General features: G+C 52.5%; 832 protein-coding genes, 15 tRNA genes, 3 rRNA genes, 2 other RNA genes, 28 pseudogenes, 1 CRISPR repeat array, 2 riboswitches and 1 other annotated feature (2 of these 884 cut by a window edge). Of the genes and pseudogenes, 373 read left to right on the forward strand and 507 right to left on the reverse strand.

Translation table 11 applies throughout. The annotated features are described in order from the left end of the window. The 11 genes from GPJ68_RS15410 to GPJ68_RS15460 form a co-directional block, all read right to left on the reverse strand. On the reverse strand, positions 1 to 485 hold the 5' portion of the coding sequence (locus tag GPJ68_RS15410) for a GDP-L-fucose synthase (protein ID WP_172860503.1). It extends 481 nt beyond the left edge of the window; 485 of the gene's 966 nt are visible here — the first part of the coding sequence; it begins with the start codon at positions 483 to 485; its stop codon lies beyond the left edge, outside the window. A gap of 2 nt (positions 486 to 487) precedes the next feature. Further along, positions 488 to 1,609: a GDP-mannose 4,6-dehydratase gene (gene gmd, locus GPJ68_RS15415; protein ID WP_016156920.1), complete on the reverse strand. Its 1,122-nt coding sequence runs from the start codon at positions 1,607 to 1,609 to the stop codon at positions 488 to 490. 24 nt (positions 1,610 to 1,633) lie between these two features. Continuing rightward, positions 1,634 to 2,188, reverse strand: coding sequence for a colanic acid biosynthesis acetyltransferase WcaF (wcaF, locus tag GPJ68_RS15420; protein ID WP_016153587.1), 555 nt, complete (start codon positions 2,186 to 2,188; stop codon positions 1,634 to 1,636). 9 nt (positions 2,189 to 2,197) lie between these two features. Then, entirely contained in the window at positions 2,198 to 2,944 is a 747-nt protein-coding gene (gene wcaE, locus GPJ68_RS15425; RefSeq protein ID WP_019077134.1) for a colanic acid biosynthesis glycosyltransferase WcaE, read from the reverse strand. A 5-nt stretch (positions 2,945 to 2,949) separates the two neighbouring features. After that, the gene (gene wcaD / locus GPJ68_RS15430; protein ID WP_172860504.1) at positions 2,950 to 4,167 is read right to left on the reverse strand and encodes a colanic acid polymerase WcaD; all 1,218 of its coding nucleotides are present in this window, start codon (positions 4,165 to 4,167) and stop codon (positions 2,950 to 2,952) included. After that, positions 4,142 to 5,359 carry a colanic acid biosynthesis glycosyltransferase WcaC gene (gene wcaC, locus GPJ68_RS15435; protein WP_049281949.1) on the reverse strand — a complete coding sequence of 406 codons (1,218 nt, stop codon included), beginning with the start codon at positions 5,357 to 5,359 and terminating at the stop codon, positions 4,142 to 4,144. The genes wcaD and wcaC overlap by 26 nt, the downstream gene beginning before the upstream one ends. After that, complete coding sequence (gene wcaB, locus GPJ68_RS15440) at positions 5,356 to 5,844, reverse strand: colanic acid biosynthesis acetyltransferase WcaB (protein ID WP_016156923.1); 489 nt, start codon at positions 5,842 to 5,844, stop codon at positions 5,356 to 5,358. Before wcaB ends, wcaC begins: the two co-directional genes overlap by 4 nt. A 2-nt stretch (positions 5,845 to 5,846) precedes the next feature. Further along, complete coding sequence (gene wcaA, locus GPJ68_RS15445; protein WP_016153592.1) at positions 5,847 to 6,689, reverse strand: colanic acid biosynthesis glycosyltransferase WcaA; 843 nt, start codon at positions 6,687 to 6,689, stop codon at positions 5,847 to 5,849. A 120-nt stretch (positions 6,690 to 6,809) separates the two neighbouring features. Further along, positions 6,810 to 8,972 (reverse strand): tyrosine-protein kinase Wzc, encoded by a 2,163-nt coding sequence (wzc, locus tag GPJ68_RS15450; RefSeq protein ID WP_101700047.1) that lies wholly within the window; start codon positions 8,970 to 8,972, stop codon positions 6,810 to 6,812. Then, a complete protein-coding gene (gene wzb / locus GPJ68_RS15455; protein ID WP_016156925.1) occupies positions 8,969 to 9,418 on the reverse strand; it encodes a low molecular weight protein-tyrosine-phosphatase Wzb in 450 nt (149 codons plus the stop codon). The genes wzc and wzb overlap by 4 nt, the downstream gene beginning before the upstream one ends. Positions 9,419 to 9,423: 5 nt before the next feature. Then, entirely contained in the window at positions 9,424 to 10,563 is a 1,140-nt protein-coding gene (locus tag GPJ68_RS15460) for a polysaccharide export protein (protein WP_047499630.1), read from the reverse strand. Between the two features lie 654 nt (positions 10,564 to 11,217). On the opposite strand from GPJ68_RS15460, the gene GPJ68_RS15465 reads away from it, so the two are divergent. Then, entirely contained in the window at positions 11,218 to 12,801 is a 1,584-nt protein-coding gene (locus GPJ68_RS15465) for a TerC family protein (RefSeq protein ID WP_019077138.1), read from the forward strand. A gap of 44 nt (positions 12,802 to 12,845) precedes the next feature. On the opposite strand, the gene asmA is transcribed toward GPJ68_RS15465, so the two are convergent. The 3 genes from asmA to udk form a co-directional block, all read right to left on the reverse strand. Beyond that, the gene (gene asmA / locus GPJ68_RS15470) at positions 12,846 to 14,696 is read right to left on the reverse strand and encodes an outer membrane assembly protein AsmA (protein ID WP_104651469.1); all 1,851 of its coding nucleotides are present in this window, start codon (positions 14,694 to 14,696) and stop codon (positions 12,846 to 12,848) included. A 25-nt stretch (positions 14,697 to 14,721) separates the two neighbouring features. After that, positions 14,722 to 15,303 carry a dCTP deaminase gene (gene dcd, locus GPJ68_RS15475; protein ID WP_016153598.1) on the reverse strand — a complete coding sequence of 194 codons (582 nt, stop codon included), beginning with the start codon at positions 15,301 to 15,303 and terminating at the stop codon, positions 14,722 to 14,724. Positions 15,304 to 15,394: 91 nt separating this feature from the next. Continuing rightward, the gene (gene udk, locus GPJ68_RS15480) at positions 15,395 to 16,036 is read right to left on the reverse strand and encodes a uridine kinase (protein WP_003036776.1); all 642 of its coding nucleotides are present in this window, start codon (positions 16,034 to 16,036) and stop codon (positions 15,395 to 15,397) included. A 315-nt stretch (positions 16,037 to 16,351) separates the two neighbouring features. Here udk and GPJ68_RS15485 point away from each other — a divergent pair, with 315 nt between their 5' ends. After that, a complete protein-coding gene (locus tag GPJ68_RS15485) occupies positions 16,352 to 19,681 on the forward strand; it encodes a diguanylate cyclase (RefSeq protein WP_141895405.1) in 3,330 nt (1,109 codons plus the stop codon). On the opposite strand, the gene alkA is transcribed toward GPJ68_RS15485, so the two are convergent. Continuing rightward, on the reverse strand, positions 19,649 to 20,518 hold the full coding sequence (gene alkA, locus GPJ68_RS15490; RefSeq protein WP_104651468.1) for a DNA-3-methyladenine glycosylase 2: 870 nt from the start codon (positions 20,516 to 20,518) through the stop codon (positions 19,649 to 19,651). The two genes, GPJ68_RS15485 and alkA, sit on opposite strands and share 33 nt — an antisense overlap. Positions 20,519 to 20,654: 136 nt before the next feature. Between alkA and yegD the strand changes: the two genes are divergently transcribed. Next, entirely contained in the window at positions 20,655 to 22,007 is a 1,353-nt protein-coding gene (yegD, locus tag GPJ68_RS15495) for a molecular chaperone (RefSeq protein ID WP_104651467.1), read from the forward strand. Positions 22,008 to 22,106: 99 nt separating this feature from the next. Here yegD and GPJ68_RS15500 read toward each other — a convergent pair whose 3' ends face one another. Further along, positions 22,107 to 22,166 carry a type I toxin-antitoxin system Ibs family toxin gene (locus GPJ68_RS15500; RefSeq protein WP_109017525.1) on the reverse strand — a complete coding sequence of 20 codons (60 nt, stop codon included), beginning with the start codon at positions 22,164 to 22,166 and terminating at the stop codon, positions 22,107 to 22,109. A 279-nt stretch (positions 22,167 to 22,445) separates the two neighbouring features. On the opposite strand from GPJ68_RS15500, the gene GPJ68_RS15505 reads away from it, so the two are divergent. The 8 genes from GPJ68_RS15505 (at position 22,446) to yegQ (ending at position 35,416) form a co-directional block, all read left to right on the forward strand. Next, positions 22,446 to 23,693: an MdtA/MuxA family multidrug efflux RND transporter periplasmic adaptor subunit gene (locus tag GPJ68_RS15505; RefSeq protein ID WP_047414001.1), complete on the forward strand. Its 1,248-nt coding sequence runs from the start codon at positions 22,446 to 22,448 to the stop codon at positions 23,691 to 23,693. Continuing rightward, positions 23,693 to 26,815: an MdtB/MuxB family multidrug efflux RND transporter permease subunit gene (locus GPJ68_RS15510; protein WP_180836793.1), complete on the forward strand. Its 3,123-nt coding sequence runs from the start codon at positions 23,693 to 23,695 to the stop codon at positions 26,813 to 26,815. The genes GPJ68_RS15505 and GPJ68_RS15510 overlap by 1 nt, the downstream gene beginning before the upstream one ends. Beyond that, a complete protein-coding gene (mdtC, locus tag GPJ68_RS15515; RefSeq protein ID WP_172860507.1) occupies positions 26,816 to 29,896 on the forward strand; it encodes a multidrug efflux RND transporter permease subunit MdtC in 3,081 nt (1,026 codons plus the stop codon). Next, positions 29,893 to 31,305 (forward strand): MFS transporter, encoded by a 1,413-nt coding sequence (locus GPJ68_RS15520; RefSeq protein ID WP_049269016.1) that lies wholly within the window; start codon positions 29,893 to 29,895, stop codon positions 31,303 to 31,305. The genes mdtC and GPJ68_RS15520 overlap by 4 nt, the downstream gene beginning before the upstream one ends. Continuing rightward, entirely contained in the window at positions 31,305 to 32,708 is a 1,404-nt protein-coding gene (gene baeS, locus GPJ68_RS15525) for a two-component system sensor histidine kinase BaeS (RefSeq protein WP_016153606.1), read from the forward strand. Before GPJ68_RS15520 ends, baeS begins: the two co-directional genes overlap by 1 nt. After that, on the forward strand, positions 32,705 to 33,427 hold the full coding sequence (baeR, locus tag GPJ68_RS15530; protein WP_180836796.1) for a two-component system response regulator BaeR: 723 nt from the start codon (positions 32,705 to 32,707) through the stop codon (positions 33,425 to 33,427). The genes baeS and baeR overlap by 4 nt, the downstream gene beginning before the upstream one ends. A gap of 135 nt (positions 33,428 to 33,562) precedes the next feature. After that, positions 33,563 to 33,895 carry a YegP family protein gene (locus GPJ68_RS15535; RefSeq protein WP_016153608.1) on the forward strand — a complete coding sequence of 111 codons (333 nt, stop codon included), beginning with the start codon at positions 33,563 to 33,565 and terminating at the stop codon, positions 33,893 to 33,895. Between the two features lie 159 nt (positions 33,896 to 34,054). After that, positions 34,055 to 35,416 carry a tRNA 5-hydroxyuridine modification protein YegQ gene (gene yegQ, locus GPJ68_RS15540; protein ID WP_019077151.1) on the forward strand — a complete coding sequence of 454 codons (1,362 nt, stop codon included), beginning with the start codon at positions 34,055 to 34,057 and terminating at the stop codon, positions 35,414 to 35,416. A 269-nt stretch (positions 35,417 to 35,685) separates the two neighbouring features. Here yegQ and GPJ68_RS15545 read toward each other — a convergent pair whose 3' ends face one another. From GPJ68_RS15545 to GPJ68_RS15610, 14 genes and pseudogenes are all read right to left on the reverse strand, one after another. Further along, the gene (locus GPJ68_RS15545) at positions 35,686 to 35,907 is read right to left on the reverse strand and encodes a DNA-binding transcriptional regulator (protein WP_016153611.1); all 222 of its coding nucleotides are present in this window, start codon (positions 35,905 to 35,907) and stop codon (positions 35,686 to 35,688) included. A 75-nt stretch (positions 35,908 to 35,982) separates the two neighbouring features. Further along, positions 35,983 to 37,152: a phage late control D family protein gene (locus GPJ68_RS15550; protein ID WP_097743152.1), complete on the reverse strand. Its 1,170-nt coding sequence runs from the start codon at positions 37,150 to 37,152 to the stop codon at positions 35,983 to 35,985. Then, entirely contained in the window at positions 37,149 to 37,613 is a 465-nt protein-coding gene (locus tag GPJ68_RS15555; RefSeq protein WP_071684322.1) for a phage tail protein, read from the reverse strand. The genes GPJ68_RS15550 and GPJ68_RS15555 overlap by 4 nt, the downstream gene beginning before the upstream one ends. Before the next feature lie 13 nt (positions 37,614 to 37,626). Next, the gene (locus tag GPJ68_RS15560; protein WP_180836798.1) at positions 37,627 to 40,068 is read right to left on the reverse strand and encodes a phage tail tape measure protein; all 2,442 of its coding nucleotides are present in this window, start codon (positions 40,066 to 40,068) and stop codon (positions 37,627 to 37,629) included. Continuing rightward, on the reverse strand, positions 40,058 to 40,216 hold the full coding sequence (locus tag GPJ68_RS15565; protein ID WP_370461225.1) for a GpE family phage tail protein: 159 nt from the start codon (positions 40,214 to 40,216) through the stop codon (positions 40,058 to 40,060). Before GPJ68_RS15565 ends, GPJ68_RS15560 begins: the two co-directional genes overlap by 11 nt. Then, positions 40,213 to 40,527, reverse strand: coding sequence for a phage tail assembly protein (locus GPJ68_RS15570; protein ID WP_180836803.1), 315 nt, complete (start codon positions 40,525 to 40,527; stop codon positions 40,213 to 40,215). The genes GPJ68_RS15565 and GPJ68_RS15570 overlap by 4 nt, the downstream gene beginning before the upstream one ends. 53 nt (positions 40,528 to 40,580) lie before the next feature. Next, complete coding sequence (locus GPJ68_RS15575) at positions 40,581 to 41,099, reverse strand: phage major tail tube protein (RefSeq protein ID WP_041327772.1); 519 nt, start codon at positions 41,097 to 41,099, stop codon at positions 40,581 to 40,583. Between the two features lie 12 nt (positions 41,100 to 41,111). Then, positions 41,112 to 42,305 carry a phage tail sheath protein gene (locus GPJ68_RS15580; protein ID WP_180836805.1) on the reverse strand — a complete coding sequence of 398 codons (1,194 nt, stop codon included), beginning with the start codon at positions 42,303 to 42,305 and terminating at the stop codon, positions 41,112 to 41,114. 136 nt (positions 42,306 to 42,441) lie between these two features. Further along, positions 42,442 to 43,020, reverse strand: a complete 579-nt coding sequence (locus GPJ68_RS15585; RefSeq protein WP_180836807.1) for a tail fiber assembly protein — start codon at positions 43,018 to 43,020, stop codon at positions 42,442 to 42,444. Beyond that, the gene (locus GPJ68_RS15590) at positions 43,020 to 44,723 is read right to left on the reverse strand and encodes a phage tail protein (RefSeq protein WP_180836809.1); all 1,704 of its coding nucleotides are present in this window, start codon (positions 44,721 to 44,723) and stop codon (positions 43,020 to 43,022) included. Before GPJ68_RS15590 ends, GPJ68_RS15585 begins: the two co-directional genes overlap by 1 nt. 10 nt (positions 44,724 to 44,733) lie before the next feature. After that, a complete protein-coding gene (locus GPJ68_RS15595) occupies positions 44,734 to 45,264 on the reverse strand; it encodes a phage tail protein I (RefSeq protein WP_180836810.1) in 531 nt (176 codons plus the stop codon). Then, positions 45,257 to 46,164, reverse strand: a pseudogene (locus GPJ68_RS15600) (baseplate assembly protein). Before GPJ68_RS15600 ends, GPJ68_RS15595 begins: the two are co-directional and overlap by 8 nt. 5 nt (positions 46,165 to 46,169) lie before the next feature. Continuing rightward, complete coding sequence (locus GPJ68_RS15605; RefSeq protein WP_180836812.1) at positions 46,170 to 46,520, reverse strand: GPW/gp25 family protein; 351 nt, start codon at positions 46,518 to 46,520, stop codon at positions 46,170 to 46,172. After that, positions 46,517 to 47,158: a phage baseplate assembly protein V gene (locus tag GPJ68_RS15610; RefSeq protein WP_180836814.1), complete on the reverse strand. Its 642-nt coding sequence runs from the start codon at positions 47,156 to 47,158 to the stop codon at positions 46,517 to 46,519. The genes GPJ68_RS15605 and GPJ68_RS15610 overlap by 4 nt, the downstream gene beginning before the upstream one ends. Before the next feature lie 289 nt (positions 47,159 to 47,447). On the opposite strand from GPJ68_RS15610, the gene GPJ68_RS15615 reads away from it, so the two are divergent. Both GPJ68_RS15615 and GPJ68_RS15620 read left to right on the forward strand, forming a co-directional pair. Further along, positions 47,448 to 47,975 (forward strand): hypothetical protein, encoded by a 528-nt coding sequence (locus GPJ68_RS15615; RefSeq protein WP_180836816.1) that lies wholly within the window; start codon positions 47,448 to 47,450, stop codon positions 47,973 to 47,975. Between the two features lies 1 nt (position 47,976). After that, a complete protein-coding gene (locus GPJ68_RS15620) occupies positions 47,977 to 48,534 on the forward strand; it encodes a hypothetical protein (RefSeq protein ID WP_016153625.1) in 558 nt (185 codons plus the stop codon). Positions 48,535 to 48,630: 96 nt separating this feature from the next. Here GPJ68_RS15620 and GPJ68_RS15625 read toward each other — a convergent pair whose 3' ends face one another. From GPJ68_RS15625 to GPJ68_RS15680, 12 genes are all read right to left on the reverse strand, one after another. Beyond that, a complete protein-coding gene (locus GPJ68_RS15625) occupies positions 48,631 to 49,092 on the reverse strand; it encodes a phage virion morphogenesis protein (RefSeq protein WP_180836818.1) in 462 nt (153 codons plus the stop codon). Further along, the gene (locus GPJ68_RS15630) at positions 49,085 to 49,552 is read right to left on the reverse strand and encodes a phage tail protein (protein WP_180836820.1); all 468 of its coding nucleotides are present in this window, start codon (positions 49,550 to 49,552) and stop codon (positions 49,085 to 49,087) included. The genes GPJ68_RS15625 and GPJ68_RS15630 overlap by 8 nt, the downstream gene beginning before the upstream one ends. Beyond that, positions 49,515 to 49,760, reverse strand: coding sequence for an Rz1-like lysis system protein LysC (lysC, locus tag GPJ68_RS24990; protein WP_255489303.1), 246 nt, complete (start codon positions 49,758 to 49,760; stop codon positions 49,515 to 49,517). The genes GPJ68_RS15630 and lysC (GPJ68_RS24990) overlap by 38 nt, the downstream gene beginning before the upstream one ends. Continuing rightward, positions 49,648 to 50,076, reverse strand: coding sequence for an Rz-like lysis system protein LysB (gene lysB / locus GPJ68_RS25230; RefSeq protein WP_180836822.1), 429 nt, complete (start codon positions 50,074 to 50,076; stop codon positions 49,648 to 49,650). The genes lysC (GPJ68_RS24990) and lysB (GPJ68_RS25230) overlap by 113 nt, the downstream gene beginning before the upstream one ends. Then, positions 50,058 to 50,489 carry a DNZ54_00345 family protein gene (locus GPJ68_RS15645; protein WP_180836824.1) on the reverse strand — a complete coding sequence of 144 codons (432 nt, stop codon included), beginning with the start codon at positions 50,487 to 50,489 and terminating at the stop codon, positions 50,058 to 50,060. Before GPJ68_RS15645 ends, lysB (GPJ68_RS25230) begins: the two co-directional genes overlap by 19 nt. After that, positions 50,486 to 50,998: a lysozyme gene (locus GPJ68_RS15650; RefSeq protein ID WP_180836826.1), complete on the reverse strand. Its 513-nt coding sequence runs from the start codon at positions 50,996 to 50,998 to the stop codon at positions 50,486 to 50,488. Before GPJ68_RS15650 ends, GPJ68_RS15645 begins: the two co-directional genes overlap by 4 nt. Next, positions 50,982 to 51,203 carry an HP1 family phage holin gene (locus GPJ68_RS15655; RefSeq protein WP_019077171.1) on the reverse strand — a complete coding sequence of 74 codons (222 nt, stop codon included), beginning with the start codon at positions 51,201 to 51,203 and terminating at the stop codon, positions 50,982 to 50,984. The genes GPJ68_RS15650 and GPJ68_RS15655 overlap by 17 nt, the downstream gene beginning before the upstream one ends. After that, positions 51,194 to 51,397, reverse strand: a complete 204-nt coding sequence (locus tag GPJ68_RS15660) for a tail protein X (RefSeq protein ID WP_046276226.1) — start codon at positions 51,395 to 51,397, stop codon at positions 51,194 to 51,196. Before GPJ68_RS15660 ends, GPJ68_RS15655 begins: the two co-directional genes overlap by 10 nt. Next, entirely contained in the window at positions 51,397 to 51,903 is a 507-nt protein-coding gene (locus GPJ68_RS15665) for a head completion/stabilization protein (RefSeq protein WP_180836828.1), read from the reverse strand. Before GPJ68_RS15665 ends, GPJ68_RS15660 begins: the two co-directional genes overlap by 1 nt. A 99-nt stretch (positions 51,904 to 52,002) precedes the next feature. After that, a complete protein-coding gene (locus GPJ68_RS15670; protein ID WP_180836830.1) occupies positions 52,003 to 52,758 on the reverse strand; it encodes a terminase endonuclease subunit in 756 nt (251 codons plus the stop codon). 3 nt (positions 52,759 to 52,761) lie between these two features. Further along, complete coding sequence (locus tag GPJ68_RS15675) at positions 52,762 to 53,829, reverse strand: phage major capsid protein, P2 family (protein ID WP_180836832.1); 1,068 nt, start codon at positions 53,827 to 53,829, stop codon at positions 52,762 to 52,764. A gap of 62 nt (positions 53,830 to 53,891) precedes the next feature. Continuing rightward, positions 53,892 to 54,746: a GPO family capsid scaffolding protein gene (locus tag GPJ68_RS15680; protein ID WP_089075523.1), complete on the reverse strand. Its 855-nt coding sequence runs from the start codon at positions 54,744 to 54,746 to the stop codon at positions 53,892 to 53,894. Positions 54,747 to 54,912: 166 nt separating this feature from the next. Here GPJ68_RS15680 and GPJ68_RS15685 point away from each other — a divergent pair, with 166 nt between their 5' ends. Together GPJ68_RS15685 and GPJ68_RS15690 are read left to right on the forward strand one after the other, a co-directional pair. After that, complete coding sequence (locus GPJ68_RS15685) at positions 54,913 to 56,682, forward strand: terminase ATPase subunit family protein (RefSeq protein ID WP_089075522.1); 1,770 nt, start codon at positions 54,913 to 54,915, stop codon at positions 56,680 to 56,682. 1 nt (position 56,683) lies between these two features. Next, the gene (locus tag GPJ68_RS15690) at positions 56,684 to 57,700 is read left to right on the forward strand and encodes a phage portal protein (RefSeq protein WP_089075521.1); all 1,017 of its coding nucleotides are present in this window, start codon (positions 56,684 to 56,686) and stop codon (positions 57,698 to 57,700) included. Positions 57,701 to 58,046: 346 nt separating this feature from the next. Here GPJ68_RS15690 and GPJ68_RS15695 read toward each other — a convergent pair whose 3' ends face one another. From GPJ68_RS15695 to GPJ68_RS15730, 8 genes are all read right to left on the reverse strand, one after another. Next, on the reverse strand, positions 58,047 to 59,861 hold the full coding sequence (locus GPJ68_RS15695; protein ID WP_180836833.1) for an ATP-binding protein: 1,815 nt from the start codon (positions 59,859 to 59,861) through the stop codon (positions 58,047 to 58,049). After that, complete coding sequence (locus GPJ68_RS15700; protein ID WP_089075519.1) at positions 59,848 to 61,095, reverse strand: SIR2 family anti-phage-associated protein; 1,248 nt, start codon at positions 61,093 to 61,095, stop codon at positions 59,848 to 59,850. Before GPJ68_RS15700 ends, GPJ68_RS15695 begins: the two co-directional genes overlap by 14 nt. Positions 61,096 to 61,168: 73 nt before the next feature. Continuing rightward, positions 61,169 to 63,469, reverse strand: a complete 2,301-nt coding sequence (locus tag GPJ68_RS15705) for a replication endonuclease (protein ID WP_180836835.1) — start codon at positions 63,467 to 63,469, stop codon at positions 61,169 to 61,171. Then, positions 63,459 to 63,734 carry a DUF5405 family protein gene (locus GPJ68_RS15710; RefSeq protein ID WP_089075517.1) on the reverse strand — a complete coding sequence of 92 codons (276 nt, stop codon included), beginning with the start codon at positions 63,732 to 63,734 and terminating at the stop codon, positions 63,459 to 63,461. The genes GPJ68_RS15705 and GPJ68_RS15710 overlap by 11 nt, the downstream gene beginning before the upstream one ends. Next, positions 63,734 to 64,033: a DUF5405 family protein gene (locus GPJ68_RS15715; protein WP_041327821.1), complete on the reverse strand. Its 300-nt coding sequence runs from the start codon at positions 64,031 to 64,033 to the stop codon at positions 63,734 to 63,736. Before GPJ68_RS15715 ends, GPJ68_RS15710 begins: the two co-directional genes overlap by 1 nt. Beyond that, a complete protein-coding gene (locus GPJ68_RS15720) occupies positions 64,033 to 64,257 on the reverse strand; it encodes a DUF2732 family protein (protein ID WP_180836837.1) in 225 nt (74 codons plus the stop codon). The genes GPJ68_RS15715 and GPJ68_RS15720 overlap by 1 nt, the downstream gene beginning before the upstream one ends. Before the next feature lie 63 nt (positions 64,258 to 64,320). Then, entirely contained in the window at positions 64,321 to 64,821 is a 501-nt protein-coding gene (locus GPJ68_RS15725) for a replication protein B (RefSeq protein ID WP_180836839.1), read from the reverse strand. Then, the gene (locus GPJ68_RS15730) at positions 64,818 to 64,988 is read right to left on the reverse strand and encodes a hypothetical protein (RefSeq protein WP_168992280.1); all 171 of its coding nucleotides are present in this window, start codon (positions 64,986 to 64,988) and stop codon (positions 64,818 to 64,820) included. The genes GPJ68_RS15725 and GPJ68_RS15730 overlap by 4 nt, the downstream gene beginning before the upstream one ends. 99 nt (positions 64,989 to 65,087) lie before the next feature. Here GPJ68_RS15730 and GPJ68_RS15735 point away from each other — a divergent pair, with 99 nt between their 5' ends. Continuing rightward, the gene (locus tag GPJ68_RS15735) at positions 65,088 to 65,279 is read left to right on the forward strand and encodes a hypothetical protein (protein ID WP_089075515.1); all 192 of its coding nucleotides are present in this window, start codon (positions 65,088 to 65,090) and stop codon (positions 65,277 to 65,279) included. Here GPJ68_RS15735 and GPJ68_RS15740 read toward each other — a convergent pair. Further along, a complete protein-coding gene (locus GPJ68_RS15740) occupies positions 65,276 to 65,695 on the reverse strand; it encodes a hypothetical protein (protein ID WP_089075514.1) in 420 nt (139 codons plus the stop codon). The genes GPJ68_RS15735 and GPJ68_RS15740 overlap by 4 nt on opposite strands. A gap of 64 nt (positions 65,696 to 65,759) precedes the next feature. Then, positions 65,760 to 66,029: a regulatory phage cox family protein gene (locus GPJ68_RS15745; RefSeq protein WP_089075513.1), complete on the reverse strand. Its 270-nt coding sequence runs from the start codon at positions 66,027 to 66,029 to the stop codon at positions 65,760 to 65,762. A 119-nt stretch (positions 66,030 to 66,148) separates the two neighbouring features. Between GPJ68_RS15745 and GPJ68_RS15750 the strand changes: the two genes are divergently transcribed. Together GPJ68_RS15750 and GPJ68_RS15755 are read left to right on the forward strand one after the other, a co-directional pair. Next, positions 66,149 to 66,448: a helix-turn-helix transcriptional regulator gene (locus GPJ68_RS15750; protein WP_041327832.1), complete on the forward strand. Its 300-nt coding sequence runs from the start codon at positions 66,149 to 66,151 to the stop codon at positions 66,446 to 66,448. Positions 66,449 to 66,562: 114 nt separating this feature from the next. Next, positions 66,563 to 67,570 (forward strand): tyrosine-type recombinase/integrase, encoded by a 1,008-nt coding sequence (locus tag GPJ68_RS15755; protein WP_089075512.1) that lies wholly within the window; start codon positions 66,563 to 66,565, stop codon positions 67,568 to 67,570. Positions 67,571 to 67,764: 194 nt separating this feature from the next. Here the strand turns inward: GPJ68_RS15755 and clpA are convergent, their stop codons facing one another. Both clpA and clpS read right to left on the reverse strand, forming a co-directional pair. After that, on the reverse strand, positions 67,765 to 70,041 hold the full coding sequence (gene clpA, locus GPJ68_RS15760) for an ATP-dependent Clp protease ATP-binding subunit ClpA (RefSeq protein WP_016153651.1): 2,277 nt from the start codon (positions 70,039 to 70,041) through the stop codon (positions 67,765 to 67,767). Between the two features lie 30 nt (positions 70,042 to 70,071). Continuing rightward, positions 70,072 to 70,392, reverse strand: coding sequence for an ATP-dependent Clp protease adapter ClpS (gene clpS, locus GPJ68_RS15765; RefSeq protein WP_003036810.1), 321 nt, complete (start codon positions 70,390 to 70,392; stop codon positions 70,072 to 70,074). Between the two features lie 323 nt (positions 70,393 to 70,715). Here clpS and cspD point away from each other — a divergent pair, with 323 nt between their 5' ends. After that, positions 70,716 to 70,940, forward strand: coding sequence for a cold shock-like protein CspD (gene cspD / locus GPJ68_RS15770; RefSeq protein ID WP_180836841.1), 225 nt, complete (start codon positions 70,716 to 70,718; stop codon positions 70,938 to 70,940). A 74-nt stretch (positions 70,941 to 71,014) separates the two neighbouring features. Here cspD and macB read toward each other — a convergent pair whose 3' ends face one another. Together macB and macA are read right to left on the reverse strand one after the other, a co-directional pair. Next, positions 71,015 to 72,961, reverse strand: a complete 1,947-nt coding sequence (gene macB / locus GPJ68_RS15775) for a macrolide ABC transporter ATP-binding protein/permease MacB (RefSeq protein WP_016153652.1) — start codon at positions 72,959 to 72,961, stop codon at positions 71,015 to 71,017. Next, complete coding sequence (gene macA, locus GPJ68_RS15780) at positions 72,958 to 74,073, reverse strand: macrolide transporter subunit MacA (RefSeq protein WP_016156938.1); 1,116 nt, start codon at positions 74,071 to 74,073, stop codon at positions 72,958 to 72,960. The genes macB and macA overlap by 4 nt, the downstream gene beginning before the upstream one ends. Before the next feature lie 160 nt (positions 74,074 to 74,233). Between macA and GPJ68_RS15785 the strand changes: the two genes are divergently transcribed. After that, positions 74,234 to 75,184, forward strand: a complete 951-nt coding sequence (locus tag GPJ68_RS15785; protein ID WP_049042464.1) for a VirK/YbjX family protein — start codon at positions 74,234 to 74,236, stop codon at positions 75,182 to 75,184. Here the strand turns inward: GPJ68_RS15785 and GPJ68_RS15790 are convergent. Then, the gene (locus GPJ68_RS15790) at positions 75,181 to 76,839 is read right to left on the reverse strand and encodes an ATP-dependent endonuclease (protein WP_016153655.1); all 1,659 of its coding nucleotides are present in this window, start codon (positions 76,837 to 76,839) and stop codon (positions 75,181 to 75,183) included. The genes GPJ68_RS15785 and GPJ68_RS15790 overlap by 4 nt on opposite strands. A 372-nt stretch (positions 76,840 to 77,211) precedes the next feature. Between GPJ68_RS15790 and aqpZ the strand changes: the two genes are divergently transcribed. The 5 genes from aqpZ (at position 77,212) to GPJ68_RS15815 (ending at position 83,554) form a co-directional block, all read left to right on the forward strand. After that, positions 77,212 to 77,907, forward strand: a complete 696-nt coding sequence (gene aqpZ / locus GPJ68_RS15795) for an aquaporin Z (RefSeq protein ID WP_003840208.1) — start codon at positions 77,212 to 77,214, stop codon at positions 77,905 to 77,907. A gap of 142 nt (positions 77,908 to 78,049) precedes the next feature. Continuing rightward, entirely contained in the window at positions 78,050 to 78,949 is a 900-nt protein-coding gene (locus GPJ68_RS15800; protein ID WP_180836842.1) for a lysine exporter LysO family protein, read from the forward strand. Positions 78,950 to 79,104: 155 nt separating this feature from the next. Next, the gene (hcp, locus tag GPJ68_RS15805; RefSeq protein ID WP_016153657.1) at positions 79,105 to 80,757 is read left to right on the forward strand and encodes a hydroxylamine reductase; all 1,653 of its coding nucleotides are present in this window, start codon (positions 79,105 to 79,107) and stop codon (positions 80,755 to 80,757) included. 10 nt (positions 80,758 to 80,767) lie between these two features. Then, positions 80,768 to 81,736, forward strand: a complete 969-nt coding sequence (gene hcr, locus GPJ68_RS15810) for an NADH oxidoreductase (RefSeq protein WP_016153658.1) — start codon at positions 80,768 to 80,770, stop codon at positions 81,734 to 81,736. 201 nt (positions 81,737 to 81,937) lie between these two features. Then, positions 81,938 to 83,554 carry an FAD-NAD(P)-binding protein gene (locus GPJ68_RS15815; RefSeq protein ID WP_172860508.1) on the forward strand — a complete coding sequence of 539 codons (1,617 nt, stop codon included), beginning with the start codon at positions 81,938 to 81,940 and terminating at the stop codon, positions 83,552 to 83,554. A 72-nt stretch (positions 83,555 to 83,626) separates the two neighbouring features. Here GPJ68_RS15815 and GPJ68_RS15820 read toward each other — a convergent pair whose 3' ends face one another. After that, entirely contained in the window at positions 83,627 to 84,061 is a 435-nt protein-coding gene (locus GPJ68_RS15820; RefSeq protein WP_016156945.1) for a DoxX family protein, read from the reverse strand. 152 nt (positions 84,062 to 84,213) lie between these two features. Here GPJ68_RS15820 and poxB point away from each other — a divergent pair, with 152 nt between their 5' ends. The 4 genes from poxB (at position 84,214) to GPJ68_RS15840 (ending at position 89,522) form a co-directional block, all read left to right on the forward strand. Beyond that, positions 84,214 to 85,932, forward strand: coding sequence for a ubiquinone-dependent pyruvate dehydrogenase (poxB, locus tag GPJ68_RS15825; RefSeq protein WP_180836844.1), 1,719 nt, complete (start codon positions 84,214 to 84,216; stop codon positions 85,930 to 85,932). Between the two features lie 36 nt (positions 85,933 to 85,968). After that, complete coding sequence (ltaE, locus tag GPJ68_RS15830) at positions 85,969 to 86,970, forward strand: low-specificity L-threonine aldolase (RefSeq protein ID WP_104651460.1); 1,002 nt, start codon at positions 85,969 to 85,971, stop codon at positions 86,968 to 86,970. 10 nt (positions 86,971 to 86,980) lie between these two features. Further along, positions 86,981 to 88,414 (forward strand): SDR family oxidoreductase, encoded by a 1,434-nt coding sequence (locus GPJ68_RS15835; protein WP_016156947.1) that lies wholly within the window; start codon positions 86,981 to 86,983, stop codon positions 88,412 to 88,414. 94 nt (positions 88,415 to 88,508) lie between these two features. Further along, positions 88,509 to 89,522 carry an NAD(P)-dependent oxidoreductase gene (locus GPJ68_RS15840; RefSeq protein WP_104651459.1) on the forward strand — a complete coding sequence of 338 codons (1,014 nt, stop codon included), beginning with the start codon at positions 88,509 to 88,511 and terminating at the stop codon, positions 89,520 to 89,522. Here GPJ68_RS15840 and GPJ68_RS15845 read toward each other — a convergent pair. Next, complete coding sequence (locus GPJ68_RS15845) at positions 89,519 to 90,349, reverse strand: N-acetylmuramoyl-L-alanine amidase (protein WP_065554093.1); 831 nt, start codon at positions 90,347 to 90,349, stop codon at positions 89,519 to 89,521. The two genes, GPJ68_RS15840 and GPJ68_RS15845, sit on opposite strands and share 4 nt — an antisense overlap. Then, positions 90,346 to 90,669 carry a heavy metal-binding domain-containing protein gene (locus GPJ68_RS15850; RefSeq protein ID WP_001160725.1) on the reverse strand — a complete coding sequence of 108 codons (324 nt, stop codon included), beginning with the start codon at positions 90,667 to 90,669 and terminating at the stop codon, positions 90,346 to 90,348. The genes GPJ68_RS15845 and GPJ68_RS15850 overlap by 4 nt, the downstream gene beginning before the upstream one ends. 251 nt (positions 90,670 to 90,920) lie before the next feature. Here GPJ68_RS15850 and GPJ68_RS15855 point away from each other — a divergent pair, with 251 nt between their 5' ends. From GPJ68_RS15855 to yegS, 7 genes are all read left to right on the forward strand, one after another. Beyond that, on the forward strand, positions 90,921 to 91,436 hold the full coding sequence (locus tag GPJ68_RS15855; RefSeq protein WP_019077200.1) for a lipoprotein: 516 nt from the start codon (positions 90,921 to 90,923) through the stop codon (positions 91,434 to 91,436). 225 nt (positions 91,437 to 91,661) lie between these two features. Next, on the forward strand, positions 91,662 to 92,390 hold the full coding sequence (gene artP, locus GPJ68_RS15860) for an arginine ABC transporter ATP-binding protein ArtP (RefSeq protein WP_016156950.1): 729 nt from the start codon (positions 91,662 to 91,664) through the stop codon (positions 92,388 to 92,390). A gap of 16 nt (positions 92,391 to 92,406) precedes the next feature. Next, the gene (gene artI / locus GPJ68_RS15865; protein WP_003027298.1) at positions 92,407 to 93,138 is read left to right on the forward strand and encodes an arginine ABC transporter substrate-binding protein ArtI; all 732 of its coding nucleotides are present in this window, start codon (positions 92,407 to 92,409) and stop codon (positions 93,136 to 93,138) included. Positions 93,139 to 93,144: 6 nt separating this feature from the next. Further along, positions 93,145 to 93,861: an arginine ABC transporter permease ArtQ gene (gene artQ / locus GPJ68_RS15870; RefSeq protein ID WP_016153668.1), complete on the forward strand. Its 717-nt coding sequence runs from the start codon at positions 93,145 to 93,147 to the stop codon at positions 93,859 to 93,861. Then, a complete protein-coding gene (gene artM, locus GPJ68_RS15875) occupies positions 93,861 to 94,529 on the forward strand; it encodes an arginine ABC transporter permease ArtM (protein ID WP_016153669.1) in 669 nt (222 codons plus the stop codon). The genes artQ and artM overlap by 1 nt, the downstream gene beginning before the upstream one ends. A gap of 246 nt (positions 94,530 to 94,775) precedes the next feature. Beyond that, positions 94,776 to 95,507 (forward strand): arginine ABC transporter substrate-binding protein ArtJ, encoded by a 732-nt coding sequence (artJ, locus tag GPJ68_RS15880; RefSeq protein ID WP_049042452.1) that lies wholly within the window; start codon positions 94,776 to 94,778, stop codon positions 95,505 to 95,507. Positions 95,508 to 95,638: 131 nt separating this feature from the next. Continuing rightward, on the forward strand, positions 95,639 to 96,538 hold the full coding sequence (gene yegS / locus GPJ68_RS15885; RefSeq protein WP_046275436.1) for a lipid kinase YegS: 900 nt from the start codon (positions 95,639 to 95,641) through the stop codon (positions 96,536 to 96,538). 22 nt (positions 96,539 to 96,560) lie between these two features. Here the strand turns inward: yegS and fbaB are convergent, their stop codons facing one another. Further along, entirely contained in the window at positions 96,561 to 97,613 is a 1,053-nt protein-coding gene (gene fbaB / locus GPJ68_RS15890) for a class I fructose-bisphosphate aldolase (protein WP_016153672.1), read from the reverse strand. A 252-nt stretch (positions 97,614 to 97,865) separates the two neighbouring features. On the opposite strand from fbaB, the gene GPJ68_RS15895 reads away from it, so the two are divergent. Genes GPJ68_RS15895 through GPJ68_RS15905 form a run of 3 tightly spaced genes read left to right on the forward strand, consistent with a single transcriptional unit; the run spans position 97,866 to position 101,106 of the window. Further along, positions 97,866 to 99,143, forward strand: coding sequence for a nucleoside permease (locus GPJ68_RS15895; protein ID WP_016153674.1), 1,278 nt, complete (start codon positions 97,866 to 97,868; stop codon positions 99,141 to 99,143). Beyond that, on the forward strand, positions 99,140 to 100,144 hold the full coding sequence (locus tag GPJ68_RS15900) for an ADP-ribosylglycohydrolase family protein (RefSeq protein WP_049281967.1): 1,005 nt from the start codon (positions 99,140 to 99,142) through the stop codon (positions 100,142 to 100,144). The genes GPJ68_RS15895 and GPJ68_RS15900 overlap by 4 nt, the downstream gene beginning before the upstream one ends. Continuing rightward, on the forward strand, positions 100,141 to 101,106 hold the full coding sequence (locus tag GPJ68_RS15905) for a PfkB family carbohydrate kinase (RefSeq protein WP_104651457.1): 966 nt from the start codon (positions 100,141 to 100,143) through the stop codon (positions 101,104 to 101,106). The genes GPJ68_RS15900 and GPJ68_RS15905 overlap by 4 nt, the downstream gene beginning before the upstream one ends. On the opposite strand, the gene GPJ68_RS15910 is transcribed toward GPJ68_RS15905, so the two are convergent. From GPJ68_RS15910 to GPJ68_RS15925, 4 genes are all read right to left on the reverse strand, one after another. Further along, complete coding sequence (locus GPJ68_RS15910) at positions 101,080 to 101,826, reverse strand: GntR family transcriptional regulator (protein ID WP_104651456.1); 747 nt, start codon at positions 101,824 to 101,826, stop codon at positions 101,080 to 101,082. The two genes, GPJ68_RS15905 and GPJ68_RS15910, sit on opposite strands and share 27 nt — an antisense overlap. 41 nt (positions 101,827 to 101,867) lie before the next feature. After that, entirely contained in the window at positions 101,868 to 102,668 is an 801-nt protein-coding gene (gene thiD / locus GPJ68_RS15915) for a bifunctional hydroxymethylpyrimidine kinase/phosphomethylpyrimidine kinase (protein ID WP_104651455.1), read from the reverse strand. Further along, positions 102,665 to 103,453, reverse strand: a complete 789-nt coding sequence (gene thiM / locus GPJ68_RS15920) for a hydroxyethylthiazole kinase (RefSeq protein WP_104651454.1) — start codon at positions 103,451 to 103,453, stop codon at positions 102,665 to 102,667. Before thiM ends, thiD begins: the two co-directional genes overlap by 4 nt. 31 nt (positions 103,454 to 103,484) lie before the next feature. After that, positions 103,485 to 103,581, reverse strand: a riboswitch (TPP riboswitch). 277 nt (positions 103,582 to 103,858) lie between these two features. Next, positions 103,859 to 104,335, reverse strand: coding sequence for a helix-turn-helix domain-containing protein (locus GPJ68_RS15925; RefSeq protein WP_180836846.1), 477 nt, complete (start codon positions 104,333 to 104,335; stop codon positions 103,859 to 103,861). A 251-nt stretch (positions 104,336 to 104,586) separates the two neighbouring features. On the opposite strand from GPJ68_RS15925, the gene GPJ68_RS15930 reads away from it, so the two are divergent. Next, positions 104,587 to 105,738, forward strand: a complete 1,152-nt coding sequence (locus GPJ68_RS15930; protein WP_001254955.1) for an IS30-like element IS30H family transposase — start codon at positions 104,587 to 104,589, stop codon at positions 105,736 to 105,738. Here GPJ68_RS15930 and GPJ68_RS25235 read toward each other — a convergent pair. Beyond that, positions 105,658 to 106,542 carry a DEAD/DEAH box helicase family protein gene (locus GPJ68_RS25235; protein ID WP_255489306.1) on the reverse strand — a complete coding sequence of 295 codons (885 nt, stop codon included), beginning with the start codon at positions 106,540 to 106,542 and terminating at the stop codon, positions 105,658 to 105,660. The two genes, GPJ68_RS15930 and GPJ68_RS25235, sit on opposite strands and share 81 nt — an antisense overlap. Before the next feature lie 101 nt (positions 106,543 to 106,643). Further along, positions 106,644 to 106,850 (reverse strand): hypothetical protein, encoded by a 207-nt coding sequence (locus GPJ68_RS15940; protein WP_008324553.1) that lies wholly within the window; start codon positions 106,848 to 106,850, stop codon positions 106,644 to 106,646. Between the two features lie 259 nt (positions 106,851 to 107,109). Between GPJ68_RS15940 and GPJ68_RS15945 the strand changes: the two genes are divergently transcribed. After that, positions 107,110 to 107,613, forward strand: a complete 504-nt coding sequence (locus GPJ68_RS15945) for a hypothetical protein (protein ID WP_008324552.1) — start codon at positions 107,110 to 107,112, stop codon at positions 107,611 to 107,613. Positions 107,614 to 108,377: 764 nt separating this feature from the next. Here the strand turns inward: GPJ68_RS15945 and GPJ68_RS15950 are convergent. Beyond that, positions 108,378 to 108,584 (reverse strand): hypothetical protein, encoded by a 207-nt coding sequence (locus GPJ68_RS15950; protein ID WP_077265752.1) that lies wholly within the window; start codon positions 108,582 to 108,584, stop codon positions 108,378 to 108,380. A gap of 189 nt (positions 108,585 to 108,773) precedes the next feature. Between GPJ68_RS15950 and GPJ68_RS15955 the strand changes: the two genes are divergently transcribed. From GPJ68_RS15955 to GPJ68_RS15975, 5 genes are all read left to right on the forward strand, one after another. After that, a complete protein-coding gene (locus GPJ68_RS15955; RefSeq protein WP_008324549.1) occupies positions 108,774 to 109,121 on the forward strand; it encodes a hypothetical protein in 348 nt (115 codons plus the stop codon). Between the two features lie 9 nt (positions 109,122 to 109,130). Then, positions 109,131 to 109,445: a hypothetical protein gene (locus GPJ68_RS15960; RefSeq protein ID WP_180836848.1), complete on the forward strand. Its 315-nt coding sequence runs from the start codon at positions 109,131 to 109,133 to the stop codon at positions 109,443 to 109,445. Positions 109,446 to 109,660: 215 nt separating this feature from the next. After that, positions 109,661 to 110,233 carry a recombinase family protein gene (locus GPJ68_RS15965; RefSeq protein ID WP_180836850.1) on the forward strand — a complete coding sequence of 191 codons (573 nt, stop codon included), beginning with the start codon at positions 109,661 to 109,663 and terminating at the stop codon, positions 110,231 to 110,233. 238 nt (positions 110,234 to 110,471) lie between these two features. Then, positions 110,472 to 111,281: a DUF262 domain-containing protein gene (locus GPJ68_RS15970; protein ID WP_180836852.1), complete on the forward strand. Its 810-nt coding sequence runs from the start codon at positions 110,472 to 110,474 to the stop codon at positions 111,279 to 111,281. Positions 111,282 to 111,338: 57 nt separating this feature from the next. Next, positions 111,339 to 112,211, forward strand: a complete 873-nt coding sequence (locus GPJ68_RS15975; RefSeq protein ID WP_180836854.1) for an HNH endonuclease family protein — start codon at positions 111,339 to 111,341, stop codon at positions 112,209 to 112,211. A gap of 319 nt (positions 112,212 to 112,530) precedes the next feature. On the opposite strand, the gene GPJ68_RS15980 is transcribed toward GPJ68_RS15975, so the two are convergent. The 3 genes from GPJ68_RS15980 to GPJ68_RS15990 form a co-directional block, all read right to left on the reverse strand. Beyond that, the gene (locus GPJ68_RS15980; protein ID WP_180836856.1) at positions 112,531 to 113,346 is read right to left on the reverse strand and encodes a hypothetical protein; all 816 of its coding nucleotides are present in this window, start codon (positions 113,344 to 113,346) and stop codon (positions 112,531 to 112,533) included. Further along, on the reverse strand, positions 113,343 to 114,068 hold the full coding sequence (locus tag GPJ68_RS15985) for a hypothetical protein (RefSeq protein WP_180836858.1): 726 nt from the start codon (positions 114,066 to 114,068) through the stop codon (positions 113,343 to 113,345). The genes GPJ68_RS15980 and GPJ68_RS15985 overlap by 4 nt, the downstream gene beginning before the upstream one ends. Before the next feature lie 81 nt (positions 114,069 to 114,149). After that, the gene (locus tag GPJ68_RS15990) at positions 114,150 to 115,451 is read right to left on the reverse strand and encodes a tyrosine-type recombinase/integrase (RefSeq protein WP_180836860.1); all 1,302 of its coding nucleotides are present in this window, start codon (positions 115,449 to 115,451) and stop codon (positions 114,150 to 114,152) included. Positions 115,452 to 115,518: 67 nt separating this feature from the next. Further along, positions 115,519 to 115,614: riboswitch (TPP riboswitch) on the reverse strand. A 221-nt stretch (positions 115,615 to 115,835) separates the two neighbouring features. Here GPJ68_RS15990 and GPJ68_RS15995 point away from each other — a divergent pair. Further along, positions 115,836 to 116,168 (forward strand): RcnB family protein, encoded by a 333-nt coding sequence (locus GPJ68_RS15995; protein WP_019077205.1) that lies wholly within the window; start codon positions 115,836 to 115,838, stop codon positions 116,166 to 116,168. A 53-nt stretch (positions 116,169 to 116,221) separates the two neighbouring features. On the opposite strand, the gene GPJ68_RS16000 is transcribed toward GPJ68_RS15995, so the two are convergent. From GPJ68_RS16000 to apbC, 6 genes are all read right to left on the reverse strand, one after another. Then, complete coding sequence (locus tag GPJ68_RS16000) at positions 116,222 to 117,205, reverse strand: fimbrial protein (RefSeq protein WP_104651453.1); 984 nt, start codon at positions 117,203 to 117,205, stop codon at positions 116,222 to 116,224. 11 nt (positions 117,206 to 117,216) lie between these two features. After that, positions 117,217 to 119,703 carry a fimbrial biogenesis outer membrane usher protein gene (locus GPJ68_RS16005; protein WP_180836862.1) on the reverse strand — a complete coding sequence of 829 codons (2,487 nt, stop codon included), beginning with the start codon at positions 119,701 to 119,703 and terminating at the stop codon, positions 117,217 to 117,219. A gap of 13 nt (positions 119,704 to 119,716) precedes the next feature. Continuing rightward, positions 119,717 to 120,397 (reverse strand): fimbrial assembly chaperone, encoded by a 681-nt coding sequence (locus GPJ68_RS16010; RefSeq protein WP_049041084.1) that lies wholly within the window; start codon positions 120,395 to 120,397, stop codon positions 119,717 to 119,719. 63 nt (positions 120,398 to 120,460) lie between these two features. Beyond that, positions 120,461 to 121,000 (reverse strand): fimbrial protein YehD, encoded by a 540-nt coding sequence (gene yehD, locus GPJ68_RS16015; protein ID WP_016156961.1) that lies wholly within the window; start codon positions 120,998 to 121,000, stop codon positions 120,461 to 120,463. A 272-nt stretch (positions 121,001 to 121,272) separates the two neighbouring features. Further along, entirely contained in the window at positions 121,273 to 121,554 is a 282-nt protein-coding gene (locus GPJ68_RS16020) for a DUF2574 family protein (protein WP_016153685.1), read from the reverse strand. Positions 121,555 to 121,818: 264 nt separating this feature from the next. Continuing rightward, entirely contained in the window at positions 121,819 to 122,928 is a 1,110-nt protein-coding gene (gene apbC / locus GPJ68_RS16025) for an iron-sulfur cluster carrier protein ApbC (RefSeq protein ID WP_016153686.1), read from the reverse strand. A 164-nt stretch (positions 122,929 to 123,092) separates the two neighbouring features. Here apbC and metG point away from each other — a divergent pair, with 164 nt between their 5' ends. Both metG and GPJ68_RS16035 read left to right on the forward strand, forming a co-directional pair. Further along, positions 123,093 to 125,126, forward strand: coding sequence for a methionine--tRNA ligase (metG, locus tag GPJ68_RS16030; protein ID WP_016156963.1), 2,034 nt, complete (start codon positions 123,093 to 123,095; stop codon positions 125,124 to 125,126). Positions 125,127 to 125,333: 207 nt separating this feature from the next. Beyond that, on the forward strand, positions 125,334 to 125,792 hold the full coding sequence (locus GPJ68_RS16035; RefSeq protein ID WP_016156964.1) for a YehR family lipoprotein: 459 nt from the start codon (positions 125,334 to 125,336) through the stop codon (positions 125,790 to 125,792). A 42-nt stretch (positions 125,793 to 125,834) separates the two neighbouring features. Here GPJ68_RS16035 and GPJ68_RS16040 read toward each other — a convergent pair whose 3' ends face one another. From GPJ68_RS16040 to GPJ68_RS16050, 3 genes and pseudogenes are all read right to left on the reverse strand, one after another. Further along, positions 125,835 to 126,305 carry a DUF1456 family protein gene (locus GPJ68_RS16040; protein WP_104652183.1) on the reverse strand — a complete coding sequence of 157 codons (471 nt, stop codon included), beginning with the start codon at positions 126,303 to 126,305 and terminating at the stop codon, positions 125,835 to 125,837. 46 nt (positions 126,306 to 126,351) lie between these two features. Continuing rightward, positions 126,352 to 127,072: pseudogene (gene btsR, locus GPJ68_RS16045) on the reverse strand (two-component system response regulator BtsR). Beyond that, positions 127,069 to 128,754, reverse strand: a complete 1,686-nt coding sequence (locus tag GPJ68_RS16050) for a sensor histidine kinase (protein WP_016153691.1) — start codon at positions 128,752 to 128,754, stop codon at positions 127,069 to 127,071. The pseudogene btsR and the gene GPJ68_RS16050 overlap by 4 nt, the downstream one beginning before the upstream one ends. Positions 128,755 to 128,979: 225 nt before the next feature. Here GPJ68_RS16050 and mlrA point away from each other — a divergent pair, with 225 nt between their 5' ends. Both mlrA and GPJ68_RS16060 read left to right on the forward strand, forming a co-directional pair. Further along, the gene (gene mlrA / locus GPJ68_RS16055; RefSeq protein ID WP_016153692.1) at positions 128,980 to 129,711 is read left to right on the forward strand and encodes an HTH-type transcriptional regulator MlrA; all 732 of its coding nucleotides are present in this window, start codon (positions 128,980 to 128,982) and stop codon (positions 129,709 to 129,711) included. Positions 129,712 to 129,785: 74 nt separating this feature from the next. Continuing rightward, on the forward strand, positions 129,786 to 129,893 hold the full coding sequence (locus tag GPJ68_RS16060; protein WP_003027354.1) for a protein YohO: 108 nt from the start codon (positions 129,786 to 129,788) through the stop codon (positions 129,891 to 129,893). Here the strand turns inward: GPJ68_RS16060 and GPJ68_RS16065 are convergent. The 5 genes from GPJ68_RS16065 to bglX form a co-directional block, all read right to left on the reverse strand. After that, positions 129,874 to 130,605 (reverse strand): ABC transporter permease, encoded by a 732-nt coding sequence (locus GPJ68_RS16065; RefSeq protein WP_047416222.1) that lies wholly within the window; start codon positions 130,603 to 130,605, stop codon positions 129,874 to 129,876. The genes GPJ68_RS16060 and GPJ68_RS16065 overlap by 20 nt on opposite strands. Further along, entirely contained in the window at positions 130,589 to 131,536 is a 948-nt protein-coding gene (locus GPJ68_RS16070; protein ID WP_016153694.1) for an ABC transporter ATP-binding protein, read from the reverse strand. The genes GPJ68_RS16065 and GPJ68_RS16070 overlap by 17 nt, the downstream gene beginning before the upstream one ends. After that, complete coding sequence (locus GPJ68_RS16075) at positions 131,529 to 132,695, reverse strand: ABC transporter permease (protein WP_104652184.1); 1,167 nt, start codon at positions 132,693 to 132,695, stop codon at positions 131,529 to 131,531. Before GPJ68_RS16075 ends, GPJ68_RS16070 begins: the two co-directional genes overlap by 8 nt. A gap of 15 nt (positions 132,696 to 132,710) precedes the next feature. Continuing rightward, positions 132,711 to 133,628 (reverse strand): ABC transporter substrate-binding protein, encoded by a 918-nt coding sequence (locus tag GPJ68_RS16080; RefSeq protein ID WP_180836864.1) that lies wholly within the window; start codon positions 133,626 to 133,628, stop codon positions 132,711 to 132,713. 218 nt (positions 133,629 to 133,846) lie between these two features. Further along, the gene (bglX, locus tag GPJ68_RS16085; RefSeq protein ID WP_104652174.1) at positions 133,847 to 136,144 is read right to left on the reverse strand and encodes a beta-glucosidase BglX; all 2,298 of its coding nucleotides are present in this window, start codon (positions 136,142 to 136,144) and stop codon (positions 133,847 to 133,849) included. 232 nt (positions 136,145 to 136,376) lie between these two features. Here bglX and dld point away from each other — a divergent pair, with 232 nt between their 5' ends. Next, on the forward strand, positions 136,377 to 138,086 hold the full coding sequence (gene dld / locus GPJ68_RS16090) for a D-lactate dehydrogenase (protein WP_016153698.1): 1,710 nt from the start codon (positions 136,377 to 136,379) through the stop codon (positions 138,084 to 138,086). A 100-nt stretch (positions 138,087 to 138,186) separates the two neighbouring features. On the opposite strand, the gene pbpG is transcribed toward dld, so the two are convergent. Both pbpG and GPJ68_RS16100 read right to left on the reverse strand, forming a co-directional pair. Beyond that, complete coding sequence (pbpG, locus tag GPJ68_RS16095; protein ID WP_104652175.1) at positions 138,187 to 139,134, reverse strand: D-alanyl-D-alanine endopeptidase; 948 nt, start codon at positions 139,132 to 139,134, stop codon at positions 138,187 to 138,189. Positions 139,135 to 139,314: 180 nt separating this feature from the next. Beyond that, the gene (locus GPJ68_RS16100) at positions 139,315 to 139,902 is read right to left on the reverse strand and encodes a Yip1 family protein (RefSeq protein WP_094761991.1); all 588 of its coding nucleotides are present in this window, start codon (positions 139,900 to 139,902) and stop codon (positions 139,315 to 139,317) included. Positions 139,903 to 140,066: 164 nt separating this feature from the next. Here GPJ68_RS16100 and GPJ68_RS16105 point away from each other — a divergent pair, with 164 nt between their 5' ends. Then, on the forward strand, positions 140,067 to 140,639 hold the full coding sequence (locus GPJ68_RS16105; protein ID WP_016153701.1) for a DedA family protein: 573 nt from the start codon (positions 140,067 to 140,069) through the stop codon (positions 140,637 to 140,639). A gap of 24 nt (positions 140,640 to 140,663) precedes the next feature. Here the strand turns inward: GPJ68_RS16105 and mdtQ are convergent, their stop codons facing one another. Continuing rightward, positions 140,664 to 142,103: a multidrug resistance outer membrane protein MdtQ gene (gene mdtQ, locus GPJ68_RS16110; protein WP_104652176.1), complete on the reverse strand. Its 1,440-nt coding sequence runs from the start codon at positions 142,101 to 142,103 to the stop codon at positions 140,664 to 140,666. A gap of 216 nt (positions 142,104 to 142,319) precedes the next feature. On the opposite strand from mdtQ, the gene GPJ68_RS16115 reads away from it, so the two are divergent. Together GPJ68_RS16115 and GPJ68_RS16120 are read left to right on the forward strand one after the other, a co-directional pair. Next, a complete protein-coding gene (locus GPJ68_RS16115) occupies positions 142,320 to 143,300 on the forward strand; it encodes an IS5-like element ISKpn26 family transposase (RefSeq protein WP_180836783.1) in 981 nt (326 codons plus the stop codon). Between the two features lie 224 nt (positions 143,301 to 143,524). Then, the gene (locus tag GPJ68_RS16120) at positions 143,525 to 145,075 is read left to right on the forward strand and encodes a methyl-accepting chemotaxis protein (protein ID WP_049041500.1); all 1,551 of its coding nucleotides are present in this window, start codon (positions 143,525 to 143,527) and stop codon (positions 145,073 to 145,075) included. A gap of 371 nt (positions 145,076 to 145,446) precedes the next feature. Here GPJ68_RS16120 and GPJ68_RS16125 read toward each other — a convergent pair. Beyond that, positions 145,447 to 146,440 (reverse strand): annotated as a pseudogene (locus GPJ68_RS16125) (IS110 family transposase). 307 nt (positions 146,441 to 146,747) lie between these two features. Between GPJ68_RS16125 and arsR the strand changes: the two are divergent. From arsR to arsC (GPJ68_RS16150), 5 genes and pseudogenes are all read left to right on the forward strand, one after another. Next, positions 146,748 to 147,101 carry an As(III)-sensing metalloregulatory transcriptional repressor ArsR gene (gene arsR, locus GPJ68_RS16130; RefSeq protein WP_025376942.1) on the forward strand — a complete coding sequence of 118 codons (354 nt, stop codon included), beginning with the start codon at positions 146,748 to 146,750 and terminating at the stop codon, positions 147,099 to 147,101. Between the two features lie 47 nt (positions 147,102 to 147,148). Further along, positions 147,149 to 147,511 carry an arsenite efflux transporter metallochaperone ArsD gene (gene arsD / locus GPJ68_RS16135; RefSeq protein WP_049015829.1) on the forward strand — a complete coding sequence of 121 codons (363 nt, stop codon included), beginning with the start codon at positions 147,149 to 147,151 and terminating at the stop codon, positions 147,509 to 147,511. 16 nt (positions 147,512 to 147,527) lie between these two features. Beyond that, positions 147,528 to 149,278 (forward strand): annotated as a pseudogene (arsA, locus tag GPJ68_RS16140) (arsenical pump-driving ATPase). 46 nt (positions 149,279 to 149,324) lie between these two features. Beyond that, a complete protein-coding gene (locus GPJ68_RS16145; protein WP_031591992.1) occupies positions 149,325 to 150,614 on the forward strand; it encodes an arsenic transporter in 1,290 nt (429 codons plus the stop codon). A gap of 12 nt (positions 150,615 to 150,626) precedes the next feature. Further along, positions 150,627 to 151,052, forward strand: a complete 426-nt coding sequence (gene arsC, locus GPJ68_RS16150) for a glutaredoxin-dependent arsenate reductase (RefSeq protein WP_031591991.1) — start codon at positions 150,627 to 150,629, stop codon at positions 151,050 to 151,052. A gap of 159 nt (positions 151,053 to 151,211) precedes the next feature. Here the strand turns inward: arsC (GPJ68_RS16150) and GPJ68_RS16155 are convergent. Together GPJ68_RS16155 and tnpB (GPJ68_RS16160) are read right to left on the reverse strand one after the other, a co-directional pair. Next, positions 151,212 to 152,749, reverse strand: a pseudogene (locus GPJ68_RS16155) (IS66-like element ISKpn24 family transposase). Positions 152,750 to 152,797: 48 nt separating this feature from the next. Continuing rightward, positions 152,798 to 153,001, reverse strand: a pseudogene (gene tnpB, locus GPJ68_RS16160) (IS66 family insertion sequence element accessory protein TnpB); the annotation flags it as partial. 82 nt (positions 153,002 to 153,083) lie between these two features. Between tnpB (GPJ68_RS16160) and GPJ68_RS16165 the strand changes: the two are divergent. The 3 genes and pseudogenes from GPJ68_RS16165 (at position 153,084) to GPJ68_RS16175 (ending at position 155,418) form a co-directional block, all read left to right on the forward strand. After that, complete coding sequence (locus GPJ68_RS16165) at positions 153,084 to 153,488, forward strand: transposase (RefSeq protein ID WP_003031976.1); 405 nt, start codon at positions 153,084 to 153,086, stop codon at positions 153,486 to 153,488. Beyond that, entirely contained in the window at positions 153,485 to 153,832 is a 348-nt protein-coding gene (tnpB, locus tag GPJ68_RS16170; RefSeq protein WP_021563201.1) for an IS66 family insertion sequence element accessory protein TnpB, read from the forward strand. The genes GPJ68_RS16165 and tnpB (GPJ68_RS16170) overlap by 4 nt, the downstream gene beginning before the upstream one ends. A 48-nt stretch (positions 153,833 to 153,880) precedes the next feature. Then, positions 153,881 to 155,418, forward strand: a pseudogene (locus tag GPJ68_RS16175) (IS66-like element ISKpn24 family transposase). A 201-nt stretch (positions 155,419 to 155,619) separates the two neighbouring features. Here the strand turns inward: GPJ68_RS16175 and GPJ68_RS16180 are convergent. Further along, the gene (locus GPJ68_RS16180) at positions 155,620 to 155,850 is read right to left on the reverse strand and encodes an amidase family protein (RefSeq protein ID WP_024193449.1); all 231 of its coding nucleotides are present in this window, start codon (positions 155,848 to 155,850) and stop codon (positions 155,620 to 155,622) included. Positions 155,851 to 155,862: 12 nt separating this feature from the next. Between GPJ68_RS16180 and istA the strand changes: the two genes are divergently transcribed. The 10 genes and pseudogenes from istA to GPJ68_RS16230 form a co-directional block, all read left to right on the forward strand. Then, positions 155,863 to 156,987, forward strand: coding sequence for an IS21 family transposase (gene istA, locus GPJ68_RS16185; RefSeq protein ID WP_032237994.1), 1,125 nt, complete (start codon positions 155,863 to 155,865; stop codon positions 156,985 to 156,987). A gap of 475 nt (positions 156,988 to 157,462) precedes the next feature. Then, entirely contained in the window at positions 157,463 to 157,984 is a 522-nt protein-coding gene (gene fecI / locus GPJ68_RS16190) for an RNA polymerase sigma factor FecI (RefSeq protein ID WP_001572456.1), read from the forward strand. After that, positions 157,981 to 158,934 carry a ferric citrate uptake sigma factor regulator FecR gene (gene fecR, locus GPJ68_RS16195; RefSeq protein ID WP_017146590.1) on the forward strand — a complete coding sequence of 318 codons (954 nt, stop codon included), beginning with the start codon at positions 157,981 to 157,983 and terminating at the stop codon, positions 158,932 to 158,934. Before fecI ends, fecR begins: the two co-directional genes overlap by 4 nt. A gap of 86 nt (positions 158,935 to 159,020) precedes the next feature. Further along, positions 159,021 to 161,345, forward strand: coding sequence for a TonB-dependent Fe(3+) dicitrate receptor FecA (gene fecA, locus GPJ68_RS16200; RefSeq protein WP_045354824.1), 2,325 nt, complete (start codon positions 159,021 to 159,023; stop codon positions 161,343 to 161,345). A gap of 44 nt (positions 161,346 to 161,389) precedes the next feature. Beyond that, positions 161,390 to 162,292, forward strand: coding sequence for a Fe(3+) dicitrate ABC transporter substrate-binding protein FecB (gene fecB / locus GPJ68_RS16205; protein WP_004118241.1), 903 nt, complete (start codon positions 161,390 to 161,392; stop codon positions 162,290 to 162,292). Next, on the forward strand, positions 162,289 to 163,287 hold the full coding sequence (gene fecC / locus GPJ68_RS16210) for an iron-dicitrate ABC transporter permease FecC (protein WP_180836868.1): 999 nt from the start codon (positions 162,289 to 162,291) through the stop codon (positions 163,285 to 163,287). The genes fecB and fecC overlap by 4 nt, the downstream gene beginning before the upstream one ends. Beyond that, positions 163,284 to 164,240 carry a Fe(3+) dicitrate ABC transporter permease subunit FecD gene (gene fecD, locus GPJ68_RS16215; protein ID WP_004118246.1) on the forward strand — a complete coding sequence of 319 codons (957 nt, stop codon included), beginning with the start codon at positions 163,284 to 163,286 and terminating at the stop codon, positions 164,238 to 164,240. Before fecC ends, fecD begins: the two co-directional genes overlap by 4 nt. Further along, the gene (gene fecE / locus GPJ68_RS16220) at positions 164,241 to 165,008 is read left to right on the forward strand and encodes a Fe(3+) dicitrate ABC transporter ATP-binding protein FecE (RefSeq protein ID WP_004152282.1); all 768 of its coding nucleotides are present in this window, start codon (positions 164,241 to 164,243) and stop codon (positions 165,006 to 165,008) included. It abuts the gene before it with no gap. A gap of 53 nt (positions 165,009 to 165,061) precedes the next feature. Continuing rightward, on the forward strand, positions 165,062 to 165,400 hold the full coding sequence (tnpB, locus tag GPJ68_RS16225; protein WP_029497456.1) for an IS66 family insertion sequence element accessory protein TnpB: 339 nt from the start codon (positions 165,062 to 165,064) through the stop codon (positions 165,398 to 165,400). A 49-nt stretch (positions 165,401 to 165,449) separates the two neighbouring features. Continuing rightward, positions 165,450 to 165,707 (forward strand): annotated as a pseudogene (locus tag GPJ68_RS16230) (IS66 family transposase); the annotation flags it as partial. A gap of 22 nt (positions 165,708 to 165,729) precedes the next feature. Here GPJ68_RS16230 and GPJ68_RS16235 read toward each other — a convergent pair. Beyond that, a complete protein-coding gene (locus GPJ68_RS16235; RefSeq protein ID WP_072041631.1) occupies positions 165,730 to 165,942 on the reverse strand; it encodes an EAL domain-containing protein in 213 nt (70 codons plus the stop codon). Between the two features lie 238 nt (positions 165,943 to 166,180). On the opposite strand from GPJ68_RS16235, the gene lacI reads away from it, so the two are divergent. From lacI to GPJ68_RS16255, 4 genes and pseudogenes are all read left to right on the forward strand, one after another. Continuing rightward, the gene (gene lacI / locus GPJ68_RS16240; RefSeq protein WP_048998167.1) at positions 166,181 to 167,263 is read left to right on the forward strand and encodes a DNA-binding transcriptional repressor LacI; all 1,083 of its coding nucleotides are present in this window, start codon (positions 166,181 to 166,183) and stop codon (positions 167,261 to 167,263) included. Positions 167,264 to 167,385: 122 nt separating this feature from the next. Then, complete coding sequence (gene lacZ / locus GPJ68_RS16245) at positions 167,386 to 170,457, forward strand: beta-galactosidase (protein WP_180836870.1); 3,072 nt, start codon at positions 167,386 to 167,388, stop codon at positions 170,455 to 170,457. A gap of 51 nt (positions 170,458 to 170,508) precedes the next feature. After that, positions 170,509 to 171,762, forward strand: a complete 1,254-nt coding sequence (gene lacY / locus GPJ68_RS16250) for a lactose permease (protein WP_015572119.1) — start codon at positions 170,509 to 170,511, stop codon at positions 171,760 to 171,762. Positions 171,763 to 171,827: 65 nt separating this feature from the next. After that, positions 171,828 to 171,968: pseudogene (locus GPJ68_RS16255) on the forward strand (maltose acetyltransferase domain-containing protein); the annotation flags it as partial. 14 nt (positions 171,969 to 171,982) lie between these two features. Here GPJ68_RS16255 and GPJ68_RS25240 read toward each other — a convergent pair. Beyond that, a pseudogene (locus GPJ68_RS25240) lies at positions 171,983 to 172,484 on the reverse strand (IS1 family transposase). After that, on the reverse strand, positions 172,403 to 172,678 hold the full coding sequence (locus GPJ68_RS25245; RefSeq protein ID WP_000179213.1) for an IS1-like element transposase: 276 nt from the start codon (positions 172,676 to 172,678) through the stop codon (positions 172,403 to 172,405). The pseudogene GPJ68_RS25240 and the gene GPJ68_RS25245 overlap by 82 nt, the downstream one beginning before the upstream one ends. 92 nt (positions 172,679 to 172,770) lie before the next feature. On the opposite strand from GPJ68_RS25245, the pseudogene GPJ68_RS25405 reads away from it, so the two are divergent. Next, positions 172,771 to 172,896 (forward strand): annotated as a pseudogene (locus GPJ68_RS25405) (Tn3 family transposase); the annotation flags it as partial. Between the two features lie 489 nt (positions 172,897 to 173,385). Here the strand turns inward: GPJ68_RS25405 and GPJ68_RS16270 are convergent. Further along, positions 173,386 to 174,354 carry an IS5 family transposase gene (locus GPJ68_RS16270; protein WP_077483231.1) on the reverse strand — a complete coding sequence of 323 codons (969 nt, stop codon included), beginning with the start codon at positions 174,352 to 174,354 and terminating at the stop codon, positions 173,386 to 173,388. A 242-nt stretch (positions 174,355 to 174,596) separates the two neighbouring features. On the opposite strand from GPJ68_RS16270, the gene GPJ68_RS16275 reads away from it, so the two are divergent. From GPJ68_RS16275 to GPJ68_RS16285, 3 genes and pseudogenes are all read left to right on the forward strand, one after another. Then, positions 174,597 to 174,917: a FlxA-like family protein gene (locus GPJ68_RS16275; RefSeq protein WP_049040620.1), complete on the forward strand. Its 321-nt coding sequence runs from the start codon at positions 174,597 to 174,599 to the stop codon at positions 174,915 to 174,917. A gap of 266 nt (positions 174,918 to 175,183) precedes the next feature. Next, positions 175,184 to 176,163 (forward strand): IS5-like element ISKpn26 family transposase gene (locus GPJ68_RS16280; RefSeq protein WP_255489313.1). Its coding sequence is split into 2 segments (ribosomal slippage): positions 175,184 to 175,625 and positions 175,625 to 176,163, totalling 981 coding nucleotides; the frame shifts between segments, so codons are not numbered across the junction. A gap of 147 nt (positions 176,164 to 176,310) precedes the next feature. Then, positions 176,311 to 176,592: pseudogene (locus GPJ68_RS16285) on the forward strand (SAM-dependent methyltransferase); the annotation flags it as partial. Between the two features lie 184 nt (positions 176,593 to 176,776). On the opposite strand, the gene dusC reads toward GPJ68_RS16285, so the two are convergent. The 6 genes from dusC to GPJ68_RS16315 all read right to left on the reverse strand — a co-directional run bounded on the left by dusC (position 176,777) and on the right by GPJ68_RS16315 (position 182,774). Next, positions 176,777 to 177,727, reverse strand: coding sequence for a tRNA dihydrouridine(16) synthase DusC (gene dusC / locus GPJ68_RS16290; RefSeq protein WP_016153704.1), 951 nt, complete (start codon positions 177,725 to 177,727; stop codon positions 176,777 to 176,779). 61 nt (positions 177,728 to 177,788) lie between these two features. Then, positions 177,789 to 178,982 carry a 3-hydroxybenzoate 6-monooxygenase gene (locus tag GPJ68_RS16295; protein ID WP_047500993.1) on the reverse strand — a complete coding sequence of 398 codons (1,194 nt, stop codon included), beginning with the start codon at positions 178,980 to 178,982 and terminating at the stop codon, positions 177,789 to 177,791. Between the two features lie 14 nt (positions 178,983 to 178,996). After that, positions 178,997 to 179,641 (reverse strand): maleylacetoacetate isomerase, encoded by a 645-nt coding sequence (maiA, locus tag GPJ68_RS16300; RefSeq protein ID WP_049269046.1) that lies wholly within the window; start codon positions 179,639 to 179,641, stop codon positions 178,997 to 178,999. Between the two features lie 8 nt (positions 179,642 to 179,649). Continuing rightward, complete coding sequence (locus GPJ68_RS16305) at positions 179,650 to 180,351, reverse strand: fumarylacetoacetate hydrolase family protein (RefSeq protein ID WP_016153707.1); 702 nt, start codon at positions 180,349 to 180,351, stop codon at positions 179,650 to 179,652. Between the two features lie 15 nt (positions 180,352 to 180,366). After that, complete coding sequence (gtdA, locus tag GPJ68_RS16310; RefSeq protein ID WP_019077221.1) at positions 180,367 to 181,404, reverse strand: gentisate 1,2-dioxygenase; 1,038 nt, start codon at positions 181,402 to 181,404, stop codon at positions 180,367 to 180,369. Positions 181,405 to 181,415: 11 nt separating this feature from the next. Next, positions 181,416 to 182,774, reverse strand: coding sequence for an aromatic acid/H+ symport family MFS transporter (locus tag GPJ68_RS16315; protein ID WP_016153709.1), 1,359 nt, complete (start codon positions 182,772 to 182,774; stop codon positions 181,416 to 181,418). A gap of 126 nt (positions 182,775 to 182,900) precedes the next feature. On the opposite strand from GPJ68_RS16315, the gene GPJ68_RS16320 reads away from it, so the two are divergent. From GPJ68_RS16320 to preA, 8 genes are all read left to right on the forward strand, one after another. After that, positions 182,901 to 183,809 (forward strand): LysR substrate-binding domain-containing protein, encoded by a 909-nt coding sequence (locus GPJ68_RS16320; RefSeq protein ID WP_016153710.1) that lies wholly within the window; start codon positions 182,901 to 182,903, stop codon positions 183,807 to 183,809. A gap of 131 nt (positions 183,810 to 183,940) precedes the next feature. Continuing rightward, entirely contained in the window at positions 183,941 to 184,339 is a 399-nt protein-coding gene (locus GPJ68_RS16325; protein WP_016153711.1) for a CidA/LrgA family protein, read from the forward strand. Further along, positions 184,336 to 185,031: a CidB/LrgB family autolysis modulator gene (locus GPJ68_RS16330; protein ID WP_016153712.1), complete on the forward strand. Its 696-nt coding sequence runs from the start codon at positions 184,336 to 184,338 to the stop codon at positions 185,029 to 185,031. The genes GPJ68_RS16325 and GPJ68_RS16330 overlap by 4 nt, the downstream gene beginning before the upstream one ends. Before the next feature lie 148 nt (positions 185,032 to 185,179). Next, positions 185,180 to 186,064, forward strand: a complete 885-nt coding sequence (cdd, locus tag GPJ68_RS16335; RefSeq protein WP_016153713.1) for a cytidine deaminase — start codon at positions 185,180 to 185,182, stop codon at positions 186,062 to 186,064. 181 nt (positions 186,065 to 186,245) lie between these two features. Beyond that, a complete protein-coding gene (gene sanA / locus GPJ68_RS16340; RefSeq protein ID WP_016153714.1) occupies positions 186,246 to 186,965 on the forward strand; it encodes an outer membrane permeability protein SanA in 720 nt (239 codons plus the stop codon). A gap of 2 nt (positions 186,966 to 186,967) precedes the next feature. Next, positions 186,968 to 187,207, forward strand: coding sequence for a DUF2542 family protein (locus GPJ68_RS16345; protein WP_016153715.1), 240 nt, complete (start codon positions 186,968 to 186,970; stop codon positions 187,205 to 187,207). A gap of 232 nt (positions 187,208 to 187,439) precedes the next feature. Then, on the forward strand, positions 187,440 to 188,681 hold the full coding sequence (locus GPJ68_RS16350) for an NAD(P)-dependent oxidoreductase (protein WP_104652178.1): 1,242 nt from the start codon (positions 187,440 to 187,442) through the stop codon (positions 188,679 to 188,681). Continuing rightward, a complete protein-coding gene (preA, locus tag GPJ68_RS16355) occupies positions 188,675 to 189,910 on the forward strand; it encodes an NAD-dependent dihydropyrimidine dehydrogenase subunit PreA (protein WP_104652179.1) in 1,236 nt (411 codons plus the stop codon). The genes GPJ68_RS16350 and preA overlap by 7 nt, the downstream gene beginning before the upstream one ends. Positions 189,911 to 189,967: 57 nt before the next feature. Here preA and mglC read toward each other — a convergent pair whose 3' ends face one another. From mglC to folE, 6 genes are all read right to left on the reverse strand, one after another. Beyond that, a complete protein-coding gene (mglC, locus tag GPJ68_RS16360) occupies positions 189,968 to 190,978 on the reverse strand; it encodes a galactose/methyl galactoside ABC transporter permease MglC (RefSeq protein WP_003027393.1) in 1,011 nt (336 codons plus the stop codon). Positions 190,979 to 190,993: 15 nt separating this feature from the next. Next, positions 190,994 to 192,514, reverse strand: coding sequence for a galactose/methyl galactoside ABC transporter ATP-binding protein MglA (gene mglA / locus GPJ68_RS16365; protein ID WP_016153718.1), 1,521 nt, complete (start codon positions 192,512 to 192,514; stop codon positions 190,994 to 190,996). A gap of 71 nt (positions 192,515 to 192,585) precedes the next feature. Further along, positions 192,586 to 193,584 (reverse strand): galactose/glucose ABC transporter substrate-binding protein MglB, encoded by a 999-nt coding sequence (gene mglB, locus GPJ68_RS16370; protein ID WP_016153719.1) that lies wholly within the window; start codon positions 193,582 to 193,584, stop codon positions 192,586 to 192,588. Positions 193,585 to 193,877: 293 nt separating this feature from the next. Then, positions 193,878 to 194,903: an HTH-type transcriptional regulator GalS gene (gene galS, locus GPJ68_RS16375; protein ID WP_016153720.1), complete on the reverse strand. Its 1,026-nt coding sequence runs from the start codon at positions 194,901 to 194,903 to the stop codon at positions 193,878 to 193,880. Positions 194,904 to 195,047: 144 nt separating this feature from the next. Next, the gene (gene yeiB / locus GPJ68_RS16380) at positions 195,048 to 196,205 is read right to left on the reverse strand and encodes a DUF418 domain-containing protein YeiB (RefSeq protein WP_180836874.1); all 1,158 of its coding nucleotides are present in this window, start codon (positions 196,203 to 196,205) and stop codon (positions 195,048 to 195,050) included. Between the two features lie 14 nt (positions 196,206 to 196,219). Further along, the gene (folE, locus tag GPJ68_RS16385) at positions 196,220 to 196,888 is read right to left on the reverse strand and encodes a GTP cyclohydrolase I FolE (RefSeq protein ID WP_003027410.1); all 669 of its coding nucleotides are present in this window, start codon (positions 196,886 to 196,888) and stop codon (positions 196,220 to 196,222) included. A 322-nt stretch (positions 196,889 to 197,210) separates the two neighbouring features. On the opposite strand from folE, the gene fghA reads away from it, so the two are divergent. Continuing rightward, positions 197,211 to 198,047 carry an S-formylglutathione hydrolase gene (gene fghA / locus GPJ68_RS16390; RefSeq protein ID WP_016153722.1) on the forward strand — a complete coding sequence of 279 codons (837 nt, stop codon included), beginning with the start codon at positions 197,211 to 197,213 and terminating at the stop codon, positions 198,045 to 198,047. Between the two features lie 348 nt (positions 198,048 to 198,395). After that, entirely contained in the window at positions 198,396 to 200,381 is a 1,986-nt protein-coding gene (locus GPJ68_RS16395) for a ligand-gated channel protein (protein WP_016156980.1), read from the forward strand. 65 nt (positions 200,382 to 200,446) lie between these two features. On the opposite strand, the gene lysP is transcribed toward GPJ68_RS16395, so the two are convergent. Both lysP and yieE read right to left on the reverse strand, forming a co-directional pair. After that, entirely contained in the window at positions 200,447 to 201,916 is a 1,470-nt protein-coding gene (lysP, locus tag GPJ68_RS16400; RefSeq protein WP_047500979.1) for a lysine-specific permease, read from the reverse strand. Positions 201,917 to 202,119: 203 nt separating this feature from the next. After that, positions 202,120 to 202,992 (reverse strand): DNA-binding transcriptional regulator YeiE, encoded by an 873-nt coding sequence (yieE, locus tag GPJ68_RS16405; protein ID WP_016153725.1) that lies wholly within the window; start codon positions 202,990 to 202,992, stop codon positions 202,120 to 202,122. A gap of 244 nt (positions 202,993 to 203,236) precedes the next feature. On the opposite strand from yieE, the gene GPJ68_RS16410 reads away from it, so the two are divergent. The 3 genes from GPJ68_RS16410 to GPJ68_RS16420 all read left to right on the forward strand — a co-directional run bounded on the left by GPJ68_RS16410 (position 203,237) and on the right by GPJ68_RS16420 (position 206,306). After that, positions 203,237 to 204,286, forward strand: coding sequence for a YeiH family protein (locus GPJ68_RS16410; RefSeq protein ID WP_016153726.1), 1,050 nt, complete (start codon positions 203,237 to 203,239; stop codon positions 204,284 to 204,286). A 71-nt stretch (positions 204,287 to 204,357) separates the two neighbouring features. Next, positions 204,358 to 205,215, forward strand: coding sequence for a deoxyribonuclease IV (gene nfo, locus GPJ68_RS16415; RefSeq protein WP_104652181.1), 858 nt, complete (start codon positions 204,358 to 204,360; stop codon positions 205,213 to 205,215). Positions 205,216 to 205,217: 2 nt separating this feature from the next. Further along, positions 205,218 to 206,306 (forward strand): sugar kinase, encoded by a 1,089-nt coding sequence (locus tag GPJ68_RS16420; RefSeq protein ID WP_047359177.1) that lies wholly within the window; start codon positions 205,218 to 205,220, stop codon positions 206,304 to 206,306. Between the two features lie 43 nt (positions 206,307 to 206,349). Here GPJ68_RS16420 and GPJ68_RS16425 read toward each other — a convergent pair whose 3' ends face one another. The 4 genes from GPJ68_RS16425 to hypT form a co-directional block, all read right to left on the reverse strand. After that, on the reverse strand, positions 206,350 to 207,600 hold the full coding sequence (locus GPJ68_RS16425) for a NupC/NupG family nucleoside CNT transporter (RefSeq protein WP_047359178.1): 1,251 nt from the start codon (positions 207,598 to 207,600) through the stop codon (positions 206,350 to 206,352). 96 nt (positions 207,601 to 207,696) lie between these two features. Then, positions 207,697 to 208,632, reverse strand: a complete 936-nt coding sequence (locus tag GPJ68_RS16430; RefSeq protein ID WP_016156984.1) for a pseudouridine-5'-phosphate glycosidase — start codon at positions 208,630 to 208,632, stop codon at positions 207,697 to 207,699. Beyond that, complete coding sequence (locus GPJ68_RS16435; RefSeq protein ID WP_016153731.1) at positions 208,620 to 209,561, reverse strand: pseudouridine kinase; 942 nt, start codon at positions 209,559 to 209,561, stop codon at positions 208,620 to 208,622. Before GPJ68_RS16435 ends, GPJ68_RS16430 begins: the two co-directional genes overlap by 13 nt. Positions 209,562 to 209,864: 303 nt before the next feature. After that, entirely contained in the window at positions 209,865 to 210,782 is a 918-nt protein-coding gene (gene hypT, locus GPJ68_RS16440) for a hypochlorite stress DNA-binding transcriptional regulator HypT (protein ID WP_255489849.1), read from the reverse strand. Between the two features lie 347 nt (positions 210,783 to 211,129). On the opposite strand from hypT, the gene GPJ68_RS16445 reads away from it, so the two are divergent. Together GPJ68_RS16445 and GPJ68_RS16450 are read left to right on the forward strand one after the other, a co-directional pair. After that, positions 211,130 to 211,849 (forward strand): aspartate/glutamate racemase family protein, encoded by a 720-nt coding sequence (locus GPJ68_RS16445; RefSeq protein ID WP_016156986.1) that lies wholly within the window; start codon positions 211,130 to 211,132, stop codon positions 211,847 to 211,849. Between the two features lie 76 nt (positions 211,850 to 211,925). Beyond that, on the forward strand, positions 211,926 to 213,224 hold the full coding sequence (locus GPJ68_RS16450; protein WP_019077234.1) for an anaerobic C4-dicarboxylate transporter: 1,299 nt from the start codon (positions 211,926 to 211,928) through the stop codon (positions 213,222 to 213,224). A gap of 79 nt (positions 213,225 to 213,303) precedes the next feature. Here GPJ68_RS16450 and fruA read toward each other — a convergent pair whose 3' ends face one another. The 3 genes from fruA to fruB are packed head-to-tail and all read right to left on the reverse strand — an operon-like array spanning position 213,304 to position 217,077. Then, positions 213,304 to 214,992, reverse strand: coding sequence for a PTS fructose transporter subunit IIBC (fruA, locus tag GPJ68_RS16455; protein WP_016153736.1), 1,689 nt, complete (start codon positions 214,990 to 214,992; stop codon positions 213,304 to 213,306). A 16-nt stretch (positions 214,993 to 215,008) separates the two neighbouring features. Then, positions 215,009 to 215,947, reverse strand: coding sequence for a 1-phosphofructokinase (gene fruK, locus GPJ68_RS16460; RefSeq protein ID WP_003834544.1), 939 nt, complete (start codon positions 215,945 to 215,947; stop codon positions 215,009 to 215,011). Then, on the reverse strand, positions 215,947 to 217,077 hold the full coding sequence (gene fruB / locus GPJ68_RS16465; RefSeq protein ID WP_016156988.1) for a fused PTS fructose transporter subunit IIA/HPr protein: 1,131 nt from the start codon (positions 217,075 to 217,077) through the stop codon (positions 215,947 to 215,949). The genes fruK and fruB overlap by 1 nt, the downstream gene beginning before the upstream one ends. A gap of 368 nt (positions 217,078 to 217,445) precedes the next feature. Between fruB and setB the strand changes: the two genes are divergently transcribed. Then, positions 217,446 to 218,627 carry a sugar efflux transporter SetB gene (gene setB, locus GPJ68_RS16470; RefSeq protein WP_016153738.1) on the forward strand — a complete coding sequence of 394 codons (1,182 nt, stop codon included), beginning with the start codon at positions 217,446 to 217,448 and terminating at the stop codon, positions 218,625 to 218,627. Here setB and GPJ68_RS16475 read toward each other — a convergent pair. Then, positions 218,624 to 218,878, reverse strand: a complete 255-nt coding sequence (locus GPJ68_RS16475; protein ID WP_016153739.1) for a YkgJ family cysteine cluster protein — start codon at positions 218,876 to 218,878, stop codon at positions 218,624 to 218,626. The genes setB and GPJ68_RS16475 overlap by 4 nt on opposite strands. Positions 218,879 to 219,035: 157 nt before the next feature. On the opposite strand from GPJ68_RS16475, the gene yeiP reads away from it, so the two are divergent. Continuing rightward, entirely contained in the window at positions 219,036 to 219,608 is a 573-nt protein-coding gene (yeiP, locus tag GPJ68_RS16480) for an elongation factor P-like protein YeiP (protein WP_016153740.1), read from the forward strand. Positions 219,609 to 219,665: 57 nt separating this feature from the next. On the opposite strand, the gene torD is transcribed toward yeiP, so the two are convergent. From torD to torC, 3 genes are read right to left on the reverse strand one after another with little or no spacing between them, the layout of a single operon-like run. After that, positions 219,666 to 220,298: a molecular chaperone TorD gene (gene torD, locus GPJ68_RS16485; RefSeq protein WP_016156990.1), complete on the reverse strand. Its 633-nt coding sequence runs from the start codon at positions 220,296 to 220,298 to the stop codon at positions 219,666 to 219,668. Next, entirely contained in the window at positions 220,288 to 222,786 is a 2,499-nt protein-coding gene (gene torA, locus GPJ68_RS16490) for a trimethylamine-N-oxide reductase TorA (protein WP_104651228.1), read from the reverse strand. Before torA ends, torD begins: the two co-directional genes overlap by 11 nt. A 3-nt stretch (positions 222,787 to 222,789) precedes the next feature. Continuing rightward, complete coding sequence (gene torC / locus GPJ68_RS16495; RefSeq protein WP_104651227.1) at positions 222,790 to 223,929, reverse strand: pentaheme c-type cytochrome TorC; 1,140 nt, start codon at positions 223,927 to 223,929, stop codon at positions 222,790 to 222,792. Positions 223,930 to 224,094: 165 nt separating this feature from the next. Between torC and GPJ68_RS16500 the strand changes: the two genes are divergently transcribed. Next, positions 224,095 to 225,567: a PLP-dependent aminotransferase family protein gene (locus GPJ68_RS16500; protein ID WP_131346417.1), complete on the forward strand. Its 1,473-nt coding sequence runs from the start codon at positions 224,095 to 224,097 to the stop codon at positions 225,565 to 225,567. Positions 225,568 to 225,611: 44 nt separating this feature from the next. Here the strand turns inward: GPJ68_RS16500 and uxuA are convergent, their stop codons facing one another. Beyond that, the gene (gene uxuA / locus GPJ68_RS16505) at positions 225,612 to 226,802 is read right to left on the reverse strand and encodes a mannonate dehydratase (RefSeq protein ID WP_016156994.1); all 1,191 of its coding nucleotides are present in this window, start codon (positions 226,800 to 226,802) and stop codon (positions 225,612 to 225,614) included. A 202-nt stretch (positions 226,803 to 227,004) separates the two neighbouring features. Here uxuA and GPJ68_RS16510 point away from each other — a divergent pair, with 202 nt between their 5' ends. The 11 genes and pseudogenes from GPJ68_RS16510 (at position 227,005) to yejF (ending at position 239,443) form a co-directional block, all read left to right on the forward strand. Beyond that, positions 227,005 to 228,471 carry a mannitol dehydrogenase family protein gene (locus GPJ68_RS16510; RefSeq protein ID WP_104651226.1) on the forward strand — a complete coding sequence of 489 codons (1,467 nt, stop codon included), beginning with the start codon at positions 227,005 to 227,007 and terminating at the stop codon, positions 228,469 to 228,471. 119 nt (positions 228,472 to 228,590) lie between these two features. After that, on the forward strand, positions 228,591 to 229,577 hold the full coding sequence (locus tag GPJ68_RS16515; protein ID WP_104651225.1) for a GTP-binding protein: 987 nt from the start codon (positions 228,591 to 228,593) through the stop codon (positions 229,575 to 229,577). Positions 229,578 to 229,612: 35 nt separating this feature from the next. Beyond that, on the forward strand, positions 229,613 to 230,326 hold the full coding sequence (locus tag GPJ68_RS16520) for a phosphatase PAP2 family protein (protein ID WP_049042834.1): 714 nt from the start codon (positions 229,613 to 229,615) through the stop codon (positions 230,324 to 230,326). Positions 230,327 to 230,739: 413 nt separating this feature from the next. Then, the gene (gene mepS / locus GPJ68_RS16525; RefSeq protein ID WP_003027474.1) at positions 230,740 to 231,309 is read left to right on the forward strand and encodes a bifunctional murein DD-endopeptidase/murein LD-carboxypeptidase; all 570 of its coding nucleotides are present in this window, start codon (positions 230,740 to 230,742) and stop codon (positions 231,307 to 231,309) included. Between the two features lie 172 nt (positions 231,310 to 231,481). Next, positions 231,482 to 231,943 (forward strand): annotated as a pseudogene (locus GPJ68_RS16530) (CSS-motif domain-containing protein); the annotation flags it as partial. 65 nt (positions 231,944 to 232,008) lie between these two features. Then, positions 232,009 to 232,706, forward strand: a protein-coding gene (locus tag GPJ68_RS16535; protein WP_103215986.1) for an IS1-like element IS1A family transposase whose coding sequence is annotated in 2 segments (ribosomal slippage) — positions 232,009 to 232,258 and positions 232,258 to 232,706 — 699 coding nt in all. Because the reading frame shifts where the segments join, the coding sequence is not laid out codon by codon here. An 11-nt stretch (positions 232,707 to 232,717) separates the two neighbouring features. Continuing rightward, positions 232,718 to 233,818 (forward strand): annotated as a pseudogene (locus tag GPJ68_RS16540) (cyclic di-GMP phosphodiesterase); the annotation flags it as partial. Between the two features lie 99 nt (positions 233,819 to 233,917). Beyond that, positions 233,918 to 235,732 carry an extracellular solute-binding protein gene (locus tag GPJ68_RS16545; protein WP_047500957.1) on the forward strand — a complete coding sequence of 605 codons (1,815 nt, stop codon included), beginning with the start codon at positions 233,918 to 233,920 and terminating at the stop codon, positions 235,730 to 235,732. After that, positions 235,733 to 236,827, forward strand: coding sequence for a microcin C ABC transporter permease YejB (locus GPJ68_RS16550; protein WP_104651224.1), 1,095 nt, complete (start codon positions 235,733 to 235,735; stop codon positions 236,825 to 236,827). After that, on the forward strand, positions 236,827 to 237,852 hold the full coding sequence (locus GPJ68_RS16555) for an ABC transporter permease (protein WP_053389538.1): 1,026 nt from the start codon (positions 236,827 to 236,829) through the stop codon (positions 237,850 to 237,852). The genes GPJ68_RS16550 and GPJ68_RS16555 overlap by 1 nt, the downstream gene beginning before the upstream one ends. A 1-nt stretch (position 237,853) precedes the next feature. Then, positions 237,854 to 239,443 (forward strand): microcin C ABC transporter ATP-binding protein YejF, encoded by a 1,590-nt coding sequence (gene yejF / locus GPJ68_RS16560; RefSeq protein WP_047500955.1) that lies wholly within the window; start codon positions 237,854 to 237,856, stop codon positions 239,441 to 239,443. A 3-nt stretch (positions 239,444 to 239,446) separates the two neighbouring features. Here the strand turns inward: yejF and GPJ68_RS16565 are convergent, their stop codons facing one another. The 3 genes from GPJ68_RS16565 to rsuA form a co-directional block, all read right to left on the reverse strand. Continuing rightward, entirely contained in the window at positions 239,447 to 239,791 is a 345-nt protein-coding gene (locus GPJ68_RS16565) for a YejG family protein (protein ID WP_104651223.1), read from the reverse strand. A gap of 333 nt (positions 239,792 to 240,124) precedes the next feature. Next, positions 240,125 to 241,315, reverse strand: a complete 1,191-nt coding sequence (locus tag GPJ68_RS16570) for a Bcr/CflA family multidrug efflux MFS transporter (protein WP_016157000.1) — start codon at positions 241,313 to 241,315, stop codon at positions 240,125 to 240,127. Between the two features lie 15 nt (positions 241,316 to 241,330). Next, positions 241,331 to 242,038 (reverse strand): 16S rRNA pseudouridine(516) synthase RsuA, encoded by a 708-nt coding sequence (gene rsuA / locus GPJ68_RS16575; protein WP_104651222.1) that lies wholly within the window; start codon positions 242,036 to 242,038, stop codon positions 241,331 to 241,333. 150 nt (positions 242,039 to 242,188) lie between these two features. Here rsuA and GPJ68_RS16580 point away from each other — a divergent pair, with 150 nt between their 5' ends. Further along, positions 242,189 to 243,949 carry a DEAD/DEAH box helicase gene (locus tag GPJ68_RS16580; protein ID WP_019077249.1) on the forward strand — a complete coding sequence of 587 codons (1,761 nt, stop codon included), beginning with the start codon at positions 242,189 to 242,191 and terminating at the stop codon, positions 243,947 to 243,949. Positions 243,950 to 244,073: 124 nt separating this feature from the next. Continuing rightward, a complete protein-coding gene (gene rplY / locus GPJ68_RS16585; RefSeq protein ID WP_016153758.1) occupies positions 244,074 to 244,358 on the forward strand; it encodes a 50S ribosomal protein L25 in 285 nt (94 codons plus the stop codon). 120 nt (positions 244,359 to 244,478) lie between these two features. Here rplY and yejK read toward each other — a convergent pair whose 3' ends face one another. Continuing rightward, complete coding sequence (gene yejK, locus GPJ68_RS16590) at positions 244,479 to 245,486, reverse strand: nucleoid-associated protein YejK (RefSeq protein ID WP_104651221.1); 1,008 nt, start codon at positions 245,484 to 245,486, stop codon at positions 244,479 to 244,481. Positions 245,487 to 245,620: 134 nt separating this feature from the next. Between yejK and GPJ68_RS16595 the strand changes: the two genes are divergently transcribed. From GPJ68_RS16595 to narP, 4 genes are all read left to right on the forward strand, one after another. Beyond that, positions 245,621 to 245,848 carry a YejL family protein gene (locus GPJ68_RS16595; RefSeq protein ID WP_003027506.1) on the forward strand — a complete coding sequence of 76 codons (228 nt, stop codon included), beginning with the start codon at positions 245,621 to 245,623 and terminating at the stop codon, positions 245,846 to 245,848. A gap of 31 nt (positions 245,849 to 245,879) precedes the next feature. After that, positions 245,880 to 247,640, forward strand: coding sequence for an LPS biosynthesis-modulating metalloenzyme YejM (yejM, locus tag GPJ68_RS16600; RefSeq protein WP_065554077.1), 1,761 nt, complete (start codon positions 245,880 to 245,882; stop codon positions 247,638 to 247,640). A 74-nt stretch (positions 247,641 to 247,714) separates the two neighbouring features. Continuing rightward, positions 247,715 to 247,791, forward strand: a tRNA-Pro gene (locus tag GPJ68_RS16605). A 207-nt stretch (positions 247,792 to 247,998) separates the two neighbouring features. Continuing rightward, positions 247,999 to 248,646: a nitrate/nitrite response regulator protein NarP gene (gene narP / locus GPJ68_RS16610; protein ID WP_016153764.1), complete on the forward strand. Its 648-nt coding sequence runs from the start codon at positions 247,999 to 248,001 to the stop codon at positions 248,644 to 248,646. A 59-nt stretch (positions 248,647 to 248,705) separates the two neighbouring features. On the opposite strand, the gene GPJ68_RS16615 is transcribed toward narP, so the two are convergent. From GPJ68_RS16615 to napF, 15 genes are all read right to left on the reverse strand, one after another. Continuing rightward, positions 248,706 to 249,755: a cytochrome c-type biogenesis protein CcmH gene (locus GPJ68_RS16615; protein WP_047359193.1), complete on the reverse strand. Its 1,050-nt coding sequence runs from the start codon at positions 249,753 to 249,755 to the stop codon at positions 248,706 to 248,708. After that, entirely contained in the window at positions 249,752 to 250,309 is a 558-nt protein-coding gene (dsbE, locus tag GPJ68_RS16620; RefSeq protein ID WP_003834613.1) for a thiol:disulfide interchange protein DsbE, read from the reverse strand. Before dsbE ends, GPJ68_RS16615 begins: the two co-directional genes overlap by 4 nt. Next, a complete protein-coding gene (locus GPJ68_RS16625) occupies positions 250,306 to 252,261 on the reverse strand; it encodes a heme lyase CcmF/NrfE family subunit (RefSeq protein ID WP_047359194.1) in 1,956 nt (651 codons plus the stop codon). The genes dsbE and GPJ68_RS16625 overlap by 4 nt, the downstream gene beginning before the upstream one ends. Next, complete coding sequence (ccmE, locus tag GPJ68_RS16630) at positions 252,258 to 252,737, reverse strand: cytochrome c maturation protein CcmE (RefSeq protein ID WP_016153767.1); 480 nt, start codon at positions 252,735 to 252,737, stop codon at positions 252,258 to 252,260. Before ccmE ends, GPJ68_RS16625 begins: the two co-directional genes overlap by 4 nt. After that, the gene (gene ccmD, locus GPJ68_RS16635) at positions 252,734 to 252,946 is read right to left on the reverse strand and encodes a heme exporter protein CcmD (RefSeq protein WP_016153768.1); all 213 of its coding nucleotides are present in this window, start codon (positions 252,944 to 252,946) and stop codon (positions 252,734 to 252,736) included. The genes ccmE and ccmD overlap by 4 nt, the downstream gene beginning before the upstream one ends. Continuing rightward, positions 252,943 to 253,680, reverse strand: a complete 738-nt coding sequence (locus GPJ68_RS16640) for a heme ABC transporter permease (RefSeq protein WP_016153769.1) — start codon at positions 253,678 to 253,680, stop codon at positions 252,943 to 252,945. Before GPJ68_RS16640 ends, ccmD begins: the two co-directional genes overlap by 4 nt. 76 nt (positions 253,681 to 253,756) lie before the next feature. Beyond that, the gene (gene ccmB, locus GPJ68_RS16645; protein WP_003027542.1) at positions 253,757 to 254,416 is read right to left on the reverse strand and encodes a heme exporter protein CcmB; all 660 of its coding nucleotides are present in this window, start codon (positions 254,414 to 254,416) and stop codon (positions 253,757 to 253,759) included. Continuing rightward, positions 254,413 to 255,033, reverse strand: coding sequence for a cytochrome c biogenesis heme-transporting ATPase CcmA (gene ccmA / locus GPJ68_RS16650; RefSeq protein WP_016153771.1), 621 nt, complete (start codon positions 255,031 to 255,033; stop codon positions 254,413 to 254,415). Before ccmA ends, ccmB begins: the two co-directional genes overlap by 4 nt. 20 nt (positions 255,034 to 255,053) lie before the next feature. Beyond that, positions 255,054 to 255,656, reverse strand: a complete 603-nt coding sequence (napC, locus tag GPJ68_RS16655; protein WP_003027548.1) for a cytochrome c-type protein NapC — start codon at positions 255,654 to 255,656, stop codon at positions 255,054 to 255,056. A 9-nt stretch (positions 255,657 to 255,665) separates the two neighbouring features. Beyond that, entirely contained in the window at positions 255,666 to 256,115 is a 450-nt protein-coding gene (gene napB / locus GPJ68_RS16660; protein WP_016153772.1) for a nitrate reductase cytochrome c-type subunit, read from the reverse strand. Then, positions 256,112 to 256,975, reverse strand: coding sequence for a quinol dehydrogenase ferredoxin subunit NapH (napH, locus tag GPJ68_RS16665; RefSeq protein WP_016153773.1), 864 nt, complete (start codon positions 256,973 to 256,975; stop codon positions 256,112 to 256,114). The genes napB and napH overlap by 4 nt, the downstream gene beginning before the upstream one ends. Further along, positions 256,962 to 257,657 (reverse strand): ferredoxin-type protein NapG, encoded by a 696-nt coding sequence (napG, locus tag GPJ68_RS16670; RefSeq protein ID WP_016153774.1) that lies wholly within the window; start codon positions 257,655 to 257,657, stop codon positions 256,962 to 256,964. The genes napH and napG overlap by 14 nt, the downstream gene beginning before the upstream one ends. Before the next feature lie 6 nt (positions 257,658 to 257,663). Continuing rightward, a complete protein-coding gene (napA, locus tag GPJ68_RS16675) occupies positions 257,664 to 260,150 on the reverse strand; it encodes a nitrate reductase catalytic subunit NapA (protein ID WP_180836876.1) in 2,487 nt (828 codons plus the stop codon). Beyond that, the gene (gene napD, locus GPJ68_RS16680) at positions 260,147 to 260,410 is read right to left on the reverse strand and encodes a chaperone NapD (RefSeq protein WP_016153776.1); all 264 of its coding nucleotides are present in this window, start codon (positions 260,408 to 260,410) and stop codon (positions 260,147 to 260,149) included. The genes napA and napD overlap by 4 nt, the downstream gene beginning before the upstream one ends. Next, entirely contained in the window at positions 260,400 to 260,891 is a 492-nt protein-coding gene (gene napF, locus GPJ68_RS16685) for a ferredoxin-type protein NapF (RefSeq protein WP_016157008.1), read from the reverse strand. Before napF ends, napD begins: the two co-directional genes overlap by 11 nt. Before the next feature lie 413 nt (positions 260,892 to 261,304). Between napF and eco the strand changes: the two genes are divergently transcribed. Next, positions 261,305 to 261,802 (forward strand): serine protease inhibitor ecotin, encoded by a 498-nt coding sequence (gene eco, locus GPJ68_RS16690; RefSeq protein ID WP_029139607.1) that lies wholly within the window; start codon positions 261,305 to 261,307, stop codon positions 261,800 to 261,802. Positions 261,803 to 261,849: 47 nt separating this feature from the next. Here the strand turns inward: eco and mqo are convergent, their stop codons facing one another. Next, positions 261,850 to 263,511, reverse strand: a complete 1,662-nt coding sequence (mqo, locus tag GPJ68_RS16695; RefSeq protein ID WP_016153779.1) for a malate dehydrogenase (quinone) — start codon at positions 263,509 to 263,511, stop codon at positions 261,850 to 261,852. Positions 263,512 to 263,789: 278 nt separating this feature from the next. Between mqo and GPJ68_RS16700 the strand changes: the two genes are divergently transcribed. Continuing rightward, positions 263,790 to 265,037 (forward strand): SulP family inorganic anion transporter, encoded by a 1,248-nt coding sequence (locus GPJ68_RS16700; protein WP_049040860.1) that lies wholly within the window; start codon positions 263,790 to 263,792, stop codon positions 265,035 to 265,037. On the opposite strand, the gene mgtE is transcribed toward GPJ68_RS16700, so the two are convergent. The 7 genes from mgtE to GPJ68_RS16735 form a co-directional block, all read right to left on the reverse strand. Further along, positions 265,000 to 266,436 (reverse strand): magnesium transporter, encoded by a 1,437-nt coding sequence (mgtE, locus tag GPJ68_RS16705; RefSeq protein WP_016153782.1) that lies wholly within the window; start codon positions 266,434 to 266,436, stop codon positions 265,000 to 265,002. The genes GPJ68_RS16700 and mgtE overlap by 38 nt on opposite strands. 105 nt (positions 266,437 to 266,541) lie before the next feature. After that, positions 266,542 to 268,185: a multidrug ABC transporter permease/ATP-binding protein gene (locus tag GPJ68_RS16710; RefSeq protein ID WP_016157011.1), complete on the reverse strand. Its 1,644-nt coding sequence runs from the start codon at positions 268,183 to 268,185 to the stop codon at positions 266,542 to 266,544. Between the two features lie 75 nt (positions 268,186 to 268,260). Beyond that, positions 268,261 to 268,911, reverse strand: coding sequence for a DNA oxidative demethylase AlkB (gene alkB / locus GPJ68_RS16715; RefSeq protein ID WP_137367500.1), 651 nt, complete (start codon positions 268,909 to 268,911; stop codon positions 268,261 to 268,263). Continuing rightward, positions 268,911 to 269,975: a bifunctional DNA-binding transcriptional regulator/O6-methylguanine-DNA methyltransferase Ada gene (gene ada / locus GPJ68_RS16720; RefSeq protein WP_049040858.1), complete on the reverse strand. Its 1,065-nt coding sequence runs from the start codon at positions 269,973 to 269,975 to the stop codon at positions 268,911 to 268,913. The genes alkB and ada overlap by 1 nt, the downstream gene beginning before the upstream one ends. A gap of 79 nt (positions 269,976 to 270,054) precedes the next feature. Beyond that, a complete protein-coding gene (gene apbE, locus GPJ68_RS16725; protein WP_016153786.1) occupies positions 270,055 to 271,107 on the reverse strand; it encodes an FAD:protein FMN transferase ApbE in 1,053 nt (350 codons plus the stop codon). A gap of 115 nt (positions 271,108 to 271,222) precedes the next feature. Next, a complete protein-coding gene (locus tag GPJ68_RS16730; protein WP_016157015.1) occupies positions 271,223 to 272,347 on the reverse strand; it encodes a porin OmpC in 1,125 nt (374 codons plus the stop codon). Positions 272,348 to 272,439: 92 nt separating this feature from the next. Continuing rightward, a protein-coding gene (locus GPJ68_RS16735) for an IS1-like element IS1B family transposase (RefSeq protein WP_095033700.1) occupies positions 272,440 to 273,137 on the reverse strand; the annotation gives its coding sequence in 2 pieces (ribosomal slippage) (positions 272,440 to 272,888 and positions 272,888 to 273,137; 699 coding nt in all). Positions 273,138 to 273,861: 724 nt separating this feature from the next. Between GPJ68_RS16735 and rcsD the strand changes: the two genes are divergently transcribed. Both rcsD and rcsB read left to right on the forward strand, forming a co-directional pair. Then, a complete protein-coding gene (gene rcsD, locus GPJ68_RS16740) occupies positions 273,862 to 276,531 on the forward strand; it encodes a phosphotransferase RcsD (RefSeq protein WP_049040855.1) in 2,670 nt (889 codons plus the stop codon). 16 nt (positions 276,532 to 276,547) lie between these two features. Then, on the forward strand, positions 276,548 to 277,198 hold the full coding sequence (gene rcsB / locus GPJ68_RS16745) for a response regulator transcription factor RcsB (RefSeq protein WP_003027592.1): 651 nt from the start codon (positions 276,548 to 276,550) through the stop codon (positions 277,196 to 277,198). A gap of 111 nt (positions 277,199 to 277,309) precedes the next feature. On the opposite strand, the gene rcsC is transcribed toward rcsB, so the two are convergent. Next, positions 277,310 to 280,156: a two-component system sensor histidine kinase RcsC gene (gene rcsC / locus GPJ68_RS16750; RefSeq protein WP_016157017.1), complete on the reverse strand. Its 2,847-nt coding sequence runs from the start codon at positions 280,154 to 280,156 to the stop codon at positions 277,310 to 277,312. Between the two features lie 168 nt (positions 280,157 to 280,324). Here rcsC and atoS point away from each other — a divergent pair, with 168 nt between their 5' ends. From atoS to GPJ68_RS16780, 6 genes are all read left to right on the forward strand, one after another. Further along, positions 280,325 to 282,163 (forward strand): two-component system sensor histidine kinase AtoS, encoded by a 1,839-nt coding sequence (gene atoS / locus GPJ68_RS16755; RefSeq protein ID WP_104651230.1) that lies wholly within the window; start codon positions 280,325 to 280,327, stop codon positions 282,161 to 282,163. After that, complete coding sequence (gene atoC, locus GPJ68_RS16760; RefSeq protein WP_019077262.1) at positions 282,160 to 283,545, forward strand: acetoacetate metabolism transcriptional regulator AtoC; 1,386 nt, start codon at positions 282,160 to 282,162, stop codon at positions 283,543 to 283,545. The genes atoS and atoC overlap by 4 nt, the downstream gene beginning before the upstream one ends. Positions 283,546 to 283,744: 199 nt before the next feature. Continuing rightward, positions 283,745 to 284,404 (forward strand): acetate CoA-transferase subunit alpha, encoded by a 660-nt coding sequence (gene atoD / locus GPJ68_RS16765; protein WP_019077263.1) that lies wholly within the window; start codon positions 283,745 to 283,747, stop codon positions 284,402 to 284,404. A 2-nt stretch (positions 284,405 to 284,406) separates the two neighbouring features. Continuing rightward, positions 284,407 to 285,057 carry a 3-oxoacid CoA-transferase subunit B gene (locus tag GPJ68_RS16770; protein ID WP_016157021.1) on the forward strand — a complete coding sequence of 217 codons (651 nt, stop codon included), beginning with the start codon at positions 284,407 to 284,409 and terminating at the stop codon, positions 285,055 to 285,057. Then, positions 285,054 to 286,376 carry a TIGR00366 family protein gene (locus GPJ68_RS16775; RefSeq protein WP_016153794.1) on the forward strand — a complete coding sequence of 441 codons (1,323 nt, stop codon included), beginning with the start codon at positions 285,054 to 285,056 and terminating at the stop codon, positions 286,374 to 286,376. Before GPJ68_RS16770 ends, GPJ68_RS16775 begins: the two co-directional genes overlap by 4 nt. A 30-nt stretch (positions 286,377 to 286,406) precedes the next feature. Further along, positions 286,407 to 287,591, forward strand: a complete 1,185-nt coding sequence (locus GPJ68_RS16780) for an acetyl-CoA C-acetyltransferase (RefSeq protein WP_049040853.1) — start codon at positions 286,407 to 286,409, stop codon at positions 287,589 to 287,591. Between the two features lie 43 nt (positions 287,592 to 287,634). Here GPJ68_RS16780 and gyrA read toward each other — a convergent pair whose 3' ends face one another. Further along, on the reverse strand, positions 287,635 to 290,271 hold the full coding sequence (gyrA, locus tag GPJ68_RS16785; protein ID WP_049281471.1) for a DNA topoisomerase (ATP-hydrolyzing) subunit A: 2,637 nt from the start codon (positions 290,269 to 290,271) through the stop codon (positions 287,635 to 287,637). A 158-nt stretch (positions 290,272 to 290,429) separates the two neighbouring features. Between gyrA and ubiG the strand changes: the two genes are divergently transcribed. From ubiG to yfaE, 4 genes are all read left to right on the forward strand, one after another. Beyond that, a complete protein-coding gene (gene ubiG / locus GPJ68_RS16790) occupies positions 290,430 to 291,158 on the forward strand; it encodes a bifunctional 2-polyprenyl-6-hydroxyphenol methylase/3-demethylubiquinol 3-O-methyltransferase UbiG (protein ID WP_016157023.1) in 729 nt (242 codons plus the stop codon). A 443-nt stretch (positions 291,159 to 291,601) separates the two neighbouring features. Beyond that, positions 291,602 to 293,887: a class 1a ribonucleoside-diphosphate reductase subunit alpha gene (nrdA, locus tag GPJ68_RS16795; protein WP_016153798.1), complete on the forward strand. Its 2,286-nt coding sequence runs from the start codon at positions 291,602 to 291,604 to the stop codon at positions 293,885 to 293,887. Positions 293,888 to 293,999: 112 nt separating this feature from the next. Then, positions 294,000 to 295,130, forward strand: a complete 1,131-nt coding sequence (gene nrdB, locus GPJ68_RS16800) for a class Ia ribonucleoside-diphosphate reductase subunit beta (protein ID WP_104651215.1) — start codon at positions 294,000 to 294,002, stop codon at positions 295,128 to 295,130. Continuing rightward, a complete protein-coding gene (gene yfaE, locus GPJ68_RS16805; RefSeq protein ID WP_016153800.1) occupies positions 295,130 to 295,384 on the forward strand; it encodes a ferredoxin-like diferric-tyrosyl radical cofactor maintenance protein YfaE in 255 nt (84 codons plus the stop codon). The genes nrdB and yfaE overlap by 1 nt, the downstream gene beginning before the upstream one ends. A gap of 172 nt (positions 295,385 to 295,556) precedes the next feature. Here yfaE and glpQ read toward each other — a convergent pair whose 3' ends face one another. After that, positions 295,557 to 296,624 carry a glycerophosphodiester phosphodiesterase gene (glpQ, locus tag GPJ68_RS16810; protein ID WP_016153801.1) on the reverse strand — a complete coding sequence of 356 codons (1,068 nt, stop codon included), beginning with the start codon at positions 296,622 to 296,624 and terminating at the stop codon, positions 295,557 to 295,559. Positions 296,625 to 296,627: 3 nt separating this feature from the next. Further along, positions 296,628 to 297,986 (reverse strand): glycerol-3-phosphate transporter, encoded by a 1,359-nt coding sequence (gene glpT, locus GPJ68_RS16815; RefSeq protein ID WP_180836878.1) that lies wholly within the window; start codon positions 297,984 to 297,986, stop codon positions 296,628 to 296,630. Positions 297,987 to 298,256: 270 nt separating this feature from the next. Here glpT and glpA point away from each other — a divergent pair, with 270 nt between their 5' ends. The 5 genes from glpA to GPJ68_RS16840 all read left to right on the forward strand — a co-directional run bounded on the left by glpA (position 298,257) and on the right by GPJ68_RS16840 (position 303,307). Continuing rightward, a complete protein-coding gene (gene glpA / locus GPJ68_RS16820; protein ID WP_016157025.1) occupies positions 298,257 to 299,885 on the forward strand; it encodes an anaerobic glycerol-3-phosphate dehydrogenase subunit A in 1,629 nt (542 codons plus the stop codon). Beyond that, complete coding sequence (gene glpB / locus GPJ68_RS16825; protein ID WP_104651214.1) at positions 299,875 to 301,134, forward strand: glycerol-3-phosphate dehydrogenase subunit GlpB; 1,260 nt, start codon at positions 299,875 to 299,877, stop codon at positions 301,132 to 301,134. Before glpA ends, glpB begins: the two co-directional genes overlap by 11 nt. Continuing rightward, positions 301,131 to 302,321: an anaerobic glycerol-3-phosphate dehydrogenase subunit GlpC gene (gene glpC, locus GPJ68_RS16830; protein WP_016153805.1), complete on the forward strand. Its 1,191-nt coding sequence runs from the start codon at positions 301,131 to 301,133 to the stop codon at positions 302,319 to 302,321. The genes glpB and glpC overlap by 4 nt, the downstream gene beginning before the upstream one ends. Positions 302,322 to 302,715: 394 nt before the next feature. Next, positions 302,716 to 303,045: a type II toxin-antitoxin system RelE/ParE family toxin gene (locus GPJ68_RS16835; protein ID WP_019077271.1), complete on the forward strand. Its 330-nt coding sequence runs from the start codon at positions 302,716 to 302,718 to the stop codon at positions 303,043 to 303,045. After that, positions 303,026 to 303,307, forward strand: a complete 282-nt coding sequence (locus tag GPJ68_RS16840; protein ID WP_019077272.1) for a helix-turn-helix domain-containing protein — start codon at positions 303,026 to 303,028, stop codon at positions 303,305 to 303,307. Before GPJ68_RS16835 ends, GPJ68_RS16840 begins: the two co-directional genes overlap by 20 nt. 235 nt (positions 303,308 to 303,542) lie before the next feature. Here the strand turns inward: GPJ68_RS16840 and yfaU are convergent, their stop codons facing one another. The 6 genes from yfaU to GPJ68_RS16870 all read right to left on the reverse strand — a co-directional run bounded on the left by yfaU (position 303,543) and on the right by GPJ68_RS16870 (position 309,762). Beyond that, a complete protein-coding gene (gene yfaU, locus GPJ68_RS16845; protein WP_104651213.1) occupies positions 303,543 to 304,346 on the reverse strand; it encodes a 2-keto-3-deoxy-L-rhamnonate aldolase in 804 nt (267 codons plus the stop codon). Positions 304,347 to 304,371: 25 nt separating this feature from the next. Then, positions 304,372 to 305,661, reverse strand: coding sequence for an MFS transporter (locus tag GPJ68_RS16850; protein ID WP_019077274.1), 1,290 nt, complete (start codon positions 305,659 to 305,661; stop codon positions 304,372 to 304,374). Between the two features lie 56 nt (positions 305,662 to 305,717). Next, positions 305,718 to 306,923: an L-rhamnonate dehydratase gene (gene rhmD, locus GPJ68_RS16855; protein WP_104651212.1), complete on the reverse strand. Its 1,206-nt coding sequence runs from the start codon at positions 306,921 to 306,923 to the stop codon at positions 305,718 to 305,720. Between the two features lie 13 nt (positions 306,924 to 306,936). Further along, a complete protein-coding gene (locus GPJ68_RS16860; RefSeq protein ID WP_016153810.1) occupies positions 306,937 to 307,719 on the reverse strand; it encodes an IclR family transcriptional regulator in 783 nt (260 codons plus the stop codon). 218 nt (positions 307,720 to 307,937) lie between these two features. Further along, complete coding sequence (locus tag GPJ68_RS16865; RefSeq protein WP_049040846.1) at positions 307,938 to 309,140, reverse strand: nicotinamide mononucleotide deamidase-related protein YfaY; 1,203 nt, start codon at positions 309,138 to 309,140, stop codon at positions 307,938 to 307,940. A 79-nt stretch (positions 309,141 to 309,219) separates the two neighbouring features. Beyond that, complete coding sequence (locus GPJ68_RS16870) at positions 309,220 to 309,762, reverse strand: YfaZ family outer membrane protein (RefSeq protein ID WP_016153812.1); 543 nt, start codon at positions 309,760 to 309,762, stop codon at positions 309,220 to 309,222. A gap of 318 nt (positions 309,763 to 310,080) precedes the next feature. Between GPJ68_RS16870 and nudI the strand changes: the two genes are divergently transcribed. The 8 genes from nudI (at position 310,081) to arnF (ending at position 318,174) form a co-directional block, all read left to right on the forward strand. Beyond that, positions 310,081 to 310,506: a nucleoside triphosphatase NudI gene (gene nudI / locus GPJ68_RS16875; protein WP_016153813.1), complete on the forward strand. Its 426-nt coding sequence runs from the start codon at positions 310,081 to 310,083 to the stop codon at positions 310,504 to 310,506. 291 nt (positions 310,507 to 310,797) lie between these two features. Then, on the forward strand, positions 310,798 to 311,937 hold the full coding sequence (gene arnB / locus GPJ68_RS16880; RefSeq protein ID WP_047416290.1) for a UDP-4-amino-4-deoxy-L-arabinose aminotransferase: 1,140 nt from the start codon (positions 310,798 to 310,800) through the stop codon (positions 311,935 to 311,937). A gap of 2 nt (positions 311,938 to 311,939) precedes the next feature. Beyond that, a complete protein-coding gene (arnC, locus tag GPJ68_RS16885) occupies positions 311,940 to 312,923 on the forward strand; it encodes an undecaprenyl-phosphate 4-deoxy-4-formamido-L-arabinose transferase (protein ID WP_104651209.1) in 984 nt (327 codons plus the stop codon). Then, a complete protein-coding gene (arnA, locus tag GPJ68_RS16890) occupies positions 312,920 to 314,902 on the forward strand; it encodes a bifunctional UDP-4-amino-4-deoxy-L-arabinose formyltransferase/UDP-glucuronic acid oxidase ArnA (protein WP_104651208.1) in 1,983 nt (660 codons plus the stop codon). Before arnC ends, arnA begins: the two co-directional genes overlap by 4 nt. Then, the gene (gene arnD / locus GPJ68_RS16895) at positions 314,899 to 315,801 is read left to right on the forward strand and encodes a 4-deoxy-4-formamido-L-arabinose-phosphoundecaprenol deformylase (protein WP_103284038.1); all 903 of its coding nucleotides are present in this window, start codon (positions 314,899 to 314,901) and stop codon (positions 315,799 to 315,801) included. Before arnA ends, arnD begins: the two co-directional genes overlap by 4 nt. After that, complete coding sequence (gene arnT, locus GPJ68_RS16900) at positions 315,798 to 317,456, forward strand: lipid IV(A) 4-amino-4-deoxy-L-arabinosyltransferase (RefSeq protein WP_104651207.1); 1,659 nt, start codon at positions 315,798 to 315,800, stop codon at positions 317,454 to 317,456. Before arnD ends, arnT begins: the two co-directional genes overlap by 4 nt. Next, positions 317,453 to 317,788, forward strand: a complete 336-nt coding sequence (arnE, locus tag GPJ68_RS16905) for a 4-amino-4-deoxy-L-arabinose-phosphoundecaprenol flippase subunit ArnE (RefSeq protein ID WP_016153819.1) — start codon at positions 317,453 to 317,455, stop codon at positions 317,786 to 317,788. Before arnT ends, arnE begins: the two co-directional genes overlap by 4 nt. Further along, the gene (arnF, locus tag GPJ68_RS16910) at positions 317,788 to 318,174 is read left to right on the forward strand and encodes a 4-amino-4-deoxy-L-arabinose-phosphoundecaprenol flippase subunit ArnF (RefSeq protein ID WP_016153820.1); all 387 of its coding nucleotides are present in this window, start codon (positions 317,788 to 317,790) and stop codon (positions 318,172 to 318,174) included. Before arnE ends, arnF begins: the two co-directional genes overlap by 1 nt. Before the next feature lie 2 nt (positions 318,175 to 318,176). Here arnF and pmrD read toward each other — a convergent pair whose 3' ends face one another. The 9 genes from pmrD to GPJ68_RS16955 form a co-directional block, all read right to left on the reverse strand. Then, positions 318,177 to 318,440 (reverse strand): signal transduction protein PmrD, encoded by a 264-nt coding sequence (gene pmrD / locus GPJ68_RS16915; protein ID WP_104651206.1) that lies wholly within the window; start codon positions 318,438 to 318,440, stop codon positions 318,177 to 318,179. Positions 318,441 to 318,535: 95 nt separating this feature from the next. After that, positions 318,536 to 319,960 (reverse strand): o-succinylbenzoate--CoA ligase, encoded by a 1,425-nt coding sequence (gene menE / locus GPJ68_RS16920; RefSeq protein WP_180836880.1) that lies wholly within the window; start codon positions 319,958 to 319,960, stop codon positions 318,536 to 318,538. Next, complete coding sequence (gene menC / locus GPJ68_RS16925; protein ID WP_104651204.1) at positions 319,957 to 320,919, reverse strand: o-succinylbenzoate synthase; 963 nt, start codon at positions 320,917 to 320,919, stop codon at positions 319,957 to 319,959. The genes menE and menC overlap by 4 nt, the downstream gene beginning before the upstream one ends. Then, positions 320,919 to 321,776, reverse strand: coding sequence for a 1,4-dihydroxy-2-naphthoyl-CoA synthase (gene menB / locus GPJ68_RS16930; protein WP_003027671.1), 858 nt, complete (start codon positions 321,774 to 321,776; stop codon positions 320,919 to 320,921). Before menB ends, menC begins: the two co-directional genes overlap by 1 nt. 14 nt (positions 321,777 to 321,790) lie before the next feature. Next, on the reverse strand, positions 321,791 to 322,549 hold the full coding sequence (gene menH, locus GPJ68_RS16935; RefSeq protein WP_104651203.1) for a 2-succinyl-6-hydroxy-2,4-cyclohexadiene-1-carboxylate synthase: 759 nt from the start codon (positions 322,547 to 322,549) through the stop codon (positions 321,791 to 321,793). After that, entirely contained in the window at positions 322,546 to 324,216 is a 1,671-nt protein-coding gene (gene menD / locus GPJ68_RS16940; protein WP_047416302.1) for a 2-succinyl-5-enolpyruvyl-6-hydroxy-3-cyclohexene-1-carboxylic-acid synthase, read from the reverse strand. The genes menH and menD overlap by 4 nt, the downstream gene beginning before the upstream one ends. An 84-nt stretch (positions 324,217 to 324,300) precedes the next feature. After that, on the reverse strand, positions 324,301 to 325,599 hold the full coding sequence (gene menF / locus GPJ68_RS16945) for an isochorismate synthase MenF (RefSeq protein ID WP_080858936.1): 1,299 nt from the start codon (positions 325,597 to 325,599) through the stop codon (positions 324,301 to 324,303). A gap of 104 nt (positions 325,600 to 325,703) precedes the next feature. Next, a complete protein-coding gene (gene elaB, locus GPJ68_RS16950) occupies positions 325,704 to 326,009 on the reverse strand; it encodes a stress response protein ElaB (protein WP_003027683.1) in 306 nt (101 codons plus the stop codon). Positions 326,010 to 326,072: 63 nt separating this feature from the next. Beyond that, complete coding sequence (locus tag GPJ68_RS16955; RefSeq protein ID WP_104651202.1) at positions 326,073 to 326,534, reverse strand: GNAT family N-acetyltransferase; 462 nt, start codon at positions 326,532 to 326,534, stop codon at positions 326,073 to 326,075. A 67-nt stretch (positions 326,535 to 326,601) separates the two neighbouring features. On the opposite strand from GPJ68_RS16955, the gene rbn reads away from it, so the two are divergent. After that, complete coding sequence (gene rbn / locus GPJ68_RS16960; protein WP_016157040.1) at positions 326,602 to 327,519, forward strand: ribonuclease BN; 918 nt, start codon at positions 326,602 to 326,604, stop codon at positions 327,517 to 327,519. 64 nt (positions 327,520 to 327,583) lie between these two features. Then, positions 327,584 to 328,588, forward strand: a complete 1,005-nt coding sequence (locus GPJ68_RS16965) for a chemotaxis protein (RefSeq protein WP_016157041.1) — start codon at positions 327,584 to 327,586, stop codon at positions 328,586 to 328,588. Positions 328,589 to 328,680: 92 nt separating this feature from the next. On the opposite strand, the gene nuoN is transcribed toward GPJ68_RS16965, so the two are convergent. From nuoN to lrhA, 14 genes are all read right to left on the reverse strand, one after another. Continuing rightward, complete coding sequence (nuoN, locus tag GPJ68_RS16970) at positions 328,681 to 330,138, reverse strand: NADH-quinone oxidoreductase subunit NuoN (protein ID WP_016153830.1); 1,458 nt, start codon at positions 330,136 to 330,138, stop codon at positions 328,681 to 328,683. A gap of 6 nt (positions 330,139 to 330,144) precedes the next feature. Further along, on the reverse strand, positions 330,145 to 331,674 hold the full coding sequence (gene nuoM / locus GPJ68_RS16975) for an NADH-quinone oxidoreductase subunit M (RefSeq protein ID WP_016153831.1): 1,530 nt from the start codon (positions 331,672 to 331,674) through the stop codon (positions 330,145 to 330,147). A 76-nt stretch (positions 331,675 to 331,750) separates the two neighbouring features. Further along, positions 331,751 to 333,592 carry an NADH-quinone oxidoreductase subunit L gene (nuoL, locus tag GPJ68_RS16980; protein WP_016153832.1) on the reverse strand — a complete coding sequence of 614 codons (1,842 nt, stop codon included), beginning with the start codon at positions 333,590 to 333,592 and terminating at the stop codon, positions 331,751 to 331,753. Further along, a complete protein-coding gene (gene nuoK / locus GPJ68_RS16985) occupies positions 333,589 to 333,891 on the reverse strand; it encodes an NADH-quinone oxidoreductase subunit NuoK (RefSeq protein WP_006683663.1) in 303 nt (100 codons plus the stop codon). The genes nuoL and nuoK overlap by 4 nt, the downstream gene beginning before the upstream one ends. Next, positions 333,888 to 334,442: an NADH-quinone oxidoreductase subunit J gene (gene nuoJ / locus GPJ68_RS16990; protein WP_016153833.1), complete on the reverse strand. Its 555-nt coding sequence runs from the start codon at positions 334,440 to 334,442 to the stop codon at positions 333,888 to 333,890. Before nuoJ ends, nuoK begins: the two co-directional genes overlap by 4 nt. Positions 334,443 to 334,453: 11 nt before the next feature. Beyond that, positions 334,454 to 334,996 (reverse strand): NADH-quinone oxidoreductase subunit NuoI, encoded by a 543-nt coding sequence (gene nuoI, locus GPJ68_RS16995; protein WP_005129470.1) that lies wholly within the window; start codon positions 334,994 to 334,996, stop codon positions 334,454 to 334,456. Between the two features lie 14 nt (positions 334,997 to 335,010). Further along, entirely contained in the window at positions 335,011 to 335,988 is a 978-nt protein-coding gene (gene nuoH, locus GPJ68_RS17000; RefSeq protein ID WP_016153834.1) for an NADH-quinone oxidoreductase subunit NuoH, read from the reverse strand. Beyond that, on the reverse strand, positions 335,985 to 338,711 hold the full coding sequence (nuoG, locus tag GPJ68_RS17005) for an NADH-quinone oxidoreductase subunit NuoG (RefSeq protein WP_075847833.1): 2,727 nt from the start codon (positions 338,709 to 338,711) through the stop codon (positions 335,985 to 335,987). Before nuoG ends, nuoH begins: the two co-directional genes overlap by 4 nt. 80 nt (positions 338,712 to 338,791) lie before the next feature. Next, positions 338,792 to 340,129 carry an NADH-quinone oxidoreductase subunit NuoF gene (nuoF, locus tag GPJ68_RS17010; RefSeq protein ID WP_016153836.1) on the reverse strand — a complete coding sequence of 446 codons (1,338 nt, stop codon included), beginning with the start codon at positions 340,127 to 340,129 and terminating at the stop codon, positions 338,792 to 338,794. Continuing rightward, positions 340,126 to 340,626 (reverse strand): NADH-quinone oxidoreductase subunit NuoE, encoded by a 501-nt coding sequence (gene nuoE, locus GPJ68_RS17015; protein WP_003028069.1) that lies wholly within the window; start codon positions 340,624 to 340,626, stop codon positions 340,126 to 340,128. Before nuoE ends, nuoF begins: the two co-directional genes overlap by 4 nt. A gap of 2 nt (positions 340,627 to 340,628) precedes the next feature. Then, positions 340,629 to 342,431 (reverse strand): NADH-quinone oxidoreductase subunit C/D, encoded by a 1,803-nt coding sequence (nuoC, locus tag GPJ68_RS17020; protein WP_016153837.1) that lies wholly within the window; start codon positions 342,429 to 342,431, stop codon positions 340,629 to 340,631. An 85-nt stretch (positions 342,432 to 342,516) separates the two neighbouring features. Then, on the reverse strand, positions 342,517 to 343,179 hold the full coding sequence (gene nuoB / locus GPJ68_RS17025) for an NADH-quinone oxidoreductase subunit NuoB (protein WP_003028075.1): 663 nt from the start codon (positions 343,177 to 343,179) through the stop codon (positions 342,517 to 342,519). Between the two features lie 15 nt (positions 343,180 to 343,194). Then, entirely contained in the window at positions 343,195 to 343,638 is a 444-nt protein-coding gene (gene nuoA, locus GPJ68_RS17030) for an NADH-quinone oxidoreductase subunit NuoA (RefSeq protein WP_003028077.1), read from the reverse strand. A gap of 627 nt (positions 343,639 to 344,265) precedes the next feature. After that, on the reverse strand, positions 344,266 to 345,204 hold the full coding sequence (lrhA, locus tag GPJ68_RS17035; RefSeq protein WP_016153838.1) for a transcriptional regulator LrhA: 939 nt from the start codon (positions 345,202 to 345,204) through the stop codon (positions 344,266 to 344,268). A gap of 261 nt (positions 345,205 to 345,465) precedes the next feature. Between lrhA and GPJ68_RS17040 the strand changes: the two genes are divergently transcribed. From GPJ68_RS17040 to yfbR, 3 genes are all read left to right on the forward strand, one after another. Beyond that, a protein-coding gene (locus tag GPJ68_RS17040; RefSeq protein WP_235611130.1) for an IS1-like element IS1B family transposase occupies positions 345,466 to 346,163 on the forward strand; the annotation gives its coding sequence in 2 pieces (ribosomal slippage) (positions 345,466 to 345,715 and positions 345,715 to 346,163; 699 coding nt in all). A gap of 508 nt (positions 346,164 to 346,671) precedes the next feature. Beyond that, positions 346,672 to 347,889: an alanine transaminase AlaA gene (alaA, locus tag GPJ68_RS17045; protein ID WP_005129483.1), complete on the forward strand. Its 1,218-nt coding sequence runs from the start codon at positions 346,672 to 346,674 to the stop codon at positions 347,887 to 347,889. A 95-nt stretch (positions 347,890 to 347,984) separates the two neighbouring features. Continuing rightward, positions 347,985 to 348,584 (forward strand): 5'-deoxynucleotidase, encoded by a 600-nt coding sequence (gene yfbR, locus GPJ68_RS17050; RefSeq protein WP_003028083.1) that lies wholly within the window; start codon positions 347,985 to 347,987, stop codon positions 348,582 to 348,584. Positions 348,585 to 348,636: 52 nt separating this feature from the next. Here the strand turns inward: yfbR and GPJ68_RS17055 are convergent, their stop codons facing one another. The 4 genes from GPJ68_RS17055 to yfbV form a co-directional block, all read right to left on the reverse strand. Further along, positions 348,637 to 350,469 (reverse strand): SLC13 family permease, encoded by a 1,833-nt coding sequence (locus GPJ68_RS17055; protein ID WP_180836882.1) that lies wholly within the window; start codon positions 350,467 to 350,469, stop codon positions 348,637 to 348,639. 77 nt (positions 350,470 to 350,546) lie between these two features. Next, on the reverse strand, positions 350,547 to 351,224 hold the full coding sequence (locus GPJ68_RS17060; protein ID WP_085951065.1) for a sugar phosphatase: 678 nt from the start codon (positions 351,222 to 351,224) through the stop codon (positions 350,547 to 350,549). Next, positions 351,217 to 351,711, reverse strand: coding sequence for a YfbU family protein (locus tag GPJ68_RS17065; protein WP_016153841.1), 495 nt, complete (start codon positions 351,709 to 351,711; stop codon positions 351,217 to 351,219). The genes GPJ68_RS17060 and GPJ68_RS17065 overlap by 8 nt, the downstream gene beginning before the upstream one ends. An 83-nt stretch (positions 351,712 to 351,794) precedes the next feature. Further along, entirely contained in the window at positions 351,795 to 352,250 is a 456-nt protein-coding gene (gene yfbV / locus GPJ68_RS17070; RefSeq protein WP_016153842.1) for a terminus macrodomain insulation protein YfbV, read from the reverse strand. Positions 352,251 to 352,589: 339 nt separating this feature from the next. Here yfbV and ackA point away from each other — a divergent pair, with 339 nt between their 5' ends. From ackA to yfcC, 3 genes are all read left to right on the forward strand, one after another. Continuing rightward, positions 352,590 to 353,792, forward strand: a complete 1,203-nt coding sequence (gene ackA / locus GPJ68_RS17075; protein ID WP_016153843.1) for an acetate kinase — start codon at positions 352,590 to 352,592, stop codon at positions 353,790 to 353,792. 75 nt (positions 353,793 to 353,867) lie between these two features. Beyond that, positions 353,868 to 356,012: a phosphate acetyltransferase gene (gene pta, locus GPJ68_RS17080; protein WP_016153844.1), complete on the forward strand. Its 2,145-nt coding sequence runs from the start codon at positions 353,868 to 353,870 to the stop codon at positions 356,010 to 356,012. Between the two features lie 200 nt (positions 356,013 to 356,212). Then, positions 356,213 to 357,733, forward strand: a complete 1,521-nt coding sequence (gene yfcC / locus GPJ68_RS17085) for a putative basic amino acid antiporter YfcC (protein ID WP_180836884.1) — start codon at positions 356,213 to 356,215, stop codon at positions 357,731 to 357,733. A gap of 56 nt (positions 357,734 to 357,789) precedes the next feature. Here the strand turns inward: yfcC and yfcD are convergent, their stop codons facing one another. From yfcD to yfcF, 3 genes are read right to left on the reverse strand one after another with little or no spacing between them, the layout of a single operon-like run. After that, the gene (yfcD, locus tag GPJ68_RS17090; protein ID WP_006683645.1) at positions 357,790 to 358,344 is read right to left on the reverse strand and encodes an NUDIX hydrolase YfcD; all 555 of its coding nucleotides are present in this window, start codon (positions 358,342 to 358,344) and stop codon (positions 357,790 to 357,792) included. Positions 358,345 to 358,400: 56 nt separating this feature from the next. Then, a complete protein-coding gene (gene yfcE / locus GPJ68_RS17095) occupies positions 358,401 to 358,952 on the reverse strand; it encodes a phosphodiesterase (protein WP_016153846.1) in 552 nt (183 codons plus the stop codon). A 55-nt stretch (positions 358,953 to 359,007) separates the two neighbouring features. Next, on the reverse strand, positions 359,008 to 359,652 hold the full coding sequence (gene yfcF, locus GPJ68_RS17100) for a glutathione transferase (protein WP_016153847.1): 645 nt from the start codon (positions 359,650 to 359,652) through the stop codon (positions 359,008 to 359,010). A gap of 134 nt (positions 359,653 to 359,786) precedes the next feature. Between yfcF and yfcG the strand changes: the two genes are divergently transcribed. The 4 genes from yfcG to GPJ68_RS17120 all read left to right on the forward strand — a co-directional run bounded on the left by yfcG (position 359,787) and on the right by GPJ68_RS17120 (position 362,355). Then, a complete protein-coding gene (yfcG, locus tag GPJ68_RS17105; RefSeq protein WP_016153848.1) occupies positions 359,787 to 360,422 on the forward strand; it encodes a GSH-dependent disulfide bond oxidoreductase in 636 nt (211 codons plus the stop codon). Positions 360,423 to 360,476: 54 nt separating this feature from the next. Next, the gene (gene folX, locus GPJ68_RS17110) at positions 360,477 to 360,839 is read left to right on the forward strand and encodes a dihydroneopterin triphosphate 2'-epimerase (protein ID WP_016153849.1); all 363 of its coding nucleotides are present in this window, start codon (positions 360,477 to 360,479) and stop codon (positions 360,837 to 360,839) included. A 20-nt stretch (positions 360,840 to 360,859) separates the two neighbouring features. Beyond that, complete coding sequence (locus GPJ68_RS17115; RefSeq protein WP_046275572.1) at positions 360,860 to 361,753, forward strand: TIGR01777 family oxidoreductase; 894 nt, start codon at positions 360,860 to 360,862, stop codon at positions 361,751 to 361,753. A gap of 71 nt (positions 361,754 to 361,824) precedes the next feature. Then, positions 361,825 to 362,355 carry a GNAT family N-acetyltransferase gene (locus GPJ68_RS17120; protein WP_072050783.1) on the forward strand — a complete coding sequence of 177 codons (531 nt, stop codon included), beginning with the start codon at positions 361,825 to 361,827 and terminating at the stop codon, positions 362,353 to 362,355. Positions 362,356 to 362,373: 18 nt separating this feature from the next. Here GPJ68_RS17120 and hisP read toward each other — a convergent pair whose 3' ends face one another. From hisP to pdxB, 15 genes are all read right to left on the reverse strand, one after another. Further along, entirely contained in the window at positions 362,374 to 363,147 is a 774-nt protein-coding gene (gene hisP / locus GPJ68_RS17125; RefSeq protein ID WP_043017062.1) for a histidine ABC transporter ATP-binding protein HisP, read from the reverse strand. Positions 363,148 to 363,160: 13 nt separating this feature from the next. Continuing rightward, entirely contained in the window at positions 363,161 to 363,868 is a 708-nt protein-coding gene (hisM, locus tag GPJ68_RS17130; RefSeq protein ID WP_003028116.1) for a histidine ABC transporter permease HisM, read from the reverse strand. Next, complete coding sequence (locus GPJ68_RS17135) at positions 363,865 to 364,551, reverse strand: histidine ABC transporter permease HisQ (protein WP_016153853.1); 687 nt, start codon at positions 364,549 to 364,551, stop codon at positions 363,865 to 363,867. Before GPJ68_RS17135 ends, hisM begins: the two co-directional genes overlap by 4 nt. 186 nt (positions 364,552 to 364,737) lie before the next feature. After that, positions 364,738 to 365,520 carry a histidine ABC transporter substrate-binding protein HisJ gene (gene hisJ / locus GPJ68_RS17140; RefSeq protein ID WP_003028120.1) on the reverse strand — a complete coding sequence of 261 codons (783 nt, stop codon included), beginning with the start codon at positions 365,518 to 365,520 and terminating at the stop codon, positions 364,738 to 364,740. 247 nt (positions 365,521 to 365,767) lie between these two features. Beyond that, the gene (gene argT / locus GPJ68_RS17145) at positions 365,768 to 366,550 is read right to left on the reverse strand and encodes a lysine/arginine/ornithine ABC transporter substrate-binding protein ArgT (protein ID WP_006683634.1); all 783 of its coding nucleotides are present in this window, start codon (positions 366,548 to 366,550) and stop codon (positions 365,768 to 365,770) included. A gap of 288 nt (positions 366,551 to 366,838) precedes the next feature. Continuing rightward, positions 366,839 to 367,408: a UbiX family flavin prenyltransferase gene (locus tag GPJ68_RS17150; RefSeq protein WP_104651199.1), complete on the reverse strand. Its 570-nt coding sequence runs from the start codon at positions 367,406 to 367,408 to the stop codon at positions 366,839 to 366,841. A gap of 95 nt (positions 367,409 to 367,503) precedes the next feature. After that, positions 367,504 to 369,021: an amidophosphoribosyltransferase gene (gene purF / locus GPJ68_RS17155; RefSeq protein WP_005129677.1), complete on the reverse strand. Its 1,518-nt coding sequence runs from the start codon at positions 369,019 to 369,021 to the stop codon at positions 367,504 to 367,506. A 33-nt stretch (positions 369,022 to 369,054) separates the two neighbouring features. Beyond that, positions 369,055 to 369,543, reverse strand: coding sequence for a colicin V production protein (gene cvpA / locus GPJ68_RS17160; RefSeq protein ID WP_005129678.1), 489 nt, complete (start codon positions 369,541 to 369,543; stop codon positions 369,055 to 369,057). A 221-nt stretch (positions 369,544 to 369,764) separates the two neighbouring features. Beyond that, positions 369,765 to 370,427, reverse strand: a complete 663-nt coding sequence (dedD, locus tag GPJ68_RS17165; RefSeq protein ID WP_016153857.1) for a cell division protein DedD — start codon at positions 370,425 to 370,427, stop codon at positions 369,765 to 369,767. Beyond that, entirely contained in the window at positions 370,417 to 371,685 is a 1,269-nt protein-coding gene (gene folC, locus GPJ68_RS17170; protein ID WP_180836886.1) for a bifunctional tetrahydrofolate synthase/dihydrofolate synthase, read from the reverse strand. Before folC ends, dedD begins: the two co-directional genes overlap by 11 nt. A gap of 192 nt (positions 371,686 to 371,877) precedes the next feature. Beyond that, a complete protein-coding gene (gene accD / locus GPJ68_RS17175; RefSeq protein ID WP_016153859.1) occupies positions 371,878 to 372,792 on the reverse strand; it encodes an acetyl-CoA carboxylase, carboxyltransferase subunit beta in 915 nt (304 codons plus the stop codon). Between the two features lie 149 nt (positions 372,793 to 372,941). After that, on the reverse strand, positions 372,942 to 373,601 hold the full coding sequence (locus GPJ68_RS17180; RefSeq protein ID WP_016153860.1) for a DedA family protein: 660 nt from the start codon (positions 373,599 to 373,601) through the stop codon (positions 372,942 to 372,944). 24 nt (positions 373,602 to 373,625) lie between these two features. Then, complete coding sequence (truA, locus tag GPJ68_RS17185) at positions 373,626 to 374,438, reverse strand: tRNA pseudouridine(38-40) synthase TruA (RefSeq protein ID WP_016157050.1); 813 nt, start codon at positions 374,436 to 374,438, stop codon at positions 373,626 to 373,628. Beyond that, entirely contained in the window at positions 374,438 to 375,451 is a 1,014-nt protein-coding gene (locus tag GPJ68_RS17190; protein ID WP_016157051.1) for an aspartate-semialdehyde dehydrogenase, read from the reverse strand. The genes truA and GPJ68_RS17190 overlap by 1 nt, the downstream gene beginning before the upstream one ends. Positions 375,452 to 375,518: 67 nt before the next feature. Then, entirely contained in the window at positions 375,519 to 376,655 is a 1,137-nt protein-coding gene (gene pdxB, locus GPJ68_RS17195; RefSeq protein WP_016153863.1) for a 4-phosphoerythronate dehydrogenase PdxB, read from the reverse strand. A 108-nt stretch (positions 376,656 to 376,763) separates the two neighbouring features. Here pdxB and flk point away from each other — a divergent pair, with 108 nt between their 5' ends. After that, positions 376,764 to 377,765, forward strand: a complete 1,002-nt coding sequence (flk, locus tag GPJ68_RS17200; protein ID WP_016153864.1) for a flagella biosynthesis regulator Flk — start codon at positions 376,764 to 376,766, stop codon at positions 377,763 to 377,765. Here the strand turns inward: flk and GPJ68_RS17205 are convergent. Further along, on the reverse strand, positions 377,762 to 378,940 hold the full coding sequence (locus GPJ68_RS17205) for an MFS transporter (RefSeq protein WP_088583049.1): 1,179 nt from the start codon (positions 378,938 to 378,940) through the stop codon (positions 377,762 to 377,764). The genes flk and GPJ68_RS17205 overlap by 4 nt on opposite strands. Before the next feature lie 179 nt (positions 378,941 to 379,119). Continuing rightward, positions 379,120 to 379,497, reverse strand: coding sequence for a hypothetical protein (locus GPJ68_RS17210; RefSeq protein ID WP_016157053.1), 378 nt, complete (start codon positions 379,495 to 379,497; stop codon positions 379,120 to 379,122). A 173-nt stretch (positions 379,498 to 379,670) separates the two neighbouring features. On the opposite strand from GPJ68_RS17210, the gene GPJ68_RS17215 reads away from it, so the two are divergent. The 3 genes from GPJ68_RS17215 (at position 379,671) to GPJ68_RS17225 (ending at position 380,970) form a co-directional block, all read left to right on the forward strand. After that, positions 379,671 to 379,922, forward strand: coding sequence for a helix-turn-helix domain-containing protein (locus tag GPJ68_RS17215; protein ID WP_016153867.1), 252 nt, complete (start codon positions 379,671 to 379,673; stop codon positions 379,920 to 379,922). 155 nt (positions 379,923 to 380,077) lie between these two features. Continuing rightward, positions 380,078 to 380,446, forward strand: a complete 369-nt coding sequence (locus tag GPJ68_RS17220) for an NlpC/P60 family protein (protein WP_016153868.1) — start codon at positions 380,078 to 380,080, stop codon at positions 380,444 to 380,446. After that, positions 380,446 to 380,970, forward strand: a complete 525-nt coding sequence (locus GPJ68_RS17225) for a YbjP/YqhG family protein (protein ID WP_047416323.1) — start codon at positions 380,446 to 380,448, stop codon at positions 380,968 to 380,970. Before GPJ68_RS17220 ends, GPJ68_RS17225 begins: the two co-directional genes overlap by 1 nt. Before the next feature lie 53 nt (positions 380,971 to 381,023). On the opposite strand, the gene fabB is transcribed toward GPJ68_RS17225, so the two are convergent. Beyond that, the gene (fabB, locus tag GPJ68_RS17230; protein WP_016157055.1) at positions 381,024 to 382,244 is read right to left on the reverse strand and encodes a beta-ketoacyl-ACP synthase I; all 1,221 of its coding nucleotides are present in this window, start codon (positions 382,242 to 382,244) and stop codon (positions 381,024 to 381,026) included. A 159-nt stretch (positions 382,245 to 382,403) separates the two neighbouring features. On the opposite strand from fabB, the gene mnmC reads away from it, so the two are divergent. After that, positions 382,404 to 384,404: a bifunctional tRNA (5-methylaminomethyl-2-thiouridine)(34)-methyltransferase MnmD/FAD-dependent 5-carboxymethylaminomethyl-2-thiouridine(34) oxidoreductase MnmC gene (gene mnmC, locus GPJ68_RS17235; protein WP_180836888.1), complete on the forward strand. Its 2,001-nt coding sequence runs from the start codon at positions 382,404 to 382,406 to the stop codon at positions 384,402 to 384,404. Between the two features lie 103 nt (positions 384,405 to 384,507). Here the strand turns inward: mnmC and GPJ68_RS17240 are convergent, their stop codons facing one another. Genes GPJ68_RS17240 through prmB form a run of 6 tightly spaced genes read right to left on the reverse strand, consistent with a single transcriptional unit; the run spans position 384,508 to position 389,061 of the window. Further along, positions 384,508 to 384,786: a YfcL family protein gene (locus GPJ68_RS17240; protein ID WP_049042587.1), complete on the reverse strand. Its 279-nt coding sequence runs from the start codon at positions 384,784 to 384,786 to the stop codon at positions 384,508 to 384,510. A 32-nt stretch (positions 384,787 to 384,818) separates the two neighbouring features. Next, positions 384,819 to 385,367: an elongation factor P hydroxylase gene (locus GPJ68_RS17245; protein ID WP_016153873.1), complete on the reverse strand. Its 549-nt coding sequence runs from the start codon at positions 385,365 to 385,367 to the stop codon at positions 384,819 to 384,821. After that, positions 385,367 to 386,176, reverse strand: a complete 810-nt coding sequence (locus tag GPJ68_RS17250; RefSeq protein WP_016153874.1) for a sulfite exporter TauE/SafE family protein — start codon at positions 386,174 to 386,176, stop codon at positions 385,367 to 385,369. The genes GPJ68_RS17245 and GPJ68_RS17250 overlap by 1 nt, the downstream gene beginning before the upstream one ends. Further along, positions 386,176 to 387,000 (reverse strand): penicillin-insensitive murein endopeptidase, encoded by an 825-nt coding sequence (gene mepA, locus GPJ68_RS17255; protein ID WP_016153875.1) that lies wholly within the window; start codon positions 386,998 to 387,000, stop codon positions 386,176 to 386,178. Before mepA ends, GPJ68_RS17250 begins: the two co-directional genes overlap by 1 nt. Before the next feature lie 3 nt (positions 387,001 to 387,003). Continuing rightward, a complete protein-coding gene (gene aroC, locus GPJ68_RS17260) occupies positions 387,004 to 388,089 on the reverse strand; it encodes a chorismate synthase (RefSeq protein WP_003028170.1) in 1,086 nt (361 codons plus the stop codon). Positions 388,090 to 388,128: 39 nt separating this feature from the next. After that, positions 388,129 to 389,061 (reverse strand): 50S ribosomal protein L3 N(5)-glutamine methyltransferase, encoded by a 933-nt coding sequence (prmB, locus tag GPJ68_RS17265; protein WP_016157058.1) that lies wholly within the window; start codon positions 389,059 to 389,061, stop codon positions 388,129 to 388,131. Between the two features lie 166 nt (positions 389,062 to 389,227). Here prmB and smrB point away from each other — a divergent pair, with 166 nt between their 5' ends. Then, positions 389,228 to 389,779, forward strand: coding sequence for an endonuclease SmrB (smrB, locus tag GPJ68_RS17270; RefSeq protein ID WP_016157059.1), 552 nt, complete (start codon positions 389,228 to 389,230; stop codon positions 389,777 to 389,779). Positions 389,780 to 389,859: 80 nt separating this feature from the next. Here smrB and sixA read toward each other — a convergent pair whose 3' ends face one another. The 4 genes from sixA to GPJ68_RS17290 all read right to left on the reverse strand — a co-directional run bounded on the left by sixA (position 389,860) and on the right by GPJ68_RS17290 (position 394,472). Then, a complete protein-coding gene (gene sixA, locus GPJ68_RS17275; RefSeq protein ID WP_003028179.1) occupies positions 389,860 to 390,345 on the reverse strand; it encodes a phosphohistidine phosphatase SixA in 486 nt (161 codons plus the stop codon). Between the two features lie 208 nt (positions 390,346 to 390,553). Beyond that, positions 390,554 to 392,701, reverse strand: a complete 2,148-nt coding sequence (fadJ, locus tag GPJ68_RS17280; RefSeq protein WP_053389552.1) for a fatty acid oxidation complex subunit alpha FadJ — start codon at positions 392,699 to 392,701, stop codon at positions 390,554 to 390,556. After that, on the reverse strand, positions 392,701 to 394,011 hold the full coding sequence (gene fadI, locus GPJ68_RS17285; protein WP_016153879.1) for an acetyl-CoA C-acyltransferase FadI: 1,311 nt from the start codon (positions 394,009 to 394,011) through the stop codon (positions 392,701 to 392,703). The genes fadJ and fadI overlap by 1 nt, the downstream gene beginning before the upstream one ends. A 176-nt stretch (positions 394,012 to 394,187) precedes the next feature. Further along, on the reverse strand, positions 394,188 to 394,472 hold the full coding sequence (locus tag GPJ68_RS17290) for a YfcZ/YiiS family protein (protein ID WP_003834838.1): 285 nt from the start codon (positions 394,470 to 394,472) through the stop codon (positions 394,188 to 394,190). Positions 394,473 to 394,843: 371 nt separating this feature from the next. Here GPJ68_RS17290 and fadL point away from each other — a divergent pair, with 371 nt between their 5' ends. Continuing rightward, entirely contained in the window at positions 394,844 to 396,124 is a 1,281-nt protein-coding gene (gene fadL, locus GPJ68_RS17295) for a long-chain fatty acid transporter FadL (protein ID WP_016157062.1), read from the forward strand. Positions 396,125 to 396,183: 59 nt separating this feature from the next. On the opposite strand, the gene mlaA is transcribed toward fadL, so the two are convergent. Then, positions 396,184 to 396,939 (reverse strand): phospholipid-binding lipoprotein MlaA, encoded by a 756-nt coding sequence (gene mlaA / locus GPJ68_RS17300; RefSeq protein ID WP_003028190.1) that lies wholly within the window; start codon positions 396,937 to 396,939, stop codon positions 396,184 to 396,186. 297 nt (positions 396,940 to 397,236) lie between these two features. Here mlaA and GPJ68_RS17305 point away from each other — a divergent pair, with 297 nt between their 5' ends. Together GPJ68_RS17305 and GPJ68_RS17310 are read left to right on the forward strand one after the other, a co-directional pair. Next, positions 397,237 to 398,169: a formate/nitrite transporter family protein gene (locus tag GPJ68_RS17305; RefSeq protein ID WP_087121848.1), complete on the forward strand. Its 933-nt coding sequence runs from the start codon at positions 397,237 to 397,239 to the stop codon at positions 398,167 to 398,169. A 75-nt stretch (positions 398,170 to 398,244) separates the two neighbouring features. Further along, positions 398,245 to 398,316: transfer RNA gene (locus GPJ68_RS17310), tRNA-Arg, on the forward strand. Between the two features lie 53 nt (positions 398,317 to 398,369). On the opposite strand, the gene GPJ68_RS17315 is transcribed toward GPJ68_RS17310, so the two are convergent. Next, positions 398,370 to 398,996: a DNA-binding protein gene (locus tag GPJ68_RS17315; RefSeq protein WP_047416341.1), complete on the reverse strand. Its 627-nt coding sequence runs from the start codon at positions 398,994 to 398,996 to the stop codon at positions 398,370 to 398,372. Between the two features lie 560 nt (positions 398,997 to 399,556). On the opposite strand from GPJ68_RS17315, the gene GPJ68_RS17325 reads away from it, so the two are divergent. Beyond that, positions 399,557 to 400,165 (forward strand): DUF1062 domain-containing protein, encoded by a 609-nt coding sequence (locus GPJ68_RS17325; protein WP_016157065.1) that lies wholly within the window; start codon positions 399,557 to 399,559, stop codon positions 400,163 to 400,165. Positions 400,166 to 400,241: 76 nt separating this feature from the next. On the opposite strand, the gene GPJ68_RS17330 is transcribed toward GPJ68_RS17325, so the two are convergent. Then, complete coding sequence (locus tag GPJ68_RS17330; protein WP_016153885.1) at positions 400,242 to 402,140, reverse strand: methyl-accepting chemotaxis protein; 1,899 nt, start codon at positions 402,138 to 402,140, stop codon at positions 400,242 to 400,244. 374 nt (positions 402,141 to 402,514) lie between these two features. On the opposite strand from GPJ68_RS17330, the gene GPJ68_RS17335 reads away from it, so the two are divergent. Then, the gene (locus tag GPJ68_RS17335; RefSeq protein WP_016157066.1) at positions 402,515 to 403,054 is read left to right on the forward strand and encodes a DUF2058 domain-containing protein; all 540 of its coding nucleotides are present in this window, start codon (positions 402,515 to 402,517) and stop codon (positions 403,052 to 403,054) included. Between the two features lie 104 nt (positions 403,055 to 403,158). On the opposite strand, the gene pgtA is transcribed toward GPJ68_RS17335, so the two are convergent. The 3 genes from pgtA to pgtC are packed head-to-tail and all read right to left on the reverse strand — an operon-like array spanning position 403,159 to position 407,595. Continuing rightward, positions 403,159 to 404,406 (reverse strand): two-component system response regulator PgtA, encoded by a 1,248-nt coding sequence (gene pgtA / locus GPJ68_RS17340; protein ID WP_016157067.1) that lies wholly within the window; start codon positions 404,404 to 404,406, stop codon positions 403,159 to 403,161. Then, positions 404,396 to 406,390 (reverse strand): two-component system sensor histidine kinase PgtB, encoded by a 1,995-nt coding sequence (pgtB, locus tag GPJ68_RS17345; protein ID WP_172452809.1) that lies wholly within the window; start codon positions 406,388 to 406,390, stop codon positions 404,396 to 404,398. The genes pgtA and pgtB overlap by 11 nt, the downstream gene beginning before the upstream one ends. 11 nt (positions 406,391 to 406,401) lie before the next feature. Further along, positions 406,402 to 407,595: a phosphoglycerate transport regulator PgtC gene (gene pgtC / locus GPJ68_RS17350; protein WP_369707203.1), complete on the reverse strand. Its 1,194-nt coding sequence runs from the start codon at positions 407,593 to 407,595 to the stop codon at positions 406,402 to 406,404. A 421-nt stretch (positions 407,596 to 408,016) separates the two neighbouring features. Between pgtC and pgtP the strand changes: the two genes are divergently transcribed. Next, positions 408,017 to 409,408 (forward strand): phosphoglycerate transporter PgtP, encoded by a 1,392-nt coding sequence (pgtP, locus tag GPJ68_RS17355; RefSeq protein ID WP_016153890.1) that lies wholly within the window; start codon positions 408,017 to 408,019, stop codon positions 409,406 to 409,408. A gap of 83 nt (positions 409,409 to 409,491) precedes the next feature. Here the strand turns inward: pgtP and GPJ68_RS17360 are convergent, their stop codons facing one another. After that, a complete protein-coding gene (locus GPJ68_RS17360; protein WP_019077325.1) occupies positions 409,492 to 409,734 on the reverse strand; it encodes a DUF2545 family protein in 243 nt (80 codons plus the stop codon). 442 nt (positions 409,735 to 410,176) lie between these two features. Here GPJ68_RS17360 and lpxP point away from each other — a divergent pair, with 442 nt between their 5' ends. Further along, positions 410,177 to 411,097: a kdo(2)-lipid IV(A) palmitoleoyltransferase gene (gene lpxP / locus GPJ68_RS17365; protein WP_016157070.1), complete on the forward strand. Its 921-nt coding sequence runs from the start codon at positions 410,177 to 410,179 to the stop codon at positions 411,095 to 411,097. A 41-nt stretch (positions 411,098 to 411,138) separates the two neighbouring features. On the opposite strand, the gene GPJ68_RS17370 is transcribed toward lpxP, so the two are convergent. Beyond that, a complete protein-coding gene (locus GPJ68_RS17370) occupies positions 411,139 to 411,738 on the reverse strand; it encodes a lysozyme inhibitor LprI family protein (protein WP_180836890.1) in 600 nt (199 codons plus the stop codon). A gap of 55 nt (positions 411,739 to 411,793) precedes the next feature. Further along, positions 411,794 to 412,498: an IS6-like element IS26 family transposase gene (locus tag GPJ68_RS17375; RefSeq protein WP_001067855.1), complete on the reverse strand. Its 705-nt coding sequence runs from the start codon at positions 412,496 to 412,498 to the stop codon at positions 411,794 to 411,796. Positions 412,499 to 412,924: 426 nt separating this feature from the next. Here GPJ68_RS17375 and ypdK point away from each other — a divergent pair, with 426 nt between their 5' ends. Further along, complete coding sequence (gene ypdK / locus GPJ68_RS17380) at positions 412,925 to 412,996, forward strand: membrane protein YpdK (RefSeq protein ID WP_010723117.1); 72 nt, start codon at positions 412,925 to 412,927, stop codon at positions 412,994 to 412,996. A 65-nt stretch (positions 412,997 to 413,061) separates the two neighbouring features. Here ypdK and alaC read toward each other — a convergent pair whose 3' ends face one another. Next, complete coding sequence (gene alaC / locus GPJ68_RS17385) at positions 413,062 to 414,300, reverse strand: alanine transaminase (RefSeq protein ID WP_016153894.1); 1,239 nt, start codon at positions 414,298 to 414,300, stop codon at positions 413,062 to 413,064. Between the two features lie 386 nt (positions 414,301 to 414,686). On the opposite strand from alaC, the gene GPJ68_RS17390 reads away from it, so the two are divergent. From GPJ68_RS17390 to GPJ68_RS17405, 4 genes are all read left to right on the forward strand, one after another. Beyond that, the gene (locus tag GPJ68_RS17390; RefSeq protein ID WP_029139619.1) at positions 414,687 to 416,384 is read left to right on the forward strand and encodes a sensor histidine kinase; all 1,698 of its coding nucleotides are present in this window, start codon (positions 414,687 to 414,689) and stop codon (positions 416,382 to 416,384) included. A 14-nt stretch (positions 416,385 to 416,398) separates the two neighbouring features. Next, positions 416,399 to 417,133 carry a two-component system response regulator YpdB gene (ypdB, locus tag GPJ68_RS17395; protein WP_016153896.1) on the forward strand — a complete coding sequence of 245 codons (735 nt, stop codon included), beginning with the start codon at positions 416,399 to 416,401 and terminating at the stop codon, positions 417,131 to 417,133. Between the two features lie 15 nt (positions 417,134 to 417,148). After that, positions 417,149 to 418,012: an AraC family transcriptional regulator gene (locus GPJ68_RS17400; protein WP_049268945.1), complete on the forward strand. Its 864-nt coding sequence runs from the start codon at positions 417,149 to 417,151 to the stop codon at positions 418,010 to 418,012. Positions 418,013 to 418,111: 99 nt separating this feature from the next. Beyond that, a complete protein-coding gene (locus tag GPJ68_RS17405; protein ID WP_032931709.1) occupies positions 418,112 to 418,300 on the forward strand; it encodes a hypothetical protein in 189 nt (62 codons plus the stop codon). A 77-nt stretch (positions 418,301 to 418,377) separates the two neighbouring features. On the opposite strand, the gene ptsP is transcribed toward GPJ68_RS17405, so the two are convergent. The 6 genes from ptsP to glk all read right to left on the reverse strand — a co-directional run bounded on the left by ptsP (position 418,378) and on the right by glk (position 425,821). Further along, positions 418,378 to 420,873 carry a phosphoenolpyruvate--protein phosphotransferase gene (ptsP, locus tag GPJ68_RS17410; RefSeq protein ID WP_080859863.1) on the reverse strand — a complete coding sequence of 832 codons (2,496 nt, stop codon included), beginning with the start codon at positions 420,871 to 420,873 and terminating at the stop codon, positions 418,378 to 418,380. 23 nt (positions 420,874 to 420,896) lie between these two features. Continuing rightward, entirely contained in the window at positions 420,897 to 421,937 is a 1,041-nt protein-coding gene (gene ypdE, locus GPJ68_RS17415; RefSeq protein WP_172860635.1) for an aminopeptidase, read from the reverse strand. Then, a complete protein-coding gene (gene ypdF / locus GPJ68_RS17420; RefSeq protein WP_104651190.1) occupies positions 421,937 to 423,022 on the reverse strand; it encodes an aminopeptidase in 1,086 nt (361 codons plus the stop codon). The genes ypdE and ypdF overlap by 1 nt, the downstream gene beginning before the upstream one ends. A 17-nt stretch (positions 423,023 to 423,039) precedes the next feature. Next, on the reverse strand, positions 423,040 to 424,287 hold the full coding sequence (locus GPJ68_RS17425) for a PTS fructose transporter subunit IIC (RefSeq protein WP_016157076.1): 1,248 nt from the start codon (positions 424,285 to 424,287) through the stop codon (positions 423,040 to 423,042). Positions 424,288 to 424,307: 20 nt separating this feature from the next. Next, the gene (locus GPJ68_RS17430; protein WP_003028254.1) at positions 424,308 to 424,634 is read right to left on the reverse strand and encodes a PTS fructose transporter subunit IIB; all 327 of its coding nucleotides are present in this window, start codon (positions 424,632 to 424,634) and stop codon (positions 424,308 to 424,310) included. Between the two features lie 221 nt (positions 424,635 to 424,855). Beyond that, positions 424,856 to 425,821, reverse strand: a complete 966-nt coding sequence (gene glk, locus GPJ68_RS17435) for a glucokinase (RefSeq protein WP_104651189.1) — start codon at positions 425,819 to 425,821, stop codon at positions 424,856 to 424,858. Between the two features lie 204 nt (positions 425,822 to 426,025). On the opposite strand from glk, the gene GPJ68_RS17440 reads away from it, so the two are divergent. Continuing rightward, positions 426,026 to 427,261: an ion channel protein gene (locus GPJ68_RS17440; RefSeq protein WP_053389666.1), complete on the forward strand. Its 1,236-nt coding sequence runs from the start codon at positions 426,026 to 426,028 to the stop codon at positions 427,259 to 427,261. Here the strand turns inward: GPJ68_RS17440 and GPJ68_RS17445 are convergent, their stop codons facing one another. Beyond that, positions 427,262 to 428,914: an alpha-keto acid decarboxylase family protein gene (locus GPJ68_RS17445; protein ID WP_104651188.1), complete on the reverse strand. Its 1,653-nt coding sequence runs from the start codon at positions 428,912 to 428,914 to the stop codon at positions 427,262 to 427,264. It abuts the gene before it with no gap. A 182-nt stretch (positions 428,915 to 429,096) separates the two neighbouring features. Here GPJ68_RS17445 and mgrA point away from each other — a divergent pair, with 182 nt between their 5' ends. The 5 genes from mgrA to GPJ68_RS17470 all read left to right on the forward strand — a co-directional run bounded on the left by mgrA (position 429,097) and on the right by GPJ68_RS17470 (position 435,088). After that, positions 429,097 to 430,095, forward strand: a complete 999-nt coding sequence (gene mgrA, locus GPJ68_RS17450; protein WP_104651187.1) for an L-glyceraldehyde 3-phosphate reductase — start codon at positions 429,097 to 429,099, stop codon at positions 430,093 to 430,095. Between the two features lie 128 nt (positions 430,096 to 430,223). After that, positions 430,224 to 430,553 (forward strand): DUF2502 domain-containing protein YpeC, encoded by a 330-nt coding sequence (gene ypeC, locus GPJ68_RS17455; RefSeq protein ID WP_104651186.1) that lies wholly within the window; start codon positions 430,224 to 430,226, stop codon positions 430,551 to 430,553. A gap of 402 nt (positions 430,554 to 430,955) precedes the next feature. Further along, a complete protein-coding gene (locus GPJ68_RS17460; RefSeq protein ID WP_016153907.1) occupies positions 430,956 to 432,515 on the forward strand; it encodes a PTS transporter subunit EIIC in 1,560 nt (519 codons plus the stop codon). Positions 432,516 to 432,531: 16 nt separating this feature from the next. Beyond that, the gene (locus tag GPJ68_RS17465; RefSeq protein WP_049268933.1) at positions 432,532 to 433,884 is read left to right on the forward strand and encodes an adenylosuccinate lyase family protein; all 1,353 of its coding nucleotides are present in this window, start codon (positions 432,532 to 432,534) and stop codon (positions 433,882 to 433,884) included. Further along, the gene (locus GPJ68_RS17470; protein WP_103928437.1) at positions 433,877 to 435,088 is read left to right on the forward strand and encodes an N-acetylglucosamine-6-phosphate deacetylase; all 1,212 of its coding nucleotides are present in this window, start codon (positions 433,877 to 433,879) and stop codon (positions 435,086 to 435,088) included. The genes GPJ68_RS17465 and GPJ68_RS17470 overlap by 8 nt, the downstream gene beginning before the upstream one ends. On the opposite strand, the gene GPJ68_RS17475 is transcribed toward GPJ68_RS17470, so the two are convergent. After that, positions 435,081 to 436,628: a hypothetical protein gene (locus GPJ68_RS17475; RefSeq protein ID WP_180836892.1), complete on the reverse strand. Its 1,548-nt coding sequence runs from the start codon at positions 436,626 to 436,628 to the stop codon at positions 435,081 to 435,083. The two genes, GPJ68_RS17470 and GPJ68_RS17475, sit on opposite strands and share 8 nt — an antisense overlap. A gap of 83 nt (positions 436,629 to 436,711) precedes the next feature. Next, positions 436,712 to 437,950 carry an Nramp family divalent metal transporter gene (locus tag GPJ68_RS17480; protein WP_016153911.1) on the reverse strand — a complete coding sequence of 413 codons (1,239 nt, stop codon included), beginning with the start codon at positions 437,948 to 437,950 and terminating at the stop codon, positions 436,712 to 436,714. A gap of 344 nt (positions 437,951 to 438,294) precedes the next feature. On the opposite strand from GPJ68_RS17480, the gene nupC reads away from it, so the two are divergent. Beyond that, positions 438,295 to 439,497: a nucleoside permease NupC gene (gene nupC / locus GPJ68_RS17485; protein ID WP_016157084.1), complete on the forward strand. Its 1,203-nt coding sequence runs from the start codon at positions 438,295 to 438,297 to the stop codon at positions 439,495 to 439,497. A 153-nt stretch (positions 439,498 to 439,650) separates the two neighbouring features. Here nupC and GPJ68_RS17490 read toward each other — a convergent pair. Beyond that, positions 439,651 to 439,726, reverse strand: a tRNA-Ala gene (locus GPJ68_RS17490). A gap of 42 nt (positions 439,727 to 439,768) precedes the next feature. Further along, positions 439,769 to 439,844 (reverse strand) — tRNA-Ala (locus tag GPJ68_RS17495). A 221-nt stretch (positions 439,845 to 440,065) separates the two neighbouring features. On the opposite strand from GPJ68_RS17495, the gene GPJ68_RS17500 reads away from it, so the two are divergent. Then, positions 440,066 to 440,428, forward strand: coding sequence for a YfeC-like transcriptional regulator (locus tag GPJ68_RS17500; RefSeq protein WP_016153913.1), 363 nt, complete (start codon positions 440,066 to 440,068; stop codon positions 440,426 to 440,428). Position 440,429: 1 nt separating this feature from the next. Then, positions 440,430 to 440,822, forward strand: coding sequence for a YfeC-like transcriptional regulator (locus tag GPJ68_RS17505; RefSeq protein WP_016153914.1), 393 nt, complete (start codon positions 440,430 to 440,432; stop codon positions 440,820 to 440,822). A 55-nt stretch (positions 440,823 to 440,877) separates the two neighbouring features. Here GPJ68_RS17505 and gltX read toward each other — a convergent pair whose 3' ends face one another. Continuing rightward, positions 440,878 to 442,293: a glutamate--tRNA ligase gene (gene gltX, locus GPJ68_RS17510; RefSeq protein ID WP_005130009.1), complete on the reverse strand. Its 1,416-nt coding sequence runs from the start codon at positions 442,291 to 442,293 to the stop codon at positions 440,878 to 440,880. A gap of 258 nt (positions 442,294 to 442,551) precedes the next feature. Between gltX and GPJ68_RS17515 the strand changes: the two genes are divergently transcribed. The 6 genes from GPJ68_RS17515 to GPJ68_RS17540 all read left to right on the forward strand — a co-directional run bounded on the left by GPJ68_RS17515 (position 442,552) and on the right by GPJ68_RS17540 (position 443,227). Then, positions 442,552 to 442,627 (forward strand) — tRNA-Val (locus tag GPJ68_RS17515). A gap of 46 nt (positions 442,628 to 442,673) precedes the next feature. After that, positions 442,674 to 442,749 (forward strand) — tRNA-Val (locus GPJ68_RS17520). A gap of 46 nt (positions 442,750 to 442,795) precedes the next feature. Further along, positions 442,796 to 442,871 (forward strand) — tRNA-Val (locus tag GPJ68_RS17525). Between the two features lie 46 nt (positions 442,872 to 442,917). Then, a tRNA-Val gene (locus GPJ68_RS17530) sits at positions 442,918 to 442,993 on the forward strand. A gap of 4 nt (positions 442,994 to 442,997) precedes the next feature. Further along, positions 442,998 to 443,073 (forward strand) — tRNA-Lys (locus GPJ68_RS17535). A gap of 29 nt (positions 443,074 to 443,102) precedes the next feature. Next, positions 443,103 to 443,227: non-coding RNA, RtT sRNA (locus tag GPJ68_RS17540), on the forward strand. Between the two features lie 80 nt (positions 443,228 to 443,307). On the opposite strand, the gene GPJ68_RS17545 is transcribed toward GPJ68_RS17540, so the two are convergent. Next, positions 443,308 to 444,234, reverse strand: a complete 927-nt coding sequence (locus GPJ68_RS17545; RefSeq protein WP_104651184.1) for a LysR family transcriptional regulator — start codon at positions 444,232 to 444,234, stop codon at positions 443,308 to 443,310. A gap of 89 nt (positions 444,235 to 444,323) precedes the next feature. Between GPJ68_RS17545 and GPJ68_RS17550 the strand changes: the two genes are divergently transcribed. After that, the gene (locus tag GPJ68_RS17550) at positions 444,324 to 445,322 is read left to right on the forward strand and encodes a bile acid:sodium symporter family protein (protein WP_016153920.1); all 999 of its coding nucleotides are present in this window, start codon (positions 444,324 to 444,326) and stop codon (positions 445,320 to 445,322) included. Here GPJ68_RS17550 and GPJ68_RS17555 read toward each other — a convergent pair. The 3 genes from GPJ68_RS17555 to zipA form a co-directional block, all read right to left on the reverse strand. Then, positions 445,319 to 445,537, reverse strand: coding sequence for a DUF3820 family protein (locus GPJ68_RS17555; protein WP_016153921.1), 219 nt, complete (start codon positions 445,535 to 445,537; stop codon positions 445,319 to 445,321). The genes GPJ68_RS17550 and GPJ68_RS17555 overlap by 4 nt on opposite strands. A gap of 1 nt (position 445,538) precedes the next feature. Next, positions 445,539 to 447,554 (reverse strand): NAD-dependent DNA ligase LigA, encoded by a 2,016-nt coding sequence (ligA, locus tag GPJ68_RS17560; protein ID WP_104651182.1) that lies wholly within the window; start codon positions 447,552 to 447,554, stop codon positions 445,539 to 445,541. Positions 447,555 to 447,625: 71 nt separating this feature from the next. Beyond that, positions 447,626 to 448,615 (reverse strand): cell division protein ZipA, encoded by a 990-nt coding sequence (gene zipA, locus GPJ68_RS17565; protein WP_104651181.1) that lies wholly within the window; start codon positions 448,613 to 448,615, stop codon positions 447,626 to 447,628. Between the two features lie 230 nt (positions 448,616 to 448,845). On the opposite strand from zipA, the gene cysZ reads away from it, so the two are divergent. The 5 genes and pseudogenes from cysZ (at position 448,846) to crr (ending at position 453,707) form a co-directional block, all read left to right on the forward strand. Further along, a complete protein-coding gene (gene cysZ / locus GPJ68_RS17570; RefSeq protein WP_016153924.1) occupies positions 448,846 to 449,607 on the forward strand; it encodes a sulfate transporter CysZ in 762 nt (253 codons plus the stop codon). Positions 449,608 to 449,770: 163 nt separating this feature from the next. Then, positions 449,771 to 450,742 (forward strand): cysteine synthase A, encoded by a 972-nt coding sequence (gene cysK, locus GPJ68_RS17575; RefSeq protein WP_180836894.1) that lies wholly within the window; start codon positions 449,771 to 449,773, stop codon positions 450,740 to 450,742. 383 nt (positions 450,743 to 451,125) lie between these two features. Continuing rightward, positions 451,126 to 451,383 carry a phosphocarrier protein Hpr gene (gene ptsH, locus GPJ68_RS17580; RefSeq protein WP_002913505.1) on the forward strand — a complete coding sequence of 86 codons (258 nt, stop codon included), beginning with the start codon at positions 451,126 to 451,128 and terminating at the stop codon, positions 451,381 to 451,383. 45 nt (positions 451,384 to 451,428) lie between these two features. Next, a pseudogene (gene ptsI / locus GPJ68_RS17585) lies at positions 451,429 to 453,157 on the forward strand (phosphoenolpyruvate-protein phosphotransferase PtsI). Between the two features lie 40 nt (positions 453,158 to 453,197). Next, on the forward strand, positions 453,198 to 453,707 hold the full coding sequence (gene crr / locus GPJ68_RS17590; protein ID WP_000522253.1) for a PTS glucose transporter subunit IIA: 510 nt from the start codon (positions 453,198 to 453,200) through the stop codon (positions 453,705 to 453,707). A gap of 204 nt (positions 453,708 to 453,911) precedes the next feature. On the opposite strand, the gene GPJ68_RS17595 is transcribed toward crr, so the two are convergent. Together GPJ68_RS17595 and pdxK are read right to left on the reverse strand one after the other, a co-directional pair. After that, on the reverse strand, positions 453,912 to 454,151 hold the full coding sequence (locus tag GPJ68_RS17595; protein WP_016153926.1) for a hypothetical protein: 240 nt from the start codon (positions 454,149 to 454,151) through the stop codon (positions 453,912 to 453,914). Further along, the gene (gene pdxK / locus GPJ68_RS17600) at positions 454,148 to 455,014 is read right to left on the reverse strand and encodes a pyridoxine/pyridoxal/pyridoxamine kinase (RefSeq protein WP_016153927.1); all 867 of its coding nucleotides are present in this window, start codon (positions 455,012 to 455,014) and stop codon (positions 454,148 to 454,150) included. The genes GPJ68_RS17595 and pdxK overlap by 4 nt, the downstream gene beginning before the upstream one ends. A gap of 82 nt (positions 455,015 to 455,096) precedes the next feature. Here pdxK and ptsJ point away from each other — a divergent pair, with 82 nt between their 5' ends. Further along, complete coding sequence (gene ptsJ / locus GPJ68_RS17605; protein ID WP_104651180.1) at positions 455,097 to 456,389, forward strand: transcriptional regulator PtsJ; 1,293 nt, start codon at positions 455,097 to 455,099, stop codon at positions 456,387 to 456,389. A gap of 13 nt (positions 456,390 to 456,402) precedes the next feature. Next, positions 456,403 to 457,119, forward strand: a complete 717-nt coding sequence (locus tag GPJ68_RS17610) for a GMP synthase (RefSeq protein ID WP_016157091.1) — start codon at positions 456,403 to 456,405, stop codon at positions 457,117 to 457,119. 91 nt (positions 457,120 to 457,210) lie between these two features. On the opposite strand, the gene cysM is transcribed toward GPJ68_RS17610, so the two are convergent. The 7 genes from cysM to GPJ68_RS17645 form a co-directional block, all read right to left on the reverse strand. Beyond that, the gene (gene cysM / locus GPJ68_RS17615) at positions 457,211 to 458,122 is read right to left on the reverse strand and encodes a cysteine synthase CysM (protein ID WP_016153930.1); all 912 of its coding nucleotides are present in this window, start codon (positions 458,120 to 458,122) and stop codon (positions 457,211 to 457,213) included. A gap of 118 nt (positions 458,123 to 458,240) precedes the next feature. Continuing rightward, positions 458,241 to 459,338, reverse strand: a complete 1,098-nt coding sequence (cysA, locus tag GPJ68_RS17620) for a sulfate/thiosulfate ABC transporter ATP-binding protein CysA (protein ID WP_016153931.1) — start codon at positions 459,336 to 459,338, stop codon at positions 458,241 to 458,243. Next, entirely contained in the window at positions 459,328 to 460,203 is an 876-nt protein-coding gene (cysW, locus tag GPJ68_RS17625) for a sulfate/thiosulfate ABC transporter permease CysW (protein ID WP_016153932.1), read from the reverse strand. The genes cysA and cysW overlap by 11 nt, the downstream gene beginning before the upstream one ends. After that, positions 460,203 to 461,036, reverse strand: a complete 834-nt coding sequence (gene cysT / locus GPJ68_RS17630) for a sulfate/thiosulfate ABC transporter permease CysT (protein ID WP_104651178.1) — start codon at positions 461,034 to 461,036, stop codon at positions 460,203 to 460,205. The genes cysW and cysT overlap by 1 nt, the downstream gene beginning before the upstream one ends. Further along, on the reverse strand, positions 461,037 to 462,050 hold the full coding sequence (locus GPJ68_RS17635) for a sulfate ABC transporter substrate-binding protein (protein WP_104651177.1): 1,014 nt from the start codon (positions 462,048 to 462,050) through the stop codon (positions 461,037 to 461,039). It abuts the gene before it with no gap. 156 nt (positions 462,051 to 462,206) lie between these two features. After that, positions 462,207 to 462,998: an SDR family oxidoreductase UcpA gene (gene ucpA / locus GPJ68_RS17640; RefSeq protein WP_016153934.1), complete on the reverse strand. Its 792-nt coding sequence runs from the start codon at positions 462,996 to 462,998 to the stop codon at positions 462,207 to 462,209. Between the two features lie 174 nt (positions 462,999 to 463,172). Next, positions 463,173 to 463,829, reverse strand: coding sequence for a FadR/GntR family transcriptional regulator (locus GPJ68_RS17645; protein WP_104651176.1), 657 nt, complete (start codon positions 463,827 to 463,829; stop codon positions 463,173 to 463,175). Between the two features lie 144 nt (positions 463,830 to 463,973). Here GPJ68_RS17645 and GPJ68_RS17650 point away from each other — a divergent pair, with 144 nt between their 5' ends. Then, positions 463,974 to 465,290 (forward strand): anaerobic C4-dicarboxylate transporter family protein, encoded by a 1,317-nt coding sequence (locus GPJ68_RS17650; RefSeq protein WP_016153936.1) that lies wholly within the window; start codon positions 463,974 to 463,976, stop codon positions 465,288 to 465,290. A 121-nt stretch (positions 465,291 to 465,411) separates the two neighbouring features. On the opposite strand, the gene GPJ68_RS17655 is transcribed toward GPJ68_RS17650, so the two are convergent. The 6 genes from GPJ68_RS17655 to GPJ68_RS17680 all read right to left on the reverse strand — a co-directional run bounded on the left by GPJ68_RS17655 (position 465,412) and on the right by GPJ68_RS17680 (position 471,111). Further along, positions 465,412 to 466,728, reverse strand: coding sequence for an anaerobic C4-dicarboxylate transporter family protein (locus GPJ68_RS17655; protein ID WP_016153937.1), 1,317 nt, complete (start codon positions 466,726 to 466,728; stop codon positions 465,412 to 465,414). Between the two features lie 62 nt (positions 466,729 to 466,790). Beyond that, the gene (gene argH, locus GPJ68_RS17660) at positions 466,791 to 468,167 is read right to left on the reverse strand and encodes an argininosuccinate lyase (RefSeq protein ID WP_104651175.1); all 1,377 of its coding nucleotides are present in this window, start codon (positions 468,165 to 468,167) and stop codon (positions 466,791 to 466,793) included. A gap of 456 nt (positions 468,168 to 468,623) precedes the next feature. Beyond that, positions 468,624 to 469,523, reverse strand: coding sequence for a porphyrinogen peroxidase (gene yfeX, locus GPJ68_RS17665; protein WP_016153939.1), 900 nt, complete (start codon positions 469,521 to 469,523; stop codon positions 468,624 to 468,626). A 94-nt stretch (positions 469,524 to 469,617) separates the two neighbouring features. Continuing rightward, entirely contained in the window at positions 469,618 to 470,193 is a 576-nt protein-coding gene (locus GPJ68_RS17670) for an RpoE-regulated lipoprotein (protein ID WP_016157097.1), read from the reverse strand. 59 nt (positions 470,194 to 470,252) lie between these two features. Beyond that, complete coding sequence (locus GPJ68_RS17675; RefSeq protein WP_180836896.1) at positions 470,253 to 470,699, reverse strand: DUF2919 domain-containing protein; 447 nt, start codon at positions 470,697 to 470,699, stop codon at positions 470,253 to 470,255. After that, positions 470,686 to 471,111 carry a GNAT family acetyltransferase gene (locus GPJ68_RS17680; RefSeq protein WP_003038048.1) on the reverse strand — a complete coding sequence of 142 codons (426 nt, stop codon included), beginning with the start codon at positions 471,109 to 471,111 and terminating at the stop codon, positions 470,686 to 470,688. The genes GPJ68_RS17675 and GPJ68_RS17680 overlap by 14 nt, the downstream gene beginning before the upstream one ends. 211 nt (positions 471,112 to 471,322) lie before the next feature. Here GPJ68_RS17680 and amiA point away from each other — a divergent pair, with 211 nt between their 5' ends. Then, positions 471,323 to 472,192 carry an N-acetylmuramoyl-L-alanine amidase AmiA gene (gene amiA, locus GPJ68_RS17685; RefSeq protein ID WP_016153942.1) on the forward strand — a complete coding sequence of 290 codons (870 nt, stop codon included), beginning with the start codon at positions 471,323 to 471,325 and terminating at the stop codon, positions 472,190 to 472,192. Between the two features lie 2 nt (positions 472,193 to 472,194). Next, on the forward strand, positions 472,195 to 473,094 hold the full coding sequence (hemF, locus tag GPJ68_RS17690; protein WP_016157099.1) for an oxygen-dependent coproporphyrinogen oxidase: 900 nt from the start codon (positions 472,195 to 472,197) through the stop codon (positions 473,092 to 473,094). 67 nt (positions 473,095 to 473,161) lie between these two features. Here hemF and eutR read toward each other — a convergent pair whose 3' ends face one another. The 18 genes from eutR to maeB all read right to left on the reverse strand — a co-directional run bounded on the left by eutR (position 473,162) and on the right by maeB (position 490,375). Further along, positions 473,162 to 474,214, reverse strand: coding sequence for an HTH-type transcriptional regulator EutR (gene eutR / locus GPJ68_RS17695; protein ID WP_019077354.1), 1,053 nt, complete (start codon positions 474,212 to 474,214; stop codon positions 473,162 to 473,164). A 48-nt stretch (positions 474,215 to 474,262) separates the two neighbouring features. Further along, positions 474,263 to 474,793 carry an ethanolamine utilization microcompartment protein EutK gene (gene eutK, locus GPJ68_RS17700; RefSeq protein ID WP_016157100.1) on the reverse strand — a complete coding sequence of 177 codons (531 nt, stop codon included), beginning with the start codon at positions 474,791 to 474,793 and terminating at the stop codon, positions 474,263 to 474,265. Between the two features lie 11 nt (positions 474,794 to 474,804). Continuing rightward, the gene (gene eutL / locus GPJ68_RS17705) at positions 474,805 to 475,464 is read right to left on the reverse strand and encodes an ethanolamine utilization microcompartment protein EutL (protein WP_016153946.1); all 660 of its coding nucleotides are present in this window, start codon (positions 475,462 to 475,464) and stop codon (positions 474,805 to 474,807) included. Between the two features lie 9 nt (positions 475,465 to 475,473). Then, positions 475,474 to 476,370: an ethanolamine ammonia-lyase subunit EutC gene (gene eutC, locus GPJ68_RS17710; RefSeq protein WP_016153947.1), complete on the reverse strand. Its 897-nt coding sequence runs from the start codon at positions 476,368 to 476,370 to the stop codon at positions 475,474 to 475,476. A 20-nt stretch (positions 476,371 to 476,390) separates the two neighbouring features. Next, positions 476,391 to 477,752: an ethanolamine ammonia-lyase subunit alpha gene (eutB, locus tag GPJ68_RS17715; RefSeq protein WP_003038029.1), complete on the reverse strand. Its 1,362-nt coding sequence runs from the start codon at positions 477,750 to 477,752 to the stop codon at positions 476,391 to 476,393. A gap of 11 nt (positions 477,753 to 477,763) precedes the next feature. Continuing rightward, positions 477,764 to 479,167: an ethanolamine ammonia-lyase reactivating factor EutA gene (eutA, locus tag GPJ68_RS17720; protein ID WP_016153949.1), complete on the reverse strand. Its 1,404-nt coding sequence runs from the start codon at positions 479,165 to 479,167 to the stop codon at positions 477,764 to 477,766. Further along, positions 479,164 to 480,396, reverse strand: a complete 1,233-nt coding sequence (eutH, locus tag GPJ68_RS17725) for an ethanolamine utilization protein EutH (protein WP_016153950.1) — start codon at positions 480,394 to 480,396, stop codon at positions 479,164 to 479,166. The genes eutA and eutH overlap by 4 nt, the downstream gene beginning before the upstream one ends. Positions 480,397 to 480,423: 27 nt before the next feature. Continuing rightward, complete coding sequence (gene eutG, locus GPJ68_RS17730) at positions 480,424 to 481,611, reverse strand: ethanolamine utilization ethanol dehydrogenase EutG (protein WP_016153951.1); 1,188 nt, start codon at positions 481,609 to 481,611, stop codon at positions 480,424 to 480,426. Next, positions 481,601 to 482,440: an ethanolamine utilization protein EutJ gene (gene eutJ / locus GPJ68_RS17735; protein ID WP_016153952.1), complete on the reverse strand. Its 840-nt coding sequence runs from the start codon at positions 482,438 to 482,440 to the stop codon at positions 481,601 to 481,603. Before eutJ ends, eutG begins: the two co-directional genes overlap by 11 nt. 12 nt (positions 482,441 to 482,452) lie before the next feature. After that, entirely contained in the window at positions 482,453 to 483,856 is a 1,404-nt protein-coding gene (locus GPJ68_RS17740) for an aldehyde dehydrogenase family protein (RefSeq protein WP_016153953.1), read from the reverse strand. Between the two features lie 11 nt (positions 483,857 to 483,867). Beyond that, positions 483,868 to 484,155, reverse strand: a complete 288-nt coding sequence (gene eutN / locus GPJ68_RS17745) for an ethanolamine utilization microcompartment protein EutN (RefSeq protein ID WP_016153954.1) — start codon at positions 484,153 to 484,155, stop codon at positions 483,868 to 483,870. A gap of 114 nt (positions 484,156 to 484,269) precedes the next feature. Continuing rightward, on the reverse strand, positions 484,270 to 484,563 hold the full coding sequence (gene eutM, locus GPJ68_RS17750) for an ethanolamine utilization microcompartment protein EutM (protein ID WP_003835054.1): 294 nt from the start codon (positions 484,561 to 484,563) through the stop codon (positions 484,270 to 484,272). A gap of 36 nt (positions 484,564 to 484,599) precedes the next feature. Beyond that, positions 484,600 to 485,616 carry a phosphate acetyltransferase gene (pta, locus tag GPJ68_RS17755; RefSeq protein WP_016153955.1) on the reverse strand — a complete coding sequence of 339 codons (1,017 nt, stop codon included), beginning with the start codon at positions 485,614 to 485,616 and terminating at the stop codon, positions 484,600 to 484,602. Continuing rightward, the gene (gene eutT / locus GPJ68_RS17760) at positions 485,613 to 486,416 is read right to left on the reverse strand and encodes an ethanolamine utilization cob(I)yrinic acid a,c-diamide adenosyltransferase EutT (RefSeq protein WP_019077358.1); all 804 of its coding nucleotides are present in this window, start codon (positions 486,414 to 486,416) and stop codon (positions 485,613 to 485,615) included. The genes pta (GPJ68_RS17755) and eutT overlap by 4 nt, the downstream gene beginning before the upstream one ends. A 9-nt stretch (positions 486,417 to 486,425) precedes the next feature. Continuing rightward, positions 486,426 to 487,130 (reverse strand): ethanolamine utilization acetate kinase EutQ, encoded by a 705-nt coding sequence (gene eutQ, locus GPJ68_RS17765; protein ID WP_049270083.1) that lies wholly within the window; start codon positions 487,128 to 487,130, stop codon positions 486,426 to 486,428. Beyond that, positions 487,108 to 487,587, reverse strand: a complete 480-nt coding sequence (eutP, locus tag GPJ68_RS17770; protein WP_016153958.1) for an ethanolamine utilization acetate kinase EutP — start codon at positions 487,585 to 487,587, stop codon at positions 487,108 to 487,110. Before eutP ends, eutQ begins: the two co-directional genes overlap by 23 nt. 12 nt (positions 487,588 to 487,599) lie before the next feature. Further along, positions 487,600 to 487,935, reverse strand: a complete 336-nt coding sequence (eutS, locus tag GPJ68_RS17775) for an ethanolamine utilization microcompartment protein EutS (protein WP_003037995.1) — start codon at positions 487,933 to 487,935, stop codon at positions 487,600 to 487,602. A gap of 160 nt (positions 487,936 to 488,095) precedes the next feature. Then, the gene (gene maeB / locus GPJ68_RS17780; protein ID WP_016153959.1) at positions 488,096 to 490,375 is read right to left on the reverse strand and encodes an NADP-dependent oxaloacetate-decarboxylating malate dehydrogenase; all 2,280 of its coding nucleotides are present in this window, start codon (positions 490,373 to 490,375) and stop codon (positions 488,096 to 488,098) included. A gap of 280 nt (positions 490,376 to 490,655) precedes the next feature. On the opposite strand from maeB, the gene tkt reads away from it, so the two are divergent. Further along, positions 490,656 to 492,650 (forward strand): transketolase, encoded by a 1,995-nt coding sequence (tkt, locus tag GPJ68_RS17785; protein ID WP_104651173.1) that lies wholly within the window; start codon positions 490,656 to 490,658, stop codon positions 492,648 to 492,650. Here the strand turns inward: tkt and GPJ68_RS17790 are convergent. From GPJ68_RS17790 to aegA, 3 genes are all read right to left on the reverse strand, one after another. Then, positions 492,640 to 493,683 (reverse strand): DUF1176 domain-containing protein, encoded by a 1,044-nt coding sequence (locus GPJ68_RS17790; protein WP_029139621.1) that lies wholly within the window; start codon positions 493,681 to 493,683, stop codon positions 492,640 to 492,642. The two genes, tkt and GPJ68_RS17790, sit on opposite strands and share 11 nt — an antisense overlap. 123 nt (positions 493,684 to 493,806) lie before the next feature. After that, complete coding sequence (gene nudK / locus GPJ68_RS17795) at positions 493,807 to 494,382, reverse strand: GDP-mannose pyrophosphatase NudK (RefSeq protein ID WP_016157107.1); 576 nt, start codon at positions 494,380 to 494,382, stop codon at positions 493,807 to 493,809. Between the two features lie 157 nt (positions 494,383 to 494,539). Further along, on the reverse strand, positions 494,540 to 496,519 hold the full coding sequence (aegA, locus tag GPJ68_RS17800) for a formate-dependent uric acid utilization protein AegA (protein ID WP_172860642.1): 1,980 nt from the start codon (positions 496,517 to 496,519) through the stop codon (positions 494,540 to 494,542). Positions 496,520 to 496,782: 263 nt separating this feature from the next. Between aegA and narQ the strand changes: the two genes are divergently transcribed. Together narQ and acrD are read left to right on the forward strand one after the other, a co-directional pair. Further along, the gene (gene narQ / locus GPJ68_RS17805; protein ID WP_016157109.1) at positions 496,783 to 498,480 is read left to right on the forward strand and encodes a nitrate/nitrite two-component system sensor histidine kinase NarQ; all 1,698 of its coding nucleotides are present in this window, start codon (positions 496,783 to 496,785) and stop codon (positions 498,478 to 498,480) included. Between the two features lie 184 nt (positions 498,481 to 498,664). After that, on the forward strand, positions 498,665 to 501,778 hold the full coding sequence (gene acrD / locus GPJ68_RS17810; protein ID WP_016153965.1) for a multidrug efflux RND transporter permease AcrD: 3,114 nt from the start codon (positions 498,665 to 498,667) through the stop codon (positions 501,776 to 501,778). 75 nt (positions 501,779 to 501,853) lie between these two features. Here acrD and ypfM read toward each other — a convergent pair whose 3' ends face one another. Then, positions 501,854 to 501,913 carry a protein YpfM gene (ypfM, locus tag GPJ68_RS17815; RefSeq protein WP_001386977.1) on the reverse strand — a complete coding sequence of 20 codons (60 nt, stop codon included), beginning with the start codon at positions 501,911 to 501,913 and terminating at the stop codon, positions 501,854 to 501,856. Positions 501,914 to 502,302: 389 nt separating this feature from the next. On the opposite strand from ypfM, the gene GPJ68_RS17820 reads away from it, so the two are divergent. Genes GPJ68_RS17820 through GPJ68_RS17830 form a run of 3 tightly spaced genes read left to right on the forward strand, consistent with a single transcriptional unit; the run spans position 502,303 to position 504,018 of the window. Beyond that, the gene (locus GPJ68_RS17820) at positions 502,303 to 502,659 is read left to right on the forward strand and encodes an ArsC family reductase (RefSeq protein ID WP_016153966.1); all 357 of its coding nucleotides are present in this window, start codon (positions 502,303 to 502,305) and stop codon (positions 502,657 to 502,659) included. Between the two features lie 3 nt (positions 502,660 to 502,662). After that, positions 502,663 to 503,790, forward strand: coding sequence for a succinyl-diaminopimelate desuccinylase (gene dapE, locus GPJ68_RS17825; RefSeq protein WP_016153967.1), 1,128 nt, complete (start codon positions 502,663 to 502,665; stop codon positions 503,788 to 503,790). 27 nt (positions 503,791 to 503,817) lie between these two features. Then, a complete protein-coding gene (locus tag GPJ68_RS17830) occupies positions 503,818 to 504,018 on the forward strand; it encodes a YpfN family protein (protein ID WP_003835080.1) in 201 nt (66 codons plus the stop codon). 48 nt (positions 504,019 to 504,066) lie between these two features. Here GPJ68_RS17830 and ypfH read toward each other — a convergent pair whose 3' ends face one another. The 6 genes from ypfH to dapA all read right to left on the reverse strand — a co-directional run bounded on the left by ypfH (position 504,067) and on the right by dapA (position 510,619). Continuing rightward, positions 504,067 to 504,765, reverse strand: coding sequence for an esterase (gene ypfH, locus GPJ68_RS17835; RefSeq protein WP_016153968.1), 699 nt, complete (start codon positions 504,763 to 504,765; stop codon positions 504,067 to 504,069). A gap of 73 nt (positions 504,766 to 504,838) precedes the next feature. Beyond that, complete coding sequence (locus GPJ68_RS17840) at positions 504,839 to 506,854, reverse strand: tRNA(Met) cytidine acetyltransferase TmcA (protein WP_180836898.1); 2,016 nt, start codon at positions 506,852 to 506,854, stop codon at positions 504,839 to 504,841. A gap of 15 nt (positions 506,855 to 506,869) precedes the next feature. Continuing rightward, positions 506,870 to 507,736, reverse strand: a complete 867-nt coding sequence (locus tag GPJ68_RS17845; protein WP_104651170.1) for a neutral zinc metallopeptidase — start codon at positions 507,734 to 507,736, stop codon at positions 506,870 to 506,872. A gap of 128 nt (positions 507,737 to 507,864) precedes the next feature. Beyond that, the gene (gene purC, locus GPJ68_RS17850) at positions 507,865 to 508,578 is read right to left on the reverse strand and encodes a phosphoribosylaminoimidazolesuccinocarboxamide synthase (protein ID WP_003835086.1); all 714 of its coding nucleotides are present in this window, start codon (positions 508,576 to 508,578) and stop codon (positions 507,865 to 507,867) included. A gap of 111 nt (positions 508,579 to 508,689) precedes the next feature. After that, the gene (bamC, locus tag GPJ68_RS17855) at positions 508,690 to 509,724 is read right to left on the reverse strand and encodes an outer membrane protein assembly factor BamC (protein WP_016153971.1); all 1,035 of its coding nucleotides are present in this window, start codon (positions 509,722 to 509,724) and stop codon (positions 508,690 to 508,692) included. Between the two features lie 16 nt (positions 509,725 to 509,740). Further along, positions 509,741 to 510,619, reverse strand: a complete 879-nt coding sequence (gene dapA, locus GPJ68_RS17860) for a 4-hydroxy-tetrahydrodipicolinate synthase (RefSeq protein ID WP_016153972.1) — start codon at positions 510,617 to 510,619, stop codon at positions 509,741 to 509,743. Positions 510,620 to 510,764: 145 nt separating this feature from the next. Here dapA and GPJ68_RS17865 point away from each other — a divergent pair, with 145 nt between their 5' ends. Both GPJ68_RS17865 and bcp read left to right on the forward strand, forming a co-directional pair. Then, entirely contained in the window at positions 510,765 to 511,337 is a 573-nt protein-coding gene (locus tag GPJ68_RS17865) for a glycine cleavage system transcriptional repressor (RefSeq protein WP_019077363.1), read from the forward strand. Beyond that, positions 511,337 to 511,807, forward strand: a complete 471-nt coding sequence (gene bcp, locus GPJ68_RS17870) for a thioredoxin-dependent thiol peroxidase (RefSeq protein WP_003835095.1) — start codon at positions 511,337 to 511,339, stop codon at positions 511,805 to 511,807. The genes GPJ68_RS17865 and bcp overlap by 1 nt, the downstream gene beginning before the upstream one ends. 115 nt (positions 511,808 to 511,922) lie before the next feature. On the opposite strand, the gene iadA is transcribed toward bcp, so the two are convergent. The 4 genes from iadA to GPJ68_RS17890 all read right to left on the reverse strand — a co-directional run bounded on the left by iadA (position 511,923) and on the right by GPJ68_RS17890 (position 515,451). Next, positions 511,923 to 513,086: a beta-aspartyl-peptidase gene (iadA, locus tag GPJ68_RS17875; protein ID WP_104651169.1), complete on the reverse strand. Its 1,164-nt coding sequence runs from the start codon at positions 513,084 to 513,086 to the stop codon at positions 511,923 to 511,925. Positions 513,087 to 513,097: 11 nt separating this feature from the next. Then, positions 513,098 to 513,559 carry a YjiG family protein gene (locus GPJ68_RS17880; protein ID WP_003037948.1) on the reverse strand — a complete coding sequence of 154 codons (462 nt, stop codon included), beginning with the start codon at positions 513,557 to 513,559 and terminating at the stop codon, positions 513,098 to 513,100. A gap of 1 nt (position 513,560) precedes the next feature. Continuing rightward, on the reverse strand, positions 513,561 to 514,220 hold the full coding sequence (locus GPJ68_RS17885; protein WP_075847665.1) for a nucleoside recognition domain-containing protein: 660 nt from the start codon (positions 514,218 to 514,220) through the stop codon (positions 513,561 to 513,563). 166 nt (positions 514,221 to 514,386) lie between these two features. Further along, positions 514,387 to 515,451, reverse strand: coding sequence for an AI-2E family transporter (locus GPJ68_RS17890; protein WP_016153975.1), 1,065 nt, complete (start codon positions 515,449 to 515,451; stop codon positions 514,387 to 514,389). A gap of 226 nt (positions 515,452 to 515,677) precedes the next feature. On the opposite strand from GPJ68_RS17890, the gene bepA reads away from it, so the two are divergent. Together bepA and arsC (GPJ68_RS17900) are read left to right on the forward strand one after the other, a co-directional pair. Beyond that, positions 515,678 to 517,141: a beta-barrel assembly-enhancing protease gene (bepA, locus tag GPJ68_RS17895; RefSeq protein WP_016157117.1), complete on the forward strand. Its 1,464-nt coding sequence runs from the start codon at positions 515,678 to 515,680 to the stop codon at positions 517,139 to 517,141. Positions 517,142 to 517,228: 87 nt separating this feature from the next. Beyond that, positions 517,229 to 517,588, forward strand: a complete 360-nt coding sequence (gene arsC / locus GPJ68_RS17900) for an arsenate reductase (glutaredoxin) (protein WP_104651168.1) — start codon at positions 517,229 to 517,231, stop codon at positions 517,586 to 517,588. A 34-nt stretch (positions 517,589 to 517,622) separates the two neighbouring features. Here the strand turns inward: arsC (GPJ68_RS17900) and GPJ68_RS17905 are convergent, their stop codons facing one another. From GPJ68_RS17905 to GPJ68_RS17920, 4 genes are all read right to left on the reverse strand, one after another. Further along, positions 517,623 to 518,324, reverse strand: coding sequence for a DnaA inactivator Hda (locus GPJ68_RS17905; protein WP_200049399.1), 702 nt, complete (start codon positions 518,322 to 518,324; stop codon positions 517,623 to 517,625). 95 nt (positions 518,325 to 518,419) lie between these two features. Then, a complete protein-coding gene (uraA, locus tag GPJ68_RS17910) occupies positions 518,420 to 519,709 on the reverse strand; it encodes a uracil permease (RefSeq protein ID WP_016157119.1) in 1,290 nt (429 codons plus the stop codon). Between the two features lie 95 nt (positions 519,710 to 519,804). Further along, complete coding sequence (gene upp / locus GPJ68_RS17915; RefSeq protein ID WP_003835110.1) at positions 519,805 to 520,431, reverse strand: uracil phosphoribosyltransferase; 627 nt, start codon at positions 520,429 to 520,431, stop codon at positions 519,805 to 519,807. 183 nt (positions 520,432 to 520,614) lie between these two features. Continuing rightward, entirely contained in the window at positions 520,615 to 522,045 is a 1,431-nt protein-coding gene (locus GPJ68_RS17920; RefSeq protein ID WP_104651167.1) for a 6-phospho-beta-glucosidase, read from the reverse strand. A 295-nt stretch (positions 522,046 to 522,340) separates the two neighbouring features. Between GPJ68_RS17920 and purM the strand changes: the two genes are divergently transcribed. The 4 genes from purM to ppx all read left to right on the forward strand — a co-directional run bounded on the left by purM (position 522,341) and on the right by ppx (position 527,843). Beyond that, a complete protein-coding gene (gene purM, locus GPJ68_RS17925) occupies positions 522,341 to 523,378 on the forward strand; it encodes a phosphoribosylformylglycinamidine cyclo-ligase (RefSeq protein ID WP_016157121.1) in 1,038 nt (345 codons plus the stop codon). After that, the gene (purN, locus tag GPJ68_RS17930; protein ID WP_104651166.1) at positions 523,375 to 524,019 is read left to right on the forward strand and encodes a phosphoribosylglycinamide formyltransferase; all 645 of its coding nucleotides are present in this window, start codon (positions 523,375 to 523,377) and stop codon (positions 524,017 to 524,019) included. The genes purM and purN overlap by 4 nt, the downstream gene beginning before the upstream one ends. A gap of 211 nt (positions 524,020 to 524,230) precedes the next feature. Next, on the forward strand, positions 524,231 to 526,297 hold the full coding sequence (ppk1, locus tag GPJ68_RS17935; protein ID WP_180836900.1) for a polyphosphate kinase 1: 2,067 nt from the start codon (positions 524,231 to 524,233) through the stop codon (positions 526,295 to 526,297). A gap of 4 nt (positions 526,298 to 526,301) precedes the next feature. Further along, complete coding sequence (gene ppx, locus GPJ68_RS17940) at positions 526,302 to 527,843, forward strand: exopolyphosphatase (RefSeq protein WP_104651164.1); 1,542 nt, start codon at positions 526,302 to 526,304, stop codon at positions 527,841 to 527,843. Here ppx and GPJ68_RS17945 read toward each other — a convergent pair. Continuing rightward, positions 527,823 to 530,093 carry a sensor domain-containing phosphodiesterase gene (locus GPJ68_RS17945; protein WP_104651163.1) on the reverse strand — a complete coding sequence of 757 codons (2,271 nt, stop codon included), beginning with the start codon at positions 530,091 to 530,093 and terminating at the stop codon, positions 527,823 to 527,825. The two genes, ppx and GPJ68_RS17945, sit on opposite strands and share 21 nt — an antisense overlap. Positions 530,094 to 530,443: 350 nt before the next feature. Between GPJ68_RS17945 and GPJ68_RS17950 the strand changes: the two genes are divergently transcribed. Further along, on the forward strand, positions 530,444 to 530,647 hold the full coding sequence (locus GPJ68_RS17950) for a YfgG family protein (protein WP_075847655.1): 204 nt from the start codon (positions 530,444 to 530,446) through the stop codon (positions 530,645 to 530,647). A 555-nt stretch (positions 530,648 to 531,202) separates the two neighbouring features. Here GPJ68_RS17950 and guaA read toward each other — a convergent pair. Then, positions 531,203 to 532,780 carry a glutamine-hydrolyzing GMP synthase gene (guaA, locus tag GPJ68_RS17955; RefSeq protein ID WP_016153990.1) on the reverse strand — a complete coding sequence of 526 codons (1,578 nt, stop codon included), beginning with the start codon at positions 532,778 to 532,780 and terminating at the stop codon, positions 531,203 to 531,205. A gap of 63 nt (positions 532,781 to 532,843) precedes the next feature. Beyond that, positions 532,844 to 534,310 carry an IMP dehydrogenase gene (guaB, locus tag GPJ68_RS17960; protein ID WP_019077375.1) on the reverse strand — a complete coding sequence of 489 codons (1,467 nt, stop codon included), beginning with the start codon at positions 534,308 to 534,310 and terminating at the stop codon, positions 532,844 to 532,846. A gap of 160 nt (positions 534,311 to 534,470) precedes the next feature. Between guaB and xseA the strand changes: the two genes are divergently transcribed. Continuing rightward, positions 534,471 to 535,844: an exodeoxyribonuclease VII large subunit gene (gene xseA, locus GPJ68_RS17965; RefSeq protein ID WP_104651162.1), complete on the forward strand. Its 1,374-nt coding sequence runs from the start codon at positions 534,471 to 534,473 to the stop codon at positions 535,842 to 535,844. On the opposite strand, the gene GPJ68_RS17970 is transcribed toward xseA, so the two are convergent. From GPJ68_RS17970 to GPJ68_RS18030, 13 genes are all read right to left on the reverse strand, one after another. Further along, the gene (locus GPJ68_RS17970) at positions 535,841 to 536,056 is read right to left on the reverse strand and encodes a zinc ribbon domain-containing protein (RefSeq protein ID WP_016157125.1); all 216 of its coding nucleotides are present in this window, start codon (positions 536,054 to 536,056) and stop codon (positions 535,841 to 535,843) included. The two genes, xseA and GPJ68_RS17970, sit on opposite strands and share 4 nt — an antisense overlap. 51 nt (positions 536,057 to 536,107) lie before the next feature. After that, entirely contained in the window at positions 536,108 to 537,190 is a 1,083-nt protein-coding gene (locus tag GPJ68_RS17975; protein ID WP_049270043.1) for a Gfo/Idh/MocA family oxidoreductase, read from the reverse strand. A gap of 63 nt (positions 537,191 to 537,253) precedes the next feature. Continuing rightward, the gene (locus GPJ68_RS17980) at positions 537,254 to 538,795 is read right to left on the reverse strand and encodes a peptide MFS transporter (RefSeq protein WP_016157127.1); all 1,542 of its coding nucleotides are present in this window, start codon (positions 538,793 to 538,795) and stop codon (positions 537,254 to 537,256) included. Positions 538,796 to 539,095: 300 nt separating this feature from the next. Continuing rightward, positions 539,096 to 540,568, reverse strand: a complete 1,473-nt coding sequence (gene der / locus GPJ68_RS17985; protein WP_016153996.1) for a ribosome biogenesis GTPase Der — start codon at positions 540,566 to 540,568, stop codon at positions 539,096 to 539,098. Between the two features lie 118 nt (positions 540,569 to 540,686). Beyond that, on the reverse strand, positions 540,687 to 541,865 hold the full coding sequence (gene bamB / locus GPJ68_RS17990; RefSeq protein ID WP_016153997.1) for an outer membrane protein assembly factor BamB: 1,179 nt from the start codon (positions 541,863 to 541,865) through the stop codon (positions 540,687 to 540,689). Between the two features lie 10 nt (positions 541,866 to 541,875). Then, positions 541,876 to 542,496, reverse strand: a complete 621-nt coding sequence (locus GPJ68_RS17995) for a YfgM family protein (RefSeq protein ID WP_016157128.1) — start codon at positions 542,494 to 542,496, stop codon at positions 541,876 to 541,878. A 13-nt stretch (positions 542,497 to 542,509) separates the two neighbouring features. Then, positions 542,510 to 543,784 carry a histidine--tRNA ligase gene (gene hisS, locus GPJ68_RS18000; protein ID WP_016153999.1) on the reverse strand — a complete coding sequence of 425 codons (1,275 nt, stop codon included), beginning with the start codon at positions 543,782 to 543,784 and terminating at the stop codon, positions 542,510 to 542,512. Positions 543,785 to 543,894: 110 nt separating this feature from the next. Then, on the reverse strand, positions 543,895 to 545,013 hold the full coding sequence (gene ispG, locus GPJ68_RS18005; RefSeq protein WP_075847653.1) for a flavodoxin-dependent (E)-4-hydroxy-3-methylbut-2-enyl-diphosphate synthase: 1,119 nt from the start codon (positions 545,011 to 545,013) through the stop codon (positions 543,895 to 543,897). A 26-nt stretch (positions 545,014 to 545,039) separates the two neighbouring features. After that, the gene (rodZ, locus tag GPJ68_RS18010; protein ID WP_047358237.1) at positions 545,040 to 546,029 is read right to left on the reverse strand and encodes a cytoskeleton protein RodZ; all 990 of its coding nucleotides are present in this window, start codon (positions 546,027 to 546,029) and stop codon (positions 545,040 to 545,042) included. A gap of 284 nt (positions 546,030 to 546,313) precedes the next feature. Continuing rightward, positions 546,314 to 547,480, reverse strand: coding sequence for a bifunctional tRNA (adenosine(37)-C2)-methyltransferase TrmG/ribosomal RNA large subunit methyltransferase RlmN (locus tag GPJ68_RS18015; RefSeq protein ID WP_016154002.1), 1,167 nt, complete (start codon positions 547,478 to 547,480; stop codon positions 546,314 to 546,316). A 256-nt stretch (positions 547,481 to 547,736) separates the two neighbouring features. After that, positions 547,737 to 548,168 (reverse strand): nucleoside-diphosphate kinase, encoded by a 432-nt coding sequence (gene ndk / locus GPJ68_RS18020; RefSeq protein WP_003037710.1) that lies wholly within the window; start codon positions 548,166 to 548,168, stop codon positions 547,737 to 547,739. Positions 548,169 to 548,304: 136 nt separating this feature from the next. Continuing rightward, on the reverse strand, positions 548,305 to 550,617 hold the full coding sequence (gene pbpC / locus GPJ68_RS18025) for a peptidoglycan glycosyltransferase PbpC (RefSeq protein ID WP_104651160.1): 2,313 nt from the start codon (positions 550,615 to 550,617) through the stop codon (positions 548,305 to 548,307). Beyond that, positions 550,618 to 555,552 (reverse strand): alpha-2-macroglobulin, encoded by a 4,935-nt coding sequence (locus tag GPJ68_RS18030; RefSeq protein WP_104651159.1) that lies wholly within the window; start codon positions 555,550 to 555,552, stop codon positions 550,618 to 550,620. A gap of 207 nt (positions 555,553 to 555,759) precedes the next feature. Here GPJ68_RS18030 and sseA point away from each other — a divergent pair, with 207 nt between their 5' ends. The 4 genes from sseA (at position 555,760) to GPJ68_RS18050 (ending at position 560,596) form a co-directional block, all read left to right on the forward strand. Then, entirely contained in the window at positions 555,760 to 556,620 is an 861-nt protein-coding gene (gene sseA, locus GPJ68_RS18035) for a 3-mercaptopyruvate sulfurtransferase (RefSeq protein WP_172860648.1), read from the forward strand. Positions 556,621 to 556,783: 163 nt separating this feature from the next. Further along, complete coding sequence (locus tag GPJ68_RS18040; RefSeq protein ID WP_016157133.1) at positions 556,784 to 558,325, forward strand: PTS transporter subunit EIIC; 1,542 nt, start codon at positions 556,784 to 556,786, stop codon at positions 558,323 to 558,325. Between the two features lie 11 nt (positions 558,326 to 558,336). Then, on the forward strand, positions 558,337 to 559,698 hold the full coding sequence (locus GPJ68_RS18045) for a 6-phospho-alpha-glucosidase (protein WP_016157134.1): 1,362 nt from the start codon (positions 558,337 to 558,339) through the stop codon (positions 559,696 to 559,698). 127 nt (positions 559,699 to 559,825) lie between these two features. After that, a complete protein-coding gene (locus GPJ68_RS18050) occupies positions 559,826 to 560,596 on the forward strand; it encodes a MurR/RpiR family transcriptional regulator (RefSeq protein ID WP_104651157.1) in 771 nt (256 codons plus the stop codon). An 18-nt stretch (positions 560,597 to 560,614) separates the two neighbouring features. Here the strand turns inward: GPJ68_RS18050 and sseB are convergent, their stop codons facing one another. The 11 genes from sseB to trmJ all read right to left on the reverse strand — a co-directional run bounded on the left by sseB (position 560,615) and on the right by trmJ (position 569,424). Beyond that, positions 560,615 to 561,391 (reverse strand): enhanced serine sensitivity protein SseB, encoded by a 777-nt coding sequence (sseB, locus tag GPJ68_RS18055; RefSeq protein WP_104651156.1) that lies wholly within the window; start codon positions 561,389 to 561,391, stop codon positions 560,615 to 560,617. 70 nt (positions 561,392 to 561,461) lie between these two features. Further along, positions 561,462 to 562,745, reverse strand: coding sequence for an aminopeptidase PepB (pepB, locus tag GPJ68_RS18060; RefSeq protein WP_016157137.1), 1,284 nt, complete (start codon positions 562,743 to 562,745; stop codon positions 561,462 to 561,464). 60 nt (positions 562,746 to 562,805) lie between these two features. Beyond that, the gene (gene iscX / locus GPJ68_RS18065; RefSeq protein ID WP_003037694.1) at positions 562,806 to 563,006 is read right to left on the reverse strand and encodes a Fe-S cluster assembly protein IscX; all 201 of its coding nucleotides are present in this window, start codon (positions 563,004 to 563,006) and stop codon (positions 562,806 to 562,808) included. 11 nt (positions 563,007 to 563,017) lie between these two features. Then, complete coding sequence (gene fdx / locus GPJ68_RS18070) at positions 563,018 to 563,353, reverse strand: ISC system 2Fe-2S type ferredoxin (protein ID WP_003037690.1); 336 nt, start codon at positions 563,351 to 563,353, stop codon at positions 563,018 to 563,020. Position 563,354: 1 nt separating this feature from the next. After that, complete coding sequence (hscA, locus tag GPJ68_RS18075) at positions 563,355 to 565,205, reverse strand: Fe-S protein assembly chaperone HscA (RefSeq protein WP_016157138.1); 1,851 nt, start codon at positions 565,203 to 565,205, stop codon at positions 563,355 to 563,357. 15 nt (positions 565,206 to 565,220) lie between these two features. Next, positions 565,221 to 565,736 (reverse strand): co-chaperone HscB, encoded by a 516-nt coding sequence (hscB, locus tag GPJ68_RS18080; protein WP_016154008.1) that lies wholly within the window; start codon positions 565,734 to 565,736, stop codon positions 565,221 to 565,223. A gap of 108 nt (positions 565,737 to 565,844) precedes the next feature. Then, positions 565,845 to 566,168, reverse strand: coding sequence for an iron-sulfur cluster assembly protein IscA (iscA, locus tag GPJ68_RS18085; RefSeq protein WP_003835203.1), 324 nt, complete (start codon positions 566,166 to 566,168; stop codon positions 565,845 to 565,847). A gap of 20 nt (positions 566,169 to 566,188) precedes the next feature. Continuing rightward, positions 566,189 to 566,575 carry a Fe-S cluster assembly scaffold IscU gene (iscU, locus tag GPJ68_RS18090; RefSeq protein ID WP_002913991.1) on the reverse strand — a complete coding sequence of 129 codons (387 nt, stop codon included), beginning with the start codon at positions 566,573 to 566,575 and terminating at the stop codon, positions 566,189 to 566,191. Between the two features lie 26 nt (positions 566,576 to 566,601). Beyond that, on the reverse strand, positions 566,602 to 567,816 hold the full coding sequence (iscS, locus tag GPJ68_RS18095; RefSeq protein WP_003835233.1) for a cysteine desulfurase: 1,215 nt from the start codon (positions 567,814 to 567,816) through the stop codon (positions 566,602 to 566,604). A 167-nt stretch (positions 567,817 to 567,983) separates the two neighbouring features. Next, a complete protein-coding gene (gene iscR, locus GPJ68_RS18100) occupies positions 567,984 to 568,475 on the reverse strand; it encodes a Fe-S cluster assembly transcriptional regulator IscR (protein ID WP_005120405.1) in 492 nt (163 codons plus the stop codon). 217 nt (positions 568,476 to 568,692) lie between these two features. Beyond that, entirely contained in the window at positions 568,693 to 569,424 is a 732-nt protein-coding gene (gene trmJ, locus GPJ68_RS18105; protein WP_016157139.1) for a tRNA (cytosine(32)/uridine(32)-2'-O)-methyltransferase TrmJ, read from the reverse strand. Positions 569,425 to 569,542: 118 nt separating this feature from the next. Here trmJ and suhB point away from each other — a divergent pair, with 118 nt between their 5' ends. Further along, entirely contained in the window at positions 569,543 to 570,346 is an 804-nt protein-coding gene (gene suhB / locus GPJ68_RS18110) for an inositol-1-monophosphatase (protein ID WP_046275219.1), read from the forward strand. Between the two features lie 68 nt (positions 570,347 to 570,414). On the opposite strand, the gene GPJ68_RS18115 is transcribed toward suhB, so the two are convergent. Together GPJ68_RS18115 and GPJ68_RS18120 are read right to left on the reverse strand one after the other, a co-directional pair. After that, positions 570,415 to 571,395, reverse strand: coding sequence for a nickel/cobalt transporter (locus GPJ68_RS18115; protein ID WP_049041547.1), 981 nt, complete (start codon positions 571,393 to 571,395; stop codon positions 570,415 to 570,417). Next, positions 571,386 to 572,024 (reverse strand): DUF1007 family protein, encoded by a 639-nt coding sequence (locus GPJ68_RS18120; RefSeq protein ID WP_019077386.1) that lies wholly within the window; start codon positions 572,022 to 572,024, stop codon positions 571,386 to 571,388. Before GPJ68_RS18120 ends, GPJ68_RS18115 begins: the two co-directional genes overlap by 10 nt. 420 nt (positions 572,025 to 572,444) lie before the next feature. Between GPJ68_RS18120 and GPJ68_RS18125 the strand changes: the two genes are divergently transcribed. From GPJ68_RS18125 to csiE, 7 genes are all read left to right on the forward strand, one after another. Then, positions 572,445 to 573,428, forward strand: a complete 984-nt coding sequence (locus GPJ68_RS18125; RefSeq protein ID WP_003037665.1) for an autoinducer 2 ABC transporter substrate-binding protein — start codon at positions 572,445 to 572,447, stop codon at positions 573,426 to 573,428. A 103-nt stretch (positions 573,429 to 573,531) separates the two neighbouring features. Beyond that, positions 573,532 to 575,040 (forward strand): sugar ABC transporter ATP-binding protein, encoded by a 1,509-nt coding sequence (locus GPJ68_RS18130; protein ID WP_104651155.1) that lies wholly within the window; start codon positions 573,532 to 573,534, stop codon positions 575,038 to 575,040. After that, complete coding sequence (locus GPJ68_RS18135; RefSeq protein WP_008785467.1) at positions 575,033 to 576,022, forward strand: ABC transporter permease; 990 nt, start codon at positions 575,033 to 575,035, stop codon at positions 576,020 to 576,022. Before GPJ68_RS18130 ends, GPJ68_RS18135 begins: the two co-directional genes overlap by 8 nt. A gap of 1 nt (position 576,023) precedes the next feature. Next, positions 576,024 to 576,977, forward strand: coding sequence for an ABC transporter permease (locus tag GPJ68_RS18140; RefSeq protein WP_104651154.1), 954 nt, complete (start codon positions 576,024 to 576,026; stop codon positions 576,975 to 576,977). Between the two features lie 17 nt (positions 576,978 to 576,994). After that, positions 576,995 to 578,632, forward strand: coding sequence for an FGGY-family carbohydrate kinase (locus GPJ68_RS18145; protein WP_172860654.1), 1,638 nt, complete (start codon positions 576,995 to 576,997; stop codon positions 578,630 to 578,632). Next, positions 578,629 to 579,228, forward strand: coding sequence for an SIS domain-containing protein (locus GPJ68_RS18150; protein WP_047358248.1), 600 nt, complete (start codon positions 578,629 to 578,631; stop codon positions 579,226 to 579,228). The genes GPJ68_RS18145 and GPJ68_RS18150 overlap by 4 nt, the downstream gene beginning before the upstream one ends. A gap of 247 nt (positions 579,229 to 579,475) precedes the next feature. Further along, entirely contained in the window at positions 579,476 to 580,753 is a 1,278-nt protein-coding gene (gene csiE, locus GPJ68_RS18155) for a stationary phase inducible protein CsiE (protein WP_104651152.1), read from the forward strand. Here the strand turns inward: csiE and GPJ68_RS18160 are convergent. After that, on the reverse strand, positions 580,748 to 581,896 hold the full coding sequence (locus GPJ68_RS18160; RefSeq protein WP_019077391.1) for a 3-phenylpropionate MFS transporter: 1,149 nt from the start codon (positions 581,894 to 581,896) through the stop codon (positions 580,748 to 580,750). The two genes, csiE and GPJ68_RS18160, sit on opposite strands and share 6 nt — an antisense overlap. A gap of 489 nt (positions 581,897 to 582,385) precedes the next feature. Between GPJ68_RS18160 and GPJ68_RS18165 the strand changes: the two genes are divergently transcribed. The 4 genes from GPJ68_RS18165 to GPJ68_RS18180 all read left to right on the forward strand — a co-directional run bounded on the left by GPJ68_RS18165 (position 582,386) and on the right by GPJ68_RS18180 (position 587,357). Beyond that, entirely contained in the window at positions 582,386 to 582,958 is a 573-nt protein-coding gene (locus GPJ68_RS18165) for a fimbrial protein (protein WP_047416451.1), read from the forward strand. A gap of 76 nt (positions 582,959 to 583,034) precedes the next feature. Beyond that, entirely contained in the window at positions 583,035 to 583,727 is a 693-nt protein-coding gene (locus tag GPJ68_RS18170) for a molecular chaperone (RefSeq protein WP_016154019.1), read from the forward strand. A 52-nt stretch (positions 583,728 to 583,779) separates the two neighbouring features. Continuing rightward, the gene (locus GPJ68_RS18175) at positions 583,780 to 586,275 is read left to right on the forward strand and encodes a fimbria/pilus outer membrane usher protein (RefSeq protein WP_172860656.1); all 2,496 of its coding nucleotides are present in this window, start codon (positions 583,780 to 583,782) and stop codon (positions 586,273 to 586,275) included. Beyond that, positions 586,266 to 587,357: a fimbrial protein gene (locus GPJ68_RS18180; RefSeq protein WP_049041538.1), complete on the forward strand. Its 1,092-nt coding sequence runs from the start codon at positions 586,266 to 586,268 to the stop codon at positions 587,355 to 587,357. Before GPJ68_RS18175 ends, GPJ68_RS18180 begins: the two co-directional genes overlap by 10 nt. Before the next feature lie 4 nt (positions 587,358 to 587,361). On the opposite strand, the gene hcaR is transcribed toward GPJ68_RS18180, so the two are convergent. Next, positions 587,362 to 588,243 (reverse strand): DNA-binding transcriptional regulator HcaR, encoded by an 882-nt coding sequence (gene hcaR / locus GPJ68_RS18185; RefSeq protein ID WP_180836902.1) that lies wholly within the window; start codon positions 588,241 to 588,243, stop codon positions 587,362 to 587,364. A 135-nt stretch (positions 588,244 to 588,378) separates the two neighbouring features. Between hcaR and hcaE the strand changes: the two genes are divergently transcribed. The 5 genes from hcaE to hcaD are packed head-to-tail and all read left to right on the forward strand — an operon-like array spanning position 588,379 to position 592,596. Then, entirely contained in the window at positions 588,379 to 589,740 is a 1,362-nt protein-coding gene (hcaE, locus tag GPJ68_RS18190) for a 3-phenylpropionate/cinnamic acid dioxygenase subunit alpha (RefSeq protein WP_047416457.1), read from the forward strand. After that, positions 589,737 to 590,255 carry a 3-phenylpropionate/cinnamic acid dioxygenase subunit beta gene (gene hcaF, locus GPJ68_RS18195; protein WP_016154024.1) on the forward strand — a complete coding sequence of 173 codons (519 nt, stop codon included), beginning with the start codon at positions 589,737 to 589,739 and terminating at the stop codon, positions 590,253 to 590,255. Before hcaE ends, hcaF begins: the two co-directional genes overlap by 4 nt. Continuing rightward, a complete protein-coding gene (gene hcaC / locus GPJ68_RS18200; protein ID WP_016154025.1) occupies positions 590,255 to 590,575 on the forward strand; it encodes a 3-phenylpropionate/cinnamic acid dioxygenase ferredoxin subunit in 321 nt (106 codons plus the stop codon). The genes hcaF and hcaC overlap by 1 nt, the downstream gene beginning before the upstream one ends. Further along, entirely contained in the window at positions 590,572 to 591,384 is an 813-nt protein-coding gene (hcaB, locus tag GPJ68_RS18205) for a 3-phenylpropionate-dihydrodiol/cinnamic acid-dihydrodiol dehydrogenase (RefSeq protein WP_104651148.1), read from the forward strand. Before hcaC ends, hcaB begins: the two co-directional genes overlap by 4 nt. A gap of 9 nt (positions 591,385 to 591,393) precedes the next feature. Further along, positions 591,394 to 592,596 carry a phenylpropionate dioxygenase ferredoxin reductase subunit gene (hcaD, locus tag GPJ68_RS18210; protein ID WP_104651147.1) on the forward strand — a complete coding sequence of 401 codons (1,203 nt, stop codon included), beginning with the start codon at positions 591,394 to 591,396 and terminating at the stop codon, positions 592,594 to 592,596. 78 nt (positions 592,597 to 592,674) lie between these two features. Here hcaD and glyA read toward each other — a convergent pair whose 3' ends face one another. Further along, complete coding sequence (glyA, locus tag GPJ68_RS18215) at positions 592,675 to 593,928, reverse strand: serine hydroxymethyltransferase (protein ID WP_003835277.1); 1,254 nt, start codon at positions 593,926 to 593,928, stop codon at positions 592,675 to 592,677. 326 nt (positions 593,929 to 594,254) lie between these two features. Between glyA and hmpA the strand changes: the two genes are divergently transcribed. Together hmpA and GPJ68_RS25410 are read left to right on the forward strand one after the other, a co-directional pair. After that, the gene (hmpA, locus tag GPJ68_RS18220; protein WP_075847635.1) at positions 594,255 to 595,445 is read left to right on the forward strand and encodes an NO-inducible flavohemoprotein; all 1,191 of its coding nucleotides are present in this window, start codon (positions 594,255 to 594,257) and stop codon (positions 595,443 to 595,445) included. A gap of 4 nt (positions 595,446 to 595,449) precedes the next feature. Beyond that, positions 595,450 to 595,545 (forward strand): annotated as a pseudogene (locus GPJ68_RS25410) (hypothetical protein); the annotation flags it as partial. On the opposite strand, the gene glnB reads toward GPJ68_RS25410, so the two are convergent. The 5 genes from glnB to purL all read right to left on the reverse strand — a co-directional run bounded on the left by glnB (position 595,542) and on the right by purL (position 603,938). Then, on the reverse strand, positions 595,542 to 595,880 hold the full coding sequence (gene glnB / locus GPJ68_RS18225; protein WP_002914032.1) for a nitrogen regulatory protein P-II: 339 nt from the start codon (positions 595,878 to 595,880) through the stop codon (positions 595,542 to 595,544). The pseudogene GPJ68_RS25410 and the gene glnB sit on opposite strands and share 4 nt — an antisense overlap. Before the next feature lie 60 nt (positions 595,881 to 595,940). Next, positions 595,941 to 597,275, reverse strand: a complete 1,335-nt coding sequence (glrR, locus tag GPJ68_RS18230; RefSeq protein ID WP_304412487.1) for a two-component system response regulator GlrR — start codon at positions 597,273 to 597,275, stop codon at positions 595,941 to 595,943. Then, complete coding sequence (qseG, locus tag GPJ68_RS18235) at positions 597,275 to 598,018, reverse strand: two-component system QseEF-associated lipoprotein QseG (RefSeq protein ID WP_104651145.1); 744 nt, start codon at positions 598,016 to 598,018, stop codon at positions 597,275 to 597,277. Before qseG ends, glrR begins: the two co-directional genes overlap by 1 nt. A 22-nt stretch (positions 598,019 to 598,040) precedes the next feature. Further along, positions 598,041 to 599,471, reverse strand: a complete 1,431-nt coding sequence (gene qseE / locus GPJ68_RS18240) for a two component system sensor histidine kinase QseE/GlrK (RefSeq protein ID WP_049282310.1) — start codon at positions 599,469 to 599,471, stop codon at positions 598,041 to 598,043. A gap of 579 nt (positions 599,472 to 600,050) precedes the next feature. After that, a complete protein-coding gene (gene purL / locus GPJ68_RS18245) occupies positions 600,051 to 603,938 on the reverse strand; it encodes a phosphoribosylformylglycinamidine synthase (protein ID WP_172860658.1) in 3,888 nt (1,295 codons plus the stop codon). A gap of 257 nt (positions 603,939 to 604,195) precedes the next feature. On the opposite strand from purL, the gene mltF reads away from it, so the two are divergent. Beyond that, positions 604,196 to 605,746 (forward strand): membrane-bound lytic murein transglycosylase MltF, encoded by a 1,551-nt coding sequence (mltF, locus tag GPJ68_RS18250; protein ID WP_075847631.1) that lies wholly within the window; start codon positions 604,196 to 604,198, stop codon positions 605,744 to 605,746. 48 nt (positions 605,747 to 605,794) lie between these two features. Here mltF and tadA read toward each other — a convergent pair whose 3' ends face one another. Genes tadA through murQ form a run of 4 tightly spaced genes read right to left on the reverse strand, consistent with a single transcriptional unit; the run spans position 605,795 to position 609,255 of the window. Then, entirely contained in the window at positions 605,795 to 606,331 is a 537-nt protein-coding gene (tadA, locus tag GPJ68_RS18255; RefSeq protein ID WP_075847629.1) for a tRNA adenosine(34) deaminase TadA, read from the reverse strand. Between the two features lie 17 nt (positions 606,332 to 606,348). Continuing rightward, a complete protein-coding gene (yfhb, locus tag GPJ68_RS18260; RefSeq protein ID WP_016157167.1) occupies positions 606,349 to 606,984 on the reverse strand; it encodes a phosphatidylglycerophosphatase C in 636 nt (211 codons plus the stop codon). A gap of 3 nt (positions 606,985 to 606,987) precedes the next feature. After that, positions 606,988 to 608,352 carry a PTS transporter subunit EIIC gene (locus tag GPJ68_RS18265; protein WP_016157168.1) on the reverse strand — a complete coding sequence of 455 codons (1,365 nt, stop codon included), beginning with the start codon at positions 608,350 to 608,352 and terminating at the stop codon, positions 606,988 to 606,990. Positions 608,353 to 608,361: 9 nt separating this feature from the next. Beyond that, a complete protein-coding gene (murQ, locus tag GPJ68_RS18270; RefSeq protein WP_019077406.1) occupies positions 608,362 to 609,255 on the reverse strand; it encodes an N-acetylmuramic acid 6-phosphate etherase in 894 nt (297 codons plus the stop codon). A gap of 117 nt (positions 609,256 to 609,372) precedes the next feature. Here murQ and GPJ68_RS18275 point away from each other — a divergent pair, with 117 nt between their 5' ends. Both GPJ68_RS18275 and GPJ68_RS18280 read left to right on the forward strand, forming a co-directional pair. Continuing rightward, positions 609,373 to 610,221, forward strand: coding sequence for a MurR/RpiR family transcriptional regulator (locus tag GPJ68_RS18275; RefSeq protein ID WP_016154045.1), 849 nt, complete (start codon positions 609,373 to 609,375; stop codon positions 610,219 to 610,221). A gap of 55 nt (positions 610,222 to 610,276) precedes the next feature. After that, positions 610,277 to 610,537 carry a YfhL family 4Fe-4S dicluster ferredoxin gene (locus GPJ68_RS18280; RefSeq protein WP_003037590.1) on the forward strand — a complete coding sequence of 87 codons (261 nt, stop codon included), beginning with the start codon at positions 610,277 to 610,279 and terminating at the stop codon, positions 610,535 to 610,537. A gap of 40 nt (positions 610,538 to 610,577) precedes the next feature. Here GPJ68_RS18280 and acpS read toward each other — a convergent pair whose 3' ends face one another. The 12 genes from acpS to rseD all read right to left on the reverse strand — a co-directional run bounded on the left by acpS (position 610,578) and on the right by rseD (position 620,269). Further along, a complete protein-coding gene (gene acpS, locus GPJ68_RS18285; protein ID WP_003037588.1) occupies positions 610,578 to 610,958 on the reverse strand; it encodes a holo-ACP synthase in 381 nt (126 codons plus the stop codon). Beyond that, positions 610,958 to 611,689: a pyridoxine 5'-phosphate synthase gene (gene pdxJ / locus GPJ68_RS18290; protein ID WP_016157172.1), complete on the reverse strand. Its 732-nt coding sequence runs from the start codon at positions 611,687 to 611,689 to the stop codon at positions 610,958 to 610,960. The genes acpS and pdxJ overlap by 1 nt, the downstream gene beginning before the upstream one ends. A gap of 15 nt (positions 611,690 to 611,704) precedes the next feature. Continuing rightward, positions 611,705 to 612,433, reverse strand: a complete 729-nt coding sequence (gene recO / locus GPJ68_RS18295) for a DNA repair protein RecO (RefSeq protein WP_016154047.1) — start codon at positions 612,431 to 612,433, stop codon at positions 611,705 to 611,707. 132 nt (positions 612,434 to 612,565) lie between these two features. Then, entirely contained in the window at positions 612,566 to 613,471 is a 906-nt protein-coding gene (era, locus tag GPJ68_RS18300; protein WP_003037581.1) for a GTPase Era, read from the reverse strand. After that, a complete protein-coding gene (gene rnc / locus GPJ68_RS18305) occupies positions 613,468 to 614,148 on the reverse strand; it encodes a ribonuclease III (protein ID WP_003037579.1) in 681 nt (226 codons plus the stop codon). The genes era and rnc overlap by 4 nt, the downstream gene beginning before the upstream one ends. Positions 614,149 to 614,417: 269 nt before the next feature. Then, positions 614,418 to 615,392 (reverse strand): signal peptidase I, encoded by a 975-nt coding sequence (gene lepB / locus GPJ68_RS18310; protein ID WP_016154048.1) that lies wholly within the window; start codon positions 615,390 to 615,392, stop codon positions 614,418 to 614,420. Between the two features lie 15 nt (positions 615,393 to 615,407). Next, complete coding sequence (gene lepA / locus GPJ68_RS18315; RefSeq protein WP_003037577.1) at positions 615,408 to 617,207, reverse strand: translation elongation factor 4; 1,800 nt, start codon at positions 617,205 to 617,207, stop codon at positions 615,408 to 615,410. 226 nt (positions 617,208 to 617,433) lie between these two features. Further along, positions 617,434 to 617,898 carry a SoxR-reducing system protein RseC gene (gene rseC / locus GPJ68_RS18320; protein ID WP_016157173.1) on the reverse strand — a complete coding sequence of 155 codons (465 nt, stop codon included), beginning with the start codon at positions 617,896 to 617,898 and terminating at the stop codon, positions 617,434 to 617,436. Next, a complete protein-coding gene (gene rseB / locus GPJ68_RS18325) occupies positions 617,895 to 618,851 on the reverse strand; it encodes a sigma-E factor regulatory protein RseB (RefSeq protein ID WP_180836904.1) in 957 nt (318 codons plus the stop codon). Before rseB ends, rseC begins: the two co-directional genes overlap by 4 nt. Beyond that, positions 618,851 to 619,501, reverse strand: coding sequence for an anti-sigma-E factor RseA (gene rseA, locus GPJ68_RS18330; protein ID WP_019077408.1), 651 nt, complete (start codon positions 619,499 to 619,501; stop codon positions 618,851 to 618,853). Before rseA ends, rseB begins: the two co-directional genes overlap by 1 nt. 31 nt (positions 619,502 to 619,532) lie before the next feature. Beyond that, entirely contained in the window at positions 619,533 to 620,108 is a 576-nt protein-coding gene (rpoE, locus tag GPJ68_RS18335; RefSeq protein WP_003037573.1) for an RNA polymerase sigma factor RpoE, read from the reverse strand. Next, positions 620,105 to 620,269 carry a rpoE leader peptide RseD gene (gene rseD / locus GPJ68_RS18340; protein ID WP_049259737.1) on the reverse strand — a complete coding sequence of 55 codons (165 nt, stop codon included), beginning with the start codon at positions 620,267 to 620,269 and terminating at the stop codon, positions 620,105 to 620,107. The genes rpoE and rseD overlap by 4 nt, the downstream gene beginning before the upstream one ends. A gap of 263 nt (positions 620,270 to 620,532) precedes the next feature. Here rseD and nadB point away from each other — a divergent pair, with 263 nt between their 5' ends. Beyond that, a complete protein-coding gene (gene nadB, locus GPJ68_RS18345; protein WP_104651143.1) occupies positions 620,533 to 622,155 on the forward strand; it encodes an L-aspartate oxidase in 1,623 nt (540 codons plus the stop codon). On the opposite strand, the gene trmN is transcribed toward nadB, so the two are convergent. After that, on the reverse strand, positions 622,140 to 622,877 hold the full coding sequence (trmN, locus tag GPJ68_RS18350) for a tRNA(1)(Val) (adenine(37)-N(6))-methyltransferase TrmN (RefSeq protein WP_016154053.1): 738 nt from the start codon (positions 622,875 to 622,877) through the stop codon (positions 622,140 to 622,142). The genes nadB and trmN overlap by 16 nt on opposite strands. A 130-nt stretch (positions 622,878 to 623,007) precedes the next feature. Here trmN and srmB point away from each other — a divergent pair, with 130 nt between their 5' ends. Beyond that, entirely contained in the window at positions 623,008 to 624,336 is a 1,329-nt protein-coding gene (srmB, locus tag GPJ68_RS18355; RefSeq protein ID WP_016154054.1) for an ATP-dependent RNA helicase SrmB, read from the forward strand. A 112-nt stretch (positions 624,337 to 624,448) separates the two neighbouring features. On the opposite strand, the gene grcA is transcribed toward srmB, so the two are convergent. Then, the gene (gene grcA, locus GPJ68_RS18360) at positions 624,449 to 624,832 is read right to left on the reverse strand and encodes an autonomous glycyl radical cofactor GrcA (RefSeq protein ID WP_003037563.1); all 384 of its coding nucleotides are present in this window, start codon (positions 624,830 to 624,832) and stop codon (positions 624,449 to 624,451) included. A 317-nt stretch (positions 624,833 to 625,149) separates the two neighbouring features. Here grcA and ung point away from each other — a divergent pair, with 317 nt between their 5' ends. Further along, positions 625,150 to 625,839, forward strand: a complete 690-nt coding sequence (ung, locus tag GPJ68_RS18365) for a uracil-DNA glycosylase (protein WP_016154055.1) — start codon at positions 625,150 to 625,152, stop codon at positions 625,837 to 625,839. A 33-nt stretch (positions 625,840 to 625,872) separates the two neighbouring features. Here ung and GPJ68_RS18370 read toward each other — a convergent pair whose 3' ends face one another. After that, positions 625,873 to 626,952 (reverse strand): tRNA/rRNA methyltransferase, encoded by a 1,080-nt coding sequence (locus GPJ68_RS18370; RefSeq protein ID WP_046275240.1) that lies wholly within the window; start codon positions 626,950 to 626,952, stop codon positions 625,873 to 625,875. A gap of 207 nt (positions 626,953 to 627,159) precedes the next feature. On the opposite strand from GPJ68_RS18370, the gene trxC reads away from it, so the two are divergent. From trxC to GPJ68_RS18395, 5 genes are all read left to right on the forward strand, one after another. Then, positions 627,160 to 627,579 carry a thioredoxin TrxC gene (gene trxC / locus GPJ68_RS18375; protein ID WP_003037559.1) on the forward strand — a complete coding sequence of 140 codons (420 nt, stop codon included), beginning with the start codon at positions 627,160 to 627,162 and terminating at the stop codon, positions 627,577 to 627,579. Between the two features lie 69 nt (positions 627,580 to 627,648). Further along, the gene (gene tapT, locus GPJ68_RS18380; RefSeq protein ID WP_104651142.1) at positions 627,649 to 628,347 is read left to right on the forward strand and encodes a tRNA-uridine aminocarboxypropyltransferase; all 699 of its coding nucleotides are present in this window, start codon (positions 627,649 to 627,651) and stop codon (positions 628,345 to 628,347) included. A 36-nt stretch (positions 628,348 to 628,383) separates the two neighbouring features. After that, complete coding sequence (gene pat / locus GPJ68_RS18385) at positions 628,384 to 631,044, forward strand: protein lysine acetyltransferase (protein ID WP_180836906.1); 2,661 nt, start codon at positions 628,384 to 628,386, stop codon at positions 631,042 to 631,044. Between the two features lie 114 nt (positions 631,045 to 631,158). After that, positions 631,159 to 632,514: a CDP-diacylglycerol--serine O-phosphatidyltransferase gene (pssA, locus tag GPJ68_RS18390; RefSeq protein WP_003835350.1), complete on the forward strand. Its 1,356-nt coding sequence runs from the start codon at positions 631,159 to 631,161 to the stop codon at positions 632,512 to 632,514. Between the two features lie 32 nt (positions 632,515 to 632,546). Then, a complete protein-coding gene (locus GPJ68_RS18395; RefSeq protein ID WP_019077413.1) occupies positions 632,547 to 632,882 on the forward strand; it encodes a YfiM family lipoprotein in 336 nt (111 codons plus the stop codon). Here the strand turns inward: GPJ68_RS18395 and GPJ68_RS18400 are convergent. The 8 genes from GPJ68_RS18400 to rluD all read right to left on the reverse strand — a co-directional run bounded on the left by GPJ68_RS18400 (position 632,879) and on the right by rluD (position 644,333). Continuing rightward, positions 632,879 to 634,177 carry an MFS transporter gene (locus GPJ68_RS18400; RefSeq protein ID WP_180836908.1) on the reverse strand — a complete coding sequence of 433 codons (1,299 nt, stop codon included), beginning with the start codon at positions 634,175 to 634,177 and terminating at the stop codon, positions 632,879 to 632,881. The two genes, GPJ68_RS18395 and GPJ68_RS18400, sit on opposite strands and share 4 nt — an antisense overlap. A 284-nt stretch (positions 634,178 to 634,461) precedes the next feature. Beyond that, a 5S ribosomal RNA gene (rrf, locus tag GPJ68_RS18405) occupies positions 634,462 to 634,577 on the reverse strand. A 98-nt stretch (positions 634,578 to 634,675) separates the two neighbouring features. Then, positions 634,676 to 637,582 (reverse strand): 23S ribosomal RNA (locus GPJ68_RS18410). Positions 637,583 to 637,802: 220 nt separating this feature from the next. Next, positions 637,803 to 637,878, reverse strand: a tRNA-Glu gene (locus tag GPJ68_RS18415). A gap of 85 nt (positions 637,879 to 637,963) precedes the next feature. Continuing rightward, positions 637,964 to 639,505, reverse strand: a 16S ribosomal RNA gene (locus GPJ68_RS18420). The 16S, 23S and 5S rRNA genes sit together here with 1 tRNA gene alongside, the layout of an rRNA operon. A gap of 416 nt (positions 639,506 to 639,921) precedes the next feature. Further along, a complete protein-coding gene (clpB, locus tag GPJ68_RS18425; RefSeq protein WP_016154061.1) occupies positions 639,922 to 642,495 on the reverse strand; it encodes an ATP-dependent chaperone ClpB in 2,574 nt (857 codons plus the stop codon). Positions 642,496 to 642,624: 129 nt separating this feature from the next. Next, a complete protein-coding gene (gene yfiH, locus GPJ68_RS18430; protein WP_075847604.1) occupies positions 642,625 to 643,356 on the reverse strand; it encodes a purine nucleoside phosphorylase YfiH in 732 nt (243 codons plus the stop codon). Continuing rightward, positions 643,353 to 644,333 (reverse strand): 23S rRNA pseudouridine(1911/1915/1917) synthase RluD, encoded by a 981-nt coding sequence (gene rluD / locus GPJ68_RS18435; protein WP_016154063.1) that lies wholly within the window; start codon positions 644,331 to 644,333, stop codon positions 643,353 to 643,355. The genes yfiH and rluD overlap by 4 nt, the downstream gene beginning before the upstream one ends. 131 nt (positions 644,334 to 644,464) lie before the next feature. Between rluD and bamD the strand changes: the two genes are divergently transcribed. The 4 genes from bamD (at position 644,465) to pheA (ending at position 647,220) form a co-directional block, all read left to right on the forward strand. Next, a complete protein-coding gene (bamD, locus tag GPJ68_RS18440) occupies positions 644,465 to 645,202 on the forward strand; it encodes an outer membrane protein assembly factor BamD (protein ID WP_016154064.1) in 738 nt (245 codons plus the stop codon). A gap of 268 nt (positions 645,203 to 645,470) precedes the next feature. Further along, complete coding sequence (raiA, locus tag GPJ68_RS18445) at positions 645,471 to 645,809, forward strand: ribosome-associated translation inhibitor RaiA (RefSeq protein ID WP_003031244.1); 339 nt, start codon at positions 645,471 to 645,473, stop codon at positions 645,807 to 645,809. A gap of 102 nt (positions 645,810 to 645,911) precedes the next feature. Then, positions 645,912 to 646,037: a sequence feature (Phe leader region), on the forward strand. Continuing rightward, on the forward strand, positions 645,913 to 645,960 hold the full coding sequence (gene pheL, locus GPJ68_RS18450) for a pheA operon leader peptide PheL (RefSeq protein ID WP_100250063.1): 48 nt from the start codon (positions 645,913 to 645,915) through the stop codon (positions 645,958 to 645,960). Its footprint overlaps the feature before it by 48 nt. A gap of 22 nt (positions 646,038 to 646,059) precedes the next feature. After that, the gene (gene pheA, locus GPJ68_RS18455) at positions 646,060 to 647,220 is read left to right on the forward strand and encodes a bifunctional chorismate mutase/prephenate dehydratase (protein ID WP_104652037.1); all 1,161 of its coding nucleotides are present in this window, start codon (positions 646,060 to 646,062) and stop codon (positions 647,218 to 647,220) included. Positions 647,221 to 647,321: 101 nt separating this feature from the next. Here the strand turns inward: pheA and tyrA are convergent, their stop codons facing one another. After that, positions 647,322 to 648,443: a bifunctional chorismate mutase/prephenate dehydrogenase gene (gene tyrA, locus GPJ68_RS18460; protein ID WP_016154066.1), complete on the reverse strand. Its 1,122-nt coding sequence runs from the start codon at positions 648,441 to 648,443 to the stop codon at positions 647,322 to 647,324. A gap of 10 nt (positions 648,444 to 648,453) precedes the next feature. Beyond that, positions 648,454 to 649,524: a 3-deoxy-7-phosphoheptulonate synthase AroF gene (gene aroF, locus GPJ68_RS18465; protein ID WP_016154067.1), complete on the reverse strand. Its 1,071-nt coding sequence runs from the start codon at positions 649,522 to 649,524 to the stop codon at positions 648,454 to 648,456. A gap of 214 nt (positions 649,525 to 649,738) precedes the next feature. On the opposite strand from aroF, the gene GPJ68_RS18470 reads away from it, so the two are divergent. The 4 genes from GPJ68_RS18470 (at position 649,739) to GPJ68_RS18485 (ending at position 652,502) form a co-directional block, all read left to right on the forward strand. Then, positions 649,739 to 650,113, forward strand: coding sequence for a DUF2799 domain-containing protein (locus GPJ68_RS18470; protein ID WP_016157184.1), 375 nt, complete (start codon positions 649,739 to 649,741; stop codon positions 650,111 to 650,113). A 158-nt stretch (positions 650,114 to 650,271) separates the two neighbouring features. Next, positions 650,272 to 650,790: a YfiR family protein gene (locus GPJ68_RS18475; RefSeq protein WP_016157185.1), complete on the forward strand. Its 519-nt coding sequence runs from the start codon at positions 650,272 to 650,274 to the stop codon at positions 650,788 to 650,790. Continuing rightward, positions 650,783 to 652,009: a diguanylate cyclase DgcN gene (dgcN, locus tag GPJ68_RS18480; RefSeq protein WP_047414892.1), complete on the forward strand. Its 1,227-nt coding sequence runs from the start codon at positions 650,783 to 650,785 to the stop codon at positions 652,007 to 652,009. Before GPJ68_RS18475 ends, dgcN begins: the two co-directional genes overlap by 8 nt. Before the next feature lie 10 nt (positions 652,010 to 652,019). After that, positions 652,020 to 652,502 (forward strand): OmpA family protein, encoded by a 483-nt coding sequence (locus tag GPJ68_RS18485; protein ID WP_016154071.1) that lies wholly within the window; start codon positions 652,020 to 652,022, stop codon positions 652,500 to 652,502. Between the two features lie 127 nt (positions 652,503 to 652,629). On the opposite strand, the gene rplS is transcribed toward GPJ68_RS18485, so the two are convergent. The 5 genes from rplS to ffh form a co-directional block, all read right to left on the reverse strand. Next, on the reverse strand, positions 652,630 to 652,977 hold the full coding sequence (gene rplS, locus GPJ68_RS18490; RefSeq protein WP_002914145.1) for a 50S ribosomal protein L19: 348 nt from the start codon (positions 652,975 to 652,977) through the stop codon (positions 652,630 to 652,632). A gap of 41 nt (positions 652,978 to 653,018) precedes the next feature. Next, the gene (trmD, locus tag GPJ68_RS18495) at positions 653,019 to 653,786 is read right to left on the reverse strand and encodes a tRNA (guanosine(37)-N1)-methyltransferase TrmD (RefSeq protein ID WP_016157187.1); all 768 of its coding nucleotides are present in this window, start codon (positions 653,784 to 653,786) and stop codon (positions 653,019 to 653,021) included. Positions 653,787 to 653,830: 44 nt separating this feature from the next. Continuing rightward, positions 653,831 to 654,379: a ribosome maturation factor RimM gene (rimM, locus tag GPJ68_RS18500; protein ID WP_003031230.1), complete on the reverse strand. Its 549-nt coding sequence runs from the start codon at positions 654,377 to 654,379 to the stop codon at positions 653,831 to 653,833. A gap of 18 nt (positions 654,380 to 654,397) precedes the next feature. Further along, positions 654,398 to 654,646 (reverse strand): 30S ribosomal protein S16, encoded by a 249-nt coding sequence (gene rpsP, locus GPJ68_RS18505; protein WP_003031228.1) that lies wholly within the window; start codon positions 654,644 to 654,646, stop codon positions 654,398 to 654,400. Between the two features lie 253 nt (positions 654,647 to 654,899). Further along, positions 654,900 to 656,261, reverse strand: a complete 1,362-nt coding sequence (gene ffh, locus GPJ68_RS18510; protein ID WP_003031226.1) for a signal recognition particle protein — start codon at positions 656,259 to 656,261, stop codon at positions 654,900 to 654,902. A 165-nt stretch (positions 656,262 to 656,426) separates the two neighbouring features. Between ffh and GPJ68_RS18515 the strand changes: the two genes are divergently transcribed. Together GPJ68_RS18515 and GPJ68_RS18520 are read left to right on the forward strand one after the other, a co-directional pair. After that, the gene (locus GPJ68_RS18515; RefSeq protein ID WP_003031224.1) at positions 656,427 to 657,218 is read left to right on the forward strand and encodes an inner membrane protein YpjD; all 792 of its coding nucleotides are present in this window, start codon (positions 656,427 to 656,429) and stop codon (positions 657,216 to 657,218) included. 18 nt (positions 657,219 to 657,236) lie between these two features. Then, positions 657,237 to 658,526 (forward strand): HlyC/CorC family transporter, encoded by a 1,290-nt coding sequence (locus GPJ68_RS18520; protein WP_008324538.1) that lies wholly within the window; start codon positions 657,237 to 657,239, stop codon positions 658,524 to 658,526. A gap of 50 nt (positions 658,527 to 658,576) precedes the next feature. Here the strand turns inward: GPJ68_RS18520 and grpE are convergent, their stop codons facing one another. Beyond that, on the reverse strand, positions 658,577 to 659,170 hold the full coding sequence (gene grpE, locus GPJ68_RS18525; protein ID WP_003031221.1) for a nucleotide exchange factor GrpE: 594 nt from the start codon (positions 659,168 to 659,170) through the stop codon (positions 658,577 to 658,579). Positions 659,171 to 659,292: 122 nt separating this feature from the next. Here grpE and nadK point away from each other — a divergent pair, with 122 nt between their 5' ends. From nadK to bamE, 3 genes are all read left to right on the forward strand, one after another. Further along, entirely contained in the window at positions 659,293 to 660,171 is an 879-nt protein-coding gene (nadK, locus tag GPJ68_RS18530) for an NAD(+) kinase (protein WP_016154073.1), read from the forward strand. Positions 660,172 to 660,256: 85 nt separating this feature from the next. After that, positions 660,257 to 661,918: a DNA repair protein RecN gene (gene recN / locus GPJ68_RS18535; protein ID WP_016157188.1), complete on the forward strand. Its 1,662-nt coding sequence runs from the start codon at positions 660,257 to 660,259 to the stop codon at positions 661,916 to 661,918. A gap of 149 nt (positions 661,919 to 662,067) precedes the next feature. Continuing rightward, on the forward strand, positions 662,068 to 662,412 hold the full coding sequence (bamE, locus tag GPJ68_RS18540; RefSeq protein WP_003826401.1) for an outer membrane protein assembly factor BamE: 345 nt from the start codon (positions 662,068 to 662,070) through the stop codon (positions 662,410 to 662,412). Between the two features lie 50 nt (positions 662,413 to 662,462). Here bamE and GPJ68_RS18545 read toward each other — a convergent pair whose 3' ends face one another. Next, entirely contained in the window at positions 662,463 to 662,759 is a 297-nt protein-coding gene (locus tag GPJ68_RS18545; protein ID WP_003839823.1) for an RnfH family protein, read from the reverse strand. Then, a complete protein-coding gene (gene ratA, locus GPJ68_RS18550) occupies positions 662,743 to 663,186 on the reverse strand; it encodes a type II toxin-antitoxin system toxin RatA (RefSeq protein ID WP_003031213.1) in 444 nt (147 codons plus the stop codon). Before ratA ends, GPJ68_RS18545 begins: the two co-directional genes overlap by 17 nt. A gap of 154 nt (positions 663,187 to 663,340) precedes the next feature. Here ratA and smpB point away from each other — a divergent pair, with 154 nt between their 5' ends. The 7 genes and pseudogenes from smpB (at position 663,341) to GPJ68_RS18585 (ending at position 682,405) form a co-directional block, all read left to right on the forward strand. Then, positions 663,341 to 663,823, forward strand: coding sequence for an SsrA-binding protein SmpB (gene smpB, locus GPJ68_RS18555; RefSeq protein WP_003031211.1), 483 nt, complete (start codon positions 663,341 to 663,343; stop codon positions 663,821 to 663,823). Between the two features lie 581 nt (positions 663,824 to 664,404). Beyond that, a pseudogene (locus GPJ68_RS18560) lies at positions 664,405 to 675,659 on the forward strand (BapA/Bap/LapF family large adhesin). Positions 675,660 to 675,759: 100 nt separating this feature from the next. Continuing rightward, a complete protein-coding gene (locus GPJ68_RS18565) occupies positions 675,760 to 677,169 on the forward strand; it encodes a TolC family outer membrane protein (protein WP_104652035.1) in 1,410 nt (469 codons plus the stop codon). After that, entirely contained in the window at positions 677,166 to 679,352 is a 2,187-nt protein-coding gene (locus tag GPJ68_RS18570) for a type I secretion system permease/ATPase (protein WP_172860545.1), read from the forward strand. Before GPJ68_RS18565 ends, GPJ68_RS18570 begins: the two co-directional genes overlap by 4 nt. Positions 679,353 to 679,359: 7 nt before the next feature. Continuing rightward, entirely contained in the window at positions 679,360 to 680,523 is a 1,164-nt protein-coding gene (locus tag GPJ68_RS18575) for an HlyD family efflux transporter periplasmic adaptor subunit (protein WP_104652039.1), read from the forward strand. 72 nt (positions 680,524 to 680,595) lie between these two features. Continuing rightward, positions 680,596 to 680,959: a transfer-messenger RNA gene (ssrA, locus tag GPJ68_RS18580) on the forward strand. A 204-nt stretch (positions 680,960 to 681,163) separates the two neighbouring features. Further along, positions 681,164 to 682,405 carry an integrase gene (locus tag GPJ68_RS18585; RefSeq protein ID WP_033811201.1) on the forward strand — a complete coding sequence of 414 codons (1,242 nt, stop codon included), beginning with the start codon at positions 681,164 to 681,166 and terminating at the stop codon, positions 682,403 to 682,405. 447 nt (positions 682,406 to 682,852) lie between these two features. Here the strand turns inward: GPJ68_RS18585 and GPJ68_RS18590 are convergent, their stop codons facing one another. From GPJ68_RS18590 to GPJ68_RS18600, 3 genes are read right to left on the reverse strand one after another with little or no spacing between them, the layout of a single operon-like run. After that, positions 682,853 to 684,847, reverse strand: coding sequence for a DUF3732 domain-containing protein (locus GPJ68_RS18590; protein ID WP_033811202.1), 1,995 nt, complete (start codon positions 684,845 to 684,847; stop codon positions 682,853 to 682,855). Further along, positions 684,844 to 685,311, reverse strand: a complete 468-nt coding sequence (locus GPJ68_RS18595; RefSeq protein ID WP_033811203.1) for a three component ABC system middle component — start codon at positions 685,309 to 685,311, stop codon at positions 684,844 to 684,846. Before GPJ68_RS18595 ends, GPJ68_RS18590 begins: the two co-directional genes overlap by 4 nt. Beyond that, positions 685,302 to 686,471, reverse strand: a complete 1,170-nt coding sequence (locus GPJ68_RS18600) for a hypothetical protein (RefSeq protein WP_033811223.1) — start codon at positions 686,469 to 686,471, stop codon at positions 685,302 to 685,304. Before GPJ68_RS18600 ends, GPJ68_RS18595 begins: the two co-directional genes overlap by 10 nt. A 753-nt stretch (positions 686,472 to 687,224) precedes the next feature. On the opposite strand from GPJ68_RS18600, the gene GPJ68_RS18605 reads away from it, so the two are divergent. After that, positions 687,225 to 688,298: a hypothetical protein gene (locus tag GPJ68_RS18605; protein WP_033811204.1), complete on the forward strand. Its 1,074-nt coding sequence runs from the start codon at positions 687,225 to 687,227 to the stop codon at positions 688,296 to 688,298. 536 nt (positions 688,299 to 688,834) lie between these two features. On the opposite strand, the pseudogene GPJ68_RS18610 reads toward GPJ68_RS18605, so the two are convergent. Beyond that, positions 688,835 to 689,083 (reverse strand): annotated as a pseudogene (locus GPJ68_RS18610) (IS3 family transposase); the annotation flags it as partial. A 218-nt stretch (positions 689,084 to 689,301) separates the two neighbouring features. Here GPJ68_RS18610 and GPJ68_RS18615 point away from each other — a divergent pair. The 4 genes from GPJ68_RS18615 (at position 689,302) to GPJ68_RS18630 (ending at position 696,848) form a co-directional block, all read left to right on the forward strand. Next, on the forward strand, positions 689,302 to 691,950 hold the full coding sequence (locus tag GPJ68_RS18615; protein ID WP_077888866.1) for an AAA family ATPase: 2,649 nt from the start codon (positions 689,302 to 689,304) through the stop codon (positions 691,948 to 691,950). 64 nt (positions 691,951 to 692,014) lie between these two features. Beyond that, complete coding sequence (locus GPJ68_RS18620; protein ID WP_033811205.1) at positions 692,015 to 694,159, forward strand: CHAT domain-containing protein; 2,145 nt, start codon at positions 692,015 to 692,017, stop codon at positions 694,157 to 694,159. 110 nt (positions 694,160 to 694,269) lie between these two features. After that, positions 694,270 to 695,172, forward strand: a complete 903-nt coding sequence (locus GPJ68_RS18625) for a hypothetical protein (protein ID WP_052011700.1) — start codon at positions 694,270 to 694,272, stop codon at positions 695,170 to 695,172. Next, positions 695,169 to 696,848 (forward strand): hypothetical protein, encoded by a 1,680-nt coding sequence (locus GPJ68_RS18630; protein WP_033811206.1) that lies wholly within the window; start codon positions 695,169 to 695,171, stop codon positions 696,846 to 696,848. The genes GPJ68_RS18625 and GPJ68_RS18630 overlap by 4 nt, the downstream gene beginning before the upstream one ends. Positions 696,849 to 697,102: 254 nt before the next feature. On the opposite strand, the gene GPJ68_RS18635 is transcribed toward GPJ68_RS18630, so the two are convergent. Continuing rightward, on the reverse strand, positions 697,103 to 697,810 hold the full coding sequence (locus GPJ68_RS18635; protein WP_033811207.1) for a hypothetical protein: 708 nt from the start codon (positions 697,808 to 697,810) through the stop codon (positions 697,103 to 697,105). 135 nt (positions 697,811 to 697,945) lie between these two features. Between GPJ68_RS18635 and GPJ68_RS18640 the strand changes: the two genes are divergently transcribed. Both GPJ68_RS18640 and GPJ68_RS18645 read left to right on the forward strand, forming a co-directional pair. Beyond that, positions 697,946 to 698,158 carry an AlpA family transcriptional regulator gene (locus tag GPJ68_RS18640; protein WP_033811208.1) on the forward strand — a complete coding sequence of 71 codons (213 nt, stop codon included), beginning with the start codon at positions 697,946 to 697,948 and terminating at the stop codon, positions 698,156 to 698,158. 149 nt (positions 698,159 to 698,307) lie between these two features. After that, entirely contained in the window at positions 698,308 to 699,873 is a 1,566-nt protein-coding gene (locus GPJ68_RS18645; RefSeq protein ID WP_064757807.1) for a DUF3987 domain-containing protein, read from the forward strand. Between the two features lie 379 nt (positions 699,874 to 700,252). Here GPJ68_RS18645 and GPJ68_RS18650 read toward each other — a convergent pair whose 3' ends face one another. Further along, positions 700,253 to 700,888, reverse strand: a complete 636-nt coding sequence (locus tag GPJ68_RS18650; protein WP_052011701.1) for an inovirus Gp2 family protein — start codon at positions 700,886 to 700,888, stop codon at positions 700,253 to 700,255. Positions 700,889 to 701,470: 582 nt separating this feature from the next. Between GPJ68_RS18650 and GPJ68_RS18655 the strand changes: the two genes are divergently transcribed. From GPJ68_RS18655 to GPJ68_RS18680, 6 genes are all read left to right on the forward strand, one after another. Continuing rightward, the gene (locus tag GPJ68_RS18655; RefSeq protein ID WP_033811209.1) at positions 701,471 to 701,905 is read left to right on the forward strand and encodes a hypothetical protein; all 435 of its coding nucleotides are present in this window, start codon (positions 701,471 to 701,473) and stop codon (positions 701,903 to 701,905) included. A gap of 19 nt (positions 701,906 to 701,924) precedes the next feature. After that, the gene (locus tag GPJ68_RS18660) at positions 701,925 to 702,728 is read left to right on the forward strand and encodes a hypothetical protein (protein ID WP_033811210.1); all 804 of its coding nucleotides are present in this window, start codon (positions 701,925 to 701,927) and stop codon (positions 702,726 to 702,728) included. A 50-nt stretch (positions 702,729 to 702,778) separates the two neighbouring features. After that, a complete protein-coding gene (locus GPJ68_RS18665) occupies positions 702,779 to 702,958 on the forward strand; it encodes a hypothetical protein (protein WP_033811211.1) in 180 nt (59 codons plus the stop codon). 35 nt (positions 702,959 to 702,993) lie between these two features. Continuing rightward, on the forward strand, positions 702,994 to 703,422 hold the full coding sequence (locus tag GPJ68_RS18670) for a hypothetical protein (RefSeq protein ID WP_033811212.1): 429 nt from the start codon (positions 702,994 to 702,996) through the stop codon (positions 703,420 to 703,422). Between the two features lie 74 nt (positions 703,423 to 703,496). Continuing rightward, positions 703,497 to 704,318, forward strand: coding sequence for a DUF932 domain-containing protein (locus tag GPJ68_RS18675; protein ID WP_069904181.1), 822 nt, complete (start codon positions 703,497 to 703,499; stop codon positions 704,316 to 704,318). Between the two features lie 250 nt (positions 704,319 to 704,568). After that, a complete protein-coding gene (locus GPJ68_RS18680; protein ID WP_033811214.1) occupies positions 704,569 to 706,293 on the forward strand; it encodes a retron Ec67 family RNA-directed DNA polymerase/endonuclease in 1,725 nt (574 codons plus the stop codon). A gap of 605 nt (positions 706,294 to 706,898) precedes the next feature. Here the strand turns inward: GPJ68_RS18680 and GPJ68_RS18685 are convergent. The 8 genes from GPJ68_RS18685 to GPJ68_RS18720 all read right to left on the reverse strand — a co-directional run bounded on the left by GPJ68_RS18685 (position 706,899) and on the right by GPJ68_RS18720 (position 714,011). Then, positions 706,899 to 707,117 (reverse strand): ogr/Delta-like zinc finger family protein, encoded by a 219-nt coding sequence (locus tag GPJ68_RS18685; protein ID WP_000980498.1) that lies wholly within the window; start codon positions 707,115 to 707,117, stop codon positions 706,899 to 706,901. A 68-nt stretch (positions 707,118 to 707,185) separates the two neighbouring features. Further along, positions 707,186 to 708,286, reverse strand: coding sequence for a phage late control D family protein (locus GPJ68_RS18690; RefSeq protein WP_019077471.1), 1,101 nt, complete (start codon positions 708,284 to 708,286; stop codon positions 707,186 to 707,188). Next, the gene (locus GPJ68_RS18695) at positions 708,283 to 708,768 is read right to left on the reverse strand and encodes a phage tail protein (RefSeq protein ID WP_019077472.1); all 486 of its coding nucleotides are present in this window, start codon (positions 708,766 to 708,768) and stop codon (positions 708,283 to 708,285) included. Before GPJ68_RS18695 ends, GPJ68_RS18690 begins: the two co-directional genes overlap by 4 nt. Continuing rightward, positions 708,765 to 711,830, reverse strand: a complete 3,066-nt coding sequence (locus GPJ68_RS18700) for a phage tail tape measure protein (protein ID WP_019077473.1) — start codon at positions 711,828 to 711,830, stop codon at positions 708,765 to 708,767. The genes GPJ68_RS18695 and GPJ68_RS18700 overlap by 4 nt, the downstream gene beginning before the upstream one ends. Continuing rightward, complete coding sequence (locus GPJ68_RS18705) at positions 711,823 to 711,942, reverse strand: GpE family phage tail protein (RefSeq protein ID WP_001397628.1); 120 nt, start codon at positions 711,940 to 711,942, stop codon at positions 711,823 to 711,825. Before GPJ68_RS18705 ends, GPJ68_RS18700 begins: the two co-directional genes overlap by 8 nt. Before the next feature lie 14 nt (positions 711,943 to 711,956). Beyond that, the gene (locus GPJ68_RS18710) at positions 711,957 to 712,259 is read right to left on the reverse strand and encodes a phage tail assembly protein (protein ID WP_019077474.1); all 303 of its coding nucleotides are present in this window, start codon (positions 712,257 to 712,259) and stop codon (positions 711,957 to 711,959) included. A 54-nt stretch (positions 712,260 to 712,313) separates the two neighbouring features. After that, positions 712,314 to 712,829 carry a phage major tail tube protein gene (locus GPJ68_RS18715; protein WP_016150797.1) on the reverse strand — a complete coding sequence of 172 codons (516 nt, stop codon included), beginning with the start codon at positions 712,827 to 712,829 and terminating at the stop codon, positions 712,314 to 712,316. Positions 712,830 to 712,838: 9 nt separating this feature from the next. Next, on the reverse strand, positions 712,839 to 714,011 hold the full coding sequence (locus tag GPJ68_RS18720) for a phage tail sheath protein (RefSeq protein WP_075145808.1): 1,173 nt from the start codon (positions 714,009 to 714,011) through the stop codon (positions 712,839 to 712,841). A 306-nt stretch (positions 714,012 to 714,317) separates the two neighbouring features. Here GPJ68_RS18720 and GPJ68_RS18725 point away from each other — a divergent pair, with 306 nt between their 5' ends. Beyond that, positions 714,318 to 715,337, forward strand: coding sequence for an acyltransferase (locus tag GPJ68_RS18725; protein ID WP_019077476.1), 1,020 nt, complete (start codon positions 714,318 to 714,320; stop codon positions 715,335 to 715,337). A 65-nt stretch (positions 715,338 to 715,402) separates the two neighbouring features. On the opposite strand, the gene GPJ68_RS18730 is transcribed toward GPJ68_RS18725, so the two are convergent. The 18 genes and pseudogenes from GPJ68_RS18730 to GPJ68_RS18810 all read right to left on the reverse strand — a co-directional run bounded on the left by GPJ68_RS18730 (position 715,403) and on the right by GPJ68_RS18810 (position 725,065). Further along, positions 715,403 to 715,798, reverse strand: a complete 396-nt coding sequence (locus GPJ68_RS18730; protein WP_019077477.1) for a tail fiber assembly protein — start codon at positions 715,796 to 715,798, stop codon at positions 715,403 to 715,405. Between the two features lie 498 nt (positions 715,799 to 716,296). Continuing rightward, a pseudogene (locus GPJ68_RS18735) lies at positions 716,297 to 716,758 on the reverse strand (phage tail protein); the annotation flags it as partial. Continuing rightward, positions 716,755 to 717,360 carry a phage tail protein I gene (locus GPJ68_RS18740; RefSeq protein WP_019077479.1) on the reverse strand — a complete coding sequence of 202 codons (606 nt, stop codon included), beginning with the start codon at positions 717,358 to 717,360 and terminating at the stop codon, positions 716,755 to 716,757. The pseudogene GPJ68_RS18735 and the gene GPJ68_RS18740, both read right to left, overlap by 4 nt. Then, positions 717,353 to 718,261 (reverse strand): baseplate assembly protein, encoded by a 909-nt coding sequence (locus tag GPJ68_RS18745; protein WP_180836910.1) that lies wholly within the window; start codon positions 718,259 to 718,261, stop codon positions 717,353 to 717,355. Before GPJ68_RS18745 ends, GPJ68_RS18740 begins: the two co-directional genes overlap by 8 nt. Further along, positions 718,248 to 718,607, reverse strand: a complete 360-nt coding sequence (locus GPJ68_RS18750) for a GPW/gp25 family protein (protein ID WP_016150803.1) — start codon at positions 718,605 to 718,607, stop codon at positions 718,248 to 718,250. The genes GPJ68_RS18745 and GPJ68_RS18750 overlap by 14 nt, the downstream gene beginning before the upstream one ends. Beyond that, positions 718,604 to 719,182 carry a phage baseplate assembly protein V gene (locus GPJ68_RS18755; protein ID WP_019077481.1) on the reverse strand — a complete coding sequence of 193 codons (579 nt, stop codon included), beginning with the start codon at positions 719,180 to 719,182 and terminating at the stop codon, positions 718,604 to 718,606. Before GPJ68_RS18755 ends, GPJ68_RS18750 begins: the two co-directional genes overlap by 4 nt. 68 nt (positions 719,183 to 719,250) lie before the next feature. Next, positions 719,251 to 719,697 carry a phage virion morphogenesis protein gene (locus GPJ68_RS18760; RefSeq protein ID WP_019077482.1) on the reverse strand — a complete coding sequence of 149 codons (447 nt, stop codon included), beginning with the start codon at positions 719,695 to 719,697 and terminating at the stop codon, positions 719,251 to 719,253. Continuing rightward, positions 719,690 to 720,121 (reverse strand): phage tail protein, encoded by a 432-nt coding sequence (locus tag GPJ68_RS18765; RefSeq protein WP_001528539.1) that lies wholly within the window; start codon positions 720,119 to 720,121, stop codon positions 719,690 to 719,692. Before GPJ68_RS18765 ends, GPJ68_RS18760 begins: the two co-directional genes overlap by 8 nt. Next, on the reverse strand, positions 720,084 to 720,332 hold the full coding sequence (gene lysC / locus GPJ68_RS25005) for an Rz1-like lysis system protein LysC (RefSeq protein ID WP_223151184.1): 249 nt from the start codon (positions 720,330 to 720,332) through the stop codon (positions 720,084 to 720,086). Before lysC (GPJ68_RS25005) ends, GPJ68_RS18765 begins: the two co-directional genes overlap by 38 nt. Continuing rightward, positions 720,217 to 720,645, reverse strand: coding sequence for an Rz-like lysis system protein LysB (gene lysB / locus GPJ68_RS25255; RefSeq protein ID WP_029139631.1), 429 nt, complete (start codon positions 720,643 to 720,645; stop codon positions 720,217 to 720,219). The genes lysC (GPJ68_RS25005) and lysB (GPJ68_RS25255) overlap by 116 nt, the downstream gene beginning before the upstream one ends. Then, complete coding sequence (locus GPJ68_RS18775) at positions 720,642 to 721,019, reverse strand: DNZ54_00345 family protein (protein ID WP_126287303.1); 378 nt, start codon at positions 721,017 to 721,019, stop codon at positions 720,642 to 720,644. The genes lysB (GPJ68_RS25255) and GPJ68_RS18775 overlap by 4 nt, the downstream gene beginning before the upstream one ends. 4 nt (positions 721,020 to 721,023) lie before the next feature. Then, positions 721,024 to 721,533 (reverse strand): lysozyme, encoded by a 510-nt coding sequence (locus GPJ68_RS18780; protein WP_019077486.1) that lies wholly within the window; start codon positions 721,531 to 721,533, stop codon positions 721,024 to 721,026. Beyond that, positions 721,514 to 721,729 (reverse strand): HP1 family phage holin, encoded by a 216-nt coding sequence (locus GPJ68_RS18785; protein WP_000171565.1) that lies wholly within the window; start codon positions 721,727 to 721,729, stop codon positions 721,514 to 721,516. Before GPJ68_RS18785 ends, GPJ68_RS18780 begins: the two co-directional genes overlap by 20 nt. Before the next feature lie 3 nt (positions 721,730 to 721,732). Then, a complete protein-coding gene (locus GPJ68_RS18790; RefSeq protein WP_000868184.1) occupies positions 721,733 to 721,936 on the reverse strand; it encodes a tail protein X in 204 nt (67 codons plus the stop codon). Then, the gene (locus GPJ68_RS18795; RefSeq protein WP_019077487.1) at positions 721,936 to 722,400 is read right to left on the reverse strand and encodes a head completion/stabilization protein; all 465 of its coding nucleotides are present in this window, start codon (positions 722,398 to 722,400) and stop codon (positions 721,936 to 721,938) included. The genes GPJ68_RS18790 and GPJ68_RS18795 overlap by 1 nt, the downstream gene beginning before the upstream one ends. Positions 722,401 to 722,493: 93 nt before the next feature. Next, entirely contained in the window at positions 722,494 to 723,144 is a 651-nt protein-coding gene (locus GPJ68_RS18800) for a terminase endonuclease subunit (protein WP_019077488.1), read from the reverse strand. A 3-nt stretch (positions 723,145 to 723,147) separates the two neighbouring features. After that, a complete protein-coding gene (locus tag GPJ68_RS18805) occupies positions 723,148 to 724,215 on the reverse strand; it encodes a phage major capsid protein, P2 family (RefSeq protein WP_180836912.1) in 1,068 nt (355 codons plus the stop codon). 16 nt (positions 724,216 to 724,231) lie between these two features. Then, positions 724,232 to 725,065 carry a GPO family capsid scaffolding protein gene (locus tag GPJ68_RS18810; protein WP_019077489.1) on the reverse strand — a complete coding sequence of 278 codons (834 nt, stop codon included), beginning with the start codon at positions 725,063 to 725,065 and terminating at the stop codon, positions 724,232 to 724,234. A 142-nt stretch (positions 725,066 to 725,207) separates the two neighbouring features. On the opposite strand from GPJ68_RS18810, the gene GPJ68_RS18815 reads away from it, so the two are divergent. Beyond that, entirely contained in the window at positions 725,208 to 726,974 is a 1,767-nt protein-coding gene (locus GPJ68_RS18815; protein ID WP_019077490.1) for a terminase ATPase subunit family protein, read from the forward strand. Then, positions 726,974 to 728,014 carry a phage portal protein gene (locus GPJ68_RS18820; protein WP_019077491.1) on the forward strand — a complete coding sequence of 347 codons (1,041 nt, stop codon included), beginning with the start codon at positions 726,974 to 726,976 and terminating at the stop codon, positions 728,012 to 728,014. Before GPJ68_RS18815 ends, GPJ68_RS18820 begins: the two co-directional genes overlap by 1 nt. Positions 728,015 to 728,022: 8 nt before the next feature. Here the strand turns inward: GPJ68_RS18820 and GPJ68_RS18825 are convergent, their stop codons facing one another. The 14 genes from GPJ68_RS18825 to GPJ68_RS18890 all read right to left on the reverse strand — a co-directional run bounded on the left by GPJ68_RS18825 (position 728,023) and on the right by GPJ68_RS18890 (position 737,470). Continuing rightward, positions 728,023 to 728,721, reverse strand: a complete 699-nt coding sequence (locus tag GPJ68_RS18825) for a DUF4145 domain-containing protein (protein ID WP_019077492.1) — start codon at positions 728,719 to 728,721, stop codon at positions 728,023 to 728,025. A gap of 267 nt (positions 728,722 to 728,988) precedes the next feature. Beyond that, positions 728,989 to 730,107 (reverse strand): DUF2971 domain-containing protein, encoded by a 1,119-nt coding sequence (locus GPJ68_RS18830; protein ID WP_180836914.1) that lies wholly within the window; start codon positions 730,105 to 730,107, stop codon positions 728,989 to 728,991. Between the two features lie 177 nt (positions 730,108 to 730,284). Then, positions 730,285 to 730,545 carry a hypothetical protein gene (locus GPJ68_RS18835; RefSeq protein ID WP_126896364.1) on the reverse strand — a complete coding sequence of 87 codons (261 nt, stop codon included), beginning with the start codon at positions 730,543 to 730,545 and terminating at the stop codon, positions 730,285 to 730,287. 73 nt (positions 730,546 to 730,618) lie between these two features. Next, positions 730,619 to 730,852, reverse strand: coding sequence for a DinI family protein (locus GPJ68_RS18840; RefSeq protein WP_019077494.1), 234 nt, complete (start codon positions 730,850 to 730,852; stop codon positions 730,619 to 730,621). An 11-nt stretch (positions 730,853 to 730,863) separates the two neighbouring features. Then, positions 730,864 to 731,052: a hypothetical protein gene (locus tag GPJ68_RS18845; protein WP_001154444.1), complete on the reverse strand. Its 189-nt coding sequence runs from the start codon at positions 731,050 to 731,052 to the stop codon at positions 730,864 to 730,866. 158 nt (positions 731,053 to 731,210) lie between these two features. Then, positions 731,211 to 733,559: a replication endonuclease gene (locus GPJ68_RS18850; protein ID WP_180836916.1), complete on the reverse strand. Its 2,349-nt coding sequence runs from the start codon at positions 733,557 to 733,559 to the stop codon at positions 731,211 to 731,213. After that, positions 733,556 to 734,800, reverse strand: coding sequence for a phosphoadenosine phosphosulfate reductase family protein (locus GPJ68_RS18855; RefSeq protein ID WP_180836918.1), 1,245 nt, complete (start codon positions 734,798 to 734,800; stop codon positions 733,556 to 733,558). The genes GPJ68_RS18850 and GPJ68_RS18855 overlap by 4 nt, the downstream gene beginning before the upstream one ends. Further along, entirely contained in the window at positions 734,797 to 735,654 is an 858-nt protein-coding gene (locus tag GPJ68_RS18860) for a DNA adenine methylase (protein ID WP_180836920.1), read from the reverse strand. Before GPJ68_RS18860 ends, GPJ68_RS18855 begins: the two co-directional genes overlap by 4 nt. Beyond that, positions 735,651 to 735,878, reverse strand: a complete 228-nt coding sequence (locus GPJ68_RS18865; protein WP_180836922.1) for a TraR/DksA family transcriptional regulator — start codon at positions 735,876 to 735,878, stop codon at positions 735,651 to 735,653. Before GPJ68_RS18865 ends, GPJ68_RS18860 begins: the two co-directional genes overlap by 4 nt. Beyond that, positions 735,878 to 736,105, reverse strand: coding sequence for a DUF2732 family protein (locus GPJ68_RS18870; RefSeq protein ID WP_085017201.1), 228 nt, complete (start codon positions 736,103 to 736,105; stop codon positions 735,878 to 735,880). The genes GPJ68_RS18865 and GPJ68_RS18870 overlap by 1 nt, the downstream gene beginning before the upstream one ends. Positions 736,106 to 736,172: 67 nt before the next feature. After that, positions 736,173 to 736,514 carry a DUF5347 domain-containing protein gene (locus tag GPJ68_RS18875; RefSeq protein ID WP_180836924.1) on the reverse strand — a complete coding sequence of 114 codons (342 nt, stop codon included), beginning with the start codon at positions 736,512 to 736,514 and terminating at the stop codon, positions 736,173 to 736,175. Next, complete coding sequence (locus GPJ68_RS18880; RefSeq protein WP_180836925.1) at positions 736,478 to 736,678, reverse strand: phage filamentation protein Fil family protein; 201 nt, start codon at positions 736,676 to 736,678, stop codon at positions 736,478 to 736,480. The genes GPJ68_RS18875 and GPJ68_RS18880 overlap by 37 nt, the downstream gene beginning before the upstream one ends. A gap of 7 nt (positions 736,679 to 736,685) precedes the next feature. Beyond that, positions 736,686 to 737,195 carry a phage regulatory CII family protein gene (locus tag GPJ68_RS18885; RefSeq protein ID WP_180836927.1) on the reverse strand — a complete coding sequence of 170 codons (510 nt, stop codon included), beginning with the start codon at positions 737,193 to 737,195 and terminating at the stop codon, positions 736,686 to 736,688. 32 nt (positions 737,196 to 737,227) lie between these two features. Next, a complete protein-coding gene (locus GPJ68_RS18890; RefSeq protein ID WP_142431645.1) occupies positions 737,228 to 737,470 on the reverse strand; it encodes a Rha family transcriptional regulator in 243 nt (80 codons plus the stop codon). A gap of 119 nt (positions 737,471 to 737,589) precedes the next feature. Between GPJ68_RS18890 and GPJ68_RS18895 the strand changes: the two genes are divergently transcribed. Together GPJ68_RS18895 and GPJ68_RS18900 are read left to right on the forward strand one after the other, a co-directional pair. Next, the gene (locus tag GPJ68_RS18895) at positions 737,590 to 738,222 is read left to right on the forward strand and encodes a phage repressor protein CI (protein ID WP_180836929.1); all 633 of its coding nucleotides are present in this window, start codon (positions 737,590 to 737,592) and stop codon (positions 738,220 to 738,222) included. Between the two features lies 1 nt (position 738,223). Then, positions 738,224 to 739,249: a site-specific integrase gene (locus GPJ68_RS18900; protein WP_180836931.1), complete on the forward strand. Its 1,026-nt coding sequence runs from the start codon at positions 738,224 to 738,226 to the stop codon at positions 739,247 to 739,249. A gap of 263 nt (positions 739,250 to 739,512) precedes the next feature. On the opposite strand, the gene GPJ68_RS18905 is transcribed toward GPJ68_RS18900, so the two are convergent. After that, a protein-coding gene (locus GPJ68_RS18905; RefSeq protein WP_235611130.1) for an IS1-like element IS1B family transposase occupies positions 739,513 to 740,210 on the reverse strand; the annotation gives its coding sequence in 2 pieces (ribosomal slippage) (positions 739,513 to 739,961 and positions 739,961 to 740,210; 699 coding nt in all). A 49-nt stretch (positions 740,211 to 740,259) separates the two neighbouring features. Between GPJ68_RS18905 and nhaC the strand changes: the two genes are divergently transcribed. From nhaC to galE, 5 genes are all read left to right on the forward strand, one after another. Continuing rightward, positions 740,260 to 741,549 carry a Na+/H+ antiporter NhaC gene (nhaC, locus tag GPJ68_RS18910; RefSeq protein WP_255489860.1) on the forward strand — a complete coding sequence of 430 codons (1,290 nt, stop codon included), beginning with the start codon at positions 740,260 to 740,262 and terminating at the stop codon, positions 741,547 to 741,549. Positions 741,550 to 741,673: 124 nt separating this feature from the next. Then, positions 741,674 to 742,846: a MalY/PatB family protein gene (locus tag GPJ68_RS18915; protein WP_104652413.1), complete on the forward strand. Its 1,173-nt coding sequence runs from the start codon at positions 741,674 to 741,676 to the stop codon at positions 742,844 to 742,846. A 154-nt stretch (positions 742,847 to 743,000) separates the two neighbouring features. Next, positions 743,001 to 743,636, forward strand: coding sequence for a carbonic anhydrase (locus GPJ68_RS18920; RefSeq protein WP_016154107.1), 636 nt, complete (start codon positions 743,001 to 743,003; stop codon positions 743,634 to 743,636). 208 nt (positions 743,637 to 743,844) lie between these two features. Further along, a complete protein-coding gene (locus tag GPJ68_RS18925; RefSeq protein WP_172860523.1) occupies positions 743,845 to 744,783 on the forward strand; it encodes a hypothetical protein in 939 nt (312 codons plus the stop codon). Between the two features lie 66 nt (positions 744,784 to 744,849). Continuing rightward, positions 744,850 to 745,866, forward strand: coding sequence for a UDP-glucose 4-epimerase GalE (gene galE / locus GPJ68_RS18930; RefSeq protein ID WP_016154109.1), 1,017 nt, complete (start codon positions 744,850 to 744,852; stop codon positions 745,864 to 745,866). 40 nt (positions 745,867 to 745,906) lie between these two features. Here the strand turns inward: galE and GPJ68_RS18935 are convergent, their stop codons facing one another. The 13 genes and pseudogenes from GPJ68_RS18935 to GPJ68_RS18995 all read right to left on the reverse strand — a co-directional run bounded on the left by GPJ68_RS18935 (position 745,907) and on the right by GPJ68_RS18995 (position 760,352). Further along, positions 745,907 to 747,298, reverse strand: a complete 1,392-nt coding sequence (locus GPJ68_RS18935; protein WP_180836933.1) for a DUF4832 domain-containing protein — start codon at positions 747,296 to 747,298, stop codon at positions 745,907 to 745,909. Between the two features lie 31 nt (positions 747,299 to 747,329). Further along, positions 747,330 to 747,737, reverse strand: a complete 408-nt coding sequence (locus GPJ68_RS18940; protein WP_016154111.1) for a hypothetical protein — start codon at positions 747,735 to 747,737, stop codon at positions 747,330 to 747,332. A gap of 2 nt (positions 747,738 to 747,739) precedes the next feature. Then, complete coding sequence (locus GPJ68_RS18945; protein WP_172860522.1) at positions 747,740 to 748,852, reverse strand: glycosyltransferase family 4 protein; 1,113 nt, start codon at positions 748,850 to 748,852, stop codon at positions 747,740 to 747,742. A 1-nt stretch (position 748,853) separates the two neighbouring features. Beyond that, entirely contained in the window at positions 748,854 to 750,065 is a 1,212-nt protein-coding gene (locus GPJ68_RS18950; RefSeq protein WP_049270980.1) for a glycosyltransferase family 4 protein, read from the reverse strand. 14 nt (positions 750,066 to 750,079) lie between these two features. Beyond that, positions 750,080 to 751,069, reverse strand: a complete 990-nt coding sequence (locus GPJ68_RS18955) for a glycosyltransferase family 2 protein (RefSeq protein WP_180836935.1) — start codon at positions 751,067 to 751,069, stop codon at positions 750,080 to 750,082. Positions 751,070 to 751,073: 4 nt separating this feature from the next. Next, positions 751,074 to 752,444, reverse strand: a complete 1,371-nt coding sequence (locus GPJ68_RS18960) for a hypothetical protein (RefSeq protein ID WP_016154115.1) — start codon at positions 752,442 to 752,444, stop codon at positions 751,074 to 751,076. After that, positions 752,441 to 753,652, reverse strand: a complete 1,212-nt coding sequence (locus tag GPJ68_RS18965) for a lipopolysaccharide biosynthesis protein (protein WP_016157271.1) — start codon at positions 753,650 to 753,652, stop codon at positions 752,441 to 752,443. The genes GPJ68_RS18960 and GPJ68_RS18965 overlap by 4 nt, the downstream gene beginning before the upstream one ends. Further along, a complete protein-coding gene (locus tag GPJ68_RS18970; protein WP_016157272.1) occupies positions 753,649 to 755,778 on the reverse strand; it encodes a tyrosine-protein kinase domain-containing protein in 2,130 nt (709 codons plus the stop codon). Before GPJ68_RS18970 ends, GPJ68_RS18965 begins: the two co-directional genes overlap by 4 nt. Before the next feature lie 2 nt (positions 755,779 to 755,780). After that, positions 755,781 to 756,338: a polysaccharide biosynthesis/export family protein gene (locus GPJ68_RS18975; RefSeq protein ID WP_016154118.1), complete on the reverse strand. Its 558-nt coding sequence runs from the start codon at positions 756,336 to 756,338 to the stop codon at positions 755,781 to 755,783. A gap of 1 nt (position 756,339) precedes the next feature. Then, positions 756,340 to 757,335 (reverse strand): annotated as a pseudogene (locus GPJ68_RS18980) (outer membrane beta-barrel protein); the annotation flags it as partial. Positions 757,336 to 757,572: 237 nt separating this feature from the next. Next, positions 757,573 to 758,571 (reverse strand): annotated as a pseudogene (locus GPJ68_RS18985) (IS110 family transposase). A gap of 67 nt (positions 758,572 to 758,638) precedes the next feature. Beyond that, a pseudogene (locus GPJ68_RS18990) lies at positions 758,639 to 758,947 on the reverse strand (capsular biosynthesis protein); the annotation flags it as partial. Then, positions 758,937 to 760,352 (reverse strand): undecaprenyl-phosphate glucose phosphotransferase, encoded by a 1,416-nt coding sequence (locus GPJ68_RS18995; protein WP_047499487.1) that lies wholly within the window; start codon positions 760,350 to 760,352, stop codon positions 758,937 to 758,939. The pseudogene GPJ68_RS18990 and the gene GPJ68_RS18995, both read right to left, overlap by 11 nt. Positions 760,353 to 761,402: 1,050 nt before the next feature. Here GPJ68_RS18995 and GPJ68_RS19000 point away from each other — a divergent pair. The 4 genes from GPJ68_RS19000 to GPJ68_RS19015 are packed head-to-tail and all read left to right on the forward strand — an operon-like array spanning position 761,403 to position 766,360. Beyond that, entirely contained in the window at positions 761,403 to 761,975 is a 573-nt protein-coding gene (locus GPJ68_RS19000) for a fimbrial protein (RefSeq protein ID WP_019077514.1), read from the forward strand. A 54-nt stretch (positions 761,976 to 762,029) separates the two neighbouring features. Next, the gene (locus tag GPJ68_RS19005; protein WP_172860521.1) at positions 762,030 to 762,701 is read left to right on the forward strand and encodes a molecular chaperone; all 672 of its coding nucleotides are present in this window, start codon (positions 762,030 to 762,032) and stop codon (positions 762,699 to 762,701) included. Between the two features lie 13 nt (positions 762,702 to 762,714). After that, positions 762,715 to 765,267: a fimbria/pilus outer membrane usher protein gene (locus GPJ68_RS19010; RefSeq protein ID WP_180836937.1), complete on the forward strand. Its 2,553-nt coding sequence runs from the start codon at positions 762,715 to 762,717 to the stop codon at positions 765,265 to 765,267. A gap of 10 nt (positions 765,268 to 765,277) precedes the next feature. Beyond that, a complete protein-coding gene (locus GPJ68_RS19015; protein ID WP_019077517.1) occupies positions 765,278 to 766,360 on the forward strand; it encodes a fimbrial protein in 1,083 nt (360 codons plus the stop codon). Here the strand turns inward: GPJ68_RS19015 and GPJ68_RS19020 are convergent. Together GPJ68_RS19020 and tctD are read right to left on the reverse strand one after the other, a co-directional pair. Continuing rightward, on the reverse strand, positions 766,353 to 767,804 hold the full coding sequence (locus GPJ68_RS19020) for a sensor histidine kinase (RefSeq protein WP_047414801.1): 1,452 nt from the start codon (positions 767,802 to 767,804) through the stop codon (positions 766,353 to 766,355). The two genes, GPJ68_RS19015 and GPJ68_RS19020, sit on opposite strands and share 8 nt — an antisense overlap. Next, positions 767,791 to 768,465: a transcriptional regulator TctD gene (gene tctD, locus GPJ68_RS19025; RefSeq protein ID WP_053389465.1), complete on the reverse strand. Its 675-nt coding sequence runs from the start codon at positions 768,463 to 768,465 to the stop codon at positions 767,791 to 767,793. The genes GPJ68_RS19020 and tctD overlap by 14 nt, the downstream gene beginning before the upstream one ends. Positions 768,466 to 768,618: 153 nt before the next feature. Here tctD and GPJ68_RS19030 point away from each other — a divergent pair, with 153 nt between their 5' ends. From GPJ68_RS19030 to GPJ68_RS19040, 3 genes are read left to right on the forward strand one after another with little or no spacing between them, the layout of a single operon-like run. Further along, on the forward strand, positions 768,619 to 769,596 hold the full coding sequence (locus GPJ68_RS19030; RefSeq protein ID WP_016154127.1) for a tripartite tricarboxylate transporter substrate binding protein: 978 nt from the start codon (positions 768,619 to 768,621) through the stop codon (positions 769,594 to 769,596). Positions 769,597 to 769,610: 14 nt separating this feature from the next. Then, positions 769,611 to 770,045 (forward strand): tripartite tricarboxylate transporter TctB family protein, encoded by a 435-nt coding sequence (locus tag GPJ68_RS19035; protein WP_016154128.1) that lies wholly within the window; start codon positions 769,611 to 769,613, stop codon positions 770,043 to 770,045. A 10-nt stretch (positions 770,046 to 770,055) separates the two neighbouring features. Beyond that, positions 770,056 to 771,570 carry a tripartite tricarboxylate transporter permease gene (locus GPJ68_RS19040; protein ID WP_016154129.1) on the forward strand — a complete coding sequence of 505 codons (1,515 nt, stop codon included), beginning with the start codon at positions 770,056 to 770,058 and terminating at the stop codon, positions 771,568 to 771,570. Positions 771,571 to 771,613: 43 nt separating this feature from the next. Here GPJ68_RS19040 and GPJ68_RS19045 read toward each other — a convergent pair whose 3' ends face one another. After that, positions 771,614 to 772,504, reverse strand: coding sequence for a LysR family transcriptional regulator (locus GPJ68_RS19045; protein ID WP_172860519.1), 891 nt, complete (start codon positions 772,502 to 772,504; stop codon positions 771,614 to 771,616). Positions 772,505 to 772,602: 98 nt separating this feature from the next. On the opposite strand from GPJ68_RS19045, the gene GPJ68_RS19050 reads away from it, so the two are divergent. Continuing rightward, complete coding sequence (locus tag GPJ68_RS19050) at positions 772,603 to 773,205, forward strand: short chain dehydrogenase (RefSeq protein ID WP_047414795.1); 603 nt, start codon at positions 772,603 to 772,605, stop codon at positions 773,203 to 773,205. 51 nt (positions 773,206 to 773,256) lie between these two features. Here the strand turns inward: GPJ68_RS19050 and GPJ68_RS19055 are convergent, their stop codons facing one another. After that, positions 773,257 to 775,431, reverse strand: a complete 2,175-nt coding sequence (locus GPJ68_RS19055) for an extracellular solute-binding protein (protein WP_016157285.1) — start codon at positions 775,429 to 775,431, stop codon at positions 773,257 to 773,259. 336 nt (positions 775,432 to 775,767) lie between these two features. Between GPJ68_RS19055 and GPJ68_RS19060 the strand changes: the two genes are divergently transcribed. The 4 genes and pseudogenes from GPJ68_RS19060 to GPJ68_RS19075 form a co-directional block, all read left to right on the forward strand. Continuing rightward, complete coding sequence (locus tag GPJ68_RS19060; protein WP_180836939.1) at positions 775,768 to 776,613, forward strand: MBL fold metallo-hydrolase; 846 nt, start codon at positions 775,768 to 775,770, stop codon at positions 776,611 to 776,613. Between the two features lie 69 nt (positions 776,614 to 776,682). Beyond that, positions 776,683 to 777,891 (forward strand): IS4-like element ISVsa5 family transposase, encoded by a 1,209-nt coding sequence (locus GPJ68_RS19065; protein ID WP_001339197.1) that lies wholly within the window; start codon positions 776,683 to 776,685, stop codon positions 777,889 to 777,891. A 50-nt stretch (positions 777,892 to 777,941) separates the two neighbouring features. Beyond that, the gene (locus GPJ68_RS19070; RefSeq protein WP_016157287.1) at positions 777,942 to 779,177 is read left to right on the forward strand and encodes an MFS transporter; all 1,236 of its coding nucleotides are present in this window, start codon (positions 777,942 to 777,944) and stop codon (positions 779,175 to 779,177) included. 31 nt (positions 779,178 to 779,208) lie between these two features. Beyond that, positions 779,209 to 779,742 (forward strand): annotated as a pseudogene (locus GPJ68_RS19075) (MgtC/SapB family protein); the annotation flags it as partial. 4 nt (positions 779,743 to 779,746) lie between these two features. On the opposite strand, the gene GPJ68_RS19080 reads toward GPJ68_RS19075, so the two are convergent. Further along, the gene (locus GPJ68_RS19080) at positions 779,747 to 780,955 is read right to left on the reverse strand and encodes an IS4-like element ISVsa5 family transposase (RefSeq protein ID WP_001352368.1); all 1,209 of its coding nucleotides are present in this window, start codon (positions 780,953 to 780,955) and stop codon (positions 779,747 to 779,749) included. Between the two features lie 98 nt (positions 780,956 to 781,053). Here GPJ68_RS19080 and GPJ68_RS25260 point away from each other — a divergent pair. The 7 genes and pseudogenes from GPJ68_RS25260 to csiR all read left to right on the forward strand — a co-directional run. Next, positions 781,054 to 781,260, forward strand: a pseudogene (locus tag GPJ68_RS25260) (MgtC/SapB family protein); the annotation flags it as partial. A 241-nt stretch (positions 781,261 to 781,501) separates the two neighbouring features. Beyond that, the gene (glaH, locus tag GPJ68_RS19085; protein WP_104651282.1) at positions 781,502 to 782,479 is read left to right on the forward strand and encodes a glutarate dioxygenase GlaH; all 978 of its coding nucleotides are present in this window, start codon (positions 781,502 to 781,504) and stop codon (positions 782,477 to 782,479) included. A gap of 19 nt (positions 782,480 to 782,498) precedes the next feature. Further along, complete coding sequence (gene lhgO / locus GPJ68_RS19090; protein ID WP_016157289.1) at positions 782,499 to 783,767, forward strand: L-2-hydroxyglutarate oxidase; 1,269 nt, start codon at positions 782,499 to 782,501, stop codon at positions 783,765 to 783,767. A 23-nt stretch (positions 783,768 to 783,790) separates the two neighbouring features. Then, complete coding sequence (gene gabD, locus GPJ68_RS19095) at positions 783,791 to 785,239, forward strand: NADP-dependent succinate-semialdehyde dehydrogenase (RefSeq protein ID WP_016157290.1); 1,449 nt, start codon at positions 783,791 to 783,793, stop codon at positions 785,237 to 785,239. Positions 785,240 to 785,284: 45 nt separating this feature from the next. Then, the gene (gene gabT / locus GPJ68_RS19100; RefSeq protein WP_180836941.1) at positions 785,285 to 786,547 is read left to right on the forward strand and encodes a 4-aminobutyrate--2-oxoglutarate transaminase; all 1,263 of its coding nucleotides are present in this window, start codon (positions 785,285 to 785,287) and stop codon (positions 786,545 to 786,547) included. 146 nt (positions 786,548 to 786,693) lie between these two features. Then, on the forward strand, positions 786,694 to 788,094 hold the full coding sequence (gabP, locus tag GPJ68_RS19105; protein ID WP_049043321.1) for a GABA permease: 1,401 nt from the start codon (positions 786,694 to 786,696) through the stop codon (positions 788,092 to 788,094). Positions 788,095 to 788,139: 45 nt separating this feature from the next. Continuing rightward, positions 788,140 to 788,826: a DNA-binding transcriptional regulator CsiR gene (gene csiR, locus GPJ68_RS19110; RefSeq protein WP_049270954.1), complete on the forward strand. Its 687-nt coding sequence runs from the start codon at positions 788,140 to 788,142 to the stop codon at positions 788,824 to 788,826. Positions 788,827 to 788,838: 12 nt separating this feature from the next. Here the strand turns inward: csiR and lysM are convergent, their stop codons facing one another. Both lysM and GPJ68_RS19120 read right to left on the reverse strand, forming a co-directional pair. Beyond that, entirely contained in the window at positions 788,839 to 789,288 is a 450-nt protein-coding gene (lysM, locus tag GPJ68_RS19115) for a peptidoglycan-binding protein LysM (RefSeq protein ID WP_016154138.1), read from the reverse strand. A 96-nt stretch (positions 789,289 to 789,384) separates the two neighbouring features. Beyond that, positions 789,385 to 789,543, reverse strand: a complete 159-nt coding sequence (locus GPJ68_RS19120; RefSeq protein WP_049270951.1) for a YqaE/Pmp3 family membrane protein — start codon at positions 789,541 to 789,543, stop codon at positions 789,385 to 789,387. A 184-nt stretch (positions 789,544 to 789,727) separates the two neighbouring features. Between GPJ68_RS19120 and GPJ68_RS19125 the strand changes: the two genes are divergently transcribed. The 3 genes from GPJ68_RS19125 (at position 789,728) to GPJ68_RS19135 (ending at position 790,824) form a co-directional block, all read left to right on the forward strand. Beyond that, positions 789,728 to 790,027: a helix-turn-helix transcriptional regulator gene (locus GPJ68_RS19125; RefSeq protein WP_016154139.1), complete on the forward strand. Its 300-nt coding sequence runs from the start codon at positions 789,728 to 789,730 to the stop codon at positions 790,025 to 790,027. Between the two features lie 9 nt (positions 790,028 to 790,036). Then, positions 790,037 to 790,564 carry a rhodanese family protein gene (locus GPJ68_RS19130; protein WP_049270949.1) on the forward strand — a complete coding sequence of 176 codons (528 nt, stop codon included), beginning with the start codon at positions 790,037 to 790,039 and terminating at the stop codon, positions 790,562 to 790,564. Positions 790,565 to 790,644: 80 nt separating this feature from the next. Then, complete coding sequence (locus GPJ68_RS19135) at positions 790,645 to 790,824, forward strand: hypothetical protein (protein WP_049043318.1); 180 nt, start codon at positions 790,645 to 790,647, stop codon at positions 790,822 to 790,824. A gap of 36 nt (positions 790,825 to 790,860) precedes the next feature. Here GPJ68_RS19135 and stpA read toward each other — a convergent pair whose 3' ends face one another. Further along, positions 790,861 to 791,262: a DNA-binding protein StpA gene (gene stpA / locus GPJ68_RS19140; protein WP_019077523.1), complete on the reverse strand. Its 402-nt coding sequence runs from the start codon at positions 791,260 to 791,262 to the stop codon at positions 790,861 to 790,863. A 557-nt stretch (positions 791,263 to 791,819) separates the two neighbouring features. Between stpA and alaE the strand changes: the two genes are divergently transcribed. Beyond that, positions 791,820 to 792,269, forward strand: coding sequence for an L-alanine exporter AlaE (gene alaE, locus GPJ68_RS19145; protein ID WP_016154144.1), 450 nt, complete (start codon positions 791,820 to 791,822; stop codon positions 792,267 to 792,269). 36 nt (positions 792,270 to 792,305) lie between these two features. Here alaE and GPJ68_RS19150 read toward each other — a convergent pair whose 3' ends face one another. After that, the gene (locus GPJ68_RS19150) at positions 792,306 to 792,656 is read right to left on the reverse strand and encodes a DUF2002 family protein (protein ID WP_016154145.1); all 351 of its coding nucleotides are present in this window, start codon (positions 792,654 to 792,656) and stop codon (positions 792,306 to 792,308) included. A gap of 125 nt (positions 792,657 to 792,781) precedes the next feature. Further along, the gene (locus GPJ68_RS19155) at positions 792,782 to 794,116 is read right to left on the reverse strand and encodes a PLP-dependent aminotransferase family protein (protein ID WP_049043316.1); all 1,335 of its coding nucleotides are present in this window, start codon (positions 794,114 to 794,116) and stop codon (positions 792,782 to 792,784) included. A 90-nt stretch (positions 794,117 to 794,206) separates the two neighbouring features. On the opposite strand from GPJ68_RS19155, the gene GPJ68_RS19160 reads away from it, so the two are divergent. The 14 genes and pseudogenes from GPJ68_RS19160 (at position 794,207) to emrB (ending at position 807,891) form a co-directional block, all read left to right on the forward strand. Next, the gene (locus GPJ68_RS19160) at positions 794,207 to 794,638 is read left to right on the forward strand and encodes a carboxymuconolactone decarboxylase family protein (RefSeq protein WP_016154147.1); all 432 of its coding nucleotides are present in this window, start codon (positions 794,207 to 794,209) and stop codon (positions 794,636 to 794,638) included. Between the two features lie 225 nt (positions 794,639 to 794,863). Beyond that, positions 794,864 to 795,109, forward strand: coding sequence for a glutaredoxin-like protein NrdH (nrdH, locus tag GPJ68_RS19165; protein WP_016157297.1), 246 nt, complete (start codon positions 794,864 to 794,866; stop codon positions 795,107 to 795,109). Then, a complete protein-coding gene (gene nrdI, locus GPJ68_RS19170; RefSeq protein ID WP_104651280.1) occupies positions 795,106 to 795,516 on the forward strand; it encodes a class Ib ribonucleoside-diphosphate reductase assembly flavoprotein NrdI in 411 nt (136 codons plus the stop codon). Before nrdH ends, nrdI begins: the two co-directional genes overlap by 4 nt. Beyond that, positions 795,489 to 797,215: pseudogene (locus GPJ68_RS19175) on the forward strand (ribonucleotide reductase N-terminal alpha domain-containing protein). The gene nrdI and the pseudogene GPJ68_RS19175 overlap by 28 nt, the downstream one beginning before the upstream one ends. A gap of 10 nt (positions 797,216 to 797,225) precedes the next feature. After that, entirely contained in the window at positions 797,226 to 798,185 is a 960-nt protein-coding gene (gene nrdF / locus GPJ68_RS19180) for a class 1b ribonucleoside-diphosphate reductase subunit beta (protein ID WP_016157300.1), read from the forward strand. A gap of 354 nt (positions 798,186 to 798,539) precedes the next feature. Then, entirely contained in the window at positions 798,540 to 799,742 is a 1,203-nt protein-coding gene (gene proV / locus GPJ68_RS19185) for a glycine betaine/L-proline ABC transporter ATP-binding protein ProV (RefSeq protein WP_016157301.1), read from the forward strand. Beyond that, positions 799,735 to 800,799, forward strand: a complete 1,065-nt coding sequence (proW, locus tag GPJ68_RS19190) for a glycine betaine/L-proline ABC transporter permease ProW (protein ID WP_016157302.1) — start codon at positions 799,735 to 799,737, stop codon at positions 800,797 to 800,799. The genes proV and proW overlap by 8 nt, the downstream gene beginning before the upstream one ends. 68 nt (positions 800,800 to 800,867) lie before the next feature. Continuing rightward, positions 800,868 to 801,863, forward strand: coding sequence for a glycine betaine/L-proline ABC transporter substrate-binding protein ProX (gene proX, locus GPJ68_RS19195; protein ID WP_016154154.1), 996 nt, complete (start codon positions 800,868 to 800,870; stop codon positions 801,861 to 801,863). Between the two features lie 179 nt (positions 801,864 to 802,042). Beyond that, entirely contained in the window at positions 802,043 to 803,227 is a 1,185-nt protein-coding gene (locus GPJ68_RS19200) for an MFS transporter (protein WP_047358817.1), read from the forward strand. Positions 803,228 to 803,349: 122 nt separating this feature from the next. Further along, a complete protein-coding gene (locus tag GPJ68_RS19205) occupies positions 803,350 to 804,087 on the forward strand; it encodes an AzlC family ABC transporter permease (protein ID WP_049270944.1) in 738 nt (245 codons plus the stop codon). Continuing rightward, positions 804,077 to 804,412, forward strand: a complete 336-nt coding sequence (gene ygaH, locus GPJ68_RS19210) for an L-valine transporter subunit YgaH (RefSeq protein WP_016154157.1) — start codon at positions 804,077 to 804,079, stop codon at positions 804,410 to 804,412. The genes GPJ68_RS19205 and ygaH overlap by 11 nt, the downstream gene beginning before the upstream one ends. Positions 804,413 to 804,502: 90 nt before the next feature. Further along, on the forward strand, positions 804,503 to 805,033 hold the full coding sequence (emrR, locus tag GPJ68_RS19215; protein ID WP_003037300.1) for a multidrug efflux transporter EmrAB transcriptional repressor EmrR: 531 nt from the start codon (positions 804,503 to 804,505) through the stop codon (positions 805,031 to 805,033). 130 nt (positions 805,034 to 805,163) lie between these two features. Next, positions 805,164 to 806,336: a multidrug efflux MFS transporter periplasmic adaptor subunit EmrA gene (gene emrA / locus GPJ68_RS19220; RefSeq protein ID WP_049270942.1), complete on the forward strand. Its 1,173-nt coding sequence runs from the start codon at positions 805,164 to 805,166 to the stop codon at positions 806,334 to 806,336. A 16-nt stretch (positions 806,337 to 806,352) separates the two neighbouring features. Continuing rightward, positions 806,353 to 807,891 (forward strand): multidrug efflux MFS transporter permease subunit EmrB, encoded by a 1,539-nt coding sequence (gene emrB / locus GPJ68_RS19225; RefSeq protein WP_016154159.1) that lies wholly within the window; start codon positions 806,353 to 806,355, stop codon positions 807,889 to 807,891. Positions 807,892 to 808,032: 141 nt separating this feature from the next. Here the strand turns inward: emrB and luxS are convergent, their stop codons facing one another. From luxS to mltB, 15 genes are all read right to left on the reverse strand, one after another. After that, positions 808,033 to 808,548 (reverse strand): S-ribosylhomocysteine lyase, encoded by a 516-nt coding sequence (luxS, locus tag GPJ68_RS19230; RefSeq protein ID WP_016154160.1) that lies wholly within the window; start codon positions 808,546 to 808,548, stop codon positions 808,033 to 808,035. A 149-nt stretch (positions 808,549 to 808,697) separates the two neighbouring features. Beyond that, entirely contained in the window at positions 808,698 to 810,254 is a 1,557-nt protein-coding gene (gene gshA / locus GPJ68_RS19235; protein ID WP_016154161.1) for a glutamate--cysteine ligase, read from the reverse strand. A 77-nt stretch (positions 810,255 to 810,331) separates the two neighbouring features. Beyond that, positions 810,332 to 810,760 (reverse strand): YqaA family protein, encoded by a 429-nt coding sequence (locus tag GPJ68_RS19240; RefSeq protein ID WP_003825961.1) that lies wholly within the window; start codon positions 810,758 to 810,760, stop codon positions 810,332 to 810,334. Then, a complete protein-coding gene (gene yqaB / locus GPJ68_RS19245) occupies positions 810,757 to 811,323 on the reverse strand; it encodes a fructose-1-phosphate/6-phosphogluconate phosphatase (RefSeq protein ID WP_104651278.1) in 567 nt (188 codons plus the stop codon). Before yqaB ends, GPJ68_RS19240 begins: the two co-directional genes overlap by 4 nt. A 249-nt stretch (positions 811,324 to 811,572) precedes the next feature. Next, positions 811,573 to 811,649: transfer RNA gene (locus GPJ68_RS19250), tRNA-Arg, on the reverse strand. Between the two features lie 192 nt (positions 811,650 to 811,841). Continuing rightward, a tRNA-Arg gene (locus GPJ68_RS19255) sits at positions 811,842 to 811,918 on the reverse strand. A 192-nt stretch (positions 811,919 to 812,110) separates the two neighbouring features. Continuing rightward, positions 812,111 to 812,187, reverse strand: a tRNA-Arg gene (locus GPJ68_RS19260). Between the two features lie 91 nt (positions 812,188 to 812,278). After that, positions 812,279 to 812,355, reverse strand: a tRNA-Arg gene (locus GPJ68_RS19265). A 3-nt stretch (positions 812,356 to 812,358) separates the two neighbouring features. Then, positions 812,359 to 812,451: transfer RNA gene (locus GPJ68_RS19270), tRNA-Ser, on the reverse strand. Positions 812,452 to 812,787: 336 nt separating this feature from the next. Continuing rightward, complete coding sequence (csrA, locus tag GPJ68_RS19275; RefSeq protein ID WP_000906486.1) at positions 812,788 to 812,973, reverse strand: carbon storage regulator CsrA; 186 nt, start codon at positions 812,971 to 812,973, stop codon at positions 812,788 to 812,790. 238 nt (positions 812,974 to 813,211) lie between these two features. After that, entirely contained in the window at positions 813,212 to 815,839 is a 2,628-nt protein-coding gene (gene alaS / locus GPJ68_RS19280) for an alanine--tRNA ligase (protein ID WP_016157306.1), read from the reverse strand. 128 nt (positions 815,840 to 815,967) lie between these two features. After that, positions 815,968 to 816,468 (reverse strand): recombination regulator RecX, encoded by a 501-nt coding sequence (gene recX, locus GPJ68_RS19285; RefSeq protein WP_016157307.1) that lies wholly within the window; start codon positions 816,466 to 816,468, stop codon positions 815,968 to 815,970. 69 nt (positions 816,469 to 816,537) lie between these two features. After that, positions 816,538 to 817,602 (reverse strand): recombinase RecA, encoded by a 1,065-nt coding sequence (recA, locus tag GPJ68_RS19290; RefSeq protein ID WP_016154166.1) that lies wholly within the window; start codon positions 817,600 to 817,602, stop codon positions 816,538 to 816,540. Positions 817,603 to 817,694: 92 nt separating this feature from the next. Then, the gene (pncC, locus tag GPJ68_RS19295; protein ID WP_016154167.1) at positions 817,695 to 818,192 is read right to left on the reverse strand and encodes a nicotinamide-nucleotide amidase; all 498 of its coding nucleotides are present in this window, start codon (positions 818,190 to 818,192) and stop codon (positions 817,695 to 817,697) included. A gap of 191 nt (positions 818,193 to 818,383) precedes the next feature. Beyond that, positions 818,384 to 819,463: a lytic murein transglycosylase B gene (gene mltB, locus GPJ68_RS19300; protein WP_032947148.1), complete on the reverse strand. Its 1,080-nt coding sequence runs from the start codon at positions 819,461 to 819,463 to the stop codon at positions 818,384 to 818,386. 264 nt (positions 819,464 to 819,727) lie between these two features. On the opposite strand from mltB, the gene srlA reads away from it, so the two are divergent. The 7 genes from srlA to gutQ all read left to right on the forward strand — a co-directional run bounded on the left by srlA (position 819,728) and on the right by gutQ (position 824,692). Continuing rightward, positions 819,728 to 820,291, forward strand: a complete 564-nt coding sequence (gene srlA / locus GPJ68_RS19305) for a PTS glucitol/sorbitol transporter subunit IIC (RefSeq protein ID WP_016154169.1) — start codon at positions 819,728 to 819,730, stop codon at positions 820,289 to 820,291. Next, on the forward strand, positions 820,288 to 821,259 hold the full coding sequence (locus tag GPJ68_RS19310) for a PTS glucitol/sorbitol transporter subunit IIB (protein ID WP_016157309.1): 972 nt from the start codon (positions 820,288 to 820,290) through the stop codon (positions 821,257 to 821,259). Before srlA ends, GPJ68_RS19310 begins: the two co-directional genes overlap by 4 nt. Before the next feature lie 13 nt (positions 821,260 to 821,272). Continuing rightward, positions 821,273 to 821,635, forward strand: coding sequence for a PTS glucitol/sorbitol transporter subunit IIA (gene srlB / locus GPJ68_RS19315; protein WP_053389534.1), 363 nt, complete (start codon positions 821,273 to 821,275; stop codon positions 821,633 to 821,635). A gap of 17 nt (positions 821,636 to 821,652) precedes the next feature. After that, the gene (gene srlD, locus GPJ68_RS19320; RefSeq protein WP_003037345.1) at positions 821,653 to 822,432 is read left to right on the forward strand and encodes a sorbitol-6-phosphate dehydrogenase; all 780 of its coding nucleotides are present in this window, start codon (positions 821,653 to 821,655) and stop codon (positions 822,430 to 822,432) included. Positions 822,433 to 822,530: 98 nt separating this feature from the next. Next, entirely contained in the window at positions 822,531 to 822,890 is a 360-nt protein-coding gene (gutM, locus tag GPJ68_RS19325) for a transcriptional regulator GutM (protein WP_016154172.1), read from the forward strand. A 70-nt stretch (positions 822,891 to 822,960) separates the two neighbouring features. Continuing rightward, positions 822,961 to 823,734 (forward strand): DNA-binding transcriptional repressor, encoded by a 774-nt coding sequence (locus GPJ68_RS19330; RefSeq protein WP_003037350.1) that lies wholly within the window; start codon positions 822,961 to 822,963, stop codon positions 823,732 to 823,734. Continuing rightward, positions 823,727 to 824,692 carry an arabinose-5-phosphate isomerase GutQ gene (gutQ, locus tag GPJ68_RS19335; RefSeq protein ID WP_046274841.1) on the forward strand — a complete coding sequence of 322 codons (966 nt, stop codon included), beginning with the start codon at positions 823,727 to 823,729 and terminating at the stop codon, positions 824,690 to 824,692. Before GPJ68_RS19330 ends, gutQ begins: the two co-directional genes overlap by 8 nt. On the opposite strand, the gene norR is transcribed toward gutQ, so the two are convergent. Continuing rightward, complete coding sequence (gene norR / locus GPJ68_RS19340) at positions 824,689 to 826,206, reverse strand: nitric oxide reductase transcriptional regulator NorR (protein WP_104651277.1); 1,518 nt, start codon at positions 826,204 to 826,206, stop codon at positions 824,689 to 824,691. The two genes, gutQ and norR, sit on opposite strands and share 4 nt — an antisense overlap. A gap of 190 nt (positions 826,207 to 826,396) precedes the next feature. Here norR and norV point away from each other — a divergent pair, with 190 nt between their 5' ends. Both norV and norW read left to right on the forward strand, forming a co-directional pair. After that, a complete protein-coding gene (norV, locus tag GPJ68_RS19345; protein WP_016154175.1) occupies positions 826,397 to 827,845 on the forward strand; it encodes an anaerobic nitric oxide reductase flavorubredoxin in 1,449 nt (482 codons plus the stop codon). Further along, complete coding sequence (gene norW, locus GPJ68_RS19350; protein ID WP_016157314.1) at positions 827,842 to 828,975, forward strand: NADH:flavorubredoxin reductase NorW; 1,134 nt, start codon at positions 827,842 to 827,844, stop codon at positions 828,973 to 828,975. Before norV ends, norW begins: the two co-directional genes overlap by 4 nt. A gap of 110 nt (positions 828,976 to 829,085) precedes the next feature. Here norW and hypF read toward each other — a convergent pair whose 3' ends face one another. The 3 genes from hypF to GPJ68_RS19365 form a co-directional block, all read right to left on the reverse strand. Further along, positions 829,086 to 831,326, reverse strand: coding sequence for a carbamoyltransferase HypF (gene hypF, locus GPJ68_RS19355; protein WP_172860516.1), 2,241 nt, complete (start codon positions 831,324 to 831,326; stop codon positions 829,086 to 829,088). Positions 831,327 to 831,420: 94 nt separating this feature from the next. Next, positions 831,421 to 831,966 (reverse strand): electron transport protein HydN, encoded by a 546-nt coding sequence (gene hydN, locus GPJ68_RS19360; RefSeq protein ID WP_003037366.1) that lies wholly within the window; start codon positions 831,964 to 831,966, stop codon positions 831,421 to 831,423. A 145-nt stretch (positions 831,967 to 832,111) separates the two neighbouring features. Then, positions 832,112 to 833,125 carry a LacI family DNA-binding transcriptional regulator gene (locus tag GPJ68_RS19365; RefSeq protein WP_103284144.1) on the reverse strand — a complete coding sequence of 338 codons (1,014 nt, stop codon included), beginning with the start codon at positions 833,123 to 833,125 and terminating at the stop codon, positions 832,112 to 832,114. A 264-nt stretch (positions 833,126 to 833,389) separates the two neighbouring features. On the opposite strand from GPJ68_RS19365, the gene ascF reads away from it, so the two are divergent. Together ascF and GPJ68_RS19375 are read left to right on the forward strand one after the other, a co-directional pair. Further along, a complete protein-coding gene (gene ascF / locus GPJ68_RS19370) occupies positions 833,390 to 834,844 on the forward strand; it encodes a PTS cellobiose/arbutin/salicin transporter subunit IIBC (protein WP_046274835.1) in 1,455 nt (484 codons plus the stop codon). Positions 834,845 to 834,866: 22 nt separating this feature from the next. After that, the gene (locus GPJ68_RS19375) at positions 834,867 to 836,291 is read left to right on the forward strand and encodes a 6-phospho-beta-glucosidase (protein ID WP_172860515.1); all 1,425 of its coding nucleotides are present in this window, start codon (positions 834,867 to 834,869) and stop codon (positions 836,289 to 836,291) included. 83 nt (positions 836,292 to 836,374) lie between these two features. On the opposite strand, the gene GPJ68_RS19380 is transcribed toward GPJ68_RS19375, so the two are convergent. Continuing rightward, positions 836,375 to 836,839, reverse strand: a complete 465-nt coding sequence (locus GPJ68_RS19380; RefSeq protein WP_016157319.1) for an OB-fold putative lipoprotein — start codon at positions 836,837 to 836,839, stop codon at positions 836,375 to 836,377. A 271-nt stretch (positions 836,840 to 837,110) separates the two neighbouring features. On the opposite strand from GPJ68_RS19380, the gene GPJ68_RS19385 reads away from it, so the two are divergent. Then, complete coding sequence (locus tag GPJ68_RS19385) at positions 837,111 to 837,350, forward strand: SymE family type I addiction module toxin (protein WP_016154182.1); 240 nt, start codon at positions 837,111 to 837,113, stop codon at positions 837,348 to 837,350. 74 nt (positions 837,351 to 837,424) lie between these two features. On the opposite strand, the gene hycI is transcribed toward GPJ68_RS19385, so the two are convergent. The 9 genes from hycI to hycA form a co-directional block, all read right to left on the reverse strand. Then, entirely contained in the window at positions 837,425 to 837,895 is a 471-nt protein-coding gene (hycI, locus tag GPJ68_RS19390) for a hydrogenase maturation peptidase HycI (protein WP_016154183.1), read from the reverse strand. Further along, positions 837,888 to 838,298: a formate hydrogenlyase maturation HycH family protein gene (locus GPJ68_RS19395; RefSeq protein ID WP_003037385.1), complete on the reverse strand. Its 411-nt coding sequence runs from the start codon at positions 838,296 to 838,298 to the stop codon at positions 837,888 to 837,890. Before GPJ68_RS19395 ends, hycI begins: the two co-directional genes overlap by 8 nt. Continuing rightward, on the reverse strand, positions 838,295 to 839,062 hold the full coding sequence (hycG, locus tag GPJ68_RS19400) for a formate hydrogenlyase subunit HycG (protein WP_016154184.1): 768 nt from the start codon (positions 839,060 to 839,062) through the stop codon (positions 838,295 to 838,297). Before hycG ends, GPJ68_RS19395 begins: the two co-directional genes overlap by 4 nt. Beyond that, entirely contained in the window at positions 839,062 to 839,604 is a 543-nt protein-coding gene (gene hycF, locus GPJ68_RS19405) for a formate hydrogenlyase subunit HycF (protein WP_016154185.1), read from the reverse strand. Before hycF ends, hycG begins: the two co-directional genes overlap by 1 nt. Positions 839,605 to 839,613: 9 nt before the next feature. Continuing rightward, the gene (gene hycE / locus GPJ68_RS19410) at positions 839,614 to 841,323 is read right to left on the reverse strand and encodes a formate hydrogenlyase subunit HycE (protein WP_016154186.1); all 1,710 of its coding nucleotides are present in this window, start codon (positions 841,321 to 841,323) and stop codon (positions 839,614 to 839,616) included. A gap of 17 nt (positions 841,324 to 841,340) precedes the next feature. After that, positions 841,341 to 842,264 carry a respiratory chain complex I subunit 1 family protein gene (locus GPJ68_RS19415; RefSeq protein ID WP_046274832.1) on the reverse strand — a complete coding sequence of 308 codons (924 nt, stop codon included), beginning with the start codon at positions 842,262 to 842,264 and terminating at the stop codon, positions 841,341 to 841,343. Positions 842,265 to 842,266: 2 nt separating this feature from the next. Next, positions 842,267 to 844,093: a formate hydrogenlyase subunit 3 gene (hycC, locus tag GPJ68_RS19420; protein WP_149381269.1), complete on the reverse strand. Its 1,827-nt coding sequence runs from the start codon at positions 844,091 to 844,093 to the stop codon at positions 842,267 to 842,269. Continuing rightward, a complete protein-coding gene (hycB, locus tag GPJ68_RS19425; protein WP_016154189.1) occupies positions 844,090 to 844,701 on the reverse strand; it encodes a formate hydrogenlyase subunit HycB in 612 nt (203 codons plus the stop codon). Before hycB ends, hycC begins: the two co-directional genes overlap by 4 nt. 142 nt (positions 844,702 to 844,843) lie before the next feature. Beyond that, positions 844,844 to 845,302, reverse strand: a complete 459-nt coding sequence (gene hycA, locus GPJ68_RS19430; protein ID WP_016154190.1) for a formate hydrogenlyase regulator HycA — start codon at positions 845,300 to 845,302, stop codon at positions 844,844 to 844,846. Between the two features lie 198 nt (positions 845,303 to 845,500). Between hycA and hypA the strand changes: the two genes are divergently transcribed. The 6 genes from hypA (at position 845,501) to flhA (ending at position 851,473) form a co-directional block, all read left to right on the forward strand. Continuing rightward, a complete protein-coding gene (gene hypA / locus GPJ68_RS19435; protein WP_019077546.1) occupies positions 845,501 to 845,872 on the forward strand; it encodes a hydrogenase maturation nickel metallochaperone HypA in 372 nt (123 codons plus the stop codon). Positions 845,873 to 845,924: 52 nt separating this feature from the next. After that, the gene (gene hypB, locus GPJ68_RS19440; protein ID WP_016154192.1) at positions 845,925 to 846,797 is read left to right on the forward strand and encodes a hydrogenase nickel incorporation protein HypB; all 873 of its coding nucleotides are present in this window, start codon (positions 845,925 to 845,927) and stop codon (positions 846,795 to 846,797) included. Beyond that, positions 846,788 to 847,060 carry a hydrogenase 3 maturation protein HypC gene (hypC, locus tag GPJ68_RS19445; protein ID WP_003037411.1) on the forward strand — a complete coding sequence of 91 codons (273 nt, stop codon included), beginning with the start codon at positions 846,788 to 846,790 and terminating at the stop codon, positions 847,058 to 847,060. Before hypB ends, hypC begins: the two co-directional genes overlap by 10 nt. Further along, positions 847,060 to 848,181, forward strand: a complete 1,122-nt coding sequence (gene hypD, locus GPJ68_RS19450; protein ID WP_019077547.1) for a hydrogenase formation protein HypD — start codon at positions 847,060 to 847,062, stop codon at positions 848,179 to 848,181. Before hypC ends, hypD begins: the two co-directional genes overlap by 1 nt. Continuing rightward, entirely contained in the window at positions 848,178 to 849,188 is a 1,011-nt protein-coding gene (hypE, locus tag GPJ68_RS19455) for a hydrogenase maturation carbamoyl dehydratase HypE (RefSeq protein WP_016154194.1), read from the forward strand. Before hypD ends, hypE begins: the two co-directional genes overlap by 4 nt. A gap of 206 nt (positions 849,189 to 849,394) precedes the next feature. Beyond that, on the forward strand, positions 849,395 to 851,473 hold the full coding sequence (flhA, locus tag GPJ68_RS19460; protein WP_180836943.1) for a formate hydrogenlyase transcriptional activator FlhA: 2,079 nt from the start codon (positions 849,395 to 849,397) through the stop codon (positions 851,471 to 851,473). A 106-nt stretch (positions 851,474 to 851,579) separates the two neighbouring features. Here flhA and GPJ68_RS19465 read toward each other — a convergent pair whose 3' ends face one another. After that, entirely contained in the window at positions 851,580 to 851,924 is a 345-nt protein-coding gene (locus tag GPJ68_RS19465) for a nitrous oxide-stimulated promoter family protein (protein ID WP_003825888.1), read from the reverse strand. Between the two features lie 188 nt (positions 851,925 to 852,112). Here GPJ68_RS19465 and GPJ68_RS19470 point away from each other — a divergent pair, with 188 nt between their 5' ends. Genes GPJ68_RS19470 through sitD form a run of 4 tightly spaced genes read left to right on the forward strand, consistent with a single transcriptional unit; the run spans position 852,113 to position 855,550 of the window. Further along, positions 852,113 to 853,030, forward strand: a complete 918-nt coding sequence (locus GPJ68_RS19470) for a metal ABC transporter substrate-binding protein (RefSeq protein WP_019077550.1) — start codon at positions 852,113 to 852,115, stop codon at positions 853,028 to 853,030. Further along, positions 853,027 to 853,842 carry an iron/manganese ABC transporter ATP-binding protein SitB gene (gene sitB / locus GPJ68_RS19475; protein ID WP_019077551.1) on the forward strand — a complete coding sequence of 272 codons (816 nt, stop codon included), beginning with the start codon at positions 853,027 to 853,029 and terminating at the stop codon, positions 853,840 to 853,842. Before GPJ68_RS19470 ends, sitB begins: the two co-directional genes overlap by 4 nt. 2 nt (positions 853,843 to 853,844) lie before the next feature. Continuing rightward, positions 853,845 to 854,702: an iron/manganese ABC transporter permease subunit SitC gene (gene sitC / locus GPJ68_RS19480; RefSeq protein WP_016154199.1), complete on the forward strand. Its 858-nt coding sequence runs from the start codon at positions 853,845 to 853,847 to the stop codon at positions 854,700 to 854,702. Then, positions 854,699 to 855,550: an iron/manganese ABC transporter permease subunit SitD gene (gene sitD, locus GPJ68_RS19485; RefSeq protein ID WP_016154200.1), complete on the forward strand. Its 852-nt coding sequence runs from the start codon at positions 854,699 to 854,701 to the stop codon at positions 855,548 to 855,550. The genes sitC and sitD overlap by 4 nt, the downstream gene beginning before the upstream one ends. Before the next feature lie 108 nt (positions 855,551 to 855,658). Here the strand turns inward: sitD and GPJ68_RS19490 are convergent, their stop codons facing one another. Together GPJ68_RS19490 and GPJ68_RS19495 are read right to left on the reverse strand one after the other, a co-directional pair. Continuing rightward, positions 855,659 to 856,456, reverse strand: coding sequence for an EAL domain-containing protein (locus GPJ68_RS19490; RefSeq protein WP_104651272.1), 798 nt, complete (start codon positions 856,454 to 856,456; stop codon positions 855,659 to 855,661). Positions 856,457 to 856,684: 228 nt separating this feature from the next. After that, positions 856,685 to 857,287: a helix-turn-helix domain-containing protein gene (locus tag GPJ68_RS19495; protein WP_016154202.1), complete on the reverse strand. Its 603-nt coding sequence runs from the start codon at positions 857,285 to 857,287 to the stop codon at positions 856,685 to 856,687. 456 nt (positions 857,288 to 857,743) lie between these two features. Here GPJ68_RS19495 and GPJ68_RS19500 point away from each other — a divergent pair, with 456 nt between their 5' ends. The 5 genes from GPJ68_RS19500 (at position 857,744) to GPJ68_RS19520 (ending at position 861,741) form a co-directional block, all read left to right on the forward strand. Continuing rightward, positions 857,744 to 858,529 carry a winged helix-turn-helix domain-containing protein gene (locus GPJ68_RS19500; RefSeq protein ID WP_046274827.1) on the forward strand — a complete coding sequence of 262 codons (786 nt, stop codon included), beginning with the start codon at positions 857,744 to 857,746 and terminating at the stop codon, positions 858,527 to 858,529. Then, complete coding sequence (locus tag GPJ68_RS19505) at positions 858,529 to 859,041, forward strand: hypothetical protein (protein ID WP_016154204.1); 513 nt, start codon at positions 858,529 to 858,531, stop codon at positions 859,039 to 859,041. Before GPJ68_RS19500 ends, GPJ68_RS19505 begins: the two co-directional genes overlap by 1 nt. 916 nt (positions 859,042 to 859,957) lie before the next feature. Beyond that, on the forward strand, positions 859,958 to 860,518 hold the full coding sequence (locus GPJ68_RS19510; protein WP_047357877.1) for a fimbrial protein: 561 nt from the start codon (positions 859,958 to 859,960) through the stop codon (positions 860,516 to 860,518). Between the two features lie 83 nt (positions 860,519 to 860,601). After that, complete coding sequence (locus GPJ68_RS19515) at positions 860,602 to 861,267, forward strand: molecular chaperone (protein ID WP_223952813.1); 666 nt, start codon at positions 860,602 to 860,604, stop codon at positions 861,265 to 861,267. A 33-nt stretch (positions 861,268 to 861,300) separates the two neighbouring features. After that, positions 861,301 to 861,741, forward strand: a complete 441-nt coding sequence (locus GPJ68_RS19520; RefSeq protein ID WP_255489336.1) for a FimD/PapC N-terminal domain-containing protein — start codon at positions 861,301 to 861,303, stop codon at positions 861,739 to 861,741. 100 nt (positions 861,742 to 861,841) lie between these two features. On the opposite strand, the pseudogene GPJ68_RS19525 reads toward GPJ68_RS19520, so the two are convergent. Continuing rightward, positions 861,842 to 862,819, reverse strand: a pseudogene (locus tag GPJ68_RS19525) (IS5-like element ISKpn26 family transposase). 83 nt (positions 862,820 to 862,902) lie between these two features. On the opposite strand from GPJ68_RS19525, the gene GPJ68_RS19530 reads away from it, so the two are divergent. From GPJ68_RS19530 to mutS, 7 genes are all read left to right on the forward strand, one after another. Beyond that, positions 862,903 to 864,081, forward strand: coding sequence for a fimbrial protein (locus GPJ68_RS19530; RefSeq protein WP_047414273.1), 1,179 nt, complete (start codon positions 862,903 to 862,905; stop codon positions 864,079 to 864,081). A gap of 68 nt (positions 864,082 to 864,149) precedes the next feature. Further along, positions 864,150 to 865,337, forward strand: coding sequence for an HD-GYP domain-containing protein (locus tag GPJ68_RS19535; protein ID WP_047414275.1), 1,188 nt, complete (start codon positions 864,150 to 864,152; stop codon positions 865,335 to 865,337). Positions 865,338 to 865,406: 69 nt separating this feature from the next. Further along, positions 865,407 to 866,183, forward strand: a complete 777-nt coding sequence (locus GPJ68_RS19540; RefSeq protein WP_104651270.1) for a winged helix-turn-helix domain-containing protein — start codon at positions 865,407 to 865,409, stop codon at positions 866,181 to 866,183. Beyond that, the gene (locus tag GPJ68_RS19545; RefSeq protein ID WP_047414279.1) at positions 866,180 to 866,653 is read left to right on the forward strand and encodes a hypothetical protein; all 474 of its coding nucleotides are present in this window, start codon (positions 866,180 to 866,182) and stop codon (positions 866,651 to 866,653) included. Before GPJ68_RS19540 ends, GPJ68_RS19545 begins: the two co-directional genes overlap by 4 nt. A 108-nt stretch (positions 866,654 to 866,761) precedes the next feature. After that, positions 866,762 to 867,352, forward strand: a complete 591-nt coding sequence (locus GPJ68_RS19550) for a Crp/Fnr family transcriptional regulator (protein ID WP_230852523.1) — start codon at positions 866,762 to 866,764, stop codon at positions 867,350 to 867,352. Between the two features lie 137 nt (positions 867,353 to 867,489). Next, the gene (locus GPJ68_RS19555; protein ID WP_104651269.1) at positions 867,490 to 868,095 is read left to right on the forward strand and encodes a hypothetical protein; all 606 of its coding nucleotides are present in this window, start codon (positions 867,490 to 867,492) and stop codon (positions 868,093 to 868,095) included. Between the two features lie 409 nt (positions 868,096 to 868,504). Beyond that, on the forward strand, positions 868,505 to 871,066 hold the full coding sequence (gene mutS / locus GPJ68_RS19560) for a DNA mismatch repair protein MutS (RefSeq protein ID WP_047499414.1): 2,562 nt from the start codon (positions 868,505 to 868,507) through the stop codon (positions 871,064 to 871,066). Between the two features lie 79 nt (positions 871,067 to 871,145). Here mutS and rpoS read toward each other — a convergent pair whose 3' ends face one another. Both rpoS and nlpD read right to left on the reverse strand, forming a co-directional pair. Further along, positions 871,146 to 872,138 carry an RNA polymerase sigma factor RpoS gene (gene rpoS, locus GPJ68_RS19565; protein ID WP_000081498.1) on the reverse strand — a complete coding sequence of 331 codons (993 nt, stop codon included), beginning with the start codon at positions 872,136 to 872,138 and terminating at the stop codon, positions 871,146 to 871,148. A 62-nt stretch (positions 872,139 to 872,200) separates the two neighbouring features. Further along, positions 872,201 to 873,283 (reverse strand): murein hydrolase activator NlpD, encoded by a 1,083-nt coding sequence (nlpD, locus tag GPJ68_RS19570; protein ID WP_230330220.1) that lies wholly within the window; start codon positions 873,281 to 873,283, stop codon positions 872,201 to 872,203. Here nlpD and GPJ68_RS25265 point away from each other — a divergent pair. After that, entirely contained in the window at positions 873,186 to 873,413 is a 228-nt protein-coding gene (locus GPJ68_RS25265; protein ID WP_223870215.1) for a hypothetical protein, read from the forward strand. The two genes, nlpD and GPJ68_RS25265, sit on opposite strands and share 98 nt — an antisense overlap. Positions 873,414 to 873,445: 32 nt before the next feature. Here the strand turns inward: GPJ68_RS25265 and GPJ68_RS19575 are convergent, their stop codons facing one another. The 10 genes from GPJ68_RS19575 to cysD all read right to left on the reverse strand — a co-directional run bounded on the left by GPJ68_RS19575 (position 873,446) and on the right by cysD (position 880,910). After that, positions 873,446 to 874,072: a protein-L-isoaspartate(D-aspartate) O-methyltransferase gene (locus tag GPJ68_RS19575; RefSeq protein WP_003034172.1), complete on the reverse strand. Its 627-nt coding sequence runs from the start codon at positions 874,070 to 874,072 to the stop codon at positions 873,446 to 873,448. Beyond that, positions 874,066 to 874,827 (reverse strand): 5'/3'-nucleotidase SurE, encoded by a 762-nt coding sequence (surE, locus tag GPJ68_RS19580; protein ID WP_016157332.1) that lies wholly within the window; start codon positions 874,825 to 874,827, stop codon positions 874,066 to 874,068. The genes GPJ68_RS19575 and surE overlap by 7 nt, the downstream gene beginning before the upstream one ends. After that, positions 874,808 to 875,857 (reverse strand): tRNA pseudouridine(13) synthase TruD, encoded by a 1,050-nt coding sequence (truD, locus tag GPJ68_RS19585; protein ID WP_104651268.1) that lies wholly within the window; start codon positions 875,855 to 875,857, stop codon positions 874,808 to 874,810. The genes surE and truD overlap by 20 nt, the downstream gene beginning before the upstream one ends. Continuing rightward, entirely contained in the window at positions 875,854 to 876,333 is a 480-nt protein-coding gene (gene ispF / locus GPJ68_RS19590; protein ID WP_016154209.1) for a 2-C-methyl-D-erythritol 2,4-cyclodiphosphate synthase, read from the reverse strand. The genes truD and ispF overlap by 4 nt, the downstream gene beginning before the upstream one ends. Next, on the reverse strand, positions 876,333 to 877,043 hold the full coding sequence (ispD, locus tag GPJ68_RS19595; protein WP_016154210.1) for a 2-C-methyl-D-erythritol 4-phosphate cytidylyltransferase: 711 nt from the start codon (positions 877,041 to 877,043) through the stop codon (positions 876,333 to 876,335). The genes ispF and ispD overlap by 1 nt, the downstream gene beginning before the upstream one ends. 18 nt (positions 877,044 to 877,061) lie before the next feature. Continuing rightward, the gene (gene ftsB, locus GPJ68_RS19600) at positions 877,062 to 877,373 is read right to left on the reverse strand and encodes a cell division protein FtsB (RefSeq protein ID WP_003034163.1); all 312 of its coding nucleotides are present in this window, start codon (positions 877,371 to 877,373) and stop codon (positions 877,062 to 877,064) included. 215 nt (positions 877,374 to 877,588) lie between these two features. Beyond that, positions 877,589 to 877,912, reverse strand: a complete 324-nt coding sequence (locus GPJ68_RS19605; protein ID WP_016154211.1) for a DUF3561 family protein — start codon at positions 877,910 to 877,912, stop codon at positions 877,589 to 877,591. Positions 877,913 to 877,959: 47 nt separating this feature from the next. Continuing rightward, the gene (cysC, locus tag GPJ68_RS19610) at positions 877,960 to 878,565 is read right to left on the reverse strand and encodes an adenylyl-sulfate kinase (protein WP_104651267.1); all 606 of its coding nucleotides are present in this window, start codon (positions 878,563 to 878,565) and stop codon (positions 877,960 to 877,962) included. Further along, a complete protein-coding gene (gene cysN, locus GPJ68_RS19615; protein ID WP_046274805.1) occupies positions 878,565 to 879,992 on the reverse strand; it encodes a sulfate adenylyltransferase subunit CysN in 1,428 nt (475 codons plus the stop codon). The genes cysC and cysN overlap by 1 nt, the downstream gene beginning before the upstream one ends. Positions 879,993 to 880,001: 9 nt before the next feature. Continuing rightward, positions 880,002 to 880,910 (reverse strand): sulfate adenylyltransferase subunit CysD, encoded by a 909-nt coding sequence (cysD, locus tag GPJ68_RS19620; RefSeq protein WP_003034152.1) that lies wholly within the window; start codon positions 880,908 to 880,910, stop codon positions 880,002 to 880,004. A 254-nt stretch (positions 880,911 to 881,164) separates the two neighbouring features. Between cysD and GPJ68_RS19625 the strand changes: the two genes are divergently transcribed. After that, positions 881,165 to 882,211 carry an aminopeptidase gene (locus tag GPJ68_RS19625; protein ID WP_019077559.1) on the forward strand — a complete coding sequence of 349 codons (1,047 nt, stop codon included), beginning with the start codon at positions 881,165 to 881,167 and terminating at the stop codon, positions 882,209 to 882,211. A gap of 34 nt (positions 882,212 to 882,245) precedes the next feature. After that, a CRISPR array of direct repeats spans positions 882,246 to 884,287; the repeat unit is 29 nt; unit sequence CGGTTTATCCCCGCTGGCGCGGGGAACAC. Positions 884,288 to 884,380: 93 nt separating this feature from the next. Here the strand turns inward: GPJ68_RS19625 and cas2e are convergent. The 11 genes from cas2e to cysJ form a co-directional block, all read right to left on the reverse strand. Then, positions 884,381 to 884,665 (reverse strand): type I-E CRISPR-associated endoribonuclease Cas2e, encoded by a 285-nt coding sequence (gene cas2e, locus GPJ68_RS19630; protein ID WP_049268526.1) that lies wholly within the window; start codon positions 884,663 to 884,665, stop codon positions 884,381 to 884,383. Positions 884,666 to 884,668: 3 nt separating this feature from the next. Further along, the gene (cas1e, locus tag GPJ68_RS19635; protein ID WP_104651266.1) at positions 884,669 to 885,583 is read right to left on the reverse strand and encodes a type I-E CRISPR-associated endonuclease Cas1e; all 915 of its coding nucleotides are present in this window, start codon (positions 885,581 to 885,583) and stop codon (positions 884,669 to 884,671) included. Then, a complete protein-coding gene (gene cas6e / locus GPJ68_RS19640) occupies positions 885,580 to 886,239 on the reverse strand; it encodes a type I-E CRISPR-associated protein Cas6/Cse3/CasE (RefSeq protein ID WP_104651265.1) in 660 nt (219 codons plus the stop codon). The genes cas1e and cas6e overlap by 4 nt, the downstream gene beginning before the upstream one ends. Continuing rightward, complete coding sequence (cas5e, locus tag GPJ68_RS19645) at positions 886,239 to 886,958, reverse strand: type I-E CRISPR-associated protein Cas5/CasD (protein ID WP_104651264.1); 720 nt, start codon at positions 886,956 to 886,958, stop codon at positions 886,239 to 886,241. Before cas5e ends, cas6e begins: the two co-directional genes overlap by 1 nt. Before the next feature lie 9 nt (positions 886,959 to 886,967). Then, on the reverse strand, positions 886,968 to 888,026 hold the full coding sequence (cas7e, locus tag GPJ68_RS19650) for a type I-E CRISPR-associated protein Cas7/Cse4/CasC (protein ID WP_104651263.1): 1,059 nt from the start codon (positions 888,024 to 888,026) through the stop codon (positions 886,968 to 886,970). A 14-nt stretch (positions 888,027 to 888,040) separates the two neighbouring features. Continuing rightward, positions 888,041 to 888,646, reverse strand: coding sequence for a type I-E CRISPR-associated protein Cse2/CasB (gene casB / locus GPJ68_RS19655; protein ID WP_104651262.1), 606 nt, complete (start codon positions 888,644 to 888,646; stop codon positions 888,041 to 888,043). After that, on the reverse strand, positions 888,639 to 890,201 hold the full coding sequence (casA, locus tag GPJ68_RS19660) for a type I-E CRISPR-associated protein Cse1/CasA (protein WP_180836947.1): 1,563 nt from the start codon (positions 890,199 to 890,201) through the stop codon (positions 888,639 to 888,641). Before casA ends, casB begins: the two co-directional genes overlap by 8 nt. A gap of 18 nt (positions 890,202 to 890,219) precedes the next feature. After that, the gene (locus GPJ68_RS19665; RefSeq protein WP_104651260.1) at positions 890,220 to 892,907 is read right to left on the reverse strand and encodes a CRISPR-associated helicase/endonuclease Cas3; all 2,688 of its coding nucleotides are present in this window, start codon (positions 892,905 to 892,907) and stop codon (positions 890,220 to 890,222) included. A gap of 191 nt (positions 892,908 to 893,098) precedes the next feature. Further along, positions 893,099 to 893,833: a phosphoadenosine phosphosulfate reductase gene (gene cysH / locus GPJ68_RS19670; RefSeq protein WP_104651259.1), complete on the reverse strand. Its 735-nt coding sequence runs from the start codon at positions 893,831 to 893,833 to the stop codon at positions 893,099 to 893,101. A gap of 15 nt (positions 893,834 to 893,848) precedes the next feature. Continuing rightward, positions 893,849 to 895,561, reverse strand: a complete 1,713-nt coding sequence (gene cysI / locus GPJ68_RS19675; protein ID WP_104651258.1) for an assimilatory sulfite reductase (NADPH) hemoprotein subunit — start codon at positions 895,559 to 895,561, stop codon at positions 893,849 to 893,851. Further along, complete coding sequence (gene cysJ / locus GPJ68_RS19680) at positions 895,561 to 897,360, reverse strand: NADPH-dependent assimilatory sulfite reductase flavoprotein subunit (RefSeq protein WP_075847516.1); 1,800 nt, start codon at positions 897,358 to 897,360, stop codon at positions 895,561 to 895,563. The genes cysI and cysJ overlap by 1 nt, the downstream gene beginning before the upstream one ends. A gap of 305 nt (positions 897,361 to 897,665) precedes the next feature. Here cysJ and queD point away from each other — a divergent pair, with 305 nt between their 5' ends. The 4 genes from queD (at position 897,666) to GPJ68_RS19700 (ending at position 900,224) form a co-directional block, all read left to right on the forward strand. Then, positions 897,666 to 898,028: a 6-carboxytetrahydropterin synthase QueD gene (queD, locus tag GPJ68_RS19685; protein ID WP_016154218.1), complete on the forward strand. Its 363-nt coding sequence runs from the start codon at positions 897,666 to 897,668 to the stop codon at positions 898,026 to 898,028. 81 nt (positions 898,029 to 898,109) lie between these two features. After that, positions 898,110 to 899,381: an FAD-dependent oxidoreductase gene (locus GPJ68_RS19690; protein ID WP_104651257.1), complete on the forward strand. Its 1,272-nt coding sequence runs from the start codon at positions 898,110 to 898,112 to the stop codon at positions 899,379 to 899,381. Then, the gene (locus tag GPJ68_RS19695) at positions 899,372 to 899,632 is read left to right on the forward strand and encodes a ferredoxin family protein (protein WP_016154220.1); all 261 of its coding nucleotides are present in this window, start codon (positions 899,372 to 899,374) and stop codon (positions 899,630 to 899,632) included. Before GPJ68_RS19690 ends, GPJ68_RS19695 begins: the two co-directional genes overlap by 10 nt. Positions 899,633 to 899,648: 16 nt before the next feature. Continuing rightward, positions 899,649 to 900,224 (forward strand): glycerol-3-phosphate responsive antiterminator, encoded by a 576-nt coding sequence (locus GPJ68_RS19700; protein WP_016154221.1) that lies wholly within the window; start codon positions 899,649 to 899,651, stop codon positions 900,222 to 900,224. Between the two features lie 50 nt (positions 900,225 to 900,274). Here GPJ68_RS19700 and GPJ68_RS19705 read toward each other — a convergent pair whose 3' ends face one another. From GPJ68_RS19705 to GPJ68_RS19725, 5 genes and pseudogenes are all read right to left on the reverse strand, one after another. Further along, positions 900,275 to 901,129 carry an electron transfer flavoprotein subunit alpha/FixB family protein gene (locus GPJ68_RS19705; RefSeq protein ID WP_016157339.1) on the reverse strand — a complete coding sequence of 285 codons (855 nt, stop codon included), beginning with the start codon at positions 901,127 to 901,129 and terminating at the stop codon, positions 900,275 to 900,277. After that, positions 901,126 to 901,908 (reverse strand): electron transfer flavoprotein subunit beta/FixA family protein, encoded by a 783-nt coding sequence (locus GPJ68_RS19710; RefSeq protein WP_104651256.1) that lies wholly within the window; start codon positions 901,906 to 901,908, stop codon positions 901,126 to 901,128. Before GPJ68_RS19710 ends, GPJ68_RS19705 begins: the two co-directional genes overlap by 4 nt. Next, a pseudogene (locus tag GPJ68_RS19715) lies at positions 901,886 to 903,244 on the reverse strand (MFS transporter); the annotation flags it as partial. The pseudogene GPJ68_RS19715 and the gene GPJ68_RS19710, both read right to left, overlap by 23 nt. A 45-nt stretch (positions 903,245 to 903,289) precedes the next feature. Further along, positions 903,290 to 904,744, reverse strand: coding sequence for an FAD-binding oxidoreductase (locus GPJ68_RS19720; protein ID WP_172860687.1), 1,455 nt, complete (start codon positions 904,742 to 904,744; stop codon positions 903,290 to 903,292). A gap of 59 nt (positions 904,745 to 904,803) precedes the next feature. Further along, positions 904,804 to 905,589, reverse strand: a complete 786-nt coding sequence (locus tag GPJ68_RS19725; protein ID WP_016154226.1) for an SDR family oxidoreductase — start codon at positions 905,587 to 905,589, stop codon at positions 904,804 to 904,806. A 318-nt stretch (positions 905,590 to 905,907) separates the two neighbouring features. Between GPJ68_RS19725 and GPJ68_RS19730 the strand changes: the two genes are divergently transcribed. Both GPJ68_RS19730 and GPJ68_RS19735 read left to right on the forward strand, forming a co-directional pair. Further along, positions 905,908 to 907,206 carry a nitrate/nitrite transporter gene (locus GPJ68_RS19730; RefSeq protein ID WP_103284164.1) on the forward strand — a complete coding sequence of 433 codons (1,299 nt, stop codon included), beginning with the start codon at positions 905,908 to 905,910 and terminating at the stop codon, positions 907,204 to 907,206. Positions 907,207 to 907,232: 26 nt separating this feature from the next. Beyond that, positions 907,233 to 908,711 carry an FGGY-family carbohydrate kinase gene (locus tag GPJ68_RS19735; RefSeq protein ID WP_104651253.1) on the forward strand — a complete coding sequence of 493 codons (1,479 nt, stop codon included), beginning with the start codon at positions 907,233 to 907,235 and terminating at the stop codon, positions 908,709 to 908,711. A 52-nt stretch (positions 908,712 to 908,763) separates the two neighbouring features. Here the strand turns inward: GPJ68_RS19735 and queE are convergent, their stop codons facing one another. The 3 genes from queE to GPJ68_RS19750 all read right to left on the reverse strand — a co-directional run bounded on the left by queE (position 908,764) and on the right by GPJ68_RS19750 (position 911,752). After that, a complete protein-coding gene (gene queE, locus GPJ68_RS19740; RefSeq protein ID WP_016154229.1) occupies positions 908,764 to 909,435 on the reverse strand; it encodes a 7-carboxy-7-deazaguanine synthase QueE in 672 nt (223 codons plus the stop codon). A gap of 71 nt (positions 909,436 to 909,506) precedes the next feature. Next, complete coding sequence (locus GPJ68_RS19745) at positions 909,507 to 910,196, reverse strand: N-acetylmannosamine-6-phosphate 2-epimerase (protein ID WP_016154230.1); 690 nt, start codon at positions 910,194 to 910,196, stop codon at positions 909,507 to 909,509. Beyond that, positions 910,196 to 911,752, reverse strand: coding sequence for a maltose/glucose-specific PTS transporter subunit IIC (locus GPJ68_RS19750; RefSeq protein WP_104651252.1), 1,557 nt, complete (start codon positions 911,750 to 911,752; stop codon positions 910,196 to 910,198). Before GPJ68_RS19750 ends, GPJ68_RS19745 begins: the two co-directional genes overlap by 1 nt. A gap of 165 nt (positions 911,753 to 911,917) precedes the next feature. Here GPJ68_RS19750 and GPJ68_RS19755 point away from each other — a divergent pair, with 165 nt between their 5' ends. Beyond that, complete coding sequence (locus GPJ68_RS19755; RefSeq protein ID WP_049040365.1) at positions 911,918 to 912,742, forward strand: MurR/RpiR family transcriptional regulator; 825 nt, start codon at positions 911,918 to 911,920, stop codon at positions 912,740 to 912,742. Between the two features lie 60 nt (positions 912,743 to 912,802). Here GPJ68_RS19755 and eno read toward each other — a convergent pair whose 3' ends face one another. From eno to rlmD, 5 genes and pseudogenes are all read right to left on the reverse strand, one after another. Beyond that, complete coding sequence (gene eno, locus GPJ68_RS19760; protein WP_003034129.1) at positions 912,803 to 914,101, reverse strand: phosphopyruvate hydratase; 1,299 nt, start codon at positions 914,099 to 914,101, stop codon at positions 912,803 to 912,805. 87 nt (positions 914,102 to 914,188) lie between these two features. Further along, positions 914,189 to 915,826 carry a glutamine hydrolyzing CTP synthase gene (gene pyrG, locus GPJ68_RS19765; RefSeq protein WP_016154233.1) on the reverse strand — a complete coding sequence of 546 codons (1,638 nt, stop codon included), beginning with the start codon at positions 915,824 to 915,826 and terminating at the stop codon, positions 914,189 to 914,191. A gap of 224 nt (positions 915,827 to 916,050) precedes the next feature. Further along, a pseudogene (gene mazG, locus GPJ68_RS19770) lies at positions 916,051 to 916,839 on the reverse strand (nucleoside triphosphate pyrophosphohydrolase). Between the two features lie 130 nt (positions 916,840 to 916,969). Further along, a complete protein-coding gene (gene relA, locus GPJ68_RS19775) occupies positions 916,970 to 919,204 on the reverse strand; it encodes a GTP diphosphokinase (RefSeq protein WP_016154235.1) in 2,235 nt (744 codons plus the stop codon). A 100-nt stretch (positions 919,205 to 919,304) separates the two neighbouring features. After that, positions 919,305 to 920,603: a 23S rRNA (uracil(1939)-C(5))-methyltransferase RlmD gene (gene rlmD, locus GPJ68_RS19780; RefSeq protein ID WP_065554335.1), complete on the reverse strand. Its 1,299-nt coding sequence runs from the start codon at positions 920,601 to 920,603 to the stop codon at positions 919,305 to 919,307. Positions 920,604 to 920,660: 57 nt separating this feature from the next. On the opposite strand from rlmD, the gene barA reads away from it, so the two are divergent. Then, positions 920,661 to 922,746: the 5' portion of a two-component sensor histidine kinase BarA gene (gene barA / locus GPJ68_RS19785; protein ID WP_016154237.1), read on the forward strand. It continues 662 nt past the right edge of the window; 2,086 of the gene's 2,748 nt are visible here — the first part of the coding sequence; it begins with the start codon at positions 920,661 to 920,663; its stop codon lies off the right edge, out of view.

Here is a 922,746-nt window from a genome sequence, read left to right on the forward strand (position 1 = left end):
ATCACCGAGCGATAATCGCGGCCATACTGGCGGTTATACGATTCGCACAGCTTGATCCCGGCAATTTTGGCAATCGCATACGGCTCATTGGTCGGTTCCAGCTGCCCCTGCAACAGCTCGCTTTCGGCTATTGGCTGGGTGGCTTGTTTTGGATAAATACAGGATGATCCGAGGAACAGCAGTTTATTCACGTTATGCAAATGCGCAGCATGAATAATGTTGCTCTCAATCATCATGTTTTCATAAATAAAATCAGCAGGATAAGTATTATTCGCTATGATCCCGCCGACTTTAGCCGCCGCCAGATAAACCTGGTCAATACGTTCAGTGGCAAAGAACGCCTGCACCGCACTTGCGTCCAGCAGGTTAAGTTGGTCGCGGGTACGCAGCACCAGCTCGACATTATCTCGCTGCGACAATTGTCTGACGATGGCGGACCCCACCATCCCGCGATGGCCCGCCACAAAAATACGTTGTGTCTTCATCCTCAGTACTCCAGCGCGATGGCGACCTCGTAACCGTGCGACTTCAGCAGGGAATGCTTCTTCGCTGCTTCAAGATCGTTGGCAACCATTTCCGAGATCATCTGGCGCAACGTGATTTCCGGCTTCCAGCCCAGTTTTTCATGTGCTTTGGCCGGATCGCCCAGCAGCGTTTCCACCTCTGCCGGACGGAAATAGCGCGGATCGACGGCAATCATGACATCCCCAGGCTTCACACCCGGCGCGTCGTGTCCGGTTACGGAAACCACGATGCCTTTCTCATTCACGCCCTCGCCTTCAAAGCGCAATTTAATCCCCAACTGAGCGGCGGCCATTTCCACAAACTGGCGCACGGAATACTGCACGCCGGTGGCAATCACGAAATCTTCCGGCTTGTCCTGCTGCAGCATCATCCACTGCATCCTGACGTAATCTTTGGCATGCCCCCAGTCACGCAGCGAATCCATATTGCCCAGGTACAGGCAAGACTCCAGCCCCTGCGCGATGTTGGCGATCGCACGCGTAATTTTGCGCGTGACAAAGGTTTCGCCGCGGCGCGGAGATTCGTGGTTAAACAGAATGCCGTTACAGGCATACATACCGTAAGATTCGCGGTAGTTGACGGTTATCCAGTAGGCGTACAGCTTGGCAACGGCATACGGCGAGCGCGGGTAGAACGGCGTGCTCTCTTTCTGCGGAATTTCCTGTACCAGGCCGTACAGTTCAGAGGTGGAGGCCTGATAAAAACGGGTCTTCTTTTCCAGCCCGAGGAAGCGGATAGCTTCCAGCAAACGCAAGGTGCCGATTGCATCGACATCCGCGGTGTATTCCGGTGAATCAAACGACACTGCGACATGACTCATGGCGCCGAGGTTATAGACCTCATCCGGTTGCACTTCCTGTAAAATACGGGTCAGGTTGGAGGAGTCCGTCAAATCGCCATAGTGCAGATGGAATTTGGGATTGCCCGAATGCGGATCCTGATAGATGTGGTCCACTCGTTCGGTGTTGAATGATGAAGCGCGGCGCTTAATACCGTGTACTTCATACCCTTTTTCCAGCAGGAACTCTGCCAGGTAAGAACCATCCTGCCCGGTTACGCCAGTGATGAGAGCGACTTTTGACATGTTATTACCTCTTAAATGATCCCCTCAGGGAGTAACTTTCTCGACGCGTTCGCGTGTGACTATTGCGGGATTTCCCCGACAAACGACATTGGCTGGCAGCGATTTAAATACACTGCTGCGTGCTCCGACGACGGTGCCATCGCCAATCGTCACGCCAGGCGCGACAAAGACATCTGTCGCCAGCCAGCATTTATCACCAACTACAATTGGTGTGGCGTTAATATCAAAATGTTGACTGGCATAATCATGACTCCCGGTGCATAAATAACTTTTTTGCGAAATAACCGCGTGCGCACCAATCGTAATATCACCCAGCGTATATAAAACCGCGTCATCACCCACCCAGGAATAATCTCCCAGGGTTAATTTCCACGGATAAGTAATTTTTACTGAAGGTCGAATAACTACGTTTTTTCCTATTTTTGCGCCAAACATTCGCAATAAAAACGCACGCCAGCGATACATTACCTGTGGGGACCAGCGAAATAATGTGGCTTGCACTGCCCACCATAATTGCACTTTAATGGCACCGCCGCCGCGAAAACCTCCCGGCACGTTGAAGCCGCTTAAATCCTGCATAATGTACCCTTACGCTTTTCCATATAAGGTTTTTGTTTTACCGGTTGTGCGCAGACGTAAATATTCTGACAACCCGGTCCAAAAACCTGGCATGTGTAATATCTGGCGCTGTACCTTTTTTGCATCCCGGCACAATTCCAGATTATTCGTCGTTGACACCCCACCCATGGAAAACTCTGACACCAGCCCGCTCAGCTTTTTAAACGCGTAACCTGACTTGTATAATTTGGCTGCCAGCGCGTAATCAGACGATATCTTATATTGCAAATCATAGCGCCAGACATTCAGTCCAGAGAGAGGAAAGAAGATTGCCTGATGGCTGGCGGGAAGGCTGTGATAAATATACCAACCCGGCTTGGCCCGCCGCTTAATTTTGTTACCATTACCGAAATCCAGCAACGCATCGCCAATGACCATCGCTTTATCGCTCTGCGTTTTTAGCTGGCGGATAAAATGAGCCGCATCTGCATGCAGAATATCCCCGGAGTTGAGGAACAGCGCAAACCGCCCGCGCGCCATAGCGATACCTTTGTTCATTGCATCATAGATGCCCTTATCCGGCTCGCTGACAAACCGTAACCGGTGCTCTCCACTGAGTCCTTCAAGAAAGGCCGAGGTACCGTCAGAGGAGCCGCCATCAACAACAATCCACTCAAAACTGATATCACCCGCCTGCGCCAGATGAGCTAACGACGCGTGAGTTTTGACGATCCCTTCCAGATTACGAAAGGCGACGGTAATAATACTGAGCAGCATGCGTTCTACCTCGCTATATTCAGCGCCTTGCGCAAAATAAACGGACATACAATTAAAAATGCGTATTCCGGACTAAATACTGAACCTGTAAAAAACAGCGACAGCGGCGTAAAAAGATAAAGCTGCACCCGATAATTCTGATTATCACCAAACGCATTGATCATCATCTTCATGACTTTCCCCATGTACCACAGGGCTAATATCACCGCGAACCATGAAAAATAAATAATCAGCAGATACAAGCCATTGTCTATCGTTTTACCAACATCTGCACCGTTAAAAATTCCGAATGACGCAACATATTCATAAAGTGAGCCGAATCTCACTACCCCATCAACGTTAACTAACGAATAACCGACCATTACTAATGGTCCCACGATACGATAATACGATGATGAGCCTTCAGTTCCTAAATCTCCAAGCCGTGTCGCGATGTACGGAAACGCAAATATCACACCAACGACAAACACGCTTAATGAGATTATCGCCAGCGGCAACTTCTTTTTTATCGCATCTTTATTCAGATACTGGAACGCCCACTCCAGGAGGTAAAACAAAATAAATGTCATTACCCCTGAAAACGATCCTGATAATATTATCCCTGCCAGAATCATAGCATCGGACTTAGGCGTTTTGATACCAAACTGTTTGATACTGAGCCAAATTGAGATTAACGCCAGAGCGAAGAATGCCGGTTCGAAATAGAGTGCAGTGGTGCGCTTCCCGCCAAACTTAATAAAGTTCAGAACATAGCTATTACTGTAAATAAGATATTTCGAAATAACTTCCATTAAACTGCTGCCGCCACTAAGAATTATCTGCGCCATTTCCACCGCAGCTAACCCCACCACCAGGCCCACAACCAGCCAGAAAAAACGCAAGATCTTAATGTAGTTATGCGGCGAAATGGTTTTGAAGCGAATACTCCACACCATACCGATAATCACCACGGTATAGACAAACAGCATTGCGGACGTCACGTACTTGCTGGCATCCAGTGATTGTCCGAACAGATAGTTAAACGCCGTCAGTCCGCCCCCCACGCCCAGCGCAATCATTAATTTTTTAATATTGATGCGCTCGACAAACAGCAACAGCAGAACGGGCAAAAACGTGACGATAGTTATCGGGAAGCTCTCGCCAAGCTGGGCGAGTTTGACGTTAACCAGCAGATAAAGCAGCGGTAGCACCAGATAGCTACAGATTCTGATAGAACGAGACATACTCCTCCAGCATCTGTTGTCCACTGTATGCCACCCGGCTGCGCTGGCTGAACGCGGCAAGCGACGTGTCAAATACCGCCTGCGCAATGTCTGATCTTTTCAGTTGCACCAGGTGCAAAACGTCCGCTTCGCTGAACGTTTTGCCGCCCGATTTCGCCAGCACTTCCTGCGCGGCATCGCTATGCGTAGCAATAACCGGTACGCCGATGGAAAGCGCTTCACACAGAATCAGCGGGTAGTTATCAACGCGCGAGCTGAACACCAGCCCATCCATCTCGTTAAGCGCGCTCATCAACGTGCGCTTATCGCTCTCAAACCCGTGATTGATGACGTTATCCCCGACAAACGGAGAAAATTTGCCGAAGGTATGCAGCTCAATTTTGTCTCCGAGCGCAATCATCGCTCGCACCAGTTGCTGACTGGTTTTTCCGTCATAGCGCAGGTCATGGGCCACCACGGCGATTTTCGGTCTGCCGCTTTCCTCATGCTTAGCGGGAAGTTCGGCAAGAATGGCTTCCGTTACCACATCGATGCCGTTGTTAATAATGCGGCAACGACCGGCGCCATACAGACTGTTGAATGCATCGGCCACATGCTGACTGGGCGAGATGAACTGGCAGCCCAGCGCCAGCATGGCGCGAAACATCTGCCGTTTACCAGGCAACTGTTGATGGGCTTTATCGATTTTTACCGGCGGATAGTTACTGAGCGTTGGACATTTCTGACAGCCCGTTTTCCAGCTTTCGCAGCCATCGGTAAAGGCACAGCGCCCGGTCACGCTCCAGTGATCGTGCAGCGTCCAGACGAAGGTGATATCCGGTTTATGCGCCTTCACTTTTTGGCAAAAGGCAACCACCTCTTCCAGATTCAACCAGTAGCTGTGCAACACATGAAAATGCAGTACCAGCGGGCCGGAAGTGCGGGTAACCGGACGGTACAACTTGTCGAGATTGCCAAACATGTCGCGGTTCGCGAAACGAAACAGCGCAATGTTCGCCGCCGACGTCAGACGCGGCGTATGTTTGATAACCTGCGGGTAATTCGCATGGCTGACGCTTTTCTTACCGCCTTTGCCATAGCCGTAGACAAAACGCGATGACAGCCCTTTTTCCAACGCCCTCAGATGCAAATCTAACGCCACGCCTGCCGCCCCGCCTTCTGCGAGCCGCACATTAAACTGTAATATCTTCATTTTATTACCTTCACCCGTGCCTTCTCGCCCACGACCAACGTATTGTCCGGGATGCTATCCACGACGACGCTCCCGGCGCCAATCGTCACGTTATCGCCAATGGCAACGCCGCCAAGCAGAGTGACATTGGCCCCCAGCTCAACGCCGTTACCGATGACCGGACAGGACAGATCGTTGCCGCCAAGATTGCCGATGGTGACGCCATGGCGCAGGGTGAAATCATCCCCCGCCACCACGTGTTTATTGATCACCACCCCATAGCCATGATGGATGGTGAAACGACGACCAATAGATGCAGCGGCCTGGATTTCATAGCCAAACACGCATTCAGTGATAAGGCGATACATCACCAGCACCGGCGCCGCCCACAGGTTGTTCAAGACATTTTTTTTACGCCAGACGGAGCAAAAATGGGCAATCCGATAGGCCACCACCATGCAGCAGGGTCGCAGACTCCAGCCGTTCGCGCGTAAATCTTCCAGCATACTTAGCGTCCTCGCAGTCCGTCGGCCAGGCGCTTACTATTGCGAACAGAAAGCAGCGTCAGCAACGTGCGCCAGTTCATCCGTTTATTGCGGATCTGGTAGAGGGTAAACAGCTGATATTTCTTGCTGGCCCGGTCAAATTTGCCTTTGTGCTTACGGTAGAACTGAAAGTAGCCGGAGAATTTATGCGGGGATGAGGTAATACGCATTTCACCGTGATTCACATGCAGGATCTGCGTTGCCTCTTTTACCTTCCACGGTTTGCCATACGCCACCACCATGCGCAGGAAAATGTCATAATCCTGCGCCGCTTTCAGCGTGGTATCGAACAGGCATGCTTTGAACCGCCAGGCCCAGGTAAACACCTGATTACCAATAATATTGCGCTTGTAAAATTTACGGCGTGAATAAACGGCCTTCGGATAGAGCGGCAAACTGGTCGGCTGCGAATATACTTCGCCTTCACAGACATAGTCATTGGCATACAGAAACGCCCGCGTCACCAGATGATGGCGATAATTGAGAAATACGCTCAGGCGGTTCGGCGTCCATTCATCATCATCATCAATACCCGTAATATATTGCCCACTGGCCTGCATGATGGCCTGATTACGCACCGCACAGGCTCCGGAGTTAGTGGGATTACGCGTATACGACACACGCGGATCGTTGAGTTCTTCAACAAATTGCTGCAGTTGCTCATACGAGGAAGAGCAATCATCCACAATGATCATCTCCCAGTGAGGATAGTCCTGGCGCAGTACCGATTTAATCGCCCGGATGGCCAGTTGCTGACGGTTCCAGGTGGGCATATAAATTGAAATTAGCGGGTTGTCTGTCGTCATTTTCGTTTCCCAGATATCCCCGTCATACTTCAAGTTGCATCTGCGTTGGCTTTCCTGCAACTCGAGTTATTTAGGGTATAAATATGTTTTTGTGGGCCGCTATCCGGCAATGTTCGTTACCTATTTCGAATCCGAGGTGTACTCGTATTCGTAGTACCCGTAATCCTGATACCCGCTGGCGCGGCGGAAGATCGAGTTCAGGATCACCCCTTTCACCTGAATGCCGTTTTGCTCAAAGCGACTCAGGCTGGTTTCCACCTCTTTCAGCGTGTTGACCGCGTAACGCGCCACCATCAGCGTGGTTCCAGCGTGACGCCCCACGATAGCCGCATCGGTCACCGCCAGTATTGGCGGGGTATCGATCAGCACCAGGTCATAGTGCGAGCTGGCCCATGCAATCAGTTCGCCAAAGCGTTCACTCATCAGCAGCTCGGAGGGGTTGGGGGGAATTTGTCCGCGAGGGATCAGATCGAAATGTGGAATCGATGTCGGTTTCGCGCTGGATGAGATATCCCCCTTGCCGATGAGGATCTCAGACAGACCGTTAACGTTATTGGTCCCCAGCAGCTCGTGGGTATAGCCTTTGCGCATGTCGCAGTCGATCAACAGCACGCGTTTGTTGGTCTGACTAACGACCGCCGCCAGGTTGGCGCAGACAAACGTTTTACCAATTGACGGGCTGACGCCGGTCAGCATCAAGACGTTGTTGCGCGCCTGCATCATGGCAAAGTGCAGGCTGGTACGCAGGCTGCGGACCGCTTCTATCGCAAGATCCGTCGGATTCCCCACTGCCAGCAACTGGCTTTGCTTGTAGCGTTTCACGCCTTTAATGGTTTGCACGTTATCGCGAGCTTTTTGCCATTCTGATAGTGGAATGCTGGCATACACGCTGATGCCATGCTCTTCCAGCGCCTGTGGGCTTTCAATGCCGCGATTAAACAGGGAACGCAGCAGTACGCCCACCACTGAAAGCATCAAACCAAGAATGATGCTGCCGAGAATAATCAGCGTCGTTTTCGGCTTCAGCACGCCAGGCTGGGCAATCGCGGGATCGACGATGCGCACATCTCCGACCGTACTGGCCTCGGTAATCTTCAGCTCCTGCTGCTTGTTCAGCAACTGCATATAGACCTGCTGGCCGGACTCCACGTCACGCGTCAGGCGGACAATTTCCTGCTGCGTTTTCGGCATCGCCGTTACGCGCCCGTTCAGCTTGCTTTTCTCATCTTCCAGCGCCTGGCGTTTTTCCAGCAAGGTGCGGTACGCAGGGTGCGCTTTGGTGAACAGCTTGGAAATCTCCGCTTCTTTGAAGGTCAGCTCATTAAGTTGCGCATCAATATTCACCATGGAATCCAGCACCGCTTTGGCTTCCAGCGGCAAATCCACGGAGTCTTTGTCCTGACGAAAGGCATTCAGCTTGTTTTCGGCAACGTCCAGCCGGTTACGCACCTCGGGCAACTGCTTTGCCAGAAACGCCAGACTTTTGGCGGCCTCTTCAGATTTACGCTCCACGTTTTGTTGCAGGTAGTTGCGGGTAATACTGTCAAGGATCTGGCGGATTTGCTCGCGGTCTTCACCGGTAAAGGTCAGGCTCAGTACGCCAGTGTCTTTGCCGGTTTCCGTCACCATCAGATTATTTTGCAAGGTGTTGATCATGCCCAGCGTGGAGAATTTGCTGACGGTAAATTGGCTCTCAGGGCTGGCATGGATCGCCTCGACCAGCATCGTCACGCCGTCATGTTTCAGCACCTGCCCAACCTGCCCCTGGGCGCTAAAACCTCCGTCACTCACCAGCTGATAACTTTTGTCATTCAGCACGCTTAGCGTGAAGGTCTGTTCATTCATTGCCTTTGGCAGCGTGAAAGTCGTCACGTTAACCGTTTCGTTCTGGCGACCCATCAACCGATCCCAACCCGCGCCAAAAATGGGGAACGTATCTTTGGTAACCGCGATATCCAGGTTGAGATCGTCTACCGTTTTCCCCAATACCAGCCGTGACTGGATGAGCTGAATTTCCGCTTCAGAGGCCGGAGGTTTGTTCGACAACGCCGAGCCAATATCCTGCACCAGTGAATTTCCGGTATTTTGCTCAATTTGCACCAGCGCGTCCGCACTGTAGATCGGAGTGGCAAATAGCGTGTAGACCGCTGCGCATAATGCAAATGCCGCAGTAATACCAAGCACCCACCAGCGGGCTTCCACCACCGTTGCCACCAGACGACCAATATCGATTTCATCATTGCCCGTTACCGGCGCAGCAGACTGTTTTACTTTTTCTGTCATTGTTTTCCCTGCTCTGCGTTCAATGCCTGAGCCCATTGGCGGGCAGACCGTTCAAGTAATGCGTACACCGCGTCAAACGCATCACGGCTTTTACGATACGGATCGGGAATTTCGCGCTCGCTGTCCCAGTGACCAAACAGCATCACTTTGCCGCGCATCTCCGGCACCATTTCACACAGGGCAGAGATATGGCGTTTTTCCATGGTCAGGATCAGGTCATACTCCCGGCACATTCGTCCCGAGATCTGCCGGGCACAATGATTCTCCAGTGACAGGTTGTGCGCCTGCGCCACGCTGATGGCGCACGGGTCCGCGCCTTTGCCTACCAACGCCCCGAGACCGGCAGAAGAGACCGTCAGCGCCGGGTGAAATTGCCTTAACAAGCGCTCTGCCGTCGGAGAGCGGCAAATGTTCCCCACACAGACAACTAAGATTTTGTTAAACATGACGATTACCAGTTGTGAAGGTCGCTGGCCGTGTCCGTCATATAGCGAACACCGCTAATAGTCGGCAGCAACTGATTGATCAAACGGTTCCAGCGAGCAACCGGCGCGGTAGTGACGTACACCACATCGTATGGCTGGAGTCGGAATGACGTCGCCATCACCAGCGATGTCGCATCGGACATATCAAGCTGATAGATATTGGCAATCTTGCCGTTGTTCCCGCCCTCGCCTTTCAATGGACGAATAACGAAAATGCCGCTGGCGTTGGAGGTGGTCAGGTCAATACCTTCCGCGTTGCCGAGTGCTTCGGTGAGCGTCATGCCGCTGAAGTCCATTTTGAGGGTGCTCTGTTTTTTCACTTCCCCCATTACGAAGACTTTCAAATCGTCATTACGCGGAACAAACAGGATGTCGCCAGGATAGAGCAGACGGTTCTGGCTCAGGTCGCCATTTTGCATTAGCGCTTGCAGTGAAATACGTTGCTCCTGCCCTTTATGAGTCAGTACAACGTTGCGCCAGTCTGCCGCCTCGGTGAGACCGCCTGCGGCGTTAATGGCATCGAGAATGGTAAGCGGCACGTTGGTGATAGCCTGCTGGCCGGATTTATTCACCTGCCCGGAGACATAGGCCTTCTGCGAACGGAAAGCGGCGATATTAACGTCCACCTGCGGGTCAGCAATGTACTTCGCTAAGCGCCCGGTAATATCACTACGAATTTCGGCCAACGTTTTCCCTGACACGCTAACTTTGCCGATGTAGGGGTAAAACATGGTGCCATCAGGCTGCACCCAGTTGCCGGCATCACTTGAGCTACGATACTGTCCGGCCGGCGTGGTGAGTTCAGGATGATCCCAGACGGTGACATTCAGGACATCGCCCGGGCCGACCCGGTACTGATACCCGGAAATCTCCTGGTCGAGAGACATATTAGGCTGCGCAACATTTGGTCGGGGACGTAATTGTTCGACCAGTCGAGGGGTGAGTGGATAAACATTCACCATGCGATCGATATCAAAATCAGCGTCCTGCTGTTTAATCACATCTTTGCCCATCGTAGACATATTGCTGCCCGGAAGCACGGTACAACCGTTTATCAAGATTACCGATACCAATACAGGCATCAATTTAAGTTTGGATTTCATCATTGATTATTTATCACTTTGGCAGAGTAATTATCATGTGCGATCTAAATAGCGACTTCGCCTGTACGCATTTACCTTGCCGTTAATTGAAAAGGAATTTAACTGGCATCTATCCTAAAAAAAATGAATTCATCTGCGGTCTCTTGACAGAATAATTTAGGCTCGTCTCAGGCGACCAGACACGCTACCGCCCCTGGCTTCATTAGCTACCAATGCACTGATTAATATAAATTTTTATCTTCCCCTTTATTTTCATCACATTCACAACGGGAACGCATCAGGAATAGCGCCGCTGGTTGATAAGGAAATATTTATCTTTTGATTATTACCGGAGGAATTGTTGCAGCTAAGCGAATATCAGGCAAGGTAACAAGTTACCGACAACTTGCTTTTAAGATTAATATTAAGCGTTGAATTTCTATATTTTTAGGATTTTATTGATATTGACAACATTAATATATAAATATCCCACCTGCGATATTTCTTAAAGAGCTTTGGATTAATAATATTATTTCCTGTAGTTACATTAAGGCTAATATCCCGTACCTGGTTGTAATAGGCTACAGAGAAATCCCTCCTCGCCATTGCATTTTTCGCCAGTTTTACCCATGATCGAATTGTGACAATTGTCATACAACTATGGGTATAGCATTTACTATGGAATGGATTGCCGATCCGTCAATCTGGGCCGGACTCGTCACGCTAATCGTGATCGAACTTGTTCTTGGCATTGATAATCTTGTTTTTATTGCCATCCTCGCGGAGAAACTGCCTCCTGCCCAGCGGGATAAGGCGCGTATTACCGGGCTACTGCTGGCGATGGTCATGCGCCTGCTGCTGTTGGCATCAATATCATGGCTGGTAACGCTGACCACGCCGCTGTTCAGCATTCGCGGCCTGAGCTTCAGCGCGCGCGATCTGATCATGCTGTTCGGCGGTTTCTTCCTGCTGTTTAAAGCCACCATGGAGCTAAACGAACGGCTGGAAGGCAAAGACAGCGAGAACCCGACCCAGCGTAAAGGCGCTAAGTTCTGGGGCGTCGTCGCGCAAATAGTCGTGCTGGACGCTATCTTCTCCCTGGATTCCGTCATTACCGCCGTAGGGATGGTCGATCACCTGGCAGTAATGATGGCTGCGGTGATTATTGCCATCAGCCTGATGGTGCTTGCCAGCAAGTCGCTGACGCGCTTTGTCAACAGCCATCCAACTATCGTCATTCTGTGCCTGAGCTTCTTGCTGATGATTGGTTTCAGTCTGGTCGCCGATGGGTTTGGTTTCCATATTCCGAAAGGTTACCTGTACGCCGCCATCGGCTTCTCGGTCATGATAGAAGCATTGAACCAGTTGGCTATCTTTAACCGTCGTCGCTTCCTGTCAGCCAACCATACCCTGCGCCAGCGCACCGCCGAGGCGGTAATGCGACTGCTGAGCGGGCAAAAAGAAGACGCCGAACTGGATGCCGAAACCGCGGCCATGCTGGCAGACCATCATGAAGGCCAAATTTTTGCCCCTCAGGAACGGCGGATGATTGAACGTGTGCTGAACCTTAATCAGCGTACGGTCAGCAGCATCATGACCTCGCGCCATGATATTGAACACATCGACCTCAATGCGCCGGAAACAGAAATCCGCGCTTTGCTGGAAAAAAACCAGCATACGCGTCTGGTGGTCACCGGCGAAGATGAGCAGGAAGACTTGCTGGGCGTGGTGCATGTCATCGACCTGCTGCAGCAATCTCTTCGCGGCGAGCCGCTCGACTTACGCGTCTTGATTCGCCAGCCGTTGGTGTTCCCGGAAACTCTGCCGCTGCTTCCGGCGCTTGAGCAGTTCCGTAACGCCCGGACGCACTTCGCTTTTGTGGCGGATGAATTTGGGTCAGTTGAAGGGATTGTTACGCTCAGTGACGTGATGGAAACCATCGCCGGTAACCTGCCAAATGAGGTAGAGGAGATTGACGCCCGCCATGACATTCAGAAAAACGCGGATGGTTCATGGACCGCTAACGGACACATGCCGCTGGAAGATCTGGTGCAGTATGTGCCTATCCCGTTAGATGATAAGCGTGAATATCACACCATTGCCGGACTGTTAATGGAGTATTTGCAGCGCATCCCGAAAACCGGGGAGGAAGTTCAGGTCGGCGACTATCGACTAAAAACCCTGCAGGTGGAAAATCATCGCGTACAAAAAGTCCAACTGATACCGCTGCACAGTGAAGAAGAGATGGATTACGAGGTGTAAATCACGAGCCGGGGGCGGCATCAACCGCCATCCGGCAATATGAATCAGAGTTTATCCAGCAACTTTTTAACATCTTTACCGTTGCGGGAGTCTTTATTGCGATCGGCCCAGTCGTTAAGGCGACGTTTTGCTTCATCCTGCAAATGCTTACGCAAAATCTGGTCGACCTGCAGACTGTAGTTTAGCGCCTGCCACTGACCGTAGACTCTGAGAGGAACCGGGGTAGCCTTCAGGAAGTTAATCAGCTTACTTTCGCCATCCCAGCCGCCCAGCACGCGAATGTTAAACAGCGTGTCGCAATTCAGCTTCACCAGATCCAGCGTTCCCTTGCCGGTCAGCGCCAGCATCGCCGACTCACCCGCCATGTTATCCAGCGTAACCTCGCCGTCATCCAGCGTCATATCGGTTACGAAATGATCCAACCGGGTCACGTTATCCAGGTTTTGCTGAGCTTTAACATCCCCACCGCTACGTTCGACGGCCTGTTGTATCATCTGCTGGAAGTTCATTCCTTCCATTCGCGTATCGCTCATTTCGACATGGGCCTGCCCTTGCCAGCTATGACGAAACGCCTGGGCATCAATATCTGAGCCAGAGAAATCCCCTGCCAGTGACAGCTTACCGGTGAGGGCGATGGGGTAATCGAAGGCTTTCAGGATAGTACCAATTTCTACGCCTTCCAGGCGCGGATGGAAGACCGCTCGCGGCTGTCCTTTTCTGGCATCCAGCATACCAGGAAGCGACACCAGTCCGCCGTCACTTTTCCCCTGCAACTGCGTAACGTTCAATAAGCCGAACTGGTTGTCAATTTTTGCCGAGACATTGTCAAACGCCATTTTCCGCCACAGCACTTTGTCAGCTTGCAACGCGATGTCTGCCGAAAATCCCTTCAGTCCCTGATACGAAACGGCATCAACCTGGGAAGCAATGACGGGGCGCGCCAGCGTTGACTGACTCTGACCTTGCTGAACCTCACCGTTCGTCGTCACAACCTCACGTTGCACGAGCAGATTGTCCAGATTGAGCTGACCAAACTTCAGGTCGACAGCCCATTCTGGTTTTTCCAACAATGTCACATGAACTTGCCCGGCGAGAGAGCTGTCGTTAGCGGTCAAATGAATCTGGCTAAACGCGAGCTGTTTTTTCTCTTCCAGCCACTGCGCCTGAAACTGTCCCTGGCCTTTGATCCCCTGCGCCGGTAGATCGGCCCCCTGCAATTGCCAGCTTAGCTGCTCAATATTCGCGGATAAGTTATGCGGATAGTCGGAGGCATCAACGCTGCCGTTGAAGGATAACGCGAGGTCACGCTGATCGCGGTTAACGCGCCCGGAGAAATCAAACGTGCCGCGGTGCTGGTTATCCTGTTCCATGTCCAGACGAATATCGCGAACCGTGACCTGTTCATCGTCTTCATGCTGGAATACCAGAACGCTATCGGCAACACGCAGGCGGGCAATATCAAACGACCATCCTCTGTCTTCAGCCAGGTCGGGCAAGGTATTGTCTTTTGGGGCAACGGGCGCATCTTTGCCGCGCACCGCTTCAGTTTGCGGGGTCAGTTGAATCACCGCGCCTTTGAGCATCACCTGCTTCACACTGAGCTGGTGACTCAACAGCGGCCACAACGCGACGTCAAGACGCATATTGTCGGCACGAATCAGGGGTTCGCTGGCGCCTTCAGCCGTTAACACCATGCGCCCCGAGAGGATACTCAGCTGTGGCCATACGTGCCAACGCAGAGGGCCATCCAACTGCAGCTGATATCCGCTACGCGCAGCAACCTGCTTGACCATATATGCGCGGAAATCATTCGGATTCACCAACAGTACTAACGCAGAAAAACCGGCCACCAGCACGACCAGTAGGATCATCAGCGTCGTCAGAAATCGTCTCATGCTATCCCCAATGGACTGAAAATACTCAGTCTTTATCGATCCGGCTGGCAACGGCGCCCTGCTGATCGCGATACTTTGCATCCTGACGACGGTTGTAAGGTCGCGCCGCCGGACCGGAAAGCGGTTCGAAGCTTAATGCGCCAATCGGCATGCCAGGACGCAGGGCCAGCGGTAGTTTTCCGGAGTTGTAAAACTCCAGTACGATGCAGCCAGACCAGCCCGGATCGATACGGTGTGCGGTGACGTGTACCATCAGTCCCAGACGCGCCAGCGAAGAGCGGCCATCTAACCAACCCACAAGATCGGAAGGCAGCGTCACGGATTCGAACGTCACTGCCAGCGCCAGTTCGCCCGGATGCAGGAAAAATGCCTCGCCGTCTTTGAGGACGATTTCATCACTCATCACGCGATCCAGCGCGGCGCTGACTTCATCTTTCGGTCCGCTCAGATCGATATACGCTGCCGTATGCCCGCGGAACGTACGGAATTTGTTGCCAAGGCGCACATCTACCGTGGCGCCGTTGATTCGCTCGACAGGAGGGCGTGGATTGATCGACAGACGACCTTGATCCAACCAGGCTTCAATATCTCGGTCACATAAACGCATGGCACTTTCTCCTTTCGTGCTTCAACCCCTTAATGCCAGGTGCATTAAGGGTGAACCAGGTTATCACTGAACGGTACACAATTCGCTGAACTTATTCAAAGAACTGACTGATTTTAGCCTTCAGAATATCGATGGCGATGCGGTTTTTACCCCCGCGCGGCACAATGATGTCGGCGTACTGTTTTGAAGGCTCAATAAATTGCAGGAACATTGGACGGACGGTTTTCTGATATTGCGCCATCACTGAATCCATTGAACGACCACGTTCGTTCACATCGCGCTTGATACGGCGCATCAGGCAAATATCCAGCGGGGTATCAACAAAAATAGAGAAGTTCATCTCATCACGCAAACGCGCATCCGTCAGCAGCAAAATGCCTTCCAGGATGATGACTTTCTTGGGTTCGATATGAATAGTGTCTTGCGTGCGCGTGTGCTCAACGTAGCTGTACACTGGCAGCTCAATGGCACTACCGCGTTTCAGCGTTTGCAGATGTTGGAACAGCAGGCTGTGATCCATCGCGTTCGGATGGTCGTAGTTGGTTTTTACACGCTCTTCCATCGATAGATGGCTTTGATCTTTGTAATAGCTGTCTTCGGGAATAACGCCAATATGTTCGTCACCGACTTGTTCACGCAATTCGCGATAAAGAGTACTGGCAATAAGACTCTTGCCGGAAGCCGATGCGCCGGCAATGCCGATAATGACGCACTGATGGGACTGATCAGTCATAAATTTAGCGACCTGATTAACCTGGATGTTAGGAAGGGCGGCGCCGAAACGCCAAACGCGGCAATTATAGGGATTTCAGCGGCGCGACGCCAGCCCAGGCTGCACCAATGCCTTCCCTGTCGCAAATTAAAACGGTCATATTTAAAGCATGCGCTACATTTATTCGCCAGCCTTAGTAATTAATAGCTTGAGAGTGTTAATTTATGAGCAGCTGGCGTATAAATTGTAAATTATTTGTACTAGCATAAACCCAGATTAAATGTGATGCGTCCGGCATCTCTACTGGGCGACAACGGCTATTTGGGTAGAGTGGTAATGAGTAAACAATCCCAACATGTTTTAGTTACCTTACCTCATCCTCTACTGCGCCTGGCCAGTTTAGGTCTGGTGGCTTTCATCTTTACGCTGTTCTCGCTGGAACTGTCTCGTTTCGGGGCGCAACTGGCGCCGCTGTGGTTTCCGACCTCAATCATGATGGTGGCTTTTTACCGTCATGCGGGAAAAATGTGGCCGGGGATCGCGCTGGCGTGCTCATTGGGTAACATCGCGGGTTCTTTGCTCTTCTTCCCCGGAGAGTCGCTTAGCTTTACCTACACGGCCATCAACATTATTGAGGCTGTCGTGGGGGCAATGTTATTGCGCAAACTGCTGCCCTGGTACAATCCTTTACAAAATCTCAACGACTGGGCGCGCCTGGCATTCGGCAGCGCAGTGGTCCCTCCGCTGCTGGGCGGCGTATTACTCTGGTTATTATTACCGCAAGAAACGTCGTTAAATACCTTCCTCATTTGGGTGCTGTCAGAATCCATCGGCGCGCTGGCGCTGGTACCATTAGGTTTACTGTTTAAGCCACATTATCTGCTGCGCCACCGCAATCCGCGATTACTGCTTGAAACCCTGATTACGCTTCTGGTGACGTTAACGTTCAGTTGGCTGTCGATGATGTTCATTCCATGGCCGTTTACCTGCGTTATTGTCCTGTTGATGTGGAGCGCTGTCCGTCTGCCGCGTATGGAGGCGTTTTTAATTTTCCTCAGCACCGTGATGATGGTTTCGCTGATGTTGGCCGCTGACCCTTCGCTGCTCTACACCCCCAAACAGAACATGATGACCAGCATACCGTGGCTGCCGTTTTTGATGATCCTGTTGCCAGCCAATATGATGACCATGGTGATGTACGCGTTTCGGGCTGAACGCAAGCACATCTCAGAAAGCGAAGCGCGCTTTCGCAATGCTATGGAGTATTCCGCAATTGGCATGGCGCTGGTCGGGACCGAGGGGCAATGGCTACAGGCCAATAAAGCCTTGTGCCAGTTTCTGGGCTATAGCCAGGAGGAGCTACGTTCGCTCACCTTCCAGCAATTAACTTGGCCGGAAGATTTGAACAATGACCTCGAACAGTTAAACATGCTGGCGCGCGGGGAAATTAACAGCTATTCCATGGAGAAACGCTATTACACGCGCGCAGGCGAGGTGGTATGGGCTTTGCTGGCCGTTTCGCTGGTGCGCCATAGCGACAACACCCCACTCTACTTTATTGCGCAGATTGAGGACATTAACGATCTGAAGCACACCGAGTGGATGAACAAACGGCTGATGGAGCGCATTACGCTCGCTAATGAAGCCGGGGGGATCGGCATTTGGGAATGGGAACTGCAGCCTGATGTGATCAGTTGGGATAAGCGTATGTTCGATCTCTACGAAGTCCCGGCACATATCAAGCCCAGCTGGCAAGTCTGGTATGAATGCGTTGTGCCTGAAGATCGCGAACACGCCGAAAATGTGATTCGCGATTCGCTGGCCGCACGAGCCCCGTTTAAGCTTGAGTTTCGTATCGCAGTAAAAGGTGGCATACGGCATATCCGCTCGTTGGCCAACCGGGTACTGAATAAAGACGGTGAAGTTGAACGCTTACTTGGCATCAATATGGATATGACCGAGGTGAAGCAGCTCAACGAAGCGCTGTTTCAAGAAAAAGAGCGTTTGCATATTACGCTGGACTCCATCGGCGAGGCGGTGATTTGTATTGATGTCGACATGAATGTGACCTTTATGAATCCGGTCGCTGAGAAAATGAGCGGCTGGCAGCAGGAAAACGCAATTGGCATTCCGCTCCTGACAGTACTGCGTATTACTTTCGGCGATAACGGTCCGCTGATGGAAAATATCTACAGTGCCGACATGTCACGTAAGGCAATGGAGCAGGAAGTCGTCCTGCATTGTCGCAACGGCAACAGTTATGACATTCAGTACAGCATCACGCCCCTCAGCACCCTTGATGGCGGCAGCATTGGCTCGGTGCTGGTTATTCAGGATGTCACCGAGTCACGTAAGATGCTGCGCCAGCTTAGCTACAGCGCTTCGCATGACGACCTGACGCAGTTGGCCAATCGGGTCAGCTTTGAAAACCATCTCAAACAGTTGCTGCATACGGTGCACGACGCGCACCAGAGTCATGTGCTGGTTTTTATCGATCTTGATCGTTTTAAAGCGGTGAACGATAGCGCAGGGCATGCCGCAGGCGATGCCCTGCTGCGCGAACTCTCTTCACTGATGCTAAGCATGCTGCGGTCCAGCGATATGCTGGCGCGCCTTGGCGGCGACGAGTTTGGTCTGTTGCTGCCGGATTGTAATATCGAAAGCGCCCGCTTCATCTCAGGTCGCATCATCAGTGCTATTAACGATTACCACTTCATGTGGGATGGCCGCTTGCACCGCATTGGCGCCAGTGCGGGAATTACGCTGATTGATGACAAAAACCATGTTGCGACTGACGTCATGTCTCAGGCGGATATCGCCTGCTACGCGGCGAAAAACAGCGGACGTGGGCGTGTCTGCGTCTATGAACCCCAGCAAAGCCAGGCGCATGCCGCGCGTAGCCAACTGTCATTGGACGAACAAAAGCATACCATTATGCACAGCCCGATGCTGATGATCGCCAGAGGCGTGGCTTCTCCACGTATACCTGAGACGTTTAGCTTCTGGCTTATATCGCTACGCTTAGGGACCGCTGAAGGCGAAGTGATTGAAGAGCAGACATTCCGTACCGGGCTGGTCGATCCCACATTGAATCAAGCGCTCGACCGTCGGGTATTCAGCGAATTCTTCCAGAATTCTGCCCCGGCAGTCGCCAGCAAGGGCCTCAGTGTTGCGCTCCCCCTTTCCGCCGCCGGGCTGCTCAATTCAGAACTTGTTGATGAGCTGCTGGAGCAATTGCAACATAGCCCGTTACCGCCACGCCTGCTGCACCTGACCGTTCCGGCCAGCGTCATCAAAACGAATCCAACGCAGGCGATATCCGCCCTGCATCGGCTACGTCAGTTCGGTTGTCGAATTGTGTTAAGTCAGGTCGGTCGTGATTTAGAGCTTTTTGACAATCTGAAATACCACATTGTCGATTACCTGTTGCTTGACAGCGAGCTAAGCGCCAGCGCTCACGGAGACCTGATTGACGAGATGTGGGTGTCCATTATCCAGGGCCATGCCCAGCGTCTGGACATTAAAAGCATCGCCGGTCCGGTGCAGTTGCCGCTTATTATGGATGCGCTTTCCGGCATCGGTATTGATATGATTTATGGCGACATTATTGCCAACGCCCAACCGTTGGATCTGCTACTGAATACCAGTAATTTCGCCATCAACTGACGGTTGCCAGCCATCCGTGTACCAGATATGCAAGAGTGCATAGGAGCGCCAGGGTTTCCAACGCTCTGCATACCGCCGGATCTGGGCTGGCGTCATGCCGGGAAAACGCTGTTTAATCAGATAATCATCCGGCAGAAAAACATCCTTCGCCTGCCAACCACGCAGCGCAAAATAGTTGGCGGTCCAGCGCCCTATTCCGGGAAACGTTTGTAGTTGCTTAACGCCTTGCTCAATATCGTCAGGCGCTACTGTCGCAAGCGTTCCTTCAAGCGTTGCACGCGCAAGGTGAATCAACGCTTCAGCGCGTTTGAGCGGCATCCCTAACGCTTTCAGGTGCAGCGGTTCGGCGTCAGCAAGCGCTTCAGGCGTGGGAAAACAAACATACCCTGGCGCATCCTCCAGCGTGTCGCCATAAGCATGCGCGACTTTCGCCGTCAGTTTTGCCGCCATAGCCACGCTGACTAACTGCCCTAAAATCGCCCGTACCCCTTGCTCAAAAGCATCGACACATCCCGGCAGGCGCAGTCCCGGACGCGCCGCACCAAGGCTTCCCAGCGCGCTGACAATTTGCTGCGGGCAACAGGTAAGATCAAACAAGCGGGTTATTTTCGCCAGGCACTCGGGGGCGGCGGGTTGTAATCCCGAACTTAACGTCACGTGTAGCACATTGGCGTGCAAATCCGGTACGACGCGCACCAGCCCCCGATGCTCCCCTACGGACAGGCTTCTGGTATAACTCAGTTCCTCCACCGTTTCGACACCGTCAACCGCACGGGCGGCAAGAAATCCCAGCATCCAGGACCAGTCATAAGGCGGTTGCCAGCTCAGCGTGAACATTCAGTTTTCCTTTTTATGCAAACCTACAGCATAAACGGTATTCAATCGATGTGCCTTGCTTTCATATTCCAGTTGTCGGAGCGTCAACATTTCGTTAAAGTCACGCCCCTTCTTCACTGGCATGGGGATTTTTACGGTGTTTATTGGTTTTGACTACGGTACGGCAAACTGTTCAGTGGCCGTTATGCGTGACGGGCAGCCTCACCTGCTCAAAATGGAAAATAACAGCACGCTTCTGCCTTCAATGCTGTGCGCGCCAACGCGCGAAGCGGTCAGCGAGTGGCTGTATCGCCATCACGACATCCCAACCACCGACGACGAAACGCAGGCGCTGCTTCGCCGCGCGATGCGCTATAACCGCGAAGAAGACATCGACGTTAACGCCAACAGCGTGCAGTTCGGTCTGGCATCGCTGGGTCAATATATTGAAGACCCGGAAGAGGTGTACTTCGTTAAATCGCCAAAATCATTTTTGGGTGCCAGCGGTCTGAAGCCGCAGCAGGTTGCGCTGTTTGAAGATCTGGTCTGCGCGATGATGCTGCACATACGCAACCAGGCACAAAATCAGTTACCGGAAGCCATCACCCAGGCCGTTATTGGTCGTCCCATCAACTTCCAGGGGTTAGGGGGCGATGACGCCAACGCCCAGGCGCAGGGTATTCTTGAACGTGCGGCCAAACGCGCCGGTTTTCAGGATGTCGTCTTCCAGTACGAGCCGGTAGCGGCTGGTCTGGATTACGAAGCCACGCTGCAGGAAGAAAAACGCGTGCTGGTAGTGGATATTGGCGGGGGTACAACCGACTGTTCACTGCTGCTGATGGGGCCGCAATGGCATCAGCGCGCCGATCGCGAAAACAGCCTGCTGGGGCACAGCGGCTGCCGCGTTGGCGGGAACGATCTGGATATTGCGCTGGCGTTTAAACATCTGATGCCGCTGCTCGGTATGGGGGGAGAAACGGAAAAAGGGATCGCCTTACCTATTCTGCCCTGGTGGAACGCGGTCGCGATCAACGATGTTCCCGCGCAAAGTGACTTCTACAGTAGCGCCAACTGTCGCTTGCTCAACGATCTTGTCCGCGACGCGAAAGAAGCCGATAAAGTCGCCCTACTGCTTAAAGTCTGGCGCGAGCGTCTGAGCTATCGCCTGGTGCGCAGCGCAGAAGAGAGCAAAATCGCGCTCTCCGATCAGACCATTGTGACGGCGGCGATACCGTTTATCAGCAACACGCTGGCAACCGATATCAGTCAACACGGGCTGGAAGCTGCGCTCAATCAGCCCCTGGCGCGCATTCTGGAGCAGGTTCAACTGGCGCTTGAAAACGCGCAGGAAAAACCGGACGTGATTTACCTGACCGGCGGTAGCGCGCGTTCGCCGCTGATTAAAAAAGCCCTCGCCCAGCAACTTCCCGGGATTCCGATCGCGGGGGGCGATGATTTCGGTTCCGTTACTGCCGGACTGGCCCGCTGGGCTGACGTTGTTTTCCGCTAAGCGGCTCGCATGCTGAAAAGTACGCGTATTGACATCACCATTGCTGTGGCTTAATTTCAGGAGTGAGGGTTAGGGAGGGCTTCCCCTCCTCCTGGTGTCTTAGTAAGCCGGTAAGCTAATCACTAAGAGTATCACCAGTATGATGACCTGCTTCATCATAACCCTTTCCTTATTTTGGCCCCTTCCTCGGGAGGGGCTTTTCCGTTCCAGCGTCCCGCTGAAATCTCTGGCTTTCCTCCTTTTTGCCTTGTCAGCACTCTAACGCACAATCACGTATTCGCTATCTTCACCACCGATTGTTGCGTAACGCTTCGCAAAGCCGCATTAGCATTCAGACGAATCCCGACAGTGTTTCATAATTCCTCCATTTTTCTCCCTTGTTCGCTGGCTAAACTAGTATCATTCCGCGAATCGTTTCAGGATGAGAAACTTATAACAATGAAAGGCAGTAAAAAATCCCGCTGGGTGATAGCAATCGCGATCGTTGTGGCCACCGTCGCCGCCATCTGGTTCTGGCAAAGCCGTAACGACGCCCAGGAAAACGCACCGGGCGCTACCAAACCAGCGCAGCACACGCCAGGTTCGGGACGGCGTGGAATGCGCTCCGGGCCGTTGGCTCCCGTTCAGGCTGCCACCGCCGCCATGGAAGCCGTTCCGCGTTACCTGACAGGACTGGGTACCATTACTGCCGCAAATACCGCCACGGTACGTAGCCGGGTGGATGGTCAGCTCATTGCCTTACACTTCGAGGAAGGACAGCAGGTAAAAGCCGGCGACCTGCTGGCAGAGATAGATCCCAGCCAGTTCAAAGTTGCTCTGGCTCAGGCGCAAGGCCAACTGGCAAAAGATAAAGCCACGCTGGCAAATGCCCGTCGCGATCTTGCCCGCTATCAACAGTTGGTGAAAACTAATCTGGTCTCCCGCCAGGAGCTGGATGCCCAGCAGGCGCTGGTAAATGAAACGTTAGGGACAATCAAAGCCGATGAAGCCAGCGTCGCCAGCGCCCAATTGCAGCTTGACTGGAGCCGGATAACCGCGCCTGTAGAGGGGCGTGTCGGTCTGAAGCAGGTCGACGTCGGTAACCAAATTTCCAGCGGCGATACCACCGGAATCGTCGTCATTACGCAAACCCATCCTATCGACCTGATATTCACCTTGCCTGAAAACGACATTGCCACCGTGTTGCGGGCGCAAAAATCGGGGACTCCGTTAAAGGTCGAAGCCTGGGACCGAACCAATTCGCAAAAACTGAGCGAAGGCGTCCTGCTCAGTCTCGACAATCAGATTGATGCCACGACCGGAACCATCAAAGTTAAAGCCCGTTTTGACAATCAGGATGATGCTTTATTCCCTAACCAGTTCGTTAACGCCCGCATGCTGGTCGACACGGAACAAAACGCCGTGGTGATCCCAACGGCCGCCCTGCAGATGGGCAATGAGGGCCATTTTGTCTGGGTGCTGAACAGCGAGAATAAAGTGAGCAAACATCTGGTTAAACCAGGTATTCAGGATAGCCAAAAAGTAGTGATCGCCGCCGGGTTGTCCGCAGGCGATCGGGTCATAACCGACGGTATTGACCGCCTGACGGAAGGCGCAAAAGTAGAAGTCGTAGAGGCGCATGACGCCTCTGCTCAGGATGAGAAAACTGCGCCCCGCGGATACGGCAAAAAAGGAGCTAACTCCTGATGCAGGTGTTACCTCCGCACAACACAGGCGGGCCATCACGCCTGTTTATTCTGCGACCTGTCGCCACCACGCTGCTGATGGTCGCGATTTTGCTTGCCGGTATTATCGGTTATCGTTTCCTGCCGATCGCCGCCTTACCGGAAGTCGATTACCCCACGATTCAGGTCGTTACGCTGTACCCGGGCGCCAGCCCGGACGTCATGACCTCGGCGGTAACCGCGCCGCTTGAGCGTCAGTTCGGACAGATGTCCGGCTTAAAACAGATGTCCTCGCAAAGTTCCGGCGGCGCATCGGTCGTCACGTTGCAGTTTCAACTGACGCTCCCGCTGGATGTTGCCGAGCAGGAAGTTCAGGCTGCGATTAACGCCGCCACCAATTTATTACCGGGCGATCTGCCCAATCCGCCGGTCTACAGCAAGGTAAACCCGGCAGATCCACCGATCATGACGCTGGCGGTCACGTCCAACGCCATGCCGATGACGCAGGTGGAAGATATGGTCGAAACCCGCGTCGCGCAGAAAATCTCTCAGGTTTCCGGTGTCGGTCTGGTAACACTTTCCGGCGGGCAACGGCCGGCGGTCCGCGTGAAGCTTAACGCACAGGCTATTGCCGCACTCGGTCTGACCAGCGAAACCATCCGTACAGCCATTACCGGGGCTAACGTCAATTCGGCAAAAGGGAGTCTTGATGGCCCAACGCGTGCTGTCACCCTTTCCGCCAACGACCAGATGCAGTCCGCAGACGAATATCGCCAGCTCATCGTGGCCTATAAAAACGGTGCGCCGGTTCGTCTGGGCGATGTCGCCACCGTCGAACAAGGGGCAGAAAATAGCTGGCTGGGCGCATGGGCCAATAAGCAACAAGCCATTGTGATGAATGTTCAGCGCCAGCCTGGGGCGAACATCATCTCCACGGCAGACAGTATCCGTCAAATGCTGCCGCAGCTCACCGAAAGCCTGCCCAAATCAGTTAAGGTCAGCGTGCTTTCGGATCGTACGACCAATATTCGTGCGTCCGTTGCAGACACCCAGTTTGAGCTAATGCTGGCGATTGCGCTGGTGGTGATGATCATCTACCTGTTCCTGCGCAATATTCCGGCGACGATTATTCCTGCGGTCGCCGTTCCATTGTCGCTCATCGGCACCTTCGCGGTGATGGTATTTCTTGATTTCTCCATCAATAACCTGACCCTAATGGCGCTAACCATCGCGACAGGATTCGTAGTGGATGACGCTATCGTGGTTATCGAGAATATTTCTCGCTATATCGAAAAAGGCGAAAAACCGCTGACTGCCGCCCTGAAGGGGGCTGGTGAGATTGGTTTTACCATCATCTCTCTGACATTTTCGCTAATCGCCGTGCTGATCCCACTGTTGTTTATGGGTGATATCGTTGGCCGATTATTCCGCGAGTTTGCCGTTACGCTGGCCGTGGCAATTCTGATTTCCGCCGTCGTCTCGCTCACCCTCACGCCGATGATGTGCGCGCGCATGCTTAATCAGGCCTCGTTGCGTAAGCAAAACCGCTTTTCCCGTGCCTCGGAGCGAATGTTCGATCGCGTCATTGCCGGGTACGGTCACTGGCTGGCAAAAGTGCTGAACCATCCGTGGCTCACGCTGGGCGTGGCGCTCGGCACGCTGGCACTGAGCGTTATGTTATGGGTCTTTATCCCCAAAGGGTTCTTCCCAATCCAGGACAACGGCATCATCCAGGGTACGCTGCAGGCGCCGCAGTCCAGTTCATTTGCCAGCATGGCCCAGCGCCAGCGCCAGGTTTCCGATGTCATCCTTCGAGATCCGGCGGTAGAGAGCCTGACCGCTTTTGTCGGCGTGGATGGTACTAATCCGGCATTGAACAGCGCGCGTCTGCAAATCAACCTTAAGCCGCTGGACGATCGCGACGATCACGTGCAGAAAGTGATCGCACGCCTACAGGACGCGGTTGACAGAGTACCCGGCGTTGATCTCTATCTTCAGCCCACCCAGGACCTGACGATTGATACCCAGGTCAGCCGGACGCAATATCAGTTTACGCTGCAAGCAACGTCCCTTGACGCCCTCAGCACCTGGGTTCCACAGCTGTTAGAAAAACTACACCAGCTACCGCAACTGTCCGATGTCAGTAGCGACTGGCAGGACAAAGGGCTGGTGGCGTATGTGAACGTCAATCGCGATAGCGCCAGCCGTTTAGGCATCAGCATGGCGGATGTCGATAACGCCCTGTACAACGCCTTCGGCCAGCGACTGATTTCAACCATCTACACCCAGGCCAACCAGTATCGCATCGTGTTGGAACATGACACCAATAGTACGCCGGGGCTTGCTGCACTGGACACTATCCGTCTGACCAGCAGCGACGGCGGCGTGGTTCCGCTCAGCGCAATCGCCAGCATTGAACAGCGTTTCGCTCCGCTGTCGATTAACCACCTCGATCAGTTCCCGGTCACCACCATCTCGTTCAACGTACCGGACGATCATTCGCTGGGCGATGCGGTGCAGGCAATTCTGGATGCCGAAAAAACGCTCAATCTACCAGCAAATATTACCACCCAGTTCCAGGGCAGTACGCTCGCTTTCCAGGCCGCGCTGGGTAATACCATCTGGTTGATTGTGGCTGCGGTTGTCGCGATGTATATCGTCCTCGGCGTGCTGTATGAGAGCTTTATTCACCCGATTACCATTCTCTCCACGCTACCCACGGCGGGCGTCGGCGCCCTCCTGGCGTTAATGATTGCCGGCAGTGAACTGGACGTCATCGCGATTATCGGCATTATTTTGCTCATCGGTATCGTCAAGAAAAACGCCATCATGATGATCGACTTCGCCCTTGCCGCGGAGCGCGAACAGGGCATGACCCCACGCGACGCTATTTTCCAGGCCTGTCTGCTGCGTTTTCGCCCGATTCTGATGACTACGCTGGCGGCACTGCTCGGCGCGTTGCCGCTGATGTTAAGTACCGGCGTGGGGGCCGAATTACGTCGTCCATTAGGAATTGGTATGGTCGGCGGTCTGCTGGTAAGCCAGGTATTAACCCTGTTTACCACCCCGGTGATTTATCTGCTGTTTGACCGTCTGTCGCTGTACGTGAAAAGCCGCTTCCCGCGTCAGGAAGAGGAAGCGTAAATGAAATTTTTCGCGCTTTTCATTCATCGTCCGGTGGCGACCATTCTCATTTCGGTGGCCATCACCCTGTGCGGGATACTGGGCTTTCGTCTGCTGCCGGTAGCTCCGCTGCCGCAGGTGGATTTCCCGGTGATCATGGTCAGCGCATCATTACCCGGCGCTTCCCCTGAAACGATGGCGTCTTCGGTAGCCACCCCGCTGGAGCGCTCACTGGGGCGCATCGCGGGCGTGAACGAAATGACCTCGAGCAGTTCCCTTGGCAGTACGCGCATTATTCTTGAATTCAAATTCGACCGTGACATCAATGGCGCGGCGCGGGATGTTCAGGCCGCGATCAACGCAGCGCAAAGCCTGCTACCCAGCGGCATGCCAAGCCGCCCCACGTACCGCAAAGCCAACCCTTCCGATGCGCCAATCATGATCCTGACGCTCACGTCGGACACTTACTCGCAGGGTGAGCTGTACGATTTCGCATCAACCCAATTAGCACAGACCATCGCGCAAATCGACGGCGTGGGTGACGTCGACGTTGGGGGCAGCTCTCTGCCTGCCGTGCGCGTAGGGCTTAATCCGCAAGCGCTGTTTAATCAGGGCGTGTCGCTGGACGACGTGCGTAGCGCGATTGCTAACGCCAATGTGCGTAAGCCGCAGGGAGCTATCGAGAATGATACCCACCGCTGGCAGGTACAAACCAACGATGAGCTGAAAACCGCCGCCGAGTACCAGCCGATTATTATCCACTACAATAACGGCGCTGCGGTGCGGCTGGGCGATGTTGCGTCTGTGAGCGACTCGGTGCAGGACGTACGTAACGCGGGGATGACCAACGCAAAACCGGCTATCCTGCTGATGATCCGCAAGTTGCCAGAAGCCAATATTATTCAGACGGTAGACAGCATTCGGGCCAAATTACCGGAGTTACAAACGCTGGTCCCGGCCGCCATCGATCTACAAATTGCCCAGGATCGTTCACCGACCATTCGCGCCTCGCTGGAGGAAGTCGAACAGACGCTGATTATCTCCGTTGTGCTGGTTATCCTGGTGGTCTTTGTTTTCCTGCGCTCCGGGCGCGCGACCCTGATCCCTGCGGTAGCGGTTCCGGTCTCGCTGATCGGTACCTTTGCCGCCATGTATCTGTGCGGGTTCAGCCTGAACAACCTGTCATTAATGGCGTTGACCATTGCCACGGGATTTGTCGTTGATGACGCAATAGTGGTGCTGGAAAATATTGCCCGCCACCTGGAAGCGGGAATGAAGCCACTGCAGGCGGCGCTACAAGGTACGCGCGAAGTGGGATTCACGGTGCTCTCAATGAGCCTGTCGCTGGTAGCGGTGTTCCTCCCGCTGCTGTTAATGGGCGGATTGCCTGGGCGCTTGCTGCGCGAATTTGCCGTCACGCTGTCAGTTGCTATCGGTATCTCGCTGCTGGTGTCGCTGACATTAACGCCAATGATGTGTGGCTGGATGCTCAAATCCAGCGCCCCGCGTGAACAGTCTCGTAAACGAGGTTTTGGTCGTGTGCTGGTGGCACTGCAACAGAGTTACGGCACTTCGCTTAAATGGGTGCTGCGCCATACGCGACTGGTTGGCGTGGTGTTACTTGGCACCATTGCGCTGAATATCTGGCTTTATATTTCCATCCCCAAAACCTTCTTCCCGGAGCAAGATACGGGTGTGTTGATGGGGGGGATTCAGGCCGACCAGAGCATCTCTTTCCAGGCGATGCGCGGCAAACTGCAGGACTTTATGAAGATCATCCGCGACGACCCGGCGGTGAATAACGTCACCGGTTTTACCGGCGGTTCCCGGGTTAACAGCGGGATGATGTTTATCACCCTCAAGCCACGCGATGAGCGCGGTGAAACCGCTCAGCAGGTGATCGACCGCCTGCGCGTCGCGCTTGCAAAAGAGCCTGGCGCGAATCTGTTTCTGATGGCGGTGCAGGATATTCGCGTCGGCGGTCGCCAGGCCAATGCCAGCTATCAATACACATTGCTTTCTGACGATCTGGCGGCACTGCGCGAGTGGGAACCGAAGATCCGTAAGGCGCTTGCCGCCCTGCCCCAACTGGCGGATGTCAACTCAGATCAGCAGGACAATGGCGCGGAAATGAACCTGGTCTACGATCGCGACACCATGTCTCGTCTGGGGATCGACGTTGCAGCCGCTAACAGCCTGTTGAACAACGCTTTTGGACAACGGCAAATTTCAACTATTTATCAACCGATGAACCAGTACAAAGTGGTGATGGAGGTCGATCGACGTTACACCCAGGATATCAGTGCGCTGGATAAAATGTTCGTCATCAACAATGAAGGTAAGGCAATCCCGCTATCGTACTTTGCCAAATGGCAACCGGCGAATGCCCCGCTGTCGGTAAACCATCAGGGCTTGTCCGCTGCCTCAACCGTGTCGTTTAACCTGCCAACAGGTTCTTCACTGTCTGAGGCGACAGAGGCTATCAACAGAACCATGACCCAGCTCGGCGTCCCCTCCACGGTTCGCGGTAGCTTTGCCGGCACGGCACAGGTATTTCAGGACACCATGAACTCACAGGTGATCCTGATTATCGCCGCCATCGCCACGGTCTACATCGTTCTGGGTATGCTGTATGAAAGCTATGTTCATCCCCTAACCATTCTCTCCACGCTACCTTCAGCTGGCGTCGGGGCTTTGCTGGCGCTGGAGCTGTTCAATGCCCCGTTCAGCCTAATCGCCCTGATAGGGATAATGCTATTAATTGGTATTGTGAAGAAAAATGCCATCATGATGGTCGATTTTGCGCTGGAAGCGCAGAGAAACGGCAAGCTGCAGCCAGAAGAAGCCATTTTCCAGGCCTGCCTGCTGCGCTTTCGCCCAATCATGATGACCACGCTGGCGGCGTTGTTTGGCGCGCTGCCGCTGGTGTTATCCGCCGGGGATGGCTCCGAACTACGTCAACCGTTGGGGATAACCATTGTCGGCGGGCTGGTCGTGAGTCAACTCCTGACGCTGTACACCACGCCCGTGGTCTATCTCTTTTTCGACCGCCTGCGTCTGCGTTTTTCGCGTAAAAATAGCAAACCGGTAGCAGAGTTATGACAGAACTTGCCGACAGCACCCGCTGGCAACTTTGGATTGTGGCATTCGGCTTTTTTATGCAGTCGCTGGATACCACCATCGTGAATACTGCGCTTCCCTCGATGGCGGCAAGCCTCGGGGAAAGCCCGTTACACATGCATATGGTCATTGTGTCATATGTTTTAACCGTTGCCGTGATGCTGCCCGCCAGCGGATGGCTGGCGGACAAAGTTGGCGTGCGTAATATCTTCTTCACCGCCATCATCCTGTTTACGCTTGGCTCGCTGTTTTGCGCCGGGTCCAGCACACTCAACGAGCTGGTGATGGCGCGCGTCTTACAAGGCGTTGGCGGTGCGATGATGGTGCCGGTCGGCAGGCTAACGGTGATGAAAATCGTCCCGCGTGAGCAATATATGGCGGCGATGACGTTTGTCACATTGCCCGGTCAGATTGGCCCGCTACTGGGACCGGCATTAGGCGGTATTCTGGTTGAGTACGCCTCCTGGCACTGGATATTTTTGATTAACATTCCGGTTGGTATTGTCGGCGCGATAGCGACGTTAATGCTGATGCCCAACTACACCATGCAAACCCGACGCTTCGATCTCTCCGGATTTGCGATGCTGGCAGTCGGCATGGCGGTACTGACGCTGGCACTTGATGGCAGTAAAGGAACCGGCATCTCCAGTATCTCGCTGGCAGCGTTGGTTATCTGCGGAGTGCTGGCTATTGCGCTGTATCTGAAACACGCCCATCGTAATCCACGCGCGCTGTTCAGCCTGAATCTGTTTCGCACACCGACCTTCTCGCTGGGTCTTTTCGGCAGTTTTGCCGGACGCATCGGTAGCGGTATGCTGCCGTTTATGACGCCGGTGTTTTTACAAATAGGCCTCGGTTTTTCCCCCTTTCATGCCGGGCTGATGATGATCCCGATGGTGCTCGGCAGTATGGGCATGAAGCGCATTGTGGTGCAGGTCGTTAACCGCTTTGGCTACCGTCGCGTACTGGTCGTTACAACGCTTGGCCTGTCGCTGGTCAGTCTGCTGCTGATGAGCACCGCGCTGCTCGGCTGGTATTACGCCCTGCCCTTCGTACTGTTCTTACAGGGAATGGTCAACTCAACGCGCTTTTCATCCATGAACACCCTGACGTTAAAAGACCTGCCTGACGATCTCGCCAGCAGTGGTAACAGCCTGCTGTCAATGATCATGCAGCTGTCGATGAGTATCGGGGTGACAATCGCGGGACTGCTGCTAGGCATGTTCGGTCAGCAGCATAGCGTCATCGACAGCGGAAGTACGCATACCGTCTTTATGTATACCTGGCTGTGCATCGCATTCATTATCGCGCTGCCCGCCATTATTTTTGCCCGCGTGCCGAACGACACGCAAACCAACGCGGTGATTTCACGGCGCAAGAGGAGCACCTGATGAAGTTCTGGCGGCCCGGTATCACCGGCAAACTGTTTCTGGCGATTTTCGCCACCTGCATCGTATTGCTGATCAGCATGCACTGGGCCGTACGCATAAGCTTCGAACGCGGTTTTATTGACTATATCAAGCACGGTAACGAACAGCGGCTGCAAATGCTCAGCGACGCATTAAGCGAGCAGTATGAACAGCACGGCAACTGGCGATTCTTACGCAATAACGATCGGTTTGTTTTTCAGATCCTGCGCTCTTTTGAACACGACAACGACGATGATAAACCCGGCCCCGGCATGCCGCCGCACGGCTGGCGTACGCAGTTTTGGGTTGTCGACCAAAATGCCCGCGTGCTGGTCGGTCCGCGTGCTCCGGTCCCCCGTGACGGTATGCGCCATCCGATCCGCGTCAACGGTAGCGAAGTCGGTGCCGTGATTGCCTCTCCCGTGGAACGCTTAACGCGCAATACGGATATCAATTTCGACATGCAGCAAAGGCGTTCCAGTTGGCTCATCGTCGCGCTCTCCACGATCCTGGCGGCGCTGGCAACGTTTACGCTGGCGCGCAGCCTGCTGGCCCCGGTCAAGCGGTTGGTAGAAGGCACGCACAAACTGGCGGCTGGCGATTTCACCACTCGCGTTGCGCCGACCAGTACGGATGAGCTGGGCAAGCTGGCGCAGGACTTCAACCAGCTTGCCAGTACGCTGGAAAAAAACCAGCAGATGCGTCGTGACTTTATGGCCGATATTTCTCACGAACTGCGTACGCCGTTAGCGGTGTTGCGCGGTGAACTGGAGGCCATTCAGGATGGCGTACGCCAGTTCACCCCTGACTCCGTTGCCTCTTTGCAAGCTGAAGTGGGTACGCTCACCAAGCTGGTGGACGATCTGCATCAGCTCTCCATGTCCGATGAAGGCGCGCTGGCCTACCAGAAAACATCGCTGGATCTCATCCCCCTGTTGGAAGTGGCAAGTGGCGCATTTCGTGAACGCTTTGCCAGCCGTGGACTGACGATACAACTTTCACTCCCGGACAGCATGACGGTATTTGGCGACAGGGATCGTTTGATGCAGTTGTTCAACAATCTGCTGGAAAACAGTCTGCGCTACACCGACAGCGGCGGTGGGCTGCACATCAGCGCCGAACAACGCGAGCGTATGGTTTTATTAACCTTCGCTGATTCCGCTCCCGGCGTAAGTGACGACCAGTTACAGAAGCTGTTTGAACGCTTTTATCGCACCGAAGGCTCGCGTAACCGTGCCAGCGGTGGTTCCGGGCTGGGGCTGGCAATTTGCGTCAATATCGTACAGGCGCATAATGGTCTGATTCGCGCCGCCCATTCGCCTTTTGGCGGGGTTAGCATTACAGTAACATTACCGCTGGAACGCGATTTACAGAGAGATGTATGACTGAGTTACCCATTGATGAAAACACGCCGCGTATTCTGATCGTGGAAGACGAGCCCAAGCTGGGGCAACTGCTTATCGACTATCTGCGCGCGGCAAGCTACGCTCCTACGCTCATCAGCCACGGCGATCTGGTTCTTCCTTACGTGCGTCAGACGCCGCCCGATCTGATCTTGTTGGATCTGATGCTGCCTGGTACCGACGGCCTGACTCTGTGCCGGGAAATCCGCCGATTCTCTGAAGTCCCCATCATGATGGTAACCGCCAAGATAGAAGAAATTGATCGCCTGCTGGGGCTGGAGATCGGTGCGGATGATTATACTTGCAAACCCTACAGCCCGCGTGAAGTTGTTGCTCGCGTGAAGACGATTCTGCGCCGTTGCAAGCCGCAGCGCGAACTGCAACAGATGGATGCTGACAGCCCGTTGATCGTCGATGAAGGTCGTTTTCAGGCGTCCTGGCGTGGGAAAATGCTCGACTTAACGCCTGCTGAATTTCGCTTACTCAAAACGTTGTCGCATGAACCGGGAAAAGTGTTCTCCCGTGAACAGTTGCTCAATCATCTCTATGACGATTACCGTGTCGTTACCGACCGAACCATCGACAGCCATATCAAGAACCTGCGACGCAAGCTGGAATCGCTGGATGCGGAGCAGTCGTTTATCCGCGCGGTCTATGGCGTAGGGTATCGCTGGGAAGCCGACGCCTGTCGAATTGCGTAAACACTCCCGTCCTGCAGGACTCCGCGGCTTCGTGGAGTCCTGTTGACTAGCAACTCTCCAAATATCGCTCATACTCTTTGTGGCAACACTGTCGTCAATAACTGTTTGATATAAAACTTTAATCAAGGAGTTCATATGGCTGGTTGGTTTGAATTAAGCAAGAGTAGCGATGATCAGTACCGCTTTGTTCTTAAGGCTGGAAACGGGGAAACTATCCTTACCAGTGAGCTTTACACGACAAAAGGCGCGGCAGAAAAAGGGATCGCATCTGTCCAGGCTAACAGCCCTCTGGCCGAGCGTTACGAGAAAAAAACGGCAGCTAATGGCAAATTGCATTTCAATCTGAAAGCAGCAAACCACCAGATTATTGGTAGCAGTCAACTGTATGCGAATGAACAGTCGCGCGAGACCGGTATTGCTTCAGTTAAGACCAATGGTGTAAGTCAGACGATAAAAGATAAAACCTGATAATGACTCGCTCAGCCGGGTAACGCCACGCTGTCGCCCGGCGTTTTTCTTTACCTGTCTTCCCCACAGCGCTACAATGCCCGCCCTTAATATGGGGGCACTCCCCTAATCGCCTCATTGAGTGAGGCGAGTCTGACCTGTCATCAGAACGAGAAAATTATGTTTAAACCGGAACTCCTTTCCCCGGCGGGAACGCTGAAAAACATGCGTTACGCTTTCGCCTATGGCGCAGACGCTGTATATGCGGGCCAACCGCGTTACTCACTGCGCGTACGCAACAACGAATTCAATCACGAAAACCTGCAGCTAGGCATTAATGAAGCCCATGAACTGGGTAAAAAATTCTATGTGGTGGTTAATATTGCCCCGCATAACGCCAAGCTGAAGACCTTCATTCGTGACCTGAAACCGGTGGTGGAAATGGGACCGGATGCACTGATCATGTCCGACCCTGGTCTGATTATGTTGGTGCGCGAAAACTTCCCTGACATGGACATTCACCTTTCAGTACAGGCTAACGCCGTAAACTGGGCAACGGTGAAATTCTGGAAGCAGATGGGATTGACCCGTGTGATCCTGTCCCGCGAACTGTCGTTGGAAGAAATTGAAGAGATCCGCACCCAGGTGCCGGATATGGAAATTGAGATCTTTGTTCACGGCGCGCTGTGCATGGCTTACTCCGGCCGCTGCCTGCTCTCTGGCTACATCAACAAGCGTGACCCAAATCAGGGTACCTGTACCAATGCCTGCCGCTGGGAATACAACGTGCAGGAAGGCAAAGAAGACGTGGTGGGCAATATCGTGCATAAGTACGAGCCTATCCCGGTACAAAATGTTGAGCCGACGCTGGGTATTGGCGCGCCGACTGACAAAGTCTTTATGATCGAAGAAGCCCAGCGTCCGGGTGAGTACATGACCGCGTTTGAAGACGAACACGGCACTTACATCATGAACTCGAAGGATTTACGTGCCATTGCCCACGTTGAGCGCCTGACTCAGATGGGCGTGCATTCGCTGAAAATTGAAGGCCGTACTAAATCATACTATTACTGTGCACGTACCGCGCAGGTTTATCGCAAGGCCATTGATGATGCCGCTGCCGGTAAACCGTTCGACCCGCAACTGCTGGAAACGCTGGAAGGTCTGGCGCATCGCGGTTACACCGAGGGGTTCCTGCGCCGCCATACGCATGACGACTATCAGAACTACGAATACGGCTTCTCTGTTTCCGAGCGTCAGCAGTTTGTCGGCGAATTCACTGGCGAACGTAAAGGTGAACTGGCGGCTGTGCTGGTGAAAAATAAATTCACCGTCGGCGACAGCCTGGAGCTGATGACCCCACAGGGCAACATCAACTTTACCCTCGGACAGATGGAAAACGCGAAAGGCGAAGCGATGCCGGTTGCGCCGGGCGATGGTTACACCGTGTGGATGCCTGTACCGGAGGATATCGATCTGAATTATGCATTGTTGATGCGTAATTTTACCGGTGAGTCCACGCGCAACCCACATGCTAAGTAGTTAATTACGGTTATTTTTCAGCGTTCGGAAGATTCTTAGAAATCGATCACATACCGCTTCGTTCATTAAGGGTATTATCTCATCCGCTGAAAAACATAACCCATAAATGCTAGCTGTACCAGGAACCACCTCCTTAGCCTGCGTAATCTCCCTTACGCAGGCTTATTTTTTGCACGTAATATACTGAAATAAATGGATTTATTTCTTCCAATGTCCACACATTGACCACATCGATAAAAAACCCCGCATTTGCGGGGTTTCCTTTTGGCTCACAGCCAGGGCATTTGATGCTGACCGGTTATCGTCGGGTGCGGTGGAGCTGGTACGACTTCCCCCGGTGAAACAATGAAACGCTCAACGGTTTCTGTCGTGACAAAAGTACAACTGCAGTTGATGTTTGTGCACTGATGATACCGCTCTTTTGTGGTATCAGAAAAATAGCGACTCGTGCGGGCATGGGCGGCGTAATGGCATTTCGGGCAGTGAAACATGATGAGCACCTCTGAGCGTTTTCAATACAGCAATTTTACTCACTTTAACCTTATAAAACAAATACATATAGTAAATTACTGCGCTATTTCTTCGCTCTCATACTCCACATCAGAAACCTTAACCTCAAGCTCTAAGCCCGTCGTGAAGCCGCTCCCGTTAAGGCTGTGCACCACACGGCGGATAATCCATGCCTGCTCGTCTATCACGCGCTTAAAGCCTTTCACGGCCACCGGCGTTTCAGGAAATAAATCAGCCCGGCCAGTGGCAAGCGTAATGGAAAACTCCGCCACGCCCCGCTGTATCTTGTCCCACTTTGCCTGAGCCGCGCGCATAGCCTGCGCCTTTGTGGCATAAATGGTCGTGAGCTCAAGAACATTGTCAGATTCTCCGGCCATATACTCACCTTCCCGGGCTTCCTGCGCCTTTTTCTCTCTGACCTTTGTCGATGTTTTAGCGGCTTTCGGGTGCTGCAGCGCGCGCAGATGCTGTTCTTTGGGTTTACGTTTGAGCTTCACCTTTTGCCTTTGTGGCTTCGGGTCTCTGGTATGTAGCCATTTCGCCGTCACGCCGGTGTAAGCCTCCCGGTCTGCAATGGCGAACTGATGGCGGTCGCCGTCGCCACGCTCAACGGTCATTTGGGGGATCGGCTTACCACTGGCCGTCATCGCACTACCGGCTTTCAGGAATAATAATTTCCCGGCTTTCACCGACACGGATGCACCGTTACGCTCAGCAAGTCGGGACAAAAACGCCGCGTCGGATTCCTGCGTCTGGTCGATATGGGGAATGGCGATGGCTTTCAGGGAGTCAGCAACACTGGCCGTCAGCTTATTACGCTGCGCGATGGTCTCCACAATCACCCCGAGCGTGGTGTCGTGCCATGACTGTTCGCGTCTGGAGTTCAGCGTCCCACGAAAATCGGCGCTACGTCCCCGGATGGTCAGCGTATCAGGCGCGCCCCGGTGCTCGATTTCATCAACCGTGAAACTCCCCTTGTTGACCAGTGCGGAGCCCTGCCAGCCCAGCCACAGCGTCAGCGATGCCCCGCGCGGTGGCAGCTCGACCAGCCCGTCGGTATCATCGAGCGCAATATCGAGCTGGTCAGCCTCAAATCCGCGATTGTCGGTCATGGTCAGGCCGATAAGCCGGTCGCTGAAATTCTGCGTGATATCCTCCCCGTCCAGCGTGAGCATATACGCAGGGGCAACACGCGCCCCGGCCTGAATATTCATTCCCGTTATCATCCTGCCAGCCCTCCCGCCCATTCACTGGCAGACGTGACCAGATTATCCGCCTGCGTTTTCAGGTCGCCATACATGGCCGCGAGCGACTCGTCGACACGTTTCAGGGACAAAGTGAACTCGATTTTTCTCGCCGCGCCGTCGCTGAAAAGCTCGGTGTGGTTATGAGTCACTTTATCGATAACGTACATCCCGTGGATCATGCCGGTTCCGTCAATCAGCGGCCACGCGCGCCCCTCATCGGCCATCAGCTCAATGGCCTGCAGCGACAGACGCCCGCCGGTGATTTCAGGGTACAGCGTCCCCGACAGGGTGCGCGAGGTCTCCCCCTCCCCGAGAAACTGATAAGCCGGTCGCCTGCCGATACGGTCATTGGACACCCACCGGTAGTCCTTCGAATACTGCATCGACTGATGCGGCAGGGTGCGCCGTTCAAACACAAAAAAGCCCAGCACCATTAACATTTTGCCCCCTCTCTCAGTCGAGTCTCATGTTGGATCGCTGACGCGCGCGCTTTTCACGGTCAAGTTTATCGACGGCGTCGCGGAGCTGGCGGTCAAGGTCTCCACCCGGCGCAACGCCGCCCTGCAGAGTGATGTTGTATTCGCTTTTGCTCTGGTCGATATAAGAGCGGCCTGCAGGCGCAGTGACCGGCTGATACGCCTGATACCCGCCATAACCCGCTGTCGCAGGGATATACCCGCCACCCGGTGAAGCCTTATCCGCTTTGGCTGCAGTCTGGTCGAGGTCGGTCGATTCTTTTTTGATAACGCCGAGTTTCTCCAGCAGCCAGTCAACCTTGCCGCTCAGGCTGTTAAACAGGTTGAGCGGCGTCATCAGCGCATCAGCCAGCGCCTGACCAAACGCCACGCCGACATTTTTGCAACTGTCGAGCGTGTCCTGCGTGGCTTTCACCGGTGCAAGCAGGTCTTTAAACCACTGGCAGACAACGCCCAGCTTTTCCGCAATGGCATCAAACACCGGCTCGAGCGGGGAAAACATCGCCCCCACCGGGGCAAAGGCGGCTTTCAGCCCCGCCACCACCCCCGAGAAAAATGCGCCAATCGGCTCCCAGTATTTACGGATGAGCAGCGCACCGGCCACCACCGCTCCGGCAACCGCCAGCACCGGCAGGCTGATTGCGCCAATGCCCGTGACAATCGCGCCGCCGACCGTACTGAAAACCACCCCGAGCACGCCAGCCGCCGCTATGATGGCATTAATCCCCATCACCACCGGCCATGCGATAAGGCCAATCCCGCCCATCACCCCGATCAGCGCCAGCGCACCCCCGACTACCACGCCGATAGTGGTCGCCAGCCCCTTATTTTTCTGGATCCAGCCGTCAAGCCTGAGCACATACTGCGTGGCCGTCTGCGTCAGCTTACGCAGTGAGCCATCCTGCTGGTCAAACAGGTCAGTCCCGACCGCCTCATAGGCTGACTGAAATTCTTTGAAGTCGCCGCCGAGGTTATCCTGCATAACCTTAACCAGCTCCTCAGTCTTGCCGTCCGAGGCTTTAAACGCGGCGGTGAGCTTATCGAGCTTGCCGGTTAAGGCCGCCGTCATCAGCACGGCGGCCGCCGAGCTGGCCTCCTCCCCGAAAATGGTTTTCATGTATTCGGCGCGCTGACCCGTCCCGAGATTATTTTTTTCAAAACTGCGCTGCATTTCTTTCAGGATGGAAAATATCGGGCGCGTGTTGCCCTTGCTGTCGGAGGTTTTCACCCCGAGCTCTTTGATGGCGTCGTAGGCTTTGCCGGTCGGTGCCTGCAGGTGACTCATAACGGCACGGCTTCCCGTCCCCGCCATCGAGCCGGTGATTTTTGAATCGTGCAGCGCCCCCACCATCGCGGCGGTTTCCTCGATACTTACCCCGGCATTTTTCGCCACCGGCGCGGCATAGGTCAGCGCATCGCTCATCCCGTCAAAGTCGGCGGCGGTTTTGTTCATCGTCATCGAGAGAACATCGCCAATATGCGCGACCTTGTCATTTGAGAGCTGAAACGCTGATTTCATCCCGGTCAGCAGCGCGGCGTTCTCTTCCATCGTGCGCTTGTTGGACAGCGCCATATTCAGCGTCACCGGCGTCGCTGCCTGAATGGCCGCCGCATCCCCGCCACTTTTGGCGATAATAATCTGCGCCCCCGCCGCATCATCGGCAGAGGCCGCCGTATTGTCCCCGAGCTGGCGCGCCTGTTTGCGCAGCGCCTGCATTTCGGGTGACTGTTTATCGACACCGAGCACCGCCTGCAGCTCTGAGTTCTTCTGCGCAAACTCATAGCCCGGCGTCAGCAGCTTAACCCCGGCCATTGTTCCCGCCGTCGCAATACCGACACCGGCAGCGCCCGCCGCCGCCGCGTTACCGGCCAGTGATTTACCGCCCTGATACCGTTCTTTTACCCGGCTTAACTTCGCCTGCTGTGCGCTGACTTTCGCCAGTGCCTCGCGCTGACGGTTAAGCTGCACGGTAGTTTCAGCGATGCGGGATTTAAGCCCCCGCTCATCATTTGCCAGATTACGGGTATTAATTCCCGCCGCACCGAGCTCGCGCTGCTGGCGCTTTACCGACTCCGTGAGGCTGTTGTATTTCGTCTGCAGCCCTTCGGCGGCACGTTTCGCGGATTCAAGCACCTGCGCCTGCGCACGCGTCGGGCGCTCCGTATTTTTAAACTGCGTGGCAAGAGCTTCGGCTTCCTGTTTCGCTTTATCAAGCGCGTGACCGGTCACGGCAAGCTGTGCGCTGGCTTTTCGGAATCCGTCGATACGGGATGCCTGCGCATTCAGCTCGCGCAGGCTTTTCTGTGAGGTGCGGATGTCACCGGACAGGGATTTGCTGGCGTTCTGAATGGCTTTGAGCGGTCGGCTTGCCCGGTCGACGGCATTCAGCAGCACCTCGATTCTGACGTTATTGCTCATGATGGTTTCCGCTTCGTTGCAGCGCCCTGTCGCGCCATGTCAGGAGCTCGGTCACGCTCAGGGAATGTAACTCTGATGGCGGCCAGTGGAAGATCACCGCGATATCCGCCATCAGGTCATCGACCGACAGGTTTTTCGGAAAGGTCAGCGCCCCGAAGCAGGCGACAAAAAACCGACCACCTTCCCGGCCAGCGAAATCAGATCTGACGCATCGAGACGCGCGACCTCGTGCTCAGTCAGGGCGGGATACGTCATGCGCGGCAGCACTTTAATCAGCGCATCAACGTCGGAATTCGCCAGCGAGGCCAGCGACACCCCGCGCAGGGTTCCGGCATTCGGTTTGGTCAGCGTGACCTGTTCAATTTTCTGCTCACCGCGCATCAGCGGGGTATCAAACATCACCACATTCGGATTGACGGTTTCAGTGTCAGCAACGGCAGTTTCATTGATATTTTTCATGGGTATTCTCATCAGGAAAAGTGACCGGCCAGCCTCACTGACCGGGTATGGGACTACAGACCAATCGCCCGGCGGTGCTCCGCCAGACGGTCGACGCCGTCGACTTTCAGCACCATGTTAACGACGTCAATCTCGATGACTTCGCGGCCATCAATCGTGAGCTGGTAATAGGCGCACTCGGTCGACATTTTGGTCGTGCCGCTTTCGCCCTGCTTGTTCTCACCGCCGTCATATTCTTTGTGACGGCCACGCATCACCACCTCGACGGCAGAAATCGCGCCGGTGTCATCACGCTGGAAAGAGCCGGTAAAGCGCAGCGGCACACTGTCAGCCCCCGGCGAGGCATACTGCGCCCACAGCTCAACGTCGGGCAGACCGCCGAGCGTCCACTCCAGCGACAGCGCGTCGTCATCGAGCCCGAGGTCAATCGACACCGCGCCCGGCATCCCGCCACCGCGATATTTCTCCAGCTTGCGGGTCAGCTTTGGCAGGGTGACGGACTCAACGACGCCCATGTAGCTGAGGCCATCGTTGAACATATTCAGATATTTAAGTTTGCGGGGTAACGCCATGCTCTGAGCTCCTTAGCTGTTGACCGCATCCGACAGGTTCGCCAGATAGGTATCGGTGATGCGCTGGCGCAGGGTCAGGTTCTCCAGCGGCGGGACGGGGGTATAGTCGTAATCGATATACAGCTTCCCGACTTTGAGGGTCGCGGTCTCGTTCGACTCCGGGTCGTACCAGCAGGAGCCGTCAACGATATACCCGTTATTTTTCAGCTCGCGGAATTTGGCATTGATGCCCGACACGATGTCGCGAATCAGGGTCGGGGTGATGGGCTTATCCATCGCCCACGCGTGCGCCTCCGCCATCGTGTCGGCCAGTACCTGCGCGGTGCGGGTGTAGTTCTCATACAGGAAAAGCGGGTCATCTGAGCAGGTGCGGTTTCCCCAAAACTTGAAACCGTCATTGCGGATAAGCGTGGTAACACCGGCTTTGTTAAGCAGGTTGGCGTCGGTCGCGGGCTCCTGCAAATCCCACGACACCGAGGCGCTGACGCCGGTGACGCCATTCACGCCGACGTTTGACAGGGTTTTATGCCAGCCGACGGTCTGGTCAATTTTGGCACGCAGACCGAGCGCGCGCGCCGTTGCCCAGGCCGTCGCAGTCTCATTCGCCGTGGTGTCCCATGCCAGAAAATCCGGGAAGATAACCATCAGCTCACGCTGGCTGAAATTCTCGCGGTAGTTGATGGCATCAGAAATGGTTTTACAGCCCCACGCACTGACATAGCCAAACGCGCGCAGGCTCTGGCAGGTGGACGCGAGCGCCGTTGCCACTTCCTGCGGGTCAAGACCCGGCACACCGAGAATGCGCGGCTTCACGCCGGTGACGGTCTGCGCCGCCAGCAGCGCTTTCAGGCCGGTGTATTTGCCGTTTTCGTCGGTCGTGCCGATGATGTTGGAAATAGTTTGTTTCTTCCCGGCCTCCGGGTCATCCGGGTCTTCGACACCTTCGGCCACGCGCACGGCCACAATGACCGGTTTGCACTGGTCAGCGATGGCCTGCAGGGACGTCGACAGCGTCCCCTTTTTTCCCGCCTTGCCGATAGCACTTTGCACGTTGGTAATGAGCACCGGCTCATTGAGGGGAAATGTCTTTTCGTCAGCATCGCTGGCCGTGCAGACCATGCCGATGATGGCCGTTGAGACGGTGGAAATGGTGCGCACGCCATCGTTAATCTCGATGACCTCTACGCCATGATGAAAATCACTCATCCGTTTAACTCCGTGGTTAAGGGTGCGTGTATTTTCTGTTGTGTGGTGATGGCGGGCTATTTGTCAGGGTTGGATAAGGTCTGACACAACCGGGGAGCAGGAAAGCGCGGGCAACCGCCCGCCTGAGTGATGCCGGTTATGCGGGCAGTTCCGGCCATGTGATATCGGGGGCATCTTCTGGTTTGACCCTGTTGAGCATGACCCGATATTTTTTCCATTCATTAAGCGCGGCCGCTTCGTCTTCCGTTGCCATATCCAGATCAACGGCATCCTGCAGCGGGGCAATAGCCGATGTCGCAATCATCAGCAGGTTTGCTTTTTCCTGCGCCACCTGCCCCTGACGAAATGTTTTTTCCGCTTCGGCATCGTGGATCCACTTAGCGCCATCCCATTTTACATACTCCCCGTCAGGTGCAACCGACACAACGTTATCAGGCAGAGCGCCCAGCTTTTCAATAACAGCGGGCTTACCGGTGCTGATGTCATAAACGGTTGTCCCGCGGTGGTCTTCCACCCGCGACCATTTATTAGCCTGAGCATCGAAAACAGCCACAAAACCCGCCGTTACTTTTGGGGGTTCAATATCGGTGCTGTAGGCAGGCAAGCCCGTATTAGCAGGGATAAACCCATCAGATTTCCCAATAAATTCATTTGTATCTGAACGAAGGTTATAAAGAATAATTGTCCGGTTTTCTCCGGTCATTTCAAAAGCCATTATGCAAGCCTCACAATGTAGTTAAACGCAATATTTTTAACGGTGTTTTCTGTATTCCCGGTTGCATGAACGGTCGCTGTATGTCCGTGATACCCCATAACCACATAATGGTTATGCTCACCGATACCAACCCAGTGATCATGGGGACCAATCCACGTAACATGTGCATGATTACCACTCCCCTCAATGCGATCCCCGGCTGACCACGAAATATTCGACGAGTGCATCCCCAGCCCTGAGCCAGGAGTATCCCGGTATGCAGACGTAGCACAATAACGAAAGTTATGTACGTGCCATCCCCCCTCAGTGGAGGACTTATTGCCGTAGTCAAAACTGGTTGTTGGTTTTGAACCATAATCAAAAGAGCTGGTATATTTCGTTCCCAAATCGGTATCGGAAATACTGGCTGTGTGAGCGTGCGATTTAATACCGTCCTGTTCATACGAGAGTACCGCTCGTCCGTCCGGCTTGCCCTTTATCGTCTGACCACGCATATCCGGGATAACACCAGAGGGATACGCTACAGCAAGCAATGGATATGCAAATTTATCAAATGACTGTCCCTGCATTAAGGCGTAAGCGGGCGGGGCGATGTCAGATGGCCACGGAATCGGCGCCCCGACAGGAAAAGCATCATCGGGTGTCCACGTCGTCCATGGCTGCGTGGAATATTTGCTCCGCGAATAACTTCGCGAACCGCTGTACACGCGATAAACCTGCGTTATCCCTGCGCTTCTTAAAACCATCAAGGAACCGGCGTTATTTTCCGGGTAATGCAGAGCAGCACTGGTATTGGCATTTGCGGGCTGAAAATACAGACCCGGCGTCTGGTAATTATCCAGATCCTGACCCGGACCAATTTCAACACACTGACCGTCAAAAATATCCTGTGAGGTGACACTGATATCACCGGCCAGCGAATGTCCGTTAACTTTTCGCTCAGACGGGACGCGACCATTCACATTATCATTCACCGTCTTAACCGCTTTCGATGTCGCGGCGAGGGTTTCAGACGTGCTGTCGGTCGCGCTGCTGAGTCTCACCAGACCTTTCTGCGCCGTGCTCGCGTCCTGAGCCGTATATTTACCACTGGCAAGGTCATACGCCACCTTAACCGCTTTCGGCGTCGCGGCGAGCGTCTCAGACGTGCTGTCGGTCGCGCTGCTGAGCTGCACAAAACCTTTTTCTTTCAGCGTGGCGTCAGGATGCCTGCGGGACTGCTCATGCTCGGCCAGTTTGTCGTCGACATAATCCTGAGTCGCCATCACCGTTGTCGCGTCAATGGACAGCTCCACTGAGGCAATACTGCTGACGATAATCACCATGCGACAGGTCTGCGCACGCCCCGAGCCCTCCGCCAGCTCCGGCTTGTAGCTCTCCGCCATATTGGCAACGGCAATCAGCGTGCCTGCGTCATCATACAGACCCAGCTCACGCATCCAGAAGCCGCCCACCTCGGGAGGAATGACCAGCTCAGCCACGATATAGTTTTTATTTTTGTTGTCCTGGCTGATTTTATTCAGCGCATGACGCCAGACTTCATTGATGAGCTTTACCTGCCCGACGTTCGGCTCCGGCAGTACGCCGCCGCCATCCCCGACGGCCATCGCGGTAAGGTTCACCTTTTTACCACCCGGCACCGTGGCCGCCGCCAGTTTTGCAGCTCCGGTGGTGGTAATAATTGTTTTAAATTTCGTGCTCATTATTCCTCACTCATCCGGGATAAACCGTAATAATGTCGCCGTCATACACCACACCACCGACATACATATGACCGGGAATGTCCTGGATAATATTCAGGCCAATCAGATGACGGCTGGCGGGCTTCGCATCCGCAATCAGGCGCTCCATTTCAAAATACATTTCCTCAGAAATACCGCTTTCCAGCACACCGATATCAAGCCGGAATGTGCCGGGCGGGTCGCTGGTCTCCCACCACTCCGTGACGTTGATGATATAGCCGAGCGGCTCCACCACCCGACGAACGGCGCCGATAGTGCCTTTGTGGCAGTGAATAAAGTACGCATCACGGATGACGGCGCGCTTCGTTTCCTCTGGCCAGTTCTCATCCCAGCGGTCGACAGAAAACGCCCACGCCAGCCACGGCAGCAAATTAGCCGGGCAGGAGTCAGGACTCCACAGACGACGCAACGGGACGGGGGTGTTTTCGATATCCGCACATGCACGCGCCGCCGCCACTTCAAGCGGTGACGAGCCCACCGGCAGCAGACGGGTATCACTCATCCGAGCCCCCGATCACAATGCTGTAATCAGTGCAAAAATGACGCCTGTGCACTGCTGAGCACGAGGTCAGCCACCGGCGCGGCCAGCTCCACACGCTGGACACCTTCGACATGCAGCGCGGCATAAATGGCAGACAGGCGAATGTCACGCCCGAGGCGGTGCTGCGCACTGATATAGCCCTCCAGCTTTTTCACGGCAGCGGCGAATGGGTTCACTCTCGGGACCGGGATAGAGATAAAGCGAGGCGGTTATCTGGTAGTCAACAATGTCGGCTGACTGCACCGTCACACGGTCTGCGACCGGCCTGACATCTTCGGCATTAAGCGCATTACGGACAACAGTGAGCAGCTCATCAGAGGCGACGCCGTTGTTTTCACGCGACAGCACAGAAATCGTCACACAGGCGGGTGACGGGCTGGTTACTGAGATATCTGCGACCCGCCCGTCAGCGCTGCGGCCATGAAACTGATAAGCGCCGACAGACCCGGCCACGCTCATTCCTTCAAATGCCTGCTGAACGCGCAGACGGTAATCGGTGTCCGACTCCATAACGGCAGGTGTGGGCGGCAGCGTGGTCTCATCGGCAGGCGTGATAACAAGACGCCTGACGCTGAAATTTGCGCCGATATTATCGAGGTCATTACCGGCGGCATACGCCAGCATGACCGCGCGCGCCGATTCATTCACGCGCTGACGCCAGATAACCTCCCGGTAAGCGTTCTCCTGCAGTAACTTAACTATCGGCTCCGATTCGAGTGTCAGCGTGCGCGCAACCGCCTCCTGCTGTTCCTCCGGATACAGTGAGACAAGCGTCGCTTTTCGTTCTGCCAGAATGGTTTCATAGTCCAGCTCATCCACCACATCAGGCGCAGCGAGCAGGCTCAGGTCAACAATAGCCATAGTGTTTAACTCAGTGGAATGATGATAGAAAAAGGCTGGCCTGACGCTGACCGCGTGCCGGTGATATCGACATACATCGCGCCGTCATTCTCCCCGCGTTCAAAGGTGATGGTCGTCATGCTGACGCGCGGCTCCCACTTCTGGATCGCGGAATAGCACGCGGCCATAATCTGCAGGCGCAGTGCCGGGGTCTGCGGCTGGTCAACAAGCGCCGACAGCAGCGAGCCGTATTCACGACGCATGACACGCGAGCCAACCGGCGTGACCAGAATGTCGCGCACGCTCTGCCTGATATGCTCAACCTCAGAAATACTGAGCCCGGTATGACTGTTCATGCCCAGATAGCTCGTTGTCATTTTGTCCCCTGCGTCCAGTTATCCCCGCCTTTAACACCACCGTGGCCGTGGTCATCCACCTGCACACCGTTTGATTTAAACGTGCCGCCGCCGTGCTCGATGTTGCCGCTCATCTTCCCGCCCTTTTGCACCTCAAGCGTGGCCGTGGTCAGTTTGTTGGTGCAGACCACCTCGGGGGTATCGAGCGTGATACGGGTGGACGCTTTGACCAGTACCAGCGGCACAGTTGCGGTAATGGCGTCCGACGCGGTGACGTCAGCGGTTTTGATACCACTCACCGTGAGTGACCCGCTTTCGGGTTCGTACTCAATAACCGCCCCGTCAGGAAAGGAAACGTGAAAGGCATCAGGCGAGGCCGACGGCGCGGGATGGTCATCAGAGAAAATGCCGGGCAGCACAAAGGCGGTATCGAGCTCGCCGCCAATGGCAAGAATGAGCACCTGCTCACCAACCGAGGGAGCCCACCAGACGCGCGAGCGACCGGCGCGGCAGGTCAGCCAGTTTAACCAGGTGGTTTGTATCCCACCGGTCTGGACACGACAGAGCCCCTCATCGGGATTGACTGCAGTCACAATGCCGGTGCGGATAAGGTTTCGGATAGCGCGGGCGATATCCTGAATGGAATTTAAAGTATTCATGGGGAAAGGATGCCGCTGGGCAAGGCCAGCGGCAATCAGGCTGGGTTTTGTCGTGGGTGAAACAACAAACGTTAACAGTTAGTCTGAACATTAGATGAGTTTAACAGTGGTCGTGTTTGACTATGACATTTTGAAAAATAAGCGCCACCAGTACCATTCATGATACTTTCATGCGGCAGCCTATAAGTGCATAGTCAACAAAAAGATCCAATGAACCCCTTGATTTATCAGCAAGAAATAAATATAACGTCTTTCATAAAAGCAAGCCCCATTTAAAACGAGGGACAACATGAAGGATAGCGACATTATTGCAAGCATTGGTGCAATAGTTTCTTTCTTTGCATTGATTATTTCACTTAAAAGTTTCTTTGTGGCCAAAAAGTCACTAAACATAGCAGCGATTCAACACGACCAAAGAAGCTTAGGTATAAATTTATATTACATCGATGCTTACAAATGGAAAAAAGACAGAGAGACTTACATTTCCTTCGCTTTGAGGTTTACTAACCTGAGCACTCTAAACGATACCATTTCAAAGATAGAGTTGCATATTGAATTCCGGGATAAGAAGAATGCAACTGGGAAAGTGAAGATCGAACCCAACACATCAGTGACTCCAATTAATTTAAAAAATCACACCGATATTATCAAGCAACCACTAAATCTTTCCGAGAAATCTGCTAAATCCGGATGGATCACATTTAAGCTACCAGAATTAATAACAAATGAGCTGACGATAGATTTATATCGAGTTATAGCGGAATCGATTGATAAAAAAACGATATCCATCGAAACGCACATCATCAATGAGGTTTAGAATGAAAAACAAAATCGCAATAAGAAGAGATGATTACTTGAACCTTGTTGGAGATGGTGCCATCGCAAACGCCAAGACAGCCGATGGAAGACTAATACCCGTTATAATATTAGATACAAGAGAGAAAAAACAACTTGAATATTTAGTTAAAATGCACGAACAAATAGATACCGGCGATGTCAGTTCCATCTGGTCTATAACACGTTTTAATCATGAACAAGTGAACTTAGTTTTGTTTTTCAAAACCCCTATGGAGTTCAAAGTAGCCATTTCACTTCAATCATTGAAACACTCCCCCATCATTGAAGGGATACGTATATCTAAAGCTGTTTATATACAACCTGGCAAACCCGGAGACAGAGTTAGCGATGATATTAATGCACCTAAAATTCTAGTTGAAATCCCTGCAAAGACCACTTTCGAAAAATGGGATGAGATTTTTGAAAAAATGGTAATAAAAAAACTAAAAAAAGAGGGGCTTCGTGGTAAAAATTTAAAAGAGGCAGCGCGTGAACACATTTTATTAATAAAAGACATTTGGGGAAGAAGATTAAAATAGAAAATACAATCAGCAAAAGACTAGGTAAACACACCTAAGTTTACCTAGTCTTTTAAAATTAGACATTTAAAAATAAATAATTACTTGTAACTCATATCAATCCATAGCGACTCCATTTAAATGCTTAATGACCAGTTCCTCAACGAACTGTTTATCGTCCTGACTAAATCCAAGTAACTGACGTTCCGGGTATTGCACGTCCTGAACATGAAGGTTAGGCCGATCTTTGAGTCCGAGCTGATGAATCTGCGCAATACGTTGCACCTTGCCTGTAAACTCCACCACAGCAGCATCATTGCGACCACTGGCTTTCATGTAGCGACTCGTTCGCAGCTTCTGAAACATCGCCCGTTTTATTCGACCTTTTTTTGCCCTGAGCGGCTGACGCTTTCGCGCCTGATACGGCGTGCCATCAGGTGCTTTTTGTTGTTTGATACGTTGCTGTTGCGATCTGCGCAGCTCCTTCGCAATTTCAGCGGCCAGCTTACGACGAGACGCCGGTGCTAATGCTCCGATAAGCCCTGCCACTTGGTTATCAAAAGGCGTTAATTCACTCATTCCACTTACTCACCAGCTCACCATTGATATAGAGCTCGGTCGGACGGGGGACAGGCTCCGGCAGGGGTGGCTCCGGGGCATAGCTGACGTGTAATGCGCCGTTTTCCTCCCGGACAAGGGTGCGCTCCGTCAGTTGCAGACTGATACTGATATCAACATTGTCCCCGTCGTTTAAGTCCATCTGGAATCGATAACCCTTTTTGCGCCCCTCATCGAGCGTGCAGATATCCGGCTGGTTATCTCGCAGCCACGCCGCCACCGGCACAAAAATCAGGTCGGGGTCGCCGACAAAGTCACACACGATCACATTCAGCGTGTATTTCTTTTCATGGGACAGCGAAGCCGCGAGACGCGCATCGATATTCCCCTCATCGGCAAAGATACGCATCATCTCGGGGTTATTCATGAGCTGTGGGACGGCGTCATTCAGCGCTTTGCGCAGGCTTTTCATTTTCTGCATTGATTTTATCCTGACAGTCTTTGATGGTTTCGACCTTAATCGCACAGGCGGTGAGCGCGTGCTCCAGCCTGCGAATATCGGCACTCAGATCACCGTTATTGACGGGGTCGCTTCCCGGCATCGGGCAGAGGCTCACCTTCGGGCAGGCGTTGTAAACAACGGGCGGCGGAGGCGCAGCCTGTTCGGATGTGCAACCGGCGCACAGCATCAGGCAGCTTATCGCTGTACCAGCGGCGTAACTTCTCGTTTTCATTCATCAGCCTCGTTATGGTTTCTTCCCGTCTTGCCGCCTGCTCACCGGCAACGGCCAGCTCATCTCCGAGTCTGACCTGCGCGTCCTCATTCGCCCTGGCGATTCGCTGCGATACGGCAAGCTGATTTTTCAGCATGCCAATCGTCGTCTTTTGCGCACTGGCGACGCGATTCGCTTTCTCAAATGACCGTGATAAGTTCTCATTTTCATGTCGCAGCCACAGCAACCCGGCCAGCGCAGCAACCAGAAGGATCACAATGAATCTGGACACATTCCCTCCCCCTCGATGCGCTGACGGTAAGCAGTACGCACAGCGTTAAGCACCAGAACACAAATCAGATACAGCAGCGCTGTAAACACCCATCCCGCGCCGACCAGACAGGAAAAAACGCCAGCAAAAATAAGCAGCGACCAGAAGCGGCGCAGCGGGGGAGGTTTACGACAAAACACAAAACGGAAAATCTTCATCACCGCATCATTCAACGGGATACCCTTTTGCCGGTTTCCCTGCCAGTGTTCATAGGCAGCCACACCGGCGAGGCTGGCGGCAATGCAGACCAGACAGCCAAACAGCGCCCATACGGCAACGAAATTGACCGCCACGCCCTGCGGGTTCGTCAGTCCCATAAACAGCATCAGTGTCAGCAGGAAATCAAAAATCAGTGAGGTAATGTGTTGTTTCATTGAGTCACTCCTTTCATGCAATACGCCAGTTCCCGCGCGCGGCGGTTCTCCAGCCCTTTATTTTTTGTACCGTTGACATACACCCAGCGGGTGAGCTGGTCACACGCCTGCCACCACTGGTGACGCTTGATAAACGAGACCAGCGTCGACCGGCAGGCCGCGCCGGTTCCGACGTTAAACGCAAAACTGACCAGCGAGTCATAGACGCGCGGTGGCATATCCACCGGCACACAGACCGCGAGCCGTTGCTCGACGTTGAGCACATCGGCAACGAGATTCTCCGCCGCCTGTCGCTCTGTGATATCCCCTTTCGGGACCACCCCGGCAGTGTGGCCGATGCCTGACGTCCACACTCCCGCGCTGCACTTGTAAGGTGTCAGACGACACCCTTCGAGGTCGGCAATCAGTGCCAGCCCCTCGGGCGAGGTATTAAGCAGACGAAAGTCAGGCATCAGCGCGGCCAGCGCCAGCACGGCGGCCACACTGCAGCGTTTAATGATTGAGCTCACGGGCAGCCCCCTTATCGGGTCCGAGTGAGGTCAGGTAGCGGTAGGTTTTGCGCTTAAACCAGTAATTCGTCAGCGCGGTAAAAATGGCGCAGGCACTCCCCACATAGAGCGCCAGCTTTTCAGGGGACATTGCCCCGAAATACGCCAGCCCCACGGCCAGCCAGTAAGCGATAAACGTCGTGATTTTTTCCACACTCAGTCCCATAAATTCACCGTTTCGGTTTTCGGGGCGCTGTCGGTTTCGGGCAGTTCGATTGCCGTGCCGTGCGGCAGAATAACACCCAGCTCCGACAGCCCTGGATTCGCCTGCAGCACCGTTTCAACGACGCCCTCAGTGCGCCCGTAATACCGGGCGCAAATCGCATCGAGGGTGTCACCCTGCATCGCCCTGACCTTCATCAGATTTGACCGACAATACAGCGCGGCTTGTCCTGAATACGCGCCACAGACCAGCGCATATCCCGCCACAGCTCATCGATAACCGCCTCGGTGCTTTCCGCTTTGCGGTCGCCTTTCGCCGTCGCATCGATACCGCGATAACGCTCAAACAGCGTGGCGCTGGTCATGGCGCAGACGGCGCGAAAATAGTGGAAACAGCGCACGCTTTCGCCATCGATATCATCGGCAGGCACATCAGCCAGCGTGTCATGCCCTGCGGCCATCTGCTCAACCCGCCACAGGGCAAGCTCCGCATTGGTTTCAGCCATACCGGCTTTAATCGCATCATTCAGGCGCAGCGCGGAAACAGTCTGCTCCAGACGCATCAGCTCGCGCACGCGCTTCGGATCCACATCAGGGAAAAAGAAGGTGTTTTTTATTACCGGCTCGCTCACGTCCGGTGGTGGTATCACTACGCCCGGCACATCCTGCGGCTCTTTTTTTGGCTCAATAATCACTGTCGTCATGACAACCTCGGGTAATGGGTGGGCGGTGGACGCCGGTCGCAGTCAGGGCAATCAATACCCGCATTGACCGGCGTGCCGCCCGGCTCGGGGAGCGCTCGGTTAACCTGCGGCTTTTGCCGCTTTCGGGGGACGCCCGCGCCGTGCCGCCGGTTTGGCAGCAGGTTTGCGCGTGCGCGGTTTATTCTGTTTGGGTGCGGGTTCGGCTTTGGGTTTCAGCGCGCGCTCGAGCTGTTCAATATCTTTTTTCACACCGATAGCCCGCTCCAGTTGGATCGCACGCTGCAGGTGCGCCAGCGCGTCGGTCAGACGGCCAGCCTCACGCAGCACGTAGCCGGTAATTTTGTGCAGCTTTGCGCGCACGATATCCGGCATGTCTGCCCGTTCGGTCAGTGCGATGGTGTCGAGCAGGAGCGACAGCCCGACAGGCTGTTTCGCATCGAGCAGGCGCTGCGCTGACAGGGCGACCTCTTCGGCCAGTAAATACGGCGTGGTGCGCCGGTGGCCGCCGGTCGGCATGGTCAGGCCATAGGTCATCGCATAGCGGGCAATCTCCAGCGCACCGGCGATATCATCTGCATCGAGACGCCACAGCATGACGGTCATGACAATGTCATCCTGCGCCCCTTTTCCGTAGCTGAGGACACCCGACACCCACGGCAGATAGAACGGCAGCAGCTCACGCTTTTTGTCTGCCTTGCGTTCATTGGAGCGGATTTGTTTTAACGTGCGACAGTCTGCGGCCAGCTTGACGAGCATCTGCTCATAGGCAGTTGCATTGCGCAGCGGAGCAGCAGCCCGCCGCGCAGTTTCAGAGGCCGAGACCCGCATCATGTGACGCGCTGCGGGACTCGTCATGGCTTATTCCCCGCTTTCCGGTGCGGCAGGTGCAGTGAAGTCGCCGAGCTTGATGTTTTCAATCAGGCAACCGGCGGCGTAAGCCTCGACCACATAGTCAATATTCATTGACTCGTAGTTTTCGACACGGTCCTTTTTCGGCTCCTCGATGATGGCGCGACGGTGTGCATCATCCATGAAGTAAATCGACAGGTTATCGAGGCGCGTCACCATCAGGGCATTCGCCGGGAAGTACGGCACGCGCACAGCAGGCAGGTTGCCGATACGCTTCTGGCTGATGATGATGTCAGCGGCCAGCGTTTCGCTGTTTTCCTGCGCCTTGTTAACCAGCGGGAAATATTTATCCGCCATCAGCTTACGGCCAGTGATAACGACGAGCTCCGGGTCATCCTGATAAATCTCATCAATCAGGTTGGTGGTCGAATCCATCACCAGCGCATCGAGGTTTTCATAGTCACCGTTTTTACCCACGCGGATCACATCGGAAATAACCTTGCCGTCATCATCAGTGACTTTCGACATCACACGCGCTGCAGCTTCATTGCGGTATTTCTGCAGCCAGCCCACTGCGACATCCTGCAGCATCGGGTTCGTTTTGCGGTTGGAGGTCTCCGCGCGGGTGATACCGTTGAAGCCGGCCATGATGAAATCGAGCGACTGACGCTTGATAATCGCGTCACGGATACGGGTCTGAAAGTCCTGGAAACGCGCCCACAGGTCGAGCTGCTTATAACGAATATGGAAATCAAAGTTGATTTGCGCGCATTCGTATTTGTTGGATTCGAGCGCAGTGAAATCAGCGGTCTTACGCTCGTCATCGGCGGCGGTGTCCGTGGTGCTCGCAATCGTGCCGTTGACGCCAACCCCGACCTTTTCGCCTTTCAGCTCGTCGACCGGCACGATATTGATTTTGGTCAGAAACGCGGATGACGCCTGCAGGGTGGTCATCAGGGTCTGCGTCACGGACGGCTCAACGGTGAATTTTTTCGCCACGTCGTCGGTGTCGACGCCATTCAGCTCCGCCACGCGGGACAGGTAAGCATTGAATTTAAAGCGGGTATCTTTACGCATTGTTATTCCTGTTTCTCTAAAAAGGGGGTATCAGGCCGGGCGACACACACCCGGCAGGTCTGTCAGCAGTTGGTCAGCAGTTCGTCACCCGTCCCGCCTTTCGATTTCTCGCGGCGTGGCTGGCGATAGCTTTCGGTGTTATCGAGGGAGCTTTTTAGGGCGTTAAGCGCCTGCGCGCTTTGCGTGGTCTGGCTGGTCACGTCCTGCTTTAGCTGTGCAAAGGCGGTTTCCAGCTCAGTGACGCGCGTTTCGGAGGCGGTCAGGTTGGTCTGTACCTGCTCAGAAACGGCGGTCACCGCCTCATGCACATCTGCAAGACGGGCGTCATCGCTGACCTGTTTGCGGCTGAAAATCGATTTGACCTTGTCGGTCAGGCTGTTGAGCACAGTGTCGGGGACGTCTTCAAATTCCAGCTCTGCCAGCGTGGCAACGGAAAACAGATCGTCAGGATGGGCTTTTTTACCGGCGAGCGGGTTTTGCGTGGCGCGGCTGCAGAATTCGAGGTATTCGGTGCCGAGGCTTGCCGGGTCATCGGTGACGGCCAGACCGACGAGATAGCACTTGCCGCTGTTGGCGAAGTTCGGGCGAATCTCCATCGAGGTGTAAACCTTCTGCCCGGCTTTCACCATGCTGACCAGCTCGTCGAGCGGCGCGATTTTGCCAAACAGCGCTTTTTTGCCGTTCAGTGCCGAGTCATCGCTGATGACTTCCGCTTTGACTTCGGTCACGTCACCATAACGTTTGAGCACGCTGTCAGGCAGAATGCCGCGCAGGTGTTCGAGGTTGATGCGACAGCCATAGACGCGCGGGTCGAAGGTGTCCGCCATGTCCTGAATATCTTCGCCGTTAATCACGCGGCCATCGCAGGTGTCACCCTCGACGCCAATGCGAAACCATTTAGAAACTTTCTTTGCCATTGTTCAGGTGTCCTGATGTTGGGTTTTCGGTTCGGGTGTAGTTTCCCGACTCCGCCCCGCATCAGCCACCGCTTGCAGACGTGTACCCCCTGACACAACAGGGGGTTAGCGATAATGCCCGGCTATTTCCTTAGCCTTGCCCCGTATTCACTGACACGAGGCAACCATGACCATTTCGACTGACCTCTCCCTTTTGCACGACCCACGACGACAGGCGCGCCTTCTGTTCTGGCAGGGGTTTTCCGTGCCACAAATCGCCGACACGCTGCAGGTCAAGCGCCCGACCGTGCAGAGCTGGAAACAGCGTGACGGGTGGGAGGAAACCGCCCCGCTTAACCGCGTGGAATCCACGCTTGAAGCGCGCCTGATTCAGCTTTATGCAAAGCCTGACCTCACGCCGCACGACTTCAAAGTCGCTGACTTTCTGTCACGCCAGATGGAACGGCTCGCGCGTGTCAGCCGCTACGGCCAGACGGGAAACGAGGCGGATTTAAATCCCAACATTGCCAGCCGCAACAAAGGCGATCGCCGCAAGCCAAAACGTAACTTTTTCAGCGAAGAGGCTATCGAAAAACTCGAAGAGATTTTCTTTACTCAGTCATTCGAATATCAGCGCCACTGGCACAAAGCCGGTGTCGAGCACCGTATTCGCCACATCCTCAAATCGCGCCAGATTGGCGCCACGTTTTACTTTGCCCGCGAGTCACTGCTGCGCGCCCTGAAAACCGGACAAAACCAGATATTTTTGTCGGCCAGTAAGACGCAGGCTTATGTGTTCCGAAAGTACATCATCGCCTTTGCGCGCATGGTCGAGGTCGACCTGTCAGGCGACCCGATTGTCATCGGCAACAATGGCGCAGAGCTGATTTTTCTCGGGACCAATTCCAACACGGCGCAGAGTCATAACGGCGACCTGTATGTCGATGAAATCTTCTGGATCCCCAACTTTCAGAGACTGCGTAAAGTCGCCTCGGGGATGGCGTCGCAGTCCCACCTGCGCACCACCTACTTTTCAACACCCTCGACGCTGGCACATGGCGCATATCCGTTCTGGTCAGGTGAGCTGTTTAACCGGGGACGCAGCAGCGCCGCCGAGCGTGTCGACATCGATATCAGTCATAAGGCGCTGGCCGGGGGCATGCTGTGCCCGGACGGTCAGTGGCGGCAGATTGTCACCATCGAGGATGCGCTCGCCGGGGGATGCACGTTGTTTAATCTGGATCAACTGAAACAGGAAAACAGCGCTGATGATTTCCGCAACCTCTTCATGTGCGAGTTTGTCGACGACAAGGCGTCGGTATTCCCGTTCGAGGAGCTGCAGCGCTGCATGGTCGATGCGATGGAAGAATGGGAGGACTTCGAGCCATTTTCTGACCGTCCGTTTAACTGGCGTCCGGTGTGGATTGGCTATGACCCGTCACACACCGGCGACAGCGCAGGCTGTGCGGTACTGGCTCCGCCACTGGTTGCCGGGGGCAAGTTCCGCATCCTTGAGCGTCACCAGTGGAAAGGCATGGATTTTGCGACGCAGGCCGAGGCCATCCGCGAGCTGACCGAAAAATACTGCGTCGAGTATATCGGCATCGATGCGACCGGTATCGGCCAGGGTGTTTACCAGCTCGTGCGCTCGTTCTTCCCTGCTGCGCGCGCCATTCGCTACACACCGGAAATGAAAACCGCGATGGTGCTGAAAGCGAAAGACACCATCAGACGCGGGTGTCTGGAATACGACGCCGGGGCAACTGACATCACACAGTCATTTATGGCTATCCGAAAAACCATGACCAGCAGCGGGCGCAGCTCCACCTATGAGGCCAGCCGCAGTGAAGAGGCCAGCCACGCGGATATCGCATGGGCCACCATGCACGCCCTGTTAAACGAGCCGCTTTCCGCCGGTAGCGGTATGCATTCAACGTCAATTCTGGATATTAACTGACATGAAAAAACAACAGAAGAACCCCGCCACAACGACTGCCAGCGCACCACAAAAAATGGAGGCGTTCACCTTTGGCGAGCCCTCCGCCGTTCTGGATCGCCGCGATATCCTCGATTATGTCGAGTGCATCAATAACGGTAAGTGGTACGAGCCGCCGGTCAACTTCTCAGGTCTGGCAAAAAGCCTGCGCGCCGCCGTGCATCACAGCTCGCCGATTTACGTGAAACGAAATATTCTGACGAGCACCTACATCCCGCACCCGCTCCTGTCGCGTCAGGATTTCAGCCGCCTTGTGCTGGATTATCTGGTCTTTGCCAACGGCTATCTTGAGAAACGCATGAGCGTTACCGGCCAGCTTTTAAAACTGGAAACATCACCGGCTAAATATACCCGCCGGGGTGTCGAGGATGGCGTTTACTGGTACATATCGAGCTTTAACAACCCGCACCCGTTCGCACCCGGCTCGGTGTTTCACCTGCTGGAGCCTGATATCAATCAGGAGCTTTACGGCATGCCGGAATACCTGAGCGCACTCAATTCAGCCTGGCTGAATGAATCCGCCACCCTGTTTCGTCGCAAGTATTACCAGAATGGCGCGCACGCGGGTTACATCATGTACGTCACCGACGCGGCGCAGAGCAGCACCGACGTCGAGTCGCTGCGTTCTGCAATGCGTGATTCAAAGGGACTCGGGAATTTTAAAAACCTGTTTTTCTATGCGCCCAACGGGAAACCGGATGGCATCAAGATAGTGCCGCTGAGTGAGGTCGCCACGAAAGATGACTTTTTCAATATCAAAAAGGTGAGCGCTGCTGACCTGCTCGATGCGCACCGCGTACCGTTCCAGCTCATGGGCGGCAAACCGGAAAATATTGGCTCAATGGGGGATGTTGAGAAGGTGGCACGGGTGTTTGTGCGTAATGAACTCAACCCACTGCAGGAGCGCTTTAAAGAGATTAACGACTGGCTCGGGATGGAAGTGGTCCGCTTTAAAGATTACAACCTCGAGTCAGAATAACCCCGCAAAAATTGCCGCCTCCGGGCGGCTTCATCCCTGACAGCCTCAGACACACCACACCACACGCCACGCCACGCCACGCAATCCCATCGACACATTATCACAGACCTGTAAAGCATCAGCGCCGTCACGACGCCCACAGACGCATAAAATTAAATGCTGTCACCGCCTCTGGCGCGCAGTGCTATCCCCGCCTCGCCTGCGCGCTTAAGGGATCGCTTTTTATGCAGGTGCATTAAGAGTCCCAAGCCGCACCAGTTGCGGCTATTGCAACCAAATCCTGACATGTAAAAAAAATGCAAATTAATGCACCACAAATTCAAAATAACGTGCTAAGAAAGCAAGGTTATTTCCATTCTTCAGAATATATTGCGTCTGATGAGCGTGGACTTGGTTCAGCTTGATGAATAGAAATCCTTACAGGGAGATTAAATGCGGACCCAAAGGCAATCGCATCCCCCCTTGGTAGACCAGAAACTTGGCGAATCATTAATTCATTTCCGCTTTCCATTGCATAACGGAGCGCTTGTAAGTCACGCTCATTGGTCAGTCGCAATGTGAACCAGTTCGAGCACATGGCTAATACTGTTGAAGACAGCTCAGAAGGACGCTGAGTACTTACAATCAAGGAACACTTGAACTTACGACCTTCCTTGGCCAGACGTTCGTAAGCTTTGATTTGTGCATCAACTTCAGAGTAGGGATCCCTTAAATAGTGATGAGCCTCTTCAAGGAGTAGCACTGTTGGAAAGGCTTTGTTTTGCCCTCTCAAGAAAAGAACTTCCGCAAACATTTCAAGTAATGCACTCAGAAGCATTGGAGCGTGGTCTTGTGACAGATTTTTCAAATTAACTATATGAATATTCCAATCATTCGGTTCTCCCTTTTCTGTTCCAAAAAAATAGTCCACTTCATTTTTCATGGCAGCTTCCCAATGCTTACCATTGTCAGCTAAGACTTGGCCACCATTCATATCGACAATATTTTTGAATCTTACGTCGTCTGCTAATTGCTGTATGATTTTTATTAGAGGGAGTACATTGCCATAGCAAAATGCATCACGCTTGCTTCCACCCGTCCTAGAGTCAGCAGCGACACAGCCAAACTCTGCTACCAAACTTGCTAAACATTTAAATGGAGCCCACCTGTCAGCTTTATCCAATGTTCGGTTACGCAAACCTGCTAACCAAGCAGCAAGATGCAGTTGATTATCTTCTCTACAATCGTCATAAATATTAAAGCAATTTCCATTTCCATCTTTCAGGAAGTATGTTTTTTTATCGAAATGAGTTCGGTTAATAGCATTGAGAGCATTTCTCAGTGCTGGCAACTGAGTTTTATCGCTAGGACGTAATAATTTTATTAAACCTGCAAAACCAAGTGCCTGATATGGTATCTGCTTATAATAATAAGATTTTTCTGTGTATGCTACACCCTGTAATAAAGGTGGGTTAGGCACTTCACCGTCTGGACGCTTGCCTAAAATGGTATGTTTAACATTTGGCAATCCCACAAATGCCTGAGAGTACTCACCATTCATGTCAAAAATAACTATTCGCGATTTAGTATATTTCTCAGCAATTCGACGAGTCAGTAATGCATTGAAATTTGATTTACCGTAGCCAGTACTACCTAATACAGCTATGTGCCGTGTTAGCAATTTATCAACACTAGCCATTATTCGTACAGATTTGGTACGTGAATCGAGTCCAAGTTCAATTGCTTTATCTAAATCACCTTCTTCGATGCTATAGATAGTGTTTAAGAAATTAGTGGTTAAAGGAACAGCTGAAGCACCCAATGCTGGTAATCGCCAATCTTCAGAAACAAAAATATACCCGTCAGATTCCCTTTTAACAAAACCTATAGCGTAGGCTATGATTTGCCTAAGTGGCATATCCGCTATATCTGAAGTTCCTATATTTGCTTTATGGGCTTTATCCGCTTCAACAAATGCCATATCCGTAACGCGAGCAACCACTAATATATTACCCGCATCAAAACCAATCAGATCTCCCGGCTGGGTAACCGAACTAATCCCATCCCTATGTGATGCCAATCTTCCTTGTAACCCTTCATGAAGATTTATTCTAATTTTTTCACCTTCCAATCCGACTACATAGCCGATCGCGGAAAGCTCTGAAAGTTTAAAATGGCTCATGACCTTCTCCTTTAGAAAGTTTCGAGATAGCTTCAACCAAATCGTCTACAGTATTTTCGCGAGGGAAAAGAACTGGATATGGAAGATGTTTCACAAAACTATCAAAGTAAGCATCACCTCCGCCTCCTACGACGGTCACTTGATTGAGCGTTAAATGTTTTAATGTAATTATTGCTTTTTCGCCTTCCGAAGCTGTACCAGAATCAACATTAATCTGAGCCTTGGCTAATTCTGGATAGTAAACAACAACATGAAAAGAAGGGTTTAATAACGCACCTAATATTATTCTATTAATATGGTAATCGCCAAAACCGAAACCATTTATAAAAAGAGCCGTTTGAGATTTCGAAAGAAACTCACCAAACCGCCTAAACATTTCACCATAAACAAATCCAATTGTATGGCTATATTTGTTTGCTCCGGGGTAAATCAAATGCTGGCCTCGATAATAATTTTCTTCATTTATAATATCTTTGATATAATTATCATAAGCTTGAGATGAACTTACTTCATTAACTGTCAAACTATCATCTTGATACCATGTAAGAGAACCATGCAACTTATAAAGATAGGCGTGGTAATGACCAAATCTAGCCTCTCCCTTCGCATTAACATTTCTAAAAGCCAGATCAAAATTTTGTGGATAAAACTGTCTTGTGTGTAGCCCTGAGAACCCATTGAACAACTGAATACCGAGATCTTCCGCAGCCCACTCTAAAGCCAAATCATAATTTGTTGTAAAAAGTGCTGGTGCTGACTGACCAGGCTGCCGATTTGAAATCAATTTTGAGATTAATTCTTTATGATATTTAAACTGTATTTTTTTTCCTTGATCTTTTTGCCTGAATTGCTCCCCTGTTAGTAATGCAGCTTTAGTTACTCCTTTGTATAATGCACTTAATATCGCTCTAAATTCTTTTTCTTCAGCCTCATTGCGTCTTGTTTTAGCTACTGATAAAAATTTTGTTGCCTCATCAATTAACAGCTCGACGTTTACTGAATCAGAATCTGAATCAGCCTTAGAAACGAGAAGATAATGTTCGATAAGTAGTGTTAAAAGTTCTGGATGGTCTTGCTTAAAGGACTTCCAGACTTCTTTCATAGTTTGCCCACCGCAACCAACCGAAGCGCCAGCACCTAAAAGCACTCCTACATTGTCTAATTGGCACAGCGAATAAACATGAGAACGGAAATCATCCTCATAAATTTCTCTACCACCTTGATATATAAGCATAAACATCCCTTTCAAACAGATTTTTGGCAGGTTAAGTATTTGTTTTAGGAATGAATTATGATTCAATTTTACTTTAACTAACAGCCCAGTTATTCAATGAGTTAATGTCCTCACAAAAATCATCCGTGCGTGAGTAACAATACCTTACTCCACCAAAAACCACCGTTGCCCCACGTGCCAGCACGTCGAGCACCCACCGTTCCGGGGTAATGCCCTCCTGAGCCAAATCGAAACGAATTTTTGCGACGCACTCCCTTTCGGCTTTAGTCATCCTGGCTGATGGCGCCTTTTCGCTGGTTTTCAGCGGCGCATTGCTCCTTTGCAGGCGACTTTTACGCGGTGCGCCAGCTTTTAACGCGTCGTTGAGCGCTTGTACGACATCAGGTTCATTCCAACCGATAAACCCGCGCTCAATAAGATTCAAAACCGCTAAGGCTTGCTCAGACGATGTGGGGGTCATAACTGGATCGCTACCTACGGTGAGCTTTCCACAGTTATTGACAGGACTCCGAGGCGCGGCAGAGCCGCTTTTTAAGGTCAAAGGCTCAACGGCCAAAACCTTTGGAACAATGCGCCACTCTTCAGATCGCGTGACACGGATATGACCTGCGCCGAGGTGAGGGGCGTAAATACCGACTACTCTCTCGATATCTTCCTCGTATTCATTGACCTCATCAGTCACCTTACGGGCGACCCTGACGGTCTGACTGTCACGTGGTTTATTCGCACCACCCTGCGCGGCGATATACAGGTCAAACTCGCCCTCATCTGCAGCAGCTCGCGCAGCCTCGACACGGTCGTCAAAATCACTGGCGATACTCACGCCGCGCGGTAGCTTTCGCAGCTCTCGATATGCGCCCATTGTCGGCAGGCCAATAGCTTTGAATTGAGGAATGCGCCATGTTGACGCCCACGCGGTAACGGCTGCGGCGGTGTCTTTCAGTGGCTTGCCAGTGTCTTTATCGATCGCACCATCGAGGGCATAACCATCGATATTCTTTGAAATGTATTTAGCGATATAACCGACTGCGCCACCGCGATTGAGGTGTTTAGATTCAAAGCGTTGTTTCGCCGCTCCTCTTTCGTCGCCGTCCTCTTTGAGAGCATACCGGCGCATAATCTCGGTGATGGCTTTACGCTGATCGGGTTTGCAAAACAGCATCATGTGCCAGTGCGGCGTCCCGTCGTGGTGCGGTTCAACCACCCGCATGCCGTAGACCTGCAAGTCATTATCTTTGAAAGCGGTACGCATCAGGCTCCAGATTCGGCACAGATAGCGCTGGCCATCTTTAGGGGTGAATGCACTTTCATTCCAGCCGTGATTAAGCTGCACCGTTTTATCTTTGCCCTTCCCGATCTGACGCGTCGGATGATATTTCGAGGGTGAGGTGATGGTGATAAACATCCCGACATCCCCCACACTGACCGCGTATCGCTCAATCCCTGCGATGGTGTTCATCAACTCCATACGACGGATTTCAGGATTAGAAATACTTCCCATAACCTTACTGATGAGGTCGATACGCTCACCGGTTACTTTGTTTTCCAGCTCACAGGATTTGAGGTATTCGAGATTAGCCAGGCGGCGAGCATGAACATCGCGGATCGCCATTTTACTGGCATACGGCGAGCGGTCTTTATTAACCTCACCGGCGGCAATCAATAACGCCTCGCGCCAGCGCATCCGCTGCGCCTTAAGCTGATTTGTCCACCATTCATCGTTAATCATCCGGGCGACTGCAGAAAACGCCATGCGGATCGTCATCTGACCTTTGCGGTATTTTTTCCAGTACAACGGCGTAATATTAAACGCACGAGCAATCCCCGCGAGCTGACCGTATAAATGCGCCTGCGCCTCATCGGTGTAGAGACAGTCTTTGCCCCCAAAAGCCTCCGCCCATTCGTCGCTCAGATCCTCATATTTGCTCCAGAGTTGTGACGCAATTCTGGCCGCAAATTTCTTAAGCTCTTTGTCATTCATATCAGGCAGGCGCGTATATTCATCACGCTCAGACAGAAAGCCGCGCGAGACAGAATCATTCATCCCGCACAGCTCGTTAACACGTTCAAGTCGGGGTAACAGTTTCCGCTCAAAAGTGTTTCTTAGGAAATACAGCCCATCGAGAGGGCTTTTGCTTCGTCTAATGAAGTTATAACGAGAGTTAAACAGTGTTTTCAGGAAAAAAGGGAGGCGGTCGATTCGATATAAAACACCTTGCACCTGACGGAATTCGGCACGTGTAAGGGGTCTGTCACGACCGATGGCCGCTTGAGGGGCATTCCATGAGTAAGCGCCGACGAACGTGTCGCCGGTGCGCTTAGATATTTTTGGCAGTAACGAAGAGGCAACTTGCCCCCGAGATTCAACGGCCATTAGCAGAAAACGCGGTCTGACACTGCTGACCAATATGCTCGACCTGCTCGCCAATTTCCGCAAAACTGGCCGCCTCACCGGTCAGGATGCCGTGTAATATCAGACCAGATACGAGCCTGGAAATTGTTGGATAATAACCAACAACACCGAGCCACTCTTTACCGGCGTTCTTTCCTGATTTTGCGGTTTTCTTTTCCTTCAAAATAAATTGAAACTGGTCACTAATGACGACGAAACGGTCGCCCACCTCAATATAAATTGACATTATTCATCACCTTTACGATTTAATTTTTTCAGTTCACAGGCGCAACATGTAGATTGTTCAGCCATGAATTTTATTAATTCATCCGCCGTGGTTATTTTTTTGAGATAAATAGCACGATTGACGAGCAAGCCGACAACATCAGAACAGAGATTTAATTCATTCGAATAAATGGCAATAACAGACTCAACCATAGCGCCGGTGTCTTTATCATGTTTAAGGTCAGACAGAGATAAATCACCATTTTTGAGAACTGCAACTTTTAACCAGCTATTAAGAATCACAGATTTCAGCACAGACATTAAACAGCCTCCCTACGGACGAGACCTGCGTTATGAAGTACCGTTGATTCCTGACTGAGTAACTCGACAATCTCAACACGCCCCAACTCCTGCGTAACGATATGTTGAATCAGTTTATCCAGATGAGATGAGAATGTAGTCGCCGCATCGGCCTGCGCTTCTGCTCTGGCTTGTTGAAGCAATAAAGAAAAGTTGCTGCTTTGCTTTTCCATTCCTGTAAGCATGACTTTCTCCAGACAAAAAGAAGTCCCGCACAATCAAGTGCGTTTAAAATTTAGATTATTTAATTAATGCAAATATTGCTCAGGCTTGACCGATGTTAATATCGTCGGCGCATACTCAAACAGGCTAAACAACTCACGTAAAGCACGAAATAAATTTTCACGCCAACAACATAATTCTTCATTAATACGCCAGTAAGGCTGATTAAATTCAACCTCACTTAACCCTGCATGTAAAAACAAAGACCGCCGTTGGCTAACCGTTAGAAAACTAATATATGCAGACTCACTTGAGCCAACCTGACGACGTTTAGAAAATGCAGCACGCAATTCATCGATAGCGCACACCAGACGCTCCCGGTCTACATCATTCATTTCTTCGAGACGCATCGTTGCGTGGCGCTGTTTTAACTGTGCGTGGAAGCAAACAGTCAGCCGATCACGCTCCATCATTTGATTGTAAAAATCACAGCTATCCTGCCAGCGGGGCGCTGCAAGATATTTACCAATCAGGCTACGCAATCCTTCTGGCTGTTTGTCCACAATGGCAAGGGTCATAACCGTCATAACGATAGCCCTCTGGATTTTATGAAGCGTTTAGCCATGGCAAAAAATCCCGGCTTACGGGTGCGGATGATGATGCCTTTACGTCCCTTACCATGAGTAATATTGAACGCCATAGGCTGGGGACTTTCCTTACGAAGTAGCTGAGCAATACAACGTGGTTCTTGCATAAATCCTCCATTAAGTAGCCGGGTTTTGTCCATGCCCGGCACATGGTCTTGTGGTAGGATTGAATCGCCAAAAACAACTCCACCACTAAGAGGTAAAAAGTGAACAATCAAAAACTTAATGAATTAATTACCACTCTTGAACAAGCCGTAGCATTAATTGAGTCTCTACCAACCCCAATGGGTGACGTGGAAAAATCGAATCAAGTCGATGTATTGACAATTAAGTTAAGAGAATTAGCTCACTCAAAAAAACTAAATCATCTTCAAGGGTTTATTGATATAAACCACTAAGCGTCTAATTCATGTGGTACGGCTTTTTGGGAACGATGCGGCCGTACCATCACATTAAAAATGTCATCCCAATCGTCCTTGCTCATTAGCGTAATTCCTAGCTCTCGCGCCTTTTCTCTCACACAGCGCGCCAGATATAAACGATTATCAATACTTATCCCTATAGCCCTTTCTTTCATGCGGCCGTAGTTATCAGAAAGAAGCTGTATCAAGTCAAGGCGTAGTATTTCAACTGAGCCATCAGTGCTGCGAAAAACTAAATCATCGCCATCAATAAACACTGGTTCACTTTTGAGCTCTTCGCTATTCACCCACTTACGCAGACTTCGTGGAATAACAAGACTATTAGAAAGTGTCATTTCGTCTAATTCACCACGGAATAAAGCTACTTTTATGGTTTTCGACTGATGTTCCATTTCTCCCCCCTTATGCCGACTGGTCAGCTAGCCATTCACCAACTGAGCGATGTATTTCAACCGGTTAAGACCCTAAGCCCAACCACATTAGCCACCCTTCCCTAATCGCTTTCGGACGGCTTTCATACGCAAGTTTCATTCCGTTGTTCCAGGCAGGGAGATAGACCCAATACTCTCCAGCACGGCCAGACGCTGACTGAGGATCTGTCATTTCAATTACTGGCAATTTTCCCTTATCAATCATTCCCTTTACAGCACGCTCCGATTTGCCAATCAGTCTTGCAAACTCCTGATATGGCACTGCATCTGTTTGTAACGCGATTTGCTTCGCCATGATAAAGACCCCTCAAACATTTAAGAATCGCTTCTAATGTCTTATAGTGACTAATTGTGTGCATTTCTAAACACAAAACTATCTACATCTAAACCAAATGGTATTGAGATCTAAACACTATGTCAAACGCGTTAAATGAAAAACTTGTACTCATACGCAAGTCTGAATATCTAAGCAGGCAGCAACTTGCTGATTTAACAGGAATTCCTTACGGAACCTTAAGCTATTACGAAAGTGGGCGTTCGACCCCCCCCACAGATGTGATGATGAAAATTTTGAAGATGCCTCAGTTCATGAAATACACGCTTTGGTTCATGACTGACCAAATTTCTCCTGAATCCGGGCAGATTGCACCGGCACTCGCACACTTTGGGCAAGAAACAACAAACTCGCAGCACTCAGACCAAAAGACTGGTTAACGCTTTACCGCAGATACATTTTTGAAAAGTGTTTATTACTGGCTGAAAAATACTCATCTTGTAAAAACAAGCAGTTAACAACAAAAAGTAAACGCACCCTCGGAGGGTTTTCTTATGACAATTAAGAAACTCGATGATGGTCGATACGAAGTGGACGTTAGACCTGCAGGGCGCAACGGAAAGCGCATCCGCAGGAAATTTGACAAGAAAAGTGAGGCTGTAGCTTTTGAGAAACACACTCAATACAACCATCACGATAAAGAATGGCTGGCTAAACCGACAGATAAGCGGCATCTGTCTGAGTTAACAAAAGTCTGGTGGGATCTGAAAGGTAAGCATGAAGAACACGGAAAATCCAATTTGGGTAAGATTGAAATATTTACTCGGATCACTGATGACCCTTGCGCATTCCAGATAACCAAAGCGCTTATTAGCCAGTACAGCATGACTCGCAGAGGGCAAGGCATAAAACCGGCCAGTATAAACCGCGACCTTACCTGCCTGAGTGGCATGTTTACTGCACTAATTGATGCGGAGTTGTTTTTTGGTGAACATCCTTTCAGAGGTATGAAAAAGCTCAAGGAGCAGAAACCAGAAACCGGATATCTGACGCAGGAAGAAATAACATTGTTGCTTGCCAACCTTGACGGGGACAACAAGAAAATCGCGATTCTCTGTTTAAGTACCGGCGCTCGATGGGGTGAAGCTGCGAAACTGAAAGCTGAGAACGTAATACAGAATCGGGTGACGTTCGTTAAAACAAAGACAAACAAACCGCGCACTGTCCCTATCTCTGAGGAAGTAGCTGTAATGATTGCGGGTAAGGGTTATCTGTTCCCTGATGCCTCATACCCGAAGTTCAGGCGAACAATGAAAGATGTAAAACCGGATCTACCGGACGGGCAAGCAACTCACGCATTGCGTCACAGTTTTGCTACCCACTTTATGATTAACGGCGGGAGTATCATCACCTTGCAGAGAATACTGGGACATTCACGAATAGAGCAGACAATGGTCTATGCGCACTTTGCCCCGGAGTATCTTCAAGATGCTGTTTCCCTCAATCCGCTACGTGGTGGTGTTGACTCCCATAGTGTCCACATAATGTCCACGCTGGAGTGATTTGTAGTGGCTTTCAGTGGTCTTGCGTGCCGCGCAAACCCGCATTGCACCGCTGAAAGCCCCTGTTGTAGGGGTATAAAAACGCCCTTACGCAGGCTTATTTTTTGCCTGCCGTTTAACTCCCCCTATTCAAATCACGACTTACAGGCGAAAAAAAACCGGGCATTACGCCCGGTTCATTAGGTGGTTAGATATTAATGCGCTGCTTCTGGCTTGTGCTTTTGCGCACTCTGGAAACCATAGGTCAGCTCATTTTTCTCTTTATCCAGCGCAACGGTCACCTGACCGCCATCCACAAGCGAGCCGAACAGCAGTTCGTTAGCCAATGGTTTTTTCAGGTTATCCTGGACAACGCGCGTCATCGGGCGTGCGCCCATTGCGCGGTCATAGCCCTTCTCAGCCAGCCAGTCACGGGCTTCCTGACTCACTTCCAGAGAGACACCTTTCTGATCCAACTGAACCTGAAGTTCGACGATAAACTTATCAACAACCTGATGAATCACCTCAGTAGAGAGATGATCGAACCAGATAATGTTGTCTAGACGGTTACGGAATTCCGGCGTAAACACTTTTTTGATTTCGCCCATCGCATCAGTACTGTTGTCCTGATGAATCAGCCCAATCGATTTACGCTCAGTTTCACGCACGCCGGCGTTAGTGGTCATGACCAGCACCACGTTGCGGAAATCCGCTTTACGCCCGTTATTGTCGGTCAGCGTACCGTTATCCATCACCTGCAGCAGCAGGTTAAAGACGTCCGGATGCGCTTTTTCGATTTCATCCAGCAGCAGTACCGCATGCGGATGCTTAATGACAGCATCCGTCAGCAAACCGCCCTGGTCGAAACCGACATATCCTGGAGGCGCACCAATCAGGCGACTGACGGTGTGACGTTCCATATACTCGGACATGTCAAACCGCAGCAGCTCAATACCCAGCGCTTTGGACAACTGCACCGTGACTTCGGTCTTACCGACGCCAGTCGGTCCGGCAAACAGGAACGAACCGACAGGTTTATGCTCGTGTCCCAGACCAGCACGGCTCATTTTGATCGCTTCAGTCAGCGCCTCAATGGCTTTATCTTGTCCGAATACCAGCATTTTCAGACGGTTGCCCAGGTTTTTCAGCGTATCGCGATCGCTCTGCGAAACGCTCTTCTCCGGGATCCGCGCAATGCGGGCCACGACGGACTCGATATCCGCCACGTTGACGGTTTTCTTGCGCTTGCTGACCGGCATCAGACGCGCCCGCGCGCCCGCCTCATCGATCACGTCAATCGCTTTGTCCGGCAGATGACGATCGTTAATGTATTTCACCGCCAGTTCGACCGCTGCACGCACCGCTTTGGCGGTGTAGCGAACGTCATGGTGCGCTTCGTATTTCGGCTTCAGACCGTTGATGATCTGCACGGTCTCTTCAACCGACGGCTCAGTGATATCGATTTTCTGGAAACGGCGTGCTAGCGCGCGGTCCTTTTCAAAGATATTGCTGAATTCCTGATAGGTTGTGGAGCCTATCACACGGATTTTACCGCTGGAGAGCAACGGTTTGATCAGGTTAGCCGCATCCACCTGGCCGCCCGATGCCGCACCCGCGCCGATAATGGTGTGGATCTCATCGATAAACAGAATGCTGTTAGTATCCTGTTCCAGTTGTTTCAGCAGCGCCTTAAAGCGTTTTTCAAAATCGCCACGGTATTTGGTACCCGCCAGCAGCGAGCCGATATCCAGAGAATAAAGGGTACAATCAGCCATCACTTCCGGCACGTCGCCCTGGACGATACGCCAGGCGAGGCCTTCCGCAATAGCGGTTTTCCCGACGCCAGACTCACCCACCAGCAGCGGGTTATTTTTTCGACGACGGCACAGTACCTGAATGGCGCGTTCCAGCTCTTTGTCCCGGCCAATGAGCGGATCAATTCCGCCCACACGGGCAAGCTGGTTAAGGTTAGTCGTGAAGTTCTCCATACGGTCCTCCCCGCCAGCTTGCTCTTCGTTATTCGGCTGATTACCAGAGTCAGAGGACTGACTTGGTTCGTCTTTGCGCGTGCCATGAGAAATAAAATTCACCACATCAAGGCGACTCACTTCATGCTTACGCAGCAGATAAGCCGCCTGAGATTCCTGCTCGCTGAAGATGGCGACCAGCACATTAGCACCGGTAACTTCATTGCGCCCGGAGGACTGAACATGAAAGACCGCGCGTTGCAACACACGCTGAAAACTCAACGTTGGCTGCGTGTCGCGCTCTTCTTCACTGGCAGGCAATACGGGTGTGGTTTGTTCAATGAAGGCTTCGAGTTCCTGACGCAGCGCCACCAGATCCACAGAACACGCTTCCAGCGCTTCGCGGGCCGATGGGTTACTGAGCAATGCCAGTAGCAAGTGCTCGACGGTCATAAACTCATGTCGGTGCTCGCGCGCTCTGGCGAAAGCCATGTTTAAACTGAGCTCCAGTTCTTGATTGAGCATAGGCACCTCCCCCAATATTTATGCCTGCATTTAGGCTTTTTCTAGCGTACACAGCAACGGATGCTCGTTCTCCCTCGCATACTTGTTCACCATCGCAACTTTGGTTTCAGCCACTTCGGCAGTGAATACGCCGCAAATCGCTTTACCTTGATAGTGAACGGCAAGCATCAGTTGCGTTGCACGTTCTACATCATAAGAAAAGAATTTTTGTAACACGTCAATAACAAACTCCATCGGAGTGTAATCATCATTGACTAATATCACTTTATACATAGATGGCGGTTTTAGCGCGTCGCGCAATTTATCTTCCGCCAGCAGATCGAAATCCAGCCAGTCGTTAGTCTTACCCATTGTCAGTCGTCATCTTCAGTTACGGTTTCCGGCAGAAAATCTTGCCGCTGACAAGCAGCCTATGCGCACAATCAATCTACCTCAAGTATTAGATAACTATCATCTATTAGTGCCATCCGCGACATCTGTCACATAACCGACAATAGCGTTAACTGCTTCAAATTTTGATGCATTTTTACCCTATTCCGTCAGCCTGGCGCTTGACGCCTCGCCTGATTTCTCTAAATTGTAGTTTCGAGAGTTGGCGAGGTTTTGAACAGCCCCCACTCCGCCACCGGTTCATTCCATCTTACTTATATAAGATTTACGAAGGATGTCGAAGCATGGAAACGGGTACTGTTAAGTGGTTCAACAACGCCAAAGGGTTTGGTTTCATCTGCCCCGAAGGCGGCGGCGAAGATATTTTCGCCCATTACTCCACCATTCAGATGGATGGTTACAGAACGCTAAAAGCCCGGCAGTCTGTCCAGTTTGATGTCCACCAGGGGCCAAAAGGCAATCATGCCAGCGTCATCGTGCCTGTCATTGAAGCAGAAGCTGTCGCATAGCTCTTCTGTTTCATTGTGTACATCCCGCAGTCAAAATGCCAGCCTTTGCGGCTGGCATTTTTATCTCGATGGTATTATTCCCGCGCCAGAGCATCTACCGGATCCAGCCGCGCCGCATTTCGCGCCGGTAGCCAGCCAAACAAAATCCCGGTCGCAGTCGAACACAGAAACGCCGTCAATAAGGCTACGGGTGAGAAACCTATTTCCCAGCCAGGCAGGAATAGCTGAAGCGTAAAGGCGATCAGCATCGACAAGCTAATGCCCAGCGCGCCGCCAACCAGACACACCAGCACCGCTTCAATTAAGAACTGCTGCAGTACGTCACTGGCGCGGGCGCCAACCGCCATACGAATACCAATCTCGCGCGTTCGTTCGGTTACCGAAACCAGCATAATATTCATCACACCAATTCCACCGACCACCAGCGAAATCACGGCCACCAGCGTCAGGAAGAGTTGTAATGTACGTGTGGTCTTTTCGGCGGTTTTCAAGACACCGTCCATATTCCAGGTGAAGAAATCCTTCTTACCGTGGCGTAACGTCAGTAGTCGGGTGAGCTGCTGCTCGGCCTGGGCACTATCAAAACCGTCTTTCACCCGCACGGTGATCGAGTTCAGCCACGACTGCCCCATAATTCGCCCGGACATGGTGCTGTAAGGCAGCCAGACCCGTAGGATCTTGCTACTGCCAAACATCGACTGTTTCTCTTCTGCAACACCAATCACCGTGGCAGGCATATTCCCCACCAGCACGACTTCGCCGACAACTTTCGCTTTGTTGGGGAACAATTGACGACGGGTATTGCTGTCGAGCACCACCACCTGAGCGCGCCCCGCCAGTTGTTCAGCGTTAAAAGTGGTCCCTTCGCTAAACGTCATGCCATAGACGTTGAAATAGTCGCCGCTAACGCCATTAGCACTGGCGGCCACGTCGATATTGCCATAGCGTAGCCGCAGGTTTTTCGACACCGCAGGCGTCACCGAACTGACCCAGGGCTGCTTCTGTAACGCCGTTAAATCGTCATACTTCAGCGCCTGTTGATATTGTGGGTCGTCGTCGCCGAAATCTTTGCCAGGATAGATATCGATGGTATTGGTGCCAATAGCGCGAATATCTGCCAGCACCAGCTGTTTAGCCGCATCGCCTACCACCACAATCGACACCACCGAAGCAATACCGATGATGATCCCAAGCATGGTCAGTAGCGTTCGCATTTTATTCGCAGCCATTGCCAGCCAGGCCATAGTGAGCGCTTCGCGAAAACCGCTGACAAACTGCCCCCAGCCGGACGCCGTTTTCACCGTCGGCTCCGCGATATCGCGCCCGGTAGAGGGTTTGTGCGACGGCGGATTGCGCACAATCTCGCCGTCACGAATTTCAATGACGCGTTCGGCCTGTGCGGCGACCTGGCTGTCGTGAGTGACGATAATCACCGTATGCCCGCGATCGCGCAACTGATGCAAAATCGCCATCACCTCTTCGCCTGAATGGCTGTCCAGCGCGCCGGTGGGTTCGTCGGCGAGGATAACCTGTCCCCCGTTCATCAGCGCACGCGCAATACTGACCCGCTGCTGCTGACCACCGGAAAGCTGGGAAGGCTGATAGTCAACTCTGTCGCCCAGACCCAGTCGCTGCAGGAGTTCTTGCGCACGGGCCAGGCGTTGCTTACGTTCGGTGCCAGCGTAGACCGCAGGCACCTCAACGTTTTGCGCGGCGGTTAAATGCGACAACAAATGATAACGCTGGAAGATAAAACCGAAATGTTCGCGACGCAGCTGAGCTAACGCATCGCTATCCAGCGTGGAGACATCGCGCCCGGCAACCCGATATGTACCGCTGGTGGGTTTATCCAGACAGCCGAGAATATTCATCAGCGTCGATTTACCCGAGCCAGACGCCCCGACAATCGCCACCATTTCCCCGGCCTGAATGCTCAAGGATACGTCCTTCAATACCTCGACCTGACCCTCGCCTGACGGATAGCTGCGGCGGATATTGCTCAGTTCAAGCAATGCCGTCATTTTGGCGCTCCAGCGTTGCCCTCACCGGTGATGACTTCATCCCCCTCTTCCAGCCCTTTCACGATCTCCACATCGGTGTCATTACGCGCGCCGATAACCACTTCGCGTTCACGGGTTTCGCCGTTACGCAGCAGCCTGACGTTATAACGATTGTTGCCAATAGGATCGCCCAGCGCCGACAGCGGGATCGTCAGGACATTTTTCACATCCGTGAGCTGGATATGGACCTGCGCGGTCATATCCAGACGCAGGATCCCTTTCGGGTTGGGAACTTCGAAGCGAGCATAGTAGAAAATTGCATCATTCACTTTCTCTGGCGTCGGAAGAACATCTTTGAGCTTACCTTCGTAGCGCGTCTGAGGATCGCCCAGTACGGTAAACCAGGCCTTTTGCCCGGGATGCAGGTGAATCACATCCGCCTCGGAAACCTGCGCTTTCACCAGCATGGTGCTCATATCTGCCAATGTCAGAATGTTAGGTGCCTGCTGGGCAGCAATAACGGTTTGCCCCTGAAGGGTAGTAATTTGCGTGACTTCGCCTGCCATTGGCGCAACGATGCGGGTGTAATCAAGGTTGGTTTTTGCCGTATCGAGAGAGGCCTGATTACGCTTAATTTGCGCATCAATTGTGCCGATTTGCGCCTGTTTGACCGCCATCTGAGTAGCCGCCGTGTCGAGATCCTGCTGCGAGACAGCCTGGGTTTTCGCCAGCTGTTGCTGACGGGAAAGCGTTACCCGCGCCAGCTTCCACTCGGCTTCAGCCTGTAAACGCTGAGCGCGTAATTCCATCAGCGTCGCTTCAACCTCTTTAATCTGGTTTTGCGCCTGTTCAGGATCGATAACGCCAAGCAGTTGATCTTTTTTTACTTTGTCGCCAATGGCGACCGACAGCGTTTTTAACTGCCCGCTTACCTGCGCCCCGACGTCAACTTTACGCAACGCATCCAGTTTGCCGGTTGCCAGTACGCTTTGCTGCAGATCGCCCGGACGCACAATTAACGTTTGATACTGAGGTAAAGGCGCATTAAGCGTTCGCCAAAGTGCAATTATCGCCACAATAATGATGATGGCGAAGAGAAAATAGCGCTTTTTGATTTTTCCCTTGAGTTTCATAAATGTCCCAATTTCCCCCAATACGTCCACCAGAGTGGAGTGGTAAACATCAACGTTAAATAAATAGCCGTTGAAAAACGCAAGAATAACAGAGTTATTGATGAATGGTTAAGATCCGCTGTGTTGAAATTAGTACCAGAGTATCCATCGGATTGTTATTATGAGCCAGCTAACTGACAGCACTTTTCATTCTTCAAAACCCGCCACAAGTTTTAGCCTCTTTTGTAGCCTGATGACCGGACATTGGCGCCCTGGAAAATTTTGGCATCAGCGTAGCTTCCGTCGTAAGTTTTTGTTGCGCTCAGCGCTTATGCCACGATTAATGCATGAATGGATGACTGAACTGGCGCAATGGCCTGATCTCGATAGCGTACTGGCACGCCAGCCTCGTCTGCCGGTTCGCCTACATCGCGCCTATCTCGCACAAAACCTTGATCGGAAAATGAAACTGGATGCTGTGCGTTTTCATTACAATGCTATCCGCAGCTCTTTTTCAGCCACTGAATATAAAGCTTATTTAAGTGCGGATGGATTACAACTGGCACAAATTGAAGGCAAAAATAGCGAAATATTTAGCGTAATACTGGGCTCATTTATCTCACTGGATAAAGAAGGTGAAAGTACCATTCTGGTACGCAATAGCGCTGGCGAGACTTTAGCGGAAATGACGTTTACGCTGTGCAATTATCAAGGAAGCAGCACACTGTTTATTGGCGGGTTACAGGGAGGCAGTCGATTACTGCCACATGAAGAAATTCAAAAAGCGACCAAATCATGCTACGGGATTTTCCCTAAACGTATTGTGATGGAAGCCATTTGCTGTTTTGCAGAACAATTGAATATTAAACAAATTCTGGCTGTCAGTAATGAACAGCATATCTTTCGCAGCCCGCGTTACCACGATAAAAACAAGGTGATACTTTCCGACTACAACGCATTTTGGGAGTCGGTTGGCGGTGAGTGCGACAGTCACGGCTATTACCATATCCCACGCACAATGGCGCGAAAAAGCGAAGCGGACATTGCCAGCAAAAAACGCGCGGAATACCGCCGTCGCTACCAGCTACTGGACAGCATCCACTCGCAGCTGTCGTCGATGTTTCGCCGCTAATCCGCTCTGCCGCGTGCCAACCACAGCACGCGGGAAAACATTTTTCGCAGCAGCGTTGGCACCGCGTCAACGCCGCGCCGCCCGGCTTCCATCGCCACCTCAATGGCTAAATCTGGTTTTGACGACCGGTGAATCGCCTTCGAGATAATTTTGCGCATATTCATGGGCACGTTTTCGGGGATTTGCGCCACCCTGTGGAATACGTCAGCGAACCCCTGGCGATACATAAAGTGTTCCATGTCCAGCGCGGGAAGCATGGTTAAATGATCGCGCTCTTCTTCTCTGTCGTTATTCAACAAACTCCGCACCGTAGCGGCATACTTTTTCCCGGCTTCATCACCATCAACCAGCACATGCCACTCGATACCCATCCGGCGGGCGAACTTAACCAGCGGCTTAAGGCCGGACTGGGCAAATTCAATGACTTTGATACCTTCCGCATCAAAGTGGTGCCCACACTGGCGGGCCAGTTCGTTAATGACCCAGGTTTCCGTTTCGCCTTCCACCAGCAGCCAACAGCGGGCAAACAACGACGATGCACGGTTAAAACGAATATGAAAGGCAATACGCCGACCATCTTCTGCGCTGATCCCACCTGGCCCAAGCCGCCAGGCGGCGACGCGGGAGGACTCACGCACCAGGCGGACAACATGTTCCACGGGGGTGAGGGACAGCAACTCACCTGAGTTGGTGGTCGCCACCCGTTGCAGCGGAAGCAAATTCAGCAGGTGCCAGGCAACCGACAGCATAATCGGATGTAAACGCGTTTCAGGATCTTCTACCAACAGTAACGGCCGGGCGTCTTTATCCAGTCTCAGCGTACCTTTGGCCTGTAACAGCGTCGAAAACAGTCCCAACAGGATCACGCGGTGCGTGCGTCCGCCCGGTCTATCAATCATACGGTTGATAATATCCAGATAGCGCCAGCTACGTTGTTCGTTATTGGAACGTCGACGCATCAGACGATAGCGGGACTGACTGGAACCCTGCTCAGAAAAATAGTGTTCCAACAGCTGTACCATGGCCGATAACCCCTGACGTATCTGCCCATCTGTCAGGTTTTGCGGTCGGGTAGCCAGTTCACGTGCCAGAAAATCCAGTTGCCGCGCGGTCACTTCGACATCCGCCGAATCCGGCACCGTCCCGTTACGGATCCGTCGCATAAAACGCGCGTCACGCAGGCGCAGTACTGGCATCAAACGCACGAGGTGCCGCGCCTGATCGTTAATGTCGTCGAGGGGAAGCTGATGGCCCTCGCCATCCAGAAAACTGCGTAACGTCAGAACGCTACCGTCGTCCGCACATTCACCTTCCAGCCGATAGAAAATGCGGTGATAGCCATCCTGACACAGCGTCCAGCTGGCTTCCAGAGGACGATACCTGCGCACGCGGTGGCGACCTGGTTGAGACTCACGAAACGTCAGGATGATATGCAGATGATGTTCCCGGCCTTGTATATCACCCGGCGGGAACCAGAAATCTTCGCGGTCAAAGTGGTACAAATCAGTTTCCGGCGACAGCAACAGGGTTAATGCATCCAGCAGACTGGACTTACCCCACGCGTTCTCCCCAATCAGCACGTTGCTTTGCTCCAGCATCAACGACAGACGGTTAATACCACGAAATCCAACAATCTCAACGCGTTCGAGAATCATATAGCCTCCGGAAATGCTAACTTTTTCCTTCAAGTTATCAGGAGTATAACGGCAAGCGGGCGCTCAGGACACCCGATATGATCAGGAGGTTAGTCGCAGAAATCAAAAAATATAAGAATATTCTTCTTATGTTTTCCCCGGAATATTATTTCAGAACTCAATCATCGCCGTTTTGCTAATTGAACTATGCTTCATTCATCCAATATTCAAAAAGGAATCACAACATATTGCCTTAAATCAAATTTTTTCATCAATTTAACTGGCGAAGGGATGATGTTTTTTTCTAAAATACCGGCTCTTTCATCATCGTCCCTTTTAGCGATGAATTACCGGGTAAGGAACACGAACCCGGAACTTTTAATTGAGGTGGTTATGTTCAGGAAATTAGCAGCCGAATTCTTCGGTACGTTTTGGCTCGTCTTTGGTGGGTGCGGTAGCGCAGTTCTGGCCGCAGCATTCCCGGAGTTGGGTATTGGATTTGCCGGTGTCGCGCTGGCGTTTGGTTTGACCGTATTAACCATGGCATTCGCCGTAGGTCATATTTCCGGCGGACACTTTAACCCGGCGGTGACCTTCGGTTTATGGGCGGGCGGTCGCTTCCCGGCAAAAGACGTTATTGGTTATGTTATCGCTCAGGTTGTGGGCGGTATTGTTGCAGCAGCGGCACTGTATCTTATTGCCAGCGGTAAAGCTGGTTTTGACGCAACTGCCAGTGGTTTTGCCTCGAACGGCTTTGGTGAACATTCACCTGGCGGCTATTCAATGCTGTCTGCCGTCGTAATTGAAATTATTTTGACCGCTGGTTTCTTATTAGTGATCCACGGTGCGACCGATAAACATGCTCCGGCAGGTTTTGCACCTATTGCGATTGGTCTGGCGTTAACCCTGATCCACTTGATCAGTATTCCGGTTACCAACACCTCCGTTAACCCGGCACGTAGTACCGCCGTAGCCATCTTCCAGGGCGGCTGGGCATTACAGCAATTGTGGTTCTTCTGGGTTATGCCAATTATCGGTGGGGTCCTCGGCGGTCTTATTTACCGCACTTTGCTGGAAAAACGCGATTAATCGATAACAAAAAAGGCCTGGCGCAAGTCAGGTCTTTTTTTCCCCGCTATATTTCCTTTTATTTGCAACTTTACTCCCTTCATTGCATTGAGTAGTGTGTGCTGGCGCATTTCGTCTTACTCTCAGCAAGGATCTGGTTTTCATGTTTTCAGGGCTGTTAATCATTCTGGTTCCCCTTATTGTGGGTTACCTTATTCCGCTTCGGCACAGGGCTGCATTAAAACTCATCAATCGCCTGTTGAGCTGGATCGTCTACCTTATTCTCTTTTTTATGGGTATCAGCCTGGCGTTTCTGGATAATCTCGCCAGCAACCTGTTAGCCATTCTTCATTATTCTGCGGTCAGCGTGACGGTCATTTTGCTGTGTAATATCGCGGCGCTGTTCTGGCTGGAGCGTTCGCTGCCCTGGCGACATAACCACAAGCAAGAAAAGCTACCCTCGCGAATTGCGATGGCACTTGAGTCGCTTCAGCTTTGTGGCGTCGTCGTCGTGGGTTTTCTGCTCGGCCTCACCGGTCTTCCTATTCTGCAGCACGCCACCGAAGCCAGCGAATATACGTTAATCTTTTTACTGTTCCTGGTCGGGATTCAACTGCGCAACAGCGGTATGACCTTAAAGCAAATTGTGCTGAATCGCCGGGGGATGATTGTTGCGGTGATCGTCGTCGCCAGTTCGATGCTGGCGGGGGTTATTAATGCGTTGATCCTCGGCCTGCCGCTGAAAACCGCGCTGGCGATGGCATCAGGTTTTGGCTGGTATTCCCTGTCCGGTATTCTGTTAACCGAATCCTTCGGGCCGGTGATTGGTAGCGCCGCCTTCTTTAATGACCTGGCCCGCGAGCTGATTGCCATTATGTTGATTCCTGGAATGGTGGGCCGCAGCCGCTCAACCGCGCTGGGGCTATGTGGCGCGACATCAATGGATTTCACCTTACCGGTGCTCCAACGCAGCGGCGGTCTGGAGATGGTTCCGGCAGCCATCGTCCACGGCTTTATTCTGAGTCTGTTAGTGCCTTTGCTGATGGCGTTTTTCTCCGCCTGAAGTCAGAACAAATACCTCTCTGGCGGTAGTCATCTACCGCCAAAATTGCGCTAAATCAATCTCCCTGCAAGTTGTAGCAGAAATCCCTTTTATCCCTTCGCGCACAGGAATAACCTTAAACATGTATATTAAATATAACTTTAAAAGGTGTGACCATGTTTTGTGTGCAATGTGAACAAACCATCCGTACTCCGGCAGGAAACGGCTGCTCTTACGCGCAGGGTATGTGCGGTAAAACGGCTGAAACCTCCGATTTGCAGGATCTGCTGATTGCTTCCCTACAAGGTCTGTCTGCATGGGCTGTTAAGGCACGTGAATACGGCATCATCGACCATGAGGTTGATAACTTTGCGCCGCGTGCATTCTTCTCCACGCTGACCAACGTTAACTTCGATTCCCCGCGTATTGTTGGCTATGCCCGTGAAGCTATCGCCATGCGCGACGCCCTGAAAGCGCAATGCCTGAACATCGACGCGAACGCAGCGGTCGCTAACCCGATGGCCGATCTGCAACTGGTCAGCGACGATCTGGGCGACCTGCAACGTCAGGCCGCTGAATTTACCCCGAACAAAGACAAAGCAGCCATCGGCGAGAACATTCTCGGCCTGCGTCTGCTGTGCCTGTACGGCCTGAAAGGTGCGGCAGCTTACATGGAGCACGCGCACGTTCTCGGTCAGTACGACAACGACATCTACGCTCAGTACCACAAAATCATGGCATGGCTGGGAACCTGGCCTTCCGATATGAACGCTCTGCTGGAGTGCTCAATGGAAATCGGCCAGATGAACTTCAAAGTGATGAGCATTCTGGATGCTGGCGAAACCACTAAATACGGCCACCCGACGCCAACTCAGGTCAACGTCAAAGCAACCGAAGGTAAGTGCATCCTGATCTCCGGTCACGACCTGAAAGATCTGTACAACCTGCTGGAGCAGACCGAAGGTACCGGCGTTAACGTCTATACCCACGGTGAAATGCTGCCGGCGCACGGCTACCCGGAACTGCGTAAGTTCAAACACCTGATCGGTAACTACGGCAGCGGCTGGCAGAATCAGCAGGTTGAATTTGCCCGCTTCCCGGGCCCAATCGTAATGACCTCTAACTGCATCATCGACCCAACCGTTGGCGCCTACGATGACCGTATCTGGACTCGTAGCATCGTCGGTTGGCCGGGTGTAAGCCACCTCGAAGGCGACAACTTCGCTCCGGTAATCGCTCAGGCTCAGCAGATGGCGGGCTTCCCGTACAGCGAAATTCCGCACCTGATCACCGTTGGTTTCGGTCGTCAGACTCTGCTGGGCGCGGCTGATACCCTGATCGACCTGGTAAGCCGCGAAAAACTGCGTCACATCTTCCTGGTTGGCGGTTGTGATGGCGCGCGTGGCGAACGTAACTACTTCACTGACTTCGCCACCAGCGTGCCGGACGACTGCCTGATCCTGACCCTGGCGTGCGGTAAATACCGTTTCAACAAACTGGAGTTCGGCGATATCGAAGGCCTGCCGCGTCTGGTCGATGCAGGTCAGTGTAACGATGCATACTCTGCCATCATCCTGGCAGTAACCCTGGCTGAGAAACTGGGCTGTGGCGTGAACGATCTGCCGCTGTCTCTGGTGCTCTCCTGGTTCGAACAGAAAGCGATTGTCATTCTGCTAACCCTGCTGTCTCTGGGTGTGAAAAACATCGTCACTGGCCCGACTGCGCCTGGCTTCTTCACGCCGGACCTGCTGGCAGTTCTCAACGAGAAGTTCGGTCTGCGTTCCGTGACCACCGTTGAAGAAGACATGAAGCAACTGCTGAGCGCGTAAGGAGTAAAGAATGACAATGCCAACTCATCAGTGCCCATGGCGGATGCAGGTTCATCACATCCATCAGGAAACGCCGGATGTATGGACAATTTCGTTGCTGTGCCACGACTATTATCCGTACCGCGCCGGGCAGTATGCACTGGTCAGCGTACGTAATTCAGCGGACACGCTGCGTGCTTACACCCTTTCTTCAACGCCGGGCGTTAGCGAATATATCACGCTGACCATCCGCCGCATTGACGATGGCGCAGGCTCACAGTGGTTAACCCGCGACGTGAAGCGCGGCGACTATATCTGGCTGTCCGATGCAATGGGTGAATTCACCTGTGAAGATAAAGCGGAAGACAGGTTCCTGATGCTGGCCGCTGGCTGTGGCGTCACGCCAATCATGTCAATGCGTCGCTGGTTGGCAAAATACCGCCCACAGGCAGATGTGCAGGTGATCTTTAACGTCCGTTCACCGCAAGATGTCATTTTTGCCGACGAATGGCGCGAGTATCCGGTGACCTTAGTTGCTGAAAACAATGCCACTGACGGTTTTGTTTCCGGCCGACTGACCACCGAACTGCTGCAAAGCGTACCGGACCTGGCTTCGCGCACCGTGATGACCTGCGGCCCGGCTCCGTATATGGATCTGGTCGAGAAAGAAGTCAACGCGCTGGGCGTGACACGCTTCTTTAAAGAGCAGTTCTTCACCCCGGTAGCTGAAGCCGCCACCAGCGGTCTGAAGTTCACCAAACTGCAGCCGGCAAAAGAGTTTTATGCGCCGGTAGGCAGTACGCTGCTGGAAGCGCTGGAAAGCAATAAAGTGCCGGTTGTCGCCGCATGCCGTGCGGGCGTTTGCGGCTGCTGCAAAACCAAAGTGGTTGACGGTAACTACACGGTCAGCAGCACCATGACGCTGACCGACGCAGAAATTGCTGAAGGTTATGTGCTGGCTTGCTCCTGTCATCCGCAGGGTGATTTAGTGCTGGCGTAATTGGCCGATATCTGATGTACAAAAGGCTACCCGGTTATATCGGGTGGCCTTTTTTTATGCTGTCAGACGCTGCAAAATTCCTATTTTTTCCCCCTCCCAGGCAAAATACCGTCTTCCTCTCGCGAATTATCGACCACACTTACCTGGCACAGGTTAAGCAAAACCCCGACTACCACGTCGAACTTTCTACAAAGGATCCCCATGAAAAAAGTGGCCATCGTCGGCGTAGGTCCCACCGGAATTTATACGTTTCATGCCCTCGTTGAGCGCGGTGAACCGCTGGAGATACAGCTTTATGAGCAAGCTGAGGAAGCTGGCGTAGGCATGCCTTATAACAGCGACAACAACGCAGACCACATGCTGGCCAATATAGCCAGCATTGAGATCCCGCCGATTTATATCAGTTATCTGACGTGGCTACAGAATCAAAGCGATGAATACCTGGCGCAGTTTCGGCTTGAACGTACATCGTTGCATGAGCGGCAATTTTTGCCCCGGGTGGTCCTCGGCGACTATTATCGCGATCGTTTTTTAGCCATCGTCGATAAAGCGCAAAGATCCGGGTTCACAATTCGCGTATATGAATCAAGTAAAGTCACCGACCTGCAAGCAAACCCAACTGGGGTCTCCCTGTGGATCAATCACGCGTCACAGCCCGTCGAAGTGGATTTCGCCGCTATCGCCAGCGGTCATCTGTGGCCAGAAACTGATGCTCAAGCACGCAAGTTTTTCCCCAGTCCGTGGACTGGCCTGATGGAGGCGCAGATTAGCGCTTGCAGGGTGGGTATTCTGGGCACCTCGCTAAGCGCTATCGACGCGGCGATGGCCGTGGTCAGTCAGCATGGTAACTTCACCACCAATACCGACCGTTCACTGCAGTTCACGCGTAAACCCGACAGCCAAAACCTGAAGCTGACCCTGATGTCGCGCAGCGGTGTGCTGCCTGAAGCGGATTTTTACTGCCCTCTTCCCTATGAACCGCTGAATATCGCGACGCAAGAAGAGATTGAAAACGCCATTGCCGAGGGCCAAAACGGATTACTGGACCGCATCTTCCGGCTTATTGTGCAACAACTGCAAGACGCGGCCCCAGGGTGGTGTCAACAGGTAGCACTTGCAACGCTTAACGCCGACACATTCCCCGAGGTCTATTTTGCCGACAGGCTCAAGCATGACCCTTTTGACTGGGCGAGGCGTAACCTGGTGGAGGTTGAACGCAACAAGCAGGAACAACATACCGTCGCCTGGCGCTATACCTTATTGCGCCTACACGAGGTTATTGAAGAGATCGTTCCTCATCTTGATGCTCGCGACGAAAAACGTTTCAGGCACGGACTGGCGCGCGTCTTTATTGATAACTATGCGGCAATCCCGTCTGAATCTATCCGCCGATTGCTGGCTCTGCACGATGCCGGGCTGATTGAGATCCTCGCACTCGGCAAAGATTATGAGCGTACGAATGAGCAGGAAAGGACGGTCATTTACCACCACGGTCAGCGCAGTGAATTTGATGTATTTATTGACGCCCGAGGACAACGGGCATTGCAGAGCAAAGATATTCCGTTCCCAACGCTACGCGATCAACTGCTGGCCTGTGGCGATGAGATCCCGGATATCGGCGAAGATTACACGCTGCAAGCGCCGGAAAACGCCCGCAACCGCATCGCCTTTGGCGGACTGCCGTGGTTGATGCACGACCGTCCCTTTATTCAGGGGCTGGTGGTTAGCGCTGAAATAGGTGCGGCGATGGCAAAGGCATTGACGCAACGTGCACTGAGACGTCGGCACAAACTGTGGAGCAGTGACGAGATGGATTAGCGGCCAGATTTAATGGCGAGGCGGAGATAGGTTAACGCATTCCCGCCTCTGTCTTGATTCTCGGATGGCAAACTATCGCCAGGCCGAGTTTCCGGCAACGGAGAAACGCCCCGCGCCCAAAAATGCTACGGCCAGAGCGCCGATAAAGAAATACACCAGACTTTCAATTGCCCATGCGCCGGTTTTATCCAGTGACCAGGTTTCACCCATCCCGACCATCAGCCATGCCACCACCATCGTAAACGCCAACCCCAACGCCGCCGGACGCGTCAGGATCCCAAGAATAATCAGACACGGTGCCACAACCTCTCCCAGCAGAACGCCATACGCAATAAAGCCAGGGAAACCTTTCGCTATCAGCATGCCACTGATGCCATCAATACCCGCGAACAGTTTATGCAGCCCATGAAACAGCATTAATCCCCCCACGGCAATACGTAACAAAAACTTGCCAAAATCTTCATGAGTCAGTACCCGGTTAACTGTATTTAATAGTTTTATAACCATTTGAATTTATTCCTTGTTTCACCATGTCCAATAACAAACTACGCTTAATACAGGCTAAATGAAACCTGCCGGAAATAAGAGGTAATGATAAGCATAACTATTATCTTCATCTAAACTTGTAACCGGTATCACATTAAAGGAGAAGGAAAACCATGAAACAAACGGTTGCCGCTTTTATTGCTAAAACACTCGAACAAGCTGGCGTTAAACGCATTTGGGGTGTGACGGGTGACTCGCTAAATGGCCTTAGTGACAGTCTGAATCGTATGGGAACGATTGACTGGATGCCAACACGTCATGAAGAGGTTGCGGCCTTCGCCGCGGGAGCTGAAGCGCAGTTGACGGGAGAACTGGCCGTCTGCGCAGGCTCGTGTGGGCCAGGCAACCTGCACCTGATTAACGGCCTGTTTGATTGCCACCGCAACCACGTCCCGGTGCTGGCAATTGCTGCACACATTCCATCCAGTGAGATAGGCAGCGGTTATTTTCAGGAGACCCACCCGCAAGAGTTGTTTCGCGAATGTAGCCACTATTGCGAGCTGGTTTCCAGCCCTGAACAGATCCCACAGGTGCTGGCAATTGCCATGCGTAAAGCGGTGCTCAACCGCGGCGTCTCCGTGGTGGTATTACCCGGCGACGTCGCGCTGAAGCCAGCACCTGAAAGCGCCAGCACTCACTGGTATCATGCGCCGCTCCCGGTGGTCACTCCGGAAGAAGAAGAGCTCAGAAAACTAGCGCAACTGCTACGCTACTCCAGCAATATCGCCCTGATGTGTGGCAGTGGCTGCGCCGGTGCGCATAAAGAACTGGTTGAGTTTGCTGCTAAAATAAAAGCGCCGATTGTGCACGCCCTGCGTGGTAAAGAGCATGTGGAGTACGACAACCCTTACGACGTGGGCATGACCGGGCTGATCGGCTTTTCATCCGGCTTCCATACCATGATGAATGCCGACTCGCTGATCCTGCTCGGTACCAAGTTCCCCTATCGCCCGTTCTACCCCACCGACGCCAAGATTATTCAGATCGATATCAATCCGGCAAGCATTGGCGCGCACAGTAAAGTTGATATGGCGCTGGTAGGCGATATTAAATCCACACTCCGCACCCTGCTGCCGCTGGTGGAAGAAAAAACCGATCGGCAGTTCCTGGATAAAGCGCTGGAACACTATCGTGAGGCGCGTAAAGGGCTGGATGATTTAGCCAAACCCAGCGATAAAGCCATTCATCCGCAGTATCTGGCGCAGCAGATCAGCCACTTTGCCGCTGACGACGCCATCTTCACCTGCGACGTTGGCACGCCAACGGTGTGGGCAGCACGTTATCTGAAAATGAACGGTAAACGCCGTCTGATCGGTTCGTTTAACCACGGGTCGATGGCCAATGCCATGCCCCAGGCGCTCGGCGCGCAAGCGACCGAACCGGGACGCCAGGTTGTCGCAATGTGCGGTGACGGCGGTTTTAGCATGCTGATGGGCGACTTTCTGTCGGTTGTGCAAATGAAGCTGCCGGTGAAGATTATTGTCTTCAACAACAGCGTGTTGGGGTTTGTGGCGATGGAGATGAAAGCTGGCGGTTATCTGACCGACGGCACCGAACTGCACGATACAAATTTCGCACGGATTGCCGAGGCTTGCGGCATCACGGGCATTCGCGTGGAGAAATCCTCAGAGGTTGATGAAGCGCTGCAAAGGGCGATGTCGATTGACGGTCCGGTGCTGGTCGATGTGGTCGTCGCGAAAGAAGAACTGGCGATCCCGCCGCAGATCAAACTCGAACAAGCTAAAGGTTTTAGCCTGTATATGCTGCGCGCAATCATCAGCGGGCGCGGTGATGAAGTGATCGAACTGGCGAAAACTAACTGGCTCAGGTAAAACAGAGGGCATTACCTCACTTAAAAAGGAATGCCCGTGATTGATTTACGCAGTGATACCGTCACCCGACCAAGTCGCGCCATGCTCGAAGAGATGATAGCCGCCCCGGTCGGGGACGACGTCTACGGTGATGACCCTACCGTTAATGCCCTCCAGCAATACGCAGCCGAGCTTTCTGGCAAAGAAGCCGCAATTTTCTTACCCACAGGCACTCAGGCGAACCTGGTGGCTCTCCTCAGCCATTGTCAGCGCGGGGAAGAGTATATCGCCGGTCAGGGCGCGCATAACTATCTCTACGAAGCGGGTGGCGCAGCGGTGCTCGGCAGCATTCAACCGCAACCTATCGACGCCATGCCGGATGGCTCTTTGCCGCTGGACAAAGTGGCGGCAAAAATCAAAGCGGACGATATCCATTTTGCCCGCACGCGTCTGCTCAGCCTGGAAAACACCCACAACGGCAAAGTGCTACCACGCGAGTATCTGAAAGAGGCCTGGGAATTTACCCGTGAGCGCAATCTTGCGCTGCATGTCGACGGCGCGCGTATTTTTAACGCCATCGTCGCCTATGGCTGTGAGTTAAAAGATGTCACGCAATACTGCGATTCGTTCACCATTTGTCTCTCCAAAGGTTTAGGAACGCCGGTAGGCTCATTGCTGGTCGGCAGCCACGAGTACATCAAGCGCGCCATTCGCTGGCGTAAAATGACCGGCGGCGGAATGCGTCAGGCCGGTATTCTGGCGGCGGCGGGACTGTATGCGCTGAAAAATAACGTGTCGCGTTTACAAGAAGACCATGACAACGCCGCCTGGATGGCGGAACAACTGCGCGAAGCCGGAGCGGACGTCATGCGCCACGACACCAACATGCTGTTTGTCCGCGTTGGCGAAGAACACGCTGCGGCACTGGGCGAGTACATGAAAGCGCAAGGCGTGCTGATTAACGCCTCGCCGATTGTGCGTCTGGTGATGCATCTGGACGTATCGCGTGAACAGCTTGCTGAAGTCGTCGCCCACTGGCGCGCTTTTTTAACCCGCTAAGGAGATGGGCGTGCCGCAACGGATTTTGGTTCTTGGCGCCAGTGGCTACATTGGTCAGCATCTGGTACAGGCGCTCAGTCAGCAAGGGCATCAGGTGCTGGCTGCGGCACGCCGCATCGAGCGGCTGGAAAAGCAGCAGTTGGCCAACGTCAGTTGCCATAAGGTCGATTTGAATTGGCCAGATAACCTAACACCGCTGCTGACCGGCGTTGATACGGTCTATTACCTGGTCCATGGCATGGGAGAAGGCGGTGATTTTATCGCCCATGAGCGCCAGGTAGCAATGAACGTGCGCGATGCGCTACGTGATACGCCAGTCAAACAGCTTATTTTCCTGAGCTCATTACAGGCTCCCCGGCATGAACAATCCGATCATCTGCGTGCGCGACAGATAACCGCGGACACCCTGCGCGAATCAGGCGTGCCGATGACCGAATTGCGCGCTGGTATTATCGTAGGGGCAGGTTCTGCCGCCTTTGAAGTGATGCGCGACATGGTCTACAACCTGCCGGTACTCACCCCTCCGCGCTGGGTGCGCTCGCGTACCACGCCTATCGCGCTGGAGAATTTAATGTACTACCTGGTGGCGTTGTTGGATCATCCTACACGCCAACACCGCGTACTCGAAGCCGCCGGGCCGCAGGTATTGAGCTATCAGGAGCAGTTCGAGCATTTTATGGCGGTCAGCGGTAAACATCGCCTGCTCATCCCTGTCCCCTTTCCTACCCGCTGGATTTCGGTCTGGTTTTTGAACGTCATAACGTCAGTGCCGCCGACCACGGCAAAAGCGCTGATACAGGGTTTAAAACACGACCTGCTGGCCGATGACACCGAATTACGCACGCTGATCCCGCAAAAGCTGATTGCCTTTGATGACGCGGTGCGCAGCACGTTGAAAGAAGAAGAAAAGCTGGTCAATTCCAGCGACTGGGGTTACGACGCGCAGGCATTTGCCCGCTGGCGCCCCGAATATGGCTATTTCGCTAAACAAGCTGGCTTTAGCGTTGAAACCTCCGCCAGTCGGCAGGCGCTGTGGCAGGTGGTGAATCGCCTCGGCGGCAAAGAAGGCTATTTCTTTGGCAATATTTTATGGAAAACGCGCGCGGCGTTGGACCTGCTGGTCGGCCATAAGCTGGCGAAAGGCAGACCGCAACACTCTCTGTTGCAGGTTGGCGATACCGTTGATAGCTGGAAAGTTATCATCGTTGAGCCAGAAAAACAGCTGACGCTGCTGTTTGGGATGAAAGCGCCAGGATTGGGTCGACTGAGCTTCACGCTGGAAGATAAAGGCGACCACCGACGCATTGATGTCCGCGCCTGGTGGCATCCGCACGGCATGCCAGGCCTCTTCTATTGGCTGCTGATGATCCCGGCGCATCTGTTCATTTTTAGAGGGATGGCGAAGCGTATTGCTAAACTTGCAGAACAAATCACAGACTCATGATAAAAAGAGCCTGTATTCTTTCATGTTTCCCATTGCATACAGACGAAATTCACGGAAGAATGCGCACGACGTTTTTTAAACACAGTGGATTGATATGAAGGTACTGGTTACCGGAGCCACCAGCGGCTTAGGCCGAAACGCGGTTGAGTTTTTATGCAACAAAGGCGTCAGCGTCAGAGCTACCGGTCGCAACGAAGCGATGGGCAAGCTGCTGGAGAAAATGGGCGCAGAGTTTGTGCATGCCGATTTGACCGAGCTGGTCTCTTCGCAGGCAAAAGTGATGCTCGCCGGTATCGATACGCTGTGGCACTGCTCCAGTTTTACCTCACCATGGGGAACTCAGGAAGCCTTCGATCTGGCCAACGTTCGCGCAACCCGCCGTCTGGGCGAGTGGGCCGTGGCCTGGGGCGTTCGTAACTTCATTCATATCTCATCACCGTCGCTCTATTTTGATTATCACCACCATCGCGATATCAAAGAGGACTTCCGCCCCCAACGCTTCGCCAATGAATTCGCCCGCAGTAAAGCGGCTGGCGAAGATGTGATTGCGTTGCTGACACAGGCCAACCCGCAGACCCGTTTTACGGTATTGCGTCCGCAAAGCTTGTTCGGACCACACGATAAAGTCTTTATCCCGCGCCTGGCCCATATGATGTACCACTACGGCAGCATTCTGTTGCCGCACGGCGGAAGTGCGCTGGTGGATATGACCTACTACGAGAATGCGGTGCACGCGATGTGGCTGGCAAGTCAGCAAGCCTGCGATAATCTGCCGTCGGGTCGCGCGTACAACATTACCAACGGCGAGCATCGCACCCTGCGCAGTATTGTGCAGAAACTCATCGACGAGCTAAATATTGATTGTCGTATCCGCTCCGTGCCCTACCCGATGCTGGACATGATTGCCCGCAGCATGGAGCGGTTAGGCAATAAATCGGCGAAAGAGCCAAAGCTTACGCATTACGGCGTCTCGAAGCTGAATTTTGACTTTACGCTGGATACCACCCGCGCTCAGGAAGAATTAGGTTATCAGCCCGTTGTGACGCTGGATGAAGGGATTGAGCGTACCGCGGCCTGGCTGCGTGACCACGGCAAGCTGCCGCGTTAACCCTGCCCGTATTTCTCCAGTAACGCTTCGGCAATCGCCTGAGTTTCTGCATCCGCCACGCCGTTCCACAAGGTCGGGCGGAAGTGCATCTGGAAGGCCATAATCACCCGCCGCTGTTCACGCGGCGTCATTTCAGGTTTTACCTCATAACCATAGCGCGACAGCAGATCGAGCAATGATGAGGTTTCTACCGGTGCATCGGGCGCTCGCCCGGCAAGATAAAACGCCACCCGCTGAGCATCCGGCCACGCGCCAATTCCTTGCGCAGCCAGTTCTTCCCATGGAAACAGTGGACCTGGATCGTCCTTGCGCTGCGGTGCGACATCCGCATGGGCCACCACGTTCTGCGGTTTTATGTCATAACGGGCAATAATATCTTTCGCCAAGGGGATTAACGCCTGAATTTGCGCGGGTTCAAACGGCGCAAAATACTTGCTGCCCGCCGATTTTTGCCAGCCGCGGTTTTCCAGCTCAATGCCGATCGAGGTATCGTTAATTCGCGTAGCGCCGCGCCAGAAGCTAATCCCCGCATGCCAGGCCAGATCTTTTTCCGCTACCAGTTGCCAGATACGCGGTTTGCCGTGGTAGAGCGGCGGCACTGCCGGGATCAGATAGTGCGAGCTGACGTTTTTATCGGTCAGCGTAGCCAGAGAAGAGTCGAAATCATCGGCCGTGTAATGGATAACCAGCACTTTAATGCGCGGGTAAGCAGCCTGTGCCTGACGACGGGTATCTAACTGATACCCGTCTTTGTCGACAATCCCTTTTTCGCCAGCACATCCTACCAGCAGCAGTGTTAATGCCAGCAGAGACAACAAACGCTTCATCGGCGAGTTTTCACCGCGGTGCCGCTGACGCTCACCATCAGCATGCTACCGTCTTTGCCCACGGTTTCGTAATCGATATCGATACCGACTACCGCATCAGCACCGAGCGCTTTTGCCTGTTCACCAAGCTCCTGAAAAGCAATTTCACGCGCTTTACGCAGCTCTTTTTCATACGCGCCGGAGCGACCGCCGACGATATCGCGAATGCCGGCGAAGAAATCGCGGAAGATATTCGCGCCTAAAATGGCTTCGCCAGTCACAACACCGCAGTATTCCACGATGCTCTGCCCTTCCAGCGTAGGGGTAGTCGAAAACTGCATGGTTAATCTCCTTTTTGCGCTAAAAGCACGATCTCAAAAGCATTATCGAACCGATCCACTATCATTGAAAGGATATATTCTTTACACAAAATAATTCGAGTTGCAGGAAGGCGGCAAGAGAGTGAATCCCCAGGAGCATAGATAACTATGTGACTGGGGTGAACGCACGTAGCCAACGCACAAGCAACTTGAAGTATGACATGTAAATCAACGTAGAACACTAATAGTAGAAAGCTAATAAGGAAATCATTATGCGCTACTCGAAACTCTCTCTGCTGGTTCCATGTGCACTACTTCTCAGCGCCTGTACTACCGTAACGCCGGCCTACAAAGATAACGGCACGCGTAGCGGCTCTTGCGTAGAAGGCGGGCCAGACAGCGTGGCTCAACAATTCTATGATTACCGTATTCAGCACCGAAACAATGACATTACTCCCCTTCGTCCGTACCTCAGCGACAACCTGGCGAAACTGCTGAACGATGCCAGCCGTGATAACGCGCATCGCGATCTGTTTAACAGCGATCCGTTCTCTAGTCGCGCTACGTTACCGGACAGTGCCAGCGTCGCCAGCGCATCGACCATTCCGAATAGTGATGCACGCAACATTCCGCTGCGCGTAGAGCTTAAACAGGGTGACCAAAGCTGGCGTGATGAAGTGCTGATGATCCGCGAAGGCCAGTGCTGGGTAATTGACGATGTCCGCTATCTGGGCGGCAGCGTACACGCGCCAGCCGGGACGCTGCGCCAGTCTGTCGAAAACCGCTAACCGCCCCATTCACCCGCCTGAATCATAACCCCCATAAATTGTCTGGCATTCTGCATAGAATGCCGACAATTATTCTTGCCCACTGGTGGCCCCGCTATTTTGTGCTATGTTTAGATAAGAATGCGGTTTGCATTTAACTTTTAACGCATAAATATTGCATAACTATTCTGTCAAAGGTAGTATCTGCGGCTTCAATAGCTATCAGACTGCCAGTATCGAGTGTCAATGAGTATTCAATTAAACGGCATTAACTGCTTCTACGGCGCACATCAGGCGCTGTTCGATATCACGCTGGATTGCCCTCAGGGTGAAACACTGGTGTTACTTGGCCCAAGTGGAGCCGGGAAAAGCTCGCTGCTGCGCGTACTCAACCTGCTTGAGATGCCGCGCTCGGGCACACTCTCTATTGCGGGAAACCGTTTCGACTTCACGAAGACCCCATCAGACAAAGCCATTCGGGAGCTGCGTCAGAACGTGGGCATGGTCTTCCAGCAATACAACCTTTGGCCGCATCTCACGGTTGTGCAGAATCTGATTGAAGCGCCCTGCCGCGTACTGGGTCTGACAAAAGATCAAGCGCTGGCGCGTGCCGAAAAATTGCTGGAACGTCTGCGCCTGAAGCCGTACAGCGATCGCTACCCACTGCATCTCTCCGGTGGCCAGCAACAGCGTGTGGCCATTGCCCGTGCGTTGATGATGGAGCCGCAGGTGCTGCTGTTTGATGAACCTACCGCAGCGCTTGATCCGGAAATTACTGCCCAAATCGTCAGCATCATTCGTGAACTGGCGGAAACTAACATTACTCAGGTGATCGTCACCCACGAAGTGGAAGTTGCACGTAAAACGGCCAGCCGTGTGGTGTATATGGAAAACGGTCATATCGTCGAGTTTGGGGATGCGAGCTGCTTTGCCAACCCGCAAACCGAAGCGTTTAAAAACTATCTCTCTCACTAAGATTCGGGACAATACAATGAAAAAAGTTCTGATTGCCGCGCTAATCGCAGGTTTTAGCCTTTCCGCTACCGCAGCCCAAACCATCCGTTTCGCCACCGAAGCGTCTTATCCTCCGTTTGAATCTATTGATGCGAATAACAAAATCGTAGGGTTTGACGTTGATCTGGCGAATGCGCTGTGTAAAGAGATTGACGCGACCTGTACCTTCACCAATCAGGCCTTCGACAGCCTGATCCCGAGCCTGAAATTCCGTCGTTTTGACGCGGTGATGGCCGGTATGGACATCACGCCAGAGCGTGAAAAACAGGTTCTGTTCACCACCCCGTATTACGACAACTCTGCCCTGTTTGTTGGTCAACAGGGTAAATACACCAGCATTGACCAGTTGAAAGGCAAAAAAGTCGGTGTACAAAACGGTACTACGCACCAGAAATTCATCATGGATAAACATCCGGAAGTGACCACCGTACCGTATGACAGCTACCAGAATGCCAAACTCGATCTGCAAAATGGTCGTATTGACGGCGTATTTGGTGATACCGCAGTGGTGACCGAATGGCTGAAAGACAATCCAAAGCTGGCCGCTGTTGGCGACAAAGTGACGGATAAAGATTACTTCGGTACGGGTCTGGGCATCGCTGTGCGCCAGGGCAATACCGAGCTGCAGCAGAAATTTAACGCTGCGCTGGAAAAAGTGAAGAAAGATGGGACTTACGAGACCATCTACAACAAATGGTTCCAGAAGTAATACTTGATGAATGAATTTTTTCCTTTAGCAAGCGCCGCCGGGATGACCGTCGGCCTTGCCGTTTGTGCGCTGATTATTGGCCTCGCGCTCGCCATGTTTTTTGCCGTCTGGGAGTCAGTAAAATGGCGTCCAGTGGCATGGACGGGTTCAGCTCTGGTCACCATCCTGCGTGGTCTGCCGGAAATTCTGGTGGTTCTGTTCATCTATTTCGGCTCTTCACAGCTGCTGCTGACGCTGGCCGATGGCTTTACGATCAATCTCGGGTTTGTACAAATCCCGGTTCAGATGCAGATCGAAAACTTTGACGTCAGCCCGTTCCTGTGCGGTGTGATTGCGCTGTCATTGCTGTATGCGGCTTACGCGTCGCAAACGCTGCGTGGCGCGCTGAAGGCCGTACCACTCGGACAATGGGAATCAGGTCAGGCGTTGGGTTTGTCTAAAGCCGCGATCTTCTTCCGCCTGGTGATGCCGCAGATGTGGCGCCACGCTCTGCCGGGACTGGGTAACCAGTGGCTGGTATTGCTGAAAGATACCGCGCTGGTCAGCCTTATCAGCGTGAACGATCTGATGCTGCAAACCAAAAGCATTGCCACCCGTACCCAGGAGCCGTTTACCTGGTACATTGTGGCGGCGGCTATTTACCTGGTGATTACGCTGGTGAGTCAGTACATTCTCAAACGCATTGACCTGCGCGCGACACGATTTGAGCGGAGACCAGGCTGATGCTTGAGTATTTACCTGAATTGTTAAAAGGGCTGCATACCAGCCTGACGCTGACGGTCGCCTCCATCGTGGTTGCTCTGGTGCTGGCGCTGGTTTTCACCGTCATCCTGACGCTAAAAACGCCGATTGTGGTCTGGTTGGTTCGCGCCTATATCACGTTGTTTACCGGTACTCCGCTGCTGGTGCAAATCTTCCTGATCTACTACGGGCCAGGGCAGTTCCCGACGCTACAGGAGTATCCGGTACTGTGGCACCTGCTCTCTGAACCGTGGCTGTGCGCCTTAATTGCGCTATCGTTAAACAGTGCGGCTTATACCACTCAACTGTTCTACGGTGCTATCCGCGCAATCCCGGAAGGCCAGTGGCAGTCCTGTGGAGCGTTGGGGATGAGTAAGAAGGATACGCTGGCGATTCTGTTGCCGTACGCCTTTAAACGCGCCCTCTCCTCGTATTCCAACGAAGTGGTGCTGGTGTTTAAAAGTACCTCACTGGCATACACCATCACGCTGATGGAAGTCATGGGCTATAGTCAGCTGCTGTACGGTCGCACTTATGACGTCATGGTTTTCGGCGCGGCGGGTGTGATTTACCTGATCGTCAACGGTTTGCTGACGCTGATGATGCGCTTGATCGAACGTAAAGCGCTGGCGTTTGAACACCGGAATTAAATCGGTTTTTATGTCTGATGGCGCTACGCTTATCAGGCTACGATTCATCTTCCGTTGTACACTCTCCGGTGAATATGCATAAAGCCAAAATAAAAAAGACGGACAACAACCTAAATTGTCCGTCTTTTTTTATACCAGAAAAAATAGTTAATCATTTTTATTGCATATAAATTCATTAAATGGCATTGTTAATTCACGCCGCAGACACGGTAAATAATCATAAGATTGACAGACGGGAGTTCCACCATGAAAAAGTTAGTACTGGCCGCATTACTTGCTACTTTCGCCGCTGGCGCCTCAACTGCTGATAAAATTAGTTTCGGTGTATCCGCGACTTACCCGCCATTTGAGTCACTGGATGCAAGCAATAAAATTGTCGGTTTTGACATCGACCTGGCAACGGCACTGTGCAAACAAATGCAGGCTGACTGTACTTTCACCAATCATGCTTTTGATAGCTTGATTCCCGCGCTGAAATTCAAAAAATATGATGCGGTGATTTCCGGAATGGACATCACGCCTGAGCGTAGCAAGCAGGTGGCATTTACTCAGCCTTACTATGCAAACTCCGCGCTGGTGATTGCGAAAAAAGACACCTATAAAACCTTTGCCGACCTGAAAGGGAAACGCATTGGCATGGAAAACGGTACCACGCACCAGAAATACCTGCAGGACAAACACCCTGAAGTGAAAACCGTGGCCTACGACAGCTATCAGAATGCGATTATCGACCTGAAAAATGGTCGTATTGATGGCGTATTTGGCGATACCGCCGTGGTTAACGAGTGGCTGAAAACCAACCCGCAGTTAGGTGTAGCCACTGACAAAGTGACCGACCCACAATACTTCGGTACTGGTCTTGGCATTGCGGTTCGCCCGGATAACAAAGCCCTGCTGGAAAAACTGAATAGCGCGCTGGCCGCAATCAAAGCTGACGGCACGTACCAAAAAATCAGCGATCAGTGGTTCCCACAGTAACGTCTGCCCAATCTGAAAAGCCGCATTCTGCGGCTTTTTTTATCTCTTCGCCTTCGCTTTCAGTCAGTTCTTACGCCATAAACCCATTCCTGGCGTACACTTGTTAAAACGAAAAAAAGTGAGGCAAACGGATGATAGCGTTCCCTGCCAGTTTACTGATCCTCAACGGAAAAAGTGCTGATAATCTCCCCCTGCGTGATGTCATTGCAGAGCTACGCGATGAAGGCGTGGAAATCCATGTTCGCGTTACCTGGGAAAAAGGCGACGCACAACGCTACGTTGATGAAGCTCGCCAGTTAGGCGTTGCAACGGTGATTGCCGGCGGCGGCGACGGCACAATTAACGAAGTCTCGACGGCGCTGATCCAGTCGCAGGGCGGCAATATCCCGGCGCTCGGTATTTTACCGTTGGGAACGGCGAATGATTTTGCAACCAGCGTAGGCATACCCGACGCCCTTGATAAGGCGTTAAAACTGGCTATCGCCGGAAATGCGACTGATATCGATATGGTTCAGGTCAATGATAAAACCTGTTTTATCAATATGGCGACCGGCGGCTTCGGCACACGCATCACCAGCGAGACGCCAGAAAAACTCAAGGCCGCATTAGGTGGCGTATCGTACTTTATTCACGGATTAATGCGCATGGATACGCTCAAACCCGACATCTGCGACATTCGTGGGGAAGATTTTCACTGGCAGGGTAAGGCGCTGGTCATTGGTATCGGTAATGGCCGTCAGGCCGGTGGTGGGCAACAGCTTTGCCCAACGGCGCTGATCAACGATGGTCTGCTGCAACTGCGTATTTTTACCGGCGAAGAGCTGCTGCCAGGGCTGCTTTCGGCGCTCACGCAATCCGAAGACAACCCTAACATCATCGAAGGCGCATCATCGTGGTTTGATATCCGCGCCCCGCACGAAATTACGTTTAATCTCGATGGCGAACCGCTTAGCGGACAAGAATTTCATATTGAAATCCTGCCCGCAGCGCTACGTTGCAGACTGCCGCCGGGTTGTCCGCTACTGCGTTAACACGACGACACCCCAACTGGAATCAGGCAATGGTGACTTTGCTGTCCAGATAAACATCCTGCACGGCGTTAATCAGCTTAACGCCGTCAGCCATGGTTTTCTTGAATGCTTTTCGTCCAAGAATCAGCCCCATGCCGCCAGCACGTTTGTTAATCACCGCCGTACGTACCGCATCGCTCAGATCGGTTTCGCCGCCAGCCGCACCGCCAGAGTTAATTAATCCGGCGCGCCCCATATAGCAGTTCGCCAGCTGATAACGCACCAGGTCAATTGGGTTGTCGCTGGTCAGCTTGCTGTAAACGCGATCGTCAGTGTAGCCAAAGTTGACTGCTTTATACCCGCCGTTATTTTCCGCCATTTTCTGCTTAACGATATCCGCCCCGATAGTGGCTGCCAGATGGTTAGCCTGCCCGGTGAGATCGGCGGAAACATGGTAATCCACGCCATCTTTTTTAAACGCGGAGTTACGCAGATACGCCCACAGCACGGTGACCATGCCCAGTTCATGAGCACGCTCGAACGCCGCAGAAATCTCTTCAATCTGGCGACGGGACTCCTCTGAACCGAAATAGATGGTTGCCCCTACCGCAACCGCACCCATATTGAATGCCTGTTCTACGCTGGCATACAGCGTCTGATCAAACGTATTGGGGTAGCTCAGCGTTTCGTTGTGGTTAATTTTTACAAGAAACGGAATGCGGTGCGCGTAGCGACGGGAGACGGAAGCCAGCACGCCATAGGTCGATGCCACGCAGTTACACCCTGCTTCGATAGCCAGTTCCACAATATTCTTCGGATCAAAGTACAGCGGGTTAGCCGCAAACGATGCCCCCGCGGAGTGTTCCACGCCCTGATCCACCGGTAGAATTGACAGATAACCTGTCCCAGCCAGTCGGCCCGTGTTATACAGCGTTTGCATATTACGCAGCACCGCTGGCGGACGGTTGTTATCCACCATCACGCGATCGACGTAATCATGTCCAGGCAGGTAAAGTTGGTCAGAAGGAATGGTCATACAACGATGCTGTAAAAGGTTGTCGGCATCTTTGCCAAGCAACTGCGCAATATCAGTCATAGCTATGCTCCCGTAAGTTCCGATTTGAAACCGGAATGTGGATTGTCCTGACCCGCTTTGTTGCGGGCAGCAATAAGCCTGGTACCGACTGCGTTTTTTTTCCATCTTTAGCGCACTTTTCAGCAACTTCTGCTGGCTCGATTCAGGAAGAAATAATGTTAAGGCGGTCAAATTTAGACCTCAAAGGTATTTTAAAGGTATTATCGAATGGTACTATCAGTGCGTACCTTACCTGTCATGAAGGATTTAAAGATGAAAACTACAGTTAAGCTGTCGTTCATGATGTTTGTAGAGTGGTTTATCTGGGGCGCCTGGTTTGTACCGCTGTGGCTGTGGCTGAGTAAAAGTGGCTTTAGCGCCGGGGAGATCGGCTGGTCCTACGCCTGTACCGCGATTGCTGCGATCCTGTCGCCCATCCTGGTCGGTTCTGTCACTGACCGTTTTTTCTCCGCGCAAAAAGTGCTGGCGGTGCTGATGTTCGTCGGCGCTATTTTGATGTACTTCGCCGCCCAGCAAACCACCTTCAGCGGATTTTTCCCGCTGTTACTGGCCTATTCGTTGACCTATATGCCGACGATTGCGCTGACCAACAGTATCGCTTTTGCCAACGTCAGTGATGTTGAGCGTGATTTCCCGCGCATCCGTGTGATGGGGACCATTGGCTGGATCGCCTCTGGTTTGGCCTGCGGTTTCTTACCGCAAATGCTTGGCTATAGTGACATCTCCCCTACCAATATTCCTCTGCTTATCACTGCCGGAAGCTCCGCTCTGTTAGGCGTCTTTGCGTTCTTTTTACCGGATACGCCGCCGAAAAGTACCGGCAAAATGGATTTCAAGGTCATGCTGGGTCTGGATGCGCTGATCCTGCTGCGGGATAAGAACTTCCTCGTCTTTTTCTTTTGCTCTTTTCTGTTCGCGATGCCGCTGGCGTTCTATTACATCTTCGCCAACGGTTATCTGACAGAAGTCGGGATGAAAAACGCCACCGGCTGGATGACGCTGGGCCAGTTCTCTGAAATCTTCTTTATGCTGGCGCTACCGTTTTTCACCAAACGCTTTGGCATTAAAAAGGTATTGCTGCTTGGTCTTATTACTGCGGCTATCCGCTACGGATTTTTTGTTTACGGCGGCGCGGAAGAATATTTCACTTACGCTCTGCTGTTTCTCGGCATTCTGCTGCACGGCGTCAGTTACGACTTCTACTACGTCACAGCCTACATTTATGTCGATAAAAAAGCGCCCGTACATATGCGCACCGCGGCGCAAGGGCTTATCACCCTCTGCTGTCAGGGATTCGGTAGCCTGCTCGGTTATCGTCTGGGCGGCGTGATGATGGAAAAAATGTTTGCTTATCAGGAACCGGTGAATGGTCTTACCTTTAACTGGGCTGGCATGTGGGGATTTGGCGCGGTCATGATCGCCGTCATTGCCGTAATGTTTATGATTTTCTTTCGCGAGTCAGATAAAGAAATCACCGCCATTAAGGTGGACGATCGCGATGTAGCGTTGAAACAAGGGGAAGTAAAATGAAAGCAGAACGTATTCTCGGTGCTCTTTATGGGCAGGCGTTAGGGGATGCGATGGGTATGCCGTCGGAACTGTGGCCAAGAACCCGGGTTAAAGCCCATTTCGGTTGGATCGACCGTTTTTTACCCGGCCCTGCGGAGAATAATGCCGCCTGCTATTTTAACCAGGCGGAGTTCACTGATGACACCTCCATGGCGCTGTGTCTGGCTGATGCCCTGCTTGAGTGCGACGGAGAGATTGTACCCGACGTTATTGGCCGCAATATTCTGGGCTGGGCTGAACGTTTTGATGCTTTTAATAAAAACGTGCTCGGCCCGACCTCAAAAATTGCGCTAAAAGCCATTCGCGACGGCAAACCTGTCGCCGAACTGGAAAATAACGGCGTTACCAACGGAGCGGCAATGCGCGTTTCACCGCTGGGATGCCTGCTCCCCGCGCGCGATCTCGATGCCTTTATCGATGATGTGGCATTAGCCTCCAGCCCGACACATAAATCGGATTTGGCTATCGCTGGCGCAGTGGTGGTCGCGTGGGCGGTATCACGCGCTATCGATGGCGGAAAATGGTCAGAGATTGTCGACGCGCTGCCAGCCATTGCCCGGCATGCGCAGCAAAAAAGGATCACTACCTTTAGCGCATCGCTCTCTGCACGCCTTGAACTGGCGCTGAAAATTGTCCGTAACGCTGACGGCATTGAGTCTGCCTGCGAGCAGTTGTATCAAGTTGTGGGGGCCGGAACCAGCACCATAGAATCCGTGCCTTGCGCCATCGCTATGGTTGAGCTGGCGCAGACCGATCCTAACCGCTGCGCCATTCTGTGCGCGAACCTCGGGGGCGATACCGACACCATCGGGGCGATGGCAACTGCCATTTGTGGCGCGCTCCACGGCGTAAGTGCGATTAATCCGGCATTGAAACATGAGCTCGATGCGGTAAATCAGCTGGACTTTATCCGCTACGCCAGTGGATTGATGCGACTGCGCGAGCAGCGGGAGGCACTATGAGCACCACGCGTCTGCAACAACTTCTCCCGCAGTTACGCACACAGCGACCCGTTACGGTGGTGGGTGCGGCGGTGATTGATGTCATTGCCGATGCGTATGCCCTTCCCTGGCGCGGATGTGACATTGAACTCAAACAGCAAGGGGTGAACGTTGGCGGCTGCGCGCTCAATATCGCCGTAGCACTCAAGCGGTTAGGTATCGACGCCAGTAATGCTTTACCGCTGGGTCAGGGGGTGTGGGCCGATATTATCCGCAACCGGATGGCAAAAGAGGGACTGCACAGCCTGATCGATAACGCCGCAGGCGATAACGGCTGGTGTCTGGCTCTGGTCGAGCCGGATGGCGAACGTACCTTTATGTCCTTTAGTGGCGTCGAAAATCAGTGGAACGCTGACTGGCTGGCACAGCTGGAGATCCCACGTCACAGCCTGGTTTATCTCTCGGGCTATCAGTTAGCCTCTCCGTGTGGTGAGTTGCTGGTGCATTGGCTGGAAGGGCTGGAGGAAGTGACGCCGTTTATCGATTTTGGCCCACGCATCGGCGACATTCCCGAGCCCTTACTGGCAAGAATTATGGCCTGCCGTCCACTGGTATCGCTCAATCGGCAGGAGGCGGAAATTGCCGCCGAGAGGTTTGCATTAAGCCAGGATATAGAAGGTTTTGGCGCACAATGGGTGCAACGTTTTGCCACACCGGTGGTGGTACGCCACGATAAAGACGGTGCGTGGTATTTCAGCACGCAAACTTCCGGTTGCATACCGGCATTTGCGACAGCGGTCGTTGATACCATTGGCGCTGGTGACAGCCACGCTGGCGGCATGCTGGCGGGACTGGCGTCTGGCTGGTCGCTGGCTGACGCGGTACTGCTTGGAAACGCCGTGGCGTCCTGGGTGGTAGGGCATCGCGGGGGCGATTGCGCCCCTACGCGCGAGGCGTTACTCCTCGCACACAAACACGTATAGATCGCTTCGACAATAGCTGATGCTGTATTCAATGGGCCGTTGCTGCTGGTCAAGCGCTACCTGCTTGATCACCAGCACCGGCACTTTGCTGTCCATTTGAATGTGCGCCTGGAACTCTGCGTCAGGCATTCGGGCACTGACACGTGAGCGGGTGCGCTGCGGGAAAATATGCTGGCTGCGAAAATAGTCATACAGTGAAACGCCGATGGCATCCACGTCATGGATTAGATGGGCAGGAACCCATGACTCTTCAATAGAAACCGCATCTTCATCTACGTAGCGAATGCGCTTGAGCAAGAAGACGTCACTCCCCGAGGCAACAGCCAGCTGCTGCGCTACCTCTTCCGGGCAAGGCACAATCCGCTTGTTAACCCACAGCGTATCTGGTTTTTTACCGCGCAACACCACCTGCTGTGAAAAACCACGCGCTTCTTTTAGCGAATACTCGAAGATGTTATTGATTTGCGTCCCGTAACCGCGGGCGCGCGTCACGACGCCTTCTTCTTCCAAAGCCTGCATCGCCTTACGAACCGTAATTCGCGAAACGCCGGTCAACTGGCTGAGATCGCGCTCGCCGGGCAGGATGTTTCCATGCTCCAGAATCCCGCTACGCACAGCGTTTTTCACCGTTTGCGCAAATTTCATATACAGCGGCGTGTTATCTGCCGCGGAAATGCGTTCATTCAGTTGCGCGATAAGCTGGGTATGCGCTTGTTCCATTTATCTTTTTCCTGCAGCCGTTTCTGCAGCCAGTATACTCATTACCACCACGCGTGGAAATGATGCACCGGACCAATTCCCTCACCGACTTCCAGGGTGTCGGCCTGCGCCAATGCCGCTGAAAGCCACAACTTAGCTTCCTGCACTGTCTGTGCCCAGTTGTCATGGCGCGGACGCAGCGCCGCCAGCGCCGCCGATAGCGTACAGCCAGTACCGTGGGTATTTTTGGTCATCACCCTTGGCGCGGTAAAACGCTGCTCGCCATCACGGGTAAAGAGCCAGTCGGGGCTTTGCACATCCTCCAGATGACCGCCTTTCATCAACACCGCCTCGCAGCCCAGCGCCCGCAGCGCCCTTCCCTGTTCTAACATCTCCTGCTCACTCTGCGCATGGGGAGCCCCGAGCAGCGCCGCAGCTTCGGGTAAATTTGGGGTGATAATCGAAACCTGCGGCAGCAAATGGGTACGCAGAGTTTCAACCGCCGAAGGAGACAGCAACGGATCGCCGCTTTTCGCCAGCATCACGGTATCCAGCACGACATTTTGCACCCGATGGCGACGCAAACGTTCGGCGACCGCTTCAACAATATCCGTTTCCGCCAGCATACCGATTTTAGTGGTGTCGATACGCACATCACTAAATACGGAATCCAGTTGTGCGGCGACAAAGTCAGGTTCAATGCGATACACCGACTGCACCCCGCGCGTATTTTGCGCCACCAACGCCGTGATAACCGAGCAGCCGTAAGCGCCAAGCGCCGAGAACGTTTTTAAATCGGCCTGAATACCTGCGCCACCGCTTGGATCGGTTCCGGCAATGGTTAATGCGTTAATCCGTTTCATAGTTGCTCCTGCGCGTTCAGGTTATAGAGGGCGTCGATAAATGCCGGGACAAAACTGCCCGGTCCGGTTGATTGTTGAGTGGCTATTTGTCCGGCCTGTTTCATCCAGCTACAGGCGGAGGCGACGTTATCAAGCCGGTCACCGTGCAGGGCGCAGCTGGCCGCAACGACCGCCGACAGCGCGCATCCGGTGCCCACCACGCGCGTCATCAACGGGTCACCCCCGTTCACGCAGACGGTACGCTGACCATCGGTGACATAGTCAATTTCGCCGGTAACCACGACAATGGTCCCAACCTGACGAGCCAGTGCCTGCGCTGCAGGAAGCGCAGCGGCTGCCGTATCGGTCGTATCCACGCCGCGTCCCCCGCCGTTCATACCCGCCAGAGCCAGTATTTCCGAAGCGTTGCCGCGGATAGCCGCAGGCTGTAGCGCCAACAAATCCAGACAGAAGCGACGACGAAACTCCAGCGCCCCCACGGCAACGGGATCGAGCGTCCACGGGGTTTTAGCAAGTTGTGCCCGCTCAACTGCGGCACGCATCGCCGTAGCCCGTTCCCGGGTTAAGGTGCCGACGTTAACCAGTAATGCACTGGCAATAGCCGCGAACTGACTGGCTTCCTCAGGCTCGATTACCATTGCAGGTGATGCGCCCAGCGCCAGCAACGTATTGGCCGTAAAGCTTTGCACGACCTCGTTGGTCATGCAGTGTGTGAGAGGGGAAAGCGTTCTAAATTGGTGTAAGGTGTGAGCCGCGAGTGCGCGGCTGTGCAGGTCAGGCTGCATGGTTCAGCTCCTGCCCGCGCGAAGAAGGGACACGAGCAGTGTCAGACTTCCCTACGCTGGCATTATCCAGATCAGGTGGTACGGGTATTTCTCAGCCCATCAGCGATGGGGCACCCCGAGTCATGAAAATTGAATCTCTATACTTTTTGCCAGCTTAGGGGAAGTTGCTTGCTGAAGCAAGCCCGCCCTTCCGGTTATCGCTTCTTCACGCTGTACCCCAGCTTGTACCTCAGTTTGTACCCCACCACAGAAACAAAAAAAGGAGCCGTTAAGCTCCTTTGTGACATAACCCAAGATCTCATGGATTCCGAGATTCAGTTTTGCGTTCTGTTTTTCTACGTCGTTCAAAGGTGCGGATTACACCCCAGATAAACAGGAACAGCACATACCAGTAAAGCGCGGTGATCATACGCGAGTGTCCTGGTTCCAGTAGGTTGCTACCGTCCTCAGAGACACCGCCATTTCTTCCGCAGCCTTTTTCTGAGTTAGTCCTTGCGCCTTGTATTCCAGAACCTTCAAACGCGTTTCATGCTGCTTTCCAGCTTTCTTGATTCCAAGGCATTCGATGGTTGAGCCAGGGAAGTAATGGTTTTTGAGGTATTCCGCTGCCGCCATGTCGGGAACGACAAACACGAGAGGGTGATCGGTATCAGTGTTGCGAATGGATGTTCGGCTAAGAAACTGGTAGCACCGTTCAAAATACATTGCCTGCCGCTTCTTCTCCATCACCGTTTCAAAATCCCAACCGATACGTTCGCAATAGTCTGCCCATCGCTTACGGTCTTTATCGCCCAGATTTGCACATCCGAGGAACACGGCACAATGAATGCTCTGATAGCTGTTTATCCCGTAGCTGGACATTGAAACGTCAACACCACCCATGCGATCACCAAGTTCAGTGAGTCCAATGGTCTTAAAATCGCAGATAGCTTTGTCGTTGTTGGTTGCAAAGATAAAATCCTTTCCGACGATTTGGCGTATTTCCCTCAAGTGGTTGTTAAAGATATTAGCGAGTTCTGACTGCCCCGCTCTTTTGATATCTTCTGAGAGGACAGCAACGATTTTGATAGGTGTAGATTCAATTGGTCAACGCAACAGTCATGTGAAAACATGTAGTTGCGGAGGATTGTTGAATGAGACGAACATTTACAGCAAAGGAAAAAACATCTGTTTTTGAACTGTGGAAGAACGGAAAAGGCTTCAGTGAGATAGCTAATATCCTGGGTTCGAAACCAGGGACCATCTTCACGATGTTAAGAGATACTGGCGGCATAAAACCCAATGAGCGCAAGCGAGCTGTTGCTCACCTGACGCTGTCTGAGCGCGAGGAAATACGAGCCGGTCTGTCAGCTAAAATGAGCATTCGAGCCATCGCTACAATGCTGAATCGTAGCCCTTCAACAATCTCACGTGAAGTTCAGCGTAATCGTGGTAGGCGCTATTACAAAGCCGTTGATGCGAATAACCGGGCCAACAGGATGGCTAAAAGACCAAAACCGTGCTTACTGGATCAGAATATGCCGTTGCGAGAGCTTGTTCTGGAAAAGCTTGAGATGAAGTGGTCCCCAGAGCAAATATCAGGATGGTTAAGGCGAACGAAGCCGCGTCAAAAAACACTACGAATATCACCTGAGACAATTTATAAGACGCTTTACTTTCGTAGTCGTGAAGCGCTACACCACCTGAACGTACAGCACCTGCGCCGATCGCACAGCCTCCGTCATGGCAGGCGCCATACTCGCAAAGGTGAAAGAGGCACTATCAACATAGTGAACGGAACGCCAATCCACGAACGTTCCCGGCATATCGATAACAGACGCTCTCTGGGACACTGGGAAGGCGATTTAGTCTCGGGTACAAAAAACTCCCATATAGCCACACTTGTAGACCGAAAATCACGTTATACGATCATCCTGAGACTCAGGGGCAAAGACGCTTTATCAGTGAATCAGGCTCTTACCGATAAATTCCTGAGCTTACCACCTGAACTCCGGCGATCACTGACATGGGACAGAGGAATGGAGCTGGCCAGACATCTGGAATTTACTGGCAGCACAGGAGTTAAAGTTTACTTCTGCGATCCTCAGAGCCCCTGGCAGCGGGGAACAAACGAAAACACTAATGGGCTAATCCGACAGTACTTTCCCAAAAAGACATGCCTTGCCCAATATACTCAATATGAGCTGGATCAGGTTGCAGCTCAGCTAAACAACAGACCGAGAAAGACACTGAAGTTCAAAACACCTAAAGAGATAATTGAAAGGGGTGTTGCGTTGACAGATTGAATCTACAGGCACGTTTTTATGTTTGCGTCTCTCGGGATCAGGCTGAAGGTGTTCACCCGCTTCCTGAACCGCCATCTGAGCGACGTTCTCTGCCATCCAGACAAACCCACTGCGATTCACGCCAGCGCCGAGCACAGTGAAGCTCTTCGCCCATGTTGCGGCCTTCAGTATCGGATTATAGGTGTAGGCAAAGAAGCTGTATGACGAATCACATTCGGTGTGCATCACACCACAACCGTCGAGCGCCACGTAAAGAACCTTCTTCAAGTTATCACTGTTAGCGTGCTTCTCGTGGTAATACTTGTACAGATTGTCGTAGTGCTCTTCGCGCAGGTACAGAAGCCCGTTTCGTTCTTCCAGCCATTCCAGGAATGGGAAGTTTTCTGCCGTCCTGTCAGCATGACGGATCGTTGCTTCTGCTCCAAACCAGCCATCAGGGATCTCGTCAATCACCACATTGTGTTCTGCCAGTAGAGAACGCATCTCAAGATTGAACGTAGCGAGGTGGCAGTAGTTGGTGAAACATTCATGGGTTGTTATCACAACATTTATCTGGAAGCTATCAGCCAAAGTACTTTTCAGGTTGAGAGTCGCCCCTTCAACGAAAATGTGATGGTTTGAGATTCTAAAATGATTCAGATCTTGCTTGAACTGATCGGCTAAAGCGTGGGTTGGTACTACGATTAAGAACTTTTCTGGGACAGCTTCGTTCTTGAAGCTCAGGATGTACTCTTTCAGACGGTGGCTCTTTCCTGAGCCGCAAATCGCATTAACGAAGTTTACTACTGGTTTCTTTTCGGTCATTCGGTTCCTCTCGGTTTAGGACTGCTGTTATTAATTCACTCACCAGCGCAGCGGCTGACTTGTCTTCACGGTTGGCACGTTCAACAAGCGCCTTGTGGGTTTCATCGGTGAATCGGATGTTCATTCGGTTGTTCCTCGTTACGTAAACTCTCTTGAAGCTGCTCAATGCGGTAGCTGATCAAGGCCACCCTGAACATCTTGCGTCGTTCGTCGGAGAGATTTTTGTTGTGGGAGTATTGCTGGCAAATCTTGGGAAGGAGCTTTCCGCTACGCAGAGCTTCGAGCACATCAGTTTTCGTTTGGTACATGTACCTCCTTATTATAACGATTGTTAACTACCTACTATTCATTGTACATCGAATCGGTTGCAAAGTCAACTATTTTATGATCATTTTCAACACGTTAATAAAACAAGCACGATTTGAGATTGCATTTAACATAAATAAATGTTAGTTTTGCCAACTTTTATTTGAACGCTTCTTTTTAAAAAAATAAGCAAATAAAAAATGAACGTTAACAACTCAACTATGAGGATTTATTGACTACAAAACATACAGGAGGATTAATATGACAGATAACCAGGGACTTTCCCCAACCGAAGTTGAAGCACTCTTCACAGAGACATTTACCACCCACTCCAGCACTACCCCAACGCAAGTAACGAACACCATCGAACAGATGTTTGATAGTCTCGTGCCGTATTTCACCGAAGTAACGCATCCACAGAAACGCAGCAGACACCCCAAGGTGCTGACTTTCACCACCGATCATAAACAGATGTGGGCATACCTCAGAAGCCAACAGAGCGAGATAGCCGGATGTGTGATGTTCGACCTAAGTTGTGCGGCCCGTGACCTCGGTATGACGCAAAAACGAGTGATTACCGTCATTGGCGATCTGGAAAATGCGGGCTGGATAATCTGTCGGGACATTGGCAACCCCGGCACTGGAACCTATCAGATCACCATCCAGGACATTGAAACCATCGTTTCATTATGTAGCTCCATTACTTACGCCCAGCCGACTACCCTAACGATGGATGCGTTAAGAGGCGCTCGCCTGCTCCATTAAGTCGCTAACGCGGCGGCAGCTCCGATAATGTTAGCAATGAGATTTCCGGCTTATTATGCAAGTAAGCCGATCTTATGGCTATGCCATTTGCACAAGTAACCTGATACAGAGGGTGCAGAAAAGTCTAAAGTCTCTTTAGAGTTATTTGCATCTTCGGTAAAAGTGAAGGCTTACAATGGAACACTATCGGTGTGGAGTGGTTGCATAAACTCATTTTTTTAAGCGTATCTTGCACAGTTAACGCATGGGCGAGTTGTACGAGCACATAAAATGGAATCAATAACTGTTTATTATTTAAACAGTAGTTAGCGGTTTTGTTGGTTTTAATGTTCATTATGTGAGCAATGCGAGCATAGCAGATTACTTTTACAGGAGAATCACTCCTTAAAATCGCTTCTGGTGCAAAGGTTGCTCTCCTGTAATTGATATCTTTCATGCTCCGCATTACATGCTACTCATGCAGCATACTTTTCATGGTCGCAGTGCTCACCATGAAACAACTCTCCATAGAGCCGGAAAAGTTGACTAAATTACAAGCGATAATCAACTAATAAATGATGATTATTAATAGGTTTAATCTATGCTAATTCTACTCATATTAACCAGTCTATAACACTCTTACAGCGCTTTAACCTATTGATGAAAATCCCTCCACCCCTTATTCTATAAGGGTTTCAGCACAATCGAAGAAAAAAACATGATTCTTTTGCTAAGCAACTCCACCTAACTTGGAAATTTAAACAAACCTATATTTTAAGCCCCCTTCACTCTGAATCTACAGTATCAAACGTCTTCGCATACGGGCATTTTCCTTTGGTAACGTAGGTGAACAGATAGATGCTGTTTTCGTAGGTGCAAAGCGTCTTACCATTCTCGGTCGTATCCTGCTGGGGATCGGTCATTGTGATCTGTCCTGCTGCTGCCATCTGTGAAACCAGTAACCCAAATATCACTATCAGTGCTCTTCTCACTGCATTTCTCCTGTGCATGCTCTTTCGTCTATCAAGACTCATCCATAGCGAAGAACTGTGCAAGACATTATAGTTTCAACATTGATCAATTTTATCGATCGATAAATAATAAACCGATCGTTTTTATCAATTGATGGTTTTATACTGATTCCCGATGAATGTCTAACACCAATCGAAAAAAGGAACGCTATGAAGGGGATAACTCTTGCTGCACTCTTACTGCTGCCTCTGTCAACTTATGCAAGCTCCTATCAATGTGAAGCTCTTCAGCAAGGGCAACTGGGTAGCAATGGGAAGACAGTCACAGCACAATCCAGCATTGAAATTGATGGTTCTCAGATGCACTTCAGTTTAAATAACGCAAGCTGGGATCTCTCGTACATCGGGGAGAAGCAAATTGCCAAGCTCTATAGCACCGACAACGGCAGTGTCGCCGTGTCTTTCATTGACGGCAACCCGCTCATTTTTGTTCTGCATCTGGTTAATGATGACGGTAGAAAAGGCACTTACAACCTCAGCGAATGCTCTGAGCTATAAGGGGCGGTAATGAAAAAACTATTCGCAGCCGCCATATTTTTGTCAGTGATACCGAACGCTTATGCATTGAGTCATGGAGATACCGCCACCCTAAAAGAAGGAACATTTAACTGTAAGAAGCTGACCGACTTTTACGAGATGATCAGTTACATCCAGGACAAAGACCAACAGGGTATGATGGGCCTCATCACTTCCGGTAAATGCCGTCTCCTAAAAGAATCGATGACAGTTGAGATTCAGAACGTAGACGATAAGGGGTTTGTTTTCTTCATTACCCCAGGTGGTCATGGTGGATGGGCAGTCACACAGTTCTTCAAAGAATAATCATCTCATGCAACGACTGGCGTGTGTGATCACGCCATTTTCATCTTCGCTCGTCAAAACGAATTCAACTCCTCGTTTCAAGTCTCAAAACCATCTCCTTATAAGACCACACCAACACAACGGCAGAATGCGGCTTCGCCTTGTCTCAAAAGGTTGATCTTTTATTTTGGGACAGCTATTATTTTGATACCACCTTTTGAGACTTAGAGAACATCATGACAACTGTGATCGGATACGTGCGAGTTTCCACCAGCGACCAGAACGTTGAAAACCAGAAGCAGCAGATTGCCGATGCTGGTTATAGCGTTACTCGCTGGTTCAGTGATGAAGCGGTGAGTGGTGCAATCAAGGCGGGAGAGCGTCCAGGGTTTGGTGAACTACTCAGTTATGTACGAGAAGGCGATACATTGATCGTGATTGCTATAGACCGCCTGGGGCGTAACACGATTGATGTTCTTTCCACCGTGGAAAAGTTGCAGACGAAAGGCGTGAAAGTTGTCAGCTTGCGTGAAGGGTTCGACCTGTCAACGCCAGTTGGTAAAGCGATGCTCACTATGATGGCAGGACTTGCCAGCCTGGAAAAAGATCTGATCGCAGAGCGTAGAGCAGCAGGTATCAAGCGTGCTCAGTCTGAAGGTAAGCATTGCGGCAGACCTATCAAAGCAACTATGGAACAGGTACGAGAATTGTTAGCGCAAGGTTTAGCACCAGCAGAAGTTCAGGATAGGTTAGAGATCAGCAAAGCAACTTTCTACCGACTAAAACATCTGAGCTTCTTTGATATTTGAAGATTCCGGCTCCTCAGAGAGTAGGGACAGAAAAAATTAGCGCTTAAAGGTTCAACCAACCGCGCTCCAAGAGGCACACATCACAATTGTATCATGATGCGTTAGACACTTGGTCAAATGTTGCAGATCATGGTATATCCCCCTGATTCTCCGTGATTAATGAGTGACAAACAACGCGTATATGAAGTAACGTTAATCAAAGCCAATATAACATTACCGTACTGAACTCGAGGTTTCCATGGAACTACACGCGTATACCAGAACCATTTCCGAATTACTTTCAGTCAATAGAAAATATGTTGTTCCAAGATTCCAAAGAGAATATTCCTGGATGAAAGAACAAATTAATGAACTTTGGTATGATATCATTTCCAACATTGAATCTAATGAACACGGAGAATATAAAAACAATGAATATTTTATTGGTTCTTTAGTTCTTGTAGGTGATGAAACAGGTAAAGAAATGCAAATTGTTGACGGGCAACAACGCTTGACTACCATTACAATTTTCCTCTCTGTGTTGTGTGACCGATTTTTGTTTATTGGGAAACCAGACCTCGCAAATGCCATTTTCGAAAATTATATAGAAGGCAAAGATGATGATGGACAAAAGTTTTTCAAGTTAATAAATGAAACACCAAAACCATATTTCCAAAGAAACATACAGTATCTAAACAAAGAAGAAGAAACACCCAACACGCCCGAAGAAAAAAACCTTCTCGCCGCATATAAAGAAATAAGTGTTCTCGCTACGCAAGAGCGGCTAAACAAACATTTCTCGAATTCAATCCAAAGCAATGATGAGTATGAAGCATGTTTAAAATCTATACGCGATCAAGTTCTACGCTATCTGAAAATAATATTTATAACGGTAAGTGAAGAGGACGAAGCTTATACCATATTCGAAACATTAAATGCGAGAGGTATGAATTTAAGTTATGTGGATTTGATAAAAAACAAACTTTTCAAATCCCTAAATGGAGATCATCCAAGCGATGTAGCTAAAGATAACTGGAGACAAATAAGAACTATAATCTCTCAACGTTAAGGCGTTGGAACTATTGAGAATTTCATTCGCCACTGGTGGGTATCAAAATACGCATATGTGAGTGGTGAAAATCTATATAAGTCATTTATATCGAAATGGCGTAAGGGTGAGATTGAGCCTAAATCGTTCATAAAAGAAATCAGAGAAGACGCTCAGCTATATGCTCTCATTTCTGCACCGAACGAGAGCGAATTTCCTCAGATGCAGGATAAGCCCATTTATCATTCCTTGAATGCTATACGTCTTTTTGGCATCACCCAATGTCGACCATTCTTGTTAGCATTATTAAAAGCTCATAACAATGGCAAGGTTCGACATGCTGATTTATTAAAAGCATTACGAATAGTTGAAAGATTTCACTTTGTATTTAATGCCATTTGTTCTCTCAGGCCATCAGGTATTGAAGGTGCCTACTCTAAAGCTGCAAGACTAATAAGTGTAGATAGTTCAACTAAACAAAGCAATGGCAAAGCCATTGATCAGTTATGTGATATACTGGTTAACAGGAAGCCTGAAATAAGTATTTTCATTGAGAAGTTTAGAGATGTGACATTTACTAATGAACAGACCAAACAGAAAAAATTAATTCAGTATATACTTGGCGAGTTTGAAATGTCTCGCCACAATACAATGGATTTTAAACCAGATCAGATAACCTTGGAGCATATAAAAAGCCAAAGTTCAGGGACATGTCGAGAGATAGGAATGATTGGTAATTTGTTGCCATTATCTAAAGAAACAAATGAAAAAGCCGGGAATAAATCTATTGATGACAAGATAGCTGTTTATGAAACATCAGAATTTAAACTTACAGAAGAATTTATTCATGCATTTCACCATGAATATGGATCAAACTGGAATGAAAGTACTATTTTAGACAGGACAGACAGAATGGCTGGCGAAGCATATTCTTCAATTTGGGAGATTTAGCTCAGACTTCCTATCTATAATATCAAAAGCAAAAGGGTAACATCAGCTGCCCTTTTAGAAGTTTCAACACATTTTTATTTCGCATAGAAGTCATAATACTTCCGCTTAAACCTTAAATTGTATCTACTAACTCAACAAACCATGAACCATGAACTCCTTTCCTATATCATTTATATGTATGTGACGTGTTCGAGTGTCAAATCGCGTGAGAGGTAAATTGTCAGGGAAACCATTTCACTTAACATTACGTCAGCGTATTAATTAACAAATAATATTCAAGTAAAACAACATGACAATTACTGTTATCTACTTAATCCAATCAATCTTTCAACGGAATTAATTTCTTCCCTGTATCTTCAAAAAATCTGTATTCATCCCAATAGACTGTATATAACCGCATTATACCATTTGGTTTTCGATCAAGAATACTTTTTAAATATGATTTTGTTTTTTTATCTTGAGGGTAATCAGAATTATAAATTACGATACAACGTGCATTTATCCCTCCGCCACCTCTCATGAAGAGTGATAGATCTTTAAACGTTAACGAATTGAAATGAGCACAATTTTCCACATCATTATCTAATTTAACCACTATTCCCTTTAGCTTATCATATAAACAAATCATTTCATTAAACAATCCATTATTTGCCAAGTTAGCATTTCTTTCATTTATTGCTTTTACGTAAAGTTCATCTTTTATCACCCCTATCGGATACCTGGCTTGCTGTACTATATCTTGAGACAAAAGACCCAATAGATTCAAATCGTAATCAGACAAAGACAACTCTAAATCCTGAATCATTGATTGCAAATCATGACCATAGAACTTGAATTTTTGTGCGATTGTATTTTTTGTAGCGCCGTAGTTCATAAGTAACACTGCTGATTTCAATAGCAATTCAAAAGCATATCCCAATAAAAGACGGCTACTTTTATCCGTTGCGACAGAAATATCAATTAAATCATAGGCATATTTTTCTGTTTTGTTTACATTAGAGAATGCTTTTTTACTCTCATCACCTTGGCTACGTAGCAATTTTGCAGACAAATAAAGACTTTTGGATTCCTTGATCCATTCATCTCGTTTAAAAATTCCTTTTCCTTTTTTATTCGTCACCACTGAATTAGTCATTTATTATTTTCCTCGGAATAAATGAATTCAATTTCGTAATACATACTTATAATATTTGTAATGATGAAAATCAATTTCACGACATCCACTTGGGAGGCATAGTATTGCTGTCTTCCATGGGCAAATGCGTGCCTATTTAATAAGTTGAATGTTTCAAAATCAACACTGATAAAGTATTTATCTAAAAATTTTCTTATTAAATAACAACTCTGCACAAACTGATAAGGCATTTCGTTATCAGTTTCAATGAATTTATCATCCCTGTCATTTTCAACCCAAACTTTTCTTGCCAAGCCCATGCCATATCTAATATTATTTAAATCGCCATCATTGGAAAGGTCAACCAAATACCTTTCTAAAACTGCGAACAATGAAGGAATACAGATCTGATAAAGTTCTTGTTTGTATGCTTGAAAAATCTCTAACAACGTTCGATGGATAAAAGGATTTTGTTCCACTTCAAGATTTATTATTTTTAAAAATATACTTTCAAAATTACACTCGAAAAACTCCATGAACCCTATTTCGATTTCGGTGTCGGTTAATTCCGATGAGGGACATCGAAAATAATCGTAACAATCAAAAGCTAATGGCGGAACCCATCCATTTTCAGATAAGCGATTGATAAAATCCCATGAGCGATAATCATCATCCATTAATCTCTCAAGAATACTATCCATTAGCGCATGAAATTTTTCAGCCGTTATCTGATCTAAAAACACCTAAAACCTCAAAAATTAGACGTCCACAGGTAAATCATCATCTCTGAAAAAACAATGTTATACAAGCTAATAACCCAGGGATCATTGCCAATCAATCCCATCAATCACATAAGAAATTGAAGACAAGGGAAACATGTGCAAATAGCGCTTGGTAATCCCACCGCTCTTCTCATGTCCGACCGTCTGTTGCAGATGTAGGATGTTTGATACCCAACCAGCCATTGCCGCAGAACAGACCGAGTGACGGATGGAATGCAACAATCGCCGTTGCCCATAGTCATCAAGATATGGAATACCAAGCTGATCACGCAGATCCGCAAACACTTTGCCGATCTTTGTCATGTTCGTACCTGCCACTTCTGAGAATATCCGCTCTTTCCACTGGCGATCAACGTACTCCATGAAACCCCATTCGATTAACTTCGGGTGGATGACTACCTGCCTTGTAGCGTTCTCAGTTTTCCCCTGCCCTCCTTCGGCAATCAAGAAATAGTAACGCTGACTATCTTCGTCGAATTTGATTTGTGACTTCTCCAACTTTCCTATCTCGCCTCTTCTTGCCCCCGTGTATGCCAGTAACAACGTGATCCATTTTTGCCAGCTATCGGGCTGCTTAAGCGCCCACCCTACAAATTTTTTCATCTCTGCTGTGCTGTAAGCACCGAATCTCGCTTTTGAAGGTGCAGCCACTACGCCATCAGTTGGCGACTTAGACAAAATGTCTTTGCTTTCTGTGAGGAAGGTTTTGAAGAGTGATTTATACAGCTTGAGATGCTTATGGATGGCCTCAACGCCTACCAGTTGATCCGGTGGAACATCATCACACTCAATCAGTTGCTGGATGGTCATTGAGCGGTAAGGCTGAACAACGCGCTTAGGGAGATTTTCAACCACTTCCATCACCTGCTTAATGTCCTGCTTGGTGATCGCCGCTACATCAGTCTCCCCTCTCAAAACAGTTAGCAACACTTCCATGTAGCGCTCATTCGCCATTGAGATCGATTTCGTCCAGTTTCTCCCCTTTTCGGCTTTGTACATAGCCCACGCATCCGAGAGGGTTAGCACTTTTCCCGGTTCGGCTGGCGGTTGAGATTCCACGATTTCAACAGGAGTAGCTATCTGCTGGTGGGGCAAAAGTGGATTTCTCGCAGCCTTACGTTCTGACGTAATCAGATTAGACACAAATGATTCGAACAAGAGGATCGGCGTAGCTAATGATTTAACAAAAGGAATATGCGGAGTAACACCAATCATCAAAGCAGATGCCTCACGATAGCTGTCAGTGAGGAGGGATTTCTTATATATCCTGCCATTGGAAAGCCGGATTTGCAGGTAGTAGTTGCCGTTTCGCTGAAACGTGTATGGAAGAGTTTTGTACCCCATGAATACACCCTTTTTGTACCTCAAGTGCATTACGCACCGACAAAAAGAGAGTCAATCTCATGATAAGCAGGCCGAATTTGGGCCCCCTACGCTGGCATTATCCAGATCAGGTGGTACGGGTATTTCTCAGCCTTCACCAGGAAGGGCACCCCGAGTCGTTGAAACACAAGTTTCGGTAACAGAATACTGCCTACGCTTGATGATGTAAATTAGCGCAGCACCATGGCCCTCCACGAAATTACGGGGTAAGGTTGCAGCTATTCTGTACATTCATTTACACTTTTTACGAAATGACTGGCGTGATCACAAAAAAGTTCTTGTCAGATGCCCTATAAGCCAGGAATGATACACGACTGATGTTGATGACCCGAACAGGTAAAGAGGATGGGTATGAAGAATAAAATGTTGCTGGGTGCACTCCTGCTTGCAAGCAGCGTCGTCTGGGCCGCGCCGGCCGCAACAGCTGCTCCCACCGGAATTGATAAGTATGAGTTGAGCGGTTTCATCGCCGACTTTACCCATTTTAAACCTGGTGACACGGTCCCACCGCTGTACCGTACTGACGAATATGCGATTAAGCAATGGAACCAACGCAACCTGCCAGCCCCTACCGCCGGTACCCACTGGACCTACATGGGTGGTGCGTACGTCCTAATCAACGATGCTGACGGTAAGATCATTAAAGCCTACGACGGCGAGATTTTTTATCATCGTTAATAGAAAAAACACGTACTTTCAGCAAGAAAGTACGTGAAATACCCGCAAATCAATTAGTCATAAGATACTGCAAATATCACTTTACTTTGTATTTCACCAGGCAGTAATGATTCCCCTGTCACGCGAACATATTTCGCAGTAATAGGGAAAGTGTACTGATTACTGATTGCTTCCAGTTTGGTCATTCTGTTCATCAGATTATCCCCCTGTTTTAGAGGAGAAGTCGCGGTGCCATTATATATCTGGAACCCCACCCCTTTGGCGCCATTCGCTATCGTGTTTTTTAGTATTTTCCCGCTTTCATCCCAGTCACCGCGCACCACCTTAAAAGTGACGGGATTAGTGGTGACGTTATATATACTTTCGCAATTCAATACCAGATTTGTAGAACCCGATTTGGTATTATTAACCGTGAGCATTTCATTTAATGTGGTATCTGGCATTTTAATTTCGTAGCGGGGTAATGAAAACTGACAGGTGGTGGGTTTATGCGTTACTGTAAAGCTTAAATTCTGTGTAAAAGCTGAATTACTCGATAAACGTCCGGTAACCCAGCAATAAAGATAAGCTAACCAGTTTGAAGTACAAGAATTATCAGAGGTAATACTTACTGCCGGGTCGCTCAGACTAAACGCATCACCGGATACTGTCTGCTTAATAGTCCCTGAATTTACATATCTTGCTGAGATGGTGAAACTTTTGGTATCCAGTACTTCGCCGGCACTAACCGTTTTCTTACCAATACTTACTGGAAAATCATTGCTGGTCAGATTGATATTAATTAAAACCTTCTTGCCGCTGCTCCCCTGAATTGCAACAATGTAATCCTTGAGCGGTGTTGTATAATATAAGCTATCACTATTGGCTGTACACACTATGTTGCCACTGGAACTGAGATTAATTTGATTCGTTGCTGTTCCAGATGTCATATCCAGATTAATTGTCGTTAACCCGCCATTTTTTGTCTGAAATGTACACCCGGCATCAGCGCCAAAGGATGACAGCAGCAAAAATATCAAAAATACGTATCCTTTCATATCTTGCATCCTTATCGGCAAATATAGACTTTATTCTCATCAATCACCCTATCGAAGGTAATTGTACAGAACTGTCCCAGCTGTTTATTAACTGCAACACGTACCGACGCGGGAATATCGTTGGTGCGAATAAATAACCGGCTACCCTGCCCCACCAGGCCAACATTATTACCGATATCATCTTCCACTTCATAACCGAAAGATAACGGAGAGCCGTCCGGACGCTCGGCAAGGAAGTACCAGGGTTTGCGCCGATCGGTTTCAAACTCCGTCATCACGACCGCACCGCGATAAGGTACTGTACCTTTTCGATTGCCCAGTAATGCCACATCGCTATTAGTGTCGGAAAGATCCAGCATCAGCATATTTTCACGGTACGGCGTCAGACTGTCGTAAACCGCGTAACCTTTACTGTTGGTTGTTAGGTAACGATGCCCTTGCACAGCCACACCCTGTAACCCAGGCGCTTTAACAATGGCGAATGTATCTGAAAGCCGGGGAGTCAGAGCCACGCCCTCAGACCACACCACGATCCCCCCCTGAATATTGCCGCTGGCCTGTTGATACTTATTCGATTGGCTGTAACTACTGCCTACAGTCGCCACTGGCGCGCGCCAGACCATGCTAACGCCCGCCGTTGTCTCGTTCCCCTGTCGTTGCTGACTGAGGTTGGCACCATAGCTGAATTGATCGCGATGACCCGTCACCCCGCTTAAGCTGGTGTTATTCGACTGAAAGCCGTCATTATCAAACGTCGTGGAATTAGAGACGAACAGATCGCGTCGAGGAGTGGAAATACCGTCCCCCCACGAGAACGGGATGGAGATATACAGGTTAAAACGCTTATCCTCGTGGTTGTCCTCATCGTACGTTTGACTCACGGCAACGGTATAGCTAACTCGCTGCCAGGCGTTAGAGTAGCTAAGCTGATAATCTTTGCCGTTTCCACTGCGTTGCCAATAGTCGCGCCACAGGCCACTGACCGCCAGGGATCCCCAGTTTTCGGGTAACGCTTGATTTATATTCAGTGAAAAACTGTTCTTGCGGCCAAAGTCGTTTTGATAGTAGTCCGCAATGTCATAAACATCGTTTTTATCGCGATTATAGTTATTTTTATTATTCGCCCACACGTAGTCATTAAAGGTACGATAATCCCGCGAGGAATAACGATAAGCTGCCAGTGCAAACTGCGTACCGGTCTGCGTGACATATTTGTTCCATGCAACCTGATAGCTCTGACCATCAAAAACATCACCATTATCCTGCTCGCTATGCGATCGCGTGGCGTCTACCGATACTGCGCCAATGGGGGTATTCCAGCCAGTCCCAAGCACAAATGAAGAATAGTTTTGCGACAGCATTGTACCGCCATAGACCGTTAGCAGATTGTTCAGACCATACTGATAACTCCCTTGCAGGAAATCATACTGATTGCCAGCCCCTTCAATATGGCTACGCCCTGCAGCGAAATCATATTTCGATACGCCAGACTGCAGCATATTTGGCACAGATGAAAAAGGCACCAGATAATGAGATATCGAACCGTTAGCCTCTTTCACACTGACATCTAAATCCGAACCGCCACCAGCGAGTTGTAGATCATCAATAGCAAATGGGCCTGGTGGCACTTCTTTCTGGTAAATAACAAAACCATTTTGTTCGATGGTTACCAGGGCGTTGCTCTGAGCAATCCCACGAACTACAGGGGTAAAATTCTGTTTTGAGTTTGGTAACATTTGCATATCGCGCCAGATACGCACACCACGAAAACGTACGGCATCAAAAATATCTGCCCCGGTATACATGTCACCAGCGCGCAATGTACCAAGAATCGACGGCACACCACGTTCCACATATAACGTGTTGCTCTTCCATTTGCCGTTGCCCTCGTTACCTTTCGTATAGTTGTCACTTGAATGCAACTGCCACCCCAGCAGGTTCAACCCGCTATTCAGGTTCACATAGCTGCTTTTATCATCACCACCGTGTTTATAATTACTGTAATACTGGCTGGCGTAATAAGAGGTATAAAAAGCGTTCACCCCGCGATCCCAGGTTTCAGGCGGCATATATCCTGGTTCATATTCAACCACATACGCCTGAGGCACGCTTAAATTTAGAATAAACTCCCCAATGTCATAACTAACACTGCCGCCCTGCACTGCTGCACGCAGCGGCACGCAGCCTTCTTGTTTATCCGTTTTAATGTTCCCGGTGCGAATACCAATTTGCTGCAATTGTGCCCAGGGCAGACATGTCAGTTCGGGATCATCTTTAATATCAATATCGTACCGACCACGCCACTTATTATTAAGATAAACATCCATTTCATATATACCGGGCATTGGCCTATCGCCATCAATTTGATAGCGAGAGATTTTCTCACCATTCAAACCACCGATCATAAAGTGGGTATCAAACGTGTCTTCTTCAGCCCATACGGATGAAGCGGCCAACACCGACAGGATTGACAGTGTAATAGAATTTATCTTTGACATAATCAATCCTTGACTATCTTTCCGTTTTTATTTTTTCACTTAAGTAGTTTCCGTGATCATCAATAAGAGTAACTTTGTAATGATTAACGACAGCAGTGGTGATGACCTTTTTATCTGACCACGGAGCAAGTAATACTGTCTCGCTGTTTATTTTTGAATTACCCACTAGTTCAGGAATAGTAATCCAGTTGGCAGAATTATTTTTGATATTAATGCCACCGCTGATATCTCTGACGCTTAAGCGAGAAAAGCTTTTTTCATCTACACCGGCGATACCCTGCGGGCGATATATAAATTTGATGCGATTCTGCATAGCAAATTTAATCATGTTCTTGCCTTCTGATTCCGCAGAATTAGGAGGAATATCTAACACATTCAGGAAAAAAAGACTTTCACGATCTTCCGGTAGCGTATTTGCCAATTGCTTAATTTTCAGTTGTTGACCAGAGCCTCCGCTGACCTTTGCCACCGGAGGGCTCATTACAAATGGCACGTGGATTTTTTCGGGTGGCAGACTGGTATCTCCGTCATCTATCCAGGATTGAACCAGCGAGCTGCGACTGCCTTCATTCATTAATTGCACGGTAATTTCTTTTTTCTGTGCCGGATAAATGACACGGGTGCCGTAAATGTATATGCCGCCCCACGCAGGCATTACTGTACCGGCCAGTAAAAACACGAGTATTTTTTTCATTATAATTATCCTTACTGCGGAAATAATCGGCGGCCAGAGCCGCCGACAAACAGGATAGTCATCTTAATCAGTAACAACAGTCATCGTCAGCGAAGAGGCCACATCACCAGCGGAGACATCGGCAGAACCAATTTTCGCGTAGCGTGCGCTAAAGTTCAGAGTATATTTATTGTCCGCAGTTTTAGTTAACTCAATACCTGTATCGGGGTTAACCTGTTTAGTAAAATCATCACCATAGTAAACGGTGAAGCCAGCACCATTATTTGCTGCGGTATTTCGTGTAATATATTTATTATTGCTGTCAAATTGAGAACTGGAGAAAGTAATTTTTGGTGCTTTACTTCCTGTACATTCAACCGTCAATGGCACGGTGGTTTTATTTGAGTATCCTTCATAAACACCACCAGCACTTAAGGCATTTAATCTGTCAGCACCAATTTGGTTCATACCAATGGTCGCAGTGGTATCCCCTGTAAATTTACAGGTGGTCCCTACTACCTTACCAGTAATAATCAGTTCACCCTGATCAGAATCAGCAGCAAAAGCCCCAGCGCTCATAACTACAGCGGACAGAACAGCAGCGGAAATAATTGAACGTTTCATCGTATATTCCTTAATGAATTAACTTCTATTGGTTAAGAGGACTTAACCCGTGAAATTAAATTCGCACACCAGAAACGTTACCGCAATGTAAACGCGTTGTTTTATTGATTTAAAACAAATTGCAAAGCGCAATATAATAGAAACAAATCAGTCGATTTTTTTATTCTTTTAAATTAATAAATTTACGAGATTAACTGTCGGAATGGAATTCTTCAGAAAAATGATCAGCCACGTATTATTCACAATAATAATGCATGGCTGATAAAAGACGTTTAATCGTAACGCGTCATCACAATTTGTCGTGTAGCGTCACCGGTGATAGTTACAATTTCAGTTACCGCACCTTTTGTTGGATTTGAAACACCCGCTCTGACGTTTGAAAAGGAAATGGCATTGCCACAGCGTTGCTGCACTTCGTTATTTACAACATCAGCGCTACAGGTGGGTTCAGTTACCCGACCATTGATATTCAGGGTGGCAGTATCTGTGGCGAAAGCAGAAGCGCTCATTCCATAAGCCAAAGTAATAACTCCCAAGAATAAATTTTTTTTCATTACGTTCATTATTCCTGTATCGGTTGGGAAACAGCACACAAGCCGTCTTTCCAGTAGATTATGGATTAACTGCCTCGCTAAGACCAATTGAGATTGTAGATTAATTCGACCAATTTGATCAATTTAAATGATGCATTGAGGGTGTTTATTCAGAAAAAGACATGAATTATACAGTCCGGATAAATAATTGAGTGAGATTTTTCATCCAATATATTCACTGCATCAATGCATTATTGATACAGTGAATATTTGTAACGCTATTAATTACACCGCGCGGAAGGCAATTTCACCCGGGATCACTTCCCCTTGCCAGTAGAGCTGGGCAGCGACACGTCCTGCAAGGTCGCGGTAAATGGCGGTAAATTCGCTGTCAGGACGGCTGATGACCGTCGGCGTACCACGATCCAGGTCTTCACGCAGAGAAATATGCAGCGGCATCTGTCCCAGCAGTTGGGTGTGATACTGCTCAGCCAGTTTCTGCGCGCCACCGGTGCCGAAGATTGGCTCGTGATGACCGCAGTTGCTGCAAATATGCATACTCATATTCTCAACAATACCCAGCACTGGCACTTCGACTTTTTCGAACATCACGATGCCTTTTTTCGCATCGATCAGCGCGATGTCCTGCGGAGTGGTCACCACAACAGCCCCCGTGACCGGAATGTTTTGCGCCAGCGTCAACTGGATATCACCCGTACCCGGCGGCATATCCAGTACCAGGTAATCAAGATCCGGCCATAAGGTTTCTTGCAGCATCTGCAGCAGGGCTTTGCTGGCCATCGGGCCACGCCACACCATCGCATTATCGTCAGTAACCAGATAACCAATAGAGTTTGTCGCCAGGCCGTGAGACATGATCGGCGCCATATGGGTACCGTCTGGAGAGGTTGGACGCTGGTTCTCCGCACCGAGCATCGTCGGGATTGACGGGCCATAAATATCGGCGTCCAGAATCCCTACCTTCGCCCCTTCCGCAGCCAGCGCCAGCGCCAGGTTCACGGCAGTTGAGGATTTACCCACACCACCTTTACCCGAACTGACGGCGATGATGTTTTTTACACCATTAATGCCCGGCTGGTTTTTCACGCGTTTCAGCGTCGCAATGTTATGCGACAGTTTCCAGTCGATCGCTTTCGCACCAGTAATACGCAGCAGATCGGCGCTACATTGCTCTTTTAAGTCCTCAAACGCGCTCTGCCAGACAAACGGCATGACCAGCTCAACGTGCAACGTGTCATCCATCCAGGCGACGTGGTGCAACGCTTTAAGCGTCGTCAGATTATGCTTCAGGGTTGAATGCTGAAAATTCGCCAGCGTCCCGGCAACCATCGCGCGCAGGGTCTCTGGTGATTTGGCCTGGGATTGTGCGTTCATCCCGACTCCTTTTTGTTGTTCTGAAAATACAATAGTCACCAGGTAGTTTACTCCAACCGCAACAATTATTCATTTACGGATAAATGCCCTTATCGCTTGGCGCAGTAATTACCATTTTGGTACTATCAAAGCCCTTTTCACTACAAAAGAAGTAATTGCCCACTATGACTCAAGTCGCGAAGAAAATTCTGGTAACGTGCGCGCTGCCGTACGCCAACGGCTCTATCCACCTCGGCCATATGCTGGAGCACATCCAGGCTGATGTCTGGGTCCGTTACCAGCGAATGCGCGGCCACCAGGTTAACTTCATCTGCGCGGACGACGCACACGGTACGCCAATCATGCTGAAAGCACAGCAGCTTGGGATCACGCCAGAGCAGATGATCGGTGAAATGAGTCAGGAGCATCAGACTGATTTTGCGGGTTTTGACATCAGCTATGACAACTACCACTCTACGCACAGCGAAGAGAACCGTGAGCTGTCTGAGCTGATTTATACGCGCCTGAAGGAGAACGGTTTTATTAAGAACCGTACTATCTCCCAGCTTTACGATCCGGAAAAAGGCATGTTCCTGCCGGACCGTTTCGTTAAAGGCACCTGCCCGAAATGTAAATCTCCGGATCAGTACGGCGATAACTGTGAAGTCTGCGGCGCAACCTACAGCCCGACCGAACTTATCGAGCCGAAATCCGTCGTTTCTGGCGCGACGCCGGTAATGCGCGACTCCGAACACTTCTTCTTTGACCTGCCGTCATTCAGCGAGATGCTGCAGGCCTGGACACGCAGCGGCGCGTTGCAGGAGCAGGTCGCCAACAAAATGCAGGAATGGTTCGAATCCGGCCTGCAGCAGTGGGATATTTCCCGCGATGCCCCATACTTCGGTTTTGAAATCCCGGATGCGCCAGGCAAGTACTTCTATGTCTGGCTGGATGCACCAATTGGCTATATGGGTTCGTTCAAAAACCTGTGCGATAAGCGCGGCGACACGACCAGTTTTGATGAGTATTGGAAGAAAGATTCCGACGCTGAGTTGTATCACTTCATCGGTAAAGACATCGTCTACTTCCATAGCCTGTTCTGGCCGGCGATGCTGGAAGGCAGCAACTTCCGTAAGCCGACCAACCTGTTCGTACACGGTTATGTGACGGTAAACGGTGCGAAGATGTCCAAATCTCGCGGTACCTTCATTAAGGCCAGCACCTGGCTGAAGCACTTTGACGCCGACAGCCTGCGTTACTACTACACGGCGAAGCTTTCTTCACGCATTGATGACATCGACCTGAACCTGGAAGACTTCGTTCAGCGTGTAAACGCCGATATCGTCAACAAAGTAGTCAACCTGGCATCACGTAACGCAGGCTTTATCAGCAAGCGTTTTGACGGCGTACTGGCTGCTGAACTGGCCGACCCGGCGTTGTATAAAACCTTCACTGACGCTGCTGCGGTGATTGGCGAAGCATGGGAAAGCCGTGAATTTGGTAAAGCTATCCGTGAAATCATGGCGCTGGCCGATGTGGCAAACCGCTACGTTGACGAACAGGCTCCGTGGGTCGTTGCTAAACAGGAAGGCCGCGATGCCGACCTGCAAGCGATCTGCTCCATGGGTATCAACCTGTTCCGCGTCCTGATGACTTACCTGAAACCGGTTCTGCCAACGCTTGCTGAACGTGTAGAAGCTTTCCTGAACAGCGAGCTGAGCTGGGATGCCATTAAGCAACCGCTGCTCGGTCACAAGGTCAACACCTTTAAGGCGCTCTACAATCGCATCGACATGAAACAAGTTGAAGCGCTGGTGGAAGCGTCGAAAGAAGAAGTGAAGGCCGCTGCCGCACCGGTAACCGGCCCGCTGGCGGATGACCCGATTCAGGAAACCATTACCTTTGACGATTTCGCCAAAGTTGACCTGCGCGTGGCATTGATTGAAAACGCCGAGTTTGTGGAAGGTTCTGATAAACTGCTGCGTCTGACGCTGGATCTCGGCGGCGAGAAGCGTAACGTCTTCTCTGGTATTCGTTCTGCCTATCCGGATCCGCAGACCCTGGTTGGACGTCAGACCATTATGGTTGCTAACCTGGCACCTCGTAAGATGCGCTTCGGCATTTCTGAAGGGATGGTCATGGCGGCAGGTCCTGGCGGGAAAGATATCTTCCTGTTAAGCCCGGACGAAGGCGCAAAACCTGGCCAACAGGTGAAATAAATCAGACATCTCGAGCGCTGCAACTGCAGCGCTTTTTTTGCTGAGTGATTTACCTTTAATCTTAAACACACTCCCCCACTCCATTTTCGGACTGCTTAGCCATCGCTATTAGATTTATTCTATACTGCTCTGCTATTAAGGCCGCCCGGCCCTCATATTCATTGGCGTTATTATTTAGCATTCGATATTCATAAAATGGAGTTTTACATGACAGCGTTACAAAAATTAGTTTCTCTCGCCGTGGCATCGGTTGTGGTTTTTTCCCTGGCGGGTTGTGGTGATAAAGAAGAAACGAAAACATTCAATGCCAATCTTAACGGTTCGGATATCACCGTCTCTTACACCTATAAAGGTGACAAAGTTCTGAAACAAAGCTCCGAAAGTAAAATCAGCTATGCGTCTGTCGGTGCCAGCAATAAAGAGGAAGCCGCAAAAGTATTCGATGCGTTAAGCGCCAAATATCAAAATATTGCAGGCGTAGAAGAAAAGCTCACCTATACAGATACCTACGCGCAGGAAAATGTCACTATCGATATGGAAAAAGTCGATATAAAAGCGTTGCAGGCAATTTCCGGGATGAAGCTTTCTGAGAAAGCCGATAAAAATATCAGCATGAAGCAAATGCAAACGGTAATGGAATCGGCGGGTTTTAAAGAAGTGAAATAACATCCTGGCGACCCGATATTCATCGTGGTCGCCAGCGTCGTTTTACGCTTTCGTTTTGTGCACTCGCGACGTCAAACCCCGCAGGAAATAACGCAGAAACTGATCGCCGCATTCGCGATAGTTCTTATGGTCCGGCGCGCGCATCATGGCGGTAATTTCCGGCATCGACACACGAAACTTCTGCTCGGTCATAACGGCCAGAATATCATCGGTTTTCAGCGAAAAGGCGATACGCAGCTTTTTCAGCACCGTATTGTTGTTAACACGACGCTCAAGCGCCAGTTCCGGCGCAGAATCGTCTTTTCCACGCAGATGATAAATCAGACCGTTTAAAAATCCGGAGAGAATGATATCCGGGCAGCGAATAAACCCGGCTTCATCTTCTTTTGTCATCCAGGTATCAAAACCTGCGGAGGTGGATTCCATGTCAGCAAGCGCAAGAATACGCACCATGTCGTTATTGTTCGCTTTCAGGGTGTAGCGCAGGCTACGAAGAATATCGTTACTTAGCATAGAGCCTTCAACTGTCGGTGATGCAATGGCGCGCAGTGTATCAGTTTTACAGTCCAATCGCCTCTTTTAGGCTTTTAAGATAACGGCGGCTTACCGGAACTGTCAGCCCGTTGCGTAAAATCAGTTCGGCCTGACCGTTTTCTTCCAGACGGATCTCCCGCAATTGCGCCATATTCACCAGATACTGCCGATGGCAGCGCAGCAAAGGTGTACGGCTTTCCAGCGTTCTGAGCGTCAGTTCGGTGAAACCTTCTTTACCATCGCTGCTGGTCACATACACGCCGCTCATGCGGCTGCTGATAAACGCCACGTCATCCATTTGCAGCAGATAGATTCGGCTGTGGCCGCTGCACGGAATAAACTTCAGCGCCTGCTGATTCTCCGGCAGTAGCGATACATCCTGCTTCGTGCGCTCCTGACGCAAACGGCTCAGCGTTTTTTCCAGTCGCGCCTCTTCAATCGGTTTGAGAAGATAATCAAACGCGTGTTCTTCAAAAGCTTTCACCGCATATTCATCAAAGGCAGTAAGGAAAACAATATACGGCCGATGCTCAGGATCAAGCATGCCAACCATTTCCAGACCGCTGATACGCGGCATCTGAATATCAAAGGAACAGGACATCCGGACGCAGTTTATGTACCGCGCCGATGGCTTCCACCGCATTCGAACATTCGCCGACGATCTCGATGTCGCTTTGCGCCTGCAACAGGATCCGCAGATTCTCCCGCGCTAACGGTTCGTCATCGACAATCAGCACTTTGATCATGCCAGTTCCTCCAGAGGAAGTCGTAAAGTGATTCGGGTAAAGCGGTCAGGTTCACACGCTACGCTGATGCCAAAATCGTCGCCAAACCGCTCGCGCAGTCGTTTATCAACCAGATTCATACCCAATCCGCTGGCCTCAGACGTTGGCTGATACAACCCGGCGTTATCTTCAATATCCAGCATCAGATACTGCCCTTCGCGGCGGGCGGTAATCGACACTTCGCCGGTATCCAGTAGCTGAGAGGTACCGTGCTTAATGGCATTCTCCACAATAGGTTGTAGGGTAAAGGCAGGTAATTGCTGATACGAAAGCGCATCTGGCACCGTTAAAGTCACCTGCAGGCGCGACTGAAATCGCGCCTTTTCAATTTGCAGATAGGCATTAACGTGCTCAATTTCATCAGCCAGCGTCACAATCTCCGACGGACGTTTTAAGTTTTTGCGAAAGAACGTCGACAGATACTGCACCAGTTGGCTGGCCTGCTCGCTATCACGTCGGATCACGGCTTTGATGGTGTTGAGCGCATTAAACAAAAAATGGGGGTTCACCTGTGCATGCAGGAGTTTGATTTCCGACTGCGTAAGCATCGCTTTTTGCCGCTCATACTGCCCGGCCAGAATCTGCGCAGAAAGCAGTTGAGCGATCCCTTCCCCCAGCGTGCGGTTGATCGAGCTAAAGAGGCGGTTTTTGGCTTCATACAGTTTGATGGTCCCCATCACCCGCTGGTTTTCCCCCCGCAAAGGGATCACCAGCGTCGAGCCTAATTTGCATTGCGGGTGCAAAGAGCAGCGGTAAGGGACTTCATTCCCATCGGCATACACCACCTCTCCGGTTTCTATCGCCCGTTGGGTGTACGACGACGAAATAGGTTTTCCGGGTAGATGGTGATCGTCACCAATGCCGGTAAATGCCAGCAGCTTCTCGCGGTCGGTAATTGCCACAGCACCGATATCCAGCTCTTCATACAGCACCTGAGCGACCTTCATGCTGTTAACCTCGTTAAACCCCTGGCGCAAAATACCCTCCGTTGAGGCGGCAACTTTGAGCGCAGTGGCGGAAAAAGCAGAGGTATATTTTTCAAACATCGCCCGTTTATCGAGCAAAATACGCATAAATAAGGCTGCACCCACGGTATTCGTCACCATCATCGGCGCGGCGATATTACTGACCAGCCGAAACGCATCGTCAAACGGCCGGGCGATTAACAAGATGATCAGCATCTGCACCAGTTCGGCGACAAAAGTAATGGCACCCGCGGTCAGTGGGCTAAAGACTTTATCGGTACGGCCACGACGGGTGAGCACGCTGTGCACCAGCCCGCCGAGCAAACCTTCCACAATGGTCGAAATCATGCAACTGAGCGCCGTCATTCCGCCCATTGAATAGCGATGTAAGCCACCGGTTAGACCGACCAAACCGCCGACCACCGGGCCGCCAAGCAGCCCACCCATCACCGCGCCGATAGCACGGGTATTAGCAATAGAATCATCAATGTGCAGCCCGAAATAGGTGCCCAAAATGCAGAAAATGGAAAAGGTAACGTAGCAAAGCAGCTTGTGCGGGAGCCGGATCGTGACCTGCATCAGCGGGATAAACAAACGCGTTTTGCTCATGAGCCACGCGATAACGAGAAACACACACATCTGCTGAAGCAGCAGCAACACCAGATTAAACTCGTACATACCTGCCAACCACACATCACTTAAAAGCGCGTAACATACATGGGCTGCGCGTAACTTTCTTTGAAGTGTTGCAAAAAAAAAGGAATTTGTGAGAACGATCACTCGAAAGCGCGAGCATGACTACAAATTCACCCATTTGTTGATCAAAAAACAGACAAAACTACCTGGTTCGCAAAAGAGCGTCTAAAGTAAAACTGGGACCTCGCGAGCATAAGTGAGACGACGATGGCGCTTTACACAATAGGTGAAGTGGCTTTGCTTTGTGATATCAACCCTGTCACTTTACGCGCGTGGCAGAGGCGTTACGGATTACTGAAACCGCAGCGAACAGACGGCGGGCATCGCCTGTTTAACGACGCGGATATCGACCGGATCCGTGAGATAAAACGCTGGATAAATAACGGCGTTCAGGTCAGTAAGGTAAAAATGTTGCTCAGTAATGAGAACATTGATGTGCATAACGGCTGGCGCGAACAGCAAGAGACGCTGTTGAGCTATTTGCAAAGTAATAATCTGCATAGCCTCAGGATGTGGATCAAAGAGCGCGGTCAGGATTATCCCGCACAAACGCTCAACACCCATTTGTTCATTCCGTTACGCCGTCGCCTGCAATGTCAGCAGCCGATCCTGCAGGCGTTACTGGGGATCCTCGACGGTGTCCTCATCAACTACATCGCGATTTGTCTGGCCTCGGCGCGCAAGAAACAGGGGAAAGATGCCCTGGTTGTCGGCTGGAACATTCATGATACCACCCGCTTATGGCTGGAGGGTTGGGTAGCCAGCCAGCAGGGATGGCGCGTTGACGTCCTCGCCCACTCGCTAAACCAATTGCGACCAGAGCTGTTTGAAGGGCGAACCTTACTGGTCTGGTGCGGCGAAAGCCAAACGCCTGCTCAGCAACAACAACTGAACGAATGGCGCGCGTTAGGTCACGATATTTATCCGCTCGGTATTTAAAGCCAACCAGGATCGGCTCTTAATATTCTGTTAACAAACGTGTACAATCCTTAGATTCACATAAGGAGTGCATAATGAGCGCAGCTAAAATCGGTGTCATTACCCTCTTCCTGCTGATGGCCATCGGCGGTATCGGCGGCGTCATGCTGGCAGGCTACACATTCATTTTACGTGCCGGGTAAGGTGGCTCGCTAATCGCTCAAACCCGCGGTCAACTATCACCGCAGCCAGCGCGACCAGCAGCGCCCCCTGAATCACATAGGCGGTATTGAACCCGCTCAGGCCGATGATAATCGGCGTGCCCAACGTGTTGGCCCCGACGGTTGAGGCTATCGTAGCGGTGCCGATATTAATAATCACCGACGTGCGAATTCCCGCCAGAATAACCGGTGCCGCCAGCGGCAACTCCACTTTCCGCAGCCGCTGGCCCTGACTCATGCCCATTCCGCTGGCGATATCCATCACGCTGGGAGGAATTCCGCCGAGTCCCGCCAGAGTTGCCTGCAAAATTGGTAACACGCCATACAAAATCAGCGCGATAATCGCGGGTTCAAGCCCAAACCCCATCACCGGTACGGCGATCGCCAGCACGGCGACCGGAGGAAATGTCTGCCCCACGGCGGCAATCGTTTCCACCATCGGCCTGAATTCCGCGCCCCAGGGCCGGGTTACCGCTATTCCCGCTCCAGTGCCAATGATGACGGCAATAAGGCTTGAAATCCCAACCAACGCAAAATGACTCAACGCCAGCGCCGTAAAACTTTCCTGCTGATACACGGGACGCGGCAGCGCCGGAAATAGCGAACTAAACAGGGCCTGACTGTGGGGCAACCCCACCAACAGGATCAGAAACAGCACAACAAGCCATAGCAATGGATCAGCAAGACGTTTCACGGGTCGGCGTCTCCGAAAGCAAATCGCGAAAATGAAGCGTCCCGCAGGGCAACCCCTGCGGCGTCACGACCGGCAAGACGTCGCAGCCACGCGCCACGAACACCGACAATGCATCACGTAGCGTCATCTCATCCACCAGCGGCTCGCCGTCTGAGTGTTCGCCGCGACGGATAAAATCCCCTACCGTACGCAGTGACAACAGCCTTACTCCCAGTTCACTGCGGCCAAAAAAAGTTTGCACGAAATCATTCGCTGGCGCAGTAAGCATCGACAGCGGCGTGCCTTGCTTCACAACTTTTCCCGCATCCATCAAAATCAGATGCTCCGCCAGTCTCAGCGCCTCGTCGATATCATGCGTCACCAGCACAATGGTACGTCCCAACAAACGGTGGATACGCGTCATCTCCTGCTGCAGCGCGCCGCGGGTGACCGGGTCCAGCGCGCCAAAAGGCTCATCCATCAGTAGCACCTGCGGATCTGCGGCCAACGCTCGCGCAACCCCAACCCGCTGCTGTTGTCCACCGGAGAGCTGATGCGGATAACGGTGACGCAAACTCGCCTCGAGGCCCAGCAGCGCCATTAGTTCATCTGTTCGGTCATCAATACGTGAACGTGACCACTTTTGCAGCTGCGGTACGGTGGCAATATTCTGCGCGACAGTCCAGTGGGGAAACAAACCAATAGACTGAATCGCGTACCCCATGCGCCGTCGTAACTCCAGCACCGGCAGGCTGCGGATCTCCTCCCCGGCGAAACGGATCTGCCCGCTGTCATGTTCAACCAGCCGGTTGATCATCTTTAGCGTGGTAGACTTGCCCGAACCTGACGTGCCAATTAATACCGAAAAGCTGCCTTCTCCTAACTGCAGGTTAAGGTCGTCGACAGCTTTTTGTTGGCCATAGGTTTTACTGACATGGCGAAATTCAATCATTATTCGATACCTTTAGCAGCGCGATCCCTAAATCAAACAGCGCATCAATCAACACAGCCAGCACAACGACCGGGATCACGCCCAACAGCACTAAATCAACGGCACTACTGAGCAATCCCTGAAAGACCAGCGCGCCAAATCCCCCTGCACCAATCAGCGCGGCTATCACCGCCATTCCCACCGTCTGGACCATCACCACTCGCAAACTGCGCAAGAAGACCGGCAGCGCCAGTGGAAACTGCACCGAGATAAACCGCTGACGCGCGCTCATCCCCATCGCCCGGGCGCTTTCAAGTACATCGCGTGGAACCTGATTCAATCCAGCCACTACGCCGCGAACCAGCGGTAAGAGCGCATACAGCACCAACGCAATAAGCGCAGGCGTCAGACCGGTTCCCGCTACGCCAAGCGAACCCAGCAAGGGAAAGTGCTTCACCAGTCCGGCAAGCGGCGCAATTAACAGGCCAAACAGCGCGACGGAGGGAATAGTCTGGATGATGTTCAGTACCGCGAATACCGGCCCCTGACGGGAGACAGAAAAAGTACACCAGACGCCCAGCGGCACGCCAATGAGCAGCGCGGGCACCACGGTAGCGAACAAAATCGTCAGATGCTGCGCCAGCGCGTCGTTAAAGACATCCTGGCGATTGGCATATTCTTTAAGCAGAGAAAGATCGTTAAACGTACCGGAGAGCAGTAACACCAGCGGCAAAATGAATATTTGTGCGTGCAATAACCAACGCCACGACGCCTGTTCGGTGATGCGACGAATGGCGTCACTGGCTGCCAGCAGCATCAGTCCCAGCCCTAACCAGAACCCGCTGCCCAGGCTGGTTCTGGCCAGCGGGCTACCCGTCTGAGCCAGATACGTTGCCGTTGTGCCGGCGATGACCAGCGCCGCAATCACCAACAGTTGGCTAACAATAAGCGTCAATATATTGCCGGATTTTCCCGGTACAAAGCACAGAAGAAACAGCAACACACAGGCCGCCGCTAATCCCCATGCCATGTCGGGTTGGATATCCCAGAGTTGACGCCCTTCACCGGAAACCAGGCGATTGGGAGCATAGCTGATGAAAGGAAGCGCTGCCGCCGCGATGGTCAGAAACACCAGCAGCAACAGCACCCGATTTACTAAAATATTCGACAAAACACCCACCTGCTGCAAACTCCGTTACTTCACCCATCCTTTTTGCTTCAGGTAGTCTGCTGCGACTTTTTTCGCATCCAGCCCCTCCACGGCGATACTGGCATTCAGCCGTTGCAGCGTTTTTTCATCCAGGCTGGCAAATACCGGTTGTAGCCATTCTGCCATTTGCGGGTAGTCCTGCAGCACCGATTCACGCACAACGGGCGCTGGCGCATAAATGGGCTGGACCCCTTGCGGATCGCTTAATGTTTGCAGACCGAGCGCCGCAACCGGACCATCGGTACCGTAGGCCATCGCCGCATTGACCCCAGAGGTCTGCTGCGCCGCTGCTTTAATCGTCACCGCGGTATCCCCCCCCGCCAGCGACAACAGCTGATTCTGATTCAGTTTGAAATCATAGGCTTTTTCAAAGGCAGGCAGCGCGTCAGCCCGTTCGATAAATTCCGCAGAGGCGGCAAGTTTGAACGTCCCCCCGTCTTTCAGGTAACGGCCTAAATCGGCAAGGGACTCAAGCTTATTCTTTTGTGCGATATCCTGGCGAACCGCAATGGTCCAGGTGTTGTTGGCGGGCGCAGGCGTTAGCCAGATCAGCTTATTTTGCTCTGCGTCCAGCTTTTTCACTTTGTCATAACCGGCCTGCGCATTTTTCCATGCAGGATCATTCTCATCTTTAAAAAAGAATGCGCCATTGCCGGTATATTCCGGATAAATATCCAGTTCACCAGAGGTGATTGCCCCACGCACCACCGGAGTGGTACCCAGCTGTACTTTATTAACGGTTTTCACGCCGTGACTTTCGAGCACCTGCAAAATAATGTTGCCGAGCAGCGCCCCTTCGGTATCTATTTTTGAACCGACCGTGACGGGTGACGCGGCCTGTAAGGGCAAGCTGATCGCGGCTAATAACTCCAGCGAACCCACCCAAACTTTTGAAATTATCATGCTGCACTCCTCATTCTTTTACGGCCCTTTTCAGAGACTTGTGGAAAAAGCATAGTCGAAAAATCAAGCCTTAACCTGGCAATTGGGTAGTAACACTGCGAGTTACTCGCGCTAAGGCGATAATACAATAAAAAAAATCCGGCAAACCCAAAGTGAGTTTACCGGATGGTACGATTTCGCGGGCCTGATAAGCGTCACGCTATCAGGCATGATATCAATTACAGCAGTTCAAATTCGCCCTGCTTCACTCTGGCAGAATCCACGCCGATAAAGACGTTGAACTTGCCCGGTTCGGCATCGTATTGCATACGCTGGTTCCAGAATTTCAGCGCTTCAACATCAATTGGGAAGCTAACGGTTTGGGTTTCACCCGGCTTAAGATTCACCTTCTCAAAACCTTTCAGCTGTTTTACCGGACGACTCATTGAAGCGGTAACATCCTGCAAATACAGCTGAATCACCGTCGCACCTTCGCGTTTGCCGGTGTTGGTCACCTGCACGCTGGCCGTCACGGTCCCGTCACGCTTCATCGTCGGAGAAGAGAGTTTCACATCAGAAACCGTGAATGTGGTGTAGCTCAGGCCATAGCCAAAGGGATACAACGGACCGTTCGCTTCGTCAAAGTAGCGCGACGTGTACTTATTCGGCTTATCGGCATTATACGGGCGACCGGTATTGAGATGGCTGTAATAGACCGGGATCTGTCCGACAGAGCGCGGGAAAGACATCGGCAACTTGCCTGACGGGTTGTAATCGCCAAACAGCACATCGGCGATGGCGTTACCGCCTTCCGTCCCGGCAAACCAGGTTTCGAGGATCGCATCGGCCTGTTGATCTTCCTTAACCAGCGCCAGCGGACGACCGTTCATCAGTACCAGAACCAGCGGTTTACCCGTGGCTTTAAGCGCGGTAATCAGGTCACGCTGACTCTGCGGAATGGTGATATCGGTGCGGCTGGAGGCTTCATGCGCCATTCCCTGCGCTTCACCAACTACCGCGACGACTACGTCAGACTGCTTCGCGGCGCTAACGGCTTCATCAATCATCGCCTGCGGCGAACGCGGGTCAACCTTCACCGCCTCTTCATACTGGTTGAGGAAGTCGACAATGCCTTTGTCGTTGGTGATGTTCGCCCCTTTGGCGTATACCACTTTGCCCTGCTCGCCGATGGCATTTTTAATCCCCGTCAGCACCGTTACTGACTGATCGGCAACCCCGGCAGCAGACCAACTGCCCATCACATCACGCTTGCTGTCGGCCAGCGGACCGACAACCGCTACGGTGGCGGATTTTTTCAGCGGCAATGTTTCCAGACGGTTTTTCAGCAGCACCAGGCTTTCACGCGCCACTTCACGCGCCTCTTTGCGGTGCAAACGGCTTTCCGCGTTGGTGTCCTGCGGGTCAGATTCTTTAGCCCCCAGATGGCTGTACGGATCGTTAAACAGCCCCATATCATATTTCACGTTCAGCACATGACGCGCAGCGTCGTCCAGCTCCGCCATCGTCACCTTACCTGACTTAATCAACCCCGGCAGGTATTTGCTGTAATACTCATCGCTCATGCTCATGTTGATGCCGGACTTGATCGCCACACGCACCGCATCTTCAGGATCGGCGGCAGTGCCGTGCTTAATCAGTTCCTTAATCGCGCCATGATCGGAAACGGTAATGCCCTTAAAGCCCCACTCATCGCGCAGGACGTCTTTTAACAGCCATGCATCCGAAGTCGCCGGCGTGCCGTTCAGCGAATTAAGCCCCACCATCACCGCACCGCTACCGGCGTCCAGTCCGGCTTTGTACGGTGGCATATAGTCGTTGAACAAACGCTGCGGGCTCATATCGACAGTGTTGTATTCCTTGCCGCCTTCAACCGCGCCATAGGCGGCATAGTGCTTGACGCTGGTCATCACCGAATAGCGATCGGCCGGGCTTTTACCCTGCATCGCTTCCACCATGGTTTTGCCCATCGTGGCGGTCAAATACGTATCTTCGCCAAACCCTTCCGAGGCGCGGCCCCAGCGCGGATCGCGCGAGACATCGACCATCGGCGCCCAGGTCATATTCAGACCATCATCGGCGGCTTCATACGCAGACACTCGACCAACGGTTCTGACCGCATCAAGATTAAAGGAGGATGCCAGACCGAGGCTTATCGGGAATACGGTACGCTGACCGTGCAATACGTCGTAGGCAAAAAAGAGAGGGATTTTCAGGCGGCTGAGATCCATCACCTGATCCTGCATTTTGCGGATATCCTGGCGCGTGACGGTGTTAAAAATTGCCCCAACCTGCCCGTCTTTGATCATCTCGCGGATGGCTTCTTTCGGGTTATCAGGCCCGACGCTTATCAAACGCAGTTGCCCAATTTTCTCATCCACGGTCATCTGCTTAAGTAAATCGGTAACGAAGGCATCCCGCGCCTCTGGCGTCAGTGGATGGTTACCAAACAGAGTGTCCGCCAACGCTGGTTGCAATGCCAGACTCACCGCGACACCTACAGAACATAGCCATTTCATGTTGATTCTCTCTTTATTTTTTCCCGACGAGGCAGCGAAAATATAACAAAAACCGCAGTTTGCCGTAAGACTAAACGGGAGCGATAAAGAAAGCTAAGGTTATTCTCCTAATTTTCGAAACCAGCGCGAATCAGTAAAAGACGAACCAGAGACAATATGAATGAGAAAGCGTATTGTCATACAAAGCGCTATGCTTGTTCCTGATATTGAGTCCCACCACAAGGAGTGGAGAATGTCTTCCATTACAACAGATAATAAAGCTTTCCTGAATGAACTGACCCGTCTGGTGGGTCATTCACACCTGCTGACAGAACCTGCTAAAACCGCCCGCTATCGCAAGGGATTCCGCTCCGGCCAGGGCGATGCGCTTGCCGTCGTGTTCCCCGGGTCGCTTTTAGAACTGTGGCGCGTTTTGAGCGCCTGCGTCGCCGCGGATAAAATTATCCTGATGCAGGCCGCTAACACCGGCCTGACCGAAGGATCTACGCCGAGCGGTAATGATTACGACCGCGAGATTGTCATTATCAGCACCCTGCGTCTTGATAAGCTGCACGTCATCGGCAAAGGTGAACAGGTGCTGGCCTATCCAGGAACCACGCTCTATTCGCTGGAAAAAGCGCTCAAACCGTTTGGCCGTGAACCGCATTCGGTAATCGGATCTTCCTGTATCGGCGCTTCGGTTATCGGTGGCATTTGCAACAACTCCGGCGGCTCGCTGGTACAGCGCGGCCCGGCATACACGGAGATGTCGCTGTTTGCGCGTATTGACGAACAGGGAAAATTACAGCTGGTTAACCATCTGGGTATTGAGCTGGGCCAGACCCCGGAGCAGATCCTGAGCAAACTGGATGACGAGCGTATTAGAGATGACGATGTCCGCCACGACGGGCGTCACGCGCACGATCATGACTACGTTACCCGCGTCAGAGATATCGACGCAGACACGCCCGCACGCTATAACGCTGACCCGGATCGCTTGTTTGAATCGTCCGGTTGTGCAGGCAAACTCGCGGTCTTTGCCGTGCGTCTGGACACCTTCGAAGCCGAAAAAAACCAGCAGGTCTTTTACATCGGCACCAACCAGCCAGAGGTGCTGACGGAGATCCGCCGTCATATTCTGGCAAAATTCGAGCATCTGCCGGTCGCCGGTGAATATATGCACCGCGATATTTACGACATCGCTGAGCAATACGGCAAAGATACGTTTCTGATGATCGACAAGCTCGGCACCGACAAAATGCCGTTCTTCTTCACCCTGAAAGGTCGCACCGATGCGATGCTGGAAAAAGTGAAAATTTTCCGTCCTCACTTCACCGACCGGGCAATGCAGAAATTTGGTCATTTGTTCCCCAGCCACTTACCGGCGCGCATGAAAAGCTGGCGCGATAAGTACGAGCATCACCTGCTATTAAAAATGGCCGGTGGCGGCGTGGCTGAAGCCCAAAACTGGCTAAGCGAGTATTTCAAAACCGCTGAAGGCGACTTCTTTGCCTGTACGGCGGAAGAAGGCAGCAAGGCGTTCTTGCACCGCTTCGCGGCGGCTGGCGCGGCTATTCGTTATCAGGCCGTGCATGCGGATGAGGTGGAAGATATTCTGGCGCTGGATATCGCGCTGCGCCGTAACGACACCGAATGGTACGAGCATCTGCCCCCAGAGATCGACAGTCAACTGGTGCACAAACTCTATTACGGTCACTTTATGTGTTACGTTTTCCATCAGGATTACATCGTGAAAAAGGGCGTGGATGCGCATGCGCTAAAAGAGCAGATGCTGGAACTCCTGCGCGAGCGTGGGGCGCAGTATCCGGCAGAGCATAACGTCGGGCATCTGTATCAGGCGCCGGAAACCTTGACCCGTTTTTACCGTGAGAATGACCCCACCAACAGTATGAATCCGGGTATTGGGAAAACGAGTAAGCAGAAGTTCTGGAAAGAATCGTAAATATGAAAAAGATAAGCGCTACCGGGCATGTTGCCGGGGCGCTTCGCTTGCCCGGCCTACTGCTATATTCGCTATGCGTAGGCCGGAAAAGATATCTTATTTAATCGTTCTGCGCGGTTTGCTCGCCCTTCGCCGAACCTGCCGCCGCCATCTGTGCAGCTTTTTGCTTTTTATAGCTCAGCGCCGCCGCCGGAACCGGCATCACCTTGCCCGTTTCAATCCAGGTACGTAAACGGCTGGCATCGGCAAAGTGAGTATATTTGCCAAAGGCATCCATCACCACCAGCGCCACCGGCTTGTTGTTAATCACCGTGCGCATCACCAGACAGTGACCTGCCGCATTGGTAAACCCGGTTTTCGTTAACTGAATATTCCAGTTATCGCGGTATACCAGATGGTTGGTGTTACGAAACGGCAGCGTATACGCAGGGTTGGCAAACGTCGCCATATCTTCACGCGTGGTACTTAGCTGGCCGATCAGCGGATACTGTTTGCTGGCGATCAGCAGCTTGGTTAAGTCACGGGCGGTCGAGACATTGTGAATCGACAAGCCAGTGGGTTCCACAAAGCGTGTCTGAGTCATGCCGAGCGCTTTCGCTTTGGCATTCATGGCGTTGATAAACGCGTTGTATCCGCCCGGGTAATGATGCGCCAGACTCGCCGCCGCACGGTTTTCTGATGACATCAGCGCCAGCAGTAACATGTCTTTACGGCTGATTTCGCTGTTCAGTCGTACGCGAGAGTAAATGCCTTTCATCTCCGGCGTCTGGCTAATATCGACTTTCAGCTTTTCATTCAGCGGCAGTCGTGCATCAAGCACCACCATCGCCGTCATTAATTTGGTAATCGACGCAATCGGACGCACAAGGTCCGGGTGGTTCGAATAGATAACTTTGTTGGTATTCAGATCAACGATCATCGCGCTACCGGACGCTATCTCAGGTTGAGAAGCCGCTGCGGTAGTTGCCGTTTTCGCCACGGCTTGGGGTGCAAAAGGAACGGCCAGCACCAGGGCAAGGCTTAATAATGAAACTCGGAATTTCAGCATGATGAGATTTCTGATAATGGTTCACGCACGTCACAACGCACACCGCCAGAGATTAAGTATTATCTCAAGCTAGCTCAGGCATCATAGCGATCCGGCAGGTTTGCTGCCACAGGAGAATCGTCTCGAAATGCTGCGTTGCTGACTTTTACGTCAACAACGCAGCGTAGACAGGTTTATCCGTCAGAATAACCGATAGCCGTAACCCCACAGGATTACCGTAATAGCCAGCAGAACCTCCAGTACCAGCACACCGATTGCCAGCGTCGAACTGGAAAAACTCAACCCTTCCTCACGAGTGATATTCAGGAACGTTGGAATGCCGAGATAAAGTAAATAGCCGGTGTAAAACAGCGCGAGAGTCCCGACTAATGCGCACAGCCAGACCAGCGGATAAAGTGCGACCAGCCCGCTTAAAAACAGCGGCGTCGCGACATATCCGGCAAAGACCATACAATGCGCCAGCGACGGACGCTGCGGGTAGTTACGCGCCATCCACCAGATAACCCGGCCCATAACGGCAACGCCCGCCAGCATCACCCCGTAAAACAGAATCGCCATTGCAAATCCAGTCAACAGGGATAATTTCAGGATATTGCCATCGCCAAAATCCCAGCCGATTTGTGTGGTACCGATGAACGCACAAATAACCGGGATTGCCGCCATCAGCAGTACATGGTGGGTATAGTGATGCGAAACGCTTTCGTTTTCGCTGTTGATCACATGCATTTCACGATCGGGATGGGAAAACAGCCCCCAGACATGGTTCATACCGCCCCCTTCTTGTCAGCTCCGGACCTCAACAGTTCAAGTATAATTCAGCTTTGGATTAATTTTTGTACAACAACAAAAATGACGAACCGCTAATTCAGCGCTTTTAAACCCCACGATGATTCACAGGGTGTATGCTTAACGTCGGGAGGTCATCCGGACATATGGATATAAACAGTCTTATTGCACATTACGGTTACGCCGCATTGGTCATTGGCAGTTTGGCCGAAGGTGAAACCATTACCCTGCTGGGCGGCGTGGCGGCACATCAGGGATTACTTAAATTTCCTCTGGTGGTTATCTCTGTGGCCCTGGGCGGGATGATTGGCGATCAATTGCTGTATCTGCTTGGGCGTCGTTACGGTGGAAAAATTTTGCGTCGTTTCTCAAAACATCGCGACAAAATCCGCCGGGCGCAGAAAATGATCCAGCGCCGTCCTTATCTGTTCGTAATTGGCACCCGTTTTATGTATGGTTTTCGCGTGATCGGCCCGTTGCTGATTGGCGCAAGCCATTTGCCGCCTAAAATTTTCCTGCCGTTGAATATCCTGGGGGCGCTGGCGTGGGCGCTGATATTTACCACTCTGGGTTACGTGGGGGGAGAAGTCATTGCGCCGTGGCTACACAATCTCGACCAGCATATTAAGCACTGGATATGGCTGGCTCTGGTGATTGTGCTGGTGCCAGGCGTTCGGTGGTGGTTAAAAAAACGCAGCAGCAAAAGTACGGCCCGGTAGCGCGATGTCTACCGGGCGGGTGCGTTACGAAGCGCGGTAGCCGCCCCCCAGCGCACGGTTCAACTGGATTGAGGCATCCAGCCATTGTCCTTGTAAAAGCAGAGCGTTGCACCGTTCACGTAATGCCGGGATCTTTGCCTCACTGACCCGGGAGCCCGCAATAATTCCGGCATTGAAGCGCGCCTGCGCCAGACCCACTACGCGCAGTGCATCATGCTCAATCTGCTGCTGATGCTGATTCTTCTGCGCCAGGGTTTCTACCTGCGATGCTGCACGCGCCACGTCATTCACCGCATCCACCACGGCTTTGTTGTAATTCGCCACCGTCAGGTTGCTTTGCGCTTGAGTAATGTCGAGATTCGCGTTCAGCCTGCCGCTATCAAAGATAGGTAGCGTCAGCCCGGCCGTTACGCCCATTTGCTGCGCGGAATGGCGAAACAAGTCGCTCAGATGTAACGCATCCTGTTGTAAAAATGCCATCAGATTTACATCGGGATAAAACGCCGCTTTCGCCGCATCAATGCTGCTCAGCGATGACTCAATGTACCAGTACGCCGCCTGCAAATCCGGTCGGCGGGCCAGCAGCGAATAACCTAGCTGGGACGGGAGCTGGCTTTCCACCGCGGGCAGCGGGGTCGAATGGAGTTTCAGGGCTGTGGACTGCGAGTTGGTCAGCGCGCTCAACCGCGCTTCAATCACCTTCATTTTACCGCTGACATCGTTCAGCTGCTGCTCTGTTTTGCTGGAATCGATATCGGTTTCAACGCCTTCCACCGAAGAAGTAAGACCATTTTGATACAGTTGACGATCGACGTTAATGACGTTCTGCTGCTCGGTTTCGATTTGCGTCAACACGGTTTTCAGCCCGGCCTGCGTTTGCCATTCCCAGTAAAGACGAGCCACACCACTCGCCAGCACCTGTCGCGTTTGCTCGCGCTCGGCTTCACGCGCCTTAACGGCCCCAATACGTGCCGTCACTTCGGCCCGATTTTTACCCCACAGATCCAGATTCCAGCCAGCAGTTAAACCCAAGGTGCCGTTGGTGTACCACGGCCCGGTCGTCCCGGCGGCCGGATCGGTAATGGCAAACGGACCCATCAGCCCTTCGGCTGACATTCTCTGACGCTCCACATCTGCAGAGAAATCGATCTCCGGGCCATCCTGCGCCTCCACAGCCTTAGCCTGCGCCTCCGCCAGTTGAATGCGCTGTTCCGCGACCTGCATATCAGGAGAGTTTCGTAACGTGCTGTCAATCAGCGCATTAAGCTGGGGGTCATGGTATGCCTTCCACCATTGGCTGTCCGGCCAGCCATTTTTTAACGCCGCAGGCAATGTGGTATCGACATTCGCAGCGGGGGTCTGCTGTGACAGAGACTGGCGGTCATCATGCATCGGCGCGCAACCTGACATCAAAATAAAAAGCGGCAACAATGCCGTCGTGACAAAAGCAGAATTACGATTCATGGAGAGACACAGGTAAGAAAAGATGTGCTGAGATTACGACTTGTCGCGTTTCCTTTTTTAGTTACGCGTGGCAATACACCTTTGGCAATAAAAATATATAATCGGAAAAATATACACCAAACAAATAATTTAGATTAATTAATTTTAAGGAAGGTGCGAACAAGTTCCTGATATGAGATCATCATATTCATCCGGAGCGCATCCCAGAGGGACATCATGAGCCATCAACTCACCTTCGCCGATAGTGAATTCAGCACTAAGCGCCGTCAGACCCGAAAAGAGATTTTCCTCTCCCGCATGGAGCAGATTCTGCCATGGCAGAATATGACCGCTGTCATCGAGCCGTTTTATCCCAAGGCGGGCAATGGCCGACGGCCCTATCCGCTGGAGACCATGCTGCGTATTCACTGCATGCAGCATTGGTACAACCTGAGCGACGGTGCCATGGAAGATGCCCTGTACGAAATCGCCTCCATGCGCCTGTTTGCCCGATTATCCCTGGATAGCGCCCTGCCGGATCGCACCACCATCATGAATTTCCGCCACCTGCTCGAGCAGCATCAACTGGCCCGTCAATTGTTCAAGACCATCAGTCGCTGGCTGGCCGAAGCAGGCGTCATGATGACCCAAGGCACTTTGGTGGATGCCACCATCATTGAGGCACCCAGCTCTACCAGGAACAAAGAGCAGCAACGCGATCCGGAGATGCATCAGACCAAGAAAGGCAATCAGTGGCACTTTGGCATGAAGGCCCACATTGGTGTCGATGCCAAGAGTGGCCTGACCCACAGCCTAGTCACCACCGCGGCCAACGAGCATGACCTCAATCAGCTGGGTAATCTGCTTCATGGAGAGGAGCAATTTGTCTCAGCCGATGCCGGCTACCAAGGAGCGCCACAGCGCGAGGAGCTGGCCGAGGTGGATGTGGACTGGCTGATCGCCGAGCGTCCCGGCAGGGTAAAAACCTTGAAGCAGCATCCGCGCAAGAACAAAACGGCCATCAACATCGAATACATGAAAGCCAGCATCCGTGCCAGGGTGGAGCACCCGTTTCGCATCATCAAGCGGCAGTTCGGCTTCGTGAAAGCCAGATACAAGGGGCTGCTGAAAAACGATAACCAACTGGCGATGTTATTCACCCTGGCCAACCTGTTTCGGGTGGACCAAATGATACGTCAGTGGGAGAGATCTCAGTAAAAACCGGAAATAACGCCAGAAATGGTGGAAAAAATAGCCTAAATAGGCTGATTCGATGTGTTTGCGGGAAAAAAATCGGCCCAGATCCGCGAAATTTTAATCAGCGAGTCAGCTTGGGAAGAAATGACCTGCTTATTCGCACCTTCCCTAAATAAATAACTTTAATTCAATATTAAGGGGCGGATGCCGATAACACTTTAGACCGTTTTATATCTGAGGTAGTTATGTCGTTGAAAAAGTCGTCCCTTGCCATTCTGCTCGCTTTGCTGTTTTTCTTTGTTGCCAGTGCCGCAACCAATGTCTGGCTGGCCATTAAAAGCAATGATTCACTGGATAACGTGAATAAAGAGATCCAGGTGGTGTTATCCATTATCGATCCCATTAACCACAGCCGTACCCTGCGCGTGCGGGTCATGGAGTACATGAAGCAGGCGGAGAGCGGAGATACCGCCGGTCTTGCGGAGAAGCTGGACTCGGTAAAGCTGGCGCTGACCAAGGCCGATGGCGCGTTTGCCGCCTTTAATGCCGCGCCGCGTCTGGCGGATGAAGCTCCGTTAGTGAAAAATTACGACGACGCCTGGCTTGCCTACCGTAATCAGGGACTGGCACCGCTGATTGATGCGGCCTCGGCGCATGACGCGGCAAAATTTGATGCCCTGATCCCGCAGATCTCCCGTCTCGACCGCCAGTACGAAATCGTCCTCGACCAGGTGCTCTCCGTGCACCAGAAATACGCGAAACAGCTGAATGACGATGCGCGATCCCACTTTGCCTCTGGCTTAACCATTATTGCCGCCTTTGCTGCGCTGTTTGTGGTGGTGATTATCGGCGTGAGCGTACTGATGAAGCGGTTTGTCTTTGCCCCGATTAACCTGGCGCGGGCGCACTGCAGCCAGATCGCTGCCGGTCAGCTGACGGAAGCGGTGCCGCAAAAAGCGGGCTCGAACAACGAAATCGATCTGCTGATGGGCTCGATGGAGCAGATGCGTCTGGCCCTGCTGGAGACTATCTCTCAGGTGCGTGAAGCCTGCCGTACCGTCAATTACGCTTCGCAGGAAATTGCCTCCGGCAACATCGATCTGGCCTCGCGTACCGAGCAGCAGGCGTCAGCCCTGACGGAAACCGCCGCCAGCATGGAGCAGCTGAGCGCTACCGTCGCCAATAATACCGACAATGTGTATCAGGCCGGGAAGCTGGTGCAGGATGCGGTGAATAACGCCCGCACGGGGGAGGCCGTGACCCGCGAGGTGATCGAGACCATGAACACCATCGCCGCTAACTCCCAGCGTATCGAAGATATTACCAGCGTGATTAACAGCATCGCCTTCCAGACCAATATTCTGGCGTTGAACGCCGCGGTTGAAGCCGCCCGCGCCGGCACCCAGGGACGGGGATTTGCGGTGGTGGCAACGGAAGTCCGTACCCTGGCGCAGAAGAGCGCCGTGGCGGCGAAGGATATCGAAAACCTGATCGCCCAGTCGGTCTCCAGCGTGAAAAACGGTTCTCAGCTGGTGAATCGCTCGGGGGAGGTGATCCATGCCATTATCAATTCGGTCAATAAGGTGAACGCGCTGATGGAGCAGATCTCGGTGGCGTCGGAAGAGCAGAGCCGTGGCATCGGCCAGGTCGGCCAGGCGGTAACCGAGATGGACGGCGTCACCCAGCAAAACGCCGCCCTGGTGCAGGAGTCCGCGGCCGCGGCCGCCTCGCTGGAAGAGCAGGCGAAACACCTGACCCAGAGCATCGCCAGCTTCAGACTGCCGGAACCGGCATAATTCCTCCCTGTAGCCCTTAATGCCCGGCGGCGCTGCGCTTGCACGGGCCTACGTTTCTGTAGGCCGGGTAAGGCGTAGCCGCTACCCGGTAATAGGGGTCCGCTTGGAAAACGGAATCTATGGTCACTCCCGTTTTTGCAACACCGATTTTGACGACAAGTTGGCTTGCTTGAATCTATCCGGCGTCTGAATGGGATTTTATTCCCGCGCCTCGATGAGTTCCGCGCCTGATGAACCTCCAGAAAATATACGGCTTCAATGAGCCTTTCCGTTTTACAGGTTCCTCAACAGGCCGGTGGGCCGTTAGTATCATCAATATCAGTATTCGCAAAACCAGATGAATGATTGTTTAAACTGGTGTATTTCTGCCTTTATGCTTCGTAAGTTTGCTGTCGCGCCGTCAGTGCCCAGGCTATTCTGGCCAGCTTGTTTGCCAGAGCACAGTGACGACAAAGTTGCTTTTCCGACACAAAACTCCCTGACCCAGTCGGCCAACTTGCCAGACTGGTGTTCCAGTTTTTGTATGAATACCCTGGCACACTGAACCAACAAAGTTCGGATCTTTTTGTTGCCCGCTTGCTAATCCCTAACAATGTCGTCCGACCTCCCGTGCTGTACTGTCGGGTACAGCCCTGTTGCCGCCGCAAAGTCACGGCTGCTGGCGTACTGCTTCCCGTCGCCAATCTCAGTTGAAATAGTACTGCAGTCAGCGTTCCAACGCAGGGAATACTCAGCAAGCGCTGTCCAACCTCATCTTCGTCCAACTTTCGTTTCAACTGAGATTCCAATCTTTAATCTGCTCAACAAGATAGTGATAATGCTGTTGTAATTTCAGCAGTAACTGGCTGAGATAAAGAGGCAAACTACTGTCCTCAAGAAGGTACTCAGTCGACTAATAACGGCAGCACCTCGCGGAACGCTGATACCAAATTCCAGCAGAAAAGCATGCATCTGATTAGTTGTTTTCACCTTATCCTGAACCAGGGATTCACGGACACGATGCAGAGCTCGCATTGCCTGCTGAGATTCGGTTCTGGGCTGCACGAAACGCATAGATGGACGTGATGCTGCTTCACAGATAGCTTCAGCATCAAAGTCATTTTTGTTGCTTTTAACGAATGGGCGGACAAATTGCGGTGATATCAGCTTTGGAAAATGCCCTAACTCTGCCAGCTTGCGTGCCATAAAGTGAGAACCGCCACAGGCTTCCATCGCGATGGTTGTTGCCGGGCATGTCGCCAGAAATTCGATTAGCTTTGGTCGGGTGAATTTTTTACGGTAAACGGCCTTCCCACGATGATCCTGACAATGAATATGGAAAGAGTTCTTACCCAGATCGATACCAATAAGCGCAATGTTTTCCATGATGGTTCTCCGAATGAAAGCCTGTCCTCAGCATAGTACTGGGAAGGAGGGAGTGACCATCTCATTAAAAATCCCACGCTAAGGTGATTTATTGTTCATTGTATGGTGCTGCCTTACTTATCAGTACCCTATCGTTAAACTTTTTCTTTTCACAACAAAGATGAAATTTTGCCCGTATTGCTCCGACTCCGTTGTTCCTGTTATCTACCAATGAAGAATTAACACTAAACGAATTCGATATAACATATATGTTTTTGACTTCCTGGTTTAGAAGCGCGACACTATTCATTCAACGCAGGAGGTCACGATGTCATCAATTTCACCCCTACAACTCTTTAAAAGCCTGTCCGATGAAACCCGTCTGGGTATCGTCCTTCTCCTCAAAGAGATGGGTGAACTATGCGTATGCGATCTCTGCACGGCGCTGGAACAGTCGCAGCCTAAGATCTCCCGTCATCTGGCAATGCTACGTGAAAGCGGATTGTTGCTGGATCGCAAGAATGGGAAATGGGTTCACTACCGCTTATCTCCGCATATTCCTTCATGGGCTGCTCAGGTTATTGAGCAGGCCTGGTTAAGCCAACAGGACGACGTACAGGCTATCGCCCATAAGCTGGCATCAGCTAACTGCTCTGGTAGCGGCAAGGCTGTCTGCATCTAAAAAATTTGCCTGAACATATATGATTTTTCAAATGTGAGGTGTTCATGATGAAAACGTTAACGGTGTTTGACCCGGCTATGTGTTGCAGTACCGGCGTCTGCGGTACAGATATTGATCAGGTTCTGGTTGATTTTTCTGCGGATGTACAGTGGCTAAAACAGCGTGAAATTCAGGTTGATCGTTATAACCTGGCACAGCAACCCATGAGCTTTGTACAGAACGAAAAAGCCAAAGCATTCCTTGAGGCATCCGGGGCTGAAGGGCTTCCATTGTTGTTGCTGGACGGCGAAATGGTGATGGCGGGGCGTTATCCGAAACGTGCAGAGCTGGCCCGCTGGTTCGGAATACCGCTGGATAAAGTAGGATTAGCATCTAAAAGCTGCTGCGGTGGTAATACTTCTTGTTGCTGAAATGTCAGGAGGACATATGAAATTCTTACAGAATATCCCACCTTACCTGTTTTTTACCGGTAAAGGGGGCGTCGGTAAAACCTCTATTTCCTGTGCCACCGCTATCAGCCTGGCGGAACAAGGCAAGCGGGTTTTGCTTGTCAGCACCGATCCGGCTTCAAACGTAGGCCAGGTGTTCAGCCAGACTATTGGCAATACCATTCTGCCGGTGGCCTCTGTACCGGGTCTTTCAGCGCTGGAAATTGATCCTCAGGCCGCCGCCCAGGAATATCGGGCCAGAATCGTTGATCCTATCAAAGGCATTCTGCCGGATGATGTCGTTAACAGTATTAACGAACAGCTCTCTGGTGCATGTACCACCGAAATTGCAGCTTTTGATGAATTTACCGGTCTGTTGACTGACGCATCATTATTGACCCGCTTTGACCATATTATCTTTGATACCGCGCCAACCGGTCACACTATTCGTCTTCTCCAGTTGCCCGGTGCGTGGAGTAGCTTCATTGAGAGCAATCCTGATGGTGCTTCCTGTCTTGGCCCGATGGCAGGGCTGGAGAAACAGCGTGAGCAGTATTCACACGCCGTCCAGGCATTGTCTGATCCGGATCGTACGAGGCTGGTTTTAGTGGCTCGACTGCAAAAATCAACGCTTCAGGAAGTCGCCCGTACTCATGATGAGCTTGCGGCGATAGGTCTCAAAAATCAGTATCTGGTCATCAACGGCGTGTTACCTGAGACAGAAGCAGTCAACGATACTCTGGCGGCTGCAATATGGGGCCGGGAGCAGGAGGCGCTGGCAAGTCTTCCCGCTGGTCTGGACGCTCTCCCTACTGACACATTATTCCTTCAACCAGTGAATATGGTCGGTGTGTCTGCTTTAAGGGGACTTCTCACCTCCCAACCTGAGACGGCTTCATTTGCTGAAGTGTCCGCCCTGCAAAAACCAGCGATATCGTCGTTGTCTGCTCTGGTTGATGAGATTGCCCTTAATGAACACGGCCTGATTATGCTGATGGGTAAAGGTGGCGTGGGTAAAACAACCATGGCTGCGGCCATTGCAGTCAGACTGGCCGAAATGGGATTTGATGTGCATCTCACGACGTCAGATCCTGCTGCACACCTGAGCACAACCCTCAATGGAAGCCTCAATAACCTGCAGGTCAGCAGAATCGACCCTCATGATGAAACAGAACGTTATCGCCAGCATGTCCTTGAAACGAAAGGACGTGACCTGGATGAAGCAGGGAAACATCTGCTGGAAGAGGATTTACGCTCTCCGTGTACCGAAGAGATTGCTGTGTTCCAGGCCTTCTCACGGGTGATCCGTGAAGCGGGTAAACGGTTTGTCGTCATGGATACGGCACCGACAGGACATACATTGTTGCTGCTTGATGCTACCGGGGCATACCACCGGGAGATAGCAAAGAAAATGGGAGATAAAGGCCATTTCTCTACGCCAATGATGCAGCTTCAGGATCCGGAAAGAACAAAAGTATTACTGGTCACTCTGCCGGAAACGACCCCCGTTCTTGAGGCTGCAAATTTTACAAGCCGATCTTGAACGTGCCGGGATTCATCCATGGGGCTGGATTATCAATAACAGTCTTTCCATCGCTGAAACCCGTTCACCTGCTTCGTCAGCGCTCGCAGCAGGAACTGCCTCAAATCGAGGCTGTAAAGAACCAGCATGCTACCCGTGTTGCACTGGTTCCTGTTCTTGCGGCAGAGCCAACCGGTATAGACAAACTCAAACAGCTCGCAGGTTAATTTTTACTATATACAGGGCAGTCATGCTGCCCTGTCAGGAGGTTTTATGTTACTGGCAGGAGCAATTTTCATCCTGACCATCGTGTTGGTTATCTGGCAGCCGAAGGGGTTAGGGATTGGCTGGAGCGCCATATTTGGCGCAATACTGGCACTCATATCTGGTGTAGTACACATTACCGACATTCTGGTGGTATGGAATATCGTCTGGAACGCCACAGCAACCTTTATTGCCGTGATTATCATCAGTTTGCTGCTGGATGAGTCTGGCTTTTTTGAATGGGCAGCATTGCATGTTTCCCGCTGGGGAAATGGCCGGGGTCGCCTGCTGTTTACTTATATCGTTCTGCTCGGTGCTGCGGTAGCAGCGCTATTTGCCAATGATGGTGCAGCTCTCATCCTGACGCCGATCGTTATTGCCATGTTGCTGGCTCTGGGATTCAGTAAAAGCGCTACGCTGGCATTTGTAATGGCTGCAGGGTTTATTGCCGATACCGCCAGCCTGCCGCTGATTGTGTCGAACCTGGTCAATATTGTTTCTGCTGACTTCTTCCATCTGGGATTCACGGAATATGCCTCCGTGATGGTGCCTGTGGATATTGCCGCCATTATTGCCACGCTGGTGATGCTGCATCTGTTTTTCCGCAAAGATATCCCACCGACCTATGATCTGAACCGACTGAAAGAACCGGCTCTTGCTATCAAAGACCCGGCGACGTTCAGAACTGGCTGGATTGTATTAATCCTTCTGCTGGTAGGTTTTTTTGTGCTTGAGCCGCTGGGTATTCCTGTCAGCGCTATTGCGGCTGTGGGTGCTGCTATCCTCTTTTTCGTGGCTAAAAAAGGTCATGCCATTAACACCGGTAAAGTCCTGCGTGGTGCACCGTGGCAGATTGTGATTTTCTCACTGGGAATGTATCTGGTTGTTTATGGGTTGCGTAATGCCGGGCTGACAGAATACCTCTCTGGCGTATTGAATTTATTTGCAGACAAAGGACTTTGGGCTGCCACATTTGGCACGGGATTCCTGACAGCATTCCTGTCATCCATCATGAACAACATGCCTACTGTATTGATTGGCGCATTGTCGATCGATGGCAGCACCGCATCGGGTGTCATCAAAGAAGCAATGATTTATGCCAATGTCATCGGTTGCGATCTGGGACCTAAAATTACGCCTATTGGTAGCCTGGCAACGCTACTCTGGCTGCATGTACTTTCACAGAAGAACATGACAATCACCTGGGGATACTATTTCCGCACCGGGATTATCATGACTCTGCCTGTGCTGTTTGTAACGCTGGCCGCGCTGGCGCTACGTCTCTCTTTCACTTTGTAATGAGATACTGATATGAGCAACATTACCATTTATCACAACCCAGCCTGCGGCACCTCTCGCAACACGCTTGAGATGATCCGTAACAGCGGTACAGAGCCGACCGTTATTCATTATCTTGAGACACCACCATCACGCGATGAACTGGTTAAACTTATTGCGGATATGGGGATCACAGTACGAGCGCTGCTGCGTAAGAATGTCGAGCCTTTTGAAGCATTAGGGCTGGCGGAAGATCGCTTTACTGACGATCAGTTAATCGACTTTATGTTACAGCATCCTATTCTGATTAACCGCCCGATTGTGGTGACGCCACTGGGGACCCGGCTGTGTCGTCCTTCAGAAGTGGTGCTGGATATTCTTCCGGATGCACAAAAACACGCGTTCACCAAAGAAGATGGTGAAAAAGTCGTTGATGATGCAGGTAAACGACTGAAATAAATCCTAAGGGGCATTTGCCCCTTTATATTTTACTTTGCCAGCCACCCTTGATGATGCTTTCCATAGCGACATTATTCTGCTTTTTATGAGTCACGTGCAAAAAGGAATGATGCCTGCACAGGGTAAGCGTGCAGCGAGAACCGTATTGACGGGGATGTGTTATTCAGTTGGCAGTGCTACGCGCCAGGGGAGTAGTTCGCTGACCCGGTTTATCGGCCAGTCAGCTATAACATCAAGCACATGGCGAAGGTAGCTTTCTGGCTCCACTCCGTTCAGTTTGCATGTCCCGATCAGGCTGTACAGCAGCGCTCCCCGCTCCCTCCATGATCCGAACCGAAGAACAGGTAGTTTTTGCGGCCCAGGCTGACCATCCGTAGCGCATTCTCAGCTATGTTGTTATCTGCCTCGGCCCAGCCGTCGTCAGTATAGTAAGCCAGCGCCGGCCACTGGTTCAGTACGTACGTGAACGCTTTCGCCAGTTCTGAGTGTCGCGACAGCGTTTTCACCTTTTCACGCAGCCAGCTTTCCAGGGATTTCAGCCGCGGTTTAGCTTTTTGCTGACGTTCTGCAAGGCGTCGCTTCGCCGGCATCCCCCTTATTTCCGCCTCGATGGCATATAACTCACCGATCCGTTTCAGGGCTTCCTCCGTCAGCGCTGACGGGGTGCGAACGTGCACATCGTGGATCTTGCGGCGGGCATGAGCCCAGCAGGCAGCTTCCGTTATCTGTCCATTGCGGTACAGTTCGTTGAACCCGGCGTACGCATCCGCCTGCAGAACACCGCTGAAGCCAGCGAGATGGCTCTGCGGGTGGATACCTTTTCTGTCCGGGCTGTAAGCGAACCACACTGCCGGCGCCAGCTCTGACCCGGCGTTACGGTCGTCACGAACGTACGTCCACAACCGCCCGGTCTTCGTTTTCTTATTACCTGGCAACAGCACCGGGACAGGCGTGTCATCAGCATGGAGCTTACCGTCAGTCAGCACATAGTCCTGAAGCGCCCCTTCCAGCGGTGACAGTAGCCGGCAACACGCATCCACCCAGCCCGACAGCAGTGAGCGGCTCAGCTCCACACCCTGGCGGCCGTATATTTCAGACTGGCGGTACAGCGGGGTGTGCTCTGCATACTTTGAACTCAGCACGCGGGCCAGCAGCCCCGGTCCTGCGATACCCCGCTCGATGGGCCGTGAAGGCGCGGGGGCCTGCACGATGGCATCGCACTGAGTACAGGCATGCTTTTCACGTACTGTCCGGATAACCCGGAAGGCGCTGCGCATCAGCTCCAGCTGTTCGGCGGCATCTTCACCCAGGTAACTCAGCGCACCACCACATTCCGGGCAGCATGACGCTGCCGGCAGCAGCCGTTTTTCGTCACGGGGAAGTGATTCAGGGAACGGTTTGCGGGTACGGGTCTGCCGCAGCGGGCGCTGCACGGCCGGGTCATCCACCCGGCCGGTAAGGGTATCGCTTTCTTTCTGCAACTGCTTAAGGTCGGCTTCCATCTTCGCGATACGGCGGGAGACTTTTTCGGAGCGGCTGCCGAAGTTCATCCGGCGCAGCTTATCCAGTTGCGCCTGCAGGTGATCTATTTCGCGTTCACGCTCGTTCAGCTTTTCCAGAAGGGCACGGTTCAGCGCCTCCTGTTCGGCAAGGAGACGTTTCAGTTCATCGATATCGTCAGGAAGTAAGCTGTTCATACCGGGTATATTACCAGGCTCATTCAGCGTCGACCAGGATAAAGAGGCCTACAACATAGTCAGTGACGTAAGCAGTCTTTTAGGCTGCCGCCAGTCGATACCTTCAAGGAGCATCGCCAGCTGTGCCGGTGTGAGGAACACTTTGCCATCCCGGGCTGACGGCCAGGCGAAGCGGCCGCGCTCCAGCCGTTTGGTCAGCAGACACAGTCCATCGCCGGTAGACCAGAGGAGCTTTACCTGACTGCCATTACGCGTAAGCGTCGTCTCAGCACCGTCTGGCAGATCCTGAAATTCCTGAGAGGATAATGGACACCAAATATGGTGGACGCTATCCATGAAATCATTAACCGCAGTGCGTAAAAAAAGCCCTAATTATCCCGTTGAGTTCAAAATCAAAATGGTTGAACTCTCGCATCGACCAGAGATCTCCGTAGCGCAACTCGCTCGTGAGCATGGGATCAACGATAATTTGCTGTTCAAGTGGCGCCAGTACTGGCGCGAAGGAAAACTACGTCCTCCTTCAACAACAGAAAACAACGTGCCTGAGCTGCTCCCGATAACACTTGATGCCGAAGATGTTGTCCCTGCAACCTCCCCCCGGTCACAACCTGTAGCTGCTGCGGCACCTGAATCACTCAATATCAGCTGTGAAGTGACGTTCCGGCACGGATCACTCCGTCTGAATGGTGCCATCAGCGAAAATATCCTGAACCTGCTGATACGGGAGCTCAAACGTTGATCCCATTACCATCAGGGACAAAGATCTGGCTGGTCGCTGGCATCACCGATATGAGAAACGGCTTCAACGGCCTGGCGGCAAAGGTGCAGACGATGCTGAAAGACGATCCGATGTCAGGTCACGTTTTTATCTTCCGTGGGCGTAATGGCAGTCAGGTAAAGCTCCTCTGGTCTACCGGCGATGGACTGTGTCTGCTGACCAAACGGCTGGAGCGCGGCCGCTTCGCCTGGCCGTCAGCCCGGGATGGCAAAGTGTTCCTCACACCGGCACAGCTGGCGATGCTCCTTGAAGGTATCGACTGGCGGCAGCCTAAAAGACTGCTTACGTCACTGACTATGTTGTAGGCCTCTTTATCCTGGTCGACGCTGAATGAGCCTGGTAATATACCCGGTATGAACAGCTTACTTCCTGACGATATCGATGAACTGAAACGTCTCCTTGCCGAACAGGAGGCGCTGAACCGTGCCCTTCTGGAAAAGCTGAACGAGCGTGAACGCGAAATAGATCACCTGCAGGCGCAACTGGATAAGCTGCGCCGGATGAACTTCGGCAGCCGCTCCGAAAAAGTCTCCCGCCGTATCGCGAAGATGGAAGCCGACCTTAAGCAGTTGCAGAAAGAAAGCGATACCCTTACCGGCCGGGTGGATGACCCGGCCGTGCAGCGCCCGCTGCGGCAGACCCGTACCCGCAAACCGTTCCCTGAATCACTTCCCCGTGACGAAAAACGGCTGCTGCCGGCAGCGTCATGCTGCCCGGAATGTGGTGGTGCGCTGAGTTACCTGGGTGAAGATGCCGCCGAACAGCTGGAGCTGATGCGCAGCGCCTTCCGGGTTATCCGGACAGTACGTGAAAAGCATGCCTGTACTCAGTGCGATGCCATCGTGCAGGCCCCCGCGCCTTCACGGCCCATCGAGCGGGGTATCGCAGGACCGGGGCTGCTGGCCCGCGTGCTGAGTTCAAAGTATGCAGAGCACACCCCGCTGTACCGCCAGTCTGAAATATACGGCCGCCAGGGTGTGGAGCTGAGCCGCTCACTGCTGTCGGGCTGGGTGGATGCGTGTTGCCGGCTACTGTCACCGCTGGAAGGGGCGCTTCAGGACTATGTGCTGACTGACGGTAAGCTCCATGCTGATGACACGCCTGTCCCGGTGCTGTTGCCAGGTAATAAGAAAACGAAGACCGGGCGGTTGTGGACGTACGTTCGTGACGACCGTAACGCCGGGTCAGAGCTGGCGCCGGCAGTGTGGTTCGCTTACAGCCCGGACAGAAAAGGTATCCACCCGCAGAGCCATCTCGCTGGCTTCAGCGGTGTTCTGCAGGCGGATGCGTACGCCGGGTTCAACGAACTGTACCGCAATGGACAGATAACGGAAGCTGCCTGCTGGGCTCATGCCCGCCGCAAGATCCACGATGTGCACGTTCGCACCCCGTCAGCGCTGACGGAGGAAGCCCTGAAACGGATCGGTGAGTTATATGCCATCGAGGCGGAAATAAGGGGGATGCCGGCGAAGCGACGCCTTGCAGAACGTCAGCAAAAAGCTAAACCGCGGCTGAAATCCCTGGAAAGCTGGCTGCGTGAAAAGGTGAAAACGCTGTCGCGACACTCAGAACTGGCGAAAGCGTTCACGTACGTACTGAACCAGTGGCCGGCGCTGGCTTACTATACTGACGACGGCTGGGCCGAGGCAGATAACAACATAGCTGAGAATGCGCTACGGATGGTCAGCCTGGGCCGCAAAAACTACCTGTTCTTCGGTTCGGATCATGGAGGGAGCGGGGAGCGCTGCTGTACAGCCTGATCGGGACATGCAAACTGAACGGAGTGGAGCCAGAAAGCTACCTTCGCCATGTGCTTGATGTTATAGCTGACTGGCCGATAAACCGGGTCAGCGAACTACTCCCCTGGCGCGTAGCACTGCCAACTGAATAACACATCCCCGTCAATACGGTTCTCGCTGCACGCTTACTCTGAAGTTTCTGGATCGAGCTGACCTTTCTCCGTCAGGAATGACTGAATCGCCCGCACTTTGATGGCATTTTCGGAAGGTAAGACATCATGATTTGATATGCTGACTCCACTGTAAGTGATTCATAACTGATTGCTCCAGCCTGTTGGCTGGAGCAAAGAAAATTAAAGGGCGGGATGAGTGCGATGCCAGTCAGTAACCTGCTGCCACGCCCAGCCAGACTGTATCAATGCGGTTTCGCCAAAATGTGGTGCAACAAGCTGGAAGGCGATTGGTGCGCCTGCAGCAGTACGCCCGCAGGGCAATGTCAGAGTTGGGTGGCAGGTCAAATCAAAAACGCTGGTGTAACGCAGCACACCACTGAACAGTGTTTCGTCCTGACCAAACATGCTCATGAGGACTTTTACATGATAAAGCAAATGCGCCAGCAGGGTGCGTATATTGTTGATATTGCCACTCAGGTTGGTTGCTCTGAGCGGACTGTCAGACGGTACCTGAAATACCCGGAACCTCCGGCCAGAAAAACACGCCACAAAATGGCCAAACTCAGGCCGTTCATGGACTATATCGACATGCGTCTGGCTGAGAATGTCTGGAACGGCGAGGTCATCCTCGCGGAAATCAAAGCGATGGGTTATACCGGCGGACGCTCCATGTTGCGTTACTACATCCAGCCAAAACGTAAGATGCGGCCATCGAAGAAAACGGTTCGCTTCGAAACTCAGCCCGGTTACCAGCTCCAGCATGACTGGGGAGAAGTTGAGGCTGAGGTTGCCGGGCAACGATGCAGGGTTAACTTCGCGGTTAACACGCTGGGGTTCTCACGTCGCTTCCATGTCTTCGCGGCACCAAAGCAGGATGCTGAACATACCTATGAGTCACTGGTCCGCGCCTTCCGCTACTTCGGCGGCAGCGTGAAAACCGTGCTGGTCGATAATCAGAAAGCCGCAGTGCTGAAAAATAACAACGGGAAGATGGTGTTCAACTCCGGGTTCCTGCTGCTGGCCGATCACTATGGCTTCCTGCCACGGGCATGCCGTCCACGAAGGGCCAGAACCAAAGGTAAGGTGGAGCGGATGGTGAAATACCTCAAGGAGAACTTCTTCGTCCGGTACCGCCGGTTCGACAGCTTCGCCCAGGTTAATCAGCTACTGGAGCAGTGGATGGCTGACGATGCCGACAGGCGAGAACTTCGCCAGTTCAGGCAGACACCGGAACAGCGCTTCACGCAGGAACAGGAGCATCTGCAGCCGTTGCCGGATACGGACTTCGATACCAGCTACTTCGATATCCGTCATGTCTCCTGGGATGGCTATATCGAGGTTGGCGGAAACCGTTACAGCGTGCCGGAAAGCCTGTGTGGCCAGCCGGTATCAATACGGATCTCGCTGGATGATGAACTGCGGATCTACAGTAATGAGCAGCAGATGGCATCGCACCGTCTCTGTTCGGCTGCATCCGGCTGGCAGACCGTGCCGGAGCATCACGCCCCGCTCTGGCAGCAGGTCAGTCAGGTGGAACCCGAAATCTGATTTATTCAACAAAGCCGCACCAAATCATCACTCGAAGATATTCAGGCATGGTACATCCGCGGCAAGCCCCTAATTTGTACTGAGGGGCAAAGTGAAAAAAGTTACTTTTTGTTGAAACGACAGTTAGCAATAACCCCCGCTTGCGGGGGCCATACCCACCAGGAGCAAACGCAGAAAGCCCGAGATACTTCTGCTGTACCGGGGGCTGGCGACATTTCAGGCAACACTCATAGTTGACATCCTCCCCGCCCTAAAGGGCGGGGAGGATGTCAATAATAGCAGACCACATCATGATGTCATTCTGACCGACAGATGCCAGAAGCAGAGGATCCATCCCATTTTATACTTACCTTATAACACTTAGAAAAACAACATGTTAAAAATGTTTATTGGAAACAATTTTATTTACAATTGTAATGATAACCATTCTCATATTAATATGGCTACGTGATAATTAACTTTTGATGCACTCCGCATGTCTGACCGTGCCACTACCACAGCTTCCTTAACGTTCGAGTCGCTTTATGGCACCCATAACGGCTGGTTGAAAAGTTGGCTGACGCGCAAACTCCAGTCTGCTTTTGATGCAGATGACATTGCCCAGGACACTTTTTTGCGGGTAATGAGCAGCGAAACGCTCTCGACGATCCGCGATCCTCGCTCTTTCCTGTGCACTATCGCCAAACGCGTGATGGTGGACCTGTTTCGCCGAAACGCGCTGGAAAAAGCGTATCTGGAGATGCTGGCGCTTATGCCGGAGGGGGTAGCGCCTTCACCTGAGGAACGCGAAAGCCAGCTCGAGACCCTACAACTCGTCGACAGCATGCTGGACGGGCTAAACGGAAAAACACGTGAAGCGTTTCTGCTTTCGCAACTGGATGGCCTGACATACAGCGAGATTGCGCACAAACTCGGTGTTTCCGTCAGCTCCGTGAAAAAATACGTGGCGAAAGCCGTCGAGCACTGCCTGCTGTTTCGTCTGGAGCATGGGTTATGAATCCTTCGTTAACCGATTCCCGCCGTCAGGCGCTGCGTTCAGCTTCCCACTGGTATGCCGTGCTAAGCGGCGAGCGCGTCAGCCCACAACAGGAAGCGCGCTGGCAACAGTGGTATGAACAGGATCAGGATAACCAGTGGGCCTGGCAGCAGGTTGAAAACCTGCGCAACCAGCTTGGCGGTGTGCCTGGCGACGTTGCCAGCCGGGCGCTGCACGATACCCGCCTCACCCGCCGTCACGTGATGAAAGGATTACTGCTGTTGCTCGGCGCTGGCGGAGGCTGGCAACTCTGGCAGTCGGAAACCGGCGAAGGTCTGCGGGCAGATTACCGCACCGCCAAAGGCGCAGTCAGCCGTCAGCAACTGGAAGATGGCTCCCTGCTCACGCTGAATACCCAAAGCGCGGCGGATGTGCGTTATGATGCGCATCAGCGCACCGTCCGGCTCTGGTACGGTGAAATCGCCATTACTACCGCGAAAGATGCGCAGCAACGCCCCTTCCGCGTCCTGACCCGTCAGGGCCAACTCACCGCTTTAGGGACAGAATTTACCGTCCGCCAGCAGGATAATTTCACGCAGCTTGACGTGCAGCAGCACGCCGTGGAAGTGCTTCTCGCCAGTGCCCCCGCGCAAAAACGCATCGTGAACGCTGGTGAAAGCCTGCAGTTCAGCGCCTCTGAGTTTGGCGCAGTGAAACCGCTGGATGACGAGAGTACAAGCTGGACGAAGGGCATCCTGAGCTTCAGCGATAAACCGCTGGGTGAGGTGATAGCCACGCTAAGCCGTTACCGCAACGGCGTGCTGCGCTGCGATCCCGCCGTTGCCGGGCTGCGCCTGAGCGGGACGTTCCCGCTGAAAAATACCGATGCGATCCTGAACGTTATCGCTCAAACGCTTCCCGTTAAAATTCAGTCTATTACGCGGTACTGGATAAACATTTCACCGCTGTAAGAAAAATAATTCTCATTTCGATTGTCCTTTTTACCCTTCTCGTTCGACTCATAGCTGAACACAACAAAAATGATGATGGAGAAGGTATGACGCCGTTACGCGTTTTTCGTAAAACAACACCTTTGGTTAACGCCATTCGCCTGAGCCTGCTGCCGCTGGCCGGTCTCTCGTTTTCCGCTTTTGCTGCACAGGTTGATATCGCACCGGGATCGCTCGACAAAGCGCTCAATCAGTATGCCGCACACAGCGGAATTACCCTCTCGGTTGACGCCAGCCTGACGCGCGGCAAGCAGAGCAACGGCCTGCACGGAGATTACGACGTCGAGAGCGGCCTGCAACAGCTGCTGGACGGCAGCGGACTGCAGGTAAAACCGCTGGGAAATAACAGCTGGACGCTGGAGCCCGCGCCCGCGCCAAAAGAAGATGCCCTGACCGTGGTCGGCGACTGGCTGGGCGATGCGCGTGAAAACGACGTATTTGAACATGCTGGCGCGCGTGACGTGATCCGCCGTGAGGATTTCGCCAAAACCGGCGCAACCACCATGCGTGAGGTGCTTAACCGCATCCCTGGCGTCAGCGCGCCGGAAAACAACGGCACCGGCAGCCACGACCTGGCGATGAACTTTGGCATCCGGGGCCTGAACCCACGCCTCGCCAGCCGCTCGACCGTCCTGATGGACGGCATCCCCGTCCCCTTTGCCCCTTACGGTCAGCCGCAGCTTTCACTGGCTCCCGTTTCGCTCGGCAACATGGATGCCATTGACGTGGTGCGCGGTGGTGGTGCGGTGCGTTACGGACCGCAGAGCGTGGGCGGCGTGGTGAACTTTGTTACCCGCGCCATTCCGCAGGACTTTGGTATCGAGGCGGGGGTGGAAGGTCAGCTCAGCCCAACCTCTTCACAAAACAACCCGAAAGAGACGCACAACCTGATGGTGGGCGGCACAGCGGACAACGGTTTTGGCACCGCGCTGCTCTACTCCGGCACGCGCGGCAGTGACTGGCGCGAGCACAGCGCCACCCGCATCGACGACCTGATGCTGAAAAGCAAATATGCGCCGAATGAGGTGCACACCTTCAACAGCCTGCTGCAATATTACGATGGTGAAGCCGACATGCCCGGCGGCCTGTCCCGCGCGGATTACGACGCCGATCGCTGGCAATCCACCCGCCCGTATGACCGCTTCTGGGGCCGTCGCAAGCTGGCGAGCCTGGGCTACCAGTTCCAGCCGGACAGCCAGCATAAATTCAACATTCAGGGGTTCTACACCCAGACCCTGCGCAGCGGCTACCTGGAGCAAGGCAAACGCATCACCCTCTCGCCGCGTAACTACTGGGTGCGCGGTATTGAGCCACGCTACAGCCAGAGCTTTATGATCGGCCCTTCCGCGCACGAAGTGGGCGTGGGCTATCGCTATGTGAATGAATCAACGCATGAAATGCGTTACTACACCGCCACCAGCAGCGGGCAGTTGCCGTCCGGCTCAAGCCCTTACGACCGCGACACGCGTTCCGGCACCGAGGCGCACGCCTGGTATCTGGATGACAAAATCGACATCGGCAACTGGACCATCACGCCGGGTATGCGTTTCGAACATATCGAGTCATACCAGAACAACGCCATCAAAGGCACGCACGAAGAGGTGAGCTATAACGCACCGCTTCCGGCGTTGAACGTGCTCTATCACCTGACTGACAGCTGGAATCTTTATGCAAACACTGAAGGCTCGTTCGGCACCGTACAGTACAGCCAGATTGGCAAGGCTGTGCAAAGCGGCAATGTGGAACCGGAAAAAGCGCGAACCTGGGAACTCGGTACCCGCTACGACGACGGCGCGCTGACGGCGGAAATGGGGCTGTTCCTGATTAACTTTAACAATCAGTACGACTCCAACCAGACCAACGACACCGTCACTGCACGTGGCAAAACGCGCCATACCGGGCTGGAAACGCAGGCACGTTACGACCTGGGTACGCTAACGCCAACGCTTGATAACGTTTCCGTCTACGCCAGCTATGCGTATGTGAACGCGGAAATCCGCGAGAAAGGCGACACCTATGGCAATCAGGTGCCATTCTCCCCGAAACATAAAGGCACGCTGGGCGTGGACTACAAGCCGGGCAACTGGACGTTCAATCTGAACAGCGATTTCCAGTCCAGCCAGTTTGCGGATAACGCCAATACGGTGAAAGAGAGCGCCGACGGCAGTACCGGCCGCATTCCCGGCTTCATGCTCTGGGGCGCACGCGTGGCGTATGACTTTGGCCCGCAGATGGCAGATCTGAACCTGGCGTTCGGTGTGAAAAACATCTTCGACCAGGACTACTTCATCCGCTCTTATGACGACAACAACAAAGGCATCTACGCAGGCCAACCGCGCACGCTGTATATGCAGGGGGCGTTGAAGTTCTGATGTGTTAACGCCCGGCTTGCCGGGCTTTTAGCTGGAATGTGACTATGTTGGCATTTATCCGTTTTCTTTTTGCAGGCCTGCTGCTGGTGATCGGCCACGCCTTTGCCGCCACGGTTCAGGACGAACACGGCACGTTTACACTCGATAAAACGCCACAACGGATTGTGGTGCTGGAACTCTCGTTCGCCGATGCGCTGGCCGCCGTGGACGTCAGCCCGATCGGTATTGCCGACGATAACGATGCAAAACGCATCCTGCCCGAAGTGCGTGCGCACCTGAAACCGTGGCAGTCCGTCGGAACGCGCGCGCAGCCGAGCCTGGAAGCCATTGCTGCCCTGAAACCAGACCTGATCATTGCCGACAGCAGTCGCCATGCGGGGATTTACACCGCCTTGCAGCAAATCGCGCCGGTACTGCTGCTTAAGTCCCGCAACGAAACCTACGCTGAAAATTTGCACTCAGCGGCTATCATCGGCGAAGTGGTAGGTAAAAAACGAGAGATGCAGGCGCGTCTGGAACAACATAAAGAGAAGATGGCGCAGTGGGCCAGCCAGCTTCCCACAGGGACACGCGTGGCCTTTGGCACATCACGCGAACAGCTATTCAACCTGCATACCCAGGAGACCTGGACCGGCAGCGTGCTGGCTTCTCTGGGGCTGAACGTTCCCGCTGCGATGGCGGGCGCGTCCATGCCGTCCATCGGCCTGGAGCAACTGCTGGCGGTCAATCCTGCCTGGCTGCTGGTTGCCCACTATCGCGAAGAGAGCATTGTTAAACGCTGGCAACAAGATCCGCTCTGGCAGATATTAACCGCCGCGCAGAAGCAGCAGGTTGCTTCAGTCGACAGTAACGCCTGGGCGCGGATGCGCGGTATTTTTGCCGCAGAGCGTATTGCCGCTGACACGGTAAAAATCTTCCACCATCAGCCGCTTACCGATGTGAAATGACCGCGCTAAAACACCCGGTGCTGCTGTGGGGGCTTCCCGTTGCAGTACTTATTATTATTTTCTGGCTGAGTCTGTTTTGCTACTCGGCCATTCTTGTTTCCGGAGCAGACGCAATCCGCGCCCTGCTGCCTGGACACACGCCAACGCTACCAGAAGCGCTGGTGCAAAACCTTCGTTTGCCGCGAAGCCTGGTCGCCGTTCTGATCGGCGCAAGCCTGGCGCTCGCGGGCACGCTGCTGCAAACCCTGACCCACAACCCAATGGCCTCTCCTTCACTGCTCGGCATTAACAGCGGCGCGGCGCTGGCTATGGCGCTTACCAGCGCGCTGAGTCCGACGCCGGTTGCAGGCTATTCCCTGTCGTTCATCGCGGCATGCGGGGGCGGCGTGAGCTGGCTGCTGGTCATGACCGCAGGAGGCGGGTTTCGTCATACCCAGGACAGAAACAAACTGATCCTCGCGGGTATCGCGCTGTCGGCCTTTTGTATGGCCCTGACCCGCATCACCCTGCTGCTGGCCGAAGATCATGCTTACGGCATCTTTTACTGGCTGGCAGGCGGAGTGTCCCACGCCCACTGGCAGGATGTCTGGCAGCTCTTGCCGGTGGTGGTCACTGCAGTCCCTGTCGTGTTGCTGCTGGCGAATCAACTGAACCTGCTCAACGTCAGCGACAGTACCGCCCATACGCTGGGAGTGAACCTGCCGAGACTACGTTTGATCATCAATATGTTAGTGCTGCTTCTGGTTGGCGCGTGCGTCAGTGTGGCAGGTCCGGTGGCGTTTATCGGCCTGCTGGTGCCACATCTGGCGCGCTTCTGGGCAGGCTTCGATCAGCGCAACGTACTGCCGGTGAGCATGCTGCTGGGGGCCACGCTGATGCTGATGGCAGATGTACTCGCACGCGCGCTGGCCTTCCCCGGCGATCTGCCCGCAGGCGCAGTGCTGGCGCTGATTGGCAGTCCTTGCTTTGTCTGGCTGGTGAGGAGGCGAGGATGAAAATTGCGCTGGTCATTTTCATCACCCTTGCCCTGGCAGGCTGTGCGCTGTTATCACTCCATATGGGGGTGATCCCCGTGCCGTGGCGCGCGCTGCTGACCGACTGGCAGGACGGACGCGAGCATTATTATGTATTGATGGAGTACCGACTGCCGCGCTTGCTGCTGGCACTGTTTGTCGGTGCAGCCCTCGCCGTAGCGGGCGTGCTGGTACAGGGGATTGTGCGTAACCCGCTAGCATCACCGGATATTCTCGGCATTAACCATGCCGCCAGCCTTGCCTCTGTGGGAGCACTGCTTCTTATGCCATCACTATCCGTGATGGTGCTGCCGCTGCTGGCCTTTGCGGGCGGTATGGCGGGGTTGATCTTGCTGAAGATGCTGGCAAAGACCCACCAGCCGATGAAGCTGGCGCTCACCGGCGTGGCGCTTTCCGCCTGCTGGGCGAGCCTGACGGATTACCTGATGCTCCTGCACCCGCAGGATGTAAACAGTGCCCTGCTGTGGCTGACGGGTAGCTTATGGGGGCGCGACTGGCACTTTGTGAAGATTGCCGTGCCGTTGCTCATTCTGTTTTTGCCGCTGAGCCTGCGCTTTTGTCGCGATCTCGACCTGCTGGCGCTGGGCGATGCACGAGCAGCCACGCTCGGCGTGTCGGTTCAGCGCACCCGGTTCCAGGGGCTGATGCTGGCTGTCGCGATGACAGCAACCGGCGTGGCCGTCTGTGGCCCGATAAGTTTTATTGGTCTCGTCGTGCCGCACATGGTGCGCAGGATCGCCGGCGGGCGTCACCGCTGGCTGATGCCCGTTTCGGCCCTGACGGGCGCGTTGTTGCTGGTCATTGCCGATCTGCTGGCACGAATCATTCATCCGCCGCTGGAGCTTCCGGCAGGCGTGCTGACCGCCATTATAGGCGCACCGTGGTTTGTCTGGCTGCTTGTGAGAATGCGATAAATGAGATTACGTACTGAAAATCTGACCGTCAGCTATGGCGCACAAACCGTGCTGGATGGACTTTCTCTCGCCCTGCCTGCCGGAAAAATCACGGCCCTGCTCGGCCCTAACGGTTGCGGGAAATCGACGCTGTTGAACTGTTTTTCTCGCCTGTTAACACCAGACTCTGGCGAGATATTGCTTGATGAAAAACCCATAGCCGGTTTTTCCGCCCGCCAGCTGGCTCGCCGCCTGGCTTTACTGCCGCAACACCATTTATCCCCCGAGGGGATCACTGTACGGGAACTGGTTTCCTACGGCCGCAGCCCGTGGCTGTCGTTGTGGGGGCGACTCTCCGCGGAAGACAACGAGCGGGTCAACGTGGCAATGAGTCAGACCCGGACGCGCAATCTGGCTGACCGCAGGTTAACCCAGCTTTCCGGCGGCCAGCGCCAGCGTGCGTTTCTGGCGATGGTGTTGGCACAGGATACCCCACTCATTCTTCTTGATGAGCCTACGACCTACCTCGATATCAATCATCAGGTTGAACTGATGCGCCTGATGGTTGAACTCAAAAGGCAGGGGAAAACCGTAGTGACGGTACTCCACGATCTGAATCAGGCCAGCCGCTATTGCGATCATCTGGTGGTACTGGCAAGCGGTCGCGTGATGGCGCAAGGTGCTCCGGAAGCAGTGATGAAACCAGAGCTTCTAAAGACGGTGTTCAGCGTAGAAGCGGAAATCCATCCCGAACCGGTATCTGGCAGACCCATGTGTGTGGTGAAGTAGTCTGGCGAAGTCATAAGGATCATCACAGGACAGATAAAGGAAGTGATAACCACCTGCCAACAGGCACCAAAATCTGGCTGGTTGCCGGTATCACCGACATGCGCAACGGCTTCAATGGTCTCGCCGCAAAGGTGCAGACGATGCTGAAAGATGACCCGATGTCCGGCCATGTCTTCATCTTCCGGGGCCGCAGCGGCAGTAAGGTCAAACTGCTGTGGTCCACCGGCGACGGGCTGTGCCTGCTGACCAAACGGCTGGAACGCGGCCGCTTCGCCTGGCCCTCTGCCCGCGATGGCAAAGTGTTCCTGACCCCGGCGCAGCTGGCAATGCTTCTGGAAGGCATCGACTGGCGGCAGCCTAAAAGACTGCTTACGTCCCTGACCATGTTGTAGGCCTCTTTATCCTGGTTGTCGTTGAATAAGCCTGGTAAAATGCGGGCTTATGAACAACACCTACCCTGACGACATCCTTCTGCTGAAACAGCGCCTGTCCGAACAGGAAGCGCTGAACCGCGCCCTGCTGGAAAAGCAGGCCGACCGGGAGCGCGAAATAGACCATCTGCAGGCGCAGCTGGATAAGCTTCGCCGGATGAACTTCGGCAGTCGTTCTGAATAAATCTCCCGCCGCATCGCGCAGATAGAAGCCGACCTGAACCGGCTTCAGACAGAAAGCGATACGCTGACGGGTCGGGTTGCCGATACGGGCCGGGCCCCGTATCGTTTTAACCCTGAATATTCATCGCAGATATTGTTTCGGGTTTTCCGGTATACCAGCCCTGAACTAGGTAACCGGGGCCAAGAGAACGGACGAATTCAAACTGTCCTGGCGTTTCCACCCCTTCAAACACCAGTGGTTTGCCAGTACCACGTAACCCTTTCACCACAGAAACAAGTAGCGCTCGCTTCACCGGGTCATCAATATTGGCAATAAAAATACGGTAATGCTGTCAACCTGTTGATGACTATTTTAATCTGTAGTCATTCAATCCTTGTAACATCAGGATGATCCTGGTGTCAGTGAAAATACGAAATCAACACGTTGGTATCATTACCCACCTGTGAACTGACGTCGGCATTTTGAATCTCACTTCGGCGTGCCCCCTCCGAATGGCGCAAAACATTTCGTGGTATGGCATGATAGCACCCGAAGAGAGTCAATTCAGGGTGGTAAATGTGAAACCAGTAACGCTATACGATGTCGCAGAGTATGCCGGTGTCTCTTATCAGACCGTTTCCCGCGTGGTGAACCAGGCCAGCCACGTCTCTGCGAAAACGCGGGAAAAGGTGGAAGCGGCGATGGCGCAGCTGAACTACATTCCCAACCGCGTGGCACAACAACTGGCGGGGAAACAGTCGTTGCTGATTGGCGTTGCCACCTCCAGTCTGGCCCTGCACGCGCCGTCGCAAATTGTCGCGGCGATTAAATCTCGCGCCGATCAACTGGGTGCCAGCGTGGTGGTGTCGATGATAGAACGAAGCGGCGTCGAAGCCTGTAAAGCGGCGGTGCACAATCTTCTCGCGCAACGCGTCAGTGGGCTGATCATTAACTATCCGCTGGATGACCAGGATGCCATTGCTGTGGAAGCTGCCTGCGCTAATGTTCCGGCGTTATTTCTTGATGTCTCTGACCAGACTCCCATCAACAGTATTATTTTCTCCCATGAAGACGGTACGCGACTGGGCGTGGAGCATCTGGTCGCATTGGGTCACCAGCAAATCGCGCTGTTAGCGGGCCCATTAAGTTCTGTCTCGGCGCGTCTGCGTCTGGCGGGCTGGCATAAATATCTCACTCGCAATCAAATTCAGCCGATAGCGGAACGGGAAGGCGACTGGAGTGCCATGTCCGGTTTTCAACAAACCATGCAAATGCTAAATGAGGGCATCGTTCCCACTGCGATGCTGGTTGCCAACGATCAGATGGCGCTGGGCGCAATGCGCGCCATTACCGAGTCCGGGTTGCGCGTTGGTGCGGATATCTCGGTAGTGGGATACGACGATACCGAAGACAGCTCGTGTTATATCCCGCCGTTAACCACCATCAAACAGGATTTTCGCCTGCTGGGGCAAACCAGCGTGGACCGCTTGCTGCAACTCTCTCAGGGCCAGGCGGTGAAGGGCAATCAGCTTTTGCCCGTCTCTCTGGTGAAAAGAAAAACCACCCTGGCGCCCAAGACGCAAACCGCCTCTCCCCGCGCGTTGGCCGATTCATTAATGCAGCTGGCACGACAAGTTTCCCGACTGGAAAGCGGGCAGTGAGCGCAACGCAATTAATGTGAGTCAGCTCACTCATTAGGCACCCCAGGCTTTACACTTTATGCGTCCGACTCGTATGTTGTGTGAAATTGTTAGCGGATAACAATTTCACACAGGATACAGCTATGACTATGATTACGGATTCACTGGCCGTCGTATTACAACGTCGTGACTGGGAAAACCCTGGCGTTACCCAACTTAATCGCCTTGCAGCACATCCCCCTTTCGCCAGCTGGCGTAATAGCGAAGAGGCCCGCACCAATCTCCCTTCCCAACAGTTGCGCAGCCTGAATGGTGAGTGGCAATTTGTCTGGTTTCCGGCACCAGAAGCGGTTCCGGAAAGCTGGCTGGAGTGCGATCTTCCTGTCGCCGATACTGTCGTCGTCCCCTCAAACTGGCAGATGCACGGTTACGACGCGCCCATCTACACCAACGTGACCTATCCCATTACGGTCAATCCGCCATTTGTTCCCACGGAGAATCCGACTGGTTGTTACTCGCTCACATTTAATGTTGATGAAAGCTGGCTACAGGAAGGCCAGACGCGAATTATTTTTGATGGCGTTAACTCGGCGTTTCATCTGTGGTGCAACGGGCTCTGGGTCGGTTACGGCCAGGACAGCCGTTTGCCGTCTGAATTTGACCTGAGTACATTTTTACGCGCCGGAGAAAACCGCCTCGCGGTGATGGTGCTGCGCTGGAGTGACGGCAGTTATCTGGAAGATCAGGATATGTGGCGGATGAGCGGCATTTTCCGTGACGTCTCGTTGCTGCATAAACCGAGCACGCAAATCAGCGATTTCCATGTAGCCACTCACTTTAATGATGATTTCAGCCGCGCTGTACTGGAGGCAGACGTTCAGATGTACGGCGAGCTGCGCGATGAGCTGCGGGTGACGGTTTCTTTGTGGCAGGGTGAAACGCAGGTCGCCAGCGGCACCGCGCCTTTCGGCGGTGAAATTATCGATGAGCGTGGCGGTTATGCCGATCACGTCACCCTACGTCTGAACGTCGAAAACCCGAAACTGTGGAGCGCCGAAATCCCGAATCTCTATCGTGCGGTGGTTGAACTGCACACCGCCGACGGCACGCTGATTGAAGCAGAAGCCTGCGATGTCGGTTTCCGCGAGGTGCGGATTGAAAATGGTCTGCTGCTGCTGAACGGCAAGCCGTTGCTGATTCGCGGCGTTAACCGTCACGAGCATCATCCTCTGCATGGTCAGGTCATGGATGAGCAGACGATGGTGCAGGATATCCTGCTGATGAAGCAGAACAACTTTAACGCCGTGCGCTGTTCGCATTATCCGAACCATCCGCTGTGGTACACGCTGTGCGACCACTACGGCCTGTATGTGGTGGATGAAGCCAACATTGAAACCCACGGCATGGTGCCAATGAATCGTCTGACCGATGATCCGCGCTGGCTACCCGCGATGAGCGAACGCGTAACGCGAATGGTGCAGCGCGATCGTAATCACCCGAGTGTGATCATCTGGTCGCTGGGGAATGAATCAGGCCACGGCGCTAATCACGACGCACTCTATCGCTGGATCAAATCTGTCGATCCTTCCCGCCCGGTACAGTATGAAGGCGGCGGAGCCGACACCTTCGTAACCGATATTATTTGCCCGATGTACGCGCGCGTGGATGAAGACCAGCCCTTCCCGGCTGTGCCGAAATGGTCCATCAAAAAATGGCTTTCGTTGCCTGGAGAGACGCGCCCGCTGATCCTTTGCGAATACGCCCACGCGATGGGTAACAGTCTTGGCGGCTTCGCTAAATACTGGCAGGCGTTTCGTCAGTACCCCCGTTTACAGGGCGGCTTCGTCTGGGACTGGGTGGATCAGTCGCTGATTAAATATGATGAAAATGGCAATCCGTGGTCGGCTTACGGCGGTGATTTTGGCGATACGCCGAACGATCGCCAGTTCTGCATGAACGGTCTGGTCTTTGCCGACCGCACGCCGCATCCGGCGCTGACGGAAGCAAAACACCAGCAGCAGTTTTTCCAGTTCAGTTTATCCGGGCGAACCATCGAAGTGACCAGCGAATACCTGTTCCGTCATAGCGATAACGAGCTCCTGCACTGGATGGTGGCGCTGGATGGCAAGCCGCTGGCAAGCGGTGAAGTGCCTCTGGATGTCGCTCCACAAGGTAAACAGTTGATTGAACTGCCTGGACTACCGCAGCCGAAGAGCGCCGGACAACTCTGGCTAACGGTTCACGTAGTGCAACCGAACGCGACCACATGGTCAGCAGCCGGACACATCAGCGCCTGGCAGCAGTGGCGTCTGGCGGAAAACCTCAGCGTGACACTCCCCTCCGCGCCCCACGCCATCCCGCAACTGACCACCAGCGAAACGGATTTTTGCATCGAGCTGGATAATAAGCGTTGGCAATTTAACCGCCAGTCAGGCTTTCTTTCACAGATGTGGATTGGCGATAAAAAACAACTGCTGACGCCGCTGCGCGATCAGTTCACCCGCGCACCGCTGGATAACGACGGCGTAAGTGAAGCGACCCGCATTGACCCTAACGCCTGGGTCGAACGCTGGAAGGCGGCGGGCCATTACCAGGCCGAAGCAGCGTTGTTGCAGTGCACGGCAGATACGCTTGCCGACGCGGTGCTGATTACCACGGTCCACGCGTGGCAGCATCAGGGGAAAACCTTATTTATCAGCCGGAAAACCTACCGGATTGATGGAAGTGGTCAAATGGCGATTACCGTTGATGTTGAAGTGGCGAGCAATACGCCACATCCGGCGCGGATTGGCCTGACCTGCCAGCTGGCGCAGGTAGCAGAGCGGGTAAACTGGCTCGGATTAGGGCCGCAAGAAAACTATCCCGACCGCCTTACTGCGGCCTGTTTTGACCGCTGGGATCTGCCATTGTCAGACATGTATACCCCGTACGTCTTCCCGAGCGAAAACGGTCTGCGCTGCGGGACGCGCGAATTGAATTATGGCCCACACCAGTGGCGCGGCGACTTCCAGTTCAACATCAGCCGCTACAGTCAACAGCAACTGATGGAAACCAGCCATCGCCATCTGCTGCACGCGGAAGAAGGCACATGGCTGAATATCGACGGTTTCCATATGGGGATTGGTGGCGACGACTCCTGGAGCCCGTCAGTGTCGGCGGAATTCCAGCTTAGCGCCGGTAGCTACCATTACCAGTTGCTCTGGTGTCAAAAATAATAATAACCGGGCAGGCCATGTCTGCCCGTATTTCGCGTAAGGAAATCCATTATGTACTATTTAAAAAACACAAACTTTTGGATGTTCGGTTTATTCTTTTTCTTTTACTTTTTTATCATGGGAGCCTACTTCCCGTTTTTCCCGATTTGGCTACATGACATCAACCATATCAGCAAAAGTGATACGGGTATTATTTTTGCCGCTATTTCTCTGTTCTCGCTATTATTCCAACCGCTGTTTGGTCTGCTTTCTGACAAACTCGGGCTGCGCAAATACCTGCTGTGGATTATTACCGGCATGTTAGTGATGTTTGCGCCGTTCTTTATTTTTATCTTCGGGCCACTGTTACAATACAACATTTTAGTAGGATCGATTGTTGGTGGTATTTATCTAGGCTTTTGTTTTAACGCCGGTGCGCCAGCAGTAGAGGCATTTATCGAGAAAGTCAGCCGTCGCAGTAATTTCGAATTTGGTCGCGCGCGGATGTTTGGCTGTGTTGGCTGGGCGCTGTGTGCCTCGATTGTCGGCATCATGTTCACCATCAATAATCAGTTTGTTTTCTGGCTGGGTTCTGGCTGTGCACTCATCCTCGCCGTTTTACTCTTTTTCGCCAAAACGGATGCGCCCTCTTCTGCCACGGTTGCCAATGCGGTAGGTGCCAACCATTCGGCATTTAGCCTTAAGCTGGCGCTGGAACTGTTCAGACAGCCAAAACTGTGGTTTTTGTCACTGTATGTTATTGGCGTTTCCTGCACCTACGATGTTTTTGACCAACAGTTTGCTAATTTCTTTACTTCGTTCTTTGCTACCGGTGAACAGGGTACGCGGGTATTTGGCTACGTAACGACAATGGGCGAATTACTTAACGCCTCGATTATGTTTTTTGCGCCACTGATCATTAATCGCATCGGTGGGAAAAACGCCCTGCTGCTGGCTGGCACTATTATGTCAGTACGTATTATTGGCTCATCGTTCGCTACCTCAGCACTGGAAGTGGTTATTCTGAAAACGCTGCATATGTTTGAAGTACCGTTCCTGCTGGTGGGCTGCTTTAAATATATTACCAGCCAGTTTGAAGTGCGTTTTTCAGCGACGATTTATCTGGTCTGTTTCTGCTTCTTTAAGCAACTGGCGATGGTTTTTATGTCTATTCTGGCGGGCAATATGTATGAAAGCATCGGTTTCCAGGGCGCTTACCTGGTGCTGGGTCTGGTGGCGCTGGGCTTCACCTTAATTTCCGTGTTCACGCTTAGCGGCCCCGGCCCACTTTCCCTGCTGCGTCGCCAGGTGAATGAAGTCGCTTAAGAAATTAATGTCGGATACGGCGCGAGCGCCTTATCCGACCAACTTATCAGGACGGAATGTTAAAAATGAACATGTCGATGACAGAAAAAATAAAAGCAGGCAATCTATTTACCGATATGTGCGAAGGCTTACCTGAAAAAAGACTTCGTGGGAAAACATTAATGTATGAGTTCAATCACTCGCATCCATCAGAAGTTGAAAAAAGGGTAATGACTCCAACTTATTGATAGTGTTTTATGTTCAGATAATGCCCGATGACTTTGTCATGCAGCTCCACCGATTTTGAGAGCGACAGCGACTTCCGTCCCAGCCGTGCCAGGTGCTGCCTCAGATTCAGGTTATGCCGCTCAATTCGCTGCGTATATCGCTTGCTGATTACGTGCAGCTTTCCCTTCAGGCGGGATTCATACAGCGGCCAGCCATCCGTCATCCATATCACCACGTCAAAGGGTGACAGCAGGCTCATAAGACGCCCCAGCGTCGCCATAGTGCGTTCACCTAATACTTGCGCAAACCGTCTTCCGGAGCCTGTCATACGCGTAAAACAGCCAGTGCTGGCGCGATTTAGCCCCGACATAGCCCCACTGTTCGTCCATTTCCGCGCAGACGATGACGTCACTGCCCGGCTGTATGCGCGAGGTTACCGACTGCGGCCTGAGTTTTTTAAGTGACGTAAAATCGTGTTGAGGCCAACGCCCATAATGCGGGCAGTTGCCCGGCATCCAACGCCATTCATGGCCATATCAATGATTTTCTGGTGCGTACCGGGTTGAGAAGCGGTGTAAGTGAACTGCAGTTGCCATGTTTTACGGCAGTGAGAGCAGAGATAGCGCTGATGTCCGGCAGTGCTTTTGCCGTTACGCACCACCCCGTCAGTAGCTGAACAGGAGGGACAGCTGATAGAAACAGAAGCCACTGGAGCACCTCAAAAACACCATCATACACTAAATCAGTAAGTTGGCAGCATCACCCATTTTTGTGCATTACGTCGCATGTATATTCCTCGTTAAAATACAGGCGGGGCTGAATAAAGGTGAGGCTCGCAATGCCCTTGCGCGAGCGGTCTTTATGCATCGGCTGGGTGAAATCAGAGATCGGGGGCTGGAGAATCAGAGCTATCGAGCCAGCGGTCTGAGGGGTTTGAGGTCCAATGATGTAAAAAACCACGATAAGAAGATAACCTGCTGTTTTTATTTAAAAAAAGCAGAAACCTTTCTGTTGTTAATGTTTTTTAATTTTTCCCCTTGAAAAATAAAGGATTGCCCCACTATCATGGTCGAATAAATAACTAATTTGTGCGGATTTAGGAGGCCGCTTGGAAAAGGGAAAAGATCCTACGCCAAGGCTTTTTTAGCAGAAAGGTGTCAGTAACTACCTGAATTAACCCTGCTACGCCGTTTTTGCGTAAGAAACCGAACGTTTTCATACCGTTGGCCTTCAAACCACTATGGAAAAAATAAAAGGGTGATGTGATTGAGTAAAAAAAAATTAAGTTTGTTGTGCTTTGTGGTTATGGGTTTCGGGAAAAAAACTGATTTCCGGTCAGGTAAGCTCTTAAACCTAGATGGGCTTTGTTGAATAAATCAGATTTCGGGTAAGTCTCCCCCGTAGCGGGTTGTGTTTTCAGGCAATACGCACGCTTTCAGGCATACCTGCTTTCGTCATTTTGTTCAGCGCTCGTACCAGGGCCATAGCCTCCGCAACCTGACCATCGTAGTCACGCAGCGTCAGTGAACCCCCGAACAGCTGTTTTACCCGGTACATCGCCGTTTCCGCTATCGAGCGACGGTTGTAATCTGTTGTCCATTTCCACCGCGCATTACTCCCGGTCATTCGCTGATTAGCCACTGCACGGTTACGGTCTGCATATTCACCGGGCCAGTAACCCGCACCTTTTCGGGGAGGGATAAGCGCGCTGATTTTCTTACGCCGCAGTTCATCGTGACAGAGCCGGGTGTCGTAAGCGCCGTCTGCCGATGCTGCCCTGATTTTTCTGTGAGTCTGCCGGATAAGACCCGGGAAGGCTTCTGAGTCCGTCACATTGTTCAGCGACAGGTCTGCACAGATGATTTCATGTGTGTTGCTGTCAACTGCCAGATGCAACTTTCGCCATATACGACGGCGTTCTTTGCCGTGTTTTTTGACTTTCCATTCGCCTTCACCAAAGACCTTCAGCCCGGTGGAATCAATCACCAGATGCGCGATTTCACCCCGGGTGAACGTTTTGAAACTGACATTAACCGACTTTGCGCGCTTGCTGACACTGGTGTAATTCGGGCAGCGCAACGGAACATTCATCAGTGTAAAAATGGAATCAATAAAACCCTGTGCAGCCCGCAGGGTCAACCTGAACACGCGTTTAATGACCAGAACGGTGGTGATGGCGAGATCAGAATAGCGCTGAGGTCTTCCCCGTGATGAAGGCGTTGTCGACTCATACCAGGCCTGAATAGCTTCATCATCCAGCCAGAAAGTTATGGAGCCACGGTTGATGAGGGCTTTATTGTAGGTGGGCCAGTTGGTGATTTTGAACTTTTGCTTTGCCACGGAACGGTCTGCGTTGTCGGGAAGATGCGTGATCTGATCCTTCAACTCAGCAAAAGTTCGATTTATTCAACAAAGCCAAAAAGAGTATGTACTTTCCGGCCTTCAGCCAAAAGATATTCACTCACCACGCTGTCCAGCGCGTTCAAAATCATGTCTGGTAATACGTTAAACACCGCAACAAGCCAGTCTATATAACAGCCTGAAAAAAATGAAAAAATAAATCATAAGAATTCTAAAGTATATCTGCGTATATGCCGATACACCTATATATTTACCATGGAGGTTCTATGTCTATATCAATACAAACTAATACAAGTATAAAAAGTTCTAACAGTTCAGCTAATAGTGAATCATCTCAGATATCACAAATTTTAAAGAAGATACAGTCACTTACAGAAAAACTTGGTAAGGTGTCGTCAGAAGATGGTATGACAACAGATCAGAAGAAAGAGATGGTGGCTATCATACAAAAGCAAATTCAAAGTTTGTCTGCTCAATTACAACAGTTACTAAAACAGCAGGCTGAGAAGCAGGACAAGGAAACGCAGACTCAGTCAGGTAAAAGGGAAGATAAGAACCTCGAAAATACTATTGATGTTTATGTATGAATAGGTATTCCGGTGTGGACAACCCTCACAACCGTTGAATAATTTTGGCCTCGTGACGAGGCCTATTCAAAGGTCTCCGGACAGACGTCACCGAGATGACCGTGGCGCCGGACCCTTTAAATCATTCAATTAATAACCTTACTTGTAGAGGTTCTCTCACTTAACATGTTCCTAGCCTAGCGGGGACAAATGCGATAGGGAAGGTGCGAACAAGTTCCTGATATGAGATCATCATATTCATCCGGAGCGCATCCCAGAGGGACATCATGAGCCATCAACTCACCTTCGCCGATAGTGAATTCAGCACTAAGCGCCGTCAGACCCGAAAAGAGATTTTCCTCTCCCGCATGGAGCAGATTCTGCCATGGCAGAATATGACCGCTGTCATCGAGCCGTTTTATCCCAAGGCGGGCAATGGCCGACGGCCCTATCCGCTGGAGACCATGCTGCGTATTCACTGCATGCAGCATTGGTACAACCTGAGCGACGGTGCCATGGAAGATGCCCTGTACGAAATCGCCTCCATGCGCCTGTTTGCCCGATTATCCCTGGATAGCGCCCTGCCGGATCGCACCACCATCATGAATTTCCGCCACCTGCTGGAGCAGCATCAACTGGCACGTCAATTGTTCAAGACCATCAATCGCTGGCTGGCCGAAGCAGGCGTCATGATGACCCAAGGCACTTTGGTGGATGCCACCATCATTGAGGCCCCAGCTCTACCAAGAACAAAGAGCAGCAACGCGATCCGGAGATGCATCAGACCAAGAAAGGCAATCAGTGGCACTTTGGCATGAAGGCCCACATTGGTGTCGATGCCAAGAGTGGCCTGACCCACAGCCTAGTCACCACCGCGGCCAACGAGCATGACCTCAATCAGCTGGGTAATCTGCTTCATGGAGAGGAGCAATTTGTCTCAGCCGATGCCGGCTACCAAGGAGCGCCACAGCGCGAGGAGCTGGCCGAGGTGGATGTGGACTGGCTGATCGCCGAGCGTCCCGGCAAGGTAAAAACCTTGAAGCAGCATCCGCGCAAGAACAAAACGGCCATCAACATCGAATACATGAAAGCCAGCATCCGTGCCAGGGTGGAGCACCCGTTTCGCATCATCAAGCGGCAGTTCGGCTTCGTGAAAGCCAGATACAAAGGGCTGCTGAAAAACGATAACCAACTGGCGATGTTATTCACCCTGGCCAACCTGTTTCGGGTGGACCAAATGATACGTCAGTGGGAGAGATCTCAGTAAAAACCGGAAATAACGCCAGAAATGGTGGAAAAAATAGCCTAAATAGGCTGATTCGATGTGTTTGCGGGAAAAAAATCGGCCCAGATCCGCGAAATTTTAATCAGCGAGTCAGCTTGGGAAGAAATGACCTGCTTATTCGCACCTTCCCTTAATCAAGGTTGGATAAAAGATAAAACCGGGCAACAGTCCTGGCCGGTCAATCATTATCAGCAGGAAGGCACACGCATCAGTAACTGGTTCGCGGAGGGTGTCAAAAAACAGCACCGTAAGCTGGCGACCTGGATTAATGCGCTGATAGCCGCCGGATTCGAAATCGTTTGTGTCGATGAATGGGGACCGTCCGCTGAACAGATTGCTGAAAACCCGGCGCTGGATGAAGAAAAAGAGCGGCCAATGGTGTTTCTGCTCAGCGCACGTAAACCGGAGTAAGGTCATTACAGGAAGATTTTCAGAGGCTTTCCTATACTTAACCTGAACTCACCAAAAAAGGAACGCTGATGAAAATCTTACTGTGGATTATTTTAGTTATTTTTCTGATTGGGTTATTGGTGGTAACTGGCGTGTTTAAGATGATTTTTTGAAACAAAGGCCACTCCGGTGGCCGATTAATGTGTTAATGCAATTTAGCGATATCAATGGCCTGAATCGCGCGCGCGATATCCGGTGAATTGTTTAATGCGCGGATTTCCTGAAACAGCGCGGTTGCTTCTGAGTATTCTTTACGCAAATACCCTAACCATTGTTTAATCCGCGCCACGTGATACAGCCCGGTATCACCCTGCTTTTCAAGACGAGTATATTTTTGCAATAGCATCACGACATCAGGCCACGGCATACGTGGCTCGTTGTATTTCACCACACGGCTCAGGTTCGGAATATTTAATGCCCCACGGCCAATCATCACCGCATCGCATCCGCTGATAGCCATACAGTCCTGGGCGCTTTGCCAGTCCCAGATTTCGCCATTCGCGATAACCGGAATGGTAAGCCGCTGGCGGATCTCACCGATCGCCTGCCAGTTGATATGTTCGGCCTTATAGCCCTGTTCCTTGGTTCGGCCATGCACCGCCAGCTCGCTGGCGCCCGCCTGCTGAACGGCATCAGCAATTTCAAACTGCCTGTCGCTGTTGTCCCAACCCAGACGCACTTTCACCGTCACGGGGAGATGATCCGGAACCGCCTCGCGCATGGCTTTTGCGCCCCGGTAGATGAGTTCAGGATCTTTTAATAACGTTGCGCCACCGCCGCTGCCGTTGACCAGCTTCGACGGGCAGCCACAGTTCAGATCGACACCAAACGAGCCCAGTTCTACCGCGCGCGCCGCGTTCTCCGCCAGCCACTGCGGATACTGTCCCAGCAACTGTATGCGCACCCGCGTGCCGGATGGCGTCCGGCTATTGTTATGCAGTTCCGGGCAGAGCCGATGGAATACTTTTGCCGGCAGGAGCTGATCCACCACGCGCACAAACTCGGTGATGCACAGATCGTAATCATTCACTTCAGTCAGCAGCTCGCGCACCAGTGAGTCGAGCACGCCTTCCATCGGCGCCAGTAAAACACGCATATCGTCACCCGCAAAAAAAGAGGCGCTATGGTAGCGCCTCCGTTCGGGAGATTAAAGAGGCTCAGCGCGGCAACAGGCAGTTATCTTCTTTCCAGCCGTACAGCCATTCCATACCACGATAAAATTCCGCCTGAGATTTGCCTTTCCACAGCAGATTACGCACCTGGCGCTCGACGCCTGCGGCGTGGTACACACGTCCCATTTCGCGCGTCGACCAGACGATGCGCGCAGTACGCGGAATACGTACCGACTCATACAAGGCAAAGGCATCAGCCGCATCGCCGTCACACTGCTGTAACGCCTTACCGAGAGTGACAGCATCTTCAAGCGCCATACAGGCGCCCTGCGCCATATATTGTGCCACCGGATGCGCAGCATCACCCACCAGCGTAATGCGGTCGGTCCCCCATTTCTCTACCGGTTCGCGGTCAGCGGTGGACCAGCGACGCCATGAGGTCGGCTTATCCAGCATCTGGCGCGGACGCGCATGAATACCGGCAAAATAGGAGAGCACTTCCTCTTTACTGCCATCCTTTACCCCCCACTCCTCCTGCTGACGACTGTGGAAGGTCACCACCAGGTTATACTGCTTGCCGCCACGCAATGGATAGTGCACCAGGTGGCAGTGCGGTCCGGCCCACAGCACCGGCGCGTTAATGCGCAAATCTTCCGGCATATCATCGCAATCAATCACCGCGCGATAGACTACGTGCCCGGTAACGCGTGGCGCATCGCCAATCAGAGACTGACGCACAACCGACTTCACACCGTCACAGCCCACCAAAATATCCGCTGTCCAGCTGTTACCGTGCTCATCAAAGACCGTCACATCATCTTCTGTCTGGCGAATATCAACCACGTTAGTTGAAGTGCGATACTCAACGTTGGGATGAACCAGTGCCGCTTCCCAGACAGAAGCATGAATATCAACCCGATGGATAACCGCATAAGGACCGCCAAAGTGATCGCGGAACGCCTGCCCGGTTTCAATATGTACAACCTCTTTCGCGTTTACCGCATCCATCATGGTGATGTGATCGGTAAAAACGGCGCGCTTGCGAGCGACGTCACCCACGCCAAGGCTGTCCAGAGCAGAAAACGCGTTCGGCCCGAGCTGAATGCCCGCACCAATCTCACCAATCTCGTGCGCTTTCTCCAGCAACATCACTTTAATGCCTTGACGGGCCAGCGATAGCGCGGTCGCCGCGCCGCCAATCCCGCCACCCACGATAATTGCGCGTGTCACTTTAGCCATTGTCGTTCTCCTTATCAGGCTGGAATTTTGTCTTGTTGATTCTCGGGCGCGGCGGCGATAAACGCCGGAAGCTGGGTACAGGCATCGTATACCGCCTTACAGCGCGGATACCCGCTCAGATCACAGCCCATACGTAACGCGTTCGCCCACTGCGGGATCAGACAGCAATCCGCCAGCGTCGGCGCATCCCCCACGCAGAACATCCCCGACTGACTCTGGCGCAGCATCTGTTCAACCGCGCTTAACCCTTGCTGGATCCAGTGCGCATACCAGCGTTTTTTATCCTCTTCACTGACCTTTAGCTCTTCGCTCAGGTAGCGCAGTACCCGCATGTTATTCACGGGATGGATATCACAAGCGATGGCATAAACAATTTCCAGCACCCGGCTGCGCGTCGGGAAGTCGGCTGGCAGCAGCGGCGACTGCGGAAAGTGACCATCCAGCCAGTCGGTTATTGCCAGCGACTGCCCGAGTGATTCTCCCTCATCAGTGACCAGCGTCGGTACAAGCCCTACCGGGTTCATCCGCCGGTAGGCCAGCTCGTTCTGCTGACCGATGCGAATGTTGACGCCCACCGTCTGGTAATCAAGCCCCTTCAGCGCCAGCGCAATGCGTACGCGATATGACGCGGAGCTGTTAAAGAAACTGTACAGCTTCATCATCCACCTCAGACAATCTTCACAGCGATGGGGGTTAAACCGTCTACATTGCCGGTGATCACATCTCCTTTCACCACTGCGCCCACGCCCTCTGGCGTGCCTGTGTAGATCAAATCACCCGGCTGTAGTTCGAAAAAGCCGGACAGATAGCTAATGGTTTCATTAACGGACCAGATGAGGTGGCGAATATCGCTACGCTGATGATCGTCGCCGTTGACCTGCAACCAGATAGGCGCGTTGTTAACATCCGCACTTTCGCTGGCTTTATGCAGCGGCGCGATGGGGGCTGAGAGATCAAATGCTTTGCCGATTTCCCACGGACGCCCCATCTGGCGCATCTCCATCTGCCTGTCGCGGCGGGTCATATCCAGACCAGTGGCATAGCCCCAGATATATTCGTGCGCTTTTTCCAGGGGTATATCGCTGCCCTTTTTACCGATCGCCACCACCAGCTCTATCTCATAGTGATAGTTATCGGTCTGCGACGGGTATGGCAGCTCGAGGGTTTGACCGGCCGCCACCGGAACCACCGCATCGGCAGGTTTACAGAAGAAGAACGGCGGTTCGCGATCCGGATCAAAACCCATTTCACGCGCATGAGCGGCATAGTTGCGGCCCACGCAGTAAACGCGACGCACGGGAAACTGTTCATTACTGCCAACGACCGGAACGGTAACAGGCGCTTGTGGTTCGAATACGTATTGCGTCATTTTCTCTCTCCCAAATTAATAACGTGCTTCACGGAACAACCCCAGCGCTTCCTGAACCGGTCTGTCCGAAAAACTAAATAAGACGGCATCTTCGTGGGCCTGGAATGACACGCCGTGCCAGGTTGGCACCACGAAGATATCTTTTGGCGAAAAATTGAAGATCTCGGTGCCGATGGTGACCTGCCCGCTTCCTTCCACCACGTGATAGATAGTGCTGTCGGTGGTACGCGCCATCCGCGAGGAAAAGCCCTTCGGCAACAGTTGTAAAAAGGTCCCCATTGAAGGCATGGGATAACCACCGGTTACCGGGTTGACGTAACGCATCTTGTAACCGTCCCACTCATCGGCGTCGCCCATGCGGGTCAGGTCATGCAGCGCTTCACGGCTGCGATCGTAGCGATAGTTGAAAATTGGCGATGAGTTACCCTTCTGATGACGCAGCGGCAGCATATTGGCCGCGTAGCGTGGTAAGTAATCCCCTTCCTTACGCGTGACCGGCTGCTGATCCTCCGGGTAATCTTCCGCAAAGCCGCAACCCAGCAGATTCACCAGTGGCAGATCCAGACCGTCCAGCCACACCACCGGTTCACTGCCTGGGTTGCCGTGGTCGTGCCAGCGCCACTGTGGCGTCAGAATAAAATCGCCTTCATGCATTTGGGTGCGCTCGCCATCCACCGCGGTAAATGCCCCTTTCCCTTCGACAATAAAGCGCAGCGCAGACTGATTATGCCGGTGACTCGGCGCAACCTCGCCCGGCATGATTAACTGCAATCCGGCGTACAGCGTTGGGGTGATTGAAGACTGTCCGCGCAGCATGGGGTTTTCCAGCACCAGTACGCGACGAATCGCCTCTTTCGCGCCAATCAGATCGCCGCTTTCCAGCAGCAGCGGGCGGATCTCCTGATAGTTCCAGTACGCAGGAGCACAATGTGCGTTCGGCGTTGGCGGTACCAGGCGGTGCAGCGACTCCCACAGCGGGGTCAGATTCTGCCCGGAAATATGCTGGTAAAACTGCTGACGGCTGTTCTTAACATCCTGATTAAGTTCTGACATAGAGATTCTCCTTATTTGTTCACGATGCCTACGCGTGACAACGCGTCAGGGACAGAGGCCGACTGGCGGATAACAACCGTCAGCAGCATAAGCATCACCGCGCTGATGGCCGCCGGAACGGCAATAATGAAAAACAGGTTATCGAATGAGAAATTCATCGCCATCATCACGCCGCCGGAGAGCGAGCCGACAATCGCGCCGCAGCGGCCAATCGCATTAGACCAGCTGACGCCCGTGGCCCGGCTCTGCGTCGGATAAAGCGTGGCGGTTAAGGCATTCAGGCCCACCTGCGAACCGCTGATGCCGATGCCGGTGCCAAAAATGGCCAGCGCCATCAGCCACAGGCCGTTCTCGCTCAGGCCAATCATGACAATACATACCGCGCCCAGCGCATAGCTCACTGCCAGCACGCGGAAAGGATTGTATTTATCCATCAGCACTCCCAGCACCAGCGCACCTAGCGTACCGCCAATCTGAAAGGCAGCGGTCACCCATGAGGCATGCTGCAGGTCAATTCCGCGATGGTTAAGCAGCGTTGGCATCCAGCTGGAGAGCAGATAAATGATCAGCAGGCTCATAAAGAACACCACCCATAACATCAGGGTAATGGGCAACTGTTGCCCGACGAACAGCTGGCGAATGCTGCCTTTGGCAATCGCGGCGCCCTCGTTGAGATAAAATTGGGTATTGTCATAACGTTCCCGGGTGATGGCGCTGACGGTTCTGGCAATCACGTTTTGCGGCAACTGACGACGAACCTGCCAGCGCGGGGATTCCGGCAGCGCAAACAGCAGAGCCACAAACAGCATCAGCGGTAGCACGCCTCCCAGCACCAGGATGCCGTGCCAGCCAATAACCGGCACCAGCTGTGCGCTGACAATCCCGCCCATCGCCGAGCCCAGGGTAAAACCGCAGAACATCATGGTGACCAGTGCACCACGCCGACGCGCTGGCAGGTATTCTGAGGTCATAGTGATAGTATTTGGCATCGCGCCGCCCAGGCCTAACCCGGTAAGGAAGCGCAAAAAAACCAGCGTTTGCAGATCGGGGGAAAAAGCCGAGATCAGGCTCAGTGCGCCGAACAGCGCCACGCAGAGTTCAATCACCCGTTTGCGGCCAAAACGATCCGATAGCGGACCGCAGAGCAGTGCGCCAGCGGTCAGACCCAGCAGGCCTGCGCCAAACAACGGCGCCAGATCTCCGGCCGTCAGTTGCCAGTGGGTGCGAATGTCGGGCGCGATAAAACCAATAGCTGCGGTATCAAAACCGTCGAGCATGACGACCAAAAAACAGCAAATGATAACGCGCCACTGGGTCTTACCGACGGGGGCGGAATCGATCAGTGCTTGTAGATCACGTTGTTGAGTCATAGTGAATGCCTCAGTGCAGGTAGAGTAGATGTCTGTTTTGTTTTAGGTATGTTGCGACTTTGTATGTTTGGAGATGAAATGTACAATGGCTTTTCATGCAGAGGCATAACCTGGAGGTTATAGCAAATGGCTAACTGGGCGCAGAAACTTAAGTTACACCACCTGCAAACGCTTATTGCGCTGGGCGAACAGGGGAATTTGACTCACGTCGCCCGAATGATGAATATCACCCAGCCAGCGTTGTCAAAATGGTTATCGCAGCTCGAAGATGAGATGGGTATCACACTCTTTGAACGTCATAGCAAAGGCTTACGCCCTTCAGAAGGCGGCAAGCTGCTACTGCAGCATGCCCAACGCCTGATCAATGATATGGAACGTTCACAGTATGAAATCGCCCGTTTTAAGCAGGGAGGCCTGGTAGGGAGTCTGAAGATTGGCTGCTCGCCGGTGGCGACGGACTGCGTTTCACAGGCGATACTGGGTTTGCTCACAGAGCTGCCGACCCTGCATCTTAATATTGAAGAGAAGGTGATGACCCCGCTGCTGCACGATCTGCTCGCGGGTTCGGTGGATGTGGTGGTCGGACGCGTCGGTGGCCGGGCGCTTCAGTTGCCGCTCAATTACCAGGTGCTGTATACCGAGCCGGTCTGTTTCGTCGCGCGCCCCGACCATCCGCTGGCAAAATATCCCCTGCTCACCTGGCATGATCTGGCTAACTGGCGCTGGATTGTCTGGCCGACGGGAACGCCCATCCGGATAAGCATTGACAACGCGCTGGTAGATAACGGCGTCATGCTACCGGAAAACATCATTGAGTCGGCGTCGATAAACGTCAGCACCAACCTGCTGCAAAGTAGCGACATGATCTCTATTCTTTCTCTACGCCTGGCGCAGCGTTATGCCGCCCAGGGACAGCTGGCTATCCTGAATCTGCCGAAGATTGAACAAAAAGGCAGCGTAGGCGTGTTCTGGCGCAACAATGAAACACCCACGACCGCCCTGAATCGTTTTCTGTATTACCTGGCACAGGTTTAACGTGAACAGTTAGGGCCATCGCCCGATGTTCCAGATATCTATTTCTTCTATGCTTAGAATTCATGATGTGATCGGTAGCACGTTTTGAAGTTTAATTGTATGATGAATCAGTCTCGTCAAGGGTTTCAACTATGAGCAAAGCACTGAACATTATCTGGCAATATTTGCGCGCATTCGTCCTGATTTATGCCTGCCTCTATGCAGGTATTTTTCTTGCATCGCTACTCCCCATCACCATTCCGGGCAGCATTATCGGCATGCTGATTCTGTTTGTCTTACTGGCTTTGCAGGTGTTACCGGCAAAATGGGTTAACCCCGGCTGCTATGTGCTGATTCGCTATATGGCCCTGCTGTTTGTCCCGATTGGCGTGGGGATCATGCAGTACTTTGATCTGCTCCGTGCGCAATTTGGTCCGGTGGTGGTGTCCTGTACCATCAGTACGCTGGTCGTTTTCCTGGTGGTGAGCTGGAGTTCTCACATTGTGCACGGTGAGCGCAAAATCGTTGGGCAAAAAGGGTCTAAAGAATGATGTCGTATATCTGGTGGTCGTTACCCCTTACCCTGGCGGTATTTTTTGGCGCACGTAAGCTGGCTGCACGATTTAAAATGCCGCTATTGAACCCGCTACTGGTCGCCATGGTGGTGATCATTCCCATTCTGATGCTGACCGGAATTCCCTACGATCACTATTTCAAAGGCAGTGAGGTCCTGAACGATTTGCTGCAACCTGCCGTGGTCGCGCTGGCCTATCCGTTATACGAACAGCTGCACCAGATTCGCGCTCGCTGGAAATCAATTATTGCCATCTGCTTTGCGGGGAGCGTTGTGGCGATGGTCACAGGTACAACAATCGCCTTGTTGATGGGCGCATCGCCGCAAATTGCTGCGTCAATCATGCCGAAATCGGTAACCACGCCTATCGCTATGGCAGTGGGAGGCAGTATTGGTGGTATTCCGGCCATCAGCGCCGTGTGCGTCATTTTTGTTGGTATCCTCGGGGCTGTGTTTGGTCATACTTTGCTCAATGCGATGCGTATTCGCACCAAAGCCGCACGTGGACTGGCTATGGGTACCGCTTCGCACGCCCTGGGTACCGCACGCTGTGCAGAGCTGGACTATCAGGAAGGCGCGTTTAGCTCTCTGGCGCTGGTTATTTGCGGCATTATCACCTCCTTGGTCGCCCCATTCCTGTTCCCGATTATTCTGGCCCTGGTCGGTTAACCTTCAATTTTTGGCTAATTATTTGCGATGCGTTGCACATTTTTAATTTAAGTTTCATAAGTTGCATACACAATGAGATTTGGATCACATATAAAGCCGTAACAGGCCCGTAAACTACGATTCCATTACATTGTTATGAGGCATCGCCATGCATCCACGTTTTCAAACTGCTTTTGCCCAACTCGCGGATAACTTGCAATCAGCCCTGGCGCCTGTTCTGGCGGATGCGCATTTCCCCGCCATGCTGACTGCTGAGCAGGTCTCTTTGCTGAAACGCGAATCGGGACTGGACGAAGACGCGCTGGCATTCGCTCTATTGCCGCTGGCTGCGGCCTGCGCGCGTACTCCGCTGTCCAACTTCAACGTTGGGGCAATTTCTCGCGGCATCAGCGGCACCTGGTACTTCGGTGGCAACATGGAGTTCCTGGGGGCGACCATGCAGCAAACCGTTCATGCCGAGCAAAGCGCCATTAGCCATGCCTGGCTGCGCGGTGAAAAAGGGCTCGCCGCCATCACCGTCAACTACACGCCGTGCGGCCACTGTCGCCAGTTTATGAACGAACTGAACAGTGGACTGGATTTACGTATTCATCTGCCGGGACGTGCGCCACACGTGCTGCGCGATTACCTGCCAGACGCCTTCGGACCGAAAGATCTGGAGATTAAAACACTGCTGATGGACGATCAGGATCACGGCTTCGCACTGCAGGGCGATGCGTTGACCCAAGCGGCTATCACCGCCGCCAACAGATGTCATATGCCGTACAGCAACTCCCCAAGCGGCGTGGCGCTGGAATGTAAAGATGGTCGAATTTTTAGCGGTAGCTATGCGGAAAATGCCGCCTTCAACCCGACCCTGCCGCCGCTGCAAGGCGCGTTAAACCTGTTGAACCTTAACGGTTATGACTACCCGGATATCCAGCGTGCTGTGCTGGCTGAAAAAGCCGATGCGCCGTTGATTCAGTGGGATGCGACCTCCGCAACCCTGAAAGCGCTGGGCTGCAATAATATTGAGCGCGTGCTGCTCGGTTAATTGCCTGGCGCTACGCTTATCTGGCCTGCAATCGCTCGAGGTTGTCGGCCAGACTTGCTGTTGCTACCATCCAATAGGGCCGTTTTGCTGAAAATCCCCTCAATCAGATTGCTGTTTCTTGCGCTACGTCTTCCGGTACAGTAGCCTGATTGAAATTCCATCCAAATAACGAGTTTTCTGCATGTTAAAGCGCGTGTTTTACAGCCTGTTAGTCCTGGTAGGCTTGCTGCTTTTGACTGTGCTTGGGCTCGACAGGTGGATGAGCTGGAAGACGGCTCCCTACATCTACGACGAATTGCAGGATTTACCCTATCGCCAGGTCGGTGTGGTCTTGGGCACGGCGAAATACTATCGCACCGGCGTCATCAACCAGTATTACCGCTACCGCATTCAGGGCGCATTGAACGCCTATAACAGTGGAAAGGTAAACTATCTGCTGCTGAGCGGCGACAACGCACAACAAAGCTACAACGAACCCATGACGATGCGTAAAGATCTGATTGCCGCAGGTGTCGATCCCGCTGATATCGTGCTTGATTACGCTGGGTTCCGGACGCTCGATTCGATTGTACGAACCCGCAAGGTGTTCGATACCAACGATTTCATCATTATTACTCAGCGATTCCACTGTGAGCGCGCCTTGTTTATTGCGCTGCATATGGGCATCCAGGCCCAGTGCTATGCGGTGCCCTCACCAAAAGATATGCTCACCGTGCGGGTACGTGAATTTGGCGCCCGCTTTGGCGCACTGGCCGATCTCTATATTTTCAAACGTGAACCCCGCTTTTTAGGCCCGCTGGTGCCCATCCCTACCATGCATCAGGTACCGGACGATGCACAGGGATATCCGGCGGTCACGCCTGAACAACTGCTCGAATTACAAAAGAAACAAGGAAAATAAGCATGGATGTACAAACCCTTTTCGTCGTGTTGGCCTTTCTGCTCATTCCCGTATTTTGTTTTCGCGAAGCATGGAAAGGCTGGCGCTCTGGAGCCGTAGATAAAATTAAAAAGAATGCGCGCGAACCGGTTTACGCTTATCGCAATCAAGAGCCCCTGCAATTTTGGTCTTATGTGCTGGTTTATGCCGGGTGCGGATGTTTATCCTTCGGGATGGTTATTTACTTAGTCTTTTATCGCTAAAGAATTTTCCTTTATATTAGCATTTGAGAATAGCTAATATTTTGATAATAGTTACCATTTCAATGTAAGGGATTAATGCTGCCCGCCAGCATTTCCCTCAGACTATCTTCTATTTGTGAATCCTTTCACAGAATACTCTTCCTGCAGTGCTTAGCCTTAAGAATAGCCTTCACTTTTTATATTTTGTTATTAACGGTTTGCCTTAATTTACTCAAGCATTAAGGAAGAAAATATGCCACAACAAAATTATCTGGATGAGCTCACGCCTGCTTTTACCCCATTATTAGCAATAAAAGAGGCTTCCCGCTGTTTATTATGTCACGACGCCCCCTGTAGTCATGATTGCCCGGCGCAAACAGACCCAGGGAAATTTATTCGCTCTATTTATTTTCGTAATTTTAAAGGCGCTGCCGAAACTATCCGCGAAAATAATGCGCTCGGTGCGGTGTGCGCCCGGGTTTGCCCAACCGAAAAATTATGCCAGCGCGGATGTACGCGCTCAGGAATTGATAAACCTATCGATATTGCACGTCTGCAACGCTTTATTACCGATTTTGAACAGCAGACCGCAATGAAAATCTATCAGCCGGCAACAAAAACGCTCGGCAAAGTAGCTATCATCGGTGCGGGTCCGGCAGGGTTACAGGCCAGCGTAACGCTAAGTAATCTTGGTTATGATGTGACAATCTTCGAAAAACAGGCCCAGCCAGGTGGCTGGTTGCGTTATGGCATTCCAGAGTTTCGTCTGCCGCAAGCAGTTTTGGATCTTGAAATTGCCCGTATCGTTGAAATGGGCGTGACCATCAAGTGCAATTGTGAAGTCGGCAATGCCCTTTCCATTGAGCAACTCAAAGCAGAATACCGCGCCGTACTGGTTACCGTAGGGATGTCTTACGGTTCAACGTTGCCTCTGTTTGAGAGGGCGAATCACGTCGAAATCGCCGTCGATTTTCTGCAACGAGCCCGGCAATCCAACGGCGATATTACCGTCGCACAAAGTGCATTAATCATCGGCGGTGGCGACGTGGCGATGGATGTCGCCAGTACGTTGAAGCTGCTGGGCTGCCCGTCAGTCACCTGTGTCGCGCGTGAAGAACTCGCCGACTTCCCGGCCAGCGACAAAGAATTCAGCAGCACACAGGCTTTAGGGGTGTCGATAATTGACGGCTTCACGCCCGTGGCGGTTAGCGGAAATCGAGTCACCTTTAAGCACGTACGCCTGCCAGGAGAACTCACGCTTGAAGCCGAACAGATTATTCTCGCCGTCGGCCAACATGCTCAGCTTGATAATTTCGCCATGTTAAAGCCACAGCGCAATCTTATCGATACGCACAATTATCAAACCGCCGATCCGGCTCTGTTTGCTGCGGGCGATATTGTTAAAGGCGATAAAACCGTTGTTTACGCCGTGAAAACGGGAAAAGAAGCCGCTCAGGCCATTCATCACTATTTAGAGGGAGCTTGCTCATGTTAACGAAAGATCTTTCTATTACTTTTTGCGGCGTCAAATTCCCCAACCCGTTCTGCCTCTCTTCCTCTCCGGTGGGCAACTGCTATGAAATGTGCGCCAAAGCCTATGATAGCGGCTGGGGTGGCATTGTTTTTAAAACGATCGGGTTCTTTATTGCTAATGAAGTCTCCCCACGCTTTGACCATCTCACCAAAGAAGATACCGGCTTTATTGGCTTCAAAAACATGGAACAAATTGCCGAGCATCCGCTGGAGGAGAATCTGGCCGCAATTCGTCGGCTGAAACAGGACTACCCGGACAAAGTCCTGATTGCGTCGATTATGGGGGAAAATGAGCAGCAATGGCAGGAACTGGCCCGCCTGGTTGAAGACGCGGGTGCCGACATGATCGAGTGTAACTTCTCGTGCCCGCAAATGACCTCACATGCCATGGGTAGCGATGTCGGGCAAAGCCCTGAGCTGGTTGAAAAGTATTGTCGGGCCGTTAAACGCGGCTCGTCCCTGCCGATGCTGGCGAAAATGACACCGAACATTGGTGATATGTGTGAGGTGGCTCTGGCAGCAAAACACGGAGGTGCCGACGGTATCGCGACCATCAATACGGTTAAATCCATCACGAATATCGACCTGAACCGAAAAATCGGGATGCCGGTCGTCAACGGTAAATCCAGTATTTCCGGCTACTCCGGCAAGGCCGTTAAACCTATTGCTTTGCGATTTATCCAACAACTGCGCATGCACCCTGAACTGCGCGATTTCCCGATTAGCGGCATCGGGGGAATTGAGACCTGGGAAGATGCCGCCGAGTTTTTACTGTTAGGCGCGGCCACGCTGCAGGTGACCACCGGGATCATGCAGTATGGCTACCGGATTGTGGAGGACATGGCCAGCGGGCTGTCACATTACCTCGCCGATCAAGGGTTTGACTCACTGGAGGAGATGGTTGGTCTTGCCAATGCCAATATCATCCCCGTGGAGGATCTTGACCGTAGCTACATCGTCTACCCGTACATCCATCTTGATAAATGCGTTGGCTGTGGCCGCTGCTACATCTCCTGTTATGACGGCGGACATCAGGCGATGGAATGGAATGAGGAAACCCGCACACCGCATTGCAACACAGAAAAATGTGTGGGATGCCTGTTGTGTGGTCACGTTTGTCCGGTAGCCTGTATTGAGCTGGGTGAAGTGAAATTTAAACCCGGTGAGAAAGAGCATGCGTTAACGTTGTAACGCTGACAAAAAAGCCCGGTACAGATTACGCTGCACCGGGCTTTTTGCGGTATACGATTACTTCTTACGCGCGTACTTCAGTGAGTCCAGCGCAACCGCGAAGATGATAATGCCGCCCTTGATAATGTACTGCCAGTAAGGGTTCACGCCAATGTAGGTCAGACCGTAGTTGATGACGGTGAAGATAATCACACCGGTCACCACGCCAAACACGGTCCCTACCCCGCCGCTGAACGACACGCCGCCAACCACGCACGCCGCAATCGCATCCAGCTCATACATAAAGCCGAGGTTGTTAGTCGCCGAGCCGATACGCCCGGCTTCGAGCAAACCACCGAAGGCATAAAACACGCCAGACAACGCATAGATGATCAGCAGGTTCAGCGCAACGTTGACCCCGGACACTTTCGCGGCTTCAGGGTTTCCGCCGATGGCGAAAATGTTTTTACCGAAGCGGGTCTTGTTCCACAGCACCCAGACAAACGCCACCGCAATCAGCGCATAGAAGGTAATGTAGGAGAGGCGGAAACTACCCAGCGCAATAAAGCCCTGTGCGAAGGTGGAGAATCCGCTGTCAAAGCCAGAAATTGGTGATGCGCCGACAAAGTCGTAGTACAGGGAGTTGATCCCGTAAACGATGATCATCGTACCCAGGGTGGTAATAAACGGCGTCACATTCAGATAAGCAATGATAATACCGTTCACCAGACCGATAATGGCGCCAATCACGCAAACAATCAGCACGACTACGATGATTGGCATTGTAGCCATTTCCGGGAACACCTTGTTGGCGTTCTCCATCGACTGTAGCAAGGTTGCCGCCACGACTGCCGCCAGGCCAACCTGACGTCCCGCCGACAGGTCTGTCCCTTGGGTAACAATCAGCCCGGCCACACCCAATGCGATAATAATACGCACCGAGGATTGCGTCAGAATATTACTCAGGTTCAGTAAGCTTAAGAAAGTGGGATCCTGGAAAATAATAATCGCCAGCAAAACCAAAAGAACAACGTAAATTCCGCCTTCTTTCAGATAAGTAAGAAAACTTTTCTTATTTAACGCACTCATGAGGAGCCCCTAATCTTAAAGGTGCAAAGACGCAAGACGGAGGATTTCGTTTTGCGTTGTTGTTTTAGTGTCAACAATTCCGGCAACGAGACCATTGCTCATCACCAGAATACGATCGGTAATACCTAGCAGCTCCGGCATTTCAGAGGAAATAATAATAATCCCCTTATCCTTTTTCGCGAGTTCGGCAATCAGCTGATAAATTTCAAACTTCGCGCCAACATCGATACCACGCGTGGGTTCATCTAACATCAGGATTTCTGGCTGCGTTAATAACCAGCGACCAATAACCACCTTTTGCTGATTACCACCGGACAGTGAACCGATTTGTGTACGATGGCCCGGCGTTTTCACCCTCATTGAGTCAATTACCCACTGGGTATCACTCTTCATGCGGGAATTATCCAGCAGACCAACTTTATTTTTATAGTTTTGGATATTGGAGATTAACGAGTTAAAACCAATATCCAGATACGCGTAAATACCGGTTGAGCGGCGCTCTTCCGTGACCAGCGCAAAACCATGATTAATGGCCTCATTTGCGCTGTGGTTATTAATCTTTTTGCCGTGTAGCGTAATCGTACCCGATGATTTCTCTCGAATACCAAAAAGCGTTTCAACGATATCAGTACGTTTTGCGCCGACCAGCCCGGCAATCCCGAGAATTTCCCCTTTGTGCAAATCAAACGAGATATCACGAATCGACGGCTGACGCAGCGAGGTCAGGTTACGCACTTGCAGAATGACTTCACCGGGTTTGTTTTCTTTATCCGGAAAACGTTGGTTCAGTGAACGGCCGACCATCATGGAGATGATCTTATCCATATCCAGCCCTTCCAGCGGCTGGGTCGCAATCCACTGACCATCGCGCAGCACGGTAATTTCATCGCATAGCTGGAAGATTTCTTCCATCTTGTGAGAAATATAAACAATACCGCATCCACGCTCTTTCAGCTTACGGATAATGGTAAACAGATGATTAACTTCTTTCTCGGTTAACGATGACGTTGGCTCATCCATGATGACGATTTTTGCGTCATAGGAGAACGCTTTCGCAATTTCAATCATCTGCATTTGAGAAACGGATAATGTACCAACGCGCGCACGCGGATCGATATCAATATCCAGTTCATCAAATATCGCTTTGGTATCGCGGTACATTTTGTCCTGATCGACAAACATGCCTTTGGTGGGGTAGCGTCCCAGCCACATGTTATCCATCACAGAACGTTGTAATACCAGGTTTAATTCCTGGTGTACCATCGAAATACCATTTTCAAGCGCTTCTTTAGCAGAATGAAAATCGATTTCTTTACCCTGAAATAAAATACTACCGGAATCTTTTTGATAGATACCGAAAAGACATTTCAATAATGTTGATTTCCCCGCGCCATTCTCCCCCATTAAGGCATGAATGGAATGTGGGCGGACTTTTAAATTGACATTATCAAGAGCCTTAACGCCGGGGAAGGACTTGTTGATGCCGGTCATTTCCAACAAGTATTCGCCTGACGACTGAGTATGTGTGCTGACCATAATTATACCTTGTTGGCCTTGCAGAGTGCGTTATTAAGGGCGCAATGACATTGCGCCCAAAGACGGAGTATTTACTTATTGGTAAACTCTGCCAGATTATCTTTATCGACACCTACGTACGGAACGCGAACAATTTTGTTCTCAATTTTCCAGTTAGTGCCATCTGCCGCACCTTTGCCGTCAGCCAGGTTTTTCGCCAGATCGAAGGTGGCTTTCGCCTGGTTATTGGCGTCGTTCAGCACGGTACCAGCCATTGCGCCAGATTTCACCAGAGCCAGCGCTTCAGGCAGCGCATCCACACCAAATACCGGTACGCTGGTTTTGTTGTGCGCTTTCAGCGCTTCAACTGCGCCCATTGCCATCGCATCGTTGTTTGCGATAACCACTTCGATTTTGTTGGCGTTCGGACCGGACATCCACGCATCCATTTTATCTTTTGCCTGAGCGGTATCCCACATTGCAGTATCTAACTGCAGTTGCTCAGTTTTAATGCCTTTATCGTTCAGCTCTTTAATCACGTAAGTGGTACGTGCTTCAGCGTCCGGGTGTCCCGGTTCGCCTTTCAGCAGAACAAACTGAATTTTGCCGTCTTTGTTCAGGTCCCAGTTCGGGTTCGCTGCCCAGTGTTTGGCGATCAAATCACCCTGAATAATACCGGACTCTTTAGAGTCGGTACCGACGTAAAACGCTTTGTCATAGCTGTCCAGCGCCTTACGAGAAGGTTCTTTGTTAAAGAACACGATCGGTACGTTCTGCCCGCGTGCCTTTTCAATGACCGTGCCTGCCGCTGCCGGGTCAACCAGGTTAATCGCCAGTGCCTTAACGCCTTTTGCCAGCAGCACGTCGATCTGGTCGTTTTGTTTGGACTGGTCGTTCTGCGAGTCATTCATCAGCAGCTGTACATCTGGCGCCGCTTTGGCATCTTTTTCAATAGCCTTACGTACTACAGACATAAAGTTATCGTCATACTTATAGATAGTCACACCAATGCGGGTATCAGCAGCGTGCGCAGCCGCGCCGAATAACATGCTTGCCATTACAGCAGACAGGGTCAACACCTTCTTATTCATGGTATCTCCGGTTTTATTATGCAGGGTAGTACTTGAGATAAATGCTCGGCAGGCAGAACGTTACTGAAGTGTTACTGAACGCCGAAGCTCACTTTTAAAAAATATTTCTTCCGTGTCTGGCAACGCTCCAAAAACAGGCTTTAATTTTTGTTTAAGGCACCTATACCTCGGTGAAAGTGATTATTCACCGTTACATAGTAGTTACAGCGCAACAAACAGTGTCATCATAGCTATCGCATTGTTAATATACTGTGAATTTACTCACATATTGAAAGCGGTTACATCGCGCAACGTTATGAGTTAGTGATCGGTGCCGCATTCTGCCGAAGCGCCACAGAATGGCGACGCACCAGCGTCGGCATAAAGCAATGCGTCGCCTCCGGGTCTAACGTGCCTGCAGCCCCCTGTAGCGCAAGCTCCGTCGCCATTTTTGCCATTGAGGCAATGGGATAGCGTACGGTGGTCAGTTGCGGATCGGTGTAACGCGCGATAGGAATATCATCAAAGCCAATGATAGAAAGGTGTAATGGAATAGCGATGCCGTTGTCTTTTAGCGCGGTCAGCGCGCCGGCAGCCATATTGTCGTTATAGGCGAAAACCGCCGTCAGTTGTAAGTTACGTCCCAGCAGTTCTACCATCGCAGACTCTCCGCCCTGCATATCGGGCGAACCGGTGCCGACCCAACTTTCTGCCGCAACAATCCCCTGCTCTTTCAGGGCTGTTAACCACCCTTCTTTGCGCATGGTATCATCTTCAATGCGATGGCTTGACGCCAGATAACCGATGCGTTGATGACCATTATTCAGCAGCATTCGGGTCGCCATTTTGGCACCGCTGATGTTATCCAGGCAGACGCAGCGGTGGGCGTAACCCGGCACCAGACGGTTGATCAGCACCATGCCGGGGATCTGATCCATAAACTCGGCGAGTTCCCGATCGCTCAGTGCTTTAGAGTGTACAATCAGTGCGTTACAGCGCTGACGAATCAACACCTCAATGGCATGACGTTCTTTTTCAGCCTCATGATAGCTGTTGCCAATCAGGACATACTTCTGATGCTGCTGGGCAACCATATCCACGGCTTTTACCAGCGCGCCAAAAAAGGCGTCTGATACATCCATGACCACAACACCAATCGTGTCGCTCACCTGCGTCGCCAGCGCTTGCGCGTTGGCATTAGGTCGATAGCCCAGCAGAGTAACTGCCTTCATTACCGCTTCACGCGTATCGGGACTCACCAGCGCACTGTTGTTCAGTACGCGGGAAACGGTGGCTACAGAAACGCCAGACTGTCGTGCCACATCACGTATGGTGATCATATTCACTGCCCTGTTTTAGATTGCGGTTGCCCGCAGACACCCCAGGCTGGGTATTTTGTCAGCACAATGAAACGCACTGCGTGAGAGATGTCACAGGAATGAAAGCGCTTACATCCGTTTTGTTAATGAATGTGATCCAGATCGTTATCTGGATGTACGCGGCAATGATGTCCCCGCAGCACGCAGGGTTAATTGACGCCACAGCCATTCCACCGGGCCCTGGCGGTAAAAACGTAGCCATATGACGGAGAAAAGTAGGTTAACGGCCCAAACCGGAATGACGAAATACAGCAGCTCCAGTCGGTCAAATTTCATAAATAAGCCGACCTGGTAAAACAGCGTGGTGCAGATTAAGGTTTGTAACAGATAGTTAGTTAATGCCATGCGCCCCACACAGGCGATGGCAATGACCCATTTTAAGCGGCTAAGCTGCGGCCAGAAGCCGAACATCAGCGCGGCGTAACCAATGGTTTGCAACGGCGCGCCCAGCTCTCGCGGGGCTTGTAGCAAGAAGGCACACCAGCGATATGCCCAGTCCAGATGCCACTGAGCGACGATAGCAGGCAGGTTAATCGCCATCCCGAGAATGACCAGCAGTACACCGGTGCGTCGGTAATGCTGTAAGCTGTACTGCCCTTTTAACCAACCGCTGCGCATCAATGCCGCGCCGAGCAGCATCATCCCCGCCAGTTGCCAGCCGTACTGTGCGCCCAGCGCCAGCAAGCTATTGGACATCATATCCACGCGATTGCTGACGGCTTCCATTCCACCGTTTATTTTCCAGTATTTTTCATACAGCAACGCTGAGGCATCCGGCGTCCAGGCACGACTGGTTTCACTCCCGGAGATTACCCCCAGCAGCAGCAATACGCCAACGCCCACCAGATAAAGCAGTACGCCGGTGTTAAATAAGCTTTTTACCGACGGCGCATCACGGATCAACCGCCAACAAATCAGGCCGATTAAGCCATATGCCAGCAGGATATCGCCATCCCAGAAGAGTAAACCGTGAATAAAACCCAATAGAACCAGCAGCGTAAGCCGCGACTGGATCCAGCGTTTACCGCGCGGGAGCAGCATTTGCAGACCGGCACCGAACAGCAGCGCAAACAACGTGAGGAATTTTACCTGCGCAAAGAGATCGAGCGGCGCCCAGGTCCAGGCGTCGGATAAGGTGATGTTGCCATACCACGCGGGATTGAGGTATGCCGCCTTTGGCAAGCCAAAGGCGCTAATATTGAGAAGCAGGATACCAAGAATGGCGACGCCACGAATAAAATCCAGCGTGACATTACGCTCCATGGTCCCTGCCCTAATCAGTTGTGATGACGTACTGCGCGCAGGAATTCCTGACGCGTGTTCTGGCTGGACTTAAACAATCCGCCAAGAGAAGTGGTCGTGGTCGCACTGGTCGCATCGCGAATGCCGCGCGCTTTCACACAGTAATGTACCGCATCAATCGACACCGCCACATTATTCGTCCCGAGCAGCGTTTGCAGCGCGGTGAGAATTTGCTGGGTGAGACGTTCCTGAACCTGCGGACGCTGTGCGAAAAACTGCACAATGCGGTTAATCTTCGACAGACCAATAACCGAATCTTTCGGGATATACGCCACCGTCGCTTTGCCATCGATAGTAACAAAGTGGTGTTCGCAGGTGCTGGTCAGCGTGATATCGCGAACCGTGACCATCTCGTCCACCTTCATTTTGTTTTCAATGACGGTAATTTTCGGGAAGTTGGCGTAGTCGAGGCCGGAGAAAATCTCATCGACATACATTTTCGCAATGCGATGCGGAGTTTCCATCAAACTGTCATCGCTCAAATCGAGATTGAGCAACTGCATAATCTCGGTCATATGGCCCGAGATAAGACGTTTGCGCGTTTCGTTATCCATCTCTTGCACGGGCGGGCGTAGTGGCGTTTCAAGACCACGCGCGACCAGCGCTTCATGAACCAGGGCCGCTTCTTTACTGAGTGATGACATTTTTTCTTCTCCTGCAGGTGGGGCGCCTCTGCCCTGCATGGGGCAAAGTTTTTAGGCTGTGTAACAGCCAGAACATTGTGCGTGAGGCGGCGCACATAATCCAGTATTCACCGCGATAATTATTGAAATTGGCACAGCCTTTCAGCGTAGCTGATTTCACTTGTCGTTCTACCCGGCGACGTCGAGTGTTAATGTAAAGTTATATAGATGATGAAGTATGTTTGCTCAATGCGGAAGTGAAAGTTGCTCACAGTGCCATGAATAATCTGTATTATGGTGAGTTCGCAAACATATTCAGGTTCAACACAACAAGGAGCCCCGCATGGAAATGCTTGAAGAGCACCGCTGTTTTGAAGGCTGGCAGCAACGCTGGCGTCACGACTCCGCCACGTTAAATTGCACCATGACCTTCAGTATTTTTCTTCCTCCCCCGCGCGATAACACCCCGCCTCCGGTGCTGTACTGGCTGTCGGGTCTGACATGCAATGATGAAAACTTCACGACTAAAGCCGGCGCACAACGCATTGCGGCTGAGCTGGGCATCGTACTGGTGATGCCGGACACCAGTCCGCGCGGCGAACAGGTTGCCAATGATGATGGCTACGATTTAGGCCAGGGGGCGGGATTTTACCTCAATGCTACCCAACAGCCATGGGCAACGCATTTTCGCATGTATGACTATCTGCGTGATGAGCTGCCGGCACTGATTCAATCGCAGTTTAACGTCAGCGATCGCTGCGCCATCAGTGGACACTCCATGGGCGGTCACGGCGCATTGATTATGGCGCTGAAAAATCCCGGGAAATACACCAGCATTTCCGCCTTTGCACCGATCGTAAATCCTTGCCGCGTTCCGTGGGGGGAGAAGGCTTTTAGCGCGTATCTGGGTGAAGATAAATCACAGTGGGCCGCGTGGGACAGCTGCGAGTTAATGTTGGCCAGCAAGCCCGCAGACGCGATTCCGACGCTTATTGATCAGGGAGACAGCGATCAGTTTCTCGCCGATCAGCTGCAACCCGCGGTGCTGGCCGAAACGGCCCGTCAAACCGCATGGCCAATGACGCTACGCATCCAGCCAGGTTACGACCATAGCTATTACTTTATTGCGTCGTTTATTGAGGATCACCTGCGCTTCCACGCCCAGTATTTGTTGAAGTAACGCCTGAGTGAGGGCGCCAGCCCTCTTCATTTCTCCATCATTCCTTCACTTTTTCTCCTTTTTTCTTTCTCCACTATCCTATTGATTTAAAAAGTATTACCCTCAAAACAAGATCAAACACAAATGATTTCGATTATCATTTGTGTTTACAAACATTCATACTTTTGTACAATCCATTCGCTTCTTTACTGAAAAGAGTCCTTAAAAGACAAATACATACAATTGTCATGGCCTTTCACATGACGCGCTGATCGTTACCCTAAATAATTCGAGTTGTATGAACGCGCGTAGCCACGCATCTGCAACTTGAAGTATGCCGGGTAAATTCATTTAAATGGAATGATACAAATGACTATACCTCACGTTAAGGCTGTAGCTGCCGCAGTATGCGTCGCCAGTCTCCCATCACTCGGGCATGCCGCTGAACAAGACACCGTGGTAGTTACCGCCACCGGCTTCGAACAGAAAATTCAGGACGCTCCCGCTTCGATATCTGTTATTACCAAGCAGCAGATTGAGGACAAAGCCTATCGCGATGTTACCGATGCGCTAAAAGATGTCCCTGGCGTCGTCGTCACCGGCGGGGGTAGCAGCAGCGATATCAGTATTCGTGGTATGGCTTCGCAATACACGCTCTTCCTGGTCAACGGAAAACGCATCAGCACACGCGGCACACGTCCTAACAGCGACAACTCAGGTATTGAGCAAGGTTGGCTGCCGCCGCTGGAATCCATCGAGCGTATCGAGGTAATCCGTGGCCCAATGTCATCTCTGTACGGCTCCGATGCGATGGGCGGCGTCATCAACGTCATCACCAAGAAAGTGTCGAATACCAAAGCCTGGACCGGCTCTCTGCACGGCGATGCCACTTTCCAGGAAGACAGAGACTCCGGCGATATTTATCAGACCAACGCCTATGCGTCTGGGCCACTGATTGACGGATTACTCGGCGCAAAAGTGACCGGATTATTCTCTCATCGGGCGGAGGACAAAATCCTCAATGGCTACAATGAACAGCGTATGCGTAACGGGGGCTTAACCCTGAACTTTACGCCAGATGATAAAAATGACATCGACTTCGATTACGCACGTGAACTGCAGGATCGCGACAGTACGCCAGGCAAATCCATGGCCGAGGAAAGCTGCCGCAACGGAAGCTGCAAGCCCAACAGTAAAAGCGAAAACAAGTATGTGCACACAACGTATTCACTAACCCACAGCGGTTATTACGACGACTTCAACTCCACCAGCTATGTCCAGCAGGAAGAGACCGAAAACCCAGGTCGCCAGATGAAGTCCTACAACACGATTTTCAATAACCAGAACCAGGTCTTCCTTGGGGCGCACACCCTGACGTTAGGCGGGCAATACCGTTATGAAAAACTGAGTGATAACGGCAACCAGCTGCAAGCTGCTGATGGACTGAACAAACTGACCCGCTGGAGCTGGGCGCTGTTTGCTGAAGATGAGTGGGCCGTTACCGATACCTTCACGCTGACTGGCGGTCTGCGTATGGATAAAGATGAAAACTACGGCGACAACTGGACACCGCGCGGTTATGGCGTATGGCATCTGAGCGATCAATGGACCTTAAAAGGCGGCGTTTCAGCGGGCTATCGCGCACCGGATCTGCGCCAGTCGTCTGCCAGTTGGGGACAGGTCACCGGCGGCGGTAGACTGAACGGCATCATTGTCGGCAACCCGGACCTGAAGCCGGAGAAAAGCCTCAGCGAAGAGATCGGTTTACTGTGGGATAACGGCAACGATCTCAACGCGGGCGTCACGCTGTTCAATACTGATTTCAAAGACAAAATCACCGAAGTGCGCCGCTGTAACAGCAGCTCCGATCCGGCCTGTACCATCGGCAATACCCACTATGACTTCGTCAGCGATCGCGTTAACGTCGATAAAGCCAATATGCGCGGCGTAGAATCCACTTTCGGCTGGAAGATGACTTCCGACATCAACTGGACGGCGAATTACACTTACACGGAATCTGAACAGAAAAGCGGTCAGTTCTCCGGTCAGCCATTGAACAAAATGCCAAAGCATATGTTCAACACCACGCTGGACTGGCAGGCCACGCAGGATCTCGGTTTCTGGAGCCGTCTGAATCTGCGCGGGAAAACGTCTGAATACCTGAGCCGTACCTCCATGGCGCAGGGCACCCCATCCTATACTCAGGTCGATGTTGGTTTGCGCTATTATGCAAACAAAGATCTGCTGATGACCGCTGGCGTGTATAACGTACTGGATAAGCAAATCGATTACGATACCTACGACACTGTTCTCGATGGTCGTCGTTACACGGTTGGCCTGACTTACAGCTTCTAAGTCTGGCGCAATAAAAAAACCCCGGCACTCATCATGCCGGGGTTTTTGTTATGCTTTTTATACTGTTATTTCTTCACGCGATCCGGGAATTTCATTTCGCTGTAGCGAACAAAATGAGTTCCTTTCGCCAGCTTATAGCCAAACCAGATAATCAGGAACAGCGGGATACCGATATAGGTTGCCATCACGCCGCCCCAGTCAATGCTATCTTTCAGGAACGCTTCGTAGTTCTGGCCCAGAGTGATAATCAGGCACAGCACAAAGGCGAAGATCGGACCCAGTGGGAAGAAGCCAGAACGGTACGGCAGATCCTTCACATCGCGCCCCTGCAGCACATAACCGCGACGGAAGCGATAGTGGCTAATCGCGATCCCCAGCCAGGCGATAAAGCCCGTCATCCCGGAGGTGTTCAGCAGCCAGAGGTACACGGTCTGGTTACCAAACATAGAGGTCAGGAAACACAGCCCCGCCACCACGGTCGTCGCATACAGCGCGTTACGCGGTACACCGCCACGAGACAGTTTGCCGAAAATACGCGGCGCTTTACCGTCGCATGCCAGGGTGTAAAGCATACGCGTGGAGGCATACATCCCGGAGTTACCCGCTGACAGTACCGCCGTCAGGATAACCGCGTTCATTACTGCTGCGGCTGACAGCAGACCCGCATGCTGGAATACCAACGTGAACGGGCTAACGCTGATGTCTTTCACATCGTTGCGCAGCAGGCTCGGATCGGTGTACGGGATAATCAGGCTGATAATCAAAATCGCGAACACATAGAACAGCAGGATTCGCCAAAACACCTGACGCACCGCACGTGGAATGTTCTTTTCAGGATCTTCAGATTCGCCTGCCGCGATACCGATCAGCTCAGTTCCCTGGAAGGAGAAGCCGACGATCATCGCCACGCCAATCATAGCGGCAAAACCCCCGGCAAACGGTGCATCACCGGTCGTCCAGTTGCTCCAGCCCACCGGCTGAGTGCCTTTGAAGATACCGAAAATCATCATCACGCCAACCACGATGAAGATAATTACAGTGGTGACTTTGATCAGCGAGAACCAGTATTCCGCTTCACCAAATCCGCGAACGGAAATGTAGTTCAGCAGGAAGATAACGCCGAGGAACAGTGCGCTCCAGATCCAGCCCGGCGTGTCCGGGAACCACCAGCTCATCACCAGTTGTGCGGCCACCAGGTCAACGGCAATCGTTACCGCCCAGTTGTACCAGTAGTTCCAGCCCAGCGCGAAGCCAAAGCCTTCTTCTACGTAGTTTTGACCGTAAGTGGAGAACGAGCCGGAAACCGGCATATAGGCAGCCAGTTCACCGAGGCTGGTCATCAGGAAGTACACCATCAGACCGATCAGGATATAAGAGAACAACGCGCCGCCAGGACCCGCCGCAGAAATAGTTGCACCAGATGCAACGAAAAGACCTGTACCGATGGAGCCTCCAATGGCAATCATCGTCAGGTGACGCGCCTTCAGTTCACGACGTAGCGTGGGCGCTTCTGTGGTTTTAGTTTCGGAAACCATGTGAAAATGCTATCCATCCAAAAAATGAGGCGCGATTGTAGCAGACGAAATGGCATTCTTCCGGCACAAATGCGCTGTTATAAGAGACCTTCATGACTGGCCGCGGATTATAAGTAAAGCAGAAAACGGGCGGCACAAGGCGGTTAAGACGTAACAGCCATTATGGATAGGGTGACCTGACGAGAGTTAGCGCGCTATTCGCCCTACTCAACCTGGTCGCTGTAATATAAAAAACGCGTAATGGCATTGGAGATATGTTTTTGCCGGTGATGAACGCGCCAGAGAGTGCGCACTAATCGCGGCAGTGGCACGGTAACTTCGCTCAGCGTCCCTGCCTGTAACTGCTCCGCAATGACCCGACGCGACAAACAGCTGATCCCGAGACCATGGCGCACCGCATGCTTAATGGCCTCGGAGTTCCCCAACTCCATCGCCATCTGAAATCTTGGCAGATGAGACAACAGCAGGTAATCCACCAGTTCACGCGTACCCGATCCTCGCTCACGCAGGATCCACGGCGAAGCAGCCAGCTGTTCCAGCGTAACCGGCCCCTTTGTGAGCGGTGACGACGGTGCGGCAAACACCACCAGTTCGTCCTCCAGCCACGGTTCAGAGATGATTTCCGTACTGTGACACGGCCCTTCTATCAGCCCGATGTCTACCCGAAAATCCAGCACCGCATTGATCACGTCCTGGCTGTTGCCCACGCTAAGTTCCAGCGGCAAATCGGGGAAGTCCTGGCGATAACGGGCGATCATGGCGGGCAGAATATAATTACCGATGGTGCTACTGGCATAGACCCGAATGGCGCCATTATCTTTGCGAAAAAGCTGTTCGATTTCGGTCGTTTGCTCAAGTAACGCCAGCGCGCGCGGATAAAGCAAGCGTCCGTGTTCGTTAACCACCAGCCGTTTGCCAACACGGTCAAACAGTTGCACGCCAAGTTGCCCTTCCAGATCGGTAAGCGCCGCACTCACCGCCGACTGCGACAATGCCAGCATGACAGATGCCTGGGTCGTTGAGCCGCTTTTTAGTACCTCAGCAAACACTTCAAGTTGTCGCAGGGTGATATGCATAGTCGTTTTCCACCGGATAGCCGTTACTTATACCCTAAATAATTCGAGTTGCAGGAAGGCGGCAAGAGAGAGCATCCCCCGGAGCGTACTTAAGTACGTGACTGGGGTGAACGAGCGCAGCCAACGCACATGCAACTTGAAGTATGACGGATATACCACTTATATAGATTAATTATAAATATATAATCAATTTTATTTTTAAACCACTTCGCCTTACTCTTTTACCCAGATAAAGGAGAAGGATATGACAGAACTCACCTTACAGACTCATCGTCGTACAGCGTGGCATTTTATTCCGGGGCTTGCCCTGAGTGCAGTTATCACTGGGGTCGCCTTATGGGGAGGATCCATTCCCGCCGTCGCAGGTGCCGGGTTCAGCGCCCTCACCTTAGCCATCTTATTGGGGATGATTCTCGGCAACACCGTCTATCCGCACATCTGGAAAAGCTGTGACGGCGGCGTGCTGTTCGCGAAACAACATTTATTACGTCTGGGGATTATCCTCTACGGTTTCCGCCTCACCTTCGCGCAAATTGCTGACGTCGGCGTCAGCGGTATCGTGATTGATGTGTTAACGCTAAGCAGTACCTTTATGATTGCCTGTTTCCTGGGGCAGAAAGTATTTGGTCTGGACCGTCACACCAGCTGGCTGATTGGCGCGGGTAGCAGCATTTGTGGTGCCGCCGCCGTGCTGGCAACCGAACCAGTGGTGAAAGCAGAAGCCAGTAAAGTGACCGTCGCTGTCGCCACCGTGGTTATCTTCGGTACTATCGCTATCTTCCTGTATCCGGCGATGTATCCGTTGCTTTCACACTGGTTTAGCCCAGAAACCTACGGCATTTACATTGGCTCCACCATGCATGAAGTTGCACAGGTTGTGGCTGCCGGGCACGCCATTAGCCCGGATGCGGAAAACGCCGCGGTTATTGCCAAAATGCTGCGCGTCATGATGCTGGCACCGTTCCTTATCCTCCTGGCCGCACGCGTTAAACAACTGTCTCCGGCCACGGGCGGTGAGAAGAGCAAAATAACCATTCCATGGTTTGCCATCCTGTTCATTGTGGTCGCAATTTTTAACTCGTTCCACCTGCTGCCACAGTCAGTAGTGAACATGCTGGTAACGCTGGACACCATTTTGCTGGCAATGGCGATGGCGGCCCTGGGGTTGACCACGCACGTTAGCGCGCTGAAAAAAGCCGGTGCCAAACCGTTACTGATGGCCCTGCTGCTGTTTGTCTGGCTGATTGTGGGTGGCGGTGCGATTAACGTCGCTATCCACGCGCTGATGGCATAAACGATCACGACTCACCTCTATTAACCCGCTATACTCTCCCTTTTTGTATTTGAGTATGGCGGGTTAAATTTATGAAATATATCGGAGCGCACGTAAGCGCCGCTGGCGGTCTGGCTAACGCCGCTATTCGAGCCGCAGAAATCGAAGCGACCGCATTCGCCCTGTTCACCAAAAATCAGCGCCAGTGGCGTGCCGCGCCGCTGACCACCGAAATCATTGATGATTTTAAATCTGCCTGCGAGGAGTATCACTATACTGCCGCCCAGATCCTGCCTCACGACAGTTACCTGATTAACCTCGGTCATCCGGTTAGCGATGCGCTGGAAAAATCACGTGATGCGTTTATAGATGAAATGCAGCGCTGTGAACTGCTGGGCTTATCCTTGCTGAACTTTCACCCGGGTAGCCATTTGATGCAGATCCCGGAAGATGAGTGTCTGGCGCGCATTGCCGAATCCATCAACATCGCCCTTGCTCAGACCCAGGGCGTTACGGCAGTTATCGAAAATACCGCCGGACAAGGCAGCAACCTTGGATTTAAGTTTGAGCACCTTGCCGCCATTATCGACGGCGTCGAAGATAAGTCCCGCGTCGGCGTCTGTATTGATACCTGCCATGCCTTCGCGGCCGGTTACGATTTGCGCTCCGTCGAGGAATGCGAAAAGACGTTTACGGAATTTGAGCGTATTGTCGGCTTCAGGTACCTACGCGGTATGCACCTGAACGACGCCAAGAGCGCATTTGGCAGTCGCGTTGACCGTCACCACAGCTTAGGTGAAGGCAATATTGGCCACGATGCCTTCCGTTGGATCATGCAGGACAATCGTTTTGACGGCATTCCGCTGGTGCTCGAAACGATTAATCCGGATATCTGGGCAGAAGAGATTGCCTGGCTGAAAGCCCAGCAAACAGAAAAAGCGGTGGCATAATCATGAACGACAGGGAAAAGCAGATCCTTAAGATCCTGCGTCGCAATCCGTTGATTCAGCAGAATGAAATCGCCGATATTTTGCAGATCAGCCGTTCACGCGTTGCTGCGCATATTATGGATTTGATGCGTAAAGGCATGATTAAAGGTAAAGGTTATATCCTTACCGAACAGGATTATTGCGTGGTTGTCGGGGCGATCAATATGGATATTCGTGGTGTTGCTGACATCCACTATCCTCAGGCTGCCTCTAACCCTGGTAACATTCACTGCTCGGCAGGCGGCGTGGGACGCAACATCGCCCACAACCTGGCGCTGCTGGGCCGTGACGTCCACTTAATTTCCGCTGTTGGCAGTGATTTCTATGGCGAAACATTGCTGGAACAAACGCGTCAGGCCGGTGTTAACGTTTCCAGTTGCATACGCCTGCATGGACATAACACCTCAACTTACCTGTCGATCGCTAATCAGCAGGAAGAGACCGTACTGGCAATTAACGATACCCATATCCTGCAACAATTGACGCCGCAGTTACTGAACAGTTCGCGAGATTTGATCCGCCATTCCGGTGTCGTACTGGCAGATTGCAATCTGACTGCCGAAGCCATTGAGTGGGTCTTTACTATTGCTGATGATATTCCGGTATTCATTGACACCGTTTCAGAGTTCAAAGCGGCAAAAATGAAGACCTGGTTTACGCGTATTCATACGCTAAAACCAACGCAGAAAGAGCTGGCGATTTTGTGGGGTCAACCTATTCATTCAGATGCCGATCGCGTACTGGCCGTTAATAGTCTCCATCAGCAAGGGGTAAAACGAATCTTTGTTTGCCTGGAAGATGAATCCGTTTTTTGCAGCGAAAAGGACGGAGAACAGTTTTTACTGACGCCTCCAGAGCATACGGTTGTAGACAGTTTTGGCGCCGACGATGCTTTTATGGCGGGATTGCTGTACAGCTTTCTGGAAGGTAGCGAATTTCGTGAAAGCGCTCACTTTGCCATGGCCTGCGCGGCATTATCGCGAGCCAGCGTCAGCATCAACAACCCAACCCTCTCAGCAGATAACGCCTTGTATTTGCTGCAAACTGCTTAAATGTAATGCCGGATGGCGCTACGCGTATCCGGCATTATTTTCGCTATGCCAGCCCGATAAAGAAACCGGCTATAGTGGCGCTCATCAGGTTTGACAACGTTGCTGCTGCCAGCGCGCGCATGCCAAGCTGCGCGATTTCCGGGGCACGCTGTGGCGCTATCGCCGAAAATGCCCCGACGACAACGCCGATCGAACCAAAGTTAGCGAAACCGCACAGCGCAAACGAGATAATCGCAATGGTCTTCACATCCAGCGTTCCACCCGTTTGCAGATACGGCGAGAAGTTGAGATAAGCGACAAACTCGTTAATCGCCAGCTTCTGTCCGATCAGGCTGCCTGCCAGCGTCGCATCGCCCCAGTCCACACCCATAATCCACGCCAGCGGGGCTAGCGCATAGCCAAAGATCCCTTCCAGAGTGGCGTGACCAAAGCCAAACCACCCACCAATTCCGCCAATAATGCCGTTAATCAGCGCGATAATGGCGACAAATGCCATTACGACCGTCGCCACGCCAGCGGCAATTTTCAGCCCGGTCATCGCTCCGCTCGCCGCTGCTTCGATGATGCTTTTCGGTGGCGTTTCAGTAAATGACAGGTTCTCAAAGGTGACGCGAGATTCTTCAGTTGCCGGACTCAGCATACGCGCGAACAAAATACCGCCAGGAATTGCCATCAACGATGCCGCCAGCAAATAGTCAATCGGAACGCCCATTCCGGCGTAACCGATCATCATTGAGCCAGCAATCGAGGCCATCCCGCTACAAATAGCGGTAAACAGCTCATTGCGATTCAGGCGGTCAATAAACGGCTTCACGATCGCCGGGATCTCGTTTTGCCCGAGGAAAATCGTCGTTACGGCGACAAATGACTCGATCTTACTGATGTTCAGCGCTTTCTGGAAAATACCGCCGAGGATGCGGATCAACAGCCCCATCACGCCAATATAGTAGAGAAGACTGATCAGTGCGGTCACAAAAATGATGGCCGGTAGCACCCGAAAAGCAAAGATAAACCCGGCTCCGTCAAACAGCACATCCATTTTTGGCCCAACCAGGGAGCCAAAGATAAATGCGCTTCCCGCGTCACTGTATGACATCACCTTGTGGACACCGAGCGCAGCCTGTTCAACCAGCCATTTTCCCGGCGGGAAGTACAGCATAATGCCGCCGATTGCGATTTGCAGTACCAGTGCAGCCCCGACCGTGCGCAGACTTATACGTTTTTTATTTACTGACAGCAGAAACGCGATGGCCAGTAATACCACCATACCCACAACACTTCTCATTATATCCATAATGAAATTCCCTTCATGCCAGGAAACCCGGCGTTATCGCCAGGTTTTGGTAGGTTTGATATTCGCGGGCGACCGCATTCTGCCCGGGAAATTCTGTCAGACGAGGCGCTGATACTCCTTCGCAATTTCACAGGCCAGTACCGCATTGTTGAACACCAGCTGAATATTTGATTTCAGGCTGTCACCACCGGTCAGCTCTGCAACCCGCGCTAACAGGAACGGCGTACTCTCTTTGCCCACGACGCCCTGATCTTCCGCTTCTTTTACCGCCCGATCGATTGCCGCATTAATTTTCTCTTCAGCCATCGCAAACTGCTCTGGGATGGGGTTCGCAACAACCAGACCGCCGTCGAGACCCGTTTGCCATTTCACCGCCATGGCACGGGCAATCTCTTGCGCACTGTCCAGACGGATACTGACCTCAAACGGACTGGTACGGCAGAAAAATGCTGGCAACGCGTTGGTTTGATAACCAATTAACGGCACACCAAAGGTTTCTAAATATTCAGTAGTTAAGCCGAGATCAAGAATAGATTTCGCCCCGGCACAAATTACCGTGACATTGGTATGCGCCAGTTCTTGCAGATCCGCGGAAATATCAAAGGTATGTTCAGCACCACGATGAACCCCACCTATTCCCCCTGTCGCAAATACTTTAATTCCCGCCAGGGCGGCAATAATCATGGTTGAGGCAACAGTCGTTGCACCATTTTTTCCTGCCGCGACCACAAACGGCAAATCACGACGACTTACTTTCGTAACGCTATGACCTTCTCGCCCAAGCAGCTCAATTTCATCTTTGCTTAAACCAACTTTCATTATTCCGCCAATAATGGCAATGGTCGCAGGAACCGCACCGTGTTTACGAATAGTTTCTTCTACTTCAATCGCTGTCTGGGCATTCTGCGGAAATGGCATACCATGAGAAATAATGGTTGATTCAAGTGCAACAATCGGCTTCTTACTGTTTAATGCTTCCTGTACTTCTGGAGATATTTGTAATAATTCAGAGGAAAGAGTTAATTCAGACATTCTGTGTTCTCCACTAATGAGCTTACATTCGCAACAGACAAATCAGGGTTATTGGTATATTCACAGGCTAACGCCATTGATGAACAACCCTGCGCAAATCGAACCGAATCAATAAAGGGCATGCCGTCTACCCAGCAGGAAGCCAGTCCAGCCATCATCGCATCGCCAGCCCCGGTAACATTAATGACGTGAGTTTTAATCGGCAGCGACCAACCACGACTTCCCGCAATATCACTGTAATAAACACCGTCACCGCCCATGCTGAGCACTAGCCTATTTAAGCCGCGATCATGAAACCAGGCGGCGACTTTACCCACGTCATCACGCCCGGAAAGCGCAATACCGCTTAGCGTTTCGGCTTCAAGCCGGTTGGGTTTAAGAGTGTGAATTTGTCCAAGCCGCTCGCGAATTTTGACGCATTTCCATGCCGATACCGGGTCAACAAACACCGGAACCTCTCCGGCATTTTCCAGCACCCATGCCAGGGCATCTTCGCTAATATTGCAATCGGCGACGATGACTTTCGCCTGCCGAATAAAATCATGATGCTGTGATAAAAAATCTGCTGAAATATGTTCGGTAATGCTCATATCATTAATGGCAACCAACATTTCACCGGTGTTATCAAGCAATGATAAATAACTGGACGTATTCTCTCCGGGAACGATAAGACACTTATCAACATGAACTCCGGATTGATTGGTTTGCGCCAATAACGATTGTCCATAAAAATCATTACCAACCGCCGTCAGTAACCATGAATTTTTCCCCAGCAGCGCGAGATTATGTGCAATGTTACGTCCAACTCCGCCGGGGGTGAATTTTATCTTTCCTGGATTCGAATCCGCATAATTTAGAGAAGCATGCGAATACCCAGCAACATCCATATTGGCCGAGCCAATAGTTACTATGTATTCCTTTTCACGCATAGCACGTCCCCTGGCAATTAACTTGCCACAAATGAGTTCGTTAAAAATAACCAACGCCACACATCAGGTTATTAGAGCACATGTTCACTATCAAACATATGTTCATAGTAAGCGTGTTTTTGACAAAGTAAATCCATATTCAAGATCTAAACTCAATAGATATGAACAGAATCACAATTTTTTATAGATACAGTCTGTAAAGGAAAGAAAAAATGAGAGGTAGTACACAATTAAAGCAGCCTAAAGAGTTTAACTCCGGCAAAACCGGAGATTTTTCAGATGCGCCAGGCGAACCGGTTCGTATCAACTGAGCGAAACAAGGTCCTCTGGCATATGGTTGTACAAAATCCGCCAGAAGTGCTCAGCCGTTTTATTCAACCGGGTATCCATTCGGTAAATATAAGCCTGAATAGGCACCATCAGCTCCGGCGTCTGCAGACAAACCAGCCGCTTTTCGCGCAGTTCGTTTACGATTGTCCACGCCGGCAGCCAGGCGATACCATGCCCATCCAATGCCATATTTTTTAATAACTCACTCATTGAAGACATAAACAGCGTACGGGCTGAAATGCCGCCTACTTCCGCCAGATGACGGTTTACCAATCTTCCCATGTAGGATGTGCTGGTATAGTTCAGAATCGGCGCCTGCGACTGATAGATATCAAACAACGCCTTACCCTGCACATCAACTGCACACACGGGGTACAGTTCAGACTCAAAAACCTTCAAGCCGCAGAAAGGTGACTGCATTAAATCTTCATCCCGAAAGGAGATAATAAAATCGCTTTTCCCCTCGCGCAGAGTATTCACCGCCTGAACAACATCAATAGCTTCAACGTGATAGACAAACTCCTCACCCCAGGCCGCCATTGAGTGCACCAATCTGGGCAACATCGTCAGCGACAGAGAATGTGCCGCCGCTATTTTGATATTGGGTACACCCAGTAAATTGTGGCCGCTTAGCTCATCCAGATTACATTCCAGCTGTTGCAACAAACTACGGGTTTGCGAATGAAATAGCTTGCCCTCCTCCGTGAGTTGCAGTGGGCTCGTTGTGCGATCAAAAAGCAGCACACCCACGGCTGATTCGAGCGCCTTGATCCGCCGACTAAATGCCGGTTGGGATATGTTGCGCTCCTCAGCCGCCTGGGAAAAATGACGGCATGCCTCCAACGTCAAAAAGTCATATAACCATTTTGTCTCAATATTTTTCATGCTTATCACGCAGATATTTAAATATGCCTATTAGCCTTAAAGCATCATGCCTGAATAGTTCCGGAGATGACATTCATCATTAGCGCCTGGTGATTCGTTTTTTGCATCAAGGCTTCATTTTTAACATTAACATACTTCTCTCCCTATCGGTTACGACCGCTTGCCCGCCGCGTAACGCGTAGCCTCTGGCCGAATACCGGCCTGCTGAGGTTACACAATAAACCACAGTCATGCGGTTTTTGCATTGAACCATACATTATTGCATTTCTCCTCACGTCACACTGCTGTTAAACATTATCAGCAGACACAACCCGGCTCTGAATATTAATCATCGGTGAATTGAGGTATATATCGTGAAAGGTTTAATTGGCGTGCTTGGTGGTATGGGACCTGCTGCAACGGTCGATCTGTTTAATAAATTCGTCACTTTTACCGCTGCGCAACGTGACCAGGAACATATCCCCTTAATTATTTCATCTATTCCTGACATTCCTGACCGAACCGACGCGTTAATGCATCATGGTCATTCCCCACTTCCGGCAATGCGCGATTATATGCATAAACTCGAAGATGCTGGCGCCGAGTGTATTGTGATCCCCTGTAACACCGCCCACTTTTGGTTTAATGAATTAAAAGCGTGCTGCCATACAGAGCTGCTCAGTATCGTTGAAACGACCATCAATGAGGTTAAAAACTGCGGGAAATCGCAAATCGGATTACTCGCCACCAACGCCACTTTATACATGGGCCTCTATCAAAAAGGCATAGAATCTCTTGGGTTAACCTGCATCAGCCCTGACTCATCCAGTCAGGAAAAAGTGATGGAAAGCATCTATTGCTTAAAAGCTGGTGATGCTAAGCGGGCACAAACGCTGATGAATGAACAGGCTGAAGCACTCTTCTCACGCGGGGCACAAGTCATCGTGCTCGGATGTACTGAAGTTCCTGTCATTCTTGCTGAAGCAGTCAAAAAGTTACCTGAAAAATATATTGATTCAACCGGTTCGTTGGTTCGTGCCGGTATTAAATGGTACGAGAAACGCGTGGGTAAAAATCACCTTTTGGCACAATGAATGTCCATACCTGTTTAATTGTTGCATTAAATAAAAATCCATTTTAATTACAAATTACTCTCTGGCGGAGGCCATTATGATTTGGCTAGAAATTATCGTAGTGTTGGGCGCAATATTTTTCGGTATCCGCCTTGGCGGAATTGGTATTGGTTTATGCGGCGGGCTGGGGCTGGCTATTTTAACGCTGGGGTTTGGGCTGCAAATTGGTTCACCACCCGTTGACGTTATTCTTATTATTATGACGGTGGTGGTGGCGGCATCGGCGCTACAGGCCGCCGGAGGCATGGATTATCTGGTTCGCATTGCCGGTAATTTTATGCGCCGTAACCCTAAATATATCAATATTATTGCGCCGATTATTACCTGGTCGATGACGATTATGGCGGGAACAGGGTTCATCGTCTTTTCTACTCTGCCGGTGATTGCCGAAGTTGCCAAAGAGTCAGGTATTCGCCCTTCCCGTACGCTCGCAGGCTCCGTAGTCGCTTCTCAGGTGGCGATATCCGGTTCGCCGATCAGTGCCGCAATGGCCGCTATGCTGACTATTATGGAAGGCAACGGTATCAGCTTTATTCAGGTCATGGCGGTTTGTCTGCCTGCCTCATTTGTCGCCGCGATGGTCGCCGCTTTTATCGCCTCACGTCAGGGATGTGAGCTACAGGATGATGAAGTCTATCTGGAACGCCTGCAAAAAGGACTGGTGCGTAAATATGCAGGGCAAAACAGCACAACGCCAGGTGCCAGACTGTCAGTCGCCCTGTTTATGCTGGCAACGGTGGTCATCGTTATTCTTGCCGCATGCCCTCAATTGCGCCCTGGATTCGATGCAGGTAATGCAATGAATACCCGGGATATTATCATTATCTGCATGCTAGCTGCCGCTTGTCTGATGGTGGTGCTATGCAAAACATCAACAGACGCGATTGTCCTGACATCCACGTTTCGGGCGGGTATGAGTTCGTTGGCAGTTATTCTGGGGATTGTTACGCTGGGCACAACTTTCATTGATGCCCACTTAACGGAGATAAAGGATATCGCGGGCGATATCCTACGGGCTTATCCGATGCTGTTGGCGCTGGTGCTGTTTGGTACCTGCGCGCTTCTCTATTCGCAGGGAGCCACCACGCCGCTGATTATCCCTCTTGCCGTCGCGCTCGGCGTACCCACATGGGCCATTCTGGCTTCCTATGTCGCAGTGACCGGCGTGTTTGTTCTGCCAACTTATCCGACTTCGCTGGCGGCAATGGAGTTCGACACCACCGGGACAACGCGCGTGGGTAAGTATGTCTTAAACCATCCGTTTATGTTGCCAGGGCTTGGCGGGATCATTGCTGGCGTTGCCTTTGGTTTTATCATCGCGCCAATGATTGCCTGAACCGGTTTAACACTACCAGGCAGATCTAATAGATAAAAAAAGGGGCAGAGAAATCTCTGCCCCGGATGTCAGCGTTAAATCAGGCCGCCTTTGCCACAACCTCTGCTTCCGGGCGTTTCAGCACCGCGTAGGAGAGACCGGCTACCAGCGTACCGGCAATAATGGCCAGCAGGTATCCAACCACCGGAGTGATTGCGCCAGGGATTAACAGCACGAACAGACCGCCGTGCGGTGCCATCAGCTTAGCCCCCACCGCCATCGAGATAGCTCCGGTAATCGCGCCGCCAACGATACAGCAAGGCAGAACGCGCATCGGGTCACGGGCAGCAAATGGGATAGCCCCTTCGGTAATAAAGCACAGGCCCAGTACCAGCGCAGCTTTACCGCCTTCCTGCTGCGCTTTGTCGAACTTACGACGCGCCACCAGCGTTGCCAGCCCCAGGGCCAGCGGAGGCACCATACCCGCCGCCATAATCGCCGCCATCGGCGCGTAGGTTTGCGTACTAAGCAGGCCCACACCGAAAGCATACGCCGCTTTGTTAACCGGACCGCCCATATCGGTACACATCATGCCGCCCAGAATCGCTCCAAGCAGCACCGCGTTCGCGGTTCCCATGGTTTGCAGCCAGTGGGTCAGACCTTCCAGAATGCCCGCCACTGGTTTACCGATCAGGTAGATCATGGCCAGACCAACCACCAGGCTTGAGAGCAGCGGAATGATCAGGATCGGTTTCAGCGCTTCCATACTCTGCGGAAGTTTCAGCTTCGTGCTGATGAGCTTCGCCACATAACCGGCAAGGAAACCGGCAATAATCCCGCCAATAAAGCCGGAACCGGTGCTCACTGCCAGCATACCGCCGATAAGACCAGGCGTCAGACCCGGACGGTCAGCGATGGAAAACGCGATGTAGCCCGCCAGAACCGGCACCATCAGCGCGAAAGCTGAACCACCGCCAATCTGCATCAGCGCCGCCGCCAGCGTACCCTGCTCCTTGAACGCTTCGATACCAAAAGCGAATGAGAGTGCAATACACAGACCGCCAGCAACCACCATCGGCAGCATGTAGGATACGCCCGTCAGCAGGTGACGATACGCGCCAGCGCTCTCTTTCTTACCTTCAGTGGTTGCAGACTGCGCTTTGCCGGCTGGCTGGTACGGCGTTGCTTCTTCCAGCGCTTTATCCAGCTCCTGCTTCGTTTTCTTCAGCGCAAGGCCAGTAGAAGTACGGTACATTGGTTTTCCGGCAAACTTCGCCAGATCAACTTCAATGTCAGCCGCCACAATCACCAGATCCGCCTGAGCCACCTCTTCCGGCGTAATGGCATTGCCTGCGCCAACAGAACCACGGGTTTCAACCTTCACCCACCAGCCACGTTTTTTCGCTTCCGTTTCAATAGCTTCAGCGGCCATAAACGTATGGGCAACACCAGTTGGACAAGCCGTCACCGCCACCACGCGTTTTGGACCACTACTGGCCACGGACGCTGTCGCAACCGGAGCGCTATAAGGTTTTGCGTGACCTTTCGCTTCACTGAGGAAAAGTTCAGGATGCGCAACCGCACGACCAATATCGCCCAGCCAGACTTTTTTGCCGTTCAGCGAACTGTCGGCAGGAAGCGTGTCGCCCAGAACAATTGCCAGTTCGGCATCATTAGGATTATCAATAATTTCCAGATGTGCTTTCTGCGCCGCCGCTCCAAGCAGGGTTTTCGCCATATAAGCGCGAGCCTGGCCGAGATTAGCGTCAATAATCAGCAGCGTTTTCATTATGCCTCTCCTGCTGTCAGTTAAACGGTTTTAAGTCGACACGCGCCATCATTGCGGCCAACTGAGGACGATCGGTAATGCCCACATTGCTTTGGCTTACCGCCAGGGCGGCAACAGCGGTTGCCAGACGCAGGGTGTGTTCACTGGATTCACGCATCAGCAGGCCGTAAATCAGGCCACCAACCATTGAATCACCCGCGCCTACGGTGCTTACCACCTCGACTGACGGCGGTTTAGCAATCCACTCACCCGAAGCGTTAACCCACAGCGCACCTTCCGCGCCAAGTGAAATCACCACGTGAGCAATACCCTGCTCGCGCAACGCATGTGCAGCTTCAATCACATCTTTCATTTCTGGCAGCTTACGGCCAGCCCAGATTTCCAGTTCACGACGGTTTGGTTTTACCAGCCACGGCGCCGCTTTCAGACCGGCCACCAGTGCTTCACGACTACTATCAAAGATAATGCAAGGACACTGACTGCGCAGGCGCGTCATCCAGTCGGTGAATGCTTCCGGGCTAACGCCGGTCGGCAAACTGCCGCTGACGCACACCATGTCGAACTGGCCCAGCCAGCTCAGCGAGTCATTCACAAAGCGTTCCCAGTCAGCCGGGGTAACTTCAAAGCCGGAGAAATTGAAATCGGACACTTCGCCGTCTTTTTCGGTCAGCTTGACGTTGATACGGGTACGCCCCTGTACAACCTGAAAACGGTTGGCGATACCCAGCTCGCTGAACAACTGCTGAAAACCATCCTGGTTGTCTTTACCGAGGAAACCGCCCACCGTTACATCGATACCTAAATCTTTCAAAACCTTAGCGACGTTAATCCCTTTCCCTGCCGCGTGCAGACCGGTCGTTTTAACCAGGTTCACTTCACCGCGTTCAATTTCCGGGCAGAAACCCACCAGATCGTAGGCTGGGTTAAGGGTGATAGTAGCAACACGTCTGCTCATTACGCGCCCTCCCCAAGACCCGCCGCGATGGCTTCGCCAATCGCTTTCAGCGCCTGTTCAGCATCTTCACCCTGGGCGGTAAAGCGCAGGTGATGTCCTTTCTTCACGCCTAATGCCACAACTTTCATCAGACTGCGTCCATTCGCCGGCTTGCCGGTTCCATCAAGATTTGTCACGGTAATTTCACTGTTAAATTGTTTAATCGTATTCACCAGCATGGTGCCCGGGCGGGCGTGTAAACCATGCTCATTGCGCACAATAAATTCGGCGCTCAGTACATCATCAGTTAAGGCATCATCGCTGGTCAGCAGCGCCAGCACCGTTGCCGCATCGGCTTTCAACAAACGGTCAGCTTTATTATTCAGCAGCAAATCGCCAAGGCGCTTCAGCACCGCAACCGGTTGTTCGTCATTCATGGCGACGGTCACCAGCAGGGCTGCCGCTTCACCTTGTACATCGAACGCTGTTGCTGCGCGGCTGACCGCAACGGCGCTGCGCACATTGCCTTCAGCACAGTCATTCAGCCAGATCCCCTGACCGAGATTCATCGGTTGCTCATTAATGGCTCTGGCCACAAAGGTGGCGTCAACCGCGCCGACCTCTTTCAGCCGTGCGGCGTTGAGCGCCTGCAGCGTGACCAGCGAGTTGGCAACGACGTCCAGCGACAGCGTTTCGTTATCAAGCTTCAGCTGTTCGCTTTGCTTTTCCCCCATCAGCAACGCGCGCAACTCTTCCGCCGTGGTCGCAGATTTCAGCTGTTCAGCGACGGAGTCATCGCTCAGCACGTGCGTCAGCTGACGCAATAAACCGAGGTGCTCATCAGAGCTGGCGGCGATGCCGATTGCCACATAAGCAACCTGCCCTTCACCCCAGATCACGCCCTGCGGAAACTGAAACACCTGCACGCCGGTTTTCAGCACCCGATCGCGCGTGTCCGTCGTACCGTGAGGAATAGCAATACCGTTGCCGAGGAACGTGGACGTCTGTTGTTCACGCGCCAGCATGCCATCGACGTAGCCTTCCGCTACGTTACCTGCCAGCACTAAGGCAGCGGCAACCTGGCGAATAGCCTCTTCTTTATTCCCGGCCTGTTCGCCCGGGTGAATATCCTGAACAGATAACTGGAACATGGTTCTCCTCTCCCGCTGATTTGAAACGATTCAGCTAACATGAGAAAAAAGGCGTCACCTGACTCCATCAGTTATGGCGAGATGACGCTGAAACGTTTCAAGAAGTCTTGCTCTTTTTTCTTCAGCACACAAGTAAAGTTGACAAATTACTTGCTGAATTTAGAGATAACGCACATTTTTTCCGCGGAGGAGAAAAAATTGCTGACGCAAAAACGGCGTCAGCCTGTCAGATTCAGCAGCGTCAGCAAACTGCTTTCTCTGACTGAAATGCTATTTTGATTTTTGATGCCGATTTTGATTTGGCTCCCTGTTTATTTTCTGACAAGCAGCGTAAACTCCGCGTCTCTTCACATTATTGATATCAAAACATGCACAACACCCCCGTAGCCGCCACACCCAAGGCGTTTGATTTAACGTCTTCGGCGTTCCTGCTTGTCGCATTTCTGACGGGTATCGCCGGTGCGTTGCAGACGCCAACCCTCAGCCTTTTTCTGACGGATGAAGTCCATGCCCGTCCCGGCATGGTCGGGTTCTTTTTTACCGGTAGCGCCGTAATCGGCATTTTGGTGAGTCAGTTTCTGGCCGGACGTTCAGATAAAAAAGGCGATCGCAAAAACCTGATTGTGTTTTGCTGCGTGCTGGGGATGCTGGCCTGCGTGCTGTTCGCCTGGAACCGTAACTATTTTATTCTGCTATTTGTCGGGGTATTCCTCAGCAGCTTCGGTTCGACCGCCAACCCGCAAATGTTTGCTCTCGCCCGCGAGCACGCCGACCGTACGGGTCGGGAAGCCGTCATGTTCAGCTCGATATTACGTGCGCAGGTTTCGCTGGCCTGGGTGATTGGCCCGCCGCTGGCCTACGCGCTGGCCATGGGGTTTAGCTTTACGGTGATGTACCTCAGCGCGGCGGTGGCGTTTGTTGTCTGCGGCGTAATGGTCTGGCTGTTCTTACCCTCGATGAGTAAAAACGTGCCTCTCGCGACAGGCGCGGTAGAAGCCCCGCGCCGCAATCGACGCGACACGCTGCTACTGTTTGTTATCTGCACGTTAATGTGGGGGACTAACAGTCTCTATATCATTAATATGCCGTTGTTTATTATCAACGAACTGCATCTGCCGGAAAAGCTGGCGGGCATCATGATGGGAACTGCCGCGGGGTTGGAAATCCCAACCATGTTGATTGCCGGATACTTCGCGAAGCGTCTGGGCAAACGCCTGTTGATGAGAATCGCCGTTGTCGCCGGATTTTTCTTTTATGCCGGCATGCTGTTGGCCCACTCTCCGGCGATATTGCTTGGCTTACAGCTGCTGAACGCGATTTACATCGGCATCCTCGGCGGGATTGGCATGCTCTATTTCCAGGATCTGATGCCGGGACAAGCGGGTTCAGCCACAACTCTCTATACAAATACCATTCGCGTGGGCTGGATTATTGCCGGATCGTTGGCGGGTATTGCCGCTGAAATCTGGAACTATCACGCGGTATTCTGGTTTGCGTTGGTGATGATCGTCGCCACCGTCGCGTGTCTGACGCGCATCAAAGACGTTTAAGGTGCGGTCAGCGCCTCGAGCTCGATGAGATAGACCATGGCCTGGTGCGTCGTCTGTCCGCACATTTCCGCACTGGGCTGTAAACCGGCGCACACTTTTGGCCGCAGAGGCGAAGCAAAAATTTTACAGCGCAGGGATTCATCCAGCTGAACGCATGGTGTATTAGCGGGCTTGCCATCAGGCATGCCGGGGATGGGACTGGAAATTGAAGGCGCGGTGCAACATGCACCACAATCCGGACGGCATTCCATACAGTACTCTCTTTATCGTAAACCATCGGATTGTGCAGGAAGCGCACAGTAACACCTTTTTTGCACCAGCAAAAGCATCAATTCCGCTTGCCTGAATGCCCCGGCGCGAGTAGTTTTACGCGATATTTTAGACACTCCTCATTACAGGATTTTTTCGATGCCAAGAGCGAACGAAATTAAAAAAGGTATGGTACTGAATTACAACGGCAAACTGCTGATTGTAAAAGATATTGATATTCAATCACCAACCGCACGTGGCGCCGCCACGCTGTACAAAATGCGTTTTTCTGATGTTCGTACCGGTCTGAAAGTTGAAGAGCGCTTCAAAGGCGATGACATCGTTGATACCGTCACCCTGAGCCGTCGTGGCGTTGATTTCTCCTATGTCGATGGCAACGAATACGTCTTCATGGATAAAGAAGACTATACCCCGTATACCTTCACCAAAGACCAGATCGAAGAAGAATTGCTGTTCATCCCGGAAGGCGGAATGCCGGATATGCAGGTACTGACCTGGGACGGTCAGTTGCTGGCGCTTGAACTGCCGCAAACGGTAGACCTGGAAATCGTTGAAACGGCACCGGGCATTAAAGGCGCGTCAGCAAGTGCGCGTAACAAACCAGCGACCATGAGCACCGGTCTGGTTATCCTGGTTCCTGAATATCTGAGTGCAGGTGAAAAAATCCGTATTCATATCGAAGAACGTCGCTATATGGGCCGCGCAGACTAACTTTTCTGCTGCGACACCGGCGAAAAGGGACAGCATTTGCTGTCCCTTTGTTTCTTTTCAGCCCTGGCTGCTGAGGTAAAAATCATCCACCAACAGAGATTCCAGATACAGCTCATCCTCACGCATAAAATGCGTTATGACGTTAACCGCCTGAGGATAAACCCCCTCTTCGTCCCGGTGTAAACAACTTTCCCGTAGCAGGGGTGCCCAGCACATAATGTGATGATGCAAAAAGTAATATTGCGCCGATAACGTCTCCTTTTTGGTAACCATTCTCGCCATCAGTGCCAGCTGTACAGCAATATGGTCGGCAGGCTCGTTGTCCTGCGGGGTCAGCCCATACTCGACTAACAGCACATTCATTTCCTTGCGTTCATCAGGCGCGGTCGTATGCGGATAATGCCCCGCATAGGGAGAAACGCCGCCGGGAGGTGCCAGCAAAAACAACGAGGCATAGTCCGCCGCCAGCTCCAGCTGTCGGCTTTCCCGGCGCAGCGCCCGAACGAGACTACGTTCCAGGTTTTTGACATCAACGGATAACCCAGGGATAGCCGTCAACGACGCCAGCCACTTTCGGCTTTCCCCACTTTCCAGGCGGATGAGTTGCTCCTCGTCCAGCTCGCGGAACAGCAGTTGCGAAAACCACTGGTACACCGCCGCCCGCTGTCGATGAATATGATTATGCTGCACTTGCCCCCTCCTCTTTCACAACCTCCGGCCCGCCGAAGCCTGTGACCTGCGGGGCATTCTCCTGGTACCGCTCCACCTCGACCAGCACCGTATGCGCCGAAGGCCCCTGCGCCAGTTGTGATGTACCGATATCCGCACTCAGCACATTCGGATCGCCATAAGTGCATAGTGTGCCCGCTTTCCCGCCTTCCTGCGGCGAATACCACGCGCCTTCATGAATCCGGACGACGCCAGGCGCGTAATCCGGGCTGATCACCACCCCGGCCAGCACCTGGCCTCTGGCGTTAAACACGCGCGCAATATCCCCGGCTTTCAGGCCACGTGCGCGGGCATCCGACTCGCTCATGTACAGCGGCTCTCTTCCTGCCACCGCATAGGTGTTACGAAACGCCTCGCTTGAGCACAGCTGGGAGTGCAGACGTTTATCCGGATGGCAGGACTGCAGATGCAGCGGATATTTATCTGTTTTGCTGCCATGGGTACGCTCAAAGGGTTCCATCCACACCGGATGCCCCGGGCAGTCATCGTAGGCAAAGCCCGCGATGGTTTTGCTGTAAATTTCAATCAGACCAGAGGGTGTTCCTAACGGATTGATATCCGGCTGTTCGCGAAATTCTCCGTGACGCACCCACGGCTTCCCGGCAGGATATTCAATGTATCCTTCGCCCTGCCAGAAGCTCTCGAAGTTCGGCATACTCACGCCAAGGGACGCTCCCGTTTTCGCGCCCTCATCATAAATGGCTTTTATCCACTGCATTTCATCCCGCTTTTCGCGGTATGTCTCTTCCTGACCAAAGCGTTTGCACAGACCGGCAAAGACATCAAAGTCATGTCGCGCTTCAAACTGCGGTTTAACCACCTGATGTATCGCCATCAGCCCTTTATTCGAGTGTGTACCGAACTGCTCAATGTCATTACGCTCAAAGCGCGTGGTCACAGGCAGGACGATATCGGCAAAACGACAGGATGCTGTCCACTGATGATCCAGAACGACCACGGTTTCCAGCTTCTTCCACGCTTCGATCATGCGGTTACGATCCTGCTGCGCATGGAACGGATTGGCGGCGCTGAAAATCGCCATTTTGATATCAGGGAAAGTTAATGTTTCACCGTTGAAAGCGATCTTTTTGCCTGGCGCCAGCAGACAATCGATCATTCGCGAGGTAGGAATATGCTCTGAAGCGCCGCGGAAATCCGCTTTGTATTTCGCGGCCGGGGGATTGTTGATGCTCCCGAGGCCGGACAGGACGGGACCGGCAGAGGTGACCGTCCCGCCGCCGTTATAGTGCCAGCCAAACCCTACTCCGCCGCCCGGCAAGCCAATTTGGCCAACCATGCTGGCCAGCACCACCAGCATCCACGGATACTGCTCGCCATGGTGCATACGCTGCACGCACCAGCCGCCCATAAACTGTGTCCGGCCTTTGACCAGCAGGCGGGCGAAGTCGCGGATCTGCTCCGCCGTCAGACCGCAGATTTCCGCCGCCCATTCGGCGTTTTTCGGCTGCTTGTCGCTTTCCCCAAGCAGATACGGCAAGAACTGTTCAAAGCCCACGGTATAATCGTTAATGAACGCCACGTCATACAGTTTTTCTTCGTACAGGGTATGCGCCAGCGCCAGCAATAACGCGACATCCGTTTGCGGTCGCAGCGCCAACTGCTCACAGCCAAGATAGTTTTGCGACTTGCTACGCACCGGATCAACGCTGATAACGCGCATCTTACCCTGCGCAACCGCTTCTTTAATCTGCTGCCAATAGCCAAACGCATCGTGATCGGGAACCAGGAACTCGATCTGCAGATTCTTGATAGGATCGCAGCCCCACAGCACGATGGTTTGGGTATTTTCGATAACCATCGGGAGTGACGTTTGCTGCTCATAAACTTCCAGCGAACCAATCACATGCGGCAAAATCACCTGCGCTGCGGCTGCCGAGTAGTCGCCGACGGTCGTTACATAGCTACCGTGCAAGCCGAGTCCCCGATCCATCGCGCCGCCGGCCTTATGAAATTTGCCAACAATTTGCCAGTCCGCCAGCCCGGTAAAGACACCAGAAGATCCGTAGGTCTTTTGTACCCGCTCCAGCTCTTCATAAACCAGATCCAACGCCTGATCCCAGCTCACACGGACAAAGCGATTATCGCCGCGCTGGTTGCGATCTGACTTTTCACGCTTGCGCAGCCAGTCCAGCCGCACCATCGGGTAGCGCACGCGCGATGGGTTGTAGACCACTTCACGCACCGCATTTAGCATATCGCAGGGGTATTTGTCATGTTTGAAGGGGCGGGTATCGACCCATTCACCGTTCACGACTTTGGCTTCAAAAGCGCCAAAGTGCGAGCCAGACTGGATCCATTGCTCCGGGTTTTCACCCGCTGCCCAGACCTTTGAGATCAGTGGATTTGGCCCTAAAGCGCTGACGGCACCGACTGCCAGCATTCCGCTTAAAAACCGTCGACGTGACGGATTAAAATCATGAATATCCATAAATTATCCTTTTGAATTGTTAGGTTGAGGTATATCGCTGGCGTGAGTCTGGAGATATTTCAACAACGTACGGTCTTCCACCGGATTAAGCCGGTAGTAGGTGGACATGGATTTCAGTCCGGCGATCCAGCCATTCGCGGAATAACGGGTCGGCGGCGGCGTGCTGTGGCAAGCGCTACAGGTGGATTGCAACATCTGATCGGCGTATTGCCAGAGGGGGTCAATATTGTCGGTAAAACCCTCCGCCGAACTCCAGGCCATCACGCTGACCTGCTGCCACTCCTGATGTGACTCCGGATCAACCTGTGTTTGCTCAACCTTCACATTGCTCATCAGCGAGGCATCTAATACGGCAGCAAAAACGCGTTTACCCATATACTGGGTAATCACCCGTCCACGTCCTTTGCTTTCCCGCCAGCCGGTCAGCTCTATCTGAACGTTTTTTCCTTCTCTTTTCAGCACACGCACTTGCGTTGCCGGGTACAGCATGGCTTTACCTGCCGGGCTCTCTGCTGTCACAGTCAGTGATTTTTCGCCTAACGAATACAGCGTCGTCGCCGTGGGTAACTGCTCTCCCTGACGCTGCAACTGCTTGTAACGATCGCGAAAACCGCTGCTCATATCGGGTTTGTGATGGGCAATGCCTTTGTGACAATCGATACAGTTACTGTCTTTTGCCGCCGCCGCGGTCATTTGCGCCGCTGCATTTGCCGATTGCTTACCGTGATCCATCGCCTCGTAGCTATGGCAGGATTTACACGCCGCTGAATTATTCGCGCTCATGCGCGCCCATTCTCGCTGGGCCAACTCCGCCCGCTTTGCGGCAAATTTTTCCGGGGTATCGATCGAAGGAGAGATAAAGGTGTGGTAGAGGTCGTTTAAGGCTTGCGTTTTACGAACCAGCGTTGGGACGATGCCTGGCGGAATATGACAATCCTTACACTCCGCACGCACACCAGAAGCATTGCGAAAATGCATGCTGGTTTTATACTCCTCGCCAGATATGCGCATCGAGTGACACGATAAACAAAACTCGGTAGAACTGGTGTAATGAACGCCTTGCCACGTTCCCCAAATAGCCAGGGCCATTGCTACCGCCCCGGCGAATGCGCACCATAGTGCGTTTTTTCTTATCCACGACATGCTTGCCTCCATTTTTTTAATAGCGACACGCTAAGGGATAATAAAAATCAAAAATAGAGACAGCGAAGGCAGATTATAGGAACAGCATCCACTCTATGAGGTTCGTCAAATAGTAAAGAGCAGAAGTCCGTAATATAATTACCATCTATAAATAAGGAATTTATCATGCTCAAACTGACTCTCGATAGAGAAAGCCGGACTCCGCTGCAGTTGCAGATATTTCAATTTTATTTACAGGCCATTCAGCGGGGGGATTTGCTGTGTGGAGATAAACTCCCCTCTATTCGCGAGCAGGCTCAGGCATTGAACATTGCCAAAATAACGGTAGTGATGGCCTATGATAAGCTGGTGGCGGCTGGATTAATTAAGAGCCGACACGGCATTGGCTATGAGGTGATATTCACCACGCCTGTACGTGTAACCCCAGCGCATGTGTCCGTACCCCAGGGCTCTCCGCCAGTAACACCAAAAGCGGCCGGGGTCTCTACCGATGTTTACGCAGAGCCTGGGCGGGAGTGCTACTGCCGGATGGGCGTCCCCGATCCCAATGCTTTTCCCTGGGCAAGCTGGCGAAAATGGAATAACGCGCCAAGCGTACTTAAAGAGCAATTGTTTACCCGATATCATTCATCAAATGGATTATTTTCACTGCGTGAGCAACTAGCCAGGTACCTTAATTTATCTCGCGGCATTAATACCCGGGCGGAGAACATCATCATTACCAATGGGATTCAGGAAGGATTGTCGCTGCTCAGTCAAATATTTATTGTTCATCATGCCGTCAGTCAGCAAAAAAAGTGCCACGTTGTAACCGAATCCCCTTGCTATTCTGGCGCATGGCATCTGTTTAATTATTACGGTGCAGACATTACGTCAATTGCTGTAGATAACCACGGGCTGCAAACAGATAAATTACCCGAATATGAAACCCAGCTTTGCTATGTGACTCCGGCTCACCAGTATCCAATGGGAAGCGTCCTTTCGCTGGAGCGCCGTCAGTCATTATTGACGTGGGCGCAGCGCGTCGGCGCTTATATCCTTGAAGACGACTACGATGCTGTTTTTACCTATGGCGAGAACCCCCTTCCTGCACTGAAAGCTATGGATTATCACAACCGGGTTATCTACATGGGGACATTTTCCAAAACGCTGGGGCCGGGAACGCGTCTTGGCTATCTCATTTGTCCTGATGAACTGCTCCCGGCAGTAAAGAATATGAAAGCGCTCAACAACAACGGCAGTCAGTGGCTATTGCAGCAATTTTTAGCCGAATTAATGCAAAATCAGGTGTTTTACTCGCACATCAGCAAGCTGGCCTGCAACTATGCGGCGCGCCTCAATCTATTACGCGATGGCCTTTCTGTTCTGTTTCCGTCAGGGAAAATCGCTGGCGCAACGGCGGGTCTGCACCTCTCGTTACGCGTTGACAGACACCCAGATATGATAGCCAGGCTGCAACAGCGCTGCCTGCTGGCAGGGATCCGCTTTGACACTCTGCCAGATATAGAAAATGGCTCAGGAGCCGCATGGCGTAGGGAGAATAGCGATGCTGTTATGTTTTTCGGGTTTGGCGGATTGCAGATACAGCAGATCAAAAAGGTGCTGTCGGTACTGGAGCAGGCGCTAGCGCAGCCTTGATGAATTTCAGGGATCGCGCTGCGGCACAATCCCTGTTGTTAACCTTACAGCAGATCGCGGAACTGCGTTTGTTTTAACGCCAGTTCAACGCCGCGAACTTCCGCCAGCCCTTTCAGGCGACCAATCGCGGAGTAGCCTGGGTTGGTTTTCTTGTGCAGGTCGTCAAGCATCTGGTGTCCGTGATCCGGACGCATCGGGATAGGACGCAAATCGCCCGCCTTTTTACGGCGCTGTTCTTCGCTCAGGATGGCAGCAACCACCGATACCATATCCACATCGCCTTGCAGGTGCGCACCTTCGTGGAAGGTTTTCGGGTTATCTTCACGGCAGGTGGAGCGCAGATGCGTGAAGTGGATTCGATCGCCAAAGGTTTCGATCATTTTCACCAGATCGTTATCGGCGCGCACGCCGTAGGAACCGGTGCACATGGTGAAACCGTTATTGATGCTGTCGACGGTTTCTTTCAGCCACTGCATATCTTCGATAGTCGAAACAATGCGCGGCAGGCCGAGGATCGGACGCGGCGGATCGTCAGGGTGGACAGCCAGACGCACGCCGACTTCTTCCGCCACAGGCACAATCGCCCGCAGGAATACCGCCATATTATCGCGCAGATCGTCTTTGCTGATGCCGTCATATTCAGCGAGACGCGCACGGAACTGATCCAGTGTATAGCCCTCTTCCGCACCGGGCAGGCCGGCAATGATATTGCGGGTCAGCTTTTCGATATCGGCATCGCTCATAGCATTGAAGTAATTCAGCGCCTGGCGTTGTTCTTCTGCGGTGTAATCCGCTGCGGCGCCAGGGCGCTGAAGAATATGCAGTTCGAAGGCTGCAAAAGCAATCTGGTCAAAACGTAGCGCTTTGGAGCCGTCCGGCAGCTGATATTCGAGATCGGTACGCGTCCAGTCGAGGATCGGCATGAAGTTATAGCACACGGTATCGATGCCGCAGGTCGCCAGATTACGGATACTCTGCTGATAATTGGCAATCCACGTTTGGTACTGGCCTGAACGCGTTTTGATATCTTCGTGGACAGGAATACTTTCCACCACCGACCAGGTCAGCCCTTTTTCAGCCAGAATAGCCTGACGCTGTTGAATCTCTTCTACCGGCCACACTTCACCGTTGGGAATGTGGTGCAAGGCGGTCACAACACCCGTTGCGCCAGCCTGACGCACATCATCAAGCGATACCGGATCGTTAGGCCCGTACCAACGCCAGGTTTGTTCCATTGTTTCACCCCACAAGTTGTTATACCAAATTAAACTACCCGAATGACGACTACCATACAGCCATCCCGAAGATGTTCAACAGATGGCCTATCATTGATTGATCCAGCTCACATTCCCCGGATAAATAAGGCACACCAATTCAATTTGCTGTCATATAACTTTATACTGCCATTGTTAATTAATGGTTAATCAGGTGTATTTAATGAAAACTATTGCCTCAGCGCCACTGGCGGAAAATGTCATGATGCCGCGGTACGACCGCCAACAATTAAAAACGCGGATTGTACATTTTGGTTTCGGTGCTTTTCATCGCGCCCATCAGGCGTTATTAACCGACAGGGTGCTGAATGCGCAGGGCGGAGACTGGGGAATTTGCGAGATCAGCCTGTTCAGTGGCGATCGGCTGATGCGTCAGCTTCGCGAACAGGATCATTTATTTACCGTGTTAGAAAAAGGGGCTAACGGCAACCAGCCTATTGTTATCGGTGCCGTTAACGAATGCCTGAACGCCACGCTGGATTCGCTGGCGGCCATTATTGAAAAATTCTGCGAGCCTCAGGTCGCGATTGTCTCGTTAACCATCACGGAAAAAGGCTACTGCATCGATCCGGCGACGGGTTCGTTAGATCTCTCTAATGCGCGTATTATTCACGATCTGCAGACACCGGCTGAACCGCACTCCGCCCCCGGTATTATCGTTGAAGCGCTGCACCGCCGACGTGAACGTGGACTGCAGCCATTTACCGTCCTCTCCTGCGATAACATCCCGGACAATGGCCATGTGGTAAAAAATGCCGTACTGGGGATGGCGGAAAAACGCTCTCCTGAGCTGGCGCACTGGATCCAGGAGCACGTCAGTTTCCCGGGTACTATGGTGGATCGCATTGTTCCCGCCGCCACCGAAGAGTCGCTGGCTGAAATCGCCCACGAGCTGGGCGTTGCCGATCCTTGCGCAATCAGCTGCGAGCCGTTTATTCAGTGGGTGATTGAAGACAACTTTGTCTGTGGTCGTCCGCAATGGGAATCTGCGGGTGTCCAGATGGTTGAAAACGTCTTGCCGTGGGAACAAATGAAACTGCGGATGCTGAACGGCAGCCATTCGTTTCTCGCTTATCTCGGCTATCTGGCCGGATTCCAGCACATCAGCGACTGTATGCAGGATAGCGCATTTCGTGAAGCCGCTTACCGGCTGATGCTCACCGAACAGGCCCCCACGCTGCAAATTATTGATGTTGATTTAAACCAGTATGCCTTAAGCCTGCTGGACCGCTTTGCCAATCCGGCGCTGAAACACAAAACCTGGCAAATCGCGATGGATGGTAGCCAGAAATTACCCCAGCGAATGCTGGAAGGGATCCGCGTGCATTTAGCACGTCAAAGCGAGTGGCCGCTGTTGGCGCTCGGCATCGCAGGCTGGATGCGCTACGTGAGCGGTGTGGATGATTCAGGCGCTACGATTGATATTCGTGACCCGCTCAGTGAGAAAATTGCCGCTCTGGTGGCACAGAGCACTGAATCAGAACGCGTCAGCGCCCTGCTTTCGCTGCATGAGATTTTCTCCGCCGATCTCGTACAGAATCCGCAGTTTGTCGCGGCCATTCAGCAGGCCTGGCAACGTATTGCCCAATACGGTGCGCATCAGGCTGTCATTGAAACGTTAAAAAATTAACGATTTCTGCCATTAAACAGGACGAAGCACGTCTTCGTCCCCTCACCCCTTCTCTTTTTCCCCATTTTTCGCCAGGATTGTTAAATGCCATTACGGTAATTTATGATTCTGGAGTAATTGTGACTAAAACCAATCTCATCACTGGTTTTCTCGGCAGTGGCAAAACCACCTCTATTCTTCATCTATTGGCGAACAAGGATCCCGCAGAGAAGTGGGCCGTGCTGGTCAATGAGTTTGGTGAAGTAGGTATTGATGGCGCCCTGTTAGCCGACAGCGGCGCATTACTAAAAGAGATCCCCGGCGGCTGTATGTGCTGCGTTAACGGTCTACCGATGCAGGTTGGCCTCAATACGCTGCTGCGTCAGGGAAAACCCGATCGATTGCTGATTGAACCCACTGGCCTCGGACACCCTAAACAAATTCTGGATTTACTCACCGCACCGGTTTACGAACCGTGGATCGATCTGCGCGCGACCCTCTGTATTCTTGACCCCCGGCTGTTAATGGATGAAAAAAGCGTCGCCAATGACAATTTCCGCGATCAGCTGGCCGCCGCAGATATCATTGTTGCCAATAAAGCCGACCGCGCCACAGCGGAAAGCGAAAACGCCTTACAAACCTGGTGGCAACACTACGGCGGTAATCGCCAGTTGGTTCATGCCGACCATGGGCAAATTGACGGGCAGTTACTGGATTTACCCCGACTAAACCTGGCAGAGCTTCCTGCAAGCACAGAGCACGCCCATAGCCATGCAGACAAAAAGGGACTGGCGGCATTGAGTCTGCCGTCACAGCAGCGCTGGCGGCGCAGCCTGAACAGCGGCCAGGGCCATCAGGCCTGCGGTTGGATTTTTGACGCCGATACGGTGTTCGATACCATCGGTCTGCTGGAATGGTCCCGTCTTGCCCCCGTGGGGCGCGTGAAAGGTGTCATGCGTATAAAGGAAGGGCTGGTGCGCATTAACCGCCAGGGAGACGACTGGCATATTGAGACGCAAAACGTCGCGCCACCGGATAGCCGTATTGAACTCATCGCCGATACTGAGACCGACTGGAATACGCTACAGAGTGCATTGTTGAGACTTCGTTTAGACGCTAACGCGTAAGGTTGCCTTCGTTTTTATAGCAATGGTAAACGATGATGAAAACCCGATACCCTCTTATTCTCCTACTCAATATTACGGGGCTGGCGCTGTTTCTGTCCTGGTATCTTCCTGCCGGACATGGGATCTGGTCTTCATTGGATACGGGCGTTTTCCGCTTCTTTAACCAGAAACTGGTGGAAAGCCCGCAGTTCTTGTGGATTGTTGCTATTACCAATAACCGGGCATTTGATGGTTGCTCATTGCTGGCAATGGGTGCCTTGATGCTGCATTTTTGGCTGAAAGAAACGTCGGAAGGTCGCCGACGCATTGTCGCTATTGGCCTGGTTATGCTGCTCACCGCAGTGGTATTAAATCAGTTAGGCCAGGCGCTTATTCCCGTTAAACGCGCCAGCCCTACTCTGATGCTGGATAATATTTATCGCGTCAGCGAACTGCTGCATATTCCGACTAAAGATGCGTCCAGAGACAGTTTCCCCGGCGATCACGGTATGATGCTGCTTATTTTTTCCGCATTTATGCTGCGTTATTTCGGAAAAGTCGCCGGAATAATCGGCCTTATTATCGCTGTGGTTTTTGCCTTTCCACGCATAATGATTGGCGCTCACTGGCTCACCGATATCGTGATCGGTTCCATGACTGTCGTCTTGATTGGTCTGCCCTGGTGGCTAATGACACCGTTAAGCGACCGATTAGTCACTCTGTTTGCGAATTATCTGCCCGGTAAAAACAAACATTTTTTAAACAAATAACGCACAGTAATTAACATCATCAGGGAAAACTCTGATTCCCTGATGATGCTTGTCGATATTTCATCATTCTGGCTGTCATTCTCCTGTCATCTTATTCATCTTTAAAATGATTGGGTTGCGTCTTTTTTATCCCGATTGTTCTTAATTTAGGCAATGCCGGTTATTCACTTTCTGTATCAATTTTTCTTATAAGAAATCACGTAAATTCACTCGCAATGACCGGACCGATCGGGTAATCTCGAACTCGTTTTGCCTCGCGGGATAATTATTCTCTTCAGGAATAAATTTGTGCGTTCTGCCACAGATTTGACCTTAAAGAATTGTCTCATCGTGCGATGGTAATTAGTCTCGTCACGTTTGGCATTTTTTATAACGATATTTATCGTTAAGGACTTCAAGGGAAAACAAACAAAATGGTCAAATCTCAACCGATTTTGAGATATATCTTGCGGGGCATACCCGCGATAGCAGTTGCGGTTCTGCTTTCTGCATGTAGCACAACGAACACCGCCAGGAATATGCATTCTGAGACGCATGCTGTGGGCAATGGAGATAACTCTTCACTGCAAGCCTCTCAGGATGAATTTGAAAATATGGTCCGTAATATCGATGTTAAATCACGTATTATGGACCAGTATGCTGACTGGAAAGGCGTGCGTTACCGCCTTGGCGGCAGCACCAAAAAAGGTATTGATTGTTCAAGCTTCGTACAACGTACGTTCCGCGAGCAATTTGGTTTAGAGCTTCCTCGCTCAACCTACGAACAACAGGAAACGGGTAAATCCGTTTCGCGCACTAACCTGCGCACAGGCGATCTGGTTCTGTTCCGTGCTGGCTCCACTGGCCGTCACGTCGGTATTTATATCGGCAACAACCAGTTCGTACACGCCTCGACCAGCAGCGGCGTTATCATTTCCAGCATGAACGAACCTTACTGGAAAAAACGTTACAACGAAGCTCGCCGGGTCCTGAGCCGCAGTTAATTTCGTTTGGCAGCTATCCCTTGGCTATCCTGATGAGACATTTTGAAAAGCACTGCTTCGGCGGTGCTTTTTTTTTGCTTTGTCTTGTGACTAAGAAAAATCTCACAAGGTGAGTCATTTCAGGTTATATTCATACAGAATAAGCGGTTAACTCAGGTAAACATAAGGAACTATGTTTAAACGCTCCTCTTCATCCAATCAGAAAATCCTGCTTTCCTGTATGTTAACGGGGCTTATCGTCGCGCTCCTGGTGAGTACCCTGCAATTTTTCGTGACCTGGCATAAACGGGACATTAAGTACGACACGCTCCTTTCCGATATCCAGAATTATGTCAGCAGCTACTTCGCCGATCTCAAATCCACCACAGATGACCTTCAGCCACTGGTCGCCAACAGTTGCCAACAAGTCGCTGCTCAACTGACCTCCAGCGCGGCCTTTAGCCTCAACGTTCGCGCATTTTTACTGGTCAAAAACGGCATTGCTTTCTGCTCCTCCGCAACGGGCGCAATGTTCACCCCGATTTTAGATCTGGTCCCAAGCCTCGATATCAGCAGAAATATTGATGTGGAATTACTCCCCGGTACGCCCATGATGCCGAACAAGCCGGCGATAATGATTTGGCACCGGAACCCATCGTTCACTGGGTGATGCTGCCAACTTACTGATTTAGTGTATGATGGTGTTTTTGAGGTGCTCCAGTGGCTTCTGTTTCTATCAGCTGTCCCTCCTGTTCAGCTACTGACGGGGTGGTGCGTAACGGCAAAAGCACTGCCGGACATCAGCGCTATCTCTGCTCTCACTGCCGTAAAACATGGCAACTGCAGTTCACTTACACCGCTTCTCAACCCGGTACGCACCAGAAAATCATTGATATGGCCATGAATGGCGTTGGATGCCGGGCAACTGCCCGCATTATGGGCGTTGGCCTCAACACGATTTTACGTCACTTAAAAAACTCAGGCCGCAGTCGGTAACCTCGCGCATACAGCCGGGCAGTGACGTCATCGTCTGCGCGGAAATGGACGAACAGTGGGGATACGTCGGGGCTAAATCGCGCCAGCGCTGGCTGTTTTACGCGTATGACAGGCTCCGGAAGACGGTTGTTGCGCACGTATTCGGTGAACGCACTATGGCGACGCTGGGGCGTCTTATGAGCCTGCTGTCACCCTTTGACGTGGTGATATGGATGACGGATGGCTGGCCGCTGTATGAATCCCGCCTGAAGGGAAAGCTGCACGTAATCAGCAAGCGATATACGCAGCGAATTGAGCGGCATAACCTGAATCTGAGGCAGCACCTGGCACGGCTGGGACGGAAGTCGCTGTCGTTCTCAAAATCGGTGGAGCTGCATGACAAAGTCATCGGGCATTATCTGAACATAAAACACTATCAATAAGTTGGAGTCATTACCCGTTCACTGATAGCGGCGTGTTTACCTCACTGAATATTAATCTGGCCCCTTATCTGCTTTATACCGCCCGACAGGATGATTTTAACGGTATTGCCATAGTCGTCGGTGATAACGCGATTTCAACATTTTCATCACGGATTATTGATGCCTCCGCTCTGCCCCACTCTCACTGGCGGCAGGCGACCCTGGAAGGTATTCCGCTACAGATTCGTTTATATGCTGATGAGTGGACCTATACCGACATCTGGTATTCGATTATGTTGGGATGCATGGCGGGGATTATTGCTGCACTTCTTCTCTGGTACTACATCTACACCATCCGTTTACGTCCGGGCAAAGATATCCTCAACGCTATCAAACATAACCAGTTTTATGTGGTGTACCAGCCCGTCGTTGAGGTGCAGACACTGGAGGTGAAAGGTGTAGAGGTGTTATTACGCTGGAATCATCCGACAACGGGTGAGATCCCACCGGATGCTTTTATTCACTACGCCGAATCCCAGAAAATGATTGTCCCGCTGACCCAGCATCTCTTTAAGTTGATAGCCCAGGACGCACCGATGCTGCAAAAAGTGTTACCCGCTGGAGCAAAATTGGGGATCAATATCGCGCCAACGCATCTGCACGGCGAGACGTTTAAAGACGACATTCATCACCTGCAGGCCTCGCTTCCCGCAAACCATTTCCAGATGGTGCTGGAGATCACCGAACGGGATATGCTTAATCAACACGAGGCCACAAAGCTTTTTGAATGGCTTCATTCCGCAGGTTTTGAAATTGCCATTGATGATTTTGGCACCGGTCATAGCGCGCTGATTTATCTGGAACGCTTTACCGTTGACTACCTGAAAATCGATCGCGGCTTTATTAACGCCATTGGAACAGAGACCCTGACCTCTCCGGTTCTGGACGCCGTGTTGACACTCTCTAAGCGTCTTAATATGCTGACGGTGGCTGAAGGGGTTGAAACGCCTGAGCAAGCCCGTTGGCTACGCGATCGTGGAGTGCATTTTTTCCAGGGATACTGGATTAGCCGACCATTAAAACTTGCTGATTTCGTGCGTTGGATGGCGCAGCCCAATAAGCCGACGTGGTGATCGCAGTATGCGAATCATATACTCTCACTCGCCGCCACATCCCTTATCTTTCAGGCATGATGCCCGTCGGGTTGTGGCAAGAAAAGGAAATCGCATTTAATGATCCCTCGCGTATTGCTGCTGTTTATCGCCCTCATCGGGTTTAGCGCCGAGGCGCAGTCCATCAAAGAAAGCTATGCTTTTGCCGTACTGGGCGAACCGAAGTACGCGTTTAACTTTAATCACTTTGATTACGTCAACCCTGCGGCCCCCAAAGGCGGGCAAATCACCCTCTCCGCCATCGGCACATTCGATAACTTCAACCGCTATGCGATGCGCGGTAATCCCGGAGCACGTACCGAAACGCTTTACGATACGCTGTTTACTACCTCTGACGATGAGCCTGGCAGCTATTATCCGCTCATCGCCGACAGCGCACGCTATGCTGATGACTATTCCTGGGTAGAAATCGCCATTAATCCGCGAGCGCGTTTTCACGATGGCTCCCCCATTACTGCCAGCGATGTCGCATTCACCTTCCACAAATTTATGACTGAAGGCGTGCCGCAATTTCGCCTGGTCTACAAGGGAACAACGGTAAAAGCGATCGCGCCATTAACCGTACGTATTGAATTAGCCAAACCGGGTAAAGAGGACATGCTCAGCCTGTTTTCATTACCCGTGATGCCAGAGAAGTACTGGAAAGATCATAAGCTCAGCGATCCCTTATCATCGCCTCCGCTCGCCAGCGGTCCTTATCGCATCACGAAATGGAAGATGGGTCAGTACATTGTCTATTCGCGCGTCAACGATTATTGGGCCGCTAATCTGCCCGTCAACCGTGGCCGCTGGAACTTTGATACCATCCGCTACGACTACTATCTGGATGACAACGTCGCCTTTGAAGCGTTTAAGGCCGGAGCGTTTGACCTGCGTCTTGAAAACGATGCCAAAAACTGGGCGACACGTTATACCGGTAAAAATTTCGCGAATCATTACATCATCAAAGATGAGCAAAAAAACGAATCCGCCCAGGATACGCGTTGGCTGGCGTTTAATATTCAGCGCCCGGTGTTCAGCGACCGACGGGTGCGAGAAGCCATCACCCTGGCCTTTGATTTTGAATGGATGAATAAAGCTCTGTTCTATAACGCCTGGAGCCGGACCAACAGCTATTTTCAGAATACCGAGTATGCCGCTAAAAATTACCCCGATGCGGATGAACTGGTAATACTTGCGCCCTTGAAAAAAGATCTCCCCCCTGAGGTCTTCAGCCAAATTTATCAGCCGCCGAAATCAAAAGGCGATGGCTACGATCGTGACAACCTGTTGAAAGCCGATGCCTTACTGGAGCAGGCCGGATGGGTACTTAAGGGACAACAGCGCGTAAACAGCGCCAACGGTAAACCTCTGAGCTTTGAACTGTTGCTCCCGGCGGGCAGTAACAGCCAGTGGGTGCTGCCGTTCCAGCACAACCTGCAGCGCTTAGGCATTACAATGAACATCCGCCAGGTTGATAACTCACAAATCACAAACCGGCTGCGCAGTCGTGACTATGACATGATGCCGAGATTGTATCGCGCAATGCCGTGGCCAAGTTCGGACCTGCAAATTCTCTGGGCCTCTGAATATATTGACTCCAGCTATAACGCCCCGGGCGTGCAAAGCCCGGTGATTGATAAACTGATCAACCAAATCATCGCGGCGCAGGGTGATAAAGCCAAACTAATCCCACTCGGTCGGGCACTGGACAGGGTATTAACCTGGAACTACTACATGTTGCCGATGTGGTTTATGGCAGAGGATCGCATCGCCTGGTGGGATAAGTTTTCGCATCCAGCTATTCGCCCCATTTATACCATTGGTCTCGACAACTGGTGGTACGACGTTAACAAAGCGGCGAAACTGCCAGCAGCCAGACGGCAGGGAGAATAAATGGGCGCTTATCTGATTCGACGTCTGCTACTGGTGATCCCAACGCTTTGGGCCATCATCACCATCAACTTTTTTATCGTGCAGATTGCCCCCGGTGGTCCGGTTGAGCAGGCCGTCGCCGCCATTGAGTTCGGGCAAAGCGGGGCATTACCCGGCGCGGGTAGTGAAGGCATTCGCGCCAGCCACGCGCAAACCGGCGTCGGCAATATCAGCGACAGTAATTACCGAGGTGGCCGTGGTCTTGACCCGGAAGTGATCGCCGAAATCACTCGCCGTTACGGGTTCGATAAGCCTATTCATGAGCGTTATTTCAAAATGCTCTGGGACTATATTCGTTTCGATTTCGGCGACAGTCTGTTTCGTAGCGCCTCAGTGCTGACGCTTATCAAAGATAGCCTGCCTGTTTCCGTCACGCTGGGGCTATGGAGTACGCTCATTATCTATCTGGTGTCGATACCGCTTGGGATCCGCAAAGCCGTTCACAACGGCAGCCGATTTGATGTCTGGAGCAGCGCATTCATTATTATTGGCTATGCCATACCAGCCTTTTTGTTTGCGATTTTACTGATCGTCTTTTTTGCCGGGGGCAGCTATTACGACCTGTTCCCGCTTCGCGGACTGGTTTCCGCCAATTTTGATTCCCTGGCCTGGTATCAGAAAGTGACCGACTACCTTTGGCATATTACCCTGCCAGTGCTGGCGACGGTGGTTGGGGGGTTTGCCGCGCTAACCATGCTGACCAAAAACTCATTTCTGGATGAGGTACGCAAACAGTATGTCGTCACCGCGCGCGCCAAAGGGGTCAGCGAGAAAAACATTCTGTGGAAACATGTGTTTCGCAATGCCATGTTGCTGGTAATCGCTGGCTTCCCGGCAACGTTTATCAGCATGTTTTTTACCGGTTCGCTGCTGATTGAAGTGATGTTTTCACTTAACGGTCTGGGACTACTGGGTTATGAATCCACCGTATCACGTGACTACCCGGTAATGTTTGGCACGCTCTATATCTTCACCCTGATCGGTCTGCTGCTGAATATCCTCAGCGACATCAGCTACACGCTGGTCGATCCCCGTATTGATTTTGAGGGACGCTAATGTCGCGATTAAGCCCCGTCAATCAGGCCCGCTGGGCGCGTTTTCGCCATAACCGTCGCGGCTATTGGTCGCTGTGGATTTTTCTACTGCTCTTCGGCCTTAGCCTGTGTTCAGAACTGATTGCCAATGATAAGCCGCTACTGGTGCGCTACGACAATAGCTGGTATTTCCCCCTGTTCAAAAACTACAGTGAAAGCGACTTCGGCGGACCATTGGCAACCCAGGCTGATTATCAGGATCCGTGGTTACAGCAGCGCCTGGAAAACCGGGGCTGGATCCTGTGGGCGCCGATACGCTTTGGAGCCACCAGCATTAACTTTGCCACCGATAAGCCCTTCCCTTCCCCGCCTTCTGCACAAAACTGGCTGGGAACGGACGCCAACGGTGGTGATGTGCTGGCACGGATCCTCTACGGCACACGTATTTCTGTCCTGTTCGGATTAATGCTAACCCTGTGCTCCAGCGTGATGGGGATCATGGCTGGCGCAATCCAGGGCTATTATGGCGGTAAGGTGGATCTGTGGGGGCAACGATTCATTGAGGTTTGGTCAGGTATGCCAACGCTGTTTTTGATCATACTGCTGTCGAGCGTGGTCCAGCCAAACTTCTGGTGGCTACTGGGCATTACCGTGCTGTTTGGCTGGATGAGCCTGGTTGGCGTGGTACGCGCGGAATTTTTACGTACCCGAAACTTTGATTACATTCGTGCCGCTCAGGCGCTCGGCGTGAGCGATCGCAGTATTATTCTGCGCCATATGCTGCCCAATGCGATGGTCGCCGCCCTGACCTTTTTACCGTTTATATTATGCGCCTCGATCACCACTCTGACCTCGCTGGATTTTCTTGGCTTCGGCTTACCGCTTGGCTCGCCATCGCTGGGAGAACTCCTGTTACAGGGTAAAAACAACCTGCAGGCACCGTGGCTTGGCATCACCGCGTTTATCTCCGTTGCCCTGCTATTATCGCTACTGATATTTATTGGTGAAGCGGTACGCGACGCGTTCGATCCCAACAAGGCGATTTAAGATGACACAACCGCTGTTAGCTATTGAAAATTTATCGGTAGGTTTTCGCCAACAGGAGACCGTGCGCACCGTGGTCAATACCCTCTCACTGAGGGTTGAAGCCGGGCAAACTCTGGCGCTGGTGGGCGAGTCCGGTTCGGGTAAAAGCGTGACCGCACTTTCTATTCTACGGTTATTACCGACCCCTCCCGCAGTCTACCTTTCCGGCGACATCCGTTTTCATGGCGAATCATTGCTTCATGCCGATGAGCAGACGCTTCGCGGCGTTCGCGGGAATAAAATCGCCATGATTTTCCAGGAACCAATGGTGTCGCTAAACCCGCTTCACAACCTGGAAAAACAGCTGTATGAAGTGCTGTCGCTGCATCGGGGAATGCGTCGGGAGGCCGCGCGGGCAGAAATACTGACCTGTCTGGATCGGGTCGGCATCCGTCAGGCGGCCAAACGTCTCGCAGACTATCCGCACCAGCTATCCGGCGGTGAACGCCAGCGCGTGATGATCGCCATGGCGCTACTTACGCGACCGGAGCTGCTTATTGCCGATGAACCGACCACCGCGCTGGATGTCTCCGTACAGGCGCAAATCCTGCAGTTGCTGCGGGAGCTACAGCGCGAGCTGAACATGGGATTACTGTTTATTACCCACAACCTCAGCATTGTGAAAAAACTGGCCGATACCGTTGCGGTGATGCAAAACGGCCAGTGCGTTGAGCAAAATCGAGCAGCACAGCTGCTCACTGCGCCAACGCATCCCTACACGCAGAAATTGTTAAACAGCGAACCTTCCGGCGATCCGGTGCCTGTACCTGCCGGGCAAGCGCCATTGCTGGAAGTGGAAAAACTCTGCGTTGCCTTCCCCATCCGTAAAGGTATCCTGAAGCGCGTGGTGGACCATAACGTTGTGGTTAACAACGTCAGTTTTTCCCTCCGGCCCGGTGAAACGCTGGGGCTGGTCGGGGAGTCAGGATCGGGGAAAAGCACTACCGGGCTGGCGTTACTGAGGTTAATCACCTCACAGGGAAGCATTGTGTTCGATGGCCTCGCGCTGCATACCTTAAATCGCCGCCAGCTGTTACCGGTACGTCACCGCATTCAGGTCGTGTTTCAGGATCCCAACTCCTCGCTGAACCCGCGCCTGAGCGTGCTACAGATTATTGAGGAGGGACTGCGCGTTCATCAGCCAACCCTGTCAGCCGAGCAGCGCGAAGCGCAGGTGAAAGCGGTAATGGCGGAAGTGGGACTGGATAGCGAAACGCGGCATCGTTACCCGGCGGAGTTTTCCGGCGGTCAACGTCAACGTATAGCCATTGCCAGAGCCTTGATTCTCAAGCCTTCCCTGATCATTCTGGATGAACCAACATCGTCGCTCGACAGAACCGTACAGGCGCAAATCCTGACGTTGTTAAAGTCTTTACAGGAAAAGCATCGCCTGGCTTATATCTTTATCAGCCATGATTTGCACGTAGTACGCGCGTTATGCCATCAGGTTATTGTGCTAAGGCAGGGAGAGGTCGTGGAGCAAGGACAATGCGAGCACGTATTTAACGCGCCACAGCAGGCATATACGCGTCAGCTGCTCGCGCTAAGCTGACGCTCAAAACGGATTGTTATTTGAAAACGGCTCTGCGATGGCCACGCCGAAATTTTTCAGTCTGCAGGTCGCGGCAAATTCATCCTGACGATTCACAAACAGGCACGGCTCTCCTTCGCATTCCAACACGGAACAAGGTACCTCAATGTCGCTGAGGGCCAGGCTGAGTTTATGCATGACTGACCACGCGCTGTCACCATCAGGGCTAAGCAATTTGAGCGCCACCAGGCTGTTCTCATTGCTCTGACCGTTTTGCGGAATCGGTTCAACCTTTGAACCTGCGAAACCCACCGACCAACGATAGCACTGTGGCAGACGATGAACGATTGAGAGTTGTAATGTCATCACTTTCTTTCCCTGGAAGTACAATCACTTCACAATTATTTTACATCAATATTAACACATCATTGACAATACGTCTTTAAACAGTTCGTAAACGTTTACACCCTGACTTTATGCTGCTTTCCGAACCAAATATTTAAATTTATTCAACGGTTCTGGCATATTTCCGCGCTATATGTACTCGTTTCTGCGATCTAACTCAACCTTTTTAACTACAATGATGTGACTTTTTACATAAATTGATTTTACATAAAATAAACATAAGCGGGGAAATTGATAGATTTTCGGTTGATGTACATCAACTCTGGAGGCCCTATCGCCCCCAGGTTGTGTAATAGATCACCGTTTTTTGGCGCGGCTGGCGTAGAGATAGAAGAGAATTGAGCAGGTAGCGCAAAACGCTATCGACCAGATCATCGGCCAGGCCGAGTTAAAGGTCGCCAGTGACAGCAGCGCCCCAACGATGGCGCCAATGCCAAAACGGAACGTCCCTGCCAGCGATGACGCCGTTCCCGCCATATGCGGAAATTCATCCAGAATGACCGCCATGGCGTTGGATGACACCATCGACACGCAGCCAACAAACGCCGCAACGCCCACCACCAGCGCCCAGAAACCAACCCCGAACAGCGCGCTAAAGACCATCCAGCCCGCCATCACGAACTGGATCCACAGGCCAGCACGGAACATATTCAACGCCCCAACCCGACGAACAAAGCGGCTGTTGATGATGGTCATCACGAACAGGAAAACAATGTTCAGCGCGAAGTAATAGCCGAAATGCTGCGGTGAAACGTGGTTGATCTCAATGTAAACAAAAGGTCCGGCGCTCAGGAACGAGAACATCCCGGCAAAACTAAACCCACTGGCCAGCATATAGCTCAGTACACGCTTGTGGCGAAACAGCGAGGCAAAGTTGCCGAGAGTAGTACGCAAGCGAAACGGCTGGCGGCGCTCAACCGGCAAGGTCTCTTTGATCAGCGTAAAGATCATCACCGACGCCAGAATAGCCGCCACGGCGAGGATCCAAAAGATGTAGTGCCAGCTCAGCCATACCAATACCCAGCCGCCCACGATGGGTGCCAGTAAGGGTGCAATTGTCGTGACCAGCATGACAAAGGACATCATGCGCGAAAACTCTTCCTTCGGATAGATATCGCGCATCAGGGCGTTGATAACCACGCTCGCCGCAGCCGCAGCCAGACCATGGAAGAAACGCATCACGATCAGTTGATCGATAGTTTGTGCCAGCGCACAGGCAACTGCCGCCGCCGCAAACACCAGCGTCCCGCCCAGAATCACCGGCTTGCGCCCAATGCTGTCAGCCATTGGACCATAGAGTAACTGCCCCACCGCGAACCCAAGAATATAGGTACTGAGGGTCATCTGCGCGCTACCTGCAGGCACACCAAACTGTTCAGAGATAACAGGTAGTGCCGGAAGATACATATCAATCGACAACGGCATCAGCATGGCTAACAAGCCAAGGATAAAGACAATGGCAATTGACGAGTTCTGCCGGGTGGTCACATTTAGCTCCTGAAATTAACGCGGGGTTAAGTTAACGCTGGCGATTTCTTCTTCGGTCAATGGACGGTATTCACCCGGCTCCAGATCCTCATCAAGCTTGATGTTACCAATCCGTTCACGGTGCAGTTCCACAACGTGGTTACCGACGGCGGCAAACATACGTTTAACCTGATGATAGCGCCCTTCGCTGATGGTCAATCGCACCTGAGTTGGCGTAATAACCTCCAGCACGGCCGGTTTGGTCAGGTCTTTCTCATTATGCAGTTGTACGCCATGGGCAAACTGTTCAGCGGTATCATCTGCCACCGGCGACTCCAGCGTCACCAGATAGGTTTTCTCACAATGGTGACGTGGCGAAGTGATGCGATGCGACCACTGTCCGTCATCGGTCATCAGCACCAGTCCGGTGGTGTCGATATCCAGACGCCCTGCCGCATGCAGTTTGTAGGCAACCGGCTCATCAAGGAAATAGAGCACTGTCGGGTGATCCGGGTCATCCGTTGAGCAAACATAACCCTGAGGTTTATTCAGCATAAAATAGCGCGGGCCATTTTGTTGAATCAGGGAATTACCGTCATATTCTACGTCGTGTTCTGGCAGCAGCTTAAAGGCACTGTTTTTGACGATTTCACCGTCGACAGTAACGCGGTTAGCACGGATCTCACGCCCGGCAATAGCGCGGCTGACGCCGAGTTGCTGAGCGATAAATTTATCAAGTCGCATGAGTGTGATTTTTGCCTGTAAAAAACAAGAAGCGGGATTGCGCCCGAAAAGTGGGACGATTATCCGCCCAGTATAGCGGCGTTACACCATCCCTCAAGGGAAATGATTCATGGCATACTATACATTGTTGCTGCTTACCTTAATGAGCCCATGATTTTTACTCTTCGCCCGTACCAAAAAGAAGCCGTGGATGCCACGCTCAACCATTTCCGCCACCATCGCACGCCAGCGGTTATCGTCCTGCCAACCGGTGCGGGAAAAAGCCTGGTGATTGCTGAACTGGCCCGCGTGGCGCGTGGTCGCGTGCTGATACTGGCGCACGTTAAAGAACTGGTCGCGCAAAACCATGCCAAATATCGCGCGCTGGGGCTGGAAGCCGATATTTTTGCCGCAGGTCTGAAGCGTAAAGAGAGCCACGGGAAAGTGGTATTTGGCAGCGTACAGTCGGTGGCGCGTAATCTTGACGCCTTTCAGGGAGAATTCTCGCTGCTTATCGTCGATGAATGTCACCGTATTGGTGATGATGACGAGAGTCAATATCAGCAAATCCTCACTCACCTGACCAAAGTAAATCCCCACTTACGCCTGCTCGGGCTTACTGCCACTCCTTTTCGTTTGGGCAAAGGCTGGATTTATCACTTTCATTATCACGGTATGGTGCGCGGCGATGAAAAAGCGCTGTTTCGTGACTGCATTTATGAATTACCGTTGCGTTACATGATTAAACACGGCTACCTGACGCCGCCAGAACGCCTCGACATGCCGGTAGTGCAGTATGACTTCAGCCGCCTGCAGGCGCAGAGTAACGGCCTGTTTAGCGAAACAGATCTGAATCAGGAACTGAAAAAGCAGCAGCGAATAACGCCGCATATCATCAGCCAGATTGTCGAGTTTGCCCAGACGCGCAAAGGGGTGATGATTTTCGCCGCCACAGTGGAGCACGCCAAAGAAATTCTGGGCCTGCTGCCTGCTGACGATGCCGCGCTAATCACCGGAGACACGCCTGGCGCTGAGCGTGATGTGCTGATTGAAAAGTTCAAAGCCCAGCGCTTTCGCTATCTGGTGAATGTGTCGGTCCTGACCACTGGCTTCGATGCCCCGCACGTCGACCTTATCGCCATTCTGCGCCCGACGGAGTCAGTTAGCCTTTACCAACAAATTGTTGGTCGCGGCCTGCGCCTGGCACCGGGTAAAACCGACTGTCTGATCCTCGATTATGCCGGTAACCCGCACGATCTTTACGCGCCGGAAGTGGGTGCGCCGAAAGGGAAAAGCGATAACGTTCCGGTGCAGGTGTTCTGTCCCGCCTGCGGGTTTGCAAACACCTTCTGGGGCAAAACAACGGCAGACGGCACGCTGATTGAACACTTTGGCCGCCGCTGTCAGGGGTGGTTTGAAGATGATGACGGCCATCGCGAACAGTGCGATTTTCGTTTTCGTTTTAAAAACTGCCCACAATGCAACGCGGAAAATGATATCGCCGCCCGCCGTTGCCGGGAGTGCGACACGGTGCTGGTTGACCCGGATGACATGCTGAAAGCCGCGCTCAGGCTCAAAGATGCGCTGGTCCTGCGCTGTAGCGGCATGGTGTTACAAAACGGCCAGGATGAAAAAGGCGAATGGCTAAAAATCACCTATTACGATGAAGATGGTGCCGACGTTAGCGAACGCTTTCGCCTGCATACTCCCGCGCAGCGTACGGCTTTCGAGCAACTGTTTATTCGCCCGCACACCCGAACGCCCGGCATTCCCTTACGCTGGATAACCGCCGCCGATATCCTCGCCCAGCAGGCGCTGTTACGTCATCCTGATTTCGTGGTGGCGCGCATGAAAGGTCAGTACTGGCAGGTCCGTGAAAAGGTCTTCGATTATGAAGGACGCTATCGTCGGGCACATGAATTACGCGGTTAATCGTACTTTTGATTGATGTACCAGCCGTTTAAGTATAGAATCTCGCCCGCTTTTGCATACGCAAAGCAGATCACTTACCTGTTGCTGGGTCGCCTGTAGCAGGAATTATAAAAGAGAGATTTAAATGTTTACTATCAACGCTGAAGTACGTAAAGAGCAGGGTAAGGGTGCGAGCCGCCGCCTGCGTGCCGCTAACAAGTTCCCGGCAATCATCTATGGTGGCGCAGAAGCCCCGGTTGCTATCGAACTGGATCACGATGCAGTTATGAACATGCAAGCTAAAGCTGAATTCTACAGCGAAGTTCTGACCATCGTTGTTGACGGTAAAGAAGTGAAAGTTAAAGCTCAGGCTGTACAGCGTCACCCGTTCAAGCCGAAGCTGGCACACATCGACTTCGTTCGCGCGTAATCGCCTACAAGTTGAAGAAAAACCCCGCCTCGGCGGGGTTTTTTTATGGGATTTTGTTGGCGGTAAAGATGAATCACGCAAGCCGGATAAGGCGTTAACGCCCCCATCCGGCAAACGGCTTTATTTCCCGCCCGAGGTACGACGCTGTAGCTGATCGCGCAGGTTCGGCGGCGTACCTTTGATGGTCAAAGTATCTGTGGCTGGATCCCAGAAAATACGCTCACCCAGTAACATGGCGTCGAAGTTGATGGTTAACCCGCCGCCGCTTCCGGCAAATTTGGTTAACTGGCGCAGCGTGCTGCGATCTGCCGGGAAGCTCTCTTCCAGTTCGTAGCCTTTATCAGCGGTAAATTCGCTGAAGCTGACTTCACTGACGCCGGAAAGCTCTTTGGACAGCGACTCCAACTCGATCTCTTCACCGGCCTGTAGTTGCTCGTTGCAGTAGCTGTACACCTGCTGACGCACGTTCTGGCGTTCTGCTTTATCGAGTTGCGCCTCGGCGGTAAAGTCATCGACCGCCTGCAACAGGCCGCGGTTTTGCGCTTTGGCGTTAAGCCCCTCGCTGGCGCCCAGGAAGTCCATAAAGAAATCGGCGACTTTGCGCCCTACCCGCCCTTTCAGGAACGTCAGATAGCGCGTGGACTCCGGGTTGGTTTCCCACTCGGTTAAATCAATACGCGCCACGATATCCGCATGATTGATATCCAGATAGTGCGTCGGGTTGATATCCAGATTTTCATTGACGCGCATACTGCTTAAATTGTTCAGCACGGCGACCAGCAGATACTCTACCGCCAGATAGCGGTAATGGCAGAACAGGACAATGCCGCCATCAGCAAAAGGATATTTCGCCAGTTCGTCTCGCAAGCGCCCAGTCGCTGCACGACTAAAGGCCAGAAAATCCTCTTCGCCCTGACGCTGTAAACGCAGCGTTTGCGCCAGTTCACTCTCTGCGCTAAACAGGCCATAAGCTTTATTCTTGGCGCTGTATACCCGATGCAACTCAGCCATCATATCGACAACGGTCGCTGTCGATTCCAGTAATGAATCGCGCAAGACCAGCTCAAGGTTCTGCTCGTCACGTTTGATAAGCTGGTGCAGGGCAATCTGGTTGATATCCAGACTCATGATAAACTCTCCTTTTAGACCGGGCGGTATTCAACCACCTGCCGGGCAGTGACGCAATAGAAGATAAAAAAGCAGAAAAAAAACTGTCTGTACGGTAATATGTTGCCCTTTCATGAACAGACTGATTTCGATTTATGCCACAAATTTCCCGCTATAGTGACGAACACGTTGAACAACTGCTGAATGAGATGCTCAACGTACTGGAAAAACATAAGGCGCCGACCGACCTTTCCCTGATGGTACTGGGAAATATGGTGACTAACCTTATCAATACAAGCATCGCACCGGCCCAGCGCCAGGCGATTGCCAACTCTTTTGCCCGCGCATTGCAGTCTTCGGTAAACGACGACCAAGCGCATTAAGAGCCTGCTCCGGGGAAACGAACAACAGTTTATGGTAACTCATCGTCAACGCTACCGTGAGAAAGTCTCCCAGATGGTTAGCTGGGGGCACTGGTTTGCCTTGTTCAACATTCTGTTGGCCATGGTGCTCGGTAGCCGTTACCTGTTTGTCGCCGACTGGCCGACAACCCTTGCAGGTCGTGTTTATTCCTACCTGAGCGTTGTCGGGCATTTTAGCTTTCTGGTGTTCGCCACCTATCTGCTGATCCTGTTTCCCCTGACGTTTATCGTCATGTCCCAGAGGCTGATGCGATTCTTATCAGCTATTCTGGCGACGGCTGGCATGACGCTGTTGCTAATCGACAGCGAAGTTTTTACCCGCTTCCACCTGCATCTCAATCCGATCGTCTGGGAACTGGTCATCAACCCAGACCAGAATGAAGCGGCGCGTGACTGGCAACTGATGTTTATCAGCGTACCGGTTATTCTGTTAATTGAAATGCTGTTTGCAACCTGGAGCTGGCAAAAGCTGCGCAGCCTGACGCGTCGTCGCCATTTTGCCAAACCGTTAGCAGCATTCTTCTTCGTTTCCTTTATCGCCTCGCACGTGGTGTATATCTGGGCGGATGCCAATTTCTATCGCCCGATTACCATGCAGCGTGCGAATCTGCCGCTCTCCTACCCGATGACGGCACGTAAATTCCTGGAAAAACATGGTCTGCTGGATGCGCAAGAGTATCAGCGACGCCTGATCGAACAGGGCAATCCGGAAGCGGTTTCCGTGCAGTACCCGCTCAGCGAACTGCGCTATCGCGATATGGGCACCGGTCAGAACGTGCTGCTGATTACCGTCGACGGTCTGAACTACTCACGCTTTGAAAAACAGATGCCTGCGCTGGCTGAATTCGCCGGGCAGAATATCTCGTTTACGCGTCACATGAGCTCAGGCAACACCACGGATAACGGGATCTTTGGCCTGTTCTATGGTGTCTCGCCAAGCTACATGGACGGCATTTTGTCGACCCGTACGCCTGCGGCGCTGATTACTGCACTGAACCAGCAGGGTTACCAGTTAGGGCTATTCTCCTCGGATGGCTTTACCAGCCCGCTGTATCGCCAGGCGCTGCTGTCAGACTTCTCCATGCCAAGCGTACAAACGCAATCTGACGAACAAACCGCAAGCCAGTGGATTAACTGGCTGGGACGCTACGCGCAGGAAGATAACCGCTGGTTCTCGTGGGTCTCCTTTAACGGGACGAACCTTGATAACAGCAACCAGAAGAACTTTGCCAAACGCTATGCCAGCGCCGCTCAGGATGTGGATGCCAATATTAACCGTGTTCTTAGTGCCCTGCGCGACTCCGGTAAACTGAACAACACGGTGGTGATTATTACCGCAGGTCGGGGCGTGCCGCTGACTCAGGAAGAGAACAATTTTGCCTGGTCACGTGGCCATCTGCAGGTTCCACTGGTTATTCACTGGCCGGGAACGCCTGCCCAACGCATCAATAGCCTGACCGATCATACAGACCTGATGACTACGCTCATGCAGCGCCTGCTGCACGTCAGCACGCCTGCTAACGAATACTCGCAGGGGCAGGATCTGTTCAATGCAAACCGCCGCCATTACTGGGTTACCGCCGCCGACGGCAGCACGATGGCCGTTACCACGCCAGAGATGACGCTGGTGCTGAACAACAACGGTAATTATCAGACCTATGATTTACGCGGCGAAAAAATAAAAGATCAGAAACCGCAGCTAAGCCTGCTGCTACAGGTTCTGACGGATGAGAAACGATTTATTGCTAACTGATTAATTATAAATCACTTAGCGATGCTTCCCCTTGCATTCGCAGCGGAAAGCAGTAGTATTAGCAGCCATAGCGTCGGCACGTAGCGCAGCCTGGTAGCGCACCGTCATGGGGTGTCGGGGGTCGGAGGTTCAAATCCTCTCGTGCCGACCAAAAATCCCAGAAAAACCAACCTTCATGGTTGGTTTTTTTATGCCCGCGATTCCACGTTCCTTATTATTACCCCGGCCTTTAGCACAGGTTTTACTACTTACCCATGCACAAATTGGGGTAAAATTTACCCTCTCATCAGCGCGATGAAACTAGACGAGTGATGCGCTGAAAACAATAATGATACTAATAAAAACTCAGGAGAATAGTATGCCTGAAGCAACGCCTTTTCGGGTGCTGATTGTCGACGACCACCCACTAATGCGGCGAGGAATTAGTCAATTATTGCAACTGGATCCCGCATTTAACGTAGTCGCGGAAGCAGGTGACGGTGCCAGCGCTATCGATCTGGCTAACCGTCTGGACCTGGATGTGATCCTGCTGGATCTCAATATGAAAGGCATGAGCGGACTGGACACCCTGAACGCGCTGCGCCGGGATGGCGTCACCGCGCAAATTATTATTCTTACCGTCTCGGATGCAGCCAGCGATGTGTACGCCTTAATTGATGCCGGCGCGGATGGTTATTTACTCAAAGACAGCGATCCTGAAGTCTTGCTGGAGGCCATTCGCAGCGGCGCCAAAGGCGGTAAAGCTTTTAGCACACGCGTCAGCGAATATCTGCGCGAACGCGATCTGTTCGGCGCACAAGAAGATCCCTTCAGCATTCTCACCGAACGTGAACTGGATGTATTGCATGAACTGGCTCAGGGGCTGTCGAACAAACAGATTGCGTCAGTGCTGAATATTTCCGAACAGACCGTGAAAGTGCATATTCGCAACCTGCTGCGCAAACTCAATGTGCGCTCTCGCGTTGCTGCCACTATCCTGTTTTTACAAACGCGTGGAATGCAGTAATCCATGAAGAGGCCGGATAGCCCCGATATGCGAAGCGCTATCGGGGCTATTCTGGATACTTATTTCTCCTGCGGCGTTAGCTGCTCCATCGCCTGCTTAATGCTCCGTTCTATTACCGCCCGACGGGTATCGTTGGCAGGTAATAGTTTCAGCATCATCTCCCACGCCGCAACCGCCTCGCCAAAGCGCTGCTGTTCAAAGGCGTTGAAAGCGTACATGCTGAGAACCCGCACGTTGGCATGTTCGCCACGCACCAGTTGGCGTAACAGCTCCCCTCCCCGACGGTTATCATCAGGATCGGAAGAACGGGTCAGCGCCTCCGCATAGCCCAGCGCCGCATCGCTGTTTTTAGGATCCAGTCGATAGGCATTGGCATAGGCTTCAGTGGCCGTACTGGCGTTACCGAGAACCATGCCAATGCGTCCAAGCATGATCCAGCCTTCAACATTTGCGGGATCGGCTTGTAAACGTGTGCGCAGCCCCAGCGCCAGACGCGCCATATCTTCTTCATTGAGCGGTTCCGCTTTCGGATCCAACGCCCGCTCCAGCAACGCCGGAGCCTGAGCAGTGGCCTGCTGCCAGACCTGAACCTGCTTATAGCTGCCGGTTTGGTAATAGCTTACTGCGCCAACCACCAGCGCCACCACGATACCAGGTACAAACAACCCGAATCCACCGCGCTTGCCATTCGGAATAACATCGTCAGGAAACTCTTCCTGTTTCACCCGAACGCGTCGGCGAGTACGGGCGAAAATAATCCAGCCCCCCAGACCAATCGCTACCACCGGCATCACCCACAGCAGCACGGTGAGCGGCGTTAACGGCGGATCGTAAGTGACGAAGTTGCCGTAGCGCGCCACCATGTAATCGACAATTTCTTTCTGGCTTTTTCCTTCCTGCATCAGTTCGTACACTTTCTGACGCAGGTCGGTGGCAATCATCGAGTTAGAATCGGCAATGCTGTTGTTCTGGCATTTAGGACAACGCAGTTGTTCAGTAAGCTGGCGGAACTGCTGCTCCTGCGCTTCGTCCTTAAACTGCATCACGTCGATAGTCGCAAGCGCGGATCCCGAGATAACCAGCATTAGCAGGCCCAGTAAAAATCTCATTGCGCAGCCTCCTTACTGTACTTGTCCCATAACGGTTTGATCTCGCTCTCCCACACCCGGGCGTTCAGATCGCCGGCATGGCGATAGCGAATAATGCCTTTGCCGTCGATCAGGAACGTCTCAGGAGCACCGTACACGCCAAGATCCAGACCGAGCATACCGTCGCCGTCAAACAGACTTAATGAGTAAGGATTACCCAGCTCTTTCAGCCAGACAATGGCTTTCTGACGATCATCTTTATAGTTCAGACCCACTACCCGCACGCCTTGCGCAGACAGCTGATTCAGATACTGATGCTCGGCGCGACAGGTTGGGCACCAGGTCGCCCAGACGTTCAGCAATACCGGTTTGCCCTGCGTCAGCACATCGGCCTGATAGTGCTGACCCGGATTTTCCAGTGACTCCAGGCGGAATGTCGGAACAGGTTTGCCGATCAGCGCCGATTCCAGATTAGTGGGATCGTCCCCCTGAGCGTTACGCGCGAGCTGCCACAACAGCGCCGCCGCAATGATGAGAAAAATAATAAACGGAATTAACAGTGCGTTGCGCTTCATACAGCCTCCGACGCATTTTTTTGCACCGCGGCGCGAGGACGCGTCCGCTGGCGATAGCGTGGATCAAACAGGCAGAACAACCCGCCCAGCGCCATCAGCAATCCTCCGGCCCAAATCCAGCGAATAAACGGTTTGTAGTACAGGCGTACAGCCCATGCGCCATTATCCAGTTCTTCACCCAGCGCAGCGTACAGATCGCGCGTGAATCCGCCGTCAATTGCCGCTTCGGTCATCATCGAACTGGTGCTGTTATAGAAGCGTTTTTCCGCATGCAGCGTAGCTTCTGGCTTACCATCTCGGGTAACGCCAATAATGGCAACGCCACCCCGGTAGTTTGGCCCGGTAATATCTTTCACTTCGCGGAAAGTGAACTGATAGTTATGGATACTAACGCTATCACCCGCTTTCATGCGCACATCGCGTTCAACGCTGTAGTTCTGGCTAAAGGCAATACCAACAATGGTAATCGCCAGCCCGACGTGACCCGATACCATGCCCCAGTAGCTTGGCGTCAGCTTTGTCCCACGGGAAATACGCAGGAACGCTTCGGACATCGCCAGTACGAATATCCAGCATGCCATCGCCAGCCCCACCACTGTCATGGCGGCAATGCGATCCTCAAGCAGCCACGGCAGCAGCAGCGACAGAACAAGGGTGGTGACAAACGCGATAAGCAATAACGTTTTCAGTTTACGCGGTCGGTCACGGCCCCAGCGCACTAATGGCCCAATCCCCAACAACAGTGCGAACGGCGCCATCAGCCAGGTGAACATGGTGTTGAAAAACGGCTCGCCAATCGAAATGCTGCCCAGCCCCAGCTGTTTGTGCACCAGCGGCAGCAGCGTGCCCAGTAGCACCACCAGCATGGCGGCAATCAGCAGGACGTTATTCCCCAGCAGCAGTGATTCACGCGACCACAGCGCGTTGTTTACCCGTGAGCGAACCTTGTGACCGCGCACCGCAAACAGCAGCAGGGAGCCGCCAATTACCAGCACCATAAAGGCCAGAATAAACATCCCGCGCGACGGATCGGAGGCGAAAGCATGCACCGACACCAGTACGCCGGAGCGCACCAGGAAAGTACCTAACAGACAAAGTGAGAATGCGCAGATTGACAGCAACAGCGTCCAGGCTTTAAAGCTGGCGCGCTGTTCGGTTACCGACAACGAGTGCATCAGCGCCGTTCCCACCAGCCATGGCATAAACGAGGCGTTTTCAACCGGATCCCAGAACCACCAGCCGCCCCAGCCCAGCTCGTAATAGGCCCAGGCCGAACCGAGCACAATGCCCAGCGTCAGAAACACCCACGCCGCCAGCGTCCACGGACGCGAAAAACGGGCGAATGTGCTGTCCAGTCGACCGCTCATCAGCGCAGCAATCGCAAACGCAAAGGCAACCGAGAAGCCGACATACCCCATGTACAGCAGCGGCGGATGGAAAATCAGCCCCGGATCCTGCAACAGCGGGTTCAGGTCACGTCCTTCAATCGGGAAGTTCGGCAACGTGCGGGCAAACGGGTTGGAGGTAAACAGAATAAATAGCAGGAAACCGACGCTGACCATTCCCATGACCGCCAGCACGCGGGCGACGATATCCAGCGGCATGCGCTGGCTGAACGCCGCAACGGCGAACGTCCAGCCGCTCATCAGCAACACCCACAGCAGCAACGAGCCTTCATGCGCCCCCCACGTCGCCGCCACCCGATACCAGACCGGAAGCTGGGTGTTGGAGTTGCTGGCGACGTAGGTCACGGTAAAGTCATTAACCACGAAGGCGTTGACCAGAATCAGGAACGCCCCCATCACACAGATAAACAGTACCCAGGCAAAGGGACGCGCGGAGACCATCATCCGCACGTCGCCGCGCGCTACGCCCCACAGCGGATAGACCGACAGCAGTAATGCAACGCCAAGCGCAAGGCACAACAGCGCATTGCCAATTTCAGGCATCATGACGTTTTATCCTTATAAACACTTTCCGGGCGACGGTGGTTTTCCTGCATCGCTTTTTCGACTTCCGGCGGGGTGTAATTTTCATCATGTTTAGCAAGCACTTCTTTGGCCTGCACATGATTTCCCCCGTCCAGTTCGCCCTGAACGACGACGCCCTGCCCTTCGCGGAACAGATCCGGCAGAATGCCTTCATAGGTGACATCCACCACACCTTCGGCATCATAGATGCTGAAATTCACCTTCAGCGACTGCGGATCGCGCTTTACGCTGCCAGGCATAACCATACCGCCCACGCGCAGGCGCTGGCCGACTTCAGGCATTTGCTGCGTTTCGCGCTTACCGTAGAGTATCTCTCCCGGCGTATAGAACAGATCGATATTGGAACGCAGCGCGTAGAGCACCAGCGAAATGGTCAAAGCCAGACCTGCCAGGACCGCGCAGGCTATCCATAACCGATTTTTACGTCGAATATTCACGCCGCCTCCCGTTGCACTTGCGCCGCGCGCATGCGCGCTTCTCTCGCCCGCTGCTGCGCGACACCGCGTAAGATTGCACGATGCTGTAACGCAGAATGCAGCACCAGCGCCACCAGCGGGACAATGCTCATCGCCACAGCCAGCCAGACATACAAGGCGTAACCGCCCATCGCGAAAAAATCACTCCATGATGCAAATGCAGGGGTCATTGGCGGCCTCTTTTTAAGATCAGTTCGCTCACCCACGGGCGGCGTTTTTCCATCATCAAAATCAGGTTACGCATGCGCATCAGCGCCAGCGTGACAAACAGTAACAGGTAGCCGACGATCGCCAGACGCAGCGGCGCGCGCATTGCCGGATCGATACTCTGCTGCATACGGGTCGACCCCTGATGCAGCGTATTCCACCACTCGACCGAGTAGTGAATAATCGGTAAGTTGACCACGCCAATCAGCACCAGAATGCCGGCAGCGCGACCAGCCAGACGGCGGTCGTCAAAGGCATGCCACAGCGCAATGGCGCCGACGTAGAGAAACAGCAATACCAGTTCAGAGGTGAGTCGGGCATCCCAGACCCACCAGGTGCCCCACATCGGTTTGCCCCATGCAGAGCCCGTCACCAGCGCAATAAAGGTAAACACGGCACCAATGGGCGCCATCGCGGCCAGCGCCAGATTGGCCATTTTCATCTGCCAGACCAGGCCAATAAACGCGGCAACGGCCATCGATGCATAAATACCCATCGACCAGATTGCTGCCGGAACGTGCAGATAAATAATGCGATAGCTCTGCCCCTGCTGATAATCCGCAGGCGCGAAGCCAAAGCCCCAGATCAATCCGGTTATCAGTACCACCGCGCTGGCAATCGCCAGCCACGGGATAAACCAGCCGCAGATCTGATAGAGCCGAGGAGGCATCGCCAATTGATGAAGTGTTTTCCACATAGTTCAGTCACCAGACTCCGTAAATTAATATCCATTGTGCCGGAGCACCTTGCCCGGCCTGCATATCTCAACTGCGCTACTGCACGCTTATCCGTAACGCCGCAGCTGTGGCAAACGGGCTTAGCGTGGCGCTGCCGACCAGCAACGCGCCCAGAATCGCCATGTACCCTTCAACCGGTAAGTGCATGGAAGCCGCATCCATCGCCGCGGTCGCAAAAATCAGTAAGGGTATGGTGAGCGGGAGTACCAGTACGCTTAACAGCACGCCGCCGCGCTTTAAGCCCACCGTCAACCCCACGCCCGGCGCGCCGAGGAAGCCCAGCGTAGGCGTCCCGAGTAACAAGGTCAGCGCCATAATTTTCCAGCCGTACATATCCATACCCAGCAGCAACGCCACCAGCGGCGAGAGGATCAGCAGCGGCAGGCCGGTCACGACCCAGTGCGCCATCACTTTCGCCAGCACCACTGCCGGCAGCGGCAGCGGCAGCAGCATCAGTTGCTCAAGGCTGCCGTCCTGCAGATCATCACGAAACAGGCGCTCCAGCGCCAGCAACGACGCCAGCAGCGCCGCAACCCAGATGATGCCCGGTGCAATACGCGCCAGCAGTTGCGGCTCCGGCCCAATGCTCAGCGGGAACAGCGTAATAACAATCAGGAAGAACCATAAAGGATTGGCGATTTCCGCACTATGACGAAACGCAACTCGTAGTTCTAAACGGAAGATTCGCCACATCATTGCGTTGCCCTCTCGCTGGTCAGCGCAATACGTCGCACTTTATCGGTCTCGACATTGAGCGGTTGGTGGGTGGTGAGAATAACAATACCGCCCTGCTCCGTATGCTGCGCCATACGCTGAGTCAGTCGCTCAACGCCGTTCACATCAATGGCGGTAAAGGGTTCGTCGAGGATCCACAGCCGGGCGCGAGTCAGCCACAAACGGGCCAGCGCCACGCGCCTCTGTTGTCCGGCGGAGAGTTGATTCACCGGGATATCTTCATATCCGGCAAGCCCCGCCTGCGCCAGCGCAGCCAGACACTGTGCGACGTCGCCGTCATGGTGAAAGAAACGCAGGTTTTCCAACGCCGAAAGCCGGGTTTTTATCCCCGGCTGATGTCCGATCCACAGCAGTTGTTGATGGTAGCTGTCCCGCACGTGATGCAGCGGTTGCTCTTGCCAGCAAACCTCCCCTGCGTCGGGACGCGCCAGCCCGGTAAGTAACCGCAGCAAAGTGGTTTTCCCTGCGCCGTTGCTGCCGGTAATTTGTACCCATTCCCCTGCGTTGACGCGAAATGACAAATCGCTGAACAGTATTCTGTCATCCCGCTCGCAAAGTAATTCTCTGGCTTCAAGCATACCTGGTTATCTACATCCTGTTAAAATCCCGGTTTGACTTCGCGCATATCAGGCAGTTTGTGCGCTATCCCTTTATGACAGTCAATACAGGTTTGCCCGTCTTTCACGGCCTGGTCGTGCATTTTGGCCGCAACGCCTTTCTGGGCGGTTAAATCCATAAACTCGAAGTTGTGACAGTTTCGACACTCTTGCGAATTGTTATCTTTCATACGCCGCCACTCATTTTGCGCCATCGTTAAACGATGGTCTTCAAATTTCTGCGGTGTATCTATCAGCCCCAGTGCTTTCGCGTACAGCTCTTTACTGGCCTTGATCTTACGAATCATTTTCGGCCCCCACTCATGTGGGACGTGGCAATCAGGGCAAGTCGCTCGCACACCACTACGGTTGTTGTAGTGTACGGTTTCCATGTATTCCTGGTACACCGTATTGCGCATTTCGTGACAGCTAATGCAGAACTCTTCTGTATTGGCCTTTTCCATACCGGTATTAAAGCCGCCCCAGAAAATAATGCCGCCCACAAAGCCGATTAACAACAGCGTGCCGAGCGCCAGACGGCTGGGGCGACGCCACCATTGCCAGACGCGCTTAATCCAGCCTGGTTTACGGTTAGAATTTTCCATAATGACCTCTTATTTCCCGTAACCTTTCGAGGGGGTGAAGGTATTTTCAACAATTGGCGCGGCGTCAGCCTGCGGAACGTGACATTGCAGGCAGAAATAACGACGCGGCGCGACTTCAGCCAATACCTTACCGTCGCTGTCCATAAAGTGCGTCGGACTGATACGTGGCGCACCGGTGGTGCGATAGCTTTCCACACCGTGACATTGCAGGCAGCGGTTAGTGTTAGTCGTCACCTGATACCCTTCAACGCTGTGCGGAACCATCGGCGGCTGATTCACATAGTTCAGCGGCATACGCACTTGCTCTTTCGGCATGCGAATCGCCCCTTCTTGTGTCCCTGAGACTTCCGGTGACTGACTCAGATCCACTCCGTTTGCAGCCCAAACGGCCCCACTGACTACCAGGGCCAGCGCAGCCGTCCATTGACTCAGCGCTTTAATCAGGTCATGGCTTTTCATGATTTCGCTCCCGAACTCCATCGTGTTGTTATTGTAAAAACATCCTCAGAACAGACATCCACACAGCGACCGCAGGCCATGCAATCGCGGCTGGTTACCTGCACCGGACTTTGCTCATCCAGCACCGGCGCACGTAGCACATGCGGTTCCGGGCAAACATGAAAACAATCCATACAGCGGTTACATCTGTTACGTTCTTTTGCCGAAACGGTTAATGCACCTTTACTCCCCACCACGCTATACAGCGCACCCAGTGGGCAAAGATGCCCGCACCAGCCATGCTCAACGACCAGTAGATCAAATAAAAACAGCGCGAGGATCAGCAGCGCCCCGCTGCCAAATCCCATGACCAGGCTCCGTCCGAGCAGAGAGACTGGGTTTATCCACTCCCACAGCAGCGTACCGGTCACGGCGGAACCGACCAGGATAACCACCAGCAGGACGTACCGTATATGGCGCGGCAGGGTTGCAGACTGATTCAGGTCAAACCTTCTGCGCAACCAGCTGGCTAAATCGGTGACAGGGTTCATGGGACAAACCCAACTGCAAAACAGTCGCTTACCCGCCAGGGCATACAGCACCGTGATGATGACCGCCCCCGTTAACGCAACCGTCGCCGGCAGGTGTCCGCTGGCCAGGCTTTGCAGGGTAATCAGCGGATCGGTGAACGGGATGGAGTCCAGCAACAGGCTGCTACTGTAATTGCCATGCAGGATCCAGACGCCAAGCCACGGGCCGCTAAGGAACATCGCCAGTATCAGAAACTGGCTCAGACGACGCAGCACCAGCCAGCGATGACTCTTCCACCATCCTTTTTTTGCCTGCGCTTCACGCCCGGCGTCACGTTTACGATTTGCCATTGTTCCCCTCCAGCCAACCGAAGCGGTAATGGTGTCCTAACTCCCCTTTCGCCAGCGACAGGGGCAGCACTTTTATTGCTGGCTGCTCCAGGACGCACACTTTTTCGCATTTCCCGCAGCCGGTACAGGCGTCGCTGTGTACGGTCGGAATAAACCGCGCATGCTTGCCGGTACGCATGTTGCGGTCCAGCTCCAGGGTGATAGCCTCATCGATTTTCGGGCATTCGCGATAGCAAACGTCGCAGCGTAATCCCTGATAGTTGAGGCAGTTTTCGTGATCCAGCAGTACCGCCAGCCCCATGCGTGAATCGTCAATAGATTCAATGTCCCTGTCCAACGCACCGCTGGGGCAAACTTTGGCGCACGGAATGTCTTCACACATTTCGCAGGGAATATCACGCGCGACAAAATACGGCGTACCAGCAGCCAGCCCTGAGGCAAGCGTCGCCAGCTTCAGCGTGTCATACGGGCAGGCCTGAACGCACTGACCACAGCGCACGCAGGCACTGGCGAATGCCTCCTCGCTCAGTGCGCCTGGCGGGCGTAGCCGCACGCCGGTTGCACGTGCGGTTTGCTGTTGCAACCCCAGCGCCACGCCAACGACGGCCAGTCCGCCCGCTGCGCGAACCATATCGCGCAGAAAGCGGCGGCGGCCATTTTGGGGTTTTGCTGACCGGGACATAACGCGTTACACCTTCGCCAGTTTCACAGCGCACTTCTTGAAATCCGTCTCTTTGGAGAGCGGATCCGTCGCATCCAGCGTCAGGTTGTTCACCAGCTGTGCGGCGTCGAAGAACGGCATGTAGACCAGCCCCTGCGGTGGACGGTTACGCCCGCGCGTTTCAACTATCGAGATAACTTCACCACGACGGGAAACCACTTTGACTTTGTCGCCACGGCGCAGATCGCGTGCTTTTGCATCCAGCGGATGGATAAACAGCACAGCTTCCGGGAAAGCACGGTGCAGCTCAGGTACGCGACGCGTCATGCTGCCGGTATGCCAGTGCTCCAGCACACGTCCGGTAGACAGCCACAGGTCGTACTCTTTATCCGGCGCTTCTGCGGCAGGTTCAAATGGCAGCGCGAAGATGACCGCTTTGCCGTCCGGCTTACCGTAGAACTTGTAGCTTTCGCCCGCTTTCACGTAAGGGTCGTTGCCTTCGCTGTAGCGCCACTGGGTCTCTTTGCCCCCAACGACCGGCCAGCGTAAACCGCGCGCTTTGTGGTAATCGTCAAATGGCGCAAGGTCATGCCCGTGACCGCGACCAAACCAGGCGTACTCTTCGAACAGTCCTTTTTGCAGATAGAAGCCCAGCTCGCGGGATTCATCGTTCAGCTGATCTTCAGCCAGTTCAGCCACCGGGAATTTCGTCACTGCAGGCGTGGCAAACAGTACGTCATACAGCGTTTTTCCGCGCAGTTCCGGTTTCTGTGCCAACAGCGCTTCCGGCCACACTTCTTCTGTTTTGAAGCGACGAGAGAACTGCACCAGTTGCCACAGATCCGATTTCGATTCACCCGGCGCTTTAATCTGCTGACGCCAGAACTGTGTACGGCGTTCCGCGTTACCGTAAGCACCTTCTTTCTCTACCCACATCGCGGTCGGCAGGATCAGGTCGGCCGACAGAGCGCTGACCGTCGGGTACGGATCGGAGACGATGATGAAGTTGCGCGGATCGCGCCAGCCCGGCATACGCTCTTCGTTGATGTTCGGACCGGCCTGCATGTTGTTGGTACACATCGCCCAGTAGACATTGAGCTTGCCATCTTTCAGCGCACGGTCTTGTGCCACGGCATGCAGACCGATTTTTGCCGGAATGGTCCCCGCCGGAATATTCCAGTGCTTCTCGCAGATATCGCGGTGTTTTTCGTTCGTAACCACCATGTCCGCAGGCAGACGGTGGGAGAACGTACCGACTTCACGCGCGGTACCGCAGGCGGAAGGCTGACCGGTCAAAGAGAACGGACCGCAGCCTGGCTGGGAGATTTTACCGGTCAACAGGTGCAGGTTATAGACCAGGTTGTTGGCCCACACGCCGCGGGTATGCTGGTTGAAGCCCATCGTCCAGTAGGAGATGACTTTTTTCTTCGGATCGGCATACAGCTGCGCCAGCTGTTCCAGCTGATCTTTCGGTACGCCGGTCATTTCGGCGGTTTTATCCAGCGTGTACTCGGCAACAAAGGCTTTGTAGTCTTCAAAGCTCATCGGCTCAGAGGCATCGGATCCCGGGTTTTTCGCCGCTTTTTCCAGCGGATGGGTTGGACGCAGGCCGTAGCCAATGTCCGTCACACCTTTACGCAGATTAACGTGCTTGCTAAAGAAATCCTGGTTGATCGCATTGTTTTGAATGATGTAGTTAGCGATGTAGTTGAGGATCACCAGATCGGTTTGCGGCGTGAAGACCATGCCGTTATCCGCCAGCTCAAAGCTGCGGTGCTGGAAGGTGGAGAGCACCGCGACATTAACATTGGGATCGGACAGACGACGGTTGGTGATGCGCGACCACAGGATCGGGTGCATCTCCGCCATATTCGCGCCCCACAGGACGAAAGCATCTGCATGCTCGATATCGTCATAGCAGCCCATCGGTTCATCCATACCGAAGGTACGCATAAAGCCGACTACCGCTGACGCCATGCAGTGACGCGCGTTCGGGTCGATGTTATTCGAACGGAAACCCGCCTTAAACAATTTGGCAGCGGCATAACCTTCCCAAATCGTCCACTGACCCGAGCCGAACATACCGATAGACTCCGGGCCTTTCTCTTTCAGGGACGTTTTGAATTTCTCTTCCATCACGTCAAAGGCCTGATCCCAGCTAATCGGGGTGAACTCGCCTTCTTTGTGATACTTACCGTCCTTCATGCGCAGCATCGGCTGCGTTAAACGGTCTTTTCCGTACATGATTTTCGGCAGGAAGTAACCTTTGATGCAGTTAAGCCCACGGTTAACCGGCGCATCCGGATCGCCCTGGCATGCCACAACACGCCCTTGCTGCGTCCCGACCAATACGCCACAGCCCGTCCCGCAAAAACGGCACGGGGCTTTGTCCCATTTGATAGCTTCTTGCTGACCGACTACCGCACGGGCTACGCCCGGCACGCTTAACCCGGCAGCCGCCGCAGCGGCCGCAACGGCGTTAGCTTTCATAAAGCTACGACGACTGAGTTTCATGGTGTTTCCTCACCTTGCTCATCCTGCTGGTGATAAACCAGCGACACCGCCAGCACGCCCGCAACGTTGCGCACTGACTCAATAGTTTTCATTAACGTTTCGCTGTGCTCAGCTTCCACCACCACGATCAGTTGACCGCTTTCCACATCGCTGAGTGCAACTTCGCAACCTGGGAACGAACGCAACTGCGTGGCGATATCATTGATATGCTGACTTTTGGCCTGAACGACCAGGCTGCAGACCTGCCAGTTATTGTCCATGGTTGTACTCCGCGTTAATGGCTGATACCGGGCAGATAGCGACACATGCGCCACATCCGTTACAGTCCTGATTGTCGAGCTGCGGCTGATAAATGCCGGACAGCGTGGGACGAAAGGTTATGGCCATGGGCTCACAGCTATCCTGACAGCGATGACATTCAACGGACTGATGTGCGAGACAGTTTTCCCCAATCGTAAAATTCAGATCCCATGCCCTGGTGTGGCGCGGAAGAAAAAGGGATTCAGAACAGGCCTCTGCGCAGGCATAGCAAAAGCTACACTCGCCGTGTTTGAAATTTACGCTCGGGTAACCGCCCTGGCCTCGCTGCAGGATGTCGGTTTCACACGCCTGGATGCAGGCGTCACAACGAAGGCAATGGGCCAGAAAGTGAGAGTCTTCCTTGCTCCAGGGCGGACGGATCCCTGAGTTGGCGTTTCGCCAACTGCCTGTCAACATGCCTCGACGGGATAAATCAACCATGACATTGTCCTTCCATAATGACGCCCTCCCCTGGTGGGTTGAACGACATAAAAAACTGCACTATTTATGAGTAGTTATTTTTAGTCGTAAGATATTTCAGGATGTGTTAGAGGTGCATACCCCAATCGGGGTAAATGCTGTTGCCGGATCAAAGGAGTGTTGAGTTGGCGGGAAAAAATGCGCTTTTGCTCACATTTCAATGAGTTATATAAAACCGTATATAACGAACAACTCAAAAAGAGAATGATCTTATAATTAAGATTATTCTTAGAATATATCGCTACCCTGAAAGCAGACATCTACCAAATACACTTAAAATATAAGTAAATACAGATTAATCGATTATGTAAATATGTTAACCTGCCCCAGACTCGTTCATAAGACAGAAGAAAGGAAACACTGTGAACAATAAGATGAAAACAATTGTCCCTGCCGTACTTTTCGCCGCCTTTGCCAGCGCCTCTGCATGGGCTGCCAGTAACGATGCCGGCGCTCAGCCGCTGGAAAAAGTCGCCCCTTATCCTAAGGCGGAAAAGGGTATGAAGCGCCAGGTTATCCAGCTTACTCCTGAGAAAGATGAATCTACTCTGAAAGTAGAACTGCTGATCGGACAAACGCTGGAAGTTGACTGCAACCAACACCGCCTGGGCGGAGAACTGGACAGCAAAACGCTGGAAGGTTGGGGATATGACTACTATGTCTTCGACAAAGTGACGTCTCCGGTTTCAACCATGATGGCCTGCCCGGACGGTAAGAAAGAGAAGAAATTTATTACCGCGTATCTGGGTGATGACGGCATGCTGCGCTACAACAGCAAGTTACCGATTGTGGTCTATACGCCGGAGAACGTGGAAGTGAAATACCGTATCTGGAAAGCGGAAGAGAAGATTCAGGACGCAGTCGCACGATAAGTGAGAATGTGCCGGAGGGCGGCGTACCGCCTTATCCGGCATTTTATTTACAGTGCGATATCCGCTACAGCTTTCTGCTCAGGCTGCGGTTGCGCCTGAGGTTTCAGCTGAGGTTTCGGCGCTTCATCAGCAGCCTGCGGCTTGTCATATTTCAGCCCCAGAACATCACTGGTGTATTGCAGCTCTTGTTCCGTAGCTTCAACGTTACCGTTCAGCTTGGTACCATAAGACGGAATAATGGTTTTCAGTTTCGCCTGCCATTCAGGGCTGGCCACTTTATCTTTAAACACTTTTTCCATCAGATGCAGCATAATCGGCGCCGCGGTTGATGCACCCGGAGAAGCGCCCAGCAGCGCGGCAATTGTGCCCTCTTTATCGCTGACGACTTCGGTACCCAGACGCAGCACACCGCCCTTCTCCGCATCACTTTTAATGATCTGCACACGCTGGCCCGCCTGCCATAAACGCCAGTCTTCTTTTTTCGCCTGCGGATAGTACTCTTGCAGCGCGGCAAAACGGTCGTCATCGCTGAGCATCACCTGGCTTACCAGATATTTCACCAGATCGAAGTTATCCAGACCCACGTTGACCATCGGCATAAAGTTCGAGGTGGTGGTCGAGCTGAGCAGATCCCACAATGAACCGTTTTTCAGGAACTTGGTGGAGAATGTCGCGAATGGCCCAAACAGTACAACGCGTTTGCCATCAAGGATACGGGTATCGATGTGCGGCACGGACATCGGCGGCGCGCCAACGGAGGCCTGACCGTACACTTTCGCCAGGTGGCGATTCACCACGTCCGGATTATCCGCAACCAGGAACTGCCCGCCAACCGGGAATCCGGCATAACCTTTTGCTTCAGGAATGTCGGTTTCCTGCAACAGCTTCAGCGCAGCACCACCGGCACCGATAAAGACAAACTTCGCCTTGATATCGTGTTCCGCTTCGTTATTTTTCAGATCGGCGACCGTGACGGTCCAGCTATTGTCGGCATTGCGTTTAAAGCCACGCACTTCGGTACTCAGCTGCAGCGCAAAGTTGGGCTTTTTCTGCAACGAGGCAATCAGCTGGCGCGTGATTTCGCCGTAGTTTACGTCAGTACCAATCTCGGTACGCGTTGCCGCGACTTTCTGCTTCGGATCGCGGCCTTCCATGACCAGCGGCGCCCACTCTTTAATCTGCGCGTGATCTTCGGAATAACGCATACCACGGAATAACGTGCTCTGCTGCAGTGCGGTGTAACGGGCACGCAGGAAGTTCACGTTCTCGTCACCCCAGACAAAACTCATGTGCGGAACGGTGGTGATAAATGAGCGTGGTTCATGCATTACGCCATTATTGACCTGATAGGCCCAAAACTGGCGGGAGATCTGGAAGGCTTCGTTGATTTCGACTGCCTTTTCAATGCTGATGCTACCGTCGGCCTTTTTAGGCGTGTAGTTCAGCTCCATCAGTGCGGAGTGGCCTGTTCCGGCGTTATTCCAGCCGTTTGAGCTTTCCTGCGCTACACCATCCAGTCGCTCAACCATGGTCATTGACCATTGCGGTTCCAGCTCCTGTAAATAGGTTCCCAGCGTGGCGCTCATGATGCCGCCGCCAATCAACAGTACATCCGTTTCCTGCTCTTCCGCCGCTTTCGCTTTTGCCGCCATCGAGACAACATTCAGCCCAACGGCCATGGTGAAGAGCATGGCAGTCACTTTTTTCATAATGTTAATGCCTTACTTTTAGTATCGCTTTTTTGCTTTTAATGCAGGTGAAAATCGAGCGGCATCAACGGTAACACTTAAGTAAAAATATTTAAATATTGTTTATAAATTATATTTAATTTTTAAAAATGTTATTAATACGTTGATAGTTTATACGGTTATTGACAATCATTTCTGGAAACCGATCCGTCAGACAGGTACTATGCTGCGCTTTGCTATTCACCGCACGGATGCCTGTCGGTCTGCTGTACCGGGCCATTTTTGACCTAAGAGTAACGATGTCTGCAACTCAACCCTCCTCTGTCGCAGTAGCGGAGCACGCGACCCGCGCAGTGCTGCGCCAACCCCATTTACTGGTTCGCGAAACGCTGGCCGGTGTGGTAACCGCCCTGGCGCTGATCCCGGAAGTGATCTCTTTTTCCGTTATCGCCGGCGTCGATCCTAAAGTCAGCCTGATAGCCTCAGTCGTACTGTGCCTGGCAATGTCATTTTTAGGTGGCCGTCCGGCAATGGTTACCGCAGCGGCAGGATCGGTCGCGCTGGTGATTGGCCCGATGGTGCATCAACACGGCGTCCAGTACATCCTGCCTGCGGTGGTGCTGGCCGGGATTATTCAGATCCTGTTTGGCGTATTGGGGATGGCGCGTCTGATGCGATTCATTCCTACAGCCGTCATGACCGGTTTTGTGAACGCGCTGGGTATTTTGATTTTCTTTGCCCAGGTCCCGCATTTCTGGGGTAAAAGCCCGCTAATCTGGGGGCTGTTTGTCCTGACCCTGTTGATTGTGCTGTGGGTTCCGCGTTTTATTAAAGCGATCCCCGCGCCGCTTATCGCCATCGTGCTGCTGACGGTGTTCACTGTCACCAGCGGACAACTATTACCGACCGTCGGTGACGAAGGTTCAATGCGCGGCGGCCTGCCGGGATTCACGCAGTTATTGGTACCACTCAACCTGCAAACGCTGGCGATTATCTGGCCCTGCGCGCTGAGCATCGCTTTTGTCGGATTAATGGAGTCGCTGTTAACCGCCCGTCTGGTGGATGACCTGACTGTTACGCCGTCGAATAAGAATCGCGAGAGCGCCGGGCTGGGGATAGCCAATATTCTGGCCGGTTTTTATGGCGGCATCGCCGGGTGTGCGATGATTGGTCAAACCATCGTTAACGTCGAGATGGGCAAAGGACGCAGCCGCGTCTCGACGGTCGCCGCCGGGCTGGTGCTGTTGTTGCTGGTCACTGCGTTAAGCGAAGTAATGGCGAAAATCCCCATGTCGGTGCTGGCGGGAATTATGGTGATTGTGGCGGTGAAAACCTTCAGTTGGCACAGCATCCAGCCCGCTACGCTGCGGCAACTCCCCGTTACTGAAACGCTGGTGATGCTGATGACCGTCGCGGCGACGGTGTCAACCGGCAACCTGGCGCTTGGCGTGGTTGCCGGGGTGATGACGATGCTCATTTTGCCGCGTATCGTCAGAGGCAAACGTGCGGCTACATCAGAAACAGCGTTGCCAGACCGAGAAAAATAAAGAAACCACCGGTATCGGTGATTGCCGTAATCATGACGCTCGAGCCGACCGCCGGGTCGCGCCCGAGCTTCACCATCGTCATCGGAATAATAACGCCCATCAACGCCGCCATCAGCAAATTGAGCATCATCGCCAGGGTCATCACGCCGCCGAGCGCCATGTCATCGTACAGCCACCAGGTAATGCCGCCCATAATTCCGCCCCACACGAGGCCATTAATCAACGCCACGCCCATTTCGCGCAGGATCAAAAACGTCAGGTTTCCCGGCTGAATATTTTGTAGCGCCAGCGCGCGAACAATCATGGTGATGGTTTGATTCCCAGTGTTGCCGCCGATCCCCGCCACAATCGGCATCAGCGAGGCCAGCGCGACCAGTTGCGAAATTGTATGTTCAAAGCCGTCGATCACTCGCGAAGCGATAAAGGCGGTACAAAGGTTAACGGCCAACCACGCCCAGCGGGTTTTAACCGCTTTCGTGACGGGGGCAAACACATCCTCTCCGGCACTTAAGCCGCCCATTCGACGCAGATCGGTATCGGTTTCTTCATAGACCACATCGACGATCTCATCGATGGTTAAACGGCCCATCAGTTTACCTGAAGAGTCAACGACCGCGGCACTGACCAGGTCGTCACGTTCAAAGGTTCGCGCGGCGTGTTCGGCGATATCTTCCGGAGAAAAGGTGAGCGGATCATCTTCCATCACCTCGCTGACTTTTCGCTGCACATCATTGAGCAGAATACAGGTGAGCGTCAGTTCCCCGACCAGCACTTTATTGCGGTCGGTCACGAAGAGTTTATCGGTGTTCTCCGGCATTTTACCCAGCCGCCGCAGGTAGCGTTGCACCACTTCCAGCGTCACGTCCGGACGCACGGTGATAACTTCGAACTCCATAATCGCACCGACGCGATTCTTCTCGTAGTGCAGCACCTGGCGGACGCGCGCCCGCTCCTCGGCCGGTAACGTCGCCAGCAGTCGACCCGTGAGGTTACGAGGGAGGTGCTGAACCAGATAAATCTGTTCGTCGATATCAAGGTATTGCAACGCATCCAGCAGCTCACGGTCGCTCATCTCATCGATCAGGTCGTCCCAGACGTTTTCTGACGCCTCAAGCAGGACGTTACCGCGTTTTTCACTTTCGACCAGCCGCCACAGGGCGTGACGCTCTTCAGAAGGTAATGCTTCGAGGGTATCCGCCAGATCGGGCGGCGGCAGGTGGGCAACCAGCGCCCCTACCTCAGCAATATCGTCGGCTAACGTGCCGACGTCATATTGCTCAGCCAGGGTAAGCTTGCCCAATAGCGTTGAAACAACGGCTTTATCAGTGGTCAGCAGCCAGATAAGACGCGCACGCTCTTCATCACGCAGTCTGGCGCTGTTTTTGTTTGTTACAGGCATTAATCATAAATCCATGATATGAAATATCATTAATCATGATGCCAATTTATGTAAATAACAATAAACAGTGCCGCGGGGTGGATAAAAAACCGGCGGCATGTGGGATCATGCGGTGCGGGCCACCGCGTCACGCGAGGCGGCATCACGCTCATCGCCCAGCAGTTCACTCAACTGTCCGTTACGCATTTCCAGCAGACGATCGGCGTGAATAAAATAGTGATCGTCATGGCTAATGGCGAAGATAGTTTTACCCATTTCTTGCATCAGCGGTAACAGGACCTGATAGAACTCACGACGGAAATGGGGATCCTGATCGGCAGCCCATTCATCCAGCAGAATGATGTCGCGCTCCTCCGCCAGAGCCAGCAGCAGCGCCACGCGTTTCTTCTGCCCTTTCGACAGCTTCAGATTGAGGATGCGGCCATCGTTCATCTCCAGCTTGTGACCCATCTTCAGATGTTCCAGCCACTTCGCTACCAACTGCGGATTGGCTTCTTTACCTTCCGGCCCCAGCAGTTTGTCGAACAGCCAGACGTCGGTAAACACGGCGGAAAACAGCTTGCGATAATCCTCCGGCTTTTCAACGGCCACGGCCTTACCATCAAGCAAAATTTCACCTGACTGCGGCTGGTATAGCCCGGTCAGTAACATCGCCAGCGTAGATTTCCCGCTGCCGTTGCCGCCAATCAGGAAGATCAGTTCACCGCGATGAATCGTCAGATTGACCGGCCCTACGGAAAAGGCATTATCCTGATAGTGGAAAACCACGTTACGCAGTTCCAGCGTTTGCCAGTTTGGAAAGGCGGTTGGGCGCGGGAATTCGGCCTTAAAAGGTGCCAGTGCGAATTTATTCAGCTTGTTGAAAGCCACCTGCGCAGTGAGCAGGGTCGGTAGCGCGCCAACGGCAGAGAGCAGCGGCGTACGCAGGAATAACAGCGTCAGTGAGTAAGTCGCCGCCACGGCGGTATCCGCCCAGCCCAGACTATTCGCCATCCAGAACACCAGGCCAATGGCGCCCAGCATCATAATGTTTGACCAGTTGACCGCGCTCAGGTGGAAGGTATCGGCGCGAATAATATGGTGACGGTACTCTTTGGCATCCGGGACGTACATCTGATTAAAGATATGCTCGGCGCGCTCGCGGTTGAGCGTCAGCTCTTTGCGCCCTTCCAGAACCGTCTGATAATCGTTGTACAACTTGTCTTCTGTTTCGCGCAGGGTAGCCATGTGCTTATACACCCGCGCCACCAGTACAAATCCCCCCCAGATGGTGATTGCCATCCAGATTGCCGTCACCAGCAGCATTTTGGTCGACAGCATCGCCAGATACGCCGCCGACCCGATGGTCAGGATAATCCCCTGCACCAGCTCAGGCAGACGAACAAAGGCGATGGTGATGTTGCGAATATCGCTGGTTAAACCGGCCAGCAACGAGGCGCTGCCAAGCTGTTCAATACGCTCGACGTGGGTATCCAGAATACGTTTGATAAATTCGCTACGCAGACGGTAGACAAAGTGGTGGCCGAGCGTGGTCAACGCCAGCTGAGAGCCGAGAGTGACAACCATCAATAGCAGCAGCAGGCCAAGAAACTCCGGCAGCACCATCAGCGTGGTGTCGACCGTTTCAATCAGACGCTGGTTGATAAACGCAATCAGCCCAATCCCCAACGCAGCGCTGGCGAGGCTGAGCGCCATGACGCTGATAAATGGCCAGCGATACTGCCGCCAGACAAGAAGTAAAAGTTCCATGCGAACAACCCGGACAAGTAATAACAGCCCGCAGTTTAAACATCTCTTCGCTGACAGCAAAAATAATTCTTATTTTTATTCTTTTTTACCCGCCTGACGAAACGTCAGATTGTAGCGACAGTCTCCGGTCAACGGATGATACCCCGTCTTAAGCGGCTGGATCCCATGATAAAACAGCCGCGAATTACCGCCCCACACCACCACATCGCCATGTTCCAGCAGCAAACGCTTTAAGGGGTCATTACGGCGCAAGCCGCCAAATTGAAAGATGGCCGGCAATCCTAGCGACACCGAGACAATCGGCGCCCGCAGGTCGGGTTCGTCTTTATCCTGATGTAAGGACAGTTTTGCCCCTGGCGTGTAGCGGTTAATCAGACAGGCATCGGGTTGAAAATCAGCATAGCCCGCCGCCGTCGCTGCCTGTTGGCACAGGTCAGCGAATGCATCCGGCAGCGGCGGCCAGTGCGCGCCGGTTAGCGGATCAAAAGGAGAATAAAGGTAACCATGTTGATCCGTCGTCCAACCCAGACGACCGCAGTTGGTCATTGCCACCGACATCGTGTAGCCGCCGGGCGTCACCATCTGGCGAAACGGCGACTGTCTGGCGATAGCGGCTATCGCCTGCAGCAGAGACGGTGCGCAGTCAAAAGCGAAGCGTCGCAGAATAACCGCGCCTGACGCCAGCGGCTCCTGCCAGGGTTTCGCATCCGCAAAGAGATCGAGCATTATGTTTCCTCGCCAGTCGTTTCACGTTGCAGTAACTGTGCTTTGCGCGCAATGCCCCACCGGTAGCCCGAAAGCGCGCCATCGCCGCGGATCACCCGGTGACACGGGATGACGATTGCCAGTTTATTCGCCCCACAGGCGCTGGCCACTGCACGCACCGCCTTCGGTTTGCCGATGGCGCTGGCCAGTTGCTGGTAGCTCATCGTTTCGCCGCACGGAATTGCGCGCAACGCCTGCCACACCTGCTGCTGAAATGCGGTTCCCCGGATATCCAGCGGCAGCGATAACGGCGCGTCACGCGCATTGATTGCGGCGATCACTTCGCGCACGCGCTGCTGAAAATCGGCATCTGCTGGCACATCCTGAGCGGCGGGAAACAGCTCATGCAGATCCGCAACCAACGTAGCGTCATCATCACCTAGTAAGATCGCGCAGATACCACGTTCGCTTTCCGCCACCAGACAGCGACCCAGAGTGCAATCTGCCAGGGTATAGCGTACAGAAACGTTGTCGCCACCTTTACGAAATTGCTTTGCGGTCATGCCTAACGTCTGATCCGCTTTTCGGTAGTAGCTGCTGCTGTCGGGAAATCCGGCGTTGAGAATTGCCTGCGTTACCGGAACGCCTTTCGCCAGCGCATCGCGCAGACGACGGGCGCGCCAGGACTGCTGCCACGCTTTGGGGGTCATGCCCGTTGTGGCTTTGAACAGGCGATGTAAGTGATACGGGCTCATCGCCACCTGCTGCGCCAGCTCGTCCAACGTGAGGGGAGATTCCTGCTCCAGTAACTGGCAGGCGTGGGCTATTTTCTCCAGCCGATGCTGGTGGGCGCTGTCTTTATCCGGCTGACAACGTTTACAGGGACGAAAACCGGCGGCCAGCGCCTGCCGGGCATCGGCAAAGAAACTGACATTTTTGCGCAGCGCATGTTTCGCCCGACAGGACGGACGGCAGAAAATGCCGGTGGTCTGCACGGCGAAAACAAACTGACCGTCAGCGTCGGCGTCACGATCCACAACGGACTGCCAGCGGTCATCATCAGTTATGTGTAAACGATTTTTCATTATGGACTCCTTTGTTAAGCATAGCGCTTAGCCTCAGTGTGTCCCCATAGCCGGATACAAAAACCCGCAATCTTGCTTTTTAATTTTTTTCGCTGAGCAGGAAGCTTTTAAACTGCGGCGACATCCAGGTTTTAAACCCCTCGCCCTCTTTTATAATCATATAGACCGCGAGTCCTTCACGACGCACCACCTCTTTGGCCTTTTCCGGACCGAGAACCATCAAACCGGTATCCCAACCGTCAGCCTCCAGCGCCGTTGGTGCGATTACCGTTACAGATACCAGGTTGTGTTCAATCGGACGACCGGTTTGCGGATCAATAACATGGGAAAGGCGCTTACCATCCAGCTCATAATAGTTACGGTAGCTGCCGGAGGTGCTAATGCCATGCCCGTTAATGTCGACAATCGCCTGCACCGCGTTTTCGCGATCGGTCGGTTTCTGAATCGCGACTCGCCACGAAAGCCCATCTGCATTCATTCCGCGGCTGTTCAATGCACCACCAACGGAAACCAGATAACGGGCGATCCCTTCCTGCTCCATTAATCGTGCCAGATGATCGGCGGCATAACCTTCGCCAACGGTCGAGAGATCCACGTACAGCTCGGGCAAATCTTTTTGCAGGTAGTTCCGATGCGCCTCATTAACAACCTTCAGATGTGAAAGCCCGGTTTGCGCTTTTGCGGCGTCAATTTGCGCCTGAGTGGGAATATGCACCGGTTGCTGATCCGGGCCAAAGCCCCACAGATTGACCAACGGACCCACGGTAATATCCATGGCCCCACCGGTTTTTGCGCCAATGCGTAACGCCGAAGTCACGATATCGGCCATAGCATCATTAACCGGCCATGGCGACAGGCTTTTCGACAGGTTAAAGCGCATTAACGCAGAATCATTTTTATAGGTAGAGAGAAGCTGATCGTCGGCATCCAACTGAGCCTGGATCTTCGCCTGCAGTTCCCCGGCGCGTTTGGCATCTACGCCCACCGCACTGACCCGCCAGAAAGTGCCCATGGTTTTACCTTCCAGAACGGTGGCAGGTTGTGTGGTCTGGGCAGGTTTCGGGGCTTCATCGCACCCGACAAAAAAGATCGTCACAGCCAGTAGTGCTGCGCGATAGAAATTCACTTCCATACGTAATTATCCTCATGCGAACGGGCGCAAGAGTACACCAAAAATCGTTGTTTGTACGACGAAAAAACGGCATTAAAAAAGGCCCCGCAGGGCCTTTTAACGACATGAGCGCAGATTAGAACTGGTAAACCAGACCCAGCGCTACGATATCATCGGTAGCAATACCTGCTGCCTGGGTAAACGCATTGTCATCCAGCAGGTTGATTTTGTAATCAACATAGGTAGACATGTTTTTGTTGAAGTAGTAAGTCGCGCCAACATCAACATATTTCACGATATCCTGGTCACCGTAGTTGGTGAAGCCATTGCTGATGTCTTTGCCTTTTGACTGCAGGTAAGCCACGGAAGGACGCAGACCGAAATCGAACTGGTACTGTGCCACAACTTCAAAGTTCTGTGCTTTATCTGCGAAGCCATATGCAGCAGTCCGGTTGCTACCGTTAGAGGTACCGAAACGGGTTGCGTTATAGGACTGGGAGTACTGTGCAGCCAGGTAAACGTTGTTAGCGTCGTATTTCAGACCACCGGTATAAACCGTTGCACGGTCACCGTTACCGTACACGCCAAGAGCATTCTGATCAGCGGTACGTTTAGAGGTAGTGATCGCACCACCGATACCAAAGCCAGAGCCGAGATCGTAAGTCAGAGAGCCGCCGTAACCATCGCCATTCTGGGTCAGCAGGCTACGACCACCTTCGTTTTCACCACTTACGCTGCCGTTTTTACCCTGGTACTGCAGGGCAAAGTTCAGACCATCAACCAGGCCAAAGAAATCTGTATTACGGTAGGTCGCATAACCGTTACCACGCTGCTGCATGAAGTTGTCCGCACCGTAGGTGTCACCGCCGAATTCTGGCAGGACGTCGGTCCAGGACGTTACATCATAAGTTACACCGTAGTTACGACCGTAGTCGAAAGAACCTGCATCAGCGAATTTCAGGCCTGCGAATGCCACACGCGTCCAGGCGTCGTTGCTGGATTCACTCTGGTTGCCTTGAATCTGGTATTCCCACTGGCCGTAACCGGTCAGTTGGTCGTTAACCTGGGTTTCGCCTTTGAAGCCGATACGCATGTAAGTCTTATCACCATCATCACCTTTGTTATCGGAGAAATAGTGCAGACCGTCGACTTTGCCGTACAGGTCTAATTTGTTGCCGTCTTTGTTATAAATTTCAGCCGCATTTGCTGCGCCTGCTACCAGCAGTGCTGGTACCAGGAGGGACAGTACTTTAACTTTCATGTTATTAACCCTCTGTTATATGCCTTTATTGCTTTTTTATGCCACTGCATACTGATTAAGGTCATTAACCAGTCGGCGGTAATGACTCCAACTTATTGATAGTGTTTTATGTTCAGATAATGCCCGATGACTTTGTCATGCAGCTCCACCGATTTTGAGAACGACAGCGACTTCCGTCCCAGCCGTGCCAGGTGCTGCCTCAGATTCAGGTTATGCCGCTCAATTCGCTGCGTATATCGCTTGCTGATTACGTGCAGCTTTCCCTTCAGGCGGGATTCATACAGCGGCCAGCCATCCGTCATCCATATCACCACGTCAAAGGGTGACAGCAGGCTCATAAGACGCCCCAGCGTCGCCATAGTGCGTTCACCGAATACGTGCGCAACAACCGTCTTCCGGAGCCTGTCATACGCGTAAAACAGCCAGCGCTGGCGCGATTTAGCCCCGACGTATCCCCACTGTTCGTCCATTTCCGCGCAGACGATGACGTCACTGCCCGGCTGTATGCGCGAGGTTACCGACTGCGGCCTGAGTTTTTTAAATGGCGGAAAATCGTGTTGAGGCCAACGCCCATAATGCGGGCGGTTGCCCGGCATCCAACGCCATTCATGGCCATATCAATGATTTTCTGGTGCGTACCGGGTTGAGAAGCGGTGTAAGTGAACTGCAGTTGCCATGTTTTACGGCAGTGAGAGCAGAGATAGCGCTGATGTCCGGCGGTGCTTTTGCCGTTACGCACCACCCCGTCAGTAGCTGAACAGGAGGGACAGCTGATAGAAACAGAAGCCACTGGAGCACCTCAAAAACACCATCATACACTAAATCAGTAAGTTGGCAGCATCACCCCAGTCGGCAACTTCATTCTCCGCAAAAACACAGAATAATCCAACACGAATATGATACTAAAACTTTTAAGGTGTTTCATTTATCGACATAGATGTTTCAAAATATTAATAAGAGGGAACTTTTTTAAAATCAAAAAACAGGCAAAATAAGCACAAATAATCAAGAACTGTTTTAATTAAATTTAAAATCAATAAGTTACATTGAAAATAGTTATAGCACTGAATGACAAAACAAAATCTTCACTCGCAACTAAAATAGACCCGCTATCATCATTAACTTTATTTATTACCGTCATTCATTCATGAATGTCTGTTTACCCCTATTTCAACCGAATGCTTCGCGTTCGGTTTTTTTTACCCTTCTTTACACAAAACTTACCGTTCTGTGCTACCGATGCAAAACTATAACAACTATTAACTATCTCATTGCGTCGTATTCAGATATAAATCTGATTAATAATTTCTTGTTATTTAATGCTAAATGTATACATTCCGTACAAATATTTGTACCCGCCTTTATCCACTGTACACCTTTGCATTGTGATGGCTGCAACAGAATGGAGCGTAAAAAATGCGGGCCATCCGGCGTGGTGTAAGTGTGGCAATTCATATATTACCCTTTATACTGCCCCATCATCTTTCGCGTCGTTTAACAGGTCATAAACACGAATGAGTCAGTCTGACACAACGGCTTCTACCCGATTCTCCCTGCTACCGGGAAGTATTACCCGTTTCTTCTTATTACTGATCGTTGTGCTGTTGGTGATGATGGGCGTTATGGTCCAGAGCGCCGTCAACACCTGGTTAAAGGATAAGAGCTATCAGATTGTCGATATCACCCATGCCATTCATAAAAGGGTCGATACCTGGCGATACGTGACCTGGCAAATCTATGACAATATTGCCGCCACGGCCAGTTCACCTGGTGCAGAAGGACTGCAGGAAACGCGTCTGAAACAAGACGTCTATTATCTTGAGAAACCGCGCAGAAAGACCGAGGCGCTGATTTTCGGTTCCCATGACAGTTCTACGCTGGAGATGACCCAACGCATCTCAACCTATCTTGATACGCTGTGGGGCGCGGAAAATGTTCCGTGGTCTATGTATTACCTGAATGGTCAGGACAATAGCCTGATCCTTATCTCAACGTTGCCGCTAAAAGATCTGACTTCCGGTTTTAAAGAGTCGACGATTGGTAATATTGTCGATTCACGGCGCGCGGAAATGTTACAACAGGCCAATGCACTGGATGAACGTGAAAGCTTCTCTTCACTGCGCCGTCTGGCGTGGCAGAACGGGCATTACTTCACGCTACGCACGACCTTTAATCAGCCTGGACATCTGGCAACCGTTGTCGCCTTTGACCTGCCGATTAATGACTTGATCCCACCCGGCATGCCGCTGGACAGCTTCCATCTGGTTCCAGATGCCACGTCAACAACCGAGCATCTGAATGAAAAAGAGTCGCCTGACAGCGTCAGCATTAATTTCAACAACAGTAAAATTGAGATCTCTTCGGCGCTAAACTCAACGGATATGCGGCTGGTGTGGCAGGTTCCGTTTGGCTCATTGCTGCTCGACACCTTGCAAAGCATTCTGCTGCCGCTGTTACTCAACATTGCTTTGTTGGCCCTGGCGCTGTTTGGCTATACCACCTTTCGCCACCTCCCTGCCCGTTCCACCGAAGTGGTACCAAACCTTGCGGCAAATAATGAACTGCGTGTTCTGCGCGCCATCAATGAAGAGATTGTGTCTCTGCTGCCTCTGGGCTTGCTGGTGCACGATCAAGAAGCAAACCGCACGGTTATCAGCAATAAAATTGCCGACCACCTGTTACCGCATTTAAATTTGCAAAACATTACCAGTATGGCGGAGCAGCATCAGGGGGTGATTCAGGCCACCATCAATAATGAGCTGTATGAGATCCGGCTGTTCCGCAGCCAGATCTCATCGAGAACGCAGATCTTTATTATTCGTGACCAGGACCGCGAAGTGCTGGTTAATAAGAAGCTGAAGCAAGCGCAGCGACTGTATGAGAAAAACCAGCAGGCCCGGGCGGCCTTTATGCAGAACATCGGCAGCGCACTGAAAGACCCGGCGAAAACACTTGCCGCTAATGCTGCCGCACTAAATAGCCCGGACAGCCAGAAACTGGCCAATCAGGCAGACGTTCTGGTGCGTATGGTAGATGAAATCCAGTTGGCCAACCTGCTGGAAAGCGACGCCTGGAAAAGTGAATCGACGCTGTTTTCCGTGCAGTCGTTAATTGATGACGTGGTTCCGGAGGTTCTGCCAGCCATTAAACGTAAAGGGCTGCAGCTACTGATTAAAAATCACCTTAGCGCCCATGATGAACGCCGCGGCGACCGCGATGCCCTGCGCCGTATTTTGCTGTTGCTGATCCAATATGCGGTAACCACCACGCAAATTGGCAAAATCACGCTGGAAGTCGACCAGGATGAATCGGAGACTGAACGCCTGACCTTCCGCATTCTGGATACCGGGCAAGGTGTCACGTTGAATGAAGTTGATAACCTGCACTTCCCGTTCATCAATGACACCCAGGGCGATCGGTATAGCAAGGCCAACCCGCTGACGTTCTGGTTATGCGATCAGCTCGCCCGCAAGCTAGGTGGGCACCTGAACATTAAAGCGCGGGAAGAACTTGGAACACGTTATATAGTCCATGTTAAAATGCCGCTGCACGATCAACATGCTGAAAGTGAAGAGCGTTTGTTAGATGACGTCTGCATAATGGTTGATGTCACCTCTAATGACGTACGCAGCATCGTATTACGCCAACTGGAGAACTGGGGAGCAACCTGCATCACGCCTGATGAGCGGTTGAATAGTCAAGAATATGATCTCTTTTTAACAGATAATCCGTCTAATCTTACTGCCTCAGGCCTTCTTTTAAGCGATGATGAGTCTGGCGTGCGGAAAATTGGCCCTGGTCAGCTGCGCGTCAACTTTAATATGAGCAATGCTATGCAGGAAGCTGTCCTCGAGCTGATAGAAGAGCAGCTGGCACAAGAAGAGATCCAGGAACTCCCCCTCGGCGGAGATGAAAACGCCGAACTTCATGCCAGTGGTTACTATGCACTCTTTGTAGACACAGTACCGGATGATGTTAAGAGGTTGTATACTGAGGCAGCAACCAGCGATTTCGCTGCGTTAGCCCAAACGGCCCATCGCCTGAAAGGCGTGTTTGCCATGCTTAATCTGGTACCCGGCAAGCAGTTATGTGAAGCGCTGGAACATCTTATTCAAGAGAAAGATGCTCCAGGTATAGAAAAATACATCAGCGACATTGACGATTACGTCAAGAGCTTGCTGTAGCAAGGTAGCCCAATACATGAACACTATGAACGTAATTATTGCCGATGACCACCCGATTGTACTGTTCGGTATTCGTAAATCACTTGAGCAAATCGAGTGGGTAAACGTTGTCGGCGAATTTGAAGACTCCACTGCACTGATCAACAATTTGCCTAAGTTAGATGCTCATGTGTTGATTACCGACCTCTCCATGCCGGGAGATAAATACGGTGACGGGATCACGTTAATTAAGTATATCAAGCGCCATTTCCCGAGCCTGTCGATTATTGTTCTCACCATGAACAACAACCCGGCAATCCTGAGCGCGGTGCTGGATCTCGATATTGAAGGAATTGTCCTGAAGCAAGGCGCGCCAACAGATCTGCCGAAAGCGCTTGCCGCGCTGCAGAAGGGTAAGAAATTCACCCCGGAAAGCGTTTCTCGTCTGCTGGAAAAAATCAGCGCCAGCGGCTACGGCGACAAACGTCTGTCACCGAAAGAGAGCGAAGTTCTACGCCTGTTTGCCGAAGGTTTCCTGGTTACTGAAATCGCGAAAAAACTCAACCGCAGTATTAAAACCATCAGCAGCCAGAAAAAGTCGGCAATGATGAAACTCGGTGTGGAAAACGATATCGCCCTGTTGAATTACCTTTCTTCCGTCACGCTGAGTCCATCAGACAAAGAGTAATTCTTTTAACATCGACGTGCCTGATGGCACGGCGTTTATCAGGCCTACGAATGACACGATGTTGTGCGTGTTCCGTAGGCCGGATAAGGCAAACGCCCCATCCGGCCTCTTTTATTCCCGCGCCTTTCTCACTCTTTCCGCATAGACCGTCAGCGTTTGCTTCAATACATCTAACGTCACCGGCTTAGACAGACAGCTATCCATACCTGACTCCAGACAACGCTGCTTCTCTTCAGCCAGCGCGTTGGCCGTCACGCCGACAACCGGCAGGGTTAATCCTAACTGGCGAATACGCTGGGTCAGGCGATAACCATCCATGTTCGGCATGTTAACGTCGCTCAGCACGATGTCGATATGGTTTTTACTCAGTACATTGAGTGCGTCCACGCCGTCATTCGCGGTTTTACACTGATATCCCAACGATCCCAACTGATCGGCCAGTAAACGCCTGTTGATAGGATGATCGTCGACCACCAGAATCATCATGTCATCGTTAGTTGCAGCAACTTTATCCGGGGCTGGCAACGCCGTTGAAAGCTCTTCACTGCTCAGCTCAAGGCTGTAGATATGCGCCAACAGCGCGGGCAGTTCGTGAGGCGATGCCACGCTGTGCACCCACTCCCCGGGCACCCTTTCCAGCGGAATACCGATATGACGACGGCAGAAAATAACCGCGGCGCGTCCCTGCCACGCCTGGTCCAGCACATCGTCGGCAATCAGCAGGTCATCTGCATCCGGTTGCTGTCCCTCATAGCACTGCACCGTCATCCCGTTACGCGCCAGACTGGATTCAATAAACTGGTACAGCGACGCGTTACGCACCGCCAGCCAGCAACGTTTACCGACAAGCCCTTCGATACCTTTTTTCAGCGGGTACTGCGCGCCATAAAGCGGAATACGCAGCATAAACTGGCTACCCATTCCCGGTTCAGAATCGACGGAAATATCCCCATCCATCATGCTGATCAGTTTTTCACAGATAGCCAAACCAAGCCCGGTTCCCTGGAAATTACGCTGTACGCCGGTTCCCACCTGGAAGAAAGGATCGAACAAGCGGACGACCTCTTTGGCAGGGATCCCAACCCCGGTATCACGCACGCGAATACTGAGATAGTCTTCGTTGCACTGCACGTGCAGCACAATGCAGCCGGTATCGGTAAACTTGATAGCATTACTCAGTAGATTGGAAATCACCTGCTGCAAACGCATCGGATCACCATTGAGCGCCACCGGTACATTCGGGTCGATAAAGCAGTACAACCCCAGCTGTTTGCGAACCACCAGCGGCAGATAGTTAGCCGTAATATGATTCATTACTTCACGCGGTGAAAACTCGCGCGGTTCAATCTTCAGCTGTTCAGATTCAATTTTCGAGAAATCGAGAATATCGCTGATAATTTTCAACAGCAGGCTGGAAGAGTTGTTCATCGCCGTCACCAGGCGATCCACTCCGTTGGGTAACTCTTTGGTTTGCAACAAATCAAGGTTACCGATAATGCCATACAGCGGCGTACGCAGCTCGTGGCTTACCGTCGCAAGGAACATCGATTTGGACTGGCTCGCCTGCTCCGCCGCCTGCGCCATCTCCTGCAACGACTCTTCCATTTTAACGCGCGCGCTGATGTCAACCAGCACGCAAATTGCCACGTTTTCATTACGATAGCGCGAGTGCACAAAGCTGATTTGCAGATTGGTATTGTTGCTGGTCAGCACATCAACAAAATTGACCTGCTGGCCGCAGATAATTTGCGTTAACCGTTGCCGGTCTTCATGCGTCAGCATGTTGAGATAGGTATGCGCCAGCTCATTACTCAGGATGTTAATGCCATCTATCGTACGCAGAATACAAATCCCAACCGGCGCGGAAGCCACGATTTTACGGTTAAACTGCTCGTGCTCTTCCAGACGCTGGGCATCGCTTTCCGCAGGAATAAAAATGCGCCGCTCATACATGCGCGTGAGCATAAATAACGCCGCGCCAACCAGCACATTCAGCAGAATAGCGTTCAGGATCATCATGCGGATCCGCTCCAGCACCAGGTCGACCGGTACTGAATAAACAATGCTTAGCGATGACGGGGGCAGGTTTTTCTTCAGCACCAGTTCGTGAAAACCCGACGTATAGCCAAACCAGGAGCGCTCCTGCATCCAGCGAGGTTCAGCCTTAATATTCCCCTCGGGGCCGGTGAGCGAAATCAGCGCATGACCATTTTCATCAAGGATGGTCACACCCATCGGCAAACTGCCCGGCGTGAAAAAGTTCTCCATGCGGATAGGCTGTTCCACACCCAACAGCGCCTGCAGGCGATTAGCGAGATAAACCGGCGTCAGCGCATAGAAATAGCCTATCCCCGGCCGCGGCCCCTGGCTAATCCAGAACAGGTTATTACCGTTTTCGTCCTGCGGTGCATTGCGATACTTAATAATGCGCTCATGCAGCGCCTTCAACGCCCCGTCACGTTCGACAGGCATATCACGCAGTCCGAAATTGGCCATGCAAAGGTTGTCGCTGCCGATCAGGAACACACGATTCAAATCATAGGCCGCGGAAAAGTTATCCCGCCAGTAGCGCATAAACCACGCCAGCGATTCCAGCGAACCTCGCCAGGCGTTGCCCATCACCGAGCAGTCGGAGTCGGCAAACAGCGGCTCGAAGTTTGGCACGGCGGTTTTATCATCCCGCGCGCGCAACGACATCACGCCGTTTTCCGCCGTTAAGCGATTCTCCGCGATATATTTCAGCTCTTTAATCACATCAGAGGTGCGCTGAATGTAACGTTGGGCCTGATCGGAACTGAGGTTAAGCTCCTGGTGAATCTCGGACTCTCTCTGGTGCAGCGCATTCACGATGTAGAAAACGGAGGCAAATGCGATTAGCCCCCAGATCAGGAGCGCCAACGCCCTGAACAGATAGCGTGAGACTTTTAGCGTTGAATGAACGGAAGCAAGGTATTTCAAAGGGGCGAAGCTCCGCCTCAGGGCATTAATAGAGTGTGGTTAAGGTAGCGGTAAATGTCCGGCGTCGCAATGCCCTCTCTTTACGGGAATATGATACACCGCTCTGAAACCATTGTCTTAACCCGTGATAATCGTCGTTTGCCTGAAAAACACTGCACGGATGTCAGAATGCGCGACCTGAGATGGCTGGCTCGTCGGTTATACCCACGACGATTACGCAACCAAATGATCATGATGGCCATCCTGATGGTCATCATTCCGACGATATCTATAGGTTATATCGTAGAAACTGAAGGCCGTTCAGCAGTCTTATCTGAAAAAGAGAAAAAACTGTCATCGGTGATAACCCTGCTAAACGATGCGCTGGGCGACCGCTTTAGTCACTACCCAAATTTGCCGCGTGAAGCACGCATTCGCGCGCTTAATCAAGAGTTGGCCCCCATCACCGAGCGCATTACGCAAGCGTTTCCCGGCATTGGCGCCGGGTATTATCACAAAGCGCTGGATGCCATTATCACCTACGCTCCCTCCGCGCTTTACCAAGGCAACGTAGGTATCACCATCACCGAGGATCATCCCGGGCGCGAAGTGATGAGTAGCAACGCGCCTGTGGTCTATTCCGGGCGACAGGTTCGCGGCGACATACTCAACTCGATGATCCCAATAGCGCGCCAGGGAGAGGTTATTGGGTATATCTGGGCCAATGAGCTCACCGAAGATATCCGCCAGCAGGCCTGGAGAATGGATGTCAGGATTATTGCCGTACTGGTTGCCGGGCTCATCTGTAGCCTGCTGCTCATCGTGCACTTCTCACGTCGACTCAGTGCGAATATCGACATCATCACCGATGGGCTTTCCACGCTGGCACAAAAAACCCCTACCCGACTGCCTGAACTCCCCGGCGAGTTGGGACAAATCAGCCGTAGCGTCAATGCGCTGGCACAAACGCTACGGGAAACCAAAACCCTTAACGATCTGATCATTGAAAATGCCGCAGATGGCGTGATCGCCATCGACAGGCAAGGCGACGTTACCACCATGAACCCGGCGGCAGAACAGATAACGGGCTACACGCTGCATGAGCTGGTCGGACAGCCCTATGCGACGCTCTTTGCCAATACGCAGTTTTATAGCCCGGTACTGGACACCCTTGAGCACGGTACTGAACATGTGGCCCAGGAAATTAGCTTTCCAGGACGTGAACGCACCATTGAGATCAGTGTAACCACCAGTCGGATCCATAACGCACACGGCGAGCTGATTGGCGCGCTGGTTATTTTCTCCGATTTAACCGCCCGTAAAGAGACCCAGCGTCGACTGGCGCAAACCGAAAGGCTTGCCACCCTGGGTGAGCTGATGGCCGGCGTCGCGCATGAAGTGCGAAACCCGCTGACCGCAATTCGTGGGTACGTCCAGATCATCCGCCAGCAAACCTCGCAGCCGGAACATCAGGAATATTTATCTGTTGTGCTGAATGAAATTGATTCCATCAATAAAGTTATTCAACAACTGTTAGATTTCTCTCGCCCACGACAAAGCCAGTGGCAACAGATTCGGCTCAATGCGCTCATTGAAGAGACGCTAATCCTGGTGCAAACCGCTGGCCTGCAGGCACGGATCGCCTTTACAACGGAATTAGATCCCAGCCTGCCGCCGATCGTCGCCGATCGCGAACTCATCAAACAGGTGATCCTCAATATTTTAATCAATGCGGTACAGGCGATCGCTGCGCGAGGCGAAATTCGCATCCGTACCTGGCAATACTCGGCCTCGCAACAGGCCGTGATGATTGAAGATAATGGCAACGGTATCGATCTCGCCATACAGAAGAAAATATTCGATCCCTTTTTTACGACAAAAGCATCAGGCACCGGTCTTGGACTGGCGCTGAGCCAGCGCATCATCAACGCGCATCAGGGGGATATCCACGTAACCAGCCAGCCTGGCTGCGGGGCGATATTCACTCTGATTTTACCTCTTAACCCGCAGGGAAATCCGTCAGAATGAAAACGACCTATCGTATTCTCATCGTTGATGATGAAGAAAATGTTCGCCGTATGCTTGCCACCGCATTTTCCCTGCAAGGGCATGAGACACATTGCGCCAGCGACGGGAAAGCCGCGCTGAGCCTGTTTAGCGAAACGCAGCCAGACGTGGTGCTGATGGACATTCGCATGCCGGAGATGGACGGTATCGACGCGCTGAAAGTTATGCGCACGCAGCAACCACGGATCCCCGTCATTCTGATGACCGCTTACGCTGAAGTAGAAACCGCAGTAGAAGCTTTACGTAGCGGCGCATTCGACTACGTGATTAAGCCCTTTGATCTCGACGAGCTAAGCATGGTGATTCAACGCGCATTGCAACTGCAGGAGATGAAACAGGAAATCCGCAATCTGCATAAAGCGTTGACCACCAGCTGGCAGTGGGGACACATTCTGACCACCAGCCCGCGTATGATGGATATCTGTAAAGACACGGCGAAAATCGCTCTCTCCCAGGCAAACGTGTTGATTAGCGGTGAAAGCGGCACAGGAAAGGAGCTGATCGCCCGCGCCATTCATTACAACAGCAAACGCGCCAATGGCCCTTTTATCAAAATTAACTGCGCGGCCCTGCCGGAGTCGTTGTTGGAAAGCGAGCTATTTGGTCACGAAAAAGGCGCGTTTACCGGGGCACAGACATTACGCCAGGGATTGTTCGAACGCGCTCATCAGGGAACTTTATTGCTTGATGAAATTGGCGAGATGCCGCTGGTGCTGCAGGCCAAGCTGCTGCGCATTTTGCAGGAGAGGGAGTTTGAACGCATCGGCGGGCACCAGACCATTCGCGTTGACATTCGAATCGTCGCCGCCACCAACCGCTGTCTGCAAACGATGGTGAAGGAAGGAACGTTTCGAGAAGACCTGTTTTACCGTCTCAACGTTATCCATCTGACTTTGCCGCCATTACGCGAGCGTCGTGAAGATATTGCCTTATTAGCAAACCACTTTTTACAAAAATTCAGCTCTGAAAATCAGCGGGATATTATCGAAATCGACCCGACGGCGATGTCGATCCTCACCGCCTGGCCCTGGCCCGGTAACATTCGCGAACTGTCAAACGTCATCGAACGTGCAGTCGTTATGAATACCGGTGCGGTGATCTTTGCCGACGATCTCCCCGACCCGTTGCGCAACCCGGTTAGCGCCACAACAGAAACAAAACCGACTTACTCCGGGGAACGCAATCTGAAAGAAGAGATTAAACGTGAGGAAAAACGAATTATCCTCGAAGTCCTCGACAATCAGGACGGCAATCGCACCCGCACGGCGCTGATGCTGGGAATTAGCCGTCGCGCTTTAATGTATAAATTACAAGAGTACGGCATCGACCCATCGGGTTCCTGATACGCAAGTTTGCTATGCAGAATTTTGCACACTGCGCAAAATTCTGCATAACCCCTCGTGGTCTCCTTTCACCAAGACCACAAAAATAAACCAATAAATTCAATAAACTAAACATTAATACGTTTCTTTAGTCATTCTGGCACCCTGCTTGCAATTCCCTGAGCGTACCCAAAATGGAGTATGCAAAAAGGGAAACATAATGAAAACAAAACTGATTACCTTACAAGACGCTGCGGGCTTCTTTCGTGACGGCATGACCATCATGGTCGGTGGTTTTATGGGCGTTGGCACACCACCTCGTCTGGTTGAAGCCCTGCTGGAATCCGGCGTCAGAGATCTGACGCTGATTGCTAACGATACCGCCTTTGTCGATACCGGTATCGGCCCCCTGATCGTCAATGGGCGGGTGAGCAAAGTGATTGCCTCGCACATTGGTACAAACCCGGAAACCGGTCGTCGCATGATTGCCGGCGAGATGGATGTACAGCTGGTTCCGCAAGGTACCCTGATCGAGCAGATTCGCTGCGGCGGCGCGGGTCTTGGCGGCTTTCTGACCCCCACTGGCGTTGGCACCATCGTGGAAGAAGGCAAGCAAACCATGACGCTTGAGGGTAAAACCTGGCTGCTTGAACGCCCATTACGCGCCGATTTAGCGCTTATTCGCGCCCACCGCTCTGACATGCTTGGCAACCTCACCTACCAGCTCAGCGCCCGTAACTTTAACCCTCTGATTGCCCTCGCCGCTGATATCACGCTGGTCGAACCGGACGAAATAGTTGAAACAGGGGAGCTGCAGCCTGACCAGATTGTGACCCCCGCCGCCGTTATCGACCATATCGTCATTCCACAGGAGAGCTAATCATGGATGCTAAACAACGTATTGCGCGCCGGGTGGCGCAAGAACTTCGCGATGGCGATATCGTCAACTTAGGTATCGGCCTGCCAACGATGGTAGCTAACTACTTACCTGCTGATATTCACATTACGCTGCAATCTGAGAACGGTTTTCTGGGACTGGGCCCAGTCACCACCGCCCATCCTGACCTGGTGAACGCGGGCGGCCAACCGTGCGGTATTTTGCCGGGCGCGGCAATGTTTGATAGCGCCATGTCGTTCGCGTTGATTCGCGGCGGTCATGTTGATGCCTGTGTGCTTGGCGGGTTGCAGGTCGATGAGCAGGCAAACCTCGCCAACTGGGTGGTTCCCGGCAAGATGGTGCCCGGCATGGGTGGCGCAATGGATCTGGTGACCGGTGCGCGTAAAGTCATTATCGCCATGGAGCATTGCGCAAAAGACGGCTCAGCAAAAATCCTGCGTCAATGCACCATGCCGCTCACCGCGCAGCATGCTGTGCATATGCTGGTCACCGAGCTGGCTGTATTCCGCTTTATAGATGGCAAGATGTGGCTGACTGAAATCGTCGAAGGATGCGACATCGCCACGCTATGTGAAAAAACCGAAGCACAGTTTGAAATTGCCGACGATCTGCGCATCCTGCGAGGTGACGCATGATTGGCCGCATCGCTCGCTTTATGACACGGGTAGTCAGCCGCTGGCTGCCCGACCCGCTGATTTTCGCCATGTTATTAACGTTGCTGACCTTTGGCATCGCGCTGTGGTTAACGCCGCAGACCCCCATCAGCATGGTGAAATTCTGGGGTGACGGTTTCTGGAACCTGCTGGCGTTTGGTATGCAGATGGCGCTGATCATCGTAACCGGCCATGCGTTAGCCAGTTCCGGGCCGGTGAAAAGCCTGCTGCGTACGGCGGCATCCGCCGCCAAAACCCCCGCTCAGGGCGTCATGCTGGTGACTTTTTTTGGTTCAGTTGCCTGCGTTATTAACTGGGGATTTGGTCTGGTGGTCGGGGCGATGTTCGCCCGCGAAGTTGCTCGTCGGGTACCGGGTTCCGATTATCCGTTACTGATTGCCTGCGCCTACATCGGGTTCCTGACCTGGGGCGGCGGCTTCTCCGGCTCAATGCCTTTGCTGGCGGCAACGCCTGGCAACCCGGTCGAGCACGTAGCGGGCCTCATTCCTGTCGCGGATACCCTGTTCACCGGCTTCAATATTTTCATCACGCTCGGCCTGATTGTGGTGATGCCGTTTATCACCCGGATGATGACGCCAAAACCTTCAGATGTGGTGAGCATCGATCCGAAACTTTTATTGGAAGAAGCTGATTTTCAAAAGAAACTGCCGCCGGATGCGCCGCCATCTGAAAAACTGGAAGAGAGCCGCATTCTGGCGCTGATCATCGGTGCATTAGGGATTGCCTATCTGGGTATCTACTTTGCCGAGAAAGGTTTCAACATCACCATCAATACCGTCAACCTGATGTTTATGATTGCCGGTCTGCTGCTGCACAAAACGCCGATGGCCTATATGCGCGCCGTCAGTGCTGCGGCACGCAGCACCGCCGGGATTCTGGTGCAATTCCCCTTCTATGCCGGCATTCAGTTGATGATGGAGCACTCCGGCCTCGGTGGGCTCATTACTGAATTTTTCATCAACGTTGCCAACAAAGATACCTTCCCACTGATGACTTTCTTCAGTTCAGCCCTGATTAACTTTGCCGTGCCATCCGGCGGTGGCCATTGGGTTATTCAGGGACCGTTCGTCATGCCTGCCGCTCAGGCGCTGGGTGCCGATCTTGGCAAATCAGTCATGGCCATCGCCTACGGTGAGCAGTGGATGAACATGGCACAACCGTTCTGGGCGCTACCTGCTCTGGCCATCGCCGGTCTCGGAGTACGCGACATTATGGGCTACTGCATCACCGCCCTGCTCTTCTCCGGCGTCATTTTTGTTATTGGATTGACCTTGTTCTGACGGCAACAACTTAATTAAAGGAACTGAAAAATGAAAAACTGTGTCATCGTCAGCGCGGCACGTACCGCAATCGGCAGTTTTAACGGCGCACTGGCAACTACGGGTGCCGTCGAGCTTGGATCAATCGTCATTAGAGCCGCTCTTGAACGCGCGCACCTTGACCCACAGCGCGTGGACGAGGTGATTATGGGCAACGTGCTGCAGTCAGGACTCGGGCAAAACCCAGCGCGTCAGGCATTATTAAAAAGCGGCCTGTCCGACACCGTTTGCGGCTTTACAGTCAACAAAGTGTGCGGCTCTGGCCTGAAAAGCGTGGCGCTTGCCGCCCTCGCTATCAAGGCCGGACAAGCCCAGGCGATCGTCGCGGGAGGGATGGAAAACATGAGCCTTGCCCCCTACCTGTTAGATGCAAAAGCCCGCTGGGGCTATCGCCTCGGTGACGGGCAATTGTCCGACGTGATTCTGCGCGATGGCCTGATCTGCGCCGAGCATGGTTACCACATGGGGATCACTGCAGAAAATGTTGCCAAAGAGTATGGCATCAGCCGCGAAATGCAGGATGAACTGGCTCTACAGTCGCAGCGTAAAGCCGTTGCCGCAATCGAGTCTGGCGCATTTGAGGCTGAAATCGTGCCCGTCAGCGTGTCATCACGGAAGAAAACCATCATCGTTGAGCGTGACGAATTCCCCAAAGCTGACTCGACGGCAGAAGGCCTCGCCGCATTGCGTCCAGCCTTTGATAAAGCAGGAACCGTCACCGCAGGTAACGCCTCGGGGATCAACGACGGTGCAGCGGCATTAGTGGTAATGGAAGAGTCCGCAGCACTGGAGGCTGGGCTGAAGCCATTGGCGCGGATCAAAGCCTGGGCCAGTGGCGGCGTAGCTCCGGCTATGATGGGGATGGGGCCGGTTCCCGCCACGCTGAAGGCACTGCAACTGAGCGGCTTACAGCTTTCTGATATCGATCTGATCGAAGCTAACGAGGCATTTGCTGCTCAGTTTCTTGCCGTTGGTAAAACGCTGGGATTTGATCCGCAAAAGGTTAACGTCAACGGTGGGGCAATTGCGCTGGGACACCCTATCGGCGCCAGCGGCGCACGAATACTGGTGACGCTGCTGCATGCGCTACAGGCACGGGATCAAACGCTTGGACTGGCCACACTGTGCATCGGCGGCGGTCAGGGCATTGCGATGATAGTGGAGCGAATGAATTAAAAAAAAGGGCCGGATATTTCCGGCCCTTTTTATCACGTCTTAATTACTCTTCAGCGTCGTCCGCTGCATCGTCATCGCTTTCCGCTTCAGGCGCGATATCCTCGTCCCCTTCAGCAGCGCTACCGTCGATAGAGTCGAGCTCTTCATCATCAACCGGTTCAGCAACGCGTTGCAGACCCACAACGTTTTCATCTTCCGCAGTACGGATGAGGATAACGCCCTGGGTGTTACGTCCTACCACGCTGATTTCCGACACGCGAGTACGCACCAGCGTACCTGCATCGGTGATCATCATGATCTGGTCGGTATCTTCAACCTGCACTGCGCCGACAACGGAACCGTTGCGCTCGGTGACTTTGATGGAGATAACGCCCTGGGTCGCACGAGACTTGGTCGGATACTCTTCCGCCGCCGTACGTTTACCGTAGCCGTTCTGGGTAACGGTGAGGATAGCACCTTCACCGCGCGGAACGATCAGCGATACCACGCTGTCGCTTTCCGCCAGTTTGATACCGCGTACGCCGGTCGCGGTACGTCCCATCGGACGAACAGCCCCCTCTTTGAAGCGCACAACTTTACCGGCAGCAGAGAACAGCATAACTTCGTCACTACCAGACGTCAGGTCAACGCCAATCAGCTCATCGCCTTCGTTCAGGTTAACCGCAATGATACCGGCTGAACGCGGACGGCTGAACTCAGTCAGCGCTGTTTTCTTCACGGTACCGCTAGCGGTTGCCATAAAGACGTTGACGCCTTCTTCGTACTCACGTACTGGCAGAATTGCGGTGATACGTTCGTTAGCTTCCAGTGGCAGCAGGTTGACGATAGGACGTCCACGCGCACCACGGCTTGCTTCCGGCAACTGATAAACCTTCATCCAGTACAAACGACCGCGGCTGGAGAAGCAGAGGATCGTGTCATGGGTGTTGGCCACCAGCAGGCGGTCGATAAAGTCTTCTTCTTTAATTCGTGCTGCAGATTTGCCTTTACCGCCACGACGCTGCGCTTCGTAATCGGTTAACGGCTGATATTTCACGTAGCCTTGATGAGACAAGGTCACGACAACATCTTCCTGGCTAATCAGATCTTCGATGTTGATGTCAGCGCTGTTCGCGGTGATTTCGGTCCGACGTGCGTCGCCGAACTGTTCACGAATCAGCTCCATCTCTTCACGGATGACTTCCATCAGACGATCGGCGCTGCCCAGAATGTGCAGCAGTTCAGCGATCTGCTCCAGCAGCTCTTTGTATTCGTCGAGCAGTTTTTCGTGCTCAAGGCCGGTCAGTTTCTGCAAACGCAGATCCAGAATGGCCTGGGCCTGCTGTTCAGTCAGGTAGTACTGACCGTCACGCACGCCAAATTCCGGTTCCAGCCATTCAGGACGCGCGGCATCATCGCCGGCACGTTCCAACATGGCAGAAACGTTACCCAGTTCCCACGAACGCGCGACCAGCGCTGCTTTCGCTTCTGCCGGGGTTGGCGCACGGCGGATCAGTTCGATGATCGGATCGATGTTCGCCAGCGCAATCGCCAGCGCTTCAAGGATGTGCGCACGGTCGCGGGCTTTACGCAGTTCAAAGATAGTACGGCGGGTTACGACTTCACGGCGGTGACGTACAAACGCAGCAATAATATCTTTCAGGTTCATGATTTTCGGCTGTCCATGGTGCAACGCAACCATGTTGATACCGAAAGAAACCTGCAGTTGGGTCTGGGAGTAGAGGTTGTTCAGAACCACTTCCCCGACCGCGTCGCGTTTCACTTCAATCACGATGCGCATACCGTCTTTGTCAGACTCGTCACGCAGCGCGCTGATACCTTCAACGCGTTTGTCTTTTACCAGCTCGGCGATTTTCTCGATCAGGCGCGCTTTGTTCACCTGATACGGAATTTCATGGACGATGATGGTTTCACGGCCAGTTTTGGCATCCGCTTCGACTTCAGCGCGCGCGCGAATGTACACCTTGCCACGGCCGGTACGGTAGGCTTCTTCAATACCACGACGACCGTTGATGATCGCGGCGGTCGGGAAGTCCGGACCCGGAATATGTTCCATCAGCCCTTCAATGCTGATGTCTTCATCGTCAATGTATGCCAGGCAGCCGTTGATCACTTCCGTCAGGTTGTGCGGCGGAATGTTGGTCGCCATACCTACCGCGATACCGGACGAGCCGTTCACCAGCAGGTTAGGAATTTTGGTTGGCATGACGTCAGGAATTTGTTCGGTGCCGTCGTAGTTATCGACGAAATCCACCGTTTCTTTTTCCAGGTCAGCCATCAGCTCATGGGCGATTTTCGACATACGGATTTCCGTATAACGCATCGCCGCTGCGGAGTCGCCATCGACAGAACCAAAGTTACCCTGACCATCTACCAGCATGTAACGCAAGGAGAATGGCTGCGCCATACGAACAATGGTGTCGTAAACGGCGATATCACCATGAGGGTGGTATTTACCGATTACGTCACCAACGACACGGGCAGATTTTTTATAGGCTTTATTCCAGTCGTTGCCCAATACGTTCATGGCGTAAAGTACGCGACGGTGAACCGGCTTCAGGCCATCTCGGACGTCCGGCAGCGCACGGCCAACAATGACCGACATCGCATAATCCAGATAGGAGCTCTTCAGCTCTTCCTCAATGTTGACCGGTGTAATTTCTCTCGCAAGGTCGCTCATCTAACCGCTATCCCTCTACTGTATCCCGGATTCAAAGGTCGCAAATTATAACACATCCGTGCAGATTCAGGTAAATGGATTCCCCCTGACAGAGGCTTTATTCATCCCGTCAGGCTGATATACTCATTTGCATCGCAAATTTAGGAGTAGAAGCCCCAATGAATGCCGAAAAACCTCCGGTAACTCACAACGTTGATCAGGAAGAAATTGCCAAGTTTGAAGCAGTCGCGTCACGCTGGTGGGATCTTGAGGGTGAATTTAAGCCACTGCACCGTATTAACCCGCTGCGCCTGGGCTATATCACGGAGCGCTCAGGCGGCCTGTTTGGTAAAAAGGTACTCGACGTCGGCTGCGGCGGCGGCATTCTGGCGGAAAGCATGGCGCGCGAAGGCGCAACCGTCACCGGGCTGGACATGGGCTTTGAACCGTTACAGGTAGCAAAACTGCATGCGCTGGAGAGTGGCATCCAGGTGGAATACGTTCAAGAAACCGTTGAAGAACATGCGGAAAAACATGCGCATCAGTATGACGTTGTGACCTGCATGGAAATGCTGGAGCACGTACCGGACCCGCAATCGGTGGTCAGGGCCTGCGCCAGACTGGTCAAACCGGGCGGCGAAGTGTTTTTCTCCACGCTTAATCGCAACGGCAAATCCTGGCTAATGGCGGTGGTCGGCGCGGAATATATTTTGCGTATGGTGCCGAAAGGCACGCATGATGTGAAAAAATTCATTAAGCCGGCTGAACTGTTAGAGTGGGTTGACCAGACCGTGCTGAAAGAGCGTCATATGACCGGCCTGCACTACAACCCGATCACCAACAGTTTTAAACTCGGCCCCGGCGTTGATGTGAACTATATGCTACACACTACCGCGCAAGCAGATTAACCTCCTCCACCCGGCCGGATAAGGCGTGCAACGCCGCAATCCGGCACCGTGCCCGATAGTGCGCAGCTTTCGGGCCTGCGCATCGCCTACCAATCCTGAGTAGGATCGTCAGGGCAATTTTTGCGCCAGGTCATAAGAACTTACCTTGCCTTAGATGAAGAAATCAGCACTCGATCAAATTTTCTATTTTTTTTCTCAATTATTGACATCCTCGCCAGGCCTTATAAGACGCGCACTTAGCGATTATTACCCTTTTGCAACCTCAATTTAACCTCAAAATCAACTCTTGTACTGAAAAGAATCCCTACTAGAATACTCACCATATAGCGTCTACTTTATCAAACAACCCCTACATATAGTATTTATCCACAGACTTAGTCACAACATGACTTTGTGGATAATATGGGGGATATTTTTTCTTTCACGGACAGGTAAAAAACCACATGAATCAGAGTCTGCTGGTGACAAAGCGTGATGGTAGTACAGAGCGCATCAATCTCGACAAAATCCACCGAGTTCTGGATTGGGCGGCAGAAGGACTGAATAACGTATCGATTTCTCAGGTCGAGTTGCGCTCCCACATTCAGTTTTATGACGGTATCAAGACATCCGATATCCATGAAACAATCATCAAAGCTGCCGCCGACCTGATCTCCCGCGAGGCACCGGATTATCAGTACCTGGCTGCTCGCCTGGCGATTTTCCATCTGCGCAAAAAAGCCTACGGCGAGTTTGAACCGCCGAAACTGTTCGACCATGTCGTGAAAATGGTTGAAATGGGCAAATACGACAATCATCTGCTGGAAGACTACACGGAAGAAGAGTTCAAGCAGATGGACTCGTTCATCGTACACGACCGTGATATGACCTTCTCCTACGCTGCGGTGAAGCAGTTAGAAGGTAAATACCTGGTACAAAACCGTGTTACCGGTGAGATTTATGAAAGCGCGCAGTTCCTCTACATTCTGGTAGCGGCCTGCCTGTTCTCTAACTATCCGCGTGAAACGCGTCTGCAATACGTAAAACGTTTCTACGACGCCGTTTCTACGTTTAAAATTTCACTGCCGACGCCGATTATGTCCGGCGTGCGTACCCCTACCCGTCAGTTCAGCTCCTGCGTACTGATCGAGTGCGGCGACAGCCTGGACTCCATCAACGCCACCTCCAGCGCGATTGTGAAATACGTTTCCCAGCGCGCCGGCATCGGTATCAACGCCGGTCGCATCCGTGCGCTGGGTAGCCCGATCCGCGGCGGTGAAGCGTTCCACACCGGTTGTATTCCGTTCTACAAGCACTTCCAGACCGCGGTAAAATCCTGCTCTCAGGGCGGCGTACGCGGCGGTGCTGCAACGCTGTTCTACCCAATGTGGCACCTGGAAGTTGAAAGCCTGCTGGTCCTGAAAAACAACCGTGGCGTCGAAGGCAACCGCGTGCGTCACATGGACTACGGCGTACAGATCAACAAACTGATGTACACCCGTCTGCTGAAGGGCGGCGACATCACGCTGTTCAGCCCGTCCGACGTTCCAGGCCTGTATGATGCGTTCTTCGCTGACCAGGACGAATTCGAACGTCTGTACACCAAATATGAAAACGACGACAGTATCCGCAAGCAACGCGTCAAAGCCGTTGAGCTGTTCTCACTGATGATGCAGGAACGTGCCTCTACCGGGCGTATCTATATTCAGAACGTTGACCACTGCAACACCCATAGCCCGTTTGATCCAATTGTCGCTCCGGTGCGCCAGTCTAACCTGTGCCTGGAAATCGCCCTGCCGACCAAACCGCTGACCGACGTTAACGACGAAAACGGCGAAATTGCGCTGTGTACGCTGTCCGCATTTAACCTCGGTGCTATCAACAGCCTGGACGAGCTGGAAGAGCTGGCCGAATTGGCGGTACGCGCGCTGGATGCGCTGCTCGATTATCAGGATTATCCGATTCCTGCCGCCAAACGCGGCGCGATGGGTCGCCGTACGCTGGGTATTGGCGTGATCAACTACGCCTACTGGCTGGCGAAAAACGGTAAGCGTTATTCTGACGGCAGCGCGAACAACCTGACTCACAAAACCTTTGAAGCCATTCAGTATTACCTGATGAAAGCCTCTAACGAGCTGGCGAAAGAGCAAGGCGCGTGCCCGTGGTTTAACGAAACGACCTACTCCAAAGGTATTCTGCCGATCGATACCTATAAAAAAGATCTCGATGCTATTGTCAACGAGCCGCTGCATCTGGACTGGGAACAACTGCGCGAATCCATCAAAACGCACGGTCTGCGTAACTCCACGCTGTCAGCCCTGATGCCATCGGAGACCTCTTCGCAGATCTCTAACGCCACCAACGGTATTGAACCACCGCGCGGCTATGTGAGCATCAAAGCGTCGAAAGACGGTATTCTGCGCCAGGTCGTGCCGGACTACGAACACCTGCACGACGCGTACGAACTGCTGTGGGAAATGCCGAACAACGATGGCTATCTGCAACTGGTAGGTATCATGCAGAAATTTATCGATCAGTCGATTTCTGCCAACACCAACTATGATCCGTCACGCTTCCCATCCGGAAAAGTACCGATGCAGCAGTTACTGAAAGACCTGCTCACCGCCTACAAATTTGGTGTCAAAACGCTGTATTATCAAAACACCCGTGACGGTGCGGAAGATTCTCAGGACGATCTGGTGCCGTCCATTCAGGACGACGGCTGCGAAAGCGGCGCATGTAAGATCTGATGAACGATGCCGGGTGGCACCAGGCTCACCCGGCCTACAGTAGCTTGGTTTGTAGGCCGGAAAGGGTGCTTGTAACGCCATCCGGCACTCATCCCACAAAGGATTCACATCAATGGCATACACCACTTTTTCACAGACGAAAAATAACCAACTTCTGGAACCGATGTTCTTCGGCCAGCCGGTGAACGTCGCCCGCTACGATCAGCAAAAATATGACATCTTCGAAAAACTGATCGAAAAGCAGCTCTCTTTCTTCTGGCGTCCGGAAGAAGTTGATGTTTCTCGCGATCGCATCGACTTCCAGGCGCTGCCGGAACATGAAAAGCATATCTTCATCAGCAACCTGAAATATCAGACGCTGCTGGACTCCATTCAGGGACGTAGCCCGAACGTAGCGCTACTGCCGTTAATCTCGATCCCTGAGCTGGAAACCTGGGTGGAAACATGGGCGTTTTCAGAAACGATCCACTCCCGTTCCTACACCCACATCATTCGTAACATCGTGAACGATCCGGCGGTGGTGTTTGATGACATCGTCACCAACGAGCAGATCCAGAAACGCGCGGAAGGCATTTCCAGCTATTACGACGAATTGATTGAGATGACCAGCTACTGGCATTTGCTGGGCGAAGGCACGCATACCGTTAACGGTAAAACGGTTGTCGTAAGCCTGCGTGAACTGAAGAAGAAGCTGTATCAGTGCCTGATGAGCGTGAACGCGCTGGAAGCGATCCGCTTCTACGTCAGCTTCGCCTGCTCCTTCGCCTTCGCCGAACGTGAACTGATGGAAGGCAACGCGAAAATTATTCGCCTGATCGCCCGCGATGAAGCCCTGCATTTGACCGGGACCCAGCATATGCTGAACCTGCTGCGCAGCGGCGTGGACGATCCGGAAATGGCGGAAATCGCCGAAGAGTGTAAACAAGAATGCTACGACCTGTTCGTACAGGCCGCGCTGCAGGAAAAAGAGTGGGCGGATTATCTGTTCCGTGACGGCTCAATGATTGGCCTGAATAAAGACATTCTGTGCCAGTACGTTGAGTACATCACCAACATCCGTATGCAGGCTGTCGGACTCGACTTGCCGTTCCAGACCCGCTCTAACCCAATCCCATGGATCAACACCTGGCTGGTGTCTGATAACGTGCAGGTTGCGCCGCAGGAAGTGGAAGTCAGCTCTTACCTGGTCGGCCAGATCGATTCGGAAGTCGATACCGACGACCTGAGTAACTTCCAGCTCTGATGGGCCGCGTTACTCTGCGCATCTCTGGCACACAACTGCTGTGCCAGGATGAACATCCTTCCCTGCTTGCCGCGCTCGAATCGCACAATGTTGAAGTTGAATACCAGTGCCGCGCAGGTTATTGCGGCTCCTGCCGTACTCGTCTGGTAGCGGGACAGGTCGACTGGATTGCCGAACCTCTGGCCTTCATTCAGCCAGGTGAAATTTTGCCCTGCTGCTGTCGGGCAAAAGGCGATATTGAAATAGAGCTGTAACGCGTGGCGGGATAAAAATTACGACTAAAAAAGAGCCGCCGATGGACGGCAGCTCTTTATTTCTCCTGGAGGCAGGTATGGCCACGTTGACGGCAGACGGCCTTATCTAGCCGTTAATAACATTTGATCCAACCAGGCCTGTGACCGGAGGTGCATCACAGACCTTGTGCCATTACTCTTTATTCAGGAATGTCACTGCTTTGTCGGGGAAGTCGGTGAACAGCCCGTCAACGCCCGCCTTGTTATACAGAATGTCATACAGCTGGTTTACGTCAGTGGTGTAATCCGGCAGCTGATCGGCACGAACGGTATAAGGATGCACCACCATCTTATTCTGATGCGCGTCCTGTACCATACCTGTTAACGAGATATTGCCTTTCTTCGACTTCTCATCAATCAGCATGTGGTAGTCCGGCCCAATGCCGTCCGCATACTGCGCAACCTGCTTCATGGCACCCGGTTTAAACATCCAGTCGTAGTTGTAATTAACCCAACTACCGTCCGGCTTTTTCTCCTGAGTTTCATTCCAGTCAGTGTACGCAATCAACTGTACCAGATTGAGATCCATCCCCATCTTCGGTTCCAGTTCATTCTTAATGCGCTTTAACTCTGCGACATCAAAACACTGTAGATAAACCTTGTCATTCTTGTCGGTGTACCCGTACTTTTTCAGCACTTCCAGCGTTTTAGCCGCAATGTCCTTCCCTTCCTGATGATGGAACCACGGCGCTTTCATTTCCGGGTAAATGCCAATGTTTTTACCGGTTGAATGATTTAATCCCTGAACGAACTCAATCTCTTCTTCGAAAGTGTGCACACGGAAATCAGATTTACCCATCGGGAAACGCCCTGGGTAGGTCTGGACCTTTTTGCCATTTTCGATATCAAAGCCTTCGGTAAATTTCAGCGATTTAATCTCATCCAGCGTAAAGTCGATAGCGTAGTAGCGCCCATCTTTACGCGCACGATCCGGGAAACGCTCGGCAACATCGGTGACGCGGTCAAGGTAGTGGTCATGCAGGACAACCAGATGGTCGTCCTTGGTCATCACCAAATCCTGTTCCAGGTAATCAGCCCCCTGAGCATAAGCCATCGCTTTTGCTGGCAGCGTATGCTCCGGTAGATAACCGCTGGCGCCACGGTGCGCAATCACGATTTTTTCTGCGGCAACCGCCGCGCTGCTCATCACCATACCTGTCAGCATTAGCGCCACGCTGAGACTTTTCAATGTGGTTTTCATCTATTAGCCCCCGTTACGCTTCAGTGCGATCTCTTCGTGATGGCGTTTTTCGCCAATCATGACGACCACCAGCAGAATAACTGCCAGCACGCTACCGCCAATCATCACCATAAAGCCGCCGTCCCAACCGAAGAAGTCAACGGTATAGCCAACAATAGCGCTCGCCGCTACGGAACCGCCGAGATAACCGAACAGACCGGTAAAGCCAGCCGCCGTACCCGCCGCTTTTTTCGGTGCCAGTTCCAGCGCATGCAGACCAATCAACATTACCGGACCGTAGATCAGGAAGCCGATGATGATCATACAAGCCATATCCACGTTCGGGTTGCCTGCCGGGTTCATCCAGTAGACGATAGTCGCGATAGTCACCAGCGTCATAAAGAACACGCCGGTCGCACCACGGTTGCCACGGAAGACTTTATCCGACATCCAGCCGCACAGCAGCGTGCCCGGAATACCCGCATATTCATACAGGAAGTAGGCCCAGGATGATTTATCCAGCGCGAAATGTTTCACTTCTTTCAAATAGGTCGGGGACCAGTCCAGGATGCCGTAGCGCAGCAGATAAACAAACACGTTGGCGATAGCGATGTACCACAACAGTTTGTTCGGCAGTACGTATTGCATGAAGATCTGCTTCGCAGTCAGCTCTTCTTCCGCTTTCTCGTTGTAATCGTCCGGGTAGTCGTTCTTGTACTCTTCGATAGGCGGCAGGCCACAAGACTGCGGCGTATCACGCATCAGAGCAAAAGCAAACAGCGCGACGACGATCGCACCGAAAGCAGGCATGTACAGCGCCGCTTTCCAGTCATTGAACCAGGCCATACCCAGCAGGAACAACAGAGGAGGCAGACCACCGTCCACGTTGTGCGCACAGTTCCAGACGGAGACAATGCCCCCACGCTCTTTCTGCGACCACCAGTGCACCATGGTACGACCACACGGCGGCCAACCCATTCCCTGGAACCATCCGCAGAGGAACAGCAGCACAAACATAACCGCAATGCTCGAAGTCGCCCACGGCACAAAGCCCATGAACAACATGACAGCGGCGGCCAGAATCAGACCCGCTGGCAGAAAAACGCGCGGATTCGAGCGATCCGAAACGGACCCCATGATGAATTTCGAAAATCCGTAAGCAATGGAGATACCGGATAACGCAAAACCCAGATCGCCACGCGAGAAACCTTGCTCAACCAGATACGGCATCGCAAGGGCAAAGTTCTTACGTACCAGATAGTACGCGGCATAGCCAAAGAAAATCCCCAGAAAGATCTGCCAACGTAATCGACGATATGTCGGGTCGATCTCCGCTGCAGGCAAACGCGCCGTGTGTGACGCTGGTTTAAAAATGCTCAACATAGTGTAGCCTCCGTGGCCGTCTTTCATTCGAAGTAAACACTGCAGTTCGTCATTACTACCCTACCGCTCCCAGTGTGGCCGCGATGTTAAGGAAAGATACATAACAAAAATGTGAAACGCTGCACATATTGTTACAGATTTATGACAAATGTTCATAAAGGCGCACGAAATCACGTTTCATTTTCGAATAATGAGCGATTATGCGCGAAATCAAACAATCCATGTTTTTTATGTGGCTAAATGATAAAAAACGAACTGTGAGGAAAAACAATGAAAATTCGCGACTCGCAAACAAGTGACGTGATTATCATTGGTGGAGGAGCAACAGGTGCAGGGATCGCACGCGATTGTGCGCTGCGCGGGTTGCGCGTCATCTTAGTGGAACGCCACGATATCGCCACAGGGGCGACCGGACGTAACCACGGTCTGCTGCACAGCGGTGCACGCTACGCCGTCACCGACGCTGAATCTGCCCGGGAGTGCATCAGCGAAAACCAAATTCTCAAACGTATCGCCCGTCATTGCGTTGAGCCGACGGATGGTCTGTTTATTACCCTGCCGGAAGATGAACTCTCCTTCCAGGCAACCTTTATTCGCGCCTGTGAAGAGGCCGGTATTCGCGCAGAAGCAATTGACCCTAAGCAGGCGCGCATTATCGAACCTTCCGTCAACCCACAGCTGATTGGCGCGGTAAAAGTGCCGGACGGCACGGTTGATCCTTTCCGCTTAACCGCCGCCAACATGCTGGATGCGCGTGAGCATGGCGCAGTAATCTTAACGGCGCATGAAGTGACGGGACTGATTCGTGAAGGGGCAACGGTTTGCGGCGTGAACGTACGCAATCATCTGACGGGTGAGATGCAGTCTCTGCATGCACCGGTAGTCGTCAACGCCGCCGGGATCTGGGGCCAGCGCATTGCGGAATATGCCGATCTGAGCATCCGTATGTTCCCGGCCAAAGGTTCGCTGCTGATTATGGATCACCGCATTAACCAGCATGTCATCAACCGCTGTCGTAAGCCGTCTGACGCCGATATCCTGGTGCCCGGTGATACCATTTCGCTGATTGGCACCACCTCACAGCACATTGATTACGATGATATCGACAGCAACCGCGTCACCGCAGAAGAGGTCGATATACTGCTGCGTGAAGGCGAAAAACTGGCGCCGATTATGGCGAAAACGCGCATTTTACGCGCCTACTCCGGCGTGCGTCCTCTGGTAGCCAGCGACGACGATCCAAGTGGCCGTAACGTCAGCCGTGGGATTGTACTGTTCGATCACGCCCAGCGTGACGGACTGGACGGGTTTATCACCATTACTGGCGGCAAATTGATGACCTACCGCCTGATGGCAGAGTGGGCCACCGATGCCGTTTGCCGTAAGCTGGGCAATACCCAACCTTGCACAACGGCAGACACGGCGCTGCCTGGCTCACAAGAATCGACCGAGCATACGCTCAAACGCGTGATCTCGTTGCCCGCGCCACTGCGCGGCTCAGCGGTCTACCGTCACGGCGATCGCACCCCTGCGTGGCTTAGCGAAGGTCGTCAGCACCGCAGCCTGGTCTGTGAATGCGAAGCGGTCACTGCAGGTGAAGTGCAGTACGCCGTCGAGAATTTGACCGTCAACAGCCTGCTGGATTTGCGTCGCCGTACCCGTGTTGGAATGGGGACCTGCCAGGGCGAATTGTGTGCCTGCCGCGCCGCAGGTTTGCTGCAACGTTTTAATGTCACCACCGCCGCGCAATCTATCACCCAGCTTTCCGATTTCCTCAATGAACGCTGGAAAGGCGTGCAACCTATCGCCTGGGGAGATGCGCTGCGCGAAAGCGAATTCACACGCTGGGTCTATCAGGGATTGTGCGGTCTGGAAAAGGAGCACCAGGATGAAATTTGATACCGTCATTATCGGCGGCGGCCTGGCCGGACTGCTGTGCGGCCTGCAACTGCAAAAAAGCGGTTTACGCTGCACGATTGTCACTCGCGGCCAAAGCGCCCTGCATTTCTCCTCCGGCTCACTGGATTTGCTCAGCAACTTACCCGGTGGCCAACCGGTGACGGATATAGAAGCAGGCCTGAATGCGCTGCGCACTCAGGCACCCGCGCACCCGTACAGCACCATCGGAACGCACAACGTCCTGGAGCTGGCCCAGCAGGCGCAAAATCTTCTCGAAGAATGCGGAACGCATTTGCAAGGCAAGGTACATCAGTCACATCAACGCATCACCCCGCTGGGAACGCTGCGCTCAACCTGGTTAAGTTCCCCGGAAGTTCCGGTCTGGCCGCTGTCCGCGCAGCGTATCTGCGTTGTAGGTATTAGCGGTTTACTGGATTTTCAGGCACATCTCGCCGCGGCGTCGCTGCGTCAACACAATCTCAGCGTCGAGACGGCAGAAATCGATCTGCCTGAGCTGGATGTCCTGCGTGATAACCCGACCGAGTTTCGCGCCGTCAATATTGCGCGCCTGCTGGATAACGAAGATAAATGGTCGCTGCTCTATGACGCTTTACTGCCAATAGCAAAAACCTGCGACATGATAATTATGCCGGCCTGCTTCGGTCTGGCGGATGAACAGCTCTGGCAATGGCTTAACGAGCGTCTCCCCTGCTCGCTGACGCTGTTACCGACCCTACCGCCTTCGGTACTGGGTATGCGTTTGCATAACAAATTGCAGCGCCAGTTTGTGCGCCAGGGCGGCGTCTGGATGCCGGGTGATGAAGTGAAGAAAATCACCTGTCAGGATGGCGTAGTCAGCGAAATCTGGACCCGTAATCATGCCGATATTCCTTTGCGGCCACGTTTCGCCGTGCTCGCCAGCGGCAGCTTCTTCAGCAGCGGGCTGGTCGCCACGCGTGAGGCCATCTACGAACCTATCCTGGGGCTAGATGTACAGCAAACCGCCACGCGCGCCGAGTGGTATGAGCGTGACGTCTTCGACCCACAACCGTGGCAGCAGTTTGGTGTTACGACCGATGCCGGGCTGCGCCCGTCGCTGGCGGGACAAACGATAGAGAACATGTATGCCATCGGTTCCGTTCTCGGCGGATTCGACCCTATCGCCCAGGGTTGCGGAGGCGGCGTGTGCGCTGTTAGCGCCTTACACGCCGCACATCATATTGCGAAACGTGCAGGAGGCCAGCAATGAGCGACACACGTTTTGAAAGTTGTATCAAATGCACGGTGTGCACCACGGCCTGCCCGGTAAGTCGCGTCAATCCGAACTACCCTGGTCCTAAACAGGCCGGACCGGACGGTGAGCGTCTGCGCCTGAAAGATGGCGCGTTATATGACGATGCGCTGAAATACTGCATCAACTGTAAGCGCTGCGAAGTGGCCTGTCCGTCAGATGTGAAGATTGGCGATATCATTCAACGCGCGCGCGCCAAATACGACACTACGCGTCCGTCGCTGCGTAACTTTGTCTTAAGCCATACCGATTTGATGGGTAGCGTGTCCACACCGTTCGCCCCGATAGTGAATACCGCCACCTCACTCAAACCGGTGCGTCAGTTGCTGGATTACGCGCTAAAAATCGACCATCGCCGTACGCTGCCGAAGTACTCTTTCGGCACCTTCCGCCGCTGGTATCGCAGCGTTGCCGCACAGCAAGCGCAATATCAGGATCAGGTTGCCTTTTTCCACGGCTGTTTTGTGAATTACAACCATCCGCAGCTCGGCAAAGACCTGATCAAAGTGTTGAATGCGATGGGAACCGGGGTGCAACTGCTGAGCAAAGAGAAATGCTGCGGCGTACCGCTGATTGCCAACGGTTTTACCGATAAAGCGCGTAAGCAGGCGGTGAGCAACGTGGCCTCGCTCAGAGAAGCAATTGACGGCAAAGGCATTCCGGTGATCGCCACCTCATCAACCTGCACCTTTGCGCTGCGTGATGAATATCCGGAAGTGCTGGACGTCGACAACTCAGGTCTACGCGAACACATTGAACTGGCAACCCGCTGGCTGTGGCGCAAGCTGGATGAAGGCAAAACGCTGCCGCTGAAAACGCTGCCGCTGAAAGTGGTCTACCACACGCCATGCCACATGGAGAAAATGGGCTGGACGCTCTACACGCTGGAACTGCTACGACAAATTCCAGGGCTGGAGTTAACGGTGCTGGACTCGCAATGCTGCGGGATTGCCGGGACATACGGCTTTAAAAAGGAAAACTACCCGACATCGCAGTCCATTGGCGCACCGCTGTTCCGCCAGATTGAAGACAGCGGCGCTGATATCGTCGTCACCGACTGCGAAACCTGTAAATGGCAGATTGAGATGTCTACCAGTAAGCGCTGCGAACACCCCATCACCCTGCTTGCCAAAGCGTTAGGTTAATTCTGTTGCCCGGTGGCGTTGGCTACCGGGCATTTTTGCGAATGCCGTTGTACATAACTGAATACGTTGCAACCGGACGTATTTATCTCTGACTCCTCCACGCAAAAAATCAATTCCTCAAATGCAGCCCGCGTCATTCGTAGGTATCGTCACACCATCTTCTCCCTCTGGTGACGGACTACCATGGCTAAATCAGCAACATCAACACCGTACGATGCGGTTTTTAAAAGATGGTTTCTTATCCTGAGAATAATTATGTGAAGCACACAAAACCAATACTGACAGGCTGTAACCAGATTGCTGCGGCAATCGTCAAATAAATTAGCCTTCAGGTTAATTTTGAATGGTTATGAATTAGCCTATGAGCTAACATTTATTTGGAGTGGGCAGCCATATGTTTAGCGTTGTTTATCACCCTGAGGCCAGGGCAGAAGCAACTGCATTACCCGTAAAAATTCGGGTTAAGTTTGACCGGCTCATTGGTAAGCTGGAACATAACGCCCAGTTGTTGCGGGAGCCGGATACGAAACCTCTTGGCGATGGACTTTTTGAGATCCGCACGATGGGTACTGATATAGCCAGAGGTATCTGGCTATACCATAAAGGCAACACTATCATCATGCTCCGCGTTTTCATCAAGAAATCACAGAAAACGTCAGCAAAAGAAATCGAACTCGCCAAAAATCGGTTAGCGGAGGTGCTTAATGAAACTGGTAAGCCATAAAGAACTGCATAACGAATGGATGCAGAATGATGAGTTTCGTGCTGCATGGCGGGAAGAAGAACGCAAAGAGATGCTTAGAGAACTGCTTGCAGAATGGCGGAGGCATAACAACCTGACAAAAGCTCAGGTTGCCGAACGTATGGGGGTGACGCCTCCGGTTATTTCCCGCCTTGAAAATAACATTACCAAAGCCAGTATTGAGACATTGACTCGCTACGCCTACGCCTGCGGCATCAAAAAACCAGTCATCGCCCTGTATTGATTAACCCGTTACTCCGGAGCCGGTCTGTTGGAGAAAATCATCTCCGTGCATATTTCGTGGTAAGAATATTATGTGAGTCAATAAAAATCAGACGGCGCACGGGAACTCAAGCTTCATCTGTCAACTTCATATCAGTTTCCGCTGGTGGATATCACGATGGTATCTGACGACGTGACAGAGCATCACCATTAGGAGCTATTTCAGGCCCGATGGCGCTACACCACCGGGCCCGATATTAATAACTGCTTTTCAACGTTTGCGTACTCTGGCCTGGCTTAAACATTGCCAGCCTGCGATCCAGCGCTTCGGTATAAAGCATGGTATCCACGCCTACCGCGACAAAATTTGCTCCCCATTGCAGACATTTCTGCGCCATTGCTGGGTCAACAGCGAGGAAACCGGCTGCTTTTCCGGCTGCGCGGATACGGCGAATGCTTTGCTCAATGATCCGCTGCACTTCCGGGTGTCCGGCATTATCCGGGTAGCCTAACGACGCAGAAAGATCCGCCGGACCAATAAAGACACCGTCAATACCGTCAACGTCCAGAATGGCATCCAGATTATCCAGTGCCGCTTTGCTTTCGACCTGTACCAGCAGGCAGAGTGATTCATTAGCCTGGGCCATATAATTGTCGATACGTCCCCAGCGCGCCGCCCGTGCCACGCTGGCGCCGACACCACGCTCACCGAGCGGTGGATAACGAGTCGCGGAAACCACCTGAAGCGCCTGCTCTGCGCTGTCGACCATCGGGACAAGCAGCGTCTGCGCGCCAATATCCAGCACCTGCTTGATCAACGCTTTACTGCCCTCCACCGGGCGAACCACAGGCTGGCTGGCATAAGGCGCAATCGCCTGCAACTGATGGTAAAGATCCTGCACCGTGTTCGGCGCGTGTTCTCCATCAATCAGCAGCCAGTCATAGCCCGACGTCGCGGCAATCTCCGCCATGTAAGAGGTGGTCGAACTGAGCCACAGGCCGATCTGGACTTCCCCTTTGCGTAATCCTTCTTTGAAGGGATTTGATAACAATGCGTTCATAACGATCCTTACAACGTAGATAAGATTAATGATGCGCAGCGCCTGCTTGTGAAACTGAACGGTTCACACTCAGCGTAAAGATGATTAGCGAGCCAATAATCGCGACGCCCGCGAGGACCAGCAGGCCCGCCGCATCGCTGGCAAACACCGTTTCGGCTTTGACGCGCAGAATGGGAGCAATAAAGCCGCCAACGGCACCAAACAGGTTGACGAAGCCGATCCCCGCCGCCAGAGCTGTCCCGGAAAGAAGTTGCGTTGGCATCGTCCAGAACACTGGCTGTACCGCAATGAAACCGACCGCCGCGACGCAGAGCGCCACAATCGCCAGTACCGGTGAAACCAGCCCGGAAAGGCCAATGCCGATTCCTGCCGCCAACAGCGTCAGCGCGGCAACATTACGCCGGTCGCCGGTGCGATCGGAGTAGCGGGGAATAAGCCAGGTACCAAACAGCGCCGCCACCCACGGTATTGCCGCCACGACCGAAGCCGTAAAGCCCACTTTTGTCCCTAACAACGCAGCAACCTGAGTTGGCAGGAAGAAGATCAGGCCATACACCGCCACCTGGATCGTCAGATAGATAATCGCCAGTTGCCAGACACGGCCATTACGCAGCGCATCCGACAGGCGTGAAGTGACCTTTTTCTCCTCTTCACTTGTCAGTTGGCTAATAAGTAACGACTTTTCCTCCGCGCTCAGGAAACGCGCCTGCTGCGGGGTATCATCCAGCCAGAAGAAGGTGAAAATGCCCGCACCTACCGCCAGTAAACCTTCGATAACGAACATCCAGAACCACCCTGGATGCCCCATAAAGCCGTGCATCTCCAACAGCGCACCGGAAAGCGGCGATCCCAGGGTTAACGCCAGCGGCGCCCCCATGTAGAACAGCCCCATGATGCTGGCGCGGTTACGCTGGGGGAACCACTGGGACGTCAGGTAGATCATACCGGGGAAGAAGCCCGCCTCTGCCGCACCCAGCAGAGTACGGATAATCAGAAATTTCGATTCAGTATCCGCCCATGCCATCGCCGCAGAGAGGAATCCCCACAGCAACGTGGTGGTACCAATCCAGGTTCTGGCACCAAATTTACGCATCAACAGGTTGGCAGGAACCCCCAGAAAGGCATAAACCACAAAGAAAATCCCCGCGCCCAACGCATAAGCTTCGTTGCTCAGACCGGTATCAATCTGATAGGTCTCTTTGGCAAAACCGATGTTCGAGCGGTCAAGAAACGCCAGCACATACAGCGCCAGCATAAAGGGAATCAAACGGGCGCGGTTTTTCTTCACCACACCATCAAGTAACGTGGTACTCATAGCAAGATCCTCAAAGAAATGAGGGCGTTGCCGTGGCATTGGCAACGCACTGGTCATTAGTGGCTATAAGGGCGCTTCAGATTGCAGTCGCGGTTAAGCTCGACGCCAAATCCTGGTTTGTCGAGCACCGACTTATGAATGCGGCCATTGACGGGTACCGGTTCGTCCAGAAGGATCGGATCAAACTGTGGACGCATCGTTGAACAATCCGGGCTGGTCATCAAAAACTCGCTGAACGGGGTATTGGTGAACGTGATCACCGCGTGGTGCGAGTAAACCGAGGAACCATGTGGGACCACCAGCTGTCCGCGCGATTTAGCAATAGCGGCAATTTCCACCAGCGTGGTTAACCCACCGCACCAGCCCACATCCGGCTGCATGATATCGATGCCGGTTTCTGAGAGCGTGCGGAAGGACTGCAGCGTCCCGTGGTGTTCACCGCTGGTAACCATCATCCCCGCCGGGGCGTTACGTTTCAGCTCGCGATAACCTTCATACTGCTGCGGCGGCAGACACTCTTCGATCCACTTCAGGTTGGACGGTGCGCAGGCATGGGCCAGTTTGGTGGCATAGTTCACGTCCTGACTCATCCAGCAATCGAGCATCAACCAGAAATCCGGACCGCATTTCTCACGCATGTCGGCTACCATTGCCGCATCTTTGCGGATCCCCGCATCCCCGTCGTGCGGCCCCCAGTGGGTCGGCATTTTGCCGCCAATAAAGCCCATTTCTTTCGCCAGATCAGGGCGCGCTCCGGTCGCGTAGAATTGAATTTCGTTGCGTACCGCGCCACCCAATAGTTTGTAGACCGGTAAACCCACCACCTTGCCAAACAGATCCCACAGCGCCAGATCCACGCACGAGATGGTGTTCATCACCAGACCGCCGGAGCCGGAGTAGTACATCGTTGCGCCCAGCATCTGGTCGTGAATGAGTTTGATATCACTGACGCATTTCCCTTCAATAAAACGATTGAGATGCTTTTCCACAATAAAGCACCCCATCTCCCCTGCCGTGGAAACAGCAAAACCGGTCTGTCCGTTTTCAGCTTCCACTTCAACAATCAGTGTTCCTAATACGTTGATGCCAAAGGACTGGCGCGATTGCTCATATTCACGATATTTGCTCATTGGCGTGGCGATATGATCGTCAATCCAGTGGTTAGCGCCCTGATCGTGATAGTCGCCGCCGCCAGCGCCTTTATCCGCCGTAGCACCACCGGTAAACCAGGCACGAACGTGTTTAATTTTAGGTAGGGTCATGGTGTTCTCCTTTTTATGAAGCGAGTGAGTCGAAGGGACTTTTCCATCCCAACAGGCGTGAAATATCCCTGGCGCAGGCAATCGCTTTACCGGCCAGATAATCACGGTTCTCTTCGTTAATTTGCAGACGAGTGCCGACCACTGAAATCGCGGCGGTCAGTTCATTGTTAGCGTTAAAAACAGGCGCTGCGACGCAACGAACATCGGGATAATCTTCGCCATTATCAAAGCTCCATCCACGCTGTCGAATACGCTCCAGCTCGTCATTCAACTGCTGTGGCCTGGTGATAGTGGTCGGCGTTGCCTGTTCCCATATCAGCTGTTCAATAATGGCTTTTCGTGCGGCTGCCGGTTGCCAGGCCAGCAGGCATTTGCCGATACCCGAGCGATAGAGCGAAAGACTTTTCCCTTCGTGGGAGCGCACGCTGATAGTGGATGACGATTCCACTTTCAGAATGTAATACGCGCTTTCGTGGTCGATGATCCCGAGATGGCAAAGTAACCCTGTCTCATCCATCAGTTGTGTCAGCCGCGGACGCGCCAGTTCACGTAAATCCATCTTGCTCAGCGCATGCCCGGACAACTCAACCAGCTTGGTCCACAGGCAGTAATTTTCCTGATGATCAATGCTAATAAAGCGCTGACGCTTCAGTTCGTTAAGTAACAGGTATGCGGTGCTTTTTGGAATACCCAGTGCCTCTATGATGGTGGCGGCGCTACATGGGCCGATACGCGCAATGAGATTGAGTATTTCGATCGCCCTGGTGAGCGCGGGAACTTTGCTTGATTCCAACATACTGGACTCCAGTCTGAGATACTGGAATCAGTGTGGTAGGTTAAGGGGGTTAAAATTGTGAAGCGCATCAAATCCTCTCGTTCTTCCAGCTGGCTGGAGAAAAAACGAGCATAATTGTGAACTAACGCACGGATTTTTTTACAGAGAGTACAACAGGTTGGACTGATAACGGGAAGGCCAGTATGCCTTCCCATAACAAGCGCGTGAGAGAGTGCAAGTCAGGAAGGCAGCGTCAGGGATTCAACCACTTCTATCCAACCGTGTTCGCTGGCAATATCCTGCCCGTTGAGCCAACGGCGCAGCATATTGAGCGCCATCATTGCGCACACTTCCTGACGCACCGACAAACTATAACGATTAGCGTTCAGCCGTACGCGTAAGGCATGCGTTCCATCAGGCGTTGCCAGCGCAAAGTTAATATGTTCGTTTTCGAAAGCCGATACCGCCAACGCCAGCCCGGCATAATGGTTGCCGCGTCGTTCGGTTATCCAGTGTGCCGTTTGCGCCAGCGTTTCTTCCTGGGGCGGAACCACTTCGCTCGCCAACAGCGGAGCATTCGCGCGCGAAAGCTGCAGCGCCACCAGACCACCAGTGAATTGTTCGCTTAGCGTCAGGCTGTATTGCCGTTCCTGCAACGTGCGGGCGATTTGCGCGGGTAAACCTTCCGTACCTTCGAAAATCATATTCTGCCCGGCAACCCGCTTAACTTCTGGCCACAGCGCCAGCATCGCTTCCCGTTGGGAATCCGGCCCGGTCAGCTTCAGTTCGATAATCGGCATTGACGAGCGGTAGCCCATTGTCACTCCCGGAGGCAATTGCAGCGGATCCAGGCTCTGCGCCAGCTCGCTTTCAGAACGACCAAAGGTAGTTAATCGCAGGCATAGCGGGGGTTGAGACAGCGAAAAACGCTCACGCAAACGCGGCAGGATCTCATGCTCAACCATGACTTTAAATTCTGATGGCACTCCTGGGGTAAAGAACATCAGGCAGCGGTTAAGCTTCAGGGCAAACCCACACGCGGTTCCTACCGGATTATTGATGAATTCCGCACTGGCAGGTAACTCAGCCTGTTTGCGGTTACTCGGTGCCATCACGCGTCCACGATCGCGGAAATAACGCGCCATCTCGTCGAGCCATGCTTCATGCAGCACCAGCCCTTCACCTTTTGCCGTGGCCGCCGCCAGCGCGCTCAAATCATCGCTGGTTGGTCCCAGACCGCCGTTAACGATCAGTACATCGGCATGTTCGCTACGCTCACGCAAAACGGCGACCAAATCATCAAGATTGTCGCCTACCGTGTTGCGACGGGTTAGCGGTAACCCCTGATTAAAGAAAAAATCGGCCAGCCAGGCGGCATTCGTGTCGACGATTTGTCCGTGCAACACTTCATCCCCGGTGGATAGCATCTCCACGTTTAACATCGTGTTCTCCTGCTTTTATGATGAAAACACTATAACGCATGGAGGGGGGAAGGCGCGACTGAACGCCGCGCCGGAAAAATCAGAAACTCGCGTTAACCCCAACGTACGGGCCGTCAGCAATCGCGTTATCGCGGTTACCGTCTTTGCCTGCCAGGTTCAGGTAGCGATAACCGGCTTCAATGCTCAGCGGACGCATAATGGTCAGACGCGCACCTGCATTCGCTTCTTCATAGCTGTCGATACCGCTGGAAAGAGAATCGGGAGAGTAATAATACTCACCAAACAGGCGGAGGCTGTCGCCAATCGGCCACTGCAAACCGCCACCGACCGCCGCCGCGTAACCCTCGTCACCATCATTCGGGTTAGTATAAATGCCTTTCCCACCGACCGTTGCCAGCAGCGGACCGAGAGGAATATTCAGACCCAGTCCCAGACCGGCCGCATCGCCGTCGTCATCGTTATGCATCCAGTTACCGCTGACGGCCAGACCGGTGGTCTCAGTACCCATACCGAACCCCAGGTTGGTGTAGTCTTCGCCAGCCTGGCCGCTGATGCTAATCGCGCTCGCCGACGCGGAAACAAACAGCATTCCGGCAAAACCCAACATTAAACTTTTTTTCATTTTCTATCCTTTCCAGCAAGAATCAAAACATAGCCCCAAAACCGGTGAATTGTACTGTCAGATCACGAGGAATCAATGCACTAAAAAAGCGATGCAATAACATATTGTAAGCAAATACTACTCACAAGATTTAGATAAGGTTAAATTCTTGTAGCAATTACGCCACTGAGGGCAGCAGAACGCCATTTTCAACACACATCCTGTTTTCCCTGCCAAAGCAACGTTATTCGTCGATGAAGCGTTTTTTCTACCGCCAGCAAAAGGTAAGATGCGTGCACGATGGAATTTTCTATACCTCCCCCTACAAGGATTCGACTTATGCGCCAAAGAACAATTGTTTGCCCATTAATTCAAAACGATGGCTGTTATTTACTGTGCAAAATGGCTGACGACCGCGGTGTGTTCCCCGGTCAGTGGGCGCTTTCTGGCGGCGGCGTTGAACCGGGTGAACGTATTGAAGAAGCTTTGCGCCGTGAAGTAAGAGAAGAGCTGGGCGAACAACTGGTGTTATCAGATATTACGCCATGGACCTTCAGTGACGATGTTCGCACCAAAACGTACGCCGATGGCAGTCAGGAAGAGATTTATATGATTTATCTCATCTTCGATTGTGTGGCGGCTAATCGTGAAGTGAAGATTAACGAAGAATTCCAGGCATTCGCCTGGGTTAAAGCGGAAGATCTCGGCTCCTACGATTTAAATATCGCCACGCGTAAAACGTTAACCTTGAAAGGGTTGCTGTAAATTATCATTTTAATAACGGCATATAATTAGCATTCTTAATAGCGGCATTGCGCTCATCAGTCTGCAGATAACAGCAATGTCGCCCAAACTACTCAAGAACCTACATGATCTTTTTTTCATTAAGATAAATAAAAAACACGCTATTCCTCTCTCTTTCCCAAACCTTAAACTCTTAAGGATAAATTAACCTTCCGTCATTACCCTTTGAAGCCTGATGAAATAATTAACGACGCCCCTGTTTATCACTAAAAATAAAACGTCGGTGGCGTTAAATGGCTTGAAGGAATAATGATGTCTGACTTTTTGCCTTTCTCTCGCCCGGCAATGGGGGCTGAAGAACTTGCTGCTGTGAAGACAGTTCTGGACTCTGGATGGATAACCACCGGCCCGAAAAATCAACAGCTGGAAGAAGCCTTCTGCCAGCTCACGGGAAATCAACACGCCGTCGCCGTCTGCTCCGCTACGGCAGGAATGCACATCACGCTGATGGCGCTGGACATCGGTGCAGGCGATGAGGTCATTACACCGTCAATGACGTGGGTTTCTACCCTCAACATGATTGTCCTGCTGGGTGCGACGCCAGTCATGATCGACGTCGACCGCGATACGCTCATGGTCACACCGGAGCAAATTGAGGCCGCCATCACCCCGCGAACCAAAGCCATTATTCCGGTACATTACGCAGGCGCCCCCGCCGACCTGGACGCGATTTATGCCATTGGCGAACGCTATGGCATTCCGATTATAGAAGATGCGGCCCACGCCGTAGGGACGTTGTATAAAGGTCGTCATGTCGGCGCGCGCGGCACGGCAATATTCTCGTTTCACGCCATCAAAAATATTACCTGCGCCGAAGGCGGGTTGATCGTTACCGACGACAGCCAGCTTGCCCAACGGCTTCGCAGCCTGAAGTTTCACGGTCTGGGCGTTGATGCCTTTGATCGACAAACCTATGGCCGGGCGCCGCAGGCCGAAGTGCTTGCGCCAGGGTACAAGTACAACCTCACGGATATCAATGCCGCCATTGCGTTGGTACAGCTAAATAAACTGGAACACCTGAACTCACGCCGGGCGCAAATTGCCCGCGAGTATCAACAGGCGCTGGCCGATACGCCATTTCAACCACTGAGTCTGCCCCAGTGGGCGCACGTTCACGCCTGGCACCTGTTCATCATTCGCGTTGACGAAGCCCGCTGCGGTCTGAGCAGAGATGCCTTAATGGAGGCGTTAAAGGCCAAAAATATCGGCACCGGTCTGCATTTTCGTGCGGCCCATACGCAAAAATATTACCGCGAACGCTTCACTACCCTTTCGCTCCCCAATACAGAATGGAATAGCGCGCGCATTTGCTCACTGCCGTTATTCCCCGACATGACTGCCGATGACACCCAGCGGGTAATTACGGCACTTCGCGAGATTGCAGGACAATAACCATGTTTGAAGCAGCACCGATCAAAAAAGTCTCGGTGGTCATTCCCGTTTTTAATGAACAGGAAAGCTTGCCAGAGTTAATCAGACGTACCAGCGCTGCCTGCGAAAAATTGGGCAAAGACTATGAAATTTTGCTAATTGATGACGGCAGCAGCGACCATTCCGCACAGCTGATGATGGACGCTTCCCAGGCACCGAACAGCCATATTGTTTCTATTTTATTGAATCGCAATTACGGGCAACACTCAGCGATTATGGCCGGTTTCAGTCATGTCACCGGCGACGTGATCATCACACTGGATGCCGATTTGCAAAACCCGCCGGAGGAGATCCCACGGCTGGTCGCCACCGCAGATGAAGGCTTCGATGTGGTCGGCACGGTACGTCAGAACCGTCAGGACAGCGTATTTCGTAAGACCGCATCGCGAATGATTAACCATCTGATTCAGCGCACCACCGGTAAAGCGATGGGTGACTACGGTTGCATGTTACGCGCTTATCGGCGCCACATCGTCGATGCCATGCTGCATTGCCAGGAGCGCAGTACCTTTATCCCGATTCTGGCCAACATTTTTGCCCGGCGCGCTACGGAAATCCCGGTACACCATGCAGAGCGAGAATTTGGTGACTCCAAATACAGTTTTATGCGTCTGATCAACCTGATGTATGACCTGGTGACCTGTCTGACCACAACGCCACTTCGTATGTTGAGCCTGTTGGGCAGCGTAATCGCCGCCACTGGCTTTACCTTGTCTATCCTGCTTGTGGTTCTGCGTCTGACGCTCGGTCCACAGTGGGCCGCGGAAGGGGTATTCATGCTGTTTGCCGTCCTGTTTACCTTTATCGGCGCACAGTTTATTGGCATGGGTTTACTCGGCGAATATATCGGTCGCATCTATAACGATGTCCGCGCCCGTCCCCGCTATTTTGTTCAACACGTTATCCGCCCACAAACCACACAGTCACCCGAGGAAAACCGCGCATGAAAGCCATCGTATTTGCCTATCACGATATGGGATGTCAGGGTGTCCAGGCTTTGTTGGATGCCGGTTATGAAATCGCTGCCATTTTCACGCACACCGATAATCCGGGCGAAAAAGCATTTTTTGGATCGGTTTCCCGCCTTGCCGCCAGCGCCGGAATTCCGGTTTACGCCCCGGACGAGGTCAATCATCCCTTGTGGATTGAACGCTTTAGCCAACTGGCGCCGGATGTTATCTTCTCGTTCTACTATCGTCATTTACTGAGTGATGAGATCCTCAGTCTTGCGCCTGCGGGGGCTTTTAATCTGCACGGTTCGTTGCTGCCGAAATACCGTGGTCGCGCGCCGCTGAACTGGGTATTGGTCAATGGCGAAACCGAAACCGGCGTCACGCTTCACCGCATGGTCAAACGCGCGGATGCTGGCGCCATTATTGCCCAGCAGCGCGTCGCTATTTCGCCGGATGACGTGGCGTTAACGCTGCACCATAAATTGTGCCAGGCTGCGCGTCACCTGCTGGAACAGGCACTGCCCGCGATTAAAACCGGGGATTATGCAGAACGCCCCCAACAGGAAGCAGATGCGACCTGTTTTGGTCGCCGTACACCGGAAGATAGCTTCCTCGACTGGAACACATCTGCCGCGGAGTTGCATAACCAGGTCCGCGCCGTCAGCGATCCGTGGCCGGGCGCATATAGCTATGTCGGCACACAAAAGTTCACCGTCTGGTCATCGCGCGTTTGCGTAAATAACTCAGCGGCCCAACCGGGTACCGTCATCTCCGTTTCTCCTTTGCTGATCGCCTGTGGCGATGGCGCACTGGAAATTATTACCGGACAAGCTGGCGATGGTATTGCAATGCAAGGGTCGCAACTGGCGCAGGTTCTGGGCCTGGTTCCAGGCTCCCGCCTGAACAGTCAGTCAGTTACCACCACTAAACATCGTACACGCGTGCTGATCCTCGGCGTTAATGGCTTCATTGGTAACCATCTGACCGAACGCCTGCTGCAAGAAGATCATTACGAAGTGTATGGGCTCGATATTGGCAGTGACGCCATTGGACGTTTTCTGCAGCATCCGCGATTCCACTTCGTCGAAGGCGACATCAGCATTCACTCCGAATGGATTGAATACCATGTTAAAAAATGCGACGTCGTGCTGCCGCTGGTGGCAATCGCAACGCCAATCGAATATACCCGCAACCCGTTGCGCGTATTTGAGCTCGATTTTGAAGAGAACCTGAAAATCATTCGCTACTGCGTGAAATACCGCAAGCGCATCATTTTCCCGTCAACGTCCGAAGTCTACGGCATGTGTACCGACAAAGTCTTCGATGAGGACAGCTCGAATCTGATCGTCGGTCCGGTGAATAAACCACGCTGGATCTACTCCGTTTCCAAGCAGTTGTTGGACCGCGTAATCTGGGCATACGGCGAAAAAGAGGGATTGCGTTTCACCCTGTTCCGGCCATTTAACTGGATGGGGCCGCGTCTGGACAGCCTTAACGCCGCGCGTATCGGCAGCTCACGCGCCATTACCCAACTGATCCTCAATCTGGTGGAAGGTTCACCGATTAAGCTGATTGAAGGCGGCAAGCAAAAACGCTGCTTTACCGACATTCGGGATGGTATCGAAGCCCTGTACCGCATCATTGAAAACGAAGGCGGACGCTGCGACGGTGAGATTATCAACATCGGTAATCCGCAGAACGAAGCGAGTATTCAGGAACTGGCAGAAATGCTGCTTACCTGCTTTGAAAAACATCCATTGCGTAACCACTTCCCGCCGTTTGCCGGTTTCCGTGACGTCGAAAGCAGCAGCTACTATGGTAAAGGTTATCAAGACGTTGAACATCGTAAGCCCAACATCCGCAATGCGAAACGCTGCCTGAACTGGGAGCCCACCATTGAGATGCAGGAAACGGTAGAAGAGACGCTGGACTTCTTCTTACGCTGTGTGAATATCACGGAACACACATCATGACCCAAGTCGGCTTGCGCATAGATGTCGATACTTTCAGGGGGACGCGCGAAGGCGTACCCCGCCTGCTGGAGACATTGAACCGACATAACGTGCGGGCAAGTTTTTTCTTTAGCGTTGGACCGGACAACATGGGACGCCACCTCTGGCGTCTTGTGAAACCACAATTTCTGTGGAAGATGCTGCGCTCAAACGCCGCATCACTTTACGGATGGGATATATTGCTGGCGGGAACCGCCTGGCCGGGAAAAGAGATCGGCCAGGCCAACGCGGCGATCATTGCGCAAACCGCCCTGATTCATGAAACCGGTTTGCATGCCTGGGATCACCATGCCTGGCAGGCGCGAAGCGGAAACTGGAATGATAAACAGCTGATTGATGATATTTCACGAGGCATCACGGCCCTTGAAACTCTTATCGGACAACCCGTCACTTGTTCTGCCGTTGCCGGATGGCGTGCCGACGATCGCGTCGTCCACGCCAAAGAAACGTTCCATCTGCGTTATAACAGCGACTGTCGGGGAACGTCGTTATTCCGTCCGGTGCTGACATCCGGGAAAACAGGTACGCCGCAAATTCCCGTCACGCTACCCACCTGGGATGAAGTGGTTGGTCAGGAAGTCCAGGCGGTGGACTTCAACGCTTACATTCTTTCCCACATCCAGATGAGCAGAGGAACACCGGTGTATACCATTCATGCGGAAGTTGAAGGCATCGCCTTTCAGCAGAATTTTGACGAGCTGCTTACTCGCGCCGCAGACATGGGGATAACATTTTGCCCGCTCGGTGACCTGTTACCGGACGATGTCAGTTCGCTGCCAACAGGGCAGATCGTGCGTGGCAAAATACCCGGCAGAGAGGGATGGATCGGCCGCCAACAACCAGTGAGTGTGACAAGATGAAACATACTGTCCGCTACACCCTGGCATTTATCGCTTTTATTGCGCTGTATTTTATTCTCCCCATCAACAGTCGCCTGCTGTGGCAGCCTGATGAAACGCGCTATGCCGAAATCAGTCGGGAAATGCTGACCTCTGGCGACGGGATCGTTCCGCACTTTTTAGGGCTGCGATATTTTGAAAAACCGATTGCCGGATACTGGTTAAACAGCATCGGGCAATGGCTGTTTGGCGCCAATAATTTCGGCGTCAGAGCAGGAGCCATTTTTGCCACTTTGCTGACGGCGCTAATGGTTGCCTGGCTTGCCATGCGGTTGTGGCGGGATAAGCGCACCGCCGTACTCTCTTCGGTTATCTTTTTAACGTTTTTTTCGGTTTACAGCATCGGCACCTACGCGGTACTTGATCCCATCATTGCGCTCTGGCTAATGGCGGGCATGTGCTGCTTTTGGGAAGGGATGCAAGCCACCAGCAGAACGCGCAAAATTACCGCCTTTCTGCTGTTAGGGTTAACCTGCGGCATGGGCGTGATGACCAAGGGTTTCCTGGCACTCGCCGTTCCTGTACTCAGCGTACTGCCGTGGGTTTTCGTACAAAAGCGCTGGAAAGATCTCATTATCTACGGTCTGCTGGCAGTAGTCGGTTGCATCGTGACTGTGCTGCCTTGGGGAATAGCGATTGCCCGGCGTGAGCCGGATTTCTGGCATTACTTCTTCTGGGTCGAGCATATTCAACGCTTCGCGCAGGAGGATGCCCAACATAAGGCCCCCGTCTGGTACTACATTCCGGTAGTGGTGGCAGGCGCATTACCGTGGCTCGGGCTGCTCCCCGGCGCGCTGCGTACGGGCTGGCGTGAACGGGATGTTCCGCGCAGCGCACTGTACCTGCTAAGCTGGATTATCATGCCAATCCTGTTTTTCAGCATCGCGAAAGGAAAACTGCCGACCTATATTCTTTCCTGCTTCGCACCGCTGGCAATATTGACGGCGCGTTTCGGCCTGCAGGCCGCGCAAAAAGGTGCAACCGCGCTGCGCGTGAATGGCTGGATCAACGTTCTGTTCGGAGTGACCGGCATTGTCGCCACGTTTATTGTTTCTACGCTGGGTCCATTAAAGACGCCGGTCTGGTCGCATATCGAAACGTATAAAGTGTTTTGTGCGTGGGGCATTTTTATCATCTGGACGCTCTTTGGCTGGTATACGCTAAATAACCGCGAGAAGAACTGGACGTTCGCAGCGCTGTGTCCATTAGGCCTGGCACTGTTGTTTGGCTTCTCCATTCCTGACCGGGTGATGGAATCTAAACAGCCACAATTTTTTGTCGAGATGACCAAAGAGTCGCTGGAGTCGAGCCGTTATATTCTCACCGACAGCGTTGGCGTCGCCGCGGGGCTGGCCTGGAGCCTGAAGCGTGACGACATCATAATGTACGGACAAACGGGCGAGTTAAAATATGGCCTTAACTACCCGGATGCCCAGGGGCGTTTTGTCGGGCGGGGGAACTTTGCCGAGTGGTTAGCGCAACATCGTCAGCAAGGAAACATTACGCTCGTGCTTTCAGTCGATAAGGATGAAGATATTAATCGACTTGCTATCCCTCCCGCTGACTATATCGATAATCAGGGGCGTCTGGTCCTGATTCAGTATCGGCCGAAATGATCTGGATAGCCTTAGTTCTCGCCAGCCTGCTCAGCGTCTGCGGTCAGTTATGTCAGAAGCAGGCGTCGCGACCCGTTCCCGTTCGAGCGCGAAAACGCCACATTACGCTATGGATTGGGCTTGCTCTGGCAAGTCTCGGTCTGGCCATGCTGCTATGGCTGGCGGTGCTGCAGAACATTCCGGTCGGCATCGCCTACCCCATGCTGAGTCTTAATTTTGTATGGGTGACTCTGGCTGCCTGGAAAATCTGGCGCGAACCCGTCACCCCGCGCCACTGGCTGGGTGTGGGGTTAATCATCACCGGCATCTTTATTCTTGGGAGTGCGGTGTAATGGGCATCTTTTGGGGATTATGCAGCGTTATTATCACTTCAGCCGCCCAGTTGAGTCTCGGCTTTGCGATGGATAATCTGCCGCCAATGCTGCAGCCGCAGCAATTCATTTCTGCCGTATTCTCTCTTAGCGTTGGCGCGTTTGCTCTGTATGCCGGACTGGCAGGGTATTTACTGTCGGTGATTTGCTGGCATAAAGCGCTGCACCAGCTCGCACTGAGCAAAGCGTATGCCCTGCTCAGCCTGAGCTATGTACTGGTGTGGGTTGCATCAATGATCCTGCCCGGCTGGCAGGGAATATTTTCAGCGAAAGCGCTCGCCGGAGTGCTGTGCATCATGGCAGGGCTACTGACGATTTTTTTACCTTCACACCAGCGCCAACCCTGAGATTATTTATCTTCAGACAGTCGTAACAGGCGTTCCCATTCCTCGCACGTGTACTGTCTGGCATCAATTATTTTGATTAACCGTGAGGTATCGCGATTAATGCAATACAGTGCATCTTTCAGCGGTGAAAGGAGGTCTCCGGGCTTAACCCACTCGGAAGATTGCGCCTCAGCCAGCATCTTTAGCGAACCGCCGCTATCACAAAGTACGATATAGAGCCTGCCTGCTTTTTTGTGACAGCAAGACTTCTTCACATGCCATTCCATAGCGCACCTTTTGTTAAAAGATTTCACAACAGGTTACACTTAAGCAGATAAACAAAATGACAATAGCGACTTAATGGTGAAAGTGAGAAATGTAATTACTGTTTGCTTAATTTTAACAATGAAGCACTTACCCAATCTGACAGCGCACGACGAGAAATTTTAATCCCTCCGGATTTTAGTTCGGGTGGCAATGTCAGCCAGCATACCGGTTGCTGAAAGCGGGCCAGCTTATCTTTCACCCATTCTGCCAGATTTGTGTCACCCGCATTGGTGTCATACTCAACGACCGCCACCGGGCGATGACCAAACTCTTTGTCTTCTATCGGCACAATGAAGGCTTGCAGAACATGCGGATGCTCAGCAATCACGCGTTCCACCTCTTCCGGCTGTATGCCTTCCCCGCCGCTAAAGAACAGATTGTCCATCCGACCGACAAGGGTTAACTTGCCGTCCTTCAACACCCCGCGATCGCGGGTGGCAAACCAGCCTTCCGCGTTTACTAAGGGAATCAGCTGCCCGTTACGCCAGTAACCTTGCGCCATGCTGGCGGCACGCAGCCAGACTTCACCACCAACGATTCTGACTTCTCTGCCTGCCAGGGGCGACCCCACATCCGCCAGGCCATCCGCTTCTTTCGCACAGACCGTAGAAGCAAACTCCGTTAAACCGTAACCGCACCAGCAGCGAACCCTTTGCTCGCGCGCCTGTTCCGTCAATTCAACAGGAATTGCCGCGCCACCCAGGAGCACGGCTTTGAGCGTTACCGCCGTTTTGTTGACCAGCAGGCGCCACAGCTGCGTGGGCACCAGCGAAGCATGAGTGCATCCAGCCAGCATTTGCTCCAACGGCTGCTTGTCGCGCACGGTCATTCGTGCCCCGGCAAACAACCAACGCCACAAAATACCCTGGCCGGAAACATGAAACAGCGGCAGCGAGAGCAGCCAGTCATCTTCAGCGTCAAACGGCATTAATGACAACACGCCCTGCGCGCTTGCCAGATGAGCCTGACAGGTATGCACCGCCGCCTTTGGCAATCCGGTAGAACCTGAGGTTAACGTCATCGTGCTCAAACGCTGGGGTAACCACGCGGCGGCATGCTTGCCTGGCACTGCCTGCATCTGCAACGGATGGAGTCCCGCGAGAACATTAGCTGCCTCAAGATCCAGCGCAAAACGCAGCGTTAAGTCCGGGACCAGCGCGTCAAGCAGCGATTGAGGCAGCTGTGGGTTCACAGGTAAAACCCGCGCCCCACATTGCAGCAATGCCAGCCAGGCCAGCAAAGCACGTGGATGATTCCAGGCGCGAAGCAGGACGCCATCGCCCTCTTCCACGCCCTGAGCGGCAAAACCGCTGGCCAGATGGTCAACGCGCGTGCAGAGCTCGCTCCAGCTTAATACTTCATCGTTGAGGCGTAGAGCAGGCACCTCTGCACGAACCTGTCGCCAGTGACGCCACGGCCAGTCATCGGGTTGTACCAGGCCCGATATGCTTACGCTACCGGGCATTTCCCGCTGGGTCATAGCAGGCGTTCCAGCGCATCAACATCGATACACGGCAATGCGCTACCCGGCCAGGTGCGTACCTGCTGGCACTGCATCAGGCTCAGGGTATCCAGCCCCGGAATGGTCTGCGGCGTCAGCCAGGCGGCAATTCGCGCCAGTTGGGTTAAGCCCAGGCTCGACTCGATCGACGAACTAATAACAGCGGTGAGACCAAGTGCATGCGCCGCTTCCACCTGTTCGCGCACTTTTTCGAGACTGCCCGTCAGCGTAGGTTTGATAACCACTGCCTTGACGCCCTCTTCGGCTTCGAAGATGAAATCCGCTTCACGCAGGCTTTCATCCCAGGCAATGGCAATGCCGGTTTCACGCGCAAAAGCACGAGAGTCATCGCGGGTTTTGCATGGCTCTTCGAGAAAAGCGATGCGCCCGCGGTACTCTGGATTAACGTACTTCGCGAACTGCTGGGCTTTCAACGGCGTCCAGGCTCGGTTGGCGTCAAGTCGCAAATGCAGCTCCGGAATAGCCTCAAGCAGCAGGTTGGCGACCATACCGTCACGAACCGCTTCATACAGTCCGACCTTGATCTTCGCTACTTTTTCACCCGGCATGTCAGCCAGTTGCAGTACCAGATCATCAGGATCACCCGTACACAGCGGTGCTGCACGGTAGTCTGCGTCCTCTGGCAATACGCCAGCCAGTTCGGCTAGCGCGCAGCTTGCGCCAAAGGCGACCGAAGGCAGCTGCGGTAAGGAAGAATCCCCCTGTAGCCAGCCATTGACCCAGGCCAGCAGCTCGGTTTGCGCCTCTTCCCAGCTCTCCTGACTGAAGCCCGGCAGTGGGGAGATCTCTCCCCACCCTTCGCGCTCGCCGTCACAAAGGCGAACGTACAGCCCGTCACGCGTTTTTAACCGCCTGTCGCGCAGAATCACCCCCGCGTCCATGGGGATCTGCCAGCGGTATACCTGCGCGCTACGCATTACGGATTCCGTTTAAATTTGCTGAAATCCGGCTGACGTTTCTGGTTAAAGGCGTTACGGCCTTCCTGACCTTCTTCCGTCATGTAGAACAGCATGGTGGCGTTACCCGCCAGCTCTTGCAGACCAGCCTGACCATCGCAGTCGGCGTTCAGTGCAGCTTTCAGGCAGCGCAACGCCATCGGGCTGTTTTGCAGCATTTCACGACACCAGCGTACGGTCTCTTTTTCCAGATCGGCCAGCGGAACCACGGTGTTTACCAGGCCCATATCCAACGCTTGCTTCGCATCGTACTGACGGCACAGGAACCAGATTTCACGCGCTTTTTTCTGACCGACAATACGCGCCATGTAAGAGGCCCCCCAACCGCCATCGAAGGAACCGACTTTCGGACCGGTCTGGCCGAAGATGGCGTTTTCAGCCGCAATGGTCAAGTCACACATCATGTGCAGCACATGGCCGCCGCCGATGGAAAAGCCTGCAACCATCGCCACTACCGGCTTCGGACAGGTACGAATCTGGCGCTGGAAGTCCAGTACGTTCAGGTGATGCACACCGGAATCATCCTGGTATCCGCCGTAATCACCGCGCACTTTCTGATCGCCACCTGCGCAGAACGCTTTGTCGCCAGCACCGGTCAGAATAATCACGCCAATGTTGTCATCGTAGCGAGCATCCGCCAGCGCCTGGATCATCTCTTTCACGGTGACCGGACGGAAGGCATTGCGTACCTGCGGACGATTAATGGTGATTTTTGCGATACCGTCGGTGGATTTCTCGTAGAGAATGTCGGTGTAGCCTTCAGAGCAATCGTGCCATTCTACCGGTGCGTAAAGCATTGTTTCATCAGGATAGATCATAAAATGTCCTATAGTCAGCGATGCAGAATCTGAGCCAGACAGTCCACCACGCCAGCGGGATTGTCCCGATGCGCGTTGTGTCCGGCATTACGAATCACATGGCTTGGTACGGATATTTCCGCCGCCAGAGCGCGGAATTTATCGTCACGTTCACCACATAAATAATAAAACGGAAATGTGCGCGCAGTGAGTTGCGCACGTAAATCAGGTTGTACGGCTAGCGAGGTGGCCTCCAGCATCGCTGCCAGCGTATGCCCGTTATTCTGGCTACGCAGTGCGACCAACGCTTCTCTTTGCGCCGCATTCAGCGAGGAAAAAACCGGCTGTTGATACCAGTCAATAAACACCTCGCACAACGGCTCAGCGCGAAAACGCGCAGCCCAGCGACCATCAGAGAGGCGACGCTGAACGCGCGCCTCCTCACTTTGCAAGCCTGGATGTCCACCTTCAACCACCAGACCGCACAGTCCTGGCATCTCCTGACAAGCCGCCATCATCGCGACTCTGCCGCCAAGAGAGTAACCTACCAACCAGTATTTAAGTATGTTGTAACTAAGCAACGTGTTACGCAACAAAGCGCTTACGTCGTCGAATCCGCTCACGCTGATGTCAGCGGAGCCACCGTGTCCCGGCAGGTCGATATACAGCCGCGAATAATTCTTAAACGCTTCGCCAACCGTCTGCCACTCCCGACAATCACCGGAAAAACCGTGCAGGAAAACCAGCCAGGGAAATCCCGTCTGGCCCAGTTTCGCCTGAGCGTGCAGGCTCATAGATGGCTTACCTGCGCCAGCAGTTGCTGCAGGGTTTGCGCCCCATCAGTTTCGTTTACCACCAGCTCAATCACCGTTGCCGCCGGAGTACGCCAGGCGTTAGTCAGCGCGCTCTCCAGTTGCTCCCAGTTTTCCGGGCGCTGGTATTTAAGGTTAAACATGGCGGCAGCATGCTCAAAATGCACGTTCTGCGGCATCAGGTAGAACCGTTCGCGTTCGCTTGCTGGCGTCGGCAACAGGGAAAAAATTTGCCCGCCGTTATTATTGACCACTATCAGGACAAACGGCGCGGAAACCTGGCGCAATAACGCCAGCGCATTGAGGTCATACAGCGCAGATAAATCGCCGACGATAGCCAGCGTCGATTTCGCGCTGGCGCGCTGTACGCCTGCTGCCGTTGACAGCAGGCCGTCAATGCCGCTCGCGCCACGGTTGCTATAGACCGGGTAACCCGCCGGAAGCTGCGACAGCGCATCAATCAGGCGCACCACCAGACTGTTGCCCACGAACAGTTGCCCCTGCTCCGGCAAGTATTCGCGGATACGGTGGGCTAATTGCGCTTCACCAAACGCGTCGCGACGGGCTTCTACCGCCTGCCAGGCCAGTTGCGCCAGGCGTGGGATCTCCACGCACCAGGGCTGACGTTTCTCCGCCGGATGCAACTCCAGCCAGTCGCTAACCGTCGCTACCAGTCTGCGCCCACGATGGTGAGCCGGATCGAGGCGGCCTTCGATATTATCGACAATCCAGTATTCCTGCGGATCACAGCTGGCCTGCCATTGCAGGAGCCGTTTTCCGGTCAGGCTACTGCCAAGCTGCACCACAATCTGCGCCTGCTGTAATTCAGTGACCGCTTTCGCATTTCCCAGCCACAGGTCGGCGCACGGCAAAGGTTGTCCGGTTTGTGACAGAACATCGCCAATCAGCGGCCAGCCTAGCATCTGCGCCCACTGCGCAACCTTTTTGCCCTCTTCCGCGCTCATGCGGCCTGCAACAACAACGCCGCGTTTTTGTCGCCAGAAAAACCAGTCACGCTGTTTGTCGCTTTCCAGCCGACGCGACTCACGCAGCCAGGGTTTATCATCCTGCCACCAGTCGCCAAGGCGCTGCTGCCAGTCAATCCCCGTTTCATCCATGTCGCCATACAGCGGTTCCGCAAATGGGCAATTGATATGAACCGCCCCGCTATGCAGCGCAGCTAAGGCGTTATCAATGGTGGATACCAGCCAACTAGCCGGAATGTTCTGAGTCGGGCGCGGTAAAGAGAGCGTTTGCGATGGATGCGAGGCAAACATTCCGGCCTGACGAATCGCCTGGTTAGCGCCGCAGTCGATAAGCTCTGGAGGTCTGTCAGCCGTGAGTAGAATCAGCTTTTCACCGGTCAGGCCCGCTTCAATCAACGCGGGATACAAATTTGCCACCGCCGTACCGGACGTCACAATCACAGCGACAGGCTGCCGGCTGACTTTTGCCAGACCTAAGGCCAGATGCCCAAGGCCACGCTCATCAAAATGAGTATGGTGAATAAAAGCGGGGTTTTCCGCAGCCGCCAGAGTCAACGGTGTAGAACGAGAGCCAGGGGCAATGCAGACATGCCTGACGCCGTGGCGAGTGAGTGCTTCCAGAATGACCGCCGCCCAGCGTCGGTTAAATGCGCTTACTGACATGAGATTGTCCGGTATCAATATTGCGACACAGTATAAAGAATCGAATAAATGGATTTTTGATATGAGTCGGTAATATACAACTCATTACCCTTCCATCTGTAATAAAGTGCGCAGTCCTGCCGCTTTATTGTCTATTTCTTGCCATTCCTGTTCAGGATCTGAACCACGCACGATCCCTGCCCCGGCATACAGGCGTATCACATTTTCACTAATTTTCGCCGACCGTAATGACACGCAAAACTCGCTTTGGCGCAGAGAAAGGTAACCCGCAGAACCGGCATACCACTCGCGTTCAAACGGTTCATTTTGTTGGATAAATTCACGCGCCAGCTCACGCGGAATACCTGCGACTGCCGCCGTGGGCTGGAGTTGCATCAGACAAAGCGTATCATCAGCCTGATTCAGTTCCGTCCAGATACAGCGGCGCAGGTGCTGCACTTTGCGCAGTCTAAGCACCTGCGGCGGCAGCACATCAAGAGTTTGCGTACAGCCTTGCAGACGCTGGCAAATATCTTCGACCACCAGCATATTCTCGCGCTGGTTTTTATCATCTTTCATTAGCCATTCCCCCAACTGCCAGGCCCGATGATCCTCAGGGTGGTTGGCAACGGTTCCCGCCAGCGCCTCGGTGCGCAGCGCCGTGTCACGCCGCCGATACAGCCGTTCAGGGGAAGAACCAAGAAACGCACACTTTGCGGAGAACGCCATAAAGAAATGGTAGCAGTTCAGGTTTAGACGACGACTGGAAGCCATCACGGCCGCGGCGTTAACCGACTGAGAAAACTGTAAATCGGTCGCCCGCGCCAGCACGACCTTATCGAGCTGTTCCCCATTGATCGTTTGCGTGGCGAGCTTTATCAGGTCTGTCCAGCCAGTTTTATCCGGCCAGTTCTGTTCTCCCGTCAAACGCAGACGCAATGCGGGCAGCGGCTTTACGTTGGCGAGCGATGAGATAAACGCCACCGCCTGCGCGGCGTCTTCACGCAGCGACACGTCGCTAAAAAGATGTAAGCGTAAGCTCGCCACCCCGGCGCAACGTCGCCACTCCAGCCGTGGCAATAACAAATGGCCGCGCTGAGGCTCAAAGGCATTCAGGCCCCAGATACGCAGGTCAGGATTATCATTATGCTGATGTAAAAAATGCTGGGCTAATTCGAGCGAGGAAAATGTAGCAACAGCGCCCAGTACGGCGGCTTCTTCATCGCCATTACGCTGTTGCCAGTAAAACTGGGGCCAGACAGGTTGACTGGCCAGCCATCCTAAAGCGTCAAACGCATCATTCAGTGGGAAAGGGATATCGTAAATACGAATTCCAGGTGCTGCTGGTATCTCTTGCGACAAATGACGCATCAGACTTTCCAGCGCAGTAGTAATTGAATGCACGCGGACCTCTCCCTGTTAAAAACCTCACATTATACGGGGTACTGAGCAGAAAAAGCAGTACCCCCAGTTAGGGAGTACGTACAAATGCGCTGACGGAATGGAATTTATCGCCGTGCTAACAATAATCCCATCACTAAACCGACCGTGGCACCAACGCCGATTCCGCGCCAGGGTTTTTCATGCACATAATCATCCGCCCGGCAAACGGCTTTCTTCGCGCGGTAATAGTAGCTGTCAGAGGCGTGGCTGACGCGATTTCTCACCTCTTCTAACGCCCGCTCTGCCCGCGCTTTTAACTCAAGGTATTTTTGATCGGCTGGATCGCCGGAAGAACGCAGCACCTCCTCCAGCGTTTCACTCAATAATTCCAGATCGTCATCGATACGTGATTCATAAGAATGAAAAGACATTTTATTCTCCCTTTCTATTGACGTACCCGCTAACTATAGACAATCAGGCGTGTTTGCGCCTGTTTACGCCTGATGTGCTTCCCGCGCCATTCCGACGTGTGGAATACCGTCTTCGTCATAAATATCCGTGACCGGCACAAAGCCAAAGCGCGCATAGAATGATTGCAAATGTGCCTGCGCCCCCAGATACAGCGCCTTGTGCGGCCAATGCTGCGTACAGGAGGCCAGCGTCTGAGTCATTAGCTGTTGCCCCAATTTTTCACCCCGCAGCGCTTCGCTTACGATCACCCTCCCAATGACGACCGGCTCAAGCTCATCATCGCTTTTCAGAATCCTCGCATACGCCACCAGTTCATCGTTATGCCAACCCAGAATGTGCCGATTTTCACCACTCAGGTCTTCACCATCCACATCCTGATACGGACACCGTTGCTCAACAACAAATACCGCACAGCGAAGCTCAAGAATGGCGTACAGCTGCTGTGTATTGAGCTTTGCATGGTGGAGATCTTGCCAGTGAATCATAGTCTGCCCCTTTGTTGTGATAACCTGAACACCCTGCCTTATTGATGGCGAAAAGTGTAACGCGAAGATGGAATTACTATTTTTAGGCACGTCTGCGGGAGTCCCCACGCGCTCACGCAATGTAACGGCAATTTTACTGAATCTGCAACACCCGACTCAGGCGGGGCTGTGGCTTTTCGATTGTGGTGAAGGAACGCAGCATCAGATGCTGACCACGCCATTTAACCCTGGAAAACTCGAGCGTATTTTTATCAGCCATCTACACGGCGATCACCTGTTTGGTTTACCGGGGCTGCTGTGCAGTCGCTCAATGGCCGGGAACGTCCAGCCACTGACGCTTTACGGACCAAAGGGGTTGCGAGAGTTTACCGAAACGGCTTTGCGTTTGAGCGGCTCCTGGACCGATTATCCGCTGGATATTGTCGAAATCACCGCGGGTGAAATTGTCGATGACGGCCTGCGTAAAGTAACGGCGTACCCGCTGGAGCATCCGCTGGAGTGCTACGGTTTTCGTGTTGAAGAGCACGACAAACCGGGGGCACTTGACGCCAGCGCCTTGAAGGCGGCTGGTGTTAAAGCGGGCCCGTGGTTCCAGGATTTGAAAGCCGGGAAAACCATCGTGCTGGAGGATGGTCGAGCGATTAACGGCGCCGATTTTCTCGGCCCTGCCACCAGAGGAAAATCTGTGGCTATTTTCGGCGACACAGGACCTTGCGCGTCCGCCATTGAACTGGCACGCGGTGTGGATGTGATGGTACATGAAACCACACTGGACTCCTCAATGGAGGAAAAAGCCAACAGCCGCGGTCACAGCTCGACCCGACAAGCCGCCCAGCTGGCGCTTGAGGCCGGAGTGGGACGCCTGATCATGACCCACGTTAGCTCACGCTACGATGAAAAAGGCTGTCAGCGGTTACTCGAAGAGTGCAAAGCGATATTTCCAGACACTGAACTGGCTCACGATTTCGCCATTTTCACCGTTTAATGCTCCATTTTTCCGCCTCAGTGCCGATAACAGTGGAAAGGCTGGCTTTCACACTGAGGACAGGATGAACAATTTCCAGAAAGATATTGATGACAGGACAAACCTAACCCTGTCTAACCGTTTTGAACTGCTGCTGTTTCGCCTTGGCAAATCCGTCGAGGAGCAGAAATCAGAACTGTTTGGCATCAACGTATTCAAACTGCGTGAAATCGTACCGATGCCGACCTTTACGCGTCCCGCAGGTATGAAAGCCCCGTTGCTGGGTATGGTTAACATTCGCGATCAGGTGATCCCGGTGATTGATCTGCCTGCCGTCGCGGGCTGTAAGCCAGAGACCGGACTCAACATCCTGTTGATCACGGAATATGCCCGCAGCGTTCAGGCGTTTGCGGTGGAGTCGGTAGAAAACATTATGCGTCTGGACTGGCAACAGGTGCATACCGCCGAGAAAGCCGTCAATGGTCGCTACATTACCAGTATCGCCTGTCTGGACGACAACAAAGAGACTAACAATCTGGCGCTGGTGCTCGATGTCGAACAGATCCTGTACGATATTGTACCGTCGAACCACGACCTGCGCGCAACAGAGCTGAAAACCAATAAGTTCAACATTACGCCGGGTGCGGTGGCGATTGTGGCTGATGATTCCAAAGTGGCTCGCGCGATGCTGGAAAAAGGGCTTAACGCCATGGAGATTCCACACTTGATGCATGTGACGGGCCAAGATGCGTGGGAAAAGATACAACAGCTATCTGAAGAAGCAGAAGCGGAAGGTAAACCAATCAGCGAGAAGATTGCGCTGGTGCTCACCGATCTGGAAATGCCGGAGATGGACGGTTTTACGCTTACCCGTAAGATAAAAACCGACGAACGCCTGAAGAAGATCCCGGTCGTTATCCACTCCTCACTTTCCGGTAGCGCCAATGAAGATCACGTACGCCGAGTGAAAGCAGATGGTTACGTGGCCAAATTCGAAGTCAATGAGCTGTCTTCAGTAATTCAGGAAGTGATGGATCGCACAGCGAAAGGCATCAGCGGCCCGCTGGTGAGCCGTCAACTTTCGGCCTGACGCCCCAGCAACTTGAAGTATGACGAGTATAGACAGGTAAAAAAAAGAGTCTGGACATTGTCCAGACTCTTTTTCGATCACAGCATGATGAATTACATCAGCGGAGCCGCTAACTGCACGATGCTGATCAACGGTTGCGGGTAGATACCCAGCACCAGTACCAGCAGGGCAGAAATCAGCACCACAATACCGCCCGCGCTGTACTGCCAGTTGGACGGCGCATCGCGATTCAACTGCTGCGGTGCGCTCAGGTACAGGCTCACGGCAACGCGCAGGTAGTAGTACAAACCAATCGCGGAACCCACCACCACGGCGGCAACCAGCCACCACAGATTAGCCTGCACACCCACCGCCAGTACGTAGAACTTACCGATAAAGCCCAGCGTCATCGGAATACCCGCCAGAGACAGCATCATCACCGTCATCACCGCCGCGAGGATTGGACGATGCCAGAACAGACCACGGTAGGAGAACAGAGAGTCTGCATCCGGACCGCGGTACGGGCTGGACATCAGGCTGACCACACCGAACGCACCGAGGCTGCTGAACAGATAACCGGCCAGGTAAACGCCAACCGCTTCCATCGACATCTCGCCGCTCTGCAGGGCAATCAGCGCCACCAGCAGGTAACCGAGGTGAGAGATAGATGAGTAACCAAGCAGACGTTTGATGTTGGTCTGGCTCAGCGCCATCAGGTTACCGAAGATAATGGAAGCAAAGGCAATCACACCCAGCACGATCCGTACCGCTTCGCTATCACCTACCGGTGCGTACAGGAACAGACGCATCACCACGCCGAAGATAGCGATTTTGCTCGCCGTCGCCAGGAAGGTGGAAACCGGAGCCGGAGCGCCCTGGTATACGTCTGGCGTCCACAGGTGGAATGGAACCAGTGAGAGTTTAAAGCCGAGGCCAACAATCATCAGACCGAAGCCCGCCAGCAGCAGCGGTTCTTGCAGCATACCGTCGCCGAGGCTCTTACCGAGCGCGACAAACGACAGGTTGCCAGACTGCGCGTATACCAGCGCCATACCAAACAGCAGGAAGGAAGACGCTGCGGCAGACAGAATGGTGTATTTGATACTGGCTTCCAGCGAACGTTTCTGACGGAACGCATAGCCAACCAGACCAAACAGCGGCAGAGAGATAAGCTCAATACCAAGGAACAGCGCCGCCAGATGGTTAGCGTTAGCCAGCAGAATACCGCCGAGCGCGGCAATCAGCACCAGCAGATAGAACTCTTCCCGGTTGTCGTCGTAGCCTTCCAGCCACGGGTAAGCGAAGGTACAGGTGGCAAGACTCGCCAGCAGCACCAGCCCGGTGTAGAGCATGGCGAAACCGTCAACCCGCATCAGCGGGGTGACGTCCATAGCGCCCGCCTGGCCAACAAACCAGAGCGAAACCAGTGCGGCGTTAAGCCCAATGACCGACAGCGTGGCATTGAGGAAGTGATTGCGTCGCCACGCAATGGAGAGCATCACAACCACCACCGTCAAGCCGACGATCAGCAGCGGTAGCAGCGCAATCAGGTGTTGTGGAGTTATTGTCATGGCGATTTACGGCCTTGTAGTAGTAACGGAATTAACAAACCACTGCTGGATGTTGCTCATCGCAGAATGCGAGGTATCCAGAATCGGCTGCGGATAGAAGCCAAGCAGTACCAGAAGCACGACCAGCAACAGGATGATAAACAGCTCACGCAGCGACATCCCTGGCAGTTCAACACTGGCAATCTGGCTCTTCGCCTTACCAAAGTAAGCGCGATGCAGCATCGCCAGCGAGTAAACAGAAGCAAACACCAGACCAAATGTCGAGATCACGGTAATAACCGGAACCACCTGGTAGCTGCCGAACAGAATCATAAATTCGCCAACGAAGTTACCTGTACCCGGCATACCCAGCGTACACACTGCAAAGAACATTGACAGCGCAGGCAACCATTTCATTTTGCCCCACAGGCCGCCCATCATACGCATATCACGCGTGTGCAGACGTTCGTACAGCTGACCACACAGGATGAACAGACCGGCTGCGGACAGGCCGTGCGCGATCATCTGAATCACCGCACCCTGGTATGCCAGCTGGCTGCCGGTGTAGATAGCAATCAGTACGAAGCCCATGTGGGATACGGAGGTGTAAGCAATCAGACGTTTGATGTCGTACTGATTAAAGGCCATCCACGCGCCGTAGAAGATGCCGATGACGCCAAGCCACATTGCGATAGGCGCAAACTCCGCTGACGCATTCGGGAACAGCGGCAGGGAGAAGCGCAGCAGACCGTAGGCTGCTGTTTTCAGCAAGATACCTGCCAGGTCAACGGAACCTGCGGTCGGTGCCTGGGAGTGAGCATCCGGCAACCAGCCGTGCAGCGGAACCACCGGCATTTTCACCGCGAAAGCGATGAAGAAGCCCAGCATCAGCAGGTATTCCACGCCGTGGGACATCGGAGTATTCAGCAATTCTTCATAGTTGAAAGTCCACACGCCGGTCGCTTTGTAGTGCACAAACACCAGCGCCAGGATGGCAATCAACATCACCAGACCACTCGCCTGGGTATAAATGAAGAACTTGGTTGCTGCCGTGATACGCGTTTTACCGTCAGAGGCTTTATGCCCCCATAGCGCGATCAGGAAGTACATCGGCACCAGCATCATTTCCCAGAAGAAGAAGAACAGGAACATGTCGATGGCAAGGAACACGCCGATTACGCCGCCTAAGATCCACATCAGGTTCAGGTGGAAAAAGCCCTGGTATTTTTCGATTTCATTCCAGGAGCAAAGTACCGCCAGAACACCGAGCAGGCCGGTCAGCACCACCATCAGCAGCGACAGACCGTCGATAGCAAGATGAATCGAGATGCCAAAGCGTGGGATCCACGGCAGGACAAACTCAGACTGCCACTGCGGAATGCCAGTGGATTGCGTCAGTGAATAGCCGCCCTGCAACCAAAGTTGCAGGCCAAGCGCCAGCGTCAGTCCCATGGTAATCAGCGCGATCCAACGCGGCACCTTCACGCCAAAGCGTTCGGTCTGCCAGCACAGGAAGCCACCGATAAAGGGAATCAATATTAGCCAGGGTAGTAACATGGCGATTTTTATTCCTTTTTAAGGCCCCTAATAGAGGCCTGATTTTCAACGAATTTGGATAAAATTCACTTTACGATCAACGCAGTACCATCAACAGAGCCAGCACAACGACGGCACCGATGCTCATTGATGCTACATACCAACGCAGATAGCCGTTCTCGCTTAACAACAGGCCTTTACCTGCAAAGCGGGAAAGGATCGCCGGAATGTTCATCATTGCGTTCAGCGGATCGCGTTTCAGCAGCCATGCAACGCCCAGGAACGGCTTGACGAACACTTTGTCGTACAGCCAGTCGAAGCCCCAGGCGTTATACCACCAGGTACCCAGCAGACGGCCTGGCGCACTGTTGGCAATCGACGTCACCAGAGTACGTTTACCCAGCCACAGCCATGCAGCGATCAGAATGCCTGCAATCGCGACGATACCGGAGGTAATTTCCAGGGTCATCACGCGACCATGCTCAAGCTCGGTCGTCGCAGGTAGTACACCCTGCAGCGGTGGCACAATCAGTGCGCCAACGAAGGTGGACAGGATCATCAGCACAATCAGCGGCAGATGATGTGTAATCCCCTTCCCTGCGTGAGCGTGAATTTGCTCTTTACCGTGGAACACGATGAAAATCATACGGAAGGTGTACAGAGAGGTCATGAACGCACCGACCAGACCTGCAACCATCAGATTAATATGACCGTTCGCCATCGCACCGGCCAGAATCTCATCCTTACTGAAGAAGCCTGCGGTAATCAGCGGCAGAGCCGACAGCGCCGCGCCACCGATCAGGAAGCAGAGATACACCAGCGGAATAGACTTACGCAGGCCGCCCATCTTGAAGATGTTCTGTTCGTGGTGACAGGCCAGGATAACCGAGCCGGATGCCAGGAACAGCAGCGCTTTAAAGAAGGCGTGCGTCATCAGGTGGAAAATCGCCGCGTCCCACGCCTGAACCCCGAGAGCCAGGAACATATAACCAATCTGGCTCATGGTGGAGTATGCGAGAACGCGTTTGATGTCGGTCTGTACCAGCGCGGCGAAACCAGCCAGTACGAGAGTGATAGCCCCGATAATCCCCACCAGATGCAGGATTTCCGGCGTCATCAGGAACAGGCCGTGAGTACGTGCAATCAGGTAGACACCGGCGGTAACCATCGTCGCGGCGTGGATCAGCGCGGAGACAGGCGTCGGACCTGCCATCGCGTCAGCAAGCCATGTCTGCAACGGCAGCTGCGCGGATTTACCCACCGCACCACCCAGCAGCATCAGGGTTGCCCACATCAGCATGTTGTTACCATCTGCAAAGTGAGCAGGCGCCAGTTCCACCATTTCGCGGAAGTTCAGCGTGCCCAGCTCGTTGTAGAGGATAAACAATGCGAAGGCGAGGAACACGTCACCCACACGGGTCACGACGAAGGCTTTCATTGCCGCAGCGCCATTCTTCGGATCGGTGTAATAGAAACCGATCAGCAGATAGGAGCACAGGCCCACGCCTTCCCAGCCGAGGTACATCAGCAGCAGGTTATCCGCCAGTACCAGAACCACCATGCTGGCGATAAACAGGTTGGTGTAGGCGAAGAAACGGGAGTATCCCTCTTCACCGCGCATATACCAGGAGGCGAACATGTGGATCAGGAAACCCACACCGGTCACCACACTGAGCATGGTCAGCGACAGGCCGTCCAGCACCAGGTTAAAACCGATATTGAAGTCACCGACAGACATCCACGTCCACAGCGGCTGGCTGTAGGCCTGTTGACCATTAGCAAAGAAGTCAACGCCAACAAACGCGGTCACCAGCGCCGCCAGGCCAATCGACCCGACGCCCACGGTCGCGGACAGATTTTCTGACCAACGACCGCGAGAGAACGCCAGTAATACAAAGCCAATAAATGGCAGAATAATGGTTAAGGCAAGCATGTTCATCCACGCATCTCACTTACTGAATCGATGTTCAGGTTCTGGCGACGGCGATGAAGTTGCAGCAACAGCGCAAGTCCAATGCTCGCTTCCGCAGCCGCAAGGCTGATGGCGAGAATATACATCACCTGACCATCGGTCTGGCCCCAGTAGCTTCCGGCGACCACGAAGGCCAGCGCGGAGGCGTTAATCATGATTTCCAGCCCGATCAGCATAAACAGCAGATTGCGGCGGATAACCAGACCGGTTAAGCCCAGTACGAATAAGACAGCCGCGAGGATCAGTCCATGTTGTAAGGGGATCATGCGTGCTCCTCCGTTTTTCTTTTCGCGCGGTCATCGGTGCGATTGCTCAGCACTTCACCAGAACGCTCTTCGCGCCCTACGTGGAAGGCTACAACCAGACCTGCCAGCAGCAGCATCGAAGCCAGCTCGACCGCCAGTACATACGGTCCGAACAGGGAAATACCGACAGCTTTCGCGCTAATTGGCGTCCCGTCGATGCCCTGATCGTTAACACCCAGAATGGCATAAACAATAACCGCCAGCATGATGGCCGACAGAATCGCCGGTCCAATCCACACCTGCGGTTTCAGCCACTGGCGTTCCTGTTCAATTTCAGAACCACCGAGGTTGAGCATCATGACCACAAACACGAACAACACCATGATGGCGCCCGCGTAGACGATTATTTCCAGCGCCCCCGCGAAGTAAGCACCTAACGAGAAGAACACCCCGGAAATCGCCAGCAGCGAAATAATCAGGTACAGCAGTGCGTGTACCGGATTGGTATGGGTGATCACCCGCAAGGTTGCGAGAATGGCTATCAGGCCACAGATATAAAAAGCGAACTCCATTGCCCCTCTCCTTACGGTAACAGGCTCTTGACGTCGATAGGCTTGGCTTCGTTCTCTGCTTCGCCCTTATCTTTGCCGTCGATTGCCATACCTGCCATCCGGTAGAAGTTATATTCCGGGTATTTACCCGGACCGGAGATCAGCAGATCCTCTTTCTCGTAAACCAGGTCCTGGCGCTTGTACTCACCCAGCTCGAAATCTGGAGTCAGCTGAATAGCCGTTGTCGGACAGGCTTCTTCGCACAGGCCGCAGAAAATGCAGCGTGAGAAGTTAATGCGGAAAAACTCCGGATACCAGCGGCCATCTTTGGTCTCTGCTTTTTGCAAAGAGATACAGCCTACCGGACACGCTACTGCACACAGGTTACAGGCAACGCAGCGCTCTTCGCCGTCCGGGTCACGGGTCAGAACGATACGACCACGAAAACGGGGCGGTAGATAGACTGGCTCTTCCGGATACATCTGCGTTTCGCGTTTCGCGAACGCATGCAGGCCGATCATCCAGATACTGCGTACCTGGGTGCCGAAACCTACTAACAATTCTTTTAAGGTCATGGTCTTTGTGTCCCTTATTGCGCCTGCCAGAGAATGACAGCCGCCGTTACCAGCAAGTTGACGAGCGTCAGCGGCAGACAGACTTTCCAGCCGAAGGACATTACCTGGTCATAACGAGGACGCGGTAACGACGCACGAATCAAAATGAACATCATCATGAAGAACGCGGTTTTCAGCGCGAACCAGACGAATGGCGGTAAGAACGGACCATGCCAGCCACCGAAGAACAGGGTAACCATCAGTGCAGAAATGGTGACGATGCCGATGTACTCACCCACGAAGAACAGACCGAATTTCATACCGGAGTATTCAATGTGGTAACCGTCGGCCAGTTCCTGCTCGGCTTCTGGCTGGTCAAACGGGTGACGGTGACACACCGCCACGCCCGCGATGGCAAAGGTGACAAAACCAAAGAACTGCGGAATAACGTTCCAGATATCAGCCTGGTTGTTGACGATGTCGGTCATGTTAAATGAACCGGCCTGCGCCACCACGCCCATCAGGGAAAGTCCGAGGAATACTTCGTAGCTCAGCGTCTGCGCAGACGCACGCATCGCACCGAGCAGCGAGTATTTGTTGTTACTGGACCAGCCTGCGAACAGCACTGCGTATACCGCGAGGCCTGCCATCATCAGGAAGAACAGGATCCCGATGTTCAGGTCAGCAACCACCCAGTTCGGGCTCACCGGCACGATGGCGAAAGCCAGCAGCAGCGAGGTGAAGGCGATCATCGGTGCCAGGGTAAAGATGACGCGATCCGAGAATTTCGGGATCCAGTCTTCTTTAAAGAACATCTTGATCATGTCCGCAACCAGCTGGAGCGAACCGCCCCAGCCAACACGGTTCGGTCCGTAACGGTTCTGGAACAGACCGAGCAGACGACGTTCGCCAAAGCTCATGAATGCCCCGCAGGTGACCACCACCAGCAGAATCACGACCGCTTTGAGAACGCTCAGCAGGATCTCAATCAGATCGGGTGTAATCCAACTCATTGTTGTGCCTCCTGCAGATCCTCAAGACGTGCACCAGCCAGAACCGGCGCGATGCCAGGCATACCCATTGGCAAACCAACCTGCCCTGCCGTTAATCCTTCAGCGATTTCAACCGGCAGCGTAACCGTGTTGCCATCGTAGCTGAAAGAAACGCGCGTACCGGCATTAACACCCAACTTCGCGGCATCAGCCGGGTTGAGTTTGATGTACGGCTGCGGCATACGGGTCTGGAAGACAGGCGCACGCTGGGACATTTCGTCACTACCAAACAGATGATAGTAAGGCGCGACACGCCACTGACCATCCTGAGCCTGGAAGCTCGCCGGAACGGTTGTGAAGTAATCCAGACCACCCGCCGAAGCTTCGATCAGACGCACGCCCGGATCGCCATGACGCAGTTTACCGCCCACTTCATCCTGGAACTTGTTCCACGCCTGTGGGGAGTTCCAGCCCGGAGCCCAGGCAAACGGAATTTGTGAACGCGGCGCAGACGGTTGGTTGTTCCCTTCCATAGAGAAAGCGAACATGGTGTCTTTGTCCTGCGGCTGACGCGGTTCGTGAACGCTGATGTTGGCGCGCATTGCGGTACGACCACTGTAGCGGTGCGGTTCACGTGCCAGTTTCTGTCCACGGATACGGAAGCTTGCATCCGGCGCGGCATCTTTAATACCCGCCAACTGCGGTAACTTCTCAATGACCGCGTCGATAACATGGTCGAGCTGCGTCCAGTCCACTTCACGGCTCTGCACGGTACTGTGCAGCGAGTGCAGCCAGCGCCAGCTTTCCAGCATTACGGTGTTGCTGTCGTAGTAGGATGGGTCATAGACCTGGAAGAAACGCTGGGCGCGACCTTCGTTGTTAATTACCGTACCATCGCTTTCGGCGAAGCTAGCGGCGGAAAGCACCAGATGGGCGTTTTCCATAATAGCCGTGCGCTGATGGTCAACAACCAGTACCAGCGGCGCTTTCGCCAGCGCGGCGTTCACACGCGTTGCTGAAGCATGGCGATGCAGGTCATTTTCCAACACCACAACGGCGTCAGCACGACCTGTTTCCAGTTCGGTCAGCGCGTCGTCGAGGGAACCACCGCCAATCATACCCAGCCCCATGCTGTTGACAGAGCGAGCAATCATGGTGATCCCGACGTCTGCGCCACGGCCTTTCAGCGCCTTCGCCACGTTGGCAGCAGCCTGAATCACGTCGGCGCTACCGGCGTTGGTACCGGAAATAATCAGTGGTTTCTTCGCCCCGGCCAGAGCCTGAACGATGACGTCAATTTTGTTCTGCAGGTCACGGTCGATACCGTCAACCGCCGGTGCGTTGTTATCCAGCGCGTGGGCGATCGCGAAACCTAAACGCGCCTGATCTTCAACCGGCGCACGGTAGGTCCATGCCGCGATATCATCCAGACGGGTGTTATCGACGTTGGTAACGAACAGCGGGTGCTTGGCGCGCTGGCCGATGTTGAGGATTGCCGCAATCTGCCAGTCGGCCACTTTCTGCGCCGCCGCCATTTCACGCGCTTTACCTTTCACCGCCTGACGCACTGCCAGCGCAACGCGCGCGCCGGTTTGGGTGACATCTTCGCCCAGGACCAGAACCGCATCGTATGACTCGATTTCGCGCAGTGCCGGGGTATGAATACCGCCGTCACGCAGCACGCTCAGAGCCAGTTGCAGACGTTCCTGCTCGCCCTGGGCAATACCGGTATAGAAGTTATCCGCACCGACCAGTTCACGCAGCGCGAAGTTACTTTCAACGCTGGCACGCGGGGAGCCGATACCAATCACTTTCTTCGACTGACGCAGAATATCTGCCGCGCCCTGCATCGCCTGTTCGGCATTCAGCGTGATCAGGTCATCGCCACGACGCTGTACCGGCTGGCGTGGACGGTCTTTCAGGTTCACGTAACCATAGCCAAAACGACCACGGTCGCAGAGGAAGTAGTGGTTAACGGTACCGTTGTAGCGGTTTTCGATACGACGCAGTTCACCGTAGCGCTCGCCCGGGCTGATGTTACAGCCGATAGAACACTGCTGGCAGATGCTCGGCGCAAACTGCATGTCCCATTTACGGTTATAACGCTCGGAGTGCGTTTTATCGGTGAAGACGCCGGTCGGGCAAATTTCCACCAGGTTACCGGAGAATTCGCTTTCGAGCGTACCGTCTTCCGGACGACCAAAGTAGACGTTGTCATGCGCGCCATAGACGCCCAGATCCGCGCCATCGGCGTAATCTTTGTAGTAACGTACGCAGCGATAGCAGGCGATGCAGCGGTTCATTTCGTGAGAGATGAACGGCCCCAGGTCCTGGTTGCGGTGAGTACGCTTCGTGAAGCGGTAGCGACGGAAGCTATGACCGGTCATGACGGTCATATCCTGAAGGTGGCAGTTACCGCCCTCTTCACAGACCGGACAGTCGTGCGGGTGGTTAGTCATCAACCACTCCACTACGCTTTCGCGAAACTGCTTCGCTTCTTCGTCATCAATTGAAATAAAGGTGCCTTCGGTGGCCGGTGTCATACAAGACATCACCAGGCGACCACGCGTGTCTTCCGCGTTTTGATATTGCTTCACCGCACACTGGCGGCAAGCACCGACGCTTCCCAGCGCCGGGTGCCAGCAAAAGTACGGAATATCAAGGCCGAGAGACAGACAAGCTTCCAGCAGGTTGTCCGCTCCGTTGACCTCATATTCTTTGCCGTCTACATGAATCGTAGCCATAGTCAGCATGCTTCCAGTTGGCTCGGTCTAAAACCGAGCGTTAATCGAATTTCTGATCGCGATTCAGGGTTACCCTGCTATTACCAGCGCTCTTTCAGCAGGTTCGGCTGAATACCACCAATCTGATGGGTATTGCTGAAGGACTGCTTGATGCCAGCTTCGAATTCTTCGCGGAAATATTTAATGGCGCTCTGCAGCGGCTCCACCGCACCCGGTGCGTGTGCACAGAAGGTTTTACCCGGGCCGAGGAAACGACACAGTTGCTCAAGCGTCTCGATATCCCCAGGCTGGCCTTCGCCACGCTCCAGCGCGCGCAGAATTTTCACACTCCACGGCAGACCGTCACGGCACGGCGTACACCAGCCGCAGGACTCGCGGGCAAAGAACTCTTCGAGGTTACGCACCAGAGGAACCATGCCAATCTCGTGATCGACGGCCATTGCCAGCGCGGTGCCCAAACGGCTACCGGCTTTACCAATGCTTTCGAATTCCATCGGCAGATCGAGGTGCGCTTCAGTCAGGAAGTCAGTACCCGCGCCGCCCGGCTGCCAGGCTTTGAACTTCAGGCCATCGCGCATGCCGCCCGCGTAATCTTCGAGGATCTCGCGCGCGGTAGTACCGAAAGGCAGTTCCCACAGGCCAGGGTTCTTCACGCGACCGGAGAAGCCCATCAGCTTGGTGCCCGCGTCTTTGCTCTGCGAAATGTTCTGGTACCACTCCACGCCGTTCGCGAGGATAGCCGGTACGTTACACAGGGTTTCGACGTTGTTAACGCAGGTCGGCTTACCCCAAGCGCCAGAGCTTGCCGGGAACGGCGGCTTGGAACGTGGGTTAGCACGACGACCTTCAAGGGAGTTAATCAGCGCCGTCTCTTCACCGCAGATATAGCGCCCTGCCCCGGTGTGGACAAACAGTTCGAAGTCGAAACCGGTGCCCATGATGTTTTTGCCAAGCAAGCCGGCTTCGGTTGCTTCGGCAATCGCGCGACGCAGATGCACAGCCGCTTCGATATATTCACCACGCAGGAAGATGTAACCACGGTACGCTTTCAGCGCAAACGCGGAGATCAGCATGCCTTCCACCAGCAGGTGCGGCAGCTGTTCCATCAGCAGACGGTCTTTATAGGTACCCGGCTCCATTTCATCGGCGTTACACAGCAGGTAACGGATGTTCATGGATTCGTCTTTCGGCATCAGGCTCCACTTCAGACCGGTGGAAAAGCCCGCACCGCCGCGCCCTTTCAGGCCAGCGTCTTTTACCTGATTAACGATTTCGTCCGGTGACAGCCCGGTCAGGGCCTTACGTGCACCTTCGTAGCCGTTCTTGCTACGGTATTCGTCCAGCCAGACCGGCTGTTTGTCATCACGCAGACGCCAGGTCAGCGGATGCGTTTCGGGAGTACGGATAATGTCTTTCATTTATACCGCTCCAGCAGTTCGGGAATGCCTTCCGGGGTCAGGTGAGCATGAGTATCCTCATCGATCATCATGTTCGGCCCTTTATCGCAGTTCCCCAGGCAACAGGTCGGGAGCAGCGTAAAACGACCGTCAAAGGTCGTCTGCCCCGGCTTGATGTTGAGTTTTTTCTCAAGCGCAGCCTGGATCCCCTGATAGCCGTTGATATGGCACACCACGCTGTCGCAATAGCGGATCACGTGGCGACCTACCGGCTGGCGGAAGATCTGGCTATAGAACGTGGCAACACCTTCTACGTCGCTTGCCGGGATCCCCAGCACATCAGCGATCGCATAGATCGCCCCATCCGGCACCCAGCCACGCTGTTTCTGAACGATTTTCAGCGCTTCAATGGACGCCGCACGCGGGTCTTCGTAGTGGTGCTTCTCGTGCTCAATCGCTTCACGCTCAGCCGCACTCAGCTCAAAAGCCTCGGTTTGTGGTTGTTGATTCTCGTGCATAATTAGCGGTCCACATCTGACATAACAAAATCGATACTACCCAGGTGGACGATAAGGTCGGACACCAGGCTGCCACGTACCGCTACCGGGATCTGCTGCAGGTGCGCATAGCTCGGGGTACGGATACGGGTACGGTAACTCATGGTGCTGCCATCGCTGGTCAGGTAGTAACTGTTAATACCCTTGGTCGCTTCCACCATCTGGAAGGACTCGTTTGCCGGCATAACCGGTCCCCACGAAACCTGCAGGAAGTGGGTGATCAGGGTTTCGATATGTTGCAACGTGCGCTCTTTCGGCGGCGGCGTAGTCAGCGGGTGATCCGCTTTGAACGGGCCTTCCGGCATGTTGTTGAGGCACTGCTCAAGGATGCGCAGACTCTGGCGCAGCTCTTCAACTTTCAGCATCACGCGGGTATAGCAGTCGGACACGCCGCCGCCAACCGGGACTTCAAAGTCAAAGTTTTCGTAGCCAGAGTATGGACGCGCTTTACGCACGTCAAAATCAATACCGGTCGCACGCAGCGCAGCACCGGTACAACCCCAGTCCAGCGCTTCTTTCTTACCATAAGCGGCAACGCCCTGCGAACGGCCTTTCAGGATGGTGTTACGCAGTGCGGCTTTCTCGTAGGAATCCAGACGTTTTGGCATCCAGTCGAGGAAGTCACGCAGCAGTTTGTCCCAACCGCGCGGCAGATCGTGTGCCACACCGCCGATACGGAACCAGGCCGGGTGCATACGGAAACCGGTGATCGCTTCCACTACGTCATAGATTTTCTGACGGTCGGTAAAGGCGAAGAAGACCGGGGTCATCGCGCCGACGTCCTGGATGAACGTGGAGATGTACAGCAGGTGGCTGTTGATACGGAACAGTTCAGACAACATAACGCGAATCACGTTGACGCGATCCGGCGTGGTGATGCCAGCCAGTTTCTCAACGGCCAGTACGTAAGGCATTTCGTTAACGCAGCCGCCGAGGTACTCGATACGGTCGGTGTACGGAATGTAGCTATGCCAGGACTGACGTTCACCCATCTTTTCAGCGCCACGGTGGTGGTAGCCGATGTCAGGCACGCAGTCGACGATTTCTTCGCCATCAAGCTGCAGCACAATACGGAACGCACCGTGAGAAGACGGGTGGTTAGGACCGAGGTTGAGGAACATGAAGTCCTCGTTTTCGGAACTACGCTTCATACCCCATTCTTCTGGTTTGAAGGTCAGTGATTCCATTTCCAGATCCTGTTTGGCTTTGGTCAGCTCAAACGGATCGAATTCGGTCGCACGCGCCGGGTAGTCTTTACGCAGCGGATGACCTTCCCAGGTATGCGGCATCAGCAGACGCGTCAGGTGCGGGTGACCTTCGATGTCGATGCCAAACATTTCCCAGGTTTCACGCTCATACCAGTTGGCGTTCGGGAACAGTTTGGTGAACGTTGGTACACGCAGGTCGTTTTCAGACAATGCCACCTTGAGCATGATATCGCGATTGCGTTCAATGGAGATCAGGTGATAGAAAACGGAAAAATCCGCGGCAGGTAACCCTTCGCGGTGCGTACGCAGACGTTCGTCCATGCCGTGTAAGTCAAACAGCATGACGTAAGGTTTCGGCAGTCTCTTTAAGAAATCGCCAACTTCCAGTAATTGTTCACGCTTGACCCAAACAACAGGTACCCCGGTGCGAGTCGCCTGAACGGTAAAGGCATCCGGCCCAAAACGGTTGCGCAGTTCGCCAATGACCGGGTCATCAAGGTGATCCCGTGTTTGCCATACAGCGTCTTGCGCGGTTAAGTCGGTCATATTGTTCACCATTGCAAATGGTCCGTGGTGGTCGGCAGTGCTTCGCGCTATTTATGTAGTGATAAGCGAAGGAAGTGCTGCTGCCGACAGGCGCAAATTAAATCTCGTCTGGTGTACGAAGATTCGTTACAGCAATACGTTCGCCGCGTTTACGCTCGCGTTCTGACTGCATATTGGCGCGATAAACGCCCTGATCGCCAACCACCCAGGAGAGCGGACGGCGTTCTTTGCCAATGGAATCTTGCAGCAGCATCAGAGCCTGCATATACGCTTCCGGACGCGGCGGGCATCCCGGGATGTACACATCGACCGGAATAAATTTATCAACGCCCTGCACCACAGAATAGATGTCGTACATACCGCCGGAGTTGGCGCATGCGCCCATGGAAATAACCCATTTCGGTTCCAGCATCTGATCGTAGAGGCGCTGAATAACCGGCGCCATTTTGGTAAAGCAGGTTCCGGCTACGACCATCAGGTCAGCCTGACGCGGCGATGCACGCAGTACTTCCGCACCAAAACGGGCCACATCGTGCACGGCGGTAAACGAGGTCACCATCTCAACGTAGCAGCAGGAAAGGCCAAAGTTATATGGCCAAATTGAGTTTTTACGGCCCCAGTTAACCATGTCATGCAGCTTGCCCATGAACACGTTTTTGTTAACTTCTTGCTCCAGGGGGTCGGTTACGATCTCCTGTTTTTGCAGGGGGTAACGGTCGTTCTCACCGTTAGGATCTATGCGGGTGAGCGTATAATCCATCTTAATGCCTCGCGGTTAGCGTTGACGATTAGCGATACTGTTCGTTTCAGGGTTCATACGCTCGCGGCGTGAACGCGCGGGCGTCCAGTCCAGCGCGCCAATACGCACCAGATAAACCAGACCTGCCAGTAACACAAAAATAAAAATTGCAGCTTCCACAAAGCCAATCCAGCCGCTTTCACGGATAGAAGTTGACCATGCGAACAGATACAGCGCTTCAACGTCGAAGATAACGAAGAACATGGCTACCAGATAAAACTTGGCAGACAGGCGCAAGCGGGCGGTGCCGACCGAGTCGATACCTGATTCAAACGGCACGTTTTTAGATCTCGCGCGCGCGCGACCACCTAAAAACCAGCCGCCGACGAGCATCAGGCAGCACAGGCCAATGGCAACAATAAGAAAGATAGCGAATGCCCAGTGATGAGCGATGATTTCAGTGGATGTTGACATACTCATTGCTTACTCATCAAAAGTAGCGCCAAATTCTCTGCTCTTTTCGGCAGATGAACGCCACATCGATTCATGGGGAGGAATAAAAAAAACCTTACAATCACTGTGAAAAACCATTTTATACAGCTAATTGATGGGGTTTTTTACTCCTTTCTATAACCTTTTGTCAACTTTAACAAAAGTTTCCTCACATTATTTTACACCGCTCCAACTTCATTAACATAAAGTGCTATTTAGACCAATTTCGATCGCATCATCGGTCATTTTTAATGTTGTTGAATCGTGTCCGTAGTGAAGTAAAAAAGATAATACTCACCTATTTTGACAGGAATTCACCCAGATGCCTCCCCCTAAATGGGAGTATTTTCTTGATCTGTGACACGCTTTTGTTAATTCACCATAAAAAACAGCAACAATTTCTCTAGTTTTTTAACATGGAAACAATTAGTAACGCTGCTGCTTATTTTTCAACCAGATGTCAGGCCGTTTTTTTACCTTCTGATTTTGTTAAGTTTTAGTATAGCAAATGACATAAAGCGGCAATATTTGCATAAAAAAAGAGCCACTGGATGTTTTTTCATCACCAGTGGCTCTTTTTTACACTAACATTTTAAAACGATTTTTTGTGACGGATTACTCAAAGTCGCCTTCAACAATCAGCGAGTCATCTCCCCCTTCCGGGGTAAACTGATTGTATTGCCAAGGATTTTGATACGTTTGCATCGACTTAAAGATAACTTCTGCCAACTCATTTTGCGTGGACGGATCGCAGCACAACAAATACTCAGTATCAGGCAATGGCGGTAATCCGTCGGCGGCGCCCAGTACGCGTAAATCCGGACTCATCATTTCAACAGGCCGCGCAGTGACGCCGAGCCCTGCTTTTACCGCCGCGCGAACCGCAGGTAATGTTGAAGCAACATAAGCCAGACGCCACGGGATCTGAGCAGCATTTAATGTCGCCAGCACGATATCGCGAAACGGGCTCGGATCGTCCAGCAGAACCAACGGTACCGGCTCACCTTTTTGCAGAATATATTCGGCAGCACAGTACCAATGCGTTGGCGAGGTACGCAGATTCAGACATTCAAAATCGCCAGGACGGTTGGTAGTCACAACCAAGTCCACTTCTTGCGACTTCAGCATATCCACCATGTAGGCGTTACGCTTGACCCTCACATCCAGCGCAAGCTTCGGATAAACCGAACTTATTCGGTTGAGCAGGAAAGGCAGTATGGTATCGGCTGATTCATCAGAAGCACCGATAGTTAACACTCCCTGAAGATTATTAAACATTAATGATGAGCATGCCTCATCATTAAAGCGCAGTATTTTTCTGGCGTAACCCAACAGTTGTATACCATGTTCGGTCAGTAGTTTGTTGCGTCCATGGCGCGCGAACAACTCTTTCCCCACGAGTTGCTCAAGACGCTGCATTTGCTGACTCACCGCAGACTGAGTTCGACATACCGCAGCTGCCGCAGCCGCAAAGGTATTCAGGTCGGCAACAGCAACGAAGGTTCTCAGCAGATCGAGGTCGAGGTTAATTATCGGACGATTTGCATTTATCATAGTTTTTCACTTACTCGCGGGTCATACCGGGTTAATGCTGTGCATTTGGAATCAAACAACTCCATTTGTAATGTGCCTCCCTCGCAGTTTCGCTTAGTGTAACCAAGTGAAAATAAGGATGTATTTGGTTTAACAAACGAAACAATTCTCTTTCCTGGCTATTTTAATTCCCGTGATATTCATCGGAATATAGCAACGAGAAAGAGGGTGATGCTGCCAACTTACTGATTTAGTGTATGATGGTGTTTTTGAGGTGCTCCAGTGGCTTCTGTTTCTATCAGCTGTCCCTCCTGTTCAGCTACTGACGGGGTGGTGCGTAACGGCAAAAGCACTGCCGGACATCAGCGCTATCTCTGCTCTCACTGCCGTAAAACATGGCAACTGCAGTTCACTTACACCGCTTCTCAACCCGGTACGCACCAGAAAATCATTGATATGGCCATGAATGGCGTTGGATGCCGGGCAACCGCCCGCATTATGGGCGTTGGCCTCAACACGATTTTCCGCCATTTAAAAAACTCAGGCCGCAGTCGGTAACCTCGCGCATACAGCCGGGCAGTGACGTCATCGTCTGCGCGGAAATGGACGAACAGTGGGGATACGTCGGGGATAAATCGCGCCAGCGCTGGCTGTTTTACGCGTATGACAGGCTCCGGAAGACGGTTGTTGCGCACGTATTCGGTGAACGCACTATGGCGACGCTGGGGCGTCTTATGAGCCTGCTGTCACCCTTTGACGTGGTGATATGGATGACGGATGGCTGGCCGCTGTATGAATCCCGCCTGAAGGGAAAGCTGCACGTAATCAGCAAGCGATATACGCAGCGAATTGAGCGGCATAACCTGAATCTGAGGCAGCACCTGGCACGGCTGGGACGGAAGTCGCTGTCGTTCTCAAAATCGGTGGAGCTGCATGACAAAGTCATCGGGCATTATCTGAACATAAAACACTATCAATAAGTTGGAGTCATTACCAGGCTACCAGGTGTTATGTCAGAGCAGCGGTTTTGCTATTATTGGCCCATCCAATTTAATGTCGTTTAAATATTAAATAATAATTAATTAAGAATTCTTCAATTCATTAATTCTGCTTAACAATGAATTCACACCGTATCACGTACGGATCAGGCCGATAACAGGTCCCGCAGTTAAAACCTCAGTATTTTCGAATTACCTCATCCAGCTTAGACACCCGTGACATTTCGCTTTACAGGCTTAACTTTTTTTGACCAAACAATTCACCACAACAAAACCAATAAAACAAAACATACTACCAACAAAACACATCTAGATAGATTATTATCTCATAATATTTACATTATTTAGTTGTTAACAGTTAATTATCACTTCATAGCTTTTCAAAATCTTCTACTAAAGACCCTTCAAAACTCACCGCCGTGGGAGTACATTGTGCTGGGCTGACTTCCATGGCAGGGAGTGGCATTCACAGCTAAAAAGGTCAACGTTCATGTCCCCCATTGAAAAATCCAGCAAATTAGAAAACGTCTGTTATGACATTCGCGGCCCGGTTCTGAAGGAAGCAAAGCGCCTGGAAGAAGAAGGCAATAAGGTTCTGAAACTGAACATCGGCAACCCGGCGCCATTCGGGTTTGAAGCGCCAGATGAAATACTGGTGGATGTGATCCGCAATTTGCCAACAGCGCAAGGATATTGCGACTCCAAAGGCCTTTATTCCGCCCGTAAAGCGATTATGCAGCATTACCAGGCCCGTGGTATGCGCGACGTAACCGTGGAAGATATTTATATCGGCAACGGCGTTTCTGAATTAATTGTGCAGGCTATGCAGGCATTGCTGAACAGTGGGGACGAAATGCTGGTTCCTGCTCCTGATTATCCGCTGTGGACGGCGGCGGTATCGCTCTCCGGCGGTAATGCCGTGCACTACCTGTGTGACGAATCATCAGACTGGTTCCCGGACCTGGATGATATCCGCGCCAAAATCACGCCGCGTACGCGTGGAATCGTCATCATCAACCCAAACAACCCAACCGGCGCTGTTTACTCTAAAGAGCTGCTGATGGAGATTGTTGAGATTGCTCGCCAGAACAACCTCATCATCTTTGCGGATGAGATTTACGACAAAATTCTCTACGACGATGCTGAACACCACTCCATCGCTGCAATGGCGCCGGATCTGCTGACCATCACCTTCAATGGCCTGTCAAAAACCTATCGCGTTGCCGGTTTCCGTCAGGGCTGGATGGTGCTGAACGGGCCGAAGAAACATGCTAAAGGATATATTGAAGGTCTTGAGATGCTGGCCTCTATGCGCCTGTGTGCCAACGTTCCGGCGCAACATGCCATTCAGACCGCGCTGGGCGGATACCAGAGCATCAGCGAATTTATCATGCCTGGTGGGCGTCTGTATGAACAACGCAACCGCGCCTGGGAACTGCTCAATGACATTCCTGGTGTCTCCTGCGTAAAACCGCGCGGCGCGCTGTATATGTTCCCGAAAATTGATGCTAAACGCTTCAACATTCATGACGACCAGAAGATGGTGCTCGACTTCCTGCTGCAGGAAAAAGTACTGCTGGTTCAGGGAACAGCGTTCAACTGGCCGTGGCCGGATCATTTCCGCATCGTCACGCTGCCGCGTATTGACGATATTGAAATGTCGCTGAGTAAATTTGAGCGTTTCCTGTCAGGGTATCACCAGCTGTAATTAAACAAAGGCTGTCGGATGAATGACGAGTATTTGCATCTGACAGCCTTCTCTGCGCAAAATGACTCTTAGGTTGCCATCATATAAGGGTCGTTATGAAGCAGAGCCATTTTTTTGCCCACCTCTCCCGTCTGAAGCTCATTAATCGCTGGCCGCTGATGCGCAACGTGCGCACCGAAAACGTGTCTGAACACAGTCTGCAGGTTGCCATGGTTGCCCATGCGCTGGCCGCGATCAAAAACCGCAAATTTGGTGGTCAGGTTAATGCTGAGCGTATTGCTCTGTTGGCGATGTATCACGATGCGTCAGAAGTTCTGACCGGTGATCTCCCTACCCCGGTGAAATATTTCAACTCGCAGATTGCGCAGGAATATAAAGCGATAGAGAAAATTGCCCAGCAAAAACTGGTCGATATGGTACCTGATGAACTGCGCGATATTTTTGCGCCGCTCATTGATGAACATGCCTTAAGTGAAGAAGAGAGATCGATTGTTAAACAGGCCGATGCCCTGTGCGCGTATCTGAAGTGTCTGGAGGAACTCTCTGCCGGTAACAACGAATTTCTGCTTGCCAAGACGCGTCTGGAAAAAACGCTCGAGTCGCGACGCAGCGAAGAGATGGACTACTTTATGGACGTGTTTGTCCCGAGTTTTCACCTCTCATTAGATGAAATCAGCCAGGATTCTCCGCTATAAACGCATGACCCGGTGGCGGCGAAGATATCCCCGTCGCCATCCGCCAACAACATCAAAACGGAAACAGCATCGGGATCATCACCACGCACACCGCCATCACAATGATGGTAAACGGTACGCCAATCTTCACGAAATCGCTAAAGCTGTAGTTGCCAGGTCCGAGCACCAGAGTGTTTACCGGCGAAGAGACCGGTGTCATAAAGGCTGCGGATGCCGCCATCGCAATCCCCATCGCAAAAGGATACGGTGAAACGCCCATCGACTTTGCAGCCGCCAGCGCGATTGGCGCCATCAGCACCGCCGTCGCGGTGTTGGAGATAAATAACCCGATAGTCGCACACAGCACGAACAGGCAGCCCAACATCATATACGGGCCATACCCGCCACCGACATCCATCAGCCCTTTCACCACCAAGTCGACACCGCCGGTTTTTTGTAAAGCCAGCGCGAAGGGCATCATCCCGACAATCAAAATAATGCTTGGCCAGTGAATCGCTTTATAGGCACTTTCGGCATCAATACAGCGAAATTTCCCCATCAGTAGACAAGCGATGATCGCAGCCACCGTATTGGGAATTTCATCAGTGAGCATCAGAGCAACCATCAGCACCAGACAGAAAATCGCATGCGGTGCCTGGCTGTGCGCCGGAGAAGCTTCACTGACTTCCTCGGGCATATTCAGCACGACAAAATCACGCCCTTTTTGTCCCAACAGTGTGATGAGCTTCCAGTTGCCCACCACTAATATGATATCGCCCATCAGCAATGGCTCATCCACCACCGCTCCAGCCAGAGCCGCGCCATCGCGCTTCAGCCCAACGACATTCAGCCCGTAGCGGGTACGAAAAGCGATTTCCCGTACCGTTTTGCAGATCAATTCCGATTCAGGGATCAGAGAGATCTCGGCCATCCCCACATCAAGCGCCTGCTCCGAGAAGTATTCGCCGCGCAGTACCATCGGTTCCAGAAACTGTTCACTGCAAAATTCACGCAGGTCGACATCGGCCGCGGACATATCAATCAGCAATACGTCACGGGCGCGAAACTCAGAAACCCCGTTAACGTCGACTATTACGCGACGAAAGCGACGCCAGCGTTCCACGCCAATCACGTTTGCTCCGTAGCGCTCACGCAGCTTCAGATCATCCAGACGCTGGCCAATCATAGGAGAACCGGGACGAATCGCCAGCCGACGCGCGCGCCCGGTCAGGCGATATTCTTTAATCAGATCGCGAAAGGTCCGGCGTTTCCAGCCGTCTCCCGGCTGTTTGGAATCTTCTCCCTTGAGCATAAAGCGCATCAGCAGCATATAAATTATGCCGAGAACCAGAACCACCAGCCCCAGCGGGGTAACGCTAAAAAAGCTGAACCCGTTAAGTCCTTCACGTAACAGTTCACTGTTGACAACCAGGTTAGGCGGCGTCGCCACCAGCGTCATCATGCCGCTTATCAGGCCGGCAAAGCTCAGCGGCATCATCAGGCGTGAAGGGGAAATTTCCATGCGCATGGAAACGCTTAAGACCACCGGGATAAAGATGGCGACCACGCCGGTCGAACTCATAAACGCCCCGAGCCCGGCAACGGTAATCATCAGCAACACCAGCATTTTGACTTCACTGCTGCCAGCCACCTTCACCAGCCAGGCACCCATTACCGTCGCCACCCCGGTACGCACCAGGCCGTCGCCGATAATGAATAATGCCGCTATCAAAATAACGTTAGGATCGCTGAATCCGGAAAAGGCTTCTGTGATGCTCAATGTTCCGCTCAGAACAAAGGCAATGATGACCAGCAAAGCGACCGCGTCCATACGCACTCTGCCAGTGACAAACAAGACGACGGCAATCGCCAGCAATGAGAGAACCCATGTCAATTCACCGTTCACAACATATCCTTGTTAAATGAGAGGGATGGATCGATTCTGCCATAAAAAAGCCCCAACAATCTGGGGCTAAATCATGTTCAGGTATTTCTTACTACGACCACATTTCCGTTAGGCTGTTTGGTCACAGAAATATGTTCCAGACTGGTCAGCGAAAAATCGACCTCATCCAGACGCGGCGTGTCCACAGGCGCGTTGACCGCTATCACATGACACCCTGCCGCCAGTCCTGAAAGCACCCCAGCGGGCGCATCCTCCACCACCGCGCATTCCTGTGGCGCAAGACCCAGAAGCTGGGCGCCTAACAGATAGGCGTCAGGCTCGGGCTTGCCTCTTTTTACCCGCTCGGCGGTGACAAACACTTCAGGAGCAGGCAGACCCGCGACACGATGACGCGCTCGTGCGACCGGCATGGATCCGGAGGTCACAATCGCCCATGGAATACCCGCTTTATTGAGGTGGTTGAGTAAATCAACCGCTCCCGGCAGCGCTGTGATCCCCGCGGTTTCCGTCGCTTCGATCTGCTCCAGGCGGGTGAATTCCGCGGCGATCTCAGCCTCAGATTTGCCCACCATAAAGTGTCGCAGGGAGGTAATGGCCTGCTTGCCATGAATAAAGCCGAGCACCTCGGCGTGATCGAGGCCAAAACGATCGGCCCAGTTGCACCACGCGCGTTCTACTGCGGGTAAGGAATCGACCAGCGTTCCATCCAGATCAAACAGAAAACCTTTGCACTGCACGCTCGCCCCCTCAGGCATTAATGATTTGGTTAATTTCATTCGCACTCAGGTGATACTGGCGCGGGCAAGAGTGCCAGACATTCAGCATACGCTGATATTTTTCCCACATCGGGGTCTGGGCGTTGAAGCCATGCGTACCCGCATCAAAGTGGGTATAACGACCTTCCACATTAACCATAAAACGTACGTACCCGAGGTAACGGGCTTCCGTTGCGGCGTCAAAGCCAAGGAAGGTCACGCGGCGCTCATCAATAGCCTGCGCGTCCTTAAGATTAGTCCAGGACACATGTAATGCGTGATACATCTCCATAATATCGATTATCGTACGACAGGTTTCTTCCGTCAGCTCACCAAACTCACGATCCAGCTCGCGCATCTGCAAGCCGTAACCGCGTTCAATAATCGTCTGCAAACGACGATAACGCTCGGCGTTAGTGGGATCGAGCATAGTCATCATTTTGTACTGATTAGACAAAATCAGACGTTGAGCGTTGGTCATTTCCATTTGGGACTCCTGTATCACTACTACTGCGATGAAAAAAAAGAAGGCATCTTGTGCCTTCTTTTATATGCGTAATCAGGGGTCAATTACAAATCATCAAGGAAAGTTTTATCCAGTTGTTTGAAGGCGCGCTTAAGCGTGTCAGCCAGCGCCTGATAATCAGGCTTTCCTTCTACCGGAGTGAGCGCCTGCCCGGCTTCTTGCAATTTACCCCGTACTTCGTAGAACCAGTTGAGTATTGAAGGCGGCAGCGGCGTTACAGAACGTTTACCCAGCCACCACATGCCCTGCATCGGCAGGCTGAGCGCAAACAGCGCAGTCGCCACGGCCGGTCCCAACTGCCCCCCTAACGCAATTTGCCAGCATAAGGTGAAGACGGCGATAGGCGGCATAAAACGGATCGCGTAACGCGTCATGCGGATCACGCGGTTCTCTACAAACACAGGCGCGAGGCGCTTTTCCATTGGCCACGTCTTCGCATAGTGCTGCCCCCGGCGAAACAAGCTAAAAAAATTGACGGAACGATTATCCGGTGTCGACATGGCGGTTACCTCAACTTCACATATAAAAATTAAAAAATTTGTGCAAAACAACAACTACAAGGGACATCGTTCAAAACATTTTGTCTTTGATACCCACATTCAGGTATCCTGTGCCGGCCTGTAAGGCCTTTAGTCCAAAATCATTGAGTCGTCAAATTGACACATAGTATGCCATTGGCTGAAAAATACGCAAAATGACATAGACTCAAAGGTATTTATTCCATCGTGCCCAAAAAGACTATGGCGCATGATGTTAATCATAAACGTCGGTGTCATCATGCGCTACGCTCTATGACTTCCTGACGTTTTTTTAGCCACGTATCATAAATAGGTACTTCCATGTCGAGTAAGTTAGTACTGGTTCTGAACTGCGGTAGCTCCTCACTGAAATTTGCCATCATCGATGCAGTAAACGGTGAAGAATACCTCTCTGGTTTAGCCGAATGTTTCCATCTCCCAGAAGCACGTATCAAGTGGAAAATGGACGGCGGTAAACAAGAAGCGGCTTTAGGTGCAGGCGCCGCTCACAGTGAAGCGCTGAATTTTATCGTTAATACTATTCTGGCACAAAAACCAGAACTGTCTGCTCAGCTGACTGCGATTGGTCACCGTGTTGTTCACGGCGGCGAGAAATACACCGGCTCTGTGGTTATCGACGATTCTGTTATTCAGGGTATCAAAGACGCAGCCTCTTTTGCACCGCTGCATAACCCTGCACACCTGATCGGTATCGCAGAAGCGCTGAAATCCTTCCCGAATCTGAAAGACAAAAACGTGGCTGTGTTCGACACCGCGTTCCATCAGACCATGCCGGAAGAGTCTTACCTCTATGCTCTGCCATACAGCCTGTACAAAGAACACGGTGTTCGTCGTTACGGCGCGCACGGTACCAGCCACTTCTTCGTGACTCAGGAAGCGGCAAAAATTCTGAACAAACCGGTTGATGAGCTGAACATCATCACTTGCCACCTGGGCAACGGCGGTTCTGTTTCTGCTATCCGTAACGGTAAATGTGTTGATACCTCCATGGGTCTGACCCCGCTGGAAGGTCTGGTGATGGGTACGCGTTCCGGTGACATCGACCCAGCGATCATCTTCCACCTGCACGACACCCTGGGCATGAGCGTTGACCAGATCAACAAAATGCTGACCAAAGAGTCCGGCCTGCTGGGTCTGACCGAAGTCACCAGCGACTGCCGTTATGTTGAAGATAACTACGCGACTAAAGAAGACGCTAAACGTGCAATGGACGTTTACTGTCACCGTCTGGCGAAATACATCGGTTCTTACACTGCGCTGATGGATGGTCGTCTGGATGCAGTTGTCTTCACCGGTGGTATTGGTGAAAACGCAGCGATGGTTCGTGAACTGTCTCTGGGCAAACTGGGCGTTCTGGGCTTTGAAGTTGACCACGAACGTAACCTGGCCGCACGTTTCGGCAAATCTGGTTTCATCAACAAAGAAGGTACCCGTCCTGCGGTGGTTATCCCAACCAACGAAGAACTGGTTATCGCGCAAGACGCGAGCCGTCTGACTGCCTGATTTCACACCGCCAGCCTAGCTGGCGGTGCTGTTTTGTAACCCGTCTACATCGACGGTAACGAAAGAGGATAAACCGTGTCCCGTATTATTATGCTGATCCCTACCGGAACCAGCGTCGGTCTGACCAGCGTCAGCCTTGGCGTGATCCGCGCAATGGAACGCAAAGGCGTTCGTCTGAGCGTCTTCAAGCCGATCTCTCAACCGCGTGCCGGTGGCGATGCGCCAGACCAGACTACCAGCATCGTCCGTGCTAACTCTTCTCTGCCAGCCGCTGAGCCGCTGAAGATGAGCCACGTTGAATCTCTGTTGTCCAGCAATCAGAAAGATGTGCTGATGGAAGAGATCATCGCGAACTACCACGCGAACACTAAAGACGCTGAAGTTGTACTGGTTGAAGGCCTGGTCCCAACTCGTAAACATCAGTTCGCACAGTCTCTGAACTACGAAATCGCGAAAACGCTGAACGCAGAAATCGTCTTCGTAATGTCTCAGGGTACCGATACCCCGGAACAGCTGAACGAGCGTATTGAACTGACTCGCAGCAGCTTCGGCGGCGCGAAAAACACCAACATCACCGGCGTAATCGTTAACAAACTGAACGCACCGGTTGATGAGCAGGGCCGTACTCGCCCGGATCTGTCCGAGATTTTCGACGACTCTTCCAAAGCAAAAGTGATCAAAGTTGATCCGGCTAAACTGCAAGAATCCAGCCCACTGCCGGTTCTGGGCGCGGTGCCATGGAGCTTCGATCTGATCGCAACGCGTGCAATCGATATGGCGCGTCATCTGAACGCCACTATCGTTAACGAAGGTGATATCAACACCCGTCGCGTGAAGTCTGTGACTTTCTGCGCACGCAGCATTCCGCACATGCTGGAGCACTTCCGTGCCGGTTCTCTGCTGGTGACTTCCGCCGATCGTCCTGACGTGCTGGTTGCAGCATGCCTGGCAGCCATGAACGGCGTGGAAATCGGTGCCCTGCTGCTGACTGGCGGCTACGAAATGGACGCGCGTATCACTAAACTGTGCGAACGTGCATTTGAAACCGGCCTGCCGGTATTCATGGTGAACACCAACACCTGGCAGACCTCTCTGAGCCTGCAGAGCTTCAACCTGGAAGTTCCGGTTGACGATCACGAACGTATTGAGAAAGTTCAGGAATACGTTGCTAACTACATCAACGCTGACTGGATTGAATCCCTGACCGCGACCTCTGAGCGCAGCCGTCGTCTGTCTCCGCCAGCGTTCCGTTATCAGCTGACCGAGCTGGCACGTAAAGCCGGCAAGCGCGTTGTTCTGCCGGAAGGTGACGAGCCGCGTACCGTTAAAGCGGCGGCTATCTGTGCTGAACGCGGTATCGCAACCTGCGTACTGCTGGGCAACCCGGATGAGATCACCCGCGTTGCGGCCTCTCAGGGCGTTGAGCTGGGCGCTGGCGTAGAAATCGTTGATCCAGATGTTGTTCGCGAAAGCTACGTTGCTCGCCTGGTCGAACTGCGTAAAAACAAAGGTATGACCGAAACCGTTGCCCGCGAACAGCTGGAAGACAACGTGGTTCTCGGTACCCTGATGCTGGAACAGGACGACGTTGACGGTCTGGTTTCTGGTGCAGTTCATACCACCGCGAACACCATCCGTCCGCCGCTGCAGCTGATTAAAACTGCACCGGGTAGTTCCCTGGTGTCTTCCGTGTTCTTCATGCTGCTGCCGGATCAGGTTTACGTATACGGCGACTGCGCGATCAACCCGGATCCGACTGCAGAGCAACTGGCAGAAATCGCGATTCAGTCCGCTGAATCCGCCATTGCTTTCGGTATCGAACCGCGTGTAGCAATGCTCTCCTACTCCACCGGTACTTCTGGTGCAGGTAGCGACGTAGAAAAAGTTCGTGAAGCCACGCGTCTGGCGCAGGAAAAACGTCCTGACCTGATGATCGACGGTCCGCTGCAGTATGACGCCGCCGTTATGGCTGACGTAGCAAAATCCAAAGCGCCGAACTCTCCGGTTGCAGGTCGCGCTACCGTGTTCATCTTCCCGGATCTGAACACCGGTAACACCACCTACAAAGCGGTACAGCGTTCTGCCGACCTGATCTCCATTGGGCCGATGCTGCAGGGTATGCGCAAGCCTGTGAACGACCTGTCTCGTGGCGCGCTGGTTGACGACATCGTCTACACCATCGCTCTGACCGCGATCCAGTCTTCCCAACAGCAGCAGTAATCTGTCGAGTGTGCCGGATGTCTTATCCGGCAACACTTCTGCTTATTAAACCGGAAATAGCTTATATTTCCGGTTTTTTTATACCTGTTTTTCCCGTTGGCATATTCTGAAACATTTGCCAGGATGCGCTGCATCAATGAATAACTATTCTCCTGTTTGCATACTTATCCTCTTTTGCATTGCAACAGGGATAGTCTTTCATGTCAGCAGTAACAGAAACACAGCCAGCTAAAAAATGGGCGATGCCCGATACGTTGGTGATTATTTTTTTCGTTGCCATTTTAACCAGTCTGGCGACATGGGTTGTTCCCGTCGGGATGTTCGACAGTCAGGAAGTGCAGTATCAGGTTGATGGACAAACCAAAACCCGTAAGGTGGTCGACCCCCATTCTTTTCGAATTCTGACCAACGACGCGGGCGAAGAGCAGTATCACCGGGTGCAGTTTTTCACCACCGGTGATGAGCGCCCGGGCCTGATGAATTTTCCGTTTGAAGGGTTAACCTCCGGCTCTAAATTCGGCACTGCCGTCGGCATTATTATGTTTATGCTGGTGATTGGCGGTGCATTCGGCATCGTTATGCGTACCGGAACCATCGATAACGGCATCCTGGCGCTCATCCGCCATACGCGAGGAAACGAAGTCCTGTTTATCCCGGTGCTGTTTGTTCTCTTCTCATTAGGCGGCGCGGTGTTTGGTATGGGGGAAGAGGCGGTCGCCTTTGCCATTATTATTGCACCGTTAATGGTACGGTTAGGTTACGACAGTATCACCACCGTTCTGGTCACCTATATTGCGACTCAGATTGGATTTGCCAGCTCATGGATGAACCCGTTCTGCGTGGTCGTCGCGCAGGGGATTGCGGGCGTGCCGGTGCTCTCTGGTTCCGGTCTGCGTATCATTGTCTGGGTAATTGCGACCCTGATAGGTCTGACCTTCACGCTGGCCTATGCGGCGCGCATCAAAAAGAATCCGCTTTTGTCCCGGGTACATGAATCCGACCGTTTCTTTCGCGAACAGCAGGACGACGTTGTGGAACGACGCTTCACGCTGGGCGACTGGCTGGTGCTGCTGGTGCTGACCGCGGTAATGATTTGGGTTGTCTGGGGCGTGATCGTCAACGCGTGGTTTATTCCTGAGATCGCCAGTCAGTTCTTCACCATGGGCCTGGTAATTGGCATCATCGGCGTGGTCTTTCGTCTCAACGGCATGACGGTCAACATCATGGCCTCCTCATTCACTGAAGGCGCGCGAATGATGATTGCCCCTGCCCTGCTGGTCGGTTTTGCCAAGGGCATATTACTGCTGGTCGGTAATGGAGAGGCGGGTGAAGCCAGCGTGTTGAACACGCTGCTGCACAGCATTGCCAACGGCATCAGCGGGCTGGATAACGCCATCGCGGCGTGGTTTATGCTGCTGTTCCAGGCAGTGTTTAATTTCTTCGTTACTTCCGGCTCTGGTCAGGCTGCATTGACCATGCCGTTATTAGCACCCTTAGGCGATCTGGTTGGCGTAAACCGTCAGGTCACCGTACTGGCCTTCCAGTTTGGCGACGGATTCAGTCATATTATCTATCCTACATCGGCATCGCTGATGGCAACGTTAGGCGTGTTTCGGGTGGATTTTCGTAACTGGCTGAAGGTAGGCGCCACGCTGTTGGGACTGCTGTTTATTATGTCCAGCGTGGTGGTAATTGGCGCGCAGATAATGGGTTACCATTAAAAAACGATTGCCCGGCCTACACGATTTCTCGACGCTGTAGGCCGGATGAGCAGATTTTACTCAGCTTCTTCCTGCTTTTCGGCTTTCGCCCCTTCATTCTTAGCGTTGCGGGTCATCCACAGCGCCAGGGCTTTCAGTGAGTCCGGCGTAAATTCGTCGCAGCGCGCGGTAATTTCTTCCGGCGTCAGCCAGCAAACTTCACTAACCTCTTCTTCCTGAAGCGCAAACGGTCCGTGGGAAACACAGCTAAACAGCCCGCCCCATACGCGACAGTTCTGGTCTTCAAAATAAAACTGCCCATGCTCGGCAAACGGCACGCCCGCAATCCCCAGTTCCTCTTCCGCTTCACGGCGCGCTGAATCCAGTAGTTGCTCGTCAGCCTGCACAACACCGCCAGCGGTGGCATCCAGCATGCCGGGCAAAAAATCTTTTGTCTCAGTACGACGCTGAACCAGAATTTTGCCCATACCATCATGCACGACGATATACGTTGCACGATGGCGTAAGCGTTGCGCCCGCATTTGTTCCCGGCTGGATTGTGCAATGACTTCGTTGTCTTCATTCACAATATCCACCCATTCCGTACTTGCCAAACGACGCTGTTCCACCATCAGGAAACCTTCTTTTTTCTTGCGCTCTTACGGCGCGTTTATGTTTGTGGGGTAAATTACGGATTAATCTCGACCTGTGCAATAACACTTTGATCATTGAGTGCCATTACGCTGAGAACATTATCATCCAGAATCCCGTAACTTGCCGCAAAGCCCCCTTTCGGGATGCTTACCGAGCCGGGATTGAAGTGGTAAACATCCCCTTGACGCTCAGCCACGGGCAAATGTGTATGCCCATAAACCAGCACATCTCCCACGTTGAGCGCCGGCATATTTTGCGGGCCAAAAAGATGCCCGTGCGTCAAAAAGAGTCGCTGGTTTTCTGTCAGAATTTGCTGCCACGGCGCGGTCATCGGAAAATGCAGAAGCATCTGATCCACTTCGCTGTCACAATTGCCACGCACCGCGATAATCCGCGCTGCCAGCGCATTCAACCGCTCAGCAACCTGCGCAGGCGCATAGCCTTCCGGGAGCGCATTACGCGGTCCGTGGTTTAAAACATCACCCAATATCACCAGCCATTGCGCACCGCTTGCGGCAAACCGTTCAAGTACGCGTTCCGTGGCTGGCAACGAACCATGAATGTCCGATGCGAACATCAGTTTCATCACTCACTCCTCGTTGAAAAGTACCTTGTAATGATACTGGATTACGCCCCGTTTTTCAGCAGGAACGCTTCGCTGAAAGCGCGATAAAACGCTGGACTGAAGCGCGCTGCCACTGGAAGGCGGCATATTCTGCAAGCGCTTCGGGAACCTCATCGCCGTTAAGGACCAGACGATTCAGCATTAGCGCTAAATCGCAGTCGGCAATACACCATTCGCCAAATAAATTCTGCTTCCCGTGGCTCAATAAATGGCTCGCAGTGGCGAACAATTTCTCCGCACTGACTTTTCCCGCTTCGCTTAACGGACCTTTCTTCACGCCAGCAAAAACTACGTCCGTTGAGCGTTCTTCACGGATAGGCATCAGATCGCTGCGGATCCACGCCTGAACCTGGCGCGCCCGCGCGCGCTTTTGCACATCGTGTGGGTAGATACGTTCCCACTGCGGCGGCGCAAAACTCTCTTCCAGGAACTCAGTAATCGCTGATGATTCGCTCAGCTCGAAACCGTCGATTTCAAGCACCGGCACGCGCCGCGTTAACGCATACCCTTGCCATGAAGGTTGCAAGTGTTCGCCGCTGTTGAGATCAACGGTTTTCAGCGTAAAAGGCAGTCCTTTCTCTTGCAGAGCGACATAAACAGACAGCACGTAAGGGGAGAAAAAATTGGCATCTGACCACAGCGTAATTGCAGATTTGCTCATAATGTCCTCTGAAATGTATTGGCTTGCCTTCAAAATATAGAGTCTTTCTCTCACTGTCACTTGATGAAAACTCACGCACGCCAACAGGCTCTATACTTGTTATGACCCGGTTCATGACAAAACGGACGCTGAAAATGATCGATCTCTATTACACTCCATCGCCAAACGGTCACAAAATAACGCTGTTTCTTGAAGAGGCTCAGCTGCAATACCGTCTGATTCATGTCGATATCAGCAAAGGTAGCCAGTTTCACCCTGATTTTCTGCAAATCTCACCAAACAATAAAATCCCGGCCATTATCGACAGTGCCCCGGTAGACGGCGGAAAGCCCATCAGCCTGTTTGAGTCCGGAGAAATTTTACTCTATCTGGCAGAAAAGAGCGGTAAGCTGCTGAGCGGTGAGTTACGTGAACGCCACACTACGCTGCAGTGGTTGTTCTGGCAGGTCAGCGGCCTCGGACCCATGCTGGGTCAGAATCATCATTTTAGCCACTACGCCCCACAAACGATTCCCTACGCCATTGAAAGATACCAGGTTGAAACCCAGCGCCTGTACAACGTGATGAATAAACGTCTGGAAACATCCCCCTGGCTGGGGGGCGATCACTACAGCATTGCCGACATTGCCTGCTGGCCGTGGATCCATGCTCATCAGCGTCAGCGCATCGACCTCGACAACTACCCGGCGGTCAATAACTGGCATGAACGCATCCGTACGCGTCCCGCAACGGAACGCGCCATGCAACAAGCACAAAGTGAGAAGCGGTGACGCGATTCGGTTCTCGTGTATCATGCAAAGGTTCATACATGGAGGAAACCTGCAATGTCACAACCTGACGCAATTATTCGTATAAAAAACCTTCGTCTGCGCACTTTTATCGGCATTAAAGAAGAGGAGATCCTTAACCGCCAGGATATCGTCATCAACATTGCCATTCACTATCCGGCAGACAAAGCCCGTACCAGTGAAGATATCAACGACGCGCTGAATTATCGCACTATCACCAAGAGCATCATTGCCCACGTGGAGGGTAACCGCTTCTCATTGTTAGAAAAATTAACTCAAGATGTGCTCGATATCGCACGCGAACATCACTGGGTCACTTATGCTCAAGTAGAGATAGATAAACTTCACGCATTACGTTACGCCGACTCAGTCTCTATGACGCTGAGCTGGCAGCGCTAAAACATAACCCGGGAGGCGACATGCAGATTCTGATTACCGGCGGTACTGGCCTGATTGGACGTCATCTGATCCCCCGCTTGCTGGAGCTGGGGCATCAGATAACCGTAGTGACCCGTTCTCCTGATAAGGCACGTCAGATTCTCGACTCCCGGGTTACGCTGTCCAAAGGGCTGGAAGAGCGGCAAAATCTCAATGACATTGATGCCGTCATTAACCTTGCCGGAGAGCCGATTGCGGACAAGCGCTGGAGTGCCCAGCAAAAGGAACGCCTGTGTCAGAGCCGCTGGGTCATTACGCAGAAGCTGGTCGATTTAATCAATGCCAGCGAGACACCGCCCGCAGTGCTAATCTCCGGTTCCGCTACCGGTTACTACGGCGATTTAGGCGAAGTGGTGGTCACAGAAGAAGAGCCGCCGCATAACGAATTTACCCATAAGCTGTGCGCCCGCTGGGAGCAAATTGCCAGCACCGCGCAAAGCGAAAAAACCCGCGTGTGTATGCTGCGCACCGGCGTGGTACTGGCCTCTGCTGGCGGCATTCTGGCGAAAATGGTCCCGCCGTTTCGTCTTGGCTTAGGCGGACCAATTGGCAACGGACGCCAGTATATGGCCTGGATCCATATTGATGATATGGTCAACGGAATTCTCTGGCTGCTGGATAACGATCTGCGCGGTCCCTTCAATATGGTTTCACCGTACCCGGTGCACAATGAGCAGTTTGCCCACGCGCTGGGCCACGCCCTGAACCGTCCTGCCATTCTGCGCGTTCCCGCCACCGCAATGCGGTTGCTGATGGGCGAATCTTCAGTGCTGGTTCTCGGCGGGCAGCGAGCGTTGCCAAAACGCCTGGAAGCGTCCGGTTTCGCGTTTCGCTGGTACGATTTAGAAGAAGCGCTGGCGGATGTCATCCGATAACCCCTAAGCGCTATTCACGGTCGCCGTTGTGGTGGTAAGGTTATAGGCCAGATTTCTGCAATGGCGACGTTATGGCGATAATTTCGACTCCCCGACTTACCCTCTCTTTGTTTCAGTTTTCTGACTGGTCATTTTTCCAGAAACTACGTGAATGTCCTGAAGTCATGCGCTATATGGGCAACATCGCCCCGGTGAAAGATACGCGTCTGTTATTCGCCAGACGCCTTGCCGCACAGCACACTTTTGTCATCCGCGAGCACAACAACCCGACGCCGCTCGGCGATATTGGTCTGCAAATCAGCCATCTCTACCCGCATGAAGCCGACCTCGGCTACGCCATCTTGCCACAGGCGCAGGGGAAAGGTATTGCCAGCGAAGCCGTACGCGCGGTGTGCCAGTACGCCTTCGAGCACGCGGCGGTCACGGCGATAAATGCTTACGCACTGGCGGATAATAAGGGCTCAATACGGATTCTGGAAAAAACGGGGTTCGTGCGTACGCAGGTACTGGAAAAGGCGTATGAGATTGATGGTATCGCCTACGACGACTGGGTTTATCGTCTGGAGTGCGACGCGCTAAAATCCCAGGCCCGGAAAGCGTAGCGCCTCCGGGCAGGTGACTTACTTCAACGAACCTTTGAGGAACTGCTGCAAACGCGGGCTTTGCGGATTACCAAATACCTGCTCCGGATCGCCCTCTTCTTCAATCTTCCCCTGATGCAGGAAAATCACGTGCGTGGAGACATGACGGGCAAACCCCATTTCGTGGGTCACGACCACCATGGTTTTTCCCTCTTCGGCCAGTTGTTGCATAATGCGCAGCACTTCGCCCACCAGCTCCGGGTCAAGTGCCGACGTGGGTTCATCAAACAGCAACACTTCCGGTTCCATCGCCAGCGCACGAGCAATGGAGACACGCTGCTGCTGACCACCGGACAGATGCACCGGATATTTTCCCTGAGCGCGCTCATCAATACCCACTTTCGCCAGATACTTCACCGCACGTTCGCGAGCTTCCTGCTTGCTCAGCCCCAACACCTGGATCGGCGCTTCCATCACGTTTTCCAGCACCGTCATGTGGCTCCACAGATTAAAGTGCTGAAAGACCATCGTCAGTCGCGTGCGCAGCAAGCGCAGCTGATTTTTGTCTGCAACCTTAAGCTGGCCGTCTTTGTCGCGTACCAGACCAATGTTCTGACCACTGACGACAATCGACCCGGCGCTCGGTTTCTCGAGAAAGTTAATGCAGCGCAGGAAGGTACTTTTACCGGAACCTGACGAGCCAATAATACTGATAACATCACCCGCATTGGCCTGCAGCGATACCCCTTTCAGCACTTCATGTTCGCCGTAGTGCTTATGTAAATCGATAACGTTTAATTTATTTTCAGACATCGTGTTACTCGAATCATTTAGAGGATACATGCTGCAACCAGCGTTTTTCCGCTTTACGGAACAGACTGATCAGGACATACGAAATAATCAAATACAGAACAGCGGCAATACCGAAGGCGGTAAACGGCTGATACGTTGCCGAGTTGATATCGCGGGCGATTTTCAACAAATCAGGTACCGTTGCGGTAAACGCCAGCGCCGTGGAGTGCAGCATTAAAATAACTTCATTGCTGTATGCCGGCAGCGCAATACGCAGCGCGGAAGGCAAAATAATGCAGCGATACAGTTTAAACGACGAGAAACCGTAAGCGCGCGCGGCTTCAATCTCACCATGGGGTACGGAACGAATAGCCCCGGCGAAAATCTCCGTGGTATAGGCGCAGGTATTCAGCGTCAGCGCCAGCACGGTGCAATTTAGCCCACTGCGGAAAAACGCGTTGAGGAAGTCCGTGCCTTTGACTATCTCCAGCGTATACATCCCGGAATAAAACACCAGCAACTGGACGTACAACGGCGTCCCACGAAAAATATAGGTGAACAGCCAGATGGGAAACTGGATAAATTTATTACTGGAAACACGACCAATTGCCAAAAACAGCGCCAGTATCCCGCCCATCACCACCGATGAAATCAGAAGCCACAGGGTGATAGCCACGCCGGTGTAGCGATACCCGTCGGTCCACAGCAGGGACTTCCAGTATTCCTGAATAATCTCAATCACAGGTCAGCCCTCTTCACACCCACGGAATAGCGGCGCTCAAGGTACAGCAGCACACCATTAGAAACAGTGGTAAACACCAGATAGATGACCCCGCACACTACGGCAAAATAGAACGGCTCCCAGGTACTTTTTCCGGCAAGCTGAGTGGCTTTCACCACGTCTTCCAGGCCGAGCAACGATACCAGCGCCGTGGCCTTAAGAATGACCTGCCAGTTGTTGCCAATTCCCGGTAAGGCATAGCGCATCATCGCCGGGAACATAATGCGGCGAAATATTTGAGAACTGGTAAAACCGAATGCCGTCGCGGCTTCAATATGGCCTTTTGGCACGGCCATAAATGCGCCACGAAATGTTTCGGTAAAATAGGCTCCGTAGATAAACCCGAGCGTAATAATACCCGCGACCATCGGATCGATATCAATCTGGCTGATACCGATTGCATCGGTAAGGGTATTCAGCGCGATTTGTAATCCGTAAAAGATGAGCAGCATTAAGACCAGATCGGGCACGCCGCGGATAAGCGTTGTGTACCCTTCGAAAATAAGCGCCAGCGCCCGGCTTTGCGACAGCTTAGCTGCCGCGCCGACAAGGCCTATCAGAACCGCCAGTACCACCGAGCTAAGTGCCAGCTCCAGCGTAACAATTGCGCCCTGTAAAATAACACCTGAAAAGCCATACAACATGCTGCCTGTCCTGTCGTGTGTGGTGGAGTAATAAGCCTCTTTTGATTTTAGACAAACTGTTAAATGCGGGATGGCGGCTTTGCCTTATCCGGCCTACAAAATCGCTGTAGGCCGGATACGCGCAGCGCCATCAGGCATAAATTCAACACGTCAAAAATCTACGGGCTTTATCAGCACCTGCGGTGATTAACCGCCATAAACATCAAAATCGAAGTACTTTTTCGCCAGCTTCTCGTAAGTACCGTCAGCTCGCATCTCGGCAAAGGCTTTGTTCAGTGCTTCGCGCAGTTCGTTATCATCTTTGCGCAGCCCCATACCGGTACCCACGCCGAATAACTTCTCATCTTTTACAGATGGGCCGCCGAATTTGTAATCTTTACCGACCGGCTGTTTCAGGAAGCCTTCGCTGGCCGCGACTTCATCCTGGAATGCAGCATCAATACGCCCGGCAGTCAGGTCAGAATAGATATTGTCTTGCCCCTGATAAGAGACAATTTCAATGCCTTTTGGCGCCCAGTGCTCGTTGCCGAAGGTTTCCTGAGTCGTGCCCTGCAGCACGCCAACACGTTTACCTTTCAGCGACTCAATGGTCGGCTGAATAGCAGAATCTTTAGCGACAACCAGACGCGAGTCGGCTGCATAAAGCTTGTCGGTAAAGGCGATTTCCTGCTGACGTTTTTCAGTGATGGAAAGCGAGGACATAATCGCATCGATTTTCTTCGCTTTTAACGAAGGGATAAGCGCGTCCAGCGGGTTTTCCACGAAGGTACATTGTGTATTGATACGTTTGCACAGCTCTTTAGCCAGATCGATATCAAAACCGACTAATTCACCCTGTGCATTTTTCGATTCGAACGGCGCATAAGTAGGATCGGTACCGATACGAATTTTTTGCGGAATGGCTGCAAATGCTGCGGTAGCACTGGAGAAAGCCAGGACCAGAGAAAGAGACAACACCAGTTTTTTCATAACTATCCTCAACAGACTGTCTTTTATAGGGGATCTTTACAGGACCAGGTGCAGTTATCGTGCCATTAATCGGGCCGACAAGGCAAAGCATTCTACCCTGTCGGCGGTATTTATTTGCATGAAAAGCGCTTAAGTATGCACTCATGCTTATTAAGACAGCGACAAAAGCACCAAAACAGTGCACTGAATTTATTATGCACCGTAATGGTTACCCGCAATGGTGCAGTCCATTCCCCGTTGCGGCGTATTAATCGCCGTAGACATTGAAGTTAAAATACTTGCTCGCCATTTTGTCGTAGGTGCCGTCTTTGCGCAGTTCGCCCAGCGCTTTATCGAAAGCAGCTTTCAGCTCTGCATCATCTTTGCGCAAGCCAATCCCGGTGCCGTCACCAAAGTATTTTTTATCTTTCACCGACGGACCAGCAAAGGCGTAGTCCTTACCGGCAGGCTGCTTCAGGAAGCCTTCGCTGGCCGCGACTTCATCCTGCAACGCCGCGTCCAGACGACCCGCTGTCAGGTCAGAATAGATAAGGTCCTGGTTCGCATAGGCCACTACATCTACGCCTTTGCTGCGCCAGTTGTCATTAGCATAGGCTTCCTGAGTCGAGCCTTGCAGTACGCCAACATGTTTACCTTTGAGGGAATCAAGAGTCGGTTGAATTGGGGAACCTTTCGCGGCGATCAGACGTGAGTCTGCTGCGTAAAGCTTGTCTGAGAACGCAATCTCTTGCTGACGCTTCTCAGTAATTGAAAGCGAGGAGATGATGGCATCAATCTTTTTCGCTTTCAGCGACGGGATCAGCGCGTCAAAGTCGCTGGCTACCCAGGTACATTTGATCTGCATGCGCTTACACATCTCATTTCCCAGATCGATATCAAAGCCGACAAAGTCGCCTTTGGCATCTTTAGAGGAAAAAGGTGCGTACGTTGTATCTGTACCAATACGAACCGTCTGCGGAAGTGCTGCGTAGCTGGCCGCGGTGGCGGAGAGTCCTACCAGCAAAGACAAAGCAAGAACCGTCTTCTTCATACATAACCCTCAAGTGGCGTAATTTTATTATGTTTTACGTTGTGTTGTGTGTTTGCAGACTTTTTCATGCAGGTCTTATGCCATTTTCGCGTCGATGAGGATATTCGACGTTAAATATGTTAATAAAACGTTGCAATAATGTCCTGATTTTGAAGATAGCAGGTCTGACGGTTGAACCGCAGCGTTTCGTTGAGTTTTAACGAATTAAATGTTGAGGATATGATCGCGGTTACAAAATTGCCCTGAAACAGGGCAACGGATGTTTCTTTGCACGCTGATGGAACGGTTTTACGCCCCTTGCCAGCGGGTGAACAGATCCTGTGGAAGGGAGATATCAAACTGGTCGAGTACGCGGTTAACCGTTTGATTAATCACATCATCTAGCGTTTGCGGGCGATGATAGAATGCCGGGACTGGCGGCATAATCACCGCGCCAATTTCTGCCGCCTGCGTCATCAGTCGCAGATGCCCCAGATGCAGGGGCGTTTCACGCACGCACAGCACCAGCGGGCGGCGTTCTTTCAACACCACGTCTGCCGCACGGGTAAGCAGCCCATCGGTGTAACTGTGGACGATGCCTGAAAGCGTTTTGATTGAACAAGGTAATATTACCATTCCGACGGTCTGAAAAGAGCCGGAAGAGATACTGGCGGCGATATCGCGCGTATCGTGATTTACATTCGCCAGTGCCTGCACGTCGCGTACAGAGAGGTCTGTTTCCAGCGCCAGCGTCTGTCGGGCAGCAGCACTCATCACCAGATGGGTTTCCACATCAGTAACGTCACGCAAAACCTGCAGCAGGCGCACACCATAAATCGCGCCACTGGCACCGCTAATCCCTACAATGAGTCGTTTCATTTTTTCGCCCTTACTTGCTTCAGGGCTGACTTTGCAGGTTTTTATGCGCAGTTGCAAGTCAGTCCACTCTATGTGTCCTGACCTGCAACAGAACATTACCCTTCGTTATGCATCTCGAGGTTTTCCGCTTCGTTCTGACGCAAAATTGCTTTGGCATCGTCATTACGCAGGGAGTCAAGGAAATCGAGATATTGCTGGTCGACGTCTTTGGTGACGTACACGCCGTTAAACACTGAACATTCAAACTGCTGAATATCCGGGTTCTCAGCGCGGACCGCTTCAATCAGATCGTTCAGATCCTGGAAGATAAGACCGTCTGCACCGATTATCTGGCGAATCTCGTCCACTTCGCGACCATGAGCAATCAGCTCCGTCGCCGTAGGCATATCGATACCATAAACGTTCGGGAAGCGAATTTCCGGGGCCGCAGAGGCCAGATACACTTTCTTCGCTCCGGCTTCACGCGCCATCTCGATAATCTGTTCCGAGGTGGTACCGCGCACGATGGAGTCATCCACCAGCAGCACGTTTTTATCACGGAATTCCGCACGGTTGGCGTTCAGCTTACGGCGCACGGATTTACGGCGCAACTGCTGGCCGGGCATGATAAAGGTACGGCCCACGTAGCGGTTTTTCACAAAACCCTGACGGTACGGCTTACCGAGAATACGGGCAATTTCCAGCGCGATATCGCAGGAGGTTTCCGGAATCGGGATCACCACGTCAATGTCCAGATCTTCCCACTCGCGAGCAATTTTTTCGCCAAGCTTGGTCCCCATATTTACACGGGCGCTGTAGACGGAAATCTTGTCGATAAAGGAGTCAGGACGTGCGAAGTAAACGTATTCAAACAGGCACGGATTGCTGACCGGGTTATCGGCACACTGGCGAGTAAACAGCTGACCTTTTTCGGTGATATACACCGCTTCGCCAGGTGCAACATCGCGCAGGAATTCAAAGCCCAGCGTATCCAGCGCCACGCTCTCGGAGGCCACCATATACTCGGTACGACCATCCCCGATATCGCGTTTACCCAGTACCAGCGGACGGATACCGTTAGGATCGCGGAAAGCAACCATACCGTGGCCGATAATCATCGCCACGCAGGCATAGGCGCCGCGGATCTGGCGGTTGGTTGCCGCAATAGCAGCAAAAATATTATCGGCTTCCAGCGGATAATGGCGGAAGTTATCCAGCTCGCTGGCGAAAATATTCAGCAAAATTTCAGAGTCTGAAGTGGTATTGATGTGGCGGCGCTTTTCTTCAAACAGCTTTTTACGCAGCTCATGCGCATTGGTCAGGTTGCCATTATGGGCAAGCGTGATGCCATACGGTGAGTTGACGTAAAAAGGTTGAGCTTCGGAGGCGCTGGAGCTGCCAGCCGTTGGGTAACGCACATGACCGATGCCCATATTGCCCTGCAAACGCTGCATATGGCGCGCTTCAAAAATATCGCTCACCATTCCGTTTGCTTTACGCAAGCGGAAGCAGTTGTTGGCATCAATGGTGATGATGCCTGCGGCATCCTGACCACGATGCTGGAGCACCGTTAACGCGTCATAAATCGACTGGTTTACCGGCATAACACCGGCGATACCGACAATACCGCACATACGTCTTTTCCTCGTTCAGCAACAACCCAAAGTTTATACTTTGGGCAAGAAACTTGACGAGCTTTGCAGATAGTCAAAGAACCATCTGATGATGAAACTGAACTGCGGGATCAGCTGCGACTTGCTCCAGTCTTCACTTTTCGACAGACCGGTAAAGGTATCGAGAAAGAACAGTATGGCGGCGACGATCAGCGCTCCTCGCAGAGCACCAAAGCAGATCCCCAACACCCTGTCAGTACCCGACAGGCCTGTTTTCTCTACCAGTTGGCCTATCACAAAGTTAACGATAGCGCCGACGATAAGTGTCGCGATAAACAGTATCGCGATAGCAATCCCATTTCGAACGAGTTCGTCTTCAAAGCCCGTAAACCAGACAGACAGGTAAGTGTAGTAATGGCTGGCGACAAAGAAAGCACAACCCCAAGTCACCAACGATAATGCTTCACGAACAAAGCCACGGATCAGGCTAACCAGACAGGAAAAACCAATCACCGCGATAATGGCGTAATCAATCCAGACCATAAGTGTCCCACGATTTAACGCCCTGTCGTCCTGTTCGGGGCGCATTCTAACAGAAAAAGAAAACGTTTGCGTAGGGATTTCCTTTCCACGCGTAAATAAAAATGGCGCTGAAAAAATCTTCAACGCCATACCGTTTTATGCCTCTTCGGGCACTGCCGGATAGCGGTAAAAACGCCCTATCCGGCCTGAATTAAGAGCAACGCCGTGAACAGCGCAATCCCTTAATTAGGGGTGTACCCCATCACTACGCCACTCAGACCAGAGATCTTCTGCAGCTCGCCCAGCGAGTTCTTCAGCTTATCTTTGGAGGCGTCAGGTCCTACGAGAATACGGGTTATTTTACCCTGCACCGGCGTTGACGGGGAAGTATATACCCGGAAGCCCGCGCCACGAAGTTTACCCACGATCTCATTGACCTTATCCGCATTTTTCAGCGCACCGAGCTGTACAACGTAGGCTTTGCCGGTTGGAGCTGGCGGTTCCACCGCGGCCGGTTTCGGCGCTGGAGCCGGTGCTGGCGTCGGAGCGACGGCAACCGGCTGCGGCTTCGGTTTGGGTTTCGGCTGTTCTACAGGCGCGGGGACAGGATCTAACTCCGCGCTGTTTGCCGTCGTCAAACGTGACGGATCCAACGATGGCGCGGCAGCATCACCCGCGCGAACCTCTTCTGCCGCCCCTTCCGGCGGCTGCGTCGGCAGCGCCTGCGTTGCTGCAGGCATCATGTCTGGTTCATCGCGATCGCCGGGTTTCGGCACCAGCGGGATCGCCGCAAACTCATCCTGATAATGCTTTTTCTGCCCGTCAAGCAGCCCGGGGAGCACAATTACCCCCAGCGCGACCAGCACAATTGTGCCGACTAATCGATTCTGAAACTTACTCGCCACCGCTTCTCCCCACGTCTATCACTTCCATGACATGTGCGACAGTGTGAAACGATCCACACACCAACACGGTATCTTCTGGCTTCGCCTCAGCTAGCGCTGCAGACCATGCCTGCGCCACGCTGTCATAGGCATAGCCTTTGCCCAGATGCTCCAGCAGTTGTTCTGCAGTAGCACCACGCGGCCCTTCCAGGGGCGCACAGTACCAGGCGTCAACCACGCTTTTTAGACAGGCTAACGTACCGGCAATATCTTTATCATGTAGCATACCGATAACCGCAAGTACACGCCCGCTTTTCACTAATTTTTTCAGACGGCCGGTCAGATACTCCGCCGCATGCGGGTTATGGGCAACATCAAAAATCACCCGCGGCGACTCGCTCACAATCTGGAAGCGCCCCGGTAAAATCGCCTGTTCAATACCGTCACGAATAGCCTGCTCGCTGACGTTAAGCCCGCTTGCGCGCAGTGCTGCCAGTGCGGTAGCGGCGTTAGGTTGCGGGACCTGCGGCAACGGCAGGTGCGCCAACGTACCGTGATCGTCCGTAAAGGACCAGTCGTTCTCCGTGACCGCATAGCGCCAGTCCACGCCGCAGCGTTGCAAAATCGCCCCGCTCTCTTGCGCAACATCGGCGATGGTGTAAGGCATTTCCGGTTCACCGACGATAGCCGGTTTCTCTGCACGGAAAATTCCCGCCTTCTCACGACCAATGCTTTCGCGATCCGGGCCCAGCCAGTCAGTATGGTCAAGCGCAATGCTGGTGACCACCGCAACATCGGCATCCACGATATTGGTCGCGTCAAGGCGACCGCCTAACCCAACTTCCAGGATGACGACATCCAGTTGGGCCTGTTTAAACAACCAGAGCGCCGATAAGGTACCGTATTCAAAGTAGGTCAGGGAAATGTCGCCACGCGCGTCTTCAATCTCAGCAAACGAGGCGGTATGCGCTGATTCCGGCAGTTCACGCCCCTGCACGCGTACGCGTTCCGTGTAGCGTACCAGATGCGGCGAACTGTAAACGCCAACTTTATAACCTGCTGCGGTCAGCACAGATTCCAGCGTACGGCAGGTTGTGCCTTTCCCGTTGGTTCCCGCCACCGTAAAAACAAATGGCGCGGGTTTCAACACACCCAGTTTGCGCGCCACCTGACTTACGCGTTCCAGGCCGAGATCGATGGTTTTACTGTGTAGGTTTTCCAGATAAGAAAGCCACGATGCCAGGGGCGACGCGGCTTGAGGAATACGTTTATTGTCCATGATGGCTGTAGATTCTTTACGTTGAGAAAAGCAAAAGGGCAGCACCAACCGGCCTGCCCTTTTTTACACGTTGTTTTTCACGTTGCAGATGCGTTGGCTGTGCTCGCTCACCCGAATCACTTACCTGTGTAAGCTCATCGGGATCAACTCTCTTATCGCCTGCCTGCAACCCGAAACCCATAGAGTAAACTATCAGGCCTCTGATTCCTGATCGGGAACCGGAGGTACCACCTCGCCTTCACGCGGCTCATCCGGATTCGGCGTAGGAAGATTCATCAGCTTCGCCAGAATGCTTGCCAGTTTCAGGCGCATTTCCGGACGGCGGACGATCATATCGATAGCGCCTTTTTCAATCAGGAACTCGCTACGCTGGAATCCCGGCGGCAGTTTCTCACGTACGGTTTGCTCGATAACACGCGGACCAGCAAAGCCGATCAGTGCTTTCGGTTCTGCAATGTTGAGATCGCCCAGCATCGCGAAGCTAGCAGAAACACCGCCCATTGTTGGGTCGGTCAGTACAGAAATATACGGTAAACCGCGTTCCTGCATTTTCGCCAGCGCGGCAGAGGTTTTCGCCATCTGCATCAGAGACATCAGCGCTTCCTGCATACGCGCCCCGCCAGAAGCGGAGAAGCAGATCAGCGGACAGTTATCTTCCAGCGCCTGCTCAACGGCACGGACAAAACGCGCGCCGACCACAGAGCCCATGGAGCCGCCCATAAACGCGAACTCGAATGCAGCAGCAACGACCGGCATACCGTGCAGCGTGCCTTTCATTACCACCAGCGCATCTTTCTCGCCAGTTTCTTTCTGCGCAGAAGCCAGTCTGTCTTTGTACTTTTTGGAGTCACGAAACTTCAGCACATCTTTCGGCTCAAGCTCGCTACCCAGTTCCACAAGAGAACCTTCATCTAACAGGCTATGCAGGCGATTGCGCGCCGACATGCGCATATGATGGTCACACTTCGGACAGACCTCAAGATTACGTTCCAGCTCAGCACGGTATAAAACCTGACCGCAGCTATCACACTTGGTCCACACCCCTTCAGGAATGCTTGCCTTGCGGGTGGGAGTAATGTTGCTTTTAATTCGTTCAATCCAGCTCATTGGTGACCTTTCTGCCTGAACCCTAGTCAGCTTTGTTATAAGGGGCGCATAATGCCATTTTTGCCCCTAACAGACCATGAATGTTGCACATTAAAACATAACAGCCCGAAACTTTGGATAAAAAAGTGGTCGAACCGCTGAGTTACTTTCTATTTTGCAGCCCGTGACGCAGCGCGTTTATGGCGAATCACTTCAATTATGCCCGGCAATACGGAAAGGACGATGATCGCCACAATCAGTAATTTCAGGTTTTCCTGAACGATCGGCAGATCGCCGAACAGATAGCCTGCATAGGTGAACAGCAATACCCACAGCAGCGCGCCTGCGACGTTATACATCGCAAAATGACGGTAGGACATGTGTCCCATACCGGCAACAAACGGTGCAAATGTACGCACGATAGGTACGAAACGCGCGAGGATAATCGTTTTGCCGCCATGACGCTCGTAGAACGCATGGGTTTTATCCAGGTAACTGCGACGGAAAATTTTAGAGTTCGGGTTACTGAAGAGTTTTTCACCGAACAAACGGCCAATCGTGTAGTTCACCGCATCGCCGATAATAGCCGCCACAATCATCAACATCACCATCAGATGAACATTGAGATCGTTAGTTGGCAGCGCAGAAAGCGCGCCAGCGACAAACAGTAGCGAGTCTCCCGGCAGGAACGGCGTCACCACCAGCCCGGTTTCGCAGAACAGGATCAGAAACAGAATCGCGTATACCCAGATACCGTATTCCGCAACCAGCTCCGCCAGATGCACATCAATGTGCAGGATAAAATCGATAAGAAAGTAAATCAGGTCCATAGTTTTGCCTTTATACGACTCAAATTAGTCCGCCAGAAATAGCGGGCCCATAGGCGGTTTTGGCAGGTCGAACCGTTCCGGGTAATCTACTGCAACCAGATACAATCCTTCCGCTTTCGCCGTTGCCGCTGCCAGCGTTCTGTCCTTCGCCGCTAGCAGTTCTGCTATCCAGCTCTCCGGCTGGTTGTTGGCGCCTACTTCCATCAGGCTGCCGACAATATTCCTGACCATATGATGTACAAAGGCATTCGCTTTAATATCCACCACCACATATGCACCAAAACGTTCAACGTTAATGTGCATCACGTTACGCCACGGTGTGCGCGACTGACACTGCACCGCCCGAAACGAAGTAAAATCATTTTCGCCAATCAAACACTGGGCCGCACGATGCATACGCTCAGCGTCCAGCGGTTCATAGTAATGGGTTACCCCTTTACCTAAAACCGCAGGGCGCAACCGATGATTGTAGATGATGTAGCGATAACGGCGAGCCGTGGCGCTAAATCGGGCATGGAAATCATCGGGTACAGCTTTCACCCAGCGCACAGCAATGTCACCAGGTAAATTCGCATTTACCCCCAGTGTCCAGGCTGCATCTTTACGCTGGGCAGTCGTTTCAAAGTGCACGACCTGCCCTGTGCCATGAACGCCCGCATCCGTGCGTCCCGCACAAAAGACAGTGATGCGTTCATTCGCCACCTGAGAGAGCGCTTTTTCCAGTTTTTCCTGAACGCTACGCACTTCGTTCTGGCGCTGCCAGCCATAATATTTGCTGCCGTCATACTCAATGCCCAGCGCAATTTTATGGGTTGACGGCTGTTGCAGGTCAGACATTAGTACAGGTACTCCTGCACCAGTTTTTCCGCAATTTTAACCGCCATCAACGCGCCGCCAAAGCGTACGTTGTCTGCCACAGACCAGAACTGAACCTGTTCCGGCATCCCGTAATCGTTATGCACACAGCCAACTGAAAGGTGCGGAGTACCTGACGCATCGCCAACCTGCGTCGGGATATAGGTCTCTTCTGACAACACTACGTCCTCACCGCGTGAAAACGCATCACGTGCTTCTTCCGCCGCCAACGGACGCAGAGCTTCAAAATTCACCATCTGTGCGTGGCCATAAAATACCGGCGACTGCACGATGCTGGCGGAGATAAGTAGCCCGTCGTCCTGCATAATTTTGCGCACTTCATCGACGATACGACGCTCTTCGCGCACGCTACCTTCGCGATCCGGCAGCAGCGGCAGCATGTTGAACGCCAGCTGACGGCCAAAGAAATCGTCATCGTCAATCGGGATGCCGTTCAGTAGTTTCGCGCTCTGTCCGGCAAGCGCATCTACGGCTTTTTTACCGTGAGCGGAAGCGGAAATAATATTGGTCACCGTAATACGTGACAGCCCGCCGTCATCAATTAGCGGCTTCAGCGCAGACAGCAGTTGGCTGGTCAGGCTGGAAGGGACCGCAATCACATTGCGGTTGCGGTAATCCGCCAGTACGAACGGGTTAACGTCCGGAACCACCAGCGGAACGTCCGGCTCAAGCGCGAACAGGCCACTGCTGTCGATAACCAGGCAACCGGCATTGGTCGCTTCTTCCACCCATGCGGCGGTGGCTTCAGCGCCCGCAACAAAAAATGCCAGTTGCGCCTGCGTCCAGTCAAAGTCTACAACGTCCTGAACAAGGACCGATTTACCGTTAAAACGCAGATGCTCACCTGCGCTTTCATTACGCGCCAGCGCATAAATTTCACCGACCGGGAACTGGCGTTCAGCCAGCGTATCGAGCAGGGCTTCGCCTACGGCGCCCGTTGCGCCCAGAATGGCAATATTCCAGCCTTCAGACATGGTGATTTACTCCAGAAATACGTAAGCGTCCCTGTCGCATTATTCGACAGGGAGCATTAAGAAGACATTAATGTGCCGGGTGATAAACAGCGTTAAAACCTAGCTTACACAGCAAGGCAGCAGCCGTTGCGTCGTCACACATCACGTATAAAGACGACCATTCACGGCGCTCAAGATAATTTTTACGCAGCTTATCAAACTCACCCGGAATTCCAGCGACTTTACGCAGCGGCGCATCATCGCGGCGCACATCATACACTAAATGCACCAGCCTTTTCAGCGTTGGCTGATCTAACGGGCCATGCAGTGTGATACGACCAAATTCCGGCGCAGGTAACAGGGTATTGAGCGCAACGTGTTGTTCGCGACCAATAAACTTGCTAAAAGCCTCAAAGACCTGCGTGGTGCCGCGCGCTTTTCCTTCCAGGGTATACCCGGCAATGTGCGCCGTGCCGATATCGGCTTTCTCCAGCAATGCCACATTGAGATCCGGCTCCCCTTCCCAGACATCCAGCACGACGCTCAGCGACTGCCCGGCATTCAATCGGTTCAGCAATGCCGTATTGTCGATGACTGGCCCGCGGCAGGCGTTGATCACAATGGTGCCCGGCTTCAGCCGGCTAATCAGCGCATCATCTGCCAGGTGCAGCGTTTTGTACGGTCCGTCTTTAAACAGCGGCGTATGGAAAGTCAACACATCGGCTTGCTCTACCAGTTCGTCCAGCGAGCGGAAATCTCCCTCGTCACCGCGATCGGCTCGCGGCGGATCGCACAGCAGCGTGCGGATCCCCAGTGCTTCCAGACGTGCCTGCAAACGGCCGCCCACATTGCCCACGCCTACGATGCCTACAGTACGATCGCGTAACGCAAACCCGTCGCGCTCCGCCAGCATCAGCAACGCTGAAAAAACATATTCTACGACCGCAATCGCGTTACAGCCGGGCGCTGCGGAAAAGCCGATCTTCGACTGCGCAAGCCAGGCTTCATCCACATGGTCCGTGCCTGCGGTTGCCGTGCCGACAAATTGAACCGGTTTTCCGCTAAGCAGTGATTCATTTACTTTCGTCACCGAGCGCACCATTAAGGCATCCGCATCATCCAGTTCGGCAACGGGAATCGGGCGACCGGGAACCGCTTTGACCTCCCCCAAACGACTGAACAGTTCGCGGGCATAGGGCATATTTTCATCAACGAGGATTTTCACGTCTTTCGCACCTGTTTGAGAACGAGAGTTAACCGGGCAAGTGTGCCATAATCTCGCCGCCAGGCATACTGCGAGACCTGGTCAGCACAGATTTAAGGAACAGAGATGATGCAGCCCATTTCAGGTACACCCGCACGCCCTCCCGGCGAAGGCCAAAATGCCCCTTCTGCTGCGGGTGAACAACCGTTATCCACACAACAACGTACCGTGCTGGAACGACTGATTACCCGTCTGATTTCACTCACCCAACAGCAAAGCGCCGAGGTGTGGGCCGGAATGAAGCACGATCTGGGCGTCAAAAGTGATACACCGCTGCAATCACGTCACTTTCCTGCCGCGGAGCAAAACCTGAATCAGCGGCTGGGTGTTGCTCAGCAAAATCATGCTAATCGTCAGGTTCTCTCACAGCTCACTGAATTACTGAGTCAGGGAAATAACCGCCAGGCGGTAAGTGATTTTATCCGTCAGCAGTATGGGCAAACGGCGCTCAGCCAGCTCACGCCTGAGCAGTTGAAGAACGTGCTCACGCTGCTGCAACAAGGGCAGCTTTCTATACCGCAACCGCAACAGCGCCCGGCCACCGATCGTCCGTTATTACCCGCAGAGCACAATACGCTGAACCAGTTGGTTACCAAACTGGCGGCGGCCACGGGAGAGTCAGGTAAGATGATCTGGCAGTCAATGTTAGAGCTGTCTGGCGTAAAAAGCGGTGAGCTGATCCCCGCCAAACAGTTTACTCATCTGGTCACCTGGCTGCAGGCGCGCCAGACGCTCAGCCTGCAAAGCGCCCCGACGCTACAAACGCTCCAGGCGGCCCTGAAGCTGCCATTAGAGCCGAATGAGCTGACGGCAATAAAAGAGTACGCGCAGCAGACGTATCAGATCCAACCACAAACGATTCTGACCACGGTGCAGGTGCAGGACTTGCTGAATCAAATCTTCCTGCGCCGCGTAGAACGGGAACGCGAGCTAAACGATCCGCGCCATCTTCAGCCTATTTACAGCCCGTTCGCGCCGATGATTGAAACGGTTAAATCTCTGTCGGCACGACCGGGATTGCTGTTTGTCGCGTTAATGATCGCATTAGCCATTTTCTGGCTGGTCGCTTAACCTTTGCTCAGCGTAAGCAGCGTCACGACAATCCCCACCACGGCGGATATCGCTCCGGCAAGGAATACCGAGGGATAACCGTACGCGGTGGCCAGCACCCCGGCGACCGGGCCGCTTATGCCGTAGGAGATATCCTGAAACGCGGCGTAACCGCCCAGCGCCGTACCGCGAACCTGCGCGGGCACTCGCTTCACAACCTCTACGCCCAATGCCGGGAAGATAAGCGAACATCCTGCCCCGGTTAATGCCGCCCCGAGCAGCGCAATCCATGCTGATGGGGCCTGCCACAGCAGAATCAGCCCCGCGGTTTCAACCAGTAAGGAGACAACGGCTACCTTCACGCCTCCGAACCGATCCGGCATCCAGCCAAACAGAATGCGCATCAGCACAAACGCCCCACCAAACGCGGTCAGGGTGAACCCCGCCATCGTCCAGCCGTTGCTGACAAAATAGAGTGAAATAAACGTACCGATCACCGCAAAACCAACGCCCTGCAGCGCCAGGCCCAGGCCCGGTTTCCAGATAAGCCCTACCACGCTCCATAAAGAAGGGCGTTCTCCTGCATGAGCAGGCACTTTGCGAACGGTGCCGTTGAATGCCCATGCCAGCAGCGGTAATACCATTGTCGTTCCCGCCAGCGCCGCGAAGCCAAAGTGGCTATGGATTAGCAAGCCCAGCGGCGCACCGGCGGCCAGCGCACCGTAAATAGCCATCCCGTTCCACGACATCACCTTACCCGAGCGTGTTGGACCGACCAGCCCAAGCCCCCAGGTCAGCGTTCCGGTGAGCAGTTGGCTTTCGCCAAAACCGAGGATCAAACGCCCGACGATTAACAATGCAAATTTTACAGGGACAGAGACAGGCAATAGCGCGGCTAACAACCACGCCGCACCCGCCAACCCACAGGCAAACATCCCCTGTAGCGCCGAACGTTTGGCGCCATATTGATCGGCTAAGCGCCCGGCGTAGCCGCGCGTTAATACCGTTGCCAGAAACTGTACGCCTACGGCGATACCAACCATGGTGTTGCCATAGCCCAGCTCCTGATGCACAAACAGAGGAATAACGGGCAAAGGTAGGCCGACCGTCATATAGGTCAGGAAAACTGCAAAAGCGATACGAAACAGCGAAAAGTTCGCCGAAGGTGTTTTTTCTTGTTGGGTTACAGCTGTCATGCGTTACTCCAAAATGCAGAGTAAGGCGAGGAATGTCCACGCCCCCTCTACCTGACTTTCAGGATTAAGGTGCGTTGGATAACGTTAAACGCTTACGCATTATCAGATAGATAATGTTGAGTGCGAAGTCTGCCTGTGAGCCACTAAATTTGTCAACCCTGAAATCTCACCAGGTCGGTTCACGGTAAAGACGACTTTTCGTCGAATAAAAAAGGAAATACCGCATCAATTCCTTTTGTGCCAAACAGTCCGGTCACCTGCTTGCGCTGCCCCGGCGTCAGCAGTCTGAACATCATATCCCAGATCTCTTTCGGTTCCGCTTCCTGTACGGAACGGCTCTCTAAGGCCAGCACCTTTTCAGTTTCTTTCAGGTAAGGACGGAGATACAAAGGGAAAATGGAGATATGAAACTCCTCAGCCTTTGATTTAACACGTTTGCGCTTCACGCCCTCTTTGCCTTCACTGTACATGTTTAAACGGGAACGAACCGCAGGCGCGCTTCCTGGAAACCCCGGTAATTCAAGACATTCCTTTACCGTGAACCACTCTTTTGCCATTAGTTTCTTTCCTTTCTGCCTGTGGAATAAAAAATATTTTTTCTTTTGCGCGAAATTTCAGTTTTATTCTGGCAATATTCCAGTGACCAAAAAGAAAGTTACATTCTTTTGTTTCTCTGGTTTATACCCTGAAAAATATCGGCGCCGATAACACATTTCCTTAGGATTACAGAATGGAACACAAAAGCCAAGACTGGCATCGTGCAGATATTAAAAGTGCACTGGAAAAAAAAGGAATCACGCTCAGAGATCTTTCTCGTGCGGCTGGATTATCGCCCGATTCACTGCGCAATGTATTTACCCGAAGCTGGCCCAGAGCGGAGCAGATCATTGCGCAGGCGCTCGAAACCTCGCCAGACGTGATTTGGCCGTCACGCTATCCACGCCAGCAGCCAGAGGATAAAACAAGTAATACTGAATATTAAATAGATCACTCGTAATTTATCGAGCATATAAATTAATAAATATCCCAGCTTAATATATTGAGAATATTAATAGCACTATTTGCCATTTCCAATTGCGTAAATACTGTTAAAGCATCACGTAATTGCTATTACGTATGTTATTAACAGGAGTCGTTATGAGTTGGGATAAAAAGGTGGCGGTCAATTACGCCAAATCGCACGCGAGTTCACATTCACAAGGGCGCTGTGCGGAATATACCCGCAAAGCTGTTCAGGCAGGCGGCGTTACTCTTGGGCGCACTTACCATGCCAAAGATTATGGTCCGATGCTGAAAAACGCCGGTTTCAGCGCCATTGGCGCGCTTGAAGAGCCGCGCGAAGGGGATGTCATCATCATTCAACCTTATGCTAATGGAAACCCGAGCGGTCACATGGCGATATATGACGGTCATGACTGGTATTCCGACTTCAAACAGCGAGACATGTGGGCCGGTCCGGGTTATCGGACCGCAAAGCCGTCATACACCATTTACAGGAAGAAGTAATGAAAGCCTTTCCACTGATTGTTCTCATCCTGTTGATTTGTGGCTGTACCCCTTCTCACCGTGACAGCACGCAGGATGTGAAACAGTTCTATCTTTCGTGGATGAAGAACTACACTCAGGATCCGGATGCGCCCCGCGAAACATCAGCATTACTGCAACGCTATGTCGCCAAAGAGGTTATCGGGCGTCTGGCGCTAATTGATACGCTTTATGAGCAGGAGATCGTGCAAGCGGACTACTTTATGTATGTGCAGGATTACGCACCGGCATGGATCCCGCTGTTGCGGGTTGGACAGGCGCAGCCATTCCTCGGCGGTGAAAAACTGAACCTGCAGTTAGGCACTGAGTCAGCCCCTATTCAACTGGAGGTATATACCCGTTGGGAGGAAGAACGGTGGAAAATTTATCGTGTCCGGGACGCGGGTCGTCATTACGAGCAGCCCATTTACAATGCCGGAGAGATTACGCGAGCCAGAGCATGGTCTGCTGAGATCGCGCCGGAATACGAAAAAATGCCGAATTAAACACAGTAAAAAGGGAGCCTGTTGGCTCCCTTTTTTCGTATTCAAGCTGAGACTTACGCCTTCAGCTTACGCATAACCAGCGTAGCGTTGGTGCCGCCAAAGCCGAAGCTGTTGGACATCACGGTGGTCAGCGCCTGCTCGGTCGGTTTGGTCACGATGTTCAGACCTGCCGCCTGCTCATCCAGCTCTTCAATGTTGATGCTTGGCGCGATAAAGCCATGTTCCAGCATCAGCAGAGAGTAGATAGCTTCCTGCACGCCAGCCGCGCCCAGTGAGTGACCGGTCATCGCTTTGGTTGCGGAGATTGCCGGGCTGTTGTTGCCAAACACTTCGCGGATTGCGCCCAGTTCTTTCACGTCACCAACCGGAGTCGAGGTACCGTGAGAGTTCAGGTAGTCGATCGGCGTGTCTACACCGTGCATCGCCATCTGCATGCAACGTACTGCGCCTTCGCCAGACGGAGCAACCATGTCTGCGCCATCGGACGTTGCGCCGTAACCGACGATTTCCGCATAGATGTGCGCGCCACGTGCCAGAGCGTGCTCCAGTTCTTCAACCACGACCATACCGCCGCCGCCAGCAATAACGAAACCGTCGCGGTTTGCGTCATAGGTACGGGAAGCTTTTGACGGATCGTCGTTGTATTTGGTAGACAGCGCGCCCATTGCATCGAATTCACACGCCATTTCCCAGCACAGCTCTTCGCCGCCGCCAGCAAAAACGATGTCCTGTTTGCCCAGCTGAATTTGTTCTACCGCGTTGCCGATGCAGTGCGCAGATGTCGCACAGGCAGAACTGATGGAGTAGTTTACGCCGTGGATTTTGAACGGCGTTGCGAGGCAGGCAGAAACGCCGGACGCCATCGCTTTGGTGACCACATACGGGCCAACCGCTTTCAGACCACGTGGGCTACGCATTGCGTCAGCGCCGAACACCTGAAAACGTGGGGAGCCGCCGCCGGAACCTGCAATCAGGCCAACGCGCGGGTTGTTCTGGTAATCTTCTGCAGCAAGGCCGGCATCAGCCACTGCCTGCTCCATCGATAGGAATGCATAGATGGATGCGTCGCTCATGAAGCGCACTACTTTGCGGTCAATGAGGCCAGTGGTATCCAGTTTTACGTTGCCCCAAACGTGGCTACGCATGCCGGAGTCCTTCAGCTCCTGAGAGAAAGTGATCCCTGAACGTCCTTCACGCAGAGATGCCAGGACTTCCTGCTGGTTATTACCGATGCTGGAAACGATGCCCAAGCCAGTAATCACTGCACGTTTCATTCAATACCTCTGTAAGTCGCACTATTTTAAAGTTTCGAGTGGCACAATAGCGTACACTTGTACGCCGAACAAGTCCGATCAGCCATTTTATGTGGAAATTTGCGCAGCCAGGCACTCATCGCTAAGATCGGGGCACAGCCTGTCAGACGAGTAACTTACGTGAAACAATACGCTATACAACCTGCCAACCTTGAATTCAACGCTGAGGGTACACCTGTTTCCCGAGATTTTGACGATGTCTATTTTTCTAATGATAACGGGCTGGAAGAGACACGTTACGTCTTTCTCGGCGGTAACCATCTCGCACAACGATTCCCTGCGCATTCACGTCCCCTCTTCGTGGTGGCAGAAAGCGGGTTTGGCACTGGACTTAACTTCCTCACGCTCTGGCAGGCATTTGCCGATTTTCGCGATACCCACCCTGAAGCTACCCTGGAAAGATTACATTTCATCAGCTTTGAAAAATATCCGCTGACGCGTGAAGATCTCACCTTAGCCCACCAGCACTGGCCAGAACTTGCCCCGTGGGCCACGGCACTGCAAGAACAATGGCCGATGCCGCTGGCGGGATGTCATCGCCTGCTGCTTGATGATGGGCGCGTCACGCTGGATCTGTGGTTTGGCGATATAAACGAACTGACCAGTACGCTGGATGACTCTCTGAATCAAAAGGTGGACGCCTGGTTCCTGGACGGTTTCGCACCGGCAAAAAACCCGGATATGTGGACGCCAACGCTGTTTAACGCGATGGCCCGACTGGCTCGTCCCGGCGGGACGCTGGCAACCTTTACCTCGGCAGGCTTTGTACGTCGGGGGTTGCAGGAAGCCGGGTTTACAATGCAAAAATGCAAAGGCTTTGGGCGCAAACGCGAAATGCTCTGTGGCGTGATGGAACAGACTCAGACGTTCACGTCCTCGGCGCCATGGTTTGCGCGTACGGGAACAGATAAGCGCGAAGCCGCCATTATTGGTGGAGGAATTGCCAGCGCATTGCTGTCACTGGCGTTATTGCGCCGCGGCTGGCAGGTCACGCTGTATTGCGCCGACGATAAACCTGCCGGGGGCGCATCCGGTAATCGCCAGGGGGCGCTCTACCCCCTACTTAGCAAACATGACGCAGCCATTAATCTCTTTTTCCCCACTGCGTTTACCTTCGCCCGTCGACTGTATGACGCCCTCCCCGTTGAGTTCGCGCATGACTGGTGCGGCGTGACGCAACTCGCGTGGGATGAGAAAAGCCAGCAAAAAATCACCCAGATGCTGTCCCTTGAACTGCCCGCTGCGCTCGCCGTCGGGGTTGACGCACAGCAGGTTTTACAAACAACAGGTGTGGAAACCGGATGCGGCGGGATTCAGTATCCGGCCGGAGGATGGCTGTACCCGGCGCAGTTAACCGCCGCGGTACTGGACTATGCAACAACCCTGGGATTACGCACCCGCTACCAACATACGCTGGCCTCACTGATTCGCCAGACAGCAAGCTGGCAATTGCAGTTTTCCAGTGGAGAAACCGCCTCTCACGCAGCAGTCGTTCTGGCTAACGGTCATCGCATTAGCGGTTTTGAGCAAACGCAGCCGCTACCGGTGTACTCCGTGGGCGGTCAGGTGAGTCATATTCCCACCACACCTGCACTTTCAGCGTTACGTCAGGTGCTGTGCTATGACGGCTACCTCACGCCGCACAACCCGCAAAATCAGCAGCACTGCATTGGCGCCAGCTATCATCGAGGGAGTGAAGAGACAGCGTATCGCGAGGACGATCAGCAACAAAACCGTCAACGCTTAATCGACTGCTTCCCGAACGCTGTGTGGACAAAAGAGGTAGACGTTAGTGACAATGCCGCCCGCTGTGGGGTGCGCTGCGCCACGCGCGATCACATGCCAATGGTCGGCAACGTCGCGGACTATGACGCCACGCTCAGCCAGTACACCACACTTGCTGCAGACAAAGAGCACGCCGTAAGCGCGCCGGTTTATTCCGATTTATTTATGCTAGGCGCGCTGGGATCGCGCGGGCTGTGTACTGCCCCACTGTGTGCAGAAATTCTGGCGTCGCAAATGAGCAATGAACCGATTCCCATGGATGCCAGCACGCTGGCGGCGCTAAATCCAAATCGTCTGTGGGTCAGGAAGTTATTGAAGGGTAAAGCGGTGAAATAAAAGGATGGCCTGATGACGCTACGCTGATCAGGCCTACAAACACCCCAACAAGGTAGGCCGGATAAGACATCAGAGCGTCGCCATCCGGCACAATTTACCGCAATTATTGTGCAGTAGCCTTCTGGAACAGAGTGTCCCACATTTCTTTCACTAACGCCTGGTCACGCGGCGATAGTTCGCCTGCGTTGATGGCTTTTTCCAGGCTGCTGGTCACATTGGCGTACAATGCCTCAGCGGAATGGTCCTCGCCAGCGTCCAGTTCGGCCACGGCCAGCGTCAGGTGTCCACGCAAATAGCCACTGGCAAACAACTCATCATCGCTGGCGTGCTCTACCATATCGTCGATTAATGCCAGAATGCGTGATTCAAACTCCGCGATCATCTTCTTTCCTCATTGTAAACGTGGCAGCGACTTCAGTTGAGCGCTTCGGGCCACGGGAATTGTTCCGCCTTAAGTTCAGGCGTGTGATAATAATTCTGTAACGCGTTAATGAAGCGCGCCGGACGTTCAGGGATCCCCTTTTCCAGGTACTCCATCACCTGAGCATGAACACGGCGCTGGAATACCACGCGATCCGGTTCAAAGTCCCCTTCAAGGTTGTCGCAACTGACGTTAAACGGGTAGCCCGCCGCCATGCAAAACAGCCAGTCAAACGCCTGCGGCTTCACTTCCACGTCTTCAAACTGGCATTGCGTCTTCGCGTCGCGTCCGTCCGGACAATACCAGTAACCGAAGTCGACCAGTTCACGCCGCGCCTTACCGGCGATGCACCAGTGTGAAATTTCGTGTAACGCGCTGGCGTAATAGCCATGCGCAAAAACGATACGGTGATACGGTAATTCCGCATCCGCAGGAAGATAGATCGGTTCGTCATCGCCTTTAATCAGACGGGTATTAAATTCATCGGCAAAGCAGCCGTTAAAAATCTCAATTAACTGTTCGTAGTGATGGGTATTATTCATTAGTTCATCCCCAGCCAGTGGAGAATCTCCTGTCCATGATTATCATAAAGTAGCTTGGCGCTCATCACGGCGGAGACAATGACGATCATTGGCCGAATGAGTTTTTGTCCTTTACTGAGCACCAGCCGTGAGCCCATCCGTGCGCCAATAAACTGGCCAATGAGCATCACAAATCCGGTCGCCCAAATCACTTTGCCGCCGAGGGCAAACAGCAACAGCCCGCCGATATTCGATGTGGCATTTAATACTTTGGCGTGGGCCGTCGATTTCGCCAGGTTGTAGCCGCACAGCATGACAAAAGCCAGCGCGTAGAACGACCCCGCAGCCGGACCAAAAAAGCCATCGTAAAAGCCGACGCAGCCCCCGGCCACCAGCGCGAAAGGCAACCCATGCAACCGACGCTGTCGGTCCTCTTCCCCCACTTTCGGCATCAACAGAAAGTAAAGGCCAATACAGATAACCAGAACCGGCAGGATCTGGCGCAGAATATCTGACTGCACGTGCTGAACCAACAGCGCGCCGCTCATTGAGCCGATAAAAGTCATGAAGATATTGAGCTTCTGATCCGCCAGATTAACCACGCCCCGGCGAATAAAATAGAGGGAGGAAGAGATAGATCCTCCACAGGCCTGTAGCTTATTGGTGGCCAGCGCTTGCGCGGGTGGCATCCCGGCCGCCATCAATGCCGGAATAGTGAGTAAACCACCGCCTCCGGCCAGAGAATCAATAAAACCTGCCAGCATCGCCACGAAAAAAAGCACACCTAACAGCAGTGGCGACACCATAAACAGAGAGGCAAAATGATCCATTAGAGTACATGCTCGTCCAGTAGCGCCTGGCAGGAAGGCGGCAACGGCGGCGGTGTCTTCTTCTCAGGCTTGGTGGTTCCAGGTTTCGGAGGTTCGAACCAGCTTTGCAGCTCCGCGCCGCAGCCGTCACCCGGTGGTGGTAACGGTTGATCTTCGCACTCAAGACTGTCGGCAGGACAACGCAACCGTACGTGCATATGCGCACGATGCTGGAACCATGGCCGCACTTTACGCAACCAGTCCCTGTCGGTCCCTGCATCCAGACAAAGTTGCTGCTTAATCGCCGGATTCACGAAAATACGCGTGACTTCATTATCTTTTGCCGCCAGCCTGATCAGGCTGAAAATCTCCGGCTTCCAGAGTGACGGCACGACACGTTTGCCATCCTGTGAGACCAGATCTAACGCCTGCGGCCGCAGCAGTTGCGACTGGGTCCAGCGGGTTTTCGGCAGTTGCAGGAAAATATCTACATCCAGTCCCGTCTGGTGGCTGGCGTGACCGCCATTGAATCGCCCACCGGCCGGCATGCCCATATCGCCGATTAACACCGTACCCAGCCCCAGATTGTTGGCCTGATTACTCAGACGCTGGATAAACATCACCAGATCCGGATGGCCAAAGTAACGGCGCTGATCGGTGCGCATCACCTGATAGTGTTCTGACTGTACAGGCAGCGTATCTGCGCCAACAATACAGCCATTGGAGAACGCGCCGATAGACTGCGCGCTGCCTGCAACCGGATGGGTAATTTTCTGCCAGGGCGTCGCCGCCAGACAGGCGGTGCTGGCAAACAGAGCCAGCGCCGCAAGTGCCGTTTTTTTCATCTCTTACCAGCGTGGAATATCGGTCTTCACGTCCGCATTTTGCGCCCGCTGACGCAGCAGGTGATCCATCAACACGATCGCCAGCATCGCTTCGGCGATTGGCACGGCGCGGATCCCAACACACGGATCGTGACGACCTTTGGTGATCATTTCGACTTCTTCACCAAAGCGATTAATGGTGCGCCCTGGAACGGTAATACTGGAGGTCGGTTTCAGCGCCATATGAGCAATGATTTGTTGCCCACTGCTGATCCCACCAAGAATGCCGCCCGCATGATTACTCTGGAAACCTTCTTTGGTGATTTCATCACGGTTCTGGCTGCCGCGCAGTGCAACAACGTCAAAACCGTCGCCAATCTCAACGCCTTTAACGGCGTTAATGCTCATCAGCGCGTGAGCGATATCAGCATCCAGGCGGTCAAATACAGGTTCGCCGAGACCCGCTGGTACGCCGCTTGCAACTACGGTCACCTTCGCCCCGATGGAGTCGCCCTCTTTCTTCAGCCCACGCATCAGTTCGTCCAGCGCCTCGAGTTTATCCGGATCTGGACAAAAGAACGGGTTAAGTTCCACCTGGGACCAGTCTTTGATCTCCAGCGGAATATCACCCATCTGCGTCAGACAGCCGCGAATTTCAACGCCGAATTTTTCCGCCAGATATTTTTTGGCAATCGCTCCGGCCGCAACGCGCATCGCCGTTTCACGTGCGGATGAGCGTCCGCCGCCACGGTAGTCACGCAGGCCATATTTCTGCTCATAGGTATAGTCGGCGTGTCCGGGACGAAAAACGTCCTTAATCGCGCCGTAATCCTGTGAACGCTGATCGGTATTTTCGATCAACAGGCCAATGCTGGTGCCGGTGGTAACGCCCTCGAACACGCCGGAGAGGATTTTCACCTGATCCGGCTCACGACGCTGCGTAGTGTAGCGCGATGTGCCCGGACGGCGTCTGTCGAGATCGTGCTGCAGGTCAGCTTCTGTCAGAGAAATGCCCGGCGGAACACCATCGACAATACAACCGAGCGCCAGCCCGTGTGATTCACCGAAAGTGGTTACGCGAAAGAGTTGCCCAATTGTGTTTCCTGCCATCACGGCTCCGTTATGAGTGTTGTGTATGTGCGCGTGTATTTAGTCTTTATAAATGCTGAAGTGCTCGCGAGCAGCAACTAACTGCTCTTTGGTCAGCATGAATACACCTTCACCGCCGTTGTCGAACTCCAGCCAGGTGAACGGTACATCCGGGTATTGCTCTATCAGATGTACCATGCTGTTTCCGACTTCACAAATCAGAATACCGTTATCTGACAGGTAGTCCGGAGCGTTACCCAGAATGCGGCGGGTAAGTTTTAGTCCATCGCTGCCGGACGCCAGACCCAGCTCAGGTTCATGACGATATTCGTTTGGCAGATCGGACATATCTTCCGCATCGACATACGGCGGATTGGTCACAATCAGGTCATACTGGACTTTCAGCAGATCGCGGAACAGATCGGAACGGATCGGCGTAACATGATGGATCAGGCCGTGCTCTTCAATATTGTGTTCGGTCACCGCCAGCGCGTCGGTGGAAATATCCACCGCATCCACTTCGGCCTCCGGGAAAGCATAGGCGCAGGCAATGGCAATACAGCCGCTGCCGGTACACATATCCAGGATATGCTGCGGCTGCTCATTAATAAGGCCCGCAAAGCGGTTATTAATAAGCTCGCCAATCGGCGAACGTGGTACCAACACGCGCTCATCAACATAAAACTCATGCCCGCAGAACCAGGCTTTGTTGGTCAAATAAGCGACCGGAATGCGCTCGTTGACGCGGCGAATCACGCGTTCAACAATGCGATGGCGCTCGCTGGAAGTCAGACGCGCGGTACGCATATCTTCTGGAATATCCAGCGGCAGATAAAGTGACGGCAGCACCAGTTGTACGGCCTCGTCCCATGGGTTATCCGTGCCATGGCCATACCAGATGTTCGCCGCGCTAAAACGGCTGACCGCCCAACGCAACATGTCCTGAATGGTATGCAGTTCACTCACTGCTTCATCGACGAAAATTTTATCCACGTATTCCTCCAGGGCATGCTCGTATTAATTTCGGCGGCTAGTTTGCCACGAAGACGGCGATAAATCAGCATTCACACAGGGCCTGAGCGCGAAAATTGCGTTTTAAGCGATCGGATGCCCGCCGAGTCGGGTTAAACTAACGAAAAATAAAAGATGAGACTCTCGAATGAAAAAGAAAACATCGCTCAGCGAGGAGGATCAGACGCTGTTTCGCCAGCTGATGACCGGCACGCGTAAAATTAAACAGGACACCATTGTTCACCGACCGCTACGTAAAAAAATTACCGAGGTTCCGGTTAAAAGGCTGCTGCAGGAACAAGCTGATGCCAGTCACTATTTCTCGGACGAGTTTCAGCCGCTGCTGAATACGGACGGCCCGGTAAGATATCTGCGTGCCGACGTCAGCCATTTCGAACTGAAGAAAATGCGCCGTGGCGATTACTCCCCGGAGCTGTTTCTCGATCTGCACGGGCTGACCCAGCAGCAGGCCAAACAGGAGTTAGGCGCGCTGATTGCCGCCTGTCGTCGTGAGCATGTGTTTTGCGCTTGCGTAATGCATGGTCACGGAAAACATATTCTTAAGCAGCAAACGCCGCTCTGGCTGGCGCAGCATCCGCACGTGATGGCCTTTCATCAAGCGCCAAAAGAGTACGGTGGCGACGCCGCGCTGCTGCTGCTGATTGAAGTGGAAGAGTGGCAACCGCCCGAACTTCCCTGATCCAGAAAAACAGAAAGAGCCGCATTTGCGGCCCTTTGATTTTCCGGATGACGGCTGTGCCTTATCCGATTCCAGGCTTTTTAAATCGCTTTTGCCATTTTTAGGTTACACGGGCTCATCTGCCAGTTAAAAGTACCCTTCCCGCTCTCATCAAGCGTTACGCTGGCAATCGCTGATGTGGTAAACATCGGCGGTGTTTCGCCTGGGCAAAGTTCAGACACCAGATACCCCACTAAAGGTAAGTGAGAGATGACCAGCGCCGTGGCGATACCTTCATTGGCCAGAGCCTGTAAATAGGCGCTGACCAGACCGACATCGCCGCAGGGAGTCAACTCCGGCAAAACATCCACACCGGTTGGCAGGTTCATACACTCCCCCACCACATCCAGCGTTTGTTCGGCTCGTAGGAACGGGCTCACCAGAACACGTTCGATATCCACTTTTTGACCTTTCAGCCAGTTCGCCATCAGGCGAGATTCGTCACAACCACAGGAGGTTAAGGGACGAACCGAATCACTGGCGGCATCAAGGGCTGCGTCGCCGTGACGCATGATAAAAACTTGCATATTGCACCGCTTTTGTTAACCAGAATCACCGACACCTTTATCCACAGCCCCTATTGACCGTGGTAACGATGTGGTGGCCGGCATTGTGCCTTATCCATTCACCGAATGAAACGCTGTTTTTTACCTCAACGGCGTAAGTATAGTCAATCTCTGTTTACATTTTGAGCGCGACCCATACATTCAGTGCGGATTCATCCTACCTTTGACCTCATGAATTCAGGTCAGTTTCCCCATTACTCCAGAATCTTTCACCGCGTTCCGCCATCTGCAATAACTGCTCACACGGCGTAAACCGCGAGCCGTATTGCGTGGTCAGTCGTTGCAGAGCAGCAACCACTTCACCCGCGCCGAGCGAATCCATATACCGGAACGGGCCGCCGAGGAAGGGCGGAAAACCAATACCAAATACAGCGCCGATATCGCCATCACGCGCGCTGCGGATAATCTTCTCATCGAAACAGCGTGCTGCTTCATTGAGCATTAACATGACGCACCGCTCGGCGATCTGCGCGGCGGTGAGTCGGCCCTGACCCTGGACGCCAATAAGCGTATAAATTGCAGGGTCGACCTGTTTTTTGCTTTTACGCCCTTTCGCTCCATAAAGATAGAAACCCCGACCATTTTTTCTACCTTTGCGATCGTCATTCAAAATTGAAGCAACAACATTTGCAGGCGCGCTAAAACGTTCTCCATATGCAGCCTCAAGCACTGGTATAATTTTAGTGCCCGTGTCAATTCCGACCTCATCCAAAAGTTGGATTGGCCCGACCGGAAAACCAAACTTAACCAGCGCGGCGTCAATAGCTTCAACCCGCTCGCCTTCGGTCAGCATACGAATAGCTTCGTTAATGTATGGCGCTAAAATGCGGTTAACATAAAATCCGGCCTTATCTCTGACCACTATCGGCGTTTTGCCCTGCTTTTTCGCCAGTTTAACGGTTGTGGCAATTGTCTGCTCAGAGGTCGTGGCATGCGGGATAACCTCGACCAGCGGCATTTTTTCCACCGGGCTAAAGAAGTGCAAACCAATTACTTGTTGAGGCCTGGCAGCTTTCGCCGCAATATCGCCAATTGGCAAAGATGAGGTGTTAGAGGCAAAAATGGTATGAGATGCGCAATTTTGCTCAACTTCTGCCACCATCTGTTGTTTTAACGCCAGATCTTCAAATACGGCTTCAATAACCAGATCGCGATGAGCGAAGCCACGGTAATCGGTTGATCCCGAAATCAGCGCCAGCTGTTTATCACGCTCGCTGGCTTTGATATGACGGCGGCGAACCTTCGTTTCAAGCTGATCCCAGCTGTACTTCAGCGCGTGGTTGATTCCCTTGGCATTTATATCTTTGATACGCACTGGCAAGCCGCCTTTACAGGCCGTCACATAGGCAATACCGCCCCCCATCAGACCGCCGCCCAAAATGCCTACACTGTTTAGCGGGCCGGGCTTCACATCACTTCCGGGATCCTTTTTCACATCGGTGTTGGCAAAAAAGATGTGCCGCAGCGCCTGAGACTGAGATGTCATCGCCAGTTCGCCAAACGCGCGGGCTTCGGCGTCGTAACCGCTGCTGCTGCCTTGCGCCAGGCCGGTTTCGATGACCTCAAGGATACGTTCTGTTGCAGGGTAGTTGCCCTGCGTTTTTTGCGCCGTCTTTTTACTGGCCATGCGGAATAACAGCGCCCGCCCCAGCGGCCCCGCTAGCACACGCTCTCGCACCGGCAGAGTACGGTGTGCGGGACTATCCTTTTTGGCCAGTTCTACGGCCGCTTCCAGCAAAATGGTATGCGGTACAACTTCATCCACTAAACCCACTTTCAGCGCCTGTTTTGCGCGTAGTTGTTTTCCGGTGAGGATCATATCCAGCGCGGTACTGACGCCAATCAGACGGGGCAACCGCTGGGTACCGCCAGAGCCGGGCAGCAGACCAAGCTGCACTTCCGGTAAACCCAGTACGGTTTTAGCATCATCGGTACAAATACGATTGTGGCACGCCAGCGCCATCTCCAGGCCACCGCCGAGACAGGCGCCATGAATTGCGGCGATAACGGGGATCGGCAAGGCATTAATTTCCGCCATAATCTGCTGCCCCTGGCGTGCCAGCGTTTCAGCTTCCTGCGCGCTGCGACAGCGACCAATCATGTTGATATCCGCCCCGGCAATGAAGTTATCGGGTTTCGCCGAAATGAACACCACGCCGCGTAATGCTTTGTTATCGCGAATTTGTTTCAGAATGACCCGAACCTGAGAGGCAAATTCCGCCTTCAGGGTATTCATTTTCTCTCCGGGCACATCAATGGTAACAACAGCGACGTTATCCAGACGTACGTTTAGCGTAAAAGCCGATGTCATTTCCATTATTCCGCCTCCAGAACCATTGCCGCACCCAGACCACCTGCTGCACAGGCTGTCACTAAACCAAAACCACCACCACGACGTCGTAACTCATGGAGAGTTTGGGTGATCATGCGAGCACCGGTGGCGGCGAAGGGGTGTCCATAGGCAATCGATCCGCCCAGCACGTTAAATTTACTGTCATCAACCTCGCCCGTGGCATGCGCCCTGCCGAGCACTTCGCGGGCAAAACGTTCGCTACCCAGCAGTTGAAGATTCGCCAGCGTTTGTGCGGCAAATGCTTCATGCATATCGATCAGGGTTAAATCAGCCATGGTCAGACCCGCTCTCTCCAGGGCAAGCGGCGTTGACCACGCCGGCCCCAACAGCATGTCCTGCCAGACATCGATGGCGGTAAAGGCAAAACTACGCAGGTATCCCAGCGGCACCAGCCCCAACTCTTTCGCACGCGATTCCGTCATCATAATCACGGCGGCTGCGCCGTCCGTTAGCGGGGTACTGTTCGCCGCGGTAACGGTGCCGTGCTTTCGGTCAAAGGCCGGACGCAGTTTGGCGTAATCGGCCAGCGTAGAGTTACCGCGAATATTGTTATCTTCTGAAAAAGGATCTTTGAAAGGTGGCGCGTAGGTGGTCATCACCTCATCTGCCAGTTTTCCTTCAGACCACGCCTGAGCGGCGCGCTGATGAGAACGGTGCGCCAGGGCATCCTGTTGCTCTCGCGTAATCCCATAAGTTTTGGCCATTTGCTCGGCCGTATCCCCCATGCGTAAACCGGTGGAATACTCGGCGACGGCTGGCGGTACGGGCATCAGGTCACGTAAGCGCAGTCGGGAGAAAAGCTTAAGACGCTGACCGGTGGTCCGGGCCTTATTGACATCCACCAGCACCCGCGCCAGCTTTTTGCTAACGCCAATAGGCAGAACTGACGAGGAGTCCGCACCGCCGGCAATTCCTGCGCGGATAGTCCCCGCCATCAGGCTTTCCGCAACATTCGCCACCGCCTGGAAGCTGGTGGCGCAGGCTCGGCTTACGCTGTAGGCATCGGTGTGCACATTCATCCCGGTTCCCAGCACGATTTCACGAGCAATATTTGGGGCTTCGGGCATTTGCACCACCTGGCCAAAGACCAGTTGCTCAATGACATCAGCAGAAATTTCGCTGCGCGCCAGCAGCTCGCCAACGACCATTTTCCCCAAATCTACGGCGGGAATGCCATGAAACGCGGTTGCCTGGCGGGCAAATGGCGTACGCAATCCGCTTACGATGGCGATGCGATCGCCCTGGCGGGTAACCAGCGGTAAAGCCTGACTCATAACACTCCCCTGTAAAAAATAAAAATAAGTGGTCTGACCTGATCACAGTCTTAACCAATTTTTTACATTTAGCCAAGCAGGGAGAAAAGAAAGTGGGAGCTAAGACACAGTGAATAATCACTGACAGTGACGAAAAAGCCCTTGCTACCGGGTAACAAGGGCTTTTAAAGAAGGGATTAACGCAGACCCAGTTGGAAGATCAGCGTTTCAGCTTCACAGGCAAAAACAAAGTCGATATCCAGACGCACACCTTCAGACTCTTCAGTAAAGGTCGAGGTGATTTGGCAAGGCTCAGATTCCACGCCACGCGCCTTCTCAGTCAGAGCGGCCAGCGTTTCTTCTGCCTCTGCACGATTCGCGAACACACGGCTGTATGACGCGGTGCAATCGGAGTTGTCCATGATGGTGCCAACATCCATACAGCAGCAAACCGGGGTTTCATCAGCACTGCATTTACTCATTGTAGATTTCCTCTGTATTCGCACCTGTGGTGCCAGATAAACGATGGGGATATTTTACGCTCCCATTATTCGCCTCTCCAGTCGTTAATTGTATGAAATGGGATAAGTGACCGAAATCACACTTAAAAATGATCTAAAACAAAAATCACCCAAACAGGTGAGTGTGCATACCCGCAATTTTGCCAGCTGGATCGCGTTTCTGAGATCAGAATTGAAAATATTTATAAACATACTTGCAACATTTCATCTGGTCAGACCTATACTCTCGGCACTGGTCTGATTTCTAAGTTGTACCTCAGACCCTACACTTCGCGCTCCTGTTACGGTATGTAACATTGTTTGTATAAAAATAAATCAATGAGGTTATGGTCATGAGCCAGAAAACCCTGTTTACAAAGTCTGCTCTCGCAGTCGCAGTGGCAATTATCTCCACACAGGCCTGGTCTGCAGGCTTTCAGTTAAACGAATTTTCTTCCTCTGGCCTTGGCCGAGCATATTCGGGTGAAGGCGCTATTGCAGATGATGCAGGTAACGCCAGTCGTAACCCGGCGCTGATTATGATGTTTGACCGCCCTACTTTTTCAGCGGGTGCGGTGTATATCGATCCAGACGTGAATATTTCCGGTAAATCGCCATACACCGGACGCAGCACCGATGCGGACAACATCGCGCCTACGGCGTGGGTTCCCAATGCTCACTTCGTAATGCCGATCAACGAACAGTTTGGTTGGGGGGCTTCTGTCACGTCAAACTATGGCCTGGCAACCGAATTTAACGACAACTACATCGTCGGCGAATACGGCGGGAAGACCGATCTTAAAACGGTCAACCTGAACCTGAGCGGTGCCTACCGTCTGAATGATAGCTGGAGCTTTGGCGTTGGTTTTAATGCCGTCTATGCCGATGCAAAAATTGAGCGTTATTCCGGTGAACAAACTGCCGCATTGCCAAAAGTCAGCCAGAAAATTGCCAGCCTGAAAGGTGACGAATGGGGTTACGGCTGGAACGCCGGTATTTTGTACGAGCTGGATAAAAATAACCGCTATGGTTTAACGTATCGTTCTGAAGTCAAAATCGACTTCGATGGCGATTACAAGAGCGGCATCCGCACCCAGGCCAACGCGTTACCTGGCGCAGGCACGGCGTTCCCTTGGGGAACCACCAACGCCACCGTCCCAGGTTCTCTGACGCTTAACCTGCCGGAAATGTGGGAACTGTCGGGTTACAACCGCGTTGCACCACAGTGGGCTATTCACTACAGCATGGCTTACACCAGCTGGAGTCAGTTCCAGGAACTGAAAGCAACCGGCACCAACGGGCAGACGCTGTTCTATAAAGAAGAAGGGTTCAAAGATTCTTACCGCATCGCGCTGGGTACGACTTATTACATGGATAAAAGCTGGACCTTCCGTACCGGTATCGCCTATGACGATAGCCCGGTTCCTGCGAGCAAGCGTTCCATCTCCATTCCGGACCAGGACCGTCTGTGGCTGAGTGCGGGTACCACTTACGCCTTCAATGATGACGCGTCCATTGACGTAGGCGTTTCTTATATGCACGGCCAGAAAGTGACCGTCAAAGAAGGCCCGTATACTTTCGATTCTGAAGGTAAAGCCTGGCTGTTCGGTACCAACTTCAACTACGCATTCTGATTTTCTTCAGATATAAAAAAGGTGAGCTTTTTAGCTCACCTTTTTATTTTCAACCTTCCTTACTCGGAATCGATCTCTTTTAAATCGTCCTGAATATCTTTCGCGTTCGGGTTTTCTTCTGGTTTGAGTTTGCCACCGTTCGCAATAAAGTCATGACGCTGGAAGTAAGCTTCTCGCACCATGATGTAAGGGTCGGAAGATTGACGCAGCAGACCGTCGGAATCAAGCAGTTGCGCGCGGGTTTCAATCCCTTCAACCGTCCATTTACCTATCGACAACGGCCAGGTCAGCCAGGACAGTACCGGATACAGCGTATCCACCATGTCGCCGCCATCATCACGCAGCGTGAAGCTGCCGTAGAATGGAAGCTGCATATACGGTCCATAACCAACGTCATAGTGGCCTAACGTACTACCAAAACGGTGTGGTTCAACGCGCTGTAACTTCGGATTAGCCATACCCGCCACGTCGATAAATCCGCCCATACCTAACAGGGTGTTCAGGAAGAAACGGGTGAAGTGCACCATCCCCTGATAGGGGTCGCCTTGCAGGAAGTAGTTGACCATAACGGCCGGCTCTTCAAGGTTGCCGGTAAAATTGCTCAAACCGTTACGCGCCGGCTGCGGGACATAATCACGCCAGGCAACTGCCACCGGTCGAACAACGTATGGATCTAAAACATTAAAGTTGAAGTTGTACATGGTGCGGTTGAACCCTTCAAATGGGTCCGAACGCCCCTGCTGTTCAGTACCAGAGCTCGCACACCCCACCAAAAGTGTGGTTCCCAGCGCAAGCGCCGACAGGCGAAGCTTCATAAGTGTCTCCCTGTGTATTATGGCTATCGCTGATTGCCATCCATGACGGAACGATGACGTATCCGCCTGTTTAGATGTGAGCGATTGTAACAGCACGTCAAATGATGTCTATATACCCTGTGTTACTGATTTGATCATAGCCTGGTAATGCTTACTCCGCGGCGGCTCTATTCTAGCTACCCCAATAAAAACAAACGTTACCATTTTTGCTATCTCAGACTTTCTCCCGCTGATTTTCGGGCAAAAGCCGCTACGCTTTAGCAATACGTGCTAATTCAGGATTCGGCTATGAATGACATTGAGAACGAAAAGATTGATCGGCACAGCGACGAACTCCAGGTCGACAGTGACGAAAAGCTAGAGGGTAAAAAGATTGAGGTCGATGAGGACAGACTCCCCTCCCGCGCCATGGCGATCCATGAACATATCCGCCAGGATGGGGAGAAAGAAATGGAGCGCGACGCGATGGCGCTACTGTGGTCAGCCATCGCTGCGGGACTCTCGATGGGCGCCTCGCTACTGGCTAAAGGAATTTTTCATGTGCAACTGGAAGGTGTGCCTGGAGGATTTTTGCTGGAGAACCTCGGTTATACTTTCGGCTTTATAATTGTCATTATGGCCCGCCAGCAACTGTTTACCGAAAATACCGTCACCGCCGTCCTGCCGGTAATGCAAAACCCTACGCTCGGCAATTTTGGCCTGCTGATGCGCCTGTGGAGTGTGGTTCTGCTAGGTAATATTATTGGCACCGGGGTTGCGGCATGGGCGTTTGAGCATATGCCGATTTTTAATGAAGAAACCCGCGATGCTTTTGTCAAAATCGGCATGGATGTGATGAAAAACACGCCAACGGAGATGTTTTCCAACGCCATCATTTCTGGCTGGTTAATTGCCACAATGGTATGGATGTTTCCCGCCGCCGGGGCAGCAAAAATTGTGGTCATTATTCTGATGACCTGGCTGATTGCGCTGGGCGATACCACGCACATCGTCGTCGGCTCGGTGGAAATTCTCTATCTGGTCTTTAATGGCACGCTGCACTGGAGTGATTTCTTCTGGCCCTTTGCTCTCCCTACGCTCGCCGGAAATATCTGTGGCGGAACGTTTATCTTCGCGCTGATGAGCCACGCGCAAATCCGCAATGATATGAGCAATAAACGCAAAGAAGAAGCCAGGTTGCAAGCCAGGCGGGATGAGCAAAAGCAGAAAAACCAGAAAAAACAGGCTTGAATGGTGACGGTTTGAGCAGTTGGGCGGCCTGAGGCTTACCGTTGTGAGTAAAAAACGCTATACTCGTGCCGCTTCGTCCCCTTAGTTAAATGGATATAACGAGCCCCTCCTAAGGGCTAGTTGCAGGTTCGATTCCTGCAGGGGACACTTTTAATTAAATGCATCCGGCTAAATCCTTTCATTTACCTGTCAGTTCATCCCTAAACCAGGCGATAAAACGGCACATTCCTCACCGTTGCAGTAAGATTATCGGACACCATTGTCTGCTCAGTAGCTATCCGCATCCCTGATTTTCTCAGCCTCAGTACGTCAGCAGCAATACGTTGGCTGCCAAACCAGAAAAGCCCGTCCAAAGCAGTGACATCAAGGCCTGATTCCAGTGCCAGCTTCAGACGCTCACGCGGTGCTTTTACCGTTTTAGCAATTTGCTGATACGGCGCTTCGCTTGAACCTGCACGATTAATGCGTCGAATACGATGCGACAGGCGGTACTGAAATTCATCCGGTATCCCGCCGAGACTCGCTTTCAGGCTGTAAACACAACCAAAGCGTTTGCCGTTAAAGATTACGTTTTTCTGACTAAGCTGCAGCTCTTCACGAACACTGGCAATCAGTTGCGGGGTACGGAGTAATAACAAACGGAAAGGCAGCTCAAAGCTGGTCACATAGTCCACATTCAATAACGCAATACGCAGACGCTCTTGCGGACCCGCCTTCATTTCCCGACATTCAGCAATAACATCAGCCCACTGGCCAGCCAGACGGGAACTTTCAGTCGCCTCAGTAAAGCTGTATTTTTCAGTCTGATAATCAATACGTTCGGTCACTCGGAATTCCCTTCTGGCCACATCTCGGTATTGGTTGCTCACTTTACCAGCGACAGACTGCAACCGGAAGCCCGCAGGTATAGGCAGTGGAATTATCGCTACTTTGCCCCTTAGTAACTTACTGACTGCTCTTGCATGGTGAGAGACGCGGCCGTCGATAGGGCTGGTGATCCAGGGTAACGCAGAAATTATGCCAACAATGAAACCGTGGCGGTATACGCAACCGGCTCCGGAGAAATGTTTACCCGCACGCTGACCGCATACAACATTATCTTATCAACAAGCATCCCTCTAAAAATACCTGCTGGTAGAAGTCACCAGGGGGCCCGGCATCCGCAGTTACTTCAACCTTGGCAACATAATGAATATTGATTGAACTCATATACTTGAAGGCTTCCACACTGATAATCTCGCAAGATTCATTTGTTGGCAGACAGGATCACTGTGTTAGAAATCTTTTCTTAACCCGCTGAAAAATATCTAACAAATATTTTTCTCACATAAAAACGATGGTTCGTTCAAAACGGATCCGAATTTATTTGGGTTAAAAAAGGTACAGTATGAAAGTCACATGGACTGTCACCCCTGTCGGTTACCAGCGCATTGCTAAGCGCTGCCCATCATGTAATGTAAAACGCGAATTCGCACCTTCCGGCGCATTCAGAGTCAATTCGCAAAAGAAAGTGCTCGATATCTGGAGCATTTATAAATGCACCCACTGCGAATATACATGGAATATCTCGCTGTATTCACGACTTCACATCAGCAAAATAAATCGCGAGCTGTATCATCGATTTATCACCAACGATGCCAGTACGGTTCACTATTTTGCCAATGATAAAGCCACCCTGAGCCGTAACAAGGCTGAACTTGCAGGTAAACCTGATTTTCGTATTCAGGAGCAGTGGCAGGTCAGCATCAAAACCGGCCAGAACGTCACCGTAAGCATCAGACTTTCCCATTCTTTTCAGATTAGTGTGCTATCGATCTTGAAGCGCCAGCTTTTCCTCAGCACCGCGGAGATAAAGAAACTGATAGATGAAGGCCATATTAGTGGTATTACGATGAAAGAACTCAAATCCCGAAAACTAATGACAGGATATTTGGATTTTCAGCTGTCAGCAGTCACATTATATGCTCGGCGAAAAGTTGTTATGACCCAACGTTAACAGTATGAAGCTCACGATAAGATGGTGAGGCTTAACCGACCCGGTATGTTCTCCGGGTCGGTTAAACGGCGTCAGGTCAGACAACAAAACGATTGACCAGATCCTTCATGGTGACAGACAGATTGTCCAGGCGCTGGCTGTCGCTTGCGGCCTGAGAAACCAACGCCGCGTTTTGCTGCGTGACCTGCTCCATAGGTCGCAGTGCCAGGTTAATCTGAGTTACCCCTTGCGATTGTTCCGTCGCTACACGAGCGATATCCGCAATATATTGCTTCATGCTGGTGGTATTGTCCGCCGCGGCTTCTAGCGCGGTAGCGGACGCCGTAACCCGCTCAACACCCTCACTAATTTTTACCATATTCTGCGCGACCAGCTCGCGGATCTGATTAGCTTCTTTGGCACAACGCTGCGAAAGATTCCGCACTTCACTGGCGACAACCGCAAACCCCCTGCCCATCTCTCCTGCCCGTGCAGCTTCCACTGCCGCATTCAGCGCCAGCAAGTTAGTCTGAAACGAAATATCGTCTATCGAGGTCACAATATTCGAGATTTTCTCACTGGAAGAGCGAATATCCCCCATGCTTTGATTTGCCGCACTGGCGACGTTACTGGCCTGGCGGACCTCTTTTTCCAGCCTGATTGTCAGATGCTCCGCTTCGCGGGCATTGTCCGCCGTTTGCGTAATCGTCGTGGAGAGCTGTTCCATACTGGCCACCGCTTGTACTATTGATGCTGCCTGTTCATCCGTGCGTTGGGCCAGGTCCTGATTACCCGCCGTAATGCTGCTGCTGGCATCGGATAAAACCACGGAGCCTTGTTTAATCTCCTGGACGATATGCTGAATACTTTCCAGCATCGTGTTATAGGCGCGATTAAGTGAGGAAAGCTCATCTTTCCCCGGGGTCGCCAGTCGTTGAGTCAGATCGCCGTTCATACCCGCAATCTTGCGGAGCGTGTCACTAAATTGACGATGCATATTGATAGCGATTGCCCCTGCGAACGCCAATGATGCCAGGAGCGCTAACAAGCTGACAATCATATATATTTGCCAGTTTTTTCGTGCATCCTGCGCGAGTTTTTCCGCATTCGCTAACAGAAGATTCGCCGTCACATCTTCTATCTGCCGCATCACTTCAATACGCTGGGTTTGAACCTTGAACCAGACAGTAGGATCGACATCAAATCCACCGTTCGCGGCATGACTAAACGCGGTTTCGCGTAATGAGAGGGCTTTTGACGCTTCTGTGGACTGTAAGCGGCTTTCCAGCATGGCCGCCTGTTCCGGAGGGCTCAGACGCAACGATTGTGCCAGCCAGACGTTCTGTTTACTGACGACATCACTGAGTTGATGTAACTGCCCCTCGGCGAAATGACCGGAGGAAAAGATATTTGACAGCAGCGCGCGTTCAATACCTGCTTGTTCTTTCAAATTCAGCAAGTTGTAGTAGGCGGCGAATGCGTTCGCCATCTCGCCTGAATCCGTCAACTGTCCCAACCTGCCCACAAAACTCAGCACATCAGCAATGACATTAGTATAAAACTTAACGACATCTGAGGCCGGAAGCCCCAATCGCGTGACGTTTTCCCGGATGGTGGCAAGCGACAGAATGTTTTTCTTAAACGTGGTGACAGAATTGGCGGCATCCCCTTCTGGTAATGCAGTATCGGACAGTGAACGCACAAAGACCTCGATCTCGCGATCGGTTAAAGCCCGCTGTGCGGTTAACTCATCTTTGAACGTCTTCCCTTCAGCCCCCAGAAATCCGACGCTCATTCCCCGTTCTTTTTGCAGCTCATGCACCACATTTCCGGCACTACGCGCGAGCGCTGTCAGTTGAGCAATATTCTCCATCTGCCGTTCTGTCTCAATGCGCGTCAATATTCCTGAACCAGCAAACCAACATAACGCCAATAATAGTGGTTGTAGCGCGATTATTAACTTCATTTTCATCGGCATTCGATAAACCCACCACATGCCACTTTCCTCCATTGTCCATATTTTCATTATGGTTATCGGCGCAATGAGGCTGCACTTTAAATTTGATCAAGAGACAACTGATTGTTTTTTAGATTAAATACCTGCCAAAATAACTCTATTTGATTACGACAATCAGGATAAATCACTGGAATATTTATATTTATGATATCTATTCTCAAGTTAGTTAAATCATTCAGCATATTATTTCTTATTAAAAAACGGGTTAACTATCAACACGATTCGGAAAGGGAGTAAGACACAGAACGGTGACGCCTACTGGAGATAACCGTCGTGGCACGGCCATTTTCTGGCATCCCGCCGAACGTTAAGGTTATAATCCTGACAACGATTTTATTGGATTAGAAGCGACGATGACAAAACTTACCCTACAAGAACAGATGCTTAAGGCAGGTCTGGTCAGCAGCAAAAAAGTGGCCAAAGTGCAAAGAACGGCGAAGAAATCGCGCGTTCAGGCTCGCGAAGCCAGAGAAGCGGTTGAAGAGAATAAAAAAGCGCAAATTGAGCGCGACAAGCAGCTCAGCGAACAGCAGAAACAGGCCGCGCTGTCTAAAGAATATAAAGCCCAGATCAAGCAACTGATTGAAATGAATAAAATCACCATTACCCGTGGCGATATTGGTTACAACTTTACTGATAATAACCTGATCAAAAAAGTCTATGTTGATAAGGTGACTCAGTCTCAGCTGATCAAGGGCCGTCTGGCCATTGCCCGACTGACGGCTGAAAGCGGCAACGATAGCGAATACGCCATTATCCCGGCTGTCGTCGCCGACAAGATTGCGCAGCGCGATGCAAGTTATATTGTTTTAAATTGCGAGCTGAGCCAGGAAGCGAAGGACGAAGACGATCCGTATGCTGATTTTGTCATCCCTGATGATTTGATGTGGTAAGAAAAACAACCAGATAATCACCCGGACTTCCGTTGCCTATTTCGGTGAACGCCAACGCCGCCACCGAAATACTCTCGACGTCCCTTCTCCCCCAATCCTGGCGACTAAAACTTATAGTGTTCTTTGCTCAGCCCGTATTTTCTCATGCGTAAATACAATTTTTTACGCGGGATTTGTAAATACTCCGCCACTTCATTAATGCGCCCCTGATGAATATTTAGCGCTTCAGTAATGATCTGTCGCTCGTACTCTTCAACCCGCCGATCGAGCGGTGTTGGTTCAGGCAGATGCAGCTGCGGATTCGCGGTTTCAGCCAGCGGGAGTAGCCCAACGGCAAAAAGCTCGGCGGCATTCGCCAGTTCTCGAACATTACTTAACCACACGCGACGCCGCATGCCTTTCAGTAACTCCCCTTCAACCTCGGGCACGGGATGGTTCAGGCGCAGACAGGCTTTCTGCAGGTAATGACGAAACAGCGGCTCAATATCATCCGGACGCTGTGACAGCGGCTGACAACCGATTTGCGTCATCGCAAAACAGTAGTAGAGTTCGGCCACAATCTGGTTGGTTGCCGCCAGTTCCACTAACGATGTGTCACCAATGCCTATCAGACGAAACGGACGCCGCTCCTGACTTTGCAGATGCACCAGATGGTGCTGCTGTTCACGTGTCAGGCACTCAATATGGCTCAGGACCAGCGTTCCTCCTTGCGCCTGTGCAATAAGGTCATTGAGTAGTCCCGCGTTCCCGGGCGTTAGTTCACTGCGGATAAACGGCCCATCAGCGCTGCGCCCAAGCTGATGCAAATACCGGGCTCCGGTCATACGTCCCGTTCCCGGCTCGCCATAAAACCAGACGGCAATATCCGTTTCCGCCAGGTGTTGCAGACGTTGACGATACTGATTGACCCAGTCACTGTAGCCGAGCAGTTCAACCTGAAGCTTTTGCTGGCAATAATGGCGACGGGCAATCACGGATTTTCTCTGACGCAGCGCATCCTCTACCAGCGACAGCAGTTTGCCGGGGTCGACCGGTTTTTGCAGAAAGTCCCATGCGCCTTTCTTTACTGCCTCCACCGCCATCGGGACATCGCCATGCCCGGTGATTAGCAAGATAGGTAGCTGATTATCATCCTGATGAAACAACGTCATCAGGTCTATTCCATTGCAGCCAGGCATACACACATCGCTCAGAACAATCCCCGGCCAGTCGGCTTGCAGCCAGTTTCGGGCATCAAAAGGGTTATTGCATGCATAGACACGGTACCCCTCTTGTTCAAGCAACAGAGTGTAAGCGTCGAGAACATCGGCATCATCATCAATCAGCAGAACAGAATAGTCATCACACAACATCGTTTACATCCGTCAGATTAAATTGCAGAACGACGCAGGCATTACGCCCCGGTGTCGACGCCAGGCGCAGCTCGCCGTTCATTTGCCCCATTAACGATACACAAATCGATAAGCCAATACCGAGCCCCACATCCTTACTGGTGGTAAACGGCTTTAATAGTGATGGCAATAACGCCTCCGGCCAGCCGGGGCCGTTATCGCAGACAAAGACGCACAATCGGCTGCCCTCAGCCTGCCAGTGAACCTCTATTTGCGCGCCAGTCGGACTGGCATCCAGCGCATTTGCCAGTACGTTTACCAGCACCTGCTGAATACGCACTTCATCACCTGTCACCCATACACTCTGGGCTGGAAGCGTCAGCGTACCCTGCTGAGGCTTATGCCGCATGGCCAACAGTTCCCAGGCGGCGCTGAATGTTTGTCGCAGATCGACCGGATGCAAAGGCGCGCCCGGCTCGGCCCGACGTGCAAACTGACGCAGCGAACGGATAATGGCATCAATACGGATAATCAGCCCCTCCGCTTTGGTTAACGTACTTCTGGCCTGAGCGGATTGTCCTTGTTCAATTGCCCTTCCCGCCGTAAACAGGTACATCGACAGCGCATTCAGCGGTTGGTTAATCTCGTGCGCCAGCGTGGTCATGGTCTGTCCAACCACTGCCAGTTTTGCCGTCTGGATCAGTTCATCCTGCGTTGCCCGGAGATCGGATTCTATCTCCTTGCGCTCTGTCACTTCCTGCTCCAGCTGATTTTTTTGCGCACTCAACTGGCCCAGAGTATGGCGCAGCAATCCTGCGATGCGCCCGAGCTCATCGCGCCCATAAACCGGGATGGTGGCATCCGTTCTGCCAAGACCAATTTGCACCACGGCCTGGTTGAGTGCGGTAAAACGCTTCACCAGACGCGAACGAATAAAGTAATGGTTGAGCCCCCAGGCGAGAAGTAGCGCCAGCAGCGTCGCCAGCAGAATAAGTCCACCGCTGACGCGAACAATTTGTTCCAGCCGCTGGTTAAACATCTGCATTTGCTGATGGCTACTCCCCAACTGCGCCTCAAGCAGTGTTCGAAAGCGCCCGAGCGTTGCCTCTCTGGCATGGTTAGCATCAACGAGCGCTTTTTGCGCGGCGACATAATCGCGCATGGTATCGGGCATTTTATTTTTCATCATCCCGATTTCCAGTAACTCATCAATGGTTTGCCGCAGGGTGATAGTACTGGGCCAGTCATCGAGGGTACGGATATTTTCATCCGCCGTTTTCTTCAGGTTCTCCAGATAGCGGATATGATTCTCCACCAGCATTCCGTCGTCGCTACCCGACTTCAGTTCATTGAGCCTGTCGCGTAAATCATCCACGATCTGATTTTCAATTCTTGCCAGGGTGTAAACCTGCTGCTGCTCGTTTTGTACCTCTCTGGCACGTTTGAGATACTGCGCTGCATCGCCGTTTTTGGCCTCAATTTGATCCAGCAACGTCCCCTGCTGCCAGGTAAAATCCTGCACCAGCGAATTCAGCTCAGTAGTAAAATCATCATGTAGCCAGTCGATGCGCGCGGAAAGTTCACTCACCTTTTCGCGCACGAGGAACATGTTGTAGAGCACCCGGTCCAGCTCCGCCATCAGCGCCCGACTGTCTTGCAAAATCACCGCCAACTGCTGTTGTTCTGCCGATTGTAATCCCCGGCTCAGCACCTCAATTTTGTCCAGATGAGAAATAATTTGATTGCGCAGTTGCAGCCTCACCGTGGTGTTGGGGGCCAACAGGAATTCATTAAGCTGATCCACAACCAGGTTGAGATTTCCTTCTATCAAAAAAGCGGAATGTACGCGCGGGAAGTAATCATCAAGTGAATAGCGTATCTGCGAGCTCTGCTCATGCCAGGAGTACAAACTGACGCAGCTTACGCTCAACGTCAGTAATGCGCCCGTCAGAAACGCTCCCCGCAGGCTGCTGCTGATGCTGAGCTGGCGCAGGCGTTGCAGTATCGAACCACCTTTCATTTTAACTCTTCCAGTTTGGATATCGCCTGACGCTGATTTTTAAGAAACCAGAGCTGCCACTCCATCATCTGCTGTTCGGCTACGCTTTTATTCTCAAATTGCGCAAGCCAGGCCTCATCCTCACTACTTCTGGCGTCTATCGGGACGCTGGTCAGTAATGCTCTGATTTCGGGTAGCGGGCGTTTCAGGCGCGCTTCCGCACTGTATAGCGCCCGCCAGGCATCTTTCAGCTGCGCGAGTCGAAAACTGATGGCGGTATCAAACATCCGCTGCACCAACTGTTGCCGCTTAAGGATCAGCCGATAATTAAGCGCGGGCTGGCTCATCAAAATAGCCTGCTGAGCGGCGCGTGGGTTATCAGGCGCGAGCTGCGTGACCGGATATTTCCCCGTGTTCGCATCCGCAAGGATCCGCTGTCCTTCCGGGCTTAACAGATAGCGGATAAAGCGACGCGCTTCGTTGGGGTGCTGGCTATTCTTGAGTACGGCAACATAGGTGGGTGACACCGCCGAGCGAGGGAAATAGGTAAAAGTAAGGTGCGGATCGTTAAGCAACAGGTTGGCATAGTTATCAATAACCGGCCCCGCCACGCCCAGACCGCTCTTAATTTTGTCGGCCACGCCAAAACTGCGTGATGAAATCGTTACCAGATTACCGGCGCTGGCCAACAGCGTCGCCCAGCCCTCTTCCCACCCTTTCTGTTGCAGCAGCGACTCAACCATCAGGTGGTTGGTATCGGAACGCGACGGGCTACTCATCAACAGCGCGTTCTGATATTTAGGCTGCGTTAAATCCCCCCAGTCGGCAGGCGGCGGAAGATGCCGCGCCGCCAGCGCAGAACGATTAATCAACAGGCCAAACCCTGATATCGCCACAGCCACGGAGGTCGAGCGAATCGAGTCTGGCACCAGCCGCTGGCTTTCAGGCAGCGCATTATCGAAAGGTGCCAGCTTCTGGTGCTCCTGAAGATGCTGCAACAGCATGGGTGATGAGGTCAAAATCAGATCGACGTTTTCCGCATTCGCAGTATCCAGCAACTGTTCCAGCGAACCGCTGGTCCGGTTTAACGTGCGAATCATCACTGACCCTGGCTCCGTCTGCCAGCGCTGGATAATCCAGGCCGTGGCCCCTGGGGAAAAGGTGGTCGCCATCACCAGCTCTTTACCCAGGACCTGGCAGCTCGCCGACAGCGACATAAAACAGAGCAAGAATGCCCAAAAACGCCCCCGGCCCAACAGTCTGTTTGTGATCCCGTTCATAAATACCAACATGTACAAAAAATAATATTGAGACAAAACTTACCCGTTTATCACCGCTGGGGGGAAGAATAAGGTTATTCGTAGAATAACCAAACGGAAAGTGACGACATCAGTAAAGAATACCCGAAAATGCAGCCTGAATTTGTTAATACCCGCACACGCCGATGATAAAAATGTCCGTGAAAGAATAGAATTGAAAATCCATTATTAAAAAAGAGTCAAAATCTGCCACGCCGCCCGAAAATTGAGTCAATAGTGACACATTTCATCAACTTGAGTTTCTTTGCCGTCTATTTCACTCTTCACTGCGAAAAATCCTGATATTCACATCAATAAAAAATTAGGTGATGATATGTTATCAATATTTAAGGCAGGACCAGCGGCGAATAAAGTCCCGGCGGAGAAAGTCCAGGCAACTTATGGCCGATACCGCATTCAGGCATTACTCAGCGTATTTCTTGGCTATCTTGCGTACTATATTGTGCGCAATAACTTCACGCTTTCGACTCCATATCTGAAGGAGCATCTGGATCTCAGCGCTACGCAGATTGGTTTACTCAGCAGCTGCATGCTTATTGCCTATGGGATCAGTAAAGGCATTATGAGCAGTCTGGCAGACAAGGCCAGCCCGAAAGTCTTCATGGCATGCGGCCTGATCCTGTGCGCTATCGTCAACGTAGGCCTGGGGTTCAGTACCGGATTCTGGATATTCGCCGCGTTGGTCGTTTTCAACGGTTTGTTTCAGGGGATGGGCGTTGGCCCTTCATTTATTACCATCGCTAACTGGTTTCCACGTAAAGAACGTGGACGCGTTGGCGCATTCTGGAATATCTCACACAACGTTGGCGGTGGTATTGTCGCCCCGATTGTTGGCGCCGCGTTTGCCATTTTGGGGAGCGAACACTGGCAAAGCGCCAGCTATATTGTTCCGGCCTGTGTTGCCGTACTGTTTGCTTTTATTGTGCTGATGCTGGGGAAAGGTTCACCACGCCAGGAGGGTTTACCGGCTCTGGAACAAATGATGCCGGAAGAAAAAGTCGTATTAAATTCCCGACACGCTGTCCAGGCGCCAGAAAATATGAGTGCCTTCCAGATCTTCTGCACCTATGTATTGCGTAATAAGAATGCCTGGTATGTTTCACTGGTAGACGTCTTTGTCTATATGGTGCGTTTTGGTATGATTAGCTGGCTGCCAATTTATTTATTAACCGAAAAACATTTCTCGAAAGAGCAAATGAGCATAGCTTTTCTGTTTTTCGAATGGGCGGCAATTCCTTCCACATTACTGGCGGGTTGGCTCACCGATAAACTGTTTAAAGGCCGTCGCATGCCGCTGGCCATGATCTGTATGGCGCTGATTTTCGTCTGCCTGATCGGTTACTGGAAAAGTGAATCGCTGCTGATGGTCACTATTTTTGCCGCCATCGTGGGTTGCCTGATTTATGTTCCGCAGTTCCTGGCCTCCGTTCAGACCATGGAAATCGTCCCCAGCTTCGCAGTAGGTTCTGCGGTAGGGTTACGCGGATTCATGAGCTACATTTTTGGCGCATCGCTGGGAACCAGCCTGTTTGGCGTGATGGTCGATAAAATGGGATGGCATGGCGGCTTCTATCTGTTGATGGGCGGGATTGTCTGCTGCATCCTGTTCTGCTACCTCTCCCATCGCGGCGCGCTGGAACTCGAACAACAACGGAAAAACGCTCAGCAAGAGGAAGCGTCACTCCAGTTGGCTGATGCCCGGTAACCGATTTGAGTCTCGCAAAAAGTGCCAGCGATGCTGGCACTTCAATACATTCAGATAAAGAATAAATAGCTCAACGTGATAATTTATTGCTTACCGTAACCCACCATAAAGCGGATGATCAAACCGCATGCTGGGGCAAGAAAAAGGAATAATCCGGTAACCATCTCGTTACCATTGGTCAACTGCATAGTAAAAACGTAAATTAATGCCGTGAGTATGGCCATGCCGATAAAAGCACTTATTGACGCCGCAGTCCCCATAACCTGCCAGATATAGCAACTGACGCTCAGAATGCTCAACGCGAGAAAGATCCAAAAATAGAACATAGCGATACCTCCTGTTTGCCGTAAAAATTTACGTAAGTCCTTACACTCCCTTGAGTTTATATTCTAAGACAATTCCCAATGGTTCGCAATTTAAGCAACATTTTCGTTACAAAAATCACTCAATCGCTGACTACTAATTTATTCGACAGCCGTTTATTTAATCGTCATAAAAACAACGCATTATATATCGACTCATTTTTGACCTTAATCGCCGTAAAAACATTTACGCATCTTGAGTAATTATTTCTGGCTGACATTAATATTCGGGTGTACATTGAGCGTCCGATCATTCATGCCCCTTCCTGGTTTTGTCCTGACTCAGTTTTACACTCTTTACAGGAACCAATGTCGTTCATGGCGGCCTAACGATCAGTACAGACTGTAAAGCGGCAGACTAAAGAATCTTCGCGATACACCTATTTCGTATCAACAACAGGTGCTTATGTTCCCCCAATGTAAATTTTCACGCGCGTTTTTGCATCCGCGCTACTGGCTCACATGGTTTGGCGTCGGTGTGCTCTGGTTACTGGTACAACTTCCCTATCCCGTATTGTGTTTTCTTGGTACCCGTACAGGAACGCTGGCTCGTCCATTTTTAAAACGCCGTGAATCTATTGCTCATAAAAATCTCGAACTCTGTTTCCCAAATCTGTCGCAAGAAGAAAGAGACAAACTGGTCGATGAGAACTTCCGTTCACTCGGCATGGCGCTGCTTGAAACGGGTATGGCCTGGTTCTGGCCGGATCGCCGGGTACGCAAATGGTTTGATGTAGAAGGGCTGGACAACCTGAAACGCGCACAGATGCAAAACCGTGGCGTGATGGTGGTAGGCGTACACTTTATGTCACTCGAATTGGGTGGTCGCGTAATGGGACTTTGCCAACCGATGATGGCAACCTATCGCCCGCACAACAATAAGTTGATGGAGTGGATCCAAACCCGCGGTCGTATGCGCTCCAACAAGGCCATGATCGGCAGAAATAATCTGCGCGGTATTGTCGGCGCCCTGAAAAAAGGGGAAGCGGTATGGTTTGCCCCCGATCAGGACTACGGTCGTAAAGGGAGTTCATTCGCCCCCTTCTTCGCAGTCAAAAACGTCGCGACCACCAACGGTACTTACGTGCTGTCACGGTTATCGGGCGCAGCGATGCTGACCGTAACCATGGTGAGAAAAGCAGATAACTCCGGTTACCGCCTGTTCATCACGCCAGAAATGGAAGGTTATCCAACAGATGAAAGCCAGGCAGCGGCGTATATGAACAAAATTATCGAAAAAGAGATCATGCGCGCGCCCGAGCAGTATCTCTGGATCCACCGTCGCTTCAAAACTCGCCCGATGGGTGAAGCCTCGTTGTACATCTAAAAAGAAAGGCCGAAAGGCCTTTCTTTTTTTCTGCGCCTGAATTACTTCACGCCCCACTTGTTCTGTAATTCAGCCATTCGCTCATTGTAGTTACGGGCTATACACGCTGGCTTATCCTGATCTTTCCAGCATTCGTTACGCCCTTTCACCCAGCCGCGTTGCTCTGCTTTGAGCGTCGGGTTATTACTCGATTTTACCAGCGCCTGCTTGTAGGCCCCGTTCAATGCCAAATCCATGGCTGAGAGCGAAGGACTTTGACAGATAACCTCTTCGATACTGCCCTTTGCTACCGCAGAACAGGAAAAAGAAGGCCCGTTGCTGGTCGATTTCTTTGCCCCTGAAAAGTCGATATTGTCTTCAGGCAGGCAAATCCCGTGCTTACGATTAGGCCCGGTCCAGGAAACGTCCGGATTCCCGTCATCTTTACGGGAGATAGACACGGTATTGTTACCGCTTTTTGCTTCCCAGTAATTTTCATTGAAGGCCTTTACCGTCGCCTTAGTGCCATCAATCCAGATATTGCCTTTACCATCACTATTCACACCACCAATACTTGCGCAGCTGAAATTGAATGCCATCGGCGAGGCCGCCATCGACGTCACTGGCGTAAGAACGAGTGCTAACATCATTAATCTGGTCATTTTGGCACTGTTGCAAAGTTAGCGATGAGGCAGCCTTTTGTCTTATTCAAAGGCCTTACATTTCAAAAACTCTGCTTACCAGGCGCATTTCGCCCAGGGGATCACCATAATAAAATGCTGAGGCCTGGCCTTTGCGTAGTGCACGCATCACCTCAATACCTTTGATGGTGGCGTAAGCCGTCTTCATGGATTTAAATCCCAGCGTGGCGCCGATTATCCGTTTCAGTTTGCCATGATCGCATTCAATCACGTTGTTCCGGTACTTAATCTGTCGGTGTTCAACGTCAGACGGGCACCGGCCTTCGCGTTTGAGCAGAGCAAGCGCGCGACCATAGGCGGGCGCTTTATCCGTGTTGATGAATCGCGGGATCTGCCACTTCTTCACGTTGTTGAGGATTTTACCCAGAAACCGGTATGCAGCTTTGCTGTTACGACGGGAGGAGAGATAAAAATCGACAGTGCGGCCCCGGCTGTCGACGGCCCGGTACAGATACGCCCAGCGGCCATTGACCTTCACGTAGGTTTCATCCATGTGCCACGGGCAAAGATCGGAAGGGTTACGCCAGTACCAGCGCAGCCGTTTTTCCATTTCAGGCGCATAACGCTGAACCCAGCGGTAAATCGTGGAGTGATCGACATTCACTCCGCGTTCAGCCAGCATCTCCTGCAGCTCACGGTAACTGATGCCGTATTTGCAGTACCAGCGTACGGCCCACAGAATGATGTCACGCTGAAAATGCCGGCCTTTGAATGGGTTCATGTGCAGCTCCATCAGCAAAAGGGGATGATAAGTTTATCACCACCGACTATTTGCAACAGTGCCGTCATTTTTAACCTTTTCATAATCTCATTCCGCGAAAAATTAACCGCATTAACATCATGGAGATATGAGAATTCTCCGAGTAAACATTTCGTCGCTCAATAGCAATTTATTACCGACAGAAATTAAACTGTCGCCGAATCACGACACTTGTAAGTTATTAAAATTAAATAAAAAAATGCCTCTTGTCTCACCTCATTTTTAGGCGTACATTAGCGCCGTCTGGAGCATAAAAGCTCAGAATTCTGAGGTGATGCAGACAAGCAAACGAAGGGAATTCTCCATTTCGTTTACGCGTGCATCAGCTCTCTGTCAGGTTAGCATATGTTCATTTAGACGTACCTCAGGTACGCGGAGAGATGAAAAGTGAAATATTTCTTTATGGGCATTTCTTTTATGGTCATCGTTTGGGCCGGTACTTTCGCCCTGATGATCTAAATTAAAAGACGCAGCAAAAAAACAGGAGCCTGATGGCTCCTGTTTGCTTTTGGGGAAACGTGTTGTTAGTCGGTACTTTCAGTGGCCGATTTTGCACTGGCAGGCAGTAAGCCATCGGCGCGGAACATTGCTTTGATGCCACGGATCGCCTGGCGGGTACGGTCGCGGTTTTCAATTAACGCAAAGCGCACGTGCGTATCACCATAATCACCAAAACCAATCCCCGGCGAAACGCATACCTTCGCCTCGTTCAGCAGTTTCTTGGCAAATTCAAGTGAGCCCATCGCGGCGTATTGCTCTGGGATTTTCGCCCAAACGTACATCGAGGCCTTGGGCATCTCGACCATCCACCCGGCTTCATGCAGCCCCTTAACCAGCACATCTCGACGACGTTTATATTGCTCAGCAATATCCCGCACGCACTGCTGATCGCCTTCCAGCGCGGCGATTGCTGCAACCTGCAACGGAGTAAAGGTTCCGTAATCGTGATAGCTCTTAATTCGAGCCAGCGCGTTCACCAGCGTTTTGTTACCTACCATAAAACCGATACGCCAGCCCGCCATGTTGTAGCTTTTCGATAGGGTGAAAAACTCCACCGCGACATCACGAGCGCCCGGTACCTCCATAATCGACGGCGCTTTCCAGCCATCGTAGACGATATCGGCATAGGCCAGGTCATGAACCACCAGCACGTCATAGCGTTTAGCCAGGGCCACAACTTTTTCGAAGAACTCCAGCTCGACGCACTGCGCAGTCGGGTTGGAAGGAAAACCTAAGATCATCATCTTCGGTTTCGGGTAGCTTTCGCGAATCGCTCGCTCCAGCTCATTAAAGAAATCGACGCCTTCGACCAGCGGCACTGAACGTACCTGCGCGCCGGCAATCACCGCGCCATAAATATGGATCGGATAGCTCGGGTTCGGTACGAGGACCGTATCGCCGTGATCCAGCGTAGCCAGCATCAGGTGCGCCAATCCTTCTTTCGAGCCAATCGTCACAATCGCTTCGGATTCCGGATCGATCTCAACGTCATAGCGTTCCTGGTACCAACGGGAAATTGCCCGACGCAGACGCGGAATGCCGCGCGAGGTGGAGTAACCGTGCGTATCCGGGCGCTGCGCCACGGTACAGAGTTTTTCGACGATGTGAGGAGGCGTGGCCCCATCCGGGTTCCCCATGCTGAAATCGATAATATCTTCGCCGCGCCGACGCGCAGCCATCTTTAGCTCAGCAGTGATGTTAAAAACGTAAGGGGGAAGACGATCAATACGCGTAAAGCGACGTTCAGGGCGGGAGTCAGCCATAATATCCTCAGATTAACGTTAGCGCCCGGACCGTCCGAGCGACGCTGCCACGATGGTGGCACGTTTAGAAAATAGCCTGAATAATTTCCTTCTGTCGAGAGGCAAAACAAAATATTTTTTATTGAGATAAAAGAGGAATAGCCAGAAAAAATGAGGAAATAAAATTTTCACACTCCGCTTAAAATTACCACTATTTAACATTTTATTGTTAAACATATTACTTTGTGCGCTCCGTTGACAGGACAGGCATTGTAAATACAACAATCATGCAACAATCCCCTTTTAATATTAAGGTTTTTCCCCATTAGCTACAGGCTGCGGGTGTGCTGGTCATCCAGCCTCAGGTTACCTATCATAGAGGTTTAACCCTTGCGCAAGAGTCACCCGTGCACGAAATATTCAATATGCTGCTGGCGGTATTCGACCGGGCAGCGCTGATGCTGTTCTGTCTGTTTTTCCTGATTCGTATCCGCCTGTTTCGCGAACTGTTGCACAAGTCAGCCCACTCCCCGAAAGAGCTGCTCGCCGTTACCGCGATTTTCTCAATGTTTGCCCTGTTCAGTACCTGGTCCGGCGTACCGGTTGAAGGCTCACTGGTTAACGTACGTATTATCGCCGTCATGTCAGGGGGAATTCTGTTCGGTCCCTGGGTCGGTATCATTACAGGCCTGATCGCGGGCACCCACCGCTACCTGATCGACATCGGCGGCGTAACCGCCCTGCCCTGCTTTATCACCAGCATTCTGGCAGGCTGCATTGCCGGCTGGATCAACCGTAGGATCCCCAAAGCGCAGCACTGGCGTGCGGGTATTTTAGGCGGAATGCTGTGCGAATCTCTGACCATGATCCTCGTCGTCGCCTGGGCGCCCACCACCGAACTGGGGCTGGATATCGTCTCGAAGATCGGCATCCCAATGATTCTTGGTAGTGTCTGCATTGGTTTTATCGTCATGCTGGTGCAAAGCGTGGAAGGCGAGAAAGAAGCCAGCGCCGCGAAGCAGGCTAAGCTGGCTCTGGATATCGCCAACAAAACTCTGCCGCTTTTTCGCCAGGTCAATAGCGAATCGCTTCGCCAGGTGTGCGAAATTATTCGCCATGATATCCATGCTGATGCCGTCGCTATTACCAACACCCAGCACGTGCTGGCCTACGTTGGCGTGGGTGAACTTAACTACCGCGATAATGATGATTTCGTCAGTCCGACTACGCAACAGGCGATCAATTACGGAAAAATCATCATTAAAAACAATGATGAAGCGCACCGTACGCCGGAAATACACTCCATGCTGGTGATTCCGCTTTGGGAGAAAGGTGTTGTCACCGGTACGCTAAAAATCTACTACTGTCACGCCCACCAGATAACCTCCTCGCTACAAGAAATGGCCATCGGCCTGTCGCAAATTATCTCGACTCAGTTGGAAGTCTCCCGGGCGGAGCAGCTACGCGAAATGGCAAATAAGGCAGAGCTGCGTGCGCTACAAAGTAAAATAAATCCCCATTTCCTGTTTAACGCCCTGAACGCAATTTCATCGTCGGTGCGGCTCAATCCAGACACAGCGCGCCAGCTGATTTTTAATTTATCGCGCTATCTTCGCTATAATATTGAATTAAAAGACGATGAGCAGATCGACATCAAAAAAGAGCTGTATCAAATCAAGGATTACATCGCCATCGAACAGGCCCGTTTTGGCGACAAGCTGACGGTTATTTATGATATCGATGAAGAGGTAAGCTGTTATATTCCCAGCCTGCTGATTCAGCCGCTGGTAGAGAACGCTATCGTCCATGGGATTCAGCCCTGCAAAGGAAAAGGGGTGGTCACCATCAGCGTTGCGGAGTGCGGTAATCGGGTACGGATTGCCGTGCGGGATACGGGCCACGGCATCGATCCAAAAGTGATTGAACGGGTCGAATCCAATGAAATGCCGGGCAATAAAATTGGTCTGTTGAATGTGCATCATCGCGTTAAGCTGCTCTACGGCGAGGGCCTCCATATCCGCCGTCTGGAGCCAGGCACAGAGATTGCCTTTTATGTGCCTAATCAGCACTCGCCCGCAGCCGCACCGGCCACATTGTTGCTTTAACCAGGAGTGAAGTCGTGAAAGTCATCATTGTTGAAGATGAATTCCTGGCCCAACAGGAACTTAGCTGGCTGATAAAAGAGCACAGCCAGATGGAGATTGTCGGCACATTTGACGACGGTCTGGACGTGCTGAAATACCTCCAGCACAACCGCGTTGACGCCATTTTTCTGGATATCAATATTCCCTCGCTGGATGGCGTCCTGTTGGCGCAAAACATCAGCCAGTTCGCGCACAAGCCCTTTATTGTCTTTATTACCGCGTGGAAAGAGCACGCTGTTGAAGCCTTTGAACTGGAGGCCTTTGACTACATCCTGAAGCCGTATCAGGAATCACGCATCGTCGGCATGCTGCAAAAGCTGGAAGCAGCCTGGCAGCAACAGCAAACGGGAACCTCGCCTGCCAGTCCGGTGACCCGCGAAAACGATACGATCAATCTGATCAAAGATGAGCGGATCATCGTGACCCCGATCAACGACATCTACTACGCAGAAGCCCATGAAAAGATGACGTTTGTCTACACCCGGCGCGAATCGTACGTGATGCCAATGAACATCACTGAATTTTGCAGCAAATTGCCTGCTTCGCATTTCTTCCGCTGCCACCGCTCGTTCTGTGTGAATCTGAATAAAATCCGCGAGATCGAACCCTGGTTTAACAACACCTACATTTTGCGCTTAAAAGATCTGGAATTTGAAATCCCGGTGAGTCGGAGTAAAGTGAAAGAGTTCAGGCAGTTAATGCACTTATAGCGCAGAGAAATAGCGATGAAAGAGCCAGGCCTCCCCGCAGACCAACAGTTTTTCGCCGATCTGTTCAGCGGCCTGGTATTGAACCCGCAGCGTCTTGGCCGCGTGTGGTTCGCGACCCAGCCCACCACGTTTCCGTCCGGCAGTTTGTGTATTGACCTTCCGCGCCTCGATATCGTGCTGCGTGGCGAATACAGTAATCAACTGGAAAAACAGCAGCATAGTCTGCCTGAAGGCGACATGCTGTTTATCCCGGCGAAAGCGGCGAATTTGCCCGGTAGCGATAAGCCCGTGATGCTACTGAGTCTGGTGTTTTCTCCGGCCTGGCTGGGGCTCTCTTTTTACGATAATCGAACGGCATCGCTGTTACGTCCGATCCGCCGTATTGAGTTACCACATCCGCAGCGCGGCGAAGGCGAGGCGATGCTCACCGCATTAACCCATTTAAGCCGCTCTCCTCAGGCCCAGGATATTATTCAGCCGCTGGTGCTTAGCCTGCTGCATCTGTGTCGTAGCGTGGTGAATACCCGCCCTGACACAGAGCGTCCGCGCGCTGAATTTCTCTATCACAGTATGTGTAACTGGGTGCAGGATAACTATGCCCAACCGCTGACCCGGGAAAGCGTAGCGCAGTTTTTTAATATCACGCCCAACCACCTGTCAAAAGTGTTTGCCCAGCACGGCACCATGGGGTTCGTCGAGTATCTGCGGTGGGTCAGAATGGCGAAGGCGCGCATCATCTTACAGAAATACCATCTGTCGATTAGCGAAGTCGCACAGCGGTGCGGGTATCAGGACAGTAATTATTTCTGCCGCCTGTTCCGGCGTCAGTTTGGCCTGACTCCGGGAGAGTACAGCGTACGTTTTCAGTCAGCACGTTAAGTGAGACAACGCCAACAGGTTAGTAATATCCGTTTGCATCGTTGTAAAATAACGGCATGTAGCTCCCCCTGCAGGCTTACTCAATAAAGTGAATATGCGATGAAAAACAGACGTGCACTCTCCCTGATGTGTTTTCAGATGCTGGAATCAGGTGCGGATCGTCAGACCGTGAAAAGAGCCCTTACCTCCCGCCGTGTTAAAGCTCGCCAGGCGGTGGTTCTGCTCTGTAAGCAAGAAATGACGCTCTTAAGAGCCGGGAAACTGCCGGTGCCAAACGCGCCGCATTGATGATGCCGCTTTCCGGTCGCGTTCACCCAGCCTGCAACCAGATCGTCGCAGGCTGGAGAGCACTCTTTCAATGAAGCTTAAAACGTCAGTTCCGCCTCCAGCAACGCGAGAATACTGTCGGCATTTTCAGCGGCAAACAACGACTGGCGGAATGGCTTGTTCACCAGCTTACGCGCCAGCTGCGAGAAGACCTTCACGTGGTTAATGCCTTCATCAGCCCCCAGCGTCAGCATGATAACCAGTTCCACTTCGCCCATCTCTGACTGCCAGTCAACGGGATGAGCAAGCCGGGCAATACTGATGCTGGAATGGCGGATCCACTGGGACTTAGTGTGCGGAATAGCCACACCAAAACCGACAGCAGTGGTGACTATCTCTTCGCGCTGCCAGATATCTTCCTCCAGCTCAAACGGATGTTCAGTTCGCCCATTAACACCAAGATTGCCGCACAGAAACTGAATCACCTGCTCTTTGTTACTCAGAGATTCACCAACAAAGATGTTCTCCCGCGCCAGCAGCGGACGCACGTCTTTCTGCGGTGCAAACTGGTTGAGCAGATCTTCTATCTCTTGAGCGCTACGGCACTCACAGGCCCGTATGGCGAGTTCACGGCATGCCTGGCCCTCCAGTTGACGAAGCTGACTTTTCACCGCCGGAATACGTGGACTGCTCATGCTCAGCTCGTCGAGTCCTAAGCCCAGTAGCAGCGGTAAATAGCGTCCTTCGCCCCCCAATTCGCCGCAAATGCCCACCCATTTACCGCGTTCGTGCGCCACGCGGACAATCTGCTGCAACATTCGCAGGAACGACGGCGTAATCGGGTTGTACAACGGCGAAACGCGCGGGTTATTACGATCGACGGCGTACAGGTACTGGGTCATGTCGTTTGAACCAATACTGAAGAAATCCACCTCATCGCAGAAATGGTCGATGATGTAACACACCGACGGCACTTCAACCATAATCCCCAATGAAATTGTCGGAGCATGGCGTAAACCGTCGGCTTTCAGTGCCACCAGCGCTTTTTGCAGTTCGCTTTTTACCCACAAAATCTGGTCAAGGCTGTGCACCATTGGGATCATCAGTTGCGCATTGCCGAAGGTTGCCGCACGTAAGATGGCGCGCAGCTGCGTGCGAAACAGTCCGGCAAACTCTGGATAAATTCGCACCGCGCGGTAGCCCAGGAACGGATTATCTTCCTGCGGAATATTGAGGTAACGGATATTTTTATCCCCCCCAATATCCATGGTGCGAAAGATAACCGGCTTGTCGCCCGCGGCCAATAAGACCTGCTGGTAGGCTTCAAACTGTTCCTGCTCGTCGGGAGCGCTGTCGCGGTCCATAAACAGCATTTCAGTACGAAACAGCCCAATCCCTTCCGCGCCATTGGCAAACGCCCCCGGCGCTTCCAGCGCGGTACCGATATTCGCTGCAACGTCAATACGCTGATTATCTTTGGTCAGCGCGGGCTGGGCGGCATCCAGCGCCTGCCGCCGCTGGCATTCATCGGCCAGCTTCTGCGCAATCGCGTAATAACCGCGAACCGCATCGTCTGGATTGATGGCCAGAACCCCACAGCGGGCATCCAGTACCGCATGCTGGCCTGCATAGCGGCTAATGGCCTCCAGCGGCAAGCCGCTAAGCACCGGAATAGCCGACGCGCGAGCAAGGATTAGGGTGTGCGATGTGCGCCCTGTTTTCTCCAGGATCATGCCTGACAGATGCTGCAAATTGAGGCTTAAAAACTGGCTGGGCGTCAAATCCTCAGCGACCAGAATCGTCGGCTTATTCAGCACCAGCGCATTGCGCGGACGTCTTTCAGGCCAGGTGATGTGCAGCAGCTGTTCGCTGATATCACGGATATCGCTAACGCGCTCGCGCAGGTAATCGCTACCGGAGGCCGACAGCTTGTCGCACACCTGCTCCATATTGGCGATAATCGCCGCCCCTAACCCCAGATGCTGCTCCAGCATTAAGCGACGAATATTCCCGGCAAACTCGTCGTCCTGAATCAGAGACAGATGGGCGCTGAGGATGGTTTTACTCTCACCCTCACGCTCGCGCAGTTGCTGATTGAGCTGTTCGGCAAGCGTCGCCAGACTATGCTCCAGCCGGGTATTGTCTTCCGCACTCGGCGCAATCGCGCGATAGCTTTCCAGATTATCGCTCTGCCAAAGCGTGAGCGAACCTGCCCCCACGCCTCCTGCCAGCACGGTGCCATAAAGAAGGTCTGGGTTGAGGCGAATCAGCGAACGCGGCAACGGATGCGCCGCCAGTTCCGCCGGCGTCGGCTGAACGCTGTCACTGTCAATAAACCGGTGCAGGAGGTACTCCTCCAGCGCTCGCCGGGCCTGTTCTTCATCGCGACCGGTGATGGTTAAGCTACAACTGTCATTAAACAGCGTCCCGGTGCCAATCAGCGCCAGCGAGCTTTTCGCATCAGCCCTGGCGTTCTGGCGATGGTTAAGAAATATCACCTCACTTTGCCACTGGCTGCACTGCTCTTTCAGCTCCCACGCCGGACGCGCATGCAGGCCATTGGGTAGCGGGCAAAGAAATTGAATCGTTAGCATAACAACTCCTGATTAGCGCGAAATCAGCACCTGAAATCCGTCAGATGAACCACGGTTTCGCACGTAAGATGTGAAAGAAGAGCCGACAACAACTGCTGCGTCTGGATGATGTCACGGCAGTCGGCAATCGACGCCGCGCAGTGTCCATGCCGCGTAGCTGGCCCCATGACAACCGTGGGGATCCCCGTGCCGCTTACGTGCACCGCCCCACCGTCAGTGCCGCCGTTACTGAACATGTCAAGCTGCAGGGTAATGCCCGCATCGGTGGCCACGCTTTCAACCCACGCCGTCAGCTTTGGCGAGGCAATCAGCGATTTATCGCTTAACACCAGCATCGGGCCATTACCAATCTGTCGATGGTTGGCCGCACCATGATCATAGTTTTTGGCCCAGCAGGCGGTATCCAGCACGATCGCCACATCCGGGGCGACCGCGCGTGCTGCCGTTTGTCCTCCGCGCAGTCCCACTTCTTCACTGGAACTGGCCACCAGCCAGACCTCGCATGGGAGAATGGCGTTATGCCATTCGCGCAGCAGCGCCACCAGCAAATAACATCCAAGTCGATCATCAAAGGCTTTGCCCATGACTCGCTGGTGCGGCAAAACCTGAAACGTTGTGTCAAAGGTGACGCGATCGCCAGGGCGTACGCCGGCCTGAAGTACCTCGTCATAAGACCGCGCGCCAATGTCCACCTGCAGCGCACTGATGTCATTACCGCTGCGCACTCCGTCGAGCAGACCGGGAATTTTGCTCTCTTCACGGGTGGTGATCCGCACTGGCTGCAATTGCCTGGCCGCCATACGCACATTTCCCACCGGCAATACATCGATCGCTCCTTCGCTGGAAATACTGCGCACGATAAATCCCACTTCATCCATATGCGCGCAGATCATTACCTTCGGACCGGTTGATTCATTCAGACGGATCAGCACCGATCCCAGGCCGTCAAAGCGCACCTTTTTATGTAGATGATCCGCCTCTTCAAGCAGGATCTGCCGCACTTCCTGTTCTGAAGAGGCGATCGCGTCCGCCTCACTCAGCGCCTTCAGTAGCGATAAGTCCATTACGCTTCTCCCGTGTGTAACAATGTCTTCGCCATGGTGTAGAGCACCTCGCCGCCGTCTGGCGTAACCAGCACCACATCCTCAATACGCACGCCTCCCTGCCCCGGCAGATAAATACCTGGCTCAACGGTGAGCAGCATGCCAGCCGCCAGAGGCGTCGCGTCGGTGGGGGAAAAACGGGGATTTTCATGCACCTCAATGCCAATAGCGTGTCCGGTATTGTGACCAAACTCATCGCCATAGCCCGCCTGCGTAATGACCCGCCTGGCTGCGGCATCAACCTCATGGCAACGCCGACCTGGTCGAATTGCTGCCACCGCCGCACGCTGCGCCGCCAGGACAATCTGATACACGGAAAACAGCGGGCTTTCTTCCGCTGGTTGGTTTGCGTCTGGGATGCGAAATGTTCTCGTCATATCCGAACAATAGCCCTGATACTGCGCGCCAAAATCCAGCGTGATGAACTCACCCGCCTCGACACGCTTGTCGCTGGCTTTACCGTGCGGCAGCGCGCCGCGCCAGCCGCTGGCGACAATGGTGTCAAAAGAGGGTTTGTCTGCACCGAGCGTACGCATGTACCACTCCAGTTCAGCGGCGATTTCGCGCTCACTGAGGCCAGGTTGAATAAAGCGGCGAATATGTTCAGCACTAAGGTCAGCTATCCGGCAGGCTTCGCGAATGCAGGCTATCTCCTGCGCCGTTTTTACCTGCCGGAGCACATCCGGCACGGCACTCACTAGTCGGGCACGCAGTTTGCCCGACCATCCATTCACCGTATTCCAGCTTACCTGCTCGCCTTCAAATCCCACCGTCTGCAGCTTTTCGTCAGCAATAATGTGATTCACCCGTGAATACAGCGTCTGCGCGCCATCAAGTAGATGGATCTGATAGCCCTGAGTACGCGTGGCAACATCGGTGTAGTAACGGGCGTCGACCAGAATATGCGCGCTTTGATGGCTGATAAACACAAACCCTGAACCGCTGGAGATCCCCATATGCGGCTGTTTATTCTGCCGCGATGACAGCAGCATCGCATCGAGATGTTGCGCCGTTAGCCAGTCACGCAGCGAGGCAAGTAAGCTCATGGTCACAATCCTTTTAATCAGAGGCTTTCAATCAGCAATTTGCCTTTGCGGTACATCATGTTGCGCAGGAACACCACCATCAGCGCCGTAATCACCGCACCTAACAGGATCCCCGCCATATAGACGCCGAGGTTAGTGACCAGCGGCCATGCCCAGATAGCCGATTCCGGGAACCACTGCACCGCCCCCAGCCAGACGGCAGCCGTCGATCCGACAATAGCGCCAACCATATAGGATGGAATTGCCGTGATGGGGCTTTCCAGTGCAAACGGGATCGCCCCTTCGCTGATGCCCATAAACGCGAGGAACATTGCCGTTTTCCCTTGCGGGTAGAGCTGTGCGTTGAACAGGCGTTTGCCGGTTAAGCGCCGGTCGAGAAGCGTAGCCAACCCGAGGCCAATTGGAGGAATCACGATGGCAATAGAGCGTGCGGTTACCGGCAGAACGTGATCGGTAGTAAAGCTAAAGGCGACAAATCCTGCGGCTTTATTAATCGGACCGCCGAGGTCAATCGCCGTTGCCGCAGAAATCCCCATCGCGTACATCAGCGTGCCTTTCTCTCCAGCCGCCGTAAGCAGAGAACGAATTCCGCCGTTGATCCACCCGCCAAACGGCGTTATCACGTAATACATCGCCAACATGACGAAGATCGCGGAAAGAATGGGCAGTAAAAAGGTGGTTTTGAATGCCAGCAGGAAATCAGGCAACTGGATTTTTTGGTTCATCCACTTCACCAGATACCCGGCGACAATCGAGATAATCAGCGCGCCAATAAAGGTTGACGGGACGGGGGCACTGGTTGCCCATTGCAGCGTCGCTGGGTCAAAATTCAGTATCTGCGTGGGCTGAGTGGACATCAGTCCACCAATGAACCCCGCCGGAAACGCCAGCTTACCGCCGATAGAGTTGGCGACAAACGCGGCAAACATCGGAATAGCAAAACCAAACAGCACGCCGCCAAAAGATTGCGACAGCCAGGCAAACTTCAGTAATGAGAGATTAAAACCGCTGAATTTTCCGCTGTTCAGTGCATCCATGATGCCGGTGTCAGCAGGTATATCGAGCCAGCTATAGGCGATCAGTTGCGAGAAGGCGAGAATTACCCCGCCCATAATTAACGTCGGTACCATGCGCGAAATACCCGACATCACATGCTGCGGAAGTTCACCCCAGAAGCTATTGTGGGAGGCCGGTGGATTTTTTATTGCCGCTGCCGCACCAGATGCGCCAGGCACAACGGTTGCACTGCGTTTTTTAATGGCCATACGTAATTCCCTGTCGATGATTATTGTTGTTCAGCGGCAACCATCTCTTCGATCTCTTTGATGATGCCGGCTGCATTTTTTATCGCGTCCTGTAACGTAATTTCGTAGACGTCACGCGACTCAAAACGCTCGTTATCTTCCGGAGTAACGGCAACAGAATGGATGATCAACGTTGCCTCTGCGATATCCTGCGCCGTCAGGCGATTTTGAATTCCGTCCGCACCCTGGGTTTCAATTTTCACTTCATAACCCGCTTCAACCGCGGCTTCTTCCAGCGCCTGAGCCGCCATAAAAGTATGGGCCAGCCCCATTGGGCACGCGCAAACGGCAATCAGTTTTTTGCTCATAATCATTTCCTCGTAATAGTTAACGAGTGAAATTATGGTCTGGGGAAAGTAACGACCGTTATCAGACAAATAATGCTTTTACTGGACAAATAATCCCGCCATTCGGAAATGTGACGAAGGTCGAAAAGGCGGGCGGCAGGCATAAAAAAACCGCGTAATAAACGCGGTTTTGCGGGATATATGTAAGCCGGATAAGCGCTGTGCACCGTCCGGCGTTGGTCTTACAAAATATGGCCCAGCGTCTGGCGCAGATGCGCACCGGAACCAAGCAGGCCCGGGTTATCATGCACGATCAGATATACCGGAATATCCTGTACGTAGGCTTTAAAACGCCCCTTATCTTCAAAACCACCACGGAAACCCGAAGCTTTAAAGAAGTCGAGGAAGCGCGGTACGATGCCGCCAGCGATGTACACACCGCCAAACGTGCCCAGCGTTAACGCCAGATCGCCGCCAAAACGCCCCATGATGACGCAGAACAGCGACAGCGCGCGACGACAGTCGATACAGGAATCAGCCAGCGCACGCCCGGTGATATCCTTCGGCTGCAGATTTTCCGGCAGGCGCCCGTCTGATTTGACGATCGCGCGATACAGATTAACCAGCCCCGGACCTGACAGTACGCGCTCTGCGGAAACGTGACCAATTTCCGCACGCAGGACCTCAAGGATAATCCCTTCTTCTTCGCTGTTAGGCGCAAAATCCACGTGACCGCCTTCACCAGGCAAGCTCACCCAGCGTTTATCTACATGCACCAAATGCGCCACGCCGAGTCCGGTACCTGCGCCATAGACAGCAATCGGTTTGCCTTCAACAGGTTCCGCACCGCCAAACTGGATCAAATGCTCTTTCTTCAGCATCGGGATCGCCATCGACACGGCGGTGAAATCATTGATGATTTCCAGATGGCTGAAGCCCAGATTTTTTTTCATCTCAGCAATAGAGAATGCCCAGGTATGGTTGGTCATTGCCACCCAGTCACCGGTAATCGGACAGGCAATGGCAATACAACCATCCTCGACGCTGACGCTATGCTCATCCAGGTATACGCGTACTACCGCCTCGAGGCTTGGGTAATCCAGCCCGGAATAGGTTTTTGCCTGCGAAATCTCGCCGCTGGAAATGTCGCACAGAGCAAGACGCGCGTTGGTGCCGCCAACATCACCTACTAAAGCATATTTTGTCATTCTTCCACTGCTCCGCTAAAGTCAGAATAAATCTTTGCCACACTGTAAATTCATGGGGGCATAACAACAACGCCCTGAAGGCTGATGCCCGTGGAAAATCGATCCAGATCACATAATTACTTTATCGTTTCAGCACCATTTGCAGCGATGCGGTTGCGCAGGCTATGCAAACTATGTCTATGACTCTGTTTTAAGGAATAGAATATGCTTCATCCACGAGCCAGAACGATGCTCTTGCTATCAACTCCTGCGCTAATTATTGGTATTGCCTCCAGCCTGGTGTTGATCGTTGTGATGAAAGTGGCGTCCGTTTTACAGCAATTTTTGTGGGAACGCCTGCCCGTTAGCATCGGTATTGCCCAGGACTCTCCGCTGTGGATTATCGGCATGCTGACGCTCACGGGGATCATGGTCGGGTTAGTTATTCGCTACAGCCAGGGTCACGCGGGACCGGATCCTGCCTGTGAGCCGTTAATTGGAATGCCGGTCCCCACCTCAGCAATTCCGGGCTTGCTGGCAGCGCTCATCCTCGGCCTGGCGGGTGGCGTCAGTTTGGGTCCGGAACACCCGATCATGACCGTGAATATCGCACTGGCTGTGGCGCTCGGCAGCCGCATGTTTCCCCGCATTGCTAAGCTGGACTGGACCATCCTCGCCTCTGCCGGCACAATCGGCGCGCTATTTGGCACCCCCGTTGCCGCCGCGCTGGTCTTTTCACAAACGCTGAATAGCTCGGACAATGTTCCTTTGTGGGATCGCCTGTTTGCACCGTTAATGGCCGCCGCCGCGGGCTCGCTGACCACCAGTCTGTTTTTTCACCCCCATTTTTCACTGCCCATCGCGCACTACACGCAGATGCACGTGATCGATATCCTCAGCGGTGCGGTCGTTGCCGCCATCGCCATTGCCGCCGGGATGGTGGCTGTCTGGTGTCTGCCGCGTTTACACCATTTAATGCATCGATTGAAACACCCGGTCCTGATTCTTGGGGCTGGCGGCTTAATCCTCGGCATTTTAGGCGTTATCGGCGGACCGCTTACCTTGTTTAAAGGACTGGACGAAATGCAGCAAATGGCATTTAGCCAGACGCTGGGAGCATCGGATTATTTCATGCTCGCCGTGATCAAATTGGCGGCATTAGTGGTTGCAGCTGCGAGTGGTTTTCGCGGCGGGCGAATTTTCCCGGCAGTATTCGTTGGGGTCGCGCTTGGCCTGATGCTGCACGCCCACGTTGAAGCGGTGCCAGCGGCCATTACCGTCTCCTGCGCGATTCTTGGACTGGTGCTGGTCGTCACCCGTGACGCCTGGCTGAGCCTGTTTATGGCAGCAGTGGTGGTGCCAGATTCCACCCTGCTGCCGCTGCTGTGCATCGTCATGCTGCCCGCCTGGCTGCTGCTGGCGGGCAAACCGATGATGATCGCCGAGCGTACCGATAAGTAGTTAGCCTCCGTTACGCGTTTCCAGCGCACGGGTCACCGTGCGCAATAGCTCAGGAAGATCGGCTTTCGGTAGTACCACCTCAATTAACGACAATCGTTGCGGATGGGACAAACTGGCCAGCACTTCTTCCAGTTGTACCGCCTGCTCCACACGCCAGCACTCCGCCTGACATTCACGACGAAACGCCTGCGGCACCTGCGTCCAGTTCCAGGCGGCGATATCGTTATAGCGCTGATTTGCCCCATGTATAGCCCGCTCCACGGTATAGCCGTCATTATTTAGCAGCAAAATAACGGGAGATTGCCCGTCTCTTAGCATAGAGCCCAGTTCCTGAATGGTGAGCTGCGCCGCACCATCGCCAATAATCAGGATCACCCGGCGGTCCGGGCAGGCGGTTTGCGCGCCAAATGCAGCCGGGAGCGCGTAGCCGATAGACCCCCACAGCGGCTGAACCAGCACCTCCGCTCCACCGGGTAGCGTGAGCGCAGCCGCGCCAAATGCAGCGGTCCCCTGGTCGACGAGGATAATGTCATTGGGTGCCAGATACTGCTGCACCGTATACCAGAAATTTTCCTGCGTCAGAGGTCCCTTCTCAACCTGAATACGTCTAACTGGCGGGCGTTCTGGCGGCAGTGAAAAGGACATCTCCAGACACAGCTCCCGCAAGGTGGTTACCGCCTGCTCCATCGGAACGTTAAACCAACGGTTTCCAATCCGTGAGGCATGTGGCTGCACCTCAATCGTGCGCTCCTGTGGTAACTGTTGCGTAAACCCGGCGGTCAAAGTGTCAACAAATTGTGTGCCAACACATACTATCGTGTCGGCATCTTCTATCGCCTGACGTACATAGTCGCTGCTGGCTCCAGCGCTGTAGGTGCCGACAAACGCCGGATGACGCTCATCGAATAGCCCTTTGCCCATCAACAACGTGGTGTGGGCCATCGGCGTTTCCGCCATCCAGCGTTGCAATACCGGCTGCAGGCCAAAGCGTTGCGCGAGAACGTCTGCCAGAAGCGCTACGCGCGGGCTGTCCAGTAACCGCTCGCGGGCATGGTAGCGAAACGCTTCTGCCACGCTGCTTTCCGGCTCGCTCAGAGGAACAATCAGGATGTCATTCGGCGGCGTGGTCCGCTGTTTTGCCACATCAGCAGGTAACATCAGATAGCCCGGTCTGCGTTCGATGAGCATTGTTCGCAGCACGCGGTCAATTTCATAACAGGCGTTTTGTTCATCCAGCACTGCGCTGGCCGTCGTCACCGCCTGCTGCATACGATAAAAATGCTGAAAATCACCGTCCCCAAGGGTGTGATGCATCAACTCCCCGCGACGTTGAGCACCGCGACAGGGCGCGCCAACAATATGCAAAACAGGAACATATTCCGCATAGCTTCCCGCGATACCGTTAATCGCGCTTAACTCACCCACGCCAAACGTGGTGAGCAGCGCCCCCACCCCGGATACCCGGGCATAGCCATCCGCAGCATAAGCCGCATTCAACTCGTTCGCACACCCGACCCAACGTACGCTGGGATGTTCAATCACGTGATCAAGAAACTGCAAATTATAATCGCCAGGCACACCAAAGAGATGGCCAACACCACAGCCTGCCAGCCTGTCCAGCAGATAATCAGCAACGGAATACGGGGTTTGCATGACAGCTTTCCTTCTGACGGTAACCTCATGTTGAGTATCGAAGAACTGTGATGACTGTCCAGGAAAGTCGCTGTGAAGGGGGTGGAAAGCAAGATGTACAGTTTTCATCCCTAAATTTAATTGCAGCTGGCCTTGTGTAAACGTATACACTCAAAGTCACACCTTATCTGACAGGAGGCTATATGGCTTATCAGGCTGCTGAAAATCGTTATCAGACAATGGAGTACCGCCGCAGCGGTCAGAGCGGCCTCAAGCTCCCGATTGTATCACTGGGGTTGTGGCACAATTTTGGTGATACCACCCAGGTCGAGAACAGTCGGGCGCTGTTACAGCGTGCATTCGATCTGGGGATCACCCATTTTGATCTGGCGAATAACTATGGTCCACCGCCGGGTTCAGCGGAGCGAAATTTTGGTCGCATCCTGCAGGAAGATTTTTTACCGTGGCGAGATGAGCTGATCATCTCCACCAAAGCGGGTTACACCATGTGGGAAGGCCCTTACGGGGACTGGGGTTCACGCAAATACCTGATTGCCAGCCTCGATCAAAGCCTGAAGCGTCTGGGGCTGGAGTATGTCGATATCTTCTACCACCATCGCCCCGACCCTGAAACACCGCTCAGAGAAACCATGCGCGCGCTGGATCATATCGTCCGTCAGGGCAAAGCGCTGTACGTAGGCCTCTCTAACTATCCGGCTGAACTTGCCAGACAAGCGATTGAAATACTCGACGATTTAGGTACGCCATGCCTTATTCATCAGCCCAAATATTCTATGTTTGAGCGTTGGGTCGAAGAGAGCCTGCTGTCGCTTTTACAGGAAAAAGGCGTCGGTAGTATCGCCTTCTCACCGCTGGCTGGCGGGCAGTTAACCGACCGCTATCTGAACGGTATTCCGGCGGATTCTCGCGCCGCAAGCACCAGCCGTTTTCTGAATCCGGACCAGATCACCCCACAAAAACTGGAAAAAGTTCGAGCGCTGAACGCACTGGCAGAGCGACGGGGACAAAAGCTGTCTCAGATGGCGCTCGCGTGGGTTCTTCGGGAAGACAAAGTTACGTCTGTACTGATTGGCGCCAGTAAACCGGCGCAAATTGAAGATGCCGTCGGCATGCTGGCAAACCGTCACTTTACGCCTGAAGAGTGCGCGGAGATTGATGCCATTCTGAGTCGGTTGAAATAAAGACACATTTATTAACAAAAAGTGCTCTCACTTGCGATTTAAGAGTTGTGGCGATGAAACGGGGCTTTACTGCCCCGTAATATTACGTTAACAGGCCGGCTACGGCTCGATCGTGAAGGAGAGAAAACATGTTCAGGTCACTGATTCTGGCGGCAGTCTTATTGGCTTTTACACCGCTGGCCGCGAACGCTGGCGAAATCACCCTGCTGCCATCAATAAAATTGCAAATTGGCGATCGCGATAATTACGGTAACTACTGGGATGGCGGCCGCTGGCGCGACCGGGATTACTGGCACCATAACTATGAGTGGCGCAAAAATCGCTGGTGGCGTCATGACAACGGCTACCATCGTGGCTGGGATAAACGCAAAGCTTATGAACGCGGCTACCGAGAAGGCTGGAATGACCGTGACGACCATCGCGGTCGTGGGCGCGGCGGTCACGGGCATCGTCATTAAGAAAAGGAACCTGTGGTAACAGAGAATTTTTAACAATGGCAAAGGGTTCCGTTCACCGTATGTTCATTGTTTCTCTGAACCCCTCATTCCCATAACGGGCAAGGGAGGCTCACCGTCTCCCTTGCCACCCAGGCTTCCGGCAGGAAAAATCGTCACTTCGTGATCCATTCGCCTTATGTCGTCTTCCTTCGGATCGCTTCAGTACGCTGACTTTCAGTTCAATCCGTTTCGCTTTAATAAAAAATACCTTTGCAGCTAATCAATCCTTAAGTGACCAGCATTAACCTGCAGGCTGCTTTTTTATGGTCAAATCCTGCGCTTTTTATTTTTCACTATTTGCCCTTGAGCAAAAATCTCCTGAACGTATCTTATCCTCAAGAGAATTCACGTCAGGATTAACTTATGAATGCTAATTTTAAGAATGAAATTCAGACATTCGGTCGATCGCTATTATTACCGATCGCCGTACTGGCGCCTGTGGGGATGGTCATGGGAATTAGCGCTGCGTTAGGGCAGAGCTATATGATTGATAAACTCCCCTTTCTGGGCAATGAAATTTTCAGAGCAATTCTCTCTTCTCTGGGATTAATCAGCAGCGTCGTTTTTAATAATATTCCTTTACTGTTCGCGATGGGTGTCGCCTACGGTATGTCTAAAAAAGAAAAAGGGATTGCTGTATTTGCGTCCGTCGTGGCTTACCTGACTCTGCTTATCGCCATGCATGTGCATCTTAAGCTGGCAGGTACGCTGGCGAAAGAGGATATGGCTTTCGTCGGACAGGGAATGGTATTAGGTATTCAGACGCTGAAAATCGAAGCGCTGGGCGGCATTATTGCCGGGCTGCTGGCAGCTAAAATAACCGACCGTTTTTACCGGCTGCAATTACCTCTCGCTTTCGCCTTTTTCAGCGGTAAAAAATCCGTCGCGATCTTAGCCATTGCTTTTTCCATTCCCGTCGGCTTGATCATTCCTTTTATCTGGGATCTGTTTACCGCAGGTATGCGCGCCATATCAACAATAATGATGGCACCTAACATTGGTGCAGGTATCTATATGACGCTCAATCGCCTGCTGATCCCGTTTGGCCTGCACCACGTCCTCAGTTCCACCGTGCGTTTCACCGCGGCAGGCGGTACGTACCTGATTGACGGGCAGACCTATGTCGGTATTTTGCCCGCTATCAATAAAATCCTGTTTGAGCTTGGTCCCACCCATCCGGCCTGGAAAGAGTATATGCCGACGCTCACCAGCTATCTTGCCTCATCACAAATGCTCACGACGCTGTTCCGCGTTCCGGCGATTGGTCTGGCGATGTACCACATGGCCTATTTCAAGAATAAGAAATTTGCCAAAGGGATGATCCTGACCGTGGTGCTGACCGCCATGCTGGGGAATATTACCGAACCGCTGGAGTTCTCCTTCCTGTTTATCGCGCCAAAACTCTTTATTGTCTATGCGGTACTTTGTGGCTTATTGACCATTCCACTGCAATTACTGGAAGTCTCCATCGGCTATATTCGCGGCACCATTTTTGATTTTGGTATTTTCGGTTTGATGTATGAACACACCCAATGGATTAATTTAATTATCCTCGGCGTGATTAACTTTGTTGTCTTCTATTTCGTCTTCCGCTTCGCGATCGGTAAATTTGATATTAAGACCCCAGGCCGAGAGAGTGAAATCGCTGACAGCACCTTACTGAACAATAAAGAGTACGACAAAGTCGCCGAACTGGTGATTCAGGGGCTGGGCGGGACAGACAATATCAAACGCGTTGAAAACTGCGTTTCACGGTTACGTATTGATTTAAAAGATCAGAAAAAAATGGACATGGCCATTCTTAAAGAATCTGGCTCGCTGGGAACCTTTATCCCCTCCAGCAACCATGTTCATGTGGTATTCGGCCCACACGTAGAATTTGTCCGTAACGCGGTAGACGACCGCCTCGTCGGTGCGAAATAAATTCAAGGAGATAGTAATGCGTGCACTGTATGATTCAAAAAGCAAAACGATCGACGATCGAGGAATGAAATCTCTGCTCGCACAGCCAGCGCGGGTACAGTCATGGCTCGATGTTGAAGCCGCCCTGGCTCAGGCACAGGCCGGACACGGCATGATCCCCGCCAGCGCCGCAGTCAATATTACCGCTAACTGCCACGTGGATAAGATTGACCTGACGGAAATGGAACGCCTGCTGCGCGAGATTGGTCACGGCTTCGTTCCGGTCATCAAAGTGCTGGTCAAAGCCTGTGACAGTGAAAGCGGAAAATACGTGCATTACGGCGTCACCACGCAGAATATTCAGCAAACCGCACAGCTTTATCTGGCAAAGCAGTTCGATACCGTCATGCAGGGTTTTGTGGACGATATTCTGCGTAACCTGGCAAAGATGGCATCTGACCATAAAGCAACGATTATGGCCGGACGTACCCACGGTAAGCACGCGCTGCCCATCACCTGGGGCTATAAAGCCGCCGTGTGGATTGATGAGTTACTGAGCGCCCAGCAGCGCATGCGGGAAGCGGAAAAACGCGTCTTTACCGTGATGATGGGGGGAGCAGTGGGCGCCTTCCACGCAACCGGTGAAACCGGCCGCCGGGTTCAGGATAGCGTTGCCCAAAAGCTGGGAATGCATTCAATGGCGATTCCCTCCCGCAACTCGCGCATTTACCGCACTGAATACATCAGTAATTTGTGCCTGCTGGCGACGACGTTACACAAAATAGCCGAAGAGGTTTATCAGACCTCAAGCGAAGAGTTTGCCGAAGTTTCAGAAGCCTTCACTAAAGGCACCGTTGGCAGCAGCACCATGCCGCAAAAAGTGAATCCTAAACTGGCGAAGGGGATCATCGCCAACGCGCAGAAATTGTACTCAGTATTGACCTCCTGCCTGTATGTCAGCCCACGTCCCTTCGAAGCAGACAGCTCCGCTTACTTTATCTTTGACGGTAATATTCAGGAGAGTATGGAGCTAATGGCTGAGATTGTGATGCGAGCCGAAGAGTTGACGCGAACGCTGGTCATCAATCCTGGACGTATGCGTCAGAATGTGCAGTTAACGCATGGTCTTATTAATAGCGAAAAAATCATGATGCAGCTGGTGGAAAGGCTGGGCAAAGATGCCGCACATGAACGCGTCTACCAACTGGCAATGCGCAGCACGCATGAAGGCATCCCCTACGCTGATGTGCTGCGTGATGACCCTCTTATTCGCCAGCACTTTAGCGACTCAGAAATTAATACGCTGCTGGACCCTGCTCACTACATCGGCCTTTGCGCAGAAATCGCCGAGGAAACGGCCGCTCGCGTATGGGAGAAAGACAATGGCTGATCCCCTGCTTTCTCTGGCAAGTGAACGCATTGTCACCCCGAATGGAATCGAAAGCGGCTATCTGCATATTGAAAGCGGACGTATTTCTGGCCTCGACAGTACGCCACGCGGAAAAATCGTCGATTATCGCCATGCCATGCTGATGCCCGGTTTTGTGGATATTCACGTTCACGGCTGGGGGAGAGGGTCGTTTGCCTGGAGAGGTGAACGCCGTTCTTTGCAGGCGATGAGCCGGGATCTGGTTAACGCCGGGGTTACCGCGTGGCTTGCAACATCAGCCACCCAGCCGGAAACGTTCTTGCTGGAGAGTCTTTCCACCGCCGCGGACTGGATTGCAGACGCAAAAGCGGAAGATGGTGCCGAAGCGGTGGGTATTCATATGGAAGGCCCCTTTATTAACCCTGCATACAGCGGAATGCAGAGCAAGGACGCGATTCAACCACCCGGTATCGAAGGATTCAAACGCTATCAGCACGCCGCGAGGGGAAATATCCGTCTGATGACGCTCGCACCTGAACTGCCGGGCGCCCTGGCGCTAATCCGCTATTTACGCCAGTCAGGCGTCACCGTGTCAGCCGGTCATACCGACGCCACCTTTGATGAAACCACCCTCGCCATTGAAGCCGGTTTAACCCACTTTACCCATGCCTTTAGCGCCATGCGCGGGCTGCATCACCGGGAGCCTGGCGTGGTGGGGGCGCTGATGTACCATCAGAATACGTATGCCGAGGTGGCAAAGCAGAGCGGGATTACGTTGCGACCAGAAGTGTTCGACATTCTCTATCGGTTGAAAAAAGATCGCCGGTTGGTCATGGTCAGCGATTGTCTGGGATATGTGGATTTTCCCGAAGGATCTGAATTCCACCATTACCTGCGCCAGGAGACGTTTCGCATTCACAATCATTGTCTTGAAATCACCGACCTCAGCGGAAAGACCCGAACGGTTTCACCCACGGAGTGGTCCGAAGTGTGCAAACTGGAGATGAGCTTTCTTGACTCCGTGAAAAATGTGGTCGACAGGCTGGAAAAAGGCTGGGTTTCAGCCGCGCAGATTGCCTGCCTTAATCCGGCAATCCTGGCGGGTGTTGACGCGAGAAAAGGCAGCCTGACGTCAGGAAAAGATGCCGATATTCTCGTGTTGGGTGCAGAGTTAAACCTGGAAGCCGTCTGGTGTCGCGGCGTTTCGCAACCTCTGGCTAAATAAAAATATCACTGTAATGCGTATCAAGAAAAATTTTTAACGTCTCCTGGCTCATTCCCTGAACCTGCTGAATAAAGTCCTCAGCAGGTATTTTTTTGCGCGCGGAGGGAAGTCCATTTTCGCGTAATAACAGGAGATCGTCCTGCGTGAGCCAGAAATTCACTTTGACATAATCCAGCCCTGCGTAGCGGAGATGACTCGATATCTTGTTTGTAAAGGTAATCAGCAGGTCGAATTCGAGCTGCTGAAGCCGCGCAATCTCATTGATGTTGATGCAGGCGGGGATTTCAATATGGAAGCGGGAGAAAAGCATCTCTTTAAAATAGCCGACCTTACTCTCTGACGAGTTCGTCACAATAATGACCCGCTTTTTCTTATCGCCAACAACCCGATTTTTGAGCGCATACTTTTTGATAATCAGCACCAGGGTTGCCAGATGAATAGCAGAAAAGGTCGTTTGCCAGTGATGTTCAATCTCTTTCACCGCATACTTGACATGTTCCCATAGCTCAGGATAGCGTCGCTGGACATCATGGAGCTTTTTATCATCGAACCAGAGATGAAATTTATTCTGGATGATGGCGGCATAGATAAAATTATAAATCTCTGCAAACCAGGCGTGCTGATTGTGAATGGTGTTCTCCAGACATCCGGCTAAAGCGTGACAGGTGCGCTTAACGTAAGAGACCAGCCGGGCGTCGTATAATGTGAAGGGGCGATGAGTAAACGTCAGTGAAGCAATCAGCAGATCCAGACAGATATTTTCATCCGCATCAGGCAATACGCCATAAGGAAAGGTTGTCAAAAACTCAGCCGCCGAACTCTCCGTAATTCTGTGTCCCCTGCGGATACGGTGCAGGGCAAGGCTAAGATAGACCAGTAAGTATTTTCTGCCGTTATATCCCAGGGCGATGACCGGACTGATTTTATCTTCGTAATAGTCTGCCGCCTGGTTTATCTCTGCAGCACACTCATGAAGAAACTGTTCGGCAATTGAACGGCCTGTCGGCTCATTGGCCTGGTGGGCGATAAGTCGGTGATCCTCACCAATTTCGACCGTTTTTAATATCGTCATGCACGCCGCCAGCCGCAGCTGGAACTCATCCCCCGCAAGCCGGGAGCCCTTACGCGGGATACTTTGCACAATCAGATCGCGTTCCTGCACCAGGCTCATCATGACGGGATTATCATTTTTTACCGTTCCCGCACTGACATAAAATTTTTTGTAATAATCATTTTTATTCACCACATCGTGCAAACAGAGCGCCACAAAGAGATCCTTCACCCTCTCTTCTGCCGTAGTGATATAGCGATTAAACTGGACGCGCGCTAAAAACTGTCGGTATTCGCTGTAGCCAATCCGGGTGGTAATAAACTGATTATCCTGATGTAGCTGGACATTTTCTGGCAGAAGTTCATTGAGCTCTTTCATTGTCCGTTTTAGCGTGGAGAGCGTTTTACCGAAACGCTCGACGGCCTCTTCAACGGGGAGCGGACTGTTGTCCTGGAGATATTTCAGGAAAGAGAGATCAAAGTGATTCATGAACGCCTGCCAGTTAATTATGCAGGGCACATCATAGAGGAAAAGCTCAATTAAAACCGTGACCCGTCGCGAGTCACGGTTGATTATAGCCCCATCGCCGTACCTGCCAGTAGCCAGAGATTGAGCGCCACGACCAGTATCACAATGACCCAGCCAATCTGTTTAACGCAACGACGATTGACCAGATCCCCCATCAGCTTACTGTCGCTGGTGAAGATCAGCAGCGGCACCAGCGCCAGCGCGATACCAAAACTGAGCAACACCTGACTCATCACCAGAATACGGGTCGGATCCAATCCCATCAGAATTACAATAAATGATGGCATCATGGTGACGGTACGGCGTACCCATAGCGGAATGTGAAAACGGATAAACCCTTGCATCACCACCTGCCCCGCCAGCGTACCGACCACGGTAGAAGAGAGTCCCGCAGCCACCAGGCTTAAACCAAACACCGTCGCTGCAGCGTGACTCAACAACGGTTCAAGGGTCAGATACGCCTGATCGAGATCGGCAATACCGGTATGCCCGCTAAAATGAAATGCAGCGGCAGCCGTCGCCATCATCGCCAGATTGACAAATCCGGCAATCGTCATGGCGATAGCCACATCCCATTTAGTGGCCGCATAGCGCTGTTGGCGTGTTCCGCCGTGCAAATGCTGAGTTAAGGAAGAGTGCAGATAAATGACGTGCGGCATAATAGTCGCACCGAGCACCCCAGCGGCCAGGAACACCGCTTCGGAATTAGGCAGGCTTGGGATCACCATTCCCTTACTAAGCTGCGCGAAGTTCGGTTGGGAAAAAACCAGCTCCACAATGTAAGCCGCGGCCACAAACAGCAGCAGGCCGCCAATCACCTTTTCCAGCGGTTTTTGACCGCGACGCTGCAGCATCAGAATTAAGAACGTCGCGATACCGGTGAGTACGGCCCCTTGCAATAAGGAAACGCCGAGGATCAGTTTGAAGCCAATCGCAGCACCAATAAATTCAGCAAGGTCTGTTGCCATAGCGATAATTTCTGCCTGCACCCAGTAGAACCACACCACCGGGCGAGGATAATGATCGCGAATTTGCTCCGCCAGGTTTTTACCCGTAGCAATGCCGAGTTTTGCCGACAGCACCTGAATCAGCATCGCCATCAGGTTTGCCCAGACCACCACCCACAGCAATTGATAACCAAAGCTGGCCCCTGCCTGGATATTGGTGGCGAAGTTACCCGGATCGATATAGCCGATCGCCGCGATGAACGCAGGTCCCATTAATGCGAGCTTCAACTTGCGCGCTGCCCGCCCACTGCTACTCTCAACGCGATCGTTAGTCATTTTAGTGCCTCAGAAACATAGCCTTTGCTATGTTTCAAGCTACGCCTACTGAGAATGATTATCAAATTCATTTTAATGGGTGACGTTGATTTCTCTGATAGCGTTTGTCTATGGATCGATAAGGATTCTGGAAATACCGGCGAGATGTTTAATTATTGTTATGAGAATAGCACAATGACATAACTTTTCACTTCCATACTAAACATAACGGAAGTGTATCACCGATCACTAATTTTGAATCTCGTCACAGGTCCTTATTATAGTGTGTGTTTGATCTCGTTTTCTTTATGGTTGTTACATAGAATGTGCACGAAAACTAAACCTGCCTCATATTTGGAGCAAATATGGACCGCGTTCTTCATTTTGTCCTGGCCCTTGCCGTGGTTGCGGTACTCGCACTGCTGGTAAGCAGTGACCGTAAAAAAATCCGCATTCGTTATGTTGTTCAATTGCTTGTTATCGAAGTGTTACTGGCATGGTTCTTCCTGAACTCTGATGTCGGTCTGGGCTTCGTGAGAGGCTTCTCCGAGATGTTTGAGAAACTGCTCGGGTTTGCTAATGAAGGGACAAACTTTGTCTTTGGTAGCATGAACGATAAAGGCCTGGCATTCTTCTTCCTGAAAGTGCTTTGCCCGATCGTCTTCATCTCCGCCCTGATCGGTATTTTGCAGCATATCCGCGTACTGCCGGTAATCATCCGCGCGATTGGTTTCCTGTTATCCAAAGTAAACGGTATGGGCAAACTGGAATCCTTCAACGCCGTCAGCTCTCTGATCCTGGGTCAGTCTGAGAACTTTATCGCCTATAAAGATATTCTCGGCAAAATGTCTCGCAACCGTATGTACACCATGGCAGCAACGGCGATGTCGACCGTTTCCATGTCTATCGTCGGCGCGTACATGACCATGCTTGAGCCGAAATACGTGGTTGCGGCGCTGGTTCTGAACATGTTCAGCACCTTTATCGTGCTGTCGCTGATCAACCCTTACCGCGTTGATGCCAGCGAAGAAAATATCCAGATGTCTAACCTGCACGAAGGCCAGAGTTTCTTCGAAATGCTGGGTGAATACATTCTGGCTGGTTTCAAAGTGGCAATTATCGTTGCGGCGATGCTGATTGGTTTCATCGCACTGATCGCTGCCCTGAACGCCCTGTTCGCCACCGTGACCGGTTGGTTTGGCTACAGCATCTCCTTCCAGGGCATCCTGGGTTACATCTTCTACCCGGTTGCATGGGTAATGGGTGTGCCGTCCAGCGAAGCGCTGCAGGTGGGCAGTATCATGGCGACTAAACTGGTTTCCAACGAGTTCGTTGCGATGATGGATCTGCAGAAAATCGCCGCTACGCTCTCCCCGCGCGCAGAAGGCATCCTGTCCGTGTTCCTGGTTTCCTTCGCTAACTTCTCTTCCATCGGTATTATCGCCGGTGCGATTAAAGGCCTGAACGAAGAGCAAGGTAACGTGGTTTCTCGCTTTGGTCTGAAGCTGGTGTACGGCTCTACGCTGGTGAGCGTACTGTCTGCATCTATCGCCGCACTGGTGCTGTAAGCGTAAGACAACATCGCAGTGATAAGACCGGGGAGATTCATATTCTCCCCGGTTTTTTTATGCCTGCGATTCAGCAAACCAAAGAGATAAAGAGTAAGAACTGGCAGGATGCAGAAACAAAAAACCCCCGCTTTTCAGCGAGGGTTTAAATTTTGGTGGAGCTAAGCGGGATCGAACCGCTGACCTCTTGCATGCCATGCAAGCGCTCTCCCAGCTGAGCTATAGCCCCACGATGCTTTTACGTACGTACCAAATTCATTGGGATTAAATTTGGTGGAGCTAAGCGGGATCGAACCGCTGACCTCTTGCATGCCATGCAAGCGCTCTCCCAGCTGAGCTATAGCCCCATTACGTAAAGCTTGTCGAGTTGACGGGCGGCATCATATGAATTCCCTTCGCGTGTGTCAACGGCAAAATTAACTCATAGAATTCAATCGCTGAAAAAGCAGTCAAATGAAGAACATTGCGTAACAACTCGCATTCAGTAGTTAAACGCGTCACGGTTTCTACTAAAATGGTGCTATAAAATGAACCACTAATTAACCCCACGACTATTCAGGGAATCGTTATGTTCAAGGAACGGATGACGCCAGAAGAACTTGCTAATCTGACCGGATACAGCCGACAGACCATCAATAAATGGGTGCGCAAAGAAGGTTGGGCGACATCACCAAAACCAGGCGTTCAGGGCGGTAAAGCCCGGCTGGTTCACGTCACCGAACAAGTTCGTGAATACATTCGCAGCGCTGAGCGTTCAGCCGAAGGTTTATCAGATAACTTATCGTTATCCGGCGATACCTCTGTTGAAGCACTGCTGATTAGGCTCGCCAAAGAAATGACGCCGACAGAACAGAAAATGTTTACCTCACTGATCCTGCGTGAAGGCATTACGGGTTTATTACAGCGTTTAGGGATCCGCGAAAACAAATAATATGAAAAAATTACGCAGCAAAATGACGACCGAAGAGCTGGCGGAATGTCTCGGGGTTGCCAAACAAACCGTCAATCGTTGGATCAGAGAACAAAACTGGACTACCGAAAAGTTTCCCGGCGTTAAAGGTGGTCGTGCAAGACTGATTCATATTGACTCCAGCGTCCGCGCGTTTCTGCTCAATATTCCCGCTTTTCGCAAAGTCCCTGAAGTTTATCAGGCTGAAGAACCGCTGGCAGAATACACCCATGTAGTACGCAGCCACGCTTGTCGCCAGATAATTAGCGCACTGGACAACATGTCCCCAACGGAACAAGAAAAGCTGGCGATGTATATTTCGCGCGAAGGTATTCGCACTTTTCTTACTCGTTTGGGTATTGATGAGTCTGAATAACAGGCAAAAAAACGGCAGGATACGCTCCTGCCGTTCTTTCATCGGTCAATCAGTCTTATTGCTGGCTTTCTCGCTCAGCAATAAACGCCAGCGCTTTATTAATACGCTCAATGCTGCGGGATTTACCAATCGCATGCACCGTAACGTCTAACGCCGGGGACTGACCCGCGCCGGTAACGGCTACGCGCAGCGGCATCCCGACTTTACCCATGCCAACTTCCAGTTCATCAGCCGTTGCCTGAATCGCATGGTGCACATTTTCTGCCGTCCACTCGCTAATCGCAGCCAGCTTGTCGCGAACCACTTCCAGCGGCTGACGCGCAACCGGGCGCAGGTGTTTCTTCGCTGCATCAGCGTCGAACTCGGCAAAGTCTTCGTAGAAATAGCGGCAGCTCTGTGCCATCTCTTTCAGCGTTTTGCAGCGCTCACCGAGCAGTTTAACCAGCTCTGACAGCTGCGGGCCTACGCGGGTATCGATATTTTCCTGCTCAATGTGCCATTGCAGATGGGTTGCTACATATTCCGGCGCCAGCGCATTAATATAGTGATGGTTCAGCCACTGCAGTTTTTCAGTGTTAAACGCACTCGCAGACTTGCTCACCGCACCAAGGGAGAACAGTTTGATCATCTCTTCACGGGTGAAAATTTCCTGATCGCCACTGGACCAGCCCAGACGCACCAGATAGTTCAGCAGCGCTTCCGGCAGGTAACCGTCGTCGCGGTATTGCATAACGCTGACCGCACCGTGACGTTTGGAGAGTTTTTTACCATCGTCACCGTTGATCATTGATACGTGTGCGTAAACTGGCACCGGCGCATTCAGCGCTTTCAGGATATTGATCTGACGCGGAGTGTTGTTGATATGGTCTTCACCACGAATAACGTGGGTGATTTCCATATCCCAGTCGTCGACAACAACGCAGAAGTTGTAGGTCGGGGAACCGTCGGTACGGCGAATGATCAAATCATCCAGCTCCTGGTTGCTGAATTCGATCGGCCCACGGATCTGGTCGTCAAAAATAACGGAACCGTCCTGCGGGTTGGCAAAACGTACCACGCAAGGTTCATCAGCGGCATGATGTTCGTGGCCGTGGCGGCAGCGGCCGTCGTAACGCGGCTTCTCACCGTTCGCCATCTGCTCTTCGCGCAGCGCGTCCAGACGCTCTTTAGAGCAGTAGCATTTATATGCGGTGCCTGCTTCCAGCATTTCATCAATCACCGCGTTGTAGCGATCAAAACGTTTGGTCTGGAAGTACGGGCCTTCATCCCATTCCAGATTCAGCCAGTTCATGCCATCCATAATGGCTTCAATAGCTTCCGGAGTGGAGCGTTCGAGATCGGTGTCTTCAATACGCAGCACAAACTCACCGCCATGGTTGCGTGCAAAAAGCCAGGAATAAAGAGCAGTACGCGCACCGCCGACGTGCAGGTAGCCTGTCGGGCTTGGCGCGAAGCGAGTTTTGATTTTCATGAAATGGCCTTACGTTTATAAAGATGCCGACAACCGGCAAATCCAGGGAAGATTATCAGGCTCGTATTCTATCACCGTGGTCTGATTCCTCAATGTTGTTCAGGTTGGAACATTACGCTTTGCCATTTTCGTATACAAATCATGCCGCACGGACTGTTTTGCGATCGTTTTGTTTAAATTTACGACGAACGAACAATTTCTTTAGAAAATGCGTTGACTCATTTTCAACTCTCCCTATAATGCGACTCCACACAGCGGGGGTGATTAGCTCAGCTGGGAGAGCACCTCCCTTACAAGGAGGGGGTCGGCGGTTCGAACCCGTCATCACCCACCAACTACTTTATGTAGTCTCCGCCGTGTAAAACAAGAAATTGAGAAGTGGGTGATTAGCTCAGCTGGGAGAGCACCTCCCTTACAAGGAGGGGGTCGGCGGTTCGAACCCGTCATCACCCACCAACTACTTTATGTAGTCTCCGCCGTGTAAAACAAGAAATTGAGAAGTGGGTGATTAGCTCAGCTGGGAGAGCACCTCCCTTACAAGGAGGGGGTCGGCGGTTCGATCCCGTCATCACCCACCACTTTCTCGCCAGCTGGATTTCTTGTTAAAATGTGAAGTACCGAAGTGGGTGATTAGCTCAGCTGGGAGAGCACCTCCCTTACAAGGAGGGGGTCGGCGGTTCGATCCCGTCATCACCCACCACTTCGGGTCGTTAGCTCAGTTGGTAGAGCAGTTGACTTTTAATCAATTGGTCGCAGGTTCGAATCCTGCACGACCCACCAATGTAAAAAGGCGCCCTAAAGGCGCCTTTTTGCTATCTGCAATTTATAAGATTCGAACCTGCAGCAGGTCGAGTCGAACGCAGTGAGACAACGGAGCCGTTTACGGCGACGGCCCGAAGGGCGAGCGAAGCGAGTCATCCTGCACGACCTACCAATGTAAAAAGGCGCCCTAAAGGCGCCTTTTTGCTATGCAGAGAAGAACCATTTCCCCTCTGATAACCATCAGCGTGAGCGTTATAACTGATACAACGGATCGCGGGCGCGGGCTGCGGTTAATTCACTGGCCTGCATACGCACCACATCCCACAGCGCCTGAGCAGCGGTTGATAAAGAGCAGTTTTTACGTCGGGCCAGCATCAGTTGCCGTTCAACAACCGGCGTCAGGCGCTTAACCTGCAAGTGACTGCCCTGCGGTAAGGGGAGCGCCAGCGCGGGCAGCACGCTGATGCCAATCCCCGCCTCAACCATCGGAAACAGCGTGGCGGGATGGCCAATCTCCTGAACGATATTGGCATCAATGGAAAAATGGGCCAGCGCAGCGTCGATCAGCGGTCGACTACCGGAAGCATAATCCTGTAGCACCAGGCGTTCGTGATACAAATCCTGCCAGTTCACCCACTCTCGTCGGGCTAACGGATGATCCTGGCGACACAGCAGCAGGAACGGTTCGGACAGCACGGCTTCACACTGCAAATCGGTGACTGCGCCGGGATCAATCACAATGCCAAAATCCACTTCTCCCTGGCGAATACTCTCCAGCACCCACTGCTGTGGCCGGTCGTGCAGCACAAAATCGATAGCCGGATAAAGCTGATTACTCTGGGCAATACACTGCGGAATAAGATGAGCAGAGATCGTCTGGCTGGCGGCAACCCGCACCGTGCCGGTTAACTGCGTTCCTACCTGTCCGGCTTCGCGCAGCGTGCTGTGCAATTCATCCAGAATACGTTCCAGCCGCGCCGCCAACTGGTGTCCGGCCTCCGTCAGTACCACTTCCCGCGTCGTTCTGTCTAATAACCGCACACCCGTCTGCCCTTCCAGCTCTTTTACACTATGGCTGACCGCCGACTGGCTTAAGCCGATGATATCCCCCGCCCGGCTAAAGCTTTTGGCTTGAGCGACGGTGACAAAGATACGCAACTGACGCAGAGAGTAATTCATCTATTCGATTCATATATGGATGCAATAAATCAATTTTATTTCTCAAACGGAAAAAAGCAAAATGTTACTACCGAATTTCAGGAGTCTTTATGAAACTTTTTCGTATTCTTGATCCGTTCACGATAACGCTGATTACCGTTGTTTTGCTGGCGTCCTTTTTCCCGGCCGAAGGTGGTTTTGTGCCTTTCTTTGAAGGCTTAACCACCGCCGCCATTGCCCTACTGTTTTTTATGCACGGAGCGAAACTCTCGCGTGAAGCCATTATTGCCGGTGGTAGCCACTGGCGTTTGCATCTGTGGGTGATGTGCAGCACGTTTGTTGTCTTCCCGGTTCTCGGCGTTCTGTTCGCCTGGTGGGCGCCGGTCAACGTTGACCCGATGCTGTACACCGGTTTCCTGTACCTGTGTATTTTGCCTGCCACTGTGCAGTCGGCCATCGCTTTTACGTCGCTGGCGGGCGGTAACGTTGCCGCCGCCGTTTGTTCTGCTTCGGCCTCCAGCCTGCTGGGTATTTTTCTCTCGCCGCTGCTGGTAGGGCTGGTGATGAATATGCACGGCGCAGAAGGCAGCCTGGAGCAGGTGGGAAAAATCATGTTGCAGCTGCTGCTGCCGTTCGTGCTGGGTCACCTTTCACGTCCGTGGATTGGAAACTGGGTTTCTCGACATAAAAAATGGATCGCGAAAACGGATCAATCCTCTATTTTGCTGGTGGTGTACTCCGCCTTCAGTGAAGCCGTCGTTAACGGGATCTGGCACAAAGTGGGGGTGGGTTCACTGCTGTTTATCGTGGTGGTCAGCATCATACTGCTGGCAATCGTGATTGGCATAAATGTCTTTGTTGCGCGCAAATGCGGCTTTAACAAAGCTGATGAAATCACCATTGTGTTCTGCGGTTCGAAAAAGAGCCTGGCGAACGGGATCCCAATGGCAAATATTTTGTTCCCAACTTCGGTGATTGGGATGATGGTGCTGCCGTTGATGATCTTCCATCAAATACAGCTAATGGTGTGCGCCGTGCTGGCGCGTCGCTACAAGCAACAGACGGACGCATTGCAGGCGCAACAGAAAAGCCGCGCCGCGAAGGCTTAAAGAGGACGTTTCAGGGGCTGCACCAGTTGCGTCAGCCCCTCAGTTTTAATCAGCAGCGTGATTTGCATCAGCTCGCCAAGCTTGCCCGGCGGGAATTCATCCTTACGGGCAAACCACAGCAGATACTCTTCCGGGACATCAATCAACCGACGCCCTTTATATTTGCCAAAGGGCATCACAGTATTGGCGATGTCAACCAGCTGCTCTTTTTCCATCTCAGGCACCCAATAAGCGGATCATTTCAGCTTCATCGATCACGGCAATACCCAGTTCCTGTGCTTTTGCCAGTTTCGAACCCGCCGCTTCACCGGCAATCACCAGATCGGTTTTCTTCGACACGCTACCGGCCACTTTTGCACCTAACTCGGTCAGTCTCGCTTTGGCGTCATCGCGCGACATCAGGCTCAGGCTCCCGGTCAGCACCACCGTTTTACCTGCGAAGGGGCTGTCGATTTCTTCAGCGTTAATGACCACCGGCGCTGGCCAGTGGATCCCCTGCGCCAACAGTTGAACAATTACCTCGCGGTTGCTCTCTTCGGCGAAGAAATTAAACACGTGCGTCGCCACCACAATGCCGACATCCGGCACTTTTTGCAGCTCTTCAATGGAAGCGGCTTCCAGCGCGTCGAGCGTGCCAAAATACGCCGCCAGACCAGCAGCCGTGGCTTCGCCGACTTCACGAATGCCTAGCGCATAGAGGAAACGGGCAAACGTGGTTTCTTTCGCTTTTTCCAGCGCGTTGACCACGTTTTGCGCCGACTTCGGCCCCATACGATCAAGCCCCGTCAGTTTACCGGCGGTCAGGGTGAAAAGATCCGCCGGCGTGTGGACATACTCTTTCTCAACCAGTTGATCGATAATTTTGTCGCCCATACCGTCAACGTCGAGCGCGCGGCGGGAAACAAAGTGTTTCAGCGATTCCTTACGCTGTGCTCCACAGATTAAACCGCCGGTGCAGCGAGTGACCGCTTCGCCTTCCACACGTTCAACATCAGAGTTACAAACCGGACAATGCGCTGGAAACACAATTTCGCGGGTATCGTCCGGGCGTTCAGAAAGCACGACGTTCACCACCTGCGGGATGACATCGCCCGCACGGCGAATGACGACTTTATCGCCAATACGCAACCCCAGACGCTCGATTTCATCAGCGTTATGCAGCGTTGCGTTACTGACCAGCACCCCGGCAACCTGGACCGGCTCAAGGCGGGCGACGGGCGTAATCGCCCCGGTACGTCCAACCTGAAACTCAACATCGCGTACGAAAGTCATCTGCTCCTGCGCCGGGAACTTAAAGGCCACAGCCCAGCGCGGCGCGCGGGCAACAAAGCCCAGTTGCTCCTGCAACGCCATAGAGTTGACTTTGATCACCACGCCATCGATATCAAATCCCAGCGTTGGTCGGTCTTCTTCAACCTTGTGATAGTAAGCAAGTACTTCCTCCGGGGAGTCGCAAAGCGCCACTCTGTCGCTTACCGGCAGGCCCCACTCTTTAAATTGCAGCAGGCGGCCCAGATGGGTATCTGGCAGCGTGCCGCCTTCCAACACACCAACGCCATAGCAGAAGAAAGTAAGCGGTCGCTTCGCTGTGATACGCGGATCGAGCTGGCGCAATGAACCGGCCGCTGCGTTACGCGGGTTTGCAAACACTTTGTTGCCAGTGCGGCGGGCCTCTTCGTTAATTTTTTCAAATCCGGCCTGCGGCAGGAACACTTCACCGCGCACTTCCAGACGTGAAGGGATGTTTTCGCCACGCAGTTTTAACGGGATTGCGCGAATGGTGCGCACGTTAGAGGTAATATCCTCACCCGTGGTGCCATCACCACGCGTTGCAGCGCTGACCAGCACACCGTTTTCATACAGGATACTCACCGCCAGGCCGTCCAGTTTCAGTTCACAGCACCAGGTCAGTTTATCGGTACTCTTTAGCCTGTCCTGCACGCGCTTGTTGAAAGCGAGAAAACTCTCTTCATCAAACACGTTATCCAGCGACAGCATCGGCACTTCATGACGAATCTGGCTGAACGCGGTTAACGGCGCGGCGCCAACGCGTTGGGTTGGCGAGTCGGGGGTAACAAGGTCCGGATGCTGCGCTTCCAGCTCGCGCAATTCGCGCATCAGGCGATCGTATTCCGCATCGGGAATTTCCGGCGCGTCCATCACATGGTAGAGATACTCATGATGGCGAAGCGTGGTTCGCAGTTCTGTCAGTTGTTGTTCGATTGATTCCATATCGCACCATCAATGATAAAAAACCCCCGACAGGCGGGGGTTTAGAAAGGAAATGTCACGCCAGAGGAAAATCAGGCGCGAGATTCTTTAACTTCGCGGATGCGGTCCTGATACTCGCGCAGTTTCTGCGGCGTCATCATGCGACGTTGATCGTCGAGCACCACACCACCCACTTCATCGGCAATGTGCTGTGCGGACTGCAGCATCAGCTTAAAGTTTTGCAGCTCGTCCCCGTAGGACGGAACCTGCATAAAAATAGTCACACCAGGGGTGCTGAAGTCGCCCGTCATTTCTGGGTCAAACGTTCCCGGATTAACCATATTAGCGAGGCTGAACAGCGACGGACCGCTGCCATCCGGGCTCAAATGACGATGGAAAATATTCATATCGCCAAATTTGAAACCGGCCTGCTGAATGCTGTTGAGCAGCACTTCCCCGTTGAGCTCGCTACCATGATGAGCCGCAACGTTCATAATGATGACCGCTTCTTTACGCTGCGGTTTTTCAGCAACAGGCGCTTCTTCTACTACCGGCTCGGGCTGCGGTTGATGTTCAACAACAGGCTCTGCTGGCTGGAAGGTCTGCGGCGCTGGTTGCGGTGCCTGCTGAGCAGGTTGCTGAACCTGCGGGGCAACAGGTTGCTGCACAGGTGGCTGCTGAACAGGCTGATGTTGCACCGGCTGCTGCGGTTGTACAGGCTGCTGAACATGCGGCGGTGGTACCGGCGCTTGTGCAGGCTGCTGCGCAGGCTGACGCGGCTGAGCAGACGCATAAGGCGGCTGGTACTGGTGTTGCGGCGACTGAGGAGGAACACCATGTTCCTGCGCATTACCGGGAGCATGATTCACACGATGAACGCGAACTTCACCCACGCCTTCGTCTTCCTCGACGTTGTCGTCGAACGAATCCTCGTCTTCACGTTTAGACTTCATGCGTTTCAGTGGGCGATCGCGGAATATAGAAGACCGCTCTTTACGGCTAGTCCAAAAACCATGTACCAGTAAAGCGATTATGGCGATCGCGCCAACAATGATTAATATCAGACGCAAATCCTGCATCATTATATTCTCTGTTGTTCTAACACCTTGCCACCACGGCAAACATTTACTCACTAAGAGTATTTGTCGATTACGCCAAGTGCAAGTGTACTCTTGGCTTTCACGGCATAAAGATGAACAAAATTGTGCTTTTTGCTGTTTTTTCGAACATTTCCGAACAGCTTAACGCTCAACAACCCGGTAAGATACGCACAGTTTACCAGAGCTTATATAACAAGGAGTACGTCCTGACCATGGTTTCATCATCTGCAGTTGTACCTCGCAGCGGCCTTTATTACTTTTCTCAGGGATGGAAGCTCATCACCCAACCGGGCATTCGTCGTTTTGTTATTCTGCCTTTGCTGGTGAATATCCTGCTGATGGGCGGCGCATTCTGGTGGTTATTTACACAACTCGGTAACTGGGTTCCCGCGCTGATGAGTCACGTCCCTGACTGGCTTCAGTGGCTCAGCTATTTACTGTGGCCGATTGTGACCATTTCCGTGCTGTTGGTGTTCGGCTACCTGTTCTCCACTATCGCCAACTGGATCGCCGCACCGTTTAACGGTCTGCTGGCTGAACAGCTGGAAGCGCGCTTAACGGGCGCAACACCGCCCGACACCGGCATTCTCGGCATTATGAAAGACGTTCCGCGCATTATGAAACGCGAATGGCAAAAGCTGGCGTGGTATCTCCCGCGCGCCTTCGTATTGCTGATTCTCTATTTTATTCCTGGCATTGGGCAGACCGTCGCCCCGGTCCTGTGGTTCCTGTTCAGCGCGTGGATGCTGGCTATTCAGTACTGCGATTATCCTTTTGATAACCATAAGGTCCCTTTTAAGGAGATGCGCGTCGCGCTGCGCACGCGCAAGGTGACCAATATGCAGTTTGGCGCATTGACCAGCCTGTTCACCATGATTCCGGTGCTCAATCTGTTCATCATGCCGGTAGCGGTTTGTGGTGCCACGGCGATGTGGGTAGACTGCTATCGTGCTAAGCATGCGTTATGGAAGTAATGCAAAAATGTGTAAAAGCGGGCTGGCTTATGCCCGCTCTTATTCCATACTGCTACGCATTATTTCTCATCAGCATATAGATATGCGAATTCCTTACTTCCCCATACTTTCTCAACAGGTATGCTGAAGCGGTATCCCAATTTCATACAGTTAAGGACAGGCCATGAGTAAGATTTTTGAAGATAACTCGCTGACTATCGGTCATACGCCGCTGGTTCGACTGAACCGTATCGGTAACGGACGCATTCTGGCGAAGGTGGAATCACGCAACCCAAGCTTTAGCGTCAAATGCCGTATCGGTGCCAATATGATTTGGGATGCCGAAAAACGTGGTGTACTGAAACCGGGCGTTGAGCTGGTAGAACCGACCAGCGGCAACACGGGGATTGCGCTGGCCTACGTCGCCGCCGCCCGTGGTTACAAACTGACTCTGACCATGCCGGAAACCATGAGCATTGAGCGCCGCAAGCTCTTAAAAGCGCTGGGCGCGAACCTGGTGCTGACTGAAGGCGCAAAAGGTATGAAGGGCGCAATTCAGAAAGCGGAAGAAATCGTAGCCAGCGATCCGGAAAAATTCCTGCTGCTGCAGCAGTTCAGCAACCCGGCGAACCCGGAAATTCACGAAAAAACCACCGGCCCGGAAATCTGGGAAGATACCGATGGCCAGGTTGATGTCTTTATTTCCGGCGTCGGCACCGGCGGTACGCTAACTGGCGTGACCCGTTACATTAAAGGCACTAAAGGCAAAACCGACCTGATCACCGTCGCGGTAGAACCTACTGACTCCCCTGTTATCGCCCAGGCATTGGCGTGTGAAGAACTCAAACCTGGCCCGCATAAAATTCAGGGTATTGGCGCGGGCTTCATTCCTGGCAACCTTGATCTGAAGCTTATCGATAAAGTCGTTGCCATCACCAATGATGAAGCTATTTCTACCGCGCGCCGCCTGATGGAAGAAGAAGGTATTCTGGCAGGGATCTCTTCTGGCGCAGCCGTGGCTGCCGCGCTTAAGCTCCAGGAAGATGAATCCTTTACCAATAAGAATATTGTGGTTATCCTACCGTCATCGGGTGAGCGTTATCTGAGCACTGCACTGTTTGCCGATCTCTTCACAGAGAAAGAACTGCAACAGTAATGCCAGCATGTTAAAAACGCGTAAAAAAGCACCCTTTGGGGTGTTTTTTTGTGGCCTGCTTCAAATTTTCAACTCTCCTGGCATTGATTCAACCCGCCGGAACTGGTATTTAACCAAACTAATTATTTTGATGCGCGAAATTAATCGTTACAGGAAAAGCGCTAGCTGAATCGATTTTATGATTTGGTTCAACTCTTCCTTTCGCGGCATAATGTTTAATGACGAACGAAACGTCAGCGGCAAGAAGTTGCCAGCAACGGATTGCACCGAACTCCTTTTGTGTCGCGTCCAGTTTACGCCGATGCTAACAATACAGGCTAAAGTTGAACCGCCAGGCTAGACTTTAGTTCCACAACACTAAACCTATAAGTTGGGGAAATATAATGTTCCAGCAAGAAGTTACCATTACCGCTCCGAACGGTCTGCATACTCGCCCTGCTGCTCAGTTTGTTAAAGAAGCAAAAGGCTTTACTTCTGAAATTACTGTGACTTCCAACGGCAAAAGCGCTAGCGCCAAAAGCCTGTTTAAACTGCAGACTCTGGGCCTGACTCAGGGTACCGTTGTCACCCTGTCCGCAGAAGGTGAAGACGAGCAGAAAGCAGTTGAGCATCTGGTTAAACTGATGGCTGAACTCGAGTAAGTTCAACGAGTTCTTTTAAATATCAGTCACAAGTAAGGTAGGGTTATGATTTCAGGCATTTTAGCATCCCCGGGTATCGCTTTCGGTAAAGCATTGCTGCTGAAAGAAGACGAGATCGTCATTGACCGGAAAAAAATTTCTGCCGACAAGGTTGATCAGGAAGTTGAACGTTTTCTGAGCGGTCGTGCCAAGGCATCTGCGCAACTGGAAGCGATCAAAACCAAAGCTGGTGAAACGTTCGGTGAAGAAAAAGAAGCCATCTTTGAAGGGCATATCATGCTGCTCGAAGATGAGGAGCTGGAGCAGGAAATCATAGCCCTGATTAAAGATAAGCACATGACGGCTGATGCAGCTGCGCATGAAGTTATCGAAGGTCAGGCCACAGCCCTTGAAGAGCTGGATGATGAATACCTGAAAGAACGTGCGGCTGACGTACGTGACATCGGTAAACGCCTGCTGCGTAACATCCTGGGTCTGGCTATTATCGACCTGAGCGCTATTCAGGAAGAAGTTATCCTGGTAGCCGCAGACCTGACCCCGTCAGAAACCGCACAGCTGAACCTGAACAAGGTGCTGGGTTTCATCACCGACGCGGGCGGACGGACTTCCCATACTTCTATCATGGCGCGTTCTCTGGAACTGCCAGCCATCGTAGGTACGGGTAGCGTCACCTCTCAGGTTAAAAACGACGACTATCTGATTCTGGATGCCGTAAACAACCAGGTTTACGTCAATCCGACCAATGAAGTTATTGAGCAACTGCGCGCCGTTCAGGAGCAGGTTGCTACCGAAAAAGCGGAACTCGCTAAGCTGAAAGATCTCCCGGCTATCACGCTGGGACGGACATCAGGTAGAAGTTTGCGCCAACATCGGTACCGTTCGTGACGTTGAAGGCGCTGAGCGTAATGGCGCCGAGGGTGTTGGTCTGTACCGCACCGAATTCCTGTTCATGGACCGTGAATCGCTGCCGACTGAAGAAGAACAGTTTGCCGCGTATAAAGCCGTTGCTGAAGCCTGTGGCTCTCAGGCGGTCATCGTCCGTACCATGGACATCGGCGGCGATAAAGAGCTGCCGTACATGAACTTCCCGAAAGAAGAGAACCCGTTCCTGGGCTGGCGTGCCGTACGTATCGCCATGGATCGTAAAGAGATCCTGCGGGATCAGGTTCGCGCTATCCTGCGCGCCTCTGCTTTCGGCAAACTGCGCATCATGTTCCCAATGATCATCTCTGTTGAAGAAGTGCGCGCACTACGCAAAGAGATCGAAATCTACAAACAGGAACTGCGCGATGAAGGTAAAGCATTTGACGAAAGCATTGAGATTGGCGTGATGGTGGAAACACCGGCAGCGGCAACAATTGCGCGTCATTTAGCCAAAGAAGTTGATTTCTTTAGTATCGGCACCAATGATTTAACGCAGTACACCCTGGCAGTTGACCGTGGTAATGATATGATTTCACACCTTTACCAACCGATGTCGCCATCTGTGCTGACGCTGATCAAGCAAGTTATTGATGCTTCTCATGCGGAAGGCAAATGGACTGGCATGTGTGGTGAGCTTGCAGGCGACGAACGTGCTACACTTCTGTTGCTGGGGATGGGTCTGGACGAATTCTCTATGAGCGCCATTTCTATCCCGCGCATTAAGAAGATTATCCGTAACACGAACTTCGAAGATGCGAAGGTGTTAGCAGAGCAGGCTCTTGCTCAACCGACAACGGACGAGTTAATGACGCTGGTTAACAAGTTCATTGAAGAAAAAACAATCTGCTAATCCACGAGATGCGGCCCAATTTACTGCTTAGGAGAAGATCATGGGTTTGTTCGATAAACTGAAATCTCTGGTTTCTGATGATAAGAAAGACACCGGAACTATTGAGATTGTTGCTCCGCTCTCTGGCGAGATCGTCAACATCGAAGACGTGCCGGATGTAGTTTTTGCTGAAAAAATCGTTGGTGATGGCATCGCTATCAAACCAACCGGTAACAAAATGGTCGCCCCTGTTGATGGCACCATCGGCAAAATCTTTGAAACCAACCACGCTTTCTCTATCGAATCCGACAGCGGCATTGAGCTGTTTGTTCACTTCGGTATTGATACCGTTGAACTGAAAGGCGAAGGCTTTAAGCGCATCGCTGAAGAAGGTCAGCGCGTTAAAGTGGGCGACCCGGTTATTGAATTCGATCTGCCGCTGCTGGAAGAAAAAGCCAAGTCTACCCTGACTCCGGTTGTTATCTCCAACATGGACGAAATCAAAGAGCTGATCAAACTGTCCGGTAGCGTGACAGTGGGTGAAACTCCGGTTATCCGCATCAAGAAGTAATTCTTGCTGCTGAGAAAGATGGCGCCATCAGGCGCCATTTTTTTATATACATCATCCTTCAGATTGCCTCTGTGTTGGCTGCAGTCGCTCACCCCAGTCACGTACTCATGTACGCTCCCGGGGATTCTCTCCTTTGCCGCCTTGATGCAACCTGAATGATTTTGTATATACCCCGACAACGGTTTTTTGTAGTTCGGAAAAGCGCTAAATTTGTGAGGTGACCGGTCGGTAACACGCCTCGCGCATCAGGATTTTCATCCCTTCCGGCCCGCTTTCCAGCATCCGTCGCTCCGAATCCGCCACTAACAGTTCACAATTGTAGCCACCCGCGATGCCAAACATGGCCCGCGCCACACAGATATCTTCCAGCGCCGTTGCCCCGCTGGTGTCAAAATGTCCAACCATACGCCCATTCTGGCGAACCACCAGCCGGTAACTCTTCATCGCGCCTCCCCTGCCGGTGGCAGAATTAACTCATCACAACCGCACAGATTGGTCCATTTCATCACTTCCAGTACGCGCTGTGCTGCATCGTGCGTCGCGGTTGTCAGCGCTTTACCCAGCACAATACCGCTCACCAGTTCAGCACAAAACAGATCGCCAGTTCCCTTCAGATCCGTTTTAACCCGTGGATGAGCGAACACCTCAACCGTTTCAGCCGTCACTACCGCCACGTTAATAATATCTTCGCTATCCCCCGGCGCGCTGGTGATCACCACCCATTTCAGCGTTTCGGTAAGCAGCGATTGCGCCGCCGTGATGGCTTCATCAAGCGTACGACACGGCTTTCCGCTCAGCATTTGCAGTTCAAACACGTTCGGCGTCAGTCCCTGAGCCAGCGGTAGCAGGTGCTGACGGTAGGCCTGCGGAATTTCAGCTTTTACATACATACCGCTGTCCGTATCGCCAATCACCGGGTCGACCAAAATGCACACTGTCGGATGCGTAGCCCGCACCGTTTCCAGCCACTGTGCTAACAGAGCGATTTGCTCTGCACTGCCCATATAGCCTGTAGTCACCGCCTTCAGCTCGCGTAAAGCATCACGCTCATTCAAGGCGCGGAGATACCCGCTAAACCAGTCGGCCGGAATAACGCCGCCGTAAAATGTTTCATAATGCGGGGTATTACTGAACAGCACCGTAGGCACTGCCGTCACGCGTAATCCCTGCGCTTTAATGGCCGGAACGGCGATGCTGTTGCCTACGCTGCCATAAACCACCTGTGACTGGACGGCGACGATATCGGTCTGTAACGCCCGATGCTTGTCGCCGAAGAGCACTGACTGAATATCACTCCCCTGCTCCATAAATTTCTCCTCTCGCTGGACAGCGGGCTTACGCCTCACTATTATCGTCATATGCTAAAATTCATTTTGTCATAGGTCAATAATGATCGACGGAAAAACCGCTAACGAAATTTTTGACAGTATTCGTCAACATGTCGCTACAGGCACGTTGGCGGCAGGAGAAACGTTGCCGCCGGTGCGTGAACTGGCAACAGCATTGAACGTTAACCGTAATACTGTCGCGGCGGCTTATAAACGCCTGGTCACCTCCGGGCTGGCACAAAGCCAGGGACGTAACGGCACGGTAATCAAGGGGATTTCAGCCCCCGTTGCGCTGGAAGGCGGCAATCCGGATACCGCGCTTATCGATCTTTCCGGCGGTAATCCAGCCCCCGCGCGTCTTCCCGACCTCAGCCGTTATTTCGCGCAAATAAATAAGAATCCTCGTTTGTACGGCGATGCCGCTGTATCACCCGGCCTTAAGGCGTGGGCCGCGCAATGGATGCAAGATGCGATGCCAGCCACGGGAGAAATTGATATCACCAGCGGCGCCATTGATGCCATTGAGCGCCTACTGTGCGCCCATTTACTGCCTGGCGACAGCGTTGTGGTAGAAGATCCATGCTTTTTGAGCAGCATCAACATGCTTCGTTATGCCGGATTCTCCGCCAGTCCGGTCAACGTTGACAGCGAAGGCATGCAGCCAGACATGCTGGAAATCGCGCTACAGAAAGGCGCGCGGGCGGTGATTCTGACGCCGCGCGCCCATAATCCGACAGGATGCAGTCTGAGCGCATCCCGCGCGGCGCAATTGCAGGAAATCCTGGCCCGCTATCCGCAGACGCTGGTGATCGTCGACGACCACTTTGCGCTGCTGTCCGCATGCCGTTGGTATCCGGTGATTGCGAAGGAAACCACGCACTGGGCGATTGTTCGCTCAATGTCGAAAACATTAGGCCCGGATTTACGCCTGGCCATCGTCGCCAGCGATCCACTCACTTCCGCGAAACTGCGTTTACGGCTCAACGCCGGCAGTCAGTGGGTCAGCCATCTGCTGCAGGATCTGGCCTGCGCCTGCCTGATTGACGAGACTTATCAACACACGCTGGCGCAAACTCAGCAGTTTTACGCCGCCCAGCAGCAAAAGCTGGCAGCGGCTCTGCGGCTTCATGGCATTACGCTGCCCGACAGCGACGGTCTTAATCTGTGGCTGCCGCTAGAAGATAACAGCCAGGCGATCGCTTTTGCGCTGGCAAAGTCCGGCTGGCTGGTACGTGAAGGCGAAGTGTTTGGCGTCAATACGCCTGCGCATGGCCTGCGCATTACGCTGTCAACATTAGCAGACAGCGACATTGATAAGCTGGCGACTGATATCCATCAGGCGCTAAAGTGCTAACAGGAGAGGAAAAGTGCGAGTTCATTTTGTTATTCATGAGTCTTTCGAATCTGCTGGCGCGTACCTGCCGTGGGCCGAATCACGCGGCTATACCATCAGTTGGTCGCGCGTTTACGCTGGAGAAACTGTTCCCGCTAATGCCGATGGCTTCGATATGCTGGTGGTATTTGGTGGGCCGCAGTCACCCCGCACCACGCTCGCAGAGTGCCCATACTTTGACTCTCAGGCAGAGCAACATCTGATAAACCAGGCGATTGCGGCACGAAAAATCGTGGTGGGGATCTGTTTGGGGTCGCAGTTAATCGGCGAAGCACTGGGCGCGAAGGTGTGCCAAAGCCCGGAAAAAGAGATTGGTCACTATCCGATCGCCCTGACCGAGGCAGGCCAACAGCATCCGTTGTTCAGCCATTTCGGCTCACCGCTCAACGTGGGTCACTGGCACAATGACATGCCGGGATTGACCGACCAGGCGACAATTCTTGCCACAAGCGAGGGATGTCCGCGACAAATCGTACAATACGGTAATTTCGTCTATGGTTTTCAGTGCCATATGGAGTTTACCGCCGAAGCGGTCGAAGGATTAATTCAGCACTCTGAGCAAGAACTGGCCGAAGCGAAAGGGAAACGCTTTATTCGCGCTGTTGAAGAGATGCGCACCTGGGATTACCAGCAGATGAATGAGACGCTGTGGCAATTCCTTGATAAGTTGGTAGAAAAACGTAACGATTGAACAGTGCGGGCCGGAGAAGACGCTTTGCGTCGTCATCCGGCGAGCGTGCCGTACGGTTGCCTGCTAGCGCTACGCTTATCAGGCCGACAAATTAAATACCTAATCCCTGGCTGAAATGCTCTTCGCCAAAGACCCCGGTGGAAAGGTAGCGATCGCCGCGATCGCAGATGATCGCCACCACCACCGCCCCCGGTGTCGCGCGCGCCACGCGTAACGCGCCCGCAACCGCGCCGCCAGAACTCACTCCGCAAAAAATCCCTTCGCGAACGGCAAGTTCACGCATGGTGTTTTCCGCATCGTTCTGATGAATATCCAGCACCTCATCCACCAGCGAGGCGTTGAAAATGCCCGGCATATATTCCGCTGGCCAGCGACGAATGCCCGGAATACTACTGCCTTCTTCCGGCTGCAGGCCAACGATGGTGACGGGTTTGTCCTGTTCACGCAGAAAACGCGATACGCCGGTAATGGTGCCTGTCGTCCCCATGCTGGAGACGAAATGGGTAATACGGCCTGACGTCTGCTGCCAGATTTCGGGTCCGGTAGTCGTGTAGTGCGCATACGGGTTATCAGGATTATTAAACTGATCGAGAAGTTTACCTTCTCCGCGCTGCGCCATCTCAAGGGCTAAATCACGCGCCCCTTCCATCCCCTGCTCTTTGGTCACCAGAACCAGTTCAGCCCCGTAAGCACGCATCGCCGCACGTCGCTCCTGGCTCATGTTGTCTGGCATCAGGAGCTTCATGCGGTAGCCTTTCAGCGCGGCAATCATCGCCAGCGCAATACCCGTATTACCGCTGGTGGCCTCAATCAGCACGTCGCCAGGCTGAATTTCCCCGCGCTTTTCCGCTTCAACGATCATCGACAACGCCGCGCGGTCTTTCACCGAACCTGCGGGATTATTGCCTTCCAGCTTGACCCAAATTTCACTGCCGTTATCCGCCGTCAGACGTTGTAATTTCACCAGAGGCGTATTGCCAATTGTTTGTTCTAATGTGTTCACGTTTTCAGCTCAATAAAATGCCGGGTGGCGCTGCGCTTACCCGGCTTACAGGTCATGCACCACCCGTTAAGCCCGGTAAGCGCAGCGCCACCGGATGATAACTATACGAATTAACCTATCAGGCACTTTGCGCCAGAGCAAGTTCCTCTTCACGCGTTTCAATACGCTGGTCGCCATTATACAAACGCGCATTTTGCAGCCCAACAAACAGACGTTCGCCGCGGTTCGGGGAATCATCGCCCTGCATAATCACCGTCAGCGGTTCGTTATACCACCCCAAGGGTTGCACAACTAATTGGGTGTAGTGTCCTTTCGGGCTGGCTTCCAGCACCTGTACCGGCAACGGCGAATCCAGACTGGTACGACGGCTGACGTCCACTTCCCACGGACGCAGGAACAGATCCACCGGCCCCTGATAGCCAGGCGTATAGCCCAGCGGCCAGCGATGTGCGCCCACGTGGAATTGTCCACCGCGAATCGTCCCTTGCAGGCGGTTAACTTCACCCATAAATTCCAGGACAAAACGGGTAGCCGGTTCGCGCCATACCTGATCGGGCGCATCGGCCTGCTCGATATGACCCTGGCTCATCACCACCACGCGGTCTGCGACTTCCGTCGCTTCTTCCTGATCGTGGGTAACAAACACGCTGGTGAACTTCAGCTCTTCATGCAACTGACGTAGCCAGCGACGCAGTTCTTTACGCACCTGAGCATCGAGCGCGCCAAACGGCTCGTCGAGCAACAAGATCTGCGGCTCTACCGCCAGCGCACGCGCCAACGCCACGCGCTGCTTTTGCCCCCCGGAAAGCTGTGCCGGGAAACGGTCCGCCAGATGAGCCAGTTGAACCATCTCCAGCAGTTTGGTCACTTTTGCTTTGATCGTCGCCGCATTAGGGCGCTCACGCCGTGGCAGAACAGTCAGACCAAAAGCGATATTGTCGAAAACGGTCATATGACGAAACAGCGCATAGTGCTGAAACACGAACCCCACCTTACGGTCGCGGGCGTGCAAACGGCTGACATCAGTGCCGTGGAAACGGATATGCCCGCTGGACTGATGCTCCAGCCCGGCGATGATGCGCAGCAGCGTAGTTTTGCCCGATCCGGAAGGCCCCAACAGGGCGACCATCTGACCTGAAGGAATATCCAGCGAGATATCGTTCAGCACCTGGGTGCGACCAAAAGACTTCTTAATATTGGCAATCTCAATGCTCATGATTTTCCTCCTGCTGCGCGCGTTTCTCCTGGTTTTCCAGGCGCCATTGCAACATGCTCTTCAAAAACAAGGTAATAATCGCCATCAGCGTTAATAGCGCCGCGGCGGTAAAGGAGCCGACTGTGTTGTAGTCCTGCTCCAGTAATTCAATCTGTAACGGCAAAGACAAGGTTTCACCGCGAATCGAGCCAGAAACCACCGATACCGCGCCGAACTCGCCAATCGCACGGGCGTTGGTCAGCACCACACCGTACAGCAATGCCCAACGGATATTCGGCAGCGTAACGCGACGGAACATTTGCCAGCCGGATGCGCCAAGCAGAACCGCCGCCTCATCTTCATGGCTGCCCTGGCTTAACATCACCGGCACCAGTTCGCGCACCACAAACGGACAGGTCACGAACACCGTCACCAGCACCATTCCCGGCCAGGCAAACATAATTTGCAGGTTGTGTTCATCCAGCCATCCGCCAAGCGGGCCGTTAGAGCCGTAAAACAGCAGATAGACCAGGCCGGCGACCACCGGTGAAACGGCAAACGGAATATCCAGTAATGTGAGCAACAACTGGCGTCCAGGGAAGTTAAAGCGGGTCACCAGCCAGGCCAGTAACACGCCAAACACCAGGTTCACCGGCACCGCAATCAGCGCAATCAGCACCGTCAGCCAGATGGCGTGCAGCATGTCCGGATCAGCCAGGTTGTGTAATACCGGCATCAACCCCTTGCTGAACGCCTGCACGAAGATGTAAACCATCGGCACCAGCAAAATAAAGGCGGATACCAGCATGCCCGTGCCGATCAGAAACCATTTCCCCCAGTTGATGCGGGGTGCGCCATAACGCTTCAATTGGGTAATGTCTGCCATCAGTGACCTACCACGCGTCGACCAAAGCGACTTTGCAGGGTGTTAATTGAAAACAGCAGCAGCAACGAAGCCCCGAGGATCACAGATGCAATCGCGCTGGCGGCCGGGTAGTCAAACTCCTGCAAACGAACAAAAATCATCAGCGAGGTCACTTCCGTTTTCCATGCGATGTTTCCGGCGATAAAGATAACCGCGCCAAACTCACCGAGGCTGCGGGTAAACGAGAGCGCAACGCCCGCGACTAGCGCGGGAGACAGCTCCGGTAGTATCACTTTACGAAAGCTCTGCCAGCGCGTAGCGCCGAGCGTTTCCGCCGCTTCTTCATACTCCGGACCTAACTCTTCCAGCACCGGCTGCACGGTACGCACCACGAATGGAATGCTGGTAAAAGCCATCGCCACCGCAATGCCAAGCCAGGTGTAGGTCACTTTAATATCCAGCTTCGCCAGCCACTCGCCGTAGAAACCGTTGACTGAAAACAGCGATGCCAGCGTCAGACCTGCTACCGCCGTAGGCAGCGCAAACGGCAGATCCATCAGCGCATCCAGCAGCGTACGGCCCGGAAAGCGATAGCGGGTTAAGATCCACGCCATCAGCAAACCAAACACGCCGTTAAAAATCGACGCCACAAACGCCGACAGCAGCGTCACTTTATAAGCCGCCACCACCTGCGGGTTGGTAATCACATCCCAGTATTGCGCCCAGCTCATTTGCGCCAATTGCATCACCAGCGCGCTAAGCGGCAGCAGCAAAATCAGGCAGACAAACAGTAAGCTGGTGCCCAAACTTAAGGTAAAGCCGGGCAGCACGCGTCGGGAAGAAACAGCAAACATTTACTTACGCCCCGCCGCCAACAGTTTGTCCAACTCACCGCCGCTGACAAAGTGCGTTTTCATTACCTCAGGCCACGAGCCAAACCTGTCTTCCACGCGGAAAAGTTCGGTCTGCGGGAATTTATCCTGCAGTTTGTCCATCACCTGCGGGTTATTCACGCGGTAGTAGAAATCGGTAATGATGGTTTGCGCCTGCGGGCTGTACAGCCAGTTCAGGTAAGCTTTTGCCGCTTTTTCAGTACCGTTAGCCTGCACATTTTTATCTACCCAGGCCACCGGGAACTCCGCCAGAATGTTGACCTTCGGCACCACCACTTCGAAGCCCTGATCTTCATACTGTTTACGGATGTTGTTCACTTCTGATTCAAAGGTGATCAGCACATCGCCCAGGCCGCGTTCCACGAATGTGGTGGTTGCCCCGCGACCGCCGGTATCAAACACTTCCACGTTTTTCAGAAACTGGGTCATGAACTGTTCAGTTTTGGCTTTATCCCCACCATCCGCTTTATCTGCCGCACCCCACGCAGCCAGATAGGTATAACGCGCGTTACCGGAGGTTTTCGGATTCGGGAAAATCAGTTTCACGTCCGGGCGAACCAGGTCGTTCCATTCGTGGATATTCTTCGGGTTACCCTTACGCACCAAAAACGCCATGGTGGAATAGAATGGCGAACTGTTATTCGGCAGACGACTTTGCCAGTCGGCCGGGATCAGCTTGCCTTTGTCATTCAGGATCTGCACATCGGTCACCTGGTTATAGGTCACCACATCGGCTTTCAGCCCCTGCAGAATCGCCAGCGCCTGTTTTGATGACCCGGCATGAGATTGTTTAATCGTCAGTTTGTCACCGCCGTTATCCTTCGCCCATTGCTGTTCAAACGGCGGGTTAAGGGCGGCAAACAGCTCGCGAGAGACATCGTATGAACTGTTCAGCAGCTCCGTTGCCTGCGCCTGACCCACCAGCAGCATTGCTGCCAGCGTCAGGGTTCTTTTTTTCAGTAAGTTAACGGCCATTGCGCACCCTTATAAATTTAATGACTTTCTTATGGTCATCATATTTATAACCAGTGCTAAAGGAGTAACGGTTTTATATACCGTTTGATGATTTGAAAGTTGAAAAGAGAATAAGGGTACCTCCTCCCCAGCGCACGGGGAGGAGACCGGCATCAATCAGACGCCGACGCTAACGCTTTCAGGCAGGGTGCTGCCGCCATCAATCACGTTTTGCGTGCCAGTCAAGTAACTGGACTCATCCGACGCCAGGAATGCCGCCAGTTCACCAACCTCAAGTGGGCAGGCCAAGCGGCGCATCGGGATCGCTTTTGCCATTTCGACTAATACGGATTCAGGATCCTCCGGATTAGACTGACGAGCGATATTTTCCGCCATCGGCGTACGAACGTAGCCCGGGCAAATGGCATTAACGCGAATGCCGGACTGCGCGTATTCCACCGCCAGAGATTTGGTCAAACCGATGATTGCGGCTTTCGACAGCGCGTAGGCCGTTTCGCCCGGATCGGCAACCATATCGCCGGTCACAGATGACATCATCACGATGCGCCCGTCTTTGCGCGCAATCATCTCCGGCAGAACGGCTTTCGTCACGTTCCAGACACCTTTAATGTTGATATCAATGTGGAAATCGCGATCTTCATCGCTCATATCAAGGAAGTTGCCGAGGCGACATACGCCCGCATTGTTGACCAGAATATCGATTTTGCCTTCAATCTTCTTCGCGCGTTTTACCGCTTCCGTGACCGACGCAAAATCTCTGACGTCAGCGTGTACGGCGGTGCAACGGTGCCCGCGCCCAGCCAACTCATCCGCCAGTTTTTCAATCTCATCGGAGATATCCAGCAGGATTAGGTTCGCGCCATGGCGGGCAAATGTTCTGGCGATCCCTTCGCCAATACCCTGAGATGCGCCCGTAATCAATGCTGTTTTGCCCGTGAGTTTTCCCATTTCAATATTCTCCTTTTGAATATGAAGCATTCGCTTCATTCACGCAGAAGATACAGCAATAACAAATAAGTGCTGAGGAATAGCTCACTAAATCAGGTTAATCTCAGGTAAAAAAAATCCCCGGCGTTGCGGGGACCCAACGGTAAACATGCTCTGACCAGGTTAACAGAAGACTTACAGCCGTTTTTCCAGCAAATGTGCTCTCATCAACTCCGATGCCATCTGCGCATCCCCTTTTTTAATATGAAACAGTATTTCCCTCTGTTTTGCCGCCGTATCAAGAAAATACTGACGATCGTTCGCAGGTAACGACTCCCTTGTTTTCTCAAAATAAGTAATGAGGACATCAGAGAAAACCTGCAGCACCCGGTTGCCACTCGCCTGTAGCAAGAGCAAATGAAAATCTCTATCGTGACGATCGGCCACCTGGGGGTTATCCGCATTCTCTTCAATAAGCCTTAGCTCATTTTCAAGTTTGGAGAGCATCGCCGGAAAAATTCTACGCGTTGCCAGAGGGATAATCGCGCATTCAATCAGGATCCTTGCCTCTGTAAATTCTGTGATATCAAACCCAGACAAATCAAACTGCATTAACAACTGGTGATTTATGTTGTGCTGTTCCAAATTCTTCAAGACGCTGCCACGACGAGGAGATCGTTCCAACATTCCCATCTGCACCAGTGTGCTGAGCGCCTGACGAACTTTATATCTTGATGTATTAAAACGAACGGCAAGCTCAGTTTCAGTTTCAATGCGACCATCAGCATTGCGGTTAGCATCATCAAGCAGATAATTTTTAATACTTTCAAACAGTTCGTTTTTGTTATCCATAAACACTCTCGGATTAAAGTGCTGCAAAACTGATGAGTATAAATAATCTAATAAGTTAGATTGCTTAATATACTGTTATGGTAAGATTATAGCCCCTATTATTCAAATTATACCAAGCCATTTGTTAATAAAAAGGAATTAATTATGGTGTTATTCGTAACTCAGTTTGCGATAGTACTTATATGTATCGGTATAGGTGGGCGTTTTGGTGGGATTGGCCTGGGGGCTGCTGGCGGGTTAGGACTCGCTATCCTGACTTTTGGTTTTGGACTCCCTCCCGACTCACCTCCTTTCACTGTTATTTCTATTATCCTTGCGGTTATCACTTGCATCACAATCCTCCAGGCGGCTGGCGGGCTTGATTTATTCGTTACGATGGCAGAACGGATCCTCAGAAAGTGGCCGGGCGCGATCACTTTCCTCGGCCCCGCAGTCGCTTACCTTTTTACTGCTATCTGCGGAACAGGATATGTTGCCTTTTCGGTTTATCCAGTCATTGCTGAAATTGCAGCAGATGCCAGAGTACGGCCAGAGAGAGCCATGTCGATGTCAGTAATCGCTGCCAATTTTGGGCTTATTGCCAGCCCGGTCAGTGCGGTCGTAACAGGGACAATTGCTGTCCTTGCTGGATTACATGTCTCTGCTTTAGATATCTTGTTAGTCACCGTTCCCGGAACGTTCCTTGGCTGCGTTGTCGGCTGCCTGTTCGTCTTTAAAAGAGGTCATGAGCTTAAAAATGATCCGGAATTCCAACGCAGGGTTGCTGAAGGTGAGTTTGAATCAGTAAAAGCTGAAGAGCGAACAGCCAATATAGTGACAAAAGAGGCGAAGAGAGGATTGCTGATTTTCCTTACCGGTATCATTCTGGTCGTTCTTATGGGTTCAATTCCTGAATTACGTCCTGAGTGGAATAACGGTACCGGAATGGAACGTATGAGTATCCCTACCACGCTGCAAATAGTTATGCTGACAACAGCATGTATTATTATGATGGTATGTCGAATTTCTCCGTCAAAACTCGATTCAGGTTCTGTCTTTAAAGCAGGTCTTGTGGGTGTTGTCGCCATATTTGGTCTGTCATGGATGATGAACTCCTTTTTTGAGGCATGGCACGAATTATTTAACACGGCTTTCCACGGTTTTCAGAATCCAGTCTTGTTCGGCATTATTGTTTTTGGTCTTTCAGCCGTAATTTATAGCCCCGCAGCGACTGCTGTAGCGCTACTCCCCGCTGGCGTGTTAATGGGATATCCGGCAGAAACCCTGGTCGCCCTGCTCCCGCTGACTTGTGGATCATTCATTATTCCAGGGGGGGCACAGATTGGCTGTGTGGCGTTTGATCGTACCGGGACAACTCGAATTGGCAAGTATGTGGTTAATCACAGTTACATGCTACCTGGTCTTGTTACCGTTGTAGCATCAACCCTTTTTTGCTTCCTTTTTTCCAAAATGCTGATGTAGTGAGAGAGCAATTTAATTGTGGTAAACCTTTTCTTCATGGCATCCCCCCTGAATGAATTCAGAGAGGATGCCTGGTACTCACTTCTGAATAGCACCACTGCAATTTTCCATAGAATGTACTTTACAGAACAACCTGAGCAATGAGATAAGCAAAAATTACCTGAGAGATAACCATCACAAAGCCCGGACGAATATAGCTATGGTTGACAACAAAGCGTCCAATCTTTGTGGTACCAGTTCGATCAAATGCAACACAGCCGATTTGATTTGCTCCAGGTATAATAAAGTCACCACAGGTACAAGCAAAAATAGCGATAAGAAACGGGGCTGGAATACCTAAGGTAACACCGAGTGGCATGATGGCAGCTACCGTCGCCGCCGGGCTCATAATGACCAGCGAGAACAAGAATACAACCACACCAAATAGCATTGGTGCATCATTGACAATGCCACCAAAAACCTTAATCAGTTCTGGCTGATAGGCATCAAAAAACGTCGCCGTCATCCATGAAACACCGAGTATTGCTACCACTCCCATCAAACCTGCACGGAAGACTGAGCCGCTATTCAAGGTACTACTTGGTACTTTACTGACAATCATAATAAACAAAGCGGCTGTCAACATGACCATCTGAATAACCATTGGGGTTGACAGTCTTTTTCCATCCCAGGAAGGGAGTAACTCAGTAAAAGAACCTAAAATAAGTACCAGTACCACACCAATCGCAAAGATAACGACACCTTTTTTAGCGCCAGCTGAAGCAACAAATTCTTTTTTCTGCTCAGTATGCATGAACTCATATTCGCCAGCAGCAACTCTCCTCTGAAATTCCGGATCATCCTCCAGCTCTTTTCCGCGTTTATAAACAGAAAAGCTGGTAACAATAGCTGCCATAAAGAATGATGGGAGAGCAATCGTCAGTATTTGCCCAAGGCTAATCCCGGCATATTCATGCAGAATAGCCAGCATCCCAGCGGTTGCCGCACTCATCGGACTGGCAGCAACCGCGACACTGGCCGCAATAACCGTTGCGGACAACGCTCGCTCCGGACGGACCTTTGCTTCAGCAGCTACTTCAGCGACAACCGGATACAAAGAGAAAGCAACGTAAGTAGTCCCACAGAATAGCGTAAATATGGAAGTTAATATGGGGGCAACAAAAGTAATTGCCTGTGGTTTTTTACGGAGTAATTTTTCAGCCACGCGCACCAGGTAATCAAGCCCACCAGCGGCCTGTAATACGCTGACAGCGCCAATCACACAAATAATAATTAGCATTGCAGTAATAGATGGTGCGGAGGGTTTTAGTCCAAAACCCAGAACTAATATTGCAACACCAAGTCCTCCACCAGCACCCAGCCCCATTCCGCCATAACGTCCACCTATACCAATACAGGCGAGTACAATAAATAATTGTATAAAAAACAAAGCATCCATTTTTCACCTCAAAGCGTCTCCCGGATATTGCATCCGGGAGATATTAATTACTATGCTCGGGATTAGTTTAAATATGATTTAGCAATTTCGATCTGTTTTTTAACAGCATCAGTCCCTGTGCCACCATAAGACATTCTTGATTTAATACATGCTTCGAGAGATATACTCTCATAAATATCATTTTCGATTTTATCATCAAATGTGTGGAATTCATCCGGGGTAAGCTCTTCCAACATTTTTCTATGTTTTATACAGTAATTAACAGCACTGCCAACAATATGGTGAGCTTCTCTAAAAGGAATGCCTTTACGAACCAGGTAGTCAGCCATATCGGTTGCGTTTGAAAATCCTCTTGCCGCTGCGCTACGAGTATTATCTGAAAGAATAACCATTTTTTCGAGCATCGGCGCCATAATTTTCAGACTGGTCTGTAAGGTATCCATAGAGTCATAGACCTGCTCTTTATCCTCACTCATATCAGTATTATAGGCCAGAGGGATACCTTTCATAATGGTCAACATCGCCATTAGATTTCCGTACATACGCCCCCCTTTACCGCGCATTTTTTCAGCCACGTCGGGGTTTTTCTTCTGTGGCATGATGCTGGAACCGGTACAGAAATCATCTGAAAGCTCAATAAATTTAAAATCCTGACTTGAGAATAAAACCAGTTCTTCTGACAAACGGGTAAGATGCATAAAGCACATAGCAGCGGCGGCAGTGAATTCAACCATATGGTCACGATCGCTGACAGAATCAATACTGTTTTCAGTCGGTTTGTCAAAGCCAAGCTCTTTAGCCGTGAAATCACGATCAATGGGGAAAGTAGTACCGGCAAGGGCTGCTGAACCTAAAGGGCATTCCCCCATGCGTTGATAAAGGTCTGCAAAACGAGTCCAGTCACGGCGTAACATCCAATAATATGCCATTATCCAGTGCGACAGAAGAATAGGCTGACCGGTCTGTAAATGAGTATAGCCAGGCATGATCGCATTAATGTTATTTTCAGCCTTGCTGATAATAACTTTTTGTAGATGAACGATATCCTGCTGAATTTCACGAATAGTCGATCTCATGTGCATTTTCGAATCGACAGTCGTCTGGTCATTACGACTGCGGCCGGTATGTAGCTTCCCGCCTACAGGACCAATTATTTCTGTCATACGTCTTTCTATCGCCATATGAATATCTTCATCAACGGTATCAAAAACGAATTGCCCTTCCTCAATCTCTTTATTAACCTGCCTTAACCCGCCAATAATCGCATTCGCTTCATCCTGCGTGATAATCCCCTGACGGCCCAGCATAGTGGCGTGAGCAATACTCCCTTGAATATCAAAAGGGCAGAGACGTTGTTCCAGCATAATTGTCGCATTATAAGATTCGACCAGTTTATTTGTAGGCATATCAAAACGCCCACCCCATAATTTTGTAGACATAAAACCTCCAATGACCCTTTGTTGCAAAATGGTTAAATATAAATTCCGTTATTTTTCGGTCATTTTCAGATTACAAGACAGCCATTTTAATTGTCAACAAATGAAGGCATTAAATCAATTTATATCGGAATTAATTACACTTATTATTTGTTTTATTTTCATAAATTGCATTAAAAAATCCGATCTTCATCACATTTAAATTGTGATTTAATTCAGATATATTCAGAATTTTTAAAGTAATAAATTGGTATTAATAGTTTATTGATTCTAAATAATTCCATTTAATACCGTTGTCATAACCGAGAAACTGGCAGGTAAATAATAATGAACGTGGGAGGTGATTTTTCAGGATGAGCGTCAACGCGAGTGCATCATCAGCATGGCGGACGTTGGGTGGTTCAAGGGAGAGCTATATTGTGCCAGATGGCGGCATCAGCGCCATCTGGCATCAAAAAATTACAGGGCCAGCAAACGATCCAGCGATGGCGCGAAATAATAGCCGCCGGTCACCGGTTTAGTGAAGCGCAGCATCGCGTCGCGCTTGCCGTCAGTGTCGCCAAACATGCTCAGCAGTTGCTGCTCGATGTTGTGCAAGCGGGCGCAATAGGCACAGAAATAGAGGCCGTGCGTACCGCTGGCGGTGCCGTATGGCAGGCTCTGGCGCACAATTTTCAGTCCTTTACCATCTTCTTTGAGATCGACACGGCTCAGGTGAGAAGTAACCGGACGGTCATCACCGTCGATCTCTTCGTTGGCTTCCTTGGTACGCCCAATCATCATTTCCTGGTCATGAATGCTCATGCGGTTAAGCTGCTTCAGGTTATGTTCCCAACGCTGCACAAACACATAGCTGCCACCAGCATCCACGCCATCTTTAATAACCGCGACTTCACGGCGCGTTTCAACGCCTGCCGGGTTTTCCGTTCCGTCAACAAAGCCGCTGAGATCGCGCTCTTCAACCCAACGGAAACCGTGGATCTCTTCTTTGACTTCAATACAGTCGCCAAAGGCTTCCATTGCCGCCTGTGCAACGGAGAAATTCACGTCATGACGCAAAGAGAGAATATGAATCAGCACATCATACTGGGTGGCTGGCGCAAGACCTTTACCGTAAGGGATAAAGTCTTTTAACTCTTCTGCGCCAACGCCGCCGCTCAGTGTACGCCAGGTGTTGTTGCCAAAAGCAACAACCGCGCCCAGATGCGCATCCGGGAACTTCGCTTCAAAGGTCGCCAGCTTATCGGCGAAGGTTTTGCTGGCCCCACGCAGGGCCTCAACGTCGCCTTTAACATTGGCTTCAATCCAAATCGCCGCACGGCAATGTTCTGGCAAAATGCCACTCTGAACCTGAGACATTGTTCCTCCTGAAAAAAAAGATGCCACGACATCGTGGCATTGATAGGCGCTATTCTACCTGTTTTTTTAACAAGCCGATTTGTTCAGACGCAAATTAACGCCGCCAGATAATTTTGCTTACTTTCCATGCTTTCAACGTATCGTCAGACGGCATTAAGCCCTCAGGCCCGCTCCACTCACCGGAAAAGACGTAGCTAATATGTTGACTTCCCTCAGCTTTGCATTCAACGCCCGCGCTGTCATCGCCAGTCGCCTTCTGACAATTACCAAAGGCTTTAGTGTAAAGGTCGCTAAACGGTGTACCGATTTCGACACCCGCAGAAGAGGGAATATCGCTGTCGACTACATCAATACGGCTAATCGTTCCCTGATTGCCATTGATGACCATCGCCAGCTTGTCATCTTTCATCGCTTCATAAAAGCGCACCACATTACCGTTATCGGTCTTCATCCCGCTACGCAGGCGGTAATCACCGTCCAGCGCATCAGCAATGTTTTTTTCATCCAGCGGGGTTGCGCCAGTCAACGCTCCGACGCCCTGCTCAGTGACCTGCGTTGAAGAACCAAACCAGTTCCACGGATTGGCGGCAGACCAGTTCACCGATGACAACGTTGAACACCCGGTCAATAGCAGCGGCATCGCGCATAAAGTCAAACGCAGTGATTTCATTTCACTTCCTTCCTTATTTATCAACGTTGCTTGGAGTCCGGTTTCGCCAAAAAGTGCCGTTATTCTTTCTCGAGGGAAAAACAGGCGCGCAGACGTTGATTAGTTAACAGCCAGATCAGCGCAACGACATCCGCCACCAGCAGCGCCAGCCCGACGCCGTTGACCGGATCGCCTGCCAGCCACATCACCGGCTGCCAGCACAGTAGCACCAGTTGAGCGAGGATCAGTAATCCTCGCAGCCAGCGCCATACCACCGGAAACGCAAAGCGTCGCCCGCTGAGTAAAAATGCCAATACCGCAGGAACGCCGGGAAGCAAACCCAGCCAGAAAGCGTCGTGATCGGGATAAAACAGATTCAGCAGCGTGTTGCCCTGCTCGCGGGAAGAACCGGCAATCACAAACAGAACCCAAGTGCGCGCCTGCAGCAGCACGCACCAGAAGAGAAAAGGCAGGCGCAGACGCCCATGAGCGTCATAGTCGGCCGGATGAAACTCAGTACTCTTCATCTTCGATCAAACGCTTGCCCAGATTGAGTACATCCGCATGTTCATAGCCCAGACGTTCATACATACCCTGTACGACGTCATTATCGTCACGCACCATGATTTGAATCTTCGGACAACCGCGAGCAATGAGCTTTTTCTCCAGCCGGTTGAGCAGCGCATTGGCAATGCCGCGACCGCGAAACTCAGGATGCACGCCCAGGTAATAGGCCGAGCCGCGATGCCCGTCATATCCGCCCATCACCGTACCGACCACCTCGCCATTCACTTCAGCGACCAGGAACAAGCTGACGTCATGATTGACTTTACGCTCAATGTCCATTTCAGGGTCGTTCCATGGACGCAGCAGATCACAGCGCTCCCAGAGGGTGATCACCTCTTCGAAATCTTCCTGGCGAAAAACGCGTATTTCCATGGTATTGGGTACCTTTTCAGGACGTTAAAAAGCGATTATGGCGCGAACGGCTGATTTAGCCAATATCTGACGCGAAGCGGCGGAAAAAATGGCATAATACGGAATTGTCACGTATTGAAATGAAAAGTAAAACAATTCTTATCCCGATCCGTCGCAACGGACAACGCGATACGATATAACGTTTAGAACCTTTTTTTACAACTCAGGCCGTATGAGCACTTTTAAACCACTAAAAACACTCACATCGCGCCGCCAGGTGTTGAAAGCCGGGCTGGCCGCCCTAACGCTGTCAGGCATGTCGCAAGCCATCGCTAAAGAAGAAGCGCTTAAGACCAGCAATGGACACAGCAAACCGAAAGCGAAAAAAGCCGGCGCTAAGCGCGTTGTTGTCCTTGATCCGGGTCACGGAGGGATTGATACCGGCGCAATTGGTCGCAATGGGTCGAAGGAAAAGCACGTGGTACTGGCGATTGCCAAAAACGTGCGCTCGATTCTACGCAACCAGGGGATTGATGCGCGCCTGACGCGCTCCGGCGATACATTTATTCCGCTTTACGATCGCGTCGAGATCGCACATAAGCATGGCGCGGACCTGTTCATGTCGATCCACGCCGATGGTTTTACCAATCCGAGCGCTGCAGGTGCGTCGGTCTTTGCGTTGTCCAATCGCGGTGCCAGTAGCGCCATGGCGAAGTATCTGTCCGATCGTGAAAACCGGGCCGATGAAGTGGCCGGGAAGAAGACCACCGATAAAGACCATTTGCTGCAGCAGGTGCTGTTCGATCTGGTGCAAACGGATACCATTAAAAACAGCCTGACGTTAGGCTCGCATATTCTCAAGAAGATCAAGCCGGTACACCGTCTTCACAGCCGCAGCACGGAACAAGCCGCCTTCGTGGTGCTAAAATCACCATCAATTCCGTCGGTACTGGTCGAAACCTCGTTCATTACCAACCCGGAAGAAGAACGTCTGCTGGGTACGGCGGCATTTCGCCAGAAAATCGCCACCGCTATCGCCAATGGCATCATCAGCTATTTCCACTGGTTTGATAACCAGAAAGCACACTCGAAGAAACGTTAACCATGAAGCCCGATGCACAGCGCGTAAAACAGTTCCTGCTCAGCCTGCAAGATGATATTTGCCAGCAGTTATCCGCCGTAGACGGCGCCGAGTTTGTTGAGGATAACTGGCAACGTGAAGCAGGCGGTGGCGGGCGCAGCCGGGTGCTGCGTAACGGCGGTATTTTCGAGCAAGCGGGCGTCAACTTCTCCCACGTTCACGGCGAGGCAATGCCGGCCTCGGCTACCGCCCATCGCCCCGAGCTTGCGGGACGCAGCTTTGAGGCCATGGGCGTCTCGCTGGTGGTACATCCGCAGAATCCCTACATTCCGACCAGTCATGCCAACGTGCGATTTTTTATCGCGGAAAAACCGGGCACTGACCCGGTCTGGTGGTTTGGCGGCGGCTTTGACTTAACGCCCTACTACGGCTTTGATGAGGATGCGGTTCACTGGCACCGCACGGCGCGAGATCTGTGCCAGCCGTTCGGCGAAGACGTTTATCCCCGTTACAAGAAGTGGTGCGATGACTACTTCTTCCTCAAGCATCGCAACGAACAGCGCGGCATTGGCGGGCTGTTTTTCGATGATTTGAATACGCCGGATTTCGACCACAGCTTCGCCTTTATGCAGGCGGTAGGTCAAGGCTATACCGAAGCGTATCTGCCCATCGTTGAGCGCCGCAAAGCAATGAGCTGGGGCGAACGTGAACGCAATTTTCAGCTTTACCGTCGCGGACGCTATGTGGAATTTAACCTGGTGTGGGATCGCGGCACGTTATTCGGTCTGCAGACCGGCGGCCGTACGGAATCGATTCTGATGTCGATGCCGCCGCTGGTGCGCTGGGAGTATGACTGGCAGCCGGAAGCGAACAGCCCGGAAGCCGCCCTTAGCGCGTTTATTCAGGTTCGCGACTGGGTGTAACCCCAGACAATACCAGCCCCCAGGCCGGATAAAACGCATTTGCGTCACATCCGGCACATTCATCGCATCATGCCCACTGGCGCATGCGCTGATGCAGCGTCAATGAAGGTTTTTCCGCAAACAGCTGCTGGTAGTCAGTGGCAAACTGCCCTAAATGCCAGAACCCCCACTGCATGGCGGCGTCTTTCACCGTCGTACTCTGCGACCACGGGCTTATCAGCTCGCGACGTACGGCGTTCAGGCGAATGCGTTTTAACCAGGCATTCGGACCGATACCAAGGATCGCGTGAAAGGCGTTTTGCAACGTCCGGCGGCTGACGTGCAGTTGATTACACAGATCGAGCACAGTCAGCGGTTCTGACATATTTTCCAGCACATATTCCCGCGCACGCGACAGCAGGCGACGATAGCTCTGATGGCTGATGCTCTCAGCCGTGATAATCGGCTGCGCCTCCTCCAACATAGTGCCCATCGCCAGCAGCAGGTTATCGCCCAGCACTTTGCGTACCGCAGGTTGATGGAGGTTTTCCGGATTTTCGCTAAACGTCGCCAGCGCCTGCTGCACAAAGCCCCATAACGCGGCTTTGTGTTGTTCTTTCACTTCCAGCGCCGACTGGTTGCGCAGCATATGCAGCACTCTTTCCGGGTTATGCAGGAAGTTGGCCTGACGGGCAATCGCCTCTTCCGAAATGACGACACCCAGAATGGTGTAATCATCCGGCGTACTCAGTTCAAACTCTGTCCCGCCAGGGCGGGTGGCAATTTCAGCGTTCCCCAGACACTGGGTGCCAATAAATCCCTGTTCGCCGCGCGTGGCCGGAATACCAAACCAGAAAGAATTCGGCCAGACAAGACACGACTGACGCAACGCCAGTCCGGTGTATTCACGGAACACCTGAATATCATCGAGCAGGATTTCCGTGAACTCGCCATGAAATTTTCCCGGATGCAACTGGTCGTAGATCTGCTGCCATGCGGTAATCGTCAGCGCATGCTCATACACATCCGTTGTTCGCCGCTGGTGAACGTTGTCCACCTCCACTTTCGGCGTAAGTTTAACGTCTTCGGGTAATGCTTCATGATAAAGATGGTGCAGGTTTGCAGTACGGTTCTTTTTCATGATCTTTTAAGCCGGAAGCTTCAACGAAGCCCCCGGCCCTCCGACAGGTTAATTTTTTAAGCGATAGCGACTACTGCGTTTACGCAACGCTCCGTCAGAAAAGAGCTGTTCCAGCGCCTTTCTGGCTTCATCAAGTGACCAGCCAAAGTGGGCAGCCACTTCCCCTGCCGTCATTCCTTGACGGACCGATGCCAACAGCGTCAGAAGTTGATCAGAGGATTCAGGCGTCAACGGGGCGTCCTGCGTCTTCTGCGTTTTTACATCTGTTTTCACTTCTGGCTTCTGTTCTGGTTTCTTCGGCTGGCGCTTAAAACCGCCGATCAGCCACTGGGTATCATCGTCCGGTCGGCCGATTTCCTTACGGCTGATAACACGGCCTGTACGCGCAGCAGCGGCGCTACCGGCATCCAGCGCTGCGCGGCACGCCGCCAGATCGCCTTCCACCACCAGCGTCAACCGGCCAGGATCGAGCACTTCGTGGCTAAGCAGGCGCACGTTCGCGGCTTTCAGCATGGCATCCGCCGCATCCACGGCAGCGACCATGCCATCCACTTCCAGTAATCCCAGTGCATTGATCATCACAACCTCTCTTACGCGCGCTGGATTGGGTTACGGGCAATATCCAGAACGGCATCGGCAAAGGCGTTACATGCAGCTTTACAAGCAGCCTGGCTACCGGTCATAAACGCAGCCGAATAGTTGGTTTCTGACGGCGGCGGAACGTAAGTCACCAGTTGTACATCAGCCGATTTCAGCGCAGCATCAATACCAAATGTCGCTTCCAGCGGCGGCGCCACCAGATACGCCATCGGATCGCCAAGCCGGCATCCTGCGGTCGCCGAGAGATACGAGCCGGTACGCGAAACCACATGCGCCAGGAAGGCGGTATCTTCTGCGTCATTCGCCCACTGAAACGCCGCGCCGCTTTCAATATTGGCTACCATCGCGTCCAGACCTGCGCGAACTTCTGCCGGGTTGGGTCCACCGAGCATAATCAGCACTTCACCCGAAGTTGGAGAGGGACTGTGCGCCGCGCCGGCATACAGCGAGCGGCCATAAACCACTTCCACCATTGCCTGTTTTGTCGCTTCGTCTGCGGCAATATACGCCACGTCATCAGAATCTGCTGTGATGAGTCCGAGGCTACGTATATGTGGCGGTAATTTAAGTTCACGGGCAAAACCGTCATTTACCGAGGCAATCACGCGCATTGCGGTGACTGAAGGTCTAATCAAATCTAATGCTGGCATGATGCCTCCTTAACGGGTCATATTGATGCCGGATGCTTTTTGCTCCAGCATGCGCTTGGCCAAATCCACAATGACCGCCGCCGCTTCAACCGGTGGCGTACCGCCCTGGTGAATGTTCGAGATACAGGTACGGTCAGCTTCAACGGTCGTCGCCACACGCGGCGAATAGACGGCGTAGCAAGAAAGGCTTTCCGACTGGCCCAGGCCCGGACGTTCCCCAACCAGCAGGATCACCGCTTTCGCGCCCAGCAGTTCGCCGATCTGATCTTCGATTTTCACGCGACCATAGCGAACAAAGAACGGCGTCCCGACCTTCAATCCGGCCTGTTTTAAGCCAGACAACAGCGGCGGCAGAATCTCTTCGTAGTTAGCGGTGATAGCGTCCGTAGACAGGCCATCAGAGATAATCACCTGCACATCCGGGTTCATTACACACTGTGATTTCAGCGCTTCAATGGCTTCCGCACTCAGACGGCGCCCCAGATCCGGACGCGTCAGATACAGGTTTTTGTCACTGATTTCCGAGCGCACTTCCAGCAGCCCCTGGGCTTTTACCCACTCTTCCGGCACTTCTTTCAATACCGTATCTTTCGAACGCGAGTGGTCGGCCAGGAAGCGCAGCAGCGCCTGGGTACGCGGACGTGGACCGGCTCGACCGGTACATACACGCGCCGCAGTGCTGCGACGCAGTTCAGTCAACACCTCTGCGCGGTGCGGATTCTCAACGCCAATCCACGCTTTAGCCTCGGCTGAGCCTAAATCCATCGCACAGCTTTCACCGGTCGGCGCGGCGCACTGGGTGGTGCTGCATTGCGCTTGTACTGCCGGCGCTTGCGCCTGCGGCTGCGACTCACCCATTGACGCCATCACGCTGCGTACAATTTCTTCAATCTGTTTTTGATCCATCGTGTGTCATCCCCGCGTCATCAGAAGAACAGTGACGGATCGCCCGCCCGTTTGGTCAGGCGACCGTTTGCCATAATGCCCATGGTTTCCAGCCAGCGTTCAAACTCCGGCGACGGACGCAGGTTCAGCAGCTGGCGCACGGTCGCGGTGTCGTGGAAGGCGGTGGTCTGATAGTTGAGCATGATGTCGTCACCGAGCGGCATGCCCATGATGTAGTTGCAGCCTGCGGTGGCGAGCAGAATCATCAGGTTTTCGTTGAGGTTCTGGTCAGCATCAGCATGGTTGGTATAGCAGCAGTCGCAGCCCATTGAGATGCCGCTCAGCTTGCCCATAAAGTGATCTTCCAGACCCGCGCGAATAATCTGACGGTCGTTATAGAGATACTCCGGCCCGATAAAGCCGACAACGGTGTTCACCAGGAACGGATCGTAGTGACGCGCCAGACCGTAGTTACGTGCTTCCATCGTCACCTGATCGGCGCCGAAGTTAGCGCCAGCAGAAAGCGCAGACCCTTGTCCGGTTTCGAAGTACAGGCAGTTTTCCCCGGCGATACGGTTAAACTCAGCGCCCACTGCACGCGCTTCATCCAGCATGGCCAGCTCAACGCCAAACTCTTTTAAGCCTTTCTCGCTGCCGCAGATACTCTGGAAAATCAGCCCGCCCGGCGCGCCGCGACGAATGGCTTCGATCTGGGTAGTAACGTGCGCCAGGACGCAGCCCTGGGTCGGGATATTGAATTTGTCGATGACGCCGTACACGGTATCAAGTACGCGGCTTAAGTTTTCCACGTCATCTGTTACCGGGTTAACGCCAATCACCGCATCGCCCGCCCCGAAGGACAGCCCTTCGTAGATTTGTGCCGCAATACTCTGCACGTCATCACGGGTGTCGTTCGGCTGTAAACGACAGCTGAAGGTGCCCGGCAGACCAATGGTGGTGTTGGCCTTTTTGATCACCGGCATTTTCTTACCGCCGTAGATCAGGTCCGCGTTAGAGCAGATTTTTGCTACCGCTGCGACCACTTCCGACGTTAATCCTTTGCGCGTAAACGCAATGTCATCAACGGAGGTTTCATCGCTCAGCACGTACTCGCGCAGCTCGCTGATACTCCAGTTTTTGATGCGGTTATAGGCCGTTTCGTTGACGTCGTCCTGAATCAGACGCGTCACGCAGTCCTCTTCATAGGAAATCACCGGGTTGTTGCGGATATCCGCTACCGTCATTTCCGACAGCACCTGTTTGGCCGCCACTCGCTCTTGCGAACTGGTTGCAGCTACCCCTGCCAGCACATCCCCCGAACGCAGTTCGTTGGCTTTTGCCAGCACCTCTTTAACATCCTTAAACTGATAAACATTGCCGAACAATGTGGTCTTTAGTTTCATAAGTCGTTCCCTCAGGAAGGAAATGCGAGTGATTTCACCGTCACCGGCACAACCGATCCGCCAAAAAGAGGCGTACCAATGTCGATATAGTCCCCCGCCCGGACAACCACCTCATCGATGACTGCCAGCGGGTGTTGCTGTAACTGTGGGCGTAACAGCATGCCCAGGGCTTTACCAAAATCCTGCTCGGCTACCACCAGCAGGGGATGCGGATTCGGATGGCGTGCGACAAAGGCCAGTAGCGCATCAATAACCGTTAACAGCGCGGCGTAGCGCACCGGCAGCGAACCGGGCAGCGCCAGCACGTAAGCGTCTGTTTGCGGGTCCAGATCGAGCTGCATCAGTGCTTGTTGCCAGGCGGCCACCAAATCAGCCTCATCAACCGGAATCGCCACCGGCAGATTGCGCAGCGGAAGCGCCACACCTTCCAGCCAGATGGTGCTGCCCGAAAGCGACAGCGTATGCGCACCGGCGCCAATCACCGTGGCGCGCACGGTTTGCGCCGGGAACTGCACGTTCATCTCACGCAGGCGCGGATGTTCATGCAGCGCCGTCGCTAACAGCGGCCCAATATCGGAAAAACAGAATGGATCGGCAGGCTGGTTGCGGTAGCACTCGCCCACCCCGCCGGACAACGTAATCACTTCCGGCTTCACACCCGTCGGCAACAGACCGGTTTGCATCAGCGCCTGCGCCAGCGGTGACAGCGTGCCGTCAATCACCTCAACGATCAGCGCCGCCATCCGTCGAGCCACCTGAACAAGCTGCGCCGCATTAAGGGTTCGGGCGTCGGTGCCTGGACCAAATACGTCATCAACAATCATCTGTCCTGGCTGATGCGCATGCACCACCCGCCCCTGACCGTCCGTTTCCAGCAGTCGTCCGCCGACGTTCAGGCAGGCCGAACCGCTGACTTTTCCGGCATCGAACAGGACGTAGTTCGACGTCCCGCCACCGATGTCGATATTCAGTACGCGGCACAACTTCTGCTCTGACAGGGTTTGAGCCCCTGCGCCGTGACCGGCAATCACTGATTCCAGATGCGGACCGGCGCTGGCAACCACGAAGTCCCCCAGCGACTGAGAGAGCGTCATCACCGCTGGTCGCGCGTTGCGGGTTTTGGCACTTTCTCCGGTGATGATGATCGCGCCGGAATCGACGGTCTCAGGCGCAATTCCGGCCGCCTGATACTGGGCGAGGATCAGCGCCTTAAGTTCGGCCTCTTTCAACCCGCCCTGCTTATCAACGGGGGTAAAGAACACCGGGCTTTGCCAGCTAATTTCGCGTTTGATGAATTCGTAACGCGGCACCTGCGACACTGCCGCACGGTTGACCAGCTCAAGGCGTGAGAAGATCACCTGAGTGGTGGTGGTGCCGATATCGATACCGACGCTGAGTAGCTGGCGAGTATTCACGATTGCGCCTCCGGGTTGGTTTCTGCTGGTGCTGGAACATCTTCGTCTTTCGGTACCAACAGCATAGCCACACCAATCGCCGTCACGCCGCCAATCAGCTTGCCGACAATCATTGGGAAGATCATCGCGTTCATGTTGGCCGCGGCGAAACCTAAGTGGTCACCCAGTGCGAAGGCTGCGGAGACCGCAAAAGCGCAGTTGATCACTTTGCCGCGGGTATCCATATTCTTCATCATGCCGAACATTGGGATGTTGTTCGCCAGCGTCGCCACCATGCCCGCAGCCGCGATATTATTGATTTTTAACAGGTTACCGACGCTCATCAGCGGCTTTTCAAACCAGCGGGTCAGCAGCAGTACCATTGGGTACGCACCCAGCAGCACGCAGGAGATAGAACCGATAACTTCGATGGCGCGCATCACTTCACCCGGCTTGTCACCCGGTGCCATGAAGATAGGATCAAGACCCGGAATCAGTTCCCAGCCGAGCAGGAATTTGATTACCGCTGCCGCCAGACCGATGGTGATCAGCGCCACCAGGAATTTCGCGAAGATCTGGAAGCCGTTGATCATTTTTTCCGGGATGAATTTCAGTCCCAGCGCCACCAGCACGGCAACGATCAGCACCGGGATCATGTTCATCAGGATTAGCGCGAAGGTGAACTCCACCGGCTGCCCGTTGATTTCGACACCGGAGTACATCGCGATCAAACCACCCGCAATACAGCCAATCGGAATGGTGACGATCCCCGCCAGCACGCCCAGCGCCAGATAACGACGGTCGGACGGCTCAATAATCCCCAGCGCAACCGGAATAGAGAAGACCAGCGTCGGCCCCATCATCGCCCCGAGGATCAGGCCAGAGTACAGCCACGCCGCAACGTCGCCGCCCGCCAGTTCTTTCGCCAGGAAGAAGCCGCCCATATCGCACGCCAGCAGCGTTCCGGCAAACATCGACGGGTTCGCGCCCAACATTTCGTACAGTGGAATAATCACCGGCCCGAGCACATGCGCCAGTACCGGTGCCAGCGCGGTCATACCGACCATCGCCAGACCCAGCGCGCCCATCGCCATAAAACCTTCTTCAAACTGGCCGCCCGATCCCTCAATACTCTTCCCGAACTTACCGAGGAAGCGTGCCGAACCGCCGAACTGCGACAGGATCCTGTCCACGGCGGCAATCAGCATAAAGAACATCATGATGTACATGATGATTTCGTTAATTCCCATAACCTTCACTCCCTGTCATATGTGTATTTATTGTGCCGCCGCATACAACGCGATAATGTCGGCCTGCGTGGCGGTGCGTGGGTTACTGCGAATACAAATATCCTCCAGCGCGGCGTGAGCCCATGCGCTGTAATGCTCGGGCTTTGCCCCAACGTCAGAGAGTCGTTTGGTCTGGCCCACTTCGCTAATCAGCTCGCTGACGGCGTTGATGGCATCGCGATCGTCCGACTTCTTGTTGGTTAACGCCCGTCCGATATGGCTGAAACGCTCACGACACACCATGCGGTTGAACCCCATTACTGTGGGCAGCAGCATGGCGTTAGCCTGTCCATGTGGAATGTGCAGCGTCGCACCCGGCTGGTGCGCCATCGCGTGACACAGGCCCAGTCCCGCGCTGGAAAACGCCATCCCGGCCATACAGGAAGCCAGTAGCATGCTTTCTCGCGCCGCCAGATCCTGACCATAGCCAACGGCCTTCGGCAGCGATTTACCTATCATCGCAATCGCGCCAATCGCCAGACTGTCGGTAAACGGCGTCGCGTTCAGAGCGCTATACGCTTCAACGGCATGCGTCAGCGCATCGATCCCGGTCATCGCCGTTACGTGTGCGGGCACACCTTCCGTCAGCGCGGCGTCAAGAATCGCCACATCCGGCATCAGGGTTGCGTGGGCCAGCACTTTTTTAAGCCCGGTCGCGGCGTCGATAATCACCGTGACATTAGTGGTTTCTGAACCCGTTCCGGCGGTAGTCGGTACGGCAATCAGCGGCAGACGCGGGCGTAACGCGCTGCTCTCGTCCATGTCTGCCAGCGTCTGGGTGGGATTGGTCACCAGCAACGCCACGGCTTTTGCGGCATCCAATACGGAACCACCACCAAAGGCCACTACGCCATCGCACTTCGATTCACGCAGTTGCGCGACCGCCGCGCAGACGTCCGTAATGCACGGTTCGCCCACCGGACATGGCCACAGCGTCATCGCCACGCCTTTCATCGCCAGGCTGCGTTCCAGTGCGGCGGTCATCCCCGCCTGGTGCAGGAAACTGTCGACCATGACGAACATATGCGTCAGGCCGCGCGTTTGTGCTTCCTGTCCGCAGGTACTGAGCGCTCCCAGTCCACACAACGTAACCGGTGGAACGCTAAACGTTTTTACGCGTTGCAGATTCAGGGTATCGAATGCCTGAAAGAGCGCGGTCTGCAATTCAGCTTGCATAGATTCCTTCCGCTTTTTCTTTTCCGCTATTTGCAATCGCCAGCGGGGTCATAAACAGGCTGTGCTGGGGTAAATGCACCTGCAGTTCCGGGAAACGCTTACGAAACAGTTCATCAACGCCCGGCTGCATACAGGAACCACCGGCCAGCCATAAATCAGCCACGCCCTGTCCGGCAATATGGTGAGCCACAATTTCCGCCATTTTTTCGTAGACCGGCTTAACCACCGGCCAGATTTCTTTACCGTTGCTGCGTTTGTACTGCTCCGCCTCTTCCAACTGGATGCGACGGTTCCCGGCAAGCGTCAGAGAAATGTGGTGCCCGCCGGTCGCTTCATCGGCGGAGTAAGTCACCTTGCCTCGCTTCACAATCGCAATCCCGGTGGTACCGCCACCGATATCCACCACACCAGCGTTATCAAGCTGCAACAGGTCCGCCACCGCGGTCGGTTCATCGAGCACATGACTGACTTCAAGCCCGGCAGATTCCAGCACGTTGATCGAGATCCGTGGGTCAGTTCCCGGTGGAAACGAGGTTGCCGCGTGGGTAAAGCGGCAACCCAACTGTTGTTCGAGCGTATCGAGATGGCGACGAACGATAGTCACCGCACCGAAGAAATCCCAGACGATGCCATCGCGCACGACGTCGGCCCAGTCCAGGCAAACCGCAACCGGCTGTCCGTCACTGTCGACAACCATCGACACCACGTCACACGTCCCCAAATCCACGCCCAGCCACAGCGGTGAATCGCTCTTTACGGGCGTCTGGTTACATAGCGTTGCCGCTTTTAGCAATCTGGGTGTCAGCCAACGTTGTTCGTCGTGCGCCATATCGTTCACTCCTTATACAATTCTGAAGGCATCCACCAACACACAGCGACGCAGACGCACAAACGTGCGTGCGCTGGTCACCCCTTCCCCGGTTGGCGTGGTAATGGTCATCGTGGTCCAGCCTTCGCCGCCGAGTCCAAGACCGGCAATGCACGGTCCGTTCTTAACGAAAATGCTGGTATCAATGGCGTTTGCCATGCGGTTCATGTTGTCGATATTGCGCGAGTGCATCGCCGCCGTATGGTGACAACCGCCCTCAAGCTTGACCGCCAGTTCAATGGCCTCATCGACGTTGGCGACCCGCACGACCGGCAGAACCGGCATCATCAGTTCGGTTACGGCAAACGGGTGAGTCGCAGAGGTTTCGACGAACAACAGCCGGGTTTGCTCCGGTACGTTCAGACCAATCGCCGCAGCGATTTTTCCTGCGTCGCGACCCACCCAGTCACGACTGACCGTGCCTTTACCGCGTTCATCGACATTTTTCAGCAGCACCGGTTGCAGTTGTTCGGCCTGAGCCGTGGTCAGCTTGACTGCATGCTGGCTTTCCATCAGACGCATCAGCTCATCAGCGACGCTATCGACCACGATCAGCACTTTTTCGTCGGCGCAGATAATGTTGTTGTCAAACGAAGCGCCTTTGACGATCGACTGGGCTGCGCGTGCCAGATCAGCCGTTTCATCAACCACCACCGGCGGATTTCCCGCACCGGCGGCAATCAGACGTTTGTTGGTGTGCTTACGCGCGGCATCCACTACGGCTTCACCGCCGGTCACCACCAGCAGGCCGATGCCTGGGTACTTAAACAGACGCTGGGCGGTTTCAATATCCGGATTGGCCACGGTAACCAGCAGGTTTGCCGGTCCGCCTGCAGCAACTACCGCCTGGTTAAGCAGAGTGATAGCGCGCTGAGACACGCCCTTGGCAGCCGGATGCGGTGCGAAGACCACGCTGTTGCCAGCCGCAATCAGGCTGATGGCGTTGTTAATAACGGTCGCAGCCGGGTTGGTGGACGGTGTCACCGAGGCCACCACACCCCACGGCGCGTTTTCAATCAGCGTCAGGCCGTTATCACCGGTCAGAACCTGTGGAGACAGGCATTCCACGCCCGGCGTGGCGCGTGCCTGCGCCACATTTTTGGCAAATTTATCTTCAACGCGTCCCATGCCGGTTTCTGTGACGGCAAGTTCCGCTAATTCTCGGGCATGTTTTTCGCCCGCCTCACGTAGAGCCGTGATAGCCAGTTGGCGCATGGCAACGCTTTTCAGCCCTTGCTGGGCCAGTTTTGCTGCCGCCACTGCGTCATCCAGGGAGGCAAAAACGCCCATTTCTTGAACGGCACTGACGGGTTGGCTGCTGTCTTTCATTTTCAGCAGTACCGCTTTCACGACCTGTTCAATATCCTGTTGATTCATGATTTTCTGCCTTATTTATGGAAGATCACCTGACCACCTGCCACCACTTCATCAACAATGCCAATCACGCACAGATCGACAGGTGATGATTCGTTACGGTGCGCCTGACGGGCTGAGCTTCCGCTGACCAGCAGCACCCACTCTCCGGTTCCCGCCCCAATGCTGTCGATAGCAACAGCACATTGCCCGTCGGGATTTCCGCAGGCATCAATCATTTCCACCATCAGCAACTTGTCGTGCGCGAGCCCCTGATGGCGTACGGTACAAACAATTTGTCCTGTGACGATTGCCAGTTTCATACGCGCCTCCGTGGCATATTTCAGGTAAAACCTCCCCCTACCCTCCGCAGAAGGTAATGTGAAAAGGAGAGAGGGTGACGCCAGCAATGAAGTCTGTGGCGTCACATGGACGACTTACATGTCGTTGCTGTCGCCTTTAAAGCTGATCGGGAACACTTCTTCCAGATCGCCATGCGGACGCGGGATTACGTGTACGGAAACCAGCTCACCAATACGCTGTGCAGCAGCAGCACCAGCATCCGTTGCGGCTTTACATGCCGCTACGTCACCACGGACCATTGCAGTAACCAGACCGCCGCCGATCTGCTTCACGCCGACCAGTTTCACGCGTGCCGCTTTAACCATTGCGTCAGAAGCCTCAATCAGTGCAACCAGGCCCCGGGTTTCAATCATTCCTAATGCTTCCATTGTGTTTTCCTCTCATTAAGGGGTCCAGAACGGGACCTAAACAACCAGTGTGTGTGAGGCGTTTTCACGACTCATGTCAGTCTGACGCGGCACTGCTGCCACCAACGCCAGTTCGATAATTTCCTGTACGCTACAGCCGCGAGAGAGGTCATGAAGCGGTGCGGCAAGCCCTTGGATCAACGGACCTACGGCACGATACCCTCCCAGACGCTGGGCGATTTTGTAGCCAATATTGCCTGCCTCCAGCGATGGGAAGACCATCACATTGGCATTGCCCTTTAACGGACTGGCGGGCGCTTTTTGCGCGGCGACATCCGGAACAAAGGCGGCATCAAATTGCAGTTCCCCATCCACGGTAAGCTGAGGGGCGCGCTCACGAACGATCTCCGTAGCCTGCTGCACGTTAGCGACGTTAGGATGACGAGCGCTGCCTTGACTTGAAAACGACAGCATGGCCACGCGCGGTTCTTCACCGGTGATCGCCTGCCATGTCTGCGCGCTGGCAATCGCAATATCCGCCAGCTGCGCGGCTGTGGGCTGCGGCACGACGCTGCAATCGGCAAACCCTAATGCCGGCCCGAGGTACTGCGGCAGCATCAGGAAAATTGACGACAGCGTTTTACAGCCTGGCTGTAACCCAATAATGCGTAACCCAGCGCGCAGCACGTTTGCTGTCGACGACAAATTGCCCGCAATACAGACGTCAGCTTTACCCGCGCTAACCATGGCGGCGGCGAACATCAGCGGATCGTTGAGTTTTTCCAGCGCATCTGCAGGCGTTTTATCTCCCGCGCGGGCCAGCCAGCGCAGCGCAAACTCTTCACGCATGGACTGGTTGCTTTGCGGGTCGATAACCTGAATGCCATCCATTGCCACCCGATGGCTGAGGGCAAACTGGCGCAGCGCAAACGGACTGGCGACGAGAACAGGATGTGCCAGACCGTGCTGATGCAGGTAATTTGCCGCTTTCAACACCCGAACATCCAGCGCATCCGGGAACACCACCCGTGCAGGTGAGCGCTGGGCGAGTTGACGAGCACGTTCAATGATCATTGCTTCTCCCCCAGTCGCTGTTGAATTTGGCTAACCGTCAGTGGATGCTTCGCTACGCTCAGAATCATCATCACGTAGACCGTACTGGAAAGGCGATTGAGCGCCTGCATGATGTCCGGTCGCATCACGTCAAAACTACGGGTGATGAATACCTGGGCCGCCACCGTCTCCGTTTCACGAACTTTGGTACGCAGCAGATTAAGCAACGCGCAATCACGGCCATGACTGGCTTCAGGCACCAGATGGTCGTGGTCCAGATAGCGCAGCGGCTGATGCGAAAGCCGGTGTAAATCTTCGTCGCTTAACCCGACGATAGCTTGTGCTGCCAGCGGCTCGTCGATAGCGTCGGCGCGCATAATGTTGCCCAGACGCGAACGGATATCCGCCAGCCACGGCTGCCACGGTTCCGCCAGCTCTATCTGCAACCACACGGCCAGGGCGATGGTGCTGTCCAGCGCGGCGCGAAATCCCAGGCGCGGGTCACTTTTAGCGACCATCTTGTCCGCTGTCAGATGCGTCAGCGTGTCTGCTTTCTTCACCACCGGTTGATGACACAGTTCGCAACTGGCCTGTGGATGCGTATCGCTGCTGGTTAAACCATGCACCTGCTGCGGCTGCTGTTCTTCGTCATCAATAAACAGGCTACCCTGCTCGTCGATATACTTAATGCGCAGATGTCGGCTTTCCAGTAATTCCCGGGCAGATGGCGTCAGGCGAGCATCAGCGGGGAGATGAATTTCAGCCCCTTCGCTGAGCGTATGATTCGCTCTGAGCCATGCTTCGGTAATGAAATCCTTCATACATCCGCCTTAGCAGGACTGCCAGTTCGCAGGCCAGGCCACATACAGAAATTTCACCGTCGATGGCGTACCAAATTCGATGCTGGAGCCTTTCGGGATAAACATCACGTCCCCGGCTTTAGCAATCATGGTTTCGCCTTCGTGGCGAACGTGCAGCTCGCCTTCCAGAATCATGTCGATTTCGTCGTAGTTCAGCGTCCATGGGAAAAAAGCGTTATCCCACTGCATGAACCCGGCGGCCATGCTGCTACCGTCCTGGTCGGTCACCAGATCGGTTAAACCCACGCAGTGCGGCTGTGCGCCGTCAAAACGACCAAACTTCACGCTGCTGCCGTCGATGACTTTGACGCCGCCTTTGCCGGTCACCGAGTTAAAGCTCGGCTGCATTCCGCCCTGCTCCAGCGACTGTTTCTCCTTCATGACTTTGTCCATCAGTTGGGCGACCAGGCTTTCGGTAAACTGCCCTTCCGGTAACTGCGCAATGATGGTTTCGCGAATGCGCTGGCTTTCCGTTTTGCCATCATCCACCGCAGCCGGTGCAGCAGCAGCGACGGTTGGCGCGGATTCATCGCATTCACTGATGGTGACGCCCAGCAGCTCCGCAACTTCGCGCGCCTCCGGGGTGATGATGCTGGCGCGCAGAACAACCGACATTTCCTGTTCGCCGCGTGCGTGGGCCGCACGAATATCGTTAGCTGTGATGAGTTTTTTCACCTGCCCTTTCCTCCTTTTGGCTGAGCTCAGTCAGATAATCCACCAGGTGCTGCACGCTGCGCGGGTCATGGCTGTTGAGTTCGAAAATCGGCTCCTGGAACCCTATCCCGCGAAGTAGTTGTCGCGTTGCGGCGACGTCGGCATCCGGCATGTCCGTTTTGCTGATAACGGCGATTTGTCGTTTACTGGCGCCGATATCCAACAGCCCGGCAGGTAAGCGACTTTCTTTATCATTTGCCGCGTGTATATAAATCAACGTATCAACATCCTGCAGCGTGGTAATTAAGGCGTGATACCAGCGCGGATGGCTAAAATATTCTCCTGGCGTGTCGATATCGCCATTTTCATTAAACTCCACGGCCTGTGTTTTTCTGGCGAGGGAATAATTTCCCTGTAGCGCATTAAAGAGCGTTGTTTTCCCCGCCCCCACCGTACCGACAAACGCAATACGTTTCATCGCCGCCTCTGATTAACTTTTTGTCAGGTTGCACAAAGTGAAATTTAATAACCGACCCAGACCGCTTACCGTCTGTAATAACGCTTCTTCTACCGCACCTACCGAGCCGTAGATGACCAGCGCACCGCTGAATCGATCGAGAAAGCCGATATGTACATCTGCCGCCTTCATAGCTAAGTCACCGGCAATCATGGCGGTTTCGCCTGGCGTCAGCGTCATGATGCCGATAGCGCCCGCTTCGGGAACGCCGATCTTTTTCGCCAGTTCCTCGCCGGGGTGCGCAATGAGATGCGCCAGCGTAACCTGTTTCCCCGGCACAAATTCCTGAATAATGCGTTCTTTTTCCATTGCTCACCGCCTCCGCTAAAACTGCCCTCATCGTGGCAATTTTTTGTCAGAGTAAATAACAAAATTCGGCAACCATGTTTAAAAGGTGAAGTGGATCACTAAGAAAGGGGAAATAAAAAGGCGCGGGAGAAACCCGCGCCGGAAATAAATTAAAGTGAAATTACAGCGGCTGAGTTTGGGCTTCTACAACCGCCAGCGCCACCATATTAACGATACGACGAACAGAAGCGATCGGCGTTAATACGTGAACCGGTTTCGCAACCCCCATCAGCACCGGGCCGACCGTTACGCCTTCAGAGCTGGAAACGCGTAGTAAGTTGTAACTAATACGGGCAGCTTCCATATTCGGCATCACCAGAATATTCGCTGAGCCTTTCAGCGGACTGTCCGGCATGCGGTCATGACGGATGCTTTCCACCAGCGCGGCATCGCCGTGCATTTCGCCATCAATCATCAACTCTGGCGCACGCGCCTTAATCAGCTCCAGCGCTTCGCGCATTTTGCTGGCCGACGGACAGTTAGATGAGCCAAAGTTGGAGTGCGACAGCAGCGCTACCTTCGGTTCGATACCAAAGCGACGCACGGTTTCTGCCGCCATCACGGCGATTTCCGCCAGTTGCTCCGGCGTAGGATCGTCGTTAACGTAGGTATCGGCGATAAAGGTGTTACCGCTTGGCAGCAGCAAGGCGTTCATCGCCCCGGCAGTATGCACGCCATCGCGATGACCAAACACCTCTTTCACCACGCTGAAGTGCTCATGGTAGTCGCCTATCGTACCGCAGATCATTGCATCCGCTTCGCCACGCTGCACCATGATCGCGCCGATCACCGTGGTGTTGGCAATTACCGCACGCTGCGCCTGCTCCTGGGTAATACCACGACGTTTCATAATCTGGTAGTACTCGCTCCAGTACTCTTTAAAGCGCGGATCGGATTCATTGTTGACGATCTCAAAATCGACGCCTGCTTTGATCTGCAGACCCAGTTTCTGGATACGCATTTCGATAACGCTCGGACGACCGATCAGGATCGGTTTCGCCAGACCTAAAGTGATCAGCTCCTGCGTGGCATGCAGTACACGCGCCTCTTCCCCTTCAGTCAGCACCACGCGCTTCGGCGCTTTGCGTGCCAGAGAGAAAATCGGCTTCATGAACAGGTTGGTTTTGTAGACGAATTCGGTCAGCTTATCGATGTAAGCGTCAAAGTCGGCAATCGGACGCGTTGCCACACCGGAATCCATCGCCGCCTTCGCCACCGCAGGGGCGATTTTGACGATCAGACGCGGGTCGAACGGTTTCGGAATAATGTATTCCGGCCCGAAGCTCAGGTCCTGGTCGCCATAGGCGGAGGCCACCACTTCGCTCTGCTCGGCGTGCGCCAGCTCAGCAATGGCGTGTACCGCGGCCAGTTTCATCTCTTCGTTGATGGCAGTAGCGCCGACGTCCAGCGCGCCGCGGAAGATGAACGGGAAGCACAGAACGTTGTTAACCTGGTTCGGGTAGTCGGAACGGCCGGTGCAAATGATGGCGTCGGAACGCACCTCTTTCGCCAGCGGCGGCAGGATTTCCGGTTCCGGGTTGGCGAGGGCCAGGATCATTGGCGCACGCGCCATCTTCTTAACCATTTCCTGCGTCAGCACTTTCGGACCAGAGCAACCGAGGAAAATATCCGCGCCGTCAATGACATCATCCAGCGTACGCTTACCGTCATCCACCACTGCGTAAGCCGCTTTGGTTTCCGCCATGTTTGGTTCACGATCTTTGTAAATCACCCCTTTGGAGTCGCAGACCACAATGTTGTGTTTCTGCATACCCAGCGCCACCAGCAGGTTCATACAGGCAATCGCCGCCGCACCTGCACCGGACACCACCATGCGCACATCAGAGATATTTTTTTCAACCACCCGCAGACCGTTAAGGATTGCGGCAGTACTGATGATTGCCGTGCCGTGCTGGTCATCGTGGAATACCGGAATATTCATGCGCTCACGGAGTTTTTGCTCAATGTAGAAGCACTCCGGCGCTTTGATATCTTCGAGGTTAATGCCGCCAAACGTTGGTTCAAGCGCCGCTACCACGTTGATAAATTTATCCGGATCGAGTTCATCAACTTCGATGTCGAACACGTCAATCCCGGCGAATTTCTTAAACAGAACGCCTTTACCTTCCATCACCGGTTTACCGGCCAGCGCGCCAATATTACCCAGACCCAGAACCGCAGTACCGTTGGAAATAACCGCAACCAGGTTGCCGCGTGCGGTGTATTTGTAGGCTGCCAGCGGGTCCTTTTCAATTTCAAGACACGGTGCAGCCACGCCCGGCGAGTAGGCCAACGCGAGGTCGCGCTGGGTTGCCAGAGGCTTGGTCGGAGAAACCTGGATTTTACCGGGTACCGGAAATTCGTGGAAATCGAGGGCGCTTTGTTTTAACTGGTCATCCATCTTGTTGTTCCTTTCACGTATCTATCAAAAAAGTGGCGCGGGTAACCATTCTACTGAGCCGCACATTATCACCTCAGTCAACGGCACAAACTTTGAAGGTCCCCATACTCTCACCATTCAAAGAAAGAATTTGTTATCAATTTATAACATCTATGTTACCTGCTTAAGCCAGCAATACCATGCTTGTCTGCTATGCTTTTTGCTGACAACGCCCGCAATTATCTCAAAAGTGTGAATCACAACACGCATCTAACACTTTACTTTTCAAGGAGTATTTCCTATGACCCGTAAAGAGCTTGCCAATGCCATTCGTGCGCTAAGTATGGATGCCGTCCAAAAAGCTAACTCTGGCCACCCTGGAGCACCAATGGGGATGGCCGATATCGCCGAAGTACTGTGGAACGATTTCCTGCGCCATAACCCGTCCGATCCCACCTGGTACGATCGTGACCGGTTTATTTTATCCAATGGCCACGCCTCAATGCTGCTTTACAGCCTGTTGCATCTTTCCGGCTACAACCTGCCGCTCGAAGAGTTAAAGAACTTCCGCCAGCTCCATTCGAAGACACCAGGACACCCGGAAATTGGCTATACGCTGGGCGTGGAGACCACCACCGGACCGTTGGGTCAGGGTTTAGCCAACGCTGTTGGAATGGCGATTGCAGAACGCACGCTGGCGGCGCAGTTTAACCAGCCAGACCACGAGATTGTTAATCACTATACCTGGGTCTTTATGGGCGACGGCTGTCTGATGGAGGGCATTTCTCACGAAGTGTGCTCGCTGGCGGGCACCCTGGGACTTGGCAAACTCATCGGCTTTTACGATCACAACGGCATCTCAATTGATGGCGAAACCGACGGCTGGTTTACCGACGATACCGCGAAACGCTTTGAGGCCTATCACTGGCATGTAGTGCACGAGATTGACGGTCATGACCCTGAGGCGGTGAAAAAAGCGATTCAGGAAGCACAGGCCGTTACCGATAAACCGTCGCTGATTATCTGCCGCACGGTGATTGGTTTTGGTTCACCGAATAAAGCCGGGAAAGAGGAAGCGCACGGCGCTGCGCTGGGTGAAGAAGAAGTGGCGCTGACCCGGCAGAAGTTGGGGTGGCATCATCCTGCCTTTGAAATCCCCAAAGAGATTTACCGGGCGTGGGACGCTCGTGAAAAAGGCGAGAAAGCCCAACAGAGCTGGAATGAGAAGTTCGCCGCTTATCGACATGCGCATCCGGACCTGGCGGCAGAGTTTACCCGCAGGATGAGCGGTGGACTGCCGGAAGAGTGGGAAGAAACGACCCAGAAATATATCACCGAGCTGCAGGCCAATCCGACCAAAATCGCCACCCGTAAGGCCTCGCAAAATACCCTGAACGCCTACGGGCCGATACTGCCTGAGCTGCTTGGCGGTTCGGCGGATCTGGCGCCCAGCAACCTGACCATCTGGAAAGGCTCCACTTCTCTTAAAGAGGATCATGCAGGAAACTACATCCACTACGGCGTGCGGGAATTTGGCATGACCGCGATTGCCAACGGTATCGCTCACCACGGGGGCTTCGTACCGTACACCGCAACGTTCCTGATGTTTGTCGAATATGCCCGTAATGCCACACGCATGGCGGCGCTGATGAAAGCCCGACAAATCATGGTTTATACCCACGACTCGATTGGCCTTGGGGAAGATGGTCCCACGCACCAGGCCGTCGAACAGCTCGCCAGCCTGCGTCTGACGCCTAATTTCAGCACCTGGCGACCCTGCGATCAGGTTGAAGCGGCGGTAGGCTGGAAGCTGGCGGTCGAACGCCATGACGGGCCAACGGCGCTGATCCTCTCGCGGCAAAATCTGGCGCAGGTTGAGCGGACGCCTGAGCAAGTGCAGCAGATTGCCCGCGGCGGCTATGTGCTGAAGGATGGCGGCGGTAAGCCGGATGTTATCCTGATTGCTACCGGTTCAGAAATGGAAATCACGCTGCTGGCGGCGGAAAAACTGACCGGTGAAGGTCGTAACGTGCGAGTGGTTTCTCTGCCCTCAACCGATATTTTCGACGCCCAGGATGAGGCGTATAGGGAATCGGTCCTCCCCTCAAACGTCAGCGCGCGCGTGGCGGTAGAAGCAGGAATTGCCGACTACTGGTACAAATATGTTGGGCTGAAAGGGGCGATTGTCGGTATGACGGGTTATGGGGAGTCGGCTCCGGCAGACAAGCTGTTCCCGTTCTTCGGCTTTACGGTGGATAACATTGTCGACAAAGCGCATAAGGTGCTTAACGTGTGATCCACAGCGTGGGCCAGGCATCTGGCCCATGCCAGTTATCGCAGCTTGGCTCTTGGGCATAGCGCACCAGACGAAAACGCTGGCCGTCGTAGCGCCAGCGGGTCTGGATACCGCAATCTGCCAACCCTCGTCCTTTAGCGAGGGTTACCAGCTCGCGCGACTTCTCATCAAACGTGGCGTTGGTCAGCTCCATATCGCGACTTTCCGCATCCGTTTTAAAAGGCAGGCTTAGCCGTACCGCCCGTGACGTCAACGGGGTAGTACGTGAAACCACCCACGCCAGATCGATGGTGTTATATGCCCCGGCTTCACAGCCGATCATCAGCAGCGCTTTATCATCCGTTAAGGCCGTGACGCGCATCTCGCGACGCAGCGGATCGATCGAACAGCGAATACCGTTGATCCGCCAGTTACCGTAATCCAGCAATTCACTGCGCTCTTGTTGCGTGAGAGGCGTTGGCGTTGGGTTAATCACAGCCACGCCTTTTAAAGCGGGAGCGGGAGGCACGCTGAGCGGAGGCTCGTCGCCTTTTTCGATCCATGCGGTTTCGCTGCCGACCCGTTTTTGCTGGGCGTCGATAAAAAGCAGCGCGGCTTTTAGCCCGACCAGGGACAGGTTTTGCGCCCCTTTTTGCAGGGTTATCGCCTTCGCGTCCTGTACGGTTGTTAAAAATGCGCTGATGGTGGCCGGATCATCGGTCATCAGCTGCCAGGGGGTAATACGCCAGTGTTCGCCGCGAAGCGGGAGCGCTGAGCCATCCAGTAGCAGACGTGGCGCAATATCGCTCTCTTTGGCTGTGGGCGATTCCAGCCCACCCAGTTCAATACGCAACACGGCGTCGGTATGTGCCCCGGCACTGCGGCTCAAGGTCATGACCAGGCCGTGATGTTCTCCGGTATTGCGCGCCACGCAAAAGTTTTGGTTATTGCACGTCACCTGCCAGTCAGAAAACGTCTGTTGCGCGGGCGCGGCCCACAGCAAACGGACGGGTAACAACCCGAGCAGGAAAAGTAAAATAACGCGATAGCGCATGGACGGTACAACCCCGAAGTCAAAACACACAGCCTAAGCGGTATCTTCCTTGCGCGACTGATGTGGCTCAATAAGAATCGTCGGATTGGCCGAAAATTTGTAAAGAAATATAAATCCCGCGCATTAGTCCATGAGATGCGACGATTGCAAATAGTTCAGCAATAGCACCGTCTTACCGTCACGGATTTCACCCGTTTTAATCATTTCCAGCGCCTGGGTGAACGGTAGCTCCAGAACCTCAATATCTTCATCTTCCACACCTCCGCCCGCATTTGCCCGCTGGCTGTCGCTGTATTGCGCAATAAAGAAATGAATTATCTCCGTCACGCCGCCCGGCGACATATAGAGCTCAAACAGCTTACGCACTTCCCCCACTTCAAAGCCGGTCTCTTCAATGGCCTCTTTCCGAATGCACGCTTCCGGTTCGTCGTTATCCAGCAGCCCGGCGCAGGTTTCAATCAGTTGACCGCTTTCATTACCATTGACCCAGGTGGCGACGCGAAACTGGCGGATGAGCACCACCGTTTTCTTCTCCGGGTTATACAGCAGGATAGTGGCACCGTTGCCGCGATCGTAAACCTCGCGTTTGTGGCGAATCACCTCACCATTGCTACGGGTCAGGTCATAGGTAATATTGCGCAGGATGAAGTAGTTATCGGAAAGGACTTTATCTTTGATGAGGGTAATTTTTTGCGACATACCGGCTCCACAGCAAGAAGTGAGAAATAATACTACGCCGTGAAACCGGGTTTGTCTTGGTGCAATGTCGGCCTGATAAGCGAAGCACCATCAGGCAATTATGCGGCACAGAGCCGGATAGCAACGCTAACGCGCCTTATCCGGCCTTCTTAGCGACTTAGTGAGATTTGACTGATTTTATGCCCAGCCAGTCGACGATCCCTTGGGCGGCATGCCGTCCTTCCGCCATGGCCGTAACCACCAGATCCGCACCGCGTACCGCGTCACCACCGGCGAAGATTTTCGGGTTACTAGTTTGATAACGGTATGCGCTTTCAACATTGGCGGCTATGCGCCCCCAGTTATCGACCTTAACCCCATGCGTCTCCAGCCACGGCATGCCATGTGGGTGAAAACCAAACGCCATGATCACCGCATCTGCGGGCATGACAAACTCACTCCCGGCGAGGGGAACCGGGCGACGACGTCCCTGCGCGTCTGGCTCGCCAAGCTGGGTACGTAAAAAACGCACGCCGCTGACTCGCCCATCATCATGTAACACCAGCTCAACCGGCTGGACGTTAAACTCGAAGTTAGCCCCCTCTTCCCGGGCGTTCTTCACCTCTTTTTTCGAACCGGGCATGTTGGCTTCATCACGACGATAAGCGCAGGTCACCTGGCGTGCGCCATGACGCAGCGCGGTACGCACGCAGTCCATTGCCGTATCGCCTCCGCCCAGTACAACCACGTTCAGTCCGGCGGTGTCGATGAACGGCTCTTCAGGCAGTTCATCCAGCCCCATCACCTGCTTGGTGTTGGCAATCAGGAACGGTAACGCGTCATAAACGCCAGGCGCGTCTTCATTCGGCAGATCCGCCTTCATGGAACGATAGGTTCCTACGCCCACGAACACGGCATCGTAATCCTCCAGCAGCGCCGACAGCGCCACATCCTTACCCACTTCACAGTTAAGTTCGAAATGAATACCCATGGCGCTGAAGATTTCACGGCGGCGGGCCAGCAGCGATTTGTCCAGCTTGAAGGCCGGAATGCCGAACGTCAGCAAACCGCCGATTTCAGGGTGGCGATCGTATACGGTGGCGCTGACTCCGCTGCGCGCCAGCACATCCGCGCAGGCCAGACCCGCCGGACCCGCGCCGATGATAGCAACGCGCTTATCCACTTTCTGCACGTGGCTTAAGTCCGGTCGCCATCCTTTGCTCAGGGCCCGATCAGAGATGTAACGCTCAATATTTCCGATAGTGACCGCCCCATGCTCGCTACGCACCGTACATGCCCCTTCGCAAAGTCGGTCCTGCGGACATACGCGCCCGGTCACTTCCGGCAGGCAGTTGGTCTGGTGAGAAAGCTCAACCGCCGCATCGATATTCCCGGCTTTGACCAGTTCAATCCACTGCGGAATATGGTTATGCAATGGGCAGGTCCATTCGCAAATACTGTGGTCGCCGCATTTCAGGCAGCGGGACGCTTCCCGTTCCGCCTGCGCCGTACGAAACGGCAGATAGATCTCCTCAAAGCTGGTTTTACGGGCCTCAATTGCCAGCTTATCCGGCTCACCACGCGCAGGCGTCGCCTGCATTTGCTCACGTTTGGTAATTTTATGCGAAACGAAATCGGTGGCGTTGGCGTGCCAGGGCTGGCTTTCCAGACTGGCGGTGCGTAGCCTGCGCGCTTTTGACAGACCAGTAAGCGAATTTTCCGTCACCAGTTGTAACGCTTGTGCCGGACAGTTCTCTACACAGGCAGGCCCTTGTTCGCGTCCCTGACACAAATCGCATTTGTGCGCAGTGGCTTTCACCTTCCCTTTAGCGACAGGAGTGAGTACGATCTGCATCGTGCCGAAAGGACAAGCAACGACGCACGATTTACAGCCAATACACTTTTTCGGGTTCACCTGAACGCTGTCGTTATCATGGCTGATTGCCCCGTTCGGGCAACTTCTGGCGCAGGGCGCATCTTCACAGTGATGGCAGGTTACCGCACTGCGCTGCTGCTGATGCTTGATGACGGTAATTCGGGGCTGGAAATGCCGTTGACTCAGGACATGCTGCTCGCCATTGTGAGCCATGACGCAGGCGACCTCACAGGCATGGCATCCCAGGCACTGCTGGCTATTAACCATAATAAAACGATTCATGGCTTCCTTCTTTTTTGGTTGCAAAAACCTTATTCTTTATATGAGTGTTGTTATTAACCGACACGGAAGGAAGCGGCAATGTTCATTTGCCCAGGAAGCACAACTATTTATCCAGAACCTGTGGCAGATCAATTTATTTCATCGCATATGAAATTGCGTTTCAGTTACCATCCAGTTTCATGGCGTTTTATTAACATTTATCAAATACACCGCATCGTTCGGGCTGTTTTAAGGCGCGACGTGTATTGTGTGAGGATGCACAAGTGACGGTAAAGCGTCCGGTCTCGGCCAGTCTGGCTAAAGCTTTTTTCTACATAGTGCTGTTGTCGATTCTCTCAACGGGTATTGCGCTGCTCACGCTGACCAGCAGCTTACGAGATGCCGAAGCCATCAACGTGGCTGGCTCATTGCGCATGCAAAGTTACCGTCTGGGTTACGATCTGCAAAGCCAAAGTCCGCAGCTTAACGCTCACCGCCAGCTTTTCCAGCAGGCGCTAAACTCGCCAGCACTGCAGAACCTGAACGCGTGGTATGTGCCTCAAGCGGTAAAAAGTCGCTATGGACGTCTACATGCAAACTGGCTGGAAATGAACGCCCGTCTGATCGATGGCGATTTAAATTGGTACCAGAGCAATATCAATAACTATGTCGATCAAATCGATCTCTTCGTGCTGGCGCTGCAACATTATGCTGAACGCAAAGTGATGCTGGTTTTTGGTATTTCACTGGCGGGCGGGATCGGCATATTCACCCTCGTTTTCTTTACCTTACGGCGTATTCGCCAGCAGGTGGTGCGTCCGCTGAATAAGCTGGTGGTGGCAAGCCAGCACATTGAACACGGTCAGTTTGACATCCCGTCGCTGGATACTGATTTGCCCAACGAACTCGGGTTGTTGGGCAAGACCTTCAGCCAGATGTCGAGTGAATTACACAAGCTGTACCGCTCACTGGAAGCGTCTGTCGCTGAGAAGACCCACGATCTCCACGAAGCTAATCGTCGTCTGGAAGTGTTGTATCAGTGCTCTCAGGCGTTAAATACCAGTCAGATTGATGTGTACTGCTTCCGCCATATTTTACAGATCGTCCGCGAGCATGACGCCGCCTATTTCCTGGAACTCACCGTCGGAGATAACTGGCGAATTAGCGAAGGCGCAAAAAGCCCCGAGCTGCCGATGCAGATCCTGCCGGTCACCATGCAGGAAACCGTCTACGGTGAACTGCACTGGCAAAGCCCGAACGTCAATGCTTCTACCCCGCTGCTTAACAGCGTCTCCTCGATGCTGGGTCGCGGGTTGTACTTCAACCAGGCGCAAAAACATTTTCAACAGCTGTTGTTAATGGAGGAGCGGGCGACGATTGCGCGCGAGCTGCACGACTCGCTGGCGCAAGTGCTCTCTTATTTACGCATTCAGCTCACGCTGCTGAAGCGTTCGATTCCCGAAGATAACGCCCCAGCGCAAAGCATTATGGCGGATTTTTCTCAGGCGCTGAACGACGCCTACCGCCAGCTACGCGAACTGCTCACCACCTTCCGCCTGACTTTACAGCAGGCCGATCTCCCCTCCGCCCTGCATGAAATGCTGGAAACGCTGCAAAATCAGACATCGGCTAAACTGACGCTTGATTGCCGGTTACCGACCCTGGCGCTGGACGCGCAAATGCAGGTGCATCTGCTGCAGATCGTCCGTGAAGCGGTGCTGAACGCGATTAAACATGCCAGCGCAACCGAAATTGCCGTCAGTTGCGTCACCGCGCCGGATGGTAATCACACGGTTTATATTCGCGATAACGGTATCGGCATTGGCGAGCCGCATGAGCCTTCGGGGCACTATGGATTAAATATTATGCGCGAGCGGGCGGAAAGGCTGAGCGGCACGCTGACTTTCTCTCAACCCTCCGGAGGGGGAACGCTGGTGAGTATCAGTTTTCGTTCGGCAGAATCCGACGGAGAGCTAACGTAAAGAACCGCAAAGCGCCGTCGGTTCTCGATCCAGGCCTGACGGCGTTGGCACGAAAGGTATGCTGTAAACGGGCATGATAATTTACATTATCTTCTTTTTTTCTCCACGTTTGCCCCGTACCTTGCCGCTAAAGTGAAGCAATTCACACCCATAACGATACGCAGAAACACGAGGTCCCCTTTTAATGGCGAATTTTTTCATCGATCGCCCCATTTTTGCCTGGGTGTTAGCAATCCTGTTGTGCCTGACAGGAGCCCTGGCTATTTTTTCGCTGCCCGTTGAGCAATACCCCGATCTGGCACCGCCAAACGTGCGGGTAACCGCGAACTACCCTGGCGCGTCCGCACAAACCCTGGAAAATACCGTCACCCAGGTTATCGAGCAGAACATGACTGGTCTCGATAATCTGATGTACATGTCGTCGCAGAGCAGCGGGACAGGCCAGGCGTCGGTTACGCTGAGCTTCCTCGCGGGAACCGATCCTGATGAAGCCGTCCAGCAGGTGCAAAACCAGCTGCAATCGGCAATGCGTAAGCTGCCGCAGGCGGTACAGAATCAAGGGGTCACGGTGCGCAAGACCGGTGACACCAATATTCTGACCATCGCCTTCGTCTCCACCGATGGCTCAATGGATAAGCAGGACATCGCCGACTACGTCGCCAGTAATATCCAGGATCCGCTCAGTCGTATAAACGGCGTGGGCGATATTGACGCCTACGGTTCACAATATTCCATGCGTATCTGGCTCGACCCGGTCAAACTTAACAGCTTCCAGATGACCGCCAAAGATGTGACCGATGCTATCGAGTCACAGAATGCGCAGATTGCCGTCGGGCAACTTGGCGGCACGCCTTCGGTAGACAAACAAGCGCTGAATGCGACAATCAACGCCCAGTCGCTGCTACAGACTCCGGATGAATTCCGCGCGATTACGCTACGCGTCAACCAGGACGGCTCAGAAGTTAAACTGGGTGATGTGGCGACGGTCGAAATGGGAGCGGAAAAGTACGACTATCTCAGCCGCTTCAACGGCCACCCGGCTTCCGGTCTGGGGGTAAAACTGGCCTCCGGCGCCAATGAAATGGCAACGGCGGAGCTGGTTATCGACCGCCTGAACGAGCTCTCACAGTATTTTCCGCATGGGCTGGAATACAAGGTGGCGTATGAAACTACCTCCTTTGTCAAAGCCTCAATTATCGACGTGGTGAAAACGCTGCTGGAAGCGATCGCGCTGGTATTCCTTGTGATGTACCTGTTCCTGCAAAACTTCCGCGCCACGCTGATCCCTACAATCGCCGTTCCCGTCGTCCTGATGGGTACTTTTTCCGTGCTCTACGCCTTTGGCTACAGCGTTAACACCCTGACGATGTTTGCGATGGTGCTGGCGATCGGCCTGCTGGTCGATGATGCCATTGTGGTGGTGGAAAACGTCGAGCGTATTATGAGTGAGGAAGGCCTCTCACCGCGGGAAGCGACGCGGAAATCGATGGGGCAAATCCAGGGCGCGCTGGTCGGTATCGCCATGGTGCTGTCGGCGGTGTTTATCCCGATGGCCTTCTTCGGCGGCACTACCGGGGCTATCTACCGCCAGTTCTCGATTACCATCGTCTCCGCAATGGTTCTTTCAGTTCTGGTGGCGATGATCCTCACCCCTGCCCTGTGCGCCACTCTGCTCAAACCGCTACATAAAGGCGAGCATCACGGGCAAACCGGTTTCTTTGGCTGGTTTAACCGGATGTTTAACCGCAACGCCGAACGCTACGAAAAAGGCGTCGCCAGGATCCTGCACCGCAGCCTGCGCTGGATACTGATTTACGGCCTGCTGCTCGGCGGTATGGTTTTCCTGTTCCTGCGCCTGCCAACCTCCTTCCTGCCGCTCGAAGACCGCGGCATGTTTACCACCTCAATACAGTTGCCCAGCGGCTCGACCCAGCAGCAAACATTGAAAGTGGTTGAGGAAGTGGAGAAGTATTACTTCACCCATGAGAAAGACAACATTACGTCGGTCTTTTCCACGGTCGGTTCCGGCCCTGGCGGGAACGGTCAAAACGTGGCGCGGATGTTTGTCCGCTTAAAAGACTGGGATGATCGCGACACCACCACCGGAACCTCTTTCGCCATCATCGAGCGCGCGACTAAAGCCTTTAATAAGATTAAGGAAGCCCGCGTCTTCGCCAGCAGCCCTCCGGCGATTAGCGGTCTCGGGAGCTCTGCCGGTTTCGATATGGAGCTGCAAGATCACGCCGGTGCGGGCCATGATGCGTTAATGGCCGCGCGCGACAAGCTGATTGAGCTGGCCGGGAAAGACGCGTCTCTGACCCGTGTTCGTCATAACGGTCTGGACGACAGCCCGCAGTTGCAAATTGATATCGATCAGCGCAAAGCCCAGGCGCTGGGCGTTTCCATTGATGACATCAACGACACCTTGCAAACGGCCTGGGGCTCCAGCTACGTCAATGACTTTATGGACCGGGGTCGTGTGAAGAAGGTTTACGTACAGGCGGCAGCAAAATATCGCATGCTCCCGGACGACATCAATCTGTGGTACGTCCGCAATAATAGCGGCGGCATGGTGCCTTTCTCGGCCTTTGCCACGTCGCGCTGGGAAACGGGTTCACCGCGTCTGGAACGCTATAACGGCTACTCCGCCGTCGAGATTGTTGGCGAAGCCGCCCCAGGCGTCAGTACCGGTACGGCGATGGACATTATGGAATCGCTGGTCCACCAGTTGCCGACCGGATTCGGCCTCGAATGGACCGCAATGTCTTACCAGGAACGGCTGTCGGGCTCTCAGGCGCCAGCCCTGTACGCCATTTCTTTGCTGGTGGTGTTCCTGTGTCTGGCGGCTCTGTACGAAAGCTGGTCGGTTCCCTTCTCCGTCATGCTGGTTGTACCGCTGGGGGTCATTGGCGCGCTGCTCGCTACCTGGATGCGCGGTCTGGAAAACGACGTGTACTTTCAGGTCGGGTTACTCACCGTGATCGGGCTTTCGGCGAAGAACGCAATATTGATTGTTGAATTCGCCAATGAGATGAACGAGAAAGGTCACGACTTGCTCGACGCCACGCTGCATGCCTGTCGCCAACGCTTACGCCCAATTCTGATGACGTCACTGGCGTTTATCTTTGGGGTGTTGCCGATGACCATCAGCAGTGGCGCAGGTTCCGGCGGTCAACATGCGGTGGGGACTGGCGTAATGGGCGGGATGATTTCAGCCACTGTCCTTGCGATTTACTTCGTTCCTCTGTTCTTTGTGCTGGTACGCAGACGCTTCCCGTTGAAGCCACGCCCAGAATAATCGGACACAAAAAAGGCGACTTACGTTGAGTCGCCTTTTATTATCCTTTGCAGGATATGAATTTCTTCCAGAAAATTATTTACGAAGCATCACTTCGATAAAGTCTTTCCAGTTCCCCAGTTCACGTTCAATCATAACAACCTCTCTTATTATTATGGGCATTCTACGAAATCATCATCATAAAAAGAAGATCATTTAACCAATGGTTGCGATTACATCCTCCAGTGTTCGGGGGTATATGTAATCACTATGCGCTAACCCCATAAATTTTATGTGACTTACTGCAATATTTTGAAATATTCATACATCATCTACGACTTTGGCAATTCTGATGGAAAAACAGGCTGATGCAAACAGGCAAAATCTGATTTTCAGTTCCCCGTGAATTTTGGAACTTTCAGGAATCATTATTCACCATTCAACAACAATGTTATATTTTTCTATAACGGTTCGATGACAATATGTATTATTCATGTTTATAGAACACGAGAATAAATATTCAAATTACGTCAATAAGGATTCAAATGATCACCCTCTACGGCATTAAGAATTGCGATACGATTAAAAAAGCCAGACGCTGGCTGGAAGACAATGGGGTCGACTACCGCTTCCATGATTATCGCGTCGACGGCCTGGACAACGCGTTATTACACGCCTTTATCAGCGAATTAGGTTGGGAGGCGCTGCTCAATACACGTGGAACCACCTGGCGCAAACTGGATGAAGCCACACGTAACCAAATCACCGATGCGTCCTCTGCTGCTGCATTGATGATTGAAATGCCTGCAATTATCAAACGCCCATTGCTCTGCGCGCCGGGTAAGCCTATGCTGCTTGGCTTTAGTGAATCCAGTTATACGCAGTTTTTTAATGAGGTATAGTCTATGTCGTGCCCGGTTATTGAGCTGACACAGCAGCTTATTCGCCGTCCTTCCCTGAGCCCGGATGATGCCGGGTGCCAGGCGTTAATGATTGAACGCCTGCGCGCGGTAGGTTTTACCGTTGAGCGTATGGATTTTGGTGACACACAGAATTTTTGGGCATGGCGCGGCAAAGGTGAGACTCTGGCATTTGCCGGTCACACTGACGTAGTGCCTGTCGGCGATGTCGATCGTTGGATTAATCCACCGTTCGAACCGACCATTCGCGATGGTATGTTGTTCGGGCGTGGCGCAGCCGATATGAAAGGCTCACTGGCGGCAATGGTCGTGGCCGCAGAACGTTTTGTCGCCCAGCATCCGAACCATCAGGGTCGTCTGGCGTTTTTGATAACCTCTGACGAAGAGGCCAGCGCCCAAAACGGCACCGTAAAAGTGGTTGAAGCACTTATGGCACGCAATGAACGACTGGATTATTGTCTGGTTGGCGAGCCGTCCAGCACGGAAATCGTTGGCGACGTGGTGAAAAATGGGCGTCGTGGTTCACTGACCTGCAATCTGACCATTCACGGCGTGCAGGGCCACGTAGCCTACCCGCATCTGGCCGATAACCCGGTACACCGCGCGGCGCCAATGCTTAATGAACTGGTGGCGATTGAGTGGGATCAGGGCAACGAATTCTTCCCGGCGACCAGCATGCAGATTGCCAATATTCAGGCAGGAACCGGCAGCAACAATGTTATTCCCGGCGAACTGTTTATCCAGTTCAACTTCCGTTTCAGCACCGAATTAAACGATGAAATGATTAAGTCCCGGGTGCTGGAACTGCTGGAGAAACATCAGTTGCGTTATACCGTCGACTGGTGGCTTTCCGGTCAGCCGTTCCTGACCGCACGCGGTAAACTGGTGGATGCGGTGGTGAACGCCATTGAGCACTATAATGAGATTAAACCGCAGTTACTGACTACAGGCGGGACGTCCGACGGGCGTTTTATTGCCCGCATGGGGGCACAGGTAGTAGAACTGGGGCCGGTCAACGCCACCATTCATAAAATTAATGAATGTGTTAATGCCGCCGACCTGCAGCTGCTTGCCCGTATGTATCAACGTATCATGGAGCAACTCGTCGCCTGATGAGTGTTCCTGTAAGAGGAAATGAGCATGGACTGGCTGGCAAAATACTGGTGGATTCTGGTGTTGGTGTTTCTGGTAGGCGTATTGCTGAACGTGATTAAAGATCTCAAGCGCGTCGACCACAAGAAATTTCTTGCCAATAAGCCGGAGCTTCCCCCGCATCGTGATTTTAACGATAAATGGGATGACGACGACGATTGGCCAAACAAGGATCAACCGAAGAAATAAGCCAACGTAGGCCGAATGGCGGTTTCACATCGCCATCCGGCCTGCGGGTTAAATCATCTCAATCACATCATCATCGTGAGGCTTACCACCGCTCAGCGCTTCATCAAAGTAGTGCTTCGGTACGGTAAAACGCAGGTGGTCGAGCGCAAACTGCATACTGCGTTCATCAATGGCGTGCCCCAGATTTTCGACGATATCCAGCGTCACATCCCCACCGGCGCGTATTAACGCCTCCTGCGCGGCAACGGCATGAGATAACTCAATCACCCGGTCTTCACCGCCGTGAATCAAATGCACCGTCGTCGCGGTAGTTGCAACCTCCGGCAACGTGGCATAGCGACCATTAAAGGCGATGACCCGCGACGCCAGCCCTGGCTCGGCTTTAATACTCTCAAGCGACATAATCGAGCCCTGAGAAAAACCAATCAGCGCGGTCGCCTGAGGCGAAACGCCGCTTTGCTTCTGCCAGTAGCGAACGGTTTCGATAAAGACCGGCATAATCGCGTCAATACGCGCCTGGCGGTTCTCTTCCGTTACCCCCTGTACCGAAAACCACTGACGGCCGGAAGTCGTACCATAAGGCTCTGCCCCGCCAATGCTGACGATTAGCGCATCCGGAAACAGCGGCGCAAACCAGGAGCCAATTTCGCCCATGGCAACCGGGTTATCGCCGACGCCATGAAACAGCAACAAGAGCTGTTGAGCGGGTTTATCGGGACTTTGAACAACAAAATGGTCATGTTTCATGGCGATCTCCTTAACTGATGAGAATCATTCTACGCCGCTTAACCGCAATGACCATGCCAGGAAATTGAAGAAGTTAGTGAAAAAATTGCCATTGCATAATGCGATTATGTAGCCGTTGTTCACGCTCAGCATCCAGCTGTTTTAAGGCCTGCGCCGCCTCGGCGCGCCGAACTGCCAACAGCGCTTTGCGACCCGATATTTTCAGCTGTTGGCACAATTCAGCATCGCTGCGTTGAGCCTGTATACGCCCGCGCAATGCCGGAAGAGGCAACTCGCTGCGCTCAAGCAAACGACTCAGACAACCTAATGATGTCAGTAATGGTCGATGCGCGAAGGCAAACCCAGCCAGCTCACCCCAGTCATCCTCATTAAGCGTAGTCTCTTTCAGTGGTACCAGCGGAATGCGCTCTGCGTTCCACTGCGCAAGAATCTCCGCATCCCGTCGCAGGCGCTGGTGCGCCCGCCAGGCAAGGCGTTTTCCCGCTTCGCTGATGGGCAGCACCGCCATAGCGGTATAACAGCCGCTGCTGGCTTCCCGATGATTACCCATCCGAACCAGGACAAAACCGCAGCGCTGCCAGAAACGCCATAATTCAGCCGTATAACCAAAGCTGACGGACAGATAGTCGCACTGCGTGCAATAGTGCCGGACCTGCAGCATCAGCTGTTGCCCAATACCTTCTCTTTGACGTGCGGGATGAACCGCAATTCGACTGACCCGCCGCCCGACGAGCGTCGCCGCCAATGGGTCTCCGCCGTGCGCCGCCAGTGACTGCGCAACCAGATTTCCTCTTGGTCGGCGATATCCGGCCCAGACGGCCTGGCTTAATTCTGCGGATAATCCCCCCTCGTCGACCAGCCAGACGGCGCCCGCCACCGAGTCAGCAGCCGAAGCCTGAAGAAAATGCTGACCCGGCGCGTCCATCATTCGCCGCAGATCCAGTGGCGAGGTGCGATAATGCGCACCGGAAAGTAGCTGATATACCGCTAACGACAGCGCCGGGTTTGTCTGCCATGAGAGTTGATCAAATGCCGAGAAGTTAAGCTCCCCCAAGGGGGCATGCGCAAAGGTTTCGTCGTCAAACACCAGCGCATCGCTGACGATTTTCTCCAGCGGACATCTCTGCGCCCAGCGCACGGGTTGTTGCAACTCATAGCGTCGAAGATGGGGAAAGCGGGCGCAAAATTTCAACAAAAAGCCTCTGCCAGTTCCCTCATAGCCCTGTACGGTGGTGGTTAACAGCGTACGAGGGAAACGCGCAACCAGTTGGTGCAGCAGCGGCGCGGGGATCGCGGCGGCTTCATCCACAACCAGCCAGTCTGCGGTTGCAGAACTGCTTAACAGCGCATCCGGGGCCATAAAGCGGTATCGCTCTGCGGCAAATTGCGCCAGCACATCCGTTGCCGCTTTAGCAGGCGCGGTGACAATCGCGGTCCCGTTGATACGTGCTATCAGTTGCCCTGCCAGAGCCGATTTACCCCGGCCACGTGCAGCTGTGACCGCAGCCACGCCGGGAGGCATATCCAGCAACTGGGTTAAAATCATCGCCTGTTCAGGCTGAGGGTAACCGGTTGCCGCGTGCCAGACTGCACGAACAGGAAAACGCGGGCTGGAAACTGCGTGATGCTGCCGCCAGTGCAGCGCCTGTCCGTCACGGGAAATCACCCGTTTGACATGTTCAACAAAGTGCGGCGTTGGGATAGGTTCAGCACAGTCGCTCCAGCGCAGTGAATCCACGTCCGGATGCGTGTGCCAGGTATGCCAGGGGGGAGTCAGCAAAACCAGCCAGCTCCCGGCGATCAGCGTTCCGCTTAAGGCGGCAAACGCCGCAGCGTCAAATCCCTGCCCGGCGTCAAAAACCGCATGACGAAATTCGCGCCCTAATAACGTTTGCAGCGCCTGTGGCGTACAGTTTGGCTCAGCAGGGGCGAGTGCGCCCACCCATAACCAGTCGCCGGGTAACGTGTCGCGTAGCGCTAAAGCCCGCTCCTGACACCAGTTCCCCTCGCCACTGATAATCAGCAGACGACGGATCCCTTCGTGGGCCATCTGTTCAGTTAACGCGCTCAGCGCCGTATTATCAGACATCCCTGCCTCAGTAGCTTAAATGCCTTTACCAAAAGTATTACATTGTCCCGGATCGCCGCTGTCAAAACCGCGTTTGAACCAGCTAAGCCGCTGCTCAGAAGTGCCGTGGGTAAAGCTGTCCGGCACAACGCGTCCTTGTCCCTGCTGCTGCAGGCGATCGTCGCCAATAGCCTGAGCGGCGTTCAGCGCTTCAGCCAGGTCGCCGGACTCCAGCACGCCCTGCTGCTGCATACTGTTGCCCCAGACGCCGGCAAAGCAGTCCGCCTGCAGTTCCATACGTACGGAAAGACGGTTCACTTCAGCCTGTGAGGCATTCTGCTGCATCTGGCGAACTTTCGGTTCAATACCCAGCAGTTTCTGCACGTGGTGACCCACTTCATGGGCGATAACATAGCCCTGAGCAAAATCACCATCGGCGCCCAGCTTGTTTTTCATGTCATCATAAAATGAGAGGTCGATATACACCGTACCATCCGCCGGGCAGTAAAACGGCCCCATCACCGACTGACCTGCGCCACAGCCGGTACGCGTCGCTCCGCGATACATTACCAGCTTCGGCTGTTGGTAGGTCCGGCCCATTTTTTCAAACTGCTGCCCCCAGGTATCTTCCGTGGTGGCCAGAATCACCGAGGTAAATTTTGCTGCTTCATCATCATTTGGGCTGATGGAGTGTGATGATTGCTGTTGGGAAACTGGCTGGCCGGTCATTAATCCGGTGAGATCCACGCCATAATATCCCGCCACCAGCACCACAATCAGCAGGACGATGCCGCCTTTACCACTGGGCAAACGAAAACCAGGGCCGCCTATAGAAGGGCCGCCACCGGAGCTATTTCGTCTGTCTTCCACATTGTCACTTTCACGACGCCCTTGCCAGCGCATAATCACCTCAACTTTTTATTCATTATGATGATGATCGTAGGCGGTTCGGAACAGGATTACCATAAGAAACAGTAATCAAAATCGGCGGGATTGATGAGCCGGAGAGCGATCGCCGGCTCAGGGGAGGGTTAGTCTAACTTCACACCCAGACGATGCGCGACGGCTTCATAGGCTTCGATCAGGCCGCCCAGGCTCTGGCGGAAGCGATCTTTGTCCATTTTATCCAGCGTTTCTTTGTCCCACAGACGGCTACCGTCCGGTGAGAACTCATCGCCCAGGACCACTTCACCTTTATACAAACCAAACTCAAGTTTGAAGTCGACCAGAATCAGACCGGCATCATCAAACATCTTTTTCAGTACGTCGTTGGCTTTGTAGGTCAGCTCTTTCATACGCGCCAGATTCTCTTTGCTCACCCAACCAAAAGTTTCGCAATAGGAATCGTTAATCATTGGATCGTGCATAGCATCGTTTTTCAGGAACAGATCAAACAGCGGCGGATTCAGTTCAATACCTTCCTCAACGCCTAAACGCTTAACCAGGGAACCTGCTGCGCGGTTACGAACCACACATTCAACCGGTACCATCTCCAGTTTTTTCACCAGACATTCAGTATCGGAAAGCAGTCGCTCCATCTGGGTAGGAATGCCCGCTTCTTGCAGTTTAGTCATAATGAAATGGTTGAACTTGTTGTTCACCATGCCTTTACGATCAAACTGTTCAATGCGCGCGCCATCCCCTGCTGACGTATCATTGCGGAATTCGAGCACCAACAGGTCCGGGTTTTCCGTGCTGTATACGGTCTTCGCTTTACCACGATACAACTCAGCTTGCTTTTGCATCTTTATTACTCCTGGGTGTGAATTAACGATAAATATTGCGTTTTTCTGCCGACGCACACGTTTGCGTATCATATCAGAAAAAAAGGGCTGGAGTTATCCAGCCCTTTATTTTTACTTACTGAACGCTGCCTGGAAGACGGCGACCAGCGCGTCGTTCTGGCTTTGCGTCAGGGTATGCCCCTTCGGATCGATAAACTGCAAGCTACTGCGGTTGTCTAAATCACCGACCTGCAGTTTATAGTCGCCGGATACCAGACCAGGATCGCTTGCGCCCAGCTCCTGCCAGTTGCTATCAGACAGTGGTTTGTAGGTCACGGCGATGCTGCCCTGAGAACGGGTGCTGTCGGTCACTTTCATCCCCACTTTCTCAAGCGCTGCTGGCAGACGCTGCCATACCACGTTGAACGGTCCACGTACCACCAGCATCGGTAAACCGGTGTCATCGGCAGCACTCTGAACATCCATGGTGGCGGCAGAGCGGTTCTGCGCGGCATTCGCGGCGTCAGTGGCGTTCTTATCCAGACCAGCGGAGATAACGTTCATCATCTCAGCGCTGTAACGCTGCATTGATGCTGGATCAGCTACGGGTTTACCCGCCTGCTCGAGGTTAATCAGTTTCACCGTTACCGCTTGCTGATAACCCTGCGGTTTAACCGAGATTTGATAACGTCCACGGTACTGCTCGTCTTCATCCAGACGGTTCCAGTTAACCCAGTCGGTGGTCAACGTCTGGCTGGCATCATCACGTTTGGTGATCGTGTAGTTTTTAGACTGAATGACGCTAACGACCTGTGGCCACAGCGTGTTGCCACGACCATTTTCCACCAGCAATGTCGACGTATCACCCGCGATCTGAGTGCGAGCGCCGGTGACTAATGCTAACGGCTGAGCCGGCGGGCGAATGTCCAGCGCTTTACCAACGGCACCGCTGCCGTTGGTGACCGGGATATTATAGTCACCCGACATAACCGGCAGAATCATCCCAGCTGGAGCGTGAAGCTCAGCAAGCGGTGCGGCCTCCAGATAGGATTCATCACCGCTCACCTGGCGCTTATAACGCGAGTCAGAACTACAGGCCGCGAGCAACATAACAAGCGAAACACCCGCAACCTTGGCCAGGCGCGACTTTTGTACTGAGTAAGCCATCAAATCTCCCTAAACTTTACAGCAAACCGGCATGCTTAAGCGCCGCCTTGACGATTTCACGAGCATTATCCGTGATTGGCGTCATCGGCAGACGTAGCGTATCGGTCGCCACAAGTCCCAACTCCTTACACGCCCATTTCACTGGGATAGGATTGGGTTCGACAAATAGTTTGTTGTGTAACGGCATCAGACGCTGGTTAATCACCCGCGCCTCGGCAAAGTTCCCGGCTGCCGCCAGTTTGCACATTTCGGCCATATCGCGTGCCGCAACGTTAGACGTCACGGAAATCACGCCATGACCACCGAGCTGCATAAAATCCAGTCCGGTCGCGTCATCACCGCTGAGCAGAATAAAGTCGTCTGAAACCAGCTCTTTGATCTGGTGAACGCGACTTAAGTTCCCCGTGGCCTCTTTAATAGCGATAATATTTTTTACTTTCGCCAGGCGACCAACGGTTTCCGGCAACATATCGCAGCCGGTACGGGACGGTACATTATACAGAATTTGCGGCAGGTCAGTATGTTCAGCGATGGCTTTGAAATGCTGGAACAAACCTTCCTGGGTTGGGCGGTTGTAGTAAGGCGTCACCGTCAGGCAGCCGACAACACCACTGTCGTTGAAACGCTGCGTCAGACTAATGGCTTCCGCGGTCGCATTAGCGCCGGTTCCGGCAATCACCGGAATACGCCCGTCGGCCAGCTCCAGGGTCATCATCACCACATCGCCATGTTCATCATGACTCAGGGTGGCAGACTCACCGGTGGTGCCAACCGAAACGATCGCCGAGGTGCCGCTGGCGACATGATAATCAATCAGTTTTTTCAGGCTCGACCGGCAGACTTTACCTTTCTCATCCATCGGCGTAACAAGCGCGACAATACTTCCCGTGAACATGGGCCATCCTCTGTGCAAACAAGTGTCTCAATGGTACGTTTGGTACGACAATAAAAGCAAGCGACCAGAGCCGTTCTGATTGTTGTATGCATGTTTTTTTTATGCTTTCCTTATGATTACCTCACCGCTCAAAGGAAGAACAGGTTTGACATCGTCATCGCAACACTATCTGGTCATTACTGCGCTGGGTGCTGACCGCCCGGGAATTGTGAACACCATCACACGTCATGTCAGCAGTTGCGGCTGTAATATCGAAGACAGCCGACTGGCCATGCTGGGTGACGAGTTCACGTTTATCATGTTGCTGTCGGGCACCTGGAATGCCATTACCCTAATTGAATCAACCTTGCCGTTGAAAGGTGCAGAGCTGGATTTACTGATTGTGATGAAGCGCACGACCGCACGCCCCCGTCCGGCGATGCCCGCTACGGTATGGGTGCAGGTCGATGTTCCTGATTCTCCGCATTTGATTGAACGCTTTACCGCCCTGTTTGACAGCCACCAAATGAATATTGCGGAACTGGTTTCACGCACGCAACCGGCTGAGAACGAAAAGGCGGCACAGCTGTTTATTCAAATTACCGCACATAGTCCTGCGTCACATGATTCGGCAAATATTGAAGATGCGTTTAAAGCACTCTGTACAGAACTCAATGCGCAAGGCAGTATTAACGTCGTCAATTACTCACAGCATGATGAACAGGATGGAGTTAAGTAATGAACCCACTGAAAGCCGGTGATATCGCACCGAAATTTAGCTTGCCGGATCAAGACGGAGAACAAGTAAATTTAACCGACTTCCAGGGACAGCGTGTTCTGGTTTATTTTTACCCGAAAGCCATGACACCCGGCTGTACCGTACAGGCCTGCGGCCTGCGCGATAACATGGATGAGTTAAAAAAAGCAGGTGTTGAAGTGCTGGGAATCAGCACCGATAAACCAGAGAAGCTTTCCCGATTCGCGGAGAAAGAAGTCCTTAACTTCACGCTCCTGTCCGACGAAGATCACCAGGTTTGCGAGCAGTTCGGCGTCTGGGGTGAGAAGTCATTTATGGGCAAAACCTATGATGGCATCCACCGCATCAGCTTCCTGATTGATGCTGAAGGGAAAATTGAGCATGTGTTTGATGACTTCAAAACCAGCAACCACCACGACGTGGTAATGAACTGGCTGAAAGAGAACGCCTGATTTACATTTTGCCAGATAGCGCCTGATGGTGACGCCACGCGTCTTATCAGGCCGCCATCCGCATAACTCCGTAGCCGGATAAGGCGTCTACGCCGCCATCCGGCATCAACGTCGTTTATTCAAACGTCCCTTTTACACAGGCTTTTTTCTCTCTGACGACGGCTTTTCCCTTCGCCCACAGGTGATGAACTTCAAGCGCATCATTGAGCACCAGAATGTCGGCATCGCATCCCACCGCCAGACGCCCTTTATGTTCCAGTCCCAAAAATTCTGCGACCGTTCGCGTCAGCGGACACAGCGCCAGTTCCAGCGGTATGGCATGAACCTTCACCAACTGGCGCACTGTTTCAGCCAGTGATTCAAACCCTGCGACACCGATGCCGATAAGATTACCGTAGTCATCAAATTCCGGCTGGCTACCGTTGCCGTCTGAACTCAAGGTAATACGCGACAGCGGCACGTTCTGGCGTAGTGCCGTGGCGATAGCCGTGGCCGGGTCGACGGGTTCATCAATGCTGCTGGTAATGTCGATATAACCGCCTTTGCGGGCATACTCCAGCGCCGACTGAAACAACGGTTCCGCACGATTGACGTGTGTGGGCAGCAGCTTGGTAATCGGTACATCGCAGCTGTCGAGGATCTGATGCAACGGCTCCAGCATGCGCGGGCTGTCGCCCATATGGAAGACGCTAATCCCCGGCTTGCGCCCTAACAATCCGCCAACGCGCGACTGCGCCGCCATGTTTGCCAGCGCCGAGGTGTCCGGGGCTGAAGAACGATGGTCCGAAACAGCACATTTCACGCCAATAATTTTATCGATCAGCGCCACATCGCGATCGATACTGCCGGTGATGGTCGGGGAAGGCAGAGAATACGCCCCGGTCAGCATCCATGCGCTGATGCCTTCAAATTCCAGCGCGCGGGTTTTCGCCAGCAGCGATTCAGGGTGACGGGTAATACCATCTGTCCCCAGCAATCCCACCACCGAGGTGACGCCAGCTTCAACCAGCCGCGACAAGCGTACTTCCGGCGTGCGGGTGTGCGGCCCCGCTTCTCCACCGCCGCCAATCAGATGGACGTGTTGATCGATAAATCCTGGGCACACAATCGCACCGTCAAGATTGATACACTCGCAGCCAGGAAAATCGTCAGGGGAAATCGACGGCGCGATGGCAACAATTTTGCTGTCAGACACCAGTATATCCTGGCGTCCTAAGTCTTCCGGCGCGTACACGTGTCCCTGCTGGAACAACGTCAAATTAAGAATGGAACAGTTCATAACCTTCCTTGTCAGGCAATAACCTGCATAACCCAAATAGAGAGCAGCGCATTAATTACGCATACCGCAATAATAAGCGGGTAATAACGGGGATGGACCCCCGCGGTACCCAGACAGCGTCCCACATTTTGCACCGGATTGCCCATCAGGTAGATAGCCGGTAACAGCACCGTAGCATCATGTCCCGAAAGCGTACCGGCGACAACCAGGCTGGCGCAAACACCGACGCCGCCTCCCATACTCATCACCGCCGCCAGCAGTACGGTAGCAGATTCCCCCGGCAGTCCCCACAGCGCCATTACCGGCTCACATACCCGCCCGACAATCTCGAGCAGTCCCGTCACCTTCAGCGCCTGAATAATCACAAACGCCATTACCACGTTAGGCAACAGGCTGGTTGTTGCAATAGTGAATCCGCGCCGTGCGCCATCGATAAACATATCCATGACGTTTTTACGTACTTGCGTTGTCATCTCACGCCTCCTGCTGCGTACGGCGATTTTCCAGCTGCGCAATCCACAAACGCAGCAGGTTCGCCCCCACAAATTTGAAGACAAGGATCACCGCCAGCGGCGTAATCACCGGAACGGTAACCATCGTAAACAGCGCAGCACCCGAGGAAAAATAGTTGGTAATACACGCACTGCCGCTGGTTTGCCAGCAGGCAAAAATGGCACGTTCCTGTTCAGTGATAATGCCCTCTTCCGCCATTTCTTTAGTCATCCCTGCCGCAGCATCGGTATTTTGCATATTCGCAATCAGCGCCAGCGAACAAATACCCGGAATACCGAGTAACGGGCGCAGGACTGGCGTCATCAGTTGCTGTGCCGCACGCAACCCTCCCAGCCCTTCGGTGACGGAAATTATCCCGAGTGAAAGAATGACGGAAGGCGCCAGCTCAAGCGCGAATAAGAAGCCGTCTTTTGCGCCCATACCGCCCGTGCCGCGAAAAGAGACCGCCGTGTCCCCCGCCGCATTAATCTGCCCAAACGCACCGTTGAGAACGGTGAAATCAAAGACTCGCCACCATTCGGTACTTTTCGCAAACATGCCGGAAAAAAGAATAATAGTAATAAAAAAAGCGAGATAACCGCCCCATTCCACCTTCTGCTGCGTGTGTGTGTTGTGACCCATTTTGTTCTCCTGTTGGCCTTATTCCTTGCGTGACTTAAAGACATCACGCGGGTCAAGTTAAAGACAAACGCAGAGAAAAACGACACCAGAGGAGATTATTCAGAATGTGTGGATAGAGGTCAGACAAGTTCGGCTCCGGCGATATTGCATCGCCGGAGCAAACAGATTAGGGTTCATCAACGACCTGACCATCCGGCCAGGCATGCATTACCGCTTTGATTAACGTCGCCAGAGGAATCGCAAAGAATACGCCCCAGAATCCCCACAGGCCGCCGAATATCACTACTGAGAGAATAATCACCAGCGGATGCAGATTTACCGCCTCGGAGAACAGCACCGGCACCAGCAAATTACCGTCCAGCGCCTGGATTATCAGGTATACGGCAAAACAGCTCCAGAACTCGGTACCAAGCCCGAACTGGAACAATGCCACACCGACCACCGGAATAGTGACCACGAAAGCGCCGATATACGGGATCAGCACGGAGAAGCCTACCAGCACCGCCAGCAGCAGCGAATAGTTGAGGCCAAACAGCAGGAAGCCGAGCCAGGTCGCCACGCCAACCACCACCATTTCCAGCACCTTGCCGCGGATATAGTTGGTGATTTGCTGGTTCATCTCTTTCCACACCTGCCCCGCCAGTCCGCGATTACGCGGCAGCACCCGACGCACAGCGTTCAGCATTTGTCCTTTATCTTTGATCAGGAAGAACACCATCAACGGGACGAGAATCAGATAGACCGCCAGCGTCAGCAATCCGACCAGTGAAGCTAGCGAATATTTCACCACCGAATCGCCCATGGTGAGCATTCGCGAGCGCATATTCTCCGCCATCGCATCAATAATGCCCGCATCCATCAGCGCCGGATAACGCCGCGGTAAGGTGGCGGCAAAATCAGACAATTTATTGAGCATGCCGGGCATATCGCGGATCAGGTAGATCCCCTGTTGCCATGCAACGGGCATTACCACAAACGCCATCAGCAGCAAAATACCGACAAACACCACCAACACAATTGATGTCGCCCAACGCCGTGAACAACCAATATGTTCCAGCCGTACTGTCGGCCATTCGAGCAGGTACGCCAGCACAATGGCGACCAGCAGCGGCGCCAGAAGACCGCTAAAAAAGAACAGGATGCCAAAACCGGCAACCAGAATAATCAGCAAGGCGATGGCTTCGGGGTCGCTAAAGCGGCGGCGATACCATTGCATCAACATTTCGAGCATAAAACCCTTCCATGAATCCAATAGCGGGATTGCGATCCCGAATTGTATCGAAATGTCACAAAAAAGACTTCGCTTTTTATAGCGGATTACGCAAAGTGAAAAGTCATTTTTCCTGGGTGTTCATCGTCAGGTTTCGCAGTTACACTCCCTAAGCTTGCGGAGTGTGAACGAAACTTCACGGCATTGGTCAAATGGCTATCTCAAAAAAGAATACAGGACAGAGGTTATGTTCAGGCAGTTGAAAAAAAACCTGGTTGCTACCCTCATTGCTGCACTGACCATCGGTCAGGTTGCGCCCGCATTTGCAGAAACCGCGGACACCCTACCTGATATGGGAACCTCGGCAGGGAGTACGCTTTCCATAGGACAGGAAATGCAGATGGGCGATTATTATGTACGCCAGCTGCGCGGCAGTGCGCCATTAATTAACGATCCGTTGCTGACGCAATACATTAATGCGCTGGGGATGCGTCTGGTCTCGCACGCCGACTCGGTAAAAACGCCCTTCACCTTCTTTTTGATTAACAACGATGAAATCAACGCCTTTGCTTTCTTTGGCGGCAACGTTGTTTTGCACTCCGCACTGTTCCGCTATTCCGATAACGAAAGCCAACTGGCATCGGTTATGGCGCACGAAATATCCCACGTTACGCAGCGTCACCTGGCGCGTGCAATGGAAGACCAGAAACGCAGCGCGCCGCTAACGTGGGTGGGTGCGTTAGGGTCAATTTTATTGGCGATGGCCAGCCCGCAGGCGGGTATGGCGGCGCTGACCGGTACGCTGGCGGGTACACGTCAGGGGATGATTAGCTTTACGCAGCAAAACGAACAGGAAGCAGACCGCATCGGTATTCAGGTACTGCAACGCTCGGGATTCGATCCCCAGGCCATGCCGACGTTTCTGGAAAAATTGCTCGATCAGGCCCGTTACTCTTCGCGTCCACCAGAAATTTTGCTGACTCACCCCCTGCCAGAAAGCCGTCTGTCGGATGCCCGTAACCGCGCCAACCAAATGCGTCCGGCTGTCGTCCAGTCTTCAGAAGATTTTTATCTGGCCAAGGCACGCACCTTAGGCATGTACAACTCTGGTCGCAACCAGCTGACCGATGACCTGCTGAGTAACTGGTCGAAAGGCAACATACGTGAGCAACGTGCGGCGCAGTATGGCCGGGCATTGCAGGCAATGGAGGCCAGTAAATATGACGAGGCACGTAAAGCACTGCAACCGCTGCTGGCGGCAGATGCTAACAATGCCTGGTATCTCGACCTGGCAACGGATATCGATCTCGGTCAGAAGAAAACCAGCGATGCCATTAATCGGTTGAAAAACGCCCGCGACCTGCGCACCAACCCGGTACTGCAGCTCAACCTGGCAAATGCGTATTTACAGGCCGGGCAAGCCAAAGAGGCAGCGACCATCCTGAATCGCTATACGTTTAACCATAAGGACGACCCTAACGGCTGGGATCTGTTAGCGCAAACGGAAGCCAACCTGAACAACCGCGACCAGGAGCTGGCAGCCCGCGCGGAAGGGTATGCCCTCGCAGGACGTCTGGATCAGGCGATTTCGATGCTCAGCAGCGCAAGCTCACAGGTCAAGCTGGGTAGCCAGCAGCAGGCCAGATACGATGCCCGTATCGACCAGCTACGCCAACTGCAAGAGCGCTTTAAACCGTATACGAAAATGTAATTATCGAACCCTTGCCGGATGGCGATATGTAGGCCAGATAAGGTCTTTTGGTCGCCATCCGGCAGGATTGTTATGCAAGGAGAAGTCATGTCAGACGCGATTAAAATCTACCATAACCCACGCTGCTCCAAGAGCCGTGAAACGCTGGAGTTACTGAAATCCAACGGCGTGGACCCGGAAGTGGTGTTGTATCTGGAAACCCCGACTGACGCCACAACCCTGTGTGAATTGCTGCAGATGCTGGGCATGTCCAGCGCGCGCGAGCTGATGCGCAAGAAAGAAGATCTCTATAAGTCACTTAATCTGGCGGACGTAAATCTGAGTGAAGATGCGCTGATTCAGGCAATGGTGGAAAACCCGAAATTGATGGAGCGCCCGATTGTGGTTGCCAAAGGCCAGGCGAGAATTGGACGCCCGCCGGAGCAGGTACTGGAAATCATCGGTTAACCTGAACCTGCCGCAGTTTTTTCGGCTGCGGCGCTTACAGCTTCAGTATCTCTTTTACGAATGGAATGGTCAGCTTACGCTGGGCGGTGATCGATGCATGATCAAGCTGATCCAACGTCATAAACAGCGTACGCATTTCTCGATCCAGACGCTTGAGCAGGAAGCGTCCCACATCTTCCGGCAGTTCAAACCCACGAAGTCTGGCGCGTAATTGCAACGCCTGCAGCTTATCTTCATCGGAAAGCGGCTGCAGCTTGTAGATTTGTCCCCAGTCCAGGCGCGAGGCGAGATCCGGCAACCCCAGATTCAGCTGTCTTGGCGGGCGATCGCCGGTGATCAGCAGACGCGTTTTCCCCGACTCCAGGATGCGGTTGTAGAGATCAAAGATCGCCATTTCCCACAGCGAATCCCCGGCCACACATTCGATGTTATCGATGCATACCAGCGATAAATGCTCCATACCGTCGAGCACCTCGGGGACGAACCAGGTACGCTTGTCGAGCGGCACATAGCCTACCGCATCGCCGCGCGCGGACAGTTCCGCACAGGCTGCATGCAGCAAATGACTACGGCCAGCGCCTTCACGCGACCAGAGATAAATATACCCGCTATGGTCCTGACGCAGCACGTTTTGCAGTGCAGCCAGTAAAGAGGAGTTATCCCCCGGCCAGAAACTTGCGAAAGTTTCGTCGTCAGGAAGATAAAGTGGCAAAGAGAGCTGTGCCGGTGTGTTCAGAGATACCTCAACCCAGGATTTCATAAAATCGCGTTGAGTTTAACACAGAAATACGTCGTGATAGAACCGGGCAGCATCGCCACCCGGTAAGAGATTTACTGTTGCGGACTGTCGGCATCTTCCGCGTCAAGCACGACTTCTTCCGGACGCAGCAGGCTGATAACTTTGAAAATCAGGCTCAGACAAACGCCAACAATGGTCGCCAGCGCCATGCCTTTCAGCTCAGCGGCACCAATGTGAACTTTCGCACCACTCACGCCAATGATCAAAATAACCGAGGTCAGGATCAGGTTTTGCGCTTTGTTGTAGTCAACTTTTGACTCGATCAGTACGCGAATACCGGAAGCACCAATCACGCCGTACAGCAGCAGCGATACGCCACCCATGACCGGCAGTGGAATGATTTGGATCGCCGCCGCCAGCTTGCCCACACAGGAGAGCAGAATGGCAAAAATTGCCGCGCCGCCGATAACCCAGGTACTGTAAACACGAGTAATCGCCATTACGCCAATATTTTCACCGTACGTGGTGTTCGGCGTAGAGCCGAAGAAACCAGAGATAACCGTAGACAGGCCGTTGGCAAACATTGAACGATGCAGGCCAGGATCGCGAATCAAATCTTTTTTCACGATATTCGCCGTTACCACCAGGTGTCCAACGTGTTCAGCGATGACCACCAGCGCCGCCGGCAGGATGGTCAGAATGGCAACCCATTCAAAGCGCGGCGTGTAGAACGTTGGCAGAGCAAACCAGTGGGCCTGCGCAATCGGCGTGGTGTCCACGACTCCCATCACGAAGGAGAGCGCGTAGCCGGCCAGCACCCCAATCAGAATCGGGATAATCGCCATAAAACCGCGGAACAGTACAGAGCCAAATACCGTAACCGCCAGCGTCACCATTGAGATGATGATGGTTTTTGAATCCGGTAATTGTCCCTCTGCGGGCAGTAACCCCGCCATGCCCGCAGCGACGCCAGCTAGCTCCAGACCGATGACGGCAACGATTGCGCCCATCGCCGCAGGAGGGAACATGACATCCAGCCAGCCGGTTCCTGCTTTCTTAACGATGAAAGAAACCAGACAGAACAGAACGCCGCACATAATGAAACCACCCAGCGCCACTTCATACCCTAACGGCAGCAACAGCAGTACCGGGGAAATAAATGCGAAGCTGGAACCCAGATACGCAGGAATTTTACCTTTACAGATAAAGAGATACAGCAATGTACCAATGCCGTTAAACAGCAGAACGGTAGCCGGGTTGATGTGGAACAGGACTGGCACCAGTACCGTTGCGCCAAACATGGCGAACAGGTGCTGCAAACTAAGCGGGATTGTCTGTAAAAGCGGCGGTCTTTCACTCACCCCGATAGCACGGCGCGTCATAGTGTTTTCCTCTGAGTGTTGTTTGTTATTAGCCTTGGGTTGTTATATTCAAAAAAAAGCCGACTCTTAAAGTCGGCTTCTTTTCACTTATTCGTTTACTTGGTACCAAAAATCTTATCGCCGGCATCGCCGAGCCCCGGAATAATGTATCCGTGCTCGTTCAACCCCTGATCGATGGAGGCCGTGTACAGCTCAACATCCGGGTGCGCTTTTTCCAGTGCCGCGATACCTTCCGGTGCCGCAACCAGGACCAGCACTTTAATGCTGGTGCAGCCTGCATTTTTCAGCAGGTCGATGGTGGCGATAACGGAACCGCCGGTTGCCAGCATCGGGTCAACGATCAGCGCCATACGCTCATCGATGTTAGATACCAGCTTCTGGAAGTACGGAACCGGCTCCAGCGTTTCTTCGTTACGGTACATACCAACCACGCTGATACGCGCGCTCGGAACGTTTTCCAGTACGCCTTCCATCATGCCCAGGCCCGCACGCAGGATTGGCACAACGGTGATTTTTTTACCTTTGATTTGGTCAACTTCAACCGGACCGTTCCAGCCTTCAATGGTCACCTTTTCGGTTTCCAGACCAGCGGTTGCTTCATAAGTCAGCAGGCTGCCAACTTCCGAGGCGAGTTCACGAAAGCGTTTAGTGCTGATGTCGTTTTCACGCATCAGTCCCAGCTTGTGTTTGACGAGTGGGTGTTTGACTTCCACGATCTTCATACTCTTCTCCTTTCCTCAGACGAGTGGCAACCACAAAAAAAATCGCCGGATTATACCGCTTTTCGTCTCTGGCGCAACACTGGATACGCTTGATATGGATCAACCAAAGTCGTTTGCGTCTGGATGATGAGTATAAAACAAGCCCCGCATTATTGGCGGGGCTGGCTTTCAATACTATGAATTTTATAGATATTCAGCATTGGTCTGGATAACGTTTTGATACCATGAAAAAGATTTCTTCGGCGAGCGTGCTAACGTTCCGCTTCCGTCATTATTTTTATCAACATAGATAAAGCCGTAGCGTTTTTTCATCTCCCCCGTCCCGGCCGAGACTAAATCAATACAGCCCCACGGGGTATAACCCATCAGATCCACGCCATCTTCCACTACCGCTTTTTTCATTTCGCTGATATGTGCGGCCATATAGTCAATACGATAGGAATCATCCACCGTGCCGTCGGCCTGCTGCACGTCAATCGCACCAAAGCCGTTTTCGACGATAAACAGCGGCAGTTGGTAATGATCCCAGAACCAGTTCAGCGAATAGCGCAGACCGACGGGATCAATCTGCCAGCCCCAGTCCGATTTCTGCACGTACGGGTTGGAAACCAGACTTTTCGACTCGTCGTAGTCCAGCTGTGGGTTGTCTGCCGTGGCCTGCGTTGCGAAAGACATATAGTAGCTAAAGCCGATGTAATCGACACAACCCTCGGTCAGCGCCTGACGGTCTTCCTCGGTGATATCAAGATCAAAGCCACGCCGGGCAAAGTAGTTGAGAAGATGCCGCGGGTATTTGCCGCGCACATGGACATCGGTAAACCAGTAACGCCGGTGCATGGCGTTCATCGCCATCATCATATCGTCCGGCGCGCAGGTCAGTGGATAGATAGGACACATGGCAATCATGCACCCTATCTGCAATGCCGGGTTAATCTCACGCGCAGCCTTTACCGCCAGCGCGCTTGCCACCAGTTCATAGTGCGCCGCCTGGTACATAACCGGCTCGCGGTCTTCACCGGGCTGGTATTTCAGGCCAGAGTTAGTAAAAGGCGCGAAGTCTTCGTGATAATTTGCCTGGTTGTTAATTTCATTAAACGTCATCCAGTACTTCACTTTGTGCTGGTAACGGGTAAAAACCACTGTGGCAAAACGGACAAAGAAATCGATAAGTTTGCGGTTACGCCAGCCGCCATATTCCGTCACCAGATGGTATGGCATCTCGAAATGCGACAACGTAATCACCGGTTCAATGCCATATTTCAGGCATTCGTCAAACAGGTCATCATAGAACTGCAGGCCAGCCTCATTGGGTTGCGCTTCGTCGCCTAAGGGGAAAATACGCGTCCAGGCAATCGAAGTACGAAAACATTTAAACCCCATTTCGGCAAACAGTTTAATGTCGTCTTTATAGCGGTGATAAAAATCGATGGCGTCGTGGTTAGGGTAGTTTTTACCGGCAATCACACCGTCAGTGATTTCACGCGCCACGCCATGCGCCCCCGCCGTCATGACATCGGCAACGCTAATTCCTTTTCCACCTTCCTGCCAGCCACCTTCCAGTTGATGAGCGGCTACGGCACCACCCCACATGAAATCTGCTTTAAATCCTGACATCCCCTTCCCCTCTCGTGATTACTCTGTGCAAAACGCTGTTGATGAGGTCTGCAACAGAAAACAGAAACCGGTTTCAGTACGATACTGTGTATTCAGCAGGCAGGTTTCAAGCACAAGACTGTACCCGGTTTCATTTTCGTGGCGCAGTTCAAACAAATAGATAAATGATTGTAAAATGCTGAAAAAATCAGCACATAAAACTTGATGCAGAGCAGGCTCGCAAACGTTTGCTTTCCCTGTTAGAATTGCGCCGAATTTAACTTTTACTGCAAGTAAACATGTGGGGAAGCAGGCAGTGACCGATAAAACCTCTCTTAGCTACAAAGATGCCGGTGTTGATATTGATGCAGGTAATGCTCTGGTTGATCGAATCAAAGGCGTAGTAAAGAAAACTCGTCGTCCGGAAGTTATGGGTGGTCTGGGTGGCTTCGGTGCGCTGTGCGCATTGCCGCAAAAATATCGTGAACCGGTACTGGTTTCCGGCACTGATGGCGTCGGCACAAAACTGCGTCTGGCGATGGATCTGAAACGCCACGACACTATCGGCATTGACCTCGTCGCAATGTGCGTCAACGACCTCGTGGTTCAGGGCGCTGAGCCGCTGTTTTTCCTCGACTACTATGCTACCGGCAAACTGGATGTGGATACCGCAGCCAGCGTCATTAACGGTATTGCCGAAGGCTGTCTGCAGTCTGGCTGTGCGCTTGTCGGCGGTGAAACGGCTGAAATGCCGGGGATGTACCACGGCGAAGATTACGACGTGGCAGGCTTCTGCGTTGGCGTCGTCGAAAAATCAGAGATCATCGACGGTTCAAAAGTGGCTGACGGCGACGTACTGATTGCACTCGGCTCCAGCGGTCCGCACTCCAACGGCTACTCTCTGGTGCGCAAAATTGTTGAAGTCAGCGGTTGTGACCCGGAAACCACCGAGCTTGAAGGCAAGCCGCTGGCCGATCACTTACTGGCCCCGACCCGCATTTATGTCAAATCCATTCTGGAATTGATTGAGAAGGTTGATGTGCATGCCATTGCCCACCTGACCGGCGGTGGTTTCTGGGAAAATATTCCACGCGTTCTGCCAGACAACACGCAGGCTGTGATCGACGAATCTTCATGGCAGTGGCCAGCCGTCTTCAACTGGCTGCAAACGGCGGGTAACGTCAGCCAGCATGAGATGTATCGCACCTTTAACTGCGGCGTAGGCATGGTTATCGCCCTGCCAGCTTCTGAAGTGGACAACGCCCTTGCTTTGCTCAATGAGAAAGGTGAAAACGCATGGAAAATCGGTATCATCAAAGCTTCTGATTCCGAACAGCGTGTGGTCATTGAATGAAAAACATTGTGGTGCTCATTTCCGGCAACGGAAGCAATTTGCAGGCGATAATCGATGCCTGCGAACAGAATAAAATCAATGGCACCATACGTGCAGTATTCAGTAACAAGGCCGATGCGTTCGGCCTTGAGCGCGCACGCGAAGTGAATATTCCTGCACACTCGCTGGAAGCCGCCCAGTTTGCCAGTCGCGAAGCATTCGACCAGCAACTGATACAAGAGATCGACGCTTATGCCCCCGATGTCGTGGTGCTGGCCGGTTATATGCGCATTCTAAGCCCGGCGTTTGTTGCTCACTATTCTGAACGATTGCTGAATATCCACCCGTCTTTATTGCCAAAGTATCCTGGCCTGCACACGCACCGTCAGGTTCTGGAAAACGGCGATGAAGAGCATGGCACCTCCGTCCATTTCGTCACCGATGAACTGGACGGCGGACCGGTTATTCTCCAGGCCAAGGTTCCGGTATTTGAAGGCGACAGCGAAGATGATGTCACGGAACGAGTCCAGGCCCAGGAACATACCATTTACCCGCTGGTGGTAAGCTGGTTTACTGATGGCCGCCTGAAGATGCGTGATAACGCAGCATGGCTGGACGGCGTTCGTCTGCCGCCACAAGGCTACGCCGCCGACGAAGAATAAAATCAACCTGTAAACCGGATCTCACCATCCGGTTTACAGGCATAAATACCTTTTCCGGTTAACATCTCCGGTATTCATCTACGCTCCCCCCTTTCTCTTTGCTATCAGACGGTTTATTGTCATATTTTTCTGGCACTGTTGGACATCTGAGAGCAATGCTCGCCATAATAAATCGGTAGTGTCCCGTGAATGAAACGGAGTAAAAGTGGTAATGGGTCAGGAAAAGCTATACATCGAGAAAGAACTCAGTTGGTTAGCGTTCAACGAACGTGTACTCCAGGAAGCTGCTGATAAGTCAAACCCGTTGATCGAACGGATGCGTTTCTTAGGCATCTATTCCAATAATCTCGACGAGTTTTATAAGGTTCGTTTTGCCGAACTGAAGCGCCGAATCATTATTAGCGAAGAACAGGGTTCAAACTCTCACTCCCGCCATCTGTTAGGTAAAATCCAGGCCCGCGTATTAAAAGCCGATCAGGAATTTGACGGCCTGTACAACGAGTTGCTGCTGGAGATGGCGCGCAACCAGATTTTCCTTATCAATGAACGTCAGTTGTCGGTCAATCAACAGAACTGGTTACGCCATTACTTCAAACAATATCTTCGCCAGCACATTACACCGATCCTGATTAACCGCGAGACGGATTTAGTTCAGTTTCTGAAAGATGACTACACCTATCTGGCGGTGGAAATTATCCGCGGCGATACGATCCACTACGCGCTGCTGGAAATCCCTTCCGACAAGGTTCCCCGTTTTGTGAATCTACCACCGGAAACCCCGCGCCGTCGCAAACCGATGATCCTGCTGGACAACATCTTACGCTACTGCCTTGACGACATTTTCAAAGGGTTCTTTGATTACGATGCGCTGAACGCCTATTCGATGAAAATGACTCGCGACGCCGAATACGATTTGGTGCACGAGATGGAATCGAGCCTGATGGAGCTGATGTCGTCCAGCCTGAAACAGCGTCTGACCGCAGAGCCTGTACGTTTTGTCTATCAGCGCGACATGCCCAATGCGCTGGTCGAGGTACTGCGTGAAAAGCTGACGATTTCTCGCTACGACTCGATTGTTCCCGGCGGGCGTTACCATAACTTCAAAGACTTTATTAATTTCCCCAACGTTGGCAAAGCTAACCTGGTGAACAAACCGCTGCCGCGTTTGCGCCATATCTGGTTCGATAACGAGAAGTTTCGTAACGGCTTTGACGCCGTTCGCGAACGCGACGTGCTGCTATATTATCCGTATCACACTTTTGAGCACGTTCTTGAACTGTTGCGCCAGGCCTCTTTCGACCCGAGCGTGCTGGCGATAAAAATCAACATCTACCGTGTGGCCAAAGACTCGCGCATCATTGATTCGATGATCCATGCTGCGCACAACGGTAAGAAAGTCACCGTGGTGGTGGAGTTGCAGGCTCGCTTTGATGAAGAAGCCAACATTCATTGGGCCAAGCGTCTTACCGAGGCTGGCGTTCACGTCATCTTCTCCGCGCCGGGCCTGAAAATTCACGCCAAATTGTTCCTTATCTCGCGTAAAGAAGGTGATGAAGTTGTGCGCTATGCACATATCGGGACGGGGAACTTCAACGAAAAAACGGCGCGTCTCTATACCGACTACTCGTTACTTACCGCCGACTCACGTATTACCAACGAGGTTCGTCGGGTGTTCAACTTCATCGAGAACCCGTATCGTCCGGTGACGTTCGATTATCTGCTGGTATCTCCGCAGAACTCGCGCCGTTTGCTGTACGCGATGATTGACAAAGAAATCGCCAACGCGCAGCAAGGACAGCCTTCCGGTATCACCCTAAAACTGAATAACCTGGTCGATAAAGGCCTGGTTGATCGTCTCTATGCGGCCTCAAGCTCAGGCGTGCCAGTCAATTTATTGATTCGCGGTATGTGCTCTTTGATTCCGAACCTGGAAGGCATTAGCGACAATATTCGCGTGATAAGCATAGTTGACCGCTACCTTGAACACGACCGGGTTTATATCTTCGAAAACGGTGGCGACAAGCAGGTATACCTCTCCTCCGCAGACTGGATGACCAGGAATATCGACTATCGCATCGAAGTCGCCACACCGCTGCTGGACCCGCGTCTTAAGCAACGGGTGCTGGATATTATCGATATCCTGTTCAGCGACACGGTGAAGGCTCGCTTCATCGATAAAGAACTCAGTAATCGCTACGTACCGCGCGGAAACCGCCGTAAGGTTCAGTCACAATTGGCGATATACGACTACATCAAATCACTCGAGCAACCTGACTAACGCTATGCCAATACACGACAAGACTCCACGACCGCAGGAATTTGCTGCGGTCGACCTTGGTTCAAACAGTTTCCATATGGTCATTGCCCGCGTGGTTGATGGCGCAATGCAGATTATCGGGCGACTGAAACAGCGCGTTCATCTGGCGGATGGCCTCGGCGAAGATAACAAGCTGAGCGAAGAGGCAATGGAGCGCGGATTAAGCTGCCTGTCGCTGTTCGCCGAACGTCTGCAGGGCTTTCCCCCATCAAGCGTATGCATCGTGGGAACCCATACTTTGCGTCAGGCGCTAAATGCGACCGATTTTCTCAAGCGAGCAGAAAAAGTTATCCCCTACCCGATTGAGATTATTTCCGGTAATGAAGAAGCCCGACTGATTTTTATGGGCGTGGAGCACACCCAGCCGGAAAAGGGTCGTAAGCTGGTTATTGATATCGGCGGTGGTTCAACAGAACTGGTGATCGGCGAAGATTTCGAGCCCAAACTGGTGGAAAGTCGTCGTATGGGCTGCGTCAGTTTTGCTCAGATGTATTTCCCGGGCGGCGCTATTAGTCGGGAAAACTTCCAGCGTGCGCGCATGGCGGCAGCGCAAAAGCTTGAAACCTTAACCTGGCAGTTTCGCATTCAGGGCTGGAACGTTGCGCTGGGCGCGTCGGGCACGATTAAAGCGGCACACGAAGTGCTGCTGGAGATGGGCGAGAAAGATGGTTTTATCACCCCCGAACGCCTGGACAAACTGCGATCCGAAGTGCTGAAGCATACGTCATTCGATGCGCTCAGCCTGCCGGGGCTGTCTGAAGAACGAAAAGCGGTGTTTGTGCCGGGACTCGCGATTCTGTGCGGCGTTTTTGACGCACTGGCTATCCGCGAACTCCGCCTTTCTGATGGCGCACTACGCGAAGGCGTGCTGTATGAGATGGAAGGTCGTTTTCGCCACCAGGACGTTCGCAGCCGTACCGCGAGCAGCCTGGCGAACCAGTACAACATCGACAGCGAACAGGCCCGGCGCGTACTGGAAACGACGATGCAAATGTACGATCAGTGGCATACGCAGCAGCCAAAGCTGGCCAATCCACAACTGGAAGCGTTGCTGCGCTGGGCGGCGATGCTGCATGAGGTTGGGCTGAACATCAACCACAGCGGTTTACATCGCCACTCGGCGTATATCCTCCAAAACAGCGATTTACCGGGTTTCAATCAGGAACAACAGCTGATGATGGCAACCCTGGTTCGATATCATCGCAAAGCGGTGAAACTGGATGATTTGCCCCGCTTTACGCTGTTCAAGAAAAAACAGTTTCTGCCATTAATTCAGCTGTTGCGCCTGGGCGTGCTGCTGAATAATCAGCGACAAGCGACCACCACGCCACCGACGCTGACCCTAATTACCGACGACAACCACTGGACCTTACGCTTTCCGCATGACTGGTTTAGCCAGAATGCGCTGGTGCTGCTCGATCTGGAAAAAGAGCAGCAATACTGGGAAGCCGTTACCGGCTGGCGACTCAAAATTGAAGAAGAGAGTTCACCCGATATCGCCGCATAAGCTCTCAGCAGGTGCCAGTTCTTCTGGCACCTGTTCTTCCAGCATTTCATGCAACGGCTGCGGTTTACCAATCAGATACCCCTGCATGTAATCAATCCCCAGCGAAATTACCGCACTGCGTATTTCTTCGCTTTCGACGTACTCCGCGACCACCAGCATTCTTTTCATCCGCGCCAGATGGCAAATAGAGGCCACGATTTGATAGTCGAGGCTATTCGAAACGATGTTGCGAATAAAGCTGCCATCAATTTTCAGGATATCGGCATTCACATTCTTCAGCCGCGCATAGCTGGCATATCCGGTACCAAAATCATCAATCGCAATCTGACAGCCCAATGATTGCAGCTGCAGTAACGTTGCCTGCGCCTGTTCCGCATTGGTTAAGGCATTGCTTTCCGTTACTTCAAAAATCAGCTGCCACGGTTCAACTTTGTACTTAATCAGTAACTGGTTGATGTCATGCGGAAGCCGGGCCCGGCATACCGATGTGGGAGATAAGTTAATAGCAAACCGACGGGCGGGCATTTTTTCCCGATTCTGCGCCATAAACTTCAGCGTATTTTCAATCACCCACAGATCGATGCTGGATGACAATCCAAACTCATGCGCTACCGGTAAGAAGCTGTCAGGACCGATGGTTTTACCATCATCTCCCTCTAGCCGCAGCAGAATTTCATGATAAACATCGCCGCGCACGCCTGAAATCGGCTGCGCCATCAGGAAAAAGCGATGGTGCTCCAGCGCCAGCTGCAGACGATTCATCATCGCAACCTTATCTTTCAGGTCACGTTGCAGGTGCATCACGCCTCGGCGCTGCAAATTCTCTGGCGCATTGGTCGCCAGAGAAAGCTCGGCGATGGTGCTTAACTCCCCCAGTAACAAGTAGATGTGATTAACAGGAGAACGGACATAGCAAAAACTAATCCCCACCTGCGGCTGTAAAGGCATGCCATCCCAGATAAAACGAAATTGCTTGATATGCCTGTCCAGCGCTTCAATACGCTCCTGATGCGACTCGGTGTTAAAACGCAGAACTAAATCATTACCCGATAACTGATAGACATGCTCATCTTGTTTCAGCAATGGCTTTACCCACTGGGCAAGTTTTTGCTTGTACTGGATACGCAGCATAATGCCGTAATTTTTCACCAGCAGTTCCATACCCGGAACACTCAAAAAGCAAAGCACTGACCATGGCGCCTTTCTCAAATCCCGGTTCAAAGCGCGCAAATTCGGAATATGCACCATGGGGTCAAAGAAGGCCAGACGATGAGAATGTCTGGCGACAATTCTCTGGCGCGTTGCCAGTACGGCAATAAAATTCACGATGAAGGAGAAAACCAGGTAACTCGATGAGGTAATGGCAAGCTGCACATCGTAACCCGAATACCAAGGCATATAGCGTTGATAATAATGAATTGCTGTAATGAGTACGAGCATCCATATTAACGAAATAAATTTATAACCGTAACGCATTGCTCCCCATAGCATGACGGGCAGCATCAGTGACAAGGTATAATTCGTGCTAAATATTGAGCTTTTCTCATCTAGCGGCATACACAACAATGTCATTAGTATGGTCAATATAATCAGCCAGACCGCAAACTCTGTTTTGGTAACTTTGGTATCAAACTGCTGCTTTAACTGAGATAAATAACCTCTGATATACAAAGGATTACGAATCGTGCGAATTATTAAGTAGCACAGTGGAACCCCAACCAGATTCCCGGCCAGCATGGCCTGATAGTTGATCAACGTGCCGGTATTAAGGGGCATAACGCCCACCATGCCGGATTTGCTCTCATAGACGCCCACAAACGCGGCGAAATGGAAGAATAGCAGAAACAGCGTTGCCGGGCAGAAAACCTGCCAAAACATGTGCTGAAACATCAGGTGGGAGTCACCGTAAGAAACGTTATTCCGCCGGGGAGCAAAAACTTTATACCCTCCCCAACTAAGCACTATCGTAACTATAAAGTGCGAAATTATTGAGAGCATTTCAAATAACCCAACCTGCGGATATTTGTACCAGATGATGGAAATGATAATTCCTGGTAATGCCGCCCAGCCAAAAAACAACATCAGGCTAATCATCAGCGCTAAAGGCAGGTAGAAAAGAATTACGTTCCCGGTACTAATATGGGCATAGGTGTTAGCAGTGCTCAATATAGGCAACAGCAAGGAAGGCAAGATGAGAGGTAACGCCCACCATCTATCTCTAATACCAATATAATTTTTATTGAGTTTCATAGATGCTCAGTAGAATCCCGCACATCCTGCAGGGGGTATTCGGACAGGCATCCCACCTGACGTTAAAACGATAAAGTTAAATACATTAAAATGACTCATCAATTTTAGTTGTCAGCAAAGGGTGATGCTTGATACACATCAATAAATAAGTCCCTCATTAATCAATTATTACTCTTTTCATGGTTTTTTATCGTTATCTCATTATTAATGCAAATAATAATATTAATTTCCATAACATAAATAGATAAAACAACTGAAGCAATTTTACATAACGAAAAATTGACCATTCCCTCACAGTATGCCTTAATGTGACTATCGCCCTCAGTTGGGTACACTACAAGGAACCTTTTGTGAGCCAGGTTACCAGCCTACGCAAACGACACCGATTTAACAGTCGCATGATCCGGATCGTACTGCTTATCAGCTTTATTTTCTTCTTCGGACGCTTCGTCTACTCCGCCATAGGTGCGTGGCACCACCACCAGAACAAAAAAGAAACTCAGCAGATCACCCTGCCGCAACAGGCATCTCCTGCACAAACTGACGTACGCTGATCGCTCGCGCCGAGGATCCCCCCAGCATTAAGATTCCTTACCGGATGGCTAATCGCCTGACATTTAACCATCCGGTAAGGGATTTGAGTGATGAAACTTCACGCAGTCTTACCCGCCCACACGTGCTGATATATCGTATAATCAACCGTGTTTTTCGCACAAATACACCATCTTTTAATCCCACTTCACCGCGCCATTCGCGCTGATTTTTTACGTTCCAGTGTACTGGATATAAAAAAGTTACACTGCGCTCAAATAGACGCTAATTAATATCGGCAGAAAATATCACTGACTAAAACATTCATATTTAGAATGAAATTAAATGCTTATTTGAATTGTTACCGTTATTAAATTCTACAGGGTAATACCCTGAGTATTTTTCATTATTTCCGTAAATAAGAAGCGGTGTTGAATGGAGCGCAGACGTTAAGTGTGTGATTAACCCTACTATCGAGCAGGACTGTCGCATCGATAAAATTCGCGCAATAAAAAGCCCTCTGTAAAAAGAGGGCTTTTACATACTACCGGTTCAGAAACCGCTAAACGGGAGGAATATTATTCCCACTCAATCGTAGCTGGCGGCTTACCGCTGATGTCATACACCACGCGGGAAATACCGTTAACTTCGTTGATAATGCGGTTAGAGACGCGGCCTAAGAAGTCATACGGCAGGTGCGCCCAGTGCGCGGTCATAAAGTCGATGGTTTCAACAGCACGCAGGGAAACAACCCAGTCGTACTTACGGCCATCGCCCATGACGCCAACGGAACGTACTGGCAGGAACACGGTGAACGCCTGGCTCACTTTGTTGTACAGGTCAGCGTTGTGCAGTTCCTCAATGAAGATAGCATCCGCACGGCGCAGCAGGTCGCAGTACTCTTTCTTCACTTCGCCCAGCACGCGTACGCCCAGACCCGGCCCCGGGAATGGGTGACGGTACAGCATGTCGTACGGCAGACCCAGTTCCAGACCAATCTTACGCACTTCGTCTTTGAACAGCTCACGCAGCGGTTCAACCAGACCCATCTTCATCTCTTTCGGCAAACCGCCCACGTTGTGGTGAGATTTGATGACGTGCGCTTTACCGGTGGCAGAAGCCGCGGATTCGATCACGTCCGGATAGATGGTTCCCTGCGCCAGCCACTTAACGTCTTCCAGCTTCAGCGCTTCTTCGTCGAAGACTTCCACGAACACGCGGCCGATGATTTTACGTTTAGCTTCCGGATCGTTCTCGCCTTTCAGCGCGTCCAGGAAACGCTTTTCACCTTCAACATGAATGATGTTCAGGCCGAAATGGTCGCCGAACATATCCATCACCTGCTGAGCTTCGTTGAGACGCAGCAGACCGTTGTCGACGAACACACAGGTCAGGTTTTTGCCAATCGCACGGTGCAGCAGCATCGCGGTGACGGAGGAGTCAACGCCGCCGGAGAGGCCGAGGATCACTTTATCAGTGCCAACCTGCTCACGAATGCGGGCAACGGCGTCATCGATAATTTTTGCCGGGGTCCACAGCGCTTCACACTGGCAGATGTCGCGCACAAAACGCTCCAGCATGCGCATCCCCTGACGAGTGTGGGTAACTTCCGGGTGGAACTGCACACCGTAGAAACGTTTTTCCTCGTGCGCCATGATGGCAAACGGGCAGTTGTCGGTGCTGGCAACGGTCACGAAACCTTCCGGAATAGCGGTCACTTTGTCGCCGTGGCTCATCCACACGTCCAGCAGTGGTTTGCCGTCTGCGGTCAGAGAGTCTTCAATACCGCGGATCAGCGCGCTGTCGGTCTGAACTTCAACCTGCGCATAGCCGAATTCACGTTCGTTAGAACCTTCAACATGACCACCGAGCTGCATTGCCATAGTCTGCATGCCGTAGCACACGCCGAACACAGGCACGCCCGCAGTGAAAACGTATTCCGGCGCACGCGGGCTGTTTTCTTCAGTGGTGCTTTCCGGACCACCGGAAAGAATGATACCGCTTGGGTTGAATTCGCGAATTTGTGCTTCCGTAACATCCCACGCCCACAGTTCACAATAGACGCCCAGTTCACGTACGCGACGAGCAACCAGCTGAGTGTACTGAGATCCGAAATCAAGGATGAGAATGCGATGTTTATGAATATTGTCTGTCATTGACGCTAATTCCGAGGCAAGTGAAACAAATTCGCCCGGCATATAGCCGGGCGCGGAAACTTATCAGGAGCCCATGCGGTAGTTAGGGGACTCTTTGGTGATGGTCACATCGTGAACGTGACTTTCCTGAATACCCGCACCGCTGATACGTACAAACTCTGCTTTTGTTCGCAGCGCGTCGATAGTACCACAGCCGGTCAGACCCATACAGGAGCGCAGGCCACCCATCTGCTGGTGAATGATCTCTTTCAGGCGACCTTTATACGCAACGCGACCTTCGATACCTTCCGGGACCAGTTTGTCAGCGGCGTTATCGCTTTGGAAATAACGGTCGGAAGAACCTTTGGACATCGCGCCCAAAGAGCCCATACCACGGTATGATTTGTAAGAACGGCCCTGATACAGTTCGATTTCGCCCGGAGATTCTTCAGTCCCCGCCAGCATAGAGCCAACCATCACTGCAGAAGCACCCGCAGCGATCGCTTTTGCGATGTCGCCGGAAAAACGAATACCGCCATCGGCAATAACCGGAATACCAGTGCCTTCCAGCGCTTCAACGGCGTCAGAAACGGCGGTGATCTGCGGTACACCGACGCCGGTAACGATACGGGTAGTACAGATGGAGCCTGGGCCGATACCGACTTTAACAGCGCTGCAGCCGGCTTCCGCCAGCGCGCGAGCGCCTGCACCAGTCGCAACGTTCCCCCCGATGATCTGCAGATCCGGGTATTTAGCACGAGTTTCACGGATACGCTGCAGTACGCCTTCTGAATGACCGTGAGAGGAGTCAATCAGCAGAACATCCACGCCAGCGGCAACCAGCGCGTCAACACGCTCTTCGTTACCCGCACCTGCGCCTACAGCAGCCCCAACGCGCAGACGACCATGCTCGTCTTTACAAGCGTTAGGTTTACGTTCCGCTTTCTGGAAATCTTTAACGGTGATCATACCGAGCAGATGGAAGCTGTCGTCAACAACCAGCGCTTTCTCGACGCGTTTTTCGTGCATTTTGGCAAAGACAACATCGCGTGCTTCGCCTTCACGAACGGTCACCAGACGCTCTTTCGGCGTCATGTAGACGCTAACCGGCTGATTCAGATCAGTCACAAACCGTACGTCACGACCGGTGATGATGCCGACCAGTTCGTTATCTTCAGTCACTACCGGGTAGCCTGCGAAACCGTTACGCTCGGTCAGTTCTTTTACTTCGCGCAGAGTGGTGGTTGGCAGTACGGTTTGTGGGTCGGTCACGACGCCAGATTCGTGTTTCTTCACGCGACGAACTTCTTCCGCCTGGCGCTCAATAGACATGTTTTTGTGGATAAAACCGATGCCGCCTTCCTGGGCCAGGGCAATTGCCAGGCGCGCTTCCGTCACGGTGTCCATTGCTGCGGAGAGCATAGGAATGTTCAGGCGAATGGTTTTCGTCAACTGGGTGCTGAGATCAGCAGTATTCGGCAGAACGGTAGAATGAGCGGGAACGAGGAGGACGTCGTCAAACGTCAGGGCTTCTTTTGCGATACGTAGCATGGGCAATATCTCACCTGGGAGGTTATTAAATATTGCCGCGGCATTATACAGAGCGTAACCGATTGCATCCACACTTTTTTGCAAAAAAACCTTGCGCTCCTCTGTGAGCATGTTACTTTCGACTGAATAACTTGCTGATTTAGAATTTGATCCCGCTCACATGTTATCCTCTCAGACCACCTCAATTTTTACCGTAAGCCGCCTGAATCAGACGGTTCGTTTGCTGCTTGAGCAGGAAATGGGACAAGTGTGGATCAGCGGTGAAATTTCGAATTTCACTCAGCCGTCCTCCGGTCACTGGTATTTCACGCTCAAAGATGACACCGCTCAGGTACGCTGCGCGATGTTTCGCAACAGCAATCGCCGGGTAACGTTCCGACCACAGCACGGTCAGCAGGTACTGGTACGCGCCAACATTACATTGTACGAGCCGCGCGGCGACTATCAGATAATTGTTGAGAGCATGCAGCCAGCGGGCGAAGGTTTGCTGCAGCAAAAATATGAGCAACTCAAGGCCAAACTGCAGGCTGAAGGGCTATTCGATCAGCAGTTCAAAAAAACGCTGCCCTCACCGGCCCACTGCGTCGGGGTAATCACCTCTAAAACCGGCGCCGCGCTGCACGATATCCTCCACGTCCTGAAGCGTCGCGACCCTTCCCTGCCCGTTATTATCTACCCGACCGCAGTCCAGGGCGATGATGCGCCAGGGCAGATCGTTCGGGCCATTGAACTGGCGAACGCGCGGGGCGAGTGCGATGTGCTGATCGTCGGGCGCGGCGGCGGCTCGCTGGAAGATTTGTGGAGCTTTAACGACGAACGTGTTGCACGGGCGATCTTTGCCAGCCGCATTCCAGTCGTCAGCGCCGTCGGCCATGAAACCGATGTCACTATTGCCGATTTTATTGCAGATTTACGGGCACCTACGCCGTCGGCGGCGGCAGAAATTGTCAGCCGTAATCAGCTTGAACTGCTGCGTCAAATACAGCATGGTCAGCAGCGTCTGGAGATGGCGATGGACTACTACCTCGTCAATCGTACTCGTCGATTTACCCAGCTTCATCACCGCTTGCAACAGCAGCATCCGCAACTGCGTCTGGCCCGTCAACAGACCGTGCTGGAACGACTGCGTCAGAGAATGAACTTCGCACTTGAGAATAAGATTAAACAGGCAAATCAGCGTCAGCAGCGCATGCTGCAGCGTCTGAATCAGCAAAACCCGCAGCCGCGTATTTACCGTGCGCAAACACGCATTCAGCAACTGGAATACCGACTGGCGGAAAATATCCGTGCGCGTTTAAGCGATCAGCGCGAGCGTTTTGGCAACGCGGTTACCCATCTTGAGGCAGTCAGCCCACTGGCCACGCTGGCCCGCGGTTATAGCGTGACGACCGCAAAAGAGGGTGAAGTGCTGAAACAGACTAAACAGGTTACAGCAGGTGATGTGCTCACCACCCGCCTGTCTGACGGATGGGTGGAAAGCGAAGTGAGAGCTGTCACGAAGACAAAGAAAACGCGCAGGAAAAAACAGGATTAAAGCGGCACAAACGCCACGCGTTTCTTCGAGATAAGGCCATGACCGTTCTGGCAGAAATAATCCACCGCGCCACAGGCTTTAAGCACCTGCAGCGGCTGATTGCACTCCGGGCAGTGCGCTTCTAACTGAATATCTTTATTACAGTTATCACAGTGCGCCATACCGTTTTGCGGCTCCAGCTCTGCATGACAATCCGGGCAAATAATAGACATAGCGACTCCAGTACAGGGATCCATTACTGCGCTGAGTTTAACACGATGCGTTTAATGCCGCCCGCGTAACTGCTGCTGTAACGTTAACAGGCACTCCACTTCCTCCAGCCTGCGCTGCGTCGTGCGGCTCACTTCCTGTGGGCTGCGTTCAAACAGACTTTGCGCGCCCAGAATATGCTCCACCAGACAATGGGCATATACACTACCAGGCAGACTCCAGCGTTGTACAACATCACCGTCAATCAATTCGAGCACATCCTCGACACCACGGCGATCATGGCTAATGACACGACCATCGCGCAGACAAAGGCGCAAGCCTTTTTGTCCGCCAGCCGGCCCCGCGTATTTATTCAGCCAGATGTCCAGCGGAATGCCGCTAATCTGTCCCTGCAGATGCGCATCTCCTTCTGCTGTGGTCAGGTCGCCCTCTACAATATTTCGTCCCAGACGGTCTTTAGCGCTCTTCACCTGCAAGGTCATACTGTCATTACCGCCCAGGTAACGCACTGTTTCACGCAGCATTGCCAGTACATGTGTGCCAATGTCCAGAATCACACCGTCCGGATGACGAAGCTCACGGGTATCCGGCTCACCGGTGGCAAAGTTAAGCGCAATGGGTTCTCCAACAGCGTTAAACCCGCTCGGTTCCTGCAAAAAACCGTCGATTTTAACAATGTGTGAAAAATGAGAGACAAGTGCCTGTTGCGGATTATCGCCCTGCCACTGCGCTCCGAGTTTGCCCAACGCCAGCTGCATTGCGCCATTGCGTGCCATCCAATGGTCGAGTGCCAGCACGCGGTTGGCAGCATCCGGTTGAGTCAGCAGCGTTTTCAGTTTTTCAATTTGGGAAAGCGTGGCGACAATAGGCTTTTCGACCACAATACGAGCGATGGGAGCCGCCAGCGCCTGTTCAAGCACATCGAGGTGATGCAGGGATGCGGTGGTAATAAACAGGGTATCAAGCGGCATTGCAAGAAGTTCAGCGAGCGACGCACAGCGTGTCACGTCTGCGGGCTGCTTTGCGGGTTGAACATCAAATCCCACACAGCGTAGTGCATCACCAAACATATTACGTAATGCGGGCAAGTATGCCGTTTCAACGACTGCACCAAGCCCAACAAATCCTAACAGCATGCTCTTACCTCGTTAATTGAATAGCCGGGACATAACGTCTGCCCCGGCACAATCGAGGTGTTATCAGGCGCTAGTTGCCGGTTTAGTTTGCGTATTCTCCAGCATGCGACGAATCGGAACAATGAGGATGATCAGTACCGCAGCGCAGATCAGCAGCGCAATCGAGCAGCGTGCGAAGAGATCCGGCAGCATATCCAGTTGGTCAGCCTTCACATGACCGCCAATCAAACCTGCGGCCAGGTTGCCCAGCGCACTGGCGCAGAACCACAGGCCCATCATCTGCCCGCGCATTCTTTCCGGAGCCAGCAGCGTCATTGTCGCCAGACCGATCGGACTCAGGCACAGCTCGCCAAGCGTCAGCATCAGGATACTGCCCACCAGCCAGAATGGAGAAACGCCTGCCCCGCCGTTACTGAGAACGTTTTGCGCCGCCAGCATCATCAGACCGAAGCCTGCCGCCGCAAAGAGGATACCGATAACAAACTTGGTGATGCTACTCGGGCGAATATTCATGCTTGCCAGCTTCGGCCATGCCCAACTGAATACCGGTGCCAGCAGGATAATAAACAGCGCGTTTATCGACTGGAACCAGACCGCCGGGATTTCAAAATCACCGATCATACGGTTAGTGTAGTCGTTAGCGAACAGGTTGAACGAGGTTGGCTTCTGCTCAAACGCGGACCAGAAGAACGCGGCGGAAACCAGCAGGATAAAGCAGACCAGCAGTCTGGCGCGCTCTTTACGGTTCAGACCGGCAAAGATGAACAGGTAGATAAAGTAGAGCGCAACGGAGGCTGCAATCACGTACACCAGCATGCTGGCAACCGCGACCGGATTAATTACAATCACGCCCTGCGCTATCAGCGTAACGATAACCGCCGCACCGACAGCCAGCGCCAACAGCCACGCTCCCACGCCGTTACGTTTCACTACCGGGCTATTCCAGGTGGAGTCGAGCCCCACTTCGCTGTCGTAGCGTTTCATTGATGGAACGGCAAATACACGGAAAATGATCAACGCCACCAACATCCCGATACCACCGATGCCAAAGCCCCAGTGCCACCCATGGGTTTTAATCAGCCAGCCGGAAATCAGCGGCGCGATAAACGACCCCATGTTGATGCCCATGTAGAACAGCGAGAAACCGCCGTCGCGACGCGCATCGCCTTTTTTATACAGCGTGCCAACCATGACCGAAATACAGGTCTTAAACAGACCGGAGCCGAGCACGATAAACATCAGACCAATAAAGAACAGGTTGTTCCCCATAATGGCGGAGAGCGCAATTGACAGATGGCCGAGGGCAATCAGGATGGAACCGTACCACACCGCTTTCTGTTGGCCGAGCCAGTTATCAGCCAGCCAGCCACCCGGCAGCGCAGCGAGGTACATCGTACCGGCAAAGATACCCACAATCGCCGAGGCATTTTCACGTGCCAGCCCCATGCCGCCGTCATAAACGGTAGCAGCCATAAACAGGATCAGTAACGGGCGAATGCCATAAAACGAGAAGCGCTCCCACATCTCTGTGAAGAACAGCGAGCCGAGCGGATAAGGATGGCCGAAGAAAGTTCGGCTTTCTTTTTGATTAACAGAGGATTGCATAATTCTCCCGAAAGTTATGTCGTCGTGTGTGTAAACACCGCGATGTACGCCAGCCAGTTACGTATCTGACCGATTTTTTACATGCGGCGAAAATTTATTTAACCATTTGATAACCTAAGGCTAGTTTTGTCTAGTACCAGCCCCCGGACTTTAAGACGAAAACTCGACAAATGTCTACTTTCTTAGATTTAAACTTGGTAAAAAATGAATAGTGATTGACATCGCACGGGCTGAGGCTGGCGATGGAACTTCGAAAAAAAACCCGCGACAAGCACGGGTTTTTATCAGCATCAGCAACGGTTACTTGCTTTTTTTGATGTGTTTTATCAAACGCTTACGTTTACGCATCTGCGTCGGCGTCAGCGTATTGCGTTTGTTCGCAAACGGGTTTTCCCCTTCTTTGAACTGAATGCGGATCGGCGTCCCCATTACATCCAAAGACTTACGGAAATAGTTCATCAGATAACGCTTGTAGGAATCCGGCAGGTCTTTGACCTGGTTGCCGTGAATCACCACGATTGGTGGGTTATAACCACCGGCGTGGGCATATTTCAGCTTCACACGACGACCACGCACCAGCGGCGGCTGATGATCTTCTGCCGCCATAGTCATAATGCGCGTCAGCATCGCGGTGCTAACGCGACGGGTAGAGCTGTCATACGCTTCGCGGACCGATTCAAACAGATTACCCACGCCGCTGCCGTGCAGCGCAGAGATGAAGTGTACACGCGCAAAATCAATAAAGCCCAGACGGAAGTCCAAAGTCTCTTTGACCTGCTCTTTCACTTCCTGCGTCAGGCCATCCCACTTGTTGACCACAATAACAAGTGAACGCCCACTATTGAGGATAAAGCCCAGCAGCGACAGGTCCTGATCGGAAATACCTTCGCGCGCGTCAATCACCAGCATCACCACGTTGGCATCTTCAATCGCCTGCAGCGTTTTGATAACTGAGAATTTTTCTACTGCTTCGGTAATTTTGCCGCGCTTACGCACGCCCGCGGTATCGATGAGCACATATTCGCGCTCATCGCGTTGCATCGGGATATAAATACTGTCACGCGTGGTCCCCGGCATGTCGTAAACCACTACGCGGTCTTCGCCGAGAATACGGTTAGTAAGCGTGGACTTACCTACGTTCGGGCGACCAACAATCGCCAGTTTGATCGGCAGGTCCTGCGGATTGAAGTCGTCTTCAGGCTCTTCTTCGCCGTTCTCTTCGGCTTCCAGTTGCGCCCAATATTCTGCATCTTCATCCACCTCTTCCTGAGGAGCAACGTCATCCATCCACGGCAGCAGAACATGCTCCAGCAGGCTGAGAACGCCACGACCATGGGATGCCGCGATCGGATAAATTTCACCCAGACCCAGCGAGTAGAAATCGACGACCGCCTGATCAGGATCGAGCCCGTCAGTTTTGTTGGCTACCAGGAACGTCGGTTTCTGGCGCGACCGCAGATGTTTCGCAATGGCTTCATCCGCAGGCATCAGGCCAGCACGCGCATCTACCATGAACAGCACAACGTCCGCTTCTTCGATTGCCAACAGCGACTGTTCCGCCATGCGGGTTTCTACACCGTCTTCGGTGCCATCAATACCGCCGGTATCAATACAGATAAACTCGCGGCCTTCAATTTCCGCACGACCGTACTTACGGTCACGAGTCAGACCCGGGAAATCCGCAACCAGCGCATCTCGGGTGCGAGTTAGACGGTTAAATAACGTGGATTTGCCAACGTTAGGGCGCCCGACAAGCGCGACCACAGGTACCATGTTTAAAGCCTCATTTAATAAATCATCAGACAACGGGCACATTTTTTGCGCCGTTGTTAAAAACAGTAAAACGGCCCCTGCACCAGGAGCCGTTTTTCAAAGCGAGCGGCCGGGACGATTAACGCGTAATAGAGTACAGCGTACCGTCTTTCGCCTGGATCAGCAGTTTACCATCAGCAGAGACCGGCTCGGTCAGGAAACCAGAGCTGTCAACTTTCTGCTGGGCGACAAAGCGGCCATCGTCAACGTTAATCCAGTGCAGGTAGCCTTCGCTATCACCCACGACCAGATTGCCGTTATACAATACCGGGGACGTCAACAGACGGTGCAGCAGATCGCTTTGCGTCCACAGCGTCACACCGCCGTCGGTGGTCAGCGCCAGTACACGGTCGTTCTGGTCTACCAGGTAGATACGGTTACCGTCGACGATGAAATCATTCACTGAGCCCAGTTCACGTTTCCACATGATCTGACCGCTGCGCAGATCCAGCGCCGTCAGGTTACCATTATAAGCCAGCGCGTAGACAACGCCATTGACGATAACAGGCGTGGTATCAACGTCGCTCAGACGATCGATTTCCGTTGGACCTGTCGCCTGAGAAATACGCTGCTGCCAAATCATCTGGCCCTGCTGCATCAGCACGGCGCTTACGCGGCCGTTATCACCGCCAACGATAGCTGCGCCAAAGGCGGTCGCTGGGGCAGATTCGCCGCGCAGAGACAGAGAAGGCATGTCGAGGTTAACGGTCCATTTGATAGCGCCGTCAGCTTCGTTCAAGGCCTGCAACTGACCGTTACTGGTGTGGATTAATACCACGCCATCGCTCACAACAGGACGAGACAGCGCTTCACCGGCAACTTTCGTCTGCCATGCGGTGGTACCATCGCTGGTGTTCAGCGCATAAACCTGCGCTTTTTCGCTGCCAATGTAAACATGGCCACCGGACACGGTTACACCGCCAGAAAGCTGTGCAGATGCGCGGGAGAACCAGCCGTCTTTCTCACCCAGATTAACAGACCAGACTTCTTTGCCGTCGTCCGCATTCAACGCCTTAACGACGCCAGCGCGATCGGCTGCATAGACAACGTTATCCGCCAGCGCAGGATGAAGATTGGAATAGAAATCACCAATACCGTTACCTACAGAGGTGCTCCAGTCCGTAGACGGAGTAAACTGGTTTTCAACCACCGGTAATGGGGACATCTTAACGACATCTTCTTCGCCACTAAACAGTGAACAGCCGCTCAATAGGGTAACGGAAAGCAGCCCTGGCAGAAGTAATTTACGCAATTGCATCGGGTCCCTCTCAGATGGACAAATTATTGATTTTCATCTGCATCATTTCGCTCAGAGCAGGAGAGGCATCGCTTTTCACGCCCGCTTCCCATGCGCTACGCGCACCTTGTTTATCGCCTTTGCTCAGCAATGCTTCACCGCGCAGGTCGGCAACAATGGCCGTCCACCCTTCACCTTTAATGGTGTCGAGTGTTTTCAGCGCGGTATCAGCCTGTTTAAGCTGAACCTGAACACGGGCCAGACGCAGGTTAATCACCGCTTTGAGATTCTCATCGCTGGTCGCTGCTAAGCCTTGTTGCAGCTGGCTTGCGGCTTTCTCAAGTTCATTTTGGTCAACAAACTGCTGCGCCAGTTCCAGTGAAGCTAACGCGCCGTAGGTATTTTTGTTTTCTGCGGCAAATTTCTCTGCAGCAGGAAGACTATCCGGTTTACCCGCGCTAACCGCAGTCACCGTATTTTGATATGCCAGAGAAGCAGAGCGTGCGGACTCCGTCTGATGGCTGGTCCAGTAACGCCAGCCAACCAGCGCGCCAACCCCTAAAATGACCCCAACAGCCAGCGCTTTGCCGTTTTCAGCAAAGAAGCGTTTTACTGCATCAATCTGGTCGTTTTCGTTCTCGTAAATTTCCACGCTGTCCTTCTCCTTAGCCCAGTAGAGTGCGCAAATGCGCGGCAACGCTATCCTGCGCTACTGCCGTTTGCTCACCAGAGCGCAAATCCTTCACTACAACAGTACCGTCAGCCACTTCGGACTCGCCCAGTACCAGTGCAACGCGGGCGCCCCACTTGTCGGCGCGGGCGAACTGTTTCTTAAAGTTGCCGCCACCGTGGTTTGTCATCAGTTTCACACCAGGAACTTCATCGCGCAGACGTTCTGCAAGCCGCATTGCAACCGACTGCGTATCCGCCCCCGAAGCGACCAGGTATATATCGACAACAGGATCTGCGTTAAATTCCGGATTAACTGCCTGAACTAACAAAACAAGTCGTTCCAGACCCATGGCAAAGCCCACGGCCGGCGTTGCGCGACCGCCAAGTTGCTCTACCAGACCGTCGTAACGCCCACCGGCACACACGGTACCCTGAGAGCCCAGGCTGCTGGTGACCCACTCAAATACGGTGCGGTTGTAATAATCAAGACCACGAACCAGACGCTGATTGACGGTATAGGCAATACCTGCGGATTCCAGCAGTTTGCACAGGCCCGCAAAGTGCTCGCGAGAGTCGTCATCAAGATAGTCGCCCAGCGCAGGTGCGTCGTTGAGCAGCGCCTGTACTTCCGGGTTTTTGGAGTCGAGAACGCGCAGCGGGTTAGTGTACATACGGCGCTTGCAGTCTTCGTCCAGTTTCTCTTTGTGCTGTTCCAGGTAGGCGACCAGCGCATCACGGTAGTTAGCGCGGGCTTCAAGCGAACCAATTGAGTTCAGCTCAAGGCTGACATGCTGAGAAATACCCAGCGCGCGCCACCAGCGAGCGGTCAGCATAATCAGTTCAGCATCGATGTCCGGGCCTTGCAGGCCAAACACTTCGACACCCAGCTGATGGAATTGACGATAGCGCCCTTTTTGCGGACGTTCGTGGCGGAACATCGGCCCGATATACCACAGACGCTGTTCCTGATTGTACAGGAGACCATGTTCGATGCCGGCGCGTACGCAGCCCGCAGTCCCTTCAGGACGCAACGTCAGGCTGTCGCCATTACGGTCCTCAAAGGTATACATCTCTTTTTCAACCACGTCAGTGACTTCACCGATCGCGCGTTTGAATAACGGGGTCTGCTCTACAATCGGCAAGCGGATTTCACTGTAACCGTAGCTGCCGAGCACGTTTTTGAGAGTGCCTTCAATGCGCTGCCAGATGGCGGTTTCGCCAGGCAGATAATCGTTCATGCCGCGAATGGCTTGAATGTTTTTTGCCACGTTTATTCTCTTTATGAATATAAAAATGAACCCTCAGCGCTAACCCGAACAATGCGGGCGCCATGCGGGTTCAATCATACACGGGAAGCACGCCGCTTCCCATCACGTTGTTATTTTTCAAGCTGCTGCACGTCAATACGACGCGCTTCGTCCAGGATACTCGCTTTGGCGCGAATGCGGGCTTCAAGCTGCGTAATCATATCGTCGTTATCGAGTCGATCCTTACGCACGCCGTCTTCATACAGACCGCTTTTCTTGTTACCGCCCGTCACGCCCAGCGTAGAAACCAGCGCTTCGCCAGGACCGTTCACCACACAGCCGATGATCGAAACATCCATTGGCGTAATGATATCTTCCAGACGTTGTTCCAGCGCGTTCACCGTACCGATAACGTCGAACTCCTGACGCGAGCAGGTTGGGCAGGCGATAAAGTTGATCCCGCGCGCACGAATGCGCAGCGATTTCAGGATATCGAAGCCAACTTTGATCTCTTCCACCGGATCCGCTGCCAGAGAGACACGCAGCGTATCGCCGATCCCTTCGGACAACAGCAATCCTAAACCGATCGCTGATTTTACCGCCCCGCTGCGTGCGCCACCGGCTTCGGTGATCCCCAAATGCAGCGGTTGATCGATCTTTTTCGCCAGCAGGCGATAGGATTCAACAGCGAGGAAAACGTCAGACGCTTTAACGCTGACTTTGAATTGATCGAAGTTCAGACGATCGAGGTGATCCACATGGCGCATAGCGGATTCCAGCAGCGCCTGCGGCGTCGGTTCACCGTATTTTTCCTGCAGATCTTTTTCCAGCGATCCGGCGTTGACGCCGATACGGATAGGAATATTTTTATCACGAGCGCAGTCCACTACCATGCGAATACGCTCTTCATTACCGATATTGCCTGGGTTGATACGCAGGCAATCGACGCCGTATTCCGCCACCTTCAGCGCGATACGATAGTCGAAGTGAATATCGGCAACCAGCGGGACATTAACCTGCTGTTTGATAAGCTTGAACGCTTCTGCGGCATCCATTGTCGGTACAGAGACACGAACAATATCTGCGCCGACGCGTTCCAGCGCTTTGATCTGATTAACCGTCGCTTCCACATCTGTGGTACGCGTATTGGTCATAGACTGTACGGCGATGGGCGCGCCATCGCCGATCGGCACGTTCCCAACGTAAATGCGTGTTGATTTTCTACGTTGAATTGGAGCCTGGTTATGCATTAAAAAATCTCCCGCATTGCCGTCTGTTACTGAGCCGGTGATTGTTCGGCATTAACGGTCAGACGCGCAACCTGGTTAGTTCTGATAAAACGACTCAGATCGACAGGTTTACCCTGGAACTGAATCTGCACTGCCGCCGGAGCGCCAATTTTCAGTTTGTACGGCGCCTGACCCGTCAGATTCAGATTGCCGTCCTTACGCTGCATACCACTGAACAGTTTTTTTCCGGTCGCATCGGTCACTTCCAGCCAGCAATCGGCGGTAAAGTTCATTACCAGTGCGTTAGGATCGGCGGCAGGGGTAGTGACACCCGCCTGGTCAGTCGGCAGCGGCGCCGCGGTAGCTGGCGCAGCAGTTGCGGTATCGACGTTAGCCTGGGAAGGTGCCACAACGGCATTCTGCTGCGCATCAGCGGCAGGTGCCGGGGTTGCAGCAACATCTGGCGTAGGCGCTGCGTCCGCCACCGCGCCATCGTCTGGAGCCGGAGTAGTACCCTGGCCCGCTGCGGCGCTGGTATCTAACGGTACGTTCTGCGCACCATCTTTACCGGCATTCAGCTCAGCGGAGGATTGATCGGCCATGGTGGTGATCTCTTCCTGCTGCGCTTTATGGTTCTGCCACCACCAGGCTCCCGTCAGTCCGACAACGACAAACAGCACCAGCCAGGTAAAGGTCATTAACCAGCCGTCGCGTTTTTTACGACGCTTACCGAGCGAGAAGCTCTGCATCGGTGCGACTTTGGCTGGGCGAATCGGAGCCTGTTTTTCCAGCCCTGGCAACAGTTCTTCTTCAGGAATATGCACCAGACGCGCATAAGAACGGATATACCCGCGCAGGAATGTTGAAGCGAGATCGGCTGGTGCCTTATCTTCTTCAATATCACGTACCGTGGAGACCTTCAGGCAAAGTCGCTCCGCGACTGCCTGCTGGCTGAATCCGAGTTGTTCACGGGCATTGCGCAGACGAACGCCGGTGGATAGTGCTTCATTTTTGTCGTGCGTGGCTTCAGTATTCATTCGCTACAGCTGCGTAAATTTGGGTTCTGATGCCGGCGAGCCACAATGCTCACCCACACCGCGAAACATCTGGTCAGTTAACCTTCGTCAGACAGTATAAAACGGTCAGACTATCAAAGACAAAACAACGTAAACCTGAGGGCTAAAGGCTTGTTGCGCCGTTACATACTGCCTTAAAGTCGACAAAAACGCACCGTTATTATTGACCTGACGACAACAACAAAAAACCTCATTTGGCTTACGTTGCACTACGGTACATGAATTATACCGTAGTGCACTCAACATCAAACGGTCTTGATATCGATAGCGTCGCCCTGCATACGCTTACGCAGAGTACGCTTGGTACGGTCGATAACGTCACCCGCCAGCTGACCGCAGGCTGCATCGATGTCATCGCCACGTGTTTTACGCACGATGGTAGTGAAACCATAGCTCATCAACACTTTGGAGAAACGATCGATACGGCTGTTAGAGCTACGGCCATATGGCGCGCCTGGGAACGGGTTCCACGGGATCAGGTTAATCTTACACGGCGTATCTTTCAGCAGCTCTGCCAACTGATGCGCGTGTTCAGTACCATCATTGATGTGATCTAACATCACATACTCAATGGTCACACGACCCTGGTTAGCGTTGGACTTCTCCAGATAACGACGAACCGCGCCAAGGAATGTTTCGATATTGTACTTTTTGTTGATAGGTACAATTTCGTCACGAATTTCATCGTTCGGCGCATGCAGAGAAATCGCCAGCGCGACATCAATCATATCGCCCAGCTTATCCAGCGCAGGGACAACGCCTGAGGTGGAGAGCGTGACGCGACGCTTGGACAGCCCAAAACCGAAGTCATCCAGCATGATTTCCATCGCTGGCACCACGTTGGTCAGGTTGAGCAGCGGCTCGCCCATCCCCATCATCACCACGTTGGTGATAGGACGCACGCCCGTTGCTTTCACCGCGCCGACGATTTTCGCCGCGCGCCAGACCTGACCAATGATTTCCGACACCCGCAGGTTACGGTTAAAGCCCTGTTGCGCCGTAGAGCAGAATTTACACTCTAATGCACAACCGACCTGTGAAGAAACACACAGGGTCGCGCGATCGTCTTCCGGGATATACACGGTTTCTACGCGCTGATCGCCAACCGCGATGGCCCATTTGATCGTACCGTCAGAGGAACGCTGCTCTTCCACCACTTCCGGGGCGCGAATTTCAGCCACTTCTTTCAGCTTGTTACGCAGCACCTTATTGATGTCAGTCATGTCATCAAAGTTGTCGCTGCAATAGTGGTACATCCACTTCATGACCTGATCGGCACGAAACGGTTTTTCACCCATATCTTTGAAGAATTCGCGCATTTGCTGACGGTTCAGATCCAGCAGGTTGATTTTTCCATTTTTATTTGGAACCGCAGGAATGACGACTTCAGAGGTGTTAACTAATTCAGACATAATTTTTTCCGGCCTCGTTGTTACACGTTGTGGCCCGTGGAGGGTTAAAAAGAAACGCCCCGGCAAGCGTTCTGCTCTTCCGGGGCGTTGCATTGTACAAAGTCTGGCGCAGGGATGCCACGTTTGCACGAAGCATTAGCGAAAATAATATGTAAATCGCTAATTCCTCTCCAAAGGATTTCGCATCGCAGGAAAGCGGCACGTTCGAGCCTCCCCGAAAGCATAGAAAACGATGCGATGTGAAAGACGCAGGAGATTAGCGCGTGCGCGGGCAAACCTCGCCTTCACCGAAGAAATAGGCGATTTCACGCGCGGCAGATTCAACGGAGTCGGAACCGTGAGTACCGTTCTCAGTGAAGCTATCAGCGTAGTCTGCACGCAGAGTACCCGCCAGCGCATTCGCCGGGTTGGTTGCACCCAGCAGATCACGGTGACGCTGTACGGCATTTTCGCTTTCCAGAACAGAAACAACGATCGGACCGGAGGTCATGAATTCAACCAGACCGTCAAAGAACGGCTTACCATCATGCTCAGCATAGAAGCCACGCGCCTGCTCAACGGTCAGGTGCAGCATTTTAGTACCGACAATTTTGAACCCTGCTGCTTCAAAGCGCGCAAAGATGCTCCCAATAACGTTTTTTGCCACCGCGTTTGGTTTGATGATGGAAAAAGTACGTTCAATAGCCATGATTACCTCTGAAAAAGATGTTTTGTTGTTGTTTACCTGGCGCGGATTATAAAGAGCATCCCGGCAATTGACCATTGACGAAGATAACATTTCTTTAAAATAAGATGAATTTTAGCAACAAAAGTCACCTGGTGGTCTACTGCAACGAAAATCTCACCGTCGCCACCTGTCCGGCGTCATCCATCACCAGCAGTTGATAATCCCCTTTGGTCGCCAGCCGTAGCGTAAGACGGCGTCCGCGTTCATCCAGCCGTTCACCGTTAAGAAACCACCAGCGATCGCCAGTCCCACCGCTGGTTTGTACCGGCAATGAGGCCAGCGCAGAACCGGGTAAACGCTTCACAATCGCGCCATCACGAACCCCTGTCAACTGCAACGGCAGCGAAGCATCCTGCCCCAGCGGCGGACACGTGGCAGAAACCGGCGGTAATCTCGCCCCACGGCGCTCTGACTCCGGCAGCCATGGCTCCAGCGGTAAAGGCCAGACGATTAACGTTTGTTCGCGCGCCTGCGGGCAATCCGCCGCCACACGTTTGCCTTCATCGTCCAGCCAGACGGGGAAACGAATGCCACTCACACCCTCCTGTTCGGGCAATAACAACGTGGGCGGCTGGCTGCCCTCCAGCAGCCAGGTTGCCAGACGGCGTCGACAGTTGCTGTCTCCGGGCGCAAGTGACTGCCCACCCGGCCAGCACACTACGCCGCGGCTAACGGATTCAGGGCGCGGATCCTCCGGCTGATTTGTCCCGCGAGAGAGTAAAAGATTGTTGACCTGATTGAGCAGCGGCACGGCGCTGGCAAAACCAAACTGGCCCACCACCGGCGTACCGTCGGGTCTGCCGGTCCAGATCCCCATCACATAACGGGCGTTAACGCCAATCGCCCACGCATCGCGATAGCCATAACTGGTACCCGTTTTCCACGCCAGCGGAACCACTCTGCTCAGCGCGTTATCCGGCAGCGGTTGCGCTTCGTCAGCCATAATGCGGCGAATAATCCACGCCGCGCCTACCGACATCAACGGACGCTCCAGCAGTGGATCGTCTGGCTGCAGGCGCAGTTTTCCCGCTTTTCCCTGACGGGCAAAGGCACTGTACGCCGCCGCCATGTCTTCCAGTCTGGCCCCTGCCCCGCCCAAAATCAGCGACAGATTCGGTGCGGCACCTGCGGGCAGATACAGCGGTAAGCCAACGTTACGTAACGATGCGGCAAAACGCTTCGGGCCATAGGCTTCAAGTACCTGTACGGCGGGTAAATTCAGCGAGCGCACCAGCGCTTCGCTCATACTCACCGGACCATGAAAACCACTGTCAAAATTCCCTGGTCGATAATCTCCGGTTCGACGCGGTACATCCTGCAACAACGAAGCAGGATGAATTAATCCGTCATCCAACGCCAGACCATAGATAAACGGCTTCAGCACCGAGCCCGGCGAGCGGATCGCATTCACCATATCCACATGGCCAAAGCGGGAGTCGTCATTCATATCTACCGACCCCACCCAGCCACGCACGCTCATATCAGTGTGATCGACCACAATCATCGCCAGCGAACTGCGCGCAGGTAAGCGGCCCTTCCAGTTTTGCGCCAGCTCTTCCAGTTGGCGCTGCAATCCGGCGTCAAGGGTGGTCACGATTTTATCGCTCCGGCTTTTTCCCAGCATCATGCGCGAGAATAACGGCGCTAGCTGCGGCATTTGTCTGGGCGCCAGCCAGACCGGTTCTTCGCGTGACTCCTGCACCTGTCTGGCAGGCCAAACGCCCTGCGTCGCCATGCGCTCAAGCACTTTATTGCGCGCCGCTTCAGCGCGATCCGGCCAGCGGTCCGGGCGCAGACGGCTCGGTGCCTGCGGCAACACGGCCAGCAGCGCGGCATCGGAATAACTCAACTGTGCGGGTGATTTACCAAGATAGGCCCAGCTCGCCGCACCCACGCCCTGCAGCGTGCCGCCAAACGGCGCACGGTTAAGATATAGCGTCAGGATGTCGCGCTTAGAAAGATGCCATTCCAGCTGCAATGCGCGCCAGAGCTGGCGGAACTTGCCGCCGAAAGTTCGCGGGTGGGGATCGAGTAATCGTGCGACCTGCATGGTGAGCGTACTGCCGCCTGAAACGACACGACCTGAGGAGAGGTCCTGCCATGCCGCGCGCAGCACTGAAAACGGATTGACGCCGGGATGTTTCCAGAACCAGCGGTCTTCGTAGTTGATTAACGCCTCAAGGTAACGGGGGGACACCTCATCAATAGTCACCGGATAACGCCAGATACCGTCCGCGTCGGCGAAGCGCCATAGCGGCGTACCATCGTAAGCCACCACGACACGTGCCGGATCGACTTCGTGAAGCGGCAGCGGCCAGATTTTATCTGCCGCCCAAACCCCCGCTACCAGCAATAGCGCAACGGCTGCCAGCCAGAGCCAGCAGCCGCGTTTCCCCAACCCGCGCATCATTTACGGTCTGACAATCAAAAGCCCCTCTGTCGCACCGGTCGCGCGCCACTGCGGAACATACATTGACTCCACTTGCGGCACAGGAACCTGATAGGTCCCCGGCGTTACCGCCCGCGCCAGATAGACCAGCGTCACAGGCTGTCCTTCGTTGACCGCTACCGCGGCGACAAAGCGATCGTCACGGAACTCAACGTGCTGGATATCCGCCTGCTGCATCTGATTGAGCAAATTCGCTACCTCGCTGCCGCTGTCCTGCAGGCTGGCGCTGCCGTTGGCCAGATTCTGGTTTTCCAGCTCCAGGCCGGCTGGCAGTAAGTCAACCACCAATGCATCCGGTACGTTCTGGCTGGCTTTCACCTCCAGCCAGACCAGTACCAGCTCGCCGCTGCGCAGAGAATCCAGCGCTTTGCTGTTCCCGTCGAGTCCCAGGATCTGACGCTCAATGTGCAGGACGTTGTTGGCAGGCGTCGGCGAGGTTTGCGGGTAACCACTCACATCCAGACGCAGCCACAGCGGCAGATTACCGGTATTGGTGACGTTCAGCGTAGACAGCGCGTCAGCATCCAGATTACGCGTTTGTGATTTCTCCCCGGCTAACGCCTGTTCAGAGAGTGACGTTTGCGCCTGCCACGAGCCAGGCAAGTCCTGTAACGTACGCGCGGCAAGGAACAGCGCATTGTTTTCCTGAGTAGAGAGCCAGCGCTGCCCAAAGGCCTGTTCTGACAAAGTGTTCAGCAGCGTATTCTGCACGTCAGGTTTAAGCTTGTTCTCTTCCAACAATGCCAGCATCAGCGCGTTGTCACGTAGCTGACTGCCGTAATCCGCCATCCACTGCTGCGCATCGCGACGTGGCGTATTCAGCGCCAGCGTCAACGCTTGTTCACTGCGGTTGGCGTCGCCCATGTTTTTCAGCGCTATCCCCAGTTGCATCAGCTGTAAACCGGAAGCCGCCTGTGCACGACGCTCCCAGATCTCACGCAGCGCGCCGAGCGGGGCTTTCTGCTGACGAGCCAGCACCAGCGCGGCGTAGGCCTGTACGGCAAACCGGCTTGCTGATGCGTCGTCGGTATAGCGAATCGACATCATGCCCGGATCCTGCAAATAGCGCAGCAGCCGCTCGTTACCCCGGTTAATCACCTCTGCCGGAACGCTATAGCCCTGTTCATTCGCGCGAACGAGGAAATCCATCACATACGCGGTCAGCCAGTACTCTTCCGACCCGTTCTTATCCCACAGCGCAAAACCGCCGTTATCACGCTGCATTTGCAGTAAACGAGAGATGCCAATCTCTACTGCCGCACGGCGTTTTTCATCGCTGTCGCCCGCGATACCTAACGCCTTCAACTGCGCGGCATTGGTGTATAAGGATGGGAACAACCCGCTCGCCGTTTGCTCGAGGCAACCGTAAGGGTAAGCTTTCAGTTCACGGATATAGCGCGCCAGATTCAGCGGTGGCTTACCGCTGAACAGCAGTTGTCCCTGCATCGTCACAGGAGAGAAATTCGTCAGTTCTTCGCCCGGAAGCTGCCAGGTTGCGCCCGGCTGAAGTGCGACGCCGTAATTAACAGTTTGCGCCGGGAACGCCGGTCGCACGCCAATTTTCCACTGTTTATGCTGAACAGGCAGCGTTTCACCCGGTAGATTCAGACCGCTAATTTGCGCCTGAATTTCGCCATCGCCAAAGCCCTCCCGCGCACGCACCGGAATAAACAGCGTAGTCCGTACGCCTGGCGCCAGATTCACCGGGGCGGGATCTTGCCCCATCAGCTCCAGTAAACCGCTGGCCGCGAGATTAATAATCAGCGTTTGCGGTTTGTCAGTCAGGTTGGTCACGTCCAGCGTCAGGCGCGAGGTATCGCCCCCCGCCAGAAAGCGCGGCATGTTCAGTTCAGCAATTACCGGCGCGGCGACAATCACTTTGCTTTCGCTACTGCCAAAATCATCCGCCGTCCAGGCTTGTGCCATTACCCGCAGCTCGCCGTTGAAATCACCAATTGGTAACGTCACCGTACCTTCGCCCTGCTCGTTAAGCGTCACTGGCAGCGCCTGTTGCGCCACGATATTGACGTGATTAACCGGTGGCTTGCCGCCGCGTTTTAACTCATCGCCATCACCACCAAAGCGCAGCGCCGCCAGACGTCCTTGCCCTTCGATCACCTGGCCGTAAATATCATAAATATCCGCGCCATAGCGTTTTTGCCCGAAAAACGCCTGCCACGGATCCGGCGTGGCGTAATCGGTAATGTTCAACACCCCGCTGTCAACGGCTGAGACCAGCACGTTAACCTGTTTTGGCACGTCGCCATTTTTAACGCTGGCTTTAATCTTGACGGTCAACGGCTGATTTGGACGCATTTTCGCCGGACTTTCCAGCGCCAGCGCCAGACGACGGTTTTCATCGCCTAACGGCAAATGCAGTAAGCCGACTGCCCGCTTTGGCGTTGCCGAACGAGACTTGTCGCCAGGACGAACCACCAGCGCGCTGAGATACAAGTCATGGCGATTCCAGGTTTTATCGACCGGGATGGAGATATCAAGACCATCCGTCGGTACGTCTATCTCTTGCCACCACAGCGGGCCTTCGCTGGACTCCACCATCGCGTAACCTTTGCCTGCAGCGGGTGCGGCAATGTGTAGCTTCATGGTATCGCCGGGACGATAGCCGGGTTTATCCAGTTTCAGGGTCACGCGATCGGGACGCACTGCCCCGCTGCCGTCGCTGTTATCCTGCCAGCTATAACCAGCCCAGAAGCGAACGCTGCTCACCGCATCATTCGGAGCTTTCACTTCCAGGCGATAGGCACCCCACTCGACAGGGAAGCTGACTTTACCGGTCTCATCGACCTTAAGATCCAGGGTCTGCTCACCCTCAACCAGATCTTTTTGATCGAACTGCGATTGCCAGCCCTCGCCTTCAGACCAGTTCCAGTAATAATCACGGCGTTCACGAATCAAACGCACCTGTAAACCGGACACCGCTTTTTTCTCACCTTGCGCATCGGCATACACAATATCAAAAGCGGCATTGCTGTTTTCATCAACGCCAGGCTGATTGACGGTAGTATCGGTGCGGTAGTCATATACGGCTCTCGCCGCAAACTGCGGACGAATACCTGGCAGCGTATCCGCAGGCCAGATGGCTTGTTCAACCCGACGCGTCACCGGACGGCCACCCGACTCCAGCAGGCTGGCTTGCAGAATCACCTGTAACGGAGAATGCGTCTCCTGCCATTGGCTGTTGGTAGTCACTTCGCCGCGACCGTGGTCATCCAGCGTCAACTGAACCTCATCGAGGCTGCGAGAAAGATTTTCTTCGGCAATATTACCAAACTGGAACCCCGGTAATGCCTGCACCGCTTCCCGCAACGGGCGCAGGAAAAGCTGCCCTTGCAGAGCATTGCCGTTGGCGGGCGCGCCGTACAGGTAGTAGCCCACCACCGAGAACTTCACTTCATCAGTTGGAGCCACCGGCATCTTATTGGCGGTGAGATTGAGCGCCATCCGCTCAGGCATGAAATCTTCGACGTGGAAATCCCACATCCGCGACTGGTTGTCGCCAGTATTGGCACGAATATGCCACATGCCGGTGGGCGCGCTGCTGTCCAGCGGCCAGCTAAAGCGATACAGACCGTTTTCCGGTTGGCTCACTACCGAGCGTAACACCTGTCCGTCGGGCTTAACGACCTCCAGCTTCACCGGCTGGTCAGGCAGCGTTTTGCCGTCGCTATCTCGCAGTAATCCGTTGAGGATCACCGTTTCGCCAGGGCGATAGAGGTCTCGGGGGCCAAACATAAAGAACTGCTTGCTGTATCCCGGCGCGCCGGCAATATCAAATTCAGCCAGATCCAACGCCGGGAGCTTCAGGTCCAGCAGCGTAGTTTGCCCATCTTTGCGGGCCAGCAATAAGGCCGCGTCTTTATCGGTTTCCAGCTTGACGTGACCCTGCGCGTCACTGGTAGCCTGCGCCAGCGTCTGCCCTTTTTCGTTGAGTAACGTGACCTCAATACCCTGCTGCGCAGCGCCGTTTTCCAGACTCTGCGTAAAGACATCCAGTTGATTGTGGTAACGGTGCGCAGAGACACCAATGTCACTGAGCGTAAACAGCGTAGCAGCATTGCTGTAGTTATAGTGTCCGGCCTGATTCATCACCGCAATGTAAACGCCTGCTTGCTGCAACGGCTTGATATCGCTCAGTGGCAGTAGCAGCTTCTCTCGGGTGTTACGCTCAGGATTGAGGTCAAAGCGTCCGGTATAAACCAGCTCCGCCATTTTCAGCAGATTGTCTGACTCCCAGTTTGACAACGAATTACGGTATTCCCACTGGCTGACAAACGCACCGAGCGACTCAGGCTTCACGCGAAAGAAGTTTACATCCACGCTATCAACATTAAGGGCCATCACCGGTAACCCTTCAATCACTTTTCCCGGCAGCAGCGAGCCGCGACTAGCGAACCCTACGCTTGGCTGGACGTCGCGGGTGGTAATATTTTTTTCATAATCGATAGCGAACGTCGCTTTATTCAGCGCCAGCAAATCACGCTCAATGGTAACCACCAGTTCCCGGTTAGGTTCGAGATGGCGTAAGCGTAGCTCTTTTAGATTTGGCGCCAGCTCCCAGGCACCATCCACTTTGCCGCTTTTTTTATCAACAACGTGCACTACGCGAGAAAAATCTTGTTCCGGATCGAGGGGAATGGAAAAGGTCAAAACGAGCGTTGCCGCGCCGTCGAGTTGGACCTCTGAGGCATCAAGCAGCGTCAGCGACTTACCCTGGCTTTGCTGAATCAGCTTTTGTAATTGGGCCTTATCTTTTGCTGGCGCAGTCTGCGGTGCAGGCGCATCAGGCTTCGCAGCCGTCGGTGATTTTTCGTTATTATTATCGCACCCAACCAGTGCCAGCATCAGCATACAGGCCGCTACGCGTAAATGTTTCATTTTTCATCCCTGGCCGTAGTGGCCCGTTAGCTACGTAGAACAACTATTATGCGTCAGATTTTCGGCTGTGGAAGCCAGTAACTGTTCTACGTTGTCCTATTTTTTCGTGATTAATGTGGATTCGCCTGACAAATCAGCCTCTTTTACTTGTCGCATTGCCCTAAACATCCGACAATTTGCCAAAACCTGGTAAAAATGGAGATGCCTATGACCACCGCCTTTTTTGTCGCTGCCGACTGGCTTGCCGAACACATTGACGACCCGGAAATACAAATTCTTGATGCCCGGATGGCACCTCCAGGACAGGAAGATCGCGATGTTGGCGAGGAGTATCGTGCAGGCCATATTCCTGGCGCAGTCTTTTTTGATATTGAAGCGCTTTCCGACCATACGTCACCGCTACCGCATATGATGCCGCGACCGGAAGCCTTTGCCGTAGCGATGCGCGAATTGGGCGTTCATCAGGATAAACACCTGGTTGTCTACGATGATGGCAACCTGTTTTCCGCGCCACGCGCATGGTGGATGCTGCGGACATTTGGTGTCGAGAATGTCTCCATTCTGGCGGGCGGTCTGGCTGGCTGGCAGCGCGATGAGCTAATGCTCAAAGAAGGAAATGAGGATTTACCGGAAGGTGAATTTAACGTGGCATTTACGCCTGAAGCGATTGTGCGCGTTACCGACGTACTGCTGGCCAGTCATGAAAAAACGGCGCAGATCGTCGATGCCCGACCGGCTGCGCGTTTTAATGCCGAAGTTGACGAGCCGCGTCCGGGCCTCAAGCGTGGCCATGTGCCTGGTGCGCTTAACGTACCGTGGACAGAGCTGGTTCGTGACGGTGAACTGAAAACTACCGACGAACTGGATGCTATTTTCTTCAGCCACGGCGTAAGCTTTGACCGTCCCATTATCGCTAGCTGCGGCTCAGGCGTTACGGCGGCGGTGGTTGTGCTGGCGCTAGCCACGCTGGGCGTTTCTAACGTCGCATTGTATGACGGTGCATGGAGCGAATGGGGCGCGCGCAACGATTTACCGGTAGAACCGGCCGCCCATAATCCCTCTGCTTAACCCTCCCCCTGCTGTTACCCCGCTCACAACGCATAACGTTACATGTAACGTTATGCGTCATTTGTTTTTAAAACAACCAGATAGCTGGAATTCTCCCCTTTGACGCTGCTAACTTTGTCCTGTTTTCGCACTCTGATGTGCGGTTCATATAAGAGAGAACATGATGAAAAGAGCTGTCAATGCCCTACAAAATTTTGGCAAATCGCTCTATGGTCCGGTGCTCATTCTCCCGATCGTGGGCTTGTTCATTGCCTTCGGTAACGTCCTTAGCAATGGCAATCTTGCGCAATATTTGCCTTTTCTCGCTCATCCCATTTTACAAAACAGTGGTCAGTTAATTGCGAAATCCGCCGTATCTGTACTGGCAAATCTGGCGCTGGTTTTCGCCGTCGGCATTCCCATTGGCCTTGCCACCCGTGATAAAGGTTATGCGGCCTTGACAGGTCTTGTCGCTTTTATTGTTTTTATCAACGCGATGAACGTCACGCTTCAGCTACGCGGCGATCTGGTTGCGACGGATCAGATGCGCGGTGCGGGTCAGAGTATGGTGCTTGGCGTGCAGGTGCTGGAGATGGGCGTTTTTGCCGGGATTTTGCTGGGCGTCGTGGCAGGTTATCTCTATAACCGCTATTCCGGCGTGCAGTTCAGCGGTGCGATGGCGATTTACTCAGGCCACTGTTTCGTCGCCATCATTATTCTGCCCACCTCAATGCTTCTCGGCGTAGCGATGAGCGAACTGTGGCCTTTCGCTCAGCATGGCATCAGTACCATGGCGTTGACCATTAAAGACGCTGGACCTTACGGCGTCGCTATTTACGGTTTTCTTGAACGCATTCTGGTGCCGACCGGACTACACCACCTGGTTTACACGCCGTTTCTGTATACCGAACTGGGCGGCACTGCCGAGGTTTGCGGTAATGTGTATCAGGGGGCGCGCAACATCTATTTCGCCGAGATGGCCTGTCCGACAGTGGCACAGCTCAGCAATACGGTGGTGTGGGACGCTCGCGGCATCAGTAAAATGTTTGGCCTGCCTGCCGCCGCGCTGGCTATGTATATGACGGCCACGCCACAACGCAGGGCTGCCGCGAAGGCCATTCTGCTCCCCGCCGCGCTGACCTCATTACTGGTCGGCGTCACCGAGCCCATTGAGTTTTCCTTCCTGTTTGTCGCTCCGCTGCTGTTTGTGGTACACGCGGTGCTGACCGGCATCGGCATGATGCTGTTTTCTCTGCTGGATGTTCACGCCATCGGCGCCAACGGCGTCATTGACTTCATTCTCTACAACCTGCCGCTGGGCGTCGAAAAGGCTAACTGGCCGATGTACATCGCGGTCGGGATGATGATGTTCGTTCTCTACTTCGTCATCTTTCGCTTTCTTATCCGCTATTTCGATATGAAAACGCCAGGTCGTGAGGAGGACGCGCGGGAGACACGTTTGTACAGCAAAAAAGATTATCAGGCAAAAGGCCGCGATGATTCTGGCGAAGCCATTATTGCCGGGCTGGGCGGTCGCGCCAATATTGAAGTGGTTGATAACTGTTACACCCGTCTGCGCGTCACCGTGAAAGATATCGCCATCATCAACGAGCCGCAGCTCAAAGCGACCGGCGCGAAAGGCGTCATTAAACAAGGTAATAACGTTCAGGTGGTCTACGGACTGCACGTTAAGAAAATGCGAGAAGCCGTAGAGGCGTTTCTCTGAAGGAGCCAATCATGTTTACCCCCCCTTTTATTTTATCCATTGCTGGCGGTGGAAGCACTTATACGCCCGGGATTGTCAAAAGTCTGATGGTGCGTCTTGCCGATTTTCCGCTGGCTGAAATTCGTCTGTATGACATTGACGAAGCACGTCAAAGCACCATTGCACCGGTGGTTGAAAAAGTGATCCGCGATCACAGCCAGTCAATTAAATTTACCGTAACCCGCGATGCGCAAACGGCCTTTCGCGGGGCGCATTTTATTTTCTCGCAGATGCGCGTAGGCCAGTACAAAATGCGCGAGCTGGACGAAAAAATCCCGTTAAAACACGGCGTCGTCGGCCAGGAGACCTGCGGCCCCGGTGGTTTAGCCTACGGGCTACGCACCATTCTGCCGATGGTGGAACTAATCGATCTGGTCGAACGTTTTGCCGATAAAGCGGCGTGGATTGTCAATTACGCCAATCCGGCGGCGATTGTGGCAGAGGGGGTACGTCGCTTACGCCCGAACGCGCGGGTTCTCAATATTTGTGATATGCCGGTCGCTGCAATGCGTAACATGGGTGCGATTCTGGGCGTTGACCGTCATAAGCTGGAGGTGGACTACTTCGGCCTTAACCACTTTGGCTGGTTTACCCGCGTGCGGGTTGATGGCGAAGACCAGCTCCCGGCGTTACGGCGGCATATCGCTAAATTCGGCCTGCTGACAGAAGATGCCGCACAAACGGATCCGCAGCATGCCGATCCTTCATGGGTCAAAACATGGCGTAACATCAAGCCGATCATGGACAACTTCCCGGAATATCTGCCGAATCCGTATTTACAGTATTACCTGATGTCGGAACAGATCGTGGCCCATCAGGATCCAGATCACACCCGGGCCAACGAAGTGATGGAGGGGCGTGAGAAGAAATTATTCGCCGCGGCTCAGGAATACCAGAGCACGGGGATTTTGCCCGATGCGTTTCACGTCGGAGTTCACGGCGCGTTTATCGTTGATGTCGCCTGTAGCCTGGCTTTTGATTTACGCCAGCGTCACCTGGTGATTGTTGAAAACAGAGGCGCGATTGCCAATCTGCCCTATGACGCGATGGTCGAAGTACCTGCGTACATCACTTCACAGGGAGCTGAACCGGTTCGCATGGGGGCAGTACCGTTGTTTCACCAGACGCTGCTGATGCAACAGCTGGCCTCAGAGCAACTGCTGGTTGAGGCCGCCATTGAAGGCAGCTACGAGAAGGCACTACAGGCTTTCACGCTGAACCGGACGGTGCCAACCATGGTACATGCCAAAACCCTCCTTGATGAGATGATCGAGGCTAACCGGGACTACTGGCCAGCGCTGAAAAAAGCCTGGCAGGAGGGGGAATTGCGCTAAAGTCTGGTGCGGAAGACTTGTCGGTGTGGATGAAAACACCGACAATTCCGCGAATTGATGAAAACGGAGGCCCAATGACTATCCCATATTTCTCCCTTCCTGCCCGGCAAGTGAAACCGGCCTGATCATGGACAACCGGCTTGCCTCTCTGCTGACGCGCGGAGAACCGCTTACCCGCGCAGAGTACCGTGTGCTGGCGCACCTGACACAGCATCCGCTGCTGGTAGGTAACATCACGGTACGTGAGCTGGCCCAGGCGACTTTTGTTTCCACGGCCACCATTATGCGGTTGTGTCAGAAACTGGGCTTCAGCGGTTTCAGTGAGTTTATATGGCACTGCAAACAGCTGCTCTCCGATACGCCGCACATCGCAGCGCAGGCCGCGGAGAGCGGCGAGTTACCGGCGATGCTTAGCCGTTTCGTCGCCAACTATCAGCTTACTTTTCAATGGAATACCCAAGAAAAACGTCGCCGTTTTGTTGATTTATTACGGCAAAAGGAGAGTTTCTTTCTGTATGGCGCCGGATTTTCCTATCTGTTTGCGGAGTATCTGACCAAAAAATTGCAGGTTCTCGGTAAGACCGCTTTTATTTCCGGGCCAGGTGACAGCCGGAACATCTTTCTCAGTAATGCCGCCCGCTATCAGGTATTCGTCGCGGTGTCACGCAGCGGCGAAACGGAACAGGTTATTGATAAAGTCAGGATTGCGCAAAACGTTGGCATGACGATTGTGGCCTTTACCCGTGCGTCGGCCAATTCGCTGGCGAGCATGGCGGATTTGCACTTTGCGCTATATGACGAAGCGGTACACTTTGCCGCTGAGGCCGCCGGAGTGACCTCTTTTGAATCGAATCTGGTGCTACTCATGGATTTGTTGCTGCTGGAAGCAACGGGGTGAGCGCTCACCCCGAATGCCTCAGATAATCCGGTTCTGTTTGAAATCGCGCAGGAAACCGCCCCAGCGGCGTTCGTAGAACGGTGCGATGTGCTCAGTGATAAAGTGACTCACGCCCTTCTCACCTTTCTTCACCTGGCAGATATCAATGGGTTCATCACCCGGCAACGTATCGGTCGCGACGCTACCCGCAGCATGGATGATCTCTTCAATATCACCTTCAGCTTCAATACCAATCAGCAGATTCGGCTGGGCTTCCGCACTTTCTTTGATTGAACAGAGAAATGCGCGTTTTACCGGCTTAATGGTTTTAAACAGCGTGGTCAGTGAGTCAATCATCTGCGCCGGAGGTTCGGCGACTTCAGAAAGGAGCAGCGATTCACCACCTTCCAGTACTTCCTGGGTGCTTAGCGGATTACCCTCTTCCCCCATCAGCAGGCTGATTTCACGCGGCATAAACTCTTTGCCGGTCGGCAGTTTAGCGTTGAGAAAGAGCGTTTCGCCAAGCGTCATTTCAAATAGCGTACGCACCGGCATAACGACAAATGCTTGCTCATCTTCAACCGCCTGTTGCAGGGCTTCCAGGGAGGTGAAGAACGGGATCACGGTCGTGCCGTCTTCTTTTTCCCAGTGTTGAAGGTCGAGGGCACTGTCTTCTACTACCGCCTCGCCTTCTGCGGCAGTACCCGGCACCCAGACGGTGGATTCCAGTAAAGTACGGAAAAATGCCGGACGATGCGCAGGCTCTGTCGCTGCTTGCTCCAGCAACGTTTCTAATGCATTTTTTGTTTCGGACATAAGTATCACAAATTGGATGAATACATGTAAGCCGGATAAGCGTAGCGCCATCCGGCAATACAGTCATGAATTATGCGGTCAGCAGATTCGCGATGGTGCGCACACCCAGACCGGTTGCGCCCGCAGACCACTGCTCAACCGGCGCTTTGCGATAGGTTGCAGAACAATCGATGTGCAGCCAGCCTTGCTGGTAATTTTCCACGAAATGGGACAGGAAGCCCGCCGCGGTGCTTGCACCCGCTGGGTAGGCCGCACTGCCGGTATTGTTCAGCTCGGCAAAATTTGACGGCAGTTGGCTACGGTGGAACTCTGCCAATGGCAAACGCCAGAACGGCTCGTTTTCTTGCGCCGCACTTGCCAACAAACGCGCGGCCAGTTGGTCATCAAAGCTAAACAGCGCGTGGTAATCGTTGCCCAGTGCGGTTTTCGCCGCGCCGGTCAGCGTGGCAGCATCAATGATCAATTCAGGTTTTTGCGCGCTGGCATCGATCAGGCCATCGGCCAGTACCAGACGCCCTTCAGCATCGGTATTCATCACTTCAACTTTTTTACCGTTGCGATAGTGAATGATATCGCCAAGCTTAAAGGCGTTGCCGCTGATCAGGTTATCCGCGCAGCACAGATACAGCTTCACACGCTTGTTCAGGCCACGGGTGATGGCAAACGCCAGCGCGCCGGTGACCGTTGCCGCACCGCCCATATCGGACTTCATTGAGTCCATAAATGCGCTTTGCTTGATACTGTATCCGCCAGAGTCAAAGGTAATTCCCTTGCCAACCAGGCAGGCATAAACTGGAGCTTCTTTGTCGCCAGTCGGGTTGTAATCCAGCGCCAGCAGCACCGGCGGACGTTCAGAGCCTCGACCCACGGTATGCAGCCCCATGTAGTTCTGCTCGCGCAGATCTTCACCTTTGGTGATACGGTACGAGACGTTGTCGCAGGCCACGCCGCACAGCAGGTCTACCGCGCGTTGCGCCAGCTGTTCCGGGCCCAGCTCTTCTGCAGGTGCGTTAATGGTATCGCGCACCCAGTCAATAATCTTCAGACGGTTATCCAGCTCTTTGCGCTGCGCCTCGTCCAGAGCGGCCCACTCAACTTTGCGGGTGCCTTTTGGTCCTTTGTAACCCTGCCAGAACGCCCAGCTACGTTCGGTATCCCAGCCTTCACCATCCAGTTGGACATGTTTAATACCCAGGCCGTCAATTTTACGCGCGGCGCGCTGGATAAGGCTGAGATCATCTTTTCCGTTCAGGTGCAGGGTAATACCGTCATTATTAATGCTGTATGTCGCCTTTTCACCCCAGCGAGCGTCAGCGGGTTGTGTGGAAAGCGTAATTTTCATGGCTTCTGTCATTTTATTTATCCTTATTTCGCGCATACAGGAAAACGGGCCACCCGTGGGCAGCCCGTTGACTTATTCGGCTTCGTCCAGCCAGACCAGTAAAATGGCCTCAAGGATTTTTTCGTTCGATGCCTGTGGATCATCATCGAACTCTTCCAGGTCACAGATCCATTGGTGCAGATCGGTGAAACGAACGGTCTTGGGATCGAGATCGGGGAACGCGTCGTACAACGCCTCGCCGATTTCGCGGCTATCGGTCCACTTCAGTCCCATACTACCCTCTGTTAATGCTCACGTGCATGATTGATTGTGTAACGTGGGATTTCGACCACTAAATCGTCCTCGGTTACCCGTGCCTGACAGCTTAAACGGCTCTCCGGCTCCAGTCCCCAGGCTTTATCCAGCATGTCGTCTTCTTCTTCTGTGCTTTCCGGCAAAGAATCAAAACCTTCACGTACGATGCAGTGGCAGGTCGTGCAGGCACAGGATTTTTCACAGGCGTGTTCAATCTCGATACCGTTACGCAGGGCAACGTCGAGAATGGTTTCGCCGGTCTCAGCTTCCAGAACTGCGCCATCGGGACAGAGATCCTGATGAGGCAAAATAACAATCTTTGGCATATTAAACCTCGTCCACGGAATGGCCTTTCAGCGCGCTACGGACGGATTTGTCCATACGGCGAGCGGCGAATTCCTGGGTTTGTTTGTCTACGTTTTTAATGGCTTGTTCTATCGCGTCAACATCGTCACCCTGTGCTACCTCGCTCAAGTGCGCAGCAGCGGTGTCGATAGCCTGACGTTCTGCGGCGCTTAACAGCGCGGCATCAGCGTTCAGCGCACCGGATAAACTCTCCAGTACGCGTGCCGCTTCGACTTTCTGTTCTGCCAGCATACGAGCTTTAACGTCCTGCTCGGCAAAACTCATCGAATCCTGAATCATGGAGGCGATTTCACTGTCGGTCAGACCGTAGGACGGTTTGACCTGAATCGAGGACTCAACGCCGGTGGATTTCTCCATAGCGGTGACGCTCAGCAGCCCATCAGCATCGACCTGGAAGGTCACGCGGATATGCGCGCCGCCTGCCGGCAACGCCGGGATACCGCGCAGCGCAAAACGCGCCAGTGAACGACAGTCCTGCACCAGCTCACGCTCGCCTTGCATCACGTGAATGGACATCGCGGTTTGGCCATCTTTAAACGTGGTGAAGTCCTGCGCACGCGCCACCGGGATAGTGGTGTTACGCGGGATCACTTTCTCCACCAGACCGCCCATGGTTTCCAGTCCCAGAGACAGCGGGATAACGTCCAGCAGCAGCATTTCGCTGTCCGGTTTATTCCCGACCAGAATATCCGCCTGGATTGCCGCACCGATAGCGACCACTTTGTCCGGGTCGATAGAGGTCAGCGGCGTACGGCCAAAGAATTCACCGACGCGTTCACGTACCAGCGGCACGCGCGTTGAACCACCGACCATTACCACTTCCAGCACATCCTGCGGCTCAACGCCCGCATCTTTCAGCGCACGGCGGCAGGCCAGCAGCGTACGTTTAACCAGTGCGGAAATGAGTTCATTAAAGGTTTCACGGGTGATTTCACCCTGCCATCCCGCCACGTTAACCGTCACAGAATCGGCGTCGCTGAGTGCGATTTTCGCTGCAATCGCGGCATCCAGCAGCTCGCGCTGTACGCGGTTATCGCTGCGATCGGCAACGCCCGCCTGCTCGCGAATATAGTCGGCCAGCAGATGGTCAAAATCGTCGCCGCCCAGCGCGGAATCACCGCCGGTCGCCAACACTTCGAACACGCCGCGACTCAGGCGCAGAATAGAAATATCAAAAGTACCGCCGCCAAGGTCATAGACCGCGATCACGCCTTCCTGACCGGAATCCAGGCCATAAGCGATCGCCGCAGCGGTCGGTTCGTTCAGCAGACGCAATACGTGCAGGCCCGCCAGACGCGCGGCGTCTTTCGTCCCCTGACGCTGTGCATCGTCAAAGTAAGCCGGAACGGTGATCACTACGCCATCCAGTTCGCCGGACAACGATTCGGTTGCCCGCGCGGCCAGCGCTTTCAGAATGTCAGCGGATACGCGCACCGGATTAAGCAAACCGGCAGCGGTTTCAATCATCGGCAGGCCGTTTTCGCTCGCCTGGAATGAATAAGGCAGATGTGGGTAACGCGCCTGGATATCCGCCAGAGAGCGGCCCATCATGCGTTTTACCGAGCTGACGGTGTTTGCCGTATCCAGCGCAGCATTGGCGCGGGCATCGTAACCGACCGAGTAGCCCTGCTGCTGATAGTGAACCACTGACGGCAACAGGTGGCGACCTTCATGATCTGCCAGCGTTTCGGCCTGGCCGCTGCGTACGGTCGCAACCAGGGAGTTGGTGGTGCCTAAATCAATACCGACCGCCAGACGACGCTGGTGCGGCGCGGCGCTCAGACCAGGCTCACTAATTTGTAATAAGGCCATTTTCGCTTCCGGAAATTAAAAATCGAGCAGTTTTTCTTCGAGTTGTTCTGCACTGCTTCGCAGTTTATCGAGAAAACGCAGCTTACGCACGGTATCTGCCGCTGCGTCCCACGTCTCGCTATCCAGCTGTTCCACCATCAGTTGATGGCGAACGTTGTACATTTCGCTGACGCGTTGCATAAACGCATCCAGCCGTTGATTGTCTTTTGCCTGTTCAATCTCGTCCAGCTCTTCGCGCAGCTCCAGCTGTTCCATCAGAAACGCGGTATCGCGCACCGTGTGCTGCTCGCTGCGGATATCAAAGCCGTGTAAAGACAACAAGTATTCGGCGCGCATCAAAGGATGACGCAGCGTTTGCCAGGCCTGGTTGATAGTGGCGGACTGCGAAACCGCAGCAAGTTGTTCCGCCTGAGAACCGCTGGCGAATTTATCAGGATGATACTGACGTTGCAGATCCTGAAAACGTAGGCTCAGCGCCTGAGTATCGAGCTGATAACGGGCCGGTAAGCCAAAGAGGGTGAAGTAGTCCATAACATTCTCAGGGCATCGATTCTCTGTTGTTCGATGAGGCAAAACCAGAGAGTCAGGTAAAACAAACCCCACGCGCAGGCGACCACGGTGGGGTTATCAGTAAGCGCGTTACACGTGGAAGCTTTCGCCGCATCCACATTCGTCTTTCACGTTCGGGTTAGTGAACTTAAACCCTTCGTTCAGACCTTCTTTGACGAAGTCTAACTGCGTACCGTCGAGGAATTGCAGGCTCTTACCGTCGATCACGACTTTTACGCCTTTGTCTTCAAACACGGTATCTTCAGCCGCCGGCTCGTCAACAAATTCCAGTACATAAGCCATACCTGAGCAGCCGGAGGTTCTCACGCCCAGACGCAGACCAAACCCTTTACCGCGGTTTGCCAGGAAGGTATTTACACGCGCTGCTGCACTGTCGCTTAAGGTAATCGACATAATAAAACCTCAACTCTTAATTATTTTGCTTCACGTTTGCTTTTGTAATCCGCAATCGCGGCTTTAATCGCGTCTTCAGCCAGAATAGAGCAGTGAATTTTCACCGGTGGCAGTTCAAGCTCGTCGGCGATATCGGTATTTTTGATCGCCTGTGCTTCGTCCAGAGATTTCCCTTTTACCCATTCGGTAACCAGAGAGCTGGAGGCAATAGCGGAACCGCAGCCGTAAGTCTTGAAACGCGCGTCTTCAATGATACCCTCATTGTTGACTTTGATCTGCAACTTCATCACGTCGCCACAGGCCGGTGCACCCACCATGCCGCTGCCCACGTTCTCGTCGCTGTTGTCAAAAGAGCCCACGTTACGTGGATTCTCGTAATGATCGATTACTTTTTCGCTGTAAGCCATGTTGAATTCTCCTTATGTGCGCCGAATTAGTGATGTGACCATTCAATACTGTTCAAATCCACGCCCTGTTTGAACATTTCCCACAGCGGGGAAAGGTCGCGCAGGCGGCCAATGGAGTTGCGAACCAGATTGATGGCGTAGTCAATCTCTTCTTCGGTAGTAAAACGACCTAAAGAGAAACGAATTGAGCTATGTGCCAGCTCGTCGGTCATCCCCAGCGCGCGCAGCACGTAGGATGGCTCCAGGCTTGCAGAGGTACATGCAGAACCGGAGGACACAGCCAGGTCTTTCAGCGCCATAATCAGCGACTCGCCTTCAACAAAGTTGAAGCTAACGTTGAGAATGTTCGGTGCGCCCTGCTCGAGGTCACCATTGAGGTACACCTCTTCCATATCTTTCACGCCGTTCCACAGACGGTTACGCAGACTGCGCAGGCGCGCCATCTCGGTTTCCATCTCTTCTTTGGCGATACGGTAAGCTTCACCCATCCCAACGATTTGGTGCACAGGCAGCGTACCGGAACGCATACCGCGCTCGTGACCGCCGCCGTGCATCTGCGCTTCAATACGAATACGCGGTTTACGACGAACGTACAGCGCGCCGATACCTTTCGGGCCATAAATTTTGTGACCAGAGAAGGACATCAGGTCAACTTTCAGTTGGCTCAGATCGATAGGCAGTTTGCCCACGCTCTGGGTTGCATCAACGTGATAGATGATACCGCGGGCACGGCACATTTCGCCGATGGTTGCGATATCCTGTACCACGCCGATTTCGTTGTTAACGTGCATGATGGAGACCAGAATGGTGTCGTCACGCATTGCCGCTTCAAGTTCTTTCAGGTCGATAATGCCATTACGCTGCGGGGCGAGGTAGGTCACTTCAAACCCTTCGCGCTCCAGCTGACGGCAGGTGTCCAGCACGGCTTTGTGTTCGGTTTTGCTGGTGATGATGTGCTTGCCTTTTTTCTGGTAAAAGTTGGCTGCACCTTTAATCGCCAGGTTATCGGATTCCGTCGCACCGGAAGTAAAGACGATTTCACGCGGATCGGCACCGACCAGATCAGCGATCTGATTGCGGGCGATATCTACCGCCTCTTCAGCTTGCCAGCCGAAACGGTGTGAACGGGAAGCTGGGTTACCAAAGTTTCCGTCCAGGGTCAGACACTGCATCATTTTCTCGGCAACACGCGGGTCCACCGGCGTGGTTGCGGAGTAGTCGAGATAGATCGGTAATTTCATTGCTCTATAAACTCCGTACATCGCTTCAATGCAAGGAACCAGGCAACCGGCTGGATGTACGACCGAGTTAACGGGGCGTCTGGCACCCCGGCCTGATTCTGAAATACTTTTTACGCTTCATCTTTCTGGCTGCCTTGATGCAACCAGAAGATATTGCGTAATTTTTATTAGGCACGCAGTTTGACGTCGATAGCGTCTTGCGTGCGAGTGCTGCGTGGAGCGTCATGTGTGTGCTGGCGACCAGACACATCCAGGACTTCCTGATTATTCACCAGTTCGCCCAACGTAATGTTGTTGAGGAAACCGGTCAGACGATCGCTCAGATCGCGCCACAGCGCGTGGGTCAGGCATTTATCGCCGCCCTGACAACCGCCTTTGCCCTGGCAACGGGTCGCGTCTACAGACTCGTCAACAGCGCTAATCACTTCACCTACTGCGATGCTGCCGGCATCTTTACCCAGCAGATACCCGCCGCCTGGTCCACGTACGCTGGAAACCAGACCGTTTTTACGCAAACGGGAAAACAGCTGCTCCAGATATGACAGGGAAATTCCCTGACGTTCAGAAATATCAGCCAACGGTACCGGGCCCGTTTCGGAGTTGAGCGCAACGTCCAACATTGCGGTCACGGCATAACGCCCTTTTGATGTCAGTCTCATGTCTTACTTAGCCTCAAACTCGCCCCTGCCCGGGGTTTTTTATTGTAAAATGGGGGTATTGCATAGCAGGGGCAAGTCTGACATTCCCGACTAAATCAGTCAACTATTTACTTGACTAATTTAGTCAGGTATTTAACCTTCAGTGCCATTTTCACTTACTGGATGGCGCTTCGCTAATCCGGCCTGGAAATCGTGCAGCCATCCGGCATCAGGACGCTTACTTGCCTTTATTCTGCTGCTCTATAGAAGCTAAAATTCCGCGCAAAATGTTCAGTTCCTGGCTCTCAGGACGCGCACGAGTGAACAGACGGCGCAGCTTGTTCATCACCTGCCCCGGATGTCCTTCGCGGATAAACCCGGTCGACAGCAGCGTTTGTTCCAGATGACCGTAAAAACGCTCTAAATCATCGACCAGCGGATACTCAGCTTCTTCGTATTCTGCGGTCTTGTCGCTTTCCTGCGTTGCCAGCCAGGCCATGCGAACTTCATAAGAGATGACCTGCACCGCCATCGCCAGGTTGAGCGAGCTGTATTCCGGGTTCGCGGCAATGGCGACATGATAATGGCACTTCTGCAGCTCTTCGTTGGTCAGGCCAACGCGTTCACGTCCAAACACCAGCGCCACCGGCGAGTTCGTTGCTTCAGAGACGCTTTTTAAACCGCATTCACGCGGATCCAGCATTGGCCACGGCAGCGTACGGGAGCGCGCGCTGGTACCCACCACCAGGCTGCAACCCGCCAGCGCTTCATCGAGAGTATCGACGATCTGCGCGCTGCCGATCACATCGCTGGCACCTGCCGCCAGGGCGATGGCCTGGGAGTCCGGTTTAACCAGTGGATTTACCAGCCACAGATTAGTTAAACCCATGGTTTTCATTGCGCGGGCCACAGAGCCCATGTTGCCAGTGTGAGAGGTTTCCACCAGCACGATTCGAATATTTTGCAGCATTGTATTTCTTCGGCTAAAGATTATTCGGGCATATTATCATAAAACGAAGACATATTCCGAACTCGCTGCTATACTCTGCGCCGTTTTCCCGTTCTTTAACATCCAGTGAGAGAGACCGATGCATCCGATGCTGACCATCGCCGTGCGCGCAGCGCGCAAGGCGGGTAATGTAATTGCCAAACACTACGAAACGCCAGACTCTGTAGAAACCAGCCAGAAAGGCAGCAATGATTTCGTGACTAATGTCGATAAAGCCGCCGAAGCGATTATTATCGAAACAATTCGCAAATCTTACCCACAGCACACCATCATCACCGAAGAAAGCGGTGAGCATGTTGGTGAAGATCAGGATGTTCAATGGGTTATCGATCCACTGGATGGCACTACCAACTTCGTAAAACGTCTGCCGCACTTCGCGGTTTCCATCGCAGTACGCATTAAAGGCCGTACTGAAGTCGCCGTTGTTTACGATCCAATGCGTAACGAACTGTTCACCGCAACCCGCGGCCAGGGCGCACAGCTGAACGGCTACCGTCTGCGTGGCAGCACCGCACGCGATCTGGACGGTACCATCATCGCCACCGGTTTCCCATTCAAAGCGAAACAGCACGCCGCGTCTTACATGAAAATTCTTGGCAAGATGTTTACCGAGTGCGCTGACTTCCGCCGCACAGGTTCTGCTGCGCTGGATCTGGCTTACGTTGCCGCTGCACGTGTTGACGGTTACTTCGAAATCGGTCTGAAACCATGGGATTTCGCCGCAGGTGAGCTGATTGCTCGTGAAGCAGGTGCACTGGTTTGCGACTTCACCGGCGGTCATAACTACATGGCGACTGGCAACATCGTTGCAGGTAATCCGCGCGTAGTGAAAGCCATGCTGGCTAACATGCGTGACGAACTGAGCGACGCGCTGAAGCGTTAATTCAGTACAGCCCGGTGGTGTCATGCTACCGGGCTTACGTGTTGATACAGGCCGCCATCCGGCTTTGATTAAAACGGTCTAATCCCTCGCCCCACCGGCACCGCGCTCACCCACATCACTACCGCAGCAGCAATCAGCACCGCACCACCGGCTAATGCCAGCGTCGTCCAGCCAATCTGTCGCCACAGCACCGGCGCTTTATGTCCGCTAAGTCTCACCGCCAGCGAGCGGAAACTGTGTACCAGCAAAGCCAGTGACGTAATGGTCAAAGAGGTTCCTGCCGCCATCGCCAGCGCCGACGCCATGCCCCAGCTAAAAACGCCAACCACTTTGCTAAACAGTAAAACCATAATTGCCCCGGAGCATGGCCGCATTCCCATAGACAAAACGATCATCAGCCGGGCGCGCCAGTCATCACCGCTTTGCAGCTGTTCAGGATCAGGCAAATGCTGATGCCCACAGCCACATCCCTCGTGATGCACATGGTGCGGCGTGAAGGCGATAAATTTCGGGCGACGCAGTAACTGGCGCAATTTCTTCAGCGCACGGACGCACAATAAAACGCCCAACACGCCAACCAGCGCGTAACTCCCTTTCTCCAGCCAGAAACTACTCATATGTAGCTGTCGTGCAGGCAACTGCAAAATGGTGAGCACCACAACCACCAGCCCGATGGCGACCAGTCCCTGTAATAAAGATGAGGCCAGCGTCAGGCCAATACTCGACCTCAGCTTCGAGGGATGCGTTGCCAGCCAGGTGGTAATGACGACTTTTCCATGTCCTGGTCCCAACGCATGCAGCACACCATAGAGAAAACTAAACAGCAGCAGCGATCCCCCGGCCTGGGCCGGATTGGCGGCAACGGCTTTCAGCAAACCGCTCATCTGCTGGTTAACGTCGCGCTGCCAGACGACACTCTTCATCATCACCTGCGGCCAGGCCTGCCATAGCCACAGTATGCCGACTGCAGCCAGCAGTAAAAACACCGCCAGCGGCCATAGCGTGAGCCAGCGGCGTCTGGCGGCGCGTTGTTGATAAACTACGGACATTGCAGCGTCACCGTCTGTGCAAACTGTTTACCCAATTCCATATCCTCCGGCGGTGCGTCTTCTTTATCCAGCGACTGCGCAAAGCTCAGCATTTGTTCATTCGGCGTCGGCGTATGTACTGAAATACGGCATTGCTGACTTATGGCCTGCGCCAGCCAGGCATCGCTGTCTTTGTCATAGCTCATATCAACGTAGTAGGTGGGGTCGAAGGTTGAAATGGTATATTTTTGACCGCTCAGCGGCTGAGCTTCCGCCAGCGGCAACACGAACGTCAGCACTGCCTGATGTTCTTCACGCTCCATGCCATATTCCGTCGGCCTGTTTTTAAACTTTACCTTTTTCCCGTCGTGCCACACTTCGGTGAAATAGTGCTGCCCGAGGACGTTGGCCATCACTTCCGCCGCCAGTTTTTTCCAGATCTCATCACCAGGTTTGGCATTTCCCGCATCGTAAAGCAGATCTGCCGAGGTGATTTCATCCATCGTCCAGCGCATTTTTAGCGCGACGAACTGGTCATTCTCGCTCACTATCTCGGTTTTCAAATGGATAAAGCTGTGGGGATGCGCACCTGCGCCAAAGGACAGGATCGCGAGAAACAACGTCATAATGATACGTTTAACGCCTTGCATGAGTTCTCCACGAGAAAAATCTACACCGCCACAAATAATGATGCTGTGTTTGGCGAAAGTGTGCTGAGGATACCATTGAACGAAAAAATGTTGAGCCTCCTTTTCCGGTATCGATTCAGTTCTCAATTTCAACAATTTCTTCTTCAGCAACATCCTCCCAAATACCTTTTCGTCGCCACAACTTAAGTAAAATGATAACAATTTGTTAATTTATGGTTTCATTTTAATGTTTTGTTAACACTAAATTCAAATCCCTGAGTGTATTTCCGTGCAAATTTAACCAATATTTAACCGTTTATTTTCCATAAAATTACAATAATGGGCATAGATCACATTCACCAAACTTGTGATTCATTCCCTCTTCCATTCGTTGTTAACTTCACGCCGTGACATGTCCTGCCCCCTACGAAAGGTACAACTATGAAATTCAAACTCGCATTACTCAGTGCAACCCTGGTTTCTGCATGCATGTTGTCCGGCACGTCCTTTGCGGCGGAAAAATATGAAATTGCTGTGGTTGCCAAGGTCACCGGGATTCCGTGGTTTAACCGGATGGAAACCGGTGTTAATGAAGCAGCAAAAAAACTGGATGTGAATGCTTACCAGACCGGGCCTTCCACGCCGGATCCGGCACAGCAGGTCAAAGTGATTGAGGATCTGATCGCCAAAAACGTCAACGCCATCATCGTGGTACCGAACGATGCCAAGGTCCTTGAGCCAGTACTGAAAAAAGCGCGCGATAAAGGCATTGTCGTTCTGACGCACGAATCCCCGGATGAGCAAATTGGCCAATGGGATATCGAAACCATCGATAGTGAAAAATACGCGCAGGCCAACGTCGATGAGTTAGCAAAAAATATGGGCGGCAAAGGGGGTTACGCCATCTATGTCGGTTCACTGACGGTGCCGCTGCATAACGCGTGGGCGGATTATGCAATTAAGTACCAGAAAGAAAAATATCCGGAAATGTTTGAGGTCACTTCACGTCTGCCGGTTGCGGAAAGCATCGATAAATCCTACGCCACGACGCTGGACCTCATGAAAACTTATCCGCAGATGAAAGGCATTATCGGTTTCGGCTCGCTGGGTCCAATCGGTGCGGGTCAGGCTGTGCAGAAAAAACGCGCCAAAGATAAAATCGCCGTTGTCGGGATCGCAATGCCAGCACAGGCTGCACCTTACCTGATGCGCGGTGATATCAAAAAAGCGCTGCTGTGGGATCCAAAAGACGCGGGCTACGCGCTGGTAACGGTTGCCGATCAGCTGTTGCAGGGCAAAGAAGTTAACGCCGACCTGAGTATCGATGGTTTAGGGAAAGCCGATATCGACACGGAGAAGAAAGTGATCCGCTTTAACAAGATCCTCGAAGTCACCAAAGACAACGCACAATCACTTGGTTTCTAAGGCTTTAGCCAACACCAGGGAACCTTAACGCCGGCCGTCTGGCCGGCGCTATCAACCAAACTAACACTCAGCGTCCATCCGGGCGCTCGCAGGGGTATTGTCCATGGCAGACACCACCGCATTTATCACTCTTGAGAATATCAGCAAACAATTCCCGGGCGTGCTGGCGCTGGATAACGTGAATCTGACGCTGAGAAAAGGCGAAGTTCACTGTCTGGCGGGTCAAAACGGCTGTGGTAAAAGTACCATTATTAAAGTGATCTCCGGAGTTTATCATCCGGAAAAAGGCGCGCAGATTTTACTCGATGGCAAATTGTTCCATCACCTGACGCCGCAGCTCTCTTCCCATTATGGCATTCAGGTTATTTATCAGGACCTGTCGTTGTTCCCTAACTTTAGCGTCGCGGAGAATATCGCGGTCAACCGCTATCTGCCCGGTGGCGATATCTGGGTACGTCGTGGCGCCATGAAGCAGCAGGCGCTGGCAGCCATGAAGCGCATCGGTGTGAACATCGATCCCGATAAAAAGGTTGAAAAACTCTCGATTGCCGAACGACAACTGGTCGCCATTTGCCGGGCGATTGCCGCCGACGCGCGTCTGGTGATTATGGACGAGCCCACCGCCTCACTAACCCGTCAGGAGGTTAATGGCCTGCTACGGGTCGTTAACGAACTAAAAGCTGCCGGAATTTGTGTAGTGTTTGTCAGCCACCGTCTGGATGAAGTGATGGAAGTGGCTGACCGCATCAGCGTGATGCGCGACGGCAAACTGGTGGGCACTTATCCTGCCAGCGAACTCGACAGCCACGAGCTGGCTTTCCTGATGACCGGACAACGCTTCCACTATAGCCCGCTGCCGGAAAGACCCGCTATTGAGCAAGAGCCCCTGCTGGAGCTGCGCAACCTCAGCCGCAGAGGCAAATACCAAAACATTAATCTGTCGCTGCACGGCGGCGAGATTGTCTCCATTGTGGGCCTGCTGGGCGCCGGACGCACCGAACTTTGTCTGAGCCTGTTTGGCATGACGCACCCAGAAAGCGGTGAGATTCGCATTAACGGCCAGCCGGTCACTCTTCGCAATAACCATGATGCCATCAAACATGGCATCGGCTACGTCTCAGAAGATCGCCTGACGCAGGGGCTGATCATGGAGCAGTCGATCTACGACAACACCATCGTCACGGTGTTTGATCAACTGCATACCGGCAGCGGCCTGCTCGATCACCGTAAAGCGCAAAAGCTGGTCGCCGATTTGATCCGCGAGCTGAATATCAAAGTGTCCGATCCACACCTGCCGGTTAAAACCCTTTCCGGCGGTAATGCCCAGCGTATCGCCATTGCCAAATGGGTGGCGACTAATCCCCGCATCCTGATCCTCGACTCCCCTACCGTAGGCGTAGATATCGCCAACAAAGAGGGTATTTACCAGATAGCCCGCGATCTGGCGGAACAGGGTATGGCGGTGCTGATGATTTGCGATGAAATCCCGGAAGCGTATTACAACAGCCACCGCGTGCTGGTGATGCGTCGCGGCAGGCTGGTGGCGGAATTTAATCCTCATCAGTGCCGTGAAGAGGAGATTGCTGAAGTGGTCGAGGTAATCAATGAATAAGATGCATCTCTCCCGTTTAATCGGGCAACATGAATTTTGGCTGGGCCTGCTGGTTGTGGCCCTTGCCGTTGGGCTGAGCATCAGCACCGATGAGTTCTTGTCTTTGGGGAACCTGACGGATGTGGCTACCAGCTATGCGATTCTCGGCATCCTTGCCTGCGGGCTGTTTGTGGTACTGATTTCCGGCGGGATCGACATCTCATTTCCGGCGATGACCGCGATAGCCCAGTATGCGATGGCCAGTTGGGTTATCGGCCACGGCGGCAACTTCGCGCTGGCATTAATCATCGCAATTGCGGTGGGCCTGTTGCTTGGACTTATTAATGGCTTCCTGGTCTACTGGCTGCGCGTTCCGGCCATCATCATTACCATCGCCACGTTGAACGTTTACTACGGTCTGCTGGTGTACGCCACTAAAGGCACCTGGCTGTACGGCTTTCCGGACTGGTTTATGAACGGCATCAATTGGTTCTCGTTCACCGCGGCGGATGGCTACGACTACGGCTTGACACTGCCTCTGCTGTGCCTGGCGGCTGTGATCATCTTTACCGCCGTGCTGATGAACTATACCCGTCTTGGCCGTCAGGTTTATGCCATGGGCGGTAATCGTGATGCGGCCTCGCGCCTGGGGCTGAATCTGCTGAAGCTGCATTTCTACGTGTATGGCTACATGGGCATTCTGGCAGGCGTTGCCGCCGTGGTTCAGGCGCAAATCACCCAGTCAGTTGCGCCCAATTCGCTGCTCGGCTTTGAGTTGACGGTACTGGCGGCGGTCGTGCTCGGCGGAACCAGCATGAGCGGCGGACGCGGAACATTAACCGGAACACTGCTCGGCGTGGTCCTGCTGGCCTTCTTACAAAATGGCCTGACGCTGCTCAGCGTCTCCTCTTACTGGCACACCGTGTTCAGCGGCGCCATTATCCTGGTCAGCATTAGCGCCACGGCCTGGAACGAAAAACGCAAACTGGCAAGGGAGCTTTGAGATGAAAACAATCGCCAGATTTTTACCCGGTGATGCCATCATTCGTCTGCAATGCGTCATTATTGTGGTCGTCGCCCTGGTCTTCTCGGCCCTGCTCGGCAGCCGTTTTTTCAGCGTCGCTAACTTCCAGTCGATTGGCTCGCAACTGCCGATCCTTGGCATGCTGGCCCTCGGGATGGGCATGACCATGCTGACCGGCGGCATAAACCTGTCGATAATTGCAGGAGCGAATGCCTGCTCGCTGATAATGGCGGCGATTATCGTCACCCATCCGGATAACCCGCTGTTTCTGGTGCTGGCGCTGCTGGCAGGCGCTGCCGTGGCGGTCGCAATCGGTACGCTCAACGGCGCGCTGATTGCCTGGGTCGGGGTTTCGCCGATTCTCGCCACGCTCGGCACGATGACGCTTATCTCCGGGCTGAATATACTGCTTTCCAATGGGACAGTGATTTCCGGTTTCCCGACCGCCATTCAATATCTTGGTAACGCCACGATTGCCGGTATTTCGGTAGCGCTGCTGCTCTTTTTCCTGGTGGCAATCCTGCTGTGGGTACTGCTGGAGCACACCACGCTTGGGCGCAGTCTGTATCTCGTGGGTTCCAATGAACAGGCTACCCGCTACAGCGGCGTAAATACCGTCCGGGTACAAATTTCCGTGTACGTGATTTCTGCCCTGCTCGGCTGGGTCGCCGCCATTCTGATGATGGCGAAATTCAACTCGGCAAAAGCCGGATACGGTGAGTCATACCTGCTGGTCACCATCCTTGCCTCCGTCCTCGGCGGCATCAACCCGGATGGCGGTTTCGGGCGCATTATCGGCCTGGTACTGGCGCTGATTGTGCTGCAAATGCTGGAAAGCGGCCTTAACTTGCTGGGGGTGAGCAGCTATCTGACGATGGCGCTGTGGGGCGCGGTGCTGATCCTCTTTATCGCATTACAGAATCGTAAAGCCTGATTTCAGGAGAAAAAATTATGGCAAGTTACTTTATTGGTGTGGATGTCGGAACCGGAAGCGCCCGTGCCGGCGTGTTTGATCTCAACGGCAGAATGGTCGGCCAGGCCAGTCGGGCTATCGAGATTTACCGCCCGCAGGCCGATTTTGTTGAGCAGTCTTCCGATAACATCTGGCAGGCGGTGTGTAACGCGGTTCGCGATGCGATTAACCAGTCAGATATCAACCCAATCCAGGTGAAAGGTCTGGGCTTTGACGCTACCTGCTCACTGGTGGTGCTGGATAAAGAAGGTAAACCGCTGACCATCAGCCCGTCCGGGCGCAGCGAACAGAACATCATTGTGTGGATGGATCACCGCGCCATTACCCAGGCTGAACGCATTAACGCCCTGCATCATCGGGTGCTGGACTACGTTGGCGGGATTATCTCCCCGGAAATGCAAACGCCCAAGCTGCTGTGGCTGAAGCAGCATATGCCCAATACCTGGGCCAATGCGGGTTACTACTTTGATCTGCCCGATTTCCTGACCTGGCGCGCAACAGGCGATGACACACGCTCATTGTGTTCGACAGTGTGTAAATGGACCTATATGGGCCATGAAGACAAATGGGATGCCAGCTATTTCCGCCAGATTGGGCTGGAAGACCTGCTGGAACATGATGCTGCCAAAATTGGTCGCTACGTGAAAACCATGGGCGAACCGCTCGGTCACGGGCTGTCCGCGCGCGCCGCCAGCGAAATGGGACTGATTCCGGGGACCGCGGTCAGCGTCTCGATAATCGATGCCCACGCCGGCACACTAGGTACGCTCGGCGCAAGCGGAGTTTCCGGCGAGGTGGCGGATTTTGACCGTCGTGTCGCGCTAATTGGTGGCACCTCCACCGGACACATGGCAATTTCCAAAGAGCCGCGTTTTATCGGCGGCGTCTGGGGTCCTTACTACTCAGCCGTACTGCCGGAATACTGGCTCAATGAAGGCGGGCAGTCAGCAACCGGGGCGTTAATCGACCACGTTATTCAGTCGCATCCGTGTTACGAAACCCTGCTGACGCAGGCTAAGTCTCAGGGGCAAACCATTTATGAATTGCTGAATGCGCTGCTGCGTAAAATGGCTGGTGAGCCGGAAGATATCGCCTTTTTGACCCGTGACATGCACATCCTGCCCTATTTCCACGGCAACCGCTCGCCGCGCGCTAACCCCACGCTCACGGGAGCAATCACCGGACTGAAGCTGTCCCGCACGCCGGAAGATATGGCGCTCCAGTACCTCGCAACCATCCAGGCCATTGCGCTGGGAACGCGCCATATCATTGAAACGATGAACCAAAGCGGCTACACCATCGATACGATTATGGCCAGCGGCGGCGGGACGAAAAACCCGATCTTCGTTCAGGAGCATGCCAACGCCACCGGTTGCGCCATGCTGCTGCCTGAAGAGAGCGAAGCCATGCTGCTGGGCGGCGCGATGATGGGGACTATCGCCGCAGGCGTGTTCGACACGTTCCCGGAAGCGATGTCGGCAATGAGCCGGATTGGTAAAACGGTCACCCCGCAGACCAATCGCATTAAGCAGTACTACGATCGCAAATATCGGGTATTCCACGAGATGTATCAGGATCATATGAAATACCGCCAACTGATGCAGGAGGACGCATGAGTGACTCCTGGTCTCAGGCCACCGGCGTATTTCAGCTCTATAGCGATGCCCTCGCAGGTCTGGGACAGCATCTGACTGAACCGGTCTGGCAGTCGCTAATGGCGGAGCTGCGCGGTTGCCAGGGGAAAATCGTCGTCACTGGCGTCGGTACATCCGGTATTGCGGCGCGTAAAGTTGCGCACATGCTCGCCTGCGTGGAACGTCCGGCGATTTACCTCAACGCGACGGATGCGGCGCATGGCGATCTCGGTTTTTTACGCGCCGATGACCTGGTCATTATGCTATCACGCGGGGGAAATTCGGATGAACTAACCCGACTGCTGCCCGGGCTGGCTGCGAGAAATGTGCCCATCCTGAGCGTGACTGAAAACGCCGACTCAGCCATTGCTAAAGCGTCGAGGCTGGTGATTTCCACCGGCGTCCAGCGTGAGGCCGACCCGTTGAACATGTTGGCCACCACCTCAATTTTACTGGTCCTGGCTATCTTTGACGCCGCCTGCGCCTGTCTGATGAGCGAAAGCGGTTACTCAAAAGAGACGCTATTGTCTGTACATCCTGGCGGTGATGTGGGATTAACGCTGAGCCGCGAGCAGTAACAACAGACCGCGCATTTCCACTCGTCTTCTCAACCCGTCACCCTCAGGCGGGTTTTTTTATGTCTCAATAGAAGATAAAACAGTGAAAAAGCCAGTTAACGCGCTGCGTTCCACTCCTGCTATCTGTTCCGCACGTTAAAAATTCTGTGACGCTCTCCAGCATTCCTGGTGGAAAGCATTCCATTCTCCAAATCTATGAGCAAACTTTAGCTATTCTTATCAAACATACTTACGGGAGATCCTACAGATGATGTCAACGCTTGCTCCACCATCTGTACTTTCCGCTCCCCAGCGCCGTTGCCAGGTGCTGCTGACGCTTTTCCTGCCAGGGCAAATCGCTACAGCTCAAACCTTCAGTAGCCTCAATGGCGTTGATGATGCCACTGTTGAGGAAGATATTATTGGCGCAGGACTCGAAATCCAGCGCTATCACCGACTCGCGATTACCACCGCGCTGAATGGCGGCTATACGATCGAAGGGACCCCGCTAAATCAGCGCCTGTGTCTGTTGCAGTGGCTGCGCCGCGGTCTGCGGATCTGCCCGACTTTTATCGCCCAGCATTTCACACCCACATTAAAAATGGCGCTGAAACAACAAGGTATCGCGCGTACGCTGTATGACGACACCAATCTGCATGCGCTCATTAATCTGTGCTCCCGGCGCTTGCAGAAGCCGTTTGAGTACCGTGACATCCAGTTCCTGCGCCTGTATTTACAGTATTGTCTGCTACAGCATCACGCGGGAGTCACCCCGGAATTTAATCCGCTCCAGCAACGCTGGGCGCAATCCTGCGCAGAGTATCCGCTCGCTGAGGAAATTGGCCGCCACTGGCAGCGCCACGTCATGCAGAGTGCGCCGCCGGGCGAATCGCTGTTTATGGCGTTGCTGTTCTCAATGCTCCGTATCCCCGACCCTGTGCGCGATAACCACCAGCAGGATCGTCGCCTGCGTCTTGCTATTGCACGGCTGGTGCTGCGTTTTCGCGAGTATGGCAATGTACGCTTCAGCGATGAGCAAGGACTGAACGATCAGCTGTATATTCACCTTGCCCAGGCGCTTAACCGCAGCGTGTTTGCCATTGGCATTGATAACACGCTGCCGGAGGAGTTCAGCCGACTTTATCCCCGTCTGGTTCGTACTACCCGCGAGGCGATACATGGCTTCGAAGCGGAGTACGATGTGCAGTTTTCAGAAGAAGAGATCGGGCTGGTCGCCGTTATTTTCGGTGCCTGGCTGATGCAGGAGAAGGATTTGCACGAGAAGCAGATTATCCTGCTGACCGGCAACAATGAACTACTTGAAGCGCATATTGAGCAACAGCTGCGCGAACTGACGCTGCTGCCGCTCAACGTAAAACATATGCCGATGCAGGACTTTCAAAAACAGGGTACGCCGCGCGGAGTCACGTTGATTATTACGCCGTATACCACGCCGCTGCCGCTGTTTTCTCCGCCGTTGATTCATGCGGATCTGGCACTTACGCCGCATCAGCAGCAGCAGATCCGCAAAATCCTCGAATCATAACGTTGCAGGCTGCGCCACCACCTTCGGGCGCAGAAAGATTGCCGGTAGCGCCACCAGCGCCATCACCCAGAATACGCCGTTGCCCAGATTCTGGTACAGGTAGCCTGCGAATACGGTCATGATGGCGATGCTGCCGCCCATCGCCACCGCAGAATACACCGCCTGCAAACGTATCACTTCGCTGCCCTGGCGCGTCGCGATATAGCGCATTGCCGCCAGGTGGCAGACGGTAAAGGTTCCGCAATGGAGGATTTGCACCACGATCAGCCACGGTAGCTCAGTGCTCCAGCCCATCAACCCCCAACGTGCCACGCCGCAAACGGCGGAAAGCAGCAGCAAATCGCGCGCGCTAAAGCGGCGGAATAGCTTGTGACTGAGCGCAAAAATAATCACTTCCGCCACCACGCCTAATGACCACAAATAGCCCACCGCCGAAGCGGAATATCCGGCAGACTGCCAGTAGATGGCGCTGAACCCGTAATAAGCGGCATGCGCACCTTGCAACAAACTCACACAGGCCAGAAAACGCCAGCTTTGGGTTATCAACGCACGCCAGGCGGGCCATCCCGCGCTCTCCTGCTGACGGTTTTCCCCCGCTGGCTGCACGCTCGGGCGGATCATCATCCCCAATAGCATCGACGCGACGCCAAGCGACAGCAGGACCAGGATCACCCGATAGTCAAACAGGCTCACCAGCTTGCCGGTCAGCGCGGAGCCAATCACAAAGGCAACGGATCCCCACAGTCTTACCCGACCGTAGTCCATGGTTATCTGTTTTTGCCAGGTGTTGGCCAGCGCGTCGGTCAACGGCACCAGCGGCGAGAAAAACAGGTTAAAGCCGACCATCACCACCATCAGCCACGCCACGTTGGTGCCCGCCCAGAAGGCCAGCGCAAACACCAGCGTCAACAGGGCCAGAATACGTAAAGCGGAGATCAGACGAGAGGGATCGCTTACGCGCGGCGCAATCAGCAAACTGCCGAGAAAACGGGCAATCAGCCCCGCGCCCAGCAGTAAACCGATGGTTTCCGGCGTCAGCCCCAGCCCTTCGAGCCAGACGCTCCAGAAAGGCAGAAAAATACCGTAGCTAAAGAAGTAGGTGAAATAACCGAGCGCCAGCCAGCGCGTGGAATGCAAAGCCATGGGTCCTCCCGTTTTAGAAGCCCTAGTCTAATGACACAAGCCGCATTCTGAAGAGTACTACTGTTCACATTTACCAGATAATTGTGACAAACATCACTTTTAACCAACACTGTTGGCTATCCGAATCCACAATCATTTACACCTGTACAATTTTACAGCAGAAGATGTGATGGGATGAGTAAACAGGAATGCAAGAAAGGAAAATATTTAGCTAAAAAACACGCAACTGAATATCAAGGGCTTAATATCATCACGAGTATAATACTTAGCAAAAACATTCGTTATTATAATATTTCACCCCTCACTAATTTAATATTATTTAATACAATGACAGTTAATTCGCTTATTTTTAATAAATATAATCTGAAAACATCACGCCTTAACTTGCTTATGCACGAATATCGAATACCATCGCCCCGCAATTAATTTTAACCTGTATGTTTTCATAAATTTAATTGTCAATAGGTTTATCGGATAAGAGGGAATTTAATGAACAAAATTACAAAATCTATAGCAGTTAGCCTGATAGCGCTTTCTGCGGGAAGCGCATGGGCGACGGATGGCACCATTGAATTTACGGGTGAAATTCTAACCAGCACCTGTGAGTTTTCTAATGGCGACGTCATCAAGGTGGAACTGGGTCACTACGCCGCTGCTCAGTTTAAAAGCGTCGGCGACCGTTCCCCGGCGATTCCGGTTGATATTCCGTTAAAAAATTGCCCAACCACACCGTGGGAACACGTTGATGGTACAACGGACAACTCGTTCCAGGTGTGGCTGGAAACGCGTGCAGGCGGCACCGTGGCCAATCACGACGATCTGGTCGCCGTTAGCAGCCTGGATACCCCTGCAACCGGCGTGGGTATCCGTATCGACAGAGCCAGCGACGGCCAACAAATGTCGCTGAATAAGCTCACCACGCCGAAAGTTAGTTTTACCCCGGAAGCCGATGGCACCACTACCGTAGGGCTGCAAGCCTATTACGTCTCCACCGTTGATTCATCACTGATCACCCCTGGGGAAGCCAACGCCAGCGTGGATGTCACCATAGACTACCGCTAATTCCCGTACGTCGTCTCTTTTCTTCCAGCAAGGACGGAAAGAGACGTTTTCTGACGTCTGGTTAAGGATGACTGTGATGAAAAAACACACTATTCTCGTATTATCGATGCTGCTTGGCGGCTGGGTCAGCCAGTGCCTCGCGGGTGGAATTGTGCTAGAGAGAACTCGCGTCATCTACGATGCCGGGAAAAAAGAGGCCGCCCTGCCGGTGGCTAACCGCAGCGAGAACCTGCCCTATTTATTACAGTCGTGGGTCGATAATGCGCAAGGAACGGCGCGTGGTCCTTTTATTATTACGCCACCGCTATTTCGTCTGGATTCGGGCAGCGATTCATCACTACGAATAATTAAATCATCTGAAAACATCATTAATAACAAAGAATCACTTTTCTTTATTAACGTCCGCGCGATCCCGGCAAAAAGCCAGTCTGCCGATAGCGATAATAATATGCTGACCCTGGTATTTAAAACGCGTATCAAACTGTTCTATCGGCCAGCCAATTTAACGGGTAAACCTTACGATGCCTATAAATCTCTCGAATATAAATATAGCAATAATAAGTTAGACATCTATAACCCATCGGCTTATCACGTCGTCTTTGCTGGTATTGCGCTCGGGAAAACCGATCTCACCAGTAAAATCGACTATATCGCTCCCGGCGAGCATAAACAGATCGAGGTTCCCGCTTCTGCAGGGAAAACGGTGCAGTGGGCAGCCATTAACGACTACGGCGGGGCCACCAAAACGGAAACCCGAACGCTGCAATAGCCGTCCCCCACGTTGACCACACGATAATAGCTCTCAAGGAATGACAAGCGAAATGGTGCAATTAACACCGCATTTATTAACCACGAAACGGCTCTCTTTCTGGATACATTGCGCGATTGTCAGCGGATGCCTGAGCGCATGCCAGGCCTGGGCCAGCGATCTCTATTTTGACCCGGCGCTGCTGGAAACGGAGAAAAGTGGCCAGCGGGCAGTGGATCTCAACGTATTTTCTCAGAATAACGCCCAGCTCCCTGGTGAATATATTGTTGATATTTATATTAATAATAAGAAAACGGTACAACGTACGCTGCCGTTCATCGCCGGTAAAGACCACCAGTTGATTCCTCAGTTCACCCTTGGGCAGCTACGTGAGTTAGGCTTTAAGATCGACAACTATCCGCAGCTTGCGGAGCAGGACAACCGTACGATAATTACCGATCTGGCGCAGGCCATCCCCGGCAGCGTCTCTCAGTTCGACTTCAACCATAGCCGGCTGAATCTCAGCGTGCCGCAGATTGCATTGTACCGCGACGCCCGCGGCTATATTGACCCCTCCCGCTGGGACGACGGTATGCCGGTGCTGTTTACCAACTACGCCTTTAGCGGCTCGCAGAACCAATACGACAGCGATAACACCCAGCGCCAGTATCTGAATATGCAAAACGGCGCCAATATCGGCCCCTGGCGGCTGCGCAATTATTCCACCTGGACGCACAACGATAACGACACACGCTGGGAGAGCATTAATAGCTGGTTGCAGCGGGATATCAAAAGTCTGAAATCGCAGTTGGTAATGGGCGAGAGTGCAACGGAAGGCACGGTATTCACCAGCTATCAGTTTACCGGCGTGCGGCTGTACTCCGATGAAACCATGCTGCCCAACAGCCAGCGCGGCTTTGCGCCGACCATTCGCGGTATCGCCAACTCCAGCGCTATCGTCACGGTACGGCAAAACGGCTACACCCTGTATCAAAGCAATGTCCCGGCCGGCGCTTTTGAAATCAACGATCTCTACCCCTCTTCCTTCAGCGGCGATTTAGACGTCACTATCGAAGAGGCCGACGGTAGCGTGCGGCACTTCGTCCAGCCCTTCTCCGCGCTACCGCAGATGCAGAGGCCGGGATATCTCAAATACAGCGCCACCGCCGGGCGCTTTCGCGCCGCCAGCTCGCAGGACAGCAACGAACCGGAGTTCCTTGAAAGCACCGCCAGCTATGGCCTGAACAACGTGTTGACCCTGTACGGTGGCCTGAATGCCTCGCAGGACTATCGGGCGCTGGCGCTGGGTCTCGGCTCTACGCTCGGCGAACTTGGGGCGGTATCGATGGATGTCAGCCGTGCGGATACCCAGCTTGATAACGATGAAAACTATCACGGCTACAGCTGGCGTACCCAGTACATCAAAGATCTACCGGAAAGCGGCACCAGCGTGTCACTAAGCTACTATCGCTACACCAGCAGCGGTTATTTCAACTTCTCCGACGCCAACCAGAAGGACATCAGCGCCGACGACCGCCTGCGCAACGAAGCTCAGTTCACCGTCAGCCAGTCGCTGTTTTCTGGTATCAGCTTCTACGCCTCCGGCTCGCAGCAGAAGTACTGGGATCGCGGGGGGCAGGATAAAAACCTGTCCATTGGTCTGAACGGCAATCTATGGGGCGTGAGCTATAACCTCAGCGGCCAGTTCACCGATTCGCAGGACAGCGACAACGATCGCACGCTGTCGCTCAGCCTGAGCGTACCGCTGGATCGCTGGCTGTCGCATGCGCGGGCAACCTGGCGCACCACCGATCAACGCGATCGCGCCACACAGCACGAAGTGGGTATCAACGGCTCGCTGCTGGAAGACCGTCGACTGAGCTATAGCCTCAAACAGCGGCAAAGCGAAGGCGGCGGCGGTGATAGCAGCAGCCTGTACGGCAGCTATCGCTCTGCCTATGGCACCATGAATGCGGGCTACGACTACAGCAGCGATAGCCAACAGATGAGCTACGGCCTCTCCGGCGGTATTGTCGCCCATCCCCACGGCGTGACGCTGTCGCAGCCGCTGGGTAATGCCTTTGCGCTGATTGACGCCAACGGCGCGGCAGGTATCCGGGTGAAAAACTATCCGGGCATCGCCACCGACTATTTTGGCTATGCCATTATCCCCTATCTGACCGCGTATCAGGAAAACGCCATCTCTCTCGATACCACTATGATGCCGGATAATGTCGATGTGACCGAAACCGTGCGTACCGTGGTGCCTAATCGCGGTGCCGCCGTAACGGCGCACTTTATTGCCCAGACAGGCTACCGCGTGCTGTTGAAACTCACCGATGCGCGAGGGAATGCGCTGCCCTTCGGCGCAGTAGCCAGCAGCCAGACGCAGCAAAGCATCGTCGATGAAGGCGGCGTGCTGTATATCACCGGCGTGAACAATCAGCCGCAGAGGTGGTCCGTGCGCTGGGGCAATCAGCCTGATCAACAGTGCCAGTTTACCTTCAGCCTGCAGGAAGATGCCGCTCGCAGCGCCGCAATACATAATGGGAACGCACTATGTCAATAAAGAATTCGTGGATGAAAAATGGGATTGCCGCCGCGCTGCTGGCGCTATCTATCGCCCCGGTCTACGCGGCGAACGGGTCCTGCGTCGCATCAGGTCCATCAGGTCGCTTTAACGCCGATGTCTCCAGCGACTGGACACAAGCCCAGAACGTCGCCGGAACCTCGCTGGAGCTGCCGACGCCACTCACGGGCGGTGCTTATCAAATTGATTGCGGCTGTGGCGCGGGTAGCAGAGTGGCGCTGTTCTATACGGTCACCAGCGCGCTATCCGGAAACGGTCAACTCAGCGGCTTTTACCATCTGAATGATAATCTGGATATTAAAACCGAAGTTGACGATATTCCCGGCGCCACAGCCGTCTTACCGACAAACCGTGACCCATTGAGAGAAAGCGGCTCGTATGGGATAAGCAGCGAAAAAGGCAGCGTATGTATCGACGATCCGGCGGAGACTCGCGCCGCGCCGGTGACGATTGGCGCACGTACCCGTTTTACGCTGTACGTCACCAAACCCTTCTTAGGTGAACTGGTGATTCCAGATACCCAAATCGCCTCCGTACGGGCCGGATGGAGCACGACGACCACCTCTCCGTCAATGAACAACCTGGGAGATATCGCCGAGCTGCACATCCAGGGGAGCATTACCGTGCCTCAGGACTGTAAAATCAACCAGGGCGACGTCATTCAGGTCGATCTCGGTTATATCAACACCAGTCGTTTCACTACCCCAAATGAGATGCCGGACGGCTATACACCAGTCAGTTTTGATATTGACTACGACTGTGGCGATACATCAAGCATCAACAATAAGATGGAAATGAGGATTGATGGCGATGATGTGCTTGATCAGTACACGTTAGTCGCCCGCCGCCGGGAGGCCGATAATATCCCGGACATCGGCGTGAGAATGGCTCGTATCGACGACACCCACATCAATATCCCGTTCACAAATGGGTTGATCGGTATCCATCCTTCCGGCCAGGGGCACATCAGCCTGGAGGCATGGCCGATCAATCTCCTCGGTGGAACGCCAGCCCCAGGTAAATTTAGCGGTACAGCCACGATTACCGTTCTCGTGAAATAGCGCTTTACTCTATCCTCTGGCGTTGTGCCAGTTCGATGAATTGCTGCAGGGCGGGCTTTAGCTCGCCCTTCTTCCATGCCATCAACAATGCCAGCGTTGGCGCTTCACCGACGATTGGCCGAAAAACCACCTGCCCGGTATTAAAATTATTCATATAACCGGGTATCAAAGTCACCCCCAGTCCCATGCCGACCAGATTCATGGTCACCAGAATATTGGTCGCTACCTGCACAATATTGGGCTGGCTTTCCTGCTGCTGAAACCAGTTTTTGACAATCATCGCTAGCGCCCCGGAATAAGCGGGATCGGTACTGACAAAATTTACGCCATGCAGCTGTTCTGCGGAGATCGCTTGCTCATTGGCTAACAGATGATTCACCGGTAACACCACGACCAGCGGCTCATGAATCAGCTCCAGATAATCCAGCTCCGGGCTGTACACCGGGTGACGCATTAAGCCCACGTCCAGTTCTCCGTTGAGGATCCTTTCTTCCTGTTCGGTGGTTATCAGGCTTACCAGCTCAATGTGTGTATCCGGTTGTTTTAAACGAAATAAGGGCAGCACCTTCGGTAGCAAATTCACCTCAGCGGAAGGGACAAAACCAATAGCGAAATGATTATCTTCCTGCCCCGTTTTACGGGCGCGAACTTTGGCATTTTCCGCCTGCTCAAGGATCGCCAGCGCGTCCTGTAAAAAGCACTCCCCCGCCGCCGTCAGCGCAACTTTTCGCTTATCCCGCACCAGTAACGGAACGCCCACGCAGGTTTCCAGATCGCGGATCTGGCTGCTTAACGACGGCTGAGAGGTATGCAGCTTTTCTGCCGCCCGGGTGAAATTCAGCGCCTGCGCCACCGCCACAAAATAGCGTAATTGCCTCAGTTCCATGCCCTTCTCCTTGTTATCGAAAAAATGTCTCAACTGGTAGAAATTTACTATTTCACAGATTGATAACTAACCAGCAACATCCTTATGGCACAAAAATAGAAGGTCAATACATCTTATCTTTCAGGATTAAAAAATATGACCACACCCTCAAATTTAGACATCTACCAACTGATCGACACGCAAAACGGTCGTGTAACCCCACGGATTTATACTGACCCAGAAATTTACCAACTGGAGCTGGAGCGCATCTTCGGGCGCTGCTGGCTATTTCTCGCCCACGAAAGCCAAATCCCCAAAGCCGGTGATTTTTTTAACACCTACATGGGCGAGGATGCGGTCGTGGTGGTTCGCCAGAAAGACGGCAGCATCAAAGCGTTTCTCAACCAGTGCCGCCACCGGGCGATGCGCGTCAGCTACGCCGACTGCGGGAACACTCGCGCCTTTACCTGCCCGTATCACGGCTGGTCGTACGGTATCAATGGCGAGCTGATCGACGTCCCGCTGGAGCCTCGCGCTTACCCGCAAGGGCTATGCAAATCGCACTGGGGACTGAACGAAGTTCCTGGCGTAGAGAGCTATAAAGGGCTGATTTTCGGCAACTGGGACACCACCGCGCCCACGCTACGCGATTATCTCGGCGACATCGCGTGGTATCTCGACGGTGTGCTTGACCGCCGCGAAGGCGGCACAGAAATCGTCGGCGGCGTACAGAAGTGGACCATCGACTGTAACTGGAAATTCCCCGCCGAACAGTTTGCCAGCGATCAGTATCACGCATTGTTCAGCCATGCCTCCGCTGTGCAGGTGTTGGGGGCAAAAGACGACGGTAGCGATAAACGCCTCGGTGACGGACAAACCGCTCGCCCTGTGTGGGAAACCGCCAAAGATGCACTACAGTTCGGCCAGGACGGGCACGGCAGCGGCTTCTTCTTTACCGAAAAGCCGGATGCCAACGTGTGGGTCGACGGCGAAGTCTCCAGCTACTACCGCGACACCTACGCAGAAGCTGAACAGCGTCTGGGTAAGGTTCGTGCTCTGCGTCTGGCCGGTCACAACAACATTTTTCCAACGCTTTCCTGGCTCAATGGTACCGCTACGTTGCGCGTCTGGCATCCGCGCGGTCCTGATCAGGTTGAAGTGTGGGCGTTCTGTATTACCGATAAAGCCGCCTCTGATGAAGTGAAAGCCGCATTTGAAAACAGCGCTACGCGCGCTTTTGGCCCCGCCGGATTCCTTGAGCAGGACGACTCGGAAAACTGGAGTGAAATTCAAAAACTGTTGAAGGGCCATCGGGCGCGTAATAGCAAACTGTGCCTGGAAATGGGGTTAGGTCAGGAGAAACGTCGTGAAGACGGCATTCCGGGGATCACCAACTACATCTTCTCAGAAACCGCCGCCCGCGGCATGTATCAGCGCTGGGCTGATTTACTCAGCAGCGAAAGCTGGCAGGAAGTGCAGGAAAAAACCGCCGCTTACCAGCAGGAGGTGATGAAATGAGTGCTTTAGTTTCCCTGGAACTGCATCACCGCATTACGCAGTTTCTCTACCATGAAGCCAGCCTGCTGGATGACTGGCAGTTTCGCGACTGGCTGGCACAGCTGGATGACGACATTCGCTATACCATGCGCACAACGGTCAATGCCCAGACGCGCGATCGTCGCAAAGGCGTGCAGCCGCCAACCACCTGGATTTTTAACGACAATAAAGATCAGCTTGAACGCCGTATTGCGCGACTGGAAACCGGAATGGCCTGGGCAGAGGAGCCGCCGTCGCGTACCCGACACCTGATCAGCAACTGCCAGGTCAGTGAAACCGAAGTGCCGGATGTATTCGCCGTGCGCCTTAACTATCTGCTGTATCGCGCGCAAAAAGAGCGCGATGAAACCTTTTACGTCGGCATGCGCATGGACAAAGTGCGCCGTTTACCGGGCGATGAGTGGCGCTTACTGGAGCGTGAGATCGTGCTGGATCAAGCGGTGATCACCTCCCATAACCTGAGTGTATTGTTCTGATGAGTCGTATTTATGCCTGCCCCGTAGGGGATTTGCCGGAGGGTGAAGCGCTCCGGCTCGACACTTCGCCCGTCATCGCGCTGTTCAACGTTGGCGGCGAGTTTTATGCCATTAACGATCGCTGTAGCCACGGTAATGCCTCGATGTCGGAAGGTTATCTGGAAGACGACGCGACGGTGGAATGCCCGCTGCATGCCGCCAGTTTCTGCCTGAAAACCGGTAAGGCGTTGTGTTTACCTGCCACCGATCCGCTGACCACCTACGCGGTGTACGTGGAAGGTAGCGATGTGTTCGTTGATATTCCAGAGGACGCGAGATGAGCGATTTACGCGATAACGTGGTCTTTATCACCGGCGGCGGCTCCGGTCTTGGCCTGGCGCTGGTCGAGCGTTTCATTGAGGAAGGCGCGCGGGTCGCCACGCTGGAACTTTCGCCAGCCAAAGTCGCCAGCCTGCGCCAACGTTTTGGCGAACATGTGCTGGCAGTAGAAGGCAACGTCACCTACTACGCCGACTATCAGCGCGCGGTGGATCAAATTCTGGCGCGCTACGGCACGCTGGACTGTTTGATCGGCAACGCCGGGATATGGGATCACAACGCCTCGCTGGTCAATACGCCAGCAGACGCGCTGGAGAGCGGCTTTCATGAGCTGTTTAACGTCAACGTGCTGGGCTATCTGCTGGGCGCAAAAGCCTGCGCCCCTGCGCTTATCGCCAGCGAAGGCAACATCATCTTTACCCTTTCCAACGCGGCGTGGTATCCCGGCGGCGGCGGTCCGTTGTATACCGCCTCTAAACATGCCGCCACCGGGTTGATTCGCCAGTTAGCCTACGAGCTGGCGCCAAAGGTGCGCGTCAACGGCGTCGGTCCGTGCGGTATGGCGACCGATCTGCGCGGCCCACAGGCGCTGGGCCAGGGCGATACGTCGATTATGCAGTCGCTGACGCCGGAAAAAATCGCCGCCATTTTGCCGTTGCAGTTTTTTCCTGAGCCAGCGGATTTTACCGGCCCGTATGTGATGCTGGCGTCAAAGCGCAACAATCGCACATTGAGTGGCGTGATGATCAATGCCGATGCCGGTTTAGGCATTCGCGGTATTCGTCACGTTGCAGCCGGACTGGATCTCTGAGGAGGCGTTATGAGCCATAAAATTATCGCAATCGTCGGCGGTGGTCAGGCTGCGGCAATGGCCGCCGTCGCACTGCGTCAGCAAGGATTTAACGGCGAATTACATCTGTTTTCCGATGAGCCGTATCTGCCCTATGAACGCCCTCCGCTCTCCAAAGCGATGCTGCTGGACGAAAATCCACAGCGACAGCCGATCCTGAACGCTGACTGGTGGCAGGAGAACAACGTACAGTTGCATCTTGGCGTCACGCTGCGTCAGATTGACCGCACCTCGCGCACGCTGACGCTCGCCGATGGTCAGTCCTACCGCTGGTCGCAGTTGCTGTTGGCGACCGGGGCCGCCGCCAGACCGCTGCCGCTACTGGATAAACTGGGCGAACGTTGCTTTACCCTGCGTCACGCCACAGATGCCGAGCGTCTGCGCGGTGCCTTGCTGCCGGGCAAGGCGATTGTGATTGTCGGTGCGGGCACCATTGGCCTGGAATTAGCGGCCAGCGCGATCCAACGCGGCTGTAGGGTGACGTTAGTGGAGCTGGCCTCAACGGTAATGGGTCGCAACGCCCCTGCTCCGGTGCGCGACTATCTGCTAAACCGCCACCGACAGGCAGGGGTGCGGGTGCTGCTCAACAGCGCCATTGAGCACGCTGAAGCGGGAGAGTTTCTCTCGCTTACCCTGCAAAACGGCCAGACGCTACAGGCCGATGCGCTGGTTTATGGCATCGGTATCGTGGCGAATGATGCGCTGGCTCGCGAAGCCGGGCTGGAGACGGCTAACGGTATTATCGTTGACTCCGCCTGCATCACCTCCGATCCCGCGATTTTCGCCGCCGGTGATGTGGCGATAACGCGCCAGCCTGACGGTTCGTTAGAACGGGTAGAAAGCTGGGAAAATGCCAATAACCAGGCACAGATTGCCGCTGCCGCAATGCTCAACCTGCCGTTGCCGGAGAAGACGCCAGGCTGGTTCTGGACCGACCAATTTAATGACAATCTGCAATTTGTTGGCGATATGCAAGGGCAAACATGGTTATGTCGTGGCAATCCGGATGACGGCAAGGCTATCTGGTTCCACCTGCATGATGGGAAGCTAATTGGCGCAGTAGCACTCAACAACGGACGCGAAGTGCGCGCACTGCGTAAGTTAATTCATTCAGGACGAGTGGTAAGCGAGGAAGCGCTATGCGATGAAGGCGTGCCGCTGAAGTCGTTGTGATAGCAGCCTGATAAGCGCAGCGCTATCAGGCATTAAAAAAGGCCGCATCAGCGGCCTTTCGTTTTGCGTTAAGCAGAATTACGCGTAAACCGGGAAGCGTGCGCAGATATCCAGAACTTTACCTTTGACGCGCTCGATAACGGCTTCGTCATTGATGTTGTCCAGAACGTCACACATCCAGCCAGCCAGCTCTTTCACTTCCGCTTCTTTAAAGCCACGGCGAGTTACAGCCGGAGAACCGATACGGATACCGGAAGTCACAAACGGGCTCTTCGGATCGTTCGGCACGCTGTTTTTGTTAACAGTGATGTTAGCGCGGCCCAGTGCGGCGTCAGCTTCTTTACCGGTCAGGTTTTTATCAACCAGATCCAGCAGGAACAGGTGGTTTTCAGTACCGCCAGAAACCACTTTGTAGCCACGGTTCAGGAACACTTCCACCATCGCTTTGGCGTTTTTGGCAACCTGCTGCTGGTAAACCTTAAACTCAGGCTCCATCGCTTCTTTCAGCGCCACGGCTTTCGCCGCGATCACGTGCATCAGCGGGCCGCCCTGTGCGCTTGGGAACACCGCGGAGTTCAGCTTTTTGTACAACTCTTCGTCACCGCCTTTCGCCAGGATCAGGCCGCCGCGCGGACCCGCCAGGGTTTTGTGGGTGGTGGTGGTCACTACGTGTGCGTGTGGAACCGGGTTCGGGTAAACGCCTGCGGCGATAAGGCCCGCAACGTGCGCCATGTCAACGAACAGGTATGCGCCAATGCTGTCGGCGATTTCACGCATTTTTGCCCAGTCAACAACGCCGGAGTAAGCAGAGAAGCCGCCGATGATCATCTTCGGCTTGTGCTCTTTGGCCTGCTTAGCCATATCTTCGTAGTCAATTTTACCGGACTCATCAATACCGTAAGGAATGATGTTGTACAGCTTGCCAGAGAAGTTAACCGGGGAACCGTGAGTCAGGTGGCCGCCTTGCGCCAGGTTCATACCCAGAACGGTATCACCCGGTTGCAGCAGAGCGGTGTAAACAGCGAAGTTAGCCTGGGAGCCGGAGTGCGGCTGTACGTTAGCGTAGTCAGCGCCAAACAGCTCTTTTGCACGATCGATAGCCAATTGCTCAACGATATCAACGTACTCACAACCGCCGTAGTAGCGCTTGCCCGGATAACCTTCAGCGTATTTGTTGGTCAGCTGAGAACCCTGCGCCTGCATAACACGCGGGCTGGTGTAGTTTTCGGAGGCGATCAGTTCGATGTGCTCTTCCTGACGTACTTTTTCCTGCTCCATAGCCTGCCACAGTTCGGCATCATAATCGGCAATGTTCATTTCACGCTTTAACATCCGCATCTCCTGACTCAGCTAACAATAGAATTTCGGCCTAAAAAGGCAGTCCCGTTGGACGACGGCGAACAGTATAACCGAATCATTCTTCGATAACAGGTCTTGACAAAGGATTTTACGCAAACGATTACCTTCACGGCGCGCAAGGCTTTGGAGAACAAAGGTCTGCTGAATTTCAACGGATTTCTTTTCAGGTTTGTGATGCAGATTTTTCACGATGTAACCTTTACAACGCAAAGTTACAAAGAACCATTTACAATGCAGGGGTATTTTTTATAAGATGCATTTGACATACATCATTAAAATTTTAGATAAAGGAAGACCGTATGCTTGACGCACAAACCATCGCTACAGTGAAAGCCACCATTCCCCTGCTGGTTGAAACAGGCCCGAAGCTGACCGCCCATTTCTACGATCGCATGTTTACGCATAACCCAGAGCTGAAAGAAATCTTCAACATGAGTAACCAGCGTAATGGCGATCAGCGTGAAGCGCTGTTTAACGCTATTGCCGCGTATGCCAGCAATATCGAGAACCTGGCGGCACTGTTGCCTGCCGTCGAGAAAATCGCGCAGAAGCATACCAGCTTCCAGATTAAGCCGGAGCAGTACAACATCGTAGGTGGCCATTTGCTGGCAACGCTGGACGAAATGTTCAGCCCAGGCCAGGAAGTTCTGGATGCATGGGGCAAAGCATACGGCGTGCTGGCGAACGTTTTCATCAACCGTGAAGCGCAGATCTACAGTGAAAATGCCAATAAAAATGGCGGCTGGGAGGGTACCCGTCCTTTCCGCATCGTGGCAAAAACCCCACGCAGTGCGCTTATCACCAGCTTTGAATTTGAACCTGTCGACGGTGGCGCAGTGGCTGAATATCATCCGGGGCAATACCTGGGCGTCTGGCTGAAGCCGGAAGGTTTCCCGCATCAGGAAATTCGTCAGTACTCACTGACCCGTAAACCCAATGGCAAAGGCTACCGTATTGCCGTGAAGCGTGAAGACGGTGGTCAGGTTTCCACCTGGCTGCACAACCATGCGAATGTGGGCGACGTCGTTCACTTAGCCGCACCTGCGGGCGATTTCTTTATGGACGTTGCGACCGATACCCCAGTGTCTCTGATTTCAGCAGGCGTGGGTCAAACCCCGATGCTGGCGATGCTGGATACGCTGGCAAAAGCGAATCATACGGCGCAGGTTAACTGGTTCCACGCGGCAGAAAATGGCGATGTACATGCCTTTGCCGATGAAGTGAATGAACTGGGCAAAACGCTGCCACGCTTTAGCGCACACACCTGGTATCGTGAGCCAACCGAAGCCGATCGCGCGAAAGGTGCGTTTGATAGCGTTGGTCTGATGGATTTGAACAAACTGGAAGGCGCAATCAGCGATCCGGCGATGCAGTTTTATCTGTGCGGTCCGGTTGGCTTTATGCAGTTTGCCGCGAAGCAGCTGGTCGGCCTGGGCGTGAAAAACGAGAACATTCATTACGAATGCTTCGGCCCGCATAAAGTCTTGTAATTACATCATGCCTGATGGCGCTGCGCTTATCAGGCCTACGGGATATTGTAGGCCTGATAAGGTGTTTACACCGCCATCCGGCAAGCACGGCGCGGCTTAGATTGCCGCATCGTCTTCTTCACCGGTGCGAATACGAATCACGCGTGCCACGTCGAAGACAAAAATCTTACCGTCGCCGATTTTACCGGTCTGGGCAGTACGAATAATGGTGTCGACGCAGGTATCGACGATGTCGTCGGTGACCACAATTTCAATTTTTACCTTCGGCAGAAAATCCACCATATATTCCGCACCACGGTACAGCTCAGTATGGCCTTTCTGACGGCCAAACCCTTTCACTTCTGTTACAGTCATACCGGTAATGCCGACTTCAGCCAGCGCTTCGCGGACGTCGTCCAGCTTGAAGGGTTTAATAATCGCATCAATCTTTTTCATGCTATTCCTTGAAAAGGTCGCCTGTCTTTTGATCGAATAAAACTAACATAATCCGCAGATTTATTCTTTGAAATCGTTTGCATCCAGCTCATGGCGAGAGAGCAACTTGTAGAATTCGGTGCGGTTGCGCCCCGCCATTCGCGCCGCATGGGTCACATTGCCCTTGGTGATTTGCAACAGCTTACGCAGGTAGTTGAGTTCAAACTGGTTACGCGCTTCAACAAAGGTCGGCAGCGCGGTGTTCTCCCCTTCCAGCGCCTGCTCCACCAGCGCGTCGCTGATCACCGGCGAAGAGGTCAACGCCACGCACTGCTCAATCACGTTAACCAACTGACGCACGTTACCAGGCCAACTGGCGGTCATTAACCGTTTCATGGCATCGGTCGAAAAGGCGCGCACGAACGGTTTGTGTCGTTCAGCAGACTGGCGCAGCAGATGGTTTGCCAGCAGCGGAATATCTTCCGTACGCTCGGCCAGCGCTGGGATCTTCAGGCTCACCACGTTGAGGCGATAGTACAAATCTTCGCGAAATTCCCCCCGAGCCATCGCTTTGGGTAAATCACGGTGGGTCGCGGAAACGATCCGCACATCAATATCGATATCGCGGTTACTGCCCAGCGGCCTGACTTTTCGCTCCTGCAATACACGTAGCAATTTAACCTGCAACGGCGCGGGCATATCGCCAATCTCATCGAGAAACAGCGTCCCGCCTTCCGCGGCCTGAAATAGCCCTTCACGATTGCTCACCGCGCCGGTAAAGGCACCGCGCGCATGACCAAACAGCTCAGACTCCAGCAGTTGTTCCGGCAATGCGCCACAGTTAATGGCAATAAAAGGCTTGTGGCTGCGCGGGCTGGCGTTATGAATGGCCTGGGCAAAAACTTCTTTCCCGGTTCCGCTTTGGCCGTTGATCAATACGCTTACGTCCGATTGCGCCACCATGCGCGCCTGTTCCAGCAGACGCAGCATCAGTGGGCTGCGGGTGACGATGGACTCACGCCAGCTGTCATCAGCGGCAGGCGCAGACTGTTCCAACGCCCCGTCGATCGCATGGTATAACGCGTCTTTATCCACCGGCTTAGTGAGAAAGCTGAACACCCCTTGCTGAGTCGCCGCAACGGCGTCGGGGATGGAACCGTGAGCGGTGAGGATAATAACCGGCATTCCCGGCTGCACTTTCTGGATTTCAGTAAACAGCTGCATGCCGTCCATTTCATCCATGCGCAGATCGCTAATAACCAGATCCACTTTTTCACGGTTCAGCACTCGTAGCCCTTCCTGTCCGCTTTCTGCGGTTACGACGCTGTAGCCTTCGCTGGTCAGGCGCATTCCAAGTAATTTCAACAGGCCGGGATCGTCATCCACCAGCAGCAGATGCGCGGGCTTACGGCTTATCATGGCGTGACCTCATCGGCAGACGGCGCTGCAACTTCCTCGTTATCAGGTGGGGTGAGTTTATCGTTCCCGTGCGGCGCATCAGGGTTGTAACTACCGGCAGGTTTGCGCGTGGAAAGCTGGCGTTCAATATCGGTTAGATTCTCCAGCTTGCGGGTCGTGAGATCGAGCTGAGACTGCAAGTGTTGTTGCTGCTGACGTAACGTATCAAGATCGCTGTCTGATGCCTGCTGAAGCTTGCTGTAGCGCATACGCTCTTCGGCCAGTTGCAACTGCAACGTCTGACTGCTGCGCCAGACCTGATACAGCGGCCGTACCTGTGGCGGAATTTGCGGGCTTAATGCGTCGAGGCGCGTAACCGTCTCCCGCCTTTCAGGCGGCGTAATGTTGGCGTTATCAAGCAGGATCCCGCGCCTGAAAGCCCCCTGCCAGGTATCAGGCATCATCGTGCTGGCTTCACTACGCGCCTGTACCGGCATCAGGCGATTGGCGCAATCCATCGCCCGCAGCCAGTACAGCGGATTGGTCTCTGTGGGCTGACCAGACAGCGACCAGATATCGCTACAGTCGGTAGCAAGGTAGTCCGCCAGTTGATGAGGCGGAATTTTCTCCTGCGAAGGGTCGCCGATAATATGATTCACCGCGTTCGGGACGCAGCCAACCAGCGCCAGACACGGCAGGCTTGCGAGGATGACGCGACGGAAAAAATGTCGTTTAAGCATTCGGACAACAACGTATGGCATACTCACCAGACTTAGGTTTATTTTAGTGATTTTTCGCTGCAGATAGCGGCAGTTCTATGCGAAAACAAACGTTTTGCGCATGCTCATCAACCAGATACAGTTTGCCCCGCATACGGCGGATGCAATCTCTGGCAATGCTCAGCCCCAACCCGCTTCCTTTTACCGCCCCTTTTCGCTGATGGCTACCCTGGAAAAAAGGCTCGAAGATCATGGTCTGTTCTGCTTCTGGAATCGGTGTGCCGGTATTCATTACATCAATGTATACCATTGAGCCATGCAAACTGCTGCGGATCCAAATGTTACCGGATTCAGCGCCATAGTGCACCGCATTGGAATAAAGATTGTCCAGCACGCTCATCAATAGCATCGGTTCTGCCAGGCAGGCGTTCACCGCAAGCGCAACATCAGTATGTATCATTTTGGCGCGAGCGGGCAGGCTATGTGCAGAAACAACGCTTTCCACCAGCGGCGCGATTTCCACACGTTCAAGCTCAACCTCGTCATCCGCCAGCTTGCGGTTGTAATCGAGCAGTTGCTCAATCAGTTTTTGCAGGTTGCGGCTACTGTCATCGAGAATTCCGACCACCTCTTTTTGCTCTGGCGTTAACGGCCCAACGACCTGATCGGCTAACAGCTCGGTACCTTCGCGCATACTCGCCAGAGGCGTTTTCAGCTCATGAGACAGGTGGCGTAAAAACTGATGTCGTTGTGACTCCAGCCAGGAGAGACGTTCGCTCAGCCAGATAATGCGCTGGCCCACGGAGCGCAGCTCCCGGGGTCCCGTAAATAATACGCTATCGCCCAGCGAGCGCCCTTCCCCCAGACGATTGATCATTTTTTCTATGCCCTTCACCGGACCGATTATCATGCGGGTAAACAGCAACACCATCGCCAGGCTGACAAGAAACAGCACCAGCGCCTGCCAGCCAAAGAACTGCCCACGTTCGGCGATTTCCTGCTGTAGCTGCTGCCCACGAGAAAAGACGACCGTGCGCGTCGCTTGTACCATTTCAGTATTGGCACTGGCGAAAGCGTCCAGCCGCGCCGCCGCCACGCTATCAGGACCACTGTTGGTGCACTGTAACTGCGCGAGATCGTTGAGGTCCTGACGCAGTGCCTGATAAAGCTTGGTATCCGGCAACACACCCGCATGCGCATCCAGCATGTCGCTGTAGCGTTTACGTTGGCTCTGGTAAACCTTAGCCAGCGTTGGGTCATCAAGCACACAGTATTGCCGGTAGCTACGCTCCATCTCCAGCGCGGCATTGGTCATCGCTTCACTGCGTCTGGCGTCAATCAGCGTGGTTTGGTTCGTCAGCGCCGCCTGCGCGCTCAGGGCATTCAGACTTTGCCACGCCTGCCAGGCCAAAACTAACAACGGCAGCAGGATAAGCAAAAATGCCAACGTAACCAATTGACGTAAAGATCGGGGGAAAACAGACCAGCGCTTCAAGGCGTTACTCTCAATGGACAGGAATAGGTTGATGCTAACTGAGGGGAACGTCAGATACAACAAAGCCGGGATTAACCCGGCTTTGTTGTGGAATAAGGCGGTGCCTAACTCGACGTTTCGCCCGAAGGTTGATATGAGCGATGCTAATATCAGATGTTGGACGGCAGGCACCTTGTTGTGCGTCATTCGAAGTTTATGTAGCACGTCCCGAAGGGGCTGACATAAGAAGGTGAATGAGCCACTGGGTTATATTATGCAGCATCTGTGCCAATATTCAAAACACTTTATTAACACAATGATAAATATAGAAAATGTTCTTATTCATATGAAAAATGATTTTGGCTATTTTTCACCCTTACTGTCTCAAATCAGCAACACCTGCAGCACTTAAAAACAAATTCATTGTAAATCATATAATTAAGTGTCTCTTATTGACGACAACGTCACCCCGCCTATGTCGGGATTTCCCGACACTTAAACGCATTGTCGGATAGCCGCATAATTGCCTTATCCGGCATACAAAATGACTGACAAAAAAAAAGCCCCTCACGCAGAGGGGCTTAAAGGTTATCGAGCTGATTACCCGAGTTGTTTACGCGCGTTGCGGAAGATACGCATCCACGGGCTGTCCTCGCCCCAGTTTTCCGGGTGCCAGGAGTTGCTCACGGTACGGAATACGCGTTCCGGGTGCGGCATCATAATGGTGACGCGACCATTTTCAGTAGTAACGGCAGTAATTCCGTTCGGCGAACCGTTCGGGTTAGCCGGGTAGGTCTCGGTCACCTTACCGAAGTTATCAACGTAGCGCAGCGCCACCAGCCCCTTACTCTCCAGCGCGGCCAGATGCGCGCCGTCACGCACTTCCACACGGCCTTCACCGTGAGAAACGGCAATCGGCATCATCGAACCAACCATATCGGTAAGCAGTAAAGACGGGCTTTGCGTCACTTCGACCAGGCTGAAGCGGGCTTCAAAACGATCGGAGTGGTTACGCACAAAGCGTGGCCACAGCTCGCTTCCCGGGATCAGTTCACGCAGGTTAGACATCATCTGGCAACCGTTGCACACCCCGAGCGCCAGCGTTTGCGGGCGATGGAAGAAGGTTTCGAACTCATCACGGACGCGGTTGTTGAACAGAATCGACTTCGCCCAGCCTTCCCCTGCGCCGAGCACATCGCCGTAAGAGAAACCGCCACAGGCTACCAGCGCCTGGAAGTTACCCAGACCGATACGTCCGCCCAGCAGGTCGCTCATATGCACATCGATGGCGTCAAAGCCCGCACGGTGGAAGGCAGCCGCCATTTCAACGTGGGAGTTCACGCCCTGCTCGCGCAGCACGGCCACTTTTGGACGTGCGCCGGTAGCGATGAACGGGGCGGCAACATCTTCGTTGATATCAAACGACAGTTTAACGTTGAGGCCAGGATCGGCATCGTTGGTTTTCGCGTCGTGTTCCTGATCGGCACACTCCGGGTTGTCGCGCAGACGCTGCATCTGCCAGGTGGTTTCCGCCCACCACATGCGCAGCGTGGTGCGGCTTTCGCTGAACACCGGCTGACCGTTGGCGCTCAGGGTGAAACGGTCACCCGTTACCGCCTGGCCGAGATAGTGCACGCAATCTGCCAGGCCATGTTGTGCCAGCAACACCTCAACCGCTTCACGGTCAGCAGCGCGAACCTGGATCACTGCGCCCAGCTCTTCATTAAACAGCGCCGCCAGACGATCGTCACCCAGAGAGTGGATATCAGCGTCAATACCGCAGTGACCGGTGAAGGCCATTTCCGCCAGCGTAACCAGCAGTCCGCCGTCGGATCGGTCATGGTAGGCCAGCAGCTTACGCTGCGCGACCAGCGCCTGAATGGCGTCGTAGAAGCCTTTCAGTTGCTCAACGTTACGCACGTCGGCAGGCTTATCGCCCAGTTGACGATAAACCTGTGCCAGCGCCGTCGCGCCCAGCGCGTTGTGACCAAGACCGAGGTCAATCAGCAGCAGGGCGTTGTCTTCAGTAGAGAGCTGTGGGGTTATCGTGTGGCGCACGTCTTCCACGCGGGCAAAGGCGGTGATCACCAGCGACAGCGGCGAAGTCATTTCACGCTGCTCATTACCTTCCTGCCAGCGGGTTTTCATCGACATAGAGTCTTTGCCCACCGGAATAGTCAGGCCAAGCGCCGGACATAATTCTTCCCCAACGGCTTTTACCGCTTCGTACAGCCCGGCATCTTCACCGGGGTGACCCGCAGCCGCCATCCAGTTAGCCGACAGTTTAATGCGTTTGATATCGCCAATCTGCGTTGCCGCAATGTTAGTCAGCGCTTCACCTACCGCCAGACGCGCAGAGGCCGAGAAATCCAGTAGCGCAACTGGCGCACGCTCACCGATAGACATCGCTTCACCGTAGTAGCTATCCAGGCTTGCGGTGGTGACCGCGCAGTTGGCTACCGGGATCTGCCACGGACCAACCATCTGGTCACGCGCCACCATGCCGGTAACGGTACGGTCGCCGATCGTCACGAGGAACGTTTTCTCAGCGACAGTCGGCAGATGCAGCACGCGGTTAACCGCATCTGCAATCGAGATTTCGCCACGATTCAGGGCGTCGCCTTTGGCTTTCAGCGTCTGCACATCGCGGGTCATTTTCGGGGTTTTACCCAGCAGCACATCCAGCGGCATGTCGATCGGCTGGTTATCGAAGTGGCTGTCGCTCAGTGTGAGATGCTGTTCTTCGGTGGCCTCACCGATCACCGCATACGGCGCGCGCTCGCGCTTACACAGTTCGTCAAACAGCGGTAGCTGGTCAGCGGCAACCGCCAGCACATAGCGCTCCTGGGATTCGTTACACCAGATTTCCAGCGGGCTCATACCCGGCTCGTCGCTAAGGATATCGCGCAGCTGGAACTTACCGCCACGACCGCCATCGCTTACCAACTCCGGCATGGCGTTAGACAGACCGCCCGCGCCAACGTCATGGATAAACAGGATCGGGTTCGCATCGCCCATCTGCCAGCAGCGGTCGATAACTTCCTGGCAACGACGTTCCATTTCCGGGTTGTCGCGCTGTACCGAAGCGAAATCAAGATCGGCATCAGACTGACCGGAAGCCATAGAGGAGGCCGCCCCGCCGCCAAGCCCGATGTTCATCGCCGGGCCGCCGAGGACGATCAGCTTGGCGCCAACGACGATCTCACCTTTTTGCACGTGATCGGCACGGATGTTACCGATCCCGCCCGCCAGCATGATCGGTTTATGGTAACCGCGTAGCTCTTCGCCGTTGTGGCTGTTGACCTTTTCTTCGTAGGTTCGGAAGTAGCCGGTCAGCGCCGGGCGACCGAATTCGTTGTTAAACGCCGCGCCGCCCAACGGACCTTCGGTCATGATATCGAGCGCGGTAACAATACGGTCCGGCTTACCAAAGTCTTCTTCCCACGGCTGTTCAAAGCCAGGAATACGCAGGTTGGAAACGGAGAAGCCCACCAGCCCGGCTTTCGGTTTTGCACCGCGACCGGTTGCACCCTCGTCGCGGATTTCGCCGCCGGAGCCGGTAGCCGCGCCCGGCCACGGAGAGATAGCCGTCGGGTGGTTGTGGGTTTCAACCTTCATCAGGATGTGGGCTGGCTCCTGATGGAAATCGTAGCGGCCGGTTTTGTGGTCGGCAAAGTAGCGCCCCACTTCAGAACCTTCCATTACCGCGGCGTTGTCTTTATAAGCAGACAGCACGTGGTCCGGCGTGGTTTCGAAAGTGTTTTTGATCATCTTGAACAGCGACTTGTGCTGCTGTTTACCGTCGATAACCCAGTCGGCGTTAAAAATTTTGTGGCGGCAGTGCTCGGAGTTAGCCTGCGCAAACATGTACAGTTCAATGTCGTTCGGGTTGCGTCCCAGTTTGGTAAACGCATCCTGCAGATAGTCGATTTCGTCTTCCGCCAGCGCCAGACCGAGACGCAGGTTAGCGTCGATCAGCGCCTGGCGTCCCTCACCAAGCAGATCAACACTGGAGACCGGCGCAGGCTGGTGATGGACAAACAGTTTTTCGGCATCGTTCAGCGCAGAGAAAACCGTTTCCATCATGCGGTCGTGCAGTTCGTCGGCAACCATCTGCCACTGCTCAGCGGTCAGCGTAGAGGCTTCTACATACCAGGCAATGCCACGTTCCAGACGGCTAATCTGTTGCAGGCCGCAGTTGTGGGCAATATCAGTCGCTTTAGAAGACCACGGGGAGATGGTGCCAGGGCGAGGCGTAACCAGCAGCAGTTTGCCTTCAGGGGCATGGCTGTGAAGAGCAGGACCATATTTCAGCAGGCGTACAAGCTGGGCGTGCTCATCCTCATTCAACGGTGCATTCAGATCGGCAAAATGGACGTACTCGGCGTAAATATTGTGGACCTGGAGGTTGGCAGCCTGAAAACGTGCCAGCAGTTTGTTAATACGGAATGCAGACAGTGCAGGTGAACCACGCAGAATTTCCATCATAAGTCTCTCGTCTTCTAAGCTTTCGGTGTGCCCAAGTGGGGGAAACGGGCGTCATTATAAAGAATCTACCGCGCCGACGAAACCGTTTGCGTCGAAATAAAATCACGACCTTCTCTTATCATCAAATGCGGTCTGGTTTCTGAATAAGTTGCCAACTGACGCAAGTTTAAGCAAAATGCCGCTCATTAATGACGACTTCACTTCTTAATCATCACCACAGCAGGCAGAGACAACGTACGGTTCAGAGAATTAACTAATTGAAAAAATTAAAGATTAATTATCTGTTCATCGGCATATTAACGCTGTTGTTGGCAGCGGCCCTCTGGCCATCTATTCCCTGGTTCGGTAAAGCCGAAAATCGTATCGCCGCCATTCAGTCGCGGGGAGAACTGCGCGTCAGTACCCTCGACTCGCCGTTAACTTACGCGACCCTCAACGGCAAGAAATTCGGCCTGGATTATGAACTGACTCAGGCGTTCGCCAACTACCTGGGCGTGAAGTTAAAAGTCACCGTGCGCCAGAACATCAGCCAGCTCTTTGACGACCTGGATAACGGCCATGCCGATCTGTTAGCCGCAGGCCTGGTATATAACAGCGAGCGGGTGAAAAATTACCAGCCCGGCCCAACCTACTATTCGGTTTCACAACAGTTGGTGTATCGGGTTGGGCAATACCGCCCGCGTACTCTTGCCACCGTGAACGAAAATCAACTGACCATCGCCCCGGGACACGTGGTGGTTAACGATCTCCAGTTGCTTAAAGAGAATAAATTTCCCGATCTGAGCTGGAAGGTGGATGACAAAAAGGGCACCACTGAACTGCTTGATGATGTTATCGCCGGGAAGCTGGATTACACCATTGCCGATTCCGTCGCCATCAGCTTATACCAACGCGTACATCCTGAACTGGCCGTAGCGCTGGACGTATCTGACGAACAGCCGGTGACCTGGTTTAGTCGCCTGGACGATGACAACACGCTGTCTGCCGCCCTGTTGGATTTTTTTAACACCATGAATGAAGACGGCTCTCTGGCGCGGCTGGAAGAAAAGTATCTCGGGCATGGCGATGATTTTGACTATGTTGATACACGCACCTTTTTACGCGCCGTAGACAGCGTATTGCCGGACCTTAAGCCGCTGTTTGAGAAATATGCTCAGGAGATAGACTGGCGACTGCTCGCCGCAATCTCTTATCAGGAGTCACACTGGGACGCGCAGGCCACTTCCCCGACCGGCGTACGCGGGTTGATGATGCTGACCAAAAATACCGCTCAAAGTCTCGGACTGACCGACCGTACCGATGCCGAACAAAGCATCAGCGGCGGCGCACGGTATTTGCAGGATATGATGAGTAAAGTGCCCGATACCGTCCCCGAAGGGGAACGCATCTGGTTTGCGCTCGCAGCCTACAACATGGGTTATGCGCACATGCTGGATGCACGGGCGCTGACCGTGAAAACCAAAGGCAATCCGAACAGCTGGTCCGACGTAAAACAGCGTCTGCCGCTGCTCAGCCAAAAGCCGTATTACAACAAGCTGACCTATGGTTATGCGCGTGGCCACGAAGCCTACGCTTATGTAGAAAATATCCGTAAGTACCAAATTAGCCTGGTGGGGTATCTGCAGGAGAAAGAAAAACGGGCGCTTGAAACGCAGCAACTGGCGCAGGATTACCCGGCGGTGACGCCGGCAGAGCTATTAGGTAAAGATGAATTGCCGCTTTCGGCGTTTCTGTCTCAGACGTCGTCAAATTACCTGTCGCACTCCCCTTCCCTGCTGTTTTCACCGCAGAAAAAAGAGGGCAAGTAGCCTCGGAAGCCTGATAAGCGCAGCGTCATCAGGCAATTAGACCGGCATTTACAAATTGGCGTTTTTTTTCAGCGCTTTGATTTCCTGACGACGCATGCGAAAGAAATCACTGAGCAACGTAGCGCAGTCATCCCGTAGCACCCCTTCGGTCACCTCCACCCGATGATTCATTCCTGGGTGATGCAGTACATCCATTAATGACCCGGCTGCCCCCGTTTTCGCATCGCGCGCGCCAAAAACGACATGGCCGATACGGCTGTGCACCATCGCGCCTGCGCACATCACACACGGCTCCAGAGTGACATACAGTGTGGTATCCAACAGACGGTAGTTTTGCAGCACCAGGCCGCCCTGACGCAGCGCCATAATTTCAGCGTGGGCAGTCGGATCATGGTGACCAATCGGACGGTTCCAGCCTTCGCCAATCACGCGGTTGTTATGTACCAATACCGCGCCCACCGGGACTTCACGCTCATCCCAGGCTCGCTTAGCCAGCGTTAAAGCATGACGCATCCAGTATTCGTGGCTAAATTCAACTTCAGACAAAGGGGTAACTCCAGTAATCAAAGCGGGCGCATTATACACAGACGCTATCGTTTACTCTATTCGAGTTGTTGCAGCTCTCCGCGCGGCGTGACGCGCCAGCGATGCTGGCAAAAAGAGAGCAGAGGATTGTCCTGATTACTGTCGCTGTAGCCACTGTAAAGCTGAAGCGGCGCACCAATGTGGCGTTCCAGTTGCGTCACTTTCTCATGGCCCAGACAGCGCAGAGGCAGCACCCACCCGCCGAATCCCCGCGCCATTTTACTGGCGATCAGATTGACTCGCGGTAGCCACGGCGTGTCGAAGTACACCTGCTCGACCAGCGACTGCGGGGAGCCAGTGATAAGCCAGATTTCGGCGTCAGAGCTTAACAGGTAGGTTGTCAGCCGCTGTTGCACGAGCGGAAAGGCCGTCACGTTACTGCGAAACCAGCGCACAAAGTCAGCCTGATGCCCTTTCAGACGCGCCTCGCTACGACCAAAAGTGCATCCCCACAACAGCAGGCTCATTGGCCAGCGGGCGGCACGCCCTTGTATCAGCAGCGCCAGCGCAATCACCGGTAGCAGAGGCAGCACAAGCAACGCGTTCAGCGGCTGGCGACGCAGCAGATAACGTATAAAGCTACCGAACATATCCTGCTGGTGTAACGTGCCATCCAAATCAAAAAAAACAACGCGGCGCTGGTGATTGGTCAAACCTTATTCCTCTGGATCGTTGAACCCCAATAGCCAGGTAAACAGGAACCCGGCGATAACTGCTACCAGATAGCCTAACAGATAGAACATCACTTTTCCGGCAACAATCGTCAGTGCCAGCGGCAAACCGGAGATGCCAAAGGTGATAACCGTCGCCACCTTCCAGTAGCTAATCAGCGCCCCGCCTACCGCTCCGCCAAGGCAGGCACCGATAAACGGTTTACCCAACGGCAGCGTGACGCCAAAAATAAGCGGCTCGCCAATACCCAGCAGCCCGACCGGCAGCGCTCCTTTGATCACTTTCTTAAGCCGCGCATTGCGGGTTTTCATCAACACCGCTATCGCAGCCCCTACTTGTCCAACGCCTGCCATCGCCAGGATAGGAAAGAGCGCGTTATAACCGTGTGCCTGTACCAGCTCAACGTGGATGGGCACCAACCCTTGATGAAGTCCGGTGAGCACCAATGGCAGGAAAGTTCCCGCCAGTATCGCACCAACCAGGAACCCGCCGCGGTCGATAGCCCAGGATGCGCCGTGAGCGATAGATTCAGAAATCCAGCCTCCAAGCGGTTGCAGCGCCACAATCGCGATGGCCCCGGTAATGATGGTGGTCAGCAGCGGGTTAAGGATAAGCTCCAGCGATTCCGGCAACAGCTCGCGGAATTTGCGCTCGATCCAACACATCAGCGCAACCACCAGCAGCACTGCGATCACCCCGCCGCGCCCCGGCTGCAACGCTTCGCCAAACAGGGTAATCTGCGCCAGCTGTGGACTGGAGAGGATCCCCGCCATCACCCCGCCCATCGCCAGAGAGCCGCCGAAGACTTTGGCGGTATTCACCCCAACCAGAATATTCATGATGGCAAACACGGCGCTACCAAATATGCCCATCAGCCCCAGCATATTCGGATAATGGGTCGCAAAATCCCCCACGATATCCGGCCGCTTAAGGATGTTTATAATGCCGGTGATCAAACCGGAGGCGATAAACGCCGGAATAAGAGGGATAAAGACGTTCGCCAGCTTGCGCAGCGCATCGCTCATTGGCGCTTTGTACTTCGCTTTGGCCTCTGATTTGGTGCGCTCGATATTATTCACATCTGCACGCTCGCCGCCACCGGCAATCAGGGAGCGCATGGCATCCACCACCTTGGCAGCTTTACCGGGGCCGACGATTATCTGATGCTGCGCGCCCTGCTTCACGTAACCGCTAACACCGGGCAGTTGCCTGAGACGGGGAATATCAATCTGATCGTCATCCTGAACTTCCACCCTGACGCGGGTCATACAGTTTTCCAGGCGCAGAATATTTTGCTCTCCGCCTACGCCCAGCAGAATGTCGCTGGCCAGCACCGCCGTCTTATCCATATACACCTCTTAGTGTTCTAACGCCGCGCGTAAAAAACCCTGGTGAGCGGCAAGCTTTTCACGGGCGGTAGCGGCATCCAGGCCGGTGAGCGCCATTAAAATCGCTGGCTTAACGTCAAAATCAGTCTGCTTTAACAGCGCTTGCGCCTGTTCACGCGCAATGCCGGTGGCTTCAACCACCATACGGCACGCTCGATCGACCAGTTTGACGTTGGTTGCCTGCATATCCACCATCAGGTTCTGGTACACCTTGCCAAATTTCACCATCGCACCGGTGGAGATCATATTGAGCACCAATTTTTGCGCGGTGCCGGATTTCAGCCGTGTTGACCCGGTCAACGCCTCCGGTCCCACCACCGGGGAGATAGCAATATCCGCTTCATGCGCGACAGGAGAATCCGGATTGCAGGAAATAGCCGCCGTCGTACAACCCACCGAACGCGCATATTTCAGCCCGCCAATCACATACGGCGTGCGACCTGAAGCCGCCAGACCAACCACCAGATCCTGTGCGGTAAGGTTGAGTGCGCGCAGATCGTCCTCGCCTAACTGCGGGTTATCTTCCGCGCCTTCTACCGCCTTGAGCAGCGCGCCCGGCCCCCCGGCAATCAGCCCAACCACCAGACCATGCGGTACACCGAAGGTCGGTGGGCACTCAGACGCGTCCAGCACTCCAAGACGTCCGCTGGTACCTGCGCCCATGTAAATAATGCGTCCACCGGCTTTTAACGCGTTGGCTGCCGCATCGACCGCGCACGCAACTTGAGGCAGAGTTGCTTTTACTGCTTCCGCTACCAGCGTATCCTGTTGATTAAATCGATGAACCAACTCCAACGTTGAGAGCGCATCCAGATCCATGGTCTGTGGATTGCGGGTTTCTGAAACTAATGCACCGAGATTCATTTTTTGTTCCTTAGGAATTTTTAATTCATAATAATCTGTCATAATGGAATATTATATTCATCCAGGCGAGTGAAATTTTGTTTTGCAATCGCCATCACGTTTTCGCCAGGAGACAGCATGAACTGTTTAATTCGCATTCGTCAGCGTTACCCGGACCTCGCGCAAAGCGATAAAAAACTTGCGGATTATCTTCTTGCTCAGCCGGATACCGCGCGTCATCTCAGCTCACAGCAGTTGGCCTTTGAAGCAGGCGTCAGCCAGTCCAGCGTGGTGAAGTTCGCGCAAAAGATGGGCTTTAAAGGGTTTCCGGCGCTGAAACTGGCGATTAGCGAAGCGTTGGCCAGCAATCCCAACCCTCATTCCATTCCGGTGCATAATCAGATTCGCGGTGACGACCCCATGCGTATGGTGGGCGAAAAACTGATTAAAGAGAACGTGGCGGCGATGCATGCGACGCTGGACGTCAACAGCGAAGAGAAACTGATAGAGAGCGTCACGATGCTGCGCTCAGCCCGGCGCATTATCCTGACCGGGATTGGCGCATCGGGTCTGGTAGCGCAGAATTTTGCCTGGAAACTGCTAAAGATTGGTTTTAACGCGGTGGTTGAACGCGATATGCACGCCCTGCTGGCGGCGGTGCAGGCGCTTTCACCCAACGATCTGCTGCTGGCCATTTCGTATACCGGAGAACGCCGCGAACTCAACCTGGCTGCGGATGAAACGTTGCGCGCCGGAGCCAAAATTCTCGCCATCACCGGATTTACCCCTAACGCCCTGCAACAGCGCGCAACTCATTGTCTGTACACGATTGCTGAAGAACAGGCCACGCGCAGCGCAGCGATTTCCTCTACCCATGCGCAAATGATGCTCACTGATTTACTGTTTATGGCGCTGGTGCAGCAAGATCTGGAGCATGCCCCGGAACGCATTCGCCACAGCGAAGCACTGGTAAAAAAACTGGTCTGAGCAAAGAATGCGCGTATAATGCCCGCCCGATTTGTGATGTTTTGAGAGTTTCCTGATGGCCCTGTTAATCACTAAAAAGTGTATCAATTGCGATATGTGCGAGCCCGAATGCCCGAATGAGGCGATTTCGATGGGTGACAGCATTTACGAGATTAACAGCGACAAGTGTACGGAATGCGTAGGCCATTACGACACGCCAACCTGTCAGAAGGTGTGCCCGATCCCCAATACTATTTTGAAAGATCCGGCACATGTCGAAACGGAAGAGCAGCTGTGGGATAAGTTTGTACTGATGCACCACGCCGATAAGCTGTAACGTTGCCTGATGACGCTATGCTTATCAGGCCGATGAAACGTTAGCTCTCGATAATCACCGTGGCGCAGGCGTAGTGACGCTCATCGGCCAGCGTCACATGCATATGTGCGACACCGAGTTTTTCCGCCAGTTTTAACGCCTCCCCCCATAACCGCAGACGCGGCTTACCGAGTTCGTCGTTAAAGACTTCAAACTGATTAAACGCCAGACCGTTGCGAATACCGGTACCAAAGGCTTTTGCTGCCGCCTCTTTGACCGCAAAACGCTTCGCCAGAAAGCGCACCGGTTGCTGATGCGTCTCCCAGATTGCCCATTCGTTGTCGCTGAGCACGCGTCTTGCCAGACGGTCGCCGGAACGGGAGATCACCGCTTCGATGCGGGCAATCTCCACGATATCCGTACCTAATCCCAGAATCGCCATTAGCCACGCGCTTCCAGCATCAGGCGCTTCATTTCGACTACTGCATCTTTCAGACCGCTCATCACCGCGCGGCCGATAATGGCATGGCCAATGTTCAACTCGTGCATTTCCGGGATCCGCGCGATGGCTTTAACGTTATGGTACGTCAGGCCGTGCCCCGCATTCACCTTCAGACCAAGGCTGGCGGCAAAGGTCGCCGCTTTGGCGATACGCGCCAGTTCGCTGGCCTGTTCAGCGTCGGTTTTCGCATCGGCGTAACAGCCGGTGTGAATTTCGATGTACGGCGCGCCGACTTCAGCAGCGGCCTTAATCTGTTCGTCATCAGCATCGATAAACAGCGAAACCAGAATGCCTGCGTCCGCCAGGCGTTTGCAGGCATCACGCATCTTGTCACGCTGACCAGCGACGTCCAGGCCACCTTCAGTCGTCACTTCCTGACGTTTTTCCGGCACCAGGCAGCAAAAATGCGGCTTAGTCTCAACGGCAATCGCCAGCATCTCTTCGGTTACCGCCATTTCCAGATTCATACGCGTATCCAGCGTCTGGCGCAAAATGCGCACGTCGCGATCGGTAATATGGCGACGGTCTTCACGCAGGTGCACGGTAATGCCGTCTGCGCCCGCCTGCTCAACGATAAACGCCGCCTGAACCGGGTCAGGGTATGCGGTGCCGCGTGCATTACGTAAAGTGGCAATGTGGTCAATGTTGACGCCTAACAGTAATTCGGCCATGGCAATCCATCCTCGTTAATCATTTTTTGTTTTTACTGCGCGTTTTGGCATAAATTGCCGGAACAGTTCCCGGCTTTTTAACGGCTTACCACCAAGATACGGCTTTAACGCCATGCGGGTAAAGCGTTTCGCGGCGCGAAGCGTATCAGCATCCGGAAATTCCCGCGATTCGAGTGCTTTCAGATGGCGTCCGGTAAAGGTGGCGTTATCAATCACTACGCTTGCGATAAACCCTTTTTCTTCCCGGTAACGATAGGTCATGGTGTCGTCCACCGGCTCGCCACTACCCGCACAGTGGGTAAAATCGACGCCGTACCCCAGATGTCCAAGTAAGGCCAGCTCAAAGCGACGCAGCGCAGGCTCTGGCGAACCCGTCGCGCCAGCCAGCGCCTGAATACAGTTCAGGTAGTCGAAAAAGAGTTCAGAAAAGCGGGTCTCATACTCAAGTACGCGAGAGATAAGCTCGTTGATATACAAGCCGCTGTACAGTGTGATACCGCTAAGAGGAAGAGCCAGAGAAACGGCTTCGGCACTGCGTAAGGTTTTGACCTCACCACGTCCACCAAAGCGAAGCAACAACGGAGTAAAAGGCTGGAGCGCGCCTTTGAGATTAGAACGTTTGGAGCGCGCGCCTTTAGCCACCAGGCGCACACGACCCGATTCTTCCGTGAAGACGTCCAGCACGAGACTGGTTTCGCTCCACGGGCGGCTATGCAGGACAAAAGCGCGTTGCCATCCTTCCATCATACCCGCCGTCTTTCAAGCTGCAGGTGTGTTGGCTGCGCCCACTCACCCCAGTCACTCACTTGAGTAAGCTCCCAAGGATCTGCGGTCTTGCCGCCTTCCTGCACCTCGAAAGCCATAACCTATGAAAAATTAGACGTCGTCGCCGTAACCGAGGCTACGCAGCGCGCGCTCATCATCGGCCCAGCCGGATTTCACTTTCACCCACAGCTCGAGGTGAACGGGCGCTTCGAACATCTCCTGCATGTCTTTACGCGCTTCGATGCCGATGGTTTTAATTTTGGCCCCTTTGTTGCCAATAACCATCTTCTTCTGCCCTTCACGTTCAACGAGGATCAGCCCGTTAATATCGTAACCACCGCGTTCGTTAGAGATAAAACGTTCAATCTCCACGGTAACGGAGTACGGCAGTTCAGCCCCCAGAAAACGCATCAGCTTTTCACGGATGATTTCAGACGCCATAAAGCGCTGAGAACGGTCGGTGATGTAATCTTCCGGGAAGTGATGAATGGCTTCCGGCAGGTGCTTACGCACGATGCCCGCAACGGTATCAACATTCAGGCCGGTTTCGGCAGAAATCGGGACGATATCAAGGAAGTTCATCTGGCTTGCCAGGAACTGCAGGTGCGGCAGTAAATCGGCTTTTTCCTGAACGTTGTCAACTTTGTTCACAGCCAGAATAACCGGGGCTTTACCGTCGCGCAGCTTGTTGAGCACCATTTCGTCGTCCGGCGTCCAGCGGGTGCCTTCCACAACGAAAATAACCAGTTCAACATCACCAATCGAGCTGCTCGCCGCTTTGTTCATCAGGCGGTTGATCGCCCGTTTTTCTTCCATATGCAGGCCCGGGGTATCAACATAAATTGCCTGATACGCACCTTCGGTATGGATGCCAACAATACGGTGACGTGTTGTCTGAGCCTTACGTGAGGTTATGGAAATCTTCTGCCCAAGCAGATTATTCAACAGGGTGGATTTGCCGACGTTCGGGCGACCGACGATGGCAATAAATCCGCAGTAAGTTTTCTCTTCGCTCATTCCAGCTCCAGTTTTTTCAACGCCTGTTCGGCGGCAGCCTGCTCAGCCTTACGACGGCTCGAACCTGTGCCAACCACCGGTTCACTCAGGCCGCTGACCTGGCAGTGGATAGTAAATTCTTGATCGTGTGCTTCACCACGAACCTGCACCACCAGATAGGACGGTAGCGGCAGGTGGCGACCCTGCAAATATTCCTGCAGGCGCGTTTTCGGATCTTTTTGTTTATCGCCTGGGCTAATTTCATCCAGACGAGTCTGATACCAGTTCAGGATCAGTTGTTCAACGGTTTGAATATCGCTGTCGAGGAAGACGCCGCCGATCAAAGCTTCAACGGTATCTGCCAGGATCGATTCACGACGGAAACCGCCGCTTTTCAGCTCGCCTGGCCCCAAACGTAAACATTCACCGAGGTCAAACTCACGGGCTAATTCAGCCAGCGTATTGCCGCGAACCAGCGTCGCGCGCATGCGACTCATATCACCTTCATCCACACGCGGAAAACGGTGATACAGCGCATTAGCGATAACAAAGCTCAGAATAGAGTCGCCTAAAAATTCTAAACGCTCGTTATGTTTGCTGCTGGCGCTACGGTGAGTTAATGCCTGCTGCAACAGCTCCTGATGATTAAAAGTGTAGCCCAGCTTCCGTTGAAGCCGATTAATTACGATGGGGTTCATGCGATACCAATAAATGAATGCGTCAACAATTCAGCACACGAAACAGACCTGATATACGCATTTCGCTTAGCCATCCCGCTTCGGCTGAATGCATTTATACACAAACCAACGCTGTTTCGTGTGCCGTGGCAACCTGTCGGTGCCAACCTCAAACTTCGGGGGAATATTCTATACACAACGACAAGGGATGTCGTTAGTCTGCGGGAATTTATCCGAGAAATAATTCACGCTGTCGCCATAATGACGACAACGTGAACGATTATCAGCGATTAGTGAATGCCACCAATACGGCTTAAGCGCACACCGGTCGGCCATTCGCCTTCTTGCTTATCGAAACTCATCCAGATAGCGGTTGCTTTACCAACCAGATTCGCTTCCGGCACAAATCCCCAGTAACGGCTGTCCGCGCTGTTGTCACGGTTATCACCCATCATGAAGTAGTGTCCCGGCGGGACGATCCAGGTTGCCAACTGCTGGCCTGGCTGGCGGTAATACATCCCCACCTGATCCTGCGCGATTGGCACGGTCAGAATGCGGTGCGTTACCTCACCCAGCGTTTCTTTACGCTCGGAGAGGCGAATACCGTTATCTTTCGTTTCATTCAGCGGAACCTCAAAGAAGCCGCTGGTCGCTTCACCGCCGTTACGACGCGCAAATGTCTGCACAAAATCACTTGGCTGAACATCAGAGTACGTTACCGGCAGCGCGTTTTCACACGCCTGACCGGAACTGCATCCTGGCTGAATAGTTACCTCTTTCGCCACCGGATCGTACGTCACTTTATCTCCCGGTAAACCGACAGCACGTTTGATGTAGTCCAGACGCGGATCTTCCGGGTATTTAAACACCACGATATCACCACGTTTCGGATGGCCGGTTTCGATCAGCGTTTTCTGGTAAATCGGATCTTTAATCCCGTAGGCGAATTTCTCCACCAGGATAAAGTCACCGATAAGCAGTGTCGGCATCATCGAACCAGACGGGATCTGGAACGGCTCATAAATAAATGAACGCACCACCAGCACAATAGCTAAAACCGGGAAAACGGATGCCCCTGTTTCCAGCCAGCCCGGCTTAGGGGCCACTTTTTTCAGCGTTGCTTTATCCAGTGAATCACCTGCAGCAGCTTGCGCTGCTGCCTGACGCTCCCGGCGTTTTGGCGCGAAGATGAATTTATCTACGCACCATAAAATGCCCGTCACCAGTGTGGCAATCACCAGAATCAGGGCAAACATGTTCGCCATGCCAACTCCTTAAGATTATTTGCTGTCTTTACCGACATGCAGAATGGCGAGGAAGGCTTCCTGTGGCAGTTCAACGTTACCGATCTGCTTCATGCGCTTTTTACCCTCTTTCTGTTTTTGCAGCAGCTTTTTCTTACGGCTGATATCGCCACCGTAGCATTTCGCCAGAACGTTTTTACGTAGCTGCTTAACCGTTGAACGCGCGATGATGTGCGTACCAATGGCCGCCTGGATCGCGATATCAAACTGCTGGCGAGGGATCAGATCTTTCATCTTCTCGACCAGTTCACGACCACGGCTCTGGGAGTTGTCGCGGTGGGTAATCAGCGCCAGCGCATCGACACGTTCGTTGTTGATGAGAACATCAACGCGCACCATGTCAGACGCCTGGAAACGTTTGAAGTTATAGTCCAGCGACGCATAGCCGCGAGAAGTTGACTTCAGACGGTCGAAGAAGTCGAGTACCACTTCCGCCATCGGAATTTCATAGGTCAGCGCCACCTGGTTACCGTGGTAAACCATGTTGGTCTGTACGCCGCGCTTCTCGATACACAGCGTGATGACGTTACCGAGGTAAGCCTGCGGCAGCAGCATATGACACTCAGCAATCGGCTCACGCAGTTCGTAAATGTTGTTCAACGGCGGCAGCTTGGACGGGCTATCGACGTAGATCGTCTCTTTCGCCGTGGTTTCGACTTCGTAGACTACGGTCGGCGCGGTAGTGATCAGATCCAGATCGTATTCACGTTCCAGACGTTCCTGAATGATCTCCATGTGCAGCAGACCGAGGAAGCCACAGCGGAAGCCGAAGCCCAGCGCGGTTGAGCTTTCCGGTTCATAGAACAGGGAGGCGTCGTTGAGGCTCAGCTTGCCAAGCGCGTCACGGAAGTTTTCGTAGTCGTCAGAGCTCACCGGGAACAGACCGGCGTAAACCTGCGGCTTCACTTTTTTAAAGCCTGGCAGCGGCTTGTCCGCCGGGTTACGCGCCTGCGTCAGGGTATCGCCAACCGGTGCGCCCAGGATGTCTTTAATCGCACAAACCAACCAACCCACCTCGCCGCATTTCAGCTCGGTACGGTCAACCTGTTTTGGCGTGAAGATACCCAGACGGTCAGCGTTATAGACCTGACCGGTGCTCATCACTTTAATTTTGTCGCCTTTACGCATGGTGCCGTTTTTAATACGCACCAGTGATACGACGCCCAGGTAGTTATCGAACCAGGAGTCGATGATCAGCGCCTGTAACGGACCTTCCGGGTCGCCTTCCGGCGGCGGGATGTCGCGCACCAGACGTTCAAGAACGTCAGTGACGCCTACGCCGGTTTTCGCCGAACAGCGAACGGCATCCGTCGCATCAATACCGACGATATCTTCGATCTCTTCCGCCACACGCTCAGGATCGGCGGCTGGAAGGTCAATTTTGTTCAGTACCGGCACCACTTCCAGATCCATTTCCATGGCGGTATAGCAGTTAGCCAGGGTCTGTGCTTCGACGCCCTGTCCGGCATCAACCACCAGCAGTGCGCCTTCACAGGCAGCAAGCGAGCGGGAAACTTCATACGAGAAGTCAACGTGGCCCGGGGTGTCGATAAAGTTAAGCTGATAGGTTTCACCATCAGATGCTTTGAAATCGAGCGTCACGCTCTGCGCTTTGATAGTAATACCGCGCTCACGCTCAAGATCCATCGAGTCGAGAACCTGCGCTTCCATTTCACGGTCAGACAGGCCACCGCAGATCTGGATAATACGGTCAGACAGCGTCGATTTACCGTGGTCGATGTGAGCTATGATTGAAAAGTTACGTATGTTCTTCATATAGTATAATTATTGTGCCTTACGCCCGCCTGAGCAGGCTCTGAGAAGTCGCTGAGAAGTCGCTGATCTGAGCTTAACGTCTGTTTAAGTGAAACGCCGCATTCTACACTACAACGCTGAGGCGAGGAAATGTTCATAGAGCAAGGATAGCGGGAACTGGAAACAACTTTGCAAAGTCGGTGAAACTTTTGCCGGATGGCGACACAAGCGCCATCCGGCAAAGCTATCACTGTTGGGTTTCGACGCGAATGAGATCGGGTGGGAGAGCAACGTTCAGAATGACCGGCTGCCAGGCTTCGCGCTCAGCAAGCTTACGAGAGTATCCACGGGCAATCAGGAATCCGCCCACGCCCCCCAGCACGGCACCGCTTAATGCCGCAAGGTCGGAACCAAACAGCACCTGGAATAGCGCCGCGAAGAGAAAGAGCCCCGCCAACGGAGACATGTAGACCAACATCGCTGAACCCAGCAGGCTACCCTCGGCAATACCCAGTTCAACTTTTTGACCGGGCGCTAAGGGTTCGTCGCTGGGCACCACGATGGTATGCGTGGTCTGCGGCCCAAGTTTGTTCAGCACGCGGCTCCCGCATCCGGCCCGCGAAGCACAGCTGCTACATGATGCTTTAACATCACAGCTGACCGTCGCCAGACCATTTTGCCAGGAGACGACTGTCGCCCACTCTTTAATCATTGTGCAGCCCTGAACTTAATATTGTCCGCGATACGCTTCGCCGTTTGCGGTGGAAGCTCGCCCACAATCGTAATTTCTGCGTTATCACGCACGCTGGTGCTAACCGTTCTACGCCCGGTTCGCAACAGCTGATCGGCGCTGTTTTGCATCGCACGGTTTACGTTCACGGAGAAACTGAACAGGCCATCAGAATATAGGCGCGATTCGATCGGCATGTTATCCATCGTCGGCAGCGGACGTCGACTGCTGGAAACTTCGCTGAAGCCTTGCGGCAACCACGACGGACTCCAGTTGAAGTTGGTTTTCTCACCCGCAGGAACTGACAGCAACGGCGGTAGATTGGCTTTCGCCAGCGCCTGCATACTATCGCTAACGCCGTTGTTTACGGTAAAGGCGATAACGCGGAACTGTTCCAGCGTCTCACCATCACGGTCGAGAAGATCGACGCGCATCGGCAGCTTAGTCTCCGTGTCCATCCAGACGATATAGCTGTAACGCGTACCGTCACGGGCGACTACGCGGATCACTTCACAGAGCCGATCGACAATGCGGGTGCGACCTACTGAGATAAAGTCATAGTAGGGAGCAAGACGTTTGAAGTCGGTGTAAATCAGAGAGGGCAGAGAGTCAACGATATAGTCGCCGTTCAGCGTGAACGGTTCGAGACCAGGCTCAAAATAGCTGATTTCATTGCCACGCTGCACCACTTCCCGGCGCGGTCCATCCATTTGCAACAGTTGCGCTAGCGGACGGTTATCCAGGCGAGCATGGCGATAACGTAGGGATTCAACACCCTGCTTATTGATGCTGACAAATGACAGCTCATAGGTTAGCGACTGGCTGGCCAGATTCATCTGCTGCAACAACGCCCCGGACGCAGGATTGGCCGAGGCGTTTACAGAGAAAAACAGGCTACCAGCCACAAGTGACATGGCAAACCAAAGTTGCTTCATTACTGCGATTGCGTTCCTAAAGTTTGAATTCCTGGCACCTGCACAGCGGCTTGCTGTGTTTGGGCCTGCTCAAACTGAAGCTGTTCAGAGTGCAGTCGACGTTGCAGTTCGTAGTCCTGCAACATGGCATTAATACGACGACGCTGCTCCTGTACCTGCTGTTGCTGACCGCCGCTGGCCGTCGCGTCAGAGGGTACACCCAAGCTTACCGGACTGGCTTTACCCATCATCGGTAATGTATTAAATACCGGCGTTTCGGGCTGCTGGGACGTTTCAGATTGCCCATTATAGTGCTGGACGCCAACAATAACTGCAAGTGATACACACGCGGCCACACCCATTTGGGTAAGCTGCGCGGCCCACGGACGCATTTTCTTCCAGAATGGCATTTTCTGCCACTGGTGCGGTGCTGGCTGGGCCTCAGGAATCAATGGCACCGTCTGACGTACTGGCTCATCCTGGATGGCAGCCATTACGCGGGCGGAAATATCGAAATGGAGAACGTCGGCGGTATCACCTCGCATGGAATCGCGAATCAGGTGATAACTCTCCCAGGTTTTTTGCATTTCCGGGTCCTGAGTCAGCTCTTTGAGTAACTCAGTATCCAGCGTTTCGCCATCCATTAAAGCGGAAAGTTTTTCTTTCTGCATGCCTAATACCTTTTCCAGTATCCCGCTATCGTCAACGCCTGATAAGCGGTTGAACTTTATTATCAATAGCTTCCCTCGCTCGGAAGATACGTGAACGCACCGTACCCACCGGACAATCCATGATAGCGGCTATCTCTTCATAGCTCAGGCCATCCAACTCCCGCAAGGTTATTGCCATGCGTAAATCTTCCGGGAGGGACTCAATAGTTCGGAAAACTATCTGTCTCAGTTCTTCTGACAACATTAAGTTCTCAGGGTTCGAAATTTCTTTCAGCGCACCGCCACTTTCGTAATTTTCTGCTTCAATCGCATCAATATCACTGGAAGGTGGACGACGCCCCTGAGCGACCAGGTAATTCTTCGCTGTATTGACTGCAATACGATACAGCCAGGTATAAAAAGCACTATCTCCCCGGAACGAGTCCAGCGCACGATAGGCCTTGATAAATGCTTCTTGTACTACATCGGGTACATCGCCCGACGGTACATAGCGAGAAACCAGACTCGCCACCTTATGCTGATAGCGCACTACCAGTAGGTTAAAGGCTTTCTGATCTCCCTTCTGGACCCGTTCTACCAGGACCTGGTCCGTTAACTGCTCGCTCATCCGAGGTAAAGTCTCCCCAAACCAAATTTCCACGCGCCTTCGAAACGCCACTCCATCAGCTTCACTATGAGCAAGCAAATGCTTAGAGTGCTCAAGTTTCGTAAAGTTCCGTTACGCATTGTTTTTTGTTTGTCATGTTGTAGACAGGTCTTATCTCTCATTATAAGTCTACATAATCCGATCGACGCACTATCTGTTTAGAAATGCCCATTTCACCGCTTGCAGAGTAACCCAACGGCCACTTTATTTCATCACATAATCTGGTGCTAACGGCCTGCTTCACAAAATATTTTTGCTCATTTCGTCCTCGTCATGCTTTTTTTTCATATTTAGTCACTGCAACACATTTAAAAATAAAACGTGCAGTATCGCGCAAAGTGGTGCTATGGTGACCAAACACTGTTTAGTAAATTAAACAAAAATCATGAATACGACTCCTGAATTATCCTGTGACGTGCTGATCATTGGCAGCGGGGCTGCCGGACTCTCACTGGCGCTGCGCCTGGCCGAAAAACATCAGGTTATTGTCCTGAGCAAAGGTCCGGTCAGCGAAGGCTCGACATTTTATGCCCAGGGCGGTATTGCCGCGGTGTTTGATGAAACCGACAGCATCGATTCCCACGTTGAAGATACTCTGATTGCCGGGGCCGGCCTGTGCGATCGCCATGCGGTTGAATTTGTCGCCAGCAATGCCCGCACCTGCGTTCAGTGGCTTATCGATCAGGGCGTCTTATTTGATACGCAGGTTCAGCCCAACGGTGAGGAGAGTTATCACCTGACCCGTGAAGGCGGTCATAGCCATCGACGCATTCTGCACTCTGCGGATGCCACCGGTAAAGAAGTCGAAACCACCCTCGTCAGCCAGGCACAAAATCACCCCAACATACGGGTTCTTGAGCGCAGTAATGCCGTCGATCTGATTGTCTCCGATAAAATCGGTCTGCCGGGAACGCGTCGGGTTGTCGGAGCCTGGATCTGGAACCGTAATAAAGAAGCCGTAGAAACCTGCCATGCCAAGTCAGTAGTGTTGGCCACCGGCGGCGCGTCAAAGGTGTACCAATACACCACCAATCCAGATATTTCCTCGGGTGATGGGATTGCGATGGCCTGGCGCGCGGGATGCCGTGTCGCCAACCTGGAATTTAACCAGTTTCACCCGACGGCGCTGTATCATCCGCAGGCGCGCAACTTTCTGCTAACCGAGGCGCTGCGTGGCGAAGGCGCACACCTGAAGCGCCCGGACGGTTCGCGCTTTATGCCCGATTTTGACGAGCGTGGCGAACTGGCTCCCCGCGATATTGTTGCCCGCGCCATTGACCACGAAATGAAGCGCCTGGGCGCTGACTGCATGTTTCTCGACATCAGCCATAAACCGGAAGAATTTGTTCGTCAGCATTTCCCGATGATTTATGAAAAATTGCTGGGGCTGGGCATCGATTTGACTAAAGAGGCGGTTCCCATCGTTCCTGCCGCGCACTATACCTGCGGCGGCGTGATGGTGGATGACTTTGGCCGTACGGATGTCGACGGGCTGTATGCGATCGGCGAAGTGAGTTACACCGGCCTGCATGGAGCCAACCGGATGGCGTCAAACTCATTACTGGAGTGCCTTGTTTACGGCTGGTCCGCGGCTGAAGATATCGACAGGCGAATGCCTTATGCTCGCAGCGTCAGCACCCTCCCGGATTGGGATGAAAGCCGGGTAGAAAACCCGGATGAACTGGTTGTGATTCAGCATAACTGGCATGAGCTGCGGCTATTTATGTGGGATTACGTCGGTATCGTGCGCACAACTAAACGTCTGGAGCGCGCCCTGCGCCGTATCACCATGTTGCAACAGGAAATCGACGAGTATTACGCTCATTTCCGCGTGTCGAACAACTTGCTGGAACTGCGCAATCTGGTGCAGGTTGCTGAGCTGATTGTCCGCTGCGCGATGATGCGTAAAGAGAGTCGGGGCCTGCACTATACGCTGGATTATCCTGAACAGCTTCCAGAGGCGGGCCCGTCCATTCTCTCGCCGCTAAGTCATCACATAAACAGATAAAACGCCTGGGTCAGCGCCGTGTAACCTTCAGAGTAACGTTGGTCTGGCCCACGGATCACCAGCCTGTCACTAAAGCACTCCCCGGCCTGCGGGGAGAATGCCAGCAGTACTCGATTCGGTAGTCGGGCCTCGGTTTCTGCTACATCCGTGCGCAATCGCAGATGCCAGCCCATGCCCAGTGCCTGCTGGGAAAATGCGTTACCAATCTGTTCGGGCAGTACCACACAGAAAAAACCTTCTTCCGTAATGCTGTCTGCCGCCAGCGTCAGCAATACTTGATGATCGAGCGTGGTGGTGTAGCGAGCCTGCTCGCGCTGCGGCGTGGCACATTCCACTCCCTGTTCATAATAGGGAGGGTTGCTGATGATCAAATCAAAGCGCACGGTCTGGCGCGGTACCCACTGCTGCACATCTTCCGTATGAACGTTCACGCGATGCATCCACGGGGATTGCGCGATGTTCTCCTGCGCCTGCTGCGCGGCATCAACATCAAGCTCCACAGCGTCAATGATGACGTTTTCATCTGTGCGCTGGGCCAGCATCAGCGCCAACAGGCCGCTCCCGGTACCAATATCCAGGATCCGCTTTACGCCAGCAACAGGGGCCCAGGCCCCCAATAAAATGCCGTCCGTTCCGACTTTCATTGCACAACGATCGTGTGCCACAAAAAACTGCTTAAAAGTAAATCCATTACGTCTAAGTACGGATGTAGACTGGGGCATGAAGAACAACCTTCCTGGAAAAAAAACGATAACATAGGATAAAAACAATACCTGAGAAGGTATATCCATACAAACAGATGAAGATTGCAGCCGTAACGTCTATAATCAGCGCCCCACTCAGAGGTAGAACATGACTGTAACGACTTTTTCCGAACTTGAACTCGATGAAAGCCTTCTGGATGCCCTCCAGGAAAAAGGTTTCACTCGCCCGACCGCCATTCAGGCTGCCGCCATTCCGCCTGCGCTCGATGGCCGTGATGTACTCGGTTCTGCGCCGACAGGCACCGGTAAAACGGCGGCATATTTGCTGCCAGCGTTGCAGCACCTGCTCGACTTCCCGCGCAAGAAATCTGGCCCGCCGCGCATTTTGATTTTGACACCGACGCGCGAACTGGCGATGCAGGTTGCCGAACACGCCCGTGAACTGGCGAAGAATACGCATCTGGATATCGCCACGATTACCGGCGGCGTGGCTTACATGAACCACATGGAAGTCTTTAGCGAAAACCAGGACATCGTGGTCGCCACTACCGGTCGTCTGCTGCAGTACATTAAAGAAGAAAACTTCGACTGCCATGCGGTTGAGACACTAATCCTCGATGAAGCAGACCGCATGTTGGACATGGGCTTTGCCCAGGACATCGAGCATATCGCTGGAGAAACCCGCTGGCGTAAGCAAACTATGCTGTTCTCCGCCACGCTGGAAGGCGATGCGATCAAAGATTTTGCTGAGCGTCTGCTGGAGGATCCGGTCGAAGTTTCGGCGGATCCGTCTACCCGCGAACGCAAGAAGATTCATCAGTTTTACTACCGTGCCGATGACATCGAGCACAAAACTGCCCTGCTGATCCATTTGTTAAAACAGCCGGAAGCGACCCGCTCGATTGTCTTCGTACGTAAACGCGAGCGTGTGCACGAGCTGGCAGGCTGGCTGCGCCAGGCGGGCATTAATAACTGCTATCTCGAAGGCGAGATGGTGCAGAACAAACGTAATGAAGCGATCAAACGCCTGACCGATGGTCGTGTGAACGTACTGGTAGCAACCGACGTTGCCGCTCGTGGGATCGATATTCCTGACGTCAGCCACGTGTTTAACTTCGACATGCCGCGCAGTGGCGATGCCTATCTGCACCGCATTGGCCGTACCGGTCGTGCAGGCCGTAAAGGTACTGCGATCTCTTTGGTTGAAGCCCACGACCATCTGCTGCTCGGCAAAGCGAGCCGCTATATTGACGAGCCACTGAAAGCACGCGTCATCGACGAACTGCGTCCAACCACGCGCGCGCCAAGTGAGAAATCTAACGGTAAGCCATCCAAGAAAGTGCTGGCGAAGCGCGCCGAGCAAAAAGCAAAAGAGAAAGAGAAACCGCGGGTGAAAAAACGTCACCGCGACGCCAAAAATATCGGCAAACGCCGTAAGCCGAGCGGAGCTGCTACCCAGCAGTCCGACAAAGAGTAAACCGAATGCCGGGCCGTTTAGCCCGGCATTTTTTGTGCACAAAAAAGCGGAAGATACGTTGGCATCTTCCGCTTTCAGATTCTCTGCCAGACGGGGTTATTCCCCGTGAGCCTTACAGGCTCTCAGTAAAGGTACGAGCAATAACGTCGCGCTGCTGTTCTGGCGTCAGAGAGTTGAAACGCACGGCATAACCAGAAACACGGATGGTCAACTGCGGATATTTTTCCGGATGCTTAACCGCATCTTCCAGAGTTTCGCGGCGCAGAACGTTCACGTTCAGGTGCTGACCACCTTCCACACGGACTTCCGGCTGTACGTCTACCGGTACTTCACGGTATTCGATCTCACCCAGTTTGCTGACAGCAACGACTTCATCAGCATTGAAACCTGCTTTCGCAACGATGCAGCGTGCTTCGCCTTTTTCGCTGTCCAGCAGCCAGAAAGAGTTCAGCAGGTCGTCGTTTGCAGCTTTAGTAATCTGGATACCTGTAATCATTTGATGCCTCCCCGGCAAAATTATTTGATCTCGGTTGGCCGTCATCCGGCCAATTGGTAAAACCATTGTTGCTTGAGTGTATATATACCCCTCACACACCCTTGAATCTTTGATTTAAATCAATAAAAACCACACATGAAAAGTGGTGATAGGTGGATTTTATTGTTTTACATCAACTTACGCCACATGCGCAGCTAAACTTTTTACATAAATTTTCAACTATCTTTAAGGGGTAGACCCTTGAGAAACGTACAGAATTTTGCGACGCCGAAAGAAGCAGTTAAGCTAGGGGGATTGAAAATTCGCAGGAGAGCGAGATGGCCACCGAATTAACCTGGCACGATGTGCTGGCAGAAGAGAAACAGCAGCCTTATTTTGTTAACACGCTGCATACTGTGGCGGGCGAGCGTCAGTCAGGTATGACAATTTATCCGCCACAAAAAGATGTATTCAACGCTTTTCGCTTTACCGAACTTGGCGACGTGAAAGTCGTCATCCTGGGGCAGGATCCATACCACGGTCCGGGCCAGGCACACGGTCTCGCGTTTTCTGTCCGCCCCGGTATTGCCACCCCGCCCTCGTTGCTGAACATGTACAAAGAGCTGGAAGCAACGATTCCTGGCTTCACACGCCCAACGCACGGATATCTGGAAAGCTGGGCACGCCAGGGTGTGCTGTTACTCAACACCGTGCTTACCGTCCGTGCCGGGCAGGCACATTCGCACGCCAGTCTGGGATGGGAAACATTTACCGATAAAGTCATCAGCCTGATTAACCAACATCGGGAAGGCGTGGTATTCCTGCTCTGGGGTTCACACGCACAAAAGAAAGGTGCGATTATTGATGCGCAGCGTCACCATGTATTGAAAGCGCCGCACCCATCACCGCTCTCTGCGCATCGCGGTTTCTTTGGCTGCAATCATTTTGTACTGGCTAATGAGTGGCTGGAACAGCGAGGTGAAAAGCCGATTGACTGGACGCCGGTATTACCAGCAGAAAGCGAGTAAAAAAATGCCAGCGAATCGCTGGCATTTTTATTATCAGGCTTTGTTCTGACGCCACCACTCCGCGAGCAGCACGCCGGTCGCGACAGAAACGTTGAGCGTTTCTACGTTGCCCGTACCGTCTATCGCCACGCACAGGTCGTCGGCTGAGCATGCTGCTTCTGGCAGAGCCTCACGCTCACGCCCTAATACCAGCACCATTTTTTCCGGCAACGTGGTAGTAAACAGCGGCTTGCCTTTCACGCTTGAGGTCATCACTACCGTGTAACCCGCATTACGGAAGTCGTCCAGCACATCGACAATACTGTCACCGGTGATCGGCTGAACGTGCTCAGCTCCGCCTTCAGCGGTGCGGATAGCCGCACCTGATTCCAACAGCGCCGCATCCTGTACCACCACGCCTTTCACACCGAAGTGCGCGCAGCTACGCATCATGCCGCCCAGATTGTGCGGGTTAGCAATGTCTTCCAGGGCCAGCACGCAATCCTGCGCCCCGGCCTGACCAACCCACTGCTTAACAGTGGTACCGTTACGTTTTTTGATCAGGAAACAAACGCCGCCATGGTGTTCAGTGCCGGAGGCTTTCGCCAGCTCGGCTTCGTCAACCACGTGGTAGGCTTTGCGGTTCGCCGCCATCCAGCGTAATGCTTCTTTAAAGCGCGGGGTTACGCTCTGAACAAACCAGGCGCGAACAATAGCGTCCGGACGACTCTGGAACAGAGCCTGACAGGCATTCTCACCGTAAACGCGGGTTTCTTCCGCGCGCTGACGACGTAATACTTCAGGATCGATAAAGCTTTTGCCGCTGATACCACCGTGATCGGCTTTGTCTGCTGCATCATCATTCGGTGCGCGGGACACGGTACGCCATGGTGAATCTTCACGTCCACGGTCGCGTTCTACATCGCGGCCACGACCACGTTCACGACCACGTTCGCTGTTCGGACCCTTTCTGTCATCACGGGCAGGGCGACGACCGCCTTCGGCTCGGGAAGTACCGGGGCGACCGCCGCCTTTACCAGTACGTGGATTTTGGGTGCGTTTGTCCGAGTCATCGTCACTGCGGACGTACATCACTTTGACCTTGCCGTTTTTGTTCTTCAGTTCGTCGCTCATGTTTTTCTCCACCTGCTCTGCGCGAAGCGCGAAGATTACCCGATGTGCACGTCGTTAGCCATTATTTCATTTAAAAGCTAAGGACTATTGTACTCATTGAATAAAACGCATTGTTGTTTAGAACAGACTCCCCGATAATATGTAACATAATAGAAACATACTGGCGTTACTGCCGTGAAGTCCACTCCACTCATCCAGAGGTTAGTTATGAATACCGTTTGTACCAGCTGCCAGGCTATCAACCGCATCCCCGACGATCGTGTCCAGGAAGCGGCTAAATGCGGACGCTGTGGTCACGACCTGTTTGATGGGGAGGTGATCAATGCGACCGGTGAAACACTGGATAAACTGTTAAAAGACGATCTCCCGGTGGTGGTTGATTTTTGGGCCCCCTGGTGTGGTCCATGCCGTAACTTCGCCCCGATTTTTGAAGATGTCGCGGAAGAGCGTAGCGGTAAAGTGCGTTTTGTTAAAGTGAATACAGAAGCCGAGCGTGAACTCAGCGCCCGTTTCGGTATCCGCAGCATCCCGACCATTATGATCTTCAGAAAAGGTGAAATCGTCGACATGCTTAATGGCGCCGTACCTAAAGCCCCGTTTGATAGCTGGCTTAACGAATCATTATAATCTCTACGGGGCGCATCTTGTGCCCCGTTTTCACCTCTGCGACAATAGCGTTTTTCAACGTGTTCTCCCATGACCGATAACGCTGTTCTTCAGTTACGCGCTGAGCGCCTCGCGCGCGCCACGCGTCCTTTCCTTGCCCGAGGTAATCGCATTCGCCGCTGTCAGCGCTGCCTGCTGCCACTGAAGCTCTGCTTGTGCGCAACGCTTGTGTCGTCTGAGGCCAAAAGCCGCTTTTGTCTGGTGATGTTTGATACCGAGCCGATGAAGCCCAGCAATACGGGACGTTTGATTGCCGATATTTTGCCCGATACCACGGCTTTTCAGTGGTCACGCACCGAACCGCCACAGGCGCTGCTCGAACTGGTGAAAAATCCGGATTACCAGCCTATGGTTGTATTCCCGGCATCCTATGCGGGCGAAGAGCGTGAAGTGATTTTCGCTCCACCAGCCGGTAAACCGCCGTTGTTTATCATGCTTGATGGTACCTGGCCTGAAGCACGTAAAATGTTCCGTAAAAGCCCGTACCTTGATAACCTGCCGGTGATCTCTGTTGATTTATCGCGACTTTCCGCTTACCACCTGCGTGGCATTCACGCCGAAGGGCAATACTGTACTGCCGAAGTGGCCATCGCGTTGTTGGATCTGGCGGGCGATACGCAAGCTGCGGAGGGGTTGAGCGATCATTTTACTCGCTTTAAAACCCGCTACCTGGCAGGAAAAACTCAACATCAGGGAAGCGTCACAGCAGACTCGCCAGAAAGCGTTTAAAATCATTCGGTCACTGGTGTCATTAAGGAAGCCGATATGAGTCAGCGTGGTCTGGAAGCACTACTGCGACCGAAATCCATTGCGGTGATTGGGGCGTCAATGAAGCCTAATCGCGCAGGTTACCTGATGATGCGTAACCTGCTTGCCGGCGGTTTCTATGGACCTGTTTTACCAGTGACGCCAGCATGGAAAGCGGTGTTGGGCGTCCTGGCCTGGCCCAATATCAACAGCCTGCCTTTTAGCCCAGACCTTGCCGTGTTGTGCACCAATGCCAGCCGCAACCTGCCATTACTCGAAGCGCTTGGCGAGAAAGGCTGTAAAACCTGCATTATTCTTTCAGCTCCCGCATCGCAGCACCTGGAATTGTTGGCCTGCGCCGCACGCTACAACATACGTCTGCTAGGCCCCAACAGCCTGGGACTTCTCGCGCCCTGGCAGGGGCTTAACGCCAGCTTTTCCCCCGTCCCCATCAAGCGCGGTAAGTTGGCATTTATTTCCCAGTCAGCGGCGATTTCCAACACCATTCTGGACTGGGCGCAGCAGCGCGACATGGGTTTTTCCTGGTTTATCGCGCTGGGCGACAGCCTTGATATCGACGTTGATGAACTGCTGGATTACCTGGCGCGCGACAGTAAAACCAGCGCGATATTACTGTATCTCGAACATTTAAGTGATGCCCGGCGCTTTGTCTCCGCCGCCCGTAGCGCCTCGCGCAATAAACCCATTCTGGTGATTAAGAGCGGTCGCAGCCCGGCGGCGCAGCGTTTATTGCATACCAGCGCAGGGATGGACCCAGCGTGGGACGCGGCTATCCAGCGCGCCGGTTTATTACGCGTACAAGACACTCACGAGCTGTTCTCTGCGGTAGAAACCCTGAGCCACATGCGTCCACTGCGCGGCGACAGGCTGATGATCATCAGCAATGGGGCCGCGCCTGCCGCACTGGCATTAGATGAGCTGTGGTCAAAAAATGGCAAGTTGGCGACATTGAGTGAAGATACCTGCCAGAAATTACGCGATGCGTTACCTGAACATATTGATATCGCCAACCCGCTGGATCTGCGTGACGACGCCAGCAGCGAACACTACGTTAAGACGCTGGATATCTTGCTCGCCAGCCAGGATTTCGACGCACTGATGGTGATTCACTCACCCAGCGCAGCCGCCCCGGGAACAGAAAGCGCACAAGCGTTAATCGAGGCGGTAAAACGTCATCCCCGCGGTAAGTTCGTCTCGTTGCTGACCAACTGGTGCGGAGAGTTTTCCTCCCAGGAAGCCCGTAGACTGTTTAGCGAAGCCGGATTACCTACCTACCGCACGCCAGAAGGCACCATCACCGCGTTTATGCATATGGTGGAGTACCGGCGTAACCAGAAGCAACTGCGGGAAACCCCTGCGCTGCCCGACTACCTGACCACCAACACCGCCGAGGCGCATAATCTGTTACAGCAGGCGATTGCTGAAGGAGCAACGTCGCTGGATACCCATGAAGTGCAGCCGATTTTACAAGCCTATGGCTTACACACACTGCCGACGTGGATCGCCAGCGACAGCGCTGAAGCCGTACACATCGCGGAGCAAATCGGTTACCCGGTGGCGCTAAAGCTGCGTTCTCCTGATATCCCGCATAAATCAGAAGTTCAGGGGGTAATGCTCTACCTGCGGACAGCAACAGAGGTGCAGCAGGCAGCCAATGCGATTTTTGATCGGGTAAAAATGGCCTGGCCGCAGGCGCGCATTCACGGTTTATTAGTTCAAAGTATGGCGAATCGCGCTGGCGCTCAGGAGCTGCGCGTCGTCGTTGAACACGACCCGGTATTTGGCCCGTTGATTATGCTTGGTGAAGGCGGAGTTGAGTGGCGACCAGAAGAGCAAGCCGTGGTGGCGTTGCCGCCATTGAACATGAATCTGGCGCGTTATCTGGTGATCCAGGGGATCAAAAATAAAAAGATCCGCGCTCGCAGCGCATTACGCCCATTGGATATCGCCGGGTTAAGTCAGCTTCTGGTGCAGGTCTCCAATCTGATCGTCGATTGCCCGGAAATTCAGCGTCTGGATATTCATCCGCTGTTGGCCTCCGCCGGTGAATTTACCGCGCTGGATGTCACGCTGGACATTGCCCCTTTCACGGGCGATAACGAAAGCAGACTGGCTATACGTCCCTACCCCCATCAGCTTGAAGAATGGGTGGAGTTGAAGAACGGCGAGCGTTGCTTGTTCCGCCCTATTTTGCCCGAGGATGAACCTCATCTGCAGCAGTTCATTTCTCAGGTAACAAAAGAAGATCTTTATTATCGCTATTTCAGTGAGATCAACGAATTTACCCACGAAGATTTAGCCAATATGACGCAGATCGACTACGATCGGGAAATGGCCTTTGTTGCGGTACGCTGTAAAAACAATCAGCAAGAGATCCTCGGCGTAACGCGAGCAATCTCGGATCCTGATAACATTGACGCCGAGTTCGCCGTGCTGGTTCGTTCAGATCTCAAAGGGCTTGGACTGGGTCGCCGGTTGATGGAAAAATTAATTGCATATACCCGAGATCACGGACTTAGACGTTTGAATGGTATTACGATGCCAAACAATCGTGGGATGGTCGCCCTGGCCCGGAAACTCGGGTTCGCTGTTGACGTCCAACTCGAAGAGGGAATTGTTGGGCTAACGCTTAATCTGGCCCAATTTGAGGAATCGTGAGTAAGGTACTGGAAATGTTGACCACATTAATAGGTACTGGTGGTATCATTACCCGCTTATGTCGTCTGCATAGCACAGAGGACCCTTCAATGAACAGAGAAGAAATGCACTGTGATGTTGTCAAAATTTAAGCGTAATAAACATCAACAACACCTTGCCCAACTACCCAAGATTTCTCAGTCAGTTGATGATGTAGATTTCTTTTATGCTCCCGCTAATTTCAGGGAGACTCTGCTGGAAAAAATAGCCAGCGCGACGCGACGGATCTGCATTATTGCGCTGTACCTGGAACAGGATGACGGTGGCAAAGGCATACTCGACGCGCTCTATGCGGCAAAACGGCAGCGTCCTGAACTGGATGTCCGGGTGCTTGTCGACTGGCACCGAGCCCAGCGCGGACGTATTGGTGCTGCGGCATCGAATACCAATGCTGACTGGTATTGCCGAATGGCACAAGAAAACCCAGGTATTGATATTCCTGTCTACGGTGTTCCGATTAACACCCGAGAAGCGCTTGGCGTCCTGCATTTTAAAGGCTTTATCATCGATGACAGCGTCCTGTACAGCGGAGCCAGCCTGAATGATGTTTATCTGCATCAGCATGATAAATATCGCTATGACCGTTATCAGTTGATTCGCAACGCGCAAATGGCCGATATCATGTTCGATTGGGTCACGCAGAACCTGATGAACGGTCGCGGCGTTAATCGCCTTGATGATATTAATCGCCCTAAAAGCCCGGAAATTAAAAACGACATCCGCCTGTACCGTCAGGAACTGCGCGATGCGTCATTCCATTTTCAGGGTGATGCGGATAATGAACAGCTTTCGGTAACGCCTCTGGTAGGCCTTGGAAAATCCAGTCTGTTAAATAAGACCATTTTCCACCTTATGCCCTGCGCGGAGCACAAGCTCACAATCTGTACCCCTTATTTCAACCTACCCGCTATACTGGTGCGCAATATCATTCAGTTGCTGCGTGAAGGCAAAAAGGTCGAGATCATTGTCGGTGATAAAACCGCCAACGACTTTTTCATTCCAGAAGATGAGCCATTTAAAATCATCGGCGCGCTGCCCTACCTGTATGAAATTAACCTGCGCCGTTTCCTGAGCAGACTGCAATATTACGTGAATACCGACCAACTGGTCGTGCGCTTATGGAAAGATGATGACAACACCTATCATCTGAAAGGCATGTGGGTTGATGATAAATGGATGCTGCTCACCGGCAACAACCTTAACCCTCGCGCCTGGCGTCTGGATCTGGAAAACGCCATCCTTATCCACGATCCGAAGCAAGAGCTGACTCCCCAGCGCGATAAAGAACTGGAGCTTATTCGCACGCATACCACCGTCGTTAAGCACTATCGCGACCTGCAAAGCATTGCCGACTATCCAGTCAAAGTGCGTAAGCTCATCCGTCGACTACGCCGTATCCGTATCGACAGATTAATTAGCCGTATTCTGTAACCAAGACCCCGTCAAGTGACGGGGTTTTTCCTATGGAGGCAACGGTGCGCTTGTTTATTCTTTTCAGTATCCTAGCCATTTCTGGCTGCAGCCACATGGCAAACGACCGCTGGAGCGGACAAGACAAGGCTCAACACTTTATCGCCTCCGCTATGCTCTCCGCAGCTGGAAACGAATATGCTCAACATCAGGGCAACAGCCGCGATCGCAGCGCGGCTATCGGCCTGATGTTCTCTGTCAGCCTGGGCGCATCAAAAGAGTTATGGGACAGCCGTCCCGCTGGGAGCGGCTGGAGCTGGAAAGACTTCGCCTGGGATGTTGCAGGTGCGTCTACCGGCTATGCGGTCTGGCAACTGGCACATCACTAGAGGCGCAGACCTTTCCCCTTCCCATGCAGCATCAGCGATACCAAAAATGCGACTATTGCCAGTGCTGTAACGTACCAGAAGAATGTTGTTTCCATACCGACAGACTTGAGGGATAACGCAACATATTCGGCTGAGCCACCAAACAGAGCATTGGCCACTGCATAAGATAATCCAACCCCCAGAGCGCGCACCTGTGCCGGGAACATCTCGGCCTTCAGAATACCGCTGATTGACGTATAGAAACTCACAATTAGCAAGGCACACATCACCAGAGCAAACGCCATATACGGGGACGTCACGCTTTGCAACGCTGTCAGAATGGGGACGGTGAAAATCGCGGCCAACGTGCCAAAACACAGCATTGAAGTACGTCGGCCAATTTTATCTGACAAGGCACCGAACAACGGTTGCACCAGCATAAACACACACAGTGCCGCCGTCATAATCCCACTGGCTACGTTGGCATGCATACCGGCGGTGTTAACCAGGTACTTCTGCATGTAGGTTGTGAACGTGTAAAAACACAGCGAGCCAGCAGCGGTAAAGCCAAGCACCATGATGAAGGCTTTGCGATTACGCCACAGACCTTTCAGAGAGCCAGCTTCTTTCAGCGCGCGAACGTCCTGTTTTGAGGTTTCATCCAACTGTCGACGTAACCATAACGCAACAATAGCCAGTACGGCGCCCAACGCAAATGGAATACGCCAACCCCACGATCTTAGCGCTGAGTCTTCTAACGTTTGCTGTAATATGACCACAACCAGCAGTGCCAGTAACTGCCCACCGATTAACGTCACGTACTGGAAGGAAGCATAAAAACCTTTCTTCCCTTCAACGGCTACTTCACTCATATAGGTAGCGCTGGTCCCGTATTCACCACCGACAGACAGCCCCTGAAATAACCTAGCCAGCAGCAATAGAGCAGGAGCCCAGGTACCGATGGTTTCATATCCCGGAAGACAAGCGATCACCAGCGATCCCATACACATCATACAAACTGACAGCAGCATCGACTTTTTACGCCCGTGCTTATCCGCGATGCGACCAAACAGCCATCCGCCAATCGGTCGCATCAGAAAGCCTGCAGCAAAAACTCCGGCTGTTTGTAAGAGTTGCGTGGTGGTGTTTCCTGATGGAAAAAAGATATGAGCAAAATAGAGAGAGCAGAAAGAATAGATATAGAAATCAAACCATTCGACCAGATTCCCTGATGATGCTCCGACAATCGCCCATATACGACGCCGAGTATCGCCGTCTGCCAGCGCCCCGTTCTCAGTTACACTGCTATCAGCCATTAGAATTGTACCCCTGCCAACGATTGCATTAATTTATCAATGGTGGTTGTGTCTTTTTTGGTGAAATAAATGTTATATAATTGTTATAATTTATTATGAGAGAAAGATCACGGTTTTCATTAGCAGAGAAAGGATTCAGATATGTTCGAGAAAGAGAAAAATCGGTTTGAAATAGAGTGGGCTTTTATGGGCTGGATAAAACGGTACGCTGCATCCGGCAGTTTTCACTCCCTGCAGACGCAAAAAAGCCCATCCGGCAGGATGGGCTTCTTCACTTATTTAATGCCTGGCAGTTCCCTACTCTCGCATGGGGAGACCCCACACTACCATCGGCGCTACGGCGTTTCACTTCTGAGTTCGGCATGGGGTCAGGTGGGACCACCGCGCTACAGCCGCCAGGCAAATTCTGTTTATCAACACACCTCTCGGGTCTGTCGATGTAATCTGTAATCAAGCTGAATTTCGATGTCTCATCCGCCAAAACATCTTCGGCGTTGTAAGGTTAAGCCTCACGGTTCATTAGTATCGGTTAGCTCAACGTATCGCTACGCTTACACACCCGACCTATCAACGTCGTCGTCTTCAACGTTCCTTCAGGACCCTTAAAGGGTCAGGGAGAACTCATCTCGGGGCAAGTTTCGTGCTTAGATGCTTTCAGCACTTATCTCTTCCGCATTTAGCTACCGGGCAATGCCATTGGCATGACAACCCGAACACCAGTGATGCGTCCACTCCGGTCCTCTCGTACTAGGAGCAGCCCCCCTCAATTCTCCAGCGTCCACGGCAGATAGGGACCGAACTGTCTCACGACGTTCTAAACCCAGCTCGCGTACCACTTTAAATGGCGAACAGCCATACCCTTGGGACCTACTTCAGCCCCAGGATGTGATGAGCCGACATCGAGGTGCCAAACACCGCCGTCGATATGAACTCTTGGGCGGTATCAGCCTGTTATCCCCGGAGTACCTTTTATCCGTTGAGCGATGGCCCTTCCATTCAGAACCACCGGATCACTAAGACCTGCTTTCGCACCTGCTCGAGCCGTCACTCTCGCAGTCAAGCTAGCTTATGCCTTTGCACTAACCTCCTGATGTCCGACCAGGATTAGCTAACCTTCGTGCTCCTCCGTTACTCTTTAGGAGGAGACCGCCCCAGTCAAACTACCCACCAGACACTGTCCGCAACCCGGATCACGGGTCTACGTTAGAACACCAGCCATTAAAGGGTGGTATTTCAAGGTTGGCTCCATGCAGACTGGCGTCCACACTTCAAAGCCTCCCACCTATCCTACACATCAAGGACCAGTGTTCAGTGTCAAGCTATAGTAAAGGTTCACGGGGTCTTTCCGTCTTGCCGCGGGTACACTGCATCTTCACAGCGAGTTCAATTTCACTGAGTCTCGGGTGGAGACAGCCTGGCCATCATTACGCCATTCGTGCAGGTCGGAACTTACCCGACAAGGAATTTCGCTACCTTAGGACCGTTATAGTTACGGCCGCCGTTTACCGGGGCTTCGATCAAGAGCTTCTCCTTACGGATAACCCCATCAATTAACCTTCCGGCACCGGGCAGGCGTCACACCGTATACGTCCACTTTCGTGTTTGCACAGTGCTGTGTTTTTAATAAACAGTTGCAGCCAGCTGGTATCTTCGACTGATTTCAGCTCCATGAGTAAATCACTTCACCTACATATCAGCGTGCCTTCTCCCGAAGTTACGGCACCATTTTGCCTAGTTCCTTCACCCGAGTTCTCTCAAGCGCCTTGGTATTCTCTACCTGACCACCTGTGTCGGTTTGGGGTACGATTTTGTGTTACCTGATGCTTAGAGGCTTTTCCTGGAAGCAGGGCATTTGTTACTTCAGCACCGTAGTGCCTCGTCATCACACCTCAGCGTTAGCAAGACTCCGGATTTACCTGGAATCTCCGCCTACATGCTTAAACCGGGACAACCGTCGCCCGGCTAACATAGCCTTCTCCGTCCCCCCTTCGCAGTAACACCAAGTACAGGAATATTAACCTGTTTCCCATCGACTACGCCTTTCGGCCTCGCCTTAGGGGTCGACTCACCCTGCCCCGATTAACGTTGGACAGGAACCCTTGGTCTTCCGGCGTGCGGGTTTTTCACCCGCATTATCGTTACTTATGTCAGCATTCGCACTTCTGATACCTCCAGCATGCCTCACAGCACACCTTCAACGGCTTACAGAACGCTCCCCTACCCAACAACACATAGTGTCGCTGCCGCAGCTTCGGTGCATGGTTTAGCCCCGTTACATCTTCCGCGCAGGCCGACTCGACCAGTGAGCTATTACGCTTTCTTTAAATGATGGCTGCTTCTAAGCCAACATCCTGGCTGTCTGTGCCTTCCCACATCGTTTCCCACTTAACCATGACTTTGGGACCTTAGCTGGCGGTCTGGGTTGTTTCCCTCTTCACGACGGACGTTAGCACCCGCCGTGTGTCTCCCGTGATAACATTCTTCGGTATTCGCAGTTTGCATCGGGTTGGTAAGTCGGGATGACCCCCTAGCCGAAACAGTGCTCTACCCCCGAAGATGAGTTCACGAGGCGCTACCTAAATAGCTTTCGGGGAGAACCAGCTATCTCCCGGTTTGATTGGCCTTTCACCCCCAGCCACAAGTCATCCGCTAATTTTTCAACATTAGTCGGTTCGGTCCTCCAGTTAGTGTTACCCAACCTTCAACCTGCCCATGGCTAGATCACCGGGTTTCGGGTCTATACCCTGCAACTTAACGCCCAGTTAAGACTCGGTTTCCCTTCGGCTCCCCTATTCGGTTAACCTTGCTACAGAATATAAGTCGCTGACCCATTATACAAAAGGTACGCAGTCACCCCATAAAGAGGCTCCCACTGCTTGTACGTACACGGTTTCAGGTTCTTTTTCACTCCCCTCGCCGGGGTTCTTTTCGCCTTTCCCTCACGGTACTGGTTCACTATCGGTCAGTCAGGAGTATTTAGCCTTGGAGGATGGTCCCCCCATATTCAGACAGGATACCACGTGTCCCGCCCTACTCTTCGAGTTCACAACACATGCACTTTTGTGTACGGGACTATCACCCTGTACCGTCGGACTTTCCAGACCGTTCCACTACCACACATGCTGATTCAGACTCTGGGCTGCTCCCCGTTCGCTCGCCGCTACTGGGGGAATCTCGGTTGATTTCTTTTCCTCGGGGTACTTAGATGTTTCAGTTCCCCCGGTTCGCTTCATTACGCTATGTATTCACGCAATGATAGTGTGACGAATCACACTGGGTTTCCCCATTCGGAAATCGCCGGTTATAACGGTTCATATCACCTTACCGACGCTTATCGCAGATTAGCACGTCCTTCATCGCCTCTGACTGCCAGGGCATCCACCGTGTACGCTTAGTCGCTTAACCTCACAACCCGAAGATGTTTCGTAAAACACTTCAGTGTTGCGAAAATTTGAGAGACTCGAACACACCGCTTTTCATTTCTTGTTTACGGAGAAATGAAACAGTGTGTCGTTTCAATTTTCAGCTTGATCCAGATTTTTAAAGAGCAAATATCTCAAACGAGACTCGAAAGTCTGTTTTGAGATACTTCGGTCGGCGACTTTCACTCACACATACCAGCAAGTGGCGTCCCCTAGGGGATTCGAACCCCTGTTACCGCCGTGAAAGGGCGGTGTCCTGGGCCTCTAGACGAAGGGGACACTGAAGTCTCAATCGCAAGACGCCTTGCTATTTACTTTTCATCAGACAATCTGTGTGAGCACTACAAAGAACGTTTCTTTAAGGTAAGGAGGTGATCCAACCGCAGGTTCCCCTACGGTTACCTTGTTACGACTTCACCCCAGTCATGAATCACAAAGTGGTAAGCGCCCTCCCGAAGGTTAAGCTACCTACTTCTTTTGCAACCCACTCCCATGGTGTGACGGGCGGTGTGTACAAGGCCCGGGAACGTATTCACCGTGGCATTCTGATCCACGATTACTAGCGATTCCGACTTCATGGAGTCGAGTTGCAGACTCCAATCCGGACTACGACATACTTTATGAGGTCCGCTTGCTCTCGCGAGGTCGCTTCTCTTTGTATATGCCATTGTAGCACGTGTGTAGCCCTACTCGTAAGGGCCATGATGACTTGACGTCATCCCCACCTTCCTCCAGTTTATCACTGGCAGTCTCCTTTGAGTTCCCGGCCGAACCGCTGGCAACAAAGGATAAGGGTTGCGCTCGTTGCGGGACTTAACCCAACATTTCACAACACGAGCTGACGACAGCCATGCAGCACCTGTCTCAGAGTTCCCGAAGGCACCAAAGCATCTCTGCTAAGTTCTCTGGATGTCAAGAGTAGGTAAGGTTCTTCGCGTTGCATCGAATTAAACCACATGCTCCACCGCTTGTGCGGGCCCCCGTCAATTCATTTGAGTTTTAACCTTGCGGCCGTACTCCCCAGGCGGTCGACTTAACGCGTTAGCTCCGGAAGCCACGCCTCAAGGGCACAACCTCCAAGTCGACATCGTTTACGGCGTGGACTACCAGGGTATCTAATCCTGTTTGCTCCCCACGCTTTCGCACCTGAGCGTCAGTCTTTGTCCAGGGGGCCGCCTTCGCCACCGGTATTCCTCCAGATCTCTACGCATTTCACCGCTACACCTGGAATTCTACCCCCCTCTACAAGACTCTAGCCTGCCAGTTTCGGATGCAGTTCCCAGGTTGAGCCCGGGGATTTCACATCCGACTTGACAGACCGCCTGCGTGCGCTTTACGCCCAGTAATTCCGATTAACGCTTGCACCCTCCGTATTACCGCGGCTGCTGGCACGGAGTTAGCCGGTGCTTCTTCTGCGAGTAACGTCAATTGCTGCAGTTATTAACTGCAACACCTTCCTCCTCGCTGAAAGTACTTTACAACCCGAAGGCCTTCTTCATACACGCGGCATGGCTGCATCAGGCTTGCGCCCATTGTGCAATATTCCCCACTGCTGCCTCCCGTAGGAGTCTGGACCGTGTCTCAGTTCCAGTGTGGCTGGTCATCCTCTCAGACCAGCTAGGGATCGTCGCCTAGGTGAGCCGTTACCCCACCTACTAGCTAATCCCATCTGGGCACATCCGATGGCAAGAGGCCCGAAGGTCCCCCTCTTTGGTCTTGCGACGTTATGCGGTATTAGCTACCGTTTCCAGTAGTTATCCCCCTCCATCGGGCAGTTTCCCAGACATTACTCACCCGTCCGCCACTCGTCACCCAAGGAGCAAGCTCCTCTGTGTTACCGTTCGACTTGCATGTGTTAGGCCTGCCGCCAGCGTTCAATCTGAGCCATGATCAAACTCTTCAATTTAAGTTTGATGCTCGTGAATTAAACTTCGTAATGAATTACGTGTTCACTCAGAGACTTGGTATTCATTTTTCGTCTTGCGACGTTAAGAATCCGTATCTTCGAGTGCCCACACAGATTGTCTGATAAATTGTTAAAGAGCAGTGCCGCTTCGCTTTTTCTCAGCGGCGCGGGGTGTGCATATTACGCCATCCCGCTACAGAGTCAAGCGTTTATTTTCGCCTTTCTCCGCTGACCCGGCGGTTTGTAATCCGTTGTTCCGTGTCAGTGGAGGCGCATTATAGGGAGTTATTTCAGGCTGACAAGTTAAAAATACAAAAAACTCATCAAGCGACTACTTTTCAACCATTACATTGATTTTTGCTTTGTTTTTAAACAAAAACGAGCCCCGCTGGGCTCGTTTATTGTCGTTTTGTGACTTACTGCACTGCCACAATGCGATCGTCATTCACTTCCAGCCGAATCGTTTTGCCTGGAATCAGCTCACCAGACAGAATTTGCTGCGCCAGCGGGTTTTCGATCTGTTGCTGGATAGCACGTTTGAGTGGACGTGCGCCATACACCGGATCGTAACCATTCGCACTCAGCAGTTTAAGCGCCTCGTCAGAGATATGGATTTCATAGCCACGCTCTTCCAGACGTTTGTACAGACGTTGCAGTTGGATCTGTGCAATAGAAGCAATGTGCTGCTCACCCAACGGATGGAATACAACAACTTCATCTATACGGTTGATGAATTCCGGGCGGAAATTATGGCTCACGACGCCCAGGACCATATCCTTCATGTGGCCGTAGTCCAGCTCGCCGAAGCGTTCCTGAATCAGATCGGACCCCAGGTTCGAGGTCATGATGACAACCGTATTACGGAAGTCGACCGTTCTCCCCTGCCCGTCAGTCAGACGACCATCATCGAGCACCTGCAACAGAATATTGAACACATCCGGGTGCGCTTTCTCCACTTCATCCAGCAGGATGACAGAGTAAGGACGACGACGTACCGCTTCTGTCAGATATCCACCTTCCTCATAGCCGACATATCCCGGAGGCGCCCCGACCAGACGAGACACCGAGTGTTTCTCCATAAACTCGGACATATCGATACGCACCATGGCATCATCACTGTCGAACATAAAGTTTGCCAGCGCTTTGCACAGTTCAGTTTTACCGACACCGGTTGGGCCGAGGAACAAGAACGAACCAATCGGGCGATTCGGATCGGACAAGCCAGCACGGCTACGACGGATGGCGTTAGAAACGGCTTCCACCGCTTCGTTCTGGCCAATCACGCGGCTGTGCAACTGCTGCTCCATACGCAACAGTTTTTCCCGTTCGCCTTCCAGCATGCGAGCAACCGGGATACCGGTCCAGCGCGCCAGCACTTCTGCAATTTCTGCATCCGTGACTTTATTACGCAGCAGACGCATGGTTTTGCCTTCAGACTGGGTGGCTGCTTCCAGTTGTTTTTCCAGTTCAGGAATTTTGCCGTACTGCAGTTCAGACATCCGCGCCAGATCGCCGACGCGACGCGCCTGTTCGATGGCGATTTTCGCCTGCTCCAACTCAGCCTTGATAGTTTGCGTTCCCGAAAGGGATGCTTTTTCAGCTTTCCACTCTTCTTCTAATTCAGAATACTGGCGCTCTTTATCGTCCAGCTCTTCGTTGAGCATATCGAGACGTTTTTTACTCGCCTCATCAGACTCTTTCATTAATGCCTGCTGTTCCAGTTTGAGCTGGATAATCCGGCGGTCGAGTCTGTCGAGTTCCTCAGGCTTGGAGTCAATCTGCATACGAATGCTGGATGCCGCCTCATCGATAAGGTCGATAGCTTTGTCCGGCAACTGACGATCGGCAATATAGCGATGAGACAGCGTAGCTGCCGCAACAATCGCCGGGTCAGTGATCTGCACATGGTGGTGCAGCTCATAACGTTCTTTCAGGCCACGCAGAATCGCGATGGTGTCTTCTACTGAAGGTTCGGCTACAAATACTTTCTGGAAACGACGTTCCAGCGCCGCATCTTTTTCGATGTACTGGCGATATTCATCAAGCGTTGTTGCGCCTACACAGTGCAGTTCCCCGCGTGCCAGCGCCGGTTTCAGCATGTTCCCGGCGTCCATTGCGCCATCAGCTTTACCCGCCCCAACCATAGTATGCAGCTCATCAATAAACAGGATGACATTGCCTTCCTGTTTCGAGAGATCGTTCAGCACGCCTTTTAAGCGTTCTTCAAACTCACCACGATATTTGGCCCCAGCCACCAGCGCGCCCATATCCAGCGCCAGCACACGGCGACCTTTTAAGCCTTCCGGCACTTCACCATTGATAATTCGTTGGGCCAGCCCTTCAACGATGGCCGTTTTACCAACACCTGGTTCGCCGATTAACACCGGGTTATTTTTAGTACGACGCTGCAGTACCTGAATGGTACGGCGAATTTCTTCATCACGCCCGATAACCGGATCGAGTTTGCCCTGCTCGGCACGTTCGGTCAGGTCGACGGTATATTTTTTCAAGGCCTGACGTTGGTCTTCAGCCCCCTGGTCATTCACGCTTTCACCTCCACGCATTTGTTCAATTGCCTGAGTGATATTCGCGGTCGTCGCACCTGCTGATTTTAGTAAATCGGTCAGCGTACCGCGTGACTCAAGCGCCGCCAGTACGAACAGTTCTGACGAAATAAAGTTGTCCCCACGTTTTTGCGCCAGCTTGTCGCAAAGATTCAGTACACGCACCAGATCCTGAGAAGGCTGCACATCACCGCCGGTACCTTCTACCTGCGGCAACCGGCTCAACGCCTGGTCAATGGCTGTACGTAACTGGCCAGCGTTAATGCCAGCAGACGTTAATAAAGGACGTACCGATCCCCCTTCCTGATTCAGCAAGGCGCTCATTAGATGAAGTGGTTCGATGAATTGATTGTCGTGCCCCAATGCGAGTGACTGGGCATCGGCAAGAGCAAGCTGGAATTTATTAGTAAGACGATCCAGACGCATAACTCCTCCCATAACAGGTCAAAATTGCTACTGGAGATTAAATGAGGTCATCCCTCAATTATTCAAGGTGAATGACCTGAATTATGTGAAAAGAAAATTACACGTACCGGATCGTCTTGATTCTTTAGGTTATATCAGCCAAATAAAACTTGCCATACGACCCGTGGTATTGTCGCGACGATAAGAGAAGAACGTCTCACTTTCGCTGAAGGTGCAACGGTCGCCGCCGTAGATGTTCTCTACTCCGATATTTGCCAGACGCTGACGCGCAAGCTGGTAAATATTCGCCAAATATTTATCGCCATGCGGTACAAATGCGAGGACCGCTTGCGGATCTTTCGCCATGAACGCTGCGCGAACTTCTGCTCCCACTTCAAACGCGTTCGGGCCAATCGCCGGGCCTAGCCAGGCAATAATGTTTTCAGGTTTGTCGGCAAAACACGCCACCGTCTCTTCCAGCACGCCGGCGCATAATCCGCGCCAACCCGCATGTGCCGCCGCGACTTCCGTTCCTGCGCGATTGCAAAACAGCACCGGCAGACAGTCGGCCGTCATCACTGCACACACGGTGCCCGGCGTGTTGCTGTAAGAAGCATCCGCACGTTTGGAGGCGTAAGGCTCGCCGGTCAGTTTCAGGACATCCTTACCATGGACCTGCTCCAGCCAGACTGGCTTTGACGGCAGATTGCCCGCAGCAAACAGCCGCTTGCGGTTCTCTTCAACATGCTCCGGGTTGTCGCCGCAATGGGCGCCCAGATTCAGCGAATCATAAGGCGGCATGCTAACACCGCCAATACGGGTAGAACTACACGCAACAACACCTTGCGGTATCGGCCACTGCGGGACAATTAGCTTACTCATAGCCAGGCAATATCATCCTTATGTTCTTCGAAATCAGCGCGCATCACTTCAATCAATTGCACCATATCTTGTGGAATCGGTGCGTGCCATTCCATTTCGATACCTGAAATTGGGTGATATAAACGCAGCATAGTCGCGTGCAGCGCCTGACGATCGAACTTACGCAGCACGGAGATAAATTCGTCAGAAGCGCCTTTCGGGGGACGCGGACGACCGCCGTAGACCTGATCGCCCACCAGCGGATGGGTGATATGCGCCATGTGCACGCGGATCTGGTGCGTACGTCCGGTTTCCAGACGCAGCCGCAGACGCGTGTGCACACGGAAGTGTTCCATAATGCGATAGTGCGTCACCGCCGGTTTCCCCATCGGGTGTACCGCCATGTGCGTACGCTTGGTCGGGTGGCGGCTAATCGGTTCCTCAACGGTTCCGCCTGCCGTCATATGACCAATCGCCACGGCTTCGTACTCACGGGTAATTTCACGCAGTTGCAGCGACTCCACCAGACGCGTTTGCGCCGGAACGGTTTTTGCCACCACCATTAATCCAGTCGTGTCTTTATCCAGACGGTGCACGATACCAGCACGTGGAACATCCGCGATTGGCGGGTAGTAATGCAGTAATGCATTCAATACCGTGCCATCAGGATTACCGGCCCCCGGATGCACTACGAGGTCACGGGGTTTGTTGATGACAAGAATATCGTCATCTTCATAAACGATATCCAGTGGGATATCCTGAGGTTCAAAACGAACCTCTTCATCAATTTCTGCAGTGATGGAGACGCGCTCTCCACCCAACACTTTTTCTTTCGGTTTATCGCAAAGATTGCCATTTACCAGTACGCGCTGGTCAAGGATCCATTCTTTTATGCGCGATCGCGAATAATCAGGGAACAATTCGGCCAAAGCCTGATCTAAGCGTTGACCGAGCTGATTTTCGGAGACTGTTGCGGTGAGTTCTACTCGTTGTGCCATAAACTGCTTCTTCGTTTAACGTTGGGTTTTACGGCTTTGCCGTTTAATATAGTGTGCTATTGTAGCTGGTCTTAACCGGGAGCAGGAACAGAGAATCTCCCGTAAAACATTTTGAGGAAAGTCAAAACGTCATGACGCGCATGAAATATCTGGTGGCAGCAGCCACGTTGAGCCTGTTTTTGGCGGGTTGCTCTGGTTCAAAGGAAGAGGTGCCCGATAATCCGCCAAATGAAATCTACGCGACTGCTCAGCAAAAGCTGCAGGACGGTAACTGGAAACAGGCAATAACGCAATTAGAAGCGTTGGATAACCGTTATCCATTTGGACCGTATTCTCAGCAGGTGCAATTAGATCTCATCTACGCCTACTACAAAAACGCCGATCTGCCACTTGCTCAGGCTGCCATCGATCGTTTTATTCGTCTTAACCCGACACACCCTAACATTGATTATGTCATGTATATGCGTGGCCTGACCAATATGGCGCTGGATGATAGCGCACTGCAAGGATTCTTTGGTGTTGATCGCAGCGATCGCGATCCGCAACATGCCCGAGCTGCGTTTAATGACTTTTCCAAACTGGTACGTGGCTATCCAAACAGCCAGTACACCACCGACGCCACCAAACGTCTGGTATTCCTGAAAGACCGTCTGGCGAAGTATGAATATTCCGTTGTGGAATACTACACTGCCCGCGGTGCATGGGTTGCCGTGGTAAACCGTGTGGAAGGCATGCTGCGCGACTTCCCGGATACCCAGGCAACACGCAATGCCCTGCCGTTAATGGAAAATGCTTATCGCCAGATGCAGATGAATGCGCAGGCAGAAAAAGTAGCGAAAATCATTGCCGCCAACAGCAGCAATACCTGATTTATCTCAGAATGCAAACGGCAGCCCAAAGGCTGCCGTTTTTTTATCCGTAAACGTCACAACTGAAGCGGTTTAGCTGCAACGCATCTCATCAAATATGGCCTGCTTTCAGGTATTCCTCAAGTAAAAAATCGCTTGTTCCTGCGGTGCCTCACAAAAAGGTTTTCTTGACAAAAAGCGACAAAAAAATGTGATTAATATCACACATTTTGACATTAGGAACGGTATGCTGGAATCACCAAGACGGGAAAGACAAGAGGTAAAATTTATGACAATGAACATTACCAGTAAACAAATGGAAATTACTCCGGCAATTCGCCAGCATGTCGCAGACCGTCTCGCCAAACTCGAAAAATGGCAAACTCATCTGATTAATCCACATATCATTCTGTCTAAGGAGCCGCAGGGTTTCATTGCTGATGCCACCATCAATACACCGAACGGACATCTGGTCGCCAGCGCAAAACACGAGGATATGTACACCGCAATTAACGATTTGATCAACAAGCTGGAACGGCAGCTCAATAAAGTGCAGCACAAAGGCGAAGCCCGTCGTGCAACAACTTCAGTCAAAGACGCCAACTTCGTCGAAGCAGAAGAAGAGTAGTCCCTTACATTGAGTGTATCGCCAACGCGCCTCCGGGCGCGTTTTTTGTTGACAGGGTGAAAACAGTACGGGTACTTTACTGACGTAGCCAAAGGAAAATTACATGAAACTTGTCCCGTTCTTCTTCGCATTCTTTTTTACCTTCCCCTGAATGGGAGGCGTTTCGTCGTGTGATAAAGAATGCGAAGACGAACAATAAGGCCTCCCACAACGGGGGGCCTTTTTTATTGATAACAAGAAAGGCAACACTATGACATCGGAAAACCCATTGCTGGCGCTGCGCGATAAGATCAGCACGCTGGATGAAAAATTACTGGCCCTGCTGGCTGAGCGACGTGGACTGGCCGTAGAAGTTGGCAAAGCTAAGCTGCTTTCGCATCGTCCAGTTCGTGATATCGACCGTGAGCGCGATCTGTTGGACCGACTGATTCAGCTTGGCAAAGCACATCATCTTGATGCTCACTACATCACTCGCCTGTTCCAGCTCATAATCGAAGACTCCGTCCTGACTCAGCAGGCACTGCTCCAGCAGCATCTGAACAAAATTAACCCACACTCAGCACGCGTTGCTTTCCTCGGGCCAAAAGGGTCATATTCTCATCTTGCCGCACGTCAGTATGCTGCCCGCCATTTTGAACAATTTATAGAAAGCGGCTGCGCGAAATTTGCCGATATCTTTAATCAGGTCGAAACCGGACAAGCTGACTACGCCGTGGTTCCGATTGAAAACACCAGTTCCGGTGGGATTAATGATGTTTACGACCTGCTGCAGCACACCAGCCTGTCTATCGTTGGCGAGATGACTATCACGATTGACCACTGCCTACTGGTGTCCGGCACGACAGATCTCGAGACCATTGAAACGGTATATAGCCATCCGCAGCCATTCCAGCAGTGCAGCAAATTCCTGAGTCGTTACCCGCACTGGAAGATTGAGTACACCGAAAGCACCTCGGCGGCGATGGAAAAAGTTGCGCAGGCTAACTCACCGCGCGTGGCGGCTCTGGGGAGCGAAGCCGGAGGCGTACTATACGGTTTGCAGGTTCTTGAGCATATCGAAGCTAATCAGACGCAAAACATCACCCGCTTCGTGGTACTGGCGCGCAAGGCAATCAATGTTTCCGATCAGGTGCCAGCAAAAACCACGTTGCTGATGGCGACAGGACAACAAGCCGGTGCGCTGGTAGAAGCTCTGCTGGTACTGCGCAACCATAATCTGATTATAACTAAACTGGAGTCACGCCCGATTCACGGCAATCCGTGGGAAGAAATGTTTTATCTTGATATCCAGGCCAACCTGGAATCACCCCAGATGCAAAAAGCATTGAAGGAGTTAGGTGAGATTACGCGCTCGATGAAAGTACTTGGCTGCTATCCAAGTGAGAATGTGGTGCCGGTCGATCCAAGCTAACGTTTGACAATGCCGGATGGCGCTACGCTTCTCCGGCATTCTATTTAGCCGATCCTTGTATGACTGATACAACGCATCAGCGTTGCCATCAAGCATCGTATTTATTGGCGACTATCGTTAGCCTGGCGCAACAAAGTACGGCTTTCATTCTGGAAGCGTTTCGCATAATCACCAAACCAGTGCTCCACCTTACGGAAGCTGTCGATGAACGCTTGCTTATCGCCCTGCTCCAGTAAACCGATCGCCTCACCAAAACGTTGGTAGTAGCGTTTGATCAGCGCAAGGTTACTCTCAGACGACATAATGATATCGGCATAGAGCTGCGGATCCTGGGCAAACAGACGTCCGACCATCGCCAGTTCAAGGCGATAAATTGGCGAAGAGAGTGCCAGTAACTGCTCCAGTTGAACATTCTCTTCCGCTAAATGCAGACCGTAAGCAAAGGTCGCAAAGTGACGCAATGCCTGAATAAATGCCATGTTCTGGTCGTGTTCAACAGCACTGATCCGATGCAGTCGCGCACCCCACACCTGAATTTGTTCCAGAAACCACTGATAAGCTTCCGGCTGACGTCCGTCACACCAGACGACGACCTGCTTTGCCAGACTGCCGCTGTCCGGGCCAAACATGGGGTGTAATCCCACCACCGGGCCGTCGTGCGCCGCCAGCATCGCCTGCAAAGGACCATTTTTCACCGAAGCCAGATCCACCAGGATGCAGTCGGACGGCAGACGCGGTAATTTGGCGATCACCTGCTCAGTGACGTGGATCGGCACGCTGACGATCACCATGCCAGCATCAGAGACGATCTCCGGCGCACGATCCCAGTCCTGTTGTTCCAGGATCCGTACCTGATAACCTGACAGGGTGAGCATTTTTTCGAACAGACGTCCCATCTGACCGCCGCCGCCGACAATCACCACCGGTCGCAGAGAAGGACAAAGCGTTTTAAATCCTTTGTCGTTCTCACTGGAGTAAGACTCGCGCATAACCCGGCGCAGCACATCTTCAATCAGGTCCGGCGGCACGCCAAGGGCTTCCGCTTCCGCCCGGCGGGAGGCCAGCATAGAGGCTTCCCGTTCCGGCACGTAGATAGGCAGCCCAAAGCGGCTTTTTACTTCACCGACTTCGGCCACCAGCTCCAGGCGACGTGCCAGTAAACCCAGCAGCGCCTTGTCGACTTCATCAATTTGATCGCGTAATGCGGTCAATTCAGCAACCATAACCAACCTCTTATGCTACACGCGCCGACAGCTGGCCGTTTAAATCCTGGCTAATTTCACGCAGTAACGCATCCGTCATTTCCCAGCTAATGCAGGCATCAGTTACAGACACGCCGTATTTCATTTCGCTACGCGGCTGTTCAGAAGACTGGTTGCCTTCGTGAATATTACTTTCAATCATCAAGCCAATGATCGAGCGATTGCCATCTTTGATTTGTGCAATCACGGATTCAGCCACGGCAGGCTGGCGGCGGTAATCTTTATTGGAGTTACCATGACTGCAATCTACCATCAGAGAAGGTCGTAGTCCCGCCTGCTCCATCTCTTTTTCGCACTGGGCGACATCTGCCGGGCTGTAGTTCGGCGCTTTACCACCGCGCAGGATCACGTGACCGTCCGGGTTACCCTGAGTTTGCAGCAGTGCAACCTGTCCGGCCTGGTTAATACCAACAAAGCGGTGCGACTGTGCCGCCGCGCGCATCGCGTTAATGGCGGTCGCCAGGCTACCGTCAGTACCGTTCTTAAAGCCGACCGGCATCGAAAGACCGGAAGCCATTTCGCGGTGAGTCTGCGATTCCGTGGTACGCGCACCGATTGCAGACCAGCTAAACAGATCGCCCAGGTATTGCGGGCTATTGGGATCCAGCGCTTCAGTTGCCAGCGGAAGTCCCATATTCACCAGTTCAAGCAGCAGCTGACGCGCAATTTTCAGGCCGGCTTCAACATCAAAAGAGCCATCCATATGAGGATCGTTAATTAACCCTTTCCAGCCGACGGTGGTACGGGGTTTTTCAAAATAGACGCGCATCACCAGGTAGAGGCTATCGCTGACCTCTGCGGCAAGGGCTTTAAACCGACGAGCGTACTCAATAGCCATTTCAGGATCGTGAATGGAACACGGGCCACATACCACCAGCAGGCGCGGATCGCGACCAGAGATAATATCTGAAATGGTTTTGCGTGACTGGGAGATTTGCGCTTCTTGCGCCTGGCTCAGCGGGAATTCAGCTTTCAGCTGCTCCGGAGTCATCAGAACCTGTTCGTCGGTAATATGTACGTTGTTCAGCGCGTCTTTTTGCATGATGGTGATCCTGTTTAGCTCGTTTGCGATAGTTGATCCTCAGCGAGGAGGTGATAACGATAACACAACAGGTAAAGATTTCAATCCACAAACCGTAAATTTTAATTTACAGCATGCAATTTAATGACAAAACACGCCCTCCATTATGTACATTAAAATTTACACCTCCCGATATTGAGATCCACTATGCTTAAAAAACGAGGGAGTACAGGCAATGAAGCAACTCATCAGCACCCTATTTCTATTACTTCTTAGCGGATGTCAGATAGATCCTTATACCCACGCCCCCACATGGACGGGAACCGCCTGGTACGACGCCGGAATACAAGATGCCATTTCGGGGTATGCCGTTAAAGATAATGAAACTCTTGCCGACAACTACAATGACCCCGAAGTCGATCGTACGGAATATCTTAAGGGTTATGCCGAGGGACAACGTAAAATCTGCCAGCCGGATTTTGTTTACGCCAGAGGTTTGACCGGGAAAACCTTTCCCCCAAGTTGTGATACGGTCGAAAATATTGACCAGTTACACAGTGCCTGGCAAAAAGGAGCAAACGAAGGTGCCACCTCAATAAGATTAAATTAAACAATAGCTTATATTTTATAAATTACTAAGATTTAACTTAAATCACTAATAGCTTTCCACCTGGCATAATGACGGCTTAGGAAAATAATGTTATTTTGTCCTAAATAATCTTGAATGTATTTCGACGTTTTACGGCAAACGCTGGTAGGTAACTATTCATGAGCTATTCTTACCGACTCATACTTCTACTGGCACTGCTCCTGACCGGATTACCGCTGTACGCCCAAAGCGTTACGGAAGAAGCAAAATCTGTACGCGCTATGGTTTCCGGCATCGTCAGTTATACGCGCTGGCCTGCACTGTCCGGGCCCCCCAAACTGTGTATTTTCTCTTCATCGCGTTTTTCCAGTGTCCTGGGAGATACCAGTGCCGGAGCATTACCCTATCTTCCCGTCATCATTCGTACGGAACAAGAAATATTAGTTTCGCAGTGTGACGGTTTTTATTTTGGAAAAGAATCCCCTACTTATCAGGTGGAATTAAAGAATAAATATCCGTCTAAGGCATTGCTATTAATTGCCGAACAGAACCCCGAATGCGTTATTGGCAGCGCCTTTTGCCTCATAATTAAAGATGAAGATGTGAGATTTTCCGTAAATATGGATTCCCTTTCACGAAGTGGCGTAAGGGTCAGTCCGGACGTATTAATGCTTGCACGGAATCAGAAGCATGGATAAGGGCCATTCTCCCATAACACGCCCGACGTTTAAGCGGACATTACGGCGTATCAGCATAATCAGCGTTCTGGTAACTATGACGCTGATCTGGCTGCTGCTCAGCATTTCTTCGGTGCTGGCATTGAGACAGTATGCGCAAAAGAACCTGGATCTGACCGCTGCAACCATGACCCGCACGCTTGAAGCAGCATTAGTTTTTTCTGATGGCGTCGCAGCAACTGAAACGCTGGCAGCACTGGGCCAGCAGGGGCAATTTTCCGTTGCAGAAGTTCGTAATAAAAACCAGAAGGTGATCGCCACCTGGCGCTATAACGCGCAGGATACCACTGAAAAAATCAGCGGACTTATCAGCCACTGGCTGTTCCCACAACCAGTCACTCAACCTATTTTGCATAATGGCAACGTCATCGGCGAAGTGCGATTGACTGCGCGCGATAGCGTTATCAGCCATTTCATCTATTTGTCGCTGGCCGTCCTTACCGGGTGCATTCTGTTGGCCTCTGGCATTGCATTAATGCTCACTCGTTATTTACATAATGGCGTCGTGGAAGCCCTGCAAAATATAACCGAGGTGGTACATGATGTTCGTACCAACCGTAACTTTTCACGGCGCGTTTCAGAAGAGCGCATTGAAGAGTTTCACCTTTTTGCCCAGGATTTTAATAGTCTGCTGGACGAGATGGAGGAGTGGCAACTTAAACTGCAGGCAAAGAACGCCCAGCTTTTGCGTACGGCGCTACACGATCCGCTGACCGGCCTGGCGAATCGCGCCGCATTTCGCAGCAGCATTAACGCCCTGATGAATGACCATGCCGCCCACAGCAGCTCCGCACTGTTATTCCTTGATGGTGATAATTTTAAATTTATTAATGATACCTGGGGCCACGCAGCGGGGGATCGGGTCCTGATCGAAGTTGCAAACAGGCTGTCCGAGTTTGGTGGTAATCGACATCACCCCTACAGACTTGGCGGCGATGAGTTCGCTATGGTGCTGTACAGCGTTCACTCTGAATACGAAGTTCAGCGGATCTGCGCGGCACTGTCACACGAGTTTAACCGACCTTTTGACCTGCATAACGGTCATCAGGCAAGCATGACACTCAGCATTGGTTTTGCGCTGACGTGGGAACATGCCTCTGCCGAGAAATTACAAGAACTTGCCGATAAAAATATGTATCAGGCCAAAAATTTGCGTTCTGAACGCATTATTAAAAAATAAGGACTTACACATGCTAAAACGTCTATCATCCCCGTTTCTTCTGCTTTTACTGATTTTGGCAGGCTGTCAGGCACCTCAGGGAAAATTTACCCCGGAGCAAATTGCAGCCATGAAATCGTACGGATTTACCGAAGCTTCCGGAGACTGGTCTCTTGGTCTGTCTGACAACATCCTGTTTGACAAAAACGACTATAAGCTCCGCCCTGAAAGTGAAAAGCAGATCCAGGAAATGGCATCCAAACTGGCAGCTACCGGGTTAAACCATGCGCGTATGGATGGCCATACCGATAACTACGGCGAAGACAGCTACAACGAAGCGCTGTCGCTCAAACGCGCGAATGTGGTTGCCGATGCGTGGGCACAGGGTGCCAACATTCCCCGCACTAATCTGACAACGCAGGGACTCGGGAAAAAATACCCGATCGCCAGTAATCAGACGTCAAAAGGTCGTGCTGAAAACCGCCGGGTTGCAGTCGTGATCGCTACGCCGTAAAAGTCCTCAACTGGCTGCGCGCCGCGCAGCCATCCAATTGCAATAAAACAAAAGAGTAAGGTCGGAATAAAAAAAGGGCCAGCCTTTCGGCCAGCCCTTTTCTAACAGGATGTCGCTTGCGCGAATCTTAGTTAAGACGCTCTTTGATACGAGCAGACTTACCAGTGCGCTCACGCAGGTAGTACAGTTTAGCTTTACGAACAGCACCACGACGTTTAACAGCAATGCTGTCAACTACCGGAGAGTGAGTCTGGAAGACACGCTCAACGCCTTCGCCGTTGGAAATTTTACGAACAGTGAATGCAGAGTGCAGACCGCGGTTACGAATAGCGATAACCACGCCCTCGAATGCCTGCAGACGTTTTTTGGAACCTTCAACAACCCATACTTTCACTTCCACGGTATCACCCGGACGGAAGGAAGGTACGTCCTGCTTCATCTGCTCTTGTTCAAGTTGCTTAATAATGTTGCTCATAATTTAATCTCTTATCCTGGGTAAACTGATATTTGGGGGTCTCAGACCAGCCCATCATGTTTATGCTGCTGTTGTGCGTGTTCCGTTTTGAACTCCGCCAGCAACCTTGCTTGCTCTTCAGTCAGAGCCAGGTTTTCCAGAAGTTCAGGTCTTCTAAGCCAGGTCCGGCCCAGCGACTGTTTTAAACGCCAGCGACGTATCTCAGCGTGGTTCCCCGACAGTAACACTGCCGGTACTTCCATCTGTTCTAACACTTCAGGTCGGGTATAGTGCGGGCAATCCAGCAACCCATCAGCAAACGAATCTTCGATTGCTGAAGCTTCATGACCCAGAACTCCCGGAATAAACCGAGAAACGGAGTCGATCAGCGTCATTGCCGGTAACTCACCACCGCTGAGAACGTAATCGCCGATTGACCATTCTTCGTCAATTTCGGTTTGAATCACGCGCTCATCTATTCCTTCATAGCGACCACACACCAGAATCAGCTTTTGATTCGTGGCCAGTTCGCTAACGCCCGCTTGATCAAGCTTGCGTCCCTGAGGTGACAGATAAATCACCTTTGCGCCTTCACCAGCCGCAGCTTTTGCTGCATGAATGGCGTCCCGTAAAGGTTGCACCATCATTAACATCCCCGGTCCGCCGCCGTAAGGACGATCGTCCACGGTACGGTGCCGGTCATGAGTAAAGTCACGAGGACTCCAGCTCTGGATGTTCAGCAGGCCATTTTTTACTGCCCGGCCAGTTACCCCGTAATCGGTAATTGCGCGGAACATTTCTGGAAACAGGCTAACGATACCTATAAACACAAGCCAATCCCCATAACGCCGACTTTTACCGTTTATCCGGTGGTTTAAAAACCAGGATCCCAATCTACTTCGATAGTACGAGTAGCGAGATCGACTTTCTTGATAACCTGCCCATCGAGGAACGGTACAAGACGTTCCTTGATACCAAACGCATCTTTCAGGTTTGCCTTAATGACAATGACGTCATTCGAACCGGTTTCCATCATATCGACGACTTTACCGAGATCGTAACCTTCAGTGGTCACTACCTGGCAGCCCATAAGGTCTTTCCAGTAGTAGGAACCATCTTCCAGCGCTGGCAACTGCGAGGAATCCACGACAATTTCGCAATTAGTCAGTAGATTCGCCGAATCACGATCGTCAACGCCTTTCAGCTTGATGATCAGATCCTGATTGTGGTGCTTCCAGCTTTCCAGCTGTACTTGCTGCCACTGACCCGCCTTCTGGATAAACCAGGGCTGATAGTCAAAAATGCTTTCGGCGTCTTCAGTGGAAGAAAACACTCTGAGCCAACCACGGATACCGTAAGAAGACCCCATTTTCCCCAAAACGATGGGTTCCACAGGAGCCTGCGCGGCGAGTTGCTTGCTCATCATGACCACCGTGACAGATTAAGCTGCTTTGTTTGCTGCTTTGATCAGCGTAGCTACGCGATCAGAAATAGTCGCGCCCTGGCCAACCCAGTGAGCGATGCGATCCAGATCCAGGCGAGTGCCTTCTTCTTTTTCGCTAGCGATTGGGTTAAAGAAGCCAACGCGCTCGATGAAGCGACCGTTGCGTGCATTACGGCTGTCGGTAACAACAACCTGGTAGAACGGACGCTTTTTAGCGCCGTGACGAGCTAAACGAATAGTAACCATAACATCCTCTTGTGTGAATAAAACACCCAGGCCCCATCGAGGAACGGAGCCCGGGTGTCATATTAAAAGCCCGAAAATTTTACTGATTTCTGGGAAAAAAGCAATCAACATGTGATGAGGCTTTATACCAGGGCGTTACCGTTGCAGCCAGTTTGGCGTCGGCGTGCGCGCAGAAAGCGGAACGTACATGCAGTACGTGAGCATTTCGAGCCCACCCCGACGTCAAAAAGGCAAATTAGGTAGCCCGATATATTTATCTACCAGGGAAGCCTGGCGGCATCATACCCTTCATGCCACGCATCATCTTCGCCATACCGCCTTTCTTCATTTTCTTCATCATGCGCTGCATGTCGTCGAACTGTTTCAGAAGGCGGTTTACGTCCTGTACCTGCATACCGCAGCCGGCAGCAATACGGCGTTTACGGGAACCTTTGATGATTTCCGGCTTAGCGCGTTCTTTCATTGTCATCGAGTTGATGATGGCTTCCATACGCACCAGCACTTTATCGTCCATCTGCGATTTCACGTTGTCTGGGATCTGCCCCATGCCCGGCAGCTTGCCCATCAGGCTTGCCATGCCGCCCATGTTTTTCATCTGGTTGAGCTGCTCAAGGAAATCGTTGAGATCGAAGCCGTCGCCTTTTTTCAGCTTGCTGGCTAATTTCTCTGCCTGCGCGCGGTCGACCTTGCTTTCGATATCTTCGATCAGCGACAGCACGTCACCCATGCCGAGAATACGCGAAGCAATACGATCCGGGTGGAACGGCTCCAGCGCTTCGGTTTTCTCGCCAACGCCGAGGAATTTAATCGGCTTGCCGGTGATATGACGAATAGAGAGCGCCGCACCACCACGAGCATCACCATCAACTTTGGTCAGCACGACACCGGTTAACGGCAGCGCTTCGTTGAAGGCTTTTGCGGTATTCGCGGCATCCTGACCGGTCATGGCATCGACCACAAACAGCGTTTCAACCGGCTTAATAGAAGCGTGGACCTGTTTGATTTCGTCCATCATCGCTTCATCAACGTGCAGGCGACCGGCGGTATCCACCAGCAGCACGTCGTAGAATTTGAGTTTGGCTTCTTTCAGCGCGGCGTTAACGATATCGACCGGCTTCTGGCCGACATCCGACGGGAAGAAGTCCACACCGACCTGCTCGGCCAGCGTTTCCAGCTGTTTTATCGCCGCCGGGCGATAAACGTCCGCGGAGACCACCAGCACTTTCTTCTTGTGCTTCTCACGCAGGAATTTCCCCAGCTTACCGACGCTGGTCGTTTTACCCGCCCCCTGCAGACCAGCCATCAGCACAACGGCTGGCGGCTGTGCAGCCAGATTCAGGGTCTGGTTTTCTTCGCCCATTGCCGCAACCAGTTCGTTACGGACAATCTTGACGAACTCCTGACCCGGCGTCAGGCTTTTGTTAACTTCATGACCAACCGCTTTCTCTTTTACGCGATTGATAAACTCACGCACTACCGGCAGCGCTACGTCAGCCTCCAGCAGCGCCATGCGCACTTCGCGCAGCGTCTCTTTAACGTTGTCTTCAGTAAGGCGTCCACGGCCACTGATATTGCGCAGCGTGCGCGACAAACGATCGGTTAAATTATCAAACATTGTCTCTCGCCTGGGGTGGAAACGGTCGGTCGCGACAGCGACACATCAACAGAAATTTGTCGCAGTATAACATGAAGCCGCCTTTGTTGTTATGCAACGGTTGGAGCAGCGGTCACGTAACGCTATACTGTTTTTCTTTATCACTGGCCAACTGTCGACACCTATATGCCCGTTTTTGCTCTGCTTGCCCTTGTCGCCTACTCAGTCAGCCTTGCGCTGATTATTCCCGCTCTGCTGCAAAAAAACAGCGGCTGGCGGCGTATGGCTATTCTCTCTGCGGTTGTCGCGCTGGTAAGTCATGCTATCGCCCTGGAAGCGCGAATTCTGCCCGGCGGTGAAAGCGGACAAAACCTGAGTCTGTTGAACGTCGGCTCGCTGGTTAGCCTGATGATCTGTACGGTAATGACTATCGTCGCTTCCCGCAATCGTGGCTGGCTATTGCTGCCCATTGTCTACGCCTTTGCGCTAATCAACCTGGCCTTCGCCACGTTTATGCCGAACGAGTTCATCACCCATCTCGAAGCTACACCGGGCATGATGATTCACATCGGGCTATCGCTATTCGCTTACGCCACGCTGATTATCGCCGCACTGTATGCGCTGCAACTGGCATGGATCGACTACCAGTTGAAAAACAAAAAACTGGCCTTCAGCAATGAGATGCCGCCGCTAATGAGTATTGAGCGGAAAATGTTTCATATCACCCAAATTGGCGTGGTTCTGCTGACGCTCACCCTGTGCACAGGCCTGTTTTACATGCATAACCTGTTCAGTACCGAGAACATTGATAAAGCCGTTCTCTCTATCGTGGCATGGTTTGTCTATATCGTTCTGTTGTGGGGGCATTACCATGAAGGCTGGCGCGGACGTCGCGTCGTATGGTTTAACGTCGCAGGCGCAGGCATTCTAACGCTGGCCTATTTCGGCAGTCGTATCCTGCAGCAGTTCGTGAGTTAAATCTTTAAGGAACCCTACGTGGAACACATCTCCACCACCACGCTCATTGTCACGCTTCTCATCATGGTGGTCATTTCCGCCTATTTTTCCGGTTCTGAAACCGGAATGATGACCCTGAATCGCTATCGTTTACGTCATCGGGCCAAGCAGGGGAATCGTCAGGCAAAACGCGTTGAAAAGCTACTTCGTAAGCCGGACCGCCTGATAAGCCTGGTGCTCATCGGTAATAATCTGGTGAATATTCTGGCCTCCGCGCTCGGCACCATTGTTGGTATGCGCCTGTATGGCGATGCGGGTGTCGCTATTGCCACTGGGGTACTGACGTTTGTCGTGCTGGTTTTTGCCGAAGTACTGCCCAAGACTATTGCCGCGCTGTATCCAGAAAAAGTCGCCTATCCGAGCAGTGTACTGCTGGCTCCACTGCAGATTCTGATGATGCCGTTGGTGTGGCTACTCAACACCATCACGCGGCTACTTATGCGCATGATGGGCATCAAAACGGATATCGTGGTGAGCGGTTCGCTGAGTAAAGATGAACTGCGAACGCTGGTGAATGAATCGCGCTCGCAAATCTCACGCCGTAACCAGGATATGCTGCTGTCAGTGCTGGATCTGGAAAAAGTCAGCGTCGATGACATCATGATCCCGCGTAACGAAATCATCGGCATTGATATTAACGATGACTGGAAGTCAATCGTGCGTCAGCTTTCGCACTCTCCACACGGCCGTATTGTGCTGTACCGCGACTCGCTGGACGACGCCATCAGTATGCTGCGCGTACGTGAAGCCTGGCGATTGATGGCAGAGAAAAAAGAGTTCACCAAAGAGACCATGTTACGTGCCGCCGACGAAATTTATTACGTCCCGGAAGGTACGCCTCTCAGCACCCAGCTCATTAAGTTTCAGCGAAACAAGAAGAAAGTGGGTCTGGTTGTCAATGAATATGGCGATATTCAGGGGCTGGTCACGGTCGAAGATATTCTGGAAGAGATTGTCGGCGACTTCACCACTTCAATGTCACCCACGCTTGCCGAAGAGGTAACGCCGCAGAATGATGGCTCGGTGATCATTGACGGCAGCGCCAACGTTCGTGAAATCAATAAGGCGTTTAACTGGCACCTGCCGGAAGATGACGCACGTACCGTGAATGGTATTATTCTTGAAGCACTGGAAGAGATCCCGGTTGCCGGCACGCGTGTGCGCATTGGACAGTACGATATCGATATTCTCGACGTGCAGGACAATATGATTAAACAGGTGCAGGTATTGCCGGTCAAACCGCTACGGGAAAGCGTGTCGGACCAGTGAGAGTAATTCAGGCCGGGTAGCGCGTGAGCATTACCCGGCCTGAAGGCTGATTAGCCTTTGGCTTTCGCCACAGAGACCATCGCGGCGCGGATGGTACGTCCGTTCAGGGTATAGCCTTTCTGCATCACCATCAGCACATTACCGGCAGCAACGTCGTCGGACTCTACCATTGCAATTGCCTGGTGCACGTTCGGGTCCATCGGCACATCGATATCCGCAACCACCTGTACACCAAACTTCGCCACGACATCCAGCATTGACTTACGGGTCAGCTCAATACCTTCAACCATCGCCGCCATAGCGTCATTATCTTTGTCCGCCACTTCCAGCGCGCGGTCCAGGCTATCCAGCACCGGCAGCAGTTCGTTGACGAATTTTTCCAGCGCAAACTTATGCGCTTTTTCTACGTCCAGTTCGGTACGACGACGCAGGTTTTCCATTTCCGCTTTGATACGCAACACGCTGTCGCGCTCGCGAGTTTCGGCCTCAGCAAGCTGAGCTTCCAGATTCGCAATTTTTTCATCGCGCGGATCCACCTGCTCAGCAGAAGCGTCTGATTCAACCGCCTCAACTTCTTCGTGCTGATCCATGATAATTTCTTCCGGGGCTTGCCCCTCAGGCGTTTTCTGTTCTTTACTACTCATGAATTTCTCCGCGTTTTTTTCGCATTCATCTCGCTAACTTGGCTTATTATGGGGATCAGATTCAGGGATTCAAGGGAAGTACTCACATTGTCACTAATCTTCGTTACAAGGACCTCGAGAAAATGAACAAACATTTCAAGTGTATTGGCATTGTGGGGCATCCACGTCACCCCACTGCACTGACCACACATGAAATGCTCTACCGTTGGCTGTGCACCAAAGGTTATGAGGTTATCGTTGAGCAACAAATCGCCCACGAACTGCAGCTGAAAAATGTGAAAACCGGCACGCTCGCAGAAATTGGCCAACAGGCAGACCTCGCCGTGGTAGTCGGCGGCGACGGCAATATGCTGGGCGCCGCACGCACCCTGGCACGTTATGACATCAAGGTTATTGGCATTAACCGCGGCAACCTCGGTTTTTTGACCGACCTTGACCCAGACAATGCCCAGCAACAGTTAGCTGACGTGCTGGAAGGCCACTACATCAGCGAAAAGCGCTTTTTACTCGAAGCTCAGGTGTGTCAACAGGATTGCCAGAAGCGCATTAGCACTGCCATCAATGAAGTTGTGCTGCACCCCGGGAAAGTGGCGCACATGATTGAATTTGAAGTCTATATCGATGAAATTTTTGCCTTCTCCCAACGTTCAGATGGGCTGATTATCTCGACGCCGACCGGCTCTACCGCCTACTCACTCTCTGCCGGAGGCCCAATTCTGACGCCTTCTCTGGATGCCATTACGCTGGTACCCATGTTTCCGCATACGCTTTCCGCGCGACCGCTGGTGATCAACAGTAGCAGCACCATTCGCCTGCGCTTTTCCCATCGCCGTAACGATCTAGAAATCAGCTGTGACAGCCAAATCGCCCTACCTATACAGGAAGGTGAAGACGTATTGATTCGCCGCTGTGATTATCATCTAAACCTGATACATCCAAAAGATTACAGCTATTTCAACACATTAAGCACTAAGCTTGGTTGGTCAAAAAAATTATTCTAATTTAACGCCAACCTCTTTACTGTATAAAAAACCAGTTTATACTGTATGAAATTACAGTTATGGTTTTTCATACAGGAAAACAGCTATGTTGGCACAACTGACCATCAGCAATTTTGCTATCGTTCGTGAACTTGAGATCGATTTCCAGAACGGAATGACCGTTATCACCGGTGAGACCGGTGCGGGTAAGTCCATTGCCATTGATGCTCTCGGTTTGTGTCTGGGCGGACGCGCAGACGCAGACATGGTGCGTGCAGGCGCCATGCGAGCCGACCTCTGCGCCCGTTTTGCCTTAAAAGATACCCCCGCAGCCCTGCGCTGGCTGGAAGAGAACCAGCTTGAGGAAGGCCGTGAGTGTTTGCTGCGTCGCGTTATCAGCAGCGATGGCCGCTCCCGTGGGTTTATTAACGGAACCGCCGTTCCGTTATCGCAGTTGCGCGAGCTGGGCCAGTTACTTATTCAAATCCATGGCCAGCATGCGCATCAGCTCCTGACAAAATCAGAACACCAAAAATCCCTGCTTGATGGTTACGCCAATGAAGCGTCTCTGACCCAGGAAATGGCTGCGCGCTACCAACTGTGGCACCAAAGTTGTCGTGACCTGGCGCATCATCAGCAACAAAGCCTGGAACGCGCAGCCCGGGCGGAATTGTTGCAATACCAGTTAAAGGAACTGAACGAATTCAATCCGCAGCCGGGTGAGTTTGAGCAAATTGATGAAGAGTACAAGCGCCTGGCTAACAGTGGGCAATTGCTCACCACCAGCCAACAGGCGCTGGCTATCCTGGCTGATGGTGAAGACATCAATCTGCAAAGCCAACTGTACACCGCAAAACACCTGGTCACTGAACTGGCAGGCATGGACGGCAAACTTTCAGGTATTCTGGATATGCTGGAAGAGGCCACCATCCAGCTCAGCGAAGCCAGCGACGAGCTGCGCCACTATTGCGATCGTCTGGATTTAGACCCTAACCGCTTGTTCGAACTCGAACAGCGTATCTCCAGGCAAATCTCGTTGGCGCGTAAACATCATGTTGCCCCTGAAGTGCTGCCACAGTTCTATCAGTCGTTGCTGGATGAACAACAGCAACTGGACGATCAGGCCGACTCGCTCGAAACCTTAACCCTGGCGGTGAACAATCACCACCAGCAGGCGCTGGAAACGGCAAAAATGCTGCACCAACAGCGTCAGCATTATGCGCAGGAACTGGGGCAACTTATTACAGAGAGCATGCATGCTCTCTCGATGCCGCACGGTGTCTTTTGCATTGATGTGAAATTTGAGGAGCATCATCTGAGCGCAGACGGTGCCGATCGCGTGGAGTTTAAAGTGACCACTAACCCAGGTCAGCCGTTACAGCCAATTGCGAAAGTCGCTTCCGGCGGGGAACTGTCACGTATTGCGCTGGCTATTCAGGTCATTACAGCACGTAAGATGGAAACGCCTGCGCTAATTTTCGATGAGGTGGATGTTGGTATCAGCGGCCCGACGGCTGCGGTAGTGGGTAAAATGTTGCGACAGTTGGGCGAGTCAACGCAGGTAATGTGTGTTACTCACCTGCCGCAGGTTGCGGGCTGTGGTCATCAACATTTCTATGTCAGCAAAGAAACAGATGGCGCGATGACGGAAACACACATGCAGCCGCTTGATAAACGCGCTCGCCTGCAGGAATTAGCCCGTCTACTTGGCGGTAGCGAAGTGACGCGCAATACCCTCGCAAATGCAAAAGAACTGCTGGCGGCATAAACTTTTTTACCTTGTGAAGGTCTGAGTTCAACATAAAATCGCCGACCGACCCGACAGCAAAAGGTTTTAAAGTGGTGAAAGGTCTATTATCATCGGCATATTACATATGAGCCGCGTACTGCTCGGGCCCGAAAAGGAATCAAATCACTATGCGCTGTAAAACGCTGACTGCTGCTGCAGCAGTACTACTGATGTTGACTGCAGGCTGTTCCACTCTGGAGCGAGTGGTTTACCGCCCTGACATCAACCAGGGAAATTATCTGACACCTACCGATGTCGCTAAAGTGCGCACGGGTATGACGCAACAGCAGGTTGCTTATGCTCTGGGTACACCAATGATGTCCGATCCTTTTGGCACTAATACCTGGTTTTATGTGTTCCGTCAGCAACCTGGACATGAAGGCGTAACCCAGCAAACGCTGACGCTGACCTTTAACAGCAGCGGCGTATTGACCAACATTGATAACAAACCCGCTTTGACCGATAACAAGTAGGTTTGAGAGATCAAAAAAAGGTGCTCAATGAGCACCTTTTTTATTGTCTGTTACTTTTTAGCGGATTTCTCTGCTCGCTGTCTGCGCAGCTCTTTTGGGTCAGCAATCAGTGGCCGGTAAATTTCCACCCGATCGCCGTCATGCAGAACATCAGCAAGCTTTACCGGACGGCTGTAGATACCCACTTTATTTTTACTGAGATCGATATCGGTACGTAATTCCAGCAGCCCGGAAGCGCGGATAGCCTCTTCCACCGTTGCGCCCTGCTGCAGCGTTACGCGCTGTAAATACTGTTTCTCGGGTAGCGCGTACGCCACTTCAACGACAATTTTAGCCGACGCTGACACTGTAAACCTCTTTCGCGCGAACCGTGAAGGCCTGCACCATATTTGAAGCCAGTTCTTTAAAGATACGGCCAAACGCCAGCTCGATTAACTTATTGGTGAACTCAAAATCGAGGTGAAATTCAATACGACACGCTTCATGACTCAGTGGCGTAAACTTCCAGCCGCCAATCAGCTTCTTGAACGGCCCATCGACCAGATGCATCAGAATGCTCTGATTACTGGTCAGTTGATTGCGCGTGGTGAACGTTTTACTGATCCCTGCTTTCGAGACATCCACAGCGGCCGTCATTTGTCCCGGAGTCGACTCCAGTACGCGGCTACCGGTGCAACCCGGCAAAAACTGAGGATAGGACTTAACGTCATTCACTAGCTGATACATCTGTTCCGCACTGTAGGGTACTAAAGCGGTCCGGCTAATCTGAGGCATAACAATTCCCATCAATATCAATCACACAAATAATACCATTTATCACCCGCTAAAAAAAACGCTATAGCCTAACTCGTGCTAAGATAGCGCCTTGCGCCCCGCTGGATGAAATGGGGTGTTTTTCGATTCCAGATTACCTATACTGAGCGGCATTATGACGAAGAAAAAAGCACACAAACCTGGCTCAGCCACAATCGCGCTAAACAAGCGCGCACGACACGAATACTTTATTGAAGAAGAGTTCGAAGCAGGACTCGCCCTGCAAGGTTGGGAAGTAAAATCCCTGCGCGCGGGTAAAGCCAACATCGGCGACAGCTATGTCATACTCAAAGACGGCGAAGCGTTCCTGTTTGGCGCCAACTTCACGCCAATGGCGGTGGCCTCAACACACGTGGTATGCGACCCCACTCGGACCCGTAAACTGTTGTTAAACCAGCGTGAACTCGACTCCCTGTATGGTCGTATGAATCGTGATGGTTATACCGTCGTTGCGCTTTCGTTGTACTGGAAGAATGCCTGGTGCAAAGTGAAAATTGGCGTTGCGAAAGGTAAGAAACAGCACGACAAGCGCTCTGATGTGAAAGAACGCGAATGGCAGTTAGATAAAGCGCGTATCATGAAAAATGCTGGCCGCTAAATGCTACTCCCCTGTGACCAGTCTCTCCTCCTGAGACTGGTTCTTATTTTTTAGTTATCGAAACCCACACAATACATTCACCGAGTTTATAGTTTATTTATGCTGAATCGTTCAGATATGAAATAAACCCCCTGCCATTACCGTTGCGGTCTATAGTCCAATAATATAAAAGTTCAAGACCATAGCATTCATATTTCCATTTATTTAATAACACTATTATTACTATTGTTTATTATATTGACATTCATTTCAATAAAAACAAAATCATTTAAATACAATTAGTTGCCATGAAAACAACCGTTAAAAGCAAACTGGAAAGTATCCTTTTCAAATGACTAATTACTTTTTTAATATGGATAAGTTGCAGAATACTTTCTTTCTGACTATATCATCTAATACGAAAGAACTATTCAGCCGAAAGGGCCCAGACGTATTTAATCAATAAACTAACATCTATGTGACCTAATCAATGAAATTACATGTGTAAATTCATCTTTATGATGAACGGAGCCCCTGTCTGCTCATTTTCCCAGCGCGCTGTTGCGGATTAATACTCCCGGCATGCCATCAGGAGTGAACATATGCGTCTACTCGCCGTTGTATCAAAATTAACTGGCGTTTCCACAAATGTTGAAGCCTCTGAAGTTACGCTCAGTTCACCTTCTATCGTGAAACTGTCTGTGTCGCGTGAGGAGGTGAGTCAACTCACGCGCGTTAATCAGGATCTGGTTGTCACACTCCGCTCAGGTGAAACCATCACCATTAAAAATTTCTACCTCGGAAAAGGCGAAGCGCAAAACCAACTTGTTCTGGAGGACAGTAATGGCGCACTGTGGTGGGTTCAGGATACTGACGGAGCATTCCATTTCCAGCACCTGGACGATCTCACACCGCTGATGACGGCCGAAGGCAGTCATGAAGGCGGCGCCGTCTGGCCGTGGGTTCTTGGCGGGATCGCTGTCGCTGGCGGGATTGGCCTCGCTGCGGGTGGTGGTGGTGGCGGCGGCGGCGGTGGGAGTGATAATAACGCTGGAAACGGTAATGCCGGGAACGGCAATGGTAGCGGCGGCAATGGCAACGGTGGCAACGGCGAAGGTAACGGTAACGGTAATGGCGACGGTGACGGTGATGGCGGCACACCGCCAACGACAACCCCTAACAGGCCTGACGTCCCCGTTATCACCAGCATAATCGATAACCAGGAGCTGATTACTGGCCCTGTCAATCAGCAGGAATCCACCAACGATAATACGCCGACACTCCAGGGCACCGGCCCCGCGAATGCCACATTACATATTTTTGATAACGGCGTCGAAATAGGCCAGGTGACAATCGATGCCAACGGCAACTGGTCGTTTACGCCATCCTCTCCTCTGGCAGACGGCACACACCAGTTTACCGTCAGCGTTTCAAACGGTGCTGGCAGCAGCGGCATGTCGGACAGTTGGGAAATTATTGTCGATTCGCTTGCCCCCGACGCCCCCGTGATCACTCAGGAAACCGACAATGTCGGTTCCATTACCGGCCTTATCGCCAATAACGGTGTAACCGACGATGCCACGCCGACGCTCACTGGCACAGGCGAAGTAGGTAGTTTCATCAGCATTTCTGATAACGGCATTCTGATCGGCATGGTCCGGGTGGATGACAATGGGAACTGGACATTTACACCGGACATTCCGCTCAGCGATGGTGTTCACAATCTGACGCTGACGCAAACTGACGCCGCAGGTAACGTGAGCGCGGAAACGCGCGTACCGACATTCACGGTTGATACCACCCCGCCTGCAGCCGCAGTCATTTCCTCCGTTAATCCAGAAGGTAACGAGGTAACTGGTCGCGCTGAGGCGGGAAGCCTGGTCATTATCATCGGCAGTAATAATCAGGTTTTGGGTTCAACAACGGTCGGTCAAACCGGCAATTTCGTCATCGCGATTTCGCCCTCACAGACGCACGGTGAAGCGCTGATCGCGAAAATTCAGGACCCGGCGGGCAACATCGGGCCAGATACCTCTTTCAATGCCACCAACTCTGGCTACCCGGGCGTGCCTGTTATCGTCAGCATAATGGATGATTTTGCCCCCTCAACCGGACCATTGAGCAATAATCAGGCCACCAACGATAATACCCCCACGCTCTCTGGCACTGCCGACGCCAACAGCACGGTGACTATTTACGACAACGGCACAATTATCGACAGCGTACTGGCTGACGGTAACGGTAACTGGACATGGACTTCCAGCTCCCCGTTATCAGATGAGCTACACGCCTTCAGCGCCACCGCGACAAACCAGTCAGGTACAGGAGGCATGTCACCAGCGTTCAATATCAGCATCGACACACAACCACCATCAGCGCCGGACGATCTGAACGTATCTGCCGATGGCACTGTTGTTACCGGGACGGCCGAGCCGGGCAATACCGTGGTTATCACCGGCAGTGGCGGAACTCAGATCGGCAGCGGCGTCGCCGGAACGGACGGCTCATTTACCATCACCATTAACCCACCACAGACCAATGGCGAAACCATTGAAGCCATCGCAACCGATCCGGCAGGAAACCCAAGCCTGCCAGAAACGGCGCTTGCACCGGACATTACCGCGCCACAGCCCCCAACAAACCTGCTAGTTAATGGCACTGGCGACCAGGTCACCGGCAAGGCCGAACCCAACAGTACGGTCAATATTCTGGATCCAGATGGCAATATCATTGGTACGGCAACTGCCGATACGGATGGGGATTTCACCGCAACGCTGGTTCCGCCGCAAACCAACGGCGAGACCCTTACGGCAAATGCGACCGACACCGCAGGCAACAAGGGCGACGACGCCTCTGTCAACGCACCGGACACCACGGCACCTGATGCGCCAACCGGCGTCACCGTCGCCGGAGACGGCGGTTCTGTAAGCGGACATGCTGAAGCGGGAAGCACCGTCACCGTTAAAGACAGCAACGGTAACCCGATTGGCATAGGCCAGGCTGACAGCGGCGGCAATTTCACCGTGTCTATCGCGCCGTCGCAAAAGAACGGCGAAACGGTAAACGTCACCGCAACGGACAGCAGCAATAACGAGAGTCAGCCTACCTCCGCGTTGGCTCCGGATATCACTGCACCAAACCAGCCAGTTATTATTGCCGTTACTGATGATGTTGACGATTTCACTGGCCCCATCAATAACAATGGGTTAACCAACGACGATAAACCGAAAATTGAAGGCATCGCCGAAGCAGGTTCGCGGGTCAAAATTTATGATAATGGCACCCTGCTTGCGACCGTTACCGCTGATAACAACGGTAACTGGAACTATACGCCCACCGCAGCACTAAGCCAGGGCGCGCACGTATTTACGGTGACGGCAACAGACGCTGTCAACAACACCAGCAGCGCCGCCAGTTGGAAAATTATTGTCGATAGCATCGCCCCAACCGTTCCAGTAATAACGTTGGTTAACGATGATGTTGGCAGCATTACGGGCAACGTTGCAAATAACGGTTGGGTCACTAACGATAACACGCCAACCCTCTCGGGTACCGGTGAACCAGGTTCACTGGTGAGCCTGTACGATGGCAGTCTGTTGATGACGGTTATTCTTGTCGACAGTTCAGGCACCTGGAGCTATACCGTTCCGGGAAATCAGGTGCTCAGCGATCGCACTCATCAGTTTACGGTATCGGCAACCGATGCCGCCGGTAATGTCATCACCTCACCCACTGTGGTCAGCGTTACCGTAGATACTCAACCGCCAGGCGATCCTGTCATTTTGGCTGCCACCGACGACGTTGGGAATGCGCCGATCGATCTGCCTTCCGGAAGCCGTTCAAACGATACCTTACCAGAGCTGAAAGGAACCGGAATAGCCGGTTCTACAATCACCCTCTATGAGGGTTCCACGCCAATTGGCAGCACAACGGTTTTACCCGCCGGCACCTGGAGTATTCAACTCAGCCAACCGCTCAGTGAAGGCGCACACAATTTATCTGCTATCGCCACGGACGCTGCAGGCAACGCCAGCAATGCCGGGAACTTTACGCTGACGATTGATACCACCCCACCAGTTGCCCCGGTTATCAGCTCCGCAGAAGGTCTGATTGGGACAAATCTACAAACGCTGAGTAACGGCAGCAGTACCAAGAGCTCGAATCCCGAACTCTCCGGAACCGGCGAGCCCGGCGCGAAGATTACGATTTATGATAATGGCGGTTCTATTGGCATCGTCACCGTACAGCCAGACGGCACCTGGACATTTACCCCAACCTCACTCGCCGACGGGCCGCATAAATTTACCGCCACGGCGACTGACGTCGCGGGCAACACGGGGATCCCGTCGGCAAGCTTTACTCTGACAGTAGACAATACGCCTCCCGCACAACCAGCCGCGCCAATCATTACCGACGATGTGGCTCCGGTAACGGGTGTGGTCACTAATGGCAATACCAATGACACCACGCCAACCTTTAGCGGCACGGGGAACGTCGGGGATCTGATTACCCTCTATCTTGCCGGTACTCCCCCATTGCAGGGAACAACAACAGTAGGTGCAGACGGTACCTGGAGCTTCACTCCGTCAGCACCGGTTGCTCCTGGTAGTTATCAGGTAACTCTCACCGCAACCGATCCAGCAGGCAACGTCAGCCTGCCATCTAACGCCATAACACTGAACATCGACACGACGCCGTCTGCACCTCCGGTGATTATCGCCGCCAACGATAATGTCGGTGACGCCACGGGCGACCTTGCGCCAGATGCCGTGACTGATGACACCACGCCAACCATTCGCGGTACTGGCACAGACGGGGATACCATCACCCTGTATAACGGGGGGACGGTGATCGGTACTACAACGGTGGCTGGCGGAACCTGGAGTATTACGCCAGGGACTGCGCTGGCGAATGGAAGCTACACGTTAAGCGCCACCGCAACCGATCCGGCAGGTAACATCAGCGACAATTCAAACAGCATTTCGTTTACGGTTAACAACACGAAGCTGACGTTGCCGCAGGTAACGGATATTCAGGATAACGTTGGAATCTTTACCGGTTCGCTAACCAGTGGCAGCGTCACGGACGATACCTCCCCGACCATTAGCGGGACCGGCACACCGGGCAGTACAGTGTTAATTTTCGATGGCAATAATCCCGTCGCAATTGCTACGGCTACCGTTGCTGCTAACGGCACCTGGAGTGTGGATGTTCCCCTCACGCCTAACGTCTCTCACACACTGACGTTCGGCGCCGTGGATGCTGCAGGTAACTCACTGGCTGCAGATAACCCGCTGACGGTGATTGTCGATACCCTGCCGCCTGCAACGCCTACGGTTACCAGCGTAGATCCTAACGGGACGCTGGTAAGCGGTACGGCCGATGCCGGCAGCACCGTGATTATTCGCAGCGGTAACACCATTCTCGGCCAGGGGGTGGCAGACGGTTCTGGTAACTTTGCTGTCACCATTTCGCCAGCGCAAACAACCGGTCAGGCGCTCAACGCCATCGCTCAGGATACCGCCGGAAATCAAAGTGATCCGACAACGTTTAACGCCGCTACCTCCAGCGTTCCGCATCCACCGACTCTTGAGATCGTTGATGACATCGCGCCCATCATGGGGGTGATTGGCAACGGTAAAACCACCAACGACACCTTACCGCTGCTGCAAGGGACCGCCACTGCAGGGGCATCGGTGACTATCTATCAAAATGGCGCATCCATCGCCACGGTAACCGCCGATGCCGTGTCTGGCGCATGGAGTTATCAGCTACCCACTGCGCTGACTAACGGCATAACCTATAACTTCACGGTTTCACAAACCGTGGGCGGTACCCCAAGTGGTCTGTCACCCAACTACGCAATCACCATCGACACCACGGCCCCGCAGGTGCCAACTATCACCAGCATTATTGACGATATTGCCCCCGGCACCGGATCGTTGGATAAAGGGCAAATTACCAACGATTCACGCCCGACGTTTAACGGAACCGGCGAAGCGGGGGCAACCATCACCCTTTACGATAATGGCATCGCTTATGCCACTACCACGGTAAACAGCAACGGATTCTGGAGTTTTACCCCGACCGCTCCGCTGGGAGAAGGCGACCATATCTTTACCGCTCGCGCAACAGATGCCGCAGGCAACCAGGGAGATCCATCCGGTGATTACCAGATAATTGTCGATACCCTGGTGCCGAATGCCCCCTCTATTGTGACAGTCACGGACAACGTTGGTACAACCCAAATCCTGACCTCCGGGCAGTTGACCAACGATAATACCCCAACGCTTGCTGGCGTTACCGAGGCGGATTCGCTTGTTACCATCCGCGATAACGGGGCGGTCATCGGCACAACCATCAGCGATGAAAACGGCAACTGGAGCTTTACGCCTGCGCCTGCCCTCGGTGAAGGCAGTCACTCGCTGACTGCCACCGTCACAGATGCCGCGGGCAATATCAGCCCGGCAACGCCACCGTTTGTGGTTGTCGTCGACACGCTGCCGCCAGCGGCACCGACCATTACCTCCGTAATTGACGATCAGCCTGGCAATACAGCGTTGACCAACGGACAACTGACAAACGATGCGCAGCCTACGCTGAACGGCAAAGGCGAAATCGGTACCATCATCACGATCCGTGATAACGGCGACGCCATCGGTACAGCGCAGGTGGACGAGTCAGGCAACTGGCGCTTCACACCGGATGCACCGCTGGGACAGGGACAACATATATTCACCACCGTTGCCACCGATCAGGCAGGTAACTCCGGCGGAGTATCATCATCGTTTACTATTGAGCTGGACTCAGTTGCCCCGTCAATCCCGGTCATCAGCTCAGTTCAGGACAGCACCGCACCGACAACAGGCCCGATAACCAACGGGCAGACCACGAATGAATCCCGTCCGGCCCTGAGCGGCACCGGTGAAATTGGCGCGACCATTACCGTCCTGAGCGATGGTCAGCCCATCGGCACCACCACCGTTGGGGCAAACGGCACCTGGAGCTTAACCCCAACGGATGCACTCAGTAACGGCCCGCATACGCTGACCGTCACCGCCACCGACAGCGCCGGTAATACCAGCCAGCCATCCAATAGCTTCACGCTTATCGTGGATACCGTGTTGCCTGGTACGCCAGCGATTACTCAAGTTGCAGATGATGTCGGCCCGCTGATCGGTAATCTGAACAACGGTCAGGCCACGAACGATCCACTCCCGACGCTTAGCGGCACGGCTGAAGCCAATGCCACGGTAAGAGTTTACGATAACGGATCGTTTATCGGCTTTACCTCAGCGGATGGCACGGGCGCCTGGAGCTTCACGCCAGGAACCGAGCTTGGCAACGGTAACCACGCGCTGACGGTGACAGCCACCGACGCTGCCGGAAACGTCAGCCTCACGTCCGCTGGATTTAACATCGTTGTTGATACCGTCGCCCCGCTTGCGCCAACGATTATCCAGGCTTTTGATGACGTGCTGCCGGGAACCGGAACGCTGTCGAGCGGGGCCTTTACCAACGACACCCGTCCCGTACTCAACGGCTCGGCGGAAGCCGGTGCCCGGGTAGCCATTTACGATAATGGCACGCTGCTGGCAACGGTAACTGCGGCGATAGACGGCACCTGGGAATATCTGCCTGCCGCGCTGGGTAACGGTCAGCATGTGTTTACCGCTATCGCCACCGATGCCGCCGGAAACGTAAGTCCCACCTCCGGCGGGTTTATTATTAATGTCGACACCATTGCGCCATCCGCCCCGCTGCTGGTCTCAGTGGTGGATGATATCGCAGGCGGCGTGTTCAATGCGGCGCTCAACAACGGACAACTGACCAACGATGCGCGCCCGACGCTGAACGGTACCGCCGAGGCAGGCAGCACCGTCAGCATCTATGATGGAAGCACCCTGCTGGGTACGGCGCTGGTGCAAAGTAATAACAGTTGGTCGTTTACCCCAACTACGCCGCTGACGAATGGATCGCACACCTTCACCGTCACCGCGACTGATGCGGCGGGCAACACCAGCAGTGCGACGGCAGGCTTTAGCGTGGTGGTCGACACCACGGCGCCGACGCAGCCTTCAATCAGCAGCATTATTGACGACGTCGGGCCAAACACCGGGGCGATTGGCGCTAATCAGCCAACCAACGACGCACGCCCAACGTTAAACGGCACCACAGAAGCCAACGCGCGGGTCGATATTTACGATAACGGCAGCTTTGTCATCAGCGTGACGGCGGACGGCAGCGGTAACTGGAGTTACACCCCAACCACCGCGCTGGCACAAGGTACCCACTCCTTTACCATCACCGCAACGGACAGTGCGGGTAATACCAGTGGCATATCGTCTGCGGCAGCGATCGTGGTCGATACCGTCGCCCCGGGCATTCCTACAGGGCTGGCGGTAAACGCCAACGGTACCACGCTCACCGGTGTTGCCGAGCCAAACAGCACGGTCATTATTACCTCCAGCGGTGGAACGGTGCTCGGCACGGCAACCGCCAACGCCTCCGGAAATTTCACCCTTCACGCTGAACCCACCGCAAATCAGTGGGCAAACGCTGCAGGTCAGCGCCCAGGATGCCGCAGGTAACATCGGCACGGCGGAACGTTCTGGCACCGTTTACTGGCGTACCGCCTGCGCCGGTTATTGCCAGCGTACTTGATGACGTCGGTACGATCACGGGGCCCGTTGCGGCGGGCAAAACCACCAATGATACGCTGCCAACGCTCAGCGGAACGGCGCAGGCTAACGCCATCGTCAGCCTGTACAACAACGGCGTGCTCATGGGCACCACGACCGCAGACGGTAACGGGATCTGGAGCTTTACCCCATCCGGGGCGCTCAGCGAAGGTAACCACGCGTTTACCGCCACTGCAACAAACGCCAACGGCGCAAGCGGGTTGTCCAGTTCGTTCAGCGTGATTGTGGACACCACGCCACCGACCGCGCCAACGATACTGATCAGCGCCGATGGCGGCACCGTCAGCGGCGTCGCCGAAGCGGGAAGCACGGTCACTATCTCCCTGCCCGGCGGCACCAGCGTGACGGCAATCGCCAACAGCAGCGGTGTCTACAGCGTCAACCTGCCGGTTCGCCAGATTGAAGGCCAGTCGCTGTCCGCCACGGCGACCGATGCGGCGGGCAATACCTCATCGCCGACAAGCGCTATCGCACCGGTATTGCCACTGCTGGCTGAAGACAACGTCACCAGCCTGCCGCTGCAAACCGATGTTATCGTCAGCACCGATCATCAAAGCGATTATGGTTTCCTGCTGGTTAATGCGTTGGGGAATGTCGCCAACGTGCTGGGGAACGATACGGCAAGCGTTAATTTCAGCATCGCTTCTGGCGGCAGCGGGTCCATTACGATCAATGCCGCCGCGACCGGCGTGGTGCTGTCGCTGTTAAACACGCTTGAAGTCGTTATCCAGCGCTTTGACACCTCGCTGAATGCCTGGGTAACGGTGGTGGATACCGGGAAACCAGACTTCGCCAGCCTGCTCACCCTGGGCGCCTCGGGCGTAACGCTCAATTACAGCGGGCTGACTGGCGGTGATTACCGCGTGGTCAGCTACAACACCAACCTGCTGGCGACCGGGGCATACACCAGCCTTGATGTCTCAGTGGTAAAAGCCAGCGCAGGGACCATCATCGGCGGTACCACGGAATCCGGGAACATCATTACGGATACCGATCCCGCCAACGGGCAGGATAATGCGCCTTCCGGCACTTTGGTCACCTCCATCACCGACGGTAACGGCAACGTTGTGAATATCCCGGCGGGCGGCATTGATGTGCAAGGGAAATACGGTATTCTGCATATCAATCAGAACGGTAGCTACACCTATACCCTGACCAATACGTCAATCTCAGTGTATGGTCGTTCTGAAAGTTTCACCTACACGCTGACGCATGGCAGCGATCACTCCTCGGCAAAACTGGTGGTAACGCTCGGTCAGGCTCCAACCACCAGCACGGTAACCGCGGCAGACGATGCAGCAGTGCTGACTTACGGAACGCAGGTCATCGCGGTTGACCACTTGCCTTCACAACAAACCGGTTTCACGCTCGCCAGCGTCGGACTCGGCAATGTGCTGGACGTCAGTCTGGTCAACGGTCTGACTAACCCGATTAAGTTCAACGTTGACGATGGCGCAACCCGCACGCTGACCGTACAGGCGAATGTTCTCGGCGTGACGCTTGGCGGCTTCGATCTCTATGTTTATCGCTTCAACGAGTCAATTCAGCAGTATGAGCAGTACCGGGTACAGCCAAACTGGGTCACTGCCCTACTGGGCGGAAGTTCGTCAGCGTATACCATTACGCTACCGGGTGGCGATTATCTGTTCCTGCTTAACGCTTCCGGCGGCCTGACGCTGCTGACCAGCTATACCCTGAATATTCAGGCCGATCACACCTACGCCATCGACAGCCTGAGTGCGACAACCAATGGCAATCTGCTGATCAACGACTCAGCTCCGGCCAATACCGTTATCACCGAAGTAAACGGTATCGTCGTTAACGGGACGGGCACTACCACTATTAATGGGCAGTACGGCACGCTGACTATCGATGCGAAGGGGAACTACACCTACACGCTAAGAAGCGGACTGGGTGCCGACGGTATCAACACCCCGGACAGCTTCGTGTATAAAGTCAGAGCACCAAACGGCGATACCGGCAGCGCCTCGCTGAATATCAAACCAACGCCGCAGCCGCTGGACGCCGTAAATGACGTCAGCAGCACGATGGCGGTCACCACGCAGGCGGACACCTCCAGATTGTTTGCTGACAACAGCGTCGGGAACGCCAGTTGGAACGCCCAACTCCTTTCTCCCACCTCACAAAATGGCACTGGCGTCATTGAGGTCGCGACGGGAACGGCGGTGCAAAACGCCATACTGCATTTTAACGTTGCTTCAGGTCTGACGCTGGGCGGACTGACCGTCACCTGGGCGCTGTATGACAGCAACAACGTCAAGGTTGCCAGTAACTCATTCAACGGTGGATTGCTTATTGGCGGCAATATCGATATTGCCTTGGGGATCATGTTGCACCCCGGTAACTATCGACTCGACTACACCGGCAGCGTCGGGGCTTTAGGGCTGGGGAATATCACCATCACCCCTAGCGTGAAAGGCACGATAATCGACCTGCAGAACGTCGAAACGTCCGCGGCAAACAGCGTCGCCGGCAACATTTATGATGGGGACCATATTGCCAGCGTGCATACCTTGCTGACGGTGAACGGCACGGGTGGTAGCACCGCCACGCTGGATCCGCTGAGCAGCACGACCAGCGCCATCATTAACGGGTTGTACGGCAAACTGACCATTGGCATTGATGGTCATTACACCTACGCCCTCAACAGCGATGTCTCACTTTCCACCATCCTCACCAAAGAGACATTTACTTACACCCTAAACGATCAGAATGGGCATACCGATACCGCTACGTTGACCATCAACATGAATCCGCAGGTTGTAAGCACCGTGGATGCCGATCGTTTTACCGGCAGTGTCTACGGCGATACGCTGATTTATCACCTGCTCAACGCCAACGATGCTACCGGTGGTAACGTTGGCAATGTTGGCGTTGGACCTACCGATACCTGGACCAACTTCTCGCTGGCCCAGGGTGACAAAATCGATATCGGCGACCTGCTGGTGGGCTGGAACGGGCAGAACGCTACGCTCGGCAACTACCTCACCGTGACCACCAACGGTAACAACACGGTGATTGCCATTGACCGCGACGGTACGGGCAACACTTATCACTCAACCAATCTCATAACGCTGGAGAACGTACACACCACGCTCGATGAGCTGGTGCAACAAAATCACATTGTGCCCTGAAGCTAACGCATAACGTTAAAGCGCCATAACTACAGCCCCGGATGCCATGACGTCCGGGGCAATAACAGTCGTCGCTGCCGTATTTTGTAAGGGATAAACTATGAGAAATGTCGCGCCTGTTGCCTTACTGCTGGCATTAACGCTCTGTACCCTGCGGGTGAATGCCGAAGATGAACCGCAAATTATTACGCCGGAAGGCCTGGCCACCAGCCAGATGCTGCCCTCGCTGGACGGCGCGGTTGCCGATCTGCCGCTAAGCGCCGCCGCCCCCGGCAGCCTGACGCTCAACGACGCAGTGAGTCGCGCCGTGAGCTGGCATCCTTCTATTCGTGAATCCATCGGCAAACTGCTCTCACAAAATGAGCAGATCGATGTGGCGAAATCAAAATATTACCCGCAGGTTTCTGCCGGGATGAACAACGGTTACAGCAATACTTATACCGATCACGGCTTTAGCCCGGCTCTGGTTATTTCAGTGTCGCAAATGCTGTACGACTTCGGCAAAGTGGCAAGCCAGGTCCGCGCTGAAACCGCCGGATCCGCACAACAGCAGGCGAATGTATTACTCAGTATTGATACCATCGCCCATGCAACCGCCAACGCGATAGTCCAGGTGCAGACGTGGCAGCAAATGGTGGACGCCGCCGAAGAGCAGCTCAGCGCCTTGAACGGTATTGGTCGGCTGACCCGTCAACGCAATGATGAAGGGGCAACCTCGCTATCCGACGTGGTGCAAACCGATGCGCGTATCGAGTCTGCACGTTCTCAGTTGGCGCAGTATCAGGCTAATCTCGACAGCAGCAAGGCAACGCTGATGAGCTTCCTCGGCTGGAACTCGCTTAACGGCATCAGCAACGAATTTCCGGTCAAACTGGACAGCAGTTGTGATGGGGTCAAACCGGACGATAAGCTGGTTCCTGCGGTGCTGGCGGCATGGGCGCAGGCGAATGTGGCACAGGCAAATCTCGATTACGCCAACGCGCAGATGACGCCCACTATCTCCCTGGAGCCGTCGGTTCAGCACTATCTCAACGACAAATACCCCAGCCATGAGGTGCTCGACAAAACCCAGTACTCCACGTGGGTAAAAGTCGAGATGCCGCTGTATCAGGGGGGCGGACTCACCGCCAGACGCAACGCCGCCAGTCACGCGGTAGAGTCTGCACAGTACTCCATCCAGCGTACCCGACTTGAAGTACGGCAGAAATTACTGGAATCCCGCAGCCAGGCGATGAGCCTCGCCACTGCCCTGCAGATCCTGCGTCGCCAGCAACGGCTGAGTGAACAAACGCGCGAGCTTTATCAACAGCAGTATCTGGACCTCGGGTCACGCCCACTGCTCGACGTGCTTAACGTCGAGCAGGAGGTATATCAGGCCCGTTTTGCTGAACTCCAGACTCAAAACCAGCTGCGCCAGCTCCAGTTGAACTGCCTCTATAACACCGGCTCGCTTCGCCAGGCGTTCGCCTTAAATAACCGCAGTATTCAATCGGTGGAGATAAAGCTATGAGCGACGTCGATACACATGCGGAAGATGCGATTGGCGAACACGCCCTGAGCCTGTGGGCGCTGGCGATGACGCATATTGCCAGCCACTATCGCGTTGCCTGTTCGCCCGGCGCAATCCAGGCCAACGCCCCGTGGTTTGCGGGAAAAAGCCGAGCTATGGCCCTGTCGCAGCTGGCGCGTCAGGCAGGGCTGTCATTTCATGCGCTGGATACCGCCACGCAGGCGTTCGGCCAGTGGCGTCTGCCGGTGGTGGCGGAACTGCGCGACGGCCAACTGATGGTGATAGAACATTTCAACGGTGAAGATGCGTTGGATGTTTTTATCATCGCCGAAGAGGGCCAGCGTAACCGACTCACAGTTGCAGAACTTCTGCCGGAGATCGTGAGCATTACCGCGCTGCGCCCGCTGTCAGCGCTGAAGGACAGTCGGGTAGACCGCTATATTTCGCGCTTCAGGCCCGACTGGATGCGCGAACTGGTGTTACAGGACATCCGCCCTTACCTGCCGGTCATGGTTGCCGCCTTTCTGATTAACGTCCTGTCGCTCGCCGGGATTATCTTTTCGATGCAGGTCTATGATCGGGTGATCCCCGCCCAGTCTTATCCAACGCTGTATGTTCTCTCCACCGGCGTTCTGGTGGCGGTGCTGTTTGGCTTTTTGCTGCGCGAAGCGCGTACCCACATAATGGACCTGCTCGGCAAACGCGCCGATATGCGCATTTCCGATCGCGTGTTCAGCCACGCATTGCGGCTGCGCAACAGCGCCGTTCCCCGCTCGACGGGGAGCTTTATTTCTCAACTGCGCGAGCTGGAACAGGTTCGCGAGATGATCACCTCCTCGACCCTGTCGACGATTGTCGATCTACCGTTTTTCTTTTTGTTTATCGTGGTGCTGGCCTTTATCGCCCCGCCCTTGGCGTGGATAGCCCCCGTCGCGGCCCTGCTGATGATCCTGCCCGGTTTGCTGTTACAGAAGAAACTGGCGGTACTCGCCAACCAGGCAGCGCATGAATCCACCCTGCGCAACGCGGTGCTGGTCGAGAGCGTTCAGGGGCTGGAAGATATCAAGCTGATGCAGGCGGAAAACCGCTTTTTACAACAGTGGAACAGCTACATCCGTATTACCGGAGAGTCCGGGCTACGCACGCGCAAGCTGACTCAGGGGCTGATTGGCTGGGGCATGTCGGTACAAAGCCTGGTCTACGCCGCCATCATTATGTTCGGCGCGCCGATGGTCATTGAAGGCACAATGACCACCGGGGCCGTGGTGGCCGCGTCGATGCTCGGTTCCAGAATGATTGCCCCGATGGCGAACTTGTGTGGCGTGCTGGCCCGCTGGCAGCAGGTCAAGGCGGCGAAGATGGGGTTAGACAGCATCATGCAGCTTCCCACCGAAACGCAGTACGATGAAGACCGGGTGCATCAGGAGATTTTTCACGGCCATTATCTGTTTGAAAACGCGCACTTTCGCTACCACAGCGACGATCAACGCGTTCCGCTGCGCATCTCGCGTCTGGAGGTCATGCCCGGCGAACGGGTGGCGATCCTCGGGCGTAACGGCGCCGGGAAATCAACACTGCTACAGGCCATGGCGGGCGGCGTGGAGATTATCCAGGGCGATGTCCGACTCGATAACCTGAGCCTGGCGCAGATCGATATGGCCGATTTACGCCGCAATATCGGTTTTCTCAGTCAGAATGCGCGGCTGTTTTTTGGCACCCTGCGCGAGAACCTTACCCTCGGCGCACCGCATGCCAGCGACGCGCAGATCTTCGAAGCGCTGGAGGTCAGCGGCGCGGCGGCTTTTGTTAAACAACTCGCCAAAGGGCTGGCGCACCCCATTATGGAGGGCGGCAACGGTCTGTCCGGTGGACAACAGCAGTCGATCCTGCTGGCAAGAATGCTGCTGCGATCGCCCAATATCGTGCTGCTCGACGAACCCAGCGCCTCGCTGGATGAACATACCGAACGAGAGTTTATTCAGCGCCTGAACCAGTGGCTGGGCAACCGAACATTGATTGTCGCCACCCATCGCGTGCCGGTTCTGGAGCTGGTCGAGCGCGTAGTGGTGTTAAAAGAAGGTCAACTGGTCATGGATGCCCCGAAAGCGCAGGCGCTGAATGCGAGCCGGGCACCAGCCCCTACTCACGGTCGGGAGTGGAAAAATGAAAACCAATCCGCATGACGCTGCCATGGACGACCTCGATATCCGCCGCGAGCACCGTTTCTCCGGGGCCAGCCGCATTATTCTGCTCAGCACACTGCTGTTTGCCGTCCTGGGTATCTGGGCGTATTTCGGCAAGCTGGATGAAGTCTCGACCGGCAGCGGGAAAGTAATCCCCAGCTCGCGCGAGCAGGTCTTGCAGTCGCTGGATGGCGGTATTCTCGCCGAGCTCACGGTACGCGAAGGAGATAAAGTACAGGCTAATCAGATTGTCGCGCGCCTCGACCCCACTCGCTCTGAGTCCAACGTTGGGGAGAGCGCCGCCCGCTATCGCGCCTCACTGGCTTCCAGCGCAAGGCTCAATGCCGAAGTTAACGATCTGCCGCTCATTTTTCCCGCTTCACTACGCGCCTGGCCGGATCTCATCGCCTCCGAAACGCGCTTGTATAAAAGTCGCCGCGCGCAGCTCGCTGATTCTATGGCAGAACTGCAGGATGCGCTGGTCTCGGTAAATAAAGAGCTGGCCATAACCCAACGGCTGGAAAAAAGTGGTGCCGCCAGCCACGTTGAAGTGCTGCGTCTGCAACGACAAAAAAGCGATTTAGGATTAAAAATCACCGATCTGCGCTCACAATACTTCGTGCAGGCGCGGGAAGCGCTGTCAAAAGCCAATGCCGAAGTGGATATGCTGGCGGCTATTTTGAAAGGACGCGAGGATTCCGTCACCCGCCTGACCGTGCGCGCGCCGATGCGCGGTATTGTGAAAAACATCCAGGTCACTACCATTGGCGGCGTTATCCCGCCCAATGGCGAGATGATGGAGATTGTACCGCTGGACGATCATCTGCTGATTGAAACTCGCCTGTCTCCGCGCGATATCGCGTTCATCCACCCCGGCCAGCGGGCGCTGGTGAAGATAACCGCTTATGACTACGCGATTTACGGCGGTCTGGAAGGCGTAGTCGAAACTATTTCCCCGGACACTATTCAAGACAAAGTGAAACCGGAAATATTCTACTACCGCGTGTTTATCCGCACCCATCAGGACTTCTTACAGAACAAACTGGGACGCCATTTCCCCATCGTACCGGGAATGATTGCCACAGTGGATATAAAAACAGGTGAAAAAACCATCGTCGACTATTTAATCAAACCGTTTAATCGCGCAAAAGAAGCGCTGCGCGAGCGGTAAATCCTTGAGGATTAGGGGTTGCGGGGGCTGGTCACGCGTGTCACAAGTCTGTTATACTTGCTCTAACACATTGGGGCTGATTCTGGATTCGACGGGATTCGCGAAACCCAAGGTGCATGCCGAGGGGCGGTTGGCCTCGTAAAAAGCCGCAAAAAAATAGTCGCAAACGACGAAAACTACGCTTTAGCAGCTTAATAACCTGCTCTGAGCCCTCTCTCCCTAGCTTCCGCTCTTAAGACGGGGATCAAAGAGAGGTCAAACCCAAAAGAGATCGCGTGGAGGCCCTGCCTGGGGTTGAAGCGTTAAATCTAATCAGGCTAGTCTGGTAGTGGCGTGTCTGTCCGCAGGTGCCAGGCGAATGTAAAGACTGACTAAGCATGTAGTACCGAGGATGTAGGAATTTCGGACGCGGGTTCAACTCCCGCCAGCTCCACCAAAATTCTCCATCGGTGATTACCAGAGTCATCCGATGAAGTCCTAAGAGCCCGCACGGCGCAAGCCCTGCGGGCTTTTTTGTGCCCTCAATTTGTCCCGCGAAGTCCGAAGATAACTAATTAAATCCGAACCTTTTAGGCACCTTGTTAGGCACCTCATAAAGCTTTATTGTTTTTGAGGTGCCTAAAACTATGGAAACCCGGCAATGGCAAGACAAACCAAACCTCTATCCGTTAAAGAAATCGAATCTGCTAAACCCAAGGAAGCGGACTACGTTCTCTATGATGGCGATGGCCTTGAGCTACTTATCAAATCCAGCGGGAGTAAAATCTGGCAGTTTCGCTACATTCGCCCCGTCACTAAGAAGCGAGCGAAAAAGAGCATTGGCCCCTACCCGTCAGTTACGCTTGCCGATGCCAGAAACTACCGGGCAGAGTCACGCTCTCTCCTGGCGAAACAAATCGATCCACAGGAACATCAGCAAGAACAACTTCGCAGTTCGCTTGAAGCTAAAACCAATACTTTCCAGCTCGTGGCTGAACGATGGTGGAATGTGAAGAAAGCCAGCGTGACAGAGGACTATGCCGACGATATCTGGCGCTCTCTTGAAAGAGATGTCTTTCCTGCAATTGGCGACGTTAGCGTTACAGATATTAAAGCTCACACACTGGTTCAGGCCGTCCAACCAGTTCAGGCCAGAGGAGCACTGGAAACCGTTCGTCGCCTGTGCCAACGCATTAATGAGGTCATGATCTACGCCCAAAACACAGGGCTTATTGATGCTGTTCCCAGCGTTAATATCGGTAAAGCCTTCGAGAAGCCTCAGAAAAAGAACATGCCCAGCATTCGACCGGATCAGCTACCTCAACTGATGCAGACAATGCGAACAGCCAGCATTAGCCTTTCCACACGCTGCCTGTTCATGTGGCAACTTCTTACTATTACCCGCCCTGCCGAAGCGGCTGAAGCTCTCTGGGAAGAGGTAGACATAGAAGCGCGAGAGTGGAAGATTCCTGCAGCACGCATGAAAATGAACCGCGACCATACTGTTCCATTGTCAGATGAAGCAATTGCGATACTGGAGATGATGAAGCCGTTAAGTGGAAATCGAGAATTTATCTTTCCCAGCCGCATCAAGCCAAACCAGCCGATGAACAGTCAGACCGTAAACGCATCGCTAAAACGCGCAGGTTTTGGTGGGGTCCTCGTTTCACACGGTTTGCGATCTATTGCCAGTACAGCTCTCAACGAGCAAGGTTTTCCGCCTGATGTGATTGAGGCTGCATTGGCCCACGTGGATAAGAATGAGGTTCGCCGTGCTTATAACCGCAGCGATTACCTGGAACAGCGTCGCCCGATGATGCAATGGTGGGCTGATTTTGTGATGGCAGCTGATTGTGGAAGTATGATTGAGGGCAGTATGAAAGGAATGAGGTTAGTAGGGTGACGGGTAACTAATAACAGTTCCTACTTTAATACAGTGCTAAATGAGGCTTTAAATTTCATCCCCGTAAGCGCCAAAAACGGAAGTTGGTATTTTTTGCCAAATTGAAAGATGCTTACTGATATGCCAGCTAAACCCGTGCCTATCCAGATTCAGTTATCGTTTCTGAAATCAGGTTGTTAGACAGTAAAATGGGTCGAAGGATGACCCGTTTTTACTTATTCGAAAATCGGCTCGCCATCACCGGGAAAAAACCATTCGCAGACTTTACCGTGTAACCTAATGCGCTTAATACCGGGCTGATTTCTGGACGATGAGCAGTGCACACTACCACTCTGAATCCGAAAGCCAGAACTACAGACTGGTTCGGGACCGGGACGCACCGCTGTTCTCTTGATATGGAGCTTTCGACTACCTTCCATAGCCACCGATTTGCTCCATAGCGATCAGTCAGTCCGCAATGAACCCACGGTGGCGCCATTTCGCCCGTACGAAATCCTTGAAGTTGTAGCCCTGTCCGAGATTGAGTCCATCGGCGTGATCGCAGACGATGATCTGTGGCATCACGCCCGTCTCACGCGCCGTATCATCACAGAAATGCGCCATCTGCGTGAACATGTTCGACACCGCATCGATGTCATCATGCAGTTCTATACCTTGGGTGTCCTCGGCCCGCAAATTCTCGGCTTCGAACTCCTCGCCCTCATCCTTGGAAGGGAAGTACACCTGAGTTGGTTGATCCAGAAATAGGATGGGGGGGATTGCACATTTGTCCCCCCAAGCAGCGAACTGGTAATGTAGCGCCATAAACAGGGTGAGGTGTGAGTACACCCAGTTGGCACCACTGCCCATAGAGCGGAGAAACACTTTCTTGTGCGCCTCTTTCTCGTGCCACAGGTCAAACGTATTAATATCAAATCGCAGGGAGCCCTTCCTGTAGGTCTCCTCGAAATGGAACCGCTGACCGATCTCCTTCATTTTTTTGTTGATATCCCGAGATAACCGATCCAGCTCGATATCAACGTCATACTTATCCAGAAGCTCCTGATACTTCTTGACCTGCTCTGCCCAATACGCCTTAATCTTCTTGAGGTCAGATGGCGGATTCTCGATGAACTCATCGATAGCGATCTCAAGTAACAGCTTGGCCTTTTTCGGCGCATCTTCGAGCGAGCTTGCTTCTGCAACCCGCCTATCATGCTCTTCGAAAGGTTTGAGCGAGGTTTGAACGCTCTTCAGCTTCAGCCGAATTTCCTTGATCTCCTTTCTCAGATCACGACTCTCCTGCCCCAAGCTCTCTCGGGCGTAGGAGGAAAGCCTCAACTCGGTATTGAGCCACTCAATCGCCTGAGTGAGTTTGTTCGCCTGATCTTCGGGAATGTCGGAGTGCGACTCACAAACGGGGCAGAACGTGTGATCAAAGCTCGTGGAACGAGGGACTGTCAGTGACGCATACGAGGTACCGATCCCCTTGACCTGCTCGACAGACCGTTCCAGCAGGTTCAGCCGGCCAATGGCTGAGCGTAGTTCGGCCACAAGCTTGGCTTTCTGGTCACGCAAGGAGTTGAGGGTTTTCTCGTAGTCGTCGGCTAGACCATCCACAAAAACTGGGGTCGCGAGCATAAGCCTGAGCGCTTCCTTTGGCTTGAGGAAAATTTCATCTGCCGTCATGTCGAAGAGGGGCTTTCCTGCAAGAGCTTGGTACTGATCCAGCAGTCTGTTGAATTTCGCGATGGCCATCTCTCGCGCTTTGTCGTCTTTCGGTATTTTCAGCTCAACACGCCGAAGCTCATAGGACGCCTCGGTCAGATCTTTATACACATCAAAGTAATCTTCCTTCACGATCCCCATGAGAATCTTGAAGTGGTCGATCGCCTGGTCTCGTTTAACCTTCTCATCGAAACGGTAGAAAATCGCATGCTTATTCGCGACCAGATTCTGGTGCTGCAGCATAAATGACGGGAAGCTTCGCACGGACGGCGTCGCACCTTTGGCCCCCGTGACCTGCTTATACATTGGGTCTGTATCAATGTTCTCCATCGTGATACCGAAGAACTTGCCCAGGCTCTTCAAGAACTGATCTTTGTGAATATAGTGTCGTTCATCGAAGAAGTATTCGACGTGTCCCATGAGCTCAAGAATGTTGTCCGCCTCTGTCCCAGTGACTTCACGCAAGAAGCAGCGTTTGGAAGCTGCTGTACGCCCTATTACCAAAGTCAGCGTAGGGAATTGCAGGACGGTGAAAAATGTCTTGCCACGCTCGGTCAGCTTGCCATCAGGGATAGTGTCTTCGCTGCTGCCCAGGCAATAGTCGAAGATCTCCAAGATAGCACTCTTACCTGTCGAAGACTTCCCGGTAATGATGTTCAGACCCCGAGTAAACTCCACAGCATGAATCCGGTCGTCTTTGTCAACGACGCCGATAAACCTTACATAGCAGTTCATAGCGATTTCAACCCCAAAGACCTGTAAACAGAAACAACATTTTCACCGTTAAACACAACAGCGAGCTTTCGTGCGTACTTGATGAGCTGGGCATTAGCATTTTCTTCCCTGATCTTACCTTGGGGTTCCACCGACATGTCGTCATTGACCTTGATGCTTTTCTCGGAGGTAAGGATGAGCAGGGAAGCATGGGTGATTGGCTTGTATTCCTCGATCCTGGCCTCCAAGCCAAGAACACGGCTTGGCTCCTGCATCAGCGTGCGCAATGAGCTGTTTTTCTTGGCATAGTTCAAGAACTTATGCATGGGCTTGTATGTCACTAGCGGCAGCACTAGGTAGCTAAGAAGGATGTCCTTCTCTGTCGGATCCCAGTGGTCATAGAACGAGTGGATGATGGGCGCGAGAGCAAATGGCGTCCGGCGCAAGGTATAGATGTAGTCGGCAGCGTTCAGGTTCACGGCCATAGTCTCCAGTAAAACGTTTTGTCTTCGTCATCGGTTTTCACATCAGCCAGCATGTGGTAGATGCCGTTTCGAAAGTCCGCCGTCGTATCTTCAAAGGTGTTTAACTGCACCACGGTTTCGGCGTGCTGCTTGTAGAAGAACTTCAGCGATTGGCGCCGCAACTGGATGGGACAGGTCTCATCCATGCAATCAACCATCGCACTCAGGCGTCCATCCAGATGACGATCAAGGTGGTTTTTCTGGTAGCGCTTGACGTCAAATTCAGAGGCCAAGTTGTCGCTATACAGCTCATCAATGACCTCACCCGCAATGAGCAATTGCAGGGCGGCCTGCTTGATCCGTGCTTCACCACCGATCTCTCGAATTTTCTGGACGAAAGGCCGGTCAGCAATTTCATCAAGATCAATCTTCTGCTTCAGAGCGTCGGTATCGACCTCCGGAAAGATGCTCGAATGTTTCATGTAGAGCTTGGTCAGATCAACAAACTTGGCGGTGAACTCCTCGCAGGTGATCTCCCAGCCAGTATTGATGTACCGCGAGCTCCCAATAAAGCCCAGGATGTCATCCATGAAGGTCTGCTGCTTCGACTCCCGTATGACCCTGAGTTTGTCCACCTTATAGGCATGGAGTCGCTCGTTGAGCGAAGGTGAGCCGGTGATGAATACCGCGCGCTCCAGCACCTCCAGCAAATCGTCTCTGATTGCCAGATCCATGACCGACCGCTGCAACTGCAGGGTTTCCGATGGCTCCGTCGCCTTGGAGGCGGCAAAGCGCTGCTCAGCACCGTCGTAGATCGCAAGCAGTAAAGCGAGCTTTTCGCCAGCGGTGGAGCCGTTCCAGTCGGTCAAGGTGGACTTGGGTGAGTACTCCTGGTTCGTCAAGAGTATCAGGCTTTCGTAGGCCTTATGGTCAAACGCTTTATTCAACCAATTATTCAAGGTGTTCCAGATGTTCTGGTGGCCATCTCTCAAGGTATCGGCATACAGCTTGACCTCCACCTGAGCCACATCCTCCAAGGTTACATCGCCGTACACCTCGACCCAGAGGCGTTTCCCCTTCTCCAGCTTATGGCAGTACTCAAGCGCAACAACTAACTGATACATAAGGGCTTCGAAAAGCTTCGAAGCATCAAACGGCAATTTCTCTGACAATTTATCCATAAACATTCCATGACCGACTTCAGAGGCAAGAGCGACCATTACACTGAATGCACTCTAGCGTGATGATCCATATTCCTGGAAACGCCGACTGAGACTTTGCCACCAACTTGATCAGTCTCAAATACTATATAAAAAGACAGTAACTGCGACGGTTTTAGACCCCAATATAACTGATAAATAACCAATTAACTCAATTGACGCCACCAAATAGTAGCACTGCAAACCAAGTGTTCGCAAAGGGCTTTCATTTACTAGGGGATAGCTTCTAAAAACTATCAAAGGGATAACGCTTACTGCTCATGTGAACCTCTCTTTAAGCCATTTTAAATGACTCTGAGGTGTCTGTTAAACCCGTGGCGATTCAACCGCCGATATGACTGTGAACGGATTTCCAAGGAGAGTAACTCAGGTGACCGAGCGAGAGATGTGACCACTCGCCTACTACAGTATATCTAGTGTGATCATTGTCTCTGTCAACGATAAAAAATCCGCCAACCTACGATGACTGTGGCTATGCACTTGGCCGGATGATACCGGTGCTACATCAATATGACGATGTCGAGCTCATGCCATATCGATCCGATCCCGAGCTTATCACTCGGGTGTTTTTCTTGATCAGATATTGCTACTATGATCGGCATAGAACAGTCTGGATTGATTACCTTCTAAGGGTCTATTATTCGGCGCAGTTACTTGGAAAGTACAGCACATTGCAACTAGTAATTTTATAACATCTATGTGCGAGGGATGAATATGCAAGGTTTAAATTATCTATCGGAAGTGGAAAAACTAAAACTATTTAAAAACATTCGAATCGGAATGAGCTCTGAGGAAGAGTTTGATGTTTTCCTTACTTCTATTGGGAATGATAAAAATAAAGATGAAATAAAAAGGCGAATTAACGGTTTATTTTTAGAGGACGAATTCGCTTTATTGTGCTTTTTTATGGAAGTATGTACAAGTTTAGCGTCTTTAGGCCAATCACCAGTAAATAACACTGGCATTAAGGTACCGGATTATCTGGCCAGTTTTAACATGCCCAAGGGTAAGGAATTAAAATGTTTTATTGAGGTAAAGACAAGCAATGCTTTAGAAACCAAAAAAATCTCAGGATCTTTTTTAAATAAGTACAGTGAGTTCTGTCACAGATTTCGATACCCTTTATTTATTGCATCACGCATACATCAAAACAATCTTCTTTTCTGGATATTGCAAAGTGAGAGTGAGTTTATAGATTCTGGGCGAAAAGTAGAGGTGTGTAATTTAACTAATAATAGTGGGTGTATTCTCTTAGATGATTGGTTTATTTGCGCAATTAGTGCCTTAAAAGTGACAATTCATTTTAGCGAGTATCCTTTAGTATCTCAGGCCAGATATGAGGACAAGGGGTATTTACATCGAATTACCGTATCACAGGAGTATGGTGGAAAGATTTACGAGTTTAATCTTGATGAGAAAGAATTTGTTTTAAATGCCTTCCTTGATGAGTTTCAGTCTAATGATGTTTATTATAAAGAAAAAAACATATTAGTAAGAGAAATACCTGAGCACTCTGGTGATCTATTGAGCAGCTTATTACTAAGGATGAATATGAGAGTAATTGATTCAGCCAGCCCCGACGACAGATTGAATGCAAGTAGAATGTTGGTAAAAATAGAATCAGGCTACAGTTCTTACATAAACAAAAGTTATTTGAAAAACATAATTAATATATTAAATAAAAAATCAAACCTAAGCGGCGCCGGGACTATTTTTGCACCACTGGGACTTGGTAGTGACCAAGAGAGAAAAAAGAAAATGGGCGAACTACTTAGGCTTTGTAAATGAGAATGTTATTTACTTACATGCATAAAGTATAGGTTCTCTACCCTGCGCCTTTAGGGACTTTTTTTCCTTATCATTGCGTTAAAAGATGCATTAATTACTGTATCATTTCTAGATCAATCAACCGGAGAATTCGTGAAAATAATATTACCACGTCCTCTTCTTTCTCTTCAGAGGACCCAGAATAGACATGCTTTTGAATAAATGTGTATATCTCATCATTAATTAACCCCAGAGCCTCCCTTCTGCTTTTCCGGCCATCCTCAGGATTGTTATAATGCAGGAAATTGATCACTTCAGCTTTAGATGAGTGAAAAGTGATGCTATTGCTTTACTACCATGAGTGGCCTGTTCTTTTTTTCTTGTCTAAGTTTGTTGCCATTTTTCATGATGAACAATTCCTTTACACATATCGAGAAGTTCCATCGATTTAAGCAACAATTCAACACCATCGCGTCTATCCAACGTCACTAGATGTAACACCAAATGTTCGTTTATTGTCGCCAGAAAGATCCATTCATTTACTGATTCCTAGATAGTGTCATCCGTGACGATATTGCCAAACCGATCACCGCCCGTGACCACAGGTCAAAAAACACTGACAGCCCCTATCTGTGCATAAGTAAGTGATGTCCCACGCCTGCTTCTGGTTCGGCCGCAGGCGATGAAGACCTTCTTCAGCAGGTTTTCTTATACCGGCAGGCCGTGTTCAATGAGCTGACCGGGCTGAACTTCCGGCTCACTTTTGCCCGCCGTCCCTGACGACGCAGACTCGCTATGATGGTCTTGAACTCCTATCTATTCATCAACCATACGCGATGCCCATAGCGCTGTTTGGCACCGAAGACGGTCTTACATGCAGCCTCATCACAGATGCGCCCGAACCGCTGACTCACTCGGAACGACAAATCTATGATCGCCATAGAATCTCATACTTTAATTCATTTACATTTATTGAGAGGAGGAATACAACAGTCAACACCGTTGATAGCACAGGGAAAGTTATATGGCTTCTGCAAGACAAGATTTTGATCGGTTTGTTAGCTGGGTTTACCAATCTGAGGCAATCCCATCAGGTGTCCGGCAACTGGCTAGCCTGTGTCTTGCAAACTTTGATGCTCTTGCAGGAACTTCCAGAAATCGCAGCCAGCGCTCCATCTATCTGGCGCAGTTGATGCGTCAGCAACTGGCGCAGATCCCCGAAGGGCCTCCCGCAATTGAAGCCAATATTGAGGTAGGTGAATGGCCATGGTCATGCCTGCATAGGCTGACTTTAGGCCCCTTCCGCGGTTTCAGAACACCAGAATCCTTTGAACTTGATAAGCAGATAACGCTGCTTTACGGTCCCAATGGAAGCGGAAAAACCAGCCTTTGCGAAGCACTGGAATATGCTTTGTTAGGTGATGTCGAGGAGGCAGGAAACAAACGCATTGCTGCACGAACCTACCTCGCGAACCTCCATGCTGGCCGTTTCGCCCCACCCATTCTCAAAGCACTCGATGGTAGAGGACGGGAGCTGGATGTTGCCCCAAATCCAGATACGTTTCGCTTTTGCTTCGTTGAGAAAAACCGCATTGATTCATTCTCACGAATTGCTGCCCGCCCCAATGCCCAACGTGCAGAACTTATTGCCACACTGTTTGGCATGGACCAGTTCAGTGACTTCGTGGGTCACTTCAATGAGAGCATTGATAGCCAACTCGTATTGGCAGCAGACAAGCAAGCCACACTTGAAACACGTCGCGCCGGACTGCAGGCAGATCAGCTGATCGTGGACGGCGAAGCTGAAGCAGTCAGGGTACTCACAAGCGAAGAGTTAGCTTTAGCCGAAAGTTATGCGCCAGGAACAACGTACAGCGACCTGAAAGCTTTGTTAGGTAGCGAAGCCGCGCCAGGGCGTCTGCAGCAGTTAGACGCCATGCTGGAGGCCGTCCCCCCCGCTATTATTGGCATCAGCGGCCCAGCCCTTCAGGAAACTTATGACAGGGCGGAGGCACACAAGAACGAATTCAACCGTATTACGGAGAATCTGAGAGCTCAGAGCGATCAGGTATCTTTCAAAGGACTTTACGAAGCCGTACTTGCCCTGCGCGAGCCCGTGGGGGATCGTTGCCCAGCGTGCGATACCCCACTCGTTGGTCAGAACCATGTTGCAATCGACCCGTACGAAAAAGCCTCAACCGGACTGCAACAGCTTGAAGCGCTGGCTCTCCTTCAGGAAAGTCAAAAAGCAGCGGAGATTGAAGTTAACCGCATCTCCCGAGAACTCAGACAGATCCTCAAAAAAATAGAGTTATTCATTGATGCCGATCCCGTGACACCTGTAGGTGAGTTCCTCGCTGCATTGCCCGAAGAACCTGCTGGATTCTGGTGGGAAGCTATTGCGCCTGATAATGCCGGGATGAACCCGTCTCTGGCACAAATCATCGAAATAGCAGATCAGATTGCGGGGCAAGATACTGCTACAAGAGTGTCACAACAGGGACGCCAGCAGTTAATTGAGGAACGAAACCGACTCAGGGATTTCCAGCTTCGCGTACAGATGCAGGACCAAAAACGTCATCAATTGAAAGAGAATATTGACGCAGCAGCTGCTCGTATTAGAGGGTTTGATGAAACAAACGCCCCTTTAATTTTGGAAGTAACGCAAGAGCAGCAGGACATCGTAAGGGACACGCCGCTAAAGACAACGTATGACCTTTTCCTTGAAGCAATAAGATCGTACCGCAACCAGCTACCCGGGCAGCTCATGGCGGGACTTAACGAGTCAGCCATGACGCTCTACAACTCATTTAACCGCAACGATCTTGACGCTGATAAGCTCGCCGCACTCTATTTGCCATTAACCGGCGAAGAAAAGATAGAAATTTCATTTCGGGCTGCCCCTGAACGCCGGGTAGATGCACTGCATGTTCTGAGCGAGGGCCATGTTCGCTGCCTTGGCCTCGCCATTCTGCTGGCGAAGGCGAGGAGCATTGCATGCCCACTCATTGTTTTCGATGACGCTATCAATGCCATCGACCACGACCACCGTGGCGGCATACGAGAAACGATTTTTGAAAACGACACCTTTGAAGACACTCAGCTTATCGTTACCTGCCACAGCAACGAATTCATCAAAGATATTCAGCAACATCTTCCCGTAAGACGGCGGAATAACTGCCGCGTCTACCTTCTCAGACATCATGATGGCAATCATCAACCTCGCGTCCGCAGTAATGTAGCGAGCGCAAACTACATTGCCAGAGCAAGAGCGGCCCGTGAAGTTCTTAATGACCGGGACGCGTTAGCCGCATCCCGACAGGCATTAGAAATGCTTTCAGAAAAGGTATGGAAATGGCTTAGCAGTCATGAACAGGGCGTTCTCACGTTACAAATCACGGCGGCGGGTGCCGAGCCACAGCTCCGAAACCTTTGCGATTCGCTTCTGAAAAAACTTAGAAGTGCTACCACTTTCCAGCATGCCAATAAAGAGCCATTAATTGCAGCCTATGGCACGATTCTGGGCATTCCAGAACAGAATCTGGTCTGGACATATCTGAACAAGGGAACACACGAAGAGGAAAATCGCGATGACTTTGACGCAGAGCATGTCGAGTCTGTTATCGCGACCCTCGAAGCTTTGGATGCGTTAGATTTACGCCACGGAAGATAGCACTCAAATTAAGAGAGAAAGAGTAGATTCGAGTGCTAGTGGTATCGAGACAATGGGACAGAGTATGACGACGAGCATGATTTCTCATCTTGTGATAGTACCGGATGACACGCGTAAAAGGCGAACAACCTTCTTTCAGGGTTTTTCAGATTTTTGGCACCCGGACTATTTAACGATATTAAAGGCTCTAACCCGATTTCCACACGACCTCGGCGACATATACTTTACAGGTACAGGATACGTACTGACTAAGGCCTTAGGCAGCCCGCTACAAATACAGACGTTACGCGCAGACCTTGTTGAACAGTACTTATCAGAATATAAAACACAGCCCCTCATCGTGTGGAGTACGACATTAACGGTAGACGCGGTCAAATCAGCCATCGGGCAAAAACCAATAATTCATATCTCAACAGCCCAACAAGAGGGCGTTGTACACGTTGACTCGTTGAACAATGACACTGTTCTGGCACTCATTTCTGGAATTGTTGATGCGCTGGCTAAAGAGCACGATGAATTCAAGGAATTCAAAGAATTTGTTGAGAACAAAAGAGCAGAAACGCCACAAGAAACACTTTCTGTCAACGCAAAAGGACATAACTGTACCGAACCTATGCTGGATGTTTTACTCAGTTATGGCGCACAAATTGACGTTACACCTATTAAACCTGCAGGCGAGACAACTGAACACATTACAGGGATGATTGAGCTGGGTGCGCTGATTGACGGACTTCGCCCGGAGCAAATAAACACATCCCCACTCAGAAAAAATGATGTGATCATTCATTGCCCCTCGGTTTACACCTATCTGTATCGTGCAGACAGTGCACACTGGCAACAGCTCAACAGGAAACTTAATAACCCCAAACGTAATTTTCTACGGCGCGTACTGATAAGAAGCTGCGGTTATGGCAACTCAACGCTTCAGATTGCCGAGAAAGATATTTTCAATCCGTATGAGGACCCGATATTAGGACCGCTGTTGTATGATCGGCAAATCGAATTGAGACTTTTCACGACGGCCATCGCACTTGTCGCTGTCAACCAATTCGCGCCTGCATTTAGACTTCCAAATGATGTAATGCTTCATCATGACAAGCTTCGGGACATCGGAAAACTCCTGTGCTCAAACGACAGAAGATGGCGCGAAAAACTCAACACAAGAATGCAGGAATATGGCCAGCTGCTTAAGACAGAAATTGGGGATGCTCTGTTAGCCAGCATATTCAGTGAAAGAGAGAAAATTTTAGCCGTATGCGATTTTCCAGTTGAATGGGTGCCGGTTAACCAACTCCCCATAATGTTCAGGTACGAGTTATCCCGGATACCTTCAACCCCGGGAAATGTCGCTCTGTTCGTATTAACTTCACGACCGATGTCAATTTTCAGATACAGCGACTTATGTAACGTACTCATAATCAGGTCTTTTGCTAACAACGACCCAATCAAGGATCACCTGTCGGATATAGTGCAGGCAAGAGAGCAAGCCCAAAGACTTCCAGGCATGAACATTCAGATAGTCGATGTTAAAACACGCCAGGAAATTGTCGACGCGCTTAACTCCTTTACAGGATTAATGGTTATTTTTGATTGCCATGGTGGTCATGGCGGTGAAACAGATTCTGCCTGGTTAGCCATAGGAGATGAAAAACTGAGTGTCTGGCATCTTTATCAGGAAGCCAGGATCCCTCCTATTATCGTTCTGGCAGCATGTAGCACCCATCCGGCCGAAGGCTCGCATGCCTCTGTCGCGAATGGTTTTCTGGAATCTGGTGCATTCAGCGTCATTGGAACATTTGCGCCAGTCGACTCTTCTCACACTGCCGTGTTTGTGACCCGACTTCTGGAGCGGATCGCCATTTACCTTCCGTTAGCACTAAAACGAAGAGCGTACTCCTGGCGTGAGGTTGTGACGGGGCTGCTGAGAATGTCATATGTGCGTGATGTTCTGGAAGGACTTCGGGACAGACTCGGCCTTCTCAATCAGCAGCAATATGAAAAAATTCATATTCAGGCCAATATGCTCATAAATACTCATGAGGACAAAAATTGGTTTGAGCATTTCAGATCTCTGATTTCAGATGAAACTGGATTAGATAAAGACACTGAAACCAAGCTATGGGATGAACACTTCCAGTTTGTAGAGACTATGTTGTTTGTTCAACTCGGCAGACCAGAAAATGTAATGATTGTTATCGAGGGCGAGTAATCGTTTTTTCGGAAGTGCCGCTTAAAATAAATTCCCGGTATGCGGCGGGTGACTTCATCTGGTGGGGCTGCATGCCTCACGCGTATTGAGCATTCTCAGTTGAGGACTATATGACGACAGATCCGTTTTATGAACTCTATCGCCAGCTCGCCGTATTACGAACGGATGCTGACAATAGCCATTCCGTTATCGCGGAACTGACCTTGCTGTGCCGCGAAACAATAAGAGCCTCATCCCCTGAAGAGTGCATTCGCACCGCAGATAATTGCCTGCATGAAATCGGTCAGTCTGCTCCGCTTTTTGCACTTGCCCTCTCCTCCTGGCTGACCGATAAAGAGTGTATTGGACTGGCGAAAGCCCTCGCGCATGAGGCAAGCGTGTGCCACCTTCAGGCAGCAAACCCACAGGCGTACGACCTGTCCTCCGTCGATGAGTCACGCGCCATACTGGCCGCGTCTCGGCTCTGCGCCCTGCATGTCTCCCCCGCCATCTCACTCGGCTGGGCTTTAAGCCTGGCAACCGCTTACCCTGCCAGCGCCACGGCACTAAATGCGGCCGGCGCACTCCTGCAGCATCATATAGAAGAGTATCCCTGGACCACGCAGCGGCTGCTTGCCAGCCCTGGATCCCCGTTTAGTTCGCTTGAACTGGCGCACACCGCGCTAGCACAGCTGGAACAGCAGCAAAACCATCTGAAGGCGCTACCGGTGCTCCGTGAGCTTACGATGACGCCTGAGATGCGTCTGATGTATGCCAGTCTGAAACGCAGTGAGAACCGGGAGATTCAACGGCACTCGGAAGAGCACTCTATTTTTGGTCAGTTCGTCACAAAGCAATATTTCAAATACGCCAACAAAACTGCCGTCGAGTTTTCCGTGGGTGACGGTGTCAAAGAAACCTCGCTGGAAATGTCGCCCTTTCAGATTGAAGTTGAGTTGCCTATCACCTGGCGCACCGATCCACTGTCAGGTGAGCTGACCAGAAACAGGCTGTGGAAAGGAGAGCTGGAATGAGTATTCAGCTGGTTCTCTCCCATTATCTGGCGGGCCTGCGTGAGCGCAATGAGCTCGATGTTCTGCTGCCAGAACTGCTTAAGTCCATGGGGCACAATGTGCTCAGTCGCCCACAGATTGGCCCCGCGCAGGCTGGTGTTGACGTGCTGTCGACCAAAGCGGGTGCCGACGGGGTTGATGAGGTTTTTGTCTTTATCATCAAATTCGGTAACGTCGGACGGGCCGATTTTTACGGTGGGCCACAGTCTATCGACCCCTCTATCCGGGAGGCCTGCAATGACTTCCTCAGAAACCGTTTACCGGAACGGCTCAAGCCGCTGCGCAAGCGGATTGTTCTGGTATCCAATGGCGTACTGCTGCAGGAAGCCCAGGCCGGTTTTTCAGCCCTTACGGAAGACATCGCAACACGTCCGCTTTGCAGTCTTGAATTCTGGGGCACCGATCAGCTCACACCGTGCATAGAGCAATACCTCTTCGATGAAACATTACTGCTGGCTCGGGGAAAATCTGACCTGCGCGCCGCCCTGGCCGGCCTTGAGGAGTCAAGCTCAGCGATAAACCGGTTTATCCGCTTTGTTGATGCCTGTTTTGAAATACAGGCCGAGGAGTCAGAACAGAGTGCGGAGACGCGAAAGAAGAAGTTTTTAAGGCGATGTGCCGCCGCGTCGATGGGCTGGGCGGTCCTGCTGGTCTGGGGAAAAAGCGAAGGCAATTTAAAGCCTGGGGTCGTTACCGGCGAATACCTGATACTGCGTATGTGGGCCGAGGCGGTAAAACTGGAATTGTACGCCGACAACGCCTTTATCGACCGCTTTGAAACGCTGGTTACGCTGCATATACAGGCTCTGGTGGACTACTTTGAAAAAGTAATGCCAACCCTGGAGTCACCGCGCGCCGTCCTCCGCTGGCGCCCGGATCGCGTCTTCTACCTGGAGCTTATGTTTGAGGAGCTGGGTCGCATGTCTACCCTCTTACTATTGCTCCAGCAAAAACCTGGAGAGGAGACGCTTCGCACGACGATTCGCAACGCCATCATTCATCTGGTCAATCAGCATTCGGGGGTGCTACTTCCCCTTTATGACGGGCACAGCATCGACTTGACCCTGCTCTTCTGCGCCCTGATGGGTGAGTCAGACTGGGACAATACGCGGATTATCGCAGGAGAAGTTGTGGCCCGACTTCACCATGCGCTGAGAACAGAATGTTATCTGCCGGTCGACACCGACTCGCTGGAAGATGCTATTGCCCTCAACAGTAACAAGGCTGAGAGTCGTGATTTCTTCCAGACCTCAACGCTGGTGCCGGCACTCGCGACGGTGACTTCATTGCTCGGCGATGAAGAAGCCCTCCAGACGCTGCGTGACCAGCTCCTGCCTCTGATGAAGGGGGTAACGCTTGAGCGCTGGTTCCCGACCACAACACTTGAAACACTCAGCGGCTCAACACTGGGGATCCACAGCGTCGGTATTTCCAGAGCATTGTCTGGCCTCAGGCCTTCAGCAAAGGAGGAAGCCGAGGCGTCAATTAAAACCTTTGACGGTGCAGCCGTCCCCTCAGACTTCAGGTGGTACTGTAACTGGCAAGTCCTGATCGCGTTGTCAGCCCGCCTGTATCGACACCCACTACCCACGTGGTTTATCAATGAATACAGCCCAACAGGACCCTCCGCTGATTAGTACTCGCCCAGCCAATAAGCCGTGCTAGATTACGTAGCAGCTTTCTTAAACACTATTCCAGTATTAATATTCTCGCGTATATCTGCTCAGCATTGCTGAGCAGATATACAGCTTTATTACTTAGCGCAAATGGAGGGCTAAGTATCATTTATCCATACACGCCGAATTCGATGTTGCAGTAAAGAATATTACTTGACCACTTCACCCATCATCAATTACAGGATATTCATGCACTCTGAAAAACAAGCGTGTATTTATCTCTTACAGGTTACAGCCTCTTCAAAAGCAACTTTAATTTCGTCATGCTTTTCATACCATCCACGAAGTGTTCTCGGAAGATTATCATATTTCAACACAGGTTTTTTTCCGGACGCCTTCGACTCCTTCTCAATAAAGGTGCAAAGCCCTTCATAGACTCCCTTGATTGCATCCTCAACTGTTTCCCATTTATTTTCTGATGCCCTTAGCCTCAGGAGACGGATAAGCTCAACCTTAACTGGAGCATAGTTTGTCCCTCTGCTCCCCCCTGCTTTTGTTGCTTTTTCTGTCCTCTTACTTTCCTCTTCTTCCTGACAATTTCGCCAGTCACAATACTCATACATCCCGACCATTGCCCCGCAATAGTAATGCGCATCTTGTAAATGCTCACATGCTTCAGCTAGCAAGCCACTATCATGCTTGAATAAAGCTAGGTGATAGTGGCATAAGGACAAAAGCAGGTAGTGTCCGAGTTCATTGAGAAACCATGCTCTGTGCCGTAAATCTGCAGCTTCAGATTTAAGCAATGCGGCACTCATCTTCAAAAAATTCTTATCTCCGTATGTCTCTCTTTGTATTTCGATCCATTGCTGCGCTTCAGTGTCATAGGCATTAATTTTTTCGACAGGAAAACCCTCATACTCAGCCAGCCTATCAGTTTCCTGCTCACACTTTAATTTCAATATGTTGTATAGCTCATTCATTTTATTTTCCCTGAAGATTCAAGCAACGCGACAACGTGAGCTAAAAGTAGAAAACTAGATTTAGCTCACGTCTATCTCTCAAAAATTCTATCTCTAGTATCTGTCCGGACACAAACAAACCGGAGCAAAACAATTATGTCAACGAACAATCTGAAAATACTGCGTATCTCAGCTGTAACCAAAAAGCTGGGGATCGCAAGGTCGACCATTTACGACTGGCTCAATGTCAAATCGCCACGCCATGATCCAGCCTTCCCAAAGCCGTATCGTCTGGGCAAACAATCTGTCGGCTGGCGTGAATCCGAACTGGATGAGTGGATTCTCCAGCGTATACCGGCATCGGCCTAAGACATCCCTCGCCTTCGTAGTTTATCGAGAAGGCACTTACCGGATTAACACGTAATCAGTGAACATCCACTGTATGCCTTCACCTGGCAGGGTAAGTCGCATCGGTGATGATGTTCCTGATGAATTAACTCACTGCAAAGGAAATAAAGATGAACCAATTACCACTAATGCCAGGATATCACCATCTGGTGATTCCTGTCCCAACCATCCCTGTATGGGCGTTTACATCTGTGATGCAAAATGCCATTAACCATCTACAGGATGGGGGGAAGATTCCGGTGGAATTAGCTGTCAATGTAACTTTGGCCGCTGTATCTGAAGCCTGTCAGCCCCTGGTTGAAGTGATCAATCCTTTTACTAATTTGCCTGAACCCGATGCACTTTACATCCTGACTCTGGCAGATTCAGGTACAGGTAAATCGACCGTAAACAAACTGCTCAGGGAGCCATTCGACAAGCTGAAAGCTGAGTTGGATGAAGCCTTTCAGAAGAAATTGGCTGCATACGAGCGTGATTATGCCGTCTGGGAGACAAAACTTCAGGCCCTGAAGAGCAACCTGCGTACCGCAGTCAAAAAACGCCTCTTTCCCAGCGACGCTGAAGCTGAACTGACATTACATACGGACCTGAAGCCCAATAAACCTGTATTGCTCACCCTTGTCTACAACGATGCTTCGGTAGCTGCACTCATTGAAGGATTAAGTGAATATCCAACTGCAGCCGTGAACTCCGATGAAGCGAGCTGCTTTTTTGAATCCTGCGTGAAAGATAATCCAGCATTTTTTAATAAAGCCTGGGATGGTGATCTCTATGAACACAAACGTAGCCATCAAGTCACCCGCAGTTTTAAACCGACACTGACATTATCGTTAATGTTGCAGAGACCTCTCTTTCTCAATTTCATGAAAAAGAATCAGGACAAGCTTTTAAATAGTGGTCTGTTAGCCCGTTTCCTGTTTACTAATATCCCCACTAAAAATGTCACGAACATGGGCCATCGTCATCACTCGAATACATTTTTCCGTGATGAAACTGCAATACCTCTTTTTCATGAGCAGATTAAGAAGCTACTGAAAAAGCAGAAGCAACAAATCATTTCGGGTAAAACTGAGAAGAAAACACTCAAACTTTCCCCTGAAGCTGCAGAGTTTTGGGAAAATAAACGTGATATCTGGATTTCTTTACCAATAAATGATCCTCGTTGGCGTTGTATTGATTACATGCTGCAGAAAGCCAACACTAATACATTACGTATTGCAGGGTTACTTCACTACTTCTCTGACCAAGAAACAGAAATTATTCCACTCAATGTTGTTCAGCGTGCATCCCTTATCATGGATTGGTATCTCAACCAAGCAGTATCTTGGTTTTATCAGTTCACTGATGAATATAAGTTTTATCAGGATGTGGAAGAACTCCGCCAGTGGATTCATAATAAATTTACTGCCAATGGCTGGCTCCCATTCAAAAAGAATGACATCATCAAGTATGGACCCAATAAATTCCGCCGCAGCGACAAACTTGAACCTTTGATGAATTACATCATTGGTCAACCAGGAACGGGTTTTTTTACCACATTCCGGACAAGTGCTCATTCAGCCGAGTATATTACCTGGCGCATGAGCAATGGCTTTTACGCCCCACTCGCTGCACCTCCGGTTCAATACTTGCCACAGCAAGCGCCTAAGCTGATTAATTCGTCTAGCATTGTCTAAGGCACTCAATCAGCAGCATCATGATAGCAACTCATGCTACTGAATTGTTATCAAAACCCACACTCAACAGGCTCATTGACTCCTCTGCGTCATGGGCCTTTCATGCCTTAAAACAAAAGCATCCCTGCATTATTCTTAGCTACAATTGCTACAGTAGCAGGTTGTAGCGGTGTTTTGAGATACGCATGACGTAAAAATACACCAAATCGCTCATTCTTCATCCAGACTAATGTCCATCGGATCACCCTGTTAACACGTTGCTACAACGCACAGCTCCTGTCGGCGTTAAGTGAATGTTACAGCGCGAGTTGCTACAACGATATTAAGCCCTTGCTACAGCCCTATTCCATTCTGTCGCATACCGGTTCTCTTAAATATCTCAGCACTGACTACAACCAAAATTACGCTGACCATCAGCATTACTTTTCGAGTAGAGTTTAGCCATATATTCGAGATGCTGGAATATCTGAGCATAATTAAGCTCAAAGGTCTTGCTGTTAGTATCTAACATGATACTTCCCTCCAGCACAAAATGCACCGACCGGTAATGCCGTTGATAATCAGGTTGTGTATGAAGGTTTAACGCCCTTACCCATGCTTCCATAATCATCAATGCCAGATTATGTATATATACATCCCCAACAGGACAATATGTGCCAGTGCGAAAGTACGCATCATTATTAAGCATCAATGCAATATGATAATGCTTCTTACCCTTTACCTCACCAAACTCTCTTGACCAGACATAACGCACATTGCAGGGATGTATTCGTTTACCTTCCATTCTCTTACGCTTCTGTGTTTGTTTAATCTGAGACTTTAGTGACTCCATAAATCTAGTTATCAGTGTAGAATCTTCACGGTATTGTTCATAGACCTCATCGGGTATTCTTAAATCTATTCTGCGAATATATGTCCTTGGGTATTCATTAAGTGATTTATTCAACGTATCATGAATACGGTTGATATGATGTTGGTTACATGGCCCATGTAATCTGCTGATGTATGGTTTCATGTTTTAGTCCTTGTGATAATCATCTCAATATAATAAACCTGACATGTAATTAATTACTCTTCAGCTACTGGTATTGATTGTTAAAGGTGAGTATTGTTAATGATTGTTATATTTACTCCATCTTTATTATTATAATACAGTATCAGACAGTAATTACTGCCCTGATGTTACTTTTGCTATAGTAGAAGGAAACACGTAAAACAGGTAATTAACTGACATAATATAACTCTGAAGTTAATGTCGCAGAAGCAGCATCAAATTAAGTCATAAATACGCACTATCCCCCGTCCAAATTGCAGATAATTTCAAACCTATATCACCCGGATGAATCAGTCTGACGAATGTCATTCGGTTGCTGAAACTTGTTGATCTATCGCACCGATCGATATTCAATACTTGATAGTTTAAATCTATTGATTATCGTAAATTGATCGATATTGCAATAGATAATAACGATCAATTCCTGGAAACTGATCTGTATTAACGATTATCCGCTAGCTCATTTAATCAATACGATTAGCCTGCTCCCCTGAAAACGGAAGCGGGCTTTTTTGTATTTAAATCATCAGGAAAGGAAGCTAAATGCTCAGAGACCATCATGCAACACTAGCAGGATTACTGCTGCTTAGTCACAGTGCCAGCGCCGTACAGGCTGACCAGCAATTGAGTGACTGGTACGGGAACATCAGTGCCATGGAGTTTGAACTCAATACTCAAAATACCGCAGGTGAAGTGCTCACACTGACCTGCACAAGCGGAAAGCTGTCTGCTGCTTACAGCGTGCCTGCGGAGGATTACCGCGTCTCGTCACAAACAGGGCTTTCTGAACCTGGCGTCAGTATCAATGGTAAGAACCATCCTCTGGATGAAACAGCCTTTACTGCGCTAAAAGCGACGAGTGAAAAAGACGTAATAAAAATGACCTCTATGAATGCTGCCATATCTAAAAAATTCAGCGCCAAAGGGCTGAATGAGGCGCTGGCTGATACCACATGGCAGGACTGTATTAATCATTAATTAACTGAAAGGAAACCTTATGCATAAACTCGTTGTTTTATCTCTCAGCTCCGCAGCACTGTTTATTCCTTTGGTCTCGTCTGCAATGACAATTCACGGCGACATACATCCCGAACGCTATACCTTCTTTCTGACTCAGGAAGGCAGCAATCAACTGAAACAGGCAAATGACCGGATAGCGAAGAACCCGCAGGCTTATACACTTGATGTGAATCATACCGGCATTCAACCTTTTGACGCTGTTCGCTGGGACGGCAAGCCTGTAAAAGCTGTCACCTGCGTCCTTGTAGACGGCGTGATGATGGGACAAAAAGCCACGTGGTCACAATGTAAAGACGAGAGCGGTGCTGAATATTTCGGCAATAAAGGCTGGCTGGTACGTGATTATGTGGCAAAAGCCTGTGAAGTCGAAAAATCAGATTGTCCTGTTTATCTTGTGCTTCAGACAGATCCGCCAACAATGCGCAGCGATATGGCGAATTTCGTACCTGCTCCTAAAAACTTTAATGCTTCAACAAGCCTGACGGATGAAATTAAATCTGAAGGTTGCCAGATGGCGGATAACTCATTTGAACATGCCAAAAGTAGTCTGCGTTGTCGTGCCATTAATACCGTGCGTTTCATCCGCAAACAAAATACCGAAGCGGCATATGAAGCTGACTTAACCACCACGACGGGTGAAGCACTCACTATGACAGTAGGGTACACCTACGGTAATGCCTCCAGTAAAGAGCCGGGCTGGCGCACAATTTCAGTCAACCAGGGAGACATCATTACTGATATCCGTAAGCAGGGCCAGTGGGTTCCCAATGGTTATAAATAACCTTATCAGTGAGATAACTTTTTATTCGGCATTCAGCTAACGGAGGTTCAGTGGGAAAAACATTACAGCAGGAAACGCTACCAACCGTGGACTGTACCTGGCAACTTGTTTTGAGTGTTGCCGGTGTGGCATTGATGCGCAGCAATTCTGTTGCGGTTAAAGCACTAGGATCCAGCCTCACCACACTAAGTCTGATACGCATCATCAAAAAACTCGCCACACTTGCCTGATCTCCCTTGCTGCAAGCTCAGAGGATAAAAGCAATATGTCTGAAAATACCCAGGGGAAACTCAAGGGACTGAAAGAGAAAGTCAGTAAGCAGCGAAATGTCTCCTCCATTGATAACCCGGTTGAGCAGGTAGAAGTAAATGTCAGTGAACAAACGACAAAAGGGGCTGAATCTCGTACTACCCGATATAAGCGATTGCTCGACAGTATCGTTATCAGCGGTTTGCTGAATATTGCCGAAGATAAACTCAGTGACGATGTGTTTATCGAGTCGGTGTTCAGTAAGGCTTATGAGCTTCTGCCTGTGCCGGTCAGACTGGTTGTCCGAAGGGAATGGTGCCTGAGTTATCTCCAGTCACGCAAAGCCCTGTTACTGGCGCAACTCCAGCTCTACCGGGCCGAAAGGCACGGCTCAGCAGAACCGGTGCCACCTGCGCTACAACCAACGTTACCACCAGCGACCTAATCAGACTCATTAATAACAGACAGGGCCATCCTTCGGGGTGGCCTTTTTTATGCCCATTTTCTACAGGAGTTTTTATGACCCGTTTAGCCAGCCGCTTTGGTGCGGTCAATCTCGTTCGTCGCGACCGCCCGTTAACCCGCGATGAGCTGGCGCACTATGTGCCAAGTGTATTCAGCGAAGAAAAACATGAATCCCGCAGTGACAGGTACACCTATATCCCGACTATTTCCCTGCTAGAAAACTTACAACGCGAAGGCTTCCAGCCATTCTTTGCCTGCCAGACCCGAGTTCGGGACCAGAGCAAGCGAGAGCACACCAAACACATGCTGCGCCTGCGCCGCGAAGGGCAAATCACCGGCAAACAGGTGCCAGAAATAATTCTGCTTAACAGCCATGACGGTTCAAGCTCATACCAAATGTTGCCGGGGTTATTCAGATCGGTTTGCCAGAATGGGCTGATTTGTGGTGAGAGCTTTGGTGAGGTGCGCGTGCCGCATAAAGGCAACGTAGTGGAGAAAGTCATTGAAGGGGCTTATGAAGTGCTGGGGATTTTTGACCGGGTGGAAGAGAAACGTGATGCCATGCAGTCGCTGATATTACCGCCACCTGCACAGCAGGCCATGGCGAAAGCGGCTTTAACCTATCGCTTTGGCGAAGATCATCAGCCGGTGACGGAATCACAGATACTTTCTCCTCGCCGCTGGCAGGACGAAAGCAATGATCTCTGGACCACTTACCAGCGTATTCAGGAAAACCTGATTAAAGGCGGTCTGTCGGGGCGAACGACCAAAGGTCAACGCTCCCATACACGTGCCGTTAAAGGCATCGACGGGGATGTGAAGCTCAATCGTGCCCTGTGGGTAATGGCAGAAAGTCTGCTGGATAGCATGAAGTAATGCAGCGTATTGCCGATTAGGAACGCGTGAACAATTGTTAAGACATTCATTTAGCGGAGAATCCTGTTGAAATCATAAGGAATGTGTGGAATATTCAAGACTGGTGTGCAGGCAGAATTTTGAATTGTGTTTCGCAATTCTTGATTTCAAGGGCTCAAGCTCTCGCTGCTATGATTCTCATAGCAGTATTTGCTGATAATATTGTAAAAGTGCGTAAGAGTGCCTGCACACCGCTATTCAAGGAGCAGTGATGACTACCCGCCTAGATAAATTAAAATCATGTAATTCCAAACCCGATTTAGCACGGCTTTTAGGAATTGATCCCGTATTTATGACGCGCGTCATATACATAAGAAATACAGATAATCTTTATTCACAATTCACTATTAAAAAAAAGAATGGTAGTGATAGACACATATCAGCCCCAGATCCTGAACTCAAAGAAATTCAAAGTAGACTTTCCGACTTACTTCAAGATTGCTTAAATAACATTCGAGAAAACTCAAAAGAAGATAATAATTTCTCCCATGGATTTGAACGCAATCGTAGTATTATTACAAATGCAGAAAAACATAAGTCAAAGAAATGGGTTTTAAATATTGACTTGAGCAATTTCTTTGATGAATTTAATTTTGGAAGAGTTAGAGGTTACTTTCTAAAAAATAAAAACTTTTCTCTTAACACAGAGCTTTCTACTTTAATAGCTAAAATCGCCTGTCATCAAGATAAGTTACCACAGGGAAGTCCCTGCTCTCCCGTCATAACCAATTTAATTCTAGTTTCTTTAGATAGGCGGCTAAGTAACTTGTGCAATCGTGTAGGTTGTACATATACACGATATGCCGACGATATAACAATATCTACCAATAAAAAAGAGTTCCCTCGGAATATTATTAAATCCCACAACGAGAACTCCATAGATTTAAATAAAAAATTTCTAAAGGAAATAATTTCTTCAGGTTTTCAAATAAATCTTAATAAATTAAGACTTTTTGACAGAAAATGCCGTCAAGAGGTTACGGGGTTGACAGTTAATAGGTTTGTAAATGTCGATAATAAATATGCCAAAAAAATTCGCGCAATGGCACACAGTCTGTTTACTAAAGGGGGATACACATTAACAGACAAAAAAACACGCGAACAAAGAGCAGGTAATATCAATGAGTTAGGTGGGATGCTTAGCTTTATTGATTATGTCGACAAACACAATAATAGACTTCCTCATATCATTAAAACCTCGCTTAACAAACGAGAAAATGTATATTCTGATTTCCTTTACTATTCTGCTTTTTGGGCAAACCCAAAGCCAACTATCTTGACTGAGGGAAAGACGGACATTACGTACTTGCGAGTAGCTCTGGATTCTTTATCAGCAAATTACCCTAACCTGATTGGTAATAAAAAAATGGGTAATAAAACCGTACGAGACTATGGAGTTAAATTCTTCAAAAACACCACTAAAAGTAAGTATTTTTTAAACTTAGATGGTGGAGCATCACACCTTAAAGACTTCATTGTTGGCTATGAAAAAAAGACAAATGCGTTTAAAGCAATCGCCGATCAAAAACCTGTCATTATTGTTTTAGATAATGACTCGGGTAGTGGTGGATCTAATGGGATCTTCCAAACTTTAATAGGGAAAGCATTCCCTAACATTACTTTATCGAAAGATGAGTTAAGAAATCAAAAATGGATTTGGGTTACAAAGAATTTGTATTTAATCTTTACCCCTCTCAATGGATTAAATGATAGTTCGATGGAGGATCTTTTCCACAGTTCGGTCTTACAAACCAAACTGGGGGGGAAAGTATTTAATCGAACGAATGCAAAATGCAAAGATAATGAATATGGCAAAGAGTTTTTTGCTACTGGCGTGGTGTTAAAGCAACGTAAAACAATTAATTTTTCGAACTTTAACTACATTTTTGAATCAATCAACGAAATAATTGATCACAATGCTTCAAGGAAACCTTAATTGGAACCATCTTAAAAATGTTGATTATAATAATCAATACGTTCTGATTGAAGAAATTGTAACTTTGAGTACGTACAATTTAGGATCCCCGCTGGCGATACCAGCGGGCGACAACTTTTACAACTCAATCCAATCACTAAAGCAGCGACCAGATTGAGGTGAGGCGATACTCGTTAGAGATGTCCATGCCAGTCCGCGGCTCGAGTCCCGCAACAGATGTTCACTTGTCTGCAAAACATCATCACGTCCTAGCGCTTAACGACACACCATTTCTGACCGCGACCGATATTCTCAGAGATAGACAAGCTACCAGGCTGATGAGCACGTAAATTGTGTAAGCCCCCTTACCCATCCTTCATTTATTTCCCCTCTAAAGGCGTGAAAAAACTTTTAGGCACCTATATAGGCACCCAAGGAAAGTTGAATCAGAGATTAGATTAAATATTTCAACCAATTACAGCACCAATTCAGACTCCGCCAGCCCACCAAATAAAACAAGGGGTTACGTGAAAACGTAGCCCCTTTTTCTTTGGTGATGGCGGCAAAATGGCGACAGAGTGTCGGACTGGCGGCAACAAAAAACCCGCCATTAAAGCGGGTTCTGTTCAGAAACTCATGTGGCCTTGACCACCTTTTCCAGGATGTGGCGGCGCAGAAGAAATTAGATTCGGTTTTATAATGTGCCGTACAAACGTTTCATGAGTAACGAACGTACAGCCACAATTTATATTTTGGCACTGGTTGTAACGTTCTTTTGTCGTAGCTGATACCTGAAAGCTGCTTCTGGTATGTGCTGCATGACCGCACTCTGGACAGTTCATCATCGCTGTTATCCCACCACTCTTGCCGTAGTCGCAATAATGATACATCATTATTCAATACTGAGAACCAATTATTCAATTTCAAGATCATCAATCTTTACTTCAAGCTCCATGCTGGTCGTAAATCCATTATCCGGGCTGACAGAATGCGTCAGGGTGGTAATGGTCCATTCTGCATCATCGATCTGCTGCTTAAACCCTGTAACCTTCACCGGCATTTCCGTATAGAGATCAGCCCGCCCCTCAGCGAGCTGCAGGGAAAATGAAGCAACCCCACGCTGCAGACGTTCCCACTGCATTTTTGCTGCGCGCTCTGCATTGCTCCGGTTGGCGTAGGTACGATTAAGAACCAGCACGTTTTCATCCGTTCCCACCAGATAATCGCCCTGTTTTGCTTCCGGCTCTTTGGGTGTGGTGGTTTTCTTTCGACGACGCTTAACACTGGTTGTCTCTTTTTTCCTGGGTTCACGCGTATGCAACCAGCTGGCAATAACACCGGTATAGGCACCACGATCAGCAAGGGTGAACCGATGACCGTCACCGGCTTTGCGCGTGATGGTGATAACCGGCAGCGGCTTGCCGCTCGCCGTTCTTCCCTGTCCCTGCCGGATAAACAGCAGATTCCCGTCCTTAACGGAAGCAATCGCCCCATACTGTCTCGCCAGTTTCATCAGAAAACTTGCATCGCTTTCATTGGTCTGGTCCAGATGATCCAGCGCCTTATCCGTCAGGTCTTTACCCAGCGCCATTTTGAGGTTATGCCGGGCGGCTATTTCCTTTACCACCTCCCCTACCGTTGTCTGATGCCATGATTTTTCGCGCCGTGTATTGAGGGTTTCACGGAAATCTGCGCTTCGCGCCCGGATGGTCAGCCGGTCAGGGGCACCGCAGTGTTCGATTTCATCCACGGTAAAAGCCCCTTTAGGAAAAAGCGGCTGGCCTTTCCAGCCCAGCGCCAGCTGAATCACTGCCCCACGTCGCGGCAGGGCGATCAGCCCGTCGGCGTCGTCCAGCTCCAGATCAAGCTGGTCCGCTTCAAACCCCCGGTTATCCGTCAGCGTCAGACTCATAAGGCGGGTATCCAGCACGGTCGTCACGTCCTTACCTTCAATGACGATACTGAATGCGGGGCTTTTGCTGTTCAGATTCAGGAGATCAGAATTAACGTTCACTGAAGCAATCCTCCAGCCGTGTTTTTAATCCCCCCAATCGCAGACGCTGCAGAGTCCTGCAGGTTACTGAGCTGGTCACTCAGACTCCCGAACATGTCAGACAGCGACTCATCAACCCGTTTGAGGGTGATCGTAAACTCAATGCGCCTGGGCATGCCGCTGGTAAAAAACTCCGTCTTTGTCTGGCTCAGACTTTCAATAACAAACATGCCGTAAATGGTTCCGCTACCTTCAATCAAAGGCCAGGCTTTGCCCTGCTCTGCCATCAACTCCAGCGCCAGCAATGACAGCCTGCCTCCGGTCACTTCCGGCAGCAGGACCCCGGACAGTGTCAGTGAATCATTATCCGGGCCAAGAAACTGCGTTGACGGGCGGCGGTTCACCCGGCTGTTGGCTGCATGTCGCCAGCTGCGCTGATACTGCAGTTCCTGATAAGGGACAGTGCGCAACATAAATACATATAAACCCAGCACCATCATCATGATTCATATCCCCCCTGATCGCTGAAATTGCTGCGCGCTTTTGCCCTCGCCCTGCGTTCCCGCTCGTCAAGCTGGCGTGCCACTTCACGGGCAATATCCTGCGCACTCTGCCCCGGCTGCGCGACGATATGAATGGGCGCATTTATCTCATAACGAATAACCGACGGCGGGCTGTCTGCCTTAACAGGCTGTGTCTGGTATGCACTCGCAGGCAGACTGAAGGGATGAAGCGGAGCCGCTTCTGCAGGTGTCGCAGCTACCCCCATCACGCCAGCAACGACAGAGGCAAGCGCAGCAGTACGCCGCCTGCTGGTGACATTTGCTGGTCCGTTCACAATTTCAGGGCCATTTTCTCCAACAATGCCAAACTGCCCGCTTGGAATGATCCCGCCCGTGTCATACATCCCCGCGTAAGCCGGGAACCCGCCGGGCGGCAGCAACACTTTGCCGTCACTGTTCACCGTGGCGGGCTGCTGCTGCGTAACCTGCGCGGGCAGTTTCGCCTTTGCCGCCTCCTTACTGACAATACCGAGCTTTTCCAGCAGCCACGACACACCGGATTTAAGTGATTCCAGCGGGTGCATCACCATATTCAGACCTTCAGCCAGCGCCTCACCAAACCGGCGCCCCATTGCAGCTGCGCTGTTCAGTTCTTCGGAAGTGGATTTAACCGGCGTGAGTAAATCACTGAACCAGCCCCACAATGCCTGCACCCTGTCACCAATCCACTGAAACACGGGTCTGAGCGGCTCAAAGGCGGCGCTGATGGGTGCTGCAGCGGCTTTGAACCCTTCCACCACGCCCCCCAGAAATGCACCGATGGGCTGCCAGTATTTCCACACAACCAGCGCCACACCAGCCAGCGCAGCCACAACCAGCCCTATCGGACTGAGCAGCGCGCCCAGCAGGCCAGAAATGCCAAACAGCGCGCCGCGAAGTAATGCCAGCGGACCAGAAACAAGAAAACGCAATACGCCACCGGCAGCTGTCAGCCCACCCCGCAACACCGCCAGCGGGTTCATCACCATACCGATAACACCACGGATGCCTGACATACCGGCACGGAACATGGCAAGCGGCGCACCTGCCACCGTTTTCAGTGCATTACCCGCTATTCCGGCTGAGCGACGCAGAGAATTAAACGGGGCACTCAGCAACCCGACACTGCCACCGGATGACGCCATCCCCCTACGCAACAGAGAAAGTGGCGCACCTGCCAGCCATGACAGGGCACTGCCAGTACGTGTTACTGCTGCAGCAACGGAAGGTAATGTTTTTACACCCAGCACAGACAGGCCAAACCGGATCACCGCAACCGGCCCCAGCACAGCAGCCACCGCCACGGCAAGTGTACCCAGCCCGACAGTGATCACCGCCGTAGCCGCCGCCAATTTCATCAGCGTGCCAGCCAGCACGGGATTCTGCTCCACCCAGCGACGCAGCGCCCCAGTCACATCCTTAACCATGCCCATAATATCCATCAGCGGCTGACGCAACGTTTCCCCCAGGCTGCTGAAAGCGTTCTGCGCGCCCGTCTTAACCAGCAACCACTGCGCAGACAATGAATCCTTGTTAATGTCGGATTCTTTCTGCATGGAGCCATTAGCACCACTGCCTGATGTGAGTTTCAGCTGACGCTGCAGCTCCGGCAGGTTGTTAGCCAGCTTTGCCGCATCATCGCCAAACTCTTTACCAAAAATCATTGTCATGGCTGACAGGCGCTTGTCCTGCGGCAGATTGTTGACCTTCTCCAGAACCCGCTGAATGGTGCCCATGGCATCGGTGGTCATCTGCTTTTCAATCTCCGCAGGATTGAGTTTCAGCAGGTTCATACCTTCAAAGAAGCGCTTGCTTTGCATGGTGGCAATGGACAGCTCACGCACCATGGCATTAGAGGCGCTGGCGGCAATTTCCGGGGCAGCCCCAAGAGAAAGGAATGTTGAACCCAACGCAGCAGCCTTTCGGAAGTCAAGGCGGTCAGCCACGCCCCCCATACGCTGCAGGACGTTGATAATGTCCCCACCCTTTGACATGGCGTTATCGTCCAGGTAGTTCAGCGCATCGCCCAGTTGTTCAATATTGCGCGTCGGCACTTTATAGAGCTGCGCGATTTTCCCCAATCCTTCCGCCAGCTCATCGGCGGGCAGCTCAAAGGCCGTTGCAGCTTTTGCCGCCGTGGATGCAAAGGCCAGCAGGTCACGTTTCTGGTCCTCAAAGGGATCGTCCTGGTTGGTCACGCCCATACGCGCGCCCCCTTCAACCAGCGCGGCATAATCTATAGCGCCATTCTCCATCGGCAGTTGTTCACTGGCGGCCTTGATGGCATCCTGCATGTCATAAAACTGTTTTGTACGGTTGCCGTTATCGTCCCGCAGCCCGTTTACCTGCTTTGCCACGCCTTTCATGGCATCTTCCATGCTGGCGTAGCTTTTCACTGCAGCCATAACCGGCGCACCCATTGCCAGCCCGGCAGCCGTAGTGGTGGCTCCGGCTCCGGCTATGCGATCCCGAACCTCAAGACGGCGCGAATACTGATCACGAACCGCATTCATTCTCGCTTGCTGTTCACCCAGGCGTTTCAGGGATTTTTGCTGTCGCTCCAGTGCCAGTCGGGTTTCATCGGCGTTCTGCCGTAGCTCACGCTGTGCGCTGCTCAGTTTCTTTGTATCAAGCCCTGCCTCATTCAGCGCAAGGCGCTGACGCTGCACTGACTGACGCAGCCCGTTATATTTTCCCTGTAAATCGGTGACGCGATTTTTAGCCTGCTCAAGCAGTCTGGCCTGTGCTGCCGTCGGGCGGTTGGTCGCAGTAAACTGCGTGGCGAGTTTTGCCGCTTCTTCGCGGGCGGCTTTAAGGCTGTTACCTGTGACTGCCAGCTGCGCGCTGGCCTTACGGAAGCCATCAATTCTGCCCGCCTGAGAATCTAACTCTTTCAGCCGGGCGCGGCTTTGCTGAATAGCGGCAGCCAGCTCTTTTGAGCTGGCCTGCGCGGATCGAAATGGGCGGGTGAGCTTGTCAACCGCATTCAGAATCACCTGCAGACGCAGGTTATTGTCACTCATCGCTGGCCCCGCTTCTCTGAATCGCTTTGTGCCGCCACTCCAGCACCTCAGTCAGCGGCATAACGTCAGTGATGGACGGCGACCAGTGAAAGATGGTGGCGATATCCGCCACCAGGTCATCAATCGTCAGGCTGTCGGTAAACCGGCAAGCACCGACTTCTTCAACAAAAAAGTCACCACCTCGACCGACAGCGCGGTGAGATCGGCGGGGTCCAGTTCAGCCATTTCCTGTGCGGTCAGCGTTGGGGTGGAAATACGCGGGATCACTGTCATCATGGCCCCCACGTCCATATCCATAATGGCCTGCAGGCGGGTGCCGCGCAGCGCACCGGACTGCGGCTTACGCAGCACAATTTCGGTGATTTGGGTTTTACCGCGCATGACTGGCGTATCCAGTTGTACGGTTTTTTCAGTCAGCTTGTCGCTCATGTTCGTTTCCTGTTAATCAGATACTGCCGCGGATCACCGCGCCGTTAAGTTAAATCAGAGGCCAAGGGCGTTACGGTGTGCTTCCATCAGGTCCACGCCGTCAACGATTTCAATCATGTTGACCAGATCAACCTCATAGAGCACTTCGCCGTTAATGGTCAGCTTCGCGTAGCTGTTGGTGCTGCTGACTTTGGTGGTGCTGCTCTCGCCGGTTTTCCACTCGCCGGAATCCACTTCTTTATGACGCCCGCGCACAACCAGCTCAATGGCCTGCACTTCGCCGGTATCGTCACGCTGAATAGAGCCGGTGAAACGCAGCTGGATGCCGTCAACGGTTGCCTTGCCCATCTGCTTGAATAACAACAGTTCGGTGCCGCCGATTGAAAATTCCGTGTCCAGTGCGCCGTCATCCAGCCCCATATCCACATCCACCGCGCCCGGCATACCGCCGCCGCGATACTTCTCAAACTTGCGGGTGAATTTCGGCAGAGTCAGGGACTCAACGATCCCCTGCCAGTTGTTCCCGTCGTTGAACAGGTTCAGGTGTTTTAACTTGCGTGGTAATGCCATGTATCCCCCTTATGCACTGACACGGCTGGCAAAATCGACCAGGTAGCGATCGGTGATGCGCTGGCGCAGCATCAGATTTTCAAGCGGCGGCACAGGCGTGTAGTCGTAGTCGATGGTGAGTTTCCCGTCTTTCAGGGAGTCTTTATCGTTCACTGACTCATCCAGCCAGCAGTCCGCCCCGATGAGGTATCCCTGATTCACCAGGCTGCGTAATTTGGCGCGGATACCTTCGATAATGTCGCGGGCCAGTGACGGATTCAGTGGCTTATCCACCGCCCACATATGCCCCTCTGCAATCGTGTCAGCCAGTACCTGCGCCGTGCGGGTGTAGTTCTCAAACGCAAACAAGGGATCGTCACTGAGGCAGCGGGAACCCCAGAAGCGGAAGCCGTCTTTGCAGATCAACGTGGTGACGTCGTTCTGGTTCAGCAGCCCCGCGTCCGTTGCCGGGTCCTGCAGATCCCAGAATACATCAGCGGAAAGACCGGTGACGCCATTCACACCCACGTTGGACAGGGTTTTGTGCCATCCGGTCTGTTCGTCTATTTTGGCGCGCAGACCGAGCGCACGGGCGGTAGCAAAAGCCGTTGCATCGGCTTTCAGAACGGTGTCAAAGTTGATGAAATCAGGCCAGATCAGCATCCCCTCGCGCTGGCTGAAATTGTCCCGGTAAGCAATGGCTTCTTCCACCGTCTTGCAGCCATAGGCGGACAGATAAGCAAAACCGCGCAGACTCTGCGCCACACTCATCAGCTCAGTGGCTACCGCCTGTGTGTCATGCCCCGGCACACCGAGAATGCGCGGCTTAACTTTCAGCTGCGACTGCGCAGAAAGCAGCGCTTTCATACCCGTTTTTTTACCGTCGGACGTGACACCACCGATAATATTGGAGGTGGTTTCCGCTTCGGTTTCGCCCTGCGCCACACGCACAACAACCGTCACGGGTTTTGACTGGTCGGCAATCGCATCCAGCGAACGGGCCAGCGTGCCGGACTCGCCTGCTTTACCGCTGGCCTCCAGCACATCCGTCAGCAGAACTGGCTTATTGAGAGGGAACACGGACGCATCAGCATCATCGCCGGTACAGACCATACCCACGATAGCAGTGCTTACCGTGGTGAGGGAGCGGGTGCCGTCGTTGACTTCAACAACGCGCACCCCGTGGTGGTAATCCTGAGCCATAAGGCATTATCTCCGGTTGACAGGGATGCCTTATGTTCAGTCTTAGATGTATGCTTAGCACGTACGATGCATTGTACTGGTTATGACACAATGTAAACGAGAAAAAAAAGAACTTGCTGGATTTGATTTAAGTTTATTGCTTACTCAAGCATCTGACTTAAACCAACTTAAGAAACCCCCAACAAAAATAGAACTGTGATATATCATCAACAAATTCAAAGATGGAATGTTAGAGAAAATTCGGATAATATTGCAAAATCAATATTTGAGTCCTAAGTAACTTAATAAAGCAAGCTCGGTGATCTGATGGAATGCATAGAAAAAGACTTGTCAAAAGGCATTAATTTTACTCGTTCAACAGCTTGCATTTTGGTTGTTATTCTACACATTGCCGGTTATGGTTTTTACGAAAATGGTGAAAACTGGCAAACCGCTAATATTATTGACTCTTTTACTAGAGTATGCGTACCTCTTTTCATAATGATTACGGGTACCCTTCTTATACAACAGAAATCAGTTAAACCTATTCGTCGCATTATCAAAATAGTATATTGTTTATTATTTTGGTCTATTTTTTATACATTCGCAGACGACCTACAATTTAATAATATTATTGACTGGTGTCTAACAATCGCTAAAGCACCAATAAAATATCACCTATGGTATTTATATGCCTGCATTGGTTTCTACTTAACACTCCCGGTACTGAGTGCATTTTATTGTAACTCTCATCTAAAATATTCCTTGGCATATATAGCAATATGGTTTTTCTTGTCAATATTCTCTATTTTAGATAAAGTTCTTAATTTAAATGTCGATTTATTCATAAATAACTATCAATTATCGACCTTCATAAACCTGACAGGTTACCTTCTTCTTGGCAAAGTAATTGCGCGAGCATCCATTCCTTATGGCAACAAATTAATCACAACTATTTCCCTATTAATATTCATTTCATCTAGTTTAATAACCGCATGGATAACATCATACTGGAGTGAGTACAATCAAAAACCAAATGCGTTATTTTACTCCAACCTTTCACCCTTGGTGATAATTGCATCCGCTTCATTATTCTTTTTTTTACTGAACATATCCAAAACGATTAAAGATTCAAATATAATTATATCTTTTATTCCTAAGTATACATTAGGGATATATTGCATTCACATATTCATCCTTGAAGCATTCATAAAATTTTCATTTAAAAATCAAGATATGAATTTATCATTCTTTAGCACCATATTTATTGCAGTGTTGATTTTTCTTACCAGCCTTGTAGTAACTTTTATTTTAAAGAAAATCCCAATACTGGATAAAGTATTATGAGCTAAGCAAAACATGCCACATCGCACCAGTTGATGCAAACTGGTGCGATAATTACATACAATTATTTACGGTTGATTTGGCCAACTGATGTCTGTAACGGTAGAGATTTCCATCCTCATCAATGTAATCCTATATTCTTTCCATAATTTTAATGCTGAAACTTCTTCCTCCGTTGCAATATCCATATCAAAAGCATCTTGTCTCCATGCAATCTCCGCATTGGCCTTATTCAGAAGAAATTGCTTCTGATTTGCAATCTGATTAAGTTGTTGTTCATCAGTTACTGAAACCCCATCAACAAGAATTGGCTTTCCATTATTATCCGCCTGAATAAAACGCCCCTTACCCTGACCTTCAATTAGTTCTTGGTATAATTCATCAGCAATAGGAATTGCGTTTTCTGGAACATCATTACTCTCACTATTATATAAACCTAATGGAACGGCAGTGAAATATTTCATTTAATATCCTATTGCTAACCAAGCCCATGAAGATGGAGAAACTGGTGATGGATTGATTGCCATAGTCTGGCCAATCCATTCACACTGAAATTTTGTTGGAATGCCCAAACGCACTCGTGAATTATCTGTAACTGACGAGGCATAATCTATAGCTAAGACAATGAGGCACTCGTGATTAAACGCCTCTGGAAAAACTATCACACCACTGGACGAGTTACTTTGTATCTGTTGCATTTGAATAACATATTCCCCAGCAACACCATCAATAAATCCAGGAATACGGATCAGTTTACTCGTACCATTGATTGCATTTCTCAAACCAAGATATTGAAGAACGCCGACTACATCTACTTTACTCAACATAGGGCGAACAAAATCACTCAGGTCTGCCAAAGCTGCTGTTTTTTCAGCAGTGAAATATGGAAACTTTCCTTTAGCCGGTTTCAGCTCCGCCAGCGCGGTCAGGGTATCGCTTTTCTGCTGCCGGGTTTCAATGAGGTTATCGACATAGCCACGCGTTGCCAGCACGACAGATGGATCGATTTTCAGCGTGATGTTATCGGTGCTACTGGTAATCAGCACCATGCGCACGGTCTGTGTGCGTCCGCTGCCCTCAACAAGCTGCGGCTTATAGCTTTCAGGGCAATTTCCCACAGCAATCAGCGCGCCGGTTTCATCGAACAATCCAACCTCACGAATCCACCACCCGCCCTCAGTTTCAGGGATCACCTGCTCAGCAATAATCTGGCTGCTGTTCTGCGGATCGATATACAGCATATTCAGTGCTGCGCGGCGCTTTTCAGCCACTAACGCGGTCTGTTGTGCGCTGGGAGTGGGCAGTGCTCCACCACCGTCACCCACCGCCATATGGGTAATTTTAAGCGGGATACCGAGCGCGGCGGCGCTAGCCAGTTTCGCCGCGCCGATATCCGTCAGCAGGGTGTAAAATTTTGCGCTCATGGGTTCACTCTCATCGTGTCAATAACATGGACCGCTCCGCCCTCATAGGCGGTGCCGCCGGAAATAATGGTTTCGTTGATGTACGGGTAGATCGTGATTTCTTCGCCGGTGTAGGTGGCTGCACCCACAAAATACGGACCGCCTGTCTGCAGGTTGATGGACATGCCAACCAGATGACGGCTGCATGGTTTGGCGTCACCGATCAGGCGCTCCAGCTCCAGATAGGTTTCTTCTGTTATCCCCTGGTCCTGCACGCCAATATCCAGACGGAACGTCCCCGGCGTTTCACCGGTCTGCCACCACTCAATGATGCGGATCAGGAAGCCGAACGGCTCCACCACGCGCCGCACGGCGCTGGTTGTCCCCTTGTGCTGATGGATATAAAACGCGTCCTGCACAACGCGGCGCTTGACGCTTTCTGTCCAGCCCTCATCCCAGCGGTCAACAGAAAACGCCCAGGCCAGATAAGGCAGGAATCTGATCGGGCAGGTTGCCGGGTTCCACAAATCACGCAGCGATACCTGCAGATCGGAAATCCCACTGCAGGTCTGCGCCAGTCGACGCTCAAGCGGCGACGAACCCGGCGGCAGCAGACTATTCATCCGTGCCCCCGTTGGTAACGCTCCATTCGGTACAGGATGCTGCCTGCGTCTTATCCAGCACCACATCATCCAGCGGGGACGCCAGCTCCACACGCTGGACGCCCTCCACGTGCAACGCGGCATAAATGGCACTGCGGCGGATATCACGTCCCAGTCGCGTCTGACTGGCGATGTATTTCTGCAGACTGGCTTTTGCTTCTGCCATCACCGGCTCAGCCTCCGGCCCCGGATACAGGAAGATCGTTGCGTCCACGCTGTACGGAATAATTTCTGCGCTGCGCACCGTCAGGCGGTCTGCCACCGGGCGAACCTTTTCACTGTTAAGCGCCTGCTCAACCACTGCCAGCAGGTCAGCCCCTGCTGTACCGTCACCCTCGCGACTCAGTACGGTAAGCACCACCTCTGCCGGTGCAGGACTGGTTGCGCTGGCATCAGCCACGCGCCCGTCGGCGCTTCTGGCGTGGAACTCATAGGCTCCCGTCGGCCCTGCAACGGACAGCCCCTCAAATGCTGCAGGAATACGCTGGCGTAATGCTTCATCACTTTCCATCACCGCGGCGACCGGCGGCACCGCGTCATTATCGGCAGGGACTACTGTCAGGCGCTTAACGTTGCAGTTACCTGCCAGTTGCTCAAGGTCATTTCCCATGGAATAGGCCACCATGACCGCCTGCGCAGCCTCATTAATACGCTGGCGCAGCAGGATTTCGCGGTAAGTATTTTCCTGCAGCAGTTTGGTGACAGGTTCTGACTCCAGCGCTAACGTGCGCATAACGGCCTCCTGTTCATCAGCCGGATGAAGGGCCACAAAGGCGGCCTTGCGTTCTGCCAGCAATGCCTCAAAGTCCGGCACATCCACAATCTGCGGCGGCGGTAGTTGGGAAAGATCAATGACTGCCATTGTCTGCTCCTGTTGATACGGAAAGGGAAACTGGCGCGCCGTTATTGCCGTGTCCGGTAAGTTCAACCACCATAGAGCCGTCAAAATTACCGTTGATAGTGATGGAATCCAGCGTAAGGCGCGGTTCCCAGCGGTTCAGCGCCACATAGACCGCAGACATAATCTGCAGGCGCAGCGCCGGGTTCTGCGGCTGGTCAATCAGGGCAGACAGCAGGGAGCCATATTCCCGACGGGCAAGACGGCTGCCCTGCGGAGTCAGCAGAATATCCCGCACCGACTGGCGCAGATGGTCTGTATCTGCAATGGCCTGCCCGTCATTCCTGCTCATACCGATATACAACGTCATACCGGTCCCCCTGTGTTGTCGCCGCCTTTCAGAACGCCAGTATGCTCATGGTCATCAACTACGATCCCGTTAGAACTCATTGCGCCGCCGCCCTGGGTGACGCCGCCATTGATCACCACCTCGCTGTTAATGCGCGTGGTGTCAGCCTCCACCACAAACTCACCGGTTTTGTAGGTGACACTGTCTGATGCCTCGATCACCATGGATTTGATGCCCCTGACATGCCACCGTCCGGTGGCGGGTTCATACTCAAACCATCCCCCGTCCGGGTACTCCGTCACGCAGCCGTCCACGGAATCCGACGGTGGCGGAAACTGATTGGAGTAGATAGCGGGCAGCACAAAAGCGGTTTCCAGATTGCCGCCCATGCTCAGCACCACCACCTGCTCATCCGGCGACGGACACCACCATGTACGGGCACCACCGGCGCGCAGCGTCAGCCAGTTAATCCAGTTGGTTTCAAGCTCGCCCACCTTTACCCGGCACAGCCAGTTTTTCCGGTCCACTTCGGTCACGGTGCCGGTGCGGATCAGATTGGTGATAAGGCGCATAATTTCGGTCAGTTGTGTATTCATAACGAAAGGTTGCCATCAGAGGGAAAAGGGAGGCAGCGCGGGCGCTTGTACCAGCGGTGGCACAAAGATCACCCCGCCAGCCAGCGCAGCAGGGTGTCACGGGTGACGGTTTCCACTTCTTCATTCACGCCCAGCAGGCGGCGCTCTGCGTAGCGGACCTCCGGGCCTTTTCGGCTGACGCGATCCCGCAGGCCGTAATGGTGAACACGGGCAATGCGCTGCACCTTGCCATCAAACTGCACGCTGGCGGAGTCCGCTCTGGTGGTGGTTTTCAGGTATTTTGTGGTGCGAAGCTTTGCAAACATCTGGCGTTTGATGCGTCCCTTCTTGCTGCGGGCAGTCACCCGGCGCGGCTCATAGCCGCTGCCGTCAGGATTACGCTGCAGCCTGATGTTCTGCTGCTGCGTCCGGCGCAGCTGTTGCGCCAGTTGCCGCATCATACGGCTGCGCGCGGCAGGCTCCAGATTCGCCAGTAGCGCCGTCAGCCAGTCATCCACCCTCTGCAGTTCATCCACGTTTCACCGTCCACATTTCTTCGGGTTCGTCCGGCTCCGGCACCGCTTCAACGCTTGACACGCTGCCGTTAGTGCTGACCAGCACGCGCTCCGTCAGTTGCAGGTTCAGGCTGATATCGCACACATCGTTGCGCAGAATATCCACTTCAAAGGTGAACAGTTTTTCGCGCAGCTCCGGGTTATTGATAGCATCCGGCTGGTTGTCACTTAGCCACAGCAGCACAGGAGCCATCAGCAGATTCTGGTCGCCGCTGAAATCCTCGATCACCACGTTCAGGGTGTAGCGGTATTCCCATGACATGGAACTGGCACCGGTTGCCACCAGTGAGCCGTTATCAACGAAAAGGTGCAGCTTGTCCGGGTTGTCGCGGACATAAGCAACCGCTTTATTCAGGGCGCTGCGTAAGGACTGCGGTTTGTTCACTGTCTCGCTCCTGACACGCAATAATCGTGTCCACTTTGTCAGCACAGACCGCCCAGGCGGCCTCGGTTTCATCCAGCACCGCGTTCAGATCGCCGTTACTGCGCGGCGCTGACCTTTCCAGACGGCACTGCGTCACTCTGGGACAGCCACTCACGGTAAGCTGCACCTCCGGCGAGGGCCGGACGCTCCCGCAGCCGGATAATGTCAGCAGGCAAAGGAGTATCAGCCCAGCGGCGCAAATCCTCATTTTCACGTTTCAGTTCCTCGATCCGGTGCTGGCGGCTGCGCAGAAGTGCGGTGGTCTGTTCCGCTGCCGCATAAAGCCGCGCCTGCTCCCGGCTGTTGGTTTCGGTCAGAATGGACAGGCCGATCAGCTGGCTGTTTTTCTTCGTCAGCTCCTGCGTTTTGCTTTTCAGCGCCGCGCCCAGCGTTTCGATGGTGTGGCTGGCATTGTTAAGCCGCCATGACTGCCAGCCCAGCGCCGCAAGTACCAGCGCCAGCACTACCGCCAGTGCACGCATCAGGCCGCCATCGGCTCATGAAGCTGCGCGCGGGCAATCTGATACAAAACCAACGTCAGCAGGTAAAACACTAGGGTGATCACCCATCCAGAAAACGCCAGGCACAGAACAATAAGCAGCCTGATTACCCATGTACGCACGGGTTTTACGGGGTGCGCCCTGAATTTCAGCAATGCCGCCCTGACCTCATCGCGCACCCGATCTCCGGCGAACCACCCGACAGCGCACAGCGCAGCAAGCAGCCAGGCGAGGAAGCATGACACCCAGACAGACGCACCAACCAGAACCGGCGCACCGCTGCGCGGATACAGCAGGCTGATAACCAACAGCGCAGCCCATGCCAGCTGGAAAAAAACGCTCATGACTTTCTTTTTCATTCCGTTATGCTCCTTTTAAGCACCAGGCCATTTCCCGCGCGCGGCGGTTGTCCAGCCCCTGATTAAACACACCTTTGACATATACCCAGCGCGGCAGTTGATGGCAGGCATCCGCCCAGCGCCGCTGGTTCAGCAACTTAACCAGCGTGGAGCTGCAGGCGTTGCCGGTGCCCACGTTGAAAGCAAACGACACCACCGCGTCATAGACCTTTTGCGGCACCGGCTGCACCACACATTTTTCCAGCGCCCGCTCCACGCGCAGCACGTTGGTGATAAGTCCCTGCGCCGCCTGCCGCTCCGTGATGGTTTTCCCCGGCACCACACCGGAAGTATTGCCGATCCCGTCAGTCCACACGCCCGCACTGCACTGATAAGGCTGCAGGCGGCATCCCTCGTAATCGGCAATCAGTTTCAGCCCCTCGACGGAGGTATGAAGCGACTGGAAACCGGGCAGCGTGGCGGCGATAGCCAGCACCGCCCCGACAAGGCAGCGCTTAACGATTGAAGGATTCATATTCCCCCCGCGAAATTTTGCCGCCACGTAACAATTTGAAAGACTGGTGTTTGTAGTACCAGTTGATAGCCAGCATCAGCACACCAATCAGTACGCCGCCAACCGTTGACGCATCCTTGAGCGACAGATCGCCCAGCCATGCCAGCAGCACGGCGATGCAGTAAGTGATAAAGGCGCTGATTCGTTCAAGCGTCATAATTCAGTCCCATAGCTGGACGGTCTGCGCCGTGGTTGACGCCGTAATGTCCGGCAGCTCCACCTGCAGCCCGTGCGGTAAAAATGGGCCGTACTCAGCCAGCCCCGGATTTGCCTGCAGAACCTGCTCAGTGACCCCCTGCGTGCGCCCGTAATGACGCCAGCAAAGCGCGTCCACCGTGTCATACTGATGCGCACGCACTTTCATCAGATAAGCTCCACCGTACAGTGCGGCGCATCCTGCACCCGGCTGATAGCCCAGCGGGCATCACGCCACAGATCGCCGCTGGCCTCCGCCAGCTCCTCCCCTCGCTTCACGCCTGACGCCGTGGCGTCATAGTCCTGATAACGCTCATTGAGCACAGCACGCGCCCAGCAAAAAACGGCGTTGTGGTAGTGCTGGATACGCTCGCTTTTGCCGTCCAGTATGTCCGCCGGAACCTCAGCCAGTGCCCGGTAGCCCAGCAACTGCTGGCGGTTGCGGAAGTCGTACAGCTCAGCGTTAACCTCAGAAATAGCCGTCAGCACAACCTGCTTTAAACGCGGCTGCGTCACCGTGCCGTCAGTTCGCATCACACTGCGAAATTCCGACAGGTCCACATCAGGCCAGAACGGCGTATTTTTGATGACCTCCGCCTGTTCCGGTGCCTGTTCGGGCGCAACAAACTTCATGCGGCTTTCTCCTGAATAAGTGGGCGGTGGACGGAATTTTGATGTGGCAGTGCCTTTCGCCATCCCGTGCCGCCCGTGCGCGGGGCACGTTCTTTAGCGGCTGTCATTGCGCAGTCTGCGCTCCAGCTGCTGCTTTTCTTTTTTCACACCGCAGCGGGGATCAAGCTGCAGCGCATGGGTAAGGTGATTCAGGGCAGACGCCGGGTTGCTTTCGCTCAGTACAGCGCCGATGGCTTTATGCAGGCGCGCCCGCGACTGGTCCGGCATATCCAGATCGGTTGTCAGGTCCAGCGTCTGCAGAAGCAGATCGGCATCAAAACCGACAGCAGCAAGCAGAGCGCTTTGCGCCGCGTCTGCCATTTCTTCTGCCAGCACGGTCTGCACGTTACGGTTGCCCAGCGGCATCACCCAGCCATGGCGCAGCGCATGACGCCCGATTTCCAGCGCACCGGCATAATCACCGGCGTCGATACGCCACAACATCACGTACATCAGCACGTCATCCTGCTGCGCGCCTCCGGCAGCCAGCACGCCCTCTGCCCAGGCAGAATATTTCGGCAGCAGCTCCACCTTGATTTCCGCCTTTTTCACCGTGGACTGGATGCCTTTAAGCCTGCGGCGATCTTCTGCCAGTTGCAGCAGCATCAGGTCATAACCCGACGCATGGCGAACACTGCCGCCCTCACGGGCGGCCTGTTCGGCCTGAATGCGCAGGCGGTGCTGCCGTGCGGGACTCAGGCTCATGCGTTACTCTCCGTTTCCTGTTTCTGCTGCAGGCGGGATGAAATCACCGATTTCGATGTTTTCCACCAGTGCCGCGCAGCGGTAGTCCTCGACCACATACGCCTCGTTGACGGATTCAAAGTTTTCAATCCGGTCGCGTTTCGGGTTGTCGATAACTGAACGGCGGCGGGTGTCTTCCTGCCAGTAGATGGACAGGTTATCCAGACGGGTGATCAGCAGGGCATTTGCCGGGAAGAAAGGCGCGCGCACAGCCTGCAGGCCGCCCATGCGTTTCTGGCTGATGATCAGATCGGCGGCGATTTTCTCGCTGTTGTCCTGCTCTTTGTTGACCAGCGGGAAATACTTGTCAGACAGCAGTTCACGTCCGCAGACAACAACCAGCTCGTCATCATCCTGATACTCCACATCGATCAGCTCGTTGACGGTATCCATCACCACCGCGTCAAGATTTACATACTTACCACCCGGACCGACTTTTACCGGTTCTGCAGTAGTGGTGCCGTCTTCTGCGGTTTTGCTGCCCATGACGTGATCCGGCGCATCTTCGCGGATTTTCTGCAGCCAGCCTTTATTGACGTCCTGCAGCAGCGGGTTTTCAGCACGGTTGGAGGTTTTGGCGCGCTTCACGCCGTTAAAGCCGATCATGATGCGGTCCAGCGCCTGACGCTTGACGATGGCGTTGCGAATACGCACCTGGAAGTCCTGGAATTTCGCCCACAGGTCCAGTTTTGCGTAGGTCAGCACCGTATCAAAGTTGGTCTGCTCGCATTTGTATTCCACGTCTTCCATCAGCGTCGGATCGGTAGGCTCGCGCTCTTTGGTGGTGGTATCGGTGGTTCCGGCAATGGTGCTGCCAACGCCCAGCCCCAGCAACTGACCGGACTGCTCAGTGACCGGCGTGATGTTAATCAGCGTCAGGAAAGCGGCGGACTGCTGGATCTGGTCTTCCAGCGTCTGCTGCACGGACGGCTCCACGGTAAACTTGCTGGACAGTTCTTCAACCTCCACACCGTTCAGGCGCGCCAGTTGCTGCAGGTAAGCGTTAAAGGCAAAGCGGGTTTTCTTTTTCATCGGGTTTTATGCTCCATCAGCAATTGGTCAGGGTGCCTGCCGGTGCGTCACCGCCCGGCGCGCGCTGGCGGTAATCCTTGCGGCTGTCTTCACGGCTCAGCTGCTGCTGTAACTCGGCAAAGGCGGCCTGCTGTTCCTGCAGGGAGGACTCCAGCGCGGAAAGGCGTTCACCGTTTTCAGCCAGGGATTTATCAGTGCGCTCGCTCAGGTTCTGCTGCTCGGTGGCGACAAGTTCCACGGCTTTATGCACGTCTGAGAAACGCGCATCGTCGGTCTGCTCTTTTTTGGTGAACAGCGCGGTGACGCGGGCAAAGAGGGACGGCTTTTCGTCCTGGGCTTCTTCAAGTTCGATCAGCGTTTCAACCGCTTCCGAAAACAGGTTTTCAGGGTTCTGCTTACGGTTTGCCAGCGGGTTATGTGCGGCGCTGGCGCTGAAAGCCAGCATTTCGGTGCCAAGGCTCGCAGGATCGTCTGTCGCACCCAGCCCCACAAGGTAGGCTTTGCCGGTGTCGGCAAACTTCGTGCTGACCTCCATGGAGGTGAAAAGCTTCTGGCCTTTTTTCACCAGTTCCACCAGGGCGTCAGTGGGTTCGATATCGGCATAAAGTGCCATCTTGCCCGCCAGCGGGCCGTCCTGGATTTCTTCTGCAACCAGCCCCGTCACCCTGCCATAGCGGTTAAACGTGCTCTCCGGCAGATAAGACTTGATGTGCTCAAGGTTAATCAGCGCGGTATAGACCGTCGGGTTGTAGCTGGCAGCCATCTGTACCAGCCATTCACGCTGGATCTCGCGCCCGTCAGTGGTGGCACCTTCCACCCCGATACGGAAACGCTTTGCTTTCACTGTCATGAGCCATGCTCCGTTAGAAATAACTTACTGGAGCCTTATGTTTGCGGTGATGGGGGGAGTGAGACAACGCGCTGTATTTGTACGGTAAACCACACAAAACGCAGCCGGGGAAAGCCGCCATACAAGGCCGTATGTTTGGGCCATGAACACGACACTGACCCCCGCAGACCTCGATCCCCGTCGGCAGGCCATGCTGCTGTACTTTCAGGGATACCGCGTAGCCCGCATTGCTGAAATGCTGGGCGAAAAAGTTGCAACCGTTCACAGCTGGAAAAAACGCGACAAGTGGGGCGACTATGGGCCGCTGGATCAAATGCAGCTCACCACCGCCGCACGTTACTGCCAGCTCATCATGAAGGAGCAGAAAGAAGGGAAAGACTTCAAGGAAATTGACCTGCTGGCGCGCCAGTCAGAGCGCCATGCCCGGATCGGAAAATTTAACGATGGCGGGAACGAAGCTGATTTAAACCCGAAAGTAGCCAACCGAAACAAAGGCCCACGCAGACAGCCGGAAAAGAACGTTTTCACCGACGAACAGATCGAAAAGCTGGAAGAAGTCTTCCACGCCTCTATGTTCGACTATCAGCGTCACTGGTTTGAAGCAGGAAAAACAAACCGCATCCGTAATCTGCTCAAGTCGCGCCAGATTGGCGCCACGTTTTATTTTGCCCGTGAAGCATTGATTGACGCCCTGCTGACCGGACGCAACCAGATTTTCCTTTCTGCCAGTAAGGCACAGGCGCACGTGTTTAAGCAGTACATCATCGACTTTGCCAAAGAAGTTGAGGTGGAGCTGAAAGGCGATCCCATGGTGCTACCCAATGGCGCTGCATTGTACTTCCTCGGCACCAACGCCCGTACGGCGCAGAGCTACCACGGCAACCTGTACCTGGATGAATATTTCTGGATACCGAAATTCCAGGAGCTGCGCAAGGTTGCCTCCGGGATGGCCATTCACAAGAAATGGCGACAAACCTACTTTTCCACGCCGTCCAGCCTGACCCACAGTGCGTATCCGTTCTGGTCCGGTGCGCTGTTTAACCGGGGCCGCGCCAAAGCGGACAAGGTGGATATTGACCTGACCCACAGCAACCTTGCGCGCGGCCTGCTCTGCCCTGACGGACAGTACCGCCAGATCGTCACCGTGGAAGATGCGGTGCGCGGCGGCTGTAACCTGTTCGACCTCGACCAGCTGCGCATGGAGTACAGCCCGGACGAATACCAGAACCTTCTGATGTGCGAATTTATTGACGATCTGGCGTCAGTATTCCCGCTCAGCGAGCTGCAGGCGTGCATGGTGGATAGCTGGGAAGTCTGGACCGATTTTCAGGCGCTGGCGCTTCGCCCGTTTGGCTGGCGGGAAGTCTGGATCGGTTACGACCCGGCGAAAGGTACACAGAACGGTGACAGCGCCGGGTGCGTGGTTATGGCCCCGCCAACGGTCCCGGGCGGCAAGTTCCGCATTCTGGAGCGCCACCAGTGGCGCGGGATGGACTTCCGCGCCCAAGCAGACGCCATCAAGCAGCTTACCCAGCAGTACAACGTGACTTACATCGGCATCGACTCAACGGGTGTAGGTCACGGCGTTTATGAGAACGTGAAAGCGTTCTTCCCTGCCGTGCGGGAGTTTGTCTACAACCCCAACGTCAAAAACGCCCTAGTGCTCAAGGCATACGACATTATCAGCCACCGCCGTCTGGAGTTCGACGCCGGGCATACTGACATTGCGCAGTCCTTTATGGCAATCCGCCGCGCCACTACCGCCAGCGGCAACCGTCCGACCTATGAAGCCAGCCGCAGCGAAGAAGCCAGTCACGCAGATTTGGCATGGGCAACGATGCACGCACTGTTTAACGAACCGCTGCAGGGCGAATCCGCCAATACCAGCAATATTGTGGAGATTTTTTGATGAGTGAACACGACACCCTGAGCAGCACCGCGCCAGTGCAGGAGGCCGAACAGCAGAAGAATACAACTCACGCCGAAGCGTTCAGCTTTGGCGATCCGATCCCGGTACTGGACCGCCGCGAACTGCTGGACTATGTGGAATGCGTACAGATGGACAGATGGTATGAACCACCGGTGAGTTTTGACGGGCTGGCACGGACTTATCGCGCCGCCGTGCATCACAGCTCGCCAATTGCCGTCAAACGCAACATTCTGACCAGCACCTTTATCCCACATCCGCTGCTGAGCCAGCAGGCGTTCAGCCGCTTTGTGCAGGACTACCTTGTGTTCGGTAACGCCTATCTGGAGAAACGCACCAACCGCCTTGGCGGTATTCTGTCGCTGGAGCCGTCGCTGGCGAAATACACCCGCCGCGGAATCGATCTTGATACCTATTGGTTTGTGCAATATGGCATGACCACGCAACCCTATGAATTCACCAAAGGCAGTATCTTTCACCTGATGGAACCGGATTTAAACCAGGAGATTTACGGCCTGCCGGAATATCTGTCCGCCATCCCTTCCGCCCTGCTGAACGAGTCCGCCACGCTGTTCCGTCGCAAGTATTACATTAACGGCAGTCATGCGGGGTTCATCATGTACATGACCGATGCGGCGCAGAATCAGGAAGACGTGAACAATATCCGCCAGGCCATGAAAAGCGCCAAAGGGCCGGGCAACTTCCGCAACCTGTTTATGTACTCGCCCAACGGTAAAAAAGACGGCATCCAGATCATTCCACTGTCAGAAGTAGCGGCTAAGGATGAATTTCTGAACATCAAGAATGTGAGCCGCGATGACATGATGGCAGCGCACCGCGTGCCGCCGCAGATGATGGGCATCATCCCCAATAATACCGGCGGCTTTGGCGATGTAGAAAAGGCCAGCCGCGTCTTTGTCCGCAACGAGCTAATACCGCTGCAGAAGCGACTGCAGGAACTTAACGACTGGCTGGGCGAGAAAGTGATTAAATTCACGCCCTATATTCTTGAAGAGGAATAATTCTTAACTTATTTTTTTCGTCTTTGCTCACGCCTTGTCCGGGCTTCGATAAGGCGCTGAGGCTCAGTATAAAGCCGTTCTAAAAAAAGATAGGTAAAATCTTCAAGATCCTCAGCGGCTGCCTTATCCAAAATCCCCTCATGGGCACCATCATTTCCATCATCTTTGACACACTCAGCCAGCTCTCTCAAAGACTCAGGTAAAAGGTGATTATCAAAGAGCCACTCCATTCTTAACCCTAGGCTTCTTTTTATTTTCTGTGCAGGCCCTTGTTCACCTTCAGGAACAAGACCTTTAGTCGCGTAATCAAGACAAAGTCTAAACATGGTTGCCGCTGCATTATAACAGCCGATTGCCAGACATTTTGCCCCTTCCTCATATGCGTTGTTTATGTGTTCAGGCAAAAATTCAGGTGGTTCATCTACGGCTATGTCAGCGGGTGAAACAGGTCTGCCCACTTCAACAACTTCCCTTAGCCCAAAAAGCCCACTCCCCCAATTGTAACCATCTAACGTTTTATTTTTTTCCAAAGGCCAGCACATAAACATAGTCGTTTGACGACATTCTCGACAAACGCAGTAAATCTCGTACTCGTACGTTTTTGCTCCACCTAGGTTTGTGTAAACTTTAGTGCAATTCAATCCATTAAAATCAAAAGAAATTTTTTGTGAACCACACCTTGGACAGTCGTCCACTAACGTCACCATGTCAGCCCCCTCCTACTGGTGAAACTTATGCCTTACTATTGAACATCAACGGCTTGAAAACCCAGCCCTTTGATACCACAAATTCACAAATTCAACCATGAGCGCGCGCTCGTATCCCCGCCACGCCTGCCCGCTTTATATAGCGGTTTTCATGCACCCGCATAAGGTAAGCAAAAGCCCGCCAGTTCAGGCGGGCCCTAGCATAAACGATCCTAAAACGATCATGCGGATTCATGCGGCATTGACATGCACTGTTGTTAGCTTGGTTTAGTTCGCGATGCCAATTTCTTTCAAAATTTTAGGCATTTCCGTTTTATTTATTCCTGTTCTGAATAAAGCGAAATTTTTCATTTTTTTTGCTTGCTGCCCTTTTGAAATAGTAATCTTTCCTGATGACAATAACTCAGCGTCAAAAAAATAACATATTTTAGAGTTTGAATTCTCCATGTTTGCCCTTATACAATTCCATATATCTTCTTTTTTCTGCTCACACATTTTAGGTCCAAAAATTATGCCTTTGATAGCACTGGTATCGTGATGAAAAATATGCCCAACATTTCGATTCACACGCCCTTGAGCATGCCGCTCGTTACCTATTCCGGCATTTGCTTCCGGAATAAACATTCGATACTCAGATTCATACTTCCAAAATCTATTTTTAGTTAAGAACAACTCTGTTACATTGGCTTTTGGGTCTAAAAGCGAAACCTCTTTAGCCTGATTACTATATGTTATTGGCTTAACCGGAAAATTAAACTTATGTGGCGACAATAAGTTATCTCTAACTTGCAATCCAGTATAGGGTATGCCGTCAATATTAAAGTCTTGTGTTTCATAAATAACAACGCAACCACTAAAGCCAGCGGCATAATGTGCCCACATCATACGATCTAGTGCTTTGGTTGAAAATGATACACTGAACACTGCAGGAACTATTTTTCTATACAGTCTTTCTTTAATACTGTTCTCACATAGTGTCACCAAATATTGTTGTGGATCAGAAATATTCGCATAAATAGTGTGGTTAATCTCATTGATAGGTAGCATACCATCATATATGATTTTACGTATCTCATCGACGTGTGAGTCAAACAAGTTATCTAATGCTTCAAGGCCACTATTTATTTTTTTCCCTCTAAAAATACGATTCAACCCCCTATGTATATTAAGATTACTCAAATCTAATATATGACTCAAATCTGCATATGATTTATCGCAAGGTGAGCGTAATAAAACATCCCACAATTTCAATTTATTATCGAAGCGATAGTCTATATTAAGATCGTTAGGGTCATTCAATTGTGCGCGGGCTGAAAAATATAATTCATTATAACGGATAGCTTTCTCAAAGAAAAAATCCTGACGGTAATATTTAAATAGATACATGACATTACCTGTGACATTGCAATATTAATCAACAACTGAGTGATAACAGTTTACTTTTATTGACAATATCCTATTCTGCATAAACCACTGTGTAAAGTTAATTTTTAAATTCCCTATCCGGCAGTAACCATGCTTCAACTGCCATATAAGAATCATTAGGAAATTCTGAGTTAAAACTTACTCAAAGAGAGAAAAATTCGCGTCAAATTCATGACTTATTAGCTCCACTTTCGTAATAGCTATCAAGTAACCAAGGCCATCAGATAAAGACACCGGATACTCCAGCTCAAGCCAGAAACAATCATCATAAGTTCTTCCCATCCAGTATCCGCCGCCGCACTCTTTTGGGCGTTGAAAGAAAACCCACTGACCGGGAATGATTGTTTCCAGCTTTTGACCGCGATATACAATTTGATACTTGTTGTCTTTAGACCCCATAGCTAACGCCTCGCATAGCTCGTTGTTCAACCTTGCGAGCGCCAGAACTACGTTCTGCTTCTCACAACGTTATCTAATGTAACCAGCTGTCGTCCTCCCAGACCTGCTGCATAATTTCCATCACTCGTTTTTTGTCTTCATCCAGTTTTAACCCGCTCAGTTCAACACCATTGGCACTGCCCTTACGGATACGAATTGCTGTTTTGGGATACAGAGGGCGCAAATTACGGTAAAGCTCGGATTCAAGGGCTTCCAGTGTGGCCTGGCTAATCTTCTGCTCTTTATCGATCATTATTTCAATGCGCATACAGATTCCCTTTAACTGGTAACGTCCATTGACCGGCTGTATTCATGGCTGCGAATTTTCGCCATCAACTCGTCTGTCAGTTCGGACACCCACTGGATAGCCAGCCGCTTTTCTTCGTCGCTGCACTCACTAGCCGCTACAAGCTTGATAAAAAAATCAATACGCTGGAGCTTCAATGACTCCAAAAGATAGTCCTGCATCTTCCCTCCTATCATTACACGGATACACAAACACTGTATATATACCCACTGTTTATATAAACAGTACAGTAGGAAGAAAAAAATGTAAAACTCTTTTTTGTCAGTTAATTGGATGTACTGACGCCAGTCAATAAAGCACGAAATGTTAAACAGCATCCTTAGTACCATTGACGCCATTTGTCATCCTCCTGCAGCCTCTGGTTACGGTAAAAAATACGTAAACCGGCACCGGATGGAATGCTGCCGCCACGCAGAAGCAAATCAATCTCAGATGCACTACCTTCAAACCCTCTGGCAGTCAGTTCTGCCTCAAGCTGCAGGCGCTGCTGCTCCGAAATACTCTGTATGTATGCTTTTTTCCGCTTCGGTTTTACCAGTCTCAACCTGGCTGTCAGCTCCCGTCGTTCCTTCTGGCCCATGTTGTGGAGATATTCCTGCAGCTCCTTCTCATCCATGGTTTTAATATCGGGTAAATCACCCCCTGATTTGTTCAGATTTTCAACAGGGGGACAGTTATTGCCACGAGTCCAAGGGGCGCAAGCGCCCTGGTCGGCTGTCGCCTCCTGAAGGTCAACGGCCTTACGAACCATTTTCCACTTCACTGCATGAGTGCAGATCCGGCCCTCAATGATCGGGGACCAGATGCCATAAATTCGGACACCATGATCGCCGTAGGAGCTCGGCTCCTCGTTGAGCTCGTAGGCAGTTCTGACAAGGTGATGTTTACGGGGAACTAGGACGCCACCCTGCTTCATGATGTAGGTGGCAAAACAGCCAGCATCAGCTGCAGCCAGCACAGCATCCAGACGCGGGTTTTCCAGTACGGGCGCGCCTGCCTTCTTTTCACCCTGCGCCCTGGCAGCCTGACCGGCCAGAAGGCGCAGCTCGCGGTACGCCTGGCGGCCAGGGATACCAAAGAAGCGGAATTGCTGGACACGGTGCAGCGAAGCCCAGGCGTTTACGTTCTCAGCGTTATCGCGCAGTGATTTGCCCGTTTCTTTACTGATTTCCTGCGCCAGCCCGCGCCCGTCGATGTTCTTGCTGATGTATTTGGCGATATAACTTGTCGGCGTACCCTTGCGTGGGTTGATAAGCTCAGACTTGAAGCGCGGCCCGGTATTGGTACCCAGCTCCTCGCGGTCCTCACGAATGGCGAATTTACGCAGCAGCGCGGTGATGGATTTGCGGTCTTTTTTGCGCATGAAGCAAAGCAGGTGCCAGTGCACGGTGCCGTCATGGTGTGGCTCAGCAACGCGAACGCCATACCAGCGCAGCCCGGCTTTGTGCATAGACTTACGGAAGGCGGCAAACATATTTACCAGGTAATCGCTACTCTGCCGGACCGTGGCACTGGTCCATTTCGGGTTTGGCCTGCCGTTATTGAGCGTCGCGTGAAAGCGTGACGGACAGGTGATGGTATAGAACACAGCGCATTCACCACGCATTTCTGCGATCAGCTCCAGCCCCTTAACGCAGGCCATCATTTCGTTGCGCCGGTGCGCCGGATTGCTGCTGCTGGCGTTTACCACTTCCTCCATATCCAGCGTGTCACCTTCGGCATTAACCAGCTCATGCGAGCGGAAAAACTCCAGTGATTTGCGGCGCTGTTCGCGTTTGTGGATCACGGCTTCATAGCTGACATACGGAGACGCTTTTTTGTTAACCAGGCAGACAGCGCGCAGCTGTTCTTCCCGCCATTCACACCGCATCTTCCACAGTTTGCGATACCACCAGTCCGCGCAAAGCATACGGGCAAGCGAGCCCGGAATAAGCTCGTATGGGACCGGGTTACGGCGGTGCTTTTTACGGCGCAGCTGCTCGAAAGCAGGCGGGATAACATCAACGCGCATGGCCTCAGCGGCCACCCTTTCCCATGACCGGCGGATCTCTTCCGGCGTAACGTCTTCATCCGTAAACAACTCACCGCAGGCAGCATCCAAACACATGCTCATATGTGCCGCCACCAGGGTGGATAATCGCTTAACCTGCTCCTGGTTCATTTCGGGCAGGACAAGTAAGCCCTCCATCCCGTCATGGCTCGCCATAAAACGGAATGAAGCAGAAATCTGGCTGGTACGCACGCGCTCCAGGCGTTCAAGGCACGGCCTGATGGTTTCACGCAGATAGCGGGAATATGCCTTCGGCTTGCCCAGTCCCTCGAAATATTTAATCCGTTCAAGCAGCGGCTTACTGATATGCGCCGGTTGGGCGCACACGTCAGCAACGATGACCAGATCGGGGTTGAATTGCTGCTGTTCACGGGCCATTTTGGCACGGCTTATCAGCTGGTCCTGCTCCATTTCTCGCTGAACAGGATCACGGGATTCATTGTAGAAATAGCGTTCCCAGACCTCATTACTCAGTGCCTCGCGGCGCAGCTGTTCCTGCTCGTTATCCGCAGCATAGAGAGTAATGAGGTTTGAAAGCGCAGACTCCGGCGCAACTTGCGCCGGGTCCAGATAGGGATTGACCGCCTTTCTTGGCGGATTCCATGAATAAATGCTCATTCACAAAGACCGTAACGTGATGAGCAGACTGAAGTGTCCATACTGGCCTTGACCAGGTCATATACTTTTCCTCCGCGACCTGTTTTAGCCCATTCCACGACCTCATCAACTCCCGGGGAATTAAGGTTTCCGCGTGGGCCATAAAACCCAGACCAATCAATATGCTGCACTTCTGGAACAAGGTTATAGAGCTGGACGCTTCGCCCCAGAGGTAAATCAAATTTCTTCATCCAGCGCTGGCTTATCTCGCCGACACTCATCCAATGTACCCAGCGAGAAGTTAGTCGAACCCTCAGCTCCCACTCTTTGTGCTTTTCAATATGCTCAGGCCAACGGGCTGCCGTCTCTGCTATTTCCTCCTTGTTGCATAGCACGCAGTTCATGCATCCAACGCGTGACGCCCCTTGGGTGTAAAGCGGGTTTGGTGAAATACCAAAGTATTTATGAAGTGCGAATACATCCGCCGCGGTCCACTGATGAATCGGAAGGAAGTTGTACAAAAAATCAGGGTCGCGCTGATCTTTAGAAAATCGCTCATAACCCGCTCGTTTTGATGACTCATCAGCCCGAACGCCGGACCACTGAACCACTACATCCCCATCATCAAGCAGAGGCTTTATAGCAGCATCAAAGGCGATCTGAATCTTGAGTTCATCCGTGCAAAAACGGTCTCTGAGCATGGGGAATTTCCCATGTAGCAATGCAGCATCCAGAAAACTATTACCACTCGGCTGCATAACGGAAAGCGCTGCCTCCAGAGCTGTTTCAAACTCAATGCCCCAGCGTTCAGCTGTACGCAACCATGCCTGACCAAATTTGGTATCCGAGCGGGCCAGCGATGGCATGATTACGCCACGATAAGCACCCATCCGAATTGCCTGTCGCTTGGGCCAGCGTTCTATGAGCGATTTACGGCGACGATCGAACTCTGCGTCGGTATAAATGCGCTTAACAATCTGAACGGGTTTACAACCAATGTGATGATGAATATTTCGTGCATACTCAACGGTCAATTCATGTTCATTGTCTGTATCTGCCATCACATTTTGTACGCGATCTCCGAACAGATGATGTGCAATCGTAGCTGTTGTCGTGCTGTCTTTTCCGGCAGAGAAGTTAACGATAATTTTGTGATCTGATGGAATTCTGAATTCATTGAGATAACGGGCATATGAAACTTCAATTTCACGAATCATCGCGCTGATATCGGTCGGCACAATTACTGCTGCGGAATTATTCATACGCGCACCTCACGCACAACGGAGTAATCACGGCCGCCTGCTAAATCAACCCCAACGCAAACCTTTGGTTTAATTACAGCTATCAGTTCGTCTGCCTTTTTACCCCCGCCCGCGGCTACGCCAATGCTGCGTTTTGTGCTGATACGGTGAATGGCGAAATTTCGGTAAAACGAACGAATCAGGCGGGTGTCGCTATTTGATACGACGATTGGGTGCCCCTCTGATGACCGGCGCACCAGAATAGATGCCAAATCATACTGGTCATCATCAGAGAACCCGGCTGTGTGATAACCGCTAAAGGTACCGTCATAAGGTGGATCACAGTAGACAACATCACCCGCCTGGAGTATTGCCAGCGTTTCGTCATAGCTGGCGCAGATGAACGTGGCACGCACTGCCTTTTCAGCAAAGGTCAGGATTTCTGCATGAGGGAAATATGGATTTTTATAATTACCGTAGGGAACATTAAATTTCCCACGTTGGTTATAACGACACAACCCACGATAACAATGGCGATTTAAATACAGGAATAATGCGGCGCGCTCCAGCGTGGTAAGAGATGTATCTTCGTTAAAACGCAGACGATTTTCATAATATTTTTCAGCACTGTTATCTTCGCTGAATAATACCAATGCAACCTGTATTAATTCCTCAGGATGGTAGGCCGCTTTCTTATACAAATTAATAAGGTCAGCGTTGATATCCGCGACAAGATAATGAGGATAGTCTGTTGCCATCATCACAGCGCAGGAACCAGCGAAAGGTTCAACCAGTCGATGGCCATCTGGGAGGTGCTTTTTGAGTTCGGACATGATGGCGGTTTTGTTTCCCGCCCATTTCAGGATAGTGCTCATACGACGCCTCCGTTGTAGTGCTTGCCTTTAAGCTCTGCGATTTCCTGACAGGTCACACAGCACTGCACCCCCGGAATAGCACGGCGGCGAGCTGGAGGGATCGGTGCATCGCATTCGATGCAAAGCACACGGGAAACGCCCGGCGCTCTGTTGCGGGCAGTGTGGATGTGGCGCTGGCGTTCTTCTTCAACGCGCTGTTGTACGAGGTCCATAGAGTCAACCATTAGTGCAGCTCCTGAGATTCGTTTTCGTAGCGGGTTGCTTCGCAGCGCAGTAGTTCAGCCGCTTCAACACCGTTTAACCCTTTGTTGGTGATGTGGGTTGCCAGCGCCTCAAGGCGGATTGAAACTGCGAGCGCGCGGCCTTTGCGCTCCTCACGTTTGGCAATATCGATCACCGCCATAAGCGAATCGGTTTCGGCTACAAACTTTTTTCGTAATTCTTTCTGCATTGTTCTCTCTCCTGAATTTGGGCAAAAGAATGCCCGGCGGGTTTACGCCATTAATTTCTGTTGTGGGTTAATTCGGCATGGTTAGCCGTTTGGGAAATAAGCTCACCACTGCACGAAAATGATTCATTGCTTTAACCAGTTCCCGCTTTTCGTCAGTAGTCAGATCACTAATATTGACGCCGTGACGTTCTGCCGGAATTTTTGCCATAAAGAATATGGCAGCCAGTGCGCGCTCATTTTGTTTATGGTTTATATCGCGACGGTCGCGCATATCTTTAATGAACCTTTCAAGCTCTGTCTCAATATTCAAACCAAACACACTCGCCCTTAATTCAGCTATATGGTTCAGTCCTTCAAGCCGTTGACCCGGGCTTAGTGGTACAGTCGCAGAAGTATCTTCAATAGCCATGGTTTCACCTGTTTGGTAGTGGTCAGCCCTGCCAGTAGTTCTTCCTGAGAGCGGGACGGGTGCCAGCGCTTGCCATCTTTCCCGATAATCCAGCCATGGCCGCAGTGCATACCCTGGCTTTGTTTAACCAAAAGCGATGCGAATGAGGGTTCTTTATTAAGCATGAGCACCTCAGATCAGACCAAAAGACGCGCTGAGGCCCGTCACTGTATCAACAGCACTTGCCATTGCCGGGTTGTACTGCAGGCGCGCATGCATGGAAACAGCTGTAAGTGCCATTAAGCGAGTGACAGAATTGATGCTTTCGATAACCTGCCGACGTTCGGTTGTTGTCTGGTGTTCGCCAGAAACAGCGCTTGCTGCAACACGACCAATCTCTGCTGTAGCATTCAAAACGTAATGAGGCATTTTCTCGCTGGCTACTTCGTTCAGCGGCACACATGGAAGGCAATGGATTTGAGCCAAGAACCCATCAACCAGCGTGGAGTCCTCTGTGATATCCGTCAGCAGCCAAATATCCGGCGCGGTAAGTTGATGCGGTTGTTCCGGGTTCAGTTTGTTGCGCAGTGTCTGGACATTCATGCCTGCTCGATCTGCAAGCTTCGCCATGTTGTGCCGCAGTGCGAAAGCGCGACAGGCATCATCAAAGTGTGGATGTTTGGAAATCTTATAATCAAACATGTGAGCCCCTCAAAAAGTTCTCATAATCGAACTTACTGACCAACAATGACGCGGAAGTTGGAATGACCAAGGGACTCACGAACCTGATCGGTTTTGTACATCAAGTAGCGAAGACATACGCGACCCTTGTTTTTATCCTTTTTAACCATGTATTTAGCCAACTGGCCATGGTGAATTTTTTGATAAACAGAGCCGCGGGAAATGCCTTCCCATTCCGCGAACTCTGCAGGTGTAGCCATCTCTTTTGGTACACGAATTGAAATATCGGTGCTCATAGTGCAGTATCTCTCAGTTAAGGTTTGGTTTATGTCGTTTTATCTTGTTTTATGCGATTCAATACTTGAACAATCGAGATACTACGATCCAATATTTGATACGTCAATAGGGTTAAAAAATGATACAGGTGAAAGCTGGCGAGAATACAGGGGGTAGAGAGGCTATCCATAGGTTAATGGCTGCCTATGATTTTAAGTCCAGACAGCAGCTATGCGATCACCTAGGTGCATCTAAAAGCACTATGGCTAACAGGTACTTAAGAGACAGTTTCCCTGCAGAATGGGTGATTCAATGTGCTCTTGAAACGGGCGTTTCTTTACTCTGGCTTACCACAGGTCAAGGTGAACCCGGAACAAAAATTGATGATAAAAAAAGTATCAATTTAGTGAACTCTGGCAAGGTTAAACCTCTTTCTGAACTTGTATCGCCCGAGATCGACAAGGTTAATCTCATGGGAGGTTCGCTGGTTGAAGCCGGGAAGGCCATAATTGATAGCAGCCTGCTTCCCCCTGACTCAAGCGAGCTGCTTCTCGTAAATACCAAAGGCGATTCATATTTAGTTGACCGTAACCAGACACCACCTGTGAATGGGATGTGGTTGGTCGATATCGACGGAATAAAAAGCATTGTTAAGCTAACTCGCCTGCCGGGAAACAGATTAGTTGTGCATCAAGATGATTCTTCGTTTGAGTGCAGCCTGGATGATATTGAGGTTGTTGGCCGCGCATTGAAAATCATCAAGAGCCTTTGATATGACCATCAGAAAACAGCCGAACGGAAAATGGTTGTGCGAGTGTTACCCGAACGGGCGTAACGGCAAGCGCGTGCGCAAGCAATTTGCGACAAAGGGGGAGGCTGTAGCATTCGAAAACTTCACCATGGATGAAGTGAACAAAAAGCCGTGGCTGGGTGAAAAGGAAGATCGGCGGCGTTTGTCGGAATTGATTGAGCAGTGGCACTCCCTTTACGGCCAGACGCTCGCAGACCCCAAGCGCCTAATGGCGAAACTCAATATTATCTGCAATGGCCTGGGCGATCCCGTCGCCTCTGAGTTAACGGCCGGTGACTTTACAAAATATCGCGAAGCACGATTAAAAGGTGAAGTACGTAACGAAGACGGCGCGCTGATGTCGCCAGTTAAGCCCCGCACGGTAAACCTGGAACAGCGTAACTTATCATCCGTTTTTGGCACCCTGAAAAAGCTGGGCCACTGGTCAGCGCCTAACCCGCTCGCCGGGTTACCAACATTCAAAATTGCAGAGGGGGAACTGGCGTTCCTGGCCCAAGACGAAATCAAACGCCTGCTTGATGCCTGCGCTGATTCTCAAAGCCCCAGCCTGTTGATGATCGCAAAAGTATGCCTCGCCACCGGGGCACGGTGGAGTGAAGCCGAAAACCTGCAGGGCCATCAGTTATCTAAATACCGGATCACCTATACCAAAACTAAAGGCAAGAAAAACCGAACCGTACCGATATCAAAGGATCTGTATGACGAACTCCCCAAAAATAGAGGGAAGCTATTCACGCCATGCAGAAAAGCCTTTGAGCGTGCAGTAAAAAGAGCGGGGATCGACTTGCCTCAAGGCCAGTGCACGCATGTGCTACGCCATACATTCGCCAGTCACTTTATGATGAACGGCGGAAACATACTTGTGCTTAAAGAAATTTTAGGTCATGCCGATATAAAGATGACAATGATTTATGCGCACTTTTCTCCAGATCATCTGGAGGATGCGGTAACTAAAAACCCTCTGGCTAATTTGGATGGAGAAAAATAGAAAGTGCTTTTAAATGATTATACCCAACAGTACCCATGGATACCGTACCTCCTTATCTCCCTGTACTTATTGTATTTAGGTATCGAATTATATATATGCATTTCAAAAAAATGTTTTGATATGAATGAAAGGCCATTAACAAGACAATATCTATTTAAGCAATCGATCAGAATCCCATTATTTTCATCATTATATTTTGGTATATTTTCCTGGCTAGGACACTCTCCCCAGTTCGATAGCGATGGTTTGGTAATGACTCCAACTTATTGATAGTGTTTTATGTTCAGATAATGCCCGATGACTTTGTCATGCAGCTCCACCGATTTTGAGAACGACAGCGACTTCCGTCCCAGCCGTGCCAGGTGCTGCCTCAGATTCAGGTTATGCCGCTCAATTCGCTGCGTATATCGCTTGCTGATTACGTGCAGCTTTCCCTTCAGGCGGGATTCATACAGCGGCCAGCCATCCGTCATCCATATCACCACGTCAAAGGGTGACAGCAGGCTCATAAGACGCCCCAGCGTCGCCATAGTGCGTTCACCGAATACGTGCGCAACAACCGTCTTCCGGAGCCTGTCATACGCGTAAAACAGCCAGCGCTGGCGCGATTTATCCCCGACGTATCCCCACTGTTCGTCCATTTCCGCGCAGACGATGACGTCACTGCCCGGCTGTATGCGCGAGGTTACCGACTGCGGCCTGAGTTTTTTAAATGGCGGAAAATCGTGTTGAGGCCAACGCCCATAATGCGGGCGGTTGCCCGGCATCCAACGCCATTCATGGCCATATCAATGATTTTCTGGTGCGTACCGGGTTGAGAAGCGGTGTAAGTGAACTGCAGTTGCCATGTTTTACGGCAGTGAGAGCAGAGATAGCGCTGATGTCCGGCAGTGCTTTTGCCGTTACGCACCACCCCGTCAGTAGCTGAACAGGAGGGACAGCTGATAGAAACAGAAGCCACTGGAGCACCTCAAAAACACCATCATACACTAAATCAGTAAGTTGGCAGCATCACCGGCTACACGTGGGATGACATTCTACAATCTATTTGCAATAAAATATCTGAAGCGCTTCCTGTCATATTAATCGTCGCCAGTATCGGTTTCTTAATTGGCGCATGGATGGTGTCAGGCACTATTCCAATGATGATTTATTATGGTCTGAAGTGGATTAACCCGCAGTATTTCTATATTTCAGCATTTATGCTGGGAGCGCTGATCTCAGTCTGTACCGGCACCTCCTGGGGATCTATCGGAACCGTCGGGATCGCCATGATTGGCGTAGCGATTGGTCTGAATGTTTCGCTGCCCATTGCTGCTGGCGCTATTGTCTCCGGCTGCTGGTTTGGTGATAAGCTTTCTCCGGTTTCTGACTCAACCAACATGGCGGCGCTGGCTGCCGGTGTAAACCTGTACTCGCATATCGGCCATCTGCTGTGGACCACCGGCCCGGGATTTATTATTTGCTGCGTCGTATACAGCTATATGGGCATGGGCATTGATGCCTCATCCAGCGCGCCAGCCAATATCACCAACTTGATGAACGCTATCGGCCAGATTTATCACTTTAACATTCTGCTACTGTTGCCACCGATCATCGTTTTGTATGGCTCATTGTCAAAAAGACCGCCAATCCCGATGCTCTTTTTATCCACAATAGTCTCGATGATTCTGGCATTAGCCTTTCAGCAATTTACCGCATCATCGGTTGGCGAATCCGTGGTTAGCGGTTTTAAGCTCGCGATGCTCACCGGAGATAACCTGCCAACACTGTCATCAGATGTTTCGCGCTTACTGGAACGAGGCGGCGCCATTTCAATGTTTAGCAGCTTCGTCACCGTCTTCAGCGCCTTCAGCTTTGCCGGCGCAATGAGTGCGACAGGCTCTTTGCACACCGTGATAAACGCGCTCACGAAAGGCGTTAAATCCACATTCCGCCTGGTGGCCACCACGATTGTGACGACGTTCACCATCTGTGCCTGTACGGCAAATGGAACCTTGCCACTGCTGCTGTGCGGCGATGCCTTTAAAGAAGAATATAAAAAACGAGGGCTTGCGACAAAGAACCTCTCGCGTACTACCGAAGATGCCGGAACCGTTGTCGAACCGATTATCCCCTGGTCTGCCTCAGGCGTTTATTGCGCCACGATGCTGGGCGTGGCGACGCTTGATTATTTGCCATGGGCAATCCTCTGCTACAGCGGCATCATCTTTGCCCTGCTGTGGGCTGCCACCGGTATTGGCATTGCTAAATATGAACCAAATGAAGCTACAGAGCATATGGTTGAGCAAAAATCATAGGTTAATAAATAGCTAAATATTGGCTACCACCAGGGTAAATTTAATATATCGATTAGATATACAGAAATATTCTTCACTGTTGCGTTGCTTAAACTATTTTTCAGAGACTGTCCAGGAGTCAGCAATGTCTTTGTTTGATGATATTGTCATAAGGGATGTTAATTGCCGTAAATACGGTCAATTACAACAGATGTACGGCACCACCGATGTATTACCGCTGTGGATTGCAGATATGGATTTTGTGACGCCAGAGCCAATCATGAGCACACTGCGTTCAGTGGTATCGCAGCCAGTACAAGGCTACAACCTGGATTATCCGCAATGGAAAGAGTCCGTTATTCATTGGTATGCGCAACAGTATGATGTCGACATAAAGCCACACTGGTTGCATTTTATTCCCGGCGTCATAAAAACTATCGTACTCTCTCTGATGGTGTTTACCCGACCAGGTGATAATATTTTAACCTGTACGCCAATATATGACCCCTACCCTAATCTGGTAAACACCAGCGGCAGGAATTTGATTCAAACGCGCCTCATTGAGAAAGATGGTCATTACGAATTTGACTGGCATGATTTCAGCGAAAAACTCAAGCAGTGCAAAATGTTTCTTTTCCCTTCGCCGCATAATCCGGGCGGTATGGTGTGGTCGCGGGAAACGCTGGAAAAAGTAAGTCACTATTGTCAGCAAGCTGGCGTCATTATTCTCTCTGATGAAGTGCATAGTGATTTAACCCTGCCAGGCAAGCGCCATCTGCCGTTTTTTACTTTAGACGAAGCGACAGGGAGCCAGTCAATCGTGCTGACCTCAATCAGTAAAACCTTCAACACGGCGGCGATCCAGGGCGGAATTGCCATTATTAAAAATAATGAATTACGCCATCAGTTCTATGGTTTCCTGGATAACTGCTACCTTGCCGAGACACATTCATTACAGCAGGCGGCCATTTACAGCGCCTTTACCCATTGTGGCGACTGGCACCAAAAATTATTAGCCTACCTGGCCGACAATGTGGCGTTTGTTAAAAGTGAAATTGAAAAGCACTGTCCCTTAATCTCCATTGTGTATGGCGGAGCATCGTATCTTCTGTTTCTGAACGCGGAAAAAATGAATCTTAGCGATGAACAGCTAAGCGCATTTTTTGTGCAGGAAGCAAAACTGGGTCTGTCACCAGGCGCGCAATATGGCCCCGGCGGAGAGGGTCACATGAGACTCAACGTTGGGTGCCCGCGCTCGGTACTGGTAGAAGCGATGAACCGACTGAAAGCGGCGTACCAAAAACGACAGAATGCGTAGCGCGCATCACACTCTTTGCCCCGCCACGGTGGGGCAAAACTATACAAAGATGTTGCAGAACTGCTATAAAGTTTTTCCGTTCTGTCGGCTGGTGTTAAACTGGAAAGTGTGATCTTCATCATAACCTGCTTAAACAGAGAAAAGAGACACTGCTATGCAACATATCATTGAGGGCTTCCTCAACTTCCAAAAAGAGATTTTCCCTCAACGTAAGGAACTCTTTCGCAGCCTGGCATCCAGCCAGAATCCCAAAGCGCTTTTCATCTCCTGTTCCGATAGCCGCCTGGTGCCAGAACTCGTTACTCAGCAAGAGCCCGGACAGCTTTTCGTTATCCGCAACGCCGGTAATATCGTTCCGTCTTTTGGACCGGAACCCGGTGGCGTATCTGCTACGATTGAATACGCGGTTGTCGCACTTGGCGTGACGGATATCGTCATCTGCGGACACTCCAACTGCGGCGCGATGAAAGCCATTGCTGATAGCCAGCCTCTGGATCCGATGCCCGCTGTGGCTCACTGGTTGCACTATGCCGATGCCGCGAAAGCCGTGGTTGAGAAGAAAACCTGGGATAACCCAATCGATAAAGTTAACGCCATGGTGGAAGAAAACGTTATCGCACAGCTCAATAATATTAAAACGCATCCTTGCGTCGCGGTTGGGCTGCGAAATAATGCGCTTCGTCTGCACGGCTGGGTATATGACATCGAAAGCGGTGAAATCCGTACCCTGGATAAAAACAGCAAAACCTACGTTTCCCTTGCTGATAACCCGCAGGTGCATTTCGAGTAAATTTTCCCCTGGAGCAAGGATGCTCTGGAGAGCTTTTACCTACTTTTGTGCTATAGACAAAAAACATGCTTGCGACTAGTTTTAAAATAGCCACTGGTGTTCTCACATCAGTTTTCGCACATTCATACAACGTTGCGACAGGTCTCATGAACTGAGCCGCAAATAGCTGTTCATACATGATGCAGGCGATAAAAAGGAGCGGGTACGAATGCAAGCAAAAATAAAAAGAATAATAAATATGTTATTCTATCATGAGTCGTGGGATATCATGATTATTAAGGATCATGGTACACACTTATTCCCAAATAATACACTGGATATATTAAGTAAATCCGCTGCACAGCAGTTAAAAAAGAAATATACGTTTCAGGCCGATCCTTTTCTTATTGAAAAAGATGATAAACTGTTTGTTTTTTATGAAGCTTTTAGCTTTCGCAACTCGAAAGGCACGCTCCGATGCCGTATTCTTGATCGTGAACTGGTTGAAATTGATGACGTGAAACTTGAAGGTTTTGACGACCTGATGTGTCATTTGTCATTTCCTTTCCTGATTAATATTAACGATCAGCTCTTCATGATTCCTGAATCATCAGAAAGAAAAGAAGTGATACTGTTTCAGTCAGTAGAGTTTCCTACGCGCTGGAAGAAAATTAAAGTTCTAATCTCTGACACCGAAGTGACAGATAACATTTTTCTTTCAATGAACGAGACCTGCTATCTTATGTCGACCACCATGGATAATAAAATAATTATTCATTCGGCCAAGCATATCCACGGACAGTGGCAGAGAATTACTCCTGCATTGAAGGTGAGCAATCATCATCATCGGGGAGCGGGTGCGCCTTATCTTGTCGATAACAAAATGTATTTCTTAACCCAGGAATGCACACCTGAAACATATGGAAAATCTATCTACATCAAAGAATTAGTCACACTGAATGACGCTACTTTTGATGAGAATCTGATCGAACAAATCAATTCGTCGATCAACCACAGTGACGGCGTTCACACGCTAAATTTCTCAAGTAATTATATTGCCTATGATACAAAAATAAATAAGTTCAGTCTGTTGGCAATCTTTAAAAAAATATCATATAAGTGTATGATAAAATATAGAAACGTATACCTTTCCCGGCAAAATAACTGATCCACTGGATCCTTGGGTGCATTGGTGGAAAATCGCTCGGGTTTTTAGCATTTTTCTGGAGTCTGTATGGCTATTCTTGTCACTGGTGGTGCAGGTTATATTGGTTCACATACTGTTTTAACGCTACTGGAAAGAGGCGATGATGTCGTTGTCATCGATAATCTGGCAAACGCCAGCCGAATCTCGCTGGACAGGGTCGCGGAACTCACAGGAAGGGAACCCATTGTCTATATCGCTGATGTTCTCGACAGGCAGGCATTAAAAAACATTTTCGCCAACCATAACATCACTGATGTCATTCATTTTGCGGGCCTCAAATCGGTTTCCGAGTCGATAAAAGAACCCCTTGCTTACTACGAAAACAACGTCACTGGAACGCTGGTATTACTGGATGAGATGCTGGCCGCAGGCGTTAATCGATTCATTTTTAGCTCATCTGCTACGGTATACGGTAATCCGGAAAGCGTGCCGCTGAGCGAGCAATCGCGTACGGGGGGAACCACCAATCCGTACGGTACCTCTAAATTAATGGTCGAACAGATTCTGGCCGATTTCTCCCGCGCGCAGCCCGATTTCCGCATTACCTGCCTGCGCTATTTCAACCCGGTAGGCGCCCATCCATCGGGTCGGATTGGTGAGGATCCCAACGGTATCCCCAATAACCTGGTGCCGTACATCTCCCAGGTTGCGATTGGTAAGCTGAAAACCGTGTCGGTGTACGGCAATGACTATCCAACCCCCGACGGCACCGGCGTTCGTGATTATATCCACGTCATGGATTTGGCGACCGGCCATTTAGCCGCGCTGGATAGCCAGAACAAAGGCGCTGCCTACAAGGTGATTAATCTTGGTACCGGGGTCGGTTATTCCGTGATTAATCTGATTGAGGCGTTTGAAAAAGCGGCACAGAAAAAAATAAGCTATCAATTTGTCGACAGAAGGCCCGGCGACATTGCCGAATGTTGGTCTGACCCGTCACTGGCATACAAAGAGTTGGGCTGGAAGGCCATCTACAACCTTGATGAAATGATGCGTGACACCTGGAACTGGCAAAAAAACAACCCGAATGGTTATAACATCTGATGTACCCGGCAACGAGCCTCAGGCTCGTTGCCATGACGGATTAGCGTGCCGTTATTGTTGATACGCGATACCAGCCGCTGCTCTGCTTTCCTTCGTTGGCAAAGTTAATTCTTGCCACCCCGGATTTATCCAGCATCGAAACCTCAATGGCGTATTGCCCTTTCGCCAGTCGGCCCGGCATGGGCAATGCGTAGCTAACCTGATAAACGCCCGGGAGCCAACGTCGTATATCATCCGCCGCATTCCCCTGCGCCACCACCTTATTGGCGCTATCCACCACACGAAATGCCAGCGTGTAGGGCAGATAAATCGGTGCGATACCTTCGTTATACCAGGTACTGTTCAACCTCAACGTTTGTCCGCCGTCCCACACGGACTCATGGCTCAGAGACGCTAAGCGAAACCGATAGCCCAGTTTGGTCAGCGCATCATCAACAATCGGTCGATAATCGCTGGGTATCGCTCTCGATTTCAGGTTGATCGTGCTGGCGTGCTGCTTGACCGCCCAGTCAAAAATGCCCTGCACTTCGGCACGCGTATAGTGGAAGGTGTTCTTCCAGTCCTGCATATATGAACAGATTTCCAGACTGACCGGCGCACGTTTCCAGGCATCGTTAAACCCCGAATAGCTCTGCTGTGCTGCCAGTAATCGCTGCGGGTAATCATCGGCCATATGGCTCCAGGAGTCCGAAATTACGCGCAGGTCACCCCAGCAATCCGCCCGCCATCCAGCCCCTCGCGCCACCGCATTCGCCAGACTTTGCCCACCGCTCATCAACATTATTTTCGGCGTCGAAGGGAAGGCAGAAAAGTGCATTGCGACGTAGCGGTCTAACTGCGCGGTGGAGTACTGCTCCAACAGTGGTTTCAGCTCAGGGAAATTGCTGTTATGCCATTCCCCCCAGGCCCCCACCATGCCGATATCCACAAAAGCGAGATTCGCATTACCGTCGTAGCGTTTTCCGAATGCGTTCAGCAGACGCTGGCTGTACTCAATAAACAGCGGGTCGCTTAAATCCGGAATAAATGTTTTATTATCGGGCGTCCAGCTACCTTTCACGCCTTTTTTAATCAGCCAATCGGGAATTTTGGTGCCATCCCCCGGATCGGCAAGCACCATAAACCGCAGCCCGACATTCATCGCGGGACGATGCGCTGCCGCGTATTTGAAGGCATCATCCACCAGCGCAAAATTATACTGACCTTCAACAGGCTCCAGCTCTCGCCAGTAAAATCGCTCGTATTCAAATCCGGTATTGGGATAATCCGCCAGACCCAGCGTTTCACCGTACCCCTGATGGAAACTTGCCACGCCAATCCCCGGATTGGTTAGCGGGCCCGTTAATGCTTTGGGGGTTACGGTCGTTAATGCGGACATAACCGCCAACGGAAAGGACATCAACAACAGCGCAGAAACCCATTTACACTTCATCGCAGTGACGCCCTCCACAGGTTTGTTTACGCTAGCGGTTTTTCAGGCTTAACCACCAGTCCCATATGCCTACATGAAAATTTTGAAACACATCAATACCTAATGCTGATTTGATCATATACAGCGTCAGCAATACGCAGCAGGTAACGAACAACACGGCTATCAGCAGCAAAAAAGTGAGCAATATTCTCGACAGGGTCGATTCCTGACGATGCTGCCGACGCAAATCTCTGCCAAACAAAAAAACCAGATAATAGCGTTTACTGAAAAAGGGAAAGCTTCGGCGAATATCGATCTGATGCCGCGAAGTCAGAGTCGAGGCCAGGATCGCTTTTTCCACCCCTTCTTTTTGTTCAGGAGTCAACCCTTGCGCAATCGGCTCGTCAAGGTGAGCATAAAATCGTTCGATGACGGGAGGACGATTTTGAGGACTGGTCAAAATTAACCTATATCTTTATCAATTGAGTGATAGACGTTAATCGTCTTTTTGGCGATTTCATGCCAGTTATAGTTTTGCAAATATACACGATAGTCCACGCTATTGGTTGCCGCCCACTCGGTTAATTTCTCGGCCAGGCTGGTCACATCCCCCACCTTAAAATAGGCCTCGGACGGCAGTTGAACTTCGAGGTTAGCCGGAATATCACTGACGACGGCAGGAAGAGAAAATGACATCGCTTCCAGCAGCGCAATGGGCAATCCTTCATGGTATGAAGGCATCACAAACAGCTGTGCCTGCGAAAACACCGCCTGAAGCTCATCACCACGCAAGAACCCCGTCATCACAACGCCAGGCGTGTCCGCGGCAAGCTTTTTGAGGCGAATGCTGTATTCGGTCGGATGATCCGCATCGCCAATTAACACTAACGGCATAGTGAAACCGCTGCGCTGATAGGCGGCGATGGCATCATGCATCCCTTTTTCTTCCACAAATCGCCCTACCACCACGAGGTAGTTTTTCGGCTGCAGCCCAAAGCGGGAGAGCGTATTGTCGATGGTCAGCGCAGATAACGACCGCGGTTCGTTGACGCCATTGTGAATTAAATGCGCATCATAGCGAGCGTGTTTTTTCTGGATCAGTTGATTAATAACCTCAGAAATCACAATCACTTCGTTGGCATATCTCACAGCCCAACGCTCACCCAGCAGCAATATTTTTTTAGCAACGAATCCCCATTTTTGACGATCGTAATCAGGTCCATGGTGGGTGAACACCACCTTTTTCCCTAACATGCGTAATAATGGGATCACAAGCCCAGGCCCGATAGCATGGACATGCACAATATCCGAATGGTCGATACTTGTCCTAAATGCCGCTAAAACGGAATGGACAATCGCTTCCAGCGAGCGCTTTTTGGGTGCCCACAGCGCGTAGGTTTCAACTTTCTTATATAACGATCGTTTGTAATTTACATACGGCGAGCGTGCAATCACGCAAATATCAACGTCCAACTGCTGCTTAATGGCAGGATATAGATTCTGACAGTGTGTCTCCACCCCGCCCAATACATCAGGAATACCACGCGTACCAAAAACCGTTATTTTTTTACTCATACTATGGCCTGCTCAGCAGTTCTTTATAGAGCGCCAGTAGAGTATCCATATGTTTACTCAGCGCATATTTTTCACTCAATCGCGCACGACCCTGTAAGCCCATGACCCGCGCCTTCTCTGGCGAGTCGGCCAGTGCATCCAGCGCATTTGCTAACTCTTGCACATTGCCAGGTTCGAATAAAATCCCTTCGATACCATCACGAATTTGTTCCGGGATGCCGCCGATGCGCGATCCGATCACCGGCTTGCCTAAGGACATCGCCTCTAATATCGCCATAGAACAGTTTTCATAGCATTCTGAAGGAAGGATCACTGCCCGCGCATGCTTAATAAGGTTATCGAGAGCTTCCCCTTGTTGCACATAACCTAAAAACTCAACGTCCGGGTATTGGGCGACTAATTCGTCGTGCAGGGGACCGTGCCCCACAATTTTCAGCGGCGCTTTGTTCTGCATTTTCTCATGCGCCGCCAATAACGTTGCCACGCCCTTTTCACGGCTCAGGCGACCGAAGTACAGCATATAGCCCGCATCGCTTACCTCACCCAGAGGACGGCTGTCATCAACGCCATTGACGATGACATCAATGCGCGAATTCGGCAGCGTACGCAACAATACGCCACGTAAAAAGACGCTCGGCGAAACGATCACATCCAGCGCCTGGTAATTTTGCGCAATATATTGCCAGGTCGCCTCTAAAGAGAGCAGGAGGCTTTTTGAAGCAGAGCCTTCCTGGCAACGATACCTGAAGGCATTGAAAACCGTCCCGGTAATACAGGAATCACACACTTTACCGTCGCGCAGCATGGAATAGGCAGGACATACGATTTTATAGTCATGCGCGGTCAGCACCGTTTTGCAGCCAAAATTGCGGGCCACTTTAATCAACGCTGGCGTTAACTGATGGTAAATGTTATGGAAGTGGACGATATCCGGACGCTCTTTTTGTAGTAGCGCCAGCATCTTTTTGCAGGCTTGCGAATTATGAATAAAGTTAACCGCCGTTTTGAGCCCGCCCAGCAGATTGCTCTCCTGGTGGTAGTCCACATTGCTGACGAAATAATCCGCATAGTCCGAAGGGAAATTGTTCTCATGCTGCATCGAGAAATCAATAACCTGCACTCCGGCCTGTTTCAGCATCTCGCGCTCTTGAAAATAAACGGTTTCCGCGCCGCCTTTAATGAAAAAAAACTTATTCACTAATAAAACTTTCATTGCGCCAGCCTTAGTTATTCATGAATGATTTTACTGTCAGGCGGAGTCAACGGATCGCGTACTGGTTTAGTCAACCCTTTAACAAGTCCCGCAGAAAGCACGGCCAGGTTCATTACGCTCTGCAATCCGTTCAATAACGATCGATTCTGCACGGTTTTCAAGATAATAAAGGCTAGCAAGGGTAGAAATGCAATATCGAAAAGTTCGAGATTGAAGGTCACCGCCGCAATAAACAAGGCAATCAGATACACAGAAAAAATCGCCTCGTTCTTAACCATTTTTAACGCTTTGCCGAAATAAGGTTTTCCCCACGCACAACGTAAAAGCTCGCCCGGTGCCTGATAGTATCCACTTTTCCAGCGGTGCTTCAGCATCTGAAAGGTCGGCATGGTATGCGAAGTATGAATAAAATACGGAATATTCAGACGGCGTAGTTTATAACCCGCATCGAGCAAACGCAGGCCAAGTTCGGCTTCTTCATAAGCATGCAAATTACGGTTGGTGAGATAACCAATTTTCTCAATCGCAGAGCGGCGATATAACCCACCACCGCCTAAATGGTCGCTATCTCCAAGCGGATAGATTTTACTAATACGCTGCTTACGCGATTTAAATTCATAGTTAACGGCATCGTCCATTTCAACGGTTCCTGCGACACCTGCATATTCCGGCTCAGCCTGCAAAAAAGCGACAGCCTGATCCACAAAGCCCGCTTCCAGCTCCATGTCGCCGTCCATCAGCAACAGATATTCCCCTTCACTATACAGATAACCTAACTGATGCCCGACGCCGCAGCAGCGATCGCCTGGGTCAGTTAAAGAGACCACGGTCACCCCTTTATCGATCGCAAGCTGTTGGGTGTTATCCGTTGACAGGCTATCTGCCACTATAATTTTATGTGGATAATCAACAAGCTGCCTGCGGATACTGTCTATCGTTTTCTCACTACATTCAGATTCATTGAGTGTTTTAATACTCACTGAAATAAACGGTTTTTGGTCCATACAATTACCCTACACAGCGAAGGACGGTTCGACGAATCACTAAACTTGATCCTAGTGATAAATAGAACAGGAATTGTAACATCGGTGTAATCATCAGTATCTGGCTGTAAGGTAAGCTAATTAAGCAACTGATAGCAAAAGCGTTAAACGCCGGTGCAAAGCTCAGCAACTGAAGATCCTGCTGGTCCAGTTGTTCAAGCGTCAGTAATGGCTTTGGCTGACAAACTTTCAGGATATAAATGAATAAGCTAATAAAAAGTAACGTGCCGATCACCCCGACTTCCCACAGCAGCATACTCAGGGAAGTCGAGTCGAGAATTAAGTTATAAATGATATTCAAAAAGCCCGGCGACACCGTACTCCCACTGTTTGTGGCGTTGAGCCCGTACCCAAATAACGTTCCTGAAAGCCCCCACAGATCGTTATTTTTCAACCAGAACAGGAACGTCGTAAAGCGCCCTAACTCCCCGGTAGACATGATGTAGTTCGGGTCAAAAATATAGCTTAAGGAGTCGATGAAAATGCTTAACGAGCTTTTCGACGGATCGCCGCCAAACGCGGAAGAATAATAGTACGCGAGGATCACTATCGACAGGCTAATAAGCAGCAGCATGCCCGCCACAATAACCAACAGCGTCTTCAGATTAACCTTACTGACGTCTTTGACGTAGCTCGGTGAGATCCACACCCACGCGAGGAACAGAGGTGACAGCAGAATGACGAACTTCACTTCACCAATAATACATAGCCCGATTCCAAGAACAATGTGCAGCGCCATGGACTTGAACGTGGTCAACCCGTGCTTATACTCAGAGACTTTTAACAACATAATCAACAGGCAAAACAGGCCCATCGCAGCAGTGTTACCGCCCCCCATGGGGTCACCGCCAAACGTACCAACCACGGAGTCCCATTTCTCATCTTCGCCACGCACCGCAACGCGCTGGGGAACGACCAGCAAAACCTGATAAATCATTACCGGGATTTGCGCGTAAAACACCCAGTACAGATAGCGCGTTGCACGGTAAATCTGCGACTCCCGGCAAAATCCCAGCAGCAAACAGATCATCACCAGTGACAATGCGATTTCGTTTTTAAATGCCACAATCGCGACGGTGATCCCACCCTGAATCAGCGTCGATGTTCCGGCCAGTATCAGGAACGAAAAATACAATGCCAGGACAATCGTCTCCTGCGCATCCAGCTGCAGCGAGCCATCACGCGTCTGCATCACCAATAATCCCACCATCAACAGGGTCAGGAAAAAGGGGATCCACAGCACCGACTGCATGCCGGTAAAGTATTGCACCAGGCCACACAGGATCAGCGTGACAAAGCTAAAAACCTGTAAATAGTATCCGGTATTCAGCGTCATAGTATCACCGGCTTATCTTTCAGAAGATTGGCTCGCTTATTCATTTTCAGATAAATGAAGGCGTAGCGAATAAATGTCAGTGAAGAAAACAGGATAACCGACGTGGCATAATCTTTATGAAAATAGGGAATGACGACAAATGCGAATAACACAATCGCCAGCTGTTCCAGTTGGATACGCAGAAAATAGCGGTGGGAACCAAAAATAAGCTCAATCACCGTCAGAGGGCTTATCGCCAGCGCCGGGAATAAATAGGGCAACATGTAGCGCGACGTTTCAATGGAGTTAATCCAGTCTTCGCTAAAGCCCAGACGCATCACTATTGGATAGAAAATAAACACCCCGAGAGTACAGATAACCCCCAGAACCAACAGTAGCATCCGTACCCTGGTATATTCATGAAAATTAAAGGTATTATTTCTGAAGTCGATAGACCACTTGGAAAAAATAGTATTGCGCACTGCGTTGCCGATGATCACCACCGGCGCCAGGCAAAAGCGGCTAACCACGGAAAAATAACCTGCCGTCAGCGCCGAGAACCAAAAGTTAATCAACATAATCGGCAAATTGCTGCTGGCCATCGCCAGCACTTCCGCACTACCGACTTTGGTAATGTGATGGATATTTTGTTTGAAAAAATGCCAGTTACTGGCAGGTCGCAAATGTCTGGCCGCCACAGAGCGAATATCAAACGAATGCAAAATACAGCTTATGGTCAGCACCATCGTCGCGCAGGCCCATGACCAATAAAACAGTTGCACCTGATGCGTAACCAGCACCGAAAGTAATACCACCACAGAGACAGAGATGCGCTGGAAAATCAGAAAACGAAAATTGGCCGTGCGCAGCGACAGGTTTTCCGAGATTAAAACCCACGCCGTCGCCAGCGTCAGCAAATAGAGGAACAGGATGTTCTGGTGAAACAGCCACGCTGTCAGTACGGCGTACGGTAAGGCAATGATCGTGCTTTGGATCAGGCAAAATACGACGTTCTGTACCAGTTCGTCGTCGTGCTGTTTTGGAATTAAAAGCTGCGATGCAAAGGTACACACCTGCGCGCCCACCACGGCGATGCTGTAATTGAGCGCATAAAGCCCCACCTCAGCCATATCGTACTTGTGTGAAATCAACCAGATAGACAGCGCACCAATCAACTGCGAGATGACTGATGAACCGGCTATCGTGGAAGCGCTCTTCAGTAGACTCATACCCGGCCTGGCGTCGTCATCAGTTGATCGGTACTGAAGTTAAGTGAACGCAGACCCTCCTGGGTTTCAAGATCTTTTTCTTCAACCGCATTGAGCACCGCGCCAATCACCACGCCGTTATTTTCCTCAATCTTATCCAGTGCGCTGGCGATGTGTCCCGCCGACTCCACCCCGGCTTTCACTATGAAAACAACCCCATCGACGGCACGTTTGATCAGTTGAACATCCTGGCTCTGATTCACAGCAGCCACATCAATAATGATGCGCTGATAATGCGATTTCAGTTCGCGCATTAAGGGTTCAACGTGCTCCGACGACAACATCAGTAAAGAAGAGATGGTGCTCTTGCCGTGCGGAATAAAGTCGAGATTATCACTGAGCGTGATCCGCGCATGTTCCAGCTGAGTCTCTCCGCGCAGCAGCTCAGCCAGGCCTGCGGATGTGGCTGATGCCAGTTCAGAAGAAAGCCCGCCCGTATTAAAGAAATCTGCATCAATAAGCAGCGTTTTCTGGTCAAAACTAAAGGAGTTCGCTAACAGATTCGCCAACAAAGAACGCCCATCACCGTGTTCCGTCGATGCCACGGCGAGCGTCTGTAATGGACGATTATCCAGCATAATCCGGGTACGGATACCGTGCACAATATCGGCATTCAGCGGGTTCTTCAGGATCATGTCCCGCACTTGCGCACGCCCTGAGGTTCCACTAAAACGACGGATTTCGCCCAACGGGGTAACGTTGAGGCGCTTTTTCATGCGACTCAGGCTGGCGATTGAGTTATCCATCGCCGCTTTGACAATGAAATACATGATGCTGAACACGACCACCAGCATGACCACCATCACCAACAGCAGTGATTTATTCGGCTTCGCCGGTTTTAGTGCGGGAACAGCGGGATCGTATAACACCGCATCGGCATTCACGCCGGACAGCGACAGCTCCTGAGTACGCTGATAGAGCGATTTATACAGGTCTTCCATTTTATCTAACGACAGTTTTTGGCCGTTCCAGGCATCCCGTTTTGACGCCATTTTCTGGAAGATCTCTTTCTGCTGTTCCACCTGTTGCTGATAGTTCTTTTCATCCGCCAGCGCCGCCAGATATTGCTGACGTAAGCCGACTTTCAGCTCACCCAACACCCGTCCGGTTTGGCTTTGGATCGACTGAACATCGGCCTCTGCTTTTAAAATGGCGGGGTTTTTTGGCCCATAAACTTTGCGCAGTTCAGACAACGTACGCTGCGCCTGAATCAGCGCAATGCGCAGATCCTGAATCTGAGCGTGGTTAGAGACCGAAGGCAGCGAGATAACGCTTTCGGCGGACTTCCCTGCGCCATTCACTTCGTTATAAACGGATTCAGCGGCAACACGACGTTGGGTCGCATCGGCCAGACGATTGGTCACGATACTTAACTGCTCGGTTTCAAAACCATCGATACCGCGAAAGGTCAACAGCCCGGCATTTTTCAGATAGCTTTCCATCTCTTCTTTTTGCTTCGCTATCGACTTCTGAATCTCTTCCATTTTTTCATAATTCAGTTCGCGGGCTTTCTCTACTTTCTGACGCTTTTGCTCCAGCGTATAGTTGATGAAAGCCTGCGCGACGCCGTTGGCGATATCAGCCGCAACCTGGGGCGAAGTCGATTCATAGGTAATAGAGGCGAGGTTCGTTGTCCGAATACCGATGACATTCAGGTTTTTCGACAACGTTTTCAGCGCCAGCTCCATTCTCAGTTGCCGACTTTCATTGCTATCAGCGCCCTGAGCATCGGCTTTTTCCCCGGTAAATGCCGGGTTTTCATCCAGCTTCATATCGCGAACGGCTTGCTCGAGCACAATTCGTGAATGCATCAACGCATATTGCGTTTCGTAGTAACCACTGCGCGTTGAATCGAAACCATCAACCTGTGGGAACGGAGAAACGTTATCGGCCTGCGCCTTAATCAGCACCGTCGCCGTTGATACATACTTTGAGGACATCATGCTGATTAACGGATAAGCCACGACCCCGGCAACGATACCGGCCAGCGCGATTTTCCAGGCGTTCTTTTTCAGCGCTTTGGCAAAGCGGGAGAATTCAACAGTGCTTTCTCGTTTTTTGCCGTTTTCCACTATTGATAGTTTCATCGTCAGAAGAACCCCATGCCAATAATCACGACATCCCCAGGATGAACAGAGTGCGTTAAATCAACATTCTCAAGCAGCTGATTGCTACCTGACAGGCGAATGTTGATATCTTGACGGTCAGCACGATCTGTAAATCCCCCCGCCTGCGCAATAGATTTCTCGACGGTAAGCCCTGGCTCATAAGCGAATCCATTCGGACTTTTCACCTCGCCAGAAACATAGTATTTACGGAACTCGGCAATACTCACCGTCACCATCGGAGTAGTAAAATAATCTCCAGTCAGGCGTTGAGTTAATTCGTTAGTCACTTGCTCAACAGTTTTATCTTTTAATATAAGAGCACCAACAAACGGGAAATTAATCTCCCCACTCTTATCCAAAATAAACCGCATCGTCATATCGGGTTGACCATGAACAGCGATATTGACAGTATCCCCTGCCCCAAGTCGGTAATCCTGCTGAACAGTAGCAGGATCGTCCATTAACCTCGGGCTGGACGTTGTGCATCCGACCATCAGGATACTGAATAGCAAAACCGCGCACAGTTCTATTATTTTCATTTTAGATCTGAACCTTAGCTTTAAGCATAATCATAGAATTATCATAACCCAACGTTCTGATGACTTCCTGATTGTCGTTGGGACCGATATAAAACGAATCAGTATCCTTATTCGAATTCAACGTATCTATTTGATATTTAATCTCAAAATTGACCGACGGTGTGTAGTCATAGCTCATGGTTACGCTAAATACCCCATCTTTATCATGCCGATCTTTATTCTGTTTTTTATAGTCTTCTGAAGTGTATGAGTAATCCAGCAAGGTAGAGAAACGGTTGCCTAACCAGAAGTGCTGGTAAGAAAGACCATACTGGGTGACTAAAATATATCCCCCAACTTCCGATGGGTCTTTAATGCTTTGCGCTGAATGCACCGTGAAAACAGACTGTTGTAACGGCTTCCACTCCCCTTTTATATCCCAGTTTAGACCATTAAAATCATGCGAGTTTGCGTTGTTTTCAAATGTCTTGTACAACCATGAAATATTCATGTCGACATTGGTTTTTCCCGTCAACTGCGACTTCAGGCCATACAGTAAATAATACTCATTAGTGTCTTTTTCTGAGTTGTTATCATAGTGACGCTGGTTAGTAATAAAGCTATAGCGAAAACGCGTTCTGGATGTGTATTGGTCAAAAATTTCTGCCACCAGGCTATTTTCGTGCCATTCCTGTTCCTGAATGTAATTGTAGAAATCTTCACTACTCTCCTGGGCGTCAGACGTATTGCCGAACGTCAGTTTTTTGTATAACAACGCCAGTTCCGCTTTCCCGCGCCCATCCGGCGCGCCATAGCTATAGCGCAATTCACTGTTAATAAAATTCGTCGTCAGCGGAGATTTAATCCCATACTGCTCGAATTGACCCGGTAGAAACCCCTCAGTGATCCCTCGACCGCGGGATTCGTGCCCAAGCGTATCCTCCAGATTGAGTGTTAAGCCGTGCTTGAGCCCATAGCGCCAGGCACCGTTAAAACGGAATCTATGGTCACTCCCGTTTTTGCAACACCGATTTTGACGACAAGTTGGCTTGCTTGAATCTATCCGGCGTCTGAATGGGATTTTATTCCCGCGCCTCGATGAGTTCCGCGCCTGATGAACCTCCAGAAAATATACGGCTTCAATGAGCCTTTCCGTTTTACAGGTTCCTCAACAGGCCGGTGGGCCGTTAGTATCATCAATATCAGTATTCGCAAAACCAGATGAATGATTGTTTAAACTGGTGTATTTCTGCCTTTATGCTTCGTAAGTTTGCTGTCGCGCCGTCAGTGCCCAGGCTATTCTGGCCAGCTTGTTTGCCAGAGCACAGGTGACGACAAAGTTGCTTTTCCGACACAACAACTCCCTGACCCAGTCGGCCAACTTGCCAGACTGGTGTTCCAGTTTTTGTATGAATACCCTGGCACACTGAACCAACAAAGTTCGGATCTTTTTGTTGCCCCGCTTGCTAATCCCTAACAATGTCGTCCGACCTCCCGTGCTGTACTGTCGGGTACAGCCCTGTTGCCGCCGCAAAGTCACGGCTGCTGGCGTACTGCTTCCCGTCGCCAATCTCAGTTGAAATAGTACTGCAGTCAGCGTTCCACGCAGGGAATACTCAGCAAGCGCTGTCCAACCTCATCTTCGTCCAACTTTCGTTTCAACTGAGATTCCAGATCTTTAATCTGCTCAACAAGATAGTGATAATGCTGTTGTAATTTCAGCAGTAACTGGCTGAGATAAAGAGGCAAACTACTGTCCTCAAGAAGGGTACTCAGTCGACTAATAACGGCAGCACCTCGCGGAACGCTGATACCAAATTCCAGCAGAAAAGCATGCATCTGATTAGTTGTTTTCACCTTATCCTGAACCAGGGATTCACGGACACGATGCAGAGCTCGCATTGCCTGCTGAGATTCGTTCTGGGCTGCACGAAACGCATAGATGGACGTGATGCTGCTTCACAGATAGCTTCAGCATCAACGAAGTCATTTTTTTGCTTTTAACGAATGGGCGGACAAATTGCGGTGATATCAGCTTTGGAAAATGCCCTAACTCTGCCAGCTTGCGTGCCATAAAGTGAGAACCGCCACAGGCTTCCATCGCGATGGTTGTTGCCGGGCATGTCGCCAGAAATTCGATTAGCTTTGGTCGGGTGAATTTTTTACGGTAAACGGCCTTCCCACGATGATCCTGACAATGAATATGGAAAGAGTTCTTACCCAGATCGATACCAATAAGCGCAATGTTTTCCATGATGGTTCTCCGAATGAAAGCCTGTCCTCAGCATAGTACTGGGAAGGAGGGAGTGACCATCTCATTAAAAATGATCGTTATAGTTATCAGCGGAATCGCTTGAGTAGTTACGATAATCACCGGAGTACATCAGTAAATACTTATCCTGACCGCGCTCTCCGATCATACTCAAAACGGGCGCTGCGCTCTGAAACGAGGAACCGATAGCATCTCTGCTATGTGGCTGATAAGACACGTTATCATTATAACCATAGTCCACAGCGACCTTGCCCTGGAAGTCGATCCCCGCAAAGCCAATGTGTGATTTCGGTGTTAAATCAGCCCATACGGGCTGCGATATCACGATTCCGGTAATCACGAGTAATTTAGTATGCATTCTTACCGATAAATCCTTTAAAAATAGTTTTAATAATAATTTTTATATCCAACCATAAAGACCAGTTTTGAATGTACTCAATATCGTACTGAACCCTTTTTTCCATCTTATAAAGCGCATCGATTTCCCCGCGGAAACCGTTGATCTGCGCAAGCCCGGTGATCCCAGGCTTAACTTTATGGCGGATCATGTAATTTTCGACCTGTTTACGGTACTGCTCATTATGCGTAACCGCATGAGGTCTGGGACCGACAATCGACATACTTCCCTGCAATACATTGATAAATTGCGGCAGTTCATCCAGTGAGGTGCGGCGTAAGAAACTACCAAACTTGGTTACTCGCGGATCGTTTTTAGTAGCCTGAATAACCGTATCGGCGTTCTCCATAACGCGCATCGAGCGAAACTTCCAGACCTTAATTTTTTGCCCGCTAAGACCATACCGGTCTTGTTTGAAAAAGACTGGCCCGCGGGAAGTGAGTTTGATTCCAATGGCAATGGCCAACATCAGCGAAGAAATCATCACCATAATGATGCTACCAAGCACCAAATCTTCCGCCCGCTTGATAAACGAACCCGCCCCTTCAAACGGCGAACTAAAAATGCCAATAGTTTGCAGGTTGTGAATGGAGCGCAGCTTGGACATGTTGTTACTGTAGGTGTAGAAGTCAGGAACAATATACGTATCTACGGTGGTGTCTGACATCATCGCCAAAAAATGACGAATGCGTTGTAAAGCTACCATCGGTAAAGCGATGTAGATTTCGTCTATATTTCCCTGCCGGGCTTCCTCAACCAGATTGATCACCGGCCCACGAAAGGGGCTTTTAACCTTATCGACGATATCGCCACAGCGGGATAAGGCGCGCTCATCATAAAAAGCCAGATCTAATGTGATATTAGCGTATTCATCCATTAACGCGTTTTCTGCCGCCAGGCCATTGTCGGTCAGACCAATAATCGCCACGCGCATACTCTTTTTCGTTGAATATTTAAAAATGAAAAAGCGAATGTAATAAAGAAAAGGTAATGGGATGAAGTACCAGTAAATAATCGCTGAATAAAAGGGGGAAGGCAGTTTGTCTAAGTAGCCGAGAGACTCGGGTTCAGCCACCGTCATGCTGACCAGTTCGTTCAAAAAAATCGCCAGTAGCGTACAAAAAACCAACCGTTTTTGATTACGTAAACCGATCGTCTTAATCTTTTGTTGATACATTTTAATGTATTCAGCAAACAGTAAGAAAAAGACTGAGAAGAGAATACTCAGAATGGCAATGGTGTTAAATGGCGCCAGACCTAACAGATGGGCGCTAAAAATTAACGTCGCATTGATTACAATGAAATCGACCAGCTTTAAAAAGACTGGATATCCCTGGCTGCTAATCTTTAGCGATTTTTTAAGCATATCTCAGCCCATTATTTATTGATCTTTAATTGTTTTTTTCTCATTTATGTTGCTAATTATATCACAAGTCTTAAAAACGCAATGGCACACTGTCAGTAAATGTAAAAAACAATGTAATACAATGTGATGGGTTTCGCACCATACAAATGCAACCCAATGATTTAGATGATTATTTATTGGTAATATTTTTTAATTTCATCCTTAAAAAACATGATTAATTGCAACATAAACGTCATTGACAGATCACAATTCATAAGCTACCAGCGGGTAGAATCACATGATGAGCGCCTGACAACGGGTTAACCTTACAAAAAGCAATACTTTGTCCAAACCTCGTTGCGCTACGCTCAGTGATGAGAGTCCTGGAGAGCGACAAGAAGAAATCAATAAGTCTATTTATAATACCCACCATAAAAATAACTTAGTAACACATTTACAAAGCAATGATTAGCAACCTTATTATAAATAAGGTATTTTACGAAGAGTCTGCGATTGCTTTCATTTTCACGCTCAAATTTCAAAAAAAAAACGAATAGTAAAAAAATTTAGTTTAAATAATTGTAGCAACTCCGATGAGTAGAAGCGGCAAGCATGGCTTAAATTAAAACGATAGCCAATCATTGAGAAAATGCGTGTTACATATTACTAATGTCAACATTCTGCATGAACACACCTTTAACATCAGAGTTTACAGCGCTTACCAACACATCAATTTAAAATAAAGAGAAGAGAATAAATGACAGCATTAAAATTTTGTTAAAAGCAGCGTAAATCGCCCCAACGAATTATTGATAACAATGTATACACTTTTGTTAAGATATATATAAAAACACCTTCCAAAGCCATTCAATCATGCCAAAAAAATTTTGTTTACTTATTTTTCGCAAATAAATAATATCCGCGCCGGATTACTTGTTGAGCAATTTACGCACGTTAATCATTTCTTTCAAATGAAGTCCTACATCATTTTTTGACGTTGATGAACTCCAGCTGAATCTGTGCCTCTGACAAGTACTTTTCTGGGTAAATAATAAATTTAACGGAGTTATGATGATGAAAACTGCACTTACCAGCAGTGTACTGGTCGCTTTGTTTGCCGCTAATGCTGGCGCAGCAGCGAATTACGTTACCACTGCCGCAACAGGTTCTAAAGCCACCGCGACGGTCCATTTTACCGGTGAAATTGTTGCCAGTACCTGCGTGGTGAGCACAGCAAACCAGCCAGGTAAAACAGTGGCATTGCCACAAGTTACCAACCAGCTATTTAGCGGCGCGGGCTCTAGCACCGGTGATACTCCGTTTACGTTGCAATTTAGCGGCTGTAGTGGGGTAACTGGAGGAAGCGGCTATGTGGTGGTCTTTACCGGTAAAACCCCTGGCAGTAACACAGCACTTCTGGAAGCGAAACGTGGCTCGGCTTCTGCCACCGATGTTGGCATCGAAGTGGATCAAGCGGGTCATGCCCTCGATTTCGCTTCCGGTAGTAATGAGGTGAGCTTAAAAGCAGATCAAAATGGCGATGCACAAATCGATCTGGTCGCCAAATATCAGCAAATTGGCGGAACGCTGCCTGCGGCTGGCACGATCACTGCGGATATGAATTACACCGTCATTTATAAATAACGGACGTTGATTGCTATGGATGGCACTCTTCCCTGAACCTGGAAAGTGCACCTGATGAATAAAATATTCTTTTACCTGCTGCTGTGTGTGATTAGCACCGCTCACAGCGCAATTAATTTGGGCCAAACGCGCGTTATTTATAATGAGAACGATAAAGCGGCGATGTTTGACGTCAACAATAATACAGACAAGCCATATATGGTACAGACGTGGCTGGATAATGGTAATCCGGATGAGACGCCTGCCAATCTGCCAATGTTAATTACGCCCCCGATCCTGAAACTTGACGGCCATAAATCAGCCGTGTTGCGAGCTATTTATCAGGGCAACGGCTTTCCTGAGGATGTTGAATCTGTAGTGTGGATTAATGTGCAGGAAATCCCCACCATCGAGAATGAAGAAAATACCTTACAGCTGGCGCAGCGTATTCGCATCAAACTATTTTATCGCCCTGGTGGGCTGAATATGACGCTACCTGAAGCCGTTGAGAAATTACAGTGGCAGTGCCACGGTCATACTCTGCGGGCAGTCAATGCGACGCCGTTACATATCTCCCTGACGCAATTACATATTAACGGCCAAAACATCGATGCCGACATGGTTAATCCGCATGGCGAACGCACGTTTGCGTTGTCACAGCAAAAAGTCAGCCATATCGGTTTTAGCTGGGTAGATGATTACGGCGGCACTAACGCGGTTAATAACGTCCCGGTATCTTGCAATTAAGTTGGGGTTGCACATGATGAAAAAAAATAAGCACCCGCAACGTTTCACCCTCTTTACGCTGTCAACGCTGGCCGTGTGCATACCTGCATACGCCAGTAGCACGCCGCAGTTTAATACCCGTTTTGTACATGGTACGCAAAATATTACCTCCGTAGTGCAAATAGCCCGTAATGACGGACTTAGCGAAGGCACGTTTGAATACGATATATATCTTGACCATAGCTTCGTCGAAACGCGCAATGTTGACTTTAAAAGACGTAAACCACAAGGCAAGCCGCAACCTTGCCTGAGCGCGGACGATCTGCGCAAATACGGGATTAAAATCCCGGAGGGTAACGCCGATACCTGCGTGGAGCTCACGGCTCTGATCGCAAACAGTCGCCTGACGGCAGATGCAAACTACCAGCGCATTGATATTTCAGTACCAGAAGCGTTTCTGCTTTCGACTGCGCATGACGCCGTGCCTGAATCGGCCTATGACGATGGGATTAATGCCGCTTTTGTCGGCTACAACGCCAATACGACGCACCTGATTGAACAGGGCCAGGATCATGACTCTGTTTTTGCCAGTTTTGCCAACGGTATAAACCTGGCGGGATGGCATTTTCGCAACCAGTCTACTTTCAGCTATGCCAGCGGTTCAGGCCGTCAATGGCAGGCGGTTTCCACGTGGGTGGAACGTAATATTATTGCGCTGCGTAGCCGCTTGCGCTTCGGGCAAACCTATACGGACGACGATGTATTTGACAGCATCCAGTTTACCGGGGCACAGCTCACCAGCGATGAAAACATGTTGCCTGATAGCCAACGCGATTTTGCGCCAGTCGTTCGCGGCGTCGCCAATAGCAATGCCACAATCGAAATCCGTCAAAATGGCTATCTGATTTACAGCAAAAACGTCGCGCCAGGCGCGTTTGACATTGACGATATCAACCCCAGCAACCAAAGCGGCGACCTGAACGTTAGCGTTATTGAAGCCGATGGCAGTCGGCGTAATTTCAGTGTGCCTTATTCGGCGGTCCCGAACATGCTGCGTGCAGGTAACAGCCGCTTTCAGTTTACGGCAGGGGAATACCGCGACGGTTACAGCGGCGGTTGGCGGCCCCGCTTTGTTCAAGGCACATTGAGTTATGGTCTCAGCTTTGGCTCCACGTTGTACGGTGGTTTCCTGACCGCAGAAAGCTATAATGCGATTGCCACCGGGATCGCTCAGGATCTGCACCAGTTCGGCGCGATCTCTTTCGATATCACTACCGCCAGAGCGCAGCTTGCCAGTGGAGATACGTCCACAGGACAAAGTTACCGTTTCTTATACTCCAAATCGCTGAACCAGTACGGTACGGATTTCCGTCTGGTAGGCTACCGCTATAATACCTCCGGTTATTACAGCTTTAGCGACACCATTAACGAGCATAACAGCTGGTCCTCGGGCTATTACGACATCGCCTATGACGACCCGAATCAACAGTTGCGTTTTCCTGGCGAAGAGCACAACAAAAAGCATTACTACACCACTAACTACAATAATCGCCGCCAACGTTTTGAGGTCTCTGTTAACCAGCGTTTGTGGGATAACGCCTCTCTTTATGTCAGCGCCAGCCAGCAAAACTACTGGCACAACGGGAGTCACGACCGCACGATACAGCTGGGTTACAACGATACACTGGGGAAAATCAACTGGAGCGTTTATGTACAGGATACCCGTAACCAGTACGACTACCAGGACCGCAGTATCAACCTGACGCTTTCCATTCCATTCGATTTCATGGATAGCCGCGGCTTTGTCTCCACCAACATCATGCATAGCCAGCAGAATGGCGACAGCTACTCCACCAGCTACAGCAATACAGCATTTGACGATCGTCTGAGCTGGGGCGTTCAGGGCAGTACCACCGATCGACAGGATTCCTCTGCCGGGGTTAACGCCGCCTGGCAAGGCGACAAGATGAATGTTCAGGGGGGCTACAGCGCAGGACGCAACTACCAGAATATGAATATGGGCATCAGCGGCGGGGCAATGCTGCACGCAGGCGGCGTGACGCTCATGCACTCTCCTGGCGATACCATGGTGTTGGTCGAGGCCAAAAATGCCGACGGTGTCCATATCCAGCAACAAAATGGCGTGGCAATTGACGGTAACGGCTATGCGGTCCTTACCGCCGCAGACGCATGGCATTACAACGTGGTGAGTCTGAATACCGCTGATATTGGTGCCGGGCTGGATATTCCGCAGGCACAGAAAAAAATTGTTCCAACAGAGAAAGCCATCGGCAAAGTGGTGTTTGAAACCTTCAGCGGCCGCAACTATCTGGTCAATGCCGTCATGCCCGGCAATATTGCCCCCCCGGTCGGCGCGAACGTACGAGATACCAAAGGTCGTAGCCACGGTCTGGTCGGTATGCATGGCGCACTGTATGCCAGCGGCGTGGAGGACAATTCTCGCCTGGAAGTGCGCTGGGGCTCCCACGCAAATGAACACTGCTTTATTCAAATGCCGGATAACCATAACCAGCCGGTGAAGAAAATCGGATATACACAAATTACCGCCCAGTGCGTCGGCTCGTAAGGTGCAATCAATGAATCCGTTAAAAATAGTTAAACTCGTGGTGCTGCTTTGTTTGCCGATATTCAGTAGTGCAAGCTATGCGGTTACCTGTACAGCAAACAGCGTCTCCGTACACGTTGATCCCATTAAAATCAGCCACAGTACCACCGCTGGGGACACCGTTTGGGTGTCCAATCCACAAACCGTTAGCGTCACTTGCCGCGACACAGACTATATGCCCCACGGCGAAGCCGCCAGAATCTACATCGACCCTGATCATGAGTTTGCGCATTTTCTGCAGGGAACCAATATGAAACTGGTGGTGAGCATTGATGGTCGCCCCTACGATCAAAGCGCCCAGGCCGTCACCACCCAATATCAGGCAACGTTGCCCCGAGCAGGTTCAGACAACTACTGCAGGAGTAATAACCACAGCCATACCAGTGACTGCCAGGCGCGCCCACAAACATTTTCTTTCACCTTTAACCTCAGTCTGGTCGCTACCGGAAAACTCCCGGATCCTTTGCCTGCGCTGGCCGGTCGCACCATCAACAAAGTTTTTGTCGTCGACGGTATTGGCAGCATTAACGCCTGCGGTTCGCATTGCTCCACCAGCAATCCGGCAAAAAACTTTGGCCCCGCGCTTAATGGCCTGAATAACATCAGTTATATCAACTGCGAACCGATCGTCTCTATCAGCTCTGACAAAGGAACGGATACCGTCGAGTTTGGCAGGATCAGCATTACCGAAGCAAAAGTGGGAAAAGATAACAGCCACAGTAAACAGTTTGCCGTTATTGCCGCAGAAGCCGCCGGGAAGCATGAATGTCGCGGCATCAACTACGCGGTAACGTTTACCGGCACCACGAGCAACAGCGGCGCAGTTTTTACCGGTCAGGGTACGCCAGATATCGGCGTTACGCTCCAGGATGCTGCACACCCCGGCTCCGGGGACATTATCAGCGGCAACCGTATCGATTTTGCCAGCAGCGCGTTTACCAACCAGAGCGACAGCCGACGCAAAGAGTTCATGGCAACCCTGTTCTGGCTGAAAAATCCTCCCCAACCCGGCACATTTAGTATCCCTGTCAATGCGACGGTGACCTTTAAATAACAGGCGCAGGACGATGCTGATCGTCCTGCGCGTCTCGCACCAGGCATAAAAACCGCAGTCGTACGCTTAACCCGCCTAATGTTTCACTCCGTGATAGCTGAGGGTGCGAGCGGTGCAGACGAGCAATGTCGTTGACCAGCGCCAGGCCTATCCCGGCGCCAGGGACATTACCGACGTTATCAAGGCGATGAAACGGTAGCAGCGCCTGGTGCACCATCTGCTCATCGATACCCGGCCCGCTATCTTCAACCACCAGCACCACCGCCTCTCCTTTTCGCAGCAGACGGGCGGTTACCACACCATGCGGCGGCGTGTATTTCAGTGCGTTATCCAGCAGATTCCCGCACAGTTCGCCAAGCAGGACTTCATCGCCCTCAATCCACACCGCATCCTGTTCCCCTTCATAGCCCAGATCGATCCCTTTACTGCGCGCCTGCGCCAGTCGCGTGAAACAACTGCTTTGCACCACCTCATACAAATTAACCGGCGAGAAGTGCCTTTCTCCTTGCTCTTTGCGCTTCACAGCCGACAGCTGTAACAGCCTTTCCGTCAGTTGAATGGTGTTGTCCAGCGTAGAGCTCATGGCTTGCAGACTCTCATACCATTGCTGCGGCTGCTGGCTGGCGAGGGCCACCGCCGCCTGAGTTTTTAGCACCGCCAGCGGCGTTTTAAGCTGATGAGAAGCATCCGCGCTGAAGCGCTCCTGGCGAGAGATCAGGCCGCGAAGTCGGTCCAGATAACGGTTGAATGCCACAATCAACAGACGGGTTTCCGACCACGGCAGCAGCTCTGGCAGCGGCGTCAGCAGCCCAGGCTCGCGACGCACCATCAGCGATGACAGCTGGCGCATCGGGCGTAACACCCGACGCAGCAGCCAGCCGACCAGCACCAGCGTGAGCAGCACCAGCAGCCCTTGCGAAACCCACGAGGAAAACAGCAGCTGTCGCGCCAGGTAACGTCGCGATTGCAGCGTTTCGGCGACATAAATCTCGGCCATGCCGATAATACCGCCCTCGTTGACGGGCTGCAGCAGACGCGCCACGCGAATTGCCTCCCCGCGATATTCAGTGTGATAAAACCACGCCAGCGCCGGATAAAGCCGCGTACGCGATGTCGCAGGCGGCATCGCAGGTAAATCGTCATAACCTGAGATAACCTTCCCCGCCGGATCGACCACCTTGTAATACAACCTGTCGTTCATATTCAGCTCAAAGCTGTCCAGCACCACCCACGGCACATTCACTTCCAGCTGTTTGTTGTGCACCACCAGTCGCTCGGAGACGGTTCTGGCAGACGAGAGCAGCGTCCGGTCATACGCCTGCGTCGCCGCCTGTAGCGCGCTGACATAGCTGTTAAATGCCGACAGCCCCCACAACAACATGAGCGGCAAACCCAGAAACATCAGCAGTTGCAGGTACAACGATTGGGGTTTAACCCACTTCATCGCTACGCTCCAGCACATAGCCCAGCCCGCGTAGCGTGGCGATGCGCACATCGCTTCCCTGTAGCTTTTTACGCAGACGATGGATGTACAATTCAATGCTTTCGGGGCTGACCTCATCGTTTAGACTGAAGACCTGTTCAAACAACTGCTGACGCGAAACCGGTCGCAATCGACGGTACATCAGCACCGTCAGCAATGCCTGTTCGCGCGGCGTGAGCGCCAGCGGCTGCCCCTGCAACAGAAAATAGCCCTCATCGTGAAACGCCAGTTCGCCCAGTTGCTGTATGCCCTGCACCTGCCCCGCGCTGCGGCGTAGCAAAGCCCTCAGCCGCGCATCCAGCTCCTCGATTTCAAACGGTTTTGCCAGATAATCATCGGCCCCGACGTTCAATCCTTTCACCCGATCGGCCACCGCGCTGCGCGCCGTCAGCAGCAGCACAGGAAGCGCCTGCCCGCGTTTGCGCAGGCGCTGAACGACGTCAAGACCATCCAGTCCCGGCATATTGATGTCCAGCACCGCCAGCGCGTACGTTTCGCTCTGTAAAAGATGGTCGGCCGCCAGCCCATCAAAAACGCAGTCGACGGCAAAACCGTTTTGCACCAGCGCTTTCTCCAGCCAGTGAGCTAACTCACGGTTATCTTCCGCTAATAAGAGACGCATATCACATCCTGTAAAGTTTCTGCCGCATTGAAAGGGAATTGAAAGGTTAATGTTTTAACAATCATGCAACCGAACTGCTACACATCGGCTCACATAATCACAAAAATCTTCTTCCGTACCCGAAAATCCGGTTTTCCGGCGTGAGGATAAACAATGAAAAAACAGTTACTTCGTACCCTTACTGCAAGCATTTTACTGATGAGTACCTCTGTTCTGGCGGAACAAGCGCCATCGCGCACAGAATGTATCGCCCCTGCTAAACCTGGCGGTGGTTTCGATCTCACCTGTAAGTTGATTCAAGTGAGCATGATGGAAACCGGCGCTATCGAAAAACCAATGCGCGTTACCTACATGCCCGGTGGCGTTGGCGCCGTGGCCTATAACGCGATCGTCGCGCAACGTCCGGCTGAAGCGGGTACCGTAGTGGCATTCTCCGGCGGCTCGCTGCTGAACCTGTCACAAGGGAAGTTTGGTCGCTACGGCGTTGATGATGTCCGCTGGCTGGCAAGTGTGGGCACTGACTACGGCATGATTGCCGTACGCCAGGACTCACCATGGAAAACGCTGAAAGATCTGCTGACGGCTATGGAGAAAGATCCTAACAGCGTGGTCATTGGCGCAGGCGCCTCTATCGGTAGTCAGGACTGGATGAAGTCGGCGCTGCTGGCGCAAAAAGCCAACGTCGATCCACACAAGATGCGCTATGTGGCCTTTGAGGGCGGCGGCGAACCGGTCACCGCGCTGATGGGGAATCACGTACAGGTGGTTTCCGGCGATCTCAGCGAGATGGTGCCTTATCTTAGCGGCGACAAAATCCGCGTGCTCGCCGTGTTCTCTGATCAACGTCTGCCAGGCCAGTTAGCTAACGTGCCAACCGCCAAAGAGCAGGGTTATGACCTCGTGTGGCCCATCATTCGTGGTTTCTACGTTGGACCAAAAGTCAGCGACGCCGAGTATCAGTGGTGGGTTGATGCCTTTAACAAACTCCAGCAGACCGATGAGTTTAAAAAGCAGCGCGATCTGCGCGGCCTGTTTGAATTCAACATGAGCGGTAAGCAGCTCGACGAATACGTGAAAAAGCAGGTCACGGATTACCGTGAGCAGGCGAAAGCCTTCGGTCTGGCGAAATAAGCGCAGAGGCAAAGATGATGAGCGATCGTATTTTTGCAGGTATCTGGCTGTTGCTCTGCATAGCCGGGCTGTTCGTGGCCTGGCAAATCACCAGCGAATACAGCTATGAGCCGGTTGGGCCGCGTCCCTTTCCGCTTGGCATTATCAGCCTGATGCTGGTATGCGCCGTGGCGCTGCTGTTGCGCCATCCCGACACCATCAGTTGGCCCCGCCGTCACGTGCTGCAAAAGCTGCTGACGATGGTGATTGTTCTGTTGATGTACGCCTGGGGTTTCGAATGGCTCGGTTTTCCCATCTCCACCGCCATTCTCACCGTGGTGATTGGCATGCTGTTCGGCGCAACCATTCCGGCTGCGGGTATTTCCGGCGCGGTACTCGGCATTCTGCTGTGGTATGCCTTTGACCGACTGCTTGACGTCACCTTACCACTCGGCGCCTGGCTGGGTTAACGGAGAAACGATGGATACCTGGATTTATCTTTCTCAGGGTTTCGCGGTGGCCATGACGCCGGAAAACCTGGTCATCGCCCTGATTGGCTGTTTTGTCGGTACCATTGTCGGGCTGTTGCCTGGTCTTGGACCCATTAACGGCGTGGCGATCCTGCTGCCTCTGGCCTTCGCTTTGCATCTGCCTGCAGAATCTGCGCTGATCCTGCTGGCTACGGTCTACATAGGTTGCGAATACGGCGGACGTATCTCCTCCATCTTGCTGAATGTTCCCGGCGATGCGGCGGCGATTATGACCGCGCTGGATGGCTACCCGATGGCGCAGCAAGGCCGCGGCGGCGTTGCGCTCTCTATCTCGGCGGTCAGCTCTTTCATTGGTTCGCTTATCGCTATCGGCGGCATCATTCTGTTTGCCCCGGCGTTAGCCCAATGGTCGCTGGCCTTCGGTCCGGCGGAATACTTTGCCTTAATGGTTTTCGCCATTGCCTGCCTTGGCAGCATGATGGCGCAAAACCCGCTGAAATCATTTCTGGCAGCGCTTATCGGTCTCGGCCTTGCGACCGTCGGCGTAGACGCCAATACCGGGGTTTATCGCTTTACCTTTGACAGCGTTCATCTCTCCGACGGTGTGCAGTTTATCGTGGTAGTGATTGGGCTGTTCTCAGTCTCTGAAATACTGTTAATGCTGGAACATACCAGCAGTGGCCAGACGCTGGTGCGTAAAACGGGCCGCATGTTATTTAACGCCAAAGAAGGTGCGCAGTGCGTTGGCGCAACCCTGCGTTCATCGGTGATTGGCTTTTTCGTCGGCGTCCTGCCTGGCGCGGGCGCAACCATTGCCAGCGCTATCACCTACATGACCGAGAAAAAGCTCAGCGGCAATAGCGACAGCTTCGGCAAAGGGGATATACGCGGCGTGGCGGCCCCCGAAGCCGCCAACAACGCCTCGGCCTGTGGCTCCTTTATCCCGATGCTGACGCTCGGCGTACCGGGCTCCGGCACCACAGCGGTGATGATGGGCGCGCTGACGCTGTACAATATCACCCCGGGTCCGGCCATGTTCACCGAACAGCCGGATATCGTTTGGGGGCTGATTGCGGCGCTGCTGATTGCTAACGTGATGCTGCTGGTGATGAACATCCCGTTGATCGGCCTGTTTACCCGTATGCTGACCATCCCCTTGTGGTTTTTGGTACCGGCTATCGCGGCAGTCTCCGCGGTGGGCGTGTATGCCGTCCACAGCACCACTTTCGATCTGGTGCTGATGGTTGCCCTCGGCGTGCTGGGCTACATATTGCGCAAAATGCACTTCCCGATGTCGCCGTTGATTCTAGGCTTCGTTCTCGGGGAAATGCTGGAGCAGAACCTGCGTCGGGCGCTGTCTATCAGTAACGGTAATATGGATATTCTGTGGGCCAGCGGCGTGGCGAAAGTGCTGCTGGTGATGGCGGTACTGGTTATCGTCGTCCCACCAGTGCTACGCCTGATTCGTAAACGTAACAGCAAACCGCAGGTGGATATCAGTTAATAATATGCCGGATAGCGGCGCTGACGCGCCTTATCCGGCATTTTCATCTTAATTCCTGAACGGCACTGAGTACATGCTCAACAAACCGCGTCAGCTTAGGCAGCGGACGCAAATCTTGTCGCCACAGTAGATGAATCGGCCGCGGCTGCGGCGTAAACTTTTCCAGTATCCGAATCAGTTTCCCGGTAGCCAGCTCTTGCGCCAGCAGCACCTCCGGTTGCAATAACAGTCCGGCCCCCGCTACCGCCGCCATACGCAGGCCATGACCATCGTTACAGCGCAGGATCGCATCGCGCTTCCATCTGACTTCGCCCGTCACGCCAGGCAGTATCCATTCGTTGCGAGCCGTCCACACGGTATGGGACAGGCACAGATGATCCACCAGATCCGCAGGCGTAAGGGGCGTGCCATGACGGGCAAGATAATCCTTTGATGCACAGATCACCATACGGTAAGGACACAGGTATTTCGCCACCACATCAGTCTGATGGATATCGCCAATACGGATCGCCAGGTCGACGCCTTCATTCACCAGATCAACCATCCGGTTGGTCAGATCCAGCTCAATGCGCACGTCTGGCCAGGCCTGTAAAAACGCAGCGGCCAGCGGCGAGATAACGCAAGCGCCAAAAGAAGTAGGCGCGCTAATGCGCAGCGTCCCCGCAGGGGCCAGCCGCAGACGCTCTACCGAACGCTCGGCTATCGACACCTGCTCCAGCACGCGGCGGGCTTCTTCAAAATAGACACGCCCGGCATCGGTCAGGCTCTGGCGGCGAGTATTGCGCTCCAGCAGACGCGTGCCAAGCTGTGCTTCCAGTTGGGTGATATATTTTCCCACCATCACCGCAGACATCTCGAGTCTTGTTGCCGCGGAGGTAAAGCTTCCGCTCTCCACCACGGCGATAAACGTTTCCATGCCGCGCAGCTTATCCATATTACAAACCTCTGGTTAGTAATCATCTAACTTATAGCCAGTTTATCCGATTTCATTTTCATTAAAGAATAGCGGCTCACACTATTCTGGAGGTGGTTATGAAAATCGTCATTATTGGTGCCAGCGGTACAGTGGGGCGCGCAGTCACAGAAACGTTAAGCCGTAAACATGAGGTGATCCGCGTAGGTCGCACGCAGGGAGATTACCAGGTCGATATCACCTCGCAGGAGAGTGTCGAGGCATTGTTTGAAAAAGTCGGTCGGGTAGATGCGATCGTTTCCGCCACCGGCAACCTGTTCTTTGGCCCGCTGTCGACAATGACCGACGAGGACTTTAATCAGGGATTACAGGATAAGCTGTTAGGCCAAATACGTCTGGCATTAACCGGGCAACATTTCCTCAATGATGGCGGCTCGATTACGCTAATTAGCGGCATTATCGCCCATGAACCCATCGCACAAGGGGCGAATGCGGCAACGATCAATGCCGGACTGGAAGGATTTGTGCGCGCTGCTGCCTGTGAGCTAGGTCGTGGTCAGCGCATAAACCTGATAAGCCCAACCGTACTCAGTGAATCCGCCGAAGCATACGATGGTTTCTTCCCAGGCTTTGAAAGCGTCCCCGCCGCTACCGTTGCCAATGCCTATCGCCGCAGCGTGGAAGGCATCCAAACCGGACGCATTTATAAAGTCGGTTACTGATCAAAGCATTACCTCGCCTCTTACGTCATCAGTAAGAGGCGCTGCCTATTTTCAGGCACCCGTTTCGTTTCTTATTCGCGCATTGATATATTCCACGGCCTGGATGACATCCATAATGCCGTTAATCGCATTCGTCACACCTTGCCCGATAATAATCTCTGCCTGGCGCAGGTTGAAAGGTTCACCTTTACTTCCCTCAGACTCCCTTATTCCCGTCATACCTTTTTCATTCAATAAATTAAACCACGGGTAGAGATTGAGAACGTTTTGGTCGTGACATATTCCAGACCAGGCGCTATTCCCTCCCAGCAGAACCAGATGCCGGGCAATTTCATCGGAATAGAGCCAATGAAAGAACTGCTCAACCTGTTTTTTCTTTTTACTGTAGCGGGACATTCCGATGGAGCCGCCACCCAATTGTGGTAGTTGCCCCGGAACGGGCGCATAGCCAATTGTGGGAGCTATGGCGGTGTGCGCCACATCGTTAAACAAATTGAGATACATGATCAGCATGGCAAGATTTCCACGCTCAAACTGTTTTACCGCGTCACTCCACCACTCTCCGGGCAGGTTCACGGCGATAGAAAGTTGTTGTAGATATTGTTCGAGTGCAGCAGTGGCAAGTGAAGGCTCGAGTTGTACCGGCTCGCCTTCACGCACCAAACGCCCACCGAGCGCGTAGTAACGCAGCAGATACTCAGTAGCGATAAGCCCTGAGCTTCCTAGCGTCACCGCCGTTCCCATCGGGCGCTGTTTATTTTCTGGCTGATGTAATTGACTAAAGAAAGCCGCTATCTCATCAAATTGCGCAAAGCTCTCTGGAAGCGTTAACTCTTTTCCCGTTGCTTCATAAAACATCCGTTTAATCGTCGCATCTTCAAACAGATCTCGTCGATAAAACAGAAGCTGCATACTGGCATCAAAAGGTATTGCCCATGCCGTCCCATTTACTATGCTGAAGTGCTGTTGAATTTGCTCAGAGAAGTGTTCCAGCAGTAACGGAAGCTCAGAAGAGACGGACTCCAGCGGTAATAGTGCTTTCTCTGCAAACCAGGGAAAACACGCCATATCGATTCGCAGTAAATCGTAATAAGGATGTAGATGAAGATGGGAGAGAATTTCAAAAACTTCATCATAGGGATAAACCGCAAGATTTACCTTAATACCGGTCTGGCGATAAAAGTGGGGTAATAGTTTCTTCAACGCATCAGTCGAAGGACTCGGTAAAATTAACATATTCAGCGTCGCCTCTTTCTCAGGCGGCGGCACGTACTGACCATTCCAGGAAAAACCGCAATTCGTCAGAATACGATGCTTTTCTTTACTTTTGGGCTGGCGAATACTGGAGGCAATAGTTGTCCCCAAACGACCATAATCCATCTGGTAGCTTGTGATCCCGTCGAAAGATGCAGGAAGATTATCACTCAGTTGCAATATCGGCGGGCAGGACTGGGAGCTACCAAACCAGGCTGCTTGCGTTAGTGCTCGCGTTCTCTCAGAGTCCTGGACAATAAACAGATCGGGAATTGCCCCACGAAAAAAGTCAAAAGCGACGGTGTTAGCTTCACTGGCATGTGCAGGTAAAATCGTCAGCTTTGTAAGCGGACTTAATTCCCGGCAGGTTTCCTGTATCGCTTGAGTGAAGCGCGCGCTGTGGGAAAATTCCAGACGTTCACAGAAAACGCCAATATGGCCCGGCTGCTGTGCCAGCGCCCTTCTCGCTATTTCTTCGCCTGCAGTCACATAATCAAGGCTAAAATAACAAACTGCGCCGACAGGCTGGCGATAGGCAAACAGAACATTCTCCGGAGAGAGTCTGAGCAAGTCGTAATAGGGCTGACTGTCATTCAGGCAACTGACTGAGACAATGGCCTGGTAAGACTTTGCCGCCAGCGTTTGCAGGATCTCCAGCTCAAGATTGGGCAGATCATTGGTCAGGTAAAGGTCAATCGGTTCGCTTAATGAAGGCTGCCAGACCTGATGCAATCCCCGATAGAGTTGAAAATACTGCTCGGCATTGATGTCGGGCAGAATCAATGCCACTCCCTGACTTTTGCTGGCTCTCAACGATTGCGCCTGCGCATTCAACTGATAGCCAACTTCTCGGGCTGCACGTTGAACCGCTTCAATTTTCTCGACGCTTACATTCCCTCTGCCATTGAGCACATTCGAAACAGTCCCATGCGACACACCGGCAATTCTTGCTATGTCTTTGATAGTTGGCATTTTTACATCCTTCCCCTGATGCTTTGATGCTAGCACGGCACTCATCAGGAAACTATCTCCAGCACATGAATTTGAACGTTACAAAACTAAAAAGTGCATTTTATAAGCATGTCAAAATAAAAGCCTGACGCTATTCATAGACAAAACTCATGACATTAAATTCTTAACACGATGAAATACATATATAAATTTTATAATATTTGAAGAGGATCACTTCTAAAGCAAAAGATCATTGTTCATATAAAACGCCGGAATCATAATTGACACGTTCCAATTACGTTTCATTACATTAGCGCTTAAAAAAACAACAATCACATTTGTCATTAAGAGGGAAACATGAAGATTCATTTTCTGGGAACCGCTGCATCTGAAGGGATCCCCAATCCTTTTTGCCGTTGTGAGCACTGCCAGCAAGCCCGCATTCGTAAAGGCAAAGACTTACGCACACACTCTTCAGCCATTATCGACGATGAACTGCTCATTGACGTCGCGCCTGAATTCAGCCAGCAACTGCTGCGAGATGGCCTGGATGCAACAGAGATCAGATCGCTATTGTTCACACATACTCACCCCGATCATTTCAACGTCGGCGATCTTTTTAGCCGGATGGAAGGGTACGGATTTGAGATTACTCATCCGTTGCACATTTTTGGTAATGACCGTGCAATTAACGGTGCCGCCCAAGTGTTACCGGGCTACAGCGCTGAAAGATTTGCTTTTCATTGTCTGGTTCCCTTCGTGACCGTTGAAACTCGCGGATACCGCATCACTCCACTACTGGCTAACCATGCCAAGTGGGAGCTTTGTTATACCTGGTTTATCGAAAAGGAAGGTCAGTCCATTTTCTACGGACATGATTCAGGCTGGTTTCCTGAGCTCACATGGCAGTGGTTGAAAGGGAAAAAAATCGATCTGGCTGTCCTGGAATGCACCTACGGTTTTAATGGTGATAATCGTACTAATAACCACATGAGTCTGGAAACAGTCTTCGCCGCCAGAGACAGGCTTGCGGAACTGGGTTGCCTTGAGAAAAATAGCCAACTTATCGTCTCGCATATTTCACACAGCGGAGGTCTGCTGCACGACGATCTCATTGCGGCATGCGACAAAGAAAACATTCTTGTCGCCTGGGACGGGCTTAACCCTGATGAATCCCCTAATGATTTTGGTAAAAATCATTAAGTTAAGGTGGATACACATCTTGTCATATGATCAAATGGTTTCGCGAAAAATCAATAATCAGACAACAAGATGTGCGAACTCGATATTTTACACGACTCTCTTTACCAATTCTGCCCCGAATTACACTTAAAACGACTCAACAGCTTAACGTTGGCTTGCCACGCATTACTTGACTGTAAAACTCTCACTCTTACCGAACTTGGCCGTAACCTGCCAACCAAAGCGAGAACAAAACATAACATCAAACGAATCGACCGATTGTTAGGTAATCGTCACCTCCACAAAGAGCGACTCGCTGTATACCGTTGGCATGCTAGCTTTATCTGTTCGGGCAATACGATGCCCATTGTACTTGTTGACTGGTCTGATATTCGTGAGCAAAAACGACTTATGGTATTGCGAGCTTCAGTCGCACTACACGGTCGTTCTGTTACTCTTTATGAGAAAGCGTTCCCGCTTTCAGAGCAATGTTCAAAGAAAGCTCATGACCAATTTCTAGCCGACCTTGCGAGCATTCTACCGAGTAACACCACACCGCTCATTGTCAGTGATGCTGGCTTTAAAGTGCCATGGTATAAATCCGTTGAGAAGCTGGGTTGGTACTGGTTAAGTCGAGTAAGAGGAAAAGTACAATATGCAGACCTAGGAGCGGAAAACTGGAAACCTATCAGCAACTTACATGATATGTCATCTAGTCACTCAAAGACTTTAGGCTATAAGAGGCTGACTAAAAGCAATCCAATCTCATGCCAAATTCTATTGTATAAATCTCGCTCTAAAGGCCGAAAAAATCAGCGCTCGACACGGACTCATTGTCACCACCCGTCACCTAAAATCTACTCAGCGTCGGCAAAGGAGCCATGGGTTCTAGCAACTAACTTACCTGTTGAAATTCGAACACCCAAACAACTTGTTAATATCTATTCGAAGCGAATGCAGATTGAAGAAACCTTCCGAGACTTGAAAAGTCCTGCCTACGGACTAGGCCTACGCCATAGCCGAACGAGCAGCTCAGAGCGTTTTGATATCATGCTGCTAATCGCCCTGATGCTTCAACTAACATGTTGGCTTGCGGGCGTTCATGCTCAGAAACAAGGTTGGGACAAGCACTTCCAGGCTAACACAGTCAGAAATCGAAACGTACTCTCAACAGTTCGCTTAGGCATGGAAGTTTTGCGGCATTCTGGCTACACAATAACAAGGGAAGACTTACTCGTGGCTGCAACCCTACTAGCTCAAAATTTATTCACACATGGTTACGCTTTGGGGAAATTATGAGGGGATCTCTCAGGGCTTAACCTGAGCATCAACCAATAAGGATATGCAATATGGACCTTAATAAAACACCACGCCTGTTGATTATGATGTTCATACAATATTTCATGCAGGGTGCCTGGAATATGACCATGGGGCTGGTATTGAGCACCTATGGTATGGCGACAATTATTGGCTCATCCTATGCCTTGCTTGGCCTGGCGACTATTCTTTCCCCGCTATTTATTGGCATGGTCGCCGACCGCTTCTTTTCGTCACAAAAAGTCATGGCGATCCTGCATTTAATTAATGCTGGTGTACTGTTGTTTGTTCCACAATTTATTGAGGCACACAACACAGGTATGACGTTGACCATGATTTTCCTGGTTGGTCTGCTGTTTTATCCTACAACTGCGCTGGCTAACAGTATCAGTTTCAGCCACATTAACGGGGTAAAATACTTCCCATTTATTCGTGTATTCGGCACATTTGGCTTTATGGTCATCGGCTTTATCATTGGTGAAATGGGTTATTCTGGAAATACCATCACCTGGTATATTGCGTCGGCCTCAGGTGTCGTTCTCGGCCTGTACTGTTTTACGTTGCCAAACACCCCACCGAAAGCAAAAGGAAGCGTGTTTACGCTTCGCGATCTGTTATGTCTGGACGCTCTGGCGCTCTTCAAAGACCGTAGTTTCTCAGTTTTGATGCTCAGTATTTTTGTCCTGATGATCCCCAAAACGGCTTATTCCGCCTATATCCCGGTCTTTTTAAAAGCGCTTGGATTCGATAACGCCGCTTCAATGATGCAGGTTGGCATCGCCTGTGAAGTCATTTTCATGTTCCTGCTGTCATTCTTCTTACTGAAAGCTGGCTTCAAAATAACTCTAATGTTAGGCGCCGTTTGCTGGATTATCCGCACACTATTATTTGCTAATGCTTCGCTGGATGCCAACATGATGTTTGTGCTGATCGGCCTGATGTTACAAGGATTCTGCTGGGACTTTTTCTTTACCGTGGGCGACATTTATGTTGACCGTAAAGCCGCGCCAGAGATCAAAGCACAAGCCCAAAGCTTACGATTTATCGTCTCCAACGGCGTTGGTCTGCTATTTGCTTCTACCGTATGCGGGCAAATCTTTAATAACACCGTGACGGAACAAGGTCCAGAGTCGTTACCACAATGGGAAACATTCTGGCTAGTTTCAGCAGGCGTTGCCGCAGTGGTCAGCGTATTCTTCCTGATTTTCTTCCGGGACGATATTTCCAAACGCAAAACGGACCTCACATTGAAAAAAGCAAACTCCTGATCGTTAAAGACTCTCTCATTAAGGTAATTGCATGAATAATCTGGCCGCCATCATCAATGAGCAAGGATTGTTGCCTTTAACTACGATCATCAAAATCAGCATTGCATTTATTCTGGGTGGCATTATTGGCCTGGAAAGGGAATCGAAAGGGAAACCGGTCGGCTTCAAAACCTGCGTTATTTTATCCGTAGCCAGCTGCGTGTTAACTGTCGTATCAATACAATCTGCTGAATACTATGCTGAAATTTCGATGAATATCCGTAGCGATCCTATGCGCCTGGCGGCCCAGATTATCAGCGGCGTTGGTTTTCTCGGTGCGGGAGTCATTCTGCACCGACATGACGATGCTATCTCTGGTCTTACTACTGCAGCAATTGTCTGGGCATCTGCAGGGGTGGGAATCACCTGTGGAGCCGGTTTTTATTTTCATGCTTTTTTTGCCACGGCTTTATTTTTACTCGCCATCAAACTAAGCCCATTCATTATTTTCTTACAGACCAGAAACCAGTTTCCCGGAAAAGTAAAAGTGCGGGTTATTCTTGATCAACGCGACGCTCTGAGAGATCCCCTCATAATTTCCCCAAAACGTAACCATGTGTGAATAGATTTTGAGTAAGCAGGGTTGCAGCCACGAGTGAGTCTTCCCTTGTTATTGTGTAGCCAGAATGCCGCAAAACTTCCATGCCTAAGCGAACTGTTGAGAGTACGTTTCGATTTCTGACTGTGTTAGCCTGGAAGTGCTTGTCCCAACCTTGTTTCTGAGCATGAACGCCCGCAAGCCAACATGTTAGTTGAAGCATCAGGGCGATTAGCAGCATGATATCAAAACGCTCTGAGCTGCTCGTTCGGCTATGGCGTAGGCCTAGTCCGTAGGCAGGACTTTTCAAGTCTCGGAAGGTTTCTTCAATCTGCATTCGCTTCGAATAGATATTAACAAGTTGTTTGGGTGTTCGAATTTCAACAGGTAAGTTAGTTGCTAGAATCCATGGCTCCTTTGCCGACGCTGAGTAGATTTTAGGTGACGGGTGGTGACAATGAGTCCGTGTCGAGCGCTGATTTTTTCGGCCTTTAGAGCGAGATTTATACAATAGAATTTGGCATGAGATTGGATTGCTTTTAGTCAGCCTCTTATAGCCTAAAGTCTTTGAGTGACTAGATGACATATCATGTAAGTTGCTGATAGGTTTCCAGTTTTCCGCTCCTAGGTCTGCATATTGTACTTTTCCTCTTACTCGACTTAACCAGTACCAACCCAGCTTCTCAACGGATTTATACCATGGCACTTTAAAGCCAGCATCACTGACAATGAGCGGTGTGGTGTTACTCGGTAGAATGCTCGCAAGGTCGGCTAGAAATTGGTCATGAGCTTTCTTTGAACATTGCTCTGAAAGCGGGAACGCTTTCTCATAAAGAGTAACAGAACGACCGTGTAGTGCGACTGAAGCTCGCAATACCATAAGCCGTTTTTGCTCACGGATATCAGACCAGTCAACAAGTACAATGGGCATCGTATTGCCCGAACAGATAAAGCTAGCATGCCAACGGTATACAGCGAGTCGCTCTTTGTGGAGGTGACGATTACCTAACAATCGGTCGATTCGTTTGATGTTATGTTTTGTTCTCGCTTTGGTTGGCAGGTTACGGCCAAGTTCGGTAAGAGTGAGAGTTTTACAGTCAAGTAAGGCGTGGCAAGCCAACGTTAAGCTGTTGAGTCGTTTTAAGTGTAATTCGGGGCAGAATTGGTAAAGAGAGTCGTGTAAAATATCGAGTTCGCACATTTTGTTGTCTGATTATTGATTTTTGGCGAAACCATTTGATCATATGACAAGATGTGTATCTACCTTAACTTAATGATTTTGATAAAAATCATTAGGGGATTCATCAGCGCGACGCTCTCGAAAATCTGATAACCCGCATTCATCAACAGAAAAACATTATTGAAAACATCACGATCAGGGATATCAAGAAGGGCAAAATTGAGGTTAATCTCAAAATCGTAATACGTAAAAAGATGACCTTGCCCGACTTATACCACGATCTGACTCATGTTGAACACGTCTGCGCCATCGCACTTGAACATTAATACACCTTATATTCTTCTTTAAAATCAGGGGGGGTTCGCCCCTGAAATAGCCACTCAGTATCCATCCAGCCTCTAAATACTTACTTTTTACAATGTTAAATAATTGTTGTTTTTGATCACAAATAATAAACAAACAAGCCAATTCTGTGCGCGTTTTTCAAAAATGTAGATATTTTTAATTTATGGCTACGAAACGAGCTGCGCCATATCTCCCTGACAATCTACTGAGAGGAACGATTTGATGAACGCACTGACTGCCGTAAAACCGAACGCTGATGATCCAGCCCAGCACTACAGCGGTTTCACGTTGAAACCATCAGCCCAGTCCCCACGCCTGCTGGAGCTGACTTTTTCCGCTGAAACCACTGAGCAATTTCTGAAAGCCGTAGCGCAGTGGCCGGTGCAGGCACTGGAATACAAATCCTTCCTGCGCTTCAAAGTGGGCAAGATCCTCGACGACCTGTGCGGCAATCAGTTGCAGCCTTTGCTGCTGAAAACGTTGCTCGATCGTGCCGAAGGCGCACTGCTGATCAACGCTGTTGGCGTAGATGATGTGGCACAGGCTGAAGAGATGGTCAAGCTGGCGACGGCGGTAGCGCATCTTATCGGGCGCTCCAATTTTGATGCGATGAGCGGTCAATACTATGCCCGTTTTGTGGTGAAAAACGTTGATAACTCAGACAGCTATCTGCGCCAGCCGCACCGTGTAATGGAGCTGCATAACGACGGAACCTACCTCGAAGAAATCACCGACTATGTGCTGATGATGAAGATTGACGAGCAGAACATAACCGGCGGTAACTCGCTGCTGCTGCACCTCGACGACTGGGAACATCTGGATCAGTACTTTACCCACCCGCTGGCGCGTCGCGCCATGCGCTTTGCCGCACCGCCAAGCAAAAACGTCAGCCAGGAAGTGTTCCATCCGGTGTTTGACGTTGACCAGCAGGGCCGCCCGGTGATGCGCTACATCGACCAGTTCGTCCAGCCTAAAGATTATGAAGAAGGCGTCTGGCTGAGCGATTTGTCCGATGCGTTGGAAACCAGCAAGGCCATTATTTCCGTTCCGGTTTCAGTCGGTAAATTCCTGCTAATCAACAACCTGTTCTGGTTGCACGGTCGCGATCGCTTCACCTCGCATCCTGACCTGCGCCGCGAACTGATGCGCCAGCGTGGTTATTTCGCTTACGCGACAAACCACTACCAGACCCATCAGTAAGCGCGAAGGAATAAAGCGGATGTATGATTTTGTGATTATTGGCGGCGGCATTATCGGCATGTCGACCGCCATGCAGCTGATTGATGTCTATCCGGACGCCAGAATCGCGCTGCTGGAAAAAGAGTCCGGCCCGGCCTGTCATCAGACGGGCCACAACAGCGGCGTAATTCATGCCGGGGTCTATTACACCCCCGGCAGCCTGAAGGCGCAGTTTTGCCTGGCCGGAAATCGCGCCACAAAAGCCTTTTGCGACCAAAACGGCATCCGCTACGACGTCTGCGGAAAAATGCTGGTTGCCACCTCCGAACTGGAAATGGAGCGCATGCGCGCGCTGTGGGATCGCACCGCCGCTAACGGCCTTGAGCGCGAATGGCTGAATGCGCAGGAGCTTCGCGAGCGTGAACCCAACATCACCGGGCTGGGCGGTATTTTTGTTCCGTCGAGTGGGATCGTCAGCTACCGCGAAGTCACCGCCGCGATGGCGAAGATATTTCAGGCCAAAGGCGGTGAGATTATCTACAACGCTGAGGTCAGCGCGCTAAAAGAGCACGCTGCGGGCGTTGTCGTACATACCCGCCAGGGTCAGGAATTTGAGGGAGCGACGCTGATTAGCTGCTCTGGCCTGATGGCGGACCGACTAGTGAAAATGCTCGGCGTTGAACCCGGCTTTATCATCTGTCCGTTCCGTGGCGAATATTTCCGTCTGGCGTCAGAACATAACCAGATAGTCAACCATCTGATCTACCCCATCCCCGACCCGGCGATGCCGTTTCTCGGCGTTCATCTGACCCGGATGATTGACGGCAGCGTCACCGTGGGCCCCAACGCGGTACTGGCATTTAAACGTGAAGGCTACCGTAAACGCGACTTCTCGCTCAGCGATACGCTGGAGATCCTCAGCTCTTCCGGCATTCGTCGCGTGCTGCAAAACAACCTGCGCTCAGGGCTTGGCGAAATGAAGAATTCGCTGTGCAAAAGCGGTTATCTGCGGCTGGTACAAAAGTACTGCCCGAGTCTGACGCTCAAGGATCTGCAGCCCTGGCCTGCAGGCGTGCGGGCACAGGCTGTGTCGCCGGACGGCAAGCTAATCGACGATTTCCTGTTTGTCACCACGCCACGCTCAATTCACACCTGTAACGCGCCTTCTCCGGCAGCAACGTCAGCGATCCCTATCGGCGCGCATATTGTCAGCAAAGTTCATGCGCTGCTGGAGAACCAGAGTAATCCCGGACGCACGCTGCGTGCGGCACGTAGCGTGGAAACATTACACGCCGCATTCACCCGTTAAAACGATTTAGACAGGACGCAATTATGCAACTTAACGATCCAACCTTATTTCGCCAGCAGGCACTGATCGACGGCAACTGGCGTGACGCCAACAGCGGCGAGACCATCGCGGTGACCAACCCCGCCAACGGTCAGCAATTAGGTAGCGTACCGAAAATGGGGGCGGATGAAACCCGCGAAGCAATTAACGCCGCTAACCGCGCCCTGCCCGCCTGGCGTGCGCTGACCGCCAAAGAGCGGGCCAACATCCTGCGCCGCTGGTTCAACCTGATGATTGAGCATCAGGACGATCTCGCCCGTCTGATGACCCTGGAACAGGGTAAACCGCTGGCAGAAGCCAAAGGTGAAATCACCTATGCCGCTTCCTTTATTGAGTGGTTTGCCGAAGAGGGCAAACGTATCTATGGCGATACGATCCCCGGCCACCAGGCCGACAAACGCCTAATCGTCATCAAACAGCCGATCGGCGTTACCGCCGCGATTACGCCGTGGAACTTCCCCGCGGCGATGATTACCCGCAAAGCCGGTCCGGCGCTGGCGGCTGGTTGCACAATGGTGCTTAAACCGGCCAGCCAGACCCCCTACTCCGCACTGGCGCTGGCAGAGCTTGCCAATCGCGCCGGGATCCCGGCAGGCGTTTTCAGTGTGGTGACCGGTTCAGCGAGCGCGGTCGGCAACGAGCTGACTGGCAACCCGCTGGTACGCAAGCTGTCATTTACCGGCTCAACCGAAATTGGCCGTCAGTTAATGCAGCAGTGCGCCAAAGACATCAAAAAAGTGTCGCTGGAGCTGGGCGGCAATGCGCCGTTTATCGTCTTTGACGATGCCGATCTTGATAAAGCCGTGGAAGGCGCACTGGCATCAAAGTTCCGTAACGCTGGCCAAACCTGTGTCTGCGCCAACCGCCTGTACGTGCAGGACGGCGTGTATGAGCGTTTTGCCGAAAAACTCCAGCAGGCAGTGAGCAAACTGCACCTCGGTGATGGTCTGCAGCCTGACGTCACCACCGGGCCGCTGATCGACGAGAAAGCGGTAGCCAAAGTGCAGGAACACATCGCCGATGCTCTGGATAAAGGCGCGCGCATTATCGCGGGTGGCAAACCTCACGCACTCGGCGGCAACTTCTTCCAGCCCACCATTTTGGTGGATGTGCCTGACAACGCGAAGGTCGCCAAAGAAGAGACGTTCGGCCCGCTGGCTCCGCTGTTCCGGTTTAAGGACGAGGCTGACGTCATCGCTCAGGCTAATGACACTGAGTTTGGTCTGGCCGCCTATTTCTACGCCCGTGATTTGAGCCGCGTCTTTCGCGTTGGCGAAGCGCTGGAATACGGCATTGTCGGGATTAACACCGGCATTATCTCCAACGAAGTCGCCCCGTTTGGGGGAATCAAAGCCTCCGGTCTTGGCCGTGAAGGATCGAAATACGGCATCGAAGACTACTTAGAAATCAAATATATGTGCATCGGCCTTTAATAAAAATAAATACTGGAGAACACCTGATGAGCACACAAAGAACTTATGCAACGTCGCAGCAACGCCGTTCCCCGTGGCGTAGGACAAATCCACCCTATTTTTGCCGAGCGTGCAGAAAACTGTCGAGTCTGGGACGTTGAAGGCCGTGAATTCCTCGATTTTGCTGGCGGTATTGCGGTGCTGAACACCGGCCACCTGCACCCGCAGATCGTCTCTGCGGTAGAAGCACAGTTGAAAAAGCTGTCCCATACCTGTTTCCAGGTGCTGGCCTATGAGCCGTACCTGGAGCTGTGCGAAATCATGAATAAGAAAGTGCCGGGCGATTTCGCCAAAAAAACCCTGCTGGTGACAACCGGCTCGGAAGCGGTGGAAAACGCGGTGAAAATCGCCCGCGCCGCCACCAAACGAACCGGCACTATCGCCTTCAGCGGCGCTTACCACGGTCGAACCCACTACACCCTGTCGCTGACCGGGAAAGTAAACCCGTACTCTGCAGGAATGGGACTGATGCCGGGCCACGTGTACCGTGCGCTTTATCCTTGCCCGCTGCACGGCATCAGTGAAGACGATGCTATCGCCAGCATTCACCGTATCTTCAAAAATGATGCCGCTCCGGAAGACGTTGCCGCCATCGTGATTGAGCCCGTCCAGGGCGAAGGTGGTTTTTACGCCGCCTCTCCTGCTTTTATGCAACGTCTGCGCGCCATTTGTGACGAGCACGGCATCATGCTGATTGCCGATGAAGTACAGAGCGGCGCGGGCCGTACCGGTACGCTGTTCGCTATGGAGCAGATGGGCGTTGCGCCCGATCTCACCACCTTCGCCAAATCTATCGCCGGTGGCTTCCCGCTGGCGGGAGTGACCGGGCGCGCCGAAGTCATGGACGCAATCCCACCGGGCGGTCTGGGCGGTACCTATGCCGGTAACCCGATTGCCTGTGCCGCCGCACTGGCGGTACTGAATATTTTCGAACAGGAAAATCTGCTGCAAAAAGCCAACGACCTGGGGCAAACCCTGCGCGAAGGCCTGCTGGCTATCGCGGAAACCCACCGCGAGATTGGCGATGTACGCGGGCTGGGAGCGATGATCGCAATCGAACTGTTTGAAGACGGCGATCACACGAAACCAGACGCCAAACTGACCGCGGAAATCGTCGCGCGTGCGCGCGATAAAGGGCTGATCCTGCTCTCCTGCGGACCTTACTACAACGTACTGCGCATTCTTGTCCCACTGACCATTGAAGATGCCCAAATCCGCCAGGGGCTGGACATTATCGCTCAGTGTTTTGCCGAAGCGAAGCAGGGTTAACACCGCATTCGACCAATAAAAAACGCAATCCTCAGGCCGGATAAGGCGGAGCCGGCAGACAGGGTCAATAACAATAAATACGCGTGCCCCGGCGCGGGAATGCCGGGGTGCTCTCCCAAGTGAAATACTTTCGAGAGGTTTAAAAGATGGGGCAAGTGTCACAATCACATGATTTAGGGGGCGGGCTGAAATCACGCCACGTCACCATGCTGTCTATTGCCGGGGTTATCGGCGCAAGTTTGTTTGTGGGTTCAAGCGTGGCGATTGCAGAAGCCGGTCCCGCAGTATTACTGGCCTATCTGTTCGCCGGATTGCTGGTGGTGATGATTATGCGCATGCTGGCCGAAATGGCCGTTGCCACCCCGGATACCGGTTCCTTTTCCACCTACGCCGATAAGGCCATCGGGCCGTGGGCGGGTTATACCATCGGCTGGCTGTACTGGTGGTTCTGGGTGTTGGTTATCCCGCTGGAAGCGAATATCGCCGCCATCATTCTGCACTCCTGGGTTCCAGGCATTCCTATCTGGCTGTTTTCTCTGGTTATCACGTTGGCATTAACCGGCAGTAATTTGCTGAGCGTCAAAAATTACGGTGAGTTCGAGTTCTGGCTGGCGCTGTGCAAAGTGATTGCCATTCTGGCGTTTATCACTCTCGGCGCGGTGGCGATTAGCGGTTTCTACCCCTATGCCGAGGTCAGCGGAGTTTCGCGCCTGTGGGATCAGGGCGGCTTCATGCCCAACGGTTTTGGCGCGGTGATCAGCGCGATGCTAATCACCATGTTCTCCTTTATGGGCGCAGAGATTGTTACCATCGCCGCCGCCGAGTCCGACACCCCGGATAAGCACATCGTCCGCGCCACCAACTCGGTTATCTGGCGTATCTCCATCTTCTATCTGTGCTCTATTTTCGTGGTCGTCGCGCTGATTCCGTGGAACATGCCGGGACTGAAAGAGGTGGGCTCTTATCGCTCGGTGCTGGAGTTACTGCATATCCCACACGCGAAGCTGATCATGGACTGTGTCATATTGCTGTCGGTAACCAGTTGTCTGAACTCCGCGCTGTATACGTCCTCGCGTATGCTTTACTCCCTGAGCCGTCGTGGCGATGCTCCCGCCTTTATGGGTAAAACGAACCGGAGTAAAACGCCTTATGTGGCGGTGTTGCTGTCTACGGGTGCCGCGTTCCTCACCGTGGTGGTCAACTATTACGCCCCGGCCAAGGTGTTCAAATTCCTGATCGACAGCTCCGGCGCCATCGCCCTGCTGGTTTATCTGGTGATTGCAATTTCCCAACTGCGGATGCGCAAAATCCTGCTGGCGCGAGGCGGTGAAATTAAACTGAAAATGTGGCTCTATCCGTGGCTTACCTGGCTGGTAATCGCCTTTATTATCTCTGTGCTGGTGGTGATGCTCTTTCGCCCAGCTCAACAACTGGAAGTTATCTCTACCGGGTTGTTAGCCATAGGAATTATTTGCACCGTGCCTATTATGTCACGCTGGAAAAAACTGCTATCGTGGCAAAAAGCACCGTTGCAAAATACGCATTAAACCTTTTCCCGGCACAAGCCGGGAAAACCGTTCAGGAGTAAGACCATGACCGCCATTCCCCAACCGACGGCCATTGATGGATACCGCTGGCTGAAAAACGACATCATCCGCGGTGTGTATCAGCCTGATGAAAAACTGCGTATGAGCCTGCTGACCTCACGCTATGAGCTTGGCGTGGGACCGCTACGCGAAGCGCTTTCGCAGTTGGTTGCCGAGCGGCTGGTCACGGTGGTCAATCAGAAAGGGTATCGTGTCGCCCCAATGTCCGAACAGGAGTTGCTCGATATTTTCGATGCCCGCGCCAATATGGAAGCCATGCTGGTCGCGCTGGCCATTGAACGCGGCGACGACGCCTGGGAAGCTGAAATTCTGGCGCGGGCGCATATGCTCGGCAAGCTTGAAGCCGTTGACGCCAGTGAACAGATGCTCGACGAGTGGGATCAGCGCCATCAGGCTTTTCACTCGGCAATTGTCGCTGGCTGCGGTTCACAGTATCTGCTGCAAATGCGCGAACGGCTATTCGATTTGGCGGCGCGCTACCGGTTTATCTGGCTGCGAAAAACGGTGCTGTCGGTGGAGATGTTGGAAGATAAACACGATCAGCACCAAACGCTGACCGAAGCAATTCTGGCACGCGATGCTGCACGTGCCAGCGAATTAATGCGCCAGCACCTGCTGACGCCCATTCCGATTATTCAACAAGCGATGTCCGGCAAATTGCTGACGCAATAAGCCTGAACTTTCTTATTGTTCTGGAATACGCAAAACCTGCCCTGGATAAATTTTATCCGGGCTTTTCAGCATCGGTTTATTCGCTTCAAATATCTGGTTATACAGGTTGGCGTTACCGTATACCTGTTTGGCAATAGCGCTCAGGGTATCTCCTGATTTTACGGTATAAAACTGGCTTTCACTCGCCGGCGCAGAAGTTTTTACCTGATCGTCGACGCTGGCAATACCAGAGATATTACCAATCGCAATCAGGATTTTTTCTTTCGCTTCCTGACTTAATCCATCGCCAGAAACGGTGGCTTTACCTTCGTTAATTTGGACGTTCACTTTATCCGCATCCGGGATGCCCGTTTTGTTCAGGTGTTCCTGTACCTTTTTTGCCAGATCGGCAGTGTCATGGTTGCCAGTAACCGCATCCCACAGTTTTTCACCCGCATCTTTTACAAAATTAAAGAGTCCCATATCCACCTCGGTAGTTAACAATCAACACCAGGAAGTGTAGCAGAGGAGAAAGGAGCGCAAAGAAAACGGCGCCAGAGCGCCGTAGTAGAAGGGTAATTAGCTACGCGTTTGTATCCAGAAGGCGTGGATCAGACCCGGGATGTAGCCCAGCAGCGTCAGAACAATATTGAGGATAAATGCCCAGCCGAACCCCTTCCCCAGCAGCACGCCAAGCGGGGGCAGAATAATAGTAAAAACGATTCTCCAGAAACCCATACACACTCCATACAAGCAAAAAGTTACTCATTGTTTAAAAAGAGATTTTATCTCTAAGCATAGTCAGTGTACCTAACTCTGCCAGCCTTCCCCTGCTGTTTTACCCTCCTTTACGCTCTTTACGCTGGCGTACGTTGACCGTTTATTTTAGAATAAGCTTAATTTAGAACATGCTTAAATACATATGACTGAACTTGAACAACTCCAGGCCAGCGCTGAGCAGGCTGCCGCCCTGCTAAAAGCGATGAGTAACCCGAAAAGGTTGCTGATTTTGTGCATGCTCTGCGGCTCACCCGGTACCAGCGCGGGCGAATTAGCCCGTGTTACCGGCCTGAGTCCTTCCGCCACTTCGCAACATCTGGCGCGTATGCGTGAAGAAGGCCTGATAGACAGCCAACGCGATGCCCAGCGCATCCTGTACTCCATCAAAAATGCGGCCGTGAATTCACTGATCGCCACATTAAAAACACTGTATTGCCCATAAGGAGCCATCATGACCATTGGGACGATTTCCCCGCGCGAGGCGCAGACGCTGGTCGCACAAGGCGCAAAACTGATTGATATCCGCGATGCTGACGAGTATCTGTACGAGCATATTCCGGGGGCGCATCTGGCGCCATTACCTACGCTAGAGCAGGGATCGCTGCCTGCAAATTTACGCGCCGGGCAGGTGATTTTTCACTGCCAGTCAGGCAAACGTACACAAAACGCGGCGACAAAACTGAACGCTATTGCCGCGCCTGCGCAGGTCTGGTTGTTGGAAGGTGGCATTGACGGCTGGAAAGCCGCAGGTTTTCCGGTGGCAAAAGATCGTTCACAACCGTTACCGCTGATGCGCCAGGTGCAGATAGCCGCCGGCAGCCTTGCCTTACTCGGCGTCATTCTGGGCTACACCGTTAGCAGCGCCTTCTTCCTGCTGAGCGGTTTTGTGGGCGCCGGGCTAATACTCGCTGGCGTGACCGGCTTTTGCGGCATGGCGCGATTGCTGGATATCATGCCCTGGAACCGACGTACTCATTAAGCGGTAATCATTGAAACTGCGCTGTACCCGCTGATTGACGTGATCTATGGTGAGTTCTGCGATAAATAAAGGAGAGCAATATGTTTAAACCTGGCGATCTGATTCAACCACGCATGGGTGGACCTAAACTGAAAGTTGTCGAAGTCAATGGCGATCACATTGTGGCGGTACACGCCAGTAATGAAAGCGGCGAAAAATTCACGCTAAAAGCAGCTGACGTGACGCGATATACCGAAGAGGGTGATTTTGGCGTTTGCTGAAAATAAGCGGTGAGGTCGCCCTCACCGCATTAATAATCAGATCAAAAAGTCATCAAGAGATTTACCGGCAGCCAGTGCCTGGGCAATTGGCTTCGGTGTGCGACCCTGTCCGGTCCATGTTTTTGTTTCACCATTGAGATCGGTAAAACGATATTTCGCCGGGCGCGGCTGACGTTTTTTAACTGAACGTGCCGTCGCAGGCGTCATGCTCAGTAGCTCTTCCGGATTGATCCCGTCTGCCTGCATCAGCGCCAGCAAAGTATTAATTTTTTCCTGCTGTTCTGCACGTTGGCGCTGTAGTTGTTCTTCTTCATCGCGGCGTTCTTTGGTCACTACCCTGAATTTTTCAAGCATATCTTCCAGCACATCAACGGAAAATTCACGAGCCATTGCACGCAGCGAGCGGATATTATTTAAGTTTTTTAACATTGAACTCATATTAACAAAACCTCTTTAACGTAAAACATAAAAACGGTATTACCCTAAATATTGTATGCAACTGCTTATTATATTTCCAGTCTAATTTATTCGCATATTACTAATCAAAAAAGCTAATTCGTGTATTTATAGCATCCATTTTGACATCGCCTATGCGATATATTCTATTCCTCTGCTAGTCGCTATAAATATACCTGCAAGGAGTCTCAGGGTATCAGTCGAGAAACAGGCCACAACATCGCGCGGAGCCGGTGCGTATACATATTGCACATTAGTCAACATTGAGAAAAGGAGCGCAAAAAATTCAGAAAAACAAATTTCCATAACCCATTGATCTAAAATGCCTTTAATTAAATCAGCAACGAAAATACCAAAACGAACAAAAAACAAACCATTACAGAGCATTTTATCGACAAAAAGGTAATAAATAAAAATTTTAAGCTAGTTGCTAGTTATTATCCAGGCAGATATCCTATTCAAACGCGAAAGCAGCAAGACAAATCACTAGCAAGAAGGTATTCAAAACCTTTTTTTCCCTTTTTACAAGGAGCATTAACATGTTCTCTCCGCAGTCACGCTTGCGTCATGCAGTAGCAGACACGTTCGCGATGGTTGTTTATTGTTCTGTCGTGAACATGTTGATCGAAATATTCCTTTCAGGAATGAGCTTTGAACAGTCTCTGTACTCCAGACTGGTGGCTATCCCCGTCAACATCCTGATCGCGTGGCCATACGGCATGTATCGCGATTTGTTTATGCGCGCGGCGCGTAAAGCCACGCAAGCAGGATGGGGGAAAAACCTGGCGGACGTGCTGGCTTATGTCACCTTCCAGTCACCAGTGTATGTGATTATTCTATTGACGGTTGGCGCAGACTGGCACCAGATTACGGCTGCAGTAAGTTCGAACATCGTGGTATCAATGCTGATGGGCGCGGTCTATGGCTACTTTCTTGATTATTGCCGCCGCCTGTTTAAGGTCAGCAGCTATCACCAGGCTAAAGCCTGACAGATCTCTTCGCGACTGGCCCTGCCAGTCGCATTATTAGTTTGAACTAACGTCGCCAAACAACCCACTCAGATAACGCTCAAGCGCAATTCGCGAACTGAAGCCGTGCGGAATACCATAATGTTCGTGAGTCTCTCCGGCTAAATATAGCGGGAATTGCTGGTAGTGATCGCAGGTTTTAATATCCGTCGCAGGTTCCGCCAGCGAAGAGCTGCGCTCTTTTAGCGTGGGATGGATAACTAATGCGGTACGTCCCATACGTGCTTCACGGTTAACGTACACATAATTTTCGCCACGACGATAGCCGTACGTTTTTTGCGTCACTACATCGACGGTAAAGCCCACTTTTTCAAGTACGCGCGCCACCTCATCAGGTCGTAAATACATATATTTTTCCTCGTTATCTTTTTTACTGCGGGCTTACCTTACCTGATTCAGCATTAGCAACGCTTTCAGAAAAGTCCATAAACGAGTGGCGATGGTGGGAGGAATATCTTAAGAACCGCGCAGAATTATGTCAGCGACATCCGCAGTTGATACGCCGCCTGCTGCGCCATTTCCACCGAGCTGATGTTGGTAAACGACAGCAATATTCCCCCCTTTCCTGCTGAAGTTATTCGCCAGCGACTTAACGCCTGAACCGCCAGCCCGGCCTGATTCGCTTTGCGCACTAGCGCAACATCATCTCCGTCGACAGTTATCACCAGCTGAATCCCTCCTTCCTGAGGAATGACGTTAAATCCTTGTTCGCTCAGCGCGTTTTCCATCCATTGACGTCGCAGGGCATAATTCTGGCGCATACGTTTTAAGTGCCGCCAGAAGTGGCCATCTTGCATAAAATCCGCCAGCGTTTGCTGCCATAAAACCGGAACGCTACAGGCCGTTAGCGCCGCCTGCTGACGAAAATGTTCGACCTGAGTCAGGGGTACCACCAGCCATGCCGTGCGCAAAGCCGGAAACATCGATTTGCTGAACGTTCCGGCATAAATCACCCGCTGGGGCGCATCCAGACTTTTTAGCGGCGGCAACGGTTTGCCGTGGTAGCGAAATTCACTGTCGTAATCATCTTCAATGATCCACGCCTGCGCCCGAGTCGCCCATTCAAGCAGTTGGTGGCGACGGTCTAATGACAGGGCGACGCCCAGCGGACTTTGGTGTGCGGGTGTGAGCAGCACAAAACGCGCCTGCGGGTAGTCACGGATCCCAGCGCAGACATCCAGGCCATCGGCATCAACTGCCACCGGCATCAGCTCAATGCGCTCCTGAGCCACCACGGGGTGAATCAACGGAAAGCCAGGATCTTCGACCCACATCCCCTCACCAGGTTGAGACAGAGCGCGCAGGATTAACGTCATTGATGCCGCGTAGCCTGAAGTAATAAAAATCTGCTCCGGCTGGCACTCAATACTGCGTGAGACGCGCAGGTAATCGACAATCGCCTGACGTAAAACCCGTTCGCCGCAAACATCGCCCACGGCCAGGTCAAAACGCGTTTGGGTGCGTAAACGCCGCCCCATCACCCGCGCCCAGACGTCCCGCGGGAAGAGATCGAGTGCGGGTAATCCCATCTGAAAAGGCTGCGGCCTGGGGTTTTCTCCGGCGAAGATGGCGGGAGACACAGGTGCGTTTTCCGGTCGCAGTTGCTCACTGACAAATGTTCCTGCCTGCCCGCGCCGCGTGAGCCAGCCCTGCGCCACCAGATCTGCATAGGCATTTTCCACCGTCGAACGTGATACCCCCAGCTCCTGGGCCCAGGTCCGACTGGAGGGCAATCTTGTGCCTGGCTTTAGTTCACCTTTCTCAATGGCGTTTTTTAACTGACGGGCGATTTGCTGATAGCGTGGCATTTATGGTCTGCTTTTTTGGCAACAATATGGCTCTCTGTAGCAGTCCATTATAGTGCTACATTGCGGGTCATCCAAACGAGGAGAAATACCATGACAATGTTACGCCAGCCCTATTATGAACTCAGTCCTGAAATCTATAACGCTTTGGTTCAGGCCAGCAAAGCGCTGGAAAACTGCGCGCTGGAACCTACGCTGACGGAACTGATTTACCTGCGAGTCTCGCAAATCAACGGCTGCGCCTTTTGCCTGGAAATGCACAGTAAGGCGCTGCGCAAATCCGGTGTTGCGCAGGCCAAACTGGACGCGCTGGCAGGCTGGCGGGTGAGTCATCACTTCAGCGAGCAGGAGCGTGCGGCGCTGGCGTGGGCCGAATCCGTCACCCATATAGCCAGCACCCATGCCGAAGATGACGTTTATCTGCCGCTGCTCGACCATTTTAGCGCGAAAGAGATTAGCGATCTGACGTTTGCTATTAGCCTGATGAACTGCTTTAACCGTCTGGCGGTAGGGATGCGCATGTGATTCTGCGCTGCCGGATGGCGACATAAACGCCATCCGGCAACCTGCCATAGTTTCTATCACTTCCTCCGTCACGCTCATCACCCATGCCCTCATCAATCTAAAATTACCATATCTTGTATGGTTGAATCTTTTTAAAACTACATCTAGTATCTCCTCTATCAAGACACACACAACCTGACGCCCTCTATCGCGTCATTCTTTTACTTTTAGATGGAAATACGAATCATGCGCATTGTTATTTACACTCGTAACAACTGTGTTCAGTGCCACGCCACTAAGCGGGCGATGGAAAGCCGCGGGTTTGACTTTGAGATGGTAAACGTCGATTTACACCCTGATATGGCGGATCGCCTGCGCGATCAAGGCTTTCGTCAGTTACCGGTCGTGGTCGCAGGGGAAACCAGTTGGTCAGGATTTCGCCCGGACATGATCAACCGTCTGCGCCCGGCTCCTCAAGTGGCCAGCGCATGAGTCAGCTCGTCTACTTCTCCAGCAGCTCCGAAAATACGCACCGCTTCATGCAGCGTCTGGGGCTGCCTGCCATCCGCATTCCGCTTAACGAACGCGAGCGGATCCGGGTAGACGAACCTTACATTTTAATCGTGCCCTCCTACGGTGGCGGCGGTACAGCTGGCGCGGTCCCGAGACAGGTGATCCGCTTTTTAAACGATACGCACAACCGGGCGTTAATCCGTGGAGTGATCGCCTCCGGCAATCGCAATTTCGGGGGCGCCTACGGTCGCGCGGGTGATGTCATCTCACAAAAATGCGGCGTGCCGTGGCTCTATCGCTTTGAGCTGATGGGCACCCAAAGCGATATCGACAACGTGCAAAAAGGAGTGAGCGAATTTTGGCAACGACAACCGCAGAAGGTGTAATACAGCAGACGCTGGATTATCACGCCCTGAACGCCATGCTGAATCTGTACGATAAGGCCGGGCGCATTCAGTTCGACAAAGACCATCAGGCGGTGGAGGCGTTCTTTACCGCCCACGTCCGCCCCAACTCGGTGGCGTTTGCCAGCCAGCAGGCGCGTCTGGACACGTTGGTGGATGAAGGCTATTACGATGCCAGCGTGTTAGCCCGCTACGATCGCGCGTTTGTGCTGAAGCTATTCGCCCACGCCCACGCCAGCGGATTCCGTTTCCAGACGTTCCTCGGCGCATGGAAGTTCTACACCAGCTATACGCTGAAAACGTTCGACGGGAAGCGCTATCTCGAAGACTTTGAGGATCGCGTAACGATGGTGGCGCTCACGCTGGCGCAGGGCGATGAAGCGCTCGCTCTGCAACTGACCGATGAAATGCTCTCCGGGCGTTTTCAACCCGCCACGCCAACCTTTTTAAACTGCGGTAAACAGCAACGCGGCGAGCTGGTTTCCTGCTTCCTGTTACGCATTGAAGACAACATGGAGTCAATTGGACGGGCGGTCAACTCGGCGCTGCAACTCTCCAAACGCGGCGGCGGCGTGGCATTTTTGCTCTCTAACCTGCGTGAGGCGGGTGCGCCCATTAAGCGCATTGAGAACCAGTCCTCTGGGGTGATCCCGGTAATGAAAATGCTGGAGGATGCGTTTTCTTATGCGAATCAATTAGGGGCGCGTCAGGGTGCGGGCGCAGTGTATCTGCACGCGCATCATCCGGATATTACGCACAAACAGGGCACGATATCTCCTGCAACCTCGGCTCGTTGAATATTGCTCATACCATGGATTCGCCAGACTTTGGGCGCACCGTGGAAACGGCGGTTCGCGGTTTAACGGCCGTTTCGGACATGAGCCATATCCGCAGCGTACCCTCAATTGAGGCCGGGAACAGCGCATCGCACGCCATCGGTCTTGGGCAGATGAACCTGCACGGGTATCTGGCACGGGAAGGTATCGCCTACGGTTCACCTGAAGGGCTGGATTTCACCAATCTCTATTTCTACACCATCACCTGGCATGCGCTGAATACGTCGATGAAGCTCGCCCGCGAGCGCGGCAAAACCTTTGCCGGATTCAGACAGTCCCGCTACGCCAGCGGTGAGTATTTTAACCAGTATCTGCAGGGCGACTGGCAGCCAAAAACCGCCAAGGTTCGCACACTGTTTGCCACCAGCGGCATTATGCTGCCAACGCGCGAAATGTGGTCGCAGCTGCGTGAAGATGTCATGCGCTACGGCATTTATAACCAGAATTTACAAGCGGTTCCGCCAACGGGTTCTATCTCCTACATCAACCATGCGACATCAAGCATTCACCCGATCGTGTCAAAAGTGGAGATTCGCAAAGAGGGCAAAACCGGGCGCGTTTACTACCCTGCCCCGTTTATGACCAATGAGAATCTGGCCTTGTATCAGGACGCCTACGAGATTGGTCCACAAAAAATCATTGATACCTACGCTGAAGCAACGCGGCATGTCGATCAGGGGCTTTCACTGACGCTCTTTTTCCCCGATACCGCCACCACTCGCGATATCAACAAAGCGCAGATTTACGCCTGGCGTAAGGGCATCAAATCGCTGTATTACATCCGACTACGCCAGTTGGCGCTGGAAGGAACCGAAATCGAAGGTTGCGTGTCATGCGCGCTGTAAGGAGGACAACATGACATTATCCCGCGTGAGTGCCATCAACTGGAACAAGATTGAGGATGATAAAGATCTCGAGGTTTGGAATCGCCTGACCAGTAACTTCTGGCTACCGGAAAAGGTCCCGCTCTCCAACGATATCCCGGCCTGGCAAACGTTGAACGCCGCCGAACAGCAGCTGACTATCCGCGTTTTTACCGGGCTGACGCTGCTCGACACTATTCAGAACATAGCCGGTGCACCAGCATTGATGGCCGATTCGTTAACGCCGCATGAAGAGGCGGTGCTATCGAATATCAGCTTTATGGAAGCGGTGCACGCCCGTTCGTACAGCTCAATTTTCTCCACTCTTTGCCAGACCAAAGACGTGGATGCGGCTTACGCGTGGAGTGAAGAAAATACCCCACTCCAGCGCAAGGCACAGATCATTTTGACACATTACGCCAGCGACGAACCGTTGAAGAAAAAAATTGCCAGCGTGTTTCTGGAATCCTTCCTGTTCTATTCCGGCTTCTGGTTGCCAATGTATTTCTCCAGCCGCGGAAAACTGACCAATACCGCCGATCTCATTCGTCTGATCATTCGTGATGAAGCCGTTCACGGGTATTACATTGGTTATAAATATCAAAAAGGTCTGGAGCACATTTCTGAATCCGCACGCGAGGAGTTAAAGAATTTTGCCCTCGACCTGCTGATGGAATTGTATGATAACGAAGCGCGTTATACAGAAGAATTGTATGCAGAAACCGGCTGGGTGGATGACGTCAAAGCCTTCCTTTGCTACAACGCCAATAAGGCATTAATGAATTTGGGGTATGAGGCATTATTCCCGCCAGAAATGGCGGAGGTTAACCCGGCAATCCTTGCCGCGCTGTCGCCCAACGCTGACGAAAACCACGATTTCTTCTCGGGTTCCGGCTCATCATACGTGATGGGAAAAGCAGTCGAAACCGAAGACGACGACTGGAATTTCTAGCACTCATTTCTGCGGGAAATACCGTACATTTTTCGCGGAAATATTTTAACAGGATCACACTTTTGTCGTGCAAATATAATTGTGTGATCTACACTCAATATCAGACGCATTATTCGCCTGCATTTCAGCAATTCAGGCGACTTTTCATTGCCATTTACAAAAAATATTACCCCATTCACATTCGCGCTCAGCCCTTATATCACGGGAAGTCCCGCCACATGGCCTTCAGCAATATTCGTGCCACAAACAAATTCAGGGTTGTCTCAGATTCTCAGTATGTTAGGGTAGAAAAAGGTCACTATTTCCATCAGGTAATATATCGATATAAACAAATAACAGGAATCATTCTATTGCATGGCAATTAAATTAGAAGTTAAAAATCTCTATAAGATATTTGGAGAGCATCCGCAGAGAGCCTTCAAATATATTGAAAAAGGACTTTCAAAAGAGCAGATTCTGGATAAAACAGGGCTATCGCTTGGCGTTAAGAACGCCAGTCTGGCCATTGAAGAAGGCGAGATATTTGTCATCATGGGATTATCCGGTTCGGGTAAATCCACAATGGTACGCCTTCTCAATCGCCTGATTGAACCCACCCGCGGGCAAGTATTGATTGACGGCGTAGACATCGCCCGGATATCCGATGCAGAGCTTCGCGAGGTGCGCAGAAAAAAGATTGCGATGGTTTTCCAGTCCTTTGCCCTGATGCCGCACATGACGGTCCTGGACAATACGGCATTCGGCATGGAATTAGCCGGTGTTGGCGCGGATGAACGTCGTGAAAAAGCGTTAGATGCGCTGCGTCAGGTTGGTCTGGAGAATTATGCTCACGGATACCCGGATGAACTTTCCGGAGGGATGCGCCAGCGTGTGGGCCTCGCCCGTGCATTAGCCATTAACCCTGACATCTTATTAATGGATGAGGCCTTTTCTGCCCTCGATCCGTTAATTCGTACCGAGATGCAGGATGAACTGGTAAAACTACAGGCGAAACATCAACGTACCGTGGTCTTTATTTCCCACGATCTCGACGAAGCTATGCGTATTGGCGACAGAATTGCCATTATGCAAAACGGTGAAGTGGTCCAGGTCGGCACGCCAGATGAAATCCTGAATAATCCGGCCAATGATTATGTACGCACCTTCTTCCGCGGCGTTGATATTAGCCAGGTCTTTAGTGCCAAGGATATTTCACGTCGTAGCCCTGAAGGTTTAATTCGTAAAACGCCCGGGGTCGGTCCACGTTCAGCGCTGCAATTATTGCAGGACAAAGATCGCGAATATGGTTACGTGATCGAGCGCGGCAATAAATTCGTCGGCGTTGTCTCTATCGACTCTTTAAAAACAGCATTAAGTCAGGCGCAAGGTATTGAAGCGGCATTGATCGATGAGCCGTTAGCCGTGGATGCGCAAACTCCTCTCAGCGAGTTGCTTTCTCATGTCGGCCAGGCCCCGTGCGCGGTGCCGGTTGTTGATGAGGAACAACAGTATGTGGGCATCATTTCAAAACGCATGCTGTTACAGGCTTTAGATCGTGAGGGGGCAAACAATGGCTGATCAAACCAATCCGTGGGATACCACACCAGCGGCCGACAGTGCCGCACAAACCGCCGATGCCTGGAGTACGCCATCAGGCGCGCCAGCTGACGGCGGTGGCGCAGACTGGCTGACCAGCGCACCCGCGCCGGCGCCAGAGCATTTCAATATTATGGATCCGTTCCATAAAACGCTGATCCCGCTGGATAGCTGGGTCACAGAAGGGATCGACTGGGTCGTTACCCATTTCCGTCCGGTCTTCCAGGGCATTCGAGTCCCGGTGGATTATATTCTGAACGGCTTCCAGCAGCTTCTGTTGGGTATGCCTGCCCCGGTGGCGATTATCCTGTTCGCTCTGATTGCCTGGCAGATTTCCGGCGTTGGAATGGGCGTTGCTACGCTGATTTCATTGATTGCAATCGGGGCCATCGGCGCGTGGTCGCAGGCCATGATCACCCTGGCGCTGGTACTAACCGCGCTGCTGTTCTGCGTGGTGATCGGTCTACCGATGGGGATCTGGTTGGCGCGCAGTCCACGGGCGGCAAAAATTGTTCGTCCGCTGCTGGACGCCATGCAAACCACACCTGCGTTCGTCTATCTGGTGCCGATCGTCATGCTGTTTGGTATCGGCAACGTCCCGGGCGTGGTGGTGACGATTATCTTCGCCCTGCCGCCAATCGTGCGTCTGACCATTCTGGGGATTAACCAGGTGCCAGCCGACTTGATTGAAGCCTCGCGCTCATTTGGCGCCAGCCCGCGCCAGATGCTGTTTAAAGTCCAGCTCCCGCTGGCGATGCCTACCATTATGGCCGGGGTCAACCAGACGCTGATGCTGGCGCTCTCAATGGTCGTCATCGCGTCGATGATCGCCGTCGGCGGACTGGGTCAGATGGTTCTGCGCGGAATCGGTCGTCTGGATATGGGGCTTGCCACCGTCGGCGGAGTTGGGATCGTGATCCTCGCCATCATTCTCGACCGCCTGACGCAGGCTGTCGGTCGCGACGCCCGTAGCCGTGGCAACCGTCGCTGGTACACCACCGGTCCCGTTGGGCTTATCACTCGCCCATTCACGAAGTAATTCACCCGCTGCCCGGTGGCGTATTGCTTACCGGGCCTATACGTCCCTCCAATAATTAAGGAACAACGATGCGACAGAACGTCATTATTGCCACAGCGTTTGCCACCCTTGTCTCCACCAGCACTTTCGCTGCCGATCTGCCAGGCAAAGGCATCACTGTACAGCCAATCCAGAGCACTATCTCTGAAGAATCCTTCCAGACGCAACTGGTCGCCCGTGCGCTGGAGAAACTGGGTTATACCGTTAACAAAACAAGCGAAGTTGACTACAACGTCGGCTATACCTCCATTGCCTCTGGCGATGCAACTTTTACCGCTGTGAACTGGCAGCCGCTGCATGATGATATGTATGCCGCAGCGGGCGGAGACAAAAAGTTCTATCGCGAGGGGGTATTCGTTACGGGTGCCGCGCAAGGTTATCTGATCGATAAAAAAACCGCTGAGCAGTATAAAATCACCAACATTGCCCAGTTAAAAGATCCGAAGATCGCCAAAATCTTTGACACCAACGGCGACGGAAAAGCAGACATGATGGGCTGCTCGCCGGGCTGGGGCTGCGAAGCGGTGATCAACCACCAGAACAAAGCCTTCGATCTGGAAAAAACCGTCGAGGTCAGCCACGGTAACTATGCGGCGATGATGGCTGACACCATTACCCGCTTTAAAGAAGGCAAACCCATTCTTTACTACACCTGGACACCGTACTGGGTGAGCGACGTAATGAAACCGGGTAAAGATGTGGTCTGGTTGCAGGTGCCGTTCTCTTCCCTGCCAGGCGAGCAGAAAGACATTGATACCAAGCTGCCAAACGGCGCCAACTACGGCTTCCCGGTGAACACTATGCATATCGTCGCCAACAAAGCCTGGGCGGAGAAAAACCCGGCTGCGGCGAAACTGTTTGCCGTCATGAAGCTGCCGCTGGCGGATATCAACGCGCAGAACGCGATGATGCACGACGGGAAAGCATCTGAAGCCGACGTGCAGGGTCACGTTGACGGCTGGATCAAAGCCCACCAGCAACAGTTTGATGGCTGGGTGAAAGAAGCGCTGGCTGCGCAAAAATAACCCCCTCGTAGGTCTGATAAGCCTAGCGCCATCACACCAATGCCGGATGGTGGCGCGATGCGCCTTATCCGGCCTACACGCCCTCCTCCCAACCGCACAATCCATCACCCAACAAATCAGCAACATTTAATCACTTACGTTATGATTGTTTTCTGCAACCCATTTTTCAGTTGAAAACCATGACGAAAACCACTCAGGGACTTAGCCCTTCGCTGATCCTGTTAATGTCTATCGCCACCGGCCTCGCCGTCGCCAGTAACTATTACGCGCAGCCGCTGCTCGACACTATCGCACGTAACTTTTCGCTATCGGCCAGCACCGCTGGCTTTATCGTCACCGCGGCCCAGCTCGGCTATGCCGCCGGCCTGCTGTTTTTAGTACCACTTGGCGATATGTTTGAACGTCGGATGCTGATCGTCTCCATGACGCTGTTAGCGGCAGGCGGCATGCTTATTACCGCCAGTAGCCAGTCGCTGGGCATGCTGATCCTCGGCACCGCCCTGACCGGGTTGTTCTCGGTAGTGGCACAGATTCTGGTTCCGCTGGCGGCGACGCTTGCCACGCCGGATAAGCGCGGTAAAGTTGTCGGCACCATTATGAGCGGCCTGCTGCTGGGTATCCTGCTGGCGCGCACCGTGGCGGGATTACTGGCCAATCTTGGCGGCTGGCGCACCGTATTTTGGGTCGCATCGATATTAATGGCGCTGATGGCGATTGCGCTGTGGCGCGGTCTGCCGAAGATGAAATCAGATACTCATCTCAACTATCCGCAACTGTTAGGCTCCGTATTCAGCCTGTTTATCCATGATAAATTGCTGCGTACCCGCGCGATGCTGGGCTGCCTGACCTTTGCCAATTTCAGTATTCTCTGGACCTCTATGGCGTTTTTGCTCGCCGCGCCGCCGTTTAACTACTCCGAAGGAACGATCGGGCTGTTTGGCCTGGCAGGGGCCGCAGGGGCGTTAGGCGCGCGTCCGGCAGGTGGTTTTGCCGATAAGGGAAAATCACATCTCACCACGACCACAGGTCTGTTATTACTGCTGCTCTCCTGGTGGGCTATCTGGTTAGGGCATAGTTCCGTGCCAATGCTGATTATCGGTATCCTGGTCCTGGACCTCACCGTTCAGGGTGTACATATCACCAACCAGACGGTTATCTATCGCATTCATCCGGACGCGCGTAATCGCCTGACCGCCGGATACATGACCAGCTATTTTATTGGCGGGGCTGCTGGTTCGCTGATTTCGGCCTCCGCCTGGCAGCATGCCGGTTGGGCTGGCGTTTGTCTGGCCGGTACGACCGTTGCCCTACTCAACCTGTTGGTCTGGTGGCGAGGATATCACCGTCAGGAAGCCGTAAATTAAGCATATAGCGTATGTTTACCGCTGATTGGGCTCCGCAGGGTGTTAAGGAGCCCATCAGTCTGCTAAGGTTATAACTCATTGAACCAAGTTATATTAATTTCGGTAATGAAACCTATAACCCTATGGAAAGCCCGATATCCCAGTCTGAACCCAGTTCTGCGACGCTAACTGAAGGATTCAAAGACAGCCTGCCAATAGTCATCAGCTATATTCCGGTCGCTTTTGCATTTGGTCTCAATGCCACTCGCCTTGGCTTTACTCCGGTTGAAAGCGTGTTTTTCTCCTGCATTATCTATGCGGGAGCCAGCCAGTTTGTCATCACCACAATGCTCGCCGCAGGCAGTTCTTTGTGGGTCGCCGCGCTGACCGTCATGGCCATGGATGTACGCCATGTTTTGTACGGACCTTCCCTGCGTAGCCGAATCGCCCAGCGACTAAGTAAACCCAAAAGCGCGCTGTGGGCCTTTGGCCTCACCGATGAAGTCTTTGCCGCCGCCACGGCGAAGCTGGTACGGGATAACCGGCGCTGGAGTGAAAACTGGATGAGCGGCATTGCGCTATGCTCCTGGGCCTCCTGGGTGTTTGGCACGGTGATCGGCGCGTTTTCCGGCAGTGGTTTACTCAAGGATTACCCGGCAGTTGAAGCGGCGTTGGGCTTCATGCTCCCTGCGCTGTTCATGAGCTTCCTGCTCGCCTCTTTCCAGCGTCAACAAGCACTTTGTGTGACTGCAGCACTGGCCGGCGCGCTGGCTGGCGTCATGCTGTTTTCCATTCCTGCCGCCATCCTTGCAGGCATTGTCTGCGGATGTCTGACGGCTCTTATCCAGTCATTTTGGCAGGGAGGTCCCGATGAGCTATGAGGTCCTGCTGCTTGGCCTGTTGGTCGGCTGCGTTAACTACTGTTTTCGTTATTTGCCGCTCCGTCTTGGAGTGGGGAATGTTCGCCCGACGAAGCGCGGCGCGACGGGCATATTACTCGACACCATTGGCATTGCATCAATTTGCGCCCTGTTGGTGGTGTCTACCGCGCCAGAAGTGATGCACGATTCTCGTCGGTTCGTGCCTACGCTGGTGGGGTTTGTCATACTGGGCGCAAGCTTCTATAAGACCCGCAGCATCATCATTCCAACCTTACTGAGTGCTCTGGGCTATGGATTAGCCTGGAAAATGCTGATTGTCTTATAGATAAAAACAATCATTTTAAATAAATAATACATTTACTTTATTTGTCACTGTCGTTACTATATCGGCTGAAATTAATGAGGTTATACCCAAATGGATAGTTCGTTTACGCCCATTGAACAAATGCTAAAATTTCGCGCCAGCCGCTACGAAGAGTTCCCTTATCAGGAAGTGCTTCTGACTCGTCTATGCATGCACATGCAGGGCAAGCTGCTGGAAAACCGCAATAAGATGCTGAAAGCTCAAGGGATTAACGAGACATTGTTTATGGCGTTGATTACGCTGGAGTCTCAGGAAAACCACAGTATTCAGCCTTCTGAACTGAGTTGCGCGCTTGGCTCGTCACGCACTAACGCAACCCGCATTGCGGATGAGTTAGAAAAACGTGGCTGGATCGAACGTCGCGAAAGCGATAACGATCGCCGCTGTCTGCATCTGCAATTGACCGAGAAAGGCCACGCATTTTTGCAAGAGGTGTTACCGCCTCAGCATAACTGCCTGCATCAGCTTTGGTCATCTCTCAGCACCACCGAAAAAGATCAGCTTGAGCAAATTACCCGTAAACTTCTGACCCGTCTTGACCAGATGGAGCAGGATGGCGCGGTATTAGAAGCGTTGCGCTAACGCGCCGACTCGCTCAGAAATCCAGATTTATAAATGAAAAAACCGACAGGCCAGCACGCATACTGCTGGCCTGTCTGATAAACAGGTCGGCTCAGCCGATGTGAAAAAAAAGAAGATCGTGGAGAACAACATGAGCGTAAATGCGGAGACTCAAACCCCGCAGCAACCGGTCAAGAAGAATGGCAAACGTAAAAGTATGCTGCTCCTTCTGACCTTGCTCTTTATTATTATTGCCGTGGCATATGGGATTTATTGGTTTTTAGTACTGCGTCATGTCGAAGAGACAGACGATGCGTACGTGGCAGGGAACCAGGTTCAAATCATGGCGCAGGTATCAGGCAGCGTGACGAAAGTCTGGGCTGATAACACTGACTTTGTAAAACAAGGCGATGTGCTGGTCACCCTCGACCAGACGGACGCAAAGCAGGCATTTGAAAAAGCCAAAACTGCGCTGGCTTCCAGCGTGCGTCAGACGCACCAGTTGATGATCAATAGCAAGCAGTTACAGGCAAGCATTGAAGTGCAGAGAACCGCGCTGGCGCAGGCACAAAGCGACTTTAATCGCCGTGTCCCGCTGGGCAACGCCAACCTGATTGGCCGCGAAGAGCTGCAACATGCGCGTGATGCCGTCGCCAGCGCTCAGGCTCAGCTTGATGTCGCTATCCAACAATATAATGCCAACCAGGCGATGATTCTCGGCAGTAAGCTGGAAGACCAGCCCGCCGTGCAACAGGCGGCCACTGAAGTGCGCAATGCCTGGCTGGCGCTGGAACGAACCAGAATCGTCAGCCCAATGACTGGCTATGTTTCCCGTCGTTCCGTGCAGCCGGGAGCGCAAATTAGCCCGACCACGCCGCTGATGGCGGTTGTTCCAGCCACTAACCTGTGGGTGGATGCCAACTTCAAAGAAACACAGCTCGCGCACATGCGTATCGGTCAACCGGCGACCGTTATCAGTGATATTTACGGCGATGACGTGAAATATACCGGTAAGGTTGTCGGGCTGGATATGGGTACGGGCAGCGCCTTTTCCCTGCTGCCAGCACAAAATGCGACGGGTAACTGGATCAAAGTCGTCCAGCGTCTACCAGTGCGTATTGAACTGGATGCAAAGCAGTTGGCGCAGCATCCGCTGCGTATCGGTTTATCTACGCTGGTTACGGTAGATACCTCAAATCGTGACGGACAAATTCTGGCAAGCCAGGTTCGCACCACGCCGGTATCAGAAAGTAATGCACGGGAAATCAACCTTGCTCCGGTCAATAAGATGATCGAAGAGATCGTGCAGGCCAACGCGGGCTAATTCAAAGGTGCGTGTGATGCAACAGCAAAAACCGCTGGAAGGCGCGCAGCTCGTCATTATGACGATCGCGCTGTCCCTGGCGACATTCATGCAGGTGCTGGACTCCACCATTGCTAACGTGGCGATCCCCACTATCGCCGGGAACCTCGGCTCTTCACTGAGCCAGGGAACCTGGGTGATCACCTCATTCGGGGTGGCGAACGCTATCTCGATTCCGATCACCGGCTGGCTGGCAAAGCGTTTTGGCGAAGTAAGGCTATTCATGTGGTCAACTATCGCCTTCGTCATTGCGTCATGGGCATGCGGGATGTCCACCAGCCTGAACATGCTGATTTTCTTCCGCGTAATCCAGGGGATTGTCGCCGGGCCATTAATTCCGCTGTCACAAAGCTTGTTGCTGAATAACTATCCTCCCGCCAAACGTTCTATCGCTCTGGCGCTATGGTCGATGACGGTGATTGTTGCCCCGATATGCGGCCCTATTCTTGGGGGCTATATCAGCGACAACTATCACTGGGGCTGGATATTTTTCATCAACGTGCCAATCGGTGCTGCGGTGGTATTGATGACTCTGCAAACCCTGCGCGGTCGGGAAACCAAAACCGAGCAGCGGCGCATCGATGCCATTGGTCTGGCCCTGCTGGTCATTGGTATCGGCAGTTTGCAGATTATGCTCGACCGCGGCAAAGAGCTGGACTGGTTCGCCTCTCAGGAGATTATCATCCTGACGGTGGTCGCCGTTGTCGCCATCAGCTTCCTGATCGTCTGGGAGCTTACCGACGAGCACCCCATTGTCGACCTCTCGCTGTTTAAGTCGCGCAACTTTACCATCGGCTGTCTGTGTATCAGTCTGGCCTATATGCTCTACTTCGGCGCAATCGTCCTGCTGCCGCAGCTGTTGCAGGAGGTATACGGCTATACGGCAACCTGGGCCGGTCTGGCGTCAGCGCCGGTTGGGGTGATTCCGGTGATCTTATCGCCGATTATCGGCCGCTTCGCGCACAAGCTTGATATGCGTCGGTTAGTTACGTTCAGTTTTATTATGTACGCCGTCTGTTTCTACTGGCGTGCGTGGACGTTCGAACCGGGTATGGACTTTGGCGCATCGGCCTGGCCACAGTTTATTCAGGGTTTCGCGGTAGCCTGCTTCTTTATGCCGCTGACGACTATCACGCTGTCCGGCTTACCGCCTGAGCGTCTGGCCGCGGCATCAAGTTTGTCGAACTTTACGCGAACGCTGGCCGGCTCTATTGGCACATCAATTACGACGACGATGTGGACTAACCGTGAGTCACTTCACCATGCGCAGTTAACGGAATCCGTTAATCCCTACAATCCAAACGCGCAGGCAATGTACGATAAGCTGCAGGATTTAGGGATGACGCATCAGCAAGCGTCAGGCTGGATAGCCCAGCAGATCACCAATCAGGGGCTGATTATTTCCGCCAACGAAATCTTCTGGATGTCGGCGGGGATCTTCCTGGTCTTGCTTGGCCTGGTGTGGTTTGCCAAACCGCCCTTCGGTGCGGGCGGCGGCGGCGGTGGCGCGCACTAAATAGCTGATAAAAGGGATCTGCGGATCCCTTTTTATTGTCCCCGTAAACCACCTCCCAGGGATATGGTTGAGGGGAGGCAATAAAAAACCCCGGTTATAAGCCGAGGTTAATTTAAATACTGGAACAACTAATCAGTATGACTAAATATGCAGTTCCTGCAGTTTCTCTTTCGGCAGCGCCAGCTCTTCATTGCTGTTAACGCGTACATCATGCTCCAGAATATGACGTGCGATATCCTGTGCTTCGCTAAGAGAGTGCATCTGATACGTGCCACACTGGTAAACGTTCAGCTCCGGGATCTGGTTTTGATCCTGCACTTTCAGCACGTCCGCCATCGCCGCTTTCCACGCGTCGGCAACACGCTGCTCGTCTGGCGTACCAATCAGGCTCATGTAAAAGCCAGTGCGGCATCCCATCGGAGAGATATCGATAATCTCCACGCCGTTGCCGTTGAGATGGTTACGCATAAAACCTGCAAACAGATGTTCCAGCGTGTGGATACCTTTCTCAGGCATCACTTCTTTGTTCGGAATGCAGAAACGCAGATCAAACACGGTGATTGCGTCGCCATGCGGGGTGTTCATCGTTTTTGCAACCCGGACCGCGGGAGCTTCCATCCGGGTGTGATCGACAGTAAAACTATCTAACAACGGCATTTAGCCACCTCCGATAAATTTTTTGAAAATAATCTGAACTCTTTGTTCCGGGGCGAGTCTGAGTATATGAAAGACGCGCATTTGTTATCATCATCCCTGTTTTCAGAGATGAAATTTTGGCCACTCCCGAGTGGCCTTTTTCTTTTGTATCAAGCGTGCTTTTCCAGCCACACGCTAAACGGCTCAGTATCAGCCGCTTCGATCTCCTGCTGACGACGCTTTGAAGCCTCGGTTTCAGCAATAAATTCCGCTTCCTGCAATATTTCTAACGGCTCTTCACGCAGCAGATTTCGGTAAGCCTCACCCAGCGCTTTACCCGTGCCGCCAATGCCTTCATCAATCATAGACCGTAGGATGCGGGCAGAGAAAGTCAGTTCTGGGTTGTCAAAACAGGCAACCAGTTCATCACAGACCTTTTGATACTCCTCTCCCCCATCGATGCTGTCCAGCGTTTGTGCCACGCGTTTCAGATCACGGAACAGATCTTTCCCTACCTTAGGCAGCGGGAACTGGGCTGTTTCACAGCCAATACCTAACGTCAGCCCAGGCTTACGACCTTCAAGAATCACACGATTCCAGTTTTTACGCGTACACAGCAATTCATCGCTGCTCATTTCCGGGGCATCGGCCAGCGCACACCAGACCATAAACAGATCGAGGAAACGCACCTGCTGCTCGTCCACGCCGATCGGTGAGAACGGGTTGATATCCAGTGAACGAACTTCGATGTACTCAATACCGCCACGCAGAAGCGCGTCAGAAGGCGTTTCGCCACGACGAGTGACGCGTTTCGGGCGAATAGGCGCATACAGCTCATTTTCAATCTGCAGAACGTTGCTGTTGATTTGCAGACGCTTACCGTCCTTCTCCAGACCGATCGCCGCGTACTCCTCGGAAGGGGTTTTAATCGCGCGCTTTAATCCTGCCACATACTCATGCAAATCGTTAAACGTAATTCCGAGATTGCTTTGCGACTTATTGGTATAGCCCAAATCACTCAGACGCAGCGACGTCGCATACGGCAGGTAATACATCCCACAGTCGGTTTTTTCAAACGGCAGGGTTGTCGGTTTTCCTTGCAGGAAAGAGGAACAAATGGCCGGAGAGGCGCCAAACAGATACGGGATCACCCAACCAAAACGGTAGTAGTTGCGGATCAGACGGAAGTAACCCGCGGAGATCTTCTCTTTAGCATCTTCGCCGTCCGTTACGCCACATTTCGCCTGCCAGAAAGCCATCGGCAATGAGAAATTGTAGTGTACGCCGGAGATAGTCTGCATCAACGCGCCGTAACGGTTTTTGAGGCCTTCACGGTACAGCGTTTTCAGACGACCGGTATTCGACGTACCGTACTGCGCCAGTTCGATATCCTGGCCTTCGGCAATATAGCAAGGCATGCTCAACGGCCACATACGCTCGTCGCCCAGATTCCTGGCGGTATACCGATGCAGGTCGCGCATGAACGTGAGCATTTTCTCAATGTCGTCGCCTGGAGGCGTAATAAACTCCAGCAGCGCTTCGGCAAAGTCAGTGGTTATCCATTTATGCGTTAGCGCTGAGCCTAACACCTCAGGATGGCCTGTCGTTGCTAATGACCCATCTGCATTAACGCGCAGCGTTTCGCGCTCCAGCCCACGTTGAATCCCCTTTAACGCCTGAGGATGGTTTTCCAGCCAGGCCAGCGCCTGTGATACGTCCGGGATCAAATTGACCTCCCGCCTGTCAAAATCGTTTTAATTAGCATAATGGTATTGGTTACCCTGAAGGCTATCTCACAACACAATTAGTGCCACCACATAATGCCTTGCGTCGTAACCGCTGCGACAACTACATAGCGCAGCGCCTTGCCAAGGCATAAGAAAAAAAGTACTGGCCCCCACGAGATGCGCATCCATCCAGCTAACAGGCACAGTAAATCACCCACAACCGGCATCCAGCTTAATAATAGTGTGACAGCGCCATAGCGCCGCAGCCAGCCAGTGGCTTTTTCTTGCCAGCGCGATGTTTTACGCAATGGAAAGAAACGCCCAAGGATAACGTTAGTTAACCCTCCAAGGCTATTACCCATTGTTGCTGTTAAGACTAAGACCCAGGGATGACTTACCCCAGAGACCAGCAAAGCAACTAAAACAACTTCAGAATTGCCGGGTAATAGCGTAGCGCTGAGAAAACTGCTGGCAAACAGTGACAGGAGCGATAGTCCATCACTCACAATAACCGGACATCCACAGCATCCATTCCTGCGGCTTGCGCCGCCTGCAGTCCAAAATCGGCATCTTCAAATACGACACAGCGCGCCGGAGCAACACCCATACGTTCGGCACAGAGCAAAAACGTATCAGGAGCAGGTTTATGGTGTTGTACGTGATCGGCTGCGACTACAGCATCAAAATAGCGACGCAGCCCAAGGTGTGCGAGCAGAGCTTCCGCAATCGCGCTTTCACTCCCCGTACCTACCGACATAGGACGACGACCATGCCAGGCTTTCACGACGTCAACCAATGGCAAAGGCTGGACGCTATCCAGCAGCATGCTTCTCACCTTGTCGGTTTTTTCACGCGCCAATGCATGAGGGTCAAGATCGGCATGATTCAATTCAATTACCGACTGGGCAATACGCCACGTTGGGGAGCCATTGAGGGCGACCATGGCTTGTTCATTAAAACGTAATCCATAATGCCCCAATACCTCATGCCACGCCTTACGGTGCGTTGGCTCGGTATCCAGGATGGTGCCATCCATATCAAAAATCAAACCCGCATAACGTTCGTACATCGTCTTCTCACAAGCCGAATGACCAGACGTTATTTTATCGTAATTGATTGATTTTGTCGCTGACAGCGAATTAAGGGGTGTTCCGGGAGTATGTGGAAATGATTCAAAGGAGAGAAGATGGTGCATCCGGGAGGATTACTCGGCTGCGCCTCGCCCTGGGGCCGTTGCTGAAGCAACGTTATCCTCCCTGGTGCTCGCGATTATCTCGCAGACCATGAAACAACAGTGTTGCTGTTATCTCGGAGAAGATGGTGCATCCGGGAGGATTCGAACCTCCGACCGCTCGGTTCGTAGCCGAGTACTCTATCCAGCTGAGCTACGGATGCATCGAGAAACTTGCTTTACTGCCGATATTGATATCGTAATGAGCGATATCAAGTAAGAGATGGTGCATCCGGGAGGATTACTCGGCTGCGCCTCGCCCTGCGGGCCGTTGCTGAAGCAACGTTATCCTCCTTGGTGCTCGCGATTATCTCGCAGACCATGAAACAACAGTTTTACTGTTATCTCGGAGAAGATGGTGCATCCGGGAGGATTCGAACCTCCGACCGCTCGGTTCGTAGCCGAGTACTCTATCCAGCTGAGCTACGGATGCATCGGGAAACTTGCTTTACTGCCGATATTGATATCGTAATGAGCGATATCAAGTAAGAGATGGTGCATCCGGGAGGATTACTCGGCTGCGCCTCGCCCTGTGGGCCGTTGCTGAAGCAACGTTATCCTCCCTGGTGCTCGCGATTATCTCGCAGACCATGAAACAACAGTTTTGCTGTTATCTCGGAGAAGATGGTGCATCCGGGAGGATTCGAACCTCCGACCGCTCGGTTCGTAGCCGAGTACTCTATCCAGCTGAGCTACGGATGCATCAGGGAAACTTACTTACTGCAGATTTGATATCGCTGCTAAAGTGATATCGATTTTCTGTAACAACGCTAATGCGCTATTGCAGAGAAGATGGTGCATCCGGGAGGATTCGAACCTCCGACCGCTCGGTTCGTAGCCGAGTACTCTATCCAGCTGAGCTACGGATGCAAATGGCGGTGAGGCGGGGATTCGAACCCCGGATGCAGCTTTTGACCGCATACTCCCTTAGCAGGGGAGCGCCTTCAGCCTCTCGGCCACCTCACCAACACGCCTCTTGCGAGTGCTTCGAAGAACTTGTTTCTGCTCATCGTCGCTGCGTGGCGCACATATTACTTTCTGGGACTTATAAGTCAAACAATTTTTCCAGCGCTTTTATCGTTTGCACATTTCACGCGCAATTAGTCTGCAAAAACGGCAAAAAGAGTGTTTTATCAACAGATAAATTGGCAATTTCCTGAAGCAATGAACAAACGGAAAAATCGCAGGGAAAGGCAATGCGCGGATGAGAATCGAAAAAATGAGGAAAACGAAGAAGAAAAGAGAAGAAAAGGGATAATTCAATCAGGTTGCGCCTCACCAGAAAGGTGAGACGCGAAAACCTTAGTAACTGGACTGCTGGGATTTTTCAGCCTGGATACGCTGGTAGATCTCTTCACGATGGACAGAAACTTCTTTCGGGGCGTTTACGCCAATGCGCACCTGGTTGCCCTTCACCCCTAAAACTGTCACGGTGACCTCATCGCCTATCATGAGGGTCTCACCAACTCGACGAGTCAGAATCAGCATTCTTTGCTCCTTGAAAGATTAAAAGAGTCGGGTCTCTCTGTATCCCGGCATTATCCATCATATAACGCCAAAAAGTAAGCGATGACAAACACCTAAGTGTAAGCAGTCACGGCATCACATTCTGTTAAACCTAAGTTTAGCCGATATACACAACTTCAACCTGACTTTATCGTTGTCGATAGCGTTGATACAAACGCTGCGGATTGAAGTCCGCAGCGTCGACTTACGCTTATAATTATTACAGTTTTGCGCTGACCCAGCCTTTCACACTGGCTAACGCTGCTGGCAGAGCCGCAGCATCCGTACCACCGGCTTGCGCCATGTCCGGACGACCACCACCCTTACCGCCTACCTGCTGAGCGACCATTCCAACCAGTTCCCCTGCTTTCACGCGATCTGTCACGTCCTTAGACACACCCGCAATCAGAGAAACCTTACCTTCCACTACCGTTGCCAGAACGATAACGGTAGACCCCAGTTGATTTTTCAGATCATCAACCATGGTACGCAACATTTTCGGCTCAACGTCCGCGAGTTCGCTGACCAGCAGCTTCACGCCATTAATATCAACCGCTTTGCTGGAGAGATTTGCACTCTCCTGCGCCGCAGCCTGTTCCTTCAATTGCTGCAATTCTTTTTCGAGTTGACGCGTACGCTCCAGCACGGAACGAACTTTGTCACCAATATTCTGGCTATCGCCTTTCAGCAGCTGCGCAATATCGCTTAAGCGATCGCTCTCAGCATGCACGGTTTGGATAGCGCCTTCACCGGTCACAGCTTCAATACGACGAACGCCCGCCGCAGTGCCTGACTCAGACACAATACGGAACAGACCAATATCCCCCGTACGGCTGGCATGAGTACCACCACACAGTTCGGTAGAGAAATCACCCATGCTCAGAACACGCACGTGGTCGTCATATTTCTCGCCAAACAGCGCCATTGCGCCTTTGGCTTTCGCCGCTTCGAGATCCATGATGTTCGTTTCAATCGGCAGATTGCGACGAATTTGCGCATTCACCAGATCTTCAACGGCACGGATTTCAGCAGGCTTCATAGCTTCAGTATGAGAGAAGTCGAAGCGCAGCACTTTATCGTTAACCAACGAGCCTTTCTGTGCCACATGCGTGCCCAGTACCTGGCGCAGCGCCGCGTGCATCAGGTGCGTTGCGGAGTGGTTCAAGCGAATGCGCGCACGACGAGCTTCATCAACATCAGCCTGTACTGCATCGCCAATTTTCAGAGAACCCGCAGACAGCTTACCAATGTGACCAATCGCCTGGCCATATTTCTGCGTGTCGCTCACGGCAAACGCGAAGCCTGCGCCTTTCAGTTCACCCTTGTCGCCAACCTGACCACCAGATTCCGCATAGAACGGAGTCTGATCCAGTACGACAACTGCGTCCTGACCTGCGTTAATCGCGTCTACCGCTTTACCATCAACAAACAGCGCGGTCACTTTGCCATTCAGTTCCAGGTGTTCGTAGCCTTTAAATTCAGAGGCGCCATCAACACGAATCATCGCATTGTAGTCTGCGCCAAAGCCGCTGGCTTCACGCGCGCGACGGCGCTGTTCTTCCATTGCGGCTTCAAAGCCCGCCTCGTCAACCTTAATGTTGCGCTCGCGGCAAACGTCCGCCGTCAGGTCAACCGGGAAACCGTAAGTGTCATACAGACGGAATGCGGTTTCGCCATCCAGTGTATCACCGGACAGTTTTGCCAGTTCTTCATCCAGCAGCGCCAGACCACGCTCCAGTGTACGCGCAAACTGCTCTTCTTCGGTTTTCAGAACCTGCTCAACCATAGCCTGCTGACGCTTCAGTTCTTCACCTGCGGAGCCCATGACGTCCACCAGCGGACCAACCAGCTTGTAGAAGAAGGTATCCTTCGCGCCCAGCATGTTGCCATGACGTACCGCGCGACGAATGATACGACGCAGCACATAACCACGGTTTTCATTCGACGGGACAACGCCATCGGCAATCAGGAATGCACAGGAGCGGATATGGTCAGCGATAACGCGCAGCGACTTGTTGCTCAGATCGGTCGCGCCGGTGACTTTCGCCACGGACTCAATCAGTGAACGGAACAGGTCGATTTCATAATTGGAGTTAACGTGTTGCAGCACGGCCGCAATACGCTCAAGGCCCATACCAGTATCCACGGACGGCTTCGGCAGCGGTTCCATGGTGCCGTCAGCCTGACGGTTGAACTGCATGAAGACGATGTTCCAGATCTCAATGTAGCGATCGCCATCTTCTTCTGCGCTTCCCGGAGGGCCACCCCAAATGTGGTCGCCGTGGTCGTAGAAAATTTCGGTGCACGGACCGCAAGGGCCGGTATCACCCATCTGCCAGAAGTTGTCGGAAGCATAAGCCGCGCCTTTGTTATCACCGATACGGATGATACGTTCGCGCGGAATGCCGACTTCTTTTTCCCAGATTTCATAGGCTTCATCGTCAGTTTCATAGACGGTGACCCACAGACGCTCTTTTGGCAGGGCAAACCAGTTTTCACCGGTCAGCAGTTCCCATGCGTATTGAATAGCATCATGTTTGAAATAATCGCCGAAGCTGAAGTTGCCCAGCATTTCGAAGAAAGTATGGTGACGTGCAGTGTAACCGACGTTTTCCAGGTCGTTGTGCTTACCGCCCGCACGCACGCAACGCTGCGAGGTGGTTGCGCGGGAATAATTACGCTTGTCGAGGCCAAGGAACACATCCTTGAACTGGTTCATCCCGGCGTTGGTAAACAACAAAGTAGGGTCATTGTTCGGTACCAGGGAGCTGCTGGCAACTACCTGATGTCCTTTACTATGGAAAAAATCGAGAAACGCCTGACGGATCTCAGCGGTGCTCTTGCTCATAATTATCCTGAAGAAATCAAGCTAACGAAATGTCATTACCAGCATCGGCACGTAAACTGCGCCTCTGGCAATCGAAAAGTGGGAATAAGATAAGTTTTCTTTACTGGGAAGTAAAATCCCGTATGCGCTCAATCGTCAAAATTTCGCCATATTGCCTGAATATCTTCCATCAGATAGCCACGGTAGAGCAAAAAGCGCTGGACCTTTACCTTATCTGAAAAATCTACAGGTAAAGGTTCTCCGTATTTACGAATGGCTTGCGCGCGCGCAAGCCCTGCCCAGTCAATTTCGCACTCGCGCATGGCTCGTTCAACGGCTTCACGCGAAATCCCTTTTTGGTTTAATTCCTGACGCACGCGCGCGGGTCCATAACCTTTACGGCTACGGCTGGAGATAAACTGCTGAACGAAGCGGTCATCATCCAGATAACGACTTTCAATACACCAGGCGATAACCTTGTCGTAATCCTCCGGCGTTGCATCAATGTCTTCCGGTCCATTTTTTCCCATCACCGGAGCGGCCAGCTTACGCCGCAGTTCCTGCTCGCTGTGATCACGCATCGCCAGTATACGTACAGCGCGGTCAAGAAGTCGGGAATAAGCGGAGCGGCGGGAAGTTGCTTCTGTCATAGTGAGCCTTCAGAAATGGAAAAGGGCTGCATGGTATGCAGCCCTTCTATGTGCGATAACGTCAGATTATCAGAAATCTTCGTTCGTTTCTTTTACATCTTCACCGCTGTCATCAACAGAGAAGTCTGGTTTTGAATCCGGGTTATTGAGCAGTAACTCGCGTACTTTCTTCTCAATTTCCTTCGCCGTTGCCGGGTTTTCCTTCAGCCAGTTAGTGGCATTCGCTTTACCCTGACCAATTTTCTCACCGTTGTAGCTGTACCATGCGCCGGCTTTTTCAATCAGCTTCTCTTTCACGCCCAAATCAACCAGTTCGCCGTAGAAGTTGATACCTTCACCGTAAAGAATCTGGAATTCAGCCTGTTTGAACGGTGCGGCAATTTTGTTTTTCACGACCTTAACACGGGTTTCGCTACCAACCACGTTGTCGCCTTCTTTCACCGCGCCAATACGACGGATATCCAGGCGAACAGAAGCATAGAATTTCAGGGCGTTACCACCGGTAGTGGTTTCCGGGTTACCGAACATAACGCCAATCTTCATACGGATCTGGTTAATGAAAATCAGTAGCGTGTTGGACTGCTTCAGGTTACCGGCCAGCTTACGCATGGCCTGGCTCATCATACGTGCCGCAAGGCCCATGTGAGAGTCACCAATCTCGCCTTCGATTTCGGCCTTCGGCGTCAATGCGGCAACGGAGTCGACAACGATAACGTCAACCGCACCGGAGCGCGCCAGCGCATCACAGATTTCCAGCGCTTGTTCACCGGTATCCGGCTGAGAGCACAGCAGGTTGTCGATATCAACGCCAAGCTTGCGCGCATAGACGGGATCCAGTGCGTGTTCCGCATCGATGAACGCACAGGTTTTACCTTCGCGCTGTGCGGCAGCAATAACCTGCAGGGTCAGCGTCGTTTTACCGGAAGATTCAGGCCCGTAGATTTCAACGATACGGCCCATTGGCAAACCGCCCGCGCCCAATGCGATATCCAGAGAAAGCGAACCGGTGGAGATGGTTTCCACATCCATGGAACGGTCTTCACCCAGGCGCATGATGGAGCCTTTACCGAATTGCTTTTCGATCTGACCCAGCGCTGCCGCCAACGCTTTCTGTTTGTTTTCGTCGATAGCCATTAATTACTCCTGTCATGCCGCTTTCGGGTTAAACCGCGAAACGTGATAGATAATGTTCTGTTGGGGCAATTATACTGTATGCTCATACAGTATCAAGTATTTTGTAGAAATTGTTGCCACAGGGTTTGTAACGCGTAGGCGGTCGCCTGTCGACGTACCGCATCGCGATCGCCGCTGAAGCATTCCCGGCGAGTAATCCCCTCGCCGCTCGCGCTGGCAAAAGCGAACCATACCGTCCCCACGGGCTTTTCTTCACTGCCGCCATCTGGCCCCGCAATACCGCTAATCGAAACAGCGAAATGCGCGCGGGCCGCTTTTAGCGCGCCAATCGCCATCTCCACCACCACAGGTTCGCTCACCGCCCCATGCTGGACCAGCGTCTCTTCGCGCACGCCAATCATCTGCGCTTTGGCTTCATTGCTGTAGGTCACAAACCCGCGCTCAAACCAGGCGGAGCTGCCGGCAATATCCGTAATTGCTTTGGCTACCCAGCCGCCGGTGCAGGATTCCGCCGTCGTCACGGTTGCCCCGCGCGCTTTCAACGCCAGGCCAACCTGCTCGCTTAACTGCATCAGTTCACTGTCGGTCATTTCAGCCTCTGTCAGTTAAAAAAATATGCCGGACAAGATAGCACTTTCATAACCAAGATGGGGATGAGGAGACAATTTTACGAGGGGCATTCAGAAAATAGATAAACCGCATTCAAAAGAGTACCGGATAACGCACCAGGATAGCGTATTCGGTCTACAAGGAATTGCCCCTGTAGACCGATAACAAATGATTACTGCACGCGCGCCAGCGCGACCGCCTGACCCAATTGCCACACGGCCATTGCATAGTGGGTACTGTGGTTATAGCGGGTGATGGTGTAGAAGTTTGGCAGTCCATACCAATACTGATAACCGGTACCGATATCCAGTCGCAGCAGGCTGGCCTGCTGATGATTACCCAGAGACTGCTGCGGCGTCAGGCCTGCGGCGGCAAGCTGAGAAATGCTGTACTGGGTTTTAAAGCCGTTCGCCAGCCCAGGCGCCTGGCCATTCGCCGGAACCGCGACCGTATCGCCTTTCACCCAGCCGTGGCCTTTGAAATAGTTCGCCACGCTACCGATAGCATCAACCGGATCCCACAGGTTAATGTGACCATCGCCATTGAAATCAACGGCATATTGTTTATAGGAAGATGGCATAAATTGGCCGTAGCCCATCGCCCCTGCGAAAGAACCTTTCAAATCGAGCGGATCGTCGCTTTCATCTCGCGCCATCAGCAGAAAGGTTTCCAGTTCACCAGAGAAATATTCCGCACGACGAGGATAGTTAAACGACAACGTCGCCAGCGCATCCAGAATCCGCGTTTTACCCATCACACGGCCCCAGCGAGTCTCTACGCCAATAATGCCAACGATAATTTCCGGCGGTACGCCGTAGACCTGCCATGCACGGTTCAGCGCATCTTCATATTGGTTCCAGAAGGCCACACCGTTTTGTACGTTATCCGGAGTGATGAACTGTTTACGATACCGCAGCCATGCACCGTTAGGTCCGGCTGGCGGTTGAGTCGTCGGCGCCTGGCGGTCCATCAAACGCAATACCGAGTCCAGACGCTTGGCCTGCGACAGGATCTCCTGCAACTGCTGGCGGTCAAAGCCGTGCTTGTTCACCATTTTCTCGATGAACTGCTGCGCGTTCGGATTATTGGCAAAATCGCCGCCCGTTTGCATGACATTGTGCTGTGGCTCAAGCAGGAAGCCGCCGGATGGCGTACCCGTAGTCGTTTGAGTCTCTGAAGGTTTAGGTTTGCTGCTACAAGCAGCAAGCAATACGAAAAGGGGAAGTAACGCTACATAACGACGCTTGAACATGAGACATCCATTAAACAAATTCAGCCTGGGAGAAGTATGGTAAAGCATCCTCCGCCACACAAGGAAGCAGTAGTCGCTCTCCTTCACAGAATTTCCCCCCTCTTACACTCCTGACCGGCACATTTGCGCGTTCTCACGCACAACCTTTCAAATCAAAATATTTATCTTTCATTTTGCGATCAAAATAACACTTTTAAATCTTTCGATCTGATTAAAATTAGTTACCGTTTGGCAAGATAACTAAAACCCCTACAGGAGAGAATAATGATCGACACCATCACACTCGGTGCTGAGTGGTTTATCGGATTGTTCCAGAAAGGCGGAGAGGTGTTTACCGGCATGGTGACCGGTATTCTGCCTCTGCTGATCAGTCTGCTGGTCATCATGAATGCGCTGATTAACTTTATCGGTCAGCAACGTATTGAACGTTTTGCCCAGCGCTGCGCCGGAAACCCGCTGTCCCGCTATCTACTGCTGCCGTGCATCGGCACATTTGTGTTTTGTAATCCTATGACACTGAGCCTGGGCCGCTTTATGCCGGAAAAGTTCAAGCCCAGCTACTACGCAGCCGCCTCTTACAGCTGCCATTCAATGAACGGCTTATTTCCCCACATCAACCCCGGTGAGCTGTTCGTCTATCTGGGGATCGCCAGCGGACTGACCACGCTGGGTCTTCCGCTCGGCCCGCTGGCGGTGAGCTATTTGCTGGTCGGCCTGGTGACCAACTTCTTCCGCGGCTGGGTGACCGATTTCACCACCACCATCTTTGAGAAAAAAATGGGCATTCAACTTGAGCAGAAAGTACATCTGGCGGGAGCAGCATCATGACGCGTATTCGTATTGAAAAAGGCACCGGCGGCTGGGGCGGCCCGCTTGAACTGGATGCCGTGCCAGGCAAGAAAATTGTCTATATCACCGCCGGGACTCGCCCCGCAATAGTCGACAGGATAGCCAGCCTGACAGGTTGGCAGGCCGTTGATGGCTTCAAAGAAGGCGAGCCGCCAGAGAACGAAATTGGCGTGGCGATCATCGACTGCGGCGGCACGCTGCGCTGCGGGATCTATCCAAAACGCCGTATACCAACAGTGAATATTCACGCGACGGGTAAATCAGGTCCGCTGGCCCAATATATTATCGAAGATATCTATGTCTCTGGCGTGAAAGAAGAAAACATTACCGTCGTCGGTGAAGCATCCGCTGCGCCAACGCCAGCAAACAGCACGATGGGTCGCGAGTACGACACCAGCAAGAAAATTACCGAACAAAGCGACGGTCTGCTGGCAAAAGTCGGCATGGGAATGGGTTCAGCCGTTGCGGTTCTGTTTCAGGCTGGGCGAGACACTATCGATACCGTCCTGAAAACCATTCTGCCGTTTATGGCGTTCGTCTCGGCGCTGATCGGCATCATTATGGCGTCTGGCCTGGGGGACTGGATTGCCCATGGACTCGCACCGCTGGCCAGCCATCCGCTGGGGCTGGTAACCCTGGCGCTGATCTGCTCTTTCCCGCTGCTGTCCCCTTTCCTCGGCCCTGGTGCGGTCATCGCCCAGGTTATCGGCGTCCTGATCGGCGTACAGATTGGTTTGGGGAACATTCCTCCGCATCTGGCGCTACCTGCCTTGTTCGCCATTAACGCTCAGGCGGCATGCGACTTTATTCCAGTCGGATTGTCGCTAGCCGAAGCGCGCCAGGACACGGTCCGCGTCGGTGTGCCATCCGTACTGGTGAGTCGTTTTCTGACCGGCGCACCGACCGTTCTCATCGCCTGGTTTGTTTCCGGCTTTATTTACCAATAAGAGGCACTCAAAAATGACCGTGATTTATGAAACCACCATCACCCGCATCGGCCAGAGCGCCCCGGATGCACTCTGCGACCAGATGCTAATTACCTTTCGTGAAGGCGCGCCTGCGGATATCGAAGAATTTTGCTTCATCCATTGCCATGGGGAGCTGAACGGCTCTTTGCAGGCTGGGATCCAATTTGAGCTAAGCCAGCATCGCTACCCGGTCACAGCCGTTGGCAGCGTGGCGGAACAAAACTTACGTGAACTGGGGCATATCACTCTGCGTTTTGACGGACTGAGTGAAGCGGAATTTCCCGGCACCGTACACGTTGCGGGCCCCGTACCGGACGGTATCGCACCGGGCTGTATTTTGAAGTTTATTGCTTAAGATTGAAGGAGATAAAGATGAATCAGGTTGCCGTTGTCATTGGTGGAGGCCAGACCCTGGGGGCATTCCTTTGCCGTGGGCTTGCGACAGAAGGGTACCGCGTCGCGGTGGTGGATATCCAAAGCGATAAAGCCGCCAACGTCGCGCAGGAAATTAACGCCGAGTTTGGCGAAGGCACCGCCTACGGTTTTGGCGCTGATGCCACCAGCGAACAGAGTGTGCTGGCGCTGTCGCGCGGAGTGGATGAAATATTTGGCCGCGTCGATCTGCTGGTTTACAGCGCGGGTATCGCAAAAGCCGCGTTTATCAGCGACTTTCAGCTTGGGGATTTCGACCGCTCGCTGCAGGTGAATCTGGTCGGCTACTTCCTCTGCGCACGTGAATTTTCACGCCTGATGATCCGCGATGGCGTCCAGGGACGCATTATCCAGATCAACTCCAAATCAGGGAAAGTGGGCAGTAAACACAACTCAGGCTATAGCGCGGCAAAATTTGGCGGCGTAGGTTTAACCCAGTCGCTGGCGCTGGATCTGGCAGAGTACGGGATCACCGTGCATTCACTGATGCTCGGCAATCTGCTGAAATCACCGATGTTCCAGTCATTATTACCGCAATATGCGACCAAGCTTGGCCTTAAGCCAGACGAAGTCGAGCAGTACTACATTGATAAGGTTCCACTTAAGCGCGGCTGCGATTATCAGGACGTGCTGAACATGCTGCTGTTTTACGCCAGCCCGAAAGCCTCTTACTGCACCGGTCAGTCCATTAACGTGACCGGTGGTCAGGTGATGTTCTAAGAAACATGATTGCCCGGTGGCGCTGCGCTTACCGGGCCTACACACATCTGTGTCGGATAAGGCACAGCCGCCATCCGGCAAAATCAAAGGAGCACATTATGGTTTCCGCACTGATTACCGTCGCCGCTATCGCCTGGTGCCTGCAACTGGCGCTCGGTGGCTGGCAAATATCCCGCTTTAACCGGGCGTTTGATCAACTCTGCCAGCGGGGTCGGGTTGGCGTAGGTCGTTCCGGTGGACGGTTTAAACCCCGCGTGGTGGTCGCCATCGCGCTGGATGAACAGCAGCGGGTTACCGATTCGTTATTTATGAAAGGTCTTACTGTATTTGCCAGGCCCGGTAAAATTGCCACGATAATGGGCAAACATCTTGATGATTTACAGCCTGATGTGATCTTTCCCCATGATCCGTTAGCGCAGAATGCACTATCATTGGCGCTTAAACTGAAACATGGGTAATTTCGTTGTGAATGCTAATAGCTTGCGAAATTATCATTTTGCAACCTAATAAGTCAGGGTAATCACGCCTATGAAACCTCGTCAGCGACAGGCGGCCATACTGGAGCACCTGCAAAAGCAGGGAAAATGCTCGGTTGAAGAACTGGCCCACTACTTTGACACAACCGGCACGACCATTCGCAAAGACCTGGTCATTCTGGAGAATGCCGGAACCGTCATTCGTACCTATGGCGGCGTGGTATTAAATAAAGACGAATCCGACCCGCCAATCGATCACAAAACGCTAATCAATACGCATAAAAAAGAGCAGATTGCTGAAGCCGCCGTCCGTTTTATTCACGATGGCGACTCGATTATTCTGGATGCGGGCAGCACCGTATTGCAGATGGTGCCGATGCTCACCCGCTTTAGCAACATCACCGTCATGACCAACAGTCTGCACATTGTTAACGCCCTTTCAGAGCTGGACAACGAGCAAACTATCCTGATGCCCGGCGGAACCTTTCGCAAAAAATCTGCGTCATTTCACGGTCAGTTGGCAGAAAACGCCTTTGAGCAGTTCAGCTTTGATAAACTCTTCATGGGCACCGACGGCATTGACCTCAATGCCGGCGTGACCACCTTTAATGAGGTGTTTAGCGTCAGTAAAGCGATGTGCAATGCCGCTCGCGAAGTGATTCTGATGGCTGACTCGTCAAAATTTGGGCGCAAAAGCCCCAATGTTGTGTGCAGTCTGGAAAGCGTCGACAAGCTGATTACCGATGCGGGTATCGACCCTGCGTTTCGTCAGGCGCTGGAAGCAAAAGGGATTGAAGTGATCATAACCGGAGAAACCAATGAGTGATGCACTACTGAACGCGGGCCGTCAGACGTTAATGCTGGAGCTACAGGAAGCCAGCCGACTGCCTGAACGACTGGGCGATGATTTTGTTCGCGCCGCCAATACTATCATCCACTGCGAAGGCAAAGTGATTGTCTCCGGGATTGGCAAATCAGGCCATATTGGCAAAAAAATAGCCGCGACCCTCGCCAGTACCGGCACGCCCGCCTTTTTTGTGCATCCGGCTGAAGCGCTGCACGGCGACTTAGGGATGATTGAAAGCCGTGATGTCATGCTGTTTATTTCCTACTCCGGCGGCGCAAAAGAACTGGATCTCATCATTCCGCGCCTGGAAGACAAATCCGTCGCTCTGCTGGCAATGACCGGAAAACCGACCTCACCGCTGGGTCTGGCAGCCAAAGCCGTGCTGGATATTTCTGTTGAGCGCGAAGCCTGTCCGATGCGCCTGGCACCGACTTCCAGCACCGTGAACACTCTGATGATGGGCGACGCGTTGGCAATCGCCGTAATGCAGGCGCGCGGCTTTAACGAAGAAGATTTTGCCCGCTCGCATCCGGCGGGTGCGCTGGGCGCTCGTCTGTTAAATAAAGTGCATCATCTGATGCGCCGTGACGATGCCATTCCGCAGGTGACGCTCACCACCAGCGTCATGGACGCGATGCTGGAACTAAGCCGTACGGGTCTTGGCCTGGTGGCAGTCTGCGACGACGAGTCGCTGGTGAAAGGCGTCTTTACCGACGGCGACCTGCGCCGCTGGCTGGTTGGCGGCGGAGCGCTCACCACTCAGGTTAGCGAAGCAATGACCCATAATGGCATTACGCTGCAGGCCCAGAGCCGCGCCATTGACGCCAAAGAGATCCTGATGAAGCGCAAAATCACTGCCGCACCGGTGGTAGATGAAAACGGTAAACTCACCGGTGCTATCAACCTGCAGGATTTCTATCAGGCAGGTATTCTCTAATCCTTCAGCCCCAGACGTTTCGCCAGCCGGTGCAGGTTGGCGACGTCTGTTTCCAGCGCCCGCGCACTTGCCGCCCAACTGTGATTATTTTGCGCCAACGCCCGGCGGATCATCTCCCGCTGGAATGACTCCGTTGCCTCACGCAGGTTGCGATGCAGCGGGATCTCCGCAACAACCTCCGCCTGCAGAGCCGGGGTTTCATCCTGCAGGGCAAAATGCTGCGCCTCAAGCACCACTTCATCCCCTGCCCTGGTGGCCCTTGCCAGAACAACCGCCCGGTGAATGGCATGTTCCAGCTCACGCACGTTCCCGGGCCAGCCGTAATTCAATAGATGACTACGCGCGCCGGGACTTAACACCACGCGGGAAAGTCCCAGCCGCAGCCGACATTGTTCGCAAAAATAACCGGCCAGCAGTACCACATCTTCGCCGCGTTCACGAAGGGGCGGTACGAAAAGAGGAAAGACGCTCAGACGGTGGAACAAATCCGCACGGAAATTCCCGGCCAGCACCTCTTCCCGTAAATCACGGTTCGTTGCCGCCAGCACCCGAACATCCACGCGCAGGCTGCGATCGTCACCCACACGCTGAATATCGCCGTACTGCAACACACGTAGCAACTTAGCCTGTAACGCCAGCGAGAGCTCGCCAATCTCATCGAGAAACAGCGTCCCATTGTCAGCCATTTCAAACTTACCGCTACGATTGCTGATAGCCCCGGTAAAGGCGCCTTTTACGTGACCAAACAGCTCACTTTCCGCTACGGTTTCCGGCAACGCCGCGCAGTTCAGATACACCAGCGGATTCACCGCGCGCGGCGAACCTTCATGGATAGCCTTAGCTACCAGCTCCTTCCCGGTCCCCGTTTCGCCGCTAATCAGTACGTTGAGATCGGATCCCGCTACAATCTCAATCTCTTTTTTCAACTGCAGCATATTGGGCGACAGGCCAATCATTTGGGTTTCAGTCACCTGCTCGAAGGCCGTCGACGGGCCCGGCAACATATTCTGGCTTTCCAGTTGTTCAATCAGCAGCGCATTGCTCAGCGCGCCCGCCGCCAGCGCGGCAATCAGCCTAAGCTCTTCATCGCTGAAAACATCGAATTGATCGGGCTCCATACCATCCAGCGTTAACGCGCCAATCAGATTTTGACCGGCGAACAGCGGTAAGCCAATACAGGCGTGTACCTTCAGGCTCTCCTGGCCCGGAATCAGCCCATCGTAAGGGTCTGGCAAATCGCTGTCAGCTGGGAAACGAACCACGTCCCCGGCGCGGGCAATCGCCTCCAGACGAGGATGCCCTTCCAGGGTAAAGCGCCTGCCGAGAACGTCCTGCGCCAGCCCATCGATCGCCAGCGGAATAAACTGTCGCGACTCATAGCGCAGCAATGCCGACGCGTCGCACTCCAGCACCTGACGCAAGGTGGTTATCAGGCGTTGAAAACGGTCCTGATGTCCAATACCGCTTTGTAATTCAATGGCGATACCCGCCAGCACGTCTACGGAAAAACTCATGACGACCTCATTGTCATTTTGACAATTCATATTGTCATATTGACAACAAAATGAATAGTCATTTTGACTACCACCTTTTAGGCATTAAAAAACAAACCCTTTAAAATCAACAAATAAAAAGTTGGCACGCAACCTGCAATAAGCAAAGCATCTTTTTTAGAAAAACGCTGAATTAATTACTGAGGTTGCTATGTCTATTCTGGTTAAAAATAACATTCATTGGGTTGGCCAACGTGACTGGGAAGTTCGTGATTTCCACGGGACTGAATATAAAACGCTGCGCGGTAGCAGCTACAACAGCTATCTCATCCGTGAAGAAAAAAATGTCCTGATCGATACAGTAGACCACAAGTTTAGCCGTGAATTCGTGCAGAACCTGCGCAGTGAAATTGACCTGGCAGATATCGACTACATCATCATTAACCACGCGGAAGAGGACCATGCCGGTGCGCTGACTGAGCTGATGTCCTGCATCCCGGACACGCCAATTTACTGCACAGCCAACGCTATTGACTCTATCAACGGGCACCACCACCACCCGGAGTGGAACTTCAACGTGGTGAAAACCGGCGACTCGCTGGACATTGGCAACGGTAAGCAACTGATCTTCGTTGAAACGCCGATGCTGCACTGGCCTGACAGCATGATGACCTACATGACCGGCGATGCGGTGCTGTTCAGTAACGACGCCTTCGGCCAGCACTACTGTGATGAACGTCTGTTTAACGACGAAGTTGACCAGACCGAACTGTTCGAACAGTGCCAGCGTTACTACGCCAACATCCTGACGCCGTTCAGCCGTCTGGTTACACCGAAAATCACTGAGATTCTCGGCTTCAACCTGCCGGTGGATATGATTGCCACTTCCCACGGCGTGGTATGGCGCGACAACCCGACACAAATCGTTGAAATGTATCTGAAATGGGCGGCTGACTATCAGGAAGACCGTATCACCATTTTCTACGACACCATGTCTAACAACACCCGCATGATGGCGGACGCCATTGCCCAGGGCATCAACGAAGTTGACCCGAACGTGGCGGTGAAAATCTTTAACGTCGCCCGTAGCGACAAAAACGAAGTCCTGACTAACGTCTTCCGCTCTAAAGGCGTGCTGGTTGGTACTTCAACGATGAATAACGTAATGATGCCAAAAATCGCCGGTTTGGTAGAAGAGATGACCGGCCTGCGTTTTCGTAACAAACGCGCCAGCGCCTTTGGTTCACACGGCTGGAGCGGCGGTGCGGTAGACCGTTTGTCCACACGCTTGCAGGATGCCGGTTTCGAGATGTCGCTGAGTTTGAAAGCGAAATGGCGTCCGGATCTGGACGCGCTGGAACTGTGTCGCCAGCATGGCCGTGAAATCGCACGTCAGTGGGCGCTTGCTCCGCTGCCGGAAACAATCGTCAAAACGGCAACCAAAGAGGAAGAGTGCGCCTGTGCCGCTGCGGCTGCCGCTGATCTTGGTCCAAGCATGCAGTGCAGCGTATGCCAGTGGATTTACGACCCGGCAAAAGGTGAACCGCTGCAGGATGTCGCGCCGGGAACACCGTGGAGCGACGTGCCGGATAACTTCCTGTGCCCGGAATGTTCATTAGGTAAAGACGTCTTTGACGTACTGGCAACGGAGGCAAAATGAGCCGCGGAATTGTCATTATTGGTTCGGGCTTCGCCGCCCGCCAGTTAGTCAAAAATATCCGTAAGCAGGATGCAAATGTCCCGCTGACCCTGATTGCTGCGGACAGTATGGATGAGTACAACAAGCCTGATCTCAGCCATGTTATCAGTCAGTCGCAACGTGCAGACGACCTCACCCGCCAGTCGGCGGGGGAGTTTGCCGAACAGTTTAATTTGCGCCTGTTCCCGCACACCTGGGTAACCGACATCGATGCCGATGCTCACGTAGTGAAAAGCCAGGAGCAACAGTGGCCATACGACAAACTGGTGCTGGCTACGGGAGCGTCGGCGTTCGTACCGCCGATTACCGGACGTGAGTTAATGCTCACATTGAACAGCCAACAAGAGTATCGCGCCTGTGAAACACAACTGCGTGACGCCCAACGGGTGCTGATTGTCGGCGGCGGCTTGATTGGCAGCGAACTGGCGATGGATTTTTGTCGTGCTGGTAAAGCGGTGACGCTTATCGACAACGCCGCTAGCATTCTGGCTTCGCTGATGCCGCCAGAAGTAAGCAGTCGCTTACAGCATCGTCTGACCGATATGGGCGTACACCTGCTGCTGAAATCGCAGCTTCAGGGGCTGGAGAAAACGGAGTCGGGGATTCGCGCCACGCTCGATCGTAGCCGCAGCGTAGAAGTCGATGCGGTGATCGCCGCTACGGGTCTGCGCCCTGAAACCGCGCTGGCGCGTCGCGCCGGATTGAACATCAATCGTGGAGTCTGCGTCGACAGCTACCTGCAAACCAGTCACCCGGACATTTATGCTCTCGGTGACTGTGCAGAAATTAACGGTCAGGTACTCCCGTTCCTGCAACCGATTCAGCTGAGCGCCATGTATCTGGCGAAAAACCTGCTCGGCGGCAATGCGCCATTGAAGTTGCCTGCCATGCTGGTAAAAGTCAAAACGCCGGAATTACCCTTGCATCTGGCTGGGGAAACCCAGCGCCGCGATCTGAACTGGCATATTGCCGCCGAAGCGCAAGGGATGGTGGCCAGAGGGATGAACGACGCAGGCCAGCTATGTGCCTTTGTCGTCAGCGAAGACCGCATGAAAGAGGCCTTTGCGCTGCTGAAAACGCTGCCCGTGTAAGTACAGGATACCGTTGCTTGATTTATTAACCTCACGCACATGGATGTGCGTTGCCACTTGTCGGTATGCCCCGACCTGTAGTTCTTGCCCCGCCAGTCCCGGGGCTTTTTTTATTTTTGCGCCAACGCCCGCGCCGCGGCAATCACGCCCTGCCCCAACGATAATCCGCCGTCGCCCGCCGGTAAACGCTGCGGGAACAGTAAGGTAAAATCATGCAGATAAAACGCCAGCCGGGCTGACAATAAGCGGTTATGCATCACACCTCCGCTGAATACCAGCGTCTTAATCCCCCGCTCTTCGGCCTGCAAACGCATCAGGGTAGCAAACCCACGCGCCAGCGCGTCGTGAAACGCCCACGCTCTTTCGGCAGGTTTGGCCTGCCAGGTCAGCCATTGCTGCCAAAAAACCGCTAAGTCCAGCTGATTGCCATCAAGCGGCACCGTGACAGGGTGCTCAACGCCAGCACATTGCGATGCCATCGCCTCCAGCGCGCAGGCTGCCTCACCTTCATAACTCAGCGATTCCGGCGCACATTGAAGCGCGGCGGCAACGGCATCAAACAGCCGTCCGCACGATGACGCCAGCGGTGCGTTAATCCCCCGCTCAATGGCGCGCGCCAGCACGTTCCAGTTTTGATGTTGCAGCACCGATGTTTCCGGGTAGCGCTGCCAGTCAGAAACAAAACGCAGGCACTGCGTGAGCAAATTGCGCCACGGCTGTTTTGCCGCCAGATCGCCCCCCGCCAGCGCTACCGCTGGCAAGCCGCCAAGGTGTTCGCATTCACGATAGTTGATCCGCAAACACTCTCCCCCCCACAGCGCGCCATTTTCCCCCATGCCGATACCGTCTAACGTCAGGGCAATCACGTCACCACCGTCGAGCGACCAGCCGTGCTCGGCCAGACACGCAGCGGCATGCGCATGGTGATGCAGCACCGTTTCGGTTGGCAGATTCATTTCGCTGGCCCACTGGCTGGAAACATAACCAGGGTGTGCATCATGCACGATACGCTGCGGCGTAAAGTCATAAATGTTTTGGATCAGGCGCAGCGCATCACGCCACTGCTGCTGAATGCCGTCATCGCTGAGATCGCCCAAATGCTGGCTGATAACCGCCTGTTCACCACGCACCAGGCAGAAGGTATTTTTCAGATCTGCGCCCAGGCAAAGCATCGGCGGCACGTCGTGAAATCCTGGCGGCAGCGCCACCGCATCCGGCACGTAACCCCGTGAACGACGCAGCATCTCCCCACTGTCGCGTACCACAGAGTCATCCATCCGCTGCACAATTTCGCGGTTATGCAGCAGGAAACCATCGGCAATTTCGTGTAAATCTTCCAGCGCCTGCGCGTTGGTAATAGCGGGCGGTCTGCCGCTGAGATTGCCGGAGGTCATTACCAACGGACAATTCATCTCTTGTAAGAGCAAATGCTGCAACGGATTCGCTGGCAGCATGACGCCCACTTCCGTTAACCCTGGCGCAATGCCCTCGCTCAATGCTGCGATATAGCGTTTCTGCACCAACACGATCGGCGCGGCTGGGGTTGTCAGCAAACGACGAGCGGGTTCAGGCAGTCCGTCATCACCGGGCAGCATCACTGCCAGAGGTTTTGCCGGACGGTGTTTGCGCAGCCTGAGCAGCGCTACGGCGTCATCATTTCGTGCATCGCACACCAGATGAAACCCACCAATCCCTTTAACGGCCACAATACCGCCCGCTTTCAGGCGCGATACTGCCGCCTGCAACGCTTCTTCTTTCTCCGCCCGCTCACCCGCGCTAAACCATTCGAGGTGGGGACCGCATGCCGGACAGGCAACGGGCTGGGCATGGAAGCGACGGTCGTACGGATCACGATACTCTTTATCGCATTGCGCACAGAGTGGGAATGACGCCATCACGGTAAACAGGCGATCGTAGGGCATGGCGCGGATGATCGTAAAGCGCGGGCCACAGTGGGTGCAGTTGATAAAGGGATAACGATAGCGGCGCTCGCTGGGGGTGTTCATTTCAACCAGACATTCGGGACAGGTCGCGGCATCCGGAACGATTTGCGTATTCATCGTGCCGCCAGCACTTTGCCGAATCGAGAAATCGGCAGGCGGCTGCGTCCAGGCGAACGGTTCGCTCTCAACGCTGTCAATGCGCGCCAGCGGCGGGCAGTGTTGATGCAATTGCGCAATAAACTCTGCCGGATCTTCCTGTATACGCACAACCACACCGTCACCGTCGTTACACACATCGCCATGTAGCTGTAAACGCTGCGCCAGTTGCCAGACGTAGGGGCGAAATCCGACGCCCTGTACCTTACCGCGAATACGCAGCTGTACGCCGGAGTGGTTGTTTATTGTCATGATGAATTCCCGCGGTATTGTATCCCTGAAATGTCCGTTTGCCGGATGGCGGCTTCGCCTTATCCGGCACGTATTTTACGCGGATTTTCAGATATCAGAACAGCAAAGATGCAGTGGAATCCAGCGCCGCGCGACGGCGTTTTTCAGCGCTCAGTTGCTCAAGCTTATTGCGATCCACATAAATCAGCGCGTGAGTCGGGCAGACTTCCATACAGGCAGGGCCGGCCTCACGATGGTGGCACAGGTCGCACTTATTGGCTTCGGCTTTTTCTGCCCGGACGTTCAGACCTGCCCCGCTGTTACGAACAACCGGACGCACGACCACTTCCATTGCGCCATAAGGGCAAGCCACAACGCAGGTTTTACACCCAATGCAGCGCTCCTGCATCACGTGGACAAAGCCTTTATCACGGCTGATTGCACCGTTCGGACAGACGTTAGCGCACGGCGCGTCTTCACACTGGCGGCACAGCGTCGCCGTGGAGACATTAACGCCTTTGATGACGTGAATGCGGGGTAAAAAGGTTTCAGGGGTCAGCGATGCGCAGTCCTGGTTATCCTGATGGGATACCACGCAGGCCACTTCACAGGTACGGCAACCAATGCATTTATTGGCGTCTGCAATGATGAAACGGTTCATCAATTTCTCCAGCAATGACAGATTATCTGCCGAAGCATTCATAAATCGTGCCAGAATTTAATTGACTGTTATTAAAGGTATTTTATTTTGCTGAATGCAGAGAAACCGTGTCATCGTCACTAGTGACGATGACAAATGACAGCCGTCAGCGCAAAACGAGCGGCGCAACAGAGTCGCGTTGAATGAGTTCACCGGTGAAGGTTTTTGGCGGCGTAAACGCCCCGTCATCCAGCATAAAGATCAGGCGGCCTATCGTTTCCTGGATCATTTCCGTTACCGGGATTTTGACGCTGGAAAGCGCCGGAATAGTGTATGGCGCGATAGCGATATCATCGAAGCCAATCACCGACACCTGAGCAGGGACGCTCACGCCATGCGCGTGCAACTGCTTCATCGCACCGATCGCCATATCATCATTGCTGGCCACCAGCGCGGTAAAATTGACCTTATGCGAAAGCAAAGTATCGACTCCCGCCGCGCCGCAGGCTGGCGTCCATTTCCCTTTAACAATCAAATCATTATTAAGCGGAATGCCATGATGTGCCAGCGCGTCTTTATAGCCTGAAAGTCGCTCCACGCCGGTAGGCGAATCCATCGAGCCAGTAATAAAGCCAATCTCTTTGTGCCCGGTGGCAATGAGCTGAGTAACGGCGTTAAAACTGGTTTGCTTTTGATCGCACCACACGCAGTGGCTGGTATTTTTCCGCAGCCGCCGATTAAGCACCATAATCGGCTGGGCGTGGGCGTCGATGATATCGTCTATCTCATCCACACTAAGAAAACGCGGATAGATCATAATCGCGTCACAGCGCAGGTCGAGCAGGTACTGGATCGCCTGACGCTCTTCCTCTGCGCTGTGCTTACCGTCAGCCAGCAACAACTGGCGTCCCTTATCTTCCGCCATCCGCGCGGTATGAAACAGCAGTTCGCTGAAATAGACGCCGTGATAAAGGGTGTTAGTTACCACCAGACCCAGCGTCTGCGTAGTTTTCGCTGCCAGACTGCGTGCCAGCAAGTTAGGGCGGTAACCACTCTCTTCAATGGCCTGAAACACGCGGTCTTTGGTTTCCTGGCTGACATAGCCATTCCCGGAAAGCACCCGGGAAACCGTCGCTTTTGACACCCCGGCACGCTTCGCCACCTCCAGCATCGTGGTCATATTACTCATCCCTTTTCTCTCAATGTGACGCAGTGTACTGCACCGTTTCGCCGCTGTCCTTGCTGCTCAATTGCAAACGCTGACATATAGTGATCGGAGTCACAATTATAAAAAACGATCAAAATTAAACCTTGCCCATTACGTGTAATTTAAACATGATTTTGTGGAACCGGTTTCCTATCTGCGTTTCATCAACCCAGAAAAGCGACCAACGTGAACGGATAAAACATAACGTACTCTACTGATAAAACAGGATTAAATCCGATGTCCAAAAATTATGCAGCGCTGGCGCGCTCGGTTGTGACGGCTCTGGGAGGCGTGGACAACATCACAGCAGTGACCCACTGTATGACCCGTTTGCGTTTCGTTATCAAAGATGACTCGCAGGTCGACAGCACGACGCTGAAGACGCTCCCTGGCGTGCTCGGCGTGGTGCGCAGCGATAACCAGTGCCAGGTGATCATCGGCAACACCGTTTCGCAGGCGTATCGCGAGGTAGTCAGCCTGTTACCTGCCAATATGCAACCTGCAGAGCCGCAAACCAAACCTCGGCTGACGCTGAAGCGGATTGGCGCGGGGATCCTCGACGCGCTGATCGGCACAATGTCCCCGTTGATCCCGGCTATTATCGGCGGATCAATGCTCAAGCTACTGGCAATGATCCTCGAAATGACCGGCGTGCTGGTAAAAGGATCGTCCACGCTCACTATTCTGACCGTAATCGGCGACGGCGCCTTCTTCTTCCTGCCATTGATGGTCGCCGCCTCAGCAGCCATAAAATTCAAAACCAACATGTCGCTGGCAATCGCCATCGCAGGCGTACTGGTGCATCCCAGCTTCATCGAACTGATGGCGAAGGCCGCGCAGGGTGAGCACGTTGAGTTTGCCCTGATCCCGGTGACGGCGGTGAAATACACCTACACGGTGATCCCGGCGCTGGTCATGACCTGGTGTCTGTCCTACATCGAACGCTGGGTCGATCGCATCACTCCGGCGGTAACCAAAAACTTCCTTAAACCGATGCTAATCGTGCTGATCGCCGCCCCACTCGCCATCGTCATCATTGGCCCTATCGGTATCTGGATCGGTAGTGCAATTTCAGCGCTGGTTTATACCATTCACGGCTATCTCGGCTGGCTGTCGGTGGCCATTATGGGCGCATTGTGGCCGCTGCTGGTGATGACCGGTATGCACCGCGTCTTCACGCCAACCATTATTCAGACCATTGCCGAAACCGGAAAAGAAGGCATGGTGATGCCGTCGGAAATCGGCGCCAATTTGTCGCTGGGCGGTTCATCGCTGGCAGTAGCATGGAAAACCAAAAACCCGGAACTGCGTCAGACGGCGTTAGCGGCAGCCGCCTCGGCCATCATGGCAGGCATTTCCGAACCCGCGCTGTATGGCGTGGCGATCCGCCTGAAACGCCCACTGATTGCGAGTCTTATCAGCGGCTTTATCTGCGGTGCCGTTGCCGGAATGGCCGGACTGGCGAGCCACTCCATGGCGGCTCCAGGCTTGTTCACCAGCGTACAGTTTTTCGATCCAGCCAATCCGATGACCATCGTTTGGGTGTTTGGCGTGATGGCACTGGCGGTCGTGCTTTCCTTTGTATTAACACTGCTCCTCGGCTTTGAAGATATTCCTGTCGAAGATGCAGCCGCGCAGGCCAGAAAAAACCAGGCCGCGCAACCAGGCAATATCAATAGAGCCAGCATTTGACTGGTATGAACTGAGGTTAACTATGTCTGTTTTTCCGCAAGGATTTTTATGGGGCGGCGCACTGGCCGCCAACCAGTCAGAAGGGGCATACCAGGAAGTCGGCAAAGGGCTGACCACCGTCGATATGATCCCCCACGGCGCAAACCGCATGGCCGTCAAACTGGGTCAGGAAAAACGCTTTACGCTGCGGGATGACGAATTTTATCCCAGCCATCAGGCAATCGACTTTTATCATCGCTATAAAGAAGATATCGCGCTGATGGCGGAAATGGGGTTTACGGTTTTTCGTACTTCCATTGCCTGGAGCCGTCTCTACCCCAACGGCGACGAGCTGACGCCTAATGAAGAGGGTATCGCGTTTTACCGGGCCGTGTTTGCCGAGTGTAAAAAATACGGTATTGAGCCGTTAGTTACGCTGTGTCACTTCGATGTGCCGATGCATCTGGTCAGCGAGTATGGCTCCTGGCGTAACCGCAAAATGGTGGAGTTCTTTACCCGCTATGCCCGTACCTGCTTCGAGGCCTTTGACGGTCTGGTGAAGTACTGGCTAACGTTCAACGAAATCAACATTATGCTGCACAGCCCTTTTTCTGGCGCCGGACTGGTGTTTGAAGAAGGAGAGAATCAGGATCAGGTGAAATATCAGTCCGCCCACCACGAACTGATTGCCAGCGCCCTGGCAACTAAAATAGCCCATGAAATTAATCCGCAAAACCAGGTCGGCTGTATGCTGGCGGGCGGTAATTTTTATCCTTATTCCTGTAAACCGGAAGATGTGTGGACCGCGCTGGAAAAAGACCGCGAAAACCTGTTCTTTATTGATGTGCAGGCGCGCGGGGCTTACCCCGCTTACTCTGCCCGTGTGTTTCGCGAAAAAGGCGTGGTGATAGAAAAAGCGGCGGAAGATGACGATATCCTGAAAAACACCGTCGATTTCGTCTCGTTTAGCTATTACGCATCGCGCTGCGCCTCCGCTGAAATGAATACTGGCAATACCAGCGCCGCTAACGTGGTGAAGTCGCTGCGTAATCCGTACATTGCCGCCAGCGAATGGGGCTGGGGTATCGATCCGCTCGGCCTGCGCATCACCATGAATATGATGTATGACCGCTACCAGAAGCCGTTGTTTCTGGTGGAAAACGGGCTGGGGGCGAAAGATGAGATCGATGCTAACGGCGAAATCAATGACGACTATCGCATTAGCTATTTACGCGAGCACATTCGCGCCATGGCAGATGCTATTGAAGATGGCGTGCCGCTGCTGGGCTACACCACCTGGGGCTGTATCGATCTGGTTTCAGCCTCAACCGGTGAGATGAGCAAACGCTACGGTTTTGTGTATGTGGACCGCGATGACGCGGGCAACGGCACGTTAGCGCGTAAACGCAAAAAATCGTTCTGGTGGTATAAGAAAGTGATTGCGAGTAACGGGACCGATCTGGAATAACAATGTTGCCGGATAACGGATGACGCCGCCATCCGGCAACACGTATTATTCAGAATATATATACCCGCTGTCTGTTATCATTTTTATTGTACAACTTTAGGATTTTGCAGCAGCGGCAAAGGCGCTTCGCCCAACGCGTGGACCTGACCAATAATTGTCGCGCTCCGGCCAATCTGTAATGACTCAACATTCGTACTATTATGGGAGCCAAACTGGAACTGAATCACGTTGTTCGTTTTATTATTTTCGTCTTTCAGGCTGACAAGATAAGAATAAGCATTGGAAATACCATTAACCTTACGAATATCAATGACCACGCCCCGCAGCTTCACCCATTCACCAAGATAGTCCTTATTGGCTTTAACAGGATTTAAGGTATAGGGCGCGACAAAATCAGCGACGGACAAGGTTGGCATTGACGCAGCTGATGACTCCCCCGGTTGAAATAATCGGTCTCCCGCAGAGAAGAACGCGTCAGCCGCCGTCTCGCACCCGCTAAGAAGAGAGGAAATAATAATTAAATTTACCAAACGAATACCTGAACGCATAAATAACTCCTGTATATTAATTTCCCATATATTCAAACTCTAAATAATTCGAGTATATAACCTCCCTGAACAACGCCGAAATATAATATAACTCCCGTATTAGTAAAAGAAGAGAATATTCCCCCCCAACTATTATCAACTTCTCATCTTTTTCATTATTTGCATTCTATTTTCTGGATCTGCCTTCCAGTTTCGGGTTTGCCCTCCCGCCTTTTTACTGGCATTTTATTCAGTAGTTTTCCATCTCTTTATTTGTAACAAGGGAGTGTTTATGTCTGGTAAAAATGGCAATGCCGAAGCGGTTATCAACAAGCCATTACGTCATTTTAAAGTCAGCTATGTCAGAGTACGGCATGAAGATCGCAAAACCGGTTTTACACGACGTATAAGCCGCCATGCTTCACTCACGATGAACGGAGACTGGCTGGAACAGGCGGGGTTCCCAACGGGCACGTCGGTAAAAGTATCGGTTACGCAGGGGAAATTAATTATTGAACAAGCAGGTGAATAGTCTGTTTCGAGGGTGTCGACGTTATCCGGATGGTGGTAATGCGACACACCATCCGGTATTCAGTGCCCTCAGGCTCAGGCTTCCGGTGCCTCTAATTCAGCGAACCCACCGTGTCCTTCCCACCCGGCTAATCGCTGATAGACGGTATCTACCGCATCTTTGATCGGCTGTGTCATCGGGTAGTAAAAACCGACAATATCCGGCTGAATGCCAAGGAAAATCACCTCGCCAACGTCGTCTTTCAGCTGATCGACCAGGTAGTTCAGCGGCATGTTGTGGGTGGTCATCATGAACATCTCGGCAATATCATCAGGATCGATAATGCGGATTTCACCCGGATTTAGCCCCATATCGGTGGCATCCACAATCAACAGACGCTGCGGGCGCAACTCGCGGATGGCGACGATGTCGTTTTCCGGCGCGCTTCCGCCGTCGATGACAACCCATTGACCTTGAGGATTTGCAGCACACATTTCGGCCAACAGCGGCCCCGCGCCGTCATCGCCCATCATGCTGTTACCCACACATAATAAAACGTCAGTCACGATGTCTCCTCACCATCAGATAGATGGCGCTTTCCTGGTGGATATCGTGAAGCATGCTAAGCATCAGCTTGCTCCACTCCTGCTGCTGCGGGGTCTGCACGGCACGCGCATCATCGAACGCGCGAGCCAGCATCTGCACATGGTTGAAATCGATGACGATCTCGCCGTACTTCGGCACGCCTTCCATTTTCCGGCGTGCTTCACTGCCTTCGGCAAGCGTGGCAATCCACGCCAGATATTCATCCCACGGACAGGTTAACGCCGCTTCCAGGCAATCGATGATCCCAAGGTGGTGACCAATCGCCAGGCTGTAATAGACAACCTGCTGCGCCTCAGCGGGCGTTGCATCGTTCTCATCAATAAACTTACGGCTCAGTTGACTGAACACCACCGTTTCACTCATCGGATACGCGCCTCTTCGACAACATGATTAAGATGCGTGACGATCTCGGTCAGACGCGGATCGTTTTCCGCTTCCAGCCAGCGCGCCACCTGATGCTCACCCTGCCCTAACTGTGTCATATAGTCATCAGCAATCTGGCGACCGTAGCGGTAGCCCGCCAGACGGCGTGCTTCACGATCCACCTTCACGCGCAGCGGCTGAACCATGTCCGGATGCAGAATTTCAGCCGGTTGTGCGTCCAGTTCACCTGGCGCACGCGCGTGAATTTTTTGTTCCAGCAGACCCAGCGCCATTGCAAAACCGTATAGCGTAGCCGCAGGCGTTGGCGGACAGCCAGGAATATACACATCCACCGGTACGATTTTATCCGTGCCGCCCCATACGCAGTATAAGTCGTGGAAGATACCGCCGCTGTTACCGCAGGCACCGTAAGAGATACAAATTTTCGGATCTGGCGCAGACTGCCAGGCGCGCAGCGCCGGAGAGCGCATGGCACGCGTTACCGCGCCGGTAAACAGCAGGATATCCGCATGGCGCGGTGATGGTACAACTTTGATACCAAAACGTTCGGCATCAAACAGCGGAGAAAGCGTAGCGAAGATTTCGATTTCACAGCCGTTGCAGCCGCCGCAGTCCACACGGTAAACGTACGCTGAACGCTTGATGCTTTTAAGCAGCGATGCTTTCATGCTGGCAATGGATTCATCCACCGTCATCGGTACCGGAATACCGTTGGCGTCACGTGGGCCTAATAAATTGCTCATCAGCTGGCCTCTTTCATATGGCGAGTCAGTTCAATACGGTCAGACGGCACCAGGCATTTCTGGCGCTTACAATCCGGGCAGGTCTCAAAGCTTTCACGGTGGTTTTCCGCACGGCTGTCGCCGTTGTGCTTAAGTAGCGCAATGGCGTAATCGATCTCTTTTTGTACCGCAAACGGGCGGTTACATACGCGACAATTACACAGCGCAAAGCGGGACTGCTGCAGGAAATCCTCTTTCTTCCACACCGCCAGTTCATACTCCTGCGACAGCTTGATTGCCGCCGTCGGGCAGACTTCTTCGCAGCGGGCGCAGAAGATGCAACGGCCGAGATTGAACTGCCACGCCAGCTCATGGGTAACCAGATCGGTTTCTACCGTCAGCGCGTTTGACGGGCACGCATTCACACAGGCCGCACAGCCAATGCACTGCTGCGGATTGTGTTCCGGTTTGCCACGGAAGTTTTTATCGACCGCAATCGGCTCCAGCGGATACGACGACGTCGGCGCCCCGGTTTTGATGACTTTTTTGATAAAGGTAAACATGGCGATTCCTTATTTCAGCGGCGAGTTTTTACGCTCGATGCTGTAGCGCTCAAGTTCTTTGTACGGCACGACTTTGCTCTTCTTCTTACGCACATCGACCACAGTCATACGGTCGGTACAGGAGTAGCAAGGATCGAGGCTACCGATAATCAGCGGGGCATCGGAAACGGTGTTGCCACGCAGCATGTAGCGCAGCGTCGGCCAGTTGGCGTAAGTCGCCGCGCGACAGCGCCAGCGATACAGTTTCTGGTTGTCGCCAGTCATACTCCAGTGGATGTCATCCCCGCGCGGCGCTTCAGCAAAGCCCAGCGCAAAGCGGTGTGGAATGTAGGTAAAACCTTCCACAGCCAGCGGGCCGCCTGGCAGGTTGTCCAGACCAAAGTCGATCATATTCAGTGCGGTGTAGACTTCATTGATACGGACTTTCAGACGAGAAATAACGTCGCAACCCTGCTCACTGTGAACTTCCATCGGCAGCAGACCATAGCCCACAAACGGGTGATCGGCGCGGGTGTCACGCGCATGGCCGCTGGCGCGTACCATCGGGCCGACGTTACTGAAATCACGGGCAATTTCCGGATCAAGACGACCAATACCTACGGTACGCTGTTCCATGTTCGGCGTGCTGAGCAGCATATCGACCAGTTCCTGCACGTCACGACGCATCTGCTGCGCCAGTTGACGGGTCTGGATCATATCCTCTTTCAGCAGATCACGACGAATACCGCCGATCAGGTTCAGACCGTAAGTTTTACGTGCCCCGGTGAGGATCTCCGCCATCTTCATGGAGGTTTCACGCACGCGGAAGAACTGCATAAAGCCGGAGTCAAAACCGGTAAAGTGACAGGCCAGGCCGAGGTTCAGCAGGTGCGAGTGCAGGCGTTCAACTTCCAGCAGAATGGCGCGGATCATCTGCGCACGTTCCGGCACGACGATGCCCATCGCGTTCTCGACGGAGGTGGTATAGGCGGTGCTGTGCGCAAAGCCGCAAATGCCGCACACGCGGTCGGACAAGAAGGTCACTTCGTTGTAACCCATGCGGGTTTCCGCCAGCTTCTCCATGCCGCGGTGGACATAGAACAGACGGTAGTCGGCGTCGATGATGTTCTCGCCGTCAACAAACAGACGGAAGTGACCGGGTTCATCAGAGGTGACGTGCAATGGGCCAATCGGCACCACGTTGTTTTTCTTGTCGCCCAGTTCGTTGATGAACTCGTAGGTTTCAGCATCGGTAGTCGGCGCGGGGCGCTGGCGATAATCCATGCTGTCTTTACGCAGCGGGTAGAGTTCGTCCGGCCAGTCATCCGGCAGTACCAGACGACGCTCATCGGGCAAACCAACCGGGATCAAACCGTACATATCGCGCACTTCGCGCTCGCCCCAGACCGCAGCAGGCACGCGCGGCGTGACGGACGGGAACTCCAGCTTATTGGCATCGACTTCAACGCGCACGGTAATCCAGCACTTGGTACCCTGCTCCATCGACAGCACGTAGTACACGGCATAATGACCGCACAGCTGACGTTCGTCGTTACCAAACAGCACGGACAACCAGCCACCCTGTTTGTAGTACAGGAACTCCACCACTTCCGGCAGGTAGTTCACCTTGACGGTGATCGTCAGCTGATCTTTGGTCTGCCAGGCTTCATCCAGCACGACGCCCGGGAAGGCCTGGTGCAGCGCCGCGAGATATTGTTGACCTAATTTTTCTTCAGACATGCTCAAACTCTCTTAAATCACGCCACCAGCAAGGAGACGAACGCTAAAAACGCAAACCCAAAACCGGCCCAGGTCACGCGTGAAGTGGCGCAAAAACGCAGACGCGCCATGCTGTTTTCGAACAGGGCGATGACCAGCACGCCGAGAACCAGTTTGACGACGGCAATCACCAGCGCCAGTAGCAGCCCACCCGAGGTGAAGGTTTCCATCTGTCCCCACGGCAGGAACACGCCAACGAACATTTGCAGAACGACCAGTTGCTTAAGGCTAATGCCCCATTTCAGCACCGCAAAACCGCTGCCGCTGTATTCGGTCAATGGACCTTCCTGCAGCTCCTGCTCTGCCTCTGCCAGATCGAACGGCAGTTTGCCCATTTCGATAAAGGTGGCGAAAGCACAGGCGCACAGCGCCAGAATCAACGGAATGCTGCGTGCAGCAGGCCAGTGATAAATGGTATCGGCGATATTGCTGATATGCGTTGAGCCAGCAACCTGCGCCGCTACCCACAGACCCAGCAGCAGGATAGGTTCAACCAGCACGCCGAGCATCGCTTCGCGGCTGGCGCCAATAGCGGTAAACGGGCTACCGGTATCCAGGCCCGCGATAGAGAAGAAGAAGCGAGCGATGGCGAACAGGTAAATTAAGGTGATCAGATCGCCCAGTTGCGGCAGTGGTGAGCCAACGGTCACTACCGGCAACGCGGTGGCGATAGTCAGCATCACACCCACCATCACAAACGGCGTCAGGCGGAAAACCCAGCTGGAATCCGCAGGCGCAATGCTCTGACGGCCCAGCAGTTTGATAATGTCGCGGTATTCCTGCAAAACGCCCGGACCGCGGCGATTGTGCAAACGCGCACGTGCCACGCGGGTAATACCGGACAGCAGCGGCGCAACGGCAAACAGCACCAGCGCCTGAATTAACGGATATAAAACACTCATTCTCAGGCTCCTCGTGAAACCACAATAACCACCAGTACCGCCAGCTCAATCAGCGCCAGGCGACGGAACAGCACCGGTGCAGCCGCATTCTGCCAGCCCGGAACCAGTGATACCGGATTCAGCCATTTGCGCAGTTTGAGTACCGGTGCAAAGGCTTCTTTCACCGGCATGGCAAAACCGTGTGCGGTAATGACCATTGACTGCTCGTGATCGTAACCACACACCCATGCCGCACCGCGTGAACGCGATGGCAGACGGTTGCCTTTGAAAATCGCCATGATGATGAACGGCAGCAGCGGACATGCGATCAGCAGCAGCGTGATCATTGGCTGAGAAACGGTGGTTTTCGCGGTTTCCAGCGGCAGCGGAACGGCAGCGGAGATCATCGGCAGCAGCCACGGCGCAGCAACGCCCCCAATCACGCAGCAGATAGCCAACGCGACTACGCTAACGCCCATCAGGATTGGCGCGCAGCAGGCATTTTCAGCTTCCTTCGTGCGCGGTGCGCCAAGGAACGTAACGCCATAGACTTTCGCCATACACATCACCGCCAGCGCGCCGGTAATCGCCAGTCCTACCGCCAGCAACGGTCCTAACAGACGACCGACAAACGCGCCGCTGTTGCCAAGCTTAAAGAAGGACTGGTAGATAACCCACTCACCGGCAAAACCGTTCAGCGGCGGCAGTGCGGCCATCGCCATCAGGCCAACCAGCATCGCCAGAGAGATAACCGGCATACGTTTACCGATACCGCCCAGTTTTTCGATATCACGATGACCGGTACGGAACCAGATGCTGCCTGCGCCCAGGAACAGAACGCTTTTGAACAGGCTGTGGTTTACCAGGTGGTACAGACCGCCGGTCAAACCCAGCGCAATCAGCGCAGGTTGATTCAGGGAAATTCCGGTTACGCCAGCGCCCAGACCCAGCAGAATAATGCCGATGTTTTCCAGCGTGTGGTATGCCAGCAGACGCTGAATGTTGTGCTCCATCAGCGCATACAAACCGCCGACAAACGCGGTGATCATTCCCAGCACCAGCAGCGTAATGCCCCACCACAGCGGCGCGTTACCGCCCAGCAGCGACAGGGAGAGAATACCCAGCAGACCCACCTTCATGACGACGGTAGAGAACAGCGCCGCAGCCGGTGCGCTGGCGTTGGCGTGTGCCTGTGGTACCCATCCGTGCAGCGGAATAATCCCGGCCAGCAGGCCAAAACCCGCCACGCCCAGCAGCCAGATATCAGACCCGAGCGGCAGCTCCTGAGTGCGCAGGTCAAGCAGGCGCAGCTCCAGGGTGCCGTAGCGTTGCCACACCAGGTAGCAGGCAATAGCCAGCAGCAGCGTGCCGACACGGCCCAGCGCAAACCACAGTTTGCCCTCTTTGCTGCAGCCGGTGAGGAACACGGCACACAGCGCCATGATTTCCGCCATCACCACCAGCGTTCCGAGGTTGCTGGCAACCACCGCACATACCGCCGCGGCCATCAGCAGATTCACCAGCAGCCCGTTGGCTTTTACCTGCGGATGACGATGCCAGTCAATGTTGTACAGGCTGACAAACAGGCCGCACAGGCCCAGCGTAATCAGCCAGATAGCGTTCAACGGGGTAATTTGCACACTGTGACCAATAAACGGCATCACACCGCTTAAAGCCAGGGCATTAGTCAGTACGGTGAAACCCGCAGCCGCCGTACACAGGCTGCCAACCGCACCGCCAACCCCGGCAATCCAGCCGCTCAGCGGTTTGTGAAATGAAAACAGAAATGCCAGAACCGCAGCCGCCGTAAACCAGGCCACGCCGCTGTTAATCAGTGAAATTGCGCTCATTTTGCATCCCCACTCTGAGCCTGCTGAAACAAGGTGAGATCGCCGAAATCGGTATTGAAAGTCAGCTCACGCTTACGTTTGCTGGCGCGGGCAATATCCACGTTACTCACCAGGTGCAGGGCTTTGGTCGGGCACATGCGTACGCAGGCCGGACCAAGCTCGTCAAAACTGCACAGATCGCATTTCACCGCGATGGCACGAATACCCGGAACCCAGTCCAGCAACGTGCTCACGCGGGCAGGCGCTGGCGGAGCCGGAGGCGCTTTTGGTGTATTGGCGTTTGCCGGGATATGCAGCGGACGGCTACCGGAAAACTCAATCGCGCCAAACGGACAGGCGATCCCGCACAGTTTGCAGCTTACACACAGGCTTTCATTCAGCTGCACGGCACCATCAACGCGATTAATCGCATTAACCGGACAAACGGTGGCGCAAGGCGCATCTTCGCAATGGTGGCAAAGCTGCGGGGCGGATTCTTTTTCATTTAACATCACTTTCAGGCGCGGCATTGACTGCAGGCCATGCTGGCGATGTGTCTCTGAGCAGGCGGCTTCACAGGTGTGGCAGCCGATGCAAAGAGTGGAGTCAGCAATTACAAAACGATTCACCAGGCATTCCTCAGGTGATAGTCATTTTTGACGAAAACATGTCTGGAAAATGTCATTTCGACATTTTTCGACATGCCCATTCCCTAAACGTCGTGACGCAGTATGAAAGTGCATCATGACAAAAGTGGGCAGCACCCAAGGCTTAAGCCGGGCTATGCCCCTCAATCAGCTGGCTTAAATTCACCGGCATATTGTTTTCAACCGCGGTATAGAGGCTGTCGTAGACGGTGGCGATTTTTTCGAGATAGTGTTCCAGCACCTGCTCGCGATCGCGGTTGCTGATACGCTCATCGACTTTACCGTCGATGGTCAACTCAGCCTGTGCAATCAGTTGCTTATCATCACCGTCTTTCGTTTCAACGTAGTACTCGATGGTGTGGCTGTTAAAGCCGTCCGCCAGCGTGACGTAGATAGTGAAGTGTTCAAAAAGGACGAAGCAGAGATCCTTGTCCGGTGCGCAGCTCATTGCATGATGCAAACGCGCTTTTGACAGGGTGATCCCCTGAACCAGCGAGTTGCAGTAAATACGCCACTGGTCCTGTAGGCGACGATGCCGTTCAGCGATGTAATCGGCTTTTTCGCTTATTTCCCAAATAGTCATGTCAGGTTACCCGTTTAGCAGAGATGAACAGCTTTAAGCACATTTCATGCCAAAATTAAAAACCTTGATTTTCATATAGATAAAAAATCAAAGAGCGGTGACGACATGTCATTTCGTCATCGTCGTCATTGTCACGATAGAAAAAATTCAAGCTGGCATGTTTATTGCTTTTAATACGGCAACTTCATAGGAGGCGGTATGCACGAAATAACCCTCTGCCAACGGGCACTGGAATTGATTGAACAACAGGCCACGCAATACGGTGCTCAACGAGTAACTGGGGTCTGGCTCAAAATTGGCGCATTTTCTTGCGTAGAAACCAGCGCTCTCGCCTTTTGTTTTGATCTGGTATGCCGCGGGACCCTTGCAGAAGGTTGTAAACTCCACCTCGAAGAACAAGAAGCCGAATGTTGGTGCGAATCTTGTCAGCAATACGTCACCTTACTGACGCAACGCGTGCGCAGATGTCCGCAATGCAACAGCGATATGCTGAGAATTGTGGCCGATGACGGCTTACAGATTCGACGTATTGAAATAGATGAAACTCCAGCGTCGGATGCCGACGCCTAAGCGTCATCATCCGGCAACTGAAGTATCGCAAGTAATAAATCAGGAGTGAGCGATGTGTACGACATGTGGTTGCGCTGAAGGCAACCTTTATATAGAGGGTGATGAGCATAATCCCCACTCGGCGTTTCGCAGCGCGCCATTTGCCCCAGCGGCTCGTCCGGCGCTGAATATTACCGGGGTGAAGACCTCCAGTTTCACACCGAGCCAGACTGAAGAAGGCGATTTGCATTACGGTCACGGTGAAGCAGGCACCCACGCACCAGGCATGAGTCAGCGCCGGATGCTGGAAGTGGAAATTGACGTGCTGGATAAAAACAACCGTCTGGCCGAGCGCAACCGCGCCCGCTTTGCTGCCCGTCAACATCTGGTATTAAACCTTGTCTCAAGCCCAGGCTCCGGTAAAACCACGCTGCTGACCGAAACGCTGATGAAGCTCAAAGACAGCGTGCCTTGCGCCGTCATTGAAGGCGACCAGCAGACAGTTAACGATGCCGCCCGTATTCGCGCCACAGGTACGCCCGCCATCCAGGTCAACACCGGTAAAGGTTGCCACCTTGACGCACAAATGATTGCTGACGCCGCGCCACGTTTGCCGCTTGAAGACAACGGCATCCTGTTCATTGAAAACGTCGGGAACCTGGTTTGCCCGGCCAGCTTCGACCTCGGAGAACGCCATAAAGTGGCGGTGCTTTCCGTCACCGAAGGCGAAGACAAGCCGCTGAAATACCCGCATATGTTTGCCGCCGCGTCGCTGATGCTGCTCAACAAAGTAGACCTACTGCCGTACCTCAATTTTGACGTAGAAAAGTGCATCGCCAGCGCCCGGGAAGTGAACCCGGAAATTGAGATTATCCTGATTTCCGCCACCAGTGGCGAAGGCATGGACCAATGGCTCTCCTGGCTGGAGACGCAGCGATGTGCATAGGTGTTCCGGGTCAAATCCGCACCATTGATGGCAACCAGGCCAAAGTCGACGTTTGCGGTATTCAGCGTGACGTCGACCTGACGCTGGTCGGAAGCTGCGATGAACACGGTCAACCCCGTCTGGGCCAGTGGGTACTGGTCCACGTCGGCTTTGCCATGAGCATCATTAATGAAGCTGAAGCGCGCGACACGCTCGACGCGCTGCAAAACATGTTTGACGTTGAGCCGGATGTCGGCGCGTTGTTGTATGGCGAGGAAAAATAATGCGTTTTGTTGACGAATACCGCGCACCAGAACAGGTGATGCAGTTGATAGAGCACCTGTGTGAACGTGCCGCACACCTCCCCTACACTGCTGAACGTCCGCTGCGCATCATGGAAGTGTGTGGTGGTCATACCCACGCTATCTTCAAGTTCGGTCTCGACCAATTGTTGCCCGACAACGTCGAGTTTATTCATGGCCCGGGCTGCCCGGTTTGCGTTCTGCCGATGGGCAGAATCGACAGCTGTGTGGAAATCGCGAGCCATCCGGAAGTGATTTTTTGCACCTTTGGCGATGCGATGCGCGTTCCGGGTAAACAAGGTTCTTTGCTACAAGCCAAAGCGCGCGGCGCGGATATCCGCATCGTCTATTCACCGATGGATGCGCTGAAGCTGGCGCAGGAAAACCCAACGCGTAAGGTTGTGTTCTTTGGCCTGGGTTTTGAAACCACAATGCCAACCACCGCCATCACCCTTCAGCAGGCAAAACAGCGTGACGTGCAGAACTTTTACTTTTTCTGCCAGCACATCACGCTTATCCCTACGCTGCGCAGCCTGCTGGAACAGCCGGACAACGGCATCGACGCCTTCTTAGCGCCGGGCCATGTCAGCATGGTGATTGGCACCGATGCCTATAATTTCATTGCTTCAGATTTCCATCGTCCGTTGGTGGTCGCCGGTTTCGAACCGCTCGATCTGTTGCAGGGCGTGGTGATGTTGATTGAACAGAAGATTGCCGCGCATAGCCAGGTTGAAAACCAGTATCGCCGCGTGGTGCCGGACGCCGGTAACCTGTTAGCGCAACAGGCCATCGCCGAAGTATTCTGCGTCAATGGCGATAGCGAATGGCGCGGTCTGGGCGTCATTGAATCCTCTGGCGTTCACCTGACGCCAGACTATCAGCGCTTTGATGCCGAAGCGCATTTCCAGCCAGCGCCGCAGCAGGTGTATGACGATCCGCGCGCGCGTTGCGGCGAGGTATTGACCGGCAGATGCAAACCGCATCAGTGCCCGCTATTTGGCAAAACCTGTAACCCGGAGACCGCGTTTGGCGCCCTTATGGTCTCCTCAGAAGGCGCATGTGCCGCCTGGTATCAGTATCGTCAGCAGGAGTGTGAAGCATGAACAGCGTACAACTCGCCCACGGTAGCGGCGGTCAGGCTATGCAGCAGTTGATCAACAATCTGTTTATGGAAGCTTTTGCTAATCCGTGGCTGGCGGAACAAGAAGATCAGGCCCGTCTGGACCTGGCGCAACTGGTTGCAGAAGGCGATCGTCTGGCGTTTTCAACCGACAGCTATGTTATCGATCCGTTGTTCTTCCCGGGTGGCAATATCGGCAAGCTGGCCATCTGCGGTACGGCTAACGACGTGGCGGTCAGCGGCGCGATCCCTCGCTACCTCTCCTGCGGTTTTATCCTCGAAGAGGGTTTGCCGATGGAGACGTTGAAAACCGTCGTCAACAGTATGGCGGCGACCGCGCGTGAAGCAGGCATCGCCATCGTGACCGGCGATACCAAAGTCGTGCAGCGCGGCGCTGCAGACAAGCTGTTCATCAACACGGCCGGAATGGGGGCGATCCCCGCCAACATTCACTGGGGCGCACAGACCCTCGGCCCAGGCGATGTGCTGCTGGTCAGCGGTACGCTTGGCGATCACGGCGCAACTATCCTTAACCTGCGCGAACAGCTGGGTCTTGATGGCGAACTGGTCAGCGACTGCGCGGTATTGACACCGCTTATCCAGACGCTGCGTGATATTCCCGGCGTGAAGGCGCTGCGTGACGCGACCCGTGGCGGCGTAAATGCGGTAACGCATGAATTTGCCGCCTCATGCGGGTTTGGTATTGAGCTGTCTGAAGCGGCCCTGCCCGTGAAGCCCGCGGTGCGTGGCGTTTGCGAACTGCTGGGTCTGGATGCGCTTAACTTTGCTAACGAAGGCAAGCTGGTGATTGCCGTTGAGCGTCAGGCTGCTGAAACGGTGCTTGCCGCGCTGCGCGCACATCCGTTAGGACGCGATGCCGCAATGATTGGTGAAGTGGTAGAACGCAAAGGTGTGCGTCTTGCCGGACTCTACGGCGTGAAACGCACTCTCGATTTACCACACGCCGAACCATTACCTCGTATATGCTAACAGCCGGTTGGCAGCAAGCTGTAGGCCGGGTAAGACGCATTTGCGTCGACATCCGGCCTTAACGCTGCATTATCACCTGATGGCGTTTTGCCGATCGGGTCTACGGTTCGAGTAGCGGGACCAGTCCGGCAATAATTTACGACTTATACCTATAATTCATTTACCGTTTTCGCACCGTTCTGCGGTGCTTTTCCTGGAAAAGCAATATGTCGTATACACCGATGAGTGACCTCGGACAGCAAGGCCTGTTCGATATTACTCGTACATTATTACAGCAGCCCGACCTGCCGTCTCTCAGCGAGGCGCTTTCGCAACTGGTCAAGCGTTCAGCGCTGGCCGACTGCGCGGCTATTGTCTTATGGCAGGCACAAACGCAGCGTGCGCGTTATTTTGCGACGCGTGAAAATGGTAACCCCATCGATTATGAAGACGAAACGGTGCTGGCGCATGGCCCGGTACGCCGTATTTTGTCTCGCCCCGATGCGCTGCACTGCAACTATCACGAGTTTAGCGAAACCTGGCCACAGTTGGCCTCTGGCGGACTGTATTCTAAATTTGGTCACTACTGCCTGCTGCCGCTGGCGGCAGATGGACGAATCTTTGGCGGTTGCGAATTTATCCGTAACGAAGACCAACCGTGGAGTGAAAAAGAGTACAACCGGCTGCAGACCTTCACCCAAATAGTCGGCGTCGTTGCTGAACAAATTCAAAGCCGGGTCAGCAACAATGTCGATTACGATCTCCTGTGCCGTGAGCGTGATAACTTTCGCATCCTGGTCGCCATCACCAATGCTGTGCTCTCACGTCTGGATATTGATGAGCTGGTCAGCGAAGTCGCCAAAGAGATCCATCACTACTTCGACATTGATGCCATCAGCATCGTGTTACGCAGCGATCGCAAAAACAAGCTCAGCATTTATTCCACTCACTATCTGGATGAACATCATCCGGCACACGAACAAAGTGAAGTGGACGAAGCCGGCACGCTCTCTGAACGGGTCTTCAAAAGTAAAGAGATGCTGCTGATTAACCTGAGCGAACGCGATACCCTGGCCCCTTACGAAAGAATGTTGTTCGAAACCTGGGGCAACCAGCTACAGACTCTGTGCCTGCTGCCGCTGATGTCCGGCAATAATATGCTCGGCGTACTTAAGCTGGCGCAATGTGAAGAGAAAGTATTCACCACCGCCAATCTCAAACTGCTGCGCCAAATCGCAGAACGCGTGGCGATCGCCGTGGATAACGCTCTCGCCTACCAGGAGATCCACCGCCTGAAGGAGCGGCTGGTCGATGAAAACCTGGCGCTGACTGAACAACTCAACAACGTGGAGAGTGAGTTCGGAGAAATCATTGGCCGCAGCGAAGCGATGTACAGCGTACTCAAACAGGTCGAAATGGTGGCGCAAAGCGACAGCACTGTCCTGATTCTTGGTGAAAACGGGACGGGTAAGGAGCTGATTGCACGAGCAATTCACAACCTGAGCGGACGTAACGCCCGTCGGATGGTGAAAATGAACTGCGCGGCAATGCCTGCCGGATTGCTGGAAAGCGATCTGTTTGGCCATGAGCGTGGCGCATTTACCGGGGCCAGCACGCAGCGGATTGGACGCTTTGAACTGGCGGACAAAAGTTCGTTATTTCTCGATGAAGTTGGCGACATGCCGCTGGAGCTTCAGCCCAAGCTGCTGCGCGTTCTGCAGGAGCAGGAGTTTGAACGTCTGGGCAGCAATAAGCTGATCCAGACCGACGTTCGCTTGATCGCTGCCACTAACCGCGATCTGAAAAAGATGGTCGCCGATCGCGAGTTTCGTAACGATCTCTACTATCGACTGAACGTCTTCCCGATCCATCTGCCGCCGCTGCGCGAGCGCCCGGAAGATATTCCGCTGCTGGTGAAAGCCTTCACCTTCAAAATTGCCCGCCGGATGGGGCGCAATATCGACAGCATTCCCGCCGAAGCCCTGCGTACGCTGAGCAACATGGAATGGCCGGGTAACGTGCGCGAGCTGGAAAACGTCGTAGAACGCGCGGTTCTGCTCACCCGGGGCAACGTGCTGCAACTGTCCCTGCCGGATGTAATCGCTATGGCGCCGTCTACGCCGCCGGTGGCCACCGAAGTTGCGCAGGATGGCGAAGATGAATACCAGTTGATAATGCGCGTTCTGAAAGAAACCAATGGCGTTGTCGCCGGTCCTAAAGGCGCGGCACAAAGACTGGGGTTGAAACGCACAACGTTACTCTCGCGCATGAAGCGCCTGGGCATTGATAAGGACGCACTGGTTTAACGGATTATTGCCCGATAGCGCTACGCTTATCGGGCCTACGCCACTGGTGCGTTTGTCTTTGTCGGCCGGATAAGGCGCAGCCGCCATCCGGCATAGAATTGCTAAATCACTTCTTCCGCTGGTATTTCTCGGGTAACTCCGGCACCGGACGTTTGTCATCAATCAGATGACGCACGGTCAGGATCGGATGACGCCAGAGCATTCTGGGTCCAGCCCAACGCATAATTTGCTTCATCTCTTCGCGTTTAGCGGGCTGGTAACAGTGCACCGGACACTGTTTGCAGGCCGGTTTTTCCTCACCAAATACGCACTTATCCAGGCGCTTTTGCGCATAGGCAAACAACGCATCGTAATGCCCCGGTTCATCTGAAGCCTGCGGACACTGGCTCTCATACAGCGAGATCATTCTCTGGATCGTCATTTTCTCACGTGCAATACGTTTGCCGGACATGATGCCTCCACAATTAAGTTGCATAAATAATACACCTTAACTAAGCGCAGGACTATTCCCTGCCGGTGATACATTCCTTAGCACCCTACGCAAATAAGAATTATTTTCATTTGTTTATGCCATGTGCTATATAACATAGCAAAGGCTATATTCGATGATAAATTAACCACTTTGTTGTGAGGGATACTATGCCGCATCTGCCCCATCTGAAGTCATTTCTCCTTGCCAGCGTGTTAACGGCGCTTACGCTGTCACCTGCCTGGGCGAAAGAAAAGTTCAAAGTGATAACCACCTTTACGGTGATTGCCGATATGGCAAGCAACGTGGCAGGTGACGCGGCGGACGTCAGTTCCATCACCAAACCCGGGGCAGAAATTCACGAATATCAACCCACACCGGGGGATATTAAACGGGCGCAGGGCGCACAGCTTATTCTCTCCAACGGCCTTAACCTCGAACTATGGTTTGCCCGCTTCTATCAAAATTTGTCCGGCGTACCGGAGGTCATGGTTTCAAACGGCGTGCAGCCAATGGGTATCAGCGAAGGGCCGTACAACGGCAAACCGAATCCGCATGCCTGGATGTCAGCGGAGAACGCGCTTATCTACGTGGATAACATTCGCGATGCGCTGATGAAATACGATCCCGACCATGCCGCAACCTACCAGAAAAATGCGGAGAATTATAAAGCGAAAATCCAGCAGACTCTGGCGCCACTGCATGCAGAACTGGCGAAGCTCCCTGCTGATAAACGCTGGCTGGTCACCAGCGAAGGCGCATTCTCTTACCTCGCGCGTGATAACGGCCTGAAAGAGCTGTATCTGTGGCCGATCAATGCCGATCAGCAAGGCACGCCCAAGCAGGTACGCAAAGTGATCGATGCGATCAGAAAACATCAAATCCCTACCGTATTTAGCGAAAGCACCGTGTCCGACAAACCTGCGCGTCAGGTCGCCCGCGAGTCTGGCGCGTATTACGGCGGCGTGCTGTATGTCGATTCGCTCAGCGCTGCCGATGGTCCGGTACCGACCTATCTGGATTTACTGCGCGTGACGACAGAAACCATCGTCAGCGGCATCAACGACGGGTTAAGGAGCCAAAAATGAGTCAATCTGCGATTACCGTGAATCAGGTTACGGTGACGTATCGCAACGGCCACACCGCGCTGCGGGATGCCACTTTTCAGGTTCCGGGCGGCTCAATTGCCGCTCTGGTCGGCGTAAACGGTTCGGGAAAATCAACGCTTTTTAAAGCGCTGATGGGTTTTGTCCGGTTGGCGAAAGGGGAAATATCTATTCTGCAACAACCGGTTAATAAGGCGCTCAAACAGAATCTTATCGCCTATGTCCCCCAGTCAGAAGAGGTGGACTGGTCGTTTCCGGTACTGGTGGAAGATGTAGTGATGATGGGCCGCTTTGGCCATATGGGTTGGCTGCGTCGACCAAAACAGATCGACCACGACTGCGTGGATGCGGCGCTGGCGCGGGTAGATATGCTGGACTATCGCCATCGCCAGATAGGTGAACTGTCCGGCGGGCAGAAAAAACGCGTTTTTCTGGCAAGAGCCATCGCACAGGACGGGCAGGTTATTTTACTGGATGAACCCTTCACCGGCGTGGATGTGAAAACCGAGGCTCGGATCATCGATCTGCTGCGTGAACTGCGTGATGAAGGCCGGACCATGCTGGTCTCTACCCATAATCTGGGATCCGTCACCGAATTTTGCGATTACACGGTGATGATTAAGGGCACGGTGCTGGCAAGTGGGCCAACCGAAACCACGTTTACCCACGAGAATCTCGAGCTGGCATTCAGCGGCGTTCTGCGTCACGTCGCGCTGAGCGGCGGTGAACAACACGTGATTACCGATGATGAACGTCCGTTTATTTCGCGGCGCGCGGCAAGCGAGGGGGAGTAATCATGAACTGGCTGACGGAGCCGTTTGGCTACCAGTACATGCTCAACGCCATGTGGGTTTCGGCGATGGTCGGCGGCCTGTGCGCATTTCTCTCCTGCTATCTGATGCTCAAAGGCTGGTCGCTGATTGGCGATGCGCTGTCGCACTCGATCGTTCCAGGCGTGGCCGGAGCCTATATGTTAGGGCTTCCCTTCGCGCTGGGCGCATTTCTTTCCGGTGGACTGGCGGCGGGCAGCATGCTGTTTCTCAATCAGCGTTCACGCCTGAAGGAAGATGCCATTATCGGGCTGATTTTTTCGTCCTTTTTCGGTATAGGGCTGTTTATGGTGTCGCTTAATCCGATGTCGGTGAACATCCAGACCATTATTCTGGGTAACATCCTGGCGATTGCGCCGGAAGATATTCTGCAACTGGCGATCATCGGCGTGGTTTCGCTGACCATTCTGTTTTTGAAGTGGAAAGATCTGATGGTGGTCTTTTTTGATGAAAACCACGCGCGGTCTATCGGTCTGAATCCGGGTCGGCTGAAGCTGTTGTTTTTTACGCTGCTCTCCGTTTCCACGATCGCCGCACTGCAAACCGTCGGCGCCTTTCTGGTGATTTGCCTGGTGGTTACGCCCGGTGCGACGGCCTGGCTGCTGACCGATCGTTTTCCTCGCCTGCTCACCATCGCCGTGGCGCTCGGCAGCCTGACCAGCTTTTTTGGCGCCTGGCTAAGCTACTGGCTGGACGGTGCAACCGGCGGAATTATCGTCGTTCTGCAAACGCTGCTGTTCCTGCTGGCATTTGTCTTCGCACCAAAACACGGTCTGCTGGCAAATCGCCGCCGCGCCCGTCTGGTGAACAAGGAGCAAGTATGATCTTAACAACGCTGCTGGAACCTTTTCAGTTTAGCTTTATGGTTAATGCGCTGGTCATCTCTACCATCGTCGCTGTGCCCTGCGCGCTGCTGTCGGTATTTTTAGTACTCAAAGGCTGGGCGCTGATGGGCGATGCCATGAGTCATGCGGTATTCCCAGGGATTGTACTGGCGTGGATTGCGGGCATCCCGCTGGCAATTGGCGCGTTTATCGCCGGTCTGTTCTGCGCGGTGGCGACCGGATACCTCGACGATAACAGCCGCATCAAGCGCGACACCATCATGGGTATTGTTTTCTCCGGGATGTTTGGTGCGGGTCTGGTGCTGTACGTCTCTATCCAGTCAGAAGTCCATCTCGATCATATTCTGTTCGGCGACATGCTGGGCGTATCGTTAAGCGATATCATGCAAACCGCGGTTATTACTCTGGGGATCGCGCTTATCATCGGACTTAAATGGAAAGATTTGCTACTGCATGCGTTCGACCCACATCAGGCAAAGGCCAGTGGGCTTAACACCGCACTGCTGCATTACGGCCTGTTGTGCATGATCGCCCTGACGATTGTCGCCACGCTAAAATCGGTAGGGATTATTTTGTCAATTTCATTACTGATTGCACCTGGCGCCATCGCGATTTTAATGACGCGGAAATTTTCCCACGCCTTATGGCTGGCGGTGGCGATGTCGGTCATTACCTCATTTATGGGCGTGTACCTGTCATTTTTCATCGACAGCGCGCCGGCTCCCACCATCGTCGTACTATTTTCCCTGCTGTTTGTGATTACCTTTATTTATGCAACCCTGCGCGATCGGCGTTTAGAGAATCAGCTTCAGCTACAGGATCCGTAAATTATGGGTCTGCTAATGTTCTTGATATTAATATAGCCTCCGCCAGGAGGTTATATTATCGGCAGATTACAGCATCGTGATGATACGTTTAAATAAATGGATTATAGATTACTCTAACGTGAACAACGGTTGTGGCTTGCCAATGTGGTATCCCTGTAACCACCCGACATTCATGTGTTCCAGGTGCATCTGGATTTCGGCACTTTCAACAAACTCGGCGACAACCTGCATACCTTTCATTGCCGCAACCCGGCAGAAAGATTCGATGATATAGCGACTAACCTCACATTTTATAATCCCACGAACGAAAGACCCATCAATCTTCAAAATATCTGCTTCAATGTTCATCAGGCGTTCATAGCTTGCAAACCCGGCACCGAAGTCATCAATCGCGATCCGACATCCCAATTGACGTAGTAAGCGTAGTGTATCTGCCGTGTGTTCTTTATCTGACAGGGTATCAGCCTCGGTTATCTCAAAAATAATCCGTTGCGGTATCACCACATATTCCTGCAACAACGCAGTTATCTTTGCAACGATACCTGAACAACATAGCGTCACTGGCGCCAGGTTAATGGAAAAACAACTCAGCGGATGGTAGCGCATGTACTTCAGGGTGTTCTCAATAACCCAAAGATCGATATCGGGTGCTAACCCTGTGTCGCGTGCAACCGACAGAAAATGGTCAGGGGAAAGAAATTCCCCGTGCTCATTGAGCATGCGGATCAATATCTCATGATAGGATTCATCACCACGAGTACTGACGATAGGCTGGGCCAGCAGGACAAAGGTATTGTGATCCAACGCGTTTTGCAGTGCAGCGCGAACATCCGTTGTATCGGTAGTAGGGTTGCCAAACAGTCGGCTATGCTGTGCCTCAAGGTTTTCCGGCCTGCCGTTGGTCATTGGCGATATGACTTTTGTTATTATTGGAGGGAACATCATATTCATATCAAATTAATAAATAAATACTAATTTATAGATAAAAATGGACATTCCGCGTAGCTGGCATCAGCGGTGAAGAAAAAGACAAAAACCAACATACTGATAATTAACAAAAATCACAAACCCAGTTTTTGCATTATCATTCCAGCTGAGTGCAAAAAAACACGTCAGATGCTTTTAATGTTAACTTTAACATACAAAAAAAGAGAGTTTCCCTCGCTTCATAATTATTTTTCCGTCACTCACTAACTCCTGCAATACTTTGTGGATAGCACTGCGTGAGATATGATTTCGAGCGAGAATGAATGTATACACAGATGTGTTTTCACGCATCTCAGGCTCCATCGACCAAATATACTTCAGGTGTTCAATAATCAATTCACGGATAGTGCGATGCGATTGCAATTTTTCTCGCTGAAAATAGCGTTGCAGATGTAGCGTTAAAATATCAAATGCATGTTTCCAAAGATTCTTCGCAGTGAACAAAAGTTCGGCATTGGGTGCACTCATTGCCCACATTTCACAATCGGTATCACAACGTAAATAGTGTCCGGCAACTTCCGTACGCATTTGTGGCAAGCCGAGGATGGCCGGTGCAGATATACTTACCATCACTAAATCATTTTCCACACGATGAACAGAGACGGCCCCTTTCTCCAGAAACAAGATATTTCCATCACTCTTCAGATCAATACGCTGGCGTTTTTTGCGTAAGGACAGCCAGGCATTATCTGACTTTTTCATTTCATCACCAACAAGCACTACAGCATTTTCAATATCTTTCTGGAACATGGGACTCTCTACCGCAAATTATGGCTTTGTCAAAACGAGGGTGGAATGTTACTCAACACGAAAAATAAATGTCAGCTCACCAACAAGCTGACATTTATTCCCATCTACATCTACCACCGGCATTCCCTGGTGCCGTTGACGCGTTCAGACTCATGCTGTTTTCGCGTGGTGGCGCCAGGCAGTATATGACGCTGTCCATAAAGAATTAATGGCAATCATCTTTGTCGTTGTTATTTCATCTTTCTGTTCTTTTCAATGTAGCCAAAAAGATACAATACATTGATTTATATATAGTTTATTTTCATTAAAAAGTTATCATTGTTGTTATATTATGATACGAAATTGAAACACTTCGCGGTTCTCGCTGCAGGGTCGGGTCCATACTGGTGGTCTTTATGGACTAAGTGGTATCATGACTCGCCAACCGCCTGGCGCACCAGCAAGAGTAGAAACATCATGTCTGAGACTGGCAATGTCAGTTATCTGATTGAAAAAATAATAATATTTACGCCAGCTACACAATCTCTGGCGCGGATAGATCAACCCAATCAGCGGATAAAACTCAAACACTCGGCGTCATTATGTCTTTTATTACTTATTCAACATCGCGGGCAAGTGGTTTCCCAAAACGAACTACTGGAATTCGGCTGGGGTAAAAATCACCGCCAGGTGAGCTTCAACGCCTTTTATCAAAGCATTCTCTCTTTGCGCAAAAGTTTGCTGCAGCTGGAACTGGAGCAACCGCTTATCACCACGATCCCCCGCAAAGGGCTGATCATCCAGGAAGAGTTCAATATTCAGGTGATTGAAACTCCGGAGGAGAGCGTATCTTTTACAGCAGAACCTTTAGTGCCGGATGTCGCCATAGAAGAACTGTCAGATGACACAGCGCGCCAACCTTTGATAACCACTGCTGAAATGGTAATACTTGCTATTACCCTGATAATTTGTGTGCTTATAATGTATCCGTGGCAAACCAGTGATAACTATTTCTCCGGCTATATCACCGCAGACAACGCCCCCACTGACTGTCAGTATTATTTTAATAATGATGCCAGTAACTTCTCCCGACATACGGCATTTATCAACAAAAATCCTGGGCTGTGTCAGAGCCATAAATTTATCTATATCACCACCTACCCTGAATCCAAAAAATTATCCGTGCTTGTATGTCGCTCACCGATGAAAAACAGGCAGGAAAACGCCTGTCAGTCGGTTTATTACCCACGGTATGATAGCTAATGAATTTTTATTCCCGAACGCCCCGCATCCAGACAGGTATTATCCTGCTGCTTTGTTTTGCTGCGCTAATTGTTACCGCTGTCTACCGGTACAGTAAAAACAATGGTCAGTTACATAATCTGACCTGTCGGTCTGCCATCGAGATTGTACGCAATACAAGCTCATTCCGAGGGATCATTGATATCAAAACCGGCGGCAGCAAAGGTATTGTGAATATTGATGGCATTATCAAAGATGCCGAAAATAATGAGCAGACCGTGCAACGCATGGTACTTTTTACACAATCCAGCTACGGCTCAAGCCCGGTTTGGATTTCGCAGAAAATCCAAATCTCCAATCGCGAAACAGCACCCGCCAGTCTCATTCAGGAACTCCTCCCCGACTTCTTCCTGACCAACACCAGCGTATCCAACGTCGATTTTTTTGCGCTGAATAGAGAGACGTATTTGATTACCAAAGAGGGGATCCCCTATCTGTACTGCCAGAATTATGCGTTGCCGGAAAATGAATAATCAGTAAGCGAAGATTAAAAAAAGCAAAAACGATTTGAAAGAGTCACTTGATACGGACTTCACGAACCACACGCCAATGATGTCTTGGTGTGTTAATGCTGATTCATAAAGATTATTTCCTCTCATAATATAAAAACCCTATTCTAACCTACACTACCATAACTCGCTGATTATGCGAACATTGTTACCCTGCTCGTCCAGCGTTATAACTCTCTGGTTTTCCAATAATCCCTTCCCTCTCTGACCGCCAGTAACAAATGTCACCGACAGTTGTATATTGATGCAACGATGATTTTATAGCTCGGGCGACTTTTCAGGCGCAGAGTTAGCGGTGAAATTTGACAGTGTGCCAAGCTGATATTCTGCAATGCGGCACAATCATCCGGTCAGACAGGTATTGAGCATGTTCATAACCCGATTGATTGCCCTGCCCGGGAGTCCACTTTAGCCCAGGGCCGACACAGCAATTGTATCTAACACGTTTATTTTATTAAGTTTTTGATAACAATTAGTTAATTAATTTATTCATTCGCCTATTCCGCTGTTCTGCAAAAACGTCATTTGCAGCTTTTGTCCATCATCTAACCAGTAATTACTTTCTTAACGCTAGCCTCTTCATCCCCTCGCTCATGATATAAATTTATAAAAAACATTAAAAATAGCGTTTTAATCTTAAAAAAATAATTTAATCGATATTTACATTTACCAAATATGCAAACAATGGTCTTATATTCCAACCTTACAGCGTGACGCGAAATGTTGTTCTGCAACCGAATGCGCCACTCCAGAGAAGGTGAAATGAATCATCAACATCTGTTCAGATGCCAGGGATGATGTAGCGCGAACCAGGGAGCAGGGAAAAAGTTTCACGCTACTGACAAAAGTAAATTTGATTATGAAAATGGGATATACACAAATGTTTAACAAAACATTCATCGTAGCGGCATTGATGGTTTCCAGCTCTGCATTTGCAGCTGAATCAACCGGCGTAGCGGGTGGCACTATTACCTTTAACGGTTCAGTGTCCGATACCACCTGTAACGTAGTGACCAATAACGGTTCAGACTTCACGGTAAACCTTTCCCCTATTGCTGTGGGTGATATGGGCACCACCGCCGGTGTTGTTAAAACCAACGCCAAAGACTTCACCATGAATCTGAAAAACTGCTCTGCGGCATCGGACGAAGCTAAAACGCTTAAAATCACTTTCAGCAGCAGCAACCTGTCGGATGATGCTAAATACCTGAAAAACTACAGCGACAATGGTGCCGAGGGTGTGGGTATTGCGCTAACCAAAGACGGTAACACTGCCGTACCGTTTGATACCGCTTTCGATACTGGTCTGAGTTCCGCTGACGCTGCCACCGAAGATGGCGTCACACTGACCATGTATGCCAACTACTACAACTACGGTGGCGCGGCCGTAACAACCGGTAAAGTGGTTACTGACGCAACTTATTCCTTCAGCTACGACTAACTCATTCAGCCGGGGTCTCCCCGGCTCTCCTCTACGACATTATGAAAACTCTGATATTTTTTCTTGCGGCTACGTTCATTTCCATGAATGCCAGCGCAAGCGTTGTGATCAACGAAACGCGTGTTATTTATCCGGCCAGCGCCAAATTTGTGTCGGTGCAACTGGTAAACGACAGCGAACAAACCCATCTGGTGCAGTCCTGGATTGACGAGGGCGATGCTTCCGCCGCGCCGGAGAAAGTCAAAGTGCCGTTTTCTCTGCTGCCTCCGGTCGTAAAAATGAGCGGACACGCCGGACAGGCTCTGAAAATCTCGGCGATGAACACCCATTCGCTGCCAAAAGACCGCGAAAGTGTGTTCTGGCTTAACGTTCTGGATGTCCCTCCCGTCCCTGAAGGGAGTGGAGATAGCTACCTACAAGTGGCCATTCGCAATCGTATAAAACTGTTCTATCGTCCGGATCAACTGAGCGATCTCGACAGCAGCGTGGCGGAGAAAATTACCGTTTCGACTTCTGGCGGTCACACTTGCCTGAAGAATAATTCGCCATATTACATGACCATCCCTCAGGTCGTGACCTGGCAGGGGGGCGAGCTAAAGCAAAGCCGAAAAGATAATTTACTGGCTGAGACTGCGTTTATACCGCCGTTTGGCTGCGCGCTGGTATCCAGCAAAATTCAGTCCGGTGGGCAATATCGCCTTACCTGGCTTGATGATTATGGCGCAAAGAGATTCAGCACTATCCACTGATATCCCAGATAAATGACTCCAGGTTCAATTCTGATGAAAAACAGTTCTCTGTTTCGTATAAGTTTGCTAGTTCACTCTGTCAGCCTCGCGATATTTTCATACGGCGCGTTGGCGGAGGATTTTAATAGCAGCCTGCTGGTAGGTAATTCAGCAGATATGGACTGGAGTAATTCTCGGCTGGTTATGACGCCGGGGGCTTATGATTTGGATGTTTATGTGAATAACGTCTGGCGCGGGAAATTTAATATTTCCGTCGCTAATGACGATAAAGGTACTCTGCTTATTAATAAAGACGACGCATCTCTACTGGATATTCAGGGGCTGGATGATATTGTAAATAAAAGCACCGCTGAAAAGCTCGACGTTAATACCCTGCTACACGGAGGGAAAAGCGCCCTGATACCCGGCACACTGCGTCTGGATTTAGGGAAGGTGCGAATAAGCAGGTCATTTCTTCCCAAGCTGACTCGCTGATTAAAATTTCGCGGATCTGGGCCGATTTTTTTCCCGCAAACACATCGAATCAGCCTATTTAGGCTATTTTTTCCACCATTTCTGGCGTTATTTCCGGTTTTTACTGAGATCTCTCCCACTGACGTATCATTTGGTCCACCCGAAACAGGTTGGCCAGGGTGAATAACATCGCCAGTTGGTTATCGTTTTTCAGCAGCCCCTTGTATCTGGCTTTCACGAAGCCGAACTGCCGCTTGATGATGCGAAACGGGTGCTCCACCCTGGCACGGATGCTGGCTTTCATGTATTCGATGTTGATGGCCGTTTTGTTCTTGCGCGGATGCTGCTTCAAGGTTTTTACCTTGCCGGGACGCTCGGCGATCAGCCAGTCCACATCCACCTCGGCCAGCTCCTCGCGCTGTGGCGCTCCTTGGTAGCCGGCATCGGCTGAGACAAATTGCTCCTCTCCATGAAGCAGATTACCCAGCTGATTGAGGTCATGCTCGTTGGCCGCGGTGGTGACTAGGCTGTGGGTCAGGCCACTCTTGGCATCGACACCAATGTGGGCCTTCATGCCAAAGTGCCACTGATTGCCTTTCTTGGTCTGATGCATCTCCGGATCGCGTTGCTGCTCTTTGTTCTGGTAGAGCTGGGGCCTCAATGATGGTGGCATCCACCAAAGTGCCTTGGGTCATCATGACGCCTGCTTCGGCCAGCCAGCGATGATGGTCTTGAACAATTGACGGGCCAGTTGATGCTGCTCGAGCAGGTGGCGGAAATTCATGATGGTGGTGCGATCCGGCAGGGCGCTATCCAGGGATAATCGGGCAAACAGGCGCATGGAGGCGATTTCGTACAGGGCATCTTCCATGGCACCGTCGCTCAGGTTGTACCAATGCTGCATGCAGTGAATACGCAGCATGGTCTCCAGCGGATAGGGCCGTCGGCCATTGCCCGCCTTGGGATAAAACGGCTCGATGACAGCGGTCATATTCTGCCATGGCAGAATCTGCTCCATGCGGGAGAGGAAAATCTCTTTTCGGGTCTGACGGCGCTTAGTGCTGAATTCACTATCGGCGAAGGTGAGTTGATGGCTCATGATGTCCCTCTGGGATGCGCTCCGGATGAATATGATGATCTCATATCAGGAACTTGTTCGCACCTTCCCTAACAGAATCAATCATGAAAAAATTATTTTATCTTATGGTTACGGCCATAATACTGACCGCACTCCCAATATTATCTGCACAAGCACAGTCGCAGGCTCAGTCTCGCGGTGTAACAGGCGATACCTGCCGTAATTCCGGCATACTTTTTACCAGCGTCGCAGAATCGGATAAGTCGCTAAATCTTTCATCGGCTTTCGTGAATTCAAACGTCGTTGAATATTCCTATACCACCAGTTGGTCGGGTAGTATGACCTGTACTTACGGGAATATTGGGATCGGTGGTCTGGCGCAAGACCACTTATATTATTTTACCGGTTTCAACGGTTCTCCTGTTTATTTGAATTTCAACAGTGCGGATGGTGAAAGTAGCTACTGGATAAAATTAACGGCCACCATTAGTGGCGATACCAAAGTGACTGTCAGCGGTATCGTGGGCATTCACTCTCTGTCATATCAGACACAATATACGCTGCGGGCGGAATTAATGTCGGCTCCGCCTGTGGGCATGGAAAGCTATACCAAAACCACAACCAGCGGCGCACTGTCGGTCATACCTGCGGTGATGAGCGGTACCGGAAGCGGCTCCAGCTCACCGTTCCTTTCCAGCAAAACATATGCTTATCGCGCCTGGTCCAATATGATGTCTGAAACCGCACGCAAAAGCTGGAATACCGATTATTTTATTGCTTATGAGAAGCTGACGATTCAGTTTGAGCCAAAAGAAACAACCTGCAATATGACGCGGGACATGAGCGTGAAATTACCCCCTGCTCCGTTTAGCGTCCTGAAAAAAAATGGAAAGGCAGCTGGTGCCGATTTCACGATCCCGCTGAAGTGCGGCAACCTGGCCGGAATTAAAACGTCTACCCGCAATGTTAAGGCCTGGTTATCCAGCAATGATTTAGTCAGTTCTGATACCAGCTACCAGATAATGGTCAACGATGAAACCACGGCGGGAGGGGTAGGTATTGCCATTCGTAGCCGGATGTTTATGGGTGACTATGATGAGGTGCAAATATCCAGTAGCAATAATATGGAACATGCCTCACAAATATTAGATATCGCTAAAGATGATGATATAAGCAATACGCAATACATTTATCTTCATGCTTATTACAAAGTTTATAACGCATCAGCATTATCAACCGGTAGCGTGGTGGCGACTGCGCAGATAATGTTTGGCTACGATTAACCCCCCTATTTTACTGTGGCCCAGACGGGCTACAGTAAGTTTTTAATTTAATTCTCTTAAAGGATTTTATGAAAATATCTGTTCAAACCGTGCTTGATCTTCTGCACAGCATTATGCACCCGCTTTCTCCTGAACTGGTGCATCATTTGCAACGCACGGGTCTCATTTGCTGGTATCTCGGGAATCGAGCCGGTTTTGACAGTGCAGCCATCAATAACGCCTGGCTTGCGGGTATGTTGCACAATATCGGGGCGCTGAGCAAAGTGCATCCCTTCAGTGGCGCCCATGGTAAAGCCTTTATTGAAGAGCATGGACGACTTGGCGCCTCAATGATGTCCGGCGTACGTTTTTTACAGCCAGTGACCGCAATTCTTGAAACGCGCCACGCGGATGCCTTGGGTTACACGCAGAATACAATGCTAAATACCTGGCATCTGGTGCATCTGGCCGATGAGTTTGAGCTGTGGCTGCGCGGGATTGAAGGTGACTATGTGGCCCAACGGCATAATATTGTTTCCGGTTTTCTGGCCAGTAGCCCACTATGGCCATCGTGCCTGGTCGAGGCGCTACAGGATGCCAGCCATGAGGATGGTTTCTGGTTTCGCCTGAGTTCGCCCTCATTACAACAGGTGCTGCGCGTTATCAGCCCGCTCAATGATGTGGTGCTGGATCACCATGATTTTCTGGAGGTCTGCCTGCTGATTTCGAATATCGTCGATAAATACAGCAGCTTTACGCAGACTCACAGTACCAGCGTGGCTCACGTGGCGGCGAAGCTTGCGGAGCTGTACGGCTGCGATCGCTACACCCAGGATAAAATCCGCATCGCGGGGTACCTGCACGATATTGGCAAGCTGGGTATTCCACTGGAAATCCTCGAGAAGCAGGGAAAGCTGGAGCCGGACGAGTACGCGCAAATGAAGCGCCACAGCTATAAGACGCTGGAGATGCTACATCCCATTGAGGAGCTGGGTGAAATCGTACACTGGGCGGCAAGACATCATGAACGCCTCGACGGCAGCGGCTACCCTTTTCGCCTGGGTGCGGCTGCGCTGGATATCCCTTCGCGTATTATTGCTGTGGCTGATGTTTTCACCGCGATGACCGAGAACCGCCCCTATCGTCAGGGGATGTCCAGCGAAAAAGCATTGATTATTCTGGAGGAAGAGGCGTCAAATTTTCGTCTGGATCGGGACATTGTCGATCTGCTAAGCCATAATATTGCAGTGCTCAGACCTTTGGTTGCGATGTACTAAGCCAGGCATAACCCGAAATCGCAGCCGCGCAGAATGCATATTGTATAAATTTACCGAAAGAAAACGCGAATGAAATATTTGATAGCCAATAGAGTCATTTACGATAGCGAGAGCGGGGAACTTGTGGTCAAGGAACCCGGAAACGAGCAAAGTAAAAGGCTAACAAATACCGCTAACCGTATTCTTTCGTTACTGATTGCGTCGCCAGGCCGGGTACTTGAACGCGATTATCTTCTGGATAAAGTCTGGGAGGAAGCGGGCCATCCGGGTTCCAGTTCATCGCTGAGCCAGTACATTAGTATCCTCAGAAAAACATTAACATCCTTAATATTCATTGAGGAAATTATTGTAGCCGTACCCAAGGTGGGCTTTTACTTCTCACCAGAAATCGCCGTTGAACTGCAGAATGATGAAGAAATGGTGAGTACCACACCTCTTCCGGTATCCCTGCGTAAGGCGGCAACGAAGGATAAAAAAAACCTCTGGCTGATTGCGGCTATCGCGTTTTTGCTGCTGGCCAACCTTTGGATACTCAGCCAGAAACAGGGTTCACCGCGTTTTGCAGCCGAATACCGTATTGGTGAAATCGGGAACTGCAAATTTACTGCCTATGAAGATTTATCGGAGGAAGTTGACCCTCAGGTCATGAATATTATCCGTCAGCTACAGCCTGAACTTGAGCTAAAGTGCGCCCGGAAACCCGCGCAGATTATGGTTTATTTTCAACCCAGTGTTCTTTACGGTAGTCATGGTCGGTTTTTCTACTCTTATTGTCCAACAGATAAGGCAACAGCAAAAATTGTCTATTGTGAGAACCATTATGCTTTTAACTGGAAATTAAAATGAAGCTGATGACAACCTTAGTGCTGGCAGTGGTCGCGTTGATTTGTCTGTTAACATGGCAACTAAGCCTGCGATCGGGTGTTTATTTTGACAAACGCTGCTTTGCGAATATCACCTATGTTGACGCTTCGGATCACGCTCTCTTATTCAAAGGAAATATCACGTTTGAATTTAACAAGAACGAAACGGGCGTATTTAATCTTTCCGGCAACATTGACTATCAGGGGCGTCAATATCGATTGTCGCGTTATATAACATTTACCTATCATAACGTCAGTGGGAACCAGTATCGTATGAATACGACGACAAAAGATATCATGGCTCACGATAATGTGCCGGAAGACATTACCCTGCTGACAACAAAAATATTTGGGATGGAAGGGGAATACGTTATCTCCTTAGACAAAAAAGACAATAACTATATTACGATTGCAAATACCTTATCACCCTTAATGAACTGTGTGATTCAATAACAGGGATAGTGTTATACATTCACTATGAAAAGAAATAATTGTGTCAATTGTGAAGAGTGCGGTTTTGCAGAACTGTGCTCCGCCTATCTGTTCAGGCAGAAAGATCCATTGTTTATCCGCAATCTGGAGACAAAAAAGAAGATTGCCAGAGGTGAATATATTTATCGTCGGGGAGAGAAAATAGACGAGCTGTATGCCCTACGTAGCGGGGCCGCTAAGGTTTACGATGCGCGCGGGCAACTGATGGGGATCGTTTTGCCAGGACAGGTGATGGGCGTGGAGGAGCTGCACATCGGGTACAGTCAGCAGGATATTCAAGCCGCAACGGAAATAGAAGTTTGCGTACTGAGAAGCGATCATTTCTACGAAATGAGCCAGCTGATGCCAGGGTTTACAGATTTTATTGTCAGGATCCTGTCACGTTCGGCGCAGGAAAAACAGCAATTTATTTCAGTATTGACCAAAAGTGATACCTTGCAGAAGGTTCAATATTTCCTGCAACTGTTGTCTCGTACTTATAAAGAGTATGGCTTTGAGCATCTCAACCTTGAGTTACCGATCAGTAAGAAAGAACTGGCCCAGGTTCTGGGCATTTCGATATCCACCTTGTCGCGTGCCCTGGATAGCCTGAAGGATCAGGGGATTATTTCCATGCTAAATAAAAAAGAGATAACGCTAATGATGTCAGACAAAAAATAGCGTCTGAATGAGGATGTTCTTGTCATTTCTTAGTTTCATCTCAAAAAAATCAGTAAATCATTTATTGTCCAGTGTATCCCTTTGAGGAAAGCACCGGACTCATTTTTCTTAAAAACAAAGAGTTAAGGTTTTTCCCGATGTCGTTTGTCGTATTCTCTGATGATATTTTTTTTACCCGGTCTGCGGGAGGGCTGATGCCAATAGATAGCCTGCGCGAAGAGAACTTATGTATTATTGATATTGAATCTTTCTTCAGCTTGCATGATATTAAACATCGTGTTTGCAATGAACTGACCGACGGCTATTCTATCATTTTTGTAAAAGGCCGTGGAATGTTATCAAAGGTGCTTTCATCACTGGAGGGTATCTCCAGAACCGCCTCTGTAACGGAGTTTATCCGGTATATTAATGAAGGCCGAAGATATACTGTCTATCATATACTCACCATAATTGATTCTTTGCGGGAGCTACGTAACCTTACCCATACCGAGATTTCCGTAGCCTGTGCGTTACGCCGACAAATAAATATTACTGCCACATCCCAACTTCTGCACTGCTCAACGAAAGCAGTGTATCAGCGGGTATCTGCCTTGGCTCAGAAAATGAACCTCAGATACGGTACCCAAATCCAGTATTTCTTGTACCGCGAATATACCATTGAGGAACTCCAGCAGATAAATTGCATGAAACATCGTCCTGATACCAGTGTATTCCAGAATAATGGATCGACCCCACATCTGTAAGCAGATTCGATCCTCACGACGAGGCCTGTCTAATGGCCTCCGGACTGAGGTATCGCCCCGGTTGTCGTACAGGTTGAATCACTACGGATTTAACAGACACCTCAGAGTCATTTATGGACTTATCTTTGTCGCCAGGCTTCATCATTTCTACCGCTTTAAACGAAAGTAGCTTTCCCTCTTGTTTTCCTGCCATAAAGACTCCGTTATCATGCACCTTATGCAGTCATGAACATCAAGGTAGGTTACTCTGTATATGCCCATATTTTACCCAGGTATAGGTTGGCAAGGCACACTTTAACCCACCTTTAAATGTAGGATTTCATGATATTCGATGAGACAACGTGAAACTTAACGATAACCAAAAAATCACTAACTCATTAAAAATTAAGAAAATGGACATCATAAACCAATGAGTACAATAGAAAACTTAGACTCCCACACCCCCATGATGCAGCAGTATCTCAAGCTGAAAGCTCAGCACCCGGAAATACTGCTGTTTTACCGCATGGGCGACTTTTACGAACTGTTTTATGACGATGCGAAACGCGCGTCTCAACTGCTTGATATCTCCCTGACCAAACGCGGCGCATCTGCGGGCGAGCCAATCCCGATGGCAGGCATTCCTCATCATGCGGTAGAAAACTACCTCGCCAAGCTGGTCAATCAGGGTGAGTCCGTTGCTATTTGTGAACAGATTGGCGATCCGGCGACCAGCAAAGGCCCGGTTGAGCGCAAAGTGGTACGTATTGTCACACCAGGCACCATCAGTGATGAAGCGTTGTTGCAGGAACGCCAGGACAACCTGCTGGCCGCCATCTGGCAAGACAGTAAAGGGTACGGCTACGCTACGCTGGATATCAGCTCCGGGCGTTTTCGTGTCAGTGAACCCGCTGACCGCGAAACCATGGCCGCGGAATTGCAGCGCACCAACCCCGCTGAATTGCTGTATGCCGAGGATTTTGCCGAAACCTCGCTGATAGAGGGACGTCGCGGCCTGCGTCGTCGTCCGCTGTGGGAATTTGAAATTGATACCGCCCGTCAGCAGTTAAATCTGCAGTTCGGCACGCGGGATCTGATTGGCTTTGGCGTGGAAAACGCCCCACGCGGGTTATGCGCTGCCGGCTGTCTGCTGCAATACGTAAAAGATACCCAACGCACCTCGCTGCCGCATATTCGTTCCATCACCATGGAGCGTCAGCAGGACAGCATCATCATGGACGCCGCCACACGCCGCAATCTGGAAATCACCCAGAACCTGGCGGGCGGGGTGGAAAACACGCTGGCTTCAGTACTCGACTGCACCGTGACACCGATGGGTAGCCGTATGCTCAAGCGCTGGCTGCATATGCCGGTCCGCGACACCAAAATCCTCACCGAGCGCCAACAGACTATCGGCGCACTGCAGGATACCACCAGCGAATTACAACCCGTGCTGCGTCAGGTAGGCGATCTGGAACGTATTCTGGCGCGTCTGGCCCTGCGTACTGCGCGCCCGCGCGATCTGGCCCGTATGCGTCATGCCTTCCAGCAATTACCCGAACTGCGCGCACAACTGGAAAACGTAGACAGTGCCCCCGTGCAGATGCTGCGCGAGAAAATGGGTGAGTTTACTGAGCTGCGTGAACTGTTGGAACGTGCCGTCGTGGAAGCTCCACCAGTGCTCGTACGTGACGGCGGCGTCATTGCCCCAGGCTACAATGAAGAGCTTGATGAGTGGCGAGCGCTGGCTGATGGCGCCACGGACTACCTCGACAGACTGGAAATCCGCGAACGCGAACGCACCGGTCTGGACACGCTGAAAGTAGGATTTAACGCCGTGCACGGCTACTACATTCAGATCAGCCGTGGGCAAAGTCATCTGGCGCCAATTAACTACGTACGCCGCCAGACATTGAAAAACGCCGAACGCTACATTATTCCGGAACTGAAAGAGTACGAAGACAAAGTTCTGACCTCAAAAGGCAAAGCGCTGGCGCTGGAAAAACAGCTGTATGACGAACTGTTCGACATGCTGCTGCCACACCTGGCTGATTTGCAACAGAGCGCCAGCGCGCTGGCGGAGTTGGACGTGCTGGTCAACCTCGCGGAGCGTGCTTATACCCTGAATTACACCTGTCCGATCTTCACCGATAAACCCGGCATTCGTATTACCGAGGGACGTCATCCGGTGGTTGAACAGGTGCTGACCGAGCCGTTTATCGCCAACCCGCTTAACCTCTCGCCTCAGCGACGGATGCTGATCATCACCGGCCCAAACATGGGGGGTAAAAGTACCTATATGCGCCAGACTGCGTTGATTGCGCTACTGGCCTATATCGGCAGCTACGTTCCGGCACAGAAAGTCGAGATCGGGCCTATCGATCGTATCTTTACCCGCGTGGGCGCGGCGGATGATCTGGCATCGGGTCGTTCCACCTTCATGGTAGAAATGACCGAAACCGCCAACATTCTGCATAACGCCACCGAGAACAGTCTGGTGCTGATGGATGAGATTGGACGCGGCACCTCCACCTACGACGGCCTGTCGCTGGCATGGGCATGCGCAGAAAATCTGGCGAATAAAATCAAAGCATTAACTTTATTTGCGACCCACTACTTCGAACTGACGCAGTTACCGGAGAAGATGGAGGGCGTCGCTAATGTGCATCTGGATGCGTTAGAGCACGGCGATACCATCGCCTTCATGCACAGCGTGCAGGACGGCGCGGCGAGCAAGAGCTATGGTCTGGCAGTCGCTGCCCTGGCTGGCGTACCGAAAGAGGTGATCAAGCGTGCGCGGCAAAAACTGCGCGAACTGGAAAGCATCGCGCCAAATGTTGCCGCAACCCAGGTCGACGGTACGCAGATGTCGCTGCTGTCAGTACCGGAAGAAACGTCACCCGCCGTTGATGCGCTGGAAAACCTCGACCCGGATTCGCTAACGCCTCGCCAGGCGCTGGAGTGGATCTACCGGTTGAAAAGTCTGGTGTAGTAAAAAGAACCCGATAGCGGTAGCCCTAAAGAAAAAGGCCAGTCTCAATGAGACTGGCCTTTCTTGATAGAACTTGTGCTTACTCGCGGAAAAGCGCTTCGATATTCAGTCCCTGAGTCTGCAGAATTTCACGCAGACGACGCAGACCTTCAACCTGAATCTGGCGAACACGTTCACGAGTGAGACCAATTTCACGGCCCACATCTTCCAGTGTCGCAGCTTCGTACCCCAGCAGACCAAAACGACGTGCCAGCACTTCACGCTGTTTGGCGTTCAGTTCGAACAGCCATTTGACGATGCTCTGTTTCATATCATCGTCTTGCGTGGTGTCTTCCGGACCGTTTTCCTTTTCATCGGCCAGAATATCCAGCAACGCTTTTTCGGAATCGCCACCCAGCGGGGTGTCTACCGAGGTAATGCGCTCGTTGAGTCGGAGCATACGGCTGACGTCATCAACCGGTTTATCCAGTTGTTCAGCAATCTCTTCTGCACTCGGTTCGTGGTCCAGTTTATGCGACAACTCACGCGCGGTACGCAGATAGACGTTCAGCTCTTTTACAATGTGAATCGGCAGTCGGATCGTACGGGTTTGGTTCATAATCGCCCGTTCGATCGTCTGGCGGATCCACCAGGTTGCGTATGTTGAGAAGCGGAACCCACGTTCCGGGTCAAACTTCTCGACGGCACGGATAAGCCCTAAATTGCCCTCTTCAATCAGATCCAGCAAAGCCAGACCACGATTGCCATAACGACGAGCAATTTTCACCACCAGACGCAGGTTACTTTCAATCATGCGACGGCGAGATGCGACATCTCCACGCAGTGCGCGACGCGCAAAATAAACTTCTTCTTCGGCTGTTAACAGTGGTGAATAACCAATCTCACCAAGGTAAAGCTGAGTCGCGTCCAACACACGCTGTGTGGCCCCCTGCGATAACAGCTCTTCTTCAGCCAGGTCGTTATCACTGGGTTCCTCTTCACTCAAGGCTTTTTCATCAAAAGCCTCTACTCCGTTCTCATCAAATTCCGCATCTTCATTTAAATCATGAACTTTCAGCGTATTCTGACTCATAAAGGTGGCTCCTACCCGTGATCCCTAACGGAACTAGCACGTGAAAGCCTGGTTCCGCCTAATTATCGCTGCGGTAAATAGCGCAGCGGGTTTACGGATTTCCCCTTGTAACGAATTTCAAAATGCAAGCGTGTTGAACTGGTTCCGGTGCTACCCATGGTAGCTATTTTCTGCCCCGCCTTGATTTCTTGTTGTTCCCGGACCAGCATTGTATCGTTATGGGCGTAGGCGCTCAGGTAATCATCGTTATGTTTGATGATAATAAGATTACCGTAACCACGCAGCGCGTTACCGGCATAGACGACGCGTCCATCTGCGGTCGCGACAATAGCCTGTCCTTTGCTGCCTGCAATGTCGATCCCTTTATTGCCACCTTCGGTAGCCGCAAAGTTTTCGATCACTTTGCCGTCAGTCGGCCAGCGCCAGGTAGAGATTGGCGAGCTAGTCGACGTTGAGCTTGCAGTTGATTCGGTTGTGCTAACTGCTGGAGCCGTTACAGGCGCTGTGACCACAGTCCCAGCAGGCTTGTTGTTCGGCAACATTTTGTTAGCACTTTGTTCACCTGAATCCTCAGAATACGTAATTGTTGGTTTCGAAGCAACAGCAACGGTGGAATTTTGTGCAGGGTTGGTCACAACTCCTTGCTGTGCTGCATCCGCCTGGGTGATGGCATTGCCACCGGTAATCGGTGCGCCAGACGCGTTGCCCACTTGCAGAGTTTGACCGACATTCAGGCCATACGGGGCCGGAACGTTATTGCGTTGTGCGAGGTCACGGAAATCGTTCCCGGTGATCCAGGCAATATAGAAAAGGGTATCGCCTTTCTTAACAGTATAGGTACTGCCGCCCGTGTAGCTACCTTTCGGAATATTCCCATACTTACGATTGTATACAATACGACCGTTTTCCATCTGCACAGGCTGTTGAGCAACAGGCTGGATTTGCGTTGGCTGTGTAGTTGGTTGCTGCACCGACTGGATCTGTGGCGTCTGCTGTACGGTCGACGTCGAGCCCATTTTGGGTGGAGGCGTAATCAGCATGCCAGAACTGGTGTTCGTTGATGCACTACCGTTAACCGAGCTGACCGGCGCTGGTGGATTCGAGGTGTTTGAACAACCTGCCAGCCATAGTGAAACCAGTGACAATGCCGCAATGCGGCGAACGGTAAATTTGTGGCTTCCCGCGCTCATTTATCCCCCAGGAAAATTGGTTAAAACCAGTGACGTAATCACCGTGCAAGGCCCCGTCACAATACGCTTACTCTTTCGAGAATAACCAGGAAAACTCCAGGTATTCAGCAGCGCTATCTACGCAAGCTCCCCTTTCACTAAGGGAACGAAACGTACGGCCTCCACGGTATCGATAATAAATTCGCCTCCCCGACGACGCACCCGCTTCAGAAACTGGTGCTCATCGCCCACGGGTAAGACGAGAATGCCGCCCTCATCCAGTTGCATCATCAATGCGGTCGGGATCTCGGGCGGCGCTGCCGTTACAATGATAGCGTCAAACGGAGCTCGCGCCTGCCAGCCTTGCCATCCATCACCATGACGGGTCGAAACATTATGTAAATCAAGCTGCTTCAGGCGGCGACGCGCCTGCCATTGCAAACCTTTAATGCGCTCAACGGAGCACACATGATGCACCAGGTGCGCCAGAATCGCCGTCTGGTAGCCAGAGCCAGTACCAATTTCCAGCACCCGAGACTGCGGCGTTAGCTCAAGCAGTTCGGTCATTCGCGCAACCATATAAGGCTGCGAAATCGTCTGCCCCTGACCAATCGGCAGGGCAATATTGTCCCAGGCCTTATGTTCAAACGCCTCATCAATGAATTTTTCACGCGGCACGGCGGCGAGCGCATCGAGGACAAGCTCATCTCTGATGCCCTGCGCACGTAATTGTTCAAGAAGAGTGTGTACGCGTCTGCTTACCATTGCGTGTCGACTCCCACGCTGTCTAACCAGTCAGAAACCACCTCATGCGCGCCGTATGCGGTTAAATCGACATGCAGCGGCGTGATAGAAACATAGCCTTCATCGACGGCGGCAAAATCCGTATCCGGCCCGGCGTCGCACTTTTCACCCGGTGGCCCGATCCAGTACAGCGTATTACCGCGTGGGTCCTGCTGTGGAATAACCTGATCCGCCGGATGGCGACTGCCGCAGCGCGTGACGCGAATACCTTTAATCTGATCCAGTGGTAAATCCGGCACGTTGATATTCAAAATGCGACCGGTGCGCAGCGGTTCACGACTCAGCGCCCGTAAGATACGACAGGTTACTGCGGCAGCAGTCTCGTAGTGTTTATGGCCATCAAGTGAGACAGCCAGCGCCGGGAACCCCAGATGACGACCTTCCATTGCCGCCGCAACGGTACCGGAATAGATAACATCATCACCCAGATTAGGACCCGCATTAATACCAGAAACGACAATGTCCGGACGCGGACGCATTAATGCGTTCACGCCCAGATAAACGCAGTCGGTGGGCGTACCCATTTGTACGGCGATATCGCCGTTATCATAGGTAAAGGTGCGAAGTGAGGATTCCAGCGTCAGCGAGTTAGACGCGCCACTGCGGTTACGATCCGGGGCAACCACCTGTACGTCAGCAAACTCACGCAGCGCTTTCGCCAGCGTTTGTATACCGGGTGCGTGGACCCCATCATCGTTACTCAGCAATATACGCATAATCACCCATTGTGTTAATAAGTTCCCTTACAACACTGGTGGCGAAGCTACCTGCCGGTAGCCAGAAGCGTAACTCGACGGTTACGTCATCCCACCAGTTCCAGCTTAATTGTTGTGGATACAGCAAAATAGCGCGACGCGACGCGTCGACTTTCTCGCGCAATAACAGAGACTGCAGCGCGGTTTCATCAGCAACAGCGGCTTTTTCAAACGCCAGCGCGTCGCGCTGAGTTCCCCACTCACCGCTGCCCGGTAATGCCGCTGTGATCATTAATTCTTTCTCATCGACGCGACGCTGTAATTCAGTGTGTTCTTCCTGTGTGGCGACAAACCAGCTTCCGCGTCCGGATAATTGTAGCGCATCGCCGTCAACAACTTGATTAAAGTCTGTTTTTTTCAAGCGTTCACTGACTATCTGATTAAACAACGCGCTACGGGCCGCCGACAACCAAAAACTGCGTTTATTGCGATCGCGCACCGGCGCATCGCTTTGTGCCCAGCGCAGCGCCCCTTGCAGGTTGCTACCGCCAATACCAAAACGCTGAGCGCCAAAATAGTTCGGTACGCCGCGTTCGCTAATCGCCTGCAAACGCGCTTCAACGTCATTTCGCTCGCTCACTTCACGCAACACCAGCGTAAATTCGTTGCCTTTCAGCGCCCCTAAACGCAGCTTACGCTTGTGGCGCGCGTACTCCAGAACTTTACAGCCTTCGAGCTCAAATTTGCTTAGATCAGGCATTGCATTGCCCGGTACACGCGCGCACAGCCACTGTTCCGTGACCGCATGCTTATCTTTCTGCCCGGCAAAGCTCACTTCACGGGCGTGAATTTTCAGGAATTTCGCCAGCGCGTCAGCCACAAAACGGGTGTTACAACCGTTTTTCAGGATGCGCACCAAAACATGCTCGCCTTCGCCATCCGGTTCGAAGCCTAAATCTTCGACGACAACAAAGTCTTCCGGATTCGCTTTCAGGACGCCATGGCCCAGTGGTTTGCCATGGAGATACGTCAGATCGTCAAACACAGTCATTTTGGTGCCTTAATGAGTAACGCCACCGCTTCACAGGCAATCCCTTCCCCACGCCCGGTAAAACCGAGTTTTTCCGTGGTGGTCGCTTTCACGTTAACATCATCCATATGGCAGCCGAGATCTTCGGCAATAAACACGCGCATTTGCGGAATGTGCGGCAGCATCTTTGGCGCCTGAGCAATAATTGTCACATCCACATTACCAAGCGTATAGCCTTTGGCCTGAATACGCCGCCAGGCTTCTCGCAATAATTCACGACTATCGGCACCTTTAAAGGTCGGGTCGGTGTCAGGGAAGAGTTTACCGATATCCCCCAGCGCAGCCGCGCCCAGCAGAGCATCAGTTAGCGCGTGTAACGCCACATCGCCATCAGAATGCGCCAGCAATCCTTTTTCATACGGGATGCGCACACCACCAATGATAATTGGGCCTTCTCCGCCAAAAGCGTGTACGTCGAAACCGTGTCCAATTCGCATTATGTCTTCTCCTGGTGGGTAGTCCGGGTCAGATAAAATTCGGCCAACGCCAAATCCTCTGGACGCGTTACTTTAATATTATCAGCCCGTCCTTCAACGAGCTGAGGATGTAAGCCGCAATATTCCAGCGCCGAGGCCTCATCCGTAATGGTTGCGCCTTCGTGGAGCGCACGGGTCAGGCAGTCGTGCAACAGCTCGCGAGGGAAAAACTGCGGCGTCAACGCGTGCCATAAATCGGTGCGATCGACCGTATGGGCAATGTCTGTTCGGCCCGGCTCCGCGCGCTTCATCGTGTCGCGTACTGGTGCCGCCAGGATCCCGCCGGTGCGGCTGGTCTCACTGATTGCCAGCAAACGGGCTAAATCATCCTGGTGCAGACACGGACGCGCGGCGTCATGCACAAGTACCCAACTTGCCTCACCTGCGGCTTGCAAACCGGCAAGGACAGAATCGGCACGCTCGTTGCCGCCATCCACTACGGTAATTTGCGGATGCGCGGCGAGTGGCAGTTGGGCAAAGCGGCTGTCGCCTGGGCTGATAGCGATAACGACTCGCGTCACCCGGGGATGAGCCAGCAGCGCATCAACCGAGTGTTCAAGAATGGTTTTATTGCCAATAGAGAGGTACTGCTTAGGACACTCTGTTTGCATTCGGCGGCCAAACCCGGCAGCCGGCACCACGGCGCAAACGTCCAATAAAGTGGCTGCCATGTTAAATCCCTGGACGGTTTATCGATTATTTTGCCCTGCAGTCTGAGCGCGTTTAGACGCGTCAGGCACCAGACGATAAAAGGTTTCGCCCGGCTTAGTCATGCTGAGTTCGTTGCGCGCGCGCTCCTCAATAGCCTCTTGTCCGCCATTGAGATCGTCAATTTCGGCAAAGAGCTGATCGTTACGTGCTTTAAGTTTCGCGTTCGTAGCTTGCTGCGCAGCAACATCATCGTTGACGCGACTATAGTCATGTATGCCGTTCTTACCGAACCACAGCGAATACTGCAGCCAGACCAATAAAGCCAGCAACAGCAGCGTTAGTTTACCCATCCAGCCCCCTGAAAAACGGCATTAACATCCCATAACTTCCGCAGACAACTTTACATCAACGGTCGGGAATGCCGCGACAACGCGGGCAAATGTACCACATTTGCCCGTTGTTACGTATACCCCGTGTAAGGAGAACATAATCTCATTGTTGGTTACGGTTTGAATTATGACCAGAGAGTGAACAACATCAGCGATTGTTAAAAAAAGGCGTTTGCCTAACCCAACAACCACAGAAATAGCGCGCCAAACATCGCCCCAACCACCAGTAGGGTGCAGGTAATGCTCAGCAGCAACAGCCCCTTCAATAGGGAGTGCAGCGCAATACCCGCGACAATCGCCACGGGCAGCAATGCGAGGAAAAAGGGCCAGGTATAAATGAAGAAAAAGAGTGTGTTAGGGCCATAAATCAGAAACGGAATCCCCAGCGCCAACAGCCACGCGATAAAACCGACCACAGCACCCGGTAGTGACCAGGTGGTTTCATCGTCGGCGGCGAAGGTATCTGACTCTGTAATAGTAATGTTATGGCTGTTACGCATATCTAATCCTGTGACCGTGACTGACCGGGCATACAAGCTCGGGTGTCTCAGGATCTGATAATATCTTCCTGCCTCAGCAGGTCTAATAATTGGGGTACCAAATTTGTTACCAATTGTTCACCATCAAGGTGAATCTCTGGCGATTCAGGCGCTTCGTATACCGAATCAATTCCGGTGAAATTGCGCAACTCACCCGCCCGCGCTTTTTTATACAGCCCTTTTGGATCGCGTAATTCGCACGTTGCCAGCGGCGTGTCGACAAAAACCTCAATAAAACGCCCTTCACCAACGCGTGCACGGACCATTTTGCGTTCGGCGCGATGTGGAGAGATAAAGGCGGTCAACACCACAAGACCCGCATCCACCATCAGGTTAGCCACCTCGCCAACCCGACGAATATTCTCCTTACGATCGGCATCGCTAAACCCAAGATCGCTGCACAGGCCGTGGCGCACGTTATCGCCATCCAACAAATAGGTACTCACTCCCAGCTTGTGCAACGCCTCTTCCAGCGCCCCTGCTACCGTGGATTTACCGGAACCTGACAGCCCGGTAAACCACAGCACAACACCACGATGACCGTGGCGTTGTTCCCGCTGTTGCGGTGTAACAGGATGGGCATGCCAGACGACGTTTTCGTCATGCTGCGCCATTATTCTCCTCCCAGCAGATCGCGCGCGCCCCAGTGCGGGAAATGGCGACGCACTAACGCATTAAGCTCCAGCTCAAACGCGCTGAACTGAGAAGCCGCGGTGTGCTCCTGGACGATTGGCTCACGTACCAGCCCCGCGCCAACGGTAACGTTGGTCAGGCGGTCAATGATAATCAGCCCGCCCGTAACCGGATTCTGCTGATAGGTATCCAGCACCAGCGGCTCATCAAAAGTCAGATTAACCAGACCGATGCCGTTTAGCGGCAACGCTTCAACATCACGTTGGGTCAGGTTATTAATATCAATCTGGTACTGCACGTTATCAACGCGTGCGCGGGTCTTCTTACCGGCGACTTTGATGTCGTAGCTCTGTCCAGGCGACAACGGTTGTTCCGCCATCCACACCACATCAACGGCAGCGCTTTGTACCGCAGGTAACGCTTCACCGGCATCAAGCAGCAGGTCACCCCGGCTGATATCGATCTCATCTTTCAATACCAGGGTGATCGCTTCACCCGCATGCGCTTCCTGTAAATCGCCATCAAAGGTTACGATCCGCGCCACGCTCGACTCAACGCCGGATGGCAGCACTTTGACGCGTTGCCCTACCTTCACACTACCGGAGGCCAGCGTCCCGGCATAACCACGAAAATCCAGATTCGGTCGGTTCACATACTGCACCGGGAAGCGCATCGGCTGAGTATCAACTATGCGTTGGATCTCAACGGTTTCCAGTACTTCCAGTAGCGTCGGACCGCTGTACCACGACATGCTGGCGCTTTGTGAAGCCACGTTGTCGCCTTCCAGCGCAGAGAGCGGCACAAACCGGATATCCAGGTTGCCCGGCAACTGTTCAGCAAAAGTAAGATAGTCTTCGCGAATGCGGTTAAATGTCTCTTCGCTAAAGTTCACCAGATCCATTTTGTTGATCGCCACCACCAGGTGTTTGATCCCAAGTAGCGTGGAGATAAAGCTGTGACGACGGGTCTGATCCAGCACGCCTTTACGCGCATCGATCAGCAGGATCGCCAGGTCGCAGGTCGACGCACCGGTCGCCATGTTGCGGGTGTACTGCTCATGGCCGGGAGTATCCGCAATAATAAATTTACGCTTCTCGGTAGAGAAATAACGGTAAGCCACGTCGATGGTGATGCCCTGCTCGCGCTCGGCTTGCAAGCCGTCAACCAATAACGCCAGATCGAGCTTTTCGCCCTGAGTACCGTGACGTTTACTGTCGTTGTGCAGCGATGAAAGCTGGTCTTCATAAATCTGACGCGTGTCGTGCAGCAGGCGACCAATCAGGGTGCTTTTCCCGTCATCCACGCTACCGCAGGTTAAAAAACGCAGCAGGCTTTTGTGTTGCTGGGCGACCATCCAGGCTTCAACGCCGCCTTCATTAGCAATTTGTTGTGCAAGTGTCGTGTTCATGGCGGCTCCTTAGAAATACCCCTGACGTTTCTTCAGCTCCATGGAGCCCGCCTGGTCGCGGTCAATCACGCGGCCCTGACGTTCACTGGTGGTTGAGACCAGCATCTCTTCGATGATTTCCGGCAGCGTCTGCGCATTCGACTCCACCGCGCCTGTCAACGGCCAGCAGCCGAGCGTACGGAAACGCACCATGCGTTTTTTAATCACTTCACCCGGTTGCAGATCGATTCTGTCGTCATCAATCATCATCAGCATGCCGTCGCGTTCCAGCACCGGACGCTCCGCCGCCAGGTACAGCGGCACGATATCGATATTTTCCAGCCAGATGTACTGCCAGATATCCTGTTCAGTCCAGTTGGAGAGCGGGAATACGCGAATGCTTTCGCCTTTGTTAATCTGTCCGTTGTAGTTATGCCACAGTTCCGGACGCTGATTTTTAGGGTCCCAGCGATGAAAACGATCGCGGAAAGAATAAATGCGCTCCTTGGCACGCGATTTCTCTTCGTCACGACGAGCGCCACCGAACGCGGCGTCGAAACCGTATTTGTTCAACGCCTGCTTCAACCCTTCGGTTTTCATAATATCGGTATGCTTGGCGCTACCGTGAACAAACGGGTTGATGCCCATCGCCACCCCTTCCGGGTTTTTATGCACCAGCAGTTCACAACCGTAGGCTTTCGCCGTGCGGTCACGAAACTCGTACATCTCGCTGAATTTCCAGCCAGTATCAACGTGCAGCAGAGGGAACGGCAACGTGCCAGGATAAAACGCTTTGCGCGCCAGATGCAGCATTACGCTGGAATCTTTGCCGATGGAATACATCATCACCGGATTCGAAAACTCGGCGGCCACCTCACGAATAATATGGATGCTTTCCGCTTCCAGTTGCCGCAGGTGGGTAAGTCGTTTTTGATCCATAACCGTTCCTATGTAATGCCGTTATTTTGCTAACGATGCTCAGATAACCTGACTATAGGGAGGGCAAGAGGGCGAATGAAATTACGAATTGGAATGAGTAGTTCCTCAAAGGAATAACGATCCGGAAAAGCAAATATCAAAAAGTGCTTAAGCTACCGAATTTCGGGCATTTAGGAGCAAATGAAATTGTTTTACCTCGATCACGGTTTCATACTAGCGGCTAAAAATTTCTGCTTGGTATTTAAGGACTCATTATGTTTTCCGCAACGCGCCCCCTTCTTGCAATCCTGGCGCTCGGCGCGTGCTTTATCCTTCCCGCACAGGCAACATCTTCCAAACCTGGAGATATCGCAAATACCCAGGCTCGATATATCGCAACGTTTTTCCCAGGCCGCGTAACGGGCTCTCCGGCAGAAATGTTGTCTGCTGATTATATTCGTCAGCAATTTCAGCAGATGGGCTACAGCAGTGATATTCGAACGTTTAATAGCCGTTATGTTTATACCGCCAAAAATAACCGTAAAAACTGGCATAACGTCACGGGGAGTACCGTTATTGCCGCACATGAGGGTAAAGCGCCACAGCAGATTATTATCATGGCGCACCTCGACACCTACGCCGCACAGAGCGACGCCGATTCCGATGCCAATCTGGGTGGATTGACCCTGCAAGGTATTGATGACAACGCCGCAGGACTTGGCGTGATGCTGGAACTGGCGGAAAAACTCAAAGACGTGCCGACGCAGTACGGCATTCGATTTATCGCCACCAGCGGCGAGGAAGAAGGCAAACTGGGCGCGGAGAACATCCTGAAGCGAATGAGCGCCGCCGAGAAGAAAAATACGCTGCTGGTTATCAACCTCGATAACCTGATCGTCGGCGATAAGCTCTATTTCAATAGCGGTAAGAAAACCCCGGAAGCGGTGCGAAAATTGACGCGCGACCGGGCGCTGGCCATCGCGCACAGCCGCGGTATCGTAGCCAGCACCAATCCGGGACTGAACAAAAACTATCCGAAAGGTACTGGATGTTGTAACGATGCAGAGGTCTTCGACGATGCGGGCATTGCCGTGCTCTCCGTTGAAGCAACCAACTGGAGTCTGGGCAAGAAAGATGGCTATCAACAGCGCGCCAAAAGCGCCTCGTTCCCGGCAGGCAACAGCTGGCACGATGTGCGACTGGATAACCAGCAGCATATCGATAAAGCCTTACCGGGCAGGATAGAGCACCGTAGCCGCGACGTGGTACGCATTATGCTCCCGCTGGTGAAAGAACTGGCAAAGGCGGGTAAATCCTCGTAACCCATCCAGCCCCATAATATTTCTGCTTTCAAAGTGGATTATCCCCGCTGGCGCGGGGAACACAGTCCCACATTCGCAGCCGCCAGCTCCCTGCACGGTTTATCCCCGCTGGCGCGGGGAACACTGTGTAGATGATGCTCAGCTTAACTATGACACCGGTTTATCCCCGCTGGCGCGGGGAACACGGCCACTGTGCCAGTAACCGAGGCGTTCAGGCCGGTTTATCCCCGCTGGCGCGGGGAACACAACATTGGTCGCATCGCGTCAATTGGCACCAACGGTTTATCCCCGCTGGCGCGGGGAACACTGCCGCCATTACCACAGCCCCCCCCCTGAACCCGGTTTATCCCCGCTGGCGCGGGGAACACAGCGCTTCCACGTTCGTGAGTAACGGGATCAACGGTTTATCCCCGCTGGCGCGGGGAACACTGACGCCATTACCACAAGCCACCCCCTGAACCCGGTTTATCCCCGCTGGCGCGGGGAACACTCTGTGCCACTTTTCTGGACGATCAGCTTGTCCGGTTTATCCCCGCTGGCGCGGGGAACACTCAATGAAAGCGGGTGAGTCAATCGGAGTTCACGGTTTATCCCCGCTGGCGCGGGGAACACTTATGGATGCTCCGGCAAATCTCTGTTTATCACGGTTTATCCCCGCTGGCGCGGGGAACACGGCCTTTTACAAGAAAAGAAGCCTACATAAAGCGGTTTATCCCCGCTGGCGCGGGGAACACTCAGCGACTATGACCGTGACCGGGCGATCAGACGGTTTATCCCCGCTGGCGCGGGGAACACTCATCACGCATCACTGTAACCCGGCACTCATTCGGTTTATCCCCGCTGGCGCGGGGAACACATATGCCGGATGTACTCCGCATAGCGCTGGTGCGGTTTATCCCCGCTGGCGCGGGGAACACGGGCGCGGGCTGGCGCTGAACTGTCGGGCCCGCGGTTTATCCCCGCTGGCGCGGGGAACACCACGCAGAACGGCCACATTCCTCCGTGTCATACGGTTTATCCCCGCTGGCGCGGGGAACACATTCAAGAATGAAGTTGAGATTAAGGGCATTCCGGTTTATCCCCGCTGGCGCGGGGAACACCATTGCCGGGGCTTTGCTTTATGATTTGAATCCGGTTTATCCCCGCTGGCGCGGGGAACACCAAATCAATTCGATGTTTTATGGCTATTGTCTCGGTTTATCCCCGCTGGCGCGGGGAACACCGACTGCTGAAAATGCGGTATTGAAAACCACTCGGTTTATCCCCGCTGGCGCGGGGAACACACGCCGATGAACTGGCAAAGGGCATCATGGAGCGGTTTATCCCCGCTGGCGCGGGGAACACATAAACGAGAACATCACATGAGAACTGTTTCCCGGTTTATCCCCGCTGGCGCGGGGAACACCCTTGGCGGCATTGCTCGCCACTAATGGCGTTCGGTTTATCCCCGCTGGCGCGGGGAACACGAGCCGCAATGAAGTTGGGGTTGGCTCCGGCGCGGTTTATCCCCGCTGGCGCGGGGAACACATGTCACTGCCGCTGGTAGCCAGATTTCCGTCCGGTTTATCCCCGCTGGCGCGGGGAACACTCTGAATAAATGGCCTGAATGTTTTGCTGCAACGGTTTATCCCCGCTGGCGCGGGGAACACATATTTTTACGTTAAAAAATTTATTTGATGAGCGGTTTATCCCCGCTGGCGCGGGGAACACTGATACCCAGTACTCTAACGGCGGGAACAGAGCGGTTTATCCCCGCTGGCGCGGGGAACACATCGATTTACTCATGCCCCCCTGATGTGGTGCCGGTTTATCCCCGCTGGCGCGGGGAACACAATGACCGGCACACCAAACGCCGTTCGCTCTGCGGTTTATCCCCGCTGGCGCGGGGAACACCTTATACGAAAGAATTGCTCGTTGAGGTTTACCGGTTTATCCCCGCTGGCGCGGGGAACACTAGGATAAACAAAATGAACATGAACAACTTTACGGTTTATCCCCGCTGGCGCGGGGAACACACGTGCATCACTTCATTCATCAGCGCGTATGACGGTTTATCCCCGCTGGCGCGGGGAACACTCTAAAACTATATCACTGATCTAAAAGGGATTATAGCCGTAGAAAAATTTCACCAAATTTTCCACATTATTAAAGAACTATAACCCATTGATTTTACGAAGGATGGAATGACACTAACCTTAATCCATCCAGTTCCACCGCCATGCGCCTGTTTTCACCCCATGTTTGAAAATCAAAACCAGACTCATTATTCACCGCCCAAGCCATAACAACATTCCCTTCGTCTGCCAGGGTAGTGACCTGATGCCAGATCATTTCTCGCACCTTACGTGAGGTATCGCCAACGTAAACACCTGCGCGAACTTCTAATAACCAGACAGCCAGACGACCGCGCAAACGAGCAGGAATATTTTCGGTGACAACAACAAGCATACTCATGCGCTACCCCCTGTGACCTGCATCGCCCAATGAAACAGGCTCAGGGATCGCCGGAGGCTGGGCATCTGCAAAAGGTTTAGGGATTTCAATCTCCCCGGCAGCCAGCACTTCTTCAATCAATGGGATGATCCGCGCCAGCGTTTTCTGGCTGCGGAATATATCCCGACAGGCCAGACGAACCTCTTTATCTGGACTGACTGGCGCACGGGCAGCAATCTCGAAAGCAACCGGAACAACACCATCAAATTTGACGATATCAGCAATGTCATACACAAAAGAGAGCGGCTTACCGGCATGCACAAAACCAATAGCAGGTGCGTAACCTGCGGCTAATACCGCGGCTTCGGTAATACCATAAAGGCAGGATGTGGCAGCACTAATACACTGATTAACCGTGTCGCCCTTTCCCCAGTCTTTAGGATCGTAACGTCGACCATGCCACTTCACACCGTAGCGCTCTGCCAGCAGAGCATAGCTCTGGCGTACCCGCGCGCCTTCGATGCCGCGGAGTTGTTCAACGGAGCGACGGCTGGGAGCAGGCTCACCAAAACGCAATTCGAACATTTTACGCACTACTTTCAGCCGGAGTTCTTCATCCAGCGCCAGCTTTGCCTGATACAACAGTCTGTCTGAACGCGCGCCTCCCGGCTGTCCGCAGGCGTAAAGTCGTACACCTGCTTCACCAACCCATACCAGTAAGGTACCTGTGGTTGCCGCCAGTCGCACCGCGGCATGAGAAACGCGCGTGCCTGGCTCCAGCATAATGCAGGCTATCGATCCCACCGGAATATGCGTTCGTATTCCCGTTTTGTCGATCAGCACGAACGCACCGTCGATCACATCAATCTGCCCGTATTGCAGAAAGATCATTGAGGTACGATCTTTCATTGGGATGGGGCTCAGCGGTAGCCAATTCATTGTTCCCCTCGCCGAATCAACATCAGACCGCAGCCTAGCGCTTTGCTTTTACCAAACCCATTCCTGAGAGCGTGAGAGAAACGCGTCACATCGTCTACCCGTAACAGTCCCGCAAAATCAACGCTGCCAAAACTGATAGGACGTTCCCCGGTCAGTCGACTGAAACGTTGTTGCTGGTAACTCACCACGTAATCCTGCTTATCAGGAAGCATGAAACCATGCTGTTCCCCCTGACGGCGTAGCCAGTTATTCGCCGCGATGATTTGCAGTGGCCAGTGTTGTTCAGCAGGTATCCCTTTCTGCTTTGCCTGGTATTTGGCATCCATCATCACGTCGCTACGCTTACCGGATCGGGTGATAACGGGATTCGCGCGTAGCGAAAAATACAGAAACATGCCTTTTGTCAGATGTGGCTGAAACGGTTTACTCTCTACGGCAAAAATATTATGCCCATCCAGAGGTGGAACATCCGACTGCACATAAAAACGCTCGCCCCGTTCTGCAGACTCATGGCGAAACAGAAAACGGCGTTCATCGTGATGAGAAAAAAGCTGCCAGAGCCATTGATGACTGGCATAGGGGCTGGCGCTCTGCCACTTCTGCATCATTTCAGGCGTTAGCTTGCCGAGGTCCAGCGTTACGCGTGACAGAAACATTATTTTTCCTCCCCGAGCTGGCCTGCAAACTGAGTACGCGTAGTGAACTGCCAGCGTACTTTACTGAGTGGCTGATCGCTTCTCTGAACGGAAATAGCAGGCACAACGCCCTGCGGCTCGCCTTCCCAATAGCAAAGATCAGATGCGGTAGTGATTGCCGCCAGTTCCGGGCAAATCAACGCCTGCTCTGCCTGGTAAAAAACCTGGGCCAACGTTCCGTCCAGTATCAGCGGCGCCAGCGGCAGGGCTGGAGGACAAGATTTTCGCCCCAGATACAGAGGAAATACAGGCTCCTCCAGTGCAGCTGCCAGTTTTTCCAGAACTATCGGTGCCCCTTCAGTTTCCTGAACAGCAATATGAAACAGCGCATCGCACCGATATTCGCGGGTGGTGATCATCGTGTTGAGATCTTCCGGTGCCAGAACCAGCTCATCACGCCGGGTGAAATAAATGCGCTTTCTGTTCTCTTTTGGTACTTCGACAGTGTGATAGTCACGCAGCCATTGCTCGCGGGAAGAAAACGGTCGTATGGCAAAATGGTAGTGTCGGTTAAACTCATCCAGATGAGCAGCCTCACGCCGGATACCGCAGGCGGCAGCAAGCAATCCCAATAATGCTGAACGACTGGGCACAGCGTTGCTGTGCCTCACCTCGCCCACGGCGGCTTCGCCCCAGGACATCAACGGCGCGTAAAGTTGAAAAACAAGATAGCGGGACATCGCAACTCCTTACTGGCTGACAAACTCCAGCAGTTCCTGAAGCGAACCTTCGCCCGATTCCACATTCATCTCGTAGTGGCGCTCCCCCTCACGTGACCCATAAGCGCGTTCAAACTTCTGCCGCTGCTCTTTCAGGCGTTGAATGGCCTGTGTCTGCTGATCTTCTCCACGAACAGGATTAAAGAAAGCGACTGAAAGCGCACGAGGCTGCTGGCGTCCCATTTCCACCAGTGCGTAAGATGCGTAAGCACGCGAAGCAAAGCTGTTCTGATTTCCGGTTGGCGAGACGGTGAGCGCCGTTTCGGCCAGCGCCTTAAGGGTTCGCGCGACCAGGGCTTCATCCCCATTGAGGTTTTCCAGTAACAGGTCGCGACTGATGCAAATATAAGAATAGAATAACGCAGAGGCGAAGCCCTTCTCACCCATATGCGCCGACCCGGCGTCATCCTCTTTACGGTTCAGATCGTCCACTGCCGTAAAGAAATCCTCTTCAACCGTAACGGCGCTGACGCCAAGAGTATGAGCCACCTGGCAAGCGGCTTCAACGTTAAACGCCGGGCTGGACGCCAGCATGCGACCAAACAGCGCGATATCAACGCCGCTGGCAGTTTCACGTAACAGCTTCAGCTCGCTCTCTTCCGGTTCACGTTTATCCGCAATCAGCATTTCAACCAGTTGGTTTATATGCCGGTATTCATCCGGACTGATATGCACCAGTTGTTCGATATTCAGGTTCTCTTCCGCCTTCGCATTTTTATCGGCTTTTAATTTGCCGAACTGGCTGGCTATTTTTCCAGCGGCGGAAAGCGCCATCTTTTCTGCAACTCCACCAGCCCGCAGATGTTTATAAATCTCACTGCCCAGACGGCGAGTGCGGGTGCCAATATGTCCACTAAGCGCGCTTTCAAAAACTTCCGAGGTACGCCATGCGCGCTTGAGACTTTGTGAGGAGACCCGAAGGCGTTCTACTCCGCCCATAATGGCGGTTTTCGGACGTCCGGTATCATCACGGTTCAGGTTAGCGGGGGCGTAAGCCGTCAGAATATGCAATTGAATAAATGTCGTCATGAGTGAAATCCTTTTTATTTGTTCCTGGGAGATTTTTCGCCAGCCTGCAGATATTCACTGGCCCAGCGTACGGAGAGGCGCTTAAAGGGGTTACTTTCAGCCGCCAGATGTGCTTCTTTCGCCTGCCATTCACGCATCCATAAGAAAACCCCGTCAGCCAGCGACACAAGGTTAACGCCCTGGTCACCGCGCAGTTTTACCGCACGAATCAGTTGACTGGAGAGTTCCGCCGGGGTTCTGACCGCCAACAGACGATCGAAACGCTGACGTGAAAGGCAGGGGCCGCTTTTAATCTCTTCACCAAGCTGGCGGGCGAAAGAGCCGGTAGCGTTGTCGTGATGGGCGTGGGCCGCAATGCCTGTAAAAATGGCTAATGCCAGTCTGTCGCTGGCCTGCTTTTCAACTCCCGTCAGCGCACGGTTCAGATGATGAAAAGCCTGGCTGGTGAGCGCCCCATACGGTAAAACCGCATGACGCAGCTCTGCTCGCCAGGCCCGACCATTGCCTGTAAAAGCAGCATCGACGCTATTGCGTTCCTGCAAACTCCGAAACCAACGGCGAATAATGCCAGGCGCACCGTCGATAATAATCAGCTCTTTTCCGGTGTTAGTTTCAAACATTCGCCTGCTCCTTATGTTCCATAGCGAGCTCCTTCAGTGTTTTCAGGCTGGTGAGTTTTTTGACATTCTTGATGAGGCTGAGCCGGGCAGACAAAATTCGTTGCAAATCAGCCGTATTATCGGGGTTGGTAAAAGCGCTCTGGTCGAATATTTGTAGCAACTCGCATTGCAGGTTCTCTCCCCACTCCCGCAGCGCGGCGCGCGCCTGAGGCTGAAGAGAAGAAGGATGTTGGCTTAACGTCTGCCATAGCTGACGAAATCCTGGCTCGGTCTGCTGCCAGAAGGCGATATCCACCATACTGAAATCCCCTTTCGCCTCTTTAGGACTCCCGAACCAGGCCTGTTTAAGCGCCTGAACGAGGAGAGGTCGAACGGAGATCGCCAGTTCGAGTGCAATTGAAAGCAGGTCTTTAAAGCTTTCCGCTTCATCGGCAGATAAAGCGATCAGAGGTAAACGATGCTCATACCAACAGCACGCCTTGGCGCTCTTCATATCAAAACCAAAGCACCATAATCTGGTAGCTCCCGGCTCTGGATTCCCGAGCACAACGCGCGCAGGGATCGTGCAACTCAGTTTATCTTCCGTCGTCATCGCCAGTCCCAGCCAGTCTTTATAGACCAGACCACCGGATTGTCCCTTGAGCGCCAGCATCGGTGACGCCGCGTCTTTCAGCGCTTTTCGATACGGTGAAAGCGGGTGAACCCAGCCGTCATACTGCACGCCGTAGTTTTTGCTGCGGATCTGGCTGAGCAATGCAGGATGAGGCTCACCGCACAAATCACACTCGCCGCTTTGCGTATGGCTGAAATCAATTTCCAGCCGTCGCGGCATGCCCCAATAGGCCTGGAGCGGATGTGCATTTTCGGGCGTCACCCTATTTTTTGACGTTTCACTACTGCGGGTTGCGGCCAGCCACGGGAAAATCAGAGCCAGTTGCTCATCCTGCCATTGCTGCTGCCCAGGCATAACATTCAGCCAAAGTTTGCGCCACAGCGGCTCATTTGGCTGAACTGGCATTAACAGCGTCGTCAGCGGTCCACCGCCGCGCATGCTGGTACGCCCCCCGGCTCCGTCCTCGGGGGAGTTGGTCTGAACGGTATAAAGCGCCATCACTGCACAGTGCGGGCAAAAATGCCGATAAATACGACGTTTTACGAAGTGATCTTTATTTAACTTAACAGTGTTGCCGCCGGGAGCATCAATCAATAACCTCGCGATTGCGCTGTTTTTAACATCCAGCCCAGAAAAATCCTGCAAAAAAGCGGGTTTCTGTGGGCCAAACTGCATGGCAACCGCCACGCGTTCCAGCGCTTTTTGCCAGCGATCCGGATCGATACCATCTTCCCAGATATCCTCCCACTGTTCTTCATCCTCCGGCGCGAATACCGTTTGTAGCAGGCCAATCAATAACTGATATGCCGCCCCCTGAAAATCTGCGCGCGGCCACGCCAGTTCGATAATGTCATTATCAGCCAGCTCGCCTGGCGAAATTTTTCGCCGCTGCCCCTGCCTGTCGATAACCGGCAGCCAGGGCTCCGTGATAAGTGAAAACATGATTCCTCCTGAAATAAATTACTGCAAATGCTGGCTCGATAACCCCCACGCCTTGCTATAAACTGCCGACGCGTCCCCCTCTGTAAGTAACAGCACCTGTGCATTCGGGTTGTGAATTTCGTGGCGAAAATGTTCGAGTTCTTCCCCCTGCAAACACGGCGCGTTAGCAGCAATTTTCTGCCATAGCGTTTCCCGCAATGAGAGGCGACTTTGTTGCCAGGAAAACGGTTCCAGCCGGGCGTAGGATTGCAGCGATCCTCCCTCTGCCCGCCAGGCAAGAAACACATCGACGGTGGGCTCGCTCAATCGGGTGGAAAGTTCCACGTCGTCACTCCATCCCGCCATGCTTGCGGTACGGTGATAGCCAGTTTCCCAATCCAGAATGTTTTGCTTTGCGGCAGCCTTCACACTGAGATCTTTGCCGTAAACGTTATCCTCCTGAGCTTGCAGGCCAACGGGCGCGGCTATCCATGCTTCGTATACGCTTTCCACCAGTTCGCGCGCATCTTCCGGCATGCGAATCTCCCCTTTGTCGCGCAATATTGCCTGTGTCCGCCACAGGCAAGCGTGGTCTTCGTAGACATAGCCTGTACCTTTGAGATGTTCACCCAGCCAGCCACTTTCCGCTTCCGGTTGCCACTCCGGCGCCAGAATGTGCAACGCTGGAGACAGACGACCATCTGGCATCTGCCCGGTTAGCGCCCCGTGTCGATCGCGAATATGGCGCTGTAAACGTCCTGCGCGCTGAATCAATAAATCGACCGGGGCCAGGTCGCTAATCATGACGTCGATATCCAGATCCAAACTCTGTTCCACAACCTGTGTTGCGATCAGCACTTTGCCGCGCCGCAACGTTGGTGTGCTTGATTTTCCGAACCATTCCAGCGCCCGATTTTCTATTGCCATACGATCGATAAATGCAAAACGACTGTGGAACAACAGCAGGTTTTCTGGTGGAACAAGTCCGCTATCCAGCAACTGGCGATAGACGGTAATCGCGTCATCCACCGTGTTACGGATCCAGCAGATGCATTGCCCGCTTTCAACGGTGCGGAGGATCAGTTCGCGGGCGCTGTCCGGATCGTTGAGCCACTGCACCGCAACGCGACGAGCCACTTCAGGACGCGTGGGAATATAGCGTTCAGATACCCCCTGCGAACTGAGATGCGAAAGCCAGGGATAGCCTGCATTTTGATCGGCAATAACGGGAGCACCGTTAATACCACGCTGGAAAGCATTCAGTAACGTATGGCGTAAAGACGAGGGCAGCGTGGCGCTCAGGATGATGACACTACCGCCCTGAGCCGCATGAAAGGTCAGTAGCCCTTCCAGCAGACGCACCATATAGCTGTCATAAGCATGCACTTCGTCCAAAAGCAGGATCTTGCGATACAGCCCGAGCAAACGTAGAGACTGATGACGAAATGGCATGGCGGCCATTAATGCCTGATCGAGAGTTCCGACCCCCACCTCAGCCAGCAGCGATTTCTTGCGTGAATCAGCAAACCAGATATTACAGGCACTGCTGGCAGCCTGTTCATCCGCTATATAGGCAGATTGTCCGGCATTCCGCGATGACCACAGGGAATGCGTGAAGGCCTCCGACATGTCGCTTGAGCCATGCGCCAGCACCAGCGACGGGCGTTGCTCTGCTACAAATAACGCGCGATAAGCCGTTGCCAGCCGTTGAAACATGGCGTTTGAGGTTGCCATAGTCGGCAGTCCAACGTACAGGCTGTCACCTTTCCCCTGAGCCATTAATCGCTGGGTGAGGATCAGCGCCGCTTCCGTTTTGCCTGCACCGGTCACATCCTCCAGTACAAAAAGTTGTGGGCCTTCGGCTGAAATCGCTATGTCCATAGCGCTTTGCTGAAGCGGCGTTAAGTGCTGAATAAACGGGAACAGATCGGCCGGAATACGGTGGGTATCTACCGAAGAAAGCTGAGGAAGTTGCGCCAGCGCGTGCGTGGCCTGTGCTAAGGCCCTCTGCCAGTACGCGCTATCTGGCATAACGGTACTGACCAGTGGAAAATCATGTTGGTTCGATCCCATCCAGTCCGCAAGCGTTGTCAGTCCAGCCAGAAGCCAGCTTTGTTGACAGAGTTTTTTACGCCAGATTTTGTCGCAAAACCGGTCGGGGAAATCAGTGACATTGAGGAGAGAGGAAAGCGCCGCCATCCATTCTCCGGCAGCCACTTTGTCTTCGGGGGTAAAAGCAACGCTCCCTTTGACATCCTTTAATGGCGGAAGACCATGATGACCGGTGACGACGTTGAGCCAGATATCCAGCGTTCTTTCACTTTCGCGTGTTAACGCAGGTAACGCATTGGGCCATGCTTTTCTCAACCCCTGCCAGAACCAGTATCCCAGCGAGTCGTGTCGTTCAGGATAGCCAATCCCGCTGATACCGGGCACCAAATCCGGGTAAGACGTCTTATTGAGCTGCTGAAAACCCCGCGCGAATTTCCCTATATCGTGGAGCCCCAGTATCCAGGCAAACCAGCGCGCAGCCTCTTCCCGGGAGAAACCTAATTCGGCAAAGATATCTGCCGCATGAAAGCGATTGCGCATCACCATTTGCCAACCGCAGGCCGCCACATCCAGACAATGATAGGGCAGCAAATGGTATGCATCCCCCTGGTCGTGAATATTTTCCTTTTTACTGGTTTTTCCCCAGTAAGCAAAATAAGGTGCGTAATTAGCCATTTATTAATAACAAGTCCGAATCCAAATATATTAAGAGAATTACAGACTAAGAAATAATATCGGTGATCAGAATCACACCTTAACGCGCAAAATAAAGTATTTATGCAAGATAATAATAAATATGAATAAGATGAATTATATAAATAAGCACCAGAAATATTTCCCTCTATTTTCCGGTGCTGATGAGACTATCACCCCTCGTGCAACCCGCACTCGCGCTTCAATCCGAAGAACCGCGTCTCTTCTTCCGCCATACCCGGCTCCCATTTGCGGGTGGTATGGGTATCACCAACTGACAGATAGCCCTGATCCCACAGTGGATGGTATTTCAGGCCGTGCTTTTGCAGGTACTGGTAAACGGTACGGTTGTCCCAGTCGATGATCGGCAGCACTTTAAACACGCGGCGCTGGATAGCCAGCACCGGCAAATGCGCCCGGCTGCCCGACTGTTCGCGGCGCAGACCGGCAAACCAGGTTTGCGCATTGAGTTCTTTAAGCGCGCGGTTCATCGGCTCGACTTTGTTGATCTCATTGTATTTCTCAATGCCTTCAACGCCCTGCTCCCACAGTTTGCCGTAGCGCGCTTCCTGCCAGGCCGCGCTCTCCTTCGCCCGGTAGACTTGCAGATTAAGCTTGAGCTTGTCTGTTAACTCATCAATAAACTGGTAGGTTTCCGGGAACAAATAGCCGGTATCGGTGAGGATCACCGGGATATCCGGGTGAACCTGATTCACCAGGTGCAGGCTTACTGCCGCCTGGATACCAAAGCTTGATGACAGTACATATTCACCAGGCAGGTTTTCCAGCGCCCACGCCACGCGCCCTTCGGCGTCCAGCTTTTCGAGCTGTGCGTTGGTTTCCGCCAGCGCCAGAATGCGGTCGACTTTTGGCAGGTCATTAAGGGCGTTTAGATCGAGTACGGACATAATTACCTCTCGTGGTTACTCCCAGAAATCCCGGGCGGGATCGAGCACCGGGCGAATGATGCCCGCACGCACCGTAAAATCACCGAAGCCTTCACCCGCTTCGCGCTCTTTCGCCCAGCGCCCAACCAGTTCGTCAACGGAGTCGAGAATTTCCGATTCCGTAATATTTTCGCGATACATACGCGGAATGCGCGTGCCCATGCGGTTACCGCCAAGGTGTACGTTGTAGCGCCCCGGCGCTTTACCCACCAGGCCCAGTTCCGCCAGCATCGCGCGGCCGCAGCCGTTCGGGCAGCCTGTAACGCGCATCACGATATGCTCGTCAGGAATGCCGTGTTTTTCGAGAATAGCTTCCACTTTATCAGTGAACGATGGCAGGAAACGTTCGGCCTCCGCCATCGCCAGCGGACAGGTCGGGAACGACACGCAGGCCATCGAGTTTTCACGCTGCGGCTTCACCGCATTCATCAATCCGTGATCGCGAGCCAGCTTCTCGATCTTCGCTTTTTGGCTTTCCGGCACACCAGCAATGATCAGGTTCTGGTTGGCGGTGATGCGGAAATCCCCTTGGTGGATCTTCGCGATCTCCAGCAGGCCGGTTTTCAGCGGACGGCCCGGATAATCCAGGATACGGCCGTTTTCAATAAACAGCGTCAAGTGCCAGTTATTGTCGATCCCTTTTACCCAACCAATACGATCGCCGCGACCGGTGAACTCGTACGGGCGGATCGGCTCAAATTTAATACCCGCGCGACGCTCCACTTCCTTTTTGAACGTGTCGATACCAACGCGTTCAAGCGTGTATTTAGTTTTGGCGTTTTTACGATCGGTACGATTACCCCAGTCGCGCTGCGTTGTCACCACAGCTTCTGCTACCGCCAGGGTGTGCTCCAGCGGCAGATAGCCGAACTCGCTCGCGGTGCGGGCGTAGGTTTTCTTATTGCCGTGCTCAATCGACAAACCACCGCCGACCAGCAGGTTAAAGCCCACCAGCTTGCCGTTTTCGGCAATCGCCACGAAGTTCATATCGTTGGCGTGCAGATCGATGTCGTTCTGCGGCGGGATTACGACCGTGGTTTTAAACTTACGCGGCAGATAGGTTTGACCGAGGATCGGCTCTTCGTCGGTGGTCGCTACCTTCTCCTGATCCAGCCAAATTTCTGCATAGGCGCGAGTACGCGGCAGCAGATGTTCGGAGATCTTCTTCGCCCATTCATAGGCTTGGGCGTGCAGCTCGGACTCGTACGGGTTAGAGGTACACAGAACGTTACGGTTCATGTCGTTGGCGGTCGCCAGCGCGTCCAGCCCGACCGAATGCAGCATCTGGTGTACCGGCTTAACGTTCTTCTTCAGAATGCCGTGAAACTGGAAGGTCTGACGGTTGGTCAGACGAATGCTGCCGTAAATTGTGTTGTCATGGGCGAACGTGTCGATCGCCTGCCACTGTTTGGTGGTGATCACCCCACCCGGCAGACGGCAGCGCAGCAGCATCGCGTGACGCGGCTCCAGCTTTTGCTCGGCTCGTTCGGCGCGGATATCGCGGTCATCCTGCTGGTACATACCGTGAAAACGGATCAGCAGGAAGTTATCGCCTTTGAAGCCGCCGGTCAGGCCGTCGTTTAAATCTTCGGCAATCGTACCGCGCAGATAGTTGCTTTCCAGCTTCATACGCTCAGCGTCGGACAGCTTGCCTTCGACCACCAACGGTCCTGGGTATTTTTCGCTCATTAGTAGACATCTCGCTGATAACGGCGCTCAATGCGCAGCTCACTTAAAAATTCATCCGCCGCTTCGATATCCATAGCACCGAATTCGGCAATCACTTCCAACAAAGCCTGCTCAACGTCTTTCGCCATGCGATTGGCGTCGCCGCAGACATAAATGTGGGCACCGTCGTTTATCCAGCGCCACAGTTCCGCACCTTGTTGGCGCAGTTTATCTTGTACGTAGACTTTTTCTTTTTGATCGCGCGACCAGGCGAGATCGATGCGGCTCAGCACGCCCTCTTTGACGTAACGCTGCCATTCCACCTGGTACAGGAAATCTTCGGTAAAGTGTGGGTTGCCAAAAAACAGCCAGTTTTTGCCTTCGGCTCCGTCAGCCGCACGCTGCTGCATAAATGCACGGAACGGCGCAATCCCCGTGCCCGGTCCAATCATAATCACCGGTGTCTGCGGGTTAGCCGGCAGGCGGAAGTTATCGTTGTGTTCGATGAACACGCGCACTTCGCCCTCTTCTTCCACGCGATCGGCGAGGAAACTGGACGCGCCACCAGCACGGGCCCGACCTTCAATGTCATAACGCACCACGCCCACGGTGACGTGCACTTCGCTTTCCACTTCCGCCTGAGAAGAGGCAATAGAATACAAACGCGGCGTCAGCGGGCGCAGAAGATCAACCAACGTTTGGGCGTCCAGTTGCGCTGGGGAGAAGCGCACCATATCGACGATTGGCGTGGTTGCGGCGTAATGCTGCAATTGCGCTTTGTCGCCCACCAGCGGCAGCAGAGAGTCGCTACGGGTTAAAGTGGCGTAGTTCTCGACGATATTGCCGGTGTTAACCGTCAGCTCGAAATGCCACTGCAGCGCTTCGGTGAGCGACAGGGTTTTGCCGTCAACCGTGACCGGCTCATCTCCTTTCAGCCACAGCAATTCAACCAGCTCTTTGACCAGTGCCGGATCGTTCTGATACCAGACTCCTAAGGCATCGCCCGGCTGGTAGCGCAGACCGGAGTCGCCGAGATCGATTTCAATATGGCGCACATCTTTTTCCGAGTCGCGACCAGTGATTTTCTGATTCACCGCAAGCGACGCCGTCAGTGGCGCTTCTTTGGTGTACGGGCTGGTGTGTACTTCGTTTACCGCACCGCTCGCAGCAACTTGCACAGACGATGCCGCAGGCGCACGCGCTTTCAGGACATCAACCAGACGGGCACGCCATTCGGCTGCTGCGCCCTGGTATTCGACGTCGGCATCCACGCGGTCAAGCAAACGTTCTCCGCCCAGCTCAGCCAGTTTTGCATCGAAGTCTTTTCCTGACTGACAGAAAAACTCGTAAGAAGTGTCACCAAGACCAAACACGGCAAAAGCGGTGTTATCGAGCTTCGGCGCTTTTTTCGAGAACAGGAATTTATGCAACGCTACGGCTTCTTCCGCCGGTTCACCTTCCCCTTGCGTCGACGCCACTACGATCAGCAATTTCTCATTGGCGATTTGTTTGAATTTATAGTCGCCAGCATTGATGAGAGTGACGTTGAGCTTTGCAGCGATCAGATCATCGCGCAGGGCTTCCGCCACACGACGCGCATTACCGGTTTGCGAGGCGGAGATAAGCGTAATGCCAGGCATTTCAGCAGCAGGCGCAGGAGTCGCCGCATTGCTGCCTGGCTGCTGATTCAGCACGCCCCAAAAATAGCCAGAAACCCACGCAAGCTGTGCGGGAGTGAAATCGGTCGTGGCCGCCTGAAGGCGTGCCAGTTGCTCCGGGTTTAGCGGTAGCAGAGCGGAAGGTGGGGCCTGTGTCGTCATGCGTTGTCATGTTCCAGTAAGCAAAGCGGATTTCAGCAATAAAACCCAAACTGAAGATAAGGTTAACGGCGGGGATAGTAACAATTAAAGAAGGGATAGAAATAACAAATAACCAAATGAACTAACCTGTTTTAGTTATAGTTATTAACAGCAAAACAGATTGGATAACCATATGATATATCAATAATTATTAAATATTACCATCATGAATAGGTCGTTCTGATACTCAGCGCCCTTTTAACTAATGATAAAATTCGCTCTTTACGGTACCCTACGGCGGTTTTTCGCATTCTTGAGAGTAAAAAATGTCCACCACCTTGTTTAAAGATTTCACCTTCGAAGCCGCTCACCGCCTGCCGCATGTACCGGAAGGGCATAAGTGTGGCCGCCTGCATGGTCACTCATTTATGGTGCGTCTTGAAATTACCGGTGAAGTCGATCCGCATACCGGTTGGATCATGGATTTTTCTGAGTTAAAAGCCGCGTTTAAGCCAACTTACAACAGACTCGATCACTACTATCTGAACGATATTCCTGGCTTAGAAAACCCAACCAGTGAAGTACTGGCCAAATGGATTTGGGATCAGGTTAAACCGGTTGTCCCTCTGCTGAGTGCCGTAATGGTGAAAGAGACCTGCACAGCAGGCTGCGTGTATCGCGGGGAATGATTGTATCGTCTGTGGCGACGGTCAATTTTACTTAACTAACACTCTGTTAGGGTTATGTGCTCTGGATATCTGGAGCACAACATGTCTGACGATTTCGATATTATTATTATCGGTGCAGGGATAGCGGGCACCGCTTGTGCTTTACGCTGCGTGCGAGCAGGACTGTCAGTTTTGCTTATTGAACGCGGCGAGCTTCCCGGCAGTAAAAACCTTTCAGGCGGGCGTCTGTATACTCACGCGCTCGGTGAACTTCTTCCCCACTTCCAACATTCAGCCCCACTTGAACGCCGAATTACCCAGGAAAATCTCTCGCTGTTAACTCGCGATGGCGCAACGACGTACTCCAGCCTGCAACCGGATGGAGACTCATGGAGCCTGCTGCGCGCCCGCTTCGACCCGTGGTTTGTCGCCCAGGCCGAGGCCGAAGGCGTACAGTTTATCAGCGGTGTGACGGTCGAGGCGCTCCATATCGAAGAGGGCAGAGCCTGCGGCGTCATTGCCGATAACGAGACGCTGCGCGCCCGTTATGTGGTACTGGCGGAAGGGGCAAACAGCGTGCTGGCCGAGCGCTACGGATTCCTGCCGCGTCCCTCGACAACCGCAATGGCATTAGGCATTAAAGAGACTTTGGCGCTGGATAAATCGTTACTTGAGGAACGTTTCCGCTTATCCAATGACGAAGGCGCGGCAATGCTGTTCAGTGGCAATATTTGTGGCGAACTTCCCGGCGGCGCGTTTCTCTATACCAATCAGGAGACGCTCTCTCTGGGCGTGGTTTGTCCGCTCTCCTCTTTGGCACAGAGCGATGTCCCGGCGGCTGAACTGCTGGAGCGGCTCAAGACGCATCCGGCATTACATCCGCTGCTCAGAGGCAGCGAAACGCTGGAATATGGCGCACATCTGGTACCAGAAGGCGGCCTGCACAGCCTGCCCGTACAGTACGCCGGAGACGGCTGGCTGCTGGTGGGCGATGCGCTACGCAGCTGTGTGAATACCGGTTTCTCCGTTCGCGGCATGGATATGGCGCTCATTGGTGCTCAGGCGGCGGCGCAAACATTGATTAACGCCTGTCAGAAACGCGAGCCGCAAAATTTGTTTCCGGCTTATCACCACGACATCCAGCACAGCCTGCTGTGGGACGTTCTACAACGTTACCGGGATGTTCCGGAGTTGCTCCAGCGCCCCGGATGGTATCGCCAATGGCCCATGCTGATGGAGGCTATTTCCCGTGAAATCTGGCATCAGGGCGTCCGCCCGGTAGCCCCGCTGCGCCAGATTGTCTGGCGTCAGTTTCGTCGTCACGGCCTGCGTCATCTGGCAGGCGATATCATCAGGAGCTTACGATGTCTGTAGCCCGTAACGTCTGGCGTCCCGCCGACATTTCACATATTGTTCCTGCGACCGTTGTTGACAGCGAAACGGCACAACGGCTGATCGCATCCTGCCCCGCCGGACTGTTTTCTCTTACGGCGGAAGGTGAGCTACGGGTCAACTTTCGCGGCTGCCTGGAGTGCGGCACCTGTCGACTGCTGTGTGATGAAAAAACGCTGCAACAGTGGCGCTACCCCGCGTCCGGCTTTGGCATCACTTACCGATTTGGATAATTTAATAGGATAATTTATGCCCCTGTTACACCTGCTCCGCCAGAATCCGGTCATTGCCGCGGTGAAAGACAACGCCAGTCTGCAATTAGCCATCGATTCCGAATGCCAGTTCATCTCTGTTTTGTACGGCAATATCTGCACCATCAGCCATATCGTGAAGAAGATTAAAACTGCCGGTAAATACGCATTTATCCACGTTGATCTGCTGGAGGGCGCGTCTAATAAAGAGGTGGTGATCCAGTTTCTGAAGCTGGTCACCGAGGCCGACGGCATCATCAGTACCAAAGCGTCGATGCTGAAAGCCGCGCGGGCGGAGGGCTTTTTCTGTATTCATCGCCTGTTTATCGTCGACTCTATCTCTTTTCACAACATTGATAAGCAGGTCGCACAGTCGAACCCGGACTGTATTGAAATCCTGCCGGGATGCATGCCAAAAGTGCTGGGATGGGTGACGGAAAAAATACGCCAGCCGTTGATTGCCGGTGGTCTGGTTTGCGATGAAGAGGACGCTCGCAATGCGATGAAAGCTGGTGTAGCAGCACTTTCAACTACCAACACCGACGTCTGGACGTTAGCGAAAAAGCTGCATTAACCCGAGGTGCCGGATAGCGGTGTAAACACCTGATCCGGCCTGCCCCTGAATTAATTTTCTGCGATGGCTGCCAACGCCTCCAGCACCGGCAGCCAGTCATCCACAATGCCGACATCCGCCTGTGAAAAGACCGGCGCTCTGGCGTCACTGTTTATCGCCACGACGAACCGGCTCTGACGAACCCCGGCCATTAGCGCCGCCGCGCCGGATGCCCCCGCGACAATGCAGACATCCGGCGCAAGCAGATGACCTGAGATCCCAATCACGCGCTCAGCATCAAAGCCGCCATTCATCACCCGTGCACGGCTGTATCCCACTTCGGCACCAAACTCCTTACCAAGAGCGGTAATTTTTTCGGCATCGGCGTCACTTCTTCCCTGCCCTACCACCAGCACACGCCCGGCCTGCAACAAAGGATGAGCTGTAACACGGTCGATGCTTTCTACGCTATCCAGCCAGCCCGGAGGTGTGGTGGAGGCAATCCGGCGCTCCACCATCGCTGGCAGCGCGTTGCCCGACGCGCTCGTTTCCGGTTGTCGCGCCAGTGAAAGGCACAAGGGACGCGCGGTGATTTGTAGCCGGGCCGTCAGCGCATTCCCCCAGTGGGATTTCGTCACCAGCCCCTGTTGCGCATCCAGCGTCTGCACCTGGCAAACGCTGCCGCCGTGCAGACGCCAGGCCAGCCGCGTCGCAAGCTCATCCCCCAGCGCACCCGCCGGAAAAATCAGGATGTCGGCTGGCGTCAGCAACCACTGCGTCGCCAGCGCGTCCAGCACCTGCTCCGCCACGTCCGGCATCGGGTCTAGAGTCCAGCGTTCCAGTTCTGCTGCATTAAGCGCGTTTTCTGCAATCCAGCCTGCCAGTGCAGCGCATTCACCCGATTCCGTAATCACAACGATCTTCATGGCTGCATCCTCTGGCGCAAATAATCATTCCACAATATCCGCGCTTTTTCCTGCGCCGTCGCGCCGTCGATAAGCGTGGCGCTGCGCCGCTGCGCCGGTCGCGCCAGCTTCTGACATTGCACGTTCGGAGTTTCATCACTGGACGCTGGCTGACGTAAAATTGCCGCTTTTGCCGCCGCCAGACGCTGACGCATTCCGGGGACGGGAAGCGCAACTTCACCACATTGCCTGACGGCAATCACTGCCGGAAGCCGCACCCGGCAGCGGCGTAACCCGGTTGTCGTTCGCTGTTCGACAACAACAAAAGGCGGCGTCAGCGTAAAACGCTCCACCTGGGTAAAGCAGGGCCAGGCCAACATTTCAGCCATCAAAAATGGCGTTTGCCCGTTCTGCCCTTCGCTACTCTGACAGCCAGTGATAATCAAATCCGCGCCGTGATGACGCTGCCAGTCAGTTATTTGCCGGGCAATGAATTCCGGCGCAAAGCGCAGATCCGCCGTCGTTTCCAGCAACACCGGCTTATCAAAACCCAGCGCGGCAAAATAGCGCAACCAATGAATCGCACGTTCATCGCTAATGCTTAGTGCGGTTAACGTCATATCACAACCTTCACGACGTTGCGCCAGCAGTAATGCTGCAGCCGCCTGCTCATCGGCACCAGGAGAACAGCGCAGCAGCGCGGTGTCCGGGCCCCGGGTATCTTCCGTCGCCGCCAGCCAGTCTTTTTCCGCCAACATGCTGGAGTCTGGTTCGGCCTTAAACGCGAACAGAATGTTCATTTGCTCCTCCCTGTCTTTTCTCCACGCTTCCGGCCGCCACCAACGGCAATGCCTTCGTTTCCGGTGCCCATAGCCAGGTCACCACAAATCCAATGAGGAGCACGCCAGCCAGCAGCAGCAGCGTGACCTGCATCCCCCATTGCGCCAGCGTCCAGGGCAGCAGGCCGGTGCTGATTGCCGCGCCAAGTCTGCTCATCGACGTCGCAAAACCCACGCCCAGCGAGCGGATATCCGTCGGGAAGCTTTCAGCAGGAAGGATCCCTACCAGATTACTGACCGCAGAAATTGTGGTGCTGAACAGGACAAAAAGCAGCAGCGTCAACGAGCTACCAGATGGCAGACAAGCCATCACCACCAGCGTGGCAGCCAACAGAAAAAAACTCCCAAGCAGAAACCGGCGGTGCGCCAGCAGATGTGTTAATACCAGCCCCAGCAGTGCGCCAACGATTAACAACGCATTCAGCAGCAGGCTGGCGGTGAGCGCATCCTCCAGGCCGAGGGTCCCGGCAATGGTAGGCAGCCAGGTGTAGATAACAAACCACGGGATCACCAGACAAACAAAAAAGACGCTGTTAAACGCGGTTCGCCGCCAGTAGAGAGGGGAAAAGAGCGTTTTGATATGTTTCCCGGACGCCGCAGAAACCTCGTCGCCGAGCAATACGTGCGGCCCAAGATAGCGGTGAACAATGGCATGGGCTTCCGCGAAACGCCCCTGGCGCAGCAGCCAGCGAGGCGATTCCGGCGTCCCCCAGCGAAGCAGGGTAATCAATAGTGCAGGCAGCGCCGCCGACGCCAGCAGCCAGCGCCAGGCATCCGGGCTTTCGGTAATAAAGTGGTGTCCCGCCAGGCTTGCCAGCACATAGCCGATGGTCCATACCACGCTGAACGCCCCCAGTAACACTCCCCGATGTCGTCGTGGAGAAAATTCGGCCAACAGAGTGTGCCCTACGGAATAATCGCCTCCCAGCCCAATCCCAATCAGAATACGTAAACCAATAAGCTGTTCCGGCGAGGTGGCGAAAAGCTGTAAAAAAGAGGCGATAGTGATCAGCACAAAGCTGAAAGTGAAGATCTTCTGTCGACCAATGTGGTCTGAAATCCAGCCCAACACCAGACTACCGAGAAACAACCCGAGCAGCGCCGAGCCGCCAATCATCCCGGCCATAAACGGTGTGAGCTGCATGGCAGGTGTTAACTGAATAATGGCATAGCCGACAACGCCAAGAACATAGCCGTCGGTAAGGTGAGCACCAAAGGTCAAGGCGGCAATACGACAGTGAAAACCGTTAAGCGGTAAATCGTCCATTCGCACCGGTGAAGTGTTCATTTCTACCCCTGTCCGGTAAAATTGTGGCTTCCCGATCAGGAAGCCAGCTGATGTTTATTTCTCAATCGGGTAGATCGTTCCCGTGTTCATAATGCCGTTTGGATCAAACTGACGTTTCAGACCTTCCAGCAGCGGCCACGCGCTGCCATGTTCCAGCTTGCTCCAGTGAACACGATGCTTGCCGATGCCGTGGTGATGCACCATTGAGCCGCCAAGACGGATCGTCTCTTCGCAAATAATCTTGTTAAGCGGGTTGTGGTACTTATCAATCTCCTCTTCCGGCTTGCAGTCCACCACGTTGTAGTCATACACAAAGTACATGTTGGTACCGTTGATATAACTATGGGAAGAGTGACCGCCCAGCATGGTGATGTCATCCGCGTGTGGGAATTCAGTGCGGATACGATGGATCACGTTTTCGTAAATTTGATGGATGCAGCTCCAACTGCCGGAAACTTCCGTCGTAAAGCCCATATTGCCGGTTTTCAGGATCTGTACGCGTTCGGCAGCCACTTTTTCCGGGCCCCAGTTCAGATGGTTAAACCAGTTCTCAATCAGCTTGCTGTCCACACGCTTACACTGTGGATAACGCGCGACGATCTCCGCAATGCCCTCGCCAGTGGCTTGCGCCATTCGCGGATTGCCCTCAGCCATGAAGATCAACACGCATTTCCCGTCAGCAAAATGAGTGAAGTGCTGGGTGCCATCCTCGGCGTCATATAGGCGTGCAATCGAAGGACGGTAGCCTTCCACCATCACTTCACGCAGGATATCGAAACCGATTTTCATATCGTCCAGAATGTAGCCGTAAAAAAGGTTATTTTCCGGCGTGAACTTGAAGATTTTCACCGTCACTTCAGTGATATAGCACAGCGCGCCTTCGTTCCCAATGATGATGTGGCGAATGTCCGGCCCGGCAGCCCGGCGTGGCACGTTCTTGATGCGGGTTACCTTGCCGTCCGGCAGCACCGCCTCCAGCCCCACGACCATATCTTCAATGGCACCGTAAAGAGTGGAGAACTGCCCGATGCTGCGGGTTGCAACCAGGCCGCCCATCTGCGCCAGCGGCTTAGACTGCGGCGAGTGCCCAGTTGTATACCCTTTTTCGCGCAATGCATTTTCCAGAATCTCAAGCGGCACGCCGCATTGAGCGGTCGCCTGCATATTTTCAATATCAATGCTTAGGATCTGGTTCATCCCTGTCCCGTCAAGGACCACAGAGTCTTTGACGACGGTTTCCAGACCCCCTTCCGTCGCGGATGCGCCGGTACGCGGAACCCCATTGATTTTATGTTGGTCCATAAACGCCAGAACGCGGGAAACCTGCTCTGTCGAACCGAGTTTTACCACTGCCGCCGGAATGGGCAGCGTGTAAACGCCGTGAATGTCGGCATATTTACGAAAGCGGTCAATACTGTTTTTCTTTAATACCGTTTCATCGGTAATTACGCGTTCGGACCCAACAATTTCTTTTAACTGGTCAACAATCGCTTCGCGAGATAAAGGCATAGCTATTCCTTCCTGATAATTAGCAGAACAATTAATAATACAGAAACTATAGGTAGATATTAGCGAACTAAATAACCGCCATCGACGACCAGTAAATGACCGTTAACATAATTAGAAGCCTGACTGGCAAGGAATATCGCAGCCCCCATTAAATCCTGGGTATCGCCCCAACGATTAGCCGGGATATGATCCAATACGCGCTGATTCGTTTCCGGATTGCTGCGCGTAGCCAGCGTAATATCCGTTGCATAATATCCCGGTGCGATACCGTTAACCTGAATATTATATTGCCCCAATTCATCGCAATACGCCTTGGTAAAACCAGCAAGCGCATGTTTTGTCGCTGAATAAGCCGGAGACCACTGTCCGCCAAGATAAGAGAACAAAGAACAGATATTTATAATTTTACCGCTGTTTTGCGGAATCATAATTTTTGCCGCTTCGTAGCTCAGTTCAAACGCTGCCGTCAGGTTGACGTCAATCATCGGATCCCAGTCCGCACGACCAAAGTCCAGTACCTTATTCAGCTTACAAATTCCGGCGTTGTTCACCAGAATATCAACGGTGCCAAAACGCTCGCAGCAGGCGGCAATAATCTTCTGCGGGGCACCTTTCTCGGTGATATCCACCTGCATGAATTCAACTTCAACACCCTGTTTCTCAATGATTTCTTTCGTTTCACCGTTATCTTTTACAAAACTTGGGATAAACAGATTCGCCCCGGCTTTCGCCAGCGCCATCGCAAAAGCCTGACCCAGACCGCTGTTGCCACCCGTTACGATCGCCGTTTTCCCTTTCAGGGAGAAAAAATTCATTGAGAATGCATTGAGAGATTCGATTGACATAGCTGGCTCCAAATTCCTTTAGGCAAAAAAAAAGAAAGGCAACTTCCCCCGCTAGAGGGAAGTCACCTTTCTCATTATCTCTGGTAACTGGAATGAATTTTTAGCATAACGAGAAATTATCTAACGTGATCAAAATCACAGATGTTTTGTTCATTTTGTATTGATGACTAAAAACAAGAAGCGTGATTATTCTCACACTATAACCCACACTTCCATGTTATTTCTAAGCGCAATTACTAGAGACCTGAGAAAAGTAATCCACCTGAAAGGGCGGTTTACTTTTCTCTTTTTTTTGTCTGCATAAAATGAGAGCCCGATATGCAACAATCCTCATATCGCCGTTGGATAACACTCGCCATTATTAGTTTCAGTGGTGGCGTTAGTTTTGATTTAGCCTATTTACGTTATATCTATCAAATTCCCATGGCAAAATTCATGGGGTTTAGCAATACCGAAATTGGATTAATAATGAGTACCTTTGGCGTTGCCGCTATTATTCTGTATGCGCCCAGCGGCGTTATTGCCGATAAATTCTCCCATCGCAAAATGATCACCTCAGCCATGATAATTACCGGCTTGCTCGGTCTGCTGATGATGACCTATCCACCGCTGTGGGTCATGCTCTGTATTCAGGTCGCATTTGCCATCACGACAATCCTGATGCTGTGGTCGGTATCAATTAAAGCCGCCTCGCTGCTGGGGGATCACAGTGAACAAGGGAAAATCATGGGCTGGATGGAAGGCCTGCGCGGCGTCGGCGTCATGTCGCTGGCGGTATTTACCATGTGGGTCTTTTCTCGCTTCGCACCGGACGACAGCAACAGCCTGAAGGCCGTGATCCTGATTTATAGCGTGGTTTACATCCTGTTGGGAATTTTGTGCTGGTTCTTCGTGAACGATGGCAACAGCCGCAGCCACGGTGCGAAAGAGGATAAGCAGGCGTTTCAGCTCAAAGATATCATCGCCGTGCTGCGTATCAGCACCACCTGGTATTGCAGCATGGTTATTTTTGGCGTCTTTACGATCTACGCCATTCTCAGCTACTCCACCAACTATCTGACTGAAATGTACGGCATGTCGCTGGTCGCGGCGAGCTACATGGGGATCGTCATCAACAAGATCTTCCGGGCTATCTGTGGGCCACTGGGCGGCATCATCACCACCTACAGCAAAATTAAGTCGCCAACGCGCGTGGTGCAACTGCTTTCAATTGTCGGCGCCGCTGCGCTGATTGCCCTGCTGGTGACGAACTCAAATCCGCAGTCCGTGGTTATGGGGATCGGCCTGATTCTGCTGCTGGGCTTCACCTGCTACGCCTCGCGCGGGCTTTACTGGGCCTGTCCCGGCGAGGCCAGAACCCCTTCTTACATCATGGGAACCACCGTAGGGATCTGCTCGGTGATCGGTTTTCTGCCCGACGTGTTCGTCTATCCGATTGTCGGCCACTGGCAAGATACGCTCCCGGCGGCACAAGCCTATCGCAATATGTGGCTGATGGGGCTGGCAGCGCTGTGCATGGTCATCCTCTTCACGTTCTTATTGTTTCGCAAAATTCGCACCAACAACGCCGCACCGGAAAAGATAACCTCACTGGCCGCAGAAACCTCCGGCGAGTGAAGATGGAAAATTAAAGGAGAATGACAATGTCAAAGAAATACATCATTGGAATTGATGGCGGAAGTCAGAGTACCAAGGTAGTGATGTACGATCTGGAAGGTAACGTGGTGTGTGAAGGAAAAGGTCTCCTGCAACCGATGTTTACTCCCGACGCCGATACGGCAGAGCATCCGGACGACGATTTATGGGCTTCATTGTGTTTTGCTGGCAAAGACTTAATGAGCCAGTTCGCGGGAGATCCAAAAGACATTGTCGGAATTGGTCTGGGCTCCATTCGCTGCTGTCGCGCATTGCTCAAAGCTGACGGCACGCCCGCTGCGCCATTGATCAGCTGGCAGGACGCACGCGTCACCCGCCCCTATGAGCACGCCAATCCTGATGTGGCTTACGTCACCTCATTTTCAGGTTATTTGTCACATCGCTTAACCGGTGAATTTAAAGACAATATCGCCAACTACTTTGGTCAGTGGCCGGTGGATTACAAAACCTGGACATGGAGCGACGACCCGGAGGTGGTGAAGAAATTCAATATCCCGCGCAGGATGCTGTTCGAGGTGCAGATGCCGGGAACCGTGCTCGGGCACCTGACGGATGCAGCGGCGAAAGCGACCAGCTTCCCGGCAGGATTACCGGTGGTTTGCACCACCAGCGACAAACCGGTAGAGGCCCTGGGCGCAGGATTGCTGGACGACGAAACCGCGGTTATCTCATTAGGCACCTATATCGCCCTGATGATGAACGGCAAAGCGCTGCCCAAAGATCCAATCGCTTATTGGCCAATTATGTCTTCGATTCCGCAAACGCTGCTCTACGAAGGCTATGGTATTCGCAAAGGGATGTGGACGGTCAGTTGGCTGCGGGATATGTTGGGGGAATCACTAATCCAGGAGGCGAAAGCACAGGATCTGTCGCCGGAAGATTTGCTGAATAAGAAAGCGGCCAGCGTACCACCCGGTTGCAATGGCCTGATGACCGTCCTGGACTGGCTGACCAATCCCTGGGAACCGTTCAAACGTGGGATCATGATTGGCTTTGACTCCAGCATGGACTACGCCTGGATTTACCGCTCTATTCTGGAAAGCGTTGCGCTGACGCTGAAAAACAATTACGACAATATGTGTAATGAAATGAATCACTTCGCTAAACAAGTGATCATTACGGGCGGTGGTTCAAACAGCGATCTATTCATGCAAATTTTTGCCGACGTGTTCAATCTTCCAGCAAGACGGAATGCCATTAACGGTTGCGCCAGCCTGGGCGCGGCAATTAACACGGCGGTAGGGCTTGGTCTCTATCCGAACTATGAGACCGCGATAGAAAAAATGGTGCGGGTGAAAGATGTATTCACACCAATAGAAAGCAACGCCAGACGCTATGACGCGCTGAACAAAGGGATTTTCCGCGATTTAACCCAGCACACCGATGTGATCCTGAAAAAGTCGTATGAAGTACTGCATGGCGGCCAGGATAACGTTAATTCGATTCAGAGCTGGTCGAACGCATAAGGTTGTCCGGCCTGCATGTAGCACTCAATGCAGGCCGATAAACCCATTATCATCAGGCAATATTCAGATATTTATGGGTCTGCATCGACAGACGCCAGTTACGCGCAATACAGGTATCAATACACAAACGCGTGGCATCTTCTTTCTGGCTGATTGGCTGTAAGGCTATGATACGCGGTTTGTCGTCGCTCAACGTAGCCAGCAGTTCATCCAGCGCTTCAATATCGCGAACGCGACCAACCGGATGTTTGATTTCATTCGCACGCTCCAGCGCCTGCGACAGCACATCATAACCGCCGCGCATATTCACCTTCGGCGATACGGTCACCCAGGTATTCGGCGTACAGCGCACTTCGTGGGTACCGCTGGTTTCAATCTGGCAGCTAAAGCCGTTCTTTTCCAGCAGGTCTGTCAGCGGCATCAGGTCATGAATGCAGGGCTCGCCACCGGTTATCACCACGTGACGGGCGGTATAGCCCTGACGCACAATGACCGCCAGCAGATCCTCGCTGCTCGCCGCGCCCCATTTATCGCTCTCTTTGGTCTTAGCCAGGATGCTGTACAGGGAAACTTCCCGATCCTCAAGCTTATCCCAGGTGTGTTTGGTATCGCACCAGGCACAGCCAACCGGGCATCCCTGTAAACGAATAAAAATGGCGGGGACGCCGGTAAAGTAACCCTCACCTTGCAGGGTCTGGAACATCTCGTTAATCGGGTACTGCATAGCGCTCTCAATATGGGGATAAACGATAATTATCGCAGATCCCCGCCAAAGTATCATGCCCCATCGATGCTTTACGCGGCGATCGCCGCGGCAAAGCGTGCCGTAATCTGCTGCGGACGCGTGATAGCCCCTCCAACCACCACGGTATGGGCACCTAATGCCAGGCAACGTGCAGCACGTTCCGGGGTATCGACGTTTCCTTCCGCCACGACCGGTATGCTGACCGCAGCCAACACCTCACGTAAAAAACCGCAGTCGTTTTCCGCCAGCACATGCCCGACAGTGTCAGCGGTATAGCCGTAGAGCGTAGTGCCCACGCAGTCAAACCCCAGACGCTCGGCGGTCACCGCCTCGTCTACAGTGGCGATATCCGCCATCAGCAGTACGGACGGGTAGCGAGCGCGGACTTGTGCGACCAGTTCTTCCAGCGTTTGCCCACCAGGGCGCGGGCGCGCTGTCGCGTCCAGAGCAATAATTTCCGGCTCAACGGTCATCAACTCATCCACTTCCTGCAGGGTGGCCGTGATAAACACATCACTACCCGGATAATCGCGCTTGATAATCCCAATCACCGGCAGTGAGACGATCTCTTTGATAGCGCGAATATCCACCACGCTGTTCGCACGGATACCTACCGCACCGCCCTGTGCTGCCGCCAACGCCATACGCGACATAATAAATGGACTGTGCAGAGGCTCATTTTCCAGCGCCTGACAGGAGACGATTAATTTACCTTTCAGGCAATCCAGTACAGTTTTCATTACGATAAGATCTCTTCGACTTCGTTTTTAATGATGGTGACATGCGGGCCATAAATCACCTGAACACCTTTACCGCGAATAATAACGCCACGTGCTCCGGTCGCTTTCAGCGCCGCTTCATCTACCTTGCTGCTCTCTTTCACCGTCACGCGTAAGCGTGTGGCGCAACAGTCCACCTCTTCCAGATTCTCTTTGCCTCCCAGCCCAGAGATGACTGCCGCTGCGCGTTCACTTTGAGGCAGATCGGATTCAATTGGGGTTACGTTTTCACGCCCAGGTGTCAGCCAGCCAAAGCGGTTAATCAAATAGCGGAAGGTAAAGTAGTAAAGGAAGAACCACGGTATCCCCACCATGGGAACGTACATCCAGTTGGTTTTAGCTTCCCCTTGTAAGACGCCGAAGAGGAGGAAATCGATAAGCCCACCCGAAAAAGTTTGCCCAATAGTGATATGTAAAATATGAGCCATCATAAACGCCAGGCCATCGAAGAAGGCGTGAATGACATATAACACGGGAGCCACAAAGAGGAAGGAGAACTCGATAGGCTCAGTGATCCCCGTCAGGAAAGAGGTCAGGGCTGCCGACAACAGCAGGCCGGCGACAAGCTTTCTGTTCTCCGGCTTGGCAGTGTGGTACATCGCCAGGCATGCGCCAAGCAGGCCAAACATCATGGTAATGAATCGCCCGGACATAAAGCGCGAGGTGCCCGCATAGAACTGCTGCGTATTCGGATCGGCAAGTTGGGCAAAGAAAATCCGCTGCGTACCTTCAACCAACTGGCCGTTGACGATTTCGCTACCGCCAAGCGCCGTCGTCCAGAACGGCAAATAAAAGATATGGTGTAAACCCAGTGGGCCAAGCATACGCAGGATGAAGCCGTACAACAGTGTCCCCAGATAACCCGTCGCATCCACCAGACCACCCAGCCCAAAAATGAGTTTCTGGAAATGCGGCCAAACCACTGTCATGACAGCCCCCACGACAATCGCGGCAAGGGAGCTAATAATCGGTACAAAGCGCGAACCGCTGAAGAAACCAAGGAACTGAGGTAGTGAGACTTTATTGAAACGGCTATGCAGCGCGCAGGTGACAAGACCAATAACCACCCCACCAAACACGCCCGTTTCCAGCGTCTGAATACCCAGCGTCATCCCCTGGCCAACGGCACCCGGGTTCTCGTGCGCCAGTGTCCCGTTGAGGGTCAATAAGGCATTGATAGTGGCATTCATCACCAAAAATGCCAGCAATGCCGCCAGCCCGGCGGTACCTTTATCCGTTTTCGCCAGTCCTACAGCGACACCCACTGCGAACAACACCGAAAGATTGGCAAACACAATAGAACCGGCGCTGGTCATGATTGTGAAGATTGCCTGCAACCAGTCGACATCCAAAAACGGATAAGCCGTCAATGTGTTTGGATTCGACAGTGCGCCGCCAATCCCTAACAACAGTCCCGCGGCGGGCAATACCGCAATCGGCAGCATGAAGGATTTGCCGAAGCGCTGCGCTTTTTCAAACCATGCACCCGATGAGGCGCCGCTAAACATTTGCATCATTTTTTCATCTCCCCGACTAGTGATGAAAATTTTTACCATAATTATTTTTATAAATGAAAATCATCATCAAAAACAAGGAAGCCGATCATACTTTTTTAAAATGACTGGCATCTCTCCCCTGCTTTCCGCCACACTATCAGCAGAGAAACGCATTAAGGATTTTGCATGTCAGAAAATGAAAACCTGCTGCTGAGATTGCGCCAGAGCGTTGACGGATATAGCCGAACACAACAGAAGCTGGGAGAGTTTGTGCTAAGCGATCCGGCAAAAGTTGTCTACCTAACGATTACCGAACTGGCGCGTGAAAGCGACACCAGCGAAGCTAGCGTCACACGGCTGTGCCGTACGCTGGGGTGTAAGGGCTATAACGAGTTCAAAATGGCGCTGGCACTCGATCTCCAGCAAGAACAGCCGGTAGAGCACAGCGGGGATGAAATTGACAATGTGGTCAATGAATCCGTGCAAGCACTGCAGGACACCGCAAAATTACTCGACAGAGCATTACTTGAAGCAGCCGCTCTTGCGCTGCATCAGGCGCAGTCGGTACAGATTTATGGCGTAGCGGCCAGCGCCATTCTGGGGGAGTATTTACATTACAAACTCCTGCGCTTGGGCAAACCCGCACAAATGTTCAGCGATATGCATCGCGCAGCCATGAACGCCACAACGCTAAGCAAAGACACGCTCGTGGTGGCGATTTCCAGCTCAGGCTCCACGCGCGATCTGCTGCATGTCGTTAAACTGGCGCGTAAGCAAGGCGCGCGCGTACTGGCGTTGAGTAATACGCCGCGCAGTCCGTTGGCTTCGCTGAGTGATATTCAACTGGTCGCAGCCAAACCAGAAGGTCCGTTGAGTGCTGGTGCGCTAAACGCCAAGGTGGGAGTGATGCTGTTGGTAGAACTGCTCACCACGTCACTGATTGCTCTGGATGAAAAGTACAGTGATGTGAGCCAGAAAACCGCCAGTGCGACCTTACCGCTACTGCTTTAGTTTAGCGGCATAAAAAAACCCGCCGCAGCGGGTTTTTACGTTAAGAGTTAAAGAACAGGATTACGCCTGACCTTTGATCTCTTTACGACCGTTGTACGGCGCTTGTTCACCCAGAGCTTCTTCGATACGAATCAGCTGGTTGTACTTAGCAACGCGGTCAGAACGGCTCATAGAACCGGTTTTGATCTGGCCTGCAGCGGTACCAACAGCCAGGTCAGCGATGGTAGCGTCTTCAGTTTCGCCAGAACGGTGAGAGATGACAGCGGTGTAGCCAGCGTCTTTCGCCATTTTGATCGCAGCCAGAGTTTCGGTCAGAGAACCGATCTGGTTGAATTTGATCAGGATGGAGTTAACGATGCCTTTTTCGATACCTTCTTTCAGGATCTTGGTGTTGGTTACGAACAGATCGTCACCAACCAGCTGGATTTTGTCGCCCAGAACTTTAGTCTGGTATGCGAAACCGTCCCAGTCAGACTCGTCCAGACCATCTTCGATGGACACGATCGGGTACTGTTTGGTCAGTTCTTCCAGGAAGTGAGTGAATTCTTCGGAGGTGAATGCTTTGTTGCCTTCGCCAGCCAGAACGTATTTACCGTCTTTGTAGAATTCAGAAGCTGCACAGTCCATCGCCAGGGTGATGTCTTTGCCCAGCTCGTAGCCAGCTGCTTTAACCGCTTCAGCGATTACAGCCAGAGCTTCAGCGTTGGAACCCAGGTTCGGCGCGTAGCCGCCTTCGTCACCCACTGCAGTGTTCATACCTTTAGCTTTCAGAACTTTAGCCAGGTTATGGAACACTTCAGAACCCATACGTACGGCTTCTTTCAGGGTTTTAGCGCCAACCGGCTGAATCATGAACTCCTGGATGTCAACGTTGTTGTCAGCGTGCTCACCACCGTTGATGATGTTCATCATCGGAACCGGCATGGAGTATTTGCCCGGAGTACCGTTCAGTTCAGCGATGTGTGCATACAGCGGCAGGCCTTTAGCAGCAGCTGCTGCTTTGGCGTTCGCCAGGGACACAGCCAGGATGGCGTTTGCACCGAAGTTGGATTTGTTTTCAGTACCGTCCAGATCGATCATGATCTTGTCGATGCCAGCCTGATCTTTAGCATCTTTACCCAGCAGAGCCTGAGCAATTGGGCCGTTAACAGCTGCAACAGCTTTCAGTACGCCTTTACCCATGAAACGGGATTTGTCGCCGTCGCGCAGTTCCAGTGCTTCGCGGGAACCAGTAGAAGCACCTGACGGAGCTGCTGCCATACCAACGAAACCACCTTCCAGGTGTACTTCGGCTTCAACAGTCGGGTTACCACGGGAGTCGATGATTTCACGACCGATGATTTTAACGATTTTGGACATTAGATTTTCCTCAGTACAAGTTAAACTAAAACTCCAGACAAACAATGCACCCGGATGGGTGCATTGCCGTTCTAACTTTTTTACTTCTTACTTCGCCTGACGCTTCTGATGTTCACTGGCGGCTTTCACAAAGCCGGCAAACAGCGGGTGCCCATCACGTGGCGTGGAAGTAAATTCCGGGTGGAACTGACAGGCCACGAACCACGGATGATTCGGTACCTCAATGATCTCGACCAACTGATCATCACCGGAACGGCCTGCAATACGCAGACCCGCAGCTTCAATCTGTTTCAACAGCATATTGTTGACTTCGTAACGGTGGCGATGGCGTTCAACAATTGTCGGCGCGCCGTACAGCTGACGAACCAGGCTATCGTCGCTCAACTGACACTGCTGGGCGCCAAGGCGCATTGTGCCGCCCAGATCGCTCTTCTCGGTACGGACTTCAACGTTGCCGTCTTCATCGCGCCATTCGGTAATCAGGGCCACCACCGGGTACTTACAGTCTGGCACAAATTCCGTGGAGTTGGCGTTATCCATACCCACTACGTTACGTGCAAACTCAATCAACGCAACCTGCATACCCAGGCAAATACCCAGATAAGGAACATTGTTTTCACGCGCAAAGCGCGCTGTCGCGATCTTACCTTCAACACCACGGTAGCCGAAGCCGCCAGGGATCAGGATTGCATCAAGACCTTTCAGGATCTCAACGCCGCGCGTTTCGACATCTTGCGAATCGATCAGCTTAATGTTGACGGTGACACGATTCTTCAGACCACCGTGCTTCAATGCTTCGATAACTGACTTATAGGCATCCGGCAGTTCAATATACTTGCCGACCATACCGATAGTCACTTCGCCTGCCGGATTCGCTTCTTCGTAGATAACCTGTTCCCATTCTGACAGATTAGCTTCCGGACAGTTCAAGCTGAATCGTTTACAAATATAATCGTCAAGGCCCTGGGATTTCAACAGGCCTGGAATTTTATAGATGGAATCGACATCTTTCATTGAAATAACGGCTTTTTCTGGCACGTTACAGAACAATGCAATTTTTGCACGTTCGTTGGCCGGAACCGCGCGATCGGAACGACAGATCAGAATGTCAGGCTGGATACCGATAGACAGCAACTCTTTTACCGAGTGCTGAGTCGGTTTAGTTTTGACTTCACCGGCAGCGGCCAGGTAAGGAACCAGAGTCAGGTGCATGAACAGCGCGTGTTCACGACCGATATCTACCGCTAATTGGCGAATCGCTTCCAGGAATGGCAGGGATTCGATATCACCGACCGTACCGCCGATTTCAACCAGAACGACGTCATGACCTTCGCCACCGGCAAGGACACGCTCTTTAATCGCGTTGGTGATGTGCGGGATAACCTGTACGGTTGCACCCAGATAGTCGCCACGGCGCTCTTTGCGCAGGACATCGGAGTAAATTCGACCGGTAGTGAAGTTATTGCGGCGAGTCATTTTGGTACGAATGAAACGCTCATAGTGACCCAGGTCCAGGTCGGTTTCAGCGCCGTCTTCAGTAACGAACACTTCCCCGTGTTGGATTGGACTCATAGTACCTGGATCGACGTTGATGTACGGATCCAGTTTCATCATGGTCACGTTGAGGCCACGAGCCTCAAGAATGGCTGCCAGGGAGGCTGCGGCAATGCCTTTACCCAGAGAGGATACGACCCCGCCGGTCACAAAAATATAGTTCGTTGTCATGCTGGACCTGAGAAGTTAGGGTGAAACGATGGAATTACCAAGACGGGAAAGTAGTATACCCGAACATGACGAGCGCCACAAACTTTCATTATTCCTCCTCTTCACCAGGCTCACATAAACATCGGGAGTGAGAAAATAGCCCCTTTGGGGTAAATGTTTTTGACGTAAATCAAGCGCTTGTTATTTAAAAAATCACACAAATCGCCCTTGACCGACGAAATCCCTTAGAGATCAATTTCCTGCCGTTTTACCTGTTGCCAGACTTCTTCCATAGTTTCCAGATCAACACCAGTCATTTCCAGACCCCGAGCCGCTACAATTCGCTCAACCTCACGAAAACGGCGCTCAAATTTCTCGTTCGCTTTTTGCAATGCGGTCTCTGCTTTAGTGCCTAAATGCCGAGCCATATTGACCGTAGCAAACAGCAGGTCGCCCATTTCCTCCTCCAGTTTAGCCTGGTCGACAACAGCCTGCTTCGCCTCAAACATGACTTCATCGATCTCTTCGTAAACCTTGTCGACAACCGGTCCTAATGTTTTCCAGTCGAAGCCAACATTAGAGCAGCGTTTCTGGATTTTTTGGGCGCGCATTAACGCCGGTAAACTACGGGGAATATCGTCGAGTGCGGAATGCTGCGCCTTCTGGGCGCGTTCTTCGCTTTTGATCTGCTCCTAGCGGGTCAACACCTCAGTGCTGTTACTGGCAGAAACATCAGCAAAAACATGTGGGTGGCGACGCTCAAGCTTATCGCTGATGGCGGCGCAAATATCATTGAAATCGAAACGTCCTTCTTCCTGCGCCATCTGGGCGTAAAACACCACCTGGAACAGCAAGTCACCCAGCTCTCCACGCAGGTCGTCGAAGTCTTCCGCAATTGCGTCCAGCACTTCATAGGTTTCTTCGAGGGTGTAAGGGGCAATAGTGGCGAATGTCTGCTCTTTGTCCCAGGGACAACCGTTTTCCGGGTCGCGCAGGCGCTGCATAATACCGAGCAGTCGGTCGATTTGATTCATTGGAATATCCTGAAATTTCAATACGCGAGGCCAGATAAGACGACAGCCGATATCCGGCAACATGGCAATGCCTGATGGCAACGCTAACGCGCCTCACCAGGCATGCAAACTTATCTGGCCTATTAAATAATTAATTACCGTGCAGACGACGTGCGTCGATCACATCCGGCACCTGGTTCAGCTTGCCAAGCACGCGCCCGAGCACCTGCAGGTTATAGATTTCGATGGTCATATCGATGGTAGCCAGTTGCTGTTTGGTATCACTCCGGCTGGCAACCCCCAGCACGTTCACCTTCTCGTTGGCAAGAATCGTGGTGATATCACGTAATAAGCCGCTGCGATCGTTAGCCTGGACGCGAACCACCAGCGAATATCCTGCCGAGTAGCTTTCGCCCCAAACCGCATCAACAATACGTTCCGGCGCATGGGAGCGCAGCTCGGTCAGCTGTTCGCAATCCGCCCGGTGCACGGAAATACCGCGGCCCTGAGTGATAAACCCGACAATTTCATCGCCTGGAATCGGCTGGCAGCAGCGCGCGATGTGGTGCATCAGGTTACCCACCCCTTCCACCACCACGCGACCGTCGTCTTTACGGCGACTCTGCGGCGCCTGCGTTTTCTGCTGAAGCTGTTTCAGCGCGGCGGCATCCTGTTCGGCTGCGCTTGGCTTATTAAACTGCGCCTGCAGGAAGTTCACCATCTGGTTGAGGCGAATGTCCCCCCCACCAATCGCCGCCAGCAGCTCATCCAGCTCATTGAAGCTGTAGCGCGGCAGCAGGTGCTTTTCCGCTTCTTTCAGGCTAATGCCTAAATGCGCCAGCTCATCGTCGAGGATCTGGCGGCCAGCAAGGATGTTTTTGTCGCGGTCCTGTTTACGGAACCAGGCGTGGATCTTCGAACGCCCTCGACTGGTGGTGACATAGCCGAGGTTAGGGTTCAGCCAGTCGCGGCTTGGGTTAGGCTGTTTCTGGGTGATAATTTCAATTTGATCGCCCATCTGCAGCTGGTAGGTAAACGGTACGATGCGCCCGCCAATTTTCGCGCCGATGCAACGATGCCCCACATCACTGTGAATATGATAAGCAAAATCGAGCGGTGTGGAGCCAGCAGGTAAGTCCACAACGTCGCCTTTTGGCGTAAAGACGTACACTCGGTCATCAAAGACCTGGCTACGGACTTCATCCAGCATTTCGCCAGAGTCCGCCATCTCTTCCTGCCAGGCGATCAGCTTACGCAGCCATGCAATACGATCTTCATGACCAGAACGCGCCACGCCGGAAGCGGTGCCCTCTTTGTACTTCCAGTGTGCCGCAACGCCCAGTTCGGCATCTTCGTGCATCTGTTTCGTACGGATCTGAATTTCAATGGTTTTCCCGCCCGGTCCCAGCACAACCGTATGAATTGACTGATAGCCGTTGGGTTTCGGGTTAGCAACATAGTCATCGAACTCATCCGGCAGATGGCGATAGTGAGTATGCACTATCCCGAGCGCGGCATAGCAGTCCTGTAAACGCTCCGCCACGATACGCACTGCGCGCACGTCGAAAAGTTCATCGAAGGCCAGCTGCTTTTTCTGCATTTTGCGCCAGATGCTGTAGATGTGTTTCGGACGTCCGTACACTTCGGCTTTGACGCCTTCCGTTTTCATCTCTGAGCGCAAATGACCGACGAACTCATCAATGTAATGCTCGCGATCGATGCGACGTTCGTGCAGCAGCTTGGCAATACGTTTGTATTCAGCCGGGTGCAGGTAACGGAAGCAGTAATCTTCCAGTTCCCATTTTAATTGCCCGATACCCAAACGGTTGGCCAGCGGCGCATAGATATTGGTGCACTCTTTTGCCGCCAGAACGCGTTCATCTTCCGGTGCGTCCTTCACTTCACGCAGATGTGCAATTCGTTCGGCCAGCTTGATGACCACACAGCGGAAATCGTCCACCATAGCCAACAGCATGCGGCGAACGTTATCGACCTGTTCGGATGAGACTGAATCGGTATGAGTGGCCTTAAGCTGGCGTATTGCCGCCATATCCCGCACGCCGTGGATAAGATGAACAATGGATTTGCCCACGCTCTCGCGCAGGATGTCTTCACTGACCACGTTGGCATCTGCCAGAGGGAACAGCATTGCTGCGCGCAGCGTGTCGATATCCATGCTCAACATGGAGAGTATTTCAACCATCTCCACGCCACGCCACAACAGCAGATCCGCATCCGGATGCCCCTGTGTCTGCTGCTGGCAGTACGCCCAGGTTTCGGCTAAGCGTTCACACGACTGCTGGCTGGAGATCCCCAGACTCGCGATCCATTTCTTTGGATCAAACTCACCAGCTTTATTTATATGTGCACTTCTTACCGCAACCATTGTCCTCTCCTTAAGGGGCCTGGCCTGTCGAAGTCGACAAGCCATACCCATTGTCTTTCACGCTGCATTACCACCCGAAATCCAATGGGTACAAAATTTATTACATACGCTCAAACAGGACCATTGATTCCAGGTGTCCAGTGTGCGGGAACATATCAAGCATCGCCAGTCGCCGTATGGCATATCCCGCGTTGAGCAAAGCGTCGCTGTCACGAGCCAGCGTTGCCGGGTTACAGGATACATAAACAACGCGTATAGGTTCTAATTTTATAATATGTTGCATCACACCTGCAGCCCCCGCACGCGCAGGATCGAGCAATACTTTGTCGAATCCGTTTTTCGCCCACGGCTGCCGGGTAACATCTTCCTCAAGGTTTTCATGAAAGAATGTCACATTGTGTAATCCGTTATTCAGCGCGTTTTCCCGGCCTTTTTCCACCAGCGCCGGTACCCCTTCCACCCCCACCACGTTTGCAGCCCGGGTTGCCAACGGCAGGGTAAAATTACCCATTCCACAGAACAGATCGAGTACGCGATCTTCAGGTTGCACATCAAGCCATTCGAGCGCACGGGCCACCATTTGTTGGTTTACCCCTTCATTGACCTGAATAAAATCACGCGGGCTGAAGGTTAACCGTAGTCCATTTGAGTCATACCAGGGCGACTCTTCTGATATTGATTCCAGTATCTCGCTTTGCGGGGCCAGAAACAAAGACAGCCCCTGAGAATGCGAAAAGCATTCCAGTTTTTCTTTATCCTGAGCACTTAATGGCGCCGTGTGGCGCAAAATCATCAGGGTTCCGCTCCCCGCCTGCACCAGCTCGACATGACCAAGATGGCGTAACCCTTGCAGACTTTCCAGACACGCCCGGATGTGGGGCAAGAGCGCTTCAAGCTGGGGCACCAAAATAGGGCATTGTTTAACATCGATAATGTCGCTGGATGCGGATTTGCGAAACCCCATCTGCAATTTTTGTTCTTTTGGCCGATAGTTCAGGCTCAACCTGGCGCGACGACGATAGCCCCACGGGGTATCAGCTATAACATCCGACACTTCACATTTCATTAAACGCGACAACGCCGCGCTTTTGCTACGCTGCTGCAACGAGATGCTGGCATGCTGCTGCTGGCAGCCGCCGCACACGCCAAAATGCGGGCAACGTGGCACTTCACGCTGCGGACTGTCGTTTAAACGTCGTTTTACTTGCGCGCGGGCGAACTGTTTTTTATCTTCGGTAATCACCACCTCGGCGCTTTCCTGAGGTAGCAATTCCGGTATAAACAACGCCTTTCCGTTATGGCGAGCAACGCCCTGGCCGAAAGGATCAAGGTCATTGACGGTAACGGTTATGATCTGACGCGTCGTCACGCGTCGTTTTGCAGAGTAGAATTGCGCCATCGACGAGATATATCTCTATTTAACAGTGTGACCCTAATTGTCCCATAACGGAACTCCATGACCAACTACAGCCTGCGCGCACGCATGATGATTCTGATCCTGGCCCCGACCGTCCTGATTGGTTTGCTGCTCAGTATCTTTTTTGTTGTGCATCGCTATAACGACTTGCAGCGTCAACTGGAAGATGCTGGCGCCAGCATCATTGAGCCACTCGCGGTCTCCAGCGAATATGGCATGAATCTGCAAAACAGAGAATCCATCGGCCAACTTATCAGCGTGCTGCATCGTCGCCATTCCGATATCGTGCGGGCAATTTCTGTCTATGACGAGAATAACCGGCTGTTTGTCACATCCAATTTTCATCTCGATCCGTCTGAAATGCAGCTGGCAACCGGCTCACCATTTCCCCGTAAGCTGAGCGTCACCCGGCTCGGGGATATCATGATCCTGCGAACGCCAATTATATCGGAAAGCTATTCGCCGGATGAATCTGCCGTCAGCGACGCCAAAAATACGGAAAATATGCTGGGGTATGTGGCGCTTGAACTGGACCTTAAGTCAGTAAGATTGCAGCAGTATAAAGAGATCTTTATCTCCAGCGTAATGATGCTGTTTTGTATCGGTATTGCGTTAATTTTTGGCTGGCGTCTGATGCGCGACGTGACTGGCCCGATTCGCAATATGGTAAATACCGTTGACCGAATACGTAGAGGACAGCTCGACAGCCGCGTCGAAGGTTTCATGTTGGGCGAGCTGGATATGCTCAAAAATGGCATCAACTCGATGGCGATGTCACTTGCGGCCTACCATGAAGAGATGCAGCACAACATCGACCAGGCCACCTCTGACCTGCGCGAAACGTTGGAGCAGATGGAAATCCAGAACGTCGAACTGGATCTGGCGAAGAAACGCGCCCAGGAAGCGGCGCGTATTAAGTCTGAGTTTCTGGCTAACATGTCGCATGAGCTGCGTACGCCGCTGAATGGCGTGATTGGCTTCACCCGCCTGACGCTTAAAACCGAGCTCAACACGACGCAGCGCGATCACCTGAATACGATTGAACGCTCGGCCAACAATCTGTTGGCCATCATCAATGATGTGCTCGACTTCTCCAAACTTGAGGCGGGCAAACTGATTCTGGAAAGCATCCCATTCCCGCTACGTAGCACGCTGGATGACGTCGTCACGCTGTTAGCGCACTCATCCCATGATAAAGGGCTTGAGCTGACGCTAAATATTAAGAATGACGTGCCGGACAACGTCATCGGGGACCCGCTGCGCTTACAGCAGGTAATCACTAATCTGGTTGGCAATGCCATCAAATTTACCGAAGGCGGTAATATCGACATTCTGGTCGAGAAACGCGCCCTCAGTAACACGAAAGTGCAAATTGAAGTGCAAATCCGCGATACCGGAATTGGCATCCCTGAGCGCGATCAGTCACGCCTGTTCCAGGCCTTCCGCCAGGCCGATGCCAGTATTTCCCGCCGCCACGGCGGGACAGGACTGGGCCTGGTCATTACGCAAAAGCTGGTCAATGAAATGGGCGGGGATATCTCCTTCCACAGCCAGCCGAACCGGGGCTCCACGTTCTGGTTCCATATCAGCCTCGATCTCAACCCTAACGTTCTCGTGGATCGCTCAACCACGCACTGTCTGGCCGGAAAGCGGCTGGCCTACGTTGAACCTAACGCCACAGCCGCGCAATGCACGTTAGATATCTTGAGTGAAACGCCGCTGGAAGTGATTTACAGCCCTTCATTCTCCGGGCTGCCGAAGGATCACTACGATATTCTGCTGCTTGGCATACCGGTCACTTTACGCGAACCGCTCACTATGCAGCATGAGCGGCTGGCAAGCGCAGCGGCGATGACCGACTTTTTGTTACTGGCTCTGCCTTGCCATGCGCAGATCAACGCTGAGAAATTAAAGCAGGGCGGCGCGGCGGCGTGCCTGTTGAAACCTCTAACCTCAACCCGCTTACTGCCAGCGTTGACAGAGTATTGTCAACTGAACCACAGCGCGGCTCCGCTGCTGTTAGACGAGAGCAAAATTGCGATGACCGTCATGGCGGTGGACGACAACCCGGCGAACCTCAAGCTGATTGGCGCACTGCTGGAAGATAAAGTGCAGCACGTCGTGC

Source organism: Citrobacter sp. 172116965 (assembly GCF_013458095.1).
Taxonomy (GTDB): Bacteria; Pseudomonadota; Gammaproteobacteria; order Enterobacterales; family Enterobacteriaceae; genus Citrobacter; species Citrobacter braakii.

Coding starts and splice junctions, on each gene's coding strand:
- gmd (WP_016156920.1), bottom strand. CDS start 1,609: ATGTCAAAAGTCGCTCTCATCACTGGCGTAACCGGGCAGGATGGTTCT.
- wcaF (WP_016153587.1), bottom strand. CDS start 2,188: ATGCAGGATTTAAGCGGCTTCAACGTGCCGGGAGGTTTTCGCGGCGGC.
- wcaE (WP_019077134.1), bottom strand. CDS start 2,944: ATGCTGCTCAGTATTATTACCGTCGCCTTTCGTAATCTGGAAGGGATC.
- wcaD (WP_172860504.1), bottom strand. CDS start 4,167: ATGTCTCGTTCTATCAGAATCTGTAGCTATCTGGTGCTACCGCTGCTT.
- wcaC (WP_049281949.1), bottom strand. CDS start 5,359: ATGAAGATATTACAGTTTAATGTGCGGCTCGCAGAAGGCGGGGCGGCA.
- wcaB (WP_016156923.1), bottom strand. CDS start 5,844: ATGCTGGAAGATTTACGCGCGAACGGCTGGAGTCTGCGACCCTGCTGC.
- wcaA (WP_016153592.1), bottom strand. CDS start 6,689: ATGACGACAGACAACCCGCTAATTTCAATTTATATGCCCACCTGGAAC.
- wzc (WP_101700047.1), bottom strand. CDS start 8,972: ATGACAGAAAAAGTAAAACAGTCTGCTGCGCCGGTAACGGGCAATGAT.
- wzb (WP_016156925.1), bottom strand. CDS start 9,418: ATGTTTAACAAAATCTTAGTTGTCTGTGTGGGGAACATTTGCCGCTCT.
- GPJ68_RS15460 (WP_047499630.1), bottom strand. CDS start 10,563: ATGATGAAATCCAAACTTAAATTGATGCCTGTATTGGTATCGGTAATC.
- GPJ68_RS15465 (WP_019077138.1), top strand. CDS start 11,218: ATGGAATGGATTGCCGATCCGTCAATCTGGGCCGGACTCGTCACGCTA.
- asmA (WP_104651469.1), bottom strand. CDS start 14,696: ATGAGACGATTTCTGACGACGCTGATGATCCTACTGGTCGTGCTGGTG.
- dcd (WP_016153598.1), bottom strand. CDS start 15,303: ATGCGTTTATGTGACCGAGATATTGAAGCCTGGTTGGATCAAGGTCGT.
- udk (WP_003036776.1), bottom strand. CDS start 16,036: ATGACTGATCAGTCCCATCAGTGCGTCATTATCGGCATTGCCGGCGCA.
- GPJ68_RS15485 (WP_141895405.1), top strand. CDS start 16,352: ATGAGTAAACAATCCCAACATGTTTTAGTTACCTTACCTCATCCTCTA.
- alkA (WP_104651468.1), bottom strand. CDS start 20,518: ATGTTCACGCTGAGCTGGCAACCGCCTTATGACTGGTCCTGGATGCTG.
- GPJ68_RS15505 (WP_047414001.1), top strand. CDS start 22,446: ATGAAAGGCAGTAAAAAATCCCGCTGGGTGATAGCAATCGCGATCGTT.
- GPJ68_RS15510 (WP_180836793.1), top strand. CDS start 23,693: ATGCAGGTGTTACCTCCGCACAACACAGGCGGGCCATCACGCCTGTTT.
- mdtC (WP_172860507.1), top strand. CDS start 26,816: ATGAAATTTTTCGCGCTTTTCATTCATCGTCCGGTGGCGACCATTCTC.
- GPJ68_RS15520 (WP_049269016.1), top strand. CDS start 29,893: ATGACAGAACTTGCCGACAGCACCCGCTGGCAACTTTGGATTGTGGCA.
- baeS (WP_016153606.1), top strand. CDS start 31,305: ATGAAGTTCTGGCGGCCCGGTATCACCGGCAAACTGTTTCTGGCGATT.
- baeR (WP_180836796.1), top strand. CDS start 32,705: ATGACTGAGTTACCCATTGATGAAAACACGCCGCGTATTCTGATCGTG.
- GPJ68_RS15535 (WP_016153608.1), top strand. CDS start 33,563: ATGGCTGGTTGGTTTGAATTAAGCAAGAGTAGCGATGATCAGTACCGC.
- yegQ (WP_019077151.1), top strand. CDS start 34,055: ATGTTTAAACCGGAACTCCTTTCCCCGGCGGGAACGCTGAAAAACATG.
- GPJ68_RS15545 (WP_016153611.1), bottom strand. CDS start 35,907: ATGTTTCACTGCCCGAAATGCCATTACGCCGCCCATGCCCGCACGAGT.
- GPJ68_RS15550 (WP_097743152.1), bottom strand. CDS start 37,152: ATGATAACGGGAATGAATATTCAGGCCGGGGCGCGTGTTGCCCCTGCG.
- GPJ68_RS15555 (WP_071684322.1), bottom strand. CDS start 37,613: ATGTTAATGGTGCTGGGCTTTTTTGTGTTTGAACGGCGCACCCTGCCG.
- GPJ68_RS15560 (WP_180836798.1), bottom strand. CDS start 40,068: ATGAGCAATAACGTCAGAATCGAGGTGCTGCTGAATGCCGTCGACCGG.
- GPJ68_RS15570 (WP_180836803.1), bottom strand. CDS start 40,527: ATGAAAAATATCAATGAAACTGCCGTTGCTGACACTGAAACCGTCAAT.
- GPJ68_RS15575 (WP_041327772.1), bottom strand. CDS start 41,099: ATGGCGTTACCCCGCAAACTTAAATATCTGAATATGTTCAACGATGGC.
- GPJ68_RS15580 (WP_180836805.1), bottom strand. CDS start 42,305: ATGAGTGATTTTCATCATGGCGTAGAGGTCATCGAGATTAACGATGGC.
- GPJ68_RS15585 (WP_180836807.1), bottom strand. CDS start 43,020: ATGGCTTTTGAAATGACCGGAGAAAACCGGACAATTATTCTTTATAAC.
- GPJ68_RS15590 (WP_180836809.1), bottom strand. CDS start 44,723: ATGAGCACGAAATTTAAAACAATTATTACCACCACCGGAGCTGCAAAA.
- GPJ68_RS15595 (WP_180836810.1), bottom strand. CDS start 45,264: ATGAGTGATACCCGTCTGCTGCCGGTGGGCTCGTCACCGCTTGAAGTG.
- GPJ68_RS15605 (WP_180836812.1), bottom strand. CDS start 46,520: ATGACAACGAGCTATCTGGGCATGAACAGTCATACCGGGCTCAGTATT.
- GPJ68_RS15610 (WP_180836814.1), bottom strand. CDS start 47,158: ATGAATACTTTAAATTCCATTCAGGATATCGCCCGCGCTATCCGAAAC.
- GPJ68_RS15615 (WP_180836816.1), top strand. CDS start 47,448: ATGAAGGATAGCGACATTATTGCAAGCATTGGTGCAATAGTTTCTTTC.
- GPJ68_RS15620 (WP_016153625.1), top strand. CDS start 47,977: ATGAAAAACAAAATCGCAATAAGAAGAGATGATTACTTGAACCTTGTT.
- GPJ68_RS15625 (WP_180836818.1), bottom strand. CDS start 49,092: ATGAGTGAATTAACGCCTTTTGATAACCAAGTGGCAGGGCTTATCGGA.
- GPJ68_RS15630 (WP_180836820.1), bottom strand. CDS start 49,552: ATGCAGAAAATGAAAAGCCTGCGCAAAGCGCTGAATGACGCCGTCCCA.
- lysC (WP_255489303.1), bottom strand. CDS start 49,760: ATGCTGTGCGCCGGTTGCACATCCGAACAGGCTGCGCCTCCGCCGCCC.
- GPJ68_RS15645 (WP_180836824.1), bottom strand. CDS start 50,489: ATGAAACAACACATTACCTCACTGATTTTTGATTTCCTGCTGACACTG.
- GPJ68_RS15655 (WP_019077171.1), bottom strand. CDS start 51,203: ATGGGACTGAGTGTGGAAAAAATCACGACGTTTATCGCTTACTGGCTG.
- GPJ68_RS15660 (WP_046276226.1), bottom strand. CDS start 51,397: ATGAAGGTCAGGGCGATGCAGGGTGACACCCTCGATGCGATTTGCGCC.
- GPJ68_RS15665 (WP_180836828.1), bottom strand. CDS start 51,903: ATGACGACAGTGATTATTGAGCCAAAAAAAGAGCCGCAGGATGTGCCG.
- GPJ68_RS15670 (WP_180836830.1), bottom strand. CDS start 52,758: ATGACGAGTCCCGCAGCGCGTCACATGATGCGGGTCTCGGCCTCTGAA.
- GPJ68_RS15675 (WP_180836832.1), bottom strand. CDS start 53,829: ATGCGTAAAGATACCCGCTTTAAATTCAATGCTTACCTGTCCCGCGTG.
- GPJ68_RS15680 (WP_089075523.1), bottom strand. CDS start 54,746: ATGGCAAAGAAAGTTTCTAAATGGTTTCGCATTGGCGTCGAGGGTGAC.
- GPJ68_RS15685 (WP_089075522.1), top strand. CDS start 54,913: ATGACCATTTCGACTGACCTCTCCCTTTTGCACGACCCACGACGACAG.
- GPJ68_RS15690 (WP_089075521.1), top strand. CDS start 56,684: ATGAAAAAACAACAGAAGAACCCCGCCACAACGACTGCCAGCGCACCA.
- GPJ68_RS15695 (WP_180836833.1), bottom strand. CDS start 59,861: ATGAGCCATTTTAAACTTTCAGAGCTTTCCGCGATCGGCTATGTAGTC.
- GPJ68_RS15700 (WP_089075519.1), bottom strand. CDS start 61,095: ATGCTTATATATCAAGGTGGTAGAGAAATTTATGAGGATGATTTCCGT.
- GPJ68_RS15705 (WP_180836835.1), bottom strand. CDS start 63,469: ATGGCCGTTGAATCTCGGGGGCAAGTTGCCTCTTCGTTACTGCCAAAA.
- GPJ68_RS15710 (WP_089075517.1), bottom strand. CDS start 63,734: ATGTCAATTTATATTGAGGTGGGCGACCGTTTCGTCGTCATTAGTGAC.
- GPJ68_RS15715 (WP_041327821.1), bottom strand. CDS start 64,033: ATGTCTGTGCTGAAATCTGTGATTCTTAATAGCTGGTTAAAAGTTGCA.
- GPJ68_RS15720 (WP_180836837.1), bottom strand. CDS start 64,257: ATGCTTACAGGAATGGAAAAGCAAAGCAGCAACTTTTCTTTATTGCTT.
- GPJ68_RS15725 (WP_180836839.1), bottom strand. CDS start 64,821: ATGACGGTTATGACCCTTGCCATTGTGGACAAACAGCCAGAAGGATTG.
- GPJ68_RS15730 (WP_168992280.1), bottom strand. CDS start 64,988: ATGCAAGAACCACGTTGTATTGCTCAGCTACTTCGTAAGGAAAGTCCC.
- GPJ68_RS15740 (WP_089075514.1), bottom strand. CDS start 65,695: ATGGAACATCAGTCGAAAACCATAAAAGTAGCTTTATTCCGTGGTGAA.
- GPJ68_RS15745 (WP_089075513.1), bottom strand. CDS start 66,029: ATGGCGAAGCAAATCGCGTTACAAACAGATGCAGTGCCATATCAGGAG.
- GPJ68_RS15750 (WP_041327832.1), top strand. CDS start 66,149: ATGTCAAACGCGTTAAATGAAAAACTTGTACTCATACGCAAGTCTGAA.
- GPJ68_RS15755 (WP_089075512.1), top strand. CDS start 66,563: ATGACAATTAAGAAACTCGATGATGGTCGATACGAAGTGGACGTTAGA.
- clpA (WP_016153651.1), bottom strand. CDS start 70,041: ATGCTCAATCAAGAACTGGAGCTCAGTTTAAACATGGCTTTCGCCAGA.
- clpS (WP_003036810.1), bottom strand. CDS start 70,392: ATGGGTAAGACTAACGACTGGCTGGATTTCGATCTGCTGGCGGAAGAT.
- cspD (WP_180836841.1), top strand. CDS start 70,716: ATGGAAACGGGTACTGTTAAGTGGTTCAACAACGCCAAAGGGTTTGGT.
- macB (WP_016153652.1), bottom strand. CDS start 72,961: ATGACGGCATTGCTTGAACTGAGCAATATCCGCCGCAGCTATCCGTCA.
- macA (WP_016156938.1), bottom strand. CDS start 74,073: ATGAAACTCAAGGGAAAAATCAAAAAGCGCTATTTTCTCTTCGCCATC.
- GPJ68_RS15785 (WP_049042464.1), top strand. CDS start 74,234: ATGAGCCAGCTAACTGACAGCACTTTTCATTCTTCAAAACCCGCCACA.
- GPJ68_RS15790 (WP_016153655.1), bottom strand. CDS start 76,839: ATGATTCTCGAACGCGTTGAGATTGTTGGATTTCGTGGTATTAACCGT.
- aqpZ (WP_003840208.1), top strand. CDS start 77,212: ATGTTCAGGAAATTAGCAGCCGAATTCTTCGGTACGTTTTGGCTCGTC.
- GPJ68_RS15800 (WP_180836842.1), top strand. CDS start 78,050: ATGTTTTCAGGGCTGTTAATCATTCTGGTTCCCCTTATTGTGGGTTAC.
- hcp (WP_016153657.1), top strand. CDS start 79,105: ATGTTTTGTGTGCAATGTGAACAAACCATCCGTACTCCGGCAGGAAAC.
- hcr (WP_016153658.1), top strand. CDS start 80,768: ATGACAATGCCAACTCATCAGTGCCCATGGCGGATGCAGGTTCATCAC.
- GPJ68_RS15815 (WP_172860508.1), top strand. CDS start 81,938: ATGAAAAAAGTGGCCATCGTCGGCGTAGGTCCCACCGGAATTTATACG.
- GPJ68_RS15820 (WP_016156945.1), bottom strand. CDS start 84,061: ATGGTTATAAAACTATTAAATACAGTTAACCGGGTACTGACTCATGAA.
- poxB (WP_180836844.1), top strand. CDS start 84,214: ATGAAACAAACGGTTGCCGCTTTTATTGCTAAAACACTCGAACAAGCT.
- GPJ68_RS15840 (WP_104651459.1), top strand. CDS start 88,509: ATGAAGGTACTGGTTACCGGAGCCACCAGCGGCTTAGGCCGAAACGCG.
- GPJ68_RS15845 (WP_065554093.1), bottom strand. CDS start 90,349: ATGAAGCGTTTGTTGTCTCTGCTGGCATTAACACTGCTGCTGGTAGGA.
- GPJ68_RS15850 (WP_001160725.1), bottom strand. CDS start 90,669: ATGCAGTTTTCGACTACCCCTACGCTGGAAGGGCAGAGCATCGTGGAA.
- GPJ68_RS15855 (WP_019077200.1), top strand. CDS start 90,921: ATGCGCTACTCGAAACTCTCTCTGCTGGTTCCATGTGCACTACTTCTC.
- artP (WP_016156950.1), top strand. CDS start 91,662: ATGAGTATTCAATTAAACGGCATTAACTGCTTCTACGGCGCACATCAG.
- artI (WP_003027298.1), top strand. CDS start 92,407: ATGAAAAAAGTTCTGATTGCCGCGCTAATCGCAGGTTTTAGCCTTTCC.
- artQ (WP_016153668.1), top strand. CDS start 93,145: ATGAATGAATTTTTTCCTTTAGCAAGCGCCGCCGGGATGACCGTCGGC.
- artM (WP_016153669.1), top strand. CDS start 93,861: ATGCTTGAGTATTTACCTGAATTGTTAAAAGGGCTGCATACCAGCCTG.
- artJ (WP_049042452.1), top strand. CDS start 94,776: ATGAAAAAGTTAGTACTGGCCGCATTACTTGCTACTTTCGCCGCTGGC.
- yegS (WP_046275436.1), top strand. CDS start 95,639: ATGATAGCGTTCCCTGCCAGTTTACTGATCCTCAACGGAAAAAGTGCT.
- fbaB (WP_016153672.1), bottom strand. CDS start 97,613: ATGACTGATATTGCGCAGTTGCTTGGCAAAGATGCCGACAACCTTTTA.
- GPJ68_RS15895 (WP_016153674.1), top strand. CDS start 97,866: ATGAAAACTACAGTTAAGCTGTCGTTCATGATGTTTGTAGAGTGGTTT.
- GPJ68_RS15900 (WP_049281967.1), top strand. CDS start 99,140: ATGAAAGCAGAACGTATTCTCGGTGCTCTTTATGGGCAGGCGTTAGGG.
- GPJ68_RS15905 (WP_104651457.1), top strand. CDS start 100,141: ATGAGCACCACGCGTCTGCAACAACTTCTCCCGCAGTTACGCACACAG.
- GPJ68_RS15910 (WP_104651456.1), bottom strand. CDS start 101,826: ATGGAACAAGCGCATACCCAGCTTATCGCGCAACTGAATGAACGCATT.
- thiD (WP_104651455.1), bottom strand. CDS start 102,668: ATGAAACGGATTAACGCATTAACCATTGCCGGAACCGATCCAAGCGGT.
- thiM (WP_104651454.1), bottom strand. CDS start 103,453: ATGCAGCCTGACCTGCACAGCCGCGCACTCGCGGCTCACACCTTACAC.
- GPJ68_RS15925 (WP_180836846.1), bottom strand. CDS start 104,335: ATGGGTGGTGTTGACGTTTCAATGTCCAGCTACGGGATAAACAGCTAT.
- GPJ68_RS15930 (WP_001254955.1), top strand. CDS start 104,587: ATGAGACGAACATTTACAGCAAAGGAAAAAACATCTGTTTTTGAACTG.
- GPJ68_RS25235 (WP_255489306.1), bottom strand. CDS start 106,542: ATGACCGAAAAGAAACCAGTAGTAAACTTCGTTAATGCGATTTGCGGC.
- GPJ68_RS15940 (WP_008324553.1), bottom strand. CDS start 106,850: ATGTACCAAACGAAAACTGATGTGCTCGAAGCTCTGCGTAGCGGAAAG.
- GPJ68_RS15945 (WP_008324552.1), top strand. CDS start 107,110: ATGACAGATAACCAGGGACTTTCCCCAACCGAAGTTGAAGCACTCTTC.
- GPJ68_RS15955 (WP_008324549.1), top strand. CDS start 108,774: ATGAAGGGGATAACTCTTGCTGCACTCTTACTGCTGCCTCTGTCAACT.
- GPJ68_RS15960 (WP_180836848.1), top strand. CDS start 109,131: ATGAAAAAACTATTCGCAGCCGCCATATTTTTGTCAGTGATACCGAAC.
- GPJ68_RS15965 (WP_180836850.1), top strand. CDS start 109,661: ATGACAACTGTGATCGGATACGTGCGAGTTTCCACCAGCGACCAGAAC.
- GPJ68_RS15970 (WP_180836852.1), top strand. CDS start 110,472: ATGGAACTACACGCGTATACCAGAACCATTTCCGAATTACTTTCAGTC.
- GPJ68_RS15980 (WP_180836856.1), bottom strand. CDS start 113,346: ATGACTAATTCAGTGGTGACGAATAAAAAAGGAAAAGGAATTTTTAAA.
- GPJ68_RS15990 (WP_180836860.1), bottom strand. CDS start 115,451: ATGGGGTACAAAACTCTTCCATACACGTTTCAGCGAAACGGCAACTAC.
- GPJ68_RS15995 (WP_019077205.1), top strand. CDS start 115,836: ATGGGTATGAAGAATAAAATGTTGCTGGGTGCACTCCTGCTTGCAAGC.
- GPJ68_RS16000 (WP_104651453.1), bottom strand. CDS start 117,205: ATGAAAGGATACGTATTTTTGATATTTTTGCTGCTGTCATCCTTTGGC.
- GPJ68_RS16005 (WP_180836862.1), bottom strand. CDS start 119,703: ATGTCAAAGATAAATTCTATTACACTGTCAATCCTGTCGGTGTTGGCC.
- GPJ68_RS16010 (WP_049041084.1), bottom strand. CDS start 120,397: ATGAAAAAAATACTCGTGTTTTTACTGGCCGGTACAGTAATGCCTGCG.
- yehD (WP_016156961.1), bottom strand. CDS start 121,000: ATGAAACGTTCAATTATTTCCGCTGCTGTTCTGTCCGCTGTAGTTATG.
- GPJ68_RS16020 (WP_016153685.1), bottom strand. CDS start 121,554: ATGAAAAAAAATTTATTCTTGGGAGTTATTACTTTGGCTTATGGAATG.
- apbC (WP_016153686.1), bottom strand. CDS start 122,928: ATGAACGCACAATCCCAGGCCAAATCACCAGAGACCCTGCGCGCGATG.
- metG (WP_016156963.1), top strand. CDS start 123,093: ATGACTCAAGTCGCGAAGAAAATTCTGGTAACGTGCGCGCTGCCGTAC.
- GPJ68_RS16035 (WP_016156964.1), top strand. CDS start 125,334: ATGACAGCGTTACAAAAATTAGTTTCTCTCGCCGTGGCATCGGTTGTG.
- GPJ68_RS16040 (WP_104652183.1), bottom strand. CDS start 126,305: ATGCTAAGTAACGATATTCTTCGTAGCCTGCGCTACACCCTGAAAGCG.
- GPJ68_RS16050 (WP_016153691.1), bottom strand. CDS start 128,754: ATGTACGAGTTTAATCTGGTGTTGCTGCTGCTTCAGCAGATGTGTGTG.
- mlrA (WP_016153692.1), top strand. CDS start 128,980: ATGGCGCTTTACACAATAGGTGAAGTGGCTTTGCTTTGTGATATCAAC.
- GPJ68_RS16060 (WP_003027354.1), top strand. CDS start 129,786: ATGAGCGCAGCTAAAATCGGTGTCATTACCCTCTTCCTGCTGATGGCC.
- GPJ68_RS16070 (WP_016153694.1), bottom strand. CDS start 131,536: ATGATTGAATTTCGCCATGTCAGTAAAACCTATGGCCAACAAAAAGCT.
- GPJ68_RS16080 (WP_180836864.1), bottom strand. CDS start 133,628: ATGATAATTTCAAAAGTTTGGGTGGGTTCGCTGGAGTTATTAGCCGCG.
- bglX (WP_104652174.1), bottom strand. CDS start 136,144: ATGAAATGGCTATGTTCTGTAGGTGTCGCGGTGAGTCTGGCATTGCAA.
- dld (WP_016153698.1), top strand. CDS start 136,377: ATGTCTTCCATTACAACAGATAATAAAGCTTTCCTGAATGAACTGACC.
- pbpG (WP_104652175.1), bottom strand. CDS start 139,134: ATGCTGAAATTCCGAGTTTCATTATTAAGCCTTGCCCTGGTGCTGGCC.
- GPJ68_RS16100 (WP_094761991.1), bottom strand. CDS start 139,902: ATGAACCATGTCTGGGGGCTGTTTTCCCATCCCGATCGTGAAATGCAT.
- GPJ68_RS16105 (WP_016153701.1), top strand. CDS start 140,067: ATGGATATAAACAGTCTTATTGCACATTACGGTTACGCCGCATTGGTC.
- mdtQ (WP_104652176.1), bottom strand. CDS start 142,103: ATGAATCGTAATTCTGCTTTTGTCACGACGGCATTGTTGCCGCTTTTT.
- GPJ68_RS16115 (WP_180836783.1), top strand. CDS start 142,320: ATGAGCCATCAACTCACCTTCGCCGATAGTGAATTCAGCACTAAGCGC.
- GPJ68_RS16120 (WP_049041500.1), top strand. CDS start 143,525: ATGTCGTTGAAAAAGTCGTCCCTTGCCATTCTGCTCGCTTTGCTGTTT.
- arsR (WP_025376942.1), top strand. CDS start 146,748: ATGTCATCAATTTCACCCCTACAACTCTTTAAAAGCCTGTCCGATGAA.
- arsD (WP_049015829.1), top strand. CDS start 147,149: ATGAAAACGTTAACGGTGTTTGACCCGGCTATGTGTTGCAGTACCGGC.
- GPJ68_RS16145 (WP_031591992.1), top strand. CDS start 149,325: ATGTTACTGGCAGGAGCAATTTTCATCCTGACCATCGTGTTGGTTATC.
- arsC (WP_031591991.1), top strand. CDS start 150,627: ATGAGCAACATTACCATTTATCACAACCCAGCCTGCGGCACCTCTCGC.
- GPJ68_RS16165 (WP_003031976.1), top strand. CDS start 153,084: ATGAAATCATTAACCGCAGTGCGTAAAAAAAGCCCTAATTATCCCGTT.
- GPJ68_RS16180 (WP_024193449.1), bottom strand. CDS start 155,850: ATGAGCATGTTTGGTCAGGACGAAACACTGTTCAGTGGTGTGCTGCGT.
- istA (WP_032237994.1), top strand. CDS start 155,863: ATGATAAAGCAAATGCGCCAGCAGGGTGCGTATATTGTTGATATTGCC.
- fecI (WP_001572456.1), top strand. CDS start 157,463: ATGTCTGACCGTGCCACTACCACAGCTTCCTTAACGTTCGAGTCGCTT.
- fecR (WP_017146590.1), top strand. CDS start 157,981: ATGAATCCTTCGTTAACCGATTCCCGCCGTCAGGCGCTGCGTTCAGCT.
- fecA (WP_045354824.1), top strand. CDS start 159,021: ATGACGCCGTTACGCGTTTTTCGTAAAACAACACCTTTGGTTAACGCC.
- fecB (WP_004118241.1), top strand. CDS start 161,390: ATGTTGGCATTTATCCGTTTTCTTTTTGCAGGCCTGCTGCTGGTGATC.
- fecC (WP_180836868.1), top strand. CDS start 162,289: ATGACCGCGCTAAAACACCCGGTGCTGCTGTGGGGGCTTCCCGTTGCA.
- fecD (WP_004118246.1), top strand. CDS start 163,284: ATGAAAATTGCGCTGGTCATTTTCATCACCCTTGCCCTGGCAGGCTGT.
- fecE (WP_004152282.1), top strand. CDS start 164,241: ATGAGATTACGTACTGAAAATCTGACCGTCAGCTATGGCGCACAAACC.
- lacZ (WP_180836870.1), top strand. CDS start 167,386: ATGACTATGATTACGGATTCACTGGCCGTCGTATTACAACGTCGTGAC.
- lacY (WP_015572119.1), top strand. CDS start 170,509: ATGTACTATTTAAAAAACACAAACTTTTGGATGTTCGGTTTATTCTTT.
- GPJ68_RS16275 (WP_049040620.1), top strand. CDS start 174,597: ATGTCTATATCAATACAAACTAATACAAGTATAAAAAGTTCTAACAGT.
- dusC (WP_016153704.1), bottom strand. CDS start 177,727: ATGCGTGTTTTACTGGCGCCGATGGAAGGCGTGCTCGACTCACTGGTG.
- GPJ68_RS16295 (WP_047500993.1), bottom strand. CDS start 178,982: ATGGCTAAAGTGACACGCGCAATTATCGTGGGTGGCGGGATTGGCGGC.
- maiA (WP_049269046.1), bottom strand. CDS start 179,641: ATGAAGCTGTACAGTTTCTTTAACAGCTCCGCGTCATATCGCGTACGC.
- GPJ68_RS16305 (WP_016153707.1), bottom strand. CDS start 180,351: ATGACGCAATACGTATTCGAACCACAAGCGCCTGTTACCGTTCCGGTC.
- gtdA (WP_019077221.1), bottom strand. CDS start 181,404: ATGTCAGAACTTAATCAGGATGTTAAGAACAGCCGTCAGCAGTTTTAC.
- GPJ68_RS16315 (WP_016153709.1), bottom strand. CDS start 182,774: ATGACTCAACAACGTGATCTACAAGCACTGATCGATTCCGCCCCCGTC.
- GPJ68_RS16320 (WP_016153710.1), top strand. CDS start 182,901: ATGGCTAACTGGGCGCAGAAACTTAAGTTACACCACCTGCAAACGCTT.
- GPJ68_RS16325 (WP_016153711.1), top strand. CDS start 183,941: ATGAGCAAAGCACTGAACATTATCTGGCAATATTTGCGCGCATTCGTC.
- GPJ68_RS16330 (WP_016153712.1), top strand. CDS start 184,336: ATGATGTCGTATATCTGGTGGTCGTTACCCCTTACCCTGGCGGTATTT.
- cdd (WP_016153713.1), top strand. CDS start 185,180: ATGCATCCACGTTTTCAAACTGCTTTTGCCCAACTCGCGGATAACTTG.
- sanA (WP_016153714.1), top strand. CDS start 186,246: ATGTTAAAGCGCGTGTTTTACAGCCTGTTAGTCCTGGTAGGCTTGCTG.
- GPJ68_RS16345 (WP_016153715.1), top strand. CDS start 186,968: ATGGATGTACAAACCCTTTTCGTCGTGTTGGCCTTTCTGCTCATTCCC.
- GPJ68_RS16350 (WP_104652178.1), top strand. CDS start 187,440: ATGCCACAACAAAATTATCTGGATGAGCTCACGCCTGCTTTTACCCCA.
- preA (WP_104652179.1), top strand. CDS start 188,675: ATGTTAACGAAAGATCTTTCTATTACTTTTTGCGGCGTCAAATTCCCC.
- mglC (WP_003027393.1), bottom strand. CDS start 190,978: ATGAGTGCGTTAAATAAGAAAAGTTTTCTTACTTATCTGAAAGAAGGC.
- mglA (WP_016153718.1), bottom strand. CDS start 192,514: ATGGTCAGCACACATACTCAGTCGTCAGGCGAATACTTGTTGGAAATG.
- mglB (WP_016153719.1), bottom strand. CDS start 193,584: ATGAATAAGAAGGTGTTGACCCTGTCTGCTGTAATGGCAAGCATGTTA.
- galS (WP_016153720.1), bottom strand. CDS start 194,903: ATGATCACCATACGTGATGTGGCACGACAGTCTGGCGTTTCTGTAGCC.
- yeiB (WP_180836874.1), bottom strand. CDS start 196,205: ATGGAGCGTAATGTCACGCTGGATTTTATTCGTGGCGTCGCCATTCTT.
- folE (WP_003027410.1), bottom strand. CDS start 196,888: ATGTCATCACTCAGTAAAGAAGCGGCCCTGGTTCATGAAGCGCTGGTC.
- fghA (WP_016153722.1), top strand. CDS start 197,211: ATGGAAATGCTTGAAGAGCACCGCTGTTTTGAAGGCTGGCAGCAACGC.
- GPJ68_RS16395 (WP_016156980.1), top strand. CDS start 198,396: ATGACTATACCTCACGTTAAGGCTGTAGCTGCCGCAGTATGCGTCGCC.
- lysP (WP_047500979.1), bottom strand. CDS start 201,916: ATGGTTTCCGAAACTAAAACCACAGAAGCGCCCACGCTACGTCGTGAA.
- yieE (WP_016153725.1), bottom strand. CDS start 202,992: ATGCATATCACCCTGCGACAACTTGAAGTGTTTGCTGAGGTACTAAAA.
- GPJ68_RS16410 (WP_016153726.1), top strand. CDS start 203,237: ATGACAGAACTCACCTTACAGACTCATCGTCGTACAGCGTGGCATTTT.
- nfo (WP_104652181.1), top strand. CDS start 204,358: ATGAAATATATCGGAGCGCACGTAAGCGCCGCTGGCGGTCTGGCTAAC.
- GPJ68_RS16420 (WP_047359177.1), top strand. CDS start 205,218: ATGAACGACAGGGAAAAGCAGATCCTTAAGATCCTGCGTCGCAATCCG.
- GPJ68_RS16425 (WP_047359178.1), bottom strand. CDS start 207,600: ATGGATATAATGAGAAGTGTTGTGGGTATGGTGGTATTACTGGCCATC.
- GPJ68_RS16430 (WP_016156984.1), bottom strand. CDS start 208,632: ATGTCTGAATTAACTCTTTCCTCTGAATTATTACAAATATCTCCAGAA.
- GPJ68_RS16435 (WP_016153731.1), bottom strand. CDS start 209,561: ATGCGTGAAAAGGAATACATAGTAACTATTGGCTCGGCCAATATGGAT.
- GPJ68_RS16450 (WP_019077234.1), top strand. CDS start 211,926: ATGATTTGGCTAGAAATTATCGTAGTGTTGGGCGCAATATTTTTCGGT.
- fruA (WP_016153736.1), bottom strand. CDS start 214,992: ATGAAAACGCTGCTGATTATTGACGCTAATCTCGGCCAGGCTCGCGCT.
- fruK (WP_003834544.1), bottom strand. CDS start 215,947: ATGAGCAGACGTGTTGCTACTATCACCCTTAACCCAGCCTACGATCTG.
- fruB (WP_016156988.1), bottom strand. CDS start 217,077: ATGTTCCAGTTATCTGTTCAGGATATTCACCCGGGCGAACAGGCCGGG.
- setB (WP_016153738.1), top strand. CDS start 217,446: ATGCACAACACCCCCGTAGCCGCCACACCCAAGGCGTTTGATTTAACG.
- GPJ68_RS16475 (WP_016153739.1), bottom strand. CDS start 218,878: ATGGAATGCCGTCCGGATTGTGGTGCATGTTGCACCGCGCCTTCAATT.
- yeiP (WP_016153740.1), top strand. CDS start 219,036: ATGCCAAGAGCGAACGAAATTAAAAAAGGTATGGTACTGAATTACAAC.
- torA (WP_104651228.1), bottom strand. CDS start 222,786: ATGGATATTCATGATTTTAATCCGTCACGTCGACGGTTTTTAAGCGGA.
- torC (WP_104651227.1), bottom strand. CDS start 223,929: ATGTCGTGGATAAGAAAAAACGCACTATGGTGCGCATTCGCCGGGGCG.
- GPJ68_RS16500 (WP_131346417.1), top strand. CDS start 224,095: ATGCTCAAACTGACTCTCGATAGAGAAAGCCGGACTCCGCTGCAGTTG.
- uxuA (WP_016156994.1), bottom strand. CDS start 226,802: ATGGAACAAACCTGGCGTTGGTACGGGCCTAACGATCCGGTATCGCTT.
- GPJ68_RS16510 (WP_104651226.1), top strand. CDS start 227,005: ATGAAAACTATTGCCTCAGCGCCACTGGCGGAAAATGTCATGATGCCG.
- GPJ68_RS16520 (WP_049042834.1), top strand. CDS start 229,613: ATGAAAACCCGATACCCTCTTATTCTCCTACTCAATATTACGGGGCTG.
- mepS (WP_003027474.1), top strand. CDS start 230,740: ATGGTCAAATCTCAACCGATTTTGAGATATATCTTGCGGGGCATACCC.
- GPJ68_RS16545 (WP_047500957.1), top strand. CDS start 233,918: ATGATCCCTCGCGTATTGCTGCTGTTTATCGCCCTCATCGGGTTTAGC.
- GPJ68_RS16550 (WP_104651224.1), top strand. CDS start 235,733: ATGGGCGCTTATCTGATTCGACGTCTGCTACTGGTGATCCCAACGCTT.
- GPJ68_RS16555 (WP_053389538.1), top strand. CDS start 236,827: ATGTCGCGATTAAGCCCCGTCAATCAGGCCCGCTGGGCGCGTTTTCGC.
- yejF (WP_047500955.1), top strand. CDS start 237,854: ATGACACAACCGCTGTTAGCTATTGAAAATTTATCGGTAGGTTTTCGC.
- rsuA (WP_104651222.1), bottom strand. CDS start 242,038: ATGCGACTTGATAAATTTATCGCTCAGCAACTCGGCGTCAGCCGCGCT.
- GPJ68_RS16580 (WP_019077249.1), top strand. CDS start 242,189: ATGATTTTTACTCTTCGCCCGTACCAAAAAGAAGCCGTGGATGCCACG.
- rplY (WP_016153758.1), top strand. CDS start 244,074: ATGTTTACTATCAACGCTGAAGTACGTAAAGAGCAGGGTAAGGGTGCG.
- yejK (WP_104651221.1), bottom strand. CDS start 245,486: ATGAGTCTGGATATCAACCAGATTGCCCTGCACCAGCTTATCAAACGT.
- GPJ68_RS16595 (WP_003027506.1), top strand. CDS start 245,621: ATGCCACAAATTTCCCGCTATAGTGACGAACACGTTGAACAACTGCTG.
- yejM (WP_065554077.1), top strand. CDS start 245,880: ATGGTAACTCATCGTCAACGCTACCGTGAGAAAGTCTCCCAGATGGTT.
- narP (WP_016153764.1), top strand. CDS start 247,999: ATGCCTGAAGCAACGCCTTTTCGGGTGCTGATTGTCGACGACCACCCA.
- GPJ68_RS16615 (WP_047359193.1), bottom strand. CDS start 249,755: ATGAGATTTTTACTGGGCCTGCTAATGCTGGTTATCTCGGGATCCGCG.
- dsbE (WP_003834613.1), bottom strand. CDS start 250,309: ATGAAGCGCAACGCACTGTTAATTCCGTTTATTATTTTTCTCATCATT.
- GPJ68_RS16625 (WP_047359194.1), bottom strand. CDS start 252,261: ATGATGCCTGAAATTGGCAATGCGCTGTTGTGCCTTGCGCTTGGCGTT.
- ccmD (WP_016153768.1), bottom strand. CDS start 252,946: ATGACCCCTGCATTTGCATCATGGAGTGATTTTTTCGCGATGGGCGGT.
- GPJ68_RS16640 (WP_016153769.1), bottom strand. CDS start 253,680: ATGTGGAAAACACTTCATCAATTGGCGATGCCTCCTCGGCTCTATCAG.
- ccmB (WP_003027542.1), bottom strand. CDS start 254,416: ATGATGTGGCGAATCTTCCGTTTAGAACTACGAGTTGCGTTTCGTCAT.
- ccmA (WP_016153771.1), bottom strand. CDS start 255,033: ATGCTTGAAGCCAGAGAATTACTTTGCGAGCGGGATGACAGAATACTG.
- napC (WP_003027548.1), bottom strand. CDS start 255,656: ATGGAAAATTCTAACCGTAAACCAGGCTGGATTAAGCGCGTCTGGCAA.
- napB (WP_016153772.1), bottom strand. CDS start 256,115: ATGAAAAGCCATGACCTGATTAAAGCGCTGAGTCAATGGACGGCTGCG.
- napH (WP_016153773.1), bottom strand. CDS start 256,975: ATGGCAAATCGTAAACGTGACGCCGGGCGTGAAGCGCAGGCAAAAAAA.
- napG (WP_016153774.1), bottom strand. CDS start 257,657: ATGTCCCGGTCAGCAAAACCCCAAAATGGCCGCCGCCGCTTTCTGCGC.
- napA (WP_180836876.1), bottom strand. CDS start 260,150: ATGAAACTCAGTCGTCGTAGCTTTATGAAAGCTAACGCCGTTGCGGCC.
- napD (WP_016153776.1), bottom strand. CDS start 260,410: ATGGACAATAACTGGCAGGTCTGCAGCCTGGTCGTTCAGGCCAAAAGT.
- napF (WP_016157008.1), bottom strand. CDS start 260,891: ATGGTTGATTTATCCCGTCGAGGCATGTTGACAGGCAGTTGGCGAAAC.
- eco (WP_029139607.1), top strand. CDS start 261,305: ATGAAAACAATTGTCCCTGCCGTACTTTTCGCCGCCTTTGCCAGCGCC.
- mqo (WP_016153779.1), bottom strand. CDS start 263,511: ATGAAAAAAGTGACTGCCATGCTCTTCACCATGGCCGTTGGGCTGAAT.
- GPJ68_RS16700 (WP_049040860.1), top strand. CDS start 263,790: ATGTCTGCAACTCAACCCTCCTCTGTCGCAGTAGCGGAGCACGCGACC.
- mgtE (WP_016153782.1), bottom strand. CDS start 266,436: ATGCCTGTAACAAACAAAAACAGCGCCAGACTGCGTGATGAAGAGCGT.
- GPJ68_RS16710 (WP_016157011.1), bottom strand. CDS start 268,185: ATGGAACTTTTACTTCTTGTCTGGCGGCAGTATCGCTGGCCATTTATC.
- alkB (WP_137367500.1), bottom strand. CDS start 268,911: ATGCTCGATCTCTTTGCGGATGCGAAACCCTGGCAGGAGCCGCTGGCG.
- ada (WP_049040858.1), bottom strand. CDS start 269,975: ATGAAAAATCGTTTACACATAACTGATGATGACCGCTGGCAGTCCGTT.
- apbE (WP_016153786.1), bottom strand. CDS start 271,107: ATGGAAGTGAATTTCTATCGCGCAGCACTACTGGCTGTGACGATCTTT.
- GPJ68_RS16730 (WP_016157015.1), bottom strand. CDS start 272,347: ATGAAAGTTAAAGTACTGTCCCTCCTGGTACCAGCACTGCTGGTAGCA.
- rcsD (WP_049040855.1), top strand. CDS start 273,862: ATGAGTCAGTCTGACACAACGGCTTCTACCCGATTCTCCCTGCTACCG.
- rcsB (WP_003027592.1), top strand. CDS start 276,548: ATGAACACTATGAACGTAATTATTGCCGATGACCACCCGATTGTACTG.
- atoS (WP_104651230.1), top strand. CDS start 280,325: ATGCGCGACCTGAGATGGCTGGCTCGTCGGTTATACCCACGACGATTA.
- atoC (WP_019077262.1), top strand. CDS start 282,160: ATGAAAACGACCTATCGTATTCTCATCGTTGATGATGAAGAAAATGTT.
- atoD (WP_019077263.1), top strand. CDS start 283,745: ATGAAAACAAAACTGATTACCTTACAAGACGCTGCGGGCTTCTTTCGT.
- GPJ68_RS16770 (WP_016157021.1), top strand. CDS start 284,407: ATGGATGCTAAACAACGTATTGCGCGCCGGGTGGCGCAAGAACTTCGC.
- GPJ68_RS16775 (WP_016153794.1), top strand. CDS start 285,054: ATGATTGGCCGCATCGCTCGCTTTATGACACGGGTAGTCAGCCGCTGG.
- GPJ68_RS16780 (WP_049040853.1), top strand. CDS start 286,407: ATGAAAAACTGTGTCATCGTCAGCGCGGCACGTACCGCAATCGGCAGT.
- gyrA (WP_049281471.1), bottom strand. CDS start 290,271: ATGAGCGACCTTGCGAGAGAAATTACACCGGTCAACATTGAGGAAGAG.
- ubiG (WP_016157023.1), top strand. CDS start 290,430: ATGAATGCCGAAAAACCTCCGGTAACTCACAACGTTGATCAGGAAGAA.
- nrdA (WP_016153798.1), top strand. CDS start 291,602: ATGAATCAGAGTCTGCTGGTGACAAAGCGTGATGGTAGTACAGAGCGC.
- nrdB (WP_104651215.1), top strand. CDS start 294,000: ATGGCATACACCACTTTTTCACAGACGAAAAATAACCAACTTCTGGAA.
- yfaE (WP_016153800.1), top strand. CDS start 295,130: ATGGGCCGCGTTACTCTGCGCATCTCTGGCACACAACTGCTGTGCCAG.
- glpQ (WP_016153801.1), bottom strand. CDS start 296,624: ATGAAAACCACATTGAAAAGTCTCAGCGTGGCGCTAATGCTGACAGGT.
- glpT (WP_180836878.1), bottom strand. CDS start 297,986: ATGTTGAGCATTTTTAAACCAGCGTCACACACGGCGCGTTTGCCTGCA.
- glpA (WP_016157025.1), top strand. CDS start 298,257: ATGAAAATTCGCGACTCGCAAACAAGTGACGTGATTATCATTGGTGGA.
- glpB (WP_104651214.1), top strand. CDS start 299,875: ATGAAATTTGATACCGTCATTATCGGCGGCGGCCTGGCCGGACTGCTG.
- glpC (WP_016153805.1), top strand. CDS start 301,131: ATGAGCGACACACGTTTTGAAAGTTGTATCAAATGCACGGTGTGCACC.
- GPJ68_RS16835 (WP_019077271.1), top strand. CDS start 302,716: ATGTTTAGCGTTGTTTATCACCCTGAGGCCAGGGCAGAAGCAACTGCA.
- GPJ68_RS16840 (WP_019077272.1), top strand. CDS start 303,026: ATGAAACTGGTAAGCCATAAAGAACTGCATAACGAATGGATGCAGAAT.
- yfaU (WP_104651213.1), bottom strand. CDS start 304,346: ATGAACGCATTGTTATCAAATCCCTTCAAAGAAGGATTACGCAAAGGG.
- GPJ68_RS16850 (WP_019077274.1), bottom strand. CDS start 305,661: ATGAGTACCACGTTACTTGATGGTGTGGTGAAGAAAAACCGCGCCCGT.
- rhmD (WP_104651212.1), bottom strand. CDS start 306,923: ATGACCCTACCTAAAATTAAACACGTTCGTGCCTGGTTTACCGGTGGT.
- GPJ68_RS16860 (WP_016153810.1), bottom strand. CDS start 307,719: ATGTTGGAATCAAGCAAAGTTCCCGCGCTCACCAGGGCGATCGAAATA.
- GPJ68_RS16865 (WP_049040846.1), bottom strand. CDS start 309,140: ATGTTAAACGTGGAGATGCTATCCACCGGGGATGAAGTGTTGCACGGA.
- GPJ68_RS16870 (WP_016153812.1), bottom strand. CDS start 309,762: ATGAAAAAAAGTTTAATGTTGGGTTTTGCCGGAATGCTGTTTGTTTCC.
- nudI (WP_016153813.1), top strand. CDS start 310,081: ATGCGCCAAAGAACAATTGTTTGCCCATTAATTCAAAACGATGGCTGT.
- arnB (WP_047416290.1), top strand. CDS start 310,798: ATGTCTGACTTTTTGCCTTTCTCTCGCCCGGCAATGGGGGCTGAAGAA.
- arnC (WP_104651209.1), top strand. CDS start 311,940: ATGTTTGAAGCAGCACCGATCAAAAAAGTCTCGGTGGTCATTCCCGTT.
- arnA (WP_104651208.1), top strand. CDS start 312,920: ATGAAAGCCATCGTATTTGCCTATCACGATATGGGATGTCAGGGTGTC.
- arnD (WP_103284038.1), top strand. CDS start 314,899: ATGACCCAAGTCGGCTTGCGCATAGATGTCGATACTTTCAGGGGGACG.
- arnT (WP_104651207.1), top strand. CDS start 315,798: ATGAAACATACTGTCCGCTACACCCTGGCATTTATCGCTTTTATTGCG.
- arnE (WP_016153819.1), top strand. CDS start 317,453: ATGATCTGGATAGCCTTAGTTCTCGCCAGCCTGCTCAGCGTCTGCGGT.
- arnF (WP_016153820.1), top strand. CDS start 317,788: ATGGGCATCTTTTGGGGATTATGCAGCGTTATTATCACTTCAGCCGCC.
- pmrD (WP_104651206.1), bottom strand. CDS start 318,440: ATGGAATGGCATGTGAAGAAGTCTTGCTGTCACAAAAAAGCAGGCAGG.
- menE (WP_180836880.1), bottom strand. CDS start 319,960: ATGACCCAGCGGGAAATGCCCGGTAGCGTAAGCATATCGGGCCTGGTA.
- menC (WP_104651204.1), bottom strand. CDS start 320,919: ATGCGTAGCGCGCAGGTATACCGCTGGCAGATCCCCATGGACGCGGGG.
- menB (WP_003027671.1), bottom strand. CDS start 321,776: ATGATCTATCCTGATGAAACAATGCTTTACGCACCGGTAGAATGGCAC.
- menH (WP_104651203.1), bottom strand. CDS start 322,549: ATGAGCCTGCACGCTCAGGCGAAACTGGGCCAGACGGGATTTCCCTGG.
- menD (WP_047416302.1), bottom strand. CDS start 324,216: ATGTCAGTAAGCGCATTTAACCGACGCTGGGCGGCGGTCATTCTGGAA.
- elaB (WP_003027683.1), bottom strand. CDS start 326,009: ATGTCTTTTCATTCTTATGAATCACGTATCGATGACGATCTGGAATTA.
- GPJ68_RS16955 (WP_104651202.1), bottom strand. CDS start 326,534: ATGATTCACTGGCAAGATCTCCACCATGCAAAGCTCAATACACAGCAG.
- rbn (WP_016157040.1), top strand. CDS start 326,602: ATGGAATTACTATTTTTAGGCACGTCTGCGGGAGTCCCCACGCGCTCA.
- GPJ68_RS16965 (WP_016157041.1), top strand. CDS start 327,584: ATGAACAATTTCCAGAAAGATATTGATGACAGGACAAACCTAACCCTG.
- nuoN (WP_016153830.1), bottom strand. CDS start 330,138: ATGACAATAACTCCACAACACCTGATTGCGCTGCTACCGCTGCTGATC.
- nuoM (WP_016153831.1), bottom strand. CDS start 331,674: ATGTTACTACCCTGGCTAATATTGATTCCCTTTATCGGTGGCTTCCTG.
- nuoL (WP_016153832.1), bottom strand. CDS start 333,592: ATGAACATGCTTGCCTTAACCATTATTCTGCCATTTATTGGCTTTGTA.
- nuoK (WP_006683663.1), bottom strand. CDS start 333,891: ATGATCCCCTTACAACATGGACTGATCCTCGCGGCTGTCTTATTCGTA.
- nuoJ (WP_016153833.1), bottom strand. CDS start 334,442: ATGGAGTTCGCTTTTTATATCTGTGGCCTGATAGCCATTCTCGCAACC.
- nuoI (WP_005129470.1), bottom strand. CDS start 334,996: ATGACCTTAAAAGAATTGTTAGTAGGTTTCGGCACCCAGGTACGCAGT.
- nuoH (WP_016153834.1), bottom strand. CDS start 335,988: ATGAGTTGGATTACACCCGATCTGATTGAGATCCTGCTGAGCGTTCTC.
- nuoG (WP_075847833.1), bottom strand. CDS start 338,711: ATGGCTACGATTCATGTAGACGGCAAAGAATATGAGGTCAACGGAGCG.
- nuoF (WP_016153836.1), bottom strand. CDS start 340,129: ATGAAAGACATTATCCGTACTCCCGAAACGCATCCGCTGACCTGGCGT.
- nuoE (WP_003028069.1), bottom strand. CDS start 340,626: ATGCACGAGAATCAACAACCACAAACCGAGGCTTTTGAGCTGAGTGCG.
- nuoC (WP_016153837.1), bottom strand. CDS start 342,431: ATGGTGAACAATATGACCGACTTAACCGCGCAAGACGCTGTATGGCAA.
- nuoB (WP_003028075.1), bottom strand. CDS start 343,179: ATGGATTATACGCTCACCCGCATAGATCCTAACGGTGAGAACGACCGT.
- nuoA (WP_003028077.1), bottom strand. CDS start 343,638: ATGAGTATGTCAACATCCACTGAAATCATCGCTCATCACTGGGCATTC.
- lrhA (WP_016153838.1), bottom strand. CDS start 345,204: ATGATAAATGCAAATCGTCCGATAATTAACCTCGACCTCGATCTGCTG.
- alaA (WP_005129483.1), top strand. CDS start 346,672: ATGTCCCCCATTGAAAAATCCAGCAAATTAGAAAACGTCTGTTATGAC.
- yfbR (WP_003028083.1), top strand. CDS start 347,985: ATGAAGCAGAGCCATTTTTTTGCCCACCTCTCCCGTCTGAAGCTCATT.
- GPJ68_RS17060 (WP_085951065.1), bottom strand. CDS start 351,224: ATGCCTGAGGGGGCGAGCGTGCAGTGCAAAGGTTTTCTGTTTGATCTG.
- GPJ68_RS17065 (WP_016153841.1), bottom strand. CDS start 351,711: ATGGAAATGACCAACGCTCAACGTCTGATTTTGTCTAATCAGTACAAA.
- yfbV (WP_016153842.1), bottom strand. CDS start 352,250: ATGTCGACACCGGATAATCGTTCCGTCAATTTTTTTAGCTTGTTTCGC.
- ackA (WP_016153843.1), top strand. CDS start 352,590: ATGTCGAGTAAGTTAGTACTGGTTCTGAACTGCGGTAGCTCCTCACTG.
- yfcC (WP_180836884.1), top strand. CDS start 356,213: ATGTCAGCAGTAACAGAAACACAGCCAGCTAAAAAATGGGCGATGCCC.
- yfcD (WP_006683645.1), bottom strand. CDS start 358,344: ATGGTGGAACAGCGTCGTTTGGCAAGTACGGAATGGGTGGATATTGTG.
- yfcE (WP_016153846.1), bottom strand. CDS start 358,952: ATGAAACTGATGTTCGCATCGGACATTCATGGTTCGTTGCCAGCCACG.
- yfcF (WP_016153847.1), bottom strand. CDS start 359,652: ATGAGCAAATCTGCAATTACGCTGTGGTCAGATGCCAATTTTTTCTCC.
- yfcG (WP_016153848.1), top strand. CDS start 359,787: ATGATCGATCTCTATTACACTCCATCGCCAAACGGTCACAAAATAACG.
- folX (WP_016153849.1), top strand. CDS start 360,477: ATGTCACAACCTGACGCAATTATTCGTATAAAAAACCTTCGTCTGCGC.
- GPJ68_RS17115 (WP_046275572.1), top strand. CDS start 360,860: ATGCAGATTCTGATTACCGGCGGTACTGGCCTGATTGGACGTCATCTG.
- GPJ68_RS17120 (WP_072050783.1), top strand. CDS start 361,825: ATGGCGATAATTTCGACTCCCCGACTTACCCTCTCTTTGTTTCAGTTT.
- hisP (WP_043017062.1), bottom strand. CDS start 363,147: ATGTCTGAAAATAAATTAAACGTTATCGATTTACATAAGCACTACGGC.
- GPJ68_RS17135 (WP_016153853.1), bottom strand. CDS start 364,551: ATGTTGTATGGCTTTTCAGGTGTTATTTTACAGGGCGCAATTGTTACG.
- hisJ (WP_003028120.1), bottom strand. CDS start 365,520: ATGAAAAAACTGGTGTTGTCTCTTTCTCTGGTCCTGGCTTTCTCCAGT.
- argT (WP_006683634.1), bottom strand. CDS start 366,550: ATGAAGAAGACGGTTCTTGCTTTGTCTTTGCTGGTAGGACTCTCCGCC.
- GPJ68_RS17150 (WP_104651199.1), bottom strand. CDS start 367,408: ATGAAACGACTCATTGTAGGGATTAGCGGTGCCAGTGGCGCGATTTAT.
- purF (WP_005129677.1), bottom strand. CDS start 369,021: ATGTGCGGTATTGTCGGTATCGCCGGTGTTATGCCGGTAAACCAGTCG.
- cvpA (WP_005129678.1), bottom strand. CDS start 369,543: ATGGTCTGGATTGATTACGCCATTATCGCGGTGATTGGTTTTTCCTGT.
- folC (WP_180836886.1), bottom strand. CDS start 371,685: ATGGACAATAAACGTATTCCTCAAGCCGCGTCGCCCCTGGCATCGTGG.
- accD (WP_016153859.1), bottom strand. CDS start 372,792: ATGAGCTGGATTGAACGAATTAAAAGCAACATTACTCCCACCCGCAAG.
- GPJ68_RS17180 (WP_016153860.1), bottom strand. CDS start 373,601: ATGGACCTGATTTACTTTCTTATCGATTTTATCCTGCACATTGATGTG.
- truA (WP_016157050.1), bottom strand. CDS start 374,438: ATGTCTGACCTGCAACAGCCGTCAACCCATAAAATTGCGCTGGGCATT.
- GPJ68_RS17190 (WP_016157051.1), bottom strand. CDS start 375,451: ATGTCTGAAGGCTGGAATATTGCCATTCTGGGCGCAACGGGCGCCGTA.
- flk (WP_016153864.1), top strand. CDS start 376,764: ATGCAGCCCATTTCAGGTACACCCGCACGCCCTCCCGGCGAAGGCCAA.
- GPJ68_RS17205 (WP_088583049.1), bottom strand. CDS start 378,940: ATGACAGCTGTAACCCAACAAGAAAAAACACCTTCGGCGAACTTTTCG.
- GPJ68_RS17210 (WP_016157053.1), bottom strand. CDS start 379,497: ATGGCAAAAGAGTGGTTCACGGTAAAGGAATGTCTTGAATTACCGGGG.
- GPJ68_RS17215 (WP_016153867.1), top strand. CDS start 379,671: ATGGAACACAAAAGCCAAGACTGGCATCGTGCAGATATTAAAAGTGCA.
- GPJ68_RS17220 (WP_016153868.1), top strand. CDS start 380,078: ATGAGTTGGGATAAAAAGGTGGCGGTCAATTACGCCAAATCGCACGCG.
- GPJ68_RS17225 (WP_047416323.1), top strand. CDS start 380,446: ATGAAAGCCTTTCCACTGATTGTTCTCATCCTGTTGATTTGTGGCTGT.
- fabB (WP_016157055.1), bottom strand. CDS start 382,244: ATGAAACGTGCAGTGATTACTGGCTTGGGCATCGTTTCCAGCATCGGT.
- GPJ68_RS17240 (WP_049042587.1), bottom strand. CDS start 384,786: ATGATCGCGGAGTTTGAATCACGCATTCTGGCATTAATCGACGATATG.
- GPJ68_RS17245 (WP_016153873.1), bottom strand. CDS start 385,367: ATGAATAATACCCATCACTACGAACAGTTAATTGAGATTTTTAACGGC.
- GPJ68_RS17250 (WP_016153874.1), bottom strand. CDS start 386,176: ATGGATCATTTTGCCTCTCTGTTTATGGTGTCGCCACTGCTGTTAGGT.
- mepA (WP_016153875.1), bottom strand. CDS start 387,000: ATGAAAAAAACGGCACTTGCGGCGCTGGCTCTGTTTGCCAGCACCGCC.
- aroC (WP_003028170.1), bottom strand. CDS start 388,089: ATGGCAGGAAACACAATTGGGCAACTCTTTCGCGTAACCACTTTCGGT.
- smrB (WP_016157059.1), top strand. CDS start 389,228: ATGAAAAAGAAAACATCGCTCAGCGAGGAGGATCAGACGCTGTTTCGC.
- sixA (WP_003028179.1), bottom strand. CDS start 390,345: ATGCAAGTTTTTATCATGCGTCACGGCGACGCAGCCCTTGATGCCGCC.
- fadJ (WP_053389552.1), bottom strand. CDS start 392,701: ATGGAAATGACATCGGCTTTTACGCTAAACGTACGTCTGGATAACGTC.
- fadI (WP_016153879.1), bottom strand. CDS start 394,011: ATGAGTCAGGCTTTACCGCTGGTTACCCGCCAGGGCGATCGCATCGCC.
- GPJ68_RS17290 (WP_003834838.1), bottom strand. CDS start 394,472: ATGAGTAAATGCAGTGCTGATGAAACCCCGGTTTGCTGCTGTATGGAT.
- fadL (WP_016157062.1), top strand. CDS start 394,844: ATGAGCCAGAAAACCCTGTTTACAAAGTCTGCTCTCGCAGTCGCAGTG.
- mlaA (WP_003028190.1), bottom strand. CDS start 396,939: ATGAAGCTTCGCCTGTCGGCGCTTGCGCTGGGAACCACACTTTTGGTG.
- GPJ68_RS17325 (WP_016157065.1), top strand. CDS start 399,557: ATGAAAGTCACATGGACTGTCACCCCTGTCGGTTACCAGCGCATTGCT.
- GPJ68_RS17330 (WP_016153885.1), bottom strand. CDS start 402,140: ATGTGGTGGGTTTATCGAATGCCGATGAAAATGAAGTTAATAATCGCG.
- GPJ68_RS17335 (WP_016157066.1), top strand. CDS start 402,515: ATGACAAAACTTACCCTACAAGAACAGATGCTTAAGGCAGGTCTGGTC.
- pgtA (WP_016157067.1), bottom strand. CDS start 404,406: ATGTTGTGTGATGACTATTCTGTTCTGCTGATTGATGATGATGCCGAT.
- pgtP (WP_016153890.1), top strand. CDS start 408,017: ATGTTATCAATATTTAAGGCAGGACCAGCGGCGAATAAAGTCCCGGCG.
- GPJ68_RS17360 (WP_019077325.1), bottom strand. CDS start 409,734: ATGTTCTATTTTTGGATCTTTCTCGCGTTGAGCATTCTGAGCGTCAGT.
- lpxP (WP_016157070.1), top strand. CDS start 410,177: ATGTTCCCCCAATGTAAATTTTCACGCGCGTTTTTGCATCCGCGCTAC.
- GPJ68_RS17370 (WP_180836890.1), bottom strand. CDS start 411,738: ATGACCAGATTAATGATGTTAGCACTCGTTCTTACGCCAGTGACGTCG.
- GPJ68_RS17375 (WP_001067855.1), bottom strand. CDS start 412,498: ATGAACCCATTCAAAGGCCGGCATTTTCAGCGTGACATCATTCTGTGG.
- alaC (WP_016153894.1), bottom strand. CDS start 414,300: ATGGCTGACTCCCGCCCTGAACGTCGCTTTACGCGTATTGATCGTCTT.
- GPJ68_RS17400 (WP_049268945.1), top strand. CDS start 417,149: ATGAAAGAGCCAGGCCTCCCCGCAGACCAACAGTTTTTCGCCGATCTG.
- GPJ68_RS17405 (WP_032931709.1), top strand. CDS start 418,112: ATGAAAAACAGACGTGCACTCTCCCTGATGTGTTTTCAGATGCTGGAA.
- ptsP (WP_080859863.1), bottom strand. CDS start 420,873: ATGCTAACGATTCAATTTCTTTGCCCGCTACCCAATGGCCTGCATGCG.
- ypdE (WP_172860635.1), bottom strand. CDS start 421,937: ATGGACTTATCGCTACTGAAGGCGCTGAGTGAGGCGGACGCGATCGCC.
- ypdF (WP_104651190.1), bottom strand. CDS start 423,022: ATGAGCTTACTTGCCTCGCTGCGTGACTGGCTAACGGCGCAACATCTC.
- GPJ68_RS17425 (WP_016157076.1), bottom strand. CDS start 424,287: ATGGCCATTAAAAAACGCAGTGCAACCGTTGTGCCTGGCGCATCTGGT.
- GPJ68_RS17430 (WP_003028254.1), bottom strand. CDS start 424,634: ATGAGCAAAAAACTGATTGCCGTTTGCGCGTGCCCAATGGGGCTGGCC.
- glk (WP_104651189.1), bottom strand. CDS start 425,821: ATGACAAAATATGCTTTAGTAGGTGATGTTGGCGGCACCAACGCGCGT.
- GPJ68_RS17440 (WP_053389666.1), top strand. CDS start 426,026: ATGCTTCATCCACGAGCCAGAACGATGCTCTTGCTATCAACTCCTGCG.
- GPJ68_RS17445 (WP_104651188.1), bottom strand. CDS start 428,914: ATGCAAACCCCGTATTCCGTTGCTGATTATCTGCTGGACAGGCTGGCA.
- mgrA (WP_104651187.1), top strand. CDS start 429,097: ATGGCTTATCAGGCTGCTGAAAATCGTTATCAGACAATGGAGTACCGC.
- ypeC (WP_104651186.1), top strand. CDS start 430,224: ATGTTCAGGTCACTGATTCTGGCGGCAGTCTTATTGGCTTTTACACCG.
- GPJ68_RS17460 (WP_016153907.1), top strand. CDS start 430,956: ATGAATGCTAATTTTAAGAATGAAATTCAGACATTCGGTCGATCGCTA.
- GPJ68_RS17465 (WP_049268933.1), top strand. CDS start 432,532: ATGCGTGCACTGTATGATTCAAAAAGCAAAACGATCGACGATCGAGGA.
- GPJ68_RS17470 (WP_103928437.1), top strand. CDS start 433,877: ATGGCTGATCCCCTGCTTTCTCTGGCAAGTGAACGCATTGTCACCCCG.
- GPJ68_RS17475 (WP_180836892.1), bottom strand. CDS start 436,628: ATGAATCACTTTGATCTCTCTTTCCTGAAATATCTCCAGGACAACAGT.
- GPJ68_RS17480 (WP_016153911.1), bottom strand. CDS start 437,950: ATGACTAACGATCGCGTTGAGAGTAGCAGTGGGCGGGCAGCGCGCAAG.
- nupC (WP_016157084.1), top strand. CDS start 438,295: ATGGACCGCGTTCTTCATTTTGTCCTGGCCCTTGCCGTGGTTGCGGTA.
- GPJ68_RS17500 (WP_016153913.1), top strand. CDS start 440,066: ATGTTCAAGGAACGGATGACGCCAGAAGAACTTGCTAATCTGACCGGA.
- GPJ68_RS17505 (WP_016153914.1), top strand. CDS start 440,430: ATGAAAAAATTACGCAGCAAAATGACGACCGAAGAGCTGGCGGAATGT.
- gltX (WP_005130009.1), bottom strand. CDS start 442,293: ATGAAAATCAAAACTCGCTTCGCGCCAAGCCCGACAGGCTACCTGCAC.
- GPJ68_RS17545 (WP_104651184.1), bottom strand. CDS start 444,234: ATGAATTACTCTCTGCGTCAGTTGCGTATCTTTGTCACCGTCGCTCAA.
- GPJ68_RS17550 (WP_016153920.1), top strand. CDS start 444,324: ATGAAACTTTTTCGTATTCTTGATCCGTTCACGATAACGCTGATTACC.
- GPJ68_RS17555 (WP_016153921.1), bottom strand. CDS start 445,537: ATGGAAAAAGAGCAGCTGGTTGACATCGCCAATACTGTGATGCCCTTT.
- ligA (WP_104651182.1), bottom strand. CDS start 447,554: ATGGAATCAATCGAACAACAACTGACAGAACTGCGAACCACGCTTCGC.
- zipA (WP_104651181.1), bottom strand. CDS start 448,615: ATGATGCAGGATTTGCGTCTGATATTAATCATTGTTGGCGCGATCGCC.
- cysZ (WP_016153924.1), top strand. CDS start 448,846: ATGGTTTCATCATCTGCAGTTGTACCTCGCAGCGGCCTTTATTACTTT.
- cysK (WP_180836894.1), top strand. CDS start 449,771: ATGAGTAAGATTTTTGAAGATAACTCGCTGACTATCGGTCATACGCCG.
- ptsH (WP_002913505.1), top strand. CDS start 451,126: ATGTTCCAGCAAGAAGTTACCATTACCGCTCCGAACGGTCTGCATACT.
- crr (WP_000522253.1), top strand. CDS start 453,198: ATGGGTTTGTTCGATAAACTGAAATCTCTGGTTTCTGATGATAAGAAA.
- GPJ68_RS17595 (WP_016153926.1), bottom strand. CDS start 454,151: ATGAAGAGTTACCGGCTGGTGGTTCGCCAGAATGGGCGTATGGTTGGA.
- pdxK (WP_016153927.1), bottom strand. CDS start 455,014: ATGGAGCAGGGGAGTGATATTCAGTCAGTGCTCTTCGGCGACAAGCAT.
- ptsJ (WP_104651180.1), top strand. CDS start 455,097: ATGATCGACGGAAAAACCGCTAACGAAATTTTTGACAGTATTCGTCAA.
- cysA (WP_016153931.1), bottom strand. CDS start 459,338: ATGAGCATTGAGATTGCCAATATTAAGAAGTCTTTTGGTCGCACCCAG.
- cysW (WP_016153932.1), bottom strand. CDS start 460,203: ATGGCAGACATTACCCAATTGAAGCGTTATGGCGCACCCCGCATCAAC.
- cysT (WP_104651178.1), bottom strand. CDS start 461,036: ATGTTTGCTGTTTCTTCCCGACGCGTGCTGCCCGGCTTTACCTTAAGT.
- GPJ68_RS17635 (WP_104651177.1), bottom strand. CDS start 462,050: ATGGCCGTTAACTTACTGAAAAAAAGAACCCTGACGCTGGCAGCAATG.
- ucpA (WP_016153934.1), bottom strand. CDS start 462,998: ATGGGAAAACTCACGGGCAAAACAGCATTGATTACGGGCGCATCTCAG.
- GPJ68_RS17645 (WP_104651176.1), bottom strand. CDS start 463,829: ATGGATAACAAAAACGAACTGTTTGAAAGTATTAAAAATTATCTGCTT.
- GPJ68_RS17650 (WP_016153936.1), top strand. CDS start 463,974: ATGGTGTTATTCGTAACTCAGTTTGCGATAGTACTTATATGTATCGGT.
- GPJ68_RS17655 (WP_016153937.1), bottom strand. CDS start 466,728: ATGGATGCTTTGTTTTTTATACAATTATTTATTGTACTCGCCTGTATT.
- argH (WP_104651175.1), bottom strand. CDS start 468,167: ATGTCTACAAAATTATGGGGTGGGCGTTTTGATATGCCTACAAATAAA.
- yfeX (WP_016153939.1), bottom strand. CDS start 469,523: ATGTCTCAGGTTCAGAGTGGCATTTTGCCAGAACATTGCCGTGCGGCG.
- GPJ68_RS17670 (WP_016157097.1), bottom strand. CDS start 470,193: ATGAAATCACTGCGTTTGACTTTATGCGCGATGCCGCTGCTATTGACC.
- GPJ68_RS17675 (WP_180836896.1), bottom strand. CDS start 470,699: ATGAAGAGTACTGAGTTTCATCCGGCCGACTATGACGCTCATGGGCGT.
- GPJ68_RS17680 (WP_003038048.1), bottom strand. CDS start 471,111: ATGGAAATACGCGTTTTTCGCCAGGAAGATTTCGAAGAGGTGATCACC.
- amiA (WP_016153942.1), top strand. CDS start 471,323: ATGAGCACTTTTAAACCACTAAAAACACTCACATCGCGCCGCCAGGTG.
- hemF (WP_016157099.1), top strand. CDS start 472,195: ATGAAGCCCGATGCACAGCGCGTAAAACAGTTCCTGCTCAGCCTGCAA.
- eutR (WP_019077354.1), bottom strand. CDS start 474,214: ATGAAAAAGAACCGTACTGCAAACCTGCACCATCTTTATCATGAAGCA.
- eutK (WP_016157100.1), bottom strand. CDS start 474,793: ATGATCAATGCACTGGGATTACTGGAAGTGGATGGCATGGTCGCTGCC.
- eutL (WP_016153946.1), bottom strand. CDS start 475,464: ATGCCAGCATTAGATTTGATTAGACCTTCAGTCACCGCAATGCGCGTG.
- eutC (WP_016153947.1), bottom strand. CDS start 476,370: ATGGATCAAAAACAGATTGAAGAAATTGTACGCAGCGTGATGGCGTCA.
- eutB (WP_003038029.1), bottom strand. CDS start 477,752: ATGAAACTAAAGACCACATTGTTCGGCAATGTTTATCAGTTTAAGGAT.
- eutH (WP_016153950.1), bottom strand. CDS start 480,396: ATGGGAATTAACGAAATCATCATGTACATCATGATGTTCTTTATGCTG.
- eutG (WP_016153951.1), bottom strand. CDS start 481,611: ATGCAAGCTGAATTGCAGACCGCGCTCTTTCAGGCATTCGATACCCTG.
- eutJ (WP_016153952.1), bottom strand. CDS start 482,440: ATGGCGCACGACGAACAACGTTGGCTGACACCCAGATTGCTAAAAGCG.
- GPJ68_RS17740 (WP_016153953.1), bottom strand. CDS start 483,856: ATGAATCAACAGGATATTGAACAGGTCGTGAAAGCGGTACTGCTGAAA.
- eutN (WP_016153954.1), bottom strand. CDS start 484,155: ATGAAACTGGCAATCGTCACAGGACAAATTGTTTGTACCGTACGCCAT.
- eutM (WP_003835054.1), bottom strand. CDS start 484,563: ATGGAAGCATTAGGAATGATTGAAACCCGGGGCCTGGTTGCACTGATT.
- pta (WP_016153955.1), bottom strand. CDS start 485,616: ATGATCATTGAACGTGCTCGTCAACTCGCCCAGCGCTCACCTGCACGG.
- eutT (WP_019077358.1), bottom strand. CDS start 486,416: ATGAAGGATTTCATTACCGAAGCATGGCTCAGAGCGAATCATACGCTC.
- eutP (WP_016153958.1), bottom strand. CDS start 487,587: ATGAAACGTATTGCGTTTGTCGGTACGGTGGGGGCGGGGAAAACAACG.
- eutS (WP_003037995.1), bottom strand. CDS start 487,935: ATGGAAAAAGAACGCATTATTCAGGAATTTGTGCCGGGGAAACAGGTT.
- maeB (WP_016153959.1), bottom strand. CDS start 490,375: ATGGATGACCAGTTAAAACAAAGCGCCCTCGATTTCCACGAATTTCCG.
- tkt (WP_104651173.1), top strand. CDS start 490,656: ATGACCCGTAAAGAGCTTGCCAATGCCATTCGTGCGCTAAGTATGGAT.
- GPJ68_RS17790 (WP_029139621.1), bottom strand. CDS start 493,683: ATGCGCTATCGCGTTATTTTACTTTTCCTGCTCGGGTTGTTACCCGTC.
- nudK (WP_016157107.1), bottom strand. CDS start 494,382: ATGTCGCAAAAAATTACCCTCATCAAAGATAAAGTCCTTTCCGATAAC.
- aegA (WP_172860642.1), bottom strand. CDS start 496,519: ATGAATCGTTTTATTATGGTTAATAGCCAGCAGTGCCTGGGATGCCAT.
- acrD (WP_016153965.1), top strand. CDS start 498,665: ATGGCGAATTTTTTCATCGATCGCCCCATTTTTGCCTGGGTGTTAGCA.
- GPJ68_RS17820 (WP_016153966.1), top strand. CDS start 502,303: ATGATCACCCTCTACGGCATTAAGAATTGCGATACGATTAAAAAAGCC.
- dapE (WP_016153967.1), top strand. CDS start 502,663: ATGTCGTGCCCGGTTATTGAGCTGACACAGCAGCTTATTCGCCGTCCT.
- GPJ68_RS17830 (WP_003835080.1), top strand. CDS start 503,818: ATGGACTGGCTGGCAAAATACTGGTGGATTCTGGTGTTGGTGTTTCTG.
- ypfH (WP_016153968.1), bottom strand. CDS start 504,765: ATGAAACATGACCATTTTGTTGTTCAAAGTCCCGATAAACCCGCTCAA.
- GPJ68_RS17840 (WP_180836898.1), bottom strand. CDS start 506,854: ATGTCTGATAATACGGCGCTGAGCGCGTTAACTGAACAGATGGCCCAC.
- GPJ68_RS17845 (WP_104651170.1), bottom strand. CDS start 507,736: ATGCGCTGGCAAGGGCGTCGTGAAAGTGACAATGTGGAAGACAGACGA.
- purC (WP_003835086.1), bottom strand. CDS start 508,578: ATGCAAAAGCAAGCTGAGTTGTATCGTGGTAAAGCGAAGACCGTATAC.
- bamC (WP_016153971.1), bottom strand. CDS start 509,724: ATGGCTTACTCAGTACAAAAGTCGCGCCTGGCCAAGGTTGCGGGTGTT.
- dapA (WP_016153972.1), bottom strand. CDS start 510,619: ATGTTCACGGGAAGTATTGTCGCGCTTGTTACGCCGATGGATGAGAAA.
- bcp (WP_003835095.1), top strand. CDS start 511,337: ATGAACCCACTGAAAGCCGGTGATATCGCACCGAAATTTAGCTTGCCG.
- iadA (WP_104651169.1), bottom strand. CDS start 513,086: ATGAACTGTTCCATTCTTAATTTGACGTTGTTCCAGCAGGGACACGTG.
- GPJ68_RS17880 (WP_003037948.1), bottom strand. CDS start 513,559: ATGACAACGCAAGTACGTAAAAACGTCATGGATATGTTTATCGATGGC.
- GPJ68_RS17885 (WP_075847665.1), bottom strand. CDS start 514,220: ATGGGTCACAACACACACACGCAGCAGAAGGTGGAATGGGGCGGTTAT.
- GPJ68_RS17890 (WP_016153975.1), bottom strand. CDS start 515,451: ATGCTCGAAATGTTGATGCAATGGTATCGCCGCCGCTTTAGCGACCCC.
- bepA (WP_016157117.1), top strand. CDS start 515,678: ATGTTCAGGCAGTTGAAAAAAAACCTGGTTGCTACCCTCATTGCTGCA.
- arsC (WP_104651168.1), top strand. CDS start 517,229: ATGTCAGACGCGATTAAAATCTACCATAACCCACGCTGCTCCAAGAGC.
- uraA (WP_016157119.1), bottom strand. CDS start 519,709: ATGACGCGCCGTGCTATCGGGGTGAGTGAAAGACCGCCGCTTTTACAG.
- upp (WP_003835110.1), bottom strand. CDS start 520,431: ATGAAGATCGTGGAAGTCAAACACCCACTCGTCAAACACAAGCTGGGA.
- GPJ68_RS17920 (WP_104651167.1), bottom strand. CDS start 522,045: ATGTCAGGATTTAAAGCAGATTTCATGTGGGGTGGTGCCGTAGCCGCT.
- purN (WP_104651166.1), top strand. CDS start 523,375: ATGAAAAACATTGTGGTGCTCATTTCCGGCAACGGAAGCAATTTGCAG.
- ppk1 (WP_180836900.1), top strand. CDS start 524,231: ATGGGTCAGGAAAAGCTATACATCGAGAAAGAACTCAGTTGGTTAGCG.
- ppx (WP_104651164.1), top strand. CDS start 526,302: ATGCCAATACACGACAAGACTCCACGACCGCAGGAATTTGCTGCGGTC.
- GPJ68_RS17945 (WP_104651163.1), bottom strand. CDS start 530,093: ATGAAACTCAATAAAAATTATATTGGTATTAGAGATAGATGGTGGGCG.
- guaA (WP_016153990.1), bottom strand. CDS start 532,780: ATGACAGACAATATTCATAAACATCGCATTCTCATCCTTGATTTCGGA.
- guaB (WP_019077375.1), bottom strand. CDS start 534,310: ATGCTACGTATCGCAAAAGAAGCCCTGACGTTTGACGACGTCCTCCTC.
- xseA (WP_104651162.1), top strand. CDS start 534,471: ATGTTATCCTCTCAGACCACCTCAATTTTTACCGTAAGCCGCCTGAAT.
- GPJ68_RS17970 (WP_016157125.1), bottom strand. CDS start 536,056: ATGTCTATTATTTGCCCGGATTGTCATGCAGAGCTGGAGCCGCAAAAC.
- GPJ68_RS17975 (WP_049270043.1), bottom strand. CDS start 537,190: ATGCTGTTAGGATTTGTTGGGCTTGGTGCAGTCGTTGAAACGGCATAC.
- GPJ68_RS17980 (WP_016157127.1), bottom strand. CDS start 538,795: ATGCAATCCTCTGTTAATCAAAAAGAAAGCCGAACTTTCTTCGGCCAT.
- der (WP_016153996.1), bottom strand. CDS start 540,568: ATGGTACCTGTGGTCGCGCTTGTCGGGCGCCCTAACGTTGGCAAATCC.
- bamB (WP_016153997.1), bottom strand. CDS start 541,865: ATGCAATTGCGTAAATTACTTCTGCCAGGGCTGCTTTCCGTTACCCTA.
- ispG (WP_075847653.1), bottom strand. CDS start 545,013: ATGCATAACCAGGCTCCAATTCAACGTAGAAAATCAACACGCATTTAC.
- rodZ (WP_047358237.1), bottom strand. CDS start 546,029: ATGAATACTGAAGCCACGCACGACAAAAATGAAGCACTATCCACCGGC.
- GPJ68_RS18015 (WP_016154002.1), bottom strand. CDS start 547,480: ATGTCTGAATTAGTTAACACCTCTGAAGTCGTCATTCCTGCGGTTCCA.
- ndk (WP_003037710.1), bottom strand. CDS start 548,168: ATGGCTATTGAACGTACTTTTTCCATCATCAAACCAAACGCGGTGGCA.
- pbpC (WP_104651160.1), bottom strand. CDS start 550,617: ATGATGCGCGGGTTGGGGAAACGCGGCTGCTGGCTCTGGCTGGCAGCC.
- GPJ68_RS18030 (WP_104651159.1), bottom strand. CDS start 555,552: ATGAAACATTTACGCGTAGCGGCCTGTATGCTGATGCTGGCACTGGTT.
- sseA (WP_172860648.1), top strand. CDS start 555,760: ATGACCACCGCCTTTTTTGTCGCTGCCGACTGGCTTGCCGAACACATT.
- GPJ68_RS18040 (WP_016157133.1), top strand. CDS start 556,784: ATGAAAAGAGCTGTCAATGCCCTACAAAATTTTGGCAAATCGCTCTAT.
- GPJ68_RS18045 (WP_016157134.1), top strand. CDS start 558,337: ATGTTTACCCCCCCTTTTATTTTATCCATTGCTGGCGGTGGAAGCACT.
- GPJ68_RS18050 (WP_104651157.1), top strand. CDS start 559,826: ATGGACAACCGGCTTGCCTCTCTGCTGACGCGCGGAGAACCGCTTACC.
- sseB (WP_104651156.1), bottom strand. CDS start 561,391: ATGTCCGAAACAAAAAATGCATTAGAAACGTTGCTGGAGCAAGCAGCG.
- pepB (WP_016157137.1), bottom strand. CDS start 562,745: ATGACAGAAGCCATGAAAATTACGCTTTCCACACAACCCGCTGACGCT.
- iscX (WP_003037694.1), bottom strand. CDS start 563,006: ATGGGACTGAAGTGGACCGATAGCCGCGAAATCGGCGAGGCGTTGTAC.
- fdx (WP_003037690.1), bottom strand. CDS start 563,353: ATGCCAAAGATTGTTATTTTGCCTCATCAGGATCTCTGTCCCGATGGC.
- hscA (WP_016157138.1), bottom strand. CDS start 565,205: ATGGCCTTATTACAAATTAGTGAGCCTGGTCTGAGCGCCGCGCCGCAC.
- hscB (WP_016154008.1), bottom strand. CDS start 565,736: ATGGACTACTTCACCCTCTTTGGCTTACCGGCCCGTTATCAGCTCGAT.
- iscA (WP_003835203.1), bottom strand. CDS start 566,168: ATGTCGATTACCTTAAGCGACAGTGCAGCAGCGCGTGTAAATACCTTC.
- iscU (WP_002913991.1), bottom strand. CDS start 566,575: ATGGCTTACAGCGAAAAAGTAATCGATCATTACGAGAATCCACGTAAC.
- iscS (WP_003835233.1), bottom strand. CDS start 567,816: ATGAAATTACCGATCTATCTCGACTACTCCGCAACCACGCCGGTGGAC.
- iscR (WP_005120405.1), bottom strand. CDS start 568,475: ATGAGACTGACATCAAAAGGGCGTTATGCCGTGACCGCAATGTTGGAC.
- trmJ (WP_016157139.1), bottom strand. CDS start 569,424: ATGCTGCAAAATATTCGAATCGTGCTGGTGGAAACCTCTCACACTGGC.
- suhB (WP_046275219.1), top strand. CDS start 569,543: ATGCATCCGATGCTGACCATCGCCGTGCGCGCAGCGCGCAAGGCGGGT.
- GPJ68_RS18115 (WP_049041547.1), bottom strand. CDS start 571,395: ATGTCCGTAGTTTATCAACAACGCGCCGCCAGACGCCGCTGGCTCACG.
- GPJ68_RS18120 (WP_019077386.1), bottom strand. CDS start 572,024: ATGCAAGGCGTTAAACGTATCATTATGACGTTGTTTCTCGCGATCCTG.
- GPJ68_RS18125 (WP_003037665.1), top strand. CDS start 572,445: ATGAAATTCAAACTCGCATTACTCAGTGCAACCCTGGTTTCTGCATGC.
- GPJ68_RS18130 (WP_104651155.1), top strand. CDS start 573,532: ATGGCAGACACCACCGCATTTATCACTCTTGAGAATATCAGCAAACAA.
- GPJ68_RS18135 (WP_008785467.1), top strand. CDS start 575,033: ATGAATAAGATGCATCTCTCCCGTTTAATCGGGCAACATGAATTTTGG.
- GPJ68_RS18140 (WP_104651154.1), top strand. CDS start 576,024: ATGAAAACAATCGCCAGATTTTTACCCGGTGATGCCATCATTCGTCTG.
- GPJ68_RS18145 (WP_172860654.1), top strand. CDS start 576,995: ATGGCAAGTTACTTTATTGGTGTGGATGTCGGAACCGGAAGCGCCCGT.
- GPJ68_RS18150 (WP_047358248.1), top strand. CDS start 578,629: ATGAGTGACTCCTGGTCTCAGGCCACCGGCGTATTTCAGCTCTATAGC.
- csiE (WP_104651152.1), top strand. CDS start 579,476: ATGATGTCAACGCTTGCTCCACCATCTGTACTTTCCGCTCCCCAGCGC.
- GPJ68_RS18160 (WP_019077391.1), bottom strand. CDS start 581,896: ATGGCTTTGCATTCCACGCGCTGGCTGGCGCTCGGTTATTTCACCTAC.
- GPJ68_RS18165 (WP_047416451.1), top strand. CDS start 582,386: ATGAACAAAATTACAAAATCTATAGCAGTTAGCCTGATAGCGCTTTCT.
- GPJ68_RS18170 (WP_016154019.1), top strand. CDS start 583,035: ATGAAAAAACACACTATTCTCGTATTATCGATGCTGCTTGGCGGCTGG.
- GPJ68_RS18175 (WP_172860656.1), top strand. CDS start 583,780: ATGGTGCAATTAACACCGCATTTATTAACCACGAAACGGCTCTCTTTC.
- GPJ68_RS18180 (WP_049041538.1), top strand. CDS start 586,266: ATGTCAATAAAGAATTCGTGGATGAAAAATGGGATTGCCGCCGCGCTG.
- hcaR (WP_180836902.1), bottom strand. CDS start 588,243: ATGGAACTGAGGCAATTACGCTATTTTGTGGCGGTGGCGCAGGCGCTG.
- hcaE (WP_047416457.1), top strand. CDS start 588,379: ATGACCACACCCTCAAATTTAGACATCTACCAACTGATCGACACGCAA.
- hcaF (WP_016154024.1), top strand. CDS start 589,737: ATGAGTGCTTTAGTTTCCCTGGAACTGCATCACCGCATTACGCAGTTT.
- hcaC (WP_016154025.1), top strand. CDS start 590,255: ATGAGTCGTATTTATGCCTGCCCCGTAGGGGATTTGCCGGAGGGTGAA.
- hcaB (WP_104651148.1), top strand. CDS start 590,572: ATGAGCGATTTACGCGATAACGTGGTCTTTATCACCGGCGGCGGCTCC.
- hcaD (WP_104651147.1), top strand. CDS start 591,394: ATGAGCCATAAAATTATCGCAATCGTCGGCGGTGGTCAGGCTGCGGCA.
- glyA (WP_003835277.1), bottom strand. CDS start 593,928: ATGTTAAAGCGTGAAATGAACATTGCCGATTATGATGCCGAACTGTGG.
- hmpA (WP_075847635.1), top strand. CDS start 594,255: ATGCTTGACGCACAAACCATCGCTACAGTGAAAGCCACCATTCCCCTG.
- glnB (WP_002914032.1), bottom strand. CDS start 595,880: ATGAAAAAGATTGATGCGATTATTAAACCCTTCAAGCTGGACGACGTC.
- qseG (WP_104651145.1), bottom strand. CDS start 598,018: ATGCCATACGTTGTTGTCCGAATGCTTAAACGACATTTTTTCCGTCGC.
- purL (WP_172860658.1), bottom strand. CDS start 603,938: ATGATGGAAATTCTGCGTGGTTCACCTGCACTGTCTGCATTCCGTATT.
- GPJ68_RS18265 (WP_016157168.1), bottom strand. CDS start 608,352: ATGGATAAGACGGCGGTGCTGGCCAGCGACATTCTGCTGGGCGTAGGC.
- murQ (WP_019077406.1), bottom strand. CDS start 609,255: ATGAATCTCGGTGCATTAGTTTCAGAAACCCGCAATCCACAGACCATG.
- GPJ68_RS18275 (WP_016154045.1), top strand. CDS start 609,373: ATGAACTGTTTAATTCGCATTCGTCAGCGTTACCCGGACCTCGCGCAA.
- GPJ68_RS18280 (WP_003037590.1), top strand. CDS start 610,277: ATGGCCCTGTTAATCACTAAAAAGTGTATCAATTGCGATATGTGCGAG.
- acpS (WP_003037588.1), bottom strand. CDS start 610,958: ATGGCGATTCTGGGATTAGGTACGGATATCGTGGAGATTGCCCGCATC.
- pdxJ (WP_016157172.1), bottom strand. CDS start 611,689: ATGGCCGAATTACTGTTAGGCGTCAACATTGACCACATTGCCACTTTA.
- recO (WP_016154047.1), bottom strand. CDS start 612,433: ATGGAAGGATGGCAACGCGCTTTTGTCCTGCATAGCCGCCCGTGGAGC.
- era (WP_003037581.1), bottom strand. CDS start 613,471: ATGAGCGAAGAGAAAACTTACTGCGGATTTATTGCCATCGTCGGTCGC.
- rnc (WP_003037579.1), bottom strand. CDS start 614,148: ATGAACCCCATCGTAATTAATCGGCTTCAACGGAAGCTGGGCTACACT.
- lepB (WP_016154048.1), bottom strand. CDS start 615,392: ATGGCGAACATGTTTGCCCTGATTCTGGTGATTGCCACACTGGTGACG.
- lepA (WP_003037577.1), bottom strand. CDS start 617,207: ATGAAGAACATACGTAACTTTTCAATCATAGCTCACATCGACCACGGT.
- rseC (WP_016157173.1), bottom strand. CDS start 617,898: ATGATTAAAGAGTGGGCGACAGTCGTCTCCTGGCAAAATGGTCTGGCG.
- rseB (WP_180836904.1), bottom strand. CDS start 618,851: ATGAAGCAACTTTGGTTTGCCATGTCACTTGTGGCTGGTAGCCTGTTT.
- rseA (WP_019077408.1), bottom strand. CDS start 619,501: ATGCAGAAAGAAAAACTTTCCGCTTTAATGGATGGCGAAACGCTGGAT.
- rpoE (WP_003037573.1), bottom strand. CDS start 620,108: ATGAGCGAGCAGTTAACGGACCAGGTCCTGGTAGAACGGGTCCAGAAG.
- rseD (WP_049259737.1), bottom strand. CDS start 620,269: ATGAGAGATAAGACCTGTCTACAACATGACAAACAAAAAACAATGCGT.
- nadB (WP_104651143.1), top strand. CDS start 620,533: ATGAATACGACTCCTGAATTATCCTGTGACGTGCTGATCATTGGCAGC.
- trmN (WP_016154053.1), bottom strand. CDS start 622,877: ATGCCCCAGTCTACATCCGTACTTAGACGTAATGGATTTACTTTTAAG.
- srmB (WP_016154054.1), top strand. CDS start 623,008: ATGACTGTAACGACTTTTTCCGAACTTGAACTCGATGAAAGCCTTCTG.
- grcA (WP_003037563.1), bottom strand. CDS start 624,832: ATGATTACAGGTATCCAGATTACTAAAGCTGCAAACGACGACCTGCTG.
- ung (WP_016154055.1), top strand. CDS start 625,150: ATGGCCACCGAATTAACCTGGCACGATGTGCTGGCAGAAGAGAAACAG.
- GPJ68_RS18370 (WP_046275240.1), bottom strand. CDS start 626,952: ATGAGCGACGAACTGAAGAACAAAAACGGCAAGGTCAAAGTGATGTAC.
- trxC (WP_003037559.1), top strand. CDS start 627,160: ATGAATACCGTTTGTACCAGCTGCCAGGCTATCAACCGCATCCCCGAC.
- tapT (WP_104651142.1), top strand. CDS start 627,649: ATGACCGATAACGCTGTTCTTCAGTTACGCGCTGAGCGCCTCGCGCGC.
- pat (WP_180836906.1), top strand. CDS start 628,384: ATGAGTCAGCGTGGTCTGGAAGCACTACTGCGACCGAAATCCATTGCG.
- pssA (WP_003835350.1), top strand. CDS start 631,159: ATGTTGTCAAAATTTAAGCGTAATAAACATCAACAACACCTTGCCCAA.
- GPJ68_RS18395 (WP_019077413.1), top strand. CDS start 632,547: ATGGAGGCAACGGTGCGCTTGTTTATTCTTTTCAGTATCCTAGCCATT.
- GPJ68_RS18400 (WP_180836908.1), bottom strand. CDS start 634,177: ATGGCTGATAGCAGTGTAACTGAGAACGGGGCGCTGGCAGACGGCGAT.
- clpB (WP_016154061.1), bottom strand. CDS start 642,495: ATGCGTCTGGATCGTCTTACTAATAAATTCCAGCTTGCTCTTGCCGAT.
- yfiH (WP_075847604.1), bottom strand. CDS start 643,356: ATGAGTAAGCTAATTGTCCCGCAGTGGCCGATACCGCAAGGTGTTGTT.
- rluD (WP_016154063.1), bottom strand. CDS start 644,333: ATGGCACAACGAGTAGAACTCACCGCAACAGTCTCCGAAAATCAGCTC.
- bamD (WP_016154064.1), top strand. CDS start 644,465: ATGACGCGCATGAAATATCTGGTGGCAGCAGCCACGTTGAGCCTGTTT.
- raiA (WP_003031244.1), top strand. CDS start 645,471: ATGACAATGAACATTACCAGTAAACAAATGGAAATTACTCCGGCAATT.
- pheA (WP_104652037.1), top strand. CDS start 646,060: ATGACATCGGAAAACCCATTGCTGGCGCTGCGCGATAAGATCAGCACG.
- tyrA (WP_016154066.1), bottom strand. CDS start 648,443: ATGGTTGCTGAATTGACCGCATTACGCGATCAAATTGATGAAGTCGAC.
- aroF (WP_016154067.1), bottom strand. CDS start 649,524: ATGCAAAAAGACGCGCTGAACAACGTACATATTACCGACGAACAGGTT.
- GPJ68_RS18470 (WP_016157184.1), top strand. CDS start 649,739: ATGAAGCAACTCATCAGCACCCTATTTCTATTACTTCTTAGCGGATGT.
- GPJ68_RS18475 (WP_016157185.1), top strand. CDS start 650,272: ATGAGCTATTCTTACCGACTCATACTTCTACTGGCACTGCTCCTGACC.
- dgcN (WP_047414892.1), top strand. CDS start 650,783: ATGGATAAGGGCCATTCTCCCATAACACGCCCGACGTTTAAGCGGACA.
- GPJ68_RS18485 (WP_016154071.1), top strand. CDS start 652,020: ATGCTAAAACGTCTATCATCCCCGTTTCTTCTGCTTTTACTGATTTTG.
- rplS (WP_002914145.1), bottom strand. CDS start 652,977: ATGAGCAACATTATTAAGCAACTTGAACAAGAGCAGATGAAGCAGGAC.
- rimM (WP_003031230.1), bottom strand. CDS start 654,379: ATGAGCAAGCAACTCGCCGCGCAGGCTCCTGTGGAACCCATCGTTTTG.
- rpsP (WP_003031228.1), bottom strand. CDS start 654,646: ATGGTTACTATTCGTTTAGCTCGTCACGGCGCTAAAAAGCGTCCGTTC.
- ffh (WP_003031226.1), bottom strand. CDS start 656,261: ATGTTTGATAATTTAACCGATCGTTTGTCGCGCACGCTGCGCAATATC.
- GPJ68_RS18515 (WP_003031224.1), top strand. CDS start 656,427: ATGCCCGTTTTTGCTCTGCTTGCCCTTGTCGCCTACTCAGTCAGCCTT.
- grpE (WP_003031221.1), bottom strand. CDS start 659,170: ATGAGTAGTAAAGAACAGAAAACGCCTGAGGGGCAAGCCCCGGAAGAA.
- nadK (WP_016154073.1), top strand. CDS start 659,293: ATGAACAAACATTTCAAGTGTATTGGCATTGTGGGGCATCCACGTCAC.
- recN (WP_016157188.1), top strand. CDS start 660,257: ATGTTGGCACAACTGACCATCAGCAATTTTGCTATCGTTCGTGAACTT.
- bamE (WP_003826401.1), top strand. CDS start 662,068: ATGCGCTGTAAAACGCTGACTGCTGCTGCAGCAGTACTACTGATGTTG.
- ratA (WP_003031213.1), bottom strand. CDS start 663,186: ATGCCTCAGATTAGCCGGACCGCTTTAGTACCCTACAGTGCGGAACAG.
- smpB (WP_003031211.1), top strand. CDS start 663,341: ATGACGAAGAAAAAAGCACACAAACCTGGCTCAGCCACAATCGCGCTA.
- GPJ68_RS18565 (WP_104652035.1), top strand. CDS start 675,760: ATGAGAAATGTCGCGCCTGTTGCCTTACTGCTGGCATTAACGCTCTGT.
- GPJ68_RS18570 (WP_172860545.1), top strand. CDS start 677,166: ATGAGCGACGTCGATACACATGCGGAAGATGCGATTGGCGAACACGCC.
- GPJ68_RS18575 (WP_104652039.1), top strand. CDS start 679,360: ATGGACGACCTCGATATCCGCCGCGAGCACCGTTTCTCCGGGGCCAGC.
- GPJ68_RS18585 (WP_033811201.1), top strand. CDS start 681,164: ATGGCAAGACAAACCAAACCTCTATCCGTTAAAGAAATCGAATCTGCT.
- GPJ68_RS18590 (WP_033811202.1), bottom strand. CDS start 684,847: ATGAACTGCTATGTAAGGTTTATCGGCGTCGTTGACAAAGACGACCGG.
- GPJ68_RS18595 (WP_033811203.1), bottom strand. CDS start 685,311: ATGGCCGTGAACCTGAACGCTGCCGACTACATCTATACCTTGCGCCGG.
- GPJ68_RS18600 (WP_033811223.1), bottom strand. CDS start 686,471: ATGGATAAATTGTCAGAGAAATTGCCGTTTGATGCTTCGAAGCTTTTC.
- GPJ68_RS18605 (WP_033811204.1), top strand. CDS start 687,225: ATGCAAGGTTTAAATTATCTATCGGAAGTGGAAAAACTAAAACTATTT.
- GPJ68_RS18615 (WP_077888866.1), top strand. CDS start 689,302: ATGGCTTCTGCAAGACAAGATTTTGATCGGTTTGTTAGCTGGGTTTAC.
- GPJ68_RS18620 (WP_033811205.1), top strand. CDS start 692,015: ATGACGACGAGCATGATTTCTCATCTTGTGATAGTACCGGATGACACG.
- GPJ68_RS18625 (WP_052011700.1), top strand. CDS start 694,270: ATGACGACAGATCCGTTTTATGAACTCTATCGCCAGCTCGCCGTATTA.
- GPJ68_RS18630 (WP_033811206.1), top strand. CDS start 695,169: ATGAGTATTCAGCTGGTTCTCTCCCATTATCTGGCGGGCCTGCGTGAG.
- GPJ68_RS18635 (WP_033811207.1), bottom strand. CDS start 697,810: ATGAATGAGCTATACAACATATTGAAATTAAAGTGTGAGCAGGAAACT.
- GPJ68_RS18640 (WP_033811208.1), top strand. CDS start 697,946: ATGTCAACGAACAATCTGAAAATACTGCGTATCTCAGCTGTAACCAAA.
- GPJ68_RS18645 (WP_064757807.1), top strand. CDS start 698,308: ATGAACCAATTACCACTAATGCCAGGATATCACCATCTGGTGATTCCT.
- GPJ68_RS18650 (WP_052011701.1), bottom strand. CDS start 700,888: ATGAAACCATACATCAGCAGATTACATGGGCCATGTAACCAACATCAT.
- GPJ68_RS18655 (WP_033811209.1), top strand. CDS start 701,471: ATGCTCAGAGACCATCATGCAACACTAGCAGGATTACTGCTGCTTAGT.
- GPJ68_RS18660 (WP_033811210.1), top strand. CDS start 701,925: ATGCATAAACTCGTTGTTTTATCTCTCAGCTCCGCAGCACTGTTTATT.
- GPJ68_RS18670 (WP_033811212.1), top strand. CDS start 702,994: ATGTCTGAAAATACCCAGGGGAAACTCAAGGGACTGAAAGAGAAAGTC.
- GPJ68_RS18675 (WP_069904181.1), top strand. CDS start 703,497: ATGACCCGTTTAGCCAGCCGCTTTGGTGCGGTCAATCTCGTTCGTCGC.
- GPJ68_RS18680 (WP_033811214.1), top strand. CDS start 704,569: ATGACTACCCGCCTAGATAAATTAAAATCATGTAATTCCAAACCCGAT.
- GPJ68_RS18685 (WP_000980498.1), bottom strand. CDS start 707,117: ATGATGAACTGTCCAGAGTGCGGTCATGCAGCACATACCAGAAGCAGC.
- GPJ68_RS18695 (WP_019077472.1), bottom strand. CDS start 708,768: ATGATGATGGTGCTGGGTTTATATGTATTTATGTTGCGCACTGTCCCT.
- GPJ68_RS18700 (WP_019077473.1), bottom strand. CDS start 711,830: ATGAGTGACAATAACCTGCGTCTGCAGGTGATTCTGAATGCGGTTGAC.
- GPJ68_RS18710 (WP_019077474.1), bottom strand. CDS start 712,259: ATGAGCGACAAGCTGACTGAAAAAACCGTACAACTGGATACGCCAGTC.
- GPJ68_RS18715 (WP_016150797.1), bottom strand. CDS start 712,829: ATGGCATTACCACGCAAGTTAAAACACCTGAACCTGTTCAACGACGGG.
- GPJ68_RS18720 (WP_075145808.1), bottom strand. CDS start 714,011: ATGGCTCAGGATTACCACCACGGGGTGCGCGTTGTTGAAGTCAACGAC.
- GPJ68_RS18725 (WP_019077476.1), top strand. CDS start 714,318: ATGGAATGCATAGAAAAAGACTTGTCAAAAGGCATTAATTTTACTCGT.
- GPJ68_RS18730 (WP_019077477.1), bottom strand. CDS start 715,798: ATGAAATATTTCACTGCCGTTCCATTAGGTTTATATAATAGTGAGAGT.
- GPJ68_RS18740 (WP_019077479.1), bottom strand. CDS start 717,360: ATGAATAGTCTGCTGCCGCCGGGTTCGTCGCCGCTTGAGCGTCGACTG.
- GPJ68_RS18745 (WP_180836910.1), bottom strand. CDS start 718,261: ATGGCAGTCATTGATCTTTCCCAACTACCGCCGCCGCAGATTGTGGAT.
- GPJ68_RS18750 (WP_016150803.1), bottom strand. CDS start 718,607: ATGACGTTGTATATCGGTATGAGCAGGAATGACGGGCAGGCCATTGCA.
- GPJ68_RS18755 (WP_019077481.1), bottom strand. CDS start 719,182: ATGAATACACAACTGACCGAAATTATGCGCCTTATCACCAATCTGATC.
- GPJ68_RS18775 (WP_126287303.1), bottom strand. CDS start 721,019: ATGAAAAAGAAAGTCATGAGCGTTTTTTTCCAGCTGGCATGGGCTGCG.
- GPJ68_RS18780 (WP_019077486.1), bottom strand. CDS start 721,533: ATGAATCCTTCAATCGTTAAGCGCTGCCTTGTCGGGGCGGTGCTGGCT.
- GPJ68_RS18785 (WP_000171565.1), bottom strand. CDS start 721,729: ATGACGCTTGAACGAATCAGCGCCTTTATCACTTACTGCATCGCCGTG.
- GPJ68_RS18790 (WP_000868184.1), bottom strand. CDS start 721,936: ATGAAAGTGCGTGCGCATCAGTATGACACGGTGGACGCGCTTTGCTGG.
- GPJ68_RS18795 (WP_019077487.1), bottom strand. CDS start 722,400: ATGAAGTTTGTTGCGCCCGAACAGGCACCGGAACAGGCGGAGGTCATC.
- GPJ68_RS18800 (WP_019077488.1), bottom strand. CDS start 723,144: ATGAGCCTGAGTCCCGCACGGCAGCACCGCCTGCGCATTCAGGCCGAA.
- GPJ68_RS18805 (WP_180836912.1), bottom strand. CDS start 724,215: ATGAAAAAGAAAACCCGCTTTGCCTTTAACGCTTACCTGCAGCAACTG.
- GPJ68_RS18810 (WP_019077489.1), bottom strand. CDS start 725,065: ATGACAGTGAAAGCAAAGCGTTTCCGTATCGGGGTGGAAGGTGCCACC.
- GPJ68_RS18815 (WP_019077490.1), top strand. CDS start 725,208: ATGAACACGACACTGACCCCCGCAGACCTCGATCCCCGTCGGCAGGCC.
- GPJ68_RS18820 (WP_019077491.1), top strand. CDS start 726,974: ATGAGTGAACACGACACCCTGAGCAGCACCGCGCCAGTGCAGGAGGCC.
- GPJ68_RS18825 (WP_019077492.1), bottom strand. CDS start 728,721: ATGGTGACGTTAGTGGACGACTGTCCAAGGTGTGGTTCACAAAAAATT.
- GPJ68_RS18830 (WP_180836914.1), bottom strand. CDS start 730,107: ATGTATCTATTTAAATATTACCGTCAGGATTTTTTCTTTGAGAAAGCT.
- GPJ68_RS18835 (WP_126896364.1), bottom strand. CDS start 730,545: ATGGGGTCTAAAGACAACAAGTATCAAATTGTATATCGCGGTCAAAAG.
- GPJ68_RS18840 (WP_019077494.1), bottom strand. CDS start 730,852: ATGCGCATTGAAATAATGATCGATAAAGAGCAGAAGATTAGCCAGGCC.
- GPJ68_RS18845 (WP_001154444.1), bottom strand. CDS start 731,052: ATGCAGGACTATCTTTTGGAGTCATTGAAGCTCCAGCGTATTGATTTT.
- GPJ68_RS18850 (WP_180836916.1), bottom strand. CDS start 733,559: ATGAGCATTTATTCATGGAATCCGCCAAGAAAGGCGGTCAATCCCTAT.
- GPJ68_RS18855 (WP_180836918.1), bottom strand. CDS start 734,800: ATGAATAATTCCGCAGCAGTAATTGTGCCGACCGATATCAGCGCGATG.
- GPJ68_RS18860 (WP_180836920.1), bottom strand. CDS start 735,654: ATGAGCACTATCCTGAAATGGGCGGGAAACAAAACCGCCATCATGTCC.
- GPJ68_RS18865 (WP_180836922.1), bottom strand. CDS start 735,878: ATGGTTGACTCTATGGACCTCGTACAACAGCGCGTTGAAGAAGAACGC.
- GPJ68_RS18870 (WP_085017201.1), bottom strand. CDS start 736,105: ATGCAGAAAGAATTACGAAAAAAGTTTGTAGCCGAAACCGATTCGCTT.
- GPJ68_RS18875 (WP_180836924.1), bottom strand. CDS start 736,514: ATGGCTATTGAAGATACTTCTGCGACTGTACCACTAAGCCCGGGTCAA.
- GPJ68_RS18880 (WP_180836925.1), bottom strand. CDS start 736,678: ATGCTTAATAAAGAACCCTCATTCGCATCGCTTTTGGTTAAACAAAGC.
- GPJ68_RS18885 (WP_180836927.1), bottom strand. CDS start 737,195: ATGTTTGATTATAAGATTTCCAAACATCCACACTTTGATGATGCCTGT.
- GPJ68_RS18890 (WP_142431645.1), bottom strand. CDS start 737,470: ATGAGCACCGATATTTCAATTCGTGTACCAAAAGAGATGGCTACACCT.
- GPJ68_RS18895 (WP_180836929.1), top strand. CDS start 737,590: ATGATACAGGTGAAAGCTGGCGAGAATACAGGGGGTAGAGAGGCTATC.
- GPJ68_RS18900 (WP_180836931.1), top strand. CDS start 738,224: ATGACCATCAGAAAACAGCCGAACGGAAAATGGTTGTGCGAGTGTTAC.
- GPJ68_RS18915 (WP_104652413.1), top strand. CDS start 741,674: ATGTCTTTGTTTGATGATATTGTCATAAGGGATGTTAATTGCCGTAAA.
- GPJ68_RS18920 (WP_016154107.1), top strand. CDS start 743,001: ATGCAACATATCATTGAGGGCTTCCTCAACTTCCAAAAAGAGATTTTC.
- GPJ68_RS18925 (WP_172860523.1), top strand. CDS start 743,845: ATGCAAGCAAAAATAAAAAGAATAATAAATATGTTATTCTATCATGAG.
- galE (WP_016154109.1), top strand. CDS start 744,850: ATGGCTATTCTTGTCACTGGTGGTGCAGGTTATATTGGTTCACATACT.
- GPJ68_RS18935 (WP_180836933.1), bottom strand. CDS start 747,298: ATGAAGTGTAAATGGGTTTCTGCGCTGTTGTTGATGTCCTTTCCGTTG.
- GPJ68_RS18945 (WP_172860522.1), bottom strand. CDS start 748,852: ATGAGTAAAAAAATAACGGTTTTTGGTACGCGTGGTATTCCTGATGTA.
- GPJ68_RS18950 (WP_049270980.1), bottom strand. CDS start 750,065: ATGAAAGTTTTATTAGTGAATAAGTTTTTTTTCATTAAAGGCGGCGCG.
- GPJ68_RS18955 (WP_180836935.1), bottom strand. CDS start 751,069: ATGGACCAAAAACCGTTTATTTCAGTGAGTATTAAAACACTCAATGAA.
- GPJ68_RS18960 (WP_016154115.1), bottom strand. CDS start 752,444: ATGACGCTGAATACCGGATACTATTTACAGGTTTTTAGCTTTGTCACG.
- GPJ68_RS18965 (WP_016157271.1), bottom strand. CDS start 753,652: ATGAGTCTACTGAAGAGCGCTTCCACGATAGCCGGTTCATCAGTCATC.
- GPJ68_RS18970 (WP_016157272.1), bottom strand. CDS start 755,778: ATGAAACTATCAATAGTGGAAAACGGCAAAAAACGAGAAAGCACTGTT.
- GPJ68_RS18975 (WP_016154118.1), bottom strand. CDS start 756,338: ATGAAAATAATAGAACTGTGCGCGGTTTTGCTATTCAGTATCCTGATG.
- GPJ68_RS18995 (WP_047499487.1), bottom strand. CDS start 760,352: ATGCTTAAAAAATCGCTAAAGATTAGCAGCCAGGGATATCCAGTCTTT.
- GPJ68_RS19000 (WP_019077514.1), top strand. CDS start 761,403: ATGATGAAAACTGCACTTACCAGCAGTGTACTGGTCGCTTTGTTTGCC.
- GPJ68_RS19005 (WP_172860521.1), top strand. CDS start 762,030: ATGAATAAAATATTCTTTTACCTGCTGCTGTGTGTGATTAGCACCGCT.
- GPJ68_RS19010 (WP_180836937.1), top strand. CDS start 762,715: ATGATGAAAAAAAATAAGCACCCGCAACGTTTCACCCTCTTTACGCTG.
- GPJ68_RS19015 (WP_019077517.1), top strand. CDS start 765,278: ATGAATCCGTTAAAAATAGTTAAACTCGTGGTGCTGCTTTGTTTGCCG.
- GPJ68_RS19020 (WP_047414801.1), bottom strand. CDS start 767,804: ATGAAGTGGGTTAAACCCCAATCGTTGTACCTGCAACTGCTGATGTTT.
- tctD (WP_053389465.1), bottom strand. CDS start 768,465: ATGCGTCTCTTATTAGCGGAAGATAACCGTGAGTTAGCTCACTGGCTG.
- GPJ68_RS19030 (WP_016154127.1), top strand. CDS start 768,619: ATGAAAAAACAGTTACTTCGTACCCTTACTGCAAGCATTTTACTGATG.
- GPJ68_RS19035 (WP_016154128.1), top strand. CDS start 769,611: ATGATGAGCGATCGTATTTTTGCAGGTATCTGGCTGTTGCTCTGCATA.
- GPJ68_RS19040 (WP_016154129.1), top strand. CDS start 770,056: ATGGATACCTGGATTTATCTTTCTCAGGGTTTCGCGGTGGCCATGACG.
- GPJ68_RS19045 (WP_172860519.1), bottom strand. CDS start 772,504: ATGGATAAGCTGCGCGGCATGGAAACGTTTATCGCCGTGGTGGAGAGC.
- GPJ68_RS19050 (WP_047414795.1), top strand. CDS start 772,603: ATGAAAATCGTCATTATTGGTGCCAGCGGTACAGTGGGGCGCGCAGTC.
- GPJ68_RS19055 (WP_016157285.1), bottom strand. CDS start 775,431: ATGCCAACTATCAAAGACATAGCAAGAATTGCCGGTGTGTCGCATGGG.
- GPJ68_RS19060 (WP_180836939.1), top strand. CDS start 775,768: ATGAAGATTCATTTTCTGGGAACCGCTGCATCTGAAGGGATCCCCAAT.
- GPJ68_RS19065 (WP_001339197.1), top strand. CDS start 776,683: ATGTGCGAACTCGATATTTTACACGACTCTCTTTACCAATTCTGCCCC.
- GPJ68_RS19070 (WP_016157287.1), top strand. CDS start 777,942: ATGGACCTTAATAAAACACCACGCCTGTTGATTATGATGTTCATACAA.
- GPJ68_RS19080 (WP_001352368.1), bottom strand. CDS start 780,955: ATGTGCGAACTCGATATTTTACACGACTCTCTTTACCAATTCTGCCCC.
- glaH (WP_104651282.1), top strand. CDS start 781,502: ATGAACGCACTGACTGCCGTAAAACCGAACGCTGATGATCCAGCCCAG.
- lhgO (WP_016157289.1), top strand. CDS start 782,499: ATGTATGATTTTGTGATTATTGGCGGCGGCATTATCGGCATGTCGACC.
- gabD (WP_016157290.1), top strand. CDS start 783,791: ATGCAACTTAACGATCCAACCTTATTTCGCCAGCAGGCACTGATCGAC.
- gabT (WP_180836941.1), top strand. CDS start 785,285: ATGCAACGTCGCAGCAACGCCGTTCCCCGTGGCGTAGGACAAATCCAC.
- gabP (WP_049043321.1), top strand. CDS start 786,694: ATGGGGCAAGTGTCACAATCACATGATTTAGGGGGCGGGCTGAAATCA.
- csiR (WP_049270954.1), top strand. CDS start 788,140: ATGACCGCCATTCCCCAACCGACGGCCATTGATGGATACCGCTGGCTG.
- lysM (WP_016154138.1), bottom strand. CDS start 789,288: ATGGGACTCTTTAATTTTGTAAAAGATGCGGGTGAAAAACTGTGGGAT.
- GPJ68_RS19120 (WP_049270951.1), bottom strand. CDS start 789,543: ATGGGTTTCTGGAGAATCGTTTTTACTATTATTCTGCCCCCGCTTGGC.
- GPJ68_RS19125 (WP_016154139.1), top strand. CDS start 789,728: ATGACTGAACTTGAACAACTCCAGGCCAGCGCTGAGCAGGCTGCCGCC.
- GPJ68_RS19130 (WP_049270949.1), top strand. CDS start 790,037: ATGACCATTGGGACGATTTCCCCGCGCGAGGCGCAGACGCTGGTCGCA.
- GPJ68_RS19135 (WP_049043318.1), top strand. CDS start 790,645: ATGTTTAAACCTGGCGATCTGATTCAACCACGCATGGGTGGACCTAAA.
- stpA (WP_019077523.1), bottom strand. CDS start 791,262: ATGAGTTCAATGTTAAAAAACTTAAATAATATCCGCTCGCTGCGTGCA.
- alaE (WP_016154144.1), top strand. CDS start 791,820: ATGTTCTCTCCGCAGTCACGCTTGCGTCATGCAGTAGCAGACACGTTC.
- GPJ68_RS19150 (WP_016154145.1), bottom strand. CDS start 792,656: ATGTATTTACGACCTGATGAGGTGGCGCGCGTACTTGAAAAAGTGGGC.
- GPJ68_RS19155 (WP_049043316.1), bottom strand. CDS start 794,116: ATGCCACGCTATCAGCAAATCGCCCGTCAGTTAAAAAACGCCATTGAG.
- GPJ68_RS19160 (WP_016154147.1), top strand. CDS start 794,207: ATGACAATGTTACGCCAGCCCTATTATGAACTCAGTCCTGAAATCTAT.
- nrdH (WP_016157297.1), top strand. CDS start 794,864: ATGCGCATTGTTATTTACACTCGTAACAACTGTGTTCAGTGCCACGCC.
- nrdI (WP_104651280.1), top strand. CDS start 795,106: ATGAGTCAGCTCGTCTACTTCTCCAGCAGCTCCGAAAATACGCACCGC.
- nrdF (WP_016157300.1), top strand. CDS start 797,226: ATGACATTATCCCGCGTGAGTGCCATCAACTGGAACAAGATTGAGGAT.
- proV (WP_016157301.1), top strand. CDS start 798,540: ATGGCAATTAAATTAGAAGTTAAAAATCTCTATAAGATATTTGGAGAG.
- proW (WP_016157302.1), top strand. CDS start 799,735: ATGGCTGATCAAACCAATCCGTGGGATACCACACCAGCGGCCGACAGT.
- proX (WP_016154154.1), top strand. CDS start 800,868: ATGCGACAGAACGTCATTATTGCCACAGCGTTTGCCACCCTTGTCTCC.
- GPJ68_RS19200 (WP_047358817.1), top strand. CDS start 802,043: ATGACGAAAACCACTCAGGGACTTAGCCCTTCGCTGATCCTGTTAATG.
- GPJ68_RS19205 (WP_049270944.1), top strand. CDS start 803,350: ATGGAAAGCCCGATATCCCAGTCTGAACCCAGTTCTGCGACGCTAACT.
- ygaH (WP_016154157.1), top strand. CDS start 804,077: ATGAGCTATGAGGTCCTGCTGCTTGGCCTGTTGGTCGGCTGCGTTAAC.
- emrR (WP_003037300.1), top strand. CDS start 804,503: ATGGATAGTTCGTTTACGCCCATTGAACAAATGCTAAAATTTCGCGCC.
- emrA (WP_049270942.1), top strand. CDS start 805,164: ATGAGCGTAAATGCGGAGACTCAAACCCCGCAGCAACCGGTCAAGAAG.
- emrB (WP_016154159.1), top strand. CDS start 806,353: ATGCAACAGCAAAAACCGCTGGAAGGCGCGCAGCTCGTCATTATGACG.
- luxS (WP_016154160.1), bottom strand. CDS start 808,548: ATGCCGTTGTTAGATAGTTTTACTGTCGATCACACCCGGATGGAAGCT.
- yqaB (WP_104651278.1), bottom strand. CDS start 811,323: ATGTACGAACGTTATGCGGGTTTGATTTTTGATATGGATGGCACCATC.
- csrA (WP_000906486.1), bottom strand. CDS start 812,973: ATGCTGATTCTGACTCGTCGAGTTGGTGAGACCCTCATGATAGGCGAT.
- alaS (WP_016157306.1), bottom strand. CDS start 815,839: ATGAGCAAGAGCACCGCTGAGATCCGTCAGGCGTTTCTCGATTTTTTC.
- recX (WP_016157307.1), bottom strand. CDS start 816,468: ATGACAGAAGCAACTTCCCGCCGCTCCGCTTATTCCCGACTTCTTGAC.
- recA (WP_016154166.1), bottom strand. CDS start 817,602: ATGGCTATCGACGAAAACAAACAGAAAGCGTTGGCGGCAGCGCTGGGT.
- pncC (WP_016154167.1), bottom strand. CDS start 818,192: ATGACCGACAGTGAACTGATGCAGTTAAGCGAGCAGGTTGGCCTGGCG.
- mltB (WP_032947148.1), bottom strand. CDS start 819,463: ATGTTCAAGCGTCGTTATGTAGCGTTACTTCCCCTTTTCGTATTGCTT.
- srlA (WP_016154169.1), top strand. CDS start 819,728: ATGATCGACACCATCACACTCGGTGCTGAGTGGTTTATCGGATTGTTC.
- GPJ68_RS19310 (WP_016157309.1), top strand. CDS start 820,288: ATGACGCGTATTCGTATTGAAAAAGGCACCGGCGGCTGGGGCGGCCCG.
- srlB (WP_053389534.1), top strand. CDS start 821,273: ATGACCGTGATTTATGAAACCACCATCACCCGCATCGGCCAGAGCGCC.
- srlD (WP_003037345.1), top strand. CDS start 821,653: ATGAATCAGGTTGCCGTTGTCATTGGTGGAGGCCAGACCCTGGGGGCA.
- gutM (WP_016154172.1), top strand. CDS start 822,531: ATGGTTTCCGCACTGATTACCGTCGCCGCTATCGCCTGGTGCCTGCAA.
- GPJ68_RS19330 (WP_003037350.1), top strand. CDS start 822,961: ATGAAACCTCGTCAGCGACAGGCGGCCATACTGGAGCACCTGCAAAAG.
- gutQ (WP_046274841.1), top strand. CDS start 823,727: ATGAGTGATGCACTACTGAACGCGGGCCGTCAGACGTTAATGCTGGAG.
- norR (WP_104651277.1), bottom strand. CDS start 826,206: ATGAGTTTTTCCGTAGACGTGCTGGCGGGTATCGCCATTGAATTACAA.
- norV (WP_016154175.1), top strand. CDS start 826,397: ATGTCTATTCTGGTTAAAAATAACATTCATTGGGTTGGCCAACGTGAC.
- norW (WP_016157314.1), top strand. CDS start 827,842: ATGAGCCGCGGAATTGTCATTATTGGTTCGGGCTTCGCCGCCCGCCAG.
- hypF (WP_172860516.1), bottom strand. CDS start 831,326: ATGACAATAAACAACCACTCCGGCGTACAGCTGCGTATTCGCGGTAAG.
- hydN (WP_003037366.1), bottom strand. CDS start 831,966: ATGAACCGTTTCATCATTGCAGACGCCAATAAATGCATTGGTTGCCGT.
- GPJ68_RS19365 (WP_103284144.1), bottom strand. CDS start 833,125: ATGACCACGATGCTGGAGGTGGCGAAGCGTGCCGGGGTGTCAAAAGCG.
- ascF (WP_046274835.1), top strand. CDS start 833,390: ATGTCCAAAAATTATGCAGCGCTGGCGCGCTCGGTTGTGACGGCTCTG.
- GPJ68_RS19375 (WP_172860515.1), top strand. CDS start 834,867: ATGTCTGTTTTTCCGCAAGGATTTTTATGGGGCGGCGCACTGGCCGCC.
- GPJ68_RS19380 (WP_016157319.1), bottom strand. CDS start 836,839: ATGCGTTCAGGTATTCGTTTGGTAAATTTAATTATTATTTCCTCTCTT.
- GPJ68_RS19385 (WP_016154182.1), top strand. CDS start 837,111: ATGTCTGGTAAAAATGGCAATGCCGAAGCGGTTATCAACAAGCCATTA.
- GPJ68_RS19395 (WP_003037385.1), bottom strand. CDS start 838,298: ATGAGTGAAACGGTGGTGTTCAGTCAACTGAGCCGTAAGTTTATTGAT.
- hycG (WP_016154184.1), bottom strand. CDS start 839,062: ATGAGCAATTTATTAGGCCCACGTGACGCCAACGGTATTCCGGTACCG.
- hycF (WP_016154185.1), bottom strand. CDS start 839,604: ATGTTTACCTTTATCAAAAAAGTCATCAAAACCGGGGCGCCGACGTCG.
- hycE (WP_016154186.1), bottom strand. CDS start 841,323: ATGTCTGAAGAAAAATTAGGTCAACAATATCTCGCGGCGCTGCACCAG.
- GPJ68_RS19415 (WP_046274832.1), bottom strand. CDS start 842,264: ATGAGTGTTTTATATCCGTTAATTCAGGCGCTGGTGCTGTTTGCCGTT.
- hycC (WP_149381269.1), bottom strand. CDS start 844,093: ATGAGCGCAATTTCACTGATTAACAGCGGCGTGGCCTGGTTTACGGCG.
- hycA (WP_016154190.1), bottom strand. CDS start 845,302: ATGACTATTTGGGAAATAAGCGAAAAAGCCGATTACATCGCTGAACGG.
- hypA (WP_019077546.1), top strand. CDS start 845,501: ATGCACGAAATAACCCTCTGCCAACGGGCACTGGAATTGATTGAACAA.
- hypB (WP_016154192.1), top strand. CDS start 845,925: ATGTGTACGACATGTGGTTGCGCTGAAGGCAACCTTTATATAGAGGGT.
- hypC (WP_003037411.1), top strand. CDS start 846,788: ATGTGCATAGGTGTTCCGGGTCAAATCCGCACCATTGATGGCAACCAG.
- hypD (WP_019077547.1), top strand. CDS start 847,060: ATGCGTTTTGTTGACGAATACCGCGCACCAGAACAGGTGATGCAGTTG.
- hypE (WP_016154194.1), top strand. CDS start 848,178: ATGAACAGCGTACAACTCGCCCACGGTAGCGGCGGTCAGGCTATGCAG.
- flhA (WP_180836943.1), top strand. CDS start 849,395: ATGTCGTATACACCGATGAGTGACCTCGGACAGCAAGGCCTGTTCGAT.
- GPJ68_RS19465 (WP_003825888.1), bottom strand. CDS start 851,924: ATGTCCGGCAAACGTATTGCACGTGAGAAAATGACGATCCAGAGAATG.
- GPJ68_RS19470 (WP_019077550.1), top strand. CDS start 852,113: ATGCCGCATCTGCCCCATCTGAAGTCATTTCTCCTTGCCAGCGTGTTA.
- sitB (WP_019077551.1), top strand. CDS start 853,027: ATGAGTCAATCTGCGATTACCGTGAATCAGGTTACGGTGACGTATCGC.
- sitC (WP_016154199.1), top strand. CDS start 853,845: ATGAACTGGCTGACGGAGCCGTTTGGCTACCAGTACATGCTCAACGCC.
- sitD (WP_016154200.1), top strand. CDS start 854,699: ATGATCTTAACAACGCTGCTGGAACCTTTTCAGTTTAGCTTTATGGTT.
- GPJ68_RS19490 (WP_104651272.1), bottom strand. CDS start 856,456: ATGACCAACGGCAGGCCGGAAAACCTTGAGGCACAGCATAGCCGACTG.
- GPJ68_RS19495 (WP_016154202.1), bottom strand. CDS start 857,287: ATGTTCCAGAAAGATATTGAAAATGCTGTAGTGCTTGTTGGTGATGAA.
- GPJ68_RS19500 (WP_046274827.1), top strand. CDS start 857,744: ATGTCTGAGACTGGCAATGTCAGTTATCTGATTGAAAAAATAATAATA.
- GPJ68_RS19505 (WP_016154204.1), top strand. CDS start 858,529: ATGAATTTTTATTCCCGAACGCCCCGCATCCAGACAGGTATTATCCTG.
- GPJ68_RS19510 (WP_047357877.1), top strand. CDS start 859,958: ATGTTTAACAAAACATTCATCGTAGCGGCATTGATGGTTTCCAGCTCT.
- GPJ68_RS19515 (WP_223952813.1), top strand. CDS start 860,602: ATGAATGCCAGCGCAAGCGTTGTGATCAACGAAACGCGTGTTATTTAT.
- GPJ68_RS19520 (WP_255489336.1), top strand. CDS start 861,301: ATGAAAAACAGTTCTCTGTTTCGTATAAGTTTGCTAGTTCACTCTGTC.
- GPJ68_RS19530 (WP_047414273.1), top strand. CDS start 862,903: ATGAAAAAATTATTTTATCTTATGGTTACGGCCATAATACTGACCGCA.
- GPJ68_RS19535 (WP_047414275.1), top strand. CDS start 864,150: ATGAAAATATCTGTTCAAACCGTGCTTGATCTTCTGCACAGCATTATG.
- GPJ68_RS19540 (WP_104651270.1), top strand. CDS start 865,407: ATGAAATATTTGATAGCCAATAGAGTCATTTACGATAGCGAGAGCGGG.
- GPJ68_RS19545 (WP_047414279.1), top strand. CDS start 866,180: ATGAAGCTGATGACAACCTTAGTGCTGGCAGTGGTCGCGTTGATTTGT.
- GPJ68_RS19555 (WP_104651269.1), top strand. CDS start 867,490: ATGTCGTTTGTCGTATTCTCTGATGATATTTTTTTTACCCGGTCTGCG.
- mutS (WP_047499414.1), top strand. CDS start 868,505: ATGAGTACAATAGAAAACTTAGACTCCCACACCCCCATGATGCAGCAG.
- rpoS (WP_000081498.1), bottom strand. CDS start 872,138: ATGAGTCAGAATACGCTGAAAGTTCATGATTTAAATGAAGATGCGGAA.
- GPJ68_RS19575 (WP_003034172.1), bottom strand. CDS start 874,072: ATGGTAAGCAGACGCGTACACACTCTTCTTGAACAATTACGTGCGCAG.
- surE (WP_016157332.1), bottom strand. CDS start 874,827: ATGCGTATATTGCTGAGTAACGATGATGGGGTCCACGCACCCGGTATA.
- truD (WP_104651268.1), bottom strand. CDS start 875,857: ATGACTGTGTTTGACGATCTGACGTATCTCCATGGCAAACCACTGGGC.
- ispF (WP_016154209.1), bottom strand. CDS start 876,333: ATGCGAATTGGACACGGTTTCGACGTACACGCTTTTGGCGGAGAAGGC.
- ispD (WP_016154210.1), bottom strand. CDS start 877,043: ATGGCAGCCACTTTATTGGACGTTTGCGCCGTGGTGCCGGCTGCCGGG.
- ftsB (WP_003034163.1), bottom strand. CDS start 877,373: ATGGGTAAACTAACGCTGCTGTTGCTGGCTTTATTGGTCTGGCTGCAG.
- GPJ68_RS19605 (WP_016154211.1), bottom strand. CDS start 877,912: ATGCGTAACAGCCATAACATTACTATTACAGAGTCAGATACCTTCGCC.
- cysC (WP_104651267.1), bottom strand. CDS start 878,565: ATGGCGCAGCATGACGAAAACGTCGTCTGGCATGCCCATCCTGTTACA.
- cysN (WP_046274805.1), bottom strand. CDS start 879,992: ATGAACACGACACTTGCACAACAAATTGCTAATGAAGGCGGCGTTGAA.
- cysD (WP_003034152.1), bottom strand. CDS start 880,910: ATGGATCAAAAACGACTTACCCACCTGCGGCAACTGGAAGCGGAAAGC.
- GPJ68_RS19625 (WP_019077559.1), top strand. CDS start 881,165: ATGTTTTCCGCAACGCGCCCCCTTCTTGCAATCCTGGCGCTCGGCGCG.
- cas2e (WP_049268526.1), bottom strand. CDS start 884,665: ATGAGTATGCTTGTTGTTGTCACCGAAAATATTCCTGCTCGTTTGCGC.
- cas1e (WP_104651266.1), bottom strand. CDS start 885,583: ATGAATTGGCTACCGCTGAGCCCCATCCCAATGAAAGATCGTACCTCA.
- cas6e (WP_104651265.1), bottom strand. CDS start 886,239: ATGTTTCTGTCACGCGTAACGCTGGACCTCGGCAAGCTAACGCCTGAA.
- cas5e (WP_104651264.1), bottom strand. CDS start 886,958: ATGTCCCGCTATCTTGTTTTTCAACTTTACGCGCCGTTGATGTCCTGG.
- cas7e (WP_104651263.1), bottom strand. CDS start 888,026: ATGACGACATTTATTCAATTGCATATTCTGACGGCTTACGCCCCCGCT.
- casB (WP_104651262.1), bottom strand. CDS start 888,646: ATGTTTGAAACTAACACCGGAAAAGAGCTGATTATTATCGACGGTGCG.
- casA (WP_180836947.1), bottom strand. CDS start 890,201: ATGTTTTCACTTATCACGGAGCCCTGGCTGCCGGTTATCGACAGGCAG.
- GPJ68_RS19665 (WP_104651260.1), bottom strand. CDS start 892,907: ATGGCTAATTACGCACCTTATTTTGCTTACTGGGGAAAAACCAGTAAA.
- cysH (WP_104651259.1), bottom strand. CDS start 893,833: ATGTCCGTACTCGATCTAAACGCCCTTAATGACCTGCCAAAAGTCGAC.
- cysI (WP_104651258.1), bottom strand. CDS start 895,561: ATGAGCGAAAAATACCCAGGACCGTTGGTGGTCGAAGGCAAGCTGTCC.
- cysJ (WP_075847516.1), bottom strand. CDS start 897,360: ATGACGACACAGGCCCCACCTTCCGCTCTGCTACCGCTAAACCCGGAG.
- queD (WP_016154218.1), top strand. CDS start 897,666: ATGTCCACCACCTTGTTTAAAGATTTCACCTTCGAAGCCGCTCACCGC.
- GPJ68_RS19690 (WP_104651257.1), top strand. CDS start 898,110: ATGTCTGACGATTTCGATATTATTATTATCGGTGCAGGGATAGCGGGC.
- GPJ68_RS19695 (WP_016154220.1), top strand. CDS start 899,372: ATGTCTGTAGCCCGTAACGTCTGGCGTCCCGCCGACATTTCACATATT.
- GPJ68_RS19700 (WP_016154221.1), top strand. CDS start 899,649: ATGCCCCTGTTACACCTGCTCCGCCAGAATCCGGTCATTGCCGCGGTG.
- GPJ68_RS19705 (WP_016157339.1), bottom strand. CDS start 901,129: ATGAAGATCGTTGTGATTACGGAATCGGGTGAATGCGCTGCACTGGCA.
- GPJ68_RS19710 (WP_104651256.1), bottom strand. CDS start 901,908: ATGAACATTCTGTTCGCGTTTAAGGCCGAACCAGACTCCAGCATGTTG.
- GPJ68_RS19720 (WP_172860687.1), bottom strand. CDS start 904,744: ATGCCTTTATCTCGCGAAGCGATTGTTGACCAGTTAAAAGAAATTGTT.
- GPJ68_RS19725 (WP_016154226.1), bottom strand. CDS start 905,589: ATGTCAATCGAATCTCTCAATGCATTCTCAATGAATTTTTTCTCCCTG.
- GPJ68_RS19730 (WP_103284164.1), top strand. CDS start 905,908: ATGCAACAATCCTCATATCGCCGTTGGATAACACTCGCCATTATTAGT.
- GPJ68_RS19735 (WP_104651253.1), top strand. CDS start 907,233: ATGTCAAAGAAATACATCATTGGAATTGATGGCGGAAGTCAGAGTACC.
- queE (WP_016154229.1), bottom strand. CDS start 909,435: ATGCAGTACCCGATTAACGAGATGTTCCAGACCCTGCAAGGTGAGGGT.
- GPJ68_RS19745 (WP_016154230.1), bottom strand. CDS start 910,196: ATGAAAACTGTACTGGATTGCCTGAAAGGTAAATTAATCGTCTCCTGT.
- GPJ68_RS19750 (WP_104651252.1), bottom strand. CDS start 911,752: ATGATGCAAATGTTTAGCGGCGCCTCATCGGGTGCATGGTTTGAAAAA.
- GPJ68_RS19755 (WP_049040365.1), top strand. CDS start 911,918: ATGTCAGAAAATGAAAACCTGCTGCTGAGATTGCGCCAGAGCGTTGAC.
- eno (WP_003034129.1), bottom strand. CDS start 914,101: ATGTCCAAAATCGTTAAAATCATCGGTCGTGAAATCATCGACTCCCGT.
- pyrG (WP_016154233.1), bottom strand. CDS start 915,826: ATGACAACGAACTATATTTTTGTGACCGGCGGGGTCGTATCCTCTCTG.
- relA (WP_016154235.1), bottom strand. CDS start 919,204: ATGGTTGCGGTAAGAAGTGCACATATAAATAAAGCTGGTGAGTTTGAT.
- rlmD (WP_065554335.1), bottom strand. CDS start 920,603: ATGGCGCAATTCTACTCTGCAAAACGACGCGTGACGACGCGTCAGATC.